781 protein-coding genes, 19 tRNA genes, 3 rRNA genes, 1 other RNA gene, 20 pseudogenes and 2 riboswitches (1 of these 826 cut by a window edge) are annotated in these 922,746 nt (G+C 70.4%); of the genes and pseudogenes, 401 read left to right on the top strand and 423 right to left on the bottom strand.

The features are described 5' to 3' along the window. Positions 1–734, top strand: the 3' portion of a protein-coding gene (serC, locus tag K1J60_RS24560) for a phosphoserine transaminase (RefSeq protein ID WP_220648067.1). Its footprint begins 385 nt before the window's first position; the window shows 734 of its 1,119 coding nt (coding positions 386–1,119); its start codon lies off the left edge, out of view; its stop codon occupies positions 732–734. Between the two features lie 96 nt (positions 735–830). On the opposite strand, the gene K1J60_RS24555 is transcribed toward serC, so the two are convergent. The 4 genes from K1J60_RS24555 to K1J60_RS24540 all read right to left on the bottom strand — a co-directional run bounded on the left by K1J60_RS24555 (position 831) and on the right by K1J60_RS24540 (position 6,288). Next, a complete protein-coding gene (locus K1J60_RS24555) occupies positions 831–2,447 on the bottom strand; it encodes an alpha/beta hydrolase (protein WP_220648066.1) in 1,617 nt (538 codons plus the stop codon). Between the two features lie 222 nt (positions 2,448–2,669). Next, on the bottom strand, positions 2,670–4,226 hold the full coding sequence (locus K1J60_RS24550; RefSeq protein ID WP_220648065.1) for a cellulase family glycosylhydrolase: 1,557 nt from the start codon (positions 4,224–4,226) through the stop codon (positions 2,670–2,672). A 158-nt stretch (positions 4,227–4,384) separates the two neighbouring features. Beyond that, the gene (locus K1J60_RS24545; RefSeq protein WP_052145909.1) at positions 4,385–5,164 is read right to left on the bottom strand and encodes an ABC transporter permease; all 780 of its coding nucleotides are present in this window, start codon (positions 5,162–5,164) and stop codon (positions 4,385–4,387) included. A 143-nt stretch (positions 5,165–5,307) separates the two neighbouring features. Further along, complete coding sequence (locus tag K1J60_RS24540; protein ID WP_220648064.1) at positions 5,308–6,288, bottom strand: ATP-binding cassette domain-containing protein; 981 nt, start codon at positions 6,286–6,288, stop codon at positions 5,308–5,310. Positions 6,289–6,378: 90 nt separating this feature from the next. Between K1J60_RS24540 and K1J60_RS24535 the strand changes: the two genes are divergently transcribed. After that, positions 6,379–7,350: a TetR/AcrR family transcriptional regulator gene (locus K1J60_RS24535; RefSeq protein ID WP_220648063.1), complete on the top strand. Its 972-nt coding sequence runs from the start codon at positions 6,379–6,381 to the stop codon at positions 7,348–7,350. Positions 7,351–7,458: 108 nt separating this feature from the next. Here the strand turns inward: K1J60_RS24535 and K1J60_RS24530 are convergent, their stop codons facing one another. Continuing rightward, entirely contained in the window at positions 7,459–8,508 is a 1,050-nt protein-coding gene (locus K1J60_RS24530) for a WD40 repeat domain-containing protein (protein WP_220648062.1), read from the bottom strand. A gap of 151 nt (positions 8,509–8,659) precedes the next feature. On the opposite strand from K1J60_RS24530, the gene K1J60_RS24525 reads away from it, so the two are divergent. The 3 genes from K1J60_RS24525 to K1J60_RS24515 all read left to right on the top strand — a co-directional run bounded on the left by K1J60_RS24525 (position 8,660) and on the right by K1J60_RS24515 (position 11,442). Then, entirely contained in the window at positions 8,660–9,352 is a 693-nt protein-coding gene (locus K1J60_RS24525) for an SGNH/GDSL hydrolase family protein (protein ID WP_220648061.1), read from the top strand. 104 nt (positions 9,353–9,456) lie between these two features. Further along, a complete protein-coding gene (locus tag K1J60_RS24520; RefSeq protein WP_220648060.1) occupies positions 9,457–10,035 on the top strand; it encodes a Uma2 family endonuclease in 579 nt (192 codons plus the stop codon). 108 nt (positions 10,036–10,143) lie between these two features. Beyond that, positions 10,144–11,442, top strand: coding sequence for an MFS transporter (locus K1J60_RS24515; protein WP_220648059.1), 1,299 nt, complete (start codon positions 10,144–10,146; stop codon positions 11,440–11,442). A 125-nt stretch (positions 11,443–11,567) separates the two neighbouring features. On the opposite strand, the gene K1J60_RS24510 is transcribed toward K1J60_RS24515, so the two are convergent. Beyond that, on the bottom strand, positions 11,568–12,500 hold the full coding sequence (locus tag K1J60_RS24510) for a nuclear transport factor 2 family protein (protein WP_220648058.1): 933 nt from the start codon (positions 12,498–12,500) through the stop codon (positions 11,568–11,570). Between the two features lie 130 nt (positions 12,501–12,630). Between K1J60_RS24510 and K1J60_RS24505 the strand changes: the two genes are divergently transcribed. Next, complete coding sequence (locus K1J60_RS24505; protein WP_220648057.1) at positions 12,631–13,623, top strand: aldo/keto reductase; 993 nt, start codon at positions 12,631–12,633, stop codon at positions 13,621–13,623. Positions 13,624–13,852: 229 nt separating this feature from the next. Here K1J60_RS24505 and thpR read toward each other — a convergent pair whose 3' ends face one another. The 3 genes from thpR to K1J60_RS24490 form a co-directional block, all read right to left on the bottom strand. Further along, positions 13,853–14,425 (bottom strand): RNA 2',3'-cyclic phosphodiesterase, encoded by a 573-nt coding sequence (thpR, locus tag K1J60_RS24500; protein WP_220651663.1) that lies wholly within the window; start codon positions 14,423–14,425, stop codon positions 13,853–13,855. Between the two features lie 37 nt (positions 14,426–14,462). Continuing rightward, a complete protein-coding gene (locus tag K1J60_RS24495; RefSeq protein ID WP_398684281.1) occupies positions 14,463–15,785 on the bottom strand; it encodes an MFS transporter in 1,323 nt (440 codons plus the stop codon). A gap of 495 nt (positions 15,786–16,280) precedes the next feature. Beyond that, a complete protein-coding gene (locus K1J60_RS24490) occupies positions 16,281–16,718 on the bottom strand; it encodes a MarR family winged helix-turn-helix transcriptional regulator (RefSeq protein ID WP_215456301.1) in 438 nt (145 codons plus the stop codon). Between the two features lie 164 nt (positions 16,719–16,882). Between K1J60_RS24490 and K1J60_RS24485 the strand changes: the two genes are divergently transcribed. After that, the gene (locus K1J60_RS24485; RefSeq protein WP_033525916.1) at positions 16,883–17,065 is read left to right on the top strand and encodes a ribbon-helix-helix protein, CopG family; all 183 of its coding nucleotides are present in this window, start codon (positions 16,883–16,885) and stop codon (positions 17,063–17,065) included. Between the two features lie 65 nt (positions 17,066–17,130). Here the strand turns inward: K1J60_RS24485 and K1J60_RS24480 are convergent, their stop codons facing one another. Then, positions 17,131–18,540: an NCS2 family permease gene (locus K1J60_RS24480; protein ID WP_220648056.1), complete on the bottom strand. Its 1,410-nt coding sequence runs from the start codon at positions 18,538–18,540 to the stop codon at positions 17,131–17,133. Between the two features lie 147 nt (positions 18,541–18,687). Between K1J60_RS24480 and K1J60_RS24475 the strand changes: the two genes are divergently transcribed. Both K1J60_RS24475 and K1J60_RS24470 read left to right on the top strand, forming a co-directional pair. After that, positions 18,688–19,050: a DUF2530 domain-containing protein gene (locus K1J60_RS24475; RefSeq protein ID WP_259407895.1), complete on the top strand. Its 363-nt coding sequence runs from the start codon at positions 18,688–18,690 to the stop codon at positions 19,048–19,050. A gap of 241 nt (positions 19,051–19,291) precedes the next feature. Beyond that, entirely contained in the window at positions 19,292–21,700 is a 2,409-nt protein-coding gene (locus tag K1J60_RS24470) for an HAD-IC family P-type ATPase (RefSeq protein ID WP_220648055.1), read from the top strand. Between the two features lie 209 nt (positions 21,701–21,909). Here the strand turns inward: K1J60_RS24470 and K1J60_RS24465 are convergent, their stop codons facing one another. From K1J60_RS24465 to K1J60_RS24450, 4 genes are all read right to left on the bottom strand, one after another. Next, positions 21,910–22,746, bottom strand: coding sequence for a DUF5707 domain-containing protein (locus K1J60_RS24465; protein WP_220648054.1), 837 nt, complete (start codon positions 22,744–22,746; stop codon positions 21,910–21,912). A 135-nt stretch (positions 22,747–22,881) separates the two neighbouring features. Beyond that, entirely contained in the window at positions 22,882–23,661 is a 780-nt protein-coding gene (locus K1J60_RS24460) for a calcium-binding protein (RefSeq protein ID WP_220648053.1), read from the bottom strand. A 182-nt stretch (positions 23,662–23,843) separates the two neighbouring features. Beyond that, positions 23,844–26,993 (bottom strand): sacsin N-terminal ATP-binding-like domain-containing protein, encoded by a 3,150-nt coding sequence (locus tag K1J60_RS24455; RefSeq protein ID WP_220648052.1) that lies wholly within the window; start codon positions 26,991–26,993, stop codon positions 23,844–23,846. 266 nt (positions 26,994–27,259) lie between these two features. Then, positions 27,260–28,192 carry a DUF3027 domain-containing protein gene (locus K1J60_RS24450; protein WP_220648051.1) on the bottom strand — a complete coding sequence of 311 codons (933 nt, stop codon included), beginning with the start codon at positions 28,190–28,192 and terminating at the stop codon, positions 27,260–27,262. A gap of 692 nt (positions 28,193–28,884) precedes the next feature. Here K1J60_RS24450 and K1J60_RS24445 point away from each other — a divergent pair. The 4 genes from K1J60_RS24445 to K1J60_RS24430 all read left to right on the top strand — a co-directional run bounded on the left by K1J60_RS24445 (position 28,885) and on the right by K1J60_RS24430 (position 32,629). After that, the gene (locus K1J60_RS24445; protein WP_220648050.1) at positions 28,885–30,273 is read left to right on the top strand and encodes an MFS transporter; all 1,389 of its coding nucleotides are present in this window, start codon (positions 28,885–28,887) and stop codon (positions 30,271–30,273) included. Between the two features lie 62 nt (positions 30,274–30,335). Beyond that, positions 30,336–30,830 (top strand): hypothetical protein, encoded by a 495-nt coding sequence (locus tag K1J60_RS24440; protein ID WP_220648049.1) that lies wholly within the window; start codon positions 30,336–30,338, stop codon positions 30,828–30,830. Between the two features lie 16 nt (positions 30,831–30,846). Continuing rightward, positions 30,847–31,731: a futalosine hydrolase gene (locus tag K1J60_RS24435; RefSeq protein WP_220648048.1), complete on the top strand. Its 885-nt coding sequence runs from the start codon at positions 30,847–30,849 to the stop codon at positions 31,729–31,731. Between the two features lie 70 nt (positions 31,732–31,801). Next, positions 31,802–32,629 (top strand): 1,4-dihydroxy-6-naphthoate synthase, encoded by an 828-nt coding sequence (locus K1J60_RS24430; RefSeq protein ID WP_220651662.1) that lies wholly within the window; start codon positions 31,802–31,804, stop codon positions 32,627–32,629. Between the two features lie 21 nt (positions 32,630–32,650). On the opposite strand, the gene K1J60_RS46915 is transcribed toward K1J60_RS24430, so the two are convergent. Continuing rightward, positions 32,651–33,034, bottom strand: a complete 384-nt coding sequence (locus K1J60_RS46915; RefSeq protein ID WP_045556039.1) for a cold-shock protein — start codon at positions 33,032–33,034, stop codon at positions 32,651–32,653. A 203-nt stretch (positions 33,035–33,237) separates the two neighbouring features. Between K1J60_RS46915 and K1J60_RS24420 the strand changes: the two genes are divergently transcribed. Next, positions 33,238–33,489 (top strand): hypothetical protein, encoded by a 252-nt coding sequence (locus K1J60_RS24420; protein ID WP_220648047.1) that lies wholly within the window; start codon positions 33,238–33,240, stop codon positions 33,487–33,489. A 16-nt stretch (positions 33,490–33,505) separates the two neighbouring features. Here K1J60_RS24420 and K1J60_RS24415 read toward each other — a convergent pair whose 3' ends face one another. Together K1J60_RS24415 and K1J60_RS24410 are read right to left on the bottom strand one after the other, a co-directional pair. Then, complete coding sequence (locus K1J60_RS24415) at positions 33,506–34,141, bottom strand: HAD family hydrolase (protein ID WP_220648046.1); 636 nt, start codon at positions 34,139–34,141, stop codon at positions 33,506–33,508. A gap of 212 nt (positions 34,142–34,353) precedes the next feature. Then, positions 34,354–35,454, bottom strand: coding sequence for a hypothetical protein (locus K1J60_RS24410; RefSeq protein ID WP_220648045.1), 1,101 nt, complete (start codon positions 35,452–35,454; stop codon positions 34,354–34,356). Positions 35,455–35,678: 224 nt separating this feature from the next. On the opposite strand from K1J60_RS24410, the gene K1J60_RS24405 reads away from it, so the two are divergent. Both K1J60_RS24405 and K1J60_RS24400 read left to right on the top strand, forming a co-directional pair. After that, positions 35,679–38,363, top strand: a complete 2,685-nt coding sequence (locus K1J60_RS24405) for a helicase-associated domain-containing protein (protein ID WP_220648044.1) — start codon at positions 35,679–35,681, stop codon at positions 38,361–38,363. A 221-nt stretch (positions 38,364–38,584) separates the two neighbouring features. Then, a complete protein-coding gene (locus K1J60_RS24400) occupies positions 38,585–38,779 on the top strand; it encodes a hypothetical protein (RefSeq protein WP_220648043.1) in 195 nt (64 codons plus the stop codon). Here the strand turns inward: K1J60_RS24400 and istB are convergent. Then, positions 38,763–40,187 (bottom strand): IS21-like element helper ATPase IstB, encoded by a 1,425-nt coding sequence (gene istB, locus K1J60_RS24395; protein WP_398683289.1) that lies wholly within the window; start codon positions 40,185–40,187, stop codon positions 38,763–38,765. The genes K1J60_RS24400 and istB overlap by 17 nt on opposite strands. 185 nt (positions 40,188–40,372) lie before the next feature. Between istB and K1J60_RS24390 the strand changes: the two genes are divergently transcribed. After that, entirely contained in the window at positions 40,373–42,022 is a 1,650-nt protein-coding gene (locus tag K1J60_RS24390) for a DNA repair helicase XPB (protein ID WP_398683288.1), read from the top strand. A gap of 69 nt (positions 42,023–42,091) precedes the next feature. Here the strand turns inward: K1J60_RS24390 and K1J60_RS24385 are convergent, their stop codons facing one another. Both K1J60_RS24385 and K1J60_RS24380 read right to left on the bottom strand, forming a co-directional pair. After that, the gene (locus K1J60_RS24385; protein WP_220648040.1) at positions 42,092–42,430 is read right to left on the bottom strand and encodes an SH3 domain-containing protein; all 339 of its coding nucleotides are present in this window, start codon (positions 42,428–42,430) and stop codon (positions 42,092–42,094) included. A gap of 215 nt (positions 42,431–42,645) precedes the next feature. Next, positions 42,646–42,843 carry a hypothetical protein gene (locus K1J60_RS24380; protein WP_220648039.1) on the bottom strand — a complete coding sequence of 66 codons (198 nt, stop codon included), beginning with the start codon at positions 42,841–42,843 and terminating at the stop codon, positions 42,646–42,648. Between the two features lie 282 nt (positions 42,844–43,125). Between K1J60_RS24380 and K1J60_RS24375 the strand changes: the two genes are divergently transcribed. After that, the gene (locus K1J60_RS24375; RefSeq protein WP_220648038.1) at positions 43,126–45,204 is read left to right on the top strand and encodes a HelD family protein; all 2,079 of its coding nucleotides are present in this window, start codon (positions 43,126–43,128) and stop codon (positions 45,202–45,204) included. A 62-nt stretch (positions 45,205–45,266) separates the two neighbouring features. Here the strand turns inward: K1J60_RS24375 and K1J60_RS24370 are convergent, their stop codons facing one another. After that, a complete protein-coding gene (locus tag K1J60_RS24370) occupies positions 45,267–46,523 on the bottom strand; it encodes a trypsin-like serine peptidase (protein ID WP_220648037.1) in 1,257 nt (418 codons plus the stop codon). 316 nt (positions 46,524–46,839) lie between these two features. On the opposite strand from K1J60_RS24370, the gene K1J60_RS24365 reads away from it, so the two are divergent. Then, positions 46,840–47,625: an NPP1 family protein gene (locus K1J60_RS24365; protein WP_220648036.1), complete on the top strand. Its 786-nt coding sequence runs from the start codon at positions 46,840–46,842 to the stop codon at positions 47,623–47,625. A 30-nt stretch (positions 47,626–47,655) separates the two neighbouring features. Here K1J60_RS24365 and K1J60_RS24360 read toward each other — a convergent pair whose 3' ends face one another. Further along, positions 47,656–48,381 carry a copper homeostasis protein CutC gene (locus K1J60_RS24360; protein WP_220648035.1) on the bottom strand — a complete coding sequence of 242 codons (726 nt, stop codon included), beginning with the start codon at positions 48,379–48,381 and terminating at the stop codon, positions 47,656–47,658. Positions 48,382–48,551: 170 nt separating this feature from the next. On the opposite strand from K1J60_RS24360, the gene K1J60_RS24355 reads away from it, so the two are divergent. Together K1J60_RS24355 and K1J60_RS24350 are read left to right on the top strand one after the other, a co-directional pair. Further along, on the top strand, positions 48,552–49,415 hold the full coding sequence (locus tag K1J60_RS24355; protein ID WP_220648034.1) for a helix-turn-helix domain-containing protein: 864 nt from the start codon (positions 48,552–48,554) through the stop codon (positions 49,413–49,415). Further along, positions 49,375–49,590, top strand: coding sequence for a DUF397 domain-containing protein (locus K1J60_RS24350; protein ID WP_220648033.1), 216 nt, complete (start codon positions 49,375–49,377; stop codon positions 49,588–49,590). The genes K1J60_RS24355 and K1J60_RS24350 overlap by 41 nt, the downstream gene beginning before the upstream one ends. Here the strand turns inward: K1J60_RS24350 and K1J60_RS24345 are convergent. Next, on the bottom strand, positions 49,584–49,961 hold the full coding sequence (locus K1J60_RS24345; protein ID WP_220648032.1) for a beta/gamma crystallin domain-containing protein: 378 nt from the start codon (positions 49,959–49,961) through the stop codon (positions 49,584–49,586). The genes K1J60_RS24350 and K1J60_RS24345 overlap by 7 nt on opposite strands. A gap of 216 nt (positions 49,962–50,177) precedes the next feature. Here K1J60_RS24345 and K1J60_RS24340 point away from each other — a divergent pair, with 216 nt between their 5' ends. Continuing rightward, entirely contained in the window at positions 50,178–50,981 is an 804-nt protein-coding gene (locus K1J60_RS24340; protein WP_220648031.1) for an SGNH/GDSL hydrolase family protein, read from the top strand. Positions 50,982–51,004: 23 nt separating this feature from the next. On the opposite strand, the gene K1J60_RS24335 is transcribed toward K1J60_RS24340, so the two are convergent. Next, the gene (locus K1J60_RS24335) at positions 51,005–51,682 is read right to left on the bottom strand and encodes a maleylpyruvate isomerase family mycothiol-dependent enzyme (protein WP_220648030.1); all 678 of its coding nucleotides are present in this window, start codon (positions 51,680–51,682) and stop codon (positions 51,005–51,007) included. A gap of 89 nt (positions 51,683–51,771) precedes the next feature. On the opposite strand from K1J60_RS24335, the gene K1J60_RS24330 reads away from it, so the two are divergent. From K1J60_RS24330 to K1J60_RS24320, 3 genes are all read left to right on the top strand, one after another. After that, on the top strand, positions 51,772–52,458 hold the full coding sequence (locus K1J60_RS24330; RefSeq protein ID WP_220648029.1) for an HD domain-containing protein: 687 nt from the start codon (positions 51,772–51,774) through the stop codon (positions 52,456–52,458). A 102-nt stretch (positions 52,459–52,560) separates the two neighbouring features. Beyond that, positions 52,561–53,784, top strand: coding sequence for a Cmx/CmrA family chloramphenicol efflux MFS transporter (locus tag K1J60_RS24325; RefSeq protein WP_220651661.1), 1,224 nt, complete (start codon positions 52,561–52,563; stop codon positions 53,782–53,784). A gap of 29 nt (positions 53,785–53,813) precedes the next feature. Next, positions 53,814–54,932: a GNAT family N-acetyltransferase gene (locus K1J60_RS24320; RefSeq protein ID WP_220651660.1), complete on the top strand. Its 1,119-nt coding sequence runs from the start codon at positions 53,814–53,816 to the stop codon at positions 54,930–54,932. A gap of 132 nt (positions 54,933–55,064) precedes the next feature. Here K1J60_RS24320 and K1J60_RS24315 read toward each other — a convergent pair whose 3' ends face one another. Further along, positions 55,065–55,337 (bottom strand): DUF4031 domain-containing protein, encoded by a 273-nt coding sequence (locus tag K1J60_RS24315; protein WP_220648028.1) that lies wholly within the window; start codon positions 55,335–55,337, stop codon positions 55,065–55,067. Next, complete coding sequence (locus K1J60_RS24310) at positions 55,334–55,753, bottom strand: hypothetical protein (RefSeq protein WP_220648027.1); 420 nt, start codon at positions 55,751–55,753, stop codon at positions 55,334–55,336. The genes K1J60_RS24315 and K1J60_RS24310 overlap by 4 nt, the downstream gene beginning before the upstream one ends. Before the next feature lie 55 nt (positions 55,754–55,808). On the opposite strand from K1J60_RS24310, the gene K1J60_RS24305 reads away from it, so the two are divergent. The 3 genes from K1J60_RS24305 (at position 55,809) to K1J60_RS24295 (ending at position 58,604) form a co-directional block, all read left to right on the top strand. Continuing rightward, entirely contained in the window at positions 55,809–56,744 is a 936-nt protein-coding gene (locus K1J60_RS24305; protein WP_220648026.1) for a MurR/RpiR family transcriptional regulator, read from the top strand. A gap of 108 nt (positions 56,745–56,852) precedes the next feature. Next, entirely contained in the window at positions 56,853–57,899 is a 1,047-nt protein-coding gene (murQ, locus tag K1J60_RS24300; RefSeq protein WP_259407894.1) for an N-acetylmuramic acid 6-phosphate etherase, read from the top strand. 126 nt (positions 57,900–58,025) lie between these two features. Then, the gene (locus K1J60_RS24295; RefSeq protein ID WP_220648025.1) at positions 58,026–58,604 is read left to right on the top strand and encodes a hypothetical protein; all 579 of its coding nucleotides are present in this window, start codon (positions 58,026–58,028) and stop codon (positions 58,602–58,604) included. 27 nt (positions 58,605–58,631) lie between these two features. Here the strand turns inward: K1J60_RS24295 and K1J60_RS24290 are convergent, their stop codons facing one another. Together K1J60_RS24290 and K1J60_RS24285 are read right to left on the bottom strand one after the other, a co-directional pair. Then, a complete protein-coding gene (locus tag K1J60_RS24290) occupies positions 58,632–58,844 on the bottom strand; it encodes a hypothetical protein (RefSeq protein ID WP_220648024.1) in 213 nt (70 codons plus the stop codon). Beyond that, positions 58,841–59,080 (bottom strand): hypothetical protein, encoded by a 240-nt coding sequence (locus K1J60_RS24285; protein WP_220648023.1) that lies wholly within the window; start codon positions 59,078–59,080, stop codon positions 58,841–58,843. Before K1J60_RS24285 ends, K1J60_RS24290 begins: the two co-directional genes overlap by 4 nt. 107 nt (positions 59,081–59,187) lie before the next feature. Here K1J60_RS24285 and K1J60_RS24280 point away from each other — a divergent pair, with 107 nt between their 5' ends. The 5 genes from K1J60_RS24280 to K1J60_RS24260 all read left to right on the top strand — a co-directional run bounded on the left by K1J60_RS24280 (position 59,188) and on the right by K1J60_RS24260 (position 62,711). Beyond that, positions 59,188–60,027, top strand: a complete 840-nt coding sequence (locus K1J60_RS24280; RefSeq protein WP_220648022.1) for a helix-turn-helix domain-containing protein — start codon at positions 59,188–59,190, stop codon at positions 60,025–60,027. Continuing rightward, positions 60,011–60,217: a DUF397 domain-containing protein gene (locus K1J60_RS24275; protein WP_220648021.1), complete on the top strand. Its 207-nt coding sequence runs from the start codon at positions 60,011–60,013 to the stop codon at positions 60,215–60,217. The genes K1J60_RS24280 and K1J60_RS24275 overlap by 17 nt, the downstream gene beginning before the upstream one ends. 55 nt (positions 60,218–60,272) lie before the next feature. Beyond that, the gene (locus tag K1J60_RS24270; RefSeq protein ID WP_220648020.1) at positions 60,273–60,818 is read left to right on the top strand and encodes a DinB family protein; all 546 of its coding nucleotides are present in this window, start codon (positions 60,273–60,275) and stop codon (positions 60,816–60,818) included. 304 nt (positions 60,819–61,122) lie between these two features. Continuing rightward, positions 61,123–61,971, top strand: a complete 849-nt coding sequence (locus K1J60_RS24265) for a helix-turn-helix domain-containing protein (protein ID WP_220648019.1) — start codon at positions 61,123–61,125, stop codon at positions 61,969–61,971. A gap of 59 nt (positions 61,972–62,030) precedes the next feature. Further along, entirely contained in the window at positions 62,031–62,711 is a 681-nt protein-coding gene (locus K1J60_RS24260) for a Uma2 family endonuclease (protein WP_220648018.1), read from the top strand. A 61-nt stretch (positions 62,712–62,772) separates the two neighbouring features. On the opposite strand, the gene K1J60_RS24255 is transcribed toward K1J60_RS24260, so the two are convergent. From K1J60_RS24255 to thrC, 6 genes are all read right to left on the bottom strand, one after another. After that, complete coding sequence (locus K1J60_RS24255) at positions 62,773–63,396, bottom strand: superoxide dismutase family protein (protein WP_220648017.1); 624 nt, start codon at positions 63,394–63,396, stop codon at positions 62,773–62,775. Between the two features lie 258 nt (positions 63,397–63,654). After that, entirely contained in the window at positions 63,655–64,806 is a 1,152-nt protein-coding gene (locus K1J60_RS24250) for an NADH:flavin oxidoreductase (protein WP_220648016.1), read from the bottom strand. Between the two features lie 236 nt (positions 64,807–65,042). Then, positions 65,043–66,665 carry a chaperonin GroEL gene (gene groL, locus K1J60_RS24245; protein WP_220648015.1) on the bottom strand — a complete coding sequence of 541 codons (1,623 nt, stop codon included), beginning with the start codon at positions 66,663–66,665 and terminating at the stop codon, positions 65,043–65,045. Between the two features lie 378 nt (positions 66,666–67,043). Next, on the bottom strand, positions 67,044–67,250 hold the full coding sequence (locus K1J60_RS24240; protein ID WP_005486335.1) for a cold-shock protein: 207 nt from the start codon (positions 67,248–67,250) through the stop codon (positions 67,044–67,046). Between the two features lie 462 nt (positions 67,251–67,712). Continuing rightward, the gene (locus tag K1J60_RS24235; protein WP_033525955.1) at positions 67,713–67,988 is read right to left on the bottom strand and encodes a ubiquitin-like small modifier protein 1; all 276 of its coding nucleotides are present in this window, start codon (positions 67,986–67,988) and stop codon (positions 67,713–67,715) included. 119 nt (positions 67,989–68,107) lie between these two features. Next, positions 68,108–69,394 (bottom strand): threonine synthase, encoded by a 1,287-nt coding sequence (gene thrC, locus K1J60_RS24230; protein ID WP_220648014.1) that lies wholly within the window; start codon positions 69,392–69,394, stop codon positions 68,108–68,110. Positions 69,395–69,411: 17 nt separating this feature from the next. Further along, positions 69,412–69,569: riboswitch (SAM riboswitch) on the bottom strand. A gap of 131 nt (positions 69,570–69,700) precedes the next feature. Between thrC and K1J60_RS24225 the strand changes: the two genes are divergently transcribed. Then, a complete protein-coding gene (locus K1J60_RS24225; RefSeq protein ID WP_220648013.1) occupies positions 69,701–70,645 on the top strand; it encodes a glucosyl-3-phosphoglycerate synthase in 945 nt (314 codons plus the stop codon). Positions 70,646–70,873: 228 nt separating this feature from the next. Then, a complete protein-coding gene (locus K1J60_RS24220) occupies positions 70,874–72,283 on the top strand; it encodes an alpha,alpha-trehalose-phosphate synthase (UDP-forming) (protein ID WP_220648012.1) in 1,410 nt (469 codons plus the stop codon). A 121-nt stretch (positions 72,284–72,404) separates the two neighbouring features. Here the strand turns inward: K1J60_RS24220 and otsB are convergent, their stop codons facing one another. From otsB to K1J60_RS24205, 3 genes are all read right to left on the bottom strand, one after another. After that, complete coding sequence (gene otsB / locus K1J60_RS24215; RefSeq protein WP_220651658.1) at positions 72,405–73,265, bottom strand: trehalose-phosphatase; 861 nt, start codon at positions 73,263–73,265, stop codon at positions 72,405–72,407. Positions 73,266–73,282: 17 nt separating this feature from the next. After that, the gene (locus K1J60_RS24210; RefSeq protein WP_033525960.1) at positions 73,283–73,510 is read right to left on the bottom strand and encodes a DUF3263 domain-containing protein; all 228 of its coding nucleotides are present in this window, start codon (positions 73,508–73,510) and stop codon (positions 73,283–73,285) included. 166 nt (positions 73,511–73,676) lie between these two features. Beyond that, the gene (locus tag K1J60_RS24205; protein WP_259407893.1) at positions 73,677–74,924 is read right to left on the bottom strand and encodes an ABC transporter substrate-binding protein; all 1,248 of its coding nucleotides are present in this window, start codon (positions 74,922–74,924) and stop codon (positions 73,677–73,679) included. Between the two features lie 252 nt (positions 74,925–75,176). Between K1J60_RS24205 and K1J60_RS24200 the strand changes: the two genes are divergently transcribed. From K1J60_RS24200 to K1J60_RS24190, 3 genes are all read left to right on the top strand, one after another. After that, a complete protein-coding gene (locus K1J60_RS24200) occupies positions 75,177–76,172 on the top strand; it encodes an ROK family protein (RefSeq protein WP_220648011.1) in 996 nt (331 codons plus the stop codon). Next, positions 76,172–77,458, top strand: a complete 1,287-nt coding sequence (gene nagA, locus K1J60_RS24195) for an N-acetylglucosamine-6-phosphate deacetylase (RefSeq protein ID WP_220648010.1) — start codon at positions 76,172–76,174, stop codon at positions 77,456–77,458. The genes K1J60_RS24200 and nagA overlap by 1 nt, the downstream gene beginning before the upstream one ends. A 162-nt stretch (positions 77,459–77,620) precedes the next feature. Continuing rightward, positions 77,621–78,547 (top strand): 1-phosphofructokinase, encoded by a 927-nt coding sequence (locus tag K1J60_RS24190; protein WP_220648009.1) that lies wholly within the window; start codon positions 77,621–77,623, stop codon positions 78,545–78,547. A gap of 24 nt (positions 78,548–78,571) precedes the next feature. On the opposite strand, the gene K1J60_RS24185 is transcribed toward K1J60_RS24190, so the two are convergent. Further along, positions 78,572–79,555 carry a CBM35 domain-containing protein gene (locus K1J60_RS24185; protein ID WP_220648008.1) on the bottom strand — a complete coding sequence of 328 codons (984 nt, stop codon included), beginning with the start codon at positions 79,553–79,555 and terminating at the stop codon, positions 78,572–78,574. A 212-nt stretch (positions 79,556–79,767) separates the two neighbouring features. After that, positions 79,768–81,516, bottom strand: a complete 1,749-nt coding sequence (cdgB, locus tag K1J60_RS24180; RefSeq protein WP_220648007.1) for a diguanylate cyclase CdgB — start codon at positions 81,514–81,516, stop codon at positions 79,768–79,770. 502 nt (positions 81,517–82,018) lie between these two features. Between cdgB and K1J60_RS24175 the strand changes: the two genes are divergently transcribed. Next, positions 82,019–82,540, top strand: coding sequence for a flavin reductase family protein (locus K1J60_RS24175; RefSeq protein WP_259407891.1), 522 nt, complete (start codon positions 82,019–82,021; stop codon positions 82,538–82,540). Between the two features lie 124 nt (positions 82,541–82,664). On the opposite strand, the gene arfB is transcribed toward K1J60_RS24175, so the two are convergent. After that, positions 82,665–83,093, bottom strand: a complete 429-nt coding sequence (arfB, locus tag K1J60_RS24170) for an alternative ribosome rescue aminoacyl-tRNA hydrolase ArfB (protein ID WP_033525966.1) — start codon at positions 83,091–83,093, stop codon at positions 82,665–82,667. Between the two features lie 289 nt (positions 83,094–83,382). On the opposite strand from arfB, the gene K1J60_RS24165 reads away from it, so the two are divergent. Next, on the top strand, positions 83,383–83,958 hold the full coding sequence (locus K1J60_RS24165) for a TerD family protein (RefSeq protein ID WP_005486352.1): 576 nt from the start codon (positions 83,383–83,385) through the stop codon (positions 83,956–83,958). Between the two features lie 143 nt (positions 83,959–84,101). On the opposite strand, the gene K1J60_RS24160 is transcribed toward K1J60_RS24165, so the two are convergent. Beyond that, on the bottom strand, positions 84,102–84,398 hold the full coding sequence (locus tag K1J60_RS24160) for a hypothetical protein (RefSeq protein WP_259407890.1): 297 nt from the start codon (positions 84,396–84,398) through the stop codon (positions 84,102–84,104). On the opposite strand from K1J60_RS24160, the gene K1J60_RS24155 reads away from it, so the two are divergent. Beyond that, entirely contained in the window at positions 84,397–85,473 is a 1,077-nt protein-coding gene (locus K1J60_RS24155) for a bifunctional GNAT family N-acetyltransferase/NUDIX hydrolase (RefSeq protein WP_220648006.1), read from the top strand. The two genes, K1J60_RS24160 and K1J60_RS24155, sit on opposite strands and share 2 nt — an antisense overlap. Before the next feature lie 102 nt (positions 85,474–85,575). On the opposite strand, the gene K1J60_RS24150 is transcribed toward K1J60_RS24155, so the two are convergent. Further along, positions 85,576–87,066, bottom strand: coding sequence for a M1 family metallopeptidase (locus K1J60_RS24150; protein ID WP_220648005.1), 1,491 nt, complete (start codon positions 87,064–87,066; stop codon positions 85,576–85,578). A gap of 7 nt (positions 87,067–87,073) precedes the next feature. Here K1J60_RS24150 and K1J60_RS24145 point away from each other — a divergent pair, with 7 nt between their 5' ends. Beyond that, positions 87,074–87,574: a hypothetical protein gene (locus K1J60_RS24145; protein WP_220648004.1), complete on the top strand. Its 501-nt coding sequence runs from the start codon at positions 87,074–87,076 to the stop codon at positions 87,572–87,574. A 171-nt stretch (positions 87,575–87,745) separates the two neighbouring features. On the opposite strand, the gene K1J60_RS24140 is transcribed toward K1J60_RS24145, so the two are convergent. Further along, the gene (locus K1J60_RS24140) at positions 87,746–88,414 is read right to left on the bottom strand and encodes a pentapeptide repeat-containing protein (protein ID WP_220648003.1); all 669 of its coding nucleotides are present in this window, start codon (positions 88,412–88,414) and stop codon (positions 87,746–87,748) included. 188 nt (positions 88,415–88,602) lie between these two features. Here K1J60_RS24140 and K1J60_RS24135 point away from each other — a divergent pair, with 188 nt between their 5' ends. From K1J60_RS24135 to K1J60_RS24125, 3 genes and pseudogenes are all read left to right on the top strand, one after another. Next, positions 88,603–89,844: an FAD-dependent oxidoreductase gene (locus K1J60_RS24135; RefSeq protein ID WP_220648002.1), complete on the top strand. Its 1,242-nt coding sequence runs from the start codon at positions 88,603–88,605 to the stop codon at positions 89,842–89,844. An 80-nt stretch (positions 89,845–89,924) separates the two neighbouring features. Further along, positions 89,925–90,896, top strand: a complete 972-nt coding sequence (locus K1J60_RS24130) for a zinc-binding dehydrogenase (RefSeq protein ID WP_220648001.1) — start codon at positions 89,925–89,927, stop codon at positions 90,894–90,896. A gap of 53 nt (positions 90,897–90,949) precedes the next feature. Continuing rightward, positions 90,950–92,460, top strand: a pseudogene (locus K1J60_RS24125) (MFS transporter). Between the two features lie 80 nt (positions 92,461–92,540). Here the strand turns inward: K1J60_RS24125 and K1J60_RS24120 are convergent. Next, positions 92,541–93,947 (bottom strand): NAD(P)/FAD-dependent oxidoreductase, encoded by a 1,407-nt coding sequence (locus K1J60_RS24120; RefSeq protein ID WP_220648000.1) that lies wholly within the window; start codon positions 93,945–93,947, stop codon positions 92,541–92,543. A gap of 117 nt (positions 93,948–94,064) precedes the next feature. Between K1J60_RS24120 and K1J60_RS24115 the strand changes: the two genes are divergently transcribed. Further along, the gene (locus K1J60_RS24115; RefSeq protein ID WP_220647999.1) at positions 94,065–94,943 is read left to right on the top strand and encodes an aminoglycoside phosphotransferase family protein; all 879 of its coding nucleotides are present in this window, start codon (positions 94,065–94,067) and stop codon (positions 94,941–94,943) included. A 558-nt stretch (positions 94,944–95,501) separates the two neighbouring features. Here K1J60_RS24115 and K1J60_RS24110 read toward each other — a convergent pair. The 9 genes and pseudogenes from K1J60_RS24110 to K1J60_RS24075 form a co-directional block, all read right to left on the bottom strand. Continuing rightward, a complete protein-coding gene (locus K1J60_RS24110; RefSeq protein ID WP_220647998.1) occupies positions 95,502–95,924 on the bottom strand; it encodes a hypothetical protein in 423 nt (140 codons plus the stop codon). 120 nt (positions 95,925–96,044) lie between these two features. Next, positions 96,045–96,266, bottom strand: coding sequence for an IS3 family transposase (locus K1J60_RS24105; RefSeq protein ID WP_398683287.1), 222 nt, complete (start codon positions 96,264–96,266; stop codon positions 96,045–96,047). 115 nt (positions 96,267–96,381) lie between these two features. Next, positions 96,382–96,642: pseudogene (locus tag K1J60_RS46055) on the bottom strand (IS30 family transposase); the annotation flags it as partial. 42 nt (positions 96,643–96,684) lie between these two features. Next, positions 96,685–96,924: pseudogene (locus K1J60_RS46050) on the bottom strand (IS3 family transposase); the annotation flags it as partial. Positions 96,925–96,968: 44 nt separating this feature from the next. Next, positions 96,969–97,277, bottom strand: a complete 309-nt coding sequence (locus tag K1J60_RS24095; RefSeq protein WP_220647995.1) for a transposase — start codon at positions 97,275–97,277, stop codon at positions 96,969–96,971. A 66-nt stretch (positions 97,278–97,343) separates the two neighbouring features. Beyond that, a complete protein-coding gene (locus K1J60_RS24090; RefSeq protein WP_220647994.1) occupies positions 97,344–97,634 on the bottom strand; it encodes a hypothetical protein in 291 nt (96 codons plus the stop codon). A 489-nt stretch (positions 97,635–98,123) separates the two neighbouring features. Continuing rightward, a complete protein-coding gene (locus K1J60_RS24085) occupies positions 98,124–105,017 on the bottom strand; it encodes a polymorphic toxin-type HINT domain-containing protein (RefSeq protein ID WP_220647993.1) in 6,894 nt (2,297 codons plus the stop codon). A gap of 98 nt (positions 105,018–105,115) precedes the next feature. Continuing rightward, complete coding sequence (locus K1J60_RS24080) at positions 105,116–107,938, bottom strand: LamG-like jellyroll fold domain-containing protein (protein ID WP_259407887.1); 2,823 nt, start codon at positions 107,936–107,938, stop codon at positions 105,116–105,118. 828 nt (positions 107,939–108,766) lie between these two features. Next, positions 108,767–108,840 (bottom strand) — tRNA-Thr (locus K1J60_RS24075). Between the two features lie 234 nt (positions 108,841–109,074). Here K1J60_RS24075 and K1J60_RS24070 point away from each other — a divergent pair. The 3 genes from K1J60_RS24070 (at position 109,075) to K1J60_RS24060 (ending at position 111,751) form a co-directional block, all read left to right on the top strand. Then, positions 109,075–110,211 carry an ABC transporter ATP-binding protein gene (locus K1J60_RS24070; RefSeq protein WP_220647991.1) on the top strand — a complete coding sequence of 379 codons (1,137 nt, stop codon included), beginning with the start codon at positions 109,075–109,077 and terminating at the stop codon, positions 110,209–110,211. A gap of 241 nt (positions 110,212–110,452) precedes the next feature. Beyond that, the gene (locus tag K1J60_RS24065; RefSeq protein WP_033525976.1) at positions 110,453–110,917 is read left to right on the top strand and encodes a hypothetical protein; all 465 of its coding nucleotides are present in this window, start codon (positions 110,453–110,455) and stop codon (positions 110,915–110,917) included. A 102-nt stretch (positions 110,918–111,019) separates the two neighbouring features. Next, positions 111,020–111,751 carry a nucleotidyltransferase family protein gene (locus K1J60_RS24060; protein ID WP_033525977.1) on the top strand — a complete coding sequence of 244 codons (732 nt, stop codon included), beginning with the start codon at positions 111,020–111,022 and terminating at the stop codon, positions 111,749–111,751. Between the two features lie 198 nt (positions 111,752–111,949). Here the strand turns inward: K1J60_RS24060 and K1J60_RS24055 are convergent, their stop codons facing one another. The 6 genes from K1J60_RS24055 to K1J60_RS24030 all read right to left on the bottom strand — a co-directional run bounded on the left by K1J60_RS24055 (position 111,950) and on the right by K1J60_RS24030 (position 118,657). After that, positions 111,950–113,707: a DoxX family protein gene (locus tag K1J60_RS24055; protein ID WP_220651655.1), complete on the bottom strand. Its 1,758-nt coding sequence runs from the start codon at positions 113,705–113,707 to the stop codon at positions 111,950–111,952. Positions 113,708–113,818: 111 nt separating this feature from the next. Continuing rightward, a complete protein-coding gene (gene rlmB, locus K1J60_RS24050; RefSeq protein ID WP_220647990.1) occupies positions 113,819–114,760 on the bottom strand; it encodes a 23S rRNA (guanosine(2251)-2'-O)-methyltransferase RlmB in 942 nt (313 codons plus the stop codon). Positions 114,761–114,913: 153 nt separating this feature from the next. Continuing rightward, positions 114,914–116,317 carry a cysteine--tRNA ligase gene (cysS, locus tag K1J60_RS24045; protein ID WP_220647989.1) on the bottom strand — a complete coding sequence of 468 codons (1,404 nt, stop codon included), beginning with the start codon at positions 116,315–116,317 and terminating at the stop codon, positions 114,914–114,916. A gap of 238 nt (positions 116,318–116,555) precedes the next feature. Then, on the bottom strand, positions 116,556–117,074 hold the full coding sequence (gene ispF, locus K1J60_RS24040) for a 2-C-methyl-D-erythritol 2,4-cyclodiphosphate synthase (protein ID WP_220647988.1): 519 nt from the start codon (positions 117,072–117,074) through the stop codon (positions 116,556–116,558). Continuing rightward, a complete protein-coding gene (gene ispD / locus K1J60_RS24035) occupies positions 117,064–117,828 on the bottom strand; it encodes a 2-C-methyl-D-erythritol 4-phosphate cytidylyltransferase (protein WP_220647987.1) in 765 nt (254 codons plus the stop codon). Before ispD ends, ispF begins: the two co-directional genes overlap by 11 nt. Positions 117,829–118,174: 346 nt before the next feature. Next, complete coding sequence (locus K1J60_RS24030) at positions 118,175–118,657, bottom strand: CarD family transcriptional regulator (RefSeq protein ID WP_003953493.1); 483 nt, start codon at positions 118,655–118,657, stop codon at positions 118,175–118,177. A 620-nt stretch (positions 118,658–119,277) separates the two neighbouring features. Between K1J60_RS24030 and K1J60_RS24025 the strand changes: the two genes are divergently transcribed. Then, a complete protein-coding gene (locus K1J60_RS24025; protein ID WP_220647986.1) occupies positions 119,278–119,973 on the top strand; it encodes a copper chaperone PCu(A)C in 696 nt (231 codons plus the stop codon). 134 nt (positions 119,974–120,107) lie between these two features. Here K1J60_RS24025 and K1J60_RS24020 read toward each other — a convergent pair whose 3' ends face one another. Together K1J60_RS24020 and K1J60_RS24015 are read right to left on the bottom strand one after the other, a co-directional pair. Then, positions 120,108–120,788 carry a response regulator transcription factor gene (locus K1J60_RS24020; protein ID WP_009340348.1) on the bottom strand — a complete coding sequence of 227 codons (681 nt, stop codon included), beginning with the start codon at positions 120,786–120,788 and terminating at the stop codon, positions 120,108–120,110. After that, the gene (locus tag K1J60_RS24015; RefSeq protein ID WP_220647985.1) at positions 120,785–122,101 is read right to left on the bottom strand and encodes a sensor histidine kinase; all 1,317 of its coding nucleotides are present in this window, start codon (positions 122,099–122,101) and stop codon (positions 120,785–120,787) included. The genes K1J60_RS24020 and K1J60_RS24015 overlap by 4 nt, the downstream gene beginning before the upstream one ends. A gap of 300 nt (positions 122,102–122,401) precedes the next feature. Between K1J60_RS24015 and phoU the strand changes: the two genes are divergently transcribed. From phoU to K1J60_RS24000, 3 genes are all read left to right on the top strand, one after another. Continuing rightward, complete coding sequence (phoU, locus tag K1J60_RS24010) at positions 122,402–123,100, top strand: phosphate signaling complex protein PhoU (protein WP_220647984.1); 699 nt, start codon at positions 122,402–122,404, stop codon at positions 123,098–123,100. 695 nt (positions 123,101–123,795) lie between these two features. Then, positions 123,796–124,044: an SCO4226 family nickel-binding protein gene (locus K1J60_RS24005; RefSeq protein WP_220647983.1), complete on the top strand. Its 249-nt coding sequence runs from the start codon at positions 123,796–123,798 to the stop codon at positions 124,042–124,044. A gap of 155 nt (positions 124,045–124,199) precedes the next feature. Further along, positions 124,200–124,499 carry a hypothetical protein gene (locus tag K1J60_RS24000; RefSeq protein ID WP_220647982.1) on the top strand — a complete coding sequence of 100 codons (300 nt, stop codon included), beginning with the start codon at positions 124,200–124,202 and terminating at the stop codon, positions 124,497–124,499. 120 nt (positions 124,500–124,619) lie between these two features. On the opposite strand, the gene K1J60_RS23995 is transcribed toward K1J60_RS24000, so the two are convergent. Continuing rightward, positions 124,620–124,946, bottom strand: a complete 327-nt coding sequence (locus K1J60_RS23995; protein WP_220647981.1) for a GYD domain-containing protein — start codon at positions 124,944–124,946, stop codon at positions 124,620–124,622. Between the two features lie 326 nt (positions 124,947–125,272). On the opposite strand from K1J60_RS23995, the gene K1J60_RS23990 reads away from it, so the two are divergent. Continuing rightward, positions 125,273–125,656, top strand: coding sequence for a DUF5959 family protein (locus K1J60_RS23990; RefSeq protein WP_220647980.1), 384 nt, complete (start codon positions 125,273–125,275; stop codon positions 125,654–125,656). A 709-nt stretch (positions 125,657–126,365) separates the two neighbouring features. Further along, complete coding sequence (locus K1J60_RS23985) at positions 126,366–126,743, top strand: hypothetical protein (protein WP_220647979.1); 378 nt, start codon at positions 126,366–126,368, stop codon at positions 126,741–126,743. Here the strand turns inward: K1J60_RS23985 and K1J60_RS23980 are convergent. The 5 genes from K1J60_RS23980 to K1J60_RS23960 form a co-directional block, all read right to left on the bottom strand. After that, a complete protein-coding gene (locus K1J60_RS23980) occupies positions 126,718–126,945 on the bottom strand; it encodes a hypothetical protein (protein ID WP_220647978.1) in 228 nt (75 codons plus the stop codon). The two genes, K1J60_RS23985 and K1J60_RS23980, sit on opposite strands and share 26 nt — an antisense overlap. A 16-nt stretch (positions 126,946–126,961) precedes the next feature. Then, a complete protein-coding gene (locus K1J60_RS23975; protein WP_220647977.1) occupies positions 126,962–127,945 on the bottom strand; it encodes a S1 family peptidase in 984 nt (327 codons plus the stop codon). Between the two features lie 446 nt (positions 127,946–128,391). Then, a complete protein-coding gene (locus tag K1J60_RS23970; RefSeq protein ID WP_220647976.1) occupies positions 128,392–128,784 on the bottom strand; it encodes a hypothetical protein in 393 nt (130 codons plus the stop codon). Then, a complete protein-coding gene (locus K1J60_RS23965) occupies positions 128,778–129,206 on the bottom strand; it encodes an ATP-binding protein (RefSeq protein ID WP_220647975.1) in 429 nt (142 codons plus the stop codon). Before K1J60_RS23965 ends, K1J60_RS23970 begins: the two co-directional genes overlap by 7 nt. 46 nt (positions 129,207–129,252) lie before the next feature. Then, positions 129,253–129,660, bottom strand: a complete 408-nt coding sequence (locus tag K1J60_RS23960; RefSeq protein WP_060892820.1) for an NUDIX hydrolase — start codon at positions 129,658–129,660, stop codon at positions 129,253–129,255. Positions 129,661–129,767: 107 nt separating this feature from the next. Between K1J60_RS23960 and K1J60_RS23955 the strand changes: the two genes are divergently transcribed. The 11 genes from K1J60_RS23955 (at position 129,768) to K1J60_RS23905 (ending at position 136,992) form a co-directional block, all read left to right on the top strand. After that, positions 129,768–130,556 (top strand): GntR family transcriptional regulator, encoded by a 789-nt coding sequence (locus tag K1J60_RS23955; protein WP_220647974.1) that lies wholly within the window; start codon positions 129,768–129,770, stop codon positions 130,554–130,556. 168 nt (positions 130,557–130,724) lie between these two features. Next, complete coding sequence (locus K1J60_RS23950; protein ID WP_220647973.1) at positions 130,725–131,081, top strand: SCO3933 family regulatory protein; 357 nt, start codon at positions 130,725–130,727, stop codon at positions 131,079–131,081. Then, positions 131,081–132,457 carry an FtsK/SpoIIIE domain-containing protein gene (locus K1J60_RS23945; RefSeq protein ID WP_220647972.1) on the top strand — a complete coding sequence of 459 codons (1,377 nt, stop codon included), beginning with the start codon at positions 131,081–131,083 and terminating at the stop codon, positions 132,455–132,457. The genes K1J60_RS23950 and K1J60_RS23945 overlap by 1 nt, the downstream gene beginning before the upstream one ends. 88 nt (positions 132,458–132,545) lie before the next feature. Beyond that, positions 132,546–133,211, top strand: a complete 666-nt coding sequence (locus K1J60_RS23940; RefSeq protein WP_220647971.1) for a DUF2637 domain-containing protein — start codon at positions 132,546–132,548, stop codon at positions 133,209–133,211. A 3-nt stretch (positions 133,212–133,214) separates the two neighbouring features. Beyond that, a complete protein-coding gene (locus K1J60_RS23935) occupies positions 133,215–133,400 on the top strand; it encodes a hypothetical protein (RefSeq protein WP_220652003.1) in 186 nt (61 codons plus the stop codon). A 2-nt stretch (positions 133,401–133,402) separates the two neighbouring features. After that, a complete protein-coding gene (locus tag K1J60_RS23930; protein ID WP_220647970.1) occupies positions 133,403–133,591 on the top strand; it encodes a mobile element transfer protein in 189 nt (62 codons plus the stop codon). A gap of 24 nt (positions 133,592–133,615) precedes the next feature. Next, positions 133,616–133,810: a hypothetical protein gene (locus K1J60_RS23925; protein WP_220647969.1), complete on the top strand. Its 195-nt coding sequence runs from the start codon at positions 133,616–133,618 to the stop codon at positions 133,808–133,810. A 25-nt stretch (positions 133,811–133,835) separates the two neighbouring features. After that, positions 133,836–134,081: a SpdD protein gene (locus tag K1J60_RS23920; RefSeq protein ID WP_220651654.1), complete on the top strand. Its 246-nt coding sequence runs from the start codon at positions 133,836–133,838 to the stop codon at positions 134,079–134,081. Between the two features lie 154 nt (positions 134,082–134,235). Further along, complete coding sequence (locus tag K1J60_RS23915; RefSeq protein WP_220651653.1) at positions 134,236–135,519, top strand: replication initiator; 1,284 nt, start codon at positions 134,236–134,238, stop codon at positions 135,517–135,519. Further along, entirely contained in the window at positions 135,512–135,748 is a 237-nt protein-coding gene (locus K1J60_RS23910) for a helix-turn-helix transcriptional regulator (RefSeq protein WP_220647968.1), read from the top strand. The genes K1J60_RS23915 and K1J60_RS23910 overlap by 8 nt, the downstream gene beginning before the upstream one ends. Further along, the gene (locus K1J60_RS23905; RefSeq protein ID WP_220647967.1) at positions 135,748–136,992 is read left to right on the top strand and encodes a tyrosine-type recombinase/integrase; all 1,245 of its coding nucleotides are present in this window, start codon (positions 135,748–135,750) and stop codon (positions 136,990–136,992) included. Before K1J60_RS23910 ends, K1J60_RS23905 begins: the two co-directional genes overlap by 1 nt. Positions 136,993–137,072: 80 nt before the next feature. Here the strand turns inward: K1J60_RS23905 and K1J60_RS23900 are convergent, their stop codons facing one another. After that, complete coding sequence (locus K1J60_RS23900; RefSeq protein WP_220647966.1) at positions 137,073–137,834, bottom strand: phosphoglyceromutase; 762 nt, start codon at positions 137,832–137,834, stop codon at positions 137,073–137,075. A gap of 197 nt (positions 137,835–138,031) precedes the next feature. Here K1J60_RS23900 and K1J60_RS23895 point away from each other — a divergent pair, with 197 nt between their 5' ends. Then, positions 138,032–139,555 (top strand): MDR family MFS transporter, encoded by a 1,524-nt coding sequence (locus K1J60_RS23895; protein WP_259407886.1) that lies wholly within the window; start codon positions 138,032–138,034, stop codon positions 139,553–139,555. Positions 139,556–139,581: 26 nt separating this feature from the next. Here the strand turns inward: K1J60_RS23895 and K1J60_RS23890 are convergent, their stop codons facing one another. Next, positions 139,582–140,055, bottom strand: coding sequence for a DUF2000 domain-containing protein (locus tag K1J60_RS23890; protein WP_259407885.1), 474 nt, complete (start codon positions 140,053–140,055; stop codon positions 139,582–139,584). Positions 140,056–140,104: 49 nt separating this feature from the next. On the opposite strand from K1J60_RS23890, the gene K1J60_RS23885 reads away from it, so the two are divergent. Continuing rightward, on the top strand, positions 140,105–140,989 hold the full coding sequence (locus K1J60_RS23885; RefSeq protein ID WP_220647964.1) for an AraC family transcriptional regulator: 885 nt from the start codon (positions 140,105–140,107) through the stop codon (positions 140,987–140,989). Here the strand turns inward: K1J60_RS23885 and K1J60_RS23880 are convergent. Both K1J60_RS23880 and mshA read right to left on the bottom strand, forming a co-directional pair. Further along, the gene (locus K1J60_RS23880; RefSeq protein ID WP_220647963.1) at positions 140,934–141,449 is read right to left on the bottom strand and encodes a type III secretion system chaperone family protein; all 516 of its coding nucleotides are present in this window, start codon (positions 141,447–141,449) and stop codon (positions 140,934–140,936) included. The genes K1J60_RS23885 and K1J60_RS23880 overlap by 56 nt on opposite strands. A gap of 76 nt (positions 141,450–141,525) precedes the next feature. Beyond that, the gene (gene mshA / locus K1J60_RS23875) at positions 141,526–142,866 is read right to left on the bottom strand and encodes a D-inositol-3-phosphate glycosyltransferase (protein ID WP_220647962.1); all 1,341 of its coding nucleotides are present in this window, start codon (positions 142,864–142,866) and stop codon (positions 141,526–141,528) included. Between the two features lie 201 nt (positions 142,867–143,067). Here mshA and K1J60_RS23870 point away from each other — a divergent pair, with 201 nt between their 5' ends. The 3 genes from K1J60_RS23870 (at position 143,068) to K1J60_RS23860 (ending at position 147,402) form a co-directional block, all read left to right on the top strand. After that, entirely contained in the window at positions 143,068–143,937 is an 870-nt protein-coding gene (locus K1J60_RS23870) for a class I SAM-dependent methyltransferase (protein ID WP_220647961.1), read from the top strand. 343 nt (positions 143,938–144,280) lie between these two features. Continuing rightward, positions 144,281–145,396 (top strand): C40 family peptidase, encoded by a 1,116-nt coding sequence (locus K1J60_RS23865; protein WP_220647960.1) that lies wholly within the window; start codon positions 144,281–144,283, stop codon positions 145,394–145,396. Positions 145,397–145,989: 593 nt separating this feature from the next. Then, positions 145,990–147,402, top strand: coding sequence for a PP2C family protein-serine/threonine phosphatase (locus K1J60_RS23860; RefSeq protein ID WP_220647959.1), 1,413 nt, complete (start codon positions 145,990–145,992; stop codon positions 147,400–147,402). Positions 147,403–147,459: 57 nt separating this feature from the next. On the opposite strand, the gene K1J60_RS23855 is transcribed toward K1J60_RS23860, so the two are convergent. The 3 genes from K1J60_RS23855 to K1J60_RS23845 form a co-directional block, all read right to left on the bottom strand. Further along, entirely contained in the window at positions 147,460–147,804 is a 345-nt protein-coding gene (locus tag K1J60_RS23855; protein WP_220647958.1) for a DUF2516 family protein, read from the bottom strand. 211 nt (positions 147,805–148,015) lie between these two features. Further along, positions 148,016–148,621, bottom strand: a complete 606-nt coding sequence (locus tag K1J60_RS23850) for a hypothetical protein (RefSeq protein ID WP_220647957.1) — start codon at positions 148,619–148,621, stop codon at positions 148,016–148,018. Between the two features lie 80 nt (positions 148,622–148,701). After that, positions 148,702–149,238: a helix-turn-helix domain-containing protein gene (locus tag K1J60_RS23845; RefSeq protein ID WP_220647956.1), complete on the bottom strand. Its 537-nt coding sequence runs from the start codon at positions 149,236–149,238 to the stop codon at positions 148,702–148,704. Between the two features lie 297 nt (positions 149,239–149,535). Here K1J60_RS23845 and K1J60_RS23840 point away from each other — a divergent pair, with 297 nt between their 5' ends. Beyond that, positions 149,536–150,315, top strand: coding sequence for a hypothetical protein (locus tag K1J60_RS23840; RefSeq protein ID WP_220647955.1), 780 nt, complete (start codon positions 149,536–149,538; stop codon positions 150,313–150,315). Between the two features lie 458 nt (positions 150,316–150,773). Here K1J60_RS23840 and K1J60_RS23835 read toward each other — a convergent pair whose 3' ends face one another. From K1J60_RS23835 to K1J60_RS23815, 5 genes are all read right to left on the bottom strand, one after another. Further along, positions 150,774–151,583: an ABC transporter permease gene (locus tag K1J60_RS23835; RefSeq protein WP_220647954.1), complete on the bottom strand. Its 810-nt coding sequence runs from the start codon at positions 151,581–151,583 to the stop codon at positions 150,774–150,776. Then, positions 151,580–152,581: an ATP-binding cassette domain-containing protein gene (locus K1J60_RS23830; protein WP_220647953.1), complete on the bottom strand. Its 1,002-nt coding sequence runs from the start codon at positions 152,579–152,581 to the stop codon at positions 151,580–151,582. The genes K1J60_RS23835 and K1J60_RS23830 overlap by 4 nt, the downstream gene beginning before the upstream one ends. 253 nt (positions 152,582–152,834) lie before the next feature. Continuing rightward, entirely contained in the window at positions 152,835–153,671 is an 837-nt protein-coding gene (locus tag K1J60_RS23825; RefSeq protein WP_220647952.1) for a DUF4097 family beta strand repeat-containing protein, read from the bottom strand. A gap of 213 nt (positions 153,672–153,884) precedes the next feature. Next, positions 153,885–154,415 carry a hypothetical protein gene (locus K1J60_RS23820; RefSeq protein ID WP_220647951.1) on the bottom strand — a complete coding sequence of 177 codons (531 nt, stop codon included), beginning with the start codon at positions 154,413–154,415 and terminating at the stop codon, positions 153,885–153,887. Between the two features lie 444 nt (positions 154,416–154,859). Next, on the bottom strand, positions 154,860–156,299 hold the full coding sequence (locus K1J60_RS23815; RefSeq protein WP_317619725.1) for an IS200/IS605 family accessory protein TnpB-related protein: 1,440 nt from the start codon (positions 156,297–156,299) through the stop codon (positions 154,860–154,862). A 355-nt stretch (positions 156,300–156,654) separates the two neighbouring features. Here K1J60_RS23815 and K1J60_RS23810 point away from each other — a divergent pair, with 355 nt between their 5' ends. From K1J60_RS23810 to K1J60_RS23800, 3 genes are all read left to right on the top strand, one after another. Beyond that, positions 156,655–157,560: a GNAT family N-acetyltransferase gene (locus K1J60_RS23810; protein WP_220647950.1), complete on the top strand. Its 906-nt coding sequence runs from the start codon at positions 156,655–156,657 to the stop codon at positions 157,558–157,560. Between the two features lie 436 nt (positions 157,561–157,996). Then, a complete protein-coding gene (locus tag K1J60_RS23805; RefSeq protein ID WP_220647949.1) occupies positions 157,997–158,596 on the top strand; it encodes a DinB family protein in 600 nt (199 codons plus the stop codon). Between the two features lie 578 nt (positions 158,597–159,174). Then, positions 159,175–160,071, top strand: a complete 897-nt coding sequence (locus K1J60_RS23800) for a nitroreductase/quinone reductase family protein (RefSeq protein ID WP_220647948.1) — start codon at positions 159,175–159,177, stop codon at positions 160,069–160,071. A gap of 247 nt (positions 160,072–160,318) precedes the next feature. On the opposite strand, the gene K1J60_RS23795 is transcribed toward K1J60_RS23800, so the two are convergent. From K1J60_RS23795 to K1J60_RS23785, 3 genes are all read right to left on the bottom strand, one after another. Beyond that, positions 160,319–162,592, bottom strand: a complete 2,274-nt coding sequence (locus tag K1J60_RS23795; protein ID WP_259407884.1) for a HelD family protein — start codon at positions 162,590–162,592, stop codon at positions 160,319–160,321. A gap of 106 nt (positions 162,593–162,698) precedes the next feature. After that, positions 162,699–163,322, bottom strand: coding sequence for a TetR family transcriptional regulator (locus tag K1J60_RS23790; protein WP_220647947.1), 624 nt, complete (start codon positions 163,320–163,322; stop codon positions 162,699–162,701). 68 nt (positions 163,323–163,390) lie between these two features. After that, on the bottom strand, positions 163,391–164,500 hold the full coding sequence (locus K1J60_RS23785) for a phosphotransferase family protein (RefSeq protein WP_220647946.1): 1,110 nt from the start codon (positions 164,498–164,500) through the stop codon (positions 163,391–163,393). Positions 164,501–164,729: 229 nt separating this feature from the next. Here K1J60_RS23785 and K1J60_RS23780 point away from each other — a divergent pair, with 229 nt between their 5' ends. Further along, complete coding sequence (locus K1J60_RS23780; protein ID WP_220647945.1) at positions 164,730–165,494, top strand: HAD family hydrolase; 765 nt, start codon at positions 164,730–164,732, stop codon at positions 165,492–165,494. A gap of 58 nt (positions 165,495–165,552) precedes the next feature. Here K1J60_RS23780 and K1J60_RS23775 read toward each other — a convergent pair whose 3' ends face one another. After that, entirely contained in the window at positions 165,553–166,416 is an 864-nt protein-coding gene (locus K1J60_RS23775) for a winged helix-turn-helix domain-containing protein (RefSeq protein WP_220647944.1), read from the bottom strand. Between the two features lie 168 nt (positions 166,417–166,584). Between K1J60_RS23775 and K1J60_RS23770 the strand changes: the two genes are divergently transcribed. Beyond that, the gene (locus tag K1J60_RS23770) at positions 166,585–166,767 is read left to right on the top strand and encodes a hypothetical protein (protein WP_220647943.1); all 183 of its coding nucleotides are present in this window, start codon (positions 166,585–166,587) and stop codon (positions 166,765–166,767) included. Here the strand turns inward: K1J60_RS23770 and K1J60_RS23765 are convergent. Together K1J60_RS23765 and K1J60_RS23760 are read right to left on the bottom strand one after the other, a co-directional pair. Beyond that, positions 166,758–167,477: an HAD family hydrolase gene (locus K1J60_RS23765; protein WP_259407883.1), complete on the bottom strand. Its 720-nt coding sequence runs from the start codon at positions 167,475–167,477 to the stop codon at positions 166,758–166,760. The two genes, K1J60_RS23770 and K1J60_RS23765, sit on opposite strands and share 10 nt — an antisense overlap. A gap of 38 nt (positions 167,478–167,515) precedes the next feature. Then, positions 167,516–168,379, bottom strand: a complete 864-nt coding sequence (locus K1J60_RS23760) for a GntR family transcriptional regulator (RefSeq protein WP_259407882.1) — start codon at positions 168,377–168,379, stop codon at positions 167,516–167,518. Positions 168,380–168,639: 260 nt separating this feature from the next. Here K1J60_RS23760 and K1J60_RS23755 point away from each other — a divergent pair, with 260 nt between their 5' ends. After that, positions 168,640–168,831: a hypothetical protein gene (locus tag K1J60_RS23755; protein WP_033526007.1), complete on the top strand. Its 192-nt coding sequence runs from the start codon at positions 168,640–168,642 to the stop codon at positions 168,829–168,831. A gap of 25 nt (positions 168,832–168,856) precedes the next feature. Here the strand turns inward: K1J60_RS23755 and K1J60_RS23750 are convergent, their stop codons facing one another. The 3 genes from K1J60_RS23750 to K1J60_RS23740 form a co-directional block, all read right to left on the bottom strand. Further along, the gene (locus K1J60_RS23750) at positions 168,857–169,777 is read right to left on the bottom strand and encodes a winged helix-turn-helix domain-containing protein (RefSeq protein ID WP_220647940.1); all 921 of its coding nucleotides are present in this window, start codon (positions 169,775–169,777) and stop codon (positions 168,857–168,859) included. 348 nt (positions 169,778–170,125) lie between these two features. Further along, the gene (locus K1J60_RS23745; RefSeq protein ID WP_220647939.1) at positions 170,126–171,391 is read right to left on the bottom strand and encodes a GNAT family N-acetyltransferase; all 1,266 of its coding nucleotides are present in this window, start codon (positions 171,389–171,391) and stop codon (positions 170,126–170,128) included. A gap of 223 nt (positions 171,392–171,614) precedes the next feature. Continuing rightward, positions 171,615–172,256 (bottom strand): RsiG family protein, encoded by a 642-nt coding sequence (locus K1J60_RS23740; protein WP_033526010.1) that lies wholly within the window; start codon positions 172,254–172,256, stop codon positions 171,615–171,617. Positions 172,257–172,472: 216 nt separating this feature from the next. On the opposite strand from K1J60_RS23740, the gene dtd reads away from it, so the two are divergent. After that, a complete protein-coding gene (dtd, locus tag K1J60_RS23735) occupies positions 172,473–172,898 on the top strand; it encodes a D-aminoacyl-tRNA deacylase (RefSeq protein WP_033526071.1) in 426 nt (141 codons plus the stop codon). Positions 172,899–172,924: 26 nt separating this feature from the next. Here dtd and ygfZ read toward each other — a convergent pair whose 3' ends face one another. The 6 genes from ygfZ to K1J60_RS23705 form a co-directional block, all read right to left on the bottom strand. Continuing rightward, the gene (gene ygfZ, locus K1J60_RS23730; protein ID WP_220647938.1) at positions 172,925–173,890 is read right to left on the bottom strand and encodes a CAF17-like 4Fe-4S cluster assembly/insertion protein YgfZ; all 966 of its coding nucleotides are present in this window, start codon (positions 173,888–173,890) and stop codon (positions 172,925–172,927) included. A gap of 10 nt (positions 173,891–173,900) precedes the next feature. Beyond that, positions 173,901–174,338, bottom strand: a complete 438-nt coding sequence (locus K1J60_RS23725) for a Fur family transcriptional regulator (RefSeq protein ID WP_220647937.1) — start codon at positions 174,336–174,338, stop codon at positions 173,901–173,903. A gap of 15 nt (positions 174,339–174,353) precedes the next feature. Continuing rightward, on the bottom strand, positions 174,354–174,929 hold the full coding sequence (locus K1J60_RS23720; RefSeq protein ID WP_220647936.1) for an FABP family protein: 576 nt from the start codon (positions 174,927–174,929) through the stop codon (positions 174,354–174,356). 267 nt (positions 174,930–175,196) lie between these two features. Beyond that, the gene (locus tag K1J60_RS23715) at positions 175,197–176,144 is read right to left on the bottom strand and encodes a hypothetical protein (protein ID WP_259407880.1); all 948 of its coding nucleotides are present in this window, start codon (positions 176,142–176,144) and stop codon (positions 175,197–175,199) included. Continuing rightward, positions 176,141–177,082, bottom strand: coding sequence for a flagellar basal body-associated FliL family protein (locus K1J60_RS23710; RefSeq protein ID WP_259407879.1), 942 nt, complete (start codon positions 177,080–177,082; stop codon positions 176,141–176,143). Before K1J60_RS23710 ends, K1J60_RS23715 begins: the two co-directional genes overlap by 4 nt. Continuing rightward, a complete protein-coding gene (locus tag K1J60_RS23705; RefSeq protein ID WP_220647935.1) occupies positions 177,079–177,831 on the bottom strand; it encodes a hypothetical protein in 753 nt (250 codons plus the stop codon). The genes K1J60_RS23710 and K1J60_RS23705 overlap by 4 nt, the downstream gene beginning before the upstream one ends. A gap of 316 nt (positions 177,832–178,147) precedes the next feature. Between K1J60_RS23705 and K1J60_RS23700 the strand changes: the two genes are divergently transcribed. Then, positions 178,148–178,510, top strand: a complete 363-nt coding sequence (locus K1J60_RS23700) for a DsrE family protein (RefSeq protein ID WP_184892353.1) — start codon at positions 178,148–178,150, stop codon at positions 178,508–178,510. Between the two features lie 59 nt (positions 178,511–178,569). Here K1J60_RS23700 and K1J60_RS23695 read toward each other — a convergent pair whose 3' ends face one another. From K1J60_RS23695 to K1J60_RS23665, 7 genes are all read right to left on the bottom strand, one after another. After that, positions 178,570–178,830: a DUF3099 domain-containing protein gene (locus K1J60_RS23695; RefSeq protein ID WP_086800084.1), complete on the bottom strand. Its 261-nt coding sequence runs from the start codon at positions 178,828–178,830 to the stop codon at positions 178,570–178,572. A gap of 85 nt (positions 178,831–178,915) precedes the next feature. Then, complete coding sequence (locus K1J60_RS23690) at positions 178,916–179,203, bottom strand: DUF1416 domain-containing protein (protein WP_019755963.1); 288 nt, start codon at positions 179,201–179,203, stop codon at positions 178,916–178,918. A gap of 76 nt (positions 179,204–179,279) precedes the next feature. Continuing rightward, positions 179,280–180,119 carry a sulfurtransferase gene (locus K1J60_RS23685; RefSeq protein ID WP_033526016.1) on the bottom strand — a complete coding sequence of 280 codons (840 nt, stop codon included), beginning with the start codon at positions 180,117–180,119 and terminating at the stop codon, positions 179,280–179,282. Positions 180,120–180,549: 430 nt separating this feature from the next. Further along, the gene (locus tag K1J60_RS23680) at positions 180,550–181,284 is read right to left on the bottom strand and encodes an LmeA family phospholipid-binding protein (protein ID WP_220647934.1); all 735 of its coding nucleotides are present in this window, start codon (positions 181,282–181,284) and stop codon (positions 180,550–180,552) included. 202 nt (positions 181,285–181,486) lie between these two features. After that, the gene (locus K1J60_RS23675; RefSeq protein ID WP_220647933.1) at positions 181,487–182,764 is read right to left on the bottom strand and encodes a hypothetical protein; all 1,278 of its coding nucleotides are present in this window, start codon (positions 182,762–182,764) and stop codon (positions 181,487–181,489) included. Positions 182,765–182,774: 10 nt separating this feature from the next. Next, positions 182,775–183,029, bottom strand: a complete 255-nt coding sequence (locus K1J60_RS23670; protein ID WP_033526019.1) for a MoaD/ThiS family protein — start codon at positions 183,027–183,029, stop codon at positions 182,775–182,777. A gap of 31 nt (positions 183,030–183,060) precedes the next feature. Continuing rightward, on the bottom strand, positions 183,061–183,960 hold the full coding sequence (locus K1J60_RS23665) for an alpha/beta hydrolase (protein WP_220647932.1): 900 nt from the start codon (positions 183,958–183,960) through the stop codon (positions 183,061–183,063). Positions 183,961–184,119: 159 nt separating this feature from the next. Between K1J60_RS23665 and K1J60_RS23660 the strand changes: the two genes are divergently transcribed. The 6 genes from K1J60_RS23660 (at position 184,120) to K1J60_RS23635 (ending at position 189,903) form a co-directional block, all read left to right on the top strand. After that, positions 184,120–184,899: a winged helix-turn-helix transcriptional regulator gene (locus tag K1J60_RS23660; protein ID WP_220647931.1), complete on the top strand. Its 780-nt coding sequence runs from the start codon at positions 184,120–184,122 to the stop codon at positions 184,897–184,899. Positions 184,900–184,993: 94 nt separating this feature from the next. Next, positions 184,994–186,016: a LacI family DNA-binding transcriptional regulator gene (locus tag K1J60_RS23655; RefSeq protein ID WP_220647930.1), complete on the top strand. Its 1,023-nt coding sequence runs from the start codon at positions 184,994–184,996 to the stop codon at positions 186,014–186,016. A gap of 133 nt (positions 186,017–186,149) precedes the next feature. Then, on the top strand, positions 186,150–187,289 hold the full coding sequence (locus K1J60_RS23650) for a S1C family serine protease (protein ID WP_220647929.1): 1,140 nt from the start codon (positions 186,150–186,152) through the stop codon (positions 187,287–187,289). Positions 187,290–187,348: 59 nt separating this feature from the next. Beyond that, on the top strand, positions 187,349–187,543 hold the full coding sequence (locus K1J60_RS23645; protein WP_220647928.1) for a hypothetical protein: 195 nt from the start codon (positions 187,349–187,351) through the stop codon (positions 187,541–187,543). 177 nt (positions 187,544–187,720) lie between these two features. Continuing rightward, entirely contained in the window at positions 187,721–188,455 is a 735-nt protein-coding gene (locus tag K1J60_RS23640; RefSeq protein ID WP_220647927.1) for a response regulator transcription factor, read from the top strand. Further along, entirely contained in the window at positions 188,452–189,903 is a 1,452-nt protein-coding gene (locus K1J60_RS23635; protein WP_220647926.1) for a HAMP domain-containing sensor histidine kinase, read from the top strand. Before K1J60_RS23640 ends, K1J60_RS23635 begins: the two co-directional genes overlap by 4 nt. A gap of 22 nt (positions 189,904–189,925) precedes the next feature. Here the strand turns inward: K1J60_RS23635 and K1J60_RS23630 are convergent, their stop codons facing one another. From K1J60_RS23630 to K1J60_RS23615, 4 genes are all read right to left on the bottom strand, one after another. After that, positions 189,926–190,324, bottom strand: coding sequence for a PIN domain-containing protein (locus tag K1J60_RS23630; RefSeq protein ID WP_220647925.1), 399 nt, complete (start codon positions 190,322–190,324; stop codon positions 189,926–189,928). After that, positions 190,321–190,629 carry a hypothetical protein gene (locus K1J60_RS23625; protein WP_220647924.1) on the bottom strand — a complete coding sequence of 103 codons (309 nt, stop codon included), beginning with the start codon at positions 190,627–190,629 and terminating at the stop codon, positions 190,321–190,323. The genes K1J60_RS23630 and K1J60_RS23625 overlap by 4 nt, the downstream gene beginning before the upstream one ends. A gap of 65 nt (positions 190,630–190,694) precedes the next feature. Then, a complete protein-coding gene (locus tag K1J60_RS23620; RefSeq protein ID WP_220647923.1) occupies positions 190,695–190,895 on the bottom strand; it encodes a DUF397 domain-containing protein in 201 nt (66 codons plus the stop codon). Next, on the bottom strand, positions 190,892–191,725 hold the full coding sequence (locus K1J60_RS23615) for a helix-turn-helix domain-containing protein (RefSeq protein WP_220647922.1): 834 nt from the start codon (positions 191,723–191,725) through the stop codon (positions 190,892–190,894). Before K1J60_RS23615 ends, K1J60_RS23620 begins: the two co-directional genes overlap by 4 nt. A gap of 149 nt (positions 191,726–191,874) precedes the next feature. Here K1J60_RS23615 and K1J60_RS23610 point away from each other — a divergent pair, with 149 nt between their 5' ends. Both K1J60_RS23610 and K1J60_RS23605 read left to right on the top strand, forming a co-directional pair. Further along, the gene (locus K1J60_RS23610) at positions 191,875–192,105 is read left to right on the top strand and encodes a hypothetical protein (RefSeq protein WP_220647921.1); all 231 of its coding nucleotides are present in this window, start codon (positions 191,875–191,877) and stop codon (positions 192,103–192,105) included. Then, the gene (locus K1J60_RS23605) at positions 192,102–192,407 is read left to right on the top strand and encodes a hypothetical protein (protein ID WP_220647920.1); all 306 of its coding nucleotides are present in this window, start codon (positions 192,102–192,104) and stop codon (positions 192,405–192,407) included. Before K1J60_RS23610 ends, K1J60_RS23605 begins: the two co-directional genes overlap by 4 nt. Here the strand turns inward: K1J60_RS23605 and K1J60_RS23600 are convergent. After that, positions 192,404–193,537: an erythromycin esterase family protein gene (locus tag K1J60_RS23600; RefSeq protein ID WP_220647919.1), complete on the bottom strand. Its 1,134-nt coding sequence runs from the start codon at positions 193,535–193,537 to the stop codon at positions 192,404–192,406. The two genes, K1J60_RS23605 and K1J60_RS23600, sit on opposite strands and share 4 nt — an antisense overlap. 122 nt (positions 193,538–193,659) lie before the next feature. On the opposite strand from K1J60_RS23600, the gene K1J60_RS23595 reads away from it, so the two are divergent. Further along, positions 193,660–194,508, top strand: a complete 849-nt coding sequence (locus K1J60_RS23595) for a TioE family transcriptional regulator (protein WP_220647918.1) — start codon at positions 193,660–193,662, stop codon at positions 194,506–194,508. Here K1J60_RS23595 and K1J60_RS23590 read toward each other — a convergent pair. Further along, positions 194,501–196,309 (bottom strand): bifunctional metallophosphatase/5'-nucleotidase, encoded by a 1,809-nt coding sequence (locus K1J60_RS23590; protein WP_220647917.1) that lies wholly within the window; start codon positions 196,307–196,309, stop codon positions 194,501–194,503. The genes K1J60_RS23595 and K1J60_RS23590 overlap by 8 nt on opposite strands. Positions 196,310–196,594: 285 nt before the next feature. Here K1J60_RS23590 and mshD point away from each other — a divergent pair, with 285 nt between their 5' ends. The 8 genes from mshD (at position 196,595) to K1J60_RS23550 (ending at position 205,211) form a co-directional block, all read left to right on the top strand. After that, on the top strand, positions 196,595–197,536 hold the full coding sequence (mshD, locus tag K1J60_RS23585) for a mycothiol synthase (protein WP_220647916.1): 942 nt from the start codon (positions 196,595–196,597) through the stop codon (positions 197,534–197,536). Between the two features lie 102 nt (positions 197,537–197,638). After that, entirely contained in the window at positions 197,639–198,043 is a 405-nt protein-coding gene (locus K1J60_RS23580) for a GntR family transcriptional regulator (RefSeq protein WP_220647915.1), read from the top strand. Further along, on the top strand, positions 198,040–198,978 hold the full coding sequence (locus K1J60_RS23575; protein WP_220647914.1) for an ABC transporter ATP-binding protein: 939 nt from the start codon (positions 198,040–198,042) through the stop codon (positions 198,976–198,978). The genes K1J60_RS23580 and K1J60_RS23575 overlap by 4 nt, the downstream gene beginning before the upstream one ends. After that, positions 198,975–199,991 carry an ABC transporter permease gene (locus K1J60_RS23570; RefSeq protein ID WP_220647913.1) on the top strand — a complete coding sequence of 339 codons (1,017 nt, stop codon included), beginning with the start codon at positions 198,975–198,977 and terminating at the stop codon, positions 199,989–199,991. Before K1J60_RS23575 ends, K1J60_RS23570 begins: the two co-directional genes overlap by 4 nt. After that, a complete protein-coding gene (locus K1J60_RS23565; protein WP_220647912.1) occupies positions 199,988–200,968 on the top strand; it encodes an ABC transporter permease in 981 nt (326 codons plus the stop codon). The genes K1J60_RS23570 and K1J60_RS23565 overlap by 4 nt, the downstream gene beginning before the upstream one ends. A gap of 493 nt (positions 200,969–201,461) precedes the next feature. Beyond that, a complete protein-coding gene (locus K1J60_RS23560) occupies positions 201,462–203,696 on the top strand; it encodes an RNA degradosome polyphosphate kinase (protein ID WP_220651649.1) in 2,235 nt (744 codons plus the stop codon). Then, the gene (locus tag K1J60_RS23555) at positions 203,677–204,792 is read left to right on the top strand and encodes a CHAD domain-containing protein (protein WP_220647911.1); all 1,116 of its coding nucleotides are present in this window, start codon (positions 203,677–203,679) and stop codon (positions 204,790–204,792) included. Before K1J60_RS23560 ends, K1J60_RS23555 begins: the two co-directional genes overlap by 20 nt. Further along, entirely contained in the window at positions 204,789–205,211 is a 423-nt protein-coding gene (locus K1J60_RS23550; RefSeq protein ID WP_220647910.1) for an NUDIX hydrolase, read from the top strand. Before K1J60_RS23555 ends, K1J60_RS23550 begins: the two co-directional genes overlap by 4 nt. Positions 205,212–205,276: 65 nt before the next feature. Here the strand turns inward: K1J60_RS23550 and K1J60_RS23545 are convergent, their stop codons facing one another. After that, positions 205,277–205,471, bottom strand: a complete 195-nt coding sequence (locus K1J60_RS23545; RefSeq protein WP_220647909.1) for a hypothetical protein — start codon at positions 205,469–205,471, stop codon at positions 205,277–205,279. 133 nt (positions 205,472–205,604) lie between these two features. Here K1J60_RS23545 and K1J60_RS23540 point away from each other — a divergent pair, with 133 nt between their 5' ends. Further along, positions 205,605–206,438: a hypothetical protein gene (locus K1J60_RS23540; RefSeq protein ID WP_220647908.1), complete on the top strand. Its 834-nt coding sequence runs from the start codon at positions 205,605–205,607 to the stop codon at positions 206,436–206,438. A gap of 107 nt (positions 206,439–206,545) precedes the next feature. Then, positions 206,546–206,731 (top strand): hypothetical protein, encoded by a 186-nt coding sequence (locus K1J60_RS23535; protein ID WP_033525072.1) that lies wholly within the window; start codon positions 206,546–206,548, stop codon positions 206,729–206,731. 69 nt (positions 206,732–206,800) lie between these two features. Here K1J60_RS23535 and K1J60_RS23530 read toward each other — a convergent pair whose 3' ends face one another. After that, complete coding sequence (locus K1J60_RS23530; RefSeq protein ID WP_220647907.1) at positions 206,801–207,178, bottom strand: metal-sensitive transcriptional regulator; 378 nt, start codon at positions 207,176–207,178, stop codon at positions 206,801–206,803. Between the two features lie 188 nt (positions 207,179–207,366). Here K1J60_RS23530 and K1J60_RS23525 point away from each other — a divergent pair, with 188 nt between their 5' ends. Together K1J60_RS23525 and K1J60_RS23520 are read left to right on the top strand one after the other, a co-directional pair. Next, complete coding sequence (locus tag K1J60_RS23525; RefSeq protein ID WP_220647906.1) at positions 207,367–207,987, top strand: DUF47 domain-containing protein; 621 nt, start codon at positions 207,367–207,369, stop codon at positions 207,985–207,987. Between the two features lie 7 nt (positions 207,988–207,994). After that, entirely contained in the window at positions 207,995–208,993 is a 999-nt protein-coding gene (locus K1J60_RS23520; protein WP_220647905.1) for an inorganic phosphate transporter, read from the top strand. Positions 208,994–209,191: 198 nt separating this feature from the next. Here the strand turns inward: K1J60_RS23520 and pstB are convergent, their stop codons facing one another. From pstB to pstS, 4 genes are all read right to left on the bottom strand, one after another. Then, positions 209,192–209,968: a phosphate ABC transporter ATP-binding protein PstB gene (pstB, locus tag K1J60_RS23515; protein WP_033525068.1), complete on the bottom strand. Its 777-nt coding sequence runs from the start codon at positions 209,966–209,968 to the stop codon at positions 209,192–209,194. A 101-nt stretch (positions 209,969–210,069) separates the two neighbouring features. Continuing rightward, positions 210,070–211,125, bottom strand: a complete 1,056-nt coding sequence (gene pstA / locus K1J60_RS23510; RefSeq protein WP_220647904.1) for a phosphate ABC transporter permease PstA — start codon at positions 211,123–211,125, stop codon at positions 210,070–210,072. Beyond that, on the bottom strand, positions 211,122–212,129 hold the full coding sequence (pstC, locus tag K1J60_RS23505) for a phosphate ABC transporter permease subunit PstC (protein WP_220647903.1): 1,008 nt from the start codon (positions 212,127–212,129) through the stop codon (positions 211,122–211,124). Before pstC ends, pstA begins: the two co-directional genes overlap by 4 nt. Before the next feature lie 137 nt (positions 212,130–212,266). Continuing rightward, on the bottom strand, positions 212,267–213,397 hold the full coding sequence (pstS, locus tag K1J60_RS23500; protein WP_220647902.1) for a phosphate ABC transporter substrate-binding protein PstS: 1,131 nt from the start codon (positions 213,395–213,397) through the stop codon (positions 212,267–212,269). Between the two features lie 629 nt (positions 213,398–214,026). Between pstS and K1J60_RS23495 the strand changes: the two genes are divergently transcribed. Next, complete coding sequence (locus K1J60_RS23495) at positions 214,027–215,571, top strand: FAD-binding oxidoreductase (protein ID WP_220647901.1); 1,545 nt, start codon at positions 214,027–214,029, stop codon at positions 215,569–215,571. Between the two features lie 215 nt (positions 215,572–215,786). Here the strand turns inward: K1J60_RS23495 and K1J60_RS23490 are convergent, their stop codons facing one another. From K1J60_RS23490 to K1J60_RS23480, 3 genes are all read right to left on the bottom strand, one after another. Continuing rightward, the gene (locus K1J60_RS23490; RefSeq protein ID WP_220647900.1) at positions 215,787–216,509 is read right to left on the bottom strand and encodes a phosphatase PAP2 family protein; all 723 of its coding nucleotides are present in this window, start codon (positions 216,507–216,509) and stop codon (positions 215,787–215,789) included. 235 nt (positions 216,510–216,744) lie between these two features. Then, complete coding sequence (locus K1J60_RS23485) at positions 216,745–217,752, bottom strand: C40 family peptidase (protein ID WP_259407878.1); 1,008 nt, start codon at positions 217,750–217,752, stop codon at positions 216,745–216,747. Between the two features lie 66 nt (positions 217,753–217,818). Beyond that, positions 217,819–218,244, bottom strand: coding sequence for an ATP-binding protein (locus K1J60_RS23480; protein ID WP_220647899.1), 426 nt, complete (start codon positions 218,242–218,244; stop codon positions 217,819–217,821). 151 nt (positions 218,245–218,395) lie between these two features. Between K1J60_RS23480 and K1J60_RS23475 the strand changes: the two genes are divergently transcribed. The 6 genes from K1J60_RS23475 (at position 218,396) to K1J60_RS23450 (ending at position 222,792) form a co-directional block, all read left to right on the top strand. Further along, positions 218,396–219,244 (top strand): helix-turn-helix domain-containing protein, encoded by an 849-nt coding sequence (locus tag K1J60_RS23475; RefSeq protein WP_220651647.1) that lies wholly within the window; start codon positions 218,396–218,398, stop codon positions 219,242–219,244. 10 nt (positions 219,245–219,254) lie between these two features. Beyond that, positions 219,255–219,449: a DUF397 domain-containing protein gene (locus tag K1J60_RS23470; protein WP_220647898.1), complete on the top strand. Its 195-nt coding sequence runs from the start codon at positions 219,255–219,257 to the stop codon at positions 219,447–219,449. Further along, a complete protein-coding gene (locus K1J60_RS23465; protein WP_220647897.1) occupies positions 219,442–219,720 on the top strand; it encodes a DUF397 domain-containing protein in 279 nt (92 codons plus the stop codon). Before K1J60_RS23470 ends, K1J60_RS23465 begins: the two co-directional genes overlap by 8 nt. A 236-nt stretch (positions 219,721–219,956) precedes the next feature. Beyond that, complete coding sequence (locus K1J60_RS23460) at positions 219,957–221,285, top strand: ATP-binding protein (RefSeq protein WP_220647896.1); 1,329 nt, start codon at positions 219,957–219,959, stop codon at positions 221,283–221,285. After that, complete coding sequence (locus K1J60_RS23455) at positions 221,282–222,409, top strand: tetratricopeptide repeat protein (protein WP_220647895.1); 1,128 nt, start codon at positions 221,282–221,284, stop codon at positions 222,407–222,409. The genes K1J60_RS23460 and K1J60_RS23455 overlap by 4 nt, the downstream gene beginning before the upstream one ends. A 209-nt stretch (positions 222,410–222,618) precedes the next feature. Continuing rightward, entirely contained in the window at positions 222,619–222,792 is a 174-nt protein-coding gene (locus K1J60_RS23450; protein ID WP_259407877.1) for a hypothetical protein, read from the top strand. A 35-nt stretch (positions 222,793–222,827) separates the two neighbouring features. On the opposite strand, the gene K1J60_RS23445 is transcribed toward K1J60_RS23450, so the two are convergent. From K1J60_RS23445 to K1J60_RS23425, 5 genes are all read right to left on the bottom strand, one after another. Beyond that, positions 222,828–223,439: a DUF7691 family protein gene (locus K1J60_RS23445; RefSeq protein ID WP_220647894.1), complete on the bottom strand. Its 612-nt coding sequence runs from the start codon at positions 223,437–223,439 to the stop codon at positions 222,828–222,830. Between the two features lie 64 nt (positions 223,440–223,503). Next, on the bottom strand, positions 223,504–224,154 hold the full coding sequence (locus tag K1J60_RS23440; RefSeq protein ID WP_220647893.1) for a hypothetical protein: 651 nt from the start codon (positions 224,152–224,154) through the stop codon (positions 223,504–223,506). A gap of 280 nt (positions 224,155–224,434) precedes the next feature. Further along, entirely contained in the window at positions 224,435–225,055 is a 621-nt protein-coding gene (locus K1J60_RS23435) for a S1 RNA-binding domain-containing protein (protein WP_220647892.1), read from the bottom strand. A 14-nt stretch (positions 225,056–225,069) separates the two neighbouring features. Further along, complete coding sequence (locus K1J60_RS23430; protein WP_220647891.1) at positions 225,070–225,933, bottom strand: immunity 49 family protein; 864 nt, start codon at positions 225,931–225,933, stop codon at positions 225,070–225,072. After that, positions 225,930–228,563, bottom strand: coding sequence for a hypothetical protein (locus K1J60_RS23425; protein ID WP_220647890.1), 2,634 nt, complete (start codon positions 228,561–228,563; stop codon positions 225,930–225,932). The genes K1J60_RS23430 and K1J60_RS23425 overlap by 4 nt, the downstream gene beginning before the upstream one ends. Positions 228,564–229,189: 626 nt before the next feature. Between K1J60_RS23425 and K1J60_RS23420 the strand changes: the two genes are divergently transcribed. The 6 genes from K1J60_RS23420 to K1J60_RS23395 all read left to right on the top strand — a co-directional run bounded on the left by K1J60_RS23420 (position 229,190) and on the right by K1J60_RS23395 (position 236,803). Further along, complete coding sequence (locus K1J60_RS23420) at positions 229,190–229,498, top strand: hypothetical protein (RefSeq protein ID WP_033525053.1); 309 nt, start codon at positions 229,190–229,192, stop codon at positions 229,496–229,498. A 206-nt stretch (positions 229,499–229,704) separates the two neighbouring features. Then, a complete protein-coding gene (locus tag K1J60_RS23415; RefSeq protein ID WP_220647889.1) occupies positions 229,705–230,571 on the top strand; it encodes a hypothetical protein in 867 nt (288 codons plus the stop codon). Next, entirely contained in the window at positions 230,561–231,892 is a 1,332-nt protein-coding gene (locus K1J60_RS23410; protein ID WP_220647888.1) for an energy-coupling factor transporter transmembrane protein EcfT, read from the top strand. Before K1J60_RS23415 ends, K1J60_RS23410 begins: the two co-directional genes overlap by 11 nt. Beyond that, entirely contained in the window at positions 231,889–233,448 is a 1,560-nt protein-coding gene (locus K1J60_RS23405) for an SCO6880 family protein (protein WP_220647887.1), read from the top strand. Before K1J60_RS23410 ends, K1J60_RS23405 begins: the two co-directional genes overlap by 4 nt. Before the next feature lie 54 nt (positions 233,449–233,502). Then, positions 233,503–234,936 carry an ATP-binding protein gene (locus tag K1J60_RS23400; RefSeq protein WP_033525049.1) on the top strand — a complete coding sequence of 478 codons (1,434 nt, stop codon included), beginning with the start codon at positions 233,503–233,505 and terminating at the stop codon, positions 234,934–234,936. 139 nt (positions 234,937–235,075) lie between these two features. After that, positions 235,076–236,803: a type IV secretory system conjugative DNA transfer family protein gene (locus K1J60_RS23395; RefSeq protein WP_220647886.1), complete on the top strand. Its 1,728-nt coding sequence runs from the start codon at positions 235,076–235,078 to the stop codon at positions 236,801–236,803. Between the two features lie 6 nt (positions 236,804–236,809). Here K1J60_RS23395 and K1J60_RS23390 read toward each other — a convergent pair whose 3' ends face one another. From K1J60_RS23390 to K1J60_RS23365, 6 genes are all read right to left on the bottom strand, one after another. After that, positions 236,810–237,229 (bottom strand): cupin domain-containing protein, encoded by a 420-nt coding sequence (locus K1J60_RS23390; RefSeq protein WP_220647885.1) that lies wholly within the window; start codon positions 237,227–237,229, stop codon positions 236,810–236,812. A gap of 37 nt (positions 237,230–237,266) precedes the next feature. Then, positions 237,267–237,836, bottom strand: a complete 570-nt coding sequence (locus tag K1J60_RS23385; protein ID WP_220647884.1) for a GNAT family N-acetyltransferase — start codon at positions 237,834–237,836, stop codon at positions 237,267–237,269. Between the two features lie 138 nt (positions 237,837–237,974). Then, a 5S ribosomal RNA gene (rrf, locus tag K1J60_RS23380) occupies positions 237,975–238,091 on the bottom strand. Between the two features lie 89 nt (positions 238,092–238,180). Continuing rightward, positions 238,181–241,300, bottom strand: a 23S ribosomal RNA gene (locus tag K1J60_RS23375). A gap of 308 nt (positions 241,301–241,608) precedes the next feature. After that, a 16S ribosomal RNA gene (locus K1J60_RS23370) occupies positions 241,609–243,134 on the bottom strand. Together the 16S, 23S and 5S rRNA genes form the textbook arrangement of a ribosomal RNA operon. Positions 243,135–243,820: 686 nt before the next feature. Beyond that, positions 243,821–244,378 (bottom strand): MarR family winged helix-turn-helix transcriptional regulator, encoded by a 558-nt coding sequence (locus K1J60_RS23365; protein ID WP_220647883.1) that lies wholly within the window; start codon positions 244,376–244,378, stop codon positions 243,821–243,823. A gap of 152 nt (positions 244,379–244,530) precedes the next feature. Here K1J60_RS23365 and K1J60_RS23360 point away from each other — a divergent pair, with 152 nt between their 5' ends. Next, a complete protein-coding gene (locus tag K1J60_RS23360) occupies positions 244,531–245,811 on the top strand; it encodes an MFS transporter (RefSeq protein ID WP_220651646.1) in 1,281 nt (426 codons plus the stop codon). A gap of 200 nt (positions 245,812–246,011) precedes the next feature. Further along, positions 246,012–246,134, top strand: coding sequence for a hypothetical protein (locus tag K1J60_RS46045; RefSeq protein WP_259407876.1), 123 nt, complete (start codon positions 246,012–246,014; stop codon positions 246,132–246,134). A gap of 37 nt (positions 246,135–246,171) precedes the next feature. On the opposite strand, the gene K1J60_RS23355 is transcribed toward K1J60_RS46045, so the two are convergent. Further along, positions 246,172–247,842, bottom strand: coding sequence for an ATP-binding SpoIIE family protein phosphatase (locus tag K1J60_RS23355; RefSeq protein WP_220647882.1), 1,671 nt, complete (start codon positions 247,840–247,842; stop codon positions 246,172–246,174). Positions 247,843–248,064: 222 nt separating this feature from the next. Then, positions 248,065–249,429, bottom strand: a complete 1,365-nt coding sequence (locus tag K1J60_RS23350; protein WP_220647881.1) for an NAD(P)/FAD-dependent oxidoreductase — start codon at positions 249,427–249,429, stop codon at positions 248,065–248,067. A 480-nt stretch (positions 249,430–249,909) separates the two neighbouring features. Here K1J60_RS23350 and K1J60_RS23345 point away from each other — a divergent pair, with 480 nt between their 5' ends. Both K1J60_RS23345 and K1J60_RS23340 read left to right on the top strand, forming a co-directional pair. Further along, complete coding sequence (locus K1J60_RS23345) at positions 249,910–250,704, top strand: TetR/AcrR family transcriptional regulator (protein WP_220647880.1); 795 nt, start codon at positions 249,910–249,912, stop codon at positions 250,702–250,704. Between the two features lie 397 nt (positions 250,705–251,101). Continuing rightward, entirely contained in the window at positions 251,102–253,003 is a 1,902-nt protein-coding gene (locus tag K1J60_RS23340; protein ID WP_220647879.1) for a sigma-70 family RNA polymerase sigma factor, read from the top strand. Between the two features lie 119 nt (positions 253,004–253,122). Here the strand turns inward: K1J60_RS23340 and K1J60_RS23335 are convergent, their stop codons facing one another. Both K1J60_RS23335 and K1J60_RS23330 read right to left on the bottom strand, forming a co-directional pair. Then, on the bottom strand, positions 253,123–253,893 hold the full coding sequence (locus K1J60_RS23335) for a calcium-binding protein (RefSeq protein ID WP_220647878.1): 771 nt from the start codon (positions 253,891–253,893) through the stop codon (positions 253,123–253,125). Positions 253,894–254,086: 193 nt separating this feature from the next. Next, the gene (locus tag K1J60_RS23330) at positions 254,087–256,177 is read right to left on the bottom strand and encodes an asparagine synthase-related protein (protein WP_220647877.1); all 2,091 of its coding nucleotides are present in this window, start codon (positions 256,175–256,177) and stop codon (positions 254,087–254,089) included. A 714-nt stretch (positions 256,178–256,891) separates the two neighbouring features. On the opposite strand from K1J60_RS23330, the gene K1J60_RS23325 reads away from it, so the two are divergent. The 4 genes from K1J60_RS23325 to K1J60_RS23310 all read left to right on the top strand — a co-directional run bounded on the left by K1J60_RS23325 (position 256,892) and on the right by K1J60_RS23310 (position 262,165). Next, a complete protein-coding gene (locus K1J60_RS23325; RefSeq protein ID WP_033526778.1) occupies positions 256,892–258,316 on the top strand; it encodes a hypothetical protein in 1,425 nt (474 codons plus the stop codon). Positions 258,317–258,537: 221 nt separating this feature from the next. Beyond that, positions 258,538–259,749 carry an L-2-hydroxyglutarate oxidase gene (gene lhgO, locus K1J60_RS23320; RefSeq protein WP_259407875.1) on the top strand — a complete coding sequence of 404 codons (1,212 nt, stop codon included), beginning with the start codon at positions 258,538–258,540 and terminating at the stop codon, positions 259,747–259,749. Between the two features lie 107 nt (positions 259,750–259,856). After that, the gene (trmB, locus tag K1J60_RS23315; protein ID WP_220647875.1) at positions 259,857–260,726 is read left to right on the top strand and encodes a tRNA (guanosine(46)-N7)-methyltransferase TrmB; all 870 of its coding nucleotides are present in this window, start codon (positions 259,857–259,859) and stop codon (positions 260,724–260,726) included. Positions 260,727–260,803: 77 nt separating this feature from the next. Beyond that, a complete protein-coding gene (locus K1J60_RS23310) occupies positions 260,804–262,165 on the top strand; it encodes a PrsW family intramembrane metalloprotease (RefSeq protein ID WP_220647874.1) in 1,362 nt (453 codons plus the stop codon). Between the two features lie 149 nt (positions 262,166–262,314). Here K1J60_RS23310 and K1J60_RS23305 read toward each other — a convergent pair whose 3' ends face one another. From K1J60_RS23305 to K1J60_RS23285, 5 genes are all read right to left on the bottom strand, one after another. Beyond that, positions 262,315–262,878 carry a cysteine hydrolase family protein gene (locus K1J60_RS23305; protein WP_220647873.1) on the bottom strand — a complete coding sequence of 188 codons (564 nt, stop codon included), beginning with the start codon at positions 262,876–262,878 and terminating at the stop codon, positions 262,315–262,317. Positions 262,879–262,971: 93 nt separating this feature from the next. Then, the gene (locus tag K1J60_RS23300) at positions 262,972–264,033 is read right to left on the bottom strand and encodes a M23 family metallopeptidase (RefSeq protein WP_220647872.1); all 1,062 of its coding nucleotides are present in this window, start codon (positions 264,031–264,033) and stop codon (positions 262,972–262,974) included. Between the two features lie 10 nt (positions 264,034–264,043). Continuing rightward, positions 264,044–264,205, bottom strand: a riboswitch (cyclic di-AMP (ydaO/yuaA leader). Between the two features lie 281 nt (positions 264,206–264,486). Continuing rightward, positions 264,487–265,590 (bottom strand): PP2C family protein-serine/threonine phosphatase, encoded by a 1,104-nt coding sequence (locus K1J60_RS23295; protein WP_220651645.1) that lies wholly within the window; start codon positions 265,588–265,590, stop codon positions 264,487–264,489. 144 nt (positions 265,591–265,734) lie between these two features. Beyond that, the gene (locus K1J60_RS23290) at positions 265,735–266,388 is read right to left on the bottom strand and encodes a GTP cyclohydrolase II (RefSeq protein ID WP_220647871.1); all 654 of its coding nucleotides are present in this window, start codon (positions 266,386–266,388) and stop codon (positions 265,735–265,737) included. Between the two features lie 185 nt (positions 266,389–266,573). After that, a complete protein-coding gene (locus tag K1J60_RS23285) occupies positions 266,574–267,137 on the bottom strand; it encodes a MarR family winged helix-turn-helix transcriptional regulator (RefSeq protein WP_220647870.1) in 564 nt (187 codons plus the stop codon). A 48-nt stretch (positions 267,138–267,185) separates the two neighbouring features. Here K1J60_RS23285 and K1J60_RS23280 point away from each other — a divergent pair, with 48 nt between their 5' ends. Beyond that, positions 267,186–268,343, top strand: a complete 1,158-nt coding sequence (locus K1J60_RS23280) for a dihydrofolate reductase family protein (RefSeq protein ID WP_220647869.1) — start codon at positions 267,186–267,188, stop codon at positions 268,341–268,343. Between the two features lie 88 nt (positions 268,344–268,431). Beyond that, positions 268,432–268,505 (top strand) — tRNA-Met (locus K1J60_RS23275). 84 nt (positions 268,506–268,589) lie between these two features. Here K1J60_RS23275 and cyaB read toward each other — a convergent pair. Beyond that, positions 268,590–269,162 (bottom strand): class IV adenylate cyclase, encoded by a 573-nt coding sequence (gene cyaB / locus K1J60_RS23270; protein WP_220647868.1) that lies wholly within the window; start codon positions 269,160–269,162, stop codon positions 268,590–268,592. 248 nt (positions 269,163–269,410) lie between these two features. Here cyaB and K1J60_RS23265 point away from each other — a divergent pair, with 248 nt between their 5' ends. Further along, the gene (locus tag K1J60_RS23265; RefSeq protein WP_220647867.1) at positions 269,411–270,769 is read left to right on the top strand and encodes a chloride channel protein; all 1,359 of its coding nucleotides are present in this window, start codon (positions 269,411–269,413) and stop codon (positions 270,767–270,769) included. A 44-nt stretch (positions 270,770–270,813) separates the two neighbouring features. Here the strand turns inward: K1J60_RS23265 and K1J60_RS23260 are convergent, their stop codons facing one another. The 6 genes from K1J60_RS23260 to K1J60_RS23235 form a co-directional block, all read right to left on the bottom strand. After that, positions 270,814–274,059, bottom strand: a complete 3,246-nt coding sequence (locus tag K1J60_RS23260) for a M56 family metallopeptidase (protein ID WP_220647866.1) — start codon at positions 274,057–274,059, stop codon at positions 270,814–270,816. Continuing rightward, entirely contained in the window at positions 274,056–274,445 is a 390-nt protein-coding gene (locus tag K1J60_RS23255; protein WP_220647865.1) for a hypothetical protein, read from the bottom strand. The genes K1J60_RS23260 and K1J60_RS23255 overlap by 4 nt, the downstream gene beginning before the upstream one ends. 293 nt (positions 274,446–274,738) lie before the next feature. Next, entirely contained in the window at positions 274,739–275,065 is a 327-nt protein-coding gene (locus tag K1J60_RS23250; RefSeq protein WP_317619724.1) for a hypothetical protein, read from the bottom strand. After that, positions 275,062–275,409 (bottom strand): DUF6247 family protein, encoded by a 348-nt coding sequence (locus tag K1J60_RS23245; protein WP_220647864.1) that lies wholly within the window; start codon positions 275,407–275,409, stop codon positions 275,062–275,064. The genes K1J60_RS23250 and K1J60_RS23245 overlap by 4 nt, the downstream gene beginning before the upstream one ends. 29 nt (positions 275,410–275,438) lie before the next feature. Further along, positions 275,439–275,876: a hypothetical protein gene (locus K1J60_RS23240; protein ID WP_259407874.1), complete on the bottom strand. Its 438-nt coding sequence runs from the start codon at positions 275,874–275,876 to the stop codon at positions 275,439–275,441. Then, a complete protein-coding gene (locus K1J60_RS23235) occupies positions 275,876–276,223 on the bottom strand; it encodes a hypothetical protein (protein WP_220647863.1) in 348 nt (115 codons plus the stop codon). The genes K1J60_RS23240 and K1J60_RS23235 overlap by 1 nt, the downstream gene beginning before the upstream one ends. Before the next feature lie 178 nt (positions 276,224–276,401). On the opposite strand from K1J60_RS23235, the gene K1J60_RS23230 reads away from it, so the two are divergent. Continuing rightward, on the top strand, positions 276,402–276,698 hold the full coding sequence (locus K1J60_RS23230) for a winged helix-turn-helix domain-containing protein (RefSeq protein ID WP_220647862.1): 297 nt from the start codon (positions 276,402–276,404) through the stop codon (positions 276,696–276,698). A gap of 9 nt (positions 276,699–276,707) precedes the next feature. On the opposite strand, the gene K1J60_RS23225 is transcribed toward K1J60_RS23230, so the two are convergent. The 4 genes from K1J60_RS23225 to K1J60_RS23210 all read right to left on the bottom strand — a co-directional run bounded on the left by K1J60_RS23225 (position 276,708) and on the right by K1J60_RS23210 (position 286,205). Next, a complete protein-coding gene (locus tag K1J60_RS23225) occupies positions 276,708–277,871 on the bottom strand; it encodes a hypothetical protein (protein ID WP_220647861.1) in 1,164 nt (387 codons plus the stop codon). A gap of 205 nt (positions 277,872–278,076) precedes the next feature. Next, positions 278,077–278,607: a hypothetical protein gene (locus K1J60_RS23220; protein WP_220647860.1), complete on the bottom strand. Its 531-nt coding sequence runs from the start codon at positions 278,605–278,607 to the stop codon at positions 278,077–278,079. Positions 278,608–278,642: 35 nt separating this feature from the next. Then, complete coding sequence (locus K1J60_RS23215) at positions 278,643–285,383, bottom strand: golvesin C-terminal-like domain-containing protein (protein ID WP_220647859.1); 6,741 nt, start codon at positions 285,381–285,383, stop codon at positions 278,643–278,645. 483 nt (positions 285,384–285,866) lie between these two features. Beyond that, positions 285,867–286,205: a MerR family transcriptional regulator gene (locus K1J60_RS23210; RefSeq protein ID WP_220647858.1), complete on the bottom strand. Its 339-nt coding sequence runs from the start codon at positions 286,203–286,205 to the stop codon at positions 285,867–285,869. A 763-nt stretch (positions 286,206–286,968) separates the two neighbouring features. Here K1J60_RS23210 and K1J60_RS23205 point away from each other — a divergent pair. Next, positions 286,969–287,328, top strand: a complete 360-nt coding sequence (locus K1J60_RS23205) for a hypothetical protein (RefSeq protein ID WP_033526764.1) — start codon at positions 286,969–286,971, stop codon at positions 287,326–287,328. Between the two features lie 3,514 nt (positions 287,329–290,842). On the opposite strand, the gene cas3 is transcribed toward K1J60_RS23205, so the two are convergent. The 6 genes from cas3 to casA form a co-directional block, all read right to left on the bottom strand. Beyond that, positions 290,843–293,566, bottom strand: a complete 2,724-nt coding sequence (gene cas3, locus K1J60_RS23200) for a CRISPR-associated helicase Cas3' (RefSeq protein WP_220647857.1) — start codon at positions 293,564–293,566, stop codon at positions 290,843–290,845. A 77-nt stretch (positions 293,567–293,643) separates the two neighbouring features. Beyond that, a complete protein-coding gene (gene cas6e / locus K1J60_RS23195; protein WP_220647856.1) occupies positions 293,644–294,309 on the bottom strand; it encodes a type I-E CRISPR-associated protein Cas6/Cse3/CasE in 666 nt (221 codons plus the stop codon). Then, positions 294,306–295,052 carry a type I-E CRISPR-associated protein Cas5/CasD gene (gene cas5e, locus K1J60_RS23190; protein ID WP_220647855.1) on the bottom strand — a complete coding sequence of 249 codons (747 nt, stop codon included), beginning with the start codon at positions 295,050–295,052 and terminating at the stop codon, positions 294,306–294,308. Before cas5e ends, cas6e begins: the two co-directional genes overlap by 4 nt. After that, the gene (gene cas7e, locus K1J60_RS23185; protein ID WP_220647854.1) at positions 295,049–296,305 is read right to left on the bottom strand and encodes a type I-E CRISPR-associated protein Cas7/Cse4/CasC; all 1,257 of its coding nucleotides are present in this window, start codon (positions 296,303–296,305) and stop codon (positions 295,049–295,051) included. Before cas7e ends, cas5e begins: the two co-directional genes overlap by 4 nt. After that, positions 296,302–296,910, bottom strand: a complete 609-nt coding sequence (casB, locus tag K1J60_RS23180) for a type I-E CRISPR-associated protein Cse2/CasB (RefSeq protein WP_220647853.1) — start codon at positions 296,908–296,910, stop codon at positions 296,302–296,304. The genes cas7e and casB overlap by 4 nt, the downstream gene beginning before the upstream one ends. Then, a complete protein-coding gene (casA, locus tag K1J60_RS23175; RefSeq protein WP_259407873.1) occupies positions 296,907–298,520 on the bottom strand; it encodes a type I-E CRISPR-associated protein Cse1/CasA in 1,614 nt (537 codons plus the stop codon). Before casA ends, casB begins: the two co-directional genes overlap by 4 nt. Positions 298,521–299,810: 1,290 nt before the next feature. On the opposite strand from casA, the gene K1J60_RS23170 reads away from it, so the two are divergent. Then, positions 299,811–299,975, top strand: coding sequence for a hypothetical protein (locus tag K1J60_RS23170; protein ID WP_193381363.1), 165 nt, complete (start codon positions 299,811–299,813; stop codon positions 299,973–299,975). Positions 299,976–300,466: 491 nt separating this feature from the next. On the opposite strand, the gene K1J60_RS23165 is transcribed toward K1J60_RS23170, so the two are convergent. From K1J60_RS23165 to K1J60_RS23135, 7 genes are all read right to left on the bottom strand, one after another. Continuing rightward, a complete protein-coding gene (locus K1J60_RS23165; RefSeq protein WP_220651643.1) occupies positions 300,467–301,510 on the bottom strand; it encodes a serine hydrolase domain-containing protein in 1,044 nt (347 codons plus the stop codon). 99 nt (positions 301,511–301,609) lie between these two features. Continuing rightward, positions 301,610–302,725, bottom strand: coding sequence for a glycosyltransferase family 4 protein (locus K1J60_RS23160; protein ID WP_220647851.1), 1,116 nt, complete (start codon positions 302,723–302,725; stop codon positions 301,610–301,612). After that, entirely contained in the window at positions 302,710–303,258 is a 549-nt protein-coding gene (locus K1J60_RS23155) for a dCTP deaminase (protein ID WP_220647850.1), read from the bottom strand. Before K1J60_RS23155 ends, K1J60_RS23160 begins: the two co-directional genes overlap by 16 nt. Continuing rightward, a complete protein-coding gene (gene dcd / locus K1J60_RS23150) occupies positions 303,255–303,794 on the bottom strand; it encodes a dCTP deaminase (protein ID WP_220647849.1) in 540 nt (179 codons plus the stop codon). Before dcd ends, K1J60_RS23155 begins: the two co-directional genes overlap by 4 nt. Further along, positions 303,791–305,026 carry a bifunctional UDP-sugar hydrolase/5'-nucleotidase gene (locus K1J60_RS23145; RefSeq protein ID WP_220647848.1) on the bottom strand — a complete coding sequence of 412 codons (1,236 nt, stop codon included), beginning with the start codon at positions 305,024–305,026 and terminating at the stop codon, positions 303,791–303,793. The genes dcd and K1J60_RS23145 overlap by 4 nt, the downstream gene beginning before the upstream one ends. Next, complete coding sequence (locus tag K1J60_RS23140) at positions 305,023–306,306, bottom strand: UDP-N-acetylglucosamine 1-carboxyvinyltransferase (RefSeq protein WP_220651642.1); 1,284 nt, start codon at positions 306,304–306,306, stop codon at positions 305,023–305,025. The genes K1J60_RS23145 and K1J60_RS23140 overlap by 4 nt, the downstream gene beginning before the upstream one ends. Positions 306,307–306,345: 39 nt before the next feature. After that, complete coding sequence (locus K1J60_RS23135; protein ID WP_220647847.1) at positions 306,346–306,777, bottom strand: ATP-binding protein; 432 nt, start codon at positions 306,775–306,777, stop codon at positions 306,346–306,348. 176 nt (positions 306,778–306,953) lie between these two features. Here K1J60_RS23135 and K1J60_RS23130 point away from each other — a divergent pair, with 176 nt between their 5' ends. Together K1J60_RS23130 and K1J60_RS23125 are read left to right on the top strand one after the other, a co-directional pair. Beyond that, positions 306,954–308,243, top strand: a complete 1,290-nt coding sequence (locus K1J60_RS23130; RefSeq protein ID WP_220651641.1) for a helix-turn-helix domain-containing protein — start codon at positions 306,954–306,956, stop codon at positions 308,241–308,243. After that, positions 308,240–308,785, top strand: coding sequence for a flavoprotein (locus K1J60_RS23125; RefSeq protein WP_220647846.1), 546 nt, complete (start codon positions 308,240–308,242; stop codon positions 308,783–308,785). The genes K1J60_RS23130 and K1J60_RS23125 overlap by 4 nt, the downstream gene beginning before the upstream one ends. Before the next feature lie 64 nt (positions 308,786–308,849). Here the strand turns inward: K1J60_RS23125 and K1J60_RS23120 are convergent. Further along, positions 308,850–309,092: pseudogene (locus K1J60_RS23120) on the bottom strand (nucleotidyltransferase domain-containing protein); the annotation flags it as partial. Positions 309,093–309,119: 27 nt separating this feature from the next. Here K1J60_RS23120 and K1J60_RS23115 point away from each other — a divergent pair. After that, positions 309,120–309,596 (top strand): annotated as a pseudogene (locus K1J60_RS23115) (hypothetical protein). Between the two features lie 39 nt (positions 309,597–309,635). Here K1J60_RS23115 and K1J60_RS23110 read toward each other — a convergent pair. From K1J60_RS23110 to K1J60_RS23080, 7 genes are all read right to left on the bottom strand, one after another. Further along, positions 309,636–310,769: a helix-turn-helix domain-containing protein gene (locus K1J60_RS23110; RefSeq protein ID WP_259407872.1), complete on the bottom strand. Its 1,134-nt coding sequence runs from the start codon at positions 310,767–310,769 to the stop codon at positions 309,636–309,638. A gap of 19 nt (positions 310,770–310,788) precedes the next feature. Further along, complete coding sequence (locus K1J60_RS23105) at positions 310,789–311,598, bottom strand: hypothetical protein (protein ID WP_042177017.1); 810 nt, start codon at positions 311,596–311,598, stop codon at positions 310,789–310,791. A gap of 197 nt (positions 311,599–311,795) precedes the next feature. Further along, positions 311,796–313,484: a relaxase/mobilization nuclease domain-containing protein gene (locus tag K1J60_RS23100; RefSeq protein ID WP_220647844.1), complete on the bottom strand. Its 1,689-nt coding sequence runs from the start codon at positions 313,482–313,484 to the stop codon at positions 311,796–311,798. Next, a complete protein-coding gene (locus tag K1J60_RS23095) occupies positions 313,484–314,128 on the bottom strand; it encodes a MobC family plasmid mobilization relaxosome protein (RefSeq protein ID WP_220647843.1) in 645 nt (214 codons plus the stop codon). The genes K1J60_RS23100 and K1J60_RS23095 overlap by 1 nt, the downstream gene beginning before the upstream one ends. A 179-nt stretch (positions 314,129–314,307) precedes the next feature. Continuing rightward, positions 314,308–315,132, bottom strand: coding sequence for a DUF2637 domain-containing protein (locus K1J60_RS23090; RefSeq protein ID WP_398683279.1), 825 nt, complete (start codon positions 315,130–315,132; stop codon positions 314,308–314,310). A 192-nt stretch (positions 315,133–315,324) separates the two neighbouring features. Further along, positions 315,325–316,605 (bottom strand): DUF3631 domain-containing protein, encoded by a 1,281-nt coding sequence (locus K1J60_RS23085; RefSeq protein WP_220647842.1) that lies wholly within the window; start codon positions 316,603–316,605, stop codon positions 315,325–315,327. Between the two features lie 215 nt (positions 316,606–316,820). Continuing rightward, the gene (locus K1J60_RS23080) at positions 316,821–317,051 is read right to left on the bottom strand and encodes a hypothetical protein (protein ID WP_220647841.1); all 231 of its coding nucleotides are present in this window, start codon (positions 317,049–317,051) and stop codon (positions 316,821–316,823) included. Between the two features lie 111 nt (positions 317,052–317,162). Between K1J60_RS23080 and K1J60_RS23075 the strand changes: the two genes are divergently transcribed. Further along, positions 317,163–317,828: a helix-turn-helix domain-containing protein gene (locus tag K1J60_RS23075; protein ID WP_220651639.1), complete on the top strand. Its 666-nt coding sequence runs from the start codon at positions 317,163–317,165 to the stop codon at positions 317,826–317,828. After that, positions 317,825–319,357, top strand: coding sequence for a site-specific integrase (locus K1J60_RS23070; RefSeq protein ID WP_220647840.1), 1,533 nt, complete (start codon positions 317,825–317,827; stop codon positions 319,355–319,357). The genes K1J60_RS23075 and K1J60_RS23070 overlap by 4 nt, the downstream gene beginning before the upstream one ends. A 100-nt stretch (positions 319,358–319,457) precedes the next feature. Here K1J60_RS23070 and K1J60_RS23065 read toward each other — a convergent pair whose 3' ends face one another. The 8 genes from K1J60_RS23065 to K1J60_RS23030 form a co-directional block, all read right to left on the bottom strand. Beyond that, positions 319,458–320,045 (bottom strand): hypothetical protein, encoded by a 588-nt coding sequence (locus tag K1J60_RS23065; RefSeq protein ID WP_220647839.1) that lies wholly within the window; start codon positions 320,043–320,045, stop codon positions 319,458–319,460. A 12-nt stretch (positions 320,046–320,057) separates the two neighbouring features. Further along, the gene (locus K1J60_RS23060; protein ID WP_259407871.1) at positions 320,058–320,579 is read right to left on the bottom strand and encodes a toll/interleukin-1 receptor domain-containing protein; all 522 of its coding nucleotides are present in this window, start codon (positions 320,577–320,579) and stop codon (positions 320,058–320,060) included. Between the two features lie 403 nt (positions 320,580–320,982). After that, on the bottom strand, positions 320,983–321,321 hold the full coding sequence (locus tag K1J60_RS23055) for a hypothetical protein (protein WP_220647837.1): 339 nt from the start codon (positions 321,319–321,321) through the stop codon (positions 320,983–320,985). A gap of 221 nt (positions 321,322–321,542) precedes the next feature. Beyond that, positions 321,543–321,615: transfer RNA gene (locus tag K1J60_RS23050), tRNA-Lys, on the bottom strand. 233 nt (positions 321,616–321,848) lie between these two features. Then, positions 321,849–323,423, bottom strand: a complete 1,575-nt coding sequence (locus K1J60_RS23045; RefSeq protein ID WP_259407870.1) for an amino acid permease — start codon at positions 323,421–323,423, stop codon at positions 321,849–321,851. A 134-nt stretch (positions 323,424–323,557) separates the two neighbouring features. After that, a complete protein-coding gene (locus K1J60_RS23040) occupies positions 323,558–325,765 on the bottom strand; it encodes a DEAD/DEAH box helicase (protein ID WP_220647836.1) in 2,208 nt (735 codons plus the stop codon). A gap of 365 nt (positions 325,766–326,130) precedes the next feature. Beyond that, complete coding sequence (locus tag K1J60_RS23035) at positions 326,131–326,661, bottom strand: hypothetical protein (RefSeq protein WP_220647835.1); 531 nt, start codon at positions 326,659–326,661, stop codon at positions 326,131–326,133. 237 nt (positions 326,662–326,898) lie between these two features. Further along, entirely contained in the window at positions 326,899–327,249 is a 351-nt protein-coding gene (locus K1J60_RS23030) for a metallopeptidase family protein (protein ID WP_009327618.1), read from the bottom strand. Positions 327,250–327,321: 72 nt separating this feature from the next. Between K1J60_RS23030 and K1J60_RS23025 the strand changes: the two genes are divergently transcribed. From K1J60_RS23025 to K1J60_RS22995, 7 genes are all read left to right on the top strand, one after another. Further along, a complete protein-coding gene (locus tag K1J60_RS23025; RefSeq protein WP_398683278.1) occupies positions 327,322–328,983 on the top strand; it encodes a metallophosphoesterase family protein in 1,662 nt (553 codons plus the stop codon). An 81-nt stretch (positions 328,984–329,064) separates the two neighbouring features. Next, a tRNA-Glu gene (locus K1J60_RS23020) sits at positions 329,065–329,137 on the top strand. A 37-nt stretch (positions 329,138–329,174) separates the two neighbouring features. Next, a tRNA-Asp gene (locus tag K1J60_RS23015) sits at positions 329,175–329,249 on the top strand. Between the two features lie 24 nt (positions 329,250–329,273). Next, positions 329,274–329,347 (top strand) — tRNA-Phe (locus tag K1J60_RS23010). A 162-nt stretch (positions 329,348–329,509) separates the two neighbouring features. After that, positions 329,510–333,493 (top strand): ATP-dependent RNA helicase HrpA, encoded by a 3,984-nt coding sequence (hrpA, locus tag K1J60_RS23005; protein WP_220647834.1) that lies wholly within the window; start codon positions 329,510–329,512, stop codon positions 333,491–333,493. Positions 333,494–333,593: 100 nt separating this feature from the next. Next, positions 333,594–333,668: transfer RNA gene (locus K1J60_RS23000), tRNA-Asp, on the top strand. Positions 333,669–333,972: 304 nt separating this feature from the next. Next, entirely contained in the window at positions 333,973–334,164 is a 192-nt protein-coding gene (locus tag K1J60_RS22995) for a DUF6274 family protein (RefSeq protein WP_220647833.1), read from the top strand. Positions 334,165–334,695: 531 nt separating this feature from the next. Here the strand turns inward: K1J60_RS22995 and bldC are convergent. Beyond that, the gene (gene bldC, locus K1J60_RS22990) at positions 334,696–334,902 is read right to left on the bottom strand and encodes a developmental transcriptional regulator BldC (protein WP_003949541.1); all 207 of its coding nucleotides are present in this window, start codon (positions 334,900–334,902) and stop codon (positions 334,696–334,698) included. Between the two features lie 620 nt (positions 334,903–335,522). Beyond that, positions 335,523–336,380, bottom strand: coding sequence for a hypothetical protein (locus K1J60_RS22985; RefSeq protein WP_220647832.1), 858 nt, complete (start codon positions 336,378–336,380; stop codon positions 335,523–335,525). Between the two features lie 223 nt (positions 336,381–336,603). On the opposite strand from K1J60_RS22985, the gene K1J60_RS22980 reads away from it, so the two are divergent. Then, entirely contained in the window at positions 336,604–337,698 is a 1,095-nt protein-coding gene (locus K1J60_RS22980) for a Leu/Phe/Val dehydrogenase (protein ID WP_220647831.1), read from the top strand. Positions 337,699–338,009: 311 nt separating this feature from the next. Beyond that, positions 338,010–338,264, top strand: coding sequence for a DUF3073 domain-containing protein (locus K1J60_RS22975; RefSeq protein WP_220647830.1), 255 nt, complete (start codon positions 338,010–338,012; stop codon positions 338,262–338,264). A 204-nt stretch (positions 338,265–338,468) separates the two neighbouring features. On the opposite strand, the gene purM is transcribed toward K1J60_RS22975, so the two are convergent. The 4 genes from purM to K1J60_RS22955 form a co-directional block, all read right to left on the bottom strand. Next, entirely contained in the window at positions 338,469–339,539 is a 1,071-nt protein-coding gene (purM, locus tag K1J60_RS22970) for a phosphoribosylformylglycinamidine cyclo-ligase (protein WP_220647829.1), read from the bottom strand. 67 nt (positions 339,540–339,606) lie between these two features. Beyond that, positions 339,607–341,133, bottom strand: coding sequence for an amidophosphoribosyltransferase (gene purF, locus K1J60_RS22965; protein WP_220647828.1), 1,527 nt, complete (start codon positions 341,131–341,133; stop codon positions 339,607–339,609). An 84-nt stretch (positions 341,134–341,217) separates the two neighbouring features. Further along, positions 341,218–342,072, bottom strand: coding sequence for an META domain-containing protein (locus K1J60_RS22960; protein WP_398683277.1), 855 nt, complete (start codon positions 342,070–342,072; stop codon positions 341,218–341,220). A 30-nt stretch (positions 342,073–342,102) separates the two neighbouring features. Continuing rightward, positions 342,103–342,900 (bottom strand): maleylpyruvate isomerase family mycothiol-dependent enzyme, encoded by a 798-nt coding sequence (locus tag K1J60_RS22955; protein ID WP_220647827.1) that lies wholly within the window; start codon positions 342,898–342,900, stop codon positions 342,103–342,105. 114 nt (positions 342,901–343,014) lie between these two features. On the opposite strand from K1J60_RS22955, the pseudogene K1J60_RS22950 reads away from it, so the two are divergent. After that, positions 343,015–343,605, top strand: a pseudogene (locus K1J60_RS22950) (Uma2 family endonuclease). Positions 343,606–343,673: 68 nt separating this feature from the next. Here K1J60_RS22950 and purL read toward each other — a convergent pair. From purL to purS, 3 genes are read right to left on the bottom strand one after another with little or no spacing between them, the layout of a single operon-like run. Then, the gene (gene purL, locus K1J60_RS22945) at positions 343,674–345,932 is read right to left on the bottom strand and encodes a phosphoribosylformylglycinamidine synthase subunit PurL (protein ID WP_220647826.1); all 2,259 of its coding nucleotides are present in this window, start codon (positions 345,930–345,932) and stop codon (positions 343,674–343,676) included. Continuing rightward, positions 345,929–346,609 carry a phosphoribosylformylglycinamidine synthase subunit PurQ gene (gene purQ / locus K1J60_RS22940; RefSeq protein ID WP_033526750.1) on the bottom strand — a complete coding sequence of 227 codons (681 nt, stop codon included), beginning with the start codon at positions 346,607–346,609 and terminating at the stop codon, positions 345,929–345,931. Before purQ ends, purL begins: the two co-directional genes overlap by 4 nt. Then, positions 346,606–346,869 (bottom strand): phosphoribosylformylglycinamidine synthase subunit PurS, encoded by a 264-nt coding sequence (gene purS / locus K1J60_RS22935; protein ID WP_033526749.1) that lies wholly within the window; start codon positions 346,867–346,869, stop codon positions 346,606–346,608. Before purS ends, purQ begins: the two co-directional genes overlap by 4 nt. Positions 346,870–347,210: 341 nt before the next feature. Here purS and K1J60_RS22930 point away from each other — a divergent pair, with 341 nt between their 5' ends. The 8 genes from K1J60_RS22930 (at position 347,211) to K1J60_RS22895 (ending at position 352,167) form a co-directional block, all read left to right on the top strand. Next, positions 347,211–347,528 (top strand): histone-like nucleoid-structuring protein Lsr2, encoded by a 318-nt coding sequence (locus tag K1J60_RS22930; protein ID WP_220647825.1) that lies wholly within the window; start codon positions 347,211–347,213, stop codon positions 347,526–347,528. 159 nt (positions 347,529–347,687) lie between these two features. Continuing rightward, positions 347,688–347,759: transfer RNA gene (locus K1J60_RS22925), tRNA-Gly, on the top strand. A 78-nt stretch (positions 347,760–347,837) separates the two neighbouring features. Next, positions 347,838–347,910, top strand: a tRNA-Gly gene (locus tag K1J60_RS22920). A gap of 163 nt (positions 347,911–348,073) precedes the next feature. Further along, positions 348,074–349,204 carry an ABC transporter ATP-binding protein gene (locus K1J60_RS22915; protein WP_259407869.1) on the top strand — a complete coding sequence of 377 codons (1,131 nt, stop codon included), beginning with the start codon at positions 348,074–348,076 and terminating at the stop codon, positions 349,202–349,204. Then, positions 349,201–350,034 (top strand): ABC transporter permease, encoded by an 834-nt coding sequence (locus K1J60_RS22910; RefSeq protein ID WP_220647824.1) that lies wholly within the window; start codon positions 349,201–349,203, stop codon positions 350,032–350,034. The genes K1J60_RS22915 and K1J60_RS22910 overlap by 4 nt, the downstream gene beginning before the upstream one ends. A 13-nt stretch (positions 350,035–350,047) precedes the next feature. After that, entirely contained in the window at positions 350,048–351,442 is a 1,395-nt protein-coding gene (locus tag K1J60_RS22905; RefSeq protein WP_220647823.1) for a sensor histidine kinase, read from the top strand. After that, positions 351,439–352,071 carry a response regulator transcription factor gene (locus K1J60_RS22900; protein ID WP_033526746.1) on the top strand — a complete coding sequence of 211 codons (633 nt, stop codon included), beginning with the start codon at positions 351,439–351,441 and terminating at the stop codon, positions 352,069–352,071. Before K1J60_RS22905 ends, K1J60_RS22900 begins: the two co-directional genes overlap by 4 nt. A 23-nt stretch (positions 352,072–352,094) precedes the next feature. Further along, a tRNA-Gly gene (locus K1J60_RS22895) sits at positions 352,095–352,167 on the top strand. Between the two features lie 68 nt (positions 352,168–352,235). Here K1J60_RS22895 and K1J60_RS22890 read toward each other — a convergent pair. The 6 genes and pseudogenes from K1J60_RS22890 to ffs all read right to left on the bottom strand — a co-directional run bounded on the left by K1J60_RS22890 (position 352,236) and on the right by ffs (position 361,677). Beyond that, entirely contained in the window at positions 352,236–353,135 is a 900-nt protein-coding gene (locus K1J60_RS22890) for a phosphoribosylaminoimidazolesuccinocarboxamide synthase (RefSeq protein ID WP_220647822.1), read from the bottom strand. Between the two features lie 108 nt (positions 353,136–353,243). After that, positions 353,244–354,767: a N,N-dimethylformamidase beta subunit family domain-containing protein gene (locus tag K1J60_RS22885; RefSeq protein WP_220647821.1), complete on the bottom strand. Its 1,524-nt coding sequence runs from the start codon at positions 354,765–354,767 to the stop codon at positions 353,244–353,246. A gap of 234 nt (positions 354,768–355,001) precedes the next feature. Next, positions 355,002–357,170 carry a hypothetical protein gene (locus K1J60_RS22880; protein ID WP_259408304.1) on the bottom strand — a complete coding sequence of 723 codons (2,169 nt, stop codon included), beginning with the start codon at positions 357,168–357,170 and terminating at the stop codon, positions 355,002–355,004. Positions 357,171–357,611: 441 nt separating this feature from the next. Continuing rightward, positions 357,612–358,865 carry a phosphoribosylamine--glycine ligase gene (gene purD / locus K1J60_RS22875; protein ID WP_220647819.1) on the bottom strand — a complete coding sequence of 418 codons (1,254 nt, stop codon included), beginning with the start codon at positions 358,863–358,865 and terminating at the stop codon, positions 357,612–357,614. A 178-nt stretch (positions 358,866–359,043) separates the two neighbouring features. Beyond that, positions 359,044–361,535: pseudogene (locus K1J60_RS22870) on the bottom strand (DNA polymerase III subunit gamma and tau). 45 nt (positions 361,536–361,580) lie between these two features. Then, an RNA gene (ffs, locus tag K1J60_RS22865) (signal recognition particle sRNA small type) lies at positions 361,581–361,677 on the bottom strand. Positions 361,678–361,807: 130 nt separating this feature from the next. On the opposite strand from ffs, the gene K1J60_RS22860 reads away from it, so the two are divergent. Then, a tRNA-Ser gene (locus K1J60_RS22860) sits at positions 361,808–361,895 on the top strand. Between the two features lie 313 nt (positions 361,896–362,208). On the opposite strand, the gene K1J60_RS22855 is transcribed toward K1J60_RS22860, so the two are convergent. Then, the gene (locus tag K1J60_RS22855) at positions 362,209–363,684 is read right to left on the bottom strand and encodes an AlbA family DNA-binding domain-containing protein (protein WP_220647818.1); all 1,476 of its coding nucleotides are present in this window, start codon (positions 363,682–363,684) and stop codon (positions 362,209–362,211) included. A gap of 285 nt (positions 363,685–363,969) precedes the next feature. Here K1J60_RS22855 and K1J60_RS22850 point away from each other — a divergent pair, with 285 nt between their 5' ends. The 3 genes from K1J60_RS22850 (at position 363,970) to K1J60_RS22840 (ending at position 368,597) form a co-directional block, all read left to right on the top strand. Beyond that, entirely contained in the window at positions 363,970–365,646 is a 1,677-nt protein-coding gene (locus tag K1J60_RS22850) for an Eco57I restriction-modification methylase domain-containing protein (RefSeq protein WP_220647817.1), read from the top strand. Between the two features lie 14 nt (positions 365,647–365,660). Then, complete coding sequence (locus tag K1J60_RS22845; protein WP_220647816.1) at positions 365,661–366,419, top strand: PaeR7I family type II restriction endonuclease; 759 nt, start codon at positions 365,661–365,663, stop codon at positions 366,417–366,419. Between the two features lie 111 nt (positions 366,420–366,530). Beyond that, positions 366,531–368,597: a protein kinase domain-containing protein gene (locus tag K1J60_RS22840; RefSeq protein ID WP_317619723.1), complete on the top strand. Its 2,067-nt coding sequence runs from the start codon at positions 366,531–366,533 to the stop codon at positions 368,595–368,597. Between the two features lie 625 nt (positions 368,598–369,222). Here K1J60_RS22840 and K1J60_RS22835 read toward each other — a convergent pair. The 3 genes and pseudogenes from K1J60_RS22835 to K1J60_RS22825 form a co-directional block, all read right to left on the bottom strand. After that, positions 369,223–370,449 (bottom strand): annotated as a pseudogene (locus K1J60_RS22835) (tyrosine-type recombinase/integrase); the annotation flags it as partial. An 11-nt stretch (positions 370,450–370,460) separates the two neighbouring features. Then, positions 370,461–370,757, bottom strand: coding sequence for a helix-turn-helix domain-containing protein (locus K1J60_RS22830; RefSeq protein WP_220647813.1), 297 nt, complete (start codon positions 370,755–370,757; stop codon positions 370,461–370,463). A 168-nt stretch (positions 370,758–370,925) separates the two neighbouring features. Next, positions 370,926–371,465, bottom strand: coding sequence for a helix-turn-helix domain-containing protein (locus tag K1J60_RS22825; RefSeq protein ID WP_259407868.1), 540 nt, complete (start codon positions 371,463–371,465; stop codon positions 370,926–370,928). A 281-nt stretch (positions 371,466–371,746) separates the two neighbouring features. Between K1J60_RS22825 and K1J60_RS22820 the strand changes: the two genes are divergently transcribed. The 5 genes from K1J60_RS22820 (at position 371,747) to K1J60_RS22800 (ending at position 377,722) form a co-directional block, all read left to right on the top strand. Then, on the top strand, positions 371,747–373,267 hold the full coding sequence (locus tag K1J60_RS22820) for a DnaB-like helicase N-terminal domain-containing protein (RefSeq protein ID WP_220647812.1): 1,521 nt from the start codon (positions 371,747–371,749) through the stop codon (positions 373,265–373,267). 372 nt (positions 373,268–373,639) lie between these two features. Further along, a complete protein-coding gene (locus K1J60_RS22815; RefSeq protein WP_220647811.1) occupies positions 373,640–374,623 on the top strand; it encodes a DUF2637 domain-containing protein in 984 nt (327 codons plus the stop codon). A gap of 125 nt (positions 374,624–374,748) precedes the next feature. Next, entirely contained in the window at positions 374,749–375,417 is a 669-nt protein-coding gene (gene mobC, locus K1J60_RS22810; protein WP_220647810.1) for a plasmid mobilization relaxosome protein MobC, read from the top strand. Beyond that, positions 375,414–377,141 carry a relaxase family protein gene (locus tag K1J60_RS22805; protein ID WP_220647809.1) on the top strand — a complete coding sequence of 576 codons (1,728 nt, stop codon included), beginning with the start codon at positions 375,414–375,416 and terminating at the stop codon, positions 377,139–377,141. Before mobC ends, K1J60_RS22805 begins: the two co-directional genes overlap by 4 nt. Before the next feature lie 188 nt (positions 377,142–377,329). Then, a complete protein-coding gene (locus K1J60_RS22800; RefSeq protein ID WP_220647808.1) occupies positions 377,330–377,722 on the top strand; it encodes a hypothetical protein in 393 nt (130 codons plus the stop codon). Between the two features lie 70 nt (positions 377,723–377,792). Here the strand turns inward: K1J60_RS22800 and K1J60_RS22795 are convergent, their stop codons facing one another. From K1J60_RS22795 to K1J60_RS22785, 3 genes are all read right to left on the bottom strand, one after another. Next, entirely contained in the window at positions 377,793–378,059 is a 267-nt protein-coding gene (locus K1J60_RS22795) for a hypothetical protein (protein ID WP_220647807.1), read from the bottom strand. 639 nt (positions 378,060–378,698) lie between these two features. Then, the gene (locus K1J60_RS22790) at positions 378,699–379,361 is read right to left on the bottom strand and encodes a DUF317 domain-containing protein (RefSeq protein WP_259407867.1); all 663 of its coding nucleotides are present in this window, start codon (positions 379,359–379,361) and stop codon (positions 378,699–378,701) included. A gap of 343 nt (positions 379,362–379,704) precedes the next feature. Beyond that, the gene (locus K1J60_RS22785) at positions 379,705–380,757 is read right to left on the bottom strand and encodes a DUF6602 domain-containing protein (protein WP_220647805.1); all 1,053 of its coding nucleotides are present in this window, start codon (positions 380,755–380,757) and stop codon (positions 379,705–379,707) included. 763 nt (positions 380,758–381,520) lie between these two features. Between K1J60_RS22785 and K1J60_RS22780 the strand changes: the two genes are divergently transcribed. Further along, on the top strand, positions 381,521–383,707 hold the full coding sequence (locus tag K1J60_RS22780; protein ID WP_220647804.1) for a protein kinase domain-containing protein: 2,187 nt from the start codon (positions 381,521–381,523) through the stop codon (positions 383,705–383,707). Between the two features lie 415 nt (positions 383,708–384,122). On the opposite strand, the gene K1J60_RS22775 is transcribed toward K1J60_RS22780, so the two are convergent. Genes K1J60_RS22775 through K1J60_RS22760 form a run of 4 tightly spaced genes read right to left on the bottom strand, consistent with a single transcriptional unit; the run spans position 384,123 to position 386,088 of the window. Beyond that, positions 384,123–384,302 (bottom strand): DUF397 domain-containing protein, encoded by a 180-nt coding sequence (locus K1J60_RS22775; RefSeq protein ID WP_259407866.1) that lies wholly within the window; start codon positions 384,300–384,302, stop codon positions 384,123–384,125. A gap of 20 nt (positions 384,303–384,322) precedes the next feature. Next, complete coding sequence (locus tag K1J60_RS22770) at positions 384,323–385,177, bottom strand: helix-turn-helix domain-containing protein (RefSeq protein ID WP_220647802.1); 855 nt, start codon at positions 385,175–385,177, stop codon at positions 384,323–384,325. Positions 385,178–385,184: 7 nt separating this feature from the next. Beyond that, positions 385,185–385,709 (bottom strand): DUF6879 family protein, encoded by a 525-nt coding sequence (locus tag K1J60_RS22765; protein WP_220647801.1) that lies wholly within the window; start codon positions 385,707–385,709, stop codon positions 385,185–385,187. After that, entirely contained in the window at positions 385,669–386,088 is a 420-nt protein-coding gene (locus K1J60_RS22760) for a hypothetical protein (protein ID WP_220647800.1), read from the bottom strand. The genes K1J60_RS22765 and K1J60_RS22760 overlap by 41 nt, the downstream gene beginning before the upstream one ends. 198 nt (positions 386,089–386,286) lie before the next feature. On the opposite strand from K1J60_RS22760, the gene K1J60_RS22755 reads away from it, so the two are divergent. The 7 genes from K1J60_RS22755 to K1J60_RS22725 all read left to right on the top strand — a co-directional run bounded on the left by K1J60_RS22755 (position 386,287) and on the right by K1J60_RS22725 (position 394,589). Continuing rightward, on the top strand, positions 386,287–386,655 hold the full coding sequence (locus K1J60_RS22755; RefSeq protein ID WP_220647799.1) for a hypothetical protein: 369 nt from the start codon (positions 386,287–386,289) through the stop codon (positions 386,653–386,655). Between the two features lie 803 nt (positions 386,656–387,458). Beyond that, positions 387,459–387,629: a hypothetical protein gene (locus tag K1J60_RS22750; protein WP_220647798.1), complete on the top strand. Its 171-nt coding sequence runs from the start codon at positions 387,459–387,461 to the stop codon at positions 387,627–387,629. A 20-nt stretch (positions 387,630–387,649) separates the two neighbouring features. Then, on the top strand, positions 387,650–388,897 hold the full coding sequence (fxlM, locus tag K1J60_RS22745) for a methyltransferase, FxLD system (protein ID WP_259407865.1): 1,248 nt from the start codon (positions 387,650–387,652) through the stop codon (positions 388,895–388,897). A gap of 70 nt (positions 388,898–388,967) precedes the next feature. After that, a complete protein-coding gene (locus K1J60_RS22740) occupies positions 388,968–389,162 on the top strand; it encodes an FxLD family lanthipeptide (protein ID WP_220647796.1) in 195 nt (64 codons plus the stop codon). A gap of 72 nt (positions 389,163–389,234) precedes the next feature. Next, positions 389,235–392,282, top strand: a complete 3,048-nt coding sequence (locus K1J60_RS22735; protein WP_259407864.1) for a lantibiotic dehydratase — start codon at positions 389,235–389,237, stop codon at positions 392,280–392,282. Then, positions 392,279–393,427 carry a lanthionine synthetase LanC family protein gene (locus tag K1J60_RS22730; protein WP_220647795.1) on the top strand — a complete coding sequence of 383 codons (1,149 nt, stop codon included), beginning with the start codon at positions 392,279–392,281 and terminating at the stop codon, positions 393,425–393,427. The genes K1J60_RS22735 and K1J60_RS22730 overlap by 4 nt, the downstream gene beginning before the upstream one ends. A 22-nt stretch (positions 393,428–393,449) precedes the next feature. Then, positions 393,450–394,589 carry a thiopeptide-type bacteriocin biosynthesis protein gene (locus tag K1J60_RS22725; protein WP_259407863.1) on the top strand — a complete coding sequence of 380 codons (1,140 nt, stop codon included), beginning with the start codon at positions 393,450–393,452 and terminating at the stop codon, positions 394,587–394,589. On the opposite strand, the gene K1J60_RS22720 is transcribed toward K1J60_RS22725, so the two are convergent. Continuing rightward, positions 394,561–396,093, bottom strand: a complete 1,533-nt coding sequence (locus K1J60_RS22720; protein WP_220647794.1) for a hypothetical protein — start codon at positions 396,091–396,093, stop codon at positions 394,561–394,563. The two genes, K1J60_RS22725 and K1J60_RS22720, sit on opposite strands and share 29 nt — an antisense overlap. A gap of 824 nt (positions 396,094–396,917) precedes the next feature. Then, a pseudogene (locus K1J60_RS22715) lies at positions 396,918–397,914 on the bottom strand (tyrosine-type recombinase/integrase); the annotation flags it as partial. A gap of 332 nt (positions 397,915–398,246) precedes the next feature. On the opposite strand from K1J60_RS22715, the gene K1J60_RS22710 reads away from it, so the two are divergent. The 3 genes and pseudogenes from K1J60_RS22710 to K1J60_RS22700 all read left to right on the top strand — a co-directional run bounded on the left by K1J60_RS22710 (position 398,247) and on the right by K1J60_RS22700 (position 399,339). Beyond that, positions 398,247–398,606: a hypothetical protein gene (locus tag K1J60_RS22710; RefSeq protein ID WP_220647793.1), complete on the top strand. Its 360-nt coding sequence runs from the start codon at positions 398,247–398,249 to the stop codon at positions 398,604–398,606. A 55-nt stretch (positions 398,607–398,661) separates the two neighbouring features. Then, a pseudogene (locus K1J60_RS47195) lies at positions 398,662–398,788 on the top strand (IS5/IS1182 family transposase); the annotation flags it as partial. A 146-nt stretch (positions 398,789–398,934) separates the two neighbouring features. Then, entirely contained in the window at positions 398,935–399,339 is a 405-nt protein-coding gene (locus K1J60_RS22700; protein WP_220647792.1) for a hypothetical protein, read from the top strand. Positions 399,340–399,592: 253 nt separating this feature from the next. Here the strand turns inward: K1J60_RS22700 and K1J60_RS22695 are convergent. From K1J60_RS22695 to K1J60_RS22680, 4 genes and pseudogenes are all read right to left on the bottom strand, one after another. Continuing rightward, a pseudogene (locus tag K1J60_RS22695) lies at positions 399,593–400,029 on the bottom strand (DNA-binding protein). 226 nt (positions 400,030–400,255) lie between these two features. After that, positions 400,256–400,666, bottom strand: coding sequence for a roadblock/LC7 domain-containing protein (locus tag K1J60_RS22690; RefSeq protein ID WP_189781019.1), 411 nt, complete (start codon positions 400,664–400,666; stop codon positions 400,256–400,258). After that, positions 400,663–402,636 (bottom strand): sensor histidine kinase, encoded by a 1,974-nt coding sequence (locus K1J60_RS22685; protein ID WP_259407862.1) that lies wholly within the window; start codon positions 402,634–402,636, stop codon positions 400,663–400,665. The genes K1J60_RS22690 and K1J60_RS22685 overlap by 4 nt, the downstream gene beginning before the upstream one ends. A 922-nt stretch (positions 402,637–403,558) precedes the next feature. Further along, positions 403,559–405,574, bottom strand: coding sequence for a pectinesterase family protein (locus K1J60_RS22680; protein ID WP_220647791.1), 2,016 nt, complete (start codon positions 405,572–405,574; stop codon positions 403,559–403,561). A gap of 247 nt (positions 405,575–405,821) precedes the next feature. Between K1J60_RS22680 and K1J60_RS47415 the strand changes: the two are divergent. The 5 genes and pseudogenes from K1J60_RS47415 to K1J60_RS22665 all read left to right on the top strand — a co-directional run. After that, positions 405,822–406,061: pseudogene (locus K1J60_RS47415) on the top strand (hypothetical protein); the annotation flags it as partial. A 53-nt stretch (positions 406,062–406,114) separates the two neighbouring features. Beyond that, positions 406,115–409,420, top strand: coding sequence for an nSTAND1 domain-containing NTPase (locus K1J60_RS47190; RefSeq protein ID WP_450166296.1), 3,306 nt, complete (start codon positions 406,115–406,117; stop codon positions 409,418–409,420). Beyond that, on the top strand, positions 409,324–409,635 hold the full coding sequence (locus K1J60_RS47410) for a WD40 repeat domain-containing protein (RefSeq protein WP_450167268.1): 312 nt from the start codon (positions 409,324–409,326) through the stop codon (positions 409,633–409,635). The genes K1J60_RS47190 and K1J60_RS47410 overlap by 97 nt, the downstream gene beginning before the upstream one ends. A 179-nt stretch (positions 409,636–409,814) precedes the next feature. After that, complete coding sequence (locus K1J60_RS22670; protein ID WP_220647790.1) at positions 409,815–410,159, top strand: hypothetical protein; 345 nt, start codon at positions 409,815–409,817, stop codon at positions 410,157–410,159. A 36-nt stretch (positions 410,160–410,195) separates the two neighbouring features. After that, entirely contained in the window at positions 410,196–410,672 is a 477-nt protein-coding gene (locus tag K1J60_RS22665) for a hypothetical protein (protein ID WP_220647789.1), read from the top strand. A gap of 102 nt (positions 410,673–410,774) precedes the next feature. Here the strand turns inward: K1J60_RS22665 and gap are convergent, their stop codons facing one another. The 3 genes from gap to K1J60_RS22650 form a co-directional block, all read right to left on the bottom strand. Beyond that, entirely contained in the window at positions 410,775–411,785 is a 1,011-nt protein-coding gene (gene gap / locus K1J60_RS22660) for a type I glyceraldehyde-3-phosphate dehydrogenase (protein ID WP_220647788.1), read from the bottom strand. Between the two features lie 106 nt (positions 411,786–411,891). Continuing rightward, positions 411,892–412,851 carry a GlxA family transcriptional regulator gene (locus K1J60_RS22655; RefSeq protein WP_033526693.1) on the bottom strand — a complete coding sequence of 320 codons (960 nt, stop codon included), beginning with the start codon at positions 412,849–412,851 and terminating at the stop codon, positions 411,892–411,894. Positions 412,852–412,960: 109 nt separating this feature from the next. After that, the gene (locus K1J60_RS22650; RefSeq protein ID WP_220647787.1) at positions 412,961–413,404 is read right to left on the bottom strand and encodes a hypothetical protein; all 444 of its coding nucleotides are present in this window, start codon (positions 413,402–413,404) and stop codon (positions 412,961–412,963) included. A 349-nt stretch (positions 413,405–413,753) separates the two neighbouring features. On the opposite strand from K1J60_RS22650, the gene K1J60_RS22645 reads away from it, so the two are divergent. Both K1J60_RS22645 and K1J60_RS22640 read left to right on the top strand, forming a co-directional pair. Beyond that, a complete protein-coding gene (locus K1J60_RS22645) occupies positions 413,754–414,266 on the top strand; it encodes a cation:proton antiporter regulatory subunit (RefSeq protein WP_220647786.1) in 513 nt (170 codons plus the stop codon). Positions 414,267–414,401: 135 nt separating this feature from the next. Beyond that, complete coding sequence (locus K1J60_RS22640) at positions 414,402–415,652, top strand: cation:proton antiporter (protein ID WP_220651632.1); 1,251 nt, start codon at positions 414,402–414,404, stop codon at positions 415,650–415,652. A gap of 81 nt (positions 415,653–415,733) precedes the next feature. Here K1J60_RS22640 and K1J60_RS22635 read toward each other — a convergent pair whose 3' ends face one another. Continuing rightward, positions 415,734–416,627: an NAD(P)-dependent oxidoreductase gene (locus K1J60_RS22635; protein WP_220647785.1), complete on the bottom strand. Its 894-nt coding sequence runs from the start codon at positions 416,625–416,627 to the stop codon at positions 415,734–415,736. Positions 416,628–416,850: 223 nt separating this feature from the next. Between K1J60_RS22635 and K1J60_RS22630 the strand changes: the two genes are divergently transcribed. After that, positions 416,851–417,828: a TauD/TfdA dioxygenase family protein gene (locus tag K1J60_RS22630; RefSeq protein ID WP_220647784.1), complete on the top strand. Its 978-nt coding sequence runs from the start codon at positions 416,851–416,853 to the stop codon at positions 417,826–417,828. 123 nt (positions 417,829–417,951) lie between these two features. Next, on the top strand, positions 417,952–418,848 hold the full coding sequence (locus tag K1J60_RS22625) for a DUF72 domain-containing protein (RefSeq protein WP_220647783.1): 897 nt from the start codon (positions 417,952–417,954) through the stop codon (positions 418,846–418,848). 24 nt (positions 418,849–418,872) lie between these two features. Here the strand turns inward: K1J60_RS22625 and K1J60_RS22620 are convergent, their stop codons facing one another. The 4 genes from K1J60_RS22620 to K1J60_RS22605 form a co-directional block, all read right to left on the bottom strand. Continuing rightward, positions 418,873–420,933 (bottom strand): copper resistance CopC/CopD family protein, encoded by a 2,061-nt coding sequence (locus K1J60_RS22620; protein WP_259407861.1) that lies wholly within the window; start codon positions 420,931–420,933, stop codon positions 418,873–418,875. Positions 420,934–421,316: 383 nt separating this feature from the next. Next, a complete protein-coding gene (locus K1J60_RS22615) occupies positions 421,317–421,820 on the bottom strand; it encodes a cupin domain-containing protein (RefSeq protein WP_220647781.1) in 504 nt (167 codons plus the stop codon). 28 nt (positions 421,821–421,848) lie between these two features. After that, on the bottom strand, positions 421,849–422,532 hold the full coding sequence (locus K1J60_RS22610) for a GNAT family N-acetyltransferase (protein WP_220647780.1): 684 nt from the start codon (positions 422,530–422,532) through the stop codon (positions 421,849–421,851). After that, positions 422,522–424,918 (bottom strand): penicillin acylase family protein, encoded by a 2,397-nt coding sequence (locus K1J60_RS22605; protein WP_220647779.1) that lies wholly within the window; start codon positions 424,916–424,918, stop codon positions 422,522–422,524. The genes K1J60_RS22610 and K1J60_RS22605 overlap by 11 nt, the downstream gene beginning before the upstream one ends. 61 nt (positions 424,919–424,979) lie before the next feature. Between K1J60_RS22605 and K1J60_RS22600 the strand changes: the two genes are divergently transcribed. The 5 genes from K1J60_RS22600 (at position 424,980) to K1J60_RS22580 (ending at position 429,482) form a co-directional block, all read left to right on the top strand. Further along, positions 424,980–425,966, top strand: a complete 987-nt coding sequence (locus K1J60_RS22600; RefSeq protein ID WP_259407860.1) for a siderophore-interacting protein — start codon at positions 424,980–424,982, stop codon at positions 425,964–425,966. A 117-nt stretch (positions 425,967–426,083) separates the two neighbouring features. Continuing rightward, positions 426,084–426,677 carry an HhH-GPD-type base excision DNA repair protein gene (locus tag K1J60_RS22595; RefSeq protein ID WP_220647778.1) on the top strand — a complete coding sequence of 198 codons (594 nt, stop codon included), beginning with the start codon at positions 426,084–426,086 and terminating at the stop codon, positions 426,675–426,677. 743 nt (positions 426,678–427,420) lie between these two features. Further along, positions 427,421–427,807: a hypothetical protein gene (locus K1J60_RS22590; protein ID WP_220647777.1), complete on the top strand. Its 387-nt coding sequence runs from the start codon at positions 427,421–427,423 to the stop codon at positions 427,805–427,807. A gap of 575 nt (positions 427,808–428,382) precedes the next feature. Then, on the top strand, positions 428,383–428,679 hold the full coding sequence (locus K1J60_RS22585) for a type II toxin-antitoxin system VapB family antitoxin (protein ID WP_003999914.1): 297 nt from the start codon (positions 428,383–428,385) through the stop codon (positions 428,677–428,679). 149 nt (positions 428,680–428,828) lie between these two features. After that, positions 428,829–429,482 carry a LytR C-terminal domain-containing protein gene (locus K1J60_RS22580; protein WP_220651630.1) on the top strand — a complete coding sequence of 218 codons (654 nt, stop codon included), beginning with the start codon at positions 428,829–428,831 and terminating at the stop codon, positions 429,480–429,482. A gap of 71 nt (positions 429,483–429,553) precedes the next feature. Here K1J60_RS22580 and upp read toward each other — a convergent pair whose 3' ends face one another. Then, the gene (upp, locus tag K1J60_RS22575) at positions 429,554–430,189 is read right to left on the bottom strand and encodes a uracil phosphoribosyltransferase (RefSeq protein ID WP_033526706.1); all 636 of its coding nucleotides are present in this window, start codon (positions 430,187–430,189) and stop codon (positions 429,554–429,556) included. Between the two features lie 313 nt (positions 430,190–430,502). Between upp and K1J60_RS22570 the strand changes: the two genes are divergently transcribed. The 8 genes from K1J60_RS22570 to K1J60_RS22535 all read left to right on the top strand — a co-directional run bounded on the left by K1J60_RS22570 (position 430,503) and on the right by K1J60_RS22535 (position 435,497). Further along, positions 430,503–430,736 (top strand): hypothetical protein, encoded by a 234-nt coding sequence (locus K1J60_RS22570; protein WP_220647776.1) that lies wholly within the window; start codon positions 430,503–430,505, stop codon positions 430,734–430,736. A gap of 351 nt (positions 430,737–431,087) precedes the next feature. Continuing rightward, positions 431,088–431,609 carry a tRNA adenosine deaminase-associated protein gene (locus K1J60_RS22565; protein WP_220651629.1) on the top strand — a complete coding sequence of 174 codons (522 nt, stop codon included), beginning with the start codon at positions 431,088–431,090 and terminating at the stop codon, positions 431,607–431,609. Positions 431,610–431,739: 130 nt separating this feature from the next. Further along, a complete protein-coding gene (locus K1J60_RS22560; protein WP_045562521.1) occupies positions 431,740–432,225 on the top strand; it encodes a nucleoside deaminase in 486 nt (161 codons plus the stop codon). A gap of 77 nt (positions 432,226–432,302) precedes the next feature. Then, a tRNA-Ser gene (locus tag K1J60_RS22555) sits at positions 432,303–432,387 on the top strand. A gap of 147 nt (positions 432,388–432,534) precedes the next feature. Beyond that, positions 432,535–432,711: a hypothetical protein gene (locus K1J60_RS22550; RefSeq protein ID WP_220647775.1), complete on the top strand. Its 177-nt coding sequence runs from the start codon at positions 432,535–432,537 to the stop codon at positions 432,709–432,711. 55 nt (positions 432,712–432,766) lie between these two features. Then, positions 432,767–433,060: a Dabb family protein gene (locus K1J60_RS22545; RefSeq protein WP_220647774.1), complete on the top strand. Its 294-nt coding sequence runs from the start codon at positions 432,767–432,769 to the stop codon at positions 433,058–433,060. Between the two features lie 220 nt (positions 433,061–433,280). Further along, positions 433,281–434,168, top strand: coding sequence for an RNA polymerase sigma factor SigF (locus K1J60_RS22540; RefSeq protein ID WP_220647773.1), 888 nt, complete (start codon positions 433,281–433,283; stop codon positions 434,166–434,168). 408 nt (positions 434,169–434,576) lie between these two features. After that, positions 434,577–435,497 (top strand): RNA polymerase sigma factor SigF, encoded by a 921-nt coding sequence (locus tag K1J60_RS22535; RefSeq protein ID WP_033526712.1) that lies wholly within the window; start codon positions 434,577–434,579, stop codon positions 435,495–435,497. Positions 435,498–435,823: 326 nt separating this feature from the next. Here K1J60_RS22535 and K1J60_RS22530 read toward each other — a convergent pair whose 3' ends face one another. Further along, on the bottom strand, positions 435,824–436,024 hold the full coding sequence (locus K1J60_RS22530) for a hypothetical protein (protein WP_033526713.1): 201 nt from the start codon (positions 436,022–436,024) through the stop codon (positions 435,824–435,826). Between the two features lie 173 nt (positions 436,025–436,197). Between K1J60_RS22530 and K1J60_RS22525 the strand changes: the two genes are divergently transcribed. The 4 genes from K1J60_RS22525 (at position 436,198) to K1J60_RS22510 (ending at position 440,789) form a co-directional block, all read left to right on the top strand. Next, a complete protein-coding gene (locus K1J60_RS22525) occupies positions 436,198–436,668 on the top strand; it encodes a MarR family winged helix-turn-helix transcriptional regulator (RefSeq protein WP_220647772.1) in 471 nt (156 codons plus the stop codon). 54 nt (positions 436,669–436,722) lie between these two features. Beyond that, positions 436,723–439,254 (top strand): MFS transporter, encoded by a 2,532-nt coding sequence (locus tag K1J60_RS22520; protein ID WP_220647771.1) that lies wholly within the window; start codon positions 436,723–436,725, stop codon positions 439,252–439,254. An 86-nt stretch (positions 439,255–439,340) separates the two neighbouring features. Then, a complete protein-coding gene (locus tag K1J60_RS22515; RefSeq protein WP_220647770.1) occupies positions 439,341–440,234 on the top strand; it encodes a YceI family protein in 894 nt (297 codons plus the stop codon). Between the two features lie 84 nt (positions 440,235–440,318). After that, positions 440,319–440,789, top strand: coding sequence for a PPOX class F420-dependent oxidoreductase (locus K1J60_RS22510; RefSeq protein ID WP_220647769.1), 471 nt, complete (start codon positions 440,319–440,321; stop codon positions 440,787–440,789). A 51-nt stretch (positions 440,790–440,840) separates the two neighbouring features. On the opposite strand, the gene K1J60_RS22505 is transcribed toward K1J60_RS22510, so the two are convergent. The 10 genes from K1J60_RS22505 to K1J60_RS22460 form a co-directional block, all read right to left on the bottom strand. Then, positions 440,841–441,602, bottom strand: coding sequence for a TetR/AcrR family transcriptional regulator (locus K1J60_RS22505; RefSeq protein ID WP_220647768.1), 762 nt, complete (start codon positions 441,600–441,602; stop codon positions 440,841–440,843). A gap of 187 nt (positions 441,603–441,789) precedes the next feature. Continuing rightward, positions 441,790–443,292: an MFS transporter gene (locus K1J60_RS22500; RefSeq protein WP_220647767.1), complete on the bottom strand. Its 1,503-nt coding sequence runs from the start codon at positions 443,290–443,292 to the stop codon at positions 441,790–441,792. 107 nt (positions 443,293–443,399) lie between these two features. Further along, on the bottom strand, positions 443,400–445,673 hold the full coding sequence (locus tag K1J60_RS22495; protein ID WP_220647766.1) for an ArnT family glycosyltransferase: 2,274 nt from the start codon (positions 445,671–445,673) through the stop codon (positions 443,400–443,402). Continuing rightward, complete coding sequence (locus tag K1J60_RS22490; protein WP_220647765.1) at positions 445,670–447,199, bottom strand: glycosyltransferase; 1,530 nt, start codon at positions 447,197–447,199, stop codon at positions 445,670–445,672. Before K1J60_RS22490 ends, K1J60_RS22495 begins: the two co-directional genes overlap by 4 nt. Before the next feature lie 26 nt (positions 447,200–447,225). Continuing rightward, positions 447,226–448,965, bottom strand: coding sequence for a sensor histidine kinase (locus tag K1J60_RS22485; protein ID WP_220647764.1), 1,740 nt, complete (start codon positions 448,963–448,965; stop codon positions 447,226–447,228). Next, a complete protein-coding gene (locus K1J60_RS22480) occupies positions 448,962–449,702 on the bottom strand; it encodes a response regulator transcription factor (RefSeq protein ID WP_033526721.1) in 741 nt (246 codons plus the stop codon). The genes K1J60_RS22485 and K1J60_RS22480 overlap by 4 nt, the downstream gene beginning before the upstream one ends. Before the next feature lie 326 nt (positions 449,703–450,028). Continuing rightward, complete coding sequence (locus K1J60_RS22475) at positions 450,029–450,916, bottom strand: DUF2797 domain-containing protein (protein ID WP_220647763.1); 888 nt, start codon at positions 450,914–450,916, stop codon at positions 450,029–450,031. Between the two features lie 185 nt (positions 450,917–451,101). Then, on the bottom strand, positions 451,102–451,323 hold the full coding sequence (locus K1J60_RS22470; protein ID WP_033526723.1) for a hypothetical protein: 222 nt from the start codon (positions 451,321–451,323) through the stop codon (positions 451,102–451,104). Between the two features lie 446 nt (positions 451,324–451,769). Beyond that, positions 451,770–451,842 (bottom strand) — tRNA-Arg (locus K1J60_RS22465). A gap of 201 nt (positions 451,843–452,043) precedes the next feature. Next, a tRNA-Ser gene (locus tag K1J60_RS22460) sits at positions 452,044–452,134 on the bottom strand. 212 nt (positions 452,135–452,346) lie between these two features. Between K1J60_RS22460 and K1J60_RS22455 the strand changes: the two genes are divergently transcribed. Together K1J60_RS22455 and K1J60_RS22450 are read left to right on the top strand one after the other, a co-directional pair. Then, positions 452,347–452,862, top strand: coding sequence for an SSI family serine proteinase inhibitor (locus tag K1J60_RS22455; protein ID WP_220647762.1), 516 nt, complete (start codon positions 452,347–452,349; stop codon positions 452,860–452,862). Positions 452,863–453,160: 298 nt separating this feature from the next. Then, positions 453,161–458,620 carry a PAS domain-containing protein gene (locus K1J60_RS22450; protein ID WP_220647761.1) on the top strand — a complete coding sequence of 1,820 codons (5,460 nt, stop codon included), beginning with the start codon at positions 453,161–453,163 and terminating at the stop codon, positions 458,618–458,620. 124 nt (positions 458,621–458,744) lie between these two features. Here the strand turns inward: K1J60_RS22450 and K1J60_RS22445 are convergent, their stop codons facing one another. From K1J60_RS22445 to K1J60_RS22420, 6 genes are all read right to left on the bottom strand, one after another. Continuing rightward, positions 458,745–460,403 carry a long-chain fatty acid--CoA ligase gene (locus K1J60_RS22445; RefSeq protein ID WP_220647760.1) on the bottom strand — a complete coding sequence of 553 codons (1,659 nt, stop codon included), beginning with the start codon at positions 460,401–460,403 and terminating at the stop codon, positions 458,745–458,747. Positions 460,404–460,583: 180 nt separating this feature from the next. Further along, on the bottom strand, positions 460,584–461,210 hold the full coding sequence (locus K1J60_RS22440) for a SigE family RNA polymerase sigma factor (protein WP_220647759.1): 627 nt from the start codon (positions 461,208–461,210) through the stop codon (positions 460,584–460,586). A 230-nt stretch (positions 461,211–461,440) separates the two neighbouring features. After that, complete coding sequence (locus K1J60_RS22435; protein WP_220647758.1) at positions 461,441–462,607, bottom strand: lipid-transfer protein; 1,167 nt, start codon at positions 462,605–462,607, stop codon at positions 461,441–461,443. Beyond that, positions 462,604–462,999 carry a MaoC family dehydratase gene (locus tag K1J60_RS22430; protein WP_220647757.1) on the bottom strand — a complete coding sequence of 132 codons (396 nt, stop codon included), beginning with the start codon at positions 462,997–462,999 and terminating at the stop codon, positions 462,604–462,606. The genes K1J60_RS22435 and K1J60_RS22430 overlap by 4 nt, the downstream gene beginning before the upstream one ends. Continuing rightward, on the bottom strand, positions 462,996–463,979 hold the full coding sequence (locus K1J60_RS22425) for a bifunctional MaoC family dehydratase N-terminal/OB-fold nucleic acid binding domain-containing protein (protein ID WP_220647756.1): 984 nt from the start codon (positions 463,977–463,979) through the stop codon (positions 462,996–462,998). The genes K1J60_RS22430 and K1J60_RS22425 overlap by 4 nt, the downstream gene beginning before the upstream one ends. 266 nt (positions 463,980–464,245) lie before the next feature. Beyond that, the gene (locus K1J60_RS22420) at positions 464,246–464,551 is read right to left on the bottom strand and encodes a hypothetical protein (RefSeq protein ID WP_220647755.1); all 306 of its coding nucleotides are present in this window, start codon (positions 464,549–464,551) and stop codon (positions 464,246–464,248) included. Between the two features lie 370 nt (positions 464,552–464,921). On the opposite strand from K1J60_RS22420, the gene K1J60_RS22415 reads away from it, so the two are divergent. Beyond that, positions 464,922–465,836, top strand: a complete 915-nt coding sequence (locus K1J60_RS22415) for a bifunctional DNA primase/polymerase (protein ID WP_220647754.1) — start codon at positions 464,922–464,924, stop codon at positions 465,834–465,836. Positions 465,837–466,023: 187 nt separating this feature from the next. Next, positions 466,024–466,398, top strand: a complete 375-nt coding sequence (locus K1J60_RS22410; protein WP_220647753.1) for a hypothetical protein — start codon at positions 466,024–466,026, stop codon at positions 466,396–466,398. A gap of 73 nt (positions 466,399–466,471) precedes the next feature. Here the strand turns inward: K1J60_RS22410 and K1J60_RS22405 are convergent, their stop codons facing one another. Together K1J60_RS22405 and K1J60_RS22400 are read right to left on the bottom strand one after the other, a co-directional pair. Then, positions 466,472–467,011, bottom strand: a complete 540-nt coding sequence (locus K1J60_RS22405) for an HAD domain-containing protein (RefSeq protein WP_220651628.1) — start codon at positions 467,009–467,011, stop codon at positions 466,472–466,474. Positions 467,012–467,390: 379 nt separating this feature from the next. Then, positions 467,391–467,576, bottom strand: a pseudogene (locus tag K1J60_RS22400) (antitoxin); the annotation flags it as partial. Between the two features lie 570 nt (positions 467,577–468,146). Here K1J60_RS22400 and K1J60_RS22395 point away from each other — a divergent pair. Both K1J60_RS22395 and K1J60_RS22390 read left to right on the top strand, forming a co-directional pair. After that, positions 468,147–468,320, top strand: a complete 174-nt coding sequence (locus K1J60_RS22395; protein ID WP_220647752.1) for a hypothetical protein — start codon at positions 468,147–468,149, stop codon at positions 468,318–468,320. After that, positions 468,317–468,919: a DDE-type integrase/transposase/recombinase gene (locus K1J60_RS22390; RefSeq protein ID WP_220647751.1), complete on the top strand. Its 603-nt coding sequence runs from the start codon at positions 468,317–468,319 to the stop codon at positions 468,917–468,919. Before K1J60_RS22395 ends, K1J60_RS22390 begins: the two co-directional genes overlap by 4 nt. Before the next feature lie 326 nt (positions 468,920–469,245). Here the strand turns inward: K1J60_RS22390 and K1J60_RS22385 are convergent, their stop codons facing one another. Both K1J60_RS22385 and K1J60_RS22380 read right to left on the bottom strand, forming a co-directional pair. After that, positions 469,246–469,512: a hypothetical protein gene (locus tag K1J60_RS22385; protein WP_220647750.1), complete on the bottom strand. Its 267-nt coding sequence runs from the start codon at positions 469,510–469,512 to the stop codon at positions 469,246–469,248. 194 nt (positions 469,513–469,706) lie between these two features. Then, positions 469,707–469,794: transfer RNA gene (locus K1J60_RS22380), tRNA-Ser, on the bottom strand. A gap of 265 nt (positions 469,795–470,059) precedes the next feature. Here K1J60_RS22380 and K1J60_RS22375 point away from each other — a divergent pair. Beyond that, positions 470,060–470,428, top strand: a complete 369-nt coding sequence (locus K1J60_RS22375) for a hypothetical protein (RefSeq protein ID WP_259407859.1) — start codon at positions 470,060–470,062, stop codon at positions 470,426–470,428. Between the two features lie 81 nt (positions 470,429–470,509). Here the strand turns inward: K1J60_RS22375 and K1J60_RS22370 are convergent, their stop codons facing one another. Further along, positions 470,510–472,180 (bottom strand): S1C family serine protease, encoded by a 1,671-nt coding sequence (locus K1J60_RS22370; protein ID WP_220647749.1) that lies wholly within the window; start codon positions 472,178–472,180, stop codon positions 470,510–470,512. A 261-nt stretch (positions 472,181–472,441) separates the two neighbouring features. On the opposite strand from K1J60_RS22370, the gene K1J60_RS22365 reads away from it, so the two are divergent. The 3 genes from K1J60_RS22365 (at position 472,442) to K1J60_RS22355 (ending at position 475,297) form a co-directional block, all read left to right on the top strand. After that, the gene (locus K1J60_RS22365; RefSeq protein WP_220647748.1) at positions 472,442–473,251 is read left to right on the top strand and encodes a glycerophosphodiester phosphodiesterase; all 810 of its coding nucleotides are present in this window, start codon (positions 472,442–472,444) and stop codon (positions 473,249–473,251) included. A gap of 353 nt (positions 473,252–473,604) precedes the next feature. Then, the gene (locus K1J60_RS22360; protein ID WP_398683274.1) at positions 473,605–474,147 is read left to right on the top strand and encodes an ATP-binding protein; all 543 of its coding nucleotides are present in this window, start codon (positions 473,605–473,607) and stop codon (positions 474,145–474,147) included. 160 nt (positions 474,148–474,307) lie between these two features. Continuing rightward, entirely contained in the window at positions 474,308–475,297 is a 990-nt protein-coding gene (locus K1J60_RS22355; RefSeq protein ID WP_220647746.1) for a DUF5926 family protein, read from the top strand. A 255-nt stretch (positions 475,298–475,552) separates the two neighbouring features. Here the strand turns inward: K1J60_RS22355 and K1J60_RS22350 are convergent, their stop codons facing one another. Both K1J60_RS22350 and K1J60_RS22345 read right to left on the bottom strand, forming a co-directional pair. Next, entirely contained in the window at positions 475,553–476,275 is a 723-nt protein-coding gene (locus tag K1J60_RS22350) for a hypothetical protein (RefSeq protein ID WP_220651626.1), read from the bottom strand. Between the two features lie 184 nt (positions 476,276–476,459). Then, the gene (locus K1J60_RS22345) at positions 476,460–477,125 is read right to left on the bottom strand and encodes a bifunctional DNA primase/polymerase (protein WP_033530719.1); all 666 of its coding nucleotides are present in this window, start codon (positions 477,123–477,125) and stop codon (positions 476,460–476,462) included. Between the two features lie 513 nt (positions 477,126–477,638). Here K1J60_RS22345 and K1J60_RS22340 point away from each other — a divergent pair. Then, a complete protein-coding gene (locus K1J60_RS22340) occupies positions 477,639–479,162 on the top strand; it encodes a PP2C family protein-serine/threonine phosphatase (protein ID WP_220651625.1) in 1,524 nt (507 codons plus the stop codon). Positions 479,163–479,526: 364 nt separating this feature from the next. Further along, the gene (locus K1J60_RS22335) at positions 479,527–481,011 is read left to right on the top strand and encodes an aminopeptidase P family protein (RefSeq protein ID WP_220647745.1); all 1,485 of its coding nucleotides are present in this window, start codon (positions 479,527–479,529) and stop codon (positions 481,009–481,011) included. Between the two features lie 207 nt (positions 481,012–481,218). Here the strand turns inward: K1J60_RS22335 and K1J60_RS22330 are convergent, their stop codons facing one another. Both K1J60_RS22330 and K1J60_RS22325 read right to left on the bottom strand, forming a co-directional pair. Further along, on the bottom strand, positions 481,219–482,052 hold the full coding sequence (locus K1J60_RS22330; protein ID WP_220647744.1) for a triphosphoribosyl-dephospho-CoA synthase: 834 nt from the start codon (positions 482,050–482,052) through the stop codon (positions 481,219–481,221). 9 nt (positions 482,053–482,061) lie between these two features. Beyond that, positions 482,062–483,009, bottom strand: a complete 948-nt coding sequence (locus K1J60_RS22325) for an intradiol ring-cleavage dioxygenase (protein ID WP_220647743.1) — start codon at positions 483,007–483,009, stop codon at positions 482,062–482,064. 382 nt (positions 483,010–483,391) lie between these two features. Here K1J60_RS22325 and fxsA point away from each other — a divergent pair, with 382 nt between their 5' ends. From fxsA to fxsT, 4 genes are all read left to right on the top strand, one after another. Next, positions 483,392–483,589 carry an FxSxx-COOH cyclophane-containing RiPP peptide gene (gene fxsA / locus K1J60_RS22320; protein ID WP_220647742.1) on the top strand — a complete coding sequence of 66 codons (198 nt, stop codon included), beginning with the start codon at positions 483,392–483,394 and terminating at the stop codon, positions 483,587–483,589. A 42-nt stretch (positions 483,590–483,631) separates the two neighbouring features. Then, positions 483,632–486,055 carry an FxsB family cyclophane-forming radical SAM/SPASM peptide maturase gene (locus tag K1J60_RS22315; RefSeq protein ID WP_220647741.1) on the top strand — a complete coding sequence of 808 codons (2,424 nt, stop codon included), beginning with the start codon at positions 483,632–483,634 and terminating at the stop codon, positions 486,053–486,055. Positions 486,056–486,266: 211 nt separating this feature from the next. Then, positions 486,267–487,517 carry a TIR-like protein FxsC gene (locus K1J60_RS22310; protein ID WP_220647740.1) on the top strand — a complete coding sequence of 417 codons (1,251 nt, stop codon included), beginning with the start codon at positions 486,267–486,269 and terminating at the stop codon, positions 487,515–487,517. Between the two features lie 70 nt (positions 487,518–487,587). After that, positions 487,588–491,580, top strand: coding sequence for an FxSxx-COOH system tetratricopeptide repeat protein (gene fxsT / locus K1J60_RS22305; RefSeq protein ID WP_220647739.1), 3,993 nt, complete (start codon positions 487,588–487,590; stop codon positions 491,578–491,580). 86 nt (positions 491,581–491,666) lie between these two features. Here fxsT and K1J60_RS22300 read toward each other — a convergent pair whose 3' ends face one another. Next, a complete protein-coding gene (locus K1J60_RS22300; RefSeq protein ID WP_086799720.1) occupies positions 491,667–492,113 on the bottom strand; it encodes an ATP-binding protein in 447 nt (148 codons plus the stop codon). Between the two features lie 388 nt (positions 492,114–492,501). On the opposite strand from K1J60_RS22300, the gene K1J60_RS22295 reads away from it, so the two are divergent. The 9 genes from K1J60_RS22295 to K1J60_RS22255 all read left to right on the top strand — a co-directional run bounded on the left by K1J60_RS22295 (position 492,502) and on the right by K1J60_RS22255 (position 502,912). After that, positions 492,502–493,317: a hypothetical protein gene (locus K1J60_RS22295; RefSeq protein ID WP_220647738.1), complete on the top strand. Its 816-nt coding sequence runs from the start codon at positions 492,502–492,504 to the stop codon at positions 493,315–493,317. 386 nt (positions 493,318–493,703) lie between these two features. Further along, positions 493,704–494,450: a YcnI family copper-binding membrane protein gene (locus tag K1J60_RS22290; protein WP_220647737.1), complete on the top strand. Its 747-nt coding sequence runs from the start codon at positions 493,704–493,706 to the stop codon at positions 494,448–494,450. An 84-nt stretch (positions 494,451–494,534) separates the two neighbouring features. Continuing rightward, positions 494,535–495,209, top strand: coding sequence for an SCO family protein (locus K1J60_RS22285; protein WP_220647736.1), 675 nt, complete (start codon positions 494,535–494,537; stop codon positions 495,207–495,209). Continuing rightward, positions 495,206–495,682: a copper chaperone PCu(A)C gene (locus tag K1J60_RS22280; RefSeq protein WP_220647735.1), complete on the top strand. Its 477-nt coding sequence runs from the start codon at positions 495,206–495,208 to the stop codon at positions 495,680–495,682. The genes K1J60_RS22285 and K1J60_RS22280 overlap by 4 nt, the downstream gene beginning before the upstream one ends. 14 nt (positions 495,683–495,696) lie before the next feature. Then, on the top strand, positions 495,697–497,727 hold the full coding sequence (locus K1J60_RS22275; RefSeq protein ID WP_220647734.1) for a copper resistance CopC/CopD family protein: 2,031 nt from the start codon (positions 495,697–495,699) through the stop codon (positions 497,725–497,727). An 8-nt stretch (positions 497,728–497,735) separates the two neighbouring features. Continuing rightward, positions 497,736–499,175 carry an iron uptake transporter deferrochelatase/peroxidase subunit gene (gene efeB, locus K1J60_RS22270; protein WP_220647733.1) on the top strand — a complete coding sequence of 480 codons (1,440 nt, stop codon included), beginning with the start codon at positions 497,736–497,738 and terminating at the stop codon, positions 499,173–499,175. Positions 499,176–499,234: 59 nt separating this feature from the next. Next, positions 499,235–500,170, top strand: a complete 936-nt coding sequence (pheA, locus tag K1J60_RS22265; protein WP_220647732.1) for a prephenate dehydratase — start codon at positions 499,235–499,237, stop codon at positions 500,168–500,170. Positions 500,171–500,738: 568 nt separating this feature from the next. Next, on the top strand, positions 500,739–502,016 hold the full coding sequence (gene serS, locus K1J60_RS22260; protein WP_220647731.1) for a serine--tRNA ligase: 1,278 nt from the start codon (positions 500,739–500,741) through the stop codon (positions 502,014–502,016). 47 nt (positions 502,017–502,063) lie between these two features. Continuing rightward, positions 502,064–502,912, top strand: coding sequence for an HAD family hydrolase (locus K1J60_RS22255; protein ID WP_220651624.1), 849 nt, complete (start codon positions 502,064–502,066; stop codon positions 502,910–502,912). A gap of 160 nt (positions 502,913–503,072) precedes the next feature. On the opposite strand, the gene K1J60_RS22250 is transcribed toward K1J60_RS22255, so the two are convergent. The 6 genes from K1J60_RS22250 to K1J60_RS22225 form a co-directional block, all read right to left on the bottom strand. After that, positions 503,073–503,156, bottom strand: a tRNA-Ser gene (locus K1J60_RS22250). Between the two features lie 284 nt (positions 503,157–503,440). Next, entirely contained in the window at positions 503,441–503,692 is a 252-nt protein-coding gene (locus tag K1J60_RS22245; RefSeq protein WP_220647730.1) for an SGM_3592 family protein, read from the bottom strand. 144 nt (positions 503,693–503,836) lie between these two features. Further along, complete coding sequence (locus tag K1J60_RS22240; RefSeq protein WP_220647729.1) at positions 503,837–504,556, bottom strand: ABC transporter permease; 720 nt, start codon at positions 504,554–504,556, stop codon at positions 503,837–503,839. Between the two features lie 10 nt (positions 504,557–504,566). Further along, positions 504,567–505,478 (bottom strand): ABC transporter ATP-binding protein, encoded by a 912-nt coding sequence (locus K1J60_RS22235; RefSeq protein WP_220647728.1) that lies wholly within the window; start codon positions 505,476–505,478, stop codon positions 504,567–504,569. Further along, on the bottom strand, positions 505,475–506,413 hold the full coding sequence (locus K1J60_RS22230; protein ID WP_220647727.1) for an ABC transporter permease subunit: 939 nt from the start codon (positions 506,411–506,413) through the stop codon (positions 505,475–505,477). The genes K1J60_RS22235 and K1J60_RS22230 overlap by 4 nt, the downstream gene beginning before the upstream one ends. Then, positions 506,403–507,392 carry an ABC transporter ATP-binding protein gene (locus K1J60_RS22225; RefSeq protein ID WP_220651623.1) on the bottom strand — a complete coding sequence of 330 codons (990 nt, stop codon included), beginning with the start codon at positions 507,390–507,392 and terminating at the stop codon, positions 506,403–506,405. Before K1J60_RS22225 ends, K1J60_RS22230 begins: the two co-directional genes overlap by 11 nt. Positions 507,393–507,768: 376 nt before the next feature. Here K1J60_RS22225 and K1J60_RS22220 point away from each other — a divergent pair, with 376 nt between their 5' ends. The 5 genes from K1J60_RS22220 (at position 507,769) to K1J60_RS22200 (ending at position 513,170) form a co-directional block, all read left to right on the top strand. After that, positions 507,769–509,535, top strand: a complete 1,767-nt coding sequence (locus K1J60_RS22220) for an SDR family oxidoreductase (RefSeq protein ID WP_220647726.1) — start codon at positions 507,769–507,771, stop codon at positions 509,533–509,535. After that, a complete protein-coding gene (locus K1J60_RS22215) occupies positions 509,532–510,488 on the top strand; it encodes a MerR family transcriptional regulator (protein WP_220647725.1) in 957 nt (318 codons plus the stop codon). Before K1J60_RS22220 ends, K1J60_RS22215 begins: the two co-directional genes overlap by 4 nt. A gap of 141 nt (positions 510,489–510,629) precedes the next feature. Further along, positions 510,630–511,178, top strand: a complete 549-nt coding sequence (locus K1J60_RS22210; protein ID WP_220647724.1) for an RNA 2'-phosphotransferase — start codon at positions 510,630–510,632, stop codon at positions 511,176–511,178. 36 nt (positions 511,179–511,214) lie between these two features. After that, positions 511,215–512,117 (top strand): LLM class flavin-dependent oxidoreductase, encoded by a 903-nt coding sequence (locus tag K1J60_RS22205; RefSeq protein WP_220647723.1) that lies wholly within the window; start codon positions 511,215–511,217, stop codon positions 512,115–512,117. A 183-nt stretch (positions 512,118–512,300) separates the two neighbouring features. Continuing rightward, positions 512,301–513,170, top strand: a complete 870-nt coding sequence (locus tag K1J60_RS22200) for a Cof-type HAD-IIB family hydrolase (protein WP_033530839.1) — start codon at positions 512,301–512,303, stop codon at positions 513,168–513,170. 15 nt (positions 513,171–513,185) lie between these two features. Here the strand turns inward: K1J60_RS22200 and K1J60_RS22195 are convergent, their stop codons facing one another. The 5 genes from K1J60_RS22195 to hisC all read right to left on the bottom strand — a co-directional run bounded on the left by K1J60_RS22195 (position 513,186) and on the right by hisC (position 522,008). Further along, positions 513,186–514,250, bottom strand: a complete 1,065-nt coding sequence (locus K1J60_RS22195; RefSeq protein ID WP_220647722.1) for a peptidoglycan DD-metalloendopeptidase family protein — start codon at positions 514,248–514,250, stop codon at positions 513,186–513,188. Positions 514,251–514,507: 257 nt separating this feature from the next. Then, positions 514,508–518,014, bottom strand: a complete 3,507-nt coding sequence (gene cydD / locus K1J60_RS22190; protein WP_220647721.1) for a thiol reductant ABC exporter subunit CydD — start codon at positions 518,012–518,014, stop codon at positions 514,508–514,510. A 99-nt stretch (positions 518,015–518,113) separates the two neighbouring features. Then, positions 518,114–519,118 carry a cytochrome d ubiquinol oxidase subunit II gene (gene cydB, locus K1J60_RS22185; RefSeq protein WP_220647720.1) on the bottom strand — a complete coding sequence of 335 codons (1,005 nt, stop codon included), beginning with the start codon at positions 519,116–519,118 and terminating at the stop codon, positions 518,114–518,116. 27 nt (positions 519,119–519,145) lie between these two features. Then, positions 519,146–520,654, bottom strand: a complete 1,509-nt coding sequence (locus tag K1J60_RS22180) for a cytochrome ubiquinol oxidase subunit I (protein WP_033530693.1) — start codon at positions 520,652–520,654, stop codon at positions 519,146–519,148. 274 nt (positions 520,655–520,928) lie between these two features. After that, the gene (hisC, locus tag K1J60_RS22175; protein ID WP_220647719.1) at positions 520,929–522,008 is read right to left on the bottom strand and encodes a histidinol-phosphate transaminase; all 1,080 of its coding nucleotides are present in this window, start codon (positions 522,006–522,008) and stop codon (positions 520,929–520,931) included. Positions 522,009–522,420: 412 nt separating this feature from the next. On the opposite strand from hisC, the gene K1J60_RS22170 reads away from it, so the two are divergent. From K1J60_RS22170 to K1J60_RS22160, 3 genes are all read left to right on the top strand, one after another. Beyond that, complete coding sequence (locus tag K1J60_RS22170) at positions 522,421–523,533, top strand: LacI family DNA-binding transcriptional regulator (RefSeq protein ID WP_220647718.1); 1,113 nt, start codon at positions 522,421–522,423, stop codon at positions 523,531–523,533. A 214-nt stretch (positions 523,534–523,747) separates the two neighbouring features. Then, positions 523,748–524,827, top strand: coding sequence for a metallophosphoesterase family protein (locus tag K1J60_RS22165; RefSeq protein ID WP_220647717.1), 1,080 nt, complete (start codon positions 523,748–523,750; stop codon positions 524,825–524,827). A gap of 183 nt (positions 524,828–525,010) precedes the next feature. Beyond that, on the top strand, positions 525,011–525,889 hold the full coding sequence (locus tag K1J60_RS22160) for a hypothetical protein (protein WP_220647716.1): 879 nt from the start codon (positions 525,011–525,013) through the stop codon (positions 525,887–525,889). A gap of 183 nt (positions 525,890–526,072) precedes the next feature. On the opposite strand, the gene thiC is transcribed toward K1J60_RS22160, so the two are convergent. Further along, entirely contained in the window at positions 526,073–527,899 is a 1,827-nt protein-coding gene (gene thiC, locus K1J60_RS22155) for a phosphomethylpyrimidine synthase ThiC (RefSeq protein WP_259407858.1), read from the bottom strand. Positions 527,900–528,119: 220 nt separating this feature from the next. Between thiC and K1J60_RS22150 the strand changes: the two genes are divergently transcribed. Beyond that, positions 528,120–529,598, top strand: coding sequence for a YibE/F family protein (locus tag K1J60_RS22150; protein WP_220647715.1), 1,479 nt, complete (start codon positions 528,120–528,122; stop codon positions 529,596–529,598). A 29-nt stretch (positions 529,599–529,627) separates the two neighbouring features. Here K1J60_RS22150 and K1J60_RS22145 read toward each other — a convergent pair whose 3' ends face one another. The 4 genes from K1J60_RS22145 to K1J60_RS22130 all read right to left on the bottom strand — a co-directional run bounded on the left by K1J60_RS22145 (position 529,628) and on the right by K1J60_RS22130 (position 532,353). Next, positions 529,628–530,065 carry an SsgA family sporulation/cell division regulator gene (locus K1J60_RS22145; protein ID WP_033530686.1) on the bottom strand — a complete coding sequence of 146 codons (438 nt, stop codon included), beginning with the start codon at positions 530,063–530,065 and terminating at the stop codon, positions 529,628–529,630. Positions 530,066–530,163: 98 nt separating this feature from the next. After that, positions 530,164–530,889 carry an IclR family transcriptional regulator gene (locus tag K1J60_RS22140; protein WP_220651621.1) on the bottom strand — a complete coding sequence of 242 codons (726 nt, stop codon included), beginning with the start codon at positions 530,887–530,889 and terminating at the stop codon, positions 530,164–530,166. 772 nt (positions 530,890–531,661) lie between these two features. Next, positions 531,662–531,874 carry a DUF5326 family protein gene (locus tag K1J60_RS22135; protein WP_220647714.1) on the bottom strand — a complete coding sequence of 71 codons (213 nt, stop codon included), beginning with the start codon at positions 531,872–531,874 and terminating at the stop codon, positions 531,662–531,664. A 161-nt stretch (positions 531,875–532,035) separates the two neighbouring features. Next, the gene (locus tag K1J60_RS22130) at positions 532,036–532,353 is read right to left on the bottom strand and encodes a cupin domain-containing protein (protein ID WP_033530837.1); all 318 of its coding nucleotides are present in this window, start codon (positions 532,351–532,353) and stop codon (positions 532,036–532,038) included. 57 nt (positions 532,354–532,410) lie between these two features. Between K1J60_RS22130 and K1J60_RS22125 the strand changes: the two genes are divergently transcribed. From K1J60_RS22125 to K1J60_RS22105, 5 genes are all read left to right on the top strand, one after another. Further along, a complete protein-coding gene (locus K1J60_RS22125; RefSeq protein ID WP_220647713.1) occupies positions 532,411–532,788 on the top strand; it encodes a phage holin family protein in 378 nt (125 codons plus the stop codon). Positions 532,789–532,797: 9 nt separating this feature from the next. Beyond that, on the top strand, positions 532,798–533,289 hold the full coding sequence (locus tag K1J60_RS22120; protein WP_220647712.1) for a low molecular weight protein-tyrosine-phosphatase: 492 nt from the start codon (positions 532,798–532,800) through the stop codon (positions 533,287–533,289). Further along, entirely contained in the window at positions 533,286–534,431 is a 1,146-nt protein-coding gene (locus K1J60_RS22115; RefSeq protein ID WP_220647711.1) for a cystathionine gamma-lyase, read from the top strand. The genes K1J60_RS22120 and K1J60_RS22115 overlap by 4 nt, the downstream gene beginning before the upstream one ends. 188 nt (positions 534,432–534,619) lie before the next feature. After that, the gene (locus K1J60_RS22110) at positions 534,620–535,525 is read left to right on the top strand and encodes a LysR family transcriptional regulator (RefSeq protein ID WP_220647710.1); all 906 of its coding nucleotides are present in this window, start codon (positions 534,620–534,622) and stop codon (positions 535,523–535,525) included. A 144-nt stretch (positions 535,526–535,669) separates the two neighbouring features. Then, the gene (locus K1J60_RS22105) at positions 535,670–536,152 is read left to right on the top strand and encodes an NUDIX domain-containing protein (protein WP_033530680.1); all 483 of its coding nucleotides are present in this window, start codon (positions 535,670–535,672) and stop codon (positions 536,150–536,152) included. Positions 536,153–536,191: 39 nt separating this feature from the next. Here K1J60_RS22105 and K1J60_RS22100 read toward each other — a convergent pair whose 3' ends face one another. Further along, complete coding sequence (locus K1J60_RS22100) at positions 536,192–537,685, bottom strand: globin domain-containing protein (protein ID WP_220647709.1); 1,494 nt, start codon at positions 537,683–537,685, stop codon at positions 536,192–536,194. A gap of 684 nt (positions 537,686–538,369) precedes the next feature. Between K1J60_RS22100 and K1J60_RS22095 the strand changes: the two genes are divergently transcribed. Beyond that, positions 538,370–539,236, top strand: a complete 867-nt coding sequence (locus K1J60_RS22095) for a GNAT family N-acetyltransferase (protein WP_220647708.1) — start codon at positions 538,370–538,372, stop codon at positions 539,234–539,236. Positions 539,237–539,269: 33 nt separating this feature from the next. Here the strand turns inward: K1J60_RS22095 and K1J60_RS22090 are convergent. Then, positions 539,270–540,443, bottom strand: a pseudogene (locus K1J60_RS22090) (MFS transporter). 139 nt (positions 540,444–540,582) lie between these two features. Here K1J60_RS22090 and K1J60_RS22085 point away from each other — a divergent pair. Both K1J60_RS22085 and K1J60_RS22080 read left to right on the top strand, forming a co-directional pair. Further along, positions 540,583–541,041 (top strand): MarR family winged helix-turn-helix transcriptional regulator, encoded by a 459-nt coding sequence (locus K1J60_RS22085; RefSeq protein ID WP_220647707.1) that lies wholly within the window; start codon positions 540,583–540,585, stop codon positions 541,039–541,041. Between the two features lie 9 nt (positions 541,042–541,050). Beyond that, the gene (locus tag K1J60_RS22080) at positions 541,051–541,503 is read left to right on the top strand and encodes a GNAT family N-acetyltransferase (protein ID WP_220647706.1); all 453 of its coding nucleotides are present in this window, start codon (positions 541,051–541,053) and stop codon (positions 541,501–541,503) included. A gap of 81 nt (positions 541,504–541,584) precedes the next feature. Here K1J60_RS22080 and K1J60_RS22075 read toward each other — a convergent pair whose 3' ends face one another. Further along, positions 541,585–542,970, bottom strand: a complete 1,386-nt coding sequence (locus tag K1J60_RS22075) for a serine hydrolase domain-containing protein (RefSeq protein WP_220647705.1) — start codon at positions 542,968–542,970, stop codon at positions 541,585–541,587. A 51-nt stretch (positions 542,971–543,021) separates the two neighbouring features. Continuing rightward, entirely contained in the window at positions 543,022–544,497 is a 1,476-nt protein-coding gene (dnaB, locus tag K1J60_RS22070; RefSeq protein ID WP_220647704.1) for a replicative DNA helicase, read from the bottom strand. 453 nt (positions 544,498–544,950) lie between these two features. On the opposite strand from dnaB, the gene K1J60_RS22065 reads away from it, so the two are divergent. Further along, the gene (locus K1J60_RS22065) at positions 544,951–546,294 is read left to right on the top strand and encodes an MATE family efflux transporter (RefSeq protein WP_220647703.1); all 1,344 of its coding nucleotides are present in this window, start codon (positions 544,951–544,953) and stop codon (positions 546,292–546,294) included. 135 nt (positions 546,295–546,429) lie between these two features. On the opposite strand, the gene rplI is transcribed toward K1J60_RS22065, so the two are convergent. The 4 genes from rplI to rpsF all read right to left on the bottom strand — a co-directional run bounded on the left by rplI (position 546,430) and on the right by rpsF (position 548,167). Beyond that, positions 546,430–546,876 (bottom strand): 50S ribosomal protein L9, encoded by a 447-nt coding sequence (rplI, locus tag K1J60_RS22060; RefSeq protein ID WP_033530673.1) that lies wholly within the window; start codon positions 546,874–546,876, stop codon positions 546,430–546,432. An 18-nt stretch (positions 546,877–546,894) separates the two neighbouring features. After that, positions 546,895–547,131: a 30S ribosomal protein S18 gene (gene rpsR, locus K1J60_RS22055; protein ID WP_003949403.1), complete on the bottom strand. Its 237-nt coding sequence runs from the start codon at positions 547,129–547,131 to the stop codon at positions 546,895–546,897. Between the two features lie 80 nt (positions 547,132–547,211). After that, positions 547,212–547,799 (bottom strand): single-stranded DNA-binding protein, encoded by a 588-nt coding sequence (locus K1J60_RS22050; protein ID WP_220647702.1) that lies wholly within the window; start codon positions 547,797–547,799, stop codon positions 547,212–547,214. Between the two features lie 77 nt (positions 547,800–547,876). Beyond that, the gene (gene rpsF, locus K1J60_RS22045) at positions 547,877–548,167 is read right to left on the bottom strand and encodes a 30S ribosomal protein S6 (protein ID WP_005482942.1); all 291 of its coding nucleotides are present in this window, start codon (positions 548,165–548,167) and stop codon (positions 547,877–547,879) included. A gap of 261 nt (positions 548,168–548,428) precedes the next feature. Between rpsF and K1J60_RS22040 the strand changes: the two genes are divergently transcribed. The 3 genes from K1J60_RS22040 (at position 548,429) to K1J60_RS22030 (ending at position 551,186) form a co-directional block, all read left to right on the top strand. Next, on the top strand, positions 548,429–548,743 hold the full coding sequence (locus K1J60_RS22040) for a hypothetical protein (protein WP_220647701.1): 315 nt from the start codon (positions 548,429–548,431) through the stop codon (positions 548,741–548,743). A 224-nt stretch (positions 548,744–548,967) separates the two neighbouring features. Then, a complete protein-coding gene (gene femX, locus K1J60_RS22035; protein WP_033530671.1) occupies positions 548,968–550,089 on the top strand; it encodes a peptidoglycan bridge formation glycyltransferase FemX in 1,122 nt (373 codons plus the stop codon). Between the two features lie 65 nt (positions 550,090–550,154). Next, the gene (locus K1J60_RS22030; RefSeq protein WP_033530670.1) at positions 550,155–551,186 is read left to right on the top strand and encodes an alanine racemase; all 1,032 of its coding nucleotides are present in this window, start codon (positions 550,155–550,157) and stop codon (positions 551,184–551,186) included. A 134-nt stretch (positions 551,187–551,320) separates the two neighbouring features. On the opposite strand, the gene K1J60_RS22025 is transcribed toward K1J60_RS22030, so the two are convergent. Both K1J60_RS22025 and K1J60_RS22020 read right to left on the bottom strand, forming a co-directional pair. Further along, positions 551,321–552,829, bottom strand: a complete 1,509-nt coding sequence (locus K1J60_RS22025; protein ID WP_220651620.1) for a glycosyltransferase family 87 protein — start codon at positions 552,827–552,829, stop codon at positions 551,321–551,323. 182 nt (positions 552,830–553,011) lie between these two features. Continuing rightward, entirely contained in the window at positions 553,012–555,675 is a 2,664-nt protein-coding gene (locus K1J60_RS22020) for a transglycosylase domain-containing protein (protein ID WP_220647700.1), read from the bottom strand. 373 nt (positions 555,676–556,048) lie between these two features. Here K1J60_RS22020 and K1J60_RS22015 point away from each other — a divergent pair, with 373 nt between their 5' ends. From K1J60_RS22015 to K1J60_RS22005, 3 genes are all read left to right on the top strand, one after another. Then, entirely contained in the window at positions 556,049–556,729 is a 681-nt protein-coding gene (locus K1J60_RS22015; protein ID WP_220647699.1) for a PadR family transcriptional regulator, read from the top strand. A 44-nt stretch (positions 556,730–556,773) separates the two neighbouring features. After that, positions 556,774–557,856 (top strand): inositol-3-phosphate synthase, encoded by a 1,083-nt coding sequence (locus K1J60_RS22010; protein WP_220647698.1) that lies wholly within the window; start codon positions 556,774–556,776, stop codon positions 557,854–557,856. A gap of 78 nt (positions 557,857–557,934) precedes the next feature. Further along, positions 557,935–559,221 carry an MFS transporter gene (locus K1J60_RS22005; protein ID WP_220647697.1) on the top strand — a complete coding sequence of 429 codons (1,287 nt, stop codon included), beginning with the start codon at positions 557,935–557,937 and terminating at the stop codon, positions 559,219–559,221. 72 nt (positions 559,222–559,293) lie between these two features. On the opposite strand, the gene K1J60_RS22000 is transcribed toward K1J60_RS22005, so the two are convergent. Further along, the gene (locus tag K1J60_RS22000; protein ID WP_220647696.1) at positions 559,294–560,742 is read right to left on the bottom strand and encodes a CCA tRNA nucleotidyltransferase; all 1,449 of its coding nucleotides are present in this window, start codon (positions 560,740–560,742) and stop codon (positions 559,294–559,296) included. 236 nt (positions 560,743–560,978) lie between these two features. Here K1J60_RS22000 and K1J60_RS21995 point away from each other — a divergent pair, with 236 nt between their 5' ends. From K1J60_RS21995 to trxA, 7 genes are all read left to right on the top strand, one after another. Further along, positions 560,979–563,387 carry a DUF6049 family protein gene (locus tag K1J60_RS21995; protein ID WP_220647695.1) on the top strand — a complete coding sequence of 803 codons (2,409 nt, stop codon included), beginning with the start codon at positions 560,979–560,981 and terminating at the stop codon, positions 563,385–563,387. Positions 563,388–563,434: 47 nt separating this feature from the next. Continuing rightward, positions 563,435–565,651 (top strand): murein biosynthesis integral membrane protein MurJ, encoded by a 2,217-nt coding sequence (murJ, locus tag K1J60_RS21990; RefSeq protein ID WP_220647694.1) that lies wholly within the window; start codon positions 563,435–563,437, stop codon positions 565,649–565,651. 118 nt (positions 565,652–565,769) lie between these two features. Beyond that, positions 565,770–567,494 (top strand): protein kinase family protein, encoded by a 1,725-nt coding sequence (locus tag K1J60_RS21985; protein ID WP_220647693.1) that lies wholly within the window; start codon positions 565,770–565,772, stop codon positions 567,492–567,494. A 25-nt stretch (positions 567,495–567,519) separates the two neighbouring features. Beyond that, complete coding sequence (gene sigM, locus K1J60_RS21980; RefSeq protein ID WP_220647692.1) at positions 567,520–568,233, top strand: RNA polymerase sigma factor SigM; 714 nt, start codon at positions 567,520–567,522, stop codon at positions 568,231–568,233. Then, positions 568,230–569,117, top strand: a complete 888-nt coding sequence (locus tag K1J60_RS21975) for an anti-sigma factor family protein (protein ID WP_220647691.1) — start codon at positions 568,230–568,232, stop codon at positions 569,115–569,117. Before sigM ends, K1J60_RS21975 begins: the two co-directional genes overlap by 4 nt. Before the next feature lie 172 nt (positions 569,118–569,289). Next, the gene (gene trxB, locus K1J60_RS21970) at positions 569,290–570,261 is read left to right on the top strand and encodes a thioredoxin-disulfide reductase (protein WP_033530658.1); all 972 of its coding nucleotides are present in this window, start codon (positions 569,290–569,292) and stop codon (positions 570,259–570,261) included. A 40-nt stretch (positions 570,262–570,301) separates the two neighbouring features. Further along, on the top strand, positions 570,302–570,634 hold the full coding sequence (gene trxA / locus K1J60_RS21965; protein WP_045558506.1) for a thioredoxin: 333 nt from the start codon (positions 570,302–570,304) through the stop codon (positions 570,632–570,634). 53 nt (positions 570,635–570,687) lie between these two features. Here trxA and K1J60_RS21960 read toward each other — a convergent pair whose 3' ends face one another. The 9 genes from K1J60_RS21960 to rpmH form a co-directional block, all read right to left on the bottom strand. Then, on the bottom strand, positions 570,688–571,305 hold the full coding sequence (locus K1J60_RS21960; protein WP_033530657.1) for a GNAT family N-acetyltransferase: 618 nt from the start codon (positions 571,303–571,305) through the stop codon (positions 570,688–570,690). Between the two features lie 322 nt (positions 571,306–571,627). Further along, positions 571,628–572,719 carry a ParB/RepB/Spo0J family partition protein gene (locus tag K1J60_RS21955; RefSeq protein ID WP_220647690.1) on the bottom strand — a complete coding sequence of 364 codons (1,092 nt, stop codon included), beginning with the start codon at positions 572,717–572,719 and terminating at the stop codon, positions 571,628–571,630. Further along, positions 572,716–573,789, bottom strand: a complete 1,074-nt coding sequence (locus K1J60_RS21950) for a ParA family protein (RefSeq protein ID WP_078853556.1) — start codon at positions 573,787–573,789, stop codon at positions 572,716–572,718. Before K1J60_RS21950 ends, K1J60_RS21955 begins: the two co-directional genes overlap by 4 nt. Before the next feature lie 288 nt (positions 573,790–574,077). Further along, positions 574,078–574,794, bottom strand: coding sequence for a 16S rRNA (guanine(527)-N(7))-methyltransferase RsmG (rsmG, locus tag K1J60_RS21945; protein ID WP_220647689.1), 717 nt, complete (start codon positions 574,792–574,794; stop codon positions 574,078–574,080). Between the two features lie 115 nt (positions 574,795–574,909). Beyond that, positions 574,910–575,422, bottom strand: coding sequence for a Jag family protein (locus tag K1J60_RS21940; protein WP_215456962.1), 513 nt, complete (start codon positions 575,420–575,422; stop codon positions 574,910–574,912). Positions 575,423–575,437: 15 nt separating this feature from the next. Then, positions 575,438–576,715 carry a membrane protein insertase YidC gene (yidC, locus tag K1J60_RS21935; RefSeq protein ID WP_220647688.1) on the bottom strand — a complete coding sequence of 426 codons (1,278 nt, stop codon included), beginning with the start codon at positions 576,713–576,715 and terminating at the stop codon, positions 575,438–575,440. Positions 576,716–576,718: 3 nt separating this feature from the next. After that, complete coding sequence (gene yidD, locus K1J60_RS21930) at positions 576,719–577,072, bottom strand: membrane protein insertion efficiency factor YidD (RefSeq protein ID WP_033530651.1); 354 nt, start codon at positions 577,070–577,072, stop codon at positions 576,719–576,721. Further along, a complete protein-coding gene (gene rnpA / locus K1J60_RS21925) occupies positions 577,069–577,440 on the bottom strand; it encodes a ribonuclease P protein component (protein ID WP_220647687.1) in 372 nt (123 codons plus the stop codon). The genes yidD and rnpA overlap by 4 nt, the downstream gene beginning before the upstream one ends. 21 nt (positions 577,441–577,461) lie before the next feature. Continuing rightward, entirely contained in the window at positions 577,462–577,599 is a 138-nt protein-coding gene (gene rpmH, locus K1J60_RS21920; RefSeq protein WP_005482975.1) for a 50S ribosomal protein L34, read from the bottom strand. 417 nt (positions 577,600–578,016) lie between these two features. On the opposite strand from rpmH, the gene dnaA reads away from it, so the two are divergent. The 9 genes from dnaA (at position 578,017) to K1J60_RS21875 (ending at position 591,214) form a co-directional block, all read left to right on the top strand. Continuing rightward, entirely contained in the window at positions 578,017–580,044 is a 2,028-nt protein-coding gene (gene dnaA / locus K1J60_RS21915) for a chromosomal replication initiator protein DnaA (RefSeq protein ID WP_220647686.1), read from the top strand. Between the two features lie 1,014 nt (positions 580,045–581,058). Beyond that, the gene (gene dnaN / locus K1J60_RS21910) at positions 581,059–582,189 is read left to right on the top strand and encodes a DNA polymerase III subunit beta (RefSeq protein ID WP_220647685.1); all 1,131 of its coding nucleotides are present in this window, start codon (positions 581,059–581,061) and stop codon (positions 582,187–582,189) included. A gap of 220 nt (positions 582,190–582,409) precedes the next feature. Further along, positions 582,410–583,285, top strand: coding sequence for a phosphogluconate dehydrogenase (NAD(+)-dependent, decarboxylating) (gene gnd / locus K1J60_RS21905; RefSeq protein ID WP_220647684.1), 876 nt, complete (start codon positions 582,410–582,412; stop codon positions 583,283–583,285). 135 nt (positions 583,286–583,420) lie between these two features. Beyond that, positions 583,421–584,545: a DNA replication/repair protein RecF gene (gene recF, locus K1J60_RS21900; protein ID WP_220647683.1), complete on the top strand. Its 1,125-nt coding sequence runs from the start codon at positions 583,421–583,423 to the stop codon at positions 584,543–584,545. Further along, positions 584,542–585,075, top strand: a complete 534-nt coding sequence (locus K1J60_RS21895) for a DUF721 domain-containing protein (RefSeq protein ID WP_220647682.1) — start codon at positions 584,542–584,544, stop codon at positions 585,073–585,075. Before recF ends, K1J60_RS21895 begins: the two co-directional genes overlap by 4 nt. A 396-nt stretch (positions 585,076–585,471) precedes the next feature. Next, positions 585,472–587,541 (top strand): DNA topoisomerase (ATP-hydrolyzing) subunit B, encoded by a 2,070-nt coding sequence (gene gyrB / locus K1J60_RS21890; RefSeq protein ID WP_220647681.1) that lies wholly within the window; start codon positions 585,472–585,474, stop codon positions 587,539–587,541. Positions 587,542–587,583: 42 nt separating this feature from the next. Then, a complete protein-coding gene (gene gyrA / locus K1J60_RS21885) occupies positions 587,584–590,181 on the top strand; it encodes a DNA gyrase subunit A (protein WP_220647680.1) in 2,598 nt (865 codons plus the stop codon). A gap of 18 nt (positions 590,182–590,199) precedes the next feature. After that, complete coding sequence (locus K1J60_RS21880) at positions 590,200–591,027, top strand: DUF3566 domain-containing protein (RefSeq protein WP_220647679.1); 828 nt, start codon at positions 590,200–590,202, stop codon at positions 591,025–591,027. Positions 591,028–591,137: 110 nt separating this feature from the next. Then, positions 591,138–591,214, top strand: a tRNA-Ile gene (locus K1J60_RS21875). A gap of 302 nt (positions 591,215–591,516) precedes the next feature. Here K1J60_RS21875 and K1J60_RS21870 read toward each other — a convergent pair. After that, positions 591,517–591,885: a DUF6344 domain-containing protein gene (locus K1J60_RS21870; RefSeq protein ID WP_220647678.1), complete on the bottom strand. Its 369-nt coding sequence runs from the start codon at positions 591,883–591,885 to the stop codon at positions 591,517–591,519. A gap of 351 nt (positions 591,886–592,236) precedes the next feature. Here K1J60_RS21870 and K1J60_RS21865 point away from each other — a divergent pair, with 351 nt between their 5' ends. Together K1J60_RS21865 and K1J60_RS21860 are read left to right on the top strand one after the other, a co-directional pair. Next, positions 592,237–592,365: a DLW-39 family protein gene (locus tag K1J60_RS21865; RefSeq protein WP_003999697.1), complete on the top strand. Its 129-nt coding sequence runs from the start codon at positions 592,237–592,239 to the stop codon at positions 592,363–592,365. Between the two features lie 298 nt (positions 592,366–592,663). After that, positions 592,664–594,175 (top strand): hypothetical protein, encoded by a 1,512-nt coding sequence (locus K1J60_RS21860; RefSeq protein ID WP_220647677.1) that lies wholly within the window; start codon positions 592,664–592,666, stop codon positions 594,173–594,175. Between the two features lie 122 nt (positions 594,176–594,297). Here the strand turns inward: K1J60_RS21860 and K1J60_RS21855 are convergent, their stop codons facing one another. Both K1J60_RS21855 and K1J60_RS21850 read right to left on the bottom strand, forming a co-directional pair. Next, a complete protein-coding gene (locus K1J60_RS21855; protein WP_220647676.1) occupies positions 594,298–596,088 on the bottom strand; it encodes a serine/threonine-protein kinase in 1,791 nt (596 codons plus the stop codon). Positions 596,089–596,371: 283 nt separating this feature from the next. Further along, the gene (locus K1J60_RS21850) at positions 596,372–596,920 is read right to left on the bottom strand and encodes a helix-turn-helix domain-containing protein (protein WP_033530590.1); all 549 of its coding nucleotides are present in this window, start codon (positions 596,918–596,920) and stop codon (positions 596,372–596,374) included. A gap of 182 nt (positions 596,921–597,102) precedes the next feature. On the opposite strand from K1J60_RS21850, the gene K1J60_RS21845 reads away from it, so the two are divergent. After that, positions 597,103–597,175: transfer RNA gene (locus K1J60_RS21845), tRNA-Ala, on the top strand. 471 nt (positions 597,176–597,646) lie between these two features. On the opposite strand, the gene K1J60_RS21840 is transcribed toward K1J60_RS21845, so the two are convergent. After that, on the bottom strand, positions 597,647–598,348 hold the full coding sequence (locus K1J60_RS21840) for a DUF5324 family protein (protein WP_220647675.1): 702 nt from the start codon (positions 598,346–598,348) through the stop codon (positions 597,647–597,649). A 360-nt stretch (positions 598,349–598,708) separates the two neighbouring features. On the opposite strand from K1J60_RS21840, the gene K1J60_RS21835 reads away from it, so the two are divergent. Beyond that, positions 598,709–599,242 (top strand): peptidylprolyl isomerase, encoded by a 534-nt coding sequence (locus tag K1J60_RS21835; RefSeq protein ID WP_220647674.1) that lies wholly within the window; start codon positions 598,709–598,711, stop codon positions 599,240–599,242. Between the two features lie 155 nt (positions 599,243–599,397). Then, positions 599,398–600,285: a rhomboid family intramembrane serine protease gene (locus K1J60_RS21830; RefSeq protein ID WP_220647673.1), complete on the top strand. Its 888-nt coding sequence runs from the start codon at positions 599,398–599,400 to the stop codon at positions 600,283–600,285. Between the two features lie 303 nt (positions 600,286–600,588). On the opposite strand, the gene crgA is transcribed toward K1J60_RS21830, so the two are convergent. Beyond that, a complete protein-coding gene (crgA, locus tag K1J60_RS21825) occupies positions 600,589–600,843 on the bottom strand; it encodes a cell division protein CrgA (protein WP_033530586.1) in 255 nt (84 codons plus the stop codon). A gap of 142 nt (positions 600,844–600,985) precedes the next feature. Here crgA and K1J60_RS21820 point away from each other — a divergent pair, with 142 nt between their 5' ends. The 6 genes from K1J60_RS21820 to K1J60_RS21795 are packed head-to-tail and all read left to right on the top strand — an operon-like array spanning position 600,986 to position 605,383. Then, positions 600,986–601,765 (top strand): DUF881 domain-containing protein, encoded by a 780-nt coding sequence (locus K1J60_RS21820; RefSeq protein WP_220647672.1) that lies wholly within the window; start codon positions 600,986–600,988, stop codon positions 601,763–601,765. A 17-nt stretch (positions 601,766–601,782) separates the two neighbouring features. Beyond that, on the top strand, positions 601,783–602,475 hold the full coding sequence (locus K1J60_RS21815) for a class E sortase (protein WP_220647671.1): 693 nt from the start codon (positions 601,783–601,785) through the stop codon (positions 602,473–602,475). A 53-nt stretch (positions 602,476–602,528) separates the two neighbouring features. Continuing rightward, positions 602,529–602,690 carry a hypothetical protein gene (locus K1J60_RS21810; protein WP_033530583.1) on the top strand — a complete coding sequence of 54 codons (162 nt, stop codon included), beginning with the start codon at positions 602,529–602,531 and terminating at the stop codon, positions 602,688–602,690. Continuing rightward, positions 602,687–603,337, top strand: a complete 651-nt coding sequence (locus K1J60_RS21805; RefSeq protein WP_220647670.1) for an aminodeoxychorismate/anthranilate synthase component II — start codon at positions 602,687–602,689, stop codon at positions 603,335–603,337. The genes K1J60_RS21810 and K1J60_RS21805 overlap by 4 nt, the downstream gene beginning before the upstream one ends. Continuing rightward, positions 603,334–604,617, top strand: coding sequence for a class E sortase (locus tag K1J60_RS21800; RefSeq protein WP_220647669.1), 1,284 nt, complete (start codon positions 603,334–603,336; stop codon positions 604,615–604,617). The genes K1J60_RS21805 and K1J60_RS21800 overlap by 4 nt, the downstream gene beginning before the upstream one ends. Before the next feature lie 25 nt (positions 604,618–604,642). Then, positions 604,643–605,383 carry a class E sortase gene (locus K1J60_RS21795; protein WP_220647668.1) on the top strand — a complete coding sequence of 247 codons (741 nt, stop codon included), beginning with the start codon at positions 604,643–604,645 and terminating at the stop codon, positions 605,381–605,383. 171 nt (positions 605,384–605,554) lie between these two features. On the opposite strand, the gene pknB is transcribed toward K1J60_RS21795, so the two are convergent. From pknB to K1J60_RS21765, 6 genes are all read right to left on the bottom strand, one after another. Then, positions 605,555–607,546, bottom strand: coding sequence for a Stk1 family PASTA domain-containing Ser/Thr kinase (gene pknB / locus K1J60_RS21790; RefSeq protein WP_220647667.1), 1,992 nt, complete (start codon positions 607,544–607,546; stop codon positions 605,555–605,557). A gap of 169 nt (positions 607,547–607,715) precedes the next feature. Beyond that, entirely contained in the window at positions 607,716–609,176 is a 1,461-nt protein-coding gene (locus tag K1J60_RS21785; RefSeq protein WP_220647666.1) for a peptidoglycan D,D-transpeptidase FtsI family protein, read from the bottom strand. After that, positions 609,173–610,612, bottom strand: coding sequence for an FtsW/RodA/SpoVE family cell cycle protein (locus tag K1J60_RS21780; protein WP_220647665.1), 1,440 nt, complete (start codon positions 610,610–610,612; stop codon positions 609,173–609,175). Before K1J60_RS21780 ends, K1J60_RS21785 begins: the two co-directional genes overlap by 4 nt. A gap of 27 nt (positions 610,613–610,639) precedes the next feature. Beyond that, positions 610,640–612,169, bottom strand: coding sequence for a Stp1/IreP family PP2C-type Ser/Thr phosphatase (locus tag K1J60_RS21775; protein WP_259407856.1), 1,530 nt, complete (start codon positions 612,167–612,169; stop codon positions 610,640–610,642). Between the two features lie 128 nt (positions 612,170–612,297). Beyond that, positions 612,298–612,831 carry an FHA domain-containing protein FhaB/FipA gene (locus K1J60_RS21770; RefSeq protein ID WP_220647664.1) on the bottom strand — a complete coding sequence of 178 codons (534 nt, stop codon included), beginning with the start codon at positions 612,829–612,831 and terminating at the stop codon, positions 612,298–612,300. Positions 612,832–612,841: 10 nt separating this feature from the next. Further along, positions 612,842–613,684 carry an FhaA domain-containing protein gene (locus K1J60_RS21765; RefSeq protein ID WP_220647663.1) on the bottom strand — a complete coding sequence of 281 codons (843 nt, stop codon included), beginning with the start codon at positions 613,682–613,684 and terminating at the stop codon, positions 612,842–612,844. 485 nt (positions 613,685–614,169) lie between these two features. Here K1J60_RS21765 and K1J60_RS21760 point away from each other — a divergent pair. The 6 genes and pseudogenes from K1J60_RS21760 to K1J60_RS21735 all read left to right on the top strand — a co-directional run bounded on the left by K1J60_RS21760 (position 614,170) and on the right by K1J60_RS21735 (position 621,264). Further along, positions 614,170–614,253, top strand: a tRNA-Leu gene (locus K1J60_RS21760). Positions 614,254–614,698: 445 nt separating this feature from the next. Further along, on the top strand, positions 614,699–617,509 hold the full coding sequence (locus K1J60_RS21755; RefSeq protein WP_220647662.1) for a beta-L-arabinofuranosidase domain-containing protein: 2,811 nt from the start codon (positions 614,699–614,701) through the stop codon (positions 617,507–617,509). Positions 617,510–617,576: 67 nt separating this feature from the next. Next, positions 617,577–617,944: pseudogene (locus K1J60_RS21750) on the top strand (winged helix-turn-helix transcriptional regulator). A gap of 165 nt (positions 617,945–618,109) precedes the next feature. Continuing rightward, entirely contained in the window at positions 618,110–619,573 is a 1,464-nt protein-coding gene (locus tag K1J60_RS21745) for a DUF2252 domain-containing protein (RefSeq protein WP_220651618.1), read from the top strand. Positions 619,574–619,750: 177 nt separating this feature from the next. Next, a complete protein-coding gene (locus tag K1J60_RS21740; protein ID WP_220647661.1) occupies positions 619,751–620,746 on the top strand; it encodes a hypothetical protein in 996 nt (331 codons plus the stop codon). Positions 620,747–620,934: 188 nt separating this feature from the next. Then, positions 620,935–621,264, top strand: a complete 330-nt coding sequence (locus tag K1J60_RS21735; RefSeq protein ID WP_220651617.1) for a rhodanese-like domain-containing protein — start codon at positions 620,935–620,937, stop codon at positions 621,262–621,264. Between the two features lie 81 nt (positions 621,265–621,345). On the opposite strand, the gene K1J60_RS21730 is transcribed toward K1J60_RS21735, so the two are convergent. Beyond that, positions 621,346–622,488: an acyl-CoA dehydrogenase family protein gene (locus tag K1J60_RS21730; RefSeq protein WP_220647660.1), complete on the bottom strand. Its 1,143-nt coding sequence runs from the start codon at positions 622,486–622,488 to the stop codon at positions 621,346–621,348. A gap of 327 nt (positions 622,489–622,815) precedes the next feature. Here K1J60_RS21730 and K1J60_RS21725 point away from each other — a divergent pair, with 327 nt between their 5' ends. Genes K1J60_RS21725 through K1J60_RS21715 form a run of 3 tightly spaced genes read left to right on the top strand, consistent with a single transcriptional unit; the run spans position 622,816 to position 626,032 of the window. Then, positions 622,816–623,850, top strand: coding sequence for a DUF5819 family protein (locus tag K1J60_RS21725; RefSeq protein ID WP_220647659.1), 1,035 nt, complete (start codon positions 622,816–622,818; stop codon positions 623,848–623,850). A gap of 41 nt (positions 623,851–623,891) precedes the next feature. Beyond that, the gene (locus K1J60_RS21720; protein WP_220651616.1) at positions 623,892–625,175 is read left to right on the top strand and encodes an HTTM domain-containing protein; all 1,284 of its coding nucleotides are present in this window, start codon (positions 623,892–623,894) and stop codon (positions 625,173–625,175) included. Then, positions 625,172–626,032 carry a TrmH family RNA methyltransferase gene (locus tag K1J60_RS21715; protein WP_259407855.1) on the top strand — a complete coding sequence of 287 codons (861 nt, stop codon included), beginning with the start codon at positions 625,172–625,174 and terminating at the stop codon, positions 626,030–626,032. Before K1J60_RS21720 ends, K1J60_RS21715 begins: the two co-directional genes overlap by 4 nt. 41 nt (positions 626,033–626,073) lie before the next feature. On the opposite strand, the gene paaN is transcribed toward K1J60_RS21715, so the two are convergent. Next, positions 626,074–627,780, bottom strand: a complete 1,707-nt coding sequence (gene paaN / locus K1J60_RS21710) for a phenylacetic acid degradation protein PaaN (RefSeq protein ID WP_220647658.1) — start codon at positions 627,778–627,780, stop codon at positions 626,074–626,076. A gap of 147 nt (positions 627,781–627,927) precedes the next feature. On the opposite strand from paaN, the gene K1J60_RS21705 reads away from it, so the two are divergent. Both K1J60_RS21705 and K1J60_RS21700 read left to right on the top strand, forming a co-directional pair. After that, positions 627,928–629,445: a 3-hydroxyacyl-CoA dehydrogenase gene (locus K1J60_RS21705; protein ID WP_220647657.1), complete on the top strand. Its 1,518-nt coding sequence runs from the start codon at positions 627,928–627,930 to the stop codon at positions 629,443–629,445. Next, positions 629,442–630,032 (top strand): TetR/AcrR family transcriptional regulator, encoded by a 591-nt coding sequence (locus tag K1J60_RS21700; protein ID WP_220647656.1) that lies wholly within the window; start codon positions 629,442–629,444, stop codon positions 630,030–630,032. The genes K1J60_RS21705 and K1J60_RS21700 overlap by 4 nt, the downstream gene beginning before the upstream one ends. A 38-nt stretch (positions 630,033–630,070) precedes the next feature. Here K1J60_RS21700 and K1J60_RS21695 read toward each other — a convergent pair whose 3' ends face one another. Continuing rightward, positions 630,071–630,556 carry an Lrp/AsnC family transcriptional regulator gene (locus tag K1J60_RS21695; protein ID WP_033530563.1) on the bottom strand — a complete coding sequence of 162 codons (486 nt, stop codon included), beginning with the start codon at positions 630,554–630,556 and terminating at the stop codon, positions 630,071–630,073. A 189-nt stretch (positions 630,557–630,745) separates the two neighbouring features. Here K1J60_RS21695 and pdhA (K1J60_RS21690) point away from each other — a divergent pair, with 189 nt between their 5' ends. From pdhA (K1J60_RS21690) to K1J60_RS21665, 6 genes are all read left to right on the top strand, one after another. After that, a complete protein-coding gene (gene pdhA / locus K1J60_RS21690; RefSeq protein WP_220647655.1) occupies positions 630,746–631,882 on the top strand; it encodes a pyruvate dehydrogenase (acetyl-transferring) E1 component subunit alpha in 1,137 nt (378 codons plus the stop codon). After that, on the top strand, positions 631,879–632,883 hold the full coding sequence (locus tag K1J60_RS21685; RefSeq protein WP_220647654.1) for an alpha-ketoacid dehydrogenase subunit beta: 1,005 nt from the start codon (positions 631,879–631,881) through the stop codon (positions 632,881–632,883). The genes pdhA (K1J60_RS21690) and K1J60_RS21685 overlap by 4 nt, the downstream gene beginning before the upstream one ends. Next, positions 632,883–634,313: a dihydrolipoamide acetyltransferase family protein gene (locus K1J60_RS21680; RefSeq protein WP_220647653.1), complete on the top strand. Its 1,431-nt coding sequence runs from the start codon at positions 632,883–632,885 to the stop codon at positions 634,311–634,313. The genes K1J60_RS21685 and K1J60_RS21680 overlap by 1 nt, the downstream gene beginning before the upstream one ends. A gap of 116 nt (positions 634,314–634,429) precedes the next feature. Further along, positions 634,430–635,395 carry an NTP transferase domain-containing protein gene (locus K1J60_RS21675; protein WP_220647652.1) on the top strand — a complete coding sequence of 322 codons (966 nt, stop codon included), beginning with the start codon at positions 634,430–634,432 and terminating at the stop codon, positions 635,393–635,395. Then, positions 635,392–636,747: a molybdopterin molybdotransferase MoeA gene (locus K1J60_RS21670; RefSeq protein WP_220647651.1), complete on the top strand. Its 1,356-nt coding sequence runs from the start codon at positions 635,392–635,394 to the stop codon at positions 636,745–636,747. The genes K1J60_RS21675 and K1J60_RS21670 overlap by 4 nt, the downstream gene beginning before the upstream one ends. A 112-nt stretch (positions 636,748–636,859) precedes the next feature. Continuing rightward, positions 636,860–637,951 carry a potassium channel family protein gene (locus K1J60_RS21665; protein ID WP_220647650.1) on the top strand — a complete coding sequence of 364 codons (1,092 nt, stop codon included), beginning with the start codon at positions 636,860–636,862 and terminating at the stop codon, positions 637,949–637,951. Between the two features lie 84 nt (positions 637,952–638,035). On the opposite strand, the gene K1J60_RS21660 is transcribed toward K1J60_RS21665, so the two are convergent. Together K1J60_RS21660 and K1J60_RS21655 are read right to left on the bottom strand one after the other, a co-directional pair. Continuing rightward, positions 638,036–638,884 carry an ABC transporter permease gene (locus K1J60_RS21660; protein WP_220647649.1) on the bottom strand — a complete coding sequence of 283 codons (849 nt, stop codon included), beginning with the start codon at positions 638,882–638,884 and terminating at the stop codon, positions 638,036–638,038. Beyond that, entirely contained in the window at positions 638,881–639,912 is a 1,032-nt protein-coding gene (locus K1J60_RS21655) for an ATP-binding cassette domain-containing protein (RefSeq protein WP_220647648.1), read from the bottom strand. The genes K1J60_RS21660 and K1J60_RS21655 overlap by 4 nt, the downstream gene beginning before the upstream one ends. 622 nt (positions 639,913–640,534) lie before the next feature. Between K1J60_RS21655 and K1J60_RS21650 the strand changes: the two genes are divergently transcribed. After that, positions 640,535–641,515 (top strand): NAD(P)H-quinone oxidoreductase, encoded by a 981-nt coding sequence (locus tag K1J60_RS21650; RefSeq protein ID WP_220647647.1) that lies wholly within the window; start codon positions 640,535–640,537, stop codon positions 641,513–641,515. A 56-nt stretch (positions 641,516–641,571) separates the two neighbouring features. Here the strand turns inward: K1J60_RS21650 and K1J60_RS21645 are convergent, their stop codons facing one another. Then, positions 641,572–642,003, bottom strand: a complete 432-nt coding sequence (locus K1J60_RS21645; RefSeq protein ID WP_220647646.1) for a hypothetical protein — start codon at positions 642,001–642,003, stop codon at positions 641,572–641,574. Between the two features lie 136 nt (positions 642,004–642,139). Here K1J60_RS21645 and K1J60_RS21640 point away from each other — a divergent pair, with 136 nt between their 5' ends. Further along, complete coding sequence (locus K1J60_RS21640; RefSeq protein ID WP_033530552.1) at positions 642,140–642,685, top strand: bacterial proteasome activator family protein; 546 nt, start codon at positions 642,140–642,142, stop codon at positions 642,683–642,685. Between the two features lie 88 nt (positions 642,686–642,773). Here K1J60_RS21640 and K1J60_RS21635 read toward each other — a convergent pair whose 3' ends face one another. Next, positions 642,774–644,429, bottom strand: a complete 1,656-nt coding sequence (locus K1J60_RS21635; RefSeq protein ID WP_220647645.1) for a protein kinase domain-containing protein — start codon at positions 644,427–644,429, stop codon at positions 642,774–642,776. A gap of 390 nt (positions 644,430–644,819) precedes the next feature. On the opposite strand from K1J60_RS21635, the gene K1J60_RS21630 reads away from it, so the two are divergent. Further along, positions 644,820–646,394, top strand: a complete 1,575-nt coding sequence (locus K1J60_RS21630; RefSeq protein ID WP_220647644.1) for a protein kinase domain-containing protein — start codon at positions 644,820–644,822, stop codon at positions 646,392–646,394. Positions 646,395–646,482: 88 nt separating this feature from the next. On the opposite strand, the gene K1J60_RS21625 is transcribed toward K1J60_RS21630, so the two are convergent. Next, positions 646,483–647,604, bottom strand: a complete 1,122-nt coding sequence (locus K1J60_RS21625) for a phosphotransferase (RefSeq protein WP_259407854.1) — start codon at positions 647,602–647,604, stop codon at positions 646,483–646,485. Positions 647,605–648,155: 551 nt separating this feature from the next. On the opposite strand from K1J60_RS21625, the gene pdhA (K1J60_RS21620) reads away from it, so the two are divergent. From pdhA (K1J60_RS21620) to K1J60_RS21610, 3 genes are read left to right on the top strand one after another with little or no spacing between them, the layout of a single operon-like run. Beyond that, the gene (gene pdhA, locus K1J60_RS21620) at positions 648,156–649,382 is read left to right on the top strand and encodes a pyruvate dehydrogenase (acetyl-transferring) E1 component subunit alpha (RefSeq protein ID WP_220647643.1); all 1,227 of its coding nucleotides are present in this window, start codon (positions 648,156–648,158) and stop codon (positions 649,380–649,382) included. Positions 649,383–649,384: 2 nt separating this feature from the next. Further along, entirely contained in the window at positions 649,385–650,413 is a 1,029-nt protein-coding gene (locus tag K1J60_RS21615) for an alpha-ketoacid dehydrogenase subunit beta (RefSeq protein ID WP_398683269.1), read from the top strand. Between the two features lie 11 nt (positions 650,414–650,424). Beyond that, the gene (locus K1J60_RS21610) at positions 650,425–651,870 is read left to right on the top strand and encodes a dihydrolipoamide acetyltransferase family protein (protein WP_220647642.1); all 1,446 of its coding nucleotides are present in this window, start codon (positions 650,425–650,427) and stop codon (positions 651,868–651,870) included. Between the two features lie 87 nt (positions 651,871–651,957). Here the strand turns inward: K1J60_RS21610 and K1J60_RS21605 are convergent, their stop codons facing one another. Both K1J60_RS21605 and K1J60_RS21600 read right to left on the bottom strand, forming a co-directional pair. Next, positions 651,958–652,968 (bottom strand): BRO-N domain-containing protein, encoded by a 1,011-nt coding sequence (locus K1J60_RS21605; protein ID WP_220647641.1) that lies wholly within the window; start codon positions 652,966–652,968, stop codon positions 651,958–651,960. Positions 652,969–653,139: 171 nt separating this feature from the next. Beyond that, positions 653,140–653,970 (bottom strand): D-alanyl-D-alanine carboxypeptidase family protein, encoded by an 831-nt coding sequence (locus K1J60_RS21600; protein WP_220647640.1) that lies wholly within the window; start codon positions 653,968–653,970, stop codon positions 653,140–653,142. 336 nt (positions 653,971–654,306) lie between these two features. On the opposite strand from K1J60_RS21600, the gene K1J60_RS21595 reads away from it, so the two are divergent. Together K1J60_RS21595 and K1J60_RS21590 are read left to right on the top strand one after the other, a co-directional pair. Continuing rightward, the gene (locus tag K1J60_RS21595) at positions 654,307–654,981 is read left to right on the top strand and encodes a GntR family transcriptional regulator (RefSeq protein ID WP_220647639.1); all 675 of its coding nucleotides are present in this window, start codon (positions 654,307–654,309) and stop codon (positions 654,979–654,981) included. Next, complete coding sequence (locus K1J60_RS21590; RefSeq protein WP_220647638.1) at positions 654,978–656,294, top strand: MFS transporter; 1,317 nt, start codon at positions 654,978–654,980, stop codon at positions 656,292–656,294. The genes K1J60_RS21595 and K1J60_RS21590 overlap by 4 nt, the downstream gene beginning before the upstream one ends. Positions 656,295–656,341: 47 nt before the next feature. Here the strand turns inward: K1J60_RS21590 and K1J60_RS21585 are convergent, their stop codons facing one another. After that, positions 656,342–657,166, bottom strand: a complete 825-nt coding sequence (locus tag K1J60_RS21585; RefSeq protein WP_033530544.1) for a maleylpyruvate isomerase family mycothiol-dependent enzyme — start codon at positions 657,164–657,166, stop codon at positions 656,342–656,344. 234 nt (positions 657,167–657,400) lie between these two features. Here K1J60_RS21585 and K1J60_RS21580 point away from each other — a divergent pair, with 234 nt between their 5' ends. Next, a complete protein-coding gene (locus tag K1J60_RS21580; protein ID WP_220647637.1) occupies positions 657,401–658,195 on the top strand; it encodes a carbon-nitrogen family hydrolase in 795 nt (264 codons plus the stop codon). Positions 658,196–658,204: 9 nt separating this feature from the next. Here K1J60_RS21580 and K1J60_RS21575 read toward each other — a convergent pair whose 3' ends face one another. Both K1J60_RS21575 and K1J60_RS21570 read right to left on the bottom strand, forming a co-directional pair. Beyond that, positions 658,205–658,411 carry a DUF397 domain-containing protein gene (locus tag K1J60_RS21575; protein WP_220647636.1) on the bottom strand — a complete coding sequence of 69 codons (207 nt, stop codon included), beginning with the start codon at positions 658,409–658,411 and terminating at the stop codon, positions 658,205–658,207. A gap of 10 nt (positions 658,412–658,421) precedes the next feature. Beyond that, positions 658,422–659,267, bottom strand: a complete 846-nt coding sequence (locus K1J60_RS21570) for a helix-turn-helix domain-containing protein (RefSeq protein ID WP_220647635.1) — start codon at positions 659,265–659,267, stop codon at positions 658,422–658,424. Positions 659,268–659,498: 231 nt separating this feature from the next. On the opposite strand from K1J60_RS21570, the gene K1J60_RS21565 reads away from it, so the two are divergent. Continuing rightward, complete coding sequence (locus tag K1J60_RS21565) at positions 659,499–659,966, top strand: ATP-binding protein (protein ID WP_220647634.1); 468 nt, start codon at positions 659,499–659,501, stop codon at positions 659,964–659,966. Next, complete coding sequence (locus K1J60_RS21560; protein ID WP_220647633.1) at positions 659,963–660,214, top strand: hypothetical protein; 252 nt, start codon at positions 659,963–659,965, stop codon at positions 660,212–660,214. The genes K1J60_RS21565 and K1J60_RS21560 overlap by 4 nt, the downstream gene beginning before the upstream one ends. 106 nt (positions 660,215–660,320) lie before the next feature. Here the strand turns inward: K1J60_RS21560 and K1J60_RS21555 are convergent, their stop codons facing one another. Beyond that, positions 660,321–660,812 (bottom strand): LURP-one-related/scramblase family protein, encoded by a 492-nt coding sequence (locus K1J60_RS21555; protein ID WP_220647632.1) that lies wholly within the window; start codon positions 660,810–660,812, stop codon positions 660,321–660,323. A 2-nt stretch (positions 660,813–660,814) separates the two neighbouring features. Continuing rightward, a pseudogene (locus K1J60_RS46025) lies at positions 660,815–660,952 on the bottom strand (AraC family transcriptional regulator); the annotation flags it as partial. Here K1J60_RS46025 and K1J60_RS47185 point away from each other — a divergent pair. After that, positions 660,928–661,134, top strand: a pseudogene (locus K1J60_RS47185) (alkyl hydroperoxide reductase); the annotation flags it as partial. The pseudogenes K1J60_RS46025 and K1J60_RS47185 overlap by 25 nt on opposite strands. A gap of 243 nt (positions 661,135–661,377) precedes the next feature. On the opposite strand, the gene K1J60_RS21550 reads toward K1J60_RS47185, so the two are convergent. From K1J60_RS21550 to K1J60_RS21535, 4 genes are all read right to left on the bottom strand, one after another. After that, entirely contained in the window at positions 661,378–662,616 is a 1,239-nt protein-coding gene (locus K1J60_RS21550; protein WP_450165973.1) for an IS701 family transposase, read from the bottom strand. Positions 662,617–662,769: 153 nt separating this feature from the next. Beyond that, positions 662,770–663,006, bottom strand: a complete 237-nt coding sequence (locus K1J60_RS21545; protein ID WP_220647631.1) for a DUF6458 family protein — start codon at positions 663,004–663,006, stop codon at positions 662,770–662,772. A 133-nt stretch (positions 663,007–663,139) separates the two neighbouring features. Next, positions 663,140–664,438, bottom strand: a complete 1,299-nt coding sequence (locus K1J60_RS21540; protein ID WP_220647630.1) for a M18 family aminopeptidase — start codon at positions 664,436–664,438, stop codon at positions 663,140–663,142. A gap of 165 nt (positions 664,439–664,603) precedes the next feature. Continuing rightward, positions 664,604–666,430 carry an acyl-CoA dehydrogenase gene (locus K1J60_RS21535; RefSeq protein ID WP_220647629.1) on the bottom strand — a complete coding sequence of 609 codons (1,827 nt, stop codon included), beginning with the start codon at positions 666,428–666,430 and terminating at the stop codon, positions 664,604–664,606. 149 nt (positions 666,431–666,579) lie between these two features. On the opposite strand from K1J60_RS21535, the gene K1J60_RS21530 reads away from it, so the two are divergent. The 4 genes from K1J60_RS21530 to K1J60_RS21515 all read left to right on the top strand — a co-directional run bounded on the left by K1J60_RS21530 (position 666,580) and on the right by K1J60_RS21515 (position 671,456). After that, positions 666,580–667,074, top strand: a complete 495-nt coding sequence (locus K1J60_RS21530; RefSeq protein WP_220647628.1) for an SseB family protein — start codon at positions 666,580–666,582, stop codon at positions 667,072–667,074. A gap of 337 nt (positions 667,075–667,411) precedes the next feature. Beyond that, on the top strand, positions 667,412–668,383 hold the full coding sequence (locus K1J60_RS21525) for a pirin family protein (protein WP_220647627.1): 972 nt from the start codon (positions 667,412–667,414) through the stop codon (positions 668,381–668,383). A gap of 422 nt (positions 668,384–668,805) precedes the next feature. Next, positions 668,806–670,230, top strand: a complete 1,425-nt coding sequence (locus K1J60_RS21520) for a hypothetical protein (RefSeq protein ID WP_220651612.1) — start codon at positions 668,806–668,808, stop codon at positions 670,228–670,230. 200 nt (positions 670,231–670,430) lie between these two features. Further along, positions 670,431–671,456: an AI-2E family transporter gene (locus tag K1J60_RS21515; protein ID WP_220647626.1), complete on the top strand. Its 1,026-nt coding sequence runs from the start codon at positions 670,431–670,433 to the stop codon at positions 671,454–671,456. Positions 671,457–671,490: 34 nt separating this feature from the next. On the opposite strand, the gene K1J60_RS21510 is transcribed toward K1J60_RS21515, so the two are convergent. After that, a complete protein-coding gene (locus K1J60_RS21510) occupies positions 671,491–673,893 on the bottom strand; it encodes a SpoIIE family protein phosphatase (protein WP_220647625.1) in 2,403 nt (800 codons plus the stop codon). Positions 673,894–674,312: 419 nt separating this feature from the next. On the opposite strand from K1J60_RS21510, the gene aspS reads away from it, so the two are divergent. The 3 genes from aspS (at position 674,313) to K1J60_RS21495 (ending at position 678,278) form a co-directional block, all read left to right on the top strand. Further along, complete coding sequence (gene aspS / locus K1J60_RS21505; protein WP_033530534.1) at positions 674,313–676,076, top strand: aspartate--tRNA ligase; 1,764 nt, start codon at positions 674,313–674,315, stop codon at positions 676,074–676,076. Between the two features lie 134 nt (positions 676,077–676,210). Further along, a complete protein-coding gene (locus K1J60_RS21500) occupies positions 676,211–677,116 on the top strand; it encodes an intradiol ring-cleavage dioxygenase (RefSeq protein WP_220647624.1) in 906 nt (301 codons plus the stop codon). A gap of 157 nt (positions 677,117–677,273) precedes the next feature. Next, complete coding sequence (locus K1J60_RS21495) at positions 677,274–678,278, top strand: intradiol ring-cleavage dioxygenase (RefSeq protein WP_220647623.1); 1,005 nt, start codon at positions 677,274–677,276, stop codon at positions 678,276–678,278. 757 nt (positions 678,279–679,035) lie between these two features. Here the strand turns inward: K1J60_RS21495 and K1J60_RS21485 are convergent. Then, on the bottom strand, positions 679,036–679,635 hold the full coding sequence (locus K1J60_RS21485) for an O-methyltransferase (protein ID WP_220647622.1): 600 nt from the start codon (positions 679,633–679,635) through the stop codon (positions 679,036–679,038). Between K1J60_RS21485 and K1J60_RS21480 the strand changes: the two genes are divergently transcribed. Then, complete coding sequence (locus K1J60_RS21480; protein ID WP_259407853.1) at positions 679,634–680,437, top strand: GOLPH3/VPS74 family protein; 804 nt, start codon at positions 679,634–679,636, stop codon at positions 680,435–680,437. The genes K1J60_RS21485 and K1J60_RS21480 overlap by 2 nt on opposite strands. 24 nt (positions 680,438–680,461) lie before the next feature. Here the strand turns inward: K1J60_RS21480 and K1J60_RS21475 are convergent, their stop codons facing one another. Beyond that, positions 680,462–681,196, bottom strand: a complete 735-nt coding sequence (locus K1J60_RS21475; protein WP_220651610.1) for a hypothetical protein — start codon at positions 681,194–681,196, stop codon at positions 680,462–680,464. Positions 681,197–681,384: 188 nt separating this feature from the next. Continuing rightward, positions 681,385–682,014 (bottom strand): pathogenesis-related family 1 protein, encoded by a 630-nt coding sequence (locus K1J60_RS21470; protein ID WP_259407852.1) that lies wholly within the window; start codon positions 682,012–682,014, stop codon positions 681,385–681,387. 323 nt (positions 682,015–682,337) lie between these two features. Here K1J60_RS21470 and K1J60_RS21465 point away from each other — a divergent pair, with 323 nt between their 5' ends. From K1J60_RS21465 to K1J60_RS21455, 3 genes are read left to right on the top strand one after another with little or no spacing between them, the layout of a single operon-like run. Next, complete coding sequence (locus tag K1J60_RS21465) at positions 682,338–682,946, top strand: DUF4956 domain-containing protein (protein ID WP_220647621.1); 609 nt, start codon at positions 682,338–682,340, stop codon at positions 682,944–682,946. Beyond that, positions 682,943–683,737, top strand: a complete 795-nt coding sequence (locus K1J60_RS21460) for a polyphosphate polymerase domain-containing protein (RefSeq protein WP_220647620.1) — start codon at positions 682,943–682,945, stop codon at positions 683,735–683,737. The genes K1J60_RS21465 and K1J60_RS21460 overlap by 4 nt, the downstream gene beginning before the upstream one ends. Beyond that, positions 683,734–685,602: a carbohydrate-binding domain-containing protein gene (locus K1J60_RS21455; RefSeq protein WP_220647619.1), complete on the top strand. Its 1,869-nt coding sequence runs from the start codon at positions 683,734–683,736 to the stop codon at positions 685,600–685,602. Before K1J60_RS21460 ends, K1J60_RS21455 begins: the two co-directional genes overlap by 4 nt. Before the next feature lie 153 nt (positions 685,603–685,755). Here K1J60_RS21455 and K1J60_RS21450 read toward each other — a convergent pair whose 3' ends face one another. From K1J60_RS21450 to K1J60_RS21445, 3 genes are all read right to left on the bottom strand, one after another. Then, positions 685,756–686,679: a hypothetical protein gene (locus K1J60_RS21450; protein WP_220647618.1), complete on the bottom strand. Its 924-nt coding sequence runs from the start codon at positions 686,677–686,679 to the stop codon at positions 685,756–685,758. Positions 686,680–686,759: 80 nt separating this feature from the next. After that, positions 686,760–686,885 (bottom strand): hypothetical protein, encoded by a 126-nt coding sequence (locus K1J60_RS46020; protein WP_259407851.1) that lies wholly within the window; start codon positions 686,883–686,885, stop codon positions 686,760–686,762. A gap of 83 nt (positions 686,886–686,968) precedes the next feature. Next, positions 686,969–687,823 (bottom strand): CAP domain-containing protein, encoded by an 855-nt coding sequence (locus K1J60_RS21445; RefSeq protein WP_220647617.1) that lies wholly within the window; start codon positions 687,821–687,823, stop codon positions 686,969–686,971. A 484-nt stretch (positions 687,824–688,307) separates the two neighbouring features. Between K1J60_RS21445 and K1J60_RS21440 the strand changes: the two genes are divergently transcribed. Together K1J60_RS21440 and K1J60_RS21435 are read left to right on the top strand one after the other, a co-directional pair. Further along, complete coding sequence (locus K1J60_RS21440) at positions 688,308–688,664, top strand: cupin domain-containing protein (RefSeq protein WP_220647616.1); 357 nt, start codon at positions 688,308–688,310, stop codon at positions 688,662–688,664. 156 nt (positions 688,665–688,820) lie between these two features. Then, positions 688,821–690,185: a pectate lyase family protein gene (locus tag K1J60_RS21435; protein ID WP_220647615.1), complete on the top strand. Its 1,365-nt coding sequence runs from the start codon at positions 688,821–688,823 to the stop codon at positions 690,183–690,185. Positions 690,186–690,512: 327 nt separating this feature from the next. Here K1J60_RS21435 and K1J60_RS21430 read toward each other — a convergent pair whose 3' ends face one another. The 4 genes from K1J60_RS21430 to K1J60_RS21415 form a co-directional block, all read right to left on the bottom strand. Continuing rightward, entirely contained in the window at positions 690,513–691,334 is an 822-nt protein-coding gene (locus K1J60_RS21430; protein WP_220647614.1) for a hypothetical protein, read from the bottom strand. Between the two features lie 142 nt (positions 691,335–691,476). Continuing rightward, on the bottom strand, positions 691,477–691,842 hold the full coding sequence (locus tag K1J60_RS21425; protein WP_220647613.1) for a PH domain-containing protein: 366 nt from the start codon (positions 691,840–691,842) through the stop codon (positions 691,477–691,479). 403 nt (positions 691,843–692,245) lie between these two features. Then, positions 692,246–693,862 (bottom strand): methionine--tRNA ligase, encoded by a 1,617-nt coding sequence (metG, locus tag K1J60_RS21420; protein WP_220647612.1) that lies wholly within the window; start codon positions 693,860–693,862, stop codon positions 692,246–692,248. Between the two features lie 95 nt (positions 693,863–693,957). Continuing rightward, positions 693,958–696,030 carry a VWA domain-containing protein gene (locus K1J60_RS21415; protein ID WP_220647611.1) on the bottom strand — a complete coding sequence of 691 codons (2,073 nt, stop codon included), beginning with the start codon at positions 696,028–696,030 and terminating at the stop codon, positions 693,958–693,960. Between the two features lie 253 nt (positions 696,031–696,283). On the opposite strand from K1J60_RS21415, the gene K1J60_RS21410 reads away from it, so the two are divergent. Beyond that, positions 696,284–698,365, top strand: a complete 2,082-nt coding sequence (locus tag K1J60_RS21410; protein WP_220647610.1) for a PhoX family protein — start codon at positions 696,284–696,286, stop codon at positions 698,363–698,365. Positions 698,366–698,655: 290 nt separating this feature from the next. Here the strand turns inward: K1J60_RS21410 and K1J60_RS21405 are convergent, their stop codons facing one another. The 5 genes from K1J60_RS21405 to K1J60_RS21385 all read right to left on the bottom strand — a co-directional run bounded on the left by K1J60_RS21405 (position 698,656) and on the right by K1J60_RS21385 (position 703,716). After that, positions 698,656–698,871 carry a hypothetical protein gene (locus K1J60_RS21405; RefSeq protein WP_220647609.1) on the bottom strand — a complete coding sequence of 72 codons (216 nt, stop codon included), beginning with the start codon at positions 698,869–698,871 and terminating at the stop codon, positions 698,656–698,658. A 141-nt stretch (positions 698,872–699,012) separates the two neighbouring features. Further along, positions 699,013–700,992, bottom strand: a complete 1,980-nt coding sequence (locus tag K1J60_RS21400) for an FUSC family protein (protein WP_220647608.1) — start codon at positions 700,990–700,992, stop codon at positions 699,013–699,015. Between the two features lie 57 nt (positions 700,993–701,049). Continuing rightward, on the bottom strand, positions 701,050–702,087 hold the full coding sequence (locus tag K1J60_RS21395; protein ID WP_220647607.1) for an endonuclease/exonuclease/phosphatase family protein: 1,038 nt from the start codon (positions 702,085–702,087) through the stop codon (positions 701,050–701,052). 243 nt (positions 702,088–702,330) lie between these two features. Beyond that, the gene (locus tag K1J60_RS21390) at positions 702,331–702,786 is read right to left on the bottom strand and encodes a DUF7144 family membrane protein (protein ID WP_220647606.1); all 456 of its coding nucleotides are present in this window, start codon (positions 702,784–702,786) and stop codon (positions 702,331–702,333) included. A 138-nt stretch (positions 702,787–702,924) separates the two neighbouring features. Continuing rightward, positions 702,925–703,716 (bottom strand): alpha/beta fold hydrolase, encoded by a 792-nt coding sequence (locus K1J60_RS21385; RefSeq protein WP_220647605.1) that lies wholly within the window; start codon positions 703,714–703,716, stop codon positions 702,925–702,927. Positions 703,717–703,874: 158 nt separating this feature from the next. Here K1J60_RS21385 and K1J60_RS21380 point away from each other — a divergent pair, with 158 nt between their 5' ends. After that, positions 703,875–705,437: an aminotransferase-like domain-containing protein gene (locus tag K1J60_RS21380; protein ID WP_220647604.1), complete on the top strand. Its 1,563-nt coding sequence runs from the start codon at positions 703,875–703,877 to the stop codon at positions 705,435–705,437. 126 nt (positions 705,438–705,563) lie between these two features. Here the strand turns inward: K1J60_RS21380 and K1J60_RS21375 are convergent, their stop codons facing one another. After that, positions 705,564–706,502 (bottom strand): hypothetical protein, encoded by a 939-nt coding sequence (locus K1J60_RS21375; RefSeq protein WP_220647603.1) that lies wholly within the window; start codon positions 706,500–706,502, stop codon positions 705,564–705,566. Between the two features lie 274 nt (positions 706,503–706,776). Here K1J60_RS21375 and K1J60_RS21370 point away from each other — a divergent pair, with 274 nt between their 5' ends. Further along, positions 706,777–707,280, top strand: coding sequence for an SH3 domain-containing protein (locus K1J60_RS21370; protein ID WP_220647602.1), 504 nt, complete (start codon positions 706,777–706,779; stop codon positions 707,278–707,280). Between the two features lie 64 nt (positions 707,281–707,344). Here K1J60_RS21370 and K1J60_RS21365 read toward each other — a convergent pair whose 3' ends face one another. Then, positions 707,345–707,839 (bottom strand): hypothetical protein, encoded by a 495-nt coding sequence (locus K1J60_RS21365; RefSeq protein ID WP_220647601.1) that lies wholly within the window; start codon positions 707,837–707,839, stop codon positions 707,345–707,347. 121 nt (positions 707,840–707,960) lie between these two features. Between K1J60_RS21365 and K1J60_RS21360 the strand changes: the two genes are divergently transcribed. Together K1J60_RS21360 and K1J60_RS21355 are read left to right on the top strand one after the other, a co-directional pair. Next, on the top strand, positions 707,961–709,187 hold the full coding sequence (locus K1J60_RS21360; protein WP_220647600.1) for a PP2C family protein-serine/threonine phosphatase: 1,227 nt from the start codon (positions 707,961–707,963) through the stop codon (positions 709,185–709,187). Positions 709,188–709,414: 227 nt separating this feature from the next. Next, positions 709,415–710,737 (top strand): hypothetical protein, encoded by a 1,323-nt coding sequence (locus K1J60_RS21355; protein ID WP_220647599.1) that lies wholly within the window; start codon positions 709,415–709,417, stop codon positions 710,735–710,737. A gap of 318 nt (positions 710,738–711,055) precedes the next feature. Here the strand turns inward: K1J60_RS21355 and K1J60_RS21350 are convergent, their stop codons facing one another. The 3 genes from K1J60_RS21350 to K1J60_RS21340 all read right to left on the bottom strand — a co-directional run bounded on the left by K1J60_RS21350 (position 711,056) and on the right by K1J60_RS21340 (position 715,405). Further along, positions 711,056–712,483 (bottom strand): sensor histidine kinase, encoded by a 1,428-nt coding sequence (locus tag K1J60_RS21350; RefSeq protein ID WP_259407850.1) that lies wholly within the window; start codon positions 712,481–712,483, stop codon positions 711,056–711,058. Further along, positions 712,471–713,196, bottom strand: a complete 726-nt coding sequence (locus K1J60_RS21345; RefSeq protein WP_259407849.1) for a response regulator transcription factor — start codon at positions 713,194–713,196, stop codon at positions 712,471–712,473. Before K1J60_RS21345 ends, K1J60_RS21350 begins: the two co-directional genes overlap by 13 nt. Before the next feature lie 247 nt (positions 713,197–713,443). Then, entirely contained in the window at positions 713,444–715,405 is a 1,962-nt protein-coding gene (locus K1J60_RS21340; protein WP_259407848.1) for a YncE family protein, read from the bottom strand. A 311-nt stretch (positions 715,406–715,716) separates the two neighbouring features. On the opposite strand from K1J60_RS21340, the gene K1J60_RS21335 reads away from it, so the two are divergent. Continuing rightward, positions 715,717–716,502, top strand: coding sequence for a mechanosensitive ion channel family protein (locus K1J60_RS21335; protein WP_220647597.1), 786 nt, complete (start codon positions 715,717–715,719; stop codon positions 716,500–716,502). Positions 716,503–716,646: 144 nt separating this feature from the next. Here the strand turns inward: K1J60_RS21335 and K1J60_RS21330 are convergent, their stop codons facing one another. Then, positions 716,647–717,447 (bottom strand): NPP1 family protein, encoded by an 801-nt coding sequence (locus tag K1J60_RS21330; protein ID WP_259407847.1) that lies wholly within the window; start codon positions 717,445–717,447, stop codon positions 716,647–716,649. A 283-nt stretch (positions 717,448–717,730) separates the two neighbouring features. Here K1J60_RS21330 and K1J60_RS21325 point away from each other — a divergent pair, with 283 nt between their 5' ends. The 3 genes from K1J60_RS21325 to K1J60_RS21315 all read left to right on the top strand — a co-directional run bounded on the left by K1J60_RS21325 (position 717,731) and on the right by K1J60_RS21315 (position 724,213). Next, on the top strand, positions 717,731–721,729 hold the full coding sequence (locus tag K1J60_RS21325; protein ID WP_220651606.1) for an nSTAND1 domain-containing NTPase: 3,999 nt from the start codon (positions 717,731–717,733) through the stop codon (positions 721,727–721,729). 314 nt (positions 721,730–722,043) lie between these two features. Continuing rightward, a complete protein-coding gene (locus K1J60_RS21320; RefSeq protein ID WP_259408299.1) occupies positions 722,044–722,592 on the top strand; it encodes a Uma2 family endonuclease in 549 nt (182 codons plus the stop codon). 277 nt (positions 722,593–722,869) lie between these two features. Beyond that, positions 722,870–724,213, top strand: coding sequence for a helix-turn-helix domain-containing protein (locus tag K1J60_RS21315; RefSeq protein ID WP_220651605.1), 1,344 nt, complete (start codon positions 722,870–722,872; stop codon positions 724,211–724,213). A 265-nt stretch (positions 724,214–724,478) separates the two neighbouring features. On the opposite strand, the gene K1J60_RS21310 is transcribed toward K1J60_RS21315, so the two are convergent. The 4 genes from K1J60_RS21310 to K1J60_RS21295 form a co-directional block, all read right to left on the bottom strand. Continuing rightward, positions 724,479–725,321, bottom strand: coding sequence for a hypothetical protein (locus K1J60_RS21310; protein ID WP_220647594.1), 843 nt, complete (start codon positions 725,319–725,321; stop codon positions 724,479–724,481). Further along, complete coding sequence (locus K1J60_RS21305) at positions 725,318–725,920, bottom strand: SigE family RNA polymerase sigma factor (protein ID WP_220647593.1); 603 nt, start codon at positions 725,918–725,920, stop codon at positions 725,318–725,320. The genes K1J60_RS21310 and K1J60_RS21305 overlap by 4 nt, the downstream gene beginning before the upstream one ends. A gap of 113 nt (positions 725,921–726,033) precedes the next feature. Further along, on the bottom strand, positions 726,034–726,618 hold the full coding sequence (locus tag K1J60_RS21300) for a hypothetical protein (RefSeq protein ID WP_259407846.1): 585 nt from the start codon (positions 726,616–726,618) through the stop codon (positions 726,034–726,036). 155 nt (positions 726,619–726,773) lie between these two features. Further along, on the bottom strand, positions 726,774–727,724 hold the full coding sequence (locus K1J60_RS21295; protein ID WP_259407845.1) for a L,D-transpeptidase: 951 nt from the start codon (positions 727,722–727,724) through the stop codon (positions 726,774–726,776). A 261-nt stretch (positions 727,725–727,985) separates the two neighbouring features. Between K1J60_RS21295 and K1J60_RS21290 the strand changes: the two genes are divergently transcribed. The 3 genes from K1J60_RS21290 (at position 727,986) to K1J60_RS21280 (ending at position 730,445) form a co-directional block, all read left to right on the top strand. Beyond that, positions 727,986–728,489 (top strand): SigE family RNA polymerase sigma factor, encoded by a 504-nt coding sequence (locus K1J60_RS21290; protein WP_033530790.1) that lies wholly within the window; start codon positions 727,986–727,988, stop codon positions 728,487–728,489. Continuing rightward, complete coding sequence (locus K1J60_RS21285) at positions 728,479–729,339, top strand: L,D-transpeptidase family protein (RefSeq protein ID WP_220647590.1); 861 nt, start codon at positions 728,479–728,481, stop codon at positions 729,337–729,339. The genes K1J60_RS21290 and K1J60_RS21285 overlap by 11 nt, the downstream gene beginning before the upstream one ends. 137 nt (positions 729,340–729,476) lie before the next feature. Then, complete coding sequence (locus K1J60_RS21280; RefSeq protein ID WP_220647589.1) at positions 729,477–730,445, top strand: hypothetical protein; 969 nt, start codon at positions 729,477–729,479, stop codon at positions 730,443–730,445. On the opposite strand, the gene K1J60_RS21275 is transcribed toward K1J60_RS21280, so the two are convergent. Further along, positions 730,423–731,046: a TlpA family protein disulfide reductase gene (locus K1J60_RS21275; protein ID WP_220647588.1), complete on the bottom strand. Its 624-nt coding sequence runs from the start codon at positions 731,044–731,046 to the stop codon at positions 730,423–730,425. The genes K1J60_RS21280 and K1J60_RS21275 overlap by 23 nt on opposite strands. A gap of 120 nt (positions 731,047–731,166) precedes the next feature. Here K1J60_RS21275 and K1J60_RS21270 point away from each other — a divergent pair, with 120 nt between their 5' ends. Beyond that, on the top strand, positions 731,167–731,592 hold the full coding sequence (locus tag K1J60_RS21270) for a hypothetical protein (RefSeq protein WP_220647587.1): 426 nt from the start codon (positions 731,167–731,169) through the stop codon (positions 731,590–731,592). Positions 731,593–731,629: 37 nt separating this feature from the next. Here K1J60_RS21270 and K1J60_RS21265 read toward each other — a convergent pair whose 3' ends face one another. The 6 genes from K1J60_RS21265 to K1J60_RS21240 form a co-directional block, all read right to left on the bottom strand. Continuing rightward, entirely contained in the window at positions 731,630–732,142 is a 513-nt protein-coding gene (locus tag K1J60_RS21265) for a DUF3515 family protein (protein WP_220647586.1), read from the bottom strand. A 172-nt stretch (positions 732,143–732,314) separates the two neighbouring features. Continuing rightward, entirely contained in the window at positions 732,315–733,049 is a 735-nt protein-coding gene (locus K1J60_RS21260; RefSeq protein ID WP_220647585.1) for a L,D-transpeptidase family protein, read from the bottom strand. A gap of 153 nt (positions 733,050–733,202) precedes the next feature. Next, positions 733,203–735,863: an SdrD B-like domain-containing protein gene (locus tag K1J60_RS21255; protein WP_259407844.1), complete on the bottom strand. Its 2,661-nt coding sequence runs from the start codon at positions 735,861–735,863 to the stop codon at positions 733,203–733,205. Positions 735,864–736,286: 423 nt separating this feature from the next. Further along, a complete protein-coding gene (locus tag K1J60_RS21250) occupies positions 736,287–739,481 on the bottom strand; it encodes a SpoIIE family protein phosphatase (RefSeq protein ID WP_259407843.1) in 3,195 nt (1,064 codons plus the stop codon). 541 nt (positions 739,482–740,022) lie between these two features. Further along, positions 740,023–740,415, bottom strand: coding sequence for an SCO5389 family protein (locus tag K1J60_RS21245; protein ID WP_033530495.1), 393 nt, complete (start codon positions 740,413–740,415; stop codon positions 740,023–740,025). Positions 740,416–740,442: 27 nt separating this feature from the next. Further along, positions 740,443–741,429, bottom strand: a complete 987-nt coding sequence (locus K1J60_RS21240; RefSeq protein ID WP_220647584.1) for an ATP-binding protein — start codon at positions 741,427–741,429, stop codon at positions 740,443–740,445. A gap of 483 nt (positions 741,430–741,912) precedes the next feature. On the opposite strand from K1J60_RS21240, the gene K1J60_RS21235 reads away from it, so the two are divergent. After that, positions 741,913–742,878, top strand: a complete 966-nt coding sequence (locus K1J60_RS21235; protein ID WP_220647583.1) for an LAETG motif-containing sortase-dependent surface protein — start codon at positions 741,913–741,915, stop codon at positions 742,876–742,878. A gap of 237 nt (positions 742,879–743,115) precedes the next feature. On the opposite strand, the gene K1J60_RS21230 is transcribed toward K1J60_RS21235, so the two are convergent. Continuing rightward, a complete protein-coding gene (locus tag K1J60_RS21230; protein WP_220647582.1) occupies positions 743,116–743,844 on the bottom strand; it encodes an SDR family oxidoreductase in 729 nt (242 codons plus the stop codon). Positions 743,845–743,920: 76 nt separating this feature from the next. Here K1J60_RS21230 and K1J60_RS21225 point away from each other — a divergent pair, with 76 nt between their 5' ends. Further along, positions 743,921–744,298, top strand: a complete 378-nt coding sequence (locus K1J60_RS21225) for a MerR family DNA-binding transcriptional regulator (RefSeq protein WP_220647581.1) — start codon at positions 743,921–743,923, stop codon at positions 744,296–744,298. Positions 744,299–744,348: 50 nt separating this feature from the next. Here K1J60_RS21225 and K1J60_RS21220 read toward each other — a convergent pair whose 3' ends face one another. Next, positions 744,349–744,912, bottom strand: coding sequence for a hypothetical protein (locus K1J60_RS21220; protein ID WP_220647580.1), 564 nt, complete (start codon positions 744,910–744,912; stop codon positions 744,349–744,351). Between the two features lie 225 nt (positions 744,913–745,137). Here K1J60_RS21220 and K1J60_RS21215 point away from each other — a divergent pair, with 225 nt between their 5' ends. After that, positions 745,138–745,572: a hypothetical protein gene (locus tag K1J60_RS21215; protein ID WP_220647579.1), complete on the top strand. Its 435-nt coding sequence runs from the start codon at positions 745,138–745,140 to the stop codon at positions 745,570–745,572. Here K1J60_RS21215 and K1J60_RS21210 read toward each other — a convergent pair. Next, positions 745,554–746,033, bottom strand: coding sequence for a DUF6174 domain-containing protein (locus tag K1J60_RS21210; protein ID WP_220647578.1), 480 nt, complete (start codon positions 746,031–746,033; stop codon positions 745,554–745,556). The genes K1J60_RS21215 and K1J60_RS21210 overlap by 19 nt on opposite strands. A 170-nt stretch (positions 746,034–746,203) precedes the next feature. Between K1J60_RS21210 and K1J60_RS21205 the strand changes: the two genes are divergently transcribed. Then, a complete protein-coding gene (locus tag K1J60_RS21205) occupies positions 746,204–746,605 on the top strand; it encodes a hypothetical protein (RefSeq protein ID WP_259407842.1) in 402 nt (133 codons plus the stop codon). 540 nt (positions 746,606–747,145) lie between these two features. Here the strand turns inward: K1J60_RS21205 and K1J60_RS21200 are convergent. From K1J60_RS21200 to K1J60_RS21185, 4 genes are all read right to left on the bottom strand, one after another. After that, a complete protein-coding gene (locus K1J60_RS21200; RefSeq protein ID WP_220651602.1) occupies positions 747,146–748,534 on the bottom strand; it encodes a glycoside hydrolase family 43 protein in 1,389 nt (462 codons plus the stop codon). A 14-nt stretch (positions 748,535–748,548) separates the two neighbouring features. After that, positions 748,549–750,558 (bottom strand): ricin-type beta-trefoil lectin domain protein, encoded by a 2,010-nt coding sequence (locus tag K1J60_RS21195; RefSeq protein WP_220647577.1) that lies wholly within the window; start codon positions 750,556–750,558, stop codon positions 748,549–748,551. A 238-nt stretch (positions 750,559–750,796) separates the two neighbouring features. Continuing rightward, on the bottom strand, positions 750,797–752,488 hold the full coding sequence (locus K1J60_RS21190) for a subtype B tannase (RefSeq protein ID WP_398683266.1): 1,692 nt from the start codon (positions 752,486–752,488) through the stop codon (positions 750,797–750,799). 159 nt (positions 752,489–752,647) lie between these two features. Then, complete coding sequence (locus tag K1J60_RS21185) at positions 752,648–752,986, bottom strand: winged helix-turn-helix transcriptional regulator (protein ID WP_220647576.1); 339 nt, start codon at positions 752,984–752,986, stop codon at positions 752,648–752,650. A gap of 96 nt (positions 752,987–753,082) precedes the next feature. Here K1J60_RS21185 and K1J60_RS21180 point away from each other — a divergent pair, with 96 nt between their 5' ends. Continuing rightward, a complete protein-coding gene (locus K1J60_RS21180; protein WP_220647575.1) occupies positions 753,083–753,964 on the top strand; it encodes an NAD(P)-dependent oxidoreductase in 882 nt (293 codons plus the stop codon). A gap of 123 nt (positions 753,965–754,087) precedes the next feature. Here K1J60_RS21180 and K1J60_RS21175 read toward each other — a convergent pair whose 3' ends face one another. Then, positions 754,088–758,071: a glycoside hydrolase family 2 TIM barrel-domain containing protein gene (locus K1J60_RS21175; protein WP_220647574.1), complete on the bottom strand. Its 3,984-nt coding sequence runs from the start codon at positions 758,069–758,071 to the stop codon at positions 754,088–754,090. 239 nt (positions 758,072–758,310) lie between these two features. Here K1J60_RS21175 and K1J60_RS21170 point away from each other — a divergent pair, with 239 nt between their 5' ends. The 4 genes from K1J60_RS21170 (at position 758,311) to K1J60_RS21160 (ending at position 761,590) form a co-directional block, all read left to right on the top strand. Then, positions 758,311–759,243 carry a hypothetical protein gene (locus K1J60_RS21170; protein ID WP_220647573.1) on the top strand — a complete coding sequence of 311 codons (933 nt, stop codon included), beginning with the start codon at positions 758,311–758,313 and terminating at the stop codon, positions 759,241–759,243. Then, entirely contained in the window at positions 759,240–759,362 is a 123-nt protein-coding gene (locus K1J60_RS46010; RefSeq protein WP_259407841.1) for a hypothetical protein, read from the top strand. Before K1J60_RS21170 ends, K1J60_RS46010 begins: the two co-directional genes overlap by 4 nt. A 174-nt stretch (positions 759,363–759,536) precedes the next feature. Further along, entirely contained in the window at positions 759,537–760,931 is a 1,395-nt protein-coding gene (locus tag K1J60_RS21165; RefSeq protein WP_220647572.1) for a serine hydrolase domain-containing protein, read from the top strand. A 29-nt stretch (positions 760,932–760,960) separates the two neighbouring features. After that, positions 760,961–761,590 carry a 3'-5' exonuclease gene (locus K1J60_RS21160; protein WP_220647571.1) on the top strand — a complete coding sequence of 210 codons (630 nt, stop codon included), beginning with the start codon at positions 760,961–760,963 and terminating at the stop codon, positions 761,588–761,590. On the opposite strand, the gene K1J60_RS21155 is transcribed toward K1J60_RS21160, so the two are convergent. Further along, positions 761,565–762,563: an ArsR/SmtB family transcription factor gene (locus tag K1J60_RS21155; protein WP_259407840.1), complete on the bottom strand. Its 999-nt coding sequence runs from the start codon at positions 762,561–762,563 to the stop codon at positions 761,565–761,567. The two genes, K1J60_RS21160 and K1J60_RS21155, sit on opposite strands and share 26 nt — an antisense overlap. A gap of 279 nt (positions 762,564–762,842) precedes the next feature. Here K1J60_RS21155 and K1J60_RS21150 point away from each other — a divergent pair, with 279 nt between their 5' ends. The 4 genes from K1J60_RS21150 (at position 762,843) to argG (ending at position 766,276) form a co-directional block, all read left to right on the top strand. Then, positions 762,843–763,751 carry a hypothetical protein gene (locus K1J60_RS21150; RefSeq protein WP_220647570.1) on the top strand — a complete coding sequence of 303 codons (909 nt, stop codon included), beginning with the start codon at positions 762,843–762,845 and terminating at the stop codon, positions 763,749–763,751. An 18-nt stretch (positions 763,752–763,769) separates the two neighbouring features. Continuing rightward, complete coding sequence (locus K1J60_RS21145; RefSeq protein WP_220647569.1) at positions 763,770–764,255, top strand: hypothetical protein; 486 nt, start codon at positions 763,770–763,772, stop codon at positions 764,253–764,255. Between the two features lie 98 nt (positions 764,256–764,353). Next, a complete protein-coding gene (locus tag K1J60_RS21140) occupies positions 764,354–764,764 on the top strand; it encodes a VOC family protein (protein WP_220647568.1) in 411 nt (136 codons plus the stop codon). A gap of 57 nt (positions 764,765–764,821) precedes the next feature. Beyond that, on the top strand, positions 764,822–766,276 hold the full coding sequence (gene argG, locus K1J60_RS21135; RefSeq protein ID WP_033530479.1) for an argininosuccinate synthase: 1,455 nt from the start codon (positions 764,822–764,824) through the stop codon (positions 766,274–766,276). Between the two features lie 173 nt (positions 766,277–766,449). Here argG and K1J60_RS21130 read toward each other — a convergent pair whose 3' ends face one another. Next, positions 766,450–766,635: a hypothetical protein gene (locus K1J60_RS21130; protein ID WP_220647567.1), complete on the bottom strand. Its 186-nt coding sequence runs from the start codon at positions 766,633–766,635 to the stop codon at positions 766,450–766,452. A 171-nt stretch (positions 766,636–766,806) separates the two neighbouring features. Then, the gene (locus K1J60_RS21125) at positions 766,807–766,995 is read right to left on the bottom strand and encodes a hypothetical protein (RefSeq protein WP_033530477.1); all 189 of its coding nucleotides are present in this window, start codon (positions 766,993–766,995) and stop codon (positions 766,807–766,809) included. 201 nt (positions 766,996–767,196) lie between these two features. Here K1J60_RS21125 and K1J60_RS21120 point away from each other — a divergent pair, with 201 nt between their 5' ends. Next, positions 767,197–767,817, top strand: a complete 621-nt coding sequence (locus K1J60_RS21120) for a hypothetical protein (RefSeq protein WP_220647566.1) — start codon at positions 767,197–767,199, stop codon at positions 767,815–767,817. Positions 767,818–767,907: 90 nt separating this feature from the next. On the opposite strand, the gene K1J60_RS21115 is transcribed toward K1J60_RS21120, so the two are convergent. Next, on the bottom strand, positions 767,908–768,465 hold the full coding sequence (locus K1J60_RS21115; protein ID WP_220651599.1) for a TetR/AcrR family transcriptional regulator: 558 nt from the start codon (positions 768,463–768,465) through the stop codon (positions 767,908–767,910). A 200-nt stretch (positions 768,466–768,665) separates the two neighbouring features. Between K1J60_RS21115 and K1J60_RS21110 the strand changes: the two genes are divergently transcribed. After that, entirely contained in the window at positions 768,666–769,448 is a 783-nt protein-coding gene (locus K1J60_RS21110; RefSeq protein WP_220647565.1) for an NADPH-dependent F420 reductase, read from the top strand. Positions 769,449–769,575: 127 nt separating this feature from the next. Continuing rightward, positions 769,576–770,397 (top strand): dienelactone hydrolase family protein, encoded by an 822-nt coding sequence (locus K1J60_RS21105; RefSeq protein WP_220647564.1) that lies wholly within the window; start codon positions 769,576–769,578, stop codon positions 770,395–770,397. Positions 770,398–770,415: 18 nt separating this feature from the next. Here the strand turns inward: K1J60_RS21105 and K1J60_RS21100 are convergent, their stop codons facing one another. The 3 genes and pseudogenes from K1J60_RS21100 to K1J60_RS21090 form a co-directional block, all read right to left on the bottom strand. After that, on the bottom strand, positions 770,416–771,831 hold the full coding sequence (locus tag K1J60_RS21100; protein WP_220647563.1) for an alpha/beta hydrolase: 1,416 nt from the start codon (positions 771,829–771,831) through the stop codon (positions 770,416–770,418). A gap of 129 nt (positions 771,832–771,960) precedes the next feature. After that, a pseudogene (locus K1J60_RS21095) lies at positions 771,961–772,158 on the bottom strand (ferredoxin); the annotation flags it as partial. A gap of 42 nt (positions 772,159–772,200) precedes the next feature. Then, positions 772,201–773,349 carry an SCO2400 family protein gene (locus K1J60_RS21090; RefSeq protein ID WP_220647562.1) on the bottom strand — a complete coding sequence of 383 codons (1,149 nt, stop codon included), beginning with the start codon at positions 773,347–773,349 and terminating at the stop codon, positions 772,201–772,203. A gap of 420 nt (positions 773,350–773,769) precedes the next feature. Here K1J60_RS21090 and K1J60_RS21085 point away from each other — a divergent pair, with 420 nt between their 5' ends. Then, on the top strand, positions 773,770–775,575 hold the full coding sequence (locus tag K1J60_RS21085; protein ID WP_220647561.1) for a lysyl oxidase family protein: 1,806 nt from the start codon (positions 773,770–773,772) through the stop codon (positions 775,573–775,575). A gap of 89 nt (positions 775,576–775,664) precedes the next feature. Here the strand turns inward: K1J60_RS21085 and K1J60_RS21080 are convergent, their stop codons facing one another. The 5 genes from K1J60_RS21080 to K1J60_RS21060 all read right to left on the bottom strand — a co-directional run bounded on the left by K1J60_RS21080 (position 775,665) and on the right by K1J60_RS21060 (position 793,238). Continuing rightward, the gene (locus tag K1J60_RS21080; RefSeq protein WP_259407839.1) at positions 775,665–777,182 is read right to left on the bottom strand and encodes an MFS transporter; all 1,518 of its coding nucleotides are present in this window, start codon (positions 777,180–777,182) and stop codon (positions 775,665–775,667) included. 129 nt (positions 777,183–777,311) lie between these two features. Beyond that, positions 777,312–778,586, bottom strand: a complete 1,275-nt coding sequence (locus K1J60_RS21075) for a sensor histidine kinase (protein WP_220647560.1) — start codon at positions 778,584–778,586, stop codon at positions 777,312–777,314. A gap of 337 nt (positions 778,587–778,923) precedes the next feature. Next, on the bottom strand, positions 778,924–791,565 hold the full coding sequence (locus K1J60_RS21070) for a non-ribosomal peptide synthetase/type I polyketide synthase (protein WP_259407838.1): 12,642 nt from the start codon (positions 791,563–791,565) through the stop codon (positions 778,924–778,926). Positions 791,566–791,801: 236 nt separating this feature from the next. Beyond that, positions 791,802–792,374: an AMIN-like domain-containing (lipo)protein gene (locus K1J60_RS21065; protein ID WP_220647559.1), complete on the bottom strand. Its 573-nt coding sequence runs from the start codon at positions 792,372–792,374 to the stop codon at positions 791,802–791,804. Between the two features lie 135 nt (positions 792,375–792,509). Further along, positions 792,510–793,238 carry a hypothetical protein gene (locus tag K1J60_RS21060; protein ID WP_259407837.1) on the bottom strand — a complete coding sequence of 243 codons (729 nt, stop codon included), beginning with the start codon at positions 793,236–793,238 and terminating at the stop codon, positions 792,510–792,512. A 319-nt stretch (positions 793,239–793,557) separates the two neighbouring features. Here K1J60_RS21060 and K1J60_RS21055 point away from each other — a divergent pair, with 319 nt between their 5' ends. Then, a complete protein-coding gene (locus K1J60_RS21055; RefSeq protein ID WP_259407836.1) occupies positions 793,558–796,578 on the top strand; it encodes a SpoIIE family protein phosphatase in 3,021 nt (1,006 codons plus the stop codon). A 566-nt stretch (positions 796,579–797,144) separates the two neighbouring features. Here the strand turns inward: K1J60_RS21055 and K1J60_RS21050 are convergent. Beyond that, positions 797,145–798,803, bottom strand: coding sequence for an alpha/beta hydrolase (locus K1J60_RS21050; RefSeq protein ID WP_220647558.1), 1,659 nt, complete (start codon positions 798,801–798,803; stop codon positions 797,145–797,147). Positions 798,804–799,054: 251 nt separating this feature from the next. On the opposite strand from K1J60_RS21050, the gene K1J60_RS21045 reads away from it, so the two are divergent. Then, complete coding sequence (locus tag K1J60_RS21045; RefSeq protein ID WP_220647557.1) at positions 799,055–799,561, top strand: hypothetical protein; 507 nt, start codon at positions 799,055–799,057, stop codon at positions 799,559–799,561. Positions 799,562–799,920: 359 nt separating this feature from the next. Then, a complete protein-coding gene (locus tag K1J60_RS21040) occupies positions 799,921–800,394 on the top strand; it encodes a carboxymuconolactone decarboxylase family protein (RefSeq protein WP_220647556.1) in 474 nt (157 codons plus the stop codon). Between the two features lie 75 nt (positions 800,395–800,469). Here the strand turns inward: K1J60_RS21040 and K1J60_RS21035 are convergent, their stop codons facing one another. The 6 genes from K1J60_RS21035 to K1J60_RS21010 form a co-directional block, all read right to left on the bottom strand. Beyond that, positions 800,470–802,929, bottom strand: a complete 2,460-nt coding sequence (locus tag K1J60_RS21035) for an endonuclease/exonuclease/phosphatase family protein (RefSeq protein ID WP_220651595.1) — start codon at positions 802,927–802,929, stop codon at positions 800,470–800,472. Between the two features lie 174 nt (positions 802,930–803,103). Further along, the gene (locus K1J60_RS21030) at positions 803,104–803,454 is read right to left on the bottom strand and encodes a hypothetical protein (protein ID WP_033530464.1); all 351 of its coding nucleotides are present in this window, start codon (positions 803,452–803,454) and stop codon (positions 803,104–803,106) included. A 9-nt stretch (positions 803,455–803,463) separates the two neighbouring features. Continuing rightward, entirely contained in the window at positions 803,464–804,624 is a 1,161-nt protein-coding gene (locus K1J60_RS21025; RefSeq protein WP_259407835.1) for a Rieske 2Fe-2S domain-containing protein, read from the bottom strand. 158 nt (positions 804,625–804,782) lie between these two features. Next, positions 804,783–806,036, bottom strand: coding sequence for a serine hydrolase domain-containing protein (locus K1J60_RS21020; RefSeq protein ID WP_220647555.1), 1,254 nt, complete (start codon positions 806,034–806,036; stop codon positions 804,783–804,785). A gap of 87 nt (positions 806,037–806,123) precedes the next feature. Continuing rightward, positions 806,124–807,011, bottom strand: a complete 888-nt coding sequence (locus K1J60_RS21015) for a response regulator (RefSeq protein WP_398683264.1) — start codon at positions 807,009–807,011, stop codon at positions 806,124–806,126. After that, positions 807,008–808,270: a sensor histidine kinase gene (locus K1J60_RS21010; protein ID WP_220647554.1), complete on the bottom strand. Its 1,263-nt coding sequence runs from the start codon at positions 808,268–808,270 to the stop codon at positions 807,008–807,010. The genes K1J60_RS21015 and K1J60_RS21010 overlap by 4 nt, the downstream gene beginning before the upstream one ends. Positions 808,271–808,408: 138 nt before the next feature. Here K1J60_RS21010 and K1J60_RS21005 point away from each other — a divergent pair, with 138 nt between their 5' ends. Then, on the top strand, positions 808,409–808,645 hold the full coding sequence (locus K1J60_RS21005; protein WP_220647553.1) for a hypothetical protein: 237 nt from the start codon (positions 808,409–808,411) through the stop codon (positions 808,643–808,645). A 4-nt stretch (positions 808,646–808,649) separates the two neighbouring features. Here K1J60_RS21005 and K1J60_RS21000 read toward each other — a convergent pair whose 3' ends face one another. Continuing rightward, positions 808,650–809,681 carry a LacI family DNA-binding transcriptional regulator gene (locus K1J60_RS21000; protein ID WP_220647552.1) on the bottom strand — a complete coding sequence of 344 codons (1,032 nt, stop codon included), beginning with the start codon at positions 809,679–809,681 and terminating at the stop codon, positions 808,650–808,652. 416 nt (positions 809,682–810,097) lie between these two features. Here K1J60_RS21000 and K1J60_RS20995 point away from each other — a divergent pair, with 416 nt between their 5' ends. From K1J60_RS20995 to K1J60_RS20985, 3 genes are all read left to right on the top strand, one after another. After that, positions 810,098–812,161, top strand: coding sequence for a glycoside hydrolase (locus tag K1J60_RS20995; RefSeq protein ID WP_220647551.1), 2,064 nt, complete (start codon positions 810,098–810,100; stop codon positions 812,159–812,161). 249 nt (positions 812,162–812,410) lie between these two features. Further along, positions 812,411–812,746 (top strand): hypothetical protein, encoded by a 336-nt coding sequence (locus K1J60_RS20990; RefSeq protein WP_220647550.1) that lies wholly within the window; start codon positions 812,411–812,413, stop codon positions 812,744–812,746. Positions 812,747–813,007: 261 nt separating this feature from the next. Beyond that, positions 813,008–813,346, top strand: coding sequence for an inner-membrane translocator (locus tag K1J60_RS20985; RefSeq protein WP_220647549.1), 339 nt, complete (start codon positions 813,008–813,010; stop codon positions 813,344–813,346). A gap of 97 nt (positions 813,347–813,443) precedes the next feature. On the opposite strand, the gene K1J60_RS20980 is transcribed toward K1J60_RS20985, so the two are convergent. Together K1J60_RS20980 and K1J60_RS20975 are read right to left on the bottom strand one after the other, a co-directional pair. Further along, entirely contained in the window at positions 813,444–813,884 is a 441-nt protein-coding gene (locus K1J60_RS20980; RefSeq protein WP_220647548.1) for a DUF6221 family protein, read from the bottom strand. Between the two features lie 290 nt (positions 813,885–814,174). Further along, the gene (locus tag K1J60_RS20975) at positions 814,175–815,182 is read right to left on the bottom strand and encodes an alpha/beta fold hydrolase (RefSeq protein ID WP_220647547.1); all 1,008 of its coding nucleotides are present in this window, start codon (positions 815,180–815,182) and stop codon (positions 814,175–814,177) included. A 143-nt stretch (positions 815,183–815,325) separates the two neighbouring features. On the opposite strand from K1J60_RS20975, the pseudogene K1J60_RS20970 reads away from it, so the two are divergent. Then, a pseudogene (locus tag K1J60_RS20970) lies at positions 815,326–815,954 on the top strand (helix-turn-helix domain-containing protein). 564 nt (positions 815,955–816,518) lie between these two features. On the opposite strand, the gene K1J60_RS20965 reads toward K1J60_RS20970, so the two are convergent. Both K1J60_RS20965 and K1J60_RS20960 read right to left on the bottom strand, forming a co-directional pair. Then, entirely contained in the window at positions 816,519–817,508 is a 990-nt protein-coding gene (locus tag K1J60_RS20965) for a ribosome-inactivating family protein (protein WP_220647546.1), read from the bottom strand. Between the two features lie 108 nt (positions 817,509–817,616). Then, positions 817,617–818,069, bottom strand: coding sequence for a hypothetical protein (locus tag K1J60_RS20960; protein ID WP_220647545.1), 453 nt, complete (start codon positions 818,067–818,069; stop codon positions 817,617–817,619). A 107-nt stretch (positions 818,070–818,176) separates the two neighbouring features. On the opposite strand from K1J60_RS20960, the pseudogene K1J60_RS20955 reads away from it, so the two are divergent. From K1J60_RS20955 to K1J60_RS20930, 6 genes and pseudogenes are all read left to right on the top strand, one after another. Then, a pseudogene (locus tag K1J60_RS20955) lies at positions 818,177–818,362 on the top strand (UTRA domain-containing protein); the annotation flags it as partial. Between the two features lie 131 nt (positions 818,363–818,493). After that, positions 818,494–819,009 carry a DinB family protein gene (locus tag K1J60_RS20950; protein ID WP_220647544.1) on the top strand — a complete coding sequence of 172 codons (516 nt, stop codon included), beginning with the start codon at positions 818,494–818,496 and terminating at the stop codon, positions 819,007–819,009. Positions 819,010–819,393: 384 nt separating this feature from the next. Beyond that, entirely contained in the window at positions 819,394–820,269 is an 876-nt protein-coding gene (locus K1J60_RS20945) for a bile acid:sodium symporter family protein (RefSeq protein ID WP_220647543.1), read from the top strand. A gap of 677 nt (positions 820,270–820,946) precedes the next feature. Beyond that, a complete protein-coding gene (locus tag K1J60_RS20940; RefSeq protein WP_220647542.1) occupies positions 820,947–821,489 on the top strand; it encodes a hypothetical protein in 543 nt (180 codons plus the stop codon). Positions 821,490–821,731: 242 nt separating this feature from the next. Then, positions 821,732–823,060: a helix-turn-helix domain-containing protein gene (locus K1J60_RS20935; protein ID WP_220647541.1), complete on the top strand. Its 1,329-nt coding sequence runs from the start codon at positions 821,732–821,734 to the stop codon at positions 823,058–823,060. Between the two features lie 49 nt (positions 823,061–823,109). Then, the gene (locus K1J60_RS20930; RefSeq protein ID WP_220647540.1) at positions 823,110–823,676 is read left to right on the top strand and encodes a hypothetical protein; all 567 of its coding nucleotides are present in this window, start codon (positions 823,110–823,112) and stop codon (positions 823,674–823,676) included. A gap of 9 nt (positions 823,677–823,685) precedes the next feature. Here the strand turns inward: K1J60_RS20930 and helR are convergent, their stop codons facing one another. After that, positions 823,686–826,055: an RNA polymerase recycling motor ATPase HelR gene (gene helR / locus K1J60_RS20920; RefSeq protein ID WP_259407834.1), complete on the bottom strand. Its 2,370-nt coding sequence runs from the start codon at positions 826,053–826,055 to the stop codon at positions 823,686–823,688. 359 nt (positions 826,056–826,414) lie between these two features. Next, positions 826,415–827,800: a glycosyltransferase gene (locus K1J60_RS45995; RefSeq protein WP_259407833.1), complete on the bottom strand. Its 1,386-nt coding sequence runs from the start codon at positions 827,798–827,800 to the stop codon at positions 826,415–826,417. A 390-nt stretch (positions 827,801–828,190) separates the two neighbouring features. On the opposite strand from K1J60_RS45995, the gene K1J60_RS20910 reads away from it, so the two are divergent. The 3 genes from K1J60_RS20910 to K1J60_RS20900 all read left to right on the top strand — a co-directional run bounded on the left by K1J60_RS20910 (position 828,191) and on the right by K1J60_RS20900 (position 831,567). Beyond that, on the top strand, positions 828,191–828,598 hold the full coding sequence (locus K1J60_RS20910) for a YciI family protein (protein ID WP_220647539.1): 408 nt from the start codon (positions 828,191–828,193) through the stop codon (positions 828,596–828,598). Between the two features lie 17 nt (positions 828,599–828,615). Beyond that, the gene (locus K1J60_RS20905; RefSeq protein WP_220651592.1) at positions 828,616–829,755 is read left to right on the top strand and encodes an RNA polymerase sigma factor; all 1,140 of its coding nucleotides are present in this window, start codon (positions 828,616–828,618) and stop codon (positions 829,753–829,755) included. 264 nt (positions 829,756–830,019) lie between these two features. Further along, the gene (locus K1J60_RS20900; protein WP_259407832.1) at positions 830,020–831,567 is read left to right on the top strand and encodes a carbohydrate-binding protein; all 1,548 of its coding nucleotides are present in this window, start codon (positions 830,020–830,022) and stop codon (positions 831,565–831,567) included. A gap of 320 nt (positions 831,568–831,887) precedes the next feature. Here the strand turns inward: K1J60_RS20900 and K1J60_RS20895 are convergent, their stop codons facing one another. Together K1J60_RS20895 and K1J60_RS20890 are read right to left on the bottom strand one after the other, a co-directional pair. After that, complete coding sequence (locus K1J60_RS20895; RefSeq protein WP_220647537.1) at positions 831,888–832,301, bottom strand: VOC family protein; 414 nt, start codon at positions 832,299–832,301, stop codon at positions 831,888–831,890. 131 nt (positions 832,302–832,432) lie between these two features. Then, positions 832,433–832,645 carry a transporter substrate-binding domain-containing protein gene (locus K1J60_RS20890; protein ID WP_220647536.1) on the bottom strand — a complete coding sequence of 71 codons (213 nt, stop codon included), beginning with the start codon at positions 832,643–832,645 and terminating at the stop codon, positions 832,433–832,435. A gap of 17 nt (positions 832,646–832,662) precedes the next feature. Here K1J60_RS20890 and K1J60_RS20885 point away from each other — a divergent pair, with 17 nt between their 5' ends. From K1J60_RS20885 to K1J60_RS20865, 6 genes are all read left to right on the top strand, one after another. After that, positions 832,663–833,217: a small VCP/p97-interacting protein gene (locus K1J60_RS20885; protein ID WP_259407831.1), complete on the top strand. Its 555-nt coding sequence runs from the start codon at positions 832,663–832,665 to the stop codon at positions 833,215–833,217. Next, positions 833,142–833,399 (top strand): ArsR/SmtB family transcription factor, encoded by a 258-nt coding sequence (locus tag K1J60_RS45990; RefSeq protein WP_259407830.1) that lies wholly within the window; start codon positions 833,142–833,144, stop codon positions 833,397–833,399. The genes K1J60_RS20885 and K1J60_RS45990 overlap by 76 nt, the downstream gene beginning before the upstream one ends. 144 nt (positions 833,400–833,543) lie before the next feature. Further along, a complete protein-coding gene (gene dacB, locus K1J60_RS20880) occupies positions 833,544–834,908 on the top strand; it encodes a D-alanyl-D-alanine carboxypeptidase/D-alanyl-D-alanine endopeptidase (protein ID WP_220647535.1) in 1,365 nt (454 codons plus the stop codon). 407 nt (positions 834,909–835,315) lie between these two features. Continuing rightward, positions 835,316–837,778: a sensor histidine kinase gene (locus K1J60_RS46785; protein ID WP_220651591.1), complete on the top strand. Its 2,463-nt coding sequence runs from the start codon at positions 835,316–835,318 to the stop codon at positions 837,776–837,778. Next, positions 837,775–838,458: a response regulator gene (locus K1J60_RS20870; protein WP_220647534.1), complete on the top strand. Its 684-nt coding sequence runs from the start codon at positions 837,775–837,777 to the stop codon at positions 838,456–838,458. Before K1J60_RS46785 ends, K1J60_RS20870 begins: the two co-directional genes overlap by 4 nt. A gap of 82 nt (positions 838,459–838,540) precedes the next feature. Then, positions 838,541–838,876 carry an SCO4225 family membrane protein gene (locus K1J60_RS20865; protein ID WP_259407829.1) on the top strand — a complete coding sequence of 112 codons (336 nt, stop codon included), beginning with the start codon at positions 838,541–838,543 and terminating at the stop codon, positions 838,874–838,876. 61 nt (positions 838,877–838,937) lie between these two features. On the opposite strand, the gene K1J60_RS20860 is transcribed toward K1J60_RS20865, so the two are convergent. After that, positions 838,938–839,531: a tellurite resistance TerB family protein gene (locus tag K1J60_RS20860; protein WP_220647533.1), complete on the bottom strand. Its 594-nt coding sequence runs from the start codon at positions 839,529–839,531 to the stop codon at positions 838,938–838,940. 149 nt (positions 839,532–839,680) lie between these two features. On the opposite strand from K1J60_RS20860, the gene K1J60_RS20855 reads away from it, so the two are divergent. Together K1J60_RS20855 and K1J60_RS20850 are read left to right on the top strand one after the other, a co-directional pair. Then, entirely contained in the window at positions 839,681–840,118 is a 438-nt protein-coding gene (locus K1J60_RS20855; protein WP_259407828.1) for a metalloregulator ArsR/SmtB family transcription factor, read from the top strand. Beyond that, positions 840,115–840,606, top strand: a complete 492-nt coding sequence (locus K1J60_RS20850; protein ID WP_220647532.1) for an SRPBCC family protein — start codon at positions 840,115–840,117, stop codon at positions 840,604–840,606. The genes K1J60_RS20855 and K1J60_RS20850 overlap by 4 nt, the downstream gene beginning before the upstream one ends. Before the next feature lie 16 nt (positions 840,607–840,622). On the opposite strand, the gene K1J60_RS20845 is transcribed toward K1J60_RS20850, so the two are convergent. The 3 genes from K1J60_RS20845 to K1J60_RS20835 form a co-directional block, all read right to left on the bottom strand. Further along, positions 840,623–842,407 carry a DEAD/DEAH box helicase gene (locus K1J60_RS20845; protein WP_220647531.1) on the bottom strand — a complete coding sequence of 595 codons (1,785 nt, stop codon included), beginning with the start codon at positions 842,405–842,407 and terminating at the stop codon, positions 840,623–840,625. Between the two features lie 93 nt (positions 842,408–842,500). Further along, positions 842,501–842,704, bottom strand: coding sequence for a cold-shock protein (locus K1J60_RS20840; protein ID WP_005483357.1), 204 nt, complete (start codon positions 842,702–842,704; stop codon positions 842,501–842,503). Between the two features lie 277 nt (positions 842,705–842,981). After that, the gene (locus tag K1J60_RS20835) at positions 842,982–843,908 is read right to left on the bottom strand and encodes a hypothetical protein (RefSeq protein WP_220647530.1); all 927 of its coding nucleotides are present in this window, start codon (positions 843,906–843,908) and stop codon (positions 842,982–842,984) included. 165 nt (positions 843,909–844,073) lie between these two features. On the opposite strand from K1J60_RS20835, the gene K1J60_RS20830 reads away from it, so the two are divergent. After that, the gene (locus K1J60_RS20830) at positions 844,074–845,021 is read left to right on the top strand and encodes a hypothetical protein (protein WP_220647529.1); all 948 of its coding nucleotides are present in this window, start codon (positions 844,074–844,076) and stop codon (positions 845,019–845,021) included. A gap of 198 nt (positions 845,022–845,219) precedes the next feature. On the opposite strand, the gene K1J60_RS20825 is transcribed toward K1J60_RS20830, so the two are convergent. Next, on the bottom strand, positions 845,220–846,656 hold the full coding sequence (locus K1J60_RS20825; protein WP_220651588.1) for an APC family permease: 1,437 nt from the start codon (positions 846,654–846,656) through the stop codon (positions 845,220–845,222). 341 nt (positions 846,657–846,997) lie between these two features. Between K1J60_RS20825 and K1J60_RS20820 the strand changes: the two genes are divergently transcribed. Continuing rightward, a complete protein-coding gene (locus tag K1J60_RS20820) occupies positions 846,998–849,535 on the top strand; it encodes a SpoIIE family protein phosphatase (protein WP_220647528.1) in 2,538 nt (845 codons plus the stop codon). 12 nt (positions 849,536–849,547) lie between these two features. Here K1J60_RS20820 and K1J60_RS45980 read toward each other — a convergent pair whose 3' ends face one another. Beyond that, complete coding sequence (locus K1J60_RS45980; RefSeq protein WP_398683263.1) at positions 849,548–850,102, bottom strand: DUF2637 domain-containing protein; 555 nt, start codon at positions 850,100–850,102, stop codon at positions 849,548–849,550. Positions 850,103–850,493: 391 nt separating this feature from the next. Between K1J60_RS45980 and K1J60_RS20810 the strand changes: the two genes are divergently transcribed. The 4 genes from K1J60_RS20810 to K1J60_RS20795 all read left to right on the top strand — a co-directional run bounded on the left by K1J60_RS20810 (position 850,494) and on the right by K1J60_RS20795 (position 855,296). After that, on the top strand, positions 850,494–851,735 hold the full coding sequence (locus K1J60_RS20810; protein WP_220647526.1) for a serine hydrolase domain-containing protein: 1,242 nt from the start codon (positions 850,494–850,496) through the stop codon (positions 851,733–851,735). A gap of 56 nt (positions 851,736–851,791) precedes the next feature. Beyond that, the gene (locus K1J60_RS20805; RefSeq protein ID WP_220647525.1) at positions 851,792–852,952 is read left to right on the top strand and encodes a YihY/virulence factor BrkB family protein; all 1,161 of its coding nucleotides are present in this window, start codon (positions 851,792–851,794) and stop codon (positions 852,950–852,952) included. A 127-nt stretch (positions 852,953–853,079) separates the two neighbouring features. Continuing rightward, positions 853,080–854,144 carry a right-handed parallel beta-helix repeat-containing protein gene (locus tag K1J60_RS20800; protein ID WP_220647524.1) on the top strand — a complete coding sequence of 355 codons (1,065 nt, stop codon included), beginning with the start codon at positions 853,080–853,082 and terminating at the stop codon, positions 854,142–854,144. Between the two features lie 42 nt (positions 854,145–854,186). Then, positions 854,187–855,296: a methyltransferase gene (locus K1J60_RS20795; RefSeq protein ID WP_398683262.1), complete on the top strand. Its 1,110-nt coding sequence runs from the start codon at positions 854,187–854,189 to the stop codon at positions 855,294–855,296. A 67-nt stretch (positions 855,297–855,363) separates the two neighbouring features. On the opposite strand, the gene K1J60_RS20790 is transcribed toward K1J60_RS20795, so the two are convergent. The 9 genes from K1J60_RS20790 to K1J60_RS20750 all read right to left on the bottom strand — a co-directional run bounded on the left by K1J60_RS20790 (position 855,364) and on the right by K1J60_RS20750 (position 863,350). Next, positions 855,364–855,696, bottom strand: a complete 333-nt coding sequence (locus K1J60_RS20790) for a TcmI family type II polyketide cyclase (protein WP_220647523.1) — start codon at positions 855,694–855,696, stop codon at positions 855,364–855,366. A gap of 49 nt (positions 855,697–855,745) precedes the next feature. Next, on the bottom strand, positions 855,746–856,225 hold the full coding sequence (locus tag K1J60_RS20785; protein WP_033530436.1) for an SRPBCC family protein: 480 nt from the start codon (positions 856,223–856,225) through the stop codon (positions 855,746–855,748). A gap of 1 nt (position 856,226) precedes the next feature. Beyond that, positions 856,227–856,484 carry an acyl carrier protein gene (locus tag K1J60_RS20780; RefSeq protein ID WP_220647522.1) on the bottom strand — a complete coding sequence of 86 codons (258 nt, stop codon included), beginning with the start codon at positions 856,482–856,484 and terminating at the stop codon, positions 856,227–856,229. A 74-nt stretch (positions 856,485–856,558) separates the two neighbouring features. After that, positions 856,559–857,809 carry a beta-ketoacyl synthase N-terminal-like domain-containing protein gene (locus K1J60_RS20775; protein WP_220647521.1) on the bottom strand — a complete coding sequence of 417 codons (1,251 nt, stop codon included), beginning with the start codon at positions 857,807–857,809 and terminating at the stop codon, positions 856,559–856,561. Next, the gene (locus tag K1J60_RS20770) at positions 857,806–859,074 is read right to left on the bottom strand and encodes a beta-ketoacyl-[acyl-carrier-protein] synthase family protein (RefSeq protein ID WP_220647520.1); all 1,269 of its coding nucleotides are present in this window, start codon (positions 859,072–859,074) and stop codon (positions 857,806–857,808) included. Before K1J60_RS20770 ends, K1J60_RS20775 begins: the two co-directional genes overlap by 4 nt. Then, positions 859,071–859,526 carry a cupin domain-containing protein gene (locus K1J60_RS20765; protein ID WP_220647519.1) on the bottom strand — a complete coding sequence of 152 codons (456 nt, stop codon included), beginning with the start codon at positions 859,524–859,526 and terminating at the stop codon, positions 859,071–859,073. The genes K1J60_RS20770 and K1J60_RS20765 overlap by 4 nt, the downstream gene beginning before the upstream one ends. Positions 859,527–859,611: 85 nt before the next feature. Then, a complete protein-coding gene (locus tag K1J60_RS20760) occupies positions 859,612–860,766 on the bottom strand; it encodes a SchA/CurD-like domain-containing protein (protein ID WP_220647518.1) in 1,155 nt (384 codons plus the stop codon). A 268-nt stretch (positions 860,767–861,034) separates the two neighbouring features. Then, positions 861,035–861,451 (bottom strand): hypothetical protein, encoded by a 417-nt coding sequence (locus tag K1J60_RS20755; protein ID WP_220647517.1) that lies wholly within the window; start codon positions 861,449–861,451, stop codon positions 861,035–861,037. Between the two features lie 162 nt (positions 861,452–861,613). Beyond that, positions 861,614–863,350 (bottom strand): FAD-dependent oxidoreductase, encoded by a 1,737-nt coding sequence (locus K1J60_RS20750; RefSeq protein ID WP_220651586.1) that lies wholly within the window; start codon positions 863,348–863,350, stop codon positions 861,614–861,616. A gap of 217 nt (positions 863,351–863,567) precedes the next feature. Between K1J60_RS20750 and K1J60_RS20745 the strand changes: the two genes are divergently transcribed. After that, positions 863,568–863,990: a hypothetical protein gene (locus tag K1J60_RS20745; RefSeq protein ID WP_220647516.1), complete on the top strand. Its 423-nt coding sequence runs from the start codon at positions 863,568–863,570 to the stop codon at positions 863,988–863,990. A gap of 23 nt (positions 863,991–864,013) precedes the next feature. On the opposite strand, the gene K1J60_RS20740 is transcribed toward K1J60_RS20745, so the two are convergent. Both K1J60_RS20740 and K1J60_RS20735 read right to left on the bottom strand, forming a co-directional pair. Next, positions 864,014–865,618 carry a flavin-containing monooxygenase gene (locus K1J60_RS20740; protein ID WP_259407826.1) on the bottom strand — a complete coding sequence of 535 codons (1,605 nt, stop codon included), beginning with the start codon at positions 865,616–865,618 and terminating at the stop codon, positions 864,014–864,016. A 1-nt stretch (position 865,619) separates the two neighbouring features. Continuing rightward, entirely contained in the window at positions 865,620–866,648 is a 1,029-nt protein-coding gene (locus tag K1J60_RS20735) for a patatin-like phospholipase family protein (protein ID WP_220647515.1), read from the bottom strand. A 159-nt stretch (positions 866,649–866,807) separates the two neighbouring features. On the opposite strand from K1J60_RS20735, the gene K1J60_RS20730 reads away from it, so the two are divergent. Next, positions 866,808–867,413, top strand: coding sequence for a TetR/AcrR family transcriptional regulator (locus tag K1J60_RS20730; RefSeq protein WP_220647514.1), 606 nt, complete (start codon positions 866,808–866,810; stop codon positions 867,411–867,413). A 1-nt stretch (position 867,414) separates the two neighbouring features. Here the strand turns inward: K1J60_RS20730 and K1J60_RS20725 are convergent, their stop codons facing one another. The 3 genes from K1J60_RS20725 to K1J60_RS20715 all read right to left on the bottom strand — a co-directional run bounded on the left by K1J60_RS20725 (position 867,415) and on the right by K1J60_RS20715 (position 870,788). Further along, complete coding sequence (locus K1J60_RS20725) at positions 867,415–868,572, bottom strand: sugar ABC transporter permease (protein WP_220647513.1); 1,158 nt, start codon at positions 868,570–868,572, stop codon at positions 867,415–867,417. A 182-nt stretch (positions 868,573–868,754) separates the two neighbouring features. Beyond that, a complete protein-coding gene (locus K1J60_RS20720; RefSeq protein ID WP_259407825.1) occupies positions 868,755–869,531 on the bottom strand; it encodes an ATP-binding cassette domain-containing protein in 777 nt (258 codons plus the stop codon). Between the two features lie 135 nt (positions 869,532–869,666). After that, a complete protein-coding gene (locus K1J60_RS20715) occupies positions 869,667–870,788 on the bottom strand; it encodes a sugar ABC transporter substrate-binding protein (RefSeq protein WP_220647512.1) in 1,122 nt (373 codons plus the stop codon). Positions 870,789–871,068: 280 nt separating this feature from the next. Here K1J60_RS20715 and K1J60_RS20710 point away from each other — a divergent pair, with 280 nt between their 5' ends. Both K1J60_RS20710 and K1J60_RS20705 read left to right on the top strand, forming a co-directional pair. After that, positions 871,069–872,658 (top strand): SDR family oxidoreductase, encoded by a 1,590-nt coding sequence (locus K1J60_RS20710; protein WP_220647511.1) that lies wholly within the window; start codon positions 871,069–871,071, stop codon positions 872,656–872,658. A gap of 537 nt (positions 872,659–873,195) precedes the next feature. Further along, positions 873,196–873,819: a hypothetical protein gene (locus K1J60_RS20705; RefSeq protein ID WP_220647510.1), complete on the top strand. Its 624-nt coding sequence runs from the start codon at positions 873,196–873,198 to the stop codon at positions 873,817–873,819. A 416-nt stretch (positions 873,820–874,235) separates the two neighbouring features. On the opposite strand, the gene K1J60_RS20700 is transcribed toward K1J60_RS20705, so the two are convergent. Then, positions 874,236–875,756 carry a tetratricopeptide repeat protein gene (locus K1J60_RS20700; RefSeq protein WP_220647509.1) on the bottom strand — a complete coding sequence of 507 codons (1,521 nt, stop codon included), beginning with the start codon at positions 875,754–875,756 and terminating at the stop codon, positions 874,236–874,238. 291 nt (positions 875,757–876,047) lie between these two features. On the opposite strand from K1J60_RS20700, the gene K1J60_RS20695 reads away from it, so the two are divergent. From K1J60_RS20695 to K1J60_RS20685, 3 genes are all read left to right on the top strand, one after another. Further along, complete coding sequence (locus tag K1J60_RS20695) at positions 876,048–876,764, top strand: polysaccharide deacetylase family protein (protein ID WP_220647508.1); 717 nt, start codon at positions 876,048–876,050, stop codon at positions 876,762–876,764. Positions 876,765–877,218: 454 nt separating this feature from the next. After that, the gene (gene chvE / locus K1J60_RS20690; RefSeq protein ID WP_220647507.1) at positions 877,219–878,307 is read left to right on the top strand and encodes a multiple monosaccharide ABC transporter substrate-binding protein; all 1,089 of its coding nucleotides are present in this window, start codon (positions 877,219–877,221) and stop codon (positions 878,305–878,307) included. Between the two features lie 122 nt (positions 878,308–878,429). After that, positions 878,430–878,639, top strand: a complete 210-nt coding sequence (locus tag K1J60_RS20685; protein ID WP_220647506.1) for a DUF4287 domain-containing protein — start codon at positions 878,430–878,432, stop codon at positions 878,637–878,639. A gap of 68 nt (positions 878,640–878,707) precedes the next feature. Here K1J60_RS20685 and K1J60_RS20680 read toward each other — a convergent pair whose 3' ends face one another. After that, the gene (locus tag K1J60_RS20680; RefSeq protein ID WP_220647505.1) at positions 878,708–880,753 is read right to left on the bottom strand and encodes a sensor histidine kinase; all 2,046 of its coding nucleotides are present in this window, start codon (positions 880,751–880,753) and stop codon (positions 878,708–878,710) included. A gap of 116 nt (positions 880,754–880,869) precedes the next feature. Here K1J60_RS20680 and K1J60_RS20675 point away from each other — a divergent pair, with 116 nt between their 5' ends. Both K1J60_RS20675 and K1J60_RS20670 read left to right on the top strand, forming a co-directional pair. Further along, positions 880,870–881,928, top strand: coding sequence for a CPBP family intramembrane glutamic endopeptidase (locus K1J60_RS20675; RefSeq protein ID WP_259407824.1), 1,059 nt, complete (start codon positions 880,870–880,872; stop codon positions 881,926–881,928). A gap of 30 nt (positions 881,929–881,958) precedes the next feature. Beyond that, complete coding sequence (locus tag K1J60_RS20670; protein WP_220647504.1) at positions 881,959–882,474, top strand: MSMEG_6728 family protein; 516 nt, start codon at positions 881,959–881,961, stop codon at positions 882,472–882,474. A gap of 57 nt (positions 882,475–882,531) precedes the next feature. Here K1J60_RS20670 and K1J60_RS20665 read toward each other — a convergent pair whose 3' ends face one another. Next, positions 882,532–882,714: a hypothetical protein gene (locus tag K1J60_RS20665; protein WP_259407823.1), complete on the bottom strand. Its 183-nt coding sequence runs from the start codon at positions 882,712–882,714 to the stop codon at positions 882,532–882,534. A gap of 268 nt (positions 882,715–882,982) precedes the next feature. On the opposite strand from K1J60_RS20665, the gene K1J60_RS20660 reads away from it, so the two are divergent. The 3 genes from K1J60_RS20660 to K1J60_RS20650 all read left to right on the top strand — a co-directional run bounded on the left by K1J60_RS20660 (position 882,983) and on the right by K1J60_RS20650 (position 884,919). Beyond that, on the top strand, positions 882,983–883,600 hold the full coding sequence (locus K1J60_RS20660; protein WP_220651582.1) for a DsbA family protein: 618 nt from the start codon (positions 882,983–882,985) through the stop codon (positions 883,598–883,600). A 99-nt stretch (positions 883,601–883,699) separates the two neighbouring features. Then, entirely contained in the window at positions 883,700–884,506 is an 807-nt protein-coding gene (locus K1J60_RS20655) for an MBL fold metallo-hydrolase (RefSeq protein WP_220647503.1), read from the top strand. A 2-nt stretch (positions 884,507–884,508) separates the two neighbouring features. Next, positions 884,509–884,919 carry a nuclear transport factor 2 family protein gene (locus K1J60_RS20650; RefSeq protein WP_220647502.1) on the top strand — a complete coding sequence of 137 codons (411 nt, stop codon included), beginning with the start codon at positions 884,509–884,511 and terminating at the stop codon, positions 884,917–884,919. Between the two features lie 524 nt (positions 884,920–885,443). Here the strand turns inward: K1J60_RS20650 and K1J60_RS20645 are convergent. Then, positions 885,444–885,731 carry an SHOCT domain-containing protein gene (locus tag K1J60_RS20645; protein WP_220647501.1) on the bottom strand — a complete coding sequence of 96 codons (288 nt, stop codon included), beginning with the start codon at positions 885,729–885,731 and terminating at the stop codon, positions 885,444–885,446. 32 nt (positions 885,732–885,763) lie between these two features. Continuing rightward, positions 885,764–886,216: a DUF6325 family protein gene (locus K1J60_RS20640; protein ID WP_259407822.1), complete on the bottom strand. Its 453-nt coding sequence runs from the start codon at positions 886,214–886,216 to the stop codon at positions 885,764–885,766. 160 nt (positions 886,217–886,376) lie between these two features. Here K1J60_RS20640 and K1J60_RS20635 point away from each other — a divergent pair, with 160 nt between their 5' ends. Continuing rightward, positions 886,377–887,714: a hypothetical protein gene (locus K1J60_RS20635; protein ID WP_259407821.1), complete on the top strand. Its 1,338-nt coding sequence runs from the start codon at positions 886,377–886,379 to the stop codon at positions 887,712–887,714. Between the two features lie 18 nt (positions 887,715–887,732). Here K1J60_RS20635 and K1J60_RS20630 read toward each other — a convergent pair whose 3' ends face one another. The 3 genes from K1J60_RS20630 to K1J60_RS20620 all read right to left on the bottom strand — a co-directional run bounded on the left by K1J60_RS20630 (position 887,733) and on the right by K1J60_RS20620 (position 891,842). Next, complete coding sequence (locus K1J60_RS20630; RefSeq protein ID WP_259407820.1) at positions 887,733–887,993, bottom strand: hypothetical protein; 261 nt, start codon at positions 887,991–887,993, stop codon at positions 887,733–887,735. Between the two features lie 47 nt (positions 887,994–888,040). Next, positions 888,041–890,395 carry an arylsulfatase gene (locus K1J60_RS20625; protein WP_220647500.1) on the bottom strand — a complete coding sequence of 785 codons (2,355 nt, stop codon included), beginning with the start codon at positions 890,393–890,395 and terminating at the stop codon, positions 888,041–888,043. Positions 890,396–890,531: 136 nt separating this feature from the next. Beyond that, on the bottom strand, positions 890,532–891,842 hold the full coding sequence (locus K1J60_RS20620; RefSeq protein ID WP_220647499.1) for a cation:proton antiporter domain-containing protein: 1,311 nt from the start codon (positions 891,840–891,842) through the stop codon (positions 890,532–890,534). A gap of 361 nt (positions 891,843–892,203) precedes the next feature. Between K1J60_RS20620 and K1J60_RS20615 the strand changes: the two genes are divergently transcribed. Continuing rightward, entirely contained in the window at positions 892,204–893,565 is a 1,362-nt protein-coding gene (locus tag K1J60_RS20615; RefSeq protein ID WP_220647498.1) for an anaerobic sulfatase maturase, read from the top strand. A 116-nt stretch (positions 893,566–893,681) separates the two neighbouring features. On the opposite strand, the gene K1J60_RS20610 is transcribed toward K1J60_RS20615, so the two are convergent. The 8 genes from K1J60_RS20610 to K1J60_RS20580 all read right to left on the bottom strand — a co-directional run bounded on the left by K1J60_RS20610 (position 893,682) and on the right by K1J60_RS20580 (position 902,492). Then, a complete protein-coding gene (locus K1J60_RS20610) occupies positions 893,682–893,870 on the bottom strand; it encodes a hypothetical protein (RefSeq protein ID WP_220647497.1) in 189 nt (62 codons plus the stop codon). A gap of 95 nt (positions 893,871–893,965) precedes the next feature. After that, positions 893,966–895,834 (bottom strand): endo alpha-1,4 polygalactosaminidase, encoded by a 1,869-nt coding sequence (locus tag K1J60_RS20605; protein ID WP_220647496.1) that lies wholly within the window; start codon positions 895,832–895,834, stop codon positions 893,966–893,968. A 186-nt stretch (positions 895,835–896,020) separates the two neighbouring features. Beyond that, a complete protein-coding gene (locus K1J60_RS20600; RefSeq protein ID WP_220647495.1) occupies positions 896,021–897,700 on the bottom strand; it encodes a methyltransferase in 1,680 nt (559 codons plus the stop codon). Positions 897,701–897,768: 68 nt separating this feature from the next. Then, a complete protein-coding gene (locus tag K1J60_RS20595) occupies positions 897,769–898,935 on the bottom strand; it encodes a 4-hydroxybenzoate 3-monooxygenase (RefSeq protein WP_220651579.1) in 1,167 nt (388 codons plus the stop codon). Positions 898,936–899,082: 147 nt separating this feature from the next. Further along, positions 899,083–899,976: a phosphorothioated DNA-binding restriction endonuclease gene (locus tag K1J60_RS20590; RefSeq protein WP_220647494.1), complete on the bottom strand. Its 894-nt coding sequence runs from the start codon at positions 899,974–899,976 to the stop codon at positions 899,083–899,085. A 286-nt stretch (positions 899,977–900,262) separates the two neighbouring features. Then, positions 900,263–901,195 carry a hypothetical protein gene (locus K1J60_RS20585; RefSeq protein WP_220647493.1) on the bottom strand — a complete coding sequence of 311 codons (933 nt, stop codon included), beginning with the start codon at positions 901,193–901,195 and terminating at the stop codon, positions 900,263–900,265. 282 nt (positions 901,196–901,477) lie between these two features. Then, entirely contained in the window at positions 901,478–901,615 is a 138-nt protein-coding gene (locus K1J60_RS45975; RefSeq protein ID WP_259407818.1) for a DUF397 domain-containing protein, read from the bottom strand. After that, complete coding sequence (locus K1J60_RS20580) at positions 901,575–902,492, bottom strand: helix-turn-helix domain-containing protein (protein WP_220651578.1); 918 nt, start codon at positions 902,490–902,492, stop codon at positions 901,575–901,577. Before K1J60_RS20580 ends, K1J60_RS45975 begins: the two co-directional genes overlap by 41 nt. A 176-nt stretch (positions 902,493–902,668) precedes the next feature. Between K1J60_RS20580 and K1J60_RS20575 the strand changes: the two genes are divergently transcribed. Together K1J60_RS20575 and K1J60_RS20570 are read left to right on the top strand one after the other, a co-directional pair. Continuing rightward, positions 902,669–903,130, top strand: coding sequence for an ATP-binding protein (locus tag K1J60_RS20575; RefSeq protein ID WP_220647492.1), 462 nt, complete (start codon positions 902,669–902,671; stop codon positions 903,128–903,130). Between the two features lie 141 nt (positions 903,131–903,271). Then, the gene (locus K1J60_RS20570; protein ID WP_220647491.1) at positions 903,272–903,811 is read left to right on the top strand and encodes a DUF4232 domain-containing protein; all 540 of its coding nucleotides are present in this window, start codon (positions 903,272–903,274) and stop codon (positions 903,809–903,811) included. Between the two features lie 48 nt (positions 903,812–903,859). On the opposite strand, the gene K1J60_RS20565 is transcribed toward K1J60_RS20570, so the two are convergent. Both K1J60_RS20565 and K1J60_RS20560 read right to left on the bottom strand, forming a co-directional pair. Continuing rightward, positions 903,860–904,258 carry a hypothetical protein gene (locus K1J60_RS20565; protein ID WP_220647490.1) on the bottom strand — a complete coding sequence of 133 codons (399 nt, stop codon included), beginning with the start codon at positions 904,256–904,258 and terminating at the stop codon, positions 903,860–903,862. Between the two features lie 98 nt (positions 904,259–904,356). Beyond that, a complete protein-coding gene (locus K1J60_RS20560) occupies positions 904,357–905,892 on the bottom strand; it encodes a fused MFS/spermidine synthase (protein ID WP_259407817.1) in 1,536 nt (511 codons plus the stop codon). 258 nt (positions 905,893–906,150) lie between these two features. Here K1J60_RS20560 and K1J60_RS20555 point away from each other — a divergent pair, with 258 nt between their 5' ends. From K1J60_RS20555 to K1J60_RS20540, 4 genes are all read left to right on the top strand, one after another. Beyond that, positions 906,151–906,876: a dienelactone hydrolase family protein gene (locus K1J60_RS20555; protein WP_220647489.1), complete on the top strand. Its 726-nt coding sequence runs from the start codon at positions 906,151–906,153 to the stop codon at positions 906,874–906,876. A 426-nt stretch (positions 906,877–907,302) separates the two neighbouring features. Beyond that, positions 907,303–910,101, top strand: a complete 2,799-nt coding sequence (locus K1J60_RS20550) for an alpha/beta hydrolase (RefSeq protein WP_220647488.1) — start codon at positions 907,303–907,305, stop codon at positions 910,099–910,101. 255 nt (positions 910,102–910,356) lie between these two features. Continuing rightward, a complete protein-coding gene (locus K1J60_RS20545) occupies positions 910,357–910,794 on the top strand; it encodes an NfeD family protein (protein WP_220647487.1) in 438 nt (145 codons plus the stop codon). Between the two features lie 77 nt (positions 910,795–910,871). Next, positions 910,872–911,981 (top strand): SPFH domain-containing protein, encoded by a 1,110-nt coding sequence (locus K1J60_RS20540; protein ID WP_220647486.1) that lies wholly within the window; start codon positions 910,872–910,874, stop codon positions 911,979–911,981. Between the two features lie 297 nt (positions 911,982–912,278). Here K1J60_RS20540 and K1J60_RS20535 read toward each other — a convergent pair whose 3' ends face one another. Continuing rightward, positions 912,279–913,205 carry a helix-turn-helix domain-containing protein gene (locus tag K1J60_RS20535; RefSeq protein WP_220647485.1) on the bottom strand — a complete coding sequence of 309 codons (927 nt, stop codon included), beginning with the start codon at positions 913,203–913,205 and terminating at the stop codon, positions 912,279–912,281. A gap of 171 nt (positions 913,206–913,376) precedes the next feature. Here K1J60_RS20535 and K1J60_RS20530 point away from each other — a divergent pair, with 171 nt between their 5' ends. The 3 genes from K1J60_RS20530 to K1J60_RS20520 all read left to right on the top strand — a co-directional run bounded on the left by K1J60_RS20530 (position 913,377) and on the right by K1J60_RS20520 (position 917,258). Beyond that, complete coding sequence (locus K1J60_RS20530; protein WP_220647484.1) at positions 913,377–914,417, top strand: NAD(P)-dependent alcohol dehydrogenase; 1,041 nt, start codon at positions 913,377–913,379, stop codon at positions 914,415–914,417. Positions 914,418–914,659: 242 nt separating this feature from the next. Next, on the top strand, positions 914,660–916,006 hold the full coding sequence (locus K1J60_RS20525) for an aldehyde dehydrogenase family protein (protein WP_220647483.1): 1,347 nt from the start codon (positions 914,660–914,662) through the stop codon (positions 916,004–916,006). A 163-nt stretch (positions 916,007–916,169) separates the two neighbouring features. Beyond that, entirely contained in the window at positions 916,170–917,258 is a 1,089-nt protein-coding gene (locus tag K1J60_RS20520) for an alkene reductase (protein WP_220647482.1), read from the top strand. Positions 917,259–917,504: 246 nt separating this feature from the next. Here the strand turns inward: K1J60_RS20520 and K1J60_RS20515 are convergent, their stop codons facing one another. Continuing rightward, positions 917,505–917,876 carry an ArsR/SmtB family transcription factor gene (locus tag K1J60_RS20515; protein WP_220647481.1) on the bottom strand — a complete coding sequence of 124 codons (372 nt, stop codon included), beginning with the start codon at positions 917,874–917,876 and terminating at the stop codon, positions 917,505–917,507. 215 nt (positions 917,877–918,091) lie between these two features. Between K1J60_RS20515 and K1J60_RS20510 the strand changes: the two genes are divergently transcribed. Further along, positions 918,092–919,459 carry an NAD(P)-binding domain-containing protein gene (locus tag K1J60_RS20510; RefSeq protein WP_259407816.1) on the top strand — a complete coding sequence of 456 codons (1,368 nt, stop codon included), beginning with the start codon at positions 918,092–918,094 and terminating at the stop codon, positions 919,457–919,459. 28 nt (positions 919,460–919,487) lie between these two features. After that, the gene (locus K1J60_RS20505; protein ID WP_220647479.1) at positions 919,488–919,952 is read left to right on the top strand and encodes an ArsI/CadI family heavy metal resistance metalloenzyme; all 465 of its coding nucleotides are present in this window, start codon (positions 919,488–919,490) and stop codon (positions 919,950–919,952) included. Between the two features lie 50 nt (positions 919,953–920,002). Here the strand turns inward: K1J60_RS20505 and K1J60_RS20500 are convergent, their stop codons facing one another. From K1J60_RS20500 to K1J60_RS20485, 4 genes are all read right to left on the bottom strand, one after another. Beyond that, positions 920,003–920,317, bottom strand: a complete 315-nt coding sequence (locus K1J60_RS20500; RefSeq protein ID WP_220647478.1) for an SCO5918 family protein — start codon at positions 920,315–920,317, stop codon at positions 920,003–920,005. A 6-nt stretch (positions 920,318–920,323) separates the two neighbouring features. Further along, positions 920,324–920,584: a CBS domain-containing protein gene (locus K1J60_RS20495; RefSeq protein WP_220651576.1), complete on the bottom strand. Its 261-nt coding sequence runs from the start codon at positions 920,582–920,584 to the stop codon at positions 920,324–920,326. Positions 920,585–920,730: 146 nt separating this feature from the next. After that, complete coding sequence (locus tag K1J60_RS20490) at positions 920,731–922,167, bottom strand: DEAD/DEAH box helicase (RefSeq protein WP_220647477.1); 1,437 nt, start codon at positions 922,165–922,167, stop codon at positions 920,731–920,733. A 178-nt stretch (positions 922,168–922,345) separates the two neighbouring features. Further along, on the bottom strand, positions 922,346–922,549 hold the full coding sequence (locus K1J60_RS20485) for a cold-shock protein (protein ID WP_220647476.1): 204 nt from the start codon (positions 922,547–922,549) through the stop codon (positions 922,346–922,348). Between the last annotated feature and the right edge of the window lie 197 nt (positions 922,550–922,746).

The raw sequence follows: 922,746 nt of genomic DNA, 5'->3' as shown, positions 1-922,746 counted from the left end.
CCCACCCGGAGCCGGCCGCCGAGGCGGGCGTCGACGTCTACGCCTTCACCCACAACGAGACCTCCACCGGTGTCGCCGCCCCGCTGAACCGCGTGGCCGGTGCCGACGAGGGCGCCCTCGTCCTGGTCGACGCCACGTCCGGCGCCGGCGGCCTGCCCGTCGACATCGCCGAGACCGACGTCTACTACTTCGCCCCGCAGAAGTCCTTCGCCTCCGACGGCGGCCTGTGGATCGGCGTCTTCTCCCCGGCCGCCATCGAGCGCGCCGAGCGGATCCACGCCTCGGGCCGTCACGTCCCGGAGTTCTTCAGCCTCCCCACGGCGATCGACAACTCCCGCAAGAACCAGACGTACAACACCCCGGCCCTCGCCACCCTCTTCCTGCTCAACCAGCAGCTGGAGTGGATCAACGGCCAGGGCGGTCTGAGCTGGTCCACGGCCCGGACAAAGGACTCCTCGACCCGGCTGTACACCTGGGCGGAGGAGAGCAAGTACGCGAGCCCCTTCGTCACCGACCCGGCCAAGCGGTCCCAGGTCATCGGCACGATCGACTTCTCCGACGAGATCGACGCCGCCGCCGTCGCCAAGGTCCTGCGCGCCAACGGCATCGTCGACACCGAGCCCTACCGCAAGCTCGGCCGCAACCAGCTCCGCGTCGCCATGTTCCCGGCGATCGACCCGGCGGACGTCGAGGCCCTCACGAAGTGCGTCGACTACGTGATCGAGAAGCTCTGATCACACCCGTACGGCACGTACGACGTCGAAGGGCGCCCGGTGGAACCACCGGGCGCCCTTCTCGTCACCGTACGAGGTGATGCTCGGCCGGACGGGTCAGCCGCGGAAGCCGAGGATGCCGTGCAGGGTGGCACCGCTCGTGGCGGCGGTTCCCGGGGCCGTGCTCAGCGTCGACCGGGCCGACGCCTCCTGGGCGACCGCCGGCTTCGGGTCGGCCAGCTTCTTGCAGGTGGCGTCGACCTTGCCCTTGCCGTGCGGCACCTTGCCGTTGGTGAGGTAGGTCGCCAGGTACTTGTCGAGGCAGCTGTTGCCGCTCAGCGTGATGCCGTGGTTGCCGCCGCCCTGCTCGACGACCAGGCTGGAGTTCTTGAGCAGCTTGTGAACGGTGACGCCGCCCTGGTACGGGGTGGCCGCGTCGTCCGTCGCCTGGAAGAGCAGCGTCGCCGGGAGCTTGCTGTTGGCGACGTTCACCGGCTTCAGGGACTTGGTCGGCCAGAACGCGCACGGCGCGTTGTACCAGGCGTTGTTCCAGGCCATGAACGGCGCCTTCTTGTAGACCGCCCAGTTGTCCTTCTGCCACTTCTTCCAGTCGCGCGGCCAGGCCGCGTCACGGCACTGCACCGAGGCGTAGACGCTGTAGCCGTTGTCACCGGAGGAGTCGATGGCGGCGAAGTTCTCGTACGCCTCGACCAGCGGGTCGGCGTTCTTGTCGTTCACGTAGGCCGCGAACGCCTCGGCGAGGTACGGCCAGTAGCCGTTGTAGTAGCCGCCGGGGAGGAAGGTGTCCTCCAGCTCGGAGGCGCCCACCTTGCCGCCCGCGGGCTTCTCGGCGAGGGCGGCCCGCATGGCGTACCACTTCGCCTCGATCTTCTTCGCGTCGGTGCCGAGCTTGTACGTGGAGTTGTACTTGGCGACCCACTTCGTGAACGCCTTGTGGCGCTTGTCGAAGGCGTAGTCCTGGTCGAGGTTGTCCTCGTACCAGACACCGGTCGGGTCCACGATCGAGTCGAGCACCAGGCGCCGGACGCGCTCGGGGTAGAGCTTGGCGTAGACGGCGCCGAGGTAGGTGCCGTACGAGTAGCCGAAGTAGTTGATCTTCTTCGCGCCGAGGGCCTTGCGGATCGAGTCCAGGTCCTTCACGGCGCTGATCGTGTTGATGTACGGCAGGACGTCCTTGTGCTTCGTCGCGCAGGCCTTGGCGAAGGCCTTGGCGCGCTCGACGTTCGCCTTCTCTATCGCGGCCGTGCTGGGCACGGAGTCCGGGCGCACCGGGTTGAAGTAACCGGGCTTGCAGTTCAGGGCGGGCTTGCTGGCGCCCACGCCGCGCGGGTCGAAGCCGATGACGTCGTACTGGGCCGCGACCTTCTTCGGCAGCGACGAGGCGACGTATCCGGCCAGCGTCAGACCGCTGCCGCCGGGGCCGCCCGGGTTGACCAGCAGCGGGCCCTGGTAGGTCTTCGAGGTGTGCGGCACGCGGGACAGCGCCAGCGTGATCTTCTTCCCGCTGGGCTTCGCGTAGTCGAGCGGCACCTTCACCGACGCGCACTGCAGCGTCGGGTAGTCGTCCGTGGCGCACTTCTTCCAGGCGACCTTCGCGGCGGCGGCCTGGACGGTGTTCGCGGCGGACGACCCGCTCGCGTTGGCGGGCACGGCGCTGATGGTCCCGGCCAGGACGACGCCGGCGCCGCACAGCACGGCTGCGCTTCTTCTCATGGAGTTCTCTCGCAACGGTGAGGGGGGTTCACGGGCCGCGGGTACGCGGCCCGTGCGGCATGGTTCCCGAAGACCGCACCCCGCAAGAACTCATTCGACCAAGACTTGACCGAATTGAGTCATTGCTTACTCTCAAATACCTCACAGAAAGGGGCAGTTGCTCAGATCCAGGACACACCCTTCACACGACGAGGCCTTCGGAAGGCGACCCCGGGACACCCCTCACGACGCCGTGCAGGTCACGCTCGGCACACCCCCGCCCCCGGGCGCGCCCCCGAAGCCGAGACTCGCCGAACCGCCCGCGGCCAGTGCCCCGTTGTGGGCCGCGTTGGTCGCGGTGACCGTCGACCCGCTCTGGGTGTACGAGGCGTTCCACATGTTCGTCACCCGCTGGGAGCCGGGCCAGGTCCAGGTCACCTTCCACGAACCGATCGCGGTCGTACCGGTGTTGGTGACCTTCACCTCGGCGTTGAAGCCGCTGCCCCAGTCGCTGCTGACGGTGTAGGCGGCGGCGCAGGCGGGCGTCCCGCCGCCCGGGTCACCGGGATCCTCCGGGTCACCGGGGTCGGTGCCACCGCCCGGCGGGAAGCCCGGGGCCTTGATGCTCGTCAGGTAGCCGTCCTTGACCGTGTCCACCGTCTGCCAGTCGTCCTTCAGGATGCCGCCGGTGTCACCGGAGTTGGGGTTCCAGGACCAGAAGGTCCAGTGGAAGGAGTCCGAGCCGTGGGCGGAGGTCGAGCGCAGATACGTCACCAGGGCCGCCAGCCAGCGCTGGTCGATCGTGGACTGCAGCGTCGTACCGAACTCGCCGACCCACACCGGCGCGATGTTCTGCTTGAAGATGTAGCCCCAGTACCTGTCCCAGATGCCCGGCATGTTGGCCGGGAAGGACGGGTCGCTGAACCAGCTCTGCTGGGCGACGCTCGTGGCGTAGTCGTGGGCCGAGTACACCACCCGGTTCGCCACGTCCAGTTGTACGGGGTACCGGGCCACACCCATCAGGTTGCCGCCCCACCAGCCCGAGACCCCGTCGAACGTCTGGACGCCCTCGACGAGGATCAGCAGCTCGGGGTTGACGGACAGGACCGCGTTCCCTGCACGCTGGGCGGCCAGCCGCCAGTCCCTGGCCGTGTCGCCGCAGCCCCAGCAGGCGGGATCGTGGGGCTCGTTGTGCAGGTCGATGCCGACGACCGTCGGGTTCCCCTTGTAGCGGGTGGCCAGCGCCTTGAGGTTGGTGATCCACGTCGTCTCGGGGACGGCCGAGGTGTACCAGAGGGCCGACTGGCCCGCCGCGTCCGGACGGTGCCGGTCGAGGATGATCTTCAGGCCGCTCTGCCCGGCGTACGCGACGATCTTGTCCAGCACCTGGAGCGAGGTCAGGCCCTGGAGGTCGGCGTTCTTGCCGTCGGAGTGGTTGATGCTGTCCGGCATGGTGCCGGGCTTGAGGATGTCGTCGCTGTAGGGCATGCGGATGGTGTTGTAGCCCAGCGACTTCATCTGGTCGATCATGCTCTTGTAGTCGCGCGCCCACAGGCCGTGGGTGACGTGGTTGGCGGTCTCGAAGCCGAACCAGTTGACGCCGGCGATACGGACGGGCTGCCCGCTCGCGTCCAGGATCTGCCGGCCGCTGGTGCGCCAGTAACCAGCACCGGCCTCGGCGGCCTTCTCGACCGAACCGGCCGAAGCGGCCGCCGTGTGCGCGCCGCCGGTCAGGGGCAGCGCGAGCACGGCGGCGGCCGCGCACAGGGCGCCCAGGGTTCTCCGTAAGCTGCGGAACATATCGCTGCTTCCTCCTCGGGAGGCGCGGGTCCGGAACAGGTTGTGGGAGCGCTCCCACAACCCGCACCTCCCATGGAAGACAGGTCACATGGACACGTCAAGGCGTCCGGCGCCACCTGGTACACCGGACGCCCCGCGCGGTTTCCGTCCGCCGTACGTCACCGGCTCAGCTTCTGGAACCTCCGCACCGCCAGCGGCAGGAAGACCAGCGTCAGCACCACCGGCCACACACCGGCCATCAGCAGCGCGTTCTCCTCGATCCAGGAGTCACCGCCGCCGACCGGGGTGCCGAACAGGTCACGGGTGGCGGCGGCCGTGGAGGAGATCGGGTTCCAGGCGGCGATCCAGCCCAGCCAGTCGGGCATCAGCTGCGGCGCGACGAAGATGCTGGAGATCATGGTCAGCGGGAAGGCGACCGCGAAGAGACCGCCCGCCGCCTCCGGGTTGGGAACCAGCAGGCCCAGCCAGACGCCGATCCAGATGAGCGCGAAGCGGAGCCAGAGCAGCAGACCGAACGCGGCCAGGAAGCCGAGGCCCGCGTCCGGCCGCCAGCCCATCGCGAGGGCCGTCAGCATCATGATGGCCAACTCGGCGCAGGCGACGAGGAGATCGGTCACCCCGCGCCCCGCGACGACCGCCGACGGCGCCATCGGCATGGAGCGGAACCGGTCGATGACACCCTTGGTGGAGTCGTAGACCACGAGGGTCGCCGTGTTGATGAACCCGAAGGCCATCGTCATCACGAACATCCCCGGCATCAGGAAGTCCCGGTAGTCCCCGCCGCCGGGCACCTGCATGGCACTGCCGAAGACATAGCCGTAGAGGAGGACGGAGAGGATCGGGAAGCCCAACTGCCAGGCGATGTTGACCGGTTGGCGCCGGTAGTGGGTGAGGCCGCGGCGGACGATGTTCCAGACGTCGGACAACACCCAGTACATGCTGCCGCGCGCGCTCGACACCTCAAGGTCGACGGCGCTCGTGACGACCGTACTCGTGGCGACGGCCTTCGGATCGACGGCGGTCGGATCGGCGATCTTCGGATCGGCGGTCTTCGGATCGACGGTCTTCGGATCGACGGCGGTCATGCGGCAGCCCCCTTGTCGTTCTCGTCGGTCTTCTCCGTGCGGTGGCCCGTCAGACGCAGGAACACGTCGTCCAGGCTGGGCCTGCGCAGGCCGATGTCCTCGACCCGCACGCCCTCGTCCTGGAGGGTGCGGGCCACCTCGGTGAGGGCCGAGACGCGGTCGGTCACGGGCGCGTGGACGCGCAACTCCGTCTCGTCCGACTCCGGTTCGCCGTCCGAGACCCGGGCGACGACCTTCACCGCGCGCGGGATGTCGGTGCGCTCGGCGACGACGACCTCGATGCGGTCGCCGCCGACCGTGCTCTTCAGCCCGTCCGGGGTGTCGTCCGCGATGGCCCGTCCCTGGTCGATGACGGTGATGCGCGAGGCGAGCCGGTCGGCCTCCTCCAGATACTGCGTGGTGAGCAGCACGGTCGTACCACTCGCGACCAACGCCCTTACGGATTCCCAGACTTCACCCCGGCTGCGTGGGTCGAGGCCGGTCGTCGGCTCGTCGAGGAAGAGCACGGACGGGGCGAGGATCATCGAGGCGGCGAGGTCGAGCCGGCGCCGCATGCCGCCGCTGTACTTGCCGACGCCCTTGTCGGCGGCGTCGGTGAGGTCGAACCGGTCGAGCAGCTCGACCGCGCGCAGCTTCGCCCGCTTCCCGCCGAGGTGGAACAGCCGGCCGAACATCTCCAGGTTCTGACGGCCGGTCAGCACCTCGTCCACGGCGGCGTACTGACCCGTGAGGCCGATGCGGGCCCGCACCTCGCGCGGGTGCCGCGCCACGTCGAGGCCGGCCACCGTCGCCCGGCCGCCGTCCAGGCGCAGCAGCGTGGAGAGGATGCGCACGGCGGTGGTCTTGCCCGCGCCGTTCGGGCCGAGGAGGCCGTGCACCGAGCCCTCGCGGACCGTGAGGTCGAAGCCGTCGAGCGCGCGTTTCTCCCCGTACCGCTTCTCCAGGCCCTCCGCCCGGACCGCGTATCCGTCACCCATGAGTCCCCCTTCCGAAAAGAACTGGGTACACCGTACCCGATTGCGCGTACGACGTACCCAGTTTTTTCGCGAGGACCTAAACTCGGCCCCATGACAAGGGGCAAGAGCCGTACGGCGGCCGGTACGGCAGGCAGCACCGCAGGCGGTACGGAGACCAGCGGGAGCGGCGACATCGTCCGCACCCAGCAACTGCTCTGGGACACCGGCCCGCGCCCCAGTCGCGGCCCGAAGCCGGGGCTCACGCTGGACCGGATCGTGGAGGCGGCCGTCCAGGTCGCCGACGCGGAGGGGCTGCACGCCCTCTCGATGCGCCGGGTCGCCACCGAACTCGGCACCGGGACCATGTCCCTGTACCGCTACCTCCCCGGCAAGGCCGAACTGCTGGACCTGATGCTCGACCGCGTCCAGCGGCCCTCCGAGAATCCCGCCGACCTCGGCGACGGCGGCTGGCGCTCGGCCCTGGAGGCCATGGGCCGCGCCACGCTGGCCCTCTACCGCCGCCATCCCTGGCTCCTCCAGGTCAACCAGTCCCGCCCGGTCCTCGGGCCGAGCGCGCTCGACGGCATGGAGAAGGTGCTCTCCCGCATCAAGTCCATGGGGCTGACCGACCCCGAACTGATCTCCGCGGTCGTCGCCGTGGACGGCTATGTCGTCGGCGCCGCCCGCACCCAGCTCTACGCGCAGGAGGCGGAGCACCGCACCGGTCTCACCGACGCGGAGTTCTGGCAGGCCCAGGCGCCCGTCCTCGAAGAGCTCATGCTCTCCGGCCGCTATCCCGTCCTCGCCGGCCTCTCCGAGGACGCCTTCGGCACGGACTTCGACCACTTCGAGTTCGGGCTGCAACGCATCCTGGACGGACTGGAGGTGTTCGTGACCCGCCGCCGTGAGGGCGGGGAGGCCGGAGGCGAAGAGATCGGGGTCGCAGAGACCGGAGGCGAAAAAGTCGGGGTCGAAGAGGCCGGAGACGAAGAGGCCAGGGCCGCAGAGGTCGTTGGCGAAAAGGTCGGAGGCGAAGAGATCGGGGTCGAAGAGGCCGGAAGCAGGGAACCCGGAGACGGGTAGGCGGGTGCCCGAGGACGACAGGCGGCCCAGGCCGACAGGCGGCCCAGGCGCGAGCGGCCCAGGCCGACGGGTGACTCGGGCCGACAGGTGACTCGGGCGACGGGCGACTCAGGCCGACGGGCGGCGCAGCAGCCGCCGGAAGCCCCATACGACGACGACCGCGCCGGCCACGGCGAGCGCGCCGACCTTGAAGGTCGAGCCGGTGCCCTCGCCGTCGGCCTTGGCCGCGCCGGAGCCGCCCCCGTCGGAGGAGGACGAGCCGGAGCCGCCGCTCCCGGAGCCGCCGCCGGGCACGTCCCGTGCGACGACCGAGCTGCCGGACCCCTCACTGCCGTACATGATCTTCGAGCCGTCGGTGCGGAAGGTCACCGACTCCCCCTGCCGCTGCAGGGGGACGCTCAGCCGCTCGACCTTCTCGATCTTGCCGCCGTTCCAGTCGTAGAGGATGCCGCCGAAGTACGCCCGCAGGGCGAGCTGCTTGCCGTCCGGCGAGAACGCGCCGTCCGTGACCTCCAGGTCGGGGACGGACGCGACCTTCTTGAACACGTTGGTGCCGGAGGCGGACAGTTCCGCGGGGCCCTCGTACAGCGACCCGCCCGCCTCGTTCTTGTCGGCGATGTAGACCCGCCCGGTCTTCGGATGCACCATCAGCGCCTCCGCGTCCCGCGCCCCGTCCTCGTACTTCACGACGTACTGCGTGGCCTTGAGCGTCTGGTCCTTCAGCTCCTTCGGCTCCGGCAACTCGTAGATCCACACGTACGCCCACGTGCCGCCGAGGTTGTCGCCGATGTCGCCGACGTAGAGCTTGTTGCCGGGGCCCATCGAGATCGCCTCGACGTCCCTCGGGGTGCCCACGCCCGTCAGCGTGACCGTGGCGACCGTCTCGCCCGTCCCGCTGTCGACGGCGTAGAGGAACGCCCCGTCGTCGCTGTCGTTGTGGGTCCAGTAGACCCCCGGGTGCTGACGCGACGCGGCGAGACCGCTCGACTCGGTGATCCGCGAGTCCTGCATCGTGAAGCCGTCGTCGTCGGCGACCGCGGGCGCGGCCGGGAGGGCGGCGAGCAGGATCGCGGCGAGACCGGCGAGACCGGCGCGGGCCGCGCGGAACCCGCGGAACCGGCGGAGGGGGTGAGGACGGTTGAGGGGGCGACGGCGCATGGGCCCAAGCCTGCCATCTCGCTCCGCCGAGTGGAGCGGGGGAGCGCCGTGCGCGGTGGGGTGGGTGGGCGCGGCCCACGTGGCGGGGTTCACAGGGCTCTTCTCCGTCGAGAGGTCGTACCCGCCGGTAGCGATCGTTCATGATGAGCGGATGCTCAGGTTCATGCCCGTAGGCGACTCCATGACGATCGGCAGCGCGGGCGAACACACATGGCGCTACCGGTTCTGGCAGCACCTGCGCACGACGTACGACGACGGCCCCTTCAAGATCGTCGGGCCGCGCGAGACGCTCTACGACAAGGCGACGGACGCCCCGACGTCGTACGAGTACGCCGACACCGACCCGCGCTTCCCCCGCGCCCACCTCGCGGGCTGGGGCGAGGGCTGGCTCCACATGGCCCCGCTGATCGCCGACGCGGTCCGCAGCCACCGGGCCGACGTCCTCCTGGTCTCCCTCGGCCTCATCGACCTGGGCTTCTACACCAACGCCGAGCAGACCGCCGAGAACGCCCGCCGCTTCGTCGAAGCCGCCCGGGAGGCCGCCCCGCACATCCGCATGGTCCTCCTGCCGGTCATCCCGAACGTCCGCGCCGAGTCCGACGCCCCCTTCGCCGCCCAGGTCGCCCGCTTCAACGAACTCCTCGCCAAGACGGCCGCCGACCTCGACGAACCCCGCTCCCCGCTCCTGCTGGCCTCCCCGCCCCCGTCGTACGACATCCACGAGGACACCTACGACGGCACCCACCCCAACGCCTCCGGCGAACACAAGATCGCGGCGACCTTCGCGAACGCGATGCACGAGGCGTGGGACCTGGGGGGACCGTACGAACTGCCGTACTCCTGAGCCGTCGCGCCACGTAGTCGCGCCGCCCGCGCCCTGGTCACCGTGCGTATCGTTGTACTGCGCGGCCGTCTTCGATCGAGGGGCGGCCGGGGAGGAGCGCCACGATGACCGTCCTTGAAGACAGGATCGAGATGGCCGACATCAACGAGCAGACCCTGGACAAGCTGTTCGACCAGATGCACGTCCCCGAGGGCTACAGGGCCGAGATCGTCGAGGGGACCATCTACATGTCGCCGCAGCGGGATGCTCATTGGAAGACCATTTTCGCGGTTCTCCAGGCACTGTTGGAGGCATTCGGGAAGGGTGTGAACGCCGTGTCGGACGTCCGCATCGACTTCCCCGGTCAGCTGAACGGTCTCGCCCCGGACGTGGCGAAGCTGCGCGACGGCGCTGACAAGGACGCCAACGGCCGCTGGCGCTACGAGGACGTCGAGTTCATCGCCGAGGTCATCTCCAAAGACACCGCCCGGAACGACTACGGCCCCAAGAAGACCGCGTACGCACTCGCCGAGGTCCCCGTCTATCTGATCGCCGACCCCTACGCGGGCAAGTGCCGGCTGTTCACCCAGCCCAAGGACGGCGACTACGTCAGTGACCTGTCCATCACGTACGGCGGCGACGTCGACATGACCACCACCCTGCTCGGCCTGGTCCTTCCCACCGCCGACTTCCCGCGGGACTGACGGCGTCGCCCGCAGCCTCTTCGGGGGCACCCCGCACTTGATCGGCGGCCCCCCGCCCACTTGGATGTCCCGGTCGGACGCGGCGGCGACGGATGCGGGGCGGGGCGGATGACACGGGGCGGTGGGCTGGGGCGGGAGTTCCGGTGGCTGTGGGCGGCGTACGCGGTCAGCGCGTTCGGGACCCGGCTGTCGTTCGACGCGCTCCCCCTGATCGCGGTCCTGGTCCTGCACGTCGGCCCCACGGAGGTCTCCGCGCTGGCGGCCACCGGCCTGGCGGTGGGCGCGGCCGTGGCCGTACCGCTCGGCCCCTGGGTGGAGTTCCGCCGCAAGCGCCCGGTGATGATCACGATGGACCTGGTCCGCTGCGCGACCCTGCTGTCCGTCCCCGTCGCCTACGCCCTGGACCTGCTCACCTTCCCTCAACTCCTCCTGGTCTCCACGGTCGTCGCCGTGGCCGACATCACCTTCACCGCGGCGAGCGGTGCCTGTCTGAAGTTCCTGGTCCCCCCGGAGCACCTCGTGGCCGCCAACGGCCGCTTCGAGGCCACGACCTGGACGACGACCATGCTCGGCCCGCCCCTCGGCGGTGCCGCGATGGGTCTCTTCGGCCCGGTCGTCACCGTGCTGATCGACGCCGGCAGCTACCTCCTGTCGGCAGCGGGCATCCGGGCGATCGGCGGCGAGGAGCCCCGGCCGACCCGACCGGACCCGTCCACGAAGCCGACCGCGGGCAGCACCCCCCGGTTCCGCGCCGGGGATCTCCTCGACGGCTGGCGGTACATCCTCCGCGACCGGGCCCTGCGTCCCCTCTTCCTCAACTCCGTCCTGGTCAACTCCCTGATCATGGCGCCGGCGCCGCTGCTGGTCATCCTGATGGTGGGTCAACTCGGCTTCGCGCCCTGGCAGTACGGCCTCGCCTTCGCCGTCCCGTGCGTCGGCGGCCTGATCGGTTCCCGCCTCTCCCGCCCTCTGGTCGCCCGTTACGGCCAGGACAGGGTCGTCCGGGTCGCCGGAACCCTGCGGGCGTGCTGGCCGCTCGGGCTGGCGTTCGTCGGCGCGGGCCCGGCCGGCCTCGTCCTCGTCATGGTCGTCGAGTTCGGCCTGATCATCTGCATCGGCGTCTTCAACCCCGTACTGGCCACGCAGCGCCTCACCCGGACCCCGCCGGACCGCGTCGCCCGCACCCTCACCGCCTGGTCCGTCACCGGCAAGCTCACCACCGCCGCCATGACGGCCCTCTGGGGTCTCCTCGCCGCCGTCACCACCCCGCGCACCGCGATCGCCACGGCCGGCCTGCTCCTCCTGACGACCCCCCTGCTCCTCCTCACCCCCCGCCGCGGTGCCGAGCCGCCCCTCGTCCCCGCCCCGAACGACGACCAGGACCCACAGTCCCTCGCGAAGAACTGACACCCACAGTCCCTCGCGAACTGCAGGACTGACACCCATCAGCCCCTCGCGAAGAACCGACACCGACCGTCGCCACGAAGGCCCGGCGTCATGACCGCCGGGCCCATCGGGAAACGGTGTGACGGTCAGAACATCGTGTTGTCGTTCGCCGACGTCTCCGGCACGTCCTGGAGCGCGTCCCAGTGTTCGACGATCTTGCCGTTCCGCACCCGGAACAGGTCGACGACGGCCTGGCCGCGTTCGCCCGGGGCGTTGACGTAGTGGCTGTGGACGGCGACGAGGTCGCCCTCGGCGACGACGCGCTTGCGCGCGACGGCGAGGGAGGGGAACTGCTCGAAGTAGCCGCCCAGACCGGCCCTGGCCCCGGCCACCCCGTCGGGGATGTTCGGGTTGTGCTGGTGGTACTCGGGGCCCCAGTACCGGTCGAGCGCCGAGAGGTCCTTGCGCACCAGCAGCCGGTCGAAGGCCTTGGTCACCAGCTTCTCGTTGTACGAGGTCAGCCAGGCCGGCCCCGGCACGGCGGTGCGCGGACGGCTGACCGTGGAGAACATGTCGTTGCCGTTGGCGGAGGACTCCGGCACCTCCTGCCCCACGTCCCAGTGTTCCGCGATCCGCCCGCCCTGGAACCGGAAGATGTCGAAGACGGCGGAGCCCCGGCTGCCGGGCGTGAGCACGACGTTGGAGTGGACGAGGACGAGGTCGCCCTGGGAGATGACCCGCTTGATGTCGTAGGCGGCGTCCGGGAACTGCTGCACCATGGCCGCCGCGAGCCCCTTCAGCGTCTCGGCGCCGTCCGGGGCGAACGGGTTGTGCTGGATGTAGTCCGGCCGCACGTACCGGTCGACGACCGCCGTGTCCCCGTCCTCGAACACCCCCTTCAGCACCCGTACGGCCACGGACTTCTGATGGGCGAGCCGCGCGGCGTCCCCGTGCGGGGCGCGCTCGGCGACGGCGGCGGGCGGGGCCGCGGCGGCCGGTACGACGGCGAGGGTGGACGTCAGCGCGACGGCCGCGAGGACGGCGACGAGCGTGCGTCGGGCAGGCGTGGTGGGGGTCACGATGCTCCCATCTGGAGACTCAGCTTGAAAGTTCAAACATATGCTTACGAAAGGAAAGCACTAACCTCCAGTTAGCGCAAGATCCCTTCCGCTTGCCTAGAGCGCACTCCACCGCCTTGGCTGGACGGTCATGAGGTACACACAACTCGGACGCACAGGACTCAAGGTCAGCCGACTGGTCCTCGGCACGATGAACTTCGGTCCGCAGACGGACGAAGCGGACAGCCACACGATCATGGACGCGGCGCTGGACGCCGGAGTCAACTTCTTCGACACGGCGAACGTGTACGGCTGGGGCGAGAACAAGGGCCGCACCGAGAGCATCATCGGCAACTGGTTCGCGAAGGGCGGCGACCGCCGCGACAAGGTCGTCCTCGCGACCAAGGTGTACGGCAACATGGCGGCCTCGGCCGACGCCTGGCCCAACCACGACAAGCTCTCCGCGCTGAACATCCGGCGGGCCGTGGACGCCAGCCTCAAGCGCCTGCGCACGGACCACATCGACGTCTACCAGTTCCACCACATCGACCGGGCCACGCCCTTCGAGGAGATCTGGCAGGCCGTCGACGTGCTCGTGCGGCAGGGCAAGATCCTGTACGCAGGCTCGTCCAACTTCCCCGGCTACAAGATCGCCCAGGCCAACGAGATCGCCGCCCGCCGGGGCGGCACCATCGGCCTCGTCAGCGAGCAGTGCCTCTACAACCTCGCCGAGCGCCGCGCCGAGATGGAGGTCATCCCGGCCGCGCAGGAGTACGGCCTCGGGGTCATCCCCTGGTCGCCGCTGCACGGCGGGCTGCTCGGCGGCGTCATCAGGAAGGAGGCCGAGGGCGGTCGCCGCTCCTCCGGCCGTGCCGCCGACGCCCTCGCCGACAGCGGTGTACGCGCCCAGGTCCAGGCGTACGAGGACCTGCTCGACAAGCACGGCGTCGAACCGGGCGAGGCCGCCCTCGCCTGGCTCCTCACCCGCCCCGGCGTCACCGGACCGATCGTCGGCCCCCGGACGGCCCAGCAGCTCGACTCCGCGATCCGCGCGTCCGAGCTGACCCTGAGCGAGGAGCTCCTGAGCGCCCTGGACGAGATCTTCCCGGGCCCGGGTCCGTCCCCGGAGGCCTTCGCCTGGTGACCGCCGGCCGCCCCTGCCCTTGAGGGGCGCGGGGAATTGCGCGACCAGCCCTCACCTGGGAGGCGCGTCAGTACGGTCCGCAGTTCCCCGACGGCGCCGGAGCGCGGCGGTCACTTACCGAGCGCCGCCGCCACAGCCACCACGGCGAACATCAGCACGAGCACACCGGCCATGATCCGGTTACGGGTCTTCGGGTCCACCCCCCGAGCCTAACCGGCGGCCCGAACGGTCATCCGGCCGCCCCGAGCCCCCACCGCGCCACCGCCTCGTACCGCGGCTGCTCACCCGCCACCCCGGACGTCGGCAGATCGCTGCGCACCAACGCCAGCTCGGACACCGTCCACGGACTCCCGGCGAAGGCGTCGAGCACGGCGACGTACGGCCGTACGTCGAGATCCACCCGGCTGCGGGCCACCGTCAGATGGGGCGTGTACCGGCGGTGCTCCCCCATCGGCACCCCGGCCTTCCGCGCCGCCGCCTCCGCCCGGTCGGCCAGCATCCGCAGCGCGCCGACGTCCCCCTCGGCCCCCGCCCACAGCGCCCGCCCGTGCCCGAACCGGCCGCCACCGCGCACCGCCAGCCGGAACGGCTCGCTCCGGCCCGCGGCACGCTCCAGCCGCCGCGACAGCTCCGGGACGACGTCCTCCTCGACCTCCCCGTAGAAGGCGAGCGTGAAGTGCCAGCCGGGCGGCGCGGTCCACCGCAACCGGTCCGCACCGGCCAGCCGTTTCAACTCCCCGACCACCAGGCCGAGTTCATCGACCACCTCATCGGGCGGCAACACCGCGGCGAACAGCCGCACGGTACTCGTCGTACGCATGAGTGCCACCCTTCCAGCGCTAGGCCGCGCTCGTCACGGACACCGTCTGCTCCTCGGGCTTTTCTCCAGCCTGCTCCGCGTGGTCCGCGGCGGCTCGCCGGGCGGGCACGAAGCGGACCCGTGGGTGCCCGCGCCGCCACGCCACCGACAGTCGCATCCCCCCGGCCCTGACGAGGAACAGAGTGACGACGACCGTGGCGACCGTGGCGACGACACCGCCGGCGACGAAGCCGAGCCGGGCGCCGTACGCGTCGGTGACCCAGCCGGCGACCGGCGCGCCCAGCGGCGTACCGCCCAGGAAGACCATCATGTAGAGGGCCATGACGCGGCCGCGCATCGCGGGGTCGGTGTTCATCTGGATGGCCGTGTTGGCGGTGACGTTCACCGTCAGGCCGAACATCCCTATCGGGACCATCAGCAGGGCGAAGATCCAGTACGCGGGGGCCAGCGCCGCCACGATCTCCAGCAGCCCGAAGGCGAGCGCGCCACCGAGCAGCACGCGCAACCTGGCGGTGCCCCGGCGGGCCGCGAGCAGGGCGCCGGCGACGGAGCCGACCGCCATCAGCGTGTTGAAGAGGCTGTACGAGCCGGCGTCCGCGTGGAACACGTCGTCCGCGTAGGCCGAGAGCCAGACGGGGAAGTTGAAGCCGAAGGTGCCGATGAAGCCCACGAGGACGATGGGCCACAGCAGTTCGGGGCGTCCGGCCACATAGCGCAGGCCCTCGCGGAGCTGGCCCTTGGCGCGGGGGGCGCGGCGGACGGGGTGCAGGTCGCGGGTCCGCATCAGCAGCAGGCCGATGATGGGGGCGACGAAGGAGAGGCCGTTGTAGAGGAAGGCCCAGCCCGTGCCGACGGTGGTGATCAGCACTCCGGCGACGGCGGGGCCGACGAGACGGGCCGACTGGAAGTTCGCCGAGTTGAGGCTGACGGCGTTCTGCAGCTGGTCCGGCCCGACCATCTCGGACACGAACGACTGCCGGGCCGGGTTGTCGACGACCGTGGCCATACCGACGGCGAAGGCGGCCACGTACACGTGCCACACCTGCACCTGGTCCGAGAGCGTCAGCGCGGCCAGCGCCAGCCCCGTCACCGCCATCGACGTCTGCGTCACGAACAGCAGGCGCCGCTTGGGGAACCGGTCGACGAGCACGCCGCCGTACAGCCCGAACAGCAGCATCGGAAGGAACTGGAGCGCCATCGTCACACCGACGGCCGTCGACGACCCCGTCAGGCTCAGCACCAGCCAGTCCTGCGCGATGCGCTGCATCCACGTGCCGATGTTCGACACGACCTGCCCGACGAAGAACAGCCGGTAGTTCCGCACCCTCAACGACCGGAACATGGAGGCCCGCGAGGCCTCAGCCGCACCGGCCGGGGAACGGCCGGGCTCGGAGCCGTGCGCCGCCGGGCGGCGAGCGGGCGGGATGGCGGGCGCGGGCGGGGCGGCGACGTCGGGGCTCCCGGTCGCGGCGGGGCCCGTCGGCGAGCCGGGCGCGGTCGGCGAGCCGGAGTCCCCCGGTGTCTCGCTCTTGTTCACCTGGCCGGTGGTATCCGGCGGGGCCTCCGGTACGGCGGGGGTGGGCCGGGGCTCGTGGGTGGGCGGGGGTGCGGGGACGGAAGGTGTTCCGGGGCCCGTACTCAAAGGGGCTCGCCTCCTTGCGTGAAACGCGTGTACGTCATGGGGTTGCGTGAGCCTCACCGCTCCTGTTCTGTCTGCTGGTTTTCGGGTCGGCCCATGCCCGACCCCGAAGGCGCACGGGCTGTATGCCGGGGCGCACCGGCGGCTGCACCGGCGTGCCGCCCACGAAGGCGGCGCACCCGGCGGCCGGTCCCGGGATCAGAGGTGCGCGAGCTTCTCCAGCACCGGCGCGGCGGTCCGGAGCGCGGCCCACTCCTCCTCGTCGAGTCCCTCGACCAGGGACGCGAGGAACGCGTTGCGCTTGCGTCGGCTCTCCTCCAGCATCGCCTCGGCCCGCTCGGTCTGGGTGACCACCTTCTGCCGCCGGTCCTCGGGATGCGGCTCCAGCTTCACCAGCCCCTTGCTCTCCAGCAGGGCGACGATCCGGGTCATCGACGGCGGCTGCACATGCTCCTTGCGGGCCAGCTCACCGGGGGTGGCCGTACCGCAACGAGCGAGCGTGCCGAGCACCGACATCTCGGTCGGGCTCAGCGACTCGTCGACCCGCTGATGCTTGAGCCGACGGGACAGGCGCATCACGGCGGAGCGGAGGGCGTTCACAGCGGCCTCGTCGTCGCCATGGTTCAGGTCAGGCATGTTCTTTAGCCTAACTCATTACTCTCCCTAAAGACCACCGAAACTCCACAGCCGTGCCCGTGAGCCCCGCCACTCACGCCGATCCAATCCCCGGATCACTCATATGAGTGACTAGTACGCAGAACATGACACGACGCATCAGAGCGCACCTGACCCTCGTACACATGGGGACCACTGTGCTCAGCCTGCGGATAGACGAGGAGCTGCTCGAACGGCTCCGGACCCACGCGGCGAAAAGGGGAATGAGCGTCCAGGACTACGTGATCGGGACGCTCATTCGGGACGACTTCGACGAGCGGTTCCAGACCGCCGTCGACGAGACGGAGAAGTTCTACGGGGTGACCTGAGGGCCGGGGCGACGTGAGGGACCGAGGACCGGGGAGGCGGGGTCACCGGCAGCGGCCGCGTCCGCTCACGTCAGGCCCAGCGCCGGCATCAGGTAGTAGAAGAGGAAGACCGCCGACACCGCGTACATCGCGACCGGAACGTCGCGACCGCGCCCCGCGGCCAGGCGCAGCACGACGAAGGTGATGAAGCCCATGCCGATGCCGTTGGTGATCGAGTAGGTGAACGGCATCATCACCATCGTCACGAAGGCCGGGATCGCGATCGTGTAGTCGGCCCAGTCGATCTCGCGGACGGAGTTCGCGAGGATCAGGAACCCGACCGCGAGCAGTGCCGGAGTGGCCGCCTGGGAGGGGACCATGGTGGCGACCGGAGTGAGGAACAGCGCGACGGCGAACAGGCCACCGGTGACCACGTTCGCGAAGCCGGTACGCGCCCCCTCGCCCACACCCGCCGTCGACTCCACGAAGCAGGTCGTGGCGGACGAGGAGCTGGCACCACCGGCCGCGACGGCGATGCCGTCGACGAAGAGCACCTTGTTGATGCCCGGCATCTGACCGTCCGCGTCGGTCAGCTTGGCCTCATCGCCGACGCCCATGATCGTGCCCATCGCGTCGAAGAAGCACGACAGCAGGACCGTGAAGACGAAGAGGACGCCCGTCACCAGGCCGACCTTGTCGAAGCCGCCGAAGAGACTGACCTCGCCGAGCAGCCCGAAGTCGGGGGTCGCGACCGGGTTGCCGGGCCACTTCGGGGTGGTCAGGCCCCAGGAACCGGCAGGAAGCTTCGCGACGGCCTCGACGACCACCGCGAGCAGCGTCATCGCGACGATCGAGATGAGGATCGCGCCCGGCACCTTGCGCACGATCAGCGCGAGCGTCAGCAGCGCGCCGAGGGCGAAGACGAGCACCGGCCACCCGTTGAGATGCCCGTCAGCGCCGAGCTGGAGCGGCACGGTCGTCCTGGCGATGTCCGGGATCCGGGTGACGAAGCCGGCGTCGACCAGCCCGATCAGCATGATGAACAGGCCGATACCGATGGAGATGCCCTTGCGCAGGCCCAGCGGCACCGCGTTCATGACGCGCTCCCGCAGGCCCGTCGCCACCAGCAGCATCACGACGAAACCGGCCAGCACCACCATGCCCATCGCGTCCGGCCACGACATGCGCGGCGCGAGCTGGAGGGCGACGACCGTGTTCACGCCGAGCCCCGCCGCCAGCGCGATGGGCACGTTGCCGATGACGCCCATGAGGAGGGTGGTGAAGGCGGCGGTGACCGCGGTGGCGGTGACCAGCTGGCCGTAGTCCAGCTGGTGCCCGTACATGTCCTTCGCGCTGCTCAGGATGATCGGGTTGAGCACGATGATGTACGCCATCGCGAAGAAGGTGGCGAACCCGCCCCGGATCTCACGCGACAGTGTGCTGCCGCGCTCCGTGATCCTGAAGTAGCGGTCGAGGGAGAAACCCTGCGGGGACATACGAGACCTCATCCCCAACAGACCTTCAGGCGTTGTTGGAGTTTTCTACGAACAGAAGTGGCCAGTCAGAAACCGTTTCAGTATGAACATACATTGCGGCCGAAGCCATCTCCGCGCGTAGACCCCGGCGCCTCGTAAGCTGTGCCCATGGCGAAGTGGACCCCCAAGCACGAGGCACCGGAGCCCCTGGAAGGGCCCATCGTGCCGACCATCATCGGCGGCACGATCCTGTGGCTCGTCCTCTTCGTCGTCCAGCTCCCCTTCTACGGCTGGTACGAGGACCACGGGCACACCTGGTGGGTGTGGACCTGCCTGGCGGGCGGCGGACTCGGCTTCATCGGCATCTACTACGTCCGCAGACGGGACGCGGCGATCAAACGCGACGCGGCACGGAAGGCCACGGCCGAGGCCGAAGCCGACGAGACCGGCGAGACCGACGGGACCGACGGGACCGGCGGGACCGGCGAGACCGAGGCCGGCGACGTGGAGGCACGGCCCGCCACCAATTGAGCCCGACCGGCGCCTGAGCCCGACCGGCGCCTGAGCCCGACCGGCGCTTGAGGACGAGCCCGAAGGGCGACAGACGGGGGTCCGGGGGCGCGACCCCCGGGACCGGCATCAACCGAGGGCACCCACCGCACGCCGGGCACGTACGACCCCGGCACCACGGCGGAGCAAACCCTCCTCCCCAGGTCGGATCTTTCGCACACTCGGTGGGTGAACCCCCAAATCCGCACGTACCGTCGAATGCATGACGCACATCGACGCGGGCACCGACCTCGACCCTGTGCACCCCACCGCCGCCTCGGCCCCCCTGGACACGCGACGGGCGCGTGGTCTGACGGCCGCCGAGGTGGCCGAGCGGGTGGCCCGCGGCGAGGTGAACGACGTACCCGTACGGAGCAGCCGCTCCACGGTGGACATCGTCCGCGCGAACGTCTTCACCCGGTTCAACGCGATCATCGGCGTCCTCTGGGTGATCATGCTCTTCGTCGCGCCGATCCAGGACAGCCTCTTCGGCTTCGTGATCCTGGCCAACACGGGCATCGGCATCGTCCAGGAGTGGCGGGCGAAGAAGACCCTCGACTCCCTGGCGGTGATCGGCGAGGCGAAGCCCACGGTCCGGCGGGACGGCGCCGCCACGCCGGTCGGCACCTCCGAGATCGTCCTCGGGGACCTGATCGAGATCGGGCCGGGCGACAAGATCGTCGTCGACGGGGAGTGCGTCGAGACCGACGGGCTGGAGATCGACGAGTCACTGCTCACCGGCGAGGCCGATCCGGTCGTCAAACAGCCCGGCGACCAGGTGATGTCGGGCAGTTTCGTGGTCGCGGGCGGCGGCGCGTTCACCGCGACCAAGGTCGGACGGGAGGCGTACGCGGCCCAGCTGGCCGAGGAGGCGAGCCGCTTCACCCTCGTCCACTCCGAGCTGCGCTCCGGCATCTCCACCATCCTCAAGTACGTCACCTGGATGATGGTCCCGACCGCGATCGGCCTGATCATCAGCCAGCTGATCGTGAAGGAGAACGACTTCAAGGACTCCGTCGCCCGCACGGTCGGCGGCATCGTCCCGATGGTCCCCGAGGGCCTCGTCCTCCTCACCTCCGTCGCCTTCGCCATCGGCGTCATCCGTCTCGGCCGCAAACAGTGCCTGGTGCAGGAGCTGCCGGCCATCGAGGGCCTGGCCCGCGTCGACACCGTCTGCCTGGACAAGACGGGCACGCTCACCGAGGGCGGCATGGACGTCACCGAGCTGCGCCCCCTGGGCGGGACGGACGAGTCGTACGCACGCCGTGTGCTGGGCGCCCTCGGCACGTCGGACCCCCGGCCGAACGCCTCCCTCCAGGCGATCATCGACGCCTACCCGGACGGCGAGGACTGGCGCTGCACCGAGTCACTGCCCTTCTCCTCGGCCCGCAAGTACAGCGGCGCGGCCTTCAACGAGGGCGACGGCGACTCCAGCACCTGGCTGCTGGGCGCCCCCGACGTCCTCCTCCCCGACGACGACCCGGCCCTCACCGAGACCGAACGGCTGAACGAGGACGGGCTACGGGTGCTGCTGCTGGCCCGGGTGACCCGGGAACTGGACGACCCCGAGGTCGCGACGGGCGCGCACCCGGCCGCCCTCGTCGTCCTCGAACAGCGGCTGCGCCCGGACGCCTCCGACACCCTGCGCTACTTCGAGGAGCAGAACGTACGGGCGAAGGTCCTCTCCGGCGACAACGCGGTGTCGGTCGGCGCGGTGGCCGGAAAGCTCGGCCTGAGCGGCGACGTGGTCGACGCCCGCCGGCTGCCCGCCGAGCGCGGGGAGATGGCGACGGCCCTCGATGCGGGCACCGTGTTCGGCCGCGTGACCCCCCAGCAGAAGCGGGACATGGTCGGCGCGCTCCAGTCCCACGGCCACACGGTGGCGATGACCGGCGACGGGGTGAACGACGTCCTGGCCCTCAAGGACGCCGACATCGGTGTGGCGATGGGCTCCGGGTCGGAGGCGACGAAAGCCGTGGCCCAGATCGTCCTGCTCAACAACAGCTTCGCGACCCTGCCGTCGGTGGTCGCCGAGGGCCGCCGGGTCATCGGCAACATCACCCGCGTGGCGACGCTCTTCCTGGTGAAGACGGTCTACTCGGTGCTCCTCGCCATCCTGGTCGTCTGCTGGCAGGTGGAGTACCCCTTCCTCCCCCGCCATCTGACCCTGCTCTCCACCCTGACGATCGGCGTCCCGGCGTTCTTCCTCGCCCTCGCCCCCAACAAGGAGCGGGCGAGACCGCACTTCGTCCGCCGGGTCATGCGCTACTCCATCCCGGGCGGCGTACTGGCGGCCGTGGCGACCTTCGCCACCTACCTGATCGCCCGCCACCACTACACGGGCGAGGGCGCGCTGGAGGCCGAGACCAGCGCCGCCACCCTCACGCTCTTCCTGATCTCCATGTGGGTGCTGGCCATCATCGCCCGCCCCTACACCTGGTGGCGTCTCGGTCTGGTCGCCGCGATGGGGGCCGGGTTCCTGCTGGTCCTCGTCGTCCCCTGGCTCCAGGACTTCTTCGCGCTGCGCCTGGTCGGTACGACGATGCCGTGGACGGCGGTCGCCGTCGCGGCCGGGGCCGGGGCGATCCTGGAGTTCCTGTGGAGATGGGTGGACCGCCGCTTCCCCGCGTAGCACGGGCACCGCGCGCTGGGCGTACGCCCGCGCGGGAGCAGGCGTACGCCCGTAGGGGAAACCGGACCCGCCGCCGGCCGGCGTCCTCGCCTCTGACCACAACGGACCGTGCGTCCACTTCTTACGAAAGTCCGCTCCCGCTCTACGAAAAGGGCGCCGGCCCGGAAGAACCCGGACCGACGCCCCTGTCTCTCACCGCTGCCCGCGACCTACTTCACGTCGATCGCGTCGGCCGCGGAGGTCACGGCCGGCGTGGTGGAGGTGCCCGCGAACACGAAGCGGAACGAACCGTCGGCGGCCGCCTTGACGGTGGTCTTCAGCGCCCCGCCGGAGCCGGACTTGACCGTCTTGACGTCCTTGTAGGCGGACGTGCCCTTCTTCTTGAACTGCAGCTTCACGGACTGGCCGGTGTAGCCCGCGTACTTGAGGGTGTCCCAGTTGGCGCGGGTCAGCTTGCCGGAGACCGTGATGGTCTTGCCCTTCTTGACCGGCTCGGGAGAGGCGTTGACGGTCAGCGCGGACGCGCGCTTGACGCTGGCCTTGGAGTGCTTCTCCTGGATGTTGTAGTCGCCGTCCTTGCCCAGGGCACCGGCGAAGACGTGCCACTTGCCGGCCAGCACGTTGCCGTAGATGTTGTCCTTCGGGTCGGCGACGACGGTCACCTTGCAGGTGGACGTGGTCGCGTCGACGGCGGTGCAGGTGCCGTTGTCCGCGTCCGGGACCATCGCGCCCACGACATCGCCGGAGTCGATGTCGTTCCCCTTCCACAGGAACGCGTAGCCGTCCTCGATGCCCGACGGGTCGGTCGCGGTGACCGAGAGGGTGACGCTCTTCTTCTTGGAGGTGCCGACCACGATGTCCTTGCCACCGTTGACGGTGACCTTCTTGATGACGGTGTCGCCGACGATCTCGTCCGCGAGGGCCCCGAACGGCGTGACCGACGCCCCGAGGGCACCGGGCGCGTCATCGGCCTGCGCGGCCGGAACGGCGAAGGCGGACAGGGCGAGGGCGCCCGAGACGGCGATCACAGTGGCACGCATACGCATGTATTCCCCCGGTGGTGAGGTGGGGCCGACGGTCGTCGTGACGTGGCCCCGGGTGGTCGCGAGTCGGTTGACCCGCGGGCTCTGCGGTTGGGGGACGCGCCGGTTCGCCCGGCGCATCCCCCTGGGTCGAGCTGCTTACTTCACGTCGATGGTGTCGCCCGTGGCAGTCGCGCCCGCCGTGGTCGAGGTGCCCGCGAAGACGTAGCGGTACGTGCCGTCGACGCTCGCCTTGACGGTGCTGGACACAGCGCCCGTGGAGGCGGAGTTGACGGTCTTGACCGTCTTGTAGGCGGTCGCGCCCGCCTTCTTGAACTGCAGCTGCACCGGCTGGCCGCCGAGCGCGCCGTTCACCCCGGTGTTCCAGTTGGCGCGGGTCAGCTTGCTGGTGACGGTGATCGTCGCACCCTTGGCGACCGGCTCCGGCGAGGCGTTGGCACCCGCGAGCTGGGCGGCGCGCAGGACCTTGAACGACTTCAGGTTGTCCTTCTGGACGTAGTCGTAGTCCTTGGCCTGGGCGATCGCCCAGGTCTTCCACGTGCCCGCGACGGAGTTGATGGCGTTGTAGTTCGGCGTGAAGGTGAAGCTCGCCGTGCAGTTGGACTTGGTCGACGTCACCTTCTTGCAGGTGATCGGGTCCTTGCTCGGCGAGGCAGCGCTGTCGGCGGTGTCGATGTTCGCACCGCGGTACAGGTACGCCGTGGCCATGCGGTGGCCGGAGTTGTCCGTGACAGTGAACTTGAGCGTGATGGTCTTCTTGGCCTTCGCGCCGACGACGACGGCCTTGCCGCCGTTGACGGAAACACTGGTGACCTTGATGTTGCCGTACTTCTCGTCGGCCTGCGCGGCCGGAGCAGCAAGGGCGGTCAGAGCCAGGGCGCCGGTGACGACGACACCCAAAGTCGCACGCTTGTGCAATGTATTCCCCACGTAGAAGGGGACCCGCGGCGAAGATGACGCACGAAGTGTCGGCACACGGGGCCCGAGTGTCTGGCAGAGCCGGGTGGCTCACCAGATCAGACTCGGGGCTCGTGGGAATGGTTGTACGAGTTGTGAACAACCTTTGCGAATGTTGCGCGGATCACACCGCGGAGGTTTGGTCAGTCGAACCAGCGGTCGCGCGCCAACTCCTCTGTCCTGGACGGGTCTTCGAGCAGCGCGGCCACCTCGAAGCGACGCGGCCACTGCCCCGCCGCCCAGGCCAGCCCGGCCGCGACGCCCTCCAGCGTGGCGGCGTGCAGCACGCCGTCCCGGGTGCGGCGCCAGTCCAACTCGACACCGTCGACGACGAGTTCCTCGTGCTCGACGTACGACGACGGGGTGGCCGGGCCGAGCAGGACCCGCACCGACTCCGGTACGTCGTGCTCCGTGCCCTCCGAGTCGACGTCCCCGGTCACCGACTCGCTGAGCCGCCGCACCTGGAACAGCTCGGCCAACTCCGCGGCCCGCGAAGGCCGTACGGGGAGCAGCGGCACACCGGAGGTGAAGGGAAGCAGGTCGGGCGAGTCGACGACCACGGCGTCGGCCGCGTCCACGACGGTCACCTCGCCGTCCAGCACAGCGCGCAACTCATCGGGCAGGGTGACCTGTTCGGGGTCGAGGTCGGCCAACGCGCCGTACAGGCCGTGCAGTTGCGTGGCGGACACCGGGAGGCCGGGGTCGGCCAGACGGTCCAGCAGTTCGGCGGCGCCGCCCGGCTCGTCCAGCAGCGCGGCCACCGAGGTGCGCACGCCCAGCGCCCGCAGGACCTGCTCGTCGTCGAAGCCGGTGGCGTCGGCCTCGTCGTACAGGCCGCGCAGCAGCGGGTCGCCGCCGGCCGCGAGCAGGCCCGCCGGGCGGCGGCCGTCGAGGACGGGGTGGCCGCGCAGCCACCAGGCCGTGTAGGGGCGGACGATCTCGTGCGTACCGTCCGGGAGCAGGATGCGCACCGGCTGGACCAGCGCGTCGCGCAGCGGCGGGCGGGCGAGCAGGGCGAGCGCCTCCGGCCAGCGGTCCTCGTCGACGAGGTCCAGGTCGCGCACGGCCACGATCTCCGTCGCGACCGGCGGCACCGGGCTGTCCGGGAACCGGTCGAGGATGTCCTCGGACCACACGTCCACCGCGTCCAGCAGACCGGCGTCGTCGGGCTCGGCGAAGTCCCCGTCGCGCGGCTCCAGTTCGTCGGGGTCGAGGACGACGTCGGTGGCGCGTACGAGGGCGAAATTGGCGAGCACTCCACAGGCGGCCAGGGGCTGTTCGCCCCAGCGGTCGGCCAGTTCGGCGTCGACGAGGGCGAGTTCGTCCTCGCGCATGACCCGGGCGAACGGGCTGCCGGGGAGGACGAGCTCACCGGCGGGGGCCAGTTCACCGTCCTCGTCGGTCAGGGCGAGGGCGCCGAGCCAGGGCTCGTCCCCGGGGTCGAGGGCCGCGTCGCGGACCAGGGCGAGGACGAGATCGGCCAGTTCCTCGGCGTCCGGCCGTCCGTCCTCCTCGTCCCAGACACCGCCGTCGTCGTCCAGTGAGGCGGCCACGGCGGCCCGCACCTGCGGGGTGGTGAGCACGGCACGCGGGGTCGCGGGCAGCGCGCCCAGCTTCTCCAGGAGCGGATGCGCGGCGTCCGGGTGCGCCACCTTCAGCCCGAGGCGGGCCAGGGTGTCGGGGCGGGCCGTCTGCGGGCCGTCGGGGGTCGGCAGGAGGATCTGCCGGGGGCCGATGGCGGTCCGTCCGTCCGCGAGCGGCACGGGCAGGCCGAACAGCCGGTCCGGGTCGACCCCGGCGAGGCTGTCGTAGAGGCGCCGCCACCAGTCGGGGGCCTTCTCCAGCCCCGCGAGCCGGTCGATCGCGTCCCCCAGCGGCAGGCGTGCGACGCCCAACGTCCGCAGTTCCGCGCGCCGTTCGAGCCCGGCGGGCAACAGGCTGGGCAGGACGTCCGCGAGCACCCGCACGGTCTCGGCGCCGGCCCCCTCGACGACCTCGGCGTCACGCGGACGCAGCGCGGCGGACAACTCGTCCAGCTCGTCGTCGGGTTCGGGCGTCACGGCACGCGGCAGGAACGCGGTCCGCGGCAGCCGCTCCAGGATCGCCTGCCGCAGCGCCCCGTCCAGCTCGCCCTTGCCCAGCGGGCCGGGCACGAGGTCGATGATGCCCTCGCCGACCGGCTCCCAGGCCGCGAGGAGCGCGGCGTACGCGTCGGCCGCGCGCTGCACGAGGAAGTCGGTGAGCGGTCCGGGCGCCGCGTGCCGCCGCGTCGTGTCCAGCGGGAAGGAGGCGATGAGCAGTGCGGGGACCCCGAGGGCCTCGTCGCTGGGCGTCGGCGCGTGCACGACGGGGCTGGTGCGCGGCCGGACCGGCGCCCCGTCGGGCCCGGTCGGCACCGCCCAGGTGACGGACCAGTGCGGCCGCAGCCGCTCCTCGACGGGCCGGTCGGCGAGCAGCGCGGCCTCGATCGCCCCGTGCTCGGCGACGGTACGCCAGCGCGTCACCCCGTCCCGCGAGTCCTCCACGACGACGTACGCCCCCTCCACGCGCCGTCGCATCGTCCGTACCTCGTCGGCGCCGACCTCGATGACGACCTCGTCGAGGCCGGGCAGGGCCAGCAGCAGCGCGTCGTCGACCGCGTGCAGCAGACGCTCGGCGAGATCGGCGGCGGCGGTGTCGCGCAGCGGCAGGATGACGACGGTGTCGTACGAGTCCGGAGCGGTCCCCTCGGCCGCGAACGGCAGCCGCAGCAGCGGCACATGACCGTCACGGCGGCGGATCTCGTCGCCCAGTCCCGGGCTGTGCCGGGCGGTGTCGGCGGCGAGCAGCCGGGCCTCGGCGAGCGAGAAGCGGATACCGCCGTGTCGCCCGACGACGGCGGGCTCGTCGGTGACGGCGAGCACGGCGGCGAACCCGACACCGAACCGGCCGACCGCGCCCTCGTGGCCGCCGCCCTGGGTGTCCCGCTTCGCGGACGCGCGGAGCGTGGACAGCGACTCCACGCCTCCCGCGTCCAGCGGGGCGCCCGTGTTGGCCGCGACGAGGACACCGTCCCGGAGGGTCAGCCTCAGCCGTCCCGGCACCTTGGCCCGGGCGGCGGCGTCGGCGGCGTTCTGCGCCAGTTCCACGACGAGGCGGTCCCGGTAGCCGCCGAGGACGAGATCCTCCTCGGCGTTGGCGTCCTCGCGGAACCGGGCGGGGCTGGTCGCCCAGGCGTCCAGCACGCCCCGCCGCAGTCGCGCCGTCCCGAACGGGTCCGCACCCTCGGCCGCCGGCCGCACGAACTTGCTCACGGTTCACTTCTCCCTGTCGTGTGGTGGACACGAAGGTACCGGGTCGCCGCGCTGGCTAGGCCGTCTGTCCAGGGTGGTGGGGGTAGCTGGTATGTCGGCGGGTGCGGGTCGGGTGGGGGCTGGTCTTTCAGGGGCGCGGGGAACTGCGCGAGAAGCCCCACACACCCGCACCCGCCGACGACACACGCGCTCCCGAGCTCCCGAGCTCTCAGGCGAACCGGTGAACCGGTGAACCGGTGAACCGGTGAACCCAGTGATCCCGCGATCTACGAATGCCCCAGGTCCGCCTCGGACTCGACGTCCTCCGACCCCACCGGCACCGACCCGGAATCCGGGGCCGGCCGCAGCGGGAAGGGGTCCACCCGGGTCTCGTCGAGCCGCGGCGGAGCCGGCCGCGGCGGCTTCGGCATGACGGCCGCCTCGGAGTGGCCCCCGCACCCGTACGTCAGGGAGACCATCCGCCCGTCCGCCGGGGCGAACTCGTTCGCGCACACGCCGAAGGCCTGCCCGAGCGACCCCCCGATCGGCACGAGGAATCCACAACTCACACACGCGGCGGGCGCGGCCTGGGCCATCGCGGTCTTGGCCCCGAACCCCTCCTCCCACCGGTCCGCCGCCGTGTGCAGCCCGTACCGGGACAGGACACGGGCCCGGCGCATGCCCAGCTCCTCGGCGACCGCGGCGATCGACCCGCGGCTCGGCACGAGCGGCAGGTTCGCCGGCACCCCGCCGGTGACCTCGGCGTCCTCCGCCTCCACCAGCTCGGCCATGTCGTGCGAGACCGGGGAGTTGGGCAGCGGTTCGTCCTCGCCGGAGTACCCGGGCTCCAGCCGCAGGTCCTCGGCGTCGGTGGGCAGCAGATCGCCGGGGCCCATGTCGCCGGGCCGGAGCCGCTCGCTCCACGGCACCCACTCCGGCGCGAGCAGCGCGTCCGGGCCGGGCAGCAGCACGACCTCGTCCAGGGTCACGATCTTCGCGCGGGAGGCGCGGGCGACGGTCACCGCCCAGCGCCAGCCCCGGTAGCCCATCTCCTTGCACTCGAAGAAGTGCGTCACGACACGATCGCCCTCGGAGACGAGCCCCGCGTGCTCGCCCACCACACCGGGGGCGGCGGCCTCCTCGGCGGCGGAGCGGGCGAGGTCGACGGCCTCGGCACACAGACGGTCGGGGGTGCGGCTTCGCGTTGTCGCTGCGCTCACAGGTATCGCTTCTCTCCTACGCCGTCTCACGAGTGCGCCTCCCTCGGCGGGGGGAGCGGACGGAGCGGACCAGGGGGCCGCGTCGACGTCCGCGCCCGATCGCACTCGGGCGCACCTATGTCATCCATTCTGCGGGATGAACGAGAGGCGCGCGGCCGAGAACAACCGCCGCAGGCGCGCTATGCACGCTACCTTCTCCGAGGCTCCGCGCCCACACCGACGTAAGGGTTCCGCGATTCCGCCGCGCTCGGCTCCGGCCCGTGACGGGGCGTGAGGGCGGGCTTCGGGCAAGGTCGGCGGTTGGCGGGAAACCGCCGTGGCCTGCGGTCGGTTCCGCGACGGCCGGTACGGGAGCGGGGGCCGCGTGGGTATGCGCGGGCCCGGTGGGACCTCTCGCACAGTTCCCCGCGCCCCTGAAAGATCAGGCCCCGCCGCCCCTGAAAGATCAGCCCCCGCGGGCCTGAAGACGACGGCTCTGCGGGCGAGGGCCCCCGGCGGCCGATGAAAAAGCCCGGGGGCGGCCCCGCTTTTTCAGGGGCGCGGGGAACTGCGCGAGCAACCACGAACCACCCGCACCCGCCGACGAACCCGCACCCCCACCCCATGAGGCGCCCGGCCCCCCACACGCCCACCCCACGGCCATACGAGCGGTAACCGCACTACGCCCGGCCATCTCGGGGCACTATGACGGGGTGACCGGCGCCGAGCGGAGCGGAGCGCGCGGATCGGGTCGGGTGACCGGCGCGGTCCGCTCGGTGGGCCGCGCCCTCCACCTGCCGTTCACCGGCCCGGCCCGAGGCATCCGCAAGGCCACCCACGCCCACGGCGCCGGCGAGTCCGGCCTCGGCAAACTGATCGAGCTGCACGGGGTGAACGGCGCCGGCGACGTCATGATCACCGTCTCCCTCGCCTCCACGGTCTTCTTCTCCGTCCCCACCGACGAGGCCCGCGGCCGGGTCGCCCTCTACCTCGCCATCACCCTCGCCCCCTTCGCCCTGCTCGCCCCGGTCGTCGGCCCCCTGTTGGACCGCCTCCCGCACGGCCGCCGCGCCGCCATGGCAGGCGCCATGCTGGCCCGGGCGTTCCTCGCCCTGATCCTGGTCGGCGCCGTCGAGACGGGCGGAATCGAGCTCTACCCCGCCGCCCTGGGCGTCCTGGTCGCGTCCAAGGCGTACGGGGTGGTCAGAAGCGCGGTCGTCCCCCGTCTCCTGCCGCCCAAGTTCTCCCTGGTGAAGGCCAACTCCCGGGTCACCCTCAGCGGGCTGCTCGCCACCGGCGTCGCCGCACCCATCGGCGCCGGACTGCAGGCGCTCGGCCCCCGCTGGCCGCTCTACGGCGCCTTCCTGATCTTCGTGGCCGGTACGTTCCTCTCCTTCACGCTGCCCGCGAAGGTCGACTCGGCGAAGGGCGAGGACCGGGCCCTGCTCGCAGCGGACCCCGAGCATCTGCACGGCCCGCACCGCAGCAGCACGCTCAAGCGGCCGGGCCTGCGGACGGTCGGCCCGGCGGTCACCCACGCGCTCGCCGCGAACGCCGCCCTGCGCGGCCTCTCCGGATTCCTGATCTTCTATCTGGCGTTCCTGCTGCGCATCCACCCGCTGCCCGGGCAGAGCGCGGCCCTGTCGCTGGGCATGGTGGCCGTGGCCGCCGGCACCGGTAACGCGCTGGGCACGGCCGTCGGCGCATGGGTGAAGCAGCGCTCGCCGGAGCTGATCATCGTGACCGTCGTCGCCGTGGAACTCGCGGTGGCGATCCTGGCGACGCTGTTCTTCGGCACGTTCCTCATCGCCGCTCTCGCCGCGGTCGCCGGTTTCTCGCAGGCTTTGTCCAAGCTGTCGCTGGACGCCCTGATCCAGCGTGACGTCCCCGAACTCGTGCGGACCTCCGCCTTCGCCCGCTCCGAGACCCTGCTCCAGATGTCCTGGGTGGTCGGCGGCGCCATCGGGATCGCCCTGCCCCTCAACGGCACTCTGGGCATGGCCGTGGCCGCCGCGATCGTCGCCGTCGGCTGGGTCACCACGGTCCGCGGACTGCTCTCCTCCGCCCGGCACGGGGGTGCGCCCCGGCCCCGTGTGGCATGACCGACCCGGCACGCCGTACCCCACGTAGGGGCACCCCAGGACGGGCCAGATAGCCTTCGCCCATGACCTTCCAGCCCCGCGGCGGAGCCGCTCGTCGACACAGCCGTCGCGCCGCAGCCACTCTCGGCGCTGTCTCCGCCGGACTTCTCGTCCTGTCGGCCTGCGACGAGCCGACGCCGATGGCCACTGTCACGATCGGTACCGACTCGATCAGCTCCGAGGCCGCCTGCTACCGGACCCTCACCGCCGAACAGGCCAAGGAGTGCGCGCAGGAGAAGCCCTCCAAGTCGATCGAGCTGGCCCAGGGCGAGACCCTGCGCATCGGTGTCGACCCGGAGGTGTCGGAGACGGGCTGGGCCCTGTGGATCAACGGGGAGCAGGCCACCAACAACACGTTCGACAAGACGTACTGGGCCTTCGAGAACGCCGACCTCTTCGCCACCCAGCCCGGTCAGGCCGCCCAGAAGTCGCTGACCATCAGCGTCGTCGAGCAGAACGCCGAGGGCTCGAAGATCGAGGGCGTGTGGAACTTCGAGCTGACGAACCCGGACGCCTGATCCACCGCCGACACCCATGCGCATCCTCGTAGCCACCGCCGTCCCGGCCGAACGGGACGCGGTGGCACGAGCGCTTCGGGGCCCGGCGACCGAGACCCGCCTCCCGGCCGCCGCCCTGCACCGGTTCCGCCTCACGGCCCACGAGCTGGACGCGCCGCCGTCCGCCCCCCACGCCGAGCGCGGGACGGTGCGGGGCGCGCCGCTGCCCACCGACCCCCGGCAGGGCGCACGACCCGCCGGACAGCCGCACGCCCCGGCGAGCGCCGCACCCGACCCCGGTGGCACCCCGCCCCCACCGCCCACCGCCCCGGAGTACGACCTCCTCGCCGCCGGTGTGGGCCCCGCCCTCGCCGCCGCGTCCGTCGCCGGTGCGCTGACTGCGGCGGTCCTGGAGGGCCGGCCGTACGGGCTGGTCGTGTCCGCCGGGATCGCGGGCGGCTTCCTGCCCGAGGCACCCCTCGGCTCGCTCGTCCTCGCCGACGAGATCACGGCCGCCGATCTCGGCGCCGAGACACCGGACGGCTTCCTCCCGGTCACGGACCTGGGCTTCGGCACCGTCACCCACCGTCCGCCGCGGGACCTCGTCCGCGCCGCCGCGACCGCCACCGGCGCCCGCACCGGCACCGTCCTCACCGTCTCCACGGTCACCGGCAGCGCCGAACGCGCGGCCGCCCTGCGCGCCCGCCACCCCCGCGCGCTCGCCGAGGCGATGGAGGGCTTCGGGGTCGCCGAGGCCGCCGCCGCGCACTCCACGCCCGTCCTCGAACTGCGGGCCGTCTCCAACCCCGTGGGCCCGCGCGACCGCGCCGCCTGGCGGATCGGCGACGCCCTGACCGCACTCACCACGGCCTTCGGGAAGCTGACGCCCGTACTGGAGAGTTGGGACCCATATGAGCCCTGAGACGAGCCCTGAGACGAGCCCCGCGACCGCCCCCGGCGAAGCCGCCCCCACCGGCACCGGCGCGCTGCGGATGGCGTACTCGCCCTGCCCGAACGACACCTTCGTCTTCGACGCGTGGGCCCACGGCCGGATCCCGGGCGCGCCCACCCTCGACGTGACGTTCGCCGACATCGACATCACCAACGGGATGGCCGAACGCGGCGACCTCGACGTACTGAAGGTGTCGTACGCCGTCCTGCCGTACGTCCTCGACGCGTACGCGCTGCTGCCGTGCGGCGGTGCGCTCGGGCGGGGCTGTGGTCCGCTGGTGCTGACGCGGGAGCCGGGCACGGACCTCACCGGCCGTACGGTGGCCGTGCCGAGCGAGCGCTCGACGGCGTATCTGCTCTTCCGTCTCTGGGCGGCGGACACGCTGCCCGGCGGGGTCGGCGAGATCGTCGTGCTGCCGTTCCACGAGATCATGCCGGCCGTACGGGACGGGAAGGTCGACGCCGGACTCGTCATCCACGAGGCCCGCTTCACGTACCGGAACTACGGCCTCCACAAGCTCGCCGACATGGGCGAACACTGGGAGGAGACGACGGGACTGCCGATCCCGCTCGGCGCGATCATCGCGAAGCGCTCGCTGGGGCGGAAGACACTGACGACGCTCGCCGAGACGATCCGCGCCTCCGTCCGCGCGGCCTGGGACGACCCCGAGGCCTCCCGCCCGTACGTCCTGGAACACGCCCAGGAGATGGACCCGGCCGTCGCCGACCAGCACATCGGCCTGTACGTCAACGAGTTCACGGCCGACCTCGGCGAGGACGGCTACGCGGCGGTCAGGGGGCTGCTCACCCGCGCGGCGGCCGAGGGACTGGTACCGCCCCTCGGCCCGGACGCGCTCGAATTCCCTTGAGAGGGACGGGAGTCGGCGGGGCTACACGTCCAACTGATCCGCGACGGCGCGCAACAGACCGGCGATCTTCTTGCCGGCGGCACGGTCGGGATAGCGGCCCCGCTCCAGCATCGGCGTGATGTTCTCCAGCAGTGTGGTCAGGTCCTGCACGATCGAGGCCAGCTCGTCGGGCTTCTTGCGCTGGGCGGCGGCGACCGAGGGGGCGGGCTCCAGGATCGTCACGGAAAGGGCCTGGTCGCCGCGCTGACCCGCGACGACTCCGAACTCGACCTTCTGACCCGGCTTCAAGGTGTCGACACCGGCGGGCAGTACGGAGGAGTGGACGAAGACGTCACCGCCGTCGTCACGGGAGAGAAAGCCGAAGCCCTTCTCGCTGTTGAACCATTTGACCTTGCCGGTAGGCACGTCTGTCCTCGTCCTCGTACTCGTCGGAAACTGCGTCTGAAAAGTGTTCGTAGGTGTTCTGAGTGTGTTCTCGGTGTGCGCAAACTGCTCTGGACAGCACTACAGCGGGTCGTCGGACCCGCCGGTACCCAGCCTATTGGTCCGGGGGCGGGTGACAAGACGTCGGCCGACTGTTCCCTCGCGCTGGGAACTACCCTGGTCGGGTGCGTGACAAAACCCAACCGAATTCCGTCGAACCCGGTGACAGGCTGATCCGTGTCGGCGGCATCGTCTTCATCGTCGGCGCCGTGGCCACACTCGTCACCGTGGCCCCGCTGTTCCTCGGAACGACTCCGTTCCCCACGTTCATGTTCGTCCTGAGCATGCTCATGGGCGTCGGATTCCTCATCGCCGGTGCCGGAGTCCTGCAGTCCGTCGCGGCGGGGCGCAGAAGGGCCCGCGAGGCACGCTTCTAGCGGCCCGGGGGCGGCTCTACTGGCCGGGCGCCCCTCGGTGCGTGGCGAGCCACGCGGGGAAGGCCGTCAGGTCCGCGAGGACGACGTCGGCGCCCGCCTCGCGCAGCTCCCGCTCGTCACAGGGGCCGGTGGCGACGGCGACCGAGTACGCCTGTGCCGTGCGCGCGCCGCGTACGTCGCCGGTGTGGTCGCCGACGTACACGCTCGCGCCGTGCTCGCGCAGCGCGTCCGCCTTGGCCTCCGCCCACAGGTCGCCCACGACCACGTCGGGCTCGATGCCGAGGTGCTCCAGGTGCAGCTCGGCGTTCGGCTCGTACTTGGCGGTGACGACGATCGCCCGGCCCCCGGCCGCCCGGACCGCCTCGATCGCCTCCGGCGCGCCCGGCATCGCGGGGGTCGCTGCGATCGCGATCGCCGGGTACATCTCCCGGTAGAGGTCCGCCATGGCGGGGATCTCCGCCGCCGGGAACCAGTGCGCCAGCTCGTCCGCCAGGGGCGGCCCCAGCCGGGTGATCGCCAGGTCGGCGTCTATGTACGCCCCCGTCCGCGCGGCCAACGCCTCATAACAGGCGTGGATGCCCGGCCGTGAATCGATCAACGTCATATCGAGATCGAACCCGACGGTCAGCATGCGAGAGGTCATGCGTTCCATTGTGGGGTGGGGACGGTGGAGGTCCGACTGTGGGTGCGGGTGGGCGTGGGTCGCTCGCGCAGTTCCCCGCGCCCCTGAAAGCCCAGGCCCTGCGGGCCTGAAAAGCACGGGGCGCAGCCCCTGCTTTTCAGGGGCGCGGGGAACTGCGCGAGAAGCCCCACGCACCCGCACCCGAAGAACCACCGAACGCGGGCGTGAGACGAACCCACAGCTCACCGTGGCCGCTGCGACCGCCACAGCAGGTAGAGCGCCGACGACACGGCCGCCACCCGAAGCACCCACGGCCACGTCTCCGTCAACGCATCGCTCATCTGCCCCTGAGCGATCGGATCCCCCCAGCGCCCGTCACTGCGCCCCCACAGCCACACCACACCCCCCGCCGCCACCACGCCGGGAAGCCCCATCACCGCCCACTTCGACTCCGCGGGCGTCAACCTCCGCGAGAGATAGGCGATCAACCACCCCAGCCCCAGCGGCACCAGGCTCCCCATGACCGCCCCCGCGACCAGCAGCACGGCCGCCAGCAACAGCAGCGGATTGCTCCACCCCCCGCCCGCGGGCCGCAACCGGGGCAACGGCACCCGCCGCCGCCGAGACGACGCCTCCTGCTCCGCCTCGCCCGCCGCCACACCACCACCCGCCGAGGCCGCCGCCTTCTCGACGACCGCCCCCGCCCCGCGCTCCCCGTCCGCTTCCCCGTCCCCCTCCGTCTTCACCGGAGGCGGCTTCAGCAGCTCGGGAATCTCCACACCGCCGACGAACCCCGGCACGGAGTCCCCGAGGCCGAACCCGATGTCGCCGCCGGTTCCCCCGCCCCCACCGACCCGCCACCAGTCGGGCTGAGCGTCCCCCTCACCGAGCTCGTGCAGCGGGGCGAGATGCGGCGGAGCGGCACCGCCACCCGCCACCGGCGGCGGCACGGCATCGGCGGAACGCGGTCGCGGCACGACCCGGCGCAGCCCTCTGGACAGCCCCTTGGCCCGCTCCCCGGCGTCTCCCGCGTCCCCGGCGTCCTCGGTGGCCGCGTTCCCACCGGTCATCCGTTGCACGGGCACGGCGGCGGCCGGCGGCTCCGGTACGTCACCGGGCGCGCCCGCCGCCTCGACGACCTCGTCCGGCGTACCCAGGCGGGCGATGATGCGGCGCACGGCGGCCGGGCTGTCCACCGGCGCCTTCGCCCGTCGCCGGTCGATCTCGTCCCGCAGCCCCGACACCAGACGCATCCGCGTCGACGACGGCAACTGCCGTTGCTGGGCCAGGTCACCGACCCGGCTCAGATACTCGTAGACGACCTGGTCGCTCTCAATCCCCACGAAGCCCCTCCGGGGTTGGCGCGCGTACTTCCCAGACGGTATCGCTTCCCGTGGGGGGCGCGGTGAGGGGAAGGGGCGGCAGCCCTTTCCGGAGCGCGCGGCTGTGCCGGTCCGCCGCTCCGCCGCCGGGGCGCGAGGCCCCCACCGAACTCGCGGCCGCCCGAATGCACGCGCCCCCGGGCTCCTGGGGGCCCCGCTCCGACGCAGCCGCTACCGTTGGCCGGATGAGCACCGAGGAGCAGTTCCCCACGGAGGCGGCGCCCGCCGGTGGAGCCCCCCGTTCCCTGGCGGAAGCCCTGCGCGGGCGGGACGACCGCTCGCTCGCCGTGCTGCTCCGGGCTCGGCCGGACCTCATCACACCCGTGCCCACCGACCTGACCCAGCTGGCGACCCGCGCCGGGACGCGCGCGTCGGTCGTACGTGCCCTGGAACGTCTGGACCGGTTCGCCCTGCAGACGGCACAGGCCCTGGCCGTGGCGGCGGACCCGGCGTCGTACGACGAACTGGCCTCCCTGCTGGCCGGTGACGACGCGGACCCCGCCGTCATCGCCGCGCTGCCCCACGCCGTCGGCACCCTGCGCGACCAGGCCCTCGTGTGGGGCCCCGACGACCGGCTCCGCCTCGTCCGCACGGCCCGGGAGCTGCTCGCGCCCTCGCCGCAGCACCCCTCGCCCACCGGTCTCGGGCCGACCGTCGCGGAGGCCACGGCGGGCATGTCGCCGGGGCGGGTCCAGGAGATCGTCGCGGCCGCGGGTCTGCCGAGCACCCATGACTCGGTCTCGGCGGTCACCTCCCTCGCGGCGCTCTTCACCGACCGCCGCCGCATGGCCGCGCTGCTCGCCGCCGCGCCCGCCGAGTCCCTCGACGTCCTGACCCGGCTGGTGTGGGGGCCGCCGTACGGCCAGGTCACCGCCAACCCGGCGCCCCATCTGCGCTGGCTGCTGGACCGGGGACTGCTGCTGCCGACCGCCCCCGGCACGGTCGTCATCCCCCGCGAGGTCGCCCTGCATCTGCGGTCGGGCCGGGCGCACCGGGAGGTCCAGCCGGTGCCGCCGCCGGTGGAGGCGTCGGGCGCGCACCGTCCACAGGTTGTGGACGCGACGGCGGCCGGGCAGGCGTACACCGCGCTGGCGACCGTGGAGGAGCTGCTGAAGGACTGGGACGAGGGCGGCCCCGGCGTCCTGCGCGCGGGCGGGCTGAGCGTGCGGGACCTGAAGCGGACCGCGGTGGCCCTCGACCTGCCCGAGCCGGTCGCCGCCTTCTGGGTCGAACTCGCCTATGCCGCCGGGCTGTTGGCCTCCGACGGCGAGGCCGACGAGCGGTACGCCGCGACGCCCGCGTACGACGAGTGGCTGGAGCTGCCCGCCGCCGAGCGCTGGGCGCGGCTCGCCACGGCCTGGCTGACGGCGACCCGTACGCCGGGCGTGATCGGGGAACGGGACGCCAAGGACCGTACGTTGTCGGCGCTGGGCCCGGGGCTGGACCGTTCGGCCGCGCCCGAGGTGCGTCACCGGGTCCTCGCGCTGCTCGCCGGGCTCCCCGAAGGCACCTCGGCCACCCCCGATTCCGTCCTGGCCCGCCTCCACTGGGAACGCCCCACACGCGGCGGCCAGCAGTCCCACCAGGCCCCCGCGCAGCCGTCGCATTCGCAGTCACAGTCGCCGTCGCAGTCGCCTTCATCGGCCCCGTCGGCCCCGTCGGCGCAGCAACCGCCCGGCCGGTCGCGCCAGGGCGAGGACCTGCGGGCCCGGATCGCCCGGTGGACCCTCTCCGAGGCCGAGTCGCTCGGGGTCACCGGGCGCGGTGCGCTGTCCTCGCACGGTCGCGCGCTCCTCGGGCTCGCCCTTGAGGCCCCTGCCACGGCCGAGTTGCCGGAGACCCCGGGCGACAAGCTCCCCGCCCACCATGTGCCCCTGCCCGACCGTCCGGCGTCGTCCGCCGACCCCGTCGCCGAGCAGGCGGCGGCCGCCGCCCGGGCCGCCCGGCTGCTCGCGCCGCTGCTTCCCGAGCCGCTGGACCACGTCCTGCTGCAGGCGGACCTGACGGCCGTCGCGCCGGGCCCGCTGCGGCGTCCGCTGGCCGACACGCTGGGTGTGCTGGCGGACGTGGAGTCGAAGGGTGGCGCGACGGTGTACCGGTTCACGCCGGGGTCCGTACGCCGGGCCCTGGACGCGGGCCGCAGCGCCTCCGACCTGCACGACTTCCTGACCGCGCACTCCCGTACGCCGGTCCCGCAGCCGCTCGCGTATCTGATCGACGACGTGGCCCGGCGCCACGGCCATCTGCGGATCGGCGCGGCCTCGGCGTACGTCCGCTGCGACGACGACGCGATGCTCAGCGAGATCCTCGCCGACAAGCGGTCGCAGGGGCTCGGACTGCGCAGGCTCGCGCCGACCGTGCTCGCCGCCCAGGCCGACCCGGCGACGCTCCTCGACGGGCTGCGGGCGATGGGGTACGCGCCGGCCGCCGAGTCGGCGGAGGGCGACGTGCTGATCACCCGGGCGCTCGCCCACCGCACCCCTCCCCGGACGGCACCGGAGCCCGTCCCGGACGGTCCCCCGGCCCCGGACGACACCCTGCTGGGCGCCGCGATCCGCGCCATTCGCGCCGGTGACCTCGCCTCCACCACACCCCGCCGTACGCCCGACGGACCGGCCACCCCGCCGGGCGCCCTGCCGCGCACCGGCTCCGCCGAGACCCTCGCGACGATGCAGGCCGCCGTCCTCACCGGCGAGGCCCTCTGGATCGGCTACGTCAACGCCGAGGGCTCCGCCAGCCAGCGCGTCATCGCCCCGGTCCGTGTCGAGGGCGGCTTCGTGACGGCGTACGACCACACGGCGGACGAGGTCCGCACCTTTCCGCTCCACCGGATCACGGGCGTCGCGGAACTGGCGGACGACGCGACCTGACCCGCCGGGTCCGGGTGACGCCGTTGACCAAGCGCAGTTGATCAAGCCACCTCCCGGAGATCACCCGTTCGGGCGTACACCGGCTTTCATGCAGGCCACGCCCGGTTTTCCCCCTCATGGGCGAGCGCGGGTCGCCCGGCGCATCCTCTCCCGGGACGCTGGGCAGCCACTCTGTCTCCGATCGAGATCGACTCCCGCGCTCGAAAGGCCCACACATACGCATGCGCCCTCTTGCCAAGCTCGGCCCGCTCGTCTCCGCGTCCGCCGTCACCGCCGTCGCCATCGTCCTGGTGGGGGCGCTCGCCGCCCCGGCCGCCGCGAACCCGCCCCTGCCCCTCCCCGAACTCGGCACCCTCGTCGGCGAGGGCATCGGCGTGGAGGGGCCGTTGATCCAGAACGTCAGCCTGCTGAAGTAACCCGGCGCAGCCGGTAGCTGTCCCCTTCGAGGACGACGATCTCGGCGTGGTGCGCGAGGCGGTCGGCCATCGCCGCCGCGGCCCCGCCGAAGATCTCCTCCCAGCGGCCGAGCGGCCGGTCACTGGTCACGATCAGCGAGGCCCGCTCGTAGCGGTGCGCGATCAGCTGGAAGAAGAGCCGGGCGGTGTCCGTGTCGAAGGGGAGGTAGCCGACCTCGTCGACGATCAGCAGGGGGCAGGCGTCGAGTGCGGACAGTTCCTCGGCGAGCCTGCCCTCGGCCCGTGCCGCGGCCAGTCTGGCGGCCCACTCCGTTGCCGTCGCGAACAGCACTCGGTGTCCGGCCTGGCAGGCCCGTACGCCGAGCCCGATCGCGAGATGCGTCTTGCCGGTGCCGGGAGCGCCGACGAACACCACGTTCCGCCCGGTGTCGACGAAGTCCAGCGTGCCCAGCCGGGCCAGCAGCCGCCGGTCGAAGGAGCGCGGGTGCTCCTCGTCGAATTCCTCCAGCAGCTTGCGCGCCGGGAACCCGGCCGCTCGCACCCGCCCCTCGACCCCGGTCCCGAGGCCCGTCTCGACCCCGGTCACGGTCCCGAGGCCCGTCTCGACCACCAGCCGCGTCCCGCCCCGCGCGAAGCGGGTCTCATGCCTCTCGCGGCTGTCGTACCTCTGGCTGCCGTCGTACCTCTCGCGGTTCTCGTGCGAGGTGGCCTGGGCCGGGATCGGCAGCGGCGCCCGGGACACCACGGGGGCGGCGGCCACGGTCGGCTCGCTCCGTTCCGTCGGTTCGGCCGGACCGCGCGGGCCCCTCGGGTGCTTCGGCTCGTCGGACGGGGCGTGGTGGGAGCCGTGGTCCTTGTCCTCGCGCAACATCGGCCCCGACATGTAGGCCAGCAGGACCGCCGAGGCGATGAAGGCCATGTGGATCACCGTGCCCCACAGCAGCGCGTGGTGGGAGGTGTGGTGGACGTCCACGAACATCTGGAGCAGATGCACCGAGGAGATGCCCACGATGGCCGTGGCCAGCTTGACCTTCAGCACGTTGGAATTGACGTGCGAGAGCCATTCGGGCTGGTCACGGTGGCCCTGGAGGCCGATGCGGGAGACGAAGGTCTCATAGCCGCCGACGATCGTCATGATCAGCAGATTGGCGATCATGACGACGTCGACCAGTTTGAGCACCGCGAGCATCACATAGGTCTCGGTGGCGCTCCCGCTCACGCACCGCACGATTAACGTCCACAGCTCGTTGAAGAACTTGTAGACGTACACGCCCTGCGCCGCCACCAGACCGAAGTACAGCGGCGCCTGGAGCCAGCGGGTGGCGAACAGGGCGTAGCCGAGCGTGGTGCCCTGCGGGGAGACGGACGGGGTGACCGGGTCGGCGTCGGCCGGGGTGGGTGGGTGCACGGTTCGCATTCTTGGGAACCGCGGCCGCAAATCTGAATTCCAGCCACTCATCGGAATGAATAGACATCCAATAGGACCGGCGGTGACGGTGGTGGTGGGGGAAGGAGTTCCACACGGCCGGACGCCCCGCGGATCCCCGACGATCAGGCACACTGGACGTTTGGCCGAATCGAAAGGTGTCACGCGTGAACGGTCCCGGTCCCCTCATCGTCCAGTCCGACAAAACGCTGCTCCTGGAGGTCGACCACGAGCAGGCGGACGAGTGCCGTCGGGCCATCGCGCCCTTCGCCGAGCTGGAGCGGGCGCCGGAGCACATCCACACCTACCGGGTGACGCCGCTCGGACTGTGGAACGCGCGCGCCGCCGGCCACGACGCCGAGCAGGTCGTCGACGCGCTGGTGCAGTACAGCCGCTACCCGGTGCCGCACGCGCTGCTCGTGGACGTCGCCGAGACGATGGACCGCTACGGCCGCCTCACGCTCTCCAAGCACCCGACCCACGGTCTCGTCCTGACCACCACCGACCGGCCGGTGCTGGAGGAGATCCTGCGGTCGAAGAAGGTCACTCCGCTCATCGGGGCGCGGATCGACCCCGACACCGTCGCCGTGCACCCCTCCGAGCGCGGGCAGATCAAGCAGACCCTGCTGAAGCTGGGCTGGCCCGCCGAGGACCTCGCCGGGTACGTGGACGGCGAGGCGCACCCGATCGAGCTGGCCGAGGACGGCTGGGCGCTGCGTCCCTACCAGAAGCAGGCGGTGGAGAACTTCTGGCACGGCGGCAGCGGGGTCGTCGTACTGCCCTGCGGTGCCGGAAAGACCCTCGTCGGCGCCGGGTCCATGGCCCAGGCCAAGTCGACCACCCTCATCCTCGTCACCAACACCGTCTCCGCGCGGCAGTGGAAGCACGAGCTGGTGAAGCGGACGTCGCTGACCGAGGAGGAGATCGGCGAGTACAGCGGGACGCGCAAGGAGATCCGCCCCGTCACCATCGCCACCTATCAGGTGCTGACGACCCGGCGGAAGGGCGTCTACCCGCACCTGGAGCTCTTCGACTCCCGTGACTGGGGCCTCATCGTCTACGACGAGGTGCACCTGCTGCCCGCGCCGGTCTTCAAGTTCACCGCCGATCTCCAGGCGCGTCGGCGGCTGGGGTTGACGGCGACGCTCGTCCGGGAGGACGGGCGCGAGTCGGACGTGTTCTCCCTCATCGGGCCCAAGCGGTTCGACGCGCCCTGGAAGGAGATCGAGGCGCAGGGCTACATCGCGCCCGCCGACTGCGTCGAGGTCCGGGTGAACCTGACCGACTCCGAGCGGCTCGCCTACGCCACCGCCGAGCAGGAGGAGAAGTACCGCTTCTGTTCCACCACCGCGACCAAGCGGAAGGTGGCCGAGGCGATCGTCCGCCGCTTCGCGGGTCAGCAGATCCTCGTCATCGGGCAGTACATCGACCAGCTCGACGAACTGGGCGCCCATCTGGACGCGCCGGTGATCAAGGGCGAGACCAGCAACGCCCAGCGCGAGAAGCTCTTCGAAGCGTTCCGGCAGGGCGAGATCAACGTCCTGGTGGTGTCGAAGGTCGCGAACTTCTCCATCGACCTGCCGGAGGCCACGGTGGCCATCCAGGTCTCCGGCACCTTCGGCTCCCGCCAGGAGGAGGCCCAGCGCCTCGGCCGCGTCCTGCGTCCCAAGGCCGACGGCCACAAGGCCCACTTCTACTCCGTGGTCGCCCGCGACACCATCGACCAGGACTTCGCCGCCCACCGCCAGCGCTTCCTCGCCGAACAGGGCTACGCCTACCGGATCATGGACGCGGACGAGCTCCTGGCGGAGGGCTGAGGCCGGGCCCGGTGGGGCCGAGGGGGTGGGGCCGTGGGTGCAGCGCGCTCCACCCCCTCGGTCACCGATCTAGTGGAAGTCCCGGGAGACGACCCAGCCCTTCTTCTTGCCGGCCTTGCCGTAGTACCAGTTGTAACCGTTCTTGTACGTCTCGCAGTACACGCGCACATCGGTGCCGAGCTCAAGGAACTTGACGTCCTTGTACTTGTAGCCCGGACCCGACTGCATCGTGGTACCGGCGTAGTTGTTGACCATGTAGGTCGCGTCCTTGATGTTCTTCGTGCACGCGGACGAACCGACAGCCGCTGAGGCGCTGGGCGCGGCCACGACGGTGACGCCCAGGGCGAGTGCGGTGGCGGCGGTCAGGCCGCTCACCGCCGTGCGAAGGCGATGCGATGCGAAACGCATGAACAGTCCCCGTTTCCTTGATCGATTGAGCTGCGTCGATCATGCTGCCACAAGGAATCTTTGCGCCTGTAACGGGGGTTGGGGCGCAAGCGAACGAGGGGCGGTGCCGTGTCACCGAGGACGAAGGCCGCCTTGAGTGCGGGCGCGGGAACAGGGTGGTGAAGGCAGGGATGCGGGCAGGGGTGATCAGCGGGCCACGCGCGAGGGGCCGGAGTTCACCGGCGGCGTACGCCCGCTTCCTCCGCGTACTCGCCGAGGATGACCACGCCGAAGGCGGTGCTCGCGAAGACCTTGACGGCGCGCAGGACGTCGGCGAGGCGGTGACGGTTGTGGTGATCGTCGAGGCCGGTCGCGCCGGGCGGCGGACCGGGTCGGCCGGAGGCCGAGGCTGGGATGAAGGTCGCTGCACTCATGTCTCCATGGTGGAACGTCCGCCTTCGGATCGCGTCGGTCTGCGGAGTGAGTGCGCTGAGCCCTCGGCTCCCTCTCAGGTCCAGCCCGCCCCTAGTACCGGCGGTGTACGGACCCCCTAGGGGTACGGCGAAGAAATCCGTTGGCATGATCCCTCGCCCCTCACCTAAACTCTCCGCTCTTGCCCGCCTCCCGTCCGTGGAGCGCCACCGCCCGGACGGAAACCGGTCGGTCACCGCCGTCAGGCGTACCCCCAGCTCCCGCAGGCCCCCGGAGGCACCCCCTTGTCCGCGCAGCCCACCGCCGACCCCGCCGACCCCGCCGGCCCCGCCGCCCCCACCGACCCGCTCTCCCGTGAGCGCTCCCATCTCTCCGCCTCCCGTGCCGCGCTGCGGGCCATGCGGGAGGACGTGCAGGCGCTGGACATCAGAGACGTCACCGCGAACTGGGTGAACGCGGAGGTGCTGGCCCGCCAGATCGAGGAGCGGATCAAGGCCCTCGCGGACCTCAGCCACACCCCGCTCTTCTTCGGCCGGCTCGACTACCTCCACGCCCCCGGCGCGGAACGGGCGGAGGGCGCGGAGGGAGAGCAGTTCTACATCGGGCGGCGGCACGTGCACGACGCGGACGGCGACCCGATGGTCATCGACTGGCGTGCCCCTGTCTCGCAGCCCTTCTACCGGGCGTCCAGGACCGACCCCTTGGACGTCGGGCTGCGGCGCCGCTTCGGGTACACCGGCGGCGACCTCACCGCGTACGAGGACGAGCACCTCACCGACCCCGCCGAGGCGGCCACCACCAGCAAGCTGCTGCAGCAGGAGATCGAGCGGCCGCGTGTCGGCCCGATGCGGGACATCGTGGCGACGATCCAGCCGGAGCAGGACGAGATCGTCCGCTCCGACCTCGCCGGTTCCCTCTGCGTCCAGGGCGGCCCCGGCACCGGGAAGACCGCCGTCGGCCTGCACCGGGTCGCCTACCTCCTGTACGCCCACCGCGAGCGCCTGTCCCGCACCGGCACCCTCGTCATCGGGCCGAACCGCTCCTTCCTCCACTACATCGAGCAGGTGCTGCCCGCGCTGGGCGAGTTGGAGGTCAAGCAGGCGACCGTCGACGACCTCGTCGCCCACGTCGAGGTGCGGGGCACGGACGACGCGGCGGCGGCTGTCGTGAAGGGCGACGCCCGCATGGCCGAGGTGCTCCGGCGGGCCGTACGGTCGCACGTCACGCTGCCCACCGAGCCGGTCGTGGTCGTCCGGGGGTCGCGTCGCTGGCGCGTACCGGCGTACGAACTCGAAGACATCGTGCGGGAGTTGCTGGACCGGGACATTCGCTACGGGGCCGCCCGCGACGCCCTGCCGCAGCGGATCGCGCACTCCGTGCTGGTGCAGATGGAGCGGTCCGGTGAGGCGCCCGACGACCGGGTGCAGGACGCGGTGGCCCGCAACGCGGCGGTGAAGGCGGCTGTGAAGGCGATCTGGCCGCCCGTCGATCCCGCGAAGCTCGTCCTGCGGCTGCTCTCCGACGCGGACTTCCTCGCCGAGCACGCGGACGGGATCCTGACCGAGGAGGAGCGGAAGACGATCCTGTGGGCGAAGCCGGCGCGGAGCGTGAAGTCGGTGAAGTGGTCGGCCGCCGACGCCGTGCTGATCGACGAGGCCACCGACCTCGTGCAGCGGACGCATTCGCTGGGGCACGTGGTCCTCGACGAGGCGCAGGACCTCTCCCCCATGCAGTACCGGGCGGTGGGCCGCCGCTGCACCACCGGTTCCGCGACGGTCCTCGGCGACCTCGCGCAGGGCACGACCCCGTGGGCGACGCGGAGTTGGCAGGAGGCGCTGGCCCACCTGGGCAAGGCGGAGGCCCATGTGGAGGAGCTGACGGCCGGTTTCCGTGTCCCGACCGACGTCATCACCTACGCCTCCCGGCTCCTGCCGCACATCGCGCCCGGTCTGACGCCGGTCGCGTCCGTCCGGGAGAACCCGGGCTTCTTCGAGGTACGGCCGAGCGCCGACGACTCCCATGTGGTCGCCGCCTGCGAGGAGTTGCTCCGCAACGAGGGGTCGACGGGCCTCATCGCCGCCGACGCCCGCGTCCCCGCCCTCGCCGAGGCGCTGACGGCGGCGGGCCTCGCCTACCTGGCCCCGGGTGAGGAGACGACGCAGGAGACCCGCCTGACCCTGGTCCCGGCCTCACTCGCCAAGGGCCTGGAGTACGACTATGTCGTCCTGGACGAGCCGCAGGCCGTCGTCGACGGCGAGCCCGACGAACGGACGGGCCTGCGCCGCCTCTACGTGACCCTCACCCGAGCGGTCTCGGGCCTGATCGTCACGCACGCGGCACCGCTGCCGCCGCAGCTGGCCTAGGGGGTGCGCGCGACGGCCCCCGGCGACCGAGGTCACCGGGGGCCGATCAGCGGGTGTTCCGCCTACTTGAACTTGTTGCTGGTCGCCAGGTAGACCTGCTTGGCGTTCTTGCCGAGCCGGGGCCCGGTGATGAACGTCGAGCGGTCGCTGAGGGAGTTGTTGGAGACCAGGTAGGTGCGGCCCTTGTGGGACATGAACCAGGGGCCGCCGGAGGCGCCGCCGTTCATGGTGCAGCCGACCATGTACTGGGCCGGGTAGTCGCTCGGGTAGCTGTAGCCGAGGACGAAGCGCTTGGTAGCGCCCTGGCAGTGGTACATCTTCGAGCCGTCGTACGGGGCCTCGGCCGGGTAGCCGCGCACCTTCATGTTCTTGACCTTGTTGGCGGCGGGGGCGTTGAACCACACCGGCAGGGCCGAACCGAGGCGCTCCTCCAGGGACTTGGAGCCCTTCTCCGGCTTCACGTGCAGCACCGCGTAGTCGTACGCGGCGGCCACGGTGCCCTCGCTCGCGGCGCCGCCCTTGATCCAGGTGCCGGAGGTGGTGGCCCAGTCGGCCCAGGCGACGCCGTACGGGGAGACGTTGGCGGCGCGGTAGTTGGCCGACGCCTGGCCGATGTTCAGCTTGCCCGTGTTGTTGAAGGACGGGACGAAGGCGATGTTGCGGTACCAGCCGCCGCCCTTGCCCGCGTGCACACAGTGCCCGGCGGTCCACACGAGGTTGGACCTGCCCGGGTGCGCCGGGTCCTTCACGACGGCGGCGGAGCAGACGCTCGACCCCTGGGGCGTGGTGAAGAAGAGCTTGCCGACCGGGGGCGCGTACTTGTGGTAGGTCGCCTTGACCCTGCCGGCCTGCTGCTTCTTGACCTTGCCGTCGGGCAGCCAGACCTGGGTGGTCTTGCTCGAACCGGTGGCGGTGTTGCCCGCCTCGGCGATCGCGGGCAGGTCCGGCAGGTTCTCCTCGGCCTCGGCGATGCGCTCCGGCGTCCAGAAGTCCTCGATGTACGGGTTGGCGAAGTCCTCCGCCTTGGAGGCCCAGTCGCCGCTGAAGTCCTGCCAGCCACCGTCCTTCCACTTCTGCAGCGCGTCACCGTCGAGCTCGGTGGGCACGCCCTCCGGCAGCTTGAAGCCGCCGACGGTCGTGTCACCGCCGCTCTCGTTCTCGCCGGTGTCGATGTTGTCGCCCGCGTCCGCCTGGGCGGTGGTGGAGTCGGAGGCCTTGGCCCCGCTCTCCTCGGTCTTGCCGCAGGCGGTGGTAGTGACCATGACCGCGGCGATCACGGCGGCAGCGGCCGTGAGGCCGCGGCGGCGTATGAATGGCATGGAGCCCGTCCCCGTGTGATGAAACTTGTCATGCCCCCGCTTGGCTGGGGCGGAGACCACTATGCCCGCGCGCGAGCCCGCGATGATCTCCGGAAGTCCCTTCACGGCGACTTCGCACACAACAACTACGTGGCGGATATCGACCTGTGATGTGGCGCGTCCCCGCCCATCCCATCCCCCGGGCCGCAACTCACAGGTTCTTCACAATGATTGATTCTTCATCACTCCGACACCTCCGGCCCCTTGCGCACTACCCGCGAGTAGCGTCAATCTGACCTGCGCATGCCATCCCCCACGGCAGGCTCAGGAGGTCGCAGTGAAGACAGGTTCGCGCACGCGCACTTCGCATCGTTTCCGCAGATCCGCCGTGGTGCTCGGCGCCACCGTCGCGCTGGTGGTCGGCGTCGCCGGCAGTGCGTACGCGGCTCCGCCCGCCGCGCTGCCCGCCAACGCGGAGACGTTGGAGAAGACGTGGCAGCCGGCGTACGACTACGACACGGACGGCTGTTACTCGACGCCCGCGATCGGTCCGACGGGCACGGTCAACGGCGGCCTGAAGCCCACCGGTTCACTGAACGGCAGTTGCCGCGACCAGTCCGACCTGGACAACACCAACGGCTACTCGCGCTACAAGTGCAACAACGGCTGGTGCGCGATCATGTACGACCTCTACTTCGAGAAGGACCAGGCGGTCGCGGGCAGCAGCATCGGCGGCCACCGGCACGACTGGGAGCACGTCGTGGTCTGGGTGCAGAACGGCACGGCCCAGTACGTCTCGACCTCCGCCCACGGCGGCTTCACCGTGCACGCCGCGTCCTCGGTCCGCTGGGACGGCACCCACCCGAAGATCGTCTACCACAAGGACGGCATCCGGACGCACTGCTTCCGCCTCGCGGGCTCGAACGACGAGCCGCCGGAGAACCACGAGGGCACCTGGCAGTACCCGCCGCTGGTCGGCTGGAACGGCTACCCGGCCGGCATCCGCGACATCCTCGTCTCCTACGACTTCGGCAGCGCCAACTTCGGCCTCAAGGACGGCAGTTTCGCCTCGAACCTCACCAAGGCCATGCCGTCGGGGATCTCCTTCGACCCGAACGCCTGAGGGCAGGGCGGGGCTACGGCGCCCGGGACGTCAGTCGCCCCGGGTCCTCGCCCCCGCTCGGGCGACTCGGGCGTCCAGGGCCTCGCGCCAGTCCCGTACGGCCTCGGCGGCGACCGGCGCGGTCCAGCCGTACGGGCGGGCCGCGCCGCCGATGTGGAAGGCGTCGACGCGGGCGGCGCGCAGCCGGGGGATGTGCTCCAGGCGGAGGCCACCGCCGATCATGAGGCGCTGCGTGTAGCCGGGTTCCCCGCGTCTCGCGGCCTCGGCCAGCAGCACCGGCAGCCCGTCGTCCACGCCCTGCGCCGACCCCGCCGTCAGATACGTGTCAAGCCCCGGCAGGTCCGCGAGCTGCTTGCGCAGGGCGTCCCGGTCGGCGGCGCGGTCGATCGCCCGGTGGAACGTCCACGAGCGGCCGTCCAGCTCGGCGACCACCCGCTCCACGGCGTCCAGATCCGGCCCGCCGTCCTCCCCGAGGAACCCGAGCACGAACTCCTCGGCCCCGGCCGCCCGCAGGTCGCACGCGACCCGCACCAACGCGTCCACCCGCCCCGCCGCGAACCCGTCCGCCAGCCGCAGCATGACCCGTACGGGGATGTCGACCGCGGCCTGCACCTCCACGAACGTCGCGACCGTCGGGGTGAGCCCGTCGGCCGCCATGTCCGCCACCAGCTCCAGCCGGTCGGCACCTCCGGCCTGGGCGGCGACGGCGTCCTCGGCGTCGAGGGCGATCACCTCCAGAAGCGCGCGCGTGGTCATGGGGCCCCTTCCCTCGGGCTACACGTGACGACAACAGGTCTAGTCCAATTTAACAACTATCCGGGCTGTTGGACACGGCCGTCACGTTTCGCACGCGTCCGACCACCCTGCGCATCTACCCTCGAATCGGCGCGCAGCAACAAGACCGGCTGTACGAGAGGGAGTTGCCCATGCCCAAGCCCAGGACCATCGACCCGTCCCAGTCCACGCGGGCGATGTACGGCGCGGAACTGCGCCACCGGCGGGAACGGGCGGGCCTGTCCCAGGAGGACCTGGGGGCCGCGATGTTCATCAGCGGGGCGTACGTGGGGATGCTGGAGGTCGGGACGCGCCGGATGCAGCCGGAGTTCGCGAGGATGGCGGACGAGGTGCTGGGCACGGACGGGTTCTTCACACGGAACCTGGAGGCGGCGCGACAGTCCCCGTACGAGCATCACTTCGCAGATGTGGTGGAGTTCGAGGGCCTGGCGCTCACGATCAAGGACTGGGCGCCGATCCTGGTGCCGGGCCTGCTGCAGACGGCCGAGTACACGCGCGCGGTCGTCCGGGCCTACGACCCGTTCCTGCCGGAGGACGCGGTCGAGGGTCGGGTAGCGGCCCGCCGCGCACGAGCGCACATCTTCGAGAACCCGCGAAAGCCTCAGTACTGGGCTGTGCTGGACGAGATGGTCGTACGTCGCCCGGTGGGCGGACCGGCGGTCATGGCCGCGCAGTTGGAGCACATCGCGGCGATGGCCAGGCGCCACCGGATCATCGTCCAGGTGCTACCGCTGGCGGAGGGAGCGAATGCCGGGATGACGGGCATGTTCAAGCTCATGACGTTCGAGGACGCCCCTCCCCTCGCTTACGCCGACGGGTCCGAAACTGGCCGTCTCCAGGACGATCCTGCCGTAGTGACGCGTTCCACGCTGTCCTACGATCTGATTGGGGGTGCGGCACTGTCGCCTGGCGTGTCCCTCGCCCTGATCGAGCAGGCGGCCAAGGAGTACGAGGATGCGCAACGCACCCGATCTGAGGACCGCGACTTGGCGTAAGAGCAGCTACAGCGGGGGCAACAGCGCGGAGTGCGTCGAAGTCTCCGACGATCTCCCCGGAATCGTCCCCGTCCGCGACAGCAAAAACGCGACCGGCGATGTTCTCGTATTCCAGGCCGCCGCCTGGTCGTGCTTTGTCGCGGCGGCGGCCCGGGAACTCCGCGCCCCTCAGTAAATGGTGATCTGCTCGATCTTGTGAACCTTGCCGCTGGGGGAACCGGAGGCGAGGCCGAGGTCGAAGGCGTACCACTTCGGGAGGCGGCCCGAGTCCCACTGAGGGCCGCCCAGAACCGTGCGGTACTTGAAGCTCACCTCGTTGTTGCCGGTGTTCATCCAGCCCACGCCGTAGATGGCGACATCGATGGTGCCGGCGTTGGCGAAGCAGGGATTCACGCCGTCGACCTCGAAGTACAGGAAGTCACTCCGGTCCCCGCAGTCCACGCGGTTGATGGCGTGCGCGGGCAGCGCGGTGGCGACGGTGGCCGCCAGCGCCGCACCGGTGACACCGGCGAAGCGGAGCGCGCGGCGGGCGAGCGAACGGTTCATCGAGGACCCCTCTGGCTCTCACGACTGGGATTCGGCGAGTGAGAGGGTCAGAAGGCCCGTCAGGTTGCTTCGTATCGGGAAACTCGTCGCACCAATGCCCTTGAGGGCAGAGGCAGTTGCCCTCCCGTGCACAGTGAATTGCGAGTCCCATTTCCCGCTGTACGCTCTGCGATCAATTCCGGCTTCAAGCTTCAGAGATCGACGCAGAGGGAAGTCATGCGCAGAATCACAGCGGCCGTCGCCGCAGGTCTGATGACGTTCGCGGGACTGGTCGCGGCGGGCGCCCCGGCCCAGGCGGCGACGCCGACCGCCGAGTACGTCGCGCTCGGCGACTCGTACGCGTCCGGCGTCGGCGCGGGCTCGTACGACCCGGCGAGCGGCGACTGCAAGCGGAGCACGAAGAACTACCCCCACCTGTGGGCGGCGGCCAACCCCGAGTACACGCTGAAGGACGTCACCTGCAGCGGCGCGACCATCGCGGACGTACGGGCCGAGCAGTTGTCCGCGCTGAGCGCGTCGACGAACCTCGTCACGCTCACGGTGGGCGGCAACGACACCCAGTTCTCGACGGTGGTCAGGACGTGCCTGACCGACACCGAGAGCGCCTGCGCGCTGGCCACCGGGTGGATGTCGGCTGTCGCCAGGAACCAGCTCGTGGGTGAACTCAGCGGCCTCTACAAGGACATCAAGGCGCGCTCGCCGAAGGCCCTGATACTCGTCTTCGGCTACCCGCAGACGCTCTCCACCACCGGCGTGTGCTCCCCGATCGAGCTCAGCGCCAAGAAGCGCGCCGACATGAACGGGCTGGCCGACGCCCTCGCCGAGGGCACGGCGAAGGCGGCGGTCGACGCGGGCGTCCACTTCGTCGACATGCGCAAGCAGTTCACCGGCCACGGGGCGTGCGGCACCGACCCGTGGGTCCACGGCGTCAACACGTCCGACACGACGGCGACCTTCCACCCCAACGCGGCGGGCCACGAGAAGGGCTACGCGGCGAAGTTCATCTCCACCTGGGGCTGACCGACCCGTGACCGCGGCCGGGCTCAGGGATGGAGGATGAGCTCGGCCTCGGTCGCGCCGGCCAGCTCATATGACGTCCCGGCGGGCGGGCGGCGGCCCGAGTAGAGGCGTACGAGGGTGGAGGCGTCGCCGATGTAGCGGGCGGGCGGGGCGTCGCCGCTCGGGGCGCCGAGCAGCAGGGGCGTGTCGGTGTCGTCGAGGTCGGCGTGCAGCGGGCGGGTGCCGCCCACCCGGGTGAGGTGGGTCAACAGCTCCACCGCCAAGCCGAGTTGGGGACCGTCGTACGCGCCTGGCAGACTCCACGCCTCGCGTACGTCACCGGCGTGCACCCACTCGCCGAAAGCGACGCCGTCCAGGACGCCACCGGCGTCGGCGATGACCGGGCCCGCCTCGGTCATGCCCCGCTCCAGCGCGTCCACGATCCGCGCGACGGGCCACTCGACCCGCTCGGCGATGTCCCGGTCGTTCGACTCCGGGCTGAACACGCCCTTCTCGAGCCGGCCCTCCACCACCCGCGACAACACGGCGGAACAGTGCGCCAGCATGTCCCGCACACTCCACCCCGGACAACAGGTCGCCGCCCCGAAGTCCGCCTCCGGCCTCCCCCGCAACAGCGGCACCAGCGCGTCCCGCTCACCGGCCAGCAGCCGCGCGGGGAGTCCGGGGTCCCGTACATCGTGCGTATCAGCCACAGTCGTCATGCACCCCACGCTAGGGGCAGAGGGCCGCCGGGCGCACGACCACGGCGCACCACCACCAGCACGGCGCACCACCACGGCACAATGCGTACATGCCCGACTCCCAGTCCCCCGGCGAAGCCCTTCGCCACCGCTGGCTGCCCGCGTTGTCGTCGGCCCGGGACGGGGCCCGCCGCCCCGATCCGTTCCCGTACTGCGACAACCTGATCAAGCGCTGGTCGGAGCCCCAGCGGAAGTACCACACCCTCGACCACCTCACGGCGGTGCTGGACCGTATCGAGGTGCTGGAGGACCACGCGACGGACCCGGACCTCGTCCGTCTGGCCGCCTGGTTCCACGACGCGGTCTATCTGCCGGAGCGGTCGGAGAACGAGGAGCGCTCGGCCCGGCTCGCCGAGCGGGCGCTGCCGGAGGCGGGGGTGTCGCAGGAGAGGACGGCGGAGGTGGCGCGGCTGGTGCGCCTCACCGTCACGCACGATCCGGCCGACGACGACCCGAACGGGCAGGTCCTGTGCGACGCGGACCTGGCGATCCTGGCGTCACCGCCGGACGCGTACGCCGCGTACGCCGCCGCCGTGCGGGAGGAGTACGGCTTCGTCCCGGACGACGCGTTCCGAGCGGGCCGCGCGGCGGTGCTGCGTCAACTCCTCAACCTGCCAAGGCTGTTCAGGACGCCGTACGGACAGCGGGAGTGGGAGGCCCGAGCCCGGGAGAACCTGCGGACGGAGCTGGCGGAGCTGACGGAGCTGACGGGACCCACAGGGCCGGCCGACAGCTGAACCGGCGGCGGCTCCGCGCCGGGAATGCGACCCGGTGGCCGTCGGTTGCCCATGGATATGCCCTCACCCGCCGCCGCTCCGGACCACGCCGCCCGCTTCCGCATACCCCTCTCCGTCTACATCCTCGGCCTCGCCGTCTTCGCGCTCGGGACCAGCGAGTTCATGCTCTCGGGGCTGCTGCCGCCCATCGCCGAGGACATGGACGTGTCCATTCCCCGGGCGGGACTGCTGATCTCGGCGTTCGCGATCGGGATGGTGGTCGGGGCGCCCCTGCTGGCCGTGGCGACGCTGCGGCTGCCGCGCCGGACGACCCTCGTCACCCTCATCACCGTCTTCGGCCTCGGTCAGGTCGCCGGCGCTCTCGCCCCCAACTACGCGGTCCTCTTCGCCTCCCGGATCGTGAGCGCGCTCGCCTGCGCGGGGTTCTGGGCGGTCGGGGCGGCCGTGGCCGTGGCCATGGTGCCCGTCAACGCCCGGGCCCGCGCGCTGGCCATCATGATCGGCGGATTGTCGATCGCGAACGTGCTGGGCGTACCGGCGGGCGCGTTCCTCGGGGAGCACTTCGGGTGGCGCTCGGCGTTCTGGGCGGTGGCGGTCGCCTCGGCGGTCGCGCTGGTCGGCGTGGTCACGCTCGTACCGGCCATCCCGCTGCCCGCCGAGCGGCCCCGGCTCGCCCGGGAGGCCCGGATCTACCGCGACGGGCAGGTCTGGCTGTCCATCGGCGTCGTGGCGCTCGCCGCCGGTGGCGTCTTCTGCGCGTTCAGCTATCTCGCGCCGCTGCTCACGGACGTGTCGGGCCTGGACGCGGGCTGGGTGCCGACGGTGCTCGCGCTGTTCGGGATCGGGGCGCTGATCGGCACGGCGGTCGGGGGCCGGTTCGCGGACGCGCACCTCTTCGGGGTGCTGCTCAGCGGGATCGCCGCCTCCACGGTGCTGCTGGTCGCCCTGGCGCTGCTCGCCCAGTACGCCGTGGCCGCCGTCCTCCTCTCCTTCCTCCTCGGGGTGTCCTGCTTCTACACCGCCCCGGCCCTCAACGCCCGCCTGTTCAACGTGGCCGGTGCCGCCCCGACCCTCGCCGGTGCCACCACGACCGCCGCGTTCAACCTCGGCAACACCGGCGGCCCCTGGATCGGCGGCGTCGTCATCGACGCGGGTCACGGCTTCGCCGCCACGGCCTGGGCGGGCGGCGCCATCACGGCGGCCGCCATCGTCGCGACCGCCGTGTCCCTGCGCCTGCACCGGCGTACGCGGGCCTCCCGCCTGGTGGCCGGGAACGGTGACACCGTCGGCGCGGGCACCGTAAATCCGGTACGTACGGAGGCCTGACCACGCCTATCCTCGCCGCCATGCGACGAATGGGTGGGGAACAGGTACGGGAAGCCGTCGAACACGGTCTCGCGGTGCTGGGGGCGGTGGCCGACCGGGACTGGGAGGGCACCAGGGCCGGGCGGCTGGACTGGAACTGCCGGGAGACCGCCGAGCACATCGCGTCGGACCTGATCGCGTATGCGGCACAGTTGGCGGGGCGGCCGACGGCACGCTACGTACCGTTCGAGATCGACATGGCGGAGTGCGAGAACAACGCCGACGTGCTGGAGGTGATCCGCACGACCGGCGCCCTGCTCACGGCCACCGTCCACACCACCCCCCGCTCGGTCCGCGCCTTCCACCCGTACCCGTTCCGCGCCGCCGACCGCGAGGGCTTCGCCGCGATGGGCGTCGCCGAGGTGCTGCTGCACACGCACGACATCGTGGAGGGCCTCGGGCTTCCGGCGTCCGCGGCCGTGCCGCCCGCCGGGCTCGGCCTGTGCGAGTCCGTGCTCGCGCGCCTCTTCCCGCACGTCAGGCCCGGTGACGACCCCTGGGCGACGTTGTTGTGGGCCACCGGTCGTGGCGACCTGCCGGGCCGGGCGCCCGTCACGGAATGGAAGTGGAGCAACCCGCTGCACATCGACGCCGAGCGGCTCGTCCTCCAGGGCATCCACCCGGCCGCCGCGGCCGATCTCGCCGAGGGCGGCACCGGCGGCTTCGACTGGGTCGTGGGCGGCCCGGTCGACGGGACCCGGATCGGCGCGGGCCTGGTGTTCCAGGCGTACGAGGCGGGGGTGCACCGCCCGGAGTGGGGCATGTTCGTGCTCGTCCGCAAGGAGGACGGGCTGGCCGTCGGCGCGCTCGGCTACCACGGGGCGCCGGACGAGGAGGGTCGTGTCGAGATCGGGTACGACCTGGTCGAGGGGGCGCGCGGGCGCGGTTACATGACCGAGGCGGTGGGCGCGCTGACCGGCTGGGCGCGGGGGCGGAGCCGGGAGCGGGGGGACGTACGGTCGCTGTTCGCGGTCGTCGAGAAGCTCAACACCCCTTCGCAGAGCGTCCTTTCACGCGCCGGATTCGAGAAGGTGAGCGACGACTGGGGCGACGGGGAGCACGGGGAGCACGGCGGGCAGTTCGCGTACGAACTCCGGCTGCGCGCCTGAGGTACGCCGGGCCCGACCGCTCCGGGACCGGGTGAACACGCCGGACGCGGTCTTCGTCGACTGACCCACTCCCCCACTGCCCCACTGGCCCACTGACCCGTACGGGCGGCGCGGCCGATGCCGTTCCGGCCCTCAGGCCGAGGGCCCCCGGCGTTTCGGCCTGCGCAGCCCCGCTCCCGTCAGCCTGCGCAGCAGCTCCTTCGAGCCCACCTCCACGGCACCCGCCCGCACGACCTCCGCGTAGCGATGGGACGGGATGTCGTAGTGGTCGCGCTCGAAGGCGCGCTCGGGGATGCCCAACTTCCTGGCGAACGCGTGCAGTTCGTCGAAGGACACATCGCTCACCAGGTGGGACCACATCCGCCCGTGCCCCGGCCAGGTGGGCGGATCGACGTAGAGGGTCACGAGGACGCCGCCCCGCCGGGGGCATCCCCGAAGGCACCGGGGGACGGGACGCCCAGCGACCCCAGCGCCGCGACCCGCACCCCCGCCTTGTGGCACACCCACTGCGGATCGGGCCCGAGCTCCGGCTCGACGTCGAGGGCGTGCGGGTCGCCGTCGCCGCAGACCGGGCACAGGGGCCAGCGGCCGTACCGTTCGAGCAGGGCGTCCTGGACGTCCTGGGCGACGAGCCCGGCGACGTACGCCGCGCCGTCCGGCCACTGCTCGACCCACCAGCGGCGCTGCGCGACGGATTCCTCGACCATCGAGACGATGTCCGCCTCCGCGACTTTCCCGGACACCAGATCGGCGAGCACGAGGGCGCGAGCCGCGTGCAGCGTCTGCTCAAGGGGGCTCACGGGGTCACTGCTGGGGCTCATGCATCCATTGTGCGGCCCTTGACCATCACACCCGACAGAAAATATCTTTCAATATGTGAGCGATGACGTGAAGGAAATTTTCTCACCGGGGTCCGCACCGGTCGCGCCGCCCGCCCCCGCCGCCCTCGCGGCGAAGGTGCGGACGCTGGCGCCCTCCATGACCCGCTCCATGCAGCGCGTCGCGGAGGCGGTGGCGAACGACCCGGCCGCCTGCGCGGCGCTCACCGTCACGGGCCTCGCCGAACTCACCGGCACCAGCGAGGCCACGGTCGTCCGCACCGCCCGCGTCCTCGGCTACCCCGGCTACCGCGACCTGCGCCTCGCCCTCGCGGGCCTCGCCGCCCACCAGCTCTCGGGCCGCGCGCCCTCGGTCACGGCCGACATCGCGGTGGACGACCCGCTGCCCGACGTGGTCGCCAAGCTCGCCTACGACGAGCAGCAGACCCTCGCGGACACGGCGGCCGGACTCGACATGGGCCAGCTCGGCGCGGCCGTCGCGGCGCTCGCCGGTGCCCGGCGCATAGACGTGTACGGGGTGGGGGCATCCGGGCTGGTCGCCCAGGACCTCACACAGAAACTGCTCCGCATAGGGCTGATAGCCCAGGCGCACAGCGACCCGCACCTCGCCGTCACCAACGCGGTGCAGCTCCGCGCGAAGGACGTGGCCGTGGCGATCACCCACTCCGGCTCCACGGGCGACGTCATCGAACCGCTGCGGGTGGCCTTCGACCACGGCGCCACGACGGTCGCGATCACCGGCCGCCCGGACGGGCCGGTCTCCCAGTACGCCGACCACGTCCTGACGACGTCCACGGCACGGGAGAGCGAGCTGCGACCGGCGGCGATGTCGTCCCGGACGAGCCAACTGCTGGTCGTGGACTGCCTGTTCGTCGGAGTGGCGCAACGGACGTACGAGTCGGCCGCGCCGGCGCTGTCCGCCTCGTACGAGGCGCTGGCCCATCGGCATCGGATCGGGGGCCCCTCGCGGTAGCCGGGACGGCTGTCGCGGTGACCGCGGCCGACCGTCCCGACCGTCCGGACCACCACGGCGTCCGCCCTCGAAGGCACAGTCGCTCCACCCCGCACGAAATGAGTCGCCATGCCCCCCACCTCCCCGGACACCTCCGCACTCCCGAACGCCGCCGGCCTTCCGGGCGGGTCCGGCCTCCCGGGCGGGTCCCGCCTCCCGGCCGGCTCCGGCCTCCCGGGTGCCGCCCTGGCCAACCACCTGGCCGTGCGCGCCGAGTTGGAGTCGTTGACGACCGAGGCGTTCCGGCCGGAGCTGGCCGACATCGATCAGCTTCCGACGCTCGACATCGCGAAGCTGATGAACACCGAGGACGCGGGGGTGCCGACGGCCGTGGCCGCGCAGTTGCCGCTGATCGCGGCGGCGATCGACGCGATCGCGGAGCGGATGGGCCGGGGCGGTCGGCTGATCTACGCGGGCGCGGGGACGGCGGGCCGGCTGGGGGTGCTGGACGCGTCCGAGTGCCCGCCGACGTTCAACACGGCCCCGACGCGGGTCGTGGGCCTGATCGCGGGCGGCCGTGAGGCCATGGTCACCTCGATCGAGGGCGCGGAGGACTCGGCGGACCTGGCCCGCACCGACCTCGACGCGCTCACCCTGACCCCCGACGACACGGTGGTGGGCGTCTCGGCCTCGGGGCGCACGCCGTACGCGGTGGGAGCGGTGGAGCACGCGCGGGCGGCCGACGCGCTGACGGTGGGCCTGTCCTGCAACGCGGCCAGCGCGCTGGCGGCGGCGGCCGATCACGGCATCGAGATCGTCGTCGGACCCGAGCTGGTCACCGGCTCGACCCGGCTCAAGGCGGGCACGGCCCAGAAGCTCGTCCTCAACATGCTCTCGACGATCACCATGATCCGCCTCGGCAAGACCTACGGGAACCTGATGGTCGACGTGCGGGCCACCAACGACAAGCTCCGCGCCCGCTCCCACCGCATCGTCGCCCTCGCCACCGGCGCGACGGACGACGAGATCGAAACGGCCCTCACCGCCTCGAACGGCCAGGTCAAGAACGCCATCCTCACCATCCTGAGCGGCGTGGACGCCCCCACGGCGACCCGCCTCCTGACCGAGAACGAGGGCCACCTCCGGGCGGCCCTGGCGGCGGCGATGTCACGGTGAGACGCCTCGCGACGGCACCCTGCGGCGGCCCCTGACGCCCATGGAGGGAGGGTTGTCGGTGCCGCATGGCACCCTTCATAGGTCAGAAGAGGGTCCGCGAATACACCACCCCGGGGTGAGACCACCATGAACCACGCCCAGCTCACCGCCCTCGGCCGTGCCCTGCGCGTCCTCGGGGAGCACGGCGACGCGCTGAACGCCGACACCCCGGACGCCCGGCTGCACGAGGTGAAGGCCGACATCAAGCGAGCCCTGGAGCTGCTGGACGAGACGGTCACGACGGCCGCCCCCACCACCCGCTGCGCCGAGCATCCGAACGGCCCGGTGGACGAGGAGGCCCCCGACCGCTGCCTGCTCTGCGAGACCCGCCGCCGCGCCGCCCGCCGCACCGAGCTGAACGACAGCTACGGCCCGCCCCGCCCCGCCGGCCCCACCACCCCGGCCCCCTCCCGCTACGGCATCCGGGACGACCGCCCCGAACCCCAGCAGCGCTGGCTCCCGGAAGCGTGGAACGGCCAGGTCTGGCAGCTCTGCGGCACCCCCCGCCGCGACCGCCGCGAGGCCGAGCTCTACCTCGCCGCCCAGCGCCGGGGCCCCCGCCCCGCCATCGCCTACCGCCTGGTCCAGGAGTTCACCGACTACGACGTGACCCGCATCTGGGGCGAACCGGTCCGGATGGACATCGAGCCCCTGGGGAACATGTGAGCGCCCCCGGGCGCCCGAGAGTCTCGCTCAGCACGGCAGCCTCCCCTCCGCGTTGACCCGCCGCACCCGGGCCCGCAGCACCTCCCCCGGCGTGGCCTCGCGCAGCGCCTCCGGCGGGCAGTCCCACTCCCGCCCACCCCCGACCGGCCGCAACTGCACGTAACCGCCCTCGCGGCCCATCACCTCACCGAGCCGCCCGTCGCGCACGTCCACGGCGTACGACCGCCGCGGGGCGGTCACGTCTCGGCCGCCTTGCGCAGCACGGCGGCGAGCTTGGCGGCGACCTGGAGATTGCAGCGTCCCAACTCGACCAGGGCATAGGGCAGTTCACTCGCGCCGGTGATCGGGTCGACACGCAGGGAGGGCAGGATGATCCCGACAGCGCGCAGGGCCTGGTCGAGCTGCTCCACGGCGTCCTCGGTCGAGAACGCGGACCTGCGCCGGCCGTTCGCCGCTCTGTTCTTCACGTCGTCCATTCCTCCACGCTGGGTTGCCGATTCACCACACAGCGTGTCCGACACCGCCCTAACCTGGCCAGATACGACGCCCCAACAGGGGGACTGCTGTACAGGGAGTAGTGCCCATGCCAGGACCGAAGGACCTCGACCCGTCGTCGTCGCCGCGAGCGATGCTGGGAGCGGAGTTGCGCCACGCCAGGGAGCGGGCAGGGCTCAGCCAGGAGGAACTGGGCCAGCAGCTGTTCGTGAGCGGATCGTTCGTGGGGCAGCTGGAGGCGGCGGTACGGCGTATGCAGCCGGAGATCGCCCGCCTGATCGATGTCGCGCTCGACACGGACGACTTCTTCTCGCGCAACTGCCTGGCCATGGCCAAGTCCCGCTATCCCGAGCACTTCGCGGCAGCCGCAGAAGCGGAAGCAGAGGCCACCGCGATCAGGGAGTACGCCCCAACCCTGATTCCCGGCCTGATCCAGACGCCCGCATACGCACGAGCTGTGAACCGCGGCTTCGCCCCAACGGCACCGGAGGAGACGATCGACGAATGGGTGGACGGCCGCATTGCCCGCACCCGCCTGCTCGACGATCCAACAAAACCGATGCTGTGGGTGGTCCTTGACGAAGCGGGACTGCGCCGGGAGACCGGCGGCCGGGCCGTGATGGCGGAAGCCCTCACCCACGTCGCCCGCCTGGCCCGCAGGAACCGAATCGTCATGCAGGTGCTGCCCTTCAGCGCGGGCGCCCACACGGCCATGGGTGGTTCACTGAAGCTGATGGACTTCGACGACGCCCCGACCCTGGTCTACTTCGAGGGGCCCCGTGTCGGACGCCTGGAGGACGACCCGGGCCTCGTTTCCCAGCTGAAGCTCACCTTCGAACTCCTCGCAGCCTCCGCGCTCCCGCCCGAGAAGTCCCTGGCCTTGGTCGAAGCATTGGCGCAGGATTATGCCCATGAGGAACATCTCTGACCACGAGCTGGGCAACGCCATATGGCACAAGTCGAGCTACAGCGAAGGCGGCGGCGGCAACTGCCTGGAAGTCACCCTCTCCTCCTCCCCCCACATCCCCGTGCGCGACTCCAAGAACCCCCTCGGCCCGAAGCTCGTGTTCCGGGCGGAGAGCTGGTCCCTCTTCATCGAGGATCTGAAGCGAGCCTGACCCGCCAGGGTCCAATAGGTCAGGATCTGACCTACTCCCGTCCTAACGTGGCGTCATGAACACCACCGCGAACTCCCCCGCCCCGACCCTGCCCACCGACGAGCACGCCGACCTGCTGGAGGCGTTGGACAAGCACCGCGGCTTCCTGCGCCTCACCACCCGGGAGCTCACCGACGAGCAGGCCGGCCGGCGGACGACCGTCAGCGAGCTGTGCCTCGGCGGCCTGATCAAGCACGTCACGGCGATGGAACACAACTGGGTGGAGTTCATCCGCATCGGCACCTCGGCGATGCCCGACTTCACCGCGATGACCGAGGACGACTGGGCGCGGCGGGCCGACGAGTTCCGGATGCTGCCCGGCGAGACGCTGGCGGACGTACTGGACGCGTACGAGCGGACGGCGGCCCGTACGACCGAGGTGGTCGCCGCCCTGCCCGACCTGAGCGTCTCTCACCCGCTGCCGAAGGCCCCGTGGTTCGAGGGGGAGGCGAGCTGGTCCGCCCGGCGGGTGCTGATGCACATCATCGGCGAGACGGCCCAGCACTCCGGGCACGCCGACATCCTCAGGGAGGCCCTGGACGGCGCGAAGAGCATGGGCTGACGCGCGGGCGGAACCGGCCCCGAAGCTCAAGCCACCAGCCGCGAGCCCTCTTTTTTCGGAACGGGAGGTGGGCCTCAACCCACCCTCCCACCCGGCAAGTTGACGTCACGCGTTCGACTTGCCACGCACCGTGACGGTGCTGATACGGTGCCCGCAGACGAAACAGCCCCCGCCAGGTGCTACCAACACCTGCGGGGGCTTGACCTACGAGATCGAAAGCGACTCGATCCCCATGGCTGCTGCCAACTCTAGTGCTGCCCCCCTGCCCGCGCACGCGGACCCGCACCCTCCGCACCGTCACCCCATGGCCAACCCGGGCTACGGCAAGCGCGCCGCCCCCGGCCAACTCCCCCACACGGCACACGACTTCGCCGGCCTCCCACCCCGCGAAGCAGCGATCGCCGCGTACATCGACCGCCTCCCCGACGGTGCCGACATCAGCGTGAAGACGCTGGCCAAGGAGCTGCCGTACGGCCAATGCGCCCTGCGTACGGCCCTCAACAGGCTTCAGGACGCGGGCCACTTGCGCCGGGGCCGCGAACACCTGACCGCCAAGTCGGGGACGTCGCAGTGGATCACCCGAACGTGGTTCTCCCGTACCGCGCGCGACGACACCTGGTGGGCGAGGTTCACGCGGGGTGACGTACCCGAAGAGGAACCGGACCGAGCCCGTCCCACCCGCTCCCGCGCCCACATCCTGCTCGCCGCCCTGGGCCGTACGACGCCGGTCCTGACCCTGTCGCAGGCCGACTGCGTGGCCCTGGCCCCGCTCCTGACCCCGTGGTTCGAACGCGGCGCCACGGAGGAGCAGATCAACCGGGCCCTCACCAGCGGCCTCCCCACCCCCGTCCACAGCCCGGCCGCCCTCATCCGCACCCGTCTGCGCGACAAGCTCCCGCCTGAACCGGTGCCGTTGCCGGAACGCACCCCGGAGCCAGAGCTCTCACGTCCTCCCCTCCGCATGCTGGAATGCGCCCACTGCCGCACCCCGGGCCGCCCGGAAGCCCTGCCGGGCGGCGTCTGCGGCGCGTGCCGCGGCGAACGCGCCCCAGCCCACTCCAAGGCGCCCCTGTCCGCCGCCGCGGTCCGCACCCACGCGGCCCAGATCCGTGCGGCGATGTCACAACAGCCACGAGAGGGGACACCCGTATGACCGCTCCTACGGTCCGCCGACACCACGCCGGGGCACGATGGGAGGAAGGAGGCGACACCATGACCCCTGACACCGCTGAGCACCCGCAGATGTCCGTCGAGGACTTCGAGGAACTCGTCCGCAGGGCCCCCCGGGAACTGCGGAACCGGCTGGAGTTTCTCGGCGGGAGGCTGTGCGTCCGGCACGGCCCGCTCGACGTCGACGAGTTCGAGGAGCTGGCCGCCGTGGCTCCCGAGACCGTGCGGCTTGAGTACATCAACGGAAAAGTAGAGGTCAAGGCAGTGCCGGACGGCAAGCACACGTCGATCTTCATGTGGCTGCTGCGCCACTGCATGCAGCAGCGGCCAGACCTCGACCTCGCGCCCGAGCGTGGTGTGAAGGCAGAGGCATATCGGAAGGGTCGCGCCCGCACCGACGGCTTCCTGGCACCGGTGGACCACTTCGTGCAGGACGGCGAGTGGTCCGACCCGACCGGCGCCCTCATGGCCGTGGAGATCACCTCGCACGACCGCGACACCGACCAGCGCGACCGCGTCGACAAGCCCCTCGGCTACGCGGCGGCCGAGATCCCCGTCTACCTGCTCATCGACCGCGACAACACCACCGTCACCGTGTTCAGCGAACCGAAGGACGGCCGGTACCGGCAGACCGAGTCCCACCCGTGGGGCGCGACCGTCGAGATCCCGGCGCCCGTGAGCATCACGCTCGACACCGAGAAGCTCAAGGACTACGCCGACTGACCACTACCGGATACCGGATACCGGCTACCGGCCGCGCCCGCGGGTTCCCCGCCGGAGGCTCCTACTTGAAGGGAACGTTCACGCAGGCCAGCCGCGCCCCGGCCGTGCCGGCGTGCCCCGCGTGGGTGGAGGTGGCCGCCGTGTGGAGCACCACCGAGCGGGCCCCGTCGGCCCGGAAGCGCCAGTCGACGGTGGCGATCGAGCGGGCCGAACCGTCCTCGTTCGTCCGCACGTCGAGCCACACCTCGTTCTCAGGGTTGGCGTACGCCGGGTCGACGGACGGCTGGTTCGGGTCGAGCTCGTCCTGGTAGTGCGGCCCGGCGTCGGCGGGCAGCTTGCCGCACGGTTTGGTGTGGACGTGCGCGCCGTAGACGCGGTTCGCGGCGAGGTCCCGCAGCCGCAGCTCGATCCGCGTACCGCCGTCGCGCCGCAGCTCCTCCTTGACCTGCACCCGCCCGGCGACCGGGACCAGGGCGGTGTCGTAGGTGACGGCGGTCGCGACATCGGCGGTGTCGGCCGGGGCGAACACCGTCTTGACGACGACCTTCGGCACCGGTGCCTTCTTCTCGACCGTCTCGCTGGCGCCCGCGTTCGCGGCGACGCCGAGGCCGCCCGCGATGGCCGCGACGGCGGCACCGGCCGCGAGGAACCGCTTGTGCTTGAGGGTGAGCTTGTGTCGTGCCATGGGTATCTTGTCCGATTCGTGGGGGAAGGGGACCGTCAAGGGACGGTCAGCGCATCGGCGCCCCAACTCCCCGTGCAATCAGGAGAGTTGGGGCGCCGACGGCGCTGTGCCACGACACTACAACGACACATATGACGGAATTGGTTCGCTACCGCCGGGTACTGGGGAGACTTGGCGAAAGATCCCCGGCGCGGGCCCAACGCGGGCCCAACGCGGGCCCAGCGCGGGGCCCGGCACGAGCCCGGCGCGGGGGGCGACTCAGCTGAGCGACCCCAGCGCCGACGGCTCGAACGTCTTCAGCTCGTCGAAGCGGCCGCCGAGCACCTTCGCCGCCCACTCGGGGTCCTGGAGCAGCGCACGGCCCACGGCGACGAGGTCGAACTCCTCGGCCTCCAGACCGTCCAGCAGGTCGTCGATCCCCTTCGTCGTCGCCTCCTCGCCGGCGAACGCGGCGAGGAACTCCCCGTCCAGACCGACCGAGCCCACCGTGATGGTGGGCTTGCCGGTGAGCTTCTTCGTCCAGCCCGCGAGGTTCAGCTCCGAGCCCTCGAACTCCGCCTGCCAGTAGCGGCGCGTGGACGCGTGGAACGCGTCGACACCGGCCGCCACCAGCGGGTTCAGCACCGCCTCCAGTTCCTGCGGCGTCTCGGCGAGACGCGCGTCGTACGCCTCCTGCTTCCACTGCGAGTAGCGGAAGATGACGGGGAAGTCGGCGGACACGGAGTCCCGCACGGCCGCCACGATCTCCGCCGCGAACTTCGTCCGGGCGACCGGGTCACCGCCGTAGGCGTCCGTACGGCGGTTGGTGCGCTCCCAGAGGAACTGGTCGACGAGGTAGCCGTGGGCCCCGTGGATCTCGACGCCGTCCATGCCGATGCGCTCCGCCTCGGCGGCGGACTTGGCGAAGGCCGCGATGACCTCGTCGATGTCGGCCTGGGTCATGGCCCGGCCGCCTGCCGCCTCGGTGCCGTCGACCCGCAGACCGGAGGGGCCGAACACGGGGGCGTCCGGGAAGAGCTTGCCCTGCTGCCGGACGGTCCCGATGTGCCACAGCTGCGGCACGATCGTGCCGCCCCCGGCGTGCACGGCCTCCGCGACCTTCGCCCACCCCGCGAGCTGCTCCTCACCGGCGAACCGGGGCACCCCGTCGAGATCCCCCGCCGTCTCGTGCCCGACGTACGTCCCCTCGGTCACGATCAGCCCGACCCCCGCGGCGGCCCGCCGCCCGTAGTACGAGGCCACATCCGCCCCCGGCACCCCACCGGGCGAGAACACCCGCGTCATCGGCGCCATCGCGATCCGGTTCGGCACGGTCAGCCCGTTGATCGTGACGGGCCGGGACAGCACCTCGGCGGCGCGGGACGTGGAGCCAGTGGCGGAAGCGGTGGGGGCGGTGGAGGCGGTGGTCACGTGGGGACTCCTTGAGGGGGAGAGCGGAATGAATTCCATGCGCACGCATATAGCGCGCGCCTCTCCGCACAACCACACGACCGGCCACAGGATTCCGCCCCCGCTCCCGCGTCCACTGTGACCCCGAGCACACCACGTTTCCGGCCCGCGACGTGCCGGAAACGCCCGAGGGCGGCACCCCCTGTCTCCAGGGGGTGCCGCCCTCGGTGCGAAGGACGGTGATCGACCGGGGTCGATCAGAAGTCCATGTCACCGCCCGGCATGCCGCCGCCGGCGGGCGCGGCGGACTTCTCCGGCTTGTCGGCGATGACGGCCTCGGTGGTGAGGAAGAGCGCGGCGATGGAGGCGGCGTTCTGCAGGGCAGAGCGCGTGACCTTCGCCGGGTCGATGATGCCGGAGGCGATCATGTCGACGTACTCACCGGTCGCGGCGTTGAGGCCGTGGCCGACCTGGAGGTTGCGGACCTTCTCCACGACGACGCCACCCTCGAGACCACCGTTGACGGCGATCTGCTTGAGCGGGGCCTCCAGCGCGAGCTTCACGGCGTTGGCGCCGGTCGCCTCGTCACCCTCCAGCTCCAGCTTCTCGAAGACCTGGGAGGCCTGCAGCAGGGCCACGCCACCACCGGCGACGATGCCCTCCTCGACGGCCGCCTTCGCGTTGCGAACGGCGTCCTCGATGCGGTGCTTGCGCTCCTTGAGCTCCACCTCGGTCGCGGCACCGGCCTTGATGACGGCCACGCCGCCCGCGAGCTTCGCCAGGCGCTCCTGGAGCTTCTCGCGGTCGTAGTCCGAGTCGCTGTTCTCGATCTCGGCGCGGATCTGGTTGACCCGGCCGGCGACCTGGTCCGTGTCACCGGAGCCGTCGACGATGGTGGTCTCGTCCTTGGTGATGACGACCTTGCGGGCGCGGCCCAGGAGGTCCAGGGTCGCGTTCTCCAGCTTGAGGCCGACCTCCTCGGAGATGACCTCGCCGCCCGTGAGGATGGCGATGTCGCCGAGCATGGCCTTGCGGCGGTCACCGAAGCCCGGGGCCTTGACGGCGACGGACTTGAAGGTGCCACGGATCTTGTTGACGACCAGGGTCGACAGGGCCTCGCCCTCGACGTCCTCGGCGATGATCAGCAGCGGCTTGCCCGACTGCATGACCTTCTCCAGGAGCGGGAGCAGGTCCTTGACGTTGCTGACCTTGGAGTTGGCGATGAGGATGTAGGGGTCCTCCAGGACCGCCTCCATGCGCTCCATGTCGGTCGCGAAGTACGCCGAGATGTAGCCCTTGTCGAAGCGCATGCCCTCGGTGAGCTCGAGCTCCAGACCGAAGGTCTGCGACTCCTCGACGGTGATGACGCCTTCCTTGCCGACCTTGTCCATGGCCTCGGCGATGAGCTCGCCGATCTGGGTGTCGGCGGCGGAGATGGAGGCCGTGGAGGCGATCTGCTCCTTGGTCTCGACCTCCTTGGCCTGGTCGAGCAGGGCACCGGAGACGGCCTCGACGGCCTTCTCGATACCGCGCTTGAGGGCCATCGGGTTGGCGCCGGCGGCTACGTTGCGCAGGCCTTCCTTGACCAGGGCCTGGGCGAGGACGGTCGCGGTGGTCGTACCGTCACCGGCGACGTCGTCCGTCTTCTTGGCGACTTCCTTGACCAGCTCGGCGCCGATCTTCTCGTACGGGTCCTCGAGCTCGATCTCCTTGGCGATGGAGACACCATCGTTGGTGATCGTGGGGGCGCCCCACTTCTTCTCGAGGACGACGTTCCGGCCCTTGGGGCCGAGCGTCACCTTGACGGCGTCCGCGAGCTGGTTCATGCCGCGCTCGAGGCCGCGCCGCGCCTCCTCGTCGAACGCGATGATCTTGGCCATGTGAAGTGGTCCTCCCGGACTGGGGTGGATTGCTCCGGACCGCGCTGGCGCCCGCGACGGACGGCCTGCCTGCCTCGTGGTTCCTTGCCCCACCCGGCCTGCGGGCCTCACCGACCCGGTCCTCGTTGTCACTCTCACCTTCAGAGTGCTAACGCCAATGATTAGCACTCGACCATGCCGAGTGCAAGCGGCTCTCGATGATCCGCAGGTGAACGCGCCCCCGCGCGCCCCGTCGACAGACCCACGCCGCGGCCCGGATCAGCCCGTGCGCCTGCCGGGCCGGCGGCCCCACACACGAGAGGGCTCGCACCCCGAAACGGGGTGCGAGCCCTCCCATGAAGAACGAAGAACGTCGCTGCGTTGAACCCGGCGCGTACTTCAGCCGGCCGCCAGTCGGACCATGTCCGCCTGCGGCCCCTTCTGACCCTGCGAGATCTCGAACTCGACCCGCTGGCCCTCTTCCAGGGTGCGGTAACCGTCCATCTGGATCGCGCTGTAGTGGACGAAAACATCCGCACCACCGTCGACCGCGATGAAGCCGTACCCCTTCTCCGCGTTGAACCACTTGACGGTGCCCTGAGCCATGCCTAACTCCCCTATTACTGGCCCTTGCACAGATCCACACTTCGCGGATCCGGGTCAGACCTCACCCCCCAACGGTTGGGGGTGTGCGCCGGAACGCGTCGACCGCGGCCGAATGTATCTGTCCAACTGCCCTCTGCAACAGGTCAATCGGACGAGAATTCTGGACACGACCGGTCGGGAATGTACGAACAATTCGCCCGAATTCAGGGCAAGTCGGGCCCCACAAAAGGAACGAAATACGCAAAAGGCCTGCACACTTTGGCTACTTCATATAGGGCGTGCGGCGCGATCAAATATGCGACCGGCAAGGAATCACTACGGCGATCGGACCGGGTTCCCCAACTCTACAGTGCTCAACCATAGAGAATTGCCCCCTCCGCTTCTCTCACGGAGGGGGCAATTCGATGAACTCTCGGTAATCAAAGTTACCGACGGTTACTACCGACCGGTACGGCGCGGCGGTCAGCCACCGGCGACCGCGGGAATGATCGACACACCCGCACCGTCCGGCGTGGCCGTCTCCAGGCCCTGCTCGAACCGGACATCGTCGTCATTCACGTACACATTCACGAAACGCCGCAACTTGCCCTGATCGTCGAGCACCCGGGCGGCGATCCCGTTGTGGTTCTTCTCCAGATCGGCGATGACCTCGCCGAGGGTCGCCCCTTCGGCACTCACCTCGGCCTGGCCCCCGGTGTAGGTGCGAAGGATGGTCGGAATGCGGACGTTGACGCTCATGACTTGTGACCTCCGGTCGGTGCAGAAGAGTTGGGGGGCGGGACCGTGCTCAATGGGCGGCTACCGCCGCGTGGGCGCGACCAGCCCCCACGGACCCGCGGACGAACGACTGGCAGCCCTTACGCGAGACCGGCCGCACGGAACGAATCGAGGTTGGGCCGAATGGTCGCGGTGAGTCCGGTCCCGGCCACCGCGTCCAGCGTCTTCAGGCCGTCCCCGGTGTTGAGCACGACCGTGGTCAGCGTCGGGTCGAGAACGCCGTCCTCGATCAGCTTCTTCGTCACTCCGACGGTCACCCCGCCCGCGGTCTCCGCGAAGATCCCCTCGGTCCGCGCCAGCAGCTTGATCGCGTCGACGACCTGCTCGTCCGTCACGTCCTCCACGGCCCCGCCGGTCCGCCGCGCGATGTCCAGCACATACGGCCCGTCCGCCGGGTTGCCGATCGCGAGCGACTTGGCGATGGTGTTCGGCTTCTGGGGGCGCACCACGTCGTGTCCGGCCTTGAAGGCCACCGACACCGGCGAACACCCCTCGGCCTGCGCGCCGAAGATCTTGTAGGGCTTGTCCTCGACGAGCCCGAGCTTGATCAGCTCCTGCAGACCCTTGTCGATCTTCGTGAGCTGCGACCCGGAGGCGATCGGCACGACCAGCTGGTCCGGGAGCTGCCAGCCGAGCTGCTCGCAGATCTCGTACGCGAGCGTCTTCGACCCCTCCGCGTAGTACGGCCGCAGGTTGACGTTGACGAAGCCCCAGCCCTCACCGGCCGGGTCGCCGATCAGCTCGGAACAGAAGCGGTTCACGTCGTCGTAGTTGCCTTCGATGCCGACGAGCTCGCCGCCGTAGATCGCGGCCATGACGACCTTGCCCTGCTCCAGGTCGTGCGGGATGAACACGCAGGACCGGAAGCCGGCGCGGGCGGCGGCGGCGCCGACGGCACCGGCCAGGTTGCCCGTGGAGGAGCAGGACAGGGTGGTGAAGCCGAAGGCGCGGGCCGCCTCCAGGGCCTGGGCGACGACCCGGTCCTTGAAGGAGTGCGTCGGGTTGCCGGAGTCGTCCTTGACGAAGAGCTTGCCGGCGTCGACACCGAGCGCGGCGGCCAGGTTGTCGGCCTTGACGAGCTGGGTCCAGCCGGGGTTGATGTTCGGCTTGGTGGCCACGTCCGCCGGGACGGGCAGGAGCGGCGCGTACCGCCAGATGTTCGCGGGACCGGACTCGATCCGCTTGCGCAGCTCGTCCGTTTCGTAGGCGGAGTAGTCGTACGCGATCTCCAGGGGCCCGAAACACTCCTCGCAGGCGAAGACCGGCCCGAGGGATACGCGGTGACCGCATTCACGGCAGCTCAGTGCGGCGGCGGGGCCGAGGTCTACTGTGGAGTCGGTGGTGCTTGCAACTGTCTGCGCAGCCATGGAGGCGAGGCCCTTTCTCCTCATCTTCCTCACGACGCACTTCGCCGTGAGACGGATTTGGCACCTTCCCTAGCCGGGAGCCTCGCGGTTGCGATCGACGGTGATCGCCACGAGACCGGCTGGAGGGTTGCCGGGGCTTCATCGGGCCGTATCCCTCTGCCCCTCTGGATGAGCGGTATTTGGTTGTATACGCCGACGAGCCGCGACATGCGATGGTCACCAGCGTTGTCCAAGACTGTAACCGAAGGCCAGGACAGTTGAGAGAGCCGTCCGAACCGCGAGATGAACGCAGAGGAGCCGCGCACTGTGCTGAAGGAAGTCGAGCGCTGGCTGAGTACCCGCTCCTGGTCCATGGCCGACCGCCCGCTCCACCGGATCATGGCCGCGAAACGAGCCACGGGGCAGACGGTCAGCGTCGTCCTGCCCGCGCTGAACGAAGAGGCAACGGTCGGCGACATCGTCGCGATCATCCGCCACGACCTGATGCGGCAGGTGCCGCTCGTCGACGAGATCGTGGTCGTCGACTCCGGGTCCACCGACCGGACGTCCCAGGTCGCGGCGGCCGCCGGAGCCAGGGTCGTCCACCGTGACGACATCCTGCCCCGCGTCCCGGCCGTGCCCGGCAAGGGCGAGGTCCTGTGGCGGTCGTTGCTGGTGACGTCCGGCGACATCGTCTGCTTCATCGACGCGGACCTCAAGGAGTTCTCGTCGGACTTCGTCTCCGGGATCGTCGGCCCGCTGCTCACCGACCCCGGTGTCGACCTCGTCAAGGCGATGTACGACCGCCCCCTCGGATCCGCCGCCGGCCAGGGCGGCCGTGTGACGGAACTCATGGCCCGCCCCCTGCTCAACATGCACTGGCCCCAGCTGGCCGGCTTCGTCCAGCCGCTCGGCGGCGAGTACGCCGCCCGGCGCTCGCTGCTGGAGCGGCTGCCCTTCCCGGTGGGCTACGGCATCGAGCTGGGCATGCTGGTCGACGCACTGCACCTGGTCGGCCTCGACGCGCTCGCCCAGGTCGACGTGGGCGTCCGCAAACACCGCCACCAGGACGGGGCGGCGCTGGGCCGCATGTCCGCGGCGATCTATCGCACCGCCCAGCTGCGGCTGGCCCGGGGTCACCTGATCCGGCCGGTGCTGACGCAGTTCGAGCGGGGACGGGAAGGGTTCGAGCCGCGCACGTACTCGGTGGACCTGGAGGAACGGCCGCCGATGGTGGAGATAGGGGAGTACGCGGAGCGAAAGGCCGCTTGAGGAGGTGGGGGTGCCTCTTTCGTCGGCGGGTGCGGGTGAGTGGGGCTTCTCGCGCCCCTGAAAAGCTCGGGGCGCAGCCCCTGCTTTTCAGGGGCGCGGGGAACTGCGCGACAAGCCCCCACTCACCCGCACCCGACCACCGAACAGGCACCCCCCACCCCACCAGTCACCCGGTACTCGGCCGAACCGTACGTTTGACCGGCGAACCCAAGGGCTAGGTTGAGCCGTATGGCATCGACGCACAGCGCGCGGATCCTCGTCGCCTCCAACCGGGGCCCCATCACGTACACCGAGGACGAATCCGGCGCCCTCACAGCGAAGCGTGGCGGTGGCGGCCTCGTCTCGGGGCTCTCCGCGATCGACTCGGAGGCGGGCGCCGTCTGGGTGTGCTCCGCCCTCGGCGACGGCGACCGCGAGGCCGTACGCCGCGGTGTCGGCGAGCCCGGGGTCCGCATGCTCGACATCCCCGCCGACGTGCACCACGCCGCGTACAACGGCGTCGCCAACTCCACGCTGTGGTTCGTGCACCACATGCTCTACCAGACCCCGCTGGAACCGTCCTTCGACGCGGAGTTCCGGCGCCAGTGGGCGTCGTACGAGACGTACAACCGGGCCTTCGCCGAGGCGCTCGCCCAGGAGGCGGCGGACGGCGCGTCCGTACTCGTCCAGGACTACCACCTGACCCTGGTCCCCCGGATGCTCCGCGACCTCCGCCCCGACCTGCGGATCGGGCACTTCTCCCACACCCCGTGGGCACCCGTCGACTACTTCCGGCTGCTGCCCGACGACGTCGCCGCCCAGGTGCTCGACGGCATCCTCGGCGCCGACCGCGCCGCGTTCCTCACCCGGCGGTGGGCGGACGCGTTCAGCGAGTGCGCTCGCGCCGTCCTCGGCCCCGACGCCCTCTCCGGCACCCGGATCGGCGTGCACGGCCTGGGCGCCGACGCGGACTTCCTGCGGGCCCGCGCCCACGAGGCGGACGTCGACGACCGCATGGCCGCGCTGCGGGAGCAGATCGGTACGGCTCCCGACGGCACCCCGCGCCGCGCCGTCGTCCGCGTCGACCGCACGGAACTCTCCAAGAACATCGTGCGCGGCCTGCACGCCTACCGGCAGCTCCTCGACGACCGCCCGACCTGGCGCGAGCGCGTCGTCCACCTCGCCCTCGCCTACCCGTCGCGGCAGGACCTCGCGGTGTACCGGGACTACATGGCCGAGGTCCAGCGGGTCGCGGACGACATCAACGAACGGTACGGCACGCCGGATTGGACGCCGGTCGTCCTCCACCTCAAGGACGACTTCGCCCGTTCCCTGGCGGCGTACCGGCTCGCCGACGTGGCCCTGGTGAACCCCATCCGGGACGGCATGAACCTCGTCGCCAAGGAGGTGCCGGTCGTCTCCGACGAGGGGTGCGCGCTCGTGCTGTCGCGGGAGGCCGGGGCGTACGAGGAGCTGGGGGACGACTCGATGGTGGTGAACCCGTACGACGTGGTCGCTACGGCTGCCGCCCTGCACGAGGCGCTGTCCCTGCCGCCGGCCGAGCGGGCGGAACGGACGAAGCGGCTTGCCGGGGCGGCCACGGCGCTGCCGCCCACGCAGTGGTTCCTGGACCAGTTGAGGGCGTTGGAGGGCGCCTAGTAGCTCGGGGGTTCGGGTTCGTTGGCGAGTGCAGGCCCGTCGTGGTTGCTCGCGCGGTTCCCCGCGCCCCTGAAAGAGCTGGGGCGCCCCCTCGCCCCTGAAAGAGCCGGGCGCCCCCTGCCTATACGCGCTCGGCGATCGCCGCCAGCAGGCCTACGACCCCCGCCGGGCCGTCGACGACCAGGTCCGCCCGCTCCGACAGCTCCGTGACCTCCGTGCTGCCGCTGCACACCAGCAGGCCCGGGGTGCCCTCGGTGCGGAGTTTCTCGATGGTGGCGAAGGCGGGGAGGTCGCCGAGGTCGTCCCCGGCGTAGAGGACGGACTCGGCGGCGGTCTCCGCGAGGTGATCGCGGAGGGCGACGCCCTTGTCCATGCCCGGGGGCCGGAGTTCGAGGACCAGGCGGCCGGGTTCGACGATGAGGCCGTGGCGGTCGGCGAGGTCGGCCAGCGGGGCGCGCAGGGCTTCGAAGGCGGCCTGGGGGTCGGTGGCGCGGCGGGTGTGGACGGCGACCGCGCGGCCCTTCTCCTCGATCCAGGTGCCCTGCCGGGCACCGACACGGTCCAGCAGGCCGGGGAGCTCCGCGCGGACCGCGGCGACACCGGGGTGCGGGGCGGGGGCGCTGACGGTGCCGGTGACGGCGTCCCAGCGTTCGGCGCCGTAGTGGCCGAGGACCACGAGGTGTTCCAGGCCGGGGACGCCGGCGAAGCCGCCGTGGCGGACGGCGACGGAGGCGGGGCGGCCGGTCACCACGGCGACGGAGGCGACCTTGGGGGCGAGCGCGGCGAGGGCGGCGACCGCGTCGGGGTGGGCGCGGGCCTGTTCGGGGTCGGGGACGATGGGGGCGAGGGTGCCGTCGAAGTCGAGGGCGATCACCGTGCGGCCGGGTCGTTCGAGGATCGCGTCCAGCGCGGCCCGCCCGGCGGAGGTCACGGGTGTCGGCAAGGTGGCCTGGTGGTTCTCTGCGTCCTTGTGGCTGCCCATGGCGTCGACCCTATCCGTCATCTCTCCTCCCGGCGGGCCTCTCTCACCCTTCGCAGCCGGTTGACCGTGACCGGGTCGTGGGCGAGGGCGCGCGGGTCGTCGAGCAGGGCGTTGAGCAGCTGGTAGTACCGCACGGGTGCGATCCCGAGCCGCTCTCTTATGGCCCGCTCCTTGGCCCCCGGCCCCGCCCACCCCTGCCGCTCCACGGCGAGGATGGCCTGTTCACGGGGTTCGAGCGCGTCCATGGGACGACCGTAGCGGACGGGTGTGACAGGGCGCCTGACTGCCGTGCGCCCCTGAGAAGCACGGGGCGCACGGCAGCTGCTTTTTCGGGGGCGCGGGGAACTGCGCGAGAAGCCCCACCGGACCCGCACCCGCCGGCGAACCACGCACCCCCATCCCCGAGGCGCCCTAATCCTCGCGATCCGCCGCACTCGCCGTCTGCTGCAGCTGCTCCAGCACGACCCCGGGCTTCGCCCCCGGCCGCACCGCCCGCCCGATCTGCTTCTTGACCGCCGCGCTGACATCCGCCCAGGACGTCTTGCCCACGGGCGGCAACGCGGCGTCGGGAAGCGCGTCGAGGAAGGGGTGGAGGTCCACGTCGTCCGGGTCCGCCGCCATCTCCTCGGACGCGGACGCGGTCACCGGCAGCAGGTCGTACTCCCGGGAGAAGTCGAGCACGTTCTCGTCGCTGTAGACGAAGTCGAGGAAGTCACCGATCTCCTCCCCGTGCCCGTTCTGTTTGAAGGCCATCATCCAGTCGGCAACGCCCATCGTGGCGTGGCGTCGCCCGTCGTACCCCGGCATGGGCGCCGTCCCGTAGTCGACTCCCTCGGCGGCGGCCATCCGCATCAGGGTGGGATGCCCGTTGAGCATGCCCACCTCCCCGCGCGCGAACGCCGCGAACGCGTCGGCCCGGTTGAGCTCCGCCGGCGCGGTGGGCCCCGTGAGCCCCTTGTCGACCAGCTTGTCCTTGAGCCAGGTGAAGGTCCGGACGTTCTCGTCGGAGTCGATCCGGTAGGTGCCGACGTTGTCGGTGTAGCCGGCCCCGCCGCTGAGCAGCCACTGCATGGTCTCGGCCTGGGCCTCCTCGGGCCCGAGCGGCAGCGCGTACGCGGTCCGGACCCCGGCCTGGTCGAGGGCCGCCGCGTCGGCCGCCAGCTCGCTCCAGCTGCGCGGGGCGTCGTCGAGGCCCGCCTCGGCGAAGAGCTTCTTGTTGTAGAAGAGGACGCGGGTGGACGCGGCGAACGGCATCCCGTAGGCGACGCGCCGCACCTTGCCCGCGTTGGCGAGCTGGGGGAGGAAACCGGCCTGGACGGGGATGGAGAGCAGGTCGTCCACCTCGTAGAGCCGGTCGGCGGAGGCGTAGTCCGCGTAGGTACCCGCCTGCGCCATGTCGGGCGCCTCGCCGGCGGCGACCATCTCCCTGATCTCGCGGTCGACGTCGTTCCAGGAGTGGACGGTGACATCGACCGTGACGCCCGGGGTCCTCTTCTCGTACGCCTTCACGACCGCGTCCCAGTACTTCCGGGAGCTGTTGGCCTTGGAGTCGCCGTAGTCGGCGGCGACCAGCGTCAGGGTGACGCCGGGGCCGTCGGCCGCCGAGGCACCGCAGCCCGCGAGCGTCGCCATCAGCCCCAGCGCGGACAGTGCCGCCATCCCACTGTTCCTGCTGTTCCCGCTGTTCCTGACGCCCGTCTTCGTCCGCCGCTGTCGCTGTCGCACTCGTCCTGCCCCAACCCATCGCACATGCCCCGCGTGGAACAGCCTGGATCACCGGCTCCGCGCCCAAGGCCGTTGATCACTCAACTTCTCGAACTCTCCATAAGGTCTACACCACACTCTCCCATGAGGTCTAGACCATGTAAGTGGACTAGACCTCTCGCGGGTAGAAGGGCCACACTGTCCTCCGTGAGACATGTCATCGCCCTCGATGTGGGCGGCACCGGGATGAAGGCCGCACTGGTCGGGGCCGGCACCGCGCCCGCCGGGGAAGCACCCCCCGGCGCCCCCGTCCTGCTGCACCAGGCGCGCCTGGCGACCGGTCGCGAGCGCGGGCCGGAGGCCGTCGTCGCGTCGATCCTCGACTTCGCCGCCGAGCTGCGCGCGTACGGCGTGCGGCACTTCGGCGAACCCGCGGTCGCCGCCGGGGTCGCCGTGCCCGGCATCGTCGACTCCGAGCGGGGCACAGCCGTCTACGCCGCCAACCTCGGCTGGCGTGACGTCCCGCTGCGCGCGCTCCTCGCCGAGCGCCTCGGCGGCATCCCGGTCGCCCTCGGCCACGACGTGCGCACCGGAGGGCTCGCGGAGGGGCGCGTGGGCGCGGGCCGGGGAGCCGACCGCTATCTCTTCGTGGCGCTGGGCACCGGCATCGCCGGTGCGATAGGCGTCGACGGCCGGGTGGAGGCGGGCGCCCACGGCTTCGCGGGCGAGATCGGCCACATCGTCGTACGCCCCGGCGGCATCCCGTGCCCCTGCGGGCAGTACGGCTGTCTGGAGCGGTACGCCTCGGCGGCGGCCGTCAGCCAGGCCTGGGCGGAGGCCTGCGGGGAACCCGAGGCCGACGCGGCGGACTGCGCCAAGGCCGTCGAGTCGGGCGACCCGCGCGCGAGCGCCGTCTGGCAGCACGCCGTCGACGCCCTCGCCGACGGCCTCGTCACCGCCCTCACCCTCCTCGACCCCCGCACCCTCATCATCGGCGGCGGCCTGGCGGAGGCCGGTGACACCCTGTTCGCCCCTCTGCGCACCGCCGTGGAACACCGGGTGACCTTCCAGAAGGTCCCCACCATCGTCCCCGCCGCCCTGGGCGACACCGCGGGCAGCCTCGGTGCCGGCCTGATGGCCTGGGACCTCCTCGCCCCCACACACCCCACGGACCCCACGGCCCCTTCGGAGGTAACCACCTGATGGCCCCCACACTTTCCGGCACCGGGTCCGACAGGAGCGCCCCGTCAGGGGCCGCGCGTCCTGACGCCGGTTCCGACAGCACCCCTTCAGGGGCGCGGGGAACCGCGCGACCAGCCCCCACACACCCGCGGTCGCCGAACCCATCGCAGCCGTACGTCCTCGAAGGCGCCAACGTCGTCCTCCCCACCGGCACCGTGAAAAACGCCCGTCTCACCATCGACGGCACCAAGATCACCGAAAGCGCCCCCGAGAACGCCCACACCATCGACGTCCGCGGCCACTGGCTGGTCCCCGGCTTCATCGACCTCCACAACCACGGTGGCGGCGGAGCCTCCTTCACCTCCGGCACCGTCGACGACGTACTGACAGGCATCCGCACCCACCGCCTCCACGGCACCACCACCCTCGTCGCCTCCACGGTCACCGACGACATGGACGGACTCGCCCACCGCGCCGGCCTGCTCTCCGAACTCGCCGAACAGGGCGACATCGCCGGCATCCACTTCGAGGGCCCCTTCATCTCCCCCTGCCGCAAGGGCGCCCACTCGGAGGAACTGCTCCGCGACCCCGACCCGGCGGAGGTCCGCAAGCTGATCGACGCGGCGCGCGGCCGGGCCGCCATGGTCACCCTCGCCACCGAACTCCCCGGCGGCCTCGACTCCGTGCGCCTCCTCGCCGAACACGGCGTCATCGCGGCGATCGGACACACGGACGCGACGTACGAGCAGACGGTTCAGGCCATCGACGCGGGCGCGACCGTGGCCACCCACCTCTTCAACGCGATGCCGCCGCTCGGCCACCGCGAGCCCGGCCCGATCGCCGCGCTCCTGGAGGACGAGCGGATCACCGTCGAGCTGATCAACGACGGCACCCATCTCCACCCCGCCGCCCTCCAGCTGGCGTTCCGTCACGCGGGCGCCGAGCGGGTCGCGTTCATCACCGACGCCATGGACGCGGCCGGCTTCGGCGACGGCCTCTACACGCTCGGCCCGCTGGCGGTCGAGGTCGTGGACGGTGTGGCCCGTCTGGTGGAGGGCGGCTCGATCGCGGGCTCGACCCTCACCCAGGACCGCGCCTTCAAACGGGCCGTCACCGTGGACCGCCTCCCCGTCGAGGACGCCGTCGCCGCCCTCTCCGCCAACCCGGCGAAACTCCTCGGCCTCTACGACCGCGTCGGCTCCCTGGAGCCCGGCAAGGACGCCGACCTCGTCCTCCTCGACGCGGACTTCGAGCTCCAGGGGGTACTGCGCAGGGGCGAGTGGGTGGTCGATCCTCAACTGGGCTGATTCGTCTGGTTGTTGACGGAGGGCGAAGAGTGCGGCGGTTGTCCCGGGGGGCTGGGCCGACCGCCGCACTTTTGGCATGATCGAGCCTCCGCAACCGCGTCCGGGCGAGCGCACTCTGATACTCGGCAGGCGCGCTCACGAGCACCAAGGGGGTAGGCCCAGGTGATCCTCACGGTCACACTGAACACCGCTCTCGACATCACCTACCGCGTACGGGACCTCAGGACCCACGCCACGCACCGGGTGACCGAGGTCACCGAACGGCCCGGCGGCAAGGGCCTGAACGTGGCCCGGGTGCTCGCGGCCCTCGGCCACGAGGTGACGGTCACCGGTTTCGTCGGCGGCGCGACCGGCCGGGCCGTGCAGGACCGGCTCACGCACACACCGGGCGTCGTGGACGCGCTGGTGCCGGTGGAGGGCGCGACACGCCGGACGATCGCCGTGGCCGACGCGAGCGGGAACACGACCCAGCTCAACGAACCGGGCCCGCTCGTCACGCCCGCCGAGTGGTCCGCCTTCCAGGAGGCGTACGCCGATCTGCTGCGCTCCGCCTCGGTGGTGGCCCTGTGCGGCAGTCTGCCGCCGGGGGTACCGGTGGGCGCGTACGCGGGCCTGGTCCGTACGGCCCGCACGCTGTCCGTGCCGGTCCTGCTGGACACCAGCGGCGAGCCGTTGCGTCGCGGGGTGGCGGCCCGACCCGACATGGTGAAGCCGAACACCGACGAACTGGCGGAACTCACCGGCTCCCACGAGCCGTCCCGCGCGACCCGGGACGCCCGCCGCCGCGGCGCGCAGGCGGTCGTCGCCTCCCTCGGCCCGGACGGTCTCCTCGCCCACACCCCCGAGGGCCACTGGCGTGCCACCCCGCCCCGCCGTCTGCGCGGCAACCCGACCGGGGCCGGCGACTCTGCGGTGGCGGGCCTCCTGTCGGGCCTGGTCGACCGCCTCCCCTGGCCCGACCGCCTGGCCCGCGCGGTGGCCCTGTCGGCCGCGACCGTGCTGACGCCGGTGGCGGGCGAGTTCGACCGTCAGGCGTACGAGGAGCTGGTGGGGCAGGTGGCGGTGACGGGGGAGGTCACGGCGGCGTGAGGCTTCGGCTCCGGCGAGCGGACGTCAGCTCTTCCAGCCCTTTTCCAGGTACAGCTGGTCGAAGTTGACGTCGCAGGAGTTGCCGTCCTCGCAGGAGATCTTGACTTCGTTGCTGCCCTTGTTGAGCTGGATGGACGCGTAGGTGTTCGTCCAGCCCTTCTCGTAGTCGCCCTCGGGGCCCTTGGCGAAGTTGTCCAGGTTGAGCGGGCGGGTCTGGGCCGTGCCGTTGACCGTGAGGGTGGCGTCGGCCTTCTTGCCCGGGACTCCGTAGATGACGTAGAGCGTGTACTTGCCGCCCGCCGGGACGTCCTCCACCTTCCAGGTGATGGACGAGCCGACCGAGTTGAAGTTCCCCACATAGAACCCGCCCTCCGACTTCGCGCCGGGGACGTCGGAGGCGATGGCCGCGTTGCCGCCGAGGAGGAGGGTCTTGGCCTCGGCCTTGGGGAGTTCGGCGGTCTCCGCGTCCTTGGACTTGCTGGCCGACGGGCTGGGGTCGGTGCTCTCCTGGGTGGTGGGGCCGGTGGAGGCGCCGGTGTCGTTGCCCGAGGCGTTGTCGGAGTCGTCGCCGCCGAGCATGGCGACGCTGATGCCGATCACCACGGCGGCCACCACGGCGATCGCGCCGATGAGGAGGCCCTTGGTGTTGGGGCCACGGCCCCGGCCGCCGCCCCCGCCGTTGCCGTATCCCTGCTGACGCGTCGTCGGGGCACCGCCGGAGAAGCTCTCGGGGGCCTGGTAGTGCGCGTTCGGCTGGCCGGGGGCGCCCTGCGGCTGGCCGTATCCCTGCTGCGGGACCTGCCCGTACTGCGCGGTGGCTGCCTGCGGGGCCTGCTGGGTCTGCTGCCCGTACTGCCGCTCGCCGACCGGTCGCACCCGGTTGACCGCGTTCGGGTAGCCGTAGCTCCCGGTGGGCGGCTGGGCTCCTCGGGCCTGTCCGTCGGCGTAGAGGTAGCCGAACGGGTCGTCGTCCTCGGGCGTGCTCGCGCCGTTGTTGCCGGGCGTCATCCCTAGGTCTCCTCAGCGGTGCGGTACATGCGGTACGGGTGGCGGGTTGGTGCGTAGGGGTGTAGGAGAGCGAGCCTACCCGCTCGCAGTGACCCAAACGGGTGACTCGGACCTCATCGCCGGACCGGCACACCACCGACCAGGCGCCTTTCAGCCGCCATGGGCCGCTGACCTGGGCTTCTGCCCGGGTGTCTCCACTGTCACACGGGGGGCTATCCGGCCCGCCTGTGCTGTCTGGGACGAGATCGTTTCTCGACGTACATCCGCTCGTCAGCTGATTTCAACACCTCGTCCGCCGTCATTCCGCAGTGGGCCCATCCGATGCCGAAACTGGCACCGACACGCATCGCGCGACCGTCGACGCGAATCGGCTGGATGATCTCGTTGCGCAGGCGTACGGCGAGGTCCTGGGCGTCCGCGCGGCCGAGCCCGTCGGCGAGGACGACGAACTCGTCACCGCCGAGCCGGGCCACGGTGTCGCCGTCGCGCACGCCCCGGCTGAGCCGCCGGGCCACCTCGATGAGGACGGCGTCCCCCGCGTTGTGCCCGAACCGGTCGTTGATCGACTTGAACCCGTCGAGGTCGCAGAAGAGCACCGCGAGCCCCTTGGTCCCGTCGTCCCGCTCGTTCTCGGGCGCGACGGTGTGCACATGGTGGTCGAAGGCGTCGTACGGCCCACCGGCCGCGTGGAAGTCGAAGGCGTGCCCGGCGGCCTCGTACGCGTCGAACGACGGGTGCGGCAGCCGCGCCGCCTGCTCGGCGCCGAACTCCCCGAACTCCCCGTGCCCGCCGCCGTCCACCTGCTCACCGAACTGCCCGAAGGCCGCGTTCATCGAGTCGGCCGCCGCGCCTGCCGGGAGGGACTGGGGCCGCTGGCAGAGACGGGCGGAGAGGCGCGAGCGCAGCTCGGCGGAGTTCGGCAGGCCCGTGAGGGCGTCGTGCGAGGCCCGGTGCGCGAGCTGGAGCTCGCGCCGCTTGCGCTCCTCGATGTCCTCGACGTGGGTGAGCAGGAAGCGGGGCCCGTCGGCGGCGTCCGCGACCACGCTGTTGCGCAGCGACACCCACACGTACGTCCCGTCGCGGCGCCCGAGCCGCAGCTCGGCGCGTCCGCCCTCGGCGGAGGTGCGCAGCAGGGTGCCTATGTCCTCGGGGTGGACGAGGTCGGAGAACGCGTATCGCCGCATGGCGGAGGCGGGCCGCCCCAGCAGCCGGCACAGGGCGTCGTTGGTCCGCAGGATCCGGCCGTGCTGGTCGCCGCCCATCTCGGCGATGGCCATACCGCTCGGGGCGTACTCGAACGCCTGCCGGAAGGATTCCTCGCTGGCGCGCAGCGCCTGCTGCTCCCTTTCGAGCCTGACCAGTGCACGCTGCATGTTGGCGCGCAGCCGAGCGTTGCTGATCGCGATGGCGGCCTGGAAGGCGTACATCTGGAGCGCTTCGCGTCCCCACGCGCCCGGTCGGCGACCGTTCCGCGGCCGGTCCACGGAGACGACACCGAGCAGCTCGCCGCAGGAGGCGCCACCGGCGCCCGGGGTGTACATCGGCGCGAAGAGCCGGTCGGAGGGGTGCCACTCGTCCTCGAAGCGGGGCGCGGGGCCGTCGGTGTACCACTGGGGCACGTCGTCCTCGTCGAGCACCCAGCCCTCGGTGTGCGGTATGAACCGCAGGTCGCCCCAGGCCTCGCCCATGCTCAGCCGGCGGTCCCAGGAGGCGCGGGAGCCGACACGCCCGGTGATCAGGGCCTCGGCGGCGCTGTTCCCGGAGAGGGCGGCGACGACCAGGTCGCCGTCGGGACGGACGAGGTTCACGCAGGCCAGTTCGTAGCCCAGGCCGTTGACCACACCGTCGGCGACGGTCTGCAGCGTGTCGGCCAGGCTGCGCGCGGTGTTCATGTCCGCCATCACCTGGTGCAGCTGCCGCAGCGTCGTCAGACGGACGTAGGGCTCCGACTCGGTCTCCATTCGCCCTCCCCCCGAGATCTCGTGGCAGCTCCAGGCTCCAGGTAACCTGCGTAACCTGCCCGGCGTGCTTAACTCGCGGGCTTACAACCGCTTACAGTTCCCGCTTACAGGTTCCAGCTTCCCCGCCACTGAATCACAGCGCGAAGCCCACTCGGTACACAGGGTCAACAAAATATGGCTCCTGTGACTCAAGTCACAACGGAAGATGAGCAATTGAGTGGAGTTTATGCGTTTCCCCCGTGCGCTTCCTGAACAGAATTCAGAACTCTGTGTAGGCACTGTGAGCGGGGTTGAGCGGGGGTTGAGCGGGGCCGATCGACGCCTCCGGCGGCCGTCCTAGGCCGCAGGTCCGGGGGTGGGGTCGGACCCCGGACCGATGTGGGGGCCCGTGGCCGCGGGCTAGCGTGCGAGCGTGCCGAAGACCGTTCCTCTCGCAAACGCGCCCGTCGCCGAGCGCACCCCGGCCGCCGACGGTTCCCTCCCCTCCGGGCATGCTGAGGGGGTGAGTGAAGACGAGTTCCGTGCCGCGATGTCCCGACTGGCGGCGGGTGTGGTCCTGGTGACCGCGCACGAGGCGGCGCTGGACCCGGACGGGCCGCGCGGCGAAGACGTCGGCATGACGGCCACCTCCTTCATGTCCGTGTCCCTCGACCCACCCCTCGTGCTGGTGAGTCTCCGCGAGGGCTCCCGCATGGACGACCTCCTCGCCGAGCAGCCCCTGTGGGCGGTCTCCGTCCTCTCCGACCACCAGCGCACCGTCGCGGCCCGCTTCGCCATGAAGAACCGCGTGAGCGACCGCCTCCTCTTCGACTCCGTCCCCCACACCCGGGGCAGCACCAGCGACGCCCCTCTGATCGACGGCGCCCTCGCCACCCTGGAATGCCGCACCGAGCAACGTGTGGCGGCCGGCGACCACACCCTGGTCATCGGCAGAGTCCTGAGCGCGACCTCCCCGACCTCCGCGGGCACGGACACAGGCCCGCTCACACACTTCCGGGGCCGCTACAGGCAGCTGTCCCCGTAAGCCGAGCCCGTCAGGACCAGAGACCAGAGGTCGATCGGCGGCTTTCCCTCGTCGTGACGTGACACGTCAGCACTCCCCCGACGCGACTCTCCCGACGCGTCACGGCGCACCGATGTGACAGCCCTCAGCCCCAGTCCCGACCCGACCGACCCCGCTTGGTGTCGGAGCGCTGCTTCTTCTCCCGCAGCCGCCGTTCGTTGATCCCCCTCGGGATACGGGTCGCCCGCCGCGGCTTCGGCGGCGGCGCGGTCGCCTCCGCGAGCAGCGCGGCCAGCCGTACGGCGGCGGTCTCCCGGTTGCGCCACTGCGAACGGTGCTCGGAGGAGCGGACGCTGACCACCCCGTCGACGAGCCTCGACGCGAGCCGCTCCAGCGCCCGCGCCTTCCACACCTCGGGCAGCGCCTCGGTGTTCGCGAGGTCGAACCGCAGCTCGACCTGCGAGTCACTGGTGTTGACGTGCTGTCCGCCGGGGCCGGAGGAGCGGGAGAAACGCCAGATGAGCTCGGCCTCGGGGAGCGAGACGGAGCCACGGATGACGTAAGGACCGGACATGCCCCCATGGTCGCGCGAATGTCCGGTCCACGTCACGCCGTTTTCACCGCGCCCGGCCAGACTCGCGACGGACAGACGGACAGACGGACAGACGGACAGACGGACAGACGGACAGACGGAGCGGACAGACGGACAGACGGAGCGGACAGAGGCGGGAGGCCATGAGTAAAGAAAGTAAAAACCGCTGGAACCTCTGGCGCCCCTCCCGACGTTCATAGGGGTACAGGTAGCTTCGTCCCCGGCACGAAGCCCGTAAGGCACGTACGTAACGAGGGAAGGACTCCCAACCATGGCTGTAAGCCTGTCCAAGGGTGGCAACGTCTCGCTCACCAAGGAGGCTCCGGGCCTGACCGCCGTCACCGTGGGCCTCGGCTGGGACGTCCGCACCACCACCGGCACGGACTTCGACCTCGACGCCTCCGCGATCGCGGTCAACCCGCAGGGCAAGGTCTACTCGGACGGCCACTTCGTCTTCTTCAACAACAAGCAGACCCCGGACCAGACGATCGTCCACACCGGCGACAACCGCACGGGTGAGGGCGCGGGCGACGACGAGGCGATCAACGTCAACCTGGCGGGCCTCCCCGCCGACGTCGACAAGATCGTCTTCCCGGTCTCCATCTACGACGCCGAGAACCGCTCGCAGAACTTCGGCCAGGTCCGCAACGCCTACATCCGCATCGTCAACCAGGCCGGCGGCGCCGAGATCGCCCGCTACGACCTCTCCGAGGACGCCGCCACCGAGACCGCCATGGTCTTCGGCGAGCTGTACCGCAACGGCGCCGAGTGGAAGTTCCGCGCGGTCGGCCAGGGTTACGCCTCGGGTCTCGTCGGCATCGCCCAGGACTTCGGCGTCAACGTCTGAGTTCTCGGCACCGGCCGTCCGGGGCCGACGCCCCGCCCCGCCGCACCTCACCGAAGGCCCCGCCACGACACGGCGGGGCCTTCGGCGTCGTACGGGCCGGTCGACGGAACTCGCGTCCTACGGCCGGTGAGCGGGGCCTGGCGTCATACGCGCCAGTCGGCGGAGTACTGGATGTGCAGCGTCGCGGGGAGGCGCCGCCGGTTCCGTATCCGTGACCAGGGCCCGGGGTCCAGCTCGACGCAGAAGTGTCCCGCGTGCGGATACCGGTACGGGAACGACGGCGCCTGGTCGACGAGGCCGCGCAGCGCGGTGCCGTGCTCGCGGAACGCGGTGGGACTGCCCACGACGAACAGCGTGTGCGCCGCGATGTCGAAGGTTCGCCAGGAGGCACTGTAGATCCGTAGATCCGTGTCAGACCCGATCGATACCGTGCGGGGCATGCTGCTCCTCGAACCCCTCCGCACCGCCGAGGACGGAACCATCCCCGGCCCTCTCCTCGCCGAACTCACCGCCCTGCACGCCTCCAACCGCGACTTCTACGCCCTGAGCGGTGACTTCCCGGACGCGGACGACATCCGCCCCGAACAGGTGGCCGCGGCGCTGGGGATGGAGCTGGCCAACCCGGACGTGGAGATCCTGCTCGCACGCGAAAGCGAGGGCCAGGGGAAAGCGCAGGGGCAGGGTTCACAAGGGCAGGGACAGGTTGAGGGCGGGGCAGGCGAGGGGGGCGGCGGCGGGAGGGGCGGCGTTCGTCGGCTCGTCGGGGTCGCCATCACCCTCGCGCGGCATCCCGATCCGGCCGACCCGGACCCGTGGATCGGGTTGCTCCTCGTCGACGCGACGGCCCAACGCCGAGGGTACGGAAGCCAGTTGGCCGCCCTCGTCGAGGAACGCTTCCGGCAGGCGGGGCGGGCCGCCGTCCGGCTGGCGGCGCTCGACAACAACCCGGGCGCTCTGTCCTTCTGGACCTCCCTCGGCTACGAGGTCGTCGAACACCGCCGGGACCGTCAACTGGGGTGCCCCTGCACGGTGTTGCGCAAGACGCTGCGTACGCCACGCCGGGCCGCCCGGATCGCCGTACTCGAACCGGAGGGCGCCGTCTTCCTCTTCCAGTACCACAACTCCGAGGTGGGCCTGCACTGGGCCTTGCCGGGCGGCGGCCTGGAGGAGGGCGAGACCCCGCGCGAGGGTGCCGCGCGGGAGTTGCGCGAGGAAACGGGCTGGACGGACCTGGAGCCGGGCGCCCTGCTGTGCACCTGGGAGCACGACTTCACCCGCTGCGACATCCCCGTACGTCAGCACGAGACGGTCTACGTGGCACGGGGCCCACGCCGCGCACCGGTCGGCGGCCTCCTCGCCACCGCGCGCGCCGACGAGGGCATCCTGACCTGGCGCTGGTGGACCCCCGCGGAACTCGCCGACCCGGCGGCGGAGCCGGTCTGGCCGCCGGACCTGGCGCACCTGCTGGCGGCGTTCGAGCCGGCCGACGGCGCAGGAGCCGCACCCACGCCGTGACCACACCCCGGCCTCAGGCTCCCTGCCCCCTGCGCCCTGCCTCCTGTCCCCCTCTCGCCCTCTCTCGCCCCCTCTTTCTCTCCCTCTTTCTCTCCCTGTTCCTCAGGTCTTCGGCGGCTTCCCGTCCCCGTACAGCCAGTCCTCCCAGATCGGGGTCAGGTCGGCCTCCGGAGCCGCCTTCGCCGCGAACTCCTCCGCGTACGCGGTGAAGTCGGTCGTGTCGGCGTTGCCGTGGCGGTGCTCGGCCGCCCAGCCCCGGAGCAGTCCGAAGAAGGCGTCGTCGCCGACGGCCCGGCGGATCCTGTGCAGCACCATGGCCCCGCGTTCGTACACCGGGCTGTCGGAGATACGGGCGGCACTCGGCGGCTTCGCCGGCGGGAAGTCCCAGACGGCCTCGTCGTCGGCCGCGTCGTCGGCCTCGTCGTCGGCCGCGTCCTGGCGGTCGCCCTCGTACAGCGCGTCGAAGATCTCCTGGGCGCTGTCGCCGCCGTGGTCCTCCTCCCACAGCCACTCGGCGTAGGTGGCGAACCCCTCGTTGAGCCACATGTCCCGCCAGCTCTTCGGGGTGACGGAGTCGCCGTACCACTGGTGGGCCAGTTCGTGGACGAGGAGCGAGAGATCGGGAGCGCCGGGGAAGACGGGGCGGTTCTGGGTCTCCAGCGCGTACGCGACATCCCCGGGCCGGTCGACGATCGCCCCGGTGGAAGAGAAGGGGTACGGACCGAACCTCCCCTCTGCCCACCTGATGACCTCGGGGATCCGCCCGAGCACCGCCCGGCTCTCCTCGACCTGGGAGGGATCGACCGCGACGTAGACGGGCAGCCGCAGGCCCTCGACCGTCGAGCGGCGGATCTCGTACCTGCCGATCGCGAGGGTGGCCACATAGCTCGCCATCGGTTCGGCGGTGTGCCAGGAGAAGGTCGTACGGCCGTCGCGGGTGGACTCGCGCGTCAGCTCCCCGTTGGAGACGGCCCGCAGGCCCTCGGGGACGGTGACGGTGATGTCGTAGGCCACCTTGTCGGAGGGGTGGTGGTTGCCGGGGAACCAGGCCATCGAGCCCGTGGGTTCGCCGAGCGCGAGGACGCCGTCGGCGGTCGGCAGCCAGCCCTCCCGGGAGCCGTCCGGGTCGGTGATGGTCACCGGGGTGCCCGAGTAACGCACGGTCGTCCGGAACGTCTCCCCTGCGTCAAGCCCCTGCTCAGGAATGACGGTCAGCTCCTGCCCCGCCCGCCTCCACCGCGCCGCCACGCCCCCGACGGCGACCGACGCGACGTCCATCCCCCGGAGATCGAGGTTGAAGGAGCCGAGGTCCCGCGTCGCCCGCGCGGTGACGACGGCGGTGGCCCGCAGCTGGGCCCGCGCACCGGGATCGTGTCCGAGGGTGAGGGCGTAGTGGGTGACGTCGTACCCGCCGTTGCCGAGCTGAGGGAAGTACGGGTCCCGGAGGCCGGCGGAGCCTTTGGTCCTCCCGGCCTCGCCGCCACCGTCGGTGCACGACGTGAGTGTGAGGGCCAGCGCGACGGCGAGGAGCGCGGCCGGGACAACCCGTGCGGATCGGGACACGACGGCGATCCTATGAGGACATGACACCATCGCCTACGTGCTCGACATCGGCTATGCCCTCTCCAACCGCTTCCCCGATCCGCCGCAGACGGACTACCGCCGCGCGGACGTGTACGCGCTGCGGCACGACCTGTTCTGCGGTGACGTGTACCTCGCCGACACCAAGGCGGACCGGGAGCTGTCCACAGCCTGGGGATGGGTGCCGGTGCTGGACTTCGCGTGGGCGCTGTGCGACATCGTGGAACAGCTCGACCAGGACCCGGCCGGCTCCCGCGCCTCCCGGCCCCAGTACGCGGAACTCGATTTCACCGAGTCCACCGACCGCATGCTCTTCGAGCGCCGTTTCGGGTGGGTGGACGTCGAGTCGGACTGGATGCCGGCCGAGGAACCACCGCTGACCTTTCCCCACGCCGAGCTCCGCCGTGAGGCCCGCGACTTCCTCCACGACGTGATCGCCGACCTCTGCGACCTCCACGACGCCCTGGCCGAGAACCCGGCGATCTGGACCCTCCAGGCCCGCTTCCCGAGGGTTCCGTAGGGCGGTCAGGCAGCAGGAGCTGCGCCCTGCGCTCTCCCCTGAGGGGCGGAGGCCCGAAAGGGGCGCGGTGAACTGCGCGACCAGCCCCCACCGAACCCGCGGACGGACTCAAAGCGGCCCAGCCTCAAGTCCCACCGGCCCCCCCTCACTCACCCCCACCCCCCACTCACGTCACCCCTCCACCCGAATCCCCATCTCCCCAGCCAACACCGGCGCCAGATCCATCAACTGCGCCGCGCTGATCACCGCCCCCGACAACCGATCCACCCCCCGGGCGATCTCCACCGACGCGGCCTCCCGCAGATCCACGTCCACCAGACTCGCCCCGCTCAGGTCGACCCCTTTCAGGGCGCACCCCACAAACGCGACCCGCTCCAGCCGCGCGCCCCCGAAATCCGGCTCGACCAGCACACAGTCCTCGAACACGACATCCTTCAGCCGCGCCTCACGCAGATTGAGGAAGTCGATCTTCCCCCCGCGCACGAGCACCCGCTCCAGCACGGCCCCGTGCAACTGCACCCCACCGAGCCGAGCCTCCACCAGCTCGACGTCCCGCAACGTCGCCTCGGCCAGATTCGTCCCGATCCCCCGTATCCCCGTGAGGACGGAGTCGAGCACCCGGGCCCGGTGCAGTCGCGTCTCGTCCAGCGCGCACCCCGTCAGCGCGCAGTCCATGAACCGGGCACCCCCACCGTCCTGCCCGCCCAGGTCCTCCTCGCGGAACTCCAGCCCGTCATAGTCCCCGTCGGGCTCCAACCCCCCGCCCGCGAACGCCTCCAGCACCGGCAACCGCACCTCCGGCCGCCGCGCCGCCTTCACCACCGACCTCGCCCTCACCATCCCCTCATCGTGCACCCCACCACTGACAAGCCCCCTGACCTGCACGAAAACGCGCCCGGCCACCGCCCCCGCAGCCCCATGTCACATCCCGGCGCCCTCGATCCGTCGTACCCGCGAACAGCCACACAGCCACACAGCCGCGCAGCCGCGCAACCGGCTGACGGACACCGACCCGAGGGAGCCCCGTCATGCACGCCACCCGACCCCCCACCCCCCTCACCGTCATCGGCGGCGGCTTCGCCGGGCTCACCGCGGCGATCACCGCCGCCGAGGCGGGCGCGCGGGTCACCGTCCACGAGGCGCACCACACGCTCGGCGGCCGGGCGCGGACCGCCGAGGGGCCGTACCGGACGAACGAGGGACCGCACGCGCTGTACAACGGCGGCCCCCACTGGACCTGGCTGGCGCAACGGGACCTGATCGGGCCTCTCGCGCCCCTCCCGCCCCTGGAGACCTCCCGGTTGCGCCTGCACCACAAGGGCGTCCTGCGCCGGACCCCGCCGTTCGCGATGCTCAAGCTCCTCAGTCCCCGCCGCATGGGCCGGCCCGCGCCCGTCGACGTCGACTTCCTCACCTGGGCGACCGAACAGGCCGGCGAGGAGGCCGCACGCGCCGCCGCCAACTACGCGGCCGTGGCGCTGTTCCACCACGACCCGGGCTCCCTGTCCGCCGCGTTCGTACAGGAACGGCTGCGCCGGGCCACGAAGCTGCCGCCGGAGGCGCACTACCCGCGAGGCGGCTGGGCGAGCGTCATCGACCGCATGGCGGCCCGCGCCTGGAACCTCGGCGTCCGCATGGAGACCCTCAGCCGCGTCGACAGCCTCGACGCCCTCACCGGCACCGGCACCGGCGGCCACGGCACCCACACCCGCGTCGGCACCGGCCCGATCATCGTCGCCACCTCCCTGGACGCGGCCCGCCGCCTGCTCAAGGACGACTCGCTGACCTGGCCGAGCGGCCGTACCGCGCTCCTCGACCTCGCCGTCCGCACCCGCCGCGGCGACGCGTTCGCGGTCTCCGACCTGGACGCGCCCGGCTGGATCGAGCGGTTCACGGCCCAGGACCGCACCCTGGCCCCGGCGGGCGAGCAGTTGCTCCAGGGACAGTTCCCGATCGGTCCGCACGAGTCCCGGGCGGACGGCATCGCCCGCGCCGAACACCTGCTCGACCTGGGCTACCCCGGCTGGCGGGACCGCGTCACCTGGCGGCGCGAGGCGACCGCCAACGGCCGTACGGGCGCCGTCGATCCGGTCGGCACCAGCTGGCGCGACCGCCCCGCCGTGGACCGGGGCGACGGCGTGTATCTCGCGGGCGACCAGGTAGCGGCGCCGGGCGTGCTCTCGGAGGTGTCGTTCAACAGCGCCCTCGCGGCCGTCTCGCTGGCCCTCGGCAGAAGGTCGAGGAACACCCTTGACCTCAAGCATGCTTGAGGTCGGAGGCTGGGGTCCGCCAAGCGAAACCGGGCGAACACACGCCACGCGAGAACGACATCGCTCAAGGGGGCCCCTCCATGCACGCCATCCGTCTGCACGCCTTCGGTCCGGCCGAGAACCTGACGTACGAGAAGGTCGCGGATCCCGAGCCCGGGCCGGGCCAGGTCCGTATCGCCGTCGCCGCGGCCGGGGTCCACCTGCTCGACGCGGCCCTCCGCGAGGGCGCTCCGGGACCGGGACCGGCGCCGGAACTGCCCACGATCCCCGGCCGCGAGGTCGCCGGAGTCGTCGAGGCGCTCGGGGAGGGCGTCCCGGAGGTATGGCTCGGCCGGCGCGTCACGGCCCACCTCGGCTTCGTGCCCGGCGGCTACGCCGAACTGGCCGTCACCGAGGTCGAACGACTGCACGAGATACCGGAGAACCTCGACTTCGCACAGGCGGTCGCGATGATCGGGACGGGCCGTACGGTGATGGGGATCCTCCTCTTCGCCGCACTCGGCCCGGACGACGTGGTGGTGATCCCGGCCGCCGCCGGCGGAATCGGCACACTCCTCGTGCAGTACGCCAAGAACGCGGGCGCCACGGTGATCGGCCTCGCCGGCGGCCCCACCAAGACGGCCCGCGTGGCGGCGAACGGCGCCGACCTGGCCGTCGACTACACCGACCCGGCCTGGCCGGAGAAGCTCGCGGCGTACCGGGGCAAGGCCACGATCGTCTTCGACGGCGTCGGAGGAGCGGCGGCACGAGAATCCGTCGCCCTGCTCGCCCCCGGTGGCAGGCACCTGGTCTTCGGCTGGTCGGCGGACGGCATCAAGGACGGCGGCCCCTACGTCGTGGAGGGTCTCTCCGAGACGGTCCTCGGCGAGGAGATGCGCCGCAGGGCCGGCGGCCCCGACCCCATCCGCACCCTCGAACTCCGCGCGCTCGCCGAGGCCGCCGCCGGCCGCCTCACCCCGGCCGTCCACCGCTTCCCCCTCGCCGAGGCGTCCGCCGCCCACCGCGCCCTGGAAGACCGCGGCACGACCGGCAAGGTGGTGCTGGAGCCGTGACCGCCCCCACGACCCGCCCCGGCCGCGACACACCCCCGAGCCCCGGCCGCGACATGCCCCCGACCACCGCCCACGCGCCGGACACCCCCGGCACCCCCGACCCCCGCCGCTGGTGGGCCCTCGTCGTCATCGCGCTCGCCCAGCTGATGGTGATCCTGGACGCGACGATCGTGAACATCGCGCTGCCCTCCGCCCAGCGGGACCTGGGGATGAGCGACGGGAGCCGGCTGGGGGTCCCCCCACGCCCTTAAGGCAGTGGGGGAGGGTGATCACCTCGTACACCCTCGCCTTCGGCGGACTGCTGCTGCTCGGCGGGCGCGTCTGCGACCTGGTGGGACGCAAGCGGGCCTTCGTCGTCGGGCTCGTCGGCTTCGCCGCGGCCTCGGCGCTCGGCGGCGCGGCCGGCACCTCCGGGACGCTGTTCGCGGCCCGCGCACTCCAGGGCGTCTTCGCCGCCGTCCTCGCCCCCTCCGCGCTCAGCCTCCTCACCACCACCTTCGCGGACCCGACGGAACGCGGAAAGGCGTTCGGCATCTACGGTGCCATCGCGGGCGGCGGTTCCGCGATCGGCCTGATCTCCGGCGGGCTGCTCACCGAGTACCTGGACTGGCGCTGGTGCCTCTACGTCAACGTGCCCATCGCCGTGGTCGCCCTCGTCGGCGCGACCGTCCTCCTCCACGACCGCCCGGACCGCACCGGCGTCCGCCTCGACGTGCCCGGTGCCTTCCTCGGCTCCGCCGGCCTCGTCGCCCTCGTCCACGGCTTCGGCGAGGCCGAGCCGCGCGGCTGGACGGACACCCGCGTCCTGGTCCTCCTCGCGGCGGGCGTCACGCTGCTCACCGGCTTCGTCCTGCGGCAGCGCGCGGCCCGGCACCCCCTGCTCCCGCTGCACATCGTCAGGGACCGCGACCGGGCGGGTTGCTTCCTGACGATCTCCCTGGCGACCGCCGGCATGTTCGGGATGTTCCTGTTCATGACCTACTACCTCCAGGTCGTCCTCGCCTACTCACCCGTGCGGACGGGGCTGGCCTTCCTCCCCCTCACCGCCGCGATCATCACCGGCTCGACCCAGATCTCGGCCCGCCTGATGCAGCGCGTGCCGCCCCGGCGGCTGATGGTCCCGGGCGCGCTGCTGGCCTCGACCGGCATGCTGATCCTGACCCGCCTCACGGTCGACTCGTCGTACGCCACCGGCGTCCTCCCGGCGCTGATCCTGATGGGCCTGGGCATGGGCATGACCTTCATGCCGGTCTTCTCCACCGCCACCGCCGGGGTCGCCCCGCACGACGCGGGCGTCACCTCCGCGACGGTCAACACCGCCCAGCAGGTGGGCGGTTCCCTCGGCACGGCCCTGCTGAACACCATCGCCACCACCACCGGCGCGGTCTATCTCGCGGCCCACGGCCACACCCCGGCCGCCGTCCGCGAAAGCGTCGTCCACGGCTACACCGTCGCGCTCTGGTGGGCCGCCGGCATCCTCCTCCTCGCGGCCACCGTCGCCGCCACGATGATCACGGCGAAGGCCCCGAACCGCGCCACCGCACCGCAGCCCACGACGACCTGAGGACCGGCCAGACGCTCACCGATCAACACCCCGGAGGGGGCGGCCCGACAAGGCCGCCCCCCTCACCAATGCCATGCGCCTCAGCCCCGCCCCGCCACCCGATCCGCCCACCGCGCCAACCGCGACGACTCCCCGCTGTGCGAGGCCTCCTCGCGCCGATCGGCGGTGCGGTACGTCGCGTACATCCCCTGCACCCCCACCCAGCGCAACGGCTCCGGCTCCCACTTGCGCACCCGGTGGTTCACCCACGGCAGCGAGGTCAGCCCGGTGGCCCCACCCTGCCCGGAGTCCCGCAGCACGAGGTCGCGCAGGGTGCGGCCGGCGAGGTTGGTCGTGGCGACCCCGGAGCCGACGTAACCGCCCGCCCACCCCAGCCCCGTGGCCCGGTCCAGCGTGACCGTCGCGCACCAGTCACGCGGCACCCCCAGCACCCCCGACCAGGCATGATCGACCTTCACCCCGGTCAGGGAGGGGAAGAACCGCACCAAGATCTCGTACAGCGCCTCGATCGTCGCCGACTGCGTACGCCCGTCGTTGTCCGTCCGCGACCCGAAGCGGTACGGCACCCCGCGACCGCCGAGCGCGATCCGGTCGTCGGCGGTGCGCTGGGCGTACATGTACGCGTGCGCCATGTCGCCGAGCGTCGCGCGGCCCTCCCAGCCGATCGCCGCCCACCGCTCGGCCGTCAGCGGCTCGGTGACGATCATCGAGGAGTTCATCGGCAGCCAGGTCCGCCTCTGCCCCTTGAGGTTCGCCGTGAAGCCCTCCGTACAGCGCAGCACATACGGCGCCCGGACCGTGCCGTACGGCGTGACCACGTGGCCCGGCCGGATCTCTGTGACCGGCGTCGACTCGTGCACGGTCACCCCCAGCCCCTCCACGACGGCCGCCAGCCCGGTCACCAGCTTCACCGGGTTCAACCGCGCCCCGTGCGGCGTCCACGTCGACCCCACGGCGCCGGCGACCCTGATCCGCTCGGCCGTCTCCCGGGCGCCGTACAGCTCCCGATCGTCCTCCCCGTACGCCAGCTCATGCTCGTGAAAGGCCCTGAGCCGCCCCAACTGCGCGGGCGTACGAGCGACTTCGAGCACGCCACCCCGGTGGATGTCCGCCTCGACACCCTCCTCCCCCGCCACCCGCACGACCTCGTCGACGGTCTCGTTCATGGCCCGTTGCAACCGCACGGCGGCCTCCCGCCCGTGCAGGCGCGCATACCGGTCCCGCCCCGCGATCCCGTTGTAGAGCCAGCCACCGTTGCGCCCCGAGGCCCCGTACCCGCAGAACTTCTGCTCCAGGACGGCGATCCGCAGGGCGGGGTCGGCCTTCTTCAGGTAGTACGCCGTCCACAACCCGGTATAACCGCCCCCGACGATCACCACATCGACGGACGCGTCCCCCGCCAGCGGCTCCCTCGGAACGGGAAGACCGGCCTGCGCGTACCAGAAGGAGACCCCACCGTTGACGGTGCCCGCGATCGCGTTGCTCATGGCCGGACGCTAACCGTTCCCGACAGCGCCTGTCGCCTACGGATTCCGTGGCGCGAAGGCGTCCCCGAGCCGGAAATCCAAGGGAATCCGGGCGGTCGGGCGCGTAGTGTCCCCCGCATGATCGATGTTCCGGAGGAACTGGCCGAGACTCAGGAAAAGATCAACGGAGAGGCCGGCCGCAGGTTCGTCGCGGACCTCCCCCGCCTGACCGCCGACTTCCTGGACCGCTGGGGCCTGCGGCTCGACGGCCGCCCCATGCACGGCATGTGCGCCCTGGTCATCCCGGTGACGGCTACGGCCGACGGCACCCCGGCGGTCCTCAAACTCCAGATCCCCGACGCCGAGAGCGAGGGCGAACCGATCGCCCTGCGCGCCTGGGACGGCGACGGCGCCGTACGACTCCTGCGCCACGACCCCGCCACCGGCACCATGCTGCTCGAACGCCTCGACCCGGCCCGCATGCTCTCCCACGAGCCGGACACCCACCGGGCCGTCCTGGTCATCGCCCGGCTCCTGGCCCACCTCACCTCCACCCCGGCCCCACCGACCGTGCGCCGCCTGTCCGACATCTCGACCGACATGCTGGAACGCACCCCACCGGTCCTGGCCCGCATCCCGGACGCGTCCGACCGCCGTCTGATCGCGGACTGCGCGGCGGCGCTGCGCGAGGTCATGTCCGAACCCGGCGACCGCCTCCTCCACTGGGACCTGCACTTCGACAACGTCCTGGGAGCCGACCGTTCCCCCTGGCTGGCCATCGACCCCAAGCCCCTGGCAGGCGACCCCGGCTTCGACCTCTGGCCGGCCCTCAACAACCGCTTCGACCCGGCCGACATCCACTGGCGCTTCGACGCGATGACCGACGTCCTCTCCCTGGACCGCCCCCGAGCCCGCGCCTGGACCCTCGCCCGCCTCCTCCAGAACGCCCTGTGGGAGGTAGAGGAAAACCGCTCCCTGGACCCCGAGGACCTGACCCTGGGCCGCCACCTCCGCTGACCCGCACAAAACAAATCCCGGGCCGCGCCAGCGACCCGGGATCCGGAGCCCCCTGTCGGATTCGAACCGACGACCTACGCATTACAAGACCGTGCGCGATCATGTCGCGCAATGCCTCGTCGTGTCACCCAATGACGTTTGGGCTGATCAGAGCATGCGCAGCATGATGAACCCTGTCACCCTGTGATGCGCTGTCCAAAGGCGTCTGTCCACCGCCTGTCCACCGAGGGCTTGCTGTAGAGCGACCAGCAAGAGCGTCCCGAGCGCACAAAGTAGCTGTTCCGAGCAGTAGCAGGACAACCAGAACGCCTTGTCGTTCCCATACAGGCCCGACGACTTGCCTACCGTCGCGACGCGAAGGGCCGCTGATGTCGCACGAGGTGATCCGTCGGGTGTCTCGGACACGGACGTCTAGACCCGCCACCACCAGCCTCCACGCCCAAGCAGAGCAAAATGTGAGCGAGCGCTTCGACAAACATGACCAGGTGCATCGTCGGGGAGCGCGTGACGCACTCCCCGACGATCGTTGCTATCTGGATATGTAGGGGCCCCGAACTGTCAGACCACGGTTCGACGACCAGGGTCGTACGGATCCCAAGTGGAATCGAACAGCACCCCCAGCCCGTCGGCATGGACGGCAGTCCGTTCCGAGGGATAGACCGGATAGGCGCCGACGATCTCGATGAGATCCTGGGTGCCCGCACCCGGCGTCGTCACATCCACAGGGCCGGCGAGCGCCAACGGCGGCGGAGCCGAAGCCAGGACCAGACTGCTCAGATCCGAGGGCGGAACGTACGGCTTCTTGTACCCGATCACCATCCCCGCATCGAACGGGCACAAACCACGCAGAGCGGCCACGGTGAGAGCCGGCACCCTCGCCCATGCAGGATCGGTCGACCGCATCGTGATGCAGAGCTCACGAGCGGGTGTCTGCGCGTTCGCCCGGCGAAACGGTGACAGGCCATAGGTGAACCCGGTCACGAACCCGGGCTCGGGCACATCCGTGTACACCAAGGCGAGGACCGGCCCGTCTTCAGGCTCCCGTGGCGGAACATCCTGGATGTCCGGCGTGAGGTTCCCCCGCTGTGCTGGAGGTGCTGATCAGCTGGTCAGAGAGGGTTGACGGGGTTTCAGGTTCGTCGGTTCGGCCGTCGCCTGCTCGGCGTAGTGCTTCTCCTCGAACTCGATCGGGCTGAGCCAGCCGAGCCGTTCCTGGATGCGACGGGAGTTATAGAAGCCGTCGATGTACTCGAAGAGCGCGAGGTTCGCCTCGGCCCGGGTGGTGAAGACGCGACGACGCAGCCCCTCGGTCTTGATGAGCATCCACAAGTTCTCCGCGAGAGCGTTATCGTACGAGTCCCCGACCGACCCCATGGACGCCTGAACTCTCGCTCTCACCAGACGAGTTGTGAGCTTGATAGACGTATATTGGGCGAGTTCAACCGGTCGTTGCAACACCGAACTGTTGTAGTGAGCGTAGCTGCTCCTCGAAGACCTCGGCCGGGGTCTTCCAGCCGAGGATCTTTCGGGGTCGGTTATTGATCGCCAGGGCGACGGCTTCGAGGTCCTCGGCGGACCACCGGGACAGGTCGGTGCCCTTCGGGAAGTACTGACGCAGCAGCCCGTTCGTGTTCTCGTTCGTGGGTCGCTGCCAGGGCGAGTGCGGATCGGCGAAGAACACCTTCGTCCCGGTCTCGAGCGTGGCCTTGGGATCGCGGCGCGTGAAGCCCTTCCGCCGCGGGCTGACACCTGCGATGTCGGCCTCGCGCATCAGGCGCTCGACCCGCTTGCGGCCCACGTGGACACCCTCGCGCTTGAGGACGGCGTGCACGCGCGGCGAGCCGTAGTTGCCGCCGGACTCGGTGTGGATCTCCTTGATCCGCTCGGTCAGTTCGACGTCGCGGCGCCGCCGCTCGCACGGCTCCTTCTCCGCACGGCGCCACCGGTAGTAGGTGGAAGAGGGGACGTGCAGTTCCCGCACGACGCACTCGACCCCCAGGCGCGGGTGCTCGTCAACGAGCGCCGTCACCTGGGCCGGGTCGGGTCGAGCTGCGCCGCGAAAAAAGCCGAGGCCGTCCGCAGGACGTCGTTGGCCCGCTTGAGCTGGGCGTTCTCCTTGCGCAGCGCGGCGAGCTCGGCCCGCTCGTCGGTGGTGAGACGGTCGTCGCGCTCGCCGGCGTCGGCCTCGGCCTGGCGGATCCAGCCGCGCAGGGCCTCGGGATGCACACCGAGGTCGACGGCCAGCTTCTTGATCTGCGGCTTCGGGTCTGTGGTGCGATACATCCGCACCGCACGCTCACGCAACTCCAGCGAGTATTTCCTGGGGGCAGCCATGGTCAAAGGTCCTCTCATGAGTCCCATCTGACCCTCTGTCAACACACTCCGCATCCCGGGGGAACCTCAGTTCGCCAGGTCCACGGTCGCGGAACCCGCCTTCGGCCAAGTGGCCTTGAGGTTCAGCGGTTTCCCGTACCCCTTGGTGTGCTTGAGCAGGCTGGCCTGGCCATCCTGATCGACGACCGGGGTGGAGGCGACGTCCTGGGTCTTCGGCCGGCGCTTCTCCCGCGCCTCGTCGGGGTCGTCGCCAAAGGCTGGGGTGCCCTGAAGCAAGGTGACGGTCAGAGCCGAAGTGAGGGTGACGCCGAGGGCTTTGGCCCAGGGGTGTGTTCTGTGTCTGCGAGATGCGCGCACGCGCGCTCCCCCTCTGAGGTGCGGGCATGCTGTCAAGAACCCAGCGGCCCCACCGGAAACAGATCCGGCGGGGCCGCTGGGGCACTGTGAGGTCCCCTACCCGCGGTGTTACTCCGAACCGTCCAAGGAGTCACCTTCGGATGAGGTGCCGAACCCCATACATGCGACCACTTTGAACGGGTTCGGATCGAGGTAGATGGGAAAGAGGTATCCGGCTCGTTCGCGATCGTCCACGTAGGCCACAAGAAGGCCCTGCTCGCCCTTTTCGGCAAGACTCGCAAAGCATTCTGCGACCCCGACAACCGGCTTGCCACGCCGCTGCAGGCTCCTCACCCTCCTGCGAAGGATTCCCCGAAGCGTCGACGCCGGGAGGGGCTCGAGCCAAATCTCGAAACGCGCTCCAGAAAGCAGCGCGCTCTTGGCCTGAACGCTGGCCTCAGAGTCGGACTCGAATGCGGCAATCATTTCACTCGCGGATACTTCGTTCACTCATCGCCGCCTGACAGGTGACCAGGTTTCGCCGAAGTCGAAGCTGATGTCGTCGGCCCAGATTTCACCGACAATGAAATGCTCATCTTCGAAGAATGTCTCCCACTGGGAGCCGTGGATCTGAATATTTCTTGACGGCCCTATGGCGGGATCGATGTTTGCCACCCTGATGCGCAGCATCACACCTTCGCCAACCCATTCGTCCGACAGGTTCTGGGCACCGTCCACGGCAACGTCGGCGTCATCCGACCACGATGTGAAGTTAGTATCCGTTGCGTTTCCACCCGTGTGAGCGCGGATATCCGTGCTGGTTCCGCGGGGCACCGCACGGCCTCCCGCAGCGGCGTCATATTGGTGGTGGCCCCTGGCGAGACCACGATACAGATACCCATCCTGGTTCGATCCACAGTTGTGGACCAACACCGGGACGCTGCCCGCCACTACATAGTACGTATGGGCGTCATCGACGGTCAGGTTGTGGACGGTGGCCGAGCCGCTGGTCCGGTGTTCCACCGCTGTGATCTGGACCAGGGTGCCCGCGCTGGTGCGCAGCCACTGGCCGTTCTTCAGGTCGGTGGCGTCGATCCACTCGCCGAGTGCGGGGACCCAGAAGGGGTGGCCGTCGGTCGCGGTGATCGTGTCCGTCGCCGTGCCCTCGGTGCCGTCCGTGTCGACGGTGAGCTCGACCAGGTGCTTGAGGCCCTCGCCCTTGATCTCGGCGGTGACCGTCTCGGCGGTCGTCTCGCCGGTCTCGGGGTCCGTGGCGAGGACCTTGTCACCGGTCTCGACGTCTTCGATCGGTTTGGTGGAACGGTCGGCCATCAGGACGAGCGTGCCGGGGACGAAGCTGTTGCTCGTCTTGCAGGAGCCGCCGGCAGCGGGTGCGTCGGCGTCCTTGCCGCCCCCTCCGGTCTCGGACTTCTTCTCCGCGCCGTCGCCCTTCTTGCCGCCTGAGTCGCCCTTCTTGGCCTCGGGCGCCTCCTTGGCCTTGGCCGGCGGGGCCGGTGCGGGCTTCTCCTTCGGCTTCGGAGTGACCGGAGGCGTGACCTTGTCGGCCGCGTCGACCGCGTCCTCGGTCTTCTTGGTCGCCTTGGTGGCGGTCGACGCCGTGTCCACGGCGTCGACCGCCTTGTTGACGTACCGCGCGCCCTTCCCCGCCGTGGCCGCGTAGCCCGCGATGGGGATCGCCGAGGCGTAGGACAGGCCCGCGTCGATGTAGTTGCCCTCGGCCGTGTACCAGACGCCGTTGAGGAGGTCGGCGGGCTCGCCGAAGACCGGGACCAGGCCCAGGACATCGAGGGCGCCGTGACCGATCGGGCTGATCCAGGACTCGCCCCAGTACAAGCCCGTCGGGTCCGGGAAGGCGAGCGGGTTGTTGCGGCCGTACGCGTAGGCGTTGAGGTGCTGCGGGTCACCCACGTTCAGAACGGGGTCGGCGGAGACAAATCGTCCCGTCTCGGGGTCGTATGCGCGGGCGCCGAGCTGGATGAGCCCCGTCGTCGCGTCCGCCGTGGCGCCCACGAAGGACTTGTCGCCGGGCCACGCGCCCGCCGCCGGCTTGGCGCCGCGCACCTGGCCGAAGGGGAGGGTGCGGCGCTGTGTGATCGCCGAGTCCGCCGCCTTGATCGCGATCTCGGCCGTGCCGTTCTGGCCGCCGACCAACCAGGTCACCCCGGCAGTCGTCCGTACGGCGATCTTCTGGCCACCGTGCGAGTAGTAACGCGTGCCCGACAGGGAGTTCTTCGCCGTGTCGAGGCGGATCTCCTGTCTGCCCAGGTACAGCGTGACCGCGCCCTTCTCCTTGCGGAGCAGTCGGCCGCCCGAGGCGTCGTACACGTACGAGGTCTTGTTCGCCTCGTCCAGGTTGTCACCGGACAGGTACGGGGTGACCGCGCTCAGGCGGCCCTGCTCGTCCCAGTCCAGCTTCTGGTCGACCGCCGGCGAGAGGTCCGTCGCCGCCTTCGTGCGGCGGACGGTGTTACCCGTCTCGTCGTACCGGAAGGTCTGAGCGGCCGTCACCTCCTTGCCTGCGGCGGTCGTAACAACCTCCGCCGACTTCAGGGCGTGCGGGTGCGTGCCGCCCTTGGCATCAGTGGCCCTCGGTGCGTACGTCGTCTTCTGCGTGATCGCCGCGTCGCCGGTCGTGCCGGTGGCGTGGCGGACCTCGCTCGTGCGGTTGCCCGCAGCGTCGTAGGTGTAGGAGTGCCGGTACGGTGCCGGGCCGCCGACGGTCGCCTCACCGGCGCTGGGTGCGCAGGTGGTGGCCGTCTGGGTCCACGCGTCGGTCAGACGGCGCAGGTAGTCGTACGTGAAGCACTGGACATCCGCGGTCTTGCCCTCGGGCGTGTCCGCGATCTTCTGGATGTTCCCGGTGGCGTCGTAGCCGTAGGTGATGTCGGAGTCCGGGGCCTTGACGATCTCCCGGTCGATCCGGGCGCGCTCCAGGCGCCGGGTGCCCTCCTCGTAGGTGTTGGTCAGCCAGGTGTACTTGTCCGCACTGGCCGTGCCCAGCGTCAGCTGGAGCATCTCGCCGTAGTTGGAGTAACGGGTCTCGCGGGCGTAGTCCGTCGAGTCGCCCAGGGTGAAGGACGGCAGACCGGTCGCCGTGTAGCCCGTGGTGACCGTCTCCGCCGGGAGATCACCGGCCGCCGGAAGGCCGATGTCGTCGACCGAACCGTCCGCCTTGTACGACGCCGTCGCCGTGTACGTCCCGGCCAGCTTGCCCTCGGAGGCCGGGACGGTCACCGAGGACTTCGTCGGCCGGCCCGCAACGTCGTACGCGTCGACCGACGAGGTGTAGCCGTCGTCCCCCACCCACTTCGTGGCCGAGGTCAGACGCCCCTTGCCGTTCGGCACGGTCGCGCTGTCGTACTCCCAGGTCGTCAGCTTCTTGTCGCCGTTGTACAGCGAGCGCTGACGGCCCAACTTGTCGTAGTTGTAAGTGAGGGTGAGCTCGCGCTCGTTGCGGACCGTCTTCACCTGGTCCAGGTCGTTGTACGTCATCCACGTCGTACCCGCGTCGGGGTCGACCGACTTGGTCTGCCGGCCACGTACGTCGTACTCGGACGACCACACGTTGCCCGACGTGTCCTTCACCTCGGTGAGACGGCCCGCCGCGTCGTAGTCGTACGACGTCGTGTCCGCCGCGCCTGTAGGCGAACTGGCCTTGTACTCCAGGACCTTGGTCGTCTGCCCCTGCGCGTTGGTGTACGTCGCGGTCGGCGTGGCGCCCGTCGGCGGGTCGACCGTCGTGTGGTCGCCGTGGTACGCGGTCTTGGTGCGCCACTTCTCGGTGCCCGCGACGCGGAAGATCGAGTCCGTCGCCCGCCCGGCCGCGTCGTAGACCGTCTCCGTCTCACGAGGGGTGCCCTCGGAGGCGTCGACGACGTTCACGAAGGTCGTGCCGACGGCCGTCGTGTTGTAGAACGGGCCGATCTCCTTCACGGTCAGGCCGCGGGTGTCGTACTCGGTGGTCGTGATGACGCGGCCCGAGTTCGCGGCCGGGGTCTGCGTCTGACGGGGCCGCAGCAGGCCGTCGGAGAGCTGGTGGCTGGTGGCCACCGAGCCGTTGGGAAGGAGTGACTTGGTGGTGGTGACGACCGGGGCGTTGTTGCGGATCAGGTAGGCGTATTCGAGGCTTGGTGTGTCCGATGCCTTGGCGCGTCCCGGGAGCCAGACCTTCAGCAGGCGGCCGAGGGCGTCGTACTCCAGGTCGGTGCGCTGCTTGTTGGGGTCGACCGTGGCGGTGACCAGGCCCCAGCGGCGGTCCACCGTGGAGGTCGTGGTGTTGCCGAGCGGGTCCTCGACCTTCATGCCGGTGACCGGGCCACCGGTTGTCGGCGTGTAGGTGGTCTTCGTCGCGTTGCCCGCCTGGTCGGCGGACTCCACGACACGGCCGTGCGCGTCGTACTTGGCCGTCGACGTCGTCACGTACTGCGGGGTGCCGTCGGCCGTGTAGCCCTTGACCTTCTCGCTGCGCACCACATCGCCCTTGGTGGGGGTGGTGCCGTAGGTGTCGCGGTCGTCGTACCAGGTGCGGACGTCGGAGATCGCCTCACCCTGGTACGAAGTCGGCGCGCCGTCAGCGCAGTTGACCGGGACGACCGTGACCCGCTTCAGCAACGTGAGCAGGTTGGCGTCGGTGTTGCGGTTGTACGTGTTCGTCGTGCAGGTGTCGTCGTCCTCGGCCGCCAGGTCGCCGGAGTCGGAGGAGCGGGACAGCATGCCGTACGCGTCATAGAAGTGCTCGATGGCGGCGCGGCGGACCTTGCCGTCGTCCAACGCCGTACGCGTCTTCGTCGACTTGACTGCCGCGTAGGACGCCTCGTCCTTACCCTCCGTCGCCGTGGGCTCGGACTTCCACGGCGTGCTCACCGAACCGGTGATCTCCGCATCGCCGTTGAAGCTCCGCTGCTCCACGACGAAGCCCTGGTGGCGGGCGTCGTCACGGATCTTCGTGCCGTCGGTGGCGGTGACCGTCACGGACTTGGTGCCGCCGGACTCCTTCTCCCGGTCGCCGTCCATGCCCTGGAGGTAGGTGGTCTCGGTGCGGAGTTGCTTGCTGCCCGCCTCACCCGTCTTCATGGTGACCGAGCGGTAGCCGCGCCACTGGTTCCAGGTCTTCTTCTTGGTCTTGACGAGCTCGCTGTCGTCGAAGGCCCACGCGGCGCCGGAGTAGTCGTAGGAGGTGACCTTGTTGGGGCCGGTGACCGTGACCTCGTCCTCGATCACCGTGTCGACCACGAACTTGTGGAACCAGTCCTCCTTCTCCCCGACCGTCCCCTCCTTCGACCAGAAGGACGGCATACACCGCTTGGTGTTCGTCTCAGGGGTCGGAAGATTCGTCGGCGTGCACTCGGTCGGCTTGTAGTTGACCGAGATCGTGCCGCCCGTCTCCGACTGAATGGCCCGGATGCGCCACTTGTACATCGGCAGCCGGTCGTCGGAGCCGGTGTCGACGCGGTTGGCGTCCTGCCGCTCGTAGAACGTGACCTTCGGGAGCTTGTTCGCGCCGTCCTTGCCGGAGTGGGTGACCGACTCCAGCCACAGGGCCGGGGCGTGCGTGGTGTCGGCGCTCTGGTACTTGTGCGCCAGGTCCCACTCGTCGACGTCCCCGTACGTCTTGCCGTCGGAACCCAGGACCTGCGTCGTGACCTTCGCCAGCCGTTTGCGGGAGAAGAAGGTCGGGGACCACTGGTCCTTGCACTCCGTGTCCGAGGTGCAGATCTGCTCGAACGGCACATCCGGCCAGCGCTTGGCGGTGGACTCCTTCAGATCGCCCGGCTCACAGTCGGCGGCGGCACCGGTACAGCGCTCGGCCACGTCGAAGACGACCTGCGAGGGCGCGGCGGTCGTGTTCTCCTTGCCCTCCTGCTCCCCGTACTCGATCCGCTTCAGGTAGCCGCCGCGGTCGTAGGAGACGACCTTGTCGCCGCGCACGCTGTCGTACTTGTTCGTCTCGGTGCCGTAGTAGTACGTCATCGTGTTGCCGTGCACGTCGACGACGTAGTCGAGGTTCCAGCGCCACGACTGCTGGCAGCGGGACTCCTTGAAGGTGTCGGCGTGGCAGGGCTCGTCCTTGTCGTCGCCGAAGACCGGGACCTCCCAGGAGGAGCCGGTGAACTCGGTGTCGGCCGCCTCGCGCTTGCCCTTGCCGAAGTGGTAGCGGGTGCCGTCGGTGGTGGTGACGACCCAGTACTCGTTGTTGTTGTCGGCGTTGGAGCCGTCGTACTTACGCTCGATACGGGTGCCGTCGTCCTGCTTCAGACGCCACTCGTTCTCGCCCTTCTTGACCAGCTCACCGGCCCGGCCGCCGAAGTTCATGGTGGCGTTGTCGGAGTGCCAGCACAGGTCGTACTTCTGCGAACCCGCCTCGTCGTGGCCGTCCTCCGTGCACGAGCGGTACGAACGCTCAATGTACCCGGCGCTCAGGTCGAAGCCCTCACCGATCCAGGACGTCTGGTTGTTGCTGGAGGCCGTCCGGCCGTCCGTGGAGGCCGAGTTGTAGCCGAGACCCAGCTGCGGGGAGGGCCCGGCGACGGCGGGCGGCACCCGCAGCGGGTACTGCCAGGTGAAGCCGCCGGTCTGCCCGGCAACCTGCCAGGACGCGGACGGCGCCAGCGACGTCGCCGCGTACGAGCCCGCGCCGCCGGAGGCGCCCGCCGCCACCGCGAGCAGCGGGGCCCTGTCAGCGGGCAGCGCTGCCACGTCCGCGGTGAGTTTCTCCTCGCGCACGTCGTTGTCGGTCTTCAGCGGAGTGCTCGTCTGGCACTTGGCCGCCTTCGGCGTGGTCAGCGCGCAGGCAGGCAGCTCGACCAGACGCAGCCGCTGGGCCCAGTCACCGCCGTAGGCCTGCGCGAAGGCCGCGTAGTCGACCTCGACGGACACCTTGCCGTTGGTGGTGCGGCTGTCGGCCCGGGTGACCTTGAGGAGCAGGCCGTCGATGCCGGCCTTCTGCGCGGCGGCGTGACTGAGGACGTCAACCTTGGCCCGGGTGGGCGTGACGGCCGCCATCGCGGAACGGGTCATGCCCTTCGGCGTGCCGACACGGACCGGGAGCGAGCCGGCCTTGGTGCTCGACAGCGCGCCGCGCTTCTTGGCGTCGGAGCCGCCGAGATCGACGGTCGCGCTGCCCGCCTTCGGCCAGCTGGCCTTCAGGTCCAGCGGTTTGCCGTACGCCTTGGTGTGTTTGAGTGGGGTTGCCTGGCCGTCCTGGTCGACCACCGGCGTCGAGACGACGTCCTGGGTCTTGGGACGCCGAGCCTCGCGCGCCTCGTCGGGGTCGTCACCGAAAGCCGGGGTGCCCTGGAGCAGGGTGATGGTCAGGGCTGAAGTGAGGGTGACGCCGAGGGCTTTGGCCCAGGGGTGTGTTCTGTGTCTGCGAGATGCGCGCACGCGCGCTCCCCCTCCCGTATGGGTGTGAAAGTGCCCCGGGTGCCCGAGAAGTTCGGGCACCCGGGTGGACGGCTCTGGTCGGGAGCCGTCAGTGGTCGTCAGTTGTTCGCGAGCCGGAAGATCTCCGTCCCCGACAGCAGGCCGGGGACGAGTCGTACGTCGTCGATGTCACCGGCGAAGGGGTCGGACCAGTCGGCGCCGTACTGGGCGCGGCCGATGTTGAGGCCCTTCGTGGCGTTCCAGACGTCGGTGACAGTGGCGCTGCCCTGCTCCTCGCCGTCGACGAAGAGCGTGAACTTCCGGGCCACCGGGTCGTAGGTCCCGGCCAGGTGGACCCACTTGTTGACGGCGGCGGGGCGCTCGCTCGGTGCCATGGCGCGTACGAGGTCGGAGTCCGCCGTGTCGCTGATGTGCCGGCCGAAGATCCAGCGCTTGTAGGCGGTGGAGTAGTAGAGGTTGAAGCCGTTGCCCTGGCTGCCCGCCTGGCTGACCACCGAGATGTTCTTGGCCAGCGACGTGGGCCGCACCCACGCCGAGACGGTGAACGCCTGCCCGGTGTGCACGGCGGACACGGCGGTGGCGTGGTCGCTGGTGCCGTTGAAACGCAGCGCCCTGTCGGCCGGGTCGCTCGCGGAGTTGTTGCCCGCGACCCAGTCGGCGCCCTTGACCGTCAGGTCCCGGTTGTGGCCGGAGCTGTCGGGGGCCGTGGTGCCGGAGGTCTGGTCGAGGCCGTAGACGGCGGCGGCGCAGGTGTCGGCGAGGACGTCGGCGCAGGCGCGGTCGACGGTGAAGAAGTACTTCTCCAGCGGGCCCCGGTTGCCGGCCCGGTCGACGCTGCGGACGTAGAGCACGTTCGGCCCGAAGGTGCTGGTCGGCACCTCGATGGTGGCGTTGCCACCGAGAGCGGCAGGGTCGGCCTTGCGCGTGGGGGTGTCGTTGCCGAGGTCCCACTCATAGAACTCGACGTCGTTCTTGAAGACCGAGTCGGAGTTGCCGTTCGCGGAGAGGGTGAAGTGCCGCTTGGCGCCCGCCGGGAGGTCGGCCTCGCTCGCCACCGGCTCGACGCGCGGCTTGGCGTCGGGCCGCTCCACGTCCACCACGAACTCGCACCAGTCGGACCACTCGGAGTACCCGGAGTCCTTGAGCTTGCCGGTGGAGCCGTCGTAGGTCTGGGCGTGCCACTTGTAGCCGTGCCCGTGGGCCAGTTCCTTGACCGGGATCCCTCGCTCGAACCTGCCCTCGTTCTGCGGTCCGTCCTTGCCCTCGTAGACCATGGGCCGGCCGTCCACCTGGTCCCACACCCGGAAGGTCGCGGTCAGGTTCTGGCCGGTGCCGTCGGTGTACGAGTCGGCGTCGGTGCCGCTGACGGACATGGCCGGGGTCGCGTCCCGGATCCACGGCCGCTTGGTGTTGTCGGTGGTGCAGGTCTTCTCCTCCGGGTTGCTCAGCTTCTCCCCGGTGGGCTTGTTCGGACGGGTGTTGTACGTGACGACGAGCTTGGCGTTGTCCCCCCGGAACCGCTTCCAGGAATTGGGGTCGCCCTCGTCGGCAGCGCGCAGCGAGAACGCGATCGGGTCCTCCCCCGCGGCCTTCTTACGGACGGAGGAGGTGAGGTTCTCGTTGCTCTCGTCGGCGCTGTCCTCGAAGTCGACCCAGCTGGCCGGCGCATCCGGGCTACAGCTGTCGCCCCGCCCGTACGCGACGGACCGGTCGACCATCAGGTCGCCGTCCTTGGGCTTGTTGTTCCAGTTCGTGGCGGAGTCGACACCGCCTTCGGCGACCATGTGCAGGTTCACGGTGCTCTTGGTGCACGAGAAGGAGAAGGTCTCGTAGACCTCGAAGACCGCCTTGGAGATGGTGCGGTTCTTCCAGCCGTCGGTGGAGAACTGGAAGTACATCCGGTTCGTGTACGGCGAGCCGCTGCACACGTAGTAGATGCCACCGATCGTGTCGGCAGAACAGCGGCCGACGCCCTCGTCCTTCTTGAACTTGTGGAACTCCGTGCTCGGATTCGCGCTGGACACATACAGCCACTCGCTCTTCGACATGCCGGCCTCAGGGTCGATGTAGACCGGGAAGTCGGTGTCGGCGGCGGTGAGCAGGGCACGGTCGGGCTCGACGGTGACAGAGGACGCGGACACGTCGAGGGCCATGTCGGCGACCTTGGCGCCGGCGTCCGGCGCCTCCTGGGCGGGCGTGTCCGTGCCGGAAGCGGGAACGGCGCCGGCGGGAACCTCGGCGGCGGAGGAGTCCCACATCTTGGGTGCCTGACCGCCGAAGACACGCTCGCCGGAGGCGTCCACGGCCTGGAGACCACCGGTTGGGCCGGTGCCGAGGTCCAGGCCCTGCGACCGTACGGGCAGCCGCAGTTCGGCCAGTTCGGAGCTGTCGGCCGCCTCGGGGGTCTTCACCTCCAGGACGTACGAGTAGCCGGTGACCGAGGCGGTGGCCAGCAGATCCACGCCGGGGAGCACCTCGCGGTACTCGGCAGTGTCCCCGGACAGGACCGGCTCGGGCAGCGGCGTGGGCCAGCTCAGCGTGAAGGACTTACCCTCCTCGCCGAGCGTGACGAAGTCGGACGAGCCGGCCTTCGCGAAGGTGAGGTCGACGACGGCGGCCTTGGGACCGACCGTGCCATCCGGCCGACGCTCCAGGGTCGCGTCGGCCTTCACCCACGTGCCGTCGGGACGCTCCACCCGCTGCGGCTGGACACTGGTCTCGCTGGTCAGCGAGCCGTCCGGATTGGCGAAGACGAGCTCGTCCTCGGTACGCTGCTGAATGATCTCCACCGGCTCGCCGGTCTCAGCGGCCAGTACGAACGCGGCCTCCTCTGCCGAGGCAGGCGGCGTGCTGCCGACCGCGGTGGCCGGACCGGTGACGGCAGGCAACGCGCCCAGGACGACGGCGCCGCCAAGCAGCACACCGAGCGTCCGGGCAGCACGAAACCCCCGAAACCAAGGGTTGGTCATACCCTTGTCCCCCTCCAGGCTCTCCCCAGAGCCCGCTATGAAATTGATGTGGCCATGCCGTACAGCAGTGGCCAAAGAAACGTATGTGACTCCCTTTACCGGATCAAGGGCATTTCGAGACTGAACCGCCCCGCAGCCCGCCACCACACGCACCGCCGATGCCCACGCGCAGCCCTTGGCGCGGGAGGAAACACGCGACACGTAGGACCGATCCGCCCACGACGTTCCCGGAAGGCCGACCTTCATCATCCGCTTCGGCGCCTAGGACGAGCACCGGCTCCTGCCAACAACCGTCAACGCAGTCGCCCGCCACGGACCGGCACAGCACGCGTGAGCGCCTTCAACTCACTGCCCAGCTCTAACAGGAACGGCCACTACGAGTCCGAGGACACCATGCCTCACACGACGGCATCGCACCGGTAGCCCACTGCGCCCGACCTGAAGTTGTCCGGACCGGACAGCCCACCCCGCTTCCGACCGCCATCAAAGACGATCACATATTCACCCCGCCGGACCAGGCGCAGCGCAGGCCGCTGATGAAGCGTCAGGCACACCTGTCCACCGGTTGTCCACCGAACCTCATCGCGCACGCCTACCCCGCCCCTCCCAGACGAGCAAAAGCCCAGCTCAGAGGCTCAGTCCGTCTACACGGTCACGGAAACCAAACCCCCGACCCACGCATGACGATGCGCAGGCCCCAGAGGCGCAACTTAGGTCGATTCCAAGGTCAACGAAAACAGGAAACCCCAGGTCAAAGGCCTGACCTGGGGTTCACCACAGAGCCCCCTGTCGGATTCGAACCGACGACCTACGCATTACAAGTGCGTTGCTCTGGCCAGCTGAGCTAAGGAGGCGTGGCCCCCTCGTGGGGGCGCCCGTGCAGTGTACCCACGTCACAGACCGCACTTGTCGAAAATTTCCGCGAAGTTCACAGGGGCCCAGGTACTGACAGACCAGGTGAACGGAAGGTACCGTCCTGACCCAATCCACTCCCGTGGACTACACCACCGCGGCCCGGCCGTGGTGGATCACCACCTTTACAACGGATCGTCCGGCACGTTCCTGCCGGTGAAGGGGGCCTACGACCCATGGCCACAGTTACGTTCGACAAGGCGACCCGGATCTACCCGGGTTCCACGAAGCCCGCCGTGGACGGTCTCGACATCGAGATCGAGGACGGCGAGTTCCTCGTTCTGGTCGGGCCGTCCGGTTGCGGCAAGTCCACCTCGCTCCGCATGCTCGCGGGGCTCGAGGACGTCAACGGCGGCGCCATCCGCATCGGTGACCGCGACGTCACGCACCTGCCGCCGAAGGACCGGGACATCGCCATGGTGTTCCAGAACTACGCGCTCTACCCGCACATGACCGTCGCCGACAACATGGGCTTCGCGCTCAAGATCGCCGGCGTCAACAAGGCGGAGATCCGGCAGAAGGTCGAAGAGGCCGCGAAGATCCTCGACCTCACCGAGTACCTGGACCGCAAGCCGAAGGCCCTCTCCGGTGGTCAGCGTCAGCGTGTCGCCATGGGTCGCGCGATCGTGCGTGAGCCCCAGGTCTTCCTCATGGACGAGCCGCTGTCGAACCTCGACGCCAAGCTCCGTGTCTCGACCCGTACGCAGATCGCGTCCCTGCAGCGCCGCCTCGGCATCACCACCGTCTACGTCACCCACGACCAGGTCGAGGCCATGACGATGGGCGACCGCGTGGCGGTCCTCAAGGACGGTCTGCTCCAGCAGGTCGACACCCCGCGCAACATGTACGACCGCCCGGCCAACCTCTTCGTCGCCGGCTTCATCGGCTCCCCGGCCATGAACCTGGTCGCGGTCCCGATCACCGACGGCGGCGTGAAGTTCGGCAACAGCGTCGTCCCGGTCAACCGTGACGCCCTCAAGGCCGCCTCCGACAAGGGTGACACCACCGTCACCGTCGGCGTCCGCCCGGAGCACTTCGACATCGTGGAGCACAACGGCACCGTCGCCTCCACCCTGTCGAAGGACACCGAGGACGCCCCGGCCGGCCTCGCCGTCTCCGTCAACGTCGTCGAGGAGCTCGGCGCCGACGGTTACGTCTACGGCACCGCCGAGGTCGGCGGCGAGACCAAGGACCTCGTGGTCCGCGTCAACGGCCGCCAGGTCCCGGAGAAGGGCGCGACGCTGCACGTCGTCCCGCGTCCGGGCGAGACCCACGTGTTCTCGACCTCCACGGGCGAGCGCCTCACCGACTGACCCCCCGGCACGATGGGCGCGACCGGTCGCGAAACCACCGGCCCGCGATAAATCACCCAGGTTGACGAAGAAGGCCCCGCAAACCTCTGCGGGGCCTTTTTCCTTGCCGCCAACTACCCCGGCAAATAGGTCCATTTCGACCAGTGTGCGTCAACCCGCCAACCGGAGAACGGCGCTCAGGCATCCCCCATACCGGTGACCCAATGTCGCCATATCACTACCCCGCGCTACTCTCACTCGCGTGAAGCACACCCACACCTACACCCAACGGACGCGGCGCGGCCGCGGCCCCGCCCGCCGGATCGGCCGTTCCCTGGCCCTGGTCCTGCCCGTCGTCCTTGTCCTCTCCGGCACCCTCGCGGTCACCCGGGTCCAATGGACCACCACGGACCCCGACCAGTCGGTCCTCGCCGCCTCCGACGTGGCCGAGCTGAACTCCGCCGAGCGCGCCAAGTCCCGCGCCCCGCACGAGGTGCTCCGCGACAAGCTCCTGCTGGAACTCCAGGACGAGGACCCCGGAGTCGCCCTCACCCACCTCCAGGAAGCGGTGAACGAACGCCCGTCGCTCGCGAAGCACTGCACCTCCATCGCCCGCGCCCTCGGCCGCGCCGCCGTCCGCGCCTACGGCCCCACCCGGGCCCAGGGCTTCGCCCGCCCCGTCTGCGACACCTCGTACGCGACCGGGGTGGCCGCCCAGTTCGCCTGACCACCCCGGCGACCCACCGGGGCACCCCACCCCGGTGAACCCCCTCCACGCCGATCCCAGGGCCGTGCTCCCGCGAACGGGGCGCCACGTACAGTTCGGGTCATGACCGATCCGAACGCCGCGTCGCGCCCCGTTCAAGCCGTGGTCCTCGCCGGTGGCCAGGGCTCCCGGCTGCGTCCGTACACCGACGACCGGCCCAAGCCCATGGTCGAGATCCCCGGTACGGGCACGCCGATCATCGGCCATCAGCTCACCTGGCTCGCCGAGGAGGGCGTGACCGACGTGGTCGTCTCCTGCGGCCATCTCGCCGACGTCCTGCAGAAGTGGCTGGACTCCGCCGACCTGCCGGTCCGCGTCACCACGGTCGTCGAGACGGAGCCCCTGGGCCGAGGCGGAGGGCTCAAGTACGCCGCCGCCCACCTCCCGCATCCCGACCAGCCCTGGTACGCCACCAACGGCGACATCTGGACCCGCTTCTCACTCCGCGACATGGCGGACTTCCACACCGAGCGCGACGCCCTCGCCACCCTCGCCCTGGCCCGCCCGCGCATCCCCTGGGGCGCCGTGAAGACGGACGGCTTCGGCCGCGTCACGGACTTCATCGAGGCCCCGCCCACCACGTACGAGATCAACGCCGGCGTGTACGTGTTCTCCCCGGAGTTCACCGACCTGCTCCCCGCCCGGGGCGACCACGAGCGCACGACGTTCCCCCGCCTCGCCCGGGAACGCCGCCTCGCGGGCTTCCCCATCCCCCAGGGCGCCTACTGGCGGGCCATCGACACCGCGAAGGACCTGACAGAGGCAGCGAAGGAACTGGCGGCCCTGGGCCGCTAGGGCACAGTTCAGAGCCAGGGCCCAGGATCAGCGCGCCCAAAGGGCCGCGGGGAACCGCGCGACCGGCCACGAACAACCCGCAGCCGCCCGCGATCCGCTCCCCCGAGCTCTCAGGCGCCTTCTCACGTTCTCACGCACGACAAATGGGCCCCGCGCACCATCGCGCGGGGCCCATCACCACATCACCAGCCGAACGACCTACCCGAGCAACCCCCCGACCAGCCCGGGCTGCCCACCGGAAGAGCTCCCCCCGGTGGACCCTCCGGAGGACCCGGTGGCCCCACCGGTCGCACCGCTGGAGGCACCCCCACTGGAGCTGGGCCCCGCGGTGGTGCTCGGCACCTGCTCCACCGGCGCCGACTGCTGCGGCGGCGCCTGCCCGGTCGTCCCCTGCGTCTGGCTCGGCTGCCCCCCGGTGACCGCACCGGAGGAGGACCGCGTGGCCCCCGGCGTGGTCGCCTCCTGCGAAGGCTTGGCCGACGTGGCGCCCGCGGTCGGCGAGTTCGACGCGGACGGGCTGTTCTCCCGCCGCGCGCTCGGCTCACCGGGCAACGGCGACCCCGGCAACTCGTTGCGCGGCGCCTCTCCGGGACCGGGAACGACGATCCGGTCGGCGTCCCGCACCGCCCCGCCGAGCAAGGACCCGACGAGCAGCGTCAGTCCGACGACGATCGCGGTGACGAGCGCGCCCCGGCGCAGTACGTAGCGCCGCAGCTCCCAGATGTCGGCGCGCGGCCCGAGCGTGCGCCAGGCGCCACCGGCGAGCCGACCGTCGACGGAGTACACCGGCGCGCCCGCGATGATCAGCGGGGACCAGGCGGCCAGGTAGATGATGTCGGGCGTCTCGTAGACGGGGACGGTCTTCCAGCTGACGGTGACGAGCAGCGCGGCCGACAGCAGCGCCCCGACGCCGGCGGCGAGCCGCTGCCACAGTCCGAAGACGGTCAGTACGCCGACGATGACCTGGGCGAAGGCGATGACGAGGCCCGAGCCCACCGGGTGTTCGAGGGCGAACTGGCGCAGCGGCTCGGCGACCTCCCACGGGTGCAGCGTGTTCAGCCACTTCACCATGGAGCCGCGCTTGCCGCCGTCGAAGTAGTGCGGGTCGCAGAGCTTGCCCATGCCGGCGTAGATGGAGATGAAGCCGAGGAAGACCCGCAGCGGCAGCAGCACCACGCCGAGGTTCATCCGGCGACCGGGGTAATAGGCATGACGGACGGGTTCGTTGGCGGTCCGGCGTCCGCTCCGCCCCTCCTCGCCGTCGGCCCGGTCGTCGTACGGGTCCGTGAAGTCGTCGTCCCCGTAGGCGCCTTGGCCGGGGCCGTGAGCCGCCGGGTCGTAGCGGGGTTCGTCGTAGGCGCTGTCGACCGTGCGCATGGTGGGGAGCAGCCGGGTGCCGTCGCCGACGGCGTGATCGCCGTGGGTGCGCTGGCTGCCGACGATGGGCGTCTCCACGGTCTCGACCGTCAAGTCGGCGCCGTACCGCCCGCTTTCGCGGCCGTAGCGCCCGTCCTCGGTGTCGTAGCCGCCGACGCCCGTGCCGTCGACGCGGGGAATGACCTGGGTCGATCCCGTGTCGCCCAGCGGGTCGGGGAGGCCGACGCCCGCGCCGCGCACCGCCTGGAGGAGCCGGTGGGCTCCGGTGTCGTCGGGTGCGGACTTCCCGCTCCAGACGACCGGCGCGCGCCGGCGCCCGGCGGCGGGCGCGCCGGACCGCCCCGTCGTGCCCACGACGGGGATGCGCGTGGTTTCGTCGGTGGCGATCAGGTGCCGTGCGATGCGCGGGGACGCCCGCGTGGAGGTGCCCAACTGCACGCGGAAGCTCGCGTGGTTGACGATGACCTGCGCCGGATCGCTCGGCACCTTCACCATGCTCAGCGCGGGAGCGTCGTCGAATCCCGAGTCGAATCCCGACGAACGGTCCCCCGTGGGTGTGCGGGGTGTTCTGGTGTCCACACTCATCTAACCGAGTGACGTGTCGTTAGGACACTGCTTTGACCGCGCCGATCTGTCCGGACCCCGTCAAGGTGATCCAGAACGCCCCGAACCCCCGGCCAGGACCCCTGTTCAGGCCCTGCGCCGCGCCGCCTCGTACAGCACAACTCCCGCCGCCACACCGGCGTTCAACGACTCGGCCCCACCCGGCATCGGAATCCGCACCCGGAAGTCGCACGTCTCGCCGACGAGGCGGGACAGGCCCTTGCCCTCGCTGCCGACCACGATCACGACGGGCCCCTCCAGGGCCTCCAGCTCGCCCACCTCGGCCTCGCCGTCGGCGGCGAGCCCGACCACGACGACACCGGCCTTCTTGTAGGCCTCCAGCGCGCGCGTGAGGTTGGTGGCGCGTGCGACGGGCGTACGGGCGGCCGTACCGGCGGACGTCTTCCAGGCACCGGCGGTCATCCCGGCCGCGCGCCGCTCGGGCACGACGACTCCGTGACCGCCGAACGCGGAGACGGACCGGACGACGGCGCCGAGGTTGCGCGGGTCGGTCACCCCGTCCAGGGCGACGATCAGCGGGTCCTCGCCCTCGTCGAACGCGGCGGCCACCAGGTCCTCGGGGTGCGCGTACTCGTACGGCGGGACCTGGAGGACGAGCCCCTGGTGGTTGAGGCCGTTGGTCATCCGGTCCAGCTCGGGCCGCGGCGCCTCCATGAGGTTGATGCCGCCGCGCTCGGCCGCGAGTTGCAGCGCCTCGCGCACCCGCTCGTCGTTGTCGATGAACTGCTGGACATAGAGCGTCGAGGCGGGCACGCCCTCGCGCAGCGCCTCGACGACGGGGTTGCGTCCGACGACCATCTCGGACGGGCCCTTGCCGCCCCGGCCGCGCGGCACGGGGCGGCGCGCGGCCTGCTTGGCCTTGGCGGTGGCGATGCGATTCTTCTTGTGCTTCTTGCGCATCTCGGCGGGCGGCGTCGGGCCCCTGCCCTCGAGCCCCTTGCGCCGCTGGCCGCCACTGCCGACCTGCGCGCCCTTCTTGCCGGACATGCGGCGGTTGTTAGCGGCCATGACCTACCCGTCTCCTGAGAAGCGTGCGTGTGTCGTCATCGTGTACATGATCGTGTGTAGGTGATCGTGTGTACGTCATCGTGTGTTGCTCAATGCAGTGTGCCGCCCGGAGGCCCGGGCGGCACAATCGATCAAGGTGACCGGACGTCCGGCTCAGCGCGGGCCGAGCGTCCAGCGCGGGCCGTCCGGGCTGTCCTCGATGACCAGACCGGACTGGTTGAGCTGATCGCGGATGGCGTCGGCGGTGGCCCAGTCCTTGCGGGCACGAGCCGCCTCCCGCTGCTGGAGGACCAGACCGACGAGCGTGTCGACGACCCCGTGGAGGTCCTCACCCCGCTCGCCGCCGTCACCGGCCCAGTGCGCGTCCAGCGGGTCGAGGCCCAGGACACCGAGCATGGCCCGCACCTCGGCGAGCCGCGCCACCGCCTCTTCCTTGTCGTCGGCGGCCAGCGCGCTGTTGCCCTGCCGGACCGTGGTGTGCACGACGGCGAGCGCCTGCGGCACCCCGAAATCGTCGTCCATCGCCTCGGCGAACGCCGGCGGCACCTCGGCCGCGGGCTCGACGATCCCGCCGGCCTTCTCGACGACCCGCTGCACGAACCCCTCGATACGGGCGAACGCCGACTCGGCCTCGCGCAGGGCGTCCGCGCTGTACTCGATCATCGACCGGTAGTGCGGGGTGCCCAGGTAGTAGCGAAGCACGATGGGCCGCCAGTGCTTGACCATCTCGCTCACGAGCACCGAGTTGCCCAGCGACTTGGACATCTTCTCGCCGCTCATGGTGACCCAGGCGTTGTGCACCCAGTACGTGGCGAAGTCGTCTCCGAAGGCCTTGGCCTGCGCGATCTCGTTCTCGTGGTGCGGGAAGATCAGGTCGAGGCCGCCGCCGTGGATGTCGAAGGCGCTGCCCAGGTACTTGTGCGCCATGGCCGAGCACTCCAGGTGCCACCCCGGCCGTCCTCGGCCCCAGGGCGTCTCCCATGTCGGCTCCCCCGGCTTGGCCGACTTCCACATGGCGAAGTCCCGCGGATCACGCTTGCCGGTCTCGCCCTCGCCCGAGGGCTGGAGCAGGTTGTCGAGCTCCTGGTTGGACAGCTGCAGATACCCGGGGAAGGACCGCACGTCGAAGTAGACGTTCCCGTCGGCCTCGTACGCGTGGCCGCGCTCGATCAGCCCGCGCATCATCTCGACCATCTCGGTCACGTGCCCGGTGGCACGCGGCTCGTAGGTCGGCGGCAGGCAACCGAGCACGCCGTACCCGTCGTTGAACGCGCGCTCGTTCTCGTACCCGATCGACCACCACGGGCGGCCCTGGTCGGCCGCCTTCGCGATGATCTTGTCGTCGATGTCCGTGACGTTCCGGACGAACGTCACCTCGTACCCGCGGTACTCGAACCACCGGCGCATGATGTCGAAGTTGAGCCCCGACCGGATGTGACCGATGTGCGGGGCCGCCTGCACCGTGGCGCCACACAGGTAGATCGAGACGCAACCCGGCGTGAGCGGGGCGAAGTCACGGATCTGCCGGGCGCTGGTGTCGTACAGGCGAATAGTCACGCCCCCAAGCGTAGTGGCCCACCAGCCATGCCCCGAGCCCTTCACCCCAAGGACGACAGATTCGTGACGTATGCACACCCGGCACCGGTGCCTGCGCCCCGTTGACGGGCCGCAGGCCCGGCAAAGGGTCACGGGGAACTGCGCGACCAGCCCCCACCGGACGGACGCCTGGGGGTACAAGGGGCGCAGCCCCTTGAGGATGAGACGGGTAAGGGCGGCGGGGGCGCCCCCCGGGGGGTCACCCCACCCGCACGACCAACGCCGTGGCCACCGCCATCAGCCCCTCACCCCGCCCGGGAAACCCGAGCCCGTCGGTCGTGGCACCCGACACCGACACCGGCGCCCCCACCACCTCCGACAACACCCGCTGCGCCTCGTCCCGCCGCTTGCCGATCTTCGGCCGGGCCCCCACCACCTGCACCGCCACGTTCCCGATGACGAACCCCCCGGCCCGCACGATCCGCGCCGCCTCCGCCAGCAACGTCACGCCCGACGCCCCGGCCCACTCCGGCCGCCCCGTCCCGAAGTGCTGCCCGAGATCCCCCATCCCGGCCGCGGAGAACAACGCGTTGCAGGCCGCGTGCGCCACGACGTCCGCGTCGGAGTGCCCGGCCAGCCCCGGGCCCTCCCCCTCCCACTTCAGCCCGGCGCACCACAGCTCCCGCCCCTCCTCGAAGGCGTGGATGTCGGTGCCGATCCCGACCTGCGGCAACACCATGGAGCCCGGCAGCGACGCCGGCGCCGTCTCAGAACCCATCGTTCAGCCTCCTGCGCGCCAGAACCGCCTCCGCGAGCACCAGGTCCAGCGGTCGCGTCACCTTGAACGCCTCCTCGTGGCCCGGTACGACCACGACCCCGAGCCCGAGCCGCTCCACCATGCTCGCGTCGTCGGTCACCTCTCCGGTGACCGTCTCGTGCGCCCGCACCAGCGTCTCCCGGTGGAATCCCTGCGGCGTCTGCACGGCCCGCAGCCGCGCCCGCTCCGGCGTGGCGACGACCGGCTCCGGCGCCCCCGGCGCGTCCGCCGGCTCCACCTCCTTGACCGTGTCCGCGAGCGGCAGCGCGGGCACCACGGCCGGCGCCCCGTCCCGGACGGCCTCGATGACCGCGTCCACCGTGTCGACGGGCACCAGCGGACGGGCGGCGTCGTGGACGAGGACGATGTCGTAGCCGGGGGGCAGCGCGTCCAGGCCCTGCTTCACCGACTCCTGGCGCGACTCACCCCCGGGAACGACGAGGAAGTCGGTCCGCTCGGGCAGCGCGTGCGCGTCGAGGAGGGTCTTGACCTCGGGGGTGCCGTCGGGCGGCGCCACCACGATCACCAGGGACACGGCACGGGAGGCGGCCATGGCCCGCACCGCGTGGATCAGCATCGGGGTGCCGTTCAGCGCGCGTAGCGCTTTGGGGGCGCCCGGACCGAGGCGTACGCCCCGGCCGGCGGCCGGGATCACGGCCGCCGTACGGGTTGCCGTACCGGTTCCGGAGGGCGAAGGGCGCGATTCGTCAGACATCGGTTCCTGTCAGGTTTGTGTGCTCGGCCTACGTGGGTATGGCCACAGCGTGCCGGGCGCGACACCTTGACCGGACCCTTCCGTGACATCTGGTCGAGCCAGCTGCCCGGGCCCGGCACGCACAGTACGAGTACGAGTACCGCGTTCCCATGAGCACCGGGGCACGCCAAGTATCGCCAAGTATCAGGGACCCCATTCAGGCGTACGGCATCCGGGTACGAACATGCCGCAGCGCCCGGCGACATCACAAACGTCATCGGGCACCGCGGCATTTCAATGTGCTGCTGCACTGAACGACTGAGCGGACTGGCTGCCTGCCTCGGGTCAGTTCGGAAATGCAGTCAGCTCAGGACGCGAGGACCTCGTCGAGCAGAGCCTCGGCCTTGTCCTCGTTGGTGTTCTCCGCGAGGGCGAGCTCGCTCACCAGGATCTGGCGGGCCTTGGCGAGCATGCGCTTCTCACCGGCGGACAGTCCGCGCTCACGCTCACGACGCCACAGGTCACGCACGACTTCCGCGACCTTGATGACATCGCCGGAGGCGAGCTTCTCCAGATTTGCCTTGTAGCGACGCGACCAGTTCGTGGGCTCCTCGGCATACGGTGCGCGCAGCACCTCGAAGACCCGGTCCAGGCCGTCTTGACCGACCACATCACGTACGCCGACGAACTCCGCATTGTCCGCTGGCACACGCACCGTCAGGTCGCCCTGAGCGACCTTGAGCACCAAGTAGGTCTTGTCCACGCCTTTGATCTGGCGAGTTTCGATGGCCTCGATCAGCGCGGCCCCGTGATGGGGATAGACCACGGTGTCGCCAACCTTGAACGTCATGTGACAGGTACCCCTTCCGTGGCTATCCAGGGTAACACGGATACGGCGGGTTCTGAATGGCGTTTTCGCAGGTCAGGGCATATCTCGGGGCTTGACAACTGCAACAGGAACGTGCTGCGAGGCCCGAACGGAAGAGGGTATTCGCAGGTGGGAGCGGCTCTCCGGGCGGAGTGAAACGCGTACGTTACACGTATCCGGAGGGCGTCGGCGGCATCCTAACGTCCCGCTTTGTCCGACTCCAAGTGTGCGACTTCCGCTACTCCGTTCGGTGCGCGGAGTCGGGTACGAGACGAATCCGGAATTGATCAAGAAGTTCGATCCGCGGACCCTGTTCCGCCGTTACCGGATCGTGTTCTTGCGCTGTTCCGGTGACGTTCTGGCAGTTGATCGATTTTTCGTGGCGGCGCGCATTCCTTGGCGGAAATCAAGGACGCGGCGACGAGGGGATCGACGGTGGTTTTACGAATGCCGACCGGGGGCGCGCGCGGCGTGTCCGTCAATTGCTTCCGGTGACATGTCGCGGACTTGGGGAGGGTCGGGTGCGGCGGCGACAGGACGGCTCGGTAACCTAAGGCCGCTACAGACCACGTACCGCCCACGTTCTAGGAGTTGCCGCCGCCGTGAGCAGCAGCCTTCGACGCGGCGCCCTCGCCGCCGCCGCCATCGCGTTCTCGATCGCCTCACTCGCCGCGTGCGCCGCCGGCAGCAACGCCCAGACGCTGGAGATCAAGCCGGACAACGCCGCCACCAGCGTCGGCGACATCAAGATCCAGAACGCCATCGTGGTCACCCAGCCCGGCACCGAGACCGAGGGTCCCGCCGTGGTCTCCGCGACGCTCTTCAACACCGCCTCGACCGACCAGACCCTGGACTCCGTCACCGTCGAGGGCGCCGGCACCGCCGAGCTCACGCCGGCCAAGGGCAAGGGCAAGGGCGGCAAGGTCGTCGTCCCGGCCGGCGGCTCCGTGGTCCTGGGCGGCGAGGGCAACGCCTCCGCGGTCCTGTCGGAGGTCACCGACGCGGTCAAGGACGGCAACGCCCAGAAGGTCACCTTCGAGTTCAGCGAGACCGGCCAGGTCTCCCTGCGCGCCTTCGTGGTCCCTGCCGAGCACTACTTCGAGAAGTGGGGCCCGACCGACATCCCCGAGGCCCCCGCCACCAGCGCCTCCCCGTCCGAGGAGGCCACCGGCTCCCCCGCCCCGAACGGCACGGGCTCGCCGTCCGCCGACGGGACGACCACCGAGGAGGAGGGCACCGCCGCCGGCTCGACGGCCTCGCCGTCCACCTCGTCCTCCGAGGAGACCGCGGGCCACTGAGGCCGCCGAGGGTCACCGGGCCACCGAGGCCCGACGCCTATGTACGCCGAAGGGCGGCACCCCCTGAGAGGGGGTGCCGCCCTTCGGCGTACATGGGGGATCCGTCCGTCGGTCCGCGGCCCTCGGCCTGCGGCCTACGGCTCGAACTTGTAGCCCAGGCCCCGCACCGTCACCAGATACCGCGGCGCTCCCGGGTCCGGCTCGATCTTGGCGCGGAGGCGCTTGACGTGGACGTCGAGAGTCTTGGTGTCGCCCACGTAGTCGGCACCCCAGACGCGGTCGATGAGCTGCATACGGGTCAGGACTCGGCCCGCGTTCCGCAGCAGCATTTCGAGCAGGTCGAACTCCTTGAGGGGGAGGTCGACCTTGGAGCCCGAGACAGTGACCACGTGGCGGTCGACGTCCATGCGGACGGGTCCGGCCTCCAGCGCGGCCGGGGTGACCTCCTCGGGCTCGCCGCGCCGACGCAGTACGGCCCGGATACGGGCGACGAGTTCGCGGGAGGAGAAGGGCTTGGTGACATAGTCATCGGCTCCTATTTCCAGGCCCACGACCTTGTCGATCTCGCTGTCCTTGGCGGTCACCATGATCACCGGGACATTGGAACGGCCGCGCAGCTGACGGCAGACCTCGGTACCCGGCAGACCGGGCAGCATCAGGTCCAGCAGGACGAGGTCGGCTCCGTTGCGCTCGAACTCGTCGAGACCGTCGGGCCCGGTGGTCGCGATGGCGACCTCGAAGCCCTCCTTGCGGAGCATGTAGGACAGGGCGTCGGAGAAGGACTCCTCGTCCTCGACGACGAGCACTCGGGTCACGGAAGGACCTCCGGGGAGGGAAGCGGTCCGTACGGTTCGTACGGGGATCTGTCGGTGTGAGGCTGTCCGTCCTCGACGTCGAGGTCCGGGTGCTGGGCCGCGCGGTCACGGGGCGCGCCCGCCTCCGGCAGCCTGAGCGTGAACGTGGAGCCCTGTCCCTCCGAGCTCCACACCGTGACCTCCCCGCCGTGCGAGGCGGCCACGTGCTTGACGATCGCGAGGCCGAGACCCGTACCGCCGGTCTGGCGGGAGCGGGCCGGGTCCACGCGGTAGAAGCGCTCGAAGATGCGCTCCTTGTCCTTGTCCGAGATGCCGATGCCCTGGTCGGTCACGGCGATCTCGATATGGTCCCCACCGGGCGCGGACACCCGCCGTGCGGCTATGCCGACGCGGGTGCGGGCCGGGGAGTAGTTGACGGCGTTCTCCACGAGGTTGCCGAGGGCGGCGGCCAGCTGACCGCGGTTGCCGTAGACGCGCAGCTCGGCGGTGCCGCCGGCCCGGCTCCCGCCACCACCCTGTTCGAGCCCTTCGGGCGCCCCTGTGTTCGAGGCCATGGTGATCTGCTTGGTGCCGGCCTGGTGGCGGCAGCGGTCGACGGCCTCGGCGACCAGCTCGTCCACCCGTACGGGCTCGGCGTCCTCCAGCGGATCGTCGTTCTGCACCCGGGAGAGGTCGATCAGCTCCTGTACGAGGTTGGTGAGCCGGGTGGCCTCGATCTGCATGCGGCCGGCGAACCGTTCCACCGCCTCCGGGTCGTCCGAGGCCCCCATGACGGCCTCGGAGAGGAGGGAGAGCGCGCCGACGGGCGTCTTCAGCTCATGGCTGACGTTGGCGACGAAGTCCCGCCGCACGGCCTCTATCCGGCGGGCCTCGGTGAGGTCCTCGACCAGGAGCAGCACGAGCCGGGAACCGAGCGGCGCGACGCGCGCGGAGACGGCGAGCGCCTCGCCGCGTCCCGTGCCGCGCCGGGGCAGGTCCAGCTCGACCTGTCGTATCTCGCCGTCACGGCGGGTGTCGCGGGCCATCTTGAGCATCGGGTCGATGGAGAGCCTGCCGCCCCGCACGAGCCCGAGGGCGTACGCGGCGGAGCTGGCCTTGACGACGGCGTCCGACTCGTCGAGCACGACGGCGGAGGAGCGGAGCACGGACAGCACGGTGTCGACGCCGGGCGGCAGCACCGGGTCGGTGTGCAGGGAGGTTCGGGTGGGACGCTTCTGCTCGCGCTCGCTGAAGCGGAACGCCAGCATGGCGATGACGCCGGTGAGCACTCCGGCGATCGCTGCCGCTGCGGCGACCGCCGCGTTCACGTCCATGCATCCAGGTTAGGCACGAGGTCGGACATCCCCACAGCGATCGGAGGGCGACCTCGAACACTCGTCGCCCAGAGTTCACCTTGGAGCCAGTATTGGTTCATTTGGGGTGGCGGAAACGGACGCGTAAGGGCCGGAACGTGGGAGCGTGGGAATCGTCCGGGACCCCCGGTCACCGTTCGCCGTCGCCGTTTCACACGGTGGTCGGGGTACGGCCGTCCTGGGCCCGGCCTGGCGGGTCGGCTTCCGGAACGGCTTTCCTGGTTACCCACGAGCAGACGTACGTAAGAGAGGGACACCCTGATGCGGGACGCGTACCACGAGGAACTTGACTCGATCGGTGAGGGCCTGGTCGAGATGGCCCGACTGGTGGGGTCGGCGATCGGTCGCGCCACGACGGCGATGCTCGACGCCGACCTGAAGCTGGCCGAGAGCGTGATCGAGGCCGACAAGAAGGTCGACGACCTCCAGCACGACCTGGAGGCCCGCGCGATAGCCCTGCTGGCCCGGCAGCAGCCGGTGGCGACGGATCTCCGTATCGTCGTGACGTCGCTGCGCATGTCGGCCGACCTGGAGCGCTCGGGCGACCTCGCCCAGCACGTCGCCAAGCTGACCCGGCTGCGCTTCCCCGAGCACACGGTCCCGCGTGACCTGCACGCCACGATCCTGGAGATGGGCCAGCTCGCGCAGCGCCTGATGGCGAAGGCCGCCGAGGTCATCATCACCAAGGACGTCGACCTGGCGCTCCAGCTGGAGAGCGACGACGACGCGATGGACCTGCTCCACCGCACGCTCTTCCAGCACCTCATGGACGACCGCTGGAAGCACGGCATCGAGACCGCCGTCGACGTCACCCTCCTCGGCCGCTACTACGAGCGCTTCGCCGACCACGCGGTCTCGGTCGCGAAGCGGGTGGTGTACCTGGTGACGGGCGAACACGCGGACGAACTCCAGGCGGACATCCAGCCGGTGCAGCCGGTGGCGGGGGTGGAGGGGGCCTAGGTGCGGCCTAGGGGCGGGGCGCGCGGGGCCGGGGTGCGCGCGGGCTCTGGTGGCGTGGATCCGGCGCTCGTTGGTCGGGCGGGGCGTGTGGGCGCCTCCATGCGCCGTTGATGCGCCCGGCTGAACGGGCTTGGAATGGGGCAATCAACGGGCACGGGCACCAGGCTTTCGATGCTCGACTCCGCACTGCTCCTCTGCACTGCGTGTCGGCGCTGCGTGTCGGCGCTGCGTGTCGGCGCTGTCTGCACTGCGTGTCGGCACCGCATTGTCCGCATGCGTGTCCGTGCTCTGCCTTCCGTGCTTCGCCTTCCATCCCTTCGAGGAGGGACCATGGCCGAATCCCCCGCCAGCCCCAGCACGCCGGACCCGACACAGGTCCGGGACACCCATCAACCCGCCGACCGCAAGACCCTGCCTCTCTTCGGCGCCTGCGGCTGCGGCTCCGGATGTGGGTGCGGGTGCCAGTCCGGCAACCCGTGTCAGTGCGGCTGACGCCGACCAGCCGCGGCAGTTCTGCTCGTACGCGGGTGAAGGGGCCCGTCACTCATGACGGGCCCCTTCACTCATGCGCGCGTCACCCGTGTGCGCGCCGGCGCACGGCTACGACTGCGGAGTCGCCCGTACGGCCGTACGGGCGCAGCATGAGGAGGGGAGGGGGACAGAGAAGCGGGGCGAGGACGAAGGAGGTGCGGGTCATGACCAAGTTCATGGACGTCCACCACAACATGAAGGGCATCACGGAGGACCAGCTGCGTGCCGCGCACAAGGCCGACCTCGACATCGAGAAGGACGAGAACGTCCACTTCGAACGCGCCTGGGCCGACCCCAAGTCCGGCACCGTCTACTGCCTCTCCGAGGGCCCCTCCGCCGACGCGGTCCAGCGCATCCACGAGCGCGCGGGCCACAAGGCGGACGAGATCCACCCGGTACCGCTGACGATCTAGCGAGTACGGCGCGGACGAGGCGCCCACAACGAGCGTGCGTGGGCTCCGGGTCGGCGCGGTTCGCTTCCGCACGCCCTGTCCGATGACGCGGACGGGGTGGAACCATCCCCTTGCCGGAACCGGCAGGGACCGGCAGGAACAAGGGGGGTTCTGCAATGTCCGTAGTGATGTCCATGCACTGGCCTGAGGTGACTCCGGAGCAGTACGACACCGTGCGAGACGCGGTCGACTGGGAGGGGGTACCGGCGGCCGGGGGCCAGATCCACGTGGCCTGGTTCGACGACGAGGGGTTCCACGTCACCGACGTATGGGAGTCCCAGCAGGCGTTCGAGACGTTCTTCGCCGAGCGCCTGGCCCCCGTGATCGAGAAGGCGGGCCTCCCGGGCACGCCTCACACCACCTTCAGCCCCCTCCACCGCCGCTTCGTCGCTCCCGAGATCAACGGCGCCGCGTAGGACGACACGCACCGCCACCGGCAGCTGACGCCGACCCCGGCCCACGACCGACCACGATCCCTGGAGTTGTGGGGGATCTTGGTGACCTGGGGTGCTCGTCGCTGGCGGCCACCTGGGCGGCTAAGCGCCGGGGGCCCGGTACTGGACTTGCCCGGCTTTGCGCAGGGCATCCATGGTTTCGTCGACGGTCAGGAGAACGGTCGTCTCAAACGAGCTGAGTGCGCCGCCTCCGCTGATCGCCAGGGCGACCGCGGCCATGGAGACGTTGTCGGGGGCCTCCCACAAGCTGTAACCGTCGCGGGTGCCGAACGCGTACCAGAAGCCGTGGAGCTTGCCCCCGACGGACTCGATGTACGACTGAGCGGCCTTTGCGCGGTCCTCGGGGTGGCTGATGAGTCTCGCCCAAGTCTCCGGCGTGTAGCTGAACCTCGATAGATAGAGCGGCATCACGTCTCCCTTTCATCTCAGCAAGGGATGCCCCGCGGGGTGAGATACGCCCCCGAGGCCGCGCGTGTCTCCCCCGAACGGCCGGGATGATGACCGGCATGGCTGCCCTGAGCGAGCGACCCCGCCCGCATCATGTGTCTCCCCATCGGCAGCGTCGGCGTCCCCGCCCAGACGTTCGAGCCATCGGCATGCTCCGGCGGCCGGAGGTGGGGGCGACTCGACCGGTCAGTCCCAGTCCCCACTCGCAGCGTCGGCGCCCCGAACCGTGAGAGCCGCAGGTGGTCCGGCAGGATGCTCGGACCTGGTCACTTCGGGGAGGGAAATCCATGGACTCGACGGATGGCGTCATCAATCTGATCCACCTCGCCGACAGGCCCGGCACCAGCGGACACAGCGCCTCCGTGCGCATTCTGGGTCGCTATCGACCGGGGATTCTGACCGGCCACGACTTCCTCGACTGCGAGATCGTCGTCGAGGCGGAATCCGTCAACGCCAACTTCTCGGTGGCCCTTCTCCCTGAGGACCTGGAGGACGGGGAGGACGCCCTGGCAACCCTGGAGTCCGGTCGGTTCGCCCCGTGGCTCGTATCCGGGCGGACTCCTTCGATGAAGTTCGAGCCTGACGAGAGTGGCGGGCTCTGGGTGTCCGTGCACGACGGGCCGTCGTCATCACCGGGCGCCTCTGAGTGGCGGCGTGCTCGCAACGTCTGACGCCCGGAACAGGCATCCGACGGCCCACAGACGGCGCAGCCCGCCAAAAGCCCCCGCCCAGCGGAGAATCCGCGGGGCGGGGGTCTACTGCTGTGGGGTTACTTCTGTGGGGTTACTTCTTCTTGCCCTGGGTCTTGTCGGGGATCTTGGTGAGCTGGGTTTTTGCTGGTCAGGGACGGTGGGCTCGAGCGCCGAGTGGTCGTCGTTGGTCGTCCTTGGCCACTGTTGAGCGGCCTCGGACGGCCCAGAGACGGCCCAGCTTTGCCCGGTGCAGGGCCTCGTTCGACTGCCGGCCGACACCTTCGTCGCTGTCCGTCTCAGCCTCAGCCGACGAAAGCCCGCCACGACGGCGCGTCAGTCGACCGACCAGGCGCGCGTGTGCCTCGCTGCACCCCCACCGGCCTCAGCCACGCTATTGGTGCCGTCGACCAGAGCAAGCCGCGACCGCGGGACCGTGATGGCGAGGCATTGGGTAATGACTTCTTCGTCCCGAAGCAACTTGGACCAGGGGCTCCGCCTTGGGCTGGTGTGCCTCTCACCTGCGCAGACGGTCCGCTGGCGTTCGTGCTCGTCCGCCGCTGTTCGTCGGCGTTGTCACGCAGTTAGACACTCACCCTTGGCAGCCCGGCTGGGTCCGCTGCGTAGTCCGTATGGGGCTATCCGTCAAGAATCTTGGTACTGGCTGCGATCCCCCGGGAACGGACGCACCATGAACTGGCCCATCCTCATCATCGGCGCCGCGGTGGGAGTCGCAGGCACCGCCTTCCTTCTTGTCGGCTTGCTGCTCTTCCTCCGTGGCTCATCACGTGACACTGCGAGAGCTACGGCAGCGGAGGGCCAACAGTCGGTATGGGATGTCATCTGGTGGCTGCTCAAGAAGTCCTTCGCTATCGCCTTCGGCGGTGACAAGTACAGTCCCGCTCAGCGAGGGATGGCTCAGGGTTTGCTGATCATCGGTATTGGCCTGCTGATGCTCCTAGGAGGCCTGGGAATGATCGCGGGAGCAGTCGCGGCGGATCAGGCCAAAACCCAAGCAGTCGAGGTCTTGGCGCCCTCATCGGCTAGCTTCGAGAGCCGACAGCTTTGATCTTTCCGACAACGGCCACTTCGACAGGCACGCCCTTGAATACCGTCGGCAGATCTGGCCGGTCCTGAGCGCTCACAACGTTGACCTTGATCGCGTAACCGTCTGTGCCGCTTGTGATACCGACCCCATTCACTCGACGATCGGTAGCCAGGTACGCCGCAAGATCCTGCTGCGCAGCTCGCACCGTCTGCAGGTCGGTCATGTTTTCTCCTTGCTAATCAAGATAGCGTCGCTCCGAACCGGCTCAGTACCGGCTCGAGGGGGTTCACGTATGTGACGCCCATTCCATTGTGGCCGCCACTCGCACTGCGCGCGAAAAGGAGCCCCACGGCGTCGGAGGTACCAGAGTGCCACACAATCGCGCCACTGTCGCCATCCGAACAGAAAGGATCAACTCCATCCCCTTCGACTTCAAACTGCCCGTCGAAGCGGTACGCATTGCCGCCCTCATACTCGACCCATACGTCATCAACGATAGCTCTCACCATCCCGGTCGTGTGGTTAGTTGCTTTACCCAACTTCTCCACCGGCACATCAAGAGCTAGCGGGGCCACCCCCCGCAGATGGGGCGGGCTGGGTTCGAATTGGACGTCATCGTCCAATCGACAAGTGGCTGCATCCATGATGTTGGAGGCCGCGCGATGGGCTCGGAGTTTCTCGACCTCGGAGAGAGATCCAATGCGAGTGCACGGGGCAGCTGGCGACCCATCTTTCGTTCCTGGGTGCAGAATTGAGTCACCGATGTTACCCAAGTCGCACGCCGCAAGAACGTGATTGTTCGACAACACATGGTCGCCAGGTTGATCCCTCAGGGTCACGAAAGCCCCGAGCGTACCCGCAGTGACGAGCCCATGACCGATTGAGACGCCAGGTCTCAACGAAGCTACGCAAGCGTTCACTCGACCGATGAACTGGACATCGACCTCGTCGTGAGCCTCTTTCCTGATCCGCGCGGCTAGGGTATGTGTGCGTGGTGTGACGGATTGCACCCGCACTGCTATGCCGTACTTTCCAGGCTTCAGGACGGCCACCCCGATCCCGAAACCCCCGGTATCGGGGAACGAGGCTACGTGCATTGGCGACGGCCTTTCGGCCGCAGCCGCGACACAGAGTCGTCGCCCCAACCGCGCTACTACCGGTTCCTCGAGCCGGAAGTCCTCAAGCAGCTTGTCCTTCAGTTCGACCGCTGATTCGAGCTTCACTACGCCTCCCAGAATGCATTGGTGCGATCCGACTCGTCACAGGTGGAGGCCCGGCCCAGTTCTCATCTTCTCTCGGATCAGCCGGTGTTGCGACTTCTTAGACGCCTGGTAGGCAAAACGTGAGGTCGGTGGATCGGCTTTGGCTGGAGCCGCTTTGGGGCGATTGATCACGGCCCCGTAAGCTGATGGCGAGTCGGGCAGTCTGTGGACCTGCCCGTAAAGCACGATGTTGGGGCCATGATCTTAGAGGCTCGCCCCAAAGTGGCTGGCTAAAGCCGTGGAGCCGAACGCCCCAGCCATAGAGGGTTTCTCCACCTTATGCCCGCTGCCGCCAGCGCGCCGCCGGGCGCGGCCAGCCGGGGCGCAGACAGGAGGCAGGCCGCGCCGCAGAGGCGGCGCGCGCCGCGCCGTGCGCGGGCACTTGAACCAGTAGAGAAAGTTGTAACTCAGTCGGTCCGGTGGGGCGGTCGGGGCTTGAAGTCGTATGCGCAGGCCGGGAGTCCGGCGCTTTGGCGGTGTGCGAGGGGCAGGAAGATCACTGGTCGGATGGTCCATGTGATGCGGGTGGTGAAGAAGGTGACTGACACGGTGCAGGGTTCGGAGCGCAAGAGGGCTCGTCGTGTCTCTATGCGGCCGTCGTACAGCCATTGCCATGCCTGCTCAGATGCTTCCGGGTCGAATGCCGGTGAGATGGTGCGGAGCGCGACGGCAACCCATCTGTCGGCCTGGGGTGCCGTGTAGGCGTCGAAGGATGCGCGGAGTACCAACTCGCCCTCGTCGGTGAGGTCTTCGGTCCAGCATTCGCACCAGTAGCCCTTGCGGGCTTCGCCGTTCAGCACAGGTGGTCTCCCGGTCGGGTGCCGGTGAACAGTTCCGCGGTGACCGTGTAGCCGCCGTTGCTGCCGTGGACCACGACCCGGTGGGCGAGTGCGGTGACCATGCCGAGGCCCCGGCCGTGTTCGGCCTCGGCGTCCTGGTGCTCGGCCTTCGGGGCCGTCCCGGTTCCTCCGCCGTCCGTGACCGACAGGGCGATCACCTGGCGGGTCACCGCGAGGGCCAGGTGGAAGCTGCCGGATTCCATGCCGCTGGCCGTGTGGAGGATCGCGTTCGCGCTCAGCTCGCTCACGATCAGCTCGGCGTCGTCGGCCAGGGGAGATCCGCGCAGGATGTCGCGGGTCCAGCGGCGGGCCCGGCTCACCTCTTCCGGAAATCCTGGGCAAGTGAGTCCCCAGACCCGGGCGGTGCTCGTATACTCGTGCATACAAGTTCCTTCGTGCTGGTAGGCCGCCATGTACAGCGGGTTCGGGCTAGACGAGTTTCACGCCGTCGTGGGCGCGGATGGCCGGCGGGGATGCCGCGTCCAATGCGTCCAGGACGCGGATCGCGTATGCCTCGTCGGCAAGCTCGGTGACTTCTTCACGGGTGGCCCACCGCAGCGCGCGGGTCTCGTCACCGGTGGTCGGTGTGCCGTCGGCCGCCTCGCAGCGGAAGACCAGCGAGACGATCAACCCGGTCATGTTCTTGTAGACACCGGTCAGGGTCGCGGGAAGCGCGATCTTGATGCCGGTCTCTTCGAGCACTTCGCGCTGGAGGGCTTCAGGGAGGGTTTCCTCGCGTTCGAGGACTCCGCCCGGGGGTTCCCACTTGCCGTTGTCACGGCGTTTGATCAAGAGGGCCCGGCCCTGGTCGTCGACGATGACTCCGGCGACGCTCACGGAGTGCGGACGGTCAGTGCTCACGTTCCTCGGCCCTCTCGGCTGGCTAGGCTCTCCACCGTAGCAACAACAAACGCCCACTCGTCTAGATATCTAAAGGAGTACACGTGCCCTCTCTTCCTACCGGCTTCCTCGGCGATCTCGACCCCACGAGCGATCGTGCGGTCTTTCGGCAGATTGCCGACCAGCTGCGCGAGGCCATCGACCGTGGGCGGTTCAAGGAGGGTGAAAAACTGCCCTCGGAAGCGGAACTTGTTGACCACTACGGGGTATCCCGGATGACGGTCCGAAACTCCTTCTCCGTCCTCCAGGGCGAAGGGCTCGTGCACGCCGAGCACGGCAAGGGCGTCTTCGTCCGGCCCCGGCCTCCCGTGCGGCGACTCGCTTCCGACCGGTTCGCCCGGCGCCACCGCGAGCAGGGCAAGGCGGCCTTCATCGTCGAAGCCAACGCCGCCGGCAGTCACCCCCAGGTCGACAGTCTTGAGGTGAAGGAAGAGAAGGCCAGTCAGGACGTCTCGACCCGGCTCGGGTCCGTGCGGCGGGTGCTGGCTCGGCGGCGCCGGTATCTGCTCGACGGGCGGCCGGTCGAGTTCGCCACCTCGTATCTGCCGCTCGACATCGCGCGCGGTACGCCGATCGCTGAGCCGAACCCCGGGCCAGGCGGTATCTATGCCCGTCTCGAAGAGCTGGGCCATCGCCTCGACCACTTCGAGGAGGAGATTCGCGCCCGGATGCCTTCGCCCGCTGAGGTGAAGACGCTCCGGCTGGCCTCCGGTGTGCCGGTGATCCACCTGATTCGTACCGCCTTCGACGCCGAAGGGCGGGCCGTGGAGGTCTGCGACACGGTCATGGCGGCGGACGCGTACGTGCTGTCGTATCAGCTTCCGGCGACGTGATGAGGTGATGTGTGGTGGTGCGCGGGGGACGCTTCTCCGACTCGTACACCCCAACAGGCATACTCGTATAGACGAGTGGGCAAGTGGTGTGGCAGGGTGGTCCGCATGAGCCCGGAGATCGGGTTCACAGACCGCATCATATATAGACGAGTAGATGGGTGAACTACCTTGCGCACCATTCGTGTTGAGACCTCAGCCGCCACGATCCTGCTGACCGAGGCTCCTGAGCCCAAGGTCCGGGACCGGCAGACGGGCGAGATCGCCAAGGACGCCGTCAGCGGGGAAGCGCTGATGACGATCGGCGTCGTCTACATCGAGGACGGGGAGTCGTCGCTGGTCAAGGTCACCGTGCCGGAAGGCGGTGTGTCCGAAGGGCTGGCACTGGGGGCGCCGGTCTCGCTGCCGGGGCTGGTCGCCCGGCCGTGGGAGTCGGTGTTCAACGGCCAGCAGCGCCACGGCATCGCCTTCCGCGCCGCCGCCGTGACTCCGGCCGCCTTCCCGGCCGCCATGGGAGCAACCGCCTGATGTCCGATCTGGTGACACTTCTGGAGGTGGGTGGTCCTGTCGCCGCACTCGGTGGCGGGGCCGCCTACACCCGGGCCAAGCACCCCCGCGTGTACTGGCCCACGGTCGGCCTGCCGATATCCACCGCCCGGCTCCTCGGCTCCTACGGCTCGGTCATGGAGGCATGCGGGCTGACCGTGGCGCCGTCCCGGCTGCGGGTCCTCGCCGTCAAGGCCACCACTCGGCGGGAGGTCCGGCCGGTACCGCCGCGTCGGGGCATCATCCGGCCCACCTCGACCGGGCTGCGGCTCCGGCTCCGGCTCGCTCCGGGCCAGGAACCGGCGGACGTCGCCGCCTCGGCCGAGCGGCTGCGGCATGCCTGGGGCGTGCACGCCGTCTACGTGACGACGGTCAAGCCGGGCTTGGTCGAACTGCGCCTCGTCGGCTTCGACGTGCTGCGGAACGTGCGGATGCCTCGCAAGGCCAACGCCGAACTCCTCAAGGTGCCCGTGGCACTGAGGGAGGACGCGACTCCCTTCGTGCGCGATTACCGCACCATTCCGCATCAGCTCACCCTCGGCGCCACGCTGTCGGGGAAGTCCATGTACCTGCGCCACCTGATCACCGGACTCGCCCGGCAGCCCGTCGCACTGGTCGGCATCGACTGCAAGCGCGGTGTGGAGCTGGCGCCGTTCGCCTCCCGGCTCTCCGCCCTCGCCACCGATCCCGACGAAGCTGCCGAGCTGCTGCCCGCGCTCGTCAAGGAAATGGAGGACCGATACGACCTGATCAAGGCCCGGCAGGGCATCGCACCGGGCACCCCGGACGAGGAGATCACCTCCGACATCTGGGGCCTGCCCGACAGCGAACGCCCGGTGCCGATCGTGCTGTTCGTCGACGAGATTGCCGAACTCTTCCTCGTCGCCACGAAGAAGGACGAGGAACGGCGGGACGAGATGGTCACTCAGCTCATCCGCCTCGCCCAGCTCGGCCGGGCCGCCGGGATCTACCTGGAGGTCTGCGGTCAGCGCTTCGGCGCCGAGCTGGGCAAGGGCGCCACCATGCTCCGCGCTCAGCTCACCGGCCGGGTCTGCCACCGCGTCAACGACGAAGCCTCCGCGAAGATGGCCCTCGGCGACATCGCCCCCGAAGCGGTCTCCGCTGCCTGTGCTATCGCTCCCGAACTGCCCGGCCTGGCTGTGGCCGGTGACACCTCCGGCGGCTGGTCCCGCATCCGCACGCCGTACCTCTCCCTCGGCGCCGCCGCCGAGATCTGCCGGGATGCGGCCCATCTGGTGCCCGACCTTCCCGCGCTCAAGCCCTTCCAGCCCGACACCCCCGTGCGGCCCGTCGAGTCTTCGGCCCCGGCGGTGCAGCCGCGCCCGGTGACCGACTGACCTTCGCCCACCCCTCACCCCGGTCGGCGTGACCGCCTCGCGCCAACTCCTTACCCCTGCCATGCCCGAATCCGAAAGGAGCCGCATCATGCGCGCCCAACTGGCCCGTGTCGACGCGGTGCTCGTCCAGGCGCTCATCGCCGCCGCGCTGTCCTTCGCCCACCTGCACGACATCGCCTCGGCTGCCGGTCAGGACGGGTGGAAAGCGTGGGCCTACCCGGTCTCGGTCGACCTGCTGCTCGTCGCCGCCTGGCGCCGACTGCGGACCGGTGAGGCGAAAGCAGCCGGGTGGTGCTGGTTCGTCATCGCCCTCGCCGCCTCCCTCGGCGCGAACGTCGCCACCGCCGGCCTCCTCGACCTCAACGACGTCCCGGCCTGGCTACGCATCCTCGTCGCGGGCTGGCCCGCCGTCGCCTTCCTCGGTGGAACCCTCCTCGCCCACACCACCCCCGCGACAACCGGCGAAGACCACAAGGGCACCGAGGACACGGACAACAGCGTGGACCAGGAGGACGCGCCCGAACTCGCCCCCGAGGAACCGCCGCCGACACCACCGGCCATCGAGCCACCGCCGCCCGAACGGCCCGCCGTCGCCGTCCCGGCCGCCCTCGTCGAACACGCCCGCAAAGTCGCCGCCGAACACCACACCCGCACTGGAACACCCATCGACACCCCGACTCTCCGCGCTCGCCTCGGCGTCCCCGCGCCCATGGCCGAAGCCATCGCCGCCCACCTCGCCCCGACCGGAAGCTGACCCGTGCCCCTCTTCTGCTTCAACACCGCCGCCGACTACCTCGAAGCGGCCCGCGAGATGGCCGCCAGCGGCCGGACCACGCTGGCCCGGCTCCTCGCCGAAGAAGCCGCCGACCGCGTCACCGACCCCACCGAAGCCGCCCGCATCCTGCACGACTTCCCCGGCCCCAGCCTGCGACAGGAGGACTGAGCATGCCCAACCGCCGCTTCCGCAACGTCACCCGCATCGGCCCCGTCCAGGTCGCCACGTCCTACGACGGCCGGGGCCGTGAGAAGCACACCGCCGCCTGTACGGCCCCGCGCTGCGGCTTCTCCGCCGACTACGACAGCCGCGCCGCCGCCGAGCTGGCCGCCCGCACCCACCGCTGCCCCGTCCGCTGATCCTCCGAAGGGACCCCGCACACCGTGACCGTCAGCCTGCCGCTCGTCGTCGTCCTCGGCTTCTTCGCCTGGGGCGCGGTCAAGTTCCTCGGCGTCCGCACCTGGGTCGTCGTCCTGATCGCCCTCTTCGGCTTCTGGCTCTCGCAGACCTTCCTCGCCCCCGCCATCGAGTCCGGCACGCGTTCCGGCGTGGACGTCATAAACAGTTCACATGCCTAGACGAGTAGATGAGGAGAGTCTGACCGTGTTCCTGCCCAAGTACCCCGACAGCCCCACCCCGCCGCCCGCACACACCCACGCCCCAGCCGATCCGGCGCCCGCACGGCGCTCACTCCCGGCGGTCTCCATCAGTCCCGGAGTCGTGGCGGCCGTGGTCGTGGGCGGTGTCGTCCTCACCGCGCTCCTGGCCGCCGTCGCCGTCTCGGCTGTCTCCGTGGCCATCGCGGCCGTGGTCCTGCGCTCCCTGATCCGCGAGCAGAACCGGCGCTGAATGCGCACGCAGCCCGGAGCGGCGCACACGACCAAGCATCCGCCGCCCCGGGCCATCACTCCTGACCGAGCCAGTCAGAAGGAGAATCGCCATCTTCACCCGCACCACACCGCCCCCGCTCCCGGAACTCGCGAAGCTGGCCGAGCACGGCACCCTGCCCGGTATCCTCCGTCAGCTCTCCGGCCTCGGCGGCTGCGTCAACCCGATCCGCCTCGACGGCCACCGCACCGAGCACGACGTCGACACCACGACCGGTGAGATCGGCCGCGTCCTCCAGCACCTCGACTCCACCGACCTCCCGGCCGGCCAACTCCTCGTCCGCTGCAACAACCGCCGTACGACTCGGTGCGCGGCCTGCTCCGAGGTCTACCGCCGTGACACCTTCCACCTGATCACCTCCGGCCTGCGCGGCGGCAAGGGCGTCCCCGAACACGTCGCCACCCACCCGCGCGTCTTCGCCACCTTCACCGCCCCGAGCTTCGGCCCGGTCCACAACCGCCCTTCCAACGGGCGCCCCTGCCGCTGCGGCACCCGCCACGACCAGGACGACGCCGTACTCGGTACCTCGCTCGACCCGGACACGTACGACTACGAAGCGGCCGTTCTCTGGAATGCGCACGCCGGTCCGCTCTGGCGACGCTTCTCCACGTACCTGCGCCGGGAAGTCGCCAAGCGTGCGGGACTGTCACAACGCCGGTTCCGCGACCACGCCCGCGTCTCCTTCGCCAAGGTCGCCGAATACCAGAAGCGTGGCGCCGTCCACTTCCACGCCGTCATACGCATCGACGGCCCCATCGGCGGCGACACCCCGCCCCCGGCCTGGGCCACCGCCGAACTCCTCACCAACGCCATCGAGGCAGCGGCAGCCAAGGTGCGTGTCGACGGCCCGGCCATCGATGGACGCACCCACACCTTCGCCTTCGGTCGCCAACTCGACGTCCGCACCATCCGCTCCGCCGACTTCAACGACGGCCAGGAGCTGACCGAGCGGGCCGTGGCCGCGTACATCGCCAAGTACGCGACCAAGGGCGCCGAGACAGCCACGGGAGCTCTCGACCGACCGCTGAAGTTCGCCGCCGAGCTCGCCCAGCTCGACATCAGCGACCACGCCCGCCGCCTCATCCGAACCGCCTGGACCCTCGGCGCACGCAAAGACCTCGAACACCTCCGCCTCCGCGCCTGGGCCCACATGCTCGGCTTCCGCGGCCACTTCTCCACCAAATCCCGCCACTACTCCACCACCCTCGGCGCCCTCCGCGACGCCCGCGCCCAATGGCGCCGCGCCCAAGCTGCAACGGCCAACGAAGCGGCGCCCGACACGACGTACGTCCTCGCGCACTGGGTCTTCGCCGGAACCGGCCTGTCCGATACCGAAGCCTGGCTTGCCGCATCCCTCGAACCCGCCCCCGGAACAGAAGGAGAGCCGACCCATGGCTAAGCGTCATCTCGCCGTCGTAGAAGCGGCTGCCGAACCGCGCGCTCTGCCTTCGCGGTTCCTGACTCCACTGGACGTTGCCGAGATTCTGGGCGTGCCGGTCGAGACGGTCTACCAGTGGCGGCGGAAGCGCACTGGGCCGCGTGGCTTCCGGGTTGGCCGGCATCTGCGCTACGACCCCGTGGACGTCCGGGCCTGGGTCGAGTCCCTGATGGAAGGGGCTGCTGCCTGATGGCCGGGCACGTCCAAGACCGCTGGTACAGAACGGAGACCGGGCCGGATGGGAAGGCTCGCAAGGTCAAGACGGAGCGGTACGGCACTGGGTCCCGTTACCGGGCCCGGTACATCGGGCCGGACGGTACCGAGAAGTCCAAGAGCTTCCCCGACCGGCAGAAGCGGCTCGCTGATCAGTGGCTGGCGCACACTGAGGCTGACATGGCGCGCGGGCAGTACATCGACCCGCGTGCGGCTCGGATCACCTTCGAGCAGTACGCCGAGAAGTGGGTGACTCACGCGCCGGATCCGAACACCCAGGCTTCGATGGAGTCACAGCTTCGGTTGCACGCCTTCCCCTACCTGGGATCACGTCCGCTCGGCTCCTTCCAGCCTGCTCACATCCGTGACTGGGTCGGGAGGCTGCAAGAGAACGGCGTCCGGGGCTCGTATGCCCGGACGATCTACTCCAACGTGCGGGCCGCGCTGAGTGCAGCCGTGGACGACGGGCACCTTCCCCGGAATCCGTGTGCAGCTCGCTCGGTCCGGCCGCCGACGGTGGACGTGAAGCGGATCGCTCCCTGGACGCCTGAACGGGTCTTCGCCGTCCAGGCCGCCATGCCTGAGCGGTACCAAGCCATGGTTGACCTGGGTGGCGGCTGCGGGCTCCGCCAGGGGGAGATCCTTGGCGTCGCTGTCGACGCGATCGACTTCGAGTCGGACACGCTTCACGTGGTCCAGCAACTGAAGCTGAGCCGGAGCAAGGCGGTGTTCGCTCCGCCCAAGGGCGGCAAGCTGCGGGACGTACCGCTCCCTGGGCCGGTCGCTGATGCGCTCCGGGCACACATGAAGCGGTTCCCGCCGGTCGAGATCACCTTGCCGTGGAAGGTGGCGGACGGGCCTCCGGTGACCAAGCGGCTGATCTTCACCGGACCGCGCGGCGGGCACGTCTGGCGGACTTCACTCAACGAGGAGGTGTGGAAGCGGGCGCTGGCCTCGACCGGGGTGATCCCCGAGCGCAAGCCGGGCGAGTCCTACGCCGAGTCCCGCGAGAACGGCATGCACGCGCTCCGGCACTTCTATGCCTCGGTGCTCCTGGACGCTGGCGAGAACATCAAGGCCCTCGCCGAGTACCTGGGTCACTCCGACCCCGGTCTGACCCTCCGTGTGTACGCGCATCTCATGCCGTCCAGCCAGGAGCGCACGCGCAAGGCCGTGGCTGCGGTCTTCGACACGGCCCGGCCCGAGCCGTCCCACACCTGACGGCCCACAGACGGCCCAGCGCCAGCAAGAGGCCCCCTACCAGCGGACAACCCGCAGGTAGGGGGCTTGTTCGGCCCTGCTTACTTCTTCTTGCCCTGGTTCTTGACCGCCTCGATCGCAGCCGCCGCCGCCTCGGGGTCGAGGTAGGTGCCGCCGGGGTTCAGGGGCTTGAAGTCGGCGTCGAGTTCGTAGGCGAGGGGGATGCCGGTCGGGATGTTGAGGCCCGCGATGTCGGCGTCCGAGATGCCGTCGAGGTGCTTGACGAGGGCGCGGAGGGAGTTGCCGTGGGCGGCGACGAGGACCGTGCGGCCGGCCAGGAGGTCGGGGACGATGCCGTCGTACCAGTACGGCAGCATGCGGGTGACGACGTCCTTGAGGCACTCGGTGCGGGGGCGCAGCTCCGGCGGGATGGTCGCGTAGCGCGCGTCCGCCGCCTGGGAGAACTCCGAGTCGTCCGCGAGCGGGGGCGGCGGGGTGTCGTACGAGCGGCGCCACAGCATGAACTGCTCCTCGCCGAACTCGGCGAGGGTCTGGGCCTTGTCCTTGCCCTGGAGGGCGCCGTAGTGGCGCTCGTTCAGGCGCCAGCTGCGGTGGACCGGGATCCAGTGGCGGTCGGCGGATTCCAGGGCCAGCTGCGCGGTGCGGATGGCACGTCGCTGGAGGGAGGTGTGCAGCACGTCCGGGAGCAGGCCGGCGTCCTTCAGCAGCTCACCGCCGCGCGTCGCCTCCTTCTCGCCCTTCGGAGTGAGGTTGACGTCCACCCAGCCGGTGAACAGGTTCTTCTCGTTCCACTCGCTCTCGCCGTGGCGGAGGAGGATCAGCTTGTACGGTGCGTCGGCCATGGCCCCGAGCGTAATCGACGGCCGAGAACCACCACACGTCTGGCCGACAGACGGACAGGCCCGGCCGGCGTCCCCACCGTTCCCTGTCGGCCTCGCCCTCGACAGTTGACCGGAGTTGTTAATTGGGTGGCTCTCCGCGCGACCGCGTTCGTAAGTTGTGCTCACCGCTTTAGCCGCTTACGCCCGTGGGGAGTTCCATGCCACTCGTCGCTGCCAGACGTGCCGTCCGGGAAACGGTGTCGGGGCTGCCCCGCGACTTCTGGTGGCTGTGGACCAGCACGCTGGTGAACCGGCTCGGCGCGTTCGTCGCCACCTTCATGGCCTTGTACCTGACGCTGGACCGCGGGTACTCCGCCTCGTACGCCGGACTCGTCGCCTCGCTGCACGGGCTCGGCGGGGTCGTCTCGTCACTCGGCGGCGGGGTCATGGCCGACCGGCTCGGGCGGCGGCCCACGCTGCTCGTCGCACAGGTCTCGACAGCGGTGTCGGTGGCGCTGCTCGGCTTCGTGCGGGATCCCGTCGCGATCGCCGTCGTCGCCTTCCTCGTCGGCGCGGCCAGCAACGCGTCCCGCCCCGCCGTGCAGGCGATGATGGCGGACATCGTCCGGCCGGAGGACCGCGTCCGCGCGTTCTCGCTGAACTACTGGGCCATCAACCTCGGTTTCGCCGTCTCCTCCATGGCCGCCGGGTTCATCGCCGAGGTCAGTTATCGCGCCGGCTTCCTGATCGAGGCCGGGATGACGCTGACCTGCGCGATCCTCGTGTTCCTGAAGTTGCCGGAGTCGCGGCCGGAGAGCGGGACGGCGGTGGGCGAAGCCGGTGCCACGGACGCGGTCGGGCTGGGGACCGTGGTCCGCGACGGGCGGTTCATGGGCGTCGTCGGGCTGTCCTTCCTCGTCGCGCTGATCTTCCAGCAGGGGTCCGTGGGACTGCCGGTCGCGATGGGCGCTGCGGGCTTCACGCCGGCGGACTACGGTCTCGCCATCGCCGTCAACGGGGTGCTGATCGTCGCTCTGCAGATCCCGGTCACCCGGTTCATCGAGCACCGGGATCCTGGGCGGCTCCTCGTGGTCTCGTCCGTGCTCGCCGGGTACGGCTTCGGCCTCACCGCCTTCGCCGGTTCGATCGGGGTCTTCGCCCTCACCGTCTGCGTGTGGACCCTCGCCGAGATCGTCAACGCGCCGACCCAGACCGGCGTCGTCGTCCGCCTCTCGCCCGCACAGGGCCGTGGCCGCTACCAGGGCATGTACACGATGTCGTGGTCCGTCGCCGCGCTGGTCGCTCCGCTGATGTCCGGCGTCGTCATCGACCGGTGGGGCGCGCAGTGGCTGTGGGGGTTGTGCGCGGTGATCGGGACCGTGGCGGGGGCGGGGTACTGGGCGCTGATGCGCCGGATGCCGGAACCGGAGGACCGGATGCCGGAGCCGGAGGACCGGATGCCGGTACGGGAGGAGGGGGCTGCCGTCGCCTTGCCGGTGGAGGAGCCGACCGTCGGGGGGCCGGGCGGTGCGGAGCCTGACGGTGCCTGGCCTGGCAGTGCGCTGCCTGGCGTCGGGGAGCGGGTCCCAGTGGAACCGGTCCCAGGAGGAGCGCGATTGCCTGGAGCGCGAGTGCCTGGAGCGCCGGTCGTCGAGAAGCCGCTGCCCGGACCAGCCGCTGTGCCCGGGCAAGCCGTTGTACCCGGGCAAGCCGCTGTGGGGGAGGCCGCCGGTTCGGCCTGAGCGGCCGGCAGTCGGCAACCGCCGCCTCACGGGTGCATCCGCGCCCCCTTCACCACCTTGTCCACCCCGTTGCGCGGGCCGTAGACCGCCAACCCCACCAGGTCCAGCTCCCGCGTCGCGACGGCCCGTACGGCTGCCCGGTTGTCGCGGTCGTTCCCGGTGCCGAACAGGTCGGACGTGAAGAGCGCGCGGGGAAGGCCGCAGGACAGCACGCGCGCGTGCGCGGCCTTCAGGACCTCCTTCGTGGCCTCGAAGACGACGACCGGCTGCCGGAACATCGGGAGGTAGGCCGCCCCGTCGGCGTCCTCGTACGGCTCGCCGATCACCTCGGGGACCATCGGGCCGATACCGCTGACCAGGAAGGACGTGACGTTGAGGCGCTGCCAGGTCGCGAGGTCGTCACGGAGGAGGACGGCGATCTTGGTGTCGAAGCGGACGGGGGGCGGGGTCATGGAGGTCGAGGTCGCGCCAGAGGCCTCGTCGAGAGTCTCGCTGTTCATGGGATGAGACTGCCGATCGCCCGACGACCCCGTCTTGTACGTTCTTTGCATGGGTCCCCAGCGGTCCGCCTCCCCTCGGCGTGACGTCACCGCCTGGCGGCCGCGCGTGCCCGGTGTCGTCGAGGTCTTCCACGCGCACTACACGGAGTACGCGTACCCGATGCATGTGCACGACGTGTGGACGCTGCTGATCGTGGACGACGGGGCCGTGCGGTACGAGCTGGACCGGCATGAACACGGGACTCCGCACGGCACCGTGTCGTTGTTGCCGCCGTTCGTGCCGCACAACGGGGCGCCGGTGACGGAACGGGGATTCCGGAAGCGAGTGCTGTACCTGGACCCTGAAGCACCCCTGGCCGCGCTGGACGCGAGCCTCGTGGGGGCGGCCGTGGACGGGCCGGATCTGCGGGATCCCGTACTGCGGCGGCGGGTGGGGCAGTTGCACGCGGCGCTCGCCCGGCCGGGCGACGAGTTGGAGGCGGAGAGCCGGCTGGCGCTCGTCGGGGAGCGGTTGCGGGGGCATCTGCGGCCGGCGCCGACGTCGGGGGTTCGGGCGGGGGCTCGGTCAGGGAGTCGGTCGGGGCCCGCCGCCGGCGGTCGTACCGTCGCCCATCGGCTCCGTGAACTCCTCGACGAGCGGGTCGCGGACGGGATCACGCTGGAGGAGGCCGCGGGGACGGTCCACTCCCACCCCGCGCATCTCGTACGAGCGTTCGGCGCGGCCTTCGGTATCGCGCCGCACCAGTACCTGATGTCCCGGCGGGTGGAGCGGGCCAGGCGGCTGCTGTTGGAGGGCATGCGGCCGAGCGAGGCGGCGGCGGTGGCCGGGTTCTACGACCAGGCGCACCTGACACGGCACTTCAGGCGGTGGGTGGGGGTCACCCCTGGCCGCTACCGGAACGGTCGGCCGCCACGTCCCGCGTCAGGTGGCTGAACGCGTCCAGGTTGCGGGTCGGTTCGCCTCGGGAGACGCGCCAGGCGTACTCCTTGCGGATCGCGGAGGCGAAGCCCAGTTCCAGGAGGGTGTTGAAGGCGCCGTCGGCCGCCTCCAGGACCTGGCCCAGGAGGCCGTCGATGCCCTCGGGGGTGACGGCGGAGAGCGGCAGCCGGGCGGTGACGTAGATGTCGCCGAGCGGGTCGACGGCGTAACTCACGCCGTACAGCTTGAGGTTGCGCTCCAGGAGCCAGCGGTGGACGCCCGCCTCGTTCTCGTCGGGGTGGCGGATCACGAAGGCGTTGAGGGAGAGGGAGTGCCGGCCGACGATCAGGGAGACGGTCGTCGAGAGTTTGCGGGTGCCGGGGAGTTTCACGACGTAGGAGCCGGGTCCGGGGCTCTCCCACTCCAGCTCGGCCTCGTTGAGGACCTGCTCGATGATCGACGCTTCGTCAGCCATGGGGCGAGCGTACCCGCCGGTACGAGCGGGTCGACGGGGGAGCCGCGCGGAGCCGTTCCCCAGGGGCGGGCGGGGCTCACCCGTGGTGGGCGCGCACCCGGTGGCGGCGGTGGTCCTGCAGTGCCGCCGTGTACACGTCCGCGGTGGCGGCGGCCGCCGTGTCCCAGCCGAAGGACTCGGCGTGGCGGGCGGCGGCGGCGCCCATGCGGGCGGTGAGGTCGGGGGCGTCGGCGAAATCGCGCAGCACGCGCGCGTACGCGACGGGATCGTGGCCCTGGACCAGGAAGCCCGTCTCCGCGTCCCGCACGGCGACCGGGAGACCGCCGACCGAGGCCGCCAGCACCGGCGTACCGGCCGCCTGCGCCTCGATGGCGACCAGTCCGAAGGACTCGCTGTACGACGGCATGACCAGCACGGACGCCGCCCGGAACCAGTCCGCGAGCTGCTCCTGCCCGACGGGCGGCCGGAACCGTACGACATCGGCGATGCCGAGCCGCGCGGCCAGCTTCTGCAACCCCTCCGGCTTGGCGAGCCCGCTGCCGCTCGGCCCGCCGACCACCGGCACGACGATCCTCGACCGCAGCTCGGGGCGCTCGGCGAGGAGGACGGCGACGGCACGGAGGAGGACGTCGGGGGCCTTCAGGGGCTGGATACGGCCGGCGAAGAGGGGGATCAGGGCGTCCTGGGGAAGACCGAGGCGGGCCCTCGCCGCCGCGCGGCCGTCGGCGGGACGGAAACGGTCGAGGTTGACGCCCGGGTGGACGACGGCGACCTTGGACGGGTCGGCCTCGTAGTGGCGTACGAGTTCGTCGGCCTCCTCGGCCGTGTTGGCTATGAGGCGGTCGGCGGCGCGGACGATCTGGGTCTCGCCGATGACGCGGGCGGCGGGTTCGGGGGTGTCGTCGGCGGCGAGCGCGGCGTTCTTGACCTTGGCCATCGTGTGCATGGCGTGCACCAGGGGGACGCCCCAGCGTTCGGCGGCGAGCCAGCCGACGTGGCCGGAGAGCCAGTAGTGCGAGTGGACCAGGTCGTAGTGGCCGGGACGGTGGCCCGCCCACGCCTGCATCACGCCGTGCGTGAAGGCGCACAGCTGGGCCGGGAGCTCCTCCTTGGCCAGACCCTCGTACGGGCCCGCGTCGACGTGCCGGACCAGGACCCCGGGCGCCAGCTCGACTGCGGGGGGCAGCGCACCGGTCGTGGCCCGGGTGAAGATCTCCACCTCGATGCCCTGCGCGGCCAGCCGCTGCGCCAGCTCCACGATGTAGACGTTCATCCCGCCCGCGTCGCCCGTGCCGGGCTGGTGCAGCGGCGACGTGTGCACCGAGAGCATCGCGACCCGGCGCGGCTTCCGGTGCAGCCGAAGCCGCGCCGCGCCGACCGGGGAGCGTCGCCCGAGCCTGCTGACGTAGTGGCTCACGTGGCGTTCCTCCTCGCTGCGGGCATGCCGTGGGGAGGGCGTGGGGTCCCTCTCGGGAGGGGGAACACCGGATGAGACAGTTCCATTTCCTCTTTGCAAAATTATTGCCGAGCTTCGCTCAACCGTTCGAGCATCTGGGGAGTGGGGGCGGCAGGACCGGGCCCGGGGCGAGGCCCCGAGCAGCGGACATACGCTCACCTCATGGCCAGACCAGTCGGCACCGTGACGCGTGGCACCACCAACCCCAACCGGCTGCGCCGCATGGACCGCTGGATCGCGGCGACGCACGGCGCCGCACTCCGCCGCGCCGACGCCCCCCTCGCCGTCGACCTCGGCTACGGCGCCGCCCCCTGGACCGCCGTCGAGCTCCTCCGCCGCCTCCGCACGGCCGCGCCCCGCACCGAGGTCGTCGGCGTCGAGATCGACCCGGCCAGGGTCACCGCGGCAAAGCCCTACGCGTGCGAGGGCCTGACCTTCCGGCACGGCGGCTTCGAGGTACCGGTGCCGGGGCGCCCGACCCTCATCCGGGCGGCGAACGTGCTCCGCCAGTACGACGAGGACGAGGTCGCCGCCGTCTGGGAACGTCTGTGCGCCCGCCTCGAACCGGCCGCACCGCCCCCTCCCGGCACGCCCCCTCCCGGCACGCCCCGCACCGCCGCGGACCCCCACTCCCCCGCCGCCCCGTACCCCTCCGGGGGCTTGCTCGTCGAGGGCACCTGCGACGAGATCGGCCGTCGCCACGTCTGGGTCGCACTCGGCCCGGAGGGGCCCCGCACGGTCACGTTCGCCACCCGGCTCGGCTCCCTCGACCGCCCCTCCGACCTTGCCGAACGCCTTCCGAAGGCCCTCATCCACCGCAACGTCCCCGGCGAACCGGTCCACGCCTTCCTCCGCGACTTCGACCACGCCTGGGCGGCCGCGGCACCGTACGCCTCGTACGGTGCCCGGCAGCGCTGGATCCGCACCGTCCGCACACTGAGCGCGGACTGGCCGGTAAGGGACGGGGTGTCGCGCTGGCGTCAGGGCGAAGTCACGGTGGCCTGGGAGGCGTTGGCGCCGCGGTTCCGCTAGTCGACGGCGGGACGCAAGTCGAGCGACGGCCGGACGCTGGCCGGTCGACGGCCGGACGCCGGTCGAGCGGCGTCCGATCCGCCTTCCCCGCCCCCTCGCGCACTATGATTACGCAGAGCGACATTTTCGTGACGCACGGGAACGATCCCCTCGGGCCGTTCGTCACACAGGCGGGGACGATGTCACGCAGGTGAGAGCAGGGAGGGAAGAAGAGGTGGCGGGGAGACGTGAGTTCTTGCCCACCTCTGTCGCATTCCGCGACGCCGTGACACGATCACCCGGGCACCGGCAAGTTACTGACGGTTAATCAGTTCTGTTTCCATTGGGGTTGGGGGCAAGAGGCATGGGAGTCGGCAAGCGGAAGCTGACCATGGCGGCCGTGGCCGTGGTCTGCGCGATGACCGTCCTGGGCACACCGGTCACCGCGTACGCGAGCCAGACGAAACCGGCCGAGCCGACCCCGAGCCCGACACCCTCGTCCTCGTCCTCGTCCTCACCCTCTCCCGAGTCGACTCCGGTGACGAACGAGGAGTTGGAGAGCGTCCGGACGAAGCTGGAGGGCCTCTACCACGACGCCGCGGTCGCCACGGACGCGTACAACGCGGCCGAGGAGAAGGCCGACAAGCAGTCCGAGGAACTCGTCGACCTGGCCCACGAGGTCGTCAAGGGCCAGCAGAAGCTGGACAAGTTGCAGGATCTCATCGGCGCCGCGGCCCGCGCCCAGTACCGGGGCAGCGGTCTCCCGCCCGAAGTGCGGCTGTGGTTGAGCGAGAACCCCCAGGACTTCCTGGAGGGGGCGGACCGTCTGCGCCAGGGCCAGCTGGCGACCAAGGGTCTGCTCGCCGAAATGACCCGCACCCAGCAGGACTTGGAGCAGTACTCCAAGGACGCCTCCGCGCGCTGGGAGAAGCTGGAGACCAACCGCAAGGCCAAGGAGAAGGCCAAGAAGAAGATCAAGAAGCAGATCGCCGCCGCCGAGGAGCTGGAAGCACAGCTGGAGGACGACGAGCGGGAGCGGCTGGCGCAGTTGGAGGAGGAGTCCGCGCAGAGGTCACAGGCAGCGTGGCTGGACTCCGGCATACTCGCCGAGATCAACGGCAAGGCGTCGCCGCAGGGCAAGAAAGCCGTCGAGTTCGCCACGAACCAGATAGGCAAGTGGTACGAGTGGGGCGCCGAGGGGCCCGACACCTACGACTGCTCCGGTCTCACCAGCGAGGCATGGGCCGCCGCCGGGCTGACCGTCCCCCGCACCTCCCAGGAGCAGTGGCGACAGCTCAAGCACATCGACATCCAGGACATGCGACCCGGCGACCTCATCATCTACCACTCCGACGCCAGCCACGTCGCCATGTACCTGGGCAACGGCTCCATCGTCCACGCCCCCCGACCGAACCGAAAGGTGACGATCGCGGGCGCGGGCACGATGCAGATCCTGGGCGTCGTACGCCCGGACGCGTGAGCCGAGGCCTGAGCCGGACACGTGGCCGACGGGCTAGAGCCGAGGGCGGTGGCGGTGGCTGGTGGCTGGTGGCTGGTGGCTGGTGGCTGGTGGCTGAGCGTGAAGGTGTGGGCCGAGGCCTGAGCGGGACACACAGCCGGCAGGCGTGAGCCGGACGCGCGAGCCCCAGCCAGGGCGAGGCGCAACCGGACGCGCGAGCCGGAGCCGGGCCGAGACGTCAGCCGGAGGCTTGAGACAACCGAGCGACGGCCGCACCCACACCGGCACCGGCACCGCCTCGCGCCCCGCACCCCCGCGCCTCAACAACGCCCCGCGTATGCCACCCCCGCACCCCCGCACCCGTGAGCCACCCCACGTGACTCTCACCACCTTCCCCTTCGGGCTCAACCTCCGCCGCGTGACATACGTCATCCCAGGAGAAAGCCCTGCCATGTCCAAGTGCGGTACAGGATGCGGCATATGACGCCGGCTGTTTGCCACCCGGCGGCCTGCCGCCCATTCCGTTGCGGCGGCGCCTGACGCTATGGTCCCCGTCGGTGGGTCGAGGTCCCTCGCCCGCCGTGCCCTCGGGGGGAGGGAAGGAACCCAACACGATGCCCGTACCCGTACCGCGGCAGAGAGCGATCCCGGCCGCGGAGAGTGGTCAGGCGCACGCCGTGTCCGCGCCCAGCGGACTGTCCGGAGAGGGGGCTGCCCTGAACGCCTCGGCCCTGGCCCCTGCAGACAACTCCACAAACCCGCCCGGCTCCCACGCCTCCGGCACCACGGGCCCGGCCCCCCAGCCCGGCCCCACCAACCTCACGGTCCTCCTCATCGAGGACGACCCGGCGGGTTCCCTCAACGTGCCCGAACTGCTCGACTCGGCGGGCAAGCCGATCCGCGTCCGCGCCGCCCGCAACCTCACCGAGGCCCAGCGGCTACTGACCGACGACGTCAACTGCATCCTCCTGGACCTGGCGCTTCCGGCCCCGGTCCGTCCCACCGACCCGGACACCGAGTCGCCCGACCGCCCCGACGACGAACTCGCCGTCCTCAAGCATGTCCTGGCCCTGGCCCCCCGCCACGCCGTCCTGGCCCTCACCGACTCGGGCGACGCCGAACGCGGCGCGGAGGCGGTACGGGTGGGCGCGCAGGACTACCTGTTCCGGGACGAAGTGGACAGCCGCCTCCTGAGCCGCGCGATCCGCTACGCGGTGGAGCGCAAGCGTTCCGACACGGCCGAGCGCCGGCTCACCGAGTCCAAGCTGCGTGCCCAGGAGAACGCCCGCCTGGAACGCGGCCTGCTGCCGACCCCCCTCCTGGAGGGCTCGTCCCTGCGGTTCGCCGCGCGCTACCGGCCGGGCCGGTCCCGCGCCCTGCTGGGCGGCGACTTCTACGACACCGTCCGCACCCCGGACGGCACCGTGCACGTCATGATCGGCGACGTCTGCGGCCACGGCCCCGACGAGGCGGCGCTCGGCGTGGAGCTGCGCATCGCTTGGCGTGCGTTGACCTTCGCGGGGCTCTGCGGCGACGAACTGCTGTCCACGCTCCAGCGCGTCCTGGAGCACGAGCGCGAGAGCGACGAGATCTTCGCGACGCTCTGCACGGTCGACATCGCCCCCGACGGCCGCCGCGCGGGCCTCTGCCTCGCGGGCCACCCGTCCCCGCTGATCGCCCGCCACGGCCACGGCGGCCGTCCGGCCTCGCCGGCCGAGCTGCTGCCGTACGACAACGGCGGTCCCGCCCTCGGTCTGCTCCCGAACGCCCGCTGGCCGCGCACCCAGATCGAACTGGGCGCCGCCTGGAGTCTGATGCTCTACACCGACGGCCTGATCGAGGGCCGGATCGGCCAGGGCAAGGAGCGGCTGGGCCAGGACGGCATGGTGGAGATGGTCCGCCGCCAGCTCGCCGAGGGTCTGCGCGGCGAGGAGCTGCTGCGCGCCGCCGTGAACGAGGTCCGCGACCTCAACGGCGGCGAACTGACCGACGACGTGGCGGTCCTCCTGCTGGACCGGGAAACCTGACCCCGAGGAAGGTACCGGCCTCGGAGGATGGCCTGCCCTCGCAGCCCTCGGAGGAGGTCACCGACCGCCGTTGTACGGGCCGTACGGACCGTCGCTGCTGGAGCCTCGGCTACCGCCCCGGCCACCGCCGCCGGAGATCTGCCGCACCGCGGGACGTACGTCGACCACGTACACGATGCTGGCGATGAGGCCGATGATCGGCAGGAACGACAGGAGCGGGAACAGCAGGCTCACGACGAGCGCGATGCCGAGGATGACCAGCCAGAACACCTTGGTCTGCTTGTCCGTCGCGCGGAACGCGTCCTCCCGCCGGAACGCGGCGTCGATCAGCGCGAAAGCGGCGAGAGCGATCACAACGAGCTGCAACAGCCCCATGAACCCCGCGAAGCCGTTCATCAGCATGGTGCCCACCACCGCCCGTTCTGTTCACGCTTCCGAATGCCGACCGTTTCTCCCACGCGGTCACCGTACCCGTAGAACGGGCCGGCCACCCCAAAGGTGCCCGGCCCGTCTCCGTACCGCGAGGTACTGAGAGGCACTACACGCGTACCCCTCGCTCTGTCGCCGACTCCGTCATCGGCTATGTCGCCCACTGGGCGGTTCGCCCTGCCGCTTACTTGGCGGGCGGGGTGGTCTTCTTCGCGGCCGTCGTCTTCCGCGCGGGAGCCTTCTTCGGCGCGGTCTTCTTGGCGGCGGGGGCGGGCGCGGACTGGGCCGGGACCGGCTTCGCGGCCGTCGGCTCGTCCTTGACCTCGACCGGCTGGGAGTTCGGCTCGACGGCGATCGCGAGCTCCTCGATCTCCTCCGCGGCCTCGCCGCGCCAGGTCCGCACGGCCTGCTCACCGTGCTCGGCGACCCGCTCGTACGTCTCGCGGGCCTTCACCGCGTACTCGGCGGCGACGCCGACGCTGCGCAGCGCGATGTCCTGAGCGGTCTCGCCGAGCTTCTTCAGGTCGGTGTCGAGGGTGCCGATGATCTCGGTGACCTTGGTCTGGAGGTTCTCCTGGGTCTCCTTGACGCGGGCGGTCGCCTTCTCCTGCACGGCCTTCGGGTCGGTCTGGCGTACGGCGTCGATCTTGGCCGGCGCCTCGGCGCGCAGCTGCTCGACGAGGCCGGGGACCTTCTTCGCCTGCTGGAGGGCGAGGTCGGCGGTGCCGGCGGCGAAGTAGAAGGGGGTCGGGTCGCTGACGGCCTTGCGGATGTCGTCGGTGATGGCCATGGTGAGGGTCCTCCGGGTTGCTTGCAGCTGAGGGTTCTGTGTCGTTCCGGTCCGGTTCGACGGCTTCGTCGCGGTCATGATCAACTCGCCGTCCGCCGCGGACCGGCATCGCCGCCGTCGGCCGTACGAGGGCCGGGGGCCGAGGGTTCTTCGGCGCCCGCGGCATCCGTCGCTGTGCCAGTGCCGGCGCCGGCGCCGGCGCCGAGGTCGGTGTCGGTCTCGACGCCGACCTCCGACGCGACCCCGGCCTCGACGTCGACCTCGACCTCGAATCCGTTCTCCTTGCGGAAGGACTCGTAGATCTGGAGCAGCACCTGCTTCTGCCGCTCGTTCAGCGTGGGATCGGCGAGGATCACGGCGCGCGTCTCGACCTCGTCCCGGTCCCGCTCGGCGTCGAGGATGCCGGCTCGCACGTACAGCGTCTCGGCGGAGATCCGCAGCGCCTTGGCGACCTGCTGCAGCACCTCCGCGCTCGGCTTGCGCAGCCCGCGCTCGATCTGGCTCAGATACGGATTGGACACCCCGGCGGCGTCGGCGAGCTGCCTGAGCGACAGCTGCGCGTTCCGCCGCTGTTCACGCAGGTACTCACCGAGATTGCCGACGTTGAGCGATGCCATGCCTCCACCATGCCCCACCCTCGCTAACTATTGCAAGCACCTGCTTGCAATAGTGCGCTACACCACTCGTGGCTGAGCGAGATGGTGGAGCCGCCGAGCGTGGCAGCCCTCCGTGCGCCATCGGGCCGTCTTCCCGGAAGCCCGACCAGGGCGGTGCCCTGGTGATCGAATCGTTGCCGCGGCGCGCACAACCCCGCGCAGCGCTTCGCTGTCCCACCTTCAGTCGCCAGGATGCGTCTCCGGCCGATGCGCCTACGTGCTCCGGTCCGGGCTGTGAGGGAAAGGGTGGGCCGGGAAATGGGGAAGACGACGTGGAGAGCGGTGCTGGCCGGTGGAGCGGCGCTCGTGTTCACCGGCGTGGCGGCGGTGCCGGCCGGGGCGGCGGAGGGCGGGGTCTCCTTCAGCCGGGTCACGGTGAACGGCGGGAAGCCGATCGTGATCGGGGTCAAGGAGGAGGTCGAGGTGCGCGCGGCCTTCCGGATGACGACCAAACTCAAGTACGACTACGGGCCGACCGTGTTCCCCTACCGAGGAAAGCTCGAGAGCGGGGACACGCTGCACAGCGCCATCATCACCAGTGACTGCAAGGTCGTGGACAAGTCGAAGGGGATCTGCGACTTCGTGGAATGGCTGTATATCGACCCGCAGAGCTACGACTTCGGGAACGAGGACGCCGGCAGCTGGAGAACGGCTGCTCGGGTCTTTCTCGCCGGCGACGCCCACGACACCGACGACGAGAACCTCCCCCTGCAGGTCAAGCGGGCCACCCGCGTCACGGTCAACGCCTCGCCGGAGCCGGTCACGAAGGGGAAGACCATCACCGTGACCGGGCGGATCACACGGGCGAACTGGGACACCCACACGTACCAGGGCTACGCGGGCCGCACGGTGAGCCTGCAGTTCAAGGCGGCGGGCGCCTCCTCGTACACGACGGTCACGAAAGCGACATCGAGCAGGACCGGGGCGCTCAGGACCACGGTGAAGGCCACCGGGCCGGGGACGTGGCGGTGGACGTACTACGGCAACGCCACCTCCGGAGCGAAGTCGTCGGCCGGGGATCACGTCGCCGTGCGATAGGCGACGCGTGGACCGTCTCTCCTTCCGGCAGCTGGGAGCGGCGGCGGGACGGTCCCGCATTCGGCACCCGCGCGGCCGGTCCGCGTCCGTCGATCCTCTCCACCCGCATGGCCGGGAGATCTGTGGGAGATCTGTGGGAGATCTGTGGTGGAACGGCTCTACGGTCAGTTGTTCCGGTCAGCGCCCGGAGGCTCGTCGGGGAGTCAGGCGAGTACGCGGTCGGCGGTCAGCTTGCCGGGGGCGGCGATCAGGGTGCGCAGCGCCGCCGCAGGCAGCCTCAGCAGCCGCACGCCGAGCCCCTGCCCGCGTCGTGACCCGCACGGACGCGCCCCGGAACGACTGACCCCAGAGCTTCAGCGAGCCCCTCCGCCGGTTCGGCGGAGGGGCTCTGCGGGTGCGGCGGGACCCTGGGGGTTTCGGCGGACGGGCCCTGGGGGGCGGCGGAGAGCTCCGCGGGGTCAGTTGCGGACGCCCCGCTTGAAGGCCGACTTGGACCAGAGGTAGCCGGTGAGGCCGATGGCCGTGCACCAGGCCAGGGCGATCCAGCCGCTGTCGCCGATTTCGGTGCCCATCAGCAGGCCGCGCAGGGTTTCGTTGATGGGGGTGAAGGGCTGGTGGTCGGCGAACCAGCGCAAGCCGGTCGGCATGGAGTCGGTGGGGACGATGGCGCTGCCCAGGAAGGGGAGGAAGGTGATGGGCATGGGCAAGTTGCTGGCGGACTCGACGGTCTTGGCGACCAGGCCCATTCCTGCCGAGAGCCAGGTCAGGGCCAGGGCCAGGACGGTCAGCAGGCCGAGGACGGCGAGCCACTCCAGGGCGGTGGCGTTCGGTCGGAAGCCGATGGCCAGGGCAATGCCGGTGACCACGACGGCGCCGAGGACGGTCTGGACGAGGTTGCCCAGGACGTGGCCGGTGAGGAACGAGGCCCGTGAGATCGACATGGTGCGGAAGCGGTTCACGATGCCCTCGGTCATGTCCATGCACACGCTGAGGGCGGCTCCGATGCAGCCGGTGGCGACCGTCATCAGGATGATGCCGGGTGCGACGTAGTCGATGTAGGCGATGGAGTCGGCGTCGTCGCCCTGCGGCGCCTGCGAGCCCTGGATGCCGGCTCCGAGTGCGCCGCCGAAGGCGTAGTTGAAGAGGAGCAGGAAGAGGACCGGCATCATCACGATGGTGACGACGACGGACGGGTAGCGGATCGCGCGCTTCAAGTTGCGGCGGAACATGGTGACGGAGTCACGGGCCGCGTAGCTGACGCTGCTCATCGGGAGATCTCCTGCTGCTGCTTGTCGCCGGTCAGGGTGAGGAAGACGTCGTCGAGGTCCGGGGTGTGCTGCGCGAGCGCCTCGGGGGTGACGCCGGCGTCGTCGAGGATGTCCAGGACCGCGCGGAGGGTGGGGACGGTGCCGTCGGAGGGGATCTGGAGGGTGAGTTCCTCGTCGTCGCGGGCGGTCGCGGTGAAGTGGGAGGCGGCCAGTTCCAGGGCCTCGGGATCGGCGAACCTGAGGGAGATGTGACCGCCGGGGATCAGCCGCTTGAGCTCCTCCGCCGTACCTTCGGCGACCAGCTTCCCGCCGTCGAGCACGGCGATACGGTCGGCCAGTTGGTCGGCCTCCTCCAGGTACTGGGTGGTGAGGAAGATCGTCACGCCGTCCTCGTCGACCAGGGAGCGGATGATTTCCCACATGGTGCGGCGGGAGCGCGGGTCCAGGCCGGTCGTGGGCTCGTCGAGGAAGATGATGCGTGGGTCACCGACCAGCGTCATCGCCAGGTCGAGCTTGCGACGCATCCCGCCGGAGTAGGTGGCGACGGGCTTGCGGGCCGCCTCGGTGAGATCGAAGCGCGCAAGCAGGTCGGCGGCGCGGCGTCGGCCCTCGCGGCGGGACAGATGGTGCAGGTCCGCCATGAGCATCAGGTTCTCCTCGGCGTTGAGGAGGTTGTCGACGGCGGCGAACTGGCCGGTGACACCGATGAGTTTGCGTACGGCGTCGGGTTCGCCGTCCAGATCGTAACCGGCGAGGCGGGCGGTCCCGGAGTCGGCGGCGATGAGCGTCGACAGGATCTGGACGGTCGTGGTCTTGCCCGCGCCGTTGGGGCCGAGCAGGGCGAAGACGGTGCCGCCCGGGATGTCGAGGTCGATACCGCGCAGGACCCGCTTGTCGCCGTACGACTTGGTGAGGCCGGTGGCGGTGAGGCCGGTGGCGCCGGTGGCGGTGGCGCCTCCGGTGGTCGCAGTACTGGTCCTGGTCGTGGTCCTGGTCATGATCGTGGCGTGGTTCGGGTGCGGTGCGCTCGGGGCGCCTGACGCGCTGGACGCACTTGATGAGGGCATGACAGATAGCTCCTTGGCGGAGTGCGAGATGGGCGAGTGCGAGCAGAGAGCCTGCGGGAGCGGAGGAGAGGCGGGCTCGGCGGAGAAGTGCTGGGGCGGAACGGGGACAGGGCAGGGCAGTCAGTGCAGGCAGGGCAGGCAGGGCAGGCAGGGCAGGGGCTGCGGGCGACGTCGCCCGCAGCGGTCAGGCCCGGCGGATGTGGATGTCCCCGACCGAGGTGCGGGCGGTGACCTCCACCGTGTCGGCTGCGTCCCCGGGGCCGTCGGCGGAGCCCAGGGTGCTGCGCAGGACACCCACCTTGGTGTGGACGTCGAGCCACGCGGCCGTCGTCTCGGGGATGCCGACCTCCAGGTCGCCGATGGAGCCGCGCAGGGTGACCTTGCCGCGGGCGACCCGGCCCAGTCGGATGCCGCCGTTGGCGGACTTGGCCTCCACGTCGGAGTGGGCGGCGCCGACGTCGATGCGGCCGTTGGCGGAGGAGACCTCCAGCGTGCCGGTGACCTCGGCGAGTTCTGTGTCGCCGTTGCCGTTCTTGACGACCAGGCCGCCCTCCACCGTGCCGACGGTGACACGGCCGGCCGCGATGATCTCGACCGAGGCCGTGGCGCGGTCCAGGTGGACCATGCCGAGTTCGCTCCTCAGCAGCGCGGTGGTGGTCTCCTCGACGTGGAGGTCGCCGACCGAGGTCTTCAGCCGCGTCTCGCCGAGGCGCCCTGAGCAGTGGAAGTCACCGACCTGGGTGGTGCCCTCCAGCGTGGAGCCGGCCGGCAGGGCGACGGTGATGTCGATGCCACCGATCTTCCCGAAGGGCGAGTTCTTGCGCGGGCCCTTCACCGTGAGGACACCGCCGGAGCAGGTCACCTTCGTCTGGCTGACGGCCTTGAGGTCCGCGTCGGACGAAGGGTTGGCGGGCTGGACGTCGACGACGGTGTCGGTGCGGTCGGAGGCGATGATCCGGGTGCTGCCGATGGAGTACTCGACGATCGCGGTGATCGCCTTGGGGGTGTCGTAAGAGGGCATGACGGATCTCCCGTCCTCTCTGGAGGGGTGAGTGAGGGTGGCGTGAGGGCTAAAGGGCGAGTACCGGTACGAGTGCGGGTGGCTCTACGAGTGCGGGTGGCTCTACGAGTGCGGGTGGCGATACGGATGCGGAGGGCTCCAGTGGTGCGGATACGCGTGCGCATGCGAGTGGATGGCCGCGAGTGGTCGGCCCCGGGGCCCTGCTCCAGGGGTTCAGCGGACCCAGCCGGTGAAGTTGCGGTCGCCGGTCGCGCGGTTCGGCGCGGGGGCGGGGGGCGGGCCCGTGCGGGCGCCGGGTCCCGGGGTGAGGGCGGCGGAGGTGGCACGGACCAGCCAGGCGTTGACAGAGAGCCCTTCGCGACCGGCCGCCTCCTCCAGACGAGCCTTGAGGTGGGCCGGGAGGCGGAAGTTGACACGGGCCGAGGCGCCGTCGTCGCTCTCCGGCAAGGGAGGCGGAGCGGGTGCCTCGACCCAGGGCGCGGGCGCCTCCTGGGCCGGCGTGGACGGCAGGGTCACCACGAACTCCGGGTCGGCGCCGCGGAGTCGTACGTCGACCGAGCCCGGAGCCAGCTCTCGGGTGACCTCGCCCATCGCTGCCGAGAGGGCGGTGAGAAGGGTGAGGCGGGCGGCGGAGTCCAGGGGCGCGACGAGGCGCTCGGCCAGCGCACGGGCCTCGTCACCGCCGGCCTCGGCGGCGACGACGAGCTCCTGGCGGAGGCGGTCGACGTAGGGCGTGAGGTCCATGACGCCATCATGGCACACGCATGGCGCCATGTGAAGCCGGAGTGGCGCAGGCGGGATGCCGACGGCGCGACAGGCAGGGCAGGATTGATGCACCCATCGCAGGTCAGGCGCCTTTCGATGCCCGGCACACGACGAGGCGCCGACGGATCCCAAATGCACCTCCGATAGTCGGCGATCGCCCCCACCGGCACCACGTGACACCGGACGACACGGGATGACACCTGATGGCGCCTGATGGCGCCACGAGACGCCGCCGGGGCGGCGCCATGGTGCGCCATGACGGCGGCACCGGCGTGGCGTAGCGCGTCTTCGGGAAGGTGGCGTCACCCACGGTCCGTCGTTTTCCGGACAACGATCGGGGTGGCATCCTCGCCCGCCACCCCGTCCCCCGTGGCGCCGACGGTCCCGCCCCGAGCTGCCTCTCATGGAGGCCTTGAACCGTTCCTAGGGACTGAGCGGGAGTGAGTCCTGTTGCCAGGTCTCGTGCTCGGCCGAACGCCCCGGACGGTGTTGGGCGTTCTGGTTGCCCGCGTTCGCTCCGCGTCCGGGCGGCACGGATCGTGTCCGTGGTCCGGGGATGCGGGGGCGGGGTTCCTCACGCCCGGGAACACCTGGTCGGGCCTGGACGGTCCGATGCCCCACCGCATCACTCCGGTCGTGTGGGGGCGGTGTCGTCCGTCGCCGGATCGGGTGTCCCTGGGCGCGCCTTCCGATCGCCACGGCGGCAGCCTCGTGGCGGGTGGTGGTGCTGGTGAGGGGTTTTTGCCAGTGCTGGGCGCCCCAGCGGCTGGTGTAGGCCGGGTCGACGGCGATGACCGCGATCCCCGTGGCGTCGGCCATCGAGGCCAGTCGGGCGCGGAGTTTGCCGGTGGGCATGCCGGAGATCAGCCGGCGGAACCGCTTACGTCGTCCGTGTTTCTCCCGGGTCTTCTCGGCGGCGAAGTCCAGGTCCTCCACCGCGATCGCCTTCACACCACAGGTACGGGCCCAGTGCAGCAGGCGGGTGAGGGCGTGGCGGACCTGGGCGTCGCGGTGCTGGGCGGCGCCGGTCAGGTCGTAGAAGAAGCGGCGCGGGCTGCCGGTCGGGTTGCCGTGCCGGTCGAGGCGCCAGGCGGCGGTGGGGGTCCCCCCGCGCGAGCGAAGCCGAGCGTGGGGGAGGTCGGCGTTCATATCGACGCCGACCACGCCGTGCGCGAGCGCGGCCTCGATGGGGAGGGCAGGGGTGGGTGGGATCTGCCAGGAGGCGGTCAGATACCAGCGGTCCCGGCTGGTGTCGTAGCGGATGCGGTAGGCGATCGCCCGGTTCGCCGCGACGCGGTCGGCCCACTCGGCGCCTCGGTGCGCGAACGTGACCCGGCTCGCCAGGACGTACCGGCCGTGCGGGGCGTTCGCCAGCCGCGTGAGCGGCGCGGGCAGCTTGATACTCACCTCGCCGCCGGGGCTGACACGGATGGTCTCGTTGCCGTAGCGCTTGCCGGACTCGCCGTCCGCCTGGCAGAACCAGCGCTGGGCTTCCCAGCCCCGGCGCCACGCGGCCTCCGTGAGCCCGGCCTCGTCCAGGTGGTGGCGGGTGCGGGCCAGGCGCTTGCCGCCGCGCACCACGTGCACGATCCCGGCCTCGCGGTCGGCCCGCGCGGCAGCCAGCCGGTCCTGAAGCACCCGCAGCCGCCGCGACTTCGCATGCCACTCCCCCCGCGACCGATAGCCCCCCGGCGCCCGCTTGGTCCCCATCTGCCCGACCGGTAAGGACAGCCGGTGCTCGATCGTGCGGATACCGGCTTCCAGATTCTGCAGGTGCGCCAGCTGGCAGCGACGGGCCAGCCCCCACTGGTCGTGCGTGGCTTTGGTGATACTGCCCGCCCACCAGACACAGCACCTTCTCATCGTCCGACGTCAGGTGCTTGAGGCGGGTCTGGACAGCCACCCCACCGGGACCGGACGCGATGAACGACGCCGCCACACTCCTCAGCTCACCCACCCCGTCACCCCCGCCCGGCCCCACCCGAAGATCCCGTCGCCCTGGGAAACGAGCGCCGCCCAGGAAGGTCACGCATTCGATGAGAGAACGCCAGTTCCTCACTGCAACCGACACCACGGCCGAACCACATGACACGACACAGACCACCCACACTCACTCCCGCTCACCTGAACACCTTTGAACGCACTCCAGCAGCAGCTCCAAACCCTCGCCCTGGCGGAAAAGCACGAGGCATCTCGGCAGCGCGGGAAATCATGAGGCATGCGCCCGGATGACTGGCACCTCACCGAAGACGTCCACGAGTTCCTCTCCCGAGCCGGGGAGTTTCTGCGCTCGCGCCCCGCCCTGCACACCATGCAGCTGACGGTGACCGAGAAGCACCGAGCGAACGGAAAGCACACGCACACCGAAACACCCGTTTTCGGCCGACTGGAGCGCGACGGGGAGGTCCACGCCGGCTTCTACCAGCGCGCCGCGACCGGCCCCCTGAGCCTCACCTCCGTCACCCGGGAGCAGGCCGACGCGCTCGCCGCCCGCCTGGCGGACCTGAGTCACCCCGTTCCCGGCGTCAGCGCGGACCACGACGCGTCGACCACCTTCGCCGAGGCCTGGCAGCGGCGGACGGGCGCGGAGCCGGTGGTCACCACGCGGCTGCACCTCTACCGTCTCGGCACGCTCACCCCACCGGACCCCTTCCCGGAGGGCCGGGGTCGCCTCGTGGGCGAACAGGAGCGCGAGCACCTCATCCGCTGGTGCCGGGAGTTCTGCGTCGATGTCGGGGAGCAGTACTCGATCGACCTGATCGACGCCGGCGCCTGGGCCGACTCCCGCTTCGGCGACCGGAACTACACGTTCTGGGAGACCCCGGACGGCACCCCCGTCTCCATGGCCGCCTCGACCTCGATCGTCGGCGGCATGGTCAGGGTGGATCCCGTCTACACCCCGGCCCACCTCCGGGGTCGTGGCTACGCGGGGGCCGTCACGGTCGAGGCGAGCCGCGCCGCGCTGGACGCGGGCGCGAAGGAGGTCGTGCTCTTCACGGACCCCGGCAACCCCACCAGCAACGCCCTGTACCAGCGTCTCGGATACGTCCTGCTGACCAACTTCACGGTGTACGACTTCTCGTCCGCCGCGCCCGAGCCCGAGGCCGCGGCCGAGGCCGCCTGAGCATCGCGCGCGCTACGGAGCTCCCGGCAACGGGCCTGCGGGTGGGCGGGGTTCGTGTGCGCCGGAGGCCTGCGGAGGACCTGGTCGGCGGATGTGTACCGTGCCCCCGTCCAGGTCCACCCGGAAGGGCGGGTCCTGGGCCGGCCTGACGTTCTTCCGCACGCGCTCCTGTTCCATCCCGCGCTTGACGGCCTGGGCCCCGGGATCGATCTCCTGCACCAGCTCGGCGCCGAGGGAGGCCGGGGTCTTGGTCCTGCGCCAGTAGATCCAGCCCCTGGCCTCCAGGTCGGCAGGATCCGATCCGCGCCATGAGCCTCCTGACCGGCGGGAGGGCGGTTGGACGTTGGGAACCGGAGTGCGGTGGAGGCCGGAAGCCGGTGGGCCGTGAGGTGGGAAAGGTGGTGGACAAAGATCGTGCGGGCGGGAGACTGATGCCATGACCGCCGCCGACACGGACGCCAAGGCCGACCTCCACCACTATCTGCAATCCGCCCGCGACGCCCTGCTGTGGAAGATCGACGGGCTGTCGGAGTACGACGCCCGCCGCCCGTTGACGCCGACCGGCACCAACCTCCTGGGGCTCCTGAAGCACACCGCCAGTGTCGAACTGGGCTACCTCGGCGACACCTTCGGGCGGCCGTCGGGCGAGCCACTGCCCTGGCTCGACGACGACGCCGAGCCCAACGCGGACATGTGGGTCACCGCCGCCGAGTCCCGCGAGGACATCGTGGGCCTCTACCGCCGGGCCTGGGCACACGCGGACGCGACCATCGACGCGCTGCCGCTGGACACCGTCGGCCGGGTGCCGTGGTGGCCCGACGACCGGGACGAGGTGACGCTGCACCACGCCGTCGTCCGCGTGATCGCCGACACCCACAGGCACGCCGGGCATGCCGACATCCTCCGGGAACTCATCGACGGCGTGGTGGGCATGAACGAGGGCAACACCGGCATCCCGTCGCACGACCCGGCGTGGTGGGAGGACTATCGAGAGCGGCTGGAACGGGCGGCCAAGGAGGCCGACGGAAAGGCGTGAGCCGCGCCCGCGAAGGGGCGCGGCACGGCCCGAGACCGCACCCGCAGGCACGGCTCACGACGAATCCACAGGCGTGCCCCGAAGTTCTTGAGAATCGGCCGGAATTCCGGCCGAATACGCATTGCCCGGCCCGATCACGACCCCTTATCGTGGGCGTATGACTGCCGGGTCGGCCTTGAGCCGTGAGCGGATGGGTTACCCGGCCTCCGAGTGAGGCCGGGGCGGGCCAGGAGCCCGCCCGTTGAAGTTCCGCGCGCCTAACATCTTGCTCCAACACCCTTCTCCTTCCTCGGTGTTGCTGCGCGCGCGTCGAACTCCCCCTTCACGCTGCACCACACCACACCACAGCGCGCCGTATCACACGACAACGACAGCGCGCCGTATCACGCCGCGCATTCCGCCGACGCGCGCTCCCTCAACACAGCTTCCGTCGGCACGCATTCCGCAGGCACGCGTTCCGTCGGCACGCATTCCGTCGGCACGCCTTCCTGTCGGCAATGTGCTGACCCGCGCGCCGCGGCAATCACCCATGCCCGAATTCCGCGACGAACCACGTCGCCGTCCACCGAAAGCAGAGAATGCCCAACCCCTTCAACCAGCAAGTCATCGACGAATTCCGCGCCCGTCACGGCGAGGTCGGCGGCTATTTCGAAGGCGCCCGTCTGATCCTCCTGACCACCACCGGCGCCCGCACCGGCAACCGGCACACCACTCCCCTCGGCTACCTCCCCGACGGCGACGGCACGATCCTGGTCATCGCGTCGGCCGGGGGCTCGCCCCACCACCCCGACTGGTACCGGAACATCACGGCCCACCCCCGGGTCACCGTGGAGACCGGGGCCTTCACCTACGAGGCCGAGGCCGTCGTACTGCGGGGTGAGGAGCGGGACCGGGCATTCGCGCGGGCCGTCGAGGGTGATCCGGGGTGGGCGGAGTACCAGGCGAAGACGGACCGTACGATCCCGGTCGTCGCCCTGCGCGAGGTGCCCGTGGCCGGACCGCCGAACGTCAACGCCGACTCCATGGGCGAGGCACTCAAGGTCGTCCATGACGCCTTCCGCCGCGAACTCGCCCTGATCAAGAAGGAGTTGACTGCCAGTGGCGGCAGGGCCGGCCTCGGCGCCCAGCTCCGCGTCAACTGCCTCACCTTCTGCCAGGGCCTGCACAACCACCACACCGGCGAGGGCATGGGCCTGTTCCCCTTCCTCGGCGAACGCCACCCCGAGCTCGCCCCGACCCTGGCCCGCCTGCACGAGGAGCATGAGCGCATCGCCGCCCTCGTCGAGGATCTGCGCCGGGTGGTGACCGCCGAGAACGCCGACCCCGTTGCCGTGCTCCCCGAGATGGAGCGCCTCATCGACGAACTCGAAGCCCATCTCACCTACGAGGAGGAGCAGTTGATCCCGGTCCTGGAGGCCGCGACGAAACCCGCGGAGTGGGCGGCAGGGCGCGAGGACGAGACCGCGGCCTCGTGAGAGGGGCGCGCAAGCGGGTCCGTCGGACCGCGTGAACCACCGGCGAGCGGCGCACGAGCCCCCTGGGGGGAGGGAGATCGGGCTCGCGCCGCCGCTCACCGGCACCCGCTCACCGTAGCCACGACCTCGATCACCGAGGTGCCGGTACGGTCATGACTCCGCCGCCTTCCGGTAACACGCCCGCCACGCCCGCCCCAGCCGTCCCCACCCGGGCGCCGCACCGCCCCCGCCCCCGTTCCCGCCCCCGTCACCACGGCAACGCACGCGCGTGCACCACGTCCAGTCGCGACACCGCCCGGGTGAGGACGACGTACAGACGGTGCAGCCCCCGTTCCTCGGCGGCCGCGATCGCCGCCGGTTCGACGACCACGACATGGTCGTACTCCAGACCCTTCGCGACGCCCGCCCCCAACACCGTGACCCGCGCCTGCGGTTCGTCCGGGCCACCCGCGGTGATCCCGGCCTCGTCGAGCGCCTGCCACAGCCGTACGACGTCGGGTCCATCGGCCGCGATGACCCCGACGGACCCCTCATCCGCGAGCGCGTCCCGCACGGCGGCCACGGCCTCGGCGACGACATCCTCACCCAGAACCCACTGGCCGACCGTGACCGGCCCGGTCTCCGCCCCCTCTCCCCCTCCACCCCCCACCCTCCTGATCCGCAACTCCCCGTCCCTGCGCAGGGACCGGGCGGCGGGCACGTCCACCCCCAGGCGTCCCAGCAGCCCGTTCGCCAGTGCCACGACGGCCTGCGGCACCCGGAACCCGGTGGTCAGAGGGACGACCTGGGCGTCCGGCTTGCCCAGATGGGAGAGGAGGCCGCGCCAGTCGCGGGCGGCCCACGGGGTCGTCCCCTGGGCGAGGTCACCGAGGACGGTCACCGAGCCGTAGGCCGCTCTGCGGGCGATCGCGCGGCACTCCATCGGGGAGAGGTCCTGGGCCTCGTCGACGACGACATGGCCGTAGCCGTCGGGGTGGGCGAGCAGCCCCGCGACCTCGTCGAGGAGGACGAGATCGGCGGCCGACCAGCGGGCCGACCGCCAGGTACGCGGGGGCTTCGCCCAGCCGACGGCCTTCCGCTCGTCCGCGTCGAGCAGCCCCTCCGCCGCGTCGGCGAGCACCTCCGGGTCCCCGAGCAGCCGGGCCACGACCTCCTCCGGCCGGACCTTCGGCCATACGGCGTCGACGTACGCGCCGACCGGCCGCGACCGCGAGATCCGGTACAGCCAGGCGTTCGAGCGCGGCCCGGCCCGCCGCTCCGCCTGGTCCCGCAGCAACCGGACCACCCGTGCCCGGACCCGTTCCCGCCCGACGTCGTACGGCAGTTCCTCGGCCCGTACGTCCGCCACGATCCGCCGAAGTTCGTCCCCGGCCACCCGCCAGCGATGCGAGCCCTCCGCCAGGACTAGGGAGCCGAACGCCTCCCCCCGCTCCGACGCCTCCCCCCGCCCCGACCGGTCCCCGGACCCGCCGCCGCCCGCGACGCCGGCGTACAGCGCTCGTCGGAGCACCTCCGCCATCCGCGCGTCGTGCTTCACCACCGCCGCCCGCTCGTCGTCCTCCGCCCTCACCTCGTGCCGGGCGATCTCGTCCGTGACCGTCGACTGACGTACGCCCGTCTCGCCCAGCGCGGGCAGCACCTCCGCGATGTACGAGAGGAACGTGCGGTTGGGGCCGAGGATCAGCAGTCCGCCGCGACGGATGCGCTGGGGGTGGGTGTAGAGCAGGTACGCGGCGCGGTGCAGGCCGACGGCCGTCTTGCCGGTGCCGGGGGCGCCCTGCACGCAGACGGAGGTCGCCAGATCCGCCCGCACCAGATCGTCCTGCTCCGGCTGGATGGTGGCGGCGATGTCGCGCATCGGACCGAGCCGAGGCCGCTCGATCTCGGCGGCGAGGAGGCTGCCCGGGGACGACGTGCCAGTGCCGACGTCGGCGTCGGCGTCGGCGTCGGGCTCCGGGCCGGACTCGGGGCCGGGGCCGGGGCCGGGGCCGTTCGAGGGGCTACGGCGTTCCAGGTGCTCGTCCTCCAGCCCCGTGAGGTCGGCCGAGTCCCCCCGGCTCCCCGGCGCCCACCCGAAGCGACGCCGGACGGCGACTCCCTGGGGATCACGGGAACTCGCCTGGTAGAAGGCCCGCGAAACCGGTGCACGCCAGTCCACGACGAGCGGCGGCACGGCAGGGTCCTCGCTGATCCGCAGCCGCCCGAGGTGGTAGCTCTGCCCGGCGTGGTCGCTCCGCGCCCGAGCGGCGAAGTCGAGCCGCCCGAAGAACAGCGGCCCCTCCGGCAGCTCACGCATCTCCTTGGCTCGGCTGCGCAGCCGATACCCGAGCACCTCCGCGTCGGCGCCCGAGGCGGAGACGTCCTCGCCGACGACGACCTGCTCGCCCGCCCCTTCGACCATGGCGGCGAGCGCGGCACGGCAGTTGTCGTGGTACGCGCGTTCGTGGGCCAGGACGTCCTGGAGGAGGGTGGGGTCGCCGGCGGGGTCGGCAGGGGGGTCGGCGGGGTCGCGAGGCATCATTCCGCCGAGCGTACCAAAAATGCAACCGAGTTAAATTTATTACCGAGGATCACGCACTCTCGCGAGCACCCCGGGCGGGCCGCTGCTCACTGCGCCGGAAGCGTCCTCAGCGCATCCCGAGCGGCAGGGCCCCCTCCAGCCGCCCGAACACCCGCTCGGCAGCGGCGACGGCATCCCGCTCGACCTCCTCCAGCGGATCCCCCCGCTCCACCCGCCGCCGGTTCTCCTCCGCGAGCACCCGCCGTACGGTCACGATCTGCCCGGCGGCGACCCGCGCGTCGAGCCCGCCCCCGAGCACCTCGGCCAGCGCGGCCTCGGCCCGCTCCAGATGGCCGTACGCCCGCGCGACCAGCGACGGCGTCCCGTAGAGCAGCCGGTGGAAGGCGAGCACCTGCGGATGGTCGCTCAGCCCGGTCACCGGGTCCCGTCGGGCCAGCCCCGCCAGGAAGTGCGCCCGTACGGCCCCGACCACCGACTCACCCTCGGCCCTCCCCGCGACCACCCGCGCCGTCTCGTCCTCGTGATCGGCGATCCGGTACAGGACGAGGTCCTCCTTCGCCGGGAAGTACCGGAAGAGCGTCGGCTTCGAGATCTCCGCCGCCGCGGCCACCTCGGCCACGGACACCGCGTCGAACCCCTTCTCCAGAAACAGCCGGATCGCCACGTCCGACACCGTCTCGTACATCCGCCGCTTCTTGCGCTCCCGCAGCCCGCTCCCGCTCTCACTCATGGCGCCGAGCCTAGGGCGTGTTTCGGAAGTCCCTTCGTCGCCCGCAGAAGGGACTTCCGAAACACGCCCTAGGACCCCTGGGCACCGCCCGCGCGTGCCCGGAGCCACCGGGTCAGCGCGGCCTCGATCGCCGATACCCCCGGGACCTCCTCGACACCCAAGGGGTACGCGCCCTTGCTCAGCACGTCCCAGATTGTCCGGCTCGCCCGGCGGAGCAGGGACCGGTACGCCGTGGGGTCCGCCGCGGGTGCCAGGCGCAGCGCCTGTGAGGTGCGGATGACGTCGGTGAACACCGACTGCGCCTTCTTGTAGTCGAGGAGTTTCGGCAGGTCCTCCTGCCAGCCCCGGGAGCTTCCCGGCCGGACGCCCTCCACGAGCGCCCACCAGCGTTCCCTCATCCGCCGTTCCTGTTCCGGCGGGTAGCGCATCAGGTAGAGGTGGGTGGCGAGGTCGTAGAGCGGGTCGCCGAACATCGCGAGTTCCCAGTCGATGGCCCAGAGGCGGCGGTCGCGGTCCACGATGAGGTTCTCTCGGTGCAGGTCGGCGTGCAGGAGGCAGAAGGGGCGCTCGCGCAGGCCTGACACGTGCTTCCTGAGCTGCTTGAAGGAGTCGGAGTCCAGGTTCAGGTCCGCGAACAGGTCGCCGTACTCCGGCAGGTTGTCCCCGTACACCCGGTCCTCGGTGAAGCAGATCAGCCGGTCGAGGAAGCCCGCGCTGTCGCCCTCCCGCGCGCGGTCCCGCCGCTCGCACCTCCGCTTCACCAGCAGGGTCCGGGGGCGGACGGCGACCAGTTGCCCGAACAGGGTGAGGATCTGCTCGAACTCCTTCTCGGGCACCGTCGTGTCGGACGCGTGGAGCTCCCCGAGTGTCTGTCCTTCGATGAACCGCTGGAGGACGGTGCCCTCGACCTCGATGAGGTCGGGAATGTTGTCGATGCGCCCCTGGAGCTCGGTGAGCAGGCGCTCCTCCGAGTCGAAGCAGCGTCGGTCGAACCACAGCAGGCTCTCGCGCGGCTCACGGCACTTCCAGCGTCCACCCTCACCGACGGCGGACTCGGCGGGCAGACGGAAGACGTAGGTCTCGTGGTGGTAGCCGCTGAGCGGTCCCTCCACCCCACCCGGGTCGGCACTCATCTCACCGGCGCGGCGCCGCCCCGTGGAATCCGATTCAGCTGGCATTGCCCGTTCTCTCGCCGTGGTCGCACCCGTGGTGAAATCCAGGAAGTGGAGGCACGGTACTCCTCCGTGGGCGAGCATCGTGCCAGAAGCCGGGCATTGGCAGGTGGCGGTCCACCGGTTGAACGCTCACGCGCCCGGCCCCGTACTGACACGCGTCGCGCGACTGTCCGAAGGTGTCTCAGCCCTGAGGCAGGCGGTCGGCTGCACCACACTGATCACGATGACTGCCATGAACCCCACACTCGACGAGACGACCGAGCCGCTCCGACCGCGGCGGCTGCTCGGCGGGGCCCGAGCCGTCCTCCTCGACTTCGACGGCCCGGTCTGTGACCTGTTCGCCGGACGGTCGACCCGGCCTGTCGCCCTGGAGATCAAGGCCATGGCACGGGAGAAGTGGAATGTGCTCGACCCCGCCGTGGAGGCGTGCGACGACTCGCACGGCGTCCTTCAGCTCCTCGGGGACATGCTGGACCGGTCACGCAGGGACACCGCCCTCGACCCCGCCGTCCTGCGCACGGCGAGCGACATCGTCACGCGGTACGAGGACGAGGCCGCGGGTTCCGCGGTACCGGCACCGGGGGTTCCGCTGCTGCTGGACACCCTGCTCGGGCACGGGAAGCGGCTGGCGATCGTGACGAACAACGCGGAAGGACCTGTACGCAAGTTCCTCGAACTTCACGGGATGTCCCGGAAGTTCGAGGCGGTCTGCGGCCGTGACCCGCGTGAACCGCGCCGCATGAAGCCCGATCCGAGTGCGGTGCGGCTCGCCCTGGAGCGCCTCGGGCACATCGGGCCGGATGCCGCCGTGCTGATCGGCGACCAGCCCAGCGACCTCGGGGCGGCCGTGGCCGCCGGCGTACGGTTCCTGGGCTACTCGCCGGACCCCGAGCGGAACCGCCGACTGCGCCACGCGGGCGCGCACGCGGTGGTCACCTCACACGCCGAACTCATCGCGGCGTGCGCGCCTCGACCGGTCGGTCGCCCTCGTCCATGAGCAGGGTCGGTCGCCCTCGTCCATGAGCGGGGTCAGTCGCCCTCGTCCGTGAGCAGGGTCAGTCGTCCTCGTCCGTGAGCAGGCTCCAGACCGAGTCGAACCAGGCTTGCGCGGCATCGACGAAGACGGTCCCCTGGGACGCCGGATCGGTGTCCTTGACGTGGTGGGTGAGGGTGGCGCCCAGGCCGAGTACGTCGAGGGCGTCGACCTGTTCGCCCCCGCCCACCTCGATCGGGCGCACGACGACCGTGTAGAAGCCGTGCAGCGCTTCGGTCCGGTTGAGCAGATACACCTTGAAGGTCGGGGTGATCGGCGCGTGCCGGACCACGACCTCGACATGCGGGACCAGGCCCTCCCGCTGGAGATCCTCCAGCGCCTCGCGCAGCGATGACTCCTGCACCCGGGTGATGCCCCGAAGGCGCTCCTGAGGCCGCGTGTCCTTCTGGGACCCCATGGCTGTCGGATATGGCAGGGGCATCGACTCGCGGGGCAGAAGCATGCGCAGCACGATGCGCTCGGGTGTGATCTCACCGTCGCGTACGCGTTCGGCCTGCAGTCGGATGTGCGTGCTCAAGGACTCCGACGTCAGAGTGTGGATGTCCAGAAGCACTTCGTCGTGCTCGAAGGCGAAGTCGAAGAACGAGCGCGGTGTCACCTTGCCCGCTCCCCGGGGCCGCGCCCGCTGGGCACCCAGCACGCGGGTCCCGCTCCCCCGCCGGGTCTCGACCAGGCCTTCCTCGCTCAACCTGGCCAGGACCCTCCGGAGGGTGTCACGGGAGACTTGGAGTTCGTCGACGAGTTGCCGCTGCGGAGGGAGCGACGCCCCCGCCGGATACGTGCCGTCCTCCATCCCGGCCCGCAGCCGCTCCAGGGCATGCTCGAACTTGCTGCCGCCACCCGCGCCGGTCCGTGTATCGCCCACCTCCCGACCGTACCGCTCCCCGCCATCGGGCAAACCAGTTTCGGTCAGCGAGCAGCCCAACTGGTCTGCCAGTTAAGGGATCAGTCCAATCGGGAATACCAATTACAGGTCAATCATCGACCAATTGGACTGACTGCCGGGGGCAGTCAGCAGAACGGGGTGGAGAACATGGTGTTCTGGGAAGTGGTGGTGGCGGCCGTCCAATTCGTCGCGGCCCATCTGGTCGGGCGGACCCTCGGCCCTCTCGGGCTCCTCCTGCTGATGCTCGTGGCCGTGGCCCTCCGGATCGGTCAGGCGCGACTGGCCTGGTGGACGGCCCTTCTCTTCGTCCTCCTGATGGTTCAGGCCTGATCCGGCAGGTGCGTGCGGAGGACGTCCAGGACCGGTTTCAGGGAGTTCACCGTGTGGGAGAGGGGAACGCCCGCTTCGAGGAGGGCCTTGAGCTTGCGTTCGTTACGCGCGTAGCCCAGGAAAGCGACGCCGGCCTCGCGGGCGGCCTCGAAATCGGTGGGGGCGTCGCCGAGCATCAGGGACCGGGACGGTTCGGCGCCCATCGCGGTGAGGGCCTGGCGCAGGGTGTGGGGGTGCGGCTTCATACGGTCGAGGTCGCGCGTACGGCCGTAGATGTACGGGAAGCAGTCGGTGAGGCCGCGCGTCGCGATGTAACGGGCCGCCGCGAGCGCCGAGTTGTTGGTCGTGATGGCGAACCTGGCCCGCCGCGACCAGGTCCGGATGAGCGGGTCGGCCCAGGTGGTGGGGTACGCCTTGGGCGCGGCGGTCAGCTCCTGCTGGGTGAGCCACTTCTCCACGTCGGTGATCAGGTCGCTGCTCGGGTGGCGCCGGCCCAGACCCAGGAGAACCACCTGCGGGTCGGCCGTACTCCGCTCCCGCTCCGTCAGCAGACCGCCCAGCCCGCGCCGGTCGATCAACGCGACCAGATCTCGGGCCACTTGGTGCGCGGGATGCCCGGAGAACAGTCGACAGATCGGCCCGTCCAGGTCCCAGAGCACGAAGCGGACAGGGGTGATCAGTTCTCGAAGGGAGTCTGTCTCTTCCGTCACCGGTTCAGTCTGCGCCGTATCAGCCGTGTCAGGAGTCACTAGGAGAGTGTCAGGTCCGTCGTGATGGTTTCCCAGAGGGCGTTGAACCATTGCTGCGACTGATCGACGAAGGCGGCGTCGCGGGGGCCGGTCTCCTTCTCGAAGGAGAAGAGGAGGGACTGGGTGCCGAAGGCGTCGTACATCTCCAGGGGGCCGTCGGCCATCTGCTCCTCGCGCTTCATGAGCATGTAGTAGGCGATCAACGCCTCCTGGCCGTTGAGGAGGTAGAGCTTGACGGGCGGCGTGAAGGGGAGGGCCCGGAAGGTCACGCGGACGTCGAGCTTGTGCGAGGTGCGCAGGGCCTGGAGGTTGTGGCGCAGGACGCGGACCTGGGCGTTGCGCTGGTCGAGCCAGCGCTTGTGGACGGGGTCCTCCTCGTCGTCCTCGCCGCGCCCCTCCACCGGCACCGGGAAGGCCAGGTTGATCTTCCGGGAAGGGAGCAGGATGCGGACGTCGATGGACTCCGGGCGGATCGTTCCCTCATGGATACGGCGGACCGGTTCACCGAGGGCCAGCATCAGGGTCTCGGCGGTGAGGCAGGCCGCGTCGACGCGGACGTGCGGCGCGGAGAAGGCCTCGGCCAGGCGGGGGCCGAGGCCCACCATCGTCGGCTGCGGCTCGTGGCCCGTGGAGTGGCCGACCTCGGCGACCCGGGGCGGGCTCCCCTTGCTCACGTTGCTCAGCAGCCCGTCGTCCTGCAAGGCGCGCAGGGCCTGACGGACCGTACCGCGCTCCACACCGAACTCCTCCGCCAGTTCGGCCTGGGTGGGCAGGCGCTCGCCGGGCCTGAGGTCGCCGCCGCGGATGCGGTCCCGCAAGGTCGCGGCGATCTCCTGGGACGAGAGCTTTCTGCTGCCGTTCACTGCAACGTTCTCCTGGGTCACGACCAAACGCTACAACTCTCACCCATCTTTGGGGAGTTCACGGGAAGGTGGTTATAAACTTGAACCAAGTGGGAACCATTTAAACTAAGTTGGTTGCCAACTTGGCGAAGTTGGCAAAGTTCTCCGGCCCTCTCCACCGCTCTCCACCGCTCTCCACCGCTCTCCGCGGTTCTCCGCGGTTCTCCACTGATCTTCCCGCACCGCCCCGCCCGCGCCAGCCCTTCGGAGGAGGTACCACCATGCCCGCTGCCATCGCCCTCGTCTCCGCCCTCGCCGTCGTCGCCCTCCAGCGCTTCGTCGAATGGCGCTACGGCACCATGGGAATCGTCGGCCTGCTGTTCCTCACCGTCGGGTTGAAGGCGAACAACCACACGTGCAGCTCGATCGGCGCGGTCATCCTCGCGCTGATGTTCGCCGGACCGGCGATGTGATGCCGTCAGCCGGTGCTCGCGGCCGTCAGCTCGTGAGCAGCAGGTCCGAGCTGATGGTCTCCCAGAGCGCGTCGAACCACAGGCGGGACTGCTCGACGAAGGTCGTGTCCCGGGGCGCGGCGGCACCCACGCTCCGCTCGAACGCGAACAGTGTGGACTGGGTGCCCTCGGCGTCGTACATCTCCAGCTGCTCACTGTCCACTTCGGCCTCCTTCCGCTGCACCGTGTAGTACGCGAACAGCGCTTCCTGGCCGTTGAGGAGGTACAGCTTCACGGGCGGGGTGAAGGGCAGGGCCCGGAAGGAGACACGGACGTCCACACCGTGCGTGGACCGCAGGGCCAGCAGATTGTGCTTGAGCACCTGACCCTGGGCGTTGCGCTGGGCCAGCCAGCGGCGCTGCAGCCGGCCGTCGACCGACGCGTCGACCGGGGCCGGGAAGGCGAGCGGGATGTCGCGGCTGGGCAGCATCACCCGGACATCGACCCTGGCCGGTTTTATGCGCCCCGCGTGAATCTCGCGCAACGGCTCACCCACGGCGAGCGTGAGGGACACGGAGGTCAGGCAGAGAGCGTCGATCTTCACATGCGGCGCCGCGAAGGCGGCGGATATGCGAGGGGCAAGCTCCACCATCGTCGGCCGTGGGGCGGCCCCCGGACCACCGACGGCCGCCGCGCCCACACGTGGGGCGACAGTCGCCGGACTACCCTTGGAAACGTTGGTGAGCAGGTGCTCCGACTGCAGGATGCGCAAGGCCTGCCGCACGGCTCCGCGTTCGACGCCGAACTCGTCCGCCAGCTTCGCCTGTGTGGGCATGCGCTGTCCCGGTCGCAGCTCGCCGGACCTGATCCGGCCGCGCAACACGTCGGCCACCTCGTGGTGTGACCTCTGGGGCCGCTGTGACGACTTCCGCCCATCGACGGCCGTGCGTTCCCGCTCCACGCACAAACACTACAACTTCTCGCCATCTTTGGGCAGTTCGTGGGAAGGTGGTTATGAGCCGACTCCAAGCGGAGATAAGTAAGGTGAAGTTGGTCGCCAACTTTCGCAACATGGTTAAACTTTTGGATGGTTGGTGACTCTGGCAACTGCCACCGACCCTCGCACAGACCGACCGATCGACCTCCCTTCCGGAGGGGAGCCGGGAGTTCGACCGGTTCGCACCGCCACAACTGAATGGTTCAGCCACAACTGAATGCGCAGCCACAACCACAACTGAACAGCTCAGCACCGAGTAAGTGAACAGCTACGGATACCCGCACACACCGAGAAAGGTCCCCAGAGGCCCCACAGGCCTCAGAAGATGTCCGGGCACCATGGACGCCTGGACGTCCGCAGCAGGGCGTCGGCCACGGAGGCGGCGCCCTTCCGCTGTTCCCGCACCCGGCCGAGCGCCGCGAGCCGTACGGCCGACTCGTCGCCCAGCCAGAGCGTCGCCAGGTCCGCGGCTTCCAGGACGAGGTCGCCGTCCTCGCTCGTCGGCACACAACTCGCCCCGTCCGGTCCCGCGTCCAGCCGGTACCGCCCGCCCGCGAAGCCGTCCCTGTCCACGACCTCCAGCACCAACGTCCCGGTCCCCGCGTACGTACGCGCCTCCAGTGCCCGTACGACGTCCAGGATCCGTACCCACAGCCAGTCCGCGTGGGTGGTGACGCCCACGGCGCGCGGGTCGGGGAAGAAGTGCGGCAGAAGGTCGTCGGGGGCGCGCCAGCCACACTTGACCTTGGTGATCCAGTCGATCGAGCAGAGGTAGTGCCACAGGGCGCGCTCGGCGGCCGGGGTCGTCGCGATCAGCCAGTTGACGTCGGCCGTGTTCTGCGGCTGCTTCATCCGCCAGGTGTCGTCCGCCTCGTACGAGACCAGGCCTTCGACCTCGCCGGTCGCCGAGCGGTACACCGCGTAGAACGGTTCGGTCCAGTTGCCGTGGACCCGCAGGTCACCGGTGTTGATACGCCACCAGCGCTCGTTGCGGCTCACCGCGCCGGGCTGGGCGGCGCGCAGACGGTCGTGGAGGGCGGGGCCGAGGGCGCGTACGGTCGCGCCGTCGACGAGGTCGACCCGGCCGCCGTCCGCCGGGCCGGACCAGCGGGGGTCCAGGCCGGTACGGGGGACGTCGATGGTCCACTCGGTGGTCCAGGTGGCGGGGCCGAAGCCGTAGCGGCCGTAGATGGGGTACTCGGCGGCGATCAGGGTGGCGACGACGTCGCCGCGGTCCTTCGCGGCGGTGAGGTCGTGGGCCATCATCCGGGTGAGGAGGCCCCGGCGGCGGTGGGTGGGGCTGACCGTGACGTTCGAGATGGCGTCGGCGGGGACGGTGCGGCCGCCCACGGCGGTGAGTTCCTGGGGGAAGGAGCGGAAGGTCGCCACGGGCTGGGGGGTGGGGGCGGTGGGGTCGAACGCGGCGAGCGTTCGGGACGGGTCTATGTGGGACGAGCGGTCCTTGAGCTCCTGGGGGGTCAGGGTTTCCGGGGCTCGGAGGAAACCGATGTTCAGAGCGTTCAGCCAGGCCGGGATCTCGTCGTCGGTGACGGGGCGTACGGCTATGTCGGGGGAGGGGCTCATGGGGTCACGCTAGGGGGGCGTCGGTGGTGTGTCTCCGGTTTTCCTCGCCCCCGCCGCCCCTACCCGTCCCATCCTTAAGGGGCTGCGCCCCTTCGACCCCCACACGTCCGCCCGGTGGGGGCTGGTCGCGCAGTTCCCCGCGCCCCTGAGACGGCCGGAGGCCATCAGGGGCGCGGGGAACTGCGCGAGAAGCCCCACTCAGCCGCGGCCGACAACGAACCCTCTACGTCAGCAGATCATCCACCTGGGCCTCGCCCTCCCGGTAGCGGCGGGCGATCTCGGCGCTGCAGTCGTCCGCGGTGCGTTGCAGGTGTTGGCGACGGCCGGAGATCTGCTGCTCGTGGTGGACGAGTCGAGCGAGACCCGCGGTGAGTTCGTCGTCGGTGCGGGCTTCGAGGTCGGAGAGTGCGACCTCGTCCAGCATCTCGGCGGCCAGCCGGCGGTGCTCCTCGCCGTGCGGCGTGCCCACGGTGACGTGGCGGGCCGACGAACGGTGCCGGGCCGGGGCGTCCGTGAGGATCGCCGAGAGCCGGTCGACGAGCGCCGAGGGCTCTGTCGAGCCCCGCGCCGCGGGGTCCGCCGCACCGCCCCTGCGGGCCAGTTCGGCACGCAGGATGTCGATACGGCCCTGAAGCAGCCGCCGCAGATAACTGAGGTCGGCCTCGTCCCGCTGGGCGTCCCTGCGCAGGGTGCGCAGTTCGGGCAGCCGCAGCCGGAACAGTTCGTGCTCGGCCGGGTCCGGCGGCGGCAGTGGTCCGCTGTCCGTGCGCTGGACCGGTGGCCGACGGACGCCGGGGCCGGGCCCCGGCGTCGTACGGGTAGACGTCGCAGTCCCCGGGGGCTGCCCCATACTCGATGTGCTCATGCGCCTCAACCGTCCCCTCGACCGGTGTGTGTGAGCATCGTGCCACTCTCCGTGGCCGCTTTGTGACCGAGTCCACGCGATCCACCCCAGATGGTCGGTAATGGATCAATGAGAAAGACCGGGCAAAGCGCTCTTCAAACCCCCGTGATCACAAACCCCCCGTAAGGAGGACCCCCTGGCGTACGGCTGATGGACGGCGGCGGCATGATGGTCGGCATGCGTGCGGTGGTGCAGAGGGTCGACGGCGCGAGTGTCGTCGTGGACGGTGAGACGGTCGGGGCGATCGAGGGCGAGGGGCTGTGCGTCCTCGTGGGGGTGACGCACGACGACACCAAGGAGAAGGCGGCGCAGCTGGCGCGCAAACTGTGGTCCGTGCGGATGCTGCACGACGAGAGGTCGTGCAGCGACGTGGACGCGCCGCTCCTGGTGATCAGCCAGTTCACGCTGTACGGGGACGCGCGCAAGGGCCGGCGGCCGACCTGGAACGCGGCGGCGCCCGGTGACGTCGCCGAACCCCTGGTGGACGAGGTCGTCGCACAGTTGCGGGCGCTGGGGGCGACGGTGGCGACCGGGCGGTTCGGGGCGTCCATGCGGGTCTCACTGACGAACGACGGGCCGTTCACCGTGCTGCTGGAGATGTAGGACACCCCGGAACCGAGCGCGGACGCCTACGGCTCGACCACCACTTCCTGGGCCGCCGCCGTCGTGTCCGCCAGGAGCCTCGCGTCCACCGGGATGTTGCGCTTGACCAGGGCCAGGGCGACCGGCCCCAGTTCGTGGTGGCGTGCGGAGGTGGTGACGAAGCCCAGCTTGCGGCCCTCGGCACCGTCGTCCGCCAGACGGATCTCCGCGCCGCGCGGCGGGAGGTGTACGTCGCTGCCGTCCAGGTGCAGGAAGACGAGCCGGCGCGGGGGCTTGCCGAGGTTCTGGACGCGGGCGACGGTCTCCTGACCCCGGTAGCAGCCCTTCTGGAGGTGCACCGCCGTCCCGATCCAGCCCAGCTCGTGCGGGATGGTGCGGTGGTCGGTCTCGAAGCCGAGACGGGGCCGGTGCTGCTCGACCCGCAGCGCCTCGTAGGCGAGCAGGCCGGCGGCGGGGCCCGTCTTCTCCGCGTACGACTCCAGGTCCGCGCGCGGGAGGAACAGATCACGGCCGTACGGCGTCTCGCGGACGACCGTGCCCTCCGGGACCTCGGCGATCGAACCGGCCGGGAGGTGGACGACGGCGAAGTCGCCCGTCCGGTCGGCCACTTCGACCCGGTAGAAGAACTTCATCGACTCCAGGTACGCGAGCAGCGCCTCCTGGGTGCCGGGCTCTACGTGCGCCCAGACGGTGGTGCCGTCGTCGACCAGGTACAGCGCGTGCTCGATGTGACCGTTGGCGGAGAGGATCAGCGCCTCGGTGGCCTCGCCGGTGGGAAGCTCGCTGACGTGCTGGGTGAGCAGCAGGTGCAGCCAGCTGAGCCGGTCCTCCCCGGAGACGGTGATCACGCCCCGGTGGGAGAGGTCGACGAATCCGGTGCCGTCGGCGAGGGCGCGCTGTTCACGGAACAGGTCGCCGTAGTGGGCGGCGACGCCTTCGTCCACGCCCTCGGCGGGGACGGCGCCGGACAGGGACAGCAGAGGGCTTTTCATATGCCTAAGCCTACGACTTGGTACTTGAAGCCTTGAGGGTGCAGTTCTCGCACCGGCCGAAGATCGCGAAGTGCTTCATGTCGGTGTCGAACCCGAAGGTCTCGCGCAGTTTCGCCGTGAAGTCCGTCGCCACCGAGACATCGGCCTCGATGACGTTGTCGCAGTCGCGGCAGACCAGATGGATGTGGTGGTGCCGGTCGGCCAGGTGGTACGTCGGTGCCCCGTGCCCCAGATGGGCGTGGCTGACCAGCCCGAGCTCCTCCAGGAGCTCCAGGGTCCGGTAGACCGTGGAGATGTTGACCCCCGACGCCGTCTTCCTCACTTCCACGAGGATGTCGTCGGGGGTCGCGTGCTCCAGGGCGTCCACGGCTTCGAGCACGAGTTGCCGCTGCGGCGTCAGCCGGTAGCCGCGCTGCCTGAGGTCGCTCTTCCAGTCGGTGCTCACCACACCACGAGTCTAGGACTACTTGAAGAACGCGATGCCGTCGTCCGGCATGTCGTCCGGGAGGGCCTTGGCCCAGCGTTCGACGTCCTCGGCGGTGACGACCTTCTTCAGGTGCGCGGACATGTAGGGGCGCAGCTCGACGTCGGGGGTGGACTTCTCACCGACCCACATCAGGTCGCTGTGCACATAGCCGTACAGCCGCTTGCCGCCGCTGTAGGGACCGGAGGCCGCCGTACGCGCGACCGCGTCCGTGACCAGGTCGATCTGCGGCTTCTGCTTGGCCAGCTCGCCGTACCAGACCTCGACGACACCGTCGTCACGGGTCATGACGATCTCGACCTTGCGGTCGGCGTCCACCCGCCAGAACCCGGACTCGGTCTCCAGCGGCCGCACCTTGTTGCCGTCCGTGTCCAGCACCCAGGTGCGGGAGCGGTACTCCAGGAAGTCCCGGCCGTCGTGGGTGAAGGTGACCTCCTGGCCGAAGTTGCACTTCTCGGAGCCGGGGAAGTCGTGGACGCCCGCGCCGGCCCAGTCGCCGAGCAGGAAGGCGAGGGGGACGAGGTCCTTGTGGAGGTCGGACGGGATCTCGATCATGAGTGGCGGTTCCTGGGAGTCCTGGAGGTCCTGGGCGTCGGTCGGACGCGGGTCAGCGCTGGCCCTGGTACAGCTTCTTCACGGCCAGGCCGGTGAAGGCGAGAACGCCGACGGCGACCAGGACCAGCAGGGTCTCGAAGAAGATGATCACGAGGTGCTCCTCGATTGAGCGGGAGACGTGCGGTACGCACACAGGGCCGGACCCCAGCTTACGCGGCCGGGGTCCGGGGGCCGGCGTGAGGTCGGCCCTTGCCTCCCCGGGGGGCGTCAGCCGAGCAGCTGGCTCTGCAGGACCACGGTCTGCCAGAAGGGGACCGCCGGAGCCCCCGCCTCTCGGGACTGCAGGATCACCGCGTACACGTCCCCCGCCGAGACATAGGCCTGGCGGACCTGCTCGGCACCGTACGGCTTCGCCTCGGCATAGGCGGTCCGGCCGATCCCCGGCACGAAGGCCGCCTCCGGGAAGTCCTCGTCGTACTCGACCTCGCCCGCACCGCGTACCCGGTAGGTCGGGCTGACGTGGGCCAGGGCGTGGCTCGCCAGCTCGGCGTCCACGACGTTCGTCGTGTTGAACCGGAGCAGGTAGACCCGCGTCCGGGTGCCGTCCGGGGTGGTCCAGCCCCGGGCGGCGATGTGCCGCAGGCCGGTGTCGACGAGTTTCTGCCCCAACTCCTCGCGGTCCTCCGCCTCGAACTCCGCCAGATACTCCTTCACCGGCAGCCAGCCGTCCGAGCCACGCAGCGCTCTGTCCTCCTTCGCCCCCTCGGGCGCGGGCAGGACGAGGGCGCGCAGATCGGCGTGATGGGCTCCGGCCGGGTTGTCCTCGGCGAAGGGCTCCGGGCTTCCGGACGGCAGCGGCGGCCTGACGAGCCGGGGGAAGACCCAGCGCCCGTCCGACTCCGTGGCCAGACCGGGTACGTCCGTGCGCTGCGCCGTGGCGATCCCGTACGCCGTGGCCGTCACCACCGAGGCGAAGACGGCGACGGCGGCGGTCCACCGGAGGAGGGCACGCAGGACCCGACGTTCACGGCGGGGCGGGTGCGGGGGAAGGACCTGCGACGGCTCGGGAACCGGGGGCTGTGCCGGCCCGGTGGCAGGGGGCTCCGTGGCCGGCGGCTCCACGGTGTCCGCCGCCGAAGCCGAGGCGTCGTACGTCTCCGGTGTCTCCGGTGTCTCCGGCACGGCTTCTTCCGTGGTGCGTGACTGCTCGCTCATACGGACACCCCCTGTTCGGCGACACGGTCGAGCTGGGTGCGCAGAAGTTCTGCCGCGCCCCGCTTGTCGAGGGGCTTCGCCGCGCTCGCGGTGAGGGTGACGAGGACGTCGCCCGCGTAGGCGGAGCAGAACATCCCGTCCAGGGTCTTGTCGCTGCCCTTCGGGGTGAGGAAGCACCTCGCGTTGTCGTGGCCCTTGATCCGCGGGCCGTCGCGGAAGACGTCCAGCGAGGCGAGGAACTCGTTCTGGAACGTCGAACTGCCGCGCAAGGCGCTCCTGTTCTCCATGCGGGCGAGTGTGATGCTGACCGAGGAGATGCCCTCATCGGTCCGGTAGCCGAACGAATCCGTGCTGAAGTAGCTGCGCATCGCCATGCCCTTGATGCGCTGCCGGTCGATCTGCCTCTCCAGCCGCTTGCGCTGGGCCCGGGGCAGACCGCTCAGGGACTTCTTGCGCAGGGCCGTGGCCTGGGCGCCGCTGAACTCCGCGTCGGAGCCGAACTCCGCGAGATCCGGCCCCTGGACCCAGGTGTCGGTGCCGTACGGCACCAGCAGCCCCGCGAGACCCGGCTGTGCCGTCGCCTTCTCCGCCCGGGCCCGCGCCTCGCTCTCGCCCTCACCCTCGTCCTCGGGGAACTTCCAGTTCGGAGCGCCCGCGTCGCGGTCCGCGCCCCGTACGGTCACGACCGTGAACCCCACCCCGGCGATCAGGGCCCCCACGAGCAGCGCGGCCCCGGCGACCACCGCGATTCGCCGACGCGGCGCGGGCCGTCCGGTACCCGGCGCGGCCGTCTCCGGACCCTCCATCTCCGGACCCTCCATCTCCGGACCCGCCATCTCCGGACCCGCCATCTCCGGACCCTGCGTCTCCTGACCCGGCGGCTGCCCGGTCGCCTCCTGCCGCGGCGTCTGCTGCCCCGGCGTCTCGTCCGCGCTCACAAACGCTCCATCTGTCGCTCGGCCAGACCCATGATCATCTTCTTGGGGATCACCTTGGCGCCGTAGACCCAGATCTCCATCGCGACGTCCCCGCGCCAGGCGTGCGCCTCGGCGCTGTACAGCGGCTCGTATCCGGGCTCGGTGTCCGGCCGGGTGTGGACGTACGCCATCCCGTCCCCCGTGCCAGGGATGCCCCAGCTGTCGGTGTCCGGCTCCTCCTCCGCCCAGGTCTGGTGGTTGTTGCTGGAGTCGCCGGCGGCCATGCTGTTGTGCTGCCGGAACTGGACCAGCCTGATCTCCACCTGGTACGAGTTGCCGACTTCCCAGCCGACGACGGCTGCCCGGCGGAACTCGTCGTTGACGAGGGCACCGAACTTCTCGTTCGGATCGGTGAAGGCGTCGGAGTAGGCGGCCATGGTCATCCAGCCGTCGGCGCTCTCCAGCCACTCGGCCTTCTTGGCGCCCGCCGGCTTCTTCAGCAGAAGCCGGCGCAGATCGCCGTCCGTCTTCACCTTGCGGTCCTGGGCGGCGGAGAGCGGCTCGGGTCCCTCGCCCTCGGCCCGGTCCATCACCGGCTGCGAGAGCGGGGGCAGTGCGGTGGGCTCCCGGTCGGTCTGGACGAGGTATCCGGCACAGGTTCCGGCGATCACCCCCAGCACCGCCGCCGCGGCGACGAACAGGACGCCGCGCCCCCGGCGCCGCGCGCGGGCGACGGGCTCCGAGAACTCCCCTTCGGGTCTTTCCGGCACTTCCAAGGCACTCCCCCGCAGAACGTGAAGCGCGGACTCCTTATCCGCGCACAGGAGACCCATGGACCGCACACGGGGTTGCACCGAGGATGATCACGATTCGGACTAGGGCCCTTCTGATGAACCTCCGTGGAGGAAGGAGCGGCGTCGTGGGGACACCGCCCGCGCGAGCGCAGCCGAGCGTGGGGGAGCGTGTCGGCGAGCCGGCCGGAAGGCCTCGTACGGGACGTACTTGGGCTTTCGGCCGGTGCGGCGAGCGGGCGTGCCGGGCGTCCGACGGGGAGAACGTCGCCGGTCGCGGCACTAGCATGCGGGCATGGCGAAGAAGCTCGTGATCAAGGTGACGGCGGGGGCCGATGCCCCTGAGCGGTGCTCTCAGGCGTTCACGGTGGCGGCGGTGGCCGTCGCCAGCGGTGTCGAGGTGTCCCTCTGGCTGACGGGCGAGTCCGCGTGGTTCGCGCTGCCCGGCCGCGCCGCCGAGTTCGAGCTGCCGCACGCCGCCCCGCTGCCCGATCTGATCGACTCGCTGCTCGCGGGCGGCCGGATCACCCTGTGCACCCAGTGCGCGGCCCGCCGGGACATCACCGAGAAGGACGTCATCGAGGGCGTACGGATCGCCGGCGCCCAGGTGTTCGTGCAGGAGGCCATGGCGGACGACACCCAGGCGCTCGTCTACTGAGGGCACTCGTCCGGCGCGGGCCCCAGGTCCGCCGCCACCGGGCGTCCGGGCGTCCCGGATCACGATCGGCGTCTCTTGCCGTCCAGCTCGTCCCACCACTCGTCGGACTTCGGGTCGCCGGAGGGGTCGTCCCACCAGCGGTCGTCGGGGCCGCGCCGGTTGGCGACGACGGCGGCGAGCGGCGGGATGACCATGGCGACCACGCACATGCCGACCGCGACCGGGACCGACCAGAGGCGTACGACGCCCCAGGCCAGGACGAAGAGGGCCAGGCACGTGCCCATCATGGCGAAGTACAGGTGGCGCCTGCGGGCGTACATACCTCCAGCGTAGGTCCGCGCACGGCTGAGGGCCGCACTCCGTGGAGTGCGGCCCTCAGCTGTTCGACTGTTCGACGAGCCCGTCTCAGACGGCGATCGCGACCTCCGCCAGGCCGCCCTTCTCGGCGACGACGGTCCGGTCGGCGGTGCCGCCGGGGACGAGCGCGCGGACGGTCCAGGTGCCCTCGGCCGCGTAGAAGCGGAACTGGCCCGTCGCGGAGGTCGGGACCTCCGCCGTGAACTCGCCGGTCGAGTCCAGCAGACGGACGTAGCCCGTCACCGGCTCGCCGTCGCGGGTCACCTGACCCTGGATCGTGGTCTCACCGGGCTTGATCGTCGAGGCGTCGGGGCCGCCGGCCTTCGCTCCACACATGTCTTTCTCCATCAGGGGTCTGACCGGAAGGAAGGCCGGTCGGGACGAACGGGGGTGTGCGGGTACCGCTGGGTGCTTACTTGTTGGCGCCGAGCTCGATCGGGACGCCGACGAGGCTGCCGTACTCGGTCCAGGAGCCGTCGTAGTTCTTGACGTTCTCGACACCGAGCAGCTCGTGCAGGACGAACCAGGTCAGCGCGGAGCGCTCACCGATGCGGCAGTAGGCGATGGTGTCCTTCGCGAGGTCCACCTGCTCCTCGGCGTAGAGCTCCTTGAGCTCCTCGTCCGACTTGAAGGTGCCGTCGTCGTTGGCGTTCTTCGACCACGGGATGTTGCGGGCGGACGGGACGTGGCCCGGACGCTGCGACTGCTCCTGCGGCAGGTGGGCCGGGGCGAGCAGCTTGCCGGAGAACTCGTCGGGCGAGCGCACGTCGACCAGGTTCTGCGAGCCGATCGCGGCGACGACGTCGTCACGGAAGGCACGGATCGCGGTGTTCTGCGGCTTGGCCTTGTACTCGGTCGCGGGGCGCACCGGCACCTCGTCGACCAGCTCGCGGGCGTCCAGCTCCCACTTCTTGCGGCCACCGTCGAGCAGCTTGACGTTCTCGTGGCCGTACAGCTTGAAGTACCAGTAGGCGTAGGACGCGAACCAGTTGTTGTTGCCGCCGTAGAGGACGACCAGGGTGTCGTTGCCGATGCCCTTCTCCGACAGGAGCTTCTCGAAGCCCTCCTGGTCGACGAAGTCACGGCGGACCGGGTCCTGGAGGTCCTTGGTCCAGTCGATCCGGATCGCGTTCTTGATGTGGTTCTTCTCGTACGCGGTCGTGTCCTCGTCGACCTCGACGATGGCGATGTTCGGGTCGTCGAGGTTGGCCTCGACCCAGTCGGCGTCTACCAGGACGTCGCTGCGGCTCATGCTGTTTCTCCTCCGGGGCAGTTGCGGCGGGGCGTGCGGGTTGCCTCCGGCGCTTCGGCCGGGGCACGCAGGGGTGGGCCCTGGCTGGACAGGGCGGCATCGGGGAAACGCGACAGCGGAAAGCCGCCGCTCAGAAGGGGCGACAGAGCATGGCGGCGACGCGGCACAGGTCTACTGCCCGCCGCTTCGTGAGATCCGCCTGTCGCTTCATGAGTGTCGATCGTAGGGACGGACGGGCGGGCGTGTCACCGGCATGTCGTATGGTGAGACGCGATCGTCCGGAATGTGGGACGAAGTGGCTGCGGAGGCTGTGGTGGCGGGGCGGACGGGCCGTTGTAGCCGTCGTCACATCTACGGTACGGACGGCGTCGTCTCGCCTTTCGGACACCGCCGAGCGGCAGTACGGCCGAGGGAGAAGCCGACCGTCGTCCTACCCCGCCAGCCTGACGTTCGAACCCTTTACCGTGATCTCCACACCACCCGGCGCCGCCTCGACCTTGTCGAGCTTGATGCCGCCGGGGAGGTCGTCGATGGCCTGCTGGAAGTCGGTGATCGAACGGACGGCGTTCTCGGCGACGTCGGCGCCGCCCAGGCTGGGCAGCGAGTCGGCCTGCACCTCGACCTTGTCGCCCTTGACGCTGACGGTGCTGAGGACGGAGACGGTCTGGGGGTCGAGGGCCGGCGGGTCGATCTCGACGTTGACCTTGATCTTGCCCTTGCCGCCGTCGGAGAGGCCGACGACGCGGGCGGTGAAGCCGAGACCCACATCGGTGGGCTCCGACTTGGCGGCCTTGAGGAGCTCGTCGTACGCGATGGTCGCGGTGCCGGTGGCGCTGGTGGCCGTGGCGGAGCTGTAGTCGCTGGAGAACGTGACGCCGCGCATGGTCGCCTTCAGGTCGGCGATGCGGATGCTCTCGTCGGGCTTGCCGGTGCTCGCCTCGAAGTTCTCGATGCCGACCTCGACGTCGTCCAGTTCGCCGCCCGCGACCTGGGTGAGGAACGGGAACCCCTTGATGGACACGTCCGGGGTGCTCGTCAGGCCCTCGCTCGCCTTCAGCTGCCGGGCCGCCTCGTCCTCGGCGAAACCGACGGCCACGCGGTCCGCGACCACGAAGAGGCCGCCCAGGATCACGGCGACGATGACAAGTATTCGCAGTGCGCGCATCTCTCGGTGTTCCCCACGTAGTCCACTCGGCGGCCGAACGGTGTCTACGCGAGGGTAATCGGGCGGGCGTGAGGGCGGGGAGGGTCGGCCCGGCTTGTTGATCAGCTGTGACAGGGGGCGTTGGTGGGTGCGGATGCAGGTGCGGGTGCGGATGCGTGGAGCTTCTCGCTCACCCGCACCCGCACCCGGCAACGCACTCTCGTCAGACCAACGCGCGGCCCAGCAGATACACCGCCGGGGCCGCCGCCGTCAGCGGGAGGGCGACGCCCGCGGTGAAGTGGACGAAGCGGGAGGGGTAGTCGTAGCTGGCGACGCGGTGGCCGATGAGGGCGCAGAGTCCGGCACCGGCCCCGAGGAGGGCGCCGGACGTGCCCAGCTCGGTCGCACCGCCGACGGCGATGCCCGCGCCGGCGGCCGCCAGCAGCGAGACGACCACCGAGGCCGCGGTGGGCAGCGGCAGGGCGCGGGCCAGGACGGCCACCGCGACCGCGACCCCGCCGACCGTCACCGCGTCCGCCACGGCCGCCAGATAGCCGGTCGCGATGATCGCCAGCGCCGACGAGGCCACCGTCGCCATCAGGCCGTACATCCGCTCGTCCGGGTCCGCGTGACTGCGCAGCCCCAGCACGATGCCGAGCAGGACCCACACGCCGAGCGTCCCGAGGATCGCGGCGGGCGCGTGCTCCCGGCCGGCCGCGAAGAGGGCCGCGTCCGCCGCGAGGGCGCCCGCGAAGGCCAGCACGATGCCCTGCCGGGCCGGCCACATGCCGTTCAGCCGGAACCAGCCCGCCGCCGTCACGGCCTGGAGGACCACCAGGGGTACGGCGAGGGCGTACTCCCCGACCGCGGCGGCGCCGGCCAGCAGCAGGCCCAGGACGGCCGTGATCAGCGCCGGCTGCATCCCGGGCTCGATGATCGGCGACCGGCCCTCGGCCCGTGCCCGCTGGGCGTCGGTGACCCGGGTGTTGCCGGTGAGCGTGGGCGGGCCGTAGCCGGGCGCGGGATCCGCGGCAGCGTCCGGAGCGGCTTGGGACTGGGCCGGGGCTTGAGGCTGGGATTGAGGCTGCGCCTGGAACTGGGGCTGGGCTTGGGGTTGGTGCTGCCGGTGCTGGTGTGGCTGGTGCTGGGCCTGAGCGGCGTACTGGCCGCCGTACTGCTCGTTCTGGCCGTACTGCCCGTTCGGGGAACCGTTCGGGGCGTCCACCTGCTGAGGCAGGTACGCCGTCTCCGTCAGGTTGGCGGCGGGCGGGGTCTGGGGCTGGATCTGGGTCTCCCAGGTCTGGCCCTCCCACTGCTGGGTGTACTGCTGGGCGTGGGCGGCCTGGCTCTCGTCGTAGCCCTGCCAGTGCGGCTGCGCCTGGGGCTGCGACTGCTGGTACGCGTCGTAACCCTGCTGGCCGTGCTGCCCCTGCTGTCCGTGCTGCCCCTGGTGGCCCTGCTGTCCTGGGTGGCCCTCGTACCCGTACGGCTGGTTGCTCATGATGTGGGGGTCACCCTCCTGCGAACGGCGGGAGCACCTCGACCGTGCCGCCCTCGGCCAGACGTACCGTCTCATGCGCACGGGTACCCACGGGGTTTCCGTCGACGAGGAACGAGCATCGCCGCAGGACGCGGACGAGTTCGCCGGGGTGTCGGTCGCGGGCCGCGGTCAGGGCGTCCGCGAGGGTGGCCGCGTCGTAGGGCTCCTCGGCGACGCCGGCTGCGGACTTGGCTGCGGCCCAGTAGCGGACGGTGCCCTTTGGCATCTGCGTTCCTCTTGTATGAGTCGTGACGGGGTCAGGCTACGCCCCTGGCCGCGACCCCTTTCACCACCCAGTCCCCGACCCTCTCCAGCAATTCCCCGCTCGCCGCGTTCTCCGCGTGGCCCATGCCTCTCTCCAGCCACAGTTCGCCGTGGTCGCCCGCCGCCGCGGCCAGCGTCTCCGGATGATCGAGCGGGAAATAGCCGTCCCGGTCGCCGTGGACTATCAGCAGCGGGGTCGGGGAGATGAGCGGCACGGATTCCACCGGGGAGAGGGGGACGGGGTCCCAGTCACGGTGGTGGATACGGGTGCGGAAGCCGTAGCGGCCGAGGAGGCGGCCCTCGGGGCGGGTGATGAGCCAGTGGACCCGGCGCATGGGGGCCGTGCCCCGGTAGTACCAGCGGGCCGGGGCGCTGACCGAGACGACGGCGTCCGTGCCCGCGTCCGGTCGGGCCGCGTGGCGCAGGACGACCGAGCCGCCCATGGAGAACCCGACGGTGGCGACGCGCGTGTGGCCGAGTTCACGGGCCCAGCGGACCGCCGCCGCGAGGTCGAGCACCTCGCGGTCACCGACCGTGGAGCGGCCACCGGACCTTCCGTGGCCCCGGAAGGAGAAGGTGACGACGGACCCGTACCGGGCGAACACCTCCGCCACCCTTCGAACATGTGGACGATCAGCGTGACCCGTGAAGCCATGCGCGACGACCACGGCGAGATGGTCGGCGAGGTGGCCGCCCGGTGAAGTCCCGGTGCCGTCGGAGCCGTTGTATACAACGGCTTTTGGATCGTATACGGCCTCGATATTCACCCCGTCGTCAGTCCGTAGAAACCTGCGCAAAGGGGTTCGTGGCGGCCTCGAAAGGGTTCGATCGGCCGTCTCAGAGTTCGGAATGTCGAAAGATCGCGTCACATGACCTGCCGGACCAGCACTCATGTGGGCTATTCTGCTGGACAGAGGACTCGGGCAATGTCGCCCCCGGGTCCTTTCGTGCTTTAGGCAAGCTTGTATACGAGCGGAAAAACGCCAGGTGACCGCAGCTGTACAAGCCGCCGCCACACGCGTCCTCGCAGGGACCGAGGAGGAACCAGACGCATGAGTTCTCTGCTGCTCCTGACCAACGCCCTCCAGCCGTCAACGGAGGTGCTTCCGGCCCTCGGCCTGCTGCTGCACAACGTGCGCGTGGCTCCGGCGGAAGGCCCCGCTCTCGTCGACACCCCCGGTGCGGACGTGATCCTCATCGACGGTCGTCGTGACCTCCCACAGGTCCGCAGCCTGTGTCAGCTGCTGCGCTCCACCGGGCCCGGCTGCCCCCTCATCCTCGTCGTGACCGAGGGCGGTCTCGCCGCCGTCACCGCCGACTGGGGCATCGACGACGTGCTCCTCGACACGGCCGGACCCGCCGAGGTCGAGGCGCGCCTGCGCCTGGCCATGGGCCGGCAGCAGATCGTCAACGACGACTCCCCCATGGAGATCCGCAACGGCGATCTCTCGGTGGACGAGGCGACCTACAGCGCCAAGCTCAAGGGGCGCGTCCTCGACCTCACCTTCAAGGAGTTCGAGCTCCTCAAGTACCTCGCCCAGCACCCGGGCCGCGTCTTCACCCGCGCCCAGCTGCTCCAGGAGGTCTGGGGCTACGACTACTTCGGCGGTACGCGGACGGTCGACGTGCACGTACGGCGGCTGCGCGCCAAGCTCGGCCCCGAGCACGAGTCGCTGATCGGAACCGTCCGGAACGTCGGTTATCGATTCGTTACGCCCGAGAAGGTGGAGCGCGCCGCTGACGAGGCGAAGGCCAAGGCCGCCCCCTCAAAGGCGGAGGATGCGGACGAGACGGCGCCCCTGGACGCCGTGGAGATCGCGGCCGAGGCGTAGTGACGGGGAACCGCGGCGGCGTACGCACAGGTAACTCACAGGTGCGCCGTCGTACGCCCTGCCCAGGGCCGGTCCATCCGCGTAGACTCCGCGCGTGGCCAAGGTGACTCGGGATGACGTGGCAAGACTGGCGGGTACGTCGACCGCCGTCGTCAGCTACGTCATCAACAACGGACCCCGGCCGGTCGCACCGGCCACGCGCGAGCGTGTCCTCGCCGCCATCAAGGAGCTGGGGTACCGCCCGGACCGGGTCGCGCAGGCGATGGCATCCCGGCGCACCGATCTCATAGGCATGATCGTGCCGGACGCGCGCCAGCCCTTCTTCGGCGAGATGACCCACGCCGTGGAGCAGGCCGCCGCCGAGCGCGGAAAGATGGTGCTCGTCGGCAACACCGACTATGTCGCCGAGCGCGAGGTCCACTATCTGCGGGCGTTCCTCGGGATGCGCGTCTCCGGGCTGATCCTCGTCAGCCACGCCCTCAACGACAACGCGGCCGCCGAGATAGAGGCGTGGGACGCGCGGGTCGTCCTGCTGCACGAGCGGCCCGAGGCGATCGACGACGTGGCCGTGGTGACCGACGACATCGGCGGCGCGAAGCTCGCCGTCGACCATCTGCTCTCCCACGGCTACGCGTACGTCGCCTGTATGGGCGGTGTCGCCGAGACCCCGCTCATCGGCGACCCCGTCTCCGACCACGTGGAGGGCTGGCGCCGGGCGATGGACGAGGCCGGGATCTCCACGGAGGGACGGCTGTTCCAGGCGCCCTACAACCGCTACGACGCGTACCAGGTGGCGCTGAAGCTGCTGTCGGGCCCCACCCGGCCCCCGGCGATCTTCTGCTCCACCGACGACCAGGCGATCGGGGTGCTGCGGGCCGCGCGCGAACTGCGGATCGAGGTGCCGAGCGAGCTGGCCGTGGCCGGCTTCGACGACGTCAAGGAGGCGGCACTCACGGACCCGCCCCTGACGACGATCGCGACTGACCGTACGGGAATGGCCCGGGCGGCGGTGGACCTGGTGCTGGACGACGGGATCCGCGTCGCCGGCTCCCGCCGCGAACGGGTGAAGCTGTTTCCGTCGACGCTGGTGGCTCGGCGGTCTTGCGGGTGCGTGTAGCGCCTGCGCACAGCCCGTAGGGCTTCTCCACGGGGGCCGGCTCGGACGTCTTTATATGGGGCGAACGAGGTTCTGGCGGGGTTCTCAGGAAGCACTCAGGAAGGTCTCATGGTCGGGCGGCACGCTCTGAGTCATGACCGAGAGCTTCCGCCGCAGCGGCGAGTACGAGAACCCCTACCAGGGGCAGCAGCAGCACTCCGGGTACGCCGAGGGCGAGACCCGGCAGCAGCCCGCGTACCTCCAGCAGCAGCAGGCCTCCACCCCGGTGAACCCGGAGTGGCCGCCCCCGCCGGCGTACGACCCGGCGGCTGCCACCTCGGCGCAGGCCGCTCCCACCGCGCTCCTCAGCGAGCCGGTCTCCTCCGCCGGCACCCCGGAGTCCGGGTCGGCGCCCGCTCCGAGAAGGCGTACCCGGGGGCCGATCGCGCTGCTCGCGGCGGTGGCGTTCGTCGCGGCGGCGATCGGTGGCGGTACGGCGTACGGCATCCAGGAGCTGACCGGCACGGACACCGTGGCCTCCAGCGCCACCAGCACCAGCGTGGTGCCGACCAGCCAGAAGGGCACGGTCTCCGGGGTCGCCACAGCGGTCAGCCCGAGCATCGTGGAGATCAACGCCACCTCGAACGCGGGTGAGTCCACCGGTTCCGGTGTGATCATCACCAGCGACGGTGAGATCGTCACCAACAACCACGTGATCTCCGGCGCCTCCCAGATCAAGGTGACGACCAGCAACGGCAAGACCTACACGGCCGAGGTCGTCGGCACCGACAGCAAGAAGGACCTCGCCCTCATCAAGCTCCGGGACGCCTCCGGGCTGAAGGCCGCCACGCTCGGCGACTCCGACGGCGTCAAGGTCGGCGACCAGGTCGTGGCGATCGGCTCCCCCGAGGGCCTCACCGGCACCGTGACCAGCGGCATCGTCTCCGCGCTCGACCGTGACGTCACGGTCTCGACGGACGAGAGCCAGGGCCAGCAGCAGGGCGGTGGCGGCGGGCAGTGGCCGTTCGAGTTCGGCGGCCGGCAGTTCAACGGTGACACCGGCTCCTCGACGACCACGTACAAGGCGCTCCAGACCGACGCCTCCCTGAACCCCGGCAACTCCGGCGGCGCCCTCATCGACATGAACGGCAACATCATCGGCATCAACTCCGCGATGTACTCCGCCGCGGACGCCACCTCCTCCAGCGCCGGCAGCGTCGGCCTCGGCTTCGCCATCCCGGTCAACACGGTCAAGGCCGACCTGAGCACGCTGCGGGCGGGCGGGTCGGACTGAGGTCCGGTCCACCGACCAGGCAGTTCCCCTCCCGTCCCGCCGAGTCCCAGGAGTTCGACATGAACAGGCAGATCGCACAGATTTCGCACACCGTCGCAACGGCCGGCGACCCGGCCGGACTGGGCCTCGCCCTCGCGGTGGCGGCCGAACTGCACCCGGCGGTGACGAGGGCCCCCGAGGTGGCCTCCGCCGCCCGAGGCACGGCCCGCCGCGCCACGACGGCCCGCACCCACCGCCGTACGGTCCGCGGCTGATCACCACAGGCTACTGCGCGGCCGGGCGACGTGCGAGGCTAGGGCGGAACCGCGCGCACCCCTCAGGGGCGCGGGGAACCGCGCGAGAAGCCCCACCGGACCGGCACCGGGCAACGCACGGGAACCCCCACGGCGCCCCGGCCCTGTAACCCACCGCACCCGAGGACGAAGACCACCATGAGCCCCGCCGAAGGCGCCCCCGAACCCCAGCGCATCCTCATCGTCGACGACGAGCCGGCGGTGCGCGACGCACTCAAGCGCAGCCTCGCCTTCGAGGGCTACGACACCGAGGTCGCCGTCGACGGTGCCGACGCGCTGGAGAAGGCGACCGCGTACCAGCCGGACCTGGTGATCCTCGACGTACAGATGCCGCGCATGGACGGGCTGACCGCCGCCCGCCGGATCCGCGGCGCGGGCGACACCACGCCGATCCTGATGCTCACCGCCCGCGACACCGTCGGCGACCGCGTCACCGGCCTCGACGCCGGCGCGGACGACTACCTGGTCAAGCCGTTCGAGCTCGACGAACTCTTCGCCCGCGTCCGCGCGTTGATGCGCCGCAGCTCGTACGCGGCGGCCGTCGCCGCGACCGCCGAGGTGGACGAGGCGCTCACCTTCGCGGACCTGCGGATGGATCTGGCGACGCGGGAGGTCACGCGGGGCGGGCGTCCGGTGGAGCTGACCCGCACGGAGTTCACGCTCCTGGAGATGTTCATGGCCCACCCGCGCCAGGTCCTCACCCGCGAGCAGATCCTGAAGGCCGTCTGGGGCTTCGACTTCGAGCCGTCCTCCAACTCCCTCGACGTGTACGTCATGTACCTGCGCCGCAAGACCGAGGCGGGCGGCGAGCCGCGCCTCGTCCACACCGTGCGGGGCGTGGGGTACGTCCTGCGACAAGGCGGCGCTGAGTGAAAAAGCTCCTGAGCCGCTACCGGTCCCTGCCCATCCGGGCCCGGCTGTCGATGCTGGTGGCGGCGGCGGTCGCGTTCGCGGTGGCGGCGGTGTCGGTGACGTGCTGGTTCATCGTGCAGGGGAAGCTGTACGAGCAGCTCAATGACGACCTCGACAAATCGATGAAGATGCCGTCGTTGGAGCAGCAGGCCCAGTCCGCGGTCGAGAACTGCACGCAGACTCCGCAGCAGAACAACCTGTTCGGCCGGAACACCTATTTCCAGGTGGTCATGGAGGACGGAACGCCCTGCGTCATGGGCTTCTCCATCGGTACGGTCGAGGTCACGCAGACCGACAGGGACGTGGCCGCGTCCACCGGCCGCCCTGAGGCCGTCTACCACAACAGCACCGACTCGGACGGCAACGACGTACGAGTCAAGGTCGCCCCAGCGATCTACACCGACCCGATCTCCGGGGAACAGTCCAATGTGGCGCTGCTCGCCGCGCTCCCCCTCAAGGGCACCCAGTCCACCCTCAACGACCTCGCCCTGATCCTTCTCCTCGTCTCCGGCATCGGAGTCGTAGGCGCCGGCGCGGCCGGTCTGGCGGTGGCCCGTGCCGGGCTCCGCCCGGTCGACAAGCTCACGGAAGCCGTCGAACACGTGGCGCGCACCGAGGACCTGAGCATCCGCATCCCCGTGGAGGAGGAGAGCGAGGACGAGATCGCCCGCCTCTCCCGTTCCTTCAACTCGATGACGAGCGCGCTGGCGAACTCCCGCGAACTGCAACAACAGCTGATCGCCGACGCCGGCCACGAACTCCGCACCCCCCTGACCTCCCTCCGCACGAACATCGAACTCCTCTCCCGCAGCGAGGAGACGGGTCGCCCGATCCCGGCGGACGATCGCAAGGCCCTGCTCGCCTCGGTGAAGGCCCAGATGACCGAACTGGCCGCGCTGATAGGCGACTTGCAGGAGCTGTCCCGCTCGGACTCGGGCCAGCAGGGCGGCCGGCACCTCCAGATCGTCGACTTCCAGGAGACGGTGGAGGCGGCCCTGCGCCGGGCCCGGCTGCGCGGCCCCGAGCTGACGATCACGGCGGACCTGGAGCCCTGGTACGTCCGCTCCGAACCGTCCGCGCTGGAGCGCGCCATAGTCAACGTCCTCGACAACGCGGTGAAGTTCAGCCCTCAGGGCGGCACGATCAAGGTCTCCCTGGCCGAGGGTGTCCTCACGGTCCGCGACCACGGCCCCGGCATCCCCGCCGACGAACTCCCCCACGTCTTCGACCGCTTCTGGCGCTCCCCGTCGGCCCGGTCACTCCCGGGCTCGGGCCTGGGCCTGTCGATCGTGGCCCGCACGGTCGAACAGGCGGGCGGCGAGGTGTCCTTGTCGCGGGCTGAGGGCGGCGGCACGCTGGCGACGGTGCGGTTGCCGGGGGCGGCGGCTCCGCCCCCGGAGGGGCCCTGAGCGGTGGCCGGGGTGCTCGGGGTCAGTGGAAGCCGAGCATTCCGGAAGAGTCGATGTCGATGGCTAGGACGCCTGGCGGGTAGTCGTCCTCACGTCCTGTCAGGATGATGGACATGCCACCCGTCTCCAGATGCGGCGTGGCGACGTAGAGGGCATGGCAGGTATCGACTCCGCCCCACCCGTCACGCACCATTCCGCCCACCGTGACAGCGGCTGCCTGGCCGAGCGGGTCCACTTGGATGCCCGGCAGCGCGAGCAGTGCCCGACCGACGCCCTCGTCCTTCTCCTCCGCCCGCATGAGGCACAGGGAGGGGATGTGCAACCAGTCACCGGGGGTGCGCGCGACGTTGTCCGCGAGGCGGTGCAGGGCCTCGTGGCCGCGAGCGAGCGCGAGCGCCGCGTCGGTGTCGAGGACGATCACGCGGCGTGCCCCTGACCGGAGCGCGTCGCCCCACGGCCGGAGTGCATCTTCTCCGCAGCCATCGCGTAGATGTTGGCCAGCACGTCCGGACCGTTGTCGAACTCCTCGTCCGTGAGCGTGCACCCCATACGCTCACGCAGCACCTTGCGGGTAGCCGCGACCCGCTCCGCGATCTGCTCCGCCGTCGGCTGCTCGGCGGCCAGTTGCTCGATGAGCTGGCCGAGGGTCATGCCGCGTTCCTTGGCGACCTGGGCGAGATGATCGCGGGCCTGCTTGGAGACCTGGATGGTGGTGGTTTCTGCCATGGCTTCACCATAGCCCCGCCACGGCGCGAGCGCCCCGGTGCTGGGCCGCATTCACCCGGAGGTGCTCAGCCAGCCACGATGACCTTGACAAAGGCGGACCAGGCCCCTGCGGAGAACAGGAGCGGGCGGCCGTCCGGGATCTTGCTGTCCCGGACGGGGACTATGCCGGGGACTTCGTCGGTGACTTCGAGGCAGTTCGTGCCACCCCCGTCGCTGTACGACGACTTTCGCCAGACAGCGGTGCCGAGGTCGAGGGTCCGGTTCATGATCTGCACTCCTCCAGAAGCCGCTTGATGAACACGGTCGACTCGGCCGGAGTCAGCGCCGCGTCCCTGACGAGATCGTAGGACAGCCGGAAAGCCAGGACCCTGTCCGGATCATCGATCAACTCACCGATGCCGTTGCCCTCCGAGTAGGCCACGGCATCGCCGGTTCGTTGCCAGAAGAGCCAGAGGTGGCTGTCCATGAGGTCGTGCACCCCGGCCGTCCAGGGCACCACCTGAATCGCGACGGAGGGCAGTTCCGCAGCCTCCACCAAGTGCGCGAGCTGGTCCTCCCACACCTTCGCGTTCGGCACAGCCCGCCGTACCGCTCCCTCATCGAGGATCACGCGGATGCTCGGCGCCTGCGGGCGGTACAGCAACTCCTGCCGCCCCATACGCGCGGCCACCTGCTCCTCGACCTCCTCACTGTTGCCTGGCGTTGTCTGGGCTCCAGACAACCCTGACAACACCGTGCGGGCGTACTCCTCGGTCTGCAAGATGCCCGGCACCCGCAACTGGAACATCCACATGACCCGAGCCGTCGCCTCCAGCTCCATGAACGCCTTGTACTTGTCCTTGATGACCTCCTTGCGTGCGTCCCGCCACAGGCGAACCAGCAGGTCACCGGAGCCGTAATAGGTGTCCAGGTCTTCCATGACCGCCCGCTTGGAGAGCCTCTCCCCCTTCTCCAGGCGATAGAGATAGCTCTTGTCGTACGACGTCTCCGCCGCCAACTGCGTCAGCGTCTTGCCCGCCTTCTCCCGCAGGAACAGCAGGGTCCGCCCCAACGCGGCACGCCCTGATTCCCGCTTCCCGTCAACGACTTCGCCCATGTCACCCCTCGCCGTTGTCTGGGGCGCCAGACAACGGCAACCCCCTTCCCCAACGTACGGCGCACCCGTGACGATCAGGACACGAAAGGTAATCACCGCTCGTCAGGCCGACCCTGAAAAAACCCTGAGCCGGAAGTAGGGACACCCATATGCGCTCGCTCGTCGTACGGCTCTGTGAGGCACTGCTCCGCTGGGCCGCGCCCGACCCGGTGCCCCCCGAGGCGGAGGAAGCGCGGGAACCCGCCCCTCCCCCACCCCCACCCAGGTCCCCCGACGACATCTGGCCCTTCGAGCCCTACGCCAACCTCGTACGGCCCTACGTGCTCAGCCCCGAGGAGCTGTACACCAGCGGTATGCACAGCGTGGAGGCCCCCGCATGATGGACCGTCTGCGCCTGCTGCCGTGGACCAACCCCGACGGCAAGCCCTGCTATCTCGACCCGGACACCGCGCACCCCGGAGCGCTCTCCCTGCTGGCCGACAGCGTGGAGGCGTCCCAACTCGGTTCTGCCGATGCGGTGTTGGCCGGTAGCAAGGCCGTGCTCGGGGACGCGGCGGCCGGCGAGCGAGCTGTGCGGTTCGCGCTGACACGGGCCGTGGAGTCGTTGGAGGACGTACTGCGGATCGCCGTCAGCAGGGGGCGGCGCATCGGCGGCGCCGAAGCCCCCGAGGACCGCCCCTAGGCATGGGCGCTGATGCGCAGGACCCCGTCGGCGCCCTTCAGCGCAGCCTCGTCCGGCCCGTCCGCCGATACCGGGGCCGGACTCAGGGTCCACGTCGTGGCGCGCGGCCGGACCGCACCCCCGTGCCGGCCCGGCGTGGGCCCCGCCGGGTCGGAGGGGTCGTCGCCGTCCAGGCTCCCCGCCACGAACACGTACCGTTCCCCCACCAGCGGGCCCAGAACCGCGCCCGCGCCGTGCCAGTCGAGGTCCAGGTCGCGCATGCGCATGTGGCTGGGGCCGCGCTGGAGGTGGACGTTGTGGCCGAAGACCAGGGTCGGGCCGCGGTCGGCCTCGATGGCGCGGATGTCGAGGAGGTTCTCGACCATCAGCGCGTCGCGGGTGGCGAGCATGCGGGAGATCCGGACGCTCTCCTCGGCGGGGCGTGCCAGTTGCCGGTGGTACCTCAGGAGGCCGATCGCCGCCATGAGGTGGGCCTTCGCCCTGTACCACTCGGCCCGTGAGGTCGCCGCGATCAGCTGCGGCGCGCGGGCGTGGAACTCGGTGAGCATGTCGTCGGCCAGGCAGCGCAGCGCCTCGGCCTCCGGTGTGGCGCCGATCGAGCAGGCCGCGTCCAGCACCGCCTCGGTACGGCTCCACCGTTCGTCGTCACCGGCGAGGCTCGCGATGTCGAGGGCCGGGTCGGCGGCGAGGGCGAGGGGGGAGGCCAGACCCTCGTCGCGGGCCAGGTAGGCGCGGGCTGCTTCGAGACAGCGGCGCGGGCTGGGCGCGCTCATGTTCTCCATCTCGGCGTCGAAGCCGTGGAAGGCGAGGCGTTCCTCCGGCGGGCGGGTCCGGTTGTACTCGCGCATCCACGTGATCAGTTCCCTGTTGGGGGCCAGTTCGCCGCGGCCGAACGCGATGCCCTCCCGCATCACCTCGTCGAAGTCGCCGGTCCCGTCCCGCACATGGTCGTTCAGGGCGAGCGCGGGAACGCGGTCGGTCTCCAGGGCGATCGAACGGAAGCCCTCCTCGACGAGCTGGGCGAAGAGTTCGTTGCGGGCGTGCCCGAAGGCCGGTTCCAGGTGGGTCGGCTCACCGAGGGCCAGCAGGTCGCACGACGGGGTCACGAAGTCTCGAATGTCCTGACTCATGAGCCTCAATCGTATCCTTGAAAGATCGGTTGATACTTGGCGTCCCCTGGCGCGGCACGATGGCTGCCCAGAGGCGTACAGAGCACCCTCCCGTCCCGTAAAGTCTCAAACCGGTGATCAGCATGCGACCTTCCGACCTCGCCCGCGAGCACGGCCTCTCGACCCAGGCGGTCCGCAACTACGAGCGCGACGGGTTCATCCCCGCCGCCGAGCGGACGGGCAGCGGCTACCGGATCTACACCGAGGCGCACGCGGCGGCGCTCCGCGCGTTCCTCGCCCTCGTCCCGGCGTACGGCCACTCCGCCGCGGGCCGGATCATGCGTGCCGTGCACGAGGACGACCTCGACCACGCCCTGACGATCGTCGACCGTGGGCACGCCCAGCTGCTCCGCGACCGGGAGACCCTCGACGCGGTACGCGACGCGGTGGACCAACTGACGGCCGCCCCCACCCGCACCACCCGCACCACCCACACCGCCCACACCCTCACCGTCGGCGAACTCGCCCACCGGCTCGACGTCACCCCGGCGACCCTCCGCAACTGGGAGGACGCCGGCATCCTCACCCCCGCCCGGGACCCGCTCACCGGCTACCGCCTCTACCACCCGACCGACGTCCGCGACGCGGAACTCGCCCATCTCCTGCGGCGCGGGGGCCACCCCCTGGACCACGTCTCCGCCGTGGTCCGGCAGATCCGCACGGCCGGCGGCACCGATGCCCTCGCCGCCGCACTGGACGACTGGCGACGACGTCTGACCGTACGAGGCCTCGCCATGCTGGACGCGTCCGCCCACCTCAGCCGGTACCTGGGAGCACCCGGGCCACGCGCTGCGGGGCACGAAAAAAGCGGTTCCCCGCGCCCCGGAGGGGGCGCGGGGAACCGCGCGACCAGTCACGAACCACCCGGGCCCGACATCCGGACATCGGACATCCGGACATCCGGCCCTCGGCGATCCGGTACGACTAGTTGATGATCGTGATCCGGTTGGCCGCAGGCGGCGCGATCGGGTTCGTGGCCGAGGAGTTGGCGAGCAGGTACTGCTCAAGTGCCGCCAGGTCGTCCCCGCCGACCAGGTCGTTCGTGCCCAGGCCCAGCGTCGGGAAGCCGTCGCCGCCGCCCGCGAGGAAGCTGTTGGTCGCGACGCGGTAGGTGGCGGCCGGGTCGATCGCGGCACCGTTGAGCTTGACGGTGTCGGCGACGACGCGGTCCGCGCCGGACTTCGTCAGGTCGAGCGTGTACGTCAGACCGGACGACGGCAGCAGCACCTTCGGCACGGCGGTGTTCGTCCCGCTGACCTGCTCCTTGAGGATGGAGATGAGCTGGGCCCCCGTGAAGTCCTGGAGGTTGACCGTGTTGGAGAACGGCTGGACGGTGAAGCCCTCGGCGTAGGTCACCACGCCGTCGCCCTCGGTGCCCTTGGCCGCGTAGGTGAGCGGCGCGCGCACACCACCCGGGTTCATCAGCGCGAGGTCGACCTCGGGGTCGAGCGCCTTGCCGTACCAGTACTGCGCGTCGGCGATCAGGTCACCCATCGGGGACTCGGTGCCGGCGTTGGGCACGTCGGCGGATATGTAGCCGATGGCGCGGTTGCCGATGGGCGCGGCGAGGGTGTTCCACTTGCTGATGAGGGCCGTCATGTCGGCGGCCTTCTCGACGTCACGGGTGACCACGTGGTTCGCGGAATCCACGGCCGTGCGCGCGATGTCGCCGGTCTTGCGGTCGTACGTCAGCGTCGTGTCGGTGTAGAGGCGGCCGAAGGACGCGGCCGAGGTGACCATGCGCGGCTTGCCCGCCGGGTCGTTGATGGTGCAGGCGTACGCGGCGTGCGTGTGGCCGGTGACGAGGGCGTCGACCTTCGGCGTGATGTTCTTGGCGATGTCGACGATCGGACCGGAGATGCCGTCACCGGCGCCGGGCGAGTCGCAGTCGTAGTTGTACGACGTGGAGGCGGGGGCACCGCCCTCGTGGATCAGCGCGACGACCGACTTGACGCCCTGGCGCTCCAGCTCCTTGGCGTACTTGTTGATCGTCTTGACCTCGTCCTTGAAGGTGAGGCCCTTGACGCCCTCGGCCGAGACGACGCCCGGGGTGTTCTCCAGGGTCACGCCGATGAAGCCGACCTTGACGCCGTTCTTCTTCCACACCCAGTAGGGCTTCAGGAGCGGCTTCTTGGTCTTGTTGTCGATGACGTTCGCCGCGAGGTACGGGAAGTCGGCACCCTTGAACTTCTTGCCCTTGACGTAGCAGCCGTCCGTCGGGTGGCAGCCGCCCTTCTGCAGGCGGGCCAGTTCCTTCGCGCCCTCGTCGAACTCGTGGTTGCCGACGCTCGTGACGTCGAGGTCGAGCCCGTTCAGCGCCTCGATGGTGGGCTCGTCGTGGAACAGGCCCGAGATCAGCGGGGAGGCACCGACCATGTCACCGGCGGCGGCCGTGATCGTGTAGTCGTCGGCGCGGCGGGCTTCGCGCAGGTGCGTGGCGAGGTACTCGACACCACCGGCGTTGATCGTCTCGGTGTGGCCGTCCTCGTGGACGTGCGTGACCCGGCCCGAGGAACCGGCCGGCGGCTCCAGGTTGCCGTGCAGGTCGTTGAACGACAGCAGCTGCACGTCCTGGTACCGGCTCGGCTTGTCCGTGCCGGGCGGGTACTTCGCCTCACCGGCGCTCGCCGGGAGTGCGGCGGCCAGCGCCCCGACGGTCGCCAGCCCGGCCGCGACGGCGAGGGTCCGGTTACGGCGGCTTCTACGGCGCTGCGCTTGGGGTGTGGCTGACATGTGCCCCCCTGGTTCGTATGAGAGGTGAGAGAAACGTGAGATCGGCCCCGTCGGGCCGAAGCCTAGGGTCAACGCGCGTAGCGCGGCAGGGGGTTCATGGTTACGACCTGATTGCCGTCAGGGAGGACTGTTGACGAAACGGGATGAACAGCTCTCATGAAGTTCTCGCGAGGAGCCGCGAGGAGCCGCGCGAACAGCCACATTCAAGCCGCGCCCGCCGCACAGCAGAACCGACCGGGCTCATGGTCGCTCCCCCCACCGCACCCCCCGGTTAGTCTCGAACCCATGACCAGCGACGACACCGCCCGGCCCGGCGCAGCGGCAAGCGCAGCCGCCCGCAGTATCGAAACCCGCCTGGAACTCACCCCCGACCAGAAGGCCGCCGTCCTCGCCCTCCTCGACGAGGCCGCCCAGGTCGACGGCCAACAGGCGGTGTCCGAGCAGGGCCGCCTCCAACTCCGCGGCGGCCCCCGCGAAGGCGTGGCCCACCTCCTCCTCACCGTCGGCGACACCTTGGTGGGCTACGCCCAGTTGGAGGACAACGACCCCGTCGAGGCCCCGGCCGCCGAGCTGGTCGTCCACCCCTCCCACCGGGGCCACGGCCACGGCCGCGCCCTCGGCTCCGCCCTGCTCGCCGAGTCCGGCAAGCGGCTGCGCGTCTGGGCGCACGGCGGCCACTCCGCCGCCCGCCACCTCGCTCAGGTCCTCGGTCTCACCCTCTTCCGCGAACTCCGCCAGATGCGCCGCTCCCTGGCCGATTTCGACCCGCCCGAGCCGGTGCTCCCCGACGGCGTCACCGTCCGCGCCTTCGTCCCCGGAGCGGACGACGCGGCCTGGCTCGCCGCGAACGCGGAGGCGTTCGCCCACCACCCCGAACAGGGCTCCCTCACCCAGCGCGACCTCGACGACCGCAAGGCCGAGCCCTGGTTCGACCCGGCGGGCTTCTTCCTGGCCTTCCGGGGAGAGGAACTGGTCGGCTTCCACTGGACTAAGGCGCACGCCGCCGAACAGCTCGGCGAGGTCTACGTCGTCGGCGTACGCCCCGGCGCACAGGGCGGTGGCCTCGGCAAGGCCCTCACCACGATCGGTCTGCGCCACCTCGCCGCCCAGGGCCTGCCCACCGCGATGCTCTACGTCGACGCGGACAACAAGGCGGCCGTGACCGTGTACGAGCGCCTCGGCTTCGTGACCTACGAGACGGACCTGATGTACCGCAGCGAAACCTGACGTACCCGGAGTTTTCCACAGGCAGGGGGCGGTGTTGTTGACACCGCCCCCTCTCTTGCACCACCCTTTCACTACTCAATTAGTGAAAGGGTGGTTGTTCGAGTGGTCGAGTACCGCATCGACCGGCGCAGCGGTGTCGCCACCTACGTCCAGATCGTCCAGCAGACCAAACAGGCCCTGCGGATGGGCCTGCTGGAACCCGGCGACAAGCTCCCCACGGCCCGCGAGGTCGTGGAAGCCACCGCGATCAACCCGAACACGGTGTTGAAGGCCTACCGCGAGCTGGAGCGCGAGGGCCTGGTCGAGGCCCGCCGCGGCCTCGGCACGTTCGTACGGAGGTCGCTGGGCACCGCGCCCGTCGACTCCCCGCTGCGGGCCGAGTTGGACAGCTGGGCCGCACGGGCCCGGAAGAGCGGGCTCGAACGGGACGACGTGGAGGCCCTCTTCACGTCCGTACTGGACGAACACTTCACGACAGACAAGCGAGATCGGGGGGACCAGGCATGACGGGGACCGCGTTGGAAGTGGCCGCGCTCGGCAAGAAGTTCGGGTGGCGGTCCCGGGGCTGGGCACTGCGCGAGTGCACGCTGCGGCTGCCGTCGGGGCGGGTGTGCGCGCTCGTCGGACCGAACGGCGCGGGCAAGTCGACGCTCCTGGCCCACGCGGCGGGCCTGCTCGCCCCCACCGAGGGCACGATCAGCGTGCTGGGCACGACCCCGGCGGCGGCCCGCGAGCGCATCGCCTACGTCGCCCAGGACAAGCCCCTGTATCCCCAGCTGACCGTGGCCGAGACCCTGCGGCTGGGCCGCGATCTCAACACCCGGCGCTGGGACGCGGCCGTCGCGGAGCGGGTGGTGGAGGAGGGCGACCTGAACCGGAACGCGAAGATCCGTTCCCTCTCCGGCGGTCAGCGCACCCGGGTCGCCCTCGCCCTCGCCCTCGGCAAGCGGCCCGAACTGCTGCTCCTGGACGAGCCGATGGCCGACCTCGACCCGCTCGCCCGGCACCAGCTGATGGGCACCCTGCTCGCGGACTCCGCCGAGCACGGCACCACGGTTGTCATGTCCTCGCACGTCGTGGCCGAACTGGAGGGCTCCTGCGACCACTTGCTCCTGCTGGGCTCCGGACGCGTCCGGCTCGCGGGCCCGCTGGACGAGGTCCTCGCCGCGCACACCCTGGTCACCGGCCCGGCGGGCGACCTCGCTCCGCACACCGTGGTCGAGTCCCGCACGACGGGACGTCAGCTCACCGCGCTGATCCGCCCGCGGGGCCCGGTCGGCGGGGGCTGGCAGACCGCCGAGCCGACCCTGGAGGAGCTGATCCTCGCCCATCTGCGGGCGCCGGAGGCCCCGGCCCTCACGATCGACGACGCCGACGGGGACGCGGACGCGGACCGCGCGGACGACACCGACGGGGCCGAGACCCGGGGGGCGGCCGTATGAGCACCACGACCACCGAGGCCACGGAGACCATCGGGACCGCCCGTTCCGGGGACCCCGCCCCCGCCCCGGCCGTGATGACCCCGGCCCGGGGGCTGATCCGGGCGACGTTCCGCGTGCACCAGTCGGCCCTGTGGTTCTGGGGGCTGCTGGTGGGCCTCGCCGCCGCCGGACTGCTGTGGGCCGCCGGACCGGGCTACGACGCGGCCTGGGCGGCGTACGTGAAGAGCGGTTGCGCGGAGACCGACTACTGCACGATCGGCGCGGCCTACACGCGCTACGACACGGCCGTCTCCCTGGGCTCCACGGCCCTCACCCTCGCCCCGCTCCTGATCGGCGCGTGGGCGGGCGGCTCCCTGATCGGCCGCGAACTGGAGAGCGGTACGGCGAAGCTGGCCTGGACCCAGTCCGTCACCCCGGCCCGCTGGCTCGCCGCCAAACTCGCGGTCCCGGCGGCCGTGATCGTCTCCGGGACGGTCCTGCTGACCCTGCTGAACCGCCTGGTGTGGTGGCGCGAGGAGCGGCTGCGGCACACGCTGGGGACCCGGGACTGGTTCGAGTCCGCCATTTTCGCCGGTCACGGCACCGTCGCCACGGCGTACGCCCTGCTGGGCCTCGCGGTCGGTGTGTTCGCCGGCCTGCTGCTGCGCCGCTCGCTCCCCGGGCTCGCCGTCGGCCTCGTCGGCACCGGCGTCCTTGCGGGCACGCTCCAGTCGAACCGTCACCTGCTGTGGCCCGTCGACACCATCGTTTCCAAGACCGCGGACCGGGACTGGACCGGCGAGTTGGTCGACCGCGGCTTCGTCACCAGCACCGGTGAGCGCGTTTCGGACGTGGCGTGCACGGACGACTCCTGCGGCCGGACCGACGCCGTCAGCTTCTACGCCGACTTCCACCCCTCCTCCCACTTCTGGCCCCTCCACCTGGTCGAGACGGCCATCGTCCTGACCGCCACCGCCCTGCTGGTCTGGGCCGCGTTCCGACTGCTGCGCCGCCGTACGGGAGGGACCGTATGAGCACCGAGACCCTCACCACCGCGCCCCCGGCGGACACCGCCGCCCGCGGTGGCCTGACCTGGACCGTGTGGCGCGTGCACCGCCCGGCACTGCTGGCGTGGAGCGCGTACGTGCTGCTCATGGTCGGGTGGATGCTCTGGCTGCGGTACGTCACGGGCGCGGAGATACGCGCGGAGCGGGCCGCCTGCCGGAAGCTGGAGAACGGGTGCATCGACCTCGGGTCCGCCTTCGACTACGCCTCGGCCATGAGCTCGATCGGCACCTTGATCGCCTACTCCTCCTACGCCGTGGCCGCCTGGGCGGGGGCCTCACTGACCGGCCGTGAGCTGGAACGGGGCACTGCCCAGCTTGCCTGGACCCAGTCCGTCACCCCGGTCCGGTGGCTCACCGTCAAGCTCGCGGTGCCCGCCGCCGCGCTGACCGTCGGCATGGCCGTCCTGGTGCCGGTCTACCGCTGGGCCTGGTCCACGAACCGGGATCTGCGCGGCGACGAGTGGTACTACACCGACCCCTTCCTGAACCGCGGCCCCGCGGTCCTGGCGTACGCCCTGTGCGCGTTGGCCGTCGGCGCCCTGGTGGGAATCGTCCTCAGGCGCGCGCTGCCCGCGCTCACCGTGGCCCTCGGCTTCATGGTCGCGTTCCACCTCTGGTTCGACGTTCGGTTCGACGAGCTGTGGCCCTCCACGACGCTCCGCGGCACCGCCGCCAGCAGGCTGCCGATGACGGCGGACCAGCTGGAGCTGGGCGCCGTCACCGGCTCCGGTGCCCGCGTCGACGACCTGAGCTGCTTCGACGCCGATGCCGACGTCGACTACACCAGGTGCATGAGCGGAAAGGGCTTCACCGATCTGTACGCCGAGGTGCACCCGGCGTCCCACTTCTGGCCCCTGCACCTCGTGGCGACCGGCATCATCCTCGCCGTCGGGGTCCTGGCCACCGCCGCCGCCTTCTGGCTCCTGCGCCGCCGCACCCGCTGACGGCGCGCTCCCTGAGGCCGCACCCGGCCCGAGCCGCGACCCGGGCCCTGGACCAGGCACGCCCCTCCTACGGGGGGAGGGGCGTGCCGACGGCGTACGGCCGGTGAACGGCGGGTGATCACCAGAAGGCGTACGCCGGGGTGCGGCGCACGCCGGCGCAGAACCGGCGGTCCTCCCTGCGCTATCCCACACGTAAGGTCGCCGTAACCGGCGATTCAGACGGCCTTGCGACGCTTCCGCAATGAACCCCGTCGTGCCCGAGCCCTCGCCTCCCCCACGCAGCGGCCCAAGCAACGGGAACAGCACGGGGGACGACCCCCGCACGCCCGCGCCCGTCGCCCCGCACCACACCGCCGATGTCGTCGACGTCGTGGCGCGCATCGACGCAAACATCGCCGAGAACGCGGCCTCGAACGCCGCCTCGCGCGTCCCGGCACTCCCACCGGCCCTGTCCGACGCGCCTGTGATGCTCGCGGCGCGGAACAATGGTTCTATGAGCCAGTCCAACGCCCAGGCAGCCCAGGTCCAGCACGCGCAGCCGTCCGTCGGCTCCATAACCGGCCACCGCCCCCACACGGTGTCGGCCGTGGTGTCCGACCTGGAACCCGACATCGACGCCGACCTCGACGCGTACGAGGAGGACTACCAGGGCGGCGAACGGCTGCCGCAGGGCCGTTTCCTCGACCGGGAACGCAGCTGGCTCGCCTTCAACGAGCGTGTCCTGGAACTGGCCGAGGACCCCCACACCCCCCTGCTCGAACGAGCGAACTTCCTGGCCATCTTCGCCAGCAACCTCGACGAGTTCTTCATGGTCCGGGTGGCCGGCCTGAAGCGCCGCATCGCCACCGGCGTCGCCACGAGGTCCGCCTCCGGCCTGCAGCCCCGCGAGGTGCTGGAGATGATCTGGGCCCGCTCCCGCGAGCTGATGGCCCGGCACGCCGCCTGCTTCCACGAGGACGTCGCCCCGGCGCTGGCCGAGGAGGGCGTGCACCTGGTCCGCTGGAGCGAACTGGCGGAGAAGGAGCAGGCCCGCCTCTTCACGCTCTTCCGCCACCAGATCTTCCCGGTGCTGACCCCGCTGGCCGTCGACCCGGCGCACCCCTTCCCGTACATCTCGGGCCTCTCCCTGAACCTGGCCGTACGGGTCCAGAACCCGGTGACCGGCACCTCGCACTTCGCCCGCGTCAAGGTGCCGCCGCTGCTGTCCCGCTTCCTGGAGGCCTCCCCGGGCCGGTACGTCCCGCTGGAGGACGTGATCGGCGCCCATCTGGAGGAGCTGTTCCCGGGCATGGAGGTGCTGGAGCACCACGCCTTCCGGGTCACCCGCAACGAGGACCTGGAGGTCGAGGAGGACGACGCCGAGAACCTCCTCCAGGCCCTGGAGAAGGAACTCATGCGGCGCCGCTTCGGGCCGCCGGTGCGCCTGGAGGTCGAGGAGAACATCAACCAGGAGGTCCTGGACCTGCTGGTGCGCGAGCTGAAGATCAAGGAGTCCGAGGTCTACCCGCTGACGGGGCCCCTGGACCTCACCGGCCTCTTCCGCATCGCCTCCCTGGACCGGCCCGAGCTGAAGTACCGCAAGTTCGTCGCGGGCGTCCACCGCGACCTGGCCGAGGTCGAGTCGGCGTCCGCGCCGGACATCTTCGCCGCCCTGCGCAGCCGGGACGTGCTGCTGCACCACCCGTACGACTCCTTCTCGACGTCGGTGCAGGCGTTCCTGGAGCAGGCGGCCGAGGACCCGGACGTCCTCGCCATCAAGCAGACCCTGTACCGGACGTCCGGCGACTCCCCCATAGTCAACGCGCTCATCGACGCGGCCGAGGCGGGCAAGCAGGTCCTCGTCCTGGTCGAGATCAAGGCGCGCTTCGACGAACACGCCAACATCAAGTGGGCGCGCAAGCTGGAGGAGGCCGGCTGCCACGTCGTCTACGGCCTGGTCGGTCTGAAGACCCACTGCAAGCTGTCCCTGGTGGTCCGCCAGGAGGGCGAGACGCTCCGCCGCTACAGCCACGTCGGCACGGGCAACTACCACCCGAAGACGGCACGGCTGTACGAGGACCTGGGCGTGCTCACGTCGGACCCGCAGGTCGGCGCGGACCTCTCCGACCTGTTCAACCGGCTCTCCGGCTACTCACGGCGCGAGACCTACCGCCGTCTCCTCGTCGCGCCCAAGTCCCTGCGCGACGGGCTGATCGCCCGCGTCAACAAGGAGGTCCAGCACCACCGGGCCGGACGTCCCGCGCACGTCCGCATCAAGGTCAACTCGATCGTGGACGAGGCGCTCATCGACTCCCTGTACCGGGCCTCGCAGGCGGGTGTGCCGGTCGACGTGTGGGTACGCGGCATCTGCGCCATACGGCCCGGCGTCCCGGGCCTGTCGGAGAACATCCGGGTCCGCTCGGTCCTCGGCCGCTTCCTCGAACACTCCCGGATCTTCGGCTTCGGCAACGGCGGCGAGCCGGAGGTGTGGTTCGGCAGCGCCGACATGATGCACCGCAACCTCGACCGCCGGATCGAGGCCCTGATCCGGGTCACCGACCCGGCCCACCGGGCGGCGCTCAACCGCCTGCTGGAGACCGGTATGTCCGACACGACCTCCTCCTGGCACCTCGGTCCCGACGGCGAGTGGACCCGGCACTCGACCGACGCGGACGGACAGCCCCTGCGCAACGTCCAGGAGATGCTCATTGACGCCCGGAGGCGCCGGCGTGGCACAGCGACACCTTGACCCCACGAACACCACGGCCGCTCCCGCGGATGCCGTCGCCGGCTATCTGCGGGAGCGGGCCACGGAGTTCCTCCGCGCGCTGCGCACCCACCGGGAGACCGGTGGGGGCACGGCGTCCGGAGCCGAGGAGTCCACCGACGCGGCGCTCGCCCTGCGCCGCTCGGCCCGCCGCATCAGCGGCACGCTGCACACCTTCCGGCCCCTGCTGGACGCCGACTGGTCGGAGTCCCTCCGCCCCGAACTGGCCTGGCTCTCCGGCACGTTGGGCCGTGAACACGCCTACGCGGCCCGCCTGGACCGCCTGGTCACCGCCCTGAACCGGCTGTCGGGAGCGACCCCGTTCCCGGCCCAGGGGACAGCCCAGGGGACACCCTCCAAACCCGTCGCGGGCAGTCGTGCCACCGGGGCGGCACGACCGGGCGCGCCGGCACCGGGGGCCGCCGCCCCGCACGCCCACCCCGCCCCCGACCGCGGCAACCTCACCGTCGGCGCCGCGAAAGCCGGCGCCCTGCTGGACCGCCAGCTCACCCTCGCCCGCACCCGGGCCCACTCCGCGGCCCTCCAGGCCCTCGGATCGAGCCGCTTCCACGCCGTCGCCGACAGCGTCGCCGTCCTCGCCAGCGAGGTCCCCCTCACCCCCACCGCCACCGCCGCGGACCTCGGCCCCCTCGCCGCCGCCGCCCACGACCGCCTCCGCGACGCGGTCACCGGCCTCCCGCTGCACACCGCCGGCCGCCCCTACAACGCCGAGGCCCTCATCCACGGCCTCTCCCCGGACACCGCGCCCCACCCCCAGGACGCCCCCTGGCACCAGGTACGCCTCCTGCTCCGCCTCCACCGCTACGCCCTGGAGGTCCTGCACCCCGAGGCCGTCCCCGTCGACGTACGCCTGCTGGCGGCCGGCGAGGCCCTCAACCGCCACCGCGACGCCAGCGAGGCGGCCTCCGCTGCCGCGGCCGCCGCCCGCACCCCGCGTATCGCCCCGGCCACGGCCTACGCCCTCGGCGTCCTCCACGCCGACCAGCGCCACGAAGTGGAGGCATCCCGGTTCGCGTTCCAGCAGTGCTGGCAGAAGGAGGCGGTGAGCACGCCGTGACCGAGAACACCGACGCCGTCGTCCGGGCGGCCGGCTGCGTGCTGTGGCGCCGCGCCCCCGGGGGCGGCGGCCTGGAGATCTGCCTGGTCCACCGGCCGAAGTACGACGACTGGTCGCACCCGAAGGGCAAGCTGAAGCGCGCCGAGGACGCCCTCGCGGGCGCGCTGCGCGAGGTCGAGGAGGAGACCGGCCAGCGGTGCGCGCCGGGGCCCCGGCTGCCCACGGCCCGTTACTTCGTCAACGGCCGCGCCAAGACGGTGAGTTACTGGGCGGCCAAGGCGACCGGCGGCGACTTCGCACCGACGGCCGAGGTGGACCGGATCGCCTGGCTGGACCCGGCCGCCGCCCGCGACCGGCTCACCCAGCCCCGTGACCGCGAACTGATCGACGACTTCCTGGCGACCCTCCGCCACGCGTAGGGTCCCCGCCCCCGCACCGCACGCGTGGGGACCCCGACCCGGGCACCGCCACACGCCCGGTACCGCTACACCCCGCTCAGCGCGTGCCCCTCCGCGTCCGTCCGGGCCAGACTCCGCGCCCGCCGGGCCGGCCCGCGCCAGCCGCAGGTACAGCGCGCCACACAGAAGCGGCCCTGATCGACGGTGGTCGTACGGTGCTGCTGCGGGGGTATCGGCTCGTCCTGATGCGCCACACCAATTACGTTACCCAGGACAGGCATCCGAACCGTCCGCCCCGAGTTCCCGGGCGACCCGCCGACCGTCCGCCCCCTCCCGGCGTGACGACCTCCCCCGGCCGTCGTTATCCGAAACGACGGCAGGAACCCGGCAAACCCGGCAGGGGATCGGCAGGCGATGGTGACGCGGCGGCACAGCAGGACGGGCGCGGCACTCGTCGCGGCGGGACTCATCGCCGGCGCGACCGGCGTCACCGGCTGCGCCATCGGCGGCCTCACCGACGACCCCCTCCCCTCCGACCCGGTCGACCTGATGCACCGCGCCGCCCCCACCCTCGTCCGCGCGGGCAGCTCCAAAGCCCGTACGGAGATGGAGATGGCCACCGGCGGCACCCGGGTGACCATCCACGGCGAGGGCGTCTACGACTTCGGCAGACAACTCGGCCGGCTCAAGGTGCTGCTGCCGCACGACCCCGCCGGCCGCGACGAGCACCGCCCGATCACCGAACTCCTCGCCCCCGGCGCCCTGTTCATGAAGAACCGGGGCGCGGGCGTCCCCGCCGACAAATGGGTCCGCGTCGACACGGGCGCCCTCTCCGACGGCAATCTGGTCACCGGCGGCGCCACCGACCCGTTCGCCGCCGCCGAGGTGCTGCGCGGGGCGCGCACGGCGCGGTTCGTCGGGGAGACCGAGGTCGACGGCGTCCGGGTCCGTCACTACCGCGGCACCGCCGACCTCACGACGGCCTCCCGCGCGGCCTCCGAAGGCAACAGGGCCCCGCTGCGCGCCGCCGCCCGGGGCTTCGCCACGGCCCGCGTCCCCTTCGACGCCTACCTCGACGACGAGGGCCGCATCCGCAAGGTCCGCCACCGCTTCAGCTTCGTCAACGGCGGCGGACAGGGCACCGTCGCGGTCGCCTCGACGACGCTGCTGTTCGACTTCGGCGTCCCCGTCGCCGTACGCCTGCCGCGGCCCGAGGACATCTACGCCGGGAAGATCGCGGAGGAGTAGCGCCGGGACGCGGCGGACGGCGCGGGGCCGGAAATGGTCCGTTGGTGCCATGCGCGGGCTGTGGGCCGCTGCCTACCCTAGGAGTCGGTGACGGCAGAGAAGAGGTGATGCGCGTGGCTCCGGCAGGCGGTACGGCGGTTCAGGACCACGTGGCCCTCGCCGAGATCGAACTCTGCGGCGACCTCATCATCGCGGCCTCCACCACCGACGGCGACCGCCTCAGCCCCGACCGCATCGACGAGGTCCTGCGCGTCTGGGAAGAACGGGCCCACGAGAGCGAACCGCCCCGCTAGGGCGACCGGAAGCCCACACGCGGTGGCCGAAAAGCGCCCCCGTCAGCAGGCTCCCGAGCCCCCGGCCCCTCAGGTCCGCAGCAGCCGCCCGATCGCCTTCGTGGCCTCCTCCACCTTCGCGTCGACCTCGGCGCCGCCCTTCAACGCCGCGTCGGCCACGCAGTGCCGCAGGTGTTCCTCCAGCAACTGCAGCGCGAAGGACTGCAGCGCCTTGGTCGATGCGGAGACCTGGGTGAGTATGTCGATGCAGTAGACATCCTCGTCGACCATGCGCTGGAGCCCACGAATCTGCCCCTCGATGCGCCTCAGGCGCTTCAGGTGTTCGTCCTTCTGTTGGTGATACCCGTGGATTCCACGGTCGTGGTCGGTCACCACAACCGACTCCGCACCCGGCTCCACACCGTCTACGGCGGAGGGCACCTCGGCTCCGGCCCCTGTGGTCGTCATCGCAGCCTCCAGACATATACCCCTACCGGGTATATCGTATCGAACTTTGGCGGGTATACGCCCTGCGGGCAGCCCCCATGCCGGCCCGTCTGTCTGATGGGCGACACTGGGGGACGGCCCGTTAGCCGTGGCCGGATGATGCGCCTAGCATCAGCCTGACCGAAACCCATGCATACCGAGGACCCCACGTGCGCTTTCGTCTGACCCCCAGGGAGACGAGCTTCTACGACATGTTCGCCGCCTCCGCGGACAACATCGTCACGGGCTCGAAGCTCCTGATGGAACTGCTCGGGGCGGACATGTCCGCCCGGGCCGAGATCGCGGAGCGGATGCGGGCAGCGGAACACGCCGGTGACGACGCCACACACGCGATCTTCCACCAGTTGAACTCCTCGTTCATCACGCCCTTCGACCGCGAGGACATCTACTCCCTCGCGTCCTCCCTCGACGACATCATGGACTTCATGGAGGAGGCCGTCGACCTGGTCGTCCTCTACAACGTCGAGGAACTCCCCAAGGGCGTCGAGCAGCAGATCGAGGTCCTGGCGCGCGCCGCCGAACTGACGGCCGAGGCGATGCCCAGCCTCCGCACCATGGACAACCTCACGGAGTACTGGATCGAGGTGAACCGGCTGGAGAACCAGGCGGACCAGATCCACCGCAAGCTCCTGGCCCACCTCTTCAACGGCAAGTACGACGCCATCGAGGTCCTCAAGCTCAAGCAGATCGTGGATGTGCTGGAGGAGGCGGCGGACGCCTTCGAGCACGTGGCGAACACGGTGGAGACCATCGCGGTCAAGGAGTCCTGAACTCTTCATGGACACCTTCGCTCTGGTCGTGACCATCGGCGTCGCGCTCTTCTTCACGTACACCAACGGCTTCCACGACTCCGCGAACGCGATCGCGACCTCGGTGTCGACCCGCGCGCTGACGCCGCGCGCGGCCCTCGCCATGGCCGCGGTGATGAACCTCGTCGGCGCGTTCCTCGGCAGCGGTGTCGCCAAGACGGTCAGCGAGGGCCTGATCTCCACGCCCGAGGGCTCCAAGGGGATGGGCATCCTCTTCGCGGCCCTGGTCGGCGCGATCACCTGGAACCTCATCACCTGGTACTTCGGCCTCCCGTCGTCCTCCTCCCACGCCCTCTTCGGCGGCATGGTCGGCGCGGCCCTCGCCGGTGGTACGACGGTCTACTGGTCCGGCGTGCTGGAGAAGGTCGTCATCCCGATGTTCGTGTCCCCGGTGGTCGGCCTCGTCGTCGGCTACCTGGTGATGACGGGCATCATGTGGATCTTCCGCCGCGCCAACCCGCACAAGGCGAAGCGCGGTTTCCGGATCGCGCAGACCGTGTCGGCGGCCGGCATGGCCCTCGGCCACGGTCTCCAGGACGCCCAGAAGACGATGGGCATCGTCGTGATGGCCCTGGTCATCGCGGACGTCGAGGACTACGGCGACCCGATCCCGGTCTGGGTCAAGATCGCCTGCGCGGTCATGCTCTCCCTCGGCACCTACGCGGGCGGCTGGCGCATCATGCGCACCCTGGGCCGGAAGATCATCGAACTCGACCCGCCGCAGGGCTTCGCCGCCGAGACCACCGGCGCGTCGATCATGTTCATCACGGCCTTCATCTTCAAGGCCCCCATCTCCACGACCCACATCATCACCTCGGCGATCATGGGCGTCGGCGCCACCAAGCGCATCAACGCCGTCCGCTGGGGCGTCGCCAAGAACATCATCCTCGGCTGGTTCATCACGATGCCGGCCGCGGCCCTGGTCGCCGCGACGAGCTTCTGGATCGTGAACCTGGCCTTCCTGTAGACCTCGCCCCTTCAGGGGCGCGGGGAACTGCGCGAGAAGCCCCGCCGGGCCCGCACGAACTCCAGGCCCGCACGAGCCGACGAGAAAGGGCCCGCCCCCGGGAGCCGGGGGCGGGCCCTTCACCTACCTCGCGGCGGCACCGCCATGCAGCACCGCGAGGGGTCTTGGGGGGTCGGCCGGGACGACGCCGGCGCGGGCTCAGCCGAAGCGGCCGGAGATGTAGTCCTCGGTGGCCTGGACGGAGGGGTTGGAGAAGATCCGCTCCGTGTCGTCTATCTCGATGAGCTTGCCCGGCTGCCCGACGGCCGCGAGGTTGAAGAACGCCGTACGGTCGGAGACGCGCGCCGCCTGCTGCATGTTGTGCGTCACGATGACGATCGTGAAGCGCTCCTTCAGCTCACTGATGAGGTCCTCGATGGCCAGCGTCGAGATCGGGTCGAGCGCGGAGCACGGCTCGTCCATGAGCAGCACCTTCGGCTCGACCGCGATGGCACGGGCGATGCACAGCCGCTGCTGCTGACCGCCGGAGAGACCGGAGCCCGGCTTGTTGAGGCGGTCCTTGACCTCGTTCCAGAGGTTCGCGCCCTTGAGGGACTTCTCGACGATGTCGTCCAGCTCGGACTTCTTCTTGCCGCCGACCAGCTTCAGGCCCGCCGCCACGTTGTCGTAGATCGACATCGTGGGGAACGGGTTCGGACGCTGGAAGACCATACCGACCTCGCGCCGCACGGAGACCGGGTCGACCCCGGCGCCGTACAGGTTCTCGTCGTCGAGCATGACCTTGCCCTCGACGCGGCCGCCGGGCGTGACCTCGTGCATCCGGTTCAGGGTGCGCAGGAACGTGGACTTTCCGCAGCCGGAGGGGCCGATGAAGGCCGTCACGGTGCGGGGCTCGATGGCCATCGAGATGTCCTCGATGGCGCGGAAGGAGCTGTAGTAGGCGTTGAGGCCGCTGACGTCGATTCGCTTGGCCATGTGAATCACTGCTTCTTTCGCGAGGAATTCGCGGGGAATTCGGGGATCTGGTCGCTGGTGGCCGCGTCAGCGACCGGGCGCGCGGCGAAGCCGCGTGATTGTCATCGTGGGGCCTTCCAGCGGGCGATGCCGCGGGCCGCCAGGTTCAGGATCATGATGAACGCGATCAGCGTCAGCGAGGCCGCCCAGGCACGGTCGTACGCCGCTCCGGAACCGCCGCTCTGCTGGAACTGCAGATAGATGTACATCGGCAGCGAGGCCTGCGGGTCGGAGAAGGGGTTCGCGTTGATGTAGTTCGAACCCCACACCAGGAGCAGGACCGGAGCGGTCTCACCGGCGATACGGGCGACCGCGAGCATCACACCTGTCGTGATACCACCGATGGCGGTCGGCAGCACGATTTTGAGGATGGTGCGCCACTTCGGCACGCCCAGCGCCAGCGAGGCCTCGCGCAGCTCGTTCGGGACGAGCTTGAGCATCTCCTCGGTCGAGCGGACGACGACCGGCAGCATCAGGATGGTCAGCGCCATCGCGCCGGCGAAGCCGGAGGGGCCCATGCCCAGGATCAGGATCCAGGTGCTGAGGATGAACAGACCCGCGACGATCGACGGGATGCCCGTCATGACGTCGACGAAGAAGGTGACGGCCTTGGCGAGCCTGCCCCGGCCGTACTCGACCAGGTAGATCGCGGTCAGCACACCGATCGGCACGGAGATGACGGCGGCGATGCCGACCTGCTCCAGGGTGCCGAGGATGGCGTGGTAGATGCCGCCGCCGGGCTGCGAGGTGGCGACCACACCCATCGAGTGGGTGAGGAAGTAGCCGTCGAGGACCTTCACACCACGGCTGATCGTCTCCCAGATGAGGGAGGCCAGCGGGAGCACCGCGAGCAGGAACGCGACCCAGACGAGGCTGGTCGCCACGCGGTCCTTGGCCTGGCGCTTGCCCTCGACGCGCGCGGCGATGACGAACGAGCCGAGGACGAAGAGGATGCCGGCGATCAGGGCCCACTGGATGGAGCTTTCGAGGCCGATCGCGGCACTGATGCCGAGGCCCAGGGCCACCGAACCGGCGGCGACCGCCCAGGGGAACCACTTGGGCAGGGACGCGGCACGCAGGGTGCTCGGGCCCTTCGGGGTGAGAGTTGCGTTGCTCATGCGTTGGCCCCCGAGAACTCCTTGCGGCGGGCGATGATCAGCCGGGCCGCGCCGTTGACCAGCAGGGTGATGACGAACAGGACCAGACCGGAGGCGATCAGGGCGTCCCGGCCCATCTCGGTCGCCTCGCTGAACTTGCTGGCGATGTTCTGGGCGAAGGTGCCGCCGCCCGGGTCGAGCAGGCTGAGGTTGATCTCGAAGCTGGACGACAGGACCATCGCCACGGCCATGGTCTCACCGAGCGCGCGGCCGAGGCCGAGCATCGACGCGGAGATGACACCGGAGCGCCCGAAGGGCAGCACCGCCATGCGGATGACCTCCCAGCGGGTGGCGCCGAGGGCCAGCGCGGCCTCCTCGTGCATCCGCGGGACCTGGCGGAAGACCTCACGGCTCACGTTGGTGATGATCGGCAGGATCATGATCGCGAGCAGGATGCCGACGGTGAGCATCGAGCGGGGGGCGCCGCCCTGCCACTCGAGGATGCCGGTCCAGCCGAGGTAGTCGTTCAGCCAGCCGTAGAGCCCGTCGAGCTGCGGCACGAGGACCAGGATGCCCCACAGGCCGTACACGATGGACGGCACGGCGGCGAGCAGGTCGATCACGTACGCGATGGGGCCGCCCAGCTTGCGCGGGGCGTAGTGCGTGATGAAGAGCGCGATGCCGACCGCGACGGGGACCGCGATGGCCATCGCGATGACCGACGAGACGACGGTGCCGAAGGCCAGGACCGCGATGCCGAACACCGGCGGGACCCCGGTGGGGTTCCACTCGAAGGTGGTGAAGAAGTTGGCCTCGTCCTTGCTGATGGCGAGCGCGGCACGGTAGCTGAGGAACACGGCGATGGCCGCCATGAGCACCAGCAGGAAGATGCCGGACCCGCGGGACAGGCCGAGGAAGACCCGGTCGCCGAAGCGCGTGACGCCACGGGCGACACGCTTGTCCTCGGGGGTCTCGGAAGTCGGTGGGGTGCGGGGTGCGGGAGTGTCTTTGATCGATATGTCCATCAGGTTCTCCGGTCTGCGGAGCCATCGCCGTGAGGGCGGCGGCTCGGGGCGGAGCCGCCCGCGGTGGCGGGAGACTCCTGGCGGCGGTGCACCGGACGGTGCGGCCCAGTCCCGGTGGGGGCTGGGCCGCACTCAGGTCAGCTCAGTTCCGAGATGGTCGTACGGACCTTGGTGATGATCTCCTCGGGCATCGGGGCGTACCCGGCCTCGGAGAGCAGCGCCTGGCCGTCCTCGGACGCGATGTAGGTGAGGAAGGACTTGGTGGCGGGCAGGGTGTCCGCCTTGTTGCCCTTGTCACAGACGATCTCGTAGGTGACGAGGGTGATCGGGTAGGCGCCCTCGGCGGTGGGCGTGTAGTTGAGCTCCAGCGCCATGTCCTTGCCGGTGCCCACGACCTTGGCCTCGGAGATGGCCTTGGTGGCGTTCTCCACGGTCGCCTTCACCGGCTCGGCGGCACCGGTCTTGACGTCGACCGTGGTGATGCCGTCCTTGGCGTAGGAGAGCTCCATGTAGGAGATCGCGCCCTTGGTCTCCTTCACGCCCTGCGCGACACCGGAGGAGCCCTGCGCGGACTGGCCGCCCTTGGCCTGCCAGGCCTTGCCGCCCTCGTACTTCCAGTTGTCGGGGGCCGCGGCGATCAGGTACTTGGTGAAGTTGTCCGTGGTGCCGGACTCGTCCGAGCGGTGGAAGGCCTGGATCTTGAGGTCGGGCAGCTTGGCGTCGGGGTTCAGCTTCGCGATGGCCTCGTCGTTCCAGTTGGTGATCTTGCTGTCGAAGATCAGGGCGAGGGTCTTGGCGTCCAGGACCAGGTTGTCGACACCCGGGACGTTGTAACCGACGGCGATCGGGCCGCCGACCATCGGCAGGTCGATGCCCTGACCGCCGGAGCAGATCTCCTTGGAGGCCGTGACCTCTTCGGGCTTGAGCGCCGAGTCGGAGCCCGCGAAGGCGACCTGGCCCTGGGTGAACGCGGTGATGCCCGCGCCCGAACCGCTGCCCTTGTAGTTGATCACGACGTCCTTGCAGGTGCTCTGGTACTGCGCCACCCAGGCGTCGATCGCGTTCTTCTGCGCGGAGGAGCCGTCGGCCAGCAGCTGACCCTTGGCGTCGCCGCAGTCGATGTTGCCCGCGGCAGCCGTGCTCTCGCCGGTACCGCTCGCGCCACCACTGGTGTCGTCCGACCCGCACGCGGTGAGGGTCAGAGCGCCGGTGAGGGCGACAGCACCGAGAGAAAGGGCGCGCAGCCGGTTCTTGCGCTGAAGCTTCACTTTCGGGAGTTCCTTCCAGGAGCCGCCGTCCACATGGCGGCGTGCGAAGTCGTCGTATCAGCCTCGGGACCCGTTCCGCCGATGCCTTCGGTCCCTCAGACTGCTGTCGTCACGGGCTGCGAGGCCGCATTTCGGTCCACACCCCGCACCGGGTAAGGCCGAAATTAGGCAGATCAGGTGAAGCCGCCAATGGACGGAAGTGAACGGCGAGTGAACCCCTGCCGACAGTGCGGTGAGGTCACGGAACGCTTACGGGGAGAACACGTGAGGGTCCCGATACCGAACCACCCCCTCTCCGGACCATAACTCTCCGCACTCAACTAGCTACAGAGAGAAACCATCCCCAGTTGACCCCCACTCCACGCACCCCGATCCCCGGAAAGCCACACCCCGGGCCCCACCCCAGGGGCGCGAGGAACTGCGCGACGAGCCACCGACGACCCGCAGCCGCCCCCGCACCCGCATCCCCGAGCCCTGAGGCGCCCTGGGGGCGAGGGGCCGCCTCAGGAGGGGGCAGAAGGGGCGAGGAAGGGACGGGTAGGGGCGGCGGTTGCGCATCCTGGGAACCCGCACCCCACCAACCCCGTCTCGTCCCAAGAACCCACGCACGGCGCACCGGGAGAGGCCCCATGGAACGGCGCACATTCATAGGCGGCGCAGCCGCACTCACCACCACCCTGACCGCCTCCGCCTGCACCAACCCCGGCCCCACCCCCTCCCGCGCCACGGACACCTCCCTCCGCACCACCACGACCGGCGCCGGCACCCCCACCACCGCCAACTGGTCCGCCCTGGCCCGCGACCTGGACGGCCCCCTCATCCGCCCCGGCGACAAGGCCTGGTCCACGGCCCGCCAGCTCTACAACACCCGCTTCGACACCCTGAAGCCCACCGCGGTCGCGTACGTCGCCCACCCCGACGACATCCGCACGACCCTCGCCTACGCCAGGACCCACGCCCTCAAGGTCTCGATCCGCAACGGCGGCCACTCCTACGCCGGCTGGTCCTCCGGCAACGGCCGCCTGGTCATAGACGTGTCGAAGCTGAACAAGGTCCGCGCCTCCGCGAACGAGGCCGTCGTCGGAGCGGGCTCGAAACTCATCGACGTCTACCGCGCCCTGGCCGCGAAGGGCGTCACCATCCCCGCCGGCTCCTGCCCGACCGTGGGCGTCTCCGGCCTCACCCTCGGCGGCGGCCACGGCGTCACCTCCCGCGCCTACGGCCTGACCTGCGACAGCCTCACCCAGGCCACGCTGATCACGGCCGACGGCAAGCAACTGATCGCGAACGCCACCACCAACAAGGACCTCTTCTGGGCCCTACGAGGCGCGGGCAACGGCAACTTCGGCGTGGTCACAGAACTCCGCTTCCGGACCCACCCGGCCCGCCAGGGCGTCACCGCGTACCTCACCTGGCCGTGGTCCAAGGCCGCCGCCGTACTGAAGGCCTGGCAGGAGTGGGGCCCGACCCAGCCCGACGAGATCTGGTCCTCCTGCCACCTGGAGAACGGCGGCAGCCCGACCGTCGCCGTCGCCGCCTTCTCCCTCGGCTCCTACGGCGACCTGGAGAACGCCCTCGACCGCCTCGCCGACCGCGTCGGCACCCCGGCCCGCAGCGTCTCCCTCAAGCGGCGCTCGTACGAGGACGCCATGGAGGGCTACGCCGGCTGCGGCTCCTTCTCCGTCGACGCCAAGTGCCATCTCCCCGGCTCGACCCCGGGCCGCTCCCCCCAGGGCGCGCTGCGCCGGGAGACGTACGCGGCCCGCTCGGACTTCTTCGACCGCTCGATCTCCTCGGCAGGCATCCAGACCCTGCTGACCCAGATCACGGGGGTGAAGGGCGGAGCCGGCAGCATCGCCCTCACCGCCCTCGGCGGCCAGGTCAACCGGGTCTCCCCCACGGCCACGGCGTTCGTGCACCGCCGCTCCCGGATGCTGGCCCAGTACCTCGCCTCCTGGAAGAGCGGCACCTCCGGCACGACGGCCCAGTCCTGGCTCACGACGGCCCACAAGTCCATGACCCGCCACGCCTCCGGCGCCGCCTACCAGAACTACACCGACGCCACCCTGACCGACTGGAGGAAGGCGTACTACGGCGACGCGGCCCCCCGCCTGACCACCCTGAAGAAGAAGTACGACCCGAACCGCTTCTTCACGTTCCCGCAGGCCCTGTAGGGCCGCAGGCCTTCAGGGGTCCGCTACTTCAGGTTCCCGCAGCCCCTGAGAAGGCCGCAGGCCTTACAGGGGCGCGGGGAACTGCGCGACCAGCCCCCACCGAACCCGCAGACGGGGTCAAAGGACGGGGGTCAAAGGACGGGGGTCAAAGGGGCACAGCCCCTTGAGGACGGGACGGGTAGGGGCGGCGGGGGCGAAAAGAATCGGGCGAGCCCTCAGGCCGCCAAATCCCGCTCCTCCGCGGAAGCCGACTCGACCCGCGCCCCCGGAATCACCGCACGCCCCCCGTCACGCCCCCGAGCCCGCACGATCCACCCCACCCGGGCCGACCGCTCCACCGCCTTCATCAGGGGCGTGAGCAGAGCCATGGCGAGCGGCGACAGCAACAACGCGACCGCGGTCCCGAGCGCGAACCCCCCGATCACATCGGTCGGGTAGTGCACACCCATGTAGACCCGGATGAACCCACCCAGAAGCCCGATGACCAGCCCGACCATGCCGAACTTCCGGTTGGCGACGAACAGCCCCACCGCCATCGCCATGATCAGCGTCGCGTGATCGCTCACGAACGAGTAGTCGGTCTTGCCGGAGACCAGCACCTCCAGCCCCTCATGATCGAGAAAGGGCCGGGGCCGCTCCACGAACCCGCGTATCGGCACGTTCACCAGCACGGCGATCCCGGCGGCGAGCGGCGCCCACATCAAGGCGGCCACGGACGAGGCGGCATCCTCCCCGCCCCGCTTCCGCACGCCCCACCAGCACCACAGGATCAGCAGCACCATCGCGAAGAGGAGCCCGTACTCCCCCACGAACTCCATCACCCGGTCGAGCCAGGTCGGCGCGTCCTTGGCCAGACCATTGATGTCGTACAGCAGCTCGACGTCGGGGTTCGATCCGGCTTCAGCGGCAAGTGCGGCATGCGCGGCGAGTCCAGCCATCGTGCTGCGGCCCTTTCGTCATCGTTCTCGCGACCGCACCGTACGTGCGCCGCGCTTTGCCACCCCCGTGGTGTACGTAGGTGCTTCCGCATGGGCGTCAACGCGCTACGTCAAATAGGAACGCACACTCCTTCTCAATGCGTTCCACCCTCCACTGAATGATCACTCAGACGTTATCGAAGAGAGACACGTCTGCGCAGCTCAGGGCAGTGGTTAACGGAGAATTGCGGGACCCTCAGACCGGCGTGGGCAGCGCTTTCGCGCCATCTTCGGTGACCCGGGTCGCACCGAAGTAGTCAGGGGTGTCAATCGGGTCGAACCGGATGACCGCCCCGGTCCGCGGCGCGTCGATCATGTATCCGCCCCCCACATAAATCCCGACGTGCCGAATGGCCCGCGAGTTGGTGAGGTCGTCGGAGAAGAACACGAGATCCCCGGGCAGCAGCTCGTCCCGCGAGGGATGCGGCCCGGCGTTGTACTGATCGTTCGCGACCCGCGGCAGGGTGATCCCCACGCTCTTGTACGCCGCCTGCGTCAGCCCCGAGCAGTCGAAGCGTCCGCCCTGCTCAGCGGTACCGGTGCCACCCCAGAGATACAGCGTCCCGAGCTTCTTCTGCGCGTACGCGATGGCCCCGGCCGCCTGCTCGCTCGGATCGACGCGGCTCGTGGGCGCGGCGAAACTCTCCGACAACGTCTTGATCGTCTTGACGTAGTTCTGGGTCTCCTTGTACGGCGGAACACCCCCGTACTTGATCACGGCGTACGCGCCCGCGTTGTAGGAAGCGAGCATGTTCGCCGTCGGATCGCCGGGGACGTCCTTCACGTACTTCGCGAGCGAGCAGTCGTACGAGGCGGCCGATGGAATCGCGTCATTCGGGTCCCAGACGTCACGATCGCCGTCGCCGTCACCGTCCAACCCGTGCGTGGCCCAGGTCCCCGGAATGAATTGCGCGATCCCCTGCGCGGCGGCGTGGCTCTGCGCCTTCGGATTGAACCCGCTCTCCTGGTACAGCTGCGCGGCGAGCAGTGCCGGATTGATGGCGTCGCACAGATTGCCCCATTTCTGCACGAGCGCCTGATAAGCGGCGGGAACGGCCCCCTTGGCCAGCCCGACCGACTTTCCCCCGATCCCGGCAGCGAGATTCCCGGCGACCAGATAGACCCCGACTACCAGCACCATCACGAAGGCGAGCCCGGCGCTGCCGGCAGCGATCACCACGATCCACGCCTTACGCACCGTCAACCGCCCCTCACCGCGCGCCAGTCCACCGCCAGCAAGTGTAGAGGCGACCCCCCTTCTTAGGAATGATCACTCAACGGCACCACAGTCGACCCACAGCAGCTTCCCGCCCTGCGAGACACCGAGGTCGCGCAACACGGACACACCCCGCCCCTCGGAGCAGGCGCGCACGAGCCGCAACCCACGCCCACCTTCGGCGTCGAGGTCGACGGGCCGGTCATCCCCTTCGAACCCCACCGGCACCCGCCAGTCCCGGTCCCACACCCCCACGCGCAGCCTCCCGCCGACCTCCAGCACCCTCAGGGCGTACTCCTGCGCGGTGTGCCGATGAGCGTTGGTGAGCAGCTCGGCGGCCAGCAGTTCGGCGGTGGGGGTGAGTTCGGAGAGGTCGTGCGCGGCGAGCACGGCCCGGAGGGTGGCGCGGCCGACGCCGGGGGAGCGGGGGTCCCGAGGGAGACGAAGGGTGTAGTTCCAGGACGGGGATACGGTGGCCATGGAAGTCTCCGGTTACTGAGGGGAGTTGGTCAGATACTGCTCCTGAGCCCTAAACTAGCGGGACAGAGTTAATACATTCACCGATTCTTGGAAATCTCGTTCACTACCACCCGTGTGGGTGACCAGCGGCAACAAGGAGGTCGACAGCCTCGTGAGGGCCAACCCGACGGGCAGACAACTCCGCTTCGGCGCGGAACTGCGCAAACTCCGGGAACGAGCGGGCCTGAGCGCCACGGAGGCCGGTCAACTTCTGGGCATCAAGCAGACGCAGGTCAGCAACATGGAGGCCGGACGTGTGGGAGTGAGCCCCGAGCGCCTGCGCACCATCGCCTGCCACTACGACTGCTCGGACAAGCCCCTGGTCGAGGCCTTGGCAGCCATGACGTCGGACCGGAAGCGAGGCTGGTGGGAGGAGTACCGCGAGCTGCTTCCGACGCCGATGCTCGATCTGGCCGAGCTTGAGCACCACACCAAGTCGGTACGCGAGACCACCACAGCCCGCATTCCCGGCCTGCTCCAGACCCGCGAGTACGCACTTGAGATCTTCCGTCAGGCGGTCACCGAACTCTCACCTCCCGATATCGAGCACCGGCTCTCGTTCCGCATCAAGCGACAGGGGGTCCTCTACCGAGCGGACGACCCCACGTCGTACCAGGCGGTCATCCACGAGGCGGCCCTCCGCATGAAGGTCGGCGGCCCCACTGTGGCGCGACAGCAACTGGAACACCTGCTCGATCTGAGCGACCGTGAGCACATCACCCTGCGAGCCATCACCTTCGACGTCGGCGCCTACCCGGGGTCGGGGCAGTCGATCTCCTACGCACACGGCCCAGTACCGCAGTTGGACACCGTCCAGCTCGATCAGTCGCACGGCGCCGTGTTCCTCGACGCCGAAGCACAACTACACAAATACCGGACGCTCTTGGAGCGGATCGAAGCCGTGGCGCTGAGCCCGGACAAGACCCGCGACCTGATCCACAACGTAATGCGAGACCTGTGAGGGAACTCCCATGACCCCCTACTGGCAGAAGTCGTCGTTCTGCTCCGAAGGCAACTCCTGTGTCCACATATCCACCGGCCCCCCCGCCACCATCCACATAACCGAATCCGCCGACCCCACCCAAGCCACCCTCACCACCACCCCCTCCTCCTTCCGAGCCCTCCTCCACGTACTCAAACTCGACAAGGACCCCACCCGTGCCTGACATCCCCCCGGACCTCGACTGGATCCGCGCCGCCCCCGACGACGCCACCGGCCCCGGCCCCTGGATCGAACTCGCCTTCGGCGAGGGGAACGGCGAGGACGACCCCGAGGCCCCCGTCTACATCCGCGAGACGAGCGACCCGGACAACGTCGTGACGACGAACCGCCGCAAGTGGGACGCGTTCGTACTGGGCGTCCAGGCAGGCGAGTTCGACCACTTCGTAGAAGGCGTCGAGGGCTTCGAGTCGACGGTCAAGCCAGTGGATCGCTGAGGTCCTCCCACGTCACTTCGCGTGGATCGCGGCGGTGCACGCCTCGGGACGCATGACCACGGATACTGCGGCGCGACACCTTTCCCGACCGGAGGATCACCGGCAAGACAGGCGACAGCGGCGGCAACGGCGACCGCGCCCCCGGAGCCGCCCAGTCGCCCGACCCGTCCGGACGCCGGTCGCACCCGTACTCCTTCGCCTGCGCCCCCCTGACGGAGATCCGTAGGGTGTAGCCCATGTCGGACGACTCACCCCTGATACAGAGCCTGCGCCAGGCGGTCGAAGCGGCACCCGCCGACGTGCCCCTGCGGCTGCATCTGGCGGAACTCCTCCTGGACGCCGGCAGACAGGACACGGCCGTCGCCGAGGTGGCCGTAGCGCTGCAGCACGCGCCGGGGGACACGCAGGCGCGGGAACTCATGATGCGCGCGATGGCAGTCCCACAGCGGACCACGTCGTCCGCACCTGCGCCGGCGGCCGAGACGCCGACGTCCGGTCAGGAGACGGCCCGGACGCCGGAGGAGCGGCGGGGCGGGTTCGACTGGCGGGCCGCCGAGGAACAGGTCGGGGACGTCGTGCCGCCCAGGTTCGTGGAGGCACCGCTCGCGGCGGACGGGCGGAACGACCCGGGTGACGCGCCCGCCTGGGACGTCGAACAGCCCGGGACCGGAGAGGTCGGCAACGGGGACGGAGGCGGGGCCGGGGCCGTGCGCCTGGCCGATGTCGGCGGTATGCGGGAGGTCAAGGAACGTCTGGAGGCCGCCTTCCTCGCGCCCCTGCGCAACCCCGAACTGCGCCGCCTGTACGGCAAGAGCCTGCGCGGCGGACTGCTGCTGTACGGACCGCCCGGCTGCGGCAAGACATTCATCGCGAGGGCCGTCGCCGGCGAACTGGGCGCGAGTTTCCTGTCCGTGTCGGTCAACGATGTCCTCGACATGTGGATCGGGAACTCCGAACGCAACATGCACCAGGTCTTCGAGACCGCCCGCCGCCAGGCCCCGTGCGTGGTCTTCCTCGACGAACTGGACGCCCTGGGCGCGAAGCGCAGCCGCACGCTCCACAACGGCATGCGCAACACCGTCAACCAGCTGCTCACCGAGCTGGACGGCATCGACGCCGGAGCGAACGAGGGCGTGTTCGTGCTGGCCGCCACCAACGTGCCCTGGGACGTGGACATCGCGCTGCGCCGCCCCGGCCGCCTGGACCGCACCTTGCTCGTGCTGCCGCCCGACGCCCCGGCGCGCGAGGCGATCCTCCGCTACCACCTGCGGGACCGGCCCATCGTGAACGTCGACCTGGGCAGGCTGGCCAAGGTCACCGACGGCCTGTCCGGCGCCGACCTCGCCCATCTGTGCGAGGCGGCGGCCGAGAGGGCGCTCCTCGACTCGGCCCGCAGCGGCACCGTACGTCTCATCGGCATGAAGGACCTGCTCGCGGCCGCGAAGGACATCGTGCCGTCCACCGACCCGTGGTTCGCCTCGGCCCGGAACGTGGCGATGTTCGCCAATGAGGGCGGAACGTACGACGACCTGGTCGCCTACCTGAAGAAGAAGCGGAAGCTGTGACCACTCTGCATCCCGCGGTGGAGCGCGCCGACGCGCTCCTCGCCATCGACCGGCGCGACGAGGCCGAAGCCCTGATGAGGCAGCGGCTCGCCGAGGACCCGGAAGACATCCGCGCCTGGGTCAAGCTCGCCCAGTGCCACCTGGTGGAGCCCAAGAACGCGGACGCGGCGCTCGAGGCGACCGAGCAGGCGCTCACGCTCGGCCCCGAGGACGTCGGCGCGCTCGTCATGCGCTCGCACGCCCTGTGGGCCGCAGGCGGCGGACGGCTGCCGGAGGCGGAGAAGGTGCTGCGCGAGGTCGTGCGTCTCTCCCCGGAGGACTGGTACGGCTACGCCAAGCTCGCCGACACCGTCTTCACCGCCGAACTGCTCCGCCTCGGCCGGGCGGGCGGCGGCGCGGTCCGCGCGGACGAGGTGGACGCCGCTGCCCGGAGCGCCGAGGAACTGGCCATGGCCGCGCTGCGCCTGGGCCCCGAAGAGGTCTATGCCCACGAGGTGGTCTGGAAGATCGCCTCCCTGTCGGGCAACACGACCGTCGCCGACCAGATGGACGAGGCGATCCTCCGTCTCGACCCCCAGCACCAGTACGCCCTGGCCCGCCGGACCGAGAAGGCGGCGACCGCCCCGGGCGTCAAGGCAACGGAGGCGGCGACGCTGTACGCCGACGCGCTGAGCGCCGCCCCCGAATCGGCGTCGCTGCGCGGCAAGCTCGACGACGCCTCCTACCGCCTACTGCGCGGCGTACGCTGGCTCGCCCTGCTCTGCCTGGCCCTCGCCGGCACCATGCTCGACCTCTTCGCGGTGGAGGGAGAGACCCAGCGGGAGCTTCCGGTGTCCCTCGGCCAACGCCTGTGGACCCTCGTCCCCATGGCAGCGATCTGGGCTCTGGGCGCCCTGCTCAGATACCGCCGACTGCGCAACGGCATCCGTATCAACCTCCGCTCCCTGATCCGCCGTCGCCGCTGGCCCCGCATCGTCCTGGCCCAAGCCGCCTGGGCCATGCTCTGCGCACTTCTCATCGCCCAACTCCCCTGGTCCGACCGCACAGTGCCCCAGATCCTCTTCTGGACCGGCCTGCTGCCCACGGCCGCCACCATCCTCTTCGACCGGAAGAGGCGCGGCTGAGGAGAGGCCGAGGAGCGAAGGGCGGCTCGGGTGACGGGTCGCCCACGGGCATCCGTACGCTGTGCACATGGCTGACCTCTATGTGGTCGACGTCTCCATGAACCTCACGGCTATCCCGGCGCCAGGGCTCGATACCCGGATGACCTGCCACCTCGCTGTCTCCCCTGCGCGGGCGAAGTGAACATCGAAGGCTGGAGACACTCGGCGACATGATCGGCTCTGCTGCCCTGCCACCGAAGAAGCGCCCTGACCCGGTCGACGCCCTTGCCGTGCTCATCGCCGCCGGCCACGGCGGAGGCGGTGTTCTCACCTCGGATCGCGACGACATCGAGGCATATGCCGCGACGCTCCCCGGCAGCAGGGTTACCGCCGTGGCGATCTGACCCGGACCGGGGCCCGTCTTCCCGGGGAAGCGCCCTCAGGACTTGAAGCCGATCACCCCGAACCCGGGCCGCGACTCGGCATGGCGCAGCCACTGCAGAACCTGCGTGACCGCCTCCACGACCTCCGGCTCCAACGGCGGCGGAGCCCCGTCCTTCGCCTTGGTCGCCTCGAACTGCTCCAACGCCCGCAGACACTGCTCGTGCGTCCACTCACCGCAGCCCGGTATGTACGTGGAGGGAATCGGAGCCGGCAGATCGCTGTACCCGAACTCCTCCACGGACACGGCGGTGATCCCCAGCGCGCGCAACCCCTCGTCCACCACCGACAACCAGGCGCCCCGGTGCGGCGTGAAGCAACTGTTGTCCAGGAACGCCCCCGTGAGGGAACACAGCCGCTTGTACGCATACCCGAACTGAAAGGCATGCTCCTTGTCCTCACCGAACGGCCCCCCGTGCACGACGGCCCGCAACGCCTCGTACGCCGTCGGCGCCCCGTCCTCGATCTCGGACGCGAACCACTCGTCGTCCCGCGCCAGATCGTCCCCGAACTCGCTCCGCACGACATCCAGCAACTGCTGGTCACCGGACCCGACGAGCGCCCGGGTGGCAGCCACATCCAGCAGATACACACTCAGAGAAGAACTCATGCCCTCAACGTAGCCGTAGCCACTGACACTCCCTCAGCCGGAAAGCCGGGGTGCGAACTCGCCCTCACGGTGTCCATGTCACGCCTGCGGAAGGTGGGAAGTCGGGGTAGCCCTGACCCGTCCACGCCGCCCCCGTGACCTCGGTACCGGGGTCGGCGAGAACCGGTGCGCACGTCTCGTACGAGGCTCCGGGCGGGAAGCTCTTGGTCTTCGGGTAGGAATCGCAGGCGGCGAAAGTCCCGATGACCAGGAGCTGCCGGGCTGCGGTCCCGTCGTCGAGCAGCCCGCCCGGCGGGTCGACAGCCGCGTGGGAGAGATCGTTCTCGCCCGCGTTCTTGATGGTCGCCCGCACGTAGTACGGCGTCATCTCCTTGGCGTCGTCCTCCAACCCCAGCGAGGCCACATCCGCCTTGCTGCCCTTCTCGATGCCGGTGACGGTGACCTCGAGAATGCCCGCCTTCGTCCCCCCTTCGTACCTGAGCAGGGTCGGCTCCCCGAGCTGCGCCTTGGTCCCCGCCTTCGCCGTGCCGTCCTCGTTCACGCTGGACGTGGGGGACGGCGAGGACTGAGGTGAAGCGGAAGAGGAGGAGACATTCGAAGCGGGCTTGTCGTCGGCGGGACCTGCCCCCTCGCCGGAACCGCAGCCGCCGAGGGTGAGCAGGAGAAGGACCGAGGCCGCGCGCGGCGCCGGTAGACGACGAAGGCGGGTGGTCATGCCTGGCAGCGTATCTGTTGCGAGAATTGCCCCCGGGCGGGGTGGTGCCACGTCGGCTCGCGGGCGAAGCAGGCAAGGGGGCCGAGGGCGACGAGACCCTCGCTGTTGACGGCCTGCAAGGTCCGCGAGATCCAGGAGTTGCGCGCTGGCGGGCTCGTCCGGATGACCGAGCGCGTTTCACGATCCCTGTGCCCGCGGGCGGCTACGAGCTGAACCAGCAGGGCCCCCCGCACCTACCTGCTGCCCCCGCCACGAACTGTTCGCCGAGGCGTGGACCGCCTCACGCGTCTGAGCCCGGCGTCCCGGTGTCCGGGCCGCGCAGGGCCCGCACCCGGGACAGCGCCAACCTCCGCCATACCCGGTCGACTTCCGTGACGACAACCGTGATCTCTTCCCCGACCCGGACGACCTCGTCCGGCGACTCAACGGGCTCCACGGTCAGCTCACTGAGGTGGACCAGCCCTTCGATCCCATCGGCCACCTCGACGAACGCCCCGATCGACGCCACCATCGTGACCCGCCCCGGCAGACTCCGCCCCACCTGGACCCGGTCGGCGAACTCCTGGAAGGGATCCGGTTCCAAGGCCCGCAACGACAGCCGGGCCTCCCCGTTCCAGGTGTCGAACTGCAGAAACTCACAAGTCACCCGCTGCCCCACACTCACGACCTCTGAAGCGGCCCCAATGCGCCGCCAGGACAGCTCGGGAATGGTAAGGAAGCCGACCCCCGGAAAGAACGGATGTTCCGGCCCGTCATCGAGCGCGACGAACACCCCGAACCGCTCAACCGCCGCAACCGTCCCGCCGAGCACCTCCCCCTCCCGAAGCCCACCCAGAAACGCCCACAGAGCGGGAGTCTCCTCGGCCCCCAAACGCACCACCTCACCACCCTCCGCGCCCATCCTCACCCCCTCACTCAGGTCGGGAACTCGCCCAACCAGCCATGCTGCAGAAGATGCTTGGGGAGGTACTCGGACTCGACGTCGAGGGGAAAATCGCCGTCGAAGGCGAGGCAGGCGACGGCGAGGGGGCCGAGGGCGACGGTGCCGTCGAGCTTGGCTTCCCGCTCCTCGTCGCGCGTCCAGTACGCCCGATGAAGCTTCAACGCGTCGACCAACGCAGGCCCGAAGCCCTCCTCGTCCCTGCGGACAAAGGTGTAGAACAGGTTGATCGGCGGGTAGAGCACACCGTCCAACAGGTCACGCGGAGCGATCCGGGCCACGGCGGGATCCGACGCCTGGAAGGTCGCGGTGAGCTTCTCCACCAAGCCCGGCCTGCGCAGCCAGTAGGTCTGCAGGGTGTCCACCCAGTGGTAGATGTACTCGTCGTACTGCCCTTCAGGCGAACGCAACCGGTCCAAGGGGATCTCGCACAGCTCCGTCATACGCTGCTGGTCACGGCAGATGACGGCCAGCCAGAACGCGGTGAGCCACGTACCCGCATCGGCGGTCGGCAGGGGTCCGACCGCGGGCAGGGTTCGCAGCTTGTGATGGATGCGGCACTCGACCGTTCCTTCACTCACACCCGTCACGGCGAAGAGCGCCGAACCCAGTTGCATCGCGTTCACCGCGGCTTCCCAGGTCTCTACTGCCGCAGCCCGGGGATCGACGACACAACGGGCACGCAGGGCCATGACAGCGGTGCCGAAGATCGAATCGATCACGGCCGTCGACCCTTCGAGACGGTCGATCCCCTTGATCAGATGCTGGTTCACCCGCTCCGCGAACTGCTCGGCCTCAGGTCCTGCCGACCGCCCGTGCCTGGCGATGTGTACGGTCACGGAAGCGTCCCCTTGCTGATGTCGAACCGACGGTACTGGTAACCAGTGTAGGTCCCCGCGTTTTTCTCACCCTTGACGGCCGTGTATTCCAGCTGCTTGTTCTCGATGGCCCTTTCAATGGCGTCCACCAACTCGAATTCCCCTCGCCTCTTCATCGCCTCCAGAATGTCGTAGAAGTACTCCCTGCTTCCCTGGGAGACCTGCTTTCCATTCGGAAGTGTGCGCCTGCCGAAATCCGTTCTCGGACTGCTCTTGGCCTCGATGACGACGACCCGTCCGTCCTCGTGTGTCCACACCTGGTCGAACTGGTCGTTGCCGCTCTTCGGCCCGAGAAGAGGCTCGTCCGTGAAGTCGGGGTAGCGCTCGGCGATGTAGTGATGCCTGGCGGCGTTCTCGCCCAACGCCTCGGCCGCGTCGCCCATCGCCGTGTGGGATTCCTTGTACGCCCCCTTGGCCTCGCCCCAAAGCCCGGCCGATTCATGAGTCTGCTGGACCTGGTGGGCCCGGCCGGTGTCCGCCTTCCACTCCAACATGAGGTTGTCCCACCGGATGGCAAGGTGGCGGGTCCGCGCACTCTCCTCCAGCAGTCGAAGCCTGGCACTGCTGGACACGGTGTCCGCGCCCACGCTGATGTAATCGTCGTCGAGAAAATGCGGCTTGGGCGGCGCGGGAACGTCCTTGGCCCGGACCCACGGGGAACCCTCCGACACCCGTGTCAGCTGAGGCGGCGTCTGGCCGCTCTCGTCGTAAAGCTCCAGACTCCTGCGTGTGCCGTCTTTTCGGTAATAATGCTCGCGATATCCGGGTTCGTTGTTCGCCCGCCAGACCTGAATCTCCTCGATCTGCTCCCTCGTGAGCGACCCGCGCGGCCCATAGGGATTGCCACCCTCCCGCATGAAGCTTGGCCGCTCACCCGCGGTGTGCCCACCCGTACCGTCGCCGTCCGGCCGCGTCGTCCCGTCCGCTCCGTCCCCCGACACGTCGTCCCCGGCACGCCCCCCGTCACCCTGCCCGTCGTCACCGGTCCGTCCGAGATCTTCCAGTCCACCGCCACCGGAGCCACCCGAACCCCCTCGGCCCACCGGCGGGCCCCCGTCAGTACGCCCCCCGGAACCGGCCGGATGGTCGCCCCCACGCCCACCGACAGCCGCCGAGTCACCCCCGCGGCCTCCCACCGCCGCGGTGTCCCCAGCGCGCGTTCCCGTCCCGGCGCCCACCAGTTCGTGATCGTTGACAGTCCTCGGTGTCCCGGTCTCCCCTCCCTGCTGGTCCGCCCGCTGCTCCGCCGTCCGCTCATGCCGGATGGCGTCCAGGGACTCCCGTACGGTCCCGTCCGCGTTGTGCACGACCTGCGTCGTGGTGTCGAGGTAGACGACCTCCCCCTCGGGGGTCGTCATGCGAACGGAGTTCTCGGGGGTGAGGCGGGCCGGGAGGTCGTCGGCGATGTTCGGGGGATCGGCTATCTGATACGTGCCTTCGCCCAGCCTGATGTGCGTGCCGTTCGTGATCCCCCGCAGCCCGGCCATGACGTCACTGATCTTGACGGCCGTCCCGCCGATGCCCTTGGCGATGTACGTCATCGGGTCGACGATCCGCCCCGCCTTGCCCGCGAAGGAGATGGCCTTCGCGATCGCACCGGCCTTGCCGGTCGCCGCGACCGCTCCGCCCGCCCCACCCGTGAAAACCGTCGTCAGGACGTTGAACGTCACCGCGCCCGCCGCCCGCGAGGGGTTCTTCCCCCACTCGTCGTACGCGATCAGCGCCTTCCCGGTCTCCACGACCGCCGTACGGGAGTCGCGCAGCCAGGAGGGGAGCTTGTCGGCCGGGGTCAGCCAGTACGCGGCACCGAGCGGCGTTCCCGTGATCAGGATGCCGGTCGCGAGCTTGCCGAGGCCGACCCAGGCCTGGCCCGCCGCGTCCCAGCCGTTGAAGCCGACCAGGGTGCCGAGGCCCTTGATCGTGCCCCACACGCCGTCCACGACGAAGCCGACCGTGAAGTCCCAGGCGTGCTCGTGGAAGTAGTACCAGGGGTTGGACTCCTCGACGACGTCCCCCCACGGCAGACCGCCGGCGTTGTTCAGGTCCTCGGCGCGGTAGCCGTAGGTGTTCTCTTTGTCCGACCCGTCGCCGACGGCGAGCGGCTCGCCGCCGACCAGCGCGACGATCTTGTTGTAGCAGGCCCGCTCGGCCGCCTGGAAGGCGGTCCAGGCCGCGTTCACCGCGTTGCGGCGGGCCGTGTTCTCGTCGATGAGGTCGCCGTCGGCGACCCAGTCGTCGTCGTCCGCGACGCGCCGTTCGAACGCCGCCGCCTCCGCGCGGAGCGAGTTGAGCCGGTCGACCAGGGGCCGGACCTCGGCCGCGTAGTCGAGCAGCGCCTTGGAGACCGTGCCCAGCTCGGTCTGCAGGTCGTGGCCGGCCGCCGCGACAGGCGCGGTCGTCGCGAAGAGCTGGTCGGCCTCCGGGGCCTTGTAGAAAGGTTCCAGCAGGTTGAAGTTGGCGTCGATCAGCAGACCCGCGGCGCCGATCGCCATCCCGTCGAACGCGATGTCCCCGGCGTCCGTCTCCAGTTGCTCCAGATTTCCTGTGAACTCCGGTATCTCGGCCGAGACAACGGGCCTGTCCTCGCTCACGCCTACCCCCGTGGACGCCCTCGCAGATACGTTCCCTCAACTCGGCACCCGGCCCGCATGTCTGACGCTTGGACACAAGGCAACCCAGTCGATCATTTGTACCAAAATTGCGATCGCGATCCCATGCACTTCTGGCCAAAGCTCGCCCCCCGGAGGGCATCCGGGCCCCACACGCGACCCTTACGTCCAGATCAGGCACACTCGAACCCACGGAGAACACCGCAACAGCGACGAGACAGGGCCGACATCCCGTCAGAAGCGGGACAGACCCAGCCCCCTGAGGTCACAGAAGGGGAATAACGACGGAACCACACCACAGGTTCCGCTTGATCCTCATTGCCCGGCGTGACCTGCCGTGATACACAGAGTGACGATACGACCCTTCGTTTACCGTTCCGCGCCCCCCGTTAGGGGCCCGCGCGGGTCGGCGGCAAGGGATCCGTACGAAACCCGCCAATCAATGACGCCAAGTCGACATACGACAGCGTCATTGTCGGCGAGAATGGGCCCGACCTCTGCGCACCCGCGCGGAGGCGTGCGGAGCGGACGCCGAGGCGTACGCGTCGCACGACAAGCAGAGACATAAGCAGAGACAGCAGAACTACCCACTAGGGGCGGTGACTTACATGTTCGTTGCGGCCGACAAGGGCGACATCACCACCATCATCGGCGGAATCGCCCCTGACTGGGGGCCTTTCGGCGACCTGGGCAACGAGGCACGCGTGATGATCGAGGTCGTGATGGCGGTCGCCATCCTCCTCTGCCTCGGCATCGCGATCTGGGGTGCGGCCAAACAGCGCATCGGCGCGACCGCCCTCCGCGACACCTTCAGCGCCGAACAGGGCAAGGGCCTCATCATCGCCGGCCTCACCGGCGTCTTCATCATCGGCTCACTGGGCACGCTCTTCACCATCGTGTACGGCATGGCCGTGTAGCCCGGCCACCGCCGGCACCCGCCCCGGCCGGGCCACCGGCCTCGCCCGGTTCCCCTCCCACCCCACCCGTCCGTCGTGCCCACCGGCTGAGGTTGCGTTTCCCTGATGTCGAGTCTCCACACCGCGCCCGCGCGGGAACCAGCGCGGCTACCGTCGTACTGCTACGCCTTTCGGTACGACGTCGAAGTTGAAGGGGCGACCGCGGCATGAGTCTCGGCGACGAGCACGGCTACCGCGAGCCCTCGCGCTCCGGGGACGACGGGGCGTACGGGGGGTACGCGGGCACCGGCCAGACCCGGACCCGCCTCCCCGAGGGCGGCGACGACCCCTACGGCGGCGCCCCCCGCCGCCCCCGCTCCTCCTCCAGAAGCCTCGTCACCATCGTCGGAGTAGTCGTCCTCCTCATCGCCGCGATCGCCTTCGCGAACCGGGGGGGTGGGGGATCCGACACGGATGCGGGCTCAGGGGGCGACAAAGCGGAAACGGCACCGACCGCGGCTTCGGGGGAGCGACCGGTCACGACGAAGACCGGCGACATTCCCTCCGGCTTCGCCCACGACCAGCAGGGCGCCGAATCGGCGGCGGCCAACTACTCGGTGGTGCTGGTCTCGGCCGACATCCTCAAACCCGTACGACGGAGCGAGATCGTGCGGCAAGTCTTCACCGCCGACAAGTCGGCCGAGCTGGAAGACCGCCTGAACACGGTGTACGACACGGACTTCTTGAACAAGGTCGGACTGGACGATGACGGCAACGCACCGTCCGGCAGCACATACGTCTCACGCACCATGCCAGTCGGCACCACGACCACGAGCTACTCGGACAGCACCGCGACTGTAGAGGTCTGGTGTACAGGCGTATTCGGCATGGCGTCGGAGGACACGACCACCCCGGTCACCAGCGACTGGTTCACCATGTCCCTCCGACTGCGCTGGGAGAACGACGACTGGAAGGTCGACAGCTTCGCGCAGAAGGAAGGCCCCGCGCCGGTCAACGGCGACAACAAGGTCTCAACGTCCGACGAGATCTCGAAGGCCGTCGAGGAGTACGGAGGGTTCACCTATGCCCGGTAGGCCACACCGCGTACTCAAGGTCGCCACAGCCTTCGCAGCCGTACAGGCCGCAGTCGTCCTGCTGGCGACGCGTGCAGTCGCCGCACCCACACCATCACCCTCTCCCTCGCCCAGTGGCGACTCCTGCTCGCTGCTCTCCGGAGCAGCCAGGGAGTACTGCGAGAGCGACAACGGCGGTGGCGGCGGCGGCGGTTCGGGCAGTACCCCCAACGACCTCACCACCACCCTCGACCCCCTCTCCTCCCTAGCCCAAGGCTGCGCAGACGCCGCCTCCTGGACCGTCGACAAGCTCTCCGAAGCCGTCAACGAGACCGCCGACGTCGACTTCACGAACATGACGTTCCTGAAGCACTACGCGGTCGTCTTCGCGGCCTCCGCAATCCTCACGCTCGTGCTGTGGCTCCTCGCCGTCACGAAGCGGGCCGTCCGCGGCGTGCCGTTCACGACGGCGATCTCGGAGGCCATCGGCTTCCTCTGGCTGACCGTGCTCGCGTCGGCCTTCACGCCCCTGATCCTCTACACCATCGTCTCGGCCACCGACGGCGTCAGCGACATCATCGCCCGGACGACCGGCAACCAGACGGACACGTTCTTCGGGACGTTCTCCGAGGCCCTGAAGAAGGGCAACGACATCGGCGGCGGCCCCATCATGCTGATCCTGGTGTCGCTGGTCTCCATCGTCGCCGCCGGCGTGCTGTACCTGGAGCTGTACCTGAGGGCCGTCCTCCTCTACGTCGGCGCCCTCCTCGGCGTCGTCGTGTACGCCGGCCTCGTCGACAAGGACCTGTGGGGCCACGTCCGCCGCTGGGCGGGCATCATGATCGCGATCATCCTGGTCAAGCCCGTCATCGTCATCGTGCTCGGCCTCGCCGGCGCCCTGACCACCGAGGACGGCCCCGACTCCCTCGCCGCCGTCGTCTCCGGCCTCGCCATCATCCTGCTCGCCATCTTCGCCTCGGCGATGATCTACCGCTTCGTCCCGGGCTTCGGCGACGAGATCGCCAACTCCCGCAACAACCGCATCATGCGCGGCGCCGAAGGCAAGGCCGCCGCCGTGATCAGTTCCCCCGCCACCCTCGTCGCCCAGGGCATCAAGACCCACAGCTCCCGGGCCGACAACAACGGCTCGGGCGGCGGAAGCAGCACCCCCCGCCCGTCCAACCCCGCATCCGGCGGCGTGGCCGCCCACAGCTCGCGCAGCGCGAGCGGCAGCGGCGGAACTGTCCCCTCCGCCGCACCCCCGCCCCGCACGAGCCCGGTCAACACCCCCCACGCCGGCAACACCCGCAACAGCAACCGCACCGGAGGTGAAGGGCGTTGACGACCGAGTCCCACCACCTGTCCCATCCGATCACGCCCCGCCGTACCTATCTGATCGGCCGCGCCCGGCCGAACGCGATCATCGGCCGGAACCGCGAGTCCGGCGAGATCGCGTTGATCATCGCGGGCGCGTTCCTCGGCATGATGTGCGGCCTTCTCGTCCCGGTGCTCGTCCCGCGCATCGCCCTGCTGACGGGCTTCCCGATGCTGGCGCTGGCCGCGGTGTACGTGCCGTACAAGCGCCGGACCTTCTACAAGTGGTTCGAGATCAACCGCAGTTACAAGCGCAGCCTGCGCAGGGGCACGACGTACCGTTCCGCCAACATGGAGGCTGGCACCCGCCTCGACGGCCGTGAGGTCGAGGTCGGCCCCCCGCCCGGCATCGGCCGCATCACCTGGCTCGCCGCGCCCTTCGGCCCCGACGAGATCGCCGTACTGCTGCACGCCGACCGCCGGACCGTCACCGCCGCCATCGAGATCGAGGGCCCCGGCGTCGGCCTGCGCGACTCCGAGGACCAGGAAGCCCTCGTCGACCGCTTCGGCACCCTCCTCAAGCACGTGGCCAACGGCGACGGCTTCGTCACCCGCCTCCAGATGCTCGCCCGCACGCTGCCCGCCGACCCGGACGCCCACGCCAAGGACGTCGCCCAGCGCGGCGACGACCGCGCCCCCGGTTGGCTCCAGCAGTCGTACGACCAACTGCAGTCCATGGTCTCCACCAGCAGCGAGCAGCACCGCGCCTACCTCGTCGCGTGCATGCACTACACCCGCGAACTGGCCGCCGAGGGCCACGCCATGGCCCGCGCCGCCCGCCCCCAGGGCCGCAAGCTCGACAAGGACGCCGGCCTCGCCGTCGTCATGGCCCGCGAGCTGACGGACATCTGCTCGCGCCTCCAGGAGGCCGACATCCGCGTACGGCAGCCCCTCGGCCAGGGCCGCCTCGCCTCCCTCATCCACTCCATGTACGACCCGGACCACCCCATCGACCACATCCAGGCCATGACCAAGCGCAACGCCTGGCCGGCCGAACTGGACGCGATGGAGCCGGACTACCTCCAGGCCAAGACCCGCGAATCCTCCACCCGCGCCCCCTGGTGCCACGCCACGGCCTGGGTGAAGGAGTGGCCGATGACCCCGGTCGGCGTCAACTTCCTGGCGCCCCTCCTGGTCCACACCCCGGACGTCATCCGCACCGTCGCCGTCACGATGGACCTCGAACCCACCGAGGTCGCCATCGAACGCATGCTGACCGAGAAGACCAACGACGAGGCGGAGGCGTCCCGCGCCGCCAAGATGAACCGCACCGTCGACCCGCGTGACGTGGCCTCCCACTCCCGCCTCGACCAACGCGGCGAGGACCTCGCGAGCGGCGCCGCAGGCGTCAACCTCGTCGGGTACATCACCGTCTCCTCCCGCTCACCGGAGGCACTGGCCCGCGACAAGCGGACGATAAGGGCCTCGGCCGGCAAGTCGTACCTCAAGCTGGAGTGGTGCGACCGCGAGCACCACCGGGCCTTCGTCAACACGCTCCCGTTCGCCACCGGAATCCGAAGGTAGGGCCATCGCGATGCGGGACCATCCGATCCAACCGCACCTGGAGGTGAAGCGCTGATGAGGGACCCGATCTCCGCCCTCACCGACGCCTTCACGTCCTTCCTCTTCGGCAAGGTCGAGACGACCCGCCTCCCGGTCCGCACCTCCACCGGACAGGCCCAGGCGGTCTACCTCCCGACCGCGGCCCCCGGCCTCGGCGACTCCGGCGTGATCATCGGCCGCGAGGTCTACTCCGGGAAGGGCTACATCTACGACCCCTTCCAGCTCTACGGCCAGCAGCTCCCCGCCCCGCACTGGCTCGTCCTCGGCGAGTCCGGCAACGGCAAGTCGGCCCTGGAGAAGACGTACGTCCTGCGGCAGCTGCGCTTCCGCGACCGCCAGGTCGTCGTGCTCGACGCCCAGGGCGAGGACGGCGTCGGCGAATGGAACCTCATCGCGGAAGAGCTGGGAATAACTCCCATCCGCCTGGACCCGACCGCCGCCCTCGACATGGGCATCCGCCTCAACCCCCTCGACCCCTCGATCACCACGACGGGCCAGCTCGCGCTGCTCCGGACGATCATCGAGGTCGCGATGGGCCACGGTCTGGACGAACGCTCCGGCTTCGCCCTCAAGGTCGCGCACGCCTACGTCAACGAGACGATCGTCGAACGTCAGCCGGTCCTCACCGACATCGTCGAGCAGCTCCGTCACCCCGAGCCGGAGTCCGCCGAGGCGATGAACGTCGCCATAGACGACGTACGGGCCTGGGGCCTGGACGTCGCGCTGGTCCTGGACCGCCTGGTCGACGGTGACCTGCGCGGCATGTTCGACGGCCCCACCACCGTCGGCATCGACCTCGACGCGCCCCTCATCGTCTTCGACCTGTCCCACATCGACCGCAACTCCATCGCCATGCCCATCCTCATGGCGATCGTCGGCGTGTGGCTGGAGCACACCTGGATCCGCCCCGACCGGAAGAAGCGCATCTTCCTGGTCGAGGAGGCCTGGCACATCATCAACAGCCCCTTCGTCGCGCAGCTCTTTCAGCGCCTGCTGAAGTTCGGCCGCCGACTCGGTCTGTCCTTCGTCGCGGTCGTCCACCACCTGTCGGACGTCATCGACGGCGCGGCCGCCAAGGAGGCCGCGGCCATCCTGAAGATGGCGTCCACCAGAACGATCTACGCCCAGAAAGCGGACGAGGCCCGGGCCACGGGCCGCGTCCTGGGCCTGCCCCGCTGGGCGGTGGAGATCATCCCCACCCTCACCCCCGGCATCGCCGTCTGGGACGTCAACGGCAACGTGCAGGTGGTCAAACACCTCATCACCGAGACCGAACGCCCCCTCGTCTTCACCGACCGCGCGATGACCGAATCCTCCGTCGACCACCTGCTGGACGACGACGCCCTGCACGCCGCCGAGCTGGAGGCGGAGGAGCGGGCCGCCGCGTTCGTCGAACAGCAACTGAGCGAGGTCGACGGGTACGGCTCCTCCGAGTCGACGGTGGCTTGAGCGGACCAGGGATGAGCCGGAACGAGCAGGGGCAGGACGGGGAACGGCGTGAACGGCGTGAACGGCGTGAACGGCGCGGAGGAAGCGGCGTGAGCGGCGTGAACTGCGGCGAAGGACACGGCGTGAGCGGCGGCGAGCGATGAGACCGGACGACAGGCGCCCCCAGCAGGGCGGAGGCGGCATCCCCGACGGGCTGCTGATCGCCCTCCTCGGCTTCCTGGTGAGCCTGACCCTGCTGGTCTGGTCGGCCACCGGCCTCGCCGGCCTCTTCGCCCACGGCGCCTGGCCCGACGCCGTCACCTTCACCCGCACACCCCTGGCCGTGCGCAGCCTGGTCTCCGCCCCCCAGGACCTGCCCGCCGCCTGGCCGGACACCCCCGCCGCCCAGCTCTCCGGCTACGGCCTCTTCTGGGGCCTCTTCATCAGCCAGCTCATGGTCCTCCTCGTCCTGGCCGTCTTCACGATGGGCACCCTGGCCCGCTGGCGGGCCGTACGAGCGAGGGAGAAGGCGGCACGAGCCCAGAGGCAGGGCGGAGCGACGACAGGGAGACCGGTCCAGCACCCGGACCCGACCGTCGTCCCCGTGGAGCAGGCACCCCCTGCCCAGCCGTACACCGTGGACCACGCCCAGCACGAGGTTCCGCCCACCAGCACACCCGCCCCACCACACACCTCCGGCCGGGCCACCGGCCGGACCACCAGCCCCGGCGGCGGCCTCGCTCCGCCCGCCGGGTTCCCGGCTCCGCACCCGGCCCCCTCCACGTCGGTCCCCGAACCACGTCACAGCGCGTCCCCCGCCCCGGCGGCCGAGGTCGGCGCGACACCCCCACTCGGTGGGTCGGCGGCCGCGTCCCTCGCGGCCCCGGCCGGCGCACACACCACCCCCCTGACCACCACAACCGGCAGCACCGCACCCACCGACGCCGGCTGGGCGAACCCGGCCCCCACGGTCGTCCTCGGCCCCGCCGAGTCCCGGCGCCCGGTCGCAGCACAGGCCGTACGGGACGCCGAAGGACCGGCCCTCGTCGTCACCTCCGACCCCACGCTCTGGTCGGACACGAAGGACGCCCGCGCGAAGCTGGGCCCGGTCCTCCTCTACGACCCCGCGCACCGCTGCGACACCCCGGCCCGCCTCCACTGGTCGCCCATCTCCGGCTGCGAGGACAAGCCGACGGCGCTGGCCAGGGCCGTAGCCCTCCTCGCGCCCATCCGCCCCACCGCCAGGATCGACCAGGCGGTGGCGGACACCGCGGAGACCCTCCTGCGCAGCTACCTCCACGCCGCCGCCATAGACACCCGCACCATCCGCCACCTGCACCGCTGGGCCCAGGGCAGCAACGTCCAGGAAGCGGTCCGCACCCTGCGGACGAACCCGAAGGCGGCCCCCGGCGCGGCGGGCGAACTGGAGTCGGCCCTCACCTCGCACCCCGAACGCCGCGACATCGCCCAGCAGCTGACGGCCCGTGCCCTCTCCGCCCTCTCCACGGTCAACGTCCGCGAGGCCTGCGCCCCGAACCGAGCCGACTCCCTGGCGCTGGATTCCTTCGTGCACGAGGGGGGAACGCTCTATGTGGTCGGCGACCCCATCGAGGACCCCAAGGCGAACCCCTCCGCGATGCCTCTCCTGACGGCCCTCGCCTCAAGCGTGGTCGAGCGCGGCCGGCGCATGGCCGAACGGTCATCCTCCGGCCGCCTCGACCCACCACTCACCCTCGTTTTGGACGACGTGGCGGCCGTGGCCCCACTGCCCCAGCTCCCCGCCCTGCTGACCGGCGGCGCCGACCAGGGCCTCCCCACCTTGGCCCTCCTCCGCTCCCGCGAACAGGCCAGATCCCGCTGGCCGAACGCCGAACTCCCGCTGCCGTAACGACAGTCAGGAAGCATCCCCGCCCGTGCCCGTGCCCGCGTCCGAATCCGAGTCCGTGCCCGAGTCCGGCACCGCGTACCCGGCCACGGACGGCCACCGCACGGTCAGCACCACCGACTCCTCCTCCGCGACCCAGGAGTGGTCCACCCCGCGCCCCCAGACGACATAGTCGCCCTGCCGCTCCAACACGACGCTACGACCGGGGAACTCGACGCGGAAGCGGCCGCTGATCAGCACCTGCAGAGCAGTCCGTTCCTCACCACGGACCCACTGGGCGCGCGTGTCCCCCCGCGGATGCACACCCCACTTGATCTCCACCGCCTCACTCCGCCGCGGATCCCCCTCCGCCTTGAAGTGCCCGAGCAGCCAACCCCGGTCCAGCGCCGCGTCCTTGCCCGCATTGCCCACATACACGCTGTCGTCCATGCCGCCGAACGCTAACACCCACGCTCCGCGCCCCCGCCTACGGCAGCACGTACTCCAACTCCCGCCCCTCGTCCCCCTCGACGGACACCCCGCTGCCCACGAACCCGACCCGACGGTAGAACGCCGCGGCCCGCCCGTTCCCCTCGTTCACGAACAACCGCACCCGCTCGACGCCGGTCTCCCGCGCCCACCCCACCGCAGCGGCGAACATCGCCTCGCCCACGCCCTTCCCCCGATGCCCGTCCCGCAGGAACACGCCCACCAGATGCGCCTGCCGCCGCTCGACGATCCCGCCGAAGAAGTCCCGCGTCCCGGCCTCTTCCACGAGCACGGTCACCGTCCCGACCCACTCGCCGCCCCCGCCTTCCACCACGAACTGCCGCCGCTCCCGGACCCCCTCCGCAGACCTCTCCGCCCGCTCCTTCCAGAACCCGTCCGGCCGCGCCACAGCCTCCTCGTACGTCTCCAGAAACGCGAGATGAGCCACCGGATCCCGCAGCGCGGCCAGCCTCAACTCCCGCACCTCGCGCCACTCCTGGGCATGGACGGACCGGATCCGGTACCCCTGAGGCAGAACGGGGCTCTCAGCACGCGCAGGCAGCTTCATGCGGGCCACGGTAGTACCGGGGCACTACACCCTTCACCAGATTTCCGGCCGCCCCGACCCACGCCCACGCCTTGAAAGACTGTCCCGGAAACGCAGAAAACCCCTGCCGGTCACCCGGCAGGGGTCTTCTCAAGAATTGTTCGGCGGCGTCCTACTCTCCCACAGGGTCCCCCCTGCAGTACCATCGGCGCTGTAAGGCTTAGCTTCCGGGTTCGGAATGTAACCGGGCGTTTCCCTCACGCTATGACCACCGAAACACTATGAAACACTCAACCGCACCACGCTCTGTGACAGACGTGGGGTTGTTCGTGGTTTCAGAACCAACACAGTGGACGCGAGCAACTGAGGACAAGCCCTCGGCCTATTAGTACCAGTCAACTCCACCCGTTACCAGGCTTCCATATCTGGCCTATCAACCCAGTCGTCTACTGGGAGCCTTACCCCATCAAGTGGGTGGGAATACTCATCTCGAAGCAGGCTTCCCGCTTAGATGCTTTCAGCGGTTATCCCTCCCGAACGTAGCCAACCAGCCATGCCCTTGGCAGAACAACTGGCACACCAGAGGTTCGTCCGTCCCGGTCCTCTCGTACTAGGGACAGCCCTTCTCAATATTCCTGCGCGCGCAGCGGATAGGGACCGAACTGTCTCACGACGTTCTAAACCCAGCTCGCGTACCGCTTTAATGGGCGAACAGCCCAACCCTTGGGACCGACTCCAGCCCCAGGATGCGACGAGCCGACATCGAGGTGCCAAACCATCCCGTCGATATGGACTCTTGGGGAAGATCAGCCTGTTATCCCCGGGGTACCTTTTATCCGTTGAGCGACGGCGCTTCCACAAGCCACCGCCGGATCACTAGTCCCGACTTTCGTCCCTGCTCGACCCGTCGGTCTCACAGTCAAGCTCCCTTGTGCACTTACACTCACCACCTGATTGCCAACCAGGCTGAGGGAACCTTTGGGCGCCTCCGTTACCCTTTGGGAGGCAACCGCCCCAGTTAAACTACCCATCAGACACTGTCCCCGATCCGGATCACGGACCCGGGTTAGACATCCAGCACGACCAGACTGGTATTTCAACGACGACTCCACCCGAACTGGCGTCCGAGCTTCACAGTCTCCCAGCTATCCTACACAAGCCGAACCGAACACCAATATCAAACTGTAGTAAAGGTCCCGGGGTCTTTCCGTCCTGCTGCGCGAAACGAGCATCTTTACTCGTAGTGCAATTTCACCGGGCCTATGGTTGAGACAGTCGAGAAGTCGTTACGCCATTCGTGCAGGTCGGAACTTACCCGACAAGGAATTTCGCTACCTTAGGATGGTTATAGTTACCACCGCCGTTTACTGGCGCTTAAGTTCTCAGCTTCGCCCACCCGAAAGTGAGCTAACCGGTCCCCTTAACGTTCCAGCACCGGGCAGGCGTCAGTCCGTATACATCGCCTTACGGCTTCGCACGGACCTGTGTTTTTAGTAAACAGTCGCTTCTCGCTGGTCTCTGCGGCCACCCCCAGCTCACCGAGTAAATCGGATCACCAGTGATGGCCCCCCTTCTCCCGAAGTTACGGGGGCATTTTGCCGAGTTCCTTAACCATAGTTCACCCGAACGCCTCGGTATTCTCTACCAGACCACCTGAGTCGGTTTAGGGTACGGGCCGCCATGAAACTCGCTAGAGGCTTTTCTCGACAGCATAGGATCATCCACTTCACCACAATCGGCTCGGCATCAGGTCTCAGACTATTGCCAGGCGGATTTACCTACCTGACGTCCTACACCCTTACCCCGGGACAACCACCGCCCGGGATGGACTACCTTCCTGCGTCACCCCATCACTCACCTACTGCAAGTCTGGTTCGTCGGCTCCACCACTCCCCTTTGCCCGAAGGCTCCGGGGCGGCTTCACGGACTTAGCATCGCCTGGTTCAATGTTTGACGCTTCACAGCGGGTACCGGAATATCAACCGGTTATCCATCGACTACGCCTGTCGGCCTCGCCTTAGGTCCCGACTTACCCTGGGCAGATCAGCTTGACCCAGGAACCCTTGGTCAATCGGCGCAAACGTTTCTCACGTTTGTATCGCTACTCATGCCTGCATTCTCACTCGTGAACCGTCCACAACTCGCTTCCGCGGCTGCTTCACCCGGCACACGACGCTCCCCTACCCATCCCAGCGGGCGTTGGCCCTCATGCTGGAATGACACGACTTCGGCGGTACGCTTGAGCCCCGCTACATTGTCGGCGCGGAATCACTAGACCAGTGAGCTATTACGCACTCTTTCAAGGGTGGCTGCTTCTAAGCCAACCTCCTGGTTGTCTGTGCGACTCCACATCCTTTCCCACTTAGCGTACGCTTAGGGGCCTTAGTCGATGCTCTGGGCTGTTTCCCTCTCGACCATGGAGCTTATCCCCCACAGTCTCACTGCCGCGCTCTCACTTACCGGCATTCGGAGTTTGGCTAAGGTCAGTAACCCGGTAGGGCCCATCGCCTATCCAGTGCTCTACCTCCGGCAAGAAACACACGACGCTGCACCTAAATGCATTTCGGGGAGAACCAGCTATCACGGAGTTTGATTGGCCTTTCACCCCTAACCACAGGTCATCCCCCAGGTTTTCAACCCTGGTGGGTTCGGTCCTCCACGAAGTCTTACCTCCGCTTCAACCTGCCCATGGCTAGATCACTCCGCTTCGGGTCTTGAGCGCGCTACTGAATCGCCCTGTTCGGACTCGCTTTCGCTACGGCTTCCCCACACGGGTTAACCTCGCAACACACCGCAAACTCGCAGGCTCATTCTTCAAAAGGCACGCAGTCACGAGAACAAGGCAAGCCTTGTTCCGACGCTCCCACGGCTTGTAGGCACACGGTTTCAGGTACTATTTCACTCCCCTCCCGGGGTACTTTTCACCATTCCCTCACGGTACTATCCGCTATCGGTCACCAGGGAATATTTAGGCTTAGCGGGTGGTCCCGCCAGATTCACACGGGATTTCTCGGGCCCCGTGCTACTTGGGTGTCTCTCAAACGAGCCGCTGACGTTTCGACTACGGGGGTCTTACCCTCTACGCCGGACCTTTCGCATGTCCTTCGTCTACATCAACGGTTTCTGACTCGCCTCACAGCCGGCAGACTGTGAAAGAGAGATCCCACAACCCCGCATACGCAACCCCTGCCGGGTCTCACACGTATACGGTTTAGCCTCATCCGGTTTCGCTCGCCACTACTCCCGGAATCACGGTTGTTTTCTCTTCCTGCGGGTACTGAGATGTTTCACTTCCCCGCGTTCCCTCCACATACCCTATGTGTTCAGGTATGGGTGACAGCCCATGACGACTGCCGGGTTTCCCCATTCGGAAACCCCCGGATCAAAGCCTGGTTGACGACTCCCCGGGGACTATCGTGGCCTCCCACGTCCTTCATCGGTTCCTGGTGCCAAGGCATCCACCGTGCGCCCTTAAAAACTTGGCCACAGATGCTCGCGTCCACTGTGCAGTTCTCAAACAACGACCAACCACCCGTCACACACCATCTGCATGGTGCTTCACCGGGGTCGGCACTGAAGGCAGCCATACGGCCATACCCTCAGACACCCAACAGCGTGCCCGGCCGGCTCCCGCCCGGAGATCATGCTTTCCACACTCTTGCGAGCAGTACTAACAGCCTCCGACCCGTGAAAACCAGCCGAATAATCAACGTTCCACCCATGAGCAACCACCGCAGAACACTCGCCTGCGTTATGGCCCTGGATCCCTTGACGGGACCTAGATGCTCCTTAGAAAGGAGGTGATCCAGCCGCACCTTCCGGTACGGCTACCTTGTTACGACTTCGTCCCAATCGCCAGTCCCACCTTCGACAGCTCCCTCCCTTGCGGGTTGGGCCACCGGCTTCGGGTGTTACCGACTTTCGTGACGTGACGGGCGGTGTGTACAAGGCCCGGGAACGTATTCACCGCAGCAATGCTGATCTGCGATTACTAGCAACTCCGACTTCATGGGGTCGAGTTGCAGACCCCAATCCGAACTGAGACAGGCTTTTTGAGATTCGCTCCGCCTCACGGCTTCGCAGCTCATTGTACCTGCCATTGTAGCACGTGTGCAGCCCAAGACATAAGGGGCATGATGACTTGACGTCGTCCCCACCTTCCTCCGAGTTGACCCCGGCAGTCTCCTGTGAGTCCCCATCACCCCGAAGGGCATGCTGGCAACACAGAACAAGGGTTGCGCTCGTTGCGGGACTTAACCCAACATCTCACGACACGAGCTGACGACAGCCATGCACCACCTGTACACCGACCACAAGGGGGCGACCATCTCTGGCCGTTTCCGGTGTATGTCAAGCCTTGGTAAGGTTCTTCGCGTTGCGTCGAATTAAGCCACATGCTCCGCTGCTTGTGCGGGCCCCCGTCAATTCCTTTGAGTTTTAGCCTTGCGGCCGTACTCCCCAGGCGGGGAACTTAATGCGTTAGCTGCGGCACCGACGACGTGGAATGTCGCCAACACCTAGTTCCCACCGTTTACGGCGTGGACTACCAGGGTATCTAATCCTGTTCGCTCCCCACGCTTTCGCTCCTCAGCGTCAGTAATGGCCCAGAGATCCGCCTTCGCCACCGGTGTTCCTCCTGATATCTGCGCATTTCACCGCTACACCAGGAATTCCGATCTCCCCTACCACACTCTAGTCTGCCCGTATCGAATGCAGACCCGGGGTTAAGCCCCGGGCTTTCACATCCGACGCGACAGACCGCCTACGAGCTCTTTACGCCCAATAATTCCGGACAACGCTCGCGCCCTACGTATTACCGCGGCTGCTGGCACGTAGTTAGCCGGCGCTTCTTCTGCAGGTACCGTCACTTTCGCTTCTTCCCTGCTGAAAGAGGTTTACAACCCGAAGGCCGTCATCCCTCACGCGGCGTCGCTGCATCAGGCTTTCGCCCATTGTGCAATATTCCCCACTGCTGCCTCCCGTAGGAGTCTGGGCCGTGTCTCAGTCCCAGTGTGGCCGGTCGCCCTCTCAGGCCGGCTACCCGTCGTCGCCTTGGTGAGCCGTTACCTCACCAACAAGCTGATAGGCCGCGGGCTCATCCTTCACCGCCGGAGCTTTCCACCACCAACAGATGCCTGCAGTGGTTGTATCCGGTATTAGACCCCGTTTCCAGGGCTTGTCCCAGAGTGAAGGGCAGATTGCCCACGTGTTACTCACCCGTTCGCCACTAATCCCCACCGAAGTGGTTCATCGTTCGACTTGCATGTGTTAAGCACGCCGCCAGCGTTCGTCCTGAGCCAGGATCAAACTCTCCGTGAATGTGTACCCGTAATCGGGTGCAAACCACGAGAGCGGAACCACCGGAGGAATGATCCGATGGTTCACAGCGTCCTCGCTGTGTTTGTTTCAAAGGAACCTCGCCCCAACCGATGACCGGCCGGGAACGGGGTATCAACATATCTGGCGTTGATTTTTGGCACGCTGTTGAGTTCTCAAGGAACGGACGCTTCCTTTGTACTCACCCAAGCTACTCTCGGGCTTTCCTCCGGGCAGTTTCCCTTCGGTCTTGCGTTTCCGACTCTATCAGATCGTTTTCCGATCCGATTTCCTCGGTGCTTTCCAGGTTTCCGCTTTCGCGTTTCCCTTTCCGGCGGTTCCGACTCTATCAGATCCTTTCGGGCCTGATTCCCAGTCAGCGGGTGTTGCCTTCACGGCTGTTGGGCCGTTCCGACGTCCCAAACCTTAGCGGATCTGTCCGGCAGTTCCCAATCGGGCCTGTCGAACCCATACCGAACCCAAATCGAATTGAATTCGGGCACATCGAATTCGCCCCGCTTGGGAGATCGTGCTGGTTGGTTTGGGTGCCGCTTGAGCGGCGGAGGTGCTGTCGCAGAACCGTTACGGCCCCGCGGCAACCCGAAGAACTCTACGGATCACGGTGTGGACTGTCAAGCCTCCCCCGGGTGACCCCCGGCCAAACCTCGGCCGTCCCCCAGCGTACGGCCTCAGTCGAGGTCGGTGAGACGGCCGCCGGCGTCCGGCTGGGCGTGCTCGACGCGGCGGAGGAGTCGGGTCAGCACCTCGCCCAGGACGGTGCGTTCGAGCGGAGAGAGGTCCTGGAGAAGGTCCTCTTCGAATACCGAGGCGAGGCGCATGGCCGCCAGCCACTTCTCCCGACCGTCGCGGGTGAGCTCGACGATGACGCGTACACGGTTGTTCTCGTCGCGCTTTCTCGTCACCAGGCCCTCCGCGACCATGCGGTCGATGCGATGGGTCATGGCGGCCGGCGTCAGGCCGAGTCGCTTGGCCAGCTCGCTCGGGCCCATCCGGTACGGGGCACCGGACAGGACGAGAGCCTTCAGGACCTCCCACTCGGCGTTGCTGATGCCGAGCTCCGAGGTCTGCCGGCCGTAGGCGACGTTCATACGGCGGTGGAGACGGGAGAGGGCCGAGACGATCTTCTCGACCTGAGGGTCGAGGTCCTGGAACTCGCGCTGGTAGGCGGCGATCTGTTCTTCGAGTGTCGGCTCGGCGCTGCCGGAGGTGCCTGGGGTGTCGCCCATGGGCCGCAGTATGGCACGCCGCTGCTTGGCATCGAAGTCCTTCGGCGTGTACTGTTTAGGTCTAAGTTTTAGCTTCGAAGTCTTCACTGCTAACGCCTGTCCAGGTGGGCAGAGGGCTTCCCTTACCTAGGCAGGTGAACGTGACCAGGGGGATGGGCGCAGCGATGCGCCGGATTCACGTGGGCAACGCGCTCGGCGCGTTCGGACTCGGCTTCACGGTCCCGTATCTGTACGTCTATGTGGCGCAGGTGCGGGATCTCGGTGCGATGACGGCGGGGCTCGTGCTGGCGGTCTTCGCCGTCGCCGCGCTCGTGGTGCTGCCGTTCGCGGGGCGGGCCATAGTCCGGCGCGGGCCGCTTCCGGTGCTGCTCACCGCCCTGGTCACCGCCGCCGTCGGTTCGCTGAGTCTCGGACTGGCCACCGGTGCGACGACCGTGCTGGTGTCCGCGGCGGTGCTCGGGGCGGGGCAGGCCGTGATGCAGCCGGCGCTCGCGACGATGATCGTCGACTGTTCCGGTGCGGAGAACCGGTCGCGGGCCTTCGCCACACAGTTCTTCCTGCAGAATCTCGGGCTCGGGGTCGGCGGGCTGATAGGCGGGCATCTCGTCGATGCCTCGCGCGCGGGTTCCTTCGTCCTGCTGTTCTCGATACAGGCGGCGATGTTCCTGCTGCTCGTGGGTGTGATGGCGACCGTACGGATGCCGCGTGCGCCCAAGGTCGAGGGCGTGCCCGCGGAAGCCTCGGCCAAGGGGAGTTGGAAGCAGCTGCTCGGCAACCGGGCCATGGTGCAGCTGTGTGTGCTGGGCTTCGTGTTGTTCTTCGCCTGCTATGGGCAGTTCGAGTCGGGGCTCAGTGCGTACGGGGTGGAGGCGGCTGGGGTATCGACCTCCGCGCTCGGTACGGCGCTGGCGGCCAACACCGCCGTGATCGTGGTCGCGCAGTTCGCCGTGCTGCGGTTCGTGACGCGGCGCCGGCGGTCGCGGGTGATCGCGGCCGTGGGTCTGATCTGGGCCGTGGCCTGGGGTGTCGCGGGCTTCGCGGGACTCGGGCACGGGAGCCAGGAGATGGCCGTGGCCGCGTTCGTCTCGACGTACGCGCTGTTCGGGCTGGGTGAGGCGATGCTGTCGCCGACCGTCGCCCCGTTGGTCGCGGATCTCGCTCCGGCCGGGCTGGCGGGGCAGTACAACTCGGCCTTCGCTCTGGTGAAGCAGCTCGCGCTGGCTGTCGGTCCGGCGGTGGGCGGACCGATGGGCGCCTCGCTGCACGCGCCGTACATCGTGGCGTTCCTGCTGTGCTCGTTGGGGATCAGTGTGCTGGCGCTGCGACTCGGGCGGCAGCTCACGGCCGTGCAGGATCAGCCCGCGCTCGCGAGCAGCCGAGTGGTCGCCGGGAGTGGAGCCGCCGTCACGGATCCTGTGGCGGCCCGGGCCTGACGCCCCGGCCCTGAGGGGGGTCGTGCGCGGCGCCCCTCAGGTGGCTCGGGCTTCGGTCACGCGGAGCTTGTGGGCGGAGAGGACAGCGGCGAGCAGTACCGCGGCCTAGGTCGCCGCGGCGAGTACGCCCAGTTGCCACCAGGGCACGCTCAGGAAACCCGGAGATCTGGGAGGCGAGGACCACGGTGGGGATCACGGCGATGAGCAGGCCTAGCAGGGTGCTCACCCGCGTCGAGACCCGCCTCCACGCGGCCCGTGTCGCCTGGCGCGCGGGCGTCGACACCGCCCGCCGGGCGGACCTACCGGTCCCCGAGTCCGTGTGAGGGTCCGGGGCCGGACTGTGCCCCCGGCCCCGGCCGCTCAGGTGGGCCCCGGCAGGGCGAACTCGCACCACACCGCCTTGCCGCCGCCCGGTGCCCGGCGGCTGCCCCAGTTGGATGCGATGGTGGCGACGATGGCGATGCCGCGACCGGACTCGTCGGCGGGCTCGGCGCGGCGGCGCCGGGGAAGGTGGTCGTTGCCGTCGGTGACTTCCACGATCAGCCGGCGGTCGGTGCGGCGGAGCCGCAGACGCATGGGTGGGGTGCCGTGTTGCAGGGAGTTGGCGACGAGTTCGCTGGCCGCCAGGACGCCCAGGTCGTGCAGCTCCGGTGGGAAGCGCCAGCTGGTCAGGACGCCGGAGGCGAACGCGCGGGCGCGGGGGGCCGCTTCGACGCCGCCGAGGAGTTCGAGCGCCGCGTTGCGGAAGAGTTCGCTGTCGGGGCCGGTGCGGGCGGGGTGCTGGAGGACGAGGACGGCCACGTCGTCGTCGTGGTCGGCGGTGACGCCGGTCGAGCGGACGAGGCGGTCGCAGACGACCTGCGGGGTTCCGGTGGCGCCGGACAGGGCGCGTTCCAGGGCGGCGATGCCCTCGTCCAGGTCCTCGTTGCGGCGCTCCACCAGCCCGTCCGTGTAGAAGACGGCCGTGGAGCCGGGGCCGAGGGGGATCGAGCCGGAGGTGTGGGTCCAGCCGCCGGTGCCGAGCGGGGGGCCGGTCGGTTCGTCGGCGCGCAGGACCGTGCCGCTCTCGTCGCGGACGAGGATGGGGAGGTGGCCGGCGGAGGAGTAGACCAGGCGGCCCTCGTTGGGGTCGTGGACCGCGTAGGCGCAGGTCGCGATCTGGTTGGGGTCGATCTCCGTGGCGAGACCGTCCAGCAGCTGCAGGACCTCGTGAGGGGGCAGGTCGAGGCGGGCGTAGGCGCGGACGGCCGTACGGAGTTGGCCCATGACGGCGGCGGCGCGCACGCCTCGGCCCATGACGTCGCCGATGACGAGGGCGGTGCGGCCGCCGCCGAGGGTGATGACGTCGTACCAGTCGCCGCCGACGGCGGTCTCGGTGCCGCCGGGGTGGTAGACGGCGGCGATACGCAGGTCGTCGGGCTGTTCCAGTTCCTGTGGGAGGAGGGAACGCTGGAGGGTGACGGCGGTCTCGCGCTGGCGGCGTTCGCTGGCGCGCAGGCGTTCGCCGGCCTCGGCGTGGTCGGTGACGTCGGCGGCGAAGATCAGTACGCCGCCCTCGCTCTGCTCGGCACCGCTCGGTAGGGCGACGGGGGTGCAGGTGATCGTGTAGCTGCGGCCGCCGGGGGCCTTGCGGGACTTGACCGTGCGGGGTCTGGAACTGCGCAGGACCTGGTCGAGGAGCGGGAGGAGGCCGAGGGCGTCCAGTTCGGGCAGGGACGCGCGGGCGGGTTCGCCGAGCGGGCGTACGCCGAAGGCCGCGACATAGGCGTCGTTGACGTAGGCCGTGCGGTGGTCGGGGCCGTGGACGAGGGCGACGAGGGCCGGGATGCGGTCGAGGATCTCGCGGGTGGGGAGGTCGTCGACGGCGGGCACGGTCAGGTGGCCGTCCGGAGGGTCGTCGCTCTGCCGTTCGACGCGGGCCGCAGGCACGGAGCCTTCCCCGCGCCGGTCCGGGGTGACCGTGTGTTCGGTCCGCGCTGCGGCGCGGCGCTGCGTACCGGGGAGCCGGGCGCTCCAGCGCGTGAAGTTCACCGAATCCTTGCCTCGTGCCTCGTGTGGTCGTCTGTGGCCGGCTCCGGATCCGGCCGGTGGCCCGAGGGAAGCCCCGGGTGCGGCGGTGGGGGACGCCTGGTCGTGGGTAGTGGGCGAGGGAGTGGCCCCGCCCGGGATCATGGATCACGTCGCGGACCAGTCTGGCCGACCGGACCGACATCCGTCAGACGTCGGCCCGACCGGTGGAGTTCCGGGATCCGGTCAGGACGACCCCTTCGGGTTCTCAGGAGGCTTTCCACCGGCCGCGAGTTCGAACTCCGCACGGGGATGTTCGAGTGATCCGAGCGAGACGATCTCTCGTTTGAAGAGTCCGGAGAGGGTCCATTCGGCGAGGACGCGGGCCTTGCGGTTGAAGGTGGGCACCCTGCTCAGGTGGTAGACGCGGTGCATGAACCAGGCCGGGTAGCCCTTCAGCTTCCGCCCGTAGACGTGGGCGACACCCTTGTGCAGGCCCAGGGAGGCGACCGAGCCGACGTACTTGTGCGCGTACGTCTGCAGTGGTTCGCCGCGCAGGGAGCGGGCGATGTTGTCGCCGAGGGCGCGGGCCTGGCGGACGGCGTGCTGGGCGTTGGGCGCGGTCTCCTTGCCGGCTTCGGCGGTGACGTCGGGGACCGCGGCCGCGTCACCGGCGGCCCAGGCGTGCGCGACGCCTTCCACCGACAGCTCGGCGGTGCACTTCAGCCGCCCGCGCTCGTTCAGCGGCAGGTCGGTGGCGGCGAGGATCGGGTGGGGTTTCACCCCGGCCGTCCAGACGACCGTACGGGTCGGGAAGCGGGCCCCGTCGCTGAGGACGGCGACGCGGTCGGCGCACGATTCGAGGCGGGTGTGCAGCCGTACGTCGATGTTGCGGCGGCGCAGTTCGGTGACCGTGTAGCGGCCCATCTCCTCGCCGACCTCCGGGAGGATGCGGTCGGAGGCCTCCACGAGGATCCACTTCATGTCCTCGGGCTGCACGTTGTGGTAGTACCGCGCGGTGTAGCGGGCCATGTCCTCCAGCTCGCCGAGCGCCTCCACGCCGGCGTAGCCGCCGCCCACGAAGACGAAGGTCAGGGCGGCGTCGCGGATCGCGGGGTCGCGGGTGGAGGAGGCGATGTCCATCTGCTCGATGACGTGGTTGCGCAGGCCGATGGCCTCTTCGACGGTCTTGAAGCCGATGCCGTGGTCCGCGAGGCCGGGCACGGGCAGGGTGCGCGAGATGGATCCGGGGGCGAGGACCAGTTCGTCGTACGTCAGCTGCTCGGCGGCCGAGCCCTCCTCCTCGGTGGCGAGGGTGCTGAGGGTCGCGACGCGTTTGGCGTGGTTGATCGCGGTGGCCTCGCCGATGACGACCTTGCACTTGTCGAGGACCCGGCGCAGGGGCACGACGACATGGCGGGGCGAGATGGAGCCCGCGGCCGCCTCCGGAAGGAAGGGTTGATACGTCATATAGGGGTCGGGGGACACGACGACGATCTCGACGTCTCCGCGTCCGAGTTCCGGTTTCAGCTGTCGCTGCAAGCGCAGCGCTGTGTACAGCCCGACGTATCCGCCGCCGACGATAAGGATGCGCATCGGTTCCTTCACCATCCCATGACGCACCTTGCTCGTTGGTTTGTCCACAGGCCCGGCAATTTGTGTGACCGGTCGCCGTGCGGGCGCGGGGTTGGCCGATTTGCCGGCGCGAGCGGCATGTGCGCAGGTCAGAAGGTGTGAGACCGGTTGCAGGAGGGGGCGCAAACCGGACGTAAACCGCCCGTACTCCGATCGAGGGGCGCTCCGTGCGGAACGTGCCCCTTCTGAATTGACTCCCTCTCAACTATGTTCGTGTGTCGACGGGGTGTAGGGGGGATGCGTTCAAGAGGTTCGGTCGGGTCCGGGGTCGAGGTCGTGGATGTCGGGTCCGGGTCCGGATTCCGGGTGGTCCGCGACGGGCGGTCGGTCCGGGGACCGGGTCTCCGACGAAGGTGATCGGTGACCGCCGAGGACCTTGGACGCTCGTTCCGCCGCTCCGGCTTCCGATGACGGGGAGAGTCTCCGGGGGGAGACGTCATTACCGGGGGAACACGTATGCATATTCAGGAGTCCCATTGGTCGTCCGCGTCCACCATCGCACCCGGTGGTGCGATCGGCTCGGCGGGCGGCAACGGACGCGGTGACGGAGTGCGGTCCACTCCGCTCCGCGTGGACGCACAGCGCAACCTCGAGCACGTGCTGCGCGCGGCGCGCGAGGTCTTCGGCGAGCTGGGGTACGGCGCGCCGATGGAGGACGTGGCCCGCCGCGCGCGGGTCGGTGTCGGCACGGTGTACCGGCGCTTCCCGAGCAAGGACGTCCTGGTCCGCCGGATAGCCGAGGAGGAGACGTCTCGGCTCACCGAACAGGCCAGGGTGGCACTCGGGCAGGAGGAGGACCCGTGGCAGGCACTGTCGCGGTTCCTGCGGACGTCGGTGGCCTCCGGTGCCGGGCGGCTGCTGCCGCCGCAGGTGCTGCGGGTCGGCGTCGCCGAGGACGGGTCCGACGGGGTCGGCCAGATCGTCGTCGACGAGGCACGGGTGCCACAGCAGCGGATACAGCCGACGGCCGAGCTTCGGCTGGTGTCGGCGGACTCCGACGCGGGTGGCTCCGCCGCCGGCCTTGGCGGGCCGGTGGACGACGCCGGGGCTTCGGCGCTGCTCGAGGTGGTGGGGCAGTTGGTGGAGCGGGCTCGTGCCGCGGGTGAGCTGCGGGAGGACGTGACCGTGGCGGATGTGTTGCTCGTGATCGCGACGGGGGCGCCTTCGCTGCCGGACGCGGCGCAGCAGGCCGCCGCGTCGGCTCGGCTGCTCGACATTCTGCTGGAGGGTCTGCGGTCCCGGCCTGCCTGAGGCCTGACTGAGGCCTGCGGTCTCGGCCTGCCTGAGGCCTGCCGGCTGCCTGCCTGATCGTGGGCGGGTGCGAGTCGTTCACCAGGGGCGGCGCGGGGTGGTTATTTCGCCCCCGCCGCCCTTACCCGTTCCCGTCCCCAGGGGCACTGCCCCTTCGACCCCGGGAGGCCGCGTTCGCGGGTGCGGGTCCGGTGGGGGTTCTCGCGCCGTTCCCCGCGCCCCTTTCGGGCGCGGAATCGGAGACCGCGTTGCTCATTTGGGTGAACGCGTGGCCTGAGGTCTGGGAAGTCCCCTCGGACGAGTGGTATGCCCGTAGTGCTAGGGACTGAACAAAAGCCAATATGGCACGCTGCCCTGGTGTTCGGGACTGGGTCGGCTGGCGGCGGGGGCTTCCGCGATGGGTGTTGACGGGCGGGACGAGTCGAAGTCGGCGGAGGGGGCGGAGGCTGAGGCTGAGCCCCAGGTGCCGAGGCAAGGGGGGCGCGGCGTTCCGGCGCAGTGGGACCGTTCCGACTCCGGTGTGCTGCCGCCGCGGGCGCCTTCCGACGCCGATCTGATCGAGTGGATGCGATCGGGGGAGGACTCGGCGTACGAGGAGCTGTACCGGCGGCACGCGCAGGCGGTGCGTCGGTACGCCCGGACCTGTTGCCGGGACGCCCATACCGCGGACGACCTGACGGCCGAGGTCTTCGCCCGGATGTTGCAGGCGGTACGAGGCGGCTCCGGCCCGGAGCACGCCGTACGGGCCTATCTGCTGACGTCGGTGCGACGCGTCGCCGCGACGTGGACGAACTCCGCCAAGCGGGAACATCTGGTCGACGACTTCGCGGTGTTCGCGGCGCAGTCGTCGCGCCGGGCCGAGGTGTCCGACAGCGACACGCTGGACCTGGGGGCCGATGTGCGGGCGATGCACGAGGCCGAGCAGTCGATGGCGATGCGGGCGTTCCGTTCGCTGCCGGAGCGGTGGCAGGCCGTGCTCTGGCACACAGAGGTCGAGGACGAGTCGCCGAGCGAGGTCGCCACGCTCTTCGGTCTGGACGCCAACGGAACCCGGGTACTGGCCAGCCGGGCGCGAGAGGGACTCAAACAGGCGTATCTGCAGGCCCATGTGAGCACCACGCTCGCCGGGAACTCGGCGGAGTGCGGCCGCTACGCCGACCGGCTCGGCGCGTACGCCCGCGGCAGCCTGCGGACTCGGGCCGAGCGGGGGCTGCGCGCCCATCTGGAGGAGTGCGCGGCGTGCCGGCTGGCCGCCGGGCAGATCAAGGAAGTCGCGAGCGGGATCCCCGCCGTCGTACCCGTCGCGGTCATCGGGTGGTTCGGTGCGGCCGGGTACGCGAAGGTGGCCGCGCTCGTCGCCGGTGGCACGGGAGCCGGGGCGGCCGGGGTCGCGGGCGCGGCGGCCGCCGCGAGCGGCGGTTCCAGTGGCGCGGGGGCGGGCGGTGGGGCCGCCGCTGAGGGGCTCGGCGCGCCGGCGAAGGCCGGGATCGCGGTGAGTGTGGCCGGGATGGTCGCCGCGGCGGTGGCGCTCGCGCTGGCGAACGACGACGTGAGACCCAGGGAGCCGTTGGCCAAGCCGCCCGCCTCGCAGCCCGTCGAGGCCGCCCCGGAGCCGGATCCCCCTGCGCCGCCGGAGGAGAAGTCCGCGCCGGGCGCGCCCGCGAGGGTGGTGCCGGCGTCCGAGCCGCTGCCGACACCGACGCCGACGCCCTCCCCGTCGCGGGCCGCGACGCCGGCTCCCTCCGCGAAGCCGACCCCCGCTCCCACGCCCACCCCCACCCCCACCCCCACGCCGACTCCCGCACCGCCGAAGCCGTCCCCCACACCGCCCCCGCCGCCCGCTTCCCCGCCCCCGCCGCCTCCCCCGGCCGTCTACCGGTGGAACGAGCTGCGGTACGGCGTGCTCGGCGACGGCACCGAGCCCGAGATGCGCCTCGGCGAGAGCAGCTGGGTCTGGCAGCGGAACGGGATGTCGATCGCGGGGAAGCGGTACGCGAACGGGGTGACCGTGCACGGCCGCTCCTCCGTGACCATCGACCTCAACCGCCGGTGCGCCTCGTACCACGCGCTCGTCGGCGTCGACGACCTGACGCACGGCCTCGGCAAGGTCTCCTTCTCCGTCTACGGCGACGGGGTCCGGCTGTGGGCGTCCGGGCTGGTGCGGGCTGGGGATCCGGCGGTTCCGGTCCACGTGAACCTCAGCGGGCGGGAGACGGTACGACTGGTCGTCGAGCCGTACCGCCCCCACGACGCGGCGGTGCCGGCGGACTGGGCGGAGTCGTCGTTCAGGTGTGAGTGAGAGCTCGGACCGGGGTCACGGCGAGAGGGCCTTCACTTCAGGAGCGCCGTTCGCCTGCCTAATGCCGTGACAGGCAACGTCTGCCCGTTGAGGAGCGGCGTCCGGTGCCTGTCGCGGCACTAGTTCGCCGTCACCGTGTCGCCGTACGCCGTCGCCCCGCTCGTGGTGGAGGTCGATGTGGCCTTCCAGCGCCAGGTCCCCGAGGCATTGGCGGTGACGGTGGTGCGGAGCTTGCCGCCCGAGTCGGTGGTGACCGTCTTGACCGGGGTGTACGTGGAGGTGCCGGACCGCTTGAACTGCAGGGCGACGGAGCGGCCGGCGTGCGGCTGGTAGGTGTTGGTGTTCCAGTCGGCCCGCGTCAGGGCGCCGGTGACGGTGAGCTTGGCGCCCTTGGCCACGGGCTCGGGGCCGGCCTTGGTGGTGGCGAGCTTGGCCAGGCGCTTCACCTGGATCTTGGCGCTGGTCTCCAGGTCGTAGAAGTCGCTGTCGTTGGCGGCGGCCTCGGCGGTGAAGCGCCAGGTGCCCGCCGAGCTGTTCCTGAGGTCGTAGTAGTCGGTGCGGTTGGCGTCCAGGGTGAACTTGAACACGCACTTCATGGTGGTGGAGGAGGGTCTGGTGCAGTCGGCGGCGTGGGCGTGGATGATCCGGTCGTCGGAGCTGATGAGCTTGGCTCCGTAGATGCCCTTGATGCCCGACCCGTCCTTGGCCGTGGCGGCGACGCTGACCGTCTGGGCCGCGCTGACGCCCACGTTGAAGGTCTTCTTGTTGAAGTTCACCGAGGTGAAGACCGTGTCGCCCTTCGCGGTGTCCGCGTGGGCGGCGGCGGGGACGAGCAGCGAAAGCAGCACCGAGGTGCCGAGGGTGGCGGCGGCAGCCGTACGTGTACGCATGGTTCTCCTGGCACAAGAGCTACGCCACCTCGGGTACGCCATGCGTCGGAGGGCGCGTACGTGCACGTGAGGTGCTGGGGAGTCGGACGTCTGTCCGATCTCGATGAAGACCGTCGACGGACCCGGTTGGTTGTACGCATCCGGATGCTGAGATTCCGCTACGCCGGGCGCTCTTCGGCGGACCGTCCCCCGTTCACACCCGTCGCGCCACCCCCGCGCCCAGGGCGCCCCGCTGGGGCGTGATCCCGGCGGGGACCGCGCGCTGCCGGGCCGGGGTGCCGGTCCAGCAGGTGCCTCGGCGGGAGAGGAGGCGGCGGAGCCAGAGTTCGACGGCGACGAGGTCGGCGAGGCCGTCGAGGGGGAGGGGCTCGCCCTCGGCTGCGGCGCGGAGGGCCTTGCGGACGACTCGGGCCTCCACCAGGCCCGCCTGGGCGAGGAGGGGGGTGTCGAAGAGGGTGATCAGGGTGTCGGCGGCCCTACGGAGGCCGGTGCGGGCGGCCGCGGCGGAGGTCGCGTGCGACGGGGCGCCCCACCCGGGCGGGAGGTCGGTGACGCCGGCGCCCTCCAGGACCGTGCGGAGGATGGCGGCGCGGGCGCCCGGCTGGACGCGCAGGGCCTCGGGGAGGGCGCGGCAGGCGCGGACGACCTGGTTGTCGAGGAAGGGGGTGTGGAGGCGTTGGGAGCGGACCTCCGCCGCCTGTTCGAGGACTCTGATGTCGGCCGCGTGGCGGGCCAGGGCCGCGCGGGCGCGGAAGTCGCCGGGTCGCTGGCCGGGGCCGACGCTGGGGCGGCCCGTCGTCGCACCCAGGCGAATCGATACTTCTGCCAGGGCCTCCCCGGTCAGCCAGCGGGCGGCGGGGCCCGGTCTGGCCCAGGTGAGCGCCGCCAGGGAGGCGCCCACCGCGCCTCCGGGCTCCTCGAAGCGGCGCTGCATCAGGCGGGTGGCGAGGACTTCGACGCCGGAGCGGTACGGGGTGCGGGCCAGCTTCCGCGCGGCGCCGTAGACGCGTGCGGGGACCATCACCGAACCGTCGGCCTTGGCGAGGGCGGCGACCGGGCGGACCAGGTGGCGACGCTTGCGGTCCATCAGGAGGTCGGCCAGCCGGGCCGGGTGGGCGTCCAGGACCTGGCGGGCGCCGTAGCCGGTGAAGTGGTCCGCGCTGCCGGAGGCCAGGCGGGCGCGGTGGCGGGCGGCCGTCACCAGGGAGGGGCCCGGCTCGTCGGTGAGGGGGACCTCGAGGTCGGCGTACGGGAGGACCTCCTCGCCGCCGGTCACGACGACGTGGTGGAGGCGGGGGTTGGCGGCCAGGGTGCCCGCGCGTTCCAGTTCGGTCTCGCGGCCGGAGGTGGCCAGGTCGTTGAAGGTGACGGCGAGGAGGCGCTCACCGGCGCCCGTGCCGTGGCCGAGGACCGTGCCGGGGGCGCCGGGCAGGCCGGCGGCGAGCAGGGCCAGGGTGCCGGAGGCGGGGCCGCCGGAGACGTCGGCGCCGATACCGGGCACGGGCATGCCCCGGGCGGCCCGGCGCTCGGCGGGGCCCATGCCGGGCACCGGGCCGGGATCGACGTCGGGCACGTGCCGGGGGGCCGAGAGGCGGACCCGTACGGACTCCACGAGGGCGTCGCGGACGGCGTCCACCGCGCTGGCCGGGTCGGCGGAGGGGGCGGCGACGGCGAGGGAGGCGACCGGCTCGTAGCCGGCGACCTCACGGGCCCCGGCGCGCAGGATCAGTGCGTGCCCCGGAGGAATGCGGCGCACGCCGTCGTACGGAGTGGAGTCGTGGACGGCGTCCGGCACATCGGGGGCGGCCAGCAGAGCGGCCAGATGCCCGAAGTCGAGGTTGGCCTCGACGAGGTCGGCGAGGGGCAGGGCGGCGGTCGCGTACGCCGTGCCGCCCGCCCAGGGGGTGTGGAAGACCGGGCGCGCGCCCGCGAGGTCGCCGCAGACGGTCACCCGGCGGCCGACCTGGACGACGGCGGTGTAGCTGCCGGGCCAGGCGGTGAGATGGCGCAGGGCGCCACCGCGGGCGGCGAACAGGCCCACGCGCAGCTGCTCGTCGGAGGCACCGCAGATACCGAGGACGGCGATGCGCGTCTGGGCGTCGGCCTGCACGACCCGCACCTCGTCGGGACGCCAGTCGCCGACGGCCCACAGCGGATCGGGGCCGCCCCAGAGCAGGTGCGAGCCGACCGGCTGCACCGTCTCTCCGTCGGGTCCCGCGGCGCCGGCGGAGCCGTTGACGGGCGCGCCAGCGGCGGTACTGCTCCATCCCACCAACCACCGCATCGACGCCTCCACAGGCTGTGGACAACCGGTGCACCGTACGAACGGCTCCCATGCTGCCACGAAGGAGGCCTGTCGGAGGGCGCGCAGTGCGGCTTGCGCACCGGCAAGTGCGCCCCTGGGGCGCCTAGAGCGCTCCCCCGTCACACCCTCAAGTCGCCCCTGAGGAGGGGTGGTCGACAAAGGAGGACCCCGGGTCTACGACGTGAATGCGCCCCCGGTACGCTCCCCCAAAACACCTAACGCGCCCTCAAGAGACGTGGTCGGGGCGGTATTCACCCTCGACGACCACCGTCGATTTTCAGCCAAATCGGCCACGAAGGGCGGAGTTCACCCGATCCTCGCTCCACCCCCGATGGCGACTCAGCGTCAACGCACAGTCCGGGAGGCGGAGTTCGCCCCCCGGACCGGTCCGCCGCCCGCGGGGATGTAGGCGGCGGTGTCCCCCAGCCCACTGGATCCAGTACAGCGGGCCGACCCACGCACAACCATGGAACCGCTCCCCCGGTGGCCGGAGAAGAGCGCACGGACAGGCGCACGGCCACACAACGGGAGCACGTGACAACACTCCGTACTCCGCCCGCACTTTCGTACGGACCACAATCCCGCCATCCGGATTTGGGCCCCTTAACGCTTGGGATGCGGCGAACTACGCTGGGTTTACGAATGCCGCGTGCCTATGCCGCCGCGGCAGCCGTCTGTTCGAGGGGTGGCGCAATGTCCAGGGAGCAACGCGGGCCGAACGAAAAGCTCGGCGCCGTTCTCGCCCTCGCGGGAATCAGCAACGCAGGCCTCGCGCGTCGCGTCAACGATCTTGGCGCCCAACGCGGGTTGACACTTCGCTACGACAAGACCTCGGTGGCGCGGTGGGTCTCCAAGGGCATGGTCCCCCAGGGGGCCGCGCCGCATCTCATCGCGGCCGCGATCGGGCAGAAGCTCGGCCGCCCGGTGCCGCTCCACGAGATCGGCCTGGCGGACGCGGATCCCGCCCCCGAAGTGGGCCTCGCCTTCCCCCGTGACGTCGGACAGGCGGTGCGCGCGGCGACGGAGCTCTACCGCCTCGACCTCGCCGGGCGCCGCGCGGGCACCGGTGGCATCTGGCAGTCCCTCGCCGGATCGTTCGCGGTGAGCGCGTACGCGACACCCGCGTCACGCTGGCTCATAACCCCGGCCGACAGTTCGGTGGCGCGCGAAGCGGGCTCCGCTGAGGGCTCCGGGTCGCCGCTGAAGGTCGGCCACAGCGATGTGCGGAAGCTGCGGGAGGCCGCCGAGGACGCCAGGCGCTGGGACTCCAAGTACGGAGGCGGCGACTGGCGTTCGTCGATGGTGCCGGAGTGCCTGCGGGTCGAGGCGGCGCCGCTGCTGCTCGGTTCGTACTCCGACGAAGTCGGCCGCGCGCTCTTCGGAGCCTCCGCCGAACTCACCCGCCTCGCCGGCTGGATGGCCTTTGACACGGGTCAACAGGAGGCCGCGCAGCGGTACTACATCCAGGCGCTGCGACTGGCTCGGGCCGCGGCCGACGTGCCGCTGGGCGGGTACGTGCTGGCGACGATGTCGTTGCAGGCGACCTACCGGGGCTTCGGGGACGAGGGCGTCGACCTCGCGCAGGCCGCGCTGGAGCGCAACCGGGGGCTCGCCACCGCGCGCACGATGAGCTTCTTCCGGCTCGTCGAGGCGAGGGCGCACGCCCGCGCGGGCGACGCGGCAGCGGCCGGGGCGGCCCTCAAGGCCGCCGAGGGGTGGCTGGAGCGGGCCCGGGACGGCGACCACGACCCGAGCTGGCTCGGGTTCTACGGGTACGACCGGTTCGCCGCGGACGCGGCCGAGTGCTACCGCGACCTCAAGGCGCCGCGTCAGGTGCGCCGCTTCACCGAGCAGGCGCTGTCGCGGCCGACGGAGGAGTTCGTGCGGTCGCACGGGCTGCGGCTTGTCGTGTCCGCGGTTGCCGAGCTGGAGTCCGGGAATCTCGACGCGGCGTGTGAGCAGGGAGTGCGGGCGGTGGAGGTCGCGGGGCGCATTTCGTCCGCGCGCACGACCGAGTACGTGAAGGATCTGCTGCATCGGCTGGAGCCGTACGGGGACGAGCCGCGGGTCATCGAGCTGCGGGAGAGGGCGCGGCCGTTGTTGATGACGCCGGCCTAGGGTCGGGTGCCTACTCGTCTGCCGGGTTCGGGGTGCTTTGGCGGGTGCGGGTGCGTCGGGTTTGATCGCGCGGTTCCCCGCGCAGTTCCCCGCGCCCCTGCCGGAGCGCGGCTTCGTGCGGCCGGCATGCGGAGAACGTGACCAGCGCCATGTGGGCGGCTTCCGGGTTTGAGGGCATTGTCAGTGGTGCAGTGCACTATCGGAGTCGGGAGGTGGGGCGCGTGCGGAGCCAGGGCGCTTACGACTGTGATGTGCTCGTGGTCGGCGGCGGGATCGTCGGGCTGTCGACGGCGTACGCGATCACGCGGGCGGCGCCGGGCACGCGGGTCACCGTGCTGGAGAAGGAGCCGGGGCCGGCCCGGCACCAGACCGGGCGGAACAGCGGCGTCATCCACAGCGGGATCTACTACCGGCCGGGGTCGCTGAAGGCGCGGTACGCGGTCAAGGGCGCCGCCGAGATGGTGAAGTTCTGCGCCGAGTACGGCATCGACCACGCCGTCACCGGGAAGCTGATCGTCGCCACGGAGCGGTCCGAGCTGCCCCGGCTGCACGCGCTGGTCCAGCGCGGACGGGAGAACGGCATTCCGGTGCGGGAGCTGGGCGCCGCCCAGATCGCCGAGTACGAGCCGGAGGTGCGCGGGCTCGCGGCCATACACGTCGGCACCACCGGGATCTGTGACTTCGTGGGGGTCGCCCGTCAGCTCGCCCGCGCGTCCGGCGCCGAGATCCGCTACGGCGCCGAGGTCGAGCGGATCGACCGGCGGGCGTCACTGGGGGTCGCCGTGCGGGTGCGCGGCGGTGACGTCGTACGGGGGCGGGTCCTGGTGAACTGCGCCGGGCTGCACTGCGACGAGGTCGCCCGGCTGACCGGGGACGACCCCGGGATGCGGATCGTGCCGTTCCGGGGGGAGTACTACGAGCTGGCGCGGCCCGAGCTGGTGCGTGGACTCGTGTACCCGGTGCCCGATCCGGCGTTCCCGTTCCTCGGGGTGCATCTGACCCGGGGGATCGACGGAGGCGTCCACATCGGACCCAACGCCGTGCCCGCCCTGGCCCGGGAGGGGTACGGGTGGGGGACGGTACGGCCCCGGGAGCTGGGGGCGACGCTGACGTGGCCCGGCTCCTGGCGGATAGCGCGGCGGCACTGGCGGTACGGGGCCGGGGAGCTTCGGCGGTCCGTGTCCAAGAAGGCCTTCACCCAAGCGGTGCGGCGGCTGTTGCCGGAGGTCTCGGAGGGCGATCTCGTGCCTGCGGCCGCAGGGGTGCGGGCGCAGGCGGTGCTGCGGGACGGGACCCTCGTGGACGACTTCCTGATCCGCGAGAGCGCGCGGGCCGTCCACGTGCTGAACGCGCCTTCGCCCGCGGCCACCGCTTCGCTGCCCATCGGGCGGGAGGTCGGGGCGAGGGCCTTGGCCGCGCTGGCCGGGGCGTGAGAGGGCGTTCGGGCGAGCGGTGCCCGGCGTGGGCACGGGCGTGGGGACGGGCATGGAGACGGGCACGAGGGAGCCGCCTCCGTCAGGAGTCGTAAAATTGTGGAACTGTGTCTGACTCCACCGATGCCCCTGAGCCCCGCACCCCCGGTGCCTCCCTTCGGCACGCCCGTGCCAAGGGGGAACCTCGGTTTCCCGACGGGCCCAAGGCGGATCCCGCCGGGTCGCACTTCGAGCGGCGGATCCGGAGTTTCCAGCCGCGGCGGAGCCGGGTGACGGCCGGGCAGGCGGACGCCCTGCAGCGGCTGTGGCCCAAGTGGGGGCTCGACATCGACGGGCGGGCGCTGGATCTCGCCGAGCTGTTCGGGAACGACCAGCCGGTCGTGCTGGAGATCGGCTTCGGGATGGGCGAGGCGACCGCGCGGATGGCCGCCGCCGACCCGGAGACCAATGTCCTCGCCGTGGATGTGCACACGCCGGGCCAGGGCAATCTGCTGAACCTCGCGGACCAGGCCGGCCTGTCCAACGTCCGGGTCGCCAACGGCGACGCGATCATCCTGCTGCGGGAGATGCTCCCGCCCGACTCGCTGGACGGGCTGCGGGTCTACTTCCCCGACCCCTGGCCCAAGAAGCGTCACCACAAGCGACGGCTCATCCAACCGGAATTCCTCACCCTCGCCGCGTCCCGGCTCAGGCCGGGGGCGATCGTGCACTGCGCGACGGACTGGGAGCCGTACGCCGAGCAGATGCTGGAAGTGCTCACCGCGCACCCCGAGTTCGAGAACACCCGGGCCGACGGCGGGTTCGCGCCACGTCCCGGCTTCCGGCCGCTGACCCGTTTCGAGGGGCAGGGACTGGACAAGGGTCATGTGGTGAACGATCTGCTCTTCCGCCGCGTACAGCAGCGTGAGCAGGAGCGGAACCAGAAGCGGAAGCAGGAGCAGAAGCAGCAGTCCGAACTGCCCCCCACAGGCGCCTGACGACCTGCCTTCACAGCCCGGCGGGGCGTACCACGCGCCGTCGCGGGCGGCGCCCGTCCCTCGTTAGGGTCAATGCAATGGCCACCAGTTCCCCCTACCCGACGCACCCCAGCGGCCCGACCGGTGGGTATGTGTTCAGGCCCACCCGCTGGTGGCAGCGGAAGAGCGTCAGATACGGGGCGCTGATAGGTCTGCTCGCGGTCTCCGGGCTCGTCATCCTCGCGCTCGTCCGCGAACAGACCGGCACGGAGGGGTTTCTCGTCGGGCTGGGGCTCGCGGTGCTGCCCGTACCCCTGCTCATGGCGGCGTTCCGGTGGCTGGACCGCGTGGAGCCCGGGCCCTGGCGGAACCTGGTGTTCGCGTTCGCCTGGGGAGCGTGTGCGGCGGCGCTGATAGCCATCGTGGCGAACAGCTTCGCGACGCGGTGGATAGCGACGGCCACGGCCGACCCCTCGCACGCCGACACCCTGGGTGCCACCGTCATAGCTCCCGTGGTCGAGGAGACCGCCAAGGCCGCCGCCGTCCTGCTGGTCTTCCTCTTCAGGAGACGGGACTTCACCGGGGTCGTGGACGGCGTGGTGATCGCGGGCTTCACCGCGACGGGATTCGCGTTCACCGAGAACATCCTGTATCTGGGGACCGCCTTCGGGACGGACCAGCTCAGCGGGGGGAGCGGCCTCGCGTCGGTCACCGCGGCCACGTTCTTCGTGCGGGTGATCATGTCGCCGTTCGCGCATCCCCTGTTCACCGTGTTGACGGGGATCGGGTTCGGGGTGGCGGCGTTCTCCGCGGAGTGGCAGCGGGGGCGGCGGGTGCTCGTACCGCTGGGCGGACTCCTGCTCGCCATGGGGATGCACTCGGTCTGGAACGGGTCGGCGACGTTCGGCGAGTTCGGATTCTTCGCGGTGTACGCGGCGTTCATGGTGCCGGCGTTCGGGTTGCTGACCTGGTGGGTGATCTGGGCTCGGCAGCGGGAGTTGCGGACCGTGCGGGAGGGGTTGCCCGCGTACGCGGCCGCGGGGTGGCTGACGCCGGTCGAGCCGTATGTCCTGGGGTCGATGCGGGCTCGGCGGGTGGCGCGGGAGTACGCGGCGCATCACTTCGGGAAGGCGGGGGCCCGGTCGATCGCGGAGTACGAGGTGTACGCGACGAAGCTGGCCTTCCACCGGTATCGGGGGTTGCGAGGGCGGGCGGGGAGTGACTTCGCGCTCCGGGAGCGCGAGTTGCTGTTCGAGCTGTGGCGGAGGCGGGAGCTGGCTCGGCCGGCCATGGGCTATGCCGGGCGGGAGGTCGGGGCGAAGTACGCGTACGGGTACGGGTACGGACATGGGTACGGGTACGGGGCGTTCGGGGGGTACGGGTCGGTGTACGCGCAGCCCGTGGTCCACGGGGCGGTGTCGTATCCCGCGTACAACCCCTATCTCTCAGGAGGGCCCTAGGTGTGCCGTTCGGAGAGGTTGGTGACGCCGTCGGCCCACCGCCCCGGCGGCGCTCGGATCTGCCCAGCTTGCGAAGAGACGTCCTCTCCGAGGTCAACGATCGGACCGGACGCCACCCGCATTCCCCATCGCCACCGGCACGGCGCGCGCTAACGCGGCGCGATGGCCCCGAGCCAGCCCTCGACGGTGAGGACCTCGGCCCACTGCGGGAACAGCCTCTCGGTGAGCATCGCGTGGACCTCGGGGTCGGTGTCGAGGCAGGCGTCCGCCAGGACCGTGAGGCCGAAGTCCAGGTCGACGGCGTGCCACAGGGTGGACAGCACCACGGCGCTGGTGGCGATGCCGGTGAGGACGAGGCTGTCGATGTCGCGGGCCCTGAGCACCAGGTCGAGGTCGCTGCCCGAGAACGCGCTTCCCCGTCTCTTGGTGACCACGACCTCGCCCTGCCGGGGCGCGACGTCGTCGTGGATCTCGGTGCCGGGCTCACCCTCGGTGAACAGGCCGGCCCGCAGGACGTTCGCCATCACCTTGTTGCGGGGGCTGACCTGCGGATCGCCCGGCCGTAACCCCATCACCACGTAGATCACGGGAATGTCGGCCGCCCGGGCTCCGTCGATCGCCCTGCGCAGGCGCGGCAGATATCCGGAACCGTCGTCGGCGATGGCCACGACGTCCCGTTGGACGTCCATCACCAGGAGTGCGCTCTTCGCCATGCTTGCCGTCCCTTCTCCGGGAGAACAAGACGAACGCCGCGTGGGCCCGAGGGCGGACGCGGCGTCGCTGGTTCTGTGTGGGGTGGCGGCGGGCTACGGGGTGAGGCCCTTGCTGCGGAGCCAGGCCGCCGGGTCGATGCCGCTGCTGGAGCCGCCGGGGTGGACCTCCATGTGGAGGTGGGCGCCGGTGACGTTGCCGGTGGCACCGACGCGGCCGATGACGTCCCCGGTGGCGACCTTCTGGCCGACGCTGACGCCGATGGAGGACTGGTGGGCGTACCAGATCTCGGTGCCGTCATCGAGAGTGAGGACGGTCTTGTAGCCGTAGGAGCCCTCGTAGCCGGCCTGCGTGATGGTGCCGCTGTGGACGGCCTTGATGAGGGTGCCGGTGGGGGCCGCGAAGTCGAGGCCGGTGTGGTAGCCGGAGGACCAGTACGGGCCGGCCTGACCGAAGGTGGAGGTGAGGGTGTACGAGGAGGTGGGAAGGGTGAACTGCTTGGCCAGGGCGGCGAGGCGCTCGGCTTCCTTCTTGGCCGCGGCCTCCTCCTCCGCCTTCTTCTGGGCGGCCGCCTCCTTGGCCTCGGCTTCCTTCTTCTCCTTGGCCGCCTGCTCGGCGGCCTTCTCCGCGGCGGCGGTCTGCGCGGCCTCGGCGGCGGCCTTGTCGAAGGCGTCCTGCTGGGACTCGGCCTGCGCCATGATGCGGGCGCGCAGCGCCTCGCCGGCGTCGGCGGTGCCCTGCTCGGTGTCGGCGGCGATCAGACCCGCGCTGCTGAGGGGGGAGGAGGAGCCCTGGGGCTCCGGCTCGTCGGGCTCGTCCTCGAAGACCGAGCCGACGTTCGGCATGTCGGGCATCGATATGGAGACCGGGGCCTTGCCGGACTGCGCGCTGGCCATCCCGGCACCGCTGACGGCGGCTATGACACCGACGCCGAGAACGGTGGAGCTGCGGGCCAGTCCGCCCCGTGCGAGTACGCCGCTCTTCTTGGCGACGCGATGCCGGCCGCGGACGGGGCGCAGGGTGTCCTCGCCCGGATTCCACTCCTGCCAGGGGCCCTCGTTGTCGCTGTTGTAGCTGCCGTAGCCGAACGTCTGGCTCTCGCCGTCGCGTTGGGTCGGCACGAACGGGGCTTCGGTCGCGGACCGGTTCGACGCCACGTGGGCGTACTCCTTCCTTCCTTTTCGCCTACCGGGTTAGCTGACGGGTTCGGAGCAGGAAGGTCTCCTACGCGCGTAAACCGGTCGTGCGTACTGCCACGGCGGTTTCCGTGCGATTCACCCCAGGGTGGTGGTTCCCCGGTTCCCTTGCGGGATTCGACGCGTGAGCACGGAGCCGTCTCTTGTGACGGCTGGGACGACCGCGCTGCGTTATCGAACGTTAATAGACGCGAGTACTCCATTCCAAGCTGTTCTTAATGATCGTTCCGGCTTTCCCGCTGGACTTTACGGGTCATGAGGGGCCGAAAACGGGCGAGTTGACCTTGACTCACGAGTAACAGTCGCCCTGACGTGTCGTCAGTTGTTATACGGAGAACGGCTGGACGGACACGCTCAGTGACATCGGTACTCGGGGGGCACGGTGCGGGCGGCGATCTCGGTGGCCTCGGCACCTCAAGGGCGGCGGACCGCCAGGAGGGCCATGTCGTCCGTGGTGCGGTCACCCGTGTGTCGGCGCACCTCCTCCGCGAGCGTCGTCAGCAGGGTGCGCGGGGCGGTGAAGACACGGCCGGCGAGGCGTGCGGCCGGGTCGTAGAAGACGCCGTGCGCGTCCCGCGCCTCGGAGAGGCCGTCGGTGTAGAAGAGCAGCGTGGCTCCGGGCGGGAACACGGTGTCCTCCGCGCGGTCGGGCCAGGTGCCCAGGTCGTCCATGCCGAGCGGCAGCGCGGGCTGCGGGGCGTCCAGCGTGCACAGGGTGCCGTCGGCGTGCAGCATCAGGGGGGAGGGGTGGCCCCGGTTGACGATCCGGGCGTGGCCCGCGCCGTGCGGGAACTCCGCGAGCACGGCCGTCACGAACCCCTCGAACTCCACCGCCGCGTCCCTTCGCGTGGCCTCCCGCCGCGTCCCCTCCCGGGCCAGCGCCCGTTCCAGCCGCTGGACCACCGCTTCGAGCGTCGCCTCCTGCTCGGCCGCCTCCCGGAACGCCCCGATCAGCACCGCCACCGCCGACACCGCCCCCAGCCCCTTGCCGCGTACGTCGCCGACGATCAGCCGTACGCCGTGGGGTGAGTCCTGCACCGCGTACAGATCGCCGCCGATCGACGCCCCGGCCTGCGCGGCCTCGTACCGCGCGGCGATCTCCAGCCCGCCGATCCGCTCCTGCGGCACCGGCAGTACGGCCCGCTGGGCGGCCTCGGCGACCTCCCGGGCCGTGGCGAGGCGGGCGTCGCTGCGGCGGACGAGGCGGTTGATCAGGACGGCCAGTACGGCGACGGTGGCGACCGTGACGATCTCGGTGATCGCGTCCTCGTGGCCGGAGTCTTCGTAATAGACGCGTACGGCGCTGATGCCGGCCACCGACACGGCGCCGACGATCACCGTGCCGTACAGCGTGAAGAGCGGGGCCGTCACCAGGGGCGCGGCGGTGAAGAAGGGCACCGCGGTGAACTCGCGCGGGGTGAAGTGGTCGTAGAAGAGCCCGACGGCGATCAACAGCACGGGAAGGGCGCGGGCGAGCGTACGGGCGTACGAGAACCGACGCCCACCCGGCTCCCGCATGTCCTTCGCGCCCTCTCGCTGCCCCACGGATACAGGGTTTCCGGGGGTGGGCGGCGGGGCTAGTCGGTGGGGCCGAGTGGGCTAGGCCCTGCCGGAGGAGGTGCGGGAGGGCGGGCGCAGCGGGTGCCGGGGGGCTGGCGGGGCTCAGCCCGCCGAGAGGCCCGTCAGGCCGCCCGTCAGCTCGTGCAGGGGGAGGGTGTGCTGGGTCTGGAGGACCTTGGCGCGGAGGTAGCGGACGTTGTGGGCGGTGGTGAAGACGCCCGTGGGGACGCGGTCGCGGACGCTCACGCCGAGGTCGCGCAACTGCTGGGCCTTGTCGGGGTTGTTGGAGAGCAGGTCGAGCTCGTCGATGCCGAGGGCCCCCAGCATCTGGGCCGCCGCCGTGTAGTCCCGGGCGTCCTCCGGCAGTCCGAGCGCCGCGTTCGCCTCGTAGGTGTCGAGGCCCTGGTCCTGGAGGGCGTACGCGTCGAGCTTGTTGTAGAGGCCGATGCCCCGGCCCTCCTGGCGGAGGTAGAGGAGGACGCCGCCGCGGTCGGCGATCCGCTCCACCGCCTCGCGCAGCTGCGGGCCGCAGTCGCAGCGGGCCGAGCCGAACACGTCGCCGGTCAGGCACTCGGAGTGCAGCCGGACCAGCGGGGCCGTGCCGGGGGCCGGGTCGCCGAGGACGACCGCCAGGTGCTCCCGGCCGTCGACGAGGTCGTGGAAGGTGACCATGTCGGCGTCGACGCCGTAGCCGTCCTGGAAACGCAGCGGTACCCGGACGCGGGCACGCGGGGTGGCAGCGGGAAAGTCGGGCATGCGGTTCTCCGGTCCTGGTGCGGGGTGTCGCTGTGCTTCAGTTTTGAAGCACAGCGCTCGCAGCGACTCTAACCCGTGCTTCAAATTTCAAGCAACCGAATTGGGGATTCGTCACATCCCCGTCACGCACGATCCCGCTCGCCCTGCCCATTCGGATCCCGCTCGTCCCGACGGCTCGGACCCCGCTATCCCGCTCGTCCCGACGGCTCGGATCCCCGCTGCTCGTCCTGCTGGCCCGACGGACACGCGCGGCGGCGCCACGGAAGGTCGTCCGAGCCGGGGGCCGTCCGGGGGTCCCCGCCCTGGATCGCCGTCGCGATGGTCGCGCAGATCTCCTCGAACTGAGCGATCTGCTCGGGACTGAGGTGGTCGAAGACGGCCTTGCGCACCGTCTCGACGTGCCCCGGCGCCGTGCGCTCCAGCAGGGTCATGCCCTCGTCGGTGAGCACGGCGACACTGCCGCGCTTGTCCCACTGGCAGTCCTCGCGCCGGACCACGCCGTCCTTCTCCAGCCTGGTCACGACGTACGTCAGCCGACTGCGCGTGATCTTCAGACGCTCGGCGAGCTCGGTCATCCGCATCCGGCGCTCCGGCGCCTCGGAGAGACCGGACAGCACGGAGTAGTAGAGGTGCGGCAGGCCGGCCTCCTGCTGGAGCTGCCGATCGAGCGCGTCCTCCAGGAGGGAACTCGCGGCCACGTAGGCACGCCAGGCACGCTGTTCGTCGGGGGTGAGCCAGCGGGTCGTCATACGTACAGTGTAGTTATTGTTTAAAACTTGAACCAAGGGAGCGCGTCCATGCCCCAGCCCTACGTCCTGTTGTCCGCCGCCGTCTCCCTCGACGGCTTCCTGGACGACACCGGACCCGAGCGGCTGCTGCTCTCCGGACCGGCCGACTTCGACCGGGTCGACGAGGTGCGCGCGGCCAGCGACGCCATCCTGATCGGCGCCGGCACCCTGCGCACCGACAACCCCCGGCTGCTGGTCAACTCCCCCGAGCGGCGTGCGGCCCGGGTCGCCGCCGGGCTCCCCGAGTACCCGCTCAAGGTCACGGTCAGCGCGTCCGGCGAACTCGACCCGGCGGCCCGGTTCTGGCACACCGGCGGCGAGAAGGTCGTGTACACGACCGACAAGGGCGCGGAACGGCTGCACGGGCTGGGCCTGCCGACAGGACCGCAGGGCGTGGCCGTGGTCTCCGTCGGCCCCGAGCTGGAGTGGACGGCCGTCCTCGACCACCTCGGAGACGTGCGCGGCATCCGCCACCTCATGGTGGAAGGCGGCGGCCGGGTCCACACCCAGCTCCTCCAGCAGGGCCTCGCGGACGAGGTGCAGCTGGCCGTCGCACCGCTCTTCGTGGGCGAGGCGGACGCGCCCCGGCTGTTCGGGACGGGTGCCTACCCCGGCGGGCCGAAGAGCCGGCTGCGGCTGCTGGAGACCCGGCCGGTCGGCGACGTCGTCCTCATCCGCTACGCCCCCACGGTCCCCGGCACGGGCCCGGCCGTCTCCCCCGCCGACCGGCACTGGCTCGACCTCGCCTGCACCCTGGCCGCCGCGTGCCCGCCCTCGCGGACCGCGTTCAGCGTGGGGGCCGTCGTGGTCGCGGCGGACGGTACGGAACTGGCCCGCGGCCACTCCCGCGAGGGCGACGACCCCGTGGTCCACGCCGAGGAGGCCGCCCTCGCCAAGCTCGACCCCACCGACCCGCGCCTCGCCTCCGCCACGGTCTACAGCAGCCTCGAACCGTGCGCCCACCGCGCCTCCCGGCCCGCGCCCTGCGCCCGGCTCGTCCTCGACGCGGGCGTCCGCCGCGTCGTCACGGCCTGGCGCGAGCCGGACACGTTCGTCGAGGACGCGGCGGCGGGCAACGCGGTGCTGTCGGCGGAGGGCGCCGAAGTGGTGGTGGTGCCGGAGTACGAGGAGCGGGCGAAGGCACCCAACAGGCATCTGCTGGGCTGAGCGGGGCCGCCGCGACAGCCGCCGGACGGGGGCCGCCGTTAACCGTGTGCTCAGGGGTCCCGCGGATGGCGTACACTGGTTTCAACGACGCGGGGTGGAGCAGCTCGGTAGCTCGCTGGGCTCATAACCCAGAGGTCGCAGGTTCAAATCCTGTCCCCGCTACTGAAGGCCTGAGGCCGGAATCCGAAAGGATTCCGGCCTCAGGTGTTTGTGTGCTGCACGCCCTTGCGCCCCCTGGCCTGTCGGCTAGGGCTGGGTACGGCGGGCTGCCGCCACCGCCTCGGTGTAGAGCTCGCGGGTGAGGTCCTCCGGGGCGATACCGAGGTCGGCGAGCACGGCGCGGATGTCGTCGAGGGCCGCGACAACCTCGGCCTCCTCCTGGACCAGGGTCTCGACCTCCAGGAACGTGCCGTCCAACTCGGGGACCCGTACGAGGGTGGCGAGCAGCTGTCGCCCGTACGCCTCGAAGGCATGGCTACGGCACCGCTTCTCGAACACGATCGCCGGTACGTAGCCGAGGTGCTCCAGGATGGCGTGCGCGTTCTGCGAGTCCTCCACCCGCGTCTCGTACTCGGGCTTCGAACCGGACGCCTCGTCCACGGCGGCCCCCTTGAACGTGAGCAGCGTGCGCCGGTCCCCCGTGCCGTGGTCGGCCACGAACCGCAGCCGCAACTCCTCGTCCCGCGCCCGCAGACTGCCGTCGGGCAGGTCGTAGTACGTGTCCCGGTAGGACTCGGACCTGCCCTCCCCCAACTCGTCGAGCGCCCGCGCGACCACCTCCGGCACACGGACACGGGCCTTCAACTCCGCCTCGATCACGCCTGGCCCCTCTCCTCACCCTCGACTCCTCACCCTCGGCTCTTCCCCCGCCCCTTCCCTCCCACTGCCCCTCCGACCGCGACGCCGAGGAGATCCGGTCGTAGGGACGCCGTCGCCGTGACACACATGGGCCGTGTCGGCATGCCTGCCTCAGGACGGCGTGTGAGGCTCGGAATCGCGGCAGGCACCTCGGTCGCGGAGGCCTTCCGGGTTCGGTTCGGCGGTGGCGATGCGAGGAGGCAGTGCGCATGTCGGTGGAGAGGACCGGATCCGGGGCCGGGTCGCCGCCGGATCCGGTGGCGCTTCTCCGGAGCCGTGCGTACCTGGTGCTTCTGGCGATTGTCGCGCTGGTCGGCGTGCCCGTGTCCGCGGCGGCGTTCGGGTTTCTCGTCCTGGTCGGCGAGGCCCAGCCCTTGATCTACTCGGATCTGCCCGAAGCACTGGGGTTCGACGGAACGCCGGCCTGGTGGCCGCTGCCGTTGCTCGCCGTCGGCGGACTGCTGGTGGGGCTGACGGTCCGGTACCTGCCGGGGCACGGCGGACATGAACCGAGCGCCGGGTTCCAGCCGGCCGGTGCGCCCCCGCCCGTCGAACTGCCCGGGATCTTCCTGGCCGCTCTGGCGACGCTCTGTTTCGCCGCCGTCCTCGGGCCCGAGGCACCCCTCCTGGCACTCGGCAGCGGGCTCGCCGCCGGTGCCGTACGGCTGGTCAGACGCGACCCGCCGGAGCAGATGCGCGCGGTGCTGGGCGCGGCCGGGAGTTTCGCGGCCGTCAGCTCGCTGCTGGGGTCGCCGCTGCTGGGGGCGTTCCTCCTGATGGAGGCCTCCGGGCTGGGCGGGCCGATGATGACGATGGTGCTGGTGCCCGGACTGCTGGCCGCGGGGGTCGGCGCGCTCGTCTTCGTCGGGCTGGGCTCCTGGAGCGGGCTGGGCACCTACTCGCTGGCCCTGCACGACGTACCCGAAGCGACGCGCCCGACAGCGGCGGAGTTCGGCTGGGCGCTGGTCATCGGGCTGTCGGCCGCGCTCGTGGGTGTGGGCATCCGGTGGCTCGCCGTGCGGCTCCGCGAGCGCGTCGAGCGGCGACGGGTGCCTGCCACCGTGGTCATGGGCCTGGTCGTGGCGGGACTCGCGATCGGCTACGCGGAGAGCACGGACAAACAGGCGACCGACGTGCTGTATTCGGGGCAGACGGCGCTGGACCCCTTCCTCACCCACAGCGCCGCGTACTCGGTGGGCGCGCTGGCTCTGCTGGTGCTGTGCAAGGGCCTCGCCTATTGCGTGTCGCTCAGCGCTTTCAGGGGAGGCCCGATCTTCCCCGCGATGTTCGTGGGGGCGGCGGGCGGCATCCTCTGCTCCCATCTGCCGGGGCTGAGCCTGGTCGCGGGGTTCGCGATGGGCATCGGGGCGATGAGCGCCGCGATGCTGCGGCTCCCGCTGGTCTCCGTCCTGCTGGCCACCCTGCTGATCGGGGCTCAGGGGGTCACCGTCATGCCGCTGGTGATCGTGGCGGTGGTGGTGTCGTACGTCTCCACGGCGAGACTCACGCCGTCGCGCGATCCGGCGACGGCATCATCGCCTCCGGCACCGGGACGAGGGCAGTCCTGAACGCGATGCCGGAGGAAGCGGCGGCTGTGCCCCGACTCGGTCCATCAGTTCGCCTCCTGCTTTCCTCCGGGATAGAGAAAGGTGTAGAGGGCCACCGACAGGGCGGTGTACTGGTCCGCCGCCGTGGCCAGCTCACGGACACCCCGCTCGGTGAGGGGGACGGACCCCAGGGTCAGGCCGTCGCCGCACAACCCGCCGCCTCGCTGGGCGTGCTCTGCGATGGAAGCCCAGTCGGTGGCCTCCGGGGCATCGAACGGCGGGGCAGGAAGGAGTGCGGCTCTGGCACCGTCCGCGGCCCAGAAGGCGCACACCGGTCGGTACACATCGTGGGGGTACCCCTCCGCGGGCGGGTGTTCGGTCAACGCTTCCGCCAAGGCGCGGTAGTCGCTCGCATAGGCGTTCAGCGCGGCCAGACCGCCCTTGTCGAGCCATGCCCGTAACTGCTCCCGCTGCTCCGCCTTCTGCCGAGCCCGCTCTCCCTGTCGGCCCTGCGCGGTCGAGGGGTCCGCGAACGCCGCCAGTTCCCGCTGGCCGCTGAGCAGCAGCACCGGGGCCAGACAGGCCGCCACCACATACGCCGACCGCAGCATCCGGCGCCGCCACCGGACCTCGGGCGGGGCGAGCGGCAGCGCGCGCAGCGAGAGCACGATCAGCACCGTCAACGCCCCGGCAGGCACCGCCAAGGCCGCGAGAAGAGGGAGCAGCAGAAGCCGGGTCAGCTGCCACACCGGCCCGAACCGTGGGTCGCACCCGGCCCACAGCGTTGCCAGACCGGGCACGCAGCCTTCGGCCAGGGTGAGCGTCGTCGCAGTGAGCAGTCCGGTCAGCAGGCTCACCGCCCCCGCGCCGGCAGCCGACACGGGCCACCACGCGCCACGGGCGCGCATCGCCACCACGATCGAGACGACCGTCGCCACCGTGACCAGGGTCGCCGCCGTCCACAGCATCACATCCGGCAGCCACTGACCGCCTTCCATCGCCTGGGCCTTCGGCGGACGGAGCCCCGCCAGTACCGCCCGGCACACCACGATCGCAGCGGCTCCGGCCCCGGCGCACACAGCGGCGGGCAGGAGCCGACGCCTCCAGCGCTTCGCCGCCCTTTCCTGTGCGTACGCATGCCCGTACGAGCGTGTCCACCGCCGCCGCGGGACTCGTACCGGACGTCGGCTCACCGCTGCCGCCAGCAGCGTGGTGACCGTCACGGCGTAGAAACCGAGGCCGAGACCGTGCGGGGCGAGGATGGTGTGCACCATGATCCATCCGGGCCGGCTCTCCCAGAAGCAGTTCGAGACCACCGCTTGCGCGCCCGGCACACAGCCGTCGGCGGAGGCGAACACGAACGCCGCCGCCAGACCGGCCAGCAGCACCGAGCCACCGACCGCCAGGGCCATCGCCAGCCGGTGCCGTTCCGTCGTCGCGAACACCACGCACGTCGTGACCGCCACCGCCGCCAGGACGGCGAGCAGGCTGACCGCCGAAACCTGGGTGAGCCAGGCTCCGCCGCGGAAACCGGCGGGCGGGCGCGTACGGTGCAGCCACATCCGGGTTCCGAGCAGGACCAGCACGGTGAACGCGCCGCCCGCCGCCACCCGGGTCAGCAGCCACCGCATCGCGGGCACTGTCCCGTCGAGGTCGGGCCACGGCCCCAGCGGTCGCGCCCGCCGCAGCCACGACGCCGGGCCGAGCCCCTGAGGGCGGGCCCACACGGCGAGCGGGAACAGCCACAGCACGGTCCCGCCGACATGCACCATCGTCGAAGACGTGACCGGCGGCACATAGAACTGCCACTTGAGCACGGCCAGATAGGGCATCTGGTCCGGCGGCGTGCCGGGGTACACCTGGCCGAGCACGGCGTCCCAGTCCATCCGGGCGAGGAAGTCCCCGCCCGTGAAGAGGTGCCCGCGCGACGTCCACCAGGTGAACCAGCCGCCGTAGACCACGAGCAGCGCGGCCGTTCCGATCAGATGGCTGGGCACCAGGGAACGGCCCCGTGACGTCGTCACCCACAGCTCGGCACACTGGGCGGCCCACCACAGCAGGACGGCCGACCCGACGGCCAGGAGGAGGAGCACCTGCGGCGCCGGCGGTAGCCAGCCCGTGCCCGCGTGCCGGAAGGTGAGCAGTTCACCGACGCCCAGCCCCAGTCCCAACGCGAGCCCCGCTCGCAACCCGGACGGCACCCGCAGCCCGCAGGCCACCGCATACGCCACCGCCCGCCACACGGCGACTCCGGCGATCCCGGTGACGAGCGCGGCAGCCGTCCACTCGGGCAAGTCCGCGGACCATGACGTCTCGGATCCCGTCACATCCCGTATGGCCAGGTCGAGGTTGAGGGCAACCTGGGCGGTCACCACACCGGACAGGAACATGGTGGAGACCCGGACGCCGAACATGGGCCCGGGATCCAGCAGCGAGGTCGCCCGCTCCGACCATGCCGGATGCGCACGCCACGCGTCTCGCACCCGCCGCAGCCGTCCCTCGCCGGACCGCGAGTCGGGAGCGGGCAGCCGCCGGACGCCACCGTTCCAGCGGGCGGCGTCGATATCGGCGTACAGCTCGCGGGTGCGCAGCACGTCTCCGCGGGCCAGCAGGATCAGTGCGACCAGGAAGGCTACGTGGAACAGCCCGCGCAGCCCCAGCGACCAATGGGTCCGCCACACGTCGAGGGCCTCGGCCGGCGACTGGTCCCAGGGCATCGGGTACAGGGCGAGCAGCGTGTAGGGCAGGACCACGAGGACCGCGACCGAACGCCACAGGGCCTCGGTGGCGTAGGCGATCCCGACATCGCGGTTGCGGATGTGGGCCAGCTCGTGCAGGACGACGAATTCAAAGCCCTCACGGTCCTGAGCCCGCCGGACCAGCAGACCCGCGTGCAGGCACACGGTGCGCGAGCGCCGGTGCCCGAACGCCGACGCGCTGGCCGTCACGGCCGTCGGAGCCAGCCGGAAGGCCGGAGCCGGGGTGACCCCGGCCCGCTGGGCCAACGTGGCGAGTTCGCCGAGGAGGTCGGGATCGCCGATCTCGACAAGCCCGGCCCGGCGCCGCTTCCAGGCCGGTGCCAGCCAGAACAGCAGCCCGGCGGCGCCGAACACGGCGACCGTGCCGACGACCGTCCACAGCCACTTCACGTCCGCCTGCTGCGGGACGCTGAGGGACATCAGATTGATGGAGGCTGTCGCGATCAGGACGACGAGGAGGGCGAACCGCAGATGCGTACCTGCGGCGACCACCCGTCGGTCCAGGTCCGCGCCGACGGCCGCCGACGCGGCGGTACTGGGACTGTCGGTCACCCGGACTCCGGCTCCTGGTCCTCCTGTCGGACGGGCCGGTCCTCCGCCGAGGTCGCATCCCGGTCCACCGGTGTGGACAGCTGGTGGAAGACCGCGTTCGCGATCGCTGTGGCACGCGCCGTGCTCAGCCCGGCCTGCGCACACTGCGTGAGCACCGCCTCGCGCACCACGTCGAGTTGCTCCGCCGACAGCGGCAGCGTGATCTCGGGCTCGCTCTCCGGCTCCCGGCCCCGCAACCGCTGCCAACGAGACCTGACGGCCTGTGCCGAAGCCCGTACCGCCGAGGCCGCCGTCTCCCTGGCCGCTTCGGTGAGCACCAGCCACAGCACCGGTGTCACCAGCGGTACGACGACGTCCAGCCCGTAGTCGAGCGTGGAGGGCGACACGCGCCGCCCTCGGCCCATCGCCGCAAGGTGTCTTCTTCTGGCCCCGGGCTCCATTCGCTCGACCGAATCAAGCAGCACCAGTTCCTCTGGAGCTTGCTCGGTGATCACCTGACGAACAACACGGCCAACGGCAACAGCCATAAAAATCCCACAAGTTGACCCAACGGAGTGTGGGGAGTGTACAAGGAGGACTGATGCCCCCATGACCGCTTGCACGTGCCGCCACAGACAAGTCGGGCAGCCGAATGCCGGTCGCGGCGGCGGGCCGGTTCACCGCCGCGACCGGCCTCGGTTCACTGCCAGAACACCTCTTCCACGATGATCTGCGGGTCCTCGACGCGCCGGATGAAGGTGTAGATCATCCAGCCGTGTCCGCTGTCGAAGAGGAAGACGCGGGCCCCGTGGGGATCGCTGGACAAGACCGGCTCGACCTTCACACCGTCGGGGAGGCCCGCATCGGCGTCGATACCCCGGAAGTAGGGGTCCCTCGCCGTGACGAGTTCGGCTCTCGCGGCATCGATCATCTTCCGCACGTTCTCCGGGAGGGCGTCACGAGCGGCCTGGGCCTTCAGTGTCCAGTCCATCTGCCACGGCGGACCCATGAATCCGTTGTCGATCACTGGCCGGGCTCCAGCCGCCTCACCTGGTAGCGGATATGGGATGCCTCTTCGAGGAGCGCCTTGGCCTCGGCGATGTCAGTGGACCCCGAGGCGCGGTGATGGAGGTCCCTCATGTGGGCGTCCAGCTTCGGATCGCGGGCGATGGCGTACTCCCCCCACCAACGGGTCATGAACGCGGGCACCGTGCTGATGTCGTAGGCGTCGGCGACAGCCCACTTCCAGTGCTTGTCGAAGTCGGCGAGGAGCTGCGGGGCATGCTCGGCGATAGCCTCGCGCAGTGCCTTCGGGTTCCGTTCGGGCATCGGCGGGACGGCCGGTGTCGGTTCGGCGGCGTGGGCGGTCATGACCGGTGAACTCCTTCGACGCGTCGTCCTTACGACCATAGTCCGCCCCCTGTGTCCTGCGTGGCCTGCCCGCGGCAAGCTTCCGGCTGCTCTTCTTCCAGGACGTCTACGGCGTCCTCGGCCGCGGGCGGGGGGAGGCGCAGCCCCCGGGACTCGGCGACGCGCAGGGCGTCCGTCAGGCACTCGGCGAGACGGATGCCCGCGTAGCGGACCTCGGTGTACGGCGAGGCCGGGTCGTCCAGCACCGCACGGGCGAGGTCGAGTACGTCGGTGCCGTTGGCGAGTTGGGTGGCCTCCAGTTCGTCGGCGAGGCGGGAGAGGTGGCCGCCGTTGTGGTCGGTCACCAGATAGCAGGGTTTGCCCTCGGGCGACGGCCAGGGCAGGAGCCGGAGCGTGGGGGTGGGGGTGGGGGTGGGTGCGGGTGCGGGTGCGTAGGCGGGTACCGGCGTGCCGTTGACGCGTTCCATCAGACGGCCACCTCCCGCAGGCCGACCAGGTGCTGATCAAGGTCGATCCCGAAGTCCGCGGCGAGGACGAGCGCGAGACGGCGGCGCTGCTGGAGGGCGGCCTCCTCCTCATGTGCGGCGAGGTAGGGGCGGACCAGGGCGGACGTGGAGCCGTCGATCGGGGCGTGGAGGCCGTACGGGGAACGGTGACGGGGAAGTCCGGAGGGCGCGGGGGTGGGGGCTGGGTGCCGTACGGCGGTGACGTGCAGGCAGAGGTAGGGGCGGTGGCGGGTCAGGCGCCGTTTGCCGGTGCCCGGGGAGAAGAGGAGGAGCAGCCATTGGAGGGCGCGGGGGATAAGGTCGGTCATGTCGACGCTCCTTGTAAGCGTTGGCCGTGCCCCGGGAGGTCTAGTCCACCTCGCCGGGGTCTCTGTGGTCTCGACTGTAAGCCCATCATGACGAGTCAGGTAGCGGTATGACTCGGCAGGGAGAGGCATGACTCTTACTGCCCAACTATGATCACTCCTGACCGACTAACGTGCCGTCATGGCTGAAGACCAGGAGTGGCGTCCCGATCCCGCGTCCCGGATCTATGTGTACGTACAGATCGCTGAGCACATCGCCGAGCAGATTCGCGCGGGAAGCCTGCCGGTAGGCGCGCGTCTGGCCTCGGAGCCCGATCTCGCAGCCCACTACGGCGTCGGAATCAACACCCTCCGACGCGCGATCCGGGAGCTGCGGGAGCGAGGCATCGCCGACACTGTGCCCGCGAAGGGAACGTTCATCATCGAGATGCCCGAGTCCACCACTGACGGCTCGGAGACGAACGGGACCGCTGACTAGCGATCTTCGTCACCGCTCCGAATCCGAAAGCGACCAGTCGACCACCCACCCGCCCGGGGCAGAGCGTTTGAGGATGTTCAGCCTCGGGGCCGGATCGTCGTCCCGGGTGGTGACGGCGGCCAGCGCGGAGCCGTCGGGGAGCCAGACCAAACCCCGGTCGGCCAGCCGCTCGTGGCGCGGGAGCGCTGCGGACCACACGGGCTCGGTGCCGTCGAGGGGGTAGACGTTGACCTGCTTCCCCTTCGGGCCGGCGGACCGTACGCCGGTCGCGATCAGGGTTCCGTCCGGGGACGGTGCCACGGCGACGGGGGCCTGCTGCGTGAACCAGGCGCCCTTGTCCCCGAGCCCCTCGCCCTTGCGGGCGGTGAAGCCCTGGACGCGGTCCTCCGATCCGGCGGCGGTGAGGAGCCGTGAGCCGTCGGGGGTGAGCGCCAGGTCGTTGAGGTTGCTACCGCCGCGCCGCTCGTCGGCGTCGAGGCTGAGCTTGCCGTCGGCGCCGACGGTGTAGGCGAGGAGCCGGACGGGGCTGAGGTGCGGCTGGCTGGCCACGAGCGTCTGGCCGGTGTTGCTGGTGGCCGTACTGTCGCCGGCGGGCGCGGCGAGTGCGGGGGCCCGTTCGAAGCGGATGGTGGCGCCCTGCTGGTCGAGCTCCATCTCGGGCTTCTCGGCGGCGGTGTCGAGCCGCGCGATACCGCCCTCCCACGCCTCACAGCCGTAGCCGATCCACAGGACGGTGCCGGTGCGGGCCAGGTGCGTCGGGCAGAGGTGATTCTGGTCGGCTCCGGCGCGATACCGGGCGGTCTCCTTCAACGTCTCGGTATCGATGACGGAGACGGCGTCTCCTGCGGCGAGGGCGACGTACAACGACTTGCCGTCCTGGCTCAGCACCATGCCGTGGGCGCCTTGCTGACCGTCGATCAGCTGGACGTCCCCAGCGACACGGACCGTTCCACGCCCAGGAAGCCGCACGGCAGCGACACTCTGCCCGTCCGCGCCACCGCTGACGAACACCTGCCGATGCCCGCCGTCGACAACAGCGTCCCCGTACCCCGGCAACGGCAGCGCATCCCCGCGGCCCCAGCCGTGACCCGCGGCCGTCCCCTCAAGGGCGTTCACCAGCAGCGCGGCGCATCCCAACACGGTGGCGACCGCACTCGCTCTCCTCCTCTTCATCCCTACTCCTCTTCCACGATCCTCGCCGGGTTCCGGCGGCGAATCTCCAGCCCGAACACTCCACCACCGAGACTGAGGAGACTCCGGAGGAACACACCCACCGAGCGGCCTCTTTCGAACGAAAGCACGGCTCACTGAGGAGATGCACGCGGACAAGGGCGAATGGCTGATCGGCCCGCTCTGCGGGCCTGGATCGCTCGCGCGCTCAGCGTCGCAATCGCGCCTGAATCGCCTTCAGGCGCTCTCGCGAAACGGCCCGATCTCCCTCCCTCAGTCTCGAAATATGGTCCGAGTCACGTGCATCCGACAGGGCAGGGGAGACTGAATTCTGCTGGAATTCCGCCTCCTGGGCGAAGAAATCAACGCCGGGGAGATTCTGATCGAGTTGCCCCATCGCTGTCAGACATGCGTGTGCGCACTTGAGCGCGTCCTCGACGTCGCCACCAGATCGGTAGAGCGCCGCATATCTCAGCACAAGCACAGAATAGAAGGAGTAGATACCCGCCACATCGACGATCTCCTCATCGGACGGTACGAGCTCCCGAAAACCTTCCAGAGACGCCACATAGCCCCGGAAACGAGCCGCGGAAGTTTCAGCGCTCCAAAGATCTCCCAAAAGCTGGATGACGAGCTCTACATCACTGTCCCGGGAACGATCACTACCGGACAAGCCGGTGAACACCTGCCCCATCCGCTCCGCGCAGCTTGCCACGAAGGCTGCGACCTGTGTCTGCACGGCCCCTCGCAGGGTCGCCGCGACAGCTTCATCGACTACCACTCAAAGCTCCTCTGGCGGGTCGTGGATTTACCGCTTCCGGGATAAATGCCGCCCATCATCCTACCGTTCGTCCCTCGAATAAGCGGTGCGCACTCCCGCAGACAAACGTTGCGCGAGGCCCCACCGGCGGTGGGCTTCCAGCCCATTTTATTGATGAAGAGAAGGGCGTTCCGTTCTGCGTGAGCGCCCGGGATGTTGTCCGCCACAATCTCGCCTTTTCCGATCGCACCCAGCTGCGCCGGCGTCAAACCGTCACCGGATCCGGCAACGACGTTGATGGGCCCATGAGGAGTTTCCGCCCTGACCACCGCCACCGTACTCACATTCCTACGCACGTACTCGTCCGGCTCAGCGGCGTGAATTGCGCTCGCCCGTTCCGAGAGCTCGCAGTTGTGGACCAGAACTGGAGAGGCCCCCGCCAGCACAAAATAGGTGTGGAGGCCCGCGACAGTGAGGTTGTGGACCGCGGTCCCGCGTTCGCTATGGTCAACTGCCGCAACCCGTACGTACGTCCCCGCGGAGGTCCGCAGCCACTGCCCCGGCTTCAGATCGGCGGCCTTCGTCCACTTGCCCGTGTCACGGACCCAGAAGGGGTGGTTCTCCGTGGCGGTCAGCGCGCCGGTGCGGGTGGTGGACCGGTCGCCGTCGGGGTCGACCCTGACGCGGACCAGCTTCTTCTCACCACGCGAGGTGATCGTGTGAGTGACCTTCCGGGATCGCGGTTCGGAGTCGTCCGGGGCCGCGGCCAAGACGTGGTCGCCCTTGCGTACGGCCTCGATCGGCTTGGCGGTGCCGTCGGACATCAGGACACGGGTACTGGGTGCGAAGCTGGAACGGCGGCAGGTGGGGCCGAACGAGGTCTCCGGCGAGCCGTGTGTCTGCGGGGTCGGTTCCGTGGTGCCGGTACGGGACTGGGACGGGGTGTCCGGCACCGAGCCATCCGTCTTGTTCGCCTTGTTGAGCGCCGCGCCCCCGTCCAACGCCTCGTCGGCGTACTTGCCCGCCTTACGGGCCATCCGCGCCGCGCCGATCGCGTTCCCCACCACCGGGATCGCGGAGGAGAGGGACAGCCCCGCCTCGACGTAGTTGCCCTCCGCCAGATACAGCACCCCGTTGGCGACGTCGGCGATCTCGCCCACCACCGGGACCATGCCCACCACGTCCAGCACCGTGTGCGCGATCTCGCTCCACGACATGCCGAACAGGTGGCCGTCCAGCTCCACGTTGCTGATCGGGTTGCCGCCGGCGAAGCCGTAGCGGTTCTGGGTCCAGGGGTCCGTCGTCAGGTTCAGGTCGGACAGGGCGCCGTTGTACATGTCCCGGGACAGGAACTGGTTCAGGCCCGGGTTGTAGTCCCGGAAGCCCATGTCGTAGGTGCCCGAACCACCGTCCCAGCGGCGGGAGTTGAAGCGGTAGAAGTTGAAGGGCTCGGAGGCGGGGTCGGCCGAGGACGGCTTGTCGATGCCCGTGAAGGACTTCTCGTCCGCCTGCCCGTACGCCGTGTACCCGTACGTCGCCTTCGTGTCGCCGCTGTCGTCCGTGACGTGCTCGACGTCGTTGTGGGGGCCGTAGCCGAAGAAGACCGTGTCGGGGTCCTTCGTGCCCTCCGTGTCGAAGGTGACCTGGGAGAGCCGTTCGCCCGCCGGGCCGTACTGGTACGTCTTGCTGAGCTTGCCGTCCTTCTCCTCCGTGAGGAGTTGCTCACCCAGTCCCAAGTAATGGAAGTCGGTCGTCCGTTCCTTGTCGGCGCCTCCCGCGTCCGTGGTCGTGCTCGTACGGCGGTCGAAGGCGTCGTACGTGTGACGGGTGATGAAGGAGGTCGGGCCACCTCGCGTCTTCGGCGTGCGGTGTTCGATCAGGCGGTCGAAGCCGTCGTAGACGTTCTTCTGGGCTGGGTCGCCACCGGTCGTGACCTGGGAGAGGCGGCCGTACACGTCGTACAGGTAGGAGGATTCGACGCCCCCGGCGGTCGACGACAGGAGTCGGTCCCGGTCGAAGTCGAAGACGGACTTGACCCCACCGACCTCCTGCTCCACGACGTTGTTGTTCTGGTCGTAGCGGTAGGTCTCGGTGCGGTCCGGGCCGCCGTTCCCGTCCACCTTCTTGACCTCGGTGCTGCGGTTGCGCGCGTCGTACGTGTACGTCGCCACCGTGTCCAGCGTGCGCCCGTGGTCGTCGGCGTCCATCTTCAGTGAGGCGTCGCGGGTGCGGTTGCCGTCGGGGTCGTAGTCGATCTCGTGGCGGGAGACCAGCGCCCCGCCGCCCTCGTCCTTCTTCTCCTCCTGCACCGCCAACGCGCCGTCGAGGTAGTGCCAGTGGTCGACGGTGTTGCCGTTGTCCTTGGTCTGGCGGTTGACGCGGCCCGTCGGCCACCACGTGAACGTCGTCTTCTTCTCGTCGCCGTCCGTCGAAGGGCCCTTGGTCAGCGCCTCCGAGAGCAGGCCCAACGTGTTGTACGTGTAGTGGGAGCTCTCCGGGTCGCGGCCCGCCGCCGTCACCCGGTGGTCGGTGAGGTTGCCGTCCGGGTCGTACGTGAACTGGGCCGTGCGTGGTGTCTCGTCGCCCCGCGCGCGTTCCTCCACCGTGGACGGTCGGCCCAGCGGGTCGTTGGTGACGGTCCACGTGCGGGACGGCTCCGGCTCCGGGCCCTCGGCGATACGCGTGACCAGGCCGTCGGGGTCATAGGCGTAGTGGTACTCCCGCGCGTCCCCGGCATCGGCCTCGCGCTTCGCTCCGGGCTCGGTCTCCGCCCTCACCAGCTCCACCGCGTCGGCGAGCACCAGCCGCCCCGCGGTCTCCTCCGCGCCCGACAGCGTGACCGCGTACTCCTCGCCCGCCTTGAACGTGAAGCGGCCCAACTCCCGCCACCCGCCCCCACCCTCCGCACCACCGGAGGCGGTGCTCTGATCCACGGCGACAGTCGTCCTACGGCCGTCCTCGTGCGGGATCGCGAACTCCCCCCGCCCTCCCCGCTTCCCGTCCCGGTCGTGGTGGGGCCAGCGGGCCAGCACCCGGTACGTGCCGTCGCTCGGTACGGCGAGGTTCCAGGCGAAGGTGGCCGAGCGGTCCTCGGCGGGGTGCGCGTGGTAGTTCGCGCCGAAGACGTCCGGGTTCTCGTCGGGGTCGGCCTTCTCCAGCGTCCACCGGCCGGTCGGGGTCGTGCGGCCCGCGTCGGAGTTGTCGGTGAGCACGGTCTCGCGGCTCGCCGGGGTGCCGGAGTCGCGGTGCTGCTTCAGCTTGCCGTCCGGGTAGTACTCCCAGCTCATCGTGCGGTTCGCGCCGCCGCCGTCACCGGTGAGGGTGCGGCTGAGCTGGTTGCCCACCGGGTCGTAGGCGTAGTCGGTACGGATCTGCCAGGGGTCGGTGCTGCGGCGGAGCAGGCCGTCGTCGAAGTAGGTGTAGCGGGTCACGCTCCGGTCGGTGGACTTGCCGGAGGGCGGCGTGTGCACCTCGGTCAGCTGCCCCACCTCGTCGTAGACGTTCGTGACGTGCTGCGGGTCCTTGAGATCGGGGTTCTTCGGGTCGTGCGGCAGGATCTGTTCGGAGACCCGGTTCAGGGGGTCGTAGACCGTCTTCTGCGCCAGGTTCTCGTCGTCCTCCGCGACCGAGCGAGGCGTGAAGATCTTCGTCCGGTTGCCGGCCTCGTCGTACTCGTAGCGCGTCGTCCGGTACGTGATCCGCTCCTCCGGCAGCTCGCAGTTCTGTCCTTGCGGACAGGAGCAGTCGAAGCGGCGCTCGTCGCCCAGGCGGTGCGGGGCCCGGATCTCCACGGGTGCGCCGGCCGCGTCCAGCCGGGTCCTCGTCGTCGCCCCGCACTGGTCGGTGACGGAGATCAGATGGCCGTCGCGGTCGTAGCCGTTGCGCACCGCGTTGCCCTCGGCGTCGGTGACGGCGCTGATCTGGTGCGCCAGGTCGTACGTGAACCGCTGGTCGGGGACGGGTGGGCGGACCCGGGCACGGCCGCCGGTGACCGGCTCGGCCTCGGCGTTCGTGCGGGGACGGGTCACCGACGCGACGTTGCCGGCGCCGTCGTACACATAGGTCGTACGGCCCCGCAGCGGATCCGTGGTCTCGATCAGGCGGTGCAGTTCGTCGTAGAGGAAGACGCTGCGGTGACCGCGCGGAGTGGTCGCGGCGACGCGGTTGCCCACGCGGTCGTAGGCGTAGCGGGTGGTGCGCTCGGGGCCGTCGGGGGTGTCACGGGGGTCGGTGACGCTGAGCAGTCGGTCGGCGGCGTTGTAAGTGGCCGTCGTGACCGCGTCGTTGGGGTCGGTGGCGCGGACGACGTTGTCGTTGGCGTCGTACGCGGGCGCGGGAACCCGGATCCATCGCCTGCCCTCGTCCTCGGCTTGGAGGTCACGCGGCAGCACCGCGCCGAGCGGGCGGCCCAACAGGTCGTACTCGTAGCGGCTGGTGCGCCCCTTGGCGTCGGTGACGGCCGTGACGGCGCCCACGGCGTCGTAACGGAAACGGGTCTCGTGCCCCAGGGCGTCGGTCGCCCGTGCCGGGTGGCCGGTGGGACCGTGGTCCGCGAAGCGGGTGGAGTGGCCGCGCGGGTCGGTGCTCTCCAGCAGGCGTCCGCGGTCGTCGTAGACGTTGTACGAGGTGTACGGCGCCCTGCGCGGGCCCACGGTCTCCTTCGCCTTCCCGGCGGCCTCGCCCGTGTTGCCCCGCGGGTCGGTCACCGAGACGACGTTGCCGTACCCGTCGACACCGAACGTCCAACGGCGGCCCTCCGGCGAGACCTTCTCCACCAGGTCGGCGACATGGCCGCGCAGCGCGGTGCGGTAGGTCAGGCCGGTGGAGGCCCGGTCCTCGGGGTCCTTGGCGTTCTCCAACGGGCCGGTGATTTCGAGTGGGTAGCCGGTGCGCGGGTCGTAGCGCCAGGTCGTCACCGCTCCGCCCGGCTCCTCCAGGCGGCGGACGTTGTTGTCGGCGTCCCAGGCCAGCCTCGTCGTCTCGCCCTTGGCGTTGCGGGACTCCACGGCACGACCGAAGCCGTCGAGACGGAAGGCGGTGCGCTCACCGGTGGCATCGGTGACGGTGGTCCAGCGGCCCTTCGCGCCCCGGTCGAGGTGCCCCTTCGCACCCCGGCCGAGATGTCCCCCGGGGCCTTGGTCGAGGTGGGTGACACCGCCCAGGCGGTCGGTGATCGTCGTGACACGCCCGTGAGCCGCAGCCGTGGTGCGCGGGCCGGCGTGTCCGCGCGTCCCCTCGTAACCGAGGCGCGTGCGCCCGCCCTTCGGGTCCGTGACCGCGGTCAGGCGCGGGGTGCCGTCGGAGGACCGGTCGTAGTCGAAGGCCAGGGACCGGGCCACGCCCGAACCGGCGGCATCCGTGACCTCGCGCAGCAACCCGCCCCTGCCGTACGAGAACTCCACCCGCCGGCCGTGCACGTCGGTGACGGCCACCAGCCGCCGTGCCGCCGCGCCGCTGTCGCCGTACTGCAGGGTCAGGACCCGGCGCCCGGACGCGTCGGTCACACGGCGCAGCACGGGGGCCACCAGGAACCCGTCCCCGCCCCCGTAGTGGAACCGGAGGGTGTTGCCGTTGCGGTCGACGACGGCCGTCGGCCGTCCCCGCGCGGAGAAGATGAACTGGGTACGGTCGGGCCGGGTGAACACCCAGCGCCGGTCCGGAGCGCCACGGGTGCGCTGAAGGTGGAAGTGAACGCCCGCCGGGTGGGCGTAGTCCCAGGCGCGGGAGTCGGCGCTGCCGTGTCGGTCGAGGCGGAACGTGTGCCCCGTGCCGTCACCGTCGATCAGGTGTACGGACTTCGGGAAGCCCGGCACGCTGGGCAGACCGCTCCCGAAGTGCAGCGGTGACCCGAGGCGGGTGAGCGTGGACGCCGACACGGACCAGCCGGGCCCGGCGACGGTGTCGGAGGCGTCCTGGGTGTTGTGGGTCAGACGCAGGAAGGCGGCGGGGCCGAGGCTCGGGTGGGCGAACAGGTTCCAGCTCGTCGCCGCGTTTCCACCGGCCGCGTTGACGGCGATCCCGGCACCGACACCGGCTTCGGCGCGCGTGTACTGGTAGAACCGCTCCAGCCCCAGCCGGTCGGAGACGGGACGCTCGACGACGACCCGCTCCCGTGCCTGGCGCACCGGGCCGCCGGGAGGCTCGGCATCCGAGAGCCAGACCCGACTGCGCCGGTCGTACAGGTCCCAGGCGAGGAGGAGTGACGAGCGGGCCGGCCCGGAGCGGGGCAGAGCCGGCGCTCGTACGGCGGCCCGGACCTCGGCGGACTCACCCGGGGCCAGGTCCCGGGGAAGCGCGGCCAGGTGATCGGCGGGTCGCTCGCCCCGCCGGTACGCGTACTCCGAGCCGTCCGGCCGGTACCACCGCACCCCGAGGGCGATGTCCCGCGCCCGCCAGGGCTGTTGGCTCGTGTCCGTCACCGTGACCCGGACCTCGGCTCCTTCGCCGGGGCTCCACCGCTGTGGCGTGGCGGGCGCGAAGTAGGTCGCTCCGCGCGGCGGTTGCTCGTTCGCCCGGCCCGTGGAGGCGTCCCTCTTGCCCGAGGCGGGAGGCCGCCGGTGGGGCAACGGCTCCGGGGACGGGAGCAGCCCACCCGGATGCCGTCCGGGTTCCCCCCGCCACGCCGGAGCGGGTACGCCCGTCCCCGACCCACCTCCGTCCGAGCCGTCCGACCGGGCCGGGGCTTGCGCACCCAACAGGGTCGCCAGGACGGAGCCGATGACGAGGAGGACAAAGGGGAACCGGCTGCGGGGCATGCGTCAGCTCCATGCACGGGAGGGAATCCCGAGGCGACCCACGGACCTGATCATTACAGTCAGACAATAGGGAATTACATAGCGTGACATCCTGGCGCGGTGTGCGCCATCCGAACGAAAACGCCTTGGGCGGGTACGGCAGGAACACACCCGCGGAGCGATGGAGTATGGGCGGCGGGCGACCGCCACGGTGCGCGGCGGCCGGGGGATCTCCGCTCTGCTGCGTGCGCGCGGCCCGTCGACGGTGCCGCACTCGCGGCCCGATCACGACCGGGGCTGGAGGCGGGCGAAGTGCCCGGAGAACCGTTCGGACTGTTCGGACTGTTCGGACTGTTCGGACTGTTCGGGCCGTTCGGGCCGTTCGGGCCGTTCGGGCCGTTCGGACCGTTCGGACCGTTCGGACCCGAGAACCATCCCCGCGTGTCACGCATCCCTGCCATGTGCGCGCGTGAGGGCCCGCGGATACCGACGGGCCCGCTCACCTCAAGCGTCGGCCGGTGGATCGGACGATTCGTCGGCACGGCGGTATTCGGCGTTGATGCGCTGGGCTTCTTCGAGCTGGTCCTCGAGGATGATGATCCGGCATGCGGCCTCGATCGGGGTGCCCTGGTCGACGAGTTCACGCGCGCGTGCCGCGATACGAAGCTGGTAGCGGGAGTAGCGGCGGTGTCCTCCCCCGGAGCGCAATGGTGTGATCAGTCGCGCTTCGCCGATGGCCCGGAGGAAGCCGGGAGTGGTACCGAGCAACTCGGCGGCCCGGCCCATCGTGTAGGCGGGGTAATCGTCGTCATCGAGACGTCCTAGCGACTCGTCTGCTGTCATCTCACCTCTCTGTGGAACGCGTCGAGGGGCCTTGGTGCCGTACGGCACCAAGGCCCCGAAGGAACTGCAAACACCATCTGCCGACCTTAGTACTGCGTCGGCCTTCTACTTCCGCACAGCCGCCCGATACGCCGACGGGGGTGCGGGGATCGCAGATGCGTGACCGGAGACCACCTGCCTATCGATGTCCTGCGGTACCCGAGCTCATATCTCCGGCCCGGGCGATCCTGATGGCGCTCGACTCCTCCGTTCTTGCCTTGAACCAATTTCTTACCAAACGGGGACTGCGTACGGCGGCCCCTCATCACCGCAGGCCACCCGGTCCGGTCGTCAGTCCCGTCGCCGTCGTACAACAACCTGGCTCCGAAACTCCACCACCGCACCGTCATGCGTGTACTGCTGCCCGGCAGTTCGTGTCTGCCGGGGCTCTCTCGATCTCGGCTACGAGAGAAACGTTAATGAACCAAGTCCCCAATGTCTACTCCAGCGAGCATAGATTTTGGAGCACCAGGTGATGAGGTATCCCTCTCGGGGGTCTGCGCACACCTGGGACCGTCCGCAGCGCAGGTCCGGCGCACGGGTGAGCCCCACAGCCGCGGCAGCGGGGGTTCGGCGGGCCCTTGGCCGACCGTCCGGCCCGCGCCGCCGTAGGCCCCCGCGGTCACCCGCGGGGGCCTACGGCGGCAGGACCGCATGCGCCCGTCTTGCCGGCAGCGCAGCCGCCCGAGCCGCCCGCACGGGACGGTGCATAGAATCCGGTGCCATGCCGAAGCCTGACGAGCTGATCGTTGACATCGCCGCCCTTGTGGAGTCCGGGCACAGCAACCAGATGTCGCTGACCGTGGTCACCGGGGGTGCCGTCATCACCGGTCGCCTGGCTCCCGAAGCCGTGTGGAGGCAGAGGGTGTCGGAGGTACTGACGGACTCCGCCCACCTCAGCGAGTTCTCCGCCGTCTTCGACACCCCCGCGAAGAAGGACGGGCCACCCACGCACCTGCACTTCCATGTCGCCCGGATCCTGCAGGGCACGGTCGGGATCCCGGAGACCGGCGGGATGTACCGCGTTGCGATCGAGGAGGTCAGTGCCTGGACCATGGGCGACTTCAGCTACTCCGACCACTGACCCACAGGCGGCCCGCCGCGCCGAGAACGGCACGGCAAGCAGTGGGGGTTCTGCCGGCGCGCGCCGGCAGAACCCCCACTGCTGTTCGGCTCGCGCCGGTCCCGTCGGCCGGACGGGCATGGAAGTGCCGAGCGTCCCGGAAGCCTGCGACCGACTCAACGAGGTGATCGCGGCCGAGAACCAGGCCCGCAGTGGCTTGAGAACGAAGCAGCGCCCGACCCGACCGAAGCCGACTCAGGCGCTGCGTAGCAGGTCAGAGGGGATGTCCCCCACCCGCGAACCGTAGGCCCTGTGGGACTCGAACCCACAACCAATGGATTAAAAGTCCTGGCCATGGCGTGATGGGTGATTCCGGACGGTGCTTCGAGATCCGGAACCACCAGGTCAGAGCGCGTTCAGGCTCCCGGGCGATCTACCTCGTGACGGCTCGTGCTGCACCATCCGCTCACGCATCGCTCACGCAATAGAGGCTGCTGACCAGTACATTTGCTCCGTTTGGCGCGGCTCTACTCGCCGAGCAGACTCATCAAGCACGGCGCCGACGGCGGCCGGGATCGCGCGTGACCTCCGCGTGCGGAGCAGACACGAGGCCCTTCCACCCGTGATCTCAAATCGCCCGTTGACCTCCGCGAGCGCGGAGCGAAGGACGCGATCGGAGTGTGTCTCGAAGCCGGCATCGGGTGACCTCCGCAGGCGCGGAGCAGACGGAATCCCTGCCCCAAAGACTTGGGAATTCCTCGGCTGGCTTCCGCAAGGGCGGAGCGGACGTCGCCACCAACCTGGCGCTGGACTCCTGGTACGGGTGACCTCCGCGAGTGCGGAGCATCCTCGTTGGGGATCTCGGTGTACGCGGTGAGCTTCGGAGGACCTCCGCAAGTGCGGAGCAGACATCCCGAACCCAGGCGGCCTGCTCCCCTGCTACGGGTCACCTCCGCGGGCGCGGAGCGGACCGGGAAATGTTGGAACGCAAGACAGGCAAAGACGGATGACCTCCGCGAGTGCGGAGCAGATAGGTGCGTGGTCTCGGTTACGGCCGGCAGATACGGGTGGCCTTCGCAGGTGCGGAGCGGACAGCCTGAGGTTGGAGCGGCCGTCCTGCTACGCCGGTGGCCTCTGCGGCTACGGAGCAGACCAGATCCCGGACGACCAGGTCGTGAGCGAGCAGGACGGGTGACCTCCTTGGCGGACTCCTACGTGGCCAGACTGGCGAGGCCGGTCGGCGGGTGACCTCCGCGGGCGCGAAGCAGACGAAGGCTACGTCCGCACCGCCCCGCGCGGTACGGAGTGACCTCCGCAGTGCGGAGCGGACGTGCAGGACGCTCCCTGCCCCAGATGCGAAGCCGGGTGACCTCCGCAAGTGCGGAGCAGGCGGTTGGTGCGCACCGTCCGAGACGCTCAATGACGAGTGACCTCCGCGAGTGCGGATCAGTTGGGTGGCCGCGTCCGCCGCGATCGCCACCACCGGATGACCTCCGCAGGTGCAGAGGTGACGATGATCAGCGCAGCAGCGTGACCTCACCTTCCAGGGGACCTCTGCGAATGCGACGGAGCGGACATGCGGTCGTTGGGCGTCATCACGCCGTCGGACGGGTTCCCTCTCCGGGTGCGGAACGGACGGTGAGCCAATGAGCTCGGACACCTCTCTTTTCGGGGACCTCCGCGAGTGCGGAACAGCCGGCCCGGACCGCCTCACCCATGAACTGGTGTGCGATGACCTCCGCGCGTGCGGAGCAGAATCAGTCGGCGTCCATGCAGGGATGCACGGCAACGGGTTACTTCCGCGGGGGCGGAGCAGACCCCTCCATGATGGGCTCCTTCGCCGTCCTGTCTGGGTTACCTCACGCAGGTGCAGAGCGGACGAGCGCACCACCGCAGACGGCACCGCTGGCACGGGCTTCCTCCACGGGTGCGGAGCAGACTCTCCTACGCCGCCCTGAGTGGGCTTGAATTCCGGGTGACCTCCGTGGGTGCAGAGCAGCCACCAGCGCCGGTGTCGGCCACACCACCGGAACCGGTCAACCTCCGTGCGCGGAGCAGATGCTGCGCAATTCAACACGTATGTCCGCGACAACGGGTGACCTCCGCAGGACGGAGCAATTGCCGTACTTCGGAGGACGTCGGGCGCCTGCATGCGACTGACCTCCGCTGGTACGGAGCAAGCCCGTAGACCATGGCCCAGTTCCGCGGCCTCATCGAGGAACCTCCGCGAGTGCAGAGCGGACAGACGTCGGTTGGGCCGAAGGCGACCGGCAGCGGATGGCCTCCGCACGCGGAGCAGACACCCGACGCGGTGGTATCCAGTACCCGGCCGACGAGTTACCTCCACGAGGTGGAGCGGGCTCTTCTACTTCGGCCCTCAACTGCGCTGGGATCGGGATAGCCTCCGCAGGTCCGGAACAAACGACCGGCACGTCCTGCGCCAGATGAGCGAGGTCCGGCGAACTCCGCGAGTACGGAGCAGACACCTTGATGTCCGGCGCGGGGTCGGCGAAGTGCGGTTGACCTCTGCGAGAGCGGAGCAGACTTCGGCGCCCGTAGGGCAGTTCCGGGACCGCCGGGTGACCTCTGCAGATGCGGAACAGACCAGCTCGTCCAACCGCCCTCCCTCGTCGGCGGCGGGTGACCTCTGCGGGAGCGGAGCAGGCATGGGGAAGGCGCGCGCGAAGGCGCCGAACCCTGGGTGACCTCCACAGGTGCGGAGCAGACTTCCAGCCGAGGGACGCGTAGGTGGTGACGTCCGGGTGACCTCTGCGGGCGCGGAGCAGACAACTGCTGGCGCGACACGAACAACGCGACCAACGGGTGACCTCCGCAGGCATGGAGCAGCCAAGTAGCGGTCCTCCTTCAGGCCGTTGGTCGCCGGGTGACCGCCACGGGTGTGGAGCATCCGACGCCACCGCCCGGCACTACGAGGATCTGCCGGGGTGACCTCCGCGGATACGGAGCGGACTCGTTGGGGACCTCGGTGTATGCGGTTAGCCTCGAGTGACCTCCGTAGATGCGGAGCAGACATCGAATTGAGGGCAGCCATCCTGGATCAGCAGGCGACTCCGCAGGTGCGGAGCGAAGGACAAGATGATGCTCTATCCGGCTGGGGCCTTCGGGAGACCTCCGCGCGGGCGGAGCAGCCTTAACCAGCGCGTACGGTTCGCAGCCGTCGTACAGGTGACCTCTGCCGGTGCGGAGCAGGCATCGCTGCTCAGACGCGGACCCCGCAGCATTACGGGTGACCTCCGCGGATGCGGAGCAGACGAGGACTGGCTGTTCTTCTCCCACCTCGGCGACGGGTGACCTCCGCGGGGGCGGAGCAGACTATTCGTTGACGGTGTCCAGGAAGTCGCCGGCCGGGTGACCTCCGCAGGTGCGGAACGGACAAGAGCCACTTCGAGGTTTGGGAGCGCGAAGGCGGGTGACCTCCGCGGGTGCGGAGCGGACCCTTATTGACCTGGACAGCCAAGTCGGCTTTGCCATTTTGTTATCAAGGTGCGTGGCTCAGGGCCGGGGACCAGCCTGGTTACTGGCGTACGAGGCCGTTCTGTGGGTCGAGGCTGATGGCTCTTCCTGCTGCCCGGTAGGGGTTGATGGCGGTGCGTGTGACCGGGTGGGGGAGCAGGATGAGGTCGCGTAGGCCGGGGATGTGGGACCAGTTGTCGGGGGTGTGAGTGGCGGGGCCGCGGCCGGTGAGCCATTGGCTGTTGACGGGGATGGTGGCCTGCATGAGTTGGCGGATGGTGTGGCGGTCGTTGGGGTCGATGTGCTGGGGCAGGGCGGTTCGGGGGGTGTGGTGGGTGGGGTGGAGCCAGTGGCGGCCGTCGGAGGTGAGGTAGGTGGGCAGGATGCGGATGCTGTCGGCGCCGAGGCGGGTGGTGATCTGGTCGGGGTGTTCGTCGGTGTTGGTGAGGGGGTGCAGGTCGCGGACGGCTGCCGGGGCGGGGATGGCGGTGAGGTGGGCTGTGGCGGCGCGTTGGGTGTCGTCGGCGAGGCGGGCGGTGTCGTCGGCGCCCGCGAACTCGGGTCCGTAGACCTGGTCGACGATGCGTTGGACGTCTTGGGGGACGTTGACCGGTTCGCCGTCGAGGGTGGTGAGGAGGTCGCGGGTGCGGCGTAGGAGGGAGGCCGGGTAGACGTCTCCCCAGGCAGGCGGGGGGAGTTGGCCGGAGGGGATGAGGACGGCCAGGCGGGGTGTGTTCGCCCAGGTGGGGCGGTCGGTGCGGGGGTGGCGGTGGCCGCGGCCGGCTCGCTGGAGGAGGAGGGCGAGTGGGGCGAGGTCGCTGATGACGAGGTCGAAGTCGACGTCGAGTGACTGTTCGGCGACCTGCGTGGTGATCACGACGAATGGCCGGTTGGGGCGTTTGCCGTTGGGGCCGGTCCATCGTTGGAGGCGGCGGGTGATTGCGGTGCGCTGCCGGGCGGGCATCCGGGCGTGGAGGATCCGTACGAGGGGCCGGTCGGTGCTGGTTGCCCAGGTGGTGTCGAGGAGGTCGCGGGTGGCTTGGGCGTCGGCGACGGTGTTGCAGATGATCAACGCGCAGCCCTTGTGGGCCTGTTCGAGGGGGGCGAGGAGGTTGAGGACGGCGCGGGCGCGGCCTCGTGCGCGGTCCGGGTTGTGGGTGTGGGTGCAGGTGATGGTGTCGATGGTGAGCGGGTGGGCTCGGTTGGAGCCGAGGGTGGGTGAGGTGGTGATGGTTCCGGTGGTGTGGTCGGTGTGGGTCCAGCCGGGGTAGCTGGGGTTGATCGGTGGGGTGTCGTGGTGTCCGGCGCCGCGGCGGTAGGCGTGGATGAGGGCTGCGGCGGTGTCGCCGGTGACGGTGGCGGACAGCAGGACGACGGGGACGCCGAGTGCGCCGAGCCATTCGAGCAGGCGCAGGGTCAGCGCGTGGCCGTGGGCGTCGTAGGCGTGGACCTCGTCGATGATGACGGTCTTTCCGGACAGGCCGAGCCAGCGCAGGGCCATGAACCGGTGCGGGAGGACGGCGAGGGCGGCCTGGTCCCAGGTGCCGACGGCGATGCCGGCGAGGAAGCCGCGGTGGCGGCCGCGCAGCCATTCGGCCACGATGTCCGGGCTGCTGGTCGCGGTGACGAGCTGGTCAGGGGTGTAGTCGGCGTCCAGCCAGGCCATCGCGTGCAGCAGCGTGATGGGAGGCGGAGTACGGCAGTTGGCGCGGGCGTACGCGCGGACGCGGGCCCACATGGCGTCGGTGGTGGCCATGGTCGGCAGCAGGAAAGCCAGGCCCTTGGTGCCGGCAGACGGCCCCATGACGCGTTCGGCGAACAGGGCACATTCGGTTTTGCCCTCGCCGGGCGGAGCGGTGATCAGCAGTAGTCCGGGGCCGTTCTTCGCCAGGGCTGGGAGGGACTGGGCGAGGCTGGTCTGAAGGGGGTGCGGGGTCTTGCCGCGCAGGTGGGGGAAGAGGTTGCGAAAGCTGCGGGTGCGTCGCCAGGTGGGTGGGACGAGTTGGGCTTCGCGCAGTGTCTTGGGAGCGGCGCGGCGGGCGCGTCGTGCGTGGGCGTGCCAGTCGTGGGTGCGGTCGCGGTCCCAGCGGCGCTGGCGGGCGCGGATCCAGGGCAGTTGGGAGACGAGCCAGTCGGCAAGGATCACCAGGCCGGTGGTGACCGCTGCGGCGGGGCCGGTGGCCGGGCGGGTGGGCCAGGTGGGGGTGCCGAAGAGGTCGTGGATGAGGTGCATGAGGTGTTCGCGCTGCTCGTCCCACGCCTTCTCCCCCAGGCCGGGTGCGGCGGTGAGCGGGCAGGTGAGTTCGTTTCCCTGATGGGAGAGGGCGATCGGGTAGGTGCCGTGGTGGCCGCCGAGGAGCTGGCCGATCTGGTGGGCCGCACCGCGGGTGGGACGGCCGGTGAGCGGCAGACGGTGCAGGCGGTGCAGGAGTTCCGGCAGGACAAGGTGGGTAGCCCGCTGGTGGCTCGGACTGCTGACGTTGGCGGGTGCGGGTTCGTATCCGGGTTCTCCGGTGAGCGGACCGGCGCCCGGCGCGCAGCCCTGGAAGCCGGGAGTGATCTTGCCGAGGTCGTGGAGGCCGGCGAGGCAGATGACGAAGGTGCGGGCCTCGGGCTCGGTCAGTCCCCAGCCGTCGGCGATGACCGTGCGCTGGCGGGGGGTGAGGTAGCGGTCCCACAGGGCTGCCGCCATCACGGCGGCGTCGATGGCGTGGCAGCCCAGCGGATACGGGTGGGTAAGACCGCGTTCCTTGCCCCACAGCCGGGGCTCGAACGGAGCGGACACGCGCCCTGATTCCTTTCGTACGGACGGGCCACCCGGCCCCGGCGTCGGCCGGGGCTGGGTGGCAAGGACGGTGGGGGTCAGGGGCGGTAGGGGGCGATGGACAGCAGGCCCAGGCCGTAGGCGCGGCCCTGGCCGATGCCGGTGGTGATCGCGGTGCGCAGGGCCTCGGGGTCGGTGACGGTGGCGACGCCCTCGAAGCGCATCGCACGCAACCGGATCCCCTTGGTCTCACTGCGAGAGCCGAGCACGTCGGGCTGCGGGAGGTCGAGGACGAGTTGGTTGGCCAGTCCCGCCCGGCCGGCTTGGCGCTCCCACCAGGCCAGGGCATCCTCGCCGGAGACGGGCACGCGCCTGCCGCGCCGGGCGCCGGGCACCGGCACGCTCTTGATCGGGTTGGCGTCGATCCGGAACCGCACGACGCGGCCTTCGTCCACCCAGTTGAGCAGCGGGCCCAGGTCGCGGTATTCGACCTGGCTGGTGTAGCCGGAGGGCAGGGCGTTGCGGTTGATGGGCAGCGTGGACTGGATCAGCAGCAGCGCACCGGTCTGCTCGCGCTCGATGCGGTAGAGGGTGTTCGTGGCCGTCCTGGGGGCGGGTCCGAGGGCGTCGGGGAACAGGGCCTGGACGGTGGTGTGCAGGCGGGTGGCGTCCTTGAGGTCACGGTGGACGTCCCGGCTGCGGGCTTCAAGGTGGAGCCGGGCCAGGTGCAGCGTCTGGGTGGCGGCCGTCGGGGTGGTGGTCATGCGGCGGCTGCCTCTCGGTAATTGGTCAGTGCGGTGAGCCAGTCAGTGCCCCGGCCCGCGTCGTCGGCGTCGGGCAGCGGGCGTTGCCGCTCCCACACGGGGCGGCCCGTGAAGTGGCGGTGCGGGCCGGGCTGGTCGCGGATCTTCGTGTCCGGCAGGGCTCCGGGCTCGGGGGCGGCGTCGTAGAGGAATGTCACGGGCTCTCGGGCGCCGTACCGCGCTGGGGTGCGGTGCAGCGGCAGGCGGTCGAGTTCGGCCACCGGGTCGCTCACGTCGGACCGGATGAGGATCGGGGTGTCCGGGACGCAGGCACGGCGCCCCAGGTAGGGGGCGAACCGGGGACGCTGGAGGGCCTGGGTGCACCGGGCGAGCGTGGGCTGGGGGCCGGTGACGGCGACGGTGAAGGCGGCGTCGGTCAGGTATTGGCGCTGGGTGAGGATGGTGCCCTCCCTCAGCTTGCGGAACTTGCCGTCGGCGGTGGGCGGGGTGAGATGGCGGGGGTAGCCGCCGCCGACGGTGTGGAAGTCCATCTCCCGCTGGCCCGGCCGGTCCACGCGGATGGTGTAGGACAGCTCGGTGAGGTCGGTGTTGTCACTGTCGCGGGGTCGGCCCAGGCAGCAGGCGAGCAGTCCGGTGAGGCCGGAGCGGGTGGGCCAGCGGTGGGTGGTGCGTACTTCGAAGTCCGCGTCCGAGCCCCAGGACTGCAAGGGTCCGGACAGGTGGAGCAGGAGCCCGCCGCTCACGCCAGCTCCTTGGTGACGGTGTCGCTCACGCGAGTGATCAGCTCGTCCAGGCCGTCGAGGCGGTCGCCCAGCGCGTCGAAGGAATCGTCGGTCAGTCCGCTGTGGGCGTGGGTGATCAGTCCCCCTGTGCCCAGGAAGCGGTGGTGGGCCCGGGCGTGGTCGTTCAGCCGCTGCATGGAGCGGGGCAGGTAGCCCTCGGCGCTGTCGGGCACCGGGGTCTCGTAGGCGCCGACCAGGCTGACCGGGCGGTCCGACCGCAGTGCGGCGTAGGTCAGGTGCGGCACGGTGAACGGGGCGGTGCCGGAGGCTTTGGCCGGCAGGACTGTGGTGATGAAGGCGCGCATGAACTCTGCGAGTACGGCCTGGGCGGTCTGGGTGTCGCCGTCGAGGTTGCGCACAAGTTCGGTGACGTTCAAGGAGGTGTAGCGGTAGAAGGTGGCCGAGGTGTAGCGCTGGTCCCCCATGTGCCCGGCGCCGCGCTCGGTGCCCTCCTCTTCGAGGATGTCGTCGACCGCCGTGAAGTAGTCCAGCTGGGTGCTGGCCGCGTGGGTGCTCAGTCCGTGCGCCATCTGCACCGCGCCGTCCACGATGGAGCCGGACTCGTTGGCGAGCATGCGGCCGAAGGCGGCGACCGAGGCGTTCCTCGACTGAAGGATCGTGAGCACCGCCGCCTTCGGCAGGATCTTGGCCGCGTACCTGGCCAGCGGGCTGCCCTCACCAACGGCGGGCTCTTCCTCGTCGTCCGCTGCCGGTTCCAGGTCGGCGTCCGCCTTCCTGCGGGTCGTCCTCTTCGCCGCCTTCACCGCCTCGGCCTCGATGTCGTAGACCGCCTGGGTGATGTCGCCGCGATGTCCGTCGGCGAGGTCTGCCAGTTCGTCCAGGGCGCTCTCCGGCAGGAACAGCAGGGCATTGGTGCCACCGGAGTCGGCGATACCCAGCCCCTTCACCCCGGCCGCCAGAATCAACATCTGCCCCGCAGCCAGGGCCAGTTCCGGCTGCCAGCCGCGGGCTCCCAGCCGCTTGGCGACGGCCTGTGGCACGCCGCGGGTCCGCAACGCCCGGATGCCGACCGCCCTCTCCACAGCCGTACGGGTGTGCCGCTTGCCGTTCTGCGATGAATTGCGGGCGCGCATCACACCGCCGTAGCGCGCGGACTTCGGAGCCCCCTGCCGATCCCTGTTGAGATTGGAGTAGGGGTAGGACTGGATCAGGTGGAGGTCGACGTGCAGGCTTCCGGGGCCGAAGTTGATCACTTGGTCTTCTCCTCAGCGGTGCGGATGGTGGGGGTGTGGAAGGCGCGGGCCCATTCGACGCGGACGTCGTCCGCCCACTTCGGCCAGCGGGTCAGATCCCGCAGCAGCACCGGCCACTTGACGGGGATCTGCTGCGAGCGCAGCAGCGAGATCGCGCCGGGAAGCTCCCGGTACAGGTCCTCGCCGCCGAGTTCGGCCAGGTGCGACAGCGCGTCGGCGGCGTTCTCCCGGCGCATCGCGCCCGTGCGTGCGGCGCGGGCGTAGGACCAGCCCAGGTTCTGCCACATCTCCGCCGGTTTGACCGCGGGCGGCGGGTTCGACTTCGCCGTGCGGGGGTTGGGGGCGTCGTGGACCGCGTACAGGCAGGCCACGAGCAGATACGGCAGTTCGGCCTCGCGGGTGGGCGCGTAGGAAGGGATCCCTCCGGCAGGCAGCAGATGCATGTACAGCCGCCACGGGGAGGACAGTTCCTCGGCCAGGCCGTCACGCAAGGCGGCCCGGCCGCCCGGGGTGGCACACGCGCTACGGACGGTGCGCATGAACCGCTCGAACGACTCCAGCGGGTTCTTCTTGACCGACGGGGCGGGCGGGGACTCGGTGGTCACGCGGCCTTCGCCCTCCTTCCAGGAGTCCGGGGGTGGGTGAGCTGGGTGCGGGCCTGGGCCACCGGGTGCAACCCCTGCGGGGTGATCGCGGCCGGCCGGGTGATGGCGTCGTAGATCTCCAGGGCCAGGCCGCGAAACCGGGGCACCTCGGCGCTGTCGTGGCTGATCGCCGGCCAGAACAGCGCCTCGGCGCGGTCCCAGTACGCGGCGGTCGCCTCATCCGCCCACGGGCAGGACTTCTCACCGGGCGCCAGGTGCTTCCACACCGTACGAAGAGCCCTGGCCAGATCGGCCGCCGCGCCCTCCGCCGCTCTGCGGGTGTCGGCCACGCGGGCGGCGCGTTGCGGATGCCGGGAAGGAAGGAACGCGGCGATGCTCGCCGGGGTCGTCGCGGCGTACCAGTGTTCGTCCTTCTCCTGTTTCTCCTGGTGGCAGCCCAGCGCCCGCACGCGCACTGGCCCCAGCCCGTCAAGGACTTCCTCGGGAAGGTCGGCGAACGCGGACAGCCAAGCCGGAAGAATCTGCCCCTTGACGCCCGCCGCGGCGGGGTTCTTCGCGTGGATGAAGGCGTCGAAATCCCTCAGCAGGGAACGGCGCCAACTCGCCCGCACCGGGCCACCCTTGGCGCGGTCGATGACGAACGGATCCCGGGCCGCGGGCAGATCCGTCCGCGTGGCCCAGGCCACCCAGCAGCCTGTCGTCTCCGCTCCCGTCTCGTCCGCAGACAGCAGGACGTGGTGGGCGCTCCGGCCGGTCAGCAGCGAGACGGGCCCGCACACGGGTGATGGCAGCAGGGGGTCTTCGAGTTCCTCGCGCTCCCACGGCGCGAGATCCTGTGCCGGATCTTCTCCTCCAGTCGGCGGGGGGCACGCCAGGACGAGTGAGGTGAACAGACTGCCGCCCAGCGGGTGGAAAGACACCAGCGCCCGCAATGGCGCGGCCTTCATGTTCTTGGAGTTCACGCCGCCGTGCCGGCGCTGGGCCCCCGTGCCCGACGGGCCGTAGCCGCGCCAGGCGAGCAGCCAGCCCAGTGCCTCGCCCGACGGTACGGGCACCTCCTGCGGCGTCCGGTCCAGCCACGGCTGGTTCGATCCCGACGGCCTCGGCATCACCAGTTTCCCGGGCGGCGCCTGGCGCGAACACTCCGCCGCAAGACGCGGATCCTGGAGGAACGGCCGGTGCGGATCATAGAGATCGAACCGGTGCCGCCACCGGTCGAAGTACGTGTTCACGGCCCCCGCATCGAACCGGCCCGCCGACAGCAGCCCGTCGAAGCGCTCCTCCCACACATCCCGGTCGGACACATCAAGGCCGCCGGCGCGGACCGCGAGCGCGGTCAGAAGGCGCCGCAGCATCGACTCCACCGCCGGGTTCGCCACCTCAAGGTCCGCCACAGCATGAGCGGCCAGAAGTGCCGTGCGTAGACCGACTCCTCGGCGACCACCAGGCTCAGCCCCCGGCACCAAGGCCGCCAACTCCTCGGGATCCGCGTCCCGACGGAACACCAGCGTGACGCACGGCTGGTCAGCCGCGATGAAAGCACGCAAGATCCCCCCTCCTCCCACTCTCGGAAACGCCAACAGCGCCCGAACTCCGACGAGTTCACGCATAGTCGCCGACATCAAGCAGGGAGTGACGCTAAGGGGACGTATGGAACAGGCGCAACCGGAACCTCCGAACTCACCCCAACTGTCAGAGCCGCCCGATACAGTCCCGGTGGACACGCTCTGCACACACAGAGGTAACCCAGGGACGTATGGGGCAAATCTCCGCAATATCTCCCAGCTCCGCATCAGCGGAGACTCACACCCCCGCCCACCCGATCGGGTGACTTAAATGCATGTCCCACGACTGCGATAGGTCACGATCGAAAGAACGGGCTTGTCGTAACGCATAACAAAATGGCAAAGCACCCCTAACCATGCAGGTCAGCAAGGGTTGGCTCCGCGTCCGCGGAGGTGCCCCGAACTGGGAGTTCAGGTACAGGACGCGGTGCCGGTTGGCTCCGCGTCGCGGAGGTGCCCTGCCAATGGCCCAACTCTGGTGGGCGAGCGCATGGTTGGCTCCGCGTCCGCAGAGGTGCCCCGAGGGGCCGGTGCGCGGCGTAGAGAGTGCGTCCGTTGGCTCCGCGTCCGCGGAGGTACCCCGCGGGAGCAGGTGCGCCAGCTCGGCAACGCGGTGTTCGCTCCGCGCCCGCGGAGGTGCACCGTGCCGCGCCCACAACGACTTGAGCGTGCCGTCGTTGGCTCCGCGCCTGCGGAGGTCACCCGGTGGTGAACGCCCGCGTGAGAGGGTCGATTTGGTCTGCTCCGCACCCGCCGAGGTCGCCCGCACTGATCGACGATCAAGGCCAAGACCGTCGCGTTCGCTTCGCATCCGCGGAGGTCACCCGTCCTTGGAGTCCTGGCCAGAACATGAGGTTGGTTCCGGACGCTTTCCCCACGTCCGGAACCGCCTGGTCAGGAGCACCTCCCCGCACATCGGGCTTCGGTGCCTGACGGCTCCTGCCGGACCGTCCGCTCACGCAGAGCACCCCGCATGAACTGCACCGGAACACTCTGGACAGGCCGCACTTGCGGATCCATCCAAGATCACAAAAAGTAGGCTCAACCCTACAGACACCGGCCCGTTCGACGGTCAGCCTGGGCGCATCGACTCAGCCTCGTTTCTGTGGCGCGGATCTTCAAGATCAGCAAATGCATCAACTGTGATGCGGACACGCGCCCTCACGGCGGCGAGTCTTGTACGCGGCGCCTCAAAGAGGCTCGGCTCGTTGAGTTCAGCCGCATGTCTGCCTGATCGCGTGGGCGAAGCCGAGGGTGATCACGAAATGTACCTAGCGTGGTACAGACTTCGCGGCGCGAGGCGGAGAGGCTGGTGCCCGAGGTGAGGAGCATCCAATGAGCGGGCTCGCGGTGGAATTCGAAGTCATTGCTGCCATTTGTGCCGCGAGGGTTCTGATTCGCCAACTCCGAGGGCTGTTGGTGGACATCGGTAACGCAATCCGCGCTTGGCGCTCCGTGCGCGACGCCTTGCAGAACGAGCAGGAGGAACACCACGGCTGACCTCTGCGCTCGCTCCGACTTGGAGGCGGGCGGTCGGCACCAAGCCAGGGCGTTCGGCAGTCGCGCCGCTGCCACCACTGGGTTGGATCTCTGCGGCTGGCCTGGTGACAAAAGGGCGCGGCGTTCCGTTCGGAACGGAGTGGTGGCAGGGGCTTTCCTGGCCTGATCGCGCTTCTGAAGCGGTATACGCCGGTCGTACAGCGGGGTCCCTCGTGGCGGCGGGCCAGTTGCTACGGGAGCGAACGGCGCACTCTGGTGCGGTGGATGCCCATTGCGCTCGTTACAGTGAGTTCGCGATCGCCCACGGTTGACTACTCCGGCCGTTTGCGCAACGGGAGCGGGCCACGCAAGGGAGGGGAATACGCGCATGATTCAACGCCTGGCCATGGCCTTCGGCACGCTCTCCGCCGTGACACTGGCGTTGACGCGTCTCCCTCTGGAACTTGGCAAGTCGTGGGCTTCTGTGGCCCACTCCGCTCACACCAGCCGCCTCAGTTGAAAGCGAGCGCGCGGTAGACATTGCGGACATCCGTCAGGGGTTGGCGGTCGCGGGTGTAGTAGAGCTTGTTCGTCAAAAGAATTGCCCACCGTCGGCGCCGGGGTGAGATCCACATGCCGGTTCCCGTGAAGCCGTAGTGCACCCAGATGTCGTCGGCTGGATCAGCACCGGGGGCGGGGTGCCAGAACAGCCCACGTGCGGGGGCAAGTGAGCCGGTCTGGACGCTGAGCGACGCCTCGGACCAGGCAGACCCGAAGCCCGCTCGCTCGGGGACAGCGTTGTCGTCCAACATGTAGCGCAGGAAGCGGGCGAGGTCGTCGAGGACGGTGAAGGCGCCGGCGATGCCGCACACGCCGCCGAGGAGGCGGGCGGAGAAGTCGTGGGCGGTGCCCTTGAGGTGGGTGTTGGTGTCCGGGTCGAGTTCGGTGGGCGCGCACCGGGCGACCGTCGCGGCGGGTAGGGGGCCGAAGCGAGTGGCTTTCATGCCCAGGGGCTGCCAGGTCCGTTCCGTGGCGAGTTGGTCGAGGGGCTGGCCGGAGATGTGTTCGGCGAGGTAGCCGAGGATGAGTGCGGCTCGGTCGGTGTATTCGACGGCCTCGCCCGGTGGGCGGTGGAGAGCTTCGTGCAGTACGCCGTCGCGGATGTCCTGGGGGTCGGTGCCGTACAGGTTCTTCAGTTGGGCCCGTAGGGGGACCCCTGCGGTGTGAGTGAGGAGTTGGCGAGCCGTCACGGCCGCGAGCGGGTGGCCTTCGACCTCCATCCAGAACTCGCCCAGCGGGGAGTCGATGTCGAGTTTGCCCTCCTCGAACAGGGCTCCGACGGAGGACCAGACAGCGAGGATCTTGGTGAGGCTAGCGGCATCGAAGACGGTGTCTGGGCGCATCGGAGCATTCGGTTCGTCGGGGTCGAGAACTCCTGTGGTGCCTTGGGCTCGGATGCCCGAAGCGTCGCCGACGGCCCAGACGGCGCCGGGGTAGACCTTGTCGCGGACGCCTTCGTCGAGCAGGGCTTCGATGCGGTCGGTGCGGTACGTCATGGTCTCCCTGTTCGCCGTGGGCATCCCGTCGGCCAGCGTAGTGACGGGAGTGGAAGCGGTTTGGCAATGGCGTGTCGGACATCGGCCGGCCACAGCCGTTCAGGTGAGCTGGCGGCCCAGATCGGTCAGGGCCTGGGCGGTGGCGGAGAGCGGGTAGCGGGCGGCATTCGCGTGGCCGGCCCGACGCAGAGCCGGGAGCAGGCCAGGTGTGGTCCGTAGCCGGTCCAGGTCACGGGCCAGGGCGGCGGGGTTGGTGAAGTCCGTTGCCACGCCGGAGGCGGCAACGGATTCGCTGAGGCCGGGTACGGGTTGGTAGAGGACAGGGAGGCCGCAGGCTTGGGCCTCCAGTGCGACCAGGCCCATGGCCTCCAGGGTGGTGGAGGGCATGACCAGAAGGTCGTGCTCGGTGAAGGTTTTCCACAGCTGTGAGCGGCGGAGCCACCCAAGGTAGCGGGCTCGTACGCCAGCTCGTTGCAGCAGCGCGGTCAGGGTGTGGAACTGGGCTTGTGGTGCGGCGACGCTCAGTTCGACGCCCGGCACCGAGGCCAAGCTCTTCACCAGGGCCTCGACGCCCTTCTCGGCCGTGAGTCGACCCGCGTACAGCAGCCGCAGATGGCTCGTCGGAGAGCGGGAAGGCCGGGCCGGTGGGTCGGTGATCAGGTGGTCGGGGATGCCCCAGGGGATGTGGGTGATCTTGCGTCGGTTGACCAGTGGGACGAGTTTGCGGAGTTGGTCGGCCATCGCGCTGGTGGGGACGACGATGGCGTCGGCGGCCTTCGTCGTCTCATGCAGCACCTGGAGCTGGTCGCGGTGAGCCTCGGCGAAGAGCAGGTCGGTGCCGTGCACCAGGGCGATGCGGGGGTGTGTGGGGAGCGCGTGGATCAGGGCGGGGGTGGCGCCGAAGGTGAGGTGCTGCAGGTGCAGGACGTCGATCCGGGTCGGGTCGATCGCGGCCGCCAGTGCCGAGCGCAGGGCGGCGACGTATCGGCTGAAGGCTGAGCCCTCCAGGCACTTCCCGGGGACTTGGAGGAGGTCGAGGCCGGCCGGGAGGTGAATTCGCGGGCCGGTGGGGGCGAGCATGAACGCCCGCGCCGAGATGAGCGGTTGCTCACCCGTGTAGAGGTCAAGGAAGAGTTCGACGCTGCCTCCCGGGCTTCCAGCGGGCAGGTCCAGCAGGGTGGCGGCCAGCGGCCCAGCGGTCAGTTGCGGGGGCACCGGACTCCTCCGGGGTTCTCTTCGTAGAGGCGGGAGATGTCGATGCCGTCCGTCGCCGCGTACTTGGCATCCTGCTGCTGATAGCTGGCCGACGTGCCGAAGGCGCTGAGGAAGATGAGCTTGCCGAAGGTCATGCCCGCGTAGATGCGCACCGGCCGGGCGGCACGGATCTCCAGGGTCCAGCGAATGGCGTGGCCTTGGTGGCCGAGCGGGGCGGAGACGTGGACCCAGATGCCGAGCGCGCCGATGGTGCGGTCGCCGTTGAGCAGTTGTGCGTACGTCTCGGAGCCGGTCTTCTCCAGCGTGACGCCGAGATAGAACGCGTCCGGCGTCAGCACCAGGCCCGCGGCCGGGATGCTCTGCTCGGCGAACGCGGTTGGGACGGCTGCGTCCAGGTCTCCGTCGCAGATACGGATGGTGTCGCCGAGTCGCCAGTCGTAGGCGTTCGGGGAGAGTCGGGCGGGGTCGTACGGGTCGATCGTGATCTCGCCTGCCTGGATGGCGGCGCTGATCGCGGGGCCGGTGAGGATCACGAGGCGACCGCCTTGAGCCGGGCCGCGTCGCGCCAGTAGGCGGAGGGCTGCGGGCCGATGGCGGCCTGGTACTTGCCTTGGTAGGGGGCGATGGCGCCGGTGGAGACGAAGAACATGATCTGCCCGATCCGCATGCCCGCGTACACCCGCAGCGGGCGGATCGGGGAGAGCATCAGCGTCCACTGGCCGTGGAAGCCGATGTCGCCGATCGGGGCGGTGATCTCGACGAAAAGGCCAAGCCTGCCGACGGAGGAGCGGCCGAAGAGCAGCGGTACGTAGGTGTCGGAGCCGACCTGTTCGACGGTGTGTCCGAGGTACAGCTCACCGGGCCGGAGTACGTATCCGCTCTTCCCGATCGTGACCTCGTGGGTGGGGTTGGGGCGGTGGGCGTCGATCACGGTGTCGGTGTAGGTCAGCAGGGTGGGGCCGAGGCGGACGTTGTAGCTGTTGGGGTTGACCTGTTCCGGTTCGAAGGGCGCGATGGTCAGGCGTCCGTCGTGGGCAGCGGCGGTGATCTCGGGCCCGGTGAGGATCATTGCTCGCCTCCTGCAGCAGTGTCGTCAGCGCCAGCCAGGGGTGTGAGCAGGACGCTTCGTACGGCTTGGCCGAGCCGTAGTCCGGCTTGATGTGTCCGTCCGCCGAGGTGGCTGTCGGCGAGGTAATCAGTCGTCAACACGCTCCTCGTCGCCGGGCACAGAGGAGTGGGAGCGATGGCCAGAGGACCGACACGGTCGGTGAGGTGGCCGAGCAACTGCTCGTGGTCCTGGGTGGGGTCGTCGGGGAGGCGAGCGTGGACGAGTTGGTTGTCGAAGGGCTCGATGGTCAGCAGGTCGCCGAGGGTGAGCACTTCGCCGAGCGGCGTGGAACGCAGGGCAGTCTCGTTGAGGACGACCGCGTCCGCGCCGAGGCCCGAGTGCAGTCGGTCGGCAACCTCTGCCAGCAACTGGCGCCGGTCCAACGGGGCGTTGCGGTAGGGCTCGTTCACGATGCCGAGCGGGCTGGCGAGCGTCCGGCCGACGAGTGCGATCTTGTCCTGCACCGTGGCGAGGTCCTCGGGCAGCCCGTGAGAGCTGGGGAAGGTGCCCGTACGGGCGGCCCAGCCGGTTCCGACGGGCTCTGCGGTGGCGTATCCGATGCCGAGTTCGCGTCCTTTGACCACGAGGGTGTCGCCGACGGGTACGGGGCCGTACGTGTCGCTGTGGCAGTGCCCGGCGAAGATGACGTCCGCGAAGGGGCAGGCAGCGGCCAGCTTCAGGTCCTCGTCGAAGCCGGAGTGGGACAGCACGATCCAGGCGTCGGCACGGTGGTGGTGCTCGAGCATCGCCTCGCGCAGGGCCTGAGCAGGATCGGTGACGTGGTGACCGATGCGGTCGCCGACGGGGATCGCGGTGAATGCCTGAGTACCGATCACTGCGGTGACGGCGACGCGTCGGCCGGCGATCCGCTTGAGGCGTACGCGGTCGAAGAGTGGATTGCCGTCGTCGTCGGTCGTGTTAGCGCACACGGTCATCTCGCGCAGCCCCGGCTCGAAATGATGCCGCCAACCGTGATTCCCGGGGGCCAACAGGTCGTACAGGCTGGTCAGGATCTCGCGCTCGATCTGCCCGTGGCCGAGGCGGTAGAAGCCGCTGCCTTCGAAGAAGTCGCCGCAGTCCACGATCAGGCTCTCGGCCCTGGCGGCGTGGAGATAGGCGAGCATCGGTGCGGAGGAGGCGAAGGCGGAGTGGACGTCCGTCGTGGCGATGATTCGCCGTAAGTGCCGGTTCATGGCGTGACCTCGCAGATGTCGGCGCCGAGGGCGTACAGCTTGGTGGGAAGGTCGGCGTGGCCGCGTCGGAGCTGGTCGAGGCCGCCCAGGGTGGTGACGCCGTGCGCTGTCAGACCAGCGATGAGCAGGGCGGAACCCGTGCGGATGTCGGTAGCCTCCACGCCAGTTCCGGTCAACTGCTGCGGACCGGTGAGACGGCACTTGGTCGGCGACAGCTCGTGGATCACGGCACCGAGACGGGCCAGCTGTGGCACCAGGTTGCCGTGGCGGCCGGGGTTGATCGTGTCGGAGAAGAGATGAGTGCCGGGACGGGTGAGGGCCAAGGCCATCAGGGACGGCTCGAAGTCGGCATCCAGGCCACTAGGGGCGAGGGAAGCAATGGCCCGCAGAGACCGGCTCGTGGGACGGACGCCGGTCGCTTGGACCGTAAGCACGTCGTCCTCCATATCGGCAGGAACCCCGAGCCATCGCAAGGCCCTGACCAAGGGGACAACATCGTCACCGCGTACACCGCAGATGCGTGCGTCGCCGCCTGTGACCGCGACCGCGCAGGCCAAGGTCCCGGCCTCGATCTTGTCCCCGGGCACCCGCCAGACGATGGTCTCCATGGGAGCGGCCAAAGGCGGCGCGAGAGCAAGAAGCGCCTCACTGACTCGGCACTGCCAGCCAGCCGTCCGCACCGCCTCAACAACAGCCAGCACTTCCGGCGAGAGGTTGGGCATCCCCAGACGCAGTGGCCGTCCGGCCACGACCGCGCGAAGGAGAGCGGCGATGGTCGCGCCTCGGGAGCGGAAGGGCAACATGATCGAGACCGTTTCGGCCCGGGTACTGGCTGCTTCCACGACATAGCCGTGGTCGTCGATGGTCGTGCGGTCGCCGAAGCGTTCGTAGACCTTGAAGTGCTGCTCCATGCCGCGTACCCCGATCCGGCAGCCGCCCGGCCAAGGGAGGCACGCCCGGCCGTATGTGCCCAGCAGGGCGGGGACGAGGTAGTACGAGGCCCGGATGCGGGCGGCGATGTCGAGGTCGGACCCGGCTTGGGGCTTGTCGCTCGGCAGGATCGCCGCGGTGTGCAGGTCGCTGACGGGTCGGGCTGTGTGCCAGCCGGCCTGCTGAAGCAGGGCGAGCATCGTCTCGACGTCGGCGTTCGCCGGGACATTGCCCACGTGCACGGGGCGATGCAGAGCCGCCGCGGCTGCCAAAAGCGGCAGGGCTGCGTTCTTGGACCCGTCGACCGTCACGGAACCGGTGAGAGGGCTCCCGGGTCGGATGGCCACCACTTCGGCGGCGACTGGAGGGATCCGTACGGCTGTCAACCGTCAACTCCTTTGCAGAGGTACGTGTCGTGAGGGCTGGGCTGGGGCGCCGACCTTGAACTCGGCCCAGCAGCGTTTGCCGGACGGCAGCGGATCGACTCCGTGGCGATCGGCCAGGGCGGCGACGAGGAACAGGCCGCGCCCGCCCTCTGCCTCCGCGTCCGGCAGTCCGGCTCGTGGGACCTTGCGGTCGGCATCGGTCACCTCGATCAGCAGACGCTCGCCATTGAGGCGGGCGGCGGCTGAGATTGGGCCGTGGCCCGCGTGCCGTACCGCGTTCGTCAGCAGTTCGGCGGCGACCAGCTCTGCCGTGTTCAGCAGGTCCTGGTCGAGGGAGGCGTCCCAGCGCCGTATCCCGTTCGCGAGTTGCTGCCGCGCGGAGCGGGCGGCGGCAGGTGTGCCGTGAACGGAGAATCGGATCTGGTGCGCTTCCATGAGCTGCCTCCTGGATCGGTGCGGCTGCTCCACGCAACCGCTCCGGAGGCGAGCGGGACTACGCCGTGTGCCGGGGCTGCATCACTTATGCAGGAGCCGCATCGCGGTGATTTGCTGCTCGGTTACGCTCGGTTGAGCAGGCAGGATCGGCGACGGCAGGAGGGGCCGTGGCACAGATGGCCGAAGAACAGAGCGAGGCGAGACGGATCGGCGAAGTGATCCGTCAGGCACGTGTTTTACAGCGGCGCTCGCAGAAGGACGTGGCCACCGCACTGGGGTATCACCAGTCGAAGGTGAGCCGTCTGGAGAGCGGCAGGGGCACGGAGGACGTGCGCACGCTGCGCGAGATCGCGCAGGTGCTGGACATTCCACCGCACCGTCTCGGCCTCGCCGCCACATCTGACACCAGCCCCGCCGCTGAGCCCGGAACAGAGGACATGCACCGCCGTACCTTCCTTGCCGCGAGCGTGGCCGCGCTCGCGGCCCCGCCGTCGCCGTCATCGTCGTCGACCACTGCGCATCACGACCTGATCCAGGTTCTGATGCCGGGCACGAGCCCCGCCGCCACCGGCCAAGCCTTGGACATCGACGAGTTGCGAAACCGGGTGCGGGCAGTACGCCGGATGTTCTACGTGTGCGACTACGCGGAACTGGAGCAGGCCCTGCCGGGGCTGATCGCCGACCTGCGCCAGGCCGCCGGCGGTGGCTCCTCCGGCTCGGCGGAGGCGTCCGGGCTGCTCGCGACCGCTTACCAGACATCGGTGAGCCTGCTGCTGAAGCGAGCCGATCAGGGCAACGCCTGGCTCGCGGCCGGTCGGGCCATGGCCGAGGCGGAACGGTCCGGAGACCCGGTCGTCCTCGCCGCCAGTGTCCGCGTGCACGCCCACGTCCTCGTACGGGACAAGCACACCGCCCAGGCCGTGAACATGGTCCGCCACACCGCCGACCAGCTCACCGGCTCCTACGACCAGCGCTCCCCCCGCTACCTGGCGGCCGTCGGACTGCTCCTGCTGCGCGGGGCGACCGCCGCCAGCAGAAACGGCGACCGCGACACCACCCAGGACTTCCTCACCGAGGCCAAGGAAGTGGCCCGCTACGTCGCCTTCGACCAACCGGACGCCTGGGCGAACTTCAGCCCCACCAACGTCGCCCTACACGAGGTCAGCGCGGCCGTCTCCTTCGGCGACGCCGGCATCGCCCTGCAGACCGCCCGGCCCCTCATGCGCCGCCACATTCCCGTCCCCGAGCGCCGAGCCGCCCTCTGGGTGGAGACCGCCCGCGCCTACAGTCAGCAGGGCAGACTCGCCGACGGCTACCAGGCCCTGCGCATCGCCGAGAGCTGTGCGGCACAGGACATCCGCCGCCCGGCCGTACGCGAACTGGTCGCCGACATGGCAGCCCGCGACCGCCGCCGGGCCCTGCCCGAGCTGCACCACTTCAGCCGCCAACTGGGAGTGCCCGCGTGAGTGACCAGTCCGACAAGCCGTTCCTCCAGATCGTGGTCTGCGCGGCCGGAGTCGCCGGTGACGTCGGCAAACTGATCACCGCAGCACACGAGCGGCAGTGGGATGTCGGGGTCGTCGCCACGCCACAAGGGCTCGGCTTTCTTGATGTGGAGGCGGTGGAGCGTCAGATCGGACGCCCCATCCGCTCGGCCTGGCGCTCGGCGGGCGAGCCGCGCCCGACCCGGCCCGCCGACGCGATCGCGGTCGCACCGGCCAGCTTCAACACCGTCAACAAATGGGCCGCCGGAATCTCCGACAACCTTGCCCTCGGCATCCTGTGCGAAGCACCCGCCATGGACGTCCCCATCGCCGTACTGCCCTACCTGAACTCCGCCCAGGCCGCCCACCCCGCATACCGCCGGAACCTGGAGCAGCTACGCGAGATGGGCGTCCTGATCGGCTCGTACGAGCCACATCGCCCGAAGGCCGGCGGCGGGGCCGACCGCTACCGCTGGGAGGAAGTACTGGAGCTGCTCGCCCCCAGGCTGTCCGAGCGGTCGTGATCAGGGCTGCGTCGTGCGGTCACGCGTACAAGCTGGCACCGGTAGCCGGGCCCGTTCATCGCTTTCAGCCGGAGCGCTTGTCGCCGACCCAGAACCGGCCGCTGGCCTGCCCGAGTACCTCGTCCACCACATCGATGAGGGGTTCGACCTGCCCCTTGAGCGCCTCGCGGACGCCGTGGTGCAGGCGCAGGCTGAGCCCTGGTGCCGTGATGTCGAGACAGCGGGCCAGCCACTCTCCGGTTCCGTTCCAGGATCCGCCGATGGCCAGCGCCAGCTCACCGGTTCTCCGAGCCAGTTCGGTGGCGACACCACACAACGCGAGGAACCAAGAGCTATGAGAAGCGGGACCACCGGACACCGCGGCCTGTCCCACGAGGTCGAACGATAGGTACGCGCTCTCCTCACCGAAGCGATCAAGCCGTACGACGCTTCAGATCTCGTCAGCGTCAGCTGCGTCGCCGACGGCCCCGACGCCTGGTCCGCTCGGACCGTCCTCGACCACGGCGGAAAAATTGAGGTCGATCTCCCGGCCGAGCAGTACCGCGCCGACCTACCCGACTGGCACCACCCCACCTACGACGACCTCCTCCACCGAGCTGTCGACGTCCACCGCACGGGCCTCGACGCCTCCGACTCCAACGCCCACATGGCAGGCAGCGAACTCCTCGTCGACCAGGTCGCCGAACTCCTCGCCGTCTGGGATGGCCAGCCCGCCCGCGGCTACGGTGGCACCGCTGACGTCGTCACCTACGCGCGGCAGAAAGATGTACCCGTGAGCGTTCTGTGGCCCGACGGCGCCACCCGGGACTGAAACTACGGGCGGAACAGCGCCGCAGGGACTGAGTCGTTACTACACAAGGCGGAGAACGGGTCGCTGTTCCTGGACATCGAGCAGTTCACGAACCCGCTTGGGCGTCCAGGCCAGTTCATGGGCCAGTGCGGCCACCGAGAGGTCCGCTTCTTTGCAGGCCAGTTCGAAGGCTTGGCGCAGTAGAGACGGCTGCTCCCCGGAATAGTTCGATACCGACTCAGGGATGAAACCGGGCTGACCATCCAGCGCACGAAGCCGCTGATATGCGCGGCTGCTCGTGGCGTCGGAGATCAGGCCGAGTTCACGGCACCGGTAGACGAGCGAGTGGATGGAGACACCCCAGACCTGCCTCAGCTCGGCCAGACGCGCGAGATCCATCCGCTTCGGCAAGAGGGGCAGGATGCTGCCCTGGGGTGTGAGGAACTCGGCAGCGAAGGCGTCGGCCTCCTTCTCCTGTCGGCTGTCACCGGTGGCGTCGCCGTGAAGCACGAGGTGCCCGAGCTCGTGGGCGGCCGTGAAGCGATGGCGGTAGACGTCGTCCGCCCGATTCGCTGTGAGGACCACGAGCGGGCGCGCCGCCCTGGTGGAGAACGCGTCCACGGTCGCCGCCGAAGGATCGGACGCGGGCGGCATCACGACAACGATGCCGTGGGATTCCATACGTCGGACGAGGTGGGTGACCGGCCCATCCCCCATCCCCCAACGCCGCCGAAGCTCTCGTGCTGCCGCTGCAGGGTCGGTGGGCAGTTCCGCTCCGGGATGGACCTCGCCGCCGGCGAAGCCGGGCAGGTTCACCAGGGGAAGCTGAATCCGCCGTTCGAGGGCGTAGGTGAGTTCCCACACCTGTTCGGCGAAGGCCAGGGCGCGTTCCCTCTGCGACTTCGGTGTGCTGCGCAAGCTGCGGAAATGGGCCATGGAGGAGTCGAGCCGGTTTGCCGGACGGCCGACCAAGAAGAAAGTGGCAGGCACACCGAGCACTTCGGCAAGACGGGGGATGAGGTCCGGACGAGGACGGGACACCCCCGTCTCGTACTGGCCCACGGCCGCCGGAGTCACCCCAAGAGCCTGCGCGACGTCCTTCTTCGTCATCTCAGCCAGCCGACGCGCCTGCGTCAGACGGGTGGGATCGAAGCCGTCGGAAATGGCGCGGGGCGTGGTGCCCCGCTCCTCCAAGCCCGGGATGAGGTCTTGCTTAATCGTTCGCATCGTCTTCGCTGGTCTGGTCGTCGGCCGGCTCTGCTTCGGTCAGCGGCGGAACGTCACGCTGTTGATCAACGCTCGCACGCGACGACAGCGTAAACGTCGGCTGTGCCCCGCCGTCGAAGCTTGTCAGTTCCCGCTCGGACGAAGTTGCCTGCTTGGGGATCGTCCCCAGACGCTGGCCGTGGAAGGTGACGGTTTCCGGCAGTGGAAGCGGCTCCGGGAGGGTCGCCCACTCCAGGCGTCGCTCCGCTCCCAGCGCGGCCCTGCCCCAATGAGCCTCCAGCAGCTCGGAAGCGTTGCACGCGAAGGGAACCAGGATCAGTTGCGTACCGGGCGGCACAGCCGCGAGACCACCTCTGGGCTTCACCACCTCAGCGCTCTCGTCAAAGCCGTCCAGCTCGAACGCACCCTGCTCATGGGTGGGGGGCGGCGCGAAGTTGAACAACTCCTTCACCAAGCGGGACTCGCGAGGAATGCGAGCTGTACGTACGTCCGACTTGGTCTTCGAGTACAGGAACGGATAGAGCAGACCGTTCCCCACGATCATCAGCTCGAACGGGAACCCGAACGGCTTGACGGGAGTGGCGCCCGGCAGATCCTTCAACTCCTCCCACACCCGCTCGAACTGGCCTTGCCACCGGGCCGAGCCGTAGGTGTGGTTGGTACGCGAATCAGTCTGTTCCTGTGCTGCCTGGGCGTTCGCCTGCATGTTTCGCAGCGCCTGCCCGAGGCCCACACGGACCGCGGGTGCCTGCTCGCCGAACACATCGGTCGTCCAGGAGGGAAGATGCACACTCATGCGACGACTCCTCTGATCGGACTTCGCATTGGAGCAGTTAACCGGCAGGCGCACTTTAGTTGATGTCATAGATTTTGCACAAGTGCTTCTCCGTGGCGCGCGATTCGCACGGATGCCGCCTGTCTCGGAGCCGGTCAACCCCAAGCCGCACCGAGGTTGACCAGCCCTGAAGCGGCGGTCCAGCTGGCAGTTGAGAATCAGCGACGGCGCTGTACGCCCGCTACCAAGGGGAGAGGCGCAGGCTGCGGTGTCGTCCCGTACGAAGTGTGCGGGGTGGAAGCAAGGCCGGTTCGCGTGCTCGGCGACGGCGTTGCGGTGAGACGTTGGATGCGCCAGACCAGGACGCGTGCGGGCGAGTCCGCGTCGCCCAAGGCGCGCTGGTCGACTGCCCCTTGGAGGAGTTGTGCCGGATCGTGGCCAGCAGCCTCGGCTTCGGTGAGGGTCACCGCGAAGGCATCGAAGGCCGGGTCTTCTACGACTTGCTGAGCGTGGTCGGGCACGGCCTGGCGTAGGTGACGGATGTGCCGGTCCACGGTCTGCTGGGGCGGTCGGCGCTGGGCGAGGGCGGCCAGCGGCGCGGCTGCGGCTTGGTCATAGGCAGCCTGGAGGTGGAGCAGGCTCTGGTGGGCGGCTGCGACTTGTTGGTCGTGGTGGCGGAGCTGGTGCCAGCGGGCGGCGGCGATAACGGTGAGGATCGCGGCGTCGAGGAACATCGCCAGGGCTGTGCGGTCCTTGGGGGCGGGCTCGCGGAGTATGGCTCGTACGGCGCCGCGCAGGGCTCGGGCGTGGTGGTGTTCAGCCTGGATGCGGGAGCGGGTGGCTCGCTCGAAGGCGGTGGCTGCTTCTCGGAGTTGAGGACGCAGGTCCTGGGGCGCGATGAGAGGGAGGGAGTCGAGGGCTTCACCGAAGGCGGCTATGTGGGCTTGGGAGGCTTCGTCGTCGCTCTGGTCGAGGTGGTGGGAGATGCGTTCGGTGGCGGCGGTGGCCTGGTGCCAGGGGTCGGGCCTGCGTCGGCCTAGCTCGTCGGTGGGCTGTGCTTCGGTGTTCTCCAGGCGCTTTCGAATCTGAGGGAGGGACAGGTCGGGGGCGAGGTCGTAGCCGGAGAACCAGACGGGTTGTTTGTCGGCGGTGGTGGTGTCTTCGCTGGCGACCTTGTAGCCGCGTACGTCGCCGGAGGGGAAGTACACCATCTCGACGAGGACTCCGTCGGTGTGGCTGAGCAGGTGGACGAACTCCTCGACGCTTGAAGCAGCGGCCACGGCGGTCCGGATGGTGACGCGCAGGCGGTCGCGGGCGGGCTTGTCGTGGCCGGCGCGGCGGGCCTTCTCCTGTTCGGCGCGGGTGGGCCGCTTGGCGGCGGTACGGTCGCCGCGTGCGACGCGGAAGAGGCCGTACTCCTTCTCGACGGCGGCGAGTTCACGGTTGGCGTTGATGTAGTCGTTCCAGTGGCGTGCGGTGCTCAGGTCGCCGCGCACCTTGGTGGCGGCGATGTGGATGTGGTCGGGGGCGTGGCGGACGGCCACCCACCGGCAGCCGTCCGGGTCACCGTCCGGCGCGATCCCCGTGGCCGCCACGACGCGGCGGGCGATGTCGGCCCACTCCTCGTCGCTGAGGTGGCGGTCGGACTTGGCGGCCCGGATCGAGCAGTGCCACACGTGCTGCTCGGGGGCGCGGTTGAGCCGCCGGGCTTGCTTGACGTGCAGGTCGAGGTCGGCCACAAGGAGTTTCTTGGTGGCGGCGAAGTCGTCGGCGCGGCCGGGGTCGGGGGCGAAGCCGTCCCAGGAGGCGACCAGGTGCGGATCGGTGTGGTCCTTGGCCCTCTTCGTGTCGAACAGGTACCGGATCAGGCCCGCGGTGCTCTTGCCGCTGCTGATCTTCGGGATCATCAGGCCGCCTTCACGGTGACGGCCTGGTTCGCGGCGGACGCGATGTGGCGGACGGCGGCGCCCACCGCACTCACGGTCTGCTCGGCCTGGGCCAGGACGGCTGTATCCCCAGGGTGTGGATGACCGCCGGAGTTGACCTTCTTGGCGATCTGGTTGACGTTGTGGCCGATCTTGGCGACCTCTCGGCGCAGGGCGGTCAGCTCGTCGATGTAGTCGTCGAGCTCGGTGCGCTGGCCGGGCAGGCCGAGGTCACCGTGGACGTGGGCCATGACGACCGCGCCGACGTAGTGGGCGGCTGCGATGTTCAGCGACCGGGCCTCGGCGAGGATGTCGGCCTTCTCGTCGACGCTGTAGCGGACGTCGACGCGCTCTTTGCGCTGGACGGATTCACGCTGGCGGCGTCGGGCGACACGGTGCAGCGCGGCGGTGTCGGCGGCTCGCGGCAGCGGCACGGCGGCGGTGTCGGGCTGTTTCTCCTCGGGTGCCCCCTGGTGCCCGAGTGTCTCCGCCACCCCCGGGGCGGAGGCATCCCCGTTGCGGCCGTCCTTGGACGGTCCAACGGCATACCTTGCTGACGCGGTCGTGGCTGGCGCGGCGGTCATCTCCACCTGAGTGGTGGAGGGGTCGTGGGACGGGTCGTGCATGCGGGTTCTCCGTGGGGTGATCTGAGTCGTCGCACCCGTCGCATGCCTGGTCAAGGCAGGTACGGGTGAGGTGTTGAGGTTGGGTCGACTCGTCGCGAGTACGTGCTCCGTCCTCGTGCCAGCCCGCACGGGGACGGAAGATACGAGTCGAGAAGGGCGGGACGCCGGCGCGGCCGGTCTCAGCGCACGCCGACCGATGTCTTCTCCCCTTCGGTCTGCCGCTGGGCGGCAGCGGCATCCAGTTCGGCTTGCAGGATGGCCTTGATCCTTTCCGCCTCCGCCCTGCCGATGGTGCGGTTCTTGGCGCGGATGGCGTCTTCGATGTGGCGGCGGGAGGCCCGGTCACCGCGCCCCAGCCGTGCGGTACGGGCAATGGAGAGCAGCTCGTCGGGGATGGGGCTGGCGTCATCCCCTTGTGGCTCGGCTGTGGATCGCGCCACATCGGCAGAAGCGGTAGCCACATCGGCAGGGACGTCACCCGCGTCGGGCTGCGGCTGAGGTGGCTCCGGCGAACCGGTGTCGTCGTTGTGGCTCGACGTGGCGTGAGCCTGCCGCTCGGGCGTGGCAGGTTGGCGACAGATGACGATGTAGAGGTGGACAGCGCCAGCCAGGGCGAGCGGGGCGATGGCGGACAGGGCGCCGACCGTGTAGTCGTCGAGGCGCAGGCTGCCGATGTGGCGGGTCTGCTGGTTGAGACGGACCGCGTGTAGGGCGTTGGCCCAGATGCTGGTGATGGTGGCCGCCCCGACGAGCACCCAGACGTAGACGCGGGACCGAAGGGGCGCGGCGCGCAGCATGAGCAGGGCGCCGACGCCGATGGCGATGAACCCGTCGATCACGAGCGGGAAGGCGTAGGTGAGCAACCCACGGATGTGGACGGCGACGGCCATCTGCCGCAGGGCGTCATAGGAGAGCGCGAAGGCGAACGCGGCGAGCATCGCGATGCCGACGCGGATCGCAGCGGTGCCCGGTACAGCGGACGAAGCGGTGGTGGGGGAAGTCAAGCGCAGGCACTCCAGGTGGGGTTGGCGGCGATCACAGGGTGACGCGAGGGGGCGCGGAGACTCGTCCCACTCGTTGCATGCCTGCTCACAGCAGGTACGAGTGGACTGTTGATGTCGGGACGACTCGTTGCGGGTCCGTGACTCGTCCCCGCGCTGACCTGCGCGGGGACGAGTGCGACGGGTCGAGTCGGGTCAGGCTGCGGTGCCAGGCAGCGGCTCGGCCACCGGATCGGCAGGCTCAGCCGGAGGGCCCGGCTCGGGGCAGTAGCGGGCCCAGGTGTCGAGGAACTGGTTGCGCGCGAAGCCCTTGGCCTGGGAGCCGTCACCGAAGCGGCGGTTGGCCGAGCCGATGCCGTACGGCTTCAGCAGTACCTGCAGGCCACGGGCGGTCAGGCCGTTGGCGCCGTACTCCGCCCACGGCGCTTCCTTGTCCGCATTGAGGTGCTCCAGCAGCCGCTTCGTGCCCAGTACCGCCGGGTCGTTCTCGGCGGCGAAGGCCCTGCGGATACCGACCAGAAGCCGGGTCCGCAGCCCGCCTTCCTCGTCCTGCCCAACTTCGTAGTCGGTCATGGCGCGGCACGCGGTGCGAGCGAGCGCGGACCATTCGCCACCGGCGAGGTCGGCGATGATCACCAGCGGCTCCCAGGTGTCCGCCGCACGGTCCTCGACCGGCATCGGTGGCTCCATGTCCATCGCCAGGGCGTGCAGCGGCGTCAGCCAGGCGGCGAGCCGGTCGCGTACGGCGTGCAGGGCGGGGGTGTCCCGACTCGTACGGAAGGCCGCCACCTTCTCCCCCGCCGCCCGGCGGCGCATCCGGATGACCACGGACCGATCCATGATCGTGTCGGGCAGATCGTTGATACCGGCCAGCGCCGCCATGGCGAAGGTGGGGAATGCCTGCGGCTTGTGCTCCGGCCCGGAGACCCGAAGCGTGGGCCGGTTCCGTTGGTGCCCCGCGTTGAGCAGGCCGCGCAGGTCCTCGTTCTTCTCCGCTGCCTTGGCGGTGCCGAAGAGGGTGTCCGCCTCGTCGACCAGGAGGGTCGGCGGGTCCTCCTCGGTGATCGAACGGAAGATCGCGGCAGGGCTGGCGTTGACCGTGATCAGAGGGCTGCTCACGGTCTCGGTCACCACATCCAGCAGCCGCGACTTGCCGCACCGTTTCTCCGGAGCCACGATCGCCAGACGCGGTGCGTGCTGCCACGCGGGCTGCAGGTGAGTGGCAGCCACCCACAGCGTCACCGCGGTGACGGCCTCCTCGCTGGGCATCGCCACATACCGCTTGATCTGTGCCCGCAGGTCGGCGAGGACCTGCACGCCGTCGGGGGCGAGCGCCACGGCCGTCTCCTCAACCGGGCTTACGGACCCCTCCGGTTCGGGGACTGGAGTCCCGTCGACCGGCTGGTCGGTGTCGGCGACCGGCGGCCACGCAGTCTTGTCGAGGTCGGAATAGGGCTCGGCTCCCTCATGTTCCACAGGGCAGCTCCTCGTCTGGCGGTGGCGGGCTCGCGCGCCCTTCCCGCCGGGTTGGTTCTTCCAGGGCCGTTCGGGGGTGCTGAAGCCTCCGGCGTTGCCGCGCCGGAGGCTCGCTTCGTTCCCCGAGGGAACACGGACAGTACGTCCACGCCCTGACACAGTCCAGCGATTCTGTGTCAGCTCAGCGCAGAACCGTCTGCTAATCTGCCGCCCCTTCACGCCGCCAGGCCCAACAGCTCCAACAGATCCGCGGTCACGACCCGGTAGGCGTTGCCGAGCCGGAGCACCTTGCACGGGTACTCGCCCCGCTTCGCCAGCTCATAGCCCTTACTCCGGCCGAGCCCCAGCGCACGGTTGCCTGTTTCCAGGTCAACCGACACGGGGAGAGCGAGAAGCTCCTCCCGACTCATCCCCGTCGACCGTCCGGCCGTCTCGTCTTCACGCATGCAGTGCGCCCCTTTCGGTACAGCCCTCGGCGAACGCGCCCATCACGTCCGACTCCAAGCGGCTACCAACCATCATCGGGAAGCTAATGTGTCTGCATGACACAACGCGGTTTGGATGCTGATGAGGACGACGTCCCGGAGTGGGCGGATCGGATCAAGGCCAACGTGGCCGGCGAAGTCCGACGGAGAAGAAAGGAGATGGGATGGAGCGCACAGGAACTGGCGGACCAGTGCGAGCGACTGGGGCACCCCATCCCCCGCAACGTCATCGCCAACATGGAATCCGGACGCCGGGCCAACCTTCCCCTGGTGGACGTCATGGTCCTGGCCGCCGCCCTGGAGACGTACCCGGTCTGCCTGATCTTCCCGGTCGGCTACGTCGAGGAGACCCAGGAACTCCCATTCCAGGGCCTCGTCCCCACCTGGGACGCGCTACGCCGCTTCACCGGCGAGCAGGACGTGCCTGAGTACGACGCGGGCCTCGTCCCCAGCTTCGAACTCCACACCAGCCTCGTGGGCACCGCCCTGGCCGCTCTCGACGAGGCGGAACAGGCGGGGTTCGCCGCCAGAACGGCCACCACCCGCGCCCAGAAGGAAGAGGCCGAGAGGAAGCGGACCAGGTACGGCGACGAGGCCATCTCCGCGAAGTACACCCTCCGCCACCTCCGCCGCGACATGCGCGACGAGGGAGCCACCCCACCCGAGCTGCCACATGCACTGGGCGACGTCGACCCGCCCGCACCCGATGCCGACACCACCACGGAGGATCGCCTTTGAAGGGTTCAACCCACCGCCGCTGCTACTGCCGAGACCCCAAGACGGGCAAACCCCTCGGCAAGAACTGTCCGAAGCTCTCCAGCCGTAAGCACGGCTCGTACTCCATACGCCAGGAACTCCCGCCCCACGAGGACGGCACCCGCCGCTCCTTCAGCCGAGCCGGCTACGAGTCTCTGAAGGCCGCTCAGGCGGACCTCGACCACGTCCGCTCCCTGCTCGCCCTGGCGGACAAGGACGACCCGGACAGCCTCCAGCGCCTCGTCGCGATGCTGGAGGAGGTCGCGGTCGAGAAGGCCCCGCTGCCGGCCATCGAGGAGACCCGACGCCGCCTGAGGGCGGGTCTCGCCCTCCGTGGCAGCCTCACCGTCGGCGAGTGGCTCGACCAGTGGTTCGCCGCGAAGAAGCGCCGCAAGACCACGCTCAACGGCTACGCGTCCCACATCCGCGTCCACCTGAAGCCCCGCATCGGGCAGGTACGCCTCGACCGCCTCAACGTCGGTCACCTGGTGGAGATGTTCGACGCAATCGCCGACGAGAACGAAGTGATCGCGGCCGAGAACGAGGCCCGCCGCGAGCAGATCGCCCGCTGCAAGCCGAGCAAGCCCGGACGTCCCGTCGGAGCCGAGCGGAAGCAGCTCGCGGCCGAACGGGCCAAGCTGGCGGAGATGAAGCCGTTCCGGAAGATCACCGGCCCGGCCAGTCGTCAGGCGATCCGCCGCACGCTCCGCGCGGCCCTCAACTCCGCGATCGCCCAGCAGCTAATCACCTTCAACCCGGCGTCCCACGTCGAGTTGGAGTCAGGCAGGCGCCCGAAGCCCCTCCTATGGACGGATGAGCGAGTCCGGCGGTGGCGCGAGACGGGCGAGATCCCTGGACCCGTCATGGTGTGGACGCCGCAGCAGTTCGGCGCCTTCCTCGACGCAGCCGAGGGCGACCGCCTGTACGCGATCTTTCCCCTCATGGGCACGCGCGGCCTCCGGCGGGGCGAGGCAGTCGGCCAGGACTGGCACGAGATCGACCTCGACGCCGGCCTCGTCACTCCCGCCAAGGAGATCGTGGTGGACGGCTGGGACCCCTACGAGTCCGAGCCGAAGACGGACGGCAGCGCGAACACGATCGCGCTCGACAGCGTGAACATCGCCGCCCTACGCGACCACAAGGTCCGTCAGGAGAAGGAGCGCGCCGAGTGGGGCACCGCCTGGCAGAACACCGGCAAGGTGTTCACCAAGGAGGACGGCTCCTGGCTCCACCCGGAGACGGTCTCGGAAACGTTCCGCCGCATCCTCGCCACGACCGACCTGCCGCCCATCACCCTGCGGGACCTTCGCCATGTCGCCGCGACGCTCACGCACGGAGGCGGCGGCGACATCCATACGGTGAAGGAGACGCTCCGGCACTCCACCATCACGCTGACCTCCGACACATACACGAGCCTGCTCCCTGAGCTGGACCGCGAGATCGCCGAGAAGGCAGCGAAGCTGGTCCCCCGGTCACGTCCGGCAACCACCGATTCGTCCGCCACAGAGTGACTGAAGGCGCTAGTGGGTTCTGGCCACGGTTGCCTAGGCAACTACGCCAGCCACAGGCCACCCGCTCCGTCGGTGGACTTGATTGCGGTCCGGCCAGCTATTAGTAGGGTTCGTTGGGGAGTCGCCGGGCAAGTACCCACTCCTCGTCCCCGACACGACAGGTGATGACCAGTCGAACGGGGTGACCACGGTACTCGTCCTGCCAGGATTCCATCGTCTTACCCTCCATCCAGTGGCCGGGCCTGGTCCGCTCCATCTGGAACGGGTGGCCCCGACCCACGCGCAGGGCGAACGAGCCGAGGGTACGACCGTGCTCGTCGGCTTCGTTCACGCGGGGCGTAAACCTGAACGGCCCCCAGACGTGGTTCGAGATGTCCTCCGCGGTCACTCTGCCAGGTGTCAGGTTGCTGCGATTCTTGTCGTCATCATCGACACGAATGCTCACGAACTCGACCACCCCCAACTCGTCGGGGCCGGCCAGGTGCACGTTGAGCATGGAGTGGTCCTGGGACCGGTTCTCCATGCTTAATTCCAGCTTCGGCCGCCGCTCTTCGTGCCGCCGATCCCGTTCGATGCGGGTCAGCGTCTCCGCCGTGGCCGCAGACCGGCGGGCGGCCAGCCAAGCGCCGGCTGTCGCGATCGCGCCGAGCGCAGCGGTGGAAAAGGTGGCGATGTCTTCCCAGGGCACGCCGCCGGACGCCTAGTTCGCCGGCGTGGGCAGCTCGGTCAGATCGTCCTCAACGGCGACCAGCTCGGCGATCTTGGTGGCAACTACTGCCATCGAATCTTCCGCCGTGTCGAACCCGTTTCGGGATGCAAGCAGGGGGCTGACGTTCCGAAGTTCGCCGTAGGTCGTCCCATGCACGACAGGGAGTAGCAGGTTACGCGCAAGGAGCTCCGAGAGCTCTTTATCGGAGACGCCACCGCGCTCGAGGCGTGTCAGTAGCGCAGGGGTGACCAGGACGAGACCCGTACGCGACTTCGCCAGGCCCTTATCGATTTCCCGCATGAACGGTAGGCCGTACGGGATGTCCTTCTCGCTGAACCAGACCGACACGCCCTTGGTTTCCAGCAGGTTGCACAACTCTTTGGCAGACCCGCGCCGATCATCCCATGCGTGGCAGAGGAAGACATCGCGAAGGGCTGGCTGTTGACGCGCGCGCATCACGGTGGCGTCGCGAGCGGGAGTCAGGTCCTTCACCTCTGCAGGCGTGTAGGTCACAGAGGAGGTGCTCGGTGACCAAGGCGCTCGCGTTCTGCCGCTGCTGGAGCTGCCCCCACTGGTCGCGCCGCCCCCGCCACTGCTCTGCGACGTGTAAGCCGGCGGCGGATAGTAGGACCGGGACGGTGAGTACCCGTAGCCTCCGCCGCCGCACGCGGGGCACGCCGCACGTCCGCTGGCGGTCCGATGCCCCCGGCGTGGGGCTGTACAACGACTCATAACTACACGGTAGTCCACACGGCCCCGGAAGCCATCTCATTTACGGATAAGCCCGGGATCGTCGGCACATCCCAGCAGTTTGCGATTCCCTGCGGGGCAGAGACGATCAAGGCCGCTCACATGCACCGCAACTGTCTCTTGCCTGCGGCCGACGGACCTCGGTGTGGGGCGGCGACCTGTGCAGTCAGGCTGAATGGAATGGAGCAGGCCCCAGCCCCGAGCAGCCGCTCTCACCGGCACTGCCTCCGGTGGCCATGAACTCGCTCTCGCGCCCGTCGGGCATGCGAAGGATTCCAGGCGCCGCATCGAACAGGTCGACACCCTCTTCGTCGCGCACGAGGGTGATGCTCCCTGCCCAGGTGCTGTGACGGTCGTAGCTGAAGTTCTCCACCGTCGAGGGGTCCAGACGCAGTACGAGCGACGCGATGACAGAGGCCTCCTTGCCATCAGGGAAAACGACCGTAGCTGGCCCGACATAACGAGGGCGGCCGTCGTCGGGATGGAAGGGGGGGCGCGACGTCATGGCGCGAGGGTAGCGCGGGGCATGGGGGCTAATTTGGGATGACGTCCTCCCGCCGTCTCTGTTCCTCGGCACCGCCCTCGCCGAGCAGACCCCCGTCCCGGGCACATCCGCTCACGCATCGCTCACGCACGGCCCCGAAAACGAAGCAGCGCCCGACCCGACCGAAGTCGACCCAGACGCTGCACAGCAGGTCAGAGGGGTTATCCCCGCCACCCGCACCGTAGGCCCTGTGGGACTCGAACCCACAACCAATGGATTAAAAGTCCACTGCTCTGCCAATTGAGCTAAGGGCCCAGGCGATGTTGCCTCCCCGAGCATAGCCGGACGTGGCCGGGAGTCCGATCGGGTATCGGTGACCCGGCCGCGTCGGAGTGCCGCAAAAAGGTTCGCGGCAGAACAGAACGGGCGGAAGATCGGCGGAAGTCGGGCGAGTTGGCCGGGCCGGGAGCCGCCAGGCGACGAAGGTCAGGAGGCCCGGCCCGGCCCGTCCACGCATCGCGGGATCACGGGATCACGGGATCACGGGATCACGGATCGATCGGCTCCGGCGCCCCCTTCCGTGCCGCCTCCCGGGCCACACTGCGCTCGTGCTCGGGGTTGAGGAACCAGTGGCGGGCGGAGGCGGCCCACCAGATCGCCGCGAAGCCCAGCACCACGAGCACGGCGACGGGAGCGTAGTTGAAGTTCTCCCAGGTGACCGGGGAGAGCTGCGGAAGCATGAACAGCACGGTGATGAAGAGGACCCACACAACCGCGATCAGGCCGATCACCCGTGACCAGCGCCCCAGGTGCCAGGGGCCGCGCTCGAAGTCGTCGCCCTTGCGCAGCCGGAGCAGGGTCGGGATGACGTACGCGATGTAGAGGCCTATCACCGCGATGGAGGTGACGGCCGCGTACGCCGTGACATTGATCAGGTAGGGGAGGCCGAGGAGGAGCGCGCCGCCCGCCGCCAGCCAGACCGCCGCCACGGGGGTGCGCGTGCGGGGGCTGACCGTGTGCCAGACGCGCGAGAACGGCAGGGCGCCGTCGCGCGAGAAGGCGTAGATCATGCGGCTGTTGGCGGTGACGGAGGCCATGCCGCAGAAGAGCTGCGCGCCGATGATGACGAGGAGGAGCAGCTTGCCGCCGGTCGCGCCCAGCGCGTCGAGCAGGATCTGCGCGGGCGGCACCCCGGTGGCCGACTCGCGCGCGCCGTCGTAGGACTGGATGGCGAAGGTGAAGCCGAGGAGGAGGACGAAACCCGCCACCCACGACGTCCAGATGGACTGGACGATGCCCTTGGGACCGGCCGTCGACGCGTCGTGCGTCTCCTCGGTCATATGGGCGGAGGCGTCGTACCCGGTGAAGGTGTACTGCGCCATCAGCAGCCCCAGCAGCACCACGTACAGCCCGCTGCTCCAGCCCGTGTCGTTGACGAACTCGGTGAACACGAAGGACGCCGACTGATGGCTGTCCGGGACGATGACAAGCGCGCCGACGATGACGACCACGCCCACCACGTGCCACCACACGCTGATGCTGTTCAGCAGACCGACGATCCGGACGCCGAAGGTGTTCAGCAGGCCGTGCAGCAGGAGGATCGCGGCGAAGAGGAGGATCGTCCGGCCCGGCGTCACCTCGAAGCCGAACTCCAGGTTCAGGTACGCCGCCAGGAAGGACGCCGCGCCGAAGTCGATGCCGGCGGTCACGGCCACCTGGCCGAGCACGTTGAACCAGCCCGTGAACCACGCCCAGGCCGCCGCACTGCGCTCCGGCGCCAGTCGGTGGGCCCAGAAGTACAGGCCGGCGGAGGTCGGATAGGCCGAGCAGATCTCGGCCATGGCCAGACCCACGAAGAGCGTCATCAGACCGACCGCGACCCAGCCCCACGTGATCACCGCGGGCCCGCCGGTGTTCATGCCGAAGAGGTAGAGGGTCATACAGCCGGACAGGACCGAGATGATCGTGAAGGAGACCGCGTAGTTGGAGAACGCGGACATACGGCGGGCGAGGACCTGCGTGTAGCCCAGCTGGGCGAGCCGTTCCTCGTCGGACACCGAGACCGACACAGAGTCCGGGGCCGAAGCCCCGGCTGCCCCACGGGCTATGTCGTCATCTGTCATGCCCCCAGCAATTCCCTCTCCAGGGACGTGACATGCGCCACACCGTGGCCGAAAACCGGCGGGCGCGGAGGGGGAAAGGCGCAGGGCCCGTACGACCGGAGTCGTACGGGCCCTGCGAGGTGTGTCAGTCGGCGTCAGCCGTTGCGCTTCCAGCGCGGCTTCTCGTCACGGCGGCCGAAGGAGGAGCCGGTGCCGGTGCCGCTGCCGCTGCCCCGGTGGTCGTCACGACGGCCGTACGGGCGCTCGTGGCCGCCGGAGCGGAAGCCCGGACGGTCACCCTGACGGTCGCGGTTGAAGGGACGGTCGCTGCCCCGGTGCCCGCCACGCTCGTCGCGACGCTCGAAGGAACGGCCGCCACGGTCGTTGTCCCGACGGAACCCACCACGGTCGTTGTCACGACGCTCGAAGGAACGGCCACCGCGCTCACCGTCACGGCGCTCGAAACCACCGCGCTCGTTGTCGCGACGGAACCCACCACGGTCGTTGCGGTCACGGTCGAAGGAACGCCCGCCACGCTCGCCGTCCCGGCGGTCGTTGTCACGACGCTCGAAGGAACGGCCACCACGGTCGTTGTCCCGACGGAACCCACCACGGTCGTTGTCACGACGCTCGAAGGAACGGCCACCACGGTCGCCGTCCCGCCGGTCGTCACGGCGGTCGAAGCCACCGCGCTCGCCGTCGCGACGGTCGTCGCGACGGAACCCGCCACGGTCGCCCCGCTCGCCGCGGTCACCACGGTCGTTGTCACGACGGTCGAAACCGCCGCTGCCGTAGCCGCTGCCCCGCTCCTCGCGGCGCTGACGCGGCTGGTCGTACGAGGGCTGTTCGATGATCGCGACCGGGGCCTCGACGGACGCGCCGTCCGTCTCGACGCCGGCGGCGACGGTCTCCGCGGCGACGGTGGCCGCGGCGGCCGCGGCGGCCGCGACAGCCGCCTCCGGGTCCTCGCCCCGCTCCCGCGCGGCACGCGCGGTCAGCCGGTCGGCCTCCTCGCGCAGCTCGACGGCGCGACGCGTGGCCCGCTCCAACTGCTTGGTGAGGTGAGCGACTTCACGCTCGGCCTGCTGCGCGGCGTTGCCGGCGGACTCGGCCTGGACCTCGGTCATCGACCGGGCGCCCGTGATGTCGGCGACCTCGGGGTCGAACGTCGTACCGCCCTGGATGATGTGACGCCCGGCGTCGACGCCCGCGTCCTCCATCAGCCGGAAGATCTGGCGGCGCTGGTGCGGCAGGGAGAGGGACACGACCGTGCCCGTACGCCCGGCACGCGCCGTACGGCCGGCCCGGTGCAGGTAGTCCTTGTGGTCGCCCGCGGGGTCCACGTTGAGGACGAGGTCGATGCCGTCGACGTGGATGCCTCGGGCGGCGACGTCGGTCGCGACGAGCGCGTTGACGTAGCCGTCCTTGAAGTCCGCCAGCGTGCGGGTCCGCGCGCCCTGCGTCATACCGCCGTGCAGCGCGTCGGCCTTCACACCGGCGTCACGCAGCTGCTCGGCGATACGGTCGGCGCCGAGCTGGGTGCGGACGAAGATGATCGTGCGGCCCTTGCGGGAGGCGATCGCGGCGGTGACCGGCGCCTTGTCCTTGGGCTTCACGATCAGGATGTGGTGCGACATGGTCGTGACGTTGCCCTGGGCGCTGTCGACCTCGTGCGTGACCGGGTTGCTCAGGTAGCGCTTGACCAGCGTGGAGATCTCGTTCTCCATCGTGGCGGAGAACAGCATCCGCTGGCCGCCGGCCGGGATCTGGTCGAGCAGTTCGGTGACCTCGGGCAGGAAGCCCAGGTCCGACATCTGGTCGGCCTCGTCGAGGACGGCGATCTGGACGTTCTCCAGCGAGCAGGCGCCGCGGTTGATGATGTCGCGCAGACGGCCCGGGGTGGCGACGAGGATGTCGACACCGCGCTCCAGGGCGTAGATCTGGTTGCCCATCGACGTACCGCCGCAGACGACCTTCATCTTCAGGCCGAGGACGTCGCCGTACGGCTGGAGCGCGTCCGCGACCTGCATCGCGAGCTCACGGGTCGGGGTGAGGATGACGGCGCGCGGCTTGTGCTTCTCGGTGCGGCCGCCGGCGAGCGTCGCCAGGGTCGGCAGACCGAAGGAGAGGGTCTTGCCGGAGCCGGTGCGGCCACGGCCGAGGATGTCCTTGCCGGCCAGGGCGTCCGGGATGGTCGCCGCCTGGATCGGGAAGGGGGCGGTCACGCCGTTCTGCGCGAGCTTGCGCACGACGCCCTCAGGGAGACCGAGGGTCGCGAAGGTGACCTCGGGGGCCGCCGCCTCGACGGTGTCGTTCTCGCCGTTCTCGGGCACGACGACGTGATCAGTACTGGAAATGGACATGCGTATGCGAAACCTTCCGGAGTCTCGTCGGCACGCGCCCGTCAACTCCGTGATTCGCACACGACCGCCTCTATGCGGTCCGCCACGGCAAGGGAGAGTACGCGCCACACGGCGCGCTCTGCGGTGGCGCCGGGCAAATGGGATCAAACGATCTACCACCATACGCACCCACCACCCCTCAAGGCAAACCGAGGGGAGAGCCGCAGGTCAGGGGCGCGCGGCAGATCCATCGGCACTGCGGCAGGTCCGGCGGGGCTGCAGAGGCAGCACCCCTGGCGAGCTCCGGACCGAACCTGTGCGGGCGTGGCGTACGCCACGCGGACGCCCTCCCCCGCCACGACGCCCTCCGGACCGACCGCCGCGGGCTAGGCCGTGTTGCCCGCCTGCGGTGCCGGCTCCCGTTCCACCAGCTGCGCCCCCTGCTCGTGCGCGGACGACGACGGCTCGGCCGACGGCTCCGGCGACGGCGGGGGCTCCACCGGCTGCGTCGGTTCCGGCTCGGGCTGCACGACCGTCGGCGTGGGCGTCGGCTCGTCCTTCGTCGGCTCGGGCTTCTCCGGCCGCTCGCCCTTCCCCTCGTTCTGTCCCCCCTTGGGCGGCTTCGCCCTGCCGGACGGCTTGGCGGCCCCGGACGGCGACGCGGAGGGGGAGGCGGACCGGCTGACGGAGGGGTCGGGCGAGGCGGAACCACGGCGCTTGCCCTGCCCTGTCTGGTAGCCCGTGCCGCCTCCGCCCGTCACCGCGGAGCCCCCGTCCGGCTTCTCCCCGCCCGGCTGTCCCACGGACGGCGACGGCCCGGGTTTCCGCCCGTCGTCCCCCACGCTCATACAGCCGCCGGCTGCCGCGACGGCCAAGACCGTGGCGGCCAGACGGACGGATACGTTCAAGGCGCGCACGGCGGCCACCTCCGAGGGGGGCGGAATGAGGAGTCCCCCTGCCCAACTCCCGCCGCCCACAAGAAGACACGCGCAGCGGGAAGCCCCTACGCGCGCGGCCCGGAGGTGCCGCAATTCACAGCCCCGGCCGAGCGGTGCCCCCTCCCGAGGACACGGGGACCTGCGTGACCTGCACACACCCGTTCCCGCCCGAGACGGCAATCGACTCCCGAGACGGCAATCGGCCCCCCGGACCGGCTATCCGTACCCGAGCGCGTGCAACCGCGCGTCGTCGATCCCGAAGTGATGCGCGATCTCGTGCACCACGGTCACCTCGGTCTCCGCGACCACGTCCTCCCGCGACTCGCACATCCGCAGCGTCGGCCCCCGGTAGATCGTGATCCGGTCCGGCAGCACCCCGGCGTACCACTCACCCCGATCCGTGAGCGGAGTCCCCTCGTAGAGCCCGAGCAGCTCGGGATCGTCGGCGGGCGGTTCGTCCTCCACGAACACCGCCACGTTGTCCATCAGCCGCGTCAGCTCCGGCGGAATCCGGTCCAACGCCTCGGCGACCAGTTCCTCGAACTCCTCGCGCGTCATCTCCAGCACAGGGCCATTGTCATGCACGACCCCCGCGACTCGCCCCCGCATATCCGTCCTCCCCCCGGGCATACGGGACCAATGGCACGCGTCCCCGCCGCCCCGGCCACCCACGCCACCGACGCCGACAAGACCGACCACGCCCTGAGGACCGCCTTGCGGACCGCTCTCCACCGTGTCTCCCGGGCCATGCCACGGGCCCCTCGCGCCCTGGCCCGGCACTACCGCTCCCGCCGCACGCACCCGACCCTCGAACTGGTCCACCACCCCCACCCCTGGGGACGTGCGCTCGGCCTCGTCGCGGTCGTGCTGCTCGGCGCCTGGCTGGGCCTGCTGATCGTCGGCAACGTCCGCACCCCCGTCGGCCCCATGAACACGACGATGACCCTGCGCCCGTCCCTCACCGGCGGCACGAAGATCAACGTCTCCCCCCTCGGCGCCCTGGAACTGCGCAGCCACAACGCCCCCGTCCGCCTGGACGTGAACGTCGACCAGCTCGACCCGGAACGCGCCCAGGCCCTGGTCGACCACCCCGAGCGGATCTCCGGGCTGCAGGAGGAGATCGCCTCGGACGTGCAGCACGGCACCATCGACCTGGCCGTACGGTCGGGCGTCGCCGTCGTCGTCGGGGCCACCACCCTGGGCCTCGCCGTGTTCCGCCGCCCCCGCCGTGCCCTCGCCGCGGGCGGCCTCGCCCTCGCCCTGCTGGCCGGTGCCGGCGGCACGGCCGCCGCCACCTGGAACCCCAACTCGGTCCTGGAACCCAAGTTCTCCGGCCTGCTCTCCTCCGCGCCGTCCCTCGTCGGCAACGCGCGCAGCATCGTCACCGAATTCGACATCTACCAGAAGGAGTTGGCCCGCCTGGTGACGAACGTGACCAAGCTGTACGACGTCACGTCCACGCTCCCCGCGTACCAGCCGGACCCCACGACCATCCGCGTCCTGCACGTCTCCGACATCCATCTGAACCCCGCGAGCTGGAAGATCATCGCCTCACTGGTGGAGCAGTACGAGATCAACGTCATCGTCGACTCCGGCGACACCATGGACCACGGCAGCGCCGCCGAGAACGCGTTCCTGGACCCGATCGCCGACCTCGGCGCACCGTATGTCTGGGTGCGCGGCAACCACGACTCGCGCGAGACGCAGCGCTATCTGGAGGGCGTCGACAACACGCACGTCCTCGACGAGGGGAAGGCGGTGACCGTCGGCGGGCTGCGCTTCGCGGGGATCGGGGACCCGCAGTTCACCCCGGACCGCTCGACCGACAAGGCGGGCCTGCCCTCGGAGGCGGCGGCGGGACGGCGGCTGGCTCAGGCCCTGCGGGCCCAGAAGGCGGCCGGCAGCCCCGTGGACATCGCGGTCGCCCACAACCCGGACGCGGCCCGCGAGACGGACGGCGAGGTCCCGCTCGTGCTCGCCGGGCATGTGCATCACCCGGAGATGGAGGTCCTCGACCAGGGCACCCGCCTGCGTATCGAGGGCTCGACCGGTGGCAGCGGTCTGCGCGCCGTGGAGGGCAAGTACCCCGATCCCATCCAGGCCTCGGTCCTGTACGTCGACCGCGACACCCGGCGCCTCCAGGCCTGGGACGAGATCGAACTCGGCGGGCTGGGCCTGACGACGGCTGAGGTCAGCCGCCATCTGCCGAAGGAGAACCAGCCAGGGGCCGAACCCGGCGACGAGGAGTCCCCGTCCCCGTCGGGGAGCACGTCAACCGAGGAGTCCCCCAGCGGCCCGTAAACCGTTTTGGCGATACCTCCCGCCATCCCATATGCTTCTCACGTCCCCGACGCGCTGACGAAGCGCCCAGGCGGGCCGATAGCCCTCATCGTCTAGCGGCCTAGGACGCCGCCCTTTCAAGGCGGTAGCACGGGTTCGAATCCCGTTGGGGGCACGCAACACACTGTGCGAGACTAGTCCCGCACAAGCTTGGTCCTGTGGAGCAGTTTGGAGTGCTCGCCACCCTGTCAAGGTGGAGGCCGCGGGTTCAAATCCCGTCAGGACCGCTGGTGTTTCACGTGAAACATCGCGGCTGGGTAGCTCAGTTGGTACGAGCGATCGCCTGAAAAGCGATAGGTCGCCGGTTCGACCCCGGCCCCAGCCACAGCTAACGAAGACCCCCTCCGGGCAACCGGAGGGGGTCTTCGCGTGTGCGGCAAACGTGGGCGTCTCCGGCGCACGCCCGGCGGTTCGACCGTGCACCCGCGCCGGCCGCACGCAAAAGCGTTCGCCCCTCGTTTCCCGGAGGTGAGATCCTGGGTCGCGTATGTCCACTCACCCCGCCCCCGCCCCCGCCTTCGGCGCCCTCGCCCCCCGTCTGGCCGAGCTGTCCCTGCGCGACGCGCACCGGCTCGGCCGCAGACTCGAAGGCGCGCGCAAGATCCGTAAGCCCGAGGCCCGGGCCGCCGTTCTCGCCGAGATCGAGGCGGAGGTCGCCAAGGGCGAGTCCCGCATGGCCGAGCGCGCCGCCCGCGTGCCGGCCGTCTCGTACCCCGAGCAGCTGCCCGTCAGCCAGAAGAAGGACGAGATCGCGGCCGCCATCCGCGACCACCAGGTCGTCATCGTCGCGGGCGAGACCGGCTCCGGCAAGACGACCCAGATCCCCAAGATCTGTATGGAGCTGGGGCGTGGCGTGCGCGGCATGATCGGGCACACCCAGCCCCGTCGTATCGCCGCCCGTACCGTCGCCGAGCGGGTGGCGGAGGAGCTGCGGACGCCGCTCGGCGAGGCGGTCGGCTGGAAGGTGCGGTTCACCGACCAGGTCAACCCGGACGCCACCTTCGTCAAGCTGATGACGGACGGCATCCTGCTCGCCGAGATCCAGACGGACCGCGAGCTGCGCGCCTACGACACGATCATCATCGACGAGGCCCACGAGCGGTCCCTCAACATCGACTTCCTGCTGGGCTATCTCGCCCAGCTGCTGCCCAAGCGCCCCGACCTCAAGGTCGTCATCACCTCCGCGACCATCGACCCCGAGCGCTTCTCCCGCCACTTCGGCGACGCGCCGATCGTCGAGGTCAGCGGCCGTACGTACCCCGTGGAGGTGCGCTACCGCCCCCTCCTCGAAGAGGACTCCGACGACGCCGACCGCGACCAGATCACCGCCATCTGCGACGCCGTCGAGGAGCTTCAGGGCGAGGGCAAGGGAGACATCCTCGTCTTCCTCTCCGGTGAGCGCGAGATCCGGGACACGGCGGACGCGCTGATCAAGAAGAACTACCGCTTCACCGAAGTCCTCCCTCTCTACGCCCGGCTCTCGCACGCCGAGCAGCACCGCGTCTTCCAGCCGCACACCGGTCGCAGGATCGTTCTGGCCACGAACGTCGCCGAGACCTCCCTCACCGTCCCCGGCATCAAGTACGTCATCGACCCGGGCTTCGCCCGCATCAGCCGCTACAGCCACCGCACCAAGGTCCAGCGGCTCCCGATCGAGGCGATCTCCCAGGCCAGCGCCAACCAGCGCAAGGGCCGCTGCGGCCGTACCTCCGACGGTGTCTGCATCCGCCTCTACAGCGAGGAGGACTTCGAGGCCCGCCCCGAGTTCACGGACGCGGAGATCCTCCGGACGAACCTCGCCTCCGTCATCCTCCAGATGACCGCGGCCGGCCTCGGCGACATCGAGAAGTTCCCCTTCATCGACCCGCCGGACCACCGCAACATCCGCGACGGCGTCCAGCTCCTCCAGGAACTCGGCGCGCTCGACCCGGGTCAGAAGGACGTGCGCAAGCGCCTCACCCCGATGGGCCGCAAGCTCTCCCAGCTGCCCGTCGACCCCCGTCTCGCCCGCATGGTCGTCGAGGCCGACAAGAACGGCTGCGCCCGCGAGGTCATGGTGATCGCCGCCGCGCTCTCCATCCAGGACCCGCGCGAACGCCCCGCCGACAAGCAGGCCCAGGCGGACCAGCAGCACGCCCGCTTCAAGGACGAGACCAGCGACTTCCTCGCCTTCCTCAACCTCTGGCGGTACGTCCGCGAGCAGCAGAAGGAGCGCGGCTCCTCGTCGTTCCGGCGGATGTGCAAGCAGGAGTACCTGAATTTCCTGCGCATCCGTGAGTGGCAGGACATCTACAGCCAGCTGCGCACGGTCGCCAAACAGATGGACATCCATCTCAACGAGGACGACGCTCCGGAACAGCACATCCATGTCTCCCTCCTCGCCGGCCTGCTCTCCCACATCGGCATGAAGGACGTGAAGGACGCCGGGAGCGAGGGCGGCCGGAACACGGGGAAGAACGAGTATCTGGGCGCCCGGAACGCCAAGTTCGCAATCTTCCCGGGCTCGGCCCTCTTCAAGAAGCCCCCGCGCTTCGTGATGTCCGCGGAGCTGGTGGAGACGAGCCGCCTCTGGGCCCGTGTCAACGCGAGGATCGAGCCCGAGTGGGTCGAACCCCTCGCCGAGCACCTCCTCAAGCGCACGTACAGCGAGCCGCACTGGGAGAAGGACCAGGCGGCCGTGATGGCGTACGAGAAGGTCACGCTGTACGGCGTACCGATCGTCGCCCAGCGGAAGATCAACTACGGCCGGATCGACGCGGAGGCAAGCCGCGAGCTGTTCATCCGCAACGCGCTCGTCGAGGGCGACTGGCGCACGCACCACAAGTTCTTCGCCGACAACCGCAAGCTCCTCAGCGAGGTCGAGGAGCTGGAACACCGGGCCCGGCGCCGGGACATCGTGGTCGACGACGACACACTCTTCGACTTCTACGACCAGCGCGTCCCCGACCATGTCGTCTCCGGCGCCCACTTCGACTCCTGGTGGAAGCACAAGCGCCACGAGCAGCCCGACTTCCTGGACTTCGAGCGGGAGATGCTCATCCGGGAGTCGGCCGAGGCGGTCACGAAGGCCGACTATCCGGATTCCTGGCGCCAGGGACAGCTGAAGTTCCGGGTCACGTACCAGTTCGAGCCGGGCGCCGACGCGGACGGAGTGACGGTCCACATCCCCCTCCAGGTCCTCAACCAGGTCACCGACGAGGGCTTCGACTGGCAGATCCCGGGCCTGCGGGAGGAGGTGGTGACGGAGCTGATCCGTTCCCTGCCCAAGCCGATCCGCAGGAACTACGTACCGGCGCCGAACTTCGCGCGCCGCTTCCTGGAGCAGGCGGTCCCCCTTCAGGAGCCGTTGCCGGTGACGATGGCCCGCGAGCTCAAGCGCATGGTGGGGGTGCCGCTGACGCCCGAGGACTTCGACTGGACCCGGGTCCCCGACCATCTGAAGATCACCTTCCGGATCGTCGACGAGCGGCGCCGGAAGCTGGCCGAGGACAAGGACCTGGAGTCGCTGCGGCTGCGGCTGAAGCCGAAGGCACGCCAGGCCCTCTCCCAGGCCGCCGCGGCCACCGCCGAGCGCCAGGGCGGCGAGTCCGTCGAGCGGACCGGCCTGACCGACTGGACGATCGGCTCGCTCACCCGGGTCTTCGAGACACGCCGGGCCGGACAGCCGGTGAAGGCGTATCCGGCGCTCGTCGACGACGGGCCGAAGGCCGGCACCGTCTCCGTACGCCTCTTCGACACGGAGGCGGAACAGACGGAGGCGATGTGGAAGGGCACCCGTAGGCTCATCCTCCGAAACATTCCGGTCAACCCTGCGAAGTTCGCGAGCGAAAAGCTCACCAATGCGCAGAAGCTGGCGCTGTCCGCCAACCCGCACGGTTCGATCCAGGCGCTTTTCGACGACTGCGCGATGGCCGCGGCCGACAAGCTGATCGCCGACTTCGGCGGACCGGCGTGGGACGAGTCGTCGTACCGCAAGCTGTACGACAAGGTGCGCGCGGAGATCGTCGACACGACGGTCCGTACGGTCGGCCAGGTGCAGCAGGTGCTGGCCGCCTGGCAAGCCTGTGAACGCCGCCTGAAGTCCACCCGCAGCCCGGCCCTCCTGGCCAACCTCACGGACGTACGGGGGCAGCTGGACGCCCTCGTGAAGCCCGGGTTCGTCACGGAGGCGGGGCTGCGCCGGCTGCCGGACCTGATGCGCTATCTGGTGGCGGCCGACCGCCGGCTGCAGCAGATGCCGACCGGCGTCCAGCGGGACACGTCCCGGATGGAGAAGGTCCACGAGATGCGCGACGAGTACGCCTGGCTGCTGGAACAGCTGCCCCAGGGGCGGCCCGTGCCCTCCTCGGTCAAGGAGATCCGCTGGATGATCGAGGAGCTGCGGGTCAGCTACTTCGCGCATGCTCTGGGCACGGCCTACCCCGTCTCCGACAAGCGGATCGTGAAGGCGATCGACGCCGCTGTTCCGTAATCGGCCATGCACACCGGGTGAGTTCGACCGTGGGGCCACCGCTCCTGTACAGTCTCTTCTCGCAGGCCAGCGCGGCACCAAGGCGCGGACTGCGAAACCTGGTCCTGTGGAGCAGTTTGGAGTGCTCGCCACCCTGTCAAGGTGGAGGCCGCGGGTTCAAATCCCGTCAGGACCGCACGACGAAGAAGGCCCGCATCCCTCTGGGATGCGGGCCTTCTTGCTGTACGGCGGCCGGGTACGCGCCCCGCCGCCCCTATCCGCCCTCCCCCGCCCAGGAGCCGCGTTCCTTCGCCCCCTGTTCGCCCAAGAGCGCGGACTGCCGGGGCCGTTGGGCGTGCGCGGGGCGCCTGGGGCTGGTCGCGCAGTTCGCCGCGCCCCCGGGAGGGGCCTGCGGCCTCCCCTCGGCGCCGTGGGGGTTGACGGCGTCACATTCCGCCGGTACCTCAGATTCAGGGCCCAGAGACCCACGGAGGTGGCGTATGGCGGCGTCCGCTCGGCACGAGACTCGCGCATTACTCCGTGCTCACCTGTCGGCCGCCTCCTCGTACCGCCATCTCACCCGCCACTGCCCGATCTGCCACCGCCTGCTGCGGCTGGCGACGGAGCACCCCACGGGCGGCGAGGACGGCGCCGAGGACCCCACGGAGGACGAGACGCCCGCCAAGGCGTGAGACGCGTCCCGCAGGGAAAACACTCGGCAAGGGTGTGTCACGCTCAACTCCCGTCCCCTTTACCGCAGATGCCGCTCAGGTAACAAGGAGCCCGGCATGTGACGGGTGTCACTGAACGAGTTTTCGGATCGCCGGTTCTTACCAGTCCCCTACAACTAGTCAATTTAATATGTGCAATTGCACCAGCCCCCGGGGTCCCGCACAGGAGATCCGACACCCCTCCCCAGAGTCCGTCAAGCCCGCGCACAACCCGCCGCTTCCGGACCCGGAACCGACCCGGAACCATCGATTCCCCCTGGTCCCGCGCACAAAAAAGATCGCGCTGGACCCGGCGGAGTCCAGCGCGATCTACGACGCACCCTTGGCGCTTGCCTGACGATGCCCGGGAAGCCTGGGCCTCCCGGAAAGCTCTGTATGGCTCGGGCGTGGGATCTGTTGGGGCAGAACCCGCGTCGCTTGAAGCTGCTTGAGCGGTACTTTCAGGCTTCCGGCCGATTGGGGGACCAGCCGAAATGCCCTGTTGTGCGGTTGTCAGGCCTCGCTGCGCTGCTGCGGAATGCCCGCGAGCAGTGCGCGGACCTCAGCCTCGCGGTAACGGCGGTGTCCGCCGAGCGTGCGGATGGACGTGAGCTTGCCGGCCTTCGCCCACCGCGTGACCGTCTTGGGGTCGACGCGGAACATGGTGGCGACCTCAGCCGGGGTCAGCAGCGGCTCGGCATCAGGGGTGCGAGCGGTCATGAGCGGCCTCCTCGGGAGAACCGAACCTTCTCGGTTCTTTCCTCTAAATTCTGCACCTTGACCCGCGTTGCCCGAAATGGCGGACGCGAGTCGAGTCGGTTATAGGACGAACGGCTTGTCCTCGGCACTACAACTACACCATCCGTCCAGCCGCGTCGGCCAAACCGATGGAATTGCCCTCCCAGGTGTTCATCAGCGACGGATGCCGATGGACCATGCCATAGCGGACAGTCACGCCACTGTGACGATCAGTCACAGTGGCGTGCAGGAGTCACGAGACCCCCCAATAGCGTGCAATGCTGAGATTCCACCCATACGTGGGCAGAAGGAGCCTCCCCCGGGCTCCTTGTCCTATTTTGACACGAGGAGGTGCGTAAGAGGCAAGGCCCGCGTAAGTGCAATCCGTCACGCTTGGCGGCTTCTTGACACAAAAGCCCGGATCGGGACCTACGTCCCACGATGACACACGCAGGTCACTGCGTTGCGTCAAGCTTGGGTCAAGGGTGGACAGTTCACCATGGTTCGGCTTTCGTGGAAAGCCTTTTCCCATCGGCCCCACAAGTCACAAGTACGGACACGAGGTTCAGCCGGTTCAGCCGGTTCAACCGGTTCGGCCCGGTTCAGTTCGCCGAGCGCCGGTCCCGTACGGCCCGCCAGCGCTCGACGAGGCGCCCGTACGCCTCCCCGGCGGCGAGGCCGTCCCCGGCGCGCAGGGCCTCGATGCCCTCGGCGACGTCGGCGGCGGAGTGGTCGCCGTCCAGCTCGGCCGCCGGCAGGACGTGCACGAGGCCGCCGTAGTCCAGCTCGACGAGCGAGCGTGGATGGAACTCCTCCAGCCAGCGGCCCACGTCGATGAGACCGTCGATGAGCGGCCCCTCGTCGATGGCCTCCCGCAGGGTCCGCAGGCCCCGGGCCACGCGCCGCCGGGCCTGCACCATGGGAGTGCGATAGCGAAGCACCGGCGAGATCTCGCCGGATCCCTCCTCCCCCGACCCCTTCTCGTAGGTCCGCTCCTCGTCCGAGACGAGGACGAACCAGTTCAGGGGCACATGCCAGGTCGCGGTGCGGATCCAGGGCCGGGCGTCGGGGTTGCCCGCCATCCAGCGCTCGTAGTCCTGGCTCGCCTGGTGGCGCACCAGCGGCGGCAGCACCGCGTCCAGGACCGGGGCCGGCAGCTCCTCGGCCAGGTCGCCGAGCGCCTGCCAGCCGCGCAGCCGGGTCCGCCAGGGACAGACGCAGACCACGCCGTCGACCTCCAGCACGAAGGCGTCGTCGCTCTCGTGCACCGGCACCGGTACCGGCGGGGTCGGCAGCAGGTCGGCCAGCGAGCGGCGCAGCTCGTCCTGGTACGAGGGACGGTCGGGGCGCCGGGCGTAGCGGTCCCAGTGGCCGCGCTCGGGCTCGGGGAAGGCCGCCAGCGGCTCGTACACGCGGAGGTAGGACGCGTACGGGACGATCACCGAGGACACCTTGGGCACGCCTGCTCCCTCCCCCGGCTGCTACCGGGGAAACCTGCCGAACCCGCACACGGGCGGGCCGGAAAACTGTGCGGATCGCACCACGTCCGTACTCCGGCCGGGGGGTGATCCTGAGGCTGCGCCGCTGTACGGCGGACGCAGGCTCTACTCTCATGCTCACAGACCCCGCCACCCGTACGGGAGCCTGTCACCAACCGCCGCTTCTTACCCAGGAGTCACCACAGTGACCGAAGTATCTGACGGCGTCCTGCACACCCTGTTCCACTCGGACCAGGGCGGTCACGAGCAAGTCGTGCTCTGCCAGGACCGGGCCAGCGGCCTCAAGGCCGTCATCGCCATCCACTCCACCGCGCTGGGCCCCGCACTCGGCGGCACGCGCTTCTACCCGTACGCGACCGAGGCGGCGGCCGTCGCCGACGCCCTGAACCTCGCGCGCGGCATGTCGTACAAGAACGCCATGGCCGGTCTCGACCACGGCGGCGGCAAGGCCGTGATCATCGGCGACCCCGACCGGATCAAGAGCGAGGAACTGCTGCTCGCCTACGGACGGTTCGTGGCCTCCCTCGGCGGCCGGTACGTGACCGCGTGCGACGTCGGCACCTACGTCGCCGACATGGACGTCGTGGCGCGCGAGTGCCGCTGGACGACCGGCCGGTCCCCCGAGAACGGCGGCGCCGGAGACTCGTCCGTCCTCACCGCCTTCGGCGTCTACCAGGGAATGCGGGCCTCCGCCCAGCACCTGTGGGGCGATCCGTCGCTGCGGGACCGCACGGTCGGTGTCGCGGGCGTCGGCAAGGTCGGCCACCACCTCGTGGAGCATCTGCGGGCCGAGGGCGCCCAGGTCGTGATCACGGACGTGCGCGAGGACGCCGTACGGCGCATCCTCGAACGGCATCCGGAAGGGGTCCGCGCCGTCGCGCACACCGACGTGCTCATCCGGACCGAGGGGCTCGACGTCTACGCCCCCTGCGCGCTCGGCGGGGCCCTCGACGACGACTCCGTGCCCGTCCTGAGCGCCAAGGTGGTGTGCGGCGCGGCCAACAACCAGCTCGCGCACCCCGGCGTCGAGAAGGACCTCGCCGACCGCGGGATCCTCTACGCGCCGGACTACGTGGTGAACGCCGGCGGGGTCATCCAGGTCGCCGACGAGCTCCACGGGTTCGACTTCGAGCGGTGCAGGGCGAAGGCCGCGCAGATCTTCGACACCACTCTGGCGATCTTCGCACGTGCGAAGATGGATGGTATTCCGCCAGCCGCCGCGGCCGACCGGATCGCCGAGCAGCGGATGCACGAGGCGGCCGCGTCACGCGGTCGCTGACCCTCGGGGAAGACGTCGTGCGGCTTTCGCGCGGCGTCGGCGGTACCCGCCGGCGGCTTTAGAGAGAACTCTCACTTCCGTCGGCGGGTCGCCCGCCCAGAAACGGTTAAAATCACCGTTGACCAGCGGGGAAAGGGCTCCTCGCAGGTTCTGGGCACGGGCACGTCCTGCGGGCGACGTACCGTATGGGCGTGGGCTCAGGTACCGTGGAAGCCCTACGGACCGGTCTCTCCACGGAGAGCCCGTTCTAGATCATGAACGCGTGTCAAGACTCTGGGGCCGTCGAGCCCCGTCACCGAGGGGGTCGAGCCATGGGGCGCGGCCGGGCCAAGGCCAAGCAGACGAAGGTCGCCCGCCAGCTGAAGTACAACAGCGGCGGGACTGACCTGTCGCGTCTGGCCAGCGAGCTGGGCGCTTCGACTTCGAGCCAACCGCCGAACGGCGAGCCGTTCGAGGATGACGAGGACGAGGACGACCCGTACGCCCAGTACGCGGATCTCTACAACGACGATGAGGACGACGAGGACGACCAGTCCGGTCCGACCTCTCATCGTCGCGGCGCTTGACGATCTAGCCGCGCTCGACCCGGTCCGGGAGGGTTGCTCCGCCGGACCGGGTTTTGTGCGGTTTCGCTCCGCTCTGAGCGGGGGCGCCCAATAGCTCGCGTCCACCACACTTCGGCGGCCCCGGGTCGCGGTGGTGGTTGCTCGCGCAGTTTCCCGCGCCCCTGACGGTCGGGCCATCGGCCCTCGTCAGGGGCTTGCTGCCGTTCAGCCTCGTGCGTAGTCCCCCACCAGTTCCGCGCCCGTGGCGTGGCTGGCGCGGTCGGTGATCTCGCCCGCGACCCAGGCCTCGACTCCGCGGTCCGCCAGGGTGTTCAGGGCCACGTCCGCCGACTCCTCGGGGACGATGGCGATCATGCCCACGCCCATGTTCAGGGTCTTCTCCAGCTCCAGGCGTTCGACCTGACCGGTCGTGCCCACGAGGTCGAAGATCGGGGCCGGGGTCCAGGTGGAGCGGTCGACCGTGGCGTGGAGTGTGTCGGGGATCACACGGGCCAGGTTGGCGGCCAGACCGCCGCCGGTGATGTGGCTGAAGGCGTGGACCTCGGTGGTGCGGGTGAGGGCCAGACAGTCCAGCGAGTAGATCTTGGTGGGCTCCAGGAGCTCCGCGCCGAGGGTGCGGCCGAGTTCGGCGATCTCCGCGTCCAGGGAGAGACCGGCCTGGTTGAGCAGGACGTGGCGGACGAGCGAGTACCCGTTCGAGTGAAGGCCGGAGGCCGCCATGGCGATCACCGCGTCACCCGTACGGATACGATCCGGGCCGAGCAGACGTTCGGCCTCGACCACGCCCGTGCCGGCGCCGGCGACATCGAAGTCGTCCGGGCCGAGCAGGCCGGGGTGCTCGGCGGTCTCGCCGCCGACGAGGGCGCAGCCGGCGAGCACACAGCCCTCGGCGATGCCCTTGACGATGGCGGCGACCCGCTCGGGGTGGACCTTGCCGACGCAGATGTAGTCGGTCATGAACAGCGGTTCGGCGCCGCAGACCACGATGTCGTCCATCACCATGGCGACCAGGTCGTGGCCGATGGTGTCGTACACGCCCAGCTGACGCGCGATGTCGACCTTCGTACCGACGCCGTCCGTGGCGGAGGCGAGCAGCGGACGCTCGTAGCGCTTGAGGGCGGAGGCGTCGAAGAGACCGGCGAAACCGCCGAGGCCGCCGAGGACCTCGGGGCGCTGCGTCTTCTTCACCCACTCCTTCATCAGCTCTACGGCGCGGTCGCCCGCCTCGATGTCGACGCCCGCGGCTGCGTAGCTGGCACCAGTTGTCTCAGACATGACGGTGAGAACTTTCGTGTCGTCCTGCGGCAGGTAAGCAGGTGTTACCCGCTGTCTACGGGCTGTCTTACGGGCGACGGATCGCGTCGGCCGCGGCCGTGGCGGCGGGCCCTGCTGCCAGCTCGGTCTCCAGGAGCTGCTTGCCGAGCAGCTCGGGGTCCGGCAGCTCCATCGGGTACTCGCCGTCGAAGCAGGCCCGGCAGAGGTTCGGCTTGGCGATGGTGGTCGCCTCGATCATGCCGTCGATGGAGATGTACGCCAGGGAGTCGGCGCCCAGCGAGGTGCCGATCTCGTCGATCGTCATGCCGTTGGCGATGAGCTCGGCGCGGGTGGCGAAGTCGATGCCGAAGAAGCAGGGCCACTTCACGGGCGGGGACGAGATCCGGATGTGGACCTCGGCGGCGCCCGCCTCGCGGAGCATCCGGACCAGCGCGCGCTGGGTGTTGCCGCGGACGATCGAGTCGTCGACGACCACCAGACGCTTGCCCTTGATGACTTCCTTGAGCGGGTTCAGCTTCAGCCGGATACCGAGCTGGCGGATCGTCTGGGAGGGCTGGATGAACGTACGTCCGACGTACGCGTTCTTCACCAGACCCGCACCGAACGGGATGCCCGAGGCCTCCGCGTAGCCGATGGCGGCCGGGGTGCCGGATTCCGGGGTCGCTATGACCAGGTCGGCCTCGACAGGGGCTTCCTTGGCCAGCTTGCGACCCATCTCCACGCGGGAGAGGTACACGTTCCGACCGGCGATGTCGGTGTCCGGGCGGGCCAGGTACACATACTCGAAGACACAGCCCTTGGGCTTCGCGTCCGCGAATCGGGAGCTGCGCAGACCGTTCTCGTCGATGGCGATGAACTCGCCCGGCTCTATCTCCCGGACGTAGGCGGCACCGCAGATGTCGAGGGCGGCGGACTCGGAGGCGACGACCCAGCCGCGCTCCAGCCGGCCGAGGACCAGCGGACGGATGCCCTGCGGGTCGCGGGCGGCGTAGAGGGTGTGCTCGTCCATGAAGACGAGGGAGAAGGCGCCGCGCACCTGCGGGAGGACCGTGTGTGCGGCCTCCTCGATGGTCAGCGGCTTGCCGTCCTCGTCGACCTGGGCCGCGAGGAGCGCGGTGAGCAGATCGGTGTCGTTGGTGGCCGCGACACGCGGCGTACGGCCCTCCTGCTTGGGCAGGTCGGCGACCATTTCGGCGAGCTGGGCCGTGTTGACCAGGTTGCCGTTGTGGCCGAGGGCGATGGAGCCGTGCGCGGTCGCACGGAACGTGGGCTGGGCGTTCTCCCAGACGGAGGCGCCGGTGGTCGAGTAGCGGGCGTGACCGACCGCGATGTGACCCTGGAGGGAACCGAGCGAGGTCTCGTCGAAGACCTGGGAAACGAGGCCCATGTCCTTGAAGACGAGGATCTGGGAGCCGTTGCTGACCGCGATACCCGCGGATTCCTGGCCCCGATGCTGGAGGGCGTAGAGCCCGAAGTAAGTGAGCTTCGCGACCTCTTCACCCGGAGCCCAGACACCGAAGACGCCGCAAGCGTCCTGGGGGCCTTTCTCGCCGGGGAGAAGGTCGTGGTTGAGTCGTCCGTCACCACGTGGCACGCCACCGAGTGTAGGCGAGATCGCGCACCGGTCCGAATCCGGTGATCTCGCCCGCCCCGGTCCCCGACTGCGGGTCGTCGCACGTCACTTGTCGGCGACGGCTCCGACACCCGCGTCGTTTTCGCTGGTCAGCGTGATACTGCGGTGATCGATCCGATACTCCACCGTGCCCTTGAAGAGCTCCAGGAGGCTGCGTTCGGCGGCCATGAGTGAGTCGGAGCACATCTTACGAGTGGTCCGCGGGTTGCCGAGGGTGATCTCGTCCTCGCTCACCGTCGCCTTCGCGGAGATGTCGTTGCAGCCGACGCTTCCGCTCAGGGTGCCCGCCTTCTTGTCGAGGGTGAACCAGGCCTTGCCCCGGGCGGCCTCGGGGAGCGAGGTGGCGACGTCGTGGTCCACGAGGGAGTCGATCCGCCACGTGGTGCCGTACAGCTCCGCGGGCTTCTCCTCGGTCAGCTCGACGGTGTCTCCGTCGCCGCTGGTGAGGGTGAGCTTGCCGTCGTCGGTCGTCTCGGCCGTGAACCTCTCGGTGTCGAGGGCGCGGGCGAAGCTCTTCTCGAACTTCATCGGGGCGTCGCCGCAGGCCATCTCCGTGGACCGGGCGGTCTCGAAGTCGATGCCGTCGGCCTTGAAGGCGGCGGTGGAGCCGAAGGTGTTGCAGCCGTAGTTGCCGTCGACCTCGCCGTTGTCGGCGATCTTCAGATAGGCGCTGTCGGGGGCCTGCTCGGTCTTTCCGCCCACGGTCAGGCTGTCGACCTTCCAGCGGACGCCGGTGACCGAGGACTTCGTGGCGGCCGAGCCGACGTTGCCGCTGCCGGAGTCGCCGGCCGACTCGTTGCCGCAGGCCGCGAGCAGCGGGAGCGGAAGCAGGGCCAGGGCGGTGAGGGTCAGTCGCTTGTCCATGGCGGTGGGACGGGTGGGGTCCGTGGGTGGTTCCACCGGGTTGTCCGGCGGGCCCCGGTCATGGTGTCAGCGCATCAGGGGCAGCAGCCCGCTCAGGTCCGCCCGCTCGCCGCTCGCGCTGACCTCGGCCTCCTCCAGCGCGGCGCCCCACTCCACACGGCCGGTCGCGAGCCGGATCCAGGTCAGCGGATCGGTCTCGACGACGTTCGGCGGGGTGCCCCGGGTGTGCCTGGGCCCCTCCACGCACTGCACGACGGCGTACGGCGGGATCCGCACCTCCGTCGAGCCGCCGGGCGCCCGCGCGGCGAGGGTGTCGGCGAGCAGCCGTACACAGGTGGCGAGGGCGTGCCGGTCGTACGGGACGTCGAGGGCGGGGACGGCGGCGTTCAGGTCGTCGGTGTGGACGACGAGCTCGATGGCGCGGGTGAGGAGGTAGTCGTCGAGCAGCATGCCGCCGGCGCGGGTGTCGATGATCCGGCCCTGCGGGGTGGCGGCGAGGGCGTCGGTGATCCGCTGCTCCACGCCGGCGTAGAGGGCGACGAGGTCCGGGGTGGCCTCCGCCAGGCCGTGGCTGCCCTCGGCGACGGCACCGGCGTGGGCGGCGGTCGCGGAGGCGTAGTCGAGCGCGTTCAGCTCGGCCTTCGGGGGCTCGGGGCGTGCCAGGGCACGGGGGACGCTCTCCACGGCCATGGTGAGGTGCGCGGCCAGGTCCCGGACCGTCCACGCGCCGAGCCGGGTCGGCAGCGCGAGCTGCTCGTCGGTGAGGGCGCCCACGGCCCCCCGAACGTGCCCGAACTGGGCCAGGACGGCCTTGCGGGTCTTGGCGGGGTCGTAGGCGCGGGGGCGTTTCCTGGCGGGCGGCATGGGCTGAGCGTATGCGGCCGCGCCTGCGTGGACTCGAAAGTGTGGTCGACGGCGAAGTACGCCCCGCCCCGACGCCCACTGGCGACACTGTCCTTCGCCCGGAAAGGGGGCAACATGACGGTTATGGCCGAGCGCACGTCTCAGATGTCGGTGGAGGAGTTCGAAACGATCGCTTCCGCCGCGCCCGAGACCGTCACGTTGGAGTTCATCAACGGACGGATCGGGGTCAAGAAGGTGGCGGACGGAGACCACGACACGATCGTGACATGACTTGCACGACGCTGTATGCAGGCCAGGCCCGACATGGATCTGTATCAGGGCCGAGGGCTCAGGGTCGAGACCTATCGGCAAGGCAGAGCGAAACCGGACGCGGTGGTCACCCCCGAGGCCCACTTCGCGGGACACGGCGAGTGGGCCGCCCCCGAGGGGGCGCTCATGGTCGTCGAGGTCACGTCCTACGACTCCGACACAGACACCGACCGGCGGGACCGGCACGAGAAGCCGGCCGCGTACGGGCAGTCCGGAATCCCTCTGTACCTGCTGATCGACCGGGACTCGTGCACCCTCACCGTGCACAGCAGCCCGGACCGGCTGGTCGGCGGTTACCGTGACGTGCGCACCGTGAAGTTCGGCGAGAACGTGTCCCTTCCCGATCCGGTCGGGATCGAACTCGACACGGAGATCCTCAGGAACTACGTCCGCTGACCCCAGGACGCGGCGAAGGCCCCGCCGGATGCTTCCATCCGGCGGGGCCTTCGCCGTCGTACGCGGGACTACGCCAGCAGCGCCGGGATCGTGCCCTCGTGGGCCGTGCGCAGTTCCTCCAGGGTGAGGGTGAACTCGCCCTGGATCTCGACCACGTCGCCGTCCACGACACCGATGCGCGTGACCGGGAGCCCCCGGGCGCCGCACATGTCGTTGAAGCGGACCTCCTCGGAGCGGGGGACGGCCACGACGGCGCGGCCGGCCGACTCCGAGAGGAGGAAGGTGAACGCGTCCAGACCGTCGGGGACGATCAGGCGCGCGCCCTTGCCACCGAGCAGCGCCGACTCCACGACCGCCTGGATCAGGCCGCCGTCGGAGAGGTCGTGCGCGGAGTCGATCATGCCGTCGCGGGAGGCGGAGATCAGGATCTCGGCGAGCAGGCGCTCGCGTTCCAGGTCGACCTGCGGGGGCAGTCCGCCGAGGTGGTCGTGGACGACCTGGGACCAGGCCGAGCCGCCGAACTCCTCACGGGTGTCGCCGAGCAGGTAGAGCAGCTGGCCCTCCTCCTGGAAGGCGACCGGCGTGCGCCGGGCCACGTCGTCGATGACGCCGAGGACCGCGACGACCGGGGTGGGGTGGATGGCCACCTCGCCCGTCTGGTTGTAGAGGGAGACGTTGCCGCCGGTCACCGGGGTGCCCAGCTGCTGGCAGGCGTCCGCCAGACCGCGTACGGCCTCGGCGAACTGCCACATGACCGCCGGGTCCTCCGGCGAGCCGAAGTTCAGGCAGTCGGAGACGGCGAGCGGCTTGGCACCGGTGGTGGCGACGTTGCGGTACGCCTCCGCCAGGGCCAGCTGGGCGCCGTGGTACGGGTCCAGCTTGGCGTAGCGGCCGTTGCCGTCGGTCGCGATGGCGACACCCAGGCCGCTCTCCTCGTCGACGCGGATCATGCCGGAGTCCTCCGGCTGGGCCAGCACCGTGTTGCCCTGCACGAAGTGGTCGTACTGGCTGGTGATCCAGGACTTGGAGGCCTGGTTCGGGGAGGCGACCAGCTTCAGGACCTGCTCACGCAGCTCCTCGCTCGTCGCCGGGCGCGCCAGCTTGTTCGCGTCGTCCGCCTGCAGCGCGTCCTGCCACTCGGGGCGGGCGTACGGGCGCTCGTAGACCGGGCCGTCGTGCGCGACCGTGCGCGGGTCGACGTCGACGATCTTGCCGCCGTGCCAGAAGATTTCGAGACGGTCGCCGTCCGTGACCTCACCGATCACCGTGGCGATGACATCCCACTTGTCGCAGATCTCCAGGAACCGGTCGACCTTCTCCGGCTCCACGACCGCGCACATGCGTTCCTGCGACTCGCTCATGAGGATTTCCTCGGGCGAGAGGGTCGAGTCGCGCAGCGGTACGTCGTCCAGCGTCACGCGCATGCCGCCGGAGCCGTTCGAGGCCAGCTCGGACGTGGCACAGGACAGACCGGCCGCGCCGAGGTCCTGGATGCCGACGACCAGCTTCTCCTTGAAGGCCTCCAGGGTGCACTCGATGAGGAGCTTCTCCTGGAAAGGGTCGCCGACCTGCACGGCCGGGCGCTTCGAGGGCTTGGCGTCGTCGAAGGTCTCGGAGGCCAGGATGGAGGCGCCGCCGATGCCGTCGCCGCCGGTGCGGGCCCCGTAGAGGATGACCTTGTTGCCGGCGCCGGAGGCCTTGGCGAGGTGGATGTCCTCGTGCCGCATGACGCCGATGGCGCCGGCGTTGACCAGCGGGTTGCCCTGGTAGCAGGCGTCGAAGACGACCTCGCCACCGATGTTCGGCAGGCCCAGGCAGTTGCCGTAGCCGCCGATGCCCGCGACGACGCCCGGCAGGACGCGCTTGGTGTCGGGGTGGTCGGCCGCGCCGAACCGCAGGGGGTCCACGACCGCGACCGGGCGGGCGCCCATCGCGATGATGTCGCGGACGATGCCGCCGACACCCGTGGCCGCGCCCTGGTAGGGCTCGACGTACGACGGGTGGTTGTGCGACTCGACCTTGAAGGTGACCGCGTAGCCCTGGCCGACGTCGACCACGCCCGCGTTCTCGCCGATGCCGACGAGGAGGGCGTCGGACTGGGGGGCCTTCTCGCCGAACTGGCGCAGGTGCACCTTCGACGACTTGTACGAGCAGTGCTCGGACCACATGACGGAGTACATGGCGAGCTCGGCGCCGGTGGGCCGGCGGCCGAGGATCTCGACGACCCGCTCGTACTCGTCCTTCTTCAGGCCCAGCTCGGCCCAGGGCAGCTCGACGTCGGGGGTCGCGGCCGCGTGCTCGACCGTGTCCAGAGGCGTCCGGCTCATGCGTTGACCAGCTTCTTGAGGATCGAGGTGAAGAAGGGGAGGCCGTCGGTGCGGCCGGTGCCGATCAGCGGCTCCACGGCGTGCTCCGGGTGCGGCATGAGGCCCACGACGTTCCCGGCCTCGTTGGAGATGCCGGCGATGTCGTTGAGCGAGCCGTTGGGGTTGAAGTCCAGGTAGCGGAACGCGACCCGGCCCTCGGCCTCCAGCTTGTCCAGCGTGTACTGGTCGGCCACATAGCGGCCGTCCATGTTCTTCAGCGGGATGTGGATCTCCTGGCCGGCCGTGTAGTCGGTCGTCCAGGCGGTGTCCGCGTTCTCCACCCGCAGCTTCTGGTCGCGGCAGATGAAGTGGAGGTGATCGTTGCCGAGCATCCCGCCCGGGAGGAGGTGGGCCTCGGTGAGGATCTGGAAGCCGTTGCAGATACCGAGGACCGGCAGTCCCGCCTTCGCCTGCTCGATGAGCGTCTCCATCACCGGCGAGAAGCGCGCGATGGCACCGGCGCGCAGATAGTCACCGTAGGAAAACCCGCCGCACAGCACCACGGCGTCGACCTGGTGGAGGTCCTTGTCCTTGTGCCAGAGAGCGACGGGTTCGGCACCGGCGAGCCTGATCGCACGCTGCGTGTCCCGGTCGTCGAGGCTGCCGGGAAAAGTGACGACGCCAATACGTGCGGTCACTTTCCGACCTCCGCGACTTCCTCCACCTTGACGGTGAAGTCCTCGATCACGGTGTTGGCGAGGAAGGATTCCGCCAGCTCGTGGATGCGGGCGAGCGCGGCGTCGTCCACCGGTCCGTCAACTTCCAGTTCGAATCGCTTTCCCTGACGTACGTCGGAGACGCCCTCGAAACCGAGGCGCGGCAGCGCGCGCTGCACCGCCTGGCCCTGGGGGTCGAGGATCTCCGGCTTGAGCATGACGTCGACTACGACGCGTGCCACTGGCACTCCCGGTGTGTGGTGCTGAGCAGGTTCCTTCAGACTACCCGTACAAAATTTCTACGCGGGTAGATTCGTAGGAAACTACAGGGATTCCGGGTGACGGCGGTCACGATCAGGTATCGGACGATCACCGTCGCGAAAACTTCCGGGAAAGATCCCGGATCCCTATTGCGCGAGGGACACGCGGGCGGATTAAGTCTGTGTTCACATTGCAATGCCGGGCACTGTACAAATGAATTGGCAATAGCCGATACTTTGCCCAATTAACAGCCGGACAGCCGACATCTCCCTGACGTCAGGGCACGTCAACGGAGAGATGTCGCACGAAGGGACCGATATTCGTGGCGCAGCGTGTCGTGGTCACTCTCTCCGACGACATCGACGGCTCGGAAGCGGCGGAGACGATCGCCTTCGGACTCGACGGCAAGTCGTACGAGATCGACCTGAACGAAGCCAATGCCAAGAAACTGCGTAAGGCGCTCGCGCCCTACATGGAGGCCGGCCGCAAACGGTCGAAGTCGGGCAGTGTGTACAAGCAGACCCAGGTGGCCCCGGACCCGGCGGCCGTACGCGCCTGGGCCCAGGCCAACAAGCTGGAGGTCCCCGCACGCGGCCGGATCCCCAAGAGGGTCTACGAGGCGTTCGCCGAGGCACAGTAGGCGCGCCCCCGTCCGCCGTCCTCAGGGTCCGTCAGCGGGCCCCGGGGGCGGCTGACTTGGACGCCGGCGGCAACCGACTTGCGTTGCCCCCCGGCGGATCAGCTAGAGTCTGGAGCACGCCGAGGGGCAAGGCCGAAAGGCCCGGCTCACCGGAGTCACGCGGGTGTAGTTCAGTAGTAGAACATCCCCCTTCCAGGGGGAAGGCGCAGTGTGCAATTCCTGTCACCCGCTCTGATCACTTACCAACCACTCCAGTGGATCAGGTAATGTGGTCTTCGCGCCGATCGGTGAGAGCCGGTCGGAGGCAATGCGGACGTAGCTCAGTTGGTAGAGCGCAACCTTGCCAAGGTTGAGGTCGCGAGTTCGAGCCTCGTCGTCCGCTCTGGAAAGCAAGACCCCGGTCCACTCGACCGGGGTCTTCTTCGTGTTCCCACACCCGTGCTTCTCACTCTCCTCCCGCCCGCCTCCCCTCGTCTGACATTTGTCATGCCGAGTGATGACAGCGCGCACTGCCTCACGGCCCGTACCGCCGGGACGCTGGAGACATGAAGACGAACGGGCACGAGGACGTGAACACTCACGATCACGGGAAAGTGATCGAGGTCACCGACCTGCGGCGCGTGTACGGGGGCGGTTTCGAGGCCGTACGGGGGATCACGTTCTCCGTCGGCCGGGGAGAACTCTTCGCACTCCTCGGCACCAACGGTGCGGGGAAGACCTCGACGGTCGAACTGCTGGAGGGGCTCGCGCCGCCGTCCGGCGGCCGGGTGCGGGTTCTCGGGCACGACCCCTACGGGGAGCGCGCGGCCGTACGCCCCCGTATCGGAGTGATGCTGCAGGAGGGCGGCTTCCCCTCCGAGCTGACCGTCGCGGAGACGGTACGGATGTGGGCCGGCTGCACCAGCGGGGCGCGTCCCGTCGGCGAGGCGCTGGAGGTCGTCGGGCTCGGGCGGCGGGCCGGCGTACGGGTCAAGCAGTTGTCCGGGGGCGAGAAGCGGCGCCTCGACCTGGCACTCGCGCTCCTCGGGCGCCCCGAGGTGCTGTTCCTGGACGAGCCGACCACCGGGCTCGACGCGGAGGGCCGCCAGGACACCTGGGAGTTGGTGCGGGAGTTGCGCGACGCGGGGACGACCGTGCTGCTCACCACGCACTACCTGGAGGAGGCGGAGGACCTGGCCGACCGGCTCGCCATCCTCCACGAGGGGACCGTCGCCGCGACCGGCACCCCGGCCGAGGTGACCGCCTCCCAGCCCTCCCGCATCTCCTTCGAACTGCCCACCGGGTACTTCCTCGGCGACCTGCCGCCGCTCGGCGAACTCGGCGTCACCGGACACGAGGAGAACGACCGCATGGTGGTGCTGCGCACGAACGAACTGCAACGGGCGGCCACCGGGCTGCTGCTCTGGGCCGAGCGGGCCCAGGTCGAACTGCGCCGGCTGGAGGTGCGGTCCGCCTCGCTGGAGGAGGCGTTCCTGCGGATCGCGCGGGAGACGGCGGCGGCGGAGGCGGCGCGTGCGGGTGCGGGTGCGGGTGCGGAACCAGGCACGGGTACGGGAGCCGGTGGCCGGGGTCCGGGGGTCGGCAAGGGCCGGCGCGCCGGGACGGGAGCCGGATCCGCTACGGACTCGGGACTCCTTTCGGGCACGGGAACACGCAAGGACGGGATGACGGCATGAGCGCGACCACAGGCACCACGGGCACGGCGACGGGCGCGAGCGCGGAACCCGTCGTCACGGTCGGGACCACGACCCTCAGGGGCCGGATGACCGCGCTCGCCCGCGCCGAGCTGACGCTGCTGGGGCGCAGCCGGGCCACACTGTTCACGGCGTTGTTCATCCCGCTGCTGCTGCCGCTCAGCGTCCGGTCGGCGACGGACCAGATGGACCTGGCGGAGGTGGGGCTGAGCGTCGGGATGGTCATCCTCCCCGCCGCCATCGGCTTCTCCCTGCTCTTCGCGATCTACACCGCCCTCAGCAACATCTACGTCGTGCGGCGCGAGGAACTCGTCCTCAAGCGGCTGCGGACCGGTGAACTGCGTGATCCGGAGATCCTGGTCGGGGCGGCGCTGCCCGCCGTCGGCATCGGCGTCGCGCAGTGCCTGCTGCTCGCGATCGGCTGCACGATCCTGCTCGACATCGGAGCGCCGGCCGCGCCCCACCTGGCCGTACTGGGTGTGCTGCTCGGCGTCGCCCTGTGCGTGGCACTGGCCGCGGTCACCGCGAGCCTCAGCCGTACCGCCGAGAGCGCACAGGTCACCAGCCTGCCGCTGATGTTCGTCTCCCTGCTGGGATCGGGCATCACCGTGCCGCTCGAAGTGCTGCCCGACCGGGTGGCGTCCCTCTGCGAACTGCTGCCGCTCAGCCCCGTCATCACACTCGTGCGCGGCGGCTGGACCGGCGACCTGTCCGTGTACGACGCCCTGGGTGCCGTCGCCACCGCGCTGGCCTGGACCGTGCTCGCGGTGTTTGCTGTACGGCGGTGGTTCCGCTGGGAACCGCGCCGATGAGGGGAGTTGAGCCATGCGGGGGCCGGGGGCCTGGTGGCGGGGGAAGAGCACACCGGCCAAGGTGGAGACGTACACGCGGTGGTCGTTCCACTCGTTTCCGTTGATCGAGGTCGGCGGGTTCGGGGTACCCCTCTTCGGGCAGGTGCCGACGCGGCACGCCAGTTGGTTCTTCGTCCTGCTGTGCGCGCACGGCGCGCTCTCGTCCTTCACGGTCTCCAGGGCACTCGACGGGGTGCGCGGGAGCCGTGCGCAGCCCATACGCCTGCTCTGGGCCCTCGGGGTACTCACCGCGCTGGTCGGCTGCGTCGCGATGCTGCTCGCCCGCAGCGCGAACCTCGACGACGAGGCCCGCACAGCGCTGGGCGGCGTGTTCGGGGGCGTGCTGATCTTCGGCATCGGCACGCTCGCGCTCGGCGTGCACAGCCGTCGGCGTCTGTTGGCCCTGATCATGGTCTTCGCCGCGGGCGGCGGGGCGTCGGCCCTCGCCGTGGGGGCCGACGTTGTCTCCGCGCTGGCCGCCCTGGTGGCGGTGCTCTTCGGCACCACCATCATCTCCTTCACGTCCTACTTCTCCGCCTGGCTGCTGAAGGCCGTCTACGAACTGGAGGACGCCCGCGAGACCCGCGCCCGCCTCGCCGTCGCCGAGGAGCGGCTCCGCTTCGGGCGTGACCTGCACGACGTGATCGGCCGCAACCTCGCGGTCATCGCCCTGAAGAGCGAGCTGGCCGTCCAGCTGGCCCGCCGGGAACGGCCCGAGGCGGTCGAGCAGATGATCGAGGTCCAGCGGATCGCCCATGAGTCGCAGCGCGAGGTGCGGGAGGTCGTACGGGGGTACCGGGAGGCCGACCTCGGCGTCGAACTCTCCGGTGCACAGGGCGTGTTGGCGGCGGCAGGCATCGACTGCTCGGTCGACGGGGCGGACACCGCCGGGCTGCCGGGTGAGGTGCAGTCCGCGCTCGCCTGGGTGGTCCGGGAGGCGACGACGAACGTCCTGCGGCACGGGAACGCCGATCAGTGCGCTGTGGTGCTGCGGGTGAGAGAAGGGCAGGTGGTATTGACCGTGGAGAACGACGGGATTCGGGCGGGCGGCGGTGAGGAGGCGGGCGCCGGACGTTCCGTCGGATCCGGGGCCGGGACCGGGACTGGGGCCGGGACTGGGGCCGGGACCGGTTCTGGTTCGGGGCTCGCCGGGCTGCGGGAGCGGCTGGCGGTCGTGGACGGGACGCTGGAGGCGGGCCCGGTGGACGGCGAGGCCTTCCGGGTGGTGGCCCGGGTGCCGCTGGGGTCTGCGGGCTCTATGGACTCGGCGGGGCCGACCGGGTCGGTCAAGGCGAAGGGGGCGGGCTCGGCTTCGCGGGGTGCGGGAGCGGCCGTCGGGTCGGCTGTAGTACGGGAGAGCGCTTCATGACCGGCGTACCGGAGGCGGGGCGGCGGGTACGGCTGTTGCTCGCGGACGACGAGCATCTGATCCGGGGGGCGCTGGCCGCGTTGCTGGGGTTGGAGGACGACCTGGTGGTGATCGCGGAAGCGGCGAGCGGGCCGGAGGCGCTGGCGATGGCGCGGGCGCACGAACCGGATGTCGCGGTGCTGGATCTGCAGATGCCGGGCGCGGACGGTGTGAGGGTCGCCACATCGCTGCGGGCCGAACTGCCGGGCTGTCGCGTACTGATCGTGACCGGTCACGGTCGGCCGGGACACCTGAAGCGGGCACTTGAAGCGGGTGTGCGCGGGTTCGTCCCCAAGACCGTCAGCGCGCAGCGGCTCGCGGAGATCATCAGGACCGTACACGCGGGGAACCGTTATGTGGACCCGGAGTTGGCCGCCGACGCGATCTCCTCCGGGGACTCGCCGCTGACCGCGCGGGAGGCCGAGGTGCTCGAATTCGCTGCCGACGGTGCCCCTGTCGCGGAGATCGCCGAGCGGGCCGCGCTGTCCCAGGGGACTGTCCGGAACTATCTGTCGTCGGCGGTCTCCAAGCTCGGCGTGGAGAACCGGCACGCAGCGGTGCGGCTCGCCCGGGAGCGAGGTTGGGTATAGTAGGCCTCGCGCCACGGCGCAGCGCGGACGTAGCTCAGTTGGTAGAGCGCAACCTTGCCAAGGTTGAGGTCGCCAGTTCGAACCTGGTCGTCCGCTCGGCAAAGAAGACCCCGGTCCACTGGACCGGGGTCTTCTTCGTGTGCCGGGTGCGCTCGCGCGGCGGACTAGCTCCAGCTCGTACCCGTCAGCCTCTCGTACGCCTCCACGTACTTGGCGCGGGTCGCGGCGACGATCTCCTCGGGCAGCGGCGGCGGGGGCTGCTCGCTCTTGCGGTCCCAGCCCGAGGCTTTTGAGGTCAGCCAGTCGCGGACGAACTGCTTGTCGAAGGACGGCTGGGCGTGGCCCGGCTCCCAGAGGTCGGCCGGCCAGAAGCGGGAGGAGTCCGGGGTGAGCACCTCGTCGGCGAGGACGAGGGTCTCGCCCTCGTAGCCGAACTCGAACTTGGTGTCGGCCAGGATGATCCCCCGGTCACGGGCGATGTCCCGGGCCCGGCTGTACACGGCCAGCGTCGTCTGGCGCAGCTGGGCGGCGGTCTCCGCGCCGACCTGGCGGGCGACCTCCTCGTACGACACGTTCTCGTCGTGCTCGCCGACGGCGGCCTTGGTGGCCGGGGTGAAGATCGGCGCCGGCAGCTCGGAGCCGTCGACCAGGCCCTCGGGGAGGGCGAGACCGCAGACCGTACGGGAGTCGTTGTACTCCACCAGGCCCGAGCCGGTGAGGTAGCCGCGGGCCACGGCCTCGACCGGGACCATCTGGAGCGACTTGCAGATGAGGGTGCGGCCCGCCCAGTCGGCGGGGGCGCCCGGCGGCAGCTCGGTGCTCAGGACGTGGTTCGGGACCAGGTCGGCGAGCTGGTCGAACCACCAGAGGGACAGCTGCGTGAGGACCCGCCCCTTGTCCGGGATCTCCGTCGGCAGCACCCAGTCGAACGCGGACGTTCGGTCGCTGGCGACCATCACGAGGTCGCCCGCCTCGTTCTGGTACAGCTCGCGCACCTTGCCGGTGTGCAGGTGCACCAGGCCCGGAACCTGGATCGGCTCGGGCTTTTCTACGAATCCGGACACGGTTCCTCCCCGTGGTGATGTCCAAGTGGCTCGATTCTCCCGTATGGGGCGACCGATCTTGCCCAGGGGCTGCCTCGCCGAGAGTCGACACCGGTCTCGGTACGGGACTCAGTCACGTTTGCAGATGCGGTCCAGGAGGTTTGCGGTGGCTCGTTGGACGCGGGTGTCGACGTGGCCCGGTCGGTCCAGGGCCGGGGACCACGCGAACGTTCCGGATGCGAAGACCCAGGCTCCGGAGGGTGCGCGGTACAGGGAGGTCTCCTGGTGACGGACGACGTCGTCGGCGTCCCGGTACGGGGAGTGGGCGAGGAGGATGCGGCCCTGGTGCTCGGGGAGCGGCGTGCGCGGGAAGTAGCGGTCGGCCTCACCGGCGACCATGCCCTCCAGCTCGTCGTTCTCGTGGGCGCCGGTCGCGTCCCAGAGCCAGTGGTCGGCGTTGCGCACGACCAGGGGGTGGGGGTCGGGGACCCGGCCCTCGTACTGGATGCCCATCAACTGCTGCTCGGGGCGGTCGATTTCGCGCCACAGTGCGGGTTTGCCGGGACCCCGGCGTTTTCGGCAGGTGAGGAGGCGGTCGGGGGCCCCGGACGGGGACGGGCCCAGCTCCACCTGCCAGTACATGGTGTTGGAGGAGAGGAAGACGAGCGAGGTGCCGCTGTCCCGGGCGAGCTCGGCGGTGCGGCGCATCTGCGGCGACCAGTACTCGTCGTGGCCCGGGAAGACCAGCCCCCGGTAGCGGGCCGGGTCGACGCGGCCGGAGTGCAGGTCGCGGGCGTCGGCGTAGGCGAGGTCGTAGCCGTAGCGCTCGGCCCAGCGGATGAAGTCGTAGGCGTGGCCTACGTGCAGGGGGAGGCCCGCGCCGGCGTACGGGCGGTCGAAGGAGACGGTCGTCGCCGCGTCGGACTCGCCGAGCAGCCGTCCGTCCTCGTCCCAGGCGTGGTAGAGGCTGGCGCCGGTGCGGCCGTCCTCCGGATACAGGTTGTACGCCTGCCACGTGATGTCCGGGAGCAGGAGCAGCAGGTCGGCCTGGCGGTCGTCGCGGATGGTGAACGGCACGTGGGAGCGGTAGCCGTCGGCGGTGGTCAGGACCGCCACGTACGCGCCGACGTTCCAGTACGTCGGGATCTGCAGGCGCCACGAGAGCCACCAGTGGTGGCAGGAGACCGTACGGTCGGCGGTGAGGGGCGGGGGCTGGACGATGCCGGAGAGACGGGGGCTGGTGATGATCTTCGCCGCGCCGTCGCCGCTGTAGTGGCCGATGCGGTAGATGTCGACGCCGAATTCCTGCGGCGGGTCGACGGTGATGTGGAAGTCGATGGATTCGCCGGGGGCCGCCGCGCCCGTCGCGGTGAAGCCCTTGATCTGGCGGCGCACGTCGTCGGCGGAGCGGGGGCCGCCCGGTGCGGTGCGGGGGGCGGGGACGCGGCCTCGCGTGCCTGTGCGGCCGCCTTTGGCCGGGGTGTCGGGCTCCGGCGGGCCCGGCTCCACGTACCAGGGGACCACTTGGCCCGTGTCGTCGAAGTAGGTCACGTTGCCCCGTAGCCAGGGGACGGGGCCCTGACCGAAGGGGTCCGTCACCGCGTGGGCGAGTGCCCCCGATTCCCAACGCCGAATGTGGTGCTCCGAGCCCATGAATGGTCCCCTCCCTCGTCCCCCGTGAGCTTTCGCAAGCCCTTGCTATGTACGCGATCGGTCCCAGCACATCACATTACGCACGCGCTCCGTCACCGTTCGTTGCTAATTGGCGAGAGTGGAACAGCTGGCTCCGGGTGGGGAGTTGGGCTGGGTGGGTGGGCGGCGTGTGCTGCCGCAGGTGGGGCGGGGGCTCCGGCGGGTGGGCCGGGGCGGCGTGGTGATTCCCGTGCTTCAGACCAGGCGGACCGGCTTCTCCGGGCGGACGCCGAGGCGGCGGAGCCAGTCGCGGAGGGGTGCGGGATCGCCGTCCTCCACGAGGGTCAGGACCCTGGGGGCGAGGTCGGCCGCTCGTTCGCCGTCGACCAGGAGGGAGGGGCCGTCCAGCCAGTCCAGACCCGGGGTCGCGCCCGCCGTGTCCATCGCCGCGCAGCAGACCATCGCGGTGACGTGCTCCGCCAGCAGCTCACGGCCCGTGCGGGGCGGCTGCATCGGGAACAGCGGCAGCAGCCCGTCGTCCCACAGCGCCCGGTCCGGCCCCTGCGCCTCGGCTCCGCCGCCCGCGGTGGACACGGCAGCCGGGGCCGCGGCCTCCTCCCGCGCCAGCTCGGCGGTCAGCGCGGCGGCCAGCCCCGCGGAGCGGGCGTTGGCGAGACCGGGTTCGTCGTCGTCTGCACCCTCGCCCTCGCCCTCGCCGAGTTGGGATATGTGATGCCGGTCCGGCTCCCGGGCGGGGTTGTGCTCGTGTCGGCGGTCGGCGCGGGGGCCTTCGGCGGCCCGGTCGAGGTCGGCGGCGTCCCCGGCTGACGGCTCATGCCTGGCGGCGGTCGTCGGGGCGGGCCGTTCGTCGTCGGGCGCCGCGGTGCGGGGCTCGTGGTCGGCGGCGTATCCCTGGTGCCGTGCGTGGGCAGCGGCTTCGGAGGCCTGGTCCGTGGTCGGGGTCGGGGCGGGACTCATCGGGGTCGTCAGGGTCGTCAGAGTCGTCAGGTGGTTCAGCACCCGGGAGAGGGTGGGGCCGCCGGGGGCGGGACCGGTGGGGTCCGGGGCCGGGTCGCTCGTGGTGCGGCGGACGCCCAAGGTGTCGAGGACTCGGTGGAGTCGGGCCGCGTCGGTGCGCCATTTGCGGTCGACGACCTCGTCCGGGTACTCGTGCCAGTCGACCGGGGACCAGTCGGCGCCGGACTCGGCCGGGCCACCGTGGAAGAGGCGGGCCGCGAGCAGGGACGCGGCCTCGTCGACCGTGCCGGGCTCTTCGAGGAGGTCGCAGGCGGGGCGCTCGCCGAGCCGGGAGGCGAAGCCCTCGGCGAGGCGGTCTCGCCGGGACAGCTCTGTGAGCGCGGCGACGACACCCGCGTCCAGGCGGGACGGCCAGCGGCCCATCCGCCAGGCGGGCAGGGCGACCCGGGTGAGGAGGCGGTCCCAGCCCGCGTAGGCCAGGCCGACCTGCTCCTGGGCGACGATCCGCAGGCCGTAGTCCACAGCCTGTGCGCGCTCGGCCGCCGCCGCGGCGACCCCGCGCTCCATCTCGGCCGCGTGCCCGCGGCAGCCGCGCAGGAGCAACCGGGTGACCCAGCCGACCCCGGCCAGCACCGAACGCACGAGCGGTCCGTGCGTCGGCGAGGAGGTGACGGCCACGGCCGCGTCCAGCCCGCGCACGAAACGGCGGGCCGCAGCTATGTCCGGGTGCGCCGACGGTCCCGTACCGGCGACGACGGGGGCCAGCACCGCCCGTAGCTCTCCGACCCGCATCCACCACAGGAAGGGTGAGCCGATGACGAGGACCGGGGCAGTGGGCGGGTGATGCCGGCGGGGAGAGGAGAGGCCGGGCTCCGGTTGAGGACCGGACCGCAGGCCCGACCGCGGACCTGAGTGCGGGCCGGATGATGATCCGCGGGCGTCCGTCGTCTCGTCGGCCCGGTCGGTGCGCGCGGCGCCGGTGCCCGTGTCGGCGGACCCGGGACCGGCGGTCTCCGATCGGGGCGCGGGCGAGCGGTGGGACGGGTGGGTGCGGTCCTCCAGCCAGCTGTCGCAGTCCGGGGTGAGCGCTATCGCGGAGGGGGCCGGGACGTCGAGACGGTCCGCCAGATCCCGGACGAGACGGTAGAGATCGGGGGCCGCCTGTTCGGTGATCGAGACCGTGGGGCTCACCGCGGGCCGAGCGCGGGCGACGACCAGCGCGATGCCGGTGGCGGCGAGGAGCACGACGGCGGCGATGCCGCACACGATCCAGCTCGCCATGGACCAGCCCGGCCCCGTCAGATGGCCGGTCGACCCGCCGACCAGAAGGACGACGGCGGCCGCCGCGGGCAGCAATGCCACGGCCAGCGCCCTGCTGCGGACCCGCAGCACGGCGAGGGCCCGGGAGCGCGCGGCCTGCGCGCCCGCCTCCTCACCACCTGCCATACCGGTCACGACCCGACGTCACCCCCTGCTGTCCCGTGTGGCGCACACCGCGACGACTGCGACGACTGCTCGTCGCAGTGGTCACCGCCGAATGCCCTGACGTTGCTCACTCCCCCACTGTGGCACCCACCACTGACATCGCAATGCCGGTGAGCCAAGTGCCGGAATGCTTGCGCCGCACCCTAGTTGGGGGTCCGGCCGTCGTCAGCCGGATGGACCATCGCTCACTCGATGGAATGGCTTTGGGGAGAGGTGAATGACGCTGGGCAAGGATCGGGCCCCGGATTCCGAAGGAGATTCCAGGGGTTCCTGGGGGTCTCCGAGGGATTCCGGGGCCTGAGGTTCGTACCCGTTGGTGATGCTTCGCATGCGGATGTAGCGAAGAGGGTGGATGTGTTCGGTTGTGTGGAGGGTCGCAGGCGGGCGCGACGTCTCAGCCGGTCAGGCCTCGGCGGCTGCCTTCGCCGCGATGTCCGAACGGTGCTGGGACCCGTCCAGGCCGATCCGGGCGACGGCGGTGTAGGCGCGGTCGCGGGCCTGGGTGAGGTCCTTGCCGGTGGCCGTGACGGAGAGGACGCGGCCGCCGGCGCTGACGACCTGGTCACCGGCGCGCTTGGTGCCGGCGTGCAGGACGTACGCGTGCGGGGCGTCCACCGCGGCGACCTCGTCGAGGCCGGTGATCGGGTCACCGGTGCGCGGTGTGCCGGGGTAGTTGTGCGAGGCCACGACCACGGTGACGGCCGCGTCGCCGCTCCAGCGCAGGGGTTCGACGTCGCCGAGGCTGCCGGTGGCGGCGGCGAGCAGGACACCGGCCAGCGGGGTCTTGAGACGGGCGAGGACCACCTGGGTCTCCGGGTCGCCGAACCGGGCGTTGAACTCGATCACCCGTACGCCTCGACCGGTGATCGCCAGCCCCGCGTAGAGCAGGCCGGAGAACGGGGTACCGCGGCGCCGCATCTCGTCGACGGTCGGCTGGAGCACGGACTCCAGGACCTCGTCGACCAGCTTCGGATCCGCCCACGGGAGCGGCGAGTACGCGCCCATGCCGCCGGTGTTGGGGCCCTCGTCGCCGTCGAGCGCGCGCTTGAAGTCCTGCGCGGGCTGGAGGGGAACGACGGTCACGCCGTCGGTGATCGCGAAGAGGGAGACCTCGGGGCCGTCCAGGAACTCCTCGATGACGACCCGGCCGCAGGCGAGCGCGTGCTCGCGGGCCTGGGCGAGGTCCGCCGTCACGACGACGCCCTTGCCGGCCGCGAGGCCGTCGTCCTTCACGACGTACGGCGCGCCGAACGCGTCCAGGGCCTCGTCGATCTCCTCGGCCGTGGTGCAGACGTACGACCGCGCGGTGGGTACGCCGGCCCCGGCCATGACTTCCTTGGCGAAGGCCTTGGAGCCCTCCAGCCGCGCCGCCTCGGCGGACGGGCCGAACACCGGGATGCCCGCCTCGCGCACGGCGTCGGCGACCCCCGCGACCAGCGGGGCCTCCGGCCCCACGACCACCAGGTCGGCCTCCAGTCGCGTGGCCAGCGCTGCCACGGCGGCGCCGTCCAGTGCGTCGACCGAGTGCGACTCGGCCACCTCCGCGGTGCCCGCGTTGCCGGGGGCGCAGTGGAGTGCGGTGACATCGGGGTCGAGTGACAGCGAACGGCACAGCGCGTGCTCACGAGCACCGGTACCAATGACGAGGACCTTCACGGGCCCAGCCTAGCCGGAGGGGGCGGGGGGCTTTGTAGGGGCTTCCGAAGGGTGGGACGGCGAAGGTTTGTCGGATCGCACTAACGGGGTGGGGGCCACCCTCGCCCTCCCGAGTCGTGCGCCCGTACCCGCCGCGACACGGCCGCTCGCACGCGGCCCGCGCAACCCCGACCTCTCGCTACTCGTTCGCGATCTCCTCGACCACCGTCGCGCCGAGTTCGCGCACGATCAGTTCGTGGCCGGAGAGGGCGGACTCGTCGAGGTCGGGGTCGTCGTCCTCGGCAATGTCGTCCTCGGGGGAGACGGGCGGGGGCTCGGGAGCCGGGGGCGGTACGGGAGCGGCGGGCTGAGCGGCCGGAGCCGACTGGTGGGGCGCGGCCGTGCCCGGGGATGCCGGGCGGGAGGCCGGGGCGGGGGCCTGGGGCGGGCCGGGACGGGATGCCTGGGCCGGGGAGCCGCCGTAGCCGCCGCCGGTGCCGCCCCCGCCGTAGCCGCCGCCTCCGTAACCGCCTGCGGCCGGGGCGGGAGACCCGTAGCCGCCGGGGGCGGCCGGAGGGGCCGAGCCGCCCGACGTGTCGATGACGGCCTCGATCTTCCAGTGCACGTTGAACTGCTCGGCCAGGGCCGCCCGCAGGACGTCCTCGCTGCCGCTGCTCGCGAAGTTGTCGCGGGCGCCCGCGTTGACGAAGCCGATCTGCAGGGTCGTGCCGTCGAAACCGGCCACGTGCGCGTTCTGGCTGAGCAGGATCCAGGTGAAGCGGCGGCGGTTCTTCACCGTCTCCAGGATGTTGGGCCAGAGCGTGCGGGGGTCGGGTCCGCCCGGGGCGGGGTTGTACGCGGTGGTCGGGGCCGGGGCCGCCGCAGGAGGACCGGGCTGGGCGTACGCCGGGGGTGCGGGTGCGGCCGGGCCGGGGGTGGGCGCGGACGGGGCCCCGGGCGCGGAGCCGCCGCCGGCGGGCGCGGCCGTCGGCCATCCGCCGGGTCGGCGTCCACTGCCGGCACTGGCCGGGGTGGGCCAGGAGCCGGGAGCGGCGCCGCCGGGGGCGCCCTGCGCGGTGGGCGGGGGAGAGGACGTGGAACCCGCGCCCGGCTGGGCGTGGGGGGCCCTGCCGGAGCACCGCTCGCGGCGGCGGCCGGGGCGCTCGGCGCAGCCTCATGGGGTGCGGCCGGAGCCGCCCCAGCGGGGCCACTTCCGCCTGGACCGGCCGCCGGCCCGCCGGCGGCGCCCCCGGAGCCGTACGCGTCCGACGCCGGACCCGGCACAGGGCCGGCACCCGGCGCACCCGCACCCGCACCCGCACCGGAACCAGACCCGGCGCCCGCCCCCCGAACCGCGGCCCGAGCTGCCGCGGGCCCGCCGCCCGGCGGAACCTGTGCGGCGGCCGGGACCTGCGCCGTGTGCGGAGCCTGGGAGGTGTGCGGAGCCATGCCCATCGGCGGGGCCGCTCCCCCGTGCGCGTCGGGACCGGGCACGTACCCCATGGCCGGGGCGGCGCCGCCGCCGGAGAAGTTCACCCCTCGTTCCAGGCGGTCCAGGCGGGCCATGACGGACCGTTCGTCGCCGTAGGTGGCGGGGAGGAGTACGCGAGCGCAGATCAGTTCGAGCTGGAGACGGGGCGAGTTGGCGCCGCGCATCTCAGTGAGACCTTCGTTGACGAGGTCGGCGGCACGGCTGAGCTCGGCGGCGCCGAAGACGCCGGCCTGGGCCCGCATCCGTTCCAGGACATCGGCGGGGGCGTCGATCAGCCCCTTGTCGATGGCGTCCGGCACGGCGGCCAGGATGACCAGGTCCCGCAGCCGCTCCAGCAGGTCGGCGACGAACCGCCGCGGATCGTTGCCGCCCTCGATGACGTGGTCGACGACCTCGAAGGCCGCGGCTCCGTCCCCGGAGGCGAAGGCCTCGACGACCGAGTCGAGCAACGACCCGTCCGTGTAACCGAGCAGCGAGGTGGCCATGGCGTACGTCACGCCCTGCTCCGTCGCGCCGGCCAGCAGCTGGTCCATGACGGACATCGAGTCACGCACGGAGCCGGCCCCGGCGCGCACGACCAGCGGGAGGACACCCTCCTCGACCGGGATCTTCTCCTGGCCGCAGACCTCGCCGAGGTAGTCGCGGAGCGTGCCGGGCGGGACGAGCCGGAACGGATAGTGATGCGTACGCGACCGGATGGTCCCGATGACCTTCTCGGGCTCGGTGGTCGCGAAAATGAACTTGAGGTGCTCCGGCGGCTCCTCCACGACCTTCAGCAGCGCGTTGAAGCCGGCCGACGTGACCATGTGGGCCTCGTCGATGATGTAGATCTTGTACCGGCTGCCCGCGGGCCCGAAGAAGGCCTTCTCCCGCAGGTCACGGGCATCGTCGACGCCACCGTGCGAGGCGGCGTCGATCTCGATGACGTCGATCGACCCCGGTCCGTTGCGAGCCAGGTCCTGGCAGGACTGGCACTCCCCGCACGGGGTGGGTGTGGGGCCCTGCTCGCAGTTCAGACACCGGGCCAGGATGCGCGCGCTGGTCGTCTTGCCGCAGCCGCGCGGCCCGCTGAACAGGTACGCGTGATTGACCCGGTTGTTCCGCAACGCCTGCTGCAGCGGGCCGGTGACATGCTCCTGCCCGATGACCTCGGCGAACGACTCCGGGCGATAACGGCGGTACAGCGCGAGAGACGACACGCATACGAGGTTATAGGCGCCCACTGACAACCCGGCGCCCAAGACGACGAAGACCCCTCACGCACCCGCCAGAGCCAACCTACCCTTGCTGCCTTCCGGCCCTGGGGGAGTTCAGTCAGATAGCGCCGCGTGAGGGGCTGCACCCAGCCTACCCGATCCCCGGGGGCCGCCGACCCGCCTCCCCGCCCCTCCCTCCCACCTCGGCCCCACCTTGATCACCTGTCGTCGAACGAGTTCGCAAGCACCCTCCGCCGTCATGTAATGTTTCCGGCGGAGGATTCGCCTAGAGGCCTAGGGCGCACGCTTGGAAAGCGTGTTGGGGGCAACCCCTCACGAGTTCGAATCTCGTATCCTCCGCCAGTGCCTCACCGGGCACGATGTCGAAGGGCCCCGCTGTTCGCAGCGGGGCTCTTCGTCGTGTGTGGTCTCAGTTTTGGTCTCAGTTCCCAGTGCGGACGGCTGCGGGCCTAGGCGGATGGGCTGTAGCGCCCGTCCCGTCGAACAGGTCACAGTGTCGAGCCCGGGCCTCTCTTCAGCAGCCCACCATGGCAGGGCACCCGACGCTCCCGGCGTAAGCGCGGACGGATCCGAACTGGCTCGATCCGGGCCAGGAGAGCCCGTGCCACCAGGACCCAATCAACATCCTCGACCGATCGCTCCTCCGCTGGCCTACTCAGTCGTACACGAGTTCTTGCAGATGCGGGTCGCTGACACCAGTCCACCCGTTGTAGCCGAAGCCTTCCTGGTCAGCCATGCGCACGAGGAGCTTCAGGCTCTCCTCCAGCAGCTCAGGGCTGCCATCGAAGAGCGTCTGGCGCATTCCAGCGTCGCGGGTGATTGCGACCAGTGCAGGCTCGGTGCGCTGTGTCATGTACCGAGCGAAATTCGTATAGAAGTAGCGGGTTGCCGCCTTACCCGTTGCCCCCATAACGACCAGTGCGCCGAGCGCATCGAACTGGCACAGGCTGTTGAGCACGGCGTCGTCGTCAGGTGAGGCGTCAGGATGAAGGGCCGGCACTTCCCGGACCGTGTTGTGGGCTGCCGCGATCAGTCCCGAGCTGTGCGAAGCACCGGAGGCAAGTAGACCGGCGCGGGAACCCGTCGTCAGCCCGTGGCGAAGCCAACTGCCGAACCAGTCGAAGCCCTGATTGGTTCCCCGTCGGTCGGCGAGTATGCGGACCGCTGGCCAGTCTTGTAGCCGAACGGCGAGACCGCCAAGCCCGTAGACCCGCTCCAGCACGGACAACCACAGTCGCGGCCCAGTGAGGGAATCTTGGGCGGACTCGGGAAGGTCGTTGCCGAGGTCGTAGATGGAGAGCAAGGAGTCCGTGCCCTTGGTGGCCCACTGCGTTCGCTCATGGACGAGGCTCAATGCGGTGAAGCTGGTCACGCGATTCAGCAGGGTGGGCAGGTCTTCAGGCATGGTGGTGAGAAGCTCGCGGGCCTGTGCCGGGGCGGACAGCAAGAACTGCCGAAGCGGGATGTCGTCCTCGGCGCGCAGGTACTCCAGCACCGCGGCCTCGAACACTTCCTGGTCCAGCTGCCAGGTGAGAGCCGAAACTGATCGTTGACGTACGTGCTGGGCAGCCGCTCCGATAGCTCCCTGGGCTTCGAGTTCCTGGCGCAGCTCCCGCCGCCAGGTCTCCTTACGAGAGGCAATGGCCCGCTGCCACACGCCGACCACGTCACTCTGCTTCCACCGCTCACTGGAAGTGCCGTGTCGCACAAAGACGTCACCAGCACGAAAGACGGTGACCTGCTTCTTGCCGTCCTGGTAGGTGCCTTCAACCTGGAAGACACAACATCCATCCGCGCTGGGGGCGACGTAGAGCAGAACGAGCCACTTCCCGTCGAGACAGTGGGCAGCCGTGTGGATCGTGAGCGTCGGGATGTACTTCTGCAACTTGGGCCGCAGCGTCGCCTCGTCGAAGTCACGAATCTGGTTCTCGGAAAGCCGACCAGTGGGGTTGCCGTGATCGTCGGCGCCGATGACGAGGTATCCACCACTGGGCTCGGCCTGCATAGCCGCAACGTCCTTGGCGATATCCACGAGGTCACGACGCTCGGACAAGTCGAGGGCTTCTTTGTAGTCAAGAGCCCTCTGCTCCGACGCCTCCGCCAGCAGCTCCCGGAGCTTCTCCTCAGTCACCACAGGCTCTACAACCACAGCCACGCGCCAGCCCCCATCTGCACAGTCCAACCGCCGCATGCAAAGGAACTCATCCTAGGAGCACCACCCGGGCTCCGAGCGTTCTTCGGCGAGCTTTCGTCGAGTCGGTCAGCCCTCAATGAAGAGGTGATCAAGGTCATGCGCGGGACGGCTCGCAGAGCAGTACAAGGCCATCGAAGGAGCTGTCTGAAAGTGGCTCGACGCCAACGCCACTCGTTCGTGGACGGAGTCCGTGGCCGGATTCCTCCCTAGTAGGGTCGGGACGTGGCCACTCCTCTGCTCTCTGACACCGACCTGCACGCGCTTCCCGCCCTTCCCAGGGAGGCTGTGGAGCACGGCGAGGTCTTCACGCGACGCTGGGTGGTCGACCTGATCCTCGACCTCCTCGGCTACACGGCCGACAAGGACCTCTGTGACGCGAAGCTCGTCGAGCCGGCCTGCGGCACAGGTGCGTTCCTTGCCGCCGTCACCTCGCGAATCAGTGCCTCGTGCCGCACGCACAATCGCCCGCTCGAAGATGCGCTCGCAGCGGTCCGAGCTCTGGATCTACTGGATCGCAACGTGGAGCAGAGCCGTGTAGTCGTCGAGAAGCAGCTGGTGGAAGAGGGGTGGCAAACCGAGGAGGCCCGCCAGGTGGCAGCCGCCTGGGTCGAACAAGGCGACTACCTTCTCCAACCCGATGCAGACCACCGAGCCGACTACGTGGTCGGCAATCCTCCGTACATCCGTCTCGAAGACGTCCCCGACGATCGGATGGCGGCCTACCGCACAGCCTGCTCCACCATGGGTGGCAGAGCGGACATCTATGTCGGCTTCTATGAGGTCGCTCTGCGAAGCCTCAACCCCGGAGGGCGACTGGGCTTCATCTGCGCCGACCGCTGGATGCGGAACCAGTACGGCCGTCGGCTCCGCCAGCTGGTGACCAGCCACTTCAGCATGGACCTAGCCCTGGTCATGCACGACGTGGACGCTTTCGAAGATCAGGTTTCGGCCTATCCGGCGATCACGATCATCTCGAACCGGCCCCAGGGCGAAGCAGTGGCAGCGGACACGACTCGGGCGTTCGGCAGAATCCAAGCCCGCGAGTTCGCCGACTGGTACGCAAAGCCCGCATCGGAGTCGGTCACCACCACGGCGTTCCAAGCCGCCCGCATGCCGCACTGGTTCCCGGACGAGGATTCATGGCCAGCGGCCTCGCCAGCCAGGCTGGCGGTTCTGGAGGAACTCACTGAGCGCTTCCGGCTGTTGGAGGACGACAAGACCGGGACGCGTGTCGGTATCGGCATCGCCACTGGCGCTGACAAGGTCTTCCTCACGAAGGACGAGGACTTGGTCGAGAGCGACCGGCTGCTGCCCATGGCCATGGTCCGCGACACCACGAGCGGCGCGCTCAACTGGAACGGTACCTACCTGGTCAACCCGTGGACGGCCGAAGGCGACCTGGTCGAGCTCTCCGCCTACCCCCGGCTCGCCGCGTACTTCGAGGAGCACGGGGCTGCCTTGCGGAAGCGCTACATCGCGGTCAAGCAGCCTAAGCGCTGGTTCAAGACGATCGATAAGGTCGATCACCGTCTGACGCGACGGCCCAAGCTGCTGTTTCCGGACATGAAGCTGACGATCCACCCGGTCCTGGATCAAGGCGAGTTGTACCCTCACCACAACCTGTACTTCATCGTCTCGGACGTCTGGGACATGCGGGTACTCGGTGGCCTACTGCTGTCCAAAGTCGCGGAAGCGTTCGTGGAGGCGTACGCGGTCAAGATGCGAGGGGGAACGCTTCGCTTCCAGGCGCAGTACCTCCGCAAGATCCGCGTGCCCCATCCGGAAGCAATCAGCGAGAGCGACAAGACCGCCCTAGCGGAAGCGTTCGACAAGCGCGACGTGAAGGCTGCCACGGAGGCCGCCCTGCGTGTCTACGGGCTCGTCGAGCTGCCCGACTAGGGAGGGAACGGATCTTGACGGTCACCCGCCAAGACTTCGAGGACGCTATCGCTCAGTACTGGGGGGCCAAAGCGTCACAGAACGATCTGTCAGCCATCAAAAATGCTGTTGGTGCCGGCACCGCGGGATCTGTCCGTGGCGGCAAGCACTTCGACAGCGTGGCCGGTCTGATCTCCAAGTTCTTCCTGGAGGCGGGGTACCCGAAGGAATCGATCCGTGTAGACAAGGATCTCGAACTTCCAGGCCACTACCGCCCGTTGAAGAAGTGGGACATAGTCATCGCCCACGAAGGAACCCTCATCGCCGCCTTCGAACTCAAAGCTCTCGGTGGCCCCTCCTTCTCGAACAACTACAACAACCGGGTCGAGGAAGCGCTGGGGAGCGCAGTCGACCTGCAACGTGCAGCACTCACGGAGTGGTACCCCGGATCACGGCCTTGGCTCGGCTACTTCTTCATCATGGAGGACCACCCCAAGTCAAGGAACGCGGTTCGCCTGGCCTCGAACCCTGCGTACCCCCCGGAGGACATCTGGCAGGGCACGTCTTACCAAGACCGCTTCGCGATCTTCTGCAAGAGGCTGCTGGAAGAAGGGCTCTACAACACGGCCTGCTACATCACCTCCTCCAGGGACAACCCCAGCCCTGGAGAGCCCGAGGAAGCGTTGGACTGGCGCCACTTCTCCGCAGCGATCACGGGTCGGCTCGCAGAAATGAAGGCGCTGGGGATCCCCGCGGCCAACGCCAGCCAGCAGCACACTGACGGACTGTTCTGACCTGCCCCATACATGACTGGCCCGGAGTGCGACCTGTACCGGGCCAGTGTCAGCCCTCGTCTGTAGCCTCTAGGGCGATGGCCGCGATCAACACTGAGCGGGGGTAGCCAGGTGGCCGAGGCGCTAAGGGAAGCAGCTCGAACCTTCTGGGCAGAGGATCGTCGGCGTAGTGAAGCACGCATCAGCGCTACCGGCCCGGATGGCTCCCTAGCCAGTGCCGCGGCAGTGCGGCGCCCCTGGGCCCGTTTCACTGAGCATGTGGTCGAAGCCCTTGTCGAGCGTGGCGTCGATCGTTCTTGGATCCAGGTCGGCCGCGACGCCAGGCTGCCGGGAGCGTACGGCCTGAGCGGTTCGGCATGGGACCTGGTGGTGCGCAAGGACGGGATTCCGCTCGCAGCGGCTACTTTTACGCAACTCGGCGGGCCAGGATCCACGAATAATATCAATAACCGCATCCAAGATCTGACCTCGACTGCCTTTTCCGTCAGGCAGCACGACGATGACGATTTTCAACCTTACCTCGGGCTCTTCTTCATCCTTGAAGAAAGCGACCGCGTAAACGCCCCAACACGTAGGCCGGGAGAAAGCGGTGCCGCACGCAGCGGACCGTCACACAAGCAGCGGCTAGCCGAGACCTTTGCGCAGTTTTACAGCGACGGACTCTACGACAAAATCGCCTACGCCTCCTCCACCACCGGGGAGAATCCATCGCTCTACGAACCTCGCGCCGATATGTCCATCGAGGGATTCATCGAGGGCTTCGCGAAGAAAATACTGTCGCACTCCTTCAGCCCCCTCCTGAAGCTGTGGGGCGATCTGACGAAAGTTCCACCGCACCTTGACCGTTACCGAGAGGTGATTCGAGGAGGGCGGGGCATAAAGAAGGACTACAGCCTTGACCGCGTCCCCATCGAAGAAGGCGGTCAAGCGGCGGTATTCCGCGCCTCACATAAGACTTCGGGCGTCGAAGTGGCATTCAAGCGGCGGCTATCCCAACGGGAAAACCCCAGCGCCCGAATGCGCAGAGAAATCGATATAGCCGAGCTGCTAAATGACCACCCGAACTATATGCCGATCCTTGATTTTGAGCAGGATCACAGATGGTTCATTATGCCACTGGCTGAAGCGACGGCCGAGGAGAAGCGCGAACAACTGCGAGAATCTGATAACCTGCGTGAACTGATAGGTTCCATGGGTTCCATTCTGGATAAGGCGCACCAACAAGGCTGGATGCACCGCGACATCAAGCCCTCAAATATGCTTCTCCTCGACGGCCGGTGGACCCTCGCAGACTGGGGAGTGGTGCGGAGGCCACGGGGGCAAACGACCAAAGTCGGCCGGACGGGCCACTTTATCGGCACCGAAGGATTCGCAGCCCCCGAGCTCTTCATAAAGCCTCACGAAGACGCCACGGCTGCCAGCGACATCTACAGCCTCGGGCGAGTGATCGCATGGGCTCTCACTGGCGAGATGCCCCAATCGAATGTTGAACTGCTTCCTCCGCCCGGGCCCTGGAGGAACATCGTAAGAGCCGCGACGCAGCAGGAAGCCGAGCGTAGGCCACAAAGCATCGACGAGCTGCTAGATCTCATCGATCGCGAATTCAGCGAGCCTCATGAGCCGGCCGTAGCACGTGCCGAAACACTGCTTGATGCCGCCAATTCGGGAGAGTCCCATGCCACCGACGCGTTCCTTGAACTCATCGCTAGCCACCCGGACGACTACGGTCTGCACCTAGATGTTCTGCCTCGGCTGCAGCCAGAGCTCGCAGTACCATCGATGTCTCACAACTCCAGGCAAGCCATCACCCTATTGAGAGCATTGGCCAAGCACGTGGATGGCAACGGAACTAATCCGGTGAAATTTGGTGAAGCAGCGCGCGCCGTCACGTGGCTTCACGGAATAGCCATCAGTGCGGCCAGCAGCAATGAATGGGACCTCCTCGATGAATCCATCCGTGCCATGTGCGAATGGGACGGAAACTGGGATCAGTGGCGCCCACAAGACGCCATCAGGTCTTGGCTGTGCACGTTGAGAGGAGACGTCGCGAGGATCGTGGCCCCTGCATTTCGCGACCATCCGGATTCCGCGCGTCATTTCGCCGAGCTGGCGGACGATCGCGCTGTGGATCCAGGAATACGCCAAGCCATCCGTGCAGCCACTGAACGGCACAATTAATTGCAGTCCGGCAAGAAAGAGGCGTCGCCGATCCGGCCGTGCAAACTCACGGCCGGATCGGCGACGAAATTTAGCGACCTACCGCATCGCCGTACCTGGCAGGATTCCTCGACCGATCCACAGCCTGTGCGCATGCCTCGGCATAGGCCGTACAAACGGCACCCTTGTCCGTACCACGAACCTGAGCCTCTACTTCCTGGCCTGGGCGCCGTGTGGTGTGCCACCGGACCGGCAGGTCCGTGTACAGCTCGGTCTCGAACTCCCAGGCCAGCACGGACCACTGCTCATCGCGGCCGATGTTGAGGCGTTCGCCACCGGGCAGAAACACGGCGTGGGCATGATGAACGAGCCGGCGGTCGGGCATCCGGTCACGGATAGCCCGGACTCCACCAGGTCCCTCGTGCTCCCACTGTGGCCGGTCCCACTCCTCCACGTGCGCAGGCTTACCGGGGCGATCGGCGCCCCACTGGGAGACCACGGCTTGGGCGTGCTCGTGGTGGAGAAACGGAACATACCGCTCGCCGAGACAGGCCACGTACACCATCGGCTCCGCTGGTTCGGGGCCCTGGCTCAAGCCAGGCACGGAACCTCCAGGTGTCGGCGGGAATTGGTGAGGTGTTGAGCCCCAGATCAGGGCGCCGACCTTCGCGGCGGTCTGCTGGAGAACGGAACTGGTGAGGTGCTGGTACCGGCTGCGCATCCGGGCGGACTTGCCGGGCTCCCAGCCCATGATCCGGTCAACAACCGTGTCTGGGACACCAAGGAGGAGTAGCACGGTCGCCGCGGTGTGACGGGCGTCGTGGAGGCGCCCGTCACGGACGTTCGCCGCTTTCAACAGGTCCTTCCACTTGTGGAAGTCGGTGTTGGGGTTGAGCGGCTCGCCGATCGGCGAGGTGAACACGTACCCCTTCTCCTCCCACAGGTCACGGGCGAGCGTTCGTTCTCGCTCCTGTTCCTCCTTGTGCCGCCGCAGCAACTTGAGCAGCTCCTCGGGCATGCCGATAGGGCGCTTGCCGGCGCGGGTTTTGGTGTCCTTGGTCTCGCGCCGGATGTTGATCTTCTGCGGGCAGTAGCCGGGCTTGCTCCGTCCGCACTTGTCGCCGCAGCCGTGCTTGTATCGGGGTCGCAGGCGTCCTCGGCGTACGAGGATCACACCGTTCGCGAAGTCGACGTCCTCCCACTTCAGGCCAAGAACCTCGCCTTGACGCAGGCCGAGCGCGAGTGCGATGACCCAGCGGGCGGTGTTGCGCTGCTTGCCCGCTTCGAGGAGGAGGCGCTGGACCTCCTCGACCGTGTACGGCTCGACCTCCTCCTCTTCGAGCTTGGGGGCCTTGGCGATGGAGGCCGGGTTGGTGGTGAGGTGGCGGCGGCGTACGGCCTCGTTGAGCGCGGTGCGGATCGTGCGGTGCGCCTGGTGGGCGGTGCCGGCGGCGCTGCCGTTCGCCTGCATCTTGCGGTAGAAGCGCTCCACGTGCTCCGGCTCCAGCTTCTCCAGGCGGTGCGCGCCCAGGCCGGGTATGAGGTGGTGGTAGACCGCCACGCGGTAGCCGTCGATGGTGTTCTCGCCGACGCTGGGGGCGGCGATGTTCTCGACCCAGTGGGTCAGCCACGTTTGGACCGTCCAGCTCTGTCCAGCCTTGGCAACACCGGTGGAGTCGCGCTGTTTCTCCAGCTCGCGCACGACCTTGGTGACCTCGGCACGCGTCTTGCGGCTGACGTGGCGGCGGTCAGGGGTGCCGTCGTCCTTGACGCCGACGGTGACGCGGCCGTGCCAGCGTCCGTCCTTGCCGAGGTAGATGGACGAGGCGCCGTTGGGCTGGCGGGACGTGCTGGGCTTCTTGGGCTTTGCCATGCGCGCCCGCCTCAGGCCGCGGCGTCGAAGTCCGAGGCCCGAAAGCGACGGGCTAGGAATTCACCGACCGCCTCGGTGGGTATGCGGCGCAGGCTACCGATCTTGACGGAACGTATCTCCCCGGAGGAGATGTACTCGTACAGCTTGGTGCGGCCGATGCCGATCCGGCGGGCGGCTTCGGCGACGGTGAGGGCGACCAGGGTTTTGTCGCCGGCGGTTCGCCGCTCGGCCATCAGGGTGCGCAGGGCGTCTTCGGGGACGTCCAGGAGCTGGGCTATCTGGGATATGGGCAGGGCGGGCTGCGACAAGGGGGACTCCTCCCGCCGGCATCGCGGCGTCGCGGGAGCGGCAACTCCCGTCGGGCCTGGCCGGTGGCGTCGTTCAGGGATGGATGGTTGGGTGATCGGCGGCGACCTGGGGCGCCGCGCTCAGGGGTTTCTCGGCGTTCGTAGCGCCGTGGGTGGGGCAACGACCGACTACTCGTCGGCGGGTGGCTGCCCCTGGTTTCGCCGGCGTGCCTGCGAAGGGTGCAGGTTTCTCATCGCGGCTCGTTCTTCGAGTCGGAGGAGTTCGTCAACCTGTCCTCTCTGTTCAGGGCCCTTGTCCCCGTAGGCGTCGAGTTCCATTTGGATCTCGCGCAGGTGCATCTGGTTCCGGTCGATCGCCGCTCGCAGTTGGCGGTACTCCAGCGTCATCTGGACGTACGTCTGGGCGAGCTCGCGGACGCGGGGGGTGGCCAGCTCTCCTGGTGGTCCGGTCAGGTCCTGCATGGTGATGTCGAAGACCTGGCAGAAGCCGAGCGCCTCGTCGAGGTTGACCCTGCGACGGGGCTTGCCGCTCTCGATGCGCCAGATCGCCGACTGGTTGATCGGATGGCCGGCGGCGGCCATCTCCTCGGCGAGCTTCACCGTACTCCAGCCGCGGACCTCGCGTTCCAGCTTGATGCGTGCGGCGGCGTGATCCTCCGGCATCGGACGACCTGGGCCGGCGCGCTCCGTACCTTCCTCGCCGCTCATCCGCACCTCCCTTCACGCGACGACCGGGCCCACTGGGGCGAGCGTCCACAACTAAACATCATTGCGGAGTGAAATGCAAGGCGTTGCGCTTCCGAAAATCTGGGCTATGGTCATAGTCCGCTGTACAGCGGTGGACGGATCCGCACACGCGAGCGGCCCCGGTGCTACGAACACCGGGGCCGAGGTAGAGGCTCCACCGCACAACCATCCATCCCTGAACGATCGAAACCGGTACCGGCCGGGGTTGCCGCCCCATAGTGGCCTGCCGGGTGAGGAGCTCTATGCCTCAGGGTACGACCCTGCCGTCCGAGATGCCATCCCGCTTCGACGAGGGCGCCGCGCCGATGGAGCCTCCGTACAACGTGGACGCCGAACGCGCGGTCCTCGGCGCCTGCATGCACAAATCCGACGTCATCGACGTGGTCCGGCCCATCGTGGGAGAGGATGCCTTCTACCGGCCCGCGCACGAGACGATCTGGCGCGCACTCCTCGCCCAGCACCGCGAGGACAAGCCGACCGACCCGATCGTCCTGACCGAGCTGCTCCAGCAGCAAGGGGACCTGGAGCGCGTCGGTGGCCGTCCCTACCTGCATCAACTCGCCGACGTGCACTACGGCACCGGTGGCGCGGAGCACCACGCGGAGATCATCCGCGAGAAGGCCAACCTCCGCCGCCTGCTCGCCTCCGCGATCCACACCGTCCAGCGCGCCCAGGAGCCGGGCGCCGACCCCGAGGCGATCCGCAGCGAGGTCGAAGCGGAGATGCGGGCCGAGCGCGAGCGGGCACTCGCCTCGGGCCAGGGCCGACTGAACCGCTTCGCCGTCGACGGGTGGTCCTTCGTCAAGGAGACCGGCGCGGACGCCGAGCCCCTGTGGGGCACCCGGGACAAGACCGTCTGGGCGCCTGGCGAGAGCCTGATGATCGTGGGCGCACCCGGTGTCGGCAAGACCACCCTGGCCCACCAGGTGATCTTCGCCCGCCTCGGCCTGTCGGAGACGGTCCTGGAGATGCCGGTCGCCCCCAGCAGGCGGGTGCTCTACCTGGCCATGGACCGGCCCAAGCAGATCGCCAAGGCCATGGCCCGCCGCGTCTTCGACACCGACGAGGCGATCCTGCGTGAGCGGCTCGTCGTCTGGGAAGGGCCACTGCCCGCCACCCTCGACAAGGAGCCCGACCTCCTCGCCGACCTCGCCGCCGCCCACCAGGCCGACACCATCGTGATCGACAGCCTCAAGGACGCAGTGAGCACGATGGTCGACGACAGCCTCGCGGTCGCCTTCCACAACGCCCGCATGCGCGCCCTGCGAGGCGGTGTGGAGATCCTGGAGCTTCACCACCAGCGCAAGGCCACCGCCGACGCCCCGCGCGGCCAGCGCCCCAGCCTGGACCAGGTCTACGGCTCCACCTGGATCACCGCCGGCGCGGGCAGCGTCCTGTTCGTCACCGGCCGGGCGGGCGACCCCGCCGTCACCCTGCACCACCTCAAGACCCCCACCGGTGAGGTCGGCCCGCTGGACGTCACCCACGACCACAAGCGCGGCACCACCACGGTCGACCCGACCAAGGACCCCGCCGTTCTGCTGCGCAACGCTCCAGGCGGCATGACCGCCCGCGACCTGGCGACCGTCCTCATCGGTGGAGGCGACCCCGAACGCGCCGACGTCGAAAAGGCACGGCGCCACCTGGCCCGCCTGGTCGACAGCGGCCTGGCCACCAGGGCCGACGGCGTCGCCGGAGGAGCCGGAGGCGGGCAGCAGACCCGCTACTACGCCTCCTCCCGCCACCTCACCGCCGTCGGCTGAGCCCCCTGCCAGCCAGCGCGGAGCGATCACGCGACCGTACACGCGGCCCTCACGCAAGCACCCCGCCGTGAACCGTTCACAGCGCGCACGCTCGCCGCGAAACCGCAGGTAGAGCGATCACGCGAGCGTCCACGCCGTACACGTGCCCAGGCGATCACGCGCGGGCCCCCCTTTAGAAGGGGGCCCGCGTGAACGCCCCCTCCGTGAACGCCGCTCACCCCCACCCCCGCAAGCCTCACTCCCCCCGGAGCCCACGCCCTTGCACTCCCCTGCCCCGAGCGCCCCGGCAGCCATACGCGGCAGCCGCGTCGGCATGGCCCTGCTTCCGCTCGCCCCGGCCGCCGAGCACTCGTACCCGCTGGAGGTCGTCGCGTGAACCGCAATGGACGCATCACCCTCGTCGTCGGCTTGGTGGCCGTCGTCCTCATGGCCTTCCGGGTCTCGTGGAACGCGCTGTCCGACGTGGCCCGCGCCATCGGCGCCGACCCCACCGCCGCCGTGCTCTACCCGATCGTCATCGACGGGCTGATGGCCCTCGCGCTGGTCGCCACGCTCGTGCTGACCGGTAACGACCGGAAGTTCGCGCTGCGGGTCCTGGCGACCTACACGATCGCCAGCCTCCTGCTGAACTACGTGCACGGCCTCATCCCGGCCCTACACACCGAGTCGGTCCAGTGGGGCCGACTGGCCGACTGGGACCCCGCGAACTGGGCCCTCGTACTGCTGGCGACCTCGCTCCCGGTCGGGTCGATCTACTTCGGGTCGGACCTCGTGGCGAAGGTGCTGCACCACAACCCCGAGTCGGCTGACTCGGCCGAAGCAGCCTTTGCCCGGTCGGAGAGTCGGCAAGCCGACGAGCAGGCCACACGGTCGACGTCTGACCAGGCCGAATCGGCCCCCGAGCAGCTGACCGAGTCGGCCCCCGTGAAGGTCGCCAAGGCGCCCGTGACGAGGCCGACCCAGGCCGACGAGTCGGCCCCCGCCACCCGACCGCCCCGGTCGGCCGCCGCCGTGGAGTCGACCGGAGCCGCCCCGCGTCGGGCGACCGGTCGGGTCCGCGCCACCGCCAAGTCGAACGCCGACCGCACCCGCACCGACGCCGAAATCCTCGACGAGGCTCGACTCCTGACCGCCGAGTGGAGCGACGACCGGCTGACCGCGGAGCGTCTGCGCGGCGAACTACGGATCGGCCAGAAACGCGCCCGCGCTCTGCGCGACCAGCTGCAGGCCGAGCGCACCAGCCAGGCCGAGCCCACCGAGTACGACGGCGTCGAGGCCGAGCCTCTCGACGGGCTCGATGAAGCCGTCTCCCAGCGGCAGTGGGAGCTCGACACTGCCCCCGTCGGCTCCGCCTGACCCCGCAAAACGCACCTTCGCCCCACCTTTCCGGCTCCCCCGGAGCCCCCGCGCAGACAAGCACGGGGACGCAAGGCCGTGCGAAGCGAAGCACCCGACACCAGAACCCCACGGAGAACCGTTCCATGCACGATCCGCACCGCGAACTCGCCACCCCCCAGCAGGAGATGACCACCGGCCTGAACAGCGCAGCAAGCAAGGGCGTTGGACCGTCCATCGGCCGGTCCAACGCGGACTCCTCCGCGCCGGGGGGCGCGGAGGAGCAGCTCCGGCGCGAGGGCGCGCCGGAGCAGGAGTCGGGGGCGGGCGAAGACGTCGCTGCCGAGCAGCAGACACCTGTCGTACGCGCTGCCGACGAAGCCGCGCTCTATCGTGTCCTGCGCCGCCGCGAACGCTGTGACGACGGCCGTCGCGAGGCCCGTGTCGATGCCCGTTACAGCGCCGCCGAGAAGGCCGCGATCATGGCCAGGGCCAAGGCGATGGGCATCGCCGGCGCCCACCTGGTCGGCGCGGTCGTCATGGCCTTTGTCAACGGCGAGACGCACCTGCCCGACCAGCGCACCGCCTACGACGACGCCATCGACGAATTCGCCGCCCTGCGCACCGAGATCGCCCGGATCGGCACCAACGCCAACCAGATAGCGCGCCGTCTCAACTCCGGCGGTGATCCACACCCTGTGGACGCCGCCGTCCTGGGCCGGGCCGAACGCCTCCTGGCCACTGCCCGCGACGCGGTGAAGGCCGTGGACGAGGCCGCTTACCGGGCCGCCGGGCAGAAGGCGGGCCGGGCGTGATCGCGAACATCGTCAAACCGGGCAGCAACACCCGCGGCGTACTGAGGTACATCTTCGGCCGAGGTAAAGCCACCGTGCACAGCGACCAGCACATCGTCGCCTCCTGGGACGGCTTCGTACCCGACCCCGGCCCCGAAGGCAGCCCCGGCCACGAGGAGCGGATGGACCAGCTCGTCAAGGCCCTCGACCTGCGCGTCAAACAGGCCGGCGACCAGGCCCCGGAGGGGCACGTGTGGCACTGCTCGCTGCGCGCAGCGCCCGAGGACCGCATCCTCACCGACGCCGAATGGGAACACATCGCGCGCCGCATCGTGCACGCGACCGGCATCGCCCCCACCGGCGATCCGGACGGCTGCCGCTGGATCGCGGTGCGCCACGCCGACGACCACATCCACATCGTCGCCACCAAGATGCGCGGGGACCTGCGACCGCCCCGCAACTGGAACGACTACCACCGCGCCATGACCGAACTCACGGCGATCGAGGAAGACTTCGGCCTCACCCGCGTCCCCCGCGGACGCCAGGCCGCCGCCGGCACCCCGGCCGCCAAGCGCCCCACCCGCGCCGAGCAGGAGAAGGCCAAGCGCACCGGCCGAAGCAAGGACACACGTGCAGAACTCCGCCACGTCGTCCGCACGGCGCTCGCCCGCGCCGAAGACCTTCAGGAGTTCTTCAACCTGCTCGCCGACGCCGGCCTCCAGGTCGAAACCCGCACTCTGCCCTCCGGCGACCTGCAGGGCTACAAGGTCGCCCTGCCCGGCGACACCAACGACAACGACGAGCCCGTCTTCTACTCCGGCTCCAGCCTCGCCACCGACCTCTCCCTCCCTCAGATACAGCAGCGCCTCGCCGCCGCCGAAGCTCCCGCCACCGAAACCTCACCGGCCGGGCGCCGACCCAACCCGTGGCACCAGGCCGCCACGGCCACCGAACGCATCCGCCACCACATCGACCACAGCCCCGCCGACGTCGTGCAGGCCCATCTGGTCGCCTTCGGCGAGACCCTCTACGCCTTGCCCCTCTACGCCCCCGCCCATCTGAAGGCCGAACTCCACCGGGCCGCCGTCGCCTTCGAGCACGCCGCCCACACCCGTGCCCGCGTCGACCACCAGCACGCTCGCGCCCTGCGCGGCGCGATCAAGGCGATGCGCCACCACCCCGCCGACGGCAGCGGCCTGGCGATGCTCCTGGACGCCGCCATCCTCGTCGCCACCGCCGTACAGCGCCACAACGCGCTGCGGCACCAAGACCGGCAGGTCGCCGCCGCCCGCCAAGCCCTGCTCCACCTCCGGGCCGCCTACGACCAGACAGCCCCCGCACCCCTGGCGACCATGGCCGCCCACAAGCCTCCGGCCGGCGCCGTCCGCCGGTACGTCCAGCACGTCCGTGACGCTGTTCCGGCCTACGCCGAGCAGATCCTCGCCGAACCCGCCTGGGAGGCCCTGGCCGCCGCCCTCGCCGCCGCCGAGGCAGCCGGGCACGACCCGGCCGAACTCCTCCACCACGCAGCAGGGCGGCGCTCGCTGGGCGACGCCACGTCTCCGGCCAAAACCCTCACCTGGCGCATCCAACGCCTCGGTAACCGGCACGTGCCCGGCCGCCAAGCACGGGCCGCACAAGCCCGCAGCCCTCGCATCGCCCATGTCCCGTCCACAGTGCGAGCCACCGCCGCGACACCCCCCACATCCACGCCGCCGTCATCCCACACACACCGGTCGCGGTGACCCCGAGCACCCATCAAGCAGCGGCCGAGCGCGTCGCATTCTCACCGCCGGCCTCGACCCAACAGCCCTGGCACGAAGCCTTTCCGCCCTCCTCAACCCGCCCCTTCAACCAAGGCAATGCACGCCATGCCCCCCCGAATCACTCACCAGCACAAGCCGAACTTGCGACACCACACAAGGAACCGTCCATGCCCTCCTCCTCTGTTCGCCCCGAAGTCGTCCTCCTCATCACCGACTTGGACCTCGACCGTCACGAGGACCCGTCGCGCTGCTACCACCTCGACGGACGTCCATTCACCACCGCCGAGCACCAGCTGCTCTCCACCATGACACCGGCAGAGATAGCCGCCGCGAAGGCTCAGATGCGGCTTGAGGACGAATGGGAGCGTGAACTCGACGCGATGAAGGACGCCTTCGTCGAGTTGCTCATGAAGTACTTCGCCAGGCTTCCCAAGGGCTCCGTGGTCAGCGACGCCGTCGCCATCATGACCGACGAGGACCGCACGGAGTACGAGCGCCTGGTCAAGATCGTCACCGCGCAGGACACGATGGAGTACCTCGCCGAGCACGGCGAGAACTAACCGACCACGCTCCGACGGCGGCCCACCCTGTGGGCCGCCGTCGGCGTATGAGAAGAGCGGCTCTTGTCCGTCAGCGGACTCCGGCTGCGTCGTGCTGCGTGGGGCGCTGCGGCATGCGGGTGTAGCCCTCGCCCAAATCACTCTCGTTAAACAGGCCCTTGGCCAGTGCGGCCGAGGAACGCGGAACCGACGCCGGGGCATCCTCGCCGTCTGGGCGCACCGAGACGGTCGTCGAGGAGACCGGGTCTATGGAATCAGCACTGTCGGTCGAACAGCCCGTCAGGGCCAGGACAACGGTGACATTCAGGCTGAGGAAAATCATGGTGCGAAGGCGCATACGAACCCCTTGGTGGTCGGCGACGCGGACGGACTGACCAGGCCGGCCCTTCCGGGTACCGGTAGTGCGGAGGGGTTCCGGGGTTCAGTGGCCGAGGTGGCGCAGGCTCTCCTCGATCGAGGGGGGTGGGGTGGAACCGGTCGGCGGGACCGGAGTGGCGGTTGAACCAGGCCGCGACTAAACCAGGCTCCTTCGTCTCGTGGCCAGCCCGGCAGCGCAGCCACACCGAGTCATCACGCAGGCAGAAGACAATCCAGTCCCATACGTCCCGCACCCAGGGTACGTACGGACCTCGCCACCGATGACGAGCGCGGCAGCCAACGCATCATCACCCCAGCCACGTCCTGCCGGGACGTCGCCCGCAGGTCCGGGGACAGGAAGTCGGGCGCCACAGCCTCCTCCGCGGCCGGAGCCGGTGCGTTCTGCTCGGGGATGTCGGGCCACGGCTGTGTTGCCTGTAGCTGCTGCAGCAGCGCGTAGCCCGCACGCGGGGCGTCACGGAATGCGCGGTCCTCGCGAGCGCGTCGAAAGAACAAGATCTCTTCCTCTCTGTCATCTGGCAGGCACGGGAAACGTGCCGCCGCTAAGGGAAACTGGCGAGGAACCACACAACAGCGGCTCCGAAAGGGTCAGAGCTCGTCAGCTGCGGCGGACGACGGTGAGCCGGCCCTCGGCGCTCTCGGGAACGGTGCGGCGGGGCACCGGAACCGGCGACGCGAGCGAGGAGGCGAACGCGGCAACCAGGCCGTGCGGGACGCTGGCGCTGAAACTGGCGCACCACATATACGGGGCACCAGGAACAGGGTCCGCCCAAGCCTGCCAGCCCACCAGGTCGGGACGTGGGTCGGCGTCCTCGATGAGTGGCGGCAGCATCTCCAGGGACACGCTGGAGGAGAAGCCGGGGTCCACCGCGGTGGTGCGAGGCCGATCCACGTCACGGATCCAGCCGCGGACACAGAGCGCGTTGAGGACGGTCTCGGGCCCATCGAAGCCGATGTCGGGATTCTTATGGGTGTCGATCGCCACGAGGAGATCGGCGAGGGCCTCGTACGGGATGCCGGCGGTGAAGTACGCGTTCCACGCGGTCATCACGGAGGCGGCATGCGAGCGGGCGCTCAGCTGCCAGGCCACCGGCAGCCCACCCAGCTCGAACGGGTAGGCCGCAAGGACCCATTCGGCGCCGCACAGCCCGTCTGGGCTCACGTACAGCAGGGTGCTGCGGGCGGTGGGCCACATCCGCCAGCCGAGGCCGACCAGGGTGTCGCCGATCCGCTCGGCAAGCGCGCGATCGTCACCGGCCAAGTGGCGCGGCGTGACCCAGTACAACGGGGTCTGGCGAGTCGGGACGGGAGGGGTCGCTGGGGTGGTGCGAGTTCAGGGGCGCCTCCATGAGCTCGGAGATGGATCAGTCACCATCGAGGGGAATGGCTACAGGTCGTAGGCAGAGAGGCGTCGTATGAGGTCACAGACGTCGACCATCAAGCCTGTGGCCTCTGGCGAGGTGTTGCAGGTTGACATGCCACTGGCGCCAGGCACCAGCCCTTTCAGGATCTTTTATGTCTGCCTGGGGCGAACTGATGTCCTCTGCCATTCAATCGAGGCGTTTGACAGTGAACTCAGCCGTTAGCCCTTCACGCCCAGTCGGCTACTCGAACTTGGAGCCCCACCCGCACCAGCAGTGCCCTTGCTCAAGGGAGCCCGCCTCTATTTTGGCGAGTACGTGCTCCGACAGGACGGACAGCGGCCATGAACGACTAGGACCACAGCGGAGCTCGCGGACTTCCTCGTTCTGGGATAGGCGCCAATATTCCGCCATCGCCTGACAGCTCGGAATCTTCCAGGAAATACCATAAAGGATCTTTACGATGAAGCTGAACAGCGCGCTTTCCGTCGCATTTCCAAGGCTGTGGAACCTTGCGGGGCGGAAATAACTAGTCGATACTTCACCTTCGTCGGAGATTTGATGATTCGCTTTCAGTCGCGCCCAGTCACCAGGAGAGAAATACTCCTTCCCTGGAATTACTCGCGTGTCCCTTTCGTAGCAGGCCAGGTCGGCGATGCATAGCACGTCCAACAGGTCCCGAGGGTGAGCTGCGCGGTCCATGAGCCTTTTCAGGGCCCCATCCAGGGGTGTCGGCCAGTCCCTAAGAGGGTCGAGCCGAAATTCATAGTCCGGGCCCTCCGGATCGGCATGCGACGACCACTCACTACTGTGGGCGAGGACCCCGTAAATGATCGATGAATGAAGGTTTCCATATACGGACGGCTCGTTCTCGGGTGCGAGATCACGTATGAGCCGGGCATTTTCACCGATCTTAGAGAGGTCTCGTTGGCGAAGCGTGAGTTTGCACTCGAAGGCAGCCAAAACGCCAGATGCCAGGTATTGCTTCCTCCCCAAAAGTCGCTTCGGGTAGTTGGGGCTAAGCACCAGCACATCAACTTGAGGGCTGGAGCGACCGTCCACGCCGAGGATGCGTCCCTTGGTGACCACTGGGAGAGATGGCGGGAGATAGCCCTTAAGGATCTCCTGCCAATTGCTCTCAGCCTCATCGCCCGCTGTTCCCGGATCCTCCTTCGATCTGCGTGTGATCCGCGTGTATTCCCTCGCCAACTCTGTTGCAGTTTCCTCCATGAAGTCGTGGAGGTCGTGGTGTTGCCCTTCAGATGGGCCGTCGTTGCTGGCAAGCAAGTCAGTCACGAGCTGAGCATAGAGGTCGGGACTGGCATGCGGTCCATGTCCAGCTTCGGCGCCGTTGCCGATCAGGGGGACTGCTACATGGCCAAGGCATCCGTCATGGCCCCCTGCTGACGACTCGGCAGTCTGAGGTGACGTAGCGTCGGCACTAACCACCAGCGCCGGAGAAGACGGATCTTGGCTACCGCTCTGCCTTGCCTGCGCTGTTCGGCTCAAGGTCCGGCGCGGCAGGACACCGGGAGCCGGGAAACGATCTCGGACAGCACGGGGACACCCTCAACGAGATCAGGGGCACCTTCCCAGTCACCGTCAGTACGAGCAGACTCGTTGACATCCAACCTAGTCGGCCCAAGTCAGCTGGCTGCGCACGACTAACTTCGTTGCCGAAGGACAATTGATGTCCTTGGATAGCGAAGTGAGTCGAGCAACTCCTGCCCCGTCTCCGAGGATTTAGTCCCCGTCTCAGGTGATCCGGTCCGTTTTGCTCGTGGTCTCAGGTGATCTGGTTCGCCGACTTAGGAGCGGGAGTCCCTGGGCGTCCGCGCGGAATGCGTCCCGACTCGGTTTTCGGCCCCGCCCCACTCACCGCGGCCCTCAGCTACGGCCTTCGCCGCCAAGTTTCGAAACGCTGTTCGCCATTCATCCGACTGTCGCAGAGCAGTGACGTTTCGCTGCGACTGATCCGCGCAACACGCCACCGACGGCCATCCGGGGGCTCTACGCTCACTCGCTGTCTCGGGCAAGGGCCGTGTGCAAGGGGGCTTGGGTGACGCTGCTGAAGGACGATCCCACCTGGGTGGGCAGGTACCGCTTGGAGAGCCGGCTCGGGTCGGGGGGCATGGGGGTGGTGTACCGGGCATGCTCCGCGTCCGGTCAGGTCGTCGCGCTGAAGGTGATACGCCGTCAGTGGGCCGAGAGCCCGGAGTTCCGGGCCCGCTTCCAGCTGGAGGTTGCCGCCGCCCGCATGGTCCACAGCAAGCACACGGTGCCGATCATCGACGCCGATCCATACGCAACGGACCCGTGGATGGCCAGCCGCTACATCCCGGGACAGTCCCTCGCTGCCCGTGTACGGGAGCATGGACCACTCGACGAGCCGGAACTCCGCGCGCTGGCCTGGGCGTTGGCCGGTGCTCTGGGAGACATCCACCGGGCGGGGGTGGTGCATCGCGACCTCAAACCCGGCAACGTGCTGCTGAGCGAGCGCGGCCCGCTGATCATCGACTTCGGCGTCTCCCGAGCCGTCGACGGAAGACCCCTCACCGCCGCCGGCCAGATTGTCGGCACCCCCGCCTTCATGGCACCCGAACAGTTCACCACGCCCTCTGAAGCCGGACCGGCGGCCGATGTGTTCTCTCTGGGGTGCGTGCTCGTTTTCGCCGCGACCGGACGCAGTCCCTTCGACGCCGGCAGCGCCTACGCATCAGCTCACCTGAGCAGGCACGAGAAGCCCGACCTCAGTGCTCTGCCCGAGTCCTTGCACGACCTGGTCGCGGACTGCCTGCGGAAGCCTCCGGCCGAACGGCCCACCCCTGAAGATCTGCTGTTGGCCCTGGTTTCCTCCGAACCAAAGCGAACAACAGCCCGTCATGCAGCGGTTCACACGCTGCGTATCATCACGACCCGCTGGCTGAATCAACGGGTGCCCGCTTGGCTGATGACCCTTACAGTCCTGGCATCCGCGGCAACAGGGATCGGTACGGTGGCCCTCTGGCCGTCAACTCCAGCCTCCTCGCCGACGACCAGGTCCGCCGAGGAGGGCTGGCGCCCGTGGGAGGCACGCCTCACGGGGAACGGCGGCATCCAGCGGTGTACCGCATATGACGAAGTCATCTACTGTGTCACTGGCAATGGCTCCGTCGCCCGCATCAATACGTTTGACGACGGCCGCATCGCCTGGACGAGTGCAGCGCCCGCTGACCGGTACGCCAACTTCACATCCCCAAGGGGCGGCACGGTCGTACTTGGCGTCGCCCGCGGCATGGTGTTCATCGTCCGAGAGCGTGCCCGCGAGTTACCCGACGACGGACAGGAACCACTGCGCTCCCGGATCTACGCGCTGGATGCCGACACCGGTCGGACGCTATGGACCCGTCTCCTTCCCGACATCGCATTTCCGGAGGTCCCCCTATTCCAGGTCGCGCAGTTGGTGAGGGTGAGACAGACCCTGTACATCACGGACCCGGTCAAAAACGAGATCGTGGCGGTCAACGTGGCCACCCGCAGCACCCGGTGGAAACGGCCTCTCCGTACAGACGAGGTACTCGCCGCCACGTCCGACGGACTGTACGCCCTCCAGACACTGACGAAGCGCGGTCAACACCCCAAGCGCACCGCAATCACAGCCATCGAGCCGGCAACCGGGCACACAGCGTGGACCACGACCAAGAACGGGATTCTCGACTTCGCGGCTTCCGTACCGGGCGCCCTGTACCTGGCCGAACGCACGTCGAACGGTGGCGGTGCCAGGAACACCGCGGTGATCCGCCTCGACACCCGGACCCGCGCCGACGTGCGCGTCCCCGTCCCAGGAGGTTTCAGGTGCCGCTTCGCGCCAAGCATCACGCAAGGAGCCACCGACCACTATGGGGTGGCTGATCGCGACACCTTCTACCTTGAGGGCGACGACGGCGAGACCATCGCCGTGGACACCAAGAGCAAGACCACGCGGTGGCACGGTGAACCGGAGACACCTGGCACGTTGCCCGTGCCAACCCTCCTCGACAACCAGCTCCTCTACCCCACTTCCTATGGAGAGGTGATCGCCGTGGACACCCGTACGGGCGAGCCACTCTGGCAGACCCACCCGCGTGCCGCCGCTATCAAACGCCCATGGGGCTCATTGAGCCCGGTCATGGTCGTCAATGGCAGGCTGTATGCCGTCTCCGCCCGCAACAGCGTCTTCGCGGTCGATGCGAGCCCGCCCCCACCCACCCCTGATCAGCAAGCGTGATCCTCCTGCCGCTGACGGGCGTCTGTGACAAGTGCCCCGCTCCTCACACGAATGAAGGAGCGGGGTGAGGTCCCCCCGAACGGAAATATGAGCCAGCCCTGCGTCCCAACGAGCCGCGCTTGTCCTCCAGTCTGCCCTCAACAGCCCCTCGGAAATACTGAACGCGTGGCCCACAACGTGATCTCAGTTCGAAACAGCAGAGGCGGGCCAGATCAGCTGAGACAGCATCCGGCATTCACCCACCCGGGGCCACATCATCTGAGATTCCCGGCGTCTCCACGTCTCGGCTGAACTGGTCGCCCCATGTCAGGAGCCCGACTCGGAACCAGATCAATTGAGACGGGACAACTCCCGCTGATCTGACAACTGAGGGATAATCCGCATTGTTCACAAGGCCCTATCTACGCGAACGCCATCAGTGCTCTCTCTGCTTGGCATGCTCTACGAAGGCCGTCCACGTGGCTGGTTGGACTTCGATCATTCCCCGGCCACGTGCCTTGGTGTCCCGGACCATCACCGTGGTCGGGTCGTGGTCTGCTACTTCGACGCAGTTCTGCGTTTCTGTGTAGGAGCTGGTTCGCCAGTTCGCGGTCATCGGCTGCACGGTGCGCTCTCCTAGTCGTTCGGGATCTGGTCGTAGTGCTGGATCGCCGTGGAGATGAGGTCTCGGACGGCGGTGCCGTAGACCGCTGACTGCTTCAGGAGGGCGAACGCCTTGGTGTATAGCTCGATTTCTCGGGGCTGGGAGACGGAGAACTCCGCCGAGTAGGTCTCGACGAGGACAAGTCGGCTGTCGAACATCGAGAACGCGTTGCCCGGCCAGATGAGGGTCGGGGCGGACTTGGGGACGATGCCCAGGCTGAGGCGGGGAAGGCGCATCACCGCCAGGAGGCGGTCGAGCTGTCCCTTCATCACTTCTGGGCCGCCGAAGTTGGTGTAGAGGGCCTGTTCGCCGAGGAGGACGTTGAAGATGCGCTCGCCCTGGTACAGGTACTGCTGGCGTTCGAGTCGCTTCGCCACGGCCGCTTCGGTGTCGTTGGGTATCTCGTAGTAGCTGACGCCCTGTTGGAAGACCTCGGCGGCGTAGTCCGCGGTCTGGAGGGTTCCCCAGATGAGTGTGGGGTGCCAGATGCGGAAGACCTTGGTCTTGGCGTACACCGGGATGGCTTGGCGCTGTCGTTTCTCGACGCCGGTCTGGAGTTGTCGGCGCCATTCGAGCCACAGTTCGTCGACGTGGCGGACGATCGCGACCAGGTCGCCCAGTTGGTCGCCCTGGCCGGTCGTTTCGCACCAGACGCGGATGTCGTCCTCGCTGGGGCGCTGCTTGCCGTTCTCGATGCGGGAGACCTTCGACTCCTGCCACGAGGTGGCGCGCGCGAATGCCCGGCCGCTGGCGAATCCGGCGTCCTTGCGGAAGCCGCGCAGCCGGGCACCGAGCGCTTGCAGTGCCTCTTGTGCTTGGGTGCTCACGGGTCGGTCAGGGCTTGTACTCGGGGTGCGGGGTGGCGGCGGACCACAGCAGGTCCCGTAGGCGTACGCACTCGGCCACGGTGTTCGGGTCCTCGATCAGTTCCGACCCGAGCACCCTGCCGTCGGGTGCGAAGTGGCCCACGGCGAGCAGGCGGTCGTCGTACAGCCACCAGTCGTTGCCTCCCACGGGGAAGGTGATGCCCTCCGGCAGGCGGTGCCGGGGCAGCCAGCGGATCTCCTCGCCGGCCTTCTCGTTCTGGGCGGTGGTGGCATGCTCCCACTGGATGTAGGGCGTGTGCGGCTCTGTGACCACTCGGACGCGTCGGACGGTTTTCCCTTCACCCGTGACACACCTGATGAGCCGCGTCCAGGGTTCCATGTAGGAGTAGTCGACGGTCTCGCCGCGGAGCCAGCTCGTGAACGGGCTGTCCTCGTCGGGGACGGAGTAGTCGTCCCTCAGCTCCAGATGGAATGCGTCCTCCGCGAAGCTCTCAAAGAGCTGGTTGCGCTCGGCGCTGGAGATCAGCTCCACGCGGTTCCTCCAGTAGGGCGGTGATCGCGGCCTTGGGGACCTCGACCACGGTCTCGTAGTCCGGAATCTCCATCTGGGCCAGAGCCTCGGGGTCGGTCACCTCGCGGCCCTGGACGACGAACGTACCGTTCGGCGTGAGAATCATGATCGGATCCTCGACGCGCCTGATCTCCCCGGCGGCCAGGTCGTCCTTCGTGAGGTACTCGAACAGCTCTGTGGGCACCTCCACCGCCGTCTCCCCCTCCGGGATCTCAAGCTGCATCAGCAGGTCGTTCGCGAAGATCTTCCAGCCCTGGACGAGGTAGGTGTCCCGGTCTGTGGCGTACAGGGTCGGGCAGTCGCCGACCGTGGAGTTCTTACCAAGGAACCGTAGCTTCATGGTGGTTCTCCTGTCTGCTGCCTTGCTTGGGATTGCGCGACATGACGATGGTCGATGGACTGTTGTGGGCCGTCAATCGGCTTGCTGCAAACTCGCGCAATCTCCTTGGGACTTGGGTGACGGCCGCTCTACGTTCGTCTCCGAACCCGAGCAACCGAGGCAGCCGCCGCACGTTGCGGTACCGAGGGGAGATGCGTGGTGACCACCGTGACGGACAGACGCAAGGCTCCAGCCGTCGACAACCAGCCCATCGACACGGAGCTGATCGCGGACAGCACCGACGCTGCCCTGAGGATGAAGCTGGGCACCTCCACCCGCGAGAGCATCGACATCAGGACCACGGCCGTCATCGAGCAGCTGAACCGGCTTCTCGGCATGGACCTGGGCGCGGACGAGGACCCCGACATCAGGCAACTGGTCAGACGGGCGAACAAGCTGCTGGAGCTGTCAGAGCGTCCCACGAAGGAGACGCCGGCCTTCAGCGCCTTCTTCTACATGCGCGACGTCGCCAGTCTTACCCGCCGGCTGCTGTGGGTCTGCCCGGAGGCAGGCGGCCATGCGCCCTGATCACCCCGTGCTCCTTCACGCCTCTCCCGCGCCGACACGCGCCGTCTGCGAGCCTGAGTCCGGGTTCTGGTGCGAGTGGCGTCATACGGACGGGCGGCGCATCAGCTGTGCCGCGCAGCCGACCGCCGCTTCGGCTGTGCGATGGGCACGCATTCAAGTCCGCGTCATCGCCTCGGTCGCTGAGCCGGCCTTCATCGACCTTCTCGTGGACCGACGTGCCCAGAGCTGGCTGGACGCTGTCTCAGCTCTTCAACTGGGTGTGGATTTCACGCTGCCGCTCGCAGCGGGGCCGTGCTCCTTCGTGTGGCATGCGCGCCCCGTCGCCTTTCTGCCCCTCGTCGGCCGTAACCCGATGCCCCATCTCCCAGGAGGGGGCCCGCCATGGGGGTGAGGCCAGGAGAGTTGTGGAGCCGTTTCGACTGGGCGAACGGCAGCTGCTTCAGGTGCGAGCAGACGAACGTCCCCGTGACCGAGGTGGGCGAGATCGCGGTGGCGGGCACGGCGTTTCCTCTCTGTGCCTGCCAGTGGTGTGTCTTCAGGCTCGAACAGCTCCACTGGACGATGAGCGAGCGTGCCGCCCGCCAGCGGAATGCCCCGGCTCCCGCACAGCCCCGTCCCCTCGGCCAGTGGCCCACCAAAGCACCACTCAACAGACCGCCCGCCCACGTCGCGTAGGAGAACGGCCGCGTCTTGGGCGGGCCTTCAACCCCCGCTCCCGCTGTTCGAGCTGGAGGTATCCCCGACCTCAGAAGGACAGGTCACAGCGGGAGCGGGCCGCACCGCCACGAGAAGAGAGAGCCGCCTTGGCAACCGAGGAACCAGACGACGACACGTTGTTCGACCTGATCGGCGCCGTCGGTGCCGGAATCAATGCCAGTAAAGACGAGGGCCTTCCCCTTGACGTGCGCGCACTCGCCGCTGACCTGGCCGACCACACCGCAGACAGGCTGGCCCAGTTCAAGAAGACGACGTAGTACCGAGAAGGAGAATGCATGTGAATGACACTCCCGCCCCGATGTCCGAGACGGACAACGCCCCCGCATCCGAACAGCAGTTGCGTGATGCCATGGTGGAGCGGCTGATCGAACTGGGCGCCGCGCGCAGTGCCCGCGTCGTGGCCGCGTTCCGTTCGGTACCCCGGCACCTGGCCACCCCCGAAGTGGACATGGCCAAGACCTACGAGGCTGAGTTCGCGGCCGTCACGAAGACGGACCCGACGGGCGTGAACATCAGCTCGGTGTCCGCCCCGCGCATCCAGGCCATGCAGATCGAGCAGGCGGACATCCAGCCGGGGATGAGCGTCCTGGAGATCGGCTCCGGCGGAGTGAACGCGGCCTACCTCGCCGAGATGGTGGGCGGGCGGGGCCACGTCGTCACGATGGACATCGACCACGACGTCACCCGGCGTGCGGAGGACTTCCTCAAGACGACCGGCTACGACCGGATCGTCACGGTGATCACAGCCGACGGCGAGCATGGCGTGCCCGGCCACGCGCCGTACGACCGCATCGTCGTCACCGTGCAGGCCGCCGATATCCCGCCCGCCTGGGTCCACCAGCTGAAGGAGGGTGGTCGGCTCGTTGTCCCGCTCAGGATGCGTGGCATGACCCGCACGGTGGCGTTCATCCGCGACAGGGAGCGGCTCATCAGTGACGGGTTCGAGCTGTGCGGGTTCGTACCGATGCAGGGCGTCGGGGAGAACCGTGTGCGGCTGGTGCTCCTCCACGACGTGGAAGGGGAGGAGATCGCCCTTCGCCTGGACGGCCTTCCCGAGCCTGACGCCGAGGCCCTGCGTGTGGCTCTGGGCATGCACCGCGTCGAGGTGTGGTCGGGCGTCACGGTGGCCGGCGACGAGTCCACCGAGCACCTGGACCTGTGGCTGACGACCGCCCTCGACAACCTCCCCTTGATGGCTGCCAAGATCGGCGCACGGAAGCGTGGTCTGGTCGCCTCCGCGTCGCCGATCGGGGTGCCCACGCTGGTGGACGGAGACAGCTTCGCCTACCGCACCGCGCGCCCCACCGACGACCCCGACCGGTACGAGCTCGGGGCGATCAGCCACGGGCCGCAGGCGCGCAAGGTCGCGGACCGCCTGGCGGAGGAGATCCAGGTCTGGCACAGCGACCACCGGACCCAGCGTGCGCACATCGAGGTCCACCCGGCAGGTACGCCGGACGACCGGCTTCCCGCGGGCCGTCTCGTCGACCGACCCCACACGCGGGTCACGATCACCTGGTCGTGACGCCGTCGGCGGCGCCACGACCAGGCCGGCACAGCACATCCCACCCGCCTTTTCCCGTGAGGAGTACGTGATGGCACAGCAGAACCCCACGACAACGCTGAAGGCCGCGACCGACTACAGCACCAACACCGGGTCGGACTTCGACCTCAACATCGAGACCCTCGCCTCCGCCCCGGTCATCGGCTCGCTGCTGAACGACACCAGCGACAACTGCACCTCCACCTGCCAGTCCGCCTGCACCAACAGCACCTGCATCGGCGGCTGACCCACCAGGGGCCGGGCGAAATCTGACCCGCCCGGCCCCGCGCACCGCCGTGACGAAGAAGGAGGCACAGCGATGTACCACGCAATCGACGCGAGCATGATCCGCGCATCAGTCTTCCCGCTGGCGGCGACGCTTCCTCCTTGGCCCGACCTGGATGGGGAAACCCCCGCCGACGTCGAGCGCTGGCGCGACTGGATCGCCCAGGTCTGGGCGGACGACACCCGGGCTGCCGCAATCGAGTTCGCCGCGCCGCTACTCGCCTCCGCCATCCGCGACGTGCTCGACGGAGAGCGGCAACGGCCGCGCTCCGTCCGGCGCACCGCGGCCTCGCTCGCCCGCTACCTGCTGCGCATGCAGCACCGCGCCACACCGTTCGGGCTGTTCGCCGGCCCCGCCCTCGTGAGCATCGGCGGCACCGCTCGGGTGAAATGGGGGAAGGGGCACCGTGCTTTCGCCCGGGCCGATGCCGATTGGTTGAACGCCGCCATCACCGCCCTGGAAGGCAACCGGGAGGTGCTGCGGCGCCTGCCCGTGGTGGTAGATCCGACCTGCACGGTACGAGGCACTCGGGTGGCAGTACCGCACCAGTCCGGCACGAATGGCCCCACCGACACCACACTGCGACGAACCCAAGCCGTGGAAGCGGTGCTCACCTTGGCCCGTACGCCGATCACTGTCGGCGACCTCGTAACCAAACTCCTCGGCGACTACCCGGATACGCCGACTGCGGTGATCGAGAACATGGTGTCCAGCCTCGTCGCCCATCGCGTCCTGCTGACGAGCCTCCACTCCCCCATGACATGCGACGACGCGCTCGGACATCTCATCGCGCGGCTGGACGCCACAGGTGCCACCGCCACATCAGATAAGGCGGAGACAGCCGAGGAGCTGCGAAAGATCCACCAGCTCCTCACCCTGCACGACATCGCTGCCCAGGGTGAGCAGCAGGCTCTGCGCGTCCAGGCGGCCACGCGAATGAACACCCTCACCGGAGGCACCGCTCGCACCCTGGTCGTGAACGTGCGCCCCGACTGCGACATCATCCTGCCGACAGCGGTCACGCGGGAGGCGGAGCGTGCCCTGGAGGTCATGGCCCGCATCACGCCGTACCCGAACGGCTCTCCGGCGTGGCAGGACTATCGCGCTCGGTTCCTGGAGCGCTACAGCATGGGCGCGATCGTCCCCCTGCGCGACCTCACCGACCCGGACACCGGCCTCGGCTTCCCCGTCGGCTACCGCGGCACGGTGCTGAAGCGTCCCGTGCTGGCCACGACCCGCCGCGACGATCGCCTCCTCGCCCTCGCCCAGTCGGCGGCCCTGAACGATCGGCGCGAAGTCGTCCTCACCGAGGAGGACATCGAGGCCATGTCACTCGGCGAGCCCACCCAGGTTCCGGCGCACGTCGAACTGTGCTTCACCGTGCTGTCCCCCTCATTGGAGGACCTGGAGCACGGCCGGTTCGACTTGGTCACCGCCGGTCTGTCCCTCGCGGCCGGCACCACGACGGGCCGTTTCCTGACGATGCTGGACCAGCCGGACCGCGAGCGGATGACCGCCGAGTACGCCGCCCTGCCAACGCTGGCCGCCGGAGCCGTGCGCGGGCAGGTGTCCAGCCCACCCCTGCGTATCCCGACCCGCAACGTCGGCCGCGCCCCAGCCGTCGTCCCGCACGTCCTCTCGGTCAGCGAGCACAACCCGGACGCCACCCTCGATTTGGACGACCTCGGCGTCGTCGCCGACTCCCGACGCCTCTACCTGCTCTCCCTCTCCGCCGGACAGCTCATCGAGTCTTCGGTCATGAACGCCGTGGAACTCAGCAGCGCCACACACCCCCTCGTCCGCTTCGTCACTGAGTTGCACCGCTCTCACACCGCCGTCCTCGCCCCCTTCGCCTGGGGTGCGGCGGCCCGGCTGCCGTTCCTGCCCGAAGTCCGCGTCGGCCGCACCATCCTGTCCGCCGCCTGCTGGCGGCTGAACGCACGGGACCTCTCCGACGACAGTCGCGACTGGACGTTCCGTCTCACCGACTGGCGCATCCGCTACGGCGTGCCTCGTACCGTGTACGTCGGTGGCAACGACCAACGGCTCCGCCTCGACCTCGACATCAGCGCCCACCGCCAACTCCTGCGCGCCGAACTGGACCGCCACGGAACGGTGACCGTGCACGAAGCGCCCGACGAGGCGGCGTTCGGCTGGGTTGGCCGCGCCCACGAAATCACCGTGTCCTTCGCTTCCGACCAACCGCCTTCCCCCGCACCGGTCAATCGCACGACAACCGTCGTCAACCACGACTCCAGCCGCCTGCCCGGCGCCGGCGAGTGGGCCTACCTGAAGCTGTACGGCAACGCCGACCGGGCACCCGAACTGTTGACCGTGCACCTCCCGCGCCTCCTCCACGGCTGGGCCGCCGACGCACCGACGTGGTGGTTCACCCGCTACAACGACCCCGACAGCCACCTCCGGCTGCGACTCCGCCTCGCGAACCCGAACGCCTTCGGTGAGGTGGCGCAGCACGTCGCCGCCTGGGCCGGTGAGCTGCGTGCGGAGGGCCTGCTCCAACGGGTCCAGTGGGACACCGACGAGCCGGAGACCGGCCGCTACGGCACTGGCCCCGCTCTCACCGCCGCCGAACAGGTCTTCGCCGCAGACTCCGCCGCCGCCCTCTCACAGATGGCCCTCCCCATCTCCGACAGCCTCCGGCCCGCAGTTACCGCCGCCAGTTTCGTCGACATCGCCGATGCCTTCCTCGGCTCCCCAGCGGACGGACAGGCATGGCTGACGACGAACCTCCTGAAGAACGACGGCGAAGCCACCACCCGCGATGTACTCTCCGCAGCCGTCCGCCTTTCCGCCCCGGGCCCCGACCACGCGGCCCTGCGAGCCTTGCCCAACGGTGAGCACCTCGTCACGACATGGGCCCTGCGCCGCACCGCCCTGACTGCCTACCGCCAGGCTCTCGAAGCGCACGGTGCCGACCCCGCCGCGGTTCTGCCGTCCCTCCTGCACATGCACCACAACCGGGCCGTCGGCATCGCCCCCGACAGCGAAGCCATCTGCCGCCGCCTGGCCCGCGCCGCCGCCCTTTCCTGGACCGCAAGAAAAGAAGGAGCCCTGCGGTGACCACCGCTCCGCCCGCCCTGGACACGGACGCCACCCTCCGGCAGTCCCTCGCCCGAGGCTCCCTCGGCATTGCACTGCTCCACGTCGAACGCGCTCGCCAGGGCACCGGATCCTGGAAGACCGCCCATCAGCAACTCGCCGACATCGGCCCGCTCTTGGACGGCAACGAGACCGGCCTGTTCCTCGGCGCGCCCGCGATGACGTACGTGCTGCACTGGACCACCGTCGACAACATCCGATACACCGGCGCCCTGCAGACCCTCGACCGCATCGTTGCCACCCACATCCGACACCGACTGGCAGCAGCACACGCCCGCATCGACTGCGGCGAGCCGACCACCTTTGCCGAGTACGACCTCCTGCGTGGCCTGACCGGCCTCGGCGCCCTCCTCCTACGCCGCGCCCCCGAGGGCGACGAGCTCAAGGGAGTGCTGGAGTACCTGGTGCGCCTGACCGAGCCGCTCCACACCGCCAACGGGCGACCCCGCCTGGGCTGGTGGGTGAGCCACAGCCCCGTCAACCTCAGTGCTCGCACCCCCGACGGCCACGCCAACGCCGGCCTCGCCCACGGCATCACCGGCCCGCTCGCCCTCCTCGCACTCGCCAAGCTCCGCGGCATCACCGTGCCCGGCCACGAGAAGGCGATGCTGCGGATCTGCAGCTGGCTGGACCAGATACGCGTAAGCGACCACCGCGGCACCCGCTGGCCACGCTGGATCACCAACACCACCACCGTGCCCCCACACCTGGCCGCCCCTTCCTGGTGCTACGGCACCCCCGGTCTGGCCCGCGCCCAACAACTCGCCGCCCTTGCCCTGAACGACCCCGACCGCAAACGCATGGCCGAACGAGCACTCCTCTACTGCCTGGCCGACCCCACCCAGCTCGACCAACTCACCAGCCGCGGCCTGTGCCATGGCCTCGGCGGCCTGCTCCGGGTCCTCCAACGCGTCACCCATGACGCCGACGAACCACGAGCCTTCGTCCACCACCTGCCACAGCTCAGCGAACGCTTCCTGACCACCGAATCCCCAGCCGAGACCGGCTTCCTCAACGGCTCGGTCGGCGCGACCCTCGCCTTCCAGAACATTCAAGAAGGCACCCTCCCAACCAGCGACTGGGACGCCTGCCTCCTCCTCATCTGACCCCACCACCGGAAGGATCTAGATGAACCTGCCCGATAGCAGCACCATCGAGCAGGCCATCCTGGCCGTCCTCACCGGCACCCCGCTCACGGAAGCCGCCGAACGAGCGCAGACGTCGCCCGAGCATCTCGCCGAGGCCACCGAGCGCTACCGGGACGCCGGCCGGTCAGCACTCGACCCCCAACTCGGCAGCTGGCACCAGGTGAACATCGAGTTCACCGACTACCCCACAGCGGAACGAACCTTCCGCACCTACCTCCTGCCCGCCTTACGCACCGGGCCGATCGGAGCATGGTGGTTCGTGCGCAAGCACCCCTGCTGGCGTCTACGCGTCCAGCCGGGCCCGGGTACACGGATGGAGGACGCCGTCGCGCACCTCACCGAAGTACTCGACAACGCCCTGTCCTTGGGCGTCGCCAAGCGGTGCTGGCCCTTCCTGTACGAGCCGGAAACCATCGCCTTCGGCGGCCCGCACGGCATGGCACTCGCCCACACCCTGTTCCACACCGACAGCGTCGGAATCCTCGACTACCACCAGCACGTGACCGACAGCACCAGCGGGCTCCCCGGCCCCAAAGAGACCTCCCTCCTCGCCACCACTCTGCTGCTGCGTGCCGCCGGGCTGGAGTGGGGCGAACAGGGAGACGTATGGGGGCAGGTCGAAGCACTACGCCCACTGCCCACAGACATAGACCCCGACCAGGTCAGCAGCATGGTGGCCCCGGTACGGCGACTCTTGACGCTCGACGTCGGCCCCGCCCTCACCGACGGCCCACTCGCGCCGCTCGGGAACTGGGTGACCGGGTTGGAGCACTGCGGCCAAGCCCTCGCAGACGCAGCACGCGCGGGCAACCTTCAGCTCGGCTCGCGCGGCATCCTGGCGCGGCACATCCTCTTCCACTGGAACCGGATGGGCTTCACCACCCGCCAACAGGCCATCTACTCCAGGGCGGCCAGGGAGACGATTCTCGGTGGCCGGGAGCATGAAGAACATCGCGGCCGGCCTCCGCCGCAACCCCCGCGACCCTCGCCGCCCCCTCGCACTACTCGGCCTCGGATGATCACGAACCGGACGTCACGCGACTACGCCGAAGCCCTGCGCCGAAGCCCTGCCGCAAGAGGGCGATCAGGTTTCAGAACTGCGCATCCGGCTCTTTGTTAGATAGCTCACGGACAGAATCGAAGAAGGAAGACTGGGAGATCCCCATCTGCTCCCGGCGGTGGGGTGAAGGCCAGATCTTGCTTAGCACCCAGGCTGGCGCCGTCCACTCGCCTGAGTTGAGATACGACTCTTCGTCTTCGGCAGCGATCACGTAGGCCGGAAGGAGGTCGGGCATTTCATACGGGGCGAGGCTCCCGTCCCATTCGCACCGGAATTCCGCCGAATGCGACATAGAGTCCTTGGACAACGTGGCAGAGGCGCTCCAGTGCGGGTCCCCGTGCCCTTCCTCCGAGGTGAAAGTCAGTTCCCACCCTCCGACCTGCCAAGTCAGTTCACATCCGATCTCGGCGCCATCGAGCTCCTCGCGGTCGACGCCAGGGATCAACGACATAGCCTCAAGCAGTGCCGCGAAGGCGTCCCACGAATCGGAGAAGGCGGAATTTCCACTGAAGGCGTGGGCTTGACCTGTCTCACTGCGGGCTTCGGTCACCATCCCGTCGTCATCGATCGTGAACGCGAGAACGTCTCTGACCATTGCATGGGGGAATGTCTCAGAGTGAGTTACAGTCTCGCCGTTCTCATCGATCCTCATACCGGTGTACTCGAGTTCGACGCTGAAGAACACTTGCGCTTTTACGATGCCGGTCAAACGGTTGATCGTGAGATCACTCAAACCCGCGACATGATGGATGCGCCCTACGCTCACGTCCTGAACCTGGTCGTACTCCCACTCCCCAACGACTTCGTCCCCATTCGTGATCTCCCCCAGTACCAGGGCAGCGTCTCGCCCCTCCCCCGATTCAGGCGCATCGATGTGGACCTGCAAGAACGCAACGATGGAACTAGCCATCTCCTCCTCAGGGAACTCGTCAAGTACGAACAGTGCCGCGTCGAGGTGCTCCAACTTGACCATGTGCGGCTTCTGCAAGCCCCACGCCTTGAACGCTTGCTCGACGTCCTTGTCGCTGCCCACGACGATGAACCGGTCCACGTTCCGGCCGGCTTCTTTCAGTACTTGCCGGAGCCATGCGCTGTCCGCAGCTCCCGTTTTGACGTCCTGCTTCTTCTTCGCCGGCTGGCGCAACAGGATCTGGTCCTTAAGAGCCTCCCGCGCGATGTCCGGGTCGATCGTGAGAATGCGCACGGCGGGATTGAGCGTGGTCACCACGGATTCCACGGTGGCCATGACGGTCTCCCGCGAGTTGTACGGCGCCTCCGACGGAACCTCAAGGCCCGCTCGCCTCATGGACTTCTGTGCCCGGCGCACACTTGCCCGCTGCTCCTCCCAAGCGGCTGCCGCGTGCTCCGCCAGCTCCCATAGAACTGGCTCGGGCAGCCATACCTCCAGGTCAGCGAGTTCTGCACGCCTCGCCCACTCCTTAAGGACGTGAAGATCAAGCCCCCCGGAAGGGAATGAGTTCGTGTCGAACACGATGGCTACAAGGTGCTCCCGGACGGATTCAGGAAGCTGGTGTGACTTCTCGGGCTTCTCGGAGGCGGCCATGCCCGGAACTTTGCCTCATCCCTGACGCCGCCGTCGACGCGACCCTCGTCGCGAAAGCTCCGGCCGAGGCCAGCGCGCAGATGAGTCTCGCGTGGCAGCAGCCGCCCATCGCAGGGCGGGCTACGGTGACCGCCAGGGTGCGCATGGAAACCGGCTGGTCGACCACGACCAGGACTTTCCCCTTGCGCTTGAGGCGGGCGAACAGTTCCCGGAGCTGGGGCTCACCGTTGGGCAGCGGTTTGAACCTCCGCTCGGTGCGTCGCGCCGTCACGGGCCGACGTCTCTGGGGTCGTCCGCACTGGTACATCGTTCTGTCTCGGCGATGGGTGAATCCTGATTCAGCCGCGGTGATAGCGCGGCTGGCATGGCACCCGGAGCAGCACGTATACGTGATGCGGCTCCTGAACAATGAGGAGAACGCCAGCTGATCTCCGTGCGAGGTTCCGTTGCCGCTGTGACCCTCACACCGCCTCGGGACCGCCGCTCATCAGGGGCAACGTGGCCACCTCTGGTCTCAGTTTTGGTCTCATTCACCCCCGTCCGGAGCCGTCCGAACCGCCTCCTATCACTCGCGCCACCGCAGGTCAGGACGCCCACGGTCCCCGCCGGACCCCCAGACGAACATTTGGAAAGCGTGTTGGGGGCAACCCCTCACGAGTTCGAATCTCGTATCCTCCGCCAGTGCCTCACCGGGCACGATGTCGAAGGGCCCCACCGTTCGCGGTGGGGCCCTTCGACGTGCTCCGTCTCACTTTCCGTCTCAGGTGGGTTTTCCGTCCGGCTTCCCGTCGGGTTCGGTGGTCCCGGGTAGTCCCGCCAACTCCCGGCAGCTCCCAGAGGGCATCGCCGATCTGCTGCGCGGCCTTGCGGAGCATGGTCCACGTCACGTGCGTGTACCGGGCGCGCATCCGGGCCGCTCCCTCGGGCTCCCAGCCCATGATCGAGTCGATCACGACGTCAGGGACGCCGAGGATCAGGAGGACGGTCGCGGCGGTGTGGCGAGCGTCATGAAGACGGCCGTCCCGTACGCCCGCGTCCCGAAGCAGCCGCTTCCAGACGTGGAAGTCGGTGTGGGGACTCAGGGGCCCGCCAACCGGCGAGGCGAAGACGTATCCCTTGTTCTCCCAGTCCGCACCGGCCCTGATCCGTTCCCGCTCCCGGGCTTCCTGGTGCCGGCGGAGAATCTTGATCAGCGGATCGGGCAGACCGATGGTGCGCCGGCCGCACGGGACTTGGTGGACTTGTGCTCGCGGCGCGTCTGCTCCTTCTAGGGCAGTAGCCCGCCTTGCGGCCACACGGGTCGGCACCGCAGCCGTGCGCGTACTTCGGGCGCCGCCGGTTCTTACGGATGCGGACGTACCCGGCGGCGAGGTCGACGTCTTCCCAGTGCAGCCCCAGGGCCTCACCCTGCCGGAGGCCGAGAGCCAGGGCGACGACCCAACGCGCGCTGTCGCGGAGCTTGGCCGCCTCGACGAGGAGGCTCTGCACCTCTTCGATCGTGTACGGCTCGATGTGCTCCTCTTCGAGACGGGGAGCCTTGGTCTGCGTCCTTCGGTGGAAGCACTCCAGGTGCTCGGGCTCCAACGTGTCGAGCTTGTGGGCGCCCAGGCCGGGCACGAAGTGAACGCGTACGTCGACCTCGTCCCCGTCGTACGTGTTCTCGGAGACGTACGGCTTGGCGATGTTCTCGACCCAGTGCTCCAGCCAGGCCCGGGCCGTCCAGCCCTGGCCCGGCTTCCCGAGGTTCTCGTCGTCTCGCGCCCGCTCCATCTCGCGGACGGCTTTGGTCACTTCGGCCTTGGTCGTGCGCTCGGCCGCGCGCCCGACGCTGGCGACGCTGGCGACGCCGGCGACGCGGCAACAGACCGATGTGGAAAGCGAATTGACAGCTCACCTTCACCCCACCTCCTTGAACTCTCAATAAAAATTCCCGCCTCACGTGCCACACTCCGTGATCACCGGGACCACCTGGCGGATCGCGCGGTCGAACGCGATCGTTCGCCGCCGTAGCGCTGGTGCTTCAGCACCGGCAATGAGTCCCCGGGTAGTGACCGACCGCATGGGAGAGTTGCCTTGCAGCCCGTCCCATGGCCTTTCCGTATCAAGGAGACATGGTGACGACTTCTGCATGGGGCAGGAGGAGGGCAGCGGGGATGGGCGCGGTCCTCGCGGCCGCGAGCATCGTCGGCATGGCCTTCGCGGCGCCCGCGACGGCGGCGCAGGCGCCGAGCAACGGCTGGCCCGTGGCACTGACGCGGGTACCCGCCGGGGTGAACAGTGTTCTGCTGTGGTCCGCGTACAACTCCAGGTACGGGTGCGTCCAGGTCACCCCAGGCGTGGACAGGACGACAAATGTGAGGGTTTCCCCCACCGTCAACAGCAATCCGGTCACTCTCCGCGGAATGCTCTACAGCGGCCGGAACTGCGACGGCACATGGGTCGGCAACGCCCCGGAACAGGGCACCGTGCCGACTGATCAGCAATGGACCAACTACTGGTTCAGGCTGAGCTGAGGCCGCCCGAGCCCGGTGCTCCGGTACCTGCCTCCGTGGCACCCGCTCGGTGGGAGCCACCGGGTTCGGTATCGGCCTCAGCACCGTCCAACCCGTACGTGAGTGAGGCCGTCGGACTGCTGGCCGCCCTCGCTCCCACACTCGCCGCAGCAGTAGACGCCGCCTCCCGCCAAGCCTTCGTGACCGGCCGGATGCTTCAGCGGCGATCCCGTACGGCTCGCGCCCACTTCACGGCCACCGACGACCGGTCGTTCGACCAGTACATCCCGGTCCACTTCGCGCCGACGCCCGCAGCTAACTGAGAACTGAGCAGAACGGAACAGCAACAATGAACAAACGTCTTATCGGCATGGCCACCGTCGGCACTCTGGCGGTGGCAGCGACCCTGGCCCTCACGGCGGGACCGGCCGCGGCGGCGGACTGCAGCGTCGGCCAGAAGGGCTCTCGCTACGCCTGTGTCCAGGTCAACAACAAGGCGACGGATGTCAAGAGCATCCGTGTGGACAACGGAAACTGCGTGAAGGTCAACTACGCGACGCGGACCGCCAACGGGGGCACCAGGCCCGCCGACACCAAGTTGCAAGTAGCGGTGAGGGCCTACGACTCGGTGGAGGACAGGCCGCTTCTTTACACCTACTCGGACACCAATTGTAAATACCGGAACGCCAAGACAGTCGGCTGGGCGGGCGACTCCGACAGTTCCAACTACCGCATGGTGACCATCCAGCCGTAGCCGTCACCTCCGCATGGGACCCTCCCCCGCCCGGCGAAGCCGCAGCTCAAAGCCGTTGTCAGTGGTGCCCTCCCATCTCGTGAGCGATGGCACGGACAGGGAAGTGCTCGGGGCCGCGGTGGGCGGCGGACGGTCCCGTGCTGGTCTGGGAAGGCGGGCGGCGCAGTGCGCTGCCCCGGGGAAGCGCGTGGCCTTCGGAGCCGCGGTGCGCTCGACGCCGGCAGCGTCCACTGCCCCCTCCAAGCGCACACCATCACAGCTGAAGCCTTCGCTTGGGAGGCGGCCGGCCGGCTACGGCCATCCGTTGGCCGCGCAGCCGGGTCATGTCATTGACATCCGGCGTGAGGACGGCGACCGGGCCAGGCTGACGCGAGGCCGCTTCCGCGACGGTGGCGTCGATCGCGTACTTGTGTCCGTGCAGACCGGCGCCCTTGAGCGGTTGGGCCGCCGCCTCGGCCGCTGCCTCCGTGATCGGCTCCACCTCGACCCGGGAGAACGCCCATTGCAGTCGGGGCAGGTTCACCCTGGCGTGGCTCACCTCCACCATGGTGTTGGCGCTGACGACAAGGTCCGCTCCCATGTCGTGGAACACCTGGAACACCTGGAACATCGCCAGAACCTTCCGGTCCTCGCCACCCAGGCCGACCGCCCCTCGCTGTCCAGGACGACGGTCTCAATGTCCCCGCTCACGCGGCGCTCACGCGGCGCTCACGCCGCCGGCGGCCGACGTCGTACCGAAGATCCGCGCCCGCCTGACGCGTCGTGGGACCGGCCACGACGGCCTGCGCAGGGAAGTCCGGCGCCTCGTCCTCTACCGTGAGCAGCGAGACGAACCACTCCTGTCACGCCAGCTCGTCCAGCGGCGGCCCCGGCCACGCCGCAGCGATCGACCGTGAGCGCAGAGCCTCCCATGGGCTCACCTGGGCGCGGAGTGCAGTTCGCGTACCAACTGCGGGGTGAGCAGCTCGCCGGCGCGGTCGGCGAGGACGGCCATTTCGTAGCCGACGAGGCCCACGTCGCACCCTTCGGCGGCGAGGACGCCGAGGCAGCTGCCGTCGCGGATACGACCGACCATGAGGAAGCCCCCCAGCATTTCGATCATGACGAGCTTCATGCCGTGGAAGCCGTGTGCCGTCGCCGCGTTCTGGGCGAGGCTGGTGATGCCGGAGACGACGGCGGCCAGGTGGTCGGCGCGATCTCGGCCGAGACTGTCCGAGGCGGCCATGAGCAGGCCGTCAGAGGAAACGGCGACGGCATCGGTGACGCCGTCGGCGGTGCGCACGAACTCCGAGACGAGCCAGCCGAAACTCTGGACGGCGGTGGTCACGATGACGCTCCTTGGGGGTTTCTGGCTTCGGCGCGGGCGACACCTGCTCGGAAGCCGTTGAGCAGGGAGGAGACAGCGGGCCTGGCGGGTGGGGGTGAGGTGGAGGGGTCCTCCACGGGGGCGAGCAGGCGCCCGGGGAGGGCAAGGAGGGCGGACAGGCCGCCGCCAGGAGTGTCGAAGAGGTGGACTTGAGCGCCTTCACCGAGGCGGTGGGCGAGTCGGCCGACGACGAGGTGGCCGAGGAACCGGGTGGGTGCGGCAACGAGGGCCTCCTCGCCGGAGTCGGAGAGGAGGGCGCCCGCACGTGCTTTGTCGGCTTCGGACATGCCGATGCCGTGGTCGACGACACCGAAGGAGTACGTGTCGTCCTCGGTGTCGTACCAGCCGTGCACCTCGACCGGTTCGGTCGGGGGCGAGAAATTCAGTCCGTTCTCGATGAGTTCGGCGAGGAGGTGGGCGACATCCGCGACGGCGTGCCCACGCACCCGCACCGGCTCCACGGTCGCGATCAGAACTCGACGGTACTGCTCCACCTCGGCGACTGCGGACTGGACGACCTCCAGACCGTCGGCGGGTGCTGCCGTTGGCCTTGGCGGATTCTGCCCGGCCAGGACCAGCAGGCTTTCGGCGTTGCGCCGCATACGGGTGGCGAGGTGGTCGAGTTCGAAGAGCTCGGCGAGGGCGTCCGGGTCGAGTTCCTGCCGTTCCAGGCGGGTGATGAGGCCGAGTTGGCGACGTACGAGGCTCTGGTTCCGGCGGCCGAGATTGGCGAGTGATTCCGTGGTGTTGCGACGCAGGCCGGCCTGCTGGGCAGCCAGCTGGAGGGCCGTGTGTTCCACCTGCTGCAGGGACGCTGCGACCTCGGCGATCTCGGCCGCACCGCCCAGCAGCCGTGCATCGGGGGTGTCCTGCGCGTCCTCCGGCGTCAGGAGCTGAGCGGAGTCCTGCGGGGACTGCTGGATACGGGCGACGGCTGCGGGCAGTCGGCGGCGCGCCACGTCGTGAGCGGTCTCGGCGAGTCCACGGAGCGGGCGCGTGAGCGACCGGGAGGCGACAGCGGCGAGGCCCGCGACGAGGGCGGCGATGAGCGTGCCCGTGACGAGATAGGCGGCGAGGGCCAGTTCGGCGTCGTGGCTGAGCCGGTCGGCCCGGTCCCGCACGTCGTCACCGACCGACTGCTGGACGGCGTACAGATCGTCGACGAGTACGGTCATCGCCTCCCACCAGGTGCGGGCGTCGGCGCGCAGCGGGGAGCCGTCGGCGGCGCCTTCCGTCTGTTTCTCGTAGGCGGTGGCGCGTTCGGCGTCCTCGGTCGCGAAGGCCTTCTCCAGTGCCGCGCGCTGAGGTGCGGTGGCGACCTGCCGGAAGCGGGTGAGGGCGGCGACGCGGGTGGCTCGCACCTCGGTGAAGTCGATGTACTCACGGCCCTGGAAGGCACCTTGGGCGAACACACCGTTGAGGAGCCCGCGTTCGAGGGCGACGGACTCCTTGGCGGCAGCCAGCTCGCGCAACGCGGCCAGCCCGTCGCGCAGTTGGCGGTCGGCGCCGGTCGCGGTCTCCGCCACCGGATCGACGGCGTTCAGGGCGTTGACGGCGCTGGTGTAGAAGGTGAGGGTCGCGGCCTGGCCGGCGGTGCCTCTGTCGGCGGCGGATCGGATGTCGGCGAGACGCCGCAAGTGCCGCTGGACGACGTCCTCGACGGCGCTTTCGGTGCGCATTCCGCGCAGTGCCGTGTCAACGCGCTTGCGCGTGGCGGAAAGCGGTGGGCGGAACTCCTTCTCGCCGCCCAACAGGCCGTTGGTCAGGCCACGTTCGCGCTGCAGCTGGTGCACGAGGGCCTGGATGCGCAGGCTGAGGCCGACCTCGGCACGGGTCGTCCGGGCGTCGCCGAGGGCCTCGGCGCGGCCGTGCACGGCGAGACCGGCCACCGTCAGCAGCAAGCAGATCGGGACCGTGATGACCACCGCCACCCGGCCCCTGATGCTGCGCCAGCCAGGCATCGGCCGTCGCCCGGGATTCGTTCGGCCCCCGTGGCGGCGCACTGAACCACCCTTGCCTAATCTGCCCTTGCCGATCGAGGCAACCTTGCCGCGCAGCGGCCGTACGGGCATCCACACCCTCATGTCACGAAGCTAGTCCGCCCGCCGTAGCGGCCGGTTTCCTGCCTGTTAGACCGCGTGGGACATTCCGTTGCGCCGCTCTCACACCGCAGAGCAAGAGATTGTGACCGCGCCCATGGTCAGGCACAGGGGTGTGGTGTGGGCGGGAGCGTGACGAGCGTGACTCCTGTACACGACATCCCTGGCACGCGTGCGGCACTGGCCGGCCGACGATGTTGTTGCCTGAACGAAGTGAGGTGTCCTCCCCGCGACCTGCCATGGCCCCTTGACCGCGGAAATTCGCGTCAGGCCATCGAGGCGACTCACCGGTCGTGCGGAGGCGGCCGAGCGGGGCCTGTCGGCGTACGTCGCCGAGGCTCTGCGATGCAACGCGACCGGGACCGGGACCGGCTGCTGGAGCTGGTCGACTGGCTGCAGGAGGAACACGGCCCTGTCCCTTGCGGTACGCGGCGGCAGGAAGACGATCGCCTGGCTCGACCTCGCGGCGCGAGGGGAAACCGAGGTGGTGACGTCCCCGATGACGCTGGTCGAGGCGTACGGAGCACCTCGATGCCGTCGGACACGACGGTCTCGACTGGCTCTATGCGGCGAGACCGTCGGGCTGAACGACGTCGGGCGCGTTCCGCGTGAACGGCGTGGCCCACCGGCTGACAGACGGCGGGAGCCCTACGGCGGGCCGGGACACTCGTGCTGTCCCGGCCCGCCGTGGTTCACCTCGCCTCCGGGGCGGGGGTGCCGCCGGTGGGCCGTGTGCCTGTCGTCTCGGCCGCGGTCAGCGGACCGGGTTCCAGCCGTCGGTGCCCGCCAGGTACTTCTGTGCGGTGTAGTCCGCGGCCTCGGCGTCGGTCAGCTTCGGTGCGTTCGGTCCGATGCCGGCTCCCTTATCTCTGTTGTTGTACTCCCGGAACCGGGCCTGCTGCCAGTGGTAGTCGGGCATCATGTCGGTCCAGGGCTGCGTTTCCTTGATCATGTAGTCCAGACGGGTGTCACGGACCACCGCCTGGGGCCAGGCGTCCGGCGAGTTGTGCCACGGCCGGCCGAGGTAGTACGAATCGTTCGGCACACCACTGGAACCCACCTGGCTGCCGGTGATGAGGATCCCGTACTTCTTCCTGCGGTCGGTGTTCGGCGCAAGCAACGTGCCGCCGGGCCAGTCGTCCACCTTGATCTCGGACCGGTCGATCACCGCGGTGGCGTTGCCGAAGATGAAGTCCACCGTGCCCGTGATGTAGCAGTTGTAGAAGTACTGCCGGGCCTGGTCCGTGGGTGCGTTCCCCTTGACCAACAGGGTGTCCTGGCGGCCCTTGATCGTGACGTTGTCGAACACCTGCCGGTCACCTTTGGCGGCCACCGCGACGGCCTGGGTCTCGAACGGGCCGATCTCCGGGTGTGCCTTGGCATTGAACGTGTTGGCGATCGTGAGGTCCTGGACGGTCAGGTCGCGTGCCTTGAAGGTGGCCGTGGCACTGCCCTCGGTGCCGTACAGGCTGCCGTCGGGCCGGCGCGTCCCATGGGCCCTGTCGTTGTAGATGTACACATCCCAGGAAGAGACCCCCGGGGCGCCTTTGATGGTCAGGTGGGTCTTGTTGCTCGGGACGGTGATGGCCTCGCGGTAGATGCCCTTGTCGATGACGATGGTGTGGGCGACCCCGTCCGCGGGGACGGCGTTGATCGCGGACTGGATCGTCCTGTAGTCACCGGAGCCGTCGCGCGCCACGACAAACGTGCGGTCCGTGGTGAGCTGCCTCCTGGGCTTGCTGTAGCCGGCGTAGCCGTTGGCGACGTACAACACGCTCGCGAACTGGTACGCCCAGCGAAGCGTCTGCTCGACCAGATCCCCTCGGGAATTCACGGTCCATACGGTCAGGAGGTTCTCGGAGGGGTCGAAGCCGTCCGGGTTGGCCTGGGCGGCGGCGAAGTGATTGCTGATCGTGCCCCACTCGTTCTGCATGTCGACGAGGCGGCGGTCGATGGTCGTGTGCATGTTGTACGACTCCCAGTCGTCCTCGCCGAACGCTCGCTCTGCGAGCCATTCGCCGGTGTCACGGAGACGGGTGGCCTCGGAGATGAACTGGGCGAAGTACAGCGCCGCCGCGGCCCCGCGCTGTCGACTGGCCTCGGTACCGTCGGCGTTCCACAGGCTCATGGCGTGGTTCTCGGTCTCCACCCGCCCGTACTTCAGGGTGTAGCGGGACACGTTCCCCTGGGTCTGCAGGTTGACGTAGCTCGGCGACCCGTGCAGCTGCCGAGCTACGAGCGGCCGTCCGTCAGGGCCGAGGCGAGGTTCCGCCGGGACCTGCGATTCGTTCTCGGGACCGACGTAGTTGTAGCGGCCGTCGCGATCGAACCAGCCCACGAGGTACATGTCGCTCACCCGGAAACGGAGGCGCACCTCGTGGCTGTCCTCGGTGATGATGACGGCTTCGGTGAAACCCGAAGCCGCGGGGTTGGTGTGCTCGACGGTGAGTCTCGTGCCCTGGACCTCATCGGTCAGGCGCCTGCCGTTCACCTGCCCGTGATACGCCACGTTGTCGCGGAATCGATCGAGGAAGGCGCGGTAGTTGGCGCGCGTGGCGGTGGCGCCGTCCAGCCTGAAGATCGGCGTCTGGCCGGCTGCGGCGCTCGCGCTCTGCAGCCCGCCCAGCGGGCCGAGCAAGGTGGCGAAGATCGACAGCACGATCGTGGTCACGATCCATACGACGGTGGCCTCGCGGGCGCGGCGCCGGGGTGGAGGCGGTGGCTGAGGCACCCCCTGTTCGGGGAGCGCCGTGATGTCGGTGGCGGTCATGCGCTGTTCTCCAGATGACTCGGTGTGCCTGATGTCAGGCGGCCGGAGGCTGTCGGGGCCAGGTCCGGGGGCCGGGGGCCCGGGCTGACGTGACCGAGGCTGACAGCGCACACGTTGTTGCTCACCCCCTCCCAGCAGGGGAATCAATTGCGCGCGACACCGCCGGGTTGATTCGCGGGCCGGCTGCGCGGCTGTCATCAATGCCACATCCCGATGGAAACCGGTGACTCCGGAGCGCCAGGAGAATATGTTTAGCCGCCTTACGAATGCCTTTTCACCGCTCTGCGGCATCCGGACGGAAGCGAGGCGAACCGTGGCGCGTCCCGAGAGACCGCTGGATCCCGCGGCCGGCCCCGTGCCACGCCTCGCCCATGAGCTGCGGGAGCTGCGCCGGGCCGCGGGCAGCCCCTCGTACCGGACCATGGCCGACGCGGCGGGGTTCTCGGCGGCGGCGTTGTCCAGGGCCGCGTCCGGGACACGGCTGCCGTCGCTCGCCGTGGTCCAGGGGTATGCGCGCGCCTGCGGGGGCGACCCGGGCGAGTGGGAACCCCGCTGGAAGCGGGCCGAGACCGAGGCCGCGGGGAGGCGCTCGACGACGCCGGGGACACGGCGCCGCCGTACCGGGGGCTGTCCCGTTTCGAGCCGGACGACCGCGACCTGTTCTTCGGCCGGGACCAGCTGGCGGAGGAGTTGCGGGAGCTGGTGTGCGGCCACCGGTTCGCGGTCGTGTTCGGGCCGTCCGGCAGCGGCAAGTCCTCGCTGCTGCGGGCCGGGCTGATACCCCGGATACGGGAGAAGATCGCGGAGCAGGGCGGCCCGGCGGTGCTGCGCATCCTCACCCCGGGCCCACGGCCCGCCACCACGTACGGCCATCTGCTCGCCCCGGCCGGGGACGAGCCGGACAGCTGGGTGGTGGTGGACCAGTTCGAGGAGGTCTTCACCCTCTGCCGGGACCGGGAGGAGCGCGGCCGGTTCATCGACCTGCTGCTCGCCGCCCGGGACCCGGGCAGCCGGGTGCGCGTGGTGATCGCCGTTCGCGCCGACTTCTACGCCCGCTGCGCCGAGCACCGGGAGCTGGCGGACTCCCTGAGCCGCGTGTCCCTGCTGGTCGGTCCGATGAGGGCGGAGGAACTGCGTGAGGCGGTCGTCAAGCCCGCCCAGGCGGTCGGCCTCCTCGTCGAGCGGGAGCTGACCGCGCGGCTCGTCGAGGAGGTGCTCGACGAGCCCGGCGGTCTGCCGATGCTCTCGCACGCCCTGCTGGAGACATGGCGGCGGCGCCGGGGCCGGATGCTCACCCTCGCCGGGTACCAGGCGGCGGGCGGGGTGCGCGGCGCGATCGCGGCGACCGCGGAGGCGGTGTACGGGCAGCTGTCACCGGAGCAGGCCCGCACCGCCCGGCACCTGCTGCTGCGGATGGTCGAGCCGGGCCAGGGCACCCCCGACACCCGGCGCCCGCTCACCCGGGCCGACATGGCGGAGTGGGCCGCGTCCGACGTACCGGTGGTCGTGGACCGGTTGACCCGCGCCCGGCTGCTGACCGCCGACGAGGACGGCGTCCAGCTCGCCCACGAGGCGCTGATCACCTGCTGGCCGCGGCTGCACGGCTGGATCGAGGAGGACCGCGAGCGGCTGCGCCACCACCGCCGCCTCGCCGAGGCCACCCGCGCCTGGCTGGAGCACGACCGCGACCCCGGCGCCCTGTACCGGGGCACCCGGCTGGCGCGCGCGGAGGAGCTGTTCGGGGACGACGACAGCATGCTCACGACGACGGAGCGGGCCTTCCTCACCGCCGGACTGGACGGCCGCGAGGCGGAACTCCGCGCCGCCGCCCGCGCCGCGCGGCGCTCCCGGGCCCTGCTGGCCTCCCTCTCCGCCGTCCTGGCCGTCGCCCTGGTGGCCGGCCTGGCCGCCTGGGCGGAGCACCACGACAACCAGCGGCGCCGTACCGACGCGGCGGCCCGGCGTGTCGCGGAGGTCGCCGAATCCCTGCGCACCACCGACCCGCGCACCGCCCAGCTGCTCGGCGTCGCCGCCTGGCGCGTCGCCGAGTCGCCGGAGACCCGCCGCGCCCTGCTCGGCGCCCTCGCCCAGCCCGAGACGGACGCCTTCACCGACCCGACCCCCGACAGCGCCCCGGCCCGCTTCCTCACCCGCTCCGGCCGCACGCTGCTCAGCGCGGGCGGCGACACCTGGCACGCCTGGGACGTGAGCACGCACCGCCCGCTCGCATCGGACCGGATGCCCGACGGAACGCTCGTCGGAGCCGGCCCCGACGGACGGCTGCTCACGATCGCCGGGGACGACGGCGTACGGCTGTGGGACAGCTCCGCCGGGCGGTGGACCGGGCCGGCCCTGCCGGTCGACGCCACCGTGGACTTCGGCACCGACGGCCGCAGCTACGCGGTGAGCGGCCCGGAGGACGACCTGGTGCGGCTGTACTCGGCCGCCGACGGCACACCGCTGTTCGAGACCCGGGTGACCGGCCTCGCGAACGTCGCGCCGAGCACCGACGGCCGCCTGACGGCCGTCTGTCCCGCCGACCGCGCACCGCAGGTGTGGGACACCGCCCGCCACCGCACCCTGCCCGGCGCCTGGGAGGACGCGGGCGCCCTCTGCGACGACTACGCGACGCTGGTGTTCGGCGGTCCGGGCGACGGCGCCGACCGGTTCGCCGTGGCCTCCCCCAACGGCGTCCACGTCTGGGACGCCGCGTCCGGGCGCCTGATCGCCGACCTCCCGGACCCCGGCGTGCACAGTCTCGCCTTCAGCGAGGACGGGACGCTCCTGGCGACCGCCGACGACGGCGAGATCAGGGCGTGGCGCCTCACCTCGTCCACGCCGGACGACCCCGCCCCGGTGTTCCGCCACCCTCTGCACAACGAACACCTCTACGGCGGCCTCGCCTGGGACCCCGACCGGCCGCTGCTGCGCTACCTCGAAGGCGGCACCGTCCACACGCTGGACCTCGCGGGCGCCGTCAGCTCCGCGTGGCGCGAGCGCCCCCTGGACGCGGTGCTGCTCAGCCCGGACGGCCGCATGCTCGCCACCGCCGAACGGACAGGGGACACCGGCTACCGCTTCCACCTGCGCGACACACGCGACGGGCGGGTGCTGTGGACGCCGCCGCCGGTGCCCCTGCCCGTGTCGCGCGACCCGGAGCAGCCGGTCGTCGCGCGGGACACCACGGCGCTGATGGCCTTCAGCCCCGACGGCGGCACCTTCGCCTACGGCGTCTCCGCACCCGGCCGTCTCGTCGCGCCCCAGCGGTTCGTCCTCTGGCACCTGGCGCGCGGCCGCGCCCGCACCACACTGGACCTGACGACACCGCGGTCCGACGGAGCGGTCGTCACACTCGCCCTGGGCCCCGGCGGCCGCACCCTGTACGCCACGCGCACCTCCGGCATCGGCGGGCTGAGCGACGAGGTGTGGGACACCGCACGGCACCGGCGGGCCGCCGTGTACCCGGACGCGGCCGGCCCCGGGCTGGCCGTCCGCCCCGACGGACGGCTCCTCGTCGCCGACGACCGCTCGGTGCGCCTGTCCTCCGGCACGTCCCCCGAGCTCTCGACCTCGCCCGCGCGGGGCGCCGCCCCCATCGCCCACAGCCTCGTCCAGGGCGCCGAGACCGGCGCCCTCGCCTTCGCCCCCGACGGCTCCCGGCTCGCGGCGGGCGACGAGACCGGGCGGGTCACCCTGTGGGACGGCGACCTGAAACACCGCCTGGGCCCGAGGCAGTCGGCGCCCTCGCCATCAGTCCCGACGGACGCACCCTGGCCGTCGGCGGCGACGCCGGCACGCTCCAGCTGTGGGACATCGCCACCCGACAGCCCCTCGGCGGCCCGCTGACCACTCCCGGCGACGCCATCACGTCCCTCGCCTTCAGCCCCGACAGCACCACCGTCCACGCGGCGGGCACCCACGTCCCGCTCCAGCGCCACACCATCGACCCCGCCCGGGCCGTCACCCGGATCTGCGCACGCACCGGCGACGCCGACCTGACACCCGCCCAATGGCACACGTACATACCCGACGCGCCGTACCGCGAGGTGTGCGGCCACTGATTCCGGGGGCCGCCGGGCCGGGCCGCCGGGTCTCGGACGAGTTGATTCCTCCCTCGGACCGGGTTGGGCATCAACTCGCGCCGCCAAAAGACTGCTCGCAGCCGGTCCCACGGCTACCGACCGACCGCCCGGCCCGCACACGTGTGGTCCCGCATCCAACGCGCAAGGACGTAAGAATCATGCCCACCATCAAGAAGTGCCTCCTGACAGGCGCCGCCTTCGGTATGGCGATCAGCGGCCTGACCCTCGCCTCCGCCCCGGCCGCGACCGCGTCGACCGACGTCAACGGCACACACGACTGGCTGCTCCCGAACATGTGCCAGAACGGCTCCAACCGGAGCGGCCAGAGCCTCTGGTACTACAACGTCGACACCAAGCAGCTGCTCGACAGAAGCCGTGGAAGCGTGGGGAAGACGCCGGTCTGGCGGTACATCGGCGGCAGCAAGGCGGGAAACCGCTACGCCATGAACCCGGGCTGGCGTGAGATCAAGGGCCACTGCTACTACCCCGCGTCGTCCTCCTAAACGTACGAGGGGAGACAGACGGCGTACTCCGACGAGGTGACCAACTGCGCGCAGGGCGGCAACGTCAGCGAGCGGGTCGACCAGGCCTACAGCACGACGACGACCACCACGAAGACGGTGAACGGCAGCCTCAGCGTCACCCCCAACATCAGCAAGATGTTCGGGGTCGGCGTCGGTGCCGAGTTCTCGTACTCGTGGGCCTACGCCAAGACCGTCGGCTGGGGCCGTTCCGTCACCATAGACGTCCCGCCCGGCCGGACCGCGTGGCTCACCGCGGCGCCCATCAAGCGCGTGGTGCGCGTCAACCCGCACTTCTGGATCGACGAGTACAACTGGTACGACGGGACCGAGAAGAAGGGCCACGACAAGTGGGGCATCTACGGCACCCAGCGAGACATCGTGGACCGCAACTACTACTACGACGGCACGTCCGACGTGCTCCGCAACGGGCAGCCGGTGTTCAAGTTCTACAAGCACGACCGTGCGAACCGATCGGGTGAATGCCGGCGCTGAGACGCCGCCGCTGTCGCACGCCGAAGGGCCCCACCGTTCGCGGTGGGGCCCTTCGGGTGTGCGTGGCGGGGCACGGCCGGGGTCGGCCCGTCCTCGCCCTCGTCAGCGGGTGGCGAGGAGGTTGAGGGTGTCTATCACTCGGTTCGAGAAGCCCCACTCGTTGTCGTACCAGGCGACCACCTTGATGTGGCGGCCGTCGACACGGGTGAGGGCCGAGTCGAAGATCGACGAGGCCGGGTTGCCCGTGATGTCGGCGGACACGAGCGGGTCGTCCGAGTACTCGAGGACGCCGGCGAGCGGGCCCTCGGCCGCCGCGCGGTACGCCGCCAGCACCTCGTCGCGCGTCACGTCGCGGGCGACGGTCGTGTTGAGTTCGACGATCGAGCCGACCGGGACGGGGACCCGGATCGAGTCGCCGGACAGCTTGCCGTCCAGGTTCGGCAGGACCAGCCCGATCGCCTTGGCGGCGCCCGTCGTGGTCGGCACGATGTTGACGGCGGCGGCGCGGGCGCGGCGGGCGTCGCGGTGCGGGCCGTCCTGCAGGTTCTGCTCCTGCGTGTAGGCGTGCACCGTCGTCATGAAGCCGTGCTCGATGCCGGCGAGTTCGTCGAGCACCGCGGCCAGCGGCGCGAGCGCGTTGGTCGTGCACGAGGCGTTCGAGACGATGGTGTGCACGTCGGGGTCGTACGCGTCGCTGTTGACCCCGAACGCGAGTGTGACGTCGGCACCGTCCGACGGTGCGCTGACGAGCACCTTCTTCGCACCCGCGTCGAGGTGCGCCCGGGCGGCCTTCGCGGAGGTGAAGCGGCCGGTGGCTTCCAGGACGATGTCGACACCGAGTTCGGCCCACGGCAGTCGCTCGGGCTCGCGCTCGGCCAGCACGGTGATCCGACGGCCGTCGACGACGAGGGTGTTCCCCTCGACGGTCACCGGACGCCCGAGACGGCCCGCCGTGCTGTCGTAGGCCAGCAGCCGGGCGAGGGTGGCGGGCTCCGTGAGGTCGTTGACGGCGACGATGTCGAGGTCGCCGGCGCTGTCGCCGTCACGTTCGAGCAGAGCGCGGAGCACGTTGCGTCCGATGCGGCCGAATCCGTTGATCGCGATGCGAGTCATGAGTGGTGGTGTCCCTTCGATTCGCCACCAGCGTCGCGTGCGGCACACGGCCGTGACAGCGGCGTGATCGCCACGGTTCAAAAGGATCGCGCCACGGGGCGGCGGGCTACTCGCCCCGGGTGAAGGTGCGCCGGTACTCGCTCGGCGTGGTGCCGAGGATGCGCTGGAAGTGCGTCCTCAGATTCGCGCCGGTGCCCAGACCGACGTCGGCGGCGATCTGCTCGACGCTTCGCTGCGAACGCTCCAGCAGCTCACGGGCCAGGTCGATGCGGGCGCGCATGACCCACTGCATCGGCGTGTACCCCGTGTCCTCGACGAAGCGCCGCGAGAACGTACGCGGCGAGACCGCCGCATGCCCGGCGAGAACCTCAAGGGTGAGGGGCTCGCCGAGCCGGTGCAGCGCCCATTCGCGGGTGGCGGCGAACCGCTCGCCGAGCGGCTCGGGCACACTGCGCGGCACGTACTGTGCCTGGCCGCCGCTGCGATACGGGGCCGCGACCAGGCGCCGGGCCGCGTGGTTCGACGCGGCCACTCCGAGGTCGCCGCGCAGGATGTGCAGGCACAGGTCGATGCCCGAGGCGGCGCCCGCCGACGTCAGCACGCTGCCCTCGTCGACGAACAGGACGTTCTCGTCGACCCGGACGAGCGGATGCTTCGCCGCGAGCGCCCGTGCGTAGTGCCAGTGCGTCGTGGCGCGTCGGCCGTCGAGCAGGCCCGTGGCGGCGAGCGCGAAGGCGCCCGTCGAGATGGCGGCGAGCCGCGTGCCCCGGGCGTGGGCCTCGATCAGCGCGTCGACGACGGCCCGCGGCGGGTCGTCCCGGTCGGGGAACCGGTAGCCGGGGATGAAGACGATGTCGGCCCACGCGAGCGCGTCCAGGCCGTGGGCGACGTAGTACGACAGGCCGTCGCCGCCGGTCACGAGACCGGGGGTCGCCCCGCACACACGCACCTCGTACGGCATGCTCGCGCGCGTCGTGAACACCTGCGCGGGAATGCCGACATCGAGCGGCTTCGCACCCACGAGCACCAGGACGGCGACGCGATGCAGGCGGGAGGACGACGGCACGGGGACAGGGTACGAGGATCGGCGGGGGGGGTGGGTTGGCGCTTGCGCCCGACCGCGGGGCCCGTGGACGTGGACGCGGTCGTGGACGCGGTCGTGGACGTGGTCGTGGTCAGTGGGTGTGCGGCCAGTCCGGCGGCTCCGGCGTGGGGTCGGAGTGAGCCGTGGTGAGGCGGCGGTAGGCGGCGCGGGCCTGGAGGAGGCGGGCCAGGGTGGTGCCGGTGAGGGCGGCGGTGAGGAGGCAGACCAGCCAGAAGGTGTCGCGAGGGTTGGCCCAGGTCAGGACACCCGCGGGTGGGATGGCGAAGCCGTTGAGGAACAGCCAGCACAGGGCGGCCGTGCCGGGCGCCGCGATGAAGCGGGCGTGGACTCCGAGCAGTGCGGAGAGCAGGGACAGGGCCGCCAGGGCCAGGCCGGGGCGGTCCGTGCCCACCAGTGCGTTCAGGACGGCCACCAACGCCATCGCGCCCCCGAAGGCCGTCGCCCACACCAAGGGGGTGGCCACGGGTTGCGGGACGGGGCGCGGGCCGCTCCCCAGAGACACCCACTGGATCACGGGCGCGCTCCCTGGGTGTGGGGGCCTCCGGCTTCGGGCGGCAGGGGTATCCGCGCGGTGTGGAGGCTGCAGGCCCCACTTCTCGGGTGGGCGGTCGCGCTGGTGGTGATGGCCATGTGGGTGGTGGTGCTGGTCCGGGAGGCCGTTCCGTGTGCCGTCGGGGTGCCCGCTGTGCGGGGCGTGGGGACACCCGTGGGAGTCATGGTGGTGGTTCCTTTCGGTCAGCCCTCGATGCCGGGGTGGGCCGGTCCCGGGATTGAAGGGGATTGTTCCATCGCAGGGCCGACCTGGCGGTCGGACGCCGGTTTTCGAACTCTCGTTAGGGTGGCACCGACGGTTGTCCGATGACATGGCCGAATCAGACAGGGGGCCAGCCGTGGGTGCTCCACGCCTCAGTAGTACGCCGTTGCCGGGAATCGGGGTCCGGTACGACCTCACGACCAGGGAACACCGGCGGATCTCGGTGGTCGCTCATCGGGACGGTGCGCGGACGTTGAGCGCGTACCGGCAGGACGATCCGGACGCGTGCGCGCTGTCGGTTCGGCTCACGTCCGGTGAGGCGACCGCCCTCGTCGACGCGCTCGCGCCGGACCACCACAGCCCGAACCTGTTGTCCACCACGGAGTTGGGGCTGGTGGCGGAGCGGATCGAGCTGGCGTCGACGTCTCACTGGAACGGACGGGTCCTGGGCGACACCCGGATGCGGACCGAGACGGGCGCGTCGATCGTGGCCGTACTGCGGCGGGCCGAGGCGATCCCGTCCCCGACTCCGGACTTTCGGCTGGCCGGCGGTGACACGCTCATCGTGATCGGCACCCGGGAGGGTGTGGACACCGCCGCCGCGATACTCGGGCGGGAGTGAGCGGTCGTGCACTTCTCCGCTCAGGCGGCGGCCCAGTGGGGTGGGGAGACCGCGGCTCGGTCGGCAGGGCAGGCCGAGGAGTCCGTCGGACGGTTCCTCGCCGAGTCGGCCACCTCGCACTCCTCCGCCGTCTTTCTGATCGAGTTCGGCGCGATCATCCTCGGACTGGGACTGCTGGGGCGGTTCGCCGGGCGGTTCCGGTTGTCGCCGATACCGCTGTATCTGCTGGCGGGACTCGCCTTCGGGGAGGGCGGGTTGCTGCCGCTCGGGACGAGTGAGGGGTTCGTGGCGATCGGCGCCGAGATCGGCGTGATCCTGCTGCTGCTCATGCTCGGCCTGGAATACACCGCCAGCGATCTCGTCTCCAACCTCAGGACCCAGTACCCCGCCGGACTCGTCGACGCCGCCCTCAACGCCCTGCCCGGCGCCGCCATGGCACTGCTGCTCGGCTGGGGACCCGTCGCCGCCGTCGTCCTCGCCGGCGTCACCTGGATCTCCTCCTCCGGCGTCATCGCCAAGGTCCTCGGCGACCTCGGACGGCTCGGCAACCGCGAAACCCCCGTCGTCCTCAGCATCCTGGTCCTCGAAGACCTCTCGATGGCCGTCTACCTGCCGATCCTCACCGCGCTGCTCGCCGGCACGAGCCTCGCCGCCGGAAGCGTCACCCTGGCCGTCGCGCTCGGTACGGCCGGGCTCGTGCTGCTGGTGGCCGTGCGCTACGGCCGGCACATCTCCCGCTTCGTCTCCAGCGACGACCCCGAGAAGCTGCTGCTGGTCGTGCTCGGTCTGACGCTGCTCGTCGCCGGGCTCGCGCAGCAGTTGCAGGTGTCGGCGGCGGTCGGCGCCTTCCTGGTGGGCATCGCGCTGTCGGGCGAGGTCGCCGAGGGGGCACACAGTCTGCTGGCGCCGCTCCGGGACCTGTTCGCCGCCGTGTTCTTCGTCTTCTTCGGGCTGCACACCGATCCCGCCAGCATTCCGCCGGTGCTGCTGCCCGCGCTCGCCCTCGCCCTCGTCACCGCGCTGACGAAGATCGCCACCGGGTACTGGGCCGCGCGCCGGGCCGGTGTCTCCGCCAAGGGGCGCTGGCGGGCGGGCGGCACGCTCGTCGCACGCGGCGAGTTCTCCATCGTCATCGCCGGCCTCGCCGTCACCGCAGGCATCGAACCGTCCCTCGGGCCGCTGGCCACGGCGTACGTCCTCATCCTGGTGATCGTCGGCCCGCTGACCGCCCGGTGGACGGAGCCGGTGGCGATGTGGGTGACCGACCGACTGCGCGGGCCCATGCCGGCCGGCCCGGGAGAGGGAGGCGCTGCGTCGGAGACGAGCCGATCGGCGCCTCTAGCGCACGAGGCGTTGGACGAGCAGAGCGCGGCCGATCGGGCCTGAGGGGCCGGAGCGGCCACGTCACCCACGTCCACCCACCCCCTCACCCCCTCTCCCTCTCCCTCTCCCTCCCACTTCCTCTTCCTATTCCTCGCTGCCGCCCTCCTCGAAGCTCGCGAAGTACGCGGCGGCCATGTCCTCGTCGGCGTGGCCCTGGGCGGCGGCGCGGGCGAGGCGGTCGGCACCGGCGGCGGCCACGTCCAGGCGTACGCCGTACCGCTGCCCGGCCTCGACGATCAGGCGGGCGTCCTTGGCGGCGGTGGAGACCGCGAAGGAGGCAGGGGAGAGGCGGCCGTCGAGGATGAGCGCGGACTTGGCCCGCAGATAGCCCATGTCGAGCGGGCCGCCCTCGATGATCTCGAAGAAGGACCGCGGGTCGACATCGAGGGCCTTGGACAGGGCCAGGACCTCTCCGGCCGCGTTGGTGGCGGCCAGCACCCAGCTGTTGGCCACCAGCTTGAGCCGGGTCGCGGTGCCCGCCGCGCCGTCCTCGCCGGTCCACACCGTACGGGCGCCCACGGCGTCGAACACCGGCGTCACCGTGCCACGGCCGGCGACCGGACCCGCCGCCAGCACCGTCAACTGCCCCGCCTCCGCGGGCTGCCGTGTGCCGAGGACCGGGGCGTCGTAGAAGACCAGCCCGTGTTCGTCGGCCAGCGCGGCCAGTTCGGCGACGGCCTCCACCCCGGCGGTGGTGGACTGGACCCAGGCCGTGCCGGGGCTCAGCGCGGGCCCCGCCTCACCCATCACGTCCCGGGCCGCGGCCCCGTCGTACAGCACCGTGAGCACCACATCGGCACCCCGCACGGCCTCGGCCGGGCTTCCGGCGACCTGGGCACCGTCGGCGGCGAGCGGCTCGGCCTTCGCGCGGGTGCGGTTCCACACCCGTACGGTGTGACCGGCGCGGACCAGGTTGCGGGCCATCGCGGCCCCCATGATGCCGGTACCCAGGACACTTACGGTGAGCTTGTCAGTCATGACGTCAACTTCCTGCCGCGTACAGTGCGTTGGCATTTTCGCAGCTCGGGGAGGGGCGGGGGCGCCACGACACCGGGCGGGGCGTCACTTCGCGGACGCGGCGACGCGGCCTTCGGGCCGGTCGGGTACGGCCGGGTCCGGGCCCTCGGAACTCCGATGAGGGATCAGGACAGGTCCCGCCCCGGCCGCATGCCCGGCCGGTGCCGTGGGAAGACCGGGCCACGTGAGCATCGACACGAACTGGTCCTCGACGGGACCCACCGGCGGCCTGGACGTCCGCCCGGCCTCCGGGTACATCGGCGCCGAGATCCAGGGCGTCGACCTCGCCGCCCCGCTCGACGACGAGACGGTCGCCGGTATCCGGGCGGCGCTGCTCCGCTGGAAAGTCGTGTTCTTCCAGGGGCAGCGGCTGGACCACGCCGCGCAGATCGCGTTCGCACGCCGCTTCGGCGAGCCGATCCGGCTACGGTCGCGGGGCTCGGTCTCCCCCACCGGACACCCCGAGATCGAGACGACGGCCGACCGTCAGGAACTCGGCCGCAAGCACGGCATGGACCAGGCCGAGTGGCTGGAGCGCCGCCGCCACTCGACCCTCCGGGGCTGGCACGCCGACCACACCGCGCGCATCGACCCGCCCGCCCTGACCCTGCTCCGCGCCGAACGCGTGCCGCCGTACGGCGGCGACACCACCTGGGCCAACCTCGCGACCGCCTACGCGGGCCTGTCCGAGCCGGTCCGCCGGTTCGCCGACGGGCTGCGCGCCGAGCACCGGCTCGGCGTCGGCTACCTCGCGCGTTCCGGGCCCGACCCCTACCTCCGCCACCTCCAGGACCACCAGGTCGCCTCCGTCCACCCGGTCGTCCGCGTCCACCCCGAGACCGGCGAACGGGTCCTGTACGTCAACCCGTACTACGTCGAGAACATCGTCGACGTCACCCGGGCGGAGAGCCGCCTCCTCCTTGAGCTGTTCGTCGAGCAGATCACCCGCCCCGAGTACACGGTCCGCTTCCGCTGGGAGCCGGGGTCGGTGGCCCTCTGGGACAACCGCGCCACCGTCCACCTCGCCCCCAACGACACCGCCCATCTGGACTTCCCGCGCATCATGCACCGGGTCATGGTCGCCGGGGACCCGCCGGTCGGCGTGGACGGCACCCCGTCCAAGTCCCTGTGCGGCGCGCCGCTGCACGACCGGAGCGAGTAGCCGCGGCCGGTGCGCGGGCCGCGCCGGGTGTGCCGGCCCCGACCGGTGCGTGGGCCGCGGTCGTCGGCAGGTGCCCCCCGGTCGGCGAGTGGTCAGGACCCGATTCCGGGTAACCGGCACCCCATGGGTGATGTACTCGTCGGAACCTGCTCCTGGACCGACCGCGCGCTGCTGGCCAGCGGCTGGTACCCGCGCGGCCACCGCGACGCCGGGCCCCGACTCCGTTACTACGCCGACCGATTCCCGGTCGTCGAGGTGGACTCCGGCTACTACGCCCTGCCCAGCCGTCGCAACAGCCTTCTGTGGGCCGAGCGGACACCACCCGAATTCCGCTTCGACGTCAAGGCGTTCTCCCTTCTCACCGGCCACCCGACCCGCCCGGCGGCCCTCCCCGCGGACCTGCGCGAATCCCTCGGGGCCGACCTGCGCCGCGGGGCTCCCGCCGCCGTACTGGACCGGGTCTGGGACCGGTTCGCCCACGCCATCGAGCCGTTGCGGGCGGCGGGCCGGCTGGGTGCGGTCCTGTTCCAGTTCCCCCCGTGGTTCGCGCCGGGACGGCGGACGGAGGGGGCGGTGGACGGGCACGGGCCGGAGCAGACGCTGGAGGAGTGCGCGGCGCGTACGGCCGGCTGGCCCGTCTCGGTCGAGTTCCGGCACCCGGCGTGGTGGCGGGGCGAACAGGCCGACCGCACGGCGGCGTTACTGGCCCGGCTCGGCTTCGTCGCCGTGGGGGTCGACATGGCCCAGGGCCTGGAGTCCTCCCTGCCGCCGCTCGCCCCCGTCACCTCCCCGGAGCTCGCGGTCGTACGGTTCCACGGCCGCAGCCCCGTCTGGGGCACCGGCAGCAAGGAGGACCGCTTCCGCTACGCGTACTCCGAGCCCGAACTCGCCGCGTGGGCACCACGGTTGCGGGAGGCCGCCGAACAGGTCGACGAGTTGCACGTCCTCTTCAACAACTGCTGCGCCGACGCGGCCGTAAGGGCGGCGGAGACGATGCGGCGGATACTCGACCCGAGGTGATCCCCGGCGTAGGGCCCTAGGGCCCTAGCTCACCCGTACCGACTTCTCCACCGTGACCTGGTCGATATCCGTCGTGCGGACCGTGAGCTTCATCGTCCACGTGCCGGGCAGGGGGAGTTGGAGGGTGTCAGTGGCCCAGTATCCGCCGCGATCGGTGAGCTTCGCGTCGATCGGGCCGATCTTCTGGGCCTCCAGGGTGAACGTGAGCCGCAGTTCCGGGACGGTGGCGATGCCGTCGTCGGGGCCGAAGACCACGGCCTGCACGGAATTCTTGCCCACCCGCCCCGGGCCGAGGTCGATCTGGACCTTGCCGTGACCGTTCGGGGTGCCGACGTCGAAGGGGACCGTCGACGAGGAGGCCGTGACTCCGCCCGCCGCCTGGCCCGCGCTCTCCTCGGCGATCTCCGCCGCCGCGCGCCCCGGCAGGGTGCCCGTCAACACGGTGGTGATCACCAGCACGACGACCGCGACGGTGAACTCCGCGAGCACGGAACGCCTGAGTCCCTGGCGGGGCAGATCGCCGGGGGAGTTGTTCGACGTGTTCGAAGCGTCATCGCCGTCACTCTCATCGCCCGCGTCCCCGGAGGGCCGGTCGGCGGTGCGGTCGGCGGTGCGGTCGGAAGCGTCGACTTCGACGGCTCCCACCCGCTCGGTCGTCGCCCTCGCTGTCACCGCCACAGCCGACGAGGACGAGGACGAGGACGCCAAAGCCGCCGACACCGCCGCGGCCGCCCGCTCGCGGACCTCGCCCTCGCCCCGCTCCCTGCCGTCGACGACCACCTCACTGTCCTCGGCGACCGACTGGCTGTCCTCGGCCACCGGCTCACTGCCCGCGTCAGTCAGCTCACTGCCCGCGTCAGTCAGTCCACCGGCCTCGGCAGTCGGCTCACCGGCCGCGGCCCGCCCGGTGGTCTCCGCCGCCCCCAACCGCCCCGTCCAACGCCGCGAGAACGCCGCCGCCGCCAGCAGAAGCAGCACCGCGACCAGCTTGGCGACCAGGACCTCCCCGTACGCCGTGGAGGTGAAGGCGGACCAGGAGCCGAGGCCGCGCCACGACTGGTAGACGCCGGTGACGACGAGGACGACCACCGAGGCGAACGCGAGCCGGGAGAACCGGTCGACCACGGCGGCCGTCAGGGTCCTCGGTTCCCGGTACAGGACGGTCAGCAGCGCGGTCAGCCCGCCCAGCCAGACGGCCATGGCCAGCAGGTGCAGCACGGAGGAGGTCATCGCGACCGGCACCTGGATACCGGCGGAGGCATGCTCGGCGGCCGCCCAGGTCCCGGCGAGACCGACGGAGAGCAGCGCCCCGCACACGAGCGCGCCCTTCCCCCACTGCTGCCGGTACCCCTGGCGGCGTACGCGTACGAGGAGGAGGGCCGCCCCCGCGAGCAGACCCAGCCGGGCCAGCAGCGCGAGTCCCGGCCGGCTGACCAAGGTGTCGCGCAGGACGGAGAGGTCGAGGGCGGCCCCGATCCCGCTGCCCCGCTCGTACGGTCCACGGAGCAGCAACAGGGCCGCCGAGGCCAGCAGCAGAGCCAGCCAGCCGGCCGGCAGCAGCTTGCGCAGCACCTCGCTGGGCCCACCGAGCACGACCGCCAGGAAGAAGGTCACGCCGATGAGCAGGGCGAGGGCGCCGTACGCGAAGTAGCGGGTGATGTCGTAGAGGGAGGCGGTGAGGGGGTCCTCGGCGAGGTCGGCCGGGAGGACCGCGGCGGTCGCGGAGGGCTCGCCGATGGAGAAGATCAGGGCACCCGAGATGGGGTGGCTGTCGGCCGAGACCACCCGCCAGGCGATCGTGTACGTGCCGTCGTCGAGGCCGGTGGGGAGGGTGATCCGAGCCGTGTCGGCCCGGCCGTCCGCCCGCCCGGGCTTGCCCGTGTCGACCGCCCGGTTCTCCGGGTCGACGACGCGGATGGAGTCCGACAGGAGGCTTACCGACTCGGTGAAACGGAGGGTGACGTCCCGGGGAGCGGCGTCGAGGACGCTTCCGTCGACGGGATCGCTTCCCTTGAGAGCGGCGTGCGCGGACGCGGTACCCGCCCCGCCGAGGAGGAACAGGACCAGCACGGCGCCCAACAGCACCAGGCGCTGAACCCCTCGTCCCCGCCCGCCGACCCGTCCTGCGCAGCGGACCGCGAAGCGGCCTGCGGGTCGACCTCCGAGTCCGCCGGTGGCCCCGCCGGTTCCGTCATGTCGCTTCGCGCCTCTGTCCTCGCCGCGGGTCGCGGCCCGGTCCCGGGTTCGAACCCTGCCTTCGTCCCAGCCCCCGATCCCGTCGTCGACTGGGTCGCTGTACCTGCCTCGGTCCACGTAGTGCTCCGGATCCACGGTCGCCGGCTCTCGGACTCCTCGAACAGGTACGCACACCACGAACGCCGCGTTCAATACGATCCCCGTCCCTACCGGCCGCTCCGGCCCCGGCCACGTCCCGCCCGGGCTCCCCGCCGGGCTCCCGGCCGCCGTCCCTACGCCCGCCCGAGCTCCCCTATCTCCGCTGCCCGGTCCGGGTACAGCCGCGCCAGCTCCGCGGCGTCCCCGTGCTCGTACCCCTCGAACGTGAACCCCGGCGCCATCGTGCACCCGAACAACGTCCAGCCCTCACCCCCGCCCCCGGCACCACGGCGCCCGCCCTGAACCCGCGCACCCATCCAGGTCCCCGCGGGCACGACGTACTGCACGTGCTGTCCGCCGAGCACGTCCGGCCCGAGGACGACGATCCGCGAGGACCCGTCCGGGGAGAGCAGCAGCATCCGGAGCGGATCGCCGAGGTGGAAGTGCCAGATCTCGTCGCCGGGCAGTCGGTGCAGGGCGGAGTAGTCGCCGGGTTCGGTGGTGAGCAGGGCGACGATCGCGGTCCCCTCGGGCCGCCCGTCGCCCCGCTCGGGCCCGGCCCACGTCTGACGGAAACGTCCGCCCTCGCGCGGTATGGGCTCCAACTCGTAGTGCGCTATGAGGTCTTCGGGAGTCATCCGCCCGAGGCTACGCCCACCACCCGAACTATTGACCGAACACGGCCTCCCGCCGCAGAAACGCCAACCGGGCCCGCTTCTCGGGGAGATACACCTCCGGCAGATCGATCTCCGGCAGTACGACGACCGGCCCGGACTCGAACCCCTGGCGGGTGAACCGCGCGATCGCCCTCTCGTTCCGCTCGTCCGGATCCACGACGACCCGCCGCCGGTCCAGCCCGACGAACACGTACGACATGAAAGCCGCCAGCACCATGGACGACCACCCGGGCCGCGCTCCCCCGGCCCCGGCGGGCGCCAGCAGCACATGGACGCCGATGTCTCCGGGCTCGACGTCGTAGCACTCACCGACCCGGTCGGCCTCCGGCTCGTACGTCTGCAGAAGCCCGACGGGCTCGCCGTCGCACACCGCGAGATAGGCGTGGTGCGTGTCGAAGGCCTCCAGTCCCTCGTAGATCTCCCGCACCTGCTCCTCCGTGAGCCCGTTCATGCCCCAGAACGCGGCCCTCGGCTCCCGGACCCAGCCGTGCACCACCCCGGCATCGGCCTTCGCGTCCAGCGGCACGATCCGCACGGTCCCGAACCCGTCCACCACCTGCTCATGAACGGCCGCACGACCGGCGTACGGCGGACAGGACTCCTGCGCCCCCTGAAGGTCATGGTGTCCTTGGAAGTCCTGCTGCCCTCGGGGCTTCCGGGACTCAACGGTCATGGCGCTTCTCCTCGCTGCTGGGATCGGTGTCGTCGTCCTTGGTGAACTGGTCCCAGTCGGTGACGACCGGTACGAGATCCCCCCTGAGCCACAGGGGCAGTTGATCGCGGTGGTGGGCCGAACCGCGGACGCCGGAGGCCCCGAACGGCACCACCCAGAGGCTGTCCTCGCGCCGGGCCAGATCCCAGACGTACCGGGCGGCGGGCCCGCGAGCGCTGAGGTCGGTGATGCCGGGGACGGCGGAGGTACAGAGCACGCAGTCGTGGTCACCGGCGAGCCCGGGCTCGGGGACGGGGGCGGGGGCGACGGTCGGGCGACCGCCGGTACCGCCCGTGCCGGTGCCGACGCCGGGACACTCGTCCGTGCCGTCGTCCGCACCGCCGTCCTGGCCGCCATCCGGGCCGTCGTCCGGGAGCGCGCGCCACGGCACGAGCTTGTGGCTGTCGCCCCAGCGCCCCGTGTCTCGGCCGGCGACTTCCTCCAGCGCCTCCCGCACCAGGGCGACACGGTCGATGCCGTACAACTCCTCGGCCCTGAGCAGATGTTCGAGGGCGAACCCGATCCGCACGGTGAGCGACAGCCACGGGCGAAAGACCTCGGGGTACATCGGCGGCACGGCGAGCGCGGCGAAGGCGGGCTCCGCGGCGAGCCGCCGGACGACGGCCCCGCGCAACGCCGCGTACTCCGCCGCGTCGACGCTGTCGACCGCCATCCGCCGATCCCAACGCAGCAGCCGCTCGCGGAGCGCGACCGCGGCCGGGGTGAGGGCCGGCCCCTCTTCCTGGCCGCCGTTCGTACGAGCGATCGCGTGGTCGACGGGAGCTTCGGCGCGGGCGGCGGAGGCCACGATGGCCAACAGGGGTCCGGCGGAGGCCAGATGGGTGTCCATGTGGATCGTGGGCATGTCCGCGGCCGACCACACCGGCTTCTCGTCCAGCATCGCGCGGATGCGTTCCGCTCGATGCGGCGGGGCGAACTCGACGCCCAACGGGGCCGCCGGACCACGCTGGTTGGCCATCACCGCGGCCCCGTCCTCGAACGTGCCGTACGGCGTCTCGTGCCACCCCTCCCACTCGTGCCCAGGCTCCCAGGCCGCGACGACCCGCGTCCGGTTGTCCCGGCTCCGCACCGGAACCCGGCCCGCCACCCGATGCAGCACCCCGCCCCGCGTGTCCGCGGCCTGGACGACGTTCACCGGCTCGGCCCACCGGTCGAACGCCCGGTCCACGTCGGCGACTTCGCGGGCCCGGAGGAGGGGCAGCAGCGCCCCGATCCCGAGGTCCTCGGTGACCCGGGGCGGATACCGGAGGCTGAGGGGACCGACCGGGTCGGTTCCACCGGCGGCACGACCGGGAACAGACGTCTCCCCAGCCGCGGGATCCAGGCCCCCGATGACGACCGGACCCCGAGCGGTCTCGATCACCTCCACCTCGACGGGATCCCCGCCCGCGACCTCGATGACCTCCACATGCCTGTGCGCGGCCCGCCACACCCCGTCGGGGTCGAGCGCCTCGACGACACCTGGGCCCCCATCCCGCTCCCCCTCCCCCTCCCCGTCCCGGTGCCGCAGCCGCTCCCGGTACAGGTCCTGGTAGTCGGCCATGGCGTTGGTGATGGCCCAGGCCACGTCGCCGGTGTGACCGAAGTGGGCGATGCCGGGCATACCCGGAACGGCGAGGCCGACGACGTCGAACTCGGGGCACGAGAGGTGGATCTGCTGGTAGACCCCGGGCTCCTCGATGAACCGGTGCGGATCGCCGGCGATGACGGCCTGTCCGGTGGCCGTCCGGGACCCGTCGATGAGCCACCCGTTGCTGCCGGAGGTGGCGGGTCCGTCGGTGGCGAAGAGCCCGATCGCGTCCGGGCCGAGGTGCCGTACGGCCTCCTCGCGCCAGAGCTTGGCGGGGAACCCGGCGAACAGGATGTGCGTGGCGAGCCAGACCCCGAGCGGGTGCCAGGCCTCCCAGCGCCCGGGCACGAGCCCGACGCGATCGAACTCGGGCGCGCGCCGACCGCCCTCGACGAGTCCGTCGTTGACGCCCTCCACATACGCGCGGACCCAGTCGGCGCTCTCCGGGTCCGTGCTCTCCAGCCGGGCGAAGCATCTTCGGGCCGTGTCCTCCAGACGAGCCCGTCTCGCGAACCGGTCCCAGCCGAGGGAGTCCACGCCGAGGAAGGCGGCCGAGGTGCCCTGGACACGGTGGCGTTCGACCTCCAGCTGCCAGGCCCGGTCGAGGGCGGTCACCCGACCCTGGGCATGGGCGAGGGCACGGGCGTCGGCGGCGCGCAGGTGCGGAATGCCCCAGGTGTCACGAAAGATCCCGTACGTCGCCTGGCTCGAATTACTCCCCCGAGCATGCCCCTGCGCACCGCCGATGTCCCGCATCCCTGTATCCCGCCTGTGATTTAGGTTAGCCTCACCTAAGCAATCTGTGATCAAAGCGTACGTGAAGGGCGCAGAAGCCATGGGGCAGGGGCACGGTTGGGAGGGGGCGGTCCTCAAACTGCTCCGCGGGAAGGACTTCGTCTTCACGGTGACCGGTGCGGAACAAGTCACCGAGCACTACCGCCGGATCCACCTCACCGACGGCGGCATGCTCGCGGTGACCGGCGTCCACCCGACGATGTGGGTCCGCCTCTGGTTCGACGCCGCCGGCAAGCCGCACCAGCGGGCGTACACACTGGTCGACCCCGACCCGGCGGCCGGCACCTTCAGCCTGGAGTTCGCCCTCCACGCGGGTCACGCCGGCGACTGGGCGCGCGCCGCGAAGCCGGGCGACACCATCGAGGCCACGGTCCAGGGCACCGCCTTCACCGACCCCGACCCGGCCCCCTCCCACATCCTCGCCATCGGCGACCCGGCCTCCCTCCCGGCGATCAACTCCCTCTTGACCGCCCTCCCCTCGACCCCGGCGACGCTCTGGTTCGAGACGCCCACGAAAGCGGGGACGGCGACCGAGGTGCGGGCCCCGGCGTCGGTGGGGGCCCCGGAGTCGCCAGGGGCGTCGGGGTCGATGGCCGCACCGGTCGGGGCATCCGTGCAGGTCGGGCAGGGAAGCGGGCCCGGGGTGGAGGACGAGGCCGGGTCGGCGATGAAGACCGGGCACGGCGCCGAGGCTCCGGTCCACGTCGGCGCGCAAGACCCCACCGGGGCCCGGGACCAAGCCGAGGCCCCCGTCCCCGGCGCGGACGGCCTCCCCCTCCGGCTCGATCCCTCCCGCCACGACTTCCACCCGATCCCGCGCCAGGACGCCGGCGCACGTCTGATCGCCCAGGTGAGGGCCGACGCCCCCGCGCTCCTCGCCGACACCCCGGACCCCTACGTCTGGATCGCCTGCGACACGGCGACGACCCGTGCCCTGGCGGCGTACTTCCGCAAGGAGCTGGGCCTGCCGAAGCAGCGCGTGCACGCTCTGGGCTACTGGCGCCCGTGACGACGCCCGACCACCCCACCCGCACCGGCACGGCCCCGGCCCCGTGCCGTGACCCGGCCCCATGCCGTGACCCGGGGCCGGGCTGCGGCTCGGCGGTCGACGGGTGATCATCGGGGCATGAACGTCACTCTTCACCTCGCCCAGGACCCGGAGGCGGACGACCTCCTCGGCCGCAGTCCGCTCGCCGCGCTGGTCGGCATGCTGCTGGATCAGCAAGTACCGATGGAGTGGGCGTTCAAGGGCCCCTGGACCATCGCCCAACGCCTCGGCGCGACCGACCTGGACGCCCACGAGATCGCGGCGACCGACCCGGAGTCCTTCGCCGCGCTGCTCTCCACCAAACCGGCGGTCCACCGTTATCCGGGCTCCATGGCGAAGCGGATCCAGCAGCTGTGCCAGTACCTCGTCGAGCACTACGACGGTGACGCGAGCGCGGTCTGGCAGGACGTGAAGACCGGCAAGGAACTCCTGTCCCGCCTGGAATCCCTCCCCGGCTTCGGCCACCAGAAGGCCCAGATCTTCCTGGCCCTCCTCGGCAAGCAACTCGGCGTCCACCCCACCGGCTGGCGCGAAGCCGCCGGCTCCTACGGCGACCCCGACTCCTTCCGCTCCGTCGCCGACATCAAGGGACCCGACTCCCTGGCCAAGGTCCGCGCCCACAAGCAGGAGATGAAGGCAGCAGCCAAAGCGGCGAAGGCCTCCGGCAAGTAACGCCGGGCCGCTGGGCGGCCCGGCAGGCCCCGTGTGGAGGTGGCCTGCGACGGGAGAGAGCCTGCCGGGACCGGTCCAGGAGGGCCCGGCCGGCCCGGCCCCCTCCAGCCGCCCCGCAGAGCGTCGAACCGACGGAACTCCACGGCGGCCCGCACCGGGGAAAGGCTGCCTGGGCTCCGCCCCGGGGCCTCGACCTGCGGTCTGTCCTGAGGGCCTTGACCGGAGGTCCACCCCGAGGGCCCTGCCCTGCCGGTCCGCCCAGAGGGCCTTGAGCCGGAGCTCCGCCCCAAGGGCCCCGCCCTCCCGGTCCCCCCAGAAGGCCCCACCCTGCGGCTCCACCCCAAAAGCCCCGCCCTCCCGGTCCGCCCGAAGCCCCGCCCCAAGGGCCCTCGGCACTCCCCTACCGGTCCGTCCCAGAGGCCTCGACTTCTACGGGCCCACCCCGAAACCCCCGACCCGGGATCGTCTCGAGCACCTTGTCCTCGGGCTCCGACCCGAGAGCCCTGCCCCGAGGAGACCGTTCCGAGGAGACCGTTCCGAGGAGACCGTTCCGAGGAGACCGCCCGGAGCCGGCCCGCCCACAGCTGGAACCCATCCCGGAGGAAGCCCGCCGGGAGACGACGGGGACGAGAAGCGAAACGCCGCACCCTTCCTCTCCCTCGTACCCCCTCCCTCGTACGCCGAGTGAGCGGATCCCCCACCTCAGCCGGTGCGCGGACCTCCGCCTCGGGAAAACATCCCCCGTGCACCCCGTCGCCCGCTCCCGCCCCACGGACACCCCCCGTGCCCGAGCGAGGCGGTACGCCCGGCGCAGAACCTGGCTGCGGGTGCTCGCACTGACCATCGCGCTCCTCGTCCCCACCGCGCACGCCGCCACCCACGCCGCCGCCTCCCTCCCACCCACGCTCTCGAGCGAACTCCCCTCGACCGAGTACGACGTCCTCGAGAACGCCCCCCGCCCCCAGGCCCGCCACACCCACCGCCCGGTCGCCCCACCGCGCGCCACCCCGGTCGTGGCCCCCCTCCTCACACCGACGACCCCACACGGCCGCCCCTTCGCCCCCACCCCACCCTGGCCCCGGCCCTCGCACGCCCTGCACGCCCTGCGCTCCGTGGTCCTGCGCTGCTGAGAGAGCCCCAGCTCACTCATCCCAACGACCACCCCCAGCACAGGACAGGAGACCCCCATGCCCGCAGACCCCTACACGGTCCTACGCGCGCTCCTCCAGGCAGAGGCCCTACGCAGCGCCCACAACTCCGAATCCGAACGCACATCCGATCACCCTCACACCTCGGACACGGACGAGCAGCCGCGACAAGACCCGAACCACAACTGATCCACCCGCACCAACCCCCCTCACCCACCTACGGTGAAGCGCCCTGGACCCCACCGGTTCGAGGGCGTTTCACCCCTCCGCCCCACGGCCCCACGGCCCCCCGACCGGCGGAGCCCAGCGGGAGCCGCACACAAGTGCGACGGAAGTGCACCAGAAGCTCGGCTGAAGTTCGGACGACAGTCCGGAGAACCCCCGACGACACCTCGCGGCGAACTCTTCGCGCCCCCGAAAGAACCCCACCGAGCACCCACGAGCCCCACCGGACCCCCACAGAATGACCCTTATGCCCCACTTGGAGGCACCTTTTCCGGGGTCGCACTCCGTCGCCATGGCTGCGCCCGGAACGTCTCGCCCGGTAGGCTTTCCGTGTGATCTTCAAGCGCATCGGAAACGGCCGGCCGTACCCCGACCACGGCCGGGAAAGCACCCGGCAGTGGGCGGACGTCGCGCCGCGCCCGGTCCGCCTCGATCAGCTCGTGACGACCAAGGGGCAGCTGGACCTGGAGACCCTCCTCGCCGAGGACTCCACCTTCTACGGCGACCTCTTCGCGCACGTGGTGAAGTGGCAGGGCGATCTGTACCTGGAGGACGGCCTCCACCGCGCGGTCCGCGCGGCCCTCCAGCAGCGCCAGGTGCTCCACGCCCGCGTCCTCGAACTGGACTAGCCCTTCACCGCAGGCGGCTCCCACCCGCGCCCGGCCGATGGCCCGTTGGCCCTTTCGGGTTGGACTGCAGCGCGGTGAATGATCATCTAGTAGGCATCGTCGTCCAACGGCACTACGCTGCGCCCATGAGCATGCTGACTCCTCCTGGCATGGGCGGCCAGTACCGGATCACGGGGGACAAGTACCCGAGGCTGCGCCGGCCCAAGAGGCGTCGCAGGCTCGTCCTCGCGGTCGTCGCGTCCGCGACCGCGCTCGGCCTCGTCGGCTGGGGAACCCTGCAGCTCATCGACGTCTTCACCGGCGACGAGGACCAGGCCGCCGCAGCCGGCCCCAAGGCGGACTGCGCGACCCGGGTGAGCCCGTCCCCGAAGGCGAGCGGATCGGCCGGCACGTCCGGCAAGGCCGGTGCGTCGGCGAAGGGCTTCCCCGCGCCCGGCAAGATCACCGTCAACGTCCTCAACGCCACGCCCCGCGCGGGCCTCGCCAAGGACACCGCCGACGAGCTGAAGAAGCGCGGCTTCCGCATCGGGAACGTGGGCAACGCGACCAAGGAGTACGACAAGAAGGTCAAGGACGCCGCGATCCTGCTCGGCGCGAAGGCCGCCGAGGGCGCGGCGCTGCAGGTTCTCAACACCCAGCTCACCGGAGCGCGGCAGAAGACCGACGGTCGCACGAAGGCGACCGAGGTGGACCTGATCATCGGTACCGGCTTCAAGGCCCTCAGCAAGCAGAAGGACGCCGACAAGGCACTGGCCGACCTGACCAGTCCCAAGCCGACGCCCTCCACGACGAAGACCTGCTGAGCGGCGTCGGAACCCGTAGAGGATGCCGTGGGGGCTGTGGGCTCCCGTGGTTCCCTTACGGGTTCCGCCGGCTACTCGGCGGCGCCGTACAGCCGGTCGCCCGCGTCCCCCAGGCCCGGCACGATGTAGCCGTGCTCGTTGAGCCGCTCGTCGACCGCGGCGGTCACGACCGTCACGGGGGTGCCGGCCAGCTCGCGCTCCATGACCTCGACGCCCTCGGGGGCGGCGAGGAGCACCACGGCGGTCACGTCGTCGGCGCCGCGGGCGATCAGCTCACGGATCGCGGCGACCAGGGTGCCGCCGGTCGCGAGCATGGGGTCCAGGACGTACACCTGGCGCCCGGAGAGGTCCTCCGGCATGCGGGTGGCGTACGTGGAGGCCTCCAGCGTCTCCTCGTTGCGGATCATGCCCAGGAAGCCCACTTCGGCGGTCGGCAGCAGCCGGACCATGCCGTCGAGCATGCCGAGGCCGGCCCGGAGGATCGGCACGACGAGCGGGCGCGGGTGGGAGAGCTTGACGCCGGTCGTCGCGGAGACCGGCGTCGTGATGTCGACGAGTTCGGTGCGCACGTCCCGCGTGGCCTCGTAGGCGAGCAGGGTGACCAGTTCGTCGGCGAGACGACGGAAGGTCGGGGAGTCGGTGCGCCGGTCGCGCAGCGCGGTGAGCTTGTGAGCGACCAAGGGGTGGTCGACGACGTGGAGACGCATGTCCACAACAGTAACGGGGGTAGCACCTGCGAGCGCCCCCGCATGGTCCGTCCCTCCCGATGGCATCAAACCCGCTATCAGAGGGAAAGTGGGATGAACAGAGCGGCGCCTGAACGAGCCGAGGCCTGACGTTCGCCCACTCGGAACCGCCGCCGATCAGCAGCCGACGGCCGAGCGGGGGCACATGATCGACAAGCCAGCACGAACGGCGGGCGGAACCGCGAGGACCAGGGGCGGACCGGCTGGGACACCCCGCAGGGCCGAGCGGACGGCGGACCGTGCGCCTCAGAGGGTTCCTCAGGGGGTTGATGACGTGGCGGGGACGGTCGAGGGGACGCGCGAGACCGGACGGGACAACGGACGGGACAACGGACCGGAGACCGGTCGGGAGGCCGGACGGGAGACTGACGCGGCGCGACGACGACGGCGGGCGCAGTTCCTGCGGGAGCTGACGGAGGCGCGCGAGCTGCGTGACCGCGTCCAGCCCCGTCGCGCCAAGGCCGCACGCCTCCGCCACGCCATGCGCATGCGCACGTTCCGCTGGTGAAACCCGAGGCCCAAGAGGGGGGCCGGAGACGCCGTGAGGCGAGGTGGGACGCACCCACTGGGACCCATGTGTCGGGTTCGTGGGGTATGTGTGGGGCGTTCACGGGGTGGTCGTGCATATGCGGCCGGGAACTCCGCGTACGATCCGCTGGTGGCGGAAGCAGGTACGCAGGTGACGGCGGACCCACCGGCGATCGAAAGAGCCGGACACAGGGAGCCGAAGACGTCCCCTGTGCGCTCTGTTTCTGCCACGATTCCGAGTGGGTGGGGCTCGGACCGCAAGCCTCCCCATCCGCAACCTCCGCCGGGGGGACCCCCAACCGGCACACCTATGACCAGTGGGAGAGTCACGGTGTACTTCGCCGCACTGCTCGCGCGCACCGAAGACGGGTGGGAAGCGAGCGACACAGAGCTCGACGATGTGGAAACCCTGTCGGATCTGGCCGACCTGGCCCGTGAAGCCTCGCCCGACGACGACACGGTGCTGGTGCTCATCGAGCAGGAGGACGCGTGGTTCGGCGTCGTCCGCATCGATGGCGAGGACGACCCTCGTATCTACGTCTCGGACGCCGCAGCCGCTGCCCGCAGCAGCTACGGCGAGATCCTGCTCACCGACGAGCTGCTCGGGAGAGAGCCCGGCGACGAGGCCGACCTGGACGCCCTCGACCTGGACGGCACGGAGGACGGTGAGCCGGACGACGATGACGACGACACGAGCGCCGAGGCCGTGCCGCACAGCCCGGTCGGCGACACCGAGATCCTCGACGACCTGGGGGTGAGCGAGAAGGAGCTGCGCGCTCTCGACGCAGACGACGCCCTCGGCTCGATCGCCGACGCCCTCGGAGCGTCGGAAGTCCTGGAGACGGTCCGCTGACTCCGCCGAATCCGTCCGCTCCGCCGCCACGACCGCCTGGGGCCTCCCCCCGGTGACCGAGGCAACCGGCGCGACGGACGCAGAGGCATCGGAGGGAACCGACCCCGTACGCGACCCGTGGCGGGCCGCGATGCGGCTCGCCCTGGTCGAGGCCGGGCGGGCCGCCGAGGGCGGTGACGTCCCGGTCGGCGCGGTCGTCCTGTCCCCGGACGGCACGACCGTACTGGCCACCGGACACAACGAACGCGAGGCGACCGGCGACCCCACCGCCCACGCGGAGGTGCTCGCCGTCCGCCGCGCCGCCGCCGCTTTGAGGGATTCAGCGGCGCGAAGCGCCTCCGGCAAGGGTGGTGGCGGGAGACGGGCGGGCGAGTGGCGACTGACCGGCTGCACCCTGGTCGTCACCCTCGAACCCTGCACGATGTGCGCGGGCGCCCTCGTGCAGTCGCGGGTCGACCGCGTCGTCTACGGCGCACGCGACGAGAAGGCCGGAGCCGCCGGCTCCCTCTGGGACGTCGTACGCGACCGTCGCCTCAACCACCGACCCGAGGTCGTCGAGGGCGTCCTGGCCGATGACTGCGCCCGTCTCCTCACGGACTTCTTCCGCACCCGCTGACACCTGTCGGCACCGGCCTCCGGCCCCGCCCGATACCGATTTCAAACCACGCCACACCTTGCTGTAAGGTCTCCCTCGGTAGCGTGTCCGAGCGGCCGAAGGAGCTCGCCTCGAAAGCGAGTGTGGCGCAAGTCACCGAGGGTTCAAATCCCTCCGCTACCGCTGAAGAAGGGCCCCGTCGTCAGACGGGGCCCTTCCTGCGTTCCCCGACTCCGCCGCCTCTCCTACGAACGCATGATCGGGTTACACTCGCCGCCGACAAAGAGGACCCAAGCGGCCCACAGGGCACAAGAGGCGGGGGAGGCCGCGGTGGCGGTGCAGGGGAAGAAGATCGCGCTGTATGTGCTCGTGGTCTTCGTGCTCTACGTGATCATCACGGACCCGGAGAACGCCGCCGGATACGTCCAGATAGGGTTCGAAGGCGTCTCGACCGCCGCCCAGTCCATCGGCGACTTCTTCACCTGGATCGCCGACGGGGCCGAGTAGGGCCCTCGCCCCTCGCCCCTCGCCCAGCACCTCGTACGACCGTTCCGGAGCGCCCATGATCCGCCACCTGGTCCTCTTCAAGCTCAACGAGGGCGTCGAGCGTGACGACCCGCGGGTCGTGAAGGGCGTGGAGGCGTTCCGCGCGCTCGACGGCACGATCGGGGAGATCCGCTCCTGGGAACTGGGCTGGAACCTCAGCGACCGCCCCATCGCCTACGACTTCGCGATCAACTCGGCGTTCGACGACGTGGACGCGCTGCGTACGTACGTCGAGCACCCGGACCACCAGGCGGGCGTGGCGCTGTGGGGCCAGTTCGCGACGTGGATCATCGCCGACTACGAGTTCTGAGCCACACGCCCATCCCACTTCCGCCACTTCCGCCACCTCCACCCCCTCCGCATCGCCCTCCCCCCACCCTCCTCGTCGCCTTCCCCGCGTTCACTCCACGCGTCTTCTCCGCCCCGCGCTCTCGCAGCCCGGGGCGTTTTTTCTCAACACGGCTATATGTGGTGCTTGATCACAGTGCACATGTCTTGTGATGCTATGACCGCTTTTGACGGTTGAGTTGATGGATGAAGAGGTGGCGTTGACCGTGTCGGCCAGTACTGCGCCTCCCCAGGAAGACGTCCCCGCTCCCGATGCCGCACCGGCCCAGGTCACAGCCCAGGTCACGGCCCCCGCCCCGGAGAAACGTCGCGGCGCCGACACCCGGGCCCTCACCCAGCTCCTGTTCGGCGAGCTGAAGCATCTGGCGCCGGGCACTCCGGAGCACAACCGCGTGCGCGGGGCGCTCATCGAGGCGAACCTCCCGCTCGTGCGCTACGCGGCCGCCCGCTTCCGCTCCCGCAACGAACCCATGGAGGACGTGGTCCAGGTCGGCACCATCGGACTCATCAACGCCATCGACCGCTTCGACCCGGACCGTGGTGTGCAGTTCCCGACCTTCGCCATGCCGACCGTCGTCGGGGAGATCAAGCGGTACTTCCGCGACAACGTCCGCACGGTCCACGTCCCGCGCCGGCTGCACGAGTTGTGGGTCCAGGTGAACAGCGCGACCGAGGACCTCACCACCGCCTTCGGCCGCACCCCCTCCACCGCGGAGATCGCCGAGCGGCTGCGCATCACCGAGGAGGAGGTCCTGTCCTGCATCGAGGCGGGCCGCTCGTACCACGCGACCTCGCTGGAGGCCGCCCAGGAGGGCGACGGGCTACCGGGCCTGCTCGACCGGCTCGGCTACGAGGACCCCGAACTCGACGGCGTCGAACACCGCGACCTCGTACGGCATCTCCTCGTCCAACTCCCCGAACGCGAGCAGCGGATCCTGCTGCTCCGCTACTACAGCAACCTCACGCAGTCGCAGATCAGCGCGGAGCTGGGGGTCTCCCAGATGCATGTGTCGCGACTGCTGGCCCGGAGCTTCGCGCGGTTGCGGTCGGCCAACCGAATCGAGGCGTAGGAGCTCCGCTCGGCGGGTGACCGTCGGTAACCAGAACCCCTGGCGCAAGCGTGGATGGACCATGGGGCACACGGGGCGCACGAAGGCAGGCGGGGCGCACAGAATCGGCCATCGGTACGCGTGCGCAGGCCATGGGCGTGACCGAATGCGCTGTCGAGATATCACCGGTGAGAGCGAATCGCTCATTGAGGTTTCTTCAGGCTGATCTGCGCTGAAATCCTGTCAGAACGCCTGTTTCCAGGGCCTATTCACCCTCTCCATGTCGACATGTCACTACATCGCGTTGCCGACGTGTGACATTCTTCCCCCAGCGCGTTTGCCGTGGCCTCGCCGCCGGTATTCAGGTGGAGGCTGCGTTCCTTACGACGGAGCGTCCGCCGCGACCGTCCGCGACCCAAAGGGGGTGGCATGTCCGCAGACCAGGGCAGCTCGAAGGTGCTCACACTCGCCAAGAGCGAGACCGCGCCCGACGCTATCCAGGCCCCTCAGGACCTTCAGACGCTTGAGGACCTTCCCGGTCCCCAGGCTCCGCCGGCGTCTGAGTTCCCGGCCTTGTCGGCCTCGGCGAACATCGACACCCGCACCCTGTCCCGCTCCCTGTTCCTGCGGCTCGCCGCGTTGGACGAGAACAGCCCCGAGCGCGCCTACGTCCGGGACACACTGATCGAGCTCAACCTCCCACTGGTGCGTTACGCGGCCGCCCGTTTCCGGTCGCGCAACGAGCCGATGGAGGACATCGTCCAGGTCGGAACGATCGGCCTGATCAAGGCGATCGACCGCTTCGACTGCGAACGGGGCGTCGAGTTCCCGACGTTCGCGATGCCGACGGTCGTGGGCGAGATCAAGCGGTTCTTCCGTGACACCTCATGGTCGGTCCGCGTCCCGCGCCGCCTCCAGGAGCTGCGGCTGGCCCTCACCAAGGCCAGCGACGAGCTCTCCCAGAAGCTCGACCGCTCTCCCACGGTCACCGAACTCGCCGCGGTCCTGGGCGTGTCGGAGGAGGACGTGGTCGACGGCCTCGCCGTCGGCAACGCCTACACGGCGTCCTCGCTCGACTCCCCGGCCCCCGAGGACGACGGCGGCGAGGGCTCCCTCGCGGACCGCCTCGGCTACGAGGACACGGCGCTGGAGGGCGTGGAGTACCGGGAGTCCCTGAAGCCGCTGCTGGCGAAGCTGCCGCCGCGCGAGCGCCGGATCATCATGCTCCGCTTCTTCGCGAACATGACGCAGTCCCAGATCGGCGAAGAGGTCGGCATCTCCCAGATGCACGTCTCCCGCCTCCTCACCCGAACCCTGGCCCAGCTGCGGGAGGGCCTGATCTCCGACTGAGGGGCCATCGGCCTCGCGTTGACACGTGACCGCCGGGTTGCCCAGCTCTGGGGCAGCCCGGCGGTCGTCGTGTGCGCGTGCGCGCACTGAACGGCGTATGTGCTGGTGAGTGGGCGGGGCGGGTGCGTCGTGGTAGCTCGCGCAGTTCTCCGCGCCCCTGAAAAGCCGGGGCTGCGCCCGCGCTTGTGGCCCCGCTGGGGGCCCGGTCTTCTAGGGGTGCGGGGAACCGCGCGAACCACCCCACCGGAGCGCCGCCGAACCCACAGCACCCGTCAGTCGAACAGGCGCTCAGAAACCGCCCCCGCGGGCGAACCCGCCCCACGGGCTCACGCCAGCGCGAGCCACACCACCGCGGCCACGACCGCCACCGCCGCGATCACACCGACGATCACACCGACCCGCGGGCCGGACGACCCGGTCGCGGCGGCCTGTCGGCCCCCCGCCGGCGTCTCGTCGACGAAGGCGCGGAACATCTGCGTGCTGCCCGCGGGGTCGTAGTTGCCCTGGGGGCCCTGGTTGTCAGCCATGGCCCGAGACCTTAGCGAATCCGGGAGGACGGACCCAAGCGGGGTGGTCCGCCCTGGACGCTCCGAACGTTCTCCTTTGCCAAGACTTGGGCCGCTCCCACCCCGTTTTCATTTGCCTGTAGCAACCATCCAGATCTATGGTTGCCCTAAGCAACAAACACGGGAGGGACTCCATGGCCGGGCAAGCGCACTACGAGGAGCTGGCCCGTCAGCTCAGTGCGATCGGGGCCGTCAACCGGGAGATCGCACGGATGCTCCCCTACGAGTGCCCCGGTGGATCGGCCGGAGTGCTGACGCTGCTCGGCCGGCACGGCGAGATGCGGATGAGCAAGCTCGCCGAGCTGCTCTCCGTCGACATGTCGGTGACCAGCCGACACGTCGCGCACGTCGCCGAGCGGGGCTGGATCGAACGCCTCCCCGACCCGGCGGACCGACGCTCACGCGTCCTGCGCCTGACTCCCGAGGGACGGGCCGTGGTCACCGAGCTGTACCGGCGCACCAGTCGGCTGATGGCCGCCCGGCTGAGCGACTGGTCCGACGACGAGGTCGGACAACTGGCCCGGCTCCTGGGCCGGCTGCGGGAGAGCTTCGACGCCCCCGCGCCGCCCCGGACGCCCGCCCCACCGACCCGTACGTCCGTGTAGCGGCCACCACCACAACCCGTACACCCGCAAAGACCTGTAGGAAAAGGAAGCCCCATGGCAACGACCACACCAGCCGGTGTGCGGGCTCACGCCAAGCACGGAGGAGGACCCGCCAAGGGTGCCCCCCACAGCGGTGGCGACCACGCCCCGATGACACACCGGCAGATCATGGAAGCGCTGACCGGGCTGCTGCTCGGCATGTTCGTGGCGATCCTGTCGTCGACGATCGTGTCGAACGCGCTGCCGGACATCATCAAGGACCTGGGCGGCGGACAGAGCGCGTACACCTGGGTGGTGACCGCGTCGCTGCTGGCGATGACCGCGTCCACCCCGCTCTGGGGCAAGCTCGCCGACCTGTTCTCCAAGAAGCTGCTGATCCAGCTCGCCCTCGTGATCTTCGTGCTCGGGTCGGCCGCCGCCGGACTCTCCCAGAACGCCGGGACGCTGATCGGGTTCCGCGCGGTCCAGGGCATCGGCATGGGCGGGCTCTCCTCGCTGGCCCAGATCATCCTCGCGGCGATGATCTCCCCGCGTGAGCGCGGCCGGTACAACGGCTACCTCGGCGCCACCTTCGCGACCGCCATGGTCGGCGGTCCGCTGGTCGGTGGTGTCATCACCGACACCAGCTGGCTGGGCTGGCGCTGGTGCTTCTACGTCGGCGTGCCCTTCGCCGTCATGGCCCTCGTCGTGCTCCAGCGGACACTGCACCTGCCGGTGGTCAAGCGCAAGGTCAAGGTCGACTGGGCCGGCGCGTTCCTCATCACCGCCGCGGTCTGCCTGCTGCTGGTCTGGGTGACCTTCGCCGGTGACAAGTACGACTGGGTGTCGTGGCAGACGTACGCGATGGTCGGCGGCACGGCCCTGCTGCTCGTGGTGTTCCTGCTGGTCGAGTCGAAGGCGAGCGAGCCGATCATGCCGCTGCGGCTGTTCCGCAACCGGACGATCGCGCTGGCGTCGCTGGCCTCGCTCTTCGTCGGTGTCGCGATGTTCGCGGGCACGATCTTCTTCAGCCAGTACTTCCAGCTGGCCCGCGACAAGTCGCCGACCATGTCCGGCGTCATGACGATCCCGATGATCGCCGGTCTGTTCGTCTCCTCGACCGTCTCCGGGCAGGTCATCACCCGCACCGGCCGCTGGAAGGCCTGGCTGCTCGCCGGCGGTGTGCTGGTGACCTCGGGCCTCGGCCTGCTGGGCACCCTGCGCCACGACACCGAGTACTGGCACGTGGCGATCTACATGGCGCTGCTCGGGCTGGGCGTCGGCATGATGATGCAGAACCTGGTGCTGTGCACCCAGAACCAGGTCGCGCCGGGTGACCTCGGCGCCGCCAGCTCGGTCGTCACCTTCTTCCGCTCCCTCGGCGGCGCGATCGGCGTCTCGGCGCTGGGCGCGGTGCTGAGCCACCGGATCACGCACTACGCCGAGGAGGGCCTGGCCAAGCTCGGGGTCTCCGGCTCCGCGACGGGCCACGGCGAGATCCCCGACCTGGACGCGTTGCCCGCGCCGATCCGCACGGTCATGGAGAGCTCCTACGGCCACGGCATCGGAGACGTCTTCCTCTACGCCGCCCCCTTCGCCGTCCTCGCGCTCGTCTTCTCCTTCTTCATCAAGGAGGTCCCGCTGCGGACCACCGGAGCGCTGGCCCAGGCGGGCCAAGCGACCCAGGCGAGCCCGGCGGAGACGCCGGCCATGGTGTCCGCCGACTCCGCCCACTCCGCCGCGACCGCCGATCCCGAGGCAGCGGTCACGGCCTCGGGCGCGGCCTCGGCCACCGCCCCGGTGTCGGGCGTCGGCGGCGGTGTCGGTGTCGGTGTCGGTGTCGGCACGGGCATCGCCGTACGGGGGCAGGTCCGCGGGGCCGAGGGCGCGCCCGTGCCGCGGGCCGCCGTCACCCTGATCTCGCTCGGCGGGCGGCAGCTCGGCCGTTCGGTCGCGGGGGCCGACGGGGCCTACGCGGTGGACGCGCCCGCCGCCGGGTCGTACGTCCTGATCGCGGCCGCCGACGGCTTCCAGCCGCAGGCCTCCACGGTCGTCGTGAACGACGAGCCGGTCGCCTACGACATCCTGCTCAGCGGGACGAGCGGGCTGAGCGGTGTGGTGCGGGCCGTCGGCGCCGGACAGGGCGTGAAGGACGCCATGGTCGTGGTGACCGATGTGCGCGGCGATGTGCTGGCCAGTGGAGTCACCGGTGAGCAGGGCGAGTTCGGCTTCGGCGAGCTGGTGCCGGGCGGGGTGACCGTCGCGGTGAACGCCGCCGGGTTCCGCCCCCGCGCCCTGCCCGTCGAGGTCGGCGGCACCGGGGTCACCCGGATCGAGATCGACCTGGAGGCCGGGGCCCGGCTCCAGGGAGTCGTACGGGCGCCGGGCGGGGCGCTGGCCGACGCCCGCGTGACCCTCGTCGACGCGGCGGGCAACGTGGTCGGCACGGCCACCACCGGCGCGGACGGGGCGTACGCCTTCGCCGACCTGGACGGCGGCGAGTACACGGTCATCGCGACCGGCTACCCGCCCGTGGCCACGGCCCTGACGGTCAGCGGCCCCGGCGTCGACGGCCACGACATCGAACTCGCGCACCCCGGCGAGTAGTTCGCGCGGACACGACAGTTGAACCACTGGCCGGTGGAGCCACCCCCCGCTCCACCGGCCGGTCGCACGCTGAGGAGTTGACGCAGATGGCAACGACAGGACGGACCGGGCTGACCACCGGGCTGACCGCGAGGATCCGTACCCGGGACGGCTGGGCCGTGTCGCACGCGGTCGTCACGGTGACCGACATGACCGGTACGCAGGTGCTGCGGGCCGAGGCGGACGCCGAAGGGAGCGTGCACGACCCCACGCCGCTCGCGCCGGGCGCGTACACGGTGATCGTCACGGCGGTCGGCTACACGCCGACGGCCTCCAGCGCCCTGGTGACGGATGGGGGTACCTCCCGCTCGTGCGAAGCCGAGAGTGGGGGAGGACGGGCGGAGATCGGCACGGTCACGCTGGCCAGGCTCGGCGGCTCGGAACTGCCCCCGCCCGGGCCCTGGACCGTCGACCCCGCCCACTCCACCGTCGCCGCCGTGGCCCAGCACCTCGGTATCTCCAGCGTCCACGGCCGTTTCACCGACTTCTCGGCCTCGATCGAGATCGCCCCGACCCCCGACGAGGGGACCAAGTCCCGGGTGGCGGCGGTGATCCGGGCCGCCTCGATCGACACGGGGAACACGGTCCGGGACCAGCACCTGCGCTCCGCGGACTTCCTCGACGTCGAACGGCACCCAGAGATCACCTACGTCTCGACCGGCCTCACGCCCGTCGGGCCGGACCGCTGGACCGTCCACGGCGAGCTGGGCATGCACGGGGTCGTACGGCCGGTGGACCTGGACCTGTCGTACTTGGGCACCGGCGCGGATCCGTGGGGCGGCACCCGCGCCGCCTTCCGGGCGACCGCCGAACTCCGCCGTGAGGACTTCGCCATGAACTACAACCAGGTGGTGCGGGCGGGGATCGCGGCGATCGGTACGACGTTGAAGGTGGAGCTGGACGTGCAGGCGGTGCGGGGGGAGGCGCTGCCGCAGACCTGAGCGTGGGCACGCGCCGGCGTGGGCGTGTGGGTACGCATGACAGGGTCAGGCTCGTGGACCGGGCGAGGCCCTACGCTGAGCGGCATGGCACGGAACATCGCGACCAACACGTCGGTATCCCTCGAAGAGCTGCTCGACTTCGTACGCCCCCGGCACCGGGCGCTCCTGCTCACCCGGCGATCCGACGGCGGCCCCCAGGCCTCCCCGCTGACCTGCGGTGTCGACGGCTCGGGCCGGATCGTGGTCTCCACGTATCCCGAGCGGGCCAAGACCCGCAACGCCAAGCGGGACGAGCGCGTGAGCGTCGTCGTGCTGAGCGACGACTGGGACGGCCCCTGGGTCCAGATCGACGGCACGGCCGAGGTCCTCGACTCTCCGGACTCGGTCGAGCCCCTGGTGGAGTACTTCCGCAACATCTCGGGCGAGCACCCGGACTGGGACGAGTACCGCGAGGCGATGGTCAAGCAGGGCAAGTCGATCATCCGGATCACACCGGTGAAGTGGGGGCCGGTGGCGACCGGCGGCTTCCCGGCGCGGCTGGCGCAGGAGGGCTGAGGGGCCGCGGGGGCTGATTGGCCGGAGCCTGAGGGGCCGGGGGGCTGCGGTTCAGCCCCTCGTCGCCATCACCTCGATACCGGCGACGAGGGTGTCCAGGGCGTAGCCGAAGTCGCGTTCGCGCATCTCCTCGACGGTCTCGCCGCCGCGGGCCTCCATCAGGGCGGCGGAGTGCTGGATGACCTCATGGGGTTCCAGGGAGTCGGACACCGCGCTCATGGCGTTGCGGAAGTACTCCTCCTGGGTCATTCCGGCCGCGGCACAGCGCTGCGCGAAGTGGCCCTCGATGGTGCCGAAGCCGTACACGAACTGGGAGACCGCCGCGATGGCACCGGCCTGGCCGCGCGCGGGCAGCCCGGTGCGGCGGATCACGCGCTGCACGGCGAGCGAGAAGTCCAGCGCGTGCGGGCCGATGTTGAGGAAGGTGCCCGCGAGGGGCGACACCCAGGGGTGGCGGACCAGGACCGCCCGGTACTCCCCGGCCAAGCCGCGCAGTTGGTCCCGCCAGTCCTCGTCGGAGTCGGGCGGGGGCAGCCGCATCTCGTCGAAGGCCTGGTCGAGGGCCAGTTCCAGCAGGTCGTCCTTGGTGTCCACGTACCAGTAGACCGACATCGCCGTCACGTTGAGCTCGGCCGCCAACCGCCGCATCGAGAACTTGGCCAGCCCCTCGGCGTCCAGCAGCCGCACGGTCGTCACGGTGATCCGCTCCCGGTCCAGCCCCGTGGGCTGCCCACCCCGCCCGGCCCGCGCTTTCCTGTCCAGCCAGACGCTGGCCCGCGCGGCTCCGTCGGACCGACCGGCTCCCTTCACCATGACGCACCTTCCGAGACACACTTTTCTCCGCCGGAGACGATGCTAGGCGGGTGAAGACCCGGGAAGTGCCGCGCGCAGCGCGCACTCCAGGGGCGCGGGGCACCGCGCGAACCACCACGACGCACCCGCACCTGCACCCGCACCCGCACCCGCACCCGCACCCGCCGAACGGACGGCACCCCCCGAGCTACGCGGCGCCCACCAACTCCCGCTCCCCCTTCTCCGCCCTGCGCAGCAACCCCGCCGCCACCATCCCCCCGAGCAGCACAGCCACGGCTCCCACCAGCAGACTCGTCTCCAGCCCGGAGGAGAACGCGGACATCACCTCGGCCCGCTCGACAGCCGTGTCCGCACCCGCCAACGCCGCCGGCAACGACGCCGCCGCCACCGGAATCAGCGCCGCGAACCGGGAGTTGAGCACGGCCCCCAGCACGGCCACCCCCAATCCCGTGCCGAACTCGGCCAGCGTGCCGTTGATCCCGGCTCCCACCCCCGCCTTGGCCGGCGGAATCGCGCTCATGATCGCGTGTGCCATCGCGGGGTTGGCGACCGCGCAGCCGATCCCGATCAGCACCAGCCCGAGCAGCGTCCCGGCGTAGCCGCCGGTGGCCATCGTGGCGATGGAGACCAGCCCGCCCGACATCAGCACCATCCCCAGCGCGATGGACACCGGCGTCCCGAGCTTCGCCGTCCACTTCGCCGACAGTCCGGAGAAGTTGAGGACGACGACGACCAGGGCGAGCGGCGCGATCCGCAGCCCCGCCTCCAACGCGTCGTAGCCGAGCACGAACTGCAGATGCTGAGTGAGGAGGAAGAGGGCGCCCCCCATGCCGAAGGTGATGAGGACGACCCCGGCGACGGCACCAGTGAAGCGGCGGTCGCGGAAGAAGTGCGGGTCGAGCATGGGGTAGGGGATACGGCTCTCCCAGTACGCGAAGGCCGCGAGGACGACCGCCGCGACGACGGCCGTGGCGAGCACCCGGCCCGACGTCCAGCCGTGTTCGGGACCCGAGATGATCGCGTAGACGAGGGCGGTCATACCGAGGGTCGACAGCAGCGCGCCCGCCAGGTCGGGCCGGTCGCCCTGCGGGTTCTTCGACTCGGGGACCAGCGCGATCACGGCGACCACACCCAGCGCGGCGACCGGCAGGTTGATCAGGAAGATGGCGCCCCACCAGAAGTGTCCGAGCATGAGACCGCCGAGGAGGGGGCCGGCCGCGAAGCCGAGCGCGTTGACCGCCGCCCAGATACCGATCGCCTTCGGCTGCTCCTCGGGCGTGAAGATCTGCATCGCGACGGCGAGGGTCGTCGTGAGCAGCAGGGCGCCGCCGACACCCATCCCGGCCCGCGCGGCGATCAACTGCCCGGTGGACTGGGCGAGTCCGGCCCCGAGCGATCCGATGCCGAAGAGCACCAGACCCGCGATCAGCATCTTCTTGCGGCCGTAGCGGTCGGCCGCGCTGCCGGCGGTGAGCAGCAGACCCGACTGCACGAGCGAGTACGCGTTGATCATCCACTGGATGTCCGAGGTGGCGGCCCCCAACTCCTCGGTGAGGGACGGGATCGCCACGTTCAGCACGGTGTTGTCCAGCAGCACGGTGAGCTGCGCGAGACAGATGACACCGAGGATCAGCCAGCGCTGCGGGTGCCCCTGGGTGGAGGGCGCCGTGGAGATGGTGGGGGTCGACATGCTGTACACCGTAGAACAGTTCCTATACGGCGTACAACGCGGAAAGGGGCGGCGGCCCGGGGGTTCGTCCGCACCCCGGGCCACCGCCCCGCCTCTCGCGGCCTTGCCTACTTCGCCTGTGTCAGGTCGTAGAACGTCGTGCCGTCGACCGTCACCGACTCGAAGTTCTCCTGGACCCAGGAGCTGATCTGCGAGGAGGTGCCGTCGCTGCCGCCGCCCATCCCGCGACCGCCGCCGGAACCGCCGGAGATGAAATAGTGGATCTTGCCGTCCGCCACGTACTTCTTGAACTCCGCGAGGGTCGGGGACGGGTCGGTGCCGTTGAAGCCACCGATCGCCATGACCGGCTCGCCGGTGGAGAGCTGGTAGCTCGCCGCGTTCTGGGCGCCGATGGCGGCGGCCGCCCAGGTGTAGTCACTCGCGTTCTTCTCCAGCAGTTCCTTGGCCTCGTCGCTGACGGAGGTGCCGTTGATCAGGCCACCCATGCCGCCACCGCCGCCGCCACCCATGCGCCCGCCGTCACCGTTCTGGGTCTGACCGTTGCCCTGGCCCTGCTGCTGGTTCTGCTGGTTCTGTTGGCCCTGCTGGTTGTTCTGACCGCCGCCGAAACCGCCGGTCGGGGGCTGACCCATCTGACCGTTGCCGTTCTGACCGTTCTGGCCGCCCTGCTGGTTCTGGCCCTGCTGGCCCTGCTGGTTGTTCTGGCCCGGCATGCCGCCACCGCCGCCGGCGGGACCGCCGCCCATGCCGCCACCGCCGGGGCCACCGCCCATTCCGCCGCGGGTCGACGGACCGGCCGTCACGATCGAACCGGTGTGCCCCTCGTTGAGGGTGGTGAAGGTGTACGCCGTCGGGCCGGCCACCGCCGTGACGAGACTCAGGCCGACCACCGCCAGGACCAGTCGACGGCCCAGCCTGGCCACGAAGACCAGGCCGAGCGCGGCGACCAGACCGCCGACGAGCACGACCCACTTCAGCCAGGGAAGGTAGTCGGAGGAGCGGTTGAGGAGGACGTAACCCCAGACGGCCGTGGCCGTCATGGCGGCGGCCAGCGTGATCGACGCCCAGAACCTGTCCCGCTGGTCCCAGAGGAGCGCCGCGCCCATGCCGATCAGCGGCGCGATGTAGGGGGCGAGGGCCACGGTGTAGTACTCGTGGAAGATGCCCTGCATGAAGCTGAAGACCACCATGGTGATCAGCAGCGAGCCGCCCCAGAGGAGGAAGGCCGCGCGGGTGGTGTCGGTGCGCCGCAGCTTCCGCGTGGCCCAGATCGCCGCCCCCAGCAGGATCAGCGCGGCCGGGATCAGCCAGGAGATCTGACCGCCGATGGAGGAGCTGAACATCCGGTCCCAGCCGGTCTCGCCCCAATTGCCGCCACCGCCGCCCCCGCCCCCGCCGACGCTGCCGGTCTCCTCGCCGTTCAGGCGGCCGAGACCGTTGTAGCCGAAGGTCAGCTCCAGGAAGGAGTTGTTCTGCGAGCCGCCGATGTACGGACGGGAGGACGCGGGCCACAACTCGACGATCGCGACCCACCAGCCACCGGAGACGACCATCGCCAGCCCGGCGAGCAGCACCTGGCCGACCCGCTTCCTCACCGAGGCCGGTGCGAGGACGACGTACACGATCGCGAGGACCGGCAGGATCAGGAAGGCCTGGAGCGTCTTGACCAGGAAGGCGAGACCGATGGCGACGCCCGCCCAGACCAGCCACTTCGTCTGGGCCTTCTCCGTCGCGCGCAGTGTGCAGTAGACCGCGGCGGCCATCAGCAGCGCGAGCGCCGCGTCCGGGTTGTTGAAGCGGAACATCAGCGCGGCGACGGGCGTGAGCGCGAACACCGCCATGGTGATGAAGCCGGCCGTGGCGTTGAAGCGGCGGCGTACGGCCGCCCACAGCACCCCGGCGGTGGCGACGGCCATCAGGACCTGCGGGAACAGGATCGCGAAGGAGTTGAGGCCGAAGAGCCGCACCGACAGCGCCATCGGCCAGAGGGAGGCCGGGGGCTTGTCGACGGTGATGGCGTTGGCGGAGTCCAGCGAGCCGAAGAAGAAGGCCTTCCAGGACTGGCTGCCCGCCTGTACGGCCGCCGAGTAGAAGGAGTTGGCGTATCCGGAGGCCGTGAGGTTCCAGGTGTAGAGGCCGCCGATGAGCAGGAGGGTGAGGAGGAAGCCGGGGCGGACCCACCGGTTGTCCCCGGGCCGGCCTCTCCACAGGCGCTTGGCGAAGGGCTGCCCGGGCTCGCCCGAGTCGGGGGCCGGGGGCTCGGCGGGTGCCCCCGGAACCACCGGTTCCTGTTCGGCGTGTACGGCGGTCGAGGTGGGCTGGGTTCCCCGGTCGGGGCCGGGACCCCCCGGCCGGCTCGTCGTTTCGAACTGCGTCGTCATCGTGCGTTCCTCGAATCCTGATCGTGCGGGCGCACCGGCCGCATCTGCATGGTCGGCTCCCCCCAGGTGAAGTCCGCGGCTTCTCCGGCGCGGAACGGGGTCGTGGTGTACGTCGGCTGGAACCGGTCCTGATGGCCGTACGGCCCCGGCTGTCCCGGACGTACCGTCGCCGCGGTCGCGTGGAGCGGCGAGGAGGCGTGGCGCGGGGCGGGGTGGTGCGAGGAGGCGTGGTGCGGGCCGGGGTGGTGCGCGGCGACGACGGTCGAGCCCTCCGCGGGGGAGCCGTCGCGCCGGTCCGGGAAGACCCACGCCCGGAAGAGCAGGAACCGCAGCACCGTCGCCGCGAGGTTGGCCGCGACGAGGACCGCCAGTTCCGTGGAGTGCGCGGGGTCGGAGGTCGCCGCGTTCAGGGCGGCGAGCGAGCCGCTGGTGAGGGCCAGTCCGATGCCGAACACCACCAGCCCCTGCGCCTGGTGCTTGACGACACCGCCGCGGCCACGGACGCCGAAGGTCAGACGCCGGTTGGCGGCGGTGTTGGCGACCGCCGAGAGCAGCAGGGCGAGCGCGTTGGCGATCTGCGCCCCCGAGAAGACCCGGAAGCCGCTGTAGAGGAGCAGGTAGAACAGGGTGGAGAGGCCGCCCACCACACAGAAGCCGAGGAGTTGGCGGGCGAGGCCGCGCGGCACGTCCTGGATGTCACGGTCCCGGGGATCGTCCCCGAACGGCCGTGCGAGCCGGTCGAGCGCGAGGGACCCGGTGGCCAGCGCCTTGCCCACCCGCCAGACACCCTTGAGGTCGTCGGTGGCCGTCTTCACGATGTGGACGGTCGAGTTCGGGTCGTCGACCCAGTCCACCGGCACCTCGTGGATCCTGAGCCCGGCCCGCTCCGCGAGCACCAGCATCTCGGTGTCGAAGAACCACCCGGTGTCCTCGACCAGCGGCAGCAGCACCTGGGCGACGTCCCGGCGTATCGCCTTGAACCCGCACTGCGCGTCCGAGAACCGGGCCTGGAGCGAGCCGCGCAGGATCAGGTTGTACGCCCGGCTGATGAACTCCCGCTTGGTGCCGCGCACCACCCGCGACGAGCGGGCGAGCCGGGAGCCGATCGCGAGGTCCGAGTGGCCGGAGATCAACGGGGCGACGAGCGGGAGCAGGGCGTTGAGGTCCGTCGACAGGTCCACGTCCATGTAGGCGAGGACCGGCGCGTCGGAGGCGGACCACACGGTCCGCAGGGCCCGCCCCCGTCCCTTCTGCTCCAGCCGGAAGGACGTCACCTCGGGAAGCTCGGCCGCCAGCCGCGCGGCCACCTGCGGGGTGGTGTCCGTCGACGCGTTGTCCGCGATCGTGATGCGGAACGCATACGGGAACGTGCGTGCGAGGTGCTCGTGCAGTCTGAGCACGCACGGCTGGAGGTCCTTCTCCTCGTTGTAGACGGGGATCACTACGTCCAGGACAGGCGTACCGGCGTTTCCGGCCGGGAGGTGCTCCCGCGCCGGCAGGGTGCCGGGAGAAGAGTCGGTTCGCATGCCAACCACATTCGCGAGCCGCTCTGTTATGCCCGTGTGCTCACACTGTGGTGCGCCTGTGAGTCCGATTGCCGGCGTGTTGCGCCGGTCACCAGGTCGTTCCCGTCGAACGCGCCGTCGTGCTCGCCGTCGTACCGAAGGTCGTCGAGTTCCCAGTTCGCGGCGTCGTCGAGCAGCGGTACGTCCCGGCCGAGGGCCGGCAGATGCACGGTGAACACGGTCCTGCCGGGCACGCTGTCGACGGTCACGGCACCGCCGTGCGCGTCGGCGACGGCCTGCACGATGGCGAGCCCGAGTCCGGTCGAGCCGGAGGCCCTGGACCGCGACGAGTCCCCTCGCGCGAACCGCTCGAACACGTGCGGCAGCAACTCCTCGGGAATGCCCTGTCCGTCGTCCTCGACGTCGACGCACATCCACGGCCCACGCCGCTGCACGCGCGCGGTGACGGTCGTGCCCGGGGGCGTGTGCGTACGGGCGTTCGCCAACAGGTTGACGAGCACCTGCTGCAGCCGCGCCGCGTCCGCCGACACGAGCGCGGGCATGTCCGGCAGGTCGAGCCGCCAGCTGTGGCTCCGCCCGGCGACCCGCGCGTCGCTGACGGTGTCCACGACGAGGGGGATGAGGTCGGTCTGCTCGACCTGCAACGGCCGTCCGGCGTCGAGCCTCGCGAGCAGCAGCAGGTCCTCGACGAGCATGGTCATCCGCCCGGACTCGGACTCGATCCGCCCGAGCGCGTGCCGGGTGTCGGGCCCGATCTCCTCCCGGCCGCGCCGGGTCAGCTCGGCGTAGCCACGGATGGACGCGAGCGGCGTCCGCAGCTCATGACTGGCGTCGGCGACGAACTGCCGTACGCGCGTCTCGCTCTCCTGCCGCGAGTGCAGGGCGCCGTGGATGTGGTCGAGCATGCGGTTGAGCGCGGCACCCACCTGGCCGACCTCGGTGTGCGGATCGGTCTCGGAGACCGGCACGCGTTCGTTGAGGGTCACCTCGCCGGTGTGCAAGGGCAGTTCGGAGACCCGGGTCGCGGTGGAGGCGACCTTCCGCAGGGGACGCAGGGCGACACCGACGAGGACGGACCCGGCGATACCGGCGGCGATGAGGCCTGCGGCGGTGACGCTGAGTTCTACGGCTATGAGGGTGTTGAGGGTGTTGTCGACTTCAGTGGTGGGGAGGGCGACGTAATAGGCGCCGTTGTCACCGCTCCGGTACATCACGCGGTAGTCGCCGAGCCCCGTGATGGTCACGGTGTGGGCGTCCCCGTCCTTGGGAACACTGTTCAGCTCTGCGAGCTGGTCCTCGTCCATTGCGTACGCCGTGGCGCCCGTGACCCCGTTGTCGGAGGTCGACTCCTTGCCGACCATGCCCTCCACGGCGGTGCCGTTCGTGACCTTCGCCGCGATGGTGCCGATCATCTGCTGGGGGCCCCGGGTGACGAACTCCTCCAGGTCCGGCGGACCGGTCTCCTTCTTGAGGGGGTCCTGCTCGCCGTCGGGCTTGGGCTGCGTGGTGCCAGGAGGCAGGTTCTTGGGGCCGACGCCCGCGGCCCGACCCACCACCTGGCTGACGGAGTCGTCGAGCTGGTCGTACAGATGCGAGCGCAGCGCGACCGTCGTCACCGTCCCGATCACCGCGCACACCACCGCGATCAACGCCACGGCGGAGACGACGAGCCGCGTACGCAGCGTGCGCGGCTGTCCTCGCCTCAGCCCCGGCCTCAGCCCCGGTCTCGGCTGCCTCTGCGTACGCGTCCGTCGTCGCCCGCTCATGACGAGGCGGGCTTGATCAGGTAGCCGGCCCCACGCCGGGTGTGGATCATCGGCTCCCGCCCGGCGTCGATCTTGCGCCGCAGGTACGAGATGTAGAGCTCGACCACATTGGCCTGGCCGCCGAAGTCGTACGACCACACGCGGTCGAGGATCTGCGCCTTGCTGAGGACGCGCCGCGGATTCCGCATGAGGAAGCGGAGCAGTTCGAACTCGGTGGCGGTGAGGTGGATGTTCGCCCCGCCGCGCGACACCTCGTGGCTGTCCTCGTCGAGCATGAGGTCACCGACGACGAGCACGGAGTCGGAGCGGCGGTCGGCGGCGCCGGAGCGGCGGATCAGCCCACGCAGCCGGGCGACGACCTCTTCGAGGCTGAACGGCTTGGTCACGTAGTCGTCGCCGCCGGCGGTGAGCCCGGCGATCCGGTCCTCGACCGCGTCCTTCGCGGTCAGGAAGAGCACGGGCACGTCCGGCAACTCGCGCCGCAGCCGACCGAGGACGGTCAGGCCGTCCATGTCGGGCAGCATCATGTCGAGGACGACGGCGTCGGGCCGGAAGTCTCGGGCGGTCTGGAGGGCACCCGTGCCGTCCCCCGCACTCCGGATCTGCCATCCCTCGTAGCGCAGGGCCATGGACAGCAGTTCGGTGATCGACAGCTCGTCGTCCACCACAAGCACTCGGACGGGGCTCCCGTCCGGCCTCAGCAGTTCGGTGCGCCCCTGGGGCGAGGTCGTGGTCATGCTGGACACCTTGTCGGGGCCCCCTGAGAACACCCTTTCCGGAACCTGTGATTTTTCTAAGAAACGCACAGGCGCCTCTCAGGGAACACCTGGGAAGATCCCCGACTTCTCGGACGCCACCCCCGCCGACCAGCACTTTTCTGATCGATTCCACGGCGTTCCCCAGGCCGCCTCACCGGGGATCCACAGCCCCGCCACCACGGCTGGGGGCCCTGGGCCGACCCGCCCTGACACCGCTTTTATGCAAGCGCCGTCATGATCCGCCCTCTCCCCACGGAGCGCTGCGGCCCCACGCTCTGCCTGCCTGGAAAAGCCCCCTCCGAGCCTCAGAACAACCCGTCCTGCACGCTCCCGTCCCCCCTGCTCCGCAACTCCCGTACGGGCAGGGTGAGGACGCCGCGAGGCCCCTCGCCGACGGGTCCGGTGAGCTCCCACCCGGTCATGAGCCGTGTGTCGAGCACCACGACCCCCCGCCCGGTGGCCAGATGCAGATCGGGTCCGGCGACCGCGAGGATCTCGCCGCCCACGGACCCGCCCGTGACCAGCTCGGTCACCACGGCGTCGGCGGCCGGCAGCCCGTCCAGCCCGAACGTCCCGAAGTGATCGACTGCTTGGAAGGGAACGCGCTCCAACGACTCGGGCCATCCGGCGAGCGCCTGGGCCCGCCCATGCAGCTCAGCCAGCTCCTCGACGCGCTCCTCGACCGCCGGCAGATCGGCCCGCCCGACCCGCTTCTCGGCGTACGGGATCCGATCAGGCACCCCGAGCGCGGCCCGCAGCATCTCCTCCGACCGCCGCGCGGCCATCAGCGGCCCCCGCCCGAGCCATCCGAAGCAGACCGCCCCCTGCTCCAACAGCCGCGCCGGTCCCCGCTCGACGGCGGTGATCCCGACCTTCACCATGCCGGGCCCGAACCACGCGAGGTACACGTGATACGGCCGCGGGTCGTCGGCGATCGTGTCGGCGGCCACGGAATGCGCCCGGTCGAGCCGCGCACACTCCTCGCACCGGGCCCCGGTACTCCGCCCCGGCACCTCAGCCAGCACCGGACACGGGTTCCCGCGAGCACCGACGCACGTCCGCGCGTCGCTCACGACCCGGAAAGCCACCGACTTCCCCCGCGGCAGCGGACTCCCCCGTCCACCCGCCCACTCCAACGACGGCGCCCCGCCCTCGCCCCAGCGCAGCCCCGTACATCTCCACACGCGTGCCATCCCCCACGACAGTAGAGGGCACCACTGACAACGCGTCCGCACGACGGCCGGGGTGTGGACCTCGGGGCGGCACGACGCGGCCGTGGGCATGGCAAAGCCGGAGGGCGCGCCCCTCCGGAGCGAAACCCAGCGGCACTGCGGGTCAAGCGGTCGTGCGGCCGTCCGGCCCTCCGGCCGCCGCCGTCCTACAGCTTGCTCATCTTGCTGTACGGGCTGAGGATCCGCTGCCGCGCCGAACCAAAATCGACGAGCGCGGCGATCCCGTCCTCGATACCGATCACCCGGCCGAGACCGTACATGTCATGCGTGACCTGGTCGCCCACCGCGAAGTGCTTGGGAGGTGGGGCGACCGGGGCCTTGAAGGGACTGGTGGGCAGATAGCGCTTCGGTGCACCTGGCTTTGTCATTGCGACCAGTATGCGCCAACCATCGAGGACCCGGACTTGCCCCGAGCCTCTTGATCTTGGTCGCCGGAAAGCCGCACCGGGCGCGGCCCCCGGAACGGCCCTGTGCCGGTCCAGGTCAACGCTTCCGCCGCCCCCAGTCGGAAGCGGGAGCGTCCCGTCCCCCGCCTCGTCGGTCGAAGGAATCTGGAAACGTGAGGCGCATGTGGCGACGGGCACTGGTCGGACTCAGGCTCACCGTGCCTGTGGCAGCCGCAATGTGCACGTCCGTGGCCTGCATCGGCGCACAAGGGGGCGGTAGCCGACCAGCGGTGCGGACCAGGCTTTCTCGGGGCGGTCTGCCCGACGGACCTCCGTGCTCGCCCCGCACCCGGATCTCTCCACCAACCCTGCCGACATGACAAAACCAGAGGCCTCGTGGAGTGATCCACGAGGCCTCTGGTCTGCTGTGCACTCGGCAGGATTCGAACCTGCAACCTTCTGATCCGTAGTCAGATGCTCTATCCGTTAAGCTACGAGTGCTTGTTTTGTTTTTCCGCCGCTCCCGGTCCTTTCGGCCCGCTCGCGGCGACAGGAAGAACATTACATGACTGCCGTCGCCATGTGAAATCCGTTTGCTGCACCCCTTGTGACCTGGGAAAACACCTCATAGAGGTGGTCTCGGAGCAAGGCTGGGAACGACGAAGCCCCGGTCGCGTGGACCGGGGCTTCGGTGATCAAGCGCGGAGGCGGAGGGATTTGAACCCTCGATGGGATTGAAGTCCCAAACCGCATTAGCAGTGCGGCGCCATAGACCGGACTAGGCGACGCCTCCAGCACAACCGCCCGCGCGAGCGCGAGTGGTGCGTGCAGATGATGACACAGCCGGGTGGGCTGTCACCAATCGCCTCCCACGGTACTAGGCGGAGAGGCCGCAGGGCAAAGCCGTATGGCACGTCGGGAGTGGTGCGTCGCAGCGTCGGCGCGGGCGTACGCGGCGCGCGGCGGCAGCCGCAACCGTGGGGTGGGCGTGGCGTTAGTCAGGTCATGTCGCAGAGCCTTCCCGGCCCACACCCGAGCCGCCCCGCCGCCGCCCTGAGCCGGCTGTTCCTCGGCGCCCTCACCTCTCTCGCCGCGGCCGCCGCCGGCACGCTCGCGCCGGTGGCGCCCGACGCGTACGCCGCCGAGCCGGTCCCGCAGCCGTCACTGCCCATGCCCACCCCAGCCGTCGGCCCCGGCGACCGGTTGACCGTCACGGTGCGCCAGGCCGGTGGCGGGGCGGACGGGACGTTCGAGCTGCGGTGCCATCCGGAAGGGGGCAACCACCCGGACACGCGGGCTGCGTGCGGGCGGCTCGATCGCCGGACGACCTGGGGGACGGACCCGTTCGCACCGGTCCGGTCCGGCACCGTGTGCACGATGCAGTACGGCGGACCGGCCACCGCGCATGTGACCGGGACCTGGGCCGGACGCCGCGTCGACGCCCGCTTCGACCGCGGCGACGGCTGCGAGATCGCCCGCTGGGACGCCCTGGTTCCCGTGCTGCCAGGCCTCCGCGCATAAAGAGGAAGGGCGCGAATCCGGCCACCCCCGCGCGACGCGGACGCTCCCCTCGACGCCCGCGCACAGCCCGTACATATGTGCCTCCGTCAAGGTCCTCCGGCAAAACACACGGTCACGGCATCCCCGTCCGCGCGGTCACGGCATCTCCGTATGTTCGGTGTGCGACCTCCCTCTCATCCGGCGTCGCGAGCGCAACCTCTGCCCGTAGACTCCCTCGCGTGACACGTTGCGGGCCGGTTGGCAAGATGGCCACGGGCCCAGCGGTCGGCAAGGTGCGGTAACAGGGAGGAAGCGTCTCGTGAGCAGCAGGCCATCCCGAGGCGCTGCTCGCCTCGCAGCCATACTGGACGCACTGCCCGATGCGTTGGTGCTGGTCAACGCCAATGGGACCGTCGTCAACGCCAACACGATCGCGCTGGAGGCCTTCGAGGCACCCGGCACCGCCCTCGTCGGGCGCGGGTTGCTGGACCTGCTGCCCGAGTTCGACTCCCGGCTCATCCCGGGCTCCATGCGGCGGCCCGACACCATGGACCCGACGGGGCGGACCAAGCCGACCCGGATGATCGCCCGCCGGACCGACGGCAGCGAGTTCCCGGTCGAGGTCACAAGCGCGAATCTGGAGAACGGCCAGCAGGCGTACGACGGTTACGGCTACGCCAATGACGAGCTGCTCATGCTGGTCGTACGGGATCTTTCGGGCACTGTCGACACCGAGGCCGAACTCGCGCGTTCGCAACGGCAGACCGAGATGATCCTGCGGGCCGCCTCCGAGGGTGTCATCGGGACCGATACCGACGGGCGGATCGTCCTCGTCAATCCGGCCGCCGCTCAGATACTGGGGTATCGGGCCAGTGACCTCGGCGGACGTGAGCTGCACACGCTCGTGCTGCACTCCCGCGAGGACGGCGCCCCCTTCCCGTACACCGAGTCGCCGCTCGCGGACACCCTGAAGTCCGGGCGCAAGCACCGGGTGCGCGGGCAGGTGCTGTGGTCGAAGAACGGCGAGAAGGTGTCGGTCGATCTGACGACCGCGCCGGTGCGCGACGGGGATCAGCTCGTCGGCGCCGTGATGACGTTCACCGACCGGCGGCCGTACGACAAGCTCGCCGAGGAGAAGGACGCCGAGGCCGAGACGCACGCGGAGGAGCTGGAGCGGCTCGCCAAGGAGCACGCCGAGGAACTCGCGGGCGTGCGTGAGGAGCACGCCGCCGAGCTGGCCGAGCTGAGCGAGCAGCACGCCGAGGAACTCGCCGCCGGGGACGAGCGGTACGCGGCACTCGGGGAGCGCGAGAAGGACCGGTACGAGGCGCTGGCCGCGCGGCACGAGCAACTGCTCGCCGTGCTGGGCACCTCACTGCGCGGCCCGCTCGACCAGCTCCGCAGTGAGCTGGGCACGCTCGCCGCCGACGACGCCGGGCAGCTGTGGCCCGAGGCGAACCAGGTGCTGCACCATCTGACCGCCGGGTACTCCCGGATCACGACGCTCATCGACAACGTGCTCGGCTACCAGCGGATCGACGCCGGCGAGGACGACCTCGTGCGGACGGCCGTGATGCTCGACGCGGTCGTCGCGGCCGGGGTCGACGGAGCCGTGGAACTGGTCGGGCCGGGACGGGTGCAGTTCGCCGTGCACGCGCCGCCCATCGAGGCCGAGGTGGACCAGACGCGGCTCGCGACCGCCCTCGCGCATCTCGTCGCCGATGTCGCCGGTGTCGATGCGACGGGCAACGCGCCCATGTCCGTCGGCGGCTACATGGACAACACCGTCGTCGTGGCGGCCGCGCAGCGTGGTGAGGTCGTGCGCATCGAGGTGCGCGGGCCGTACGCCGGCGGCGACCCGGTGCACCAGCCGATCGTCCAGGGGATCGTGCGGGCGCACGGCGGTGTGCTCCAGACGGTCGAGGTGCCGGGGATGAGCGGCAGCGCGTACGTGTTGGAGGTGCCGCTCGGCGGTGGTGCCGGGGCGGTGCCCGCCGCGCAGTTGCCCGCAGCGACGGGAGTCGAGGCCGATTCCGGGGCCGTGGCCACCGGTGCCGAGGTCGCCCTGCCCGAGCAGGCCCCCGCCGGTGGTGGGCGGCGGCGGGCGCGGCGTTCGTCGGTGGACGCGTTCCTGGAGAGCGAGGACGCCGCCGAGGGCCGGGAGGCCGAGGCCGCCGCTGTCGCCCCGACCGGGCGGCGTCGGCGCAGGGCGGAGGAGGCGGCCGGTGCGCCGGGCGCGGCCGTCGACGCGGCCGGTTCCGGTGAGGGCGCGGGGCCCGCGCAGGGCGCCGAGGGCGAAGGCTCCGGGGGTACCGGGCGGCGGCGTGGAAGGGCCTCCTCGGCCGAGGAGGCCGGTGCGGCCGTGGCCGCCGAGGGCGCGGTCGTCACCGCGGCCGAGCACGCGGCGGGTGCCGCTGCCGCCGCCACCGGGCTGGGCGGGACCGTGCCGCCGCAGGGCGTCCCCGCCCCCGGCGGACGGCGCGCGCGCCGGGAGCCCGCCGCACAGAACGCGTTGCCGCCGGCCCTGCCCGCAGGGCCGGCCCCGGGCGCCGCCGAGGCGACCGACGACGCCTCCGCCGAGGCGGGCGGTGCCCAGCAGCCCACCGGCCGCCGCCGTCGCGCCCTGGGGGGCGGCGAGGAACGTGCCGCCGCGCCCGAGCAGGGTGCGCGAGCCGTCTTCGCCCTGCCACCGGCCGCGGCCGACCGGGGCCCCGATTACCCAGAGGCCACCGGCCTCGGCCCGGTCCCGCTGCCCGCGGCGCCAGGTGCCCCCGGCACACCCATGCCGATGCCCTTGCCCGCCGCGACCACCGCGACCACCGCAACCGCCGGGCCCGCACAGGCCGGGGAGGGGTACGAGGCCGGCCGGGGTGTCGCGGCCGCTGCGGGCGGAGTTCCCGCCGTCGGCGGGCCGGTGCCGGTAGGAGGGCAGGCCCCCATGGGTGGAGCCGTGCCGCCCGGCGGGCCCGTGCCGCCCGGGGGAGTCGCGCCCGCCGGAGGGCCGGTGCCTGCCGGAGGGCCGGTGCCTGCCGCCGGTGTCGGGCAGCAGTTCATCGGGGTCGGACAGCAGCTTCCTCAGAGCGGTCCGGGGGCGCCGGGTGGCGTCGCCGGGCCGGCCTCGGGGCTGGCGGCCGACGCGGGGCAGATGGCCGCTCCCGGTCAAACCACCGCCGAGCAGGCACCCGGTGAGGGCCACGTGACCGCTGCGGCGCCGGTGTCGGGTGCCCCGGCCGGGGAGGCCGACGACGGTCGCCATGACGCCGCGCTGCACAACCCCGGTGGCGACCACACCCCGCCGCAGCCGCACCCTGTGCCCGCGCCCACGGGCCGCCGCCGTGCGGTACGGCAGCCCGCCCCCCAGCAGAGTGACGGCGTGGGCACCATGGCACCGGGGCAAGGGGTGCCGGCCCAGAGCGCTCCCGCTCAGGGCATTCCCCCGCAGGGAGGACCCGGGCAGCCGGTCCCCGCGCAGGGGGCGCCGATGGCCGCCGCGCAGCCCGTTTCCGCCCAGGGGATCCCGGGCGGACCGCAGGCCGTGCCCGTGCAGGGTGTCCCCGGTGGACCGCAGCCAGTGGCCGCCCAAGCCGCTGGGGTGGCCCCCGGTCAGCCCGTTCCGGCGGGGATCGCGACCGCGCAGTCCGTCGCTCCGCAAGGGGTTCCGGGGGGCGCCGCTCAGGCGGTCGCCGGTCAGGCCGTTCCCGGTCAGGCCCTTCCCGGACAGGCGGCCACCGGGCAGCCTGTCGCGGCGCAGACCGCTGCCGCCCAGAACACCCCAGGCCAGCCTGCCGTCGGACAACCCGGTGCCGTCCAGGGAGTCGTCCCGCCGCAAGGGGCACCCGGTGGCCGGCAGCAGGTGCCCGCTCAGGCCGGAGCCCTCGGACACTCCGTCGTCGTACCGGGAGCGCAGGGCGTCCCGGGGATCCAGGCCGTCCCGGGGATCCAGGCCGTCCCGGGGATCCAGGCCGTCCCGGGGATCCAGGCCCCAGGGACGCAGGGCGCGCAGCCGGTCCAGGGCGTCGCTCAGCCCGTGCCCGTAACGGGGATGCCCGCAACAGGTATGCCCGGCGCCCAGCAGCCCGCCCCCGCTCAGGTCGCCGCCCCCGGAGCGGCTCAGCCGCAACAGCAGCCCCAGTCCTGGCCCGACCCGCGCCACGAGACCTCCGGCGCCGGTATCCCCGTAGCCGCTCCTCAGGCGCCCCTGCCTCCGCAGTCCACCCCGTCCTCGGGCACCCCGCTGCCGCCGGAGGTCGCGGTCCAGCAGCAGCCGCGCGCCGCACAGCCGTTGCCTGCCGAAGCCGCAGCCCCGGCACCGGCACCGGCACCGGCCCAAGCTCAGGCTCAGGCTCAGGTGCAGGCCGCGCCGAAGCCCCCCGCTCCCACCGCCACCGGCCCCACGGCCCCCGCTCCCGTCGACCCCAACTCCACCCAGGGCCGGTCGATCAGTGTGCGGACGCTCGGCCAGGGTGTCCCCTTCTCCCGCCAGGGCGGCCCCCAGGCACAGGTCCAAGCCCAAGGCCAGGCTCAAGCCCAGGGACAGGCACAACCACAGGCAGCGCAGTCCGGCGTACAGGCCGCCGCGCAGGCGCAGCCCCAGGCCGGGTCCACGCCTGCCCCGAACCAGCCCGGTGGTTCCGGCAGGCGCCGCAAGCTGGGGACGCCGCCCCAGCCGACCGGCGACCGCCCCGAGACGGCCGCGCGCCCCCACCCGCAGTCCACGCCGACCAACGGCACGGGTGTGCGCCTCGGCACCGGCCAGACCCCGCCCCCCGGCCAGGCCGCGGCCCAGCCGCAGGCGGCCGGGCAGGTGTCACAGCCGTCCCTCGCCGGTCAGATCCCGCTGCCGGCGCAGCCCTCGCTCGCCGGCCAGGTTCCGCTCCCGCCGCAGCCGTCCCTCGCCGGGCAGTCCCGGCTGGCGGGTCGTACGGAGGGTGCCGGGCGGTCGTACGCCATAGGGGCGCCCGACGAGAACGCGGCCGAAGGCCCCGAGCCGCTCGACGGGCCCGGCGGCGCGGTGGAGATCCCCGACCGGCCGCATCCGCAGCCGATGGACGACGAGTTGCCGCCGGAGCCGCTGGACAACCCGCGCCGGCTGCTGGTGTGGCCCGCGCCGGACGCGTCGACCCACCAGGCGCTGAGCGACCGCGGCTACCGGCCCGTGATCGTGAACTCCCGCGAGGACGTGGACGCCCAGATCGCCGCGTACCCGGCCGCCCTGTTCGTCGACCCGCTGACCGGCCCCATCACCCGCACCGCACTTCAGTCGCTCCGCCAGGCCGCCGTGGCCGCCGAGGTTCCCGTGCTCGTCACGGCGGGCCTCGGCCAGGCGACACGTGAGGCGGCGTACGGGGCCGACCCGGCCATCCTGCTGAAGGCACTCGCCCCGCGCGACTCCGAGCAGCACCCGCCGCGCGTGCTGCTCATCGAGGAGCACGCGGAGATCGCGCTCGCCCTGACCGCGACGCTGGAACGGCGCGGTATGCAGGTCGCGCGGGCGGCGTCGGACGCGGACGCCGTCACCCTCGCCGCGCAGATGCGGCCCAACCTCGTGGTGATGGACCTGCTCCAGGTACACCGCCGACAGGCCGGGATCATCGACTGGCTACGGGCGAACGGCCAGTTGAACCGCACCCCGCTCGTCGTCTACACCGCAGCCGTCGATCATTCCGAACTCCCGCGGCTGGCCTCGGGGGAGACGGTCCTGTTCCTGGCGGAGCGCTCGACGAGCCCCGATGTACAGACCCGGATCGTGGACCTGTTGGCACGAGTCGGTACGAACTGAGCCGCGGGCGGCGCGGACTGGGCCGCTAACGGCACGAACTGAGCCTGCGAACAGCAGCGGTCGGGGCGGTGTTTCACGTGAAACACCGCCCCGACCGCTGCTGTTCGGCTGACCGCGACGCGTCCTAGATCTGCGTCACGTCCAACGAGCCCTCCGCGTACTGCCTCCGCAGTACCTTCTTGTCGAACTTGCCCACGCTCGTCTTCGGCACCGACTCGATGATCGTCCAGCGCTCGGGGAGCTGCCACTTGGCGATGTGACCCTCGTCGGCGAGGAAGGAACGCAGGGCGGCGAAGTCGGCGGTGGAGCCCTCCTTCAGCACGACCGTGGCGAGGGGGCGCTCGCCCCACTTCTCGTCCGGGACGGCGACGACGGCGGCCTCGGCGACGTCCGGGTGGGCCATGAGCGCGTTCTCCAGCTCGACGGAGGAGATCCACTCGCCGCCGGACTTGATGACGTCCTTGGCGCGGTCGGTGAGGGTGAGGAAGCCGTCGGGGCTGATCGTGCCGACGTCTCCCGTCTTCAGCCAGCCGTCCTCGCTGAACTTGTCGTCGGGGCGGATGGGTTCCGCGCCCTGGCCGCCGAAGTAGGCACCCGCGATCCAGGGACCCCGGACCTCCAGCTCACCGGCGGACTGGCCGTCCCAGGGCAGGCGTTCGCCGCCGGGACCGGTGAGGCGGGCCTCGACGGAGGCCGGGAAGCGGCCCTGGGTGAGGCGGTAGGCGAGCTCCTCCTCCGAGTCGGCCTCGACATGGGCCGGCGGCCGGGCGATCGTGCCGAGCGGGGAGGTTTCCGTCATGCCCCACGCGTGGCAGACGCGCATCCCCAGCTTGTCGAAGGCCTCCATGAGGGCGGGCGGGCAGGCCGAACCGCCGATGGTCACCTGGGTGAGCGAGGCGACCTCGCGCGGGCGGGCGGTCAGCTCCGCGAGCAGGCCCTGCCAGATGGTGGGCACGGCGGCGGCGTGCGACGGCCTCAGCGTCTCGATCATCTCGGCGAGTGGGCCGGGCTGCAGGAAGCGGTCCGGCATCAGCATGTTGACGCCGGTCATGAAGGTCGCGTGCGGCAGACCCCAGGCGTTGACATGGAACTGCGGGACGACGACGAGCGAGAGGTCCGCGTCCGTCAGACCCATGGACTGGGCCATGTTGACCTGCATGGAGTGCAGATAGATCGAGCGGTGGGAGTAGACGACGCCCTTGGGGTCGCCGGTGGTGCCGGAGGTGTAACACATGGCCGCGGCGGTGCGTTCGTCCAGCTCGGGCCAGTCGTAGGTGGTCGGCTTGCCGGCGATCAGGTCCTCGTACTCGTGCACCTGGACGCTCGCCCCGGCGAGCAGCGACCGGTCGCCGGGGCCGGCGACGACGACGTGCTCCACCGGCTTGAGGTGCGGCAGGAGCGGCGCGAGAAGGGGGAGCAGCGAACCGTTGGCGATGATCACACGGTCGGCCGCGTGGTGCACGATCCAGGCGAGCTGCTCCGGGGGCAGCCGCAGGTTGAGGGTGTGGAGGACGGCGCCCATGGAGGGGATCGCGAAGTACGCCTCGACGTGTTCCGCGTTGTTCCACATGAGGGTGGCGACCCGCTCGTCACCGTCGACGCCGAGGTCCTCGCGCAGGGCGTGGGCCAGCTGCGCGGCGCGGGCGCCGATCTCGGCGTAGGAGCGGCGGTCGGGCTCGCCCTCGCCGGTCCAGGTGATCACCTGCGACGTCCCGTGGATGCTCGACCCATGGGTCAGAATCCTGGAGATCAACAGCGGTACGTCCTGCATGGTGCTCAGCACGGCGTCCTCCCGGGGCGGCTCTGCCTACGCGGTGGTAACGGTTGCGCTGATTCTGCTCACATACCGCTCGGTATGTCACTAGCTGTCAGGATGATCGATCAGAGAGAGTCGTCCGGAGAGCCGGTACCGGGCCGGACATGGAGCCTGACGCGGGAGCCACATGACAGCCCAACGAACGCGCTATCGCACGGGTTCCAGCTCGGGGTCCTCGCGCAGCTTGCCCAGCGCGCGGGACACCGCCGACTTCACCGTGCCGACCGAGACACCGAGCACCTCGGCCGTCTGGACCTCGCTCAGGTCCTCGTAGTACCTGAGGACGACCATGGCCCGCTGCCGCGCCGGCAGCTTCATGATCGCCCGCCACATCGCGTCGTGCAGCGCCTGCTGCTCGGCCGGGTCGGCGGCCTGGACCCCTTCGGGCTCCGGCAGCTCGTCGCACGCGAACTCGTCCACCTTGCGCTTGCGCCACTGGGAGGTCCGGGTGTTCAGCAACGCCCGACGGACATAGCCGTCGAGGGCCCGGTGGTCCTCGATGCGCTCCCAGGCGACATACGTCTTGGCCAGCGCGGTCTGCAACAGGTCCTCGGCGTCGCACGGGTTCGCGGTCAGCGACCGGGCGGTCCGCAGCAGCACCGGCTGGCGGGCCTTCACGTACGCCGAGAACGACGGGTACGACAGGTCCGTCAGGCCCGGCAGGGTGGGCCGGTTGGAGTGCGAACGGGCCGAGTGCGAGCGGGCCGAGGTCGACAGGGTCCGCGGCACTGGTGCAGCGGCCTGCGAAGCGCTGGTGCAGACGGGTGTGGTCATGGCTCCACGCTAGGAGCGGGCCCCGCCCGGCGGATCGGCCGCAGGTCCCGAAGACGAATCCCCCTCAGGTTGTAGGAGTGGGGCGGGCCTCACCTACTGGAGGTGGATGAACAGCCCCCAGGTACTGAGGGTGTACCCCTGAGAACCACCTGCCCACGGTGTACGGCGCCCCCGTCCCACCGCCCCCCCAGGATGCCCGAAGCTCCCCTCAGCCGCCCCGTCCGGACCGCTCACCCGTCCGTTCCCAGCACCAACCCCGAGGTGGGCACCCCCGTCCCCGCGGTGACCAGCACCCGCTCGGCACCGGCGACCTGGTTCACGGAAGTGCCCCGCAGCTGTCGTACGGCCTCCGCGATGCCGTTCATCCCGTGCAGATAGGCCTCGCCGAGCTGCCCGCCATGGGTGTTGAGCGGCAGCCGCTCCTCGGCGACGAAGTCCGCCGCCTCGCCCGGCCCGCAGAACCCGAACTCCTCCAACTGCATCAACACGAACGGCGTGAAGTGGTCGTACAGGATGCCCACGTCGATGTCGTCGGGGCCCAGCCCCGAGGTCCGCCGGAGCTGCCGGGCGACGACGCCCATCTCCGGCAGCCCGGTGAGGTCGCTGTCGTAGAAGCCGGTCATCTGCTGCTGCGCCCGGCCCGCGCCCTGGGCGGCGGCCACGACCACGGCGGGCGGCCTCGGCAGGTCCCGTGCGCGCTCCACCGAGGTGACGACGAGGGCCTGGCCGCCGTCCGTCTCCTGGCAGCAGTCCAGCAGGCGCAGCGGCTCGACGATCCAGCGCGAGGCCGCGTGCTCGTCGAGGGTGATGGGGCGGCCGTGGAAGTACGCCGCCGGGTTGGTCGCCGCGTGTCTGCGGTCGACCACGGCCACGTGCCCGAACGCCTCCGGGGTCAGCCCGTACGCGTGGAGATAGCGCTGCGCCGCCATCGCCACCCACGAGGCGGGGGTGAGCAGCCCGAACGGAAGCGTCCAGCCCAGGGCCACACCCTCCGCCGACGGCTCCCGGTGCCGTACACCCGACCCGAACCGGCGCCCCGAGCGCTCGTTGAAGGCCCGGTAGCAGACCACGACCTCCGCCACGCCCGTGGCGACCGCGAGCGCCGCCTGCTGCACGGTCGCGCACGCGGCACCGCCGCCGTAGTGGACGCGGGAGAAGAAGGACAGCTCGCCGATGCCGGCCGCCTGTGCGACCGTGATCTCCGGGCTCGTGTCCATCGTGAACGTCACCATGCCGTCCACGTCCGCCGGCGCCAGTCCCGCGTCGTCCAGCGCCGCGCGCACCGCCTCCACGGCGAGCCGCAGCTCGCTGCGCCCCGAGTCCTTGGAGAAGTCGGTCGCGCCGATGCCGACGATCGCGGCCCGCCCGCCCAGCCCGTCCCTGGCCCGTATGCTCACCCCGCCTCCCCCAAGGTCAGGGTCACCGTGCCGGTGACGTGCCGCCCGACGCCGTTGTCGCCGACCACCTTGACCGTGACGCTCGCGCCGTCGGTCGCCTCGACCGTGCCGGTCAACACCATCGTGTCGCCGGGGTAGTTGGGTGCGCCCAGCCGGATCGCCACCTTGCGCAGGACGGCGTCCGGGCCGAAGTGGTCGGTGACGTACCGTCCCACCAGCCCGTTCGTCGTCAGGATGTTCATGAACACATCGGGCGACCCACGCCGCCGCGCCAGCTCCGGATCGTGGTGCACGTCCTGGTAGTCGCGCGAGGCGATCGCCCCCGCGACGACGAGCGTGCGGGTGATCTCGATCTCCAGCGGCGGTATCACGTCCCCGGTCCCGACCCTCACGCCGACACCACCCCCTCCTCGGCCGCGCGGAACACCGGAAGCTCCAACTCCTCGTCACAGCGCACGAACTCGAGCCGTACGGGCAGCCCGATCCGCACCTTGTCGCACGGCACCCCGATGACGTTGCTGACCATCCGCACCCCCTCCGCCAGTTCGACCAGCCCGACGGCGTACGGCGGGTCGAAGGCCGGGAAGGGCGGATGGTGCATGACGACGTACGAGTACACGACCCCCTCGCCGCTCGCCTCGACCGTGTCCCACGCGGCCGTACCGCACGCGTTGCAGCCGGGCAGCCAGGGGAGGCGGAGCGTGGCGCAGTCGGCACAGCGCTGGATGAGCAGACGGTGCTGTGAAATCCCCTCCCAGAAACCGGCGTTGTCGCGATTGACGACGGGGCGGGGGCGGCGGGGCCTCTCCCGGGGCGGGGATGCCGTGGAGGATGGCGTCCGGTGCGACGGCGTCCCGGACAACGGCGTCCCGGACGACGGTGTCCTGGGTGCGTGGGCGGGCGCGTACTTGAGAATCCGGAAGCGGTGGGTGCCCACGAGTTCCTCGCCCACCCGCACATCCATCCGGGTCGTGACGAAGTACCCGGTGCCGAGCCTGGTGGTCTTCCGCTCGGACACCGACTCGATGACCGAGTCGAAGGTGATCTCGTCCCCCGGACGCAGCGCCCGCAGGTACTCCTGCTCGCAGTCGGTGGCGACGACGGAGGTGCATCCGGCGCCGTCGAGCAGCGCGAGGAGTTCGTCGTACGCCGGTGAGCGGGTCTCGTGGCCGCTCAGTCCGCCCATCGTCCACACCTGGAGCATGGCCGGCGGTGCGACGGCGTCCGGTCCGGTGTACGCGGGGTTGGTGTCCCCCATGGCCTCGCACCAGTGCCGGATCATGGGCGAGTTGACGGGATCCTTGCCGCGGCCGCCGAGGACGGCCGGGCGCCCCTCGTAGGCCTTGAGCCGTACGGACAGGTCCTCGACCATCGTGGAGCAGCCCCCTCCGACATTTCTGACTGCCCGTCAGATTGAGGGTCCGCCACCACGGCTGTCAAGGTCGCCGCAGTGCGGCGTGCGAACGCCCGCACCCCACGACGAAAACGCCTGTGCGGCGATGCCGAAGCACCGCCGCACAGGCGTGTCACACCCCACGAACATGTCCCACACGTCCTACGTCGTCCGAGGGCGGTGGCCTCGGGGCCGGGGTGACCTCATCCATCCGCCCCCGGCCCGACCGGCCGCCCTCACCAGGCTCACCAGAGGTGGGTGAAGCTGACGACCGCGTTGTCCTGGTCGATGGCCGTGAAGCCGGAGCCGTTGACCTGGGCGGTGTTGTTCTGGTTCGAGGCGCCCGAGCCGTTCGCCTGCTGCTGCGAGGTCGACGAGTTGCCGCTGTTGTCGTGGCCGACACCGCTGCCGACGATGTTCGCCACGCCGGCGTTCGATCCGTTGTCCGCGAAGGAGCCGTTGTCGGCCGTCGCGACGCCGGTGAACAGGACTGCGGCGAGCGGGAGCGCCGAGACGGCGGCGAGAACGCGGGCGGTACGGATGCTTGCCATGTGCATTTCCTCCAGGGCCTTTCACACAAGTACGGGTTGCGCCGAGGCAGTTGGCCGACCGTCCCGGTGCGGGTCTTCGTGTCTTCGTGTCTTCGACGTCGCGACTCAAGAGTTGCCCACCGAATCCCCGACGAACCACCCCGGAAGCTCCCATTCCCCCTGAAGCGTGATGACAAGTCGATAAACCCCTCTTGATCAAGGAACTCCCAGTTCAGACGGGATGACCTCGGCAACCGAACGCAAGATCAAGCGAGACAAGGGGTGAAGCGTTCCGGCACATTTCCGGCTGACCCGCGATCGGGCCCCCGACGACCGAAAGCGCACCCCGAACCCTCTTCCCTTTATCGAACATGAGTACGAACATGGGGGTATGGCCACCACGGACCGGCAGGCCAGCACCCTGGCCCTGGCACACGCGCTCTCCGCCGCCGAACGCGGACTGGCGGTGATCCCCCTGTCCCGCACCAAGCTCCCGGCCCTACGCTCCCCCCACAGACCCGCTTCGTCCCCCACTCCCACCTCCCCCTCGGCCCCTGCCCCTGTCTCTGCACCCGCCCCGTCCCTCTGCCATGGGGAGTGCGGGCGCTTCGGCCACGGCGTGTACGACGCCTCCACCGACCCCCGGCGCATCCGCGAACTCTTCGCCGCCGCCCCCTGGGCCACCGGCTACGGCATCGCCTGCGGTGTCCACCCCCACCACCTGATCGGCGTCGACCTCGATACGAAATCGGGCACGGACTCCTCGGCGGCCCTGCGTGAACTGGCCCTGCGCCACCTCTTCACGATCCCCGAGACGGTCGTCGTGCTGACGCCCAGCGGCGGCCGCCACCTCTGGCTCACCGGCCCACCCGACGTCGCCGTCCCCAACTCCGCCAGCCGCCTCGCCCCCGGCATCGACATCCGCGGCGCCGGCGGCTACCTCGTCGGTCCCGGCTCCCGCACCGACCACGGCGCCTACACCGCGGCCCCCGGCACCTCCCACCTCCCCCCGGCCCCCTGTCCACCGGCCCTGCTCCGCCTCCTGCTGCCACCACCGCGCACGGGCCTTTCCCGGACGACGGGCGGCCAGGGCAACGGCCACGGCCTCGTCCACTTCGTCCTGACCGCCCAGGAGGGGCAACGCAACACCCGCCTCTTCTGGGCGGCTTGCCGCGCCTACGAGAACGGCCTCGGTCCGGAGCTCACGAACGCCCTGATCGACGCCGCCGTACGCACGGGCCTGCCGGAACGGGAGGCGAGATCGACGATCGCCTCGGCGGCGCGGATGTCGAGGGGTGGTGGGTGACAAGGGGTGGTGGGTGACAAGGGGTGGTGGGTGACAAGGGCGGCGTGAGGGGCGGGCGGGGGCGGGGTGAGACGGGGGACCGCCACCCACGTTTCGGGACGCCGGTGGTTGGAAGAACTGAAGGTGCGGCGGTCCGGCGTGGCCCGGCCCGTGGGAGGAACAGCCGCTCCGGAGGCACGATGTGGACTTGGACAGGGAACACCGCCGGGAACTGCTCGCCGAGGTCCATCGGGAACGGGACCGACTGCTCCCACTCCGCGCGGAGGCGACGGAGACCACGATCGAACTGATGCGCACGAGCACGGGCCACGTCTCCGAACCCGATCTCGTGCCCTACCTGAACCTCATGTATCTCCTGACGGTCAAGCGGGCCTACGGCGACGACCAACTCCTGGCCTTCGCGCTCTCCTTGGCGAACTGGGCGGTCGTCGCCATCGACGAGGTGGCCAAGTGCACGGGCCGCACCGCGGAGCAGGTCATCGACCAGTACGAAACGGAAATCATCGCGGCACGCGAGTCGGCCCCGCCGGAGGAGGACGAGGCTGAGACCGAGGCGGATTGAGACGTGCCCCTGAGAGCGTCCCGCAATGTGCGCGCAGCACGGCGTCCTGGGCGCTTTTCGGGCGGCGGTGAAGTCAGTCCAGGTCGGTCGCCCACGCCGTGAGCGCGGCGAAGTCGTCGTTGGCGAGGCCGCGTCGGGGATCGATCCGGTGCAGTAGGGCGGGACCGTCGTGGTGTTCCCTCACCCAGGTGCGATCGGCTTCTGTGATCTCGTCGTCGATCCAAGCGAACGCACGGCCTTCCGCCCACGCGACGATCTCCGGCGTCTTCCAGAACACACCGCCGCCGGGCTGGGCCCGCGGCGAGGACCAGGGAATGAAGGGCAGCTCAGGCAGTCCCAGGACTGGCGCGATGAACCCGTTGGCTTCTTCTTCCCAGGTGGTCGCCCACACGAGGTCGTAGGGAAGGACATCCAGCGCCGGGCCGTGATCCGGGTTGAGCCAGACCCGCAGCGGCTTCACGGGCTTGTTCGGCAGCCCCCACTCAGTCAGCCGGCGCCGCTCGGCGGCCTCCCAGCGAGGCGTCAGCAGGCGATGCGTCCGATAGCCCTCGGGCCGACGGTACGGCTTGGCGGCATACGGGTTGAGCGGTCCGTCCACATCCAACAACAGCACTGGGCGCACGGACTCGTCCCCCTTGGTTCCGCGTCGCACGGTACCGGCCGATGACGAGACCGCCCAGTGAATTCCGGAGTAGGGATCTAGGGATCCAGGTATCTAGGCATCTCCGCAAGGCCGGGCTCCGCAGTGGTGGCAAGACTGTCACCTCAAGGGCGACGGCGTCCTCCACGCCATACTCGGCATCGCCCGCCTGCGCAAACCTCCACCGGAGTCAAAGATCATCCACGGGACGGCTCTCAGCCAACCGGAACCCTCACCGAGGCGGTTCCTCACGCCCGACATCGGGCCGCCGAATATCAGGACGACCGACATCAGGACGACCGACATCGGGACGACCGGCGTCGGGACGACCGGCGTCGGGACGACCGGCGTCGGGCTTCCCGGCCCGCGCCCGATCCGAGCCCAGCTGTTGCCTGAGCCTCTCCTGCGCCGAGTCGACCTGACCGCTGTGCTTCCCCTGCGTCCGCCCGTCGACGAAGTCACCGGCCTTGTCGATGCCCTGTCCAGCCTGCTCCTCATGCCCCTTCAGCATCTGCTTGAGCTTGCCCATCACAGACATAGCGGCTCCTTCTGCTGTAGACCCCCTCCCCACCAGAATCCGCGCCGCTCTCCCGCCCCGCATCTCGTAGCGCGCCACGCACCACATGGGCGCCCCAAACCGGGACGTCCTTTCGGACCAGCGCATTCACGCATCGACGGCTGGCAGGTTGGCCCACACACGGCCCACAGACTCCACGTCGACCGCGTGGGCACGTGGGCAAACCGCCCAGGGAGAAGCGGTACTGGTGGCGGCGTGGACCGACCGCGATCCGGCAGTTGGCCCGGCTACCCAAGACCACCGCAACCAGCGTCCCGCCCGAGCCCGCGCCGCGCGAGAAGTGGCGCCTGGCTGTGACATGCACGATCCGCTGGCCGGCTGGAACGCCGCACCTAGAGGAACTGCCCGAGTAAGACGCGCGAGCGCGCCCTGGTTCTTCTTTGAACTCCTGGGAATTCGGCTCGCTGGATCTTTGAAATCAGGACCGACGACCTCCGGGTCAACCTTGTTCAGTCTCGTACGTGCATCGGACCTCGTCGCATGTCGCACGAAGAGCCATGCTCAGGGTGTTACGTAAGGACTGTCACCGTAATGATCTCTGAGGTGCTGGTTGACCCGGTGGTTTTCCCCGGTCAGCCGCAAGCGGAGGGGCGCCGCTCGGAGTTGCTGACCGCCCTGCGAGACCACCAGCAATGCGACGAGGAAACGGGCCTGCCCGCAGGTGAATTGCGGGCTCGTACCACTCCGTCGACGCCGGACCGGTGAGCACGGGCTCATCCTGGTACGAGCACGTCACCGGCCACGCATCGATGAAGTGGCCGCGGACTGCGGCTAAGCATCGCGGCGGGCATCGCGGAATCGCCCGCTGTCGTGCCCCCGGTACTCGTCACCAGGCGGCACGCGCCCCGCGGCTCGCCCATCGTCGTCACGGATGGCTCGACCTGGCCACCCGCGAGGTCGTCGGCTATGCCATGGCCGACCACCACCGCGCCGAACTCGTCGTCGACGCCCTGGACATGGCTCACGGCCGGGGCCACCTGCAGCCCGGCTGCGTGATCCACAGTGATCGCGGAAGAGAGTACACATCGGCCCAATTCCGGGATCGAATAAGGGAGCTGGGTCTGCGGCAGAGCTGCGGGCGCACCGGATCATGCTTCGACAACGCCGCCGCTGAAAGCTTCTGGGCCCTGCTCAAAGAGGAGATAGGCACCCGGACCTGGCCCGAACGGGCCACCGCCCGCGCCGAGGTCTTCAACTTCATCGAGACCTTCTACAACCGCCGCCGCCTGCGCAAGCACAAGATTTTCGGCTACCTCACCCCAGCCGAGACCAGGCAGCGGCAACAGCACGCCCTCGCTGCATAACCATCGAGTGTCCGAGATCACGGGGAAACTTCACCCCTATCACGGCGTTCATGACGAGCCCGGGCGAAGCCTCGGCAACCCAACTCCACAAAGCTCAGGTCACCAGGAAGTTGCGACGGTGGGCAGGATGCTAGAGCGACGTCAAAGGCGGGACCGTCTCGGCAGAGCTGACTTTCATGTCCGTGCCGGGCCGTCTCTGGGCCGTCCGAGGCCGCTCGACAGTGGCCAATGGCGACCAACGACGACCACTAGGCGCACGAGCCTACCGAGCCTGACCAGCAAAAACCCAGCTCACCAAGATCCCCGAGACTCCGCCGGCCTGTTCTTCAAGCAGCGCCGACGGTGGACCACCAGGCCACAAGCCTGTCCGCCAGCTGGTCCACTTCTTGGGGCTGAGGCTCGAGAGCAAAGTGATCTTCAAGCTCAGACCCCAGGAACTCGCCGATCGATGCCCGCCCAGCCCCAGCATGCAGACGGGTGAGGAGGGGAGCGATGAGACAGTCGTACTCATCCTGGACGTCATCAGCGACGCCAATCGGGTCCCACTCGTTGAGCATGAAGCGCAGATGGCTGTGCACGTCTACGGGCTGCATGTCCTCATCCTGGCATGCGGTCGATTCAGTCGACCGGTCTTCCGCTGCGGGCCGTTCTGCCCAGCGCCACGGGCAGTCGGCCGTGCCCCATCCGTGCCCGATCGTGCGGGAAACCACGGGGACGGCGGTCGTCGGCGGGGACCGAACAACAGCAGGGCCCCTGACCTGGATGCCTGGTCAGGGGCCGTATTGCCTGGCGGTGGGTGTGGGATTTGAACCCACGGTGACTTGCGCCACGACGGTTTTCAAGACCGTTCCCTTAGGCCGCTCGGGCAACCCACCTGCGCCCCGCCCACCAGGGACGGAGCGGGTACAGCGTACCGGCTGCGGTCATGATCAAGAGATGGTGGTCCACGAGTGGCACGCCCACCACGTGGCCGATCGGCTACAACTGTGAGCGGGGGAGGGGCCCATGAAGCCGGAAATCTGGATCTCTGTGTCGGCGACCATGATCGCACTCGCTTCGCTCTGGGTGAGTTTCACGGAATCGAGAAACATCAGGTCCCACAATCGTCAGTCGGTGAGACCTCTCCTACAGATTCGGCGAGTGCTGAACTTCGAAGGGACAAGGACGGGGATCCAGCTCGTCAATGCCGGTCTGGGTCCGGCCATAGTCACCAGGAGCGTGGTCCAGGTGGACGGCGAGGTCATCGGTGAGTGGGACCTCAGGACCTACAGGCAGCTCACGCGAGGGCGTTCGGTGCACCCGAAGGTGTCGACGTTGCAACCAGGTGTTCCCGTACTCTCCGGCCAAGTCGTGCACCTGCTGTTTCTCGACGACTTCGACCAGCGTGACCACGCTTGGTTCTGGGCGCTCGTCAGTGAGCGTCTGATGGTCGAGATCTTCTACGAGTCGATGTACGGCGGCGAGAACTTCCGGGCCGTGCTGATTCCGCCATGGGAGACCCCTTCCTGATCCCTGCCCGACGCCGAGCCGTCCCCACCCACAGCGGACGGCTGAGGGAACGGGGACGGCTATGCGGCGATGCAGCGATGATCAGCTGTCGCCCTCGCGTTCCCCCAGCGTGACGTCCGCCGTGCGGGTCTTGCCGTCGCGGGTGTACGTGAGGGTGACCTTGTCGCCGGGGAGGTGGGTCCAGATTTCGCCGATGAGGGTGGGGCCGCTGTCGATGACGTGGTCGTCGAGCTTGGTGATGACGTCGCCGGGCTTGAGGCCGGCCTTGTCGGCGGGCCCGCCCGGGGTGATGGAGTCCGCGCCGCCCTCACCCGAGTTCGTGATCTTCGCTCCGCCCGTGCCCTCCTCCAGGGAGACCGAGGCGCCGATCACCGGGTACACCGGCTTGCCCGTCCTGATCAGCTGCTGGGCCACGTTCTTGGCCTGGTTGATCGGGATGGCGAAGCCGAGGCCGATGGAGCCCGCCTGGCCGGAGCCGAAGCTGCCGTTGCTGGCGGACTGGATCGCCGAGTTGATGCCGATGACGTCGCCCCGCGCGTCGAGGAGCGGGCCGCCGGAGTTGCCCGGGTTGATCGACGCGTCGGTCTGCAGGGCGCTCATGTAGGAGGCCTTGCTGCCGGAGGAGCCGTCGCTGGAGGCCACCGGACGGTTCTTGGCGCTGATGATGCCCGTCGTGACCGTGTTGGAGAGGCCGAAGGGGGCGCCGATCGCGATGGTCGAGTCGCCCACCGCGACCTTGTCGGAGTCGCCGAGCGTCAGCGGCCGCAGGTTCGACGGGGCGTTCTTCAGCTTGATGACCGCCACGTCGTAGCCCTGCGCGTGGCCGACGACCTCGGCGTCGTACTTCTTGCCGTCGGGGAAGGTGGCCGACACCTTGCCGCCGTCGACGGCCTCCGCCACCACGTGGTTGTTGGTGACGATGTGCCCTTCCTTGTCGAACACGAACCCGGTGCCCGTGCCACCCTCACCGTCGTTGCCGGACGCCTCGATGGTGACCGTGCTCGGCAACGCCGCGGAAGCCACGGCGGCGACCGTACCGGCCGCGCGCTTGACGTCTCCGCCGTTCTGGGAGGCCGAGACGGTCGTGGAGCCGGAAGAGTTGTCGTTGCGGTCGGCGAGCGTGTAGCCGATGCCACCGCCGACACCGCCCGCGACCAGCGCGGCCACGAGGATCGCGGCGATCAGGCCGCCGCGCTTGTTGCCGGCCGGCTTGGGGGCCGGCTGCTGCGTCTGCTGCCAGGAGGAGCCCCAGCCGCCATCGCCCGGGCCGCCGGGACCACCCGTGCCACCGGCGCCTCCGGCGGCGCCCGCGGTGCCGTACGCGCCGGCGCTGTCCCCGTACGCGCCGGCGGCGGCCCCGTTGTCCGCGTACGACGGGACGGCGGGCGGCGGCGGGGGCGGCCAGGAGGCGTCGGGCGCGGAGGATCCACCCGGCCCGGCGGGCCCGCCCGGACCGCCCGGTGCCTGGCCGTATCCGCCGCCGGGCACCTGGCCCTGGCTCGCCGCGTAACCGGGTGCCCCCGTGGACACCAGCTCGGGCTGAGGCTGCTGCGCCGTCGGCGGGACCGGCGGCAACTGGGTGGTCGGGGCGTTGTCGGCGGTCTCGGCCGAGGGGGCCGGGGCGGTGGTCTCCGCCGGTGCCGCGCTCGGCTCGTGCGTCGGGGCCGGCGCGGAGGCAGCGGGAGAATCCACCGGCACGGGAGGTGCGGACGGGGCCGGGGGTACCGCGGTGCCCTCGTTCTCGGTGCTCACAGCTTTTCTCCTCGGTCCACGGCTTCACCTTGTAGGCGGTCTACTGTTCTTGGTCGCACAGTCGCACAGAGGCTGTGCGTGAGTTCTGTATGCGGTCAGCTTTTCCCACGAGCCGTCAGGGCACCATAAGCGGTGTCTGTGGGTCCGGGACCATCCTTTATATAGGATCTATCGGACCAACCACGCGTACTGTGCGTACGAACCCGGTCGTCCACGGTCACCACCCCCACGCGTACCCCGTCACGGTGGCACCATGACGCGGTGACCCACGCACGACAGCTCCCGATTCAGGTCGTCGCCCACCGGGGTGCCTCCGAGGCGGCCCCCGAGCACACCCTGGCCGCGTACAAGAAGGCGATCGAGGAAGGTGCGGACGCCCTCGAATGCGATGTCCGGCTGACGGCGGACGGCCATCTCGTCTGCGTCCACGACCGACGCGTCAACCGTACGTCGAACGGCCGCGGCGCGGTCTCCGCCCTGGAGCTCGCCGATCTCGCCGCCCTGGACTTCGGCTCCTGGAAGAGCGGCGACGAGGCCCCCGACTGGGAGGTCACCCCCGAGGACCGGGCGGACACCTCCGTCCTCACCCTTGAGCGTCTGCTCGAACTCGTGGCCGACGCCGGGCGCCCCGTGGAGCTGGCCATCGAGACCAAGCACCCCACGCGCTGGGCCGGCCAGGTCGAGGAACGGCTGCTGGTCCTGCTGAAGCGGTTCGGCCTGGACGCCCCGGAGTCGCCCGCCAACTCACCGGTGAGGATCATGAGCTTCTCGGCGCGCTCGCTGCACCGCGTCCGGGCCGCGTCCCCGACCCTGCCCACGGTCTACCTGACGCAGTTCGTCTCGCCCCGGCTGCGCGACGGTCGGCTGCCGGCCGGTGTCCGGATCGCGGGCCCCTCGATCCGGACCCTGCGCAACCACCCCCTGTACATCGAGCGCCTGAAGAGCGCCGGGCACCAGGTGCACGTGTGGACCGTGAACGAACCCCAGGACGTCGACCTCTGCGTCGCATTGGGTGTCGACGCCATCATCACCAACCGCCCGCGCGCGGTTCTCCAGCAACTCGGCCGCTGAACACACGGGTTCCCACAACTCCGAACACACCGTTCCCGACAACTCCGCACACGCGCTCCGCGACCGTTCCGAACACGCCGCTGTTCACACCTGCGACCGCCCTGTCACCTCCCGGCGCCGCCCCCGCGCGGCGCTTGACGGAGGTAAGAATTCCGCCAAGACGGCCGGACCTCACCCAGGGACAAGTCGGCATATCGGGGACGAAATTCAGCCACTCAACTACGGGGTGTGCACCGGCGCGTTCGGTCCGTGTTCGAGCGTGAGGAGTGCGTCACAGCACGCTCGTTGGCCGGTTTCCAGTCCAGTCCAATGGGGCATTCACACCGTGGCGTGGGGCGAAGGAGGTCTCGGGGGTGGCGTTGGTGGTGGCACAGGAGGTGCCCACGTCGTCGAGCATGGCCGTACCCCATGGCCCTGCGGGCGTGGGGGAAGCAAGGCACCGGATGCGCGATCAGCTGCGCACTGGCGGTGTGGCGGAATCGGTCATCGACGATGCCCTACTGATCCTTTCCGAACTGCTCAGCAATGCCTGCAAGCACGGCAGGCCCCTCGGCGACGCGCTGGCCGGCGACGGTGATGTGCGCTGCGCCTGGCGGATGGATCCCTCGGGGCGGCTCACGGTCGAGGTGACGGACGGCGGTGGTCCGACCCGCCCCGCTCCGTCCACGCCCTCGGTCACCGCACACGGCGGCCGCGGGCTGAACATCGTCACGGCACTGGCGGACGACTGGGGCGTACGGGACGACGCCCGCGGTGAGGTCACGGTGTGGGTCGTCGTCCAGGACGACGTCTACCGCGCCCACCGCCGGGACGACTTCGCCACCCGCGTCATCGCACCCTCGGTCTCCGCACTCCCCGATCTGGACTTCGCAGACGCGTTCGACGACATGGACTGACCGAGGCCGGTCACCTACGGCCACGGGACCGGGCACATCCCGGCCCGAACCTCCGGTTCCGGGACGACTCGGTGCGTTGTCCACAGGGTCCCGTCGGGCGTCGTACGAGCGACTAGGCTCGCGCGGGTACGAGACGAGCCGTGATCGGGAGACACCCACGATGGCCAAGAAGCGACCCCACACGAAGGCCAAGCGCCCGCAGGGCACCGGCGGAGTCGGCGCCGCAGGCGCCGATGGGCAGGTTCCGGTTGTCGGCGCGCGCGAGCAATGCCCCTGCGGCAGCGGCCGCCGCTACAAGGCCTGCCACGGCCGGGCCGCCGCCCAGGCCGTGACCGAGCTGGTGCAGCGCCCCTTCGAGGGCCTGCCCGGCGAGGGCGACTGGATCGCGCTGCGCGAGCTGGTGCCCGCCGCGACCGTCGAGCTGAAGCTCAAGGACGCGCTCCCCGAAGGGGTCCCGTCGGTGACGCTCGCCACCGTCCTGCCCATGGCGTGGCCCGCGCTGCGCCGCGACGACGGCTCGGTCCTGCTCGGTCTGCAGAACGACACCGCCTCCGGTGACATCAGCCGCGACCTCGCCGACACCCTGCAGCGCGCCCTCGTCGCCGAACCGGGCACTCCGGTTCAGGGCCGGCGCGCTCCGGCCGACGGTCCGCGCCTGCAGGACCTGCTCGACCCCGAAGGTGAGTTCGAGCCAGTTGTGCACACGGGCTTCGAGTTCTGGGTCCCGGACACGGAGAACACGACTCCGGAGGTGGCCGCCTCCCTGGAGCGCGCCAACTCCGCGGCGATCCCGACGGTGAAGCTCGCGGGCGTCGACGCGGCCTACTGGTGCGAGACCCCGGAGAAGAACCACCTGCGCTGGGTCATGCCGCACGCCGAGGAGCGGCTTCTGGACGCGCTCGCCCGGCTGCACGCGGCGGGGCGTTCGAGCCTCGGCGAGGGCACCCGCCTCGTGGGCTCCTTCCGTGCTCACGGCCTCACCGTGCCGGTCTGGGACCTCCCCAGCGGGGTGGGCGCGGACGACATCGAGAAGCCGGCGGCCGAGTTCGCCGAGCGGCTCGCCGGTGCCCTGGCCGACGAGTCCCCGCTCACGCCGGAAGAGCGTCGGGCGCGCGGTGGTCTCACCAACCGGCAGGTCACGCTGAGCTGACGTCCGTTCCCGCGCCGAGGGGGCGGCCGGGCGACCGAGTGCGTTCGAAGTGTGGTGACTCCTGTCACAACTCCCCTACGTGACAGGCAAATTCGTGTCCGAATAGCCGAGATCGAATTTGCGAAGCGCCGATCTCTTGTTACGGTTCCATTAGCCCGGTTGCTGGTGCATCCCCCGTCGCCAGCAACCGGGTCTTTTCATGCCCGGGTTCCGGAGCGGCCCCACTGGGCGGATACGCCCTCGGCGTCAACGCCCCTACGAGTGGCCCGAGTTGCTCCCTGAACGCAGCAACAGCGGTCCCTCGCCGTCCGGTGCCGCGAACTCCGCGACGGCCGTGTACGCCCCCGTCCCGCCCCGCGTACGCCCCCTCGGTGTCTCGCACACACCCGGCTCGTCGTGCGCGCCCACGGCGCAGTGGATCCGTACGGTGTGCCCGCCGGGCGCCATCATGCTGAGAACCGAACTCAGTTCACGTCCGGTGGCGTTGCGGTAGTAGGTGCGGGCCCAGGTCCGGTCGCCCTGGGTGAGGACACACGTCTGCGCCTCGATGCCGTCGGGGGAGGTGAGGTCGGGACCGCAGCGGGCGGCGGTGGCGAGTCCGAGGCCGAGCAGCCGCGAGGAACCCTGGGCGTCGTCCGGGGCGTCGGCCTCGGCGTCGTCCGCGCCCCTCGCGTCCGGCCCGCCGGCACCGCCCGCCTTCTGATCGGCGCGGTCGGCGGACTTCTCGACGTCCCCGCCGGATTCGTCCGCGCGCCCGGCGTCCCCGTCGCCGCCCAGGGAGCCGAGGCCGGTGGTGTCGCCGACGCGCCCGGCGGCACGCCCCAGTTCGGAGGTGAGTGCCCGCTCGGGAATGGCAGCACGCTCGGTCGTGGAGGCGCGCTCGGTCGTGGAGGCGCGCTCGGTCGTGGGAAGGTCGCCGAGCGGGCCGGCGGAAGCGACGAGGGGGAGACCGAGGGCGACCGCGACCGCGACGGTCAGTCCCGCGAGACGGAGCCGACGCGGATCAGGCCCGCCGCGCGCCGACGCGGATGCTCTGCGGCTCCGGGGCGGGGGAGCACTGTGACGGCCGCGCGACGGGGCCCCGTGGCCCCCGGGAAGACGCTGCATGTGCGGAAGATAACGACCGACCGGGGGCGCCCGGCCCCGCGCGCGCCGGGCGGGCTCAGAACTCGGGCGCGCTCACACCCGTACGAGTGAGGGCGTCGACGACGGCGTCCACGACCGCCTCGACGTCGGGCACCCAGGGCGCGGCCGAACCAGGCAGTGGTGCCCGCTCCCAGCGGACCAGGCCGTGCCCGGTCTCGGAGGGGGGCAGGGCGAGATAGCCGCCCTGGCTGTGGAACCGGAGGGAGCCGGGGACGAAGTCCTTGGCGTAGAGCAGCTCGCCCAACTGCTCCATGGAGTACGGCGCGACGAGGATCGCCCAGCGGTGCGGGGCCGCGACGACGGGGCCGAGGCGCATGCCGGTGCGGTCGAGGGCGGCGAGGGCGCGCGAGGCGGCCAGGGCCGGCAGGCTCACGGCGCAGGGGGCGGTGCCTCCGGTGGCCAGCACGATCGGCGCGGTCGGCCGATTGGTCCACCACCAGCGGACCATGCGCTCGTCGGTGGTGGCGGCCAGCAGGCCGGGGTCGAAGGGGTGAGCGCCGGGCACCACGCACTCCGGGTCCGGGCAGGCGCAGCGGGCACGGCCCTGCGGGTCCGGCGCCACCCCCGGGAGTACGGGCCACTGCCATTCCGTCGCGAACGTCAGGGCCTGCTCAAGAAGCTCGGGCCTCCCGCCGTTGCGCTTGGACAGGAGCCTGCGTCGCTTTCCGGGGATCTCGCGCATGAGCGCTCGTCCTTTCCGTTGCACGCATGGCAACACCGTGGGTCACATCACAACATGTGTCGTTCACTGCACTGTGCGTACCTGCTGGCGCATCACACCCCTGTCGCGGACAAGGGGAACCCCTGCGGGCCGAGCTCGGTTACGTCCGCGTCCATCGCTTGCGTCGACTTGCGTCTGTCAAAAGCATGGGCATGGCGTAGGGGTGGCGGCGCCTGGCGTTTTGCTGTCCCGCATGTGCTCGCCGCCTCCGCCACGGGAGGATGGGGCTCGGTCGTCGGTGGATAGGACGCCCGGGTCCGTCGCCAGGTTCCGGGTGGCCTCCGCCGCCCCTGGTCTTCACCGGGTACGTACCCATCACGACCGCTGTGACGCTCTGTTGAACAAGGCCAGTCGACCTCAGTACACCGTTCACCACAACACTTTTAGGCCAACTTAGCTTTCTTCAAAGGACTGGACAAGAAGCCGACAGCAGTCCAACAGCGCCTCATGGACACCAGATATCCCAGCAGGACAATGCTGGACATCTCCTCACGAGTGCGTGTACATGTGGAGACACTGCTAGCGGCGCAGAATGACATGGGGGTTTGCGATGCTTTTGAGCAATACGCACCGGTCGGAAAGCCGGAAACCATGAACGCCCCTCACCCTCCGAAAGTGGCTGGAATCGATTCAACGGTTCCCTCCCCCGCACACACTGTCGCGCCCGCGCCCGTCACCCCGAGCACCTCATCGGCCCCTTCCGCCACGGGACCGGCCACCGGCCCGGGAGCCGTGCTCCAGGACAGACTCGCGGGCTGGGTCTCGGACCTCACGACGCTGCACGAACTCACCGAACGCCTGACCCGCACGGACTCACTCGACAGCGCGCTGACGGAACTCCTGCACGCCGGAGCCGCTCTCGTCGGCGCCCGCCGGGGTCTCGTCGTCCTGGAACCGGCCGACGGACTCGGCCCGGACACCACCATCGGCCTCGGTCTCGGCCGCGCCGATCTCGGGCACATCGAGACCGTGCCCCGCAGCTCCCTGCCGTACGGCCGCATCCTCGACGGACTGCCCGGCGGCGACGGCGAGATCGCCCAGCCCGACCTGTTCGCCGAGGACGGTCTCGACCCCCGCCACCGCGAGGTCGCGGCCCGGCTCGGGTACGCGGCGAGCTACGCGCGCCCTCTGTCCACGGAGAAGGCCGGGCGGCTCGGCGCCGCCGTCTGGCTGTACGACGAGCCCGCGGAGCCGGTGGAGCGGCAGCGGCATCTCGTCGGGCTGTACGCGCGCTACGCCGCCGAGCACCTGGCACGGCTCGTCGAGGTCGAGCGCACCCGCGCGTCCATGGCGACCATCGCCGAGGAGCTGCTGCCCTCCCGGCTGCCCCGTGTCTCCGGTGTCCAGCTCGCGGCCCGGCACCGCACAGGGCCGCGCGGCGGTGGCGACTGGTACGACGCGCTGCCGCTGCCGGATGCCGCGCTCGGCCTCGCGGTCGGCGCGGTCACGGGGTCGGGACCCAGCGCGGTTGCCGCGATGGGACGACTGCGGGCCTCGCTGCGCGCCTACGCCGTGATGGAGGGGGAGGACCCCGTCGCCGTCCTCTCCGATCTGGAGCTGCTCCTGCGGCTCACCGAACCGGCCCGCTCCGCCACCGCGCTCTTCGCCTACGTCGAACCCGCGCTGCGCAAGATCACCCTGGCCGGTGCCGGACACAGTCCGCCGCTGGTGATCGGCGAGCGGCGCACGGAGTACGTGGAGACGTCCCTGTCCGCGCCACTCGGCATGCTCGCCTGCTGGGAGGCGCCCAGCGTCGAGCTGACCGCCGAACCAGGAGAAACCGTCCTGCTCTACACCGACGGCCTCCTCCAGCGCACCGGCGAGCCCGTCGACCGCGCCTTCACCCGCCTCCACGCGGCCGCCGCCGGCGTCCCCCGGGCGCTGCGCACCGACCCCGGCGCCCTCGCCGACCACATCCTCCACACGATGCTCCCGGACGGCCTCGACGAAGCACACGGCGCGGAGGACGTCGTGGTGCTGGCGGCGCGGTTCGAGTAGGCGGACGCGGCCAGCGGCGGCGTTGCGCCCCGACGGGTTCCGCGTTGCGCGTCCGCGACGGGCTTCGTGTGACAGACGGCAGACGACGCACGACGGAAGACGGAAGACGGGCGACGGGCGACGGGCGACGAGCGACGAGCATCGTGGCGCTGCATGCCGTACACCGACCGCGTTCTGGGCGAGGCGCACCGCAGGCCGGGCGGCGGGCGGCGCGGGGGCGTGCGCGTCGGGTGCCGGACGGTCCCTTTGGCTGCTTCCCGTGAGGGGGCGGTGACCCCTTGTGAGAGGCGGTCACACGCCCTTCGGCGTCTCCGGTGCGACCGTACGATGGACGGGGTCCAGTGCCGTACCTAGGAGGATGACCGTGGCGGACGAGCTCGAGCCGGCGACCCCGGAGACCGAGGCGACCGAAGCCGAGGAGCCCATCAAGCAGCGCAAGAACGGCCTGTACCCGGGCGTGTCCGACGAGCTGGCCGAGAGCATGAAGTCGGGCTGGGCCGACACCGAGCTGCACGGTCTGGAGCCGATCGCCCAGGCCGCCGAGACCGCCGCCCGCCGTGCCGCGCTCTCCGCGCGCTTCCCGGGCGACCGCCTGGTGATCCCCTCGGGGAACCTGAAGACCCGCTCGAACGACACCGAGTACCCCTTCCGGGCGTCGGTCGAGTACGCGTACCTCACCGGCAACCAGACGGAGGACGGCGTGCTCGTCCTGGAGCCCTCGGGCTCGGGCGAGGGCCACGACGCGACGATCTACCTGCTGCCGCGCTCCGACCGGGAGAACGGCGAGTTCTGGCTCTCCGGCCAGGGCGAGCTGTGGGTCGGCCGACGCCACTCGCTGACCGAGTCGGCGGAGCTGTACGGCATCCCCGCCGCCGACGTGCGCGAGCTGGCCGACAAGCTGCGCGAGGCCACCGGCCCGGTCCGGGTCGTCCGCGGCCACGACGCCGGCATCGAGGCGGCCCTCACCGACAAGGTCACCGCCGAGCGCGACGAGGAGCTGCGGGTCTTCCTGTCCGAGGCCCGGCTCGTCAAGGACGAGTTCGAGATCGGCGAGCTGCAGAAGGCGGTCGACTCGACCGTGCGCGGCTTCGAGGACGTCGTACGGGTGCTGGACAAGGCCGAGGCGACGTCGGAGCGCTACATCGAGGGAACGTTCTTCCTCCGTGCCCGGGTCGAGGGCAACGATGTCGGCTACGGCTCCATCTGCGCCGCCGGCCCGCACGCCACCACCCTGCACTGGGTCCGCAACGACGGTCCGGTCCGCTCCGGCGACCTCCTGCTGCTGGACGCGGGGGTCGAGACGCACACGTACTACACGGCCGACGTGACCCGGACCCTGCCGATCAACGGCACGTTCAGCGAGATCCAGAAGAAGATCTACGACGCCGTGTACGACGCCCAGGAAGCCGGTATCGCCGCCGTGCGGCCCGGCGGCAAGTACCGCGACTTCCACGACGCCGCGCAGCACGTCCTGGCCGAGCGGCTGGTCGAGTGGGGGCTCGTCGAGGGCCCCGTGGAGCGGGTCCTGGAGCTGGGACTCCAGCGCCGCTGGACCCTCCACGGCACCGGGCACATGCTCGGCATGGACGTCCACGACTGCGCCGCCGCGCGCGTCGAGTCGTATGTCGACGGGACCCTGGAGCCGGGGATGGTCCTGACCGTCGAGCCCGGCCTCTACTTCCAGGCCGACGACCTCACCGTCCCCGAGGAGTACCGGGGCATCGGCGTCCGCATCGAGGACGACATCCTGGTGACGGACGACGGCAACCGCAACCTGAGCGCCGGCCTGCCTCGTCGGTCGGACGAGATCGAGCTGTGGATGGCCTCGTTGAGGGGTTCGCGGGGCTGAGTGGGCCGGCTGTCCGGCTGCGGGTCCGGTGGGGCTGGGCCAAAAAGGCAGGGGCGCAGCCCCGCTTTTTTCGGGGCGCGGGGAACTGCGCGAGAAGCCCCACCGGACCGGCACCTGGGGGTCAAAGGGGCGCAGCCCCTTGAAAACAACCCCTTGAGGGCAGCACTTTGAGGAGGGGACGGGTAAGGGCGGCGGGGGCGGAAAACCCTAGGCGGGAACCCCCGCGACGGTGACAGGCAGCGCGTCCACGAACAACGCGCCGGCCAGCAACGACCCACTCCCCCGCGGACTCCACCCCCGCTCCTGAAGATCCACGTCGAACGCGGCCAGAGCCGCTCGCCCCGCCGCCGAGCCCGTACCGCCCGCGTCGATCACCCCCCGCGCCCCCGCCTGCACATGCCGCAGCCCGTGCGGACCGGCGGTGTACAGCAACTCGGTGTCCTGCAGCGTCGACATGACCGTGAGCAGCGCGTCGAGCCGGGCGTCCGTCTCCGGCGTCCCCGCCGTGCGGGCCTTCGCGAGTACGTCCAACGCCCGCCGCACATGGGGGAATCCGGCCCGCGCCTCGCCCCGGGCCCCGGCAGCCCCGTACTTGGCGGAGACCGACGACCCCCGGGACGGCCGCCGCAGCGCGCGCCGGTCGGGATGCGCGGCGATCTTCTTCGCGGTGGCGGCCAGTTCACGCCCCCGCGCCCCGGGGTCCATGGCCGCCGCGGCGACCAGGAGCCCGAGCACCCAGGTGGCGCCCCGGTGGCCGCCCCCGGCGAGCCGCGTCGAGTGTTCGGTGCAGCGGCCGATCGCCCCGAGTTCGGCCCGGAGTTCGGGCGTCGCCGCACCGTTGCGGCGGGCGCAGGCCGCCATCGCCGTGAGGCCGGGCACCAGCGCCTTCGCCGACCAGCGAAGGGCACGGTGGTCCTGCCGGGTGATCCGGGCGCCGAGATCGCGCGGGTCGGGCAGGCCGGGCTTGGGCATGAGTTCCAACTGCCGGGTCAGCGCGGCCACCGCGGCCCACGCGAGCGTCTCGTCCTCGCGGCTGCTCATGGCCGTACCCTACGAGGCCGACTCGGCGGCCGTGGCGCTGTCGGTCGGGGCGTCCGTCGGGGGCTCGCCCGACGGCGGCGTACCGCCCTCGCCACCACCGCTACCGCTACCGCTACCGGCGCCCGTGTTCTCGGCGTCGGGGTCGATACCGAGGGTGAGGAAACCCTTGTAACCGCGGGCCGGGTTCGCCTTCTTCACGGCTTCGAGGGTGAGCAGGCCGCCGGCGGCGCCGCCACCGTCGTACACCATGTCGTCGTCGAGGGTGGTGTAGCTGCCGGTGTGCCGGGAGTAGGGCTCCAGCGTGAAGACCTGCTGGGCGATCTCGTCGTCGAAGAAGAACTGGCCGGTGTAGTTGACCTTGCCGCCCTCGTACGTGCCGTCCTCCTTCTCGCCGCCGGTGTGCACCTTGACATGGATGTGGCAGGTGCGCGGGGTGTACCAACCGGGGAAGATGGTCTCGAACTTGACGACTCCGTTCGCATTCGCGATCTGATAGCCGCGGAGATAGGTGGCGTCGTCGGCGGTCGAACCGTCCTCGCTCTCGGCGGGCGCCGAGCCGCCGGGATTCGCGGTGGTGTAGCCGGAGTAGTAGCCCCAGGCGTCGCAGTGCCAGATCTCCACGGCCGCGCCGGGTACCGGGGTGCAGCCGTCGGTGGCGTCCACGACCGTGAGCCGCAGGGTCAGCGGAACACCGCTCTTGCCTTCGGTGATGTCCTTGCGGACCAGGGCGCCGTCCAGGTAGTACGGGCCCTCGGTGACGCTCGACATCAGCGTCATGCACGCGTCGGCGGTGCTCGTCGTGGAGGCCGTGGCCGTCGCCTCGGCGGTGCTCGTCGTTTCGTCCGCGAACGCCGCCTGGTACCCGGCGACCGCCAGACCGCCGGCGGCAACCGTCCCTCCGGTCACCGCGAGGGCGCGGCGCCGCGTGATCGTTTTGCTTTTGTGGCTTCCCGTCATACCCGTGAAGTTAGGGACGCGGCCCGTCAGGGAGCTGGGGTGCGGCTGTGCGGGGGCTGAGAGTACTGAGAACCCCGAAGCCGCCCGGAAGGGGCGGCCTTCCGCTCAACTGCCGTGTTCGCGGCGGGTGATGAGACGGTTCTCACGTTTGCCGCCCCGAATACGGACGAGGCTTGTGGTGCCGTCCGAAGCGCTCCTCGGCGTCGGCTATCTTCTGGTCGCGACCAGCAGTCGACCGGATATTCGGCGCTGTTCGCCCGTTCGGCCGCTAACTTCTTCTGTGGCCGATGCACGAGTGAGAATTTCCTGTCGGCATCTGCTTCATCGAGCCGCAAGACTCCGCAACCCCGTCAGTTTCCACGCACAGATTGATGAGGTCCCCATGAACGCATCCCTCGACCCCACGGCCGAAGAGTCGGGAGCCACGGCCGCTGTCGGTCCGGAGCGGGTGTCCTTGGTGCAGTTGGCGGCGCGGAGCGGCGGCGCACTGTCGCCCGCCCTGACCCGTGCCATGGCGAACGGTGCCGAACGCAGGGGTCCGGCCAGGGTCGCGGTGGCGGCTTTCCAGTCCTCCGTCTGACACCGCCGCCCCCACCCACCCCGCCGGGACCACCGACATCACATGACCGTCATGGGCCGACCGCTCCTGCCGTTGCGTCAGTTCGTGCTGAAGATGCACAGTCGCTGCGACCTCGCGTGCGACCACTGTTACGTGTACGAGCACGCCGACCAGAGCTGGAGCCGTCGGCCCGTGGTGGTGTCGGACGAGGTCCTGCGCGCCACGGCGGAACGCATCGCCGAACACGCCGGGGCGCACGGGCTGGCCGCCGTCCACGTGGTCCTGCACGGTGGCGAGCCCCTCCTCGCGGGCCGGACCCGGCTGCGCAGGGCCGCAACGGAACTGACGAGCGCCCTGAGCGGCGTGTGCGAGTTGGACCTGCGGATCCACACCAACGCCGTCACGCTCGACGAGCGGTTCCTGGACCTGTTCGACGAGTTCGACATCAAGGTCGGTGTCTCGCTGGACGGCGACCGGGCCGCGAACGACCTGCACCGCCGCTACGCCGACGGGCGCAGCAGCCACGACCGCGTCCTCAGAGGCATCGCCCTGCTCAACCGGCCCCACCGCCGCCATCTCTTCGCGGGCATCCTCTGCACCGTCGACCTGCGCAACGACCCGGTCGCCGTCCATGACGCGCTCGCCGCGCTCGCCCCGCCCCGCGTCGACTTCCTCCTCCCGCACGCCACCTGGGACGCGCCCCCCGCGCGCCCGGCCGAGGACACCGACGGCACGGCGTACGCGCGCTGGCTGCTGGCCGTCCACGACCGTTGGACCGCGACCGGTCGCACCATGGACGTCCGGGTGTTCGACTCGGTCCTGCGGACCCTGCGCGGCGAGAGCAGTCTGACCGAGTCGTTGGGCCTGGCGCCCGCGGACCTCGCCGTGATCGAGACCGACGGCACCTTCGAACAGGCGGACTCCCTCAAGACCGCGCACGACGGGGCTCCCGCCACCGGCCTGGACGTGTTCGGCGACTCCCTGGACGAGGTGGCCGCGCATCCGGGCATCCTGGCCCGGCAGCAGGGGCTGGAGGGGCTGGCCGAGCAGTGCCGGGCCTGCCCGGTGGTGCGCTCGTGCGGCGGCGGCCTCTACGCCCACCGGTACCGCTCCGACGGCAGCGGCTTCCGCAATCCGTCCGTGTACTGCTCCGACCTGCTGTCCCTCATCACCGACCTCCGGGACCGTCATATGACCGACCAGTCCGCGCGGCCGGCGCTCGCCGACCACCACCTGGCCGAACTGGCCACCGGACGCGGAACGGGCGCCACGGTGGACCTGCTGGCCCGCCACCAGCTCGCCCTGGTCCGCGAGCTGCTGGGTCTCGTGCGGCACGAGACGACGCTCGCGCCGGCGACCGAGGTCGGCCGGCGGGCGTGGGACACGCTGACCGCCCTCGACAGCGAGGCCCCCGAAGCCGTGGACCGGGTCCTGGCCCACCCCTATGTACGGTCCTGGGCGCTGAGCTGCCTCGGGGCCCGTCCGTCGCCGGGACCGACCGGGAGCGTCGCGGAGGCGGCCGGGACGACGGCCGCGCGCGGGATGGCGGAGATCGCCGCCGCCGCCGCGCTGCGGGCCGGGCGCCGGGCGTCGGTGCTCGTCCCGGTCCACGCCGGGCTGGTGCGGCTGCCCACGCTCGGGACCCTGACGGTGGAGGCGGACGCCGAGCGGGCCCTGGTGCGTACCGACGTCGACGGCTGCACGGTCCACGTGGGCGACCGGACGTACCCGATCGCCCGGAGCGGCCCCGGGGACCCCGCCTGGCGGGGCAGCCGACGGTTCGACCTGGACGGCTGGTCCGTGACCTTGGAGGACACCGACCCCTGGCGGGACTGCCACGGCCATCCGGCACACCCCCGGCTCACCGAGGGCGAGGCCGAGGCGTGGCGGGCCGACCTGACCGACGCCTGGGCCTGGATCCGCCGCGAACTGCCCCAGTACGCGCCGGGCATCGCCGCCGGGCTCCGGACGATCACCCCGCTCACGCCCTCCCCCGAGGGCGCGGAGATCAGCTCCGCGGCCCGCGACGCCTTCGGCGCGGTGGCCATCGCGCGCCCGTCCGCGCCGGAGACCCTGGCGCTGCTCCTCGTCCACGAGTTCCAGCATGTGAAGCTGGGTGCCGTGCTGGATCTGGTAGACCTCCACGACCCGACCTGCGAGACGTTGTTCTACGCGCCCTGGCGACCCGACCCGCGCCCACTGGAGGGGTTGTTGCAAGGGACGTACGCGCATCTCGCGGTGGTCGACTTCTGGCGGGCCCGGTGGCGGGGCGGGGGCGGGCAGGAGGCCGAGGTGCGGTTCTCCCGGTGGCGGGACCAGACGGCGGAGGCGCTCGGGACGCTGACGGGCTCCGGGGCGCTGACGGAGACCGGGAAGCGGTTCGTCGCGGGGCTCCGGGAGGCGCTGGCGAGGGACGAGGTGAGCGCGGACGCCCTGCGGGCGGCCCGGCGGGTGGCGGAGGAGCACCGGCGCGCTGTTCGGCCGTAGCGGAGCGAGGGGAAGTACAGGGGGGTGCAGGGGGAGTGCAGGGGGGTGCAGGCGAGTGGAGGGGAGCCCGGCACCCCTTGCTTCCGCCTGCGTGTTCGAAAGCTGGCGTGTCGGTGGGCCGAAGCCGGGACATTGAGCCCGTTCGTCATATTCCACGTGCGCCTGCCCCCTTCCTACACTGAGGAAAGTCACCGGGCATCGGGGGGCACGGGTGCGAGGAGATGCGGCCAGGGGCGGCGGAAGCCCTTATTTCTTCCTCAGTTACGCGCACACGCCGCGAAATGACGCCGGTGACACCGATCCGAACATCTGGGTGAGAAAGCTGTACGACGGGCTGTGCGCCCACATCATGCAGATGACCGATCTGCCGCGCGGCGCGCGGGCCGGCTTTCTGGACCAGGGCATGGCGGTCGGCACCCGGTGGACGGACGAGCTGTCGGAGAACCTCGCGCGCTGCAAGGTGTTCGTTCCCCTGTACTCGCCGCGCTATTTCATCAGCGAGCAGTGCGGGCGGGAGTGGTGGGCCTTCAGCCAGCGGCAGATCAGCCACCGGGCCCGGGGCGGCGCCACCCGTGAGCACGCGATCATCCCCGCGTTATGGGTGCCCGTGGAGCCCGCCCAATTACCGCACGCGGCCAAGGACCTGCAGTTCAACCACGTGTCGTTCGGCCAGGACTACGCGGAGGAGGGGTTCTACGGCCTGACCAAACTCCGTTACCTCCGGGACGAGTACGAGCGGGCCCTGTACCGGCTGGCCAAGCAGATCGTGCACGTGGCCAAGGTCACCGAGCTGGACGAGGGGCAGACGTACGACGAGTACGAGTCGCTCCCCAGCGCGTTCGGCGCCTCGGGCCATCCCCCGGAGTTCGACATCACGGTCATGGCGTGCACCCGCTCCGACCTGCCGCCGGGCGGTGAGCCCGACTGCTACGGGCAGCTGCCGCGCGACTGGAACCCGTACCACCCGGCGTCGACGCGCCCGCTCGGCGAACACGCGGCGGACCTGGTGCGCACCATGGACTACAAGGTCAACATCGGGGACTTCGAGAAGGACGTGGACCGACTGCTCGGGCCCGGCCCGCCCCGCGCCCCCGGGCTGCTGCTGCTCGACCGGTGGGCCCTCGCATCGGCCCGGGGCCGGGAGCTGATGGAACGGTTGTGCGAGGAGCAGCGGCCGTGGATCAGCGTGATGATCCCCCGGTGCGAGGACGACTCCGGGCCGGCCCGGGAGAAGAGGCTGACGGCGCTCACCGAGAAGGCCCTGGCCGCGCGGACGACGGAGGGCAGCGGCCACCGGACCCTCAACGGCGGTATCCGCACCCTGGACGCCTTCGGCAACGAACTGCAGACGGCCGTGAAGCAGGCCGTCGCCTCCTACGAGGCACACGCACGGACCTATCCACCGGCGGGCCCCCTCGTCGCACCCCCGCGGCTGCGGGGCCCGGCGGACCTGGGCGGCTAGGGCCGTTGCGCACCGGGACTCACGGGAGTACGGCAAGAGCGGGTCGGACAGGGCGGAGGACGGCAGGCGCATGACGGAGAACCGCAACGGCACGGTCATCACGTTCTACTCGTACAAGGGCGGCACCGGCCGGACCATGACGCTCGCGAACGTGGCGTGGATCCTGGCCGCGGGCGGACACCGCGTCCTGGCCGTCGACTGGGACCTGGAGGCACCCGGCCTGCACAAGTTCTTCCACCCGTTCCTCAACCCGGCGATGCTGCGGGCCACCCCCGGGCTGAGCAATCTCATCGGCGACTACCGCCGGGAGGCGCTGCGCGACCTGCCCGAGCGCGCCCCGGACTGGCACCGCAGGTACGCCCGCGTCCGGCCGCACGCGCTGACCCTCGACTGGACGTTCCCCGAGGGCGGCAGCCTGGACTTCCTCTCCGCCGGGCGGCGCCACGACGACTACCCGGTGATCGGCAACATGGACTGGGACCTCTTCTACGCCAGTTACGGCGGCGGCCAGTTCTTCGAGGCGATGCGCGCGGACATGCGGCGCCACTACGACTACACCCTGATCGACAGCCGTACCGGACTCAGCGACCTCGCCGACGTCTGCACCGTGCAGATGCCCAACACCCTCGTCGTCTGCTACACCCTCAGCGGCCAGAGCATCGAGGGCGCCGCCGCCGTCGCGCAGAGCATCCGGGAGCGGTTCGGCCACAAGGGCATCCGCATCCTGCCCCTCGCCATGCGCATCGACCTCGGTGAGAAGGACAAGCTCGACGCGGGGCGCGCCCTGGCCCGGGAGCGCTTCGCCGGACTGCCCGTCGGTCTGGACGGCGAGCGGCTGACCGACTACTGGTCGTCGATGGAGGTCCTCTACCAGCCGTACTACGCCTACGAGGAGATCCTCGCGGCCTTCGGCGACCCGCCGAAGACGGCCAACTCCATGCTGAGCGCCTGCGAACGGGTCACCTCCGTCATCACCGAGGGCCGGGTCACCCGGCTCCCCCTGATCGGCGAGGAGAAGCGGGCCCGTTACAAGGCCGCGTACACCCGCAAGCGCCCGCTGCCCGTCTCCCGGCTGGTGCTGTACTACGTCTCCGAGGACCGGATGTGGGTCGACTGGCTGGAGTCGGTGCTGCGGGACGCCGGCTTCGACGTGGCGCCGATGGACGTCCGGGCGCTGCCCCAGGACGCCGGGGGACTGCCGGGGGACGACGGCCGGGCGGCCGGCGCCGAGGACACGGCCGACGGCTCGGAGCGGCTGCTCGCCGTGGTCTCCCCCGCCTTCCTCGACTCCCGGCGGGCGCGCCGGGCCTGGGAGGACGCCGTGCACGCCGACGGGCGCAAGCCGGGGAGCCGGCCGGTGGCGGTCCGCGTCGACGACGTCCGGCTCAGCCTGCCGCAGGCCTCCCGGGGCGCCATCGACCTCACCCGGCTGGACGAGGAACAGGCCTACCGGACCCTGCTGACGAGCCTCGACCACCCGGACGTCCTGTCCGCGCCGCCGCGCGGGGGCGCCCGCTTCCCCAACACCGGCACCCGGATCTCCAACGTCCAGCCCCGCTACCCGTGGTTCACCGGCCGCTCACCGATCCTGGACCGGCTGCGCGAGCGCCTGGTCAGCGGGCGCTCCGGGCAACGGCTGCCCCAGGTGCTGCACGGTCTGGGCGGGGTGGGCAAGTCCCAGCTGGCCCGTGAGTACGCCCACCGGTTCAAGGCGGACTACGACCTGGTGTGGTGGATCGACGCCGAACAGCCGGACCTCGTGCTGCCGAAGGTGGCCGCCCTCGCGCAGGAACTGGACCTGCCGGTCGGCGACGACGTCTCCGAGGCGGCCGAAGCGGCGATGAGAGCACTCCGGCAGGGCGACCCGTGCGCCCGCTGGCTGCTGATCTTCGACAACGTCCCGGACCTGAGCCGGGCGTTGCCGCTCTTCCCGGGCCAGACGGCACCCCTGCGGGACCACGTGTACGGCCACATCCTCGTCACCACGCGCGATCGGCCCGGCTCGACGCTGGTGCAGTCGCTGGAGATGGAGGTCTTCACCCGCGAGGAGAGCGTGGAGCACCTGTGCCGCCGGGTGCCCGGACTGCGCGACACCGACGCGGACCGGGTCGCCGACGCACTGGGCGACCTGCCGCTCGCCGTGGAGGTCGCGGCGGCCTGGCTGGAGGCGACGGCCACACCGGTGGAGGAGTACATCGACCAGCTGCGCGAGCAGTCCACCCGGGTGCTGTCGGTGCAGGAGGCGGTGAACGCGGTCGAGTACCCGTCCTCCGTCGGCGCCACCTGGAACATCTCCATCACCCGGCTGCGCGAGGAGTCCCCGGCCGCGGCCCGGCTGCTCGAACTGTGCGCCTTCTTCTCGGCCGAGCCCATCTCCATGACCCTGATCAGCAGCGACGCGATGATCGACGCCCTGCTGCCGTACGACCGGGACCTGCGCGCCCGCTACATGCTCGGCCGCGTCACCCAGGCCCTGAACCGCTTCGCCCTCGCCAAGGTCGACTCCGCCGACAACTCCATCCAGGTGCACCGGCTGGTGCAGGCGGCGGTGCGGGACAGTCTGGACGACCAGCGGTACGTGGAGACCATCCACGAGGTGCACCGCGTTCTCGCCGCCGCACGGCCGCGCGAGGGCGCCGTGGACGATCCCGCGCAGTGGCTCGGGTTCGAGGTGATCTGGCCGCATCTGATGCCCTCGAACATCCGCGAGTGCGCGGAGGAGGAGCCCCGCCAGCTGATGGTGGACCGCGTCCGCTACCTGGGCAAACGCGGTGAGCTGCAGGCCGCCCGCACCCTGGCCACCGACCTCGACGAGCTGTGGACCAACGAGATCCTGGACGCGGACGACGAGCAGGTCCTCAACCTCCGGTTCCAGCTGGCCAACGTGCTGCGCTCCCAGGGCGACTACCAGGCCGCGCGCGCGATGGACGAGAGGACCCTGGACGGCCAGCGCCGACTGCTCGGCGAGGACCATCCGAACATCCTCATGACCTCGGGCAGCCTGGCCGCCGACCTGCGCGCGCTGGGGCGCTACAAGGAGGCGCTGGACCTGGACCTGCGCATCCACCTGGGTTTCAAGGAGATCTTCGGCGACGACCATCCGCGTACGCTCTCGGCGGCCAACAACCTGGCCATCGACCTGCGGCTGGCCGGCGACAGCGAAGCCGCCCGCAGGCTCACCGAGGACACGGTCCGCCGCCGCACCGCGCTGCTCGGCCCGACCCATCCGTACACGCTCGCCACCAAGGGGCACCAGGCGCGCGACCTGCGGGACCTCGGCGACTACCGGACCTCCGCCGAGCTCCTGCGCGAGGTCCGCGAGAGCTTCGAACAGGTTTTCAATCCGGGGGTGCCCGAAGTCCTCCAGGCCGACAAGAGCCTCGCGGTCTCCCTGCGCAAGGCGGGGCGTACCGCCGAGGCACTGCGGATCACCGAGGAGACCTGGAAGACGTACGCCCGCTACCACGACCGCTACGGCAGCACCATCCCCGAGGTCCTGGCCTGCGGACTCAACCTGGCCGCGGACTACTTCGCCACGGATCCCGAGGACGGTCCGGCGCGGGCGGTCCACCAGGTCGAGGAGGTGCTGGACGGGTACCAGGACTCGTTCGGCGCCGAACACCCGTTCACCATGTACTGCTTCAACAACCTCGCCATGTACCACCGGGCCCTCGGCAACACCGAGAAGGCGGAGGAACTGAGCCGCCACGCCCGCGACTGTCTGGCGGCCACGCTCGGGGACGACCACCCCGCCGTCCTGTCCGCCGGCCTCAACCTGGCCAACGCCTACGGGGACCGGGGCCTGTACGACCATGCCGAGCGCTCGGAACGCCAGGCCGTGGAGGGGCTGCGCCGACGGTTCGGCGCCGACCACCCCGATGTGCTGGTCGGCATGGGCAATCTGGCGATCACGCTGCGGGCCACGGGTCGTGAGGAGGCCGTGCGGCTCCAGGAGAAGGCGGCGACCCGACTGACCCAACTACTGGGCCGGAACCACCCGGTGACCGTGCTGGTCCGCGACTGGCAGCGGGTGGGGAGGGACTTGGAGCCGCATCAGATCTGACGCGGACGTCCCGGAAGCCGCCAGGGGCGTCTCCGAGAAGAGAGGAGCGGAGCGGAGAGGAAAGGAGCGGCGCGGCGCGGCGCGGACTACACGGCCACCAGCGGTGCGCCGTCGCGCCACTTCAGGATCTTGTCGAAGCTGACGATCGCTCCGCCGCGGCCCGGCTTGTTGCCGATGTGGACGTGGTCGGCGAGTTCCCGGATGAGGCAGAGGCCGCGGCCGTCCTCGGCGTCGGTGGGAGCCGGGCGGACCGGGTGGCGGTGCGGGAAGCCCGGGCCCGAGTCGGCCACCTCGATCCGGCACTTCTCACCGTCGAGGTAGGCGGTCACCCGGTACGCCTCGGTGGCGGTGCCGGCCGGGATCGCGCCGCCGTGCTCGACCGCGTTGGCGCAGGCCTCACTGAGGGCGATGGAGAGGTCGTAGGAGACGTCCGGATCGACACCCGCGGTCTCCATCGTGCCGATCAGCAGCCGCCGGGCGAGCGGCACGCTCGCGGCTTCACGCCGCAAATGGAGTGACCACCAGATGCTCATGCTCCAGCCTCCCGGCCGCGGCTCGACATACCGTTACGTATTGCCGCCGAGGGCCGAGCGCAATCGCCCGGAACCCGTCTGTCCGCCCATACGGCGGATGCGTCCCCCGCACATTCGGTGTATGCGGACCGAACCCTTCCGAATCACCCACAACTTCCACCACTTCCTTGCAGGTGGTTGGGCGATGACCGCACTCCCTTGCAGCTGGTTGGGCGATGACCGCACTCCCTTCAGCTCCGCACGGCGATCAGCGCACCCGCACAGCCCGGAGCACCCCAGGTCTTTCGGACCGAACCCCCACATGAACACCGCCCCCCTCCCACCCCGTACCTCACCGCGTGAACCCGCCGAACCCAGCGGAGCGCCCCGGTGCGATGATGGGCCCGCCATGACTGCCCCCCACCCACGCCGGCCGACCGCCGCACGCCGCGCCCGCGCCGGAGGCGACCTCCGGGTCCTGCGGGCCGCGGTGTTCGCCGCGGTCTGCGTCGTGCTGGCCGGGGCCGGACACGCGCTCGCCTCGTGCGCGACGGTCCCGCTGTGGAGCCTGGGCGTGGGGTTCGCCGGCACCTTCTGCGTCGCCGCCGCGCTGGCCGGACGGCAACGCTCGCTCCCGGGCATCGCTGCGCTGCTGGCGGTGGGCCAGACCGTGCTGCACATCCTGTTCGGCCTGAACCAGCACGGGGCGACGGCCGCGTCACGCACCACGGAGACCATGGACGCCGCGCTCATCGAGCGCGCCGCCCGCTTCGTGTGCGGCACGACCGCCGCGGCCCTGAGCCCCGCACAGGCCCGGCGCATCCTCATCGACGCCGGGGTCGGCGGCACGCACGTCGCGCACGACCCCGCGGACGCCATGACGACCGCGCCGGGCTCCTCCGCCGCGCTCCTGCCGTCCCTGCCCATGCTGCTCGGCCATGTACTCGCGGCCGTAGCCGCCGGGTGGGTGCTGCGCCACGGCGACCTGGCGCTGCTCCGCCTGGCCCGGCTCGCGACCCAGGAACCGCTCGTGGGGTCGCTGCGCGGCGCGCTCGCGCTGGCGCGGGCCCTGCGGTCCGGGCTCCCGGGCGCGCCGGAGGCCGTTTCACGCGCCCCGCGAACGGTGTACGCGGCGCCCACCGCCATGCGGACGACCTCGCTCCAGCACACCGTCGTCCGACGCGGCCCTCCGACCGTCGCGCCCGCCTTCGCGCTCGTCGCCTGACCCGACGCACGCTCACTCCACACCAGGGAGAGGGAGTCCGTCACCCGGCGTCGAGATCCGCGCACCCGCTCCCGGCCCCGGCCCCGGCTCCGGCTCCGGCTCCGGCCCAGCGGCTCCGGACCCTGCGGCCCAGGCCTCGCGGCTCCAGCTCTGCGGCTCCCGGACTCGAACAGCGGCTCCCAGCCTCTGGTCCTGGTCCTGGTCTCGGTCCCGGCTCCGGACGTCGGCCCAGGCTCCGGCCCCGGCTGTCGGCTCCGGCCCTCGGCTGGGTGTCGGCTCGGCTGTCGGTCTCCGTACCGGCCTGGCCCGGCCCGGCTGGTCGGCTCACGGCGCGCGCTGTCCCTCGTCCTCTCTTCTCCCTCACTCACTGTGGAGTGTCACCAGTCATGAAGGCTTCTCGTATCGCCGCCGTCGGCGCCCTCGCCGGCTCGGCCGTCCTCCTCCTGTCCGGCCCCGCGTTCGCTCACGTCAGCGTCGCGGCGGAGGGCACGGCGGCCAAGGGCGGGTACGCGACCGTCAACTTCAAGGTCCCCAACGAGCGCGACGACGCCAGGACCACCAAGATCGAAGTGAACTTCCCGACCGACCACCCGCTCGCCTCGGCCCAGCCGGAGGCCATCCCCGGCTGGAAGATCCAGGTCACCAAGGCCACGCTCGACAAGCCGGTCGAACTGCACGGCGAGCAGATCGACGAAGCCGTCTCCAAGATCACCTGGACCGCCACCGGCGACGGCATCGCTGCGGGCTTCTTCCAGAAGTTCCCGGTCTCCATCGGTCAGCTGCCCGAGAACACCGACGAACTGGTCTTCAAGGCGATCCAGACGTACTCCAACAAGGAGGTCGTCCGCTGGATCGAGGTGCCGCAGGACGGCCAGGAGGAGCCCGAGAACCCGGCTCCGGTGCTCGCGCTGTCCGCCGCGTCCGACGACCACCACGGCTCGTCCGGCGCCTCCACCGCCTCCGACGAGTCGAAGGACGCCGACGACGCCGAGGCCGCGTCGAAGGAGACCACCGCCGCGCCCGCCGACAGCAGCGACACCACCGCCCGCGTCCTCGGCATCGTCGGCATCGTGGTCGGCGCCGCGGGCGTGGCGTACGGCGTCCTGGCCGGCCGTCGGCGCACGGACGCCTGAGTCTCCGGCTTCCCGCCAACTTCCCCTCGGCGCGCGCGTGGACGCCTCGTGCGCGCCGGGGCTCGAATCGACTGGACATTTCTCATGCGCACGAACACGAAGAAGAAGACGCTCGCGGCCGGTGCCCTGCTGGCCGCGGCCGTCCTCGGTCTCTCGGCCTGCGGCACGGGTGACGACTCCACCACGTCGGTCGCCGAGGTCTCCGACACCGGCCCGGAGCGGGCCGCCACGGTCCTGGACCAGCCGTTCACCAAGCCGGACCTGGTCCTCACCGACACGAACGGCAAGTCGTACGACCTCCGCAAGGAGACCGAGGGCAAGCCGACGCTGATCTACTTCGGCTACACCAACTGCCCCGACGTCTGCCCGCTCACCATGAACAACCTCGCGGTCGCCAAGAAGGAGGTCGCGAAGAAGGTGTCGAAGGCGGAGCTGGCGAACCTGCGGCTCGTCTTCGTCACCACCGACCCGGAGCGCGACACCTCGGCGGAACTGGGGAAGTGGCTCAAGGGCATCGACTCCGAGATCGTCGGCCTGACCGGCGACTTCGACGACATCCAGGCCGGCGCTCGCACCCTCGGCATCTCCATCGCCGCGCCGACCAAGGACAAGAACGGCAAGCCCGTCTCCGAGCACGGCACCCAGGTCATCGCGTTCTCGCCGAAGACCGACGGCGGCTACGTGCTGTACGGCGAGGACGCCACCGTGCAGGACTACGAGAAGGACCTGCCGAAGCTGCTCAAGGGCGAGAAGCCGTGAAACCACTGGCCGGCCCCGTCCTGATCACCGCCGCCGCGCTCGTCGCCCTGACCGGTTGCGGTGCCGGCGACTCCTCTTCCTCCGACTCCGCCGACTCCTCCGCCAAGCTGTCCGTGAAGGCGGCCTACATGCCGCAGCCCGTCACGGACTCCATGGCCGCCGGTTTCCTCGTCATCGAGAACGACGGCGGTACGGCGGACGAGCTGACCTCCGTCACCAGCGACCTCGCCCAGGACGTCACCGTCCACGAGACGACCGGGCAGTCCATGCAGGAGGTCGCGGGCCTGAAGGTCCCCGCCGACGGCGAACTCGTCCTGGAGAGCGGGGGAAACCACCTGATGTTCGAGAACCTGAAGCGCAAGCCGAAGGAAGGCGAGACGGTGTCCCTGCGGTTGAACTTCACCAAGTCCGAGGCCATCACGGTCGAGATGCCCGTGAAGTCGGCGACGTACCAGCCGACCAGCGGTCACTGAGGGAGGTAGCACCGGTGAGCCGGTTGAGGCCGTTGCTGTTGCTGTTGTTCGCCACCGTCGCAGCGCTGCTCGCCGGTGCCGTGCCCGTCTCCGCGCACGCCGCGCTGACCGGCAGCGACCCGCAACAGGGGTCGGTGGTCCAGGAGGCACCGGACCGGGTGTCGCTCACCTTCTCCGAGAAGGTCGCGATGTCCGACGGCTCGGTGCGCGTGTACGACCCCAAGGGCAAGGAGGCCGACACCGGTGAGGTCACCGACCTGGGCGGCAACAGCTACGCCGTCGGGCTGCACTCCGGCCTGCCCGACGGCACGTTCACCGTCACCTACCAGGTCGTCTCGGCGGACAGCCACCCCGTCGCCGGCGCCTTCACCTTCTCGGTCGGGGCGCCTTCCAAGACGACGGTCGCGGTGCCCGAGCAGGGGGCCGGAGGCGGGCTCGTCGGCGGCCTCTACGGCTTCGCACGCTATCTGTCGTACGCCGGTTTCATCCTGCTGGTCGGCGGCGCGGCCTTCGTGCTGGCCTGCTGGCAGCGCGGAGCGGGGATCCGGCCCGTGCAGCGGCTCGTGGTCTCCGGCTGGCTCGCGCTGACCACCGCCACCCTCGCGATGCTGCTGCTGCGCGGCTCGTACACCGGCTCCGGCAAGCTCGGCGACGTTTTCGACCTCGACCTCCTCGGCCAGGTCCTCCAGACGAAGACGGGCGCCGCCCTCGTCTCCCGTCTGCTGCTCCTCGCCGCGGCGGCACTGTTCATCGCGGTGCTGTTCGGCGCGTACGCGCGGCGGTACGAGGAGATCGAGGAGACCATCGGCACCGAGACCACCGGCACCGAGGGCTCTGAGGGCTCTGAGGGCTCTGCCGACGACGCGGACTCCGAGAACGACGCAGAGTCCGAGAGCGACGACGAGTCCCTCCAGCGGGACCTCACCTTCGGGCTGGCCATCGGCGGCGGCGTGGTCGCCGCGGGGCTCGCCGCGAGCTGGGCGATGGCCGAGCACGCCTCGACCGGTATCCAGACCGGCATCTCGATGCCCCTGGACGTCCTGCACCTCCTGGCGGTCGCCGCCTGGCTGGGCGGCCTGGCGACGCTGCTCGTGGCCCTCTTCCGGGCACCTGTCGACGCGCAGATCGAGAGGGGCGCCGTACGACGGTTCTCGCGGCTCGCGTTCGGCAGCGTGCTCGTGCTGACCGCGACCGGGATCTACCAGTCCTGGCGGCAGGTGGGCAGCTGGTCCGCGCTGACCGGCACGTCGTACGGACAGCTTCTCCTCGTGAAGATCGGGCTGGTCGCCGTGCTGGTCGGGATCGCGTGGATCTCGCGCCGGTGGACCTCGCAGCTGGCGGAGGCGCCGGCAGCGGTGGAAACGGAAGTCGCCGAGGGGAAGGAGGTCTCCGAGGAGGTCTCCGAGGCGAAGGAGCTGGCGCCCGCGCACGCCACGAGCGGCTCCACGAAGGCGACCGGCGAGGGTTCCGAGCGGGCCGCACAGCTCGCCCGGCAGCGGGCGGCGATGGCGAGCGCCCGCGAGAAGCGGATACGGAACGCGGATCCGGGCCGTTCGGGTCTGCGTCGGTCCGCGCTGGCGGAGGCGGGCGTCGCCGTCGTACTGCTCGCCGTCACGACGGTGCTGACGGCCACCGAACCGGGGCGCACCGTGGAGGAGGCCGAGGCGGCCAAGGCGGCCGTGGCACAGCAGGACAAGACGTCGGGGGCGCTGGCGCTGGACATCTCGTTCGACACCGGGGGCAAGAACGGCCAGGGCGTGGCCCGGCTGCAGATCGACCCCGCGCGGGTGGGCGCCAACGAGATGCACGTCTACGTCCAGGGACCCGACGGCAAGCCCTTCGACGTCCCCGAGGTGAAGGTCGCCTTCACCCTGGAGGCCAAGAAGATCGGCCCGCTGCCCGTGGTTCCCGACCGCGTCACCACAGGCCACTGGACGGCGAGTGGCGTACAGGTCCCCATGGCGGGCGACTGGAAGATCGAGATCACCGTACGGACATCTGACATCGACCAGGTGACCGTCAGCAAGAACGCGAAGATCGGCTGAAACACATCATGGCTGACCAGGACCTCGTCGAAGACGGCTCCGTGGCCCCGAGAGGGGCGCGGGGCGGTGCCGACCATGCGGCTTCCGCCGCGCCGACGCGAGCGACCACGCACGACTCACCGTCGCCGTCCGCGGGTGCGGAGCCGACGCGAGGGGCGGAACCGTCGCCCGGCCTCGCGAACGGGCCCCTCTCCCGGCGTCGGGTGCTCGGCACGGCCGGCGCGACCGGCCTCGCGCTCGGTGTGGCGGGCGGCGCCGCAGGCTATGCGGCCGGCTCGGCTTCCTCGTCCTCCTCGTCTTCCTCCGAGAAGGTCACCCCGCTGTCCTCCCTCGGCGCGGGGGAGGTGAGGTTTCACGTGAAACATCAGCCGGGGATCACGACCCCGCTCCAGGCCCGTGGCCATCTCGTGGCCTTCGACCTGGCCGCCGGGGCGGGACGCAAGGAGGCGGCGGCTCTGCTGCGTCGCTGGTCGGACACGGCCCGGCGGCTGATGGCGGGCGAGCCCGCGGCTCAGGACGACACGGATATCGCACTCGATGCGGGACCCTCGTCGTTGACGGTCACCTTCGGTTTCGGCCACAGCTTCTTCGCCCGTACCGGTCTGGAGAAGCAGCGCCCGGAATCCCTGGACCCGCTGCCGGACTTCTCCTCGGACCAGCTCGACAGGACGCGCAGCAACGGTGATCTGTGGGTGCAGATCGGGGCGGACGACGCGCTCGTCGCCTTCCACGCCCTGCGCGCGATCCAGAAGGACGCGGGCGGCGCGGCACGGGTGCGGTGGCAGATGAACGGCTTCAACCGCTCGCCGGGTGCCACGGCCCACCCCATGACCGCCCGCAATCTGATGGGGCAGGTCGACGGCACCCGCAACCCGAAGCCGACCGAGTCCGACTTCGACGAGCGGATCTTCGTGCCCGAGTCCGCATCACCGAGCACCTCCGGCGACCCCGCGTGGATGGCGAACGGCTCCTACGCGGTCGTACGCCGCATCCGCATGCTCCTCGACGACTGGGAACAGCTCTCGGTCAAGGAGCAGGAGGGCGTCATCGGGCGCCGGAAGTCGGACGGGGCGCCGCTGAGCGGGGGCACGAAGGCGACGGAGACAACCGCGATGGATCTGGAGAAGACGGACGCCCAGGGCAATCTCCTCGTCCCGATCAACGCGCACGCCCGCATCACCCGCCCCGACCAGAACGGTGGTGCGGCCATGCTGCGCCGCCCGTTCTCCTTCCACGACGGCATCGACGCGAAGGGCGTCCCCGACGCCGGTCTCCTCTTCGTCTGCTGGCAGGCCGACCCCCTGCGGGGCTTTGTCACCGTCCAACGCAAACTCGACCGCGGCGACGCGCTGTCGAAGTTCATCCGCCACGAGTCGAGCGGCCTCTTCGCGGTGCCGGGAGGCGCGGCGGAGGGGGAGTACGTGGGGCAGGGCTTGCTGGAGGGCTGACGACCCCGCTGCCGGGCCGAGGGTCGTACTGCTGGACCGAGGCCCATTAGGGTGAGTCCATGCCAGCCAGCTACGTGTACCTCGGCCCCGAGGGCACCTTCACCGAGGTCGCCCTGCGCACGCTGCCGGAGTCCGCGACCCGCGAGCTCGTCCCGATGGTCTCCGTGCCCGCCGCACTCGACGCCGTCCGCAACGGCGAGGCCGAGGCCGCGTTCGTCCCGATCGAGAACTCCGTGGAGGGCGGCATCACGACCACGCTCGACGAGCTGGTCGCCGGAGCCCCGCTGATGATCTACCGCGAGGTCCTTCTCTCGATCACCTTCGCGCTGCTGGTCCGGCCGGGCACCCAGCTCTCGGACATCAAGACGGTCACCGCCCACCCGGCCGCCCAGCCGCAGGTCCGCAACTGGATGAAGGCCAACCTCCCGCCCGACGTCGTCTGGGAGTCCGCCGCCTCGAACGCCGACGGCGCCCGTCTCGTCCAGGAGGGCCGTTACGACGCCGCCTTCGCCGGCGAGTTCGCGGCCTCCCGCTACGGCCTGGAGGCCCTGGAGACCGAGATCCACGACGCGGAGAACGCCCAGACCCGGTTCGTCCTGGTCGGCCGCCCCGCGCGGCCCGCCGCCCCGACCGGCTCCGACAAGACGTCCGTCGTCATCTGGCAGCGCGACGACCACCCCGGCGGGCTGCGCGACCTGCTCGGCGAGTTCGCCGTCCGTGGCGTCAACCTGATGCTCCTGCAGTCCCGCCCGACCGGCGAGGGCATCGGCAACTACTGCTTCGCCATCGATGCGGAGGGCCACATCTCCGACCGGCGGGTGGCGGAGGCGCTGATGGGCCTCAAGCGGATCTGCCTCCAGGTCCGCTTCCTCGGTTCGTACCCGCGTGCGGATGCCGCCACCGCGAAGGTACGGCCCACACTGCCGGGCACGTCCGATGCCGAGTTCGTGGCCGCGGCGGACTGGGTGGCGCGCTGCCAGGACGGCCGGTTCTGATCCGGCCCACCGCCGGTGCTACCTGTCTATTTTATTTGTCCACAGAAGTTATCCACAGGGCGCCTTCTCGACCTGGGGACAAGTCGACAACACAGCCCCACTCAGTCGACAAATCGCCTTCATGGGCCCTCTGTGTCCACAACCCCGTGGGTCACCCTTCGTCCATGTGTCTCCTCACGTCAATCCTTTAGAGCGACCCATTCCCCCGCGAATCCACTCGAAAGTGGGCGTGAAGGTGGTTTGGGTCGGGAATCCTCAAGGCGGAGCCCGATTTCCCCAGTGATCTTTCCCGGCGTCCACAGATCTTTCGCACAGCCTGTGGATAACTCTGCGGCACCGTGGATTCCTGTGGACGACCGATCCCCAAGTCCCTTGCGGCACAAGGAAGTCGAGTCAATCAGGCGCCGAACCTCTGCCCCCTTCAGGGGGTCGCGCCCCGGTTCATTGACTTTCACCGGCACCGGCCAGGCCCTGCCCACGTGATCGACATTCCAGCCAAAGATCCAGATAAAGGGCGTACAGCGAATTCAAGTCGTGGGCCGGAACCACGCACCGGTAGCCTTGTGGGGTGATTGACCTTCGCCTGCTCCGTGAGGACCCCGACCGTGTGCGCGCGTCCCAGCGCGCCCGTGGAGAGGACGTCGCGCTCGTCGACTCCCTCCTGTCCGCCGACGAGCGGCGCAGGTCGTCCGGCGTCCGCTTCGACGAGCTCCGCGCCGAGCAGAGGTCGCTCGGCAAGCTGATTCCCAAGGCCTCCGCCGACGAGAAGGCCGAGCTGCTCAAGCGCGCGGAACAGCTCAAGGCCGACGTCAAGGCCGCCGACGCCGAGCGCGACGCGGCCAACACCGAGACCCAGGAGCTTCTCCTCCAGCTCGGCAACCTCGTCCACCCCGACGTCCCCGTCGGCGGCGAGGAGGACTTCGTCACGCTGGAGACGCACGGCGACATCCGTGACTTCACGGCCGAGGGCTTCGAGCCGAAGGACCACCTGGAACTCGGCACGATCCTCGGCGCCATCGACACCGAGCGCGGCGCCAAGGTCTCCGGCTCGCGCTTCTACTTCCTGACGGGCGTCGGCGCCCTCCTCGAACTGGCCCTGGTCAACGCGGCGATCGCCCAGGCCACCGCGGCCGGCTTCACCCCGATGCTCACCCCGGCGCTGGTCCGCCCGCAGTCGATGGCCGGCACCGGCTTCCTCGGCCAGGCCGCCCAGGACGTCTACCACCTCGACAAGGACGACCTGTATCTGGTCGGTACCTCCGAGGTCGCGCTGGCGGCGTACCACATGGACGAGATCATCGACGCCGACCGCCTCCCCCTGCGTTACGCGGGCTTCTCCCCCTGCTTCCGCCGCGAGGCCGGTTCGCACGGCAAGGACACCCGGGGCATCTTCCGCGTCCACCAGTTCGACAAGGTCGAGATGTTCTCGTACGTCGCGCCGGAGGACTCGCAGGCCGAGCACCAGCGCCTGCTGGACTGGGAGAAGCAGTGGCTGACGTCGCTCGAACTGCCCTTCCGCGTCATCGACGTCGCCTCCGCCGACCTCGGCTCCTCGGCCTCGCGCAAGTTCGACTGCGAGGCGTGGATCCCGACCCAGGGCAAGTACCGCGAGCTGACCTCGACGTCCGACTGCACGGAGTTCCAGTCGCGCCGCCTGCAGATCCGCGTCCGTGACGGCAAGCAGGTCAAGCCGCTGGCCACGCTCAACGGCACGCTCTGCGCCGTCCCGCGCACCATCGTGGCGATCCTGGAGAACCACCAGCAGGCCGACGGCTCGGTCCGCGTCCCCGAGGTCCTCCGCCCGTACCTGGGCGGCCGCGAGGTGCTGGAGCCGGTAGCCAAGTGAGCGAAGCGGCAGCCACCGGGGGCTCCACGGACTCCGGCAAGACCACGATGTCCGAGGCGCCCGGCGCGTCCGGGGTCTCCGAACCGTCCGTGCGGCCCCCGGGCTTCCCCTACAAGCTGATCGCGACCGACCTCGACGGAACGCTCCTCGGTTCCGACGACTCGGTCTCCCCGCGCACCCGTGAAGCGCTCGCCGCGGCCACCGCGGCGGGCGCCGCCCACATCGTCGTCACCGGCCGGGCCGTCCCCTGGACCCGCCACATCCTCGACGACCTCGGCTACCGGGGACTGGCCGTCTGCGGCCAGGGCGCACAGGTCTACGACGCCGGAGAGCACCGGCTGCTCACGGCCGTCACCCTCGACCGGCAACTCGCCGCGGTCGCCCTCGCCAAGATCGAGGCGGAGGTCGGCCCCCTGCACCTGGCCGCCAGCCGCGCGGGCCTGGACGGCGAGATCCTGGTCGGTACCGGGTACGCCCTGCACGGCTCGCTCCCCACCACTCCGCTCACGGACGTGTCCGACCTCTGGGCGGCCCCACTGAACAAGATCTACATACAGCACCCCACCCTGACGTCCGACGAACTCACCGAGGCCTCCCGCCAGGCCGCCGGCGGCTTCGTCACGGTCGCCATGGCCGGTGAGGGCATCGTCGAGCTCCTCCCCCTCGGCCTCACCAAGGCCACGGGTCTCTCTCTCGCCGCCCGCCGCCTCGGCGTGAAGCGCACGGACACCATCGCCTTCGGCGACATGCCCAACGACATCCCCATGTTCACCTGGGCCACCCACGGCGTAGCCATGGCCAACGCCCATCCCGACCTCAAGGCCATCGCCGACGAGGTGACGTCTTCCAACGAGGACGACGGCATCGCCGAGGTACTGGAACGCCTGCTGCCCTGAGAACGAGGGCCACGGATTCCGGGCATCCCGTCGCCACTGCCTCGCGAGCCTCTCGGCACGTACGCCCGGCCAGACGACCCGGCCGAGCCACTGCGACTGCGACTGCGACTGCGACTGCGACTGCGACTGCGACTGCGACTGCGACTGCGACTGCGAACGGCGGAGGATGCACGGATCGAACGTGCGCGGGCAGAACCCGACCACGGCTTAGCAAGCCGGTGCCTTACCACTCGGCCAATCCTCCGGGTGGGCGGCCCACGCGAAGCGATTCGCGCGCTCGAAGCGGCCGCCCCGGGCAACTCCCCACTGGGGGGGGCGGACTCGACGGAGGGGTAACTACTCCGGAGCCCGCCGTGGGCTGCCCTACAGGGAACTCGGCGTACTGCGCCTGAAGGACAGCATCGCCGGGCTCCTCTCCCAGAACGTGGCGCCGACTCGATCCGGCGACTGGACATCAACCACTGTGCCCGGCAGCCGGGTTGTCCGCCACCGAATATCGGTCGCCCGGCCCTCGGCCACGCCGAACGGTCAACCGCGGCGCCACTTGCGGCGTCGCGCCTTGCTGAAGAACCACCCGGCGGGCGGTTCGTCCGAGCGCCAGGGCTGGGGATCCGGGGCCTGTCGCCGCCACCGCGCCGCCAACATCCTGGCCCGCGCCGACGGTTCGGCCGTATCGGCGGACCGTATGAAGTCCTCGTCCAGCACGAGGTCGTCCCAGACGTCCTCACCCGCGTCCCGCGTCTCGCCGCCGTCCGACGAGCCCTCCGACTCCGCTGTCATCCCCGTGCCCTCCCGCCCTCCGGCCGCCCTTCCTGGCCGCGTATTGCCCCGTGTTTCCGTCCTGCCAGTCTGCCTGGACGTGCGTGAAGCCTCCGTCAAGAGCAAAGGAGGGGCCTCCGGGGCGGATCGCCCCGGAGGATTCCGTCACTCCTCGCCGGCGAGCTTCAGCGTCCGCAGTTTCTGCCCCGCGTACCAGGTCGCGCCCGCGGTGACGACCGTCAACAGGACCACCGCGGTCGGCAGTCCGACGTCGGAGGTCACCAGACCGCCGTCGGTGACCTTCTGGGCGACGGCGAGGGCCCACTGCTGGACGCTGAGGGTGCGCGCTCCGTCCACCAGGGACCCGAAGAGGGTCTCCCAGACGAGTGCGTACACGAGCCCGAAGACGACCGCGTGCCGGGTGACCGTCCCGAGGAGCAGGAACATCGCGGCGTACGCGATCGAGGCGACCAGCGCCGCCACCGTGTACGCGACCGCGATCTGCTGCCCGTTGCCGTTCAGGATCAGACCCGCGATCAGCGTCGGCACGGCCGAGAAGGCCATGGTCACCGCGATCGCCACGATCAGCTTGGTGACGATGATCGTCGGCCGCTTCACAGGCTTGGCCAGCAGATACACCACGGAACCGTCGTCGATCTCCGGTCCGATCGCGCCTGTTCCCGCGATGACGCCGATGATCGGCACCATCGTGGCGAGCGCGAATCCGCCCAGGAGATCCGCGGCCACCTGGTCGTCGGCACCGCTCAGGGCGCGCACGGCCACGGAGAGCACGATCAACAGGGCGGGCAGCGCGCTGAGGATGAGGGCCCGGCGGCGGCCGAGCAGGGCCCGGTAGGTGAGCCGGGCGACTGTGGGGTCGTACATGTTCGGCCTCCTACGCCGCGACGAGATACGAGAAGACGGACTCGAGGGACTCGTCCGACGGTGAGACCGTGAGCAGACGGATGCCGTGGTCCCGGGCCACCCTCGGCAGCAGTGTCGTGAACCGGCCGAAGTCGACGGCCTGGATACGCAACGCGCCCTCGGTCGGATCCACTTCGATCCCGGCGGTCGACGGATCGGCGATCAGCGCGGCGGCCAGGGCCCGGTCGTCGCTGGAGCGCACCAGATAGCGGTGCGGGCGATCCGTCATCAGTCGGCGGATGCGCCGGAAGTCGCCGCTCGCCGCGTGCCGTCCGGCGACGATCACCTCGATGTGTGCCGCCAACTGCTCGACCTCTTCGAGGATGTGGGACGAGAAGAGCACCGTGCGCCCCTCGTCGCCCATCCGCCGCAGCAGGTCCATGAGCTGCATGCGCTGGCGCGGATCCATGCCGTTGAACGGCTCGTCCAGCAGCAGCAGTGACGGTTCGTGGACCAGCGCCGACGCCATCTTCACGCGCTGGCGCATGCCCTTGGAGTACGTCGAGATCTTGCGGTCCTGCGCGTACTCCATCTCCACCGTGGCCAGCGCCCGCTGGGCCGCCGTCGCCCCGAGGCCGTGCAACTCGGCGTTGGCGACGACGAATTCGCGGCCCGTGAGGAAGTCGTACATCGCCTCGCGTTCGGGGACGATGCCGATGTGCTTGTAGATCTGCTCGTTGCGCCACACCGGCGTGCCGTCGAGGGTGACGGAGCCCGTGGAGGGGGCGAGGAAGCCGCCCATCATGTTGATGAGGGTGGACTTGCCGGCGCCGTTCGGGCCGAGGAGGCCGGTGACACCGGGGCCGATCGTCATCGTGACGTCGTTGACCGCCACCACGTTGCCGAACCAGCGTGAGACGTGGTCGATGTTGAGCGTGGTCACAGCCCGACCTTTCGGTAGCGGCGCATCAGCAGGCCGTAGGAGCCTGCGATGAGACCCAGGACGACGAGGACGTAGAGGGCGCCCTGCCCGCCGGAGGGCCCGTGCCCGCCGGGGAAGGCCGAGGTGGCGCCCAGGAAGGCGGTCTGCACACCGTCGATCAGCGTGATGGGCGAGAAGAACCCGAGCCAGGGCACCGCGTCCGAGCTGTTCTGCTCGGTGGCGATGGCCTGGACGACGGACACAGCGCCGTAGGAGATGGTCAGGACGGCGATGACGGCCGCGATGCCGAAGCCCCGACGCGGGGTGACCGCCGAGATCACCAGGCCGATACCGGCGAAGAGGAGCGACAGCAACGCCACGGACACCAGTCCCTGTGCCAATCCCTTGGTCTGGTCGGTGAAGTCGAGCTTGGCCAGCAGCGCGCCGACGTAGAGCACGAGCAGGGGGACCGCCGTGAGGATGAACAGCGCCGAGGTCAGCGCCGCGAACTTCGCGCGGACGTAGTCGGCGGTCTCGATCGGGCGCGAGAAGTACAGCGGTACGGTCTTGAAGCGCAGGTCGCGCGAGACGGACTGAGGCGCCTGGGAGGCGACGTACAGGCCGATGACGGCCTGCATGATGACCGCGTAGTCGGTGTACTTGACGGGCAGGTCGTTGGCCTGGGTGGCGACCGCGACCGCCACCATGATGGCCGCCGGCACGCACATCACCGCGAAGAGGAGCATGGGCAGCACCTTGGACTTGGCCGAGCGGCCCAGTCCGTACGCGCCGCGCAGCGACTGCGAGTACAGCGAGCGCCGGGCGTAGGCGCGGCCGAGGCGGGGGCCGTCGTAGGAGCGGTATCCGATGTTGTGGATACGGCTCTGCTCGCCCGTGCGGGCGGGCTGTCCGCCACCGAGGGACGGTGCCTGTGCACCGTGCTGCTCAACCGCCATGGCCGACCGCCTCCTTTCCTGCGTCCTGGGCGCTCCGGGTGCCGCTCTGCTCGTCGTTGTCCTGGAAGACCTCGGCGATCTGGTGCCTGCGCTGCTCCATACGGACCAGGCCGAGGCCCAGGTCGGCGACGACGTCGCGGATCAGGTCGTAGGTCTCCTCGCCCTCGGCTGTGAGCAGCAGGATGTGCCCGGCACCCGGGAGGCCGCTGCCGTCGGAGACGGTGACTCCGCGCGCGTGGAGAGCCTGACGCAGCGCGCCGGTGCCGTCCGGGTGCTCGTCGCTGTCGGTGACCTCGATCGCGAGGGTCGCCGTGCTCTGGGTGAAGTCCCTGGTGGAGCTGGACCGCAGGAGCTTGCCGCCGTCGACCACGACCACGTGGTCGCAGGTGCGCTCCAGCTCGCCGAGCAGGTGCGAGGTGACGAGGACGGAGATGCCGAAGTCGGTGTGGATGCGGCGGATGAGGCCGAGCATCTCGTCCCGGCCGACCGGGTCCAGGCCGTTGGTCGGCTCGTCCAGGAAGACCAGTTGCGGATCGTGCACCAGGGCCTGGGCGAGTTTCACCCGCTGTTTCATGCCGGTGGAGTAGCCGCCTATGGGGCGGTACCGCTCCTCGTACAGACCGACATGGCGCAGGGTGTCCGCGGTGCGCTCTCGCGCGGCGGTCGGCGGGAGTCCGGACATGCGGGCCATGTGCACGACGAACTCGGTGGCCGAGACGTCGGGCGGCAGGCAGTCGTGCTCCGGCATGTACCCCACGCGCTCGCGGATGGCGCCGCCCTTGGTGGCGACGTCGAGGCCGAGCACCTCGGCACGGCCCTCCGACGCGGGGGACAGACCCAGCAGGATTTTGATCAGTGTGGACTTGCCGGCGCCATTGGCACCGACGAGTCCGGTCACACCGGGTCCGATGTCCACGGAGAGCCGGTCAAGAGCGGTCACCCTCGGGAACCGCTTGCTCAGGCTTTCGGTCGCGATCACAGTCACGATTTAGACATTAGGGGCGCGGGCCGCCGCGGTCGTCACCCCGCAGAGCTGTCTCGGTCTCACCCTCGAGTCGTACGGGCTCCTAGGGGGCGTCCACCGCCGGTCCCCCTAGGGGTCACCCTGAGGTCGAACACCCGGACGGAGCCGAGCCGTGCGCGGGCCGCCGTCATGGGAGGGAACGAACGGGGTCGCGGTTTCGTGCCCCCGTATTCGCCGCCTTCTTCGCCCGCCGGTTGTCCACAGCCCGAACGCGCCCGTTGACGCAGCCACCACTCACTGGCACATTCATTGGTGTCACATCATGAACACGGACCGTGATCGACGACGTCGACGGGGCAGTGACCACCGATGGACGGCCGAAGGGGGAGACATGACGGACGCGGGCACGCTCGAAGGTGCGCGGGTACGCAGGGTGCGCACGGACGGAATCGAGCTGAGCGTCGCCGAACTCGGCGACACGGAGCGTCCGACCGTCCTGCTCGTGCACGGCTATCCCGACTCCAAGGAGGTCTGGTCCGAGGTCGCCGTACGGCTCGCGGAGCGCTTCCACGTGGTGCTGTACGACGTGCGCGGCCACGGCGGTTCCACGGCGCCCGAGCCGCTGCGCGGCGGATTCACGCTGGAGAAGCTGACGGACGACTTCCTGGCGGTCGTGGACGCCGTCAGCCCGAACCGCCCCGTGCACCTGGTGGGACACGACTGGGGGTCGGTCCAGGGCTGGGAGTTCGCGACGGTCGAGCGCACCGAGGGGCGCATCGCGTCCTTCACCTCGATGTCCGGCCCCTCCCTCGACCACCTGGGGCACTGGATCAAGCGGCGGGTGAGGCGCCCGACCCCGCGCCGGATCGGCCAACTGCTGGGCCAGGGCGCCAGATCCTGGTACGTCTACGTGCTGCACACCCCTGTGCTGCCCGAGATCGCCTGGCGCGGCCCCCTCGGCAAGTGGTGGCCCGGCCTGGTCAGAAGGGCCGAGAGGCTGCCCCGGGGCGACTACCCCGGCGCGTCGTTGCCCACCGACGCCGCGCACGGGGCATGGCTGTACCGGGACAACCTGCGAACTCGTCTGACCGACCCCCGGGACGACGCGTACGCCCATGCGCCCGTCCAGCTCATCACCCCCCTGGGTGACCAGTTCCTCTCCGAGCGGCTCTACGACGACCTGGAATCGTGGGCGCCGCAACTCACCCGCCGCACTCTGCCCGACAAGCACTGGATCCCGCGCACGCGGCCGGATCAGCTGGCCGCGTGGATCACCGAGTTCGTCACGGCGACCGAGCAAGGGCACCGGGCGCCGATGGCCGCCGGGAAGCACACGGACCGATTCGGCGGGCAGTTGGTGCTGGTCACCGGAGCGGCCGGCGGTATCGGCCGGGCCACGGCCCTCGCGTTCGCCGAGGCGGGAGCACGCGTCGTCGCCGTCGACGTGGACGCCGAAGGAGCGGCCCGCACCGCGGAGTCGTCCCGGCGGGCGGGCGCGCCCGAAGCCTGGGCGGAGACGGTCGACGTCTCGGACGAGCAGGCCATGGAGAAGCTCGCCGAGAGGGTCGCCACCGAGTACGGCGTGATCGACGTGCTGGTGAACAACGCGGGGATCGGACTGTCCGGGGCCTTCCTGGACACCACCTTCGAGGACTGGCGCAAGGTCCTCGACGTCAACCTGTGGGGCGTGATCCACGGCTGTCGGCTCTTCGGCAGACAGATGGCCGAGCGAGGCCAGGGCGGCCACATCGTCAACATCGCCTCGGCCGCGGCCTATCTGCCCTCCAGGTCGCTGCCCGCGTACAGCACCTCCAAGGCGGCGGTCCTGATGCTGAGCGAGTGCCTGCGCGCGGAGCTGGCCGGGCGGAAGATCGGGGTGTCGGCGATCTGTCCCGGCATCGTCAACACCGGCATCACCTCGACCGCACGCTTCGCGGGGGTCGACGCCGAAGAGGAGAAGCGCCGACAGCGGAGGACCGCGAAGCTCTACGGACTGCGGAACTACCCGCCGGAGAAGGTCGCGGAAGCCGTTCTGCGCGCGGTCGTCCGTGACCAGGCGGTCGTCCCCGTCACCCCGGAAGCCCGCGGCGGACGCCTCATGTCCCGGTTCGCCCCCCGCGCTCTGCGCGCGCTCGCCCGCCTGGAGCCGCCGCTGTGAGCCGTCGGGACGAGCGGAGCGAGCAGGACGACGTGGCGGCGGGGGCCGTGTATCGCATCGACGACCTGGCGCACCGCAGCGGCACCACGGTCCGGACGATCCGCGCCTACCAGGACCGCGGACTGCTGCCCAGCCCCGACCGGCGCGGACGCGCGAACGTGTACTCCGACGCGCATCTGACCAGACTGCGCCAGATCGCCGACCTCCTCGACCGCGGCTACACCCTCGCCTCCATCAAGGAGCTTCTGGATGCCTGGGACACGGGCCGTGGTCTCGGCGGGATCCTCGGCCTGGCCGCGGAGGTCGAGGGGCCGTGGACCGACGAGAAGGCCGTACGGATCTCGCGGGCCGAGTTGGCCGAGCGGTTCGGTGGCGCCCCCGACGAGACGGCGGTGGCGGACGCGGTCGACCTGGGCGTGCTGGTGCCGGTCCCGGACGAGGAGAACCTGTTCCTCGTTCCGAGCCCCCAAGAGCTCGCCGTGGCAGCCGAGTTGCACGCCGCGGGCGTCCCCCTGTCCGCGATCGGGGATCATCTCAGGGAGTTGAGGGGGCAGGTCGAGCACATCGCCACCCGCTTCCTGGAGTTCACCACCGAGCACGTGTTCGCCCACGCCATCGGGAAGCACCAGCCGCCGACCGAGGCCGACGCGGTCGAGACGGCGGCACTCGTGCGACGGTTGAAGCCGCTCGCCCAGCAGACGGTGGACGCCGAACTCGCTCGTGCGATGCGGCTGTTCGCCACCCGACAGCTGCGCAGGCACCTCGACTTCGACGCCCCGGCCGAACGCGAGGAGGAGCCGCGTTCCGTGCTGATACAGGCGTCCACGATACGAGCCGTGGAGAGACTGGTTGGTCCGGAGCAGGTCTCGGCCTTCGTCACGGCGGCCGCCGAACGCGAGGTGCAGTCACGCACTTTGGACACACTGACAGCAAATATGCGCGAAAACGGATAAATTGATCAATCGACCTGAATCCGGCGGGCTGTTGTCCACAGAATCTTCAATTCCCCTGTGGATAACTACACTTGGCTGTGGATCAAACATCCGCGTCAAAATCAAGTGCGTGACGCGGGTCTCGCCAGGCACGCTGGCGAGATGAACGAACGACGTACCGTGAGAGTGTCGAAATACCTCTCGAAGCACCTGCGACACCAGCCGGAGCGGATCGGGCTCACGCTCGACGAGGGGGGCTGGGTCCGGATCGACACCCTCATGGAGGCGGCCGCCGCCCACGGTTTCCCCTTCACCAGGGCCGAGCTCGACCATGTGGTCGAGGCCAACGACAAGCGACGCTTCGCGGTCGAGGGCGACCGGATCCGCGCCAACCAGGGGCACACCGTCGAGGTCGACCTGGGACTGCCCCCGGCGACCCCGCCCCCGTACCTCTACCACGGCACCGTGGCGGCCTATCTGGGCGCGATCCGCGCCGAGGGGCTGCGCGCCATGAACCGGCACGACGTGCACCTCTCGCCCGACCGCGAGACCGCCACCCGCGTCGGCGCCCGCCGCGGCCGCCCCGTCGTGCTGTCCGTGGACGCGGGCGCCATGCACCGCGACGGTCACGTCTTCCGTGTCAGCGACAACGGGGTGTGGCTGACCGAGACGGTTCCGCCCCGGTACCTGCGGTTTCCGGAGTCGCACTGAGCGGGACCACTCGGCGGCTGCCCTTACGCTCGGGGTATGAGTCTGCGTCTGAGCACCGTGATCCTGCCGTACCTCCGCTGGCACGAGGGCGGCCGTGACATGTGGCAGCGGGCCGAGCAGCTCGGGTTCCACACCGCGTTCACCTACGACCACCTGTCGTGGCGAACCTTCCGGGACGGGCCCTGGTTCGGCGCCGTACCCACCCTGACCGCGGCAGCCGCCGTCACCGACCGCATCCGCCTCGGCACGCTCGTGACCTCGCCGAACTTCCGGCACCCGGTGACCCTCGCCAAGGAACTGATCTCCCTCGACGACATCTCCGGCGGCCGGCTCACCCTGGGCGTCGGCGCGGGCGGCACCGGCTTCGACGCCACCGCACTCGGGCAGGAACCGTGGACGCCGCGTGAGCGTGCCGACCGTCTCGCCGAGTTCGTCCCCCTGCTCGACCGGCTGCTCACCGAGGACTCCGTCTCGTACGAGGGCGACTACTACTCCGCCCATGAGGCACGCAACATCCCCGGCTGCGTCCAGCGCCCCCGGCTGCCCTTCGCGGTGGCCGCCACCGGACCGCGCGGGATGCGACTGGCCGCACGGTACGGGCAGGCCTGGGTGACCACCGGGGACCCCAAACTGTTCGAGACGGGCACACCCGAGCAATCGGTTCGAGCCATTCGCGGACAGGTGGAGAAGCTGGCCGACACGGCCGCGGCGGTCGGCCGCGACGCGGCCAGGCTCGACAAGATCCTCCTCACCGGTTTCACCCCGGACCGCGGCCGTCCCCTGGAGTCGCTCGACGCCTTCGTGGACTTCGCGGGCCGCCACGCCGAACTGGGCATCACCGACCTCGTGATCCACTGGCCGATCCCGGACTCGGACTTCGCCGCGGACGAGAAGGTCTTCGAGCGGATCGCCATGGAGGCCCCGGCGCAGTTGGCGTGAGCGCCCGCCCGGAGCCGGCGCTCCCGAAGCCGGCGCTCCCCGGGGACACCACGACTCGAAGAGGTGCCGACGGCGTGAACAGCCGTCGGCAACAGGCCAGACAGTGGGTCAGCCGGGTCTCTGATCACTCACTTGTGCGGGCGCCCGCACGACCGTGCGCGCATATGCGCGACAATGGGGTCCGTGACCTCAGCGACGCGACAGCCCGAGACCCCGGCCCCGACCGTCCCTCTCCGGCTCATAGCCACGGACCTCGACGGCACCCTGCTCCGCGATGACAAGTCGGTCTCCCCCCGCACCGTCGCCGCCCTCGCGGCCGCGGAGGAGGCGGGCGTCGAGGTCTTCTTCGTCACCGGCCGCCCGGCCCGCTGGATGGACGTCGTCAGCGAGCACGTCCACGGTCACGGCCTGGCGATCTGCGGAAACGGCGCCGCCGTGGTCGACCTGCACGGTGGCCCCGGCGCCCACCGCTTCGTCAAGGTCCGCGAGCTGGCGCGCGAGAACGCGCTCGACGCGGTACGGCTGCTGCGTGAGGCCGCGCCGGGCACGGTGTACGCGGTCGAGCAGACGTACGGCTTCAACCAGGAGCCCGAGTACCCGAAGCTCCACATGGAGATCCCCGACATCCTGGCGCCCGCCGAGAAGCTGCTGGCCCCGGGCGGTGTGGCCGATCACGAGCCGGTGCTGAAGATCCTCGCGTACCACCCGGAGATCGACCCCGACGACTTCCTCGCCACCGCCCGCATCGCCGTCGGCGACCGTGCCACCATCACCCGCTCCAGCCCCAGTGCCCTGCTGGAGATCAGCGGGCCGGGCGTCTCCAAAGCCAGCACCCTCGCCCTGTGCTGCGCCGAGCGCGGTATCTCCCACGAGGAGGTCGTCGCCTTCGGGGACATGCCGAACGACGTCGAGATGCTCACCTGGGCGGGCCAGTCGTACGCCATGGGCAACGCGCACCCGGACGTCCTCGCGGCGGCCTCCGGCCGGACCGTGGCCAACAACGACGACGGCGTGGCGGTCGTGATCGAACGGCTGCTGGCGGAGCGGCTGTAGAGACCCGTCACCCGCCTACAACGTCACCCCGTGCTTCCGCAGCCACGGGACGGGGTCCACACCCGAGCCCAGCTCCGGAGTGACCCGCACCTCGAAGTGCAGGTGTGGTCCGGTGGAGTTTCCGGTGGTGCCCGACTGGCCGATCCACTGGCCCGGGCCCACCCGGTCCCCTTGGTCGACGGTGACGGCGGCGAGGTGCGCGTACTGCGAGAAGTACCCGTCCGCGTGCTTGACGACGATCTCGATGCCGAAGGCGCCACCGCACGACACCTTCACCACGCGCCCCGCACCGACCGCCCGCACCGGCGTGCCGATCGGTACCGCGAAATCCTGCCCCGTGTGCCGACTGGCCCAGCGCTCACCGCCGCTGCCGTAACCCGCGGAGAGTTCGTAGGTGGCCACCGGGGCGACCCACGCGCTCGACGGCTCGCCGTCCGGCTGGTCCATACGGACCGCTCCCCGGCAGGCGCCGGCCGCGACCGCTTCGTCGGCCTGGCCCTGGAGCGTCCACTGCGCCACTTCGAGCTTCTGCTCGATCGCCTTCTTGATCCCGGAGAGCCCGGCCTTCCACTCCTCCAGCGCTCGCCACGCCGTAGCCGCCCTCGCCTCGTCCGCGGCGAGCCTCGTTTCCGCGCGACGACTCTTGGTCACGGCGTTGTTGACGGCCAGATCGGCCTGCCAGGCCGCCCGCTGACCTCGCATCAGCTCCTCGGGGTCCTCCGCGAACAGCATCTGCGCGGTGTACGGCACCCCGCCGCCCTCGCGGTACTGGGCACGGGCGATCCGGCCGAGGTCGGCGTTGAGCACGGCGATCTGCTTCCGCTCCTTCGTGAGCAGCTTCTCCAGCCGCACCGTCTTCGCCCTCTGCGCCTCCGCCGCCTGCCGCCCCGCCTCGTACCGTTGTGTGGCCACCGCGGCCTCCTCGAACAGCCGCGCCACCCGGGCGCTGATGCCTTCCTCGGCGGACGGGCCCGGAGCCCCGCCGCGATCACTGGCGGCCGCTGTCGGCCGGGCCGCGACAGTGGCCGAGGCACACAGCACCAGGGCGACGAGCAGCGAGTGTCGGCGAGAGAAGCGCATATCAGCGATCGTGGACCTGACCCGCGCCGTAGTCCTGTTCGAGTCGTACGGCCGGGGGACACTCTGCCCCGGACGGCTCAAGGAATGGAGCCGAACAGGGTCCGGACCGCGGGGCGTTCGGCGCGGACCCTTGCAGCCGCGGAAGACCCGTACCGCCCGGGCCTGATCAACGGAACTCAACGGGGCTCAACGGCCGACCGTACGCCGGGCCGACCGTCGGGCACCGCCGCAGCAGCTGCGGCGAAGCCGCTGGGCGTTCAGACGCCGGCCAGCTGCTCCCCCGCTGCCTCCCGTTCCACCATCTCCCGCAAGGGGCCGTCGACCAGGGCCAGTTCCGCGTAGGTCCCGCGCTGCGCGACGCGGCCCTCCGCGAGGACGACGACTTCGTCCACCGCATCGAGGCCGGCCAGCCGATGGGTGATCAGCAGGGTCGTACGGCCCTCGGTGGCGGCCAGCAGGTCCGCCGTGAGCGCGTCGGCTGTCGGCAGGTCCAGGTGCTCGGCGGGCTCGTCGAGCACGAGAACCGGGAAATCGGCCAGCAGCGCGCGTGCGAGAGCGAGCCGCTGACGCTGACCGCCGGACAGCCGCGCGCCGTGTTCGCCGATCAAGGTGTCGAGCCCGTCGGGCAGTTCGTCGGCCCAGTCGAGCAGCCGTGCCCGCGCGAGCGCGTCCCGCAACTCCCCCTCATCGGCGTCCTTCCGCGCGAGCAGCAGATTCTCCCGCACCGAACTGTCGAAGAGGTGCGCGTCCTGGGCGCACAGCCCCACGAGCCGCCGTACGGCGTCCCCGTCGAGCGTGTACGCGTCCACGCCGCCCAGCGCGTAGGTTCCCTCGCGCGCGTCCAGGAAGCGCAGCAGCACCTGCGCGAGCGTCGTCTTGCCGGCCCCCGAGACGCCGACCACGGCGATCCTGCGGCCCTCGTCGAGGGTGAGGTCCAGCGCGGTGAGCGCGTTCCGGTTCTGCCCGGCGTACCGTGCGCCGAGCCCTTCGAGCCGTAGCGGGAACGGCGACACCGGCGCCTCGGCCGGCTCCGCCGGTTCGCGGACGGGGTCGGGTGTGTCCAGTACCTCGTAGACGCGCTCCGCGCTCCTGCGCACCCGCTGGCGGAACTGGACGGCGAGCGGCATCCCCAGGACCGCCTCGAACGCGGCCAGCGGGGTGAGCACGACGACGGCCATGGCCACGCCGCTCAGCCGCCCGTCGACGACCGCCTGTGCGCCGAAGAGCGCTGTGGTGGCGACGGTGAGCCCGGAGACGAGCGCGGTGAGACCGTCCCCGAGCGCGGTCGCCGTGGCGGCTCGGGAAGCGATCCGGGTGAGCACCTGGTCGGCCCGGCGCGCCTCCGCCTTGCGCGCGGGCAGAGCGCCCGCGACGGCCAACTCGGCGGTGCCGGTGAGCAGATCGGCCACGTGAGTGGCCAGCACCCCACGGGCCGGCGCCAGCCGGTACTCCGCCCGCCGGGCCACGGCCCCGGTCAGGAGAGGAACTCCGGCCCCGGCGGCGAGCAGGCCGACGGCCAGAACTGCTCCCGCTTCGGGCAGCAGCCATGCGGTGAACCCGACGGAGGCGGCGGAGACGGTCACCGCGGCCCCGGCGGGCAGCAGCCAGCGCACCCAGTAGTCCTGCAGCGCGTCCACGTCGGCGACCAGTCGTGAGAGCAGGTCTCCCCGCCGGATCGTCCGCAGTCCGGCGGGTGCCAGCCGCTCCAGCCGCCGGTAGACGGCCACCCTCGTGTCGGCCAGCATCCGCAGCACGGCGTCGTGCGACACCAGCCGCTCGGTGTACCGGAACACCGCCCGTCCGATCCCGAACGCCCTCGTCGCCGTCACCGCGACCATCAGATACAGCACCGGAGGCTGCTGCGAGGCCCGCGAGATCAGCCATCCGGAGGTCGCCATCAGCCCGACCGCACTGCCCAGCGCGAGGCTGCCGAGCAGCAACGCGAGGGCGAGTCGGCCCCGTCGCGGCCCGGCCATCCGACGGACCCGGGCCGGAACGCCTCCGCTCTGCTCCAGCGGCAGGTCTTCCCCGGGTGTCGGCTCCGGAGCTTCCTGTCGTTCCGACCGAGCGGACACGGCGACCGCTCGGTCACGCTCGGCGGACGGTGCCGCCCCGCGCCCCGTGTCCTCCTCCAGCCGCACCACCCGGTCCGCCACCCCCAGCAGTGCCGGACGGTGGACCACCAGCAGCACGGTCCGGCCCACCGCCAGCCGCCGTACCGCCTGAACGACCTCCGCCTCGGTCTCGCCGTCCAGCGAGGCCGTCGGCTCGTCGAGGAGCAGCACGGGCCTGTCGGCGAGGAACGCCCGGGCGAGGGCGAGGCGTTGTCGCTGCCCGGCGGAGAGTCCGACGCCGTCCTCACCGAGGACCGTGTCGACCCCCGCGGGCAGGGCGTCCACGAAATCGAGCGCTCCCGCGTCGGCGAGCGCCCGCCGCACCGCCCTGTCGCCCGCGTCCGGTCGGGCCAGGCGTATGTTCTCCGCGATCGACCCGGCGTAGAGGTGGGGTCGCTGCGGCACCCAGGCCACGCGCGATCGCCACTCGTCCAGGTCGAGCGAGGCGAGATCGGCTCCCCCGACGCGTACACCACCCGCCGTGACCTCCGTGAACCCCAACAGGACGTTCAGCAGCGTCGACTTGCCCGCGCCGCTCGGCCCGACGAGGGCCACCGTCTCACCGGGGTCCACGGTGAAGGAGACGTCGGAGACGGCGTCGTACGACCGACCGGGGTAGCGGACGGTCACCCCATCGAAGCGGAGGTCACCCGCATCCGGCACCGCCCCGGTCCCGGACGCCGGCGGCGGCGTCTCCAGGACCTCGAAGATCTCCTCGGCCGCCGCGAGTCCCTCGGCGGCCGCATGGAACTGGGCTCCCACCTGCCGGACCGGCAGATACGCCTCGGGAGCCAGGACGAGGATGACCAGACCGATGTACAGGTCCATCTCGCCGTGCACGAGCCGCATACCGATGGTGACCGCGACCAGCGCGACCGAGATCGTCGCGAGCAGTTCCAGCGCGAAGGACGACAGGAAGGCGATCCGCAGTGTCCGCATGGTCGCCTGGCGGTACTCGCCGGTGATCCGCTTGATCGACTCGGCCTGGGCCTTGGCCCGGCCGAACACCTTCAGCGTCGGCAGCCCGGCGACGACGTCCAGGAAGTGCCCCGACAGCTGTGACAGCAGCCGCCACTGACGATCCATCTGCGAGCGGGTGGCCCAGCCGATCAGCACCATGAAGACCGGGATGAGCGGCAACGTTCCGACGATGATCGCCGCCGACACCCAGTCTTCGGTGACGATTCGCGCGAGGACCGCGACGGGCACGACGACGGCGAGACCCAACTGCGGCAGATAGCGCGAGAAGTAGTCGTCGAGCGCATCGACCCCACGGGTGGCGAGGGCGACCAGCGAGCCGGTGCGCTGTCCGCTCAGCCAGCCGGGCCCCAGTGCGGTGGCCCGTTCCAGTAGCCGCCCCCGCAGCTCCGACTTCACCGCCGCACTCGCGCGGTGAGCGGCCAGTTCGGTGAGCCAGGAGACCAGGGCCCGGCCGAGCGCGACCGCGGCCAAGAGAAGTAGGGGAGTGCGGAGTTCGGGAACCGACATTCCGTGCTGGAAGGCGCCGACCACCACCTCGGCGATGAGCATGGCCTGCGCGATGACGAGCGCGGCTCCCGCAACACCCAGTCCGACGACGACCACCAGGAAGAAGCGGGTGGCGCGCGCGTACCGCAGCAGTCGTGGGTCGATCGGTTTCACGTGAAACACCCTTTTCTCAGCAGGCATGTTTCACGTGAAACATGCCTCTTCCGCCTGGGTAGGTGCGTTTCACGTGAAACATCGTCAAACGCACCTCGTCGTCGGGACTCAGTGCACCGACTCGGCGATGTGCTGTGTACCGATCCGCTTGCGGAACACCCAGTAGGTCCACCCCTGGTAGAGCATGACCACCGGTGTGGCGATGGCCGCGCACCACGTCATGATCTTCAGGGTGTACGGGCTGGACGACGCATTGGTGACCGTGAGGCTCCAGTCCTCGTTCAGCGAGGACGGCATGACGTTCGGGAAGAGCGTCAGGAAGAGCATCGCGACGGCGGCCACGATGGTGACCCCCGACAGGGCGAACGCCCAGCCCTCCCGCCCTGCGCGAACTGCCGCCAGCGCCACGACCAGCGCGACGACCGCCACGACGGCAGCGACCAGGGAAGCACCGTCACCCTTCTCGATCTGCGTCCAGAACAGGAAGAGAAGCGCCAGTCCGGCCGTCACGACACCTACGCGCAGTGCCAGCTTGCGCGCCCGCTCACGAATGTCCCCGACGGTCTTGAGGCCGACGAACACCGTGCCGTGGAAGGTGAACAGCGCCAGCGTGACCAGACCACCCAGCAGGGCGTACGGGTTGAGCAGGTCGGCGAAGCTGCCGACATATTCGAAGTCCCGGTCGATCTTCACCCCGCGCACGATGTTGGCGAAGGCCACACCCCACAGGAAGGCGGGGAGCAGCGAGGTCCAGAAGATCGCCGTCTCCCAGTTGCGCTGCCATTTCTCCTCAGGCCGCTTCACGCGGTACTCGAAGGCCACACCGCGGACGATCAGGCAGACCAGGATGAGCAGCAGCGGCAGATAGAAGCCGGAGAAGAGGGTGGCGTACCACTCGGGGAAGGCTGCGAAGGTCGCGCCGCCCGCCGAGAGCAGCCAGACCTCGTTGCCGTCCCAGACTGGCCCGATGGTGTTGATGAGGACCCGCTTCTCCGGACGGTTCCGGGCCAGCAGTTTGGTGAGGACACCGACCCCGAAGTCGAAGCCCTCCAGGAAGAAGTAGCCGATCCACAGGACGGCGATGAGGACGAACCAGACGTCGTGAAGTTCCATGACTGTGCTCCCTTGGCCCGGTGCGGCCTAGTACGAGAAGGCCATCGGCTTGTCGGCGTCACGGGAGTCGCCGCCGATCTTCGTGGGCGGGTTGAGGTCGGCCTCCGTCAGTTCGGGCGGCCCCGCCTTGACGTACTTCACGAGCAGCTTGACCTCGACGACGGCGAGGATGGCGTACAGCGTGGTGAAGACGATCATCGAGGTGATGACCTCGCCCTGGGAGACACCGGGGGAGACCGCGTCCTCGGTGCGCAGCACGCCGTAGACGACCCAAGGCTGGCGGCCCATCTCGGTGAAGATCCAGCCCCAGGAGCTGGCGATCAGCGGGAAGCCCAGGGTCAGAACCGCGATGCGCCAGTACCACTTGGTGAGCGTCGGACCGAGGGCCTTCTTCGGCAGCAGTACGAGATGCGGAACCTCGTCGTCGCCGACCCGCAGGTGCTGCGGCAACAGGAACTTCCGACGGGTGAGCCAGAGACCGACCGCGCCGATCGCGACGGATGCCATGCCGAACCCGATCATCCAGCGGAAGCCCCAGTAGGCGACGGGAATGTTGGGCCGGTAGTCGCCGGGCCCGAACTTCTCCTGCTCGGACTTGTTCACGTCATTGATGCCGGGGACGTAGGAGTCGAAGTCGTCGTTGGCGAGGAAGGACAGCAGACCGGGGATCTCGATGGCGACCTTGTTGTGGCCCTCGTCGACATCGCCGTAGGCAAAGACGGAGAACGGCGCGGGCGCCTCGCCGTCCCACAGCGCCTCGGCAGCGGCCATCTTCATCGGCTGCTGCTTGAACATGACCTTGCCGAGCAGGTCGCCGCTGATCGCGGTGAGCATGCCGGCGATGACCACCGTGACCAGGCCGAGGCGCAGCGAGGTCTTCATCATCGGGATGTGCTTCTTGCGGGCGAGATGGAAGGCGGCGATGCCGACCATGAAGGCTCCGCCGGCGAGGAAGGCCGCAGCGAGGGTGTGGAAGACCTGGGTCAACGCGGTGTTCTGGGTCAGGACGAGCCAGAAGTCGGTGAGCTCGGCCCGGCCCTTCGCCTCGTTGATCCGATAGCCGACCGGGTGCTGCATCCAGGAGTTGGCCGCGAGGATGAAGTACGCCGACAGGATCGTGCCTATGGAGACCATCCAGATGCAGGCGAGATGGATCTTCTGCGGGAGCTTGTCCCAGCCGAAGATCCACAGGCCGATGAAGGTGGACTCGAAGAAGAAGGCGATCAGCGCCTCGAAGGCGAGCGGGGCTCCGAAGACATCACCGACGAAGCGGGAGTAGTCAGACCAGTTCATGCCGAACTGGAACTCCTGCACGATGCCGGTGACGACACCCATCGCGATATTGATCAGAAAGAGCTTGCCCCAGAATTTGGTCGCCTGGAGGTACTTCTCCTTCCCCGAGCGCACCCAGGCGGTCTGCAGGCCCGCGGTGAGCGCGGCGAGCGAGATCGTCAGGGGGACGAAGAGGAAGTGGTAGACGGTCGTGATGCCGAACTGCCATCGCGCCAGAGTCTCCGGCGCCAGAGCGAGGTCCACGTCTTCTCCTTACATGCCGTGGCACTGCGGCAGTTTGTCCCGCCTGTCACGAACATCTCTGGACAACCGGGACGCGCTTGTGAACGCGTTCACATTCACAAGCAATTATGACGCATGCCCGTTCGAGCATCGATAGGTGGGGGGTCCCTAAGTCCGTGCCGATGGACCTATGGCGCAAACAAGCACGTCAGCGCTACCGCACATGCGGAAGGGGTCCGGAAGACCCCGGACCCCTCACCGCCGAGAGCGACAGAGCGACAGAGCGAGCCGAACCCTAGAGCTCCTTGCGGAAGGCCTCCGTCACCTTGAGGAAGATGTCGTTGGCCTCGGTCTCGCCGATCGTCACCCGCACACCCTCACCCGGGAACGGCCGCACGACGACACCGGCCTGCTCGCACGCACCGGCGAACTCGACGGTGCGCTCCCCCAACCGCAGCCAGACGAAGTTCGCCTGTGTCTCCGGCACCGTCCAGCCCTGGCCGCGCAGCGCCTCGACGACCCGGTTCCGCTCGCAGACCAGCGAACCGACCCGGCCGAGCAGCTCGTCCTCGGCGCGCAGCGAGGCGACGGCGGCGTCCTGTGCGAGTTGGCTCACACCGAACGGCACGGCCGTCTTCCGCAGCGCGGCAGCAACCGGTTCGTGAGCGATCGCGAAGCCCACCCGGAGCCCCGCGAGACCGTACGCCTTCGAGAAGGTGCGCAGCACACAGACGTTCGGCCGCTCGCGGTAGAACTGGACGCCGTCCGGCACCTCGACATCCCGCACGAACTCGCGGTACGCCTCGTCCAGCACCACCAGTACGTCACCGGGTACCCGGTCGAGGAACCGTTCCAGCTCGGCGCGGCGGACCGCCGTACCCGTCGGGTTGTTCGGGTTGCAGACGAAAATCAGCCGGGTCCGATCGGTGATCGCGTCCGCCATCGCGTCCAGGTCGTGCACATCGCCCGGCGTCAAGGGCACCTGCACGGACGTGGCCCCGCTGATCTGCGTGATGATCGGATACGCCTCGAACGACCGCCAGGCGTAGATCACCTCGTCGCCCGGGCCGGAGGTCGCCTGCAGAAGCTGCTGGGCCACGCCGACCGAGCCGGTGCCCGTGGCGAGGTCCGTGACCGGCACCCCGAAACGGTCCGCGAGCTCGCTCATGAGCCCCGTGCACGCCATGTCCGGGTACCGGTTGAAGGACGCGGCCGACCCCATCACGCTCTCCAGCACGCCGGGCAGCGGCGGGTAGGGGTTCTCGTTGGAGGACAGCTTGTACGCCACCGGGCCGCCCGCCGCGGCCAGCTTGCCGGGCTTGTAGGTGGGGATCCCCTCCAGCTCGGCTCGCAGCTTGGGGCTCGTCTCGCTCACCGCAGTCCTCCTCGTCGACGTAATGCTTCTCACCTTATGAGGATTCGGCTCCCCTGCGAATGGCCTGTGGACAACCGCGTCCGTCCCGCGCCCACGCCTCCGTCGTCACACCCGCCCCAGGGGCATCAGCACACGAAGGTGTACGAATCAGGGGGCGCATCGCTCATGGACGTACGCGCCGGTGGCTCACGCCGTAGCGCGCATCACCCGTCCAGGTGAGTTGAGACCTCTTCGAAACATCAGTTACTTGGCAGGCCCATGCGCGTCGACAAGTCACGTCCTGACATGAGATCGCCCAACTCCCTTGCAATGCAAGGAAATTGCCCCTATGCGACCTTGCAGAAACGTGCCTGTCAACGAGTGCATATGCGTCCGCACTACCCCACCGCATGAGCCCTACTATCGGCTCGCCATGACAGCAGCAGGGAAGCACCAGGTGAGCCGCGCGGAAACTCCCCGCCGAGGCAGCCGGTCAGGGCGGGCGGGCATCCGGGATGTGGCCGCCGCCGCCGGAGTCTCCATCACGACCGTTTCCGACGCCCTCAACGGCAAGGGCCGGCTCCCGGACGCCACCCGACGCCATGTACGCGAGGTCGCCGACCGACTTGGCTACCGCCCCTCGGCGGCCGCCCGAACTCTCAGAACCGGCAAATCAGGCCTCATCGGCCTGACCGTGACCACATACGGGGATGAACCTTTCACCTTCACCGAGTTCGCGTACTTCGCGGAAATGGCGCGGGCCGCCACCTCGGCCGCGCTGGCCCGGGGCTACGCCCTGGTCATCCTCCCCGCGACCTCGCGGCACGACGTGTGGTCGAACGTCGCCCTGGACGGCACCGTCGTCATCGACCCCTCCGACCATGACCCGGTCGTCAGCGAACTGGTCCGCCAGGGATTACCGGTGGTCTCCGACGGCCGGCCGGCCGGCTCGCTGCCGGTCACCGCGTGGGTCGACAACGACCACGAGGCCGCCGTCCTCGGCATCCTCGACCACCTGGCCGACGCGGGCGCCCGCCGGATCGGACTCCTCACCGGCACGTCGACGGACACGTACACCCATCTCTCCACCACCGCATACCTGCGCTGGTGCGAGCGCGTGGGCCAGGATCCCGTCTACGAGTCCTATCCGGCGCACGATCCGTGCGCCGGAGCCGTCGCGGCCGACCGGCTGCTGGCCCGGCCGGACCGCCCGGACGCGGTCTACGGCCTCTTCGACCCGAACGGCACCGATCTGCTCGCCGCGGCCCGGCGTTACGGTCTGCGCGTCCCCGACGACCTGCTGCTCGTCTGCTGCAGCGAGTCCGCCGTGTACGCGACCACAGAGCCGCCGATCACCACGCTCTCGCTGAAGCCGCGCCGGATCGGCACGGCGGTGGTCCAGCTCCTCATCGACGCGATCGAGGGGGTCGAGTCGGACCAGCCGGTCGAGCAGGTGATACCGACGGAGTTGATCGTGCGGACCTCGTCCGAGCGGCGTCCACCGCGCACGACGGTCAGCCCGCCACGATCACCTGAAGCGGGTTGACGCCCCACTTGAGGATCCGAACGGGGATTGGGCGGGGAGAGCCCCGCCCAATTCGGGAGAAAACCGCGGTGAACTGGGGCCCTGCGCCATTTCACCACCCCTGGGTCATCACACGGCGCGATCCGCATTCCTATGATGGGCGCACACACCGCGGGCCGCTGCGACCAGGCAGTCCGATGCGGTGCAGATGCGGGCGATGGTGGTGGAGGGGTCGATGACTCAGGGGGCCGGTCAGGGACCCGAGGTGCGGACGCCGACGGTGCGCGATTTCCGCGTGCCCGCGTACGTCCACGAGGCCGGTCCGTACGGACACTCCGCGGACCCCGGTGAAGCCTCCGGGCCCGCCGAGGATCCTGAGGGCTACCCCGAGGGATACACCCCGACCCAGCGGGACCTTCCGGTGATCAACCGGGGCGACACCCTCCAGGTCGTGATCGACCCGGAGACCACGGCGGCCGAGCCGTCCTCCGCCCGGCCGAGCCCGCTCTTCGTCGTCGGAGACGTCCACGGCTACCTGGACGAGCTCCTCGCCGCGCTCCACGAGAAAGGCCTCGTCGACGCCGCGGGCAACTGGTCGGCGGGCACCGCCCGGCTCTGGTTCCTCGGCGACTTCACCGATCGGGGCCCGGACGGCATCGGCGTCATCGACCTCGTGATGCGCCTGTCCGCCGAGGCCGCAGCGGCCGGCGGCTACTGCAAGGCCCTCATGGGCAACCACGAGCTGCTGCTGCTGGGCGCCAAGCGCTTCGGCGACACCCCCGTGAACTCCGGCGCGGGCACGGCCACCTTCCAGGCCGCCTGGCTGCTCAACGGCGGCCAGAAGACCGACATGGACCGCCTCCAGGACCACCACCTCCAGTGGATGGCCCGTCTGGACGCCATGGAGGAGGTCGACGGCCACCTCCTGGTGCACTCCGACACCACCGCCTACCGCGACTACGGCGACTCCATCGAGGCGGTCAACGACACAGTTCGCGAGACCATCACGCGCAACGACCCGGACGAGGTCTGGGACCTCTTCCGCAAGTTCACCCGTCGCTTCTCCTTCCGCGACGAGGGCGGCGCCGATGCCGTGCGCTCGCTGCTCGAGACCTATGGCGGCACCCGCATCGTCCATGGTCACAGCCCCATTCCGTACCTCCTGGGAGAGGTCGGCTCGGAGGACGGCGAGGACGGCACGGGCCCCTCGGTCGACGGACCGTACACCTATGCGGACGGTCTGGCCGTCGCCATGGACGGCGGTGTGACCATGGCCGGAAAGCTGCTGGTCCAGGAACTTCCACTGCCTACCTGAGCCGTCAACGGGCAGGCGTCCCCCGTCGGAAGACTTCGCTGGCCAGGGGCCAATTTCTTCAAACCCCCTGTCACCGCCTGCCGTCACCGCTCTACCATCGGCTTATCCGTAGCAGGCTCCCCTCCGTTTCTGCCCGACGGCTCGTCAGCATGCCGAGCCACAAGCCCTACGGAGCATCGGGGGATGCACATGAACAGCGTTCCGCAGCACCTGCTCAGTGAGGACCGCCAGGAGTACGAGCGGATCCTCGGCGAGGCGCTGCGCTCCGCACCACACCGCCCGGAATTCGCCGCCGGTCTCCAGCGGCTCAACCCCGAACAGCTGCGCACCATGGCCCTCAACGCCTCGGCGATCATCACCGCCGCCGCGGCGACCGAATACCAGTACTACGTCAAGGTCCGCGACGAATTCCGCAGCCCGTCGTCGGCCACCACGCCTGCCGCCGAGGGGACGGCGTCCGGCTCCAGCGAGCCGGACGGCTCCACAGCGGGACTCGCCGCCACCGTGGGCGAGGTCACAGAAGCGGCCGGGGCGGGCGTCGGTGCCATCGCCGCGGTACTCGCTCCGGTCCTCGCCGGAACCGCGGCGGTGCTCTTCCTGCTCGTGGGTTACGTCATGAAAGTGCTCGACCCGGAGCGGGCGATCGCCGAGACCCTCCTCACCACGGGGTGGGTCTTCGGTGCGGTCACCGCGGCGGCGATCCTGGTGGCCGCCGTCGGGCTTCTGCTCACCGCCCTGCGCAACAACGCCACCGCGCTCCTGGACGAAGGAACGCGCAGCGAGCTGAACGAGGAGTTGACCCGGGCCAGGGAAGCCTGGCGCGAGGCTCTCCTGGAGCGCGGCATCCTGCCGTTCCTCCGCGATGCCCTCGCGAACCCGGGTCCGGCGCTGCTGCTCGAGCCGGACCGTCCGGCCCCGCCCAGCCGTATGCCGCACCTCGGCTACAACCGCCCGAGCTTCAGCAGCAGCCCCGAGAGTGGCAGCGCCGGCTCGCGGCCCAGCTACAGCAGCCCGGACTTCTCCAGCCCGGACTTCGGCGGCCCGGAGCACCAGCCGGACTGACAACCGGCCTGCGGCCACCGCCCACCCGCGGCGGCGGGCTCTCCCGGCAACCGGCCGGAAGAGCACCGCTCGTCGCACGGGGAGCGCGGCCCGCGCGGGCGGCAGGAGGACCCGCGCCCAGGCAGCGGGAGCCGCCAACGAGCCCCTCCCTCAGCCGTACGTGGTTGCTCCCGCCTACGTGCCTCAGTCGGCCATCGGCAGATAGACCCGGTTCCCCGCCTCGGCGAACTCCTTGGACTTCTGGGCCATGCCCGCCTCGATCTCGGCCCGGGAACCGCCGTGTTCACGACGGATGTCCTGGGAGATCTTCATCGAGCAGAACTTCGGTCCGCACATGGAGCAGAAGTGAGCCGTCTTGGCCGGCTCCGCCGGGAGCGTCTCGTCGTGGAATTCGCGGGCCGTGTCAGGGTCGAGGGCCAGGTTGAACTGATCCTCCCAGCGGAACTCGAAGCGGGCGTCCGACAACGCGTCGTCCCACTCCTGTGCGCCTGGGTGTCCCTTGGCGATGTCCGCCGCATGGGCCGCGATCTTGTAGGTGATGACGCCGGTCTTCACGTCGTCACGATTGGGCAGCCCCAAGTGCTCCTTGGGCGTGACGTAGCAGAGCATCGCCGTGCCCCACCAGGCGATCATGGCGGCACCTATGCCTGAGGTGATGTGGTCGTACGCCGGAGCGACGTCCGTCGTCAGCGGGCCGAGCGTGTAGAACGGAGCCTCGTCGCAGATTTCCTGCTGCAGATCGATGTTCTCCTTGATCTTGTGCATCGGGACATGTCCCGGGCCCTCGATCATGGTCTGTACGTGGAAACGCTTCGCGATCCGGTTCAGTTCTCCGAGAGTGCGCAGCTCCGCGAACTGCGCCTCGTCGTTGGCGTCCGCGATGGAGCCGGGCCGAAGGCCGTCGCCGAGGGAGTAGGTGACGTCATAGGCGGCGAGGATCTCGCACAGTTCCTCGAAGTTCTCGTAGAGGAACGACTCCTTGTGGTGGGCAAGACACCAGGCCGCCATGATCGAGCCACCGCGCGAGACGATGCCGGTCTTGCGGTTCGCGGTGAGCGGCACGTATGCGAGGCGTACCCCCGCGTGGACCGTCATGTAGTCCACACCTTGTTCGGCCTGCTCGACGACGGTGTCCTTGTAGATCTCCCAGGTGAGCTCCTCGGCCTTGCCGTCGACCTTCTCGAGCGCCTGGTACAGCGGCACCGTGCCGATCGGGACGGGGGAGTTGCGCAACACCCACTCGCGGGTGGTGTGGATGTTTCGGCCGGTGGACAGGTCCATGACCGTGTCGGCGCCCCAGCGGGTCGCCCAGGTCATCTTCTCGACCTCCTCCTCGATGGAGGAGGTGACCGCGGAGTTCCCGATGTTCGCGTTGACCTTCACCAAGAACCGCTTACCGATGATCATCGGCTCGATCTCGGGGTGATTGACGTTCGCGGGCAGTACGGCCCGGCCGGCGGCGATCTCCTCGCGGACGACCTCCGGCGAGACGTTCTCCCGAACGGCCACGTACTCCATCTCGGGCGTGATCTCCCCGCGCCGGGCGTACGCGAGTTGTGTCACGGCCCGGCCGTCGCGGCTCCGACGCGGCTGGCGCGGCCGCCCGGGGAACACCGCGTCCAGGTTGCGCAGCCCGCCACGCGGCGAGGTGTGCTTGATCCCGTCGTCCTCGGGCCGTACAGGACGGCCCGCGTACTCCTCGGTGTCTCCCCTGGCGATGATCCAGTTCTCGCGCAGGGGGAGCAGCCCCCGCCTGACGTCGGTCTCCGCGGTCGGATCGGTGTATGGGCCGGAGGTGTCGTACAGGGTGACGGACTGTCCGTTGGTGAGGTGCACCTGGCGGACCGGCACCCGCAGATCGGGGCGCGAGCCCTCGATGTACGCCTTGTGCCAGCCGATGGACTTCCCGGCCTCCAAGGGCTGTTCACCCTCGTTGTTCTCGCCCTCGGACGCGGTGGAAGCCCCGTCTGTCTGGCTGGAGGCAGGCGTGCGTGTGTCCTCGATGGTCATGAGACCTACTCCCTACGCCGGCATTACCCGGTAACAGGTTCAGCGGTCGACGCAGCGAATTCCGCCCGACGATGTTCCACGTGAAACATCGCGTCTGCGGAGGTCAGCGCCCTCTCAGCCCGGTGCTCCGAGCTCCCGCGTGTGCAAAGGTGCCTCCACGCTAGCGGCAGATGTGGCGCGGTGAACAGTGGGCATCGCTCGTTCTTGCGATGATCGGTCGGTGACCACGACGCAGCAGCCCCCGCCTCCACCCCCCGAGCCGCCCCACGGCCATGGCCCCGGAAACGGCCATGGGCATGGTTCTGGCGGCGGCCCAGGATACGGCTCCGGAGGCGGCCACGGCTCCGGAGGCGGAGATGGCTCCGGAGGCGGACATGGCCAAGGCCCGTCTTCCGGCGGCGGCCACGGCCATTCCCACAGTCATAGCCATGGCCCCGCCGCGCCCGTTTCGCAGCACCTGCGCAAGGTCATCGCGGCGGTGCTGATCCCCTTCGCGACCGCGGTCGTCGTGGGTCTCGTCGTGCTCTGGCCCGGCGGCGCCCCGGCGCACGAACGCACGGGGGTGGGCTTCGACCGGCAGACGCAGCAGGCCACCGTCACCAAGGTCGAAGAGGTCAGCTGCTCGTCGGTGAACGCCTCGGGAGACACCCCGACCGGCGACACGTCCACCGCCGAGGGCTCGTCCGCCCAGCAGCAGGCGAACGGCACCTGCAAGAAGGCCACGGTCCGGGTCGACACCGGTGACGACAAGGGCCGTACCTTCACGGAGATCGTTCAGCCGGACCAGTCACGGCAGTTGGAGCAAGGCCAGGAGGTCGTGGTCGCGTACGAACCCGCCGCGCCCAAGGACCTGCAGTACTCGGTCACCGATGTGAACCGGAAGTTCCCGATGGCACTGCTCGCCGGGATCTTCGCACTCGCCGTCGTGGTCGTGGGCCGGATGCGCGGCGTCATGGCCCTGGTGGCACTGGCCATCAGCTTCCTGGTACTGACCCTCTTCATCCTGCCGGCTATCTTGCAGGGCTCGAACCCGCTGGTGGTGGCAGTGGTCGGGGCCAGCGCCATCATGCTCATCGCCCTCTACATGTGCCACGGGCTCTCGGCCCGGACATCCGTGGCGGTGATCGGCACCCTGATCTCGCTGCTGCTGATCGGCCTGCTGGGTTCGGGGTTCATCGGCTCGGCCTACCTGACCGGTAACACCGACGACAACACCGGTCTGATCCATGGGCTGTACCCGACGATCGACATGAGCGGTCTGCTCCTCGCGGGCGTCATCATCGGCTCCCTCGGCGTGCTCGACGACGTGACGGTCACGCAGACGTCGGCGGTGTGGGAGCTGCACGAGGCCAATCCGACGATGGGCTGGCGGAACCTGTACCGCGCGGGCATCCGGATCGGCCGCGACCACATCGCGTCGGTGGTCAACACACTCGTTCTCGCCTACGCCGGTGCCGCGCTACCCCTGTTGCTGCTCTTCTCGATCGCGCAGAGCAGCGTCGGCACGGTCGCCAACAGCGAGCTCGTCGCTGAGGAGATCGTGCGCACGCTCGTCGGCTCGATCGGGCTGGTGGCCTCGGTGCCGGTGACCACCGCGCTGGCCGCCCTGGTCGTCTCCGCCGACCGCCCGGGCGCCCAGGAAGCGGCATCCGTGCCCGCTCCGGCCCGTGGCGGAAAGGGTCGCCGCCGCAAGCGCTGAAGCGTTACGGCACCCCGGCGGCGTAACGTTCAGCCCGCGCTCTGCTCCTCCGCCAGGATGCGGTCCAGCGCCTCGTCGAGGAGTGCGTCGAAGTCGGCGAGGGAACGCTCCTGCCCCAGCGGCACGAGCTTGTCCGTGCGGTCCAGGAAGGCCACCAGTGGCGCCGTGCCGACCCGGAACATCGCCTGGTCGCTTCCCACCTGAAGGCGGATCAGGACCTCGCCGAACGTCTCCGGATCGGCGGGCGCGATGTGGACGTCCCCGTCCCCGCACGGCCGGCCGACTCCGTCGATGAGCAGCTCCCGCCCGAAGGCCCAGGTAACCGGGGCATCACCAGGCAGGTGAAAGGTCAGCCGCACGGCATAGGGATCACAGGTCTCGTAACGCAGCTCCACCGGAATGCGGAAGGAGAGCTCCTCCGAGACGAGGAAGCTCATCATGACCTCTGCCTGTACCGACTCGCGCATCGCCTACCCCGCCGTGTTCGTCGACTGGCCAGGAATCATCCGCCTGACACCCCTGGAAGTTTGCTGAAAGTACACGAGAGATCACAAGGAGTGATTTTTCAGATGCTGATAGAGATCGCGAGTGTCCCTAGTAGCTTTCCGATCTCCGTCTGCAACTGGTGGGCCACCGGCAACAGACGGGCCGCCTGGTGCGAGGGCAGCGAGATGGCGAGGGTCCCGGCAGTCGTCCCGACGGTGATGGGAATCGCGGCGCAGACCGTCCCGAGGGCGTACTCCTGCTGTTCGACCACCGGTTCCATGCGTCCGAGGCGCCGGAGGCGCCGGAGCAGCGTCTCCTCGTCACGAACCGTGTACGGGGTGAGCGACTGCACCGGGTAGCGGTCCAGGTGGTCGCGGCGGGCCTCCTCGCTCAGTTGGGACAGCAGGCACTGTCCGATGGCGTGTGCGTGCCCCGTTTCACGGAAGTCGGCCCATTCCTCGACGGCCGGTGTGTTCGGGCTGTCGGCGACGCACAGGACCTCGATCTCGCCGTCCCGGTACGTCGCGAAGTAGACGGGCACGCCCAGGGCGTCCCGCCAGTGCGCCAGTGCCTCGCTCACCGTGCTGCGACGTTTCTGCTGCGCCCCGCTGCTGCTCAGCCGCTCGGCCGCCTCACCGAGGAAGAACAGCCCCCTGTCCCGGTGCAGATAGCCCTCGTGCACCAGTGTGCGGAGCAGGTGGTACGCCGTGGGCAGCGCGAGTCCGGCGTCCCGTGCCAACTGTTTGGCGGGCGCTCCGTGTTCCCGTTCGGCAACGGCTTCCAGCAGCCGCATCGCCCGCTGCACGGAACCGATCAGGGTGCCGGAATTCGCCTCCGGCACACTCGGCGGCGTTGGAGACGGGATACGGGCTCCCCTCCCCGCCTCGTGCCCGTGGGACGGCACAGAGCGCACGAGCCCTGTGGTCTGCGCCTGGCCCAGGAGCGGTGATGCCGGCGGCTGGGCTCCGGTACGAGGCGACGATGACGGCGTCTGCGCCTGTGCCAGAGCCGGCCCCGGGGGCGAGGCCGTGGCCGTCGCCGGGGCCGGGGCCGGGGCCGCCGGACGCTGCGTCCGCGTCCGGGGCGCGGACGGCACTGGCCGCCGAATGTTCTCCTCGCCCGGGGAGGTACGTGGCTGCACAGGGGGAGCCGGGGCCGTCGAGGGCATCGCACGCGGGGGTGGTGGGCCATGCGTCTCGGGGGCCCGGGCACGTGACTGCTCGGCAGTCGCAGGTGTCGATCGCGGGCCCGGCTGCGTAGGAGGAACCGCGCTCTGAGCCGACCGGGGGCTTGGCCTGGCGGGTGGGGAGAGCTGTTCTGCTGGTGCGGTGTCAGCCGTGGCCAAGGGTCACTCCCGAAGCGCGAGGAGGGCCACCCGTGCGGGGGCACGGGTGGAGATGCGCCGCCCGCGGGGATTGAGCCCGCGACGAGTTTCCGGACTCTAGCCGCCCCTCACCGCCCGCAGACGGCCCCGCCGGGAAACTTCCCCCTGGCGAGGGAACCTCACGTTCCTGTTACCGCCGCGCCCTGACGGGCTTCACCCACTCACGCCTCAGCCGTTGCACGGCGCTGACACCTCACCAGTCTCCCCGCGACGAGGACCCCGCCGTGAACTTCCTGACGACATAGATCAGTCCACCGACCAGGGCCACGAAGACCAGCACCTTGAAGAGCAGGCCCACCACGACCTGGACGACGCTGACTATCAGCCCTCCGAACACCAGCAAAGCGATGACCGGCATCGCGATCCACTTCACCCACCACGGCAACCCCGCGAAGATCTCCCGCATCGCCCTTGCTCCTTGTCTCCACCCGTCGCCCGCCACCGGGACACTGATTCCGGGCCTTCTGCTGTCCTGTCGTCGATGCTAGGCCCGCGCAGGAGCGTTCCGGGGGCTTCGCACCCCTTGTCCGTCCCTGATCGTCCCCCTAGGGAACGCCGAAGCGGACGTCAGCCCTCCGGCGGAGAGAACACCACGACGACCCTCAGGTCCTCGGTGATGTGGTGGAACTTGTGGGCGACCCCGGCAGGCACATACACGACACTGCCGCGCGCCACCTGAGTCGTCTCCAGCCCTACCGTGAGCGAGGCACGGCCGCTCACGACGAGGTACACCTCGTCCTGGCTGTGCGGCCTCTGCGGATCGAGCTCACCGGCATCGAGCGCGTACAGGCCGACCGACATGTTCCGCTCGCGCAGGAACTGCAGGTATGCGCCATCGTTGGCGGCGCGCTCCGCCTCCAGTTCGTCCAACCGGAATGCCTTCATCGACTTAGTCGCCCCTGCCCAGTACTCGTACCGATCGCTTCTGCCACGATCAGACACATGATGAATTTCCTAGTCAAGACGATCGCCAACGCGGGCGCCCTTGCGGTCGCGGTGTGGCTGGTGGACAAGATCACGCTGACCGGGGACAGCACGGGCAAGAAGGTCGGCACGCTGCTGCTGGTCGCCCTAGTCTTCGGCCTGGTGAACGCGGTGGTCAAGCCGCTCGTGCAGCTGCTGACCCTTCCCCTGTTCATCCTGACCCTCGGCCTGTTCACGCTGATCGTGAACGCCCTGATGCTTCTGCTCACCTCCTGGCTGGCCGACGTCCTCGACCTGAGTTTCCACGTGGAGGGCTTCTGGACCGCCGTTCTCGGCGGCCTGATCATCTCGATAGTCTCCTGGGCACTCTCCCTCGTCCTGCCCGACGGGGACTGAGGGCCCGGCATGACGTACCGAGTCTGCTTCGTCTGCACCGGCAACATCTGCCGTTCCCCGATGGCCGAGTCCGTCTTTCGCGCCCGCGTCGAAGAGGCGGGGCTCGGCGCACTGGTCGAGGTCGACAGCGCGGGGACCGGAGGCTGGCACGAGGGCGACGCCGCCGATCCGCGCACAGTCGCGGTCCTGGAGTCGAACGGCTACGGAAGCGTCCACGCGGCCCGGCAGTTCCAGGTCTCGTGGTTCTCCCGCCTCGACCTCGTCATAGCCCTCGACGAAGGCCACCTCAAGGCCCTGCGCCGCCTCGCCCCGACGGCGGCGGATGCGGACAAGATCCGCCTCCTGCGCTCCTACGACCCCGCCGCCGGAGACGACCTCGACGTTCCGGACCCCTACTACGGGGACATGGACGGGTTCGAGGAGTGTCTGGAGCTCGTGGAGGCCGCGAGCCCAGGTCTGCTGGCCGCCGTGCGCGAGAAGGTGGAGGTAGGTACCGCATGAGCACCGAGAACCCCGCTTCGGGCCTCGGCGAGGGCACCCGCGCGGTGCGCGCCGGACTGCCCGAGCCCGTCAAGCACGAGCCCACCCTCCCCGGGCCGGTCTTCGCCGCCCACTATCACCTGCCGGGCGAGCCCACGGGCCCGTACGCCTACGGACGCGACCAGAACCCCACCTGGACGCTGCTGGAACGGGCCATCGGCGAACTGGAGGCCCCCGGGCAGGACGACGTCGAGACGGTCGCCTTCGCCTCCGGCATGGCCGCCATCTCGGCCGTCCTCTTCTCCCAGGTGCGCTCCGGTGACGTCCTCGTCCTGCCGAGCGACGGCTACAACGTACTTCCGCTCGCCGGTGAACAGCTGCGGTCCTACGGCATCGAGGTGCGCAGCGCACCGACGGGCGGCGACGCCCAGCTCGACGCTCTGGACGGCGCCAGACTGCTGTGGATCGAGACACCGTCGAACCCCGGGCTGGACGTGTGCGACGTGCGGCGGCTCAGTGAAGCGGCACGTGCGCGTGGGTGTCTGGTGGCCGTCGACAACACCCTGGCGACACCACTGGGGCAGCGCCCGCTGGATCTGGGTGCCGACTTCGCCGTGGCAAGTGGAACAAAGCAGTTGACCGGCCACGGGGACGTCCTGCTCGGGTACGTCGCCGGGCGCAACCCCGCACTGATGGCCGGCGTGCGGCGATGGCGCAAGATCGTCGGTGCGATCCCGGGCCCGATGGAGGCCTGGCTCGCACACCGCTCGCTCGCCACCCTCCACCTGCGTGCCGACCGGCAGAACGTCAACGCCCTGGCGGTGGCCGAGGCGCTCAAGGGCCGGCCCGAGGTCACCGGGGTGCGCTACCCGGGGCTGCCCGACGATCCCTCGCACAAGATCGCCTCGCAGCAGATGCGGCGCTACGGGTGTGTGGTGTCGTTCACGGTGCCCACGCGCGCGCATGCCGACCGTTTCCTCGACGCGCTACGCCTCGTGGACGACGCCACAAGCTTCGGCGGGGTGCGCTCCACCGCCGAGCGACGCGGCCGCTGGGGAGGTGACGCGGTTCCGGAGGGCTTCATCCGTTTCTCCGCCGGCGCGGAGGACACGGACGACCTCGTGGCGGACGTACTCCGGGCGCTCACTGTTGCCGCCGACTAGCGCCGCGGTACGCACAACGGACGGTCCGAGCCTCCCCCCTCGTGGCTCGGACCGTCCCCGGTTCTGCGCGCGAAGAACCGCGCGAACAAGGCTAGTTGACTCTGTGTCAGTGTCCAATCACAGTAGCGACAGAGACCTATCGACTTATTTATAGTTGGGCGCTCCGGAGGCAGCGAGGGGAGGCGACCATGGATCTGGCCCTACTGCGGACGTTCGTGACCGTGCACCGGGCCGGTTCCTTCACCCGTGCCGCCGCCCTGCTGGGTCTTTCGCAGCCAGCCGTCACTTCCCAGATACGCACTCTGGAACGCCAGTTGGGCCGCCCGCTCTTCCTGCGCAAGGCCCGGGGGGTGACACCGACGACCATCGGCGACGAGCTCGCCCACAAGGCCGCGCCGCATCTCGACGCGCTGGTGGAGATCGCCGAGACCGGCCTCGACGACGACTCCTCCTTACGGACCCTGCACCTCGCCGGACCTCCGGAGTTCACCGCCGAGCGGGCCCTGCCCGCGCTCACCGCCCTGACCGGCGACGACGGCCAGGGCTTCGCGCTGCGGGTCTCCTTCGGGAACTCCGACGAGACGCTGGAGGGCCTTGCCGCCGGGCACCATGATCTGGCCATCACCACCGCGCAGCCGCGTGGTGCCCTGCTCAGCGCAACCCCCCTCTGCGACGAGGAGCACGTCTTGGTCGCCGCCCCGCGCTGGGCGGACGAGATCGGTCCGGGCAGGCTGGGGCGTAAGGGGGCGCACACACTGGAGGAGCTTCCCCTCGTCGAGGTACACGAGTCACTGCCCTTCGTCGCCCGCTACTGGGCGGCGGTCTTCGACGCCAGGCCCGGCACCTCCGGGACCGTCGTCGTCCCGGACCTGCGCGCGGTGATCGCCTGCGCGATCTCGGGGGCCGGGCTGGCCGTGGTCCCCCGTTATCTGTGCGCTTCCGCCCTGGAGCGTGGTGACCTCGTCACGCTCCTCGAACCCGCTGTGCCGCCGTTGCGGACCTATTTCCTGGTGGTCCGCACCGGCACCCTGGCCATGCCGCACGTCGCACGGGCACACGAGTGGCTGTTGGGGACCGCGGCGAACTGGTCCTGAGGCAATCTTGGAGCCCCCGCGCAGAGGGGGTACCTACTGCGGAACGGCCACCGACCGACCGCAGACCGACTGTGAGCGCCGGGGTGCCACTCTTCCTCGTCACGGTGATGTTTCACGTGGAACATGCGGGGCCACATTTCTCCCATGACCGTACGACCCGTGGTCAAGCGCACCGCCCGCGCCGTTCTGCTCGACGGCGACGACCTGATCCTGATCAAGCGGACCAAGCCGGGCATGGATCCCTACTGGCTCACGCCGGGCGGCGGTGTCGAGCCGGAGGACACCACGGTCGTCGACGCGCTCCACCGCGAAGTCCACGAGGAGCTCGGCGCCAAGATCACCGATGTGGTGCCCTGTTTCGTGGACACCGTCGAGCACATCGGCGAGGACGGCGGCGCCACCGGTGTGAAGGTCCAGCACTTCTTCGTCTGTCGTCTGGAGTCCATGGACCCCTCCAAGCGACACGGCCCCGAAGTGGATGAGCCTCTGGGGGAATACGAGATCGTGCGCATCCCCTTCACCCGGGTCGGCATCGCCTCCGTGCACCTCGTCCCGTTGTCGCTGCGGCACTACCTGGACGGGAACATCGAGGGCGTGCGGGCGATGCATGCGCCCGACCTGGGCTGACGATCCGCCGGTGATGCGTCACGCTCCCGGTCTCAGACGTCAGTCCCCGGCGGCCACCAGTTCCTCCACCGAGTCGTGGCGTATGCGGTCGGCGGAAATGCCGGCTGCCTTCAGCGCGTCCACACCGCTGCGGATCATGCCGGGCGGGCCGGAGAGGTAGGCGTCGTACCCGTTCCAGGGCCCGTGATCACGTATGGCGTCGGGCAATTGCAGCAGTCCGTGCTTGTCCACGACTGGACGGACGTCGAGCCAGGAGTTGCTCTGCTGCAGCCGAAGCAAGGTGTCGAGGTCGTAGAGATCCTGGCCGGTGCGGGCTCCGTAGAAGACCTCGACGGGGCGGTGCCGTCCGTGCTCGGCCACGTCCTCCACGATGGCCTTGATCGGCGCGATACCGGTGCCGCCGCCCAGACAGAGCAGGCCGCTGTCGCTGGTGTGGTCGACGGTCATCCCGCCGGCAGGCGGCCCCAGGCGCAGCACGTCCCCGGGCCGGGCACGGTGCACGAGCGAGTTGGAGACCCAGCCCGCGGCGATCGCCTTCACATGGAACGACAGCAACCCGTCCGAGCGAGGCGCGGAGGCGAACGAATAATGCCGCCAGATCCGCGGCCACCAAGGGGTCTCCAGGCTCGTGTACTGCCCGGCGAGGAAGGGGTAAGGCTGGTTCGGGCGGACAGTGATGATCGCTGTGTCCGCGGTTCTCAGATCGTGTGAGACGACCTCGGCGAGCCACCACGGTGGGGACCGCAGCTCGTCCGCGGCCGCCGCGTCGATCATCACCTGGGAGATCGTCGTGTACGTCCGCACCCAGGCAGCCTCGGTCTCGTCGTTCCAACTCGCCTTGGCGTACCGGCTCAGCGCGCCGATCAGACACTCGCCGACAGCCGGGTAGTGCTCGGCCTGGGTCCCGTACTTGCGGTGGCCACGGCCGAGATTCTGCAGGTAGTCGACGAGGACGGGAGTGTTGTCGATGTGTTCGGCAGCGGTCAGCAGTGCCTTGAGCAGGCGGTCGCGCTGGGCGTCCATCGCCGGGGGGAACATCGAGCGCAGCTCCGGGTGCTGAACGAAGAGCAGCGCGTAGAAGTACGAGGTGACCTTGTCGGCGACAGGTCCGACCTCGGCCATGGTCCGCCGGATGAGAACGGCGTCGGGGGAAGCGGTGGCGGTGTGTCCGGCAGGCTCGTCCGGCACGCAGGGGTCGAAGACAGAGTGGTCGGAGTCGTGATCCGGGGCCGGCGGAGGGCCCTGATCCGGGGCGGTCCGAAAGCTGCGCGGGTCGCCGGGAGGGAGATCCCCGCCGGTCTGTATTCGCTCCCGCGCGGCGCCTTCCCGGTTCTGCTGTGGGCCGTTCGGCGGCTCCTGGGAGCGGCCCACGGGTCGCAGGGCTGCGAGGCGGTTGCCCTCTGACTCCTGGCCTCCGCCAGGGGGCGGCGATGTGCGAGGCGTGAACCAACCGCCTCCGTCAGTGTCCCCCGAAGTACCGTTACCGGCCGACGTGGTGGTCGGAGCGTCCATGGTCTGCCTCGCCTCGAGCATCTTTCGGTCGATCTGCGTACGCCCTCCAGTCGGAAGTCGCACGTTTTCCCCCGCGGACGGCCTTGCTATTCCCCGTTCGTTCCCCGTCGACCAATGCGGCCACATTCAACCCGGGTTCCCGCTCCGTACGGACAAGTAGATGAGAGTGTGACGTGAGCCGCAGCACTCACGGCAGCGTTGCACAGCGCGCGAACGCCCCCGCCTGGTCACGGTAAACGCAGGTTCTCGATCTCCCTGTCCGGTTAGGCTGCATTGAGCTGCGTTCGCACCCCCGCCATGAGACGACTGCATCTCGCTTCGGACACGAACCGGACTCGACCCTACCGGCAGGGCGGTCACACACAAGTCCCCCCTGGGCCAGACCGGAATTCAACGGGTGCGAATCAGCGATTCCTTCAATTACCGGGCACGTCTCACTCATTCATAGGCACCCCACAGATCTTGCCGCTGAGGGCACGCAGACGAGCGACACTCCTCCGATCGCGTCCCGTTCGCGACCCTCGAATACGTCATGTCATGAATGCTGAGGCCAGCCGTGCCTGCACGCGTATGCCCAGAGATGGATGTTTCACGTGAAACATCCGTCCGCACGCTGTACGCGACGGTGTACGAGATGGCCAGAACAGCGCACAACGACGGCAAACCGGTGGACGCCAGGGGCGCGTGTCGGACAACCTGACCTGCGTGTCGACACCTTTCCCCGCTCCTCTGCCCATCCGCCGTCTGACGCCTCGCGATCTCACCGCCTGCGCCGACTTGTCCGAGGACCGGGGCTGGCCTCGCGAGGAGCACAAGTGGGGGCTGCTTCTGTCGGCCGGCACGGGATACGGCGTCGATGACCCCGAGGGCGGGCTGATCACCGCTTGCGTGGTCACCGAGTACGGCCCGGCGGGCCGCCCGGAACTGGGGGCGATCGGCATGGTGCTGGTCGCCGAGCGGCACGCCCGCCAGGGCATCGGCCGCCGCCTGATGCAACATGTCCTCGCGGAGATGGGCACGACACCGCTGACCCTGCACGCCACCCCGCACGGGCGCCCTCTCTACGAGGAGCTGGGCTTCAAGGTCACCGGACGGGCCGAGATGGTGCGCGGGCACTTCACGGCAGGGGGACCGGACTCCGCGGTTTTCACTCGCCCGGCCACGGCCGAGGATCTCATCACGATTCTTCGGCTCGACGAAGAGGTTTTCGGCACGGACCGCACCCACGTCCTCACCCGGCTTCCCGCCTTCGCCGACCAGCTGCGCGTCGCGGAGGAGAACGGCCGGATCATCGGATACGCAGCCGCCTGGCCCAACCTCAACGACCAGGTCGTCGGTCCACTGATCGCCCGTGACACGGAGGCGGCGAAGGCGCTCATCGCTTCCCTCGCCGCCCACACGGACCGACCGTTGCGCACCGACATCGACGTCCGCCACGAGGAGCTGCTGACGTGGGCGAAGGGCCGTGGCCTCGCTTCGATCGCCTTCAACTCGGTGATGACGTACGGGATCTCGGAGCTACCGGGTGACTGGGCCCGGCGCTACGCCCCGCTGACCGTGGCAGCCGGCTGAGGCTGGCACCCCGCGGTCTCGGCCCGCCGACCGTCAGTGGTGGACGGGTGCCCGCGGAGCGTCCGCTCCCGCAGACCCCGCGACGACCGTGCCGACGTTCTCCCTGCGCTCCAGCGCTGCCGCGACGAACGCCAGCACAAGGGCGCTCGCGGCGAGAGCGGCTCCGACCAAGGTGGGTGCCGTGTAGCCGAGGCCCGCGTCGATGACGAGGCCGCCGAGCTACCTATGTTCACGGCCGAGGCCAGTGTGGGTGCGCCGTGCGCCTGGTCGAGGACTCCTGCAACGGCGGTACGGTCGCGAAGCCCAGTGCGCCCACCAGGGTGAGGGCCACAGCGGCGGTGATCGTGTCATGTGTGGTGAGTGAGAACAGAGCGAGGACGACAGCCAGGGCGCCCAGCGAGACGTACAGCATGGGCATCAGCGCGCGGTCCGCGTACTTGCCGCCCAAGAGGTTGCCGCCGACCATGCCGAGGCCGAAGAGAACGAGGAGCCAGGTGACGGAGGAGTCGGCGAAGCCGGAGACATGCGTCATCATCGGCGCGATGTAGGTGACTGCCGCGAAGACCCCTCCGAAGCCGAGCACGGTCATCGCCATGGCCAGCAGAACCTGGACGTTCTTGAACGCCGCCAGCTCGTGCCGAAGGCGGACCTCTGCCGGCCTGGGCATCTCGGGGACCAGCCGGGCGATGCCCAGCAGTCCGACAACGCCCAATGCCGCAACTCCGGCGAAGGTGACCCTCCAACCGAGGGACTGCCCGATCAGAGTGCCCAGGGGGACGCCCACGACGTTCGCGACGGTCAGACCGCTGAACATCATCGCGAGAGCACCGGCCTTCCGGTGCGGGGCGACGAGGTCGGCCGCGACCACCGAGCCGATACCGAAGAAGGCGCCGTGTGCGAGTGAGGCGACGACACGCCCGAGGAGCATGACGGAGTAGGCGGGGGCGAGCGCGGAGAGCAGGTTGCCCACGATGAAAAGCGCCATCAGCAGCAAGAGCATCCGCTTGCAGGACACCCGCGTGCCCAGGGCGGTCGTGATCGGCGCTCCGAGCACGACGCCGAGGGCGTAGCCGGTCACGAGGAACCCTGCGGTGGGGATGGAGACATCGAAGTCGTCGGCGACCTCGGGCAGCACCCCCATGATCACGAACTCGGTCGTTCCGATGCCGAAGGCCCCGATCGCGAGGGCCAGAAGCGCAAGGGGCATGAGGGCGACACCTTCCAGAAGATTGCATATGCGCTTAACAAGCGTACGCAATACTTGCAGACGCTCACTATCTGCAGAAGCTGGCAATTGCATGGGGCGCCTATCCTGGGGGCGACGACTCTGGGACGGAGGAACACCGATGACAGCGACGGAACCCGCGCTCACCGCCCTGGCCCAGGGCTGGTGCGCTCTCTCCCTGTTGCACGGGAGGATCGAGGCCCACGTCGAACGCGCGCTGCAGGCCGGCCACGACCTGAGTGTGCGCGAGTACTCCCTGCTCGATGTACTGAGTCGCCAGCACGACGGTGAGGGCGGGCACCTCCAGATGAAGCAGGTCGCCGACGCGGTCGTCCTCAGCCAGAGCGCGACCACCCGTCTGGTCACCCGGCTCGAGGATCGTGGACTGCTCGCGCGCTACCTGTGCCCCACCGACCGTCGAGGCATCTACACCGATGTCTCCGAGGCAGGCCTGCAGCTCCTCGCGGCGGCACGCCCCACCAATGACGCCGCTCTGCGCGAGGCACTGGACGCGGCCGCGGAGAACCCCGAACTGGCCCCACTCGTCCGCGTCGTGAAGTCGCTGAACACGTCGGCGTAGGGTGCTGGCATGGGAGATCTGGACATACGCCCGGCGACCGGGGACGACATCTCGGAGATCGTCGCGATGTTGGCCGACGACCCCTTGGGCGCCCAGCGCGAGTCACCGGACGACCTGACCCCCTACCTCACCGCCCTGGAGCGTCTGACGGGTGACCCCCACCAACACGTGGTGGTCGCGGTCCGTCAGGGCCGTGTCGTCGGGACGCTCCAGCTGACGATCGTTCCGGGACTCTCCAGACGCGGCTCCACCCGCGCGATCATCGAGGGCGTACGGGTACACGCCGATGAACGCGGCAGCGGCCTCGGTTCACGGCTCATCGAGTGGGCGATCGACTCATCACGGGCTCAGGGCTGTCAGTTGGTGCAGCTGACGTCCGATGTCACGCGCACCGAAGCACACCGCTTCTACGAGCGGCTCGGCTTCGAGGCCACCCACGTGGGCTTCAAACTGCCGCTCTGAGAAGCGGCCGGGGATGGCTGCGGGGGTCCTGTTTCACGTGAAACATCGCGAGCCGGGACCCCGGCTGCACCAGAACCGTGCCTATGCGATCCCGCGCCACCCCTCGGGATCCACTCCACCGGGCACCGGAGCCCCTTCGTCGTACGGCTGACGGGTGAACACGAACGACCCGAGGTCCAGGTGACTCACGGTCCCGTCGGGCCTTCGTACGGCCCGCAGGAGCTCTCCGGCGAAGTAGCCGTTGAGCCCCGTCCACGTGCCGTCGTCGTTACGTCGGAAACGAGCACCGCGCAGGGTGGCGGCGAGCGGCTCCAACGTGAGACCTCCCTCGGCGGTGAGCCGCAGCACGAAGCTGTACGTCCCCCAGCACCAAGGGCCGACCAACTCCAGGACCGACTGGTCGACTTCGGTCAGCGGCCGCCACGGCTCGGGGATCCGCGGTTCGGCATCCGCCACGATGCGTACGAGGTCGGCAGCGACCTCCGACACCACCGGCCCAGAGGTGCAGTTGGTCAGCACGACGGCTGCCACATCGTCCTCGACGCTGATGGTGAGTTGGGCGAGGAAACCAGGCACAGAGCCTCCGTGACCGACGAGGAACCGGCCGTCTCGGTGCTGAAGCTGCATCCCCAGCCCGTACGCCGCTCCTGCCGCCACATCGGCGGCCTCCCCCGGCGCGGCCGGCGTCCGCATCTCCAGGACCGACTCCGTACCCAGCACCCGCTCGTCCCCCTTCGCCAGGAAGACCGCGAAGCGAGCCAAGTCTCCTGCTGTGGACCAGAGTTGCCCTGCGGGTCCCATAAGGCCCAGGTCCTCGACCTGCTCCGGCAGCATCACGTCCGCCCAGGGATGTACGGCCCAGCCACCCGCGTGCGGTGCCTCCGGGTGCCAGGTAGTGCGGCGCAGGCCGAGGGGTTCGAGAACCTCTCGTCGCAGAACCTCTTCCCAGGGAGCACCTCGCAGCTGCTCGACGAGCGCGCCGAGGAGGGTGAACCCGGGGTTCGAGTAGTGGAAGCGACGGCCTACGGGATGGCGGTGAGGCCGCTCCCCGAGAACATCGGCGAGTTCCGGGCGCAGAGACCCCGAGGTGCGCTCCCACCAGGGCGAAGGGGACTCCGCCGCCAGTCCTCCCGTGTGCGCGAGCAGTTCGGCGATGGTCGCCTCTCCCGCGCCGGTGCCCGGCAGATGCTTCTCCAGCGGGTCGCCGAGGTTCAGCGCGCCTTCGTCACGCAGCCGCATGACCAGAACAGCGGTGAAGGTCTTGGTGATCGAACCGATCCGGTACTGCACGTTCGTGTCCGGCCCGTGCCCCTCCACCGAGGTCCGTGCCCCGTTCCACACGGTCTGCCCGCCCCGGACCACCGCCGCGACCAGAGACGGTGACCGCCCCTCGGTCTGAGCGACGGCAATACGGTGCAGCAGGGCCCGGCGCGTGGCAGGAAGCAGCTCTTCGTGAGGTGTTGTCATGCGCTCAGTCCACCGGGCCAGGGCACCGGGAGTCGAGCGCATTTCGCCGGGTCAGGTCTGCGCCATGTCGACGAACCGCGAGTAGTGACCCTGGAAGGCGACCGTGATCGTGGCCGTCGGACCGTTACGGTGCTTGCCCACGATGATGTCCGCCTCACCGGCGCGCGGCGACTCCTTCTCGTAGGCGTCCTCGCGGTGCAGCAGGATCACCATGTCAGCGTCCTGCTCGATCGATCCCGACTCACGCAGGTCGGAGACCATGGGCTTCTTGTCCGTACGCTGCTCGGGACCACGGTTGAGCTGCGACAGGGCGATCACCGGCAGCTCCAGCTCCTTGGCCAGCAGCTTCAGGTTTCGCGACATGTCCGAGACTTCCTGCTGGCGGCTCTCGGACCGCTTGCCGCCGGACTGCATGAGCTGCAGATAGTCGATGATGACGAGCTTCAGATCGTTGCGCTGCTTCAGGCGTCGGCACTTGGCCCGGATCTCCATCATCGACAGGTTCGGGGAGTCGTCGATGTAGAGCGGCGCGGCCGACACGTCCGGCATCCGGCGAGCCAGCCGTGTCCAGTCCTCGTCCGTCATCGTGCCGGACCGCATGTGGTGAAGGGCCACGCGCGCCTCGGCCGACAGCAGACGCATCGCGATCTCGTTGCGCCCCATCTCGAGCGAGAAGATCACGCTCGGCATGTTGTGCTTGATCGAACAAGCACGGGCGAAGTCCAGCGCCAGCGTGGACTTACCCATGGCGGGACGAGCCGCGATGATGATCATCTGGCCTGGATGCAGACCATTGGTGAGCTGGTCGAGGTCCGTGAAGCCGGTCGGCACACCGGTCATCTCCCCCGACCGTGAACCGATCGCCTCGATCTCGTCGAGCGCGCCCTCCATGATGTCGCCGAGCGGCAGGTAGTCCTCGGTCGTGCGCTGCTCGGTGACCGCGAAGATCTCGGCCTGGGCTCTGTTGACGATCTCGTCCACGTCGTCGTCGGCCGCGTACCCCATCTGGGTGATACGGGTACCGGCCTCGACGAGGCGGCGCAGGACTGCGCGCTCGTGGACGATCTCCGCGTAGTACTCGGCGTTCGCCGCCGTCGGCACCGTCTGGACGAGCGTGTGGAGATAGGAGGCACCGCCCACTTTGGTGATCTCGCCGCGCTTGGTGAGCTCGGCGGCGATGGTGATGGGGTCGGCGGGTTCGCCCTTGGCGTAGACGTCGAGGATCGCCTGGTAGATGGTCTCGTGCGCCGGCTTGTAGAAGTCGGGGCCCTTGAGGATCTCGACCACGTCGGCGATGGCGTCCTTGGACAGCAGCATGCCACCGAGGACGGACTGCTCGGCGTCAAGATCCTGCGGCGGTACACGCTCGAAGGCCGAACCCCCGCCGTCCCACTCCCCGCTGTCCCGGCCCCGGTCGTGCCGGTCGTCTCGGCCCCGGTCGCCGTCCGGACGCCGGCGGGAAGGGGGCAGACGATCGCTGGGTCCGCTGTCGGCCCACGGGTCGTCCAAGGGCTCGGAAATGCTCACCGAGCGGCCTCCTCCCGTCCGCCGAGCGGACCTCGCCGTGCTTCTCATTTCTACGGCACGGCACTGACAAATGAGACGCCCAACTCCGGTTCTGGCGCGTCGGTTTTGCGAGGTTTCCGTGATCGGCCAGGGGAGTGGGCGCCGCACCACCGTAGGCCCGTCGGCACCGTCAGCCAATCTGGTTATCCACAGGCCATGTGGACGACGGCCCAGATGCTGTGGAGAACCCCGCAAAACCTGTGCACGACTCGGTGGACAGCCCTGTGAACAAGACCCCGCTTACGCTCGGAATACCGCCCTGAACTGGGCTTTTACCATCCACGGGCTGTGCAGAAGAAAAACTTTCCCGACCGGATCAAGATCATCACGGTAGGTGCACGAGAACACGCTCGACCAGGCAACATGTAACAGTCACTAGCGGATTGCATCTCTTACCTGTGGAAGATTAGATTGATGCTCATGACACAGGCTTCCGCGACCGGCAAGGCCACCCGGCGTCGGCACGATCGAGAGATCATCACGCTGGCTGTTCCGGCCTTCGGCGCGCTCGTCGCCGAACCGCTCTTCCTCATGGTCGACACCGCGATCGTCGGCCACCTCGGCACCGCGCAACTGGCCGGTCTCGGTGTCGCCTCGGCCCTCCTCGTCACTGCAGTGAGCGTGTTCGTGTTCCTTGCCTACGCCACCACGGCCGCCGTCGCCCGGCGCGTCGGAGCCGGAGAGCTGCGGGCCGCCATCCGCCAGGGCGTGGACGGGATCTGGCTCGCCCTGCTGCTGGGAGCAGCCGTCGTCGCGGTCGTCGTGCCCACGGCCCCCACTCTTGTCGCCCTCTTCGGGGCCTCGGACACGGCGGCTCCCTATGCGACGACCTACCTGCGGATTTCGGCGCTCGGCATCCCGGCCATGCTCGTCGTGCTCGCCGCCACAGGTGTCCTGCGCGGTCTCCAGGACACGAAGACCCCTCTGTACGTCGCCGTGGCGGGCTTCGTCGCCAACGGTGCTCTGAACGCAGGTCTCGTCTACGGGGCCGACCTGGGAATCGCAGGGTCAGCATGGGGGACGGTCATCGCACAACTCGGCATGGCTGCCGCGTACCTCTGGGTCGTGATCCGTGGCGCCCACAGACACGGCGCCTCACTGCGTCCGGACATCGGCGGCATACGAGCCTCGGCTCAGGCGGGGGCACCTCTGCTGGTCCGTACGCTCTCGCTGCGAGCGATCCTCATGATCGGTACCGGCGTAGCCGCCCGGCTCGGGGACGAGGACATCGCCGCACACCAGATCATCCTCTCGCTCTGGAGCCTGCTCGCCTTCGCCCTGGACGCGATCGCCATCGCCGGGCAGGCCATCATCGGCCGCTACCTCGGCGCGGGAGACGCCCAAGGAGCCCGTGATGCCTGTCGCCGGATGGTGCAGTGGGGAGTCACCACGGGTTCCTTGCTCGGACTCCTGGTGGTCGCTGCCCGCCCCCTGTTCATTCCGCTCTTCACCAGCGATCCGACAGTCCAGGAAGCAGCACTGCCCGCTCTGATCGTGGTGGCACTCGCCCAGCCGATCTCTGGCATCGTCTTCGTGCTGGACGGCGTACTGATGGGCGCGGGAGACGGCCCCTACCTCGCGCGGGCCATGCTCCTGACCCTGGCGGTCTTCGTTCCGACCGCCCTGCTCGTCCCCACCTTCGGCGGTGGCCTGACGGCCCTCTGGGGCTCCATGACGCTGATGATGGCGACGCGCATGTTGACCCTTTGGCTGCGATCCCGGTCCGGCCTCTGGATCGTCACCGGAGCGACCCGCTGAGAGTCCGGGCGATGCCTCGCGGTGAGAGCACAGCGAAGCCCGCTCCGTTTCACGTGAAACATCGCCCCCTAACATGTGTATGGGGCCGCACCCTTCAGGGTGCGGCCCCATACACCGCCTCAGCGAGCGCGACCCTTAGGCCGCGATGACCTCGATGTTGACCTTGGCGGCAACCTCGGGGTGCAGACGCACGGACGTCTCGTGAGCGCCCAGCGTCTTGATCGGAGCACCCAGCTCGATGCGGCGCTTGTCGACCTCGGGGCCACCGGAAGCCTTGATCGCGGAAGCGATGTCGGCCGGGGTGACGGAACCGAAGAGACGACCGGCGTCGCCGGAGCGGACAGCCAGACGGACCTTGACGGCCTCGAGCTGGCCCTTGATCTGGTTGGCCTGCTCGATGGTCTGGATCTCGTGGATCTTGCGAGCACGACGGATCTGCTCGACGTCCTTCTCGCCGCCCTTGGTCCAGCGGATCGCGAACTTCCGCGGGATCAGGTAGTTGCGAGCGTAGCCGTCCTTGACGTCGACGACCTCGCCGGCAGCGCCGAGGCCAGAGACCTCGTGGGTAAGGATGATCTTCATGTGTCGGTCACCCTTCCCTTATCGCGCGGTGGACGTGTAGGGCAGCAGCGCCATCTCACGGCTGTTCTTGACGGCCGTGGCGACGTCACGCTGGTGCTGCGTGCAGTTGCCGGTCACGCGACGGGCACGGATCTTGCCGCGGTCGGAAATGAACTTCCGCAGCATGTTCGTGTCCTTGTAGTCCACGTACGTGACCTTGTCCTTGCAGAATGCGCAGACCTTCTTCTTCGGCTTGCGCACAGGCGGCTTCGCCATGGTGATTCTCCTGTGTGATCAAGAAGTTTGAGGTACGGCCCGCCCTCGACCTCGATGACCGGTGATGCGGCCACGAAGTTTTAGAAGGGGGGCTCGTCCGAGTAGCCGCCACTGCCACCGGAGCTTCCGCCCCAGCCGCCGCTGCCGCCCTGGTTGCCACCGGCGGGAGTGCCGCTGGCCCACGGGTCGTCGGCGGGAGCGCCGCCACCCTGCTGGCCGCCACCGGGGCTTCCGCCCCAGCCGCCGCCGGCCTGGCCGCCACCGCCACCGCCGCCATAACCGCCTTGGCCACCACGGCCGCCTCCGGCGGTCTTGGTCACCTTGGCCGTGGCACTGCGCAGGCTGGCGCCGACTTCCTCGACGTCCAGCTCGTAGACCGTGCGCTTGACGCCCTCACGGTCCTCGTAGGACCGCTGCTTCAGTCGGCCCTGCACGATGACGCGCATGCCTCGCTGGAGCGACTCGGCGACGTTCTCCGCCGCCTGACGCCAGACCGAGCAGGTCAGGAACAGGCTCTCGCCGTCCTTCCACTCGTTGGTCTGACGGTCGAAGGTGCGGGGGGTGGACGCGACACGGAACTTCGCGACCGCCGCACCGGAAGGGGTGAAGCGCAGCTCGGGGTCGTCGACAAGATTGCCGACGACCGTGATGACGGTCTCGCCTGCCATGGGGGAACCTCTCGGCGGGTTTGCTGCTGGCTGCTTGTGCTGCTACTCGGATCCCGGGATCGACTGAGCGGGAAGGCTCAGTGGGTCTCGGGGCGGAGGACCTTGGTCCGGAGGACCGACTCGTTCAGGTTCATCTGGCGGTCGAGCTCCTTGACGACCGCAGGCTCGGCCTGCAGGTCGATGACCGAGTAGATGCCCTCAGGCTTCTTCTTGATCTCGTACGAGAGACGACGACGGCCCCAGGTGTCGACCTTCTCGACCTTTCCGTTGCCCTCACGGACGACGGAGAGGAAGTTCTCGATCAGGGGGGCGACAGCGCGCTCCTCCAGATCGGGGTCGAGGATGACCATCACCTCGTAGTGACGCATGTAGAACCCACCTCCTTTGGACTCAACGGCCACGGTCGTTCCGTGGCAGGAGGGTTGTGATGCGTACGCAACGGTATCGGCAGCCACTGACAATCGGGGCCCGATGGGGATCCCTGTCATGGCCTGGGCAGACAACGGTGCAGACGGTACAGACTACCTGCACACACGCTTCCGGTTGAAATCCGGTGGCGGTGACCGTCAATCTGTACACATCGGGTGTGTATGGCGCTACGATGCGCCGCCTTCCGCAGGAGGTGCCCCATGGCACAGACATTGCGACCCAACATCGCCGGCTCCCTGTTCGCCACCGACGACAAGCCCCACCCAGTGCAGGACACCCTGCTGGCCGTGACGCTTCTACTCGGGGCGGTCTCGTTCATCACGGCGATGTTCCACCATCTGCATCTGCTCAGTTCCTGGACGGGCTTGGTGGGAATTCTGACCGGCGCGTACGGGCAGTTCATCTCGGAGACGACCCGTGAGCGCTTCGGCCTGATCGTGGGTCTCGGTGCCTCGGCCGTCGGGTTCTTCCTCGGCATGGCCCACGGGGGTCTCTTCGGCGGCGTCATCGGCTGACATCGCGCCCTCGGTCGCACGGTCGGCGGACCGATCCCCATGCTGTCCGTCGTCTCACATCGGACCAAGCGGCCGAATAACACCACCTGACATCCTGACCGCGTCCTGGCCGGGCTCCAGGTTCCATACAGCCATTCGGGGCGCCCGCAGGGCGCAGTAGGCTTCGGCGCGAGAGCCGGAGCCCCTGTACCCATGGGGACACACCAGCCCGAGGAGCGCCCTGAATGAGCCTGACCCTGAGGACGATCAGCCGTGAGCAGCATCTGGCATACATCCAGAGCCTGCCCTCGGCTAGCCACATGCAGGTCCCGGCCTGGGCCGACGTCAAGGCCGAGTGGCGCTCCGAGAGCCTCGGGTGGTTCGATGACAAGACCGGCGAGATGGTCGGCGCCGGCTTGGTGCTGTACCGCCAGTTGCCCAAGATCAAGCGCTACCTCGCCTATCTGCCCGAGGGCCCGGTCATCAACTGGTTCGCGCCGAATCTCACCGACTGGCTGGAGCCGATGCTCGCGCATCTCAAGCACCAGGGCGCCTTCTCGGTGAAGATGGGCCCGCCGGTGATCATCCGGCGCTGGGAGGCCACCTCCATCAAGGCGGGCATCCAGAACCCGGACGTGAAGCGCCTGCGCGACATCGAGGCCGACTTCATCGAGCCGCGGGCCTTCGAGGTCGCCGACAAGCTGCGCCGTATGGGTTGGCAGCAGGGGGAGGACGGCGGGGCCGGCTTCGGTGACGTGCAGCCGCGCTACGTCTACCAGGTGCCGCTCGCCAACCGATCCCTGGAAGAGGTCCACAAGAACTTCAACCAGTTGTGGCGCCGCAACATCAAGAAGGCCGAAAAGGCCGGCGTCGAGGTCGTTCAGGGCGGCTACCACGACCTGGAGGAGTGGCAGCGGCTGTACGAGATCACGGCCGTGCGTGACCGGTTCCGGCCGCGCCCGTTGTCGTACTTCCAGCGCATGTGGACGGCCCTCAACACCGAGGACCCCAACCGCATGCGCCTCTACTTCGCCCGGCACAACGGCGTGAACCTGTCCGCGGCGACCATGCTCGTCGTCGGCGGACACGTCTGGTACTCCTACGGAGCCTCGGACAACATCGGCCGTGAGGTCCGGCCCTCGAACGCGATGCAGTGGCGCATGCTGCGCGACGCCTACGCTCTCGGCGCGACCGTCTACGACCTGCGAGGCATCTCCGACTCGCTGGACGAGACGGATCACCTCTTCGGCCTGATCCAGTTCAAGGTGGGCACGGGCGGCCAGGCCGCCGAATACCTCGGCGAGTGGGACTTCCCGCTGAACAAGCTGCTCCACAAGGCGCTCGACATCTACATGTCGCGCCGCTGACGCCCCCGTTTTTGCTTCCATACCTCTGATACACCGCAGCCACGAGAAAGGTTCCGGGACCGTCCATGGCGCTCACGCTGTATGTCGACACCGCGCGCTGGCGGGCACACCACAAGCACGTTCAGGAGCAGTTCCCGGGACTCGTCCCCGTCTGCAAGGGCAACGGCTACGGCTTCGGGCACGAGAAGCTGGCGGAAGAGGCCACGCGTCTCGGGTCGGACATCCTTGCCGTCGGCACCACGTACGAGGCCGCCCGGATCAAGGACTGGTTCAGCGGTGACCTGCTGGTGCTGACGCCTTACCGGCGCGCTGAGGAGCCCGTCCCCCTGCCCGACCGCGTCATTCGCTCCGTCTCGTCGGTCGACGGTGTGTACGGCCTCGTGGGCGCCCGAGTCGTCATCGAGGTCATGTCCTCGATGAAGCGGCACGGGGTGAGCGAGCAGGAGCTGCCCCAGCTCCACGCGGCCATAGAGAACGTGCGCCTGGAGGGCTTCGCCATCCACCTGCCCCTGGACCGCACCGACGGCTCGGACGCCGTCGAGGAGGTCATCGGCTGGATGGACCGGCTGCGCGCGGCCCGCCTGCCGCTGCACACCATGTTCGTCAGCCACCTCAAGTCCGAGGACCTCATCCGCCTCCAGCAGCAGTTCCCGCAGACCCGCTTCCGGGCCCGCATCGGCACACGGTTGTGGCTGGGCGACCACGAGGCGACCGAGTACCGCGGTGCCGTGCTGGACGTCACCCGCGTCGCCAAGGGCGATCGCTTCGGCTACCGGCAACAGAAGGCGGCCTCCGACGGCTTCCTGGTGGTCGTGGCAGGCGGTACGTCGCACGGAGTGGGCTTGGAGGCCCCAAAGGCACTGCACGGCGTCATGCCGCGTGCCAAGGGCGTCGCCCGAGCGGGCCTCGCCACGGTCAACCGGAACCTTTCTCCGTTCGTCTGGGGCGGCAAGCAGCGCTGGTTCGCCGAGCCGCCACACATGCAGGTGTCGATCCTCTTCGTGCCGTCGGACGCCCCGGAGCCGAAGGTCGGTGAGGAACTGGTGGCCCATCTGCGGCACACCACGACGCAGTTCGACCGGATCGTCGACCGCTGAGCCCCTGCCCGAACGGCGCGGGAGCCGGTCGCCGAGCGGATCAGCCCGCTGGGACGCATGCGGAGGGCCGGACACGAGATCTCGTGTCCGGCCCTCCGCATGCGTCCCAGCGTTGCCTCCCCCGCCCTGTTCGCTCAGAGCGAACTGCCTCCCGGGTCACGGCTGCCCCATTCCACCTGAGGCCCTTCGAAGGGCATCGCGTGTCTCGGGGGATGGGCTGCCGCACCGTACACATGGACATCCTCCGCGCCGTCGAGCACTCCGCCGGACGGATCGTCGTCACCAGCCCTGCGCACCGCGTCCCGCTCAGGCAGGAAGATGTCGCACACAACGACGACGCACAGGTAGAGCGTGCCCAACAGGTGAGCCATGATGGCAAGTTGATAACCCTCGGCAGGCAGGCCCTTGTGAGCGTCTCCGCTGGTCGTGTAAGCGAGGTACATCCAGATCCCGAGGAAGTACGCCACCTCGCAGGCCTGCCAGATCAGGAAGTCCCGCCAGCGGGGCCGGGCCAGCGCGGCGAGCGGGACCAGCCAGAGGACGTACTGCGGCGAGTAGACCTTGTTGGTGAGGATGAAAGCCGCGACGATCAGGAAGGCGAGCTGAGCGAAGCGTGGGCGGCGCGGGGCGGTGAGCGTGAGCGCGACGATGCCGACGCAGACGAGCACCATCGAGACCATCGCGTACGCGTTCGCCGTCTCGGCGGTGATCTGAATGTTCACCCGTTGCGAGATGACGAGGAAGAAGGAACCGAAGTCCACACCGCGCTCCTGGCTGAAGCGGTAGAACTTCGACCACCCGTCGGGCGCCAGCAACATCACCGGAAGGTTCACCGCGAGCCAGGCCCCCACAGCACCGAGCAGAGCGGTCGCGAACGCGCGCCACTTGCCCGCTCGCCAGCACAACACGAAGAGCGGTCCGAGTACCAGGAAGGGGTAGAACTTGGCGGCCGTGGCGAGCCCGATCAGCACGCCGAAGGCGAGGGGCCGCCGACGTGACCACATCAGCATCGCGGCGGCCAGCAGGGCCACCGCGAGGAGATCCCAGTTGATGGTGGCGGTCAGTGCGAAAGCGGGCGCCAGGGCCACCAGAAGCCCGTCCCACGGACGCCGGCGGTGAATGCGCGCGCAGCAGACCGCGATGACCGCGGCACACACCATCAGCATCCCGGCGTTGACCATCCAGTACCACTGCTCCTGGTCCTGTATGGTGCCGCTGCCCGGTGTGAGCCACGCGGCGACCTCCATGAACACACCGGTCAGTACCGGGTACTCCAGGTACTCCATATCACCGGGGATCTTGTCGAAGTACGGCACGAGTCCGTCAGCGAAGCCACGCCCCTGGTAGAGATGCGGGATGTCCGAGTAGCAGGCGTGCGTGTACTGGGAGCTGGCCCCGAAGAACCAGGCGCCGTCGTAGCAGGGCAGCTTCTGCACCATGCCCAGCGCGAACATGCCGATGGCCACCAGCGCGACGACCCGTACCGGCGTCCACCAGGACATGCCGAGCAGCGCCCGGCGCCCGATGGGGCCGCCGATCAGCTCACTGCCGGTCGAAGCGACCTCGTCCTCCCTGGTGGGCTGCACCGGCTCTAGCTCGTCCGTGCTCACTCGCGTCGTCTCTGCACTGGGCATGCCGCACATCCTGCCGTACGCGCCTAGGAATACGCCGAGGACCACGGCATCCCGTCGTATCCGGCGGCCTGTGTTTCACGTGAAACACAGGCCGCCCCCTGATCAGGTCTCCCGGGCATACGGCGAGGGCCACCGCACCTGATCGGTGCGGTGGCCCATGTTTCACGTGAAACATCCTGCTGGGACGGCAGCTAGCCGTCGTTGCCTCCGAAGAGACCCCCGTTCTGGTTGCCTCTCGAATCATCCTCCGACTCCGACGGCGTCGCAGTCACCCCACCGTCGATTCCACCGGTGTCCGTGCCGCCCGTGTCGGTACCACCGGGATCTTCGCAGGTGGGGTTGAACGGGTTGCGGCAGGTCTCGCTGGGCGTCGGCGAGGGCAGGATCTCGCTCTCGGTCGGCGTCGGGCTCGGCTCGGGCGACTCCTCCTCCGACTCGGTCACCGTCGGGGTGGGCGTCGGGTCCGGGTCGTCGTTGACGATCACACCGATCGGCTCCGGCTCCGGGAAGTCCTCCGCCGGCTGGCCCTTGAGCGCGGCCTCCATGTAGTCGTGCCAGATCTCGGCCGGGAACGAGGCACCGTGGATCGTCTCCTGGCCACCCGTGCCATACATCTCCAAGAACGTGCGGTTCTTGTTCGACTCGTCGTCGTCCATGCGGTACATGCTGATCGCCGTCGACAACTGCGGGGTGTACCCGACGAACCAGGCCGACTTGTTGCCGTCGGTGGTGCCGGTCTTGCCCGCCACCTCACGGCCGTCCAGCTGAGCCGACGTGCCGGTTCCCTCGTCGACGACGGTCTTGAGGACATCGGTCACGTTGTCGGCGACCTTCGACGTGAAGGCCCGCTTGGGTTCGGCGATGTCCTCGTGGTCGAACCTGGTCAGCCCCTCGTACTCGACGGTCTTGACCGAGAACGGTTCGTTCTGCTTACCACTGGCGGCGAAGGTCGCGTACGAACCCGCCATGCGGATCGCGCTCGGGTCGGAGATACCGATCGAGAAGGACGGGAAGCTCGTGCCGGTCAGACTGCCTTCCTTGAGGCCTGCCTCTATGGCTGCCTCCTTCACCCGCTCGAGGCCGACGTCCATACCCAGTTGCACGTAGGGAGAGTTCGCCGAGACCCGCATCGCCTCACGGAGATCGATCTGATACTTCGGCGGGCTGCCGTACGACTCGTCGCCGTCGTTGGCCTGCAGCCACTCCTTCCCCTCTTCGTTCGTCCAGATGTCGCCGTTGTAGTCCCTGATCTTGAGGTTGTTCTTCCCGCTGTAGAGGCTCTTCGGCGAGACGATGGTCCGCTCGTCCTGCGCCTGGTCGGGGTCGAGGTCAGGGTCACGCTTGCCCCAGGTCATGGCCGCCGCCAGGACATAAGGCTTGAACACCGAGCCGACCTGCGCTCCGGTGACGTCGGCGTTGTTGGTGAAGTGCTTGGTGGCGTCCTCGCCACCGTAGATCGCCTCGATGGCACCCGACTTCGGGTTCACCGACGCGCCGCCGAACTGCACATGGGTGTCGGTCTTCGGGCGCAGGTCCGGCTTGATGTTCTCCTTACGGACCTTCGTCACGGCCTTCTCGAGTTCCTTGACCTTCTTCTTGTCGAAGGTCGTGTGGATCTCGTAGCCGCCCTGCTCAAGCTGCTTCTGCGTGATGTCGGTGTTGTTGAGGATGTAGCCCTTGGCTGTGTCGACCAGGTAACCGATCTGGCCACCCAGCTGCGCGTTGGAGCGCGGAGGCTGGATCTCGGGGAAGTTGGGATACTTGGCCTTCTCGGCCGCGGACAGGTGCTTGTCCTTGACCATCTCGTTGAGGATCCAATCCCAACGTTCCGTGGCCCGCTTGGTGTTCGCCGCCGACGTGGCGGCCGGGTCGATCGCAGTCGCCCCTGCGGGGTCGTAGTACGTCGCGCCCTTGAGAACCGCGGCGAGGAACGCGCACTCGCTTGGGTTGAGCTTCTCCGCGCTTTTGTCGAAGTAGGTGCGGGCGGCGGCCTGGAGACCATAGGCGCCACGGCCGAAGTAGGCCGTGTTCAGGTAGCCGCGCATGATCTCGTCCTTGTCGACGGAGGCGCCCACCTTCACCGAGATGAAGAGCTCCTTCACCTTCCGGGACAGCGTCTGCGACTGATCGTCGAGCATGGCGTTCTTCACGTACTGCTGGGTGATGGTCGAACCACCCTGCGTCTGACCGCCCTTGGCCATGTTGACGACGGCACGGGCGATTCCCATCGGGTCGACGCCGCTGTCAGTCTCGAACGTCTTGTTCTCGGCCGACATGACGGCGTAGCGCATCGCCTTGGGAATCTTCTCGTACGCGATGATCTGGCGGTTGACCTCACCACCCGTCGCGACCATCTGCGAGCCGTCCGACCAGTAGTAGACGTTGTTCTGCGCTGTCGCGGCCTGAGCCGGGTCGGGCACGGCCACAACCGCGTACCCGATGCCGGCCGCCGCCACGAGGCAGCCGAAGAACCCGATGAACAGCCCTGTCACCTGGCGCCACGAAGGCACCCACCGCATCGCCCCGTACCTACCGGCGCGCGGATAGTCGATAAAGCGCTTTTTGCCGGGCGGGGCGGCACGCCCTCGGCCACGCCCCGGACCGCGCCCCGCGGGCTCAGCCGCTCTACGACGGCTGCCGCCCGGACCGGCGCCGGTACTTCTCTGCGCCGCACGTCGAGTCGCTGCGCGTCCCTCGTACGGGGACTCCTCACCTCCCGCAGCGTATGTATCGGAAAGTGACCCGCTGGCGCCCCGCGGTGCCGCGCGGCGGCCGGAGGAAGCCGACTGGCCGCGTCGGGCCGCGGCACGTCCGCCTCCCTGCGGCTGCGGCGGTTTGCGACGGTGCTCGCTCATCGAACGACTACTCCTCGGGCAGGCGCACCCGTGCGCGCCTGGAAACGGCGGCTGGTTTCCGGTCCCCCCGAAGTACGGATGCGGTCGTGTTGGCATTCATCCGTACCGCACCCAGGACGACGACGTGCTCACACGTCACTCGATTCCCAGTGGTGTGCATGCCGCACAGACTACGCACCGCCAAAACCCACTGAGCACCGAACTTCACCCCAAAACAGGCAACTTGCTTCCTACTAATCGGTGATGTGACCCCGTTCACCGGATCCCCACTTGTCGCATCCGTAGGGGCGTTCTATCGTCTTGATGTATCGAGTCGATACATCAGCTCGGCATAAATCGTGTCGGCGGGGCCAGCGGGAGACGGGAGGCGACGATGAGCCGACGCTCCGGGATACTCGAGTTCGCCGTCCTCGGCCTGCTCCGCGAAGCCCCGATGCACGGCTATGAGCTGCGCAAACGACTCAACACGTCGTTGGGTGTGTTCCGGGCGTTCAGCTACGGGACGCTCTACCCCTGCCTCAAGACGCTGGTCGCCAACGGCTGGTTGATCGAGGAGTCGGGTGGTACCCCGGAGGATGCTGCCGCCGCCCCGCTCACGGGTCGCCGCGCCAAGATCGTCTACCGGTTGACGGCGGAAGGTAAGGAGCACTTCGAGGAGCTGCTCTCGCAGACGGGTCCCGACGCTTACGAGGATGAGCACTTCGCCGCTCGCTTCGCGTTCTTCGGGCAGACCTCCCGGGATGTGCGTATGCGCGTCCTGGAGGGCCGTCGCAGCCGTTTGGAGGAACGGCTGGACAAGATGCGCGTCTCTCTGACACGCACCCGCGAGCGCCTCGACGACTACACGCTTGAGCTCCAGCGCCACGGGATGGAGTCCGTGGAGCGCGAAGTGCGCTGGCTGAACGAGCTCATCGAGAGCGAGCGGGCAGGCCGGGACCTGAAGGGCCCCGCCCAAGGAGATCCCGCTCGCGACACCACAGAGGGAGCGCCGGGCGCCCTGCCCCGGCCCGGGGACACCCCCGGACCGGATGCGCCCGGCGACACCACCACGTGAGGTCCCTGCCAGGACCTCACTCGTACACACAGGGAGCAACCGGAATGGGTTCGGTTCGCGTAGCCGTCGTCGGTGTGGGCAACTGCGCCGCGTCGCTGGTGCAGGGAGTCGAGTACTACAAGGACGCCGACCCGGCGTCCAGGGTCCCGGGCCTCATGCACGTGCGGTTCGGCGAGTACCACGTCAGTGACGTGGAGTTCGTCGCCGCCTTCGACGTCGACGCCAAAAAGGTCGGTCTGGACCTCGCGGACGCCATCGGCGCCTCCGAGAACAACACGATCAAGATCTGTGACGTGCCGAGCACCGGTGTGACCGTGCAACGCGGCCACACGCTGGACGGCCTCGGCAAGTACTACCGCGAGACCATCGAGGAGTCCTCCGAGGCCCCGGTCGACGTGGTCCAGATCCTTAAGGACAGGCAGGTCGACGTCCTAGTCTGCTACCTGCCCGTCGGTTCCGAGGATGCGGCCAAGTTCTACGCCCAGTGCGCCATCGACGCCAAGGTCGCTTTCGTCAACGCCCTTCCGGTCTTCATCGCCGGCACCAAGGAGTGGGCGGACAAGTTCACCGAGGCCGGCGTCCCGATCGTCGGTGACGACATCAAGTCGCAGGTGGGTGCCACCATCACGCACCGCGTCATGGCGAAGCTGTTCGAGGACCGCGGTGTGATCCTTGATCGCACGATGCAGTTGAACGTCGGCGGCAACATGGACTTCAAGAACATGTTGGAGCGCGACCGCCTGGAGTCCAAGAAGATCTCCAAGACTCAGGCCGTGACCTCCCAGATCCCCGACCGGGAGCTCGGCGAGAAGAACGTCCACATCGGCCCGTCGGACTACGTCGCCTGGCTCGACGACCGCAAGTGGGCGTATGTCCGTCTCGAGGGCCGTGCCTTCGGTGACGTCCCGCTGAACCTGGAGTACAAGCTGGAGGTCTGGGACTCCCCGAACTCCGCCGGTGTCATCATCGACGCACTGCGCGCCGCGAAGATCGCCAAGGACCGTGGCATCGGCGGCCCGATCCTGTCGGCGTCGTCGTACTTCATGAAGTCCCCGCCGGTGCAGTACTTCGACGACCAGGCTCGTGAGAACGTCGAGAAGTTCATCAAGGGCGAGGTCGAGCGCTGATCAGGCGTTCGTGACGGGCTGTTGAGGGTCCCCGGGTCAGGTGCCCGGGGACCCTCCGCGTATGTGAGGCTGTGCCCCATGTCCGTCGTGCGCGACCTGCGCGTCCTGCTCCGTTTCCGGGACTTCCGGCATCTGCTGGCCGTACGGCTGCTGTCACAGGGAGCCGACGGCGTCTACCAGGTCGCGTTGGCCGCGTACGTCGTCTTCTCGCCCGAGAAGCAGACGTCGGCAGCCGCGATCGCCTCCGCAATGGCGGTCCTCCTTCTTCCGTACTCCCTCGTCGGCCCCTTCGCCGGAGTCCTGCTCGACCGCTGGCGACGCCGCCAGGTCCTGCTCTACGGCAACCTCCTCCGCGCCGTGCTGGCTTCGGTGACAGCCGTCCTGGTCCTGAGCCACGTGCCCGACTGGCTCTTCTACGTCTCCGCGCTCTGCGTCACGGCGGTCAACCGCTTCGTCCTGGCCGGCCTCTCCGCTGCTCTGCCCCGTGTGGTCGACGCCGACCGCCTGGTGGTCGCCAACTCGCTCTCCCCGACGGCAGGAACGCTCGCCGCGACCGCCGGCGGCGGCCTCGCCTTCGCCGTTCGGCTGGTGGCATCGGATTCCGATGCCGCAGTGGTTCTCCTCGGCGCGGGCCTCTACCTCTGCGCGGCTCTGGCCTCCCTGCGTATCGCCCGGGAACTGCTCGGCCCGGATCCCGAACTGGTGCAGCCACGACTGGGCACGGCCGTAGCCGGCACCGCACGGGGTCTGGTCTCGGGTGTACGACATCTCGCCGAGCCGGGACGGCGGGCCGCTGCCTGGGCGCTGGCCTCGATGACGCTGATGCGCTTCTGCTATGGCGCCCTGACCGTCATGGTGCTCATGCTCTGCCGTTATGCCTGGTCGTTCGAAAGCTCTGGAGCGTCCGAAGACGAGGGGCTGGCCCTCCTCGGTCTCGCTGTGGGCATCTCGGGAGCGGGATTCTTCACGGCGGCGGTGATCACACCCTGGGCTGCGGGGAGGCTGGGCCCCGGCCTCTGGATCGTGACCTGCTCCGCGGCCGCCGCCGTGCTGGAACCGGCGCTCGGCCTGCCCTTCACGGAAGTGCCCATATTGATCGCGGCGTTCGTCCTGGGTCTGGTCACGCAGGGAGCGAAGATCTCGACGGACACGATCGTCCAGTCCTCCGTCGAGGACGGATACCGGGGCCGGATCTTCTCCCTCTACGACGTCCTGTTCAACATCGCCTTCGTAGGCGCCGCTGCCGTAGCCGCCCTGATGCTCCCGCCGGACGGCCGCTCCACCGCTCTGGTGATCACCGTGGCGGTGATCTACGGAGTGATCGCTGCAGCCATGGCCCGCTTCGGCTTGGCAAGGCAGCCCTGAAACAGAGAGCGATGTTTCACGTGAAACATCGCCCCGCGCTGATGCCGGTCGCAGACGACTGCCGGCCTGCCGTCAGGAAACCTGGGACGCCTGAGCCCACCACTCCTTGAGCGCTGTCACGGCCTCATCGTGTTCCATCGGCCCGTGCTCCAGACGCAGCTCCAACAGGAACTTGTACGCCTGCCCGATCACCGGGCCCGGACCGACACCCAGGATCTCCATGATCTGATTGCCGTCGAGATCCGGGCGGATGGCGTCCAGTTCCTCCTGCTCCTGGAGCTGGGCGATGCGCTCCTCCAGACCGTCGTACGCCCGGGAGAGAGCGTTCGCCTTGCGCTTGTTCCGCGTGGTGCAGTCGGAGCGGGTCAGTTTGTGAAGGCGGTCGAGCAGCGGGCCGGCGTCGCGCACATAGCGGCGGACAGCGGAGTCCGTCCACTCGCCGGTGCCGTACCCGTGGAAGCGCAGGTGGAGTTCCACCAGCCGCGAGACATCCCTGACGTGGTCGTTGGAGTACTTGAGGGCTGTCATGCGCTTCTTGGTCATCTTGGCGCCCACGACCTCGTGGTGGTGGAAGGAGACCCGGCCGTCGTTCTCGAAGCGACGAGTGCGGGGCTTGCCGATGTCGTGCAGCAGCGCGGCGAGCCTCAGCGTGAGGTCCGGGCCGCTCTCCTCGAGCGCGATCGCCTGCTCCAGGACGATCAACGTGTGGTCGTAGACATCCTTGTGCCGATGATGCTCGTCACGTTCCAGTCGCAGCGCCGGCAGCTCGGGCAGGACGTACTCGGCGAGCCCGGTGTCGACCAGCAGGGTCAAGCCCTCACGTGGGTGAGCGGAAAGGATCAGCTTGTTCAGCTCGTCCCGCACCCGCTCCGCCGAGACGATCTCAAGGCGACCGGCCATGTCGGTCATCGCCGAAACGACCTCGGGGGCCACCTCGAAGTCCAGCTGGGCGGCGAAACGTGCAGCCCTCATCATGCGCAGCGGGTCGTCGGAGAAAGACGCCTCAGGTGTGCCGGGGGTACGCAGAACGCGCGCCGAGAGGTCCTCCAGCCCGCCGTGCGGGTCGATGAACTCCTTCTCGGGCAGGGCCACCGCCATCGCGTTCACAGTGAAGTCACGGCGTACGAGATCGTCCTCGATCGAGTCGCCGTACGACACCTCGGGCTTGCGCGAGGTCCGGTCGTACGCCTCGGAACGGTAGGTCGTGACCTCGATCTGGTAGCCGTCCTTCTGAGCGCCCACCGTGCCGAACGCGATCCCGACCTCCCAGACGGCGTCCGCCCAGGGGCGCACGATCCTCAGCACGTCCTCGGGACGGGCGTCCGTCGTGAAGTCCAGGTCGTTACCGAGCCGACCGAGCAGCGCGTCCCTGACCGAACCGCCGACCAGGGCGAGCGAGAACCCGGCCTCCTGGAAACGGCGGGCGAGGTCGTCGGCGACAGGGGACACCCGCAGCAGTTCACTCACCGCGCGGCGCTGCACCTGACTCAGGGCACTGATGTCTTCGTTGGCGTTCGGCACAACTGAAAAGGGTACGGGGCGCCGGTGGCCGCGGTCGCCTCCATTGAAGGTGCACAAGGACTTCGCGCAGACGGCCCCCTCACCCACCCCTTTGATACGTGCACATACAGGGACAGCCCGGCCTCGTCGCTCGATCTTGTGGAGCGGACCGCGGCACTTCCTCTCAGCGCACATCGTTACCATGCGTGGACGCACATTCCGACGACCACTGACGACGACGAGGGACGGGCGAGCGCGTGGCCGAGGCGGCAGACTTCCAAGGGACGAGTCCCTCACCTGCCCGCCGGTGGCTGCTGCGCACCGGAGCCCTCTTCGCTGGGGCACCCCTGTTGGCAGGCCTGTTCCAGCTGGCCGGGACCCCGGCCGCGCAGGCGGCCCCGAAGGCCTCCCTGGCCGAGGCCACGGGATCGAACACCGTCGAGGTCTCCCTCGACTCGCTCAGCCCCAGCGTGCCCACCGACGGCGACACCGTCACCGTCTCGGGCACGGTCACGAACAAGGGCAAGCAGACCGTCACGGACGCCCATGTGGGCCTGCGTGTGGCCCCGGCCGCCGTGTCGGGCCGCTCGTCCATCGACGAGGCGGCCAAACGCTCCGGCTTCGAGCAGTACGCCGACGGGCCGGAGGTCGGCGGCAAGTACGTGGAGAAGTTCTCCGCGCTCGCCTCCGGCGTGGCCCAGCCCTTCACCATCTCGGTGCCCGTCAAGGAACTGGACCTCGGCGCGGACGGTGTCTATCAGCTGGGGGTCTCCCTCTCGGGCAGGACCGCCGCCGCTCAGTACGACCAGGTCCTCGGCATCCAGCGCACGTTCCTGCCGTGGCAGCCCGAGGAGTCGGACGCCAAGACGAAGACGACGTACCTCTGGCCGCTGATCTCCAACACCCATCTGACGGCCGAGACCGGTCCCGGCGAGCAGCAGACGCCCGTCTTCCTCAACGAGGATCTGGCCAAGGAGATCTCCGCGGGCGGACGCCTGGAGCAGATGCTGACTCTGGGCAAGGACCTGGACATCACCTGGGTGATCGATCCGGACCTGCTGGCATCGGTTGTCGCGATGACGGGCGGATACCAGGTCCGCAGCGGAGGCACGACCGTCGCGGGCCGGAATCAGGCTGTCGCCAAGGAGTGGCTGGCGGAGCTGGAGACCGCGGTTCAGGGCGAGGAGGTGATCGCTCTGCCCTTCGCCGACCCCGACCTCGCGGCGCTGGCCCACAACGGCAAGACGATCACCGGCTCTCTCAGCCGTCTGAAGGACGCCACCGATGTGGCCTCCGACACGGTCCAGAACATCCTCCGTGTCGAGCCGGAGACGGACTTCGCCTGGCCCGTGAACGGTGCCGTCGACCCGTCGATCGTCAAGGTCGCCATCTCAGCGGGCGCCGACAAGGTGATCGCCCGCAGCGACAGCCTGCAGGAGAGCAGCAGCCTGTCCTACACGCCCAGCGCGGCCCGGCCCATCGGCGGCGGCACCACGGCAGTGGTGGCGGACGCCCGGTTGTCGACGGCCTTCCAGGGCGACATGACGAAGGCCGAGAGTTCCACGCTGGCGGTGCAGCGATTCCTCGCCCAGAGCCTGACCACGGAACTCCAGAACAGCAAGCAGCGCAGCATCGTGATCGCTCCGCAGCGGATGCCGTCGGCCAGCCAGGCACAGACGATGGCGCAGGCTCTCACCGCGCTCCAGGGCGGAAACTGGTCGCAGCCTCAGGAACTCTCGGCCGCCGCCGCCGCGAAGCCCGATCCGAGCGCCAACACCAAGATCCCGTCTTCCTCGGCCTACCCCTCGTCGCTGCGGAAGCAGGCGCTGCCGAAGTCCTCTTTCGAGGAGATCCAGACCACGCAGGCCGACCTCGACCGCTTCAAGGTGATCCTCTCCGACCAGTCCCGAGTGGTCACGCCGTTCGGCAGGACCATGGACCGGGAGATGTCCACCTCCTGGCGCGGCCGTTCCATGGACGCGGCGGTCTACCGCAACGGCGTCCAGACGTACCTCAACTCACTCACCGAGCAGGTGCGATTGATCGAGAAGTCCGAGACGAAGCTCTCGGGCCGCAGCGCGACGATCCCCGTGACCGTCCAGAACAACCTTGTGCAGGGTGTCGACAACCTGACGCTGCGCCTCACGTCCAATGCACCGACGCGTCTGAAGATCGGTGATGACGACTTCGCCGAGCAGTCCGTCGACATCTCCGGCGGGCACAGCGAGTCGGTGAAGTTCACCACCAACGCCGAGGCCAACGGGCCGGTCACCGTCGTCGCCCAGCTCTACACGGCGGACGGCGAGAAGTATGGTGACGAGGTCAGATTCACGGTGAACGTCACCGAGATCACCGCCACGGTGATGCTGGTCATCGCCGGTGGCGTCCTGCTCCTCGTCCTCGCCGGATTCCGGATGTACACCCAGCGCAAGCGCGCCGCCGCCCGTCTGGAGACAGAAGGAGCCCCGACGGACGACGAGGCGTCGGAGAGCGCCCGGAGAGACGGCGACGCGAACACCGAGGCGGTCTCAGTCGTACACACTGCCGAGGAGAAGCCCCCGGTGAAGTCCGGGACAGATGAGCCGGAGCACGCGAGTGACCCGGCACCGGACACCGCTCCGGAAAGCGCCGACCCGTCCGGCACGGGTGAGAGAGTGGACCGTTGAGCGATTGTCGTGGCCGGTTGGCCCGGGGACGATGAGGTGGGGTAACCATGAACGCGCCGTACGACGGTGACCGCGGCCAGGGCGCGGCCGACTCGGGGTATCCCGAGGGCCCGCAGCCCGGGCCGGGCCAGGTGCCGCCGCAGCCCCCCGCGGACATGTACCTCCAGGACGCGTACGACCAGGACCCCTACCGCGCACATGATCTCGCCGCGCAGGACCCGGTGGCCGAGGCGCTCTACGACCGAGCCGCCCACCCGCCGCCGGCCCCGGGCACCTACCAGCCGCAGCAGCCGCTCTACGCTCAGCCGTCGGCGCCGCAGTACGCGCCTGACCCTCGTGTGTGGGCCCAGACGCCAGCGCCCGAGCCCGAGGGGCCGACCCGGCATCTGCCGTACGGCGACGACGCCCGTACCACCCAGTTCGTCGGTGTGGACGACCTGGTGACGCAGGCCGGTGAAGAGCGCCACGAGCCGGACGCCTTCGCCCATCTCTTCCGCGACCAGCAGCAGGGCGGCTCCCCTGTGGGGCAGCCGTCCGTTCCCGGTCCGGCCCCGGCCCCGAGCCCCGGGGCGGGCCGTCCGGACCGCGAGGAGCCAGCACCTGTTCCCACGCCCGCACCCGCCGCGAAGAAGGGCGGGCGGGCCTCGGGCCTGCTGAAGTCGAGCGCCGTCATGGCGGCGGGCACCATGGTCTCGCGCCTTACGGGGTTCATCCGCTCGGCGATGATCGTCTCGGCGCTCGGTCTCGCTCTGCTGGGTGAGTCCTTCCAGGTCGCCTATCAGCTACCGACGATGATCTACATTCTGACCGTCGGCGGTGGCCTCAACTCCGTCTTCGTGCCGCAGCTCGTCCGTGCCATGAAGGATGACGAGGACGGCGGAGAGGCGTACGCCAACAGGCTGTTGACCCTGGTCATGGTGATCCTGGGCCTCCTCACAGCGCTCGCCATGTTCGCCGCGCCACTTCTCGTCCGTGCACTGTCGACGCCTCTCGCCTCCGACGCCCAGGCCAATGACGTCGCTGTCACCTTCACCCGTTATTTTCTGCCCTCGATCTTCTTCATGGGCATCCATGTGGTGATGGGACAGATCCTCAACGCCCGCGGCCGGTTCGGCGCGATGATGTGGACGCCGGTCCTCAACAACATCGTCATCATCGTCACCCTCGGCGCGTTCCTCTGGGTCTACGGCAGCGCGGCAGACTCCGGCATGACAGTTGAGAACATCCCGCCGGAGGGCGAACGGCTGCTGGGTATCGGCATCCTCCTGGGCCTCGTGGTCCAGGCCCTCGCGATGATCCCGTACCTGCGGGAGACCGGCTTCCGGATGCGGCTGCGGTTCGATTGGAAGGGGCACGGTCTCGGCAAGGCCGCAATGCTCGCCAAGTGGACCATCTTGTTCGTCCTCGCCAACCAGGCAGGCGCCCTCGTCGTCACCCAGTTGGCGACCGCAGCGGTCACGGAAACCAAGATCGCCGGCACCGGTTTCAGCGCCTACGCCAACGCACAGCTCATCTGGGGCCTGCCTCAGGCCATCATCACCGTCTCGCTCATGGCCGCCCTCCTGCCCCGCATCTCGCGCTCGGCAGCCGAGGACGACGCCGGCGCCGTGCGTGACGACATCTCACAGGGTCTGCGCACCACGGCCGTCGCCATCGTGCCGATCGCCTTCGGCTTCGTCTCGCTGGGCATCCCGATGTGCACGCTGATCTTCGGTTCGTCCGGCACCGGCGCGGCGACGAACATGGGCTTCATGCTGATGGCCTTCGGGCTCGGCCTGATCCCGTACTCCGTGCAGTACGTCGTCCTTCGCGCCTTCTACGCGTACGAGGACACCCGGACGCCCTTCTACAACACGGTCATCGTGGCGGCCGTCAACGCGAGCGCCTCGGCGATCTGCTTCTTCGTGATCCCGGCCCGCTGGGCCGTGGTCGGCATGGCGGCCTCGTACGGTCTGGCGTACATGATCGGCGTCGGCGTGGCCTGGCGTCGCCTCAAGAAGCGGCTGGGCGGGGACCTGGACGGCTCCAGGGTCATGCGCACGTACGCGCGACTGTCCATCGCCTCGTTGCCCGCGGCGCTGCTCAGTGGTGCGGCCTGCTACGGCATCAGCCGGGCCCTGGGACAGGGCGTCGGTGGTTCGATGCTCGCACTCGTCGGGGGAGGAATCGTTCTGCTCGGTGTCTTCTACGTCGCCGCACGACGCATGCGCATCGAAGAGCTCAACTCGATGGTCGGTATGGTCCGGGGACGGCTGGGGCGCTGAGGCTGGGGTACGCGCACAACCATCGTCCGCCGACGCGTGTCGCTCATAGCGGCGGACTGTGGGCACAATTGGCTTTGGCGTCTTGGAACGCTCAACGGATGGGGAGGCAGGAACGACGGTGGCGGAACGGAGCACGGCTGCCGTCGACGTGGCAGACAACAGCGGCGACGAGCCGCTGACCGCACAAGCGGACCAGTCCACGGCCGACGGGGAGGCCCAGAACCGGGAGCGGGACACGGAAAGCTCGGCGAGCGAAGAGGCACAGGGGAGCGGTACCGAAAGCCCTTCGAAGACGACACCGCCCGAACTGCACAGCGGCCACAAGCTCGCCAGGCGCTACCGCCTCGAAGAGTGCGTCACCCGTCTGGACGGTTTCAGTAGTTGGCGTGCCGTGGACGAGAAACTCCGCCGCGCAGTCGGGGTGCATGTGCTGCCCGCCGACCACGCGCGCGCTCGTTCCGTGCTGGCGGCGGCCCGCTCCTCGGCGTTGCTCGGTGATCCCCGCTTCGTCCAGGTGCTGGACGCGGTCGAGGAGAACGACCTCGTGTACGTGGTGCACGAATGGCTGCCCGACGCCACGGAACTGACGACTCTGCTGGCCTCGGGTCCCCTGGAACCGCATGACGCGTACCAGATGGTCACGCAGATCTCCCACGCCATGGCCGCCGCGCACCGGGAGGGCCTCTCACACCTGCGGCTCAACCCGAGTGCGGTGCTGCGCTCCGCCGCCGGCCAGTGGCGCATTCGCGGTCTCGCGGTGAACGCCGCGCTGCGCGGCATCGCCTCGGACACCCCACAGCGCACGGACACCGAGGCGATCGGTGCGCTGCTGTATTCGGCGCTCACCCAGCGGTGGCCGTACGAGAACGACGCACACGGCCTCTCCGGCCTTCCCAAGGGCGTCGGTCTCATCGCGCCCGACCAAGTCCGTGCAGGCGTCCACCGAGGGCTGTCGGAGCTGTCCATGCGGGCGCTCGTCAACGACGGTGCCACCGCCTCCCGCCATGAGTCTCCGTGCACGACGCCGGAGGAACTGGTGAAGGCGATCGGTGAGATGCCCCGCATCCGCCCGCCGGAGCCCGCGTTCACCGCGCCGCCCGACTACCAGCACACGACGTACCAGCAGGGCACGTACGGCCGTCAGTCCCCCCAAGCCGGCATCACGCAGCCCCTGCAGACTCCGCCTGCCCCGCTGCAGAGCCGGACCGGCAAAGCCCTCAAGTGGGCCGTCTCGGCCCTGCTGATCGCCGCCCTCGGTCTTGGCAGCTGGCAGCTGGCCGACGCGCTGATGGGACGGGGGGGCCAGTCCAGCGAGCCGGACACGAGCCAGCAGACCGACGGCAGCGACAAGGGCACCGACAAGGCCAAGCCCGTCACGACGCTCAGTATCAAGGGCGCTGCGGAGTACTACCCGGACGGGAAGGCTCAGCACCCGGGCGATGTCGGCTTGACGTACGACAGCAGCGGGTCGACGTATTGGCGGACTTACTCCTTCAAGGGCGGTCCCACGCTGGCTCCTTACAAGCAAGGCGTAGGCATCGTCTACGACCTCGGCTCGGCGCAGGAGGTGTCGGCGGCCTCGATAGGGCTGTACTACTCCGGCGACCACACAACGGCCACGCTCTATGCGGCCGACTCACTGTCGTCGTCCGCCCCGCTCAGTTCCATGACGAAGATCGCCACAAACCAGACAACCGGGACGGAGCTCAAGATCTCCGCCAAGAGGTCGGTGAAGACCCGGTACGTTCTCGTTTGGCTCACGGATGTGCCCAAGGCAGACGGCGACGAGTACAGCGACCCCGGCTACAAGCAGGCGATCACCGACGTGAAGTTCATGGGCTGAGAGTTCACCGAGGAGGGGGGGTCCGATGGCGCACATCGCTGACCACAGCGGGGTAAGCGATCAGGATCTCCTGGCCCGCCATGTCGAGGGCGACCCCGACGCCTTCAGCGAACTCGTACGGCGGCACCGGGACCGGCTCTGGGCGGTGGCGCTACGGACCCTGGGAGACCGCGAGGAGGCCGCTGACGCCGTCCAGGACGCTCTGGTGTCCGCCTACCGGGCCGCCCACACCTTCCGCGGCCAATCGGCCGTCACGACCTGGCTGCACCGCATCACCGTGAACGCCTGCCTGGACCGCGCCCGCAAGACCGCCTCTCGCAAGACGTCGCCCGTCGACGACACCGAACGCCTGGAGCAGCTCCTGGAGCCGCACGAGTCGGCGTCCGCCCCGGCCGAGCGCAATGATCTGCACCGCCAGCTGCTGGAAGCCCTGGGCACCCTGCCGAAGGATCAACGGGCGGCGCTCGTCCTGGTGGACATGCAGGGCTACCCCGTCGCGGAGGCCGCACGCATCCTCGATGTGCCGACCGGCACAGTGAAGAGCCGCTGCGCCCGTGGCAGAGCCAGACTTCTGCCGCTCCTGACCCATCTCCGTGCGGATGGCGAGGGGGAGGGCGGCAAAAAGTCGGAGCGGGGAAGGAACCGGGCGCAGGGGACATCCGTCCCACCCGCAGCGGGAGCACATGATGCAGGGCCAAGCAATTCAGCTGCTGTGAAGGGCGGAGGTGGGCGAGCGTGACATCCACGACCGACACGGCCGGGCACCCGGAAGTCACGGAGATCTCCGACCTCAGCGAGGGTCTTCTGCCTCCTGCCCGCACTGCGGATGTCCGTCGACACCTGGACGAGTGCCCTCTCTGCTCCGACGTCTACGCCTCGCTGGAGGAGATCCGCAGCCTCCTCGGGACCTTGCCAGGGCCTCCCCGCATGCCCGACGACGTAGCGGGAAGGATCGACGCCGCCCTGGCCGCCGAGGCTCTGCTGAACGCCACGGCGCCCGGAAGCGAGACGACCGAAGAGCTCGCAGATGTCTCACGCACCACTGCGAGCGAGAACGGCGCGCATGTTTCACGTGAAACATCGCCTGCTGTGGATCGTCCCGCCGGTCATCCACGCGCGTCCACCGGCCCGGGCCGCACGAGCCAGAAGCGGCGCGGCCGTCGTAGGACAGTCATCGGTGCCGTCTTCGCGATCGCGGCCCTGGGCCTCGGTGCTGTTCTCGTCCAGTCGATCGGTGAGGACGACAGCCCTCCGGCCACAGCTTCCGACACCTTCTCCGGCGTCAAGCTGGAGAAGCAGGTCAAAGATCTCTTGGGCAAGACCGAGAGCGGAGGCCTTCCCGAACAGGATTCCTTCGGGACTGCGGCATCACCGGACAAAGGCACGAAGACGTTTCTCACCACCGACGTGCCCGGCTGCATCGCGAAAGGCATCGGAGACACCACAGGTGCGATCGCTTCCGAGCCTGGTACGTACCGGGGAGCTGAGGCGTACCTCGTGCTGCTGCCCGACCGCTCCGACGACTCACGCGTCACCGCTTACGTCGTCGACGCCTCGTGCTTGGAGAAGCCTTCGGAACCCGCTGGCGACGTTCTCGTGCAACGAACCTACGCCCGTCCCTGAGGACTGTCTCCGCACTGTTCCACCTTCGGCGACCCCATGACGGGGTCGCGCCTTCGTGTGCCCGGACACACCGGGAATGCGCGCCCCTTAGGATCCGTTGGGTGGGGTGAGAGTTTCGAGAGCAGCTCCCACCGGCAGTACGCAGCAGTCTCCAGAGACGAGGAATCAAGCCGTGAGCGACGTCCGTAACGTGATCATCATCGGCTCAGGGCCCGCCGGCTACACGGCAGCGCTCTACACCGCGCGCGCGTCGCTGAAGCCGCTGGTGTTCGAGGGCGCCGTCACCGCAGGCGGCGCGCTGATGAACACCACCGAGGTGGAGAACTTCCCCGGCTTCCGGGACGGCATCATGGGCCCTGATCTCATGGACAACATGCGCGCCCAGGCCGAGCGCTTCGGTGCCGAGCTCGTTCCGGACGACATCGTCGACGTCGACCTGAGCGGCGAGATCAAGACCGTCACGGACACCGCGGGCACCGTGCACCGCGCCAAGGCCGTCATCGTCACCACGGGCTCCCAGCACCGCAAGCTCGGGCTGCCCAACGAGGACGCCCTCTCCGGCCGCGGTGTGTCCTGGTGCGCCACCTGTGACGGGTTCTTCTTCAAGGACCAGGACATCGCCGTGATCGGCGGCGGCGACACCGCCATGGAGGAAGCCACCTTCCTGTCGCGGTTCGCCAAGTCCGTGACCATCGTCCACCGCCGGGACACCCTGCGCGCCTCCAAGGCGATGCAGGAGCGTGCGTTCGCCGACCCGAAGATCTCCTTCGTGTGGGACAGCGAGGTTGCCGAGATCCAGGGCGACCAGAAGCTCGCTGGTCTGCAGCTGCGCAACCTCAAGACGGGCGAGACGTCCGAGCTGCCGGTGACGGGCCTGTTCATCGCGATCGGACACGACCCGCGCACCGAGCTCTTCAAGGGTCAGCTCGACCTGGACGACGAGGGCTATCTGAAGGTGGCTTCCCCGTCCACCCGGACGAACCTGTCCGGTGTTTTCGGCGCTGGCGACGTCGTCGACCACACGTACCGTCAGGCGATCACCGCCGCCGGCACCGGCTGCTCCGCCGCCCTCGACGCCGAGCGTTTCCTGGCCGCCCTCGCCGACGGTGACCAGGTCGCCGAGCCCGAGAAGACCACCGTCTGACCCCGTCCACCCCACCGCACCAACCAGTTAGGAGCCCTCAGTGGCCGGCACCCTGAAGAACGTGACCGACGACTCCTTCGAGCAGGACGTCCTCAAGAACGACAAGCCCGTCCTGGTGGACTTCTGGGCCGCATGGTGCGGTCCGTGCCGCCAGATCGCGCCGTCCCTCGAAGCGATCGCCCAGGAGTACGGCGACAAGATCGAGATCGTCAAGCTCAACATCGACGAGAACCCGGCCACGGCCGCCAAGTACGGCGTCATGTCCATCCCGACGCTGAACGTCTACCAGGGTGGCGAGGTCGCCAAGACCATCGTCGGTGCCAAGCCCAAGGCAGCGATCGTGCGGGACCTTGAGGACTTCATCGCCGAGTGATGTTTCACGTGAAACACGAAGGGGCCGACCCAGGAGGGTCGGCCCCTTGGCCTTTAAAGCGGCCGCAGCGCCGGCTCCTTCTGCACGGCACCCAGAAGCCGGTCCAACGCCAGCTCGACGTCCTCCTTCCAGGAGAGCGTCGTTCGGAGCTCCAGCCGCAGCCTGGGATAAGTGGGGTGGGGCCGCACCGTCTTGAAGCCCACGGCCGTCAGATGGTCGGCGGGAAGAACACACGCCGGTTCCTTCCAGCGGGCGTCTCCGAAGGCTTCGATCGCTTTGAAGCCCCGTCGCAGTAGATCCTTGGCAACGGTCTGGACCATCACACGCCCCAGCCCCTGGCCCTGGTACCCCTGCATGATGAAGGCGGTCATCAACTGGACGGCGTCAGGGGATACCGGACTCGTGGGAAACGCTGTGGAGCGAGGCACATAAGCCGGAGGCGCATACAGCACGAAGCCCACCGGTACCTCGTCCACGTAGACGACCCGACCACAGGACCCCCAGTCCAGCAGGACGGCTGAGATCCACGCTTCCTTCTCGAGGGCGGGAGTCCCTGCCTTTACGGCAGCTTCGCCGCTGACTGGGTCCAACTCCCAGAAGACACACGAGCGACAGCGCTTGGGAAGGTCCTGAAGGTTGTCCAGCGTGAGCGGTACGAGCCGACGGCCCATGAAGGCTGTTCCTCGCTTCCTTCGCCCGCAGCGTCGCGAGCGGCTGTCAGAGCGCTCCGCTCCCTGAGCAGACTGCCGACGAATCCGCCGACGGCCCCGAGTCCCAGGCCTGCTGTGACCAGTCCGGAACGGCTCACGGTTCGCATGGCCCGCCTCTCCACAAAGATCCGCCAGGTCGATGCGCCATACCCAATCGCATCGTATCCACGATGCGATTGCCTAGATACCGCCTCAAAGCAAAGAGCGGGCTGTGTCCGGTATACATCGGACACAGCCCGCTCATGTGGTCGACGAGCCGAGGGCTGACCTGCGAATCGGAGGGTCAGACCTCCGGCTCCTCCGAGGTGTCGTCCAGGAGACTCTTCTGGAGAGCGAGTTTCTCGCCGGGAGCGAGAGTGCTCAGGATCCGTTCAAGATCCTCCGTGGAGGCGAACTCCACGGTGATCTTGCCCTTCTTCTGCCCCAGGTCGATCTTCACGCGCGTTTCGAAACGATCCGAGAGTCGGGTGGCGAGCTCACCGAGTGCCGGGGAGGGCACGGAGCCGGCCCGTGGGCCCTTGGACCGTGCCGTGCTCTTCGGGCGCGACCCCATGAGGGTGACGATCTCTTCAACCGCTCGCACCGAGAGGCCCTCGGCCACAATGCGGTGAGCAAGCTTGTCCTGCTCCTCTGAGTCCTCGACGGAGAGCAGCGCCCGCGCATGCCCGGCGGAGAGAACACCGGCTGCCACACGACGTTGCACCGCCGCCGAAAGCTTCAACAGACGCAGGGTGTTGGAAACCTGAGGGCGCGAGCGACCGATTCGGTCCGCCAGCTGGTCATGCGTGCAGTTGAAGTCCTTGAGCAGCTGGTCGTAGGCGAAGGCTTCTTCCAGCGGATTCAGCTGAGCGCGGTGCAAATTCTCGAGGAGCGCGTCCAGCAGAAGCTTCTCGTCGTCCGTCGCCCGTACGATCGCCGGGATCGCGTCGAGCTCGGCCTCATGGCAGGCTCGCCAGCGCCGCTCACCCATGATGAGCTCGTAGCGGGCCGGGCCCACTTGCCGTACGACGATGGGCTGGAGAAGGCCGACCTCCTTGATGGAGGTGACGAGCTCCTGCAACAGATCCTCGTCGAACACCTCTCGGGGCTGGCGCGGGTTCGGGGTGATGGAGTCGAGAGGCAGCTCGGCAAAGTAGGCGCCGATAGGTGCCGTGGGCAGTTCGCCTGCGGCATCAGGCGACAGCTCCTCTGTTTCACGTGAAACAGGCGGGAGCGTGGCCAGCTTCGAAGCCGCCACCCCACGCTCGGGAACGAAGACAGACGCCGGTGGGGTGGCGGCGGGTGCAGCAGCTGTCGGAGCCTCCTTCTCGCCCGTCGCGGCCGCTGGGATCAGTGCGGCCAGACCACGGCCCAACCCCCTCCGTCGATCACTCACTGGATCCCCTCCACCACACTCGGATTGTTCTGAGCACCAATGTGGGCGTGCGTCGGGTCGTACCCTACGCCCACGCCCTTCAGTGCGATTTCTCGTGCCGCCTCAAGGTAGGACAGGGCACCGCTCGATCCTGGATCGTAAGTCAGCACCGTCTGCCCATAGCTAGGCGCCTCGGAGATCCGGACAGAGCGAGGAATGCTCGTCCGCAGCACCTCTTCGCCGAAGTGGGTGCGCACCTCGTCGGCGACCTGGGACGCCAGGCGCGTCCGGCCGTCATACATGGTGAGCAGGATCGTCGACACATGGAGGACGGGGTTGAGGTGCCCCCGTACCAGGTCGACGTTGCGGAGCAGCTGGCCGAGGCCCTCCAGCGCGTAGTACTCGCACTGGATCGGGATGAGGACTTCCTGGCCGGCAACCAATGCGTTCACCGTCAGGAGACCGAGCGAGGGCGGACAGTCGATGAGGATGTAATCCAGGGGCTGCTCGTACGCCTGGATCGCCCGCTGCAGTCGGCTCTCTCGTGCCACCAGCGACACCAGCTCGATCTCCGCACCGGCGAGATCGATCGTGGCGGGGGCGCAGAAGAGACCTTCCACATCGGGAACGGGCTGGACGACTTCCGACAGCGGCTTGCTGTCGATCAGCACATCGTAGATGGACGGCACCTCGGCATGATGATCGATCCCCAACGCGGTGGACGCATTGCCCTGAGGGTCAAGGTCGACCACGAGGACACGGGCGCCGTGCAGAGCCAGCGAAGCGGCAAGGTTGACCGTTGTCGTGGTCTTTCCGACGCCGCCCTTCTGGTTGGCGACGACCATGACTCGGGTCTGCTCGGGCCGAGGCAGTCCCTCACCGGCACGCCCCAGAGCCTCTACCGCCAGCTGGGCAGCACGACCGATGGGAGTGTCGTCCATCGGGGGCGGTGTTTCACGTGAAACATCCTCCCCCATCGACTCGGTACGGGGACCGGGGACCGGATCGGTCATCGGTCCCGCGATGTTGGCGTCGGACCGCAAGGATTCACTCTCCTCGACTTCAGGCTCGCAATGAACAGAGCCTCCCATGCCTTCGGGGTCGTGAACCAGTGAGGCCTGGTGTTCTGTGGAGAATTCCACCTCTGTGGAAAACCCCGTTACCTCTCCGAGTGACCCAAGAGGCTTCCGGTCGCGCGGTTCGGCCGCAGCGCGGCCACGGCTGATGATGCCGTGCAGCAGTGAGCGACGTTTCACGTGAAACACGATGCCCAGCGGCAGAGGCCACGCTCGCGCGACACTCCGAGATGCATAGGTTTGGAAGCTTGTGTGGAGTACGACTCGTCGTCAGGACGGATCAGCGAACGTCCAGATCGATACCTAGCGGCGACGCCGTACCCGCCCTGTCCGCGCAGCCTTCGCCCGCTTCGCCGCGAAACGCACGCCACCCGGGCTCTCCCCGACCTCCACACGGACCACTGTGGACAGCGGATCGACCACACCCTCGCCCACATGGTGGATGGAGGTCGCTACCGCGCCGAGCTTGCTCAGGGCGGTGGCTGCGCTCTTCAGCTCCTCCTCCGCGGTGTCGCCCTTGAGCGCCAGCATCTCTCCGTACGGGCGCAGCAGCGGAATGCCCCAGCCGGCCAGTCGGTCCAGTGGCGCCACCGCTCGCGCCGTCACCACATGAACCGGCTGCAGCGTCCCGAGGACTTCCTCAGCTCGGCCACGGACAACGGTCACATGGTCGAGTCCCAGGAGTTCAACCACCTCGGTCAGGAAGTTCGTGCGCCGCAGCAGGGGCTCCAGCAGCGTGATCTTCAGATCGTCCCGGACAAGGGCCAGCGGGATACCGGGCAGTCCGGCACCGGAGCCGACATCGCACACCGTCACCCCCTCGGGCACGACCTCGGAGAGCACCGCGCAGTTCAGCAGATGCCTCTCCCACAGGCGGGGTACCTCCCGCGGGCCGATGAGCCCGCGCTGCACTCCCGCCTCAGCCAGGAGCTCGGCGTATCGGACCGCATCAGCGTAGCGATCGCCGAATACGTCGCGCGCCTGCTCGGGCGCAGGGGGGAGCTCCGCTGCCTCCGTCACGGGGACCGTCCTTCCGTACCGCAAGAGCGCACTGTGCGCTGACACCAGAACAACAGGCTGACAAAGTTCGGCCCCGCCTGCAGGCAGACGGGGCCGGAGAAGCGTACGTACCGAATCAGGCAGGCAGGACGACGACGAAGCGCTGGGGCTCCTCGCCCTCGGACTCGCTTCGCAGACCGGCGGACTTGACCGCGTCGTGCACGACCTTGCGCTCGAAGGGCGTCATCGGCTGCAGCTTCACGGGCTCGCCCGTGCTCTTGGCCTCGGCCGCCGCCTTGGCCCCCAGCTCGGAGAGTTCGGCGCGCTTCTTGGCCCGGTAACCGGCGATGTCCAGCATCAGACGGCTGCGGTCCCCGGTCTCACGGTGCACGGCCAGGCGCGTCAGCTCCTGGAGCGCCTCAAGCACCTCGCCCTCACGGCCGACGAGCTTGTTCAGATCGCGGCTACCGGAGTCGCTGATGATCGAGACAGAGGCACGGTCGGCCTCGACGTCCATGTCGATGTCGCCGTCCAGGTCGGCGATGTCCAGCAGACCTTCCAGGTAGTCCGCAGCGATCTCACCCTCCTGCTCCAGGCGGGTCAGGGTGTCGCCACCCTCGGAGGCGGCGGAGGTGGTGCCTTCCGTCACGGGATGGACTCCTTCTTACTTCTTGGACGGGGACTTGGGGCGCTGCTGACCCTTGCGCTGACCGGACTGAGCCTTGCTGCGGCCACCGGCACCGGGCTTGGGCGCGGCCTTCTTGGCAGCGGCCGCCGGCTTGGCGTCCTCCGGCTCGTCCGACTTGCTCAGCGAGGTGGGCTCGGTCTTCGGCTCGGCTTCGTCGGCGGTCTTCGCACTACCGGACTGACGCTGGGCCTTGGTCTGGCGCTTGGGCTGCTGACGCTTGGGGGTCGCCGGCGTACCGTCCTCGGCCGTGGCGACGGCCGAGGCCTCGCTCTTGATGACGGTGCCGTCAGCCTGGGCCGCGAGACCCTCCTTGCTCAGGCCGGTGATGAACTTCCGCTCGTACTCGTTGCGGTCACGACCCTTGGCGACGATCGCCTTGACGATCGCGCGCTCGCCGCGGCCGCGGGTCTTGCCGTGGTGCGTGACGTGCTTGAAGAGTCGCTCCAGGTAGGCGGCCTGCGCCTTGGAACCCGGCGTCGGGTTGTTGTGGATGACGTACATCTGCTGGCCCATGGTCCACACGTTGGTGGTCAGCCAGTAGACGAGGACACCGACCGGGAAGTTGATGCCGAAGACGGCGAACATGATCGGGAAGATGTACATCAGCATCTTCTGCTGCTGCATGAAGGGCGTCTTCACCGTGGTGTCGACGTTCTTCGTCATCAGCTGACGCTGCGTGTAGAACTGCGACGCCGACATCAGGACGATCATGATCGCGGTGACGATGCGGACCGTGGTGATCGAAGCGTCGAGTGCCTGGGCCTCGGCGGCGGTGTCCGTGAAGGTCGCGGCCAGCGGGGCACCGAAGATGTGTGCCTTCTGCGCGCTCTCCAGCAAGCTCTCGTTGATGACACCGATGGTGTCGTTGTTCGCGATGCTGTTGAGCACGTGGTAGAGGGCGAAGAAGAACGGTGACTGCGCCAGGATGGGAAGGCACGAGGAGAGCGGGTTGGTGCCCGTCTCCTTGTACAGCTTCATCATCTCTTCGGACTGACGCTGTTTGTCGTTCTTGTAGCGCTCCTGGATCTTCTTCATCTCGGGCTGCAGCGTCTGCATCGCCCGGGTCGCCTTGATCTGCTTCACGAAGAGCGGGATCAGGCAAATACGGATCAGGATCACCAAGGACACGATGGACAGGCCCCAGGCCCACCCGGTGTCGGCGCCGAAGAGGGCGCCGTACACGCTGTGGAACTGGACGATGACCCAGGAGACAGGTGTCGTGATGAAGCTGAAGAGGCTGGCAATCGTGTCCACTAATCATGCTCCTTGGGCATGGGACGGGGTCTCTGCGGCCGGGCCCGAGGAGGCCTGCCCCTCGGTGGCCGGTTCGGCGGCGGAGGTCCCGCCCTTGCGTGCACGCCAGGCGCCACGCAACATCTCGTGCCACCGTGGCCGTTTGCGCGGCGGGACATGGTCCACACCGCCGAGCGACCACGGATTGCACCGCAGGATGCGCCAGGCAGTGAGTGCCGTTCCCTTGATCGCACCGTGCCGGTCGATGGCCGTGTAGCCGTAGTGGGAGCACGACGGGTAGTACTTGCACACCGGCCCGAGCAGCGGACTGATCGTCCACTGGTACAGCTTGATCAGCGCCAGCAGCGGGTACTTCATCGCGCGCCCCCTCCCAGCAGCCGCCCTATGGCGGCATCCAGGTCTTGGGCCAGTTGTACGTGGTCGGCGTCACCCGATCCGGGCAGCGCTCGTACGACTACCAGGCTACCGGGGGGAAACAGGGCGACTCGATCGCGCATCAGATGACGAAGCCTGCGCTTCACCTTGTTGCGAACAACCGAACCACCGACGGCCTTGCTCACGACGAAACCCGCACGCGTCGGGGGAGCGCTCTCCCCAGGCGCGTGCGGGTCCGTGGCACCGCTACGTAGGTGAACGACGAGGAGAGGGCGTCCGGCCCTGCGTCCTCGTCGTACCGCGGTCGCGAAGTCCTCGCGCCGCCTCAGCCGATGCTCGGTAGGCAGCACGACGTCATGACCTGATCTGGATCAGGCGGACAGGCTGGCGCGACCCTTGCTGCGGCGGTTCGCGAGAATCGCGCGGCCGGCACGGGTACGCATCCGCAGGCGGAAGCCGTGGGTCTTCGCGCGACGACGGTTGTTCGGCTGGAAGGTGCGCTTGCTCACTCGGGGGCTCCAGAAAGAAATCGGTGTTTGCGGGTGCCGTCCTGGCTGTCACCGTGCGCCCACGAGTAGCTCGTATAAACGCCCGAGTGCACCGCTGTCCGATCACCTGACGCGATCTGTGCCCATCGGAGGCAGGCGGCAGCAGCCATCGACAACTCGACCTGGTTACGGTACGCGCGGCTACGCCATCCGGTCAAACCAGAGGTCACGGGGAGACACTATCCACAGGCTGGGGACAACAACTTGAACCGTACCGGTCGCCGTGACTACCGTGACTGAACTCCGATTCGTTCCCTTTCCTTTGGCTGTTGGGACCCGACCCGCTCAGCAGCACCTCGTCTCGAGTGCCCCACCCGAGTTCCAAACCGACCTGTCCCAGAACCACACGTTCGTGGGACCTGTGAGAGAGCGTGCCCTGTGGCTGACGTACCTGCCGATCTTGCCGCAGTGTGGCCACGCGTATTGGAAAAGCTCCTGGGTGAGGGCCGGGGCCAAGGTGTCGAGGTGAAGGACGAGCGCTGGATCAAGCGCTGCCAGCCGCTCGCTCTGGTCGCGGACACGGCACTTCTCGCCGTCCCGAACGAGTTCGCGAAGGGCGTACTCGAGGGCCGCCTCGCACCGATCGTCAGCGAGACCCTGAGCCGGGAGTGCGGCCGCCCGATCCGTATCGCCATCACCGTCGACAGCTCCGTGGGCGAGCCCCCGCCCCCGCCGGTCCAGCACCGCTTCGAGGAGCCCGAGCTCCCGTCCGTCCCGGCCCAGAACCGTGAGTCCTACGACGGCAGGGACACGTACGACAGCCAGGGGCGCGAGGGTCGCGGCGGGTACGAGAAGCAGAACGCCTACGAGAATCCGAACGGATACGACAGCCAGGGGCGTGACCCCTACGAGGGGTACGGGCGCCACCGGGCCGACGACCGTGGCCCGGGACGCGGCGAACAGCTGGGCAGCGGCCCCGGCGACCTGCTGCCGCCTCCGCGCACGGACCAGATGCCCACCGGCCGGTCGGATCAGCTTCCGACCGCGCGTCCCGCGTATCCGTCCGAGTACCAGCGGCCCGAGCCGGGCGCCTGGCCGCGGCCCTCGCAGGACGACTACGGCTGGCAGCAGCAGAGACTCGGGTTCCCCGATCGGGACCCCTACGCTTCGCCATCGTCGGACTACCGCTCGCAGCCGATGGACCGGTCACCGTACGACCAGCGCTCCGAGTACGACTCCGGGCGCCCCGACTACGACCAGCCCCGCGGCGACTACAACCGGCCCGGTGCCGACTCCGACTACCCACGACCGGACAGGCGTGAGCTTCCCGACCCACCGCCGGGCTCGGGACACGTGCACCGGGGCGGGCCGGCCAGCAGTGCGCCCGGCCCGCTGGCGGCGCAGCCCGCGCCGGCCCCCGGTCCGGGTGAGCCGACGGCACGCCTGAACCCGAAGTACCTCTTCGACACTTTCGTCATCGGCGCCTCGAACCGCTTCGCCCACGCGGCCGCGGTGGCGGTCGCCGAGGCGCCGGCCAAGGCGTACAACCCCCTCTTCATCTACGGGGAGTCGGGCCTCGGCAAGACGCACCTGCTGCACGCGATCGGGCACTACGCGCGCAGCCTCTACCCGGGCACGCGCGTGCGGTACGTGAGTTCGGAGGAGTTCACCAACGAGTTCATCAACTCCATCCGCGACGGCAAGGGCGACAGCTTCCGCAAGCGGTACCGCGAGATGGACATCCTGCTCGTCGACGACATCCAGTTCCTGGCGGACAAGGAGTCGACGCAGGAGGAGTTCTTCCACACCTTCAACACGCTCCACAACGCGAACAAGCAGATCGTGCTCTCCAGCGACCGGCCTCCCAAGCAGCTGGTCACCTTGGAGGACCGGCTGCGGAACCGTTTCGAGTGGGGTCTGATCACCGACGTCCAGCCGCCCGAACTGGAGACGCGGATCGCGATCCTCCGCAAGAAGGCGGTGCAGGAACAGCTCAACGCCCCGCCGGAGGTACTGGAGTTCATCGCGTCCCGTATCTCGCGCAACATCCGCGAACTGGAGGGCGCGCTGATCCGGGTGACGGCGTTCGCGTCGCTCAACCGGCAGCCGGTGGACCTCGGGCTGACCGAGATCGTCCTGAAGGACCTGATCCCGGGCGGCGAGAACGCGTCCCCGGAGATCACCGCCACCGCGATCATGGCCGCGACGGCCGACTACTTCGGGCTCACGGTCGAGGACCTGTGCGGCACCTCGCGCGGCCGCGCCCTCGTCACGGCCCGCCAGATCGCGATGTATCTGTGCCGTGAGCTGACCGACCTGTCGCTGCCCAAGATCGGCGCGCAGTTCGGCAACCGGGACCACACCACCGTCATGCACGCCGACCGCAAGATCCGCGCGCTCATGGCCGAGCGACGGTCCATCTACAACCAGGTGACGGAGCTGACGAACCGCATCAAGAACGGCTGACGACCCAGCCGACTGCCCGTCCGACCACACCGCTGCCTGACGTATGGAGAACACCGTCATACGTCACTGAGGGCGCCCCGGGACGAGTTCCCGAGGGCGCCTTCGGCGTTCCTGGACGGCTTCAGGCCGCCTCGTGGGGCGCTTCAGCCCATCTCCTGAGCGCCGCGGCCCGTCTTCCTGGACGGGTGCGGCCGACTCCGAGGGGGTCCCCACCGTCGCCGTCCCGTCATCAGGTGTTCGATTACCTGCGGCGTTACGGCCTTCCTCCACAGATTCGGGGACTTTCTCCCGTCCACACCCTGGGGACCGGGAAGTTATACAGATCGTGTCCACAAGGCGAGCCGACGCGAGATCATCGGTCCAGGTCACCCGCCTGTGGATCCGTGGACGAAAGATCTCCACAGGCTGTGGACAAAGCGAGGATCCACAGACTGTGGACGGAGTTGTCCACCGACGCCCCACAGGCTGTGGCCGGTTGTCCCCAGTGATCGTCGGCTTCTCCACATGCCTGTCCACTGTTCGGCAAGCCCAGGTGCCTCCTCACCGTGTCGAGTGAAAGGCGTCACATGAAGTTGCCTGGTTGGGCTGTGGGAAAGACGGGTAAACCTGGGGACGCCGTTGGGGAGAAGTGCCCTGCGGCTGTGCACGGTGTGTGCAGAACTTTCTGTTCTCCACAGATACCCCTGGTTGTCCACCGCCTCCACCCACAGGCACGGTGGACAAAATCTGCTGTCTGAGCTGCGAAAACGGGGTTATCCACGGTTTCCACAGGCCCTACTACTACTCCCAACTAGAGAGAGCTGGGAATCCGTTTCGAAGTGGGTCCTGTGCACAACTCGCTCTTCGCTGCCTGACCGCGCCTCGTCACGACTTGACCCCGAGCGGCTCCGAGTGTCAGTGGTGTGCGTCAGACTGTTCCCCGGTGTCCTTCCCGTCACAGGAGCCAGCGACACCGAGACAGACGACGAAGCCAGGCAGGGCGAGAAGCGCCGGCAACAGCAGGAGGCGGCAACAGTGAAGATCCGGGTGGAACGCGACGTACTCGCGGAGGCAGTTGCCTGGGCGGCACGCAGCCTCCCGGCCCGTCCGCCGGCGCCTGTCCTCGCCGGCCTCCTTCTGAAGGCCGAGGACGGCCAGCTGAGCCTCTCCAGCTTCGACTACGAGGTCTCCGCACGCGTGTCGGTGGAGGCCGAGGTCGACGAGGAGGGCACGGTGCTCGTCTCCGGCCGCCTTCTCGCCGACATCTGCCGCGCCCTCCCCAACCGCCCTGTGGAGATCTCCACAGACGGTGTACGGGCGACGGTGGTGTGCGGCTCCTCCCGGTTCACCCTCCACACACTGCCTGTGGAGGAGTACCCGGCGCTGCCGCAGATGCCGAACGCCACGGGCACCGTCCCGGGAGAGGTCTTCGCCTCCGCCGCAGCCCAGGTCGCCATCGCCGCGGGCCGCGACGACACGCTGCCCGTCCTCACCGGTGTGCGCATCGAGATCGAGGGCGACACGGTCACGCTCGCCTCCACCGACCGCTACCGCTTCGCGGTCCGCGAGTTCCTGTGGAAGCCGGAGAACCCCGAGGCGTCCGCAGTCGCCCTGGTGCCCGCCAAGACGCTCCTGGACACCGCCAAGGCCCTCACGAGCGGCGACAGCGTCATCCTGGCGCTCTCCGGCTCGGGCTCCGGCGAAGGTCTGATCGGTTTCGAGGGCGCGGGCCGCCGTACGACCACGCGGCTGCTGGAGGGAGACCTCCCGAAGTACCGCACGCTGTTCCCGACGGAGTTCAACAGCGTGGCCGTCATCGAGACCGCGCCCTTCGTCGAGGCCGTGAAGCGTGTGGCCCTCGTCGCCGAGCGGAACACCCCTGTGCGGCTGAGCTTCGAACAGGGCGTGCTGATCCTGGAGGCGGGCTCCAGCGACGACGCACAGGCTGTGGAGAGGGTCGACGCCCAGCTGGACGGCGACGACATCTCGATCGCCTTCAACCCGACGTTCCTGCTGGACGGCCTGAGCGCCATCGACTCCCCGGTGGCCCAGCTGTCGTTCACGACGTCCACCAAGCCTGCCCTGCTCAGCGGCAAGCCTGCTGTGGACGCCGAGGCGGACGAGGCCTACAAGTACCTGATCATGCCGGTGCGGCTCAGCGGCTGACCGGCCGGACCGGCCGGATGACACCGCGGTTTGGCCGCGGAAGTTGTCCACAGCGCTGTGGGGCCCGGTGATCCAGCGGGCCCTCGGCACGAAGCCGCAGGTAGGGGTGTACTTATGAGCGGGTATGCCCACAGGTGTGCGTGAGCGTCCGGGTTTAGGCTCGTGCGTGGGTACGCAGTTCAGGTGCCCTCCTGCCACGTCGCAACCTAAGGAACAACTGATGGAGCTCGGTCTCGTCGGCCTCGGCAAGATGGGCGGCAACATGCGCGAGCGGATACGCCGCGCGGGCCACACCGTCATCGGATACGACCGGAACCCGGATCTCGCCGATGTCCACAGCCTCGAAGAGCTTGTGGGCAAGCTCAAGGGCCCGCGGGTCGTGTGGGTCATGGTCCCGGCAGGCGCCGCCACCCAGTCGACCGTCGACGAGCTGGCCGAGTTGTTGGAACCCGGTGACGTCGTCGTGGACGGTGGAAACTCCCGCTGGACGGACGACGAGAAGCACGCCGATGAGCTGGCGGCCAAGGGCATCGGCTTCGTCGACTGTGGTGTCTCCGGTGGGGTCTGGGGCCTGGAGAACGGCTACGCGCTGATGTACGGCGGCGATGCGGAGAACGTCGCCAAGGTGCGCCCCGTCTTCGACGCGCTGAAGCCCGAGGGCGATCTCGGCGCGGTGCACGCTGGCAAGGTCGGCGCCGGTCACTTCGCGAAGATGGTCCACAACGGCATCGAGTACGCGATGATGCAGGCCTATGCGGAGGGCTGGGAGCTCCTGGAGAAGGTCGACTCGGTGACGGACGTCCGCGAGGTGTTCCGTTCCTGGCAGGACGGCACGGTCATCCGCTCCTGGCTCCTCGACCTGGCGGTGAACGCCCTCGACGAGGACGAGCACCTGGACGGGCTGAAGGGCTTCGCGCAGGACTCCGGTGAGGGCCGGTGGACGGTGGAGGCCGCCATCGACCACGCCGTGCCGCTGCCCGCGATCACGGCCTCCCTCTTCGCGCGGTTCGCGTCGCGCCAGGAGGACTCGCCGCAGATGAAGATGGTCGCGGCGCTGCGGAACCAGTTCGGCGGCCACGCGGTCGAGAAGAAGTAGCCCACGGCAAGAAGCAGCGCGCGGCACAGAAGACGCGCGGCACAGAAGAGAAGAACGAGCACACCACGGACGACGAGAAGTCGTCCACAGGGCCGCACGGTGGTCCACAACCCTGGGGGAGGTCGGCACCCGACCATGCACGTCACGCACCTGTCGCTGGCCGACTTCCGCTCGTACGCCCGGGTCGAGGTCCCGCTCGACCCGGGCGTCACCGCGTTCGTGGGTCCCAACGGGCAGGGCAAGACGAACCTGGTCGAGGCGGTCGGCTATCTCGCGACCCTCGGCAGCCACCGGGTCTCCTCGGACGCGCCCCTGGTCCGCATGGGCGCCGACCGCGCGGTGATCCGGGCCCAGGTGCGGCAGGGCGAACGGCAGCAGCTGGTCGAGCTGGAGTTGAACCCGGGCAAGGCCAACCGGGCCCGCATCAACAGGTCTTCACAGGTCAGGCCACGCGATGTGCTCGGCATCGTGCGAACGGTGCTGTTCGCGCCCGAGGACCTCGCGCTGGTCAAGGGCGACCCCGGTGAGCGACGGCGCTTCCTCGACGAACTGATCACCGCGCGGGCCCCGCGCATGGCGGGTGTGCGCTCCGACTACGAGCGGGTCCTCAAGCAGCGCAACACCCTCCTCAAGACAGCCGCGTTGGCACGTCGGCACGGCGGCCGCTCCATGGACCTGTCCACGCTCGACGTGTGGGACCAGCACCTCGCGCGCGTGGGCGCCGAGCTGCTCGCCCAGCGCCTCGATCTGGTCGCCGCGATCCAGCCGCTCGCCGACAAGGCGTACGAGCAGCTCGCACCCGGCGGCGGCCCGGTCGGTCTGGAGTACAAGCCCTCCTCGCCCGGTCTCGTCGGCCACGCGCGCGAGGAGCTGTACGAGCAGCTCACGGCGGCCCTCTCCGAGAGCCGCAAGCAGGAGATCGAGCGGGGCGTCACGCTCGTGGGACCCCATCGAGACGATGTGACCCTCAAACTCGGTCAGCTGCCGGCCAAGGGCTACGCCTCCCACGGCGAGTCCTGGTCGTACGCCCTGGCGTTGCGGCTCGCCTCCTACGACCTGCTGCGGGCCGAGGGCAACGAGCCGGTGCTGATCCTCGACGACGTGTTCGCCGAGTTGGACACCCGTCGGCGGGAGCGTCTGGCGGAGCTGGTCGCGCCGGGCGAGCAGGTCCTGGTGACCGCCGCGGTCGACGACGACGTACCGGACGTACTGACGGGGACGCGGTACACCGTGTCCGACGGGACGGTGGAGCGCGCATGAGCGGATCCGAGGGAACCCCCAAGCCGCCCGAGCCCTCCGGTGTGGACCTCGCGCGCGTGGCGCTGCGCGCCGCGAAGGAGGCCGCACGCGCGCGTGGCGAAGTCACCCAGCAGCAGAAGCAGGCACGACGTGGCGGCGGGCTGCGCTCCGGCGCGCGTGCCGACGGGCGCGACCCGATGCCGCTCGGTCCCGCCATCAACCGGCTGATCACCGAGCGGGGCTGGGAAACACCGGCCGCCGTCGGCGGCGTCATGGGCCGCTGGCCCCAGATCGTCGGCGACGACCTGGCCAGACGATGCGTGCCGGAGCGGTACGACGAGGACGAGCGCGTGCTGCACGTGCGGTGCGACTCGACGGCCTGGGCGACGAACGTACGCCTCCTCGCCCCGCAGCTGGTCGCGAGGCTCAACGAGGACCTCGGGCAGGGCACCGTGCGGCTCCTCAAGGTCCACGGCCCCGCCGGCTCCGCTCCGCGTTACGGCCCCCTGCGGGCCCCGGGAAGCACCGGTCCCGGCGATACCTACGGGTGACCGTAGTCACATTTCCAGGCTCTTCCCCAGCCCGTGACCGGCGGTCCTCGGGGCGTCGCCGGGCGCCCGCGTGCTCCTGCGTCGACGTTCGCGTGCGGATGCGAATGTCGACCTGACCCGGGAGTAGCAAAGGGTTGACACCCGGAAGCGCTGAGTGCCGCTGTGAGCCTCTTGGAGCCCCGCTCCGCATATGGGGAGTCGGGAGAGACCGGTTCAGGGCGGCACATGCGGACTCAGGTACCGGCAAACCCCCATCACTGTCGGCGCTACCGGTAGACTGGAAGCTAATCCCGCCCCATTCGTGGGGACCGCTTCGGAAACACTGTGCAACGCTGACAAAGGCTTCCACCGCAACATGCCGCAGCCGCTCCGGCAAACCCGCCAAGAGCCTGGCTTGTGCTGTGCCAGAAAGGGCGCTTCGTGGCCGATTCCGGCAACCCCAACGAGAACATCCCGTCCACCGAGGCCCTGGCCGGAACGGCCGAGGCCTCGCCCTCGGCGTACGACGCCAGCGCCATCACCGTCCTCGAAGGGCTGGACGCGGTCCGCAAGCGGCCCGGCATGTACATCGGCTCGACCGGTGAGCGCGGCCTGCACCACCTCGTGCAGGAGGTCGTGGACAACTCCGTCGACGAGGCCCTGGCCGGGCACGCGGACACCATCGACGTGACGATCCTTCCCGACGGCGGTGTCCGGGTCGTCGACAACGGCCGCGGCATCCCGGTGGGCATCGTGCCGTCCGAGGGCAAGCCGGCCGTCGAGGTCGTGCTGACCGTCCTGCACGCGGGCGGCAAGTTCGGCGGCGGCGGCTACGCGGTCTCCGGCGGTCTGCACGGCGTCGGCGTCTCCGTGGTGAACGCCCTGTCGACGAAGGTCGCCGTCGAGGTCAAGACCGACGGTCACCGCTGGACGCAGGACTACAAGCTGGGCGTGCCGACCGCCCCGCTCGCCAAGCACGAGGCCACGGACGAACACGGCACTTCGGTCACCTTCTGGGCCGACCCGGACATCTTCGAGACCACCCACTACTCCTTCGAGACGCTCTCGCGGCGCTTCCAGGAGATGGCGTTCCTCAACAAGGGGTTGAGGATCAACCTCACCGACGAGCGCGAGTCGGCGAAGGCCACCGCTGGGGCGGACGAGGCCGGCGAGGACGAGAAGCACGAGGTCAAGGCCGTCTCGTACCACTACGAGGGCGGCATCGTCGACTTCGTGAAGCACCTCAACTCCCGCAAGGGGGACGTGGTGCACCCGTCCGTCATCGACTTCGAGGCCGAGGACAAGGACAAGCTCCTGTCCGTCGAGGTCGCGATGCAGTGGAACAGCGGTTACAGCGAGGGTGTGTACTCCTTCGCCAACATCATCCACACGCACGAGGGCGGTACGCACGAAGAGGGCTTCCGCGCCGCGATGACCGGTCTGATCAACCGCTACGCGCGCGACAAGAAGTTGCTCCGTGAGAAGGACGACAACCTCACGGGTGACGACATCCGCGAGGGTCTGACCGCGATCATCTCGATCAAGCTGAGCGAGCCGCAGTTCGAGGGCCAGACCAAGACCAAGCTGGGCAACACGGAGGCCAAGACCTTCGTGCAGAAGGTCGTCCACGAGCACCTGACGGACTGGCTCGACCGCAACCCGGTCGAGGCCGCGGACATCATCCGCAAGTCCATCCAGGCGGCCACCGCGCGCGTGGCGGCCCGTAAGGCGCGTGACCTGACCCGCCGCAAGGGCCTCCTGGAGACGGCGTCCCTGCCGGGCAAGCTGAGCGACTGCCAGTCGAACGACCCCACCAAGTGCGAGATCTTCATCGTCGAGGGTGACTCCGCCGGCGGCTCGGCCAAGTCCGGCCGCAACCCGCAGTACCAGGCGATCCTCCCGATCCGCGGCAAGATCCTCAACGTGGAGAAGGCGCGGATCGACAAGATCCTGCAGAACCAGGAGATCCAGGCGCTGATCTCGGCCTTCGGCACGGGTGTGCACGAGGACTTCGACATCTCGAAGCTCCGCTATCACAAGATCATCCTGATGGCGGACGCCGACGTCGACGGTCAGCACATCAACACCCTGCTGCTGACCTTCCTGTTCCGCTTCATGCGGCCGCTGGTCGAGGCCGGGCACGTGTTCCTGTCGCGTCCCCCGCTCTACAAGATCAAGTGGGGCCGGGACGACTTCGAGTACGCGTACTCGGATCGCGAGCGCGACGCCCTGATCGAGCTCGGCCGGCAGAACGGCAAGCGCGTCCGGGAGGACTCGATCCAGCGCTTCAAGGGTCTCGGCGAGATGAACGCCGAGGAACTGCGCATCACGACCATGGACCAGGACCACCGGGTCCTCGGCCAGGTCACGCTCGACGACGCCGCCCAGGCGGACGAGCTGTTCTCGGTGCTCATGGGCGAGGACGTCGAGGCCCGGCGCCAGTTCATCCAGCGCAACGCCAAGGACGTCCGCTTCCTCGACATCTGAGTCGGTCTCAGCTGACCGCACCAGGAAGGATTCCCCCCAGCAATGGCCGACGAGAACACCCCAGTGATGCCTGAGCCCGCCGAAGGCGAGACGACGGTGCGCATCGAGCCCGTCGGGCTCGAGACGGAGATGCAGCGCTCGTACCTCGACTACGCGATGTCCGTCATCGTGTCCCGCGCGCTGCCCGACGTACGTGACGGTCTCAAGCCCGTCCACCGCCGTGTCCTGTACGCCATGTACGACGGCGGCTACCGGCCCGAGAAGGGCTTCTACAAGTGCGCCCGCGTCGTCGGCGACGTCATGGGCAACTACCACCCGCACGGCGACTCCTCGATCTACGACGCGCTGGTCCGCCTCGCGCAGCCGTGGTCGATGCGGATGCCGCTGGTGGACTCCAACGGCAACTTCGGCTCGCCGGGCAACGACCCGGCGGCGGCCATGCGCTACACCGAGTGCAAGATGGCGCCGTTGTCGATGGAGATGGTCCGCGACATCGACGAGGAGACCGTCGACTTCACGGACAACTACGACGGCCGCTCCCAGGAGCCGACCGTCCTCCCGGCCCGCTTCCCGAACCTGCTGATCAACGGCTCGGCGGGCATCGCGGTCGGTATGGCGACCAACATCCCGCCGCACAACCTCCGCGAGGTCGCGGCGGGCGCCCAGTGGTACCTGGAGAACCCCGAGGCCTCCCACGAGGACCTTCTGGACGCTCTGATCGAGCGCATCAAGGGCCCCGACTTCCCGACCGGCGCCCTGGTGGTCGGCCGCAAGGGCATCGAGGAGGCCTACCGCACGGGCCGTGGCTCCATCACGATGCGCGCGGTCGTCGAGGTCGAGGAGATCCAGAACCGCCAGTGCCTGGTGGTCACGGAGCTGCCCTACCAGGTCAACCCGGACAACCTCGCGCAGAAGATCGCCGACCTCGTGAAGGACGGCAAGATCGGCGGCATCGCGGACGTCCGCGACGAGACGTCGTCGCGCACGGGCCAGCGCCTGGTCATCGTCCTGAAGCGCGACGCGGTCGCCAAGGTCGTGCTGAACAACCTGTACAAGCACACGGACCTGCAGACGAACTTCGGCGCCAACATGCTGGCGCTGGTCGACGGTGTGCCCCGCACCCTCTCCCTGGACGCGTTCATCCGGCACTGGGTGACGCACCAGATCGAGGTCATCGTCCGCCGCACGAAGTTCCGGCTGCGCAAGGCCGAGGAGCGGGCGCACATCCTGCGCGGCCTGCTGAAGGCCCTGGACGCCATCGACGAGGTCATCGCGCTGATCCGACGCAGCGACACCGTCGACATCGCGCGCACGGGCTTGATGGACCTCCTGGAGATCGACGAGATCCAGGCCAACGCCATCCTCGAGATGCAGCTGCGCCGCCTGGCCGCCCTGGAGCGGCAGAAGATCATCCAGGAGCACGACGAACTCCAGGCCAAGATCCGCGAGTACAACGAGATCCTCGCCTCCCCCGTGCGCCAGCGCGGGATCGTCAGCGCGGAACTCGCCGCGATCGTCGAGAAGTACGGTGACGACCGCAAGACGATGCTGGTCCCCTACGACGGCGACATGTCCATCGAGGACCTCATCGCGGAGGAAGACATCGTCGTCACCGTCTCGCGCGGCGGCTACGTCAAGCGGACCAAGACGGTCGACTACCGGGCGCAGAAGCGCGGCGGCAAGGGCGTACGTGGCACGAAGCTCAAGGAAGACGACATCGTCGACCACTTCTTCGTGTCCACGACCCACCACTGGCTGCTGTTCTTCACCAACAAGGGCCGCGTCTACCGGGCCAAGGCCTACGAACTGCCGGACGCGGGGCGTGACGCGCGTGGACAGCACGTCGCGAACCTGCTGGCCTTCCAGCCCGACGAGGCGATCGCCGAGATCCTCGCGATCCGCGACTACGAGGCCGCGCCCTATCTGGTGCTCGCCACCAAGGGTGGTCTTGTGAAGAAGACGCCTCTGAAGGATTACGATTCGCCCCGTGCCGGCGGCGTCATCGCGATCAACCTCCGTGAGAAGGAGGACGGTTCCGATGACGAACTGATCGGAGCCGAACTCGTATCGGCGGAGGACGACATCCTTCTGATCAGCAAGAAGGCACAGTCGATCCGCTTCACGGCGACGGACGAGGCGCTGCGGCCCATGGGCCGTGCCACCTCGGGTGTCAAGGGCATGAGTTTCCGCGAAGGGGACGAGCTGCTCTCGATGAATGTTGTTCGACCCGGTACGTTCGTGTTCACTGCCACAGACGGCGGGTACGCGAAGCGGACCGTCGTCGACGAGTACCGCGTCCAGGGTCGCGGCGGCCTCGGCATCAAGGCCGCCAAGATCGTCGAGGACCGCGGTTCGCTCGTCGGCGCGCTGGTGGTCGAGGAGACCGACGAGATCCTCGCCATCACGCTGTCGGGCGGTGTGATTCGTACGCGAGTCAACGAGATCAGGGAAACCGGCCGTGACACCATGGGCGTCCAACTGATCAACCTGGGCAAGCGCGATGCCGTGGTCGGCATCGCTCGTAACGCCGAGGCGGGGCGGGAGGCGGAGGAGGTCGACGGCGACGATGCCGTGGACGAGACCGCCGAGGCTGCCGCGACGACCGGTACGGACGAGGGTGAGGCGCCCTCGTCCGAGTAGCACGAGGAGTGAGTCAGCGTGAGCGGAGCCACGGGCGCGGGATCGTCCGGTACTTCGGCCGGCACTTCGACCGGGTCGGAGGCGGACGGCGGCGGCCGTGGCTCCGCCGCGCGTGCGATGGACACGCACACGACCCAACTGAAGGCCATCAAGCCGGACGCGACGGATGCGGCCGCGCCCGCGCCGGAGAAGCCCGGAAGCCAGGGGGCAACCGTGACGGACACCCGTGGACCGCAGGCCCAGAAGCCCGCGTCCGGCAGTCCGGCCGCGGCCCAGGGCGGATCCGGCCGTCAGACCCCGGCACAGCCCCAGCCTCAGCCCCGCCCTCAGGTTTCCGCGCAGGCCGCTGCCTCCGCGCTGCCCGGTGAGCGGCAGTCGCAGCAGCAGGCCGGCCCGTACCACCCGCCGCAGGCCTACGCGCCGGCTCCGGAGGCTTCCTCCCGCAAGCCTCGTACGGGGGCGCGCACGACACCGCGCACACGCAAGGCGCGGCTGCGGGTGTCCAAGGCCGACCCGTGGTCCGTGATGAAGGTCAGTTTCCTGCTCTCCATCGCCCTCGGTATCTGTACCGTCGTCGCGGCCGCGGTGCTGTGGATGGTCATGAACGCGATGGGTGTGTTCTCCACGGTCGGCGCCACCATCTCCGAGGCGACCGGCTCGAACGAGTCCAACGGGTTCGATCTTCAAGCGTTCCTGTCGCTGCCCAACGTGCTGATCTTCACCACGATCATCGCGGTCATCGACGTCGTCCTCGCCACCGCCCTGGCCACCCTCGGAGCCTTCATCTACAACCTCTCCGCGGGCTTCGTGGGTGGTGTCGAGCTGACGCTCGCCGAGGACGAGTAAGGGCGCCTCACCGCGTCACGGTCGCCCTGCGGGTATCGATTTTGGGACTGCCCACGTCGTGCGCTAATCTTCAGGAGTCAGCGCGCGGGACACACACCGCAGAGCGCGGCGGGGCTATAGCTCAGTTGGTTAGAGCGCATCCCTGATAAGGATGAGGCCACAGGTTCAAATCCTGTTAGCCCCACCAGACGGAAGACCCCCAACCGATCTCGGTTGGGGGTCTTTGCTGTCGTCGGGTGACATAGGGCGTCCCGGACTTCGACTACGGACGGCTGGACATCCTGGTGGTCCCGGCCCACCGACAGAGGGTCGGGGCAGACTACTTACTTTCTCTCACCGGCTGCCCGGCACGTCCTGTGGACTGTGCTCGAAGGCCCCCACCCACGGAAAGACCCTCAGCCGCCTCCGGCTGAGGGTCTTCGTCGTTCACGGTCATCTACGGGCGTCGTACGCAAGATCGCCGCTGGGTCGGTGACTTCCTGCCGGGGATCAGAGCTGGAGAGGTGCGCCTGGATGCTCGGCCCGCGGCAGAGGGGCCTCAGGGGCGGCGACCTGGCCCGTGTCGTTCGTGGCGGTGTCCGTGGCCGTGTGCAGAGCCGTGCGGTGGCGGCAGGACGGAGAGGAGCCGTGGGCCTCGGCGCGGATGCGCTGTTTCATCGTGGGGGGCAGGGCGCGGTCGTGGGGCCGGGCCGGGAGGGTCATCGCCGGGGTCGTCGCGGGGGCCGCGCAGTTGCGGGTGGTCTCGGTCCGTGGCACCGCGGCCGAGGCCGTGGTCGTGACGAGTCCGAGCGCCGTGCACAGCGCGAGGAAGGCGGTGACGATGGCGGTCCACAGCTTCATGACCTTGTTCTGGGCCATGGCCCCTCACTTTCGGGTTGGGCGATTTGCGTACTTTCCTCATGATGTGTATGTGGGCTTCGAAATCATGGACCGACGTCCGTGGCGCGGAGTTCTTCGGATGAACACCACTCGGATGGGCGCAAGGAGGCCTGAGGAGTTGCAGGAAGCCCCGGCTCATGGGATCCGCCGGGGTGTGCGAGATGTGATGGACCTGTGTGATGAGCCTGCGATCGGAACAGTGGCGTCCGGTTCTACTACGGCTTTCCCTGGGGGAGTTGGAGGGTCGACGCAGGTCACCGATCGGTATCGGTCGGTGTGTATAGTCGGGCGCCAGAGGTCCCCTACGTCAAGGAAAGACGAGGTCGCGCGGTGAAGAAGCTTCTCCTGGTCGCACTGGCCGCCATCGGCGGGCTCCTCGTGTACCGCCAGATCCAGGCGGATCGCGCCGAGCAGGATCTGTGGACGGAGGCGACTGACTCCGTGCCCACGGGTTCGTGAACGTCGACATCAGTCTCAGAGCAGACCCCGGCCGCCCTGGCGGTCGGGGTCTTGTGTTGTCCGGGAGTACCTCTCCCCCCTTCCGGAACATATGCCGACATTCCGGCACACTTGGATTCGCTTTGGTGAACGATGTGCTTGCAGTAGCAAGGCGTCGGTCCGGGTAGAGGTCGTTTTCAGCCGCTCCTCCCCAGGAACGCGGGCATCAGCGCGCGCGGCCCGGCAGGATGGGCGCGTTCGGGGCCGTGACCACTGGTGGGGCCTCGGAGTCACGGTCGACGACGAGGGGTGGCGCTTGATGGCGCGGCGCACGGTCTGGTGGCGGGCTACGGCGGCCGCGGGAGCGGCTCTGTGCGTGACGACGGCGCAGACCGGCCTCTCCGTGGCGGCCGACGCGCCCACGCCGTACTCCTACGCCGAGGACGCGACGACGGTCGAGGGCGCCACGAGCAGCACGGGAGCCGTGCGGCTGGCCGCCGGCAAGACCTACCGGAGTTCCATCGGACCGGGCGGCAAGTTGTACTACCGCCTCGATCTCGGCGCCGCCGCCAACGCGTACGTCTCGGCCACGGCCGTACCGGAGGCGGGATCGGCGGTCGGCTCCGCGGACGGGGTCAGGGTGTCTCTGCAGGACGCCGACGCACACCGCTGCTCATACGAGACCGCCCGCTTCGGACCGACCCGCAGCGGGCACCCCGTCACCGCCTGGGCCTCGCGGGAGGTCGGCAGCGACGAGTACATGTGCCAGGGGGCCGGTGTGTACTACGTCGTCGTGGAACGGGTCGGCTCGGCCACCGGAACCGGTCCGGGAACGAGCACGGGCTCGGTTTCCGGCTCGGTGACGGGTTCCCCAGCGAAGGGCGCGTCGGAGAAGTGGGGGCTGGAGCTCGGCTTCGTCTCGGAGCCCGCTGTGACGAAGGGCGGTTCGACGAGCGCCCCCCAGAGCTGGGACTCCGCCTCGCCGGAGGCCGTGTCCGGTGACCCCGAGCCCCGTCGTGGCGGGAGCGGCTTCGCCACGGCCAGCCCCTTGGCCCAGGGCGTCTGGCAGGACGAGGTCGGCATCAGAGCCGGGGAGACGCTCTTCTACAAGGTGCCCGTCGGCTGGGGGCAGCAGCTCCACGCCATCGCCGAGCTGGGCAGTACGACCGAGGGCGACGGCTATGTGGGGAACGCGTTCGTCATGTCGCTGTACAACCCCGTACGCGGCTTGGTGGACGACAGGACAGCCAACTACGGGGGCGAGCAACGCTCCGTCGGACTGGATCCGCTCCCGCCCATCGCGTACGAGAACCGTTTCTCCCTCGACGGCGAGGTGGGCGGTATGCGGTTCGCCGGCTGGTACTACCTGGCACTGCACCTCGGGACGTCGGTCGCCGAACGCTTCGGAGACGGGCCGGTCGGGTTGACGCTGCGGGTGCGGCTGGAGGGCGAGGCGGGGGCCGGGCCGGGATACCTGGGGGCCACAGAGCCGCGGGGGGTCTTCGAGGTCACTGAGGGGGACCGGGAGGCCGCCGAGGACGGCACCACCGGGGACACACTGGAGGGGGACGCGGAGGAGGGCGGTGACGAAGGGGCCGCGGGGAGTTCCGGCGAGGGGGAGGACTCCGGGAACTCCTCGGGCAACGGAGACCAGCGCCTGGCCATGACCGTCGTCGCCGCGGGCGGCATCGGCACGGGGAGCCTGCTGGTTCTCGGGCTGCTGGTGTGGGCACTCGTGGCCCGCAGGCGGGCGTCGATCGCCACCGAGTCCGAACGACCGGGGGCGGGCACGGCTGCGCGGGGGCGGCACGGGGCGTCCCGAGGCTGGTAGAGCGGGCGGCGTGCCGGCCGGGGGGTCGGCTGAGGCGGGCGACGTCCGTGGTCGGCGGGCTGGCGGGAACGGTGGCTGGGGTCTCGGGAGCGACAGGCGTCCGCAGGGTCGGTGTGCGGGGATCAGAGCTGGCCCAGCGCCCAGAACCCCACCGCGAAGCAGACCAGGGCGACCAACAGGACCGGGACGACGACCTTGACGGGTGGGCCCGGGCGGCGCCGGGGAAGCGCCCTCGATCGACGTGGAACCTGCGGGGGCCGAGCGGTGTATGAACCAGTAGAGGCGTACGCGTGCTGCTGCACCGCCGAGGCCGGGGCCTGAGCGAGGCCCAGCGGTGGGTGCGACTGGGGGGAGGGCACATGCGCGGGTTCGGGGTGTTGCGCTGGGGCGGTTCGGACGGGCGTCCCGGCAGGGTGACTGGCGTGCTGCTCGGGTTGCTGTGGTGGGTGGCCCAGGCCGGGGGTGTGCTGCTCGACCTGTCGCGACGGCGCGTCGGCGGTGAGCACCTGAGGCGGGGGCAGATGGAAGCTGCCGGTGTCGGACATCGTCGAGGGCCGCGGCGGTGCAGGGGCGCGTTCGGGGCGCGGTGGTACGGCGGTGGGGGGCGGCTCCGGCGGCAGGTGAGCGGCTTGGGGCGACGACGCCGAAGACGCCGAGGACGCGGGGCCGGGATCCTGGGACCAGTGACCGGTTCCTGGTCCCGTGCCGGCGCCTGAAGTAGTGCTTGAGCCCATGTCCGTGGCACCGGTACCGACCGCGGAGCCATTGCCGGAGTTGGAGGAGCCTGTCTGGGGCGGGGCGGTGGAGGGCATGGGAGGCGCGGATACAGAGCCTGTGGCCGTGTGCGAGGGCTGAGGGGCGGCGCCCGGGAGCGGTGCCGGTAGCGCGGGGCCACTGCCGGGCTGGGACGGCGGATCCATGGGAGGCGGACCGTATGCCGGCGGATGGTGAGGCGGCGGCGGGGTTGCGTCAGATATGCCGCCGGTGCCGGCACCGGTGCTCGTGTCTGCCTTGTCGAGCCCCGATGCCCTGTGCAGGGGACCTTCGGGGGCGAACCCTTGGGGAAGCGGGCCGAGTTGGTCGAAGATCTCGACCAGCTCGTCGTCAGGCCCCGGCTCGGGAAGCAGCTCGGTGGCCGCGGCGAGGGCCTTGCGGGCGCCTGTGGCGGTACGGAAGCGGGAGTTGGGGTCCGGCTGGAGGAGCGTGGCGATGACCTGCCACAGCGGCTCGGGGATGCCTCGCGGCGCTTTCGGCGTGCCATGGGAGGCGAAGTGCTCGATGAGGGCCTTGGCGTCGGGCTTCGCGCCCTCCAGGAGGTACAGGGCGACGAGGCCCACCGCGAAGAGGTCGGCGGGGAAGTCCGGATCTGCGCCCAGCATCTGCTCGGGAGCGAAGTAACCGGGCGTTCCCACCACGTAGTTGGTCTCGGTCAGGCGGGGCTCGCCCAGACGCATGGCGATGCCGAAGTCGGACAGGCGCAGTCGGGGGCGGGCCGTGCCCGTGGCCTCCAGCAGCACGTTGGCGGGCTTGATGTCGCGGTGGATGACGCCCTCGGCGTGCACGGCGGCAAGGCCGGACAGGAGTTGGTCGAGCAGGCCGCAGACGTAGACGGGCGGAAGGGGACCGTAGTCGTTGACGAGGTTGACCAGTGAGCCTCCGGCCACCAGGTCCATGGTGAACAGGACCTTGTCGTCGTCGGCGGCCCAGCTCGCGGGGGCGAGCACATGAGGGTGGTCGATTCGTACGGCCTGCTCGCGGACGAAGCGCAGCAGGGCGTGCGCGTCACGCTGTTGCAGGACCTTTGCGGCCACATAGCGGCGGCGGCGGTGGTCCCAGGTGCGCCAGACCGCGCCGACTCCCCCGCGCCCGATCGGGTCGACCAGTTCGTACCGGCCGGCGAAGACCTCACCCATGGCTGTGCGTCGTTCCCCCTTCGGCTCCCCTCTTGGCTGCCCGTCGGCGGAGGGCTCGGCGCTCGCGCCGCCCTCCGTGGAGCCGGCTCGCACGTGCCCGGCTTCCCTCGGAGCTAGTACCCGCTTCTGTCCCCCTGCCGCTCTGTCCTGTTCCTGATTCCCGTTCTATGCGCGGAGCCTACGTCCACGACGTCGAAGCTCACGAGGGGCCTACAGACCCCTTGTCCCCCGCTTCGGCCTCGGCCCGGTCGCCGAACCCCCTTTCGGGGACCGGGCCTTGAGCTCAGTTCTGGTGGGACTGGTAGTGCGCCACCGCGTCCGAGGTGCGGCCCGCGCCGTACACCCGGAGGAACTCTGCCAGCTCCGGGTGGGTCGGGGCGAGGGTGTCCGCCGCCTCGATGATGTCGCCCGCGGCCGCCACCGAGCGAAGCAGCGACTGGATCTCGCGGACGACCCGCTTGACCGTGGGCGCCCCCGAACTCGTCGTCGACTGCGTGGTGTTGCTGAGCACCGATCCCCCCTGTGACTTCTTGATCTCATCCATGCGCTCGGTCGCCTCGGCAGCGCTCACGCTGCCGTCCGCGACCTGACCCGCCAGGTCCTGCAGCAACTGCACCCGCTGGACCACTGCCGGGTTGCCGATCTTGGCACGCTGACCGCTCATCAGCTGCGACAGCATCGGTGCGGACAGGCCCAGCACCCCCGCGAGCCGGGCCTGGTTGAGACCCAGGTCCTCGATGAGCCTACGGAAGAGCGCCCCCAACGGCTCTCCGTACCAGTTCCGCTGCAGCTCCCGGGCTCTTGCGGTCGCTTCCTGCTGTGCGGCGTCCATTGCGTCTCCCCATCGCTTCCCCAAATACCGTGGTTCGCTGTAGCGAACCACGACGAGCATCTTACGGAGAGTGGTCGTTCACGGGGACCCCCAATCTTTTTGCGAGATCCCGGGGGTGACCCGGTACTCTGGTCTGCGAAGCCTCCCGGTGGTCCTTCCTTCCGGGTGCACGCTTCCCTTCCGGGGCCTTAGCTCAGTTGGTAGAGCGCTGTCTTTGCATGGCAGATGTCAGGGGTTCGACTCCCCTAGGCTCCACAGCGGATTGACCGGGCCGGATGTCGTAGGACATCCGGCCCGGTCTTTTTTTGTGCCTCCGGAACCTCGGCGTCGGTGGCGTCTCGGGCGAGGATCGTCGCGATCGCTATGTGTGCACTTCGTAGAAGAAAGGCTGCTGGAGCGGGGCAATGGATCGTGGCACGTGTCGACATGCGCATATGCGAAACCAGTGTCCTGGGTCACAGTGATGGATGGCGGAATGTGCAGGTCACCCTTCGCAACCGGACCAATACATTCCGGTCGGAAGGGTGGCGGATCCCTGAGGGGCAGGGCTGTTTCACGTGAAACAGCCCTGTGGGGCAGAAGACCTTCAAGTCTTCTGCCCCACAGGGCTGTTGAAAGGTGTCCCGCCGAACGCATCCTCGTGCAAGGCCGAGTCGGGGGGATCCTGTCCTCCGGCGCCGACGGCCGTGGGAAAAGTGCCCTCGGCTGCCGGCATTCAGTCGGTTCTCAGTGGCGGTTGTCCCGGTCGGCGGCCTCGTCCTCGGCCTGCTTGGCCTGGACCTCGGGGTCGAGAACGGACTGGCCGCTGCCGTCCACGGAGGACAGGCGACCGGAGTCGGAGACTTCGGTGGCGGCAGGGGGCTCGACCAGCCAGTCGGGGTTGGCCTGCTTGTCCCACCACTTCCAGGCGGCGAAGGCGCCGCCCGTCAGCACGCCCAGGACGGCCAGGCCCTTGGCGGCGCGGCCGAGCCTCGCCCGGCGCTGCTGCCTGCGGACCAACCGCTGGATCTGTTGGGGTGAGACCTGTCCACGCAGTGCGGCCAGCGCCGCGACACTGCGGGCCGTGGCTTCCTCGCGGACGGGGCCGGCCGCGGCCACGGCCTGCTCGATACGTGGACGGGAGTAGTCGGCGGCCTGGCGGGCCGCCTTACGGGTGCGTGCGGCGGCTTCGTGGGCCGCGTGGTCGACCTTCGGCGGCACATGCGTGCGGGCCTGCTCCAAGCGCGGGACGACATGGGCGCCGTACTGGACGCGTGCCTGTTCCGCGGCCTGCGACACCTTCGGCGCGAGTCGTACACGTGCCTCTTGCGCGTAGTGCGAGGCCTTGTCCTTGGCCGTGTCGGCGTAGGGCGCCACCACTTCCGCGGCGTGCAGCACGCTGCCCTTCGCCGAGCCGGTCGCGGCGCGCACGCTGTCGATGCGGGTCACGGGATCCTCCTCCTCGGTGGCGTACGGTAATTCGACTTTCCACCCTTTTGGGGATCATGCCTCCCGGAGCGCTCCGGGGCATGTGCGGGCGGGCATCCGGGTCATGGCCGCGACTCCGGCCGACGTCGATCAGAGCCGCTCATGAACCCGTTCACGTGCAATAGAGGATGAATGCGGGGCAACGGGAAGTTGCTTACGACAGTGCCGACAATGCCACGGATCGCCGCGAAGCGCGCCGGTACCGGGGCTACTCGGCCGGTTTTCCGCGCGCCCGCCGTACAAGAGCGAGGGCGTCGGGGGACGCGCGGCGTCGTCCGTGCGAGGATCGGGGGAGTCACAGAGGACAACGGAAGGCAGATCGTGGCAGAGCAGCTGTACGCCACCCTGAAGACCAACCACGGCGACATCGAGGTGCGGCTGCTGCCGAACCACGCGCCCAAGACGGTCCGTAACTTCGTCGAGCTCGCCCAGGGCGAGCGTGAGTGGACCAACCCGGCCACCGGCCAGAAGTCCACGGACAAGCTCTACGACGGCACGGTCTTCCACCGGGTGATCAGTGGATTCATGATCCAGGGCGGTGACCCGCTGGGCAACGGCACCGGTGGTCCGGGCTACCAGTTCGCTGACGAGTTCCACCCGGACCTCGCCTTCGACAAGCCCTACCTGCTGGCCATGGCCAACGCCGGCCCGGGCACCAACGGCTCGCAGTTCTTCATCACCGTCTCCCCGACGGCATGGCTGAACCGCAAGCACACCATCTTCGGTGAGGTCGTCGACGCGGCCAGCCAGAAGGTCGTGGACGCCATCGCCGGTGCCCAGACCAACCCGCGCACCGACCGTCCGGTCAACGACGTCGTCATCGAGTCGGTCGTCGTGGAGACCCGCCAGGGCTGAGCCCTCGGGCAGTGGCTCCCGGGCCGAGCATCCTGTGGTTCACCGCGCGGACCGGACCCCGAAAGGTTCACAAGGTCCCGAAGGGAACCATTCGCCCCGCCCATCCGTAAGGATGAGCGGGGCGATGCGTTCACACAGGAGACGGAGGGGACCCGATGGATCAGGTGCCGAGCAGCCCGCAGGACGCGCAGGGCCTGCCCACCTGCTACCGGCATCCGGACCGCGAGACGGGCATCCGCTGCACCCGCTGCGAGCGTCCTATCTGCCCCGAGTGCATGGTGAGCGCCTCCGTCGGCTTCCAGTGCCCCGAATGCGTCCGCAACGGCTCCGGCACGGGCCACGCGCCCTCCGCCTCCGCCCCGCGCACCCTCGCGGGGGGCACGGTCACGGCCGACCCACGGCTCGTCACCAAGATCCTGATCGGCGCGAATCTGCTGCTCTTCCTGGTGCAGGAGGCCATCGGTGACTCCTTCACCGAGCGGCTCGCCCTCGTCGGGCAGGGATGGGATTCCGATCTCGGCTCATTTCAAGGTGTCGCCGAAGGCCAGTGGTACCGGCTGGTCACGTCGATGTTCCTGCACGGCGGTGTCATGCACATCGCCTTCAACATGCTCAGCCTGTGGTGGATCGGCGGCCCGCTGGAAGCCGCCCTCGGTCGAGCCCGCTATCTGGCTCTCTACTTCGCCTCGGGGCTCGCGGGCAGCGCGCTCACCTACCTGCTTGCCGCGCCGAACCAATTGACGGTCGGCGCGTCCGGCGCGATCTTCGGCCTCTTCGGTGCGACAGCTGTCCTCATGCGCCGGCTGAAGTACGACATGCGCCCGGTCATCATCCTGCTGGTCATCAACCTGGTCATCACCTTCGGCTGGTCCGGCATCGCCTGGCAGGCCCACGTCGGCGGCCTCGTCGGCGGTGTGCTGATCGGCTACGCGATGGTGCACGCACCGGGCGAGCGGCGGGCGCTGATCCAGTACGGCATGAGCGCGCTGGTGCTGGCCGCCGTGGTCGTCATGACCCTGCTGAGGACCGCCCAGCTGACCTGAGGTGATGGCGGACCGTCACCGTCCCGTCCCTGCTCGGGCACCGTTACAGCACTGTTGTCCACAGACTGTGGCGGATCTTGTGCATAGGGTGCGGGAACAGGTGTGCCCCCTGTCGCTCACCTGCGTTTTCGCAGGTCAGGCAGGGGGCGAACATGCTTGCGGGTGCCGGTAGGTCAGTCGTACCGGCGTCAACGCCCAGTGAGTTATCCACAGATCGTCGTTCTTTTTCCCCACTGTGGAAAACACCTGTGGATAACTCCGTGGATTGCTCTGGGGAGAACTACCTCCACCGAGCGGGGACCACTACTTCCACTGGGTCGAGACACCGAATCCGGCGGCGATGAAGCCGAAGCCGACCACGATGTTCCAGTTGCCGAGCGAGTCGATCGGCAGCGAGCCGTCCGTCACATAGAAGACGACGATCCAGGCCAGCCCGATCAGGAACATGGCCAGCATGACCGGTGCCACCCAGCCACTGCTGTTCAGCTTGATGTTCGTGGCCTGCTTGGACGGCGGCGGCGTGTAGTCGGCCTTCTTGCGGATACGTGACTTCGGCACGAGGGTCTCTCCTGTCGATGCGCTGCGTGGCCGCGCAGGGAACTGTGGCGGGCTCCGGGGCAGCGTACAAGGGGACACTGAATGCTCCCCCGGGCGTCCGTTAGCGTAGTGCTTCCGCGGCGCCTAAGGAGATAAGGGTACGTTGAGCAATTCAGCCGACTCCCCCGAGGCGGGTTCCGGCACCTCCCCCCGAGGCGGTTTCCGGCCCGTGCGCGTGCTCACCGTCGGGGTCTTCGCCCTCGCCGGACTGATCTTCTTCACCAGCTTCGACACGGCCAAGGGCACCAACATCCGTACGGACGCCTCTCTGCTGAAGCTCTCCGACCTGATCCAGGAGCGCAGCCACAAGAACGGGCAGCTCGACGAGTCCAACGCGGTGCTCCGGGACGACGTGGAGGCCCTCGCGGAGCGGGACGACGGCAGCACCGAGGCCGAGGACGCCCGGCTCAAGGCGCTGGAGAAGAACGCCGGCACCCAGAAGCTCAGGGGGCAGGCCCTCACGGTCACCCTCAACGACGCCCCGCCGGACGCCACCGCAAAACTTCCCGGCTACCCCGAACCGCAGCCCGACTACCTGGTCATCCACCAGCAGGACCTGCAGGCCGTGGTGAACGCCCTGTGGCTGGGTGGGGCCGAGGGCATCAAGGTCATGGACCAGCGGCTGATCTCCACCAGTGCCGTCCGCTGTGTCGGCAACACCCTGATTCTCCAGGGCCGTGTCTACTCACCCCCGTACAAGATCCAGGCGGTCGGTGACCCGGAGAAGCTGCAGAAGGCGCTCAGCGCCAGCGAGGCCATCCAGAACTACATGGTCTACGTGAACGTCTACGGGCTGGGCTGGAAAGTCACCGAGGACGGGCCGGTGACTCTTCCCGGCTACTCGGGCACAGTGGATCTGAAGTACGCCAAGCCCGTGGAGTGACGGCAGCCGGGGGACCCGTGTCGGTGCGCGTGATCGTGAGGACCGCCAGCGAACTCTGCATCACCGTCGGCACCCTGATCGTGCTCTTCGTCGTCTACGTGCTGTTCTGGACCGGTGTGAAGGCCGACACCGAGATGGACCGCCAGGTCGACCTGCTCCAGGACCGTTGGGCGAAGCAGCCGGTGCGGCCCACGTCCGGCCCGGGCTCCCCGGCGTCTCCCGAGCCGCCCGCCGCGTACGAGAGCGGCAAGCCCTTCGCACTCATGTACATCCCGCGCCTTGGTGCCACGTGGAACAAGCCCGTCCTGGAGGGCACGAAGGCGGACACTTTGAAGAAAGGACTCGGCCACTACGCGAACACCGCGCAGCTGGGACAGAAGGGGAACTTCGCGGTCGCCGGCCACCGCCGTACCTACGGCGATCCCTTCAAAGATTTTCCCAAGCTGCGTCCCGGCGACGAAGTCGTCCTGAGCGACGGCGCGGACTGGTTCACGTACGTCATCGACAAGGGGCCCTACCGGACATTGCCCACGGACGTCCAGGTCATCGACCCCGTGCCGGCGAAATCGGGCTTCACTCGCGCGGGGCGCTATCTGACGCTGACGACGTGCGAGCCGGAGTGGGGACACAGTCATCGGCTCATCGTCTGGGGCCATCTGGATTCCACACAGCCTGTGGAGTCAGGGAAACCGGAGGCACTACGCCGTTAGTCTGGTGGCGGTACGGCGTGAGTCCGGTGCCGTGGTGTGAAGGAAGGGACGGCATGTACGGCTGGATCTGGCGACATCTGCCGGGTAACGCGTGGCTGAAGGCGCTGATCTCCATCGTGCTGACCCTGGCCGTCGTCTATGTCCTCTTCCAATACGTCTTTCCCTGGGCCGAGCCCCTCCTGCCCTTCAACGATGTGACGGTGAACGACCAGTGAGTGCCGCCCGACCCGCCCGGGTTCTCGTCGTCGACAACTACGACAGCTTCGTCTTCAACCTGGTCCAGTACCTGTACCAGCTGGGCGCCGAGTGCGAGGTGCTCCGCAACGACGAGGTGGCGACCGCCCACGCCCAGGACGGCTTCGACGGCGTGCTCCTGTCCCCCGGGCCGGGCACTCCTGAGGAGGCCGGGGTCTGCGTGGACATGGTCCGCCACTGTGCCGCGACCGGCGTCCCCGTCTTCGGCGTCTGCCTCGGCATGCAGTCCATGCAGGTGGCGTACGGCGGTGTCGTGGACCGCGCGCCCGAACTGCTGCACGGAAAGACCTCGCTGGTGGAACATGAGGGCAAGGGGGTCTTCGCGGGCCTGCCCACCCCCTTCACCGCGACCCGCTACCACTCCCTGGCCGCGGAGCCGGCCACTGTGCCGGCCGAGTTGGAGGTCACGGCGCGCACGCACGACGGGATCATCATGGGCCTCAGGCACCGGGAACTGCCGGTCGAGGGCGTGCAGTTCCACCCCGAGTCGGTGCTCACCGAGCACGGCCACCGCATGCTCGCCAACTGGCTGGCCGAATGCGGTGACCAAGAGGCCGTGGCCAGGTCGACGGGGCTCGCCCCCGTGGTGGGCAGGGCCACGGCGTGACGGCACTGCGCCCCGAGCGTGAGAGTGCCCCCTACGGCGGCGAGGCCGCGTACGGGGGCACCGAGTCGTTCGAGGCGGAGGCCTTTCAGCCGGGAGCGCCGTTCGGGGACACGGCTGATCCGCGGCCGTGGACCGTTCAACAGGCCCCGCAGTACGGGCAGGACGACTGGTTCGGGCAGCCGCAGCCGTACACGGAGCCCGCGGTCGAGCCGTACGAGCAGTACGAGACCTACGAGCCGCTTCTCCAGCCCGCGTCCGACGGGCTGTACGAGACCTATGACCCGGTCGGCTCGGTGCGCGCCCCAGGCGGCATCCCGACCGAAACGGCCCTGCAGCACCCTCCGATCGACGAGGAGACGGTGGCACTGCGGGTGGAGGAGGCGCGGCGGATAGCTGCCGCGGCCGAGCCGATACCCGCGCCCCCGGCTCCCGGAGGCCGTGCGGCCCGCCGTAAGGCCGCCAGACGGCACGGGAGGCACGGGGGCTCCCCGGGGGCCCATGCCGGCCCAGGAGCCGCTCAGGGGCCCGAGGAGGGCTTAGGAGAGGGCGGGCTGTCGGCTGCGCCCCGCTCCAGGATCGAGGCGCGACGGGCGGCGCGGGCGCGCAAGCCCAGCGCGGGAGTGATCGCGAGCCGGGTCATCGGCGAGGTGTTCATCACCACCGGCGTGGTGATGCTGCTCTTCGTCACCTATCAGCTCTGGTGGTCCAACATCCGCGCCCATCAGCAGGCGGGCCGCGAGGCGACGAGCCTCCAGGAGGAGTGGAAGAGCGGCAAGCGCGCGCCGGGCGCCTTCGAGCCCGGGCAGGGCTTCGCCATCCTGCACATTCCGAAGCTGGACGTCGTCGTGCCGATCGCCGAGGGCATCAGCAAGTCGAAGGTCCTGGACCGCGGAATGGTCGGCCACTACGACGAGAACAGCATCAAGACGGCGATGCCCGAGGACAAGGCGGGCAACTTCGGTATCGCGGGCCACCGCAACACCCATGGCGAACCGTTCCGGTACATCAACCGGCTCAAGCCGGGCGACCCGATCGTCGTGGAGACGCAGGACACGTACTACGTCTACGACATGGCCTCGATCCTGCCGGTGACCCCGCCGTCGAACGTCAGCGTGCTCCAACCCGTGCCCCCGGGCTCCGGCTTCACCCAGCCGGGTCGCTACATCACGCTGACCACGTGCACGCCGGAGTTCACGAGCAAGTACCGCATGATCGTGTGGGGCAAGATGGTGGAGGAACGGCCGCGCAGCGAGGGGAAGCCCGACGCGCTCGTCCAGTAGGGGCTCGACCAAGGGCGGAAGAACTGTGGCAGTGACCACCGACGACACCGAAGAGACGACGGACGCGTCCGAGGCCACGCCGCGGCGCCGCGGCATGAGCCGGATCGCCTTGGCGGTCAGCGTCTTCGGTGAACTCCTCATCACGGCGGGCCTGGTGCTCGGTCTGTTCGTCGTCTACTCGCTGTGGTGGACGAACGTGCTCGCCGACCGCGAGGCGGACAAGGAAGCGAACAAGGTCCGCGACACCTGGGCCTCGGACGACGGCCCCGGGGCCCTGGACACCAAGGACGGCATCGGCTTCCTGCACGTCCCCGCCATGAACAACGGCGAGGTCCTGGTGAAGAAGGGCACCTCCACCAAGGTTCTCAACGGTGGTGTCGCCGGCTACTACACCGACCCGGTCAAGGCGACCCTCCCCAGCTCCGACAAGGACGGCAACTTCACCCTGGCCGCCCACCGCGACGGACACGGCGCGAAGTTCCACAACATCGACAAGCTCGAGAAGGGCGACTCGATCGTCTTCGAGACGCGCGACAACTGGTACGTCTACAAGGTCTACGACACCCTCACCGAGACCTCGAAGTACAACGTCAAGGTGCTCTCGAACATCCCCAAGGAGTCCGGCAAGAAGAAGGCCGGCAAATACATCACCCTCACCACCTGCACGCCCGTCTACACGTCCCGGTACCGGTACATCGTGTGGGGCGAGCTGGAGCGGGTGGAGCGCGTGAACGCGGAACGCACGCTGCCGAAGGAACTCCGATAGCGGCTCGGTTGGGCGCTGTCCTCTAGGGATGTTTCACGTGAAACATCCTGTTTCACGTGAAACATCGAGACGACGAAGGAGCCCCGGCAACCCCCTCGGGGAGGGTGCCGGGGCTCCTTCGTCGTACGGGGCAGAGGGCTCGGTCAGTCCCTCTGCCATGGGTAGGTGGCGCTAGTCGAAGAAGCCTCCGCCGTCGCCGCCGCCATTGTTGTTGTTGCCGTTGTTGCCGCCGAAACCGACCGAAGCGAGGGTGATCGTCGTCTGGGCCGGGTCGGCTTTGTTGCCGCCGTCCGGGTCCTGGTCGGTCACGAGCGCGGTGTCGCTCTGGTCGCTGCCGCCCGCGAACTGGATGTTGGTGAAGCCGGCCGCCTGGAGGATCTGCTTGGCCTGGCCCACGGTCCGTCCGACGACGTTCGGGACCTCGGCCTCCTGCTTCTCCTCCTCGGCCGCCTTGCCGATCTGGATGGTGACCGTGTCGCCCTTGTTGAGCTCGGAGCCCGCCTCGGGGCTGGTCGCGACGACCTTGCCGACGAGGTTGGGGTCCTGGGTCTCGACCTCGGTGCACGTGCCGACGAGGTTGTTGGCCGCCATCTGGTTCTTGGCTGCGTCACAGCTCTGCCGGGCCACGTCCGGGACGGTTTCCTTGTCCGGAGCCTTGGCGACCGTCAGCGTGACCGTGGAGCCCTTCTCGAGCTTGCCGCTGGCCGGGTCCTGGTCGATCACGATGCCGGCCGTGCGGTCGGACTCCTCGGTCTTCTTCTCGACCTCGAAGCCCTTGTCCTTGAGCTCGGCCTCGGCCTCGTCGAACTGAATGCCCTGGACGTCGGGGACCGTGACCTTCGGAGCGCCCGTCGAGATGACCAGGGCGATGGTGTCGCCCTTCTTGACCTCGGTGTCCGCCTTCGGGTTCTGCTCGCAGACGTTGCCGGTCTTCTGCTCTTCGCACGCGGCCTTGGTCGTCGTCACCTTCAGATCGACGTTGGTGGCGGCCTGTTTCGCCTCCGCCTCGCTCTGCCCGACGAAGTTCGGTGCCTTGAGGGTGTCGTTGCCGGTGCCGCTGCCCGAGAACATCCATTGGCCGATGAGGACCGCGCCGATCAGCACCAGGACACCTGCGACGACCAGGAGGATCGTCGAGGTGTTGTTCTTCTTCTGCTGCTGGCGGCGACGGCCCTGGCGGTCGTCGTAGCCGTAACCGTCGTCCGGGCCGACCGGAGGGAGCATCGTCGTGGCGCCGGCGTCGGCCCGCAGGGCGGTGGTCGGCTGGTCGTCCGGGTAGCCGCCGTAGCCGACGGAGCCCATGGCCGCCGTGGCCGCGACGGGCTGACCATCGAGGCAGGCCTCGATGTCGGCACGCATCTCGTCGGCGGACTGATAGCGGTAGTCCGGGTCCTTGACCAGGGCACGCAGGACGATGGCGTCCATCTCCGGAGTGATCTCCGGGTCGAAGACGCTCGGTGGTTGCGGCTCTTCCCGCACATGCTGGTAGGCGACCGCCACGGGGGAGTCACCGACGAACGGCGGGCGGACCGTCAGCAGCTCGTAGAGCAGACAGCCGGTGGAGTACAGGTCGGACCGGGCGTCCACCTGCTCGCCCTTGGCCTGCTCCGGGGAGAGGTACTGGGCGGTGCCGATGACCGCAGACGTCTGCGTCATCGTCATCCCGGAGTCACCCATGGCGCGGGCGATACCGAAGTCCATCACCTTGACCTGGCCGTTGCGCGTCAGCATGACGTTGGCCGGCTTGATGTCGCGGTGGACGATCTGGTTGCGGTGGGCGTACTCCAGTCCCTGGAGGATGCCGATGGTCATCTCCATGGCCCGCTCCGGCAGCAGCTTGCGGCCGCTGTGGAGAAGCTCACGGAGGGTGGAGCCCTCGACGTACTCCATGACGATGTACGGGATCGAGACCCCGTCGATGTAGTCCTCGCCCGTGTCGTAGACCGCCACGATCGCGGGGTGGTTGAGCGAGGCGGCCGACTGGGCCTCCCGGCGGAACCGGGCCTGGAAGGTGGGGTCGCGCGCGAGGTCCGCTCGCAGCGTCTTCACCGCCACGGTGCGGCCGAGGCGGGTGTCCATCGCGAGGTAGACCTCCGCCATGCCACCACGGCCGAGCACCTGGCCCAGCTCGTACCGGCCGCCGAGGCGACGCGGCTCTTCCATAGCTTCCTACCAGCCCTCTCCGTCGGTCCCGACCGCACCCATGTGTGGTCCGGCGGCTGTGCTCCGGGCATACGGTACCCGGCTCGCCTTCTGTGACCTGGCCAACCGCGTCACCCGATACAGGACCGGTATCGCAACGTGCACCGATGTGAAGGCGACGTGAGCGGCGTCACTTCTTGCTGTTGATCACTGCCTGCATCACACTCTTCGCGATCGGGGCGGCGAGACCGCCACCGGAGATGTCGCCACGCGAGGCGTCGCTGTCCTCGACGACCACGGCCACGGCGACCGGCGAGCTGCCGTCGCTGAGCTGGGCGTAGGAGATGAACCAGGCGTACGGCTTCTCCTTGTTGTTCACGCCGTGCTGCGCGGTACCGGTCTTGCCGCCGACGGTGACGCCGTCGATCTGAGCGTTCTGACCGGTACCCGTCTTGACGACGCTCTCCATCATGTCCTGAAGCTTCTGGGCGTTCTCCGGTGAGACTGCCTGGGACAGTGTCTCGGGGTCGTGGGTCTCGATGACGTCGAGGTTGGAAGCACGCAGCTGGTCGACCATGTAGGGCGCCATCAGCTCGCCGTCGTTGGCGACGGCGGAGGCGACCATGGCCATCTGGAGCGGGGTGGCCCGGTTGGAGGCCTGCCCGATGCCGGCCATCGCGTTCTGCGGGCGGTTGTCCTCGGGGTAGACGCTCTCCGCGGCGCGGACGGGAGTGTCCAGCGTGGCCTCGTTGAAGCCGAACTTCTCGGATTGCTCGATCATCTTGTCGTTACCGACGCTGTCGGAGAGCTTGCCGAAGACCGTGTTACAGGACTGCTCGAGCGCGTAGCGGAGGGTTGCGTTCTTGCACTCGCCGTGCTGGTTGGTGAGGGGGGTGGACGACTCCGGCAGCTTGTACGGGTCAGGCGTGTCCGTCTTGTCGTCGATGTCCGAGACGACGCCGTTCTCCAGTGCTGCGGCGGCTGTGACCACCTTGAACGTGGAGCCGGGCGGGTAGGTCTCGCGCAGCGCGCGGTTCAGCATCGGCTTGTCGGGGTCCTTCTCCAGCTTCGAGAAGGTCTTGCTGTCCTTGGTGCTGATCCCGGCGAACGTGGACGGGTCGTAGGACGGCGTGGAGGCCAGGGCGAGGATCGCGCCGGTCTTGGGGTCGAGCGCGGCGACGGCGCCCTTCTTGTCACCGAGGCCCTCGAAGGCCGCCTTCTGCGCGGCGGCGTTGAGGGTGGTGACGACGCTGCCGCCCTCCTTCTTCTTGCCGGTGAGCATGTCCAGCGTGTTCCGGAAGAAGAGCCGGTCGTCGTTGCCGGTGAGGATGCCGTCCTCGAGGCTCTCCAGCTGGGTGGCGCCGATGATCTGGGAGGAGTAGCCGGTGACCGGCGCCCACATCTCGCCGTTCTTCCAGGTGCGCTTGTACTTGTAGTCGAGCCCCTCGGAAGCGACGGACCCCGTGATGGCCTTGCCGTCGACGATGATGTCCCCGCGAGGCGTGGCGTAGCGCTCGATGGCGACGCGACGGTTGTTCTTGTCTGTGGCGAGGGAATCCGCCTGGACGTACTGGAGCCAGTTGGTCCGGATGAGCAGGGCGAGGACCAGGAGCCCGCAGAAGATCGCGATGCGGCGCAGGGGCTTGTTCATGACGGTCGGACCACCTGGGTCATCTCGGCGTCGGGGTTCGGTGCGGGTGCGGGCGCGGGCCGGCGTGCGGTGTCGCTGATTCTGATCAGGATGCCGATGAGTGCCCAGTTGGCGATAACTGAGGAACCGCCGTAGGCCATGAACGGCATCGTCATACCGGTCAGGGGGATGAGGCCCATGACACCGCCGGCGACGACGAAGACCTGGAGGGCGAACGCGCCGGACAGACCGACGGCGAGCAGCTTGCCGAACGGGTCGCGGGCGGCGAGGGCGGTGCGGATGCCGCGCTCCACGATCAGGCCGTAGATCAGCAGGATCGCCATCACGCCGGTCAGTCCCAGTTCCTCAGCGAAGGTGGCGAGGATGAAGTCGGAGTTCGCGGCGAAGCGGATGAGCTCGGAGTGGCCCTGGCCCCAGCCGGTGCCGAGGGTGCCGCCGGAGCCGAAGGCCCACAGGGCTTCCATGGACTGCGCGGAGTGGCCGACCACGGTCTTGGAGAGCTCCCACTCGCCCATGGGGTCCAGCCAGGCCTGCACACGCTGCTGCACGTGGATCTCGAACGAGGCCACGCCGACCGCGCCGGCCGCTGACATCAGCAGACCGAAGACGATCCAGCTGGTCCGCTCGGTCGCGACATAAAGCATGATCACGAACATGCCGAAGAACAGCAGCGACGTACCGAGGTCGGTCTCGAAGACCAGGATGAGGATCGAGATCGCCCAGACGACGATGATCGGGCCGAGGTCGCGGCCGCGCGGCAGGTACAGGCCCATGAAGCGACGGCTGGCCAGTGCGAGCGCGTCGCGCTTCACCATCAGGTAGCCGGCGAAGAAGATCGCCAGCACGATCTTGGCGAACTCGCCGGGCTGGATGGTGAAGCTGCCGACCTGGATCCAGATCTTGGCGCCGTAGGTGAGTTCCGCGCCGAGGCCCGGCACCAGCGGGAGCAGCAGCAGGACCAGAGCGCCGGCCATGGAGATGTAGGTGTAGCGCTGGAGGGTGCGGTGGTCCTTGAGGAAGATCAGTACGGCGATGAGGAGCGCGATGCCCATCGCTGTGTAGACCAGCTGATTGGTCGCCTTGCCGCCGGCCTGTCCGATCTGCTGGAGCAGCTTCGACTGGTCCAGTCGCCAGATGGCCACCAGCCCCAGTCCGTTCAGCAGCGTGGCGAGCGGCAGCATCAGCGGGTCGGCGTACGGCGCGAACTTGCGGATGACGAGGTGGCCGATGCCGGCCAGTACCCCGAGGCCGATGCCGTAGGCGGCGAGTCCGGCGGGCACCTGGTCGTTCAGGGCGAGACCCACGTTGGCGTAGGCGAACACCGGGATGACGACCGCGAACGCCAGCAGCGCCAGTTCGGTGTTGCGTCGGCTCGGTGTGCCGATCGCGCCGATCGTGGACGTGTGCTGCGTCGACGTGTTGGTAGGACTGCTCATGGTGTGCGTGGGCCCCTCGCGGCTTGCCTACTGCTCACCGCACCGTGAGACCAGCTCCTGCTCCTCCTCCGAGAGGGTGGGGCCGGCCGACGGTGTGGGTGCGGTCTGGTTCGGGGTCGGGGACGTCGACGGTGTCGACGTCGGGGACGGTGTGGCCTTGGACGTGAGGGAGGTCTTCGTGGTTCCCGTGACGCCGCCGGCCTCGCCCTCGCCCGTCTTGGCGTTGCTGTCCGCCGCCTCGCGGCGCTCGGCGTTCTTCTTGCACGCCGACGCCTGGGTGGACAGCTCTTCGATCTTCTTCCGGGCGTCGCCCAGACCGCCCTCGGCGATCGTGGCCTCGACCAGTTTCTGCTGGTAGGGCGGCAGGTACTTGAGTTCGATCTCGGGGTGGTCCTTCTCGACCTTCGAGAGCGAGATCCAGGCCAGGTCCTGGCTGATGCCGCGGTACAGCGCCACGTGGTCGTCCTTGGAGCCGACGTAATACTGCGTCTGCGTCCAGCGGTAACCGCCGTACAGGCCCCCGCCGATCACGGCGAGGGCGAGGGTGCCGAAGAAGGATCTCTTCAACCACCTGCGCTTCTTGCGCGGCTTGACGAAGTCGTCGTCGGAGTAGTCGCCGAAGCTGCCCGCCGCGGGCATGTACCCGGTGGTGTCGCCGGAGCCGGGAGGGCCGAACTCGCCGCCGCCCTGTCCGCGCCCCTGACGGCCGAGACCCGAGGCCCGGCCGGCGGGGGTCTGCATGATGCCGTTGTCCTGGAGGTGGAGCTGGTTCTCGGCGACGGCGCCGACCACGACCGGGGTGTCGGAGAGCTGCCCGGCGAGGGTGTCTCCGGTGTCGAGGTCGAGGACGTCGGCGACGATGACCGTGATGTTGTCCGGGCCGCCGCCGCGCAGCGCGAGCTGGATCAGCTCCTGCACGGTCTCCTGCGGGCCCTGGTAGCTGGCGAGGGTGTCCTCCATCGTCTGGTGGGACACCACTCCGGACAGGCCGTCGGAGCAGATCAGATACCGGTCGCCGGCTCGGACCTCGCGAATGGAGAGGTCCGGCTCCACATGGTCACCGCTGCCCAGCGCGCGCATCAGCAGGGAGCGCTGCGGGTGGGTGGTGGCCTCCTCCTCGGTGATGCGGCCCTCGTCGACCAGACGCTGCACCCAGGTGTGGTCCTGGGTGATCTGGGTGAGGACGCCGTCCCTGAGGAGGTAGGCGCGGGAGTCGCCGACGTGCACGAGGCCGAGTCGCTGGCCGGTCCACAGCAGGGCGGTGAGCGTGGTGCCCATGCCCTCCAGCTGCGGGTCCTCCTCGACCATCGCGCGCAGCTGGTCGTTGGCGCGCTGCACGGCGGTGCCGAGGGAGGTGAGGATGTCGGAGCCGGGGATGTCGTCGTCGAGCGTGACGAGGGTGGAGATCACCTCGGAGGAGGCGACCTCACCGGCCGCCTGACCGCCCATGCCGTCGGCGATCGCGAGCAGCCGCGGACCGGCGTAGCCCGAGTCCTCGTTGCCCTCGCGGATCATGCCTTTGTGCGATCCGGCGGCGAAGCGCAGTGACAGACTCATGCGCACCTCGCCCGTCGGCTCCGGGTACATCCGCACGGTGCCCACCCTCCGGTCGGGAGCGCGCCGGGAGCCCTGGTGGGGGCTGCCCCTGCGTGCTCGCTCCGCTCGCGCCTACTCATGATGTAGCACTACTTCCGCAGCTCGATGACGGTCTTGCCGATGCGGATCGGCGCGCCCAGCGGAATCGGCGTGGGAGTCGTCAGTCGGTTCCGGTCGAGATACGTGCCGTTGGTGGACCCCAGGTCCTCGACGATCCACTGGCCGTCGCGGTCCGGGTAGATCCGGGCATGCCGACTGGAGGCGTAGTCGTCGTCCAGCACGATCGTGGAGTCGTGTGCGCGGCCCAGGGTGATGGTCTGTCCCTGGAGCGCCACGGTCGTCCCCGTCAGGGTGCCCTCGCTGACGACGAGCTTGGTCGGGGCATTGCGCCCGCGTCGGCCGCCACCGCCGCCGGCGGGGGGTGCGGGCTGCTGGCCGCGCTGCTGCGGGGGCGCGGCCTGGCGGGCGGCCGCCTGTGGCCGCGCACTCTCCCGGCGCGACCCCCGCTGGGTGACACGCGTACCGAACAGGTCGCTGCGGATGACCTGCACGGCCACGATCACGAACAGCCACAGTACGGCCAGGAAACCCAGCCGCATGACCGTGAGGGTCAGCTCTGACATTGCCCCCGCTTCACCCTTCGGCTTGCCGGTAAATGATGGTGCTGCTGCCCACGACGATCCGCGAGCCGTCGCGGAGCGTAGCGCGGGTGGTGTGCTGCCCGTCCACCACGATGCCGTTGGTGGATCCGAGATCCTGGATCGTCGAGGGCGTTCCGGTCCGGATCTCGCAGTGCCGGCGGGAGACGCCGGGGTCGTCGATCCGCACGTCGGCTTCGGTGCTGCGCCCCAGCACCAGCGTCGGGCGGGAGATCTGATGGCGGGTGCCGTTGATCTCGATCCAGTAGCGCGTGCGCCCCCCGCCCGCCGGAGCGGCGGTCGGCCGCTGGCCGAGAGGCGCGGGGCGGCCACCGCCGGGCGGCGGCGTGGCGGGCATGGGCGGGGCACCCGCGGGTGCCGCGGCGGGCGGGTAGCCGTAGCCGCCGGGGCGGCCCGCGGCGGGGCTCGCCGGGGCTGCGCCCGAAGGGGCCTGCTGATTGGTGGAGGAGGCGAGCGTACGACTGCGCACCCGGTACAGACCGGTGTCGAGGTCGTCGGCCTTCTCCAGATGGACCTTGATGGGGCCCATGAACGTGTAGCGCTGCTGCTTGGCGTAGTCACGCACCATGCCGGCGAGCTCGTCGCCGAGCTGGCCGGAGTAGGGGCTGAGGCGCTCGAAGTCGGGCGTGCTCAGCTCCACGATGAAGTCGTTGGGGACGACCGTACGGTCGCGGTTCCAGATGGTCGCGTTGTTGTCGCACTCCCGCTGGAGTGCTCCCGCGATCTCCACGGGTTGGACCTCGGACTTGAACACCTTGGCGAAGGTGCCGTTGACCAGACCTTCGAGACGTTGCTCGAACTTCTTCAGGACTCCCATGGGGCACCTCCTCCGTCGTCACCGCTCTGCGTACCGCATCGGTACTGCTTACTGATCGTATCCACGCGCCGGGAAATCGGCTGGTTCCCCCTGTCGGCCCGGTCGACCGGTATCACCCGGCCTCGACGCCCACTGGAGTCCTCTCCCGGATTCCCATCGGAGCTCCTCTTCGAACTACCTCGCCCGAACTCTGCCAAGGATCGTAGAGGCGGCGCGAGACCAGTGTCCCGCACCGGACTGTGCGCCCCGTCCCTCTCCCGTGGAGATGGCGGGGACCGGTACGAGGTTGATACGTGAACCAGCACTCGTTGATACGTGACAGGAGCGGGCGTGTGTTCGGTCCCTACTGGTCGGCCGGTACCGGTGGTGTGGCGTGGGGTCCACCGCGAACAAGGGATGTGAAGCCACCCTCTCCAGCGTGCTAATCTTCTCGATGTCGGAAGGCCCCAGCGCCGCAAGGAACGGGGCCTGAGGACACACCCAATGCGCGGGTGGCGGAATAGGCAGACGCGCTGGATTCAGGTTCCAGTGCCCGCAAGGGCGTGGGGGTTCAACTCCCCCCTCGCGCACAGCGAAGCGGTCCCATCGTGATCACGATGGGACCGCTTCTTTTTGTCGTCGGACCTGCGTGCTGAGCGGCAGGACTGCTGGCCGTGCGGGGCCCCTGAAGTGTGAGGAGTCTCTCAGGGGATTCGGCAAGGGCTTTCGGCTTCCGGTGGTGCGGGACGGCGTGGGGGCGTGCCGCGCTCGGTATGCGCGGTCGGGGTGCCGGGGGAGTCAGCTAGACGTGAATCGTCGTAGATGTGGACACGAACGATGTTTCACGTGAAACGGTGCCGAGGGCATGCAACTGGCCGTGCGACATGGGTTGTTCGTCTCGGGAAACCCGTCAGAACCGTTGACGCTCGCCTGTCGCATACCTATCTTCTGGTCGGAAATTCGCACAACGTTCGCAATTTCGAACATGATGCTCGCTTTGTCCTACACCCCACTCCTGCCAGAGACGAGGCGCACATGGCACCGCCCCTCTCCAGACGTTTTCTCCTCCAGTCCGCGATTCTTGCCGCGGCCGTACCCGGGGTCTCCCTGGGGACGGGCGGTGGCCGCGCGGTCGCCGCCACGGTCCCGACGCCGTCCACCTGGTCGGTGCGGCCCTTCGAGCTCAAGGACGTGACGCTCGGCCAGGGCCTTTTCGCCGCCAAACGTCAGCTGATGCTCGACCACGGCCGCGGCTACGACGTCGACCGGCTGTTGCAGGTCTTCCGCGCCAACGCGGGACTCTCCACCAAGGGCGCGGTCGCCCCCGGCGGCTGGGAGGGCCTGGACGGCGAGGCCAACGGCAATCTGCGCGGCCATTACACCGGGCACTTCCTGACGATGCTGTCGCAGGCGTACGCGAGCACCGGAGAGCAGGTGTACGCCGACAAGATCCACACCATGGTCGGTGCGCTCACCGAAGTCCGTGAGGCGCTGCGCAAGGATCCACGCATGCTCGCCGTCACCGGGAAATGGGGCGGCGCGCACGAGAACGTCCGTGGCTCGTACCAGTACGTCGACCTGCCGGCCGCTGTGCTCGGCGGTGCCTCGGCGATCACCCTGTCGGTCTGGGTGAAGCCCACCCACAACGGCAACTGGCAGAGGATCTTCGACTTCGGCAACAACACGACCCGGTACATGTACCTGGCCTCCCGCAATGGCAGCGGGGTGCCACGTTTCGCGATCACCACCAGCGGTGCGGGCGGAGAGCAGGCCCTCAACGGCACCGCGGCCCTGCCGCTCAATCAGTGGAGCCACCTGGCCGTCACGATCAGCGGCACCACGGGCACCCTCTATGTCAACGGCACCGCCGTCGCCCAGAGCACCTCGATGACGCTCAACCCGTCCGTCCTGGGCACCCTGACGAACAACTGGCTGGGCCGCTCGAACTACCCCGACGACCCGGTTTTCGCGGGCGCCTTCGACGAGTTCAACGTCTGGTCGAGGGCGCTGACAGCGGCCGAGATCGCCTCGTTGCAGACCAACGAGGCGAAGAAGTCCTCCGCGGGGCTCGGCAACCTCGCGTCCTACTACTTCTTCGCGACCTCCGGCGGCACCTTCGACGATGCCTCCGGACGCGGCCTGACCGCCACGCTGCGCCGCACCTGGGGCGGACCGAGCCACCCCGGTTTCCTCGCCGCGTACCCGGAGACGCAGTTCATCGACCTGGAGACGCGGACCACCGCCGACTACACCAAGGTGTGGGCGCCGTACTACACCGCGCACAAGATCCTCAAGGGCCTGCTCGACGCCTACCTCGCCACGGACGACGCCCGCGCGCTCGATCTGGCCTCCGGCATGTGCGACTGGATGTACTCCCGGCTGTCCAAGCTGCCCGACGCCACGCTGCAGCGGATGTGGGGCATCTTCTCCAGCGGTGAGTTCGGCGGCATCGTCGAGGCGATCGTCGACCTGTACACGATCACTGGCAAGGCCGACCATCTCGCATTGGCCAAGCTGTTCGACCTCGACCGGCTCATCGACGCCTGCGCCGCCGGCACCGACATCCTGGACGGACTTCACGCCAATCAACACATTCCGATCATGACCGGTTACGTCCGGCTGTACGACGCGACGGGCGAGACGCGCTATCTCACCGCCGCGAAGAACTTCTGGGGCATGGTGATCCCGCAGCGCATGTACGGGATCGGCGGCACCAGCACGGCCGAGTTCTGGAAGGCTCGAGGGGTCATCTCGGGAACGATCAGCGACACCAACGCCGAGACCTGCTGCGCGTACAACCTGCTCAAGCTGAGCCGGAGCCTGTTCTTCCACGATCAGGACCCGAAATACATGGACTATTACGAGCGGGCCCTGCTCAACCAGGTCCTCGGCTCCAAGCAGGACAAGGCCGACGCCGAGAAGCCGCTGGTCACGTACTTCATCGGGCTGAAGCCCGGTCATGTCCGCGACTACACCCCCAAGCAGGGCACCACCTGCTGTGAGGGCACCGGCATGGAGAGCGCCACCAAGTACCAGGACTCGGTGTACTTCGCCAAGGCCGACGGCAGCGCGCTGTACGTCAACCTGTACAGCGCGGCCACGCTGAACTGGTCCGCGAAGGGCGTGACGATCGCCCAGAGCACCGACTATCCGCGGGAGCAGGGCTCCACGATCACCGTCGGGGGCGGCAGCGCGGCCTTCGCACTGCGGCTTCGGGTGCCCTCCTGGGCCACCGCCGGTTTCCGGGTGACCGTCAACGGCAGTGCGGTGAGCGGTACTCCGGCAGCGGGGAGCTACTTCACGATCCCCTCCCGCACCTGGCGCGCCGGGGACGTCGTACGTGTGACGATCCCGTTCCGGCTGCGGGTGGAGAAGGCGCTCGACGACCCGTCGCTGCAGACGCTGTTCTACGGACCGGTCAACCTGGTCGGCAGGAGCAGTGCCACGAGCTATCTGCCGGTCGGGCTGTACCGCAACGCGGGGCTCTCCGGTGACCTGTTGCCCTCCCTCGCGCCGGTGAGCGGAAAGCCGCTGCACTACACGTTGGACGGCACCGAATTCGCTCCCTTCCACGAGGGGAGCGAGGATCCGACCCACGCCTACGTCAGGCGCTCCGAGCCGAAGGTCGTCCTCGGAGGCACCGACTCGGGCGTCGCCAACCCGGTGAAGTCCGACGGGACGACCCTGTTGGACGAGATCTGGGCCGGGGCGCCGTTCGCCGACAAGGGTGCGCTGGTGGCGCGGGTGCAGGCGACGGTCGACTCCTGGGTGTCGGCCGGGCTGCTGAGCCAGGGCGACGGCCAGAAGGTGGTGACCACGGCTCAGAACGCCACGTACGCGGCCTGACGGCCCGGGCGTGCGGGTACGCGACGACGCGTGGTCACGAAGGCCCGACCACAAGGGCGGCCGTTCCCTGGCGGGGTGGCCGCCCTTCGGCGCCGGGCCGTGCCGACAGGTCGACGACGGCAGCACCCGGGTGTTCTCCCTGCTCGGCAAGTGCTGGACGGGGCTGATCGTGGCCGCGCTGCTGCCGCACCCGGCCCACTTCGTCGACCTGCGCAGGGCGATCCCCGGGATCAGCGAGCGCATGCTCTCCGACCGGCCCACCGAACTCGGCTCGGCCGGGCTGGTGGTGCGCGAGGTCGACGAAGGGCCGCCGCTGCGTGTGGTCCATCGGCTGACGGCGGCGGGGCGGCGCTGGAGCCGGGGCTCCAAGAACTCCAGGACTGGGCCATGATCCATCTGCCGAAGAGCTGGCCGTGCACGGGGACGGCACGGTAGTGGAGCGGCGGCCGGAACTGGTTTTCCACAGGTGTGGACGGGTGTGGCACGGAGTTGTCCACAGGGTCTGACGCGTTTCGGCCACCGGCTGTACCGTCGTCACGAGTTGATGTTCGTGCGTGGACGGGTGCGGGGGAGGCGGTCGCTGTGACCGAGGTCGGTGTGATGACGGCGGGGGCTGGGTCCGGATCGGAGCCGGCGGGATCAGGGCCGGGCGGGGTGGCGGCCGTGACACCGTCGGCCGCTGCGCGGGTGCCGGCGGTGACGGGGTTCGCTCGGTGGCCCGCGGTGGGGTCGCCCAAGGACGAGGGCAAGGCGCTGCGCACACGGGTGCCCCGTAGTGCGCACGCGGATCTGACGCTCACCACGGACCGTCCGGACGCGGTCTCCGCAGTCGAGGAGTCCAATCGCGGCCGGATCCCCGAGCTCACCCCGATACGGGTCGGCAGGATGTCGGCCAGCCCGTTCGCGTTCCTGCGGGGCTCGGCGGGCCTCATGGCCCATGACCTGGCCCGTACGCCCGTCACCGGCATCGGCGCCCAGATCTGCGGCGACGCCCACGCGGCCAACTTCGGCCTGTACGGGGACGCCCGCGGCGAGCTCGTCATCGACCTCAACGACTTCGACGAGACCGTGCACGGCCCCTGGGAGTGGGACCTCAAGCGCCTCGCCGCCTCGCTGGTGCTCGCCGGCCGAGAAGGGGGCGCCGACGAAGACGTCTGCCGCAAGGCGGCGTACGACGCCACGGGCGCCTACCGGCGCACCATGAGGCTCCTTGCCAAGCTCTCGGCGCTCGACGCGTGGAACGCCATCGCCGACGAGGAACTGGTCTCCTACACCGACGCCCACGACCTGCTGGGCACGCTGGAGCGGGTGGCGGAGAAGGCGCGCGCCAACACGAGCGGCCGTTTCGCGGCCAAGGCGACCCGGCAGGTGGAGGGCGGCGGCCGACACTTCGTGGACGCGCCGCCGGTGCTGCGACGCGTGGACGACAAGGAGGCCGCCGTCGTGGCCACCTCCCTGACGCAGTACCTGACCACGCTCTCGGAGGACCGCCACCCGCTGCTCGCCCGGTACGCCGTGCAGGACGTGGCGTTCCGCGTGGTCGGCACCGGCAGTGTGGGCACCCGCTCGTACGTCGTCCTTCTCCTGGACCACCGCGGTGAACCGCTCGTCCTCCAGGTGAAGGAGGCCCGACCCTCCGCACTCGAACCGCACCTGCCGACCGTCGGCTTCGAGGTGCCGGAGGTGGACCACGAGGGGCGCCGGGTGGTCCTCGGTCAGAAGCGTATGCAGGTCGTCAGCGACATACTGCTGGGCTGGACCACGGTCGACGGACACCCTTTCCAGGTACGCCAGTTCCGCAACCGCAAGGGCAGTGTCGACCCCGCCGCCCTGGCCGCCGACCAGCTCGACGACTACGGCCGCATGACGGGCGCCCTCCTCGCCCGCGCCCACGCCCACAGCGCCGACCCCCGCCTTCTCGCCGGCTACTGCGGCAAGAACGACGAACTCGACGAGGCGACGGCCACGTTCGCCGTCACCTACGCGGACCGCACGGAGGCGGACCACGCGGACCTGGTGGCGGCGGTGCGGGCAGGGCGGATCGCGGCGGAGACGGGGGTCTGAGGGCAGGGTGGATCTCTGAGGGCAGGATGGATCGTGGAGGGGAGGGTGTGAGGGCAGGGGTGACGGGGGCGGGCCGATAGGGCGGCCAGGGGTGTCCGAGTGTTCGCAAGGATGCGCGAAGGCCAGGTGTCCGGTGGCTTTCGGTTCGGCCGGGAGCCGTGGCCTAGGCTGGGTCGGGTGACGACCCCGGAAGCCGACCAGACACCGTCCGAGCGCTCTGCCGAGCCCGTGGAGACCGCGAGGCCCGACGCGAGTACCGAGCCCGGCGAGGCGACGCCGTCCGCCGAGGGCGACACGTCTGCTGAGGCCCCGGTGGCTGACGAGGCGCCGGTGTCCGCTGAGGGCCCGGCATCCGCCGACGGTGCGGGTGACGCCGGGGGCACGAGTTCCGGGCGGCCCGAGGAGCGGCTGGAGCGGGCCGTGCGGGCGGCCGAGCAGGCGTTGATCGAGTACGAGATCGCCGTGGAGACGTTCCGGGTCGAGGTCGAGAACTTCTCCCGGTTGCATCACCAGAAGCTCGGTCCCGTGTACGCGCGGCTGGACGAGCTGGACGCTCAGATCGCCGAGGCGAAGGCGGCGCGCACCGGTGACCCCGAGGACGTGCGCAAGGCGCAGGAAGCGCGAGCTCGGGTCATGCCCATGCCGGGCGTGGAGGAGTTGTTCCACGGCTGGATGGACTCGGAGGGCCTGTTCCCCGAGGCGGCGGCCATGCTCACCGACCAGCCCGTACGGTCCCCGGAAAGGGTGCGCCCGAGTGACGAGGCCCGCAGGCTCTACCGCGAACTGGTTCGCAAGGCACACCCCGATCTGGCGCGTGACGACGAGGAGCGGGAACGGCGGGACGAGTTCATAGCCCGGGTGAACGCCGCGTACGGCCGTGGCGACGAGGTGCTGCTGCGGGAGCTGTCCGAGGAGTGGGCGGCCGGGCCCGTGCCGGAGGAGCGCAGGCCGAGTCGTGCCGAGGAGCTGTACGCCCGGCTGGAATGGCTCGCCCAGCGCAAGGAGCTTCTCGCGCTCCTCGCCCGTGAGCTGGAAGAAGGCGCCATCGGCTCGATGCTCCGCCTCGCGCCGGACGACCCGGACCGCCTCCTCGACGAGATCGCCGACCAGTTGCTGGCGGAGGTCGAACAGCGTGAGGCGGAGCTGGCGGGGTTGGTCGGCCAGGACGGGTAGGGAGGGCAGGACCGTCGGGGGCGGTTGCGGCGGCTGAGGCGTTTGCAGTGGCTGAGGCGGGGCGGTCGGTCTGCCCGGGGGCGGCCCTGTCCGCTTGCTCCGACTGATGGGACCGCTCGGGCCGCCGAGGGCTTCGGACGTCGGCCGTTCGGTCGGGTAGCGTCGGAGGCATGCATTTCGGAGCGGGTGTGCCCACGGTCGAGGTCGGAGACCTCAAGGACGACGACTTCCTGCTGGACGTCCGGGAGGACGACGAGTGGCAGGCGGGTCATGCCGAAGGGGCGCTGCACATCCCCATCAGCGAGTTCGTGGCGCGCTACGGCGAGCTCACCGAGGCGGCGCCGCAGGACGGCAGGGTCCATGTGATCTGCCGCTCGGGCGGGCGTTCGGCGCAGGTCACCAACTATCTCGTCCAGCGGGGCATCGACGCCGTGAACGTCGACGGTGGCATGCAGGTGTGGGCGGCCCTCGGCCGTCCGGTGGTGGACGACAAGGGCGGGGCGGGCTTCGTTCTCTAGGGGACGCGGCGGGTCGGGGCGCGCGGAGAGAGCGTGCGGATCGGACGTGCGCGCCCCGCGTCGAGGTCTGCGTGTGACGCCTCAGCTCATGGGGTGTGCCGCCAGAAGGTCCCCGAGGGCCTCCTCGTGGGCCGCTGCGGGCCCCAGCGACAGTTCGAGCTGCTTGGCCCAGGCGTGATAGCGGTGCAGGGGATAGTCGACGTCGGCGCCGAAGCCCCCGTGCAGATGCTGTGCGGTCTGTACCACCCGTCGTACCCCCTCCGAGGCCCAGATCTTGGCCACGGCGACATCTCCGGAGGCGGGCAGCGCACCTCCCGCGCCCGAGGTGATGCGCCAGGCGGCCTGCCACAGCGTCGCCTCCATCGCGCGCAGGTCGATGAAGCGGTCGGCGGCCTGTACGGCGACGGCCTGGAACGAGGCGATCGGGAAGCCGAACTGTTCGCGCTTGCCGGCGTACTCACTGGTCATGCCGAGGACCCTTTCGCCCAGGCCGAGCGCCAGCGCGCATGTGCCGGTGGCCAGCAGCTCCCGCAGCCGTTCCCACGCGCCCTCCGCGTCGAGGACATCCCGGTCGGCGACCCGTGTCGCGTCCAGGCGCAGCTCCGCGAGCCGTTCACCGGTGGTGGAGATCTGCTCGGCGAGCGTCACCCCTGCGTGGAGGCGGGGGACGAGGGCGAGCACGGCACGGCCGTCGGCGGCCGCGACCGTGGCGGGGACGACGATGAAGTCCGCGTTGTGGGCCCAGGGCACCGCCGTCTGCACGCCGTCCAGGACCCAGACGCCGCCTTCGTCCCGGCGGGCGGTCACGGCGAGTTCGGCCGGATCGTGGCCCGTGCGGCCGTGCGCGGCGACGGTCAGGACGACCTCGCCCCTGCCGACGCGCGCGAGCAGCTCCGCCTTCAGCTCCTCGCTCCCATGGGCCTGCACCGACACGGCCGCCGCGCTGTTCTCCAGCAGTGGCCCCCTGGCCAGCACCTTCGCCGACTCGCGCAGGACCAGGCACAGCGCGATCGGGTCGAGCCCCGACCCTCCGTACGCGGGGTCGAGCAACAGGCTGAGCAGGTCCGCGTCGGCGAGCTTCGCCCACAGAGCCCGGTCGAAGTCGTCGGCCACCGCCCCCGGCACGAGCGACGGGCTGGGCACACCGTCCGGCGCGACCCCGGCGAACACCGCCCTCGCCGCCTCGGCCGCCGCCTGCTGCTCCTCGGTGAACGTGAAGTCCACGGTCCCGCCCCTTCCGTTTCGCCGATGACGGGGCGTCAAGATAGAACAGGTTCTAGAAGAAGGGAATGGTGTGAGGGGGCCGAGGCAGTGGCCGGGCGACGAAGGCCAGGTCGGACAGGCGGGGGCGTGGTCGGGGCGGCTGTCGGAAGAGAAGCGGGCCACACCGCGCCGTAAGGTGTCCCCCGCTGTGGATAACCTCATGGGTGCCGTGTGAGCGGTGTGACGATGTGACTGCTGTGGCCATTCGGGGCTGTGCCGGAGGAGTGCGGCTGAGTAAGTTCCGGTGGGGAAGTCGACCGGGTAGTGGAAATCGGGGAGCTGGGCGCAATGGACGCGAACGACGAGGTCTCGAACGCCCAGCGAGGGCGGGACGAGCCCGAGGGCGACGCGGCCTCCGCGAGCGATACGCCGCCGAGGGGGCGGCCGGCCGGTGAGACCCCGGCCCCGAGCGTCCTGCCTCCACCCCTGCCTCTGCCTCGGTCACCATCGGATTCGTTGTCGGGATCACCGGGATCACCGGGATCACCGGGATCACCGGGATCACCGGTTTCGCCGTCAGGGTCGGATGTGTCATCGGGGCCACCGGACGATTCGCCGGCGGAGTCGTTCCCGCACTCGCGACCGGAGCAGATAGCCGGGCCGGCGCAGCCGGCCTCCGGTATCGCCGCGCTGACGCTGCCGTACCAGATCGCCGTGGCGCTGGTGCTCGCCATCGTGGCCGTGGCGACCTGTGCGCATCTCGGGCTGGTGTTTCTGCACATAGCGCCCTCGAACACGTTGACGAAGCAGCACGGCCGGGCGGTGGACGAATGGGTCTACCCGGAGTTCGAGCAGAACTGGAAGCTGTTCGCCCCGAACCCGCTGCAGCAGAACATCGCGGTGCAGGCGCGCGCCGAGGTCCGCACCGCTGACGGAGAGGTGCGCACGACCGGTTGGTACGACCTGTCGGCGCTGGACGGCGCCGCGATCGACCACAATCCGGTGCCCAGCCACACCCAGCAGAACGAACTGCGCCGGGCCTGGGACTTCTACACCGCCACGCACGACGGTGAGCACCGCGCCACCTCGTCGCGCGGCGATCTGTCCGAGCGCTATGTGCGCCGCATCGTCGTGATGCGCCTCGACCGTGAGCAGGCCGACGGCCCCGGCGGTGAGATCGAGCGGATCCAGCTCCGGTCCCGTACCACCAATGTGCCGCCGCCCGAGTGGAGCGAGGAAAAGGTGACCGACAAGCCCGTCGTCCGTGAGCTGCCCTGGTGGTCGGTGACCGACGACGACCGGACGGACGCTGCGGCCGACGCGGCCGACGCGGCCGACGCCGACCGGGCCGCCACCGGCCGGACGGAGGCCGGCGCCGGATGAGTTCCATGATCCCGCCCCACCCGGTGCCGCCGGTGAGCCCCATGGGCCGCCTCGTCGCGGCGACGGCCAACGGCATCACCCGTGTCACCGATCGTGCGCTGGGCCCGTACCAGAGCGCGATCATCCGTATCGGCTTCTCCGCGACCTGGCTGCTGTTCCTGTTGCGCGAGTTTCCGCACCGGCGCGAACTGTACGGCCCGGACGGGCCCTGGAGCTGGGAGCTGGCCCAGCGGCTGATCGCGGACAACGACGCCTTCACGGTGCTGATGTGGTCCGACAGCATGGTGTGGTTCGAGATCGTCTACGCCGTCGCCATCCTGTCGACCTTCCTGCTGCTGCTCGGCTGGCGCACCCGCGCCGTGAGCGTCCTCTTCATGGTGGGCGTCCTCTCGCTGCAGAACCGCAGCGTCTTCATGGGGGACGGCGGCGACAACGTCATCCACCTCATGGCGATCTATCTCGTCTTCGTCCGCTGTGCCCAGGTCTGGTCGCTGGACGCACGGCGTGCACGGCGCGTGCGCGAGCGCCTGGAACGGGACGGCGGAGCGCGGGAGGACCTGGCCGGCCCCCTCCTGTGGGGTGTGCTCGGCTTCGCGCTGCTGGTGTCGACGTTCGGTGGTCTCGTCCCCGGGGGCCTGCTGGGCGGCTGGCTCACGTTCTTCTGGGGGCTGTGGGCGGTGCACGGCCTGTGGTGGGCCGCCGGACGCATCGAGTCGGACACCAAGCCGCGTGCGCTGCTCGACATCGTCGGAAATCTCGCGCACAACGCCGCCCTGGTCGTGATCATGGCAGAGGCGTGTCTGATCTACGCGGCGGCCGGCTGGTACAAGATCCAGGGCTCGCGCTGGCAGGACGGCACGGCCGCCTACTACCCGTTCCACCTGGACTACTTCTCGCCCTGGGCCGCGCTCTCCGACCTGATGTCGTCCAGCGGCACGATGGTGATGCTGGTGACCTACGGGACGGTGATCGTGCAGGTCGCCTTCCCGTTCACGCTCTTCAACCGGCGGGTCAAGAACATCCTGCTGGCGGTCATGATCACCGAGCACGCCGTGATCGCCGTCGTGCTGGGGCTGCCGTTCTTCTCGCTCGCGATGATCGCCGCCGACGCCGTCTTCCTGCCGACGCCCTTCCTGAAGCGTCTGGGTGGCCTGGTGGCACGCGCGCGTGACCGCGTCGTGCGTCGTGTGCCGCCGGGGAGCGGCCGTACGATCCCGGGCCCGCGCGGCCCGGGACAGCCTTCGCTCACCCAGGAGAAGCGGGAGAAGGGGGAGAGGCAGGAGGAGGGGGAGGCGGAGCAGCCCCACGTAGGCTTCACCGCATGAACGATCCGGTGAGCGCACCAGCGGACGGACCGGCCGACGGGCCGGCATACGGACCGCTGGACGGAGTGGCACACCGACCGGTGGTCGACGCCGTGAGTGGACCGCAAGCACGGCCGGTCGGTGACCCCGTGCGAGCCTGGCGCCGCCTGGTCGACACCGCCGTCCTGCTGGACGGTTTCCACACGCTCAAGCACGCCGTGCGCTTCGGCGCCGAGGTTCCGGTGGCCGTCACCGTGGACCGCGCGGCGGCGCTCGCCCTCGCCGACGACTTGGCCCCGGACGTCCAGGACCGGCTCGCGGGCCTCCTCCACGAGGTCCCGGAGGAGACGTACCGGAGCCTCGTGGCCCGCCCGCACCCCACTGCCGTCGCCGCCCTCGCCGTACGCCCCTCGCGCGCGGCCCATCTGGCGGCGCTCGCCCGTACGCCGCGCACCACCCCGGTCGTCGTCCTCGACAACCCGCGCAACCTGGGCAACGCGGGGGCCGTGATCCGGCTGGCGGCCGGTTTCGGCGCGACCGGCGTGGTCACCACGGGCACCTTGGATCCCTGGCACCCCACTGTCGTGCGCGGTGGGGCGGGCCTGCACTTCGCGACCGCCGTCGAACGCCTGAGTGTGGCCGATCTGCCCCCGGGCCCCCTCTTCGCGCTCGATCCCGAGGGCGACGACATCCGGGGGCTGAAGCTCCCGGACGACGCCGTCCTGGCCTTCGGCTCCGAACGCAGCGGTCTCTCCGCCGAACTGCGCTCCCGTGCCGACCACTTGCTGGCGCTCCCCATGCGTCCCCAGGTCTCCAGCTACAACCTGGCGACGAGCGTGGCGATGACGCTGTACCACTGGAGCGCGGGCGCCTTCTGAGGCGGCGGCGCTGAGGCAGCGCCCTCCAGGGGCGCGGGCCTCTACGCCTCGCGCCGGACCTCCACCACCCGGAAACGGTTGGCCACGAACGCCCCGTCGCACAACGCCGCGTTCGCCGCCGGATTCCCGCCGGAGCCGTGGAAGTCCGAAAAGGCCGCGGTCTGGTTCACGTAGACCCCGCCCGTGAGGTTCAGCGACAGCTGCGCGCACTCCTCCAGGCAGACCTCCTCGACGGCCTCGGCCACCTCGTCGGAGGTCGTGTAGGCGCCGACGGTCATCGCGCCCTTCTCGGCGATGGTCCGGCGAAGCAGGTCCAACCCGTCCGCCACCGAGTCGACCGCGACGGCGAACGACACCGGGCCGAAGCACTCGCTCATGTACGCGGCCTCGTCGTCGGTCCGCTCCCAGTACTTCCGCGCGCCGTCGAGCTTCACGATCACCGGCGTCCGGACGACCGCGTCCGGGAACTCGGGGTGGGTGATCTCCCGTGCGGCGAGCGCGACTTCGCCGAGTGAGGCGGCCGCTTCGAGACGGGCCTTGACGTCGGGGTTGACGATCGCGCCGAGCAGCGCGTTCGCGCGCGCGTCGTCGCCCAGCAGGCCGGCGACCGACTTGGCGAGATCGTTGACGACCTCCTCGTAGGACTTGGCGCCCTCGTCGGTGGTGATGCCGTCGCGGGGGATGAGCACGTTCTGCGGGGTGGTGCACATCTGGCCGCTGTACAGGGACAGGGAGAAGGCCAGATTGGAGAGCATGCCCTTGTAGTCGTCGGTGGAGTCGACGAGCACCGTGTTGACGCCGGCCTTCTCCGTGTAGACCTCCGCCTGGCGGGCGTTGGCCTCCAGCCAGTCGCCGAAGGACGTGGAGCCGGTGTAGTCGATGATGCGGATCTCGGGGCGAGTGGCCAGGTCCTTGGCGATGCCCTCGCCGGGGCGTTCGGCGGCCAGCGCGACCAGGTTCGGGTCGAAACCGGTCTCGGCGAGGACCTCGCGGGCGACCCGGACCGTGAGGGCGAGCGGCAGTACCGCGCGCGGGTGGGGCTTCACGAGGACCGCGTTGCCGGTGGCGAGGGAGGCGAACAGGCCGGGGTAGCCGTTCCATGTCGGGAAGGTGTTGCAGCCGATGACGAGGGCGATGCCGCGCGGGACGGGCTTGAACTTCTTGGTGAGCGCGAGCGGGTCGCGCTTGCCCTGGGGCTTGCTCCACGCCGCCTCGTCCGGGGTGCGGACCTGCTCCGCGTACGCGTAGGCCACCGCCTCCAGGCCTCGGTCCTGGGCGTGCGGACCGCCGGCCTGGAACGCCATCATGAAGGCCTGGCCGCTGGTGTGCATGACGGCGTGGGCGAACTCGTGGGTGCGGTCGCTGATGCGCTTGAGGATCTCCAGACACACCGCCGCGCGCGCTTCGGCGCCCGCGTCGCGCCACGCGCGCTGCCCGGCCTTCATGGCCGGCAGCAGCGTGTCCACGTCCGCGTGCGGGTAGGTGACGCCCAGCTCGATGCCGTACGGGGAGATCTCGCCGCCCACCCAGTCGTCGGTGCCGGGCTGGGCGAGGTCGAGGCGGGTGCCGAGCAGGGCGTCGAAGGCGGCCTTGCCCTCGGCCATGCCCAGGCTGCCGTTCTCGCCGTATGCCTTGGGGTGCTCGGGGTGGGGCGACCAGTACGCGCGGGTGCGGATCGCTTCCAGGGCCTGGTCGAGGGTGGGCCGGTGCTTGGCGATCAGGGCGTGCGCGGACGGTTCGGCGGCCATGCTTGACCAACTCCTCACGTCAGGAGCTCTTCATCGAGTCCTGACCTGGGCAGGAACAGGCGGACAGAGTTAGAGTAACCGAACGATCGGTCGGGACAAGGGGGTCCGCCGCATCTGTGGACAACCCCGTGCGGGAGGATCGCGCACATGACAGCACTCGACCTCAGCAGCCCCGTGGCCGTCGTCGGCGCCGGCACCATGGGCCAGGGCATCGCCCAGGTCGCGTTGGCCGCCGGCCATCCCGTACAACTGTTCGACACCGTCCCCGGTCGTGCCCGGGAGGCCGCCGAGGCCATCGGTGCCCGGCTCGACCGGCTCGTGGCGAAGGCCCGCATGACCGGTGCGGACCGGGACTCCGCGCTCGCCCGGCTGCACGCCGTCGAGAGCCTCCCCGACCTCGCGGACTGCGGCCTCGTCGTCGAGGCGGTCCTGGAGCGGCTGGACGTCAAACAGGAGCTGTTCCGCGCGCTGGAGGACATCGTCGGCGAGGACTGCCTGCTCGCCACCAACACGTCCTCCCTGTCCGTCACGGCCATCGGCGGTGCCCTGCGCAACCCGGGCCGTTTCGTGGGCCTGCACTTCTTCAACCCCGCGCCGCTGCTGCCCCTCGTCGAGGTCGTCTCCGGCTTCGCCACCGACGTCACGTCGGCCACGCGCGCGTACGAGCTGGCGCGCGTCTGGGGCAAGACGCCGGTCGCCTGCGCGGACACCCCCGGTTTCATCGTCAACCGCATCGCACGGCCGTTCTACGCGGAGGCCTTCGCGGTCTACGAGTCGCAGGCGGCCGAGCCCGTCACCATCGACGCGATCCTGCGGGAGTGCGGCGGCTTCAGGATGGGCGCCTTCGAACTGACCGACCTCATCGGGCAGGACGTCAACGAGTCCGTCACCCACTCCGTCTGGCAGGCCTTCTTCCAGGACGTGCGGTTCACGCCCTCGCTGGCCCAGCGACGGCTCGTCGAGTCCGGTCGGCTCGGCCGCAAGACGGGGCGCGGCTGGTACGACCACGCCGAGGACGCCGAGCGGCCCGAGCCGCACACCGCCGAACCGGTGCCCGCGCCCGCGTACGTCGTCGTCGAGGGCGATCTCGGCCCCGCCTCCGACCTGCTCGCCCTGATCCGGGAGGCGGGCATCCCGGTCCGCGAGGACGAGGAGGACCACGGCACCCGGCTCGTCCTGCCGAGCGGCGGCCAGCTGGCCCTCGCCGACGGACAGACCTCCGTGGAGTTCCGGGACGTCGTCTACTTCGACCTGGCGCTCGACTACCGCAGGGCCACCCGGCTCGCGCTCTCCGCCTCCCAGGACACCTCGCCGCAGACCCTCACCGAGGCCATCGGCCTCTTCCAGGCGCTCGGCAAGGACGTCAGCGTCATCGGGGACGCCCCCGGCATGATCGTGGCCCGCACGGTGGCACGGATCATCGACCTCGCGCATGACGCCGTCGCCAAGGGCGTGGCCACCAAGGAGGACATCGACACGGCGATGCGCCTGGGCGTCAACTACCCTCTGGGGCCCTTCGAATGGAGCCGCAGGCTGGGCCGGAACTGGGCGTACGCCCTCCTGGACGATCTGCACCTGCGCGACCCGTCCGGGCGCTATGCGCCGTCCCTGGCCCTCTACCGCCACGCCTACGCCTCCGACAAGCGGGAGGGCACCTCCTCATGACCACCGCCAAGCGCGACACGTACACCCCGGAGACGCTGCTGTCCGTCGCCGTCCGGGTCTTCAACGAGCGCGGCTACGACGGCACTTCCATGGAGCACCTGTCCAAGGCGGCCGGTATCTCCAAGTCGTCGATATACCACCACGTCACCGGGAAGGAGGAGCTGCTGCGCCGGGCCGTCAGCCGGGCGCTGGACGGTCTCTTCGGGATCCTCGACGAGGAACCCGCGCGCGTGGGGCGGTCGGTGGAGCGCCTGGAGCACGTCGTCCGGCGCATGGTCGAGGTGCTCATGAACGAACTCCCCTACGTGACGCTGCTGCTGAGGGTGCGCGGCAACACGGACACCGAGCGCTGGGCGCTGGAGCGGCGCCGCGACTTCGACCACCGGGTCGCCGAACTGCTGAAGGCCGCGGCGGCCGACGGGGACGTCCGAGGCGACGTGGAGGTGCGCCTCGCGACACGGCTGGTCTTCGGGATGATCAACTCGATCGTGGAGTGGTACCGCCCGGACGGGCGGGGCATGGGCGAGCGGGAAGTGTCCGAAGCCGTGGCCCAGCTGGTCTTCACGGGGCTGCGCGGCCAGGGCTGAGCGCCCCCTCGCGCAGCGCGGGCGCCGCCCGGGGCCGCTCAGCCCTCCGGTTCCACGTCCTCCTCCTCGAACACCAGCAGTGTCCGGGTGCTGAGCACCTCCGGGATGGCCTGGAGCTTGGTGAGGACGACCTCGCGCAGGGCTCTGTTGTCCGAGGTGTGCACCAGGAGCAGGACGTCGTAGTCACCGCCCACCAGGGCGATGTGCGCGGCGCCGGAGAGCTGGCGCAGTTGGTCGCGGACCGTGCGCCAGGAGTTCTGCACGATCTTGAGGGTGATGTAGGCCGAGGTGCCCTTTCCGGCGCGCTCGTGGTTCACGCGCGCCCCGAAGCCGCGGATCACGCCGTCCTCGATGAGGCGGTTGATGCGCGCGTAGGCGTTGGCACGCGAGACGTGGACCCGTTCGGCGACGGACCGTATCGAGGCGCGGCCGTCGGACTGGAGCATGCGCAGGATGTCCTGATCTATGGCGTCCAGCGGTCGAGGGGGCGGCAGGGCCGGGCCGTGCTCCGGCGGCTCGGCCATTTGTTCAGGTGCCATGTGCCCCCGCCTCTCCATCATGGACGTACTGCGTTCATTTGAGGCTGTGCAGAACCGTTTGTCCACAGCCTCGGGTCCCCTGTAGCCAAAATGCGTCAACGACCGAACAATCGGTAGGTGAGACGCGTCACAACCGTGCCGCGTCCCTGAGCCACTCCCACGAGGAGGTGCCGTATGACGGTCATGGAGCAGCGGGGCGCGTACCGCCCGACACCGCCGCCCGCCTGGCAGCCCCGCACGGACCCCGCGCCGCTGCTGCCCGACGCCCTGCCGTACCGCGTGCTCGGCACGGACGCGGCCGCCGACGTCGACCCCGCGCTGCTGCGCCGGCTCTACGCCGAGCTGGTGCGCGGCCGTCGCTACAACACGCAGGCCACGGCCCTGACCAAGCAGGGCAGGCTCGCCGTCTACCCCTCCAGCACCGGCCAGGAGGCCTGCGAGGTCGCCGCCGCGCTCGTCCTCGAAGAGCGGGACTGGCTCTTCCCGAGCTACCGCGACACGCTCGCCGCCGTCGCCCGCGGCCTCGACCCCGTGCAGGCGCTCACCCTGCTGCGCGGCGACTGGCACACGGGCTACGACCCGCACGAGCACCGTGTCGCGCCCCTGTGCACCCCCCTCGCCACCCAGCTCCCGCACGCCGTGGGCCTCGCGCACGCCGCCCGCCTCAAAGGCGACGACGTGGTCGCGCTCGCCCTGGTCGGCGACGGCGGCACCAGCGAGGGCGACTTCCACGAGGCCCTCAATTTCGCCGCCGTCTGGCAGGCCCCGGTCGTCTTCCTCGTCCAGAACAACGGCTTCGCGATCTCCGTCCCGCTCGCCAAGCAGACCGCCGCCCCGTCGCTGGCCCACAAGGCCGTCGGCTACGGGATGCCGGGCCGTCTGGTCGACGGCAACGACGCGGCGGCCGTGCACCAGGTGCTCACGGAGGCCGTGGCCCACGCGCGCGCGGGCGGCGGGCCCACGCTGGTCGAGGCGGTGACGTACCGCATCGACGCCCACACCAACGCCGACGACGCCACCCGCTACCGGGGCGAGGGCGAGGTCGAGACCTGGCGTGCGCACGACCCGATCGCGCTCCTGGAGCACGAGCTGACCGAGCGCGGACTCCTCGACGAGGACGGCATCCGGGCCGCCCAGGAGGCCGCCGAGGCGATGGCCGCCGACCTGCGCGCGCGCATGAACCAGGACCCCGTGCTCGACCCCATGGACCTCTTCGCCCATGTGTACGCCGAACCGACCCCTCAACTGCGCGAACAGCAAGCCCTGCTGAAGGCCGAGCTGGCGGCGGAGGAAGAAGGGGCACACCGATGACCACCGTCGCGCTCAAGCCCGCCACCATGGCGCAGGCGCTCACCCGCGCCCTGCGCGACGCCATGACCGCCGACCCCACCGTGCACGTCATGGGAGAGGACGTCGGCACCCTCGGCGGAGTCTTCCGGGTCACCGACGGCCTCGCGAAGGAGTTCGGCGAGGACCGCGTCACCGACACCCCGCTCGCCGAGGCGGGCATCCTCGGCACGGCCGTCGGCATGGCCATGTACGGGCTGCGGCCCGTTGTGGAGATGCAGTTCGACGCGTTCGCCTACCCGGCGTTCGAGCAGCTCATCAGCCACGTCGCCCGCATGCGCAACCGCACGCGCGGCGCGATGCCGCTGCCGATCACCATCCGCGTCCCCTACGGCGGTGGCATCGGCGGCGTCGAGCACCACAGCGACTCCTCCGAGGCGTACTACATGGCGACCCCCGGCCTCCATGTCGTCACGCCCGCCACCGTCGCCGACGCCTACGGGCTGCTGCGCGCCGCCATCGCGTCCGACGACCCGGTCGTCTTCCTGGAACCCAAGCGCTTGTACTGGTCGAAGGACACCTGGAACCCCGAGGAACCGCAGGGCGTCGAGCCGATCGGCCGTGCGGTCGTGCGCCGTACCGGCCGCAGCGCCACGCTCATCACCTACGGCCCGTCCGTGCCCGTCTGCCTGGAGGCCGCCGAGGCGGCCACGGCCGAGGGCTGGGACCTCGAAGTCGTGGACCTGCGCTCCCTGGTGCCCTTCGACGACGAGACCGTCGCCGCGTCGGTACGGCGGACCGGCCGCGCGGTGGTCGTGCACGAGTCCGGCTCCTACGGCGGCCCGGGCGGCGAGATCGCGGCCCGCGTGACCGAGCGCTGCTTCCACCACCTGGAGGCGCCCGTGCTGCGCGTCGCCGGGTTCGACATCCCCTACCCGCCGCCGATGCTGGAACGGCACCATCTGCCCGGCGTCGACCGGATCCTGGACGCCGTGGGACGCCTGCAGTGGGAGGCGGAGAACTGATGGCACAGGTGCTGGAGTTCAAGCTGCCCGACCTCGGTGAGGGGCTGACCGAGGCCGAGATCGTCCGCTGGCTCGTCCAGGTCGGGGACGTCGTCGCGATCGACCAGCCCGTCGTCGAGGTCGAGACGGCCAAGGCCATGGTCGAGGTCCCCTGCCCCTACGGCGGCGTCGTCACCGCCCGCTTCGGCGAGGAGGGCACGGAACTGCCCGTCGGGGCACCGCTGTTGACGGTGGCGGTGGGAGCGCCGGTCGCCGACGGCTCCGCCGGGCCGACGGGCGCGGGCGCCGCCGACGCGCACGAGGGCTCCGGCAACGTGCTGGTCGGCTACGGCACCGGGGCGCCCCCGGCCCGCCGCAGGCGGGTGCGGCCGGGGGAGCCGGTCCGGGCCGCGGGTCCAGCGGCGCCGACGGTGGCGCTCGGCTCCGCCGAGACGGCCGCCGCCCCGGTCACCGCTCCTGAGCAGCCGCACGGGCCGGGGTCGGCCGCCTCCCCCGAGCGTCCGCTCGGGCCCGTGCCGGTCATCTCCCCGCTCGTCCGCCGTCTCGCCCGGGAGAACGGGCTCGACCTGCGGAAGCTGCGGGGCTCGGGGCCCGACGGCCTGATCCTTCGGGCGGATGTCGAGCACGCGCTGCGGGCCGCCACGGCTCCGGTCGAGGCGTCCCGGGCCGTGAGCGCACCGCCCGTCGCCGCTCCGGTTGCCGCTCCGGTCACGCGGTCCGCGCCCGCCGCCGGCACCTCGTCCGGCACCCGGGTCCCCCTCCGAGGCGTCCGCGGCGCCGTCGCCGACAAGCTCTCCCGCAGCCGGCGTGAGATCCCGGACGCGACCTGCTGGGTGGACGCCGACGCGACAGAGCTGATGAACGCTCGCACGGCCATGAACGCCGCCAGAGGCCCGAAGATCTCCCTCCTGGCGATGCTCGCCCGTATCTGCACCGCCGCGTTGGCCCGCTTCCCCGAACTCAACTCCATGGTCGACATGGAAGCCCGCGAGGTCGTCCGGCTGGAGCAGGTGCACCTCGGGTTCGCCGCGCAGACCGAACGAGGACTGGTCGTCCCCGTCGTGCGGGACGCGCACACCAGGAACGCGGAGTCGCTCGGCGCGGAGTTCGCCCGGCTGACCGAGGCGGCGCGCACCGGCACACTGACGCCCGCCCAGCTGACGGGCGGCACCTTCACGCTGAACAACTACGGAGTGTTCGGTGTCGACGGCTCGACGCCGATCATCAACCACCCCGAGGCCGCCATGCTCGGCGTCGGCCGCATCGTCCCCAAACCCTGGGTGCACGAGGGCGAGCTGGCGGTACGGCAGGTCGTGCAGCTCTCGCTCACCTTCGACCACCGGGTGTGCGACGGCGGCACGGCGGGCGGCTTCCTGCGGTACGTGGCGGACTGCGTCGAACAGCCGGCGGTGCTGTTGCGGACGCTCTGATCACCGCCTTCGTCCGTCGGACCCGGCCGCCGTGCGCCGTCGGGCCCGACCGGGCCGGCGGGAACGCGCGGCCTCCCCGCGTTCCCAGTGATCGTGAAGGCACGCATACTCGGAGGGTGACCGCGTACGAGCCGCCGGGCGGCCCCGGTACCGAGGTGTTCGACGCCGTCGTGCTCGCCGGCGGCGCCGCCCGGCGGCTCGGCGGCACGGACAAGCCCGCCGTGCGCGTCGGCGGACGGGCGCTGCTCGACCGCGTGCTGAACGCCTGCGCCGGGGCCGCGACGACCGTGGTCGTCGCCGATCCCCGGCCCACCGCGCGGCCCGTGCTGTGGGCCCGCGAGGAACCCCCCGGCGGCGGCCCCCTCGCCGCGCTGGGTGCCGGACTCCGGCACACCACCGCGCCGTACGTCGTCGTCCTCTCCGCAGATCTGCCGTTCCTGGACGAGGAGACGGTACGGCGGCTGCTCGACGCCCTCCTGGCCGCCCAGGGGCCCGCCGACGGCGTCCTGGTCACCGACCCCGACGGCCGTGACCAGCCGCTCGTGGCCGCCTACCGGGCCGAGACCCTCCGCCGAGAACTCGCGCGGCTCGCCGTCGAGCACGACGGCCTGACGGGCCTCCCCCTGCGGCGGTTGACCGCCGCACTGCGCCTCACCCGCATCACCGACCCTCTCGCGTCCTTCGACTGCGACACCTGGGACGACATCGCCGCCGCCCGCGCACGGATCAGGGAGCATGGCCACGTGTTGGATGAATGGATTTCCGCAGTCAAGGACGAGCTGGGGATCGACCTCGACGTCGACATCACCGAGCTGCTCGATCTCGCCCGTGACGCCGCCCACAGCGTGGCCCGGCCCGCCGCCCCGCTGACCACGTTCCTGATCGGCTACGCCGCCGCCAAGGCCGGAGGAGGCCCCGAGGCGGTCACCGAAGCCGCCCGCAAGGCCTCCGCCCTGGCCCTGCGCTGGGCCGACGAGGCCACTGTCGAGGCCGCCCCGGACGGCAAGGCCGAAGCCGCCCCGGACGCCACTCCCCACCCCGGGCCCGGCGCCGGCCAGGACACCGGCCCGGCCGCCGGATGACCGCCCAGGACGCCGAGGAACTCGACGTGGAGGAGGCGCTGGCCGTGGCCAACGACAGGCCCGTCCGGGGACCGGCTGAGCCGCGCTCCTCCCGCGAGACCTCCACGACCGGTCAGACCGGCGCGCACCGGGCCAAGGACGATTCCCACCACCGGGCCACTTCCTGGCCCGAGGCCCGGGCCGTCGCCGAACGTGCCGCCCGCTCGGCCGGACGCCGGGTGCCCGTGTCGGTCACCGTCGACCAGGCCCTCGGCCTCGTGCTCGCCGCCCCTCTCACCGCCCTCACCGACCTCCCCTCCTTCGACACCTCCGCGATGGACGGCTGGGCGGTCGCGGGTCCCGGCCCCTGGGCGGTGCGGGAGGACGGGGTGCTGGCGGGGCACGCCGAGCCCGTACGGCTCACGGACGGGGAGGCGGTCAGGATCGCCACCGGCGCCCGTATCCCGCCCGACACGACCGCCGTCCTGCGCAGCGAGCACGGCCGCACCGACGACAAGGGGCGGCTGCACCCGACCCGCGACCTCGCACACGGGCAGGACATCCGCCCACGAGGCCAGGAGTGCCGCAGCGGCGACCAACTGCTGCCGGTCGGTACGCAGATCACCCCGGCCTCGCTCGGGCTCGCGTCGGCCGCCGGGTACGACACGTTGAGCGTGCTCCCCCGCCCGCGCGTCGAACTGCTCGTCCTGGGCGACGAACTGCTCACCGAGGGGCTCCCGCGCGAGGGCTCGATCCGGGACGCCCTCGGCCCGATGCTGCCCTCCTGGCTCCGGGCACTCGGTGCCGAGATCACCGCCGTACGCCGCCTCGGTGACGACGCCGATGCCCTGTACCGGGCGGTGAAGAAGTCCTCCGCCGAGCTGATCGTCACCACGGGCGGCACGGCGTCCGGACCCGTCGACCATGTCCACCCCACCCTGCGTCGCGTCGGGGCCGAACTCCTCGTCGACGGGGTGAAGGTGCGCCCGGGGCACCCCATGTTGCTGGCCCGGGTCAAGCCGGATCAGCACCTCGTCGGGCTGCCCGGCAACCCGCTGGCCGCCGTCTCCGGGCTGTTCACGCTCGCCGAGCCGCTGCTGCGGACCCTGGCCGGGCGCGTCGCACCGGAGCCGTACACGATGCCGCTGCGGGAGGCGGTGCACGGGCACCCGCACGACACGCGGCTCGTCCCTGTCGCTCTGCGGGGTGACGACGCCCTGCCGCTGCACTACAACGGCCCCGCTATGCTCCGCGGCATCGCCACCGCCGATGCCCTTGCCGTCGTACCACCGGGCGGCGCTCGTTCCGGCCAGGAGTTGGAGCTGCTCGATCTGCCCTGGGCGACGGCGGGCATCCAGGTGTGTTTCACGTGAAACGTCGATATGGCTCACCAGCCGTGCGACCAGCGGTGTTTCACGTGAAACGAAGAGCCGTCGGGGGCGGAGTGCAGCCAGGGGATGTACGCCGAAACGGGGAGTGTTTCACGTGAAACTTCCGGGCCAGGACGCGATCGCCCGCAACGCGGACGAGCGTCACGTGACCCACCAGGTGAGACTGCCGAAGAGAGAGATCGAGCGGCCTATCCGTCAGGTCGGCAAGCGACTGGCGATGGCCATCTTCGTGCTCGTCGCCACCGCCTTCATCGTCTATGCCGACAGCGAGGGGTACAACGACAACTCCGACGGTTCCGTGGATCTGCTCGACGCGTTCTACTACGCCACCGTCACCCTCTCCACCACCGGATACGGCGACATCACCCCGGTCAGCGATGCTGCCCGGCTCACCAACATCTTCGTGATCACGCCGCTGCGTGTGTTGTTCCTGATCATCCTGGTCGGCACCACGCTGGAGGTTCTCACGGAGCGCACGCGCGAGGAATGGCGACTGAACCGCTGGAGGGCGGCCTTGAGGGAGCACACCGTTGTCGTCGGCTGGGGGACGAAAGGGCGGTCGGCGGTCCAGACCGTCTGCGCGACGGGCCTGAGGAAGGAGCAGGTCGTCGTGGTGGACCCCAGCTCGAAGGCCATCGAGGCGGCGACCTCAGAGGGATACACGGGGGTGATCGGGGACGCGACCCGCAGTGATGTGCTGCTGCGGGCGGAACTCCAGAAGGCGCGGCAGATCATCATCTCCACCGCGCGGGACGACACCGCCGTACTGGTCGCGCTGACCGCTCGCCAGCTCAACCGCGGCGCGAAGATCGTGGCTGCCGTCCGGGAAGAGGAGAACGCGCCGCTGCTGAAGCAGTCCGGGGCCGATGTCGTCATCACCAGCGCCAGTGCGGCCGGACGGCTCCTCGGGCTCTCCGTGCTCAGCCCCGCCGCCGGCATGGTGATGGAGGACCTCATCCAACAGGGCAGCGGGCTCGACATCGCCGAACGGCCGGTCATAAAGGCCGAGGTGGGGCGAGGCGTGCGGGAGACGGAGGACCTGGTGGTCAGCGTGCTGCGCGGACATCGGGTGCTCGGCTACGACGATCCGTCCATCGGCCGACTCCAGTTGACGGACCGGCTGATCACCATCGTCCGGGCCACCCCGAGCACGAAGATCACCCCCGAGACCAAGCATCTGCCATAGCGGGAGCGGGAGCGGGAGCGGACATGCGAAAAAGGGGTGGCCCCGGGGTTCGGCACCCCGGGCCGCCCCTTTTCGAGCGATCGCCTACTTGCGGTTGTACAGCCGCATCGTGATCGGTCCGAAGACCAGCACGAACAGGGCGGACCAGCCCAGCGTCCAGGCGATCTCCGCCGTCGGCCACTCGCCCGCCATCAACTCACGGACCGCCGAGGCCAGATGCGTGACCGGGCTGTTGTTGACGAAGGCCTGGAGCCAGCCCGGCATGGTGCTCGGATCGACGAAGACGTTGGACAGGAAGGTCAGCGGGAAGATCACCATCATGCTGACGCCCATCACGGACTTCTCGGTGCGCAGCATGAGGCCGAACATCGTCCAGATCCACGAGAACGCGAACGAGAAGACGATGAGCAGCGCGACCCCGGCGACCACACCGACCACTCCGCCGTCCGGGCGGTAGCCGAGGATCATGCCGACGGTGAGCATCACCACTGACGCGATCGCGTAGCGCAGGGCGTCGCCCAGCAGATAGCCGACCATCGTCGACGGCCGCCAGATCGGCAGCGAACGGAACCGGTCGAAGACACCCTTCTCGATGTCCGTGTTGACCGAGATCCCGGTGTACATCGTGATCATCACGACCGACATCACCAGGATGCCCGGCAGCAGGAACTGGATGTACTGCTCCGGGGAGCCGGCCAGCGCCCCGCCGAAGAGGTACGTGTACATCAGCACCATCATGATCGGGAAGGCGGTGACGTCGAAGAGCTGCTCCGGCACATGTTTGATCTTGAGCATGGCCCGCCAGCCGAAGGTCAGCGACGCCGACAGGGCGCTGGGCCGCGGCGGGCGTTCCTTGGTGATGAGCAGCGCGGTGAGCGACTCGGTGCTGACGGGGGCGAGTTCCTTGTTCTCGGTGGTGGTCGCCGTGCTCATGCCGCTGCCTCGTCCTTCGTCTCGGGGGCGTCGACGGCCTGCGTGGCCGTCGTCTTGGTGTCGTGTCCGGTGAGGGCGAGGAACACCTCGTCCAGGCTGGGCTGGCCCAGCGAGAAGTTGTCGACGGTGATACCGGTGCGGGCCAGCTCGGCGAGCGCCCGGGCGGCGGCCTCGGCGGCCCCCTGTCCGCCTGCGGATCCCGCGCCGACGCGCGCCGTCAGCGCCACCGGGTCCGGCTCGCGCTGCACGTCGGCGTCGAGGGCGAGACGCAGCACCTCCTCGGCCTGCGGCCGCTGGGCCGCGTCGCGCAGCCGCAGATGGACGGAACCGGCACCCACGGACGCCTTCAGCTCGCCCTTCGTGCCCTCCGCGATCACCTTGCCCTGGTCGATGACCGCGATCCGGGACGCCAGCTGGTCCGCCTCGTCCAGGTACTGCGTGGTCAGCAGCACGGTCGTGCCCTGGGCGACCACCGCCCGCACGATGTCCCACACCTGGTTGCGGCTGCGCGGGTCGAGGCCGGTCGTCGGCTCGTCCAGGAACAGCAGGTCAGGGGTGTTGAGGATGGACGCGGCGATGTCGATACGGCGCCGCATGCCGCCCGAGTAGTGCTTGACCTGCTTTCCGGCCGCCTCGCTCAGCCCGAACGCCTCCAACAGCTGCCCGGCGCGCTGCCGGGCCGTCCGTTTGTCGTGGCCGAGGAGCCGGGCGAGCAGCACCAGGTTCTCGGTGCCGGTGAGGTCCTCGTCCACGGAGGCGTACTGCCCGGTCAGACTGACCCGGCCGCGTACCTCGTCGGCCTCCCGGACGACGTCGTGTCCGAAGACGTGCGCCTGGCCGCCGTCGGGCCGCAGCAGGGTGGCGAGCATCTTCACCGTGGTGGTCTTGCCGGCGCCGTTCGGGCCGAGGACGCCGTAGACCGTGCCGGCGGGCACGGCCAGGTCGACGCCGTCGACGGCCCGGGTCTCGCCGAACGTCTTCACCAGACCGGCGGTTTCGATCGCGAGGCCGGACGTCTGTGCGCTCATGTTGAGATCCTTCCGCGTACGGGGCCCGTGTCCGGGGCTACGCAAGGGGAGACCGTAGGGACCGCCGGAACTCATCGGTCGCCGCGCGGGAAAACGCGGGAAACACGATTGCGTCGGCTGCTTCCGCGCCGGGGCGAAGCGCGTCGGCGAGAACCCGTGCGGCCGTGGGGTCTCCACGGTCTCTCCGATGGGGGGCGATCGCACCCCGATTTCGCCTGACGAAAACTGTGGTGACGCAGGCCGGGGGCGTGGGGCGCGCGGGAGGTGGCCCCGGACCGGCGAAATCCGGGGGCGCGGGGCCGGGACAGGACCGGGACGGGGCGTGCGACCTGGGACACCGGGTACGGCGTCAGTGTGCGGGGCCCCTGCTCCACCAGAGGATGGTTCAGGGCCTCCCCGTCGCCTCTGGCCGTACCCATATGGCCAGGTCGCGCAGGGAGCCGGCCTCCCGGGCCCGGACCACGCACGGGATGCGTGTCGCCGCCCCGGGGTCGAGAATGCCGGGGACCTGGGGGTACCTCCCACGCCCTTAAGGCAGTGGGGGAGCGCCCAAGACCGTTCGGGGCGTGCGGCTGAGCGGGCTCACTCACGCTCAGTCCACAGGATCGGTAGCGTCCCTCTCATGCATGCGATCACGATTCCCGAACCCGGTGGACCCGAGGCCCTGGTGTGGGACGAGGTCCCCGACCCGGTGCCCGGCGAGGGCGAAGTGCTCATCGAGGTGGCGGCGAGCGCCGTGAACCGCGCCGACCTGCTGCAGCGGCAGGGGTTCTACGACCCACCGCCCGGCGCCTCCCCCTACCCCGGCCTGGAGTGTTCCGGCCGCGTCGCGGAGATCGGGCCCGGTGTGGCCGGGTGGAGCGTCGGTGAAGAGGTGTGCGCGCTCCTCTCGGGCGGCGGCTACGCGGAGAAGGTCGTCGTCCCGGCCGGCCAGCTGCTGCCGGTCCCCACCGGCGTCGACCTCCGCCAGGCCGCCGCGTTGCCCGAGGTGACCTGCACGGTCTGGTCGAACGTCTTCATGATCGCCCACCTGCGTCCCGGTGAGACGCTCCTCGTGCACGGCGGCTCCAGCGGCATCGGCACGATGGCCATCCAGCTCGCCAAGGCCGTCGGCGCGAAGGTCGCCGTCACGGCGGGCACCCAGGAGAAGCTGGAGCAGTGCGCCGCCCTGGGCGCGGACATCCTGATCAACTACCGCGAGCAGGACTTCGTCGAGGAGGTCCGGGCGGCCACGGGCGGCAGGGGCGCGGACGTCGTCCTCGACAACATGGGCGCCAAGTACCTGGACCGCAACGTCCGGGTCCTGGCCGTCAACGGCCGCCTCGCGATCATCGGTATGCAGGGCGGTATCAAGGGCGAGCTGAACATCGGCGCCCTCCTCGCCAAGCGCGCCGCGATCAGCGCGACCTCGCTGCGCGCCCGGCCCCAGGAGGAGAAGACAACCATCGTCGCCGCCGTACGCGAACATGTCTGGCCCCTGATCGCCGGTGGCCATGTGCGCCCGGTCGTCGACCGCGAGATCCCCATGGACGACGCGGCCACGGCGCACCGGGTACTGGAGGAGAGCGGCCACGTGGGCAAGGTGCTCCTGGTGGTGCCGTAGGCGAGGCCGGGGGGGCCACGCGGGCCCACGGCTCCGCTCAGTGAGACGTCTCCGGTTCAGTCCCGCCGTATGCGTAGCCCCACGAAGGCCAGTCCGAGGCCCATGCCCAGCAGGATGAGGCCGCTGCCGAGGGCGAAAACCCGCAGTACGGGCTCCTCGACGGTCGCGGTGCCGTGACCGGGTGAGACGCCGGGGACGGGCAGGGCGGCGTTCTGGGACGGATCGGGGGCGCCGGTGGGGTCCGGGTGGTCCGGTCGGGGAGAGAGCTCTTCCGGGGACGTGGAGGCGTCCTCCTCCGGTTCCACGGGGCCGGCGTCCGCCCTGCCCGGCCTTTCCCGGCCCTCGCCCGCGCGGCTGCCGGCCCAGGAGGTCGCGGGGTCGGGCTCGGCCGCGTACACGGCCGGCACGGCCCCCGTCACCAGAACGACGAGCAGCCCCGCGACGAGAACCGGTCCCGTCGCGCGCACCGAACGAAGCCAGGTAGCCACGCCCTCAGCGTCACACGCCCTGGGCAACCCGGCATCCCGGCATCGACGCACCGCGAACGTGGCCACGTAAACGGTGGATCACCCTGCGTGGGGGGCACCAGGGTGGTGAGGTGTACGCGTGCGAGAGAATGGCGGCATGGAGATGCCGAGGAACGAACGGTCGCCCGAACAGCCCCAGATCCTGGTCGTGGGCCAGGACGGCATGGCCGTGGGCGGCGGCGGAGGCGACGAGGACTCCCGCGAGGTCCCGGTGACGGAGATGGTGGAACAACCGGCCAAGGTCATGCGCATCGGCAGCATGATCAAGCAGCTGCTCGAAGAGGTACGGGTCGCGCCCCTCGACGAGGCCAGCCGGGCCCGGCTGAAGGAGATCCACGCCAGCTCGGTCAAGGAACTGGAGGACGGCCTGGCGCCGGAGCTGGTGGAGGAGTTGGAGCGTCTCTCCCTGCCCTTCACCGACGAGGTGATCCCGAGCGACGCGGAACTGCGAGTCGCTCAGGCCCAGTTGGTCGGCTGGCTCGAAGGCCTCTTCCACGGGATCCAGACGACGCTGTTCGCGCAGCAGATGGCCGCCCGGGCGCAGTTGGAGCAGATGCGCCGCGCACTGCCGCCGGGCGTCGGCGGCCACGAGGGCGACGACGACCCGCGCACGGTCGGCCGCTCGGGCGGCCCGTACCTCTAGCCTCCGCGCAGTCTTCCGGCGAAACCCCCCACCACGTACGCAAAGGGCCCGGCACACCGAGTGCCGGGCCCTTCCTACGTCTGCGGCGTCAGGACGGGTTACCCGTCGAGACCTTGAGGATGACCGAGGGCATGTCCTTGGGGTCGACGTCGTCGGAGGCCGCCGGGTACTGCTCCATGACCGTGCCCTCGCCGTACGTGTTCTCGTCGACCTTCTGGACGTCGTACTGCCAGCCGGCCGCCTGGAAGCACTTCTTCACCGAGTCGATGTTCTTGAAGGTGAAGTCCGGGAGCTCGATCTTGTCGGGGTCGTTGTACGACTCCACGGGCTCCGTGCACTCGGTCGAGTCGATGACCTTCGACGTGTCCGGCCCCTTGTGCCCCTCGACCACGGTCGGGGAGGAGGACGCGGTCGCGCCGTCGTCGCCGCCCTCGGCCTCACTGCCCGAGTTCAGGCTGAGCGCCACGATCAGACCGCCGATCGCGAGGACCGACACGGCGATCGCGCCCACGATGACGCCCTTGTTGCTCTTCCCGCCCCCGGAACGCCCCGCCGACATGGAGGACTGCTGGGGTGCGATGTTGTACGGCGGAGGGGTGGCCGAGCCCTGCTGCGGCGAGTACGCGGCGGTCTGCGGCGGCGTCTGGTAGCCACCCTGCTGCGGGTAGCCGTAGGACGGGGCGGGCGTCGGAGTCGGGGCGGGGGTCGGCGGACCGTAACCCCCCGTCGAGGGCGGCTGGTAAGGCGTCTGGACGCTGCCCGACTGCGGTGCGCCCGTGTGGTCGATCGGCGGGAAGACCGCCGAGGAGACCCCCGCGCCGCTCGCCGTCTGCACGCCCGGCACGATGCTCGGCGCGACGGGCTGGAGGGAGGCGGCGACCCGCAGGCACTCGTCCCGCATCGCCTCCGCGCTCGGGAACCGCTCGTTCGGGTTCTTCTTCAGCGCGCGGGCGATGATGGCGTCGACGGCCGGCGGCAGGGAACGGTTGACCGAGGAGGGAGCGACCGGCTCCTCCTGGACGTGCGCGTACGCGATGGCCAGCGGTGAGTCCGCCTCGAACGGCAGCCGTCCGGTGGTCAGCTGGAAGAGCATGATGCCGACCGAGTACAGGTCGGAGCGGGCGTCCACGCCCCGGCCGAGGGCCTGCTCGGGCGAGAGGTACTGCGGGGTGCCGACGACCATGCCGGTCTGTGTCATCGACGTGACACCGGACTGCATGGCGCGGGCGATGCCGAAGTCCATGACCTTCACGACGTTGCGCTTGGTCATCATCACGTTGCCCGGCTTGATGTCCCGGTGGACCAGGCCCATCTCGTGGCTGATCTCCAGCGCCGCCAGCACGTCCGCGGTGATCTTCAGTGCCTTGTCGGAGGGCATGGCGCCCAGCTGGGCGACGTCCGCGTCGAGCACCGAACCGAGCGGCTTGCCCTCGATGTACTCCATGACGATGTACGGCGTCGTCAAGCCGTCCAGATCGTCCTCGCCGGTGTCGAAGACCGACACGATGTTCGTGTGGGTGAGCTTCGCCACGGCCTGCGCCTCACGGCGGAAGCGCTCACGGAAGGCCTGTTCGCGGCCGAGGTCGGTGTGGAGTGTCTTGATAGCGACCTGCCGGTCGAGCACCGAGTCGTACGCGAGGTGGACGGAGGCCATGCCGCCCTCGCCGAGCAGGTCACGCAGTTGGTACCGGCCACCGGCTAGCGACCGCCCCGCGTACCGGCCCTGTGCGGCGTCCTGGCTCATCTTCCTGCGTCCCCCATCGGCGCGCGCGAAAGCAGCTGGCGTGGCTCCCGCGATCGGTGATCCCTGATGATTCCGGTGATCCTTTGTGCTATTCCCGGCCAAGTCTGCCCCAGGGCACTGACACGTCAAGCGCGGTGCCCGATCCGTGACCGTACGCGAAAGAAGCGTCGCGGAAGCGTTACAGGGGGCGTGCGCCCGGTACACAGAACTTGCACGAGTGCGCGCGCTGCGGGTTTCATGGCCGATCAACCTTTGAATCCACCTTGAATCCGTCGTGAACCCGTCGCGCATCCAACCCGGACCGGCCACTTGCGTGAAGGCTGTAGCGTGGCCGACGGAGACCGTAACAAGTACCGCGCGGACCGCGGGCAGAAACGACGGCGAGGACTGATGGCACAGCAGCAGCGCTCTCAGGGCCCGTCCGACCCCGAGGCGACTGGCGGCGGCATGTCGGACGCGCCGGAGTTGTGGGGCAACGGCGGGCTCGTAGGCGACGGCCGGTACCGGATGACCCACAGACTCGGCCGGGGCGGTATGGCCGAGGTGTTCGCGGCCGAGGACGTACGTCTCGGCCGGACGGTCGCGGTCAAACTGCTCCGTTCCGACCTCGCCGAGGACCCCGTGTCCAAGGCCCGCTTCACGCGTGAGGCCCAGGCCGTGGCCGGCCTCAACCACCACTCGATCGTGGCGGTCTACGACTCCGGCGAGGACGTCGTGAACGGCACCCCCGTGCCGTACATCGTCATGGAACTGGTCGAGGGCCGCACCATTCGGGACCTGCTGATCAACGCCGAGGCCCCCGGCCCCGAGCAGGCGCTGATCATCGTCTCCGGTGTGCTGGAGGCGCTGGCGTACTCGCACCAGCACGGCATCGTGCACCGTGACATCAAGCCGGCGAACGTCATCATCACCACCAACGGCGCGGTGAAGGTGATGGACTTCGGCATCGCCCGCGCCCTGCACGGCGCGTCGACGACGATGACGCAGACCGGCATGGTCATGGGCACGCCCCAGTACCTCTCCCCGGAGCAGGCGCTCGGCAAGGCCGTCGACCACCGCTCCGACCTGTACGCCACGGGCTGTCTGCTCTACGAACTCCTGGCGCTCAGGCCGCCGTTCATCGGCGAGACCCCGCTGTCGGTGGTCTACCAGCACGTCCAGGACATCCCGGTGCCGCCGTCCGAGACCTCGGAGGGTGCGGCGCCGCCGGAGCTCGACGGCCTGGTCATGCGCTCCCTCGCCAAGGACCCGGACGACCGGTTCCAGACGGCCGAGGAGATGCGCGGCCTCGTCCAGTACGGCCTGCAGATGCTGTACGACCAGGGCGGCCACACCGGCACCTGGAACACCGGGCCCGTCACCATGCACGAGGGCCGCCACACGCCGCCGGGCGGTATGTCCGGTACGACCGTCATGCCGCACCCGGGGGAATCGGGCACCTCGCAGATTCCGCAGCCGATCCTGCCGGGGTACGGCGGCGGTGGCCGGGACGACGGCGGCTTCGAGGGGAGCGGCAACCGGGGCAGCGGCCGCGGCAAGCTGTGGATCCTCGCCGTCCTCGCGGTGATCGCCATCGCGGCGGGTGTCGCCCTGGCGCTGAACAACAACGGCGACACCGGTGGCGGCGACACCGACACCACGAAGTCTCCGACGGCCACGACGTCCAGCAAGGACAAGGACCCCAGCGAGTCGCCCAGCGAGGAGGCGACCGAGGAGCCCACGGACGACAGCACCGACTCCGACAACGGCGGCGGCTACACGCCGCCGTACACGGAGGCGCCGAGCGTCACCCAGTCGCCGACGCAGACCCAGCCGTCGGAGGAGCCGACGACCGACGAGCCGACGACCGACGAGCCGACGACCGACGAGCCCACGGAGGAGCCGACCGAGGAGCCGACCGACGACAGCAGCGGCGGCGGGGACGCGGGCGGCCTGCCGGGCGGCATCGGCGGCGAAGAGGGCTGAGCGCGGTGGAGGGAGCCATCCGGGCGGGCCCCGCCCGGTGTGCCCCGCTCCGCCGTGAAGCGGGCTCGGCGTCGGCTCCACGAACGCCTCACTCCACGAACGCCTCACGCACCGCGTCGTACTCCCGTGTCCACCACACCACCAGCGCCGAGGCCGCGGGGAACTGCGGGTCGGCGCGGGTGTCACCGCGTTCGTAGCGCCAGCGCAGCATCCAGAAGTCGTTGAGCCGCTCCCACCACACGCGGTGCACGGCCGCCGCGAGCTCGGCCGGGGCGGCGCCCGCGGAGCGCCGGTACGCGCGCGCGTAGGAGCGCACTTTCGCCAGGTCCAGGGCGCCGACGGGACGTACGAAGAAGATCACCGCCGCCCGGACCGCCTCCTCCGCGCGCGGCTGCACACCGAGCCGGTCCCAGTCGAGGATCGCGGCCGGCACATCCGGGACGTCGTCCCGGTAGAGCACGTTGAAGGGGTGGAAGTCGCCGTGCACCCACCCCACCGAGCCACCCCTCGGCGGCCGCCGGTCCGCGTGGCGTTCCAGCAGTCGCCGCCGCTCCAGCAGTCGATGCCGGGCCAGCGCGTCGAAGGGGTCGGCCGGGCGGTGACGGCGCACCCGGTCGAGCAGTTCGTCCATGAGGGCGAAGGTGCCGACGGGATCGGCGCTCTCGGTCCCGACCGGCCCGGAGCATCCGGATGCCCCCAGAGGCTTTCGCGTCTCCCGGGCCCGTCGTTGCGCCGGGATCAGCCGCTTCCGTACGGGTGTGGCCGTCTCCTGCGTCGGCATCACCTGCTCCAGGCAGGCGTGCACGACGCCCAGCAGCGCCCCCAGACGGGCGCACTGCCCGAGAGTGAGCTGGCCGCCGTGCCGGTGGCGCCCTTCGATCCACGGGTGCAGGGCGTAGGCGTGGCCGGCGACGACCGCCACCGTGCCGCCGTCCCGTCCGGTCAGCGGCGGGGCGACGGGAACGCCCAGGTCGGCGAGGCGCAGGGTGGCCCGGTGCTGGCGCACGATCGCGGCCGGGTCGGCGGTCTCGGGGTCGAAGTGGTGCTTGAGGAAGTACCGCCCCCGGGTGGTGCGAAGTCGGTAGCCGCGATTGAGGAGCCCCTCGTCGACGGGTTCGCAGGCCAGTACGGACCCGGCGGCGTACTGCTCCAGCAGGGGGCCCAGAGGGGGCGTGTGGAGCACGGGGGGTGGTACAGATGAGCGCGGCACGCGCCAGATGTTAGGGCACACGCCGCGCCGCTGACCTCACGCTTGTCACACACAGTCGTTACTGATCACAGGGTGCATAGATCCGAACTGTGGCTCGACGCGCAGACATGCGAGCCGGCCGGTCGCCGTGCCGGAGGCGGAGCGGGGTGATCCCGTCGGCTGCACGGATGGAGCAACTTGCGCCACCGATCTCGCGGCCCGCCCCCGGCGAACTCTTCCCGTGGCCGGGGTGGCCGGGATAACGTGCCGGTGTTCCGGCCCCCTTGCCAGGCTGTAGCCAGTGCTGTGACCAGCAACTGTTCCCGACAGACGCGAACTACTTGGACCCCCTAGTACCGAATTAGTTGGAAATCCAAGGAAAATCGCAGGTCAGTAGGGGTTTCACAGGAATGTGGCGCACTGGGTAACGTGCCTTGTGCAGGGCGCTCGCCGGGGCACCTGTCACGTCTGTTCCCGGCCAAGGGCACCCACCCCGTGCACGGGCACCGGGATCAGGCGAGCCGTACTGGTCACCCGGCAACCCCGGGGGCCGGACCGACGGAGGAGCACACGTGACCGTGGAGAGCACTGCCGCGCGCAAGCCGCGACGCAGCGCCGCAGGCAAGACCGGCACCACCGGCAGCAAGGCGGCCGGCACCACCGGCACCAGGCGCGCCACTGCCAAGAAGCCGACCGACGCCCAGCCCGAACTCGTTCAGCTGCTGACGCCCGAGGGCAAACGCGTGAGGAACGCGGAAACCGCGGCGTACGACCCGTTCGTCGCGGACATCACCGCCGACGAGCTGCGCGGCCTGTACCGCGACATGGTGCTGACCCGTCGTTTCGACGCCGAGGCCACGTCCCTGCAGCGCCAGGGCGAGCTGGGCCTGTGGGCCTCGCTGCTCGGCCAGGAGGCCGCCCAGATCGGCTCCGGGCGGGCCACGCGCGAGGACGACTACGTCTTCCCGACCTACCGCGAGCACGGCGTCGCCTGGTGCCGCGGGGTCGACCCGACCAATCTGCTCGGCATGTTCCGCGGTGTGAACAACGGCGGCTGGGACCCGAACAGCAACAACTTCCACCTCTACACGATCGTCATCGGCTCCCAGACGCTGCACGCCACGGGTTACGCCATGGGCATCGCCAAGGACGGCGCCGACTCGGCGGTCATCGCCTACTTCGGTGACGGCGCCTCCAGCCAGGGCGACGTCGCCGAGGCGTTCACCTTCTCCGCGGTCTACAACGCGCCGGTCGTGTTCTTCTGCCAGAACAACCAGTGGGCCATCTCGGAACCCACGGAGAAGCAGACCCGCGTCCCGCTGTACCAGCGCGCCCAGGGCTTCGGCTTCCCGGGCGTCCGCGTCGACGGCAACGACGTCCTCGCCTGCCTCGCCGTCACCAAGTGGGCGCTGGAGCGCGCCCGCCGGGGCGAGGGCCCCACCCTGGTCGAGGCGTACACGTACCGCATGGGCGCCCACACCACCTCCGACGACCCCACCCGCTACCGCCACGACGACGAGCGGGTGGCCTGGGAGGCCAAGGACCCGATCGCGCGTCTGCGCAGTTACCTCGAGTCCGAAACGGACACGAACGAGGGATTCTTCGCGGAACTCGAAGCGGAGAGCGAGGCGTTGGGAAGGCGAGTGCGCGAAGTGGTGCGTGCCATGCCCGACCCGGACCACTTCGCCATCTTCGAGAACGCGTACGCGGACGGACACGCGCTCGTGGACGAGGAGCGCGCCCAGTTCGCGGCGTACCAGGCGTCGTTCGCCGATGTGGACGAAGAGGAGGGCAAGTAGCGATGACCACGCAGACAGCCGCACAGACGGCAGGAGAGAGCGCCGGGCGATCCGCCGTGAAGAACATGGCGATCGCCAAGGCGATCAACGAATCGCTGCGCAAGGCCCTCGAAGCCGACCCCAAGGTCCTCGTCATGGGCGAGGACGTCGGCAAGCTCGGCGGCGTGTTCCGGGTGACGGACGGCCTTCAGAAGGACTTCGGCGAGGACCGGGTGATCGACACCCCGCTTGCCGAGTCCGGCATCGTCGGCACCGCCATCGGCCTGGCCCTGAGGGGCTACCGCCCGGTGGTGGAGATCCAGTTCGACGGCTTCGTCTTTCCCGCGTACGACCAGATCGTCACCCAGCTCGCCAAGATGCACGCGCGCTCGCTGGGCAAGGTCAAGCTCCCCGTCGTCGTCCGCATCCCCTACGGCGGCGGCATCGGCGCGGTCGAGCACCACTCCGAGTCCCCGGAGGCGCTGTTCGCGCACGTGGCGGGCCTGAAGGTGGTCTCGCCGTCGAACGCGTCTGACGCCTACTGGATGATGCAGCAGGCCATCCAGAGCGACGACCCGGTGATCTTCTTCGAGCCCAAGCGGCGCTACTGGGACAAGGCCGAGGTCAACCCCGAGGCGATCCCCGGCCCGCTGCACAAGGCCCGCGTCGTCCGCGAGGGCACGGACCTCACGCTCGCCGCGTACGGCCCGATGGTGAAGCTCTGCCAGGAGGTCGCCGACGCGGCGGCCGAGGAGGGCAGGGCCCTGGAGGTCCTGGACCTGCGGTCGGTCTCCCCGCTGGACTTCGACTCCATCCAGGCCTCGGTGGAGCGGACGCGCCGCCTGATCGTGGTCCACGAGGCCCCCGTCTTCTTCGGCTCGGGCGCGGAGATCGCCGCCCGCATCACCGAGCGGTGCTTCTACCACCTGGAGGCCCCCGTCCTCCGCGTCGGCGGATACCACGCCCCCTATCCGCCGGCCCGGCTGGAGGAGGAGTACCTGCCGAATCTGGACCGGGTGCTCGACGCCGTCGACCGCTCACTGGCGTTCTGAGGGAGAGGTCCGTGACGACGATGACAGACACGTCTCCGCGCGAGTTCAAGATGCCCGACGTGGGCGAGGGGCTCACCGAGGCCGAGATCCTCAAGTGGTACGTCCAGCCCGGTGACACCGTCACCGACGGCCAGATCGTCTGCGAGGTCGAGACGGCCAAGGCCGCCGTCGAACTGCCCATCCCGTACGACGGTGTCGTACGCGCACTGCACTTCCCCGAGGGCACCACGGTCGACGTCGGCACGTCGATCATCGCGGTGGACGTGGCGGGCGGAGCGGCCCCGGCGCAGGCCCCCGCCGAGAAGGCCGCGCCCGCCCAGCCGACGGCGAAGCCCGCGGCGGAGCCGGCGGCCAAGAAGCCCGAGGGCCGCAAGCCGGTCCTCGTCGGCTACGGGGTCGCCGAGTCCTCCACGAAGCGCCGCCCCCGCAAGGGGGTCCCGGCCGCTGCCGCGCCCGCTGAGGACACCCTGTACGCGGCCACCGCGATCCAGGGCGTCCAGGGCGAGCTGAACGGGCACGGGCAGCACGGGATCACCGTCCCGCGTCCGCTGGCGAAGCCGCCGGTCCGCAAGCTGGCCAAGGATCTCGGGGTGGACCTGGCGACGATCACCCCGTCCGGCCCGGACGGGGTCATCACCCGCGAGGACGTCCACGCCGCGGTGGCTCCGCAGACGGCTCCCGAGCCCGTGGTGGAGGCGCCCGCGTCCCCCGCCGCGCCTGCCGTCGCCCCGGCGCCGGTGGCGTCGTACGACGGCGCCCGCGAGACCCGTGTTCCGGTCAAGGGTGTCCGGAAGGTGACGGCGGCGGCGATGGTCGGCTCGGCGTTCACGGCGCCGCACGTCACGGAGTTCGTGACGGTCGACGTGACGCGCACGATGAAGCTGGTCGAGGAGTTGAAGCAGGACAAGGAGCTGGCGGGCCTGCGGGTCAATCCGCTCCTGTTGATCGCCAAGGCACTCCTCGTGGCGATCAAGCGCAACCCGGACATCAACGCCTCCTGGGACGAGGCCGCCCAGGAGATCGTGCTCAAGCACTACGTCAACCTGGGCATCGCCGCCGCCACCCCACGCGGCCTGATCGTCCCGAACATCAAGGACGCCCACGCGAAGACGCTGCCCCAGCTGGCCGAGTCACTGGGCGAGCTGGTCTCCACGGCCAAGGAGGGCCGGACCTCCCCGGCCGCCATGCAGGGCGGCACGGTCACCATCACCAACGTCGGCGTCTTCGGCATCGACACCGGTACGCCCATCCTCAACTCCGGGGAGTCCGCGATCCTCGCGGTCGGCTCGATCAAGCTCCAGCCGTGGGTCCACAAGGGGAAGGTGAAGCCCCGCCAGGTGACGACGCTTGCCCTGAGCTTCGACCACCGGCTGGTGGACGGGGAGCTGGGTTCGAAGGTGCTGGCGGACGTGGCGGCGATCCTGGAGCAGCCGAAGAGGCTGATCACTTGGGCGTGAGACTCCCGGCTGGGTAGGCTGAGCACACAGGGGCGCCGCAACTTCGGATTGCGACGCCCCTGTGCCATGCCCGCTCTCGTGGGAAGGTCAGCGCTGGTTCAGCACGTACACGGGGGCACCGTCCTCCGCCGCACCCACGGGATGGATGCAGGCGTGCTTGCGCAGCAGCCGGAGGCACTCGTCGACGCGGTGCACCGACAGCCCCGTACGGGCCGCGATCGCTTCCAGCGGCTGCCGCAGCTCACCCTCCTCGACGAGTACCGGCGCGATCACCACGGCCACCGTCCACACATCCGTCGTCACGGACAACCGCTCGCGCCAGTCGGCCAGCACGGACTCGGTCGTGGGGTGTGTCTCGAAGGCGGTGGCGGTGGCGGCGGGGGCCGGGTGCTCGACGGCGAGGGCGTCGAGCCGGTTGGCGATGCGCTCCATCGCCTGGGCCATGGCCTGCTGGGCGGCGAGGCCGGCACGCTGCATCTCGACCATCTGCTGCTGCGTTTCCAGCATTTGCTGTTGCGCGTCCAGCATCTGCTGTTGCAGGGCGAGTGACTTCTGCTGGGCGACCGCCAGTTGCTCGTCCGCCTGGAGGTTGCGCTCTTCGAACCGGACGATGGCGTCGGCGATCTGCTCGGGCATGGCGTACGCGATGGGCGCGCCCGGTCCGACGGGCTGGACCTCGGCCTCTTCCAAGGTGTAAGAGCCTTCGCGCTGAACGGTCTCGATCACCTCTACGGCCCACTGCTTAAAGGGAGCCGCAGTGGGCTTCGTGCAGGCGGTGACGAGAAGGAGGAGGCCCTGAATATCGATAAGAATCAGGTCTCGACGCCACTCTCTACCTGCGGGAATAATGAGACCGTAAGTTCTGCTGACGGTCTCGAGGGCCGCTCGGTGTTCTGGTGGGACATGGTCGGAGACCGCTTTGCTGGGGCTGGTATGTCCTAGCTCCTTGCAGACGTCCACCGCCGGGAACCAATGCGTCCCGTCCGGCATGGTGAGTCGGCGGACGCGGGCTCCGGTGGCCGCGTACACGAAGTCGCCGGCGTCGATGGCGTCGTGCTGCGTCCGGGGGTCGGGTTGGTGCTTGCTGGGTTCGATCATGTGAACCACCTCCAACCCGGAACGTAGGGGGGAGGAATGGGCATATGCCAGCCAGCGCAACGATGTTCACTATTGCGAGGGAAGCCCGCCTGTTCGGCTTGCGATCCAGGCAAGAACCACGAAGGGGGCCGTCGCTGTCGAGCGACGGCCCCCTTCCTCGTGCTGGTGCGTTTAGAGAGTGGCGAAGCCGTAGTCCATCAGCTTCTTCACGTCCGCCGTGCGGGTGGTCGCGTTGGTGGACGTGAGGACGGTGCCCACGATCGTCTTGCCGTTGCGGGTCGCGGAGAAGACGAGGCAGTACTTGGCCTGGGCGCCGGAGCCGGTCTTCACACCGAAGGTGCCCTTCCAGCCGAGCAGCTTGTTGGTGTTCTCCCAGGTGTAGTAGCGGTAGCCGCCACTCTTGGTGGTCACCTTCTGCTTGGTGGTCTTCGTGCCCACGATCGACTTGAACGTGGAGTTCTTCAGCGTGTTGCTGGCGAGCTTGGTGAGGTCACGCGGCGTCGAGTAGTTCGAGCCGTTGCTGATGCCGTCGAACGAGTCGAACTTCGTGTTCTTCATGCCGAGGCTCTTGGCGGTGGAGTTCATCTTGGAGATGAACGACTTCACCCGCGCCGCACGCGTCGAGCCCGTGCCGAACTTGTCGGCGAGCGCGTACGCGGCGTCGCAGCCCGACGGGAGCATCAGAGCGTAGAGGAGCTGGCGGACGGTGACCTTGTCGCCGACGATCAGGCCGGCGTGGGAGGCCTGGTTCTTGACGATGTAGTCGCTGTACGCCTTCGAGACCGTGACCTTGGCGTTCAGGTTCAGGTTCTTCTGCGACAGCACGACCTTGGCGGTCATGATCTTGGTGGTCGAGCCCGTGGACCGCTTGGTGTCCGCGGCCTTCGTGTACAGGGCCTTGCTGTTGGCGTTGTTCCACACGAACCCGCCCTTGGCGGTGATCGTGGGCTTCGCGGGAGCGGCCTGCGCGGGAGCGGAGGTGACCACTCCGGTCGCGATCATCGCACCGGTGGTCACGACGACTGCAGCGGCTCTGCGGACACGTGCGCCCTTTATGGCGGTAATCAAGTCAAGTACCCCGATTGCGTCAAATGTCTGTGGAGCGCGGCCACTTGGGCTCCGGTTGCGGGCAAGCAGGGCCGCTTCTCGTGTGACAAGTGAGTAGCACAAAAGGTTGTGCTCCGGGTGAGGCGGGGATCAATTCGAGTCCATCTCACAGTCTTTTGACGGGTTCACAGTGGGTTCACGGCGGGTTCGGGGCCGGTTTCGGTACGGGCGTGCCGTCCCGGATCGTGGACGAGGGCGGCAATGCGTACGTGTTGTATCTATGCTGTGGCCATGTCCTCCGCCCCGGCTCCCGCCTCCGTCCCCGCCGTGAAGCAGCCCCCTGCCGCAGACCGCGTCTACGCCCACGTCAAGCAGGGTGTTCTGGAACGCCGCTACGAGGGCGGCACGCTGCTCACCGAGGGCGAGCTGGCCGAGGCGGTCGGCGTGTCCCGGACGCCGGTGCGGGAGGCCCTGCTGCGGCTGGAGGTCGAAGGGCTGATCAAGCTGTACCCGAAGAAGGGTGCCCTGGTGCTGCCCGTCTCCGCCCAGGAGATCGCGGATGTCGTGGAGACCCGGCAGCTGGTCGAGGAGCACGCGGTCCGCAAGACGACCCCGGCCTCCCCGCAGCTGATCGAGCGGCTGCAGAGCCTGCTGGAGCGGCAGAAGGAGCAGGCGGCCGCCGGGGACCTGGCGGGCGCCGCGGTGACCGACCGCTGCTTCCACGCCGAGATCGTCCGCAGCGGGGGGAACGAGATCCTCTCCCGCCTCTACGACCAACTCCGTGACCGGCAGCTGCGGATGGGCGTCGCCGTGATGCACGCCCACCCCGACCGCATCACCAAGACGCTCACCGAGCACGAGGAGATCCTCCGGGCGCTGCGCGCGGGCGACGCGGAGGCGGCCGTGGCGCTCGTGCACCGGCACGTCAGCTGGTTCTCCATGCTGGCGAGGGGGGAGGTCCGTTGAGCCGGCCCGCGATATCGGCGTCCGCCGGGGCCCTGCCCGGGGACCCGCCCGGCGGCCGCCGCGCCCTCGCCGTCTGGGGTGTGGGTGTCTCCGTCTACTTCGTCGCCGTCATCTTCCGTACGTCGCTGGGGGTGGCCGGACTCGACGCCGCCGACCGCTTCCACGTGGGCGCCTCCGCCCTGTCGACCTTCTCGATCCTCCAGCTGCTGGTCTACGCCGGCATGCAGATACCCGTCGGCCTGCTGGTCGACCGGCTCGGCACCAAGAAGGTGCTGACCCTGGGCATCCTGCTGTTCACGGCCGGCCAGATCGGCTTCGCGCTGTCGCCGTCGTACGGCATGGCGCTGGCGTCGCGGGCGCTGCTGGGCTGCGGCGACGCGATGACGTTCATCAGTGTGCTGCGGCTGGGCAGCCGGTGGTTCCCGGCCCGGCGCGGGCCGCTCGTCGCGCAGATGGCGGGCCTGGTCGGCATGGCGGGCAACCTGGTCTCGACGCTGCTGCTGGCCCGGCTGCTGCACGGGGTGGGCTGGACGGCGGCGTTCGCGGGCAGTTCGGTCGCCGGTCTGGTCGTGCTGGTCCTCACCCTGCTGTTCCTGAAGGACCACCCGGACGGTCACGAGCCCGAGCCGTTCCCGCACCACGGTGCCGCGTACGTGCGGCGGCAGATCGCGGCGTCCTGGCGGGAGCCCGGCACCCGGCTCGGGATGTGGGTGCACTTCACCACCCAGTTCCCGGCGATGGTGTTCCTGCTGCTGTGGGGGCTGCCGTTCCTGGTCCAGGCGCAGGGGCTCAGCAGGGGCACCGCCGGTGAACTGCTCACCCTCGTCGTCCTGTCCAACATGGTGGTCGGACTGGTGTACGGCCAGATCGTCGCCCGGCACCACGCCGCGCGGCTGCCGCTGGCCCTCGGGACGGTCCTCACGACGGCGGCGGTGTGGGCGACCACGATCCTCTACCCCGGCGACCATGCCCCGATGTGGCTCCTGATCGTGCTCTGCGCGGTCCTCGGCGCCTGCGGCCCGGCCTCGATGCTCGGCTTCGACTTCGCCCGCCCGGCGAACCCGCCGGAGCGTCAGGGCACCGCCTCCGGAATCACCAACATGGGGGGTTTCGTCGCCTCCATGACGACCCTCTTCGCCGTCGGTGTCCTCCTGGACCTGACCGACGACGACTACGGCATCGCCTTCTCCGCCGTCTTCGTCCTCCAGGCGCTGGGCCTGAGCCAGATCCTCCGGCTGCGTGGCCGCGCGGCCCGCCGTGAGCGGGAACGGCTGGTCGCGAGCCGGGTGGAGACGGTGCACGTACCGGCGTAGGGGCCCCGGGTGAAGGCCGGGGCCTCGGGGCCCCCGTGGCCCGGCGGCTAGACGGTCACCGCGAACGCGCGCAGGATCGCCGCGATCAGGTGGGGGTCGCCCTCGGCCTTGATGCGGTCGGCGACGAGGTCGGCGGTGACGCGGCCGCAGGCGAGGCGGACGTAGGTCTCCCAGTCGAGCGTGAGGGTGGCGGCGGGGCCGAGGGCGGGAGCGGTCTCCAGCGTGCCGCGTCCCTGGATGTCCACGCGGACGGTGCGGATGAACTCCACCGGGCCGTGCACGTCGAAGACGACGGCCGAACTGCGCGGCGCCTGCGCGTCCTCCGCGACCACCTTCGGCAGCACGGACAGCAGCTCGTCACGGACGACGTGCGCGCCCGGCGAGTCCAGGTTCCCCGGCTGCCCCAGGGCGGCGCGCAGGTCCTGCTCGTGGACCCAGACGTCGAACGCGCGGTTCCGCATGGCCTGTTCGAGGGTCAGCTCCGTGCCGAGCGGGCCCCGCACCTTGTGGCTCGGATCCCTCGACTCGTTCCGCAGTTGGCGGTTGCGCCGGATGATCGTGTACTCCAGCTCGGAGGTCATCTCCGGCGCGGTGTGGTGACGGCGGGCGTCGACCTGCATCTCCATGTAGCGCTGGTGTTCGGTCCGTACGTGGTACAGGTCGCGCGGCAGGGTGTGGATCGGCCGAGGGTCGCCGAGCATCTCGCAGTCCAGACCGATGACATGGGAGACCACATCGCGCACCGACCACCCCGGGCAGGGTGTCCGGCGGTTCCACTCGCCCTCCACGAGCGGCGACACCAGCTCGGATATCGCGTCCACGGAGTGGGTCCAGGCGTCGGCGTAGGGCTGAAGAGTGGGATGCAGACTCACGGAACGGGACCCCTCGGGCGGTCGGTACGTGTCAGTACGGTCGGTACGTGTCGGCTACGTGGGTGGTGGTCTTCAGTTGGGGGCGTCGGCGTTGACGGCGTTGAGTAGGTCGTCGGCGGCTGTCAGTGGGTGCTGTGAAACGTTAAGTTACGCTGCTGTGAGGCACCCCGGCAGTGCTTTCGTGTGACGATCGTAGGCCGGAGTGGACGGCTCGAATGCCAGGACGGTGGTACTGTGCGCGCCTCGCTCATCCAGATCGGCGTAGACGAGGACGAATCGGTCGATTCGCGCAGGCGGCGGGTGGCCGCGCTGGTACGGGACCAGGACGACGCCGATCTCGTCGTCCTCCCGGAGCTCTGGACCACCGGCGCGTTCGCGTTCGAATCCTTCGCCGAGGCGGCCGAACCCCTGGAAGGGGCGACGTACGAGGCGATGGCCAAGGCGGCGAGCGACACGGGCGTCTGGCTGCACGCGGGCTCGATCCCGGAGCGGGACCCGGACGGAACCCTCTACAACACCTCCCTCGTCTTCTCGCCCTCCGGCGACCTCGCCGCCGTCTACCGCAAGATCCACCGCTTCGGCTTCGACAAGGGCGAGGCCGTGCTGATGGGCGCGGGATCGGACCTGGTCACGCTCCGCCTGTCCGAGACGACCGTCGGCATCGCCACCTGCTACGACCTCCGCTTCCCCGAACTGTTCCGGGGGCTCGTCGACGCGGGCGCGGAGATGTTCGTGCTGTCGGCGGGCTGGCCGGAGCGCCGACGTTCCCACTGGACGCTGCTGGCGCAGGCGCGGGCCGTGGAGAACCAGGCCTACGTCCTCGCCTGCGGAACGGCCGGTACGCACGCGGGGGTCCCCCAGGCCGGCCACTCGATCGTGGTCGACCCGTGGGGCGAGGTCCTGGCGGAGGCGGGCCCGGACGAGGAGGTCCTCACGGTCGACCTCGACCCGACGAGGGTCGCGACCACGCGCGAGCAGTTCCCCGCGCTGAAGGACCGGCTGCTGGGGCTGGAGACACCGCGTCGTTGAACCCGCCGCTCATCCCTCCAGCGAAGTTGAGGTTCGGGACCCGTTCCGCAGCGCGCTGAGGAGCGCGTGGAGGGCGGTGGCCGAGGGCGACAGGATGGTGGCGGGGCTGTCGCTCTCGCGGAGGTGGAGGGTGGTGGGGGTGGTGGATATCTCCAGGCAGGACGTGTCCTCGCCGCCTCCGGAGAACGACGACTTTTGCCAGGGGGTGGGGGACATCGGCGGCCTTTCACAGTTCCTGGGCGATGCGGCGGATGAGGTCCAGGGAAGCGTCTTGCGAGAGCGCGGCGCTGTCAACGCGTTCGAGCTGGGCTCGGTAGTGGCGGAGTTGGGCCGGAGCGTCGAAGAACACCGCGCCGTGCGGCGTGTCCGTCTGCACGGTGTCCAACTGCGGGACAACTCCGCCGACGTACTGCATGGGAAAACCGGCGCCCGCGAATCCGTCCGCGGCGAACGAGATCACACGGAGGGTGACGTTCGTTCTCGTAGCGGCCTTGAGGAGGTGTCCGAGCTGCGCACGAGCAACCTTGGGGCCGCCGACTCGCATACGCAGAGCGGCCTCATGGATGATCACGTCGTACGGCGTTCCCGAATCGAGGACTTCCTGACGTCGCATCCGGAACGAGACGCGGGCCTCGCGGTCGTCCTCCGGTAGTTCCGGGCGCACGAAGGTCGAGGCCGCCCGCACGTGCTCCTCGGTCTGGAGAACTCCGGGGATGTGCACGGCCTCGAACAAGCGGACGTACGAAGCGTGATGCTCCAATTCGGCGAGGTCGAGCGCCCTGGGCAACAGGACGCCGCGGTACTCCTCCCACCAGCCCTTGCCGCGATCGTTCGCCATCTCGGCCAGCACATCGATGAGATGGGCGTCGTCGCAGGTGTACAGGCCGGCGAGCCTACGTAGCCGCTCCTCGCTGATTCCGAACCGTCCGGATTCGATGTGACTGATCTGGGTCTGGTTCACGCCGAGGAAGGCGGCGGCGTCCCGCGACTCGATGCCCGCTGCCTCGCGAAGCTTGCGCAGTTCGGCGCCGAGCCTCCCTTGGCGTGCTGTGGGGTTGACCCTCGGCGGCATGGCGGACTCCTCGTTCGTCGTACTTTTTCGGATCAGTTGAGCCGTATCAGGCTGAGCCGCTACGGTCTCAACGTATCTCACGGAGGGTGCCCAGACGGTCACTCATCCGCAACTCCCGCATGCCCTCCCCCGTTGGAAGTGCCACCCCGGTCATCGACACCGGGGCGCCGGACAGCAACGCGGACGGACAGGCGCGTGCAACCCCCTCACCTCCACCGGAGTTGATGCCCCATGCCCTCGTACACCCTCATCTGCCCACCCCTCGAAACCTCCCCCCACATCGCCCGCGACTTCGTCGCCACCGTCCTTCACGCGCTGCGCCTGGACCGCACCCTGGTCGACGACGCGGTCCTCTGCGCCTCCGAACTCGTCACCAACGCCTGCGTGCACGCGAAGGGCGGTGACGGCACCGTGCTGTGGCTGGCCGTGGAGGAGGGGCGGCTGCGGGTGGTGGTGTACGACGGGGACGAAAACCCGCCGGTGATAAGGGAACTGACGACTGAGACCTGGGAGCGGAGCGGCGGCCGGGGGCTGTATCTGGTGGACGCCCTCACCGAGGGCCGCTGGGGGCACGGCCCGGACATCCCGTACGGCGGCCCGACGCACCCGGTGGGCAAGGCGGTGTGGTTCGACCTGCCGGCGGACCTGCCCGGGGATCAGCCGGTGGACCTTCCCGTACGGCGAAGGGCGGTGCTGTGACCGACGAGCCGCGAACGCCCGGCAGGCGGCGCGAACTCGAATCGGCGGCCGTCGTCCTGGCCCTCGCACGGCCGATGGTCGACGACGGCGCATGCCTCACGGCCGACCAACTGCGCTGGATCGCCCGCCGCCTGGTCGAGTCCCTGGCGGTGGTCCTCGGGATCGCCGCCGGTCAGTGCGATCCCACGCCCGAACCGGGTGGAGGAGATGGGCGCCACGCCCCCACCCGCTCGATCACCCGCCCCTAGGGTCGGGCCGGTGGGTGGCGCCACCGGGTCGCTGCCGCTCGCAGAGCCGGACGACCGCGTTCTCATCGGGACTCTCGTAGGGCGTCTGGCGGCCTGACGAGTGGTTTCAGTCGTCCCGCTCCTTCTCTGCCAGGTTGATCACGCACACCGTGATGGCGATCAGCAGGGCCGGGTCCGCGTCGTCACGTACGACGTCGAGGCCGTAGGTCTCACGGACGCGCAGCCATCTGCGGGAGATGTGCGCGAGGAGTTCGCCCTCGTACTCGATGACGAACTCACGGTCGAGGATCTTGCCGCTGACGTCGAGTTCGGTGCCGTCCGTGAGAGCGACGCGGTAGTGGTTGCGGAGCAGGGAAAGGCGCTTGCGGCGGACGGTGGCGAGAGGGTGACCGTCCCGTTCGATCACCATCGTGTCGCGCAGTGCGAACATTTTGCGGCGGATGTCGATCAGTACCCGCCCCTGGTTGTCTCTCAGCTCGAAGGTGTCCCGCAGCCGCATGGCCTTGCCGTCGACGAGGAAGGCCTTTGTGCCGTGCTCGTCCTCGATCCAGTAGTCGTCACCGATGCCGAGGAGCCGGTCGCGTACGAGGTATCTCATGTCTACAGGCGTTCCCCCGCGCCCGTTCCGAAACGTCGCCTGTAGGCCGAAGGGCTCAGTCCGGTCTCCTGGCGCAGGCGCGCGCGGAGGTTCGCGGCGGTCCCGAGTCCGCTGCGCTCGGCGACCACGTCGAGCCGCTCCCGGGGGCCTGCGGTTGGAGGTCGTCTTCCAGGGGCGGGGCAGAAGCTCGACGAGCGGTACGGCCCGTCGACCAGGCTGCTCGTCTCCGCCACCCCGCCCGAGATGCCGCTCCGGGGCGGGGGTGCGGATCACGGCCCTGTCCCGCGCCCTCGAACTCGACCCGTCCACAGCCGAGGGCCTCTGGGGACACGGGGGCTTCCGCTCCTCGGCCAACCGGTGGCGCCGGCCTCCGTGTCCCAGTACGGCTAGTACTCCAGCAGTACTTCGTGGCTTGACCTGGGGAAACGTCGAGCGGTGGGAGTGTAGCGGGCGGGAAGTCGTCACGGACGGCTTCTGCCCGCACGCCCCTCGAAGGAGTGCCCCCGACGTCGGTAGTGGCAGCGGCGGGCCACCGCTTGGCGTCGTCGGCGCCAGTGCGACCAGCTCAACACGTGAGTGAGGGTGTGAAGGTCTCGGGGTGTGTGAGCTGCCAGGAGTCGCCGCACTTCTGCCACGGTGAGCTCGATGACCGCGGCATCCTCACCGGTGGATCCCCTTTTTCGGCTGCTCGCGCGCTCATCGCAACGAGGAAGGTGTGGGCGAGCATGGCCAGGGTGATGTGCCGGTACCAGCCCACGTAGCGGCGGACTTCGTACTCGTCCAGGCCGCACTCGTTCTTCGCTGCCTGGAAACACTCTTCGATCGCCCACCGGGCGCCAGCGACGCGCACCAGTTCGTCCACACCGACATCCAGCGGTGCGTAGCCGAGGTAGTAGGCGATCTCGTCCGGCCGACTCAAGCTGCGCCGTGCCAGCGCCCACCGTCGACGGATCAACACGCCGCCCTGGTGGTCGTACTCGACCACTGGGCGCAACTTGACGGCTGCCCAGTCGTATTCGCGCTGTCCCTTTGCGCCCGCGCCGCAGGAACGGCGTTCCCATGCCTGGTCGGGGGCCTGCTCGAAGGCCTTGTCGATGCGTGGGCCGGCCAGGGAGAACTGGGACTTGGGGACGGCCAGGACGTAGCCGACGCCGGATGTTTCCAGCATCCGGCGGAAGCGGTTGTCCTGTCCGTAGGCGGCGTCCGCCGTGACCCAGGCGACCGGCAGTGGCGAGGCCAGAGCTCTGCGGACGATCGTTGCCGCGAGGGTGTTCTTGGTGGCGAACTCCCGCTCGTCGGGGATCTTGGCGGCGCGGCATCGGTCACGGTCGTCCGTCCAGGACTTGGGCAGGTAGAGCTCCCGGTCCACCAGGGCGCGGCCGACTGTGCTGGTGTAGGCGGCGAAGACGCCGATCTGGCAGTTCTCGGTACGGCCGGCGGTGCCGGAGTACTGCCGTTGGACTCCGGCGGATGTAGTGCCCTTCTTCAGGAACCCGGTGTCGTCGATGATCAGTACCCCGTCGGGGCGGCCAAGGTGTTCGGCGACGTAGGTCTGCAGGTCGTCGCGGATGTCGTCGGGGTTCCAGCGGGCTCGGGAGAGCAGGTGCTGCAGGCCGTCCGGGGTGGCGTGGCCAGCGTGTTCGGCAAGTTGCCAGCTGTTTTTTCGGGCCACCGGGGCGAGCAGTGCGCGCACGTAGTCCCGCATGCGGCGGCGTGGTTCGACACGGCCGAAGTGGCGCCCGATGGTGGTGAAGAGGTGGTCCAGGTCGCGGTCCCAGGTCTCGGCTGCCTGTTCTGTGATCACGACCGGAGGCTTCCCAGGCCCGGGGCGACCTTGCCATCGGGGGCACTCCTTCGAGGGGCGTGCGGGCAGAAGCCGTCCGTGACGACTTCCCGCCCGCTACACTCCCACCGCTCGACGTTTCCCCAGGTCAAGCCACGAAGTACTGCTGGAGTACTAGTACCCCTGGTACCCACCCCGCTGCTGGCCGTTCTCGTCGACGACCGGAGTCGTGGGGGGCACCACCACCCGCCTCCGCTTCGCGATGCTGCTGAACGTCGCGACTCCGATGAGGCCGACGATCATGAAGATGATGCCGACCAGGTCGAGGTTGACCCCTTGCATGTCCCAGTCGGTGGCGAACGTGAGGATGGCCCCCACCGCGATCAGAATGATGCACCCGCCCAGGCCCATGAGTGTTCCTCCCTGTGTCCGGTTGGGTCGGCCGGTCGTTCCGGTCGTTCGGTCCTACCGGTTGACATCGGGTACCCGGACAGGCCGGTCAGTAACAGCGGTTGGGGGCGGGACGGGCGGGGACGGCCGGGGGTCAGCCCTCCAGGAAGGCCGACAGGGCGTTCGCCAGGAGGTAGGGGTCCTTCGCTCCGCACAGCTCGCGGACGCTGTGCATCGAGAGGATGGCCACGCCGATGTCGACGGTGCGGATGCCGTGCCGGGCGGCGGTGATGGGGCCGATGGTGGTGCCGCAGGGCATGGAGTTGTTGGAGACGAACGTCTGGAACGGCACACCGGCCTTCTCGCAGGCGGCGGCGAAGACGGCGCGGCCCGAACCGTCGGTGGCGTAGCGGTTGTTGACGTTGACCTTCAGGAGCGGGCCGGCGTCCGCGCGCGGGTGGTGCGTCGGGTCGTGGCGCTCCGCGTAGTTGGGGTGGACGGCGTGGCCGGTGTCGGAGGACAGACAGACCGTGCCGGCGAAGGCCCGCGCCCGGTCCTCGTAGGAGCCGCCGCGCGCGAACACCGAGCGCTCCAGCACGCCGCCGAGCAGCGGGCCGTCCGCGCCGGTGTCGGACTGGGAGCCGTTCTCCTCGTGGTCGAAGGCGGCGAGGACGGGGATGTGGGGGAGGTCGTCACCCGAGCCGGCGACGGCGGCGAGTGCGGCCGTACCGGCGTGCACGGAGAGGAGGTTGTCCATGCGGGGACCGGCGAGCAGTTCGTTGTCGCGGCCCAGGTACGCGGGCGGTTCGACGGAGTGGGTCATCAGGTCCCAGCCGGTGACCTCGCCGGCGGGGATGCCCGCCTCCTCCTCCAGGAAGGCGATCAGGTCGCCGTCGCGGATGTCGTCGCCGAGGCCCCAGACGGGCTGGAGGTGACGCTGCTTGTCGAGCTTGAGGCCCTCGGAGGAGACCGTCCGGTCGAGGTGGATGGCGAGCTGGGGGACGCGTAGGAGGGGTCTGTCGACGTTGACGAGGCGGCTGGTGCCGTCGCGCAGGGAGAGCCGGCCGGCGATGCCGAGGTCGCGGTCGAGCCAGGAGTTCATCAGCGGGCCGCCGTAGATCTCGACGGCGACCTGGCGCCAGCCGTGGGCGCCGCTGTCGGGGCGGGGCTTCACGCGCAGATTGGGGGAGTCGGTGTGGGCACCGATGATGCGGAAGGCGGTGTGGGGGTGGGCGCCCTTAGGGACGTACCAGGCGATGATCGCGCCCCCGCGCAGCACGTACCGGCCGCCGAGCGAGCCGTCCCACGCGTCGGTCTCCGAGACCTGCCGGAAGCCTGCCTTCTCCAGCCGTTCCGCGGCGCTCGCCACCGCGTGGTACGGGGTCGGGCTGCTCGCCAGGAACGTCATGAGGTCGTCGGTGTGGCCGCGATCGAAGCGTGGGGGTGTGCGCATGGGGTTCACCTTAACGACGTACGAGGGCCCGCTCCCTGGGGACGGGAGCGGGCCCTCGTGGTGAGCGTGTGGAGGAGGGGCGCCGGACGGACGGGCAGGGTCCGTCCGGCGCCACGACCCGGGTGCGGCCGGGATGCGGCCAGGGGTGAGACGGTCCAGGAGTGTCTAGAACGCCGCCTCGTCCAGCTCCATCAGGTCCAGGTCGACGCCCTCGGAGATCTTGCGGGCGAGGGTGACGCCCGGGAGGACGTTGGCCGCGAAGAACTTCGCCGCCGCGATCTTGCCGGTGTAGAACGCCTTGTCCTTGGCGGAGGCGTTCTGGAGCTTCTCGGCGGCGACGGCGGCACCCTTGAGGAGCAGGTAGCCGACGACGACGTCACCGGAGGCCATCAGCAGGCGGGTGGTGTTGAGGCCCACCTTGTAGATGTTCTTGACGTCCTGCTCGGTGGCGGCGAGGTCGGTGAGGAGGAGGCCGACGATGGCCTCCAGCTCGACGGCGGCCTTGGCGAGGTGCTCGCGGGCGCCCTCCAGCTGCTCGCCGCCCTCCCCGAGGGCCAGGAACTTCTTGATCTCCTCGGCGAGGCTGTTCAGCGCGGCGCCCTGGTTGCGGACGATCTTCCGGAAGAAGAAGTCCTGGCCCTGGATCGCGGTGGTGCCCTCGTAGAGGGTGTCGATCTTGGCGTCGCGGATGTACTGCTCGATCGGGTACTCCTGGAGGAACCCGGAGCCGCCGAAGGTCTGCAGGGACTGGGCGAGCTGCTCGTAGCCCTTCTCGGAGCCGTAGCCCTTGACGATGGGCAGGAGCAGGTCGTTCAGGGCCTCCAGGGAGGAGATGTCCTCGCCCGCCGCCTCCTTGACCTGGATCTCGTCCTGGATGGAGGCCGTGTAGAGGACGAGGGCGCGCATGCCCTCCGCGTACGCCTTCTGCGTCATCAGCGAGCGGCGGACGTCGGGGTGGTGCGTGATGGTGACCTTGGGGGCGGTCTTGTCCATGAAGTTCGCCAGGTCGGGGCCCTGGACGCGCTCCTTGGCGTACTCCAGGGCGTTGAGGTAGCCCGTGGACAGCGTGGAGATCGCCTTCGTGCCGACCATCATGCGGGCGAACTCGATGATGCGGAACATCTGGCGGATGCCGTCGTGCTTGTCGCCGATCAGCCAGCCCTTGGCCGGGTGGCGGTCGCCGAAGGTCATCTCGCAGGTGTTGGAGGCCTTCAGGCCCATCTTGTGCTCGACGTTGGTGGCGTAGACGCCGTTGCGCTCGCCCAGCTCGCCGGTCTCGAAGTCGAAGAGGTACTTCGGGACGAGGAAGAGGGACAGGCCCTTGGTGCCGGGGCCGTGGCCCTCGGGGCGGGCGAGGACGTAGTGGAGGATGTTCTCCTCCATGTCGTGCTCACCGGAGGTGATGAAGCGCTTCACACCCTCGATGTGCCAGGAGCCGTCCTCCTGCTGGACCGCCTTGGTGCGCCCGGCGCCGACGTCCGAGCCCGCGTCCGGCTCGGTGAGGACCATGGTGGAGCCCCAGGTCCGGTCCACCGCGATCTGGGCGATCTTCTTCTGGACGTCGTTGCCCTCGTCGTAGAGGATGCCGGCGAACGCCGGGCCGGAGGCGTACATCCACACGGCCGGGTTCGCGCCGAGCAGCAGCTCTGCGTACGACCAGATCAGGGAGCGCGGGGCGGTGGTGCCGCCGATCTCCTCGGGCAGGCCCAGACGCCAGTACTCGGAGTCCATGAAGGCCTTGTAGCTCTTCTTGAAGGAGGCCGGTACCGGAGCGGTGTTCGTCTCCGGGTCGAAGACCGGCGGGTTGCGGTCGGCGTCCGTGAAGGACTCCGCCAGCTCGTTCTCCGCGAGGCGGGCCAGCTCCTCCAGGATGCTCTTCGCGGTGTCCGTGTCCATCTCCGCGAACGGGCCGGTGCCGTACAGCTTGTCGCGCCCGAGGACCTCGAAGAGGTTGAACTCGATGTCGCGGAGATTCGACTTGTAGTGCCCCATGGCGACGGCTCCGTAAGAGGGATCGGCGAGGCACAGGATCCTCGCACCGGTTCACGTACCAACTAGTAGCTTGTGTGTCGATGATGCTACCCATCAGTAATAAGAAGCAACCCCGATCGGGTCATCTGTGACTCGTTACGCTTTGCCGCATGTACGGCTACGACCAGAGCGCCGGCCCCCAGCAGCAGTACGCCCCGCCGCCGCAGCAGCAGATGCCCGGGCAGATGCCCGGCGGCCAGATGGGGGGCGGTTACGGGCAGCAGCCACCCCTGTACCCGGAGCCGTCCCCACCCTCCCTCGCGGACGCGGTCCGGGCCTTCACCACCGGGCAGATGGCGGCGGAGGACTTCCAGCAGGTCTTCGCGACGTCCAAGGTGTACTGCCCGCGCGGCGACAACCCCGGGTTCCTGGCGCTGCACAACACCCAGCAGCCCGTGATCCCGATGTTCACCTCGCTCAAGGAGCTTCGCCGGTACGCCGGCAAGGAGTCCAAGTACTTCGTGATCACCGGAGCGGAGGTGATCGATCTGCTGCCGACCGGGTACGGCTTCGTCCTCGACATGGAGGGGGAGCACCGGATGGTGTTCGACGCGAAGGCCGTGGAGCAGATGGTGGAGTTCGCCATGCGGCGGATGTACGGGTAGCTCCGCTGATCGGGCCGGTTCCGGGTTCCGGGTTCCGGGTTCCGGCTTCCGGGTTCGGGGCGGTTGGTTGCGGTTCGTTGCGGGGTGTGGGGCTGTGGGGGTTCTTCGCGCAGTTCCTCGCGCCCCTGGTGGGCTGCGCCCGCTGAATCGTTTCTTCCGGTCTTGTGGGTCCCCTACTGTTCGCCGGTGACCGGGATCGCCTCCTCGCCGTTGGTCCGCTGGGGCCAGCGGCGTTCTGCTGTCCGGGGTCGCGCGGGAATGTGAGGGGTCCGCGTGCTGTTGGGCCTGGCAGGAAGTTCAATAGTCAACTAAACTGAGCGCACAAGGAGGTACCGACATGCCCGCAGTGACCGTCGAGAACCCGCTGATCCTGCCCCGTGTCGCCGCGCCGACCGACGCGGTGGCCCGTCCGGTGCTCGCCGTGACGACCGCGCCCAGTGGTTTTGAGGGCGAGGGCTTCCCGGTCCGCCGTGCGTTCGCCGGGATCAACTACCAACACCTCGACCCGTTCATCATGATGGACCAGATGGGCGAGGTGGACTACGCGCCGGGAGAGCCCAAGGGCACCCCCTGGCACCCCCACCGGGGCTTCGAGACCGTCACCTACATCATCGACGGGATCTTCGACCACCAGGACAGCCACGGCGGCGGCGGGACCATCACCAACGGTGACACCCAGTGGATGACGGCCGGCTCCGGCCTCCTCCACATCGAGGCGCCGCCGGAGTCCCTCGTCATGTCCGGCGGCCTGTTCCACGGCATCCAGCTGTGGGTGAACCTCCCGGCCCGGGACAAGATGATGGCCCCCAAGTACCAGGACATCCGCGGTGGTCAGGTCCAACTGCTCACCTCCGCCGACGGCGGCGCCCTCCTCCGCGTCATCGCCGGTGAGCTGGACGGTCACCAGGGGCCGGGCATCACCCACACCCCGATCACCCTGCTCCACGCGACCGTCGCGCCGGGCGCGGAGATCACCCTGCCGTGGCGTGAGGACTTCAACGCCCTCGCCTACGTCCTCGCCGGGCGTGGCACCGTCGGTGCGGACCGGCGGCCGATCCACATCGGTCAGACGGCCGTCTTCGGCGCGGGCTCCTCGCTCACCTTCCGCGCGGACGAGCAGCAGGACTCCCACGCGCCCGACCTGGAGATCGTGCTCCTCGGCGGACAGCCCATCCGTGAGCCGATGGCCCACTACGGCCCGTTCGTCATGAACACCCGCGACGAACTCCAGCAGGCGTTCGAGGACTTCCAGAAGGGCCGGCTGGGGACCATCCCGGCGGTCCACGGGATGACCCCCGAGGGGCTGTAGAGCGGGGCGTACCGCTGGGCAAATGGGGCTCTTCCTCGCTGATCGGGCCACCGGGAGTCGTCCGGGTTCACTGGGCCTCGGGTGATCATGCACACCCGGTCGACGTCTGGATAAGCACCGTCTCCGCCGCGTAGGTTCTGGCGTGCCCACCCCTTCGGCTGACCTCCGGAGCGGGTGGCGCTCACGGGGGAGAGCGCACCACTCGGATCCCGCCTCGGCCATCGGCCGGGGCGGGTTCAGTCCTGCCCGCTCCCCCGCCGCTCAGGCAGGGAAACGGGGAGAGACACCATGCGCAGGCCGTACCACGACGATGGATCCCGACGTCCGTCCGGCGCTTCCCCGATCACTTGAGCGCGCCGGCGCTGTCGTTCCTGAGAGGGTGCGCGACCGTCACGGAGGCCCGTTCGGCGGCCGCGGCGGCGGTGCGGCGGCTGCCGGTCTGGTCGGCTCCGGTGCTGTGGACGCTCGCGCTCGGTCTGTGGGGGCTGTCCCGGCAGCACAGCGTGTGGCGGGACGAGGCCGCGACCTGGCAGGTGGCGCGGCGGTCGACCGCCGACATCTGGCACATGCTGGGGCAGGTCGACGTCGTGCACGGGGCCTATTACCTGCTGATGCACGGTCTCTTCACCTGCTTCGGACCGAACACGACGACCCTGCGGCTGCCCTCGGTGCTGGCCATGGCGGCGGCCGCGGCCTGCGTCACGGTCATCGGCCGTCGGCTGGCCGGGGTCTGCGCCGGCCTCGGCGGCGGACTGGTGTTCGGACTGCTGCCCGCCGTGCAGTTCCACCTCCAGGAGGGCCGCCCGTACGCGCTGACGGCGGCCGGCGCGGGACTCTCGACGCTGCTGCTGGTGACGGCGCTCCAGCGCGGGCGGGGCGGCTCGGGGGCGCGCTGGGTGGCGTACGGGGGCGTGATCCTGGCGTGCGGGCTGCTGAACTGGCTGTCCTTGCTGATCGTGCCCGCGCATGCGGCGACCCTGGTGTGGACGCGGGTGCCGCGCGCGACCTGGGCGCGCTGGGCGGCGGCCTCGGCGGCCGCCGTGGCGGGTGTCCTGCCGCTGATCCTGTTCAGCCGGAGCCAGGCCGAGCAGGTGTCCTGGATACCGCCGCTGACCTGGCACATGCTGATCGGCCCCGCGGTCCTGCTGACGATCGGCGGCCTGGGGGCGCTGCTGGACCGGCCCCGGGTGGGGCGGCTGTCGGTGGCGGCCGTCGCGCTGCCGCTGCTGGCGGTGCCGCAACTGGGCCTGCTCGGCCTGTGCCTGATCCGCCCCCTGTTCCTGGATCGCTACGTCCTGTTCAGCATGCTGGGTCTGGGGATGCTGATCGGGGTGGCCCTGAGCGCGGCGGTACGGGCCGTCCGGCCGGGGTACCCCCGAACGGCTTCCTGGCTCGTCCCGGTGCTGGTCGGCGTCGCGATGGTGGCGCTGTTGCCGCATTCGCTGGCCAAGCGCTCTCCCGCCAGCCGGGTCGACGACGTCCTGGCGACGGCCGTGAACGTACGGCACCTGAAGCAGCCCGGCGACGCGGTCCTCTTCGCCCCGTCCGCGCGGCGCGACACCGCGCTCGTCTCCCCCGACGACTTCGCGGGCCTGCGGGACATCGCGCTGGCCCGGAGCCCCGTGACGTCCGGGACGCTCAAGGGCGTGGAGGCGGACCCGGCCCGGATACGGACCGCGATGCTGGCGCAGCGACGGATCCTGCTGGTCACCGACGCGCCCGGGGTCGCCCGGCCGCCGTCGGGGGGACGGGACCGGATGAAGGCCGCTGTGCTGGAGGAGCACTTCACCGTGGTGGCGGACGAGTCGGTGCGCGGGCGACGGGTGATCGTCTACGAGCGGCTTTGATCGGTTGGCGGCAGGGGACCCGGTGGGCTGGGTGGCCGATTCGGTCCGGCGGTCCGGTGGGCTGAGTGGTCGGCGGTTCGGTGGGCTGGGCGCCTCGGCCTGCCGAGGTGGCTCGATGAGAGAGGGCCGGTTCGGGGCCCTGTCACCCGGGCGGGGCCTCATCCGACGACACCCGCCGTGGGGCGTGGTGCCCTGGGGGTGTGCAGTTGCTCCCGGAACCCGTGCGGCGTGTGGCCGCGTGGTGTGCCGTCGTCCTGCTGGTGGCCGGGGTCGTGTACGTCGGAGTGCGGCTGTGCGTGGAGTTCCGGACGGCGGTGACGCCGGTGCTGCTCGCGCTGTTGGGGACCGCTCTGCTCGGGCCGTTGCACCGGAGGCTGGTCAAGGCGCGGGTGAACCGGTCGGTGGCGGCGGGGGTCACCTGCGTGGCCGTGGTCGCGGTCGTCGGTGGGGCCGTGTACATCGTGGTCGCGGCGCTCGTCGAGACGGGGGACCAGATCATCGCGTCGTTGCGGGACGCGGCCCAGGATCTCACCTCGCACTTCGGGGCGGCGGGGACCTCACTCGACGATCTGGCCGTCAACGCGAAGGAGTTGCTCAGCCGGTTCGGGGGGACGGCGGCGTCCAACGTCATCAGCGGGGTGAGCGTCGTCGGGGAGGCCATCGCCATGGCCGTGCTCGCGTTGTTCCTCGTCTTCTTCTTCCTGCGGGACTCGCATCGGGCCGTGCACACGGTGCGGGCGTTGTCACCGCGTGCGGGTGCGGACATCGTCGAGGCGATCGCCCGGCGGGCCTACGGGGCGGTCGAGGGGTTCATGCGCGGGACCACGCTCATCGCCCTCATCGACGCCGTCTGCATCACGGTCGGGCTGCTGATCCTGGACGTACCGGGGGCGGTCGGCCTCGGAGCGCTCGTGTTCGTGGGGGCGTACCTGCCGTATCTCGGCGCGTTCGTCTCGGGAGCGGTGGCCGTGCTGGTCGCGCTCGCGGACCGGGGGGCGGTGATCGCGATGTGGACGCTGGGGATCGTGCTGGCCGTGCAGGTGCTGGAGGGGCATGTGCTGATGCCGGCCATCCAGAGCCGCACCGTGCAGATGCATCCGGCGGTGGTGATGGTCGCGATCACGGCGGGGGCGTCGGTGGCCGGGGTTCTCGGCATGCTGCTGGCGGTGCCGCTGACGGCCGCGGCGTTCGGAGTGGTCCATGAGCTGAGGGAGCGGTTCGTGTAGTCCCCGGCGATGCCCCCTCGGTTCCTCACACCCCCTAGTTCAGGGATTCACCGAGCGACCCCTCCGGCGGTGGCGTCTCGTACAGCTCGAACCAGATGCTCTTGCCGTCGCCGCGAGGGTCCACGCCCCAGGCGTCGGCGAGCATGTCCATGAGGACGAGGCCGCGGCCGGAGGAGGCGAGTTCACCGGGGTGGCGCTTGTGGGGGAGGTCGTCGCTGGCGTCGGTGACCTCCACGCGCATCCTGCGCTTGCCGCCGTCGCCGGTCATCTCGGCGACGAGGAGGGCGTCGGCGTCGGTGTGGACGAGAACGTTGGTGAGCATCTCGGAGACGAGGAGGACGGCGGAGTCGACCTGGTCGCCGCAGGTCCAGTCGTGGAGGAGTTCGCGCACCTGCTGGCGGGCGCCGGAGATGCGCTCCGGCTCCGCCTGGGCGATGGTCAGGGCGGTGCGGCGGGTCGGCACGGAGAGGGCGCCGGTGTCGCGGCCCCGTCCCTCGCTTTCCCGGCACAGCAACAGCATCGCTATGTCGTCCTCGCGCCGGTCGGCGAGCGGGCCGGGCGTGTGGTGCGAGGAGGGGCCGTGCACCCCTTGGACGAGCGCGTCGGCCAACGCCTCCAGCCGTCCCGGCGCGAGCCCGCTCGGCTCCGGCCGATCGGCGGCGAGGGCAGCGGCCGGGGAGAGGGCGCCGGCGTTCGGGCGGCCGGATGCGGGGGGTCTCTCTTCCGGGGTGGTCGGCCGTTCCGACCCGGAGGGATCCGCTCCTGGCGGAAGCGCCCGCCGCTCTTCCGACCGCACCCCTCCGGCACCCTCGACGTCCGAGGCGCCCTCGACGTCCGAGGCCCCCTCGACGTCCGAGGCCCCCTCGACCTCGTACGGTGCCGCGTCGAAGGACTCCAGGATCGTGCGAATGCGGCGCCAGCCCGTGTCGAGGTCGTGACCGCCGGTTTCGATGAGGCCGTCGGTGCACAGGAGCATGGTCTCGCCCGGCTCCAGCACCAGCCGGGTCGTCGGGTAGTCGGCGTCGGGGTCGACGCCGAGGGGGAGGCCGCCCGGGGTGGGCCGGACGAGGACCGTCCCGTCGGCCATGCGGACCACCGGGTCGGGGTGTCCGGCACGGGCGATGTCCAGGACGCCGGACGCCGGGTCGACCTCGACGTAGAGGCAGGTCGCGAAGCGCAGGTCGGGGTACGCGTCGGCGGCGGAGTCGGTGATGCCGTGCAGGAAGCGCGAGGCGCGGGAGAGGACGGCGTCGGGGCGGTGGCCCTCGGAGGCGTAGGCGCGCAGGGCTATGCGGAGCTGGCCCATGAGACCGGCGGCGCGTACGTCATGGCCCTGCACATCGCCGATGACCAGGGCGAACCGGCCGCTCGGCAGGGCGATCATGTCGTACCAGTCGCCGCCGACCTGGAGTCCGCCGCCGGTGGGGACGTACCGCGCGGCGACGCTCATGCCCGGTATCTCGGGGCCCAGTGTGGGCAGCATCGTGCGCTGCAGGCCGTCGGTCAGTTCGCGTTCGGTCTCGGCCGCGCCGGCGCGGGAGAGGGCCTGGGCGAGCATGCGCGCGACGGTGGTCAGGACCGAGCGCTCGTCGGGGGTGAAGGTGACGGGGTGGGTGAAGCCCGCCATCCACGCGCCCATCGTGCGCCCGGCGACGGTCAGCGGCAGGAACGCCCAGGACTGGCGGCCGAACTGTTCGGCGAGCGGCCAGGCCGTGGGGTAGCGCGCCTTGTAGTCCTCGGGGGAGGAGAGATAGACGGCGCGGCCGGTGCGGACCACCTCGGCGGCCGGGTAGTCCGTCTCCAGCGGCATGTGGGTGAAGGGTCGTTCGTCACCCTGGTTGTGCCCGTGGTGGCCGATGACGGTGAGGCGGTCGGCCTCCACGCCGAAGACCGCGAGTCCGTCCGGCGAGAACCCGGGCATCGCCAGGCCCGCCGCGACCCGCAGCACCTCGGCCGTGGACCGCGCCTCGGCCAGCGCGCGGCCCGCGTCCAGCAGGAACGCCTCGCGTGAACGCCGCCAGTCGCCGGTGACGGACGGAGCCCGGACGGCGGTCGCCGGGGACGGCTCGGTGACCTCCTGGATGGTGCCGATCAGCTCGAAGGACTTGCGCACCGGGTCGAAGGTCGGCTTGGAACGGCTGCGGATCGTACGGATCACGCGGCCCCGTTCGTCCATGACCCGGATCCGTACCTCGGCGAGGGTGTCCTCGGCGACGGCGAGCTGCACGACCGAGACGATCTCGTTCCAGTCGACGGGGTGCAGACGTGAGCGCGCCCCGGCCTGGGTGAGGGTCGTCGGTTCGGCGGGCAGCCCCATGAGCCGGGCGGCCTCGGCGTCCAGCGTGACGGTTCCGGCAGCGCTGTCCCAGGTCCACAGTCCCGTCGCCAGGGCGGACAGGACGTCCCCTACGGTGGGCGGGGGCTCACCAGTGCGCATTGACCCACTCTAAGAACAGCTGATCGGACCGTGCCACCGAAGCTGTACCGGGCACCGAGCGGTGCCGGAAGCCATGACGGAGCCATGTGCCGACGAGGACCATGACCGAGCCATGACGAGAAACCACGACCGGTGGCGACGGAGGTGACGGCAATCGACGCTAGCGACAGTAACCGCTTGCGGTCCTGCCCATGGCTATGACCGTGCGTATCCGGTCAGGAGAACGGCGGCCGTGGCGTCGTCGCCTCGCCCTCGACGGTAAGCGCTGGAGCTCCTCGCCCCCCGGGGGAAATGGTGGGGAGCCGATCTCGGGGTGCCCGGTACCCTTGGCGTTGTTTCACGTGAAACAACGGCCATAGGGAACACCGGCCGTGAGGCACCCGCCAGATCCCCGATCAGCGAAGGCTGGATGAACGACGATGCATCGGTACAGGTCCCACACCTGCGGCGAGCTCCGCGCCTCTGACGTCGGCACCGACGTCCGGCTGAGCGGCTGGCTGCACAATCGGCGCGACCTGGGCGGCATCCTCTTCATCGATCTCCGCGATCACTACGGCATCACGCAGTTGGTGGCCCGTCCGGGCACCCCGGCCTACGAGGCGCTGGACAAGATCTCCAAGGAGTCGACCGTCCGCGTCGACGGCAAGGTCGTCTCGCGCGGCGCCGAGAACATCAACCCGGACCTGCCCTCCGGCGAGATCGAGGTCGAGGTCGGCGAGGTCGAGCTGCTCGGCGCGGCCGCCCCGCTCCCCTTCACCATCAACACCGAGGACGGGGTCAACGAGGAGCGGCGCCTGGAGTACCGCTTCCTGGACCTGCGCCGCGAGCGCATGCACCGCAACATCATGCTGCGTACGGCCGTGATCAGCGCCATCCGCCACAAGATGACGGCCCTCGGCTTCAACGAGATGGCGACGCCGATCCTGTCCGCCACCTCCCCCGAGGGCGCCCGCGACTTCGTCGTGCCGTCGCGCCTCAACCCGGGCAAGTTCTACGCCCTCCCCCAGGCCCCGCAGCAGTTCAAGCAGCTGCTGATGATCTCGGGCTTCGACCGCTACTTCCAGATCGCGCCCTGCTTCCGGGACGAGGACGCGCGCGCGGACCGTTCGCCGGGTGAGTTCTACCAGCTCGACGTGGAGATGTCCTTCGTCGAGCAGGAGGACGTCTTCCAGCCCATCGAGAAGCTCATGACCGAGCTCTTCGAGGAGTTCGGTGGCGGCCGGCACGTGACGTCGCCCTTCCCGCGCATTCCGTTCCGCGAGGCGATGCTCAAGTACGGCTCCGACAAGCCGGACCTGCGGGCTCAGCTGGAGCTGGTCGACATCACCGATGTCTTCGAGGGTTCGGAGTTCAAGGCGTTCGCAGGCAAGCACGTGCGCGCGCTCGCCGTGCCGGACGTCTCGGCCCAGCCGCGCAAGTTCTTCGACCAGCTCGGCGAGTACGCGATCGAGCAGGGCGCCAAGGGTCTGGCCTGGGTGCGGGTCGCCGAGGACGGTTCGCTGTCCGGCCCGATCGCCAAGTTCCTCACCGAGGAGAACGTCGCCGAGCTGACCAAGCGTCTGTCGCTGGCCGCCGGGCACGCCGTGTTCTTCGGCGCGGGTGAGTTCGAAGAGGTTTCGAAGATCATGGGCGCGGTGCGGGTCGAGGCCGCCAAGCGTGCCGGGCACTTCGAGGAGGGCGTCTTCCGGTTCTGCTGGATCGTCGACTTCCCGATGTACGAGAAGGACGAGGAGACCGGCAAGATCGACTTCTCGCACAACCCCTTCTCCATGCCGCAGGGAGGCCTGGAGGCCCTGGAGACCCAGGACCCGCTGGACATCCTCGGCTGGCAGTACGACATCGTCTGCAACGGCGTCGAGCTGTCCTCCGGCGCGATCCGGAACCACGAGCCCGACATCATGCTCAAGGCCTTCGAGATCGCGGGCTACGACCGTGACACGGTCGAGGAGCAGTTCGCCGGCATGCTGCGCGCGTTCCGCTTCGGCGCCCCGCCGCACGGCGGTATCGCGCCGGGTGTCGACCGTATCGTCATGCTCCTCGCGGACGAGCCCAACATCCGCGAGACCATCGCCTTCCCGCTCAACGGCAACGCCCAGGACCTGATGATGGGCGCGCCGACAGAGCTGGAGGAGGCGCGGCTGCGTGAGCTGCACCTGTCGGTGCGCAAGCCGCAGCCGAAGTAAGGCAAGCCTTTATCGGCGCTTTCCCGGAAAGGGACCTGAAGTCGTCCGTCGATTTCAGGTCCCTTTCGCATGGCCGGGGAAAAGAAGACCTTTTCTCAGCTCGTTGACAGGTTTCTTATCTAACTTCCCGGCGCATGACAGCCAATCAACAGAGTCACGAGGATCAGCAGGATCAGCAGGGGCGGCAGGGTCAGCAGGATGTGACGCGTCGCAAGGTCGTCGTGGCCGGCGCGGGCGCCGTCGCGGCGGTGGGCCTCGGCGGCGCCATGGCGGCGAACGCCTTCGCCGGAGAACAGAGAGGGCAGACGGGCGACGGCTCCGCGCCCTTACCGGAGGAGTGCTACCTGCTCACCTCCGTGAACATGGAGGGCCCGTACTACATCGACGCCGACAAGATCCGCCAGGACGTCACCGAGGACCGGGAGGGCATCCCGCTGCTGCTCCGCGTCAAGGTGATCGACTCCGAGACGTGCCGGCCGGTCCGCGACGCGGCGGTCGACATCTGGCACTGCGACGCGGTCGGTGTCTACTCCGGCTACGAGGACATGGGCAACGGCGACGGCGGCCCTGCCCCCACCGCCCCGCCTCCCACCGGCGACCCCTCCGGCCCGCCCCCGGGCGGCGGCCACCAGGAGCCGACGGACGACACGCGCTATCTGCGCGGCACCTGGCGGACGGACCGGCAGGGCTTCGTCACGTTCAGGACCGTCTTCCCGGGCTGGTACCGGGGCCGGTGCGTGCACATCCACGTCAAGGTGCACGTCAACGGCGAGTGGACGGACGCCGGTTACGAGGGCGGCAACACCTGCCACACCGGGCAGCTCTACTTCGACGAGGAGTCCGTCCTCGCCTCCGCCGAGGTCGAGCCGTACGCGTCGAACACGGCGGAGCGCACCACACTCGACGAGGACTTCATCTACGACGGCAACGGCGCCCGGGGCGGACTGCTGACACTGCGCTACGCCCCCCGGGACATCGCGAAGGGCGTGCGGGCCTCGCTCACGGTGGGCGTGGACCCCGAGGCGACCAACGAGGGATAGCCCGAGGGGCAGAGCCAGGTATATCCAGATTTTCTGCCGAGAAGGGGCTCGAAAGGGACGGCGATTTCGGGCCCCTTTTCCGTTCGCTCGGGAAAGCCGGGGAAAACCACAGCCCCTTCTCATCGCTTTGACAGTCCGACTCCCTAATTTCCTGGCCATGACGGGAAACCAGACCGGGAACGAGAAGGCCCAGGGGCCGAAACACAAGCGGGACCTGACGCGTCGCAAGGTCGTCGTGGCGGGCGCGGGCGCCGTGGCGGCCGTGGGCGTGGGCGGAGCGGTCGTCGCGACCGCCAGCGCGGGCACCACCACGAAGGGCAACGCCAAGCCCCTCGCCGCCACGAGCGCGAGCGCCGGGGAGGAGTGCTACAAGCTCACCTCGGAGACCACCGAGGGCCCCTACTACATCGACGCGGACAAGCTCCGCCAGGACATCACCGAGGACAAGGAGGGCATCCCCCTCACCCTGCGCCTCAAGGTGATCGACTCCGAGACCTGCAAGCCCGTCCGCGACGCGGCCGTCGACATCTGGCACTGTGACGCGCTGGGGCTCTACTCGGGCTACGAGAGTTTCTCCGAGGGCGGCGGCACCGCCCCCACCGACGCGCCCTCGGGCACCCCCACGGACGTGCCGTCCGGCACCCCGACCGGGGAGCCACCGTCCGGCGGTGGCGGCGGGGGAGGCGTGCACGAGGAGCCGACCAGCGACACCCGCTATCTGCGCGGCACCTGGAAGACCGACAAGCAGGGCCTCGTCACCTTCACGACGATCTTCCCGGGCTGGTACCGGGGCCGGTGCGTGCACATCCACACCAAGGTGCACGTCAACGGCGAGTGGACGGACGCCGGTTACGAGGGCGGCAACACCTGCCACACCGGGCAGTTCTTCTTCGACGAGGAGTCCGTCCTCGCCTCCGCCGAGGTCGAGCCGTACTCGACCTCCACGACCGAGCGCACCACCCTCGACGACGACACCATCTACGACGGCAGCGGCACCCAGGGCGGACTGCTCAAGCTGAAGTACAAGAAGAACGACATCGCCAAGGGTGTCGTCGCCTCCCTCACGGTCGGTGTCGACCCGGAGGCCACGAACACCGGCACGGACGGCTCCGTCCAGCCGGGCGCGTCGGAGACGGCGTCGGAGTCCGCCTCGGCGAGCTGACCCCGACCGGCGTACACCCGTGGCTGAGCGGCCGACGGGCGTACCCCCGGCGCACGCCGAAGGCCCGGAACCCCCTCCCCTGGGTTCCGGGCCTTCGCCGTGCGCGCGCCCCGGCGTCGGGTACCCGCTGGGGAAGTCATCAGGGGACGCACAGGTTTCTCGACGGGCGATCACAGGGGGAAGGGGTGTGATGGGACGTACGGGGTGAGTGGCCCGTACGGGATGTACGACCTGTACGGGACGGAACATCGAAACATCGAAACATCGAAACATCGAAACATCGGAACATCGGAACGCTGGAGGAGGCCATGAAGCTGGTCGTGCTGGTGGCAGTGTTGCTGATCGTCGGGGCGGTGGTCGCGACCGTCGCGCGGCGGCGGTCCGTGGAGGATCCGCGTCCGTCGTCCGACCTGGACGCGGAGGCCGAGGCCAACCGCTGGGTCGTACGACTGGGCGGCAGCCTGTCCGGTATCGACGTACGGGCCCAGGCCCGGGCGGGCGGCGGCGCGGCCGAGTCCCTGACCGAGGCCACCGAACGCCTCCGCACCGCCCGCGCCCAGCTGACCGGGGCCCGCACACCGGACGAGTACGCGCGGGTCACGCGGACGGCGGTCGAGGGACTGCGCCATGTACGGGAGGCCCGTGCGGCGTTGGGGATGGACACGGGTGCGGGTGCGGGGCCGGCCAGAGGGGCGATTTCGAATGCGAGTTCGAGCATAGGGCCGGGTGCGGAGTCGGGTGGGCCGGGTGGTGGCGGTCAGGGAGAGGTGGCGGCGTCGGTCCGTACGGCGATCAGCAGGCCGGTCGACCAGGTCAGCCGGGTCGTGCGGAAGTCCGCGCGGCCCTCCAGAGCCGCGAGCAGCTCGGTCACCGCCGCCCCGTGACCCTCCGGCCAGCCGGGCACGGGCGTCAGGTCGTCGACGACGTACGCGCCGCCGGGCGCCACCAGCCCCAGCGCGGCGTCGAGGTGGGTGAACTTGCCGGGCCAGGTGTCCGCGAAGACGAGGTCGAAGGGGGCGCCGTCGTACCGCTCCAGCCAGCGACCGCCGTCGCCGGTGACGAAGGTGACCCGCCCGTCCTCGGCGAACCGGTCACGCGCGACGGCCTGTACGGCATCGTCGAGCTCGACGGTGACCAGTGTCGCCGTCTCGTTCATCCCGCCCAGGAGCCACGCGGTGCCCTCGCCCACACCTGTGCCGAGTTCGAGGATCCGGCCGCCGGGGCGGGTGGCGGCGAGCGTGGCGAGCAGGCTGCCGGTGCGGGGTTCGCACGACATGGTGAACCCGGCGGCGCGGGCCGAATCCTGTAACTCGGGCAGGGTGGAGGGGAGTTGGCTGAGCCTGGGGAAGTCGTCCATGCGGGGATTCTGGGAGGGCGGGGGTGTCGGCCGCAACTCGATGGTGCGGAACTTCCGGTCCGCCGCCCGCGTCGTACCGATCATGACCATGTCGATCGACGCCACTCCCGCCGTGTCAGCACCCGTCCCCACGACCCTCGGGGAGGAGATCCTCCTCCTCTCCCTGGACGACACCACGGGTGAGGCCCGGCTGCCCTTGCGGACGCCCTACGCGATCGCGGCGGCGGCCCTGCTGGAACGGACGCTCTCCGGGGCGGACGGGGCGGACGGGGCGGACGCCGAGACCGATGCGGTCGATGCGGTTGATGCGGTCGACGAGGCCGACGAGGCCGACGGTTCGGGCAAGGGGGCCCTGCCGGACGATGTCGGGAAGTGGATCCACGAGCACAGCACGGCGGAGTACGAGACGGCTCTGCGCGGTGTCCTGGACAAGGGTCTGATCCGGAAGGAGAAGCGCAGGGTCCTGCTCGTCTTCCGCACCACCCGTTATCCGGAGGCCGACGGCACAGTGGAGTCCGCCCTGCGCGGGCGTCTGGCGGAGGTCGTACTGGAGGGCGCCGACCCGGACCCCCGCACCGCCGCCCTGATCAGCCTCCTGCACCACGGTGACCTGCACACCCTCGCCTTCCCGGACGCCGACTCCGACGACTCCCCCGCCCGGCGGCGCATGGCGGAGATCGCCGACCACCACTGGGCCGACCCCACCCTGCGCCGGATGGCCGAGACCGCGGCGGCCACGGCGGCGGCTCTCACGGCGGCGACGATGGCGATGACGGTGGTGGTGATCGCGGCGGTGACCTGACCCCCGGGACCTACCGTCTCCGGCTCACTCGGGTTCCTCCTCCGGTGGGGACGTCAGGGCCTCCTCCTCCAGGAGGCGTTCGGCGATGTCGTCGGCCCAGGTCTGGGCCCAGCGGCGGAGTCGCAGGACGGCGTCGGCGTCGAGGCCGTGGCGGGCGAACTCCCGGTCGTCGAGCCACTCGGTGCCCTCCAGCCGGGACTGGAGGTCGGCGAGGTCGAAGGCGGTGGACGTGGCGGAGGTGTGGCGGCGGGCCAGTTCCTCCAGTTCGACGGCGGTCCAGTGGGCGGTGGCCGCGTGCACGGCGATCAGGTCGCGGGCCGTGCCCCGGTCGGCCACGGCCCGCACCGTCGTGCCGACCACGTCCTCCAGGGAGAGGGTGAGGCCGAGAGGCGTCTCCACCGGTGGGTGCCAGAGGGTCTCCTTGAGGAGGTCAAGGGTGCGTTCCTCCGCCGTGGTGGGGTCGGTGACGAGGAGACGGGCGGAGAGCGGGGCCGTCTCCACCGTGCGCACCAGCCAGCCGCGTTCCGCCAGCCCCGCTCGCACCGTGGCCGCGATCCGCTCCATCGGCGCCGCGTGTTCCGTCGCCGTCTCCAGGTCCCGGCCGGGCGGCCGCGCCTCGACCAGACCGTGCGCCTGCGCCGCGTGGTCGCCGGTGAGGGCGAGCCCGTACGGGGCGCCGACGGCCAGCACGTCGCCGAGGAGATGGCGAAGCTGATCGGGGAGGCCGCTGACGCGCGGGTCCGTGGGGCCGTCGTGCACGCGCGGGTCCGGAGCGTCGGTGTGCGGCTGCGGGGCCAAGGGGTCGGGGTGCGGCTGCGGGTCCGAGGGGTCGGGGTGCGGGTGCGGATCCGGGGCATGGTCGTTCACGCGCGGGCCTCGGGGACGGCGGGGAGGGGCGGGAGTGGGGCCATGGAGGGATTATCACGGCCCCCGCGGTCATTCCCCGGTCAGTACGGCCGTCGCCCCACCCAGTTCCCCGGTGGGTCGAAGTTGGCGACCACGTAGGTCCAGCCGTTCCCGCACCTCGCCTTGGCCGCCCCGACCCGTGTCGAGGCACGCCGGACGAGCTGGGTGTAGTGGAGGCACTCCCGGTCGTTGACGCAGGAGTTGGAGGGGCGGTCGTAGTCGGACTTCTCGTCGAGCCACAGACGGGCCGCGTCCGCCAGCGAGTAGCGAGGGCTCGACCCCTTGGCCAGGTTCTCGCCGTACCGGCTGTTCGAGTGGACGAGCGCACAGTCGGCGACCCGCACCCGCGCCCAGGAGCGGGCCTGCGCGGCGACGGACTCGTCCCAGACCAGCGGGGGGACGCCGACGTCCGCCCGCGCCTGGTTGACGACCGACAGGAAGCCTCTGACCTCGGCTTTCGGTGCGGTCGCCGCGTTCGGGGCGGTCGCCACCGACCCGGCACCGGTCACCTCGACGCCCGTCACCCCGGCACCGGTCACCCTGGCCGCCGTCGCCGTGACCGTCTCCACGACCGGGGGCCGGGGGCCGACGGCCTGAGCCGCCCCCGGAGCGAGCGCCAGCGTCGCCGCCGCGGTCGCCGCGGCCATCGTCCGCGCCCTGTCCCGTCGCACCACTGGTGCCTCCTTCTGCTCCAACTTCCTTACCAGCGAAGCAACTTGTAGGGCAGCACGGGGACCGGCCGGGGGCGACCGGATCTCCTGCCACCCCATCGGGGGAATCACAGCGCGTACGGGTTTCGGCGGCCCGGTCCGTCAGGCCATTGCACCGTGACCTCAGGGCGGTCGCCCGCCGAGACGGTCTGTTGGGGAGGGGGTGACCGTGGGAGACACCGACGGGCGCCCGGGTTCACCTGTAGTTGGCCGGCGGAACTTCTCAAGTTCAGTTAAGGGAAGGCAAAGCGGGCTCAAAGGTTGACCCTCGATCGTCTTTTGACATGGACCAGACCCTTCTCGTGGTCGCCGATCTGGCCGCCATCTCCGTGCTGACCTTCGCGGTCTACTTCCCGCGCCACCACCGCCGGGACCTCATCGCCGCCTTCCTCGGCGTCAACGTCGGTGTCCTCGCCGTGGCGATGACGCTCAGCTCGTCGTCGGTCGGCATCGGCCTCGGCATGGGGCTGTTCGGCGTCCTGTCGATCATCCGGCTGCGGTCCAACGAGATCGCCCAGCACGAGATCGCGTACTACTTCTCCGCGCTCGCCCTCGGCCTGCTGGCCGGCCTCCCGGAGCAGGTCAACGTCCTGTCGGCGCTGCTCATGGCGCTGATCGTCGCCACGATGTACGTCGGCGACCATCCGCGGCTGTTCGGCCGCTACCGGCAGCGCAGCCTGCGCCTCGACGCCGCCTACACCGACGAGGACGCCCTGCGCGCCCACCTCGAAGTACTGCTGGGCGGGCGGGTGGTGAACCTCTCCGTGCAGAGCGTCGACTTGGTCAACGACATGACCCTGGTCGACGTCCGGTACCTCGTCACCGGCGAGGGCCCGCGCGCACCGCGCGAGGCCGACGGCCGGATCGAGCGGGAACAGGGGGTCCGGGCATGACGGCCCTGGACTCCGTCGCCCCCGTGGTCGGGGCGCTGCGCCCCATCGGCCTCGACGAACTCGTCGACCGCGCCGAGCTGCTGACCCGGCTGGACCGCAAGTACATGCTGCCCCTCACCGACCTGCCCCTCGTGCTCGGCGGGCTGGATGAGGACGTCCAGGTACTGGAAGTCGACGGCGAGCGGCAGTTCGCGTACCGGTCCGTGTACTTCGACACCCCGGACATGGACGGCTACCGGGGCGCCGCCCACCGCCGCCGCCGCCGCTTCAAGCTGCGGATACGGACCTACCTGGCGTCCGGGCAGCACTTCCTGGAGGTCAAGACGCGCGGCCCGCGCGGCACCACCGTCAAGCAGCGCGTCCCGTACGACGGTGAGCTGGGGCGGCTGGGCCCCGAGGCGCGGGCGTACGTCGACGACGTGCTCCGCGTGGCGGGCATCGACTCCCACGGCTTCCGCCTGGTGCCGGCGCTCACCACCCGCTACCTCCGCACCACCCTCTTCCTGCCGGGCAGCGGCAGCCGGGTCACCGTCGACACCGACCTGACCTGGGCGCTGCCCGACGGCGCCGAGCTGCGCACCCCCGAGCGGACCATCGTCGAGACCAAGGCGGGCCGCGCCGGATCGGGCGCCGACCGGCTGCTGTGGTCGCTCAGGCACCGGCCCTGCCCGGTCTCCAAGTACGGCACCGGGCTCGCCGCGCTGCGGCCCGACCTGCCCGCCAACCGCTGGCTGCCCGTTCTGCGGCGCCACTTCCCCACCGCACCTGCACTGAACGGGAGCCCCGCATGAACATCCGTATGAACTCGTGGAAGAGCAGGACACGGGGGTTCCGTACGAAGGCGGCCGCAGCGCTCGCCTCCGTCGTCCTCGCGACCGCCGCGCTGGCCGGGTGCTCCTCCGGGAGCGACTCCGAGGCGGCGTCGTCCGACTCGTCGTCGAGCGCGAGCGCGGCGGCGGCCGTGGACGGGACGCGGAACGCGGCGGCCGTCCTCGCCGACAACGAGGACACGCACGCCGAGGACGGTGACACGGAGTACGACGAGTCGGAGGCCGTGGGCATCGAGCTGAAGGGGGACTCGGCCTCCGCCGACGGCAAGGGAGTGGACGTCGACGGCTCCACCGTCACCATCACCTCCAGTGGGACGTACCTGCTCAGCGGGTCCCTGGACGACGGCCAGATCGTGGTCACCGCCCCCGAGGCGACCGTGACGCTGATCCTCGACGGGGTCGACATCTCCAGCTCCTCGGGGTCGGCGATCGCCGCGACCGAGGCGGAGCGGCTCGTGGTCGTCCTCGCGGACGGCAGTGAGAACAAGCTGAGCGACACCGACTCCTACGCCGACGACGCCGAGGCGAACGCCGCCCTGTACAGCGCGGGCGACCTGACGATCGGCGGCAGCGGCTCGCTGACCGTGACGGGCAACGGCAACGACGCGATCGCCGGCAAGGACGGCCTGGTCGTCGAGGGCGGGAACATCACCGTCGAGGCCGCCGACGACGGCATCCGGGGCAAGGACTACCTGGTGGTGAACGGCGGCACCGTCACCGTGACGGCGAAGGGCGACGGACTCAAGTCCGACAACGCGGACGAGGAGGACGCCGGTTACATCGCCGTCGCGGGCGGCACGCTCTCCGTCAGCGCGAACGGTGACGCTGTGGACGCCGCCACGGATCTCGTCGTGACCGGCGGCAGGCTCACCGTGCAGAGCGAGGCCTCCGACGACACCTCCGCGCACGGCCTGAAGTCCGGCGTGATCACGGTGTTGGAGGGCGGCACGGTCGACGTCTCCGCCTCCGCCGACGCGCTGCACGGCGACGCGGCCGTCCACCTCAACGGAGCCGACGTCACCCTCGCGGCCGGCGACGACGGCATCCACGCCGAGGGCGACCTCATCATCAGCAAGGGCACGCTGAACGTCACCCGCTCCAACGAGGGCCTGGAGGGCAAGGACATCCTCGTCCGGGGCGGCACCTCGAACGTCACCTCCGACGACGACGGCGTCAACGCGTCGGGCAGCGAGGCGACGTCCGAGGAGGAGCAGGGCGGGCAGGGCGGCTTCGGTGGCGGCGGTCCCGGCGGGGGCGGCGGTGGGGAGAACGTCGGCGATTACTCCGCGAAGGTCACCGGCGGCACGCTCGTCCTCAACTCGCAGGGCGACGGCTTCGACTCCAACGGCACCGCCGAGATCACCGGCGGCACGGTCGTCGTCAACGGTCCCGAGATGGGCGGCAACGGAGCGCTCGACGTCAACGGCAGCTTCACCGTCAGCGGCGGCACCCTCCTCGCCGCCGGCAGCGCGGGCATGGTCGTCGCCCCGGACGAGGAATCGGAACAGGGCTGGCTGTCGGCGACACTGGACGCGTCGGTCGAGGCGGGCACAACCCTGCACATCGTCGACGCGGACGGGAAGGTCGTGGCGTCGTACGTCACCTCGAAGACCATCCAGAACGTCGTGTACTCGGGCGCCGGGATCGAGAGCGGTGAGGAGTACACCGTCTACTCCGGCGGCTCCACCTCCGGCTCCGACACCGGCGGCCTCGCCGAATCCGGCAAGCTCGGCTCGGCAAAGAAGATCGCCACGGTCACGGCGGGCGAGGCCCCGGAGGGCGGCGGCTTCGGGGGCGGTCCGGGCGGGGGTGGGAACCGGGGCTGAGGGCTGCACGGAGAGGGGAGCCGGAAGTCCGCCATCGCCGCCGGGCCCTGTCGGCCTGGCGGCGACAGCGGTGCTGCCACACGTGACCGCCACTCAGCCGCTCGATGCCGCGATCGCGATGGCCCGATCACCTCGCAGGGGGCGGACCGGGGCTCAAACGAGGCCCTCACCGGACGGGGCATCGGCGGCCCCTGAGTTCTCCGGGCCCTCCGCGAAGAGTTCCTCCGCGTGCGTGACCGTGCCGGCCCGGTCGAGCCAGGCGCTGACTCGGGTGGGGTCGGAGCATGTGGTGATGCGTTCCCGGACGTCGTCGGTGACGGGAATGCCACGCACCTCCAGGACGCGCAGGACTCCCTTGGCCTCGCCCTTGGCCTCGCCCTCCAGGTAAGCCGTCTCGCGGACTGTCCCACGACCGGGGAAGTAGCTGACGAAGCTCATGATGTCCCTCCATTTTTCTCCGGCGGGAGTGCCCCGCAGATTGACTTCCAGGAACTCGTAGAAGTAGTCGGCTGCCTTCCCGTCCGTCTCCTGAAGGGCGCGGCCCATCGCGTCCAGTATGTCGTTGATCTGAGCGCTGCGGGCGTGTGCGAGAGCGGAGAAGGCGGCCATGGCGAGGTTGTTCGCCGCGGTCCTCGGGTCGGTGACCGCCGGAAGGTTGTCCGGCCCGACGACCATGGGGTGGGTTCGCTGAGTGATCCAGCCGCGCGTACCGCAGTCGAAGGGGCCTGACGCCCACTTCGCGGTGCGCCGATCCTGACAGACGACGAGCAGCAGTACGGGCAGACGGTACTTGGACTGGAGGTAGTAGACGTAGTACGGCCAGCTCCTCTCCTTGTCCGGCTTTCGCTCGCCCTGTACTTCGACGGCGAGCAGGAAGTCCTCCCCGTCGGACGGGCCGATGCGCAGCACGGTGTCCACGCGCCGCTCCATCGGTTTGGTCTCCGTCACGTCGGTGGTGAGCGCGTCCACGGTCGCCTTCTCCGGAAAGGGGAGGCCCAGCACTCCGAAGACGGGTACGAGGATCTCGGGCTTCTCCTGGAAGATGCGGTGCAGGCCCTCGTGGGCTGAAGTGACCATGTGGTGGAACCTACGGGCCATCTCGCACCGTTATGGGGTCACTTGAGGTGGGATCACTCTTTCGAGCAAGGAAGAAACGTTCACACCGCCGTGGTCAGCTCGCACCAGACGAACTTGCCGTCCGTGCGGTGGGGTTCGGCGGTGTGGATCGCCAGCGGCTCGGACGGCGCTTCATGCGTCGAACTCGCCCTGTCGCCTTCCCGCATACTCCTCCGCGAGAGCGACGACCCCGCCCGCATACTCCCGTCACCCGTCACGGCGCCGCCGCCCTCATACGGCACCTCGGCGGCTACGCCTGTGAGCCGAAGTTCTGGGTCCAGTAGTTGCCCGGTCCCGCCAGGCCGATGCCGATCTCCTTGAAGGCGCAGTTGAGGATGTTCGCCTTGTGGCCGGGGCTGTTCATCCAGCCGTCCATGACGCTGTCGGCGGTGCCGTAGCCGGCGGCGACGTTCTCGCCCGCCGTGCTGAAGCGGTAGCCGACGCGGGCGAGGCGGTCGCTCATGGACGAGCCGTCGGAGCCGGTGTGGGACATGTTCTGGTGGTCGGCCATGTCCTGGCTGTGGTCCTGGGCCGCCTTGGTCAGCTTGTCGTCCACCGTCACCGGTGAGCAACCGGCCTTCTCGCGTTCGGCGTTGACCAGGCTCAGCACCTGAGCCGTGGGACCGGAGGCCGCGTTCCCGGCGGAGGCGGCGGGAGCGCGTTCGGCCTGGGTGGCCTTCGGGGCGCTCGGCGGCGGCGTGGTCCTGGCCGGGGTGTCGGCGGCCTCGGGGGTGGACTTGGCCTTCGGCTCGGCGGACTTGGAGGGAGACGCGCTCGGCTTGGCCTTGGAACGCGACGGGCTCGGGGAGCGCTCCGGAGTGTCCGGGGTGCTCTCGGCGGAAGGCGTCACGGACGCGGAGGGTGTGGGCGACGGCGCCGGGGGAGCCGGGTCCGGCTTCTGCCCTCCCCACCAGGAGGAGGCCACACTGCTCCAGTCGCCGAGCCCCACACCACCGGCCCACGCGGCCGTGGGGATGCCCACGGCGCCCACGGCCACCACGAAGGCGGTGGCGACGGCTATCTTCCGGCGTTTCGTCCTCGGCTGCCGCGCCCCCGACCGTTTCGTCGTACGGCGGTGACTGTTCGTTCGTCCCGTGCGTGTCATGCGTGGCCTCACTGAATGGTCCGACTTCGACGCAATCGACCCCTTGGCAGGCCGTGGCCCTGGTGAGCCCGGTCATTATGGGGACCGCTCGGCGTACCGGGCAACGAACACGTGTGCTGCCGCCGCGGTGCGTCGGCGAGGCCTTTCGAGGGGGCCGAGGCGTACGTCCGCAGCGGGTCGCCGTCCGCGCCCGAGCCACCGAACCCGCCCTGGGAGCAGGCAGAAAGCTGTTGTCCCGACGCCGTCGGCGCGGGAGTCCCCGGCCCGGATGATCAGTTGGATTCGCCGTCTGTGCGGCAAATGCCGGATGGGGCTTCGAGGGTCGGCATTTGTCGCTTTACCGAAACGGATTGATCGGTTCCATCGTGTGCAATTCGGTCGTGACGCATGTCACCCCGATTCGAGGTGTGTGCGGGACGGGCGCAGACTGGATGGAGAAGCGGAGATCGCACAGACCCCGCGGTGATCCGGTCGTGGAGGAATCATGACGGCAGTCACGCGGACGGGAGCCCCCGTCGTGATCGAGGGTGACGGTCTTGAGGTACGCGTCCAGGAGCTCGGCGGCGGCATGTCCGTCGCCTTCATCAAGCTCCCGCAGGGCACCGACATGGCCCCGGCGCTCAAAGGACTCCCCGACGACCTGTGCCAGTGCCCCCACTGGGGGCAGGTCGTCAGCGGCCGGCTGAGGGTGCGCACCAAGGAGGGCGAGGACTTCTACGAGGCGGGCCAGGCCTACTACTGGAGCCCCGGCCACTCCCCGGAGGCCCTGGAGGACACCGAACTCGTCGAGTTCTCCCCGGCGAAGGAGTTCCAGGAGGTGATGGACCACATCAAGCAGTAGGCGGCGGTCGGCAGCCAACTCCCGTCCAGGTGACCGGAATCAGGGCGGCAACCTTTCCTCTTCCCGCGACCACACATGAGTCGGAACCCCCTTCACGGGGGCTCCACACGAACCACGTGTTCTCCCGAATCACGTACGTTACGTAAGGACTCATTCGTGGCCTCTGCCTCCCCGCGCCCGTCCCACCGCCGGTCCCTCCGCAAGCGGCGGGCCCTCGTGGCCTCCGCCGCAGCCGTGGCCGCCGCTGTCGGCGCCGGCGTCCTCGTGATGAACGCCAACGCCAGCCCCACCCCCACCCCCACCGGCCTGTACCACCAGGTGCTGCCCGCCAAGGACGGCTGGGCGGCGTCGGGTTCCGGCACGACCGGCGGCGCGAAGGCCGACGCGGCGCACACCTTCACGGTGTCCACCCGGGCGGAACTGGTGAAGGCACTGGGCTCCGCCACCGACACCACGCCCCGCATCATCAAGGTCAAGGGCACGATCGACGCCAACACGAGCGACTCCGGCAAGAAGCTGACCTGCGCGGACTACGCCTCCGGCACCGGGTACTCGCTCTCCGCCTACCTCAAGGCGTTCGACCCCGCGAAGTACGGCAAGAAGGTTCCGTCGGGCACCCAGGAGACCGCCCGCAAGGCCGCTCAGGACAAGCAGAAGAAGAACATCGTCCTCAGGGTGCCGTCCAACACCACCATCGTGGGTGTCCCCGGCACCAAGGCCGGCATCCTCGGTGGCAGCGTCCTGGTCCAGAACGTCAAGAACGTGATCATCCGCAACCTGACCTTCGCGGACACCCAGGACTGCTTCCCGCAGTGGGACCCGACCGACGGCTCGGCCGGCGAGTGGAACTCCAACTACGACTCCGTCACGCTGCGCGGCGCGACCAACGTCTGGGCGGACCACAACACGTTCACCGACGCGCCGACCTTCGACAAGACCGAGGCGACCCACTTCGGACGCAAGTACCAGGTCCACGACGGCGCGTTGGACATCACCAACGGCTCCGACCTGGTGACCGTCGAGCGCAACCAGTTCCTCAACCACGACAAGACGATGCTGATCGGCTCCAGCGACACCGACAGCACGGGCAAGCTGCGCGTGACGATCCACCACAACCTGTGGAAGGGGATCGTGCAGCGGGCTCCCCTGGCCCGCATCGGCCAGATCCACCTCTACAACAACGTCTACGACACCACCACGGTCAACGGCTACGCCCCCAAGTACAGCATCGACTCCCGCGCCAAGGCCCAGGTCGTCGCCGAGCGCAACGTCTGGAAGATCCCCGCTGACGCGAAGGTCGCCAAGCTGCTGAGCGGCGACGGCACGGGCTCGCTCGCGGGCACCGGCAACATCGTCAACGGCAAGGCCACGGACATCGTCGCCGCGTACAACGCCGCGAACTCCAAGAAGCTGAAGACCACGGTGAACTGGACCCCCGCCCTGACGGCCGGCCTCCAGACCGCGGTCACCAACCTGCTGACCGACCTGACCGGCACCACGGGCGCGGGCACGCTCCTCTAGCCGCCCGGCCCGCCACCCACGTGACGTCGTCCGGCCGTCCTTCTCCGGCGGCCGGGCGACGTCACCGTGCCCGTGGGGGCATGAACGGGCGAGCAGAGGATCGCCAGGATCGGCAATGTTCCCGAGGACGTGCTCCAGTGCGACACCACGGTCCTCCGGCAAGCGAGCGCATACGCAGCCGGGGCGCGCCCCGCGCCTGATTGCTGTTGGTGCGGGGTCCATGGGTGTGTTGCTTGGAACAGGGCGTCTGGCTGAGGGAAGCCGCACGCGACGGTTCGTCCACGCCGCGGCGGGCCCGTGTCCGCGTGTCCGGGTAGGGGCGGTCGGTCACACGACGTCGACCAGGACGCCGGGTGAGTAGGTGGCGGAGAACTGGGTGTTGCCGCGGTAGCGCAGCCACCAGGAGCCGTCCCGGGTGGCCGGGTGGGTGGTGCCGGTGAACCCGGACGCTCCTGTGGTCAGGGACCGCACCGGTTCCACGGTGCGGCAGGGCGTGGCGCAGAACTCCAGCTCGACGGGTTGGTTGATGCGGCCGACGTACTCGTTCGTCTCCCAGTCCGCCACCGTGAGCCGGCCGAGGAGCCCGAGGTTGCGGCCGGCGGGCAGGGGGTTGGGGGTGGCGGCGAAGGTGAGCTTGGATCTGCGCTGCAGTTTCATCACGTTCGGGAAGGTCGCGGTGGTGATGCTGCTGCCCGGGTCCTCGTTGAGGTTGTTGCTGGCCACCAGGGCCCACATCTGCCAGTTGCCCGCCCAGCTGTTGGTCACCTCGGCGCTGCCGGTTTCGATGCGGAACCACTCGGTGCACACCGCGGTGGTCGCGCTGGTGGGCGAGCAGCCGGGCGCCGGGTCGTTCAGTCCGTTCAGCCCCTGGGAACCTCCCGCACCCGAGGGGCCGTGGAGGTGGATCTCGACGCCGTTGCGGTAGATGCCGGCGTCCGCCCGGGCGGTGACGGTCACCTGGAAGGTCAGCGAATCGTTCGGCCCGAGCACGATGGGCCGGCCGTGGTTGACGGCGACGCTCAGGATCACGGGCGGGGTCAGGTCGTGGCCGTCGGCTGAGGCCGACGGTGCGACGGTGAGCGTGGTCAGTAGTGCGCAGACCACCATGGCGAGGGTGGCTCGCAGGGCGGGCCGGGGTCTGGTGCTCATGATGTGTCCCCCCAACTGGACGTCAGTGCGCGGAGCCTATGGGGGATCCGGCAGCGACCGGCACCTCCTGCGCCGGCACTGGAACACAGCCATGACACTTGTGACAGCTGCGGGCCGCGCGGTTGCCGGGGCCCGCCTGCGTCTACCGGGCCACGAACTGCGTGAGGATCGCCTGGACCTCGTAGATGTCCACACCCTTGGTGAACGTCTTCTCGATCGGTTCGTGGCTGCCCGACAGCCAGATCTTCAGCTCGGCGTCGAGGTCGAAGTGACCGGCCGTCTCGACCGCGAAGTGCGTGATGCTGCGGTACGGGACGGAGTGGTACTCCACCTTCTTGCCGGTGAGCCCCTGCTTGTCGATCAGGATCAGACGGCGGTCGGTGAACAGGATGGTGTCGCGGATCAGCAGGAACGCGGCGTGAACCTGCTCCCCGTGCCCCAGCAGACGTCCGTAGTCCTGCTGGGCCTTGCCGGGATCGACGGTGTGCGCGTTTCCGAACAGTGCCATGCCCTGGGAGACGCCCACGAGGACGTCCCGGGTTGCGAGCCGCCCACGGCTCAAGAGGCAGGGTCGTCTGTTCGGCGGCCGGTCCGAGGTACGTGGTCCCCGAGGCCGGGCGCATGCGCAGCAGTTCCTCGGGCTCCTCGAAGCGGACGTCATAGGCGGGTGAGTTCTTCGCTGTACCCGTCGTGACCTTCACCAGGCCGCTTTCGCGCAGCTCCTTGATACGTCCGGAGACGGTGATCTCCTGGTCGCGGTCGCGGTCGCGGTCCCTTGTCTCCCGGAGCCGTTTCACATGACGCCTGTTCGTCCGGCACGCCCCATGTCGGGGAGCCGAAACCCCTCTGGGAAGACCGGAAGCCCGGGAACGACAGTCGTTCCCGGGCTTCCGCCGCGTGGTAGCGGTGCGCTACGCGTTCGGCTTCTCCTCCAGGCGCGGGAAGAGGATCGCGCCCTTCGTGATCGTCGAGCCGGCCGGGAGTACGCCCCACTCGCCCGCCTCCTGGACCTTCTGGTCCGCGAGGGCGCCGAGAGAGGCCTCCGCGCCCAGGGAGTCCCAGAGCTGGGCGGAGGTGTCCGGCATGATCGGGTTGAGGAGGACGGCGACGGCGCGGAGGGACTCGGCGGCCGTGTAGAGGATCGTCGCGAGGCGGGCCTTGCCCTCGTCGCTCGTGTCCTTGGCGACCTTCCACGGCTCCTGCTCCGTGATGTAGCCGTTGACCTGCTTGACGAAGTCGAAGACGGCGAGGATGCCGCCCTGGAAGTCCAGCTCGTCGCCGATCTTCCGGTCGGCCTCGGTGACGGCCTTGGCCAGGCCCTCGTGCAGCGCCCTCTCGGCCTCGCCGTCGGCCGTGGCCTCCGGCAGGGTGCCGCCGAAGTACTTGCCGACCATGGCCGCGACCCGGGAGGCGAGGTTGCCGTAGTCGTTCGCCAGCTCGCTCGTGTAGCGGGCGGAGAAGTCCTCCCAGGAGAACGAGCCGTCCTGGCCGAAGGCGATCGCGCGCAGGAAGTACCAGCGGTAGGCGTCGACACCGAAGTGCGAGGTGAGGTCCTGCGGCTTGATGCCGGTCAGGTTCGACTTCGACATCTTCTCGCCGCCGACCATCAGCCAGCCGTTCGCCGCGATCTTGCCGGGGAGGGGCAGGCCCTGCGCCATCAGCATCGCCGGCCAGATCACCGCGTGGAAGCGGAGGATGTCCTTGCCGACGAGATGGACGTCCGCCGGGAAGGTGGCCTCGAACTTCTCCGGGTTCTCGTTGTAGCCGACCGCCGTCGCGTAGTTGAGCAGGGCGTCGACCCACACGTAGATCACGTGCTTCTCGTCCCACGGGATCGGGATGCCCCAGTCGAAGGTCGAGCGGGAGACCGACAGGTCCTGCAGGCCCTGTCGGACGAAGTTCACGACCTCGTTGCGCGCGGACTCGGGCTGGATGAAGCCGGGGTTCGCCTCGTAGTGGGCGAGGAGTTTGTCGCCGTACTCGCTCAGCTTGAAGAAGTAGTTCTCCTCGCTGAGGATCTCCACGGGCTTCTTGTGGATCGGGCAGAGCTTCTGGCCCGCGAAGTCGCCTTCGCCGTCGAGCAGCTCGCCGGGGAGCTTGTACTCCTCGCAGCCGACGCAGTACGGGCCCTCGTAGCCGCCCTTGTAGATCTCGCCCTTGTCGTACAGGTCCTGCACGAACTCCTGGACGCGGTCGGTGTGCCGCTTCTGCGTGGTGCGGATGAAGTCGTCGTTCGCGATCTCCAGGTGCTCCCAGAGGGGCTTCCACGCCTCCTCGACGAGCTTGTCGCACCACTCCTGCGGAGTCACTCCGTTGGCATCGGCGGTACGCATGATCTTCTGACCGTGCTCGTCCGTGCCGGTGAGGTACCACACCTTCTCGCCACGCTGACGGTGCCAGCGGGTGAGCACGTCGCCTGCGACGGTCGTATAGGCGTGGCCCAGGTGAGGAGCGTCGTTGACGTAATAGATGGGGGTGGAGACGTAGAACGCCTTGCCACCCTGCTTCTCGGTTCCAGTGGCCGCCATGCCGAAATCCTACTGGCCCGGTGAAGATCGACTCACACGCGTTTCGGGTGGCGGACGGGCCCCGGATCGCCCGGGGCCCGTCCGCTTGCCGGTGACTACGGGCGCCAGGTGGCGAGGATGCCCTCGTAGACCTCGGCGTCCGTGAGTTCGCGGGGGGTCTCGCCGGCCAGGAAGTGGGACGTGTTGGGCGTCTTCAGCTTCCGGAGGTAGTCGAAGGCCTTGTTCTCCGGGTCGCCGAACGCGACGAACGCGAAGTGGACGGTCGGGTGGTTCTTCGCGGCGTCCGCGAGCGCCTGGTTCGCCGGGGTCTTGGCGTCCGGGGCGCCGTCGGTCTGGAAGACGACGAGGGCGGGGGTGCCGGGTGCCGCCTTCTGGTGCTGGGCGAGGACCTCCTCGACGGCCACGTGGTAGCTGGTACGGCCCATGCGGCCGAGGCCGGCGTGCAGGTCGTCGACCTTGTTCTCGAACGCGTCGAGGGTGAGGTCGCCGGTGCCGTCCAGCTCCGTGGAGAAGAAGACGACCGGGACGGTGGTCTTCTCGGGGTCGAGGTGGGCCGCGAGGGCGAGGGTCTGCTCGCCGAGGGCCTGGGCGGAGCCGTCCTTGTAGTAGCCGCGCATCGAGGCGGACCTGTCGAGGACGAGGTACACCTTGGCGCGGGCGGGGGTGAGGTTCTGCTTGGCGAGGACGTCGTGGGCGGCGTCGTAGGCGGTGCGGAGGCCGGCGGGCACGGCCTCGGCTCCGCCGTCGGCCGCGTCCGTCTTCCCACCCGCACCACCCGTACCGCTTTCGTCGTCGGCCGCGGGTGCCACCTGTGGGGCACCCGCGCCGTCGGCGACCGCGGCTTCGGGGGTGGCTTCATCGGCCACGAGGACGAGGTCCGGGGTCTCGGAGGGCTCGGTGGGCTCGGGGGCGACCGGTTCGGCGGCCGCGGGTTCGGTGGCGACGGCCGGCTCGGCGGCGACCGGTTCGGGGGTGGCGTGCGGCTCCGGGGTGGCTTCCGGCTCGGTGGCGACGGCCGGCTCCGGGGTGGCTTCCGGCTCGGTGGCGACGGCCGGCTCCGGGGTGGCTTCCGGCTCCGGGGCGGGCTCAGTGGCAGCCTCCGGCTCCTCCGTGGCCGTCGGCTCGGCCGGCGCAGCGTCTTCGGCCGCAGCCTCGGGCTCGGCGTCGACGACGGGCTCCGGTTCGGCTTCCGCCTTCGGCTCGGCCGGCGCTGTGGCCTTGGCCGCGGCCTCGGGCTCCACCTCCGTTACGGGCTCCTCGGCGGTCCCCTCGGTGGCTTCGGGTGCGGCTGCGGTGACGGGGTCCGGCTCGGCGTCCGCCTTCGGCTCCGGGGCGGTGTCCGCCGCCTCGGGCGCGGCCTCGACCACCGGCCCGGGCGCGGCTTCGGCGACCGGGGCGGCCGGCTCCACGTCGGCGACGCCCTTGGTGTCGGCCTCAGCCTCCGCCTCGCGCTCGACCTCGTCGGCAGCCTCCACCTCGGCAGCGGCGGGCTCCCCCTCGGCAGCGGCGGGCTCAGCGTCGACGACCGGCGCGGGCTCGACGACGGCTTCCGCCGCCGCCTCTGCCTCTGCCTCTGCCTCTGCCTTCGGCTTCGCCTCTGTGGACGGCGCGGCAGCCTCCGCCTCGTCGGTGGTCTCGGAGACCGGCTTCGGCTCGGCCTCGACCACCGGAGTCTCCGCCTCGGCGGGCACCTCGGTCTCCGCCTCGGTCGGCACTCTGACCTCGGTATCCGCCCCGGTCTCCGCCTCGGCCGCTGGTGGCTCCGTCTTCGCTTCGGCCCGCACCTCAGCCTCAGCCTCGGGCTTCGGCGTGACCTCGGTCTTCGGCGCGGTCTCGGCCGCAGTGTCCGCCTCAGCCTCCGGAGCCTCCGGCTTCCCCTCGGCGGTCTCGCCGCCCCGCGGCTTCGGCACCGTCACGTTGTCGAAGGCCGCGGAGACGAGTTCGTCGGCGACGGAGGAGGTCGGGGTCGTGGTCGTGGTCGTCGTCGCGGGCTCGGTCGCCGGGGCCGGGACCCTCGGCTCGGCGGCCTGCTGCGTAGCGGCCCCCTCGGCCGCCGCCGCGGAGGTGTCCTCCGGTGCGGAATCCCGCTCCGCCTCCTGCGAAGGAACCGTGTCGCGCCCCTTGCGTGAGCGGCTGAACGCATTCCGCAGGAGAGAGAGAATGCCCATGTGCGCAACCCTTCGGGTGAGTTGAAGCCCGTCAATCCCTGGCCAGGACGGACACGTAAGGTTAGCGGCCGGGCGTGGCGATCTTGGGGTGGGGCAGGGGCCTTTCTCTATCCCCGCCACCCCGCGCTGTCAATACCGCCTCAACTGCCGCAGGTTCACTCCCTGTTCACCTGACGTCCCCGTTTTCGAACACACGCCCCTCTAGCGTCGCGCTCACACCCAAAAGGCACATAAGAGCATCGAGGAGCGCGCTGTGCGCAAGCTGCTGCCCATGATCGGCTCGCATCCCGGCGGCCGTTCCGCCCTGACCTGTCGGTTCCGCTGTGGCGACGCCTGCTTCCACGAGGTGCCGAACACCAGCACCAACGAGTACGTGGGCGACGTGATCGCGAGCGCGCTCAGCCGTCGCTCGGTGATGAGGGCCGCCGCCGTCGTCTCCGTGGCCGGCGCCGCCGGTACGGCCGTCTCGCTCGGCACCGCCCGGCCCGCCGCCGCGGCCACGTCGGCCGACACCGCCGGGTCCGCCGGGTCCGCCGGGTCCAAGACCAGGCCCAAGGCCGCCCGCGGTCTGCGCTACACCTCCGTCGCGCCCAACACCGCCGACACCGTGACCGTCCCCGACGGGTACAAGCAGAACGTCGTCATCCGCTGGGGCGAGCCGATCCTGCGCGGCGCCCCCGCCTTCGACCCGGAGAACCAGACGGGCAAGGCCCAGGCCGGCCAGTTCGGCTACAACAACGACTTCCTCGCGCTGCTCCCGCTCCCCGGTGAGCGCGGCCGCCGGCTCCTCGTCGCGAACCACGAGTACACCGACGAGGTGCTGATGTTCCGCGGCTACGACGCCGCCAACCCGACCCGCGACCAGGTCGAGGTCGCCTGGGCCGCCCACGGGCTGTCCGCCGTCGTGGTCGAGGAGGACCGGCGCACCGGCAAGCTCACCGTCGTGCCCCGGCACCAGCTCAACCGCCGGGTCACGGCGACGACCGAGTTCCGGCTCACCGGCCCCGCCGCCGGCTCCGACCTGCTGAAGACCTCCGCCGACCCGACCGGCCGCAAGGTCCTCGGCACCCTCAACAACTGCTCCGGCGGCACCACCCCCTGGGGCACCACGCTGCACGGCGAGGAGAACTTCAACCAGTACTTCGCCAACAGCAGCCGTGCGACCGACAAGCGGTACGGCATCGGCACGGGCGCCAGCGAGCGCAAGTGGGAGCGGTTCGACAAGCGGTTCGACGTGGCCCAGGAGCCGAACGAGGTGCACCGTTTCGGGTACGTCGTCGAGTTCGACCCGTACGACCCGACCTCCACGCCGCGCAAGCACACCGCGCTCGGTCGGTTCAAGCACGAGGCCGCCACCATCCGGCTGACCTCGGACGGGCGTCCCGTCGTCTACTCCGGCGACGACGAGCGCTTCGACTACTTCTACAAGTTCGTCAGCAGCAAGCGGATGAGGAAGGGGTCGAGCCGCGCCGTCCGCGAGCACAACCTCTCGCTGCTGGACGAGGGCACGCTCTACGTGGCCAAGCTGACCGGCGACTCCCCGGCGATCGAGATCGACGGCACGGGCAAGCTGCCGAGCGATGGTGAGTTCGATGGCTCCGGCGAGTGGATTCCGCTGGCCACCGCCACCGCCCAGGGCGCCGTCTCGCACGTGGACGGCATGACCGCCGACGAGGTCTTCGTCTTCACCCGGCTCGCCGGTGACAAGGTCGGCGCCACCAAGATGGACCGGCCCGAGGACATCGAGCCCAACCCGGTCACCGGCAAGGTCTACGTCGCCCTCACCAACAACTCCAACCGCGGTGTCGGCTCCCACCCCAAGGCGGACGAGGCCAACCCGCGCAACGCCAACAAGCACGGCCAGGTGCTGGAGCTCACCGAGCGCTGGAACCGGCCCGAGAGCACGAAGTTCGCCTGGCTGCTCTTCCTCGTCGCGGGCGACCCGAACGACCCGGCGACCTACTTCGCCGGCTTCCCCAAGGACGACGTCTCCCCGATCTCCTGCCCGGACAACGTCGCCTTCGACCGGTACGGCAACCTGTGGATCTCCACCGACGGCGCCCAGCTCGGCTCGCACGACGGACTGTTCGGTGTGGCGACCAAGGGGGAGCGCCGTGGTGAGCTGAAGCAGTTCCTCACCGTACCGAGCGGTGCCGAGACCTGCGGCCCGATCATCCAGGACCGCCGCGTCCTGGTCGCCGTCCAGCACCCGGGCGAGCTCGACGGAGCCACGGTCGAGAACCCGAAGAGCACCTGGCCCGACGGCGCGGGCACGTACGTCCGCCCGGCGGTCGTCGCGGTGTGGCGCGCGGACGGCTGCGACATCGGCGTCTGATGCTTCTTGCGTCCGATCCCGCCACGGAGCCTGATTCCTGAGGCGTCCAATTCCTGAGGCGTCCAGTTCCTCAGGCGTCCAGTTCCTCAGGCGTCCAGTTCCTCAGGCGTCCAGTTCCTCAGGCGTCCCATTCCTCAGGCGTCTGATCCCTCAAGCGTCTGATCCCTCCGGCTTCTGGTTCCTCCGGCGTCTGATCCCTCCGGATCAGCATCTGTGCGCTGCATACGAGAAATGCGGGCCGCCCCTCCTGTCGGAGAGGGCGGCCCGCACGTTCCTGCGCGGAGCGGGGCTCAGGGAGCCAGGCAGCTGACGCCCGGGGCGGCGGCCGGGTCCAGCAGGGCGGCCGGGTCGAGGAGCGCGGCCGGGTCGGCGAGCTCCGTCACGGCGGCCGGGGTCTCGGCGATGCAGGTGACGGTCCCGACCGGGTCCGGGATCGCGTGGGCGGCCGGTGCCATGGCGCCGGCGAGGGCGAGGGTTCCGAGCAGGACGGTCGCGGTGCGACGCATGAAAAATCCCCTTATAGGTAGGGCGGTTGAACAGGATTGATCATGACTGCTTTTCGGCTGCACATTCGCCCTCGGTCACCCGTGCGGGGATGACGTAACGATTCAGCGCCCTGCGTCGGGTTGACCTGGAGGGACCGCGGCTCAGCGGGGTGACGTGATCGTGCGGGCCGCCGCCACCTCCTGGCGGAGCGGCTCCAGCACGCTGCCCGGCGGTCCGCCGAGGTCGGAGCGGACCTCGTAGAGGGTGTCCGTCTTGCGGAGTCCGTCCGCCAACTCCCTCAGTTGCAAGGCCACTTGCTCGACCTCGGCGGCGGACGGCGGTTCCGCGCCCTGTTTGATCCGGACCCGCGCGGCCGTCGTCGCGTCCACGATCCGCTCGACCGCCACGACCAGCGGCCACCAGGCGGCGGCGCGCCGGCCGACGGGTGGCGGTTCGGTCAGGGCGCGCTGGAACTCCGTACGGATGGTGGAGAGGTCGCGGTAGAGGCGGCGGCGCGTCCGGGCCCGGTCGGCGGGGTCCGCCGGGGTCTGCCCGAAGGCGCGCTCGACGTACGCTGCCGTGTCGGCGACGGCGTCCGCGAGCCGGTCGCCGACCCGGGCGTGCCAGCTCTCCGGCCAGAGCAGATAGCCCGCGACGAGGGCGATCGCGCAGCCCATGAGGGAGTCGACGAGACGCGGGACGAGCAGGTCGCCGCCCTGGTGGTTGAGGGTGTCCGAGAGGAGCAGGATCACCGGGGTGATGGCGGCCGTCTGATAGCCGTAGCCCCGGGGCGTGAACACCGGGATGAGCGGTGCGAGGAGCAGCATCACCGGCACGTCCCACCAGCCGCGCGGCACCTCGGTGAGGATCCCGGCGGCGACCACCAGCCCCACGACCGTGCCGAGCGCCCGCAGCAGCGCTCGGGAGAACACCGACCCGAAGTCCGGCTTCAGGACGAAGGTGATGGTCAGCGCCACCCAGTACGAGCGCGGCACGGGAACGAGCGACACCAGGGCCTGGGCGATGCCGATGCACAGCGCGAGGCGCAGGCCGTAGCGCCAGGAGGTGCCGGAGAGGGCGACGTTCCGGGCGACCCGGACGGCGCGCACGCCCAGCGGCGCGGGGCGGCCCGCGCGGTCGCCGGCCTTCTTCAGCGCGTCCGGCGACTTCTCGGTGGCGACGTCGGCGGCGTGCCGCAGCGCCTGGTCGACCGCCCGCCCGATCTCGCTCCCGGGCTCCGGCAGCCGCAGCCCGAGCGGCCCCGAGTACCCCGTCTCCACGGCCTCCGCGAGATGCCGTACGGCCACCGGGATCTCGGCGGGCAGCGGACGGCCGGACAGCCGTACCGCGGGGGCCGCCTCCACCAGCGGGGTGATCGCGTTCAACTGGGCCAGCAGGCGTACGAGTTCGGGACTGCGGCCGTGGTGGCGGGCGCGGCGGGCGAGGACCAGGTCGTAGGACTGGTTGAGGGACTGGGTGACCAGCACCCGCGCGTCCTCGTAGGTGTCCTTGCCGTCGCCCGGGGAGCCCGCGGCGGTCCGGGCGTCCGGTGTCATCGTGGCGAGGAGGTCCGCGACCTTGCGGTAGGTGTCGGCGACCGCCGCCCGTTCCGGCACGCCCGCCCTGAGCGGCCAGGCGAGCAGGGCCAGGACGAGGACGAGGAAGCCGCCTCCGGTCATCAGCAGCGGGGCCAGCCACCACTGGCCCGGCATCGGCAGCCCCGCGCCGATCACCGAGTTGAGCAGCAGGAGGAGCCCCGACACGGAGGCCACGGCGCCGATCGACGAGATCATCCCGGAGACGAGCGCGACCCCGGTGAGGACCCCGACGGTGACCCAGCCCTGCCCGTACACCAGCGAACCGAGTGTGATGCCCACGGCGGCGAACAGCTGGGGGATCGCGATGTTCAGCAGCCGCATCCGGTACGCGGCCGCCGTGTCGCTGATGACGCCCGAGAGGGCGCCCATGGAGGCGAGCGCGCCGTACTCGGGCCGGCCGGCGGCGAGGCCGAGCACGAGGGGCAGCGTCAGCGCGATCGCCGCGCGCGCGACGGCCGGCCGGTTGACCGGCGCGGGCTGCGGCCGGAGGTTCCGCACCAGCCAGTCGGGCGGAGCGAGGCCGATGGGGAGGGTGCGGGGCATGCGCCCATTATCGCGGGGGTGATCGGGGTTTCCGTGGGGTGTGTGTGACCTTTTGGTTCACCCGCGCCGATGCAGCGCGAGGTCCACGGTGACGGCGTTGTGGTCGGTGCCGGACAGCCGGCGGAAGCGGACCTCGCGGGCGGAGAAGTCCTCCTCGGAGACGAGGACGTGGTCGATCTGGGCGCCGATCCTCGGGGCCGTCGGGGAGGGCCAGGTCGGCCTGCGGTCCTGTCCGGTCAGCCGGGCGGCGTCACTCATCCCCGTGTCGAGGATCGCGCGGAAGGCCGCGTGGTCCTGGGTGGCGTTGAAGTCCCCGGCCAGGATGGTGGGCGTCCGGGCGTCCTTCGCCGCGTACGCGCGCAGCGCGCCGAGCTCCCGCCGCCAGGTGTCCAGCTGTCCCGGCAACGGCGGCATCGGGTGCGCCAGCTGCAGCCGTACGGGGTGGCCCTCGACGTCGGCGACGGCGCCCGGCATGCCCATCGAGCCGGGGATCGGGTCGGTGGACTTCAGTGGGTACCGGCTGAGGATGACGGAGCCGGTGGAGCCGTAGCCCTCGACGGACCGGCGGTGCGGGTAGTCCGGGGTCCGGCCGCTCAGATCGCCGAGCGTGTCACGGAGCTTGGCCGAACAGGTGAGTTCGCACTCCTCGACGAAGACGATGTCGGGGCGGTCGCGGCGTACGGCCTTGACGAGGGCGTCGGTGCCGCGGCCGAACTGCACGTTCGACGTCATCACCCGCACCTCGGCGACTACCGGCCCGTTCGGCTCGCTCGCCTTGCCGTACGGCTCGATGTACCAGGCGAGGGCCCCGAGGAGCACCACGCCCCAGGTCAGGCCGAGCCAGCGGCGGGAGAGGAGCGCGAGGAGGAGGGCGAGGGCGGTGGGGGCGAGGAGCCAGGGCAGGAACGCGAGGAGTTGGGGGACCGGGGTGAAGGCGTCGATGTCGGCGGCGCGGGAGCCGACGACGAGGGTGACGCCCAGGAGGAGCAGGGTGGCGAGGAAGGCCTTGCCGCCGTGCCGCTTCCGGGGGCGTGGCCCGGCTGCGGGTGCGGGTTCCGGGGTGGGGTCCGGCCGCTCGATGGTCGCGCTCTCCACGGCCGGTGCCTTTCGCTTTTGGTGCGGGTCCTTTTGGTGCGGGTCCTTTTAAGGACGGGTGAGGTGAAGGGAAGGTTGCGCCGGGGGCGGGATCGGGGAGGGGTGCGCGGGCGGGTGCGGGCCGGTGGGGCTTCTCGCGCAGTTCCCCGCGCCCCTGAGAAGCGAAGCCGGGGCTGCGCCCGGCTTCGCTTCTCAGCCGTGGGTCCGTTGTCCTCCCGAGCTCTCGGACGCTCGGGTCGGGATTCACCCGGTGCGCGTCGGCTCCGGGGACGTCGCCAGGGACCACATCACGAAGACCGCGATGCCGATGCAGATGAGCGACCAGACGGGCGCGTACGGCAGGAACATGAAGTACTCGATGGCGAACAGCGAGGTCAGGGCGATTCCCACCGCGCGAGCCCAGTCGTGGCCCTGGATGACGCCCCACCCGGTGCCCAGGACGCCGACACCGATCACCAGGTGGATCCAGCCCCAGGTGGTGAGGCTGAACTCGAAGACGTAACTGCCGATGTTCGCGTACACGTCGTCCGTGGCGATCCCGGCGATGCCGTTGAGGATGCCCATGATGCCGATGACCATCATCAGGACACCGGCGAAGACCATCCCGCCGTGGGCCCACTCCGAGCGGGCCCCCCGGTGGGACATCGACGTCTCCTGCGACGTGGTGTTCGAGCGTGGTGCGGTGCTGTGCTGGGCCATGAGGGCCTCCTCCTGAGGATGGACAGCTCACCCGCATGCTCACGCGGCAGGAGGACGGCCGCACGTGGTGTAGGCCGAACGGGTGAAACCGGGAGGTGGGGGGAGTGGGAGGCCCGGGACGGGGAACCGGGGCGCGGCTCAGTCCAGGCGGGCCAGGAAGGCCCCGAGCGCCTTGTTGAACTCGTCCGGGCGTTCCAGGTTCGGCAGGTGGGCGGCGCCGTCGACGACGTGGAGGGTGGAGTCGGGGAGGGCGGCGTGCATGGCCTCGGCATCGGAGACCGGGGTGTACTCGTCGTCGGCGCCCACGACGACCAGCGCCGGCACGGTGACGCGGGTGAGCAACTCGCGGTAGTCGGGACGCTCGGCCCGGCCGCGCAGGGCCGCCGCGGCGCCCTCGGGGTCGGTGCCCGTCATCATGCGGCGCACCCGGGCCGCGACCTCCGGGTCCGCGTACGGCGCGACCATGCGGAACAGCACCTCGTCGGCGTACCCCGTCATGCCCTCGCGCAGCAGCCGGTCGGCCATGGCGTTCCGGGTCCGTCTGCCCTCCTCGGTCTCGGCGGCCGGGAAGGTGTCGGCGAGGAGGAGACCGCGGACGCGGCGCGGGAACAGGCGGTAGCACTCCATCGCGATCTGGCCGCCCATGGAGAGTCCCCCGAGGACGAACTCCGGGACCCCCAGGTCGTCCAGGAGTGCCGCGATGTCCTCGGCGAAGGTGGAGAGCGGGGTGACGCCCGGGACGACGGGGGACCGGCCGTAGCCGCGCAGATCGGGGGCGATGACGCGACGGGTGGCGTAGAACTCGGTGATCTGCGGGTCCCACATCGTGCGGTCGAAGGGGTGGCCGTGGACGAGGACGAGAGGGAGGCGGGCAGGCCGGCCTGCGGGGCCGGGTCCCCCTTTGTCCTCGTATGCGAGGAAGGTGGTCATGGAATCGACCCTAGGGTGCCCCAACTCCTCGGTGCAATAAGATCTTTACCCTCGGTGCAATGTGGTGGCAGGGCGCGGGCGGAGAGGCGGGACGCAGAGGCGACGAGAACGGCAGGACGCAGCGGTGGGAGAGGAAGAGACGAGGGAGAGGGAGAGTCGTGGCCGACTACCGGCGTATCGCCGATCGCATCGCGGAGGACATCGTCACCGGGCGGCTGAAGCCCGGTGACCGGCTGCCGCCGCAGCGGGTGTTCGCGCGGCGGCAGGGGATCGCCGGGTCGACCGCCGGGCGCGTGTACGCGGAGCTGGTGCGGCGCGGTCTGGTGCTGGGAGAGGTCGGGCGCGGGACGTTCGTGCGGGCGGCACCGGCGGCGTCGACGGGGCGGGCGCTGGCCGAGCCGGCGGGCTCGGCGCCGGTGAACCTGGAGCTCAACTACCCGTCCGCGCCGGGCCAGTCGGAGCTGCTGGCCACCGGGCTGGCGCCGTTGCTGCGGCCGGACGTGCTGACGGACGCGCTGCGTACGGCCCCCGCGACCGGTACGGCCGCGGCGCGCGAGGCGGCGGCCGGGTTGCTCGCCACGGCCGGCTGGCGCCCGGATCCGAGACGGTTCCTCTTCGCCGGGAACGCCCGCCAGGCTATCGCCGCGGCCCTCGCCCACCTCGTGCGGCCCGGGGGACGCGTCGGCGTCGAGTCCCTGACGTATCCGCTGGTCAAGGAGATCGCCGGGCGGCTGGGGGTGACCCTGGTGCCGCTCGCGACGGACGGGGAGGGGCTTCGGCCGGAGGCCGTGGCCGCCGCGCACCGGGCGGCGCCGCTGTCGGCGGTGTACGCGCAGCCGACGCTGCACAATCCGACGTCCGTGACGATGGGCGCCGGGCGCCGGGCCGAACTCGCGCGTGTGGTGCGGGAGTTGGATCTTCCGGTGATCGAGGACCGGATCTGGTCGTTCCTGGCGGGTGGGGACGCGGGCGCCGAAGGGGGCGGGGAGGCGAGCCGGAACGTCGGCGGCGGTGTCGGTGTCGGTGTCGGTGTCGGTGGTGCGGGGGCGCTGCCGCCGTTGGCCGCGTATGCGCCGGAGCGGGTGTTCGTCGTGGACGGGCTGTCCAAGCGGGTGGCGCCGGGGCTGACCGTCGGCTTCCTGGTGGTGCCGGAGGGGCGGGTCGAGGGGGCGGCGGACGCGCTGCGGTCGGGAGGCTGGGTGGCGGGGCGGTTCGCGTTGGAGGCGGGGGTGCGGTGGATCGGGGACGGGACGGTCGGGCGGCTGGTCGCGGCGAAGCGGGCCGACGCGGCGGCCCGGCAGCGGCTGGTCGCCGAGCACCTCGCGGGGTTCTCCGTGCGGGGGGACGCGCGGGCCTACTACGCGTGGTGGGAGCTGCCCGAGCCCTGGCGAGCGGACACGTTCTGCGCGGCGGCGGCCGAGCGGGGTGTGGCGGTGACCCCGGGGTCGGTGTTCAGCGTCGCGGGGGTGGGGCGGGGGCCGGCTTCCGGCGGCCTGGTGGCTGGTGCGGGGCGGGGGCCGGGCGCGATCGCCGGTGCCGACCGGGTGCCACCGCGTTCGCCCGTGCCGCCCCAGCGCCACGACCGCGCGCGGTCGAAGCGGCCGGAGGAGGGCGCGGCTTCCGCCGCCGACTGCGTCAGGCTTGGGCTTGCGTCGGTTTCTCCGTCGGTGTTGGCGGGGGCGTTGCGGGCGCTCGCCGATGTCGCACGAGGTGGCCGGTGAGCCAGGCGGTCGCCGCCACGGTGGTGCCGAGGAGGACCAGCCCCCAGGTCACCGTGCGCGGGGTGGCGGTGAGGGCGTCGTAGACGGACGGCGCGCCGGCGGCCGCGGCTTCCGTCGCCGACTGTGTCAGGCTTGGGCTTGCGTCGGTTTCTCCGTCGGTGTTGGCGGGGGCGTTGCGGGCGCTCGCCGATGTCGCACGAGGTGGCCGGTGAGCCAGGCGGTCCCCGCCACGGTGGTGCCGAGGAGGACCAGCCCCCAGGTCACCGTGCGCAGGGTGGCGGTGAGGGCGTCGTAGACGGCGCCGGCGGCCGCCGGGGAGACGTCCGGAGGCAGGTCGGCGAGCGTGAGGTGGCGCCCGAGGGCCACGGCGACGCCGAGCAGCGCACCGCCGAGCGCCGCGCCGAGACCCGTCGCGCAGACGGCCCGACGGCGCTGCGTCGCGACGAGTACGCCACCGGCGGCCAGCGCGAGCGCACCGACCGGAAGCCAGAACGCGGCGATTTCGAGCACGCGATACCCCTTTCGAAGTGGGACCAGTTCCGCGGCCGACAACACCTCGACCCGGGTGTGCGCGACCGGGATGCGATGGGCGAACGGCACGTGGTCGCGCACGAGCTGACGTTTGACGCGCTCGGCGACCGGCGCGAGGTCGAGCGTCACCGCCCGCGCGCCGCCGACGCCGGGCCCGCGCGCGCCCCCGCCGTCCGCGTCCTCCGCGCGCACCGCCTTCAGCACCGCGTCGTGCGCCGCCCGGTTCACCATGTGCCACGCCGTGCGGAACGCCTCGGTCTGGGTGAAGGAGTGCGCCGCGTCGTGCGTGAACTCCCGTACCGGACGCCGCAGGGGCGGCCCCACCCGGACCTCGCGCAGGATCTCCGAGGCGACCGCGTCCGCGAGCGCCTCCCGTACGTCCGGGTCGGTGGCCAGCGGCGCCATGACCGCCTCGTACCGCGTCCGGTCCGCGAGTTCGTACGTCGCCCACACGGCCAGCGCGCCCACCGGCGTGAGCAGGCAGGCGAGCGCGGTCAGTACGGCCGACAGGGCGCCACGGGCAGGGTGGGACACCCCTCCAGGCAAGACCCCCGCCCACGACCTCGCGAGCGCTCCCGCCCCACGTGACTGCGAATGGCCCCCCAGGACAAGCCGAACGGGGAGGGGGCCTTGCCGGGTCGGCACGTCCGACCGGCGGTGGAGTCCTCTCCGGTGGAGCGCTCACTCGAACGGGTGTTACCTGGAGAAAGAGTGCCAGGGGGTGGCGAAGGGGGAGTCGAGGAGGCAAGGCATGCGTAGCGATCCGCGAACTCCGAGTTCTTTCATGTCCTCGTGCATGTCCTCGTGCATGTCGTCGTGTTCCCCGGCCACTTCGGCCCTGCGGACCCTCGTCGCGGCCGGGATCACCGGTGGTGTGCTCGCGGTGTCGGCGCTCGGGACGACGGCGGCGGCCCACTCCGGCCACGCCGACCGGGACTCCGACGACTCCGTGCGGGGCACGATCGTCGCCCGCGGTGACCTCAACCTCCGCGAACAGCCGACCACGCACTCCCGCGTCGTCGGCTTCCTCGCGCCCGGCAGTCACACCGCCGTCGACTGCGAGGTCCGAGGCCAGAAGGTGTTCGGCGACCCGCACTGGTACTGGCTCGGGGACGCCCGCGGCTGGGTGAGCGCGGTGTACGTCGACACGCACGGCCGCTCGGTGCCGAACTGCACGGACCCGTGCCCGAGCTGGAAGGACTGCGATCCCTGCCAGGACGGGCACGGGAACGGGCACGGGAACGGTTCCGGGTCCGTCTCGTTCACGTGGACCTTCACGGCCTCCGGTACCTGGGAATGGCAGGAGGAGTGAGAGGGAGCGCGAGGACCGGGCGCACCGGGCGCACCGGGCGCACCGGACGGACGGGGTTGACCGGTCAGCGCATGCGGTGGCCCGTCGCGTCCTCGTGGGTGTAGTAGCGGTAGAAGGCCACCGCGAAGACCGCCGCCGCGACGGCGAGGGCCATGATCGTCGAGCGCAGCACGGTGTGCTGGGCGGCCTGACTGTAGAGGAACCCGAACGCGCAGCCCGCGAAGCCGCCCCAGAGGAGGGCGTGCGGTTCGCGCCGCAGCCGGGGTGCCACGGCCTGTACGGCGATGTAGAGCGCCGCGAACACGAACGCGGTCACGAAGCCGAAGAGGACGTTCCAGCCGGTGATGGGGCCGGCGTCGCGGTTCATCGCCGCGGCCCAGTAGCCGTAGACGAGGCCGAGGGCCACGGGCAGGATCCGGTTCGTGAGCCTGTGGGTGCGCTCACTGAAGACATCGGGCGTGGCCGGCCCCGCCGACCTGCCCGGGACCGAGGGACGGCCCGGGACCGAGGGCCTGCCCGGAGTCGCCGGCCGTCCCGGAGTTGGTGCCGATTGAGCCATGGGAGCACTCCTCTCTCTTCCCTCCCCCGCCACTCTCCGCCCCGTCTACCAGAGCACACCTGGGGAGGGCCGCCGGCAAGTCGGGATGCGGGGAGCGTGGGGGCGTGTTTCGCTGTGGGACATGCGGATGCGGATGCCGGTGCCGCTCGGGCGCCGGGAGCCGGACCCCGTCGTGCGGCAGCAGCCGCTGCGGATCCGCGGACGGAACGTCGCCTGGCTGCCGCCACTCGTCGTGCTGCTCGCCGTACCGGTGCTCGACTGGGTCACCGAAGGCGACTTCCGGGTCATCTCCTGGCTGGTGCTCGTGCCGGGCACGGCCGCCGCGGTCTGCCGGGTGTGGACGACGGCGCTGTTCGCGGTCCTCGCGCTGTTCATGTACGCCGTGGGCGACAGCTCCTGGTCCCACCAGGAGCGCACCGGCCTGCCCGACTTCATCCTCGTCGCCCTCGGCGGAGTCCTGTCCGTGCTGGCCTGCGCGGTACGGCTGCGCGGCGAGGAGCGGATGCAGCACATGCGGGCCGTCGTCGACACCACCCGCCGTATCCTGCTGCGCCAGCTCCCGCCGGACGTCGGCGGCCTCGACCACGCCGAGATCTACCTCGCCGCCGACAGCACGGCCCGCGTCGGCGGCGACTTCTACGACATCCAGCCCAGCCCCCACGGCACGCGCGTCGTCATCGGCGACGTCCAGGGCAAGGGGCTCGGGGCGGTGGAGGCGGCCTCCGTGCTGCTCGGCACGTTCCGCGAGGCCGCCTACTACGAGGCCGAACCGGACACCGTGGCCGAGCGGTTGGAGACCCGTATGGTCCGCCATGTGCGCTACTGCGCGCACGTCGGCCGCGCGGACGCCGAACGCTTCGCCACCGCCGTCCTGCTGGACTTCCCCGAACTGCGCAGCGAACGCACCGACTGGGGCCCGGACCTCACCGGCCTCGACACCCTCACCGTGGGCATCGTCAACTTCGGCCACGAACCCCCGTTGGTGCTCTCCCCCCGCAACGTGCGCTTCCTCCCCCTGCGGGACGGACTGCCGCTGGGGCTGGCCGAGTTGGCGCCGCGGGGACCCCGGGCGGTCACCGTGCGGCTCGCCGCCGACGAGACGTTGCTCCTGGTCACGGACGGGGTGACGGAGGCGCGTGACGGTCGCGGGGTCTTCTTCCCGCTCCGCGAGTACCTCACCCGCGCCCTCGCCGCCGGTACGTCCGCCCTCGACCCCGAGTCCCTGGTCCGCCTCGTCCGGGACGGTGTCCTCGCCCATACCGGCGGGGTCCTCGACGACGACACGACGATCTTCGCGGTGCGGCGGGCGTCGGAGCCGATGCGGCGGGCGCCGAGCGCCCCGGAGTGAGCGCTCCCGCCCTGCGCCCACCCCGCTCCTGGTCCTGCTCCTGGCCCTGCGACTGGCCCTGCTTCTGCCGTGCTCCTGCGCTGCTCCTTTCCCCCTTTGCACGCGCAGCGGTTACCGTGCTGGCTGGTGCGGGTGATCGACGGGGAGTCGGCCGGGAGGCCGGCGGGTGTCGATGACCGGCGATGACCGGCGACGACCGGTGACGGCGAGTCGATGGGGAGGGAACGATGCCCGGAACGGTGCTGCTGCTCGCGGCCTCGCCCATGGGCAAGGGATGCCTGGTGGACGCGGCCTCCGTGCTTCCCGTGCTGGCGGCCGTCACGCCCGAGGTGCTGTCCGGCACGGGGACGGCGAACGTCGTGGAACTGGCCGATCCGCTGGAGCCGCAGGCCGTCCTGACGCGGTTGCGCGCGGCGGCCACGGCGCCCGGTCCGCTCACCGTGTATCTCGCCGGGCAGCTGCAACTCGACCGCAAGCAGCGGCTCGTGCATCTGGCGCTGGCGCGCACGACGCCGGCGACCGTCCGGTACACCGCGTTCCCCTGGCACTGGATCGTGGAGGAGCTGAGGCTGCGGACGCCCGGTTCCACGACGCTGTTCGTCGATCTGCACGCCGACGCGGAGGTGTGGCAGCAACTGGCCGGGCGGCCGTTGGCGCTCGGGCCGGGGGTGAGTGTGTACGGGCGGGTCGCGCCGCCGGTCGGAGGGGTGCGGCGGGCGGTGGCCGTGCCGGGGTACATGAAGGCGTTGGCGACGATACTGCGCAGTGGGCAGCGGCCGGAGCCGGCCGTGCTGCACGAGCAGGTGCTCGCCCGGACAGGCGGTTACGGCGACCTGGTGATCTCCTACGACGCGACGGGCTCGGCGCCCGGTGCCACGCTCGGAGGCCTCGCCCCCGCCGACCCCACCCGTTCCCCTTCCCGTTCCCAGGGGGCTCGGCCCGCGGCTCCCGGAAGCCACCCTCCGGCCCCACCCGCGCCGCTCGGCCCACCCACGCCGGCGCGGCTCGCCCCCGCGACGGCCTTCCCCGCGACGGCCTTCCCCACCACCCCGGTGCCGCCGAACGCCCTTCCCGGACCCTCGGCGGCCGGATCGCCCGCGCCCCCGGAGCCTGATGCGGCCGTCGTCGATCCGCACGGTGCCATCAGCGTGGCCGTCGGGGCGGGACGGCATGCCGAGGCCGACGCCCTGGCCGCTCGGTGGGAGCAGGACGCCCTGCGGGAGTTCGGGGACGGGTCGGAGGAAGTGTTGCACTGGCGGGAGGTGCGGGCGGATCTGGCCATGTTCGCGGGCGACCCGGCGGGCAGCTGTGAGGCCTGGATGGGGGTCGCGCGGGCGCGGCTGGCGGCGGGGCGGCCGGCCCGGGACCCGGCGGTCGAGGCCGCGGTCGACCGGGCGCATCATCAGTGGGGACTGATCACGGACACCGTGCGCGCCCATGAACTCGGCGTCGATTTCGTGGAGTTGCGCGAGCGGGTCCCGGGACGACGCGCCGGTGCCCTGGAGCACGCCAGGCAGCATCTGGCCGAACTGCGGCGGCAGCCCGCTTAGGGTCATCAGAAGCGCCCTGGGCCTATTGCCCTGTGAGGTCGGCCCGGCACGTACCCGGTAGGCCGAGCCGGTCGATGAGCCGTCGTTCCGTTCGTCGTAGATCGATGAGCCGTCGATCAGGGCGAGTACCGGGCCGACCTCGGAGGGGAGTTGTACGAGGTCGCTCCGTGTGTGCACACACGGTGGACACCGCACGATGATCACTTAAGCGGTCGTCGCTCCGGAACGGATCGGAGCCGGATCAGAGGTCGATCAGAAACTCCCCATCCGTTGGCAAAGTCCTCCTCCTGCCACAACCGTTGGGCTATGCCGGTCGGTTCACCACGGAGCCGGGATACGGACTCTGAACCAGGCCCCCCGGTGCGACGGCTCGGACGGTTGCAGCGTGACCACGCCTCCGTGGGCTGTCGCGATCGCCGACACGATGCTGAGGCCGAGCCCGCTGCCGGCGGCCCGCGTCTCGTCCCCGCGTACGAAGGGGTCGAAGAGCCGGGCGCGGAGTTCGTCGGGGATGCCGGGGCCGTCGTCCAGCACCTCGATCACCCGGTGACCGTCCTCCGTGCCGAGCCCCAGCGTGGTCGTCGTTCCCGGTGGCGTGTGCACGCGGGCGTTGGCCAGCAGGTTGGCGACCAGCTGGTGCAGCCGCAACGGGTCACCGGTGACCGTGTGGTCGCCGGGGGCCAGCAACAGCCGTACGGGACGGTCGGGGTGGCAGTCGCGGGCGGCGGAGACCGCGTCGCGGCACAGCTGGGCCAGGTCCACGCAGGTCAGGCGGAGGGGCTGGCCGAGGTCCAGGCGGGTCAGCAGCACCAACTCGTCGATGAGCGTGCCCATCCGGCCGACCTCCGTGGTGATCCGGCCGAGCGCCTCCTGCCGCATCGGTTCGTACGCGGGGTCGCCGACCCGGGCGAGTTCGGCGTAACCGGAGATCGTGGTGAGCGGGTTGCGCAGTTCGTGCCCGGCGGCCGCCATGAACTCGCGCAGCCGCCGCTCGGTGTCCTGCCGCTCCCTGACCTCACGGCGACCGAGGCGGCGGGCGCCGAGCAGGACGGTGGCCAGGAGGGGGAGCGCGGCGGCCGTCTCGACCTGGAGCAGGTGGGCGACCGCCTTCCGGTCGTCGGCGGTGGATCTGGCGGTGACGACGTAGCCGCCCTCGTGATTCCGGCCGGTCCCCGTCGTGCGCACCACCTTCGCGCGGTAGCTCTCCCCGAACGCCGAGGGTGAGGACCGGGCCGCGTAGGCCTTCAGCCGGGCGGGCGTGAGCGCCGGGAACGCGGGCAGGCCGGCGGACCCGGGATGACGCTCGACGACCCTGCCCTTCTCGTCGAGGACGAGGACGAGACCGTTCTCGTCGAGGGGCGGGACCGGGAAGATGACCGAAGGGGAGGACGCCGTTGACGTCGCCGATGCGTCCGGAGCGGCCCCCTGCCTCCCGGGGCCGCCGAAGGCGACCGCGCCGTCGAAGCCGCTGGCTCTCGTGATCTCCCGGTCGGTGCGGGCCGTGAGGTGGTGGGCGAGGGTGTGGGCGGAGAGTGCGGCGACGGCGCCCAGCGTGGCGATGGTGGCGATCAGCCAGAAGCCGACGGTGCGTCGGCCGGTGCGGTGGGGGCGGATCGGCTGCTCGACAGGAGGCAGGGGACGCCCGGGAAGGGGGCGGGAGCGCGTGTCGTCCGACGCGAGCAGCCCGACCGCCCGGATGTTCTCCCCCAGCCCGGTGAACCCACTGAAGTCGTTCAGTTGGCGCACAGTTGGTAGCCCACTCCTCTGACCGTTCGTATGAGGGACTGGCCCGGCTCGCCCAGTTTGCGGCGCAGGTAGTAGATGTACGTGTCCACGACACCGGAGCCCTCGTCGCGGTGGTTCCAGACGCGTTCCTGGATCTGCCGCCGGGACAGGACGCGGCCGGGGTTCTCCATGAGGTAGCGCAGGAGGGCGAACTCGGTGGTGGTGAGGTCGACGGGGCGGCCGTCGGCCCAGACCTGGTGGGCGTCGGCGTCGAGCTGGACCGCGCCGGCGCGGAGGCGGTTGCGGTCGGGGTGGCCGCCACCGGCCCGGCGCAGCAGGGCGCGGACGCGGGCGGCGACCTCCTTCAGCTCGAACGGTTTCGTCACGAAGTCGTCCCCGCCCATGTCCAGGCCGCGCACCCGGTCGTCGACGCCGCCGAGGCCGGTGAGGAACAGCACGGGCACCGCGTTGCCCCGGTCGCGCAGGGTCCGGCAGACCTCGAAACCGTTCAGGTCGGGGAGGTTGACGTCGAGGAGGATCAGGTCGGGGTCGTACCGGGTGACGGCCTGCAGCGCCTGGCGTCCCGTCGCGGCGGCGGTCACCTGATGGCCGAGGAACTCCAACGCCATGGTGAGCATGGAGCGGATCCCCTCCTCGTCGTCCACGACGAGCAGTCGCCCCGCCGAACCGGCGGGCGGGACTGTTGAAGAGGCGGCGGGCACAGGCGTGGTCATGTCCTGTTCCTTTGCGACCGTGACCCCAAGTTGAGGTCTCAAGTTCGAACAGGGTCGTATCGTCACACGTACCCGCAGGTAAGGGAGAGTTCTTTCGGGACCATACGGAACCGCTCGTTCCCCACGACTCGCCGGCGGCGCGCGCCGCCGGTACGTCCGCCGTCGTGACACACCGGTGGCCCGCGGCGTCGGACGTCGCGGGCCACCGGGTGTGGAGATCGCCCCCGGCCGGGGGCGACCCCGCGTGCTAGCTGGTGTAGATGAAGTACTTCCAGGCCCCGTACGTCGTGGTGTTGACGTTGTCGCCGGATGTCGTGTCGTGGTACTCCGAGCGGAAGCGGAGGCGGACGTTGGTGGTGGGCGTGCCGGTGAGGGTCACGTCGGACTTGCCCGCCGTGCCGAGGGGGAAGTAGTCGGTGCCCCAGTCCCGCCAGGCGCCGTCGTAGTGGAACTGCAGCTGGAGCCGCTGCTTGCGCTCCGGGTAGTACGACATCGTGGTCTTCAGGACCGGGTCCTTGGACTTGTGGATGTAGTGGTACTTCTGGCCCCAGGCCGTCCGGGTCTTGTAGTGGCCCGAGATCGACGACGAGATGGCGACCTTGGTGTAGACGGTGTTGGTGACCGTCTTCGCCTTGTAGCGCGCGTCGCCCGCGAACTTCACCGAGAGCTTGGTGTCCCGCTTGAGGTCGACGGTGACCGACAGGTTGCCGTTCGAGTTGACCGTCCCCGACTTCACCAGCTTGTTCGGCCTGTCCGAGCCGTAGGGGTCGGCCCAGATCTCGACCTTGCGGTTCTTGTAGGTCGTGCCGAGGTGCGCGGTGAACTTCACGTCCGCGCCGTACGCGTACGTCTTGCGGTTCTTGTCCAGCGTCAGCGTCGGCGTCGCCCGGGAGACCTCGACGGTGTCGGAGGCGGACGCGGCGGTGTGCTGTGCGTCGCCCGCGTACGACACCTTGTAGGTGACCTTGCCGCCGGCCGGCGGGGTGTCCGTGAAGGAGAACTTGCCGCCGGTGCCCAGCGTCTTGGTGCCGAGCGACTTGCCCTTCGGGGACTCCATGTCGGTACGGGTGACCGTGAGCGGGGTGCCGGCGGGCAGCGCGAGGCCCGAGGTGAGCTTGCCGGAGACCGTGAGCGACTTGGCGCGGGTGGCGGTGGCCGGGGCGCTCACGGTGAGCGTGCCGGCGTACTTGCGGGGCTCGTCGAGCGCGTGGAACTCGATGTTCGCGCCCGACCCGCTCAGCACGAACAGCTTGGCGCCGTCGTGCGACCAGCTCAGGTAGTGACCGTTGAACGGCATCCAGCTGTGCGAGAGGTTGCGCACGCTGGGCGGCTGGGCCGCGCCGCCGCTGAAGACGTAGGTGTCACCGGTGTCGTCGGTGTCGAGGACGGTGGCCGCGACCGTGCCGTCCGGGGCCACCGAGACCGTCTGCGGCTCGGAGGGCACCGGGTAGGTGCGCACCTGCTCCAGGTCGGAGAGCCGGTACTCGGTCAGCGCGTTGTTGCCCGGCCCCGCCACGACGACCGACTGGCCGTCCGGGGTGAGGACGGCGTCCTTGTAGAAGCCGCCCTTCTCGGCGGAGGCGCGGATCACCGGTGTGCCGGAGGTGGTGTCGTAGACGACGATCGGGGCGGAGCTGATGCTGTCGTCGAGGGCCAGCAGGGTGCCCGGGTTGTCGGGGTCCGCGTAGAGCTTCGGCGGGTCGGACCAGTCGTGGCCGGCCGCGAGGTCCAGGCTCACCGTCGGCGTCTCGGCGGTCAGGTCGACCGCGCCGAGCCCGGAGTCCCAGTCGCGGCCCCAGCCGAAGTACAGCTTGCCGTCGGCGAGGGCCAGCCGGGAGGGCTCGCTGTTCTCGCCGGTCGGGTACTCCGCGCGCTGCGTGAAGTACTCGGTGTCGATGGCGACGATCTTGTCGGCGTCCGGGAGCGCGGCGTACAGCGTGCTCCCGTCCGGGCTCAGTTCGAGGTCGCGCACGCCGGTCAGACCGGCGATCGTGGCGACGACGTCGCCCCGGTAGTCGGCGACGACGACACGGTTGCCGTACGGGTCGGAGAAGAAGACGTGCTGGTGGGTGCCGTCGACGACGGTGTCGTCCGCCCAGTCCGACAGCGCGATGGGCTTGGTGGTGTCGGCGGACGCCACCGGCGCGACCGCGAGCGCGGCCGAGCTGAACAGGACTGCCAGCGCGGTGGCAGCCGGAAGAGTGCGCATACGCACAGGTTTCGAACCCCCCGGAACGAAAGAAGTGGGCGCGTCGTCGCGCGGGGCCGGTGTGTTCGACCTGTGCGGCGCGTGTGACGCGTGAGCGAAGACTAAGTCATGCCTCTGACAAGAGGGTCACAGGGGGTGGTAGGGAACTCAACGCCTTTACGGGACGGACGTCCACTCCGGCGCACGCGCCCTCCGCGCACCCCGCGCGCGGTCACCCGAACGGCCCTGAGCGCGCCGTCACCCGGTCGGCCCACTGCTATCCACAAGGGGAGGGGACGTATCCGACGTACCCGCGAAGGGGAGAACCACCCATGGTCAGCCTGTCCGTCGACCTGTCCGTCGACTTCACCCGGGGCTTGAACGACGCCTGGTCCAAGGTCGCGCAGTTCGTACCGCAACTCGTCGCCTTCCTCGTCATCCTGGTCGTCGGCTGGTTCGTCGCGAAACTGGTCTCCCGTGTCGTCGACCGCGTCCTGCGCAAGGTCGGCTCCGAGCGCCTCTCCGAACGTGCCGGAACGTCTCGGCTGCTGCGGGACTCCTCGTACGACCTGACCGGCATCCTCCGCCGGATCGTCTACTACGCGCTGATGCTGATGACCCTGCAGTTCGCGCTGGGCGTCTTCGGTCCGAACCCCGTCAGCGCGCTGATCGGCGACATCGTGGGCTGGCTGCCGCGCGCCGTCGTCGCCGTGGTCCTCGTGGTCGTCGCGATGGCCGTCGCGGGCGCGGTGCGCCGGATCGTCGGGGGCGCGCTCGCCTCCCTCTCCTACGGCCGCGCCCTCGCCACCGCCGTCTGGGCCTGCGTCGTCGGCCTCGGCGGCATCGCCGCGCTCGGCCAGGCCGGCATCGCCCAGGACGTCACCCGGCCGGTCCTCTACGCGGCGCTCGGCACCGTCGCCGGCATCCTCGTCGTCGGTGTCGGCGGCGGCCTGATCGGACCGATGCGGCAGCGCTGGGAGCGGATGCTGACCACGGTGGAGCGGGAGACCGTCCAGGCCCGGGGCAGCGTGGCGGCGTACCGGGCGAGCCGGGAGGGGACCATCGGCCACCAGGCCGGCTCCCGCGAGCGGGCGGACACGGCGAGCACCGAGAGCTGAACACCACCTGGACACCATCTGAACACCCCTGGACACCACGCATGACGGCGGCGGCGCCCGGCCCTCGATCGAGAGCCGGGCGCCGCCGTCGTCGTCGTTCCTGTGCGCCGCCACTGCGGCTGCCGTCGCCGTCGCGCAGACGGGTCAGCCCGCGCCGTTCGGGTCGAAGGCGATGCCCGCGGGCTTGGCGCGGCTCAGCTCGGTGGTGAAGCGGCCGTCCTTCAGCGGGAAGTTGGCGTCGCCCCAGGTGGCGTTCTGCATACGGGTCTGGAGGTCCGCCGTCCACGTGTTGCTCGTGCCCGGGTAGCTGTTCCAGCTGACCAGCCCCGGGAAGTCCCAGCCGCCGTTGCCCCAGGCCTCCGCCGTCTCACCGGACTTGGCGAAGCGGAAGGCGTGGGTGAGCGCGCCGTCCTTGTGGTAGACGACCTTCAGCCGGACCCCGTCCTTCGGGACCGAGGCGAACGTGGTGGTGGAGTAGCCGCCGTGCGCGGAGACGGACACGTACTCCGGCGTGCTCGCACCCTGCCGCACCCAGACCACCGAGGCCTCCCAGTCGTGCCGGTGCGAGGTGGCGGTGCAGTCGGCGCAGCTCATGTCCTTCTCGAAGTACAGGGTGTAGACGATGCCGCACCACCCGTTGTTGCACTTCACCCGCGAGTACGTGTTGGCCTTGCCGAGGTGGCCCGAGCGGCACTGGCCGGTGACCGGCCCGCTGTCGTCGAGGCCGCCGTTGAGAGTGCCGCTCGCATTGATCGCCGCAGCCGGGAAGCAGCTGTCGGAGTCGTAGTCGAAGACCGGCTGGAACGTCTTCTGGAAAGAGGTCGTGCTCTCGTTCAGCGGGGTCAGCACGGCCGCGTGCGCGCTGCCGGTGAACCCGATGGTCAGGGCGACGGCGGTGCCCGCGACCGCCGCGGCCCTGCCGAGGCGGCCGAGGCGCGATCGCACGGACTCCGTGGACCTCTTCGTAGCGTGGGACATCAGCGGTTTCACTCCACTCGGCTCAGCGTGGGGGACGCCGGTGATCCGGCTCTGCGGGACCGAGGCTGACAAGCGGAGAATTGATCGGCACCTACTTCGACAGGGGCAATCAACTCGAAGACAAGGCTCCCGAGTTGTTCGACCGGACGTACGGCCCCTGTCATCAGCACCACACTTCGCGCGCTCAGGGTTACGCGTGTCAACCTGCGTACGTATGGTGATCGCCGCTTGAACGGAAGTGGGTGAACCTGTGGGGCGTCCCGAACGACCGGTGGACCCGGGGGCCGGGCCCGTGCAGCGCCTCGCCCACGAACTGCGGGAGTTGCGCCGCGCCGCGGGCAGCCCGTCCTACCGGGCGATGGCCGAGGACGCGGGCTTCTCCGCGACGACCCTCTCCCAGGCGGCGGCCGGCGAACGGCTGCCCTCCCTCGCCGTCGTCCAGGGCTACGTCCGGGCCTGCGGCGGCGACCCGGCCGAGTGGGAGCCGCGCTGGAAGGAGGCCGAGGACGAGGCCGGCGCCGCCGTCGTCGAGGACTGCGGGGACCACCCGGCGCCGTACCGGGGCCTCGCCCGCTTCGAACCCGACGACCACGCGCTGTTCTTCGGCCGCGACCGGCTGGTGCAGGAGTTGGACGACCTGGTCGACGCCCACCGCGTCGCGGCCGTCTTCGGCGCCTCCGGCAGCGGCAAGTCGTCCCTGCTGCGCGCCGGGTTCCTGCCCCGGCTGCGCGAACGGATCGCCGGACGCGAGTGCGTCTCCGTGCTGCGGGTGTTCACCCCGGGCGCCCGCCCGGCGGAGACGTACGGGCATCTGCTGACCGTGGCCGACGGCGAGCCGGACAGCTGGGTCGTGGTCGACCAGTTCGAGGAGGTGTTCACGCTCTGCCGGGACGAGACGGAGCGCGCCCGCTTCCTCGACCTGCTGCTGACCGCCCGCGACCCGGACTCCCGGCTCCGGGTCCTCATCGCCGTGCGCGCCGACTTCCACGCCCGCTGCGCCGAACACCCCGGCCTCGCGGAGGTGCTGCGCCACGCCGGACTGGCCGTCGGCCCGATGACCGCCGACGAACTGCGTGAGGTGGTGGTAAGGCCCGCGCAGGCGGCCGGACTGCTGGTGGAACGTTCCCTCGCCGCGACCGTCGTCGAGGAGGTCCAGGGCCGGCCCGGCGCGCTGCCCATGCTGTCGCACGCCCTGCTGGAGACCTGGCGCCGCCGCCGGGGCCGCATGCTGACGACCGCCGCGTACGAGGCGGCCGGCGGCCTCAACGCCGCGATCGCGGCCAGCGCGGAGGCCGTGTACGGGGAACTGTCCCCGTCCCAGGCCACGGCCGCCCGGCAGTTGCTGCTGCGGCTGGTCGAACCGGGCCGGGGCACCGTCGACACCGGGCGCCCGCTGACCCGGGACGAGCTCTCGGAGTGCCCCCACCCCGACATCCCCGTGGTCGCCGAACGGCTCGCCCGCGCCCGGCTGTTGACCGTCGACGAGGAGGGTGTCCGCCTCGCCCACGAGTCGCTGATCGGCTGCTGGCCCCGGCTGCACGGCTGGATCGACCAGGACCGCGAACGGCTGCGCCACCACCGACAGCTCACCGAGGCCGCCCGCGCGTGGCTGGAGCACGACCGCGACCACGGCACCCTCTACCGGGGGACCCGGCTGGCCCGGGCGGAGGAGGTGTTCCCCGGCCATGTCGGCGACCTCGCGCTCACCGAGGTCGAACGGGCCTTCCTCACGGCCGCGTTCGACGCCCGGGAGGCCGAGCGGCGGGCCGCCGCCCGCACCACGCGCCGCTCCCGGACCCTGGTGGGCGCGCTCTCCGCGGTCCTCGCGGTGGCGCTCGTCGCGGGGCTCGCTGCCTGGCGGCAGCGCGACGACAACCTGCTCCAGCGCACCCAGAACACCGCGCGCCGGGTCGCCGCCGTCGCGGACGGCCTGCGCACCACCGACCCGCGCGCCGCGCTCCTCCTCGGCGTCGCCGCCTGGCGCATCGCCCCGCTCCCGGAGACCCGACGCGCCCTCCTCGGCTCCCTCGCCCAGCCGGAGGTGGACGCCTTCAGCGACCCCGCATCCGGCTACTCCTCCCAGCGGTTCCTCGCCGACTCCGGCCGCACCCTCCTCAGCGTCGACGACCGCACCTGGCAGACCTGGAACCTCGGCACCCGCCGCGCCACCGCCTCCGGCCGCCTCCCGTCCGGCGAGGTCCTGGCCGCGGGCCCGGACGCCCGCGTCCTCGCCATCTCGACGACGACCGGGTCCGGGGACGGGAGTGGGGAGGGGAGCGGTGGTGGGAGTGGTGGCGGATACGGGCACGGAGGCGTCCGGCTGTGGGACGTGCGCGCCGACCGGTGGACCGGGGGTGCGCCCCTGCCGTCCGGCGGGGAGGAGATCGCGTTCGGGGCGAGCGGGCGGAGTTATGTCGTGGGGGAGGGTGTCGCTGCCGGGCCTGCCGGGCCTGCCGGGTCTGCCGGGTCTGCCGGGTCTGCCGGGTCTGCCGGGTCTGCCGGGTCTGCCGGGTCTGTGGGTTCTGCGGGCGGGCGGGTGCAGGTGCGGTCCGTTGTGGACGGGGCCGTGTTGTTCGAGGCGCGGGGGGCCACTCCGGAGAACGTGGCGCCCAGTGGGGACGACCGGCGGGTGGTCGTGTGTCCGGCCGGGAAGGCGCCGCGTGTTCTGGAGGTGCACGGGCGGCGGGTGGTGCGCGGCTCGTGGGAACGGGCGCGCGGGGTCTGCGGCGTCGACTCGGCGGTGGTCTTCGGCGCGGACGGCCGCTTCGCGGTCGTGGGCGACGGCGAGGTACGGGTGTGGGACGCCGCTACCGGTGACCGGGTGGCCGAACTCCATGACCCCGGCGTGCGCTACGCCGCGTTCAGCCGGGACGGCGGCTTCCTGGCGACCGCCGGTTCCGCCGACGAGATCCGGGTGTGGCGGCTGTCGTCACCGGCCGCCCCCGTCCTCCGGCACCCCCTCAACAACCAGCAGCTGCGCGGCGGCCTCGCCTGGGACCCGGGAGCTCCCGTCCTGCGCTACCTGGAGGGCGGCACCGCCCACACCCTCGATCTGACGACCACCGTCACCACGGCCTGGCGCGACCGCCCCGTGGACGGGGTGCTGCTGAGCCCGGACGGCCGCCTGTTCGCCACAGCCACACGGACGGCCCCTGGCACGCCGACCGGCACCGGGAGCCGGGGTGATGGAGGAAGCGGCGCCGGCAAGGCGAGCCGCGAGGGCAGTGGCGTCGGATTCCGTTTCGAACTCCGCGCCACTCGCGACGGCCGCCTGATCCGCACCCTGCCGTCGGTGCCGACTCCCTCGCCACCGCCCTCCGACGAGTCGCCGGTCGGCTCCTCCGAGCGGCTCGCCCCGGCCGACGTCGTCCCCCGGATGGCGTTCAGTCCCGACGGCGGCAGGTTCGCCTACGGGGTGACCGGACCCGGTGTGCGGGCCGCGCCGCAGTGGTTCACCGTCTGGAATGTCACCCGGAACCGCGAACAGAGCGTGCTGGACCTGGGCCGTACCCGGTCCGGCACGGAGGTGACGGCGCTGGCCCTGACCTCCGACGGCCGCACCCTCTTCACCACCCGTACCTCGGCCGACGGCGAGCCGAGCGACGAGCAGTGGGACACGGGGACCGGCAGCCGCACCGACACCCCCACCGGGCGGGGCCTGGCCGGCACCCGCCTCGCGCTCAGCCCCCGCGACGAACTGGTCGTCGGGGACAACCGGGTGGCCCGCGGTGGCACCGGACGCAGCGTCGCGCTGGACCTCGTCCAGGGGGACCACGTCAGCGCGCTGGCGTTCAGCCCGGACGGGAGCCGCGTGGCGGCCGGCGACCGCACCGGCCGGGTCGCCCTGTGGGACGGCGACCTGCGCCGCCGGGCCGGTGTCCTGCGCAACGTCTTCCCGGCCCCGCTCGGCGACACCCCGGAGGCGGTCAGCGCCCTCGCCCTCAGTCCCGACGGCCACACCCTCGCCGTCGGCGGCGACGCCGGCACCGTCCAGCTCTGGGACACCTCCACCCAACAGCCCCTGGGCGGCCCGCTCCCCTCCCCCGGCGAGCGCATCGCCTCACTCGCCTTCAGCCCCGACAACGCGACCCTCTTCGCGGGCGGCGGTCACGTCCCCCTCCACCGCCACACCGTCGCCCCGGCCCGCACCGTCGTCCACGTCTGCGCCCGTGCCGGTGAGGAGGACCTGACGAGGGGCGAGTGGGACACGTACGTACCGGACGCCCCGTACCGACGGGTGTGCGGCTGAGGGGCGTACCCGAGCAGCCCCCAGCAGCGCCGCCCGGCTGGCCCACGGCACCCGCCCGACCATGCGCGAGCACGCGCGACGGCGGCGGCCCTGGCCGACGGCGACGCTCCGCAGAGAAACGTAACAGCACGCTCGTTCGAGTGAATGGCTTCGGATCCCGGTGCAGGCTTCCGGCCTACGCTGAGAGGGTCGCGCTGAGCGAACGGAGGTCTGTCATGCCGACGGCGGAGCCGATCATCATGCCGGGGTACCAGGGCGAGTACATTTACGGTCCCTATGACGACCCTGACGGCGAGTACGAGGAGCCCTTGCGTATGGGCGGCGTAAGCGTGGAGCAGGCCTTCGAGTTGTTCAGTGCGGCGGCCCCCGAGGGCTGGCGCGTGGAGCTGATCGAAGGGGAGATCTGCGTGACACCTCCGGCCAACGGGGAGCACGAGGAGATTGTGTCGGAGGTCAACCATCAGGTCGGCCGGAAAGTCCACGATGACTCGCTGCGGAACTTCACCGGCATCGGCCTGACCGTCCCCGGCTCCTCCGCGACAGGTCATGTCGTGCCTGACCTGGTCATCGCTCCCAAGGGAAGCTTCGGCGACCAGGAGGAGTGGCACGACCCCTCCCCCGTCCTGCTCGTCGCCGAGGTCACCTCCGACAGCACGGCCATCCACGACCGCGAGAAGAAGATCCGTGGCTACGCCCGCGCGGGCATCCCCGTCTACCTCCTCATCGACCGGGAGGAGGGGCAGGTGACCGTGTACTCGGAGCCCTCCGGCGACGAGTACGCCAAGGGCGCCCAGCACAAGATGGGTCTTGCCGTTCCCCTGCCCTCGCCCCTCGGCTTCGACCTGGACACCGCCGAGTTCTGAGCCGACGGAGGGCGACCGACCCCTGTCAGCGGGGGAACGCGTTGGCCGCCGTCATCAGTGCGGTGATCGCGAGGAGCGCGGCGGCGACGGAGCGGGCGTGGCGGGTGAGCAGGTCTCGGATCACGGGGACCTCCCTGCGGCTGACCGGGTGAGTTAAGCGCACTTAACGCGTCACTTAACGTAAGGCTTTGGCCTGCCAACGGCAAGAGGACGTTGGGGAGTTGGGCAAAAAGGCCGGTGTAAGCGGGGTTACTGGCATGCTTACGTCATGGCAGGCATGGCCGAGCGTGACGACCCCGAGGTCATCGGGCGCAGAGTGCAGCAACTGCGGACGGAACGGGGCCTCACACAGCGGCAGTTGGCGGAACCGGCGTACACCCCGGCGTACATCTCGACCCTGGAGGCCGGCCGGGTACGGGCCTCGGAACCCGCGCTGCGGCATATCGCCGAACGGCTCGGCATCGGCTACGACGAACTCGCCACCGGACGCCCCGCAGGCTTCGCCACCGAGCTGCGGCTCCGGCTGACCGGCGCCCAGCGCACGCTCGCCAGCGGTGCCGGCGAGGCCGCCGCCGAGGGGTTCACGGTCGTCCTGGCGGAGGCGGAGGAGTACGGCCTCGTCGCCGAGCAGGCCGACGCGCTGCTCGGCCTCGGTGAATGCGCCCTGGAGACCGGTGACCTGGAGACCGCCCAACTGCGGTTCGAGCAGGCCGAGCAGCGGCTCGGCGACGCCACGCTGCCGGCCCGTGTCCCCGCCCTGCGCGGCCGCGCGACCGCCCACTACCTCGCCGGTGAACTCCGCTACTCCTGCTATCTGTACGAGTCGACGCTCGACGAGCTCAACCGCAACGGCATGCACGACCCCGACGCCCTGCTCCTCCTCTACACGGGTGTCATCGCCCCCTACATGGACATGGGCGCCCACGCCCGCGCCGCCCAGGCCGCCGAGCTGGCCCTCGCGCTCGCCCCGCAGTCCGGTGACCCGGCTCTCGTCGCCCGTATGCACCGCTCGGTCGCCCGGGCGATGATCGCCGAGGGGCGGATCGCCGAGGCCGACGCGTCCCTCGCCAAGGCCTCCGAGCTCTACCGGCAGCTTCAGATCCGCACCGAGCTGGCCAACTGCCACTGGATGCGCGGCTACCTCCACGCCCAGAACGGCGACTACGCCCGCGCCGAGGAGGAACTGCGCGAGGCCCGCCGGATGCTCTCCGCCAAGCGTGCCGCCCTCTACACCAGCCAGGTAGCCGTCGAACTCGCCGACGTGCTGCACCGCCGGGGCAAGTCCGAGGAGGCCGCCGAACTGCTCCACGAGGTCCTCAGCGACCTCAGCTCCGAACGCGGCGCCCTGCACTCCGCCGCCGCGCACCGTCTGCTCGGCATCATCGCCGAGGACCGGCGGGACGCGGACGCCGCCGAGGAGCACTACGTACGGGCGCTGAGCCTGCTGGAGCGGGCCGGTGCCGCCGGTGACCTGGCCGACCTGTGCCGCTTGCTCGGGGACCTGTACCGCCGCACCGGCCGCGTCGAGGCCGCCCTCGACGCCTACCGCACGGGCCTCGGCCACCGCACGGCCCCCGGCACCACGACGCTCGGCCCGGCGCCCGCACAGCCGCCTCTTTGACGATTCCGGTCCACCGCACAGCCCCGCTCCATACCGTCCGGCTCCTCGTCTCCTGCCGCGCCGCCGACGCCAGCCCCTACAGGGTCGAGATCCGGGGCGCCGACGCCCGGCCGCCGACACCGGGGTCACCGTCACCGGCACCTGGCACCCGAGGGAGCGCCGGCATCGGGCGAGGCCTGGCCCCCGGTCCTGGACGCCGCTTCGGTGCGGCGGGCGGCAGAGCCGGAGAACCCGTACGAGAAGCGGTGACCCCGTGCCCGTGGGCTCAGCCGAGGTCCTGCGAGGCGACCACGCCGCCGTCCTTGTCGTACACCGTGACCTTGCGGGTGATGCCCCGCAGGTGCTCGGGGTTCGAGACGCCCTCCCCGACGGTCGCGAGCAGGTACCAGCCGCCCCACTCCTTGTTGCGGGCCAGCCGGACGACCGTGCCGTCGAAGATCCTGCCGTCGTACAGCTCGATCCGTACGCCGGCCGCCACGGTCGGGCCGCCGTGGTACACGCCGGTGAGGAAGACCTTCTCGGGGCCCCGCGGGGTCTCCTGCACCGAGACACCGGGCCGGCTCATGTCGATGTTGCCGTCGACCACGCTGCGGAACTCGGGTACCTCGGAGACGCCGGGCGTGTCCCCGTACTTGCCCTCCTCCGTCAGCCAGATCCGGGTGCCGTCGCCGATGCGCACCTTCTCGCCCGGCTCGACGACCCGCACCAGCCCGGTCACGGGGGTGGAGAGACGTGTGGGCGGCGGCGAGGCGGAGGCGCTCGGCTTCGGGTTCGGCGGGGCCATGGGCCGCACCGTGGCCGAAGGGCCGTCGGGGCGAAGGGCCACCACCGCCACCAGCGGGAGCAGCAGCAGCCCGCAGCCCGTGCTCAGCGCGGCGACCCGGCGTCGTCGCCGACGGCTGCGGCCCTCCCGCTCGATGGCCTCCAGCGGTACGGGCGGAGGCGTGAGCTGGTACGCGGCCTCGGCGAACGCCGCACGCAGCCGCCGCCCGGTGTCGCCGATTCCTGCCTCTACCCCCGTCCCTGCTTCCGCTTCCGCTTCCGCTTCTGTTTCTGTGCCTGTTTTCGCTGCGGTGTCCGGGCCGGTCCCGGAGGTCGGGTGGTTCATGGGCGGGCTCCGGGGACGGGTGAGGGTGGCGCCGGGACGAACGGGAGGGAGGGGACGGAGCCGTGGCCGCGGCGGTCCGCGTGGGCCGCGTCGGCGAACTCGGGGTGGGCGCGCAGCGCTTGCAGCCCCCGGCGCACATGGGTCTTGACCGTGCCGAGCGAGCAGCCCAGCAGCTGGGCGATCTCGCTCTCGCTGAGGTCCTCCCAGTAGCGGAGCACCAGCACGGACCGCTGCCGGGCCGACAGCGCGGCCAACGCCTGTGTGACGGCGACCCGTTGGGCGATCGACTCGGCGTGCCCGGCGTGCCGCTCGTGCACCCGCTCGGGCAGGAACGGGGTCAGCAGGTGCGCCACGCGTCTCTTCCGTACGCGGCTGATGTTGTTGTTCACCAGCGAGCGCCGTACGTAGAAGTCGACGTCGTCGCGGGGTATGCGCCGCCAGCGGGCGTACACCTTCGCCAGGGTGGTCTGCACGAGGTCCTCGGCCTCGTGGAAGTCGCCGGTCAGCATGTGCGCGGTGCGCACCAGACGGGGCCAGGCGGCGGTGGCGTACGCGGCGAAGTCGCCGGCCTCCGGTGCTCCGGGTTTCTCCTGCGGCACGGGCGACGGTCCTCGGGATCGGGAACAGGAACGGGAACGACAACGGGACAGGAAAGGGGAGCGGGCGGTGCGGGAGCGGGACGGTCACGCCCGCTCCCGCACCGCACGGCGGGTCAGCGCAGGCGCAGCTGGGAGTAGACGCCGCCCTTGGTGTCGAGGACGGTCACGCCGCGCAGGAACTCCTGCCCGTCGTCCACCGCGGGCAGGTCGGCGATGGCGTACCAGACGCCCCAGCCCGGCTTGCCCGGCAGCTCGATCAGTTGGCCGTGGACCGTGCCCGTGCTCGTCCGCACCGCCACGCGGGAGGCGGTTCCCTTGCCCCCGTAATAGACGCCGGAGAGGTAGTAACGCCCCTCGAAGGCGGACGCCTGGAGCGACACTCCGGGCCGGCTCCGGTCGATGTTGCCGTCGACGACGCTCCGGAACTGCGGGAAGTCGGGCAGGTCCGGCTCCAGCCAGTGCTTGCCCTCCTCCGTCATCCAGAACTCGAATCCCGGCGCGGCGACGACGTGTTCACCGGCCTGGACGATGCGCGGAGTCGGCGCCTTCCTGGCCACCGCCGAAGCGGCAGCGGCCTCCGCCACCGCCACCGTCGTACCGGCGCCGTGCGCCGCCTCCCCCCGCGAGGCGGCGTACGACGTCGTAGACGCCCCCGCCAGCAGCGTGGTCAGCGCTGCGGCGGCGACGAGTGTGTGCATCCGTGCCATGGTCATGAACGGACGACCCCCAAAGGTGTGTTGGTCCAGGTGCTTGGTCTGACACTCCTGAAACCCGGGAGGCCTACGGGACGGATGACACCGGCGGGACATTTTCTTCCGGCTCCCTCCCGGCGGCCCTCTCTCGGCGGTTTCTCTCAGGCACCTCGACCCAGTGCGCTGCCCTCCTGCCACCGCTCCCAGCTCAGGTTCCAGTCGCCGTAGCCGTTCCCGACGGCCACGGTCTCCTTCGAGCCGGTCACCTTCACCACGTCCCCCGGGATGACCTGGTCGTAGAACCGTTTCGCCGTGCCGTCGTCCGCGAGGCCCACGCAGCCGTGGGTGACGTTCTGCCGGCCCGCGTACGTGGTGGCCTTCGGGTTCTCGTGGAGGTAGGTGCCGGAGGCGGTGAGGTGGACGGCGTAGGAGTACCAGTCGGCGTACTCCTCGCCGTAGCCGACCGTGCGGGAGTCCATGAACACCTGGCGCTGCTTGTCGGAGACGACCATCGTGCCGTTCCAGGTCTCCATGCCGGGCGCGCCCGCGGTGATCGGGACGCGCTGGGTGCGGCCGTCCTTCTCGACGGTCATGGTGTGGCGGCGGACGTCGACCGTGGCGATCAGCGAGCGGCCGATGGTGAAGTGCCGGGTGAGGCCCGCGCCGACCTCGACGGTGACCTTCGTGCCGGGCTGCCAGTAGGTGCGCGGGCGGAAGTCGACGCGCTGCCCGTCCGCGAGGGTACGGTCCTTGACCCAGCTCCAGGAGCCTTCGGCGTCGACGTCCATGGTGACCCTCAACTGCCTTTCCACCGCAGCGCGTTCGGCTGCGGGGACCGGGAGGGCGAAGGTGACGGATATCGGCATGCCGACGCCCACGGTCTGTCCCTCGGCGATGTTCACCCGCACGCCGTCGAAGGCCGGCAGCGGCGCGGGACGGGCCCCCGCGTTCAGGTTCTTCCCCTGCGCGTCCCCCTGCGCGTCCCCTTGCGCGTCCGCCTCGGCCTGGGATCTCGGTATCTCGCTCGGACCCTCGACCCGCACTCCCTCCCCGCTCCCCGCGCAGCCCGTGAGCGCGAACGCGACCGCGCACGCGGCCGTCGCGGCGATCACGTGCACGAGACGCCGACGCGGCTTCGCGCCGGCACCCCGGCTCCTCCCGGCCCCGCTCCCGCCGAGCCGACTCCCTCCGGCCCCGGCCTCGCTCCTCCTGCCCCTGTTCCCCGTGGTCCTGCTCCCCTTGGCCATGGTCTCCCCCCAGTTGCCTACGGCGATGTGTTTCGATGGGCTGCGGCGTACGTTCGGGACCTGTACGCACGACGGGGGCGACCGGGTTGCATGGCGATGCACGGGACTTCGGACAACGGCGGGGGCATGACCGAGGAAGAGTTCGACGCGTTCTACGCCACCGCGTTCCCTCGTCTGACCGGCCAGCTCTACGCCTTCACCGGGGACCACGGCGAGGCGCAGGACGTGGTGCAGGAGGCCTTCGTACGGGCCTGGGACCGGCGGCGGGACTTCCTCGCGGAAGGGGCGCCCGAGGCGTGGATCAGGACGGTGGCGATGCGGCTCGCGGTGAGCCGGTGGCGCCGGGCGCGCCGCTGGCTGGAGCTGGTGCGTCGCGATCCGCCCCCGGAGCACGCGCCGGGACCCGATCCCGAGCGAGCGGTGCTGGTCGAGGCGTTGCGCAGGATTCCGGAGGCCCAGCGGATGGCAGTGGTTCTGCACCATCTGTGCGACTTGAGTGTCGAGGAGGTAGCCTCCGAGACCGGTGCCCCCGTGGGCACGGTCAAGGCCCGGCTGTCCCGAGGCCGGGCGGCGCTGGCGCGCGAACTGGGCCCCGGCAAGGGTGCGAAGGAGGACGGCCGTGTCCGATGAACTCACCGTCCGGCTGCGCGAGTTGGCCGCGACCGCCGAGTCCCCGCCGCCCGGGTCCGGCGCCGAGGTCCGCGCCACCGCCGGACGTCGTCGTCGGCGGCGCCGTACGACGGCCGCGGTCGCGGGCGGCTGCGCGGCGGCGGGCCTGGCAGCGGTCCTCACCCTGAACGCCGTCTCGCACGGCACCGAGCAGAGCCCCGCCACGGCCGCGAGCGTCCCGCCCAGTGCGACGGCCGACGCCCCCGACGCCACGGTGGACCTCTCGCGCCGCGTCCTCGCCGTCTCCGGGCGCGAACTGCCCATCTCGGCGGGCAGGTTGGAGACACCGACCCCGACGGGCCGGATGACCGTCACCGCCAAGGCCGACGTCAAGGTCGTCCACGCGGCGACGGTCGGCTTCGACGACGAGTACGACGTGAAGCTGATGTGGGTCCTGGAACTGGCCCCGGTCACGACGGGCGCCACGGGCGCCACGGGTACTACGGGTGCGCCGGGTGCCGCCGGCGAATCGGACCAGGCTGCGGCGACCGACGGGACCGACCCGACCGACGGGACCGACCCGACCGGCACGCCCGAGCCGACCGACGGGACCGGCGAGGACGGGCGGACGAGCGAAGCTCCGACCCGGATCCCGGGCTCCACCGCGGTCTGGATCGCCGCCCTCTCCGACAACGAGAAGGCCCCCGGCAACTACGACACCACCTCCGGCTGGATCGGCCTGCGCACCACGGACGCCCGCTGGCTGTACGACCGCCTCGACAAGGGCGCGACCGTGGAGATCCGGGGCACGACCCCCACCCCGCCCTCGACGGCCCCCACTCCCTCCCCCACCCCCACGCCCCGGGGCTGACCGGGCGCCCACGTACCCGAGAAGCCCTGCCGCCGTCCGGGGGACCACCTCACCCGTACGCCCTTGTCCCGCTGGTGGGCGGGCCCGAGCGGTGTTGGCGTAGGAACGGCAACGTCGTGCTCTCGGGAGGCTCCGCCATGCGTCGTCCGTACCGTGTTCTCGCCCGGGTCATGGCCCTAGGGATGCTCGCGGGGGCGGCGGCCTGCGTCGTGGACGACCCCGGGCACCCCCGCGGCTTCCCCGAGGCCGCCTCCGTCGACGAGACCACGGCCTCCGCCTCCCCCACCGCCCCGGCGACCCCCGCACTCACCGACGCCCGGGCCCGGAGCGCCCTGCTCCGCCAGGACGACCTCGGCGACGCCTGGTCCGGCACCCAGGGTGCGGCGACCTGGCGGGACGGCCTCCTCAAGGGCCGCACCGACCGCCCCGAGTGCCAGGCACTCCTCGACGCGGTCTACGCCGAGGACGTCCTCGGCGAGCCCAAGGGCGGCACGGCCGTCACCGGCTTCGACGACTACGAGTACGGCGCCCAACTGCGCTACCAGGTCGGCGCGTACGACAAGGCCGACGTCGACGCCCGGCTCCGCCGCCTCGGTCAACTCATCGGCACCTGCGAGGAGTTCACCATCACCGGGGTCCAGGGGCGGGAGTACGGCGCCGAGGTCGCCCCCGTCGAACTGCCCGGCAACCTCGGTGACGCCCGCCAGGGCCTGCGGCTGATCGTCAGCGGTGACGTGGAGGGCGAGGACAGCGCCCTCACCCTCGACCTGGCCACCGTACGCGTCGGCGACACCGCGGCCCTCCTCACCCACGGCGGCCTCTACGGCATCGACGACACGGCCACCACGGAGGCCGCCCAGGCCGGCATCAAACGCCTCCAGGCCCTCCTGAAGGAACAGACGGAGAAGAAGAACGAGAAGAAGGACCCGAAGAAGGACCCGAAGCAGGACAAGGACCCGAAGCAGCAGCAGGAGAAGAAGGACACGAAGGCACCCTCCGACGAGAACTCGTCCGAGGAGGGCTCCTCGGACGAGGCACGGGGGCGCCCCACCAGCCGCACCGGAGCCCTCGCCGCCTCCGCCTCTACTCCTCCAGCATCGGCGTGACCACGCTCCGCACGTCCTCCTCCGACACCGTGCTCTGCACGGCCCCGGCGATCCGGCCCGCGCGGTCGACGAAGAGGGTGAAGGGGAGGATCCCCGGGTTCACGAGGCCGTTCGGCAGCTTCAGGAACTGCTTGCCGCCGGGATCGTGCAGGCTCGGGTAGGACAGGTCGAGGTCCCGCTGGAAGGCGAGGGCGTTCGGCCGGGACGCGTCGGTGCTGACGCCCAGGACCCGCACGTCACGCGCCTTCAACTTCCGCTGCGCACGGTCGAGATCGGGCGACTCGACGCGACAGGGGCCGCACGTGGAGGCCCAGGCGTTCACGACGACGACCTGACCCCGGTAGTCGGAGAGCCGGACGGATCCGCCGTCGACGGTGCTGCCGGCGAAGTCGGGCGCCGCGGGCCGCTCGCCGACGGGGATGCTCTTGAACAGCCCGCCCCCACCGGCCAGTCGAGCTTCCCCCGACCGCGCTGACCCGCCGGCCCGTTCGGACTGTTCGGCCCGTTCGACGTCGGTCGGCAGCGGCTTCGGCGTGGCGCAGCCCGTCATCGCGAGCCCGGCCAGCACCACGCACAGGGCCGCACGGGGGTTCGTCTTCATCGCCGTACAGCTTAGGCAACAGCCCTGGGCAGCCTGCCGATCGGCCCCGTGGAGGCGGCTGGGACACTGCTGTGGTCACCGGTTGACCGCCGGTGACGCACGGGGATGCGAGGAGTACAGATGATCACGCCTTGGCGCAGAGCGGTCGAGTACGCGGCGGTGGTGACCCTTCCCTCATGGCTGTGGGGGGTGGCCGTGCTGAACGTGGGGGCCGGAGGGGAATGGCCGGCAGAACCGCTCTTCCCGCTGGTGGCGGTGGCCGTGCTGACCGTGGTCCGTAAGGCGCTTCCCGCGCTGTCGCGCTGGCGCACCGCGACCATCGACACGTCGGTGTACGCGGTCGTGTATCTGCTGTCCCTGGTGGCGAGCGGGTTGTGGGCGGGTGACGGGCCGGCCGACGCGGTGGACTGGGCCTTCGTGATGATGACCGTCGCCCTGCTCGACCTGCAGTTCCTGATGGCTCTCGGGCTGTGCGCCTGGCGCTACGACCGCCTCGTCCCGACGGCCCCCTCGGGTCGCCTGAGCGGTGGTCCCCGCGTGGTCTGACGCGGGTTCGACACCGTGTCGGCCGCGCCGGAGTCCGTCAGCGCGCGGCGGCGTCGGCAGTGGCCACGCACACGTCGTCCGGCGTCCGCTCGATCGGCCTCACCACGTCGCTGAGGTCCACCAGGACACCGTCGATCGCCGTGATCCGGTCGTCGACGAAGGCCTGTACGGCGGGGTCCCGGCCGTAGGTGATGAGGATGCGGTATCCGGAGCCGGCGGAGCGGTCCTCCCGGAACACCCAGTCGACGCCGTCGACCTCGACGCACGGGTCGGGGGTCTCGGCGGGCGGTTCCAGGCCGCAGCGCAGCACCACGCCACCGTTGCCCCAGGAGGCCACGCCGGCGACGGAGACCGGGTCGCGGGACTCGCCCGCGATCCGGTCGGGGTAGCGGTCGGCGATCCGGGCGCAGGCCGGGTCCTCGGCACGGGCGGCCGGCCGTAGGTCCAGGGCGGGTGAGGAGACCTCCCGGGCCACGAGCGGTACGGCGACCACCGCCGCGCCCATGGCCGTCCCGATCGCGATCCGGGCACGCCTCGACGGGCGTCTCATCCGTCAACTCCTCCTGCGGTATGTCGTGGTGGGACGGCGAAGGAGGGGCCCGCTGCGGGCCCCTCCGCTCAGACCGACATGTTCGCATTGACTCCGTAGGGCGTCCGAGTCGACAAGCCCGTCCTCACGGACCGGGCGGCCACGGCCCACGTCACCACCTGGACCGCCTCGGTCATCCACGGCTGACCGGCGGGCTCATCGAGCGCCAGGTGCCCGGCTTGGCGCCCCAGATGTACACCGCGTCGTCCTCGTGCATGACGCGCCACAGGCGTTCGGCGTCGGCGTAGCGGAGGTTCACACAGCCGTGGGAGCCGCCGCGGAAGAGGTCGTCGAGGACGCCGTGGAAGGCCTGGCCGTCGTTGAAGAACTGGGCGAAGGGCATCGGCGCGTTGTCGTACAGGTCGGAGAAGTGGTCGCGGTTCTTCCAGTAGACCGTGTGCCAGCCGGTACGGGTCTCCTCACCGTCCCTGCCGGTACGCGCGGGAACCGGCGCGTAGATCACCTGCTTCCCCCGCTGCACCCACACCAGCTGCCGGTCGAGGTCCACGCACGTCACCTGGTACGTCCGCACCGGACACTTCCCGGCCGCGTTCGGGTTGGCGCGGGCCTGCACCACCAGCATCGTGCGGTACGTGGCGAGGCCCGCGTAGCCGTCGGCCGGCTTCACGCCCGTACGTTGCTGGAAGGCGCGGATCGCCACGCAGTCGGCGGTGGACTGCCGGCCGTCCGCCGGGAGCTTGAGATGGCGCTCCAGGTCCCACTGGTAGGGGCCGGTCCGCGCCGTGCACTCCGCCGCGGGCGCCGAAGCGGCAGGCGCCGAAGCGGCAGGCGTCGACGCGGCGGGCGCCGATGCGGCGGCGGGTGCCGCCGTCCAGCCCAGCAGGGCGGACGACAGCACCGCGACCACACGTATCCGGCTCTTCTGTGTCCTGCCGGCCTTCCGTGTCCTTCGTCGTGTCAACGCGGCCTCCGGTACTCGCTCATTCGCCGAACCCCCTCCCAGAGATACGGCATCCGGCACGCCCCGGAGACGTCCTGCTGGGCCGAACGGGCACCGGCGTCAGCACTTCCTGCCCTTGCAGGTCTCGCCCCGCGCGTTGAGGAGCTTCACCAACAGCCCGTAGCCCTGGGAGGCGTTCCTCGGGGTGAGGACGTACGGCCCGGTGACCGGACGCCTCGGCTTGAGGTAGCCCTCGGGGACGTCCGTCTCCACCAGGTGGTAGGTGCCGGGCAGGAGCGAGCCGAAGGAGCAGCGGCCGGTGCGGGAGGTGGCGCAGTCGTTGACGAACCGGTCCTTCCTCAGGCCGTGGCGCTGCAGGCCGCGGACCCCGTTGGTGTCCTGCCACAGCTCGAACACCGCGCCGGGCAGGGGCTTGGCGCTCTTCTTGTCGAGCTTCAGCAGCGTCAGCCGCACCGACTGGGTGAGACCGGCGTCGACCGTGTGGTTCACATGGCCGGGGTCGCCGACCCGGACCGTGGTCCGGCCGTGGGCGTCGACGTCGGAGTCGATCGCACGGTTGTAACCGGCGCCCTTGACCGTCCACTTGAGTGAGGCGCGGCTCGGACGGCCCGGCAGCGCGTTCGTGTCGACGCCGCTGTAGTCGAAGGAGACCCGGTAGGTGGTGTTCGGCCGCAGCCCGCCCCGGTTCTGGCTGCCGACGTAGTACTCGCCGCTCGCGTCGGTGTACGTCACCAGGTCGGGGCCGGACGACGACGTCGGGTCGAGCGTCACCTTCACGCCCTTGACCGGCGGCTCGGACGGGTCCTGGATGCCGTCGCCGTCGGTGTCGAACCAGACGCGGTTGCCGACCTGGACGGGTGCCCGGTCGCAGATCAGCTCCAGGTCGGCGAGGCCGTTGCCCTCGCCGAACAGCATGGCGCGCTGCGCGGCGTCGGCACTCCAGGTCCGCTGGACCAGGAGGTTGCCCTCGGTCTTGCCCTTGGTGGCGTTCCAGCGGCGGACGCCCTGCTCCCAGGGGTGCTCGTCGAACGGGGAGTGGACCGTGCTCCACAGCTTGTTCCGGTACGGCAGGAGGGCCGTGCCGCCCTGGGTGACCTGGTCCTCGTGGGTGTCCGCGAGCCTGGTCGAGTCGGCGTAGAACTCGCCGTGGCCCGGCCCCTCGTCGTTGTGGGGGAGCGCGCCGTAGAGCCCGTCGCACCGGGCGTTGTTCTCCAGCGTGTACGTCGTACCGGACACGCACACCCGCAGCACGTCACCGGCGGCGACGGCCCTGACCTTGGGAGTGGTCCGGTGGGCGTTGAAGGGGTAGGTCGCCGTGCCCTGCATGTCGGCGAACCGGTCACGGAAGCCGAGGATCAGGTCGCCGTTGTCGGCGATCTCGATGTTGGACAGGATCGGCTGCGGCGCGGAGACGAAGGAGAGGCGGCCGGGTGTGGGAACGCGCTGGTTCCACGCCTCCCACATGGCGCTCAGCGGGCTGCCGACGGTGGAGGGCTTGCTGCAGCGGGGGGCGGTCGCGGGCGGCCCGGTGAACCGGTACGCGCAGCCGCGCGGGTAGTTCATCGCCGTCCGGAACAGCGGGCGGAACGAACCCCGGGTGAACTCGTAGACGTGCGAGGTGACCTGGGAGGGGTCGCCCCACGGGGCGCTCCTGGTGACGGTGTTCTCCGCGCCGCACACCCCGCCGACGAGCACTCGGCCGCCGCGCACCCCGATGCCGTACGGGTGCCAGTGGCCGGCGCACTCCTCCGGCCGGGGGATGACGTGCGAGCGGTAGGTGCCCGGGTAGACCCCGTCGCCGGTGCCGCGGATCGGCACGGCGTAGAGCCGGGAGTCGTTGAGGCTGACCGCGTAGAGGGTGTGGCCGTCACCGGAGACGTCGACGTCGCCGATGCCCTCCCGGCCGACCCTGCTGTAGACCGGGTTGTCGCGCAGCCAGTCGTCGGCCTCGTCGTGCTCGGTCAGCAGGCCCGGCAGGGTGACGAAGGTACTCACCCCGGAGGCGCTGTTGCGGCGGTAGATGGTGTTGGTCGCGCCCGCCGGTCCGTACGCGGCGTGCCGCTTGACCAGCGTGCCCATGTACGTGTTGCCGGTCCGGTCGTTGCCGATGCCGAACACGGCCCCCTGCTGCTGGTTGTTGGTCAGCCGGGTGACGGTGCCCCCGGGGTGGGTGTCGGAGAAGTTCCCCGAGAACCGCACCAGACCCTTGTGGGTGTCGGGCGCGTCACCCTTCGTCAGGTTGCAGGTCACCAGGTCCGGGTTCTCCTGGCAGTAGACCCCCGGCTCCCAGAAGCCGGTCGTGTACGTCGTGCTCCGGCCCCCGGAGACATCGACGAAACCGACGCTGCTGCGCATGACGCCCGGTCCCGTGCCGAGGCCCGCGACGGCGGGCTGCAGGGTGCGGGAGTCGGGGTTGTAGACCTGGACGCGGTACTTGCCGCCGCGCAGCGCCGAGGCCGCCGGCTGGAACCAGACGACGCCGTACACGTTGGTGGTCTGGGTCTCCACGGTGCCGTGGTCGTCGGTGAGCGTGACCCGCACACCGGCCCGGCCCTTCTCCACACCGTGGTCGTACGTTCCGTCCAGGTCCACGTCGTTGACGACCCGGACGGTCACGTTGCCGTCGCCGGGTGCCCTGCCGTCCGCGGTGCCACTGGTGCCGGGTGCGGCGCCTGCCGCCTCACCGGCCAGTCCGACCACCAGCGTCGCCGTGACGGCCAGGGCCAGACCCACACCCCCCGGTGTTCTTCGCTTCACCACGTCCCTCTTCTCCCTGATGTCCTGCCGTGGCGACGGAGCCCGGTGCCCGAAGCCGACCCCTGCATTCATATGAAGTGCCAACCGCCACTAATCAGGCTGAACGGGGCACGGGAGGGGGCGAGCCCGCCGGGCGCGATGCCGGAAATGTGGAGATTCGGGGGAGGGGAGGGGTGAGGGAGGGGTGAGGGAGGGGGTGGTGGAGTGGCGGAGGGCCCGGAGCCCGCCCGGCGGGTTCACCCGGACGGCTCACCGGAGGGGGGCTCGCATGGCGTACCCGACGGATTACGGCTAGACCGGACCGACTGGGGCGCAGCCCCCCGACCGGGTCGCCGTTGCCCGCCCGCTACGCCGCCGCTCGCCCGCCCGCTGCGCCGCCCCGCCGACCGACGAGCCGCCGCCCCGCCGACGGTCTGCGGTCGCCTGTTATCCGGCCGGTTCCCCAGCTGTCCACCGTCCCGCGGGCGACTCTCCGGCCGCCGACGGAGCGGCCGTCGGTCGTTGCCCCGTCGTCGTCGTCGTCGTCGGCGGCGGCGGCTGTTGGCCGGTCGGCTCGGCTGTCGTCGGATCCGGGGTCGACTGGTCCGCCAGGGACTGTTCCGCCCAGATCACCTTGCCCTCGGGCAGGAAGCGGGTACCCCAGCGCTGGGTGAACTGGGAGATGAGGAACAGGCCGCGGCCGCCCTCGTCGGTCGTGCGCGGGTGGCGAAGGTGGGGCGCGGTGGCGCCGCCGTCGAAGACCTCGCAGATCAGGGTGCGTTCGAGGACGAGCCGGAGCCGGATGGGCCCGGCCGCGTGCCGGATCGCGTTGGTGACCAGCTCGCTGACGATCAGTTCGGTGGTGAACGCCAGCTCGTCCAGCCCCCACGTCCCGAGCTGCCGCGAGGTGGTCTTGCGGGCCTCCGCGACCAGCGCCGGGTCGGCCGGCAGCTCCCACGACGCGACCCGGTGCGCGGGCAGCCGCCGGGTGCGGGCCAGGAGGAGCGCGACGTCGTCGGTGGGGCTGGCCGGGGCGAGGGAGTCCAGGACGCGCTGGGCGTGCCGTTCGAGGGAGGGCTCGGGCCGGGCCAGGGCGCGGCACAGCGCCTCCCGTGAGGCCTCGGCGAGCAGTCCGTCGGTGTGCAGGGCGATGACGGTGCCCTCGGGGAGGTCCAGTTCCAGCGCCTCGAAGGGCTGCTGGTCCACGCCCAGCGCGGGCCCCTCGGGAAGCTCGGGGAAGGTGACCGTGCCGTCCGGGGCGACCAGGGCCGGGGCGAACGGCCCGGCGGCGGCCATGGCGCACCTGCCGGACACCGGGTCGTGGACGACGTACAGACAGCGCGCCCCGACCGTCTGGCCGCTGCCCCCGCCCGGCTCGGCGCCCTCCTGCCGCGCCGACTTCGCCACCATGTCGTCGAGGTGGGCGAGCACCTCGTCCGGCGGCAGGTCGAGGTCGGCGAGGGTGCGTACGGCCGTACGGAGACGGCCCATGGCGGCGGCGCCGTCGATGCCGTGGCCGGCCACCTCGCCGACGACGAGGGCGACACGGGCACCCGAGAGCGGGATGACGTCGTACCAGTCGCCGCCGAGGCCGGTCAGTTCGTCGGCGGGCCGGTAGCGGACGGCGACCTCGGCCGCGTCCTGCTCGGGCAGCCGGCGCGGCAGCAGGCTGCGCTGGAGCACCAGGGCGGCGTCGCGCTCGCGCGTGTACCGGCGGGCGTTGTCGACGCAGACGGCGGCCCGGCCGACGAGTTCCTCGGCGAGACCCAGGTCGACCGCGTCGAACGGGTCCAGCCGGTCGCGCCGGAAGAACGTGGTGATGCCGAGCGTGATGCCGCGCGCCCGCACCGGCACGATCATCACACTGTGCAGTCCGAGCGCCTCCGCGGGCACCGCCCGGCCATCCGGGTCCGCCCTCGCCCACTCCGCCGACAGGGGGTCCAGCCGCGGCTCGGACCACGAACGGCCGTCCACCAGGGCGCGCACCGGCGGCGATCCGGCCGCGTAGGAGGCGACCGCGCCGACCTCCAGGTCGGCCTCCGGCACCCCGTCGTGCACGGACTGCTGGGCGACCCGCCGCAGGGGGACGGAACCGTCGCCGAGCACGCCCGGCTCGGCGCCGCGCAGCACCGAGTCCAGCAGGTCCACGGTCACGAAGTCGGCGAGCGCCGGTACCACCACGTCCGCCAGCTCCTGCGCGGTCCGCCGTACGTCGAGGGTGCGGCCGATGTGCTCACCGGCGCGGTCCAGCAGGGCGAGCCGGGTGCGGGCGCGGTGCCGCTCCGACACGTCGACCACCGTGTAGTACACGCCGATGGGCCGCCCGTGGTCGTCCTCCAGACGGGTGAACGACATCGCGTGCGCGGTCTCGCGGTACGGCGCGGACCGCACCCGGCCCACGTGCTCGTAGTCCAGCACCGGCACGCCCGATTCCAGCACCCGCCGCATCTGCGCCTCGATGCGCTCGGCGTCCAGCCCCGGCTGCACCTCCGCGAGCCGCAGCCCCACCCTCTCGTGCGCCCGGCCGCCGCCGAACCGCTCCAACGCCGCGTTCGACCACACGAACCGCAGATCCGTGTCCACGATCGCTATCCCGACCGGCGACCACGCCGTCATCCGCTCCAGCACGGTCCGGCTCATGTCCCAGCCGGGGGCTTGCGTGGCATCGGACACGAGAGCGACCCAGTGGGCGGGCTTGAGGGGATCGGGAGCGAGGGAGGGTGAGGCCGGGGCGGACGGCGAGGGAGAGGGGCGTGCGGGGGCGGACGGGGAGGGGGAGAAGGGCAGGCGGGCGGACGGGGAGGCGGTCGGGGGCGGGGAGTCGGGCACGGGGGTGGTCTGCCGGGCCGTGGGGCCACTGGAGTGCCGGGCGGCAGGCCAGGCGCGGCCGGTGGGGGGTGCGGGCGGCTGGGGGGCGCCCTGCGTCGCTGGTGGTGCGGTTCGGGGGGATGTGGGCCGGGGGGATGTGGTCCGTGGCGGGGCGGGCTTGGGCGGGCTCCCCGTGTTTCCGGGCCCCGCCCCCGTCCGGGTACTGGCACTGGCCTCCCGAGCGGTGGCACGCCCGACCTCGGACGAGGTCGCGAACCGGCTCGGGGGCTCGGACGGCGCGTCGTTTCGGGGCGCCTCGGGATATCCGGGACGCGGCGCGGGCCAGACGCCGGGGACCACTGCCGAGGCCGGGGCACCGACGGCACGACCGAAGACCCGCGACCCGGCCGAACCGGAACCGCCTGCCGAAGGGGCCGCACTCGCCGAAGACGCGCCACGCTCCGAAAGTGCTCCACCCTCCGAAAGTGCCCCGCCCTCCGCCTGACCCGGCGCGAGTGTCGACGCCTCGTGCGTGGGGACGACGCGGACCATCACCCTGATGGGGTGGCCGTCGCGGTGGCGGGCGGTGAGGAGGCCGGACCAGCCGCCGAGGGCGCGATGGGTTTCGGCCAGTGAGCCGATGCGTTCGCCGTCCTCGTCGAACAGGAGCGTCCGGACGCTGCGGCCCAGGATCTCGGCCGCGGGATACCCGAAGAGCCGCTCGGCGTCCCGGGTCCAGCTCGTCACGAACCCGTCCGCGTCGATCAGCAACGGCGCGGCGTCGGCCACGTCGAAGCGCTGACGGGAAACGGCACTGTCCCTGTCGGTCCCCACGGCGACCCTCTCTGTCGCTGAGACGCCCTCCGGCCCCATTATTCACCTTGTGTGATCGCAAGCAGGCCAACTTGTGACGGCGCATATCGCACGGCCGCACGCCAGGGCGTACGGACCGGCTCGCACCAGGCCCCGCAAGGCCCCGTCGAGCCCCCACCAGGCACCCGACCGCCCTCACCGAGCCCGCCAGGACCGTTTCGCGCTCAGGCGGGCTCGGTGGGGGATCGGGCGCAATAGGGACGAAGCCGCCCACACGCCCAGCCCGAAGCCGCCCCCGCGGCCGCCCCCGTTCCCACCCCCGATGCAGCTGTACGCCGCTAATGCGCCCCTGTACGCCCCCCGAGCTCCCCCATGCAGAATCGACCGCCCCCTCCGCGAGAGGGGTGCGGAGGGGGCAGTCGATGGCTGATTCATGCCTGTCACACGGCGGCAGTCCGTCCGTCCGGCAGTCCGTCCGTCCGGCAGTCCGACCGCCCGGTCGGCCAAGCGCCCGGCCGGGCCAAGCGCCACCGCCCGGCAGTCCGGCCGCCCGGCCCGGCCGTCAGCAGTCGCGGAACTCCGGCGACTGGTTGAGAATCTGCGACCGCAGCGAGGTGAAGCGGGCGTACGTCTCACCGCCGCGCGCCTCGGTCGGGAAGACCGCCACCCGGTGGCAGTTCTGGAAGGCGAGCGCCACCCCGAAGTGCCGCTCCAGGCTCCCCCGGATCGCGTCGCTGGACAGCGCCCGCAGCAGCTGGCCCCGCTCCTTCTCCGACGGCGGCGGAGTCTGGTTGTCGGCGAACGGCGCGGTACCCGCCCGCAGTTCACCGACGAGTGAGGCGATGAGTTCGTAGGCGTACGGCAGCGACGTACGCACCGTTTCCACGAACTCCTCCTCCCGCACCTCGCCCTTCTCGGCATCGGCGAGCAGCTGCGGAGAGACGTCGAGCGACATGGATGTTCCTGTTCTGGTCAGTTCTGGTCAGAAGGAGACTGCGGAGGGGGTGGTGGCCCCGGCGGAGGCCGGCGCCTCCGGTCCGTGGCGGAACTCGGGGTCCACCTGGGCGGCCAGGTCGTGCCCGGTGGCGTCGTTGGCCCAGGCGGCGGCGTTGCGGAGGTGGAACTCGACGGCGTGGCGCTGGAACGTGGCCCAGTCCTTGGTGCGGGCGTCGACGGCGTCCTTCAGCCGGGTCAGCGCGTGCAGGTTGTGGGCCTCCAACTCTCCCTGCTCCCGCCCCTGTTCCTGCGCGCGGACGTACGACGACTGCACGCAGTACGCCAACAGGTCGTCACCCACGTGCTCCTTGAGGAAGAGCAGGTCGTCCTCGCCGGTGACCTTGTTGCCGACGACCGCGATCGGGATACCGAACTCGGCGGCGTGCTCCCGGTACTGCCGGTACACGGAGACGCTCTTCCGCGTCGGCTCCACGACCAGGAAGGTCATGTCGAACCGGGTGAAGAGCCCGGAGGCGAAGGCGTCGGCGCCGGCGGTCATGTCGACGACGACGTACTCGCCGGGCCCGTCGACGAGATGGTTGAGATACAGCTCCACCGCGCCGAGCTTGGAGTGGTAGCAGGCCACCCCGAGGTCGCTCTCGTCGAAGGCGCCGGTGACCATGAGCGGCACGTCGCCCACGCGCTCGACGTGCCGGGCGTGCAGGTCGTCGTCGCCGAGGAGTCGCAGCAGGCGTGACCCCCGGCCGGGCGGGGTCGTCTTGACCATCGCCTCCCGGGAGACGATGCGCGGGTTGGTGCCGCGCAGCAGGTCCTTGATCTCACCGGTGCGGGAACTCAGCGGCGGGGCGGCGAAGTTCGCGTCCTCGTCCAGACCGAGCGCGTGCGCGAGGTGCTGGTTGATGTCACCGTCGATCGCCACGAGCGGCGCGCCCGACCGCGCGAGGTGCCGGGCGAAGAGCGCGGAGAGCGTCGTCTTGCCGCTGCCGCCCTTGCCTACGAAGGCCACGCGCATGGACCGTCACCCCGCTCGCTCTCGGCGGCACCCTCGACGCCGATAATGAAAATGGATGTCATGAACGTAGAGTCGGGAGCGGCAGGCGCCTTGTCAAATCCGTCCCCTATCAACTCCCTTGGGCGAAGAGATGAGTTGGCGAACCCTTTGCGGTGGGGCGACCTGCTCTTGGGGTGCGCGTGAGGCCCTCATGGTTTCCCGGAGGAACTGATTCCCTTTGTGCCCCATATGCGCCCCGTGTGTGGTGTGGATGTGTCTGACGGGCCGTCGAGGACCCGAGTCGGACCGGCCTTTCCCGAGGTTGACAGCCCTTACCCCTTGGTAAACGATGTCCACACCCTGTGGCTCAAGTGACCCCTGAGTCCGGTGTTTTCTTCGACCACTCACCCCCGGCGCGGCCTCCGGCAGCCTCGTGCTGCCGTGCTGCCGCCGCGCCCAGGGCCTCGTACGTACCGACGTTCCGAGTTCGAGAATGGGATCTGCATGTCCATAGCGAGACGTGTCATCGTGAGCCGCCTGGTGGGGACGGGCATCGCCGCTCTTGCGCTGACCGCGGCGGTCTCCGGTCCGGCCTTCGCCACCGGCACCCCCGGCGGCGACGGCTGGGGCAAGAAGAGCTACGCCCCCGGCGAGGGCGCGGGCACGGCCACCGAGACCGACCGCTGCGAGTTCTCGCTGGACGGCGTGACGTTCGCCGACTGGGTCAAGCTCGACGACCAGAACCTCAAGCCCAGCGACGACGGCAAGGTGCACATCAAGGTCCGCGCCGCCTCCGACGCCACGACCTGCACGGTCTCCCTCGCGTCCTACCTCGCCCACGGCCCGACCTTCGCCACCTCCGGCGAGCAGGTCTTCGTCGACTTCGACACGGTCACGGTCAAGCGGGGTGCGACGGACTCCCTCGACATCGCCGTCCCCGACGCGGGCTGCTACGCCCAGATCGACCTGTACCGGGGCGCCGTGAAGTTCGACGGCAAGCTCGACGCGAAGGACGGCTTCGAGCACGGCGACGTCCCCAAGGGCCCCGACCGCCCTGTCATCAAGGACAAGCTGATCGCGGCCTGGAACGGCGGCACGAAGGACTGCACGACGGAGCAGCCCCCGGCCGAGGAGAACCCGCCGGCGGAGGAGCAGCCGCCCGCCGAGGAGAACCCTCCCGCCGAGGAGCAGCCCCCGGCCGAGGAGAACCCCCCGGCGGACGAGAACCCCCCGGCGGACGAGAACCCGCCGGCCGACGACACCCCGAAGACCGAGTCGTCCCCCTCCCCGTCCCCCTCCGACTCCACCCCGGTCGCCCCGTCCCCCAACGGCGGCGACCCCGGCGACCTCGCCGAGACGGGCGGCGGCAACGCCATCCCGATCGCGATCGGCGCGGCGGGCCTGGTGGCAGCGGGCGGCGCGATCTTCATCGTGACCCGCCGCAGGGGCGCGGGCAGCACGGGCGCGTGACCGCCCCGTAGCCCTCGTCCCACCTGCCCACTGACGCGGCGCCCGGCCTCCTACGAGGTCCGGGCGCCGCTTCGCGTACGTGGACAAGGGGTGGCGGACGCCCCTCCTACGAAGTTGATCGCGTGGTCCAGGTGGCTCTGACCTAGTACTTCTCCTTCGGAGGGGCGGGATTCGCACCCACGACCTCTTCATCCAGAGCAACTTCGGTAGGCGTGCCGCCGTGAGAGGGCCGGCGCCTCAGGCCGCCATCAGCGCCGCCAGGGCGCGGTCCATTGCGGCGTTGAACTCTTCCGGTGCCAGCGGCAAACGGGACTTGACGTCCCGACTCCACCGGTCGGCGAGGACCTCGGCGGAGCCCGCCTCGACACCGTCGAGCGCCGCGTCGGCCAGGTCCGACGGAGCGATCTTGTCCACGGGCCAGCCTGCCGCCATGTCGGTGTCGGCCAGGCCGAGGTGTACCGCTGTGACGAGCGTGCCCTGCTCGGCGAGCTCCAGGCGGACGCCATTGGTCATGGCCCATGCGGCGGCCTTGGTCAGGTGGTAGGCATTGGCCCCCTTGCCCCCGAACCACGACATGGCGGAGAGGACGTTGACGATCGCGCCCCCGCCGTTCCTGGCGAGCGTCGGCGCGAACTCCCGGATCATTCCCAGGTGGCCGAACATGTTGGTCTCCAGCTCGTGCCGCACCGCGTCCAGCGAACCGGTCACCAGGTCGGTCCCCGTACTGATTCCCGCGTTGTTGATGAGTAGCGAGACGTCCGGGGCGGCCTCGGCGGCGGCCCTCACGGATGCGGGATCGGCGATGTCGAGGGGCAGCACCTCGACTCCGGGCAGGTCCACGGTCTCCGGACGGCGGGCCGTCGCGTAGACCTTGCGGGCGCCCCGTTCGAGCAGGCGCTGGGCGAAGGCGCGGCCCAGGCCGCGGTTGGCTCCGGTGACAAGGGCGACGGAGTTGTTGATGTCCATGGCCGGTACGCTAAAACCTGACGCTGGCGTCAGAGGCAACTGCTGGTCGTCAGGGCCAGGGGTGAGAGGAATCACCATGACTGTCACAGGGACCGCGTCCGAGCGGTTGATCCGCATCGGGGAGGTGGCACGAGGTGCCGGCGTCTCAGTGCGCGCCGTGCGCTACTACGAGCAGCAAGGGCTGCTCATCGCGGAGCGCAGCCCGTCCGGCCAGCGCCTGTACCGGCAGGACGCCATCCCCCTGGTCCGCTTCTTCCAGCAGATGTTCGCCGCCGGCCTCACCAGCCGAAGGATCACCGAACTCCTGCCGTGCTGGGACGCCGGGCACACCGACGCCGAGCAACGAGCCATGCTGCGAGCCGAGCGCGAGCGCATCCAGGCCAAGATCGACGACTTGCAGGCCGCCCTGGACCACCTCGACAAGGTCATCGCGATCACGGACACACACCCGTAGGCGCGCTCGGCCAGACCTCTCATCAGCGATCTGGCGTCGCTGTCTTGGGTTCAGGTCTGACCTGTCAGTGCCACTTCGCAGTCCAGTGTCTGTGTGAACTCTCGACCGCCCTGCCGATAGACGAACCTGCAGTAGCGGGCGCCCTGGTCGGGAAGGCTGGTGATCTTCAGCCTTGCCAGGTAATAGATGTCGCTCGACGCGTGGGGAGCTACTTTCACGGGCTTGTCGGAGTGGTCGCGCAGCGCAGCGAACGGTGGAGTCAATTCCTCGCCCTCCTTCACCAGCAGAGCCAGCCCTTCGGTGTCCTCAAGGCTGTAGGCACCGTATTGCAGGACCTTTATCCCTTCGGACACCTGCGTGATGGATGCCCCGGTGATTTCGATCGGCTCGGCGGACCTGTTGGTGGGTACGGGGAGTGCGAACCACCATGTCTCCCCGACCTTCACGTTCTCGCTTCCAGCGATCCCGTTCTCCTGGATGCCACCCTCCAACGCGTTCCCTTGATAACGCTGCTGCTCCTGCGTGGCACATACTGAGATGAGGAGTGCGGTTGCAGCTGCGAGGGCGACTGATTTGGCAATGGAAGATGCCGCGCTTGTTCTGTCCGGGACCATTCTTCCCCAATGTGTTGGCGGTCATGGAATCTACTCCTGTGGTCCGCACGGCAACAGGTTGTTGAGCTACTTCTGAGGTAGGGGCATGGCCGTCAACGCTGTTGCTTTCAAGGGCGGTTGGCGATGAGGTCACTTGGCCGTGCCTGCGAATGAGTAACCGGCCGCGTTTCTACGTATCCCCTGCCGAGTGCTCTCGGTGCGGAGAAGGCGAACGGAGATCAGGGCATGGTGAGGAAGCTGTCGCGGGGGGTTGCGTTGGCTGTGGGCCTGGGTGTCCTGCCCCTGGTGGCGGCGTGCAGTGGGGGCGGTGGTGACAAGGGCTCGGGCAAGGCGGGTGAGGAGTCCAGCCCGGTCGCCGCGGTCGTCGCGCCGGCCAGGGTCGAGGTGATCGCCGAGCTCACGGGGTGCGAGGTGAAGATCCGGACCGAGGCGGAGGAACTGCGTGAGGGTGTGTGCCAGACCTCTGCGGGCGACTACCTGATCACCACCTTCCCCAAGGACGAGCTGAAGGAGGTCTGGCTGGAGTCGGCCGCGATCTACGGAGGCAAGTACCTCGTCGGGCCGCGCTGGGCCGTATCCGCCAAGCCCAATGTGCTCAAGCAGCTGAAGGCCAAGGTGGGCGGCACGATCCGGGACCTGAGTCAGCCGAGTGCCTCGTAATCGCTGAGGGCGTACGCCGCCTCGTCGTCGATCGCGTCCTCGTCCCAGTCCATGGCGATGGAGACGGGACGGCCGTCCGCCGCGTGCGTGACGTCGACTGTGTCGGCGCCCTCCTCGCGTGCCGCCTCCACCTGCTGCAACAAGTCCGTGATGGTGGGTATGTGGTGCGGTGATCGGTCCACCACGTGGCGACCGCTGTCGTCGAGCCCGACGGCCTTCACTACCTTCCCGTCCCGGACCGTCACCCTGAACGTCCCGATCAGCGGCCGCTCGCCCTGCGTCGACCTCAGCGTGTAGGTGTAGGACGCCGGTTCCTTCCAGACGAGTGCCGATGGCTTCGTGGTCGTCGGCGACTCCTCCGAGCACCCGGAGATCGCGGAGATCGCGCACATCAGTGCCCCCGCCGTCGCGACGGTGGACAGAGCGCGGGGACGGGGTCGTACGGCAGTGGTCGTCGGCATGGTGTGGTCCCCTTCGAAGACGGTCACCACTGGGACGCCGGACGGGGCGGCAACGTTCGGTGGGTGGGTGGGGCGAGGCTCCGGTGCCGAGCTGCGGGCGAGCCGACACGTTTCCGGCCGTCCTCCGCGGAAGGCTCCGCCCGGGAGTCGGCCAGGGGCAGGATGGCCTCATGACGAAGTCGTCCGTACAGTCCGTCCGACGTTCCTCCTCCTCGTCCTCCTCCTCGTCCTCCTCCTGCTCATCCTCCGGTTCGGTGCTGTCGTTGTGGTCGCAGGACTCCGTGCTGTCGATCGGGTCGGTCGGCTCCGTGCTCTCCGTGGGGTCCGTCGGTTCGGCCTTGTCGATCGGTTCCATCGGGAGCGCACTGTCCGTCGGCTCGATCGGTTCCTCGCTGTCACTGATCTCGACCGGATCGTGGCTGAGTACGGGGTCCCTGTTCTCCGCGCAGTCCCGGTGGTCGGTGCTCTCGTGGCGCTCCGACGGGGGCTTCATGACTGCGGGAGCGGTGGGGGCAGCGGTGGTGGGGGTCGGGGGAGCCCTCTTGCTGAGCCGGCAGCGGCAGAAGGCGTGATCCCCGGTGAAACGCGATGAGCCCCGCTTCACGTGTCGTGAAGCGGGGCTCATTCTGTGGAGCGCCGGGCAGGCCTTGCACCTGCATTTCCCCGCAGGAAGCGGGGCGTCTTTCCTTGGACCACCAACGCATTGAGTACTACCGGGAGTTTGTTTTCCGGTGAGCGGCTCGAGATCAACTATAGCGGATCTTCGGGGTCGTTGCATCTCCCGCTCGGGCGGGTCACTGCAAGTACGCCTGGGCGGCGTACTCGACGCGGAGGGGATGCGGTAGACGTCCAGGGAGGCCGAGTCCTCGTCCAGGACCATGCCCGTGAAGGTCGAGGCGTGGCGCCCGGTGGCCAGCTCGTCCACGTGGCCCACGGTGCGGTCGAGCGGGGTGTCCGCGGGGACGCGCGCCCCGTTCGGTCCGCCCTGTCGGTCCGCCCCGTTCGGTCCGTTCCGTTCGATCTGCCCGCGCCGGTCCGGAGCCGCTGGGGCTCCGGACCGGCGCGAGGGCGTGCTCAGGCGGCGGAGCCGGATCCCGGCTCCGCCCCGGGCGTCAGTAGCCCACCCGGAACGTCGCGTCCGCCCGCTCCGTCGCCGTCGAGATCGGGTCGATGCGGAGCAGGTAGCCGCTGTGGCGGATGTAGCGGGTCGGGTTGTTGTACGAGCGGAACGAGGACCACGTGGAGTCGGCGAGGCCGGCGACGCGCGTGAACGTGGCGTCCGCGGCGAACGTCGACGTGCCGTCGTTCGCGTCCAGGCGGAGGGCGTAGCTGTAGTGGCGGAGGTAGCGGGTCGGGTAGTTCACCGACTGGAAGGAGACCGCCGAGGAGTCCGCCAGGCCCGGGACCAGCTTCCACTGGGAGTCCGGGAACGGGTCGAAGGGGTACTCGTCGATGCGGCCCACGAAGCCGCTGTGGCGGACGTAGCGGGACGGGTAGTTGTACGACTTGAGGCGGTTCCACGTGGGGGCGCCCCACTTGGCCAGCAGGTTGGTGTACTCCGTCGACGTGATCGGGTGGATGCCGCAGTGCTTGGAGTTGAGCGGCTGGGTGTAGAGCTTCTGGTCGAGGGCCGTCCAGGTGCCGGAGGCGAGGTCGTTGGACTGCCAGACGTAGAAGACTCCGTTGGGGGTGTACGTGTCCCCCCAGAGGTACCAGGCGGAGGACGTCAGGGACTTCACCACCGTGGGGGCCTCGGTGCCCCCTTGCGCGACAGGCGTGCTGAACGGCGTGAAGCTGCCCGGGGTGAGGGACGTCGACCGCGCGCCCACCAGTTGCTGGTTGCGCTTGTAGTAGAGGTAGTTGACGCCGTTGACACCGATGGTGAGGTTGCCGTCGATGATGTCGTAGCCGGGGTCGAAGAAGACCTGGGGGCTCGTCGACGTGACGAAGTCGGTGGTGTAGCTGACCATGATCACGTTGTGGCCGCTGCTGTTCACCGAGGAGTAGAGGATGCCGTACTGGCTGCGTGAGGCGTCCCAGTAGGCCTCCGGCGCCCAGCTGTGGGTGTTGGTCATGTCGTGGAGCTTCAGCCGCCGGTAGCCGGTGAAGGTCCGCAGGTCGGCGGAGTCCCAGACGTGGATGTACGTGCTGTTGTAGTTCCAGTCGGTGCCCTTGAGGTCCGTCGCCAGGACGACGAACGTACCGTCCTGCTTGCGCATCAGGAACGGGTCGCGCAGGCCGCCGGCGCCCTGGGTCGGGGTGACCAGGGGCGCGTTCTGGTTCAGCGGGGTCCAGTTCAGACCGTCCTGGCTGACGGCGAGGTGGAGGCCGTAGTCCGCCTCCAGCATGGTGGTGGACTCGGTGAAGTAGACCATCGCGTAAGCGGAGTCGGCGGCGTGGGCGGTGCCGGCGCCGAGGGTGAGCACGCCGGTCGCGGCCAGCGGCACGGTCGCCGCCGTGCCGAGGAACATGCGGCGGGAGAGGCCGGGCCCGCCGTTCATGTCGCTCATCTCGCTCATGTCAGGCTCCACTTCTGGTTGTTCTGGCCGTTGCAGGCCCACAGCACGAGCTTCGTGCCGTTGGCGGTGGCCGCTCCGAAGGCGTCGAGGCACAGTCCGGAGTTGACGTTCGTGATCGTGCCGTCGCTGTTGACGTCCCACTTCTGGTTGGTGCCGCCGTGGCAGTCCCAGATGACGACGCGGGTGCCGTTGGTCGTGCCGCGGTTCCAGGCGTCGAGGCACTTGTTGCCGTACACCACCAGCTCCTTGCGGGCGGAGTTGTAGGCCCACTGCTGGTTCAGGCCGCCGCCGCAGTCCCACAGCTGGGCGTCGGTGCCGTTGGTGATGGAGTTGTCGTTGATGTCCGCGCACCGGCCGGACTGCGTCCCGGTGACGAGTGTGGCGTTGGTGCCGGGCAGCGGCCGTACGACGATGCCTTCGAGGGTGGGCGCGCCGGAGAAGGCGATCGTGTTGGCGGAGCCCTTGGTCAGGCCGACCTGCACGGAGATGTTGCCGGGGCTGGAGCCGGTCGGCGGGAAGGAGACCTTGGTGGGGGTCTGGCCGTTGACCGTGAGGGTGGCGACCCGGGCGGCGGAGGTGTTGTTGGTGTAGGAGACGTCGACCGTCTTCAGGCCGGTGTTCCCGGCGACCACGCCGGAGAAGCTCGACGTGCCGTTGTAGGTGCTCGCCGACTGCTCGGTGCCGCCCTTGACGGTGAGCATGACCGAGGTGCCCGCCGGGACGCTGGTGGTGTAACTCGTGCCGGGCGTACCGACGTTCGTACGGGTCCACAGGTCACGGACCGTCGCCGCCGCGTTCGTCAGGCCGAGGTCGGACCAGCGGACGGTCATGTTCTGCGTGGTGGAGGTGCGGTTGAGCAGCACGACCGCGCGGTTGCCGGTGCCGGAGAGGACCTTGCCGTACACCTGGAGGCCGGTGGTGTCCTCGGCGACCTTGACGCCCTGGAGGCCGCGGGGGTCCTGGTCGACGGCGATGACCTCGGAGTTCTTGAGGATGTTCGCCGTCTCGGTGGTCATGGTGGAGAGGTCGTTGCCGGCGAGCAGCGGGGCGCCGGAGATCGCCCACAGGTTCATGTGGGTGCGGTCCTGGGCGGCGGTGAGACCCATGCCGACCATCAGCATGTCGGGGTCGTTGACGTAGCCGGTGTGCTGGGCCGTGGGGTGCAGGTTCCGGTCGTGGGCCGTCAGCACATTGCCGTACGTGAAGGTCTGGCCGTGGTAGAAGATGTCCGTGTTCGTCCGCCACATCGGGCCCATGCCCGGTGCCCAGTTCCAGGGGTTGGAGTAGCCCCAGTTGCACAGGGAGAGGGCGAGGGGGCGGCCGGTGGTGGCGCTCGCGGTGGCCACGGCGTCGCTGATCGCCTGGTAGGTCGTCTTCGGGTCGAGGCCCTCGGCGTCGCCGCCGCACCAGTCGACCTTCACGAAGTCGAAGCCCCACCGGGAGAACTGCGTCATGTCCTGGACGTAGTGGCCCTCGCTGCCGCTGCCGGGCGCGGCCGGGCGGCCGGTGGGGAAGTAGTAGCCGCAGCCGTCCTTGCCGGCGTCGGTGTAGATGCCCGCCTTCAGGCCCTTGCTGTGGATGTAGTCGGCGATGGCCTTCATGCCGCCGGGCCACTCGGCCTCGTCGATGGTGATGTTGCCCGCGCTGTCGCGCGTGCCCTGCCACCAGCCCTCGTCGATGTTGATGTACTCGTAGCCGGCCTCGGGCAGCCCGGCCGCGACGAACGCGTCGACCTGCTGCTTGATCACGTTGTAGTCGACCTTCGCGGCGAAGGCGTTCCAGGAGGCCCAGCCCATCGGGGCCTTGGGGACGGGGATTTGACGATCCGTCACCGCGACCGGGGCGGCGTCGAGTCGGGTGACGGGTGGGGCGGCCGAGGTGTCGGCCGCCGGCTGGGCCAGGAGCAGGGCGGCCGTCGCGGTCGTCGCCAGGGCGAGGGCGCGTACGGCGGCGTTTCTGCAACGGCGTCTGAAACCGGGGGAGTCGGTGCGGGGAGGGGGGTACATGCGGCTCCTTCGATGGATATCCAGGGATCGATATCTCGAACAAGGATCGGCTCACCGAACATTTCGGCTGGCCGAAACTAGAGCCGGAGGGGGCGGAAGTCAACGGGTGCGACACGGGTGGTTTTTGAACCGGTCACAAAGCGGTGGCAGGAGCCGGGAGCGCGTCGACGGACGAGCCCGGGAGCACGTCGACGCCGAGCCCGGGAAGGGCTCGGCGTCGGGGGTGGGTGGGGCGAGGTCAGCCCTTGTGGTCGGTCTTGTGGTCGGTCTTGTGGTCGGTCACCTTCGCGATCCACTTGATGAAGTCGGCCGCGTCCTCGTTCGCTCCGTGCCCGCCGTCCCAGTACATGGCGGCGTCGACGTCGTCGCCGAGGTTCTCCAGCCTGGCGGCGAGGTTGCCGACGACGGTGAGCGAGGTGTCGCTGTCCTTGGTGCCGACGCGGATCCACCAGTGCCGGGCGCGCCCCGGGTTGGCCTTCGCGAGGAACGGCATCGGGTTCATCAGCTTCAGCGTCTCGGGCAGGTCGCCGTCGAGCCGTGCGCTCGCGCTGCCCTCGTGGCGGAGGCTGTACAGGGTGAAGTGGCGGGCCTTGGTGGTGCCCTTGCCGAAGAGGTTGTTCTCGCCCGACGACAGGTCGAACGCGTCGAAGGCCGGGGCATCCTTCTTCCGGGCGCCGACGTGGGTGAGGAAGTCCGCCCAGGAGAAGGCGGCCCGGCCGCCGGACCAGGTGATGAAGGTGTTGCTCGCCAGGTACGTCGTCCGGTCCGCGTCCGACAGGGCGGCCAGGTACTTGGTCGCGGACGGCTCCAGGAACGTCTTCAGCAGGTACTCGTCGAGGTTCCGTACGGTCAGCGTGCCGAGACCCTTGGCCTTCAGCTTCAGCGAGGCCTGGTAGTCGGCGAAGGCCGCCGTGAGCTCCTTCGACACCGTCCGGTCGACGAGCGAGCCCGAAGCGAGCTTGTTGGCGCCCCAGTTCCACTCGTACGCCATGTCCGCGTGCTCCAGATCCGTGATCGGACACCAGTCGCCGCTGGCGAAGATCGCGTCGGAGGCGTCGGCCGCGCCGATCTCCTTCAGGTGCGCGTCGTAGAGCGGGCTGTCGCCGGACGCGCCGAGGAGCGCGGACAGGGCGCCGCCCGCGCTCGTGCCCGACGACACGATGCGGTCGGTGTCGCCGGGGATGCGGCCCTTGTTGAACCGCACGTACCGTACGGCCGCCTTGAGGTCCACGATGGCGGCCGGCGCGACGCCGTAGTACCGCCCGTCCGAGTCGACGAGGGTACGGCCGCGCGCGCCCGGCTCGACCACGACGTACCCGGCGGCGAGCGCGAGCTGCGCGTTGCTGACGGACTGGCCCCGCTGGTCGAGCTGGCCGTTGCCACCGGACTCGACCTCGCCGGAACCGGAGCCGGTGCCGGTGCCACTGCCCGTGCCGGTGCCACTGCCCGTGCCGGTGTCGGTGCCGCCACCCGGCATCCCGGTCATGCCTCCGCCGCCGACGCCCGTCGCCTCGGCCACCGACGAGGGCATATAGCCGCCCACCGCATTCGCGAACAGAATCGGTGCGTTCGTCGCGTCGACGGCCTTCCCGGCGATCTCCACGGGCACGCTGACGTTCAGTGACTGGTACGTCTCGTCGACCGGCTTCGTGACGTAGGTGATCGACTTGTAGAAGTGGTACTTCACCTCCACGTCACCGTCGTCGGTGGTGATCGTCGTCGTCAGCTCGGTGTAGTCGTCCTTGTCGAAGGCCAGGGCACCAGAGGCGGTGGCACCGGAGGACCCCGAGGACCCCGAGGACTTCGAGGACTTCGCGGAGCCGCCGTCCGACGCCTGCGCGCTGACGGCGAAACCGCCGACGGCCGCCACGCCCGCCGCCGCGCCGACCCCCATGATCACGTTCCTGCGCCCGACCGCCCTGTGCTTCACGGCGTCACTCCTTCGCTCGCGTCCTCATCCCGTTTCCGCTTGCGAACGTAGCGGACGCACCCGCGAAATCGTCAACAATTCTGTCGCATTCATCGTTGACGCACAGCGAGTCACAGGGGACGCACAGCGGCAGGCACGGCGGCAAGGGGGCCCGGGCGCCTACCGCGTCGACCGCTCCCGGCCCCAGGCGGCCAGCGGTTCGAGTGCGTCGTTGAGGCGCTTCCCGTCCTCGGTCAGCGAGTACTCGACGCGGGGCGGCACCTCGTCGTGGGAGACGCGGCGTACGACCCCGTCCGCCTCCATCTCGCGCAGATGGGAGGCCAACACCTTCTCACTGACACCCGGCAGCAGCCGGCGCAGCTCACCGAAGCGGCGACAAGGCTGCTCGTGGAGCGCCCACAGGATCAGGACCTTCCATCTGCCGCCGATCACCTCCATCGCGGTGTCGATCCCGCAGATGTGTCCCTCCGGTGCGCCCGGCCGGTTCAGCGTCGTCATGCCCCACCCCTTTGACGTGCTCGCTCACCTCAGGGTAACCACCCACTCCGAAGTACGTACTTGATCACCTTCCCGCCCGTGACCAGCCTGTTCGGCATGACACAGAACCCTTCCGAGAAGACCGCCGTCACCCTGCTGGGACTCGGCGCGATGGGCGCCGCACTGGCCCGTACCTGGCTGGCCGCCGGCCATCCGCTCACCGTCTGGAACCGCACCCCGGCCCGAGCCGCGGTGCTCGCCGCCGAGGGCGCGAAGGTCGCGGACAGCGCCGCCGAGGCGGTCGCGGCGAACACCCTGGTCGTCGTCTGCCTGTTGGACGACGCCTCCGTGGACGAGGCGCTGGCCGACGCCGACCTCACCGGCCGCGACCTGGTGAACCTGACCACCGGGACCCCCGCCCAGGCCCGCGCCCGCGCCGAGTGGGCCCACGGCCGGGGCGCCCGCTACCTGGACGGCGGCATCATGGCCGTCCCTCCGATGGTCGGCGTCCCCGAGGCCGGCGGCTACGTGTTCTACAGCGGCTCGCGGCAGCTGTTCGAGCAGCACCGGGAGACCTTGGGCGCCCCGCTGGGCACCACCTATGTCGGCGAGGACGCGGGGTTCGCGGCCCTGCACGACGTGGCCCTGCTGAGCGCGATGTACGGCATGTTCGCCGGGGCCGCGCACGCCTTCGCCCTGATCCGCAAGGAGGACATCGACCCCACGTCGTTCGCCCCGCTGCTCGCCGACTGGCTCGTCGCGATGGCCCCGTCGGCCCACCAGACCGCCGAGCAACTGCGCAGCGGTGACTACACCCGAGGCGTCGTCTCCAACCTGGCCATGCAGGTGGCCGGCACGCCGACTTTCCTGGCCACCGCCGAACAGCAGGGTGTCAGCCACGAGTTGCTCGGCCCCTACTTCGAGTTGATGCGCCGCCGACTGGCCGAGGGCGGCGGCGAGGAGGACCTGACAGGGGTGATCGACCTTCTGGTGCGCTGACGAGTGCCCCGGTGACAGGGAGCGAACGACAGGACGCCCGGCCGGGAGAGCCCGGTCGAGCGTCCTGTTGTAGGTGTCGGTGTCGGTGTCGGTGTCGCTGTCGCTGTCGGCTCCGGCAGGGGGCTATGCGGTCGCCGTCGGCCTCCTCGACAGCTTGGTGGCGAGGTCCACGTCCGTCAGTGGCCGCAAGCGGTATGTGTACGCGTAGTCGCGGTTGGCGAAGAGTTTGTACTCGTCGTGGGTGTGGGCGCCCCAGCTGTTGTCGCCGCCGACGCCCATCTGGCGGTGGTTGACGCGCAGGACGACGGTGTCGCGGGGGGTGAGGTGGTAGTCGTGCCGGAGGCCGGTCGAGAGGTCCTCCGGGGTGAAGAAGGAGGCGTTGACCTCGATCAGGGAGTCGCCCGAGACCAGGAGGCCCTCGCCGTCGCGGTCGGTCAGGGCGGCCCAGCGGACGTCGGTCTTGTTGCCGTTCTCCTGGGGGCGGATGTACCCGGACCACTGCTCGGCGACGCTGCCCGAGTAGAGGCCCACGTCGGTGCCGTTGTTGCGGTCCCAGTGGTTCTCCTCGGGGCCGCGCCCGTAGTAGTGCAGGCGGTCGAGGCGGCGGGGGAGGTGCAGGAGGGTGCCCACCTCCGGGATGTACGGGAGGGAGGCCGCGCCCGGGCGCAGGGTGTTGTCGACCTTGATCTCGCCGTTGCCGAAGATCGTGTAGGTGGTGGTGTACGACGACTCGGTCGTGGTCGGCAGGGTGCCGGTGACCTTGATCTCCACCGCCCGGCCGTCGGCCAGGGCCCGCACGGTCACGTTCGTCACCTTGCGGTGGGCGCCCGCGTCCCGCCAGGTCTGGTTGCGGGTGTGCTGCCCGTTGCCGTGGTCGTTGTCGGTGGGGGCCCGCCAGAAGTTGGGGGCCGGGCCCGAGGTGATCAGGCGCGTGCCGGCCGCCTTGTAGGAGGTGAGGACGCCGCTCTTCCTGTCGACGGTGACGGAGAAGCCGCGTCCCTTCACGCCCTTGCCGGCGACCGTGATCTCGTCCGACCCGTCCGTGTACGTCAGCTTCGGGACGGTCGCCAGCGGTGCGGGTGTCACCGCCGGGCTGCCCGCGTCCACCGGCAGCTGCTGCCGGGCCACCTCGAAGCCGGACTTGGCCCAGGGCGTGCGCTCCTTGGTGGTGAAGGAGAGTTCGAGGAAGTACTCGGTGCCGGGCGCGGGGGAGGAGGGGAGGCGGAAGGGGACGGTGATGTCCTTGGTGGAGAGGGGGGCGACGTCCAGCTGGGCGCGGGTGAGGCGGCCGTGCTGGATCTTCCTGCCGTCGGCCACCAGGGACCAACTGCCGTCGAACTCGCGGAGGTTGGTGAAGAGGTACTCGTTGGTGAGGGTGATCTTCTGCGAGGTCAGGGCGTCGGTCGCGGCGCCGGTGGCCGGGGTGGCGTGGATCGCCTGGTAGATGCGCTTGACCTCGGCCGCCTTGCCGGTGTGGCCCCGGTCGGCCTTGACGATGCCGTCCGCGACGAAGGCCCCGTCGTTGGGGTTGTCGCCCCAGTCGCCGCCGTACGCGAAAAACGAACGTTCCTTCGCGAAGCCCTCGCGCTTCCGCTCCCCCACCTTCACCGTCGCCGCGTCGAACCAGAACCGCACCCCCTCGTCCCCGGGCCCACGCCCCCCGGACGCCAGCTCGGCCCCGCTCAGGGCGCGCGCGTACACGCCGGCCCGTCGGATCGTGCCGCTGAACTCGCGCGTCGGGTTGTCCGTGTCGGTGCCGAGGGCGAGCGGCGCGGTGTTGACGCTCGGCCGGCGGGTGGTGGTGCGGGTGGCCTTCACCTCGCCGTCGACGTAGAGGGTGAGGGAGCCGGCCTCGGCGTCGAACACCCCGGCGACATGGTGTTCGCGGCCGGTCCAGCCGTCGGCCGGGACGCCCCAGCTGACGCTGACCCACTGGCCGCCGCCATAGATGAAGAACTCGACGCTGTTGTTGGTCTGCTTCAGCGCGTAGTGCGTGTCGCCCTTGGCGACGATCGGCTGGTGGCCGCCGGTGACGTGCGGGGTGATCCACGCCTCCAGGGTCAGCGAGCCGGTGAGGTCGAGGGCGGGGTCGCGGGTGAAGCCCGTGGCGCCGGAGAGGCCCTTGCTGCGGCTGAACGTTCCTGCGGCGGTGAGGAGTTGCCCCTTCAGGGCGCTCGGGCCCGCGTCCGTGAAGACGTGCAGCTTCGGGACCGGCCAGGTCAGTGACTGGTCGACGAAGTCCCAGATCCAGCCGCCCTGGAGGACCGGGTAGCGGCGGATGAGGTCCCAGTACTTCTTGAAGTTGCCGTTCGAGTTCCCCATGGCGTGCGAGTACTCGATCATCACGTACGGCCGCGTGTCCGAGGTGTCCTTGGCACGCTGCTCGACCCGCTGCGGGCTGTCGTACATCTCCGAGCGGATCTGGCTGATCGTCGGCCGGTCGTCGCCCTCGTACTGGATGACGCGGGTCTTGTCGTACGACTCGATCCAGTCGCGCATGGCGACGAAGGTGGAGCCGCCGCCCGCCTCGTTGCCGAGGGACCAGATGACGACGGACGCGTGGTTCTTGTCGCGGTGGACCATGGCGCGGGCGCGCGCCACGCAGGCCGTCGTCCACTCGACGTCGTTCCCGGGGTAGCGGTCCCGGATGCCGTGGGTCTCCAGGTTCGTCTCGTCGACGAGGTAGAGGCCGTACTCGTCCGCCAGCTCGTACCAGAGCGGGTTGTTGGGGTAGTGCGAGGTGCGGACGGTGTTCATGTTGAGCCGTTTGATGATCCCCATGTCCTCGACCAGGTCGGCGCGGGTCAGCGCCATGCCCCGGTCGGGGTGGATCTCGTGACGGTTGGTGCCCCGGAGGGAGACCGGCTGCCCGTTGATCCGCATCAGCCCGTCCTTGAGCGCGAACTCGCGCAGGCCGACGCGGTGGGAGAGGGTTTCGACGACCCTGCCGCGCGGGTCCCGCAGCCGGAGCACGGCCGTGTAGAGGGTGGGGTGTTCGGCGGACCACAGCTCGGGTGAGGGGACGGACTTCTTCGCCTGGACGGTCACGTCCTCTCCGACGGCCGAGGCGTCCCCGCCCACGGCGACGGACTGCACGAGGGGCCGGGACCAGACGGCGTGCCCCCGGGCGTCGTAGAGCTGCGTCTCGACGGAGTACGACCCCTCGTGCCCGGCGGCGTACGCGCGCACGCTCGCGGTGACCGACAGGTCGGCGGCCGTGTAGCCGTCGCTGAGCGGGGTGTCCAGCTTGAAGTCGCGCAGGTGCACGGCGGGCGTGGAGTACAGGTAGACCGAGCGGAAGATACCGCTCAGCCGGATCATGTCCTGGTCCTCCAGCCAGTCGCCGTCCGAGTAGCGGTAGACCTCGACGGCTATCCGGTTGGTGCCCGGCCTGAGGTGCTCGGTGATGTCGTACTCGGCCGGGTCGAACGAGTCCTCGTGGTAGCCGACGAGTTCGCCGTTGATCCACACGTAGTGGGCCGACTTCACGCCCTCGAAGTGCAGGAAGGTGCGGCGGTCACCGGCCGTCCAGTCCTTGGGCAGGTGGAAGGTGCGCCGGTACTGGCCGACGGGGTTGTAGCGGGTCGGCGCGGTCGGCGGCTGGGCCTCCTCGCCGAGGCCGTTGGGCCCCCACCACGGGTAGGTGATGTTGACGTAGATGGGGAAGTCGTAGCCGTGCAGCTGCCAGTTGGAGGGGACCGGGATGGTGTCCCAGTCGCTGTCGTCGAGGTCGGTCCGGTAGAAGTCCTCGTCCCGGTCGCCCGGCCGGTCCACGTACGCGAACTTCCACTTCCCGTCGAGGCTCAGCCGGTACGGGGAGCGGGTGCGGTCGCCGGCGAGGGCCTGTCTGACGTCCGCGTACGGCATGAGGGTGGTGTGCGGCGGTTCCGCGCCGACCTGGAAGAGCGCCATGTTGCCGGACCACTCGGGGGTGCCGGCGGCCGCCGTCCCGGTGCGGGGCGCGGCGTACGCGTCGCCGCCGGAGAGGGCGAGCGCGCCGAGGAGGGCGGCACCGCCCTCCAGCAGACGGCGGCGGCTCACGACGGGACGGACGGCGGGGGTGCCGGGGTGCGGCTGCGGAGGCGGTTGCGGGTGCGGGTGCTGCATTGCCGGGGCCTTCCTCGCGGTGACAGGGGGGTGCACGTACGGAGAGACGTGTGGGACGAGGAGCGTCGGTTGCTGTCCGATGTTGTTGAAAAACCGGGCCCACCCTAGGACTTCGAACAGAAGCGGATCAATGACTCTGTCGGACTTTGTGCGGTCGTGAGGGTGGGAGTGTGACGCCACGCGGGTGCCCACCCTGGTGTCGTCCGGCCCCCGCCCGTGCCGCCGCCTACGGTGCCCCCATGGTGGCGGGTGTGGTGTGGGCGTTGTGCGCGGCGGTGTGCATGGGAACGGCGACCGTGCTCCAGGCGCTGGGCGCGCGGCGGGTGGCGGCCGCGCGGGGCGACGGGGGTGCGCACGGCGACGCGGGGGCGCGCGACCGGGGGCGGACCGTGGTGGAGGTGCTGCGCGGCTGGCCCTTCCTCGCCGGTGCGGGACTGGACACGCTCGGCTTCGCGGCGCAGGTGGTGGCGTTGCGGCTGGCGCCGGTGTTCCTGGTGGAGGCGGCGGTGGCCGCGTCGTTGGCGGTCACGGCGGTGGCGGGCACGCTCGTCCTGGGGCTGCGGCCGCGGCGGGCCGAGTGGGCTGCCGTGGCCGTCGTCTGTCTGGGACTGGCGACGCTGGCGGTGTCCGCCGGGCGCGCGGGCGACGGGGACGGTGACACCTCGCTGCGGGTGGCGGTGCTGGTCGCGTCGGTGCTGGTGGTGGCGGGCGGGTGGGTCGTGGGCGGCCGGCTGCGGCGGGGCCGGACCGTCGTCCTCGGCGCGGCGGCGGGCCTGAGCTTCGGCCTCACCGCGATCGCCGTACGCCTGCTGCCGGACACCACCGTCCTCGGGGTACCGGCCCAGCCGTCCGCGTACGCCGTCGTCGTCTCCGGCCTCGGCGGCTACCTCCTGCTCGTGCAGGCCCTGCAGTCCGGTTCGGTGACGGCGGCCACGGCGGCGATGGTCATCTGCGAGACGGTCTGGCCGGGTGTCTTCGGGGTGGTGTGGCTCGGCGACTCCACCCGCGACGGGTACGCGTGGTCGGCCGTGCTCGGCTTCGTGGCCTGCGTGACGGGCGGGGTGGCGTTGGCGCGGTTCGGGGAGGCGGGGGAGGGCGGGGAGACCGCGGGTGCCCAGGGTGCGGGGGAGGCAACCTCGCGGGCGGTCGGTGGCGACCCAGAGGCGAAGTGAGGGCACGTGAAATCCCGCCCCCACCCAGGGAGTTCACCATGCGCACCAAAAGCACCCGCATCGCGGGACTGCTCACCGTGCTCGCCGCCGTCCTGGCCGTGCTGCTCGCACCTCTCTGACACCCTTCGTCCGCTGATCTCTGCGGGGCCATGACAGATGTCATGGCCCCGCTGTGAGAGCGGTCGTCCACGGGAAGGATGTAGCGCACACCGGTTGTTCGTGACAATCGCCTGACAGGGCCCGGGAGTTGACCGTCCGGGGCCATCGAACGTCAGGATCGAGGGGGACACGCCGTGCGCATTCAACGTCTCGTCGGGACCGCGCTGGGGACCACACTTCTGTTCGTCGCGGCGGTGCCCGGTGCCGTCGCCGCCCCGGCGTCGCCGACCGGGCTCGACAGCGCCGGGCTGGACAGCGCCGGGCTGCACAGGGCCGGGCTGCGCGAGACGCTCGACGCGGTCCACGAGGCGGGGATGTACGGCACGTACGCGTCGGTGCGGGACGGCCGGGAGCGCTGGACCGGCGCGTCCGGGCTGGCCGACGTGGACACGGGCCGCGAGGTGACCCCGAACATGCGGCACCGCGTCGGCAGCATCAGCAAGACGTTCACGGCCGTGGCGATCATGCAGCAGGTGGAGCGGGGCCGCATCCGCCTCGACGCCCCGGTCACGGACTACGTCCCCGAACTGTTCGAGGGCAGCGGCACCGACGGGGACGCCCGGGAGCGCGGGGACGCCGTCACCGTGCGCATGCTCCTCAACCACACCAGCCACATAGGTGACTACGTCCTCGGCGCATTCCCCTCCCTCGCCCAGAACTCCACCGCCAGCCTCGACGAGCACCGCTTCCGCTCGATCAGCCCGCGGGAGCTCATACGGCTGGGCCTCATGGCCCCCGCCACCGGCCGCCCCGGGGCGCAGCCGGGCAGGTACTCCAACACCAACTACGTCGTGGCCGGCCTGATCCTGGAGAAGGTCACCGGCCGGCAGGCGTCGACGTACATCTCCCGCAACGTCATCGACCGCGCCGGGCTGCGCCACACCTCGTATCCGCGCACCGCGTACATCAAGGGACCGCACTCCAGGATGTACGAGTCGTTCTACGGGCTCATCGACCCGCCCCGCGACTACAGCGTCTACGACATGTCCTGGGCGTACACGGCCGGCGCGATCGTCTCCACGACGGACGACCTCAACCGCTTCTACCGTCAGTTGCTCACCGGTGACCTGGTCCGCCGGTCGTCCCTCGCCGAGATGCGGCGCACGGTTCCGGTGGAGATCGCCCCGGGCGTCGCGATCGACTACGGCCTCGGTATCTACACCCTGGACCTGCCCGGCTGCGGGCGGTTCTGGGGCCACGACGGCGGGGTCTTCGGCGCGGGCACCCTCAGCCTCACCAGCGCGGACGGCGAGCGTCAGCTGTCCATGGGCTGGAACCTGATGAAGTACCAGCGTCTCAACGCGGACGGTACGGCGCTGGAGCCGAGCCCGATCGACGACGCGATCGAAGCCCATGTCGCCGAGGCGCTGTGCCCGGCCCTGGAGGAGCCGGGGACGGGTTCGGGGGTGGAAGCGGGCGACGGGTCCGGTTCGGGTTCCGGTTCGGGTGCCGGGATGAAGTCGCGATTCGCGGCGGGGGACGCGTGGCGGATCCTCCCGGACGGTCTGCTGGGTAGGACGCTTCCGTAACCGTCCTCGCACCGCAGGGAGCGCCCGCCTTGTCCACCTTCGTCATCTTCGACCTGGAGTTCACGACCTGGCCCGGGGCCATGGAGCAGGACTGGTCGGCCCCCGGCCAGCTGCGGGAGATCGTGCAGATCGGCGCGGTGCGGGTGGATGAGGGGTACGCCGTCGTCGAGGAGTACGAGACGCTGGTCCGCCCGGTGGTGAACCCTCGGCTCTCGCCGTTCTTCACCACCCTCACCGGCATCGACCAGCGGAGCGTGGACCGGGACGGCCTTCCGCCGGCCCGGGCCGTCACCGACTTCCTCGCCTTCTGCCGGGGCGGGCCGGTCCTCTCCTACGGCAACGACATGCTCGTCCTCGGCGAGAACATCGGCTGGGCCCGGGCCCGGGGCGAGGAGATCAAGCACAGTGCCCTCACCCCGGGCTTCCTCAACATCCGCCCGTGGCTGAACACCGTCGCCCCGGCGACGACGGGCGTCAACTCGGGCCGCCTCTGGCAGGCCCTCTCGCTCCCCCGTCCCGCCTCCGGCCACGAACACTCCGCCCTCTTCGACTGCCACTCCATCGCGGTGGCGCTGCGCCACCTGTCGGGGGCGGGGGTCGCGCTGCCGGAGGGTCTTCTGCGGGTCAGCGGGGTCAGCGGGGTCTGCGGGGGGAGCTGAGGAGTTCGGCACCGAGGGGGGAGAGCGTGTGCCGCACGGTGTTGCCCTGTCTGTGGGTGGAGACCAGCCCGGCCTGGCGGAGCACGGTGGCGTGCTGGCTCGCCGACGCCGCTGAGATGTCCGCGCGACGCGCCAGTTCACCGGTGGTGCTGGCATGCACGAGCAGGTGCATGACCGTCGCCCGGGTGCGGCCCAGCAGCGCCGCCAGGGGGCCGGGGCCCGCCTCGTCCTGCGCGGTGCCTCCCCCCGCCCAGCCCCGGCTGCGTACGGCGGGATAGACCAGCACAGGGGCCGTGTCGGGGTTCTTGAGCGTGATGGGGACGCCGAAGCAGAAGAACGACGGCAGGAGCACCAGCCCTCTGCCGTTGAGGAAGAGGTCCTGGTCCACGGGGTAGGGGAGTTCGAGTACGGGCGGTCGCCAGCGCGCCTGCGGGTGCAGCTGGGTGAGCAGCCGTGTGACGCCTCCCGTGGCCAGGGCGTGCAGACGGGTGGCCCGGTCGGCCTCCAACTGGGCGTGGACGGCACGCCAGTAAGGGGCCAGCGCTGTCCGGTGGTAACTCCGGACGGCCTCTCCGAGGGTCCTGAGGACCGCCACGTCACCGGCGGCCAGCGCACCCAGCCAGGGGGCCGGGGCGCGCCGGGGGGCCAGGTCGCCGAGATCCGCGCGCAGCCGGGTCCGCGTGGTGGCGAGCAGGATGTCGAGGGCTTCGTCCAGGCAGGAGATGCCCGCGGTCGGGGTGAGGAAGTCCGCCGAGTAGCCCACGGGCGGCGCCAGTTCGCACAGCATGCGGGTCAAATCCGCCGTACCGCCGAGAAGCCGGCCGCGGGTCCGGTCGCGCCACAGCCCGAACTCCCTGGTGCCGGGCCGCTTCTGCAGGGCGTGCAGGCTCAGCAGCACCTCCCAGAGCACGTCCGGCTCGGCGGCCAGGCGGGTGTTGCCCATGTCCTCGGTCGTGAAGTGGATGCTCAGCACGGTGTCCCCCTGTGGTCTGGATGACGCCTGCGGCACCAGGTGTCCGGCCGAGGGCCGGCCGGTGCTCGCGGCGTCGGTATGAGTGCTTATGAGCGCTGCTGCTTGCTTTGCGTGTCCGGTGTGTCGGCCTCTGGTCGTGACGTGCCACTTTCGGAGAGCACTGAAAGTCCTGGCACGTTCGTTCACCGATCAATCACGCTGGCGGCGTGAGCCCGGTCGCACCGGAGCCGACCCGCCCTCCGCTCGCACCCTCCTTCACGCCCCACGCGAGAGGACGTCATGCGCAAGGCCGCGATCAGCTTGCTCCTCGTGTCCGCCGTCGTCACCGGCTGCGCCGGCGCCCAGCACTCCCCGGCGAGCGCGGAACGTCAGGAGCCCGGTACCGCAAGGCAGTTGACCGACGCCGAGCAACTGCGGATCTCGGACGCGCAGCAACGCCTGATCGGCGGTTGCATGCGACGGCAGGGCTTCGAGTTCTGGGAGACCGAGCGGCTCAGCCTGGCGAAGAGCCGCACCCTCGGCTATGTGCTGGACGACGTCGACTGGGCCCGCACGTACGGCTACGGCAGTCGCCTGCAGGCCGAGGAGGCCGTCGCCCGCGCCGCCAACCCCAACCTCGCCTACCGCAAGCGTCTCCCCGAGCAGCGCCGCACGGCCTACGACGAGGCGCTCGACGGCGGGATCGACGCGCCCTCGATCAGCGTCGAGATCCCCGGCGGCGGCGGCACGGTGCGCAAGCGCCTGGGCGGCTGTGTGGCCGAGTCCGAGAAGAAGCTGTACGGGGACCCCCGGGAATGGTTCCGCGCGGAGAAGGTCTCCGGACACCTCCGGTCGCTCTACGTACCCAAGGTGCTGGCCGACCGGCGTTTCTCGGCGGCGCTGGAGGTCTGGTCGCGCTGCATGAAGCGGGCGGGCTACGACTACGAGGACCCGGGCGCCTCCCGTCAGGCGGCCGTCGCGCGGTCCGACCGGGTGGCCGAGCCCGGGGTCTTCGAGGCCGAGAAGAAGCTGGCCGTCGCCGACGCGACCTGCGCCCGGGAGGCCGACCTCCGCCCCATCGGCGAGGAGCGCGAGAGCCACTACCTCGACCAGCTGCGCGACCGCTACGGCGAAGCGCTCGACACGTACACCCGGCTCCAGCACCGGGCGCTGGACCTCGCCCGGAAGATCGTCGGCCCACGGGCCTGACCACACCAAGGAGTACACATGCGCAGACCAGCCATAGCCGCCGCCGTCGTCATCGCCCTGGCCTCCCTCGGGCTCGGGGCACCGACCGCGTCCGCCACGACGGCGGACGACAGCGTCTGCGGGGAGGAGTGGCCGAACAGCCGGGACGGCAATCTGAGGGTCTGGCAGGACTGGGGCTGCCAGGGCATCCTCCTCGGCACGACGCCGGGGAACGACCGCTTCTGGGGCGACAGCGGGACGGAGGGGGTGTTCAACTCACCGGACCACCTGGCGCCGTCCTCCGTGATGAACAGCGGGTTCCTGGGGGGCAAGGACGTCGTCGCCTTCTACGCCGAGAAGGACTACCAGTACCAGTTCGGCTACGTCTGTCTCGCTCCGGGAGAGCTGTGGGCCGACAATCTCACGGACAACTACTACCAGTCCGGTGCCGTCGTGAACGACAACATCAGGTCTCACCAGTGGGTCACCGCCTCCGCCTGCGGGGCGGGCACCTGGCTGACCTGATCTGACCTGACCTGAACTGAGGCCGGGGGCCCGTCGGCCTGCCGACGGGCCCCTTCGCCCGCCGACCCGAAACGACCCGAAACCCGCCAGGAGCCGTCATGTCCGACGAAGCCGCCACCCCGGTCCGCGAACTCCGACTGGTCGTCACCGCCGCCGACTACGACGCCGCGCTGCACTTCTACCGTGATGTGCTGGGGCTGCCCGAGCGGGCGGCGTTCTCGTCCGAGGGCGGGCGGGTGTCGATCCTCGAAGCGGGGCGGGCGACGCTGGAGATCACCGACCCGAAGCACGCGGAGTTCATCGACGAGGTGGAGGTCGGCCGCCGCGTGGCCGGCCACATCCGGGTCGCCTTCGAGGTGGACGACTCGACCGCGGCCACGGCGAAGCTGGCGGCGGCCGGCGCGGAGGTGGTCGCCGAACCGACCCGCACCCCCTGGAACTCCCTGAACTCCCGCCTCGAAGCACCCGGCGCCCTGCAGCTGACCCTCTTCACCGAACTGGGGTCGTGAGGGCCGTCACCGGAAGCAGCTTTGCATGATCATGCATTGGCATGCATAATAATTTCCATGTCCAAGGTCCTCACCTCTCTTCCGGCCGGCGAGCGCGTCGGCATCGCCTTCTCGGGCGGGCTCGACACCTCGGTCGCCGTCGCGTGGATGCGTGACAAGGGTGCCGTCCCCTGCACCTACACGGCTGACATCGGCCAGTACGACGAGCCCGACATCGCCTCGGTGCCCGGCCGCGCGAAGACCTACGGTGCCGAGATCGCGCGCCTGGTCGACTGCCGTGGCGCGCTGGTCGAGGAGGGCCTGGCCGCGCTGACCTGCGGCGCGTTCCACATCCGTTCCGGCGGGCGGGCGTACTTCAACACGACCCCCCTCGGCCGGGCCGTCACCGGCACGCTGCTGGTCCGGGCGATGCTGGAGGACGACGTCCAGATCTGGGGCGACGGCTCGACCTTCAAGGGCAATGACATCGAGCGGTTCTACCGCTACGGCCTGCTCGCCAACCCGCACCTCAGGATCTACAAGCCCTGGCTGGACGCCGACTTCGTCACCGAGCTCGGTGGCCGCAAGGAGATGTCCGAGTGGCTGGTCGCGCACCAGCTGCCGTACCGGGACTCGACGGAGAAGGCGTACTCCACCGACGCCAACATCTGGGGCGCCACCCACGAGGCCAAGACCCTGGAGCACCTGGACACCGGCGTCGAGACCGTCCAGCCGATCATGGGCGTCCGGTTCTGGGACCCCGAGGTCGAGATCGCCACCGAGGACGTGACGATCGGCTTCGACCAGGGCCGCCCGGTCACGATCAACGGCAAGGAGTTCGCCTCCGCCGTCGACCTGGTGATGGAGGCCAACGCCATCGGCGGCCGCCACGGTCTCGGCATGTCCGACCAGATCGAGAACCGCATCATCGAGGCCAAGAGCCGCGGCATCTACGAGGCCCCCGGCATGGCCCTCCTGCACGCCGCGTACGAGCGCCTGGTCAACGCCATCCACAACGAGGACACCCTCGCCCAGTACCACTCCGAGGGCCGTCGCCTCGGTCGCCTCATGTACGAGGGCCGCTGGCTGGACCCGCAGGCGCTGATGATCCGGGAGTCGCTGCAGCGCTGGGTCGGCGCGGCGGTCACGGGCGAGGTCACCCTCCGCCTGCGGCGCGGCGAGGACTACTCGATCCTCGACACCACCGGCCCCGCCTTCAGCTACCACCCGGACAAGCTGTCCATGGAGCGCACCGAGGACTCGGCCTTCGGTCCGGTCGACCGGATCGGCCAGCTCACCATGCGCAACCTGGACATCGCCGACTCGCGCGCCAAGCTGGAGCAGTACGTCGGCCTCGGCCTGATCGGCACCGGCAGCCCCACCGTCGGCGCCTCCCAGGCCGCCGCGACCGGGCTGATCGGCACCATGCCGGAGCTGCCGCAGGGCGGCGCCGAGGCCATCGCCTCGCGCGGCGAGGTCTCCGAGGAGGACGCGCTGCTGGACCGTGCCGCGATGGAGTCCGGCACGGACTGACCGCCGACGGGCGACGACGACGTAGGAAGAGGCCGGCTCGACGATGGACGTCGAGCCGGCCTCACGTCTGCGCCGTCGAGCCGACCTCGGATCAGGGCCGTCGCGCCGATCTCAGGTCAGCGCTTCGAGGACGCGGCTCTCATGAACCCCTACTACGAGCGCTCCGCGGTGCCTCAGTCGTTGTCCGTGTTCTTCTGGGAGTCGGACTTGTTCGCGCGGAGCAGTACGCCGCTCGCGACGTCGGTCGTCCTCGCCACACCGCGCGCCCAGCGTGGGGCGTCACCTCGCGCCGTCCAGTAGACGCAGACGACGCCGCCGAGCGCGAGAAGGAGGACGACGGACAGGATGAGTATGAGCACGGCCTTTGCTCGCTCTCTTGGGTGGGCGCCGAGGACGGCGGGTTCTGCGCGACGAGCGCGACAAAGGGGACGCCTGTACGCGGGGATTGGTTGCGTCGAGCAGAGCGCCCAGGACCCGTCGGTGTTTCCGTGCCGTGCCGCCGCCGGGACTCATCGGTGCGCCGACACGGGTCAGGCGCGCTGTCGCTGTCCCCGGCCGCGCAGGAGGCTGACGCCCGCGCCGAGTGAGACGACGCCCATGCCGATCGCCGTGGCCACGCCCTGGGAGCCGTCGACGACGAAGGGGGCGACCGCGGCGACGGCGAGGTTGAACAGGAACAGGAACCACAGGACGGGCTTGGAGGCGAGCAGGGCCTTCATGGGGGGCTTCCTTTCGGGAGGGAGAGGGAGGGGCAGGTCCGGAACGAGGTGGTGAGGCCGGAACGAGGTGGTGAGGCCGGCGTGACCTCGTGTCTCAACGATCTCGTTCGGCGGGCTTCGCCACGAGGGAGCGCTCTCCCGTATCGGAGGTGTAGCCCGCTACACCTCTGCGGTGTCAGTGGTGCGCGCTACGTTCCGGCCATGGGCATCTATCTGGTGAGCGTCGGCGCGGAGGATTGGTTCGGCGAGGGGGAGGGTGAGGACGAGGAGGAGGGGCGAGGGCGTGTCGCCTCGGCGTTGAACGAGGAGCTGAGGCGGCGAGGGCTGCCGGCCTACGAGTCGGTGCCCGCGGCGACGCCCGCGCGCGCTCCCCTCGTCCGTGGCTCGGGGCTGGCCTTCGAGGAGAAGCTCGTCCTGCCGATGGACGGGTTCGTCAGGCTGTGCGAGGCCCACCTCACGCGCGAGGAGCTGGAGACCCTGTGCGGCTGGACGGTGCTGGTGCCGTTGTCGCTGGAGGAGGACATCCGGCTGGAGGGCGTCGAGTCGGCGTATACGGAGGAGACCATGGTCGCCGGCGCCCCCCAGGTGCTGGCGCTCGCGGAGCGGCTCGCGGCGGCCGTCGAGCTGCCGACGGCCGAGGTCCCGGCGATGTGCGACAACCTCGACCTGACCCTGTGGTTCCTGGACGGAGCGGCGAAGACGCTGGCCGCCACCCGGCCGGGGCCGTGGGCCGAGGACCTCGACACGGCCTTCTACGTGGCCCTGTACCTGCGCGCCGCCCAGCATTCGATACGCCGCGGCTGCCCGATCGTCTACGTCTGAGACTCCTGCCCGGGGCGGCGGGCGTCGCAGGCTCCGGGGCTCCGTAGCTCTGTGGCTCCGTCCTCCCGTCGGCTGCGGAAACGGCCGCGGCTACGGGGCCAGCGTCGCGAACGCCTCGTCCAGGAGGGCCACCAGGTCGAGGGCGCCGTCGGACGCGGTCCAGTGGTCGAGCGCGATGGTGAGACAGTCGATGGCGGCGGCGGCCCGGACGTTCTCGGCGAGGGTCGGGGGCCCCGAGGAACCGTGGCGTTCGGCGAGGGCACGTGCCAGCGAGGGCCGCCAGTGGTGCTGCTTCTCCAGCTGGCGGGCGCAGAGCGCCGGGGTGTCCCGCACGAGCCGGGCGGTGGCGAGCGAGGCGACCGGGTCCTGGTGGTAGCGCTGGATGACCGTGTCGAGAGCCCGCCGCAGCGCCGTCCAGTCGTCCTCGTCGGCGGGGCGGGCGCGCAGCGCGTCGGCGAGCCGGACGCCGTGCGCGTCGAAGGCGCCGAGCACGGCGTCCTCCTTGGTGCCGAAGTAGCGCAGGAACGTGCTCCTGGACACCCCGGCGGCCGACGCCAGATCGTCGAGGGTCACCTTCTCGAAGCCGTCGCGCAGGAACAACTCGAAGGCCACCTGGGCCAGTTCCGCCCGTACGGCGGCCCGTGCGATGTCCCTGGTCTTCGTCCGCGCGGTCTCGCCAGGCCCCCTGGGTCCCTCGGACGCCGCGCCGCCCGCTGCGTTCACTTCGCTCACCCCGCGATGCTACCGCCCGGACGACCCTCGCTTGCAGGTGTGCGTCTAAGTGGCTAGCGTGACACTCAGTTTCACCTTTGGGATCCAACTTCACCGCAGACCGGAGATGTGTCGCCATGCCCAAGACCCTCGGACTCATCGGCAGCGGAATGATCGGCGGAACGCTGGCCCGGCTGGCCGTCGCCTCCGGCCTTGACGTCGTCCTGAGCAACTCGCGCGGCCCGGACACCCTCGCGGACCTGGTCGCCGAACTCGGCTCCCGCGCCCGCGCCGCCACGCCCGCCGAGGCCGCCCGGGACGGTGACCTGGTCGTGGCGACCGTCCCGCTGCGCGCCTACCCGCGGCTCCCCGCCGCCGACCTGGCTGGCCGGACCGTGATCGACACCATGAACTACTACCCGGAACGCGACGGCCGCCTGGCCGAGTTGGAAGGGGAGGAGCCGGACGGGGCCGGGCCGCGTGGGAACCGGCCTAGCTCCAGCGCGCTGGTGCAGCGGCATCTGGCCGACTCGTACGTGGTCAAGGCGTTCAACAACATCGACTTCCGGCGGCTGCTGACCGGCGCCCGGCCCGCGGGGGCCGCCGACCGCAGCGCCCTGCCGATCGCGGGCGACCACCCGGCGGCCAAGGCGGAGGTGACCCGCCTGCTCGACATGCTCGGCTATGACACGGTCGACATCGGCACCCTCGCCGACAGCTGGCGCAGCGAGCCCGGTACGCCGGTCTACGTCCAGCCGTACATGGCGGAACGCCCTGCCGGGCTCGGACAGGAGGAGGCGGGGCGTTGGTTCTTCGAGACCCCGGGTGTCCCCGTCCCGGCCGGCCGGGTGAGGGAACTGGTCGCCTCAGCGACCCGGGGCGAACCGGCCGGCTCCCGCCAGGCCCTCTCGGGGGACTGAACCGACGCCGGGCTTCCACCCCGAGGCCCTCCACATGTCCGGAGGCCGTCCTCACGCCCCGAGGGCTCGCCACCCGACGGCCTCGTCACCGCGTCAACTCGCCCTACGCACAAGGAATGAGCGCCCCATGACTGCCTCCAGCCCTTCTACGCCGCCCACGCCCGGGCACACCTCCCCCACCCCCCTCAACTCCGCGCGGAGCGTGCGGAGTCACCCGACGGAGATCCCCACTCCCGACGGGATCGTCGACGCGCACGTCTTCCACCCGGCCGGCGGCGGGCCGCACCCCGCCGTCCTGCTGTACATGGACGCGTTCGGGGTGCGCCCGCATCTGAAGGGGATGGCGGAGCGGCTGGCGGCGGCCGGGTACGTCGTCCTGCTGCCGAACGTGATGTACCGCGCCGGGCGGGCGCCCCTGGTGGAACTGCCCGCCTTCATCGACCCGGGGGCGCGGCCGGAGATCATCGAGCGGATCCGGCCGGCGATGCGGGGGCTGACGCCCGAGGCGTCGATGCGGGACGCCGGGGTCTACCTGGACTGGCTGTCGGCCTCGCCCCTGACGAACGGCGGCCCGGTCGGTATCACCGGCTACTGCGTGGGCGCGGGGCTGGCGCTGCGGACCGCCGGGACGTACCCGGAGCGGGTGGCCGCGGCGGCGGGGTTCCACGGCGCGTACCTCGCGACCGACGCGCCGGACAGCCCGCATCTCCTCGCCGACCGCATCACCGCCGAGCTCTACTTCGGGCACGCGGACAACGACTCCACCAACCCCGCCGACCAGATCGACCGCCTCGCCAAGAGTCTCACCGCCGCCGGCGTGCGCCACCACGGCGAGGTCTACGCGGGCGCCCACCACGGCTTCACCCAGGCCGACACCGCCATGCACAGCCCCGAGGCGACGGAACGCCACTGGACGGCACTGCTGGATCTGCTGGCACGCGCCCTCTGAGGGGAGCCGGGCCGGAGGTCACCGGGCCCCGGTCCTCCCCGCCACCTTCCGCAGGAACTCCGCCAGCGTTCGTGTGGCCGTGTTGTGGGCCGTGGCGGCGAAGAGCGGGTCGAGGTGGTTCATGCCGTCGTCGGACTCGTAGGCGGCGTACGGGACGCGGGACTCGGCGACGACGCGGCGGGCGCCCTCCACGACGGTTCCCTTGGAGTAGCTGGTCTGGAAGGCGTAGAGGGGTATGTCGAGGCCGGCGGCATGGCGCAGGCGCAGTCCGAGGGTGCGGGCGAGATCGGTGTCGGCGTAGGCGTCGCTCACGTCCAGGTCGACGGAGAGACGGGCCGGCCAGTACCACTCCCACACCCCGGGCACGGGCCCCGCGTACGCCTGCGCGACCCGCCCGATCGGCGTGATCCCGTCGTCGACCCACCCCCGTACGCCACCGCCGTCCCCTGCGGGGGCGAGGCGCCCGGAGTGGACGCTGATGTCGTTCGGCCAGCCGAAGCCGGCGTCGACGAAGCTGCCGAGCAGCGCGGCGTTGGTCACCGGGAACGGCACCCTCAGCGCGGCGGGCACCCGGTCCTGGAGGACGGAGCGGCCGTCGGGGTCGTGATGGGCGTACCACCCGGCGAGCTGGTACCAGATCTGTGTGCTCTCGGCCCGGTCGCCCAGCCCGACGCCGCTGAGGGTCATGTCGAGGACCCGCCCGCCCGCGATCGCCGCGAGCCGCTCCCGCACCTCCTCCGGCGAGTCCTGCACGGGCGTTCCGGTCCCCTCGAACGCGCCGCGCACGCCCCCGTCGAGGACCGCGAGCCCCGCGAGATCCCGGTACCCGGGTCGCCCGTCGAAGTCCCAGGCCGCGTATGCCAGCGCACTGGTCGCACCCCAGGAATGCCCGCCGAGCACGACCCGCCGCCGTCCACCCGCACGAGCGGCGAGCACCACACACCGCAGGTCGTCGAGGGCGCGCTCCAGCCCCCACCGCCCGACGTACCCGGCGGAGGCGGGCTCCAGGGACCGGTACCGTCCGTCGAGGTAGTAGCCCACGGGGTCGGCCGTGCCGCTCCCGAACCCGGTCCGGTCGGCAAGGTTCTCCTCCCGCCGGTCGAGGGCCCACACCTGCACCCCGGGCACCGAGGCCACCAGATCCCGGGCCATCAGCCGAAAGCCGTTGGCCGCCCCGAACATGCCGGGCACCAGCACCACGACGGTCTCCGCGTCCCGCGGCCCCACCTTCAGCACATGCACCCGATCACTACCGACGGGCCCGCCCCCGGCCCCGACCGCGACCGGCACATACCCCTCGCCCCCCACCCCGGCAGCCCGCCGCGGCTCCCCGCCCCCGGCGGCCCGGGCGCTCCCGCCCCCGAGCCCGGCAAGGGCCAGCCCGCCCGCCATCCCGCCGCTCAGGACCGCTCGCCGCGCCAGTCTCTTCGTCATGTCCGGTCGTCTCCTTGGGAGTTGGGGGGCAACGACTTCGGAGAAAGCTTCTCCCCGCCTGTGAACCGGGCTTCCACCGGGGTCCGCGACTCGACGACTCGACCGGATCGACGACGTGCTCTCCCGCTTCTACGGCTTCTCGTCCTCCTCCTCGTCTGCCTTCTCGTCGAGGGTGATCGCCGCCGTCGGGCAGACCGCCGCCGCCTCGCGGGCGGACGCGTGGTGGGATGCGGGGGGCGACGGATCGAGCAGGGCGACGACGCCGTCCTCGTCGCGTTGGTCGAACACCTCGGGGGCGATGAGGACGCACTGGCCCGCCCCACAGCATCAGGGGTCAGCGCTCCGGCGCGTGGGTGGGGCGTGCGTGCGTCAGTTCACGCACACGATCCCGAGCAGGCAGAGGCCCGAAGGGGATGTCGTCGCCGTGTCGGAGCTCGAACCGTCCGACGCGCCGGTGTCCGAGCCGGAACCGGAACCCGAGCCCGTGTCCGAGCCGCTTCCCGCTTCCGAGCCGTTGCCCGATCCGTTGTCCGTGCCGGCGCCCGTCCCCGACCCGGTGCCCGCGTCCGACGAGGAGCCGGAGTCGTCCGTGGCCGGCGGCGTGGTCGTGCCGTCCGACGGTGTGGCGCCGGTGTCGTCGGCGGCCGACCTACCGGCGCCGGAGGAGCCGGTTCGCGCCCCTTGAGCCGACGGCGTGGCCGAGTCCGTACGGGGTGAATTGGGCTGCTCGGCGCGGGAGTTCGACCGGTTCGCGGTGGAGCGGTCGCGTGCGGGGTCGCCGGACGGCGTCCACGGCGTGGAGGCGTCCGGGGTGCGCAGGACGTCGTCGGTCTCCGTGGTCGGCGTACGGCCGCCCTGCGAGCGTTGCTCCTCGACGGAGCCGAGGCTCTCGGCGTCGGGGGCCGTGGCCGCCTGTGTGCGGTCGGTGGACTGACGGTCCATGCTCATGACGGTCAGACCGCCGCCGACCAGCGCCACGGCGGTCGCGACGACGGCCCGGCGCTGGTTCTTCTTCCACCGCGCCAACTGACGCCGCCGCGCGGCCCGCCCTCGCGGCGCCACGGGAACACCCTCGACGTCCACGTGTTCCGTGTCGTCCACGTCGCGTACGCCGTCCAGGTCAGTGGGCCGGTTGCCGTCCACACGGTCCACGCCGTCCACATCGTCCACGCCGTCGAGGCCGGACATCCGCGCGAACGGGGCCGCGCTCCCCAGCGCCTCGTCCGCCGCGTACCCGTCCGCCGCGTACCCGCCCGTCGCGTACCCGTCCGCCGGCGCCCCGCCGTGCCACCCCTCGTCCGTCGCCCCGTACTCCCACGTCGGCGCCGGCAGCACCGGTGCCGACGGTGTCGTCGGCGGCATCGGGATCATCAGCGGAGCGGTCGTCGTCCCGGTGGGCCGGGACGGGTCGACGCGGCTGTCGACCGTGGCCGGGGCTATGTCGGGCGCGTAGGCGCCGCAACCAGGGCACACGAGGGCGCCGTTGAGATGTCGGCGACATGAGGAGCAGTAGTCCATCGAGGTCTTCCTGTGTTGGCATGCCGTCGACCCGCCGGGCCGCGGCCCGGTCGCATCACGTTCGCACGTGGGATCGAGCGGATCGAGCGGTCAGCAACGCTAACGAGGCATTCTCAGGGCTGTGTGCAGGCTGTGTGACGCTCCTGCGCGGATTCGCCGGGGACTTGGAACCGGTTCCGCAGGGATGTGCGGGCGTGTGTTTGAGCCGTGCTCGCCACACCTTTCGTCGAATTCCCTCTCAACAGGCAACCCGGGCACGTCATTTACCAATCTCACAGGTTGCTCACAGGATGAGCGGGTCGAGACCGGTCGGCCGGGGGTGCGTGGGGGTGCATCCGCGAGGCCTACCGGGCTTCGGCCGTCGTCCGTGGGCTGTCCAGTCCGATGCCCCTGACCAGGGCACTCGCAGACGAGGAACCGATGACCAGCCAGATGACCAGCCCCTCCAGCCCGACCGGACCGACCGATGCGGCGAGTTCGACCACCCCGACCGGGGGCAAGGACCGCCGCCGTCGCCTGAAGCGCCCGGGCCTCGCCGCCCTCGCGTCGCTCACCGTGGTCGCCGCCGTGGCCGGAGCCGCTCCCGGCGCCGGTGCCGCACCGGCCGCGACGCCCGGGAAGCCGCAGCTCAAGCTGATCGCCGCGTCGAACTCCGTGACGCTCACCCGCTACGAGTGGGACAACGGCGTCAGCCTCCAGCTCGGGACCTACCTCTCGGTCGACAACGCGCCCCTGGAGTTCCAGGTGACGCGGAAGTCGTACAAGGACCCGATCGTCGCCAAGCAGATCCTGCGCGACGGCAAGAAGACCAAGACGAAGACACTGCCGACGGGGACCGTCGACGACTTCTCCGGGCTGAAGGGCTTCCTGGAGGTCTCGGTCAAGAACGCGGCCGGGGAGGAGGTCGTGAAGAGCGAGGGCAACTTCTGCCCCAACAACGCCTCGGGCCGGATCCGCCCGGACGCCCCCGCCACCAACCACTATCCGCAGAGCTGCTCCACCAACCCGTGGACGCTCGGCTCGGTGTGGGGTGTCGAGAAGGGCTGGGCCACCAACACCACCAACTGGGACTACGACCGGACGGTGGACCTGCCGGCCGGTGAGTACACGGCCCAGGTCGGGGTCGCGAAGAAGTACCGCGACCTGTTCGGCATCCCCGACGACCGGCCGACCATCAAGGTGACGGTGCGGGAGGAGCGCTCCGAGGAGGGCGGGGAGGGCGGCGGCGTCGGCATGGCCCCGTCGAAGTCCTCGTCGTCCTCCGCGCACCACGGCGGTCACGGCGGCGGTCACGGCTCCGGCCACGACACGCAGTCCGCCCCGGCCGGACAGCCGGCCCCGGACAACCACCACTACGGCCCGCGCGGCGCCGACGCCCCGACGCCGCCCGAGATCTCCTACGCCCTCAAGGACCGGGGCCTGGCGAACCACCTGGGCGACGGCAAGGGCCACACCGACGGCTCCCGCATCGCGCCCGCGCTGCAGGCCGCTCCCAAGCGCCCCACCGGTAAGGCGGGCGCCCCGGCGAACGTCCCCAAGCCGGACCTGCGGTCGCTGCCCGCCTGGGACATCGCCATCACCGACGGCGAGGACGGCGACGTAGCCGGCAAGGACTACCTCGCCTTCAGCGCCAACGTCTGGAACGCGGGCCCCGCGCCGCTCGTCGTCGACGGCTTCCGCAAGCCGGGCGCGGACCTGATGGACTCGTACCAGTACTTCTACGACGCGAAGGGCAAGCAGGTCGGCTACGCGCCCGCCGGCACCATGGAGTGGGACCCGCGCGAGGGCCACGAGCACTGGCACTTCACGGACTTCGCCAGCTACCGCCTGCTCAGCGCCGACCAGACCAAGGAGGTGCGTTCCGGCAAGGAGGCGTTCTGCCTGGCCAACACCGACGCCATCGACTACACGGTGAAGAACGCCAACTGGCACCCGGAGAACACCGACCTGTCCACCGCGTGCGGTTCGCAGGACGCCATCTCCGTCCGTGAGGTCCTCGACGTCGGCTCCGGCGACACGTACACCCAGTACCGTCCCGGCCAGTCCTTCGACATCACCGACCTGCCGAACGGCACGTACTACATCCAGGTCATCGCCAACCCGGAGAACCGTCTCCAGGAGACCAACCACAAGAACAACATCGCTCTCCGCAAGGTGATCCTCGGCGGCACGGAAGGGGCCCGCACGGTCCAGGTCCCGCCGCACGACCTGATCAACGCCAAGTAACAGCGGCCGGTCCACTCGCGACTGCACGAACCCCCAGGCCCGCCCGGACCTGGGGGTTTCGCCGTACTACGAGGAGCCGCGCGCGGTTCTCACGCCTTGACCGCCGCTCCGGCCTCCCCCGCCCGCTCCACCGGGCCTCCGGCGCCCGCCCGCGCGGTGTCCGCGCTCCCGGCGTCCGGTGCCGCGACGGCCGCACGGCGCTGCGGGATGAAGGAGGCGAGGAGGAAGGCGAGGAGGGCGGCGCCGGCTCCGATGGCCATGACGACCTTGAAGCCGTTCTCGGAGGGGAGGGCGTAGCCGCCGAAGTCGGTGGTCATCTGGGCGAGGATGACACCGGCGAGGGCGCTGGCGAACGACGTGCCGAGCGAACGCATCAGCGTGTTCAGGCTGTTGGCGGCGGCCGTCTCGGACTCCGGCACGGCACCCATGATCAGCGCGGGCATCGCGCCGTAGGTGAAGCCGACACCGCCGCCGATGACGCAGGAGACGAGGATGAGGTGCCAGACCTCGCTCATGAGGACGATGTTGAGGCCGTAACCGGCGGCGACGATCAGGGCGCCGACCATCAGCGTCACCTTCGGCCCCTTGGCCTTGGTGAGCCCCGCGGACACGGCGGACATCACCATCATCACCAGACCCTGCGGCGCCAGCACCAGACCGACGGCCATCATGGACCTGCCGAGGCCGTAGCCGGTCGCCTCCGGCAGCTGGAGCAGCTGCGGCAGGACCAGCGACATCGCGAACATCGAGAAGCCGAGCGCCACCGAGGCCAGGTTGGTGAACAGCACCTGGGGGCGGGCGGTGGTCCGCAGGTCGACCAGCGGCTGCTTGGCCCGCAACTCGTAGAAGCCCCACGAGGCGAGGATCACGACCGCGGCGGCGAACAGCCCCAGCGTCGTACCGCTCGTCCAGCCCCAGTCGCCGCCCTTGGAGACGGCCAGCAGCAGCGAGACCAGTCCGGCGGACAGGCCGAGCGAGCCGACCAGGTCGAAACGGCCGCCGGTGCGGACCTTCGACTCCGGTACGACCATCAGGACCAGCAGGAAGGAGAGGGCGCCCAGGGCGGCGGAGGTCCAGAAGAGCAGGTGCCAGTTCCAGTTGTCCGCGATGAACGCGGCGGCGGGCAGCCCGAGGGCGCCGCCGACACCCAGCGAGGCGCTCATCAGCGCGGTCGACCCCGCGAGCCGCTCGGCGGGCAGCACGTCCCGCATGATGCTGATGCCGAGCGGGATGACGGCGGCGGCCAGCCCCTGCAGACCCCGGCCGATGATCATCGGGACGAGTGAGTCGGCCAGGGCGCAGACCACCGAGCCGGACACCAGCAGGACGATGCTGAGCAGCAGCATCCGCCGCTTGCCGAACATGTCGCCGAGCCGTCCCACGACCGGCGTGGCCACGGCCGCGGCGAGCAGGGTGGCGGTCACCGCCCAGGCGGTGTCGGACGCCGGCGCGTCCAGCAGTCTCGGCAGCTCCGGCACGATCGGGATGACCAGCGTCTGCATCAGCGCGACGACGATCCCGGCCAGCGCCAGCACCGCCACCACGGCGTTCGGCCGCGAGGGGGTACCGGCCCCCGCGACGGCGGGTCGGGGATGGGCGTGGGACATGGCAGGGCCTCCGTAGGAAGAACAGGGCGGGGCGAGAAGGGTGAGAAGGACGAGACGAGAAGGGGGCGTAACAGGCCGGCGTTTTGCTTGACTTAGTCAACCGTAAGTCTATTGCTTGACTTACGCAAGTTAAATCTGGTCGATGTCGAGGTCGATGTCGATGTCGAGGGCCGGGAGCGGCAGTTCGGCCACCACCTCGAAGCCGCCGTCGGGGCGTGCTCCCACGCGGAGGTGCCCGCCGGCGGAGTGGGCACGCTCCCGCATGCCGAGGAGGCCGTACCCGCCGCCTCCGGAGGAGGAGGGCCTGGGACGGGCGGTGCCCGGGCCGGCGGCGTCGTTGTCGTTGTCGTTGTCGTCGTCATTGGAGACGGTGAGGCGGAGTCGCGTCGAGGTGTAGGCGAGGTGGATGTCGGCGGTGCGGGTGGACGCGTGCTTCGTGACGTTGGTGAGGGCCTCCTGGATGATGCGGTACGCGGTGAGATCCGCGCCGACGGACAGCGGCCGGGCCTCGCCCTCACTGGTCACGGTCACCGTGAGACCGGCGTGCGCGAACGAGGCGGACAGTTCGGGGAGTCGGGCGAGACCCGGTGTGGTGTCGGCGGCCTTGCCCTCCTCCCCGTCCGCACGCAACAGCCCGACGGTGGCCTTGAGTTCGCGCATCGCCGAGGCGGTGGTGCCGGAGAGTTCGGTGACGAGCCGCGCGGCCTCGTCGGGCCGGGTCCGTACGAGGCGGCCCACCGTCGTCGCCTGGAGGTTGGCCAGCACGAGGTGATGGGCGACCACGTCGTGCAGATCCCGGGCGATCCGCATCCGCTCCTCGGTGACCCGCCGCTTGGCCTCCTCGTCCCGGGTCCGCTCGGCGTGCTCGGCCCGCGCCCGCACTGCCTCCAGATACGCGCCCCGCAAGCGCGTCGCCGTGCCCAGCGACGTCGGCAGCAGCAGCCAGGCCGTGGGTCCGAGCAGCTTCAGCACCAGGGGCTCCCCGTCCGGCCCGGCGACCAGGCCGGTCAGGACCAGGGCCGCGACACCGGCGAGGGTGAAGGAGTTGGCCGTCCTGCGGCTCGTCCGCACCGCCAGCGAGTACAGCGCGACCACCGACGGTGCCAGCAGGAGAACGGTGGGCAGATACCCGATCGCGCACGCGGCGACGGAGCACATCAACGTCACCACCACCGTCGTGCGCGGACGAGTGCGGCGCCCGAGCAGGGCCAGGCAGGACGCCCCCGCCAGCAGCACCCCCGGCCACCAGGGCGCGTCCGGTCCCTGGCCGGGCAGCGTGATCAGGCTGCCGGAGATGGAGCAGGCGAAGAGCGTCGGCACGAGGGCCGCGTCGGCGGCACGACGGAGGGCTTGAGGGATGGGGTCGGTGGTGCTGAGGGTGATGGTGGTTCCGTAGGGATCCATGGGTGGGTTTCCTGGGAGGGGGAGGGGGCGGACAGGAGGGGTGGAGAGCCTGCCGGTGTGGTGCCTGCCGGAGTGGTGGTGCACCGGTGGCCCGGCGGTGGAACGGGGGGAGTATTCCGGCCGCCGGGCCACCGATCGCGCCGTGCCCCGTCCCCACGGGTCCGGCGCGCTGGGGTCGCTCTCCGCTGGGGGCGACCCCGGTTCGAGGGCTCCTTATTGCTTGACTTAGGCAATCAGATGAATTTACTTAAGTCAAGCAATCTTGAGCCCGAGGAGGTGACCTGGTGGCCCGGCCGCGCTGCGGGCGTAGGCCGGGCCACCGGTCAGTGCCCTGTGTTCACCCGGTGTCCCGGCCCGCTTCGGGCGCTCCACCCGGCCGACGGGCATGCCCATGCCCTGACGGTGGCGGCGGCAGAGCCACCAGGGCCTCCGGTGGGACGGTGTGGTCGAGGAGGTGGAGGGGCGCCGGGCGGACTCCGGCCGCTTCGGCGGCGTGCCAGTGGGCGAGGGCGCGCGGGAGGTCGACGAGACCGTGGATCAGGGGGAGTTCCGCGCCGGGGTCCGAGGCGCTGTCGGGGGCGGAGCGGGTGAGGTGGGCGTGGAGGAGGGACTCCAGGCGGCAGGAGGCGAGGGTGTCGGGGAGGTGGAGCGCGAGGTGGTGCTGGGTGCGGGCGGTGGCATGGCCGGTGAGGGCGGCGGCCGGGAGATCCGGGGACAGGTGGGTCTCGGTGGAGTCGAGGGCCAGCAGGCCGCCTCCCACGATCAGCACGTCCCGCTCGCGCCTCATCCGCTCCAGGGCCCGCGCGGTGTCGAAACAGTGCGGGAAGGAGTCGTCCACGACGATCGTGCCGGGGCGCAGTCGGTCCACGTCCAGCAGGGCCGTCGGGCCGCCGCTGACCGCGGTGACGATGAGGTCGGACGTCTCGTAGACCTCGGTGGGGAGAGTTCGGGGGTCGGTGGACTCGACGACCCGTACGGCCGTCGTGGGGTGGTCGGCCGACAGGTCCGCCGCCAGGCGGTGGAGGCGGGGGGCGCTGCCGGGGACGTCGCAGAGCAGGAGGCGGGCCGGCGGGTGAGGGCTGAGGGAGAGCAGCAGACGCAGGGACGACGTGCCGATGGAACCGAGGCCGACGACGGCGAGGGTCAGCTCGGCCAGGTCCCGGTCGGTCGCCCGGAGGGCGGCCAGGACGGTTTTCACCACGGCGACGGTGGTGGCCGCGTGGCCGGTGGTGAGGGTGGTCGGAGGGGTTGAGGTGGTCCGTGGTGTGGATGTCGCCGAGAGTTCCCGGAGGACGTCGTAGCCGTAGCCGGTGAGGGACGGGATCATGCCGGCCAGGGAGACGCAGCGCGCGCCGAGGGACGCGGCGTGGTCCACGGCGCGGGCGGTCAGGGCGGGCAGTGTGCTCGGGCCCAGGTCGGTGGGGAGCGGCCCGGTCAGTTCGTCCGCGAAGAGAGGGAGCGAGACGAAGCCGGATCTGCCGAGGGGGGTGGTGACGCTCTCCAGGACTCTGGGGCGGCCGTCCGGGAAGAGGAGGGCGCGGAGCTGTGCGCGGCTCGGGACCGCGTGCGCGGGGAGCCCGGCGAAGGCGGCCAGCTGGTGCGGGGCCGGGAGGTAGCCGATGAGGGCCGAGTCGAGGGCGGCGTCGAGGGCACCGTCGAGGGTGGCGTCGTCGCGGCGGGGTTCTTCCAGTTGTCCGCGCAACTCCCTTGCGAGGCGATCGAGTTCGTCGGCGGTCACGGCCTTCGACGACGCGCGGGCCGTGATGCTCAGGCCCTCGCCGTCCGGGGCGGGGCGTACGGCCAGGAAGACGTCGGTGCCCACCGGTGGCGGGGCGAGTTCGGTGTCACTGTCGTCGGCCCGGAGCGACAGCGTGGTGTCGGGGGGTGCGCCGAGGGAGCTGAAGTCGAGGAACGTGAAGAAGAACTGGGCGGTACGGGGCAGCCCTTGGGGCGTACGGAGGTCCAGGGGGCCGGCGGCGCGGGCCGCGATCGTCTCGGCGGTGATACGGCGGAGGTCCTCGTCGAAACCCGGGGCGGGGCGGGTGCTGTCGGACGGTGGCACCGGGCGCAGCGCCACCGCCTCGGCGAACGGACCGAAGACCCGGTGGGCGTCGTCGGTGGTCTCGTCCCTGCCGGTCACGGCCAGGCCGAGGATCAGGTCGCGGCGGCCGGTGAGGGTGGCGAGGGCGCGGTAGTACGCGGTGAGGACGGGGGCGTGGAGCGTGGTGCCCGCCGTCCGGGCGAGGTGGCGCAGGGCCCGGGTGCGGTCGGCGTCGAGGGCGACGGTGGTGGTGTGGAAGGCGGGGGTGTTCCCGTCGGGGTGGGCCCGGAGGACGGGCGGGGTGTACGGGGCGTGCTGGCGGGCGCGGTAGTCGTCGGACGTCGGGTCCGGAATCGGTGCCGGGCCCGGAGTGCGGGCGTGTGTGGTGCGGCGGAGGACGTGGTCGCGGAAGGTGGAGGTGAGGGGTGCCAGGCCGTGAGGGAGGCCGCGTTCGAAACGGCCGTACACGGTGAGGAGTTCGCGCGTCAGGAGGGCCGCGCTGTAGCCGTCGCCGATGAGGTGGTGGGCGTGGACGAGGAGGACGTGTTCGTCCGGCGCGACCGTGAAGAGGCGCAGGCGCAACAGGGGCCAGGCCCAGGGTTCGAAGCGGCGGCTCGCCTCCTCGGCCGTCCGTTCCTCCACCAGGCCGGGGTCGGCCAGGGCCTCCGTCTCGACGGGAAGCCGTAGCGAGGCGGGGAGTTCCTGTTGCACGGGTGGGCGCGCACCGGACGGGAAGACCGTGCGGAGCATGGGGTGCCGGGCCATGAGGACGTCGACGGCTCGTTGGAACAGGTCCGGGTCCAGGGCGCCGTGGATACGGAAGCGGGCCAGCCAGGCGGGGTTGGGGCCGGTGCCGGACGCGAGCGTGTCGGCGAGGAGGAAGCCCTGTTGGGAGGGGGTGAGGGGGTAGGGCGTGAGGGGGGAGGAGGCGGGGGTGGGGATGTGTGCGGGTGCGGGTGCGGGGATGGGTGTGGGTGTGGTCTGGTGATCGGTCTGGTGGCCCTCGGCCGGGGTGGTGTCGATGGCCGTGGCCAGGGCCGTCAGGGTGCGGTGGGTGTAGAGGGCGGTCGGGCGAGGCAGTGCGGGGCGTTCGTGGCGTAGTCGCGAGAACAGTTCCAGCACGGTGATGGAGTCGCCGCCGAGGGTGAAGAAGTCGTCCTCGCGGCTGATCTCGGACGCCGGCAGGTCCAGCAGCGCGGACCAGGTGCGCGCCAGCAACTGCTCGGTGGGGGTCGCGGGCGGGGTGCGCCGGGGGTCGGGGAGCGTGGTCTCGTCACGGGGAGCGAGGCGGTTGCGGTCGATCTTGCCCGTGCCGGTCAGGGGGAGGGCCGGGAGGGAGTGGACGCGGGCGGGGAGCATGTACGGGGGGAGGGTGCGGGAGAGGAAGCCGCGCACCTCGCGGGGGTCGAGGCCGCGAGGGGCGGCGGTCTCGCCTCGGTGGTGCGTGCCGGTCCTGGGCTCCACGTACGCCTCCAGGCGTCCGTCGCGCAGCAGTACGGCCGCGCGGGAGACGCCCGGGTGGGTGAGCAGGGCGGCCTCGATCTCGCCGAGTTCCACGCGGTGACCACGGACCTTGACCTGGTCGTCGAGCCTGCCCAGGAACTCCAGTACCCCGTCGGCCCTACGGCGGACGCGGTCGCCGCTGCGGTACCAGCGGCGGCCGTCCCGCTCGGTGAAGGCGGCGGCGGTGAGGTGGGGATCGCCCAGGTAACCGGGGGTGAGTCCGGTTCCGGCGATGAGGAGTTCGCCGGGTTCGCCGGTGGCGCACTCGTGTCCGTCCTCACCGATGACGGCCAGTTCCGTACCGGCGATGGGGCGGCCGATGGGGAGGTGGCGGACGTCGTCCGCCGGGCGGGTGTCGATGATGTGGCAGGTGGCGTTGATGGTGGTCTCGGTGGGGCCGTAGAGGTTGGCGATCCGGCCGACGGTGCCCGGGAGGTCGAACCAGCGGCGTACATGGGCGGCCGAAAGGGCCTCGCCGCCCACGTGGACCCAGCGCAGGGCGGAGAGGTCGGGGACTGTGCCGCCGTTCCGGCGGGCGTGCTCCTCGGCGGCCGTGAGCAGCCGTTCCCACAGGGTGGGGACCGAGCTCCAGACCGTGATCCGGTCCGCCACGACGCGGTCGAGCAGGGCCTCGGGGTCGCGCAGCAGGTCGCGGGAGAGGGTGTGCACGGTCGCGCCGACCAGCAGGGGTGCCAGCAACTGCCGTACGGAGGCGTCGAAACAGGCCGACGCGGTCTGGGCGAGCCGGTCGCCGGGGCCGTAGCCGAAGGTGGCCAGTGACCAGTCGAGGTAGTTCGTCATCGACCGGTGGGTGATGGGGACGGCCTTGGGGCGGCCCGTCGAGCCGGAGGTGAAGATGACGTAGGCGATGGCGTCGGGGGCGGGGGGCGGGGGTGCGAGTTCGGGGGCGGCATCGGGTTCGTGGCCCCGAGGGGAGTCGGGGACGGGGTCGGGCACGGGGACGGGGGTGACGCCGTCCAGGGTGGTGGCCGTCGGACGGGTCGCCGGGTCGCAGACCAGGACGCGGACTCCCGTGCGGGACAGCTGGTCCCGGTGCCGGGCGGCCGGGTGGGTGGCGTCCAGCGGTACCCAGCCGGCGCCCGCCCGCAGGATGCCGACGACTCCGGTGACCGTGGCCGTGCCGCCCGGTTCCGTGAGGAGCCCGACCAGGTCGCCGGGGCGTACGCCGTGCGCGCGCAGCCGCGCGGCGAGGGCGGCGGAGGCGGCGTCGAGGGCGGCGTAGGTGAGCGTGGTCCCGTCGTCGGCGGCGACGGCGACGGACCGGGGGGTGGCGCGGAACTGGGCGCGGAGACGGTCCACGATGCCGCCGTCACCTGAAGCGACTGCGTTGTGGGGCGGGGCGGTCGCCGGGGCGGGGGGTGCCGTGGTGGCGGCCCGCAGTTCCGTGACGTACTCGTCGGCGAGGCGTCGTACGGTCTCGGGGCGGAACAGGTGGGCCGGGTGGTTCCACGACAGGCGCAGGGCCGCGTCGGCCTCCCAGCAGAGGAGGCCGAGGCGGGTGGCGGCGGAGGCGGTGGCCGCCGCCGTGGGGGTGACGGTGACGGGCCAGTCGGGGCCGTGGACCACCGGGAACCGGGCGAAGCTGAAGCCCGCCTCGGCCGCCGTGCGCGGTGCGGGGCCCGTGGTGGGGCGCACCTCGGACAGCAGCCGGGCGAAGTCCGTGCTGCTCAGGGTCGCGTGGGCCTCGGCCTCCCGCCAGATCCGTCGCAGCCGGTCGGCGAGCGCGGTGACCGGTTCGGCGGGGTCGACGTCCACGAACACCGGCAGGGTGTCGGCCAGCGGCCCCACCAGACGGTCGATGCCGACGACCGGCGACTCCCGCCGCGCCCGGGCCACATTGACCGCGACGGCGCGCCGTCCGCCCCACCGCGCCAGACAACGGCCGTACACCGCCAGCAGCAGGTGGAACAGCGACACCCCGTGCCGCGCGGCCGTCTCGCGGAGCGCGGTGGTCAGTTCCTCGTCGATCTCGGTGCGGTGGTGGGTGAGGGGTGGGGTGGGCGGTGCCTCGGGGTCGCCGTCGTACGGGAGGGAGGGGCGGGAGGTCGTGTGTGCTGCCAGGCGGGTGCGCCAGTGGTCCAGGTCCTCCGCGTACGACGGGGACTGGCGTTCGGCGGTCAGGGCGGCGGCGTAGTCGGTGAACTGGGCTGGTGGTGAGAGGAGTTGGGCGGGGTTCTCGCCGCAGGCCAACGCCGTGTAGAGCGACCAGAGTTCCTCGGCCATGAGCTTGAGGCTGAAGCCGTCGGCGGCGGCGTGGTGGACGACCAGGAGCAGGTGGGCGAGGTGTGCGTCGTCGCGGTCGTGGACGAGGACGGCTCGCACCGGGTCCTCCGTCCTCAGGTCGAACGGGCGGTTGCAGAGGTCGTGTTCGAGCTGCCGTGGATCGTGCGGGTGGGGGTCCCGTATCTCGTACCAGCGCGGTGCCGCGTCGACGGGACCCGCCGGGGCGGCGTACTGGTTCGGGCGCGCGCCTCCGTCGTCGGTGATCCGCATCCGCAGCATGGGGTGGCGTGCGGAGAGGTGGGCGAGTGCGTGGCCGAGGAGGGTGCTGTTCAGGGGGCCGCTGATGCTCTGCCGTACGTAGCCGTAGGCGGTGAGGCCCTCGTGGAGGGTTTCGGTGGTGTGGAAGGCGAGTTGGAGGGGGGTGAGTGGGATGAGTGGGGTGGTGAGCGGGGTGAGGGGGGCCTTGGTCGCAGGTGTGGGGTGGGAGACCGGCTGTGGGGTCGGGGTGGGTGGGGTCGTGGCCAGGTGGGTGGCCAGTTCGGTGATCGTGCGGTGTTCGAAGAGGAGGGTGGCCGGGAGGGGGCGGTCGAGTTCGCGTTCCAGGCGGCGGGCGAGGTCGACGGCGCTGAGGGAGTCCAGGCCGAGGGTGAGGAACGGTTCGTCGTCGCCGATGTCCTGCGGGGGGCGGTGCAGGGCGTCCCCCAGGAGGCGGCGTATGACGGTGGTCATGTGGGAGGGGCTGGGGGTGGGGGTGTGGGGGTGCTTGAGGGGGTGGGGGGAGCTGTTCGTGGGCGGGTGCGGGTTCGTCGTGGCTGGTCGCGCAGTTCCCCGCGCCCCTTCGGGGCCTGCGGCCCCTGCCGGGGAGCTGGGGGCGGGGGGCGTGTGGTGCGTGGCTGTTATCAGGACGTGGGCCGTGTCCAGGGTGAGTGCCCTGTGCAGGCCCGTCAGGGCTTCCCGGGCGGTCATGGGTGTGAGCGGGTGGGGGACCGTGTGGGAGCGGGGGTGGGGGCGTGAGGTCGTTCCGCCGGCCAGGCCCGTGTCGGTGACGGGGCCGAAGGCCATGCTCTGCCAGGGGCGGCCCGCGGCGCGTTCGGCGGTGGCGAAGGCGTCGAGGAAGGCGTTGGCGGCGGCGTAGTCACCGAGGGCGCCGGCCAGGCCCGGCAGTACGGCGGAGACGGACGAGAACGCGACGCATACGGCGTCCTCCTGGCCGTGCCGCCTCAGCGCCTCGGCGAGCAGCCTCGTACCGCGCACCTTCGCGCCGAGTACGGCCTCGATCTCGTCGTCCGGCTTGCCCCGCAGGCTGCCGGGGCGAGCCGTGCCCGCCGCGTGGAACACGGCGTCCAGGGGCGGCAGACCGGCCACGAGTTCGTCGACGGCGTCCGCGTCGGTGATGTCGGCCGCCTGGTAGCGGGCGAGGGCGCCCAGCGCGCGGAGTTCGTCGAGCAGTGCGCGGGGCGGGGTGAGGGTCCGGCCGGTGAGGACGAGCGTGGGTGTGCCGCGTTCCGCGAGGTCACGGGCGAGCGCGGAGCCGAGGCCGCCCGCGCCACCGGTGATCAGGTAGGTGCCGCTCGCGGGGAGAGGGGTGGGCGCGGGGATGGGCGTGGGGATGGGGATGGGGGTGCGAGTGCCCGTGGTGGGCGCGGTCGTGCGGGCGAGTCGGCGGCCGGCTCGCCAGGCGACCGTGCCGACGGCGTCCGCTTCGGCTCCCAACTCGCGCTCCAACGCTTCGAGTTGGGGGTCCAACCCGTCCCCGGTCGACAGGTCGATGCTCAGCGAGGTGAGGCCCGGATGTTCCTCGGCCAGGGCCAGGGCGAAGCCGTGCAGGAGTGCCTGTTCGGGGCGCGGGCGGTGGGACGGGTTGCCCGGGCCCGTGCCGGACTCCGTGCCGGACTCCGTGCCGGACTCCGTGCTGTACGCGTCCTCGGTGACGAGCAGCAGGCGGGTGGGCCGGGTCAGCGGTGTGTCGAGCGTGGCCAACACCTGGCGCAGGGCGGAGACGGCCATGGCGGTCTCCGACTCCGGGCTCGTGGTGCGACCGGTGCCACGGGAGGCATCGGAGGCATCGGAGGCACCGGAGGCATCGGCGAACCACAGCACGGCCTCCGGGGCGATCGCCCGGTCCGGTGCTTCCGTCCTGCCTTCGTAGGGGTCCGGCGTCTGCGTCGGGTCCAGCACCGTCACCCCGCGGCCCGTGAGCCGGGCGGTGAGGGAACGGCGCAGCGGGGTGTCGGCGCCGGTGAGGCGCACGGCACGGGGGCCGGGGGCGGCGGTCAGCGGGGCGTCGCGCCAGAGGAGGGGCCGTGGGGTGGGCGGCTCAGCGGGTGAGGGCTCTGACGCTGCTGCTTCGGGTGCCGGTGCCTGCTCTGGTGCCGGTGCCGGTGCCGGTGCGGTGTCGAGGCGTCGCGGCCAGTGGGGTGCGCGCTGGAAGGGGTACGTGGGGACGGGGACCCGCCGCCGTGTCGTGTCCCGGGCCGGAGCCGCCGGGGACAGCGGGGTCCCATGGGCCCAGAGCCGACCGACGGTGTCGAGCAGGGCGCCCGCTCCCTGCGTCGCCCCTTCGTCGGCCTCCAGCGCGGGCAGGACGGTCGTCTCGGCGGCTGTGACGGCGGGGTGGGCGGCGACGACCGCGTGGATCGGGGCGGAGAGGGAGGCTCCGGGGCCGAGTTCGACGAACGTGTCGTAGCCCTCGTCGAGGAGCCGGGCGACGGCGGGCCCGAAGCGGACGGGGCGGATCGCGTGGTCGCGCCAGTAGCCGGAGTCGGGGGTCAGGTCGGGGGCCCAGTGGCCGGTGACCGTGCTCAGGAGGGGGACGGTGGCCGGGTGCACGGTCAGGGCCTTCGCCGCGGTGTGGAGGGGGTCGAGCACGGGGTTCAGCAAGGGGGAGTGGAAGGCGTGGGAGACGGGGAGGCGCCGGGCGGCCACGCCACGGGCGGTGAGCGCCGCGACGGCTCGTTCGACGGCCTCGGTCCCGCCCGACAGCACGACCTGCGTGGGTGAGTTGACGGCGGCCACGGTGAGCGTGCCGTCGGAGTCGGCGACCAGGGCGGCGACGGTTTCCTCGTCTCCCCGTACGGCCGCCATCGCGCCCGGCGTGGTGAGCCTGCCCATCAGGCGCCCGCGTTCGGCGGCGAAACCGACCGCCTCGGCCAGGGGCAGGGCGCCGGCGACGCAGGCGGCGGTGATCTCGCCGACGCTGTGACCGACGACCGCGTCCGGCGTCACACCCCACGCGGCCAACTGCCCGGTCAGCGCCACACCGAACGCGACGAGCAGTGGCTGCGCCACCTCGGTCCGGGCCAGGGCCTCGGGCTCGGCGCCCTCGTCCAGACACCAGGCGGCCAGACTCCGCCCCAGCACCGGCCCCGTGAGGGAGGAGGCCTCCTCCAGAAGGTCCCGGAACACCGGCGCCGAGCGCCACAACTCCCTTGCCGGACCGACCTGTTGAGCCCCCTGCCCGGGCATGACGAACACGGTCTGCGACCGCCCCCGGACGTGTCCCGTCACGGTGCGCCCCGTTGCGAGCCGCTCCGCGAGGTTTCCCTCCGCCACCACGGCCAGTCGGTGCGGTCCCTCGTCGCGGGCGGTGTTGACGGTGGCGCACACGTCGCCCTCGTCCAGTTCGGGGTGGGCCCGCAGATGCGCGGTCAGTTCGGCGGCGGCCACCCGCAGGGCGCCCTCGGTCCGGGCGGACAGGGTCAGCAGGTGCGGGCCGTCGGCGACCGGAGCCGCCGTGCCGGCCGGTGTGCGTGGGGGCGTGGGTGTCGCCGCGAGCGGGTCGATGGGCGCCGGGTCCGTCACCGTCCTGTTCCCGCCGGGCCGGGCCGCGCCCCGGGGCGCCTCCTCCAGGATCGCGTGGGCGTTGGTACCGCCGAAGCCGAAGCTGTTGACGCCGGCGACCAGGGGGCGGCCGTCCGGGCTGGTCCACTCCTCCTGCTCGGTCACCAGGCGGAAGGCGGGCGCGGTGTCGGCCAGGAAGGCCGCGGGCGGGGTGGCGTGGGGGGACGGCGGGAGCGTGCGGTGCGCGAGGGCGAGGGCGACCTTGACCAGCGCGGGCATTCCGGCCGCGTTGAGCAGGTGCCCCACGTTCGTCTTCACCGAGCCGAGCCGCCGCGTGACCCCGTCGGCGCGGGGCGGGAACGCCTGCCCGAGCGACCGCGCCTCGACCGGATCACCGATCGGCGTACCCGTCCCGTGCGCCTCCACGTACGACACATCGGCCGGATCGACACCGCACTCGTCGTAGGCCCGGCCGATCACCTCGCGCTGCCCGCGCGGGGTCGGCGCGAGGAGGCCGAGCGAGCGGCCGTCGTTGTTCACGGCCGTGCCGCGGACGAGTGCGAGGACCGGGTCGTCGGCGGTGCGGGCGTCGTCGAGGCGGGCGAGGACCAGCGCCGCGCCGCCCTCCCCCGGGACGAATCCGTCCGCGTCGGCGCCGAACGCGCGGCACCGGCCCGTCGGCGACAACGCGCCCGTCGCCGCGAGGAGACGCCGGCCGGTCGACGTCAGGCCCAGGTTGACGCCGCCGACCACGGCGAGGTCGCACTCGCCGGACAGCAGGCTGCGCCGGGCCAGGTGCAGGGCGACGAGGGCCGAGGAGCAGGCCGTGTCGACGGCCAGGGCGGGGCCGTTGAGGTCGAGCACCTGGGAGACCCGGGCGGCGATCAGGTTGGGCAGGTTGCCGGTGAGGGCGGCGGGATGGCGGGTGAGGTCACCGTCGGCGGCCTTGGCGAGGATCTCCCGGTACCCGCTGTCACCGGTCGCCGCGAAGACCCCGACCCTGCGGCCGGCCCGCCGGGGCCCCGCGTACCCGGCCCGTTCCAACGCCTCGTGCGCCAGCTCCAGGAAGATCCGCGCCTGTGGATCGGTCGCCCGCGCCTCCGCGTCGTCCATCCCGAAGAAGCGGGCGTCGAAGGCCCCGGGATCGGCCAGGCGTCCGACGGCGTCCCCGCCGGACGCGAGCAGCTCCCAGAAGTCCTCGGGTGTGTCGCCGCCGGGAAACCGGCAGGCGACGGAGAGCACGGCGAGAGCACGGGCGTCGGCACCCCCACCGTTCCCCGAACGGGCCGCAGGTCCGCCGGCCGTGAGGGGCGCCCCGCGACGGGCCACGACGTCCGCGCCCGCACCCTCGCCCTCGTGCGCTTCCTCGCTCTTCGCCGACAACCCCCACACATGCCCGGCCAGTGCCGCCACGGTGTCGTGGTCCCGCAGAGCGCCCGGCTCCACCGTCACCGCGAACACGTCCTCCAGCCCGGCGAGCACGGCCATCGCCTTGAGCGAGGAACCTCCGAGGTCGAAGAACCGCTCCCGCAGCCCCACCTCGGACACGGGCACGTCCAGCACCCGCGCCCACACCGCCCGTACCGCCTCCTGGACCTCCCGCAGCGAACGGGGAGCGCCGCCCCTGTCCCCTTCCTCCGCCCTGCTGCCTTCCTCCGCCGTGCCGTCCACCACCACAGCCGCCGTGCCGTCCACCACCACGCCCGCCGTGCCGCCCTGACGGCCCCCGCCCGCCGTGCCGATCCAGCGGCCCTCGACCGCCGCGTACTCCCCGGCCTCGAACCTCGCCCGCAGCACCCCTCGCCGCAACTTCCCGCTGGTCGTCCGCGCGAACGCACCCGGCGGCAACGGCAGGACCCGTACGTCGTCGTGCCCGAGGACCTCCCGCAGCCGACCGGTGGCGGCGCGGAGCACCGGCGCGGCGGCCGCACGCGCGGGCCGTGCCCACTGCACGAACGCGACGACCCGCTCACCCCCGCCGTCCGGATCGGTGGACCCCACGACGGCCACGGCCCCCGGCGGCAGCCCCGGCGTCGCGGCGACCGTCTCCTCCAGGTCGGACGCGTGGAACGTACGGCCGTTGACGAACACGACGTCCTTGTGGCGCCCGGTGACGCACAACCGCCCGTCCCGCAGGAACCCGAGGTCGCCCGTGCGCAGCCAGCCGTCGTCGCCGAACGCGGCCGCGCTCGCCTCGGGCGCCCGGTGGTACCCGCGTCCCAGCTGCGGCCCCCGTACCTCCACATGCCCGACCCGCGACTCGCCCGCCGGGGCCCCGGTGTCACCGGTGATCCGGACCTCGCACCCCGCCACCGGCCGCCCGAGGTCCATCAACTCCACTGCGTGCGAACCGGGTTGAGCGTCCACCACCCGACCCGAGCCGAGCGCGTCCCGGTCCAGCACCAGCGGCGTCGCGGTCTCACCCAGCGGCGGTACGGTCACCGCGAGGGTCGCCTCGGCCAGGCCGTACACCGGCAACGGGGCGCGCGGATCGAGCCCCGCCGGAACCGTGAGGGCCGTGAACTCCCGCCAGACACGCGGGGCGATGGGCTCGGCGCCGACGAGCAACAGGCGTACGCAGCCGAGGTCGAGTCCGGCGAGCGCGTCGGCGGGGACACGGCGTACGGCGAGGGCGAGGGCGAAGTTCGCGGCCGAGAGGAGGGTCGCGCGGTGGCGGTCCACGGCCTCGAACCACAGGGCGGGCCGCTTCGCGAAGGACAGCGGTTCGATCCGTATCTGCCGCACACGCGCGGCCATGGGGACCAGATGCGTGCCGATGAGCCCCATGTCGTGGAAGTACGGCATCCAGGTCGCGAGCACGTCGTCCGAGGTGATCGCCATCGCGCTACGGATCTGGCGGAGGTTGGCCAGGACCCCGGCGTGGGTCAGCTCCACGCCCTTGGGGGCGCCCGTGCTGCCGGAGGAGAACTGGAGGAAGGCGATGTCGTGCGGGGCGGGGCGGTGAGGACGCCGGGGCGGGCGGCCGTGACGCAGCTCGCTCAGCCGCAACACGCTTGCGTCGAAGGGTAGTTGCCCGCCCGCCGACTCGTCGTCCGCCAGCACGGGCGGTCTGCCGAGGAGTTCCCGGACGGGGCCGATCCGGCGGGGCTCCGGGGCGAGGGGGACGGGGACGGCCCCCGCCGCCAACGCGCCCCAGAACAGGGGCTGGAAGGTGTCGCCCCGGTCGGCGACCAGGGGCAGCGGGGTGCCCGGTGTCACGCCCGCCGCGAGCAGGCCGCCGGCCACGCGCAGTGCGTCGTCGCGGAGTTCGGCGAAGGTGACCGTGTGCTCGGTGCCGTCCCCCCGGACGTGCACGACGGTCTGGTCGGGGGTTTCCCGCGCCGCCCCGAGCAACACGTCCAGCAGTGTCGAGCCCGCCCCGCCGTTCACATCTTCATACGATCTCTCCACCGTGTGGACACTACAAGCCGTTTCGGCCGGTGGGAGGCAGGGCCAGTCGCGGAGGACGTGGCCGGGGCGCTGGTCGGCGGTGAGGGTGGGCAGCGGAGGCCGGCCGGGTGGCGCCCTGGCTGGTCCACCCCCGGCGTCGGCGCGCTGCTGGACCGCCTCGCCGACGACCCGCATCCGCAGGTGCGGGAGGCCGTGGAGGCGGTACGGGAGGGGTGGTCGGAGACCCCCGCCTGCCCCTACGTCCAGCTGTGGGCCACGTCCACCACGAGGCGGTCGGAGAGCTGCAGCACCCGGAACGGCAGCCGGGCGCGGATGCCGACGCCGATCTGGGTCTCGCCCTCGAAGCTGCCGGCGAAGCGGGTGTCACGGAAGGTGCGGTAGCCGGTGAGGTTCACACCGGGCAGCGGTCCGGCCACGTCGCCCGGGTAGGCGACCCCGCCCGTCTCGGGGTCGTAGCTGGGCGCGGCGACCCGTATCTCCAGGATGGCCCCGCCCTTCACCGGGATGGGTTCGCCGGAGCCGACCTGGTGGAGCCGGTCGACGTACTGGACGAAGTAGCCGATGCGGTCACCCCCGTCGGGCACGTCGAACACGATGCGGTCGAAGCAGTCGTGCCGGCCGGTCCTGATGTCCGCCAGCGGCACGGCACCACTGTCGGGGCTGCCCTTGACGCCACTGCCCCAGCCCGTCGGGCAGGCCGCCGCGGCACGCGCGGCACCCCCCGGCGCGGCACTCGCGGTGGCCGCCGCCGTCCCTGTCGCGGTCCCGGCGAGCGCGAGCGCCAGAACCGCTGCTCCGATTCGTCGCATGTCGTCCCCCTTGTTCACGCAACGCTGTGGTAGCGCTGGTATCGGGTGAGACGACCGGGTATGGCGGAAGGTTGTACTCCGATCGCACGGAAGTGTCCCGGTATCGCAACAGCCCGGTGCGCCCCGCTCCCACCGCTACTTCTGGGCCACGGGCGAGCCGCTGTGTTCCGGGTGGCGGCGGCGGGCCGCCGGGGTGGGGGAGGGGACCTTGTGGAGGAGGGGAGCGGTGGTGGGGCGGCCGGGGCCGGACGGCTGGCTCACGTACCGGCTGTGCAGGCTGTCGTCGATCCGCCAGAGGATGCCGGTGGTGCGACCGGTGGGGGCCGCCGGGTCGAGTTTGGCGGTGAAGGAGGCCAGCCGGTCGTAGAGGGTGCGGGCGCGCGCTCCGGTGGCGGTCAGCTCCGAGGCGGTGGCCTCGTGGAGGGCGTCGAGGAGGTGGACCAGGTTGTGCCCGGAGAGCTGGACGTCCTGCATGCCGCCGTCCGCCTTGGTGATGCGGCCCGGCGGCAGGTTGGGGTTCGCGGTGAAGTGGGCCGCCCTGGTCGCGGTCGGGCCGACGCGGTCGTAGGGGTCGCGGGTGCTCTGGGTCCAGGCGGGCTCCCAGACGCCGAACGCCGTGCGGGCCAGGAAGGTCCAGGTGTCCTCGTGGCAGCGCAGGGTGAGGTAGGAGACGCCGGCCGCCCGCCGGAGGGTGTCGTTGTGCTGTTCGAGGGCCACCCGGTTCGCGGCGAGGGCGGCCCGCAGGATCACCCGGTCCTCCTCCCGCCAGCGCCGCTCCTGCTCACCACGCTGAGCCAGCAGATCCCGTTTGAGCTGCTGGTTCCTCGCGTACTGCTCGACGAACGTCTTGATCAACGTCTTCACTTGCTGGAACATCTCGAACATGGCGCCTGCTGGGGTCGGGCCGGACATCCTGGGGTTGCAGCGGCCCAACGACGTTCATCAGATCTTGGTAACGCGGATCGGCGGCCGTGCGTCGTCGCGATGGTCCCGCCGTGGACGAACGAACCGGCGCCCGTGTCGGCGCCGCCCGAGCCGTCCCCGTTTTCTGAGAGTTCGTCAATTATGCCTGTGCGCAGTGTGGTTGAGGCTCCCGCCCGACGCGGGGACCGCATCGCGGAGTGACTGTGGAATTCCTGTGGCGGACTGCCTTACGTGTGAGTAGAACGTTAGGGTCTGCCGTATGAACGCACGGCTGGCCCTGCTCAGCACGGTGGATCCGGGTGTCGCGGAGAGCGAGGTCTTCCGGCTGGCGCTCCAGCACGCGGTCGGCGAACTCGGCGCTCTCGGAGCGATGATCCACCTCAGGGGACCCATGTCGGCCCTGCGCCTGGTGTCGGTCACCGGCCTCCCGCCCGCCCTGACCCGCCCCTGGGAGATCATCGACCAGGAAGGCCCGCTGCCCCCGGCCCGTGCCCTGCACCAGGGCAGCGGGGTGTGGTCCCCGCTGGGCTCCATGGCCCTCGCCTGGCCCGGTACGGGGCTCGCCGCGTTACCCGTCACCGGCCGCGACCGCACGGTGGGCGCGCTCACCGTCCTCACCGGCGACCGGGGCGAACCCACCGGCCTGCAATGGGACTTCCTGCGTGCTGTCGTCGACTGGACCGAGGACCGCATGGCTCAGGCGCCCCCGCCGTCCGGCCCCGCACCGGCCGAACCGAACGCCGAGCGGCTGCGGCAGGCGCTGAAGGAGGTCAGCGTCGGCTCCTGGGACTGGGACATCCAGAGCGGTGACCTGATCTGGGACGAGGCCGCCCTGGAGCTGTACGGCACCCGGCCCGCCGAGTTCACCGGCAAGATCGAGAACTGGATGCGGATCGTCCACCCCGACGACCTCCCGCCCACCCTGGCCGCGGCCGAGCGGGCGATCCGCGACCACACCGTGTACGAGGCGGAGTACCGCGTACGGCGCTTCGACGGCACCTGGGGCTGGACCCGGGCCCGCGGCCGGGCCACCTACGACGAGCACGGCGCACCCGCCCGGATGATCGGCGTCGGCTGGGAGAGCGACGAGGCACGCTGCGCCCGGGACGCGGTCGGCCGGGCCCTGCGGCACATGAGCGACGGCTTCCTGGCCGTCGACGACGACTGGCGTATCACCTTCGCCAACCTGGTCGCGGAACGCACCCTCGGCCTCTCCGAGGAGGAACTGTTCGGGCGGTACCTGTGGGACCTGCCGTCCGTGCGCGAGACGTCCTGTCTGGAGACCCGCTGCCGGGCGGCCGCGGCCGGGGAGAAGCCCGCCGGGTTCGACGTCCATGTGCCGGACCACGACCGCGTCTACCACCTGCGGCTGGTCCCCGGGCCCGACGGCCGCACCATCTACTTCACCGACGTCACCGAGCGGCGCCGGCACGAGGAGGAGCGCCGCGAGGCGGAGCGCGCGGCCTCCGAACGGGCCGACCGCATCGCCGCGTTGACCGCCGCGCTCGCCAAGGCGACCACCTCGCAGGACGTCGTCGACGCGGTCGCCCTGCGGGTGCTGCCGCCGTTCGCCGCCAGCGGCCTGCTCGTCCAGACCGTCGAGAACGGCCGGCTCCACAACGTCGGCGCCGTCGGCTACGCCCCCGACTTCATCGAGCTCGTCAACCACCGCCCCCGGATGCCGTACGGCCCGGCCTGGGACGCCATCACCACCGGCGCCCCGATCTTCATCTCCTCACCGCAGGAGTACGCCGCCTACGTGCCCCAACACGCCCACCTGCCCGCCCGCGCGGGCAAGCAGGCCTGGGCGTTCCTGCCGCTGACCGCGTCCGACCACACCTTCGGCGTGTGTGTCGTCTCCTTCGACCGGCCACGCCGCCTCACCGACGAGGAACGCACCCTGCTGACCACGATCAGCGCCCTCCTCGCACAGTCCCTGGAACGCGCCCGCCTCTACGACCTCGAACACACCCGGTCCCGTGAACTCCAGCGCGCCCTGCTCCCGAAGGACCTGCCCGTCCTCGCCGCCTGCGAGTCGGCCGCCCGCTATCTGCCGGCCGGGCAGGGCATGGACGTCGGCGGCGACTGGTACGACGTCATCCCGCTCTCCAGCGGCCAGGTCGCCCTCGTCGTCGGCGACGTCATGGGCCACGGTCTGTCCGAGGCCGCCACCATGGGCCGCCTGCGCACGGCCGTGCACACCCTCGCCGACCTCGAACTGCCGCCCGACGAGATCATGGGCCACCTCAACGACATCGTCGGCTCCATGGGCGAGGACTCGTACGTCACCTGTCTGTACGCCCTCTACGACTCCACCACCCGGGTCTGCTCCCTCGCCCGGGCCGGGCATCCGCCGCCGGCCGTGGTCCTTCCCGACGGCACCGTGCGCTTTCCCGAGTGGACCGCCGACCCACCGCTCGGCGCGGCCGAACCGCCGTTCGAGACGGTCGAGCTGAGCGTGCCCGAGGGCAGCCTGCTGGTGCTCTACACCGACGGGCTGGTCGAGTCGGCGAAACGCGGCATCGACGAAGGCATGGCCGACCTGGCACGGCTGCTGCGCACCGCCCACGAGGACGGCACCGCCGCCGACCTGGAACGCCTCTGCGACACCCTCACCCACGGCCTGCTGCCCGCCGAGCACGCGGCGCCCGACGACGCGGCCTTCCTCGTGGCCCGGCTGCACGCGCTCACCGACGACCGGATGGCCTCCTGGTCCCTCCTCGACGACCCGAGAGCCGCCGGGCAGGCCCGCCGCCACGTCCGCGAACAGCTCGCCGCCTGGGGCCTGGAGGCCCTGGCACCCACCACGGAACTGCTCGCCAGCGAACTCGTCGGCAACGTCGTACGTCACGCCAAGGGCCCCGTCCGCCTGCGTCTCCTGCACGGCTCCACGCTGGTCTGCGAGGTCTTCGACGGCAGCCTCACCATGCCCCGCATCCGCAGGGCCGGCGACACCGACGAGGGCGGCCGGGGCCTGCAGCTGGTCACCGCGCTCTCCCAGCGCTGGGGCACCCGCTACACGGCCACCGGCAAGTGCATCTGGACCGAACAGTCCCTCACCGGCCCCGACCTCCGGCCCACACCCCCGTCCGGCCCGCCGCAGCACTCGCTCCTGGTCCCGGCCGACTTCGACGGCGACCTGGACAAGCTGCCTTTCGACGACATCGACATGGACATCGACATGGACGTCGACATGGACATCGACACGGGCAACGACAGTGACCTGCACAGTGACATCGACGTCGGCACGGGAAAGGGGCGAGGCGGCGCCCACCGGTGACCGTCACCACCGGTGGCCGCCGCCCCGTATCGGCAGGGTTCGCTCAGCAGTTGCGGATGGAGTGGACGGGGCCCCAATTCACGGCGTAGACACCGCCGTTGGCGGGGTAGGAAGCCAACTCGCCGCCGTTCGAACCGTAGACGCGGGCGACCGCGCCGCCGGTCTGGCTGTTCTGGGCCGTACGTGAAGTGGATCCGCAGCCACACCGGCCCGCTCCCCAGATCCGTGCGGCTCGACGTGCCGCTGACGTGTCGCGGACGCGACGCGGACGTGCGGAACCCCGGGGCGCTCGCCGTGGAGTGGAGGGGCGGGCGCCCCGGGGTTCGTGTTCGGTCGGCCGACCCGGGCCGCCGGCTCAGGGTGGTCGGCTCAGGGCCGTCGGCCCAGGGGCCTGGCCGGTCGACGTGACCGGCCGGTCGAGGCCGCCGGTCAGCCGACGAGGCTGGTCAGCCAGGGCAGTTGGTCGGTTGACGCGGCCGGTCGGCCGACGTGGCTGGTCGGTTGACGCGGCCGGTCAGGGCGACGCACCCGGTCAGCCGACGTGGCCGATCCGTCGACGGAGCCGGTCAGCTCGCGTCGCCGATGCGCTCGACGCGCTCGTTGACGCCGTTGCGCAGCTCGCTCAGCGTCGTGCCGGGCGGGGCCGTCTTCGGGGTCGAGGACGGCGGCTGGGTCTCGTCCGCGCAGGTGGTGCCGGAGGCCGGAACCTTCAGGTCGACGAGGTAGTTCACGACCGCGTCCGTCGCACAGGCGCTGCGGCCGAACGCCGTGTGGCCCTCGGCGTCGAACGTCAGCAGTGAGGCGTTGTCCAGCTGCCGGGACAGCGCGACCGCGTCCTGGTACGGGGTGTCCGGGTCACCGGTGGTGCCGAGGACCAGGATCGGCGCCGAGCCCTTGGCCCGGAAGGAGCCGTCGTAGCGGCTGGGCTTCTCGGCCGGCCACTGGACGCACGCGGTGGCGTGCTGGTGGTCGTAGGTCGGCGGACCGAACGCCATGGCCGGGCCCAGCAGCGGCGCGTCCTTCGCGTTGGCCGTGACGTTCCGCTCCAGCTTGCGCAGGCTCTTCGGGTACTCCTTGTCGACACACTCGACGACCACGTTCGGGCCGAGGAAGTCGAAGCTCGCCGGGGACGGCGGCCGCAGCAGGAACGAGGTGTTGTCCCGCAGCTGCGCCTTCTTCAGCGCCGCGCCGAGGGAGGGCCAGATGACCTTGCCCTCGTTGATGTTGAACATCAGCCGGTAGACCAGGGTGTAGCCGTTGGCCTTGCCGCCGCTCGCCGTGGTGACCGGGTTGGCGTCGAGGTCCTTCTTCAGCTGCTCGAACGCCCCGCGCGGGTCGCCGTCGCCGAAGCCGCAGGTCGCCTGGTCGGCGGCGCACCAGTCGAGGAAGCGGCCCATCGAACCGTCCAGCGCCAGGTACTGGGCCCGGTCGTAGGCGTAGGGGCGGTAGGCGTACTTGTACGGGTCGTACGCCGCGTCGAGCGTCAGGGCCCGCACCCGCTTGGGGAACATCGCCGCGTAGACGGTGCCGATGTACGAGCCGAACGACCGCCCGTAGTACGTCAGTTGCTCCTCGCCGAGGGCCTGGCGCAGCAGGTCGATGTCACGGGCGACGTACTCCGTGCCGACGTACGGCAGCAGCTCGCCCGAGTTGTCGAGGCAGGCCTGGTTGAACTCGGCGGCCTCGCGCAGCGCCGGGCCGAAGGCGTCCGGCCCCGGGACGCCCTTGGCGTCGGTGACGGCCTTGGTGTAGCGGGCGTCGTCGAAGCAGGTGAGCGCCGAACTGCGGCCGACACCGCGGACGTCGTAGCCGAAGACGTCGAACGAGTCGCGCAGGGCGGCCGGGAGGTCGTCGTAGTTGTTGCGGACGAAGTCCACGCCGGAGTTGCCGGGTCCGCCGGGCTGCATGAAGAGCGTGCCCTTGCGCTTGGCGGGGTCGGCGGCCTTCTTGCGGACCACCGCGAGCGTGATCTTCTTGCCCTGCGGCTCCCGGTAGTCCAGCGGGACGTCCGCGTTGGCGCACTCGTACCCGCCCTGGCAGTCGGCCCAGGTGAGCGTGGGCACGGGCGGCGGCGGGGTCTTCGCCGACTGCGGCTTCTGCGTCGTGCTCTGCGCGGCCATCGCCTGGGTCGCCGTCCCCGTCGCGGCGAGGACGAGCGCGGTCACGGCGGCACCGACGAGTCTGAGCCGGGAGGTACGTCTCGGTGTGCCCTGATACGTGGTCATGGATGTGTTCCCCCCTGGGAATCCGTGCTTCCTGGAACCCACTGGTCAATGTGGGGCCGGAGCATGTCTAACTGAGGAGAGGGGAAAAACGCCAGAGAGGTGCCGCCGTGGCCGACTTCCCACGCAATCTCTCCACTACCCGGCGGTAGTTACCGCTCGCGGCGATCGCTTCGTAATCTTGGGGCGTCCCTGGCCGGTGATCCAGTGCTGGGCCCGGCCGGACCCCCCACGAGCATTAAGGATCCGCGCACGTGTCAGTCAAGAACAGTCGTCTGAGGGTCGCCTTCCTCGCCGTGGCGGTCGCTGCCGCCGGTCTCGCCCTCGCGGGGCCCGCCGCGGCGGCCACGCCGCAGCCCGCCACCACCACCGTCTCCACAACCCCACAGGCGTCGTCCATACCCGTCGACTTCGTCGACCTCGCCACCAGCCCGCTCACGGCTGACGGCAAGAGCCACGAGGTCACCGTCACCTACCGCAACGACACGACGGCCGACCGGACCGTCGCCCCGCAGCTCCTGGTGGAGTCGCCGGACGCCGGCCCCTTCCTCGACCCGGCGGACGTCGAGGTCGAGCGCCGCACCGCCGGCGGCTGCTGGAAGGCCGTCGACCTCGGCAGCCAGACCGGCACCCTCTTCACCGACCTGACCACCGCCCGGCGCACGCTGGCGGCCGGCGCCACCCTGACCGAGGTCTACCGCGTCACCGTCACCGACCCGGCGGCCCAGGGCACGGTCCACCCGAGGATCGCCCTCTACTGACCGTCCCCGCACCGCCCACGCACCATGGGCCGGGCCCCGCTCCCCGGAGCGGGGCCCGGCCCTTTCCGGTCGGGGTCGGCTTTCTCCCCAACGCCCCAACTCCCCAACTCGCCTGTTGCACCTCGGGGGTCACCGGCTGGACCGCTTGGTGGCCCCGTGGCGACCGTTACGGCCCGCTCACCGGCACGGTCACCCTCACCTTCACCGGCGGCACGACCCGCACGATCGACAGCCCCGAACTGTCGTAGAGACGGGCGGTCGGCGGTGGGTGACGGGCGTCACACGCGTCCGTGTCACATCCACCCGGGGCCGGTCCGTCCTTGTGTTGTCACCGCATACGACGGCACAAGGAGCCCGCCATGGAAGCCCGTCTCAACCTGTTCGCCAACCCCGTCACCGGCAAGATCGTCAAGCACCTCGTCGGGGTCGACAAGGTGATCTCGGGGACGGAACTGCCCCGCTCCACACAGGAGTTGGTGAAGATCCGCGCCAGCCAGATCAACGGCTGCGGATACTGCCTCGACATGCACACCAAGGAGGCCGCGCACGCCGGGGAGACCACCCAGCGGCTGCACATGGTGGCCGGCTGGCGGGAGGCCAAGGTCTTCACCGACGCCGAGCGCGCCGCGCTGGAGCTGACCGAGCAGGGCACCCGGATCGCCGACGCGGCGGGCGGTGTTCCCGACGAGGTCTGGGAGAACGCGGCCAAGCACTACGACGAGGACCAGCTCCTCGCCCTGGTGGCGCTGATCGCCCTCATCAACACCTTCAACCGACTGAACGTGATGGTGCGGCAGCCGGCCGGTGACTACCAGGTGGGCATGCTCGGCTAACCAGAACCTCCATGAGGAACCCCCGGGCCACGGACGGACCCGGAGGTTCCTCATGGTCGAGCGACCGGCCGGCGGTCAGTTCCGGCGGCACCTGCCCACGTCGATCCGCACGATCTGCGGGTCGTGGTCGCTCGCCTGGTCGGCGAACTCGGCGTTGATGTGCACGACGTCGTAGTCGAAGTGCGTGACGGCCGGGCTGGTCAGGATGTGGTCCAGGGTCTGCGAGTTGCCCTCGTAGACGTAGGTGTAGCGCTCGGCGGCCGGGAGCGTGCTGATCAGCGGCTTCAGGACCTTGCCCGCGGTGAGCGCGGTCATGGTCTCGGAGAACTCGAAGTCGTTGAGGTCGCCGAGGACGACGGCCTTGGCGTTCCGGTCGGCCTTGAGCAGGTCCTTGACGAAGGTGTTGACCTCGGCGGCCTGCTGGTGCCGCTTGGTCTCGGAGCCGCGGGTCGGCTCCTGGTAGCGGCCGTGCAGGGGCTGGTCGCCGCCCTTGGAGCCGAAGTGGTTGGCGATGACGAAGACCTGCTCGCCGTGGAAGACGAACTCGCCGACCAGCGGCTTGCGGCTGCTGCCCCAGGCGTCGCTGGTGGGGTTGATCCGGCCCGGGGAGTAGGTGAGCCGGGCGCCCTTGCGGGTCTTCACCACGCTCGTGGCCGTGGTGGGAGTGGCGGCTTCGGCACCGGTCCGGTCGGTGAAGGAGACCCGCTTGGGGTTGAACAGGAAGACCAGGCGGATGTTGCCGCCGGGCTCGCCGCCGTCCTGGTTGTCGGCCGGAGCGACGTAGCGCCACTGGTAACGGGGGCCGCCGGCCGCGCGGATGGCGTCGGTGAACCGGGTCAGCGTGGCCTCGGAGGTCACCGTCCCGTCGTTCGTGGCGCCGTTGTCGTCCTGGATCTCCTCCAGGGCGACGATGTCGGGCGAGTTGAGGCTGACGGCGACGCCCTCGGCGAGCCGGTCGAACTTCTCCTGGCCGTCGAGCGCGTCCAGGTTCTCCACGTTGTACGTGGCGACCGCCAGCTCGTCGCCCTTCTGCCGCCGGGTCCTCTCGGCCTTCAGGCCGTTGTCGACGAGCGTGCCGAGCTGCGTGGCCTGGAGGTTGTAGCCGCCGAAGGAGGAGTAGTCGAGCGGCCCGCTGGTGGTGCCGGACAGTTCGTCACCGACGTCGGCCTGCGGGAAGGCGGTGGCGGTGTCGAGCGACATGACCTTCATCCGGCCGGTGCCCGGCTGGTCGTATCCGGAGTAGAGCGAGCCGCCGCGCGCGGTCGGGCTCTCCTCCGGCTTCACCGTCACCCACACCTCGTCGTACTCCGTCGTGGCGCCGACCACCCGGGTGTCGGAGGCCTGCACCCGCGAGCCCTCCAGCGCCTCGTAGAAGTCGAGGGCGTAGACGGCCGGTTCGAGCGGCAGCGCGTCGATGCTGCCCCCGCCGGCCGTGGGCACGTACGCGTCCGGCACGGTCGACGCGTCCAGCGTCACGGCCGGGGGCAGTGCGTTGCCGCCGGACAGCACGGTCGCCGTGGGCCCGGTGATCTCCGTGACCGACTGGCTGGTGCTGCTCGGGTAGTACTCGGTGACCTTGCCGCTGACGAGGACCGAGTCCCCGACCGCCACGGTCGGGTCCGCCGACCCGGTGTACACGAAGACCCCTTCACCGGTACGGGGGTCGGCGTCGGCCTGGGGGTCCTGGATCCAGTACCCCTTCGAGCCCGACTTCCGCACGCCGGTGACGACGCCGGGGACCCGGGTGACCGTCTGCCCGGTGAGCGGCGAGAGCCGGGTGGTGCCCTGGATGTCGTGCACGCGGAGGGGGCCGGGCTCGGTGGATCCGCCGCCGCCCCCGTCGCCGTCTCCGCCGCCACCCGAACCCGGCGTCTCGCCCGCCGAGTTGACCGGGGTCGGGGCGCCGGGCGCGAGGTCCGCCGCGTTGTCGTCGGTGTCCGCGAGGGAGGCGGCGCGGGCGACGGAGGCGGTGTTGGAGGCGCCGGCGGCCGGGCCGCTGCCCTCCCGGACGACGGCGCTGCCGTACCCGACGAGGTCGACGACGTTCGCGTCCGCCGCGCAGTCGGCGGCGGTCTTGCAGGTCAGCGGGGTGGTCCCGGCGACCAGGGCGATGGTGCCGCTGCCGGCGCTCATCGCGATCGACCCGGTGGCGTCGGCGGTCGGCAGGGCCGTCGTCCCGCCGGTGCCCGCCGCCTCGGCTATCAGATACCGGCCGCCGGGCGCGATCGACCCGCTCAGCGCGGTCACCTGCCACTGCGAGGACGCCGACGGCGACCCCGGCAGGTACTGCACGCTGTAGCCCGCCAGGTCGTAGGCCCCGGTCCCGGCGTTCCCCAGCTCGACGAAGTCCCTGACCAGGGTCGCCCCCGAGTTCCCTCCGCCGCCGTACATCTCCCCGATCACCGCACTCGCCGAGGGCGCGGCGAACGCGGCGGGCAGCACGCCGAACGCGAGAGCGCCGGCCGCGCCCACGGATATCAGCGGATAGGCGACGCGGCGCGCACGGGCGCCGCTTCCTGCGGGTCTGTCGGACATGGGCACGGCTGAGGGTCTCCTCGTACATCGGGCTTCGGGCAGATCGGGTATCGAACGTTCGAACGTCGGACCTCGGGTACGCCGAAGCGATGGCGTGGGGGGAGTCGGCTCAAGTTACGCGCGTAGAGGGGGAGTCGCCAAGAGGCCGTGGGTTAAATCCCGGGAACGAACGCCCTACTCCCCGTCCCGCTGGGCGAACTGGAGGGACAGTGCCCGCAGGACATCGGCCGTCGTCGTGTCGGTGCGCCCCTGGTCGTGCACCTCGGCGAGATGGACGAAGGCGTAGGAGAAGCAGTTGGCCAGGGTCACGATCGCCGGCGCCAGGGCGTCCGTGATGATGTGCGCGACCTCCTGGGCGGAGGCGTCGGCGGGCAGCTCGATCTTGGGCAGGGTCTCCACGAGCAGCGCGGAGACGGCCCCCGTCAACGCCACCTCGACACCGGGGTTCTCGCGAGCCTGCCGCCGCACCTCGACCGCCTCGGTGAGAATCCCGACGACTCGCTGCATGATCTCGGATCGCTCCATGGGGGGAGCTTAGGGCCCTTCCGACGGACCTCCGCGACGTCGCGAAGCCGCTTGTGCGCCCTGTGCCACCGACCGGTCCGCCTCGACCGCGCCCTGTGCCACCGACCGGACCGCCTCGACCGCGCCCTGTGCCACCGCCTCGACCGCGCCCTCAGCTTCACCCGCGCCGGGACGCGCGTCCCCGTCCGGAGGCGCCGGATAGAACTGCGCGTACCACCGCCGCAGCGCCCTGATCCCCTTCTCGTGCGGAAGCAGCACCGGCCGCGCCTGGTGGATCTTGTGGTCCCAGATCCGTACCTCCTCCCGCACCTCGCCCAGTGCCTCGGCGCGGAAGACGAGCTTGAACAGGGGGGTGAGGAAGGGGAGTCGGCGTGGCTTGCGGAGGTAGTACAGCATCCGCAGCTCGCTCGTACGGTCGTCGACGGGCGTGCTGAGCGCGACGGCGGTCACCGACAGCACCGGCCCGTGGGCCCGGACGACCATCACACCCGGCCCGTACATGAACGCGTCGAACGTGTTGTGGATGTCCCGGCCGAACACCCGCCGGCTGATCGTCCCCCGCGCCTCGGCGAACGGCCCGTCCTCCCGCCACTCCTGGACCGGCGGCTCGCTCTGCCCGTGGATGAAGTGGAAGTGGGACTCGTCGACGATGTTCTCGCGCATCTCCTGGATGTGGATCCGCGCGCGGCACGTGTCGTCGATGGGCGAGGCGAACCACCGGGACCTCGTCTCCTCGATCTCCGGCACCTCCCACGGGGGTTCGCCCGTCTCGCCCGACTCGCCCGACTCGCCCGACTCGCCCGGCCCCTTCGTCACGCCCGTCTCGTTCGGCCCGACGTACACGAGGACGAGCCCGCTGTGCTCGCGCACCGGGAACCCGCCGATCGACACCTTGGGCGTCCGGACGGCGAACGGTGCCTCCACACACCGCCCGTCCGCCCCGAAACGCCACCCGTGGAAGGGGCACTCCACCGTCCCGTCCACGACCTTCCCGCCGACGCCCAGATGCGCGCCGTAGTGCGGACAGTGCGCGTCGCGCACGGCGGCCCGCCCGTCGGCCCCGCGGAACGCGATCAGCGCCCGCCCGAAGTAGTGCAGGCTGACGACCTTCCCCGCCCGCAACTCCGCACTGCGCAGCACCGCGTACCACCCGTACGGCACGCTCGGCATCGGATACGCGTCGGCGCGCGGATCACGGTCCGGACCCCGACCCCGACCCCTGTTGTCATGGCTCCGGCACATTCGCATGCCGCCGATGCTAGGGGCCGGTGCGATCCGAACAGCCCAACTCCTGAGAATCTGTAGGTCAGTTGTCCTGATCGCGCCCGCTACGACGGCATCCCGTAGGCCGCCACCATCACGTTCATGGCCACCTGGTTCATGGTGCTGGCCTTGGCGTCGGTGGAGTTGACGCCGTAGACGAGGGTGCGGGAGCCGTCGCGGGTGGAGGCGATGGCGCTGTTGTAGCCCCAGCGCCCACCGGTCTTGCCCCACACCTCACGCCCACCCAGCACCTTGCGCGCCAGCCCCACGGCGTACTCGGCCGGCTTGCCCGTCCTGTGGTCCGTCACGTCCGGCACGGTGAACATCTCCTCCAGCACCGGCCCGCGCGGCACGACCCGCCCCCGGAACAGCGCCTTCGTGAACCGCTCCAGATCCGCCGTGGTCGAGACGATGTCCCCGGCCGCCCACCCGTCCGTCGCGCCCCACACGGTCACGTCCCGCAGCCCGGTCGTCCCGTCGTCGAGGGTCATCCGCTGGTACCCGTGGTTGTGCGGGCCGACGATGCGCGGGTCGGCCCCCGGGAAGTACGTGTCCCGCAGCCCGAGCGGCTTCAGCACGTGCCGCGCGACCTGGTCCTCGTACGAGTCCCCCGTCACCCGCTCGACGATCAGTCCGGCGACCGTGTACCCGATGTTGAGGTAGTGCTGCCGCGCTCCCGGCGCGAACTCCCGCTCCTTCGCCGTCGCCGACCGGACCATCTCCTCCGGGTCGTGGACGCGGAAACGGTTCGCGTACGCCCCCTCGACGGTCGTCCACGGGAAGTCGGGCGCCGGGATGCCGTGCGTGTGGTTGAGCAACTGCCGGACGGTGACGCCGTCGTACGACGCCGGAACCAGCTCCGGCAGGTACGAACGGGCGCTCCGGTCGAGGTCGACCTTCCCCTCGGCGGCCATTCGCAGCACCAGGGCCGCCGTGAACACCTTGGTCACCGACCCGGCCCGGAAGCGGCCCTTCGGATCGGCCGCCCGGCCGGTGGCGAGGTCGTGCACACCTGAGCTGCCGCGCCACACGCCCTCGCTCCCCCCGACCCGCACGAGGGCGGCGGTGGCGTCGGCGGAGGGCAGCCCTGCGATGGCGGCCTCCATGGCGGCGGCGAGGCCGGGGTCCGCCCGCGGCGGTGACTGTGCCTGCGACTGCGACCGTGCGAAGGCGGTGTCGGCGGTCGCGGTCGCGGTCGCCGCGGTGGCGGGCAGGACCGTCGGCCCCGCGGCCACTCCCAGGAGGAGGGCCGCGGCGATCAGTGCACGGCCGGTGCTCTTCGGGCTCTTCGGGCTCTCCGCGTTCTTCGTGCTCGGCATGGTCAACTCCGTTGATGTGAGCCGGTGTTGTGGTCGGCTCCATCCTTCTGACCGGCGGCTCCGCGCGGATCGCCCGAGCGAGCGGTCCTAGCGGCGCCGTTTCCTCGCCGACACGGGGGAGGACCAGGCCCGGGAGACTCCCCCGGGCGGGCGACTGCCGGCCCCGCGCGGGGGAACCGCGTCCTGGGACTCTGGTCCCGTGGCCGCGTCGAGCGACGTGCCGCCCGCCCCGAGCGACGCGTCACCCACCGCGATCAGCCCCGTCTCGTACGCGCAGATCACCGCCTGGATACGGTCGCGCAGGCCGAGCTTGGCGAGCACGTTGCCGACATGGGTCTTGACCGTGTGATCGCTGACGACCAACTCGGCGGCGATCTCGGCGTTCGACAGCCCTCGCGCCAGCAGCAACAGGGTCTCCCGCTCCCGCCCGGTCAACACGTCGAGCCGGGGGTCGGGCCGCCGGGCCCGGTCGACGGAGGGGGCGGGCCGCGTGTACTGCTCGACCAGCCGCCGGGCCACGGACGGCGCGAGCAGCGAGTCGCCCCGCGCGACCACCCGCACGGCGTGCACGAGATCGTCGCGCCGGACGTCCTTGAGCAGGAACCCGCTCGCCCCCGCGTGCAGCGCCTCGTACACGTACTCGTCGGAGTCGAAGGTCGTCAGCATGACCACCCGGCAGCCACCGCGCCCACCGCCCGCTCCATCCGCGCCGTCCGCGTTCTCCACTCCCTCCGCTGTCTCCACTCCATCGGTACTGATCGCCCGGCACGCCTCGATCCCGTCCATCCGTGGCATCCGGATGTCGAGCAGCGCCACGTCGGCCCCGCACCGCCGTACCGCCTCGACGGCCTCGACCCCGTCACCCACCTCCGCGACGACCTCGATGTCCGGCTGCACGTCGAGGATCAGCGCGAACCCGCTCCGCACCAGCTCCTGGTCATCGGCCACGACCACCCGGATCACCTGACCGGTCAACGCCCCACCTCCGCCGTCGCCACCACGGCCGGCGCGGCCGGCAGGGCCGGTACGGGTATCCGCACCCGCACCTCGAACCCGCGCCCACCGGGCCCGGCCCCGACCTCCGCCGTACCCCCGTGCGCGGCGGCCCGCTCCCGCACCCCGACGAGCCCGTGTCCACCGCCGCCGTACCCCGCCCGAGGCCCGCGCCCGTCGTCGAGCACAATCAGCTCCACATCGCTGTCCCCGTAGTGCAGTTGGACGGTGACGGTACGGGCGCCCGCATGCCTGACGGTGTTCGTCAGCGCCTCCTGGACGACCCGGAAGACGGTCGCCCCGACGGCCCCCGGCAGCCCCCGCTCCGCCCCCACCACCTCGTACCCGACCGCAAGCCCACTGCCCCGCACCCGGTCGAACAGCGCGGGCAGCTCCCCGACCCCGGGCTGAGGCGCACGGGGAGCGAGTCCGGGCGCGTACCCCTCCCGCTCCTCCGGGCGGCTCCCTTCATGGCCCCCTCCTTCTTCGCTGTCGCGCAGGAGGCCCAGCATCCGCCGCAGCTGGACCATGGCGTCCCGCCCCGTCTCGGAGATCGCGTCGAAGGCGGCCTCGGCCCGCTCCGGCGCCGTACGCACCGCCACGGGGCCGGCCTCCGCCTGCACGATCATCAGGCTGACGGCGTGGGAGAGGATGTCGTGCATCTCCCGTGCGATCCGGGCCCGTTCACGCGCGGCGACCTGCTCGGCCTCGACCCGATGGGCGCGCTGACGGGTGTCGGTGAGCCGACCGAAGACGTAGGCGGCCGCGAACACGAAGGCGGAGAAGGTCAGTTCACGCGCGGACCGGGTGTTGAGCCACACTCCCACGGGCACGGCGATCAGCACCAGCACGCCGCTGACCAACCGCTTCCAGGGCGGCGAGAGGACGGCGACCGTATAGACGATCACGAGCCCGTTGTACGGCAACGGCTGCCCGGGCCCGTCGAGGGCGAGCTTGTAGACCATGCTGGTCACCAGGATCGCCACCAGCACGGCGAGCGGAGCCCGCCGCCGCCACACCAGCGGCACCACCGTGAGCGTCATCAGCCCGTACGCCGCCCATGTCGCCGGCGCCAGCCCGGCCGCCCGGGGCACCACGAACGGCATCGTCATGGCCCCCTGCACCAACAGCGCGACCCCGACGTCGACCACCCACGGGTACTCCTCCGCGAGCACCCGCCCCCGCACCCACCAGCCCCGCGCACCACGCCCGGGCCCACGCCCACCCCGTATACCGCTCACGTTGTGAAGATACGTGGCGCAGCCTTCGCCGACCCTCGCGAACCCGTCGCCCCGAAGGCATCATGGCGATGCAGAGGCCGAGGGGGGCCGCACATGAGATCGCGCTGACCGCGGATCCATGGCAGGGGAGGGCACATCATGGTCGAACGCAATCAGCCGTACACAGCCATCCTGTTCAGGTTCGGCGTCCTGGTCGGCCTGTTGTACATGCCGGTGCTCCTCTTCCACCTGGGCACGTGGTTCCCGTTCGCCGGAGCCAGCGGTTACCTGCTCTGGGAGCTCGGCCGCCTGCACCGGGCGTTCGGCGAACACACCGGCCCCGGGAACGAGCAGCGGTCCGAGCAGCGCCGGGAGCCGACGACCAGCGGCAGCTGAGCGCTCAGCTGCCGGGTACCGGCGGCGGTGCCGTACTACGCCGCCGTACGAGCCGGGTAGGCACGAGAGTCGTCCCGTGCTCCTCGCTGTCTTCCCCAGGCCCCCCTCGATCTCCTTCCCCGCCCTCCCGCATCTTGCGGAGCACCCCCTCCACACACAGCCGCCCCACCTCCGCGAAGTCCTGGTGGACGGTGGTCAGGGGCGGCAGGAAGGACGCGGCCTCGGGAATGTCGTCGAACCCGACGACACTCACGTCCTCGGGAACCCGCCGCCCACGCTCGTTCAGCGCCCGCAACAACCCCAGCGCCATCTGGTCGTTCGCGACGAACACGGCCGTACAGTCCGCCTCCTCGGCGATCCGCAACCCGGCCCGGTACCCGGACTCGGCCGACCAGTCGCCCCGTACGAGAGGCGGCGCGTCCAGGACACCCGCCTCGGCGAGGGTGGCCCGCCACGCGTTCGCCCGCCGCTGCGCGGCGAACGAGTCCTCGGGCCCGGCCAGGTGCCACACCGTCTCGTGCCCCAGCTCCAGCAGATGCCGTACGGCGTCCCGCGCGCCCCCCGCCTGGTCGGTGTCGACGACGGTGTACCGGTCCCCGGCGTCGGAGTCGGCGACCACGACCTGCACCCCGGGTGGCACGGACACGGTCGCCGCGTCCAGCAGATGCACCTCCATGATCACGATGACCGCGTCCACGGCCAGCTCCCCGAGCCGTGAGAACGCCCCGTTCACCTCGTCCTGCGTCGGCACGGCGACGGGCAGCAGCGTGACGGCGTACCCCTCCCGCGCGGCGGACGTGGCGATCGCGTCGAGCGTGCGGATGTTGCCGAGGGTGGAGAGGGAGAAGGTGATCACGCCGAGCGTCCGGAACTCCCCGCGCCGCAGCGCCCGAGCCGCGCTGTTGGGCCGGTACCCCAGCTCCCGCATGGCGGCGAGCACCTGCTGCCGCGTGTCCTCGTTGACCCCGGCGAACCCGTTGGAGACCCGGGAGACGGTCTGGGCGGAGACTCCGGCGACCCGGGCGACATCGCCCATGGAGGGCCCTTGCCGGGGCCGCCCCGTACGTCTCCTCGTACGACCGTCGGTCATGTCCACCTGGGTTCCCCCGACTCTTCCGCCTCGCCCGCGACAGCCGGGTCGACGCATCGATCTTTGACGAATCCTTGACCGCCGAGATTCGCACAGTGTAGACATCCGCCTCAGTGGATGTTTACGTAAACATCCACCGCGACAAATCATACGAGAGCCCACCGAACCGCAACAGAAGCTCTCACCCGGAGCCTCAAGAGCCCCACGAGAGCCCTGTGAGAGCCCCACCAGAGCCACCCCCGCAGCGCCACCAAGAGCCTCACCCAGAGCCTCACAAGAAGCACCCCGCCGAACCGCACCACGCGGGCCCCGATCTCTATGTTCCGCCGGGACGCGGCACACGGAAGAGTTGGAGTACTCGAATGGCACACCGCACCCGTACGAGACGGCTCCTCGGGGCCATCGGCATCACGGCCCTGGCCACCGGCACGGCCCTGGCCACGACCTCCCTGCCGATGGCGCACGCCGACACGACGGCCGGCGCGTCGGTGACGGTCAGCCCCGACCCCTCCTACAAGGGTCAGAGCTTCGAGGGCTGGGGCACCAGCCTGGTCTGGTTCGCCAACGCGACCGGCGACTACCCGCCCGCGATCCGCGAGAAGCTCGCCAAGCTCCTCTTCGGCGAGGCCGGCCTCAACCTCAACATCGCCCGCTACAACATCGGCGGCGGCAACGCCCCCGACGTCAAGGACTACCTGCGGGCCGGCGGCGCGGTCGAGGGCTGGTGGAAGGCCCCGGCGGGCACCACCCGCGAGGACGTCGACTGGTGGAGCGCCGACGACAAGAAGGACTGGAACAAGAACGCGGACGCCACCCAGCGCTGGTGGGTCGACCGCATCAAGAAGGACATCACGCACTGGGAGACCTTCAGCAACTCCCCGCCGTGGTTCATGACGGAGAGCGGCTACGTCTCCGGCGGCTTCGACGCGTCGAAGGACCAGCTGAAGGAGGAGTCGGTCGAGGACTTCGCCCAGTACCTGGTCGGCGCCACCGAGCGCCTGGAGAAGGCCCACGGCATCAAGGTCGACACCCTCGACCCCTTCAACGAGCCCAACACCAACTACTGGGGCACCAAGCTCGGCGCCGACGGTCAGCCGACCGGAGGCCGTCAGGAGGGCGCCCACATGGGCCCCGAGCTCCAGCAGAAGGTCCTCAGGGCGCTCGGGCCGGTCCTGGACGACTCCCGCACCCACGCGAAGATCTCCGCGATGGACGAGACGAACCCCGGCACCTTCGCCACGAACTGGAACTCCTACCCCCAGGAGGTCCGTGACCTGGTCGACCAGATGAACGTCCACACCTACGGCACGAGCCAGCGCACCACGGTCCGCGACCTCGCCAAGGCCGCCGACAAGCCGCTGTGGATGAGCGAGGTCGAGGGCGACTGGGGCGACGGCCAGAGCTTCACCGACATGCGCCCCGGCCTGGGCCTCGCCCAGCGCATCGTCGACGACCTGCGCGAACTGGAGCCCCAGGCCTGGGTCTTCTGGCAGCCGGTCGAGGACTACGACAACATGAAGCCGGGCGGCGAGTCCGCCAAGGGCGGCAACTGGGGCTCGATCCAGCTCTCGTTCGCCTGCAAGAAGTCGGACACGCTCAAGACCTGCCCGATCTACACGAACACCAAGTTCGACACGGCCCGCAACTTCACGCACTACATCAAGCCGGGCGACCGCCTGATCAAGACCAACGACGAGTCGAGCACGGCCGCCGTGGCGAAGAAGGGCGACAAGGCGACGGTCGTCCACGTCAACAGCACCACCGAGTCCCGCGCGGTGACGGTCGACCTCTCGAAGTTCGGCAAGGTCTCCAAGAAGGCGACGATCACCCCGGTGGTCACGGACGCGGCCGGCAAGCTGATCCGCAAGAAGGCCGTCAAGGTCACCGGCAAGAAGGCGACGATCACGGTCCCGGCCCAGTCGGTGACGTCGTTCCTGGTGAAGGGCGTCTCGGGGGTGGCGGCGTCGAAGGCCGAACTCCAGGACAACCACACCTACACCTTCACGGGTGTCCAGAGCAGCAAGAACCTCTCCGTCGGCCCCGACGGCAAGAGCCTGGTCATCAAGACCCCGAGCACCGCGGCCGGCAACACCCAGCAGTGGACCCTGGACCGCATCGGCAAGGGCAAGACCGACAACCGCACGCGCTACGCCCTGACGGAGACGACGTCGCACAAGCGCCTGGCCATCCGCTTCGGCTCCCTGGTGGCCGAACGCGACACGGCCACCCGCGACGAGGCCGCCCAGTGGATCCTGTCCTCGACGGGCGACGGCACGTGGACCCTGGTGAACGTGGCCACCGGCGAACTCCCGGACGTCTACGGCCAGTCGACGACGGACGGCGCGGGGGTCGGGGTCTGGACCCCGAACTCGGGCCTGAACCAGCGCTGGAAGCTGACGGACGTGACGCCGGCCCCGGCTTCGTAGTCTCAGCTCCGCAGAGAAAGCCCCAGGTCGCGGATCGACCTGGGGCCTTCTCATGCCGTAGGCCGGCCTTTCGGCATTCGCATCGTCGTCAACCGGCGAACTCGCGCCACACGAAGGGACTATGTCGGAAGAAATACGCAACCCGAATTGCGCCATTGCCGTCGTAGGGGAGAAATCGGCAAATCGGCCCATTCAGGAGGTGGTGTCTTCGTGCGGATTCTTGACGGTGTTCGCGCAACGTCACGGGTCATGCGCAAGAGCAGGGGACCCGTGATCGCTGTCGCGGTGATTCTCCTGCTCGCCCGCATGGAGGACGAGATCGTGGAAGCGGGCCACTTCTGGCTCGTACAGGGCGTTCTCCTCGGCCTGGTACTGACCTGCTTCGCCGTCCCCTGGGCAGGCAGGAAGCTGGTGCGTGAGTCCGCCGAGGAAGAGCGGGCGAAATCCCGGGGGAAGATTCCCCCGGAGATCGAAGAGGAAATCCGCGAAGAAGGGCGTCAGGAGGAGCGGGCCAAAGTCCGTGCCGATCTTCCCAAGCAGGTGGCACGAGCGGTCGACGAAGTGTTGCAGCGCAAGGACGACTGATGAAGACGGCTGATTGAGCCGTCAAGAGAGAGTCGTGGGCGTCGTCCGCGATGGGCCCCTGGCCACCATGCGGGTTCAGGGGCCCGGTAGTTGATCGCTGCAATGCGTGACCCCGGGTGCGCGATCCCGGGTGCGCGACCCCGGGTGCGCGCCGGATGCCTGGCCCGGGATCCGGACAGGCCCATGAAGAGCGGAGTACACCTGGATTGCGAGTCGGCGACGGGCCGTATGGAAGGGTGCATTCCGCGCGATCGTCAACCCATGCCCGAACTCACCGAGAAAAAGCCCTCCGATGGAGAGGGTCTCCTCACCTCAGGCTGTCTCCTGCTGCTCGTACTGCTGGCGGACGCGGGGGCCGCGCTGGTGGTCGCCATCGTGCTCACCGCCCGGGGCCTGGGCCGAAGGGCCGCCGGCGCAGGACAGACAGCGACCGGCGTGCCGCCCGTGGACTGGGGGCCGGTGCTGGGCTTCGGCGCCCTGACCCTCGCGGTCGCCGCAACGGCCGTAGTGCTGCTGCGGATCGGCCACCAGGTCATCGGAACGGTGCAGCTGACACTCGGCGCCCTCCTGGCAGTCCATACGCTGGGGTACTGGCCCTGACTCGGCCGGACTCGAAGTGGCTGCGCCGGCGGGCGCCGCGCACTAGGGGAGAGCGGCTCACCGAGTCGGTCGTCTCATGCGCGCTCGCCACACCGACCTACTCACCGTCAGCCCCCACCGTCAGTCCCTCACCACCCACCGCGTCCCCTCCCAGCCTGTACCGCTCGGGAAAGTCGGGGTGGTCCACATGGACACGCGCGAGATCGAGCAGGTCGTCGCAGGGCCAGAGCTCCCCGTCGTACTGACAGTCGTCCCGGTCGTCCCAGGGTCGTTCGGGGTCCCCCTCGGCCGGACTGAGCGCGTGACGTCCCAACACGCGCCGCTTGGCCTCGACCTCCCGCAGGACACGTACGGGATCGTGCAGGGCCACATGCTGAGCGACCGCGGGCGGGAGACCATCAAGCCCGACCTGCCCCAACTCAACTCGTCCCCCGCGAGCCACCCACTCCCCACAAACCCCGCCCGGCCCGCAACGACGAGCCAGGTCGCCTTCCTCATCCAGACGCGCGTTCAGGAACGCCACCAGTTCATCGCTCATGCCGTCATCCTCGCCGAGAGCCTCGTTCGTCGGGTTGGGCGCCAGGGCGTCTTCACTCCGCACCGAGCGCACGCCGTGTCCCCGGGATGTCCGCCGCGTCGGCCAGACGGCGGCTGCGCTCGCGGACCAGGGCGCCGAGTCGGCGTACCGAACCGCCGACCTCAGCTCGTCATCGATCGAAACGGCTCATGGCCTCACCTTGGCACGGAGCGGGTCCGCGGACGATGTCGGTCATCTCTTGTCAGCGCATGCCTCTGCCTCCGCCAGGTACCGCGCCACCGGCCCCAGCGTCAGCATCCGTGCCTGGTTGGTCCCTGGAGGGTGGCGAGCCAGTCGGTCAGCAGGTGGTTGACCTCTTCGGGGCGTTCCTGCTGGATCCAGTGGCCGCAGCCATCCAGGAGGTGGGAGGCGGACAGGGCGGGGAGAGTAGTGGGGTAGGCGTCGATGGCGTCGGACATCCAGGTGGTGGAGGCGTCCTGGGCGCCGCCGATGAACAGGGACGGCTGTTTGATCGGGGCTCCGCGGTGCGGGGCGAGGTCTTCCCAGTCTCGGTCCATGGTGCGGTAACGGTTGAGTGCGCCGGTGATCCCTGTGCGCTCGAACTCCCCGGCGTAGACGTCGAGGTCGTCCTCGCTCAGCCAGGCCGGGAGCGAGCCGGCGGGGAAGCGGTCGCGCAGTCGGCCGCCGCCGCGGGTGACGAAGTGCGGGTCGGGCTCGCCCCGGGCGGGCATGGTGTCGGCGGACAGGGCCGCGTAGAAGCCCGCGAGCCAGCCCCGGATGTCGGGCTCGATCTCCGCCTCGGCGCGGCCGGGCTCCTGGAAGTAGGAGACGTAGAACTCCTGCTCAGGGCCGCCGAGCTGGCCGAAGATGTCGGTGGGGCGGGGGCCGCCGGGCGGGGTGTAAGGGACGCTCAGCAGGCCGACGGCGCGGAAGACCTCGGGGTGGAGCAGGGCGGAGGCGGCGGCGATGTTGGAGCCCCAGTCGTGGCCGACGACCACCGCGCTTTCCTCCCCGAGGGCGCGCACGACGGCGACGTTGTCCTCCACCAGGTCGAGCATCCGGTAGGCGTCGGTCGCCTCCGGCTTGGAGGAGCGGCCGTAGCCGCGCACGTCGATCGCCACCGCCCGGTGGCCGGCCGCGGCGAGGGCCGGGAGCTGGCGGCGCCAGGAATACCAGGACTCGGGAAAGCCGTGCACGAGCAGGACCAGCGGGCCGGTGCCCTGCTCGACCAGGTGCAGGCGCCCGGCCGGGGCCTCGACGGTGCGGTGACGGAGCTCGGCGGTCGGCTCGGGCTGCATGGGCTTCTCCTCGGATCGGGCGGGCGGACGCGGCTACCCATCGATCATGCGGCGCGGCACCCGCCCGACGCGATCAGCCTTGCCCTTCTGGCAAACTCGCAGCACAGAGCGGTGGAGCGGCACGGCAAGAAGGAGCGGGAAAGGTGGCAGTCGACGACGTGGACGGCACGCCGGCCGCGATGGGGCCCCGGTTGCGAGCCGCGCGCGAGCACCACGGCGCGACGCTCGCCGGTGTCAGCCACGCGACCGGCATCTCGACCAGCACGCTGTCGCGGATCGAGACCGGCCGGCGCAAGCCCACCCTGGAGGTGCTGCTGAACCTGTCGAAGGAGTACGACGTCTCCCTGGACGAACTGACCGGCACCGCACCCGCCCCCGCGGCCGAGCCGCGCGCTACGGCGCCGCTGAGCTTCGGCGACGACAAGGCGGTGCTGCCATTGACCCGGTACGTCGGCGGTCTGCACGCCCACAAGCACGTCCTGCCCGCCCCCGAGGACCCGCCCGCGCGGCCCCGTCAGGTCTCCCACGATGGCCACGAGTGCTGTGCGTTCTGTACGGGCGGCTGTGGCTCGTGCTCGGCGACCAAGACCTCATCCTGACCCCTGGGGATGTCGCCGAGTTCGACACCCGCACCCCGCACGGGGTGGCGAACGCCGGCCCCGGCGGTCCCGTCGAGTACCTGATCATGTTCGGACCGCAGGGCGAGCGCCTACGGCCGCGCACCCCTCCAGCTGCTGCTCGCGGGACTGGTGACGGAAAGGCTGCTGAGTGAGCAGCAGTGACAAGCCGCGGGCCGTGTTGGTGACAACCACGCTGCTTCATTGGTCTCATTCGCCACCTCATCCGGCTCGGCCGGTGACAACTACTGAGCTTCGCCTCAAACCCGCAGGCGACGGCCCCTTTCTGGCGAGACCTTCTCTGATCCCCGGAGCACACGAGCGGGCACCGTGCTTTCCTCGTCCGGATCCATGTGGGATCAGGAGATCGTGGCCGGCGGACCAGCCTGGCGGCACCGCCCGTCCGGAGTGGTGTTCCGGGAGGGGACGTTGATCTGTTGACTGCCGGGCATTCGCGGGTGGTGGCGGAAAAGGTCTGATTGCTGGTGCGCACTCGGTGACGGCGTCGCCGGACTGGCGGGCGGCAACGCCGGGCTGGCCTGGGCGGGGGCCGCCCGGCGGCAGGGCGGTCCGGCCACCGTCTTCGTGCCCGAGACGACTCCGGCGATGAAGGTCGCCAGGCTCCGTTCATATGACCGAGCGGCCGGGCGCGCACATCGCGTATGGCCCGGCCGCTCGGCACCGGTATGTCGTCGATCTGCCGGTCGCCCGGGTCGTCGCTAGGGGATGACTACGGTGATCGATATCCCGAGCAGCGCGACGGCCACGTCCCGGGAATTGGTTATCCCGAGATCACCCAGGACGCCCGCGTGCGTGCGCATGAGTGTGTTGATGACCTCGTCGTTGGGGTTGTTGACATGCCGGTGGGCGATCTCGGACATGGGGTCCCAGCTGTTCTCGAGCTCCAGGATGGCCGGCGACGGAGTCGCCGCCTCGGTGGTGTAGGTGTTGCGGATCAGCTCCTCGATCGGGCGGAACCGGGCGGCCTCGGAGATCGCCTGGATGAGAACGATCATGCCGCGGGCCTGCTGGGCATTGGTGGACCCGCTCCTGGACAGGTCGCGGACCGCCTGCCGGACCGAGTTGGGAGAGAGTGGGATGTTCGCGCGGTCGCCGACCTGGCGCTCCAGAGAGAGGTAGCTGCCGTCGAAGGGGGTGTCGTGCACCGAGGCCTGCAGGCAGGCCCCACCATTTGGTGCACAGTCCACGAGGGGGGGAGCTGGTTCGGGGTCTTCGTCCCTTTTTTTCGTATCGAGCCGGTTGTAGATGTTCTCGTTCTGGTTGAGCCAGCCGACGACGAACAGGTCGCTGGCGCGGATGTGCACCCGGATCCGGTTCGGGGTGCTCGTGCCCTCGTCCTGCACGCTGATGTCGACGCTGAAGAAGTCATCGGTGGCGTCGGGGCGGGTGCGGTGCGTCCTGTCGAGCACGAACCGGCCCTGTGACGCGCGCTGCCGCACCGCCTCCAGCATGGTGCTGTAGCGGGACGCGCCGGCGTTCCCGTTACCGATGTCCCAGGTGATGTCGTTGCCGTCGTTGGCCGCGCTGGCCTTCTCCTGGAGCTGGGGGATTACCGCGGCGGCGCCGCCCAGCAGGGTGGCGACGGCGAGGAAGGGGATCAGGAACTTCCCCTTGAACCACCGGGAGCCGCGCTTGTGCCCGCGGCGGCCCGCCCTCGGCGGCGTGGCTGGATCGGAGACCGAGTTCATCTGCGTGTAGCCCTTCTCTGCATGCCCGTCCCTGTAGGTCAGGGCCCTGTCGGGCAGGAGGCTTCTGTACGCCTCACTTTTCACAGAGACCTCAGAGGTTCACTAGGGTCAAATATCCCTACCGGTGGGTAATTGCAATATTTCGGGATGTCCGGGCACGACGCGCCCGGCAGTGTCGACGCCGACCGTGAGCAGGGAACACACCACCAAATGCGTCGGCTGGTAGGTCAGATCGCCACGGTCGGCGGCGGCCCGGAGCTGCGCGCCGAAGCCGTCCTCACGGCGCCCTGCCCCACTGTTGTGTGCGCGCCCGACGATGTGCGCTGCCCCCGGCGAGGCCTGGGGCGACTGGCGGCACTCCGGCGCGGCCGGCGGTGTCGGTTCGCCGTCGAGCGCTCGGCAGAGTGCGGCGTGCAGGTGTTCGGCCTCGGCGAGGGTGAGGGTGAGTTCGGTGTCGGTGGCGTGGCCGTCGGTGAGGGACAGGCGGAGCGGTACGGCGAGGCGGTTGTCGTCGGTGCGGCGTACCGGGCGGCCGGGTGGGTGTTCGATGGTCCAGCTCATGATGTCGCCGTCTTTCCGATTCGCGTGAGGCGGTACGTGCCCCACAGTCGGCGGCCGTCCTCGCGGCCGTCCTGGGCCTTGGGGGTGCCCTTGCAGCCGGCGGCGCACGTGCGGGTGTGCTCGTGCAGGAAGAGGCCAATCTGCTCGGCGTCAGTGTCGGTGAGCTGTTGACCCGTATCGAGCGGACCTACCACGACAGTGACGGACGCCCCGTGGAGGCGGCGGACATCACTGTTCCGGACGTACGATGGGAGATCGCCTACGAGATCCCTATCGAGACGCCCGCGCGGTGAAGTGCGGTGGGCGGCGCCTCAGGGCTGAGCCATGGCTGTAACGGTGCTTGAGGCGACCCTGGGTTGTGTCTGGCGCATCTTGAATCGAAAACCAGGCGGTATCCGGAGACCGAGCGCCCTAACGTGCAGGCATGTCACCCTCACTTGAGCGTCCCCCTTTGCAGGCCGACGAACGCACCGCGCTCATCGGTTGGTTGGATCTGCAACGACAGATCTTGAGATGGAAATGCGAGGGCCTGAGCGAGGCTGACGCGCACCGCTCCGTCATCCCGACCTCGCCGGCGATGACGATGGCCGGGATCATCAGCCATATGCGGTGGGTCGAGCACACCTGGCTGGAGGTGCTGTTCCTGGGCGGCGACAAGACGCAGAATCCGTCCTTGGTCGCGATGGGCGAGGACTCGGACTGGCGTACCGACGGCATCTCGCTGAAGCAGCTGCTCGCGGAGTACGAGGCCCAGTGCGTCCGAAGCAACGAGATTGTGGCCGAGGCATCACTGGACGACGTCGGCCGCCACCCCGACTTCCGCGCAGGCAACGCCAACCTTCGCTGGATGCTCATCCATCTCGTCGAAGAGACCGGACGGCACGCGGGGCACGCGGACATCGTGAGAGAGCTGCTCGACGGAACAAAGGGGTACTACTAGGTCTCTTGGTCTCTTCAGTGGGTCGTGACCGGGGCCGGAGTCAGATCGAGTCAACGGTGACGGTGCCGTTGAGAACGTAAGCGCGTCTGTGGAACCTCGTTCTGCGGGACATGTGCGAGACCTGGGGTACGAGCAGGCGGGCAGTAACTGCCTTTCCCTGACGCCCCGTTGTACGACGTCATGGTCCTCGTCCTGCCCTGAAGCCGTACATGTCGTGCCATACGTGCCGCACTTGGCGCCAGAGTCGTCGGGTCACCCATCACGCCGATCAGCTCAAACCTTGTAACAGAGGGTCGGTGCTGCTTCACTGTGGCGACCTACGGGCCGTGCGGCAGTTCTCGCAGTCTCCGCTGCCGTCATGCCGTCCTCCAGGAAGCGTGAGGCATGAAGGATTCAGCGCTGATCACCGCCGGCTTGCCCGTCGCGCTCGCCATCATCATGTTCGGTCTCGGGCTCTCGCTCACCACGGCCGACTTCAGGCGGGTGGCCCGTTCGCCGAAAGCGGTGGGGTTCGCGCTGACCGTGCAGATCGTGGTGCTGCCGCTGGTCGCCTTCGGGCTGGTCAAGGTCTTCGACGTGGACCCGCTGCTCGCCGTGGGCGTGATGCTGCTGGCCGCGTCCCCGGGCGGTACCACCGCCAATCTCTTCAGCCACCTGTTCCGCGGGGATGTGGCGTTCAACATCACCCTCACCGCGATCAATTCCGTGCTCGCGGCCGTCACCATTCCCCTCGTCACCAACCTGGCCATCAGCCACTTCGACGCCGAGGGCGACCTGGGACTGCAATTCGGCAAGGTGTTGCAGGTGATCGCCATCGTGCTCATCCCGGTCGGGATCGGCATGCTCGTCCGGAAGCGGTCCGCCGACTTTGCCGCCCGCGCGGACCGTCCGGTCCGGGTGTTCTCCATCGCCGTCCTGGTCGCCGTGTCCCTGGCGGCGCTGCTGGGAGAGCGGGAGAACCTCGCGGACTACCTTCGCCAGGTCGGCCTGGTCACCGGCATCTTCTGCCTCGCGAGCCTCAGCATCGGCTACGGCGGTGCCAGAGCCCTTCGCCTCGATGAGCCTCAGGCCGTCGCCAGCGCCATGGAGGTGGGGATCCACAACACCACCGTGGCCCTCACCATCGCACTGAGCATCCTCGACAGCACCGAGGTCGCCATTCCCAGTGCCGTCTACTCGGTTCTGATGTACGTCCTGGCAACTGCTTTCGGCTACGCCATCACCCGGACTCGCTCAGTGAATCCCTCGACGGTGGGCTGAGCGCGGGAGCACGGGAGCACGGGAGCCCGGACAGCCCTTGAGGGAGGGCGGGGTGTCGGAGGGGCCTGCCATCCGGCACCTCCGGCTCCGTTGGATGAACCAGGTGAAGCGGTACGCCGGTTCCTTCCGCTGACAGTGCGTCCGGCAAGAGGGTGCGCCACTGGCGCGTGCCTGGGCCGCCCAGGACTCACAGTGGTGATTTCGGTGGCACCGCTCTCCCCGCCCACTGATGGGGAGCGGTTGCAGAGCGGCCGACGTTCAACGCGCCGCCCGGAGGCAACACCAGGCACACCCGCTCCGCGCATCCCGGACCTCCGTCAGGCCGTCCGCAGCGAAGAGGCAGCGCGGCGTACAGCGGCGCCGCTTCCCTCTCCAGCCCCGAGCGTGGTCCGGCGGGGTCCGGGTGGCATCCCAGGGCATTCCCATGAGTCCATTTCTCGCAGGTCAACAAGGGTGGGACCGTTCTGCCGCCGGGGATGGGGCGACAGCTGTTGTGGTGATCCCCGGTGTCCTCGAAGCTTTGGGTGTCGCCCCGGCCGGGAGGCAACGACCGCCCCGGCAGCGGTAGGGCGACGACACCTTCCCCGTACCCGCGTACCGGGCACCTCTGTGCCCGAGCACCGGATGTGCGGCCTCCCGCACGCAGCCACTCAACGAATCAGAGAAGGAAGACGCACATGAACAGGAATGTCGCCGCACGCCGTCGTTCGGGTCTCCGCGCGGCCGCCGCCGGTCTCGTCCTCGCTGTCGGACTCGGCGTGTCGGCGCAGATGCCGGCGCAGGCGTCCGTACCTGCCTCGGCACAGTCGCCCACCGCCGTTTCGAAGCCGGCCGCCGCCGCGCCGAAGTCGGTCACCGGTACGTCCGGACACGTGGTGACCCGGGTCGCCGACTTCTACGGCGCGTACATCGACGCGAAGGGCGACTACGAGAACCCGGACGCCGCGTTGGCCAAGGCGCTCCGCAAGCACTACCTGACGCCCGACTTCGCCAAGCGGCTGGCGGCCTGGGAGAAGAAGAACGGGGCGGACGGCGTTCTGCGTGCCCAGAACATCCCGGCGCGGTGGACGGTGACCGACAACGGCAGCATGGGGCACGCACACGAGGTCACCGTCACGCTGACCTTCGGCAGTGGGAAGAACGCGCAGAAGACCAAGCTCTTCGTACTGGTGGAGCGGTACAACCACATCAGCGACATCGCGACCAAGAGCGCCCACTGACGGCGGAGCCCGCCCCGTCCGGCCCGACGGGGCACCCGCCCCGTCCGGCCGGGCAGCAGCCAAGGCCGGCGTGCGCGGCCGTGAACGCGACCCTCGGCGTCTGCGTATCGGACGTCGTCGACCATCGGGGTCCGGCGTGACGACTGCCGTCCTTCGGGCAACAAGGAACCATCCCCGCCCACCTGACGTGCAGTCATATCAGGGCCTGGGATGCGGAATCGCGGGCGGACGACAGGGGAACGATGTCGGTTCGGGACGATGCCGAGGAGTTCGCGGCGTTGCTGCGTCAGCTCAAGGACCGCACCGGCCGGAGTTACGGCTCCCTCGCCCGCGAGCTCGACATGAACGCCTCCACACTGCACCGGTACTGCGCGGGCGAGGGCGTGCCGCAGGACTTCGCGCCCGTCGAGCGGCTCGCGGGCTTCTGCGGGGCGACACCTCAGGAGCGGCTCGAACTGCACCGACTGTGGCTGTCGGCGGTGGCGGCCCGGCAGCGGGTGCGTACGGCCGGCTCGCCGGAGGCAGCAATTCCGGCACCCGCACCGGACATGGAGAGGAGTAAAGGCAGGGACACGGAGGCAGACGGGGACGGGGACGGGGAGAGGGAGAGGGACGGGGAGGGGGAGAGGGACGGGGACGGCGGCAGGGACCGGGACGGCGGCAGGGACCGGGACAGCCGATACGGCGACCGTTCGGGCTCCGCACGCCGCCGTCGACGGATCCTCGCGTCCACCACCGCCGCCGCTGCCTGTGCCCTGCTCGTCATCATCACCGTCGCGGGTCTGTCCGCCCTCTCCGGCGGCCACTCCTCCGGGACGGACGCGTCCCGCTCCGTGCGCCCCGGGGGCACCGCCGGGACGACCGCCGCCGGCTCACCCGGCCGCTCGGCGCAGCCTTCGGCCACGCAGCCGTCGGCCACCGAGCCCGCCGCCGACCCGCCCCTCACCTGGAGCGTCGACCCCCTGGTCTGGGACAAGGGCTGCGACCACGACTACGTCATCGACAAGCCGGTCGCGCAGGTGCCTCCGCCGCCGCTCCCGCAGGACGTCGAGGTGTGGGCCGCGACGCAGGGCGCGGTGCACGGGCGGCAGACGAAGGTGCAGATCTCCGTGCAGGGGCGGTCGTCCACGGCCGTGGTCCTGAAGGCGATCCACGTCAGGGTCGTCAGCCGCGGCACTCCCGCCGACGGCAACGCCCACTCCATGGGCCAGGGCTGCGGCAGCGACCTCACCCCCCGTCGCTTCACCGTGAACCTCGACGAGGACCGGCCCGTCGCCCAGCCGAAGGACGGCGCGAACGGTGCCGACGGCGGGCACATCATCCCGGCCGTGCGCTTCCCGTACCGTGTCTCCGCCGAGGATCCGGAGGTGCTGGAGGTCCACGCGACGACACAGACCTACGACGCCCGCTGGTACCTCGAACTCGACTGGTCCTCCCAGGGCCGCACCGGCACGATCCGCATCGACGACGACGGCCGCCCGTTCCACACCACCGGCATCAAGGGCATGCCGCACTACTGGTACGGCACGAACGACGCGGGAGAGCGAGCCTGGGTCCCGCTCGACAGCTAGCAGGAGCGACAGCTAAGAGGAGCGACAGCTAAGAGGGAGGCGTCATCGCATGACCATCGCCAAGGTCGTCCCGGCCTCGCGACAGCGGACAGCCATCGCGGTGACCGGGCATCTGGACCTGACCGAGAAGACCGTCCCACTCGTGCGTGAGGCGTTGGACGACCTGCTCAGACCGTACGCCGCGGACGGTCGCCCCGGCGGCCCCGGAGGCCCCGACGGCCCCGGCAGCTCCCTCGTCGGGGTGTCCTGTATCGCCAAGGGGGCCGACACGGTCTTCGCCGAAGCCGTGCTCGGTCTCGGCGGGCGGCTGATCGTCGTCGTGCCCTCGCGCGACTATCGGCGGAACACCGTCGAGCCTGCGCACGGGGACGCGTACGACCGGCTCGTCGAGGCCGCCGGGGAGGTCGTCGTGCTTCCCTACGAGACGGCCGACCGGGAGGCGTACGAGGCCGCCAACGCCGTACTCATCCAGCGGGCCGATCGGCTCGTGGCCGTATGGGACGGTGCGCCGCCCACCGGCAAGGGCGGCGGCACCGCCGATGCCGTGCTCGCAGCGCGGGGGGCCGGGATCCCCGTGGACGTCGTCTGGCCGGACGGGGCCGCTCGCGGCGGATGAACGTCGGGCTCAGGAGGTGGTCGTGAGGATCACCAGTCGTTGGGTCGCCCGGGTCATCGCCACGTAGTGGTCCACCGCTCCCTCGATGCCCTCACCGAAGGTTTCCGGGTCGATGAGGACCACGAGGTCGAATTCGAGGCCCTTCGACAGTTCGGGGGTGAGGTGGCGGACTCGGGGGGTCGGGGGGACGCGCGTCGCGGAGCTCGGCGCGGTGATCACGCACGCGGTTCCGTCGGTGGTGGTGGACAGCCAGGTGCCCAGGGTCGTGCTCAGGGCGGTGTTCAGGGCGGTGTTCAGGTCCGAGGGCAGGTCTGATGTCAGGTCCGAGGTCAGGTTCGACGCCAGGTCCGAGGTCAGGTTCGACGCCAGGTCCGAGGTCAGGTCCGACGTCAGGATGCGTTCGACCGGGATGCCGTTGCTGCGGATGGACGTCGGGACGTTCGCGTCGGGGAGGGCGGCCCGGATCACCGGTTCCGCCTCCGTCATGATCTCTTCCGGGGTGCGGTAGTTGATGGTGAGGGAGGACTGCGTGATGCGGTCCAGGCCCACCCTCTTCAGACGGTCCTCCCAGGACTCCGTGAAGCCGTGCCTGGCCTGGGCGCGGTCCCCGACGATCGTGAAACTGCGGGACGGGCAGCGCTGCAGCAGCATCTGCCATTCCGCGTCGGTCAGTTCCTGCGCCTCGTCCACGACGATGTGGGCGAAGGGGCCCGCCAGCAGGTCCGGGTCGGCGGTGTGGAGTTCGGCGTCGTCGACCAGGCTCACCTGGGCGTCCTCGCCGCGCAGCATCGTCACCAGGCCTTCGCCGTCGTCGCCGTCGGCGCCGGAGTTGGACACCGCCTCGATCAGGTTGTCCACGACCTGGGTCATGCGCTCGCGCTGGGCGGCGAGGGTGGCCGCGTGGCGGCGTTTGCGGCGGGCCGTCTCCGGGTCGCCCAGGCGTTGACGGGCGGCGTCGAGGAGGGGGAGGTCGGAGGTCGTCCAGGCCTGGGGGTCGTCGCGCTGGAGGCGCCGCACTTCGTCACGGGTCAGCCAGGGGGCGCACAGCCGCAGGTACGCCGGTACCGACCACAGGTCCCCCACCAGGTCCGCCGCCTCCAGAAGCGGCCAGGCCCGGTTGAAGGTCGTGACCAGGTCCCTGTTCTGGAGGAGGGCCCTGCGCAGGAGGGCGGGTGGTACGGCCGCCTCGGACTCGGCATCCCCGGCGGGATCGGCGGCGGTTTGCGCCTCGTGCCTGTCGGTCAGGATGGTGAGCAGTTCCTCCCAGACCTGGTGGCGGGCCTCGTTGTGCGGGGTGCCCGGTTCCGCCGCGTCGAAGGCCGCGGTCCAGTCGGCGGGGCTCAGCCGGATGTCGGACCAGGGTGTCGTGACCGTCATGCCCTCGGTGGGCGGTTCCTCGTAGAAGCGGACGGCCTTCTCGATGCCGCCCACCAGCGCCGCCGACGACTTCAGACGCGCCACCTCCGGGTCGGGCTCGACACCGGCCGCCGCCCCCTCCTCGACCAGGTCCCGCAGGATGCACGTCTGCACGCCCTCCTCGCCGAGGCTGGGCAGGACGTCGGCGACGTAGGAGAGGTACGGGCGGTGGGGGCCGACGAAGAGGACGCCGCCCCGGCGGTGGCCCAGACGGGGGTCGGAGTGGAGGAGGTAGGCGGAGCGGTGCAGGGCGACGACCGTCTTGCCGGTGCCGGGGCCGCCGTCCACGACCAGCGCGCCCCGGGAACTCGCGCGGATGACGGCGTCCTGGTCGGCCTGGATGGTGCCGAGCACGTCCCGCATGCGCTCGGACCTGTTGGTGCCCAGGCTGGCGATGAACGCGGACTGGTCGTCGAGGGCGGCGGTGTGGTGGTGGTCGGTGCGGCTGTCGAGTGCGGAGGAGGAGAAGATCTCGTCCCAGTAGTCGCTGACACGGCCGTCGGTCCAGCGGTAGCGGCGGCGGCTGGTGAGGCCCATCGGGTTGGCGTGCGTCGCGCCGAAGAAGGGCTCGGCGGCGGGGGAGCGCCAGTCGATCAGCAGGCGGCGGCCCGTGGTGCTGTCGGTGAGGCCCAGGCGGCCGATGTAGACGGGGGTCTCCGGGGCGTCCTCGGTCACCATGTGGCCGAGGCACAGGTCCAGGCCGAAGCGGCGCAGGGTGCGCAGACGGGCGGTCAGGCGGTGGATCTCCGTGTCGCGGTCCATGGCGTGCCGGCCCAGGCCGCCGGGGGCCCGCCGTTCGGCGTCGAGCTGCGCGGAGGCCTCGGCGATCGACTGGGCGAGGCAGGTGGCGAGGGCCGCGAAGTGCCGCTCGTCGGTCGAGATGAGGGAGGGGTCGGCTTTCGCGGCTAGTCGGTCGGGGAGGCGGAACGCGCTGGGGTTGGTGGGGATGGTCGGGGGGTTCATCTCATTGACTCCGAACGTCATGTGCGCGTGCTTCGAGTGTGGGGGTGCGGGCGGCGGTCCTGCGGGGCGGGGGTGCCTCGGGGGGTGGGGTGCGTCGTGACGGGGGTGGGGTGGGGTGGTGCCTTGTGGGCGGGGGTGCGTCACAGGGAGTGGGTGTGCCGCATGGCGTGGTGTGCCGTGGCCTGGGGGCGGCTCACGCCGGTCGTGGGGCCCGGAGTACCGGTCGTGGGCCCCGGCCGCCGGTCGACCAGCCCGCCAGTCACAGGCCCTGGCCCTGGCCCTGGCCCTGGCGCTGGCCCACCGGTCGTACGCCCCTGCCCGCCCGCCACCCCCCCCGCTCACGCCGGCACGGGCCCCGCTCACGCCGGCGCCGCCGACCCCCGCCGCTCCCTTCCGTACGTGTCGAGCAGCAGCCGCGCCGCCCGCGTCGCCCCGTCCGGCAGGACCATCCCGGCCACCTCGGCCGCCCGCGCCGCCGTCTCCGGCGCCAGGGCCGGCTTCAGTGCCGCCGACAGGGACTCGAACGTCGGGGTCGGGCCGTCGTGGGCCACGCCGATGCCCAGGTCGGCCACCCGGCCCGCGAAGTACGGCTGGTCCGCGCCCTGGGGCACCACCACCTGGGGCGCGCCCGCCCAGGTCGCCGTCGTCGTCGTACCCGCGCCCCCGTGGTGGACGACGGCGGCGACGCGGCGGAACAGCGCGTGGTGGTTGGCCTCGCCGACGACGAAGCAGTCGTCCCGGTCGTCGAGGACGGCCAGTTCCGCCCAGCCCCGGGAGAGGATCACGCGGCGACCGTGCGCGCGGATCGCCTCGACGCAGGCTCGGGCGACATCCTCCGAGCCGCCGATGGCGATGCTGCCGAAGCCGACGTACACGGGCGGCGCGCCCGCGTCCAGGAACGCCACCAGCTCGGCCGCGAGCGGTCTCTCGTCCGGCACGATCCATGTGCCGGTCTGCACGACGCCGTCGACGCCGAGGCCGAAGGACGGCGGTTCGCGTCGTACGCCCTCTGCGGCGGCCTCGACCTCCGGCGGTTCGCGTCGTACGCCCTCTGCGGCGGCCTCGACCTCCGGCGGTTCGCGTCGTACGCCCTCCCCCGCGACCTCGACCTCCGACGGCGACCTCCATGGATCCAGCACCGGATCCGTCGCCAGCCACGGCCGGTCGGTGAAGACGTGGTCGCGGACGTCGGCCACCGGTGGCAGGCCGACCGACGTCCGGTGGGTGTTGATCACGTCACCGAACAGGTCGTTCGCGCTCCGGGCGTCGAAGTCCCAGAGGGCGCGGTTGTCGGTCGTGTCCGTCGGCAACGGCCGCCCCGGCCGGGCCATCGGCGGATGGTGGGGCGACGGCAAGGAGACGGACTGGAAGCTCGCGTACACGTACGGAATGCCCAGCTTGTCGGCCACCGACCGCACACAGGCCGCGGCCGGGAGCAGCCCCGTCGCCACCAGGACGTCACAGCCTTCGGCCGCCTCGGCGACCGTGTCGAACTCCGCGAGCAACTCGGCCGCACGCCGGGGCACGCCGCCCGGCGTCGGCGGCGCCGCCGCGGTCATCAGCGCACGTACGGGGCGGCCGAACGGCACCAGCGGTACGCCGACACCTGCCAGCCGCCGCGCGAACTCCTCGTCCGGCGGCGCGCACACCCGCACCTCCGCGTCGAGTTCACGCAGCCGGACCGCGAGTCCCACCAGCGGCTCGACGCCCCCGCGCGAGTCGTAGTTCGCCAACAGCACACGCATCCAAGCGCCCCCGGTTTTCGTCGATTCAGGCTCAGGCCGGAGATTCTGCGGCACCACGGGGGCCTTGCCGCAAGCCCCCCGGTGCGCTATACGTTGAGAGTGGCAAGGAGTGCATGACCTCCTTGCCTTTGTCGTTTCCGGCTTCGTTTCCGGCTCGTGCCCGGCCCTCCGTCCCGCCTGCCGCCCCGGGGCCGCCGCTGTCGCGGTCCCCGCTACCGGCCGTCCGCGGCCCTTGCACCGCCGGCACCCGCTCCCGCCCGGCTCCCGAAAAAGTCCCCGGAAAAAGTCCCCCGGAAAAAGTCCGACGGCGATGTCGAGAACCCGAGTCCCGCTCCGTCCCCGGGTTGAACGCGACCACAATGAGTCGCACGAGCCCCGAGGAGTACGACGATGGCCAAGTACCTGCTGCTGAAGCACTACCGAGGCGCCCCGGCCCCGGTCAACGACGTGCCGATGGACCAGTGGAGCCCCGATGAGATCTCGGCGCACATGCAGTACATGAACGACTTCGCCGCCCGGCTGGAGAAGACCGGCGAGTTCGTCGACGGCCAGGCGCTCGCGCCTGAGGGGGCGTGGGTCCGCTACGACGGTGAGGGGCGCCCGCCGGTCACCGACGGCCCGTTCGCCGAGACCAAGGACCTGATCGCCGGCTGGATGATCATCGACGTCGACAGCTACGAGCGTGCCGTCGAGCTGGCCGGGGAGCTGTCGGCCGCCCCCGGTGCGGGCGGCAAGCCGATCCACGAGTGGCTGGAGGTGCGCCCGTTCTACGGCGTGCAGCCCACCATCACGGAGTGACAACACCGGTGTCCACCATGGACGAGGTCCTGCTCAGGAGCCTCACGCCCAGCGTGCTCACCGTCCTCGTCCGCCGCGGAGCCGACTTCGCGGCGGCCGAGGACGCCGTGCAGGACGCGCTGGTCGAGGCGCTCCGCGTCTGGCCGGCCGACCCGCCGCGGGATCCCAAGGGCTGGCTGGTCACCGTGGCCTGGCGCAAGTTCCTCGACGCGGCCCGCGCCGACGCCGCCCGCCGTCGGCGTGAGGACCGCGTCGAGGAGGAGCCGGTGGCCGGGCCCGCGCCCGCCGTGGACGACACGCTCCAGCTCTACTTCCTGTGCGCCCACCCGTCGCTCACCCCCGCGTCGGCGGTCGCGCTCACCCTGCGCGCCGTCGGCGGGCTCACCACCCGGCAGATCGCCGAGGCCTACCTCGTGCCCGAGGCGACCATGGCGCAGCGCATCAGTCGGGCGAAGCGGACTGTCTCCGGCGTGCGCCTCGACCGGCCGGCCGACGTCGCCACCGTGCTGCGCGTGCTCTACCTCGTCTTCAACGAGGGCTACTCCGGCGACGTCGACCTCGCGGCCGAGGCCATCCGGCTCACCCGGCAGCTCGCGGCCGCGATCGACCATCCCGAGGTGGCCGGGCTACTCGCCCTCATGCTGCTCCACCACGCCCGGCGCGCCGCCCGGACCGCGCCCGACGGCAGCCTGGTGCCGCTCGCCGAACAGGACCGCGGCCGGTGGGACACGCGTCTCATCGCCGACGGCGTGCGGATCCTTCAGGCGGCCCTCGCGCGCGACCGGCTCGGCGAGTTCCAGGCCCAGGCCGCCATCGCCGCTCTCCACGCCGACGCGCCCACCGCCGACGAGACCGACTGGGTGCAGATCGTCGAGTGGTACGACGAGCTGGCCCGTCTGACCGACAACCCCATCGTCCGGCTCAACCGCGCGGTCGCCGTCGGCGAGGCCGACGGACCCCGCGCCGGTCTGGCCGCGCTCGCCGAACTGGACGACTCCCTGCCCCGCCACACCGCGGTCGCGGCCCACCTCCACGAGCGTGACGGCGACCTGGCCAAAGCCGCACGGCTCTACACCGAGGCCGCCGACAAGGCCCCCAACCTCGCCGAACGCGCCCACCTCACCCGCCAGGCCGCCCGGCTCAACGCCCGCCGGTAACGCCTACCGCCCACGCAGCACGGCGTTCACATGCTCAGACAGGCGTCACTTCCTCAGATGATGTCTCCCGCTTTGCGCTGACCCTTCGCCCATCTCGGTTCATCCATGTGAACAAAAGTTTGCGCGTTCTATTGACGTGCTCAGTTCACCCCCGGACACTCCCTCCCAGGGAAAGCGCTTTCTGCATGCACTTCGGACCACATTCTGGATCTCATCCCTGGAGACCGAACGATGCAATCGACGCACGTGAGACCCGTCATGGCGATGGCGAGCGCAAGCCTGGTGGCAGGGCTGCTGGTCGCGCTGTCCGGTACGGCGGCGCAGGCCGCGACCACCCGGTACGAGGCCGAGACGGCACCCGCCGTCTGCACCGGGACGATCGACTCCGACTGGACCGGATACTCGGGCAGCGGATTCTGCAACGGCACCAACGCCGCCGGCGCCTACGCACAGTTCACCGTGTCCGCACCCGCATCGGGCACGGCGACCCTGTCCGTCCGGTTCGCCAACGGCACCACGGCCGCGCGGGCCGCGAGCGTCACCGTGAACGGAACGACCGCCGCGACCACGTCCTTCGAGACCACCGGCACCTGGACGGCGTGGACCACCAAGACGTTGACCGTGCCGGTCACGTCGGGCAGCAACGTCATCCGGATCAACCCCACTGCCGCCACCGGGCTCCCCAACATCGACTACCTCGACGCCAACGTGCCCGACGGCGGCAACACCACCCCGCCGCCGTCGAGTTCCGCCCTCTACGTCTCGCCGACCGGGACCGACAGCGCGGCCGGCACCGTCTCGGCCCCCACCACCCTCACCTCGGCCATCAGCCGGATCACGGCCGGCGGGACGATCTACCTGCGCGGCGGCACGTACGCCCAGGCGTCGACCGTCACGATCCCGGTCGGCAGCTCCGGGACCTCCGCCGCCCGTACGACCCTGACCGCCTACCCGGGCGAGACGCCGGTCCTCAACTTCTCCGCGCAGAGCGAGAGTTCGTCGAACCGAGGGCTGCAGCTCAACGCCTCGTACTGGCACGTCAAGGGCCTCGTCGTCGAGCGGGCCGGGGACAACGGCATCTACGTCGGCGGCAGCAACAACGTCGTCGAGCGCACGGTGACCCGCTTCAACCGTGACACGGGGCTCCAGCTCGGCCGTATCTCCTCCACCTCGCCCAGCAGCGAGTGGCCCGCCAACAACCTCATCCTGAGCGCCGAGTCGCACGACAACGCCGACTCCGACGGCGAGGACGCGGACGGGTTCGCGGCGAAGCTGACGACCGGGTCCGGGAACGTGTTCCGGTACGCCGTCGCCCACAACAACATCGACGACGGCTGGGACCTCTACACCAAGCCGGACACCGGACCCATCGGCCCGGTGACCATCGAGGACTCCCTCGCCTACGAGAACGGCACGCTCAGCGACGGCTCGCAGGCCGGCAACGGCGACCGCAACGGCTACAAGCTCGGCGGCGACGACATCGCCGTGAACCACATCGTCCGGCGCAGCATCGCCTACGACAACGGCAAGCACGGTTTCACGTGGAACAGCAACCCGGGCACCATGGCGGTCTCCGGCAACGTGAGCATCGACAACACCGAGCGGAACTTCAACTTCGACGGCGGTACATCTGTGTTCCGCGACAACACCTCCTGCCGTAGCGGGAGCGGGACGAACGACCGGATCATCGGCAGCTCCGACAGCTCCAACCAGTTCTGGTCCGGGACGAACGGGTCCCGGTGCTCTGCGTACTCCGGCGGGCTGCACTGGTCCTTCGGCAGCGACGGCAAGTTGAACGTCACCTTCGGCTGAGGGACGCGCGTGCCGTGCCGGTCGTCTCGACGACGGCCGTCACGGCACGCGCGTACGCCTCCGGGCGGGTCACATGGGGGATGCGGCCCGCGCACCCGACGTGGTGACCAGGCCCTGCGGCCCTGAAAGACAGCGGCCCTGAAAGACAGCGGCCTCGAAAGACAGCGGCCCTGCGGGCCTGGCCCTGCGGGCCCGACTCTGCGGGCCCGACCCTGCTTCTCAGGGCGCGGGGGCTGGGCGGGCGGCCACCACGACGCACCCGCGTCCGTAGGCGTTCGGCCCCGCGCCCGTAGGCGCTCACCTCCACGAGCCGTCGGCGATCAGCCCTGCGGCTCGCTGATGTTGACCATCCACGGGACGCCGAAGCGGTCCGTGCACATGCCGAAGACGTCGCCCCACATCTGCTTGTCGAGCGGGACGGAGACGGTGCCGCCCGCGGAGAGCTTCTCCCAGTAGCCCCGCAGTTCGGTGTCGTCCTCGCCGCTGAGGCTCACGGAGAAGCCGCCGCCGGGCTGGTACTCCATGCCGGGCGGGGTGTCGGCGCCCATGAGGGTGAAGCCGTTCGGTGCCTCCAGCATGCCGTGCATGATCTTGTCGGACTCCGGGGCGCCGGGCTGGCCGAAGTTGCCGAAGGTGTGCAGCGTCAGCTCGCCGCCGAAGACCTCCTTGTAGAACTCCATCGCCTGCCGGGCGTCGCCGTCGAAACTGAGGTACGGGTTGAGCCGCGAGACCATGAGAACCTCCCTGAAACGGACAAACGGGCGTACGGTCGGTTGGTCCGGAGACTAGCTCCCGGCACTGACAACGGCATGCCGGGAGCGGGAGCGGGGGCGGGGGCGGGGGGCGAGGGAGCCTCGGAGCGCGGTCAGATCTTCGTCGGCTCCAGGTCCGTGCTGGCTATCTGGGAGGCCGGCTTCCGGCGGACCGTGAGGAGGTCGGCGGCGATCGGGTCGTGGAAGTGCTTCCGGTAGAGCCTGACGTAGGTGCCGTCCTCGATCATGGCGTCGATCTGGGTGCCGAGGTCCTCGACGAGCTGCGGGACCCCCGGCGATCCACTGGGCGCGCGGCCTGGAGGCATACGGGACCGACCCCGGGATGCCGTTGGACCGGGTACCGGAGGAACAGGCCCAGCGGGAAGGGCTGTTGGAGGCGGCGGAGCGACGGTCGACGGCCCGGTCGGAGCCGGCGCGCAGGCTGCTGCACGCGCCGGAGTCACTGCGTACGGATCTGCTGGATCTGCTGGGCCGGGCCGCGCGGGCACTGGAACCCGATCTGGCGCGGGCCGCCCGGGCGATCTCGGGGCAACTGCCGGGGCTGCGCAGGGCGGTCGAGCACGACGGACCCGGCCGGGCGCTCGCCGCCCTGGACCCGGCGGCCTCGTACCGGGACGGGCCGCCCCGCGTGGTCTTCGACAAGTTCCACCACGGCATCGTGAACGTCGCCACGGCACCCGTCCCGGTCGTGCCGCCGGTGTTCGGCGGCCCGCACCTGCTGGTCAAGCACGAGCCGGGGTTCGCGGCGGTCGTGCAGTACCGCTGTTGCAGGAGACCGACGACCAGCCCGGTTGCGCGACCGTGCACCGGCGGTTGGAGGTGCTGCGGGACCCCGGTCGGCAGCGCATCGCCCGGGCCGTCGCCCGCGAGCCGCTGACCCCCTCCGAGTTGGCCACCAGGGGCGGGATGTCCCTGCCCCAGGTCTCCCGGCATCTGGCCCGACTGCGCGAGGCCGGCCTCGTCATGGTCGAGCGAGACGGCCGTCGCGCCTGCTGCCAACTCCACCTGGAACGCGTACGCCGCCTCGGCGACGACCTCCTCACGGCCCTCTTCCACTGACCGGTTTCCGCACCGGACCGGGTGGTTGTGGTCGCCGTCACCAAGGAGAGAGTGCGTCAAGTCTTCACAAAGTACCCGGCGGTAGTGCGAGCGACGACTGTTACTTTCTCTTTCAAGTTTTCCTCCCCCCACCGAGGTCCTCGCATGTCCAGTCCCACCCCCTCCCTCCGCACGAGCGGCCGGCACCGCAAGGCCAAGGCCCCGAACCCGGCGCTCCGGCGGGCGGCCGTGCTCGCCGTGGTCACCCCCGTCGCCGGCACGATCCTGGCCGGGACGTCCGCCTTCGCCGCCGACAAGACCACCGCGAAGGCGGCGACGACCGCGCCCGACGCCACCGCATCCGACGCCGCCTCGCTCGACGCCGCCGAACAGAAGATCGCGGACGACCTGGACACGCGCAGCCAGGACACCCGTCTCGGCAGCAGGCTCAGCGGTGTCGTCATCGACGCCAAGTCGGACAAGGTGGTGTGGGGCCACGACGCGGACACCGCGCTGATGGCCGCGTCCAACACGAAACTCGCCACTGCCACGGCCGCGTTGACGGTCCTGGGCCCGGACCACCGGCTCACCACGAAGGTCGTCTACGGCGACGGCACGCTCACCCTCGTCGGCGGCGGCGACCGCACACTGACCACCGACGACCTCGACGCACTCGCCAAGACCGCCGTCGCCGGGCTGAAGAACGCCGGGCTGACCTCCGTGAAGGTCCGTATCGACGACAGCCTCTTCCCGGAGCCGACCCTCGCGAACGGCTGGAACACGGGCTACTACCCCGACTCCGTCGCCCCCGTACGCGCCCTGGTCGTCGACTCGCACAACGTCGAGGACACCTCCCTCGACGCGGGCGGTGTCTTCGCGGGGCTCCTCGCCGAGCGCGGGGTCACGGTCGACGGGGAGGTCTCGCGCGGGATGGTCGGCAAGGGCGACGTGCCCGTCGCCACGCACACGTCCGACAAGCTGTCCACGATCGTGAAGCAGATGCTCAAGGTCAGCGACAACGACATCGCCGAGTCGCTGCTGCGGCTCACCGCGCTCGGCGCCGGCCGCTCCGCCACCTTCGAGGACGGGACCGCCGTCGTGCGTGACGTCCTCACCCGGTACGGCATCTCGCTCGACAACTTCGCGATGTACGACGGCAGCGGGCTGTCCCGCGCGACCCGGATCCCGGCGCGGACCATCGCCGACATCGTCGACCTAACCGCCGACCCCCGGCACGCGCAGACGCTGAAGTACGTCATCGACGGGCTGCCCGTCTCCGGTGAGGCCGGAGCCACGCTGGGCCCGGAGTTCGGGCGCTTCGACACCGCCGACTCCAGCTGCGCGGTCGGTCAGGTCAAGGCCAAGACCGGCACGCTCACCGGTGCCGTCGCCCTCAGCGGTCTCACCCAGGCCCAGGACGGCCGCTGGAAGGTCTTCTCGTTCATCGAGAACGACTCCACCGCCGGGGCGAACGACATCAAGGACGCCCTGGACGGCCTCGCGGCCACGGTCAACGGTTGCTGGGCGTAGCGCGCGCCCGCCCCTGAGCCCTCACGGACGCCGGCAGCGGGAACGCCCGGCGTCTGCGGGCGCGGGCGCTGTCCACAGCCTGTGGACAGCGCCCGCGCCCTGCACGCCCTGCACGCCCTGCACGCCCTGTGCGGCCTGTGCGGCCTGTGCGCCCCGCACCCGGCGACGACGACGCAGGACGCAGGACGGCCGACGACCCCGGCAGACCGCGCAACCCCGGCAGCGCCCCTCGCCAGCCACGGCCCGTGCTCCCAGGAGGTCCAACCTCACAAGTCCCGGCCTCCGGCGGGACGGGCCTCCGGCAGGGCCCACCCCCCGTCGGCGCCTATAACCCAGGTACGAGGAGGACCTCGGTCTTCAGCCGGACTCGGGGCGGGTCGGCTCCGCTCTAGCCTGGGGGCGCCATGATGCGGACAGAGGACGACCGGCTGCTCCCGGTCCTGTTGATCGTCGCCCAGGCCGTGGTGTGGCCCGGGGCGGCACTGGTGCGTGGGACCGTCCCGAGCGGGGCGGCCCTGCTGGTGGCGGCCCTGGTCGCCGGAGTCGTGACGGCCGCGCTGGCGCTGCGCCGCAGTCGCCCGGTGGCCGCCCTCGTCGTGGTCGCCGTCGCGTGCGCGCTGGGCGCGGGCCCGCTGCCCGTCGGGGCGACGGCCCTGCTCGGCACGGCGGGCGTCGCGCTGGCCCTGTACACCGTGGCGACCGAACGCGACACCTTCACCGCCGTGTTGTGCGCGGTGGCGCTCGCCACCTGGCAGTTCCTCCAGCAGATCAGCCTGCACGGCCTCAGCGACCGCGCCGGCCTCGACGTCGTCCTCACCGCCCTGCTGTACGCCACCGTCTGCGGCGCCGGTCTCCTCGTACGGCGGTCCCGGCGCGCACGGTGGGCGGCCGAGCAGCGGCTGAAGCGGGCCGAGTCGGAGCGGCATCGGCTGCCGGCGGCCGAACGGCGGCGGATGGAACGGGAGTTGCATGATGTCAGCGCCCACCACCTGACGGCTGTCGTCGTCACGGCGGGGGCCGCGCTCGGACTGCGTGACCAGCGGCCCGAACTGGCCGGAGAGGCACTGGAGTTCGCCGTCGAGACCGGCCAGGAGGTCACCCGTGCGCTCGGTGCGGTGCGGGCACCGGCGCCCTCCCGGGAGGACCTGCCGTCGCCGGAGGAACGGCTGCTGGACCTGGTCGCCGGGTTCCGCCGCCTCGACCAGCGGATCGACTGCGAGATCGACCCCCTGCCGGACGGGGCCGTCGCGGACGCGGCGTACGGCATCGTGCGCGAGGGCCTGACCAACGTGGCCCGGTACGCGCCGGGCGCGCACACCCGGGTGCGGGTGCGCTACGGCGACGCCCGCACGGACGTCGTGGTCACGAGCGCGGCGCCGCCCGCCGGGACGACGGCGCACGCCTCGGGCCTCGGGGGCGGGCGCGGCCAGGGCTTCCTGCGCTCGCGGGCGCGGGAGGCGGGCGGAACGCTGACCAGCGGGCCGACGGGGGAGGGCGGTTGGGAGATCCGGGCGGCGCTGCCCGGCCGGACGGCGGCGCCGGTGGAGGCGGCGTTCCCGCGCGGCTACCGGGTGGCGCAGCTGGTGGCCGCGGTCGGACTCGTCCTGCAGCCCCTGCTCCCGGCGCTGGTCATCCGCCCGGACACCGCCACGGCCACCGAACAGGCCTCCCCCGGCACCCTCTTCGCCCTGCTCGCCGCGGCCCAGGCCCTCACGCTGCTGTGGCTCCCCCGCGCCCCCCGGACCGCTCTCACCGCCCTCCTCGCCCTCCCCCTCCTGTGGCCCCTGGCCATGACCACGGCCCACTACACCGGCCCACCCCTTCTCCCCCCGGCCCTGAGCCTCCTCACCACCTGCGCGGCCCTCGCGACCCGGACGGCACGCAGGATCGCGGAGGACCACCGGGCAGCCACGGAACCCACGACAGCCACGGAACCCACGACAGCCACGGCCACGACGGAGCGGGCGGCGGAGGCGGCGGGCAGGGCGAGCGCGGCGGACGGCGCGGCGCGCGGCGTTCCGCACGGGATGCGCGAGTCGGTGGTGTTTCCGCTCGCGGCCGTGGTCGCGCACAGCCTCGCCGGGGTCGTCGCCGTGGTCGGGCGGGGGACCGGGGTTTCCGTGTGGGTGGTCGGGGTCGCGGTGTGCGGTGGGGTGACGGTCGTGGTGGGGGGTGCCGTGTGGGGTGGGGTGGTGCGCGGGCGGCGGGAGAGGGACGCCCGGGGGGCGCGGGACGAGCGGGTCGCCGTGTGGACCGAGGAGGCCGTGCGGGACGCGTGGGCCGAGCGGCGGCGGATCGCGGCGGGCCTGGAGACGACCGTGCTGTCCCGGACCGCCGACATGGTCGTGGAGGCACGGGCGGGCCGGCTCGACGCGGTCGCGGACCGCGCCCGCGAGGCCCTCGCCGCGATGCGCGCCCTGCTCGACACCGTCCGCGACGGCGAACGCGGCGCGGACCCCGCCCGCCGTCCGCAGCCCACCCTCCAGGCCCTCGACCTGCTCGCCCACCAGAGCCGGGCCACCGGCCGCGACGTCCGGATAAGGCTGACCGACCGGGTGCCCGAGCGCCTGCCCACGGCCGTCGATCTGGCCGCCTACCACGCCGCCGAAACGATCCTCGCGGCCGGTGGCGACCAACCCGCGATGCTCGAATTCGACGCGGACGACGGTACGTTGACGCTCACCGCCACCGGGGTGCCGCGCGCCGCGCGCACCGCCGTACGGGAGCGGCTGACGGCCCGCGTCGCGCCGCTCGGCGGCACCCTGACCACCGGCGGTCCGGACACGGTCCACCTTCGGCTGCCGCTCGCCGCGGCACCGGTTCCGCAGCAGGGCGACGCGACAGAGGACGAAGAGGGAAGTGACGGATGAGCCTCAGGGTGCTGGTCGTCGACGACCAGGGCATCGTACGGGCGGGATTCGCCGCCGTGATCGACGCGGAGGAGGACATGACGGTCGTCGGTGAGGCCGCCGACGGCGCCGAAGCGGTGCGGCTGGCCGAGGAGCTGGCACCGGACGTCGTCGTCATGGACGTACGGATGCCCCAACTGGACGGCATCGCCGCGACCCGCATCATCACCGGCCGGGACGACGCGCCCCGCGTCCTCGTCCTGACCACCTTCGACCTCGACGCGTACGTCTTCGACGCCCTGCGCGCCGGCGCCTCCGGCTTCCTCCTCAAGGACGTGCACGCCGCCGAACTGCTGGCCGGCATCCGGGTGGTGGCCGCCGGCGAGAGTGTGCTCGCCCCGTCCGCGACCCGTCGCCTCATCGGCCACTACGCGTCCGGCACGACGCCGGCGACGGCGGACGCCGGCAGCCTCCGTGCCCTCGACACCCTGACCGACAGCCAGCGAGGCGTCCTCGCCCTGGTCGCCACCGGACTCACCAACGCGGAGATCGCCGAGGAACTCGGCATCACCGTCGGCACCGTGAAGTCCCACGTCAACGCCCTGCTCCGCAAACTCGGCCTGCGCGACCGCGTCCAGGCCACGATCCTCGCCTACGACCTGGGCCTGGCCCGCCCGAACCCCCCGGGCACCCACCTCTGAAGCCCCCGAGTCGCCCAGGCTCACCCCGGGACGACCAGGACCACCCCGAGCAGGACCACCCCGAGACCACCAGGACCGCCCCATGACCGTGGAACCGACCCCTCCCGCGCCGCGCCGGCCCTTCCCGCGCCGCCGCCCCGGCCCCGGCGACCTCCTCGCCCTCGCCTACCTCGCGCTCTGCGTCGGTCTGCTGGTCTGGGCGCTGGCGGCGAGCTCCGACGACGGCTCGGGCGGGTCCATGGCGATGGTCGTCCCCATCCTGGCCACTGCCCCGGTCGGCTTCGTGTGGCTCGCCCTGCCGGACGGGGCCGCGATGGCCGTCGGCGCCGTGCTTCTCGGCGCCCTGGCCAACGCGGCCGTCATCGTCTGGTGCGGCCGAGCCCTCCGCCGGGGCCGCCGCCCGGATCCGCTGCCCTGAGCCGCGAAAGGGCGGCCCAGGGGCTTCTCGGAAGGCGCACGCGCCGTGTGGCCGGCCGGTGTCAGAGACCGAACTCCTGCGGGGACAGGCCGAGGGTGGCGCAGGCCTCACGGAGGACCTGCTCCTCGGTCTGCGCGATGTACCCGTCCGCGCCCGCGACCACGAAGCCGGTCTGGACGACGGCCCGCGCCTCCGTCGGCTTCTTCGCGGCCTTGGCGATCTCCGTGAGGGCCTCGGCCTTGCCCTGCTGGAAGTTGCGGGAGAGCTGGTCCACGTGCCGGTTGAAGCGCTGCCGCAGCTGGTCCGCGGGGAAGTTCTGCAGGACGTCGTTGTTCAGGATCAGCGACTCCACGTGCTGACGCTCGGCCGGGTCCACGTTCCCGTCGGCGGCGGCGACCAGCGCGCACATGGCCATGCTGGCGTCCCGGTAGGCGCCGCTCTTCAGCTCCGTCTTGAGGGAGGTGAGCTGGGACTTGAGCGCGCTCACCAGCTGGGCCTTCGAGCCGCCGGAGGACCGCCCGGAGCCCGAGGACCCGGCTCCCATGGCACCCATGGGGCCCGCCCCCGGCTGCCCGTGTCCGCTGCCGCTCCGCGCGCCCTGCGCCTGCTGCTGCAGACCCTTGGCCTGGTCCTTGATCCGATCCCACATCGCCATGCGTGCCACCTCGGCTTCAGCCCGTGTCGTGCCGGTCGTTCCGGTCGTCCGCGTGCGTTCCGCACGTCTCCCTGTGAACGCCCGTCACCCCCCTGGGAGTTCCTCGTGGGAACGGGCGCAACGTGTAACCTGTGGGTTACGCTTCTGGGGTGGACGAGCCGGGTGAACCGAACGAGCGGGACGGGCTGAGTGAGCCGGACGGACTGAGCCAGGTGGCCGACGCGATCGCCGATCCGGTCCGCCGCGAGATCCTGATGATGTTGCACCGCACGCCGCTGACGGCGGGCGACATCGCCGCCCGGTTCGCCATCAGCCGGCCCGCGATCAGCCGCCATCTGCGGGTCCTGCGGGAGAGCGGTCTGGTCCGGGACGAGCAGCTCGGACGCCATCGGCGCTACTCGCTGATCCGCTCCCGGCTGGGTGACCTCGCCGCCTGGCTCGCCCGGTTCGACACCGCGCGTCCCGACTGGTCACGGCGTCTGGCGGCGCTGGAGACCGAGGTCCACCGCGCCCGACGGGACCGCGTCCGGGCCGACCCCGCGCACGATCCCCACACCGCCCGCCACTTCGAGGAGGACACGGCATGACCCATGAGCCCACCGGACGGCTCGTCCCCACGCCGACGGGGCACGACCTGATCCTCACCCGCGTCTACCGCGCCTCCGCCGACGACGTCTGGGCGAGTGTCACCGAACCGGAGCGCACCGCCCGCTGGTTCGGCCCGTGGCGCGGTGAGGCGGGGCCCGGCCGCACGGTCGAGGTGCGGTTGGTGTTCGAGGAGTCGGCGCCCTGGTGCCCCGTGCGGATCGAGGCCTGTGAACCGCCGCGCCGGCTCGCCGTCTCGATGGAGGACGAGGCCGGATCCTGGTCGCTGGAGCTGCTGCTCTCCGAGGTCGACGGCACCACCGAACTCCGGCTGGTCCATCACCTCGCCTCCGCCGAGCACCTCGGCGAGACGGGACCGGGCTGGGAGTACTACCTGGACCTGCTCACCGCCGCGCGCACGGGCGGCCCGCGGCCCGACTTCGACGACTACTACCCCGCGCAGAAGGCGTACTTCGAGTCCCTGGCCTGAGCCCGTGCCGACCGGCTCAGCGGCCGTTGCCCTTCGCCGGGGCGCGGCGGCGTCCCTGCGACGGGCGGCTGCGACGGCCGCGCGACGCCGAGGTGGGGCGGGCGGCCGGTTGCTGGGTGACCGGCGGGGCGAGGACGACCGGGACGCCGGAGGGCGCCTGCGCGCCGGTGATGCGGTTCAGGTCCGCATCGCCCGAGCGGACCCGCGTGGTGGTCGGGGTGATCCCGGCGACCGCCATCAGCCGGGTCACGTCACGGCGCTGGTGCGGCAGCACCAGGGTGACGACCGTGCCGGACTCGCCCGCACGGGCCGTACGGCCGCCCCGGTGCAGGTAGTCCTTGTGGTCGCCCGGCGGGTCGACGTTGACGACGAGGTCGAGGTCGTCGACGTGGATGCCGCGTGCCGCGACGTTCGTGGCGACCAGGGCCGTCACGTCCCCGTCCTTGAACTGGCTCAGGGCCCGGTTGCGCTGCGACTGCGACTTGCCGCCGTGCAGGGCGGCGGCCCGCACGCCCACCGCCAGCAGCTTCTTGACCAGCCGGTCCGTCGCGTGCTTGCTGTCCAGGAACATGATCACGCGCCCGTCGCGGGCGGCGATCTCGGTCGTGGTGGCGTGCTTGTCGTCGTCCTCGATGTGCAGCACGTGGTGGTCCATCGTGGTGACCGCGCCCGCGGAGGGGTCGACGGAGTGGACGACGGGGTCGTGCAGGTAGTCGCGGACCAGCCGGTCGACGTTGCGGTCCAGGGTGGCGGAGAACAGCAGCCGCTGGCCGTCGGGGCGCACCTGGTCGAGCAGCGCGGTGACCTGCGGCATGAAGCCCATGTCGGCCATCTGGTCGGCCTCGTCCAGGACGGTGATCGCGACCTGGTCGAGGCGGCAGTCGCCGCGGTCTATGAGGTCCTTGAGCCGGCCGGGGGTCGCGACGACCACCTCGGCGCCGCCGCGCAGCACGCTCGCCTGCCGTCCGAGGGACATGCCGCCGACCACGGTGGCCAGCCGCAGCCGCAGCGCGCGGGCGTACGGGGTGAGGGCGTCGGTGACCTGCTGGGCCAGTTCGCGGGTGGGGACGAGGACGAGGGCCAGCGGCTGCCGGGGCTCGGCGCGCTGTCCGGCCGTACGGGCCAGCAGGGCGAGGCCGAAGGCGAGCGTCTTGCCGGAGCCGGTGCGGCCGCGGCCGAGGACGTCACGGCCGGCCAGGGAGTTCGGCAGCGTCGCGGCCTGGATCGGGAAGGGATCGGTCATCCCTTCGGTGCCCAGCGTCTCCAACAGCTTTGCGGGCAGATCGAGTTCGCCGAAGGTCTCCACCGCGGGCAACGCGGGCGTGACCGTGACCGGCAGCGCGAACTCCCCACCGGCGGCGACCGCGACGGTCCGCGCGCCACCGCCCCGACGGCCGCGGCCGGCCTTGGCCGCACCGGACCTGCCGGAGCCGTTCTTGCCCGCTGCGCCCTTGGCCTGGGTGCCCTTGGCGGTGTTTCCACGCCCGGCGGTGTTCTTCGCGTCCCCGCGGCCCGTGGTGTTCTTGGTGGCGTCCCCGCGCCCGGCGGCGTTCCTGCCCGCGCCGCTCCTGCCCGACCCGCCCTTGGCGGCCGCACCACCGGTGCCGCCCCCGGCCGAACGGCCCTGGGCGGTGCCGCCCGTCGCCGATCCGGCTCCGGCCGCACGGGAAGGAGCCCCTTGCTCGCCCGCCCCCGCGCCCTGCGAGCGTGCGCGGTTGCCCCGGGTCGCGCCGGTGCGGGCGGAGCCCTCCGTGCGGGACCGGGAGGAGCTGGTGCTGTTCGTACGAGCCGTGCGGTTCATGGGGACCTTCCTCGATGCGGCGGCGCTTGTCGCACACGAGCCGGGGCCCGCACCTTTCGGGCGCGGGCCCCGGCTCATGCGTACGCGTCAGAGTCAGGCGGGAACGATGTTCTCGGCCTGGGGGCCCTTCTGGCCCTGCGTGACGTCGAAGGTCACCTTCTGGCCTTCCTGAAGCTCACGGAAGCCGGACGTGGCGATGTTCGAGTAGTGGGCGAAGACGTCGGGGCCGCCACCCTCCTGCTCGATGAAGCCGAAGCCCTTTTCCGAGTTGAACCACTTCACGGTGCCGGATGCCATGCTGAAACTCCCTTGATGCAGTGCCCGGAGCCCACACTTTGCGGACCCGGTGTCGCAGCAACGGTTAGACCCGACGGGAAGATGAAGAAAGTCCCGGAAAGCCCCGGAAACAACAAAGAGTGCTCGTCGACGGAAGGTCGAAGAGCACTCAGAAGCCTCTGGTAACCAAAACTGCCACTTCAGGTCAAGATAGCACAGGCGAGGGGCGTCCGCTGTGTGACACGCGACCCAATTCGAGGAACACCCCCCGCCGAGGGCAGCCGGCTCCCGGGAGGAGTCAGCCCTGAGAGGGCGTCGGCGGAGCCGTGGGCGGGGAGGATTGGTCCGTTGGAGTGGGCTGTGCGACGGGCGCGGCCGGCCAGGGCTGTGCGGCCTGCGGCGGCTGCGGGGCTTGCGGCGGCGCCGGCTGCTGCGGCTGTGGAGCTTGTGGAGCCTGCGGCGGCTGGGGGGCCGGGAACGCCGCCGGGGCCGGGTATGCCGCCGGGGCCGGGTATGCCGTCGGGACCGGGTACGCCGTCGGGGCGGGTCCGGGGAGGGCGGTGGCGGTGGGGCGGCCGGTGGCGAGGACGGTCGTCACGGTCGCGCCGAGCGCCGACAGGAAGGCCAGCGCCAGCAGATAGGCGCCGACGCCGAGGGTGGTGGCCCGGTCGTCCCCGTCCCACTGCCCGTCGTTGACCACCTCGGTCAGCGCCGACAGCGTCGCGCCGAGGAGCAGCACCGCGCCGCCGACGCCCAGTGCGGGGCCCGGCCTGAGCCGGCGGGCGCGGCCGGTCAGGAGGAGCACGGCGGCGGCGACGGCGACCAGGGCACCGATGAGCAGCGGCACCCCGGTGAACCGGGTGACCGACTCCATCTCCTCGCCCGTCCCGCCACTGGTGTAGGACCACGCCTTCGCGACGACCTGGAAAGCCGGTTCCTCGTGCTCCTTGTCGAGGTACTGGACCGAGGTGTCCAGCGTGGTGAACGAGGCGCCGATGGTGAGGGCGGCGCCGAGTATCAGCAGCGCGCCCGACACCCGGTCGGAGACCGCCGCCGGGTTCCCCGGCGGGGTGGCGGGTCTGCCGTGGCCGACGGGCGGCGTGGTCGCGTACGGATAGGGGCCCCCTTGCTGCGGGGGCGGTGCCCAGCCGGGCGCGGGAGCCGACGGCTGGGGCGGAGGGGCGGGCTGACCCGCGTACGGGCCGGACTGTGTCGGTTCCGTCATCTTCCGATGATAGGGAGAGAAGATCGTGTGCAAAAGGTGAAGTGCCCATGGAGATAGGCGAGTTGGGGCTAGACTGCCTGCCCTTGTCTGACGGTGTGGATATCGGATCGACATACGTCCATCTCGAATCATCACTGTGCGACCAAAATTCGTTACTCTCCGGCCATGGCTCTCCTCGGTCGCCGGCGCGGCACGACCAGACTCGCCCCCGAACTCGACGACGCGGACCTCGGGAAGGTACGCAAGCGTCTGGTCGAGAGGGGGAGTTCGGGCGGTCGCAGTCTCGCGGTGGCCATGATCGAGCAGCTGTTGCGCGACACCGGCCGTGACTGGGACCGCAGGGCCCACCGGCTGAGCGTTCTCGCGGAGTCGACCTCCCCGGCCCTGCAGCGTTCCTGGGCGGAGGAGCAGGCACAGGACCCGGACGCCCAGTTGATGTTCGCGTGGGGTGTCCTGCTGCGGGCGCGGTACGAGGAGCAACCGGTGCCGGCGGAGACCCGGGAGGCGCTCGACGCCTGCGAGCACGCCGCCGCGCTGCGGCCGGAGGACCCCACTCCCTGGGTGGTGCGTCTCGGTCTGCTGCGGCTGTGGCGCCGGCCGAGTCAGGAGGTCTTCCCGCTCTGGGGCGAGATCGTCCGGCGTGATCCCTGGCATCGCGAGGCGCACTTCCAGATGCTCGGCTACCTCTCGCCGTGGGAGTGCGGCTCGCACGCGCAGACCGTCGACTTCCTCGACCAGGTGCGCACGGGGACGGCGCCCACGGCCCCGACGGCGGGTCTGGAGATCGCCGCCCTCATCGACCTCTACCAGGGCACCCTCGACCAGGGCGGTCTGGAGGCCCTCACCGCCGTCCACCTGTGGAGCCGCCCGAACGCGGTGGCGGCCCTGGACCGGGCCACGGCCGACTGGCCGCGCGCCGGGTATCTGACCCACGCGGCGGCCGTCGCCGATCTCAACCTGCTGGCGTACGCGTTGGTGCAGGCGAAGCGGGCCGGGGAGGCGGGGGAGGTGTTCCGGGCGATCGGAGGGCTGGTCACGGCGTACCCGTGGGCCCTGGAGAGCGGGGACCCGGTGGCGACGTTCGGGGCCTGGCAGGTGCGCGCGGCGGGTTGACGGGGCGCATAGCCGTGTGGGGCTGTGCGGGTGCGTCGGCGGGTGCGGCCCGGTGGGGCTTCTCGCGGGGCCATGGTCTTCCAGGCCCGCAGGGCCTGGGTTTTCAGGGGCGCGGGGAACTGCGCGACCAGCCCCCACCGGGCCGCACCCGCCGACGCACCCGCACCCGCACCCCCTCAACCCTTAGGCCCCTACCTTCTACCTCCTGCCCGGTGCCCCCGCCAGCAACGGCATCGCCATGCCCGCCAGCAGCGCCCCCGGCACCGCCAGGGCCAGCCACACCGCCGTGGTGGTGTCGCCGCCGATGAGGGTGGTGAAGTTGGCGATGATCAGCCAGATCGCGCCGGCGATGCCGCCGGCGCCCAGGGCGGGGGCGATCAGTGTGTTCCAGAGCCGGGTGTCGCCGGACCGCTCGTGGCGGAAGTAGACGATGACCGACACGGAGGTCAACAGGTACAGGAGCATGATCGCCAGGACGGCGAGACCGCTGAGCCAGGAGAAGAGGGTGAGGACGGGGTCCTTGCCCGCCAGGGCGAAGGGGAAGACGAGCAGGGCGGCGACGCCGGTCTGCACGACACCCGCGAGCCACGGCGACTGGCGGCCGTTGAGTGTGCTCAGCCCGCGCGGCAGCAGGCCCTCCCGGCCGAGGGAGAAGAGGTAGCGGTTGGCGGAGTTGTGGAACGCCAGGATGCTGGCGAAGAGCGAGGTGGCCAGCAGGATCGGCAGCGCGTCGCCCGCCCACGCGCCGAGTTCGGCGGAGACCGGCGCGGCGACGAAACCGGCCCCGTCCCCGGCCTCCAGCGCCTTGCCCGCGGCGGCCGCGCTGGAGGAGGCTCCGTGCGCCGAGATCAGCATCCAGGACGTGAAGGCGAAGAACACGGTGACGAGGACGACCGCGAGGTAGGTGGCCCGGGGGACCGTGCGGTGTGGCTCGCGTGCCTCCTCGCCGTAGATCGCGGTCGCCTCGAAACCGAACATCGACGCCACGGCGAACATCAGCGCCACCCCGGGGGCGCCGTCGAGCGCCGCCGACAGGGAGAAGGAGGAGCCGGGTGCCAGTCCCTCGGGGCCGCCGCCCTTGAGGAGCATCACCACGCCGAAGACCAGCAGCAGACTGATCTCGGCGAGCACGAACACGGCGAGCACCTTGGCGCCCACGTCGACACCGGTGGCGCCGAGCACCTGCACGACCACCATCGTGCCGAGCGCGAACAGCCACCAGGGCACGTCCGTCTCCAGGTACTGCAGGGCCAGCCCGTTCATCACGGCCCCGAACAGTCCGTACACCGCCGCCTGGATGGCGTGGTACGCGAGCAGCGCCACGCCCGCGCTGCCGGCGGCGGCCGTCCCGCCGAGGCCCTTGCCGACGTACGAGTAGAAGGCGCCCGCGTCGACGACGTGGCGGCCCATCGCGACGTAGCCGACGGAGAAGAGCAGGACGACCACCCCGGCCACGAGGTACATCGCGGGGACGCCCGGGCCGTTGCCGATGGCTATCGCCACCGGCGCCGCTCCGGCGACACCGGTCAGCGGCGCCTGTGCGGAGAGCACGAAGAAAAGGATGCCCAGGACGCCGAGCGCGTTCTGTTTGAGGGAGCCGGTGGACGCGTAACCGTCGCCGGCCGCGTGCCGCATTCTGGACGCACTTGTAGACATGCCTCACCTGTCGGGCGGAGGGGAAGAAGTTTGTTTTGGCTCAAACGAGCTGCCCCATGTTTGCCTCAACGCGCCTGACTGGCAAGGGAGTGACACGTGTAGGGCCACAGATTGTTCGGGTACGTACGACGTTCCGTGCGCACCCGGCGGGCGGGCACGCGAAAGCGGTGTCCGTGGAGGTGCGGGGAGCTGATGTCCACCCGGCGGCCAAGGAATAGTGTGAAAAGGATGTAGTGGGACATATCAAAGGAGAGAGGGCGGGCCCCGGTGGGGAACGGCCTCGCTGGGTGCGGGTCTCGGTGAGAGTGAGATGAGCGGACATGGAGCGGCGTGTCGTCGACGAATCGGGAGCGGGCCCCGGCCCGGACACCGCGCGTGAGGCGCTCTCCGCGCGGGTCACCGTCGACGAAGAAGGCATCGTCACCGGCTGGAGCGCCGGCGCCGAGCGCCTCCTCGGGTACACCCCGACGCAGATCCTGGGCCTGCCCGCGGCCCTCCTGCTCGCCGAGGAGCCTCCGGCGGACGAGCTCCCGCACTTCTCCGACCTGCCGCGATGGCACGGCACCCTGGTCCTCGGGCACCGCGACGGCCGCCGGCTGGAGGTCAAGGTCCTGGCGCACCACCGCACGTCGTACGGCGGGGTCCGCGACTGGTTCCTGGTCTCCGCCCTGTCGGACGAGCGGCCCCGTCCCGGCGACGACGCGCTCGCGCTGCGCGGCTTCCTCGACTCCCCGTGCTGCGCGACCTCGGTGCACGACACGGACCTGCGGTTCCGCGCGTCCAACCGGGGCTCGCGCGGAGCGCTGGGCCTGAGCGACGACGACCTGCGCGGGCTGCGCCTGGCGGAGGCCTTGGACGATCCCGCCGCCGGGGAGGTCGAGCGGCTGATGCGGCTGGCCCTGGAGACCGGCGAACCGCAGTACATGGAGAACCACGCGCGGGCCCCCGGGGAGAACCGCGAGCACGCCTGGTCGGTCGACCTCTACCGGCTGCAGGACGAGAACGGCCGCGTCCTGGGCGTGGCCTCCACCGGACACGACATGACCGAGCAGTACTGGGCCCGCAAACGCCTCCAGCTGATCGCCGAGGCCGGCCGGCGCATCGGCAGCACCCTCGACGTGACGCGGACGGCCCAGGAACTGGCGGACATCGCGGTCCCGGACCTCGCCGACTTCATCAGCGTCGACCTGCTGGCCTCCCTCGACGACGGCACCACCCCCTTCTCCGGGGCGGCGGGGGAGTACGGCCCGGCCCCGCGGCTGCCCGCCGCGGGCCGCGCCCTCGCCCTGCGGCGGATCGCCCACCGGTCCGTCCACCCGGGGACGCCCGAGGCGGTCGTCGCGCCCGGCGAGGTCGACGAGTACCCGGACGTGTCGCCGCCGGTGCGGAGCCTGCGGGCGGGGCGCGCCGTGCTGCACCAGGTGACCGAGCCCGAGATCGCCGACTGGGTGGCGGAGGACCCGCTGAGGGCCTCCCGCATCCGGGATTTCGGGTTCCACTCGGCGATGACCGTGCCGCTGTCCGCACGCGGCACCACCCTGGGCGTCGCCGTCTTCGCCCGCCACCGGCACCCCGACCCCTTCGAGCAGGACGACCTCGTCCTCGCCGAGGAGCTGGCGGCCCGGGCGGCGGTCAGCATCGACAACGCGCTGCGCTACACGCGCGAACGCGGCACCGCCGTCACCCTCCAGCGCAGCCTGCTGCCGCAGAGCCTGCCCGAGCAGACCGGGGTCGAGATCGCCTCCCGCTACCTCCCTGCCGACGCCCGCGCCGGGGTGGGCGGCGACTGGTTCGACGTGATCCCGCTCTCCGGGGCCAGGGTGGCGCTGGTCGTCGGCGACGTCGTCGGCCACGGCATCCATGCCTCCGCGACCATGGGCCGGCTGCGCACCGCCGTCCGCACCCTCGCCGACATCGACCTGCCTCCCGACGAACTCCTCACCCACCTCGACGACCTGGTGGCCCGCCTGGCAGCCGAAGCGGAGGCCGCGGAGGAATCCGCCGGGACGGCCGACCGCGGGCGGGGCGGCGGCACCGGGGGCGGCACGACCGGCGTGACCACCGGAGTCGTCGGAGCGACGTGTCTGTACGTCGTGTACGACCCCGTGTCGCGGCGGTGCACCATGGCGAGGGCCGGGCATCCGCCGCCGGTCGTGGTGGGTCCGGACGGCACCGCCACCCTGCTCGACCTTCCGGCGGGGCCCCCGCTGGGCCTGGGCGGTCTGCCCTTCGAGTCGCTGGAGACCGAGCTGCCCGAGGGCGGCCTGCTGGCCCTTTACACCGACGGCCTGATCGGGTCCCGCAGCGGTGAGGACGACGGCGCAGGCGTCGACATCGACGTCGGCATCACCCGCCTGTGCCAGACCCTCGCCGCCCCCGCCACGACCTCCCTGGACGCGCTGTGCGACCGGGTCCTCGGCTCCGTACTGCCCGAGCGGCCCACCGACGACGTGGCCCTGCTCCTCGCCCGCCCCCGCCCGCTCGACCCCGGCCGGGTCGCCACCTGGGACGTGGCCGCCGACCCCTCGGCCGTCGCCGAGGCCCGCAAGAACGCGCTCGGCCGACTGGACGCCTGGGGTCTGGGTGACGCTGCCTTCGTCACCGAGCTGGTCGTCAGCGAACTGGTCACCAACGCCATCCGGCACGCCGAGCCCCCCGTCCGGCTGCGGCTCATCCACGACGAGAGCCTGATCTGCGAGGTCTCGGACGCCAGCAGCACGGCACCCCACATGCGTCGGGCCCGCAGCTTCGACGAAGGCGGCCGGGGTCTTCTCCTGGTCGCCCAGCTCACCCAGCGCTGGGGCACCCGCCCCACCCCGACGGGCAAGACGATCTGGACGGAGCAGACCCTCGGATGACGTGCGGCCGTCCTACCGCCCGCCCTGCCTGGGGCCGCCGAGGGCGTCGGCGGCGTGCCGGGGGCCGGGCGCGGACGAGAACTGGCCGACGAGTTCACGGAAACAGACCAGCGCGGTGATCGGTGGAATTCCGACGATCACCATGGCCAGCAGGGAACCCGGTGACTGGCCGATGCACAACGCCACCGCCGTGCCGGACGAGAGCAGCATCACAGCCCAGGACCGCCGGGCGGTGCGCTGTTGCACCGCCGCCCGGACAATGGACAGCCCCGCCAGAAGCCACGGCCCGTACACGGTCAGGGGCCACCAGCGCGCGAGATGCTCCGACACCACCAGCAGCGCGATGTCGCGCAGTTGAATGTATGAATAGGATACGGACCAATAAAGCATGGTCAGTGCGCACACGGCGATAGTCGTAATCAAGAACGCGACGGGGACGATCCTCGGGTTCCTGGAGAAGAAGTGGGCACCCGGGCGGGGGCGACGTCGGCTGACGGGGCGGCGCGGGAGGTCACGGACGTCCGACAGCGTCGGGTCCGGAGCCAGCCCGTGCGTCGCATAGGCCATCTGGATCAGCTCGGCGTCCGGGTCCCCTCCGTCGGAAGCGGCCCGCGGACCGGGGAGCCAGATGGGCTGGGTGTCGAGCTGCTGAACCCCGTCAGGGTTTTGATTTACCGAATCATAATCGGTTCTCATTCTGAATCCTGCTCCATGAGGGATCCGCTTTTCCGGCTGGCACGCGGGAGGACGAGCCTGATTTTGGGCATTCGGGAGAATAGCGATCCGCGGTGATTTCCGCGAGGAGCGCACCACGGTGGATGGCCGTTGAAACGGTGAAGTCAGGGCCGGCTCCGAACGAGTGGACTCGCCGGAGTGTGTTCGGGGCAGAGGCTTTTGCCCAGAGCTCGGACGGTGACGCTTGCGCCTTCGAGACCCTGCTTCGGAGAAGGCGCCCGACATGCGACGCACCCCCTCCCGCCGTCCGTTCGCCGCCGCGCTGCTGGTGGCGTCCGTACTGGCTCCGATGGCGATGGCACCCGCGACGACCGTGCACGCGGCGGCCGACCGGTATGACGAAGGCCGGTACGACAAAGGCCGATACGACAAGGACCGGTACGACAAGAATGACTGTCCGCGCGGCGGTCTCGGCCCCGAACTGACCGCCCGTCTGGACGAAGCCGTCGCGGGCGTCCGCCGGGAGGCCGGCATCCCCGGCGTCACCGTCGGCCTGTGGATCCCGGGCCAGGGGTGCTACGTCCGGTCCACCGGGGTCGCCGACACCATCACCCGCCGACCCATGACCAGCGACCTGTTCCTGCGGATCGGCAGCGAGACGAAGACGTTCACGGCCACCGCGCTGCTCCAACTCGTCGACGACCGCAGGGTCCGCCTGGACGACCCGATCTCCCGCTACGTCCGGGGCGTGCCGAACGGTCACCGGATCACGTTGCGTCAGCTCGCGCAGATGCGCAGCGGCCTCTTCCCGTACAGCGCCGACCCGGACTTCGCACAGGCCCTGTTGAGCGACCCGAGCCGCTCGTTCACGCCGCGTGAGCTGCTCGCGTACGCCTTCCGGCACCCGAACACCTTCGCGCCGGGTGAAGAGTTCCAGTACTCCAACACCAACTTCGTCCTGCTCGGCCTGGTGGTCGAGCAGGTCAGCGGCAAGCGCTTCGCCGACTACCTCCACCAGCGGGTGCTGCGTCCGGCAGGGCTGCGCCGCACACTGTTTCCCGAGGGCCGCGAGTTCCCCGAGCCGCACGCGCACGGCTACACGAACCAGACGCTCAGCGGCGAGATCGAGGACGCCACGGACTGGAACCCCAGCTGGGCCTGGGCGGCCGGCGCGGTGATCTCGGACCTGCGCGACCTGCGCCGCTGGGCCGGGGTCGTCGCCACGGGGACCCTCCTCAGCCCGCAGACCCAGCGCGAACGGCTGACGACGCTGCCGACCGGCTTCCCCGGCACCGGCTACGGCCTCGGCGTCTTCGAGACCGGCGGCTGGATCGGCCACAACGGCTCCATCCCGGGCTACCAGAGCGTGACCGTCTACCTGCCGGCCCGGAAGGCCACCCTGGTGCTGCTGCTCAACACCGACGTGACCCACGAGGGCCAGGAGCCGTCCTCGCTGCTCGCCCGCGCGGTCACGGAGGTGATCACCCCGGACAACGTCTACGACCGCCCGGCGCCTCCGCGCTGAATGATTTGCCGTGAATATGCACGTATAAGCCGTGCCGGGTCGGCTACTCGCACAGCATGATGCGAACGCTGAGACGGCACAGAGGGCAGGGACGGCACGGTGGGCACCCCGGCTACGGCGGGCACACCGACCGGTTCGAGCGCGACGAGCAGGTCGAGCCCGGCGAGCACGACGGGCGCGGCGGGCGCGGCGAGGAGGCCGGGCGCCACGCGGCGGGCGAGACCGCGCGGGCACCGGCGGCCGGGCCCGACGAGGAGGTGGAGCGGCGGGCCCCGGACAGCCCCACCGACCTGCCCAAACGCTCCTGGTGGGCGGTGCTGAAGGGCACCCTGAAGGAGTTCAAGAAGGACGAGCTGACCGACCGGGCGGCGGCGTTGACCTACTACGGGATCCTCGCTCTGTTCCCGGCGCTGCTGGCGCTCGTCTCCCTGCTGGGGATCGTCGGGCGCTCGGCGACGCAGCAGGTGCTGGACAACATCCAGCAGCTCGCCCCCGGCGCCGCGCGGGACGTCCTGACCAACGCCGTCCGGCAGATGCAGGGCAACGCCGGGCTCGGCTCGATCATGGCGATCGTGGGTCTGGCGCTCGCGGTGTGGTCGGCCTCCGGCTATGTCGCGGCGTTCATCAGGAGCGCGAACGCGGTGTACGACGTCCCCGAGGGCCGTCCGGTGTGGAAGGTGCTGCCGGTCCGGGTCGGTGTGACCGTGGTGCTGATGGTGATGGCCGTGATCAGCGCCCTGATCGTGGTGTTCACCGGCGCCCTGGCCAAGGAGGTCGGCACCACGCTCGGGGTCGGTGACACGGCGCTCACCGTGTGGTCGATCGCGAAGTGGCCGGTGCTGGTCGTGCTGGTCACGATCATGATCGCGGTCCTCTACTGGGCCACCCCGAACGCCAAGGTCCGCGGTTTCCGCTGGATCACGCCGGGCAGTCTGCTCGCCCTGCTGATCTGGCTGGCCGCCTCGGCCGGCTTCGCCTTCTACGTGGCCAACTTCGGCTCGTACAACAGGACTTACGGCGCCATCGCGGGTGTGATCATCTTCCTGGTGTGGCTGTGGATCACCAATCTGGCGATCCTCCTCGGCCTGGAGTTCGACGCCGAACTGGCGCGTCAGCGTGCCCTGGCGGGCGGCCATCCGCCCCACGAGGAGCCGTACGTCGAACCGCGCGACACGCGTACGTGGGACGAGGAGGACCGACGGCGCCTCGGCGGCTGAAGGTTGCTGAAGGTCGCTGACGGCCGCCGGCGGTCGCTGACGGCCGGAGCGGGGGACGTCGGCGAGACACGCCCTCGGACGGACCATCGGGCCGGTTTGCGTGGCGCTTGGTCATATCTTGTGGAATATGACGAAATCGCATATTGGCTATCTGGCGTGCGTGGCGGCGGTCATCGGGATGGGGCTCGGGGCCGCCCCGCAGGCCGTCGCCCATCATCCGACCCATGTGGTCTTCCCGGGGGAGTCCATCCAGCAGGCGGTGGACGCGGCGGCGCCCGGGGACACCGTGCTCGTGGCCTCCGGCACCTACCGCGAGAGCGTCAGGGTGAGCACCCACGGCATCACCCTGCGCGGCATGGGCCCCCGCACCGTCGTCGAACCGGCCGTGAAGAAGGCCGCCGACGGGTGCGGCGACGCCGGCAACGGCATCTGTGTGATCGGGACGAAGGACCACAAGGTCGAGGACGTCACCGTCGCCAACCTGACCGTGACCGGCTTCACCGGGTCCGGGGTGTTCGCGCAGGACACCGACCGGCTGACCGTCCGGCACGTGACCGCGGTGAAGAACGGCGTGTGGGGCATCGCCCAGGAGCGCTCGGTACGCGGCGTGTTCCGCAAGAACACCGCCCGGGACAACGGCGACGCCGGTCTGTTCCTCGCGAACACCGTCAAGGCCGAGCAGGGAGCCACGGACAGCGGCGGCACCGTCGTCGCCCACAACCGCCTGGAGGGCAACCGGATCGGCCTCACCGTCCGGCGTCTGCGCAACCTCACCGTCGCGGACAACCACATCACCGGCAACTGCGCGGGCGTCTTCGTCGTCGGCGACGAGAACATGCCGAGGGCCGGCGCGCTGACCGTGCGCGACAACCTCGTCGACCGCAACAACAAGTCCTGCCCGAAGACCGCGCGACTGGACGCCCTCCAGGGCACCGGCATCGTGCTGACCGGCGCCGAGGACACCCTGGTGACGCGGAACCGGATCACCGGGAACGCCGGCGCCTCCCCGCTGTCGGGCGGCATCGTCGTGTGGAAGAGCTTCGTGGGCACCACCAGCGAGCGGAACCGGATCACCGAGAACGTCCTGGAGAACAACGCCCCGGCGGACATCGTCAACACCGACACCGCCGGCAAGGGCAACACCTTCTCGGGCAACACCTGCGCGGCGTCCAAGCCCGCCGGACTGTGCTGACCGGCCGGGGCCGTCCATGAACTCGAAGAAGGAAGGCGTCGCATGACGACCGCTCAGACCAGGCCGCCGGGGGAGCCGTCACCCCCCGCCCGCACCACGCGGACCCAGGCCGTCCACACGTCCGCGCAGGACACCCAGGCCGCCCCGCCGCCGCCCATGCGGTTCAGGGAGCTCGTGTTCGGCGCGGCGGTCGCCGCCGCCCTGCGCGCGGCGGCCCGGCTGGGGATCGCCGACGCCCTCGGCGACACCCCGCTGTCCGCGGAGGACCTCGCGGCCGCGGTCAAGGCCGAACCGAAGTCGCTGCGACGGCTGTTGCGGGCCCTGTCCTGCCACGGCGTCTTCACCGAACGGCCGGACGGGACGTTCGCGCACACCGACATGTCCCGGCTGCTGCGGGAGGACGACCCGCACAGCCTGCGCGCCATCGCCCTGTGGTGCACCGAACCGTGGACCTGGGACGCCTGGCCGAAGCTCGACGAGGCGGTGCGCTCCGGCCGCAACGTCGTCGAGGACCTGTACGGCAAGGAGTTCTTCGTCTACCTCAACGAGGACGCCCCGGAGTCGGCGGACGTCTTCAACCGGGCCATGACGACGTCCAGCACGCAGTCCGCGCGGGACGTCGCCGAGTTCCTCGACCTGTCGGGGAGTTCGTCCGTCGCCGACATCGGCGGCGGGCAGGGCCACGTGGTGGCGAGCCTCCTGGAGAAGCACCCGGCGCTGCAGGGCACCCTGCTCGACCTGCCGCGCGTGGTGGAGAACGCCGACCCCCGGCTGCGTCCGGGCGGCGCGCTCGCCGACCGCACCCGGGTCGTCCCCGGCGACTGCCGTGAGGCCGTCCCGGTCCGGGCCGACGTGTACGTCATCAAGAACATCCTGGAGTGGGACGACGACAGCACCGCCCGGCTGCTGCGCAACGTCATCGGGGCGGGCGGCCCCGGCACCCGGGTCGTCGTCATCGAGAACCTCGTCGACGACTCGCCGTCGATGCGGTTCAGCACCGCCATGGACCTGCTGCTGCTCCTCAACGTCGGCGGGGCCAAGCACACCACCGAGAGCATGACCTCCCGGTTGTCGGCCGCGGGGCTGGTCATCGACGACGTACGGCCGGTCAACGCCTATCTGCACGCGTTCGACTGCCACGTGCCCGGGTGACACGCACGGTGACCGGCACAGGCCGCCGGGCACGCGCGACGCGCGTGCCCGGCGGCCTGGCGGTGTTTCAGGAGCGGTTGTCCCGCTCCCAGCGGTAGAAGCACTTCGCCATCGCGTCCTTCGGCGAACGCCAGGTCGCGGGGTCGTACGCGGTGACGTACGCCGACAGCTGTTCGCTGATGGCCCGGAACTCGGGGTGTCCGGCCATCTTCGTGATGGCGGGCGTGGGGTCCCGCTCGGACTCGACGAGATGCATGTACACGTCGTCGAACTGGAAGAGGCTGCGCCGGGAGACTCCGATGAGGTGCGGCAGCTCCCCCCGGTCGGACTCCTCGAAGATCTTGGCGATGTCCGGGGCGGCGCCCGGGGCCATCCGGGCGACGATCAGGGACTGGTGCATGGGGTGTTCTCCGTCCGGCTCGGTCGGAGAGCGCTCGATCGCTCGGCGCTCAGTCGGTCAGGCCCGGCGCGGCGCCCTGTTCGGCGGCGGCCTTCTCGATGCGGTCCCGGATCAGGGCCATCTGGACCTTGGAGTTGCGGTTGATGTTCTCGGTCATCCAGTCGTCGTCGACCGGCGCGTCCGGTTTCATGGCGAAGTCCTGCGTCCACGCCATCCGGGTCCCGCCCGGGACCTTCTCGTACTCCCACAGGATGTTCATGTAGGCGAAGGGGCCCGTCTCGACGCGGCGGGCCTCCACGGTGAGCGTCTCGCGGTCCGTCTCCCGCTCCGAGACCCAGCTCCAGACCTTGCCGTTCTCGTCGGGGTGCATGGTCAGCCGGAACGTCACCCGGTCCCCCTCCTCGGAGAGGATCTCGGCGCTGGCGTACTCGCTGAACAGCCGGGGCCAGTTCGCGACGTCGTTGGTCATGTCCCAGACCAGGTCGACGGGCGCGGCGATGGTGATCTCGTTGTGCGTGTGTCCGGCCATGTCAGGCTCCTGCCATCAGCGCGCTGTTGACCTGTTCGAGGAACTGCCTCGGGCTCTTGGCCTTCTCCGCGTCCGGCGGCATCGGCGTGCCGTACCGGTTCTCCAGCTCGCCCACGATGCCGAGGAGGCCGAGCGAGTCGATGCCGAGGGCGTCGAAGCCGGACTCGTAGCGCTGCTGGAGCTCCTCCGGGGTGACGGTGACCCCGGCGGCCTTCTTCATCAGCTCGGACAGTTCTTCCACGGTGATGCGGTCACTCATGCGGTTTCTCCTTGGTGCAGAGGTGGAGCGTCGGTGCGGGGGTGGGGCGTCGGGTGGGGCGTCGGGAGGGGTGGTCAGGAGGTGTCGCCGGGGCCGAGCCGCAGCACCAGCGCCGAGTTCGACCCCATGAGTCCCCGGCTGAGGACCAGCGCCGTGCGCGGCTCGGCGGCGCGGGCGCGGACGGTGACGAGGTCGAGGTCGTGGCAGACGTCGAAGACGTTGGGGGTGGGCGGGATGACGCCGTGCTCCATCGCGAGCACCGCCGCCGCCACGTCCAGCACGGCCGCCGCGCCGTTGCCCCGGCCCACGGCGGTCTTCGGCGCCGTGACGGGGACCCGGGTGCCGTGCGCGCCGAGGGCGTCCGTGAGGGCCAGCGCCTCGGCCCGGTCCGCCGCCGGGGTGCCGAGGGCGTCGGCGAAGACCACGTCGACCTCCTCGGGGGCGCAGCCGGCCTCCTCCAGGGCGCCCCGGATCGCCTCGGCGAGGCCCGCCCGGGACTCCTCCCAGCGGGAGGCGCCGGTGAACGTCGCCGCGTGGCCCGCCAGGTACGCCCGTACGGGGGCGCCGCGTTCCCGGGCGGTCTCCTCGGCCTCCACCACGAGCATCGCGCCGCCCTCGGCGGGTACGAACCCGCAGGCCGCCGCGGTGAAGGGACGGTAGGCACGGTCCGGGTCGGCCACGGTGCTCAGCTCCGGGTAGCCGAGCTGGCAGACCATCGAGTAGGGGGCGAGCGGCGCCTCGGTCGCGCCGGTCACCATCACGTCGGTGCCGCGCCGCACCGCCCACGCCGCGTGCGCCACGGCGTCGAGGCCGCCGGCCTCGTCGGAGGCGATCACCCCGCAGGGGCCCTTGAAGCCCCGGCGGATGGAGATCTGACCGGTGCTCGCGGCGTAGAACCAGGCGATGGACTGGTACGGGCCGACGAAACGGCTGCCCTTGGACCACAGCTGTTGCAGCTCCCGCTGCCCGAACTCGCCGCCGCCGGAGCCGGCCGCGGTGACCACGCCCACCGAGAACGGGGCCGCGTCGGTCGCGGGCCGGTCGAGGCGGGCGTCGTCGAGCGCCTGGTCGGCGGCGGCCATCGCGAAGTGCGTGAACCGGTCGGTCTGGACGAGATAGCGCTCCTCGACCGCCGAGGGCGGGTCGAAGTTCCGGACCTCGCCGGCCACCTTGAGCGGCAGGTGCCCGCAGCCCTCGCGGGTGACCCGGTCCAGGACGCTGATGCCCTCCCGGGTCGACTTCCAGAACGTCTCGGTGCTCGTTCCGTTGGGCGCGACCACGCCGATTCCGGTGACGGCCGCGCGCCGAGGACGCCGCTTGCTCATCGTGTCTTCTCCCTCGGCAGACTCATGACCACCGCGGACTGGAAGCCGCCGAACCCGCTGCCCACGGAGAGCACATGGGTCAGCTTCCGCTCGCGGGCGACGCGCGGGACGTAGTCCAGGTCGCACTCGGGGTCCGGGGTCTCGTAGTTCGCGGTGGGCGGGACGACCTGGTGGGCCAGGGCCAGCGTGCAGGCGACGACCTCGATGGCGCCGATCGCGCCCAGCGAGTGGCCCACCATGGACTTGATGGAGCTCATGGGCGTGTCGTAGGCGTGCGCGCCGAGCGTGCGTTTGACGGCGGCCGTCTCGTGCCGGTCGTTCTGCTTGGTGCCCGAGCCGTGCGCGTTGACGTAGTCGACGGCCGTGCGGTCGATCCGGGCGTGGTCGAGGGCGTCCTCGATGGCCCGCGCCATCTCCAGGCCCTCCGTGGTCAGACCGGTCATGTGGTAGGCGTTGCCGAAGGTGGCGTAGCCCCCGATCTCGCAGTACACGTGCGCGCCCCGGGCCCGGGCGTGTTCCAGCTCCTCCAGGACGAGTACGGCTCCGCCCTCGCCCATGACGAACCCGTTGCGGTCGGCGTCGAAGGGGCGGGAGGCGTGGGCCGGGTCGTCGTTGTTGGGGGACGTGGCCTTGATCGCGTCGAAGCAGGCCATGGTGATCGGGGAGATCGGCGAGTCCGACGCCCCGGCTATGCAGATGTCGGCCCGGCCCTCCTCGATGGTGTGGAAGGCGTACCCGACGGCGTCGAGACCCGAGGTGCAGCCGGTGGAGACGGTCTGCACCGGGCCGCGCGCCTCGAAGCGTTCCGCGACGGTGGAGGCGAGGGTGCTGGGCGCGAACGCCCGGTGCAGATGCGGACCGGCCTCCCGGTGGTCCACGTCCCAGCGCCGGCCGCTGTGGCTGACCAGCACGTAGTCGTGCTCCAGCCGGGTGGTGCCGCCGACCGCGGTGCCCAGGGACACCCCGACCCGCCAGGGGTTCTCCGTGGCGAGGTCGAGGCCGGAGTCCCGTACGGCCTCCTCGCCGGCGACCAGGGCGAACTGGATGTACCGGTCGCAGCGGGCGATCCGGTCCGCGTCCAGTCCGTGGGCCGCCGGGTCGAAGTCGCACTCGGCGGCGATCCGCGAACGCAGCCCGGACGGGTCGAAGAAGGTGATGCCGCGCGTCGCCGTACGGCCGCCCGCCAGGAGGTCCCAGAACGCCGGGACGCCGATGCCGCCGGGGGCGACGATGCCTATGCCGGTGACCGCCACGCGCCTGGTCATGAGCGGACCTGGGAGCGTTCGGCCGCCCGTGCGGCGTGCGCCGCCTCCACCGGGATCGGTACGCCGTTCGCGTCCTCGGTGTCGACGTGGCCGAGCGGCGGGCTCGGGGCCAGCGGGCCGAGGTGGAAGACCATCCGGGCCTCCACGTTGCCGACGTTGCGGAAGCGGTGGCGCATGTGGGCGGGGATCAGCAGCCCCTGCTCGGGCCGGAGTTCGTGGGCCTCGCCGTCGAGGTCCACCTCCAGCTGTCCGCAGATGACGTAGATGAACTCCTCGGAGTAAGGGTGGTAGTGCTCGGCGATGCGGTCGCCGGGCGCCACGATGGCCACGCCCATGAAACCGCTGGTGGAGCCGACGGTGGTGGGGGTGAGCATGGCGCGCAGATCACCGCCGCGCCGGGTGTTGGGCTCGACCTCGCTGACATCCACCACTCTGGGATGGCGATTGATCACGACGTTCCTCCGAACGTGAGCTGCGTCGGACAGGGGCTGCATCGGCAAGAGGCAGTGCGACAGGGCGCAGTGCGGCAAGGGGGGTTCAGGCGTCGGGCGCCCGGCGGTCGGTGACGAGGTCCATGCGGGCGACCGTGAGCAGCCGGGCGGGGGCGGCGTCCTGCGGCGAGCCGTCCGTGCCGAGGGCGTCGCCGTCCAGGAGCGCCGTCAGCTCGGCCGCGCGGGCGCGGTCGGTGAGCCCGAGCACGGGGCCCGGGTCGGCGTCGAGGCCGCCGCGTACGTCGACCAGCCGCACCACGATGTCGTCGCGCTGGAAGATCGTGCTGCGCAGCACCGGGCCCCGCGGGTCGTCCGCCGCCGCCTCGTCCTGCCGGGCGAGCAGCTCGGCCAGCCGTAGCCCGCAGCCCTCACGGGCCGGGTAGTACAGCGCGTGCCGTACGGCGTCCGGGCTCTCCTGGCCGGCCGTCACATGGTGGACGGCGGGCAGCGCCGCACGGGTGAAGAAGACCCGGGCCGAGTCGGGGTCGTCGAGGTCCCGGTCCTGCTCCAGATAGGGGTTGAGGGCCTCCTCGACCGCCCGTACCTCGGGCTGCCGGGCGACGTGCCGCAGCGCTGCCAGCAGGTCGCCCCGCACCTCGACGGCGCGGACCACCCGGTTGCCGTGCATGAACAGGGAGGTGCGGCACAGCCGGGTGGTGTCGTCGACCCGGGGCTCCGGAGCGGCGTAGTCGGCGAGGATCCTGGCGACCTTCTCCTCGCTGCCCGGCTTGACGGTGAAGGTGAGCGCGTGCCGGATCAGGCCGTCGCCGATGCGGGGCGAGGGCTGCAGACGGCGCTCGCCGGCCTCGGCCTCCACCGCCGGGCCGCCGGTCTCGCGGACGATGTGGAAGCGCAGCGAGCGGGTGTCGCGGACACAGTTGTGCAGCGGCTTCACCATCTGCACGTGTTCCTCGCTGTTCACCCAGGTGAGGAAGGGCGGGGCGCTCTCCCACTCGCTGGTGATGAGCCATTGGGAGGGGTTCTCGATGGACTGGCACAGCTGGTCGCTGACGTGTCCGGGGACGGACGCGACCTGGTTGCACAGCTGCTCGTACGCCTCCAGGAACTGCTGCTGGGCACCGTCGTAGACGTCCACGAGGAGGACGACACGGAGCCGGGAGCCGTCGAAGACGGACTGGGAGACACGCTGCGACACCTGTCGCTTCCGTGACTCGGAAACACGTTCGGACGTGGTGGTCATCCTGCGCACATCTCCTCGGTGGGGGGCAGAGAAGGGCGAACGTCGGCCCGATCGGCGTGACGTCGGCGTGCCTCGATCCTGAGCCCGGCCCTGCGGGCGCGCGACTCGTATGCACTGCGCGGGTGACCGGTCCACCGGGCGGGTGATGGGGGTCCGGGCGGGTGACGGGGCCGCGGAGGGGGGTGCTGCCGACCGCAGGTCTCGCCGTGACCGGCCGGGCCGTCGTGCGGCGGCGCGGCCGGTCACGCGGCTATCGGGCCCGGCACGATCAGGCCACGCTTGTGGCGGTCTTCTTGCGGCGCACCGCGTACAGGCCGGTCCCGGCGACGGCCAGGACGGCCAGCCCGCCCGCGGTCACGGCCGGGGCGGCGAGGCCGCCACCGCCGGTGTGCATCCCACCGCTGGGCTTCTCGTGCTTGCCGCCCCAGGACTCCTCGTCCTGGCCACCGCCGTGGGAGCCGTTCTCCTGCTTGCCGCTCCAGGAACCGCCGTCCTGCTTCCCGCTCCAGGACCCCTCGTCCTGCCCGGCGTTGCCGGAGGCGGTCTTGTCCTGCCCCTTGTCGTGCTCCCCGCTGGAGGAGGAGTCCGTGCCGTCCCAGCCCCCGGACGCGTACGCGACGGGCGCGCCGAGCGCGAGGAGGGCCGAGGCCGCCGCGGTGGCCATGAGCATACGAACTGAGCGCATCTGACGATCCTTCCGCCGACGGGCGGGCAGCCGACACCTCGTCAGCTGTGATGACCCGCCCCCGACGTGATCAACCGTCAGACAGTCGTCGCGCCCCCACCACTCAAGAGGTTCACTCGGGTGAACCCGCCCGTCCGCCGGGCGAGTTCACGGGAGACGGGCTCAGGCCTTCGCCAGCAGCGTGGTCAGGACCTCCCGCAGCGCCGCCTCGGCGTCCGGGACCGGACCGGGCGCCCGCCAGGCCACGAATCCGTCGGGCCGGACGAGTACGGCGCCGCCGGGGGCCGTCCCGTGGACCGCCGCCCAGTCCGCGTCGCCCGCGGGCGTCAGGTCGGCGGCGGGGCCGTCGCCGACCCGGTACGAGGTCAGGGGGACGGACATCTCCTCGGCCAGCCGGAGGGCGGCCTCGTGCCACTCACCGTCGGCACCGGCACCGGCACCGGCAGTGGCTGGGGCGTCGGCGTCGCTGAGCAGGACGAGCGAGCGCTCGTAGAGGTCCAGCGTGGAGATGTGTTCACCCCGGTGCCGTACCGCCATGTGGGGCGCCCTGCTGCCCGGTGCGCCGGACAGGTCCAGGCGTTCCGGGACGACCGCGGACCCGGGGTCGGTGCCGAGGACGGCGCCCTGCGGATAGCGGTAGCCGAGGGCCACGTTGAGGATGCCGCGCTGCGGGCCGCCGCCACCGCCGACGCCGGGGGCCGGTGCGAAGCCGGGGTGGCTGTGCTCCACGGACCGGGCGGCGGCACGGGCGCTGGTCGCCTCCGCCACCGGGCGGCGCTCGGCGTCGTACGTGTCCAACAGGCCCTCCCCGGCCCAGCCGCCGAGCACCGCCGCCAGCTTCCAGGCGAGGTTGTGGGCGTCCTGGATACCGGTGTTGGAGCCGAAGGCCCCGGTGGGGGACATCTCGTGGGCCGAGTCGCCGGCCAGGAAGACCCGTCCCGAGCGGTAGCTGCGGGCGACGCGCTGGGCGGCGTGCCAGGGGGCCTTGCCGGTGATCTCGACGTCGAGATCCGGCACCCCGATCGCGCGGCGGATGTGCTCGACGCACCGCTCCTCGGTGAACTCCTCCAGGGATTCGCCGTGTTCGGGGTGCCAGGGCAGGTGGAAGACCCAGTTCTCCCGGTTGTCCACGGGCAGCAGAGCCCCGTCGGCCTCGGGGTTCGTCAGGTAGCAGACGATGAAGAGACGGTCGCCGACGACCTCGGCCAGGCCGCGGGAGCGGAAGGTGACGCTGACGTTGTGGAACAGGTCGCCGGGGCCGCTGTGGCCGATGCCGAGCTGCTCGCGGATCGGGCTGCGGGGGCCGTCTGCGGCGACGAGGTAGTCGGCGCGGACGGTGGTGTGCTCACCGGTCTCGCGGCTCTTGACGATCGCGGTGACACCGGAGGAGTCGCTCTCGAACGACAGCAGTTCGGTGTTGTAGCGCAGGTCGCCGCCGAGTCGTTCGGCGTGCTCGATCAGCACCGGCTCCAGGTCGTTCTGGCTGCACAGGCACCAGGAACTGGGGCTGAACCGGGCGAGTCCGCCGCCCGCGTCGATCTCCTTGAAGAGCCACTCGCCCGCGTCGCCGACGAGGGTGGGCGTCTGGAGGATGCCGTGGTTGCCGGACAGGGTGGCGGCGGCCCGGCGGATGCCCGGCTCGACGCCGGCCGTCCGGAACAGCTCCATCGTGCGGACGTTGTTGCCCCGGCCGCGCGGGTGGATGGAGGTGCCGGCGTGCCGCTCCACCAGGGTGTGCGGCACCCCCAGGCGGCCCAGGAACACCGAGGTCGACAGGCCGACGAGGGAACCCCCGACGACGAGGACCGGGATGTGGTGGGTGCGGTTGCCGGTGGGGTCGTTCCGATCGGGCCTCTGCCGCGTCTCGGGCCTCGGCCCCGTCTCATGGCTCTGCTTCATCGCGTTCATCGCTCAACTCCAGCGCTCGTGTCCGCCGACTCGGCCGGGTGGGGCCGGGGGCTTCATCCATGCCCCGCACCGGGAGAACGGGACCGGGCTTCACCCGCTTAGGGGGCGCTCGGCGGCGGTGCGGTGGGACCCCGGTCGCTCATGTACTCGGGTGCGGCTGAGTACTTGTGCTCTGCCGGGCGCGGGGCCGCGCCGGGAGTCTGGGCACATGAGCCAACGACTCCAGCACCCCTTCAAGAGCTGGTCCCAGCTGCGGCCGGCCCTCGTGACGGCCGCGTCCGCCCTGGCCCTGTGGGCCCTCTGGCTGGGCTCGGACCAGCGGCGTGATCTGCTTCCTGACGGTTCGTCGACCGGCCCGTACGAGGCGTGGCAGGTGCTCGGTCTGGTGCTGACCCTGCTGGTGCCGGTGTACTGGGCGGCGTCCCGGCGGCACATCGCGGGCGCGGTGGTCGGCACCACGGCCGGTCTGACCGTGGCCTCCTTCTACGACTGGTCCGACGACGCCAGCGGCCTCTACGTCATCGGCGTCACGATGGTGATGCTGGGGACGATCGCCGTGACCACCGGGGTGTCCTTCCTGATCGCGGCCATCGGGTCGCGGCCTCGGCCGACGGCGCCCGTGACGTCGTAGGCGGCATGGGCGGCACAGGCGTCCTAGGCTTCCCAGGCGTCGTAGGCCTCGGGGTCGAACCGTGCCAGGCGTCGGCGCATCCGGCCCGTGGACCAGGGCCAGCTGAAGCTGTTCACGCCGTTGACGTCGAGGTAGTAGCTGGAGCAGCCGCCCGCGTTGTAGACGGTGGACGGCAGGGCCTGGCGGACCTCGGCGCCGAACGCGGCCTGCACCTCGGGGCGTACGTCCATGCTGGTCCAGCCCGCCGCGCGGAAGTGCCGTACCGCGCCCGCCACGTACGCCAGTTGGGCTTCGAGGACCGCGTACGCCGAGGAGTGCCCGGTGCCGAGGTGTGGTCCGAGGAGGACGAACGCGTTGGGGAAGCCGCTGACGGTGGTGCCGAGATAGGCGTCCGGGCTGCCCTTCCAGTGGTCGTCGAGGCTGACGCCGTCGGCGTCGAACACCCGTCGGCCGATGGGCATGTCGAGGATGTGGAAGCCGGTGCCCAGGACGATCGTGTCGACGTCCGCGCGGCTGCCGTCGGCGCCGAGGACGCGGCGGCCCTCGACGGCCTTCACCGCCGTCGCGTGCACGGTGACGTTGGGCCTGGTCAGGGCCGGGTAGTAGGTGTTGGAAAGGAGGAGCCGCTTGCAGCCCAGGGTGTAGTCGGGGGTCAGCGCCCGCCGCAGATGGGGGTCCTTGACGGTGGCCCGGAGGTGCAGCGTGCCCACCTTCTGCACGGCGCGCAGGAGAGCCGGATGGCGGAAGCCGACCCCGAGGGCCTCCAGCGCCGCGTACTCCGCCCCGCGCAGCGCCCGTTGGGCCCCGGGGACGCTGCGCAGCAACCGGCGTTCGGCCCGTGGCACCGTGTGGTCGGGCTTGGGCAGCACCCACTGGGCGGTGCGCTGGAACAGGTGCAGCCGGCCGACGCGCGGCTGGATCGCCGGCACGAACTGCACGGCCGAGGCGCCGCTGCCGACGACGGCAACCCGGGCGCCGGTGAGGTCGACGTCGTGGCGCCAGCGCGAGGAGTGGAAGACCTCGCCGGGGAAGTCGGCGAGGCCGGGTATGTCGGGGAGCAGCGGTTCGTGCCAGGGCCCGGCCGCCGAGATCAGGAAGCGGGCCGTATAGGTGTCGCGGCCGGTCTCGACGTGCCAGCGGGCCTCGCCGGGGTGCCACTGCGCCCGGGTGACCTCGGTGCCGTAGCGGATCAGCGGTGTGATGCCGTACGCGGCGGCGGTGTCGCGGAGGTAGGAGCGGATCTCGGGCTGCCCGGCGAAGGCCCGGGTCCACTCCGGGTTGGGCGCGAAGGAGTACGAGTAGAGGGCGGAGGGCACGTCGCAGGCGCAGCCCGGGTAGGTGTTGTCCCGCCAGGTGCCGCCCAGGTCGTCCGCCTTCTCGACGAGGACCAGGTCCCGCACCCCCGCCTCGCGCAGCTTGACGGCCGCGCCGATGCCGGAGAGGCCGCTGCCGATGATCAGCGCCTCTACGTGGCGGGTCTCCCGGACCACAGCCCCGGCCGTGCGGTCGGCGGTCGCGGCTGCCCCGGGGGTCTCGGCGGGCCCGGGGGTCCCGCGGGATTCGGTGTTCTCGTGACGCTCGCGGTTCTCGTGACGCTCGCGGTTCCCGGGGTTCTCGGAGTGCGGCATCTCAGGCTCCTGTCGTCCGGGCGTCGACGGTGGGGACGGCGGCGCGGGCGGCTTCGCCGAGGGCCTCGCGGACGTGGGCGCGTGTCGTGCGCAGGGCGCTCTCCAGGACCGTCAGGCGGCGTCGGTGGTCCATGAAGTTGCCGCCCATCACCTCCAGGTCGGCTGCGTCGGGCTCGATCCGGACCACCCGGGTGCCCGTCGCCCGCAGCGCGGCGCACTCCGCGTCGAGCGTGCGGGTCATCACCCGGCGCAGCAGCCCCTCCGCCCGGCCGAGCCCCCGGCGCGGGCCGGGGGAGCGGGAGCTCATCGGCGCGACGACGTACACCTCGTCGAGTCCGCTCGGGACGAGCAGGTCGGCGGAGGCGGTGGAGAGGATGCCGCCGTCGGCGTACCGCCGGCCCCCGATGCGCACGGGCGGGAACCAGCCCGGCACCGCCCAGGACGCCCGGAGCGCGTCCCGCAGTGCGGCCGGGCGCGTGTCGGGGTGCCCGAAGACCGTACGGCGGCCCGTGTCGAAGTCGGTCGCCACCAGCCAGGTCGCCGGGTGCCGCACCCACCGTCCGGCGGGTGCGAGGGAGTCGGCGAGGGCGGCCAGCCGGCGGTTGTCGCCGCGGCCCTGGGGCAGCAGGCCGGACAGCCCGGCCACGACGGGGGCGGTGCCGCGCAGGGCGTGCCGGGCGAGCCGGGGTGATCCGAGGAAGGCCGCGGGCCGGGGCGGGAGCGCCCGGGGCGGGGTGGCGAAGTGCCGGAGGAGTTCGGGGCGGGCGTCCGGGCGGCCCAGCTGCGCGGCCAGCAGGCCCTCGACGCCGACGCCCGAGCCGAGCAGCGCCGCCACCTCGGCCCCGGCGGAGGTGCCCACGAGGACGTCGGCCTCGCGCGGATCCCAGTCGGTGGCCTGCCGCAGCGCGTGCAGGGCGGCGACCGTCCAGGCCGCGCCGAGCGTGCCGCCGCACCCCAGTACGAGTCCTCGGGAGGGTGTCGTGGGCGGCGTGTTCTCGCGAGGGCTGGGGCGCGGGCTCGGGGCGGTCATCGCGTTCACATCCAGTCCGGAGGCTCGGGTACCAGGGGAATCCGGATACCGATCCAGATACCGATGAGATCCGGATACTACTGGTATCCGAATTCCTTGGACAGCCTCCGGCAGGGATAGGATCCGGGGACTCCGAGCCACCTGGAGAGGGAGCGAGACATGGCCCGCCTCAGCCGCGTCGAGAGTCAGGAACGGACGCGTGAGCGGCTGGTCGCCACCGCGCGGCAGCTGTTCCTCTCCCACGGCTACGCGGCCACCTCGCTCAGCGACGTGGCCGAGACGGCTGGCTACTCCAAGGGCGCCGTCTACTCGAACTTCCGCAGCAAGGACCATCTGTGCCTCGCCGCCCTCGACGACATCCGGGCCGAGCAGCTGGCGCTGCTCACGGACGCCGTCATGGGCAAAGCCGGGACCGAGGACCGGCTGGCGGCCTTCGCCACCTGGGCCGAGGAGCACATCGGCGACGAGGCCTGGACCACGCTGGAGGTCGAGTTCCTCACCAGCGCGCGGCACGACGACGAGCTGCGGCGGGAGATCATGACGCGAGTGGCCGTGATCCGCGGCGCCCTCGCCCAGCTGCTCGACGCGCTGGCCCTGGAACTGGGCGTCCGTCCGGCGATGCCCGCCGACCGCGCCGCGATGACCCTCCTCAGCCTGGGGATAGGGCTCGGCGTCCAGCGCGTCGCCGACCCGACCGTCCCCACGGCCGTCCTGACCGAGACCCTGCGGCTCGTGCTGCGGATGGGTGACCGGGCTGCGGACTGAGTCAGGCCCGCCCCCGTGTCTCCGCCGCGCGGCGGGCGAGGGAGTCGAAGACCACGGCGACGAGCAGCACCCCGCCGGTGATCATGAACTGGACGGCCGGCTGGACGCCCAGCAGGGCCATGCCCGAGGCGATCGACTGGATGATCAGCACCCCGAGCAGGGCGGACCAGGTCGAGCCCCGGCCGCCGAAGAGGCTGGTGCCTCCGATGACGGCGGCGGCGATGGCGTTGATGAGCAGCATCCCGGAGCCCGGGACCTGGGTCGCCGAGGTGAGCCGGGACGCGACGAACAGACCGCCCACCGCCGCCAGGGTCCCCGACACCACGAACACCGCGATCCGTACGTGCGCCACGTCGACGCCGGACCGCCGGGCCGCCTCCACGCCGCTGCCCAGCGCGAGGACCTGACGGCCGTAGACCGTGCGCCGGAGGAAGAGGTCCGAGGCGATGATGACGCAGAGGAACATCAGCAGCGCCAGCGGAAGACCCTCGAAGCGGTCCAGGACGGCGACGGTGGCGAACGAGGCCAGCGCGAGCAGAGCCGTCCGGACCCAGATCTCTCCCCTCGCCCGGTACGGCATCCCCGCCGCGCGACGGCGTCTGCGGTCGCGGTGGCAGAGGAGGAGGTACGCGAGCGGGCCGAGCGCCGCCAGGCCGTAGGTGACGGCGGCGGAGCCGAAGGAGCGGCTGGTCAGCCGGCCGACCAGGCCGTCGTCGCTGAAGCTGATGGAGCTCTCCGGCCCCAGGAGGTAGAGCATCAGGCCGTTCCAGGCCAGCAGGCCCGCCAGGGTGACGACGAAGGCGGGCACGCCGATCTTGGTGAACACGAACCCGTGGAACGCCCCGGCCGCCGCGCCGCAGGCCACCGCGACGAGCACGGCGAACCCCTCCGGCACGCCGTGGTTCACGTTCAGCGCGGCGAACAGGGCGCCGGAGAGGCCGGCCAGCGAACCCACCGAGAGGTCGATCTCGCCGATCAGCAGGACGAACACGACGCCGACGGCGACCAGACCGGTGCCCACGATCTCGACGCTGAGGACGGAGAGGTTGCGCGGGGAGAGGAAGTTCTCGTTGAGGCTCTGGAAGACGATCCAGGTCACGGCGAGGGCGAGGAGCGCCGGCACCGGGCCGAGCTCGCCCTCGTGCACCCTGCGGCGCACGGCGTGCGCGTACGCGTGGGGGCGCTCGCCGTACCACCGCGGCCCGGCGTGCGACCGCCGCCCGGTGTGCGGCCGACGCCCGGCGTACCACCGGCGCCCGGAGCGTGACCGCCGCCCGGCGTGCGACCGGTGCGCGTCGTCCTGCGAGCCCCCTTCACGGGAGCTACCCTCTCCGTTCCCCCTCACGGCCATGTCTCCTCCGGGTCGGTCGTGGGGTGGCCCGCCGTGTTGTCCACCGCGCCGGTGACGGAGGAGATGATCTGTTCCTGGGAGGTCGTGCTGACGTTGAAGAGGCCGTTGTTGCGGCCGAGGCGCAGGACGGCGATCCGGTCGGCGACGGCCTTGATGTCCCCCATGTTGTGGCTGATGAGAAGCACTCCGGTGCCCCGGTCGCGCAGTTCCTCGATGAGGTCGAGGAGCTGGTTGGTCTGTTCCAGACCGAGCGAGGCGGTCGGCTCGTCGAGCAGCAGCAGCCTGGGCGCGCTCACGAACGAGCGGGTGATCGCGACGACCTGCCGCTGACCGCCGGACAGCGTGGCGAGCGGGACGCGTACGTCGGGGATGCGGATGGAGAGGGTGCGCAGCAGCTCACGGGTCCGGCGCTCCATCTCCACCTCGTCGAGGACGCCGAAGCGGTGGATCTCCCGGCCGAGGAAGAGGTTGCCGACGACGTCGAGGTGGCCGCACATCGCGAGGTCCTGGTAGACGGCCGCGATCCCGAGGTCCTGGGCGTCCTGGGGGCGTTTGATCTGGACGGGCTCGCCCTCCCACTCGATGACGCCCCTGTCGGGGGGACCGACCCCCGAGATCACCTTGACCAGCGTGGACTTCCCGGCGGCGTTGTCGCCGACCAGGGCGACCACCTCACCGGCCCTGATCTCCAGTTCGACGTCCACCAGCGCGTGGACGGCGGCGAAACGCTTCGAGACGCCGCGCAACGCCAGCAGCGGCTGGACCACCGGGTCACCTCCTGGTCGCGGGTGAGGGGGCTCATCAGCCTGGTGCGGCCCATCAGCCTGATGCGGCTCATGAGGTCGACGAACTGATGCGGCTCATGAGGTCGACGAGCTAGGGGCTCATGAGGTCGACGAGGCTCATGTGCCGAGCCCGGCCCGGTCGCACGCGGGCCGGAGCTTCGGGGTGCAGATCTGGTCGATGGTGTGCATACCGTCCTTGACCACAGTCTCCTCGATGTTGTCGACCGTCACCGCGACCGACGGGAGGAGGACCGCCGGGATGTCCTCGTCGGTGGGGCTGTCGACGGTGCCGGTGGCGATGGAGTCGACCGACTCGCCGCGCCCCAGCGCGACGGCCATCTCGGCGGCGGCGTCGGCCGCCGGCTCGAACGGCTTGTAGACGGTCATGTGCTGGCTGCCCTGGACGATGCGCTGGATGGCCGCGAGGTCGGCGTCCTGGCCGGTGACCGGCGGCAGAGGCCGTACCGCGCTGGCGTTGAGGGCGGAGACCACGGCGCCGGCGAGGCTGTCGTTGGCGGCCAGGACGCCGTCGATGTTCTCCGCGCCGAGGGCGGAGATGGCGCCGCTCATGTTGACGTAGCCGTTCTCCGGCCGCCAGCCGACGGTGTCGTACGACTTGCCGATCTTCACCTCGCCCTCCAGGACGGAGAGCGCTCCGCGCTTGTACCAGCCGGCGTTGGGGTCGGTGGTCGCGCCGTTCATCATGACGATCTGCCCGCCGTCCGCCTTGTCTCCCATGGCCTTCAGCAGTTCTTCGGCCTGGAGCTTGCCGACGGCGTCGCCGTCGAAGGTGACGTAGCCGGAGATGGGACCCTGGGCGAGCCGGTCGTAGGCGACGACCGGGATGTCGGCCCGGTCGGCGGCCTCGACCGACGAGCGCAGCGCCTTGGGGTCGACGGCGGCGACGATCAGGACATCGACGCCTTTGGTGATCATGGCGTCGAGCTGCTGCCGCTGGACGGCCGGCTCGGCCGTGGCGGCGACGGTCGCCGCCGGGCAGTCGGGGCACAGCTCCTTGAGCCGCTTCTCGATCAGGGGTCTGTCGAACTGCCCGAAGCGGGAGGCTCCGCCGCCCGGGAGCAGCACGCCGACGGTGAGGCTGTCACCTCCGCTGCCGCTCTCCCCGCCCCCGCCGCCACACGCCCCGGTCAGGACGAGGCCGACGGCGACCACGGCTGCCGCGCCCGCCCGACCGAGGGACCTACGTTTCACGGCCGAAAGGCCGACGCCGAGACCCATGTTCGGCTCCTTAGGGAGATTTGCCTGATCTTGCTCATTCTTGCCCCGTTATGGATGCCTCTCGCCCAGCGTAGTCAACAGCGTGGGGAGGGGTGGGGCGGGGCGTGGTGTCCCGGGGGCCAATCGATCGCGCTCGCCGGGAGGAAACCCCGACGATCGTTACGCGGCGTGGCAGCAGGAAGCCGTCGTGATCGACATCCGGGAGCCCACCCGAGGTTGCGGTGCCCGTGTGGGGCGCTGAGCATGGGCCGGGGGAGCCGCGACAGAGGCCGGTGCCCGTATGAACACGACCCGTGCGACCCGTACGACTCATGTCACTCATGCGACCGACCGTGTGGCGGGTGACGACCGCCCCCCGCTCTGTCTGGTCACCGGAGCCACCGGGTACATCGGCGGCCGGCTGGTGCCCGAGTTGCTGGACGCCGGGTACGCGGTGCGGTGTCTGGCCCGGTCGCCCGAGAAGTTGCGGGATCATCCGTGGGCCGGGCGGGTGGAGGTCGTGCGGGGGGACGTGACCGACGGGGAGTCCGTGGGCGCGGCCATGGAGGGCGTGGACGTCGCGTACTACCTCGTGCACGCGCTGGGCACCGGCCGGGGCTTCGAGGAGACCGACCGGCGCGCGGCCCGGATCTTCGGTGAGCGGGCGCGCGCCGCCGGTGTCCGGCGGATCGTCTACCTCGGCGGACTGACCCCCGCCGGAGTCCCCGAAGACGAGCTCTCGCCGCATCTGCGGTCCCGCGCCGAGGTCGGCCGGGTGCTGCTGGACTCGGGTGTGCCGACCGCCGTGCTCCGTGCCGCCGTGATCATCGGGTCGGGTTCGGCCTCGTTCGAGATGCTCCGCCATCTCACCGAACGGTTGCCCGTGATGGTGACCCCGCGCTGGGTGCGCACCCGTATCCAGCCGATCGCCGTCCGGGACGTGCTCCGCCTCCTCGTCGGCTGCGCGGGGCTGCCGGAGGACGTGAACCGGACCTTCGACATCGGCGGGCCGGACGTCGTCACGTACGAGCAGATGATGCGGCGGTACGCGGCCGTCGCGGAGCTGCCGAAGCGGGTCATCGTGCCCGTGCCGCCGCTCACCCCACGGCTGTCCAGTCTCTGGGTCGGGCTGGTCACCCCGGTGCCGGGCCCTCTCGCGCGCCCGCTCGTCGAGTCGTTGAAGCACGAGGTGGTGTGCGGCGAGCGGGACATCGTCCGGTACGTGCCCGACCCGCCGGAGGGGCCGGTCGGCCTGGACCGGGCGATCGCGCTGGCCCTGCGGCGCGTACGGGACGCGGACGTGGCGACCCGGTGGTCCTCCGCCGCGACACCCCGCGCCCCGAGCGATCCGCTGCCGACGGACCCCGACTGGACGGGCGGCAGCCTCTACTGCGACCACCGCGAGCGCACGGTCGCGGCCCCGCCGCGGACGCTGTGGCGGGTGGTGGAGGCGATCGGCGGCGAGAACGGCTGGTACTCCTCGTCCGTGGCCTGGTCCCTGCGCGGCTGGGCGGACCGGCTGGTCGGCGGGGTCGGACTGCGCCGGGGCCGCCGGGACGCCGCCCGGCTGCGGATCGGCGACAGCCTCGACTTCTGGCGGGTGGAGGAGATCGAGCCGGGCCGGCTGCTCCGGCTGCGCGCGGAGATGCGGCTGCCGGGCCTGGCCTGGCTGGAGATGACCGTCGACCGGGACGAGCAGGGCCGGACGGTCTATCGGCAGCGCGCCCTGTTCCATCCGCACGGCCTGGCGGGGCATGTGTATTGGTGGGGCGTCGCCCCCTTCCATGCGGCTGTCTTCGGCGGGATGGCGCGGAACATCGCGAGCGCGGCGGAGAGCGCCGCGGCCGACGCCGGGACCACGGCCCCCGAAGCGGCCCGTACCGCGCGTTGACCGGCGGTCGGAGGGCGATGGTCTCGGCCGCCGCAGGGCGCGGGCAACGCTGCGTGCCCCTGCCTTGCCGGGGCCGGGTCCACATCCGGCAGGGGCAATCGCATGCCATGTGACTCGGCTACGCGCAGGGCGTCAGCGAGGCATTCGGTGAGGCGGATCGCGGTGTACCGGCCTAGGGGCAACGCCGTCTGGGCTGAACTGTCGGCGAGTCATGGCTGCGGCCCGTGTGCTCCTTCGGTGTCCGTGGCCGCGCCGTGAACTTGCCGCCTCGCCGATCTCGTCGTCCTCCGCTGACGCTGGTCCCCCCGTCCTCGTACGGCCCCACGCGGCCCGGACCGTATCCCAGGCACCCCATGTAACCGCAGGTCAGAGGGGCTGGGATGGTTCCATGGCGCTCGATGGGCCGTCGGCTGTTGCGCCCGGCCGTCGTGACCGCTGATGCTCTTGGTGTCGCACCGACCAGGGCCGGGCCGACCAGCCGGCCCCGTCGGGGCATCCATGTCCACGCACCACTCACTCATTCACGGGGGAACACCCATGTCCATGCGTATCCGTACGAGCGCTCTCACCGCACTGGCCGTCGCCGCCCTCGCGGCGGGTACGGTCCTGACGGCTCCGGCGGCGGGCGCCGCGACGAAGGCGGCCGCGCCCAAGTTCCTGTCGGCGTCCCAGCTGCCTCCGCACCCGACGTCGTCCTGGACCGCCGGGCCGGTCACCGAGGGGTTCCCGGAGGCGCTCGGCGTCTGCGTGAGCACGGAGGGCGTGCTCGACTGGGACTACCGGCACCGCGAGTTCCGCACCGACCTGGACACCAACGCCGTGCAGCTGACCGTCGTGACGGGCTCGGCCGGCCAGGCCAAGGCCCTGGCGAAGCACTACGACGACCTGATCCGCACCTGCGCCGACCGACTGGAGGCGGCCTCGCCCGACGTCGACGCCGAGGGGCGGGACTTCGGCACGTTGCCGGTCGAGGAGGGCGCCCACGTCCGTGGCGTGAACACCGAGACGTCCTGGGGCGCCACCGACGTCGCCCTGCTGTCGGTGGGACGCGACGGCAGGACCGTCACCGTCGTTCAGTGGGGACAGATGGGCGACTTCACCGGCGCGCCCGTGGCCGCCTTCAAGAAGACCACGACCACGGCCGTCAACAAGCTGTACTGACCGGACGGCCACCGGAAAGGTGCCGGGGCCGTCCTCCCGCCAGGGGGGGGCGGAAGGACGGCCCCGTACCGCAGGGTCGGCCGGCCTTTCGCCGGGCTGCCACGCGTCCGGCAGGGATGCCGTCAAGTGCTCCCACGCCCCGTGCAGCGGCTCGCCCACGAATCCGAACCGCGTGAGCACCGCGACGTGGCGCCCGGCCTCGGCCCCGGCCCCGGCCCCGTTCCCGTTCTCGTCGTCGAGTTCGAGGGACGAGGCGGGGCCGTGGGCGGCGGTGGAGCGGGCCGCGTGGCAGGCGCGTACGCCCGTGAGGTCCTGAGTTCCCGGCAAGGGTGTACCCGGCACGTATACGGATGTGCCGCAGATGCACGGATGTGCCGCGCGCCGTTCCCCGGCCGCCCTGTCGCGCCGGACGGCCGTCAACGGCCCCGGCGCTCGATGAGGGCGGCGCACTCCTCGACCAGGCGGCGGGTCGCCCCGTCGACGAGGGTGAACGGCTGCAGTTCCGCCGCGACGTCGCCCAGCCGGCCCGTCAGGTCCTCGGCGAGCGCCGCACCCCCGGGACCCGTCTCGAACGCGGGGAGCAGCGCGAGCAGCATCCGCGCCCAGGTGCCCCCGAACTCGCGGAACCGCCGGCGCATCTCCGTCGCCTCCTCCCGGGAGGCCGAGGCGAACAGACAGTGCGCCTCGCGTCCCAGGACGCGCGCCGCCGGCGCGGCCGACGGGTCCGGATCGCGCAGCAGCCGGACGGCGACGTCGGCGAGCAGGGTCGCGAGGGCGGGCGCGCTCTGCGACCGGCAGCGCAGCGAGGGCGTCACGGTCGTGGCCCCGGCCGCCGGGTCGAAGGCGAGGTCGCGCAGGATCGACGGCACCTCGTCCTCGCCGAGCACGCGGCTCGCGGCGGTGATCGCGGCGGAGTAGGACGTGGGCGGCCGCCCGGTCCCGTGTCCGGCGGCCCGGCCGGTCAGGGACTGCCACTCCCGGGTGGCGGCGGCCTCGACGGCGGAGTCGATTCCGCGGGCCTCCCTCAGGAGGGCGTTGCCCTCGGCCGTACGGCCCGCGACGCGGAGGTCGAGCCCGTGGCGGGTGAGGGCCGACGCCAGGTCGGCGCGGTCGCCCGGCCCGTCCGGCAGGGCCGCGACCCGCGCGGTGTGCACCTCCGTCGCACCGGCGGCGAGGGCGATCTCGGGCCTGCCCTGCTCGGTGTGGACCCGCGCCGCGACACCGGCGGCCTGCCGCAGATACCGCCCGTGCGTGAAGGACTCGGCGGGCGGACCGGCGTTGACGGCCTCGGCCTTGGCGAGGTAGTACCGGACGGCCCAGTCCGCCGCGCAGACGGCGAGGTCCCGGTCGCCGTACTCGTACAGCACACCCGCGTGCATGCTGAGCACCCGGGCGAGGTCCAGGTTCAGGGGGCTGTCGCCGGCGTCGGCGCCGAGGCCGAGGTAGGTCATCACCGCCCCGTCCGACTCGACGACGGCGGACACGCCGTGCCCCAGCCGGGTCAGCGCCTGGGCCCTGCGGGCCTGGACGTCGGCGAGGAGCGGCGCCGTGCCGGGCTCGCCGGCCCCGGCGAGTCCCTCGTAGACGCGGGCGCACTCCGTGAGCACGTCGAGTGCCTGGTCCGGCCGGCCCGCGCCGGTCAGCGTCGAGCCCAGGCCGTACAGCAGGCTGCCGAGCATCCGCCGGGGCCCCCGGTCGTCCGGGTGCCGGTCGGCCAGGAGGTACGTGAGGCGCCGGGCCTCCTGTTGGAGCGGCACGGCCTCGGCGGGCCGTCCTTCGAGCATCCGCACCTGCGCCTCGGAGAACAGCTCGCCCACGCGCCGTCCGAGACCCGCGTCGGCGTCCTCGTCGTCCGGGCCCGTGCGGTGCGCGGGTGTGGGCTCCGGCTCCGTACCGTCCGCGGAGGTGCCGGACTTCGGCCGACGACGCCACTTCACACGACCACCCCGCCCCTGTCCCGACCCTTTCCTCCCCTCGCAACTCCCCTCTAAACAGCGCCAGTTGTGGCACGTCCCAGGGTGCGAGCCGGGGGTGGCGGGGGCGGCCCCGGGCCGGATCGCGAGGGGGTGGATCAGGGGCCGGGAGTCCGCCCGCCCGAAGCGGTGCGAACCTCTCCGAATCGTGCTGCCCCTCGCGTACATCCAAGCCCGCGCCGTGTGCGTCTTACAGGGAAGTCCGCTGCCCGCAAGGGGAGTTCAGAGGGAAGTTCACCGCCACCGGAGGACCCGATGCAACGTCGCCTCGTCATCTCGGCCGTCACCACAGCCCTGTGTGCCACCTCGCTCGTCGGCACCGTCACGTCCGCCTCCGCCGCCCCGCAGGCCGTCGACTGCCGCAAGGTGAAGTGCGTCGCCCTGACCTTCGACGACGGGCCGGTCAAGGACACCCAGCGGCTGCTGGGCCTCCTGAACGAACGGAACGTCAGAGCGACGTTCTACGCCGTCGGCACGAACGTCCAGAAGAACCCGGCGACGGTGCGCGCCGCGGCGCAGGCCGGCCACCAGATAGGCAACCACAGCTGGGACCACGCGAACCTGACCAAGCTCAGCGCCGCGAAGGTCAAGTCGCAGCTCTCCCGCACGGACACGGCGATCAAGCAGGCGACCGGCAAGAAGCCCACCACCTTCCGCGCCCCCTACGGCGCCCACAACGCCACCGTCCGCTCGGCCGCCGGGCGGCCGCTGGTGCACTGGAGCGTCGACACCCTCGACTGGAAGTACAAGGACTCGGCCCGGCTCATCAAGTACGTCAACGCGGAGACCAGGCCCGGTGACATCGTCCTCATGCACGACATCCACCGGACGACGGTCGACGCGGTGCCGGGCATCATCAAGGCCCTCAAGGCCCGCGGCTTCCACTTCGTCACGGTCGACCAGCTCTTCGCCCCCACCAAGCTCCCCGTCGGCAAGGTCACGTACCACAACCGTGCCGCCTACCGCCCCTGACCTGCGATTTCACCAGCAAGGCGGCAGTACGGCACCGGTGCGCCGCCCCGACGGCGCACCGCACCTCCCGCACCACCCGTATCTCACGTCTCTGCAACCATTCGTGTTCGTTCCGTTGACACCCCGCACATCCGCTCCTAATGTCTCGCCAACGTTCCGACCATGTGACGAGATTTCGAACGGTTGAAAGGCACGTGCCCGCGTATCACCGGAATCAGCCCCCCACGTGGTCGGCGTGCCGTGACACGGCCCGACCCGCAGGGCGGCGTGCCCCGGCAGCGGGGTCGGAAAAGCCGGTGCACGGCGAGCTCCGACGACCTCGGCGGCCCCGCGCGGTCCGCCCGGCAGCCGAGCGGATGTTCCCCGGGGCCGCCCGATCCGCTCCGTCGCCCTCCCACGGTCATCCGGCGCGCCGTCATCCTGCCCACGACGACCAGAACGGGAAAAGATCATCATGCGCAACCGAAGAGCCGTCCTCGCGGCCCTCGCCGGAGCGACCTCCCTCGCTCTCACCGTGTCCGCCTGTGGCGGCGAGGAAGGCGTGGCGGCCGACGAGGGCGGCACGATCGGTATCGCGATGCCGACCCGGGCCTCCGAGCGCTGGCTCACCGACGGCAAGAGCGTCGTCGACGACCTGAAGACCAAGGGGTACAAGACCGAACTGGTCTACGGCGACGACGACCCGAAGAAGCAGGTCGCGCAGATCGAGAAGCTGGTCGAGCAGCGGGTCGACGCGCTCATCGTCGCGGCCATCGACAACAAGGCCCTCAACGGGGTGCTCAGGAAGGCCGCCGCCGCGGAGATCCCGGTGATCTCCTACGACCGGCTCATCCTCGGCACCAAGGACGTCGACTACTACGTCTCCTTCGACAACGAGCAGGTCGGCCGGCTCCAGGCCCGTCACATCATCGACAAGCTCGGCCTGGAGGACGGCAAGGGCCCGTTCAACATCGAGCTGTTCGCCGGCTCCCCCGACGACAACAACACCAAGTACTTCTTCGACGGCGCGATGCACCTCCTCCAGCCGTACCTGGACAACAAGCAGTTGGTGGTCCGCTCCGGCGAGACGGACATGGACCAGATCACCACGCTGCGCTGGGACGGGCCCACCGCGCAGAAGCGGATGACCAAGGTCCTCGCCGAGTCGTACGGGACCGAGAAGGTCGACGCGGTCCTGTCGCCGTACGACGGCATCTCCATCGGCGTCCTCAACGCGCTGAAGGCGGACGGCTACGGCACCGCCGGTACCCCTCTGCCCGTCATCACGGGCCAGGACGCCGAACTGGCCTCGGTGAAGTCGATCATCGCGGGCGAGCAGTCGCAGACCGTCTACAAGGATCTCCGGCAACTCGCCGAGAGGGCCGCGAACATGGCCGACGACATCCTCAACGACGAGACCCCCGAGCTGAACAACAGGCGCGCCTACAAGAACGGCGTCAAGGCCGTGCCCGCCTACCTGCTCCAGCCGATCAGCGTCGACAAGTCCAACTACGAGTACATCCTGCTCGGCAGCGACTACTACACGGCCGAAGACCTGAAGTGATCGGTGTGGCCCGGATCACTCCCGGGGGTCGATGAGTTCTCCTGCCCGCGCCGGTCATGACGGACGAAGAACGACCGCGGGCCAGGCCTGGACAGGCCAGGACAGGAAGGGACGCGACCGTCATGACCGCATCTGTGAAGGGCCCCGCCAGTTACTTCCCCTCGATCGAGAAGAAGTACGGCCGCCCGACAGCGGAGTGGGAGGAACTGATCCGGTCGTCGCCGTTGAGCAGACACATGGAACTCGTCGCCTGGCTCAAGAGCGAACACGGCCTCGGGCACGGCCACGCCAACGCGCTCGTCGCCCACACGCTCGCCGAACAGGCCGGCTGACCCGGGCGGCTGACCCGGGCGGCTGCGTCGGCCGGCTGAACCGGGCACCCCTGACACCTCGTTCCCCGTCAGGGGCCGGTCGTCCCCTTCAGTACGGCCAGGAGTTCGCGCATGGCGGCCAGGCCCGCTCTGGCCTGGTCCGCGGCGCCGTCGAGGTCCCGGCGTTCGGCGTGCGCCGTCACCTCGTGCGCGTGGTGCAGCACGGCCTGACGCAACTCGGCGGCGATCCGCTGCCGCTCGGCGTGCGCCTCGACGACGGCGGACCACACCACCGCCGACAACGCGCTGTCCTCCCGCCGGGTGACGTACTCGCGACGCCTGCGGACGAGCACGCCCGAGCCCCAGACCCCGGCCGTCAGCAGAGCCAGGGGCAGCGTGAGGAAGACGGCGAAGAAGACGCGGAACCAGGGGCCCGGGACGTCCGCCCCGGCCGCTTCGGGGCCGTCCAGCGCGCCCAGTGCGACCGTCGTCGACGCGAGACCGGCCGCCACCAGCCCGATCGCCGGCCAGGTGCGACCGGCGGGCCCCGCGAAGACCGCCACCGCGTGCAGGGCGACACCCTCCGCGCAGACCCCCGCAACGATCAGCGTCCAGGCCACGTCCGACGGCAGCAGCCCCGACGCCAGGGCGACCGGCGGGATCCAGGCGGTGGCCAGCACCGCGAAGAGGACGGTCCAGGGTGCCCGGCGCCGCCACAGCAACGGCAGCGCGTGCAGGACGGCGGGCAGACAGGCCGTCGCGGTGGCGGAGGGCCGCTCGATGAGCACGGCGACGACCGGGAGCGCCGTCAGGGCCAGCACGGTCGCCACGTCGGCCCGGCTCCGGTGCGGCGACGACGCATCGGCCCCGGCTCCCGACGGAGGGCGCGGCAGCCGCGCCCGCACCGACCAGCCGGGAACGTCCGCGCGAGGCCCCGCCACGAGCGTCCCGCCGAGCCCGTCGGCCCGGTCCCGCATACCCGCGGTCCCCCGTCCGCCGCCGAGCCCTCGCACCGCCCGCGTTCCCGAACCGGGGGACGCGACCGTGGCCGAGGCGGCGATCGTGCCCGGAGCCGTGGTGGTGACGGGTGCGGTGGTGGTGACGGGTGCCGTCGTGGCGCCGGGGGCCGCCGTCGGGGCGGCGTGTGTCGGCGGTGTTCCGTCGTCCTCCACGAGGACGTCCAGTGTTCCGCCCGCGTCACGGATCACGACGCGTACGGTCGCGCCGGGGGCGTAGCGCAGCGTGTTGGTCAGGGCCTCGCGCGCGATGCCGAAGGCGGCCTCGGCCACCGGACCCGTCAGGTCGGCCGAGCCGGGGGCGATGTCCACGTCGACGCGCTGGCCCAGGCGTACGCATCCCGCCGCGAGTTCGGCGACGCGCTCCGCGAGCGGGCTCTCCTCGTCGGCCGCCGAGGTCTGCATCATCGTGACCAGCCGCTGGAGCGTGGCCACGGTCTCGCGCCCGGCCTCCGCCGCCAACCGCAGTGCTTCGGCGGTCAGTTGGGGGTTGCGGTCACCGACATGGCGGGCGGCGTTCGCGGTGACCACGACGGAGGTGAGGTGGTGCGCGCTGACGTCGTGCAGTTCACGGGCGAGCCGGTGGCGTTCCGTGGAGGCCGCGGTGACCCGGACGGCCTCGGCCCGCGCCAGCTCCCGTTCGGCCGCCCGCCGTCCGGCGAGCCACCGGCGGCGGCTGCGGCCTGCCCCCACGGTTCCGGCGTAGACCGCGAGACTCGCCAGGCCCTCGCCGCCCACGTCGACCGGGGAGTCGTACTCCAGCAGGGCCCTGCCCACTCCCGTGGCGACCAGTACGGACGCGACGAGGACGGCCGTCCGGGCGGGACGCAGCACCGCCACCGAGTACAGCGCGACCACCCCCGCCACCGCGGCGGCCAACAGCGCCCGGTCCGGCACGACGAGCCCGGCGGTCAGCAGGGCGTCGATGACGAGCGCCGCGGCGACCGGGAAGCGCCGGCGCACCCCCAGTACGGCGACGGCCACCACGGTCACGGCCGGGCCCACGGCGAGCGCCGCCGGCTCCACCGCCTGGCCGCGCGAGAGCGCGAGTCCCGGCCAGAAGGACAGCTGTGCAACCGCCAACAGCGCGGGCAGCAGCCAGTTCCGTAGGTGCCCCATGATGGCGTCGATCATACTTTCGACCCGCTGTCGGGGTCGCCCCTATCCCAGGTTGGATACGTGGGTCGTGCCCACGGCCGACGCGGGGGCCGTTCCCCACCGGGATGCTGAGGGACATGACGACGAGTCACACCCACGGAGTCGACGATCCGTCTCGGCCTCCCGCCCCGCACGGGACCCCGATCCCCACCTCGCTCTGGTACCCGCCCCCGGCACCGACGCCCCCGGCGCGGCCCGTCCCGTACCACCGGATGGCGAGGGCGGCCGGGGCCGCCGGGTGGTGGCGGCCGCTGCTGGGGACCGCCGTGGTGCTCGGCGGCGCCATCATCGCCACCGTGGCCGTGCTCGTCGGCGGCGAGATCGCCGGAGCGGTCCTCGACCGTCCCCGCGACGCCGGCGGCAACCTCGTCTGGGGCGGGACCGGCGACACCGCCCTGGCCCTGCTCTCCCTCGCCCTGTGCATCCCGGTGGTGCTGCTGGCCGCGCGATGGGTGCAGCGCCGCCCCGCCGGCACGGTGTCGTCGGTGACGGGCGCGCTGCGGTGGCGCTGGCTGGGGCTGTGCCTCGCGGTGGCGCTGCCCGTGTCCGGGGCGATCCTGGGCGGCTCCCTGCTCCTGCCCGCCCCCGAGGGCGGCGGGCAGGAGATGACCTGGGCCGGGCTGTCCCCGTTCCTGATCGGTCTGGCGACCGTCTGTCTGCTCGTGCCGTTCCAGGCCGCGGCCGAGGAGTACGTCTTCCGCGGCTGGCTGTCCCAGGCGGTCGGCGCCTGGTTCCGCTCACCGTGGGTCGCGGTGACACCGCAGGCGGTGCTCTTCGCCGCCGCGCACGGCTGGGGGACGCCCTGGGGCTTCGTCGACCTGGTGGTGTTCGGTCTCGTCGCGGGCCTGCTGACCATCCGCACGGGCGGCCTCGAAGCCGCGATCGCCCTGCACGTCCTCAACAACCTCTTCGCCATGGGTTTCCTGGCCGCGATCGCCGGAGGCCTGGAAAGCGACGAGACGGCCGCCGACATGGACGGGCTGATGCTGGCCGTCGACGTCCCGCTGGTCGTCCTCTACGCGGCGGTCGTCCTGTACCTGGCCCGCCGCCGAGGCGTCAGGACGCGTGGTCTGCACCCGGCGGAACGGGGGTACCCGGTACCGGGCGCGACGACCGCGCCCGGGAGAACCCCGTGAGCGTCTCCGATCCGCACTGGGGGCGACGGCATGCAGACCTTCCTGCCCTATCCCGACTTCCGGGCCTCCGCGCTGGTCCTGGACCGTCGCCGCCTCGGCAAACAGCGGGTCGAGGCGCTGCAGGTGCTCCGCGGCCTCATCGTGCCGGGGTACGGGTGGCGCAGGCATCCCGCCGTGCGCATGTGGGCGGGGTACGAGGAGGCGCTGGTCCGGTACGGCCTGGAGGTCTGCGCGGTGTGGCGCGAGCAGGGCCGTCAGGACAGCTGCGCGGCCACCCTGGTCGCCGACTTCGCCGCGTTCCGCCCCGACGCGCCGACTCGTGACCAGGCAGGACTGGCCGCCGCCGGGGAGCTCCCGCCCTGGCTCGGCGACGACGCCTTCCACCGCAGCCACCGGTCGGCGCTGCTGCGCAAGGACCCGGACGTCTACGCCCTGTCCTTCCCCGGCGAGCCGGACGATCTGCCGTACGTCTGGCCGACGTCGGACCGGGACCGGGACCGGGAAGGCCCCCCGCCCTCCGACGGGAGACCCGGCGCTGCCGCGTAGGGCTTGCCGTGCCGGGTCGCCTCGCAGGACCTGTCGTGCGGGCTTGCCGCGTAGGGCTCAGTGGTCGTCGCGGATGGTGGTCGCGATGCCGTTGCTGATGACGACCTCGGCGCTGACACCCTTCTTGGCGGCCGCCTCCAGCTCCGCCTCGGTGCACTGGGTGCCGCCCTGGCCGCCCTCACCGGTGTTCTCGTCGCCGCAGATGTCGCCGTAGCCCCAGATCTTGGTGTCCTCGGACACCGCCGTAGCGCGGCCGTGACACGGCAACACCTGTGCTGCGCACGGCAGTTGGCGGACGCGCCGCCTTGCGCCACGCGCACGGGCGCGCCCGCGGCCCTGGCGAAGCGTGAGGGCGAGTGGCGAGGGCGAGTGGCGAGGGCGAAGGGCGAGGGCGAAGGGCGATGTGGCGGGCGTCACGCGCTCCGAGAAATACCTGACGCGTCAGCTACTGTTCTCTCAGGTGAGTCGCTCGCAACCGGCGGGCGCCACACCCTCGCCGAGGATCTCCATGAAGCTGGTCTATGTCTTCGATGCCTACTGCGGCTGGTCGCACGGGTTCTCCGGCACCCTGAGCGAGGTCGTCGCCCGCCACCCCGGGCTGCCGGTCGAGGTCGTCTCCGGCGGGCTGTTCACCGGGTCGCGCCGGGTGCCGATCCGTCAGTTCGGCTACGTCCAGGGCGCCAACGCCCGGATCGCCGAGCTGACCGGCGCCGAGTTCGGCGAGGCGTACGAGCGGCTCATCGCCGACGGCTCGTTCGTGATGGACTCCGAGGCCGCCGCCCGCGGTCTGGCCGCCCTGCGGGCCGCCGCCCCCGACCGGGCCGCGGAACTGGCCGTCGAACTCCAGCGCGTGTTCTACGTCGACGGCCTCAGCCTCTCCGACCCGGCGACCTACCGGAAGATCGCCGAGGACGCCGGACTGGACGCCGACGCCGTGGTCACCGCGTTCGCGTCGCCCGGAGCGAAGGCGGCCGCCGAGGCCGACTTCCGCCGCGCCGCCGAACTGCGTGTCGCCGGCTTCCCCACGTTCCTGGCCGTCGACGGCGACCATGTCACCGAGCTCGCGCACGGCCGTGCCACCGCGGACGAGATCGACGCGCGGCTCGGGACCGCGGGCATCCGCTGACCCCCGTCCCCACTTTCCCACCTTCCCCGTCCCCACCTTCCCCCGTCCCCTCTCCCTCCCGTCCCACCCTCCCGCCCACCCCACGCCAAGGAGCCAACGATGAGCACCCTCTCCTACAAGGTCCTCGACCTCGACTTCCCGGCCGGCAGCAGGAACAAGACCGCCACCCTCGTCACCGGTGAGACCGAGGCCCTGCTCGTGGACGCCGCCTTCACCCGCGCCGACGGCCATCGCCTGGCCGCCGAGATCCTCGACTCCGGCAAGCAGCTGACCACCGTCCTCGTCAGCCACGGCGACCCCGACTTCTACTTCGGCGCCGAAGTGATCGCCGACGCCTTCCCCGACGCGGTCTTCGTCGCCACCCCGCTCGTCATCGACCACATCCACCACTCCTACGAGGGCAAGCTCAAGGCGTGGGCGGCCCTCGGCGCCAACCTCCCCACCCGTCTGGTGGACCTCACCCCGCTCACCGGTGACCTCACCCTGGAGGGCCACCGCTTCGAGCTCAAGGGCGGCCCGGCCGCACTGCCCGACCGCCACTACCTCTGGCAGGCCGAGTCCCGCGCCCTCCTCGGCGGTGTCCTGCTCTTCCAGCAGGAGCACGTCTGGGTCGCCGACACCCCCACCCCGGGCGACCGCGCCGCCTGGATCGACCTGCTGGACGAGATGGCCGCGCTCGACCCCGAGCTGGTCGTCCCCGGCCACCGCCTGCCCGGCACCCCGGCCGACGCCTCCGCCATCGCCGCCACCCGCGCGTACCTGCTCGCGTTCGAGGAGGAGCTGGACAAGGCCGCCGACGGCGCGTCCCTCACCGAGGCCCTCGTCAAGCGCTACCCCGACAACGGCATGCAGATCGCCGCGCAGATCGGCGCGAAGGTCGCCAAGGGCGAGATGAAGTGGGGCTGAGCATGAGCGAGTTCGCCCGTTCCCCCGCGCCCGCCGATGTCGTAAGGCGTCAGTACCTGGCCTCCGCGGCAGGTGACCTGGCGGCCCTGCGCGCCACCCTCGCCCCCGACGTGGAGTGGACGGAGATGGCGGGCTTCCCCCTCGCCGGCACCTACCGCACCCCCGACGGGGTCACCTCCAACGTCATGGAGAAGCTCGGCCAGGACTGGGACGACTGGACCGCCCACGACGACACCTATGTCGTCGACGGTGAGAACGTCGTCGTCCTGGCCCGCTACACCGCGACCAACAAAGCCACCGGCAAGCACATCGACGTCCGCGTAGCCCACCACTTCACCGTCCGCGGCGGCCTCATCGTCCGCTTCGAACAGTTCGTCGACACGGCTCTTGTCCGCGAGGCCATGCCGATCTGACCGCCCCCGGTGTCGAGGCTGCGTGCCGCGCGCCCGGCTCGGCACGCGGCACGTGCCGGGCCCCCCGGCCCCGTGAGGTCACCGCGGGGCGGGGTCTGTCGAGGAGCCACCCACAGCCCTGCTGGTGTCTGAGGTGCCACCGCCGGGCTCGCTGGGTGAGTTCAGGGTGGCGGGCGCGGTGGCGAAACGACGCAAGGTGCGCCGGGTGTTCCTGCCGCCGCCCAAGGTGCGCCAGTTCCACCACTTCATAGCTGTCGAGCGGGCTTCGATCGTGGCCCGCTGTACTGCGCAGGGCCGCTTCGCGCTAGCGTCTACGGACCGGACGGTGATCCGCACGGGCCGGTATGCGCTGGTACTGGACGGCGGTGCCCGGAGCCCGTCGTACGGGCGTATCGGTCCGGCGGAGCGGCGCCGCTTGGTCCGGCACTGGGGAACCGCTGTGGTTGTGGCTGGCCGATGAGGGGCGGCCGCTGGCGCCGACCGCATGGCAGGGGGCGTTCCGACGGGCGAATGCGCGGTGCGCTTCATGATCCGAGGATCGTGCGCTTCTGTTCCTCGAACTCGGCCTCCGTGAGCACGCCCTGGCTCTTGAGCTCGCCGAGCTGCTTCAGCTGTTCAATCTTGCTGGTCATGTCGGAGGCCGCCGGAGCCGCGGGCGGTTCGGCCTGGTGAGCCGGTTGCGCTGGGGGCGCCTCGTAGCTCTGCTGCTCCGCCCATCGTCCCTGCTGTCGGCGTGTCACACGGTTCGACACGGCGGTCGCGGTTCCGGCGACGACGGCGGTGCGCGCGACCCCGCGGATCAGACCTGGCATGGCGGTGTCCCTTCTGCCCTGGTGAGCTCTGCCTAGTGAGCGGCCTCGGTCGCGTCGAGGGCGGCGACGAGTGCGGGCACCGGGATCCGCCCTGAGGCGACCATCCGGGCCCCGCCGCGGCGCAGAGTGGCGGCGAAGGGTGCGGCCCACAGGTTCTCGTAGACGAGGATGCCGGCGGAGCTGCCGGGCTCCAGCGCGGTGGCCGCCTCCTCGATGTCGTCCTGGCCCAGCAGTCCCGACGACACGCCCTCGAAGACGGCCAGGTCGAGTTTGCCGTCGTCGGTGAGGTCGGCGATCTCCACACCGGTCACGGATCCGTCGTCGTCCTTCCTGACGAACATCAGGTCCAGGATCCGGATGAGGCCGCGGTCCACGAGATCGACGAGAATGGGGAAGCCCTCGCCGGTCATCCGATTACCGGGGAACTCGACGACCAGGTAGTCGATGGGGCCCACTTCGCCCACTTCTTCGAATTCGTCGCTCACGGCGTCACCTCTGGTACTCGCAACTTCCCCCTGTGACACCCCCGCTTCACTTCACTCCAATTGCATCATCGGGCCGCGGCTGTCGCACCTCGGTACGCCGGTCACCCGTCTGGGTTTGCCCCGGTCGCGCGTTGTGCTGCGCACGGATCTGCTGGTGGCCATGAGCGACAGTGGTGACGACGAGCTCTCGGCGCGTGAGCGCAGCGAGCTGGACGAGTTGCGGCAGCGGGTGAACGCACTGGAGAGCGTCGCGCCGCCCCGGGCGGCGCGGCATCATCCGTTCCGCTCGCTCGGCTCGGTCCTGCTGATCCTCCTCGCCGCGTTGCTGTCGCTGCTGTCCGTCGTCGCGGTGTGGGCGAACAGCATCGTGCAGGACACGGACCGCTACGTCGCCACCGTCGCCCCGCTGGCAAGCGATCCCGATGTGCAGAAGGCGATCACCAACCGGGTCACCGACGCGGTGCTGGCGCAAGTCGACGTGGACGCGCTGGTCAAGCAGCTCACGGACGCGGCCGCGCAGAAGGGTGTCCCGCCCCGGGTGGCCGAGTTGCTGAACGACCTGGACGGCCCGATCGAGAGCGGGCTCAAGCGGCTGGTCAGCGGCTCGGTGGAGCGCGTGGTCAGCAGCAGTGCCTTCGAGACCGTCTGGGTCAACGCCAACCGCAGGGCCCACTCGGCGCTGGACAAGGCACTGACGGGCCAGGCCGACAGCACGGTCAGGCTGGAGAACAACGAGGTCGTCATCGACCTGGGGCCGATCGTCGCCGACGTCAAGAACCGGTTGGTCGACGCCGGTTTCTCGCCCGCCGCGAGGATCCCGGCCGTGCACACGGACTTCGTGGTGTTCGCGTCGGAGGATGTCGGCAAGGTCAAGACGTACGTGCGCGTGCTGGAGATCCTCGGCGGCTGGCTGCCCGTCATCGCGTTGCTGATCGCGGCCGTCGGCGTGTACGTCGCGTTCAACCGGCGGCACGCGTTGATCGGGGCCGCACTCGCCGTCTTCGTCGCCATGCTGGTGCTCGGAATCGGCCTCACCGTCGCCCGTGACGTCTACCTCGACCATCTCCCGCCCGGCACCTCCCAGGCCGCCGCGGGATCCGTGTACGACGCCCTGGTCAAGTTCCTGCGGGCCGGCGTACGGGCGCTCGCCGCGGTCGCCCTCTTCACCGCCGCGGGCGCCTTCCTCGCCGGCCCGTCCCGGGTCGCCGTTCTCACGCGCACCGGCTGCCGGAGAAGCATCGGCGGTCTGCGCGATGTGGCGACATCGGCGGGGCTTCGTCTCGGCGCGGTCGGATGGTTCGTGCATCGCTTCAAACGCTGGATCGGGGCGGCCATCCTGGTGATCGCGGCCGTCGTCCTGTTCACTTGGAGCTACCCGACCACGGCGGTCGTGGTGTGGACCGCGGTGATCACACTGTTGGGCTTCGCCGTCCGTGAATTCCTGGATGCTCCCTCCGCGCCGCCCGCCGACTCACAGACTGAAGCCGCCGCACAATGACGCCTGTCTCCGGCTTATTCATGCGGCTGACGCGGTGAGGCCCGCCGCTCCGCCGGGCCGGGACCCCCTGTTTTTCGTGGCGCCGACGTTGAGCAGGTACGAGGTGGGGGAGGCGCTCATGGCCACCAGCGCCGCGATACGGGTCAGCAGGTACGCCTCGGAATCCAGACCGGATCGTTCGAACGCGTTCAGCGTCATCTGCACGAGGGTGTCGAAGACGGGCGCATGTGCCTCGCCCGGGGCGTCGGCACCCTCAGCCCCGATGGTCTCCCTGGTCATCCGTGGACTCCTTCCCTCCGGCTCGCTGTCCGTCGGTGTCCCACCGTTCAGTCGGTCATGAACCAGCCCCGCACCTGAGCCTCGTGATCGACGTAGCGTTCGCCGGAGACGTCGACCACGACCTTGTCGATCGTGCCTCCGGTGAACGGGAACGGTGCTTCGTAGTCGGGCGTGACCGGTGAGGCGTCGTCGCGACCCACGCAGATCCCGTCGCCGACGATACAGAAACTGCCGGGCTGGGTAACGATGTTGTGGCTGCCGACCTCCTGGTCGTCCACGTAGAGGGTGAGGGTGCCCGCGGCGCCGGGCAGCGCGGCGTCGGTGCTGCGGCCGTGCGCCGCGAACTCGGCGGTGAGCACGTGCTTGCCCGGCGGGATCTCCCGGTCGGCGTCCACGACCTGGAGGTTGCTGCCGACCCAGTTGTAGGCGTAGTGCAGGCGATGGTCCTTGACGTAGAGGCTGTGGCCGCCCGCCACACCGCCGTGGGCGTACAGCACGCCTTCGGCGTCGGCGGAGTCGACGTCGACCCCGGCGGCGATGGTGTACGACCGGCCGCTGGTCACGACGCCGGACTGTTCGGGCACCGACGCGGTGTCGGGGTAGTACACGTAGCGGTCGCGTTCGGGGGTGCCGTGGGGGCGGTCGGCCAGGACCTGTTCCAGGGCGGTGCGGTCGTCCAGTGGCAGCCCGTTGTAGATGCCGGCGTAGTAGTACCAGAGGCTCTTGAGGGTCTCCAGCCTGGCCGGTTCCTGCGCGGCCAGGTCCGTCGACTGTGCGCGGTCGGTGGTGAGGTCGTACAGCTCCCACACGTCGTGCGCGAAGTCGCCCCAGCCGCTCAGCGGCGGGTGAACCGTGCAGGCCAGCCAGCCTTCGTGGTAGATGGACCGCTGCCCCAGCATCGCGTAGAACTGCGTCTGCCGTCCCGGCGCCGCAGGGTCGGTGAGCGACGCCTTGAAGCTCTCGCCCTCGATCGGGTTCTGGGGATGGCCCTTGAGTACCTCGGGCGGCTCGATGCCGAGCAGGTCGTACAGCGTGGGCACCACGTCCACCGCGTGGACGTACTGATCGCGCACCTCTCCGCGGGCCTCGATCCCCGCGGGCCAGGCGACCAGGCACATGTCGGCCACACCGCCTTCGTAGCCGGCCCAGCGCTTCCAGTACGGGAACGGGGTGTCGAACGCCCAGGCCCACCCGGTGCTGTAGTGGTTGTACGATGTCGGACCGCCCAGCTCGTCGATGTGTTCCAGGGACAGCTCGGCCGGGGTGTCCAGGCCGTTGAAGAACCGCCATTCGTTGAACGTCCCGTTCGGTCCGCCCTCGCCGCTCCCCCCGTTGTCGGAGACGGCCACGATGATCGTGTTGTCGAGCTCGCCCGAGGACTCCAGGAAGTCGAGCACCCGGCCCAACTGGTCGTCGCTGTAGGTGACGTATCCGGCGAAGACCTCGGCCATCCGGACGAACAGCCGTTGCTCGTCACTGCTGAGGTCGTCCCAGGGCCGCACGGTGTCGAGCAGCGGCCACGGCTGGCCGTCCGGCCCGCTCACCGTGGGCTCGCCGTGCGGGTTGATCGGGGAGAGCCGCGTGTTCTCGGGCAGCAGGCCGAGTTCTTTCTGACGGCGCAGAATTCCGGGGCGGATCGCCTCGTAGCCCTCGTCGAAGACGCCCTTGTACCGGTCGGCCCACTCCGTGAACACATGGTGCGGTGCGTGGGCCGCGTCGAGGGAGAGATACATGAAGAAGGGCTTGCCGGGGTCGACGACCTTGGCGTCGCGGATGAACTCGATGGCTTTGTCGGAGAAGTCCTTGGCGATGTGGTAGCCCTCTTCGGGTGTGGCCGGCGGGTCGACCGGGTGGTTGTCGTGGATCAGGTCCGGGTACCAGCAGCTCGACTCGCCGCCGAGGAAGCCGTAGAACCTCTCGAAGCCGCGCCCCAGGGGCCAGCGGCCCTTGTACGCGGCCATATTGATTTCCTCACCGGGGGCGAGGTGCCACTTGCCGACGCAGTACGTGTTGTAGCCGCGCTCGCCCAGGACCTCCGAGACGAACCCGTTCTCGAACGGGATACGGGTGGAGATCCCGGGAAAGCCCGCGCTGAACTCGGCGATCGTCGCCATCCCGTTCGACGTCGCGTTCCGGCCGGTCATCAGCGAGGCCCTGGTCGGGGAGCACAGCGCCGTGGTGTGGAAGTTCGAGTAGCGCAACCCCATGTCGGCGATCCGCGACATCGTCGGCGTCTTCACCGGGCCGCCGAAGCAGTCCATCGTCCCGTAGCCGACGTCGTCCCACGCGATCACCAGCACGTTCGGGCTGTTCTCGGGCGCCTCGGGCACGAGGAACGGCGCCCAGTCGGGCTGCGAGTCACGGATGTCGAGAGCGATCTTCCCCTTGAAGGGCTTGGCCATGGCGGTTCTCCTCGTTGCCCCGAGTCCTGACCGGCTGCCTTCCACCGTGGCGACGTAAGGCTTCTCCTGCCTCACCCGTAACGGGTGACAGCGCTCCCCTCACGGCACACCGGCTCGCACCGGTGGGCGCTCGACGTCATCGCGCGGTGACGCGCCGCCGCCGGCCGGCCTCCGGGACGGGCTCCGTCTCGCGCAGCTCCCGTCCCGTGGCCATGGTCTCCTCGTGCCAGCGGCCGTACCGGTCGGCGAGGGCGACCGCCGAGACGCCGTGCAGGAGCACGCTCAGGCCGACGGTGACCGCGACCACCCTGCCCAGCAGCCCCACACCGCGGACATGCTCCTCCAGAACGAGCAGCCCCAGCACCACGGACGCCAGCCCCCGTGGCCCGAACCACCCGATGTACGCCACCGTGGGCAGCCGGAGCCCGCTGCCGGCGAGCGCGACGGCCACCGGCAGCATCCGTACGACGGTGAGGCTGAGCACGGCGTATCCGACAACCCGCCAGCTCAGGTCCTCCAGCGTCGGACCGAGCAGCACCGCGCCGAAGACGAGCAGGCTGACCGAGGCCAGAAGCCCGCCGAGGTGCTCGGTGAAGTCGGCGGTGCGGTCCGATCCCTCCGCCGGGGCGGTGGCTGCACCCGTGGCCCGGAAGCGGCGCAGGGCAAAACCGAAGGAGAACCCGGCGACCCAGGCGGCGATGAAGCCGCTGCCGTCCACCACGACACCCAATCCGTATGACGCCGCGGCGACGGCCGGGACGAAGAGCTGCGCCCACTCCCGCGAGACCCAGCCTCGCGCCCGCGCTGCCCCCAACAGCCGACCGCCGCCCGCGCCGACCAGCAGACCCAGCACCGTGCTCAGGACGAGCGCCCGCCAGAAGACGCCTGCCGCCCCTTCCTCGGCGGCGGACGTGCCCGTAATACCCGCCAGGAAGAGGACGAAGAACGGCAGCACCATGCCGTCGTTCAGACCGCTCTCCACGTTCAGCCCCTGCCGTACGAGCGGCGGAACCCGTGGACTGGTCATGGCGGTATTACCGAGGGCCGCGTCCGTCGGAGCGAGGACGGCGCCCACGAGCGCGAGCTCCCAGACGGTCAGGCCGGGCAGCAGGGGCCAGGCCAGCAGCCAGCCGGCCCCGATACTCAACGGCAGTCCGATGCCGAGCAGCCGGCCCGGCAGGAAGCCGCCGGATCTCAGGTCCCGTCGGCGCACGGTCATGGCGTCGGTGAACAGGACCAGGGCGAGGGCTGCTTCGAGCAGCGTGAGGATCTGCCCGGCGTTGTGCTCCTGATCGATGACATCGAGCACGGCGGGCCCCAGGAGCACCCCGCAGCCGACGAACACCATCGCCGACGACACCGGTGTCGACGCCAGCCGACGGGAGCCCAGCGCATACGTGGCGGTGACACCCGCCACCGCCACACCGGCCCAGGCTTCGCTGCTCATCGGCGGGCCTTTCATCCTCGGGCTTTCAGAGAACCAGCGATCTGCCTCCTGAACCTCACCCGTCACGGGTTAGAACCTTGTCCGGGGCGCCACCACATGCTCGGAGATGCAGCGCCGGGTGCTGCGGCTCACCGGCGAAGTGAGGAATCGCCCATGACCACGACCCGTCACCGCTCGGAAACCGCCGAGGTGACCGCCGGTGGACTGACGCTGTTCACCTGGCCTGCCGACGGCCCGCCGCGGACCCGACCGGCATGACACGCTCGCCTTCGCGGCCACCTCTGACGGCGTACGAGGGAGTCCCGCGCGTCACCCCTGCCGGATGGCGCGCTCATCGCCCCGGCCGCCCCATCCTGGGCCGATGAGCACCGTAGACCTTCCCGCCCCGACCGTCCGGCGCCACCCATTCCACCTGCTGGCCAAGCCCGCCGGAGCGATCTGCAACCTGGACTGCACCTACTGCTTCTTCCTGTCCAAGGAACTGCTGTACGAGGGCAGCAGATTCCGTATGGCGGACGAGTTGCTCGACGCCTACATCCGGCAGCTCGTCGAGGCGCACGGTCCGGTGCCGGAGGTGACGGTGGCCTGGCAGGGCGGCGAACCGACGCTGATGGGCCTGGACTTCTTCCGCCGATCCCTGGAGTACGAAAGGCGCTACGCCCGCCCCGGCCAACGGATCGTCAACACCATCCAGACCAACGGCACGCTCATCGACGCCGAATGGGCCCGATTCTTTCGCGACAACGACTTCCTGGTCGGGCTCTCAGTCGACGGCCCCCGCGAACTGCACGACGCCTACCGGGTCGACAAGGGCGGCAAGCCCACCTTCGACCGCGTCATGCGCGGGCTGGGCCACCTGCGCACACACGGCGTGCAGTGGAACGCGCTGACCACCCTGCACGACGCCAACGCCGGGCACGGCCGTTCGGTCTACGCCTTTCTCCGCGACTACTGCGGCGCCACCCACATGCAGTTCATCCCGATCGTGGAACGCACCACCCCACACGACCTGCCGCTGGCCAACGACGGCTGGGGCGCCCGCGCCAAGGACCGGCCCGTGTACCGACAGGAAGGCGACGAGGTCACCGACCGGTCGGTGACCGGGCAGCAGTACGGCCGGTTCCTCATCGACGTCTTCGAGGACTGGGTACGCCACGACGTCGGCCGCGTCTACGTCCAGATGTTCGATGTGGCACTGGCCAACTGGTACGGAGAGCAGCCATCCCTGTGCGTGCACTCCAGGACCTGCGGCAGTGCCCTCGCCCTGGAACACAACGGCGACCTGTACTCCTGCGACCACTTCGTCGAACCAGACCACCTGCTCGGCAACATCGGCGACCGGCACATGCTGGAGCTGGTCGACTCACCGCAACAGCGGAAGTTCGGCCAGGACAAGTACGACACCCTGCCCCGCTACTGTCACGACTGCGACGTCCGCTTCGCCTGCCACGGCGGCTGCCCCAAGGACCGCTTCGACGCCACCCCGGACGGCGAACCGGGCCTCAACCACCTGTGCGCCGGCTTCAAGGCATTCTTCCACCACGTCGACCGCCCGATGCGCACCATGGCCGGGCTGCTGCGGCAGGGGCGAGCTCCCGCACTGATCATGCGCGAGTACGTGTCCGCCGACGCCAACCGGCCGCACAACGCGCTCTGCCCGTGCGAGGGGGGACGCAAGTGGGCGCGCTGCCACGGCAAGCCGGTCCCGACGAGCCAACTGTAGGACGGGACAAGCCATGGCACCTCAGCCGTAGGCCCCCAACAACGGCCGCACTGTCAACGGCAGCTGAGGGCGCGAGGAGCGCCTGAGACATCCCGCCTCTGAGACACCCGTACAGGTCACATAACTCCGTCGGCGGTCCGCGCGAGCCCCACCGGCACCTCGACGGGCGTCGGCCGCCGGAAGTCCACCCGTACGGTCCCGGCCTCCCCCCGCCGGGCCGGCACCCCCGCCACATACCCGCCGAACGCCACCCCGGGATGGCCCCGCAGCAGGTCGGGCACCGTGATCGTCTCGATGTCGCTCATGCCGCCACTCCACCACAGCAGGCGGGGTGCCGAGCGTGGAGCGGGTGCCGGGAAACGAGGGTGCCGGGCCCGGCAGCCACATCCCGTGGCCGGTGTCAGCAGGTCTCGCCGAGGTGGCCGGCGGTGCCCTCGGGCACCACGTTCTCGTCGCGGCGGACGATGCTCAGTTCGCCGCCCCAGCCCTCGCACGCGTTCGCGAGACCCTTGGCCGTGTACTCGACGACGAAGACGTTGTCGTCGAACGCCTTCGCGAAATCGCCGCACTCGTCCCACTCGCCGCACTCCTCCACGACGGCGAAGTCCATGCCCACGGACGCGCGGTCGGGCGCCAGCTCCAGGGTGTTCTTCTGGGCGACGGCCAGGCCCTTCTCATGGGCGTGGGCCGACAGCAGCCTCATGAACGCCTTCGCCTGACCGGCCGTGAGATGGTCCGGGAAGCGGGTGAACGTGTCGTAGTTGTCGGGCTCGACCGCCTGGTACCCCTTGGCCGCGCACTCGTCGATCCAGGCGTTCACCCGGGAGGCGATGCGCTGCCGCTTGGCGGCCGTGCGGATGTCCAGGACCGCCTCGTTCCAGTCCTCGTCGCGGACGACCTCGCCGTCGGCGTCGCGCAGCAGCAGATCGGAGTCCCAGTCGTCCTCCGCGTCCTCCTGCGCCTGGAGGGCGTTGACGTTGCAGATGTTGTACGCCCCCGGCGCGGCCGGGTCCTCATGGCTACGGCTGACCACCCGCACGCCGGCCGGCAGGGTGTACGCGCCGCCGATCTGGTAGTCCCACCGCACGTGCTTCGGCGGCAGCACCACTGCGGCGGACCCCGACCCGGGTGTCGGCCCGGACCCCGACCGCGATGCCGGTGCGGAGGCGGAGGCGGAGGGGGAGGTGGGTGCGGTGGGCGACGGGGAGCCGTCGTTCCGGTTCGCTCGGTTCTGCTCCTCCGTCTCCTCGGTCGTCGTCATCAGCGTGAAGCTCAGCCCGGTGACGACCAGGACGGCGACGAGGCCGATGAGGACGCGCAGCCCTCGACGACCCTGACGAGCGGGGCGCCCACCGGAGGCGACCGGGGCGGCGGAAGCCGGTGAGCCTGCCGATGTCGGCGGTTCCGGCGATACCGGCGATACCGGCGATACCGGCGGTTCCGTCGACTCCGGTGAGCCCGTCGATTCCGGCAGCGTCAGAATCATGCGGTGCAGGTCGGCGACGTCGGGGCGGGCGGCCGGATCCTTGGCCAGACAGCGTTCGGCGATGCTCCTGAGCGGTTCGGCGACGCCGTCCAGGGCCGGCGCCTCATACATCACCTGATAGCCGGTCAGATAGGGGCTGCTGCCGTCGAACGGACGGGTGCCGGTGGCCGCGTACACCAGGACCGAACCCAGGGAGAACACGTCCGAGGCGGCGGTGACCTCCCGAGGCGAGGCGAACTGCTCCGGCGACATGAAGGGCGGGGTGCCGATCAACCGCCCCGTCACGGTGAGGGCTTCGTTGTCGACGGCGTGCGAGACGCCGAAGTCGATGACACGGGGGCCGTCCTCGGCGATCAGGACGTTGCTCGGCTTCAGATCGCGGTGCACCACGCCCGCCCGGTGAATGTCCCGCAGCGCCTCGACGAGGCCCAGCGCGAGCGTGCGCAACTCCCGTCCGGCCAACGGCCCGTCCTCGGCCACGACATCGGACAGGGTGCGGCCGGGCACGTACAGCGTCGCCATCCACGGCTGCTCGGCGTCCGGATCGGCGTCCACCACCGGCGCCGTGAACGCCCCGCTCACCTGGCGCGCGGCCGCGATCTCCTGCCGGAAGCGTGTGCGGAACTCCTCGTCCTGCGCGTACGGCGGGTGCACGACCTTGACGGCGACCTGCCGTCCGGAGGCGGAGCGGCCCAGGTAGACGATGCCCATGCCGCCGCTGCCGAGCCGGTCGGTCAGCGTGTAGCCGCCTATGGTCTCCGCGTCACCGGGCCTCAGCGGCATCGCCCGTCACCTTTTCCCTGTGCCGTGCCTTCGAAGGGCTGTTCAGTGGGATCAGAGTAGTCGCGCGTTTCCCGCGAGACAGCGCTTACCGAGACCCACTGATCCCCAGCCCGAGTGCCGCGTTGTTCACACCGCCATTCACATCGGGCCGCACATCGGGCCGCACGCGGGACCGCACACCGGACTTCACGTCCAGGCGGACCGGGCCTTCCTGACGTGCAGCACGTGCCCGTCCAGGGGAAGCGGTGTCCGGTCCACCAGGGCGAGGCCCGCGTCGGCGAACAGCCGGCCGTAGTGGTCGGCGCGCCGTTCGCGTCCGCCGACGTTGCACATCATGTGCAGATCCCAGGCGGTGGCCAGCGAGACCGAGCCGTCGGAGGGCAGGACGCGCTCGACGACGAGCAGGTCGGCGTGGTCGGGCATCGCGCGGGCACAGTGGCGCAGGATCTCGCGGCAGCGCTCGTCGTCCCAGTCGTGCAGGACGCGGGACAGGACGTAGACGTCACCGCCCGCGGGCACGTCCGCGAAGTCGCCGGTCACGAAGGAGCAGCGGGCGCCGAGACCCGCCTCCGCCAGCCGCAGGCGGGCGGCCTCGACGGCGTGCGGGCGCTCCAGCAGGACGCCGTTCAGGCGTGGGTGCGCGGCGAGGACGCGGCCCAGCAACTCCCCGTTGCCGCCCGCGACATCGACCACCGTGGCCCCGCCCGCCGCCGCGGCGGTGAGGGCCGGATGGGTGGGGAGCGGGTCGAACATCGCGGAGCCGGCGGCCATGGACCGGTCGAAGAGTTCCGCGAGTTCGGGGTCGCGGGCGAAGTGGTCGAAGTGGTTCTCGCCGAAGAGGTGCTCGAAGGCGACCTCTCCCGTGCGCACGGTGTGCCCGAGCCCGGCGAAGGACCGGTAGAACGGGCCGCCGTACATCAGCGCCAACGCCCGCATGGATCCCGGGGCGTCCGCCCGCAGCAGCGCGCCCGGTCCGGTGAGCCGGAAGCCGTCGCGGCCCTCCGCCACCACGCCCAGCATCACGAGATAACGCAGCAGGATCGCCAGGTTCCCCGGCCTCGCGCCGACCTCCCGCGCCAGCTCCGCCACGCCGATCCCTCGGTCGCCGTCCATGGCGTCGGCCACCCCGAGCTGCGCGAAGGCGGTCAGTGCCTGGGTCGTCCACGCCCCGGTCAGCAGGCGCAGGAGCGTTTCGGCGGGCTGCCGGGCGCGATGCTCGGCGAGGGCGTCGCGGTGGTCGCCGGGGACGTACAGCTCGACGCGCCGGTACCCGGCCTTGGCTTCGGCGGGTGCGTCGAAATAGAACACGGTGCCGTTCTCGTGCGCGTTGTAGCCGCCGCCGTCCGGGGTGGCTCCGTAGCGTGCGAAGGTCGCGCACAGGCCGCGCAGCACCAGGGGGTCGGGAGCCACGACGTCGAAGGCGAGGTGGGTCTCGTGCTCCCGCTCCCGCTCGTACGCGGCCAGCGTCTCCAGACCCGACCCCGGTGGCACGGTCAGCGCGAAGACCTCAACCGTACGGTGCTCCCCGTCCGCGCCGGCTACCTCGGGTCGCAGGATGCCGACGTCCAGCTCGTCCGCCGGCCGCCGATGCCGTACGGCCAGTCGCTCGCGTACGACGACGCTCGGCCTCGGCGACGGGACCGCGCCGAGCCCGCAGGCGGTGAGCATGGCACGCAACTCGGCCTCGTCCGACGGGAAGACGAGCAGCGCGGCATGGGAGAAACGACAGCGCTCCGCGAGCGCCCGCAGTTCCGGGCCGTCGAGTCCGGGCAGCAGCAGCGGGAGCAGTGCGGCGTTGTCCTGTTTCTTGACGAAGTCGACCGTCGCGCGCAGGCGGGACGTGTCGCCCGACAACGTCGTGATCATCGCGGGGATCCTCATTCGGGTGTGCGGAGGGGAAAGCGGAGACGGAGGGGGACTGGGACAAGGGGGCGTCATACGCCGACGTAGTGCTCGGCGAACCAGTCCTGCCGGCTGCGGGAGGTGCGCAGCGACGCGAGGCGGGAGCGGCGCAGGGAGTTGTGGAACAGGGACGGGCCGTCCGTGCCGGACGGGCCGTGCAGGAGCCCGATCATCCAGTGCGAGAACTCCTGCGCACGCCAGATGTGGGCGAGGCTGCGCGCGGAGTAGGCGTCGAGCCCCTTGGTGTCGCCGTGGTGGAGAGCGGCGATCAGGGCGCGCGCGAGCAACTCGGCTTCCAGAACGGCGAGGTTGGCGCCCTTCGCGGCGGACGGGCTGATGAGGCCGGCGGCGTCGCCCACCAGGAACAGCGAACCGTGGCGCAGCGGTTCGAGCACATCGGACTCCAGACCGACGACGGCCCGCTCCACGACGGGGCCCCGGTGCAGCGGGCCGTACTCCGTCGCCCGCATCCGCAGCTCCAGCTCGTCCCAGATCCGCTCGTCGGACCAGGCATCGGCCGGCGTCCCGCGCTCGCACTCCAGGTAGTAACGGGTGATCTCGCTGGTCCGCGCCATGTGCCCGGCGAAGCCCCGCTCGTGCACCGCGTACCCGACGGCGTCCAGACTGGGCGGAGCCTGGGCGAGCAGTCCCAGCCAGGTCACCCCGTGGTCCAGATGCTGCCGACGCGCCGAGCCGGCCGGCAGCGACCGCCGGGCCGCACCGTGCCGCCCGTCGCACCCGGCCACGTACCGGGCCCGCAGGCGGACGGGCCGCCCGTCCGCCTCGCGCACGGTCACCGAGGGCCGGTCCGTGTCGGCGTCGAGGACGTCCACCGCCTCGGTGGCGAAGTGGACCCGGCCGCCGACGGCCAGAAACCGGGTCAACAGGTCGGTGACCAGGTGCTGTTGGGGGTAGACGGTGTGCCGCTCGCCGCGCCCGAGGCCGCTGTAGTCCAGCCGGAACCGGCCGTCCTCCGTGCGGAACTCGCAGGTGCTGTGGGCCTGTCCACGCCGGCGCAGCCCCTCGTCCAGCCCGTGCCGCTCCAGGATCCGTACGGTGTGGGCGGCCAGGAACCCGGCACGCGCCCGCGTCTGGACGTGAGCGCGCTCGGCACGCTCCAGCAGGACGCAGTCGATCCCGCTGTCCTGGAGGAGATTGCCGAGCACGAGCCCGGCCGGACCGGCACCGAGGACGACCACATCGGCTGCTCGCCGGATCTTCCTATCTGTCACAGGAACGGATGGTAGGTGCCTGGAAGATCCCTAACGGACGAAAATCACCTGAACGAGAAGAGCGCAGACCGTGACGTGCTGTGAGGCGGACATGGTGTTGGCGGAGGACTGCCCTCAGGCGGCCGTGGCGGGGCGCGGTGTGCCGCGGAAGACCTGGCTGATGTGCCAGTCGAGATGGTAGGCCGCCACGGGGCGGACGCCCGGCTGCGGACCGACCAGGGCACGTCCCGCCAGTGCGAGGACCTGCTCGCGGGCGGCGGGGCTGTGGCCGACGAAGTGCTGGGAGACGAGGACGCGGTGGTCGCCGTCGACCCCGAGGACGCCCTTGTCGAAGAGCTTGTGATGGAGCGAGCACAGGCACAGCCCGTTGTCGACGTCGTCCGGTCCGCCCAGCGCCCACCACCGCACATGGGCGGCCTCCAGCCCCACCGGGACCGGGCCGAGCCGGCCGTCGTAGCCGCAGAAGGCGCACCGGTACTCGTAGGCCGTCAGCACCAGTTCGCGCATGCGCCGGTCCCGCTGCTTGCGTGCGGTCGAGATGGGGACGACCTCCGCCGGGTCCAGCTCCAGGCCGACGGCCTCGCACAACTCCCCGTGGACGGAGGGCGGAAAGTGCCGGTCCAGCAGCAATCGCGTGACGCGCGACAGCAGTTCCGGCTCGTTCCGCAGCGCGGCGCCGAATTCCGCCGAGAGCCGGCCGGTGGCGCCCGTCTCCCGGAGGTCCCGCACCCCGCTCCCGGGGCTGCCGAGTCCGCGATCCGTACGGACCTCCCACACGCCGTCACTGACCAGGTGGTGGAACGGGTACGCGGGCGACGTCCTGTGGGGTGGGCCGTACTCGGTCAGCAGACGCTGGAGGTCCTCCTCGACCGCGCTGTACCGCAGCTCGCCGTCGGGGTCCTGCTGGAACCGGCCGAGGGCGTGCAGGAGAAGCAACGGCTTGTGCGGAGCGCGCGTCCCGTTCCTGGTCCACTGCCTCAGCCCCGCTACGCGCTCCAGCCAGTCCATGGCCGCTGATCGTAGTGAGACCGATGGGCCGGAGGCGAGGGCCACGGGACGAGCGGGACGGCGATCGATGAGGTCGGCTGCGGCCGGAGCGGCCGGACAGGTGGTAAGTGACCTGCACGAAGTCGCTCCGGCCGCAGCCGACCTCATCGATCGCGAACGCGTTCGTCGCGGTGAGGGCGGTGAGGGCGGTCAGGGAGGCGGTCAGTGCCAGGGGCGTCGTCGTTGATTTCGCATCGTGTACATCAAGCCTCCCACCTGCGGGTGGACCGCACACCCGGCCACCGGCTCAGCCGGTCGCGGGGAGTTGGTCCCGGGATCGGCAGTCCCGGCAGTGGCTGTGTCCCGCGGAGCGGAAGCCCCGGTCGCAGCCGTCGCAGTTCCGCATTCTCAGGACCGCCGGGCGCTCCGGGGTCTCGGGGCTGCCTGTGTCCGGTGCGGTCAGTGGGGTCTCCTTGAGCCGGTAGGCGAGGATGCCGACCGGGCGGACGAGGAGGTCTGCCGGGAGTCGGGCGGTGAGGTGGTCGGTGATCTGGGTGGGCAGCAGGCCTGCGCCGAGCCAGCGGGTGACGGCCGGGGCGAGGCGGGCGGCTTCCCGCTCGGACAGGACGAGGCGGGGGTCTACCCGGCGGAGGCCGGCGAGTACGGCGACGGCTCGGGGGTCGGCGTCGGTGAGTGGGGCCGGTGCCTCAGTCTCGGTCTGCGTTTCCGGCTCCGCTGCATCCTCCGTCTTCTCTCCCGCCTGTACGGGTGCCTCAACCGTGTCCCGCACGGCCCCGGACGCGGGCGCGGGCGTGGCCTCGGCGGGCCGCTTCCGGGGGCGACGAGGCGTGGGCGGCCTGGGAGACCCGCCGGGATCCGGGTCAGGTCCGCCGCCGGGTACGTCGTAGAAGTACGTCCGGGTGCGGACCTGGCCGGTGGGCATCCGCTCGCGGCGGCGTTCCAGGTATCCGGCCGCTTCCAGTTCCCTCAGCGCTCGCGAGATGAGGATCTCGCCCTCGTCGAAGTGGTCGCACAGGGCGGTGATGCTCACGAGGGTGCCTGTGGGAAGGGAGGAGATGTACGTCGCGACACCGACCGTGACCGCGCTGCCGCGCCGCTGGGCGAGGGCGTTGGACATCACGGTGAAGTCGGCGGTCAGCCGGGTGCGTACGTGGATCACGCCGGAGGTGGGTGCTCCGGCGTCGGCGCGCAGGGGCGCGTTAGACTGCGAGTCAGCCATCGGGAAGGTGTTCTCTTCCTGATCGGTCAGGCCCTCGTTCGGGATGCCAGTCCCGGCGGGGGCCGAAGTCTTTGTGTGGTTGTCGCGGCGAACGTAACCGCCCGCATCCCGCGCCTGCAAGCCGGTCACCCGGACGGGTGACGGGGCCCTCGCGGCCGGGGAGGGTGGGTGGGCGGGTAGTTCTTTCCCCCGGTTCTTTGGGGAGGTCAGCGGCCCGCCGGACCCTCGCGGACAAGGGTCCGGTGAGCCCGGAAGACGGACGGCGGCCGGGGCCCGGCCGCCTCAGGGGCGGTGGTGCGGCCCGGCTTTCAACTCGCCTATGAACGCGGCCCAGGAGGCGGCGTGGAAGCACAGTGCCGGACCGTGCGGGACCTTGCTGTCACGGACCGGGACGACGGCCTCTCGGAATCCCTCGGCCACTTCCACGCAGTTGCCGCCCTCCTGATTGCTGTAGCTGCTCCTGCGCCAGGCGACGCCGTTCAGATCGGGATGGGACCTTCGCTCCACGGTGGTTGTCCTCCATCACGGATCGGATCATGTCGAGTGACATGAGCGGGGGCAGAGCTGCCGCCCTCAGCCGATCGTAGGTCAGCGCGAAACTCCTGACCTCGTCCGGATCCTCGATGAGTTGGCCGTAGTGCGCGCCCTCGGTGTAGGCGATCTCCGAACTGTCCGGCATGGTGAGCACCGTGAGCGAGCCACCCATGACTTCGTGCTCGCCTTGGTCGAACGGCAGTACTTGCACAGTGATGTGACGCTCGGTCGAGGTCGCGACCAGTCGCGCCAACTGCTCACGCATCACCGCATGGCCGCCGACCGGACGTCTGAGCACCGCCTCGTCGAGCACCACCCACAGCTCGGGCCGATCAGACGTACCAAGGCGCTCCTGTCGTCCCATACGAAGGGCGACCCGCTCTTCCAACTGCTCCTCGCTGCCGAGTGTCCGGCCGGTTCTCAGCACGGCCCGTGCGTAGTCCTCCGTCTGCAACAGGCCGGGCACCACATGAGCCGCGTACTCACGGATGACCACCGCCCGCTCCGCGAACTCCATGAACTTGCGCGACCAGTCCGGAAACGCCTCCCGGTACACGTACGGCCACAACTCGACCAGCAGGTCGTCCGCGCCGAGGGCCGCGTCCAGCGCACGCGCCAGCTCCAGCGTCGGCTTCGCTCCGGACGCCCGCTCGATCTGGGTGATCCGCGTGCTCACCACGTGCGTCCGGTCACCGAGTTCGGCCTGCGTCAGTCCGGCCGCCGTGCGGAGCCTGCGCACCCGCGCGCCGAACAGCGCCGCCATCGACGCGCTGGGATCAATTCCGTTGGCCAAAGCGTCACTTCCGTTCCTTACGGACTGAAAAGTAAGGCTGCGTCACCTGTCGAGCGTAGGGCGATCGGACGACTCTTGGATACGGAACGTGACGATTCGCGTACGCCGCGAGATGTCTCAGCTCGACAGACAAGGACGGACCAGCCGTGCTGACAGCAACCACCACCCGGGCAGACGAGCCAGAACTCCCCGCGATCGCCGAGCGGTTCGTCTCCTCTCCGCGAGGTGCGCGGCTTGCCCGGCACCTTGCCGTCAGGCGCATGGAGGAGTGGGGCTACCCGGCGGCGTCCGACGTGTCGTGCAGCGTCGCCCTCGTCGTCGGCGAACTCGCCGCGAACGCCGTACGGCACGGCCGAGTCCCCGGAGGGGACTTCGGTCTCCGGCTCGCCCTCGACCTGGCGGCGGGGCTGGTTCGTATCGAGGTCGCCGACGCCGCCTCCGCGAAGCGACCACCCGCGGCCCCGCCCTCGTCGTACCCCGAGGGCGAGTCCGGTCGAGGGCTGCTGCTGGTGGACGTCCTGGCCGCGCGCTGGGGATCGGAGCCTCGTCGCCCGGTGGGCAAGACGGTGTGGGCGGAGGTGCCCCTTGAGGTGCCAACTCGCTTGTAGGTAACTGCAATTGAGACGACCAGGTGATCGCCGAAAAGATTTCCCGCCGCACCGAACCTCCTCCGTGCATCGCGCATCTACAGGGGGGCAGGCGCGCACCGACCTTGTGCGCCGCTTCGTATGAGGGGAATCCGACGCTTCATGAAGAGCAAGCTGACCGCCGTGGCCCTGGCGGCGATCGTCGTCGCCGGCACCGCCGCTGCCGCCGCTCCGGCCTCCGCCGCCGCGCAGGCCGAGCCGACCCGCTGCCACACCGCGGACCTGAAGGCCGGCTTCGCCATGGGCGGTGACGCGAAGCCCGAGATGCAGCAGACCGAGAAGCAGACCCAGGCGTACATCTGGTTCACGAACAAGAGCGAGCGCACCTGCACGCTGTCCGGCTTCGCGGGGGTCGACATGGTCGGCGCGCAGACGACCGACGGCACGTGGTCGCTGGTGCGGTCCGCCCAGAAGCCGCAGAAGCTGACGCTGGAGAAGGGGGACACGGTGGACTTCAGCATCACGCTGCTCCCGGTGGCCGCGTCGACGCCCCGGGCGGAGAAGTTCGTCCCCGCGAAGTTCCTCGTGACTCCGCCGAACGAGACGGACCACTTCACCCTGACGTGGCCCTTCGGCGGCCAGATCCTCAAGCAGGACGCCGCCACCCGCCCGGCTACCTACCTCAACCCGATCGGCTTGTAGTCGGCGCGGAAGGAAAGGGGGTGGCCTCGCCCGACGAGGCCGCCCCCCTCAGCGCTCACGACCGGGGACGGCCCCGGACGGGCGGACCCGGAAGCCACCACAGACGACGAACCCACCGCCCACCGCCCCGTCCGAGACGAGCAGGGCGGTGAACTTGGACCGATGCCTTTCCGGGACAGGCACGAACGCGTCGATACCGGCGGCGGCGGCCGTGCCGCGTGCCGGGGCGGGGGAGATCAGAAGCTCGGAGTAATGGGACTTCACCTGCATGCCCAGGACATCCACGAACTCGACCTCCCCCGCCCCGCCGGCCACGCCTCCCGGCTCTGCCCGCAGCACGAGACGGCGATGTGACACCTCGTAGGACCAGAGCACGAAGGGCCGCTCGATGCGCAGGGGGAGGTCGAGGTCCAGTTCCTGCTCCTGGCCCGTGACTTCAGGTCGCACAGCGGTCCCCTCCGGAGTGCCTGAGGACGACGTCCCCGTGACGGTCGACATCGCAATCGGGCATGTCCATCGGGCATGTCCCTGGAGCGGAGGCCATGTCACCGGTCCCGTCGTGTGCTGGACGGTTGGAGGAGTTGGTCGACGGGGGCGTAGTCGTCGGTCAGGGGGCGGGCGTCGGCGGTCCAGGTCGTGAGGGGGGCGCCGGTGGTGATCCGCCAGCCGGTCCGGCGGGTGTCCAGCGCCTGCTGGGTCGCGCGCAGGTCGACGGGCCGGTCGGAGGCGAGCACCACGAGGTTGCCGCCCTCGGAGGTGGCCGTCGTGTCGAGGCCGATGTTCGCGGGGGCGCCGACGAGGGCGACGTGCGCGAAGGTCTCGGCGAGGGTCGCCACCTCGGCGCGGGCGAAGTCCAGGTCGCCGTGGTCGATGAGGTTGGCGACGTACAGGCCGTCGGGGTCGAGGACCCGTCGTACGTCGGCCATCGCCTCCACCGTGGTGAGGTGCCACGGCACGCTGACGCCCCCGAAGGCGTCGCCGACGACGAGGTCCCGGCTGTCGGCGGGCAGCGCCCGCAGGCCCAGTCGGCCGTCCTCCACGCGTACGTCGATCCCGGCCTCCGCCCGCAGGCCGAGCCGTTCACGGTCGATGCGTACGACCCCGCTGTCGATCTCGGACACGAGGCTGCGCGTCCCGGGCCGTGTGGCGGCGAGGTAGCGGGGGAGGGTGAGTCCGCCACCGCCCAGATGATGCGCGGCGAGCGGCTCCCGCTCGGGGAAGGCCGCGTCGACCGCCGAGGCGATCGCGCGCACGTACGTGAACTCCAGGAACGTCGGATCGTCGACGTCGACGTAGGAGTGCCGCACACCGTCCAGGACGAGCGTGCGGCCGCCGTCCCGGTCGGGGTCCGCGACGACCCGGGCGCAGTGGTACCTGGTCTCCGCGTCGCAGCCACCGGGCGCGACCGCGGTGCCGAGGCCGCCGGCGACGACCGCGAGGGTCAGGGCGGGGGTGCCGCCCCACCGGCGCGTACGCCACTCGACCAGCGCCGAGCCGACGACCAGCAGGATGCCGAGGCCGATCAGGATGCCGCTCACCGGCAGCCGCGACACCAGGACGAACCCGGTGAGGACGGTGCCGACGATCGCGCCGACCGTGCCGACGCCGGACAGCCGGCCGACCACCGTCCCGGTCTCGGCGAGGCGGGTGAGACGCAGCTTCGTCACCATCGGCGTCACCGCGGACAGCAGCGCGCCTGGTACGAGGATGGTCAGCGACGCGATCAGCAGTAGCAGCGCCGGTGCCCACTCCGCGGTGGTGCGCAGCACGGCGGGGGTGAGCGCCACGACCGCTCCCGACACCCCGAGCGAGGGGCCGATCAGGAGGCGCGGGTCTACCTGGTCGGCGAGGATCCCACCCAGCCAGGAGCCGACGGCGATCGCCGTGAGGGCGATGCCGATCACCATGGTGCTGGTCTCCAGGGTGAGACCGAGATAGGGAGCCAGCAGCCGCAGGGCGACGATCTCGACCACCAGGACCGCCGCCGACGACCCGAACACGAGCACGGCGGCGGTGTGGGAACCCAGTCCGGGGCCGCGAGGACTGCCCTCGGCGCCGGGTGAGGACGACGATCCGGTCACGGCCGCCATCCTCGCACGCACCGATCGACCGAACAGCACCCGTGGCTGACTGCCTGTCGGTTGTTCAGGTCCCGCCGCCGGAAAACCGTTGGCGGCGGACGTACGACCGCTGCTAGCTTCCCGGTGGCCGTGCGAGAGAACGAGGAGGTGGTATCCGTGAACGCAGTATCGACATGGGTGCTCCCCTCCGGGGTCACGGTCGGGCGATAGGTCGTCGTCCGGGAGCGCCGTTCACGCGCACTCCCGAAAGGCACGACCATGCGCTTCATTTCCGAGCAGCGCCTCGACGACGGCGTCCTCGAACGCGAATTCACCCTCGGCGAGATCCCCGGCACCCTGTGGACGCCCGCATCCGCCGCACCGCTCCCGCTGGTCCTGATGGCCCACAACAACGGCCTGCCCAAGGCGGACCCCCGGCTGGTCGCCCGCGCCCGGTACACCGCGGCACGCGGCTACGCGGTGGCCACGATCGACGCCGCAGGATGCGGTGACCGTCCCCGGTCCGCCGCCGACGAGCAGGTCCGGGCCGAGCTGGGGCGGGCGATGCGGGCCGGCGAGCCGGTCGACGAGCTCCTCGAATCCCTCGTCGGCCCGATGGTCGAGAACGCCGTCCCGGACTGGCGGACCACGCTGGACGCCCTCCTCCAACTGCCCGGCATCGGCGGCCCCGTCGGGTACTCCGGCGGTTGGGCGGCCCTCGGCATCCGGCTGGCGGCGGTCGAGCCGCGCATCGTGGCCGCGGGCCTCCACGCCGGGGGGTACGTGCCCCGCGCCCAGCGGGAGGAGGCCCGGCAGGTCACCGTTCCGCTGCTGCTCCTGTTGCAGTGGGACGACGAGGGGAACCCCCGGCAACGGGCCCTGGACCTCTTCGACGCCTTCGGCAGCAAGGAGAAGACCCTGCACGCCAACCTGGGCGGCCACACGGGCACGCCATGGTTCGAACTGGAAGACGGCTGCCGCTTCTTCGACCGCCACCTGAAGTGAGCCCGACCGTACCTCGGCACGGGGGGACCTGACGTCGGGTCCCGACAGTGGGCCCTGACAGCGAGTCCTGACGTCAGGACCCGCTGTCAGGGAAGTCCGCCGGCGCCGAGGCGACCGCGCCGAGCTCCCGGAGAGGTCCTGGCACGACCCCGCGCGCATCGCCGACTGGTCGCCACGGGCCCACGCCCGCGTCGCCAGGACACCCGGGCCGGCCTCGGTCCGAACGCCCGCACACCACGAGTCAGTTGATGCCGTAGGCCCCCAACTCCCCCTGCCTGCACGTGTCTTGTTGTGCACCAGGGGTGGAACGTGTGCGAATACTGTGCGAAGACGTGACAGGGCGATCGAATGTGCTCCCTTTGGGGCGTCGGGGGAGCCCGGGGCCCGTGGGGCCTCAGGGGCACTGACCATGAGGAGGAACGAGAAGTGATCCGTGTCTCGCGCGTGACGACCGCCGTGGCAGCGGTCCTCGCGCTGGCGCTGGCGGCGCCGGGGGCGGCGCTGGCGGCGCCGGAACCGGACCCCGGGCGGCCGTCGGCCGCCGCGTCCGCAGGACTTCCCGAGGGCTGGCGGACCACCGGCTCCGGGAAGTCGGCGGAGCTGGTGTGGCGCTCGCCCCGGAAGGTGCCGGTGGGCGACGCCCAGGTCGAATTCCGCAGTGGGGACCGCCTGTTGGGCACCCCCAGACCCGCCGCGGACGGGCGCACCTTCCGGCTGCCGCTCGACGGCGTGCGCCTCGGCAGCACCGACGACCTGCGGGTCGAGGCCGCCGGGCGCCGGCTGGACGCGGCCGGAGCGAAGGCCGCGGCCCGTGAGCGCCGCGCGCTCGACGCCGCGTCGGACGACCCGTCGCGCCTGCCCCGCGCGGCGACCGTGAACGAGGTCGATCCCGGTGTGCCCGGCCCGTTCCGTACGACCAGCGGCGAGTACTCCCTGCCGTCGGTCCACCTGCCCGGCTACGACACCGACGTCGAGATGAAGGCCGTGGTGGTCGCGCCGGAGGACGCCCCGGGCAGCCGCCCGCTGGCGCTGTTCCTCCACGGGCGCCACGCCACCTGCTTCCAGGGCGACGACCTGACCCTCGCATGGCCGTGCCCGGCCGACCACGAGCCCGTCCCGAGCTACCGCGGTTACCTCCACGACCAGCGACTCCTCGCCTCCCAGGGCTATGTGACGGTCTCGATCTCGGCCAACTCGATCAACGCCCAGGACTGGCAGGCCGACGACGCCGGCGCCCAGGCCCGCTCCTCGCTGATACGGCTGCACCTGGCCCACTGGGCGGACTGGGCCGCAGACCCGTCCACGGCCCCCGAGGTCGTACGACGGGCGCCTGGCGCCGACCTCGGCCGGGTGTTGCTGGTGGGCCACTCCCGTGGCGGTGAGGGCGCCGACAGGGCCGCGCTGGACAGCCTCACCCCGCCGCCCGCCGACAAGGACGGCTACCACGGCGAAACCCGCTGGACGATACGCGGGACCGTCCTCATAGGCCCCACGATCTTCGGCCAGAACCCCGCACCCGACGTGCCGTCCGTGACGATCCTGCCGGGCTGCGACGGAGACGTCATCGACCTTCAGGGCGAGCTCTACGTCGACGGCACCCGAGGGGTCAGCCGCGGCAGGGCCCTGCACAGCGCGGTCTACATGACCGGCGCGAACCACAACTACTTCAACAGCGAGTGGACCCCCGGCCAGGCCACGGCCCCGGCCGACGACGACTTCTCCTACGGCGGCGACGAGCACGACCCGCTGTGCTCGCCCGGCACCGCCACCCGGCTCACCGCCGAGGAGCAGCAGAAGGCCGGCTCGACGTACATAGCCACCGCGGCCCGGCTGTTCGTCGCCGGTGACGACCGGGCCCGCCCACTGCTCGACGGCTCCCCCGTGCGTCCCGCCTCCGCCGGGCCCGCCCGCGTCCTCACCCACGCCGTCGGCGCCGCCCGCTCGGGGGCCTTCCTCCCGGCTCCCTCCGCCACGGTCGGCGGCGGCCGGCTGTGCGCCCAGGTGGACCCGGACCCGGACGTCTCCTGCCTGGACCCCGAACTCAGGACCGCCTCACCGCACTTCGCCCAGTGGCGCAGGGTGTCACCCGGCAAGGAGCCGGACCGGTACGCGCTGGCCATGAACTGGAGCCGCGCCGGCACCGCCACCGAGCTCACCCCCGCCCGCCCGGTCTCCCTGGCCGGCGCGAAGTCGCTGAGCCTGCGCGTGATCGTCCCGCCGAACACCACCGGCACCGATCTTGACATCGCCCTCACCGACACCGCCGGCAAGCGGGCGGACCTGGGCCGGGTCGGCGTCGACGGTCTGCCGGGCACTTCCCGCACCTCCTCCTACTGGGCGCGCGAGGTCCGCGTACCCCTGTCCGCCGAGACCCGGGAGCGCATCGACCTCGGCCACGTCAGGACCCTCCACCTGACCCCGCGTACCGGGTCCGGGACGGCCTGGCTGGTGGACGCCCACGGCTGGCGCCCCGGCACCCCCGTCGTCGAGCCCGCGCGGCTGCCGCGCGTGGACGTCGGCGGGCTGACCGTCAAGGAGGGCGACTCCGGCACGCGCACCTACCAGGTGCCGGTACAGGTCTCGGGGTCGGGCAGCGGCGAGGTGCGGCTGTTCGTGGACGAGCCGGGCAGCGACCGGCCGGTCGCGCGCACGGTGGAGGTCCGGGCGGGCACCCGGGTCGACGTGCCGGTGACGGTCGAGGGCAACACCCGCTACGGCGCCGACGACCTCCACCGGGTGGCCGTCAAGACCGTACGCGGCGCCGTGGTCGGCTCCTACCTGGGCGGCGTCACCGCGGAGAACGACGACCCCCAGCCCACGGTGACCGTGACGCCGGTCGCCGACCAGGTCACCGAGGGCCGGCCACTGGTCTGGCGGATCAGCCTCTCCGCGGTCGCCGATGTCGTCACGTGGACGGATCTGCAGCTGCTGCCTGTTTCCGACGGCACCGAACTGTCCACCAAGGACGTCCCCGCGACGTGGCTGGAGGAGAACTTCAGGGCCTCGCCGGATCCCGAGCGCCCCCTGTCCGCTCTGCCGGACGGCGCGCTGCTCATGTCCGAAGTGCCCGCGGGAGGCCTGAGCATCGACGTGTCCGTGCCCACCGTCACCGATCAACTCGGCGAGGACACGGAGTCGCTGCGCCTGCGCCTGTGGACCTACGACGCCGACGGAGCGCCGGTCGAGGGCCCGGAGTTCACCGGCACGGTAGGTGACGCCTCCTAGCGGAGCACCCACCCCTCCCGAGAACCCATGAGGCACCGTCGCGTCTGCCCTCCCCCTCCCCGGGGGAGGGCAGACGCCGTCGCCACCCACCGGCCCGGGTGAGATGCGGTTGCCTGCGGTGGGCCTCCTCGATCAGGGATGCGCTTCTCGATCAGGGATGCGCTTCACACGGCAAGAACCCCGGACACCGTGTCTGTCTGCCTGGTGTTCCGGGAGGTAGCTTGGTGAGGAAAGCCCCTGAAGGAGGGCGATGCGATGCCGTGGTTCCTGTGGCTGCTCGCCGCCGCGGCGCTGGGTGCCGCGGAGTTCTTCACCCTGACACTGGTCTTCGGGCTGCTGGCGGGTGCCGCGCTGGTCGCCGCCGTGGTCGCCGGCCTGGGCATCGGCCTTCTCGGCCAGCTCGTGGCCCTCGGCGCGGGGGTGGTGGCGGGCCTCTTCCTCATCCGCCCCGTCGCGCTGCGGCACATGTCCCAGCAGCCGCTCGTACGAGAGGGCAGTGATGCCCTGATCGGCAAGCGGGCCGAGGTCATGCAGGAGGTCACCGGGACCCGTGGCCTGATCAAACTCTCCGGTGAGGAATGGTCCGCCCGCGCCCTCGACGAGAGCCTGGTGATCCCCGTGGGAGCGTTCGTCGACGTCATGGAGATCGAGGGCGCAACGGCCATCGTCTACCCCCGCGAACTCCTTCCGTGACCACCCTGCGAACTCCTTCCGTGACCACCCCGCGAACTCCGTCCGTGAACGGCTGAACACACAACAGCGGAGGCACTGTGGATCCCATCGTCATCCCCCTCCTCGTCGTGGCCCTTGTCGTGGTCTTCCTCGTGGCCTCCAGCGTGCGGATCGTCCCCCAGGCCCGCCGCTACAACGTCGAGCGGTTCGGCCGCTACCGCCGGACCCTGCAACCCGGGCTGAACCTGGTCGTGCCCGTGGCGGACCGGATCAACACCAAGCTCGACGTGCGCGAGCAGGTCTATTCGTCCGACCCCAGGCCGGTGATCACCGAGGACAACCTCGTGGTGAACATCGACACCGTCCTCTACTACCAGATCACCGACCCGCGGGCGGCTGCCTACGAGGTCGCCGACTACCTCCAGGCGATCGACCAGCTCACCGTGACCACGCTGCGCAACGTCATCGGCAGCATGGACCTGGAGGAGACGCTCACCTCGCGCGAGGAGATCAACTCCCGCCTCCGCGCCGTCCTGGACGACGCCACCGGCAAGTGGGGCATCCGGGTCAACCGCGTGGAGATCAAGGCCATCGACCCGCCGGCCACCATCAAGGAGGCGATGGAGAAGCAGATGCGGGCCGAGCGGGACAAGCGCGCGGCCATCCTGCACGCCGAAGGGGAGCGGCAGGCCAAGATCCTCACGGCGGAAGGCACGAAGCAGAAGGACATCCTGGAGGCCCAGGGCGCGCAGCAGGCCATGATCCTGCGGGCGGACGGCGAGGCCAAGGCGGTGGAGCTCGTCTTCCAGGCCGTCCATCGCAACAACGCCGACCCCAAGGTCCTGGCCTACAAGTACCTGGAGACGCTCCCGCACCTGGCGAGCAGCGACAACAACACGTTCTGGGTGATCCCCGGGGAGCTCACCGAGGCGGTTCGGACCGTCACCCGAGCCTTCGGCGACGAGACGACGGCAGGCCCTCCCACGCCTGGGCGACCTGCGGAAGCGGCCACCGCCGACGGCCGCGGCACCCCGGACGAGGCCGGGATCCCGCAGCTGGAACGAGGCTCGACGGCATCCCTCGACGCGGCCGCCGCCGCGGACGAGGCCGGGAAGCAGGCCGCCGCGGCGGTGAGCGACGCCAAGGCGGAGGCCGAGGCCGCGAAGTCGGCCCAGCTGCCGCGCCGGGCGCGGACGTCCGACGACTGAGCCCACGCTCCGCCGGCACCTTCACCCGTCACGTCGCCCGCATCGACCGTCACGCCGCCCCCGTGCGCCGCCCGGACCATCGAGGGCGACGCGACGCCCTGACGATCTCCTGACGTCGGTTGCGGTTGCGGTTGCGGTTGCGGGGGCGACGGAATCCTGCGGATCCGACTCCCTGCCCAACCGCAGCACGCTCGCGCCACCCGCGCCTCCTGAATCCGACACCGCCCCCGGAGGCGTCTGGCGTGCGAAAGGACGCCGGGCGTGGCGCGCAGCCAACGACCGATGATCAAGGGAAGTTCATCGAGCCGTGCGTACCGGCGGCATTCCGGCTCCCGCCCTTGTCGCGTCGGTGCCCCAGCTGGCCAGCATCCGTAGTGCCTCCGCGGACGGGGAGTTGGGCTCGGCGTGGTACGTCACCAGCATCTGTTCGTGGTCGTCGGCCTGGTGGAACGACTCGAGGCGGAGGTCGAGTTCGCCGACGAGCGGGTGGTGCAGGCGCTGGACGCCGTGGCACCTCTCCTTGACGTCATGGGTGGCCCACAGCCGCCGGAACTCCTCACTCTTCACGGAGAGTTCGCCCACCAGCGCGGACAGCCGGGGGTCGTCCGGATGGGAGCCGGCGTCCATGCGCAGCTGAGAGACGACGTCGTTCGCCTTGTGCTCCCAGTCCACGAACAGGTCGCGGTACTCGGGGTTCAGGAACACCAGCCGTGCCCAGTTCTGCTCCTGCGCGGGCAGCTCGGCCCAGTCGCCGAAGACCGCCGCGGCCATCCGGTTCCAGGCGAGGATGTCCGAGCGCCGCCCCACGAGGATCGCGGGGACGCCGTCCATGGTGTCCAGCAGCGTCCGCAGGGGACCCCGCACCTGCTGGGCGCGGCCGGCCGGCTTCTTCTTCTGCTGTTTCGGCTTCGCCAGGTGCGTGAGGTGGGCGTGCTCGGCGTCGCTCAGCCTGAGCGCGCGGGCGATGGCGTCGAGGACCTCCGCCGACACATGCCGCCCGTTGCCCTGTTCCAGCCGCGTGTAATAGGCCACCGACACCCCGGCCAGCTGCGCCAGCTCCTCGCGGCGCAGCCCCGGCACCCGCCGGTACCGTCCGAAGCTCCGCAGCCCCACGTCCTCCGGCTTCAGCCGGGCCCGCCGGGTGCGCAGGAACTCGCTGAGTTCGGCACGCGGGTCCAGAGCGCCGGCGGCGGGCTCGCGCACCGGTTCGGGGGATTCGTCCATGCCTTGAGTATCCACGGCCGGACGCACACCAGCCTGACCCAGCCAGTGGTAGGCATCGCGGGCATATGCAAAGCCGTGGCCTGTGTGGATGCGGGCCCGGCCGGGACGCTTGCCACCGTGCCCGGCCGGAAGGCGGCCGGGCAGGGAACCTCAGCTAGGAGAACCGTCGGCATGACCACTGTCGCTGCGTACGCCGCCCCCGCCGCGAAGGCTCCCCTGGAGCGCACCACCATCGAGCGCCGTGCGGTCCGCGAGTTCGATGTGCTGATCGACATCAAGTTCGCGGGCATCTGCCACTCGGACATCCACCAGGTCCGCGAGGGCTGGGGTGAGGCGATCTTCCCGATGGTCCCGGGCCACGAGATCGCGGGCGTCGTCTCCGAGGTCGGCCCCGGGGTGACCAAGTACAAGGTCGGCGACCGCGTGGGAGTCGGCTGCATGGTCGACTCCTGCAGGGAGTGCGACAACTGCAAGGCCGGCCAGGAACAGCACTGCGTACGGGGGGCTGTCCAGACGTACAACGGCATCGGTCGTGACGGAGAGCCCACCTACGGCGGCTACGCCACCCATATCGTCGTCGACGAGAACTTCGTCGTCCGTATCCCCGAGGGCCTGTCCCTGGACGTCGCCGCGCCGCTGCTGTGCGCGGGCATCACCACGTACGCGCCGCTCAAGCAGTGGGGCGCGGGTCCCGGCAAGAAGGTCGCTGTGGTCGGTCTGGGCGGTCTCGGCCACGTGGGCGTCAAGATCGCGCACGCGCTCGGCGCGGAGGTCACCGTCCTGTCCCAGTCGCTGCGCAAGAAGGACGACGGCCTGAAGCTGGGCGCCGACCACTACTACGCGACCAGCGACCCGAAGACGTTCGAAGAACTCGCCGGCTCCTTCGACCTGATCGTCTCCACGGTGTCGGCGCCGCTGGACCTCGGCGCGTACCTCGGCCTGCTCCGGACGGGCGGCGCCCTGGTGAACGTGGGCGTCCCGGAAGAGCCCGTCGTCTTCCACCCGTTCTCCCTCATCGGAGGCAACAAGATCCTCGCCGGGTCGATGATCGGCGGCATCCCCGAGACGCAGGAGATGTTGGACTTCTGCGCCGGGCACGGCATCGGCGCGGAGATCGAGCTGATCACCGCGTCCGAGATCAACGAGGCATACGACCGGGTCACCGCCGGCGATGTGCGCTACCGGTTCGTGATCGACACGGCGACCATCTGAGACCGGTCGAGCGTGTGAGGGCCCCGGAGCGGACGAGGCGGATTCCAGGGGTCGTCGAAGCACAAGGCGTCATCCGTCACCCACCACATCACCGGTACCACGGCAGGACATCACCGGTACCACGGCAGGACATCACCGGTACCACGGCAGGACATCACCGGTACCACGGCAGGACATCACCGGTACCACGGCAGGCCAACGCCTTTGACGGCGTGGCGTGCGTCAAGAACGGAGTACACCCCATGACCACAACACAGGCGACCGAGTCGAGGACGCCCCGGAGCGAAACGGCCGCAGAGGTGGTCGGCCGCCTTCGCGCGACGTTCAACACCGGCGTCACCCGCCCACTGGACTGGCGCGTCAACCAGCTGCAGCGGCTGCGGGCACTGCTGGTCGAGAACGGGCAGGAGCTGATCGAAGCGCTCTGGGCGGATCTGAGGAAGAACGCCGCCGAGGCGAAGACGCAGGAGATCGACTTCACGGTCGCCGACATCGACGAGGCACTGGCGAACCTCGAGAACTGGCTTCAGCCTCGCCCGGTGGAGGTTCCCGCCCACTTCGGTCCCACGACAACGGCCTACACCACGTACGACCCGCTCGGGGTCGTCCTGGTGATCGCTCCGTGGAATTTCCCACTGCACCTTCTCATCGACCCCATCATCGGCGCACTGGCCGCCGGAAACACCGTGGTGGCCAAGCCGAGCGAGATCTCGGTGCACACATCGGCAGTGGCTTCACGCCTCCTGCGGCAGTACTTCGACGCCGACGTCCTCACCGTCGTCGAGGGGGGCGCCGAGGAGACCACGGCCCTGCTGGCACAGCGGTTCGACCACATCTTCTACACCGGCAATGGCACCGTCGGCCGGATCGTCATGGCCGCGGCGGCCAAGCACCTCACCCCCGTCACGCTCGAACTCGGAGGCAAGTCACCGGTCTTCGTGGCGCCCGACGCCGACGTGGACGAGACCGCCAAGCGGCTGGTCGGCGCCAAGTTCGGCAACGCGGGGCAGCAGTGCGTAGCCCCCGACTACGTTCTGGCCGATCCCGCCACCGCCGCCGCACTGGTCCCCGCCCTCCGCGCGGCGGTCGAAGCCCAGTTCGGCTCCGCTCCGCAGACCGCGGCCGGCTTCGGCCGGATCATCAACGAGCGGCACTTCGACCGGCTCACCCGTCTGCTGGACTCCGGCCGGGCGGCGGTGGGAGGCCGGCACGACCGTGACGACCTGTTCATCGCACCGACGGTGCTCACCGATGTCGACCCCGCATCGCCGGTCATGCAGGAGGAGATCTTCGGTCCGATCCTCGCCGTCGTCGAAGTCGCAGACCTAGATGCCGCCATCGCCTTCATCAACGAACGCGACAAGCCCCTCGCGCTCTACGCCTTCACCGAGTCCGAGGCCACCAAGTCGCGCCTCGTGAACGAGACGTCCTCCGGCGGCGTCGCCTGGGGCCAGCCGGTGATGCAACTGCTCATGACCGGCCTGCCTTTCGGCGGCGTCGGCGAAAGCGGCATGGGCCGGTACCACGGCCGGTACTCCCTCGAGACGTTCAGCCACCTCAAGGCCGTCGCGGACGTCCCGCTCACCTAGGCCCGCGCTCTCCCGAGCAGGCTGCCCGACTGGTCATCGGCACCGCAGAAAGTGCCTCTGACCAGCCGAAATGGTGACTGCCGAGTCCCGGTCCCCGACAGCCCGCCAGGCCCATGCTGCCGCCTGTCCCGTCCACCCGACCCATTCTCCGAAGGAAGCTGCCATGACCACCGCGTTCGACCCGATCGACCTGAGCGGCAAGACGCTCGCCAACCGCGTCGCGATGGCGCCGATGACCCGCAGCCGCGCCGACGCTCCCGCCGCCACGGCGACGGAGCTGATGGCGACCTATTACGCCCAGCGCGCGAGCGCCGGCCTGATCATCACCGAGGGCATACAGCCGTCGGTGGGCGGCCAGGGCTACACCAACACCCCCGGCCTGCACTCCGCCCAGCAGGTCGACGCCTGGCGGAAGGTGACCGACGCCGTCCACGCCCAGGGCGGCACGATCTTCGCGCAGCTCATGCACACCGGCCGGATCAGCCACCCCAGTCTGCTGCCCGACGGACTCATCCCCGTCGCCCCCTCTCCCGTCGCGGCGGCGGGCCAGGTGTTCACCTACCAGGGCCCCCAGGACTACGTCACACCGAAGGAACTGGACCCCGACGGCATCGCCCAGACGATCGCCGACTACGCCGACGCCGCGCGCAACGCGATCGCCGCCGGTTTCGACGGCGTGGAGATCCACGGGGCGAACGGCTACCTGATCCACCAGTTCCTCGCCCCCAACACCAATCTGCGCACCGACAGCTGGGGAGGTGGCGCCGCGGACCGGGTCCGCTTCGGTATCGAGGTCGCCACGGCCGTCGCGGAGGCGATCGGCGGCAACCGGACCGGCTTCCGCATCTCCCCCGGCAACCCCTACAACGACATCGCCGAGACCGACCCGGCGGACGTGCTGGAGACCTACGCCACCCTGGTCGCCGGTCTCGCCCGGCTGGACCTCGCCTACCTGCACCTGGTCGAGAGCCCGGACCGCGTCCTGACCGCCCGGCTGCGCAAGGACTGGCCGACGGCGTTCGTCCTCAACCCCTTCACCCACCCCGAGACCACCGGGCCCGGCGCTCTCACGCACATCGAGGACGGCACCGCGGACATCATCGCCTTCGGCGCGCTGTTCCTGGCCAACCCGGACCTGCCCGCCCGCCTCGCAGCCGGCGGCCCCTACAACACCCCCGATGCCGCCACCTTCTACGGCGGTGACCACCGCGGCTACACCGACTACCCGGCGCTGCCCGCCGACAGCGCATGACCTGAAAAGCAGTCCTCGCCGGCGAGTGCGGCGAGGCAAGGGGGTGCGGGACGGTGAGCCACGCACGTACGACCTGCGCGGCAAGCGCTTCGCGGTCTGCCGCGGTCTGCGTGGTCGGCAACTCCCGCACCGAGTACGGGGCGACTCCGAGTCGGCGGGACGGTCCCCCTCACGGCCGTGCCGACCTCACGGTCCGCCGGGGAGGTCGGCCGACCCGGATCCCGCCCCGGACGGGGCGGCCGGGCGTCACACCGCGGCCGGTGCGACGGTGAGCAGCTTGCCCATCGCGGCCAGGACCGACGGCTCGACCCGGTAGTAGACCCAGGTGCCGCGCCGCTCGGAGGTGAGCAGGCCGGCGTCCTTCAGCTTCTTCAGGTGATGGGAGACGGTCGGCTGGGAGACGCCGACGTCGGAGATGTCGCACACGCACGCCTCGCCGCCCTCGTGCGAGGCGACCGCGGAGAACAGCCGCAGCCGTATCGGGTCGCCGAGCGCCTTGAACATCCGGGCGGCGGTCTCGGCCTCCTCCGCCGTGAAGGGGCGCTCGGTCAGCGGCGGGCAGCAGGGCGCCACGGCCTCGGCGGGTTCCACCAGCGGGAGCAGCTCGGGATTCGACATACGTCTATGTTGACACATGTCGAAGCAGCGGGGGAGGCGGAGGCGGCCGGAGTGGATGGAGGTGGATGGAGGTGGATGGAGACGGATGGCGTGGACGGAGGCTCGCGGGCGGCGCATCCGCCTGGATTCGATGAATGTCTATATTGACGCTTGCCGAATCAGGTGCCATGCTGGCCCCACAAGCCATCGACGAATGTCGAAGCAAGGGAGTCACCGTGAGCGCGTCCACCACCGACCAGCTGCCCGTCGTGGTCGTCGGGGCAGGCCCGATCGGCCTGGCCGCCGCCGCCCACCTCATCGGGCGGGACATCGAACCGCTGGTCCTGGAGGCGGGGCCGTCGGCCGCCGGCGCGGTCCGCGCATGGGCGCACGTGCGGCTGTTCTCCTCCTGGGCCGAGGTCACCGACCCCGCCGCGGAGAAGCTCCTGGCCCCCACCGGCTGGGTCCGCCCCGACGGCGCCGCCTACCCGACGGGGGGCGACTGGGTCGAGCGCTACCTCCAGCCGCTCGCCGACGTCCTGGGCGACAAGGTCCGCTACGGCGCCACGGTGACCGGCGTCGCCCGCGCCGGACGAGACCGCGTCGTCGACTCCGGCCGCGAGGAGCAGCCCTTCACCGTCCACATCCGGACCGCGGACGGCATCGAGGAACGCCTCACCGCCCGCGCCGTCATCGACGCCTCCGGGACCTGGTCCACGCCCGGCCCGGCGGGAGCGAACGGCCTGCCCGCCCTCGGCGAGCGAGCCGCCGCCGACCGCATCAGCTACCACGTCCCGGATCTCAAGGACCCGACGGTCCGCGCCCGTTACGCGGGCAGGCGCACCGCCGTCGTGGGTTCCGGCGCCTCCGCCTTCACGGCCCTCGCGCTTCTCGCCGACCTGGCCGAGGAGGAAGGCGACGGCACGCACGCGGTGTGGATCCTGCGCCGGGGGATCACCGGTTCGACGTACGGCGGCGGCGAAGCCGACCAGCTCCCCGCCCGCGGCGCCCTCGGCCTGCGGGCCAAGGCGGCCGTCGAGGGCGGCCACGCGAGCGCCGTCACCGGTTTCCGTACCGAGGCCGTGGCACGCGAGGGCGACCGGCTCGTGCTGGTCGCGGAGGACGGCCGGCGTCTGGACCCGGTCGACGAGGTCGTCGTCCTGACCGGTTTCCGCCCCGACCTCTCCTTCCTCGGCGAACTCCGCCTCGGTCTCGACGACCGCCTCCAGGCCCCGACCGCCCTGGCCCCGCTGATCGACCCGAACGTCCACTCCTGCGGCACGGTCTACCCGCACGGCGTGACCGAGCTGTCCCACCCGGAGAAGGACGTCTATCTGGTCGGCATGAAGAGCTACGGCCGCGCCCCGACCTTCCTCGCGATGACCGGCTACGAGCAGGTCCGCTCGGTCGCGGCCGCGCTCGCCGGGGACCGGGAAGCCGCCGAGCGCGTGGAGTTGACCCTGCCCGAGACGGGCGTGTGCGGCGGCGCCGGCCTCTTCGACGACCCCGACGCCGCCCAGGGCGGCAGCGGCGGCGGCTGCTGCGCCGCCCCGACCACCCCGCTGATCAGCATCGGAGCCCCGGCCTCGTCCGGCGGCTGCTGAACCACCCACCCTCACCAGGAGGTTCGCCATGACCCGCGTACAACTGGCTCTCCGCGTCCCGGACCTGCAAGCGTCCGTGGCCTTCTACAGCAAGCTCTTCGCCACCGAACCCGCCAAACTCCGGGACGGCTACGCCAACTTCGCCATCGCCGAGCCCCCGCTCAAGCTGGTCCTCATCGAGGGCGCAGAGGGCGAGGCGACCCGCATGGACCACCTCGGCGTCGAGGTCGGATCGACGGAGGCCGTCCACGCCGCCACCGCCCGCCTGAGCGAGGCGGGCCTGGCCACCGCCGTCGAGGACGACACGACCTGCTGCTACGCCCTCCAGGACAAGGTGTGGGTGCACGGGCCGGGCCAGGAGCCCTGGGAGGTGTACGTCGTCAAGGCCGACGCGGATTCCCTGGCCAAGCAACAGGGCAGCGCGTGCTGCGCCACCGACGCGGCGGGCGCCGACACGAGGGAACCGGCGGCGGCCACGGGCGGCTGCTGCTGAACGCCGCTCCTACCGCCGCCCCGTAGATCCGGCAAGGGCCCCGCAGCCTTCTAGGCTGCGGGGCCCCCGAGGGCTTCCGAGGCGGCCTGGAGGCGGCTGTGGGCGTTCGTGGCCGGGAGGGCGACCGCGACGGGACGAACATGGCAGGTGAAGCCGAGCCGGGCCATGGCCCGGGTGACCTCGCCGCAGGTGAAGTCGCGGCGGTCCTGACGGGTGATGACCGCACCGACCTGCATCACGGGATAGCGGCGGCGGCCGATGGTCACGGAGTCACCGGTGACGATCTCGGGCCTGACACCCGCCATCAGGGCCATCACTCCGGGCTTGGTCAGGTCGAACGGGTAGCGGGCGATGACGCAGCGCATGGTGCCTCACAGGGAGAAGGAGGAAGGAAGGACGACGGGGTACGGTGCGCCGAGGACGTCCCGCAGCCGGATGCGGTCGGTGTAGGCGGAGCTGCCGCGGTGCGCGGCGAGTTCGGCGCGGGTGACGGAGCCGGTGCGCTCGTCGTCCCCGTCGCACAGGATCAGGTGCTCCACACCGGCACCGGCCATGATGGACAGGGCCACCTCGACGGTCATGTCGTCGAAGACCCGTAGTTCGCTCGCGTCCGGGCGGTCGACCAGGGTCATGACGTCACGCGTGGTCGGCTTTCGATGCATCTGAAGCGGTGTCACGACTGCCTCCTGCGGTACGGGCGGATTCTGGGAGTGCGACGACTTCGCGCAGGCCGTTCGCGCCGGCGGTTCGCGCCGGCCGGCGACGGACGGTCGACCTGTCACGCGACGCGGCGATTCCCGGCGGCCCCGCCCCGGGCGGCGCGCCCTCGGCGGCCCCGGGCGGAGGCCGAACCACGGCCCGAGGCCCGCCGGGGCGACTCCGCGGGCGGCGCGGCGATGACGACCGGGACACCGGACGGGGCCTGGGCCCCGGTGATGCGGTTCAGTTCCGCCTCTCCCGAGCGCACCGCGGTGATCATCGGGGTGATGCCGGCCGAGGCCATCAACCGGCTCACCTCGCGGCGTTGGCGCGTCGTCACCAGGGTGACGACACTGCCGGACTCCCCGGCGCGCGCCGTACGGCCGCCACGGTGCAGGTAGTCCTTGTGGTCGCCGGGCGGGTCCACGTTGACCACCAGGTCGAGACCCTCGACGTGGATGCCGCGCGCGGCGACGTTGGTCGCCACCAGCACGGTCACCTGTCCGCTCTTGAACTGTGCGAGGGTCCGGGTGCGCTGCGGCTGTGACCTGCCCCCGTGCAGGGCGGCGGCACGGACTCCGCTGCCGAGGAGGTGGGTGGTCAGCCGGTCCACCGCGTGCTTGGTGTCCAGGAACATGATCACCCGGCCGTCCCGCGCCGCGATCTCCGTGGTCGTGCGGTGCTTGTCCGTCTCGTGCACGTGGAGCACGTGGTGCTCCATCGTGGTGACGGACCCGGCCGACGGGTCGACGGAGTGAACCACCGGGTCGGTCAGATAGCGGCGGACCAGCAGGTCGACGTTGCGGTCCAGAGTGGCCGAGAAGAGCATCCGCTGGCCGCCGGGACGCACCTGGTCGAGCAGCGCGGTGACCTGGGGCATGAAACCCATGTCGGCCATCTGGTCGGCCTCGTCGAGGACGGTGACGGCGACCTCGTCCAGCCGGCACTGGCCCCGCTCGATGAGGTCCTTGAGCCGCCCGGGCGTGGCCACGACCACCTCTGCCCCGGCCCGCAGCGCGTTCGCCTGCCGGCCGATGGACATCCCGCCGACCACGGTGGCCAGCCGCAGCCGCAGGGCGCGGGCGTACGGGGTGAGCGCGTCGGTGACCTGCTGGGCGAGCTCCCGGGTGGGGACCAGGACGAGGGCCAGCGGCTGCCGCGGCTCGGCGCGCCGTCCCGCCGTGCGGGCCAGCAGCGGGAGGCCGAAGGCGAGGGTCTTGCCCGAGCCGGTGCGGCCGCGGCCGAGCACGTCACGGCCGGCCAGGGAGTTCGGCAGGGTCGCCGCCTGGATCGGGAACGGCACGGTCACGCCGTCGTGGCCGAGCGCGGCCAGCAGCGGCGCGGGCAGGGCGAGATCGGCGAACGACTCGACGGCGGGCAGCGCGGGCGTGACCGTCTTCGGCAGGGCGAACTCGCCGCGGGGCGCGGCCTGTCGGGCGTGGTGGCCCTGGGGGCGGCGCCGGGTGCCGGAGCGGTCATGGGTGGAGGTGGTGCGTGACGGGCGTGCTCGGTTCATGCGGAACCTTCCTCGATGCGGGCGCGTATCAAGGAATTCCCGCAGCGCAAAGAACGGCGCAGAGAATTGCGAGAGCGTGCCGAATGGGGCAGGGGGGAATCACCCTGAAAATGCAGCGAGCTGGGGCCCGCACCCCAAGGTGCGGGCCCCAGCTGCGAAGTATGCGTCAGTGCCGTTGTCAGGCCGGAACGATGTTCTCGGCGGTCGGGCCCTTCTGGCCCTGAGCGATCTCGAACGACACCTTCTGGCCTTCCTGCAGCTCGCGGAAGCCCTGGGTGGCGATGTTCGAGTAGTGGGCGAAGACGTCGGCGCCGCCGCCGTCCTGCGCGATGAAGCCGAAGCCCTTTTCGGCGTTGAACCACTTCACAGTACCGGTGGCCATGTCATTTCTCCTTCGGAAACGGTGCTCGGAGTGCGCCTCGTGCGCTCTCCGTGTCGCCGTGATGATCAGCCCGTCGGAAAATGAACCTTTTGGCAACCACAACTGCAACTTGTCTCGACAGTAGCACGGAATGCTCGCCCGCCTGTCGCCGATAATTCCGCTCCACCGCCCGGCGCAAGAAATTCTCCCGCGCCCGT

The organism is Streptomyces akebiae, assembly GCF_019599145.1.
Lineage (GTDB): Bacteria > Actinomycetota > Actinomycetes > Streptomycetales > Streptomycetaceae > Streptomyces > Streptomyces akebiae.
This window is presented reverse-complemented; position numbering and strand designations above follow the sequence as displayed.

Excerpts from the sequence above, each read along its gene's own strand:
- K1J60_RS21370 (WP_220647602.1), top strand. The coding sequence starts at position 706,777 with ATGTCGTCGTGTTCCCCGGCCACTTCGGCCCTGCGGACCCTCGTCGCG.
- K1J60_RS20505 (WP_220647479.1), top strand. The coding sequence starts at position 919,488 with ATGACCCGCGTACAACTGGCTCTCCGCGTCCCGGACCTGCAAGCGTCC.
- K1J60_RS23945 (WP_220647972.1), top strand. The coding sequence starts at position 131,081 with ATGTCCGATCTGGTGACACTTCTGGAGGTGGGTGGTCCTGTCGCCGCA.
- K1J60_RS46020 (WP_259407851.1), bottom strand. The coding sequence starts at position 686,885 with ATGCGGGAAGGCGACAGGGCGAGTTCGACGCATGAAGCGCCGTCCGAG.
- K1J60_RS20670 (WP_220647504.1), top strand. The coding sequence starts at position 881,959 with ATGCAGACCTTCCTGCCCTATCCCGACTTCCGGGCCTCCGCGCTGGTC.
- K1J60_RS23390 (WP_220647885.1), bottom strand. The coding sequence starts at position 237,229 with ATGGACGACAGCGTGTATGTGGGCAATGCGGGCAAGGACGCGGCGCTG.
- K1J60_RS24060 (WP_033525977.1), top strand. The coding sequence starts at position 111,020 with ATGACCGATCCGAACGCCGCGTCGCGCCCCGTTCAAGCCGTGGTCCTC.
- K1J60_RS20840 (WP_005483357.1), bottom strand. The coding sequence starts at position 842,704 with ATGGCATCCGGCACCGTGAAGTGGTTCAACTCGGAAAAGGGCTTCGGC.
- K1J60_RS21275 (WP_220647588.1), bottom strand. The coding sequence starts at position 731,046 with ATGAAGACGAACCCCCGTGCGGCCCTGTGCGTGGTGCTGGCCGGGCTC.
- K1J60_RS23205 (WP_033526764.1), top strand. The coding sequence starts at position 286,969 with ATGCCGAAGCCTGACGAGCTGATCGTTGACATCGCCGCCCTTGTGGAG.
- K1J60_RS21080 (WP_259407839.1), bottom strand. The coding sequence starts at position 777,182 with ATGTCCCACGCCCATCCCCGACCCGCCGTCGCGGGGGCCGGTACCCCC.
- K1J60_RS22740 (WP_220647796.1), top strand. The coding sequence starts at position 388,968 with ATGGCACAGCAGAACCCCACGACAACGCTGAAGGCCGCGACCGACTAC.
- K1J60_RS22165 (WP_220647717.1), top strand. The coding sequence starts at position 523,748 with ATGACTCAGGGGGCCGGTCAGGGACCCGAGGTGCGGACGCCGACGGTG.
- K1J60_RS24400 (WP_220648043.1), top strand. The coding sequence starts at position 38,585 with ATGCGCCCTCTTGCCAAGCTCGGCCCGCTCGTCTCCGCGTCCGCCGTC.
- K1J60_RS24515 (WP_220648059.1), top strand. The coding sequence starts at position 10,144 with ATGACACGGGGCGGTGGGCTGGGGCGGGAGTTCCGGTGGCTGTGGGCG.
- K1J60_RS24260 (WP_220648018.1), top strand. The coding sequence starts at position 62,031 with ATGACCCCTGACACCGCTGAGCACCCGCAGATGTCCGTCGAGGACTTC.
- K1J60_RS21450 (WP_220647618.1), bottom strand. The coding sequence starts at position 686,679 with ATGGTCACTTCAGCCCACGAGGGCCTGCACCGCATCTTCCAGGAGAAG.
- K1J60_RS24535 (WP_220648063.1), top strand. The coding sequence starts at position 6,379 with ATGACAAGGGGCAAGAGCCGTACGGCGGCCGGTACGGCAGGCAGCACC.
- K1J60_RS22135 (WP_220647714.1), bottom strand. The coding sequence starts at position 531,874 with ATGCGGGAGATCTTCGCGGGGTTGCCGTGGTGGGTGAAGTGGATCGCG.
- purM (WP_220647829.1), bottom strand. The coding sequence starts at position 339,539 with ATGTCTGAGACAACTGGTGCCAGCTACGCAGCCGCGGGCGTCGACATC.
- efeB (WP_220647733.1), top strand. The coding sequence starts at position 497,736 with ATGGCTGACCAGGACCTCGTCGAAGACGGCTCCGTGGCCCCGAGAGGG.
- K1J60_RS23785 (WP_220647946.1), bottom strand. The coding sequence starts at position 164,500 with ATGCCAGCTGAATCGGATTCCACGGGGCGGCGCCGCGCCGGTGAGATG.
- K1J60_RS23100 (WP_220647844.1), bottom strand. The coding sequence starts at position 313,484 with ATGATCCCGAAGATCAGCAGCGGCAAGAGCACCGCGGGCCTGATCCGG.
- K1J60_RS23595 (WP_220647918.1), top strand. The coding sequence starts at position 193,660 with ATGCGACCTTCCGACCTCGCCCGCGAGCACGGCCTCTCGACCCAGGCG.
- K1J60_RS23565 (WP_220647912.1), top strand. The coding sequence starts at position 199,988 with ATGAGCACCGAGACCCTCACCACCGCGCCCCCGGCGGACACCGCCGCC.
- helR (WP_259407834.1), bottom strand. The coding sequence starts at position 826,055 with ATGAACCCCCCGACCATCCCCACCAACCCCAGCGCGTTCCGCCTCCCC.
- K1J60_RS20785 (WP_033530436.1), bottom strand. The coding sequence starts at position 856,225 with ATGGCCGGACACACGCACAACGAGATCACCATCGCCGCGCCCGTCGAC.
- K1J60_RS21850 (WP_033530590.1), bottom strand. The coding sequence starts at position 596,920 with ATGGACGCCGCACAGCAGGAAGCGACCGCAAGAGCCCGGGAGCTGCAG.
- K1J60_RS24255 (WP_220648017.1), bottom strand. The coding sequence starts at position 63,396 with ATGGCACGACACAAGCTCACCCTCAAGCACAAGCGGTTCCTCGCGGCC.
- K1J60_RS23410 (WP_220647888.1), top strand. The coding sequence starts at position 230,561 with ATGCCCGGTAGGCCACACCGCGTACTCAAGGTCGCCACAGCCTTCGCA.
- K1J60_RS21565 (WP_220647634.1), top strand. The coding sequence starts at position 659,499 with ATGCCCTCGTACACCCTCATCTGCCCACCCCTCGAAACCTCCCCCCAC.
- K1J60_RS21960 (WP_033530657.1), bottom strand. The coding sequence starts at position 571,305 with ATGGGCCGTCGGCTCGTACCGCTCACGCTGGACAACCTTCAGGACCTT.
- K1J60_RS20930 (WP_220647540.1), top strand. The coding sequence starts at position 823,110 with ATGACCATCGCCAAGGTCGTCCCGGCCTCGCGACAGCGGACAGCCATC.
- K1J60_RS21530 (WP_220647628.1), top strand. The coding sequence starts at position 666,580 with ATGTACGGCTACGACCAGAGCGCCGGCCCCCAGCAGCAGTACGCCCCG.
- K1J60_RS21085 (WP_220647561.1), top strand. The coding sequence starts at position 773,770 with ATGACCAGCCAGATGACCAGCCCCTCCAGCCCGACCGGACCGACCGAT.
- K1J60_RS20775 (WP_220647521.1), bottom strand. The coding sequence starts at position 857,809 with ATGAGCAAGCGGCGTCCTCGGCGCGCGGCCGTCACCGGAATCGGCGTG.
- K1J60_RS24370 (WP_220648037.1), bottom strand. The coding sequence starts at position 46,523 with ATGCCATTCATACGCCGCCGCGGCCTCACGGCCGCTGCCGCCGTGATC.
- K1J60_RS23045 (WP_259407870.1), bottom strand. The coding sequence starts at position 323,423 with ATGACAGATGACGACATAGCCCGTGGGGCAGCCGGGGCTTCGGCCCCG.
- K1J60_RS24270 (WP_220648020.1), top strand. The coding sequence starts at position 60,273 with ATGAACACCACCGCGAACTCCCCCGCCCCGACCCTGCCCACCGACGAG.
- K1J60_RS21635 (WP_220647645.1), bottom strand. The coding sequence starts at position 644,429 with ATGAGCCAGGACGCCGCACAGGGCCGGTACGCGGGGCGGTCGCTAGCC.
- K1J60_RS20485 (WP_220647476.1), bottom strand. The coding sequence starts at position 922,549 with ATGGCCACCGGTACTGTGAAGTGGTTCAACGCCGAAAAGGGCTTCGGC.
- K1J60_RS23330 (WP_220647877.1), bottom strand. The coding sequence starts at position 256,177 with ATGCGGTGGTTGGTGGGATGGAGCAGTACCGCCGCTGGCGCGCCCGTC.
- K1J60_RS21180 (WP_220647575.1), top strand. The coding sequence starts at position 753,083 with ATGACACAGAACCCTTCCGAGAAGACCGCCGTCACCCTGCTGGGACTC.
- K1J60_RS20905 (WP_220651592.1), top strand. The coding sequence starts at position 828,616 with ATGGACGAGGTCCTGCTCAGGAGCCTCACGCCCAGCGTGCTCACCGTC.
- gap (WP_220647788.1), bottom strand. The coding sequence starts at position 411,785 with ATGACTCGCATCGCGATCAACGGATTCGGCCGCATCGGACGCAACGTG.
- K1J60_RS22290 (WP_220647737.1), top strand. The coding sequence starts at position 493,704 with ATGAAGGCTTCTCGTATCGCCGCCGTCGGCGCCCTCGCCGGCTCGGCC.
- K1J60_RS22520 (WP_220647771.1), top strand. The coding sequence starts at position 436,723 with ATGGCAACGACCACACCAGCCGGTGTGCGGGCTCACGCCAAGCACGGA.
- K1J60_RS21500 (WP_220647624.1), top strand. The coding sequence starts at position 676,211 with ATGACAGCCAATCAACAGAGTCACGAGGATCAGCAGGATCAGCAGGGG.
- K1J60_RS22485 (WP_220647764.1), bottom strand. The coding sequence starts at position 448,965 with ATGAGCGGGCGACGACGGACGCGTACGCAGAGGCAGCCGAGACCGGGG.
- K1J60_RS23790 (WP_220647947.1), bottom strand. The coding sequence starts at position 163,322 with ATGAGTGAGAGCGGGAGCGGGCTGCGGGAGCGCAAGAAGCGGCGGATG.
- K1J60_RS24465 (WP_220648054.1), bottom strand. The coding sequence starts at position 22,746 with ATGCGTATGCGTGCCACTGTGATCGCCGTCTCGGGCGCCCTCGCCCTG.
- K1J60_RS21715 (WP_259407855.1), top strand. The coding sequence starts at position 625,172 with ATGAACGATCCGGTGAGCGCACCAGCGGACGGACCGGCCGACGGGCCG.
- K1J60_RS20760 (WP_220647518.1), bottom strand. The coding sequence starts at position 860,766 with ATGACCACCACGTCCGAACGTGTTTCCGAGTCACGGAAGCGACAGGTG.
- K1J60_RS21600 (WP_220647640.1), bottom strand. The coding sequence starts at position 653,970 with ATGATCGCGACCGGAGTGGTCACCTCCGCTCCCGCGCAGGCCGCTCCC.
- K1J60_RS23640 (WP_220647927.1), top strand. The coding sequence starts at position 187,721 with ATGAGCCCCGCCGAAGGCGCCCCCGAACCCCAGCGCATCCTCATCGTC.
- K1J60_RS22255 (WP_220651624.1), top strand. The coding sequence starts at position 502,064 with ATGTCCGAGGCGCCCGGCGCGTCCGGGGTCTCCGAACCGTCCGTGCGG.
- K1J60_RS24120 (WP_220648000.1), bottom strand. The coding sequence starts at position 93,947 with ATGAGCAACGCGATCGCGGGCACCGTCAACGGTGGGGTCTCCTTCTGG.
- K1J60_RS20945 (WP_220647543.1), top strand. The coding sequence starts at position 819,394 with ATGAAGGATTCAGCGCTGATCACCGCCGGCTTGCCCGTCGCGCTCGCC.
- K1J60_RS20810 (WP_220647526.1), top strand. The coding sequence starts at position 850,494 with ATGCGACGCACCCCCTCCCGCCGTCCGTTCGCCGCCGCGCTGCTGGTG.
- K1J60_RS22210 (WP_220647724.1), top strand. The coding sequence starts at position 510,630 with ATGAACGAACGACGTACCGTGAGAGTGTCGAAATACCTCTCGAAGCAC.
- K1J60_RS20940 (WP_220647542.1), top strand. The coding sequence starts at position 820,947 with ATGAACAGGAATGTCGCCGCACGCCGTCGTTCGGGTCTCCGCGCGGCC.
- K1J60_RS20735 (WP_220647515.1), bottom strand. The coding sequence starts at position 866,648 with ATGACCGCCCCGAGCCCGCGCCCCAGCCCTCGCGAGAACACGCCGCCC.
- K1J60_RS21660 (WP_220647649.1), bottom strand. The coding sequence starts at position 638,884 with ATGAGCACGGCGACCACCACCGAGAACAAGGAACTCGCCCCCGTCAGC.
- K1J60_RS24240 (WP_005486335.1), bottom strand. The coding sequence starts at position 67,250 with ATGGCTCAGGGCACCGTCAAGTGGTTCAACGCGGAGAAGGGGTACGGC.
- K1J60_RS23665 (WP_220647932.1), bottom strand. The coding sequence starts at position 183,960 with ATGAGTGCTGGTCCGGCAGGTCATGTGACGCGATCTTTCGACATTCCG.
- K1J60_RS21425 (WP_220647613.1), bottom strand. The coding sequence starts at position 691,842 with ATGGCACTGTTCGGAAACGCGCACACCGTCGATCCCGGCAAGGCCCAG.
- K1J60_RS23850 (WP_220647957.1), bottom strand. The coding sequence starts at position 148,621 with ATGGCCATCACCGACGACATCCGCAAGGCCGTCAGCGACCCGACCCCC.
- K1J60_RS24470 (WP_220648055.1), top strand. The coding sequence starts at position 19,292 with ATGACGCACATCGACGCGGGCACCGACCTCGACCCTGTGCACCCCACC.
- casA (WP_259407873.1), bottom strand. The coding sequence starts at position 298,520 with ATGCGTGAACTCGTCGGAGTTCGGGCGCTGTTGGCGTTTCCGAGAGTG.
- pstC (WP_220647903.1), bottom strand. The coding sequence starts at position 212,129 with ATGGACATATCGATCAAAGACACTCCCGCACCCCGCACCCCACCGACT.
- K1J60_RS23570 (WP_220647913.1), top strand. The coding sequence starts at position 198,975 with ATGAGCACCACGACCACCGAGGCCACGGAGACCATCGGGACCGCCCGT.
- K1J60_RS24295 (WP_220648025.1), top strand. The coding sequence starts at position 58,026 with ATGAACCACGCCCAGCTCACCGCCCTCGGCCGTGCCCTGCGCGTCCTC.
- K1J60_RS23460 (WP_220647896.1), top strand. The coding sequence starts at position 219,957 with ATGTCGGACGACTCACCCCTGATACAGAGCCTGCGCCAGGCGGTCGAA.
- K1J60_RS24205 (WP_259407893.1), bottom strand. The coding sequence starts at position 74,924 with ATGGCGGCACTGTCCGCGCTGGGGCTGATGGCGACGCTCGCGGGCTGC.
- K1J60_RS22505 (WP_220647768.1), bottom strand. The coding sequence starts at position 441,602 with ATGGTGAAGGGAGCCGGTCGGTCCGACGGAGCCGCGCGGGCCAGCGTC.
- K1J60_RS23610 (WP_220647921.1), top strand. The coding sequence starts at position 191,875 with ATGCGCTCGCTCGTCGTACGGCTCTGTGAGGCACTGCTCCGCTGGGCC.
- K1J60_RS22700 (WP_220647792.1), top strand. The coding sequence starts at position 398,935 with ATGAACAAACGTCTTATCGGCATGGCCACCGTCGGCACTCTGGCGGTG.
- K1J60_RS24485 (WP_033525916.1), top strand. The coding sequence starts at position 16,883 with ATGGGGACCACTGTGCTCAGCCTGCGGATAGACGAGGAGCTGCTCGAA.
- K1J60_RS24495 (WP_398684281.1), bottom strand. The coding sequence starts at position 15,785 with ATGTTCCGGTCGTTGAGGGTGCGGAACTACCGGCTGTTCTTCGTCGGG.
- K1J60_RS23445 (WP_220647894.1), bottom strand. The coding sequence starts at position 223,439 with ATGAGTTCTTCTCTGAGTGTGTATCTGCTGGATGTGGCTGCCACCCGG.
- K1J60_RS21140 (WP_220647568.1), top strand. The coding sequence starts at position 764,354 with ATGTCCGACGAAGCCGCCACCCCGGTCCGCGAACTCCGACTGGTCGTC.
- K1J60_RS22330 (WP_220647744.1), bottom strand. The coding sequence starts at position 482,052 with ATGAGCAGCCGCGAGGACGAGACGCTCGCGTGGGCCGCGGTGGCCGCG.
- K1J60_RS20850 (WP_220647532.1), top strand. The coding sequence starts at position 840,115 with ATGACCCATGAGCCCACCGGACGGCTCGTCCCCACGCCGACGGGGCAC.
- K1J60_RS22195 (WP_220647722.1), bottom strand. The coding sequence starts at position 514,250 with ATGCGCTTCTCTCGCCGACACTCGCTGCTCGTCGCCCTGGTGCTGTGT.
- K1J60_RS21650 (WP_220647647.1), top strand. The coding sequence starts at position 640,535 with ATGCATGCGATCACGATTCCCGAACCCGGTGGACCCGAGGCCCTGGTG.
- K1J60_RS23230 (WP_220647862.1), top strand. The coding sequence starts at position 276,402 with ATGGCTGAAGACCAGGAGTGGCGTCCCGATCCCGCGTCCCGGATCTAT.
- K1J60_RS20740 (WP_259407826.1), bottom strand. The coding sequence starts at position 865,618 with ATGCCGCACTCCGAGAACCCCGGGAACCGCGAGCGTCACGAGAACCGC.
- K1J60_RS23290 (WP_220647871.1), bottom strand. The coding sequence starts at position 266,388 with ATGCCCGACTTTCCCGCTGCCACCCCGCGTGCCCGCGTCCGGGTACCG.
- K1J60_RS20530 (WP_220647484.1), top strand. The coding sequence starts at position 913,377 with ATGACCACTGTCGCTGCGTACGCCGCCCCCGCCGCGAAGGCTCCCCTG.
- K1J60_RS23800 (WP_220647948.1), top strand. The coding sequence starts at position 159,175 with ATGCCCAACCCCTTCAACCAGCAAGTCATCGACGAATTCCGCGCCCGT.
- groL (WP_220648015.1), bottom strand. The coding sequence starts at position 66,665 with ATGGCCAAGATCATCGCGTTCGACGAGGAGGCGCGGCGCGGCCTCGAG.
- K1J60_RS21855 (WP_220647676.1), bottom strand. The coding sequence starts at position 596,088 with ATGGGTGAGGTCTTCGCCGGCCGGTACGAACTGGTCGACCCGATCGGG.
- K1J60_RS20830 (WP_220647529.1), top strand. The coding sequence starts at position 844,074 with ATGGCTCTCCTCGGTCGCCGGCGCGGCACGACCAGACTCGCCCCCGAA.
- K1J60_RS20675 (WP_259407824.1), top strand. The coding sequence starts at position 880,870 with ATGACGACGAGTCACACCCACGGAGTCGACGATCCGTCTCGGCCTCCC.
- K1J60_RS24415 (WP_220648046.1), bottom strand. The coding sequence starts at position 34,141 with ATGGAACGCATGACCTCTCGCATGCTGACCGTCGGGTTCGATCTCGAT.
- K1J60_RS21225 (WP_220647581.1), top strand. The coding sequence starts at position 743,921 with ATGACTGTCACAGGGACCGCGTCCGAGCGGTTGATCCGCATCGGGGAG.
- rpsR (WP_003949403.1), bottom strand. The coding sequence starts at position 547,131 with ATGGCGAAGCCGCCTGTGCGCAAGCCGAAGAAGAAGGTCTGCGCATTC.
- K1J60_RS24550 (WP_220648065.1), bottom strand. The coding sequence starts at position 4,226 with ATGTTCCGCAGCTTACGGAGAACCCTGGGCGCCCTGTGCGCGGCCGCC.
- K1J60_RS23700 (WP_184892353.1), top strand. The coding sequence starts at position 178,148 with ATGGCGAAGAAGCTCGTGATCAAGGTGACGGCGGGGGCCGATGCCCCT.
- K1J60_RS46045 (WP_259407876.1), top strand. The coding sequence starts at position 246,012 with ATGAGCAGGCCTAGCAGGGTGCTCACCCGCGTCGAGACCCGCCTCCAC.
- cydB (WP_220647720.1), bottom strand. The coding sequence starts at position 519,118 with ATGGAACTTCACGACGTCTGGTTCGTCCTCATCGCCGTCCTGTGGATC.
- K1J60_RS20990 (WP_220647550.1), top strand. The coding sequence starts at position 812,411 with ATGCGCAAGAGCAGGGGACCCGTGATCGCTGTCGCGGTGATTCTCCTG.
- K1J60_RS23755 (WP_033526007.1), top strand. The coding sequence starts at position 168,640 with ATGCCCGCTGCCATCGCCCTCGTCTCCGCCCTCGCCGTCGTCGCCCTC.
- hrpA (WP_220647834.1), top strand. The coding sequence starts at position 329,510 with ATGTCCACTCACCCCGCCCCCGCCCCCGCCTTCGGCGCCCTCGCCCCC.
- K1J60_RS23675 (WP_220647933.1), bottom strand. The coding sequence starts at position 182,764 with ATGAGCAACCAGCCGTACGGGTACGAGGGCCACCCAGGACAGCAGGGC.
- pstA (WP_220647904.1), bottom strand. The coding sequence starts at position 211,125 with ATGAGCAACGCAACTCTCACCCCGAAGGGCCCGAGCACCCTGCGTGCC.
- K1J60_RS23900 (WP_220647966.1), bottom strand. The coding sequence starts at position 137,834 with ATGGCCGACGCACCGTACAAGCTGATCCTCCTCCGCCACGGCGAGAGC.
- K1J60_RS21615 (WP_398683269.1), top strand. The coding sequence starts at position 649,385 with ATGACCACGCAGACAGCCGCACAGACGGCAGGAGAGAGCGCCGGGCGA.
- K1J60_RS22340 (WP_220651625.1), top strand. The coding sequence starts at position 477,639 with ATGCTGGACATCTCCTCACGAGTGCGTGTACATGTGGAGACACTGCTA.
- K1J60_RS23590 (WP_220647917.1), bottom strand. The coding sequence starts at position 196,309 with ATGTCAGCCACACCCCAAGCGCAGCGCCGTAGAAGCCGCCGTAACCGG.
- K1J60_RS21720 (WP_220651616.1), top strand. The coding sequence starts at position 623,892 with ATGGGCCGCCTCGTCGCGGCGACGGCCAACGGCATCACCCGTGTCACC.
- K1J60_RS23685 (WP_033526016.1), bottom strand. The coding sequence starts at position 180,119 with ATGAGCCGCAGCGACGTCCTGGTAGACGCCGACTGGGTCGAGGCCAAC.
- K1J60_RS21005 (WP_220647553.1), top strand. The coding sequence starts at position 808,409 with ATGGTCGAACGCAATCAGCCGTACACAGCCATCCTGTTCAGGTTCGGC.
- K1J60_RS22220 (WP_220647726.1), top strand. The coding sequence starts at position 507,769 with ATGACGGACGCGGGCACGCTCGAAGGTGCGCGGGTACGCAGGGTGCGC.
- K1J60_RS24380 (WP_220648039.1), bottom strand. The coding sequence starts at position 42,843 with ATGAGTGCAGCGACCTTCATCCCAGCCTCGGCCTCCGGCCGACCCGGT.
- K1J60_RS20635 (WP_259407821.1), top strand. The coding sequence starts at position 886,377 with ATGAGCGACAGTGGTGACGACGAGCTCTCGGCGCGTGAGCGCAGCGAG.
- K1J60_RS23560 (WP_220651649.1), top strand. The coding sequence starts at position 201,462 with ATGAGCCAGTCCAACGCCCAGGCAGCCCAGGTCCAGCACGCGCAGCCG.
- K1J60_RS21215 (WP_220647579.1), top strand. The coding sequence starts at position 745,138 with ATGGTGAGGAAGCTGTCGCGGGGGGTTGCGTTGGCTGTGGGCCTGGGT.
- K1J60_RS23845 (WP_220647956.1), bottom strand. The coding sequence starts at position 149,238 with ATGGCATCGCTCAACGTCGGCAATCTCGGTGAGTACCTGCGTGAACAG.
- K1J60_RS23395 (WP_220647886.1), top strand. The coding sequence starts at position 235,076 with ATGAGACCGGACGACAGGCGCCCCCAGCAGGGCGGAGGCGGCATCCCC.
- K1J60_RS21025 (WP_259407835.1), bottom strand. The coding sequence starts at position 804,624 with ATGCCGAGCGTGCCGTACGGGTGGTACGCGGTGCTGCGCAGTGCGGAG.
- chvE (WP_220647507.1), top strand. The coding sequence starts at position 877,219 with ATGCGCAACCGAAGAGCCGTCCTCGCGGCCCTCGCCGGAGCGACCTCC.
- gyrA (WP_220647680.1), top strand. The coding sequence starts at position 587,584 with ATGGCCGACGAGAACACCCCAGTGATGCCTGAGCCCGCCGAAGGCGAG.
- K1J60_RS23340 (WP_220647879.1), top strand. The coding sequence starts at position 251,102 with ATGGGTGTTGACGGGCGGGACGAGTCGAAGTCGGCGGAGGGGGCGGAG.
- K1J60_RS24475 (WP_259407895.1), top strand. The coding sequence starts at position 18,688 with ATGGCGAAGTGGACCCCCAAGCACGAGGCACCGGAGCCCCTGGAAGGG.
- K1J60_RS20655 (WP_220647503.1), top strand. The coding sequence starts at position 883,700 with ATGAGCACCCTCTCCTACAAGGTCCTCGACCTCGACTTCCCGGCCGGC.
- K1J60_RS23025 (WP_398683278.1), top strand. The coding sequence starts at position 327,322 with ATGGCACGCGTCCCCGCCGCCCCGGCCACCCACGCCACCGACGCCGAC.
- murJ (WP_220647694.1), top strand. The coding sequence starts at position 563,435 with ATGAACGCGCCGTACGACGGTGACCGCGGCCAGGGCGCGGCCGACTCG.
- K1J60_RS23400 (WP_033525049.1), top strand. The coding sequence starts at position 233,503 with ATGAGGGACCCGATCTCCGCCCTCACCGACGCCTTCACGTCCTTCCTC.
- K1J60_RS21020 (WP_220647555.1), bottom strand. The coding sequence starts at position 806,036 with ATGCCGAGCACGAAGAACGCGGAGAGCCCGAAGAGCCCGAAGAGCACC.
- K1J60_RS23535 (WP_033525072.1), top strand. The coding sequence starts at position 206,546 with ATGCGCGTGGCTCCGGCAGGCGGTACGGCGGTTCAGGACCACGTGGCC.
- K1J60_RS22545 (WP_220647774.1), top strand. The coding sequence starts at position 432,767 with ATGATCCGCCACCTGGTCCTCTTCAAGCTCAACGAGGGCGTCGAGCGT.
- K1J60_RS22100 (WP_220647709.1), bottom strand. The coding sequence starts at position 537,685 with ATGCTCGAGGCGAGGCAGACCATGGACGCTCCGACCACCACGTCGGCC.
- otsB (WP_220651658.1), bottom strand. The coding sequence starts at position 73,265 with ATGGGCAGCCACAAGGACGCAGAGAACCACCAGGCCACCTTGCCGACA.
- K1J60_RS24275 (WP_220648021.1), top strand. The coding sequence starts at position 60,011 with ATGAGGAACATCTCTGACCACGAGCTGGGCAACGCCATATGGCACAAG.
- cdgB (WP_220648007.1), bottom strand. The coding sequence starts at position 81,516 with ATGGAGACCGAGTCGGAGCCCTACGTCCGTCTGACGACGCTGCGGCAG.
- K1J60_RS20620 (WP_220647499.1), bottom strand. The coding sequence starts at position 891,842 with ATGAGCAGCGAAGCCTGGGCCGGTGTGGCGGTGGCGGGTGTCACCGCC.
- K1J60_RS21390 (WP_220647606.1), bottom strand. The coding sequence starts at position 702,786 with ATGGCCCAGCACAGCACCGCACCACGCTCGAACACCACGTCGCAGGAG.
- K1J60_RS21510 (WP_220647625.1), bottom strand. The coding sequence starts at position 673,893 with ATGCGCACTGGTGAGCCCCCGCCCACCGTAGGGGACGTCCTGTCCGCC.
- K1J60_RS22125 (WP_220647713.1), top strand. The coding sequence starts at position 532,411 with ATGATGAATTTCCTAGTCAAGACGATCGCCAACGCGGGCGCCCTTGCG.
- K1J60_RS21460 (WP_220647620.1), top strand. The coding sequence starts at position 682,943 with ATGACGGCCCTGGACTCCGTCGCCCCCGTGGTCGGGGCGCTGCGCCCC.
- K1J60_RS22120 (WP_220647712.1), top strand. The coding sequence starts at position 532,798 with ATGACGTACCGAGTCTGCTTCGTCTGCACCGGCAACATCTGCCGTTCC.
- cas6e (WP_220647856.1), bottom strand. The coding sequence starts at position 294,309 with ATGACCACCACCCCGACGGCCGCCACCCAGACGCTGCACCTGGCCCGG.
- K1J60_RS22240 (WP_220647729.1), bottom strand. The coding sequence starts at position 504,556 with ATGTACGACCCCACAGTCGCCCGGCTCACCTACCGGGCCCTGCTCGGC.
- K1J60_RS24160 (WP_259407890.1), bottom strand. The coding sequence starts at position 84,398 with ATGCCCCGCACGGTATCGATCGGGTCTGACACGGATCTACGGATCTAC.
- K1J60_RS21495 (WP_220647623.1), top strand. The coding sequence starts at position 677,274 with ATGACGGGAAACCAGACCGGGAACGAGAAGGCCCAGGGGCCGAAACAC.
- ispF (WP_220647988.1), bottom strand. The coding sequence starts at position 117,074 with ATGGGTTCTGAGACGGCGCCGGCGTCGCTGCCGGGCTCCATGGTGTTG.
- K1J60_RS21360 (WP_220647600.1), top strand. The coding sequence starts at position 707,961 with ATGCGGATGCGGATGCCGGTGCCGCTCGGGCGCCGGGAGCCGGACCCC.
- K1J60_RS22735 (WP_259407864.1), top strand. The coding sequence starts at position 389,235 with ATGTACCACGCAATCGACGCGAGCATGATCCGCGCATCAGTCTTCCCG.
- K1J60_RS21680 (WP_220647653.1), top strand. The coding sequence starts at position 632,883 with ATGGCACAGGTGCTGGAGTTCAAGCTGCCCGACCTCGGTGAGGGGCTG.
- K1J60_RS22535 (WP_033526712.1), top strand. The coding sequence starts at position 434,577 with ATGTCCGCAGACCAGGGCAGCTCGAAGGTGCTCACACTCGCCAAGAGC.
- K1J60_RS21725 (WP_220647659.1), top strand. The coding sequence starts at position 622,816 with ATGGACGCGAACGACGAGGTCTCGAACGCCCAGCGAGGGCGGGACGAG.
- K1J60_RS22515 (WP_220647770.1), top strand. The coding sequence starts at position 439,341 with ATGGCAACGACAGGACGGACCGGGCTGACCACCGGGCTGACCGCGAGG.
- K1J60_RS22615 (WP_220647781.1), bottom strand. The coding sequence starts at position 421,820 with ATGACTCCCGAAGACCTCATAGCGCACTACGAGTTGGAGCCCATACCG.
- K1J60_RS22885 (WP_220647821.1), bottom strand. The coding sequence starts at position 354,767 with ATGGGCTCGGAGCACCACATTCGGCGTTGGGAATCGGGGGCACTCGCC.
- K1J60_RS23805 (WP_220647949.1), top strand. The coding sequence starts at position 157,997 with ATGACCGCCGCCGACACGGACGCCAAGGCCGACCTCCACCACTATCTG.
- K1J60_RS20525 (WP_220647483.1), top strand. The coding sequence starts at position 914,660 with ATGACCACAACACAGGCGACCGAGTCGAGGACGCCCCGGAGCGAAACG.
- K1J60_RS23055 (WP_220647837.1), bottom strand. The coding sequence starts at position 321,321 with ATGACGTCGCGCCCCCCCTTCCATCCCGACGACGGCCGCCCTCGTTAT.
- K1J60_RS22010 (WP_220647698.1), top strand. The coding sequence starts at position 556,774 with ATGGGTTCGGTTCGCGTAGCCGTCGTCGGTGTGGGCAACTGCGCCGCG.
- K1J60_RS24360 (WP_220648035.1), bottom strand. The coding sequence starts at position 48,381 with ATGACCACGCGCGCGCTTCTGGAGGTGATCGCCCTCGACGCCGAGGAC.
- K1J60_RS20795 (WP_398683262.1), top strand. The coding sequence starts at position 854,187 with ATGACGACCGCTCAGACCAGGCCGCCGGGGGAGCCGTCACCCCCCGCC.
- K1J60_RS23895 (WP_259407886.1), top strand. The coding sequence starts at position 138,032 with ATGCCACTCGTCGCTGCCAGACGTGCCGTCCGGGAAACGGTGTCGGGG.
- K1J60_RS21105 (WP_220647564.1), top strand. The coding sequence starts at position 769,576 with ATGACTGCCTCCAGCCCTTCTACGCCGCCCACGCCCGGGCACACCTCC.
- K1J60_RS21575 (WP_220647636.1), bottom strand. The coding sequence starts at position 658,411 with ATGTCCCCCACCCCCTGGCAAAAGTCGTCGTTCTCCGGAGGCGGCGAG.
- K1J60_RS23335 (WP_220647878.1), bottom strand. The coding sequence starts at position 253,893 with ATGCGTACACGTACGGCTGCCGCCGCCACCCTCGGCACCTCGGTGCTG.
- K1J60_RS22800 (WP_220647808.1), top strand. The coding sequence starts at position 377,330 with ATGCCCTCCTCCTCTGTTCGCCCCGAAGTCGTCCTCCTCATCACCGAC.
- K1J60_RS24235 (WP_033525955.1), bottom strand. The coding sequence starts at position 67,988 with ATGAGCGTCAACGTCCGCATTCCGACCATCCTTCGCACCTACACCGGG.
- K1J60_RS20805 (WP_220647525.1), top strand. The coding sequence starts at position 851,792 with ATGATGCGAACGCTGAGACGGCACAGAGGGCAGGGACGGCACGGTGGG.
- K1J60_RS21110 (WP_220647565.1), top strand. The coding sequence starts at position 768,666 with ATGCCCAAGACCCTCGGACTCATCGGCAGCGGAATGATCGGCGGAACG.
- K1J60_RS20705 (WP_220647510.1), top strand. The coding sequence starts at position 873,196 with ATGTCCATGCGTATCCGTACGAGCGCTCTCACCGCACTGGCCGTCGCC.
- K1J60_RS20885 (WP_259407831.1), top strand. The coding sequence starts at position 832,663 with ATGCCGTTGGACCGGGTACCGGAGGAACAGGCCCAGCGGGAAGGGCTG.
- nagA (WP_220648010.1), top strand. The coding sequence starts at position 76,172 with ATGGCCCCCACACTTTCCGGCACCGGGTCCGACAGGAGCGCCCCGTCA.
- K1J60_RS23435 (WP_220647892.1), bottom strand. The coding sequence starts at position 225,055 with ATGGGCGCGGAGGGTGGTGAGGTGGTGCGTTTGGGGGCCGAGGAGACT.
- K1J60_RS22355 (WP_220647746.1), top strand. The coding sequence starts at position 474,308 with ATGGCCAAGAAGCGACCCCACACGAAGGCCAAGCGCCCGCAGGGCACC.
- K1J60_RS20715 (WP_220647512.1), bottom strand. The coding sequence starts at position 870,788 with ATGGGTCTCGGCGTCGGCCTTTCGGCCGTGAAACGTAGGTCCCTCGGT.
- K1J60_RS24070 (WP_220647991.1), top strand. The coding sequence starts at position 109,075 with ATGGCCACAGTTACGTTCGACAAGGCGACCCGGATCTACCCGGGTTCC.
- K1J60_RS20660 (WP_220651582.1), top strand. The coding sequence starts at position 882,983 with ATGAAGCTGGTCTATGTCTTCGATGCCTACTGCGGCTGGTCGCACGGG.
- aspS (WP_033530534.1), top strand. The coding sequence starts at position 674,313 with ATGCATCGGTACAGGTCCCACACCTGCGGCGAGCTCCGCGCCTCTGAC.
- K1J60_RS21705 (WP_220647657.1), top strand. The coding sequence starts at position 627,928 with ATGACAGCACTCGACCTCAGCAGCCCCGTGGCCGTCGTCGGCGCCGGC.
- K1J60_RS24555 (WP_220648066.1), bottom strand. The coding sequence starts at position 2,447 with ATGAGAAGAAGCGCAGCCGTGCTGTGCGGCGCCGGCGTCGTCCTGGCC.
- K1J60_RS20580 (WP_220651578.1), bottom strand. The coding sequence starts at position 902,492 with ATGGCGGCGCTGTTCGGCGCGCGGGTGCGCAGGCTCCGCACGGCGGCC.
- K1J60_RS21200 (WP_220651602.1), bottom strand. The coding sequence starts at position 748,534 with ATGAACGGCGGGCCCGGCCTCTCCCGCCGCATGTTCCTCGGCACGGCG.
- K1J60_RS23865 (WP_220647960.1), top strand. The coding sequence starts at position 144,281 with ATGGGAGTCGGCAAGCGGAAGCTGACCATGGCGGCCGTGGCCGTGGTC.
- K1J60_RS23985 (WP_220647979.1), top strand. The coding sequence starts at position 126,366 with ATGAACTGGCCCATCCTCATCATCGGCGCCGCGGTGGGAGTCGCAGGC.
- K1J60_RS21655 (WP_220647648.1), bottom strand. The coding sequence starts at position 639,912 with ATGAGCGCACAGACGTCCGGCCTCGCGATCGAAACCGCCGGTCTGGTG.
- K1J60_RS22030 (WP_033530670.1), top strand. The coding sequence starts at position 550,155 with ATGGCGCTCACGCTGTATGTCGACACCGCGCGCTGGCGGGCACACCAC.
- K1J60_RS22385 (WP_220647750.1), bottom strand. The coding sequence starts at position 469,512 with ATGCAGCCCGTAGACGTGCACAGCCATCTGCGCTTCATGCTCAACGAG.
- K1J60_RS24135 (WP_220648002.1), top strand. The coding sequence starts at position 88,603 with ATGCACGCCACCCGACCCCCCACCCCCCTCACCGTCATCGGCGGCGGC.
- K1J60_RS22525 (WP_220647772.1), top strand. The coding sequence starts at position 436,198 with ATGGCCGGGCAAGCGCACTACGAGGAGCTGGCCCGTCAGCTCAGTGCG.
- rplI (WP_033530673.1), bottom strand. The coding sequence starts at position 546,876 with ATGAAGATCATCCTTACCCACGAGGTCTCTGGCCTCGGCGCTGCCGGC.
- K1J60_RS23715 (WP_259407880.1), bottom strand. The coding sequence starts at position 176,144 with ATGAGCGAGCAGTCACGCACCACGGAAGAAGCCGTGCCGGAGACACCG.
- K1J60_RS20495 (WP_220651576.1), bottom strand. The coding sequence starts at position 920,584 with ATGACCCTGGTCGACCGCCCGGACGCGAGCGAACTACGGGTCTTCGAC.
- K1J60_RS24130 (WP_220648001.1), top strand. The coding sequence starts at position 89,925 with ATGCACGCCATCCGTCTGCACGCCTTCGGTCCGGCCGAGAACCTGACG.
- K1J60_RS23345 (WP_220647880.1), top strand. The coding sequence starts at position 249,910 with ATGCATATTCAGGAGTCCCATTGGTCGTCCGCGTCCACCATCGCACCC.
- sigM (WP_220647692.1), top strand. The coding sequence starts at position 567,520 with ATGGCGCACATCGCTGACCACAGCGGGGTAAGCGATCAGGATCTCCTG.
- K1J60_RS22440 (WP_220647759.1), bottom strand. The coding sequence starts at position 461,210 with ATGACCACACCCGTCTGCACCAGCGCTTCGCAGGCCGCTGCACCAGTG.
- K1J60_RS23605 (WP_220647920.1), top strand. The coding sequence starts at position 192,102 with ATGATGGACCGTCTGCGCCTGCTGCCGTGGACCAACCCCGACGGCAAG.
- K1J60_RS21430 (WP_220647614.1), bottom strand. The coding sequence starts at position 691,334 with ATGAGCACCAGACCCCGGCCCGCCCTGCGAGCCACCCTCGCCATGGTG.
- K1J60_RS21340 (WP_259407848.1), bottom strand. The coding sequence starts at position 715,405 with ATGCGCACTCTTCCGGCTGCCACCGCGCTGGCAGTCCTGTTCAGCTCG.
- K1J60_RS24015 (WP_220647985.1), bottom strand. The coding sequence starts at position 122,101 with ATGGACGTGAACGCGGCGGTCGCCGCAGCGGCAGCGATCGCCGGAGTG.
- K1J60_RS20780 (WP_220647522.1), bottom strand. The coding sequence starts at position 856,484 with ATGAGTGACCGCATCACCGTGGAAGAACTGTCCGAGCTGATGAAGAAG.
- K1J60_RS21230 (WP_220647582.1), bottom strand. The coding sequence starts at position 743,844 with ATGGACATCAACAACTCCGTCGCCCTTGTCACCGGAGCCAACCGCGGC.
- K1J60_RS21145 (WP_220647569.1), top strand. The coding sequence starts at position 763,770 with ATGCGCAGACCAGCCATAGCCGCCGCCGTCGTCATCGCCCTGGCCTCC.
- K1J60_RS20685 (WP_220647506.1), top strand. The coding sequence starts at position 878,430 with ATGACCGCATCTGTGAAGGGCCCCGCCAGTTACTTCCCCTCGATCGAG.
- K1J60_RS21630 (WP_220647644.1), top strand. The coding sequence starts at position 644,820 with ATGGCACAGCAGCAGCGCTCTCAGGGCCCGTCCGACCCCGAGGCGACT.
- K1J60_RS20585 (WP_220647493.1), bottom strand. The coding sequence starts at position 901,195 with ATGGCTGACTCGCAGTCTAACGCGCCCCTGCGCGCCGACGCCGGAGCA.
- K1J60_RS23890 (WP_259407885.1), bottom strand. The coding sequence starts at position 140,055 with ATGAACAGCGAGACTCTCGACGAGGCCTCTGGCGCGACCTCGACCTCC.
- K1J60_RS22395 (WP_220647752.1), top strand. The coding sequence starts at position 468,147 with ATGATCTCTGAGGTGCTGGTTGACCCGGTGGTTTTCCCCGGTCAGCCG.
- K1J60_RS24480 (WP_220648056.1), bottom strand. The coding sequence starts at position 18,540 with ATGTCCCCGCAGGGTTTCTCCCTCGACCGCTACTTCAGGATCACGGAG.
- K1J60_RS20490 (WP_220647477.1), bottom strand. The coding sequence starts at position 922,167 with ATGAACCGAGCACGCCCGTCACGCACCACCTCCACCCATGACCGCTCC.
- K1J60_RS21050 (WP_220647558.1), bottom strand. The coding sequence starts at position 798,803 with ATGACCACGTATCAGGGCACACCGAGACGTACCTCCCGGCTCAGACTC.
- K1J60_RS21065 (WP_220647559.1), bottom strand. The coding sequence starts at position 792,374 with ATGCGACGAATCGGAGCAGCGGTTCTGGCGCTCGCGCTCGCCGGGACC.
- K1J60_RS22880 (WP_259408304.1), bottom strand. The coding sequence starts at position 357,170 with ATGGCAGGTGGTGAGGAGGCGGGCGCGCAGGCCGCGCGCTCCCGGGCC.
- K1J60_RS22160 (WP_220647716.1), top strand. The coding sequence starts at position 525,011 with ATGCACATGAACAGCGTTCCGCAGCACCTGCTCAGTGAGGACCGCCAG.
- K1J60_RS22480 (WP_033526721.1), bottom strand. The coding sequence starts at position 449,702 with ATGACCACGACCTCGCCCCAGGGGCGCACCGAACTGCTGAGGCCGGAC.
- K1J60_RS21265 (WP_220647586.1), bottom strand. The coding sequence starts at position 732,142 with ATGAGACGCCCGTCGAGGCGTGCCCGGATCGCGATCGGGACGGCCATG.
- K1J60_RS20895 (WP_220647537.1), bottom strand. The coding sequence starts at position 832,301 with ATGGTCTCGCGGCTCAACCCGTACCTCAGTTTCGACGGCGACGCCCGG.
- recF (WP_220647683.1), top strand. The coding sequence starts at position 583,421 with ATGCACGTCACGCACCTGTCGCTGGCCGACTTCCGCTCGTACGCCCGG.
- K1J60_RS21185 (WP_220647576.1), bottom strand. The coding sequence starts at position 752,986 with ATGACGACGCTGAACCGGCCGGGCGCACCGGAGGGACACATCTGCGGG.
- K1J60_RS20520 (WP_220647482.1), top strand. The coding sequence starts at position 916,170 with ATGACCACCGCGTTCGACCCGATCGACCTGAGCGGCAAGACGCTCGCC.
- K1J60_RS21765 (WP_220647663.1), bottom strand. The coding sequence starts at position 613,684 with ATGGGAGTCCTGAAGAAGTTCGAGCAACGTCTCGAAGGTCTGGTCAAC.
- K1J60_RS23880 (WP_220647963.1), bottom strand. The coding sequence starts at position 141,449 with ATGGCTGACGAAGCGTCGATCATCGAGCAGGTCCTCAACGAGGCCGAG.
- K1J60_RS20500 (WP_220647478.1), bottom strand. The coding sequence starts at position 920,317 with ATGCGCTGCGTCATCGCCCGCTACCCGTTCGACCTGACCAAGCCCGGA.
- K1J60_RS23360 (WP_220651646.1), top strand. The coding sequence starts at position 244,531 with ATGGGCGCAGCGATGCGCCGGATTCACGTGGGCAACGCGCTCGGCGCG.
- K1J60_RS45980 (WP_398683263.1), bottom strand. The coding sequence starts at position 850,102 with ATGGCCTATGCGACGCACGGGCTGGCTCCGGACCCGACGCTGTCGGAC.
- upp (WP_033526706.1), bottom strand. The coding sequence starts at position 430,189 with ATGCGTCTCCACGTCGTCGACCACCCCTTGGTCGCTCACAAGCTCACC.
- K1J60_RS21555 (WP_220647632.1), bottom strand. The coding sequence starts at position 660,812 with ATGAGATACCTCGTACGCGACCGGCTCCTCGGCATCGGTGACGACTAC.
- K1J60_RS24350 (WP_220648033.1), top strand. The coding sequence starts at position 49,375 with ATGCGCAACGCACCCGATCTGAGGACCGCGACTTGGCGTAAGAGCAGC.
- K1J60_RS21345 (WP_259407849.1), bottom strand. The coding sequence starts at position 713,196 with ATGACCACGCCTGTGCCCGCCGCCTCTTCAACAGTCCCGCCCGCCGGT.
- K1J60_RS22905 (WP_220647823.1), top strand. The coding sequence starts at position 350,048 with ATGCGGGGGCCGGGGGCCTGGTGGCGGGGGAAGAGCACACCGGCCAAG.
- K1J60_RS23670 (WP_033526019.1), bottom strand. The coding sequence starts at position 183,029 with ATGCCAAAGGGCACCGTCCGCTACTGGGCCGCAGCCAAGTCCGCAGCC.
- K1J60_RS20975 (WP_220647547.1), bottom strand. The coding sequence starts at position 815,182 with ATGCAGCCCGAGCCGACCGCCGAGCTCCGTCACCGCACCGTCGAGGCC.
- K1J60_RS20730 (WP_220647514.1), top strand. The coding sequence starts at position 866,808 with ATGGCCCGCCTCAGCCGCGTCGAGAGTCAGGAACGGACGCGTGAGCGG.
- K1J60_RS22325 (WP_220647743.1), bottom strand. The coding sequence starts at position 483,009 with ATGACGGGAAGCCACAAAAGCAAAACGATCACGCGGCGCCGCGCCCTC.
- K1J60_RS20750 (WP_220651586.1), bottom strand. The coding sequence starts at position 863,350 with ATGAAGCAGAGCCATGAGACGGGGCCGAGGCCCGAGACGCGGCAGAGG.
- K1J60_RS24000 (WP_220647982.1), top strand. The coding sequence starts at position 124,200 with ATGTCCGTAGTGATGTCCATGCACTGGCCTGAGGTGACTCCGGAGCAG.
- phoU (WP_220647984.1), top strand. The coding sequence starts at position 122,402 with ATGCGGGACGCGTACCACGAGGAACTTGACTCGATCGGTGAGGGCCTG.
- K1J60_RS23660 (WP_220647931.1), top strand. The coding sequence starts at position 184,120 with ATGAGTTCTCTGCTGCTCCTGACCAACGCCCTCCAGCCGTCAACGGAG.
- K1J60_RS22455 (WP_220647762.1), top strand. The coding sequence starts at position 452,347 with ATGTCGCAGAGCCTTCCCGGCCCACACCCGAGCCGCCCCGCCGCCGCC.
- paaN (WP_220647658.1), bottom strand. The coding sequence starts at position 627,780 with ATGGCCGCCGAACCGTCCGCGCACGCCCTGATCGCCAAGCACCGGCCC.
- K1J60_RS24185 (WP_220648008.1), bottom strand. The coding sequence starts at position 79,555 with ATGACGCCCGGCAACAACGGCGCGAGCACGCCCGAGGACGACGACCCG.
- K1J60_RS20820 (WP_220647528.1), top strand. The coding sequence starts at position 846,998 with ATGGAGCGGCGTGTCGTCGACGAATCGGGAGCGGGCCCCGGCCCGGAC.
- K1J60_RS23870 (WP_220647961.1), top strand. The coding sequence starts at position 143,068 with ATGGCCAGACCAGTCGGCACCGTGACGCGTGGCACCACCAACCCCAAC.
- K1J60_RS22295 (WP_220647738.1), top strand. The coding sequence starts at position 492,502 with ATGACTGCCCCCCACCCACGCCGGCCGACCGCCGCACGCCGCGCCCGC.
- K1J60_RS22020 (WP_220647700.1), bottom strand. The coding sequence starts at position 555,675 with ATGAGCGAGCACCGTCGCAAACCGCCGCAGCCGCAGGGAGGCGGACGT.
- K1J60_RS21220 (WP_220647580.1), bottom strand. The coding sequence starts at position 744,912 with ATGGTCCCGGACAGAACAAGCGCGGCATCTTCCATTGCCAAATCAGTC.
- K1J60_RS23855 (WP_220647958.1), bottom strand. The coding sequence starts at position 147,804 with ATGCTGATGAACGGCTTCGCGGGGTTCATGGGGCTGTTGCAGCTCGTT.
- K1J60_RS21000 (WP_220647552.1), bottom strand. The coding sequence starts at position 809,681 with ATGGGCGATGTCGCCCGGGTCGCCGGAGTCTCCGCCCAGACCGTCTCC.
- K1J60_RS23415 (WP_220647889.1), top strand. The coding sequence starts at position 229,705 with ATGAGTCTCGGCGACGAGCACGGCTACCGCGAGCCCTCGCGCTCCGGG.
- K1J60_RS24155 (WP_220648006.1), top strand. The coding sequence starts at position 84,397 with ATGCTGCTCCTCGAACCCCTCCGCACCGCCGAGGACGGAACCATCCCC.
- K1J60_RS23995 (WP_220647981.1), bottom strand. The coding sequence starts at position 124,946 with ATGCCGCTCTATCTATCGAGGTTCAGCTACACGCCGGAGACTTGGGCG.
- K1J60_RS22285 (WP_220647736.1), top strand. The coding sequence starts at position 494,535 with ATGCGCACGAACACGAAGAAGAAGACGCTCGCGGCCGGTGCCCTGCTG.
- K1J60_RS23720 (WP_220647936.1), bottom strand. The coding sequence starts at position 174,929 with ATGATCGAGATCCCGTCCGACCTCCACAAGGACCTCGTCCCCCTCGCC.
- pstB (WP_033525068.1), bottom strand. The coding sequence starts at position 209,968 with ATGGCCAAGCGAATCGACGTCAGCGGCCTCAACGCCTACTACAGCTCC.
- K1J60_RS24140 (WP_220648003.1), bottom strand. The coding sequence starts at position 88,414 with ATGGTGAGGGCGAGGTCGGTGGTGAAGGCGGCGCGGCGGCCGGAGGTG.
- K1J60_RS23295 (WP_220651645.1), bottom strand. The coding sequence starts at position 265,590 with ATGCGGGAGCCGGGTGGGCGTCGGTTCTCGTACGCCCGTACGCTCGCC.
- K1J60_RS21695 (WP_033530563.1), bottom strand. The coding sequence starts at position 630,556 with ATGGCCGAGCCGCCGGAGCACGGCCCGGCCCTGCCGCCCCCTCGACCG.
- K1J60_RS21100 (WP_220647563.1), bottom strand. The coding sequence starts at position 771,831 with ATGACGAAGAGACTGGCGCGGCGAGCGGTCCTGAGCGGCGGGATGGCG.
- K1J60_RS21175 (WP_220647574.1), bottom strand. The coding sequence starts at position 758,071 with ATGCAGCACCCGCACCCGCAACCGCCTCCGCAGCCGCACCCCGGCACC.
- K1J60_RS22560 (WP_045562521.1), top strand. The coding sequence starts at position 431,740 with ATGCGGCTCGCCCTGGTCGAGGCCGGGCGGGCCGCCGAGGGCGGTGAC.
- K1J60_RS20865 (WP_259407829.1), top strand. The coding sequence starts at position 838,541 with ATGACCGTGGAACCGACCCCTCCCGCGCCGCGCCGGCCCTTCCCGCGC.
- K1J60_RS22500 (WP_220647767.1), bottom strand. The coding sequence starts at position 443,292 with ATGTCGACCCCCACCATCTCCACGGCGCCCTCCACCCAGGGGCACCCG.
- K1J60_RS22115 (WP_220647711.1), top strand. The coding sequence starts at position 533,286 with ATGAGCACCGAGAACCCCGCTTCGGGCCTCGGCGAGGGCACCCGCGCG.
- K1J60_RS21810 (WP_033530583.1), top strand. The coding sequence starts at position 602,529 with ATGTACGGCTGGATCTGGCGACATCTGCCGGGTAACGCGTGGCTGAAG.
- K1J60_RS22025 (WP_220651620.1), bottom strand. The coding sequence starts at position 552,829 with ATGTGCGGCATGCCCAGTGCAGAGACGACGCGAGTGAGCACGGACGAG.
- K1J60_RS23215 (WP_220647859.1), bottom strand. The coding sequence starts at position 285,383 with ATGCCCCGCAGCCGGTTCCCCTTTGTCCTCCTCGTCATCGGCTCCGTC.
- K1J60_RS24355 (WP_220648034.1), top strand. The coding sequence starts at position 48,552 with ATGCCCAAGCCCAGGACCATCGACCCGTCCCAGTCCACGCGGGCGATG.
- K1J60_RS21860 (WP_220647677.1), top strand. The coding sequence starts at position 592,664 with ATGGCGCGGCGCACGGTCTGGTGGCGGGCTACGGCGGCCGCGGGAGCG.
- K1J60_RS21240 (WP_220647584.1), bottom strand. The coding sequence starts at position 741,429 with ATGCGCGTGGCCTTCGTAGGCAAGGGCGGCAGCGGCAAGACGACGCTC.
- K1J60_RS23905 (WP_220647967.1), top strand. The coding sequence starts at position 135,748 with ATGGCCGGGCACGTCCAAGACCGCTGGTACAGAACGGAGACCGGGCCG.
- K1J60_RS23965 (WP_220647975.1), bottom strand. The coding sequence starts at position 129,206 with ATGCACGAGTATACGAGCACCGCCCGGGTCTGGGGACTCACTTGCCCA.
- K1J60_RS23780 (WP_220647945.1), top strand. The coding sequence starts at position 164,730 with ATGAACCCCACACTCGACGAGACGACCGAGCCGCTCCGACCGCGGCGG.
- K1J60_RS20835 (WP_220647530.1), bottom strand. The coding sequence starts at position 843,908 with ATGACGGAACCGACACAGTCCGGCCCGTACGCGGGTCAGCCCGCCCCT.
- K1J60_RS24435 (WP_220648048.1), top strand. The coding sequence starts at position 30,847 with ATGCGCATCCTCGTAGCCACCGCCGTCCCGGCCGAACGGGACGCGGTG.
- argG (WP_033530479.1), top strand. The coding sequence starts at position 764,822 with ATGTCCAAGGTCCTCACCTCTCTTCCGGCCGGCGAGCGCGTCGGCATC.
- thiC (WP_259407858.1), bottom strand. The coding sequence starts at position 527,899 with ATGACCATCGAGGACACACGCACGCCTGCCTCCAGCCAGACAGACGGG.
- K1J60_RS21280 (WP_220647589.1), top strand. The coding sequence starts at position 729,477 with ATGCGTCGTCCGTACCGTGTTCTCGCCCGGGTCATGGCCCTAGGGATG.
- K1J60_RS22795 (WP_220647807.1), bottom strand. The coding sequence starts at position 378,059 with ATGCGCCTTCGCACCATGATTTTCCTCAGCCTGAATGTCACCGTTGTC.
- arfB (WP_033525966.1), bottom strand. The coding sequence starts at position 83,093 with ATGTCCGGTCCTTACGTCATCCGTGGCTCCGTCTCGCTCCCCGAGGCC.
- K1J60_RS45995 (WP_259407833.1), bottom strand. The coding sequence starts at position 827,800 with ATGCGTGTGCTGTTGGCGAACTACGACTCGCGCGGGGGCGTCGAGCCG.
- K1J60_RS23575 (WP_220647914.1), top strand. The coding sequence starts at position 198,040 with ATGACGGGGACCGCGTTGGAAGTGGCCGCGCTCGGCAAGAAGTTCGGG.
- femX (WP_033530671.1), top strand. The coding sequence starts at position 548,968 with ATGAGCCTGACCCTGAGGACGATCAGCCGTGAGCAGCATCTGGCATAC.
- K1J60_RS22605 (WP_220647779.1), bottom strand. The coding sequence starts at position 424,918 with ATGCGGGACATCGGCGGTGCGCAGGGGCATGCTCGGGGGAGTAATTCG.
- K1J60_RS21035 (WP_220651595.1), bottom strand. The coding sequence starts at position 802,929 with ATGTCCGACAGACCCGCAGGAAGCGGCGCCCGTGCGCGCCGCGTCGCC.
- K1J60_RS21415 (WP_220647611.1), bottom strand. The coding sequence starts at position 696,030 with ATGGGCATTCTCTCTCTCCTGCGGAATGCGTTCAGCCGCTCACGCAAG.
- K1J60_RS20615 (WP_220647498.1), top strand. The coding sequence starts at position 892,204 with ATGAGCACCGTAGACCTTCCCGCCCCGACCGTCCGGCGCCACCCATTC.
- K1J60_RS20995 (WP_220647551.1), top strand. The coding sequence starts at position 810,098 with ATGGCACACCGCACCCGTACGAGACGGCTCCTCGGGGCCATCGGCATC.
- K1J60_RS22415 (WP_220647754.1), top strand. The coding sequence starts at position 464,922 with ATGGCCACCACGGACCGGCAGGCCAGCACCCTGGCCCTGGCACACGCG.
- K1J60_RS23470 (WP_220647898.1), top strand. The coding sequence starts at position 219,255 with ATGACCCCCTACTGGCAGAAGTCGTCGTTCTGCTCCGAAGGCAACTCC.
- K1J60_RS22315 (WP_220647741.1), top strand. The coding sequence starts at position 483,632 with ATGACCGTCATGGGCCGACCGCTCCTGCCGTTGCGTCAGTTCGTGCTG.
- K1J60_RS21320 (WP_259408299.1), top strand. The coding sequence starts at position 722,044 with ATGGGCGGCGTAAGCGTGGAGCAGGCCTTCGAGTTGTTCAGTGCGGCG.
- K1J60_RS24430 (WP_220651662.1), top strand. The coding sequence starts at position 31,802 with ATGGCGTACTCGCCCTGCCCGAACGACACCTTCGTCTTCGACGCGTGG.
- bldC (WP_003949541.1), bottom strand. The coding sequence starts at position 334,902 with ATGACCGCTCGCACCCCTGATGCCGAGCCGCTGCTGACCCCGGCTGAG.
- K1J60_RS23130 (WP_220651641.1), top strand. The coding sequence starts at position 306,954 with ATGGCCGAAGAACAGAGCGAGGCGAGACGGATCGGCGAAGTGATCCGT.
- metG (WP_220647612.1), bottom strand. The coding sequence starts at position 693,862 with ATGGCGGCCACTGGAACCGAGAAGCAGGGTGGCAAGGCGTTCTACGTC.
- K1J60_RS24005 (WP_220647983.1), top strand. The coding sequence starts at position 123,796 with ATGACCAAGTTCATGGACGTCCACCACAACATGAAGGGCATCACGGAG.
- K1J60_RS22900 (WP_033526746.1), top strand. The coding sequence starts at position 351,439 with ATGACCGGCGTACCGGAGGCGGGGCGGCGGGTACGGCTGTTGCTCGCG.
- K1J60_RS21950 (WP_078853556.1), bottom strand. The coding sequence starts at position 573,789 with ATGGGAGGCTCTGTTCATTGCGAGCCTGAAGTCGAGGAGAGTGAATCC.
- K1J60_RS22510 (WP_220647769.1), top strand. The coding sequence starts at position 440,319 with ATGGCACGGAACATCGCGACCAACACGTCGGTATCCCTCGAAGAGCTG.
- K1J60_RS21055 (WP_259407836.1), top strand. The coding sequence starts at position 793,558 with ATGAACGCACGGCTGGCCCTGCTCAGCACGGTGGATCCGGGTGTCGCG.
- K1J60_RS23235 (WP_220647863.1), bottom strand. The coding sequence starts at position 276,223 with ATGACCGACCTTATCCCCCGCGCCCTCCAATGGCTGCTCCTCCTCTTC.
- K1J60_RS21315 (WP_220651605.1), top strand. The coding sequence starts at position 722,870 with ATGGCCGAGCGTGACGACCCCGAGGTCATCGGGCGCAGAGTGCAGCAA.
- K1J60_RS24220 (WP_220648012.1), top strand. The coding sequence starts at position 70,874 with ATGGCATCGACGCACAGCGCGCGGATCCTCGTCGCCTCCAACCGGGGC.
- K1J60_RS24320 (WP_220651660.1), top strand. The coding sequence starts at position 53,814 with ATGGGTGGGGAACAGGTACGGGAAGCCGTCGAACACGGTCTCGCGGTG.
- K1J60_RS21405 (WP_220647609.1), bottom strand. The coding sequence starts at position 698,871 with ATGCGTCGCACCGCGACCGTCCTGCTCGGAACCCTCGCCCTCGCCGGC.
- thrC (WP_220648014.1), bottom strand. The coding sequence starts at position 69,394 with ATGGCTGCGCAGACAGTTGCAAGCACCACCGACTCCACAGTAGACCTC.
- K1J60_RS24490 (WP_215456301.1), bottom strand. The coding sequence starts at position 16,718 with ATGCCTGACCTGAACCATGGCGACGACGAGGCCGCTGTGAACGCCCTC.
- K1J60_RS23450 (WP_259407877.1), top strand. The coding sequence starts at position 222,619 with ATGATCGGCTCTGCTGCCCTGCCACCGAAGAAGCGCCCTGACCCGGTC.
- K1J60_RS23135 (WP_220647847.1), bottom strand. The coding sequence starts at position 306,777 with ATGGAAGCGCACCAGATCCGATTCTCCGTTCACGGCACACCTGCCGCC.
- pdhA (WP_220647655.1), top strand. The coding sequence starts at position 630,746 with ATGACGGTCATGGAGCAGCGGGGCGCGTACCGCCCGACACCGCCGCCC.
- K1J60_RS22110 (WP_220647710.1), top strand. The coding sequence starts at position 534,620 with ATGGATCTGGCCCTACTGCGGACGTTCGTGACCGTGCACCGGGCCGGT.
- K1J60_RS24310 (WP_220648027.1), bottom strand. The coding sequence starts at position 55,753 with ATGAGCCCCAGCAGTGACCCCGTGAGCCCCCTTGAGCAGACGCTGCAC.
- K1J60_RS22130 (WP_033530837.1), bottom strand. The coding sequence starts at position 532,353 with ATGAAGGCATTCCGGTTGGACGAACTGGAGGCGGAGCGCGCCGCCAAC.
- K1J60_RS22420 (WP_220647755.1), bottom strand. The coding sequence starts at position 464,551 with ATGGCAAGCATCCGTACCGCCCGCGTTCTCGCCGCCGTCTCGGCGCTC.
- K1J60_RS21700 (WP_220647656.1), top strand. The coding sequence starts at position 629,442 with ATGACCACCGCCAAGCGCGACACGTACACCCCGGAGACGCTGCTGTCC.
- K1J60_RS23080 (WP_220647841.1), bottom strand. The coding sequence starts at position 317,051 with ATGCGTGAAGACGAGACGGCCGGACGGTCGACGGGGATGAGTCGGGAG.
- K1J60_RS23825 (WP_220647952.1), bottom strand. The coding sequence starts at position 153,671 with ATGCCCTCTTACGACACCCCCAAGGCGATCACCGCGATCGTCGAGTAC.
- K1J60_RS22080 (WP_220647706.1), top strand. The coding sequence starts at position 541,051 with ATGGGAGATCTGGACATACGCCCGGCGACCGGGGACGACATCTCGGAG.
- K1J60_RS21640 (WP_033530552.1), top strand. The coding sequence starts at position 642,140 with ATGGAGATGCCGAGGAACGAACGGTCGCCCGAACAGCCCCAGATCCTG.
- K1J60_RS23830 (WP_220647953.1), bottom strand. The coding sequence starts at position 152,581 with ATGACCAGGACCACGACCAGGACCAGTACTGCGACCACCGGAGGCGCC.
- K1J60_RS23690 (WP_019755963.1), bottom strand. The coding sequence starts at position 179,203 with ATGTGTGGAGCGAAGGCCGGCGGCCCCGACGCCTCGACGATCAAGCCC.
- K1J60_RS20650 (WP_220647502.1), top strand. The coding sequence starts at position 884,509 with ATGAGCGAGTTCGCCCGTTCCCCCGCGCCCGCCGATGTCGTAAGGCGT.
- K1J60_RS24440 (WP_220648049.1), top strand. The coding sequence starts at position 30,336 with ATGACCTTCCAGCCCCGCGGCGGAGCCGCTCGTCGACACAGCCGTCGC.
- K1J60_RS23520 (WP_220647905.1), top strand. The coding sequence starts at position 207,995 with ATGGACACCTTCGCTCTGGTCGTGACCATCGGCGTCGCGCTCTTCTTC.
- K1J60_RS22005 (WP_220647697.1), top strand. The coding sequence starts at position 557,935 with ATGTCCGTCGTGCGCGACCTGCGCGTCCTGCTCCGTTTCCGGGACTTC.
- K1J60_RS20625 (WP_220647500.1), bottom strand. The coding sequence starts at position 890,395 with ATGGCCAAGCCCTTCAAGGGGAAGATCGCTCTCGACATCCGTGACTCG.
- K1J60_RS23980 (WP_220647978.1), bottom strand. The coding sequence starts at position 126,945 with ATGACCGACCTGCAGACGGTGCGAGCTGCGCAGCAGGATCTTGCGGCG.
- K1J60_RS22475 (WP_220647763.1), bottom strand. The coding sequence starts at position 450,916 with ATGGCACGCGTGTGGAGATGTACGGGGCTGCGCTGGGGCGAGGGCGGG.
- K1J60_RS24340 (WP_220648031.1), top strand. The coding sequence starts at position 50,178 with ATGCGCAGAATCACAGCGGCCGTCGCCGCAGGTCTGATGACGTTCGCG.
- K1J60_RS21355 (WP_220647599.1), top strand. The coding sequence starts at position 709,415 with ATGCCCGGAACGGTGCTGCTGCTCGCGGCCTCGCCCATGGGCAAGGGA.
- K1J60_RS23645 (WP_220647928.1), top strand. The coding sequence starts at position 187,349 with ATGAACAGGCAGATCGCACAGATTTCGCACACCGTCGCAACGGCCGGC.
- K1J60_RS21775 (WP_259407856.1), bottom strand. The coding sequence starts at position 612,169 with ATGAGTCTGTCACTGCGCTTCGCCGCCGGATCGCACAAAGGCATGATC.
- K1J60_RS20950 (WP_220647544.1), top strand. The coding sequence starts at position 818,494 with ATGTCACCCTCACTTGAGCGTCCCCCTTTGCAGGCCGACGAACGCACC.
- K1J60_RS20965 (WP_220647546.1), bottom strand. The coding sequence starts at position 817,508 with ATGAACTCGGTCTCCGATCCAGCCACGCCGCCGAGGGCGGGCCGCCGC.
- K1J60_RS21385 (WP_220647605.1), bottom strand. The coding sequence starts at position 703,716 with ATGACCACCTTCCTCGCATACGAGGACAAAGGGGGACCCGGCCCCGCA.
- K1J60_RS21210 (WP_220647578.1), bottom strand. The coding sequence starts at position 746,033 with ATGCCGACGACCACTGCCGTACGACCCCGTCCCCGCGCTCTGTCCACC.
- K1J60_RS20790 (WP_220647523.1), bottom strand. The coding sequence starts at position 855,696 with ATGCACCAGTCCCTGATCGTCGCCCGGATGGCCCCGGGCGCCGCCCCG.
- K1J60_RS22910 (WP_220647824.1), top strand. The coding sequence starts at position 349,201 with ATGAGCGCGACCACAGGCACCACGGGCACGGCGACGGGCGCGAGCGCG.
- K1J60_RS22145 (WP_033530686.1), bottom strand. The coding sequence starts at position 530,065 with ATGCGCGAGTCGGTACAGGCAGAGGTCATGATGAGCTTCCTCGTCTCG.
- K1J60_RS23350 (WP_220647881.1), bottom strand. The coding sequence starts at position 249,429 with ATGGTGAAGGAACCGATGCGCATCCTTATCGTCGGCGGCGGATACGTC.
- K1J60_RS23225 (WP_220647861.1), bottom strand. The coding sequence starts at position 277,871 with ATGAAGAGGAGGAGAGCGAGTGCGGTCGCCACCGTGTTGGGATGCGCC.
- fxsT (WP_220647739.1), top strand. The coding sequence starts at position 487,588 with ATGACGGAGAACCGCAACGGCACGGTCATCACGTTCTACTCGTACAAG.
- dtd (WP_033526071.1), top strand. The coding sequence starts at position 172,473 with ATGCGTGCGGTGGTGCAGAGGGTCGACGGCGCGAGTGTCGTCGTGGAC.
- K1J60_RS23280 (WP_220647869.1), top strand. The coding sequence starts at position 267,186 with ATGCCCCAGCCCTACGTCCTGTTGTCCGCCGCCGTCTCCCTCGACGGC.
- K1J60_RS23210 (WP_220647858.1), bottom strand. The coding sequence starts at position 286,205 with ATGACAGCAGACGAGTCGCTAGGACGTCTCGATGACGACGATTACCCC.
- K1J60_RS24545 (WP_052145909.1), bottom strand. The coding sequence starts at position 5,164 with ATGTACTGGGTGTTGTCCGACGTCTGGAACATCGTCCGCCGCGGCCTC.
- K1J60_RS23650 (WP_220647929.1), top strand. The coding sequence starts at position 186,150 with ATGACCGAGAGCTTCCGCCGCAGCGGCGAGTACGAGAACCCCTACCAG.
- K1J60_RS22065 (WP_220647703.1), top strand. The coding sequence starts at position 544,951 with ATGCTCATGACACAGGCTTCCGCGACCGGCAAGGCCACCCGGCGTCGG.
- gnd (WP_220647684.1), top strand. The coding sequence starts at position 582,410 with ATGGAGCTCGGTCTCGTCGGCCTCGGCAAGATGGGCGGCAACATGCGC.
- K1J60_RS21440 (WP_220647616.1), top strand. The coding sequence starts at position 688,308 with ATGACGGCAGTCACGCGGACGGGAGCCCCCGTCGTGATCGAGGGTGAC.
- K1J60_RS21245 (WP_033530495.1), bottom strand. The coding sequence starts at position 740,415 with ATGTCGCTCGACGTCTCTCCGCAGCTGCTCGCCGATGCCGAGAAGGGC.
- K1J60_RS21770 (WP_220647664.1), bottom strand. The coding sequence starts at position 612,831 with ATGTCAGAGCTGACCCTCACGGTCATGCGGCTGGGTTTCCTGGCCGTA.
- K1J60_RS23840 (WP_220647955.1), top strand. The coding sequence starts at position 149,536 with ATGGGGAAGACGACGTGGAGAGCGGTGCTGGCCGGTGGAGCGGCGCTC.
- K1J60_RS22075 (WP_220647705.1), bottom strand. The coding sequence starts at position 542,970 with ATGACAACACCTCACGAAGAGCTGCTTCCTGCCACGCGCCGGGCCCTG.
- K1J60_RS23625 (WP_220647924.1), bottom strand. The coding sequence starts at position 190,629 with ATGGCAGAAACCACCACCATCCAGGTCTCCAAGCAGGCCCGCGATCAT.
- K1J60_RS23265 (WP_220647867.1), top strand. The coding sequence starts at position 269,411 with ATGTCGGTGGAGAGGACCGGATCCGGGGCCGGGTCGCCGCCGGATCCG.
- murQ (WP_259407894.1), top strand. The coding sequence starts at position 56,853 with ATGCCCCCCACCTCCCCGGACACCTCCGCACTCCCGAACGCCGCCGGC.
- K1J60_RS22085 (WP_220647707.1), top strand. The coding sequence starts at position 540,583 with ATGACAGCGACGGAACCCGCGCTCACCGCCCTGGCCCAGGGCTGGTGC.
- K1J60_RS23480 (WP_220647899.1), bottom strand. The coding sequence starts at position 218,244 with ATGGCCACCGTATCCCCGTCCTGGAACTACACCCTTCGTCTCCCTCGG.
- K1J60_RS22915 (WP_259407869.1), top strand. The coding sequence starts at position 348,074 with ATGAAGACGAACGGGCACGAGGACGTGAACACTCACGATCACGGGAAA.
- K1J60_RS22635 (WP_220647785.1), bottom strand. The coding sequence starts at position 416,627 with ATGACTGACAAGCTCACCGTAAGTGTCCTGGGTACCGGCATCATGGGG.
- K1J60_RS24525 (WP_220648061.1), top strand. The coding sequence starts at position 8,660 with ATGCTCAGGTTCATGCCCGTAGGCGACTCCATGACGATCGGCAGCGCG.
- K1J60_RS23095 (WP_220647843.1), bottom strand. The coding sequence starts at position 314,128 with ATGCACGACCCGTCCCACGACCCCTCCACCACTCAGGTGGAGATGACC.
- K1J60_RS23545 (WP_220647909.1), bottom strand. The coding sequence starts at position 205,471 with ATGCCTGTCCTGGGTAACGTAATTGGTGTGGCGCATCAGGACGAGCCG.
- K1J60_RS23940 (WP_220647971.1), top strand. The coding sequence starts at position 132,546 with ATGCGCGCCCAACTGGCCCGTGTCGACGCGGTGCTCGTCCAGGCGCTC.
- K1J60_RS21445 (WP_220647617.1), bottom strand. The coding sequence starts at position 687,823 with ATGACACGCACGGGACGAACGAACAGTCACCGCCGTACGACGAAACGG.
- K1J60_RS22825 (WP_259407868.1), bottom strand. The coding sequence starts at position 371,465 with ATGAGCGGCGAGGAAGGTACGGAGCGCGCCGGCCCAGGTCGTCCGATG.
- K1J60_RS21570 (WP_220647635.1), bottom strand. The coding sequence starts at position 659,267 with ATGCCGCCGAGGGTCAACCCCACAGCACGCCAAGGGAGGCTCGGCGCC.
- K1J60_RS23835 (WP_220647954.1), bottom strand. The coding sequence starts at position 151,583 with ATGAGCAGCGTCAGCTACGCGGCCCGTGACTCCGTCACCATGTTCCGC.
- K1J60_RS23885 (WP_220647964.1), top strand. The coding sequence starts at position 140,105 with ATGGGTCCCCAGCGGTCCGCCTCCCCTCGGCGTGACGTCACCGCCTGG.
- K1J60_RS23385 (WP_220647884.1), bottom strand. The coding sequence starts at position 237,836 with ATGAAGCTGCCTGCGCGTGCTGAGAGCCCCGTTCTGCCTCAGGGGTAC.
- K1J60_RS21030 (WP_033530464.1), bottom strand. The coding sequence starts at position 803,454 with ATGGAGCGATCCGAGATCATGCAGCGAGTCGTCGGGATTCTCACCGAG.
- K1J60_RS22105 (WP_033530680.1), top strand. The coding sequence starts at position 535,670 with ATGACCGTACGACCCGTGGTCAAGCGCACCGCCCGCGCCGTTCTGCTC.
- K1J60_RS21040 (WP_220647556.1), top strand. The coding sequence starts at position 799,921 with ATGGAAGCCCGTCTCAACCTGTTCGCCAACCCCGTCACCGGCAAGATC.
- K1J60_RS23695 (WP_086800084.1), bottom strand. The coding sequence starts at position 178,830 with ATGTACGCCCGCAGGCGCCACCTGTACTTCGCCATGATGGGCACGTGC.
- K1J60_RS21075 (WP_220647560.1), bottom strand. The coding sequence starts at position 778,586 with ATGGATCCCTACGGAACCACCATCACCCTCAGCACCACCGACCCCATC.
- K1J60_RS22300 (WP_086799720.1), bottom strand. The coding sequence starts at position 492,113 with ATGAGCATCTGGTGGTCACTCCATTTGCGGCGTGAAGCCGCGAGCGTG.
- K1J60_RS21170 (WP_220647573.1), top strand. The coding sequence starts at position 758,311 with ATGGTGGCGGGTGTGGTGTGGGCGTTGTGCGCGGCGGTGTGCATGGGA.
- rpsF (WP_005482942.1), bottom strand. The coding sequence starts at position 548,167 with ATGCGTCACTACGAGGTGATGGTCATCCTCGACCCCGATCTGGAGGAG.
- K1J60_RS23600 (WP_220647919.1), bottom strand. The coding sequence starts at position 193,537 with ATGAGTCAGGACATTCGAGACTTCGTGACCCCGTCGTGCGACCTGCTG.
- K1J60_RS23040 (WP_220647836.1), bottom strand. The coding sequence starts at position 325,765 with ATGTCCATTTCCAGTACTGATCACGTCGTCGTGCCCGAGAACGGCGAG.
- K1J60_RS22820 (WP_220647812.1), top strand. The coding sequence starts at position 371,747 with ATGCCTCAGGGTACGACCCTGCCGTCCGAGATGCCATCCCGCTTCGAC.
- K1J60_RS22720 (WP_220647794.1), bottom strand. The coding sequence starts at position 396,093 with ATGGCCGCCTCCGAGAAGCCCGAGAAGTCACACCAGCTTCCTGAATCC.
- K1J60_RS23680 (WP_220647934.1), bottom strand. The coding sequence starts at position 181,284 with ATGCGCGCACTGCGAATACTTGTCATCGTCGCCGTGATCCTGGGCGGC.
- K1J60_RS23615 (WP_220647922.1), bottom strand. The coding sequence starts at position 191,725 with ATGGGCGAAGTCGTTGACGGGAAGCGGGAATCAGGGCGTGCCGCGTTG.
- K1J60_RS22530 (WP_033526713.1), bottom strand. The coding sequence starts at position 436,024 with ATGGCTGACAACCAGGGCCCCCAGGGCAACTACGACCCCGCGGGCAGC.
- K1J60_RS21300 (WP_259407846.1), bottom strand. The coding sequence starts at position 726,618 with ATGCACACACTCGTCGCCGCCGCAGCGCTGACCACGCTGCTGGCGGGG.
- K1J60_RS20910 (WP_220647539.1), top strand. The coding sequence starts at position 828,191 with ATGGCCAAGTACCTGCTGCTGAAGCACTACCGAGGCGCCCCGGCCCCG.
- K1J60_RS24115 (WP_220647999.1), top strand. The coding sequence starts at position 94,065 with ATGATCGATGTTCCGGAGGAACTGGCCGAGACTCAGGAAAAGATCAAC.
- K1J60_RS21525 (WP_220647627.1), top strand. The coding sequence starts at position 667,412 with ATGCCCGCAGTGACCGTCGAGAACCCGCTGATCCTGCCCCGTGTCGCC.
- pheA (WP_220647732.1), top strand. The coding sequence starts at position 499,235 with ATGCCAGCCAGCTACGTGTACCTCGGCCCCGAGGGCACCTTCACCGAG.
- K1J60_RS21755 (WP_220647662.1), top strand. The coding sequence starts at position 614,699 with ATGGCACCGCCCCTCTCCAGACGTTTTCTCCTCCAGTCCGCGATTCTT.
- K1J60_RS23305 (WP_220647873.1), bottom strand. The coding sequence starts at position 262,878 with ATGGCGAAGAGCGCACTCCTGGTGATGGACGTCCAACGGGACGTCGTG.
- K1J60_RS23745 (WP_220647939.1), bottom strand. The coding sequence starts at position 171,391 with ATGAGCCCCTCCCCCGACATAGCCGTACGCCCCGTCACCGACGACGAG.
- K1J60_RS24165 (WP_005486352.1), top strand. The coding sequence starts at position 83,383 with ATGGCTGTAAGCCTGTCCAAGGGTGGCAACGTCTCGCTCACCAAGGAG.
- dacB (WP_220647535.1), top strand. The coding sequence starts at position 833,544 with ATGTCCAGTCCCACCCCCTCCCTCCGCACGAGCGGCCGGCACCGCAAG.
- K1J60_RS20960 (WP_220647545.1), bottom strand. The coding sequence starts at position 818,069 with ATGAGCTGGACCATCGAACACCCACCCGGCCGCCCGGTACGCCGCACC.
- K1J60_RS21605 (WP_220647641.1), bottom strand. The coding sequence starts at position 652,968 with ATGATCGAACCCAGCAAGCACCAACCCGACCCCCGGACGCAGCACGAC.
- K1J60_RS24335 (WP_220648030.1), bottom strand. The coding sequence starts at position 51,682 with ATGACGACTGTGGCTGATACGCACGATGTACGGGACCCCGGACTCCCC.
- K1J60_RS21685 (WP_220647654.1), top strand. The coding sequence starts at position 631,879 with ATGACCACCGTCGCGCTCAAGCCCGCCACCATGGCGCAGGCGCTCACC.
- K1J60_RS23620 (WP_220647923.1), bottom strand. The coding sequence starts at position 190,895 with ATGAACCGGACCCTCGACCTCGGCACCGCTGTCTGGCGAAAGTCGTCG.
- K1J60_RS21480 (WP_259407853.1), top strand. The coding sequence starts at position 679,634 with ATGCGGGGATTCTGGGAGGGCGGGGGTGTCGGCCGCAACTCGATGGTG.
- K1J60_RS23770 (WP_220647943.1), top strand. The coding sequence starts at position 166,585 with ATGGTGTTCTGGGAAGTGGTGGTGGCGGCCGTCCAATTCGTCGCGGCC.
- K1J60_RS21205 (WP_259407842.1), top strand. The coding sequence starts at position 746,204 with ATGACGAAGTCGTCCGTACAGTCCGTCCGACGTTCCTCCTCCTCGTCC.
- K1J60_RS21465 (WP_220647621.1), top strand. The coding sequence starts at position 682,338 with ATGGACCAGACCCTTCTCGTGGTCGCCGATCTGGCCGCCATCTCCGTG.
- K1J60_RS23145 (WP_220647848.1), bottom strand. The coding sequence starts at position 305,026 with ATGAACCGGCACTTACGGCGAATCATCGCCACGACGGACGTCCACTCC.
- K1J60_RS20590 (WP_220647494.1), bottom strand. The coding sequence starts at position 899,976 with ATGGACTGGCTGGAGCGCGTAGCGGGGCTGAGGCAGTGGACCAGGAAC.
- K1J60_RS22170 (WP_220647718.1), top strand. The coding sequence starts at position 522,421 with ATGACAGCAGCAGGGAAGCACCAGGTGAGCCGCGCGGAAACTCCCCGC.
- K1J60_RS21270 (WP_220647587.1), top strand. The coding sequence starts at position 731,167 with ATGATCACGCCTTGGCGCAGAGCGGTCGAGTACGCGGCGGTGGTGACC.
- K1J60_RS21090 (WP_220647562.1), bottom strand. The coding sequence starts at position 773,349 with ATGGACTACTGCTCCTCATGTCGCCGACATCTCAACGGCGCCCTCGTG.
- K1J60_RS21745 (WP_220651618.1), top strand. The coding sequence starts at position 618,110 with ATGACGGCGGGGGCTGGGTCCGGATCGGAGCCGGCGGGATCAGGGCCG.
- K1J60_RS21125 (WP_033530477.1), bottom strand. The coding sequence starts at position 766,995 with ATGAAGGCCCTGCTCGCCTCCAAGCCCGTCCTGTGGTTCCTGTTCCTG.
- K1J60_RS23820 (WP_220647951.1), bottom strand. The coding sequence starts at position 154,415 with ATGGACCTCACGCCCTACGTCGACCGCCTCCGCCAGGAGCTCGTCGTC.
- K1J60_RS23165 (WP_220651643.1), bottom strand. The coding sequence starts at position 301,510 with ATGACGTACCGCACCGACCGCATCGAAGCCCTGCTCGACGAAGGCGTC.
- K1J60_RS21785 (WP_220647666.1), bottom strand. The coding sequence starts at position 609,176 with ATGAACAAGCCCCTGCGCCGCATCGCGATCTTCTGCGGGCTCCTGGTC.
- K1J60_RS22595 (WP_220647778.1), top strand. The coding sequence starts at position 426,084 with ATGAACGTCACTCTTCACCTCGCCCAGGACCCGGAGGCGGACGACCTC.
- K1J60_RS20890 (WP_220647536.1), bottom strand. The coding sequence starts at position 832,645 with ATGCCTCCAGGCCGCGCGCCCAGTGGATCGCCGGGGGTCCCGCAGCTC.
- K1J60_RS21670 (WP_220647651.1), top strand. The coding sequence starts at position 635,392 with ATGACCGCCCAGGACGCCGAGGAACTCGACGTGGAGGAGGCGCTGGCC.
- K1J60_RS23990 (WP_220647980.1), top strand. The coding sequence starts at position 125,273 with ATGGACTCGACGGATGGCGTCATCAATCTGATCCACCTCGCCGACAGG.
- K1J60_RS20710 (WP_220647511.1), top strand. The coding sequence starts at position 871,069 with ATGAACACGACCCGTGCGACCCGTACGACTCATGTCACTCATGCGACC.
- K1J60_RS20985 (WP_220647549.1), top strand. The coding sequence starts at position 813,008 with ATGCCCGAACTCACCGAGAAAAAGCCCTCCGATGGAGAGGGTCTCCTC.
- K1J60_RS23105 (WP_042177017.1), bottom strand. The coding sequence starts at position 311,598 with ATGAGTGTGCATCTTCCCTCCTGGACGACCGATGTGTTCGGCGAGCAG.
- K1J60_RS20755 (WP_220647517.1), bottom strand. The coding sequence starts at position 861,451 with ATGCGCTCAGTTCGTATGCTCATGGCCACCGCGGCGGCCTCGGCCCTC.
- K1J60_RS22680 (WP_220647791.1), bottom strand. The coding sequence starts at position 405,574 with ATGACCGCCACCGACATCACGGCGCTCCCCGAACAGGGGGTGCCTCAG.
- K1J60_RS23420 (WP_033525053.1), top strand. The coding sequence starts at position 229,190 with ATGTTCGTTGCGGCCGACAAGGGCGACATCACCACCATCATCGGCGGA.
- K1J60_RS20515 (WP_220647481.1), bottom strand. The coding sequence starts at position 917,876 with ATGTCGAATCCCGAGCTGCTCCCGCTGGTGGAACCCGCCGAGGCCGTG.
- rlmB (WP_220647990.1), bottom strand. The coding sequence starts at position 114,760 with ATGGCCGCTAACAACCGCCGCATGTCCGGCAAGAAGGGCGCGCAGGTC.
- K1J60_RS23810 (WP_220647950.1), top strand. The coding sequence starts at position 156,655 with ATGCGCCCGGATGACTGGCACCTCACCGAAGACGTCCACGAGTTCCTC.
- K1J60_RS24505 (WP_220648057.1), top strand. The coding sequence starts at position 12,631 with ATGAGGTACACACAACTCGGACGCACAGGACTCAAGGTCAGCCGACTG.
- K1J60_RS23170 (WP_193381363.1), top strand. The coding sequence starts at position 299,811 with ATGAGCGGGCTCGCGGTGGAATTCGAAGTCATTGCTGCCATTTGTGCC.
- K1J60_RS24345 (WP_220648032.1), bottom strand. The coding sequence starts at position 49,961 with ATGAACCGTTCGCTCGCCCGCCGCGCGCTCCGCTTCGCCGGTGTCACC.
- K1J60_RS21535 (WP_220647629.1), bottom strand. The coding sequence starts at position 666,430 with ATGGGGCACTACAAGTCGAATCTCCGCGACATCGAGTTCAACCTCTTC.
- K1J60_RS23815 (WP_317619725.1), bottom strand. The coding sequence starts at position 156,299 with ATGAGAAGGTGCTGTGTCTGGTGGGCGGGCAGTATCACCAAAGCCACG.
- K1J60_RS20870 (WP_220647534.1), top strand. The coding sequence starts at position 837,775 with ATGAGCCTCAGGGTGCTGGTCGTCGACGACCAGGGCATCGTACGGGCG.
- K1J60_RS21545 (WP_220647631.1), bottom strand. The coding sequence starts at position 663,006 with ATGGGCCTGGGCGGGTGCATCATTCTGATCGCGGTGGGGGCCATCCTC.
- K1J60_RS21290 (WP_033530790.1), top strand. The coding sequence starts at position 727,986 with ATGACCGAGGAAGAGTTCGACGCGTTCTACGCCACCGCGTTCCCTCGT.
- K1J60_RS20680 (WP_220647505.1), bottom strand. The coding sequence starts at position 880,753 with ATGGGGCACCTACGGAACTGGCTGCTGCCCGCGCTGTTGGCGGTTGCA.
- K1J60_RS23365 (WP_220647883.1), bottom strand. The coding sequence starts at position 244,378 with ATGGGCGACACCCCAGGCACCTCCGGCAGCGCCGAGCCGACACTCGAA.
- K1J60_RS23490 (WP_220647900.1), bottom strand. The coding sequence starts at position 216,509 with ATGGCTGGACTCGCCGCGCATGCCGCACTTGCCGCTGAAGCCGGATCG.
- fxsA (WP_220647742.1), top strand. The coding sequence starts at position 483,392 with ATGAACGCATCCCTCGACCCCACGGCCGAAGAGTCGGGAGCCACGGCC.
- yidD (WP_033530651.1), bottom strand. The coding sequence starts at position 577,072 with ATGAAGTACCCGCTGCTGGCGCTGATCAAGCTGTACCAGTGGACGATC.
- K1J60_RS22345 (WP_033530719.1), bottom strand. The coding sequence starts at position 477,125 with ATGCGCGAGATCCCCGGAAAGCGACGCAGGCTCCTGTCCAAGCGCAAC.
- K1J60_RS24210 (WP_033525960.1), bottom strand. The coding sequence starts at position 73,510 with ATGGACGCGCTCGAACCCCGTGAACAGGCCATCCTCGCCGTGGAGCGG.
- K1J60_RS21150 (WP_220647570.1), top strand. The coding sequence starts at position 762,843 with ATGCGCAAGGCCGCGATCAGCTTGCTCCTCGTGTCCGCCGTCGTCACC.
- K1J60_RS20535 (WP_220647485.1), bottom strand. The coding sequence starts at position 913,205 with ATGGACGAATCCCCCGAACCGGTGCGCGAGCCCGCCGCCGGCGCTCTG.
- K1J60_RS24540 (WP_220648064.1), bottom strand. The coding sequence starts at position 6,288 with ATGGGTGACGGATACGCGGTCCGGGCGGAGGGCCTGGAGAAGCGGTAC.
- K1J60_RS21595 (WP_220647639.1), top strand. The coding sequence starts at position 654,307 with ATGTCCTCCGCCCCGGCTCCCGCCTCCGTCCCCGCCGTGAAGCAGCCC.
- K1J60_RS20545 (WP_220647487.1), top strand. The coding sequence starts at position 910,357 with ATGCCGTGGTTCCTGTGGCTGCTCGCCGCCGCGGCGCTGGGTGCCGCG.
- dcd (WP_220647849.1), bottom strand. The coding sequence starts at position 303,794 with ATGATCCTCACCGGGCCCGAGATCACCGCCGCTGCCCACGACGGACGC.
- K1J60_RS22760 (WP_220647800.1), bottom strand. The coding sequence starts at position 386,088 with ATGAAGCTACGGTTCCTTGGTAAGAACTCCACGGTCGGCGACTGCCCG.
- K1J60_RS21870 (WP_220647678.1), bottom strand. The coding sequence starts at position 591,885 with ATGGCCCAGAACAAGGTCATGAAGCTGTGGACCGCCATCGTCACCGCC.
- K1J60_RS24150 (WP_220648005.1), bottom strand. The coding sequence starts at position 87,066 with ATGGTGTCATGTCCTCATAGGATCGCCGTCGTGTCCCGATCCGCACGG.
- K1J60_RS21235 (WP_220647583.1), top strand. The coding sequence starts at position 741,913 with ATGTCCATAGCGAGACGTGTCATCGTGAGCCGCCTGGTGGGGACGGGC.
- K1J60_RS22955 (WP_220647827.1), bottom strand. The coding sequence starts at position 342,900 with ATGCCGCCCGCCAGGAAACGCCCCCGCGCCTACGACCCCGCCAAGACC.
- K1J60_RS23440 (WP_220647893.1), bottom strand. The coding sequence starts at position 224,154 with ATGACCACCCGCCTTCGTCGTCTACCGGCGCCGCGCGCGGCCTCGGTC.
- K1J60_RS20630 (WP_259407820.1), bottom strand. The coding sequence starts at position 887,993 with ATGACCAGGGAGACCATCGGGGCTGAGGGTGCCGACGCCCCGGGCGAG.
- K1J60_RS22205 (WP_220647723.1), top strand. The coding sequence starts at position 511,215 with ATGAGTCTGCGTCTGAGCACCGTGATCCTGCCGTACCTCCGCTGGCAC.
- K1J60_RS23310 (WP_220647874.1), top strand. The coding sequence starts at position 260,804 with ATGGCCACCAGTTCCCCCTACCCGACGCACCCCAGCGGCCCGACCGGT.
- mshD (WP_220647916.1), top strand. The coding sequence starts at position 196,595 with ATGACCAGCGACGACACCGCCCGGCCCGGCGCAGCGGCAAGCGCAGCC.
- K1J60_RS24105 (WP_398683287.1), bottom strand. The coding sequence starts at position 96,266 with ATGCTCATCAAGACCGAGGGGCTGCGTCGTCGCGTCTTCACCACCCGG.
- K1J60_RS20645 (WP_220647501.1), bottom strand. The coding sequence starts at position 885,731 with ATGCCAGGTCTGATCCGCGGGGTCGCGCGCACCGCCGTCGTCGCCGGA.
- K1J60_RS23860 (WP_220647959.1), top strand. The coding sequence starts at position 145,990 with ATGCCCGTACCCGTACCGCGGCAGAGAGCGATCCCGGCCGCGGAGAGT.
- K1J60_RS21365 (WP_220647601.1), bottom strand. The coding sequence starts at position 707,839 with ATGGCTCAATCGGCACCAACTCCGGGACGGCCGGCGACTCCGGGCAGG.
- K1J60_RS22040 (WP_220647701.1), top strand. The coding sequence starts at position 548,429 with ATGGCACAGACATTGCGACCCAACATCGCCGGCTCCCTGTTCGCCACC.
- K1J60_RS20900 (WP_259407832.1), top strand. The coding sequence starts at position 830,020 with ATGGCGAGCGCAAGCCTGGTGGCAGGGCTGCTGGTCGCGCTGTCCGGT.
- pknB (WP_220647667.1), bottom strand. The coding sequence starts at position 607,546 with ATGGAAGAGCCGCGTCGCCTCGGCGGCCGGTACGAGCTGGGCCAGGTG.
- K1J60_RS23540 (WP_220647908.1), top strand. The coding sequence starts at position 205,605 with ATGGTGACGCGGCGGCACAGCAGGACGGGCGCGGCACTCGTCGCGGCG.
- K1J60_RS22725 (WP_259407863.1), top strand. The coding sequence starts at position 393,450 with ATGAACCTGCCCGATAGCAGCACCATCGAGCAGGCCATCCTGGCCGTC.
- K1J60_RS46785 (WP_220651591.1), top strand. The coding sequence starts at position 835,316 with ATGCGGACAGAGGACGACCGGCTGCTCCCGGTCCTGTTGATCGTCGCC.
- K1J60_RS22050 (WP_220647702.1), bottom strand. The coding sequence starts at position 547,799 with ATGGCAGGCGAGACCGTCATCACGGTCGTCGGCAATCTTGTCGACGAC.
- K1J60_RS20800 (WP_220647524.1), top strand. The coding sequence starts at position 853,080 with ATGACGAAATCGCATATTGGCTATCTGGCGTGCGTGGCGGCGGTCATC.
- K1J60_RS24280 (WP_220648022.1), top strand. The coding sequence starts at position 59,188 with ATGCCAGGACCGAAGGACCTCGACCCGTCGTCGTCGCCGCGAGCGATG.
- K1J60_RS22775 (WP_259407866.1), bottom strand. The coding sequence starts at position 384,302 with ATGACCGCGAACTGGCGAACCAGCTCCTACACAGAAACGCAGAACTGC.
- K1J60_RS20770 (WP_220647520.1), bottom strand. The coding sequence starts at position 859,074 with ATGACCAGGCGCGTGGCGGTCACCGGCATAGGCATCGTCGCCCCCGGC.
- purL (WP_220647826.1), bottom strand. The coding sequence starts at position 345,932 with ATGAGCCGGACGCCTCTGGACACGGTCGAGCACGCGGCCGCGACCCCC.
- K1J60_RS23910 (WP_220647968.1), top strand. The coding sequence starts at position 135,512 with ATGGCTAAGCGTCATCTCGCCGTCGTAGAAGCGGCTGCCGAACCGCGC.
- K1J60_RS22645 (WP_220647786.1), top strand. The coding sequence starts at position 413,754 with ATGGCCGAATCAGACAGGGGGCCAGCCGTGGGTGCTCCACGCCTCAGT.
- K1J60_RS23245 (WP_220647864.1), bottom strand. The coding sequence starts at position 275,409 with ATGACCGCCCACGCCGCCGAACCGACACCGGCCGTCCCGCCGATGCCC.
- K1J60_RS20935 (WP_220647541.1), top strand. The coding sequence starts at position 821,732 with ATGTCGGTTCGGGACGATGCCGAGGAGTTCGCGGCGTTGCTGCGTCAG.
- K1J60_RS20860 (WP_220647533.1), bottom strand. The coding sequence starts at position 839,531 with ATGGCGATGTGGGATCGGATCAAGGACCAGGCCAAGGGTCTGCAGCAG.
- K1J60_RS21120 (WP_220647566.1), top strand. The coding sequence starts at position 767,197 with ATGGGCATCTATCTGGTGAGCGTCGGCGCGGAGGATTGGTTCGGCGAG.
- K1J60_RS22670 (WP_220647790.1), top strand. The coding sequence starts at position 409,815 with ATGCCCACCATCAAGAAGTGCCTCCTGACAGGCGCCGCCTTCGGTATG.
- K1J60_RS21455 (WP_220647619.1), top strand. The coding sequence starts at position 683,734 with ATGAACATCCGTATGAACTCGTGGAAGAGCAGGACACGGGGGTTCCGT.
- K1J60_RS24530 (WP_220648062.1), bottom strand. The coding sequence starts at position 8,508 with ATGCGCCGTCGCCCCCTCAACCGTCCTCACCCCCTCCGCCGGTTCCGC.
- K1J60_RS23740 (WP_033526010.1), bottom strand. The coding sequence starts at position 172,256 with ATGAGCACATCGAGTATGGGGCAGCCCCCGGGGACTGCGACGTCTACC.
- K1J60_RS20980 (WP_220647548.1), bottom strand. The coding sequence starts at position 813,884 with ATGAGCGATGAACTGGTGGCGTTCCTGAACGCGCGTCTGGATGAGGAA.
- K1J60_RS20845 (WP_220647531.1), bottom strand. The coding sequence starts at position 842,407 with ATGAACCGCACGGCTCGTACGAACAGCACCAGCTCCTCCCGGTCCCGC.
- K1J60_RS21195 (WP_220647577.1), bottom strand. The coding sequence starts at position 750,558 with ATGTACCCCCCTCCCCGCACCGACTCCCCCGGTTTCAGACGCCGTTGC.
- K1J60_RS23530 (WP_220647907.1), bottom strand. The coding sequence starts at position 207,178 with ATGACGACCACAGGGGCCGGAGCCGAGGTGCCCTCCGCCGTAGACGGT.
- K1J60_RS23325 (WP_033526778.1), top strand. The coding sequence starts at position 256,892 with ATGTCCAGGGAGCAACGCGGGCCGAACGAAAAGCTCGGCGCCGTTCTC.
- K1J60_RS21830 (WP_220647673.1), top strand. The coding sequence starts at position 599,398 with ATGGATCAGGTGCCGAGCAGCCCGCAGGACGCGCAGGGCCTGCCCACC.
- K1J60_RS22995 (WP_220647833.1), top strand. The coding sequence starts at position 333,973 with ATGGCGGCGTCCGCTCGGCACGAGACTCGCGCATTACTCCGTGCTCAC.
- K1J60_RS22580 (WP_220651630.1), top strand. The coding sequence starts at position 428,829 with ATGGGCGGCCAGTACCGGATCACGGGGGACAAGTACCCGAGGCTGCGC.
- K1J60_RS24405 (WP_220648044.1), top strand. The coding sequence starts at position 35,679 with ATGAGCACCGAGGAGCAGTTCCCCACGGAGGCGGCGCCCGCCGGTGGA.
- K1J60_RS24030 (WP_003953493.1), bottom strand. The coding sequence starts at position 118,657 with ATGACGTTCAAGGTTGGCGACACCGTGGTCTATCCCCATCACGGGGCC.
- K1J60_RS20570 (WP_220647491.1), top strand. The coding sequence starts at position 903,272 with ATGAAGAGCAAGCTGACCGCCGTGGCCCTGGCGGCGATCGTCGTCGCC.
- K1J60_RS20745 (WP_220647516.1), top strand. The coding sequence starts at position 863,568 with ATGAGCCAACGACTCCAGCACCCCTTCAAGAGCTGGTCCCAGCTGCGG.
- K1J60_RS24265 (WP_220648019.1), top strand. The coding sequence starts at position 61,123 with ATGGCCAACCCGGGCTACGGCAAGCGCGCCGCCCCCGGCCAACTCCCC.
- K1J60_RS21485 (WP_220647622.1), bottom strand. The coding sequence starts at position 679,635 with ATGGACGACTTCCCCAGGCTCAGCCAACTCCCCTCCACCCTGCCCGAG.
- K1J60_RS22710 (WP_220647793.1), top strand. The coding sequence starts at position 398,247 with ATGGGCGCGGTCCTCGCGGCCGCGAGCATCGTCGGCATGGCCTTCGCG.
- K1J60_RS22495 (WP_220647766.1), bottom strand. The coding sequence starts at position 445,673 with ATGACGACGCAGTTCGAAACGACGAGCCGGCCGGGGGGTCCCGGCCCC.
- K1J60_RS20695 (WP_220647508.1), top strand. The coding sequence starts at position 876,048 with ATGCAACGTCGCCTCGTCATCTCGGCCGTCACCACAGCCCTGTGTGCC.
- K1J60_RS22540 (WP_220647773.1), top strand. The coding sequence starts at position 433,281 with ATGGATGAAGAGGTGGCGTTGACCGTGTCGGCCAGTACTGCGCCTCCC.
- K1J60_RS23930 (WP_220647970.1), top strand. The coding sequence starts at position 133,403 with ATGCCCAACCGCCGCTTCCGCAACGTCACCCGCATCGGCCCCGTCCAG.
- K1J60_RS22610 (WP_220647780.1), bottom strand. The coding sequence starts at position 422,532 with ATGACCGTTGAGTCCCGGAAGCCCCGAGGGCAGCAGGACTTCCAAGGA.
- K1J60_RS22625 (WP_220647783.1), top strand. The coding sequence starts at position 417,952 with ATGGGTGATGTACTCGTCGGAACCTGCTCCTGGACCGACCGCGCGCTG.
- K1J60_RS24095 (WP_220647995.1), bottom strand. The coding sequence starts at position 97,277 with ATGGCTGCCCCCAGGAAATACTCGCTGGAGTTGCGTGAGCGTGCGGTG.
- ygfZ (WP_220647938.1), bottom strand. The coding sequence starts at position 173,890 with ATGAAAAGCCCTCTGCTGTCCCTGTCCGGCGCCGTCCCCGCCGAGGGC.
- K1J60_RS24385 (WP_220648040.1), bottom strand. The coding sequence starts at position 42,430 with ATGCGTTTCGCATCGCATCGCCTTCGCACGGCGGTGAGCGGCCTGACC.
- ispD (WP_220647987.1), bottom strand. The coding sequence starts at position 117,828 with ATGTCTGACGAATCGCGCCCTTCGCCCTCCGGAACCGGTACGGCAACC.
- K1J60_RS21780 (WP_220647665.1), bottom strand. The coding sequence starts at position 610,612 with ATGAGCAGTCCTACCAACACGTCGACGCAGCACACGTCCACGATCGGC.
- K1J60_RS24285 (WP_220648023.1), bottom strand. The coding sequence starts at position 59,080 with ATGGACGACGTGAAGAACAGAGCGGCGAACGGCCGGCGCAGGTCCGCG.
- K1J60_RS21895 (WP_220647682.1), top strand. The coding sequence starts at position 584,542 with ATGAGCGGATCCGAGGGAACCCCCAAGCCGCCCGAGCCCTCCGGTGTG.
- K1J60_RS21335 (WP_220647597.1), top strand. The coding sequence starts at position 715,717 with ATGGTCAGCCTGTCCGTCGACCTGTCCGTCGACTTCACCCGGGGCTTG.
- K1J60_RS20605 (WP_220647496.1), bottom strand. The coding sequence starts at position 895,834 with ATGCCGCTGAGGCCCGGTGACGCGGAGACCATAGGCGGCTACACGCTG.
- K1J60_RS21400 (WP_220647608.1), bottom strand. The coding sequence starts at position 700,992 with ATGCCCCGCACCCTCCCCATCGGCCTCGCTCCGCCCGACTGGCTGGTG.
- K1J60_RS22425 (WP_220647756.1), bottom strand. The coding sequence starts at position 463,979 with ATGGTCGAGGACCTGTCCGTACGGCTCAAGGCCTACGAGGGGCGCCCG.
- K1J60_RS20555 (WP_220647489.1), top strand. The coding sequence starts at position 906,151 with ATGCGCTTCATTTCCGAGCAGCGCCTCGACGACGGCGTCCTCGAACGC.
- K1J60_RS23795 (WP_259407884.1), bottom strand. The coding sequence starts at position 162,592 with ATGATGCCTCGCGACCCCGCCGACCCCCCTGCCGACCCCGCCGGCGAC.
- K1J60_RS20610 (WP_220647497.1), bottom strand. The coding sequence starts at position 893,870 with ATGAGCGACATCGAGACGATCACGGTGCCCGACCTGCTGCGGGGCCAT.
- K1J60_RS22490 (WP_220647765.1), bottom strand. The coding sequence starts at position 447,199 with ATGCGAACCGACTCTTCTCCCGGCACCCTGCCGGCGCGGGAGCACCTC.
- K1J60_RS22470 (WP_033526723.1), bottom strand. The coding sequence starts at position 451,323 with ATGACAAAGCCAGGTGCACCGAAGCGCTATCTGCCCACCAGTCCCTTC.
- K1J60_RS23285 (WP_220647870.1), bottom strand. The coding sequence starts at position 267,137 with ATGACGACCCGCTGGCTCACCCCCGACGAACAGCGTGCCTGGCGTGCC.
- K1J60_RS21540 (WP_220647630.1), bottom strand. The coding sequence starts at position 664,438 with ATGCGCACACCCCCACGCTTCGATCGCGGCCACACCGACGACCTCATG.
- K1J60_RS22015 (WP_220647699.1), top strand. The coding sequence starts at position 556,049 with ATGAGCCGACGCTCCGGGATACTCGAGTTCGCCGTCCTCGGCCTGCTC.
- K1J60_RS20825 (WP_220651588.1), bottom strand. The coding sequence starts at position 846,656 with ATGCGGCACGCGGCCGGCGACGGTTACGCGTCCACCGGCTCCCTCAAA.
- K1J60_RS23240 (WP_259407874.1), bottom strand. The coding sequence starts at position 275,876 with ATGGAACGCGTCAACGGCACGCCGGTACCCGCCTACGCACCCGCACCC.
- K1J60_RS22230 (WP_220647727.1), bottom strand. The coding sequence starts at position 506,413 with ATGGCGGTTGAGCAGCACGGTGCACAGGCACCGTCCCTCGGTGGCGGA.
- K1J60_RS20600 (WP_220647495.1), bottom strand. The coding sequence starts at position 897,700 with ATGATCACGACGTTGTCGGGCGACACGTCCCGCCTGCGCGCGACGGTC.
- K1J60_RS23495 (WP_220647901.1), top strand. The coding sequence starts at position 214,027 with ATGGAACGGCGCACATTCATAGGCGGCGCAGCCGCACTCACCACCACC.
- mobC (WP_220647810.1), top strand. The coding sequence starts at position 374,749 with ATGCACGATCCGCACCGCGAACTCGCCACCCCCCAGCAGGAGATGACC.
- K1J60_RS21310 (WP_220647594.1), bottom strand. The coding sequence starts at position 725,321 with ATGAACCACCCGACCTCCGGGACCGGCCCGGACACCGCAGCGAAAACA.
- K1J60_RS24330 (WP_220648029.1), top strand. The coding sequence starts at position 51,772 with ATGCCCGACTCCCAGTCCCCCGGCGAAGCCCTTCGCCACCGCTGGCTG.
- K1J60_RS22975 (WP_220647830.1), top strand. The coding sequence starts at position 338,010 with ATGGGGCGCGGCCGGGCCAAGGCCAAGCAGACGAAGGTCGCCCGCCAG.
- K1J60_RS22245 (WP_220647730.1), bottom strand. The coding sequence starts at position 503,692 with ATGACAGCGGAGTCGGAGGGCTCGTCGGACGGCGGCGAGACGCGGGAC.
- K1J60_RS24520 (WP_220648060.1), top strand. The coding sequence starts at position 9,457 with ATGACCGTCCTTGAAGACAGGATCGAGATGGCCGACATCAACGAGCAG.